Here is an 886,555-nt window from a genome sequence, read left to right as displayed (position 1 = left end):
GAAGGGCGACATCAGGATCGTGCCCGAGACTTGGGCCAAAACCTGGTTCAACTGGCTCGAGAACATCCAGCCGTGGTGCGTCTCGCGCCAACTGTGGTGGGGCCACCGCATTCCGGCGTGGTATGCCGAGGACGGCAAGATCTTCGTCGCTGAGACTGAGGAAGAAGCACGCAAGCAAGCGGGAGACCAACCGCTGCGGCAGGACGAAGACGTTCTCGACACCTGGTTCAGCTCAGCACTCTGGCCGTTTGCGACACTCGGCTGGCCGGAGGAGACCGAGGACCTCCGCCGCCACTACCCCAACGACGTGCTCATCTCCGGCTTCGACATCCTCTTTTTCTGGGACGCGCGCATGGCGATGCAGGGCATCGAGTTCATGGGCGAGGTGCCATGGAAGACGCTCTACCTCCACGGCCTGGTTCGCGACGCGCAGGGCGCGAAGATGTCCAAGTCGAAGGGCAATACGGTCGACCCGCTCGGCCTTATCGACAAATACGGGGCAGACGCGCTGCGCTTCACGCTGGCGGCGATGGAAAGTCAGGGCCGCGACATCAAGCTCGATGAGAAGCGCGTCGAAGGCTATCGCAACTTCGCGACCAAGATCTGGAACGCCGCGCGCTTCCTGCAGATGAACGGCGTCGGCGCTAGCGACAGCATCGCCACACCCGCCGCCGAGCTTCCGGTCAACCGCTGGATCATCGGCGAGGTCGTCGAGACGCTCGGTAAGCTTGATCGCGCCTTCGACGAACTGCGCTACGACGAGATGGCGGATGCCATCTACCACTTCGTCTGGGGCACCTTCTGCGACTGGTATGTCGAGCTGATCAAAGGCAGCTTCGACGAGGAGACCAAGAAGGTCGCCGCCTGGGCGTTCGACCAGATCCTTGTCATGCTCCATCCGCTAATGCCCTTCATCACCGAAGAGCTGTGGAATGCGAACGCACGACCGTACGAACTGATCGTCGCTAAATGGCCCGAGCCGCAGGCTCAGATAGATCTCCGTGCGAAGTCCGAACTCGACTGGATAATCAGGCTCGTCGGCGAAGTTCGGTCCGCTCGTACTGAGCTGAACGTACCTCCATCGGCAAAGCTGCACCTATTCGCTGCGGACGCCTCGGAAGAGACCGCCGCGCGCCTCGACCGCAACTTCGCCATGCTGTCGCGGCTGGCTCGCCTGGAATCGATCCAGTTGTCGACCTTCACGGGCACCGGCGCCGCGCAGGTGGTTGTTGATGAAGCGACATTTGCGCTTCCGCTCGAAGGCGTGATCGACCTCGACGCCGAGCGCGATCGGCTAGCGAAGGGCGCCGCGACTGCCGAAAAGGAACGCGACAGCCTCGCCCAGCGCCTCGCAAACCCGAACTTCACCGAACGCGCCAAGCCCGAAGCCGTCGAAAAGGCGCGAGCCGACCACGACGCCAAGGCGGCGGAGGCCGATCGCCTCCGTGCCGCGTTGGAGCGACTGGGCTAGACGGAGAAACGAGTGGCTGACGCACAAGCGAGACGAGGGCCCCCGCAGCGCGGAAATCTGACCGAAGGCGCGATCGGCCCGACGCTTCTCAAGTTCGCGCTGCCGACGCTCGCGTCCTCGATCCTTCAGTCGCTGAACGGCACCGTCAACGCGATCTGGGTCGGCCGCCTGCTCGGCGAAGGCGCGCTCGCGGCGACGTCCAATGCCAACATGGTCATGTTTCTGCTGACCGCCTTCGTGTTCGGCTTCGGCATGGCGTCGACCATCCTCATCGGCCAGTATTGGGGCCGCAAGGACACCGATGAGGCGCGGCGCATCTTCGGCACCGCGATGGGAGGCTTCGCCGTCGTCACCATCCTGATCGGCATCGCCGGCTATTTCCTGTCCGGCTCGATCCTGCACCTGCTCGGAACACCGGGCGACGCGGCAAAGCTCGCGCTCGATTATCTGCAGGTCATCTTTCTCGCGATGCCGGCGCTGCTGCTTCTGACCTTGATGATGATGGCGCTGCGCGGGGCGGGGGACAGCCTGACGCCGCTCTGGTTCATGATCGTCGCCGTCGTCCTCGACAGCGGCCTCAACCCCTTCTTCATTCGGGGCTTCGGCCCGATCCCGGCGATGGGTATTGCCGGTTCGGCCATGTCGACGCTGATCGGCAATTACGTCAGCCTGATCGGACTCGTCATCTACGTCTATGCGCGGGACCTGCCCCTGCGGTTGCGCGGTGCGGAACTGCGCTACCTGATGCCCAAGCTCACGATCATGAAAACGATCATCGTCAAAGGCTTCCCCATGGGCCTGCAGATGGTCGTCATCTCGATGTCGGCGCTGGCGCTGATCGGCATCGTCAACCGGCAGGGCGTCGACACGACAGCGGCGTTCGGCGTCGCGATGCAGCTTTGGACCTATGTGCAGATGCCGGCGATGGCGATCGGCGCGGCCGTCAGCGCCATGTCGGCACAGAACATCGGCGCCCGGCTATGGGACCGCGTCGGTGCGATCACGCGCAATGGGATCGTCCTGTCGCTGCTGATCACCGGCGCGCTGATCGTGTTGCTGACGCTGGCCGATCGCACGGTGCTCGCGCTGTTCATGGGCTCTGGAAGCCCGGCGCTGCCGATCGCTCGGCACATCCACATGCTCGCGACCTGGAACTTCCTGCTGTTCGGCGTGACCATGGTCCTGTTCGCGACAGTGCGGGCCAATGGCGCCGTCTGGGCGCCGCTCATCATCCTCGCGGTGGGCCTGATCCCGGTCCGTTTCGGCTGGATATTCGCGACTCAGCACTGGCTCGGGCCGGACGCGGTATGGCTCAGCTTCCCGGTCAGCTCCTTCGCCAATATGGCGCTCGCCGTCTTGTACTATTGGAAGGGCGGCTGGCGGAAAGCACAGCTCAGCATCGAGCAAGTCCCGAGCCCTGACGAATGCATCGAAGAGGCGGAGGCAACTCGCGAACCCGGCGGCGCGCTCAACCCGGCGGGCTAGCCTCTAGGCGCCGCGACGGTGATCGCGCCTGGTGCGACGGTTGCCTCGAAAGGCGTTTCCGGCCCGAGTTCGCCATCGATCGACACGCGCATGCGAGGGTGAGTCTCGATCCGAAGCTTCTTGCCGCGAAATTCGGTCAGCGGATCGTGCCGCGATGGATGCTTCAACGCGCTGGTGAGATAGCTCCAGCCGAGCTTCACAACGCTTCGCCCCTCGACTGCTTGAACCACGATCTCGCCGCTATCGACGTTGGCACTTTCGATCAGCTCGATGCCTCCATGGAAGCGCCCGTTGGCAATCCGCGCCTCGGTCGCCCACAGCCGGTGACGCCGCTTGCCGTCGTCCACCGTCAGCCGGAACGCCTTGAAGCTGGCGGCCGACCAGCCGGCCCACAGCAGATAGCCAAGCCGGCCCAGGGTCCGCTTCAAGCCATGCGGCACGGTCTCCGCCACCTTGGGCGCGAGGCCCAGCGCGGCATTGTTGAGGAAATAATCGCCATTGATCGCCGCAAGATCGATCTGCCGCGGCAAGCCATTGGCAATCACGTCGATAGCACCGTCCAGATCGAGCGGGATGCCCAGCGTGCGCGCGAAACTGTTTGCCGTGCCGAGCGGGAGCAGCGCGAACACCGTATCACTCCCCAGAAAATCGTCGACCGTCTCGGACAGCGTCCCGTCGCCACCGCCGACGATGACCATCGGCGCGCGCTTCACCGCCGCCTTTATTTCGTGCGGGAGGGTCTCGGGGTCGTCCACCGACCGCGCATCGATCAGCTCAACCCCTGCACCGGTCAGCTTCTCGCGCGCCTGTTCGAACGCGTCCGCGCCGCTCCGGCTCGCCGTGTTGACGATCAGGATCGCTTTTCGGGGCAGCTTATTGTTGTTTGCCATCCCCACTAAGCGGCGGCGCAAGCATTTGGGTTCCCGTGAGGCGCCGAATGACGCTAGAGGCGCGCCATGTCAGCTTCATTCCCCCACCTCCGGATGCGCCGCGGCCGCTCGAGCGCCTGGATGCGCTCGATGCTCGCCGAGAATCGGCTTCATCCGTCCGACTTCATCTGGCCGCTGTTCGTTTGCGACGGACGCGACTGCGATGAGCCGATCGGCTCCCTTCCCGGCGTCAGCCGCTGGAGCATCGACAAGCTTGGCGCCAAGGCGCGCGAGGCCGCTAACCTCGGAATCCCATGCATCGCGCTGTTCCCGAACACGCCGACCGACCTTCGGACCGACGACGCGCGCGAGGCGCTCAACAGCGGCAACCTGATCTGCCAGGCGATCAAGGCGATCAAGGATGCGGTGCCCGACATCGGCGTGCTGACCGACGTCGCGCTCGATCCCTACACGAGCCACGGCCACGACGGCATCGTCGACATCGCCGGCAACGTCATCAACGATGATACGGTCGAGGTTCTGGTCCGCCAGGCGTTGGTGCAGGCCGAAGCCGGCGCCGATATCGTCGCGCCCTCCGACATGATGGACGGCCGGGTCGCCGCTATTCGCGCTGCGCTCGAGGACGAGGGGCACCAGAATGTCGCGATCATGGCCTACGCCGCGAAGTACGCCTCGGCCTTCTACGGGCCGTTTCGCGAGGCGGTCGGTTCGCTCGGTCGACTGAAGGGCGACAAGCGCGGCTATCAGATGAACCCGGCCAACATCGAAGAAGCGCTGCGGGAGGTCGAGCTCGACTTGGCTGAGGGTGCGGACTTCGTGATGGTGAAGCCGGGGCTGCCCTATCTCGACGTCGTCGCGCGGGTGAAGGATGCTTTCGGCGTCCCGACCTTCGCGTACCAGGTGAGCGGCGAGTATGCGATGATCGAGGCGGTAGCGGCGGCTGGAGCGGGCGACCGCGACGCGCTGATCCTGGAGACCTTGCTCGCCTTCAAACGGGCCGGCGCCACTGGCGTGCTCACTTATCACGCGGTGGATGCCGCGCGCCTGATCTCGTGATCGACCAGCTTCGCGCCGAGATTGCGCGCCTCCGCGAAGCCGCCGCACCGCTGGAACCGGACGCGGCTACACGTCGCGCCATTGGCGGTCAGGCGCTCGACCACGCGCTCGCTTACTGGGATCAGGTCGAAGAAGCGTCGAGCAACCGGCCTTGGTCAGAAGTATTCAGCCAGCGGCTGGACCCGGAGTTCACCGAGCAGGGCAGGGACCCGGCGTCGGTCCTCGACTACGTCGGCACCTGCATCGACAATCCGGGCTTCGCGACCACCAGCCCGCGCTTCATGGCGTACATTCCAGGCGGCGGTGTCCCTTATTCGGCGTTCGGAGATTTGCTGGCCGCGACCTCCAACAAATATTCGGGCTTTGCGTCGGCCAGCCCCGGCGCGGTCCGCATCGAAAATGCCTGCGCCGCCTGGCTGGCGAGCGTCATTGGCTATCCCGCAGATTCTGCCGGCACACTGACATCCGGCGGCAGCATCGCGAACCTGACTGCGGTGGTCGCGGCTCGCGAGGCGCGGGACCCGGATAGTGGGGGCGCGGTCTACGTCACCCGCTTTGCCCATTATTGCGTCGACAAGGCGCTGCATATCGCCGGTCGCGGACGCTCGCCCAAGCGCGTTATCGATACGGATGAAGACTACCGCATGTCAGTCGAGGCGCTTCAAGGAGCATTGGAGGAAGATCGCCGCAGTGGCGTCCGCCCATGGCTGGTGATTGCCTCCGCAGGAACCGTCGATACCGGGGCCATCGACCCACTGCCCGAGATTGCCGACCTCTGCCGCCGCTACGGCGCGTGGCTGCACGTGGACGGCGCCTATGGCGGTCTGTTTGCCCTCTGCGACGAAGGCCGAGAGCGCCTTCGTGGCATTGAGCAGGCGGACAGCGTCGCGCTCGACCCCCATAAGGCGCTGTTCCTGCCATACGGCACCGGCGCCGCGCTCGTCCGCGACGGCAAGCTGCTGCAACAAGCGTTCAGCGCCAGCGCCGATTATATCCGTCCGCTCGGCGAGTCCGAGGTCGGGCCGTCGCCCGCCGACCTCTCGCCCGAGCTAACCCGCCACTTCCGGGCGCTGCGCCTGTGGCTGCCGCTGCAGATCGCCGGCATCGCCGCCTTCCGCGCCGCGCAGTCGGAGAAGCTCGCGCTCGCGCGCTACTTCCACGCACGCCTGTCGGAGATCGACGGCTTCGACCCCGGGCCGGAACCGCAACTTTCCGTCGTCGCCTTCCGTTACCTGCCCAAGAGCGGCGACGCCGACGCCTTCAACGAGCGCCTGATGCAACACATCCAGCAGGAAGGCCGCGTCATGATGAGCGGCACGCGCATCGACGGAACTTACCGCCTGCGCTGCGCCATCCTTTGCTTTCGCACTCACCTCGAGCATGTCGATGACGCGGTCGGCGCAGTGGTTCGCGGCGTCGAGGCGCTCCGTGGCTAAGTTCGTTGCCGAGACCGAGCGGCTGCGCCTCCGCGAATGGGACGTGCCGGACGAGCAGGCCTTCTACGAGATCATGAACAAGCCGGCCGTGATGCGTCATCTGGGCGGCGTGCAATCGCCGGAAGAGTGGCGCGCAGGGTTCGATCGCTTGTGCAGCTACCAGCGCGATTATGGCCATACTTTCTGGGTCGTCGAGGATCGCGCGACGGGCGAAATCCAAGGCTTTTGCGGTCTGAAGCGGGTCAACACGCCGGGCGCCAACAAGCTGGCGGGCGTGCCCGAAATCGGCTGGCGCCTCCGCGAGAGCGCATGGGGGAAGGGCATCGCAAAGGAAGCAGCCATCGCCGCGCTCGACCTCGGCTTCGGGCAATTCGGCTACGACCGGATCATTGCGATGACGATCCCGCCGAACCGGGAGAGCCAGGGTTTGATGAAGCGGCTCGGCATGACCCGGCGTGAAGAACTCGATTTCGTCGACCAGCGCTTCGGGCCGGCGGTCAATCCGCAGATCGTTTATGAGATCGGCGCGGCCGAATGGCCCTCGGCACGCGACGCGGCAGTCCACGACCGCCGTTAACCCAATGCAGCCAATCCACCGCTAGCGTCAGCTACAATGGCGACAACGGCAGGCAACATCGAGGCGCGCAATCCCTGGTCCAGGCAGCGCTTCGTTGCCGCGATCTTCGTCGGCTCGTTCCTGCTCTTCCTCGTTCAGCCGATGGTCGCGCGCATGGCGCTGCCCCGCCTCGGTGGTGCGCCGAGCGTGTGGAACTCGGCGATGCTCGTCTATCAGGCGCTGCTGCTCGGCGGCTATGCCTATGCGCACTGGACGGGCCGGTTCGCGCCGCGCAGGCAGGCTGTGATCCACATCGCCCTGCTACTCGCGGCAGGCCTCATGCTTCCGATCGGCCTGATCGCCGCCGTGCCGCCGCCCAGCGCGAATCCCTTCCTGTGGGTGCCGTGGCTGCTGCTCGTCTCCATCGGCCCATTGTTCTTCGCCGTCTCGGCGCAGGCGCCGCTGCTGCAGCGCTGGTACGGCGAAATCGGCACCGATCCGTACCCTCTTTATGCGGCATCGAACCTCGGCAGCTTCGGCGGCCTCATCGCCTATCCGCTGCTGGTCGAGCCGCTGCTTCCCATCGGCGAGCAGCGCCTGCTGTGGAGCCTTGCCTACGGTCTGATGATCTTGCTCGTCGGCTGGTGCGCCATGGTCCTGCCGCGCAACGCAACGCAGCGGCCGCCGGAAGAGGCGACGCCCAACCCGTCGCGACGCGAGTTCGGATTCTGGATCCTGCTCGCCGCCGTTCCTTCGGGCCTGATCCTCTCGACGACCCTCCACATCACGACCGACCTCGTTGCGATGCCACTGCTATGGGTGCTTCCGCTTGGCGTCTATCTGCTAAGCTTCACCTTTGCCTTCGCCACTAACCGAAAGCCGGCCGAGGCGATCGCGCGCCTCGCGCCGCTGTTCCTTCTGCTTGCCTGCTTTGCGGTGTTCGTGGACCAGAATTGGCTCGCGCTGGTCTTCTGCGTGATCTCGATCGTCAACCTCTTCACGGTCTCGGTGTCGCTGCACAGCCGGTTGTTCGACTCTCGTCCGGACGCCCAGCATCTGACGCTCTTCTATCTCGCCATGTCGATCGGCGGCGTGATCGGCGGCGCCTTTTGCGCGCTGCTCGCGCCGCTCATCTTCGACTGGACCTACGAGCATTTGATCCTGCTTGCGGCAGCGGCGGCGCTGATGATCAACCGCAACCCGTTCGAGCCGCTCGGCAGGCTATGGAACGACAGGCGCCGCGGAAGCACGCTCACCATGGCGGCAATCGTGTTGCTCATCCTGCTCGCCTTTCTGGGCAAGGATGTGCTCGGATTTCAAACGTCGAAGCCGCTCAACCACATGGCGATGGTGTCCATCCTCGTCATTGCCATCGCAGCCATCGGCAACCGGCTGCTTTTCACCGCCGCGGTTTGCTCGCTGCTGATTGCCGCCGGCGGGTGGGAGCGGCTGGAGCTCAGCGCCGTGCCGGGCAAGATGACGCGAAGCTTTTTCGGCATCTACTCGATCCGCCCGGCGCCCAACGACGCTCGCATGCTCGTCCATGGCACCACCCTGCACGGCGTTCAGAACATCGGCTCGTCCCAGCGCGAGCGGATGGAGACCACTTACTATGCTCACGGCTCAGGCGTCGGCCTTGCAATGGACGCCGTGCCCCAGCTGTTTGGCGCCAGCGCGCGCGTCGGCGTTGTCGGCCTCGGGGCCGGTACGCTCGCGTGCTACGCCCAGCCTGGGCAGCGCTGGACTTTCTTCGAGATCGATCCCGTCGTCGCCACCATCGCCCGCGATCCGCAGCGCTTTTCCTTCATTTCGCAGTGCAAGCCAGACGCGCGAATCGAAATTGGCGACGCCCGCCTGCTGATCGAGCGCAAGCCGCCCGCGGTTGTCGACCTCCTCGTGATCGACGCCTTCTCGTCGGACTCAGTGCCAATGCACCTTCTGACCGAGGAAGCGTTCGCCGATTATCGGCGCATGCTGAGCGGCCGCGGCCTGCTGATGGTTCACATTTCAAATCGCTATCTCGACCTCCAGCCGGTTGTCGCGGCAGCGGCGATGCGCGGCGGATGGCATGCCATCCAGCGGCAATATGTGCCTGACTCGACGGGCTCGCTTCAGAATGAGAGCGCATCGAACTGGATCGCGATGTCGCCGTCGGCAGACACGCTAAAGCAATTGATCGCTCGTTCGCCCGGAAAATGGACCATGCTTCAGGGCCGCAAGGGCTTCACGCCCTGGACCGACGACCACGCCAGCGTCATGCCGTTGATCAAGCTTTAGCGCACGCCCAGGCGCAGCTGGATCGCCTTGATGCGCGCCGCCTGACGGGCATCTAGAGCACCCACCTCGGCACCGGCGTCCTTGATCGCTGCGAGATCGCTCGGCGCGAGCCCTCCCTGGCTCTGCAGCTTGGTCGCGCCAAGGCCATCGATATCGCCAAGTGCCAGACGGGTCGGTCCGGTTGCTGCGATCGCCGACGACAAGGCCTCCTGCGCGGCGATCCAGCCCTCGCTTTGCGGACCGCCGGCGTTTGCAGCCAGTCTCTCCGCAGTGTCCGCAGCCGATTGGAAAGCCGCGTCTGCGCCACGCGCTGTCGACACCAGCTCGGCAAGGCGGCTGGCAAGCGCCGGCGTCACTGGACGATCGTTCATCGGGCGCTCGACCGGCACCCGCGGATCGATGTTCTCCGCGGCGCGCGGCTGAAGGGAAGGATATTGTCCGCCAGGCGTCGAACAAGCGCCGAGCGCGACCACGAAGACTGCAAAAGCCGGCCGCCAGATCATCGCTCAAGCCCTAGTCGCGGGCCGCGCCGCCCGCAATCGCCCAAGCATCTGCCAAGACTTGCCATGCGCGGCGGCTCCCCTTATGTCGCCGCTTCCGCGCCGCCGACTATGCGACGCGAACTGCGCGCCCGTAGCTCAGCTGGATAGAGCACCAGACTACGAATCTGGGGGCCGGAGGTTCGAATCCTTCCGGGCGCGCCACTTCCTCGGCGGCAATGCGAAATGAGGTTGGAATCTGCGGGAACGCGGCGTCTCTGCCGCGTTCGCGAATGCCGTTGGCCGTCAGGCGCTGACGGCGGTGACGATGCTCGCGCGTGCGGCGAAATCTTCGGCTAGTTTGGCGTGCCATGTGCGCGCGGCTTCAGTCACCGCCCGTTGTGCTGCCATACGCTCCTCGATCGCGCGCCGGCGATAATAACGCTCGTTGGACTCCACTTTGTCCCCCTCCACTCGGCTCCGCAGAACATCACGCCAAACTACTTAAGAGATAGTGAATATCCACAGGCACCGAGTCGATTCGTTCCCATAACGATTCCTGTCCCGGGACGGAACATCAAGTTGCCCAACGGTGACACAAGAGGATGAAAGGCGGATCATCTTTGAAACCGAATGAATCCACGCACGTTGGATTGGCAATTGGTTTCGAAGGAACACACCATGCTGAGTTCGATTGGAGCTGGCCGCACGACGTTCAATCCGAATGCACGCGGCTATCACGCCGTCTACCACGACGGCGAAGTCAATCACTGCCCCGGCTGCGGCCGGACCCACTGGATCATTGGCCGTTTGTCGGCGGAATGCGCCTTTTGTTCGACCGCGCTTCCGTTGAAGTTCGCGCTTAGCAGCGGGCCTGCTCCATCGGCTGTATTCTGGCGTTCGCGCCCGGATTATGCTGAACTAAACGCTGCTTAACTGCTGATTTTTTCCGTTTAATTTCTCATGCGCCCGGGTGTATGCTCGGGCGCATGAAACATATCGTGCTGCTCACCGCTCTCGCGCTGTCAGCAGCTCCGGCCATTGCCGGAGGCGGCGCGGCGAATTTCACCATCATCAACGGTACGCCGATCGCGCTTGGCGATCTCTCTATCCGGCGCGCCGGCTCAAACGACTGGAAACCGCTCGGCAAGTCGCCCGCCGCGGGAGCCAGCGGACCGGTTCAGTTTAATGATCCGGATTGCGCGTTCGACATCCGCGCTAATGTCGCGGGCGGCCCGGTCACCTGGGCCGGCGTCAATCTTTGTGACGTGAAATCCGTGACGCTTCGAAAGGACGATGCCGCCGGAGCGTGGGTCGATTACGACCAATAGGCGCGCGCCGCCGTTGCGCGGCGGCATAAGGCCCGACGGTCAACGCCGGGTCTGCTGGCCGCACTGAATCGAGCAGTTTCGCGCCGGCGATGAACACCACGCCGGTGCAGGCGAGCGCGAGCATCCACCCCATGCTGCCAGGATAGATATCAAGATAGTGGCGACCCCGTTCGACCGCGCCAAGCGCGATTGCATAGATCACCAGCCACGCCTCCCAACGTGTCTTGATCGTAAACAGCCGACCAATTTTCCGAAGCATGAACCCTCGTCAGAATCGTTAAGTGCGCAACGTCCGGACGCGGGTTTTGAGCCATTAGTTTCCTAAGGAACAGGGTAAATTATAAATTAACCATGTCCCAGACCGAGACCATCTAGCAATGCGCCCCGCGCGGCTTCGACGTCCTGTATCAAAGCAGGATTCTGGAGCTCGGAGTGGTGGATCTGTTCTGGCCAGTAACGACCGATGATTTCGCTGATCCTGTCCAGCGCCGCTTCATCGACCAGGAAGCGCTGATCGACGGTAGCCGGATCGGCCACGACGCGCAGCCGCAGGCAGGCGGGCCCGCCGCCATTGGCCATCGACTGGCGCACATCGACGACTTCGACCCGGCGAATGGGACCATTGCCCGCAACATGCGCTTCGACCCAGCGCCAAACGGACGGCGTTTCTTGCGCTTCGTTCGGGATGATCAGCGTCGGCTGACCGTCGGGCGGAGTCACTAGTTGCGCATTGAACAGATATGACCGCACCGCGTCCGCCAGCGGTACCTCGGCGTCCGGCACCTCGACATATTCAAAACCGCGCACCAGCCGCTCGCACGCATCGAGCAGCGACTGTTTGTCCGCGAAGGCCTTCTCGTGCGCGAAGAGCACTCGCTCGTTGGCGACGGCGACGACGTCGTTATGGAATGCACCGGCGGCAATGGCTTCCTCCGACTGCTCGGCGAAGATGACTCGGTCCGGATCGAGCCCGTGGAGCCGCGCAATCGCGCGCGACGCCTCGATGTGCTGGCGCGCAGGGAAAGCGCCGCCCGAAACGCCGTAGACAAACACCTCAACCCCGGCCTCGCCATGCGACGGAGCCAGCCGCATGTGATTGGCAGCGCCTTCGTCGCCAAAGGCCGGCGGGACCGGCGCGTGAACGGTGAATACGTCCGAGGCGAAAGCCGTCTGTAGCTGGGCCAGCGTCGCCGGCCACTCATGGCTGCGGTGTGGCATGGTGCGCAGGTTCGCCACGGTCAGGTGACATCTGCCGTCGGCCGTGTCGGGGTCAGGGGACACGGTCGCCGCGTTGGCCGCCCACATCGCCGAGGCGGACATGGCATTCGCGGCCAGCGTATCGTCGGCACTCTCAATCGTCGCGCCGAGCTTGGCCAGCCACGCATGGTGCGGCCGCGGATGGGGCAGGAGGATGCCCTGCGTCAGGCCCAGCGCCAGGTTTGAACGCATCTTGTCGAGCCCCTGGAGCGCCGCTGCTCGCGGCTCCGACACCGCGCCTGCATGGCGCATCGACGCGACATTGCCGAAGCTCAGCCCGGCATAATTGTGGCTGGGCCCGACGATCCCGTCGAAGTTGATCTCGAGGAGGCTCATCGCGCGACCAAGGTCACCGTGTCACCCACTCCCACTTCGAGCAGTTCGGCGGCTTCGGCGTCGATCATGACGCCCGTCTTCATTTTCTTGATCGACGCGCAGCAGGCACGGAAGTCTTTCAAGCGCCCGGCAGCGGCGAGCACCTTGTGCGTTCCGCCGTCGCCGATCTCGACGATCGCGTCCTCACGCGCTTCCTTGATGGTGCGGATGTCGTCCGTGCGCGCGGTGACAGTCGGGCCACCGTCGAAAATGTCGATGTAGCGGTCGAACACGAAGCCTTCCTGTTCGAGCATGCGAAGCGCTGCACGCCCGGTCGGATGCGGAAGGCCCATGACCGCTCGCCCGGTTTCTGCGAGCAGCGACACGTAGATCGGCGTCTTGGGCATCAGGTCGGCGATGAAGCGCGTGCCGTGCACCGCGTTGAACTCGTCTGCCTCGGGGAAGCTCATGTCGAAGAATCGCCCCGCAAGCGCATCCCAGAAAGGCGCGTTGCCCGCTTCGTCCATCACGCCGCGCAACTCGGCCAGCGTGCGTTCGCCGAAGCGCTGGCGGTGCAGCTTCATGAACAGATAGCGGCTGCGCGCCAGTAGCGCGCCAAGCCCGCCTGCGCGCGATTCCGGATGCAGGAACAACCCTCCGACCTCGGACGAGCCTTCGAGATCGGTCGTCAGCGTAAGGAGCTGGTTGCGGAAAGTCTTGCCGAGCTCCGGGCTCGACTGCGTCAGGTTGCTGATGTGATAGGAATAGAAGGGCTGGACCACACCGACCTGGCCGAACACCTGGCAGGTGCCACGGATCTTCTTTGCCTTCGGGTCTTCCAACACGAAGACGTAAAGGTCGCCGCCTTGCGTATCTTCCTTGCGCGCGAAGGAGGCGTCCGACCTCGCGAGCTTGCCGACGAGGGTCGCCCGGTCCGCGGGCAAGTTGGTAAATCCGCCACCTGTCAGCTTCGCCATCTGGTAGATGGATTTGAAATCCTCGCCATTGGCGGCGCGTACGCGAAAGCTCATGCGGCCTCCGCTGCCAGGCGCAGGACGGTGAGCGCGCTCAACGCGGCGCGCTCCTTCAAGCTGTCGACGATCAGAAATTCCTCCATGCTGTGGATCTTGCCGCCGCGCACGCCCATCGTATCGACGACTGGCACGCCGCAGGCTGAGATATTGTTTCCGTCGCAAACGCCGCCCGACGGCTGCCAAGCGATGGTCTGGCCAAGGTCGGCACCGGCAGTCTTGACGAGATTGAACAAGGCTCCCGCGTCCGCTGTGAGCGGCTTCGGCGGGCGGCCGAAACCGCCGTGCGCGTAAATGGCGACCTCGCGTGCGCTCGCGACGGCCGCGATTGCCTCGTCGATCTGACGCTTGGCCTCGGTCTCGATTTCCGGCGTTCGGGGACGCAGGTTCACGCGCAGGATCGCGAGGTCGGGGACCACGTTACCGGGCGATCCGCCTTCGATCCGCGAAGGGTTCACGGTTAGCCCGTCGCGCCGCAGCGCATCGAGCCGAAGCGCGAGGTCGGCCGCTGCAAGAATGGCGTTGCGCCCGTCCTCCGGATTCCGCCCGGCGTGCGCCGAACGTCCGCGTATGACGATTGAGAAATTGCCGCTGCCCGGCCGGGCGCCCGCTAGCGTACCATCGGGAAGCGCCGCCGGCTCGTAGGTCAGTGCTGCTCGCTTCCCCGCGGCGGCCCGCGCCAGCAGTGCAGCCGACGCCAGCGACCCGACTTCTTCGTCGCTGTTGATCACGATTTCGTATCCGATGCGGTCGGCGGCCGGGCTTGCCTCCACAGCCTTCATTGCAGCGAGCATCACCGCGATGCCGCCCTTCATGTCCGCGACGCCAGGCCCGTTGAGCACGCCGTCTTCGAGCCAGTGCGTCTCCTGGAATGCATGATCGATCGCGAACACCGTATCCATGTGGCCGGTGAAGAGCAGTTGCACTGGCGCGTTCGCACGCACCGTCAAATGCAGGTGCCGGCCATGTTCCAGCTGCATCGTTCGCCCTGCGGAATCGACAGCCTCCACCGAGGCCGGTTCTTCCAGCCGCAACTCGCCGGGCAATGCCGCAAATGCGTCGGCGAGCAGCGCCGCCATGCGTTCCAGCCCGGCAAGATTGCGCGATCCGCTGTTGACCGCAGACCATTCGAGCACCTGGTCGAGCATCGGCTCCGCGCCGGCTCGCTCGACCGCGTCACGTTCCTGTCCGGAGAGTTCCCCCATGCCCCGGGCCTCTAGCCGGGCAGCCGCCGGAACGCCACACCGCCTAGCCGCTGACGACCGCCGCCCCGCGTCCCATCGACTCCGCCAGCTTGGTCAGACGCCGTTCGACCGCATCGCCGACTAGCGCCTCCTCGCCCCGTCGCACGTGAAGCCGGATCGCCCCGTTCGCCTTGCTGAGACTCGTCCGTTTGAGCACGGCGCCGACGCCGCCTGACAGCCGCTGCCCCAACCGCATCGCGGCGCCCCAACAGTGCGCCCGCCGCAACTGATCGGCGCTGACAAGGTGGCCGAGCCGCTCATCCGGTAGAACCTCTCGCCCGAAGCTCGATGACAGCGCCTGCGCCATGATCACGCGCCCCGGCGCGTCGACCGCCACCCAGTTTCCGTGCAGCGCCATCTCAATGCCGCGGTCGGCGCGGAAATTGGCAGTCGCCTGCCATGCGACGTCCGCTAGCAGGCAGGCTGCATGCCGAAGCCGCGACATCTCGCGCCCATCATCAAATAGAGGAGCGATCCATTGGTCGAGCAGGTCGCCATGTTGGCCGAACCGATGCTCGCCGCCACCCGCGGACCGGGCTTCCTCGAGCAAAGGGTCTTCGTTTCTAATGGCCGGTTTCAGCGCCGAATAGAGCAGCCCTTCGCGAATGCCGTACGCTGACACCACCAGGTCCGAGGGCTCCAGTTCATCGACGATCAGGTCGAGCAGCATTGCCGCGACAGGCGACGTCGCCATTCGCTGGGGTGCCGCGGCAGAGGCCAGCCGCTGGTCCGGCGACTTCAGCATCTTGCGCAGGTCGCGCACGCGTCCCGGCTTCATCCGATATTGGTGCGTGATCGGCAGTGGGAAATCGCATGCGAACATGTCGATCCGCGCTAGCGTGCGCCAAGATCCACCAACCATGTAGAAGCGACGGCCTTTCGCGCGCTCGCCGATATCGGTTTCCTTTAACGCCGCGCGAAGGATCTTCCGCGCCTTGCGCTCGCCGTCGGACGACGCATCGAGTCGAAGCACGCCAAGCGGCATCGAAATGCCGCCATGAGTCTCGCCGTCCCCGATATCGACAAGCTCCAGGCTGCCGCCGCCGAGGTCGCCCACCGTCCCGATTGCGCGCGGCATGCCGGACAGGACGCCCTCACCCGCCAACCGCGCCTCTTCCTCGGCACTCAAAACCTCGCATTCGAGGCCGAGCCGCTTCACGTCGCGGACAAAGTCGGCACCGTTCGCCGCATCACGGATCGCAGCCGTTGCGACCACCCGAACTTGCTTCACGCGCATGTGGTCGATCAGCAGCTTGAAGCGATGGATGGCGGCCAGCGCCCGCGCTCGCGGCCTCTCCGGCAGGTTGCCCGACCGGTCCGCGCTCGACCCGAGGCCCGCAAGCACCTTTTCGTTGAAGATCGGGGAGGGGATTCGCGGCGGACCCGCGTAGACGACCAGCCGCACGGAGTTTGAACCGATGTCGATGATCGCTGCGGGGTCGGCGGTTGCCACTCTCTTCTGAAACGCCCCTGTCTACCGGCCGCGGTGGAAACGCAGCTTTGGAACCTTGCGGCCTTTCTTTAGGGCCTGACCCCGCCCGGACAAGCTCGGGTTGGACATGAAATAATCGTGCAGGTTGAAATCCTGCCCGGGCTTTGGCTGCAGCCGCGCATAGGTGCCGTCGGAATTGAGCCGCCAACTCTGCTCATTGTCGATGAGGTTAGCGACCATGACCTGGTCGATCAGCTGCGCGTGCACGGTCGGGTTTTCGATCGGCAGCATATATTCGATCCGCCGGTCGAAATTGCGGGGCATCCAGTCCGCCGAACTGATGTAGACCTTGGCCGCAGCGTGCGGCAGTTCGTGCCCGTTGGCGAACGCCCACATCCGCGCATGTTCGAGGAAGCGGCCGACGATCGACTTCACGTAGATATTCTCGCTCATCCCCGGCACGCCAGGACGAAGGCAGCAGATGCCCCGCACGACGAGGTCGATCGGCACGCCCGCGGCGCTCGCCTCGTACAGCTTCTCGATAATGATCGGGTCAACGAGCGAATTGAGCTTTGACCAGACGCCCGACGGCTTGCCGGCCTTGGCGGAGGCAATCTCGGCATCGATCAATTTGATCAGCTCGGTGCGGAGCCCGGCGGGTGAGATCACCAGTTGCTTGAGGTTTCGCGGCTCGAGATAGCCGGTGATGTAATTGAGCAGCTTCGCCGCATCGCGGCCGGTGACCGGATTGGCGGTGAAGTAGCTGAGGTCGGTATAGATACGTGCGGTCACCGGATGATAATTGCCCGTCCCGAAGTGGCAGTAGGTGCGGTATCCCTTTTCCTCGCGCCGAACGACCATCGATACCTTGGCGTGGGTCTTCCACTCCATGAAGCCGTAGACGACCTGCACGCCCGCGCGCTCCAGCGCATTGGCCCAGACCAGGTTCTGCTCCTCGTCGAAACGCGCCTTAAGCTCAATCACCGCCGTCACCGATTTGCCGGCCTCCGCGGCGTCGATCAGCGCCTTCATGATCGCCGACTGCTTGCCGGCGCGATACAGCGTCTGCTTGATCGCGATCACGTCGGGATCCGCGGCCGCCTGCTGGATGAAGGCGACCACCACCTCGAAGCTTTCATAAGGGTGGTGGACTAGCAGGTCCTTTTCCCTGATCGCCGCAAAACAGTCGCCCCCATGCTCGCGAATCCGCTCCGGAAAGCGTGGCGTGAACGGCGGGAACTTGAGGTCGGGCCGGTCCTCTTCCACCAATTGGTTGAGGTCGATCATGCCAAGAAATCCGCGCGTCTCGGAGATGATCGATTCGTGCGCGTTAAGCCCTTCCAGGACGACGCCTTCGAGCTCTTCCTCGATGCCGGGCTCCAGCTCCAGCCGCACGACCCGGCCGCGCCGCCGCCTTTTGATCGCCGTCCGGAAGTAGCGAACGAGGTCTTCTGCCTCTTCCTCCACCTCGATATCGCTGTCGCGTATGATACGGAACGCACCGCCGCGCAGCACGTCATATTTGGGAAAGAGGTAGCCGGTCTTGCGCCGGATCAGCGTCTCCAGCGCAATATATCGCCCGGTGGGACCGGGAATGCGAATGAAGCGCGGCAGTGTCGACGGCGCCATGATCAGTTCGCGCACGCTGTTGCGGCCCTTCTTCAACTCGAAGATCAGGCTCAGCCCTCGGTTCGGGATGAACGGGAAGGGGTGCGCCGGGTCGATCGCCTGCGGCGTCAGCACCGGGAAAATCTGCTCGCGAAACTGCTGATCCAGCCACGCCTCAGCCTCTTCGTCCAACGGCTCGTCGCCAACGACGCGCATGCTCGCGGCAGCGAGCAGGACCTGAAGCTCGGCCCAAACGTCGTGCTGGCTGGTGACCAGTTGGTCGGCCACGGCGACGATCGCAGTAAGCTGCTGGGCGACGGTCAGCCCATCCTCCGATAGTTCCTCCACACCCAGCTTCTGGTGCGCCTTCAGGCCGGCGACGCGGACCATGAAGAACTCGTCGAGGTTATTGGCCGAGATCGACAGGAAGCGGACCCGCTCCAGCAGTGGATGTTTCGGATTGGACGCCTCCTCCAGAACCCGCTGGTTGAAGGCGAGCCAGCTCAGCTCGCGATTGAACAGGCGCGGCTCCGCAAGTTGCGGCTCGGGTGCCGCTGCGTGGCTGACATTGTCCATCAGCTTGCCCGGCTTGGAAGGGATTTTGTCGATCTTGCCCACTGCATGTCGCAGAACTGAAACAGCGGTCTGTTACAATGTTGTGACAAACATTGGTATGAGCGGCCGGTTTCGCGAGACTCGGCAAGGGGACAAAGCGTGAGCAAGGACAAAGATAAAAAGAAAAAGAAGGACAAAAAGAAGTCCAAGGCCAGCGAGTCCCCCGGCATCTCCAGGGCGACGAAAAGCCTGAAAGCAATTGCCGACAACCCCTTGGTGACGGAGGTCGTTGCTGCTGCGCTGGTCGGCGCCGCTGCGGCGCTCAAGGATTCGGACAAGGCGAGAAAGCTCGCGGCCAAGGCTGGCGACCATCTTGGCGATATGGCCAAAGGTAGTGCCGATCGCGGCAATGCGATGTGGGCGCTCGCGCTCGATGTTGGCCGCAAGACGCTTGAGGCGCTTGCCGAGGAAGCGGCGACCAACCGTAAGGCGAAGTGAGCCGAAGCTCAGCCGAGTCCCGTTGACTCTCTAAGGGCGGCCCACAACTAATTCGGGCCATAACAGAGGTGAAGGTCATATGACTTCCAGTCGGCCTGCTGCTTTGATCGTCGACGATCAGCCGTTCATCGGGATGGTCGCGTCTGACATCCTGACGGAATCCGGTTTCCAGACCTATCACGCTTATGATGCCAGGGACGCCGCCGCCGTCCTCGACGAGCATCCGGAAATCGAGGTCGTGGTGACGGAGGCGCAGCTTCCGGGCGACGTAAACGGGCTGGAGTTATGCCGCCAGGTTTCGCAGTTGCGTCCTGACGTGCAGCTTGTCCTGACCTCGTCGGACCACGATCTGCAATTCACCGACGTCCCCGAAGGCGCCCGGGTCCTGCACAAGCCTTATGCGAGCGGCGAGTTGAAAGATGTCGTCGGGGCTAGCGACGAGCTCGAACAGGTTTAATCGTCAGCGGACGAGCGGCCGCTGACGGATCCAGCGGCTGGCGTTCCCACTGCCGTCCGCGTTCCGGAACAGCAGGCCGTCTCCAATCCGGCCTTTCTCGGCCAGGCCATCGCGCAGCACTGAACTTAACTCAGAGATGTTGGGCGAATTCGCGCAGCAACTGGCGATACAGGTCGCGCTTAAAGGGCACGATGAGATTCGGCAGCTGTGCCGGCTCAATCCATTTCCATTCCCGGAACTCAGGATGTGCGGTGGCGATGTTGACATCGCTGTCGTCACCCATGAACCGCGCCAGGAACCAGTCCTGGTCCTGCCCGCGCCACTTCCCGCCCCACAGCTTGCCGCGTAGCTCCTCCGGCAAATCATATTTCAGGCGCTCAGACCCGTCCGCAATGCGTTCAACCAAACGCGGCGGGATGCCAGTCTCTTCCTCAAGCTCGCGAAGCGCCGTTACCCACGGCTTCTCTCCCTTGTCCATGCCGCCCTGCGGCATCTGCCAGGCCTCGTCGGTATTATCGATGCGCGCGCCGACGAACACCTTGCCCTCGCGGTTGAGCAGCATGATTCCGACGCCGCGGCGGTACCGGTCACTACTTCCCATTGCGACGGCCTAGCGAAGGCGCGCGAGCCCCGCCAGTTTCGAAAACTTTTGCCGATGCTCCATGCGTCGGCCTCCTGACACAGGCAAATGGGTGGCGAAAGCTGGCGGTCGGGCTTAGAGGAAGCAGCATGGCCACCGCGTCCCACATCGTCACCGAAAAAGAAGCCAAAGCGCATCCGCCGAAGGAAGCCGTCGTCGTCCGTTTTGCCGGGGATTCCGGCGACGGCATGCAGCTGACCGGTGGGCAATTCACTTTGTCGACCGCCCTTGCCGGCAACGACCTTGCGACCTTCCCGGACTTCCCGGCGGAAATTCGTGCGCCACAGGGGACGACATTCGGTGTCTCCGCCTTTCAGATCAACTTCGGCTCGACCGCGATCGAGACCGCAGGGGACCAGCCCGACGTCCTCATCGCGATGAATCCGGCGGCGCTGAAGGTGAATGCCGATGCGCTGCGTGAAGGCGGCCTGATCATCGCCGACGAAGGCGAATTCAGCGCGCGCAACCTCGCCAAGGCCGGCTATGAGCAGTCTCCGCTCGAGGACGGTAGCCTCGCAAAGTGGCAGGTCCTCCACTTCAACATTTCGCAGCTCACGCTCGACGCAGTGAAGCCCTACGGCCTGGGCAACAAGGAAGCGCTTCGCTGCAAGAACATGTGGACGCTGGGGCTCGCGCTCTGGATGTTCGACCGCGACCGTGCCCCGATCGTCGACTGGCTCAAGCAGAAGTTCGCGAAGGCACCCGAGCTTGCCGAAGCGAACATCGCCGCGCTCAATGCCGGTCACGCCTATGGCGAGACGGTCGAGATGGGCGCCCCGTTCAAGCAGCACCACATCGCTGCCGCACCGGCCGAGCCGGGGCTTTATCGCACCGTCACCGGCGCCGAAGCGCTCGCGCTGGGCCTCGTCGCCGGCGCGCAGCTCGCCGGCCTCAAGATGTTTTTCGGCGGCTATCCGATCACGCCGGCATCCGCGCTGCTCCACCATCTGTCGCGCCTGAAGGAATACGGCATCACGACCTTCCAGGCGGAAGATGAGATTGCCGCGATTTGCTCGGCGATCGGCGCGAGCTACGCTGGACAGCTGGGTATCACCTCATCGTCCGGCCCCGGCATTGCCCTGAAGACCGAGGCGCTCGGCCTTGCGATCATGACGGAGCTGCCACTCGTCGTCGTCAACTCGCAGCGCGGCGGCCCGTCGACCGGCCTGCCGACCAAGACCGAGCAGTCCGACCTGTACCAAGCGGTATACGGCCGCAACGCCGATGCGCCCTTGCCGGTGATTGCCGCGCGCTCGCCAGTCGACGCGTTCGAATGCGCGATCGAGGCGTGCCGCATTGCGACCCATTACATGACGCCCGTCATGCTGCTCACCGACGGCTATATCGCCAACGCGGCCGAGCCGTGGCGCGTGCCGGACATGAGCGGTTATCAACCGTTCCCGGTGACTTTCTTCGATACGCCACCCGCCGAAGGGCAAAGCGTGATGCCTTATGCCCGCGGCGACGGCTTAGCCCGTCCGTGGATCAAGCCCGGCACGCCCGGCCTCGAGCACCGCATCGGCGGCATCGAGAAGCAGCCCGGCACCGGCAACATCGACTACTCGCCCGGCGCGCACCAGGAGATGACCGAGACGCGCGCCGCAAAGGTCGCCGGCGTCGCCAACTCCATCCCCGACCAGGAAGTATGCATGGGCCGCGAAGGCGCCGAACTTGCGGTCGTCGGCTGGGGCTCGACCTTCGGTCCGATCCACCAGGCCGTCCGCCGCGCGATCGCCGATGGCAAGGACGTCGCCCACGTCCACGTTCGCCACATCTGGCCGATGCCCAAGAATATGTCTGTCCTACTCAAGGGCTTCAAACATATTCTGGTGCCGGAAATGAACACTGGCCAGTTCAAGACGGTGCTGCGCGACCAGTTTCTCGTCGATGCCAAGTCACTGACCAAGGTCAGCGGCCATCCTTTCCGCATCGCGGAGATCGAAGCCGCGATCGATAACATGCTAACGTCATGACCAAAGCGCCGCTCACCGTGACTTTAGTGACCTTAAGCGGGAAAACGGCATGAAGCCGCTCAACGTCTTCCCGCTGATCATGCTGCTGATTGCAGTCCTGTTCCTCGTTTATTGGCTGAGGCCGCAGTGATGAATGACATGACCCCCGTTACCACCGCCAAGGATTGGGCGAGCGATCAGGAAGTCCGCTGGTGCCCGGGCTGCGGCGATTACGCCGTCCTGAAGGCCGTTCAGCGCACGATGCCCGACCTCGGCGTCGCGCGTGAAAAGACGGTGTTCGTCAGCGGCATCGGCTGTTCCAGCCGCTTTCCTTATTACATGGCGAGCTACGGCTTCCACACGATCCACGGCCGCGCGCCGGCCTTCGCGACGGGCATCAAGCTCGCCAATCCCGAGCTCGACGTGTGGATTATCACCGGCGATGGCGATGCGCTGTCGATCGGCGGCAATCATACGATGCACGTGCTTCGCCGCAATCTCGACTGCCAGATCCTGCTCTTCAACAACGAGATCTACGGCCTGACCAAAGGCCAGTACTCACCGACCAGCCGCGTCGGCACCCGCAGCCCTTCGACGCCGTTCGGCTCGGTCGATCGCCCCGTCACGCCGTGCATGTTCGCACTCGGCTCCGGCGCACGGTTCATTGCCCGCGGCATCGACGTGCACAAAGGCCTGCCGGACGTTCTGAAGGCCGCCCACGCGCACAAGGGCGCGAGCTTCGTCGAGATCTACCAGAATTGCGTTGTTTATAACGAAGACGTCTTCGCCAGCTTCACTGAGCGCAGCGTCGCGCAGGAAAAGCAGCTGTGGTTGAAGCCGGGCGAGAAGATGCTGTTCGCCGGCGGCACCAAAGGCCTCGCGCTCGATATCGAGCGGCTGGCGCTGAAGGTTGTCGAGGGCGACGACCCTGCCGTCATCACGCACGACCCGAAGAACCGCGGCGTCGCGGCGATGCTGATCGAAATGCCGCAAGGCTTCCCGGTGGCGCTCGGCGTTATCTACGAAGATCCCGCGCCGACCTTCGAATCCGCCGTGTTCGAGCAGAACGCGGCCGCCGCCTCCGGCAAGACCGCCGACCTCCAGAAGCTGGTCAGCAAGGGCCAGACATGGCAGGTCGAAAAGGAGCCGCACAAGCTCTGACCCGCGCGGCCTGATTGGACAATATTACCCACACCTTGGCCGGTGCGCTCATCGGCCAGATGGGGCTGAAGCGCCGCTCGCGTTTCGGCATGGCTGCCTGCCTGCTCGGCGCCAACGCGCCCGACATCGACGTCTTCGCACCTTTGTTCATGCGGGTGGACGGCATCCAGTTTCACCGCGGCCCGATCCACGGCATCTTCGCCTGGCCGGTCCTCGCCGCAGGCATCGTCGCGATCCTCTGGATACTCGACCGTTTGCGACCGGGAAGGGAAGGGGCGCAGCCCTTCCGCGCCGGCCCGCTGTTCGTCGTCGCCTTGCTCGCGGTGCTTACCCACCCCTTCCTCGATTGGCTGACGACCTACGCCATCTCGATATTTTCCCCGGCCAACTGGCGGTGGTACTCGGGGAACGCGATCTTCATCATCGACTGGGTCTACTGGCTGCTGATGATCCCGGCGATCATTTGGTCGGGAATCCGGGAGCGGCGCGGCTATGCGCACGCCGACCGTCCCGCGCAAATCGCCGGCCTGATCATGGTCGCCTACATCGCCTTCAACCTCGGCGAGAGCGCGCGGGTCGAGGCCGGCGCCGAGCGGATGCTCCGTGCACGCGGGATCGAGGCGACCTTGGTCGTAGCCAGCCCGCCGCCGTTCGCTTTCTGGGAACGGACGGTCTTGTGGCGGAGCGCCGACCGCTACGGCAGCGGCACCTATGATTTCGTCAAGGGCCTACTCATCGATCCGGCCAGTGAGCCGTTGCGCCTGGACGATCCGGAACTTGTCGCCGCGAAGGAGCAATCGCGACACGTCCGTTCCTTCCTCGTCTGGTCGCGGATGCCGATCGTCGTATCGGTCGACGGGCGCACCTATCTGTCCGATCAGCGCTTCTACGGACCCCTTCGCGCGCGGGGCGTGCCCGAAGGCATACGCGCCTTCTTCCGGCGCCACGCATTCCTCGTGCCGCTCGACAACCGAGGATCGAGTTCATAACTGCGCGGCGATGAGCACGCGCGGCGAACATCTCTTGCGTGCGGACCGGGGTTTCGCGACCGGTGGCGCCCGGCTGGCCCGCATTGCGGCACCGGCATTTTCCAAGGTGCTCGACCAGCTAGACCGGAAGCTGGCGCTCGGCGGGATGGAGACGACTCTGCCCGACGGATCTTGCCGCCGGCTCGGCTTTCACCGTCGCGGGCCGGAAGCGATCGTCCGGCTAAACAGCTGGATGGCACTCCTCCGTTTAGCGACGTCAGGTTCCGTAGGTTGGTACAAGTCTTGGACGCTCGGCGAATGGTCGAGTCCCGACCCGGTCAGGATCTTCGAGCTCTTCTCGGCCAATGCTGTCGCACTTGGAGACGTCGGCCGCGCCAAGGGGCCGTTCCGTCTGGTCAACGCGATTGCTCATCGCCTGCGGGACAATGCGCCGCGGAAGGCCAGAGAGAATATCGCCGCCCACTACGACCTCGGCAACGACTTCTACGCCGCCTGGCTCGACCCAACGATGACCTATTCCAGCGCGCGCTTCGCTTCGGCGGACGACAGCCTGGAAACCGCGCAGCTGCGCAAGATCCATGATCTCCTCGATCGGCTCCACCTCAAGGCCGGTGACCGTTTGCTTGAGATCGGCTGCGGCTGGGGGACGCTCGCGATCGAAGCCGCGAGGCTTGGCGCGCAGGTCGTTGGGCTTACGCTTTCGACCGAGCAGAAAGCGTGGGCGGAAGACAAGATCGCGGCGGCCGGCCTGGCCGACCGGATCGAGATCCGGCTCCAGGACTACCGCGACACCGACGAGCAGTTCGACGCGGTTGCGTCGGTGGAGATGGTAGAGGCGGTCGGTCAGCGCTGGTGGGGCACCTATCTCGGCTGCATCGCGCGCAACCTGAAGCCCCGCGGCCGCGCCGCCCTCCAATATATCTCAATCGAGCATTCGATCTTCGATCGCTATGTGCGGAGCGCCGACTTCATCCAGACTTATGTCTTCCCTGGCGGCTGCCTGATCGACGAGCAGCAATTCAAGGATATCGCCGCGGAGCATCAGCTGATCTGGAGCGGCCGCGCCAGCTTCGGCCGGGATTACGCCGAGACGCTCAAACGCTGGCGACACCGCTATGACGAGGCGGTTGCGCGCGGTGTGCTCAACGGGTTCGGCGAACCGTTCCACCAGCTTTGGCGCTACTACCTCATGTATTGTGAAGGGGGCTTTCGCGGCGGCGCGATTGATGTCGCGCAGGTCACACTGACCCCGGAAAGCTGACAAATCGCACGTCCCTCGGCCGGCCTGTCCGCGACCGCGCACGGCGTGTGGACCACGACGCCGACGGTCAACCAGGACGGCAGCGCGGTTGGGTCCTCAAGCCGACGTCAACGGCGACACCACTCCGGAGGTTGAAATCCAACTTCACACCATGACGGCGCAGTTCTTCAACGACGACATCACGCTCTGACCTGAAAGTCCTGCCGCGCACCTTAATGGGTGCGCGGCGGCTTAGAGCCCGGCCTCGACCGCGATCCGGATCGCCTCGGCGGACGTCGCCACGCCTAGCCGCTCCAGCAGCAGAGCGCGGTGCATCTTCACGGTCTTCTCGCTGATCTTGAGGTCCCAGGCTATCTGCTTGTTCAGAAGACCCTGTGCCATTCCCTCAAGAACCTGGCGTTGGCGGACCGGGAGGACCTGAACCTGCTGCGCCGCTTGGGCCTGGCGCTCTGCAAGCGGGTCAGGTGCATCGTCGCCAAGATCGACCTGGGACCCCAGGAACCAGGCGAGCTCGCCATCGTCATCGAACAAAGGCGTGATCATTACCCCGTTCCGGAACGCTGAGCCGTCGCGGCGGTAGTTGAGGATGTCCGCAATGACCGGGCGACGAGCGCCAATGGCGGTACGGATCATCCGCGTCGCCGCGGTTTCAGTGCAATTGCCGGCGAGGAACCGGCAGTTGCGGTCAATAACGTCGGCCTCGGCATAGCCGGTCAACGCGACGAAAGCCGGATTGACCAGCTCGAGAGGATTATCGGCGCGCCGCGGATTGCTCACGACCATCGCAATGGGACTAAGTCCGATCGCTTCAATCAACGCGCGCTGGGCTAGAGCCATGGGCCGCTTCTACCGCAAACCGCGCTTCGGGACGAGAATTAGATACGGCCATTGTGCGGTATACGGGAGCCACGCGCGCGCCTGCCACGTTCTCTTGGGCAAAACTCAACATGGGAGAAGCCAATGGCCGACCTTCAACTTAGCGACATCAGCGAGAAGATGCGCGACATCGACTTTGCGATCCTCTCCACTCGTACCTCGAACGGTGACATCGCCGCGCGCCCGATGAGCAACAACCGCCAGGTCGAATATGACGGCGATAACTTCTTCTTCACCAATCAGGACACGGGCAGCGTCCGCGACATCACCGGCGACCCGAGTGTCGGCCTGGCCTATCAAGCGAAGTCAGGCGCGCTGCACATGAAGCCCTTCTTCATCACGGTCGAGGGCAAGGCCGAGCTGATCCGCGACAAGGCTCGGTTCGAAAAACATTGGACGAAAGACCTCGACGACTGGTTCAAGGAAGGCTTCGACACGCCGGGCCTCGTCTTGATCAAGGTTCACGCCAGCCGCATTCATTATTGGGATGGCTATCGCGAGGGCGAGATCGACCTCGCCGGTGGCGTGCAAATCGAACGATCTGTCGAAATCGCTTAAGGCGGCTGCACTACCGCTAGCCATGCGCTCGATCTTCAGGGATTGTGGCGTACGGCGTTCGGCAGCCGATCGGCCTTATTGCAGCTCGCTCTGATCCACGGGGTTGATGAAGACGCCACCGGCTTGGTCGCCCAATGCCCAGCGGATCTGCGCCTTCATCTCGCTCGACCGGCCGACACGGAGAGTTACGAATTCCCCGATACGTAACGTTTCCACCGCTTGAATCTTGAAACCGCTACTCGAGAGATCGAGCAGCACGGCCTCGATGACAGCACCGTCACTATTGAGGATCGTTGCCCGCTGACGAAGGTCGACCCTCGGCGGGCGTTTGATGAAGCCGGGCGATCGGGCCATGTCATTGCTCCCTGTTCGGGGCAGCTTAACATGGATTATTCTCAGTCCGCAGCGAAATGCAGCGGAGGCGAAACGAAATCAGGCTTCGACGCGGAGGCGGTCGCTGTCGACAGTTTTGGCCGTCAGGCGTGCGAGGATCGCTTTCGCGACGGTTTCCGGCGGCTTCACGCTCTCGGGTTCCTCACCCGGAAAGGCGAGCGCGCGCATGCGGGTGCGCGTGGCGCCAGGATCGACGATGTGCACGTGGATGCGCTTCGTGAACGCCGTTTCATCGGCATAAGCGCGCACGAGGGTCTCGAGCGCCGCTTTGGATGAACCGTACGCGCCCCAGAAGGCGCGCGGCTCCGCTCCGACCGAGGAAGTGACCGCGACGACATCGGCGCGGTCAGCCTTGCGCAGGAGCGGGTCGAAGGCGGCAATCAGCGCCTGCGGCGCGAGCAGATTTAGACTCAGGAGCCGCGAATATTCCTTTGGGTCGATATCTTGAACCGGCGTCAGCGAACCGAGCATCGCGGCGTTGAGCACAAGCACGTCCAGCTTCTGCCATCGCTCGGCGACCGCGACGGCCAGCTTGCCGATCGACTCCCCTTCCGTGAGATCGAGTGGTGCAATGGTCGCGCTTCCGCCGGCTTCGTGGATGCGCTGCTCGACTTCTTCGAGCGCGCTCGCGGTGCGGGCGACGAGGATGACATGGGCACCGGCGGCCGCGAACGCTTCCGCCGTGGCGGCCCCAATGCCGCGGCTGGCACCAGTGACGAGGGCGAGCTTGCCCGCGAATGATAGCGAATCAGTCATGGAAGCCGCGTTTAGCGGCTGGCGACAAGCGAAAGCGAGGCCGCGCGTTCCTTGTCGGCAACGTCGGTCAGCGTTGTCGGGTAGGCGCCGGTGAAGCAGGCATCGCAACGCTGCGGAAGCGCGTTGTTCCGCTCCTGACCGAGCGCCCGATAAAGGCCTTCGATCGAGATGAAGGCGAGGCTGTCGGCGTTGATGTAGTCACGCATCTGATCGACGTTCATCTGCGCCGCGAGGAGTTTGGCCCGCTCCGGCGTGTCGACACCATAGAAGCAGCTGTGCCTGGTCGGCGGCGAGGCGATGCGCATATGCACCTCGCGCGCGCCGGCATCGCGCATCATCTGCACGATCTTCACGCTGGTCGTGCCGCGGACGATAGAGTCGTCGATAAGGACGATGCTCTTGCCGTCGACCAGCGCGGAATTAGCGTTGTGCTTCAGCTTCACGCCCATGTGGCGAACGTCCTGGCTTGGCTGGATGAACGTGCGGCCGACATAGTGCGAGCGAATGATGCCAAGCTCGAACGGGATGCCGCTCGCCTGACTGAAACCGATCGCCGCCGGTACACCGCTGTCAGGAACCGGCACGACATAATCGGCGTCGATCGGCGATTCGCGCGACAGCTCGGCCCCGATGTTCTTGCGGACCTCGTAGACGGAGATCCCCTCGGCAATCGAGTCTGGGCGCGAGAAATAGACGTGTTCGAAGATGCACGGGCGCGGTTCGACCTGCTGGAAAGGCCGGAAGGAGCGAATGCCGCTGTCGTTGACGAGGATGAGTTCGCCGGGCTCGACGTCGCGAATGAAGTTCGCGCCGATAACGTCGAGCGCTACCGTTTCCGACGCAAAGATCGTCGCTTCGCCGAGCTTGCCCATGACCAGCGGTCGGATCCCGAGCGGATCGCGGCAGGCGACGAGGCCCTCATCGGTGAGGACGACGAGCGAGTAAGCGCCTTCCACCTGTTTCAGCGCGTCGGTCAGGCGATCGAGGGTACCCGAGCGAGCAGACGTGGCGACGAGGTGGATGATGACTTCGGTATCGCTGGTCGACTGAAAGATCGAGCCGCGGCGGTTCAGCGTCCGCCGAACCTTCATCGCGTTGGATAGATTACCGTTATGCGCGACTGCGAAGCCGCCTTCCGCCAGTTCGGCGAACAACGGCTGGACATTGCGAAGGGCGGTTTCGCCCGTCGTCGAATAGCGAACGTGACCGATGCCGGCGCGTCCGGCCAGCTTGCGGATGATGTCGTCGCGGTCGAAGTTGCCGGCGACATGACCCATCGCGCGATGCGAATGGAAATGACGGCCGTCGAAAGTCGTGATGCCGGCCGCTTCCTGACCGCGGTGTTGGAGTGCGTGAAGGCCAAGCGCTACGAAGCTTGCGGCATTGTCGGCGCCCCAGATGCCGAAAACGCCGCACTCTTCGCGCAGCTTGTCATCGTCGAACGGGTTGGTCGTCAGCGTCACGTCGGTACCGAGCCTCCGGCTTTGGGCGAGCGATATAGGGTGAGCGACGCCATTTGTCGCCCCGCCCTGAATAAGACGTGAAATCTTAACGGCTTAGCCGCGCTTACGCCTTGAAAAGATTGGGATAGCGCGCCTTCAGCGACGCGACCTTCGGCCGATCGTTGACCAGGATATAGGGGTGGTTAGGGTGCTTGCGGGCGAAATCCTGATGGTATGCCTCGGCCATGTAGAAGCCGCCGCTTTCGATCTTCGTGACGATCGGTTTCTTGTAGACGTGCGACGCATTCAGGCGCGCGATGAACGTCTTCGCCATTTGCGCTTGCCGCGGTGACTGCGGGAAAATTGCCGATCGATAGCTCGGGCCGACGTCGGGGCCTTGGCGATTCACTTCCGTCGGGTCGTGCGCTACGGCGAAGAAGACCTGCAGAAGCTGCGGATAGCTGACTTGCGACGGGTTGTAGGTGATGCGCACTGCCTCAGCGTGGCCGGTCTGCTCGGAACTGACGCTGTCGTAATTCGCGTCCTTGCCGCTTCCGCCCGCGAAGCCCGACACGACGTCGGTGACGCCCTTCACATGCTCGAACACTGCTTCCATGCCCCAGAAGCAGCCGCCTGCCAGCACGGCAGTCTCTGTGCGGGGCGCGGCAGCCGCCGGAGTAGCTAGAAGTGCGAGCGAGAATACAAAAGCCTTCATGCGGCGAATCTCCTTCGCACCCTTATACGGCAGCGACCGCGCAACGGATGCATCTCGCCCTTCGTCCCGCTGGACGCCACAAAAGTTGCGGAATAGGACGTTGCTGACACGGAGGTAAGTTCGCATGCCCACCTATACCGCGCCGGTGCGTGAGACCCGCTTCATCCTCAACGACGTTCTGGACATCGGCCGCTACTCGAACCTTCCGGGCTTCGCCAACGCGACTCCCGACCTGATTGACGCCATCCTGGACGAGGCCGGCAAGTTTGCCGCGGAGGTGCTGCAGCCGCTGAACCGCGTCGGCGACGAAGTCGGATGCAAGCGCAACGACGACGGGTCGGTTGTAACGCCTCCGGGTTTCAAGGAAGCCTACAAGCAATTCGTCGAAGCCGGCTGGCCGACGCTGACCGGGCCGGAAGAATATGGCGGGCAGGGCCTTCCGCAGGTCGTGGGCACCGCGGTCACAGAATATATCCTGTCGGCCAACCACAGCTTCGAGATGTATCAGGGGCTGACCGCCGGCGCGATCGCGTCGCTGCTGGTGAAGGGTAGTGACAAACTCAAGCAGAAGTTCGTGCCAAACATGATCACCGGCCAGTGGACCGGTACGATGAACTTGACGGAGCCGCATTGCGGTACCGACCTCGGCCTATTGAAAACGCGCGCGGATCCGAACCCGGACGGCAGCTATTCAATCTCAGGCACCAAGATCTTTATCTCGTCGGGCGAGCACGATCTTGCCGAGAACATCATCCATCTCGTCCTCGCGAAGATCGCAGGGGCGCCGGACAATGTGAAGGGCATATCGCTGTTCGTGGTGCCGAAGTTCCTCGTCAACGACGATGGTTCGCTGGGCGAGCGCAACGCGCTGTCGTGCGGCGCGCTCGAAAAGAAGATGGGTATTCACGGCAACGCGACCTGCGTCATGAATTACGATGGCGCGAAGGGTTGGTTAGTCGGAGAAGCGGAAAAGGGTCTCGCTGCCATGTTCATCATGATGAACGCGGCGCGGCTAGGCGTTGGCCTGCAGGGCCTGGCGCAAGGCGAAGTCGCCTATCAGAACGCTGCGAGCTACGCCCGCGAACGGCGCCAGAGCCGGGCGCTCAAGCAGGACGAGCGCGATCCGGATGCCAAGGCCGATCCGATCATCGTCCACCCGGACGTTCGCCGCATGCTGATGGAAGCGAAGGCGTGGAACGAAGCCGGGCGCGCACTTGTGCTGTGGGGCGCGCTTCAGGTCGACCTGATCCGCCGCTCTCCCGACGAAACCGAACGACAGCAGGCGGACGACCTGCTCGGCCTCATCACGCCCGTCATCAAGGGCTACCTGACCGACAAGGGTTTCGAGGCGGCGGTCTACGCGCAGCAGGTGTTGGGCGGCCACGGCTACATTCGCGAGCATGGGATGGAGCAGTTCGTCCGCGATGCGCGCATCTGCCAGATCTATGAAGGTACGAACGGTATCCAGGCGATGGACCTCGTCGGTCGGAAGCTGCCCAAGGATGGCGGGCGTGCCGTTCGCGCCTTCTTCGAGTTGGTCGGGCGGGACATTGCCGAGGCGAAGCAGGCGGGCGATCCGTCCGGCATCGCGGCGGCGCTTGAGCCAGCGCTTGGCGATCTTCAGGCTGCGACAATGTGGCTAGCGCAGAACGGCATGGCAGATCCGGACAACGCGGGGGCAGGGGCCTATGCCTACATGAACCTGATGGGCCTGGTTGCGCTTGGCTGGATGTGGGTAAAGATCGCCGCCGCCTCTCAGCGCGCGCTTGACGAGGGGACGGGCGACGAGCCGTTCCACGATGCGAAGTTGGTGACCGCCCGCTTCTACGCACTGCGTGAGCTGCCGCTGTCGACCGGTTTGCGCAAAAAGATCGAGGCGGGCGCCGAGACATTGATGAGAATCCCGGCGGAGGTTTTTTAGGCCACGAACGGTCGCAAAACGACCAACCGTTGCCGGGTCTAATATAGGTTAGGAGCCTTTTCGAAAACGAAACGATATGCCGCTTCGCGACAAGCCAAATTGCCCTGGCTTGTCCGGCGAAGAAGCGGCTCTAACCGAGTATCGAGTTGCCCCAGGGCCGCTTCTTCGTTTGCCCTCCGGCCGGCATGGTTTGATGCTTTGTCGGGCGCCGTTATCGCCGCGCCGTCAGTATCGCTGGACCGGCCCTTGCGTCATCAAGCTTGACGTCGAAGGCGCCGAGATTGCTGCCATCGAAGGTACGAGCGGGATGGACGCGATCTTCGTCTATGAAGACTGGCCGCGTAGCGGGATGCCGGTAACGGAACATCTGCTGGGGCGCGGCTTTCGCGTGTTCGGATATGACGGCACGGAAATCGCGTCCCACCACGAGGCCTTCGACTTCAACAAGCGCACCAACGAACGTTACGGGCCTTCGAACTTCTACGCGATCGCCAAGTAGAACGTTTATCCCGCGTTCATACTAAAGAGGTGAACAGAGTTCCTGCGGCGACAAGCGCTGAACCGGCAGGCCTGTCAGGCGTTTTATGGCCAAAGGCTCCAATCTAGTGAAAGGAGTTAGAGCCATGACCATTATGAACAAGCTTCTAGCCGGTGCGGCCGGCCTTGCTACCTTTGCAACGTCGGCCCCGGCTGCCGCGCAATACTACAGCAATCCTTACGGATACAACTCGTACGGCTACAATCGCAGCTACGCTTACGGTGCCGTGAATACCAACGTGGCCGCTCAGCAGTGCAGCGCTGCCGTCCAGCAGCGACTGTACAACCGTAGCGGCATTGGCGGCATTCTGGGTGCTGTGCTCGGCGCAAATACGCAGGGCCGTGTCCTGTCGGTTACGCAGGTTGCTCCGCGGTATAACGGCATAATCCGCGTGCGCGGGCTCGCGAGCAGCGGCCGCATGGCCTACAATGGCTACGGCCCGTACGGCGTCGGCGCTTACGGCGCGCTCGGTTACGGCTACGCCAATGCAGCTGACTTGAGATTCCGCTGCGACGTCGACTTCAACGGCTATGTGCGCGATGTCGACATCATGCGCCGCTAAACCCAACAGAAATGACAACGGAGAGCGTCGGGCGACCCCCGGCGCTCTTCGCGCTCGCGGAACTTTCGGGCGGCGACGTCACTTGAGGTTCAGGCGGCGGTGGCGATAGACCGTGGCCTGGGCGACGAAGGGACAATATGAAGAAGTTTTCGCTTGGTCTGGCCGTAGCTGCGGCGGCGATCTGTATGCCTGTTGCCAGCGGCGTTCAGCCCGCGCTTGCGCAGACCGCCGATGGCGGTGACGTTGCGGCTTTTTACAGCGCGCGGGGCGGTTCGCCTTTGTGGTTTGCACCTCGCAGCGGTGCGGCGGCCCAGCAGCTCTTGCAGATACTGAGCACGGCCCAAGCCGACAATCTCAACCCCAAGCACTACAATGTCCGGGCGCTTTCCCGTGCGATCCAGGATGCACAGAGCGGCAATCCGATGGCGGTCCGTCGTGCCGATGCGATGCTGAGCGCTGCCTTCGTCGCTTATGCGCGCGATCAACGCCACGACCCTCACAATGGGGTCATCTACGTCGATCCGGAGCTGAAGCCGACACCGCCATCGGCGACCACGCTGCTGAACCAGGCGGCGCAGGCTCCATCATTGTCCGAATATGTGAGCCAGATGGGATGGATGAACCCGATCTACGCCAATCTTCGGCAGGCGATTGCGGCGCATATTTATCGCAGCGAAGCAGAGCGGCGACTCCTCGCGGCTAATCTCGAACGCGCGCGCGCTCTGCCAGCAGGTACTGGCCGCTACGTAATCGTGAATCCGCCCGCCGCCCGCCTCTATATGTACGAGAACGGCCGCGTAGTTGACTCGATGCGCGTGGTCGCGGGTCGGCCCGACCCGATCGCGCAGACGCCGATGATGAACGCGTTCATCCGCTACGTCGCACTAAACCCCTATTGGAACTCGCCGCCGGACATCACGGCGCGCAGGCTCGCGCCGAAGGTCGTTGCCGGCGGCCGCAAATATCTCAACGAGAAGGGCTATGAGCTCGTCGACCAGTTCGGCGAGAACGCGCATGTGCTTAACCCGATGTCGATCGATTGGCATGCAGTAGTCGCGGGTCGGGTGCAGGCTAATTTGCGGCAGAAGCCGGGACCGGCGAACTCGATGGGGAAGATGAAGTTCATGTTCCCGAACAGCCAGGGTATTTGGCTTCACGACACGCCGGAAAAGGAAAAGATCGAGGACGCCGCTCGGCTGCAGAGCAACGGCTGCGTCAGGCTTGAGGATGCCGCTCGCTTCGCACGCTGGCTGTTCAACGGCCGACCGCCGCGCGCGCAGGGGGCAAGGCCGGAGCAGAAGGTCAACCTTCCGCAGCCGGTGCCGATCTATATCACCTATCTGACGGCAGTTCCGAGCGGAACCTCGATCGTCTATTTCGATGATTTCTACGGGCGAGACCGTGCCGCGTCGCGCAGACTAGCGAGCGTCTTCTAGCCAACCTGCCGCTTCAGCACGTGGCGCGAACTCACCATCTGCGTGGTGATCGGCTTCTCCTTCTTTGGAGCAAGCCGGGCCAGATCGAACTCTTGGCCGAAAAGCACGCCGAACTGGCCTGATTGCGCCCAGCGGACGAGCCCGCGCACCGGTCCGACGCCAACGATGTCAATCGCTAGCTCCGTACCCGGCGCAATTGGAATGTCGCATTCCACGAGCGCGCCCATCGACGAAATATTGCGCAGGCGAACTTCGGTCGTTTCACCACCAATGCAGGTGATCGCGCGGCGCATCAGGCGATGGCGCGGTTCCCGGATGCAGGCGAAGCCTTCCGCGTGCACGGTGGTGCTATTCGCCAGCTCGCGCGCCGTTTCGGCGGGGCTCGGCTTTCCGAAGATGTAACCCTGCACCATGCTGACGCCGAGTTCACGAATGAGCTGAAGATCGTCATGGGTTTCGACGCCCTCGGCGCAGGTGTCCATGCCGAGCGTTTCTGCCAGCGTCACAATGGCGCGGATAATGGCGGCGTTGCGGTTCGTCGCGGACGCCGCGCCTCGGACGAAGCTCTGGTCGATTTTGATCTTGTCGAACGGCGCTTTTTTCAAATAGCCGAGCGATGAATAGCCTGTGCCAAAATCGTCGAGCGCCAGCCGCACGCCAAGCGCCTTCAGCTTGGCGAACGTATCGTCCGTCGTGTCGCCCTCGGCCAGGAACACGCCTTCGGTGATCTCAAGCTCGAGCCTCTCAGCACGGACGCCCGTCTCATTGAGGTGCTTCGACACCATGGCCACGACACTCGGGTCGTTGAACTGCAACGGCGACAGGTTGACCGCGACACGGACGTGATCGGGCCAGTTGGAGGCCTCTTCGAGCGATGTACGAAGCACCCACTCGCCGATCTTTCCGATCAGGCCGGCCTCCTCTGCAAGCGGGATGAACTTCGATGGCGAGATGGGGCCGCGCGTCGGATGCTGCCAACGCACGAGTGACTCGAAGCCCGAAATTTCTTCACCCGCCGCGCGAACGATCGGCTGGAAATGGACGGCGAGTTCACCGCGCTCGATCGCCTGGCGAAGGTCGTTCTCCATGACTTGGCGCTCGGCGGCTTCGCTGTGCATCGAAGGCTCGTAGAGCCGGTGCTTGCCACGCCCGGCAGCTTTGGCGGCGTAGAGCGCAAGGTCGGCGTTGCGGACCATAGCGTCGGCGCTGGCGCGGCCGGGATCGCCGATGACGATGCCGACCGACGCGCCGATCGTCACCTTGTGACCCTCGATCGTGTAGGGGCGCGATACCTGCTCGATAAGCGTCCGGGCTAGCGATTCAAGCAAGCCGACATCGACTGTCCCCGGCATGACCGCCTGGAACTCGTCTCCGCCGAGACGCCCTACCTGACCGTGATTGCCCATCACCGACTTCAGCCGCTCCGCGACTTGGCGAAGCAAGGCATCGCCCACCGGATGGCCGAGCGTATCGTTGACGTTCTTGAAGCGATCGAGATCGATCATGAAGAGCGCGCAGCCCTTCTGACGGTGCGCTGCGTTGCGAAGCGCCTCGTCCAGAGTCTGGCGCATCATCGCGCGGTTCGGCAGGCTCGTCAGGGAATCAAAGCGCGCAAGGCGAGTAATTTCCTGTTCCGAGCGCCGCTGTTCCGTAAGGTCCGTTCCTATGCCGCGGAAGCCGAGGAAGCGGCCGCGGTCGTCGAAGATCGGGTTACCCGAGAGCGACCAGTGCACGTCCTGCTCGCTCGCCGGTCGGACGACCACATCCGAGAAGGGAAAGCGCGCCGACAGATGGAAGCCGAGCGTCTTGCGCTCCTCGACCACGCCCGACGTGTTGTTGTCGACTGAGAGCAGATCCGTAAACTGACGGCCAAGCAGTTCCTCGGGATTGCACTGGAAGTCCTCGGCGAGCTGCAGCGACACATAGGAGAGGGTGCCCAGTGGATCGGTTTCCCAGAACCAGCCTCGTCCGCTATTTTCGAATTCATCGACGAAGTGCTGCGCCTTGCGTGCCTGGGTCTCGAGATGAAGGCGCTTGCGGCCCGTGGCGATGAAGCCTTGCGCAGCGACGACGCTGTGCGTGAACAGCACCAAGCTCAGAATCGCGACGCCGATCGGGAGCAGGGGAGAACCCGCCAGGAATGCGGTGGCGGCGATCGATACGAGCATGTTGACCAGCGCCAGCGGCGGCGAACTGATCGACACGATCGTTCGCATCGCGATGCCGGCCGCCATCGCGATCGGAGCCGCAGCAATTGGTGTCACGAACATGTCGTCCGACACCGCGTAGCCGAACCACGTCCACAGGACGCCAGCAGTGGCCAGATATGCGCAAAGGATGCGGAAGATGGTGTGAGGTGCGAGGCTCAAACGCTTGCGCGTCAACAGCAGCGCTGCAGTGGCCGCGTCGAACAGGATAACAAGCGAAGCGGAAACGAACGGATTATCGGCGAGCGACGAATAAGTATGATGCGCAGACAGCGCGATGCAGGCGACGGCGATCAAAACGTGCGTAACGCCAAGGATGATTGGCGCATGCTGGACGCCGGCCAGGCGCCACTCGCAGAGCGCGTCTTCGTCGGCGGAGTCCGGCGGCGTAACGTCGAACCACAAGGCATCCATGATCGAAGGCCGCTCGGGCGCCTCGGCCGTTTCGATTGCCTTCGCGAACCGAGATCTACGCATCCAATGTGCCCCTAAGCGACTCGCCGGACTCGAAGCCGAGCTGGCGAGCCGACACGGGGACTATTACCCGACGGAGTTAACCGCCGAACAAAGGAATGCGGTTAGCGGCCGCTTAAGCTTCTTCGGGGAGGAAGTCGGCCACCGACAGATAACGCTCACCGGTGTCGTAGTTAAAGCCGAGCACTCGGGCTTTTTCGCCGAGCTCCGGTAGCTTCTGCTTGATTGCGGCAAGCGTCGCGCCCGACGAAATCCCGACCAGCATACCTTCCTCGCGAGCCGCGCGACGCGCCATTTCCTTTGCGTCGGCCGGATCGACCTGGATTACGCCATCGAGAACGCTGGTGTCCATGATCGCGGGGATAAAGCCGGCGCCGATGCCTTGGATCGGGTGCGGGCCGGGCTGGCCTCCGGAAAGAACCGGCGAAAGAGTCGGCTCGACTGCGAAAACCTTCAAATTCGTCCATTCCTTCTTCAGCACCTCCGCAACGGCCGTGATATGGCCGCCGGTGCCGACGCCAGTAATGATGGCGTCGGGCGGATTGTCGCCGAAGTCGCGAAGGATTTCCTGCGCCGTCGTGCGGCGGTGAACCTCTAGATTGGCCGGGTTTTCGAACTGCTGCGGCATCCAGGCGCCGGGGGTCTCCGCGACGATTTCCTCGGCGCGGGCGATGGAACCCTTCATCCCCTTCTCGCGCGGCGTCAGGTCAAACTGAGCACCGTAAGCGAGCATGAGGCGGCGCCGCTCGACGCTCATGCTGTCGGGCATGACGAGGATGATCTTGTAGCCCTTTACGGCCGCAACCATCGCGAGGCCGATTCCGGTGTTGCCGGAAGTTGGCTCGACGATCGTTCCGCCCGGTTTCAGCTTGCCCGAGCGCTCCGCGTCCTCGACCATCGCCAGCGCGATACGATCCTTGATGGAGCCGCCGGGATTGGCGCGCTCCTGCTTGATCCAGACCTCGGCATTGGGACCGAACAAACGATTGATCCGGACGTGGGGGGTATTGCCGATCGTCTCGAGGATATTGGCGGCGTTCATGCCTTGGCTCCTAGCGATGGTGCGGTGGCGCAAATCGGGTGGTTAACGGCCTTTTGCAAGAACCAACTCAAACGCCGCTCGACACGACGTCGGCTTCCTCTGGCGCTGGATCGGGCAGTTCGAACGTCGTTGCGCGGCGAAGCTGGGGGAACAGGCCGGCCCAAAGCAGGGTCACCGCAATGGCCGCAATGCCACCGGCCACAGTAGCTGCGACCGGTCCGAGAAGCGCCGCCGTGAAGCCGCTCCGAGTTTCGCCCAGTTCGTTCGATGCGGAGATGGCGAGGGTCGAGACGGCGGCCACCCGACCGCGCATCTCGTCGGGCGTGTGGAGCTGGATGAGCGACTGCCGGATGTAGACCGAGAACATGTCCGCAGCGCCAAGCACGGCGAGGCATGCCAGCGACAGCGGGAAAGAGTGCGAGAGACCGAACAGAGCGGTCGCAGCGCCAAAGACGACGACGGCCGCCAGCATCTTGACCCCGACGTTCGTCTTCAGGGGTCGGATCGAGAATAGGATGGCGGTCAGCGTCGCGCCCGCTGCCGGCGCAGCCCGAAGTGGGCCGAGACCGTCTGGGCCAACGTGCAGGATATCCCGGGCGTAGACAGGCAGCATCGCGGTCACGCCCCCAAGAAGGACCGCGAAAAGATCGAGCGTGATCGCTCCCAGGACCAGCTTGTTCCGCCTGACGTAGGCAAGACCGTCGGCCATCTGGTCGAACGGGCTTCCGGGGCGCAGCGGCGTGCGCGGGATCGGCGGGATGGTGAACAGGCACAGCACCGACAAAGCGAACAGGGCTGCACTCAGCCCGTACGGAAGGCGAGGCGTCACGTCGTAGAGGATGCCGCCGAGCGCAGGCCCGGCGATCGCGCCGGTCTGCCACGCGGCAGAGCTGAGCGCGATTGCTTGCGGCAGGATCTCGCGCGGCACTAGGTTCGGCGCGAGCGCGCCCAGGGCGGGGCCGGCAAATGCCCTTGCCACACCAAGCAGCGCAGCGACGCCGAACAGGATCGGCAGGCTGATGAACCCGCCATATGTGGCGGCGAACAGGATCGCCGCGCAGAATAGCTCAAGCGACACCACGGCCCGCGCAATGTGTCTTCGGTCGAGCCGATCTGCAGTCCAGCCACTGATCGGGGTCAGCACGAACAAGGGCACGAACTGAACGAGCCCGATTAGGCCGAGGCGGAAGGCCGCCTCGCGGATGCCCATCGTTTCTCGCGCGATGTCGTAGACCTGCCAACCGATGACGATGACCATCGCCATCTGCGCGATCGTCGTCATTAATCGGGCTAGCCAGAAATAGCGGTAACCGGGGATCCGAAGCGGTTCGGGAAGCAAACTCACGTTGCGGCGGTTAGCTGGCGTCCGCCGGGGCGGCAACCGACCGTTCTTGACCGTCGATGAGGCCGAAGCGTCGGATCAGTGCAGGTATGGTGAGGCCCTGCACCAGGATCGAGAAGGCGACGACGACGAAAGCGATGACGATAATCGCGTTGCGTTCGGGAACATTTGCCGGGACCGCAAGCGCGAGCGCCAAGGCCAGCGCACCGCGGAGGCCGCCCCAGAAGAGCGTGTGCTGATACGCCGCCGGCAAACGCCAACGGGAGCGATTGAAGAGAACGGCGAGCGGATAGATAGATACGGCCCGGCCGGCGAGAACACATAGGGTGGCCACGACTGCTGCGACGGAGCCGAGATCGCGAAGCGGCTGGTTGGCGAGGTTCATCCCAATGAGGATGAACACAATGCTGTTGGCCAGGAACGCGAAGAATTCCCAAGCACCTTCCAGCCTCTCTCGACTTTCCTCGGACACGAACCGGTCCCAGCCCACGCTGCCGATGAGGAGACCTGCTGCAAGAGCGCCGATGATGCCCGACGCGTGCAAATATTCCGCGAGCAGAAACGACCCGTAGGCCGCGATTGTGGTCAGCGTGATCTCGACGAGCGGGTCTTTCGTTTGACCAACAATCAGGAGAATCCCGCCGCTGACGAGAAGGCCGATCAGTACCCCGCCGCCAAGGGTCCAGAGGAAGGCAGGAAGTACGCTACCCGCACTGGCCGATGCGCCGGTGGCGATGGCGGACAGGATGGCAAAGCCGACCGCGGCCACGCCGTCGTTGAGCAAGCTTTCGGACTCCACCACCATCGATACGCGGGGTTGGGCACCCAACTCGCGGAAAGAGGCGATGACGGAGACGGGGTCGGTTGCGGCGATCAGGACGCCGAACAATGCGGCGCCGATCCAACTCCATCCGACAATCCAGTGCATTCCGCCGGCGACCACCATGGCGGCAATAGCGACGCCGGCGAATGCCAGCGTGAGGGTCACGGGAAGTTCTGCGCGGAACCGGCGCCAGTCGAGTTGAAGCGCGGCTTCGAAAACCAGGGGCGGCAAGAGGACATTGAAGATCAAGTCGCGCGACAGGGGAAGGTTCGGGACAATCGGAAGCAGCGCGATGAGGAGACCCGCGACGACCAGACCGACGATGTAGGGCAGCCCGAGCCGTCGCGAGAGCATCGCGATCAGGCATGCCACGAGCAGCAGAAATCCTACCGAGCCGAGAGAAATTCCGGTCATGCGCAACCCCTAGCGAAAGACCGGCAAAACGCTAATCACTGAGCCCATGGCGAAGCCCAAATCACGTTATGTCTGCCAGGCCTGCGGTTCGGTATCGAGCCGCTGGCAGGGCCAGTGCGCCGACTGCAGCGAGTGGAACACCCTGGTGCAGGAGGCTGCCGAGGTCTCTAACATCTTTGCGGCCAAGCATAATCTTCAGGGTGGCGGGAGCGTCATTCCGCTCGTCGGGCTGGAAACACCGGCGGCGCTGCCGGACCGCCTGCCAAGCGGCCTTGCCGAGTTCGACCGTGCGATCGGCGGCGGCATCGTAGCCGGATCGGCGATGCTCGTCGGCGGCGACCCGGGCATCGGCAAATCGACGTTGCTGCTGCAGGTTGCTGCGCGGCTTGCCAGCGATGGCAAGCGGGTCATCTACGTTTCCGGAGAAGAATCCGCCGAGCAAGTCCGCCTGCGCGCAGTTCGTCTGGGGCTCGGCCGGGCACCGGTCCAACTCGCCGCCGCCACCTCCGTTCGCGACATTCTCACGACCGTCGGGAACGGCGAGGACACGGCGCTCCTGATCATCGATTCGATCCAGACCATGCATTCGGACTTGATCGAAGGCGCACCGGGCACGGTCAGCCAGGTGCGAGCCTCAGCGCAGGAGCTGGTTCGCTTCGCGAAGGAGCGCGGCACTGCGGTCATCCTCGTCGGTCATGTCACCAAGGACGGTACGATAGCCGGCCCGCGCGTGCTGGAGCATATGGTCGACACGGTGCTCAGCTTCGAAGGCGAACGCAGCCACCAGTACCGCATCCTTCGCGCGATGAAGAACCGCTTCGGCGGCACGGACGAGATCGGCGTGTTTGCCATGGAAGGGCAGGGCCTGACCGAGGTGCCGAACCCTTCCGCCCTGTTCCTCACGAACCGGGGGTCGCCGGTCAGCGGAACGAGCGTTTTTCCCGCGATCGAGGGATCCCGTCCGGTGCTGGTCGAAATTCAGGCGCTTACGGTTCGGCTTGCAACCGGCGCCACGCCGCGACGCGCGGCGGTGGGCTGGGACAATGGCCGGCTCGCCATGATCCTTGCCGTGCTTGAAGCGCGGTGCGGCCTCAGCTTTGCAACGGCGGAAGTCTACCTCAACGTCGCCGGCGGCTATCGTCTCAGCGACCCTGGCGCAGATATCGCGGTCGCGGCTGCGCTCATCTCGGCCATGTCGGAACGGCCGGTGCCGAGCGAATGCGTTGTTCTTGGTGAGGTCGCCCTCTCAGGCGAGATACGCCCGGTTGCGCATGCAGGGCTGCGGCTAAAGGAAGCGGCTAAGCTGGGGTTCGAACGGGCCTGGGTTCCCAAGGGCGTGAAGGGAAGCGAGGGGCTGAAGCTCGCCGAGTTCACGAACCTGCGCGAACTGGTTGACCTCATACTCGGACGTTAGCGCGGGGACTCCCGACTGCGGGCCCACTCACGCCGACGAGCTGCATGAACGCTGCCTGCGCGGGTGGGACGACCTGTTTCAGATATTCGAACTGCGGATCGTCGTCGCGCCATAGCGGGAAGAAGCTCATTGTCGCGTTCGCCTCGAAGAACACGAGTTTGCCGTCCTGCATGATTCCGAAATCCAAGCCGAAGAAGTCGAGCGGCATTCGCCTGCGCACTTCGCTCAGGGTCTGGCGGATTTGCTCGGTGAAGGGCTCGGTTTGCCCGATCAATGCGCGCTCTTCGGCAACTAAGTCCGGGCGCGGGCCCATGAAGCGTGCGCGGTCCTTGCTGTGCACGTTCCAATGGTCGGACACATACATGTGCCGAAGCACGGCGCGGGCGCCGATGAACCACAGCCGATACTTGCGATAGAGCCCGTCGCCGCTCGCGAAATCCACGAACTGAGTCGCGAAATATATCTGGCCGCTCTCCATTGTGGCCACGGCCTCGTCGACGGAGTTCTGCAAAGCGACCGTCTCGCCTGTGTGGGTTCCGGCCTTTCGGAGAATGATCGGAGATCCGATTCCAGCCTTTGCAATCGCTTTCACGGCGGATTCTGCTTCGCTGCCCTGAAGCCGAACGACGGGCGGTACGATAAGGCCTTCGGTTCCGCTTAGGCGCTGCGCGACTTGGTCCCGGGTCGAACTCAGGACGGCGTGAGGCGGATTGACGACGCGGCCGCGGTAACCGCGCAACATCGTCCTGACGTTCGCCAGCACCTTCGCGCTGTGCTCGGCCTCGGTGATCATGTTGACGACGACGGGATAGGGGCTGAGATCGGGCAAGTCCGATGGCTTGAGCGGGCTCGCTGAGACTTGCAGGCGATGAAGCGCTTCGCGGTTCGGGAGCAGCCGGCCGAGGTCCGCGCTACCCGTCACGAAGACGCGATTGCCTTCGTGGCTCATCTGGTCCGCCTGATCGCCGGTGCCGAAGATGAGCAATAAAGGCCGGCCAGACCACATTGCTTGAGAATGGCCGATGCGTTGTTGGCTCGCAATGCGCAAAAGACTTCGCTAGCCGAACCCTGATGACCGCGCTCGACGTCTTCGTCTTCCTCTTGCTGATCGGCGGGGCCGCCGTGGGCTTCGTGCGCGGGTTCGTGCACGAGGTCATTTCGCTGCTGGCTTGGGTGGTGGCGATCCTGATGCTCAAGCTGTTCCACACCCAGCTGTGGATAGGGATACAGAACAGCTTTCACACCAACCCGGCCGCCGGCGCGGTGCTCGCCTTCGCCATCCTGTTCCTGCCGAGCTTCATCATCGTGAAGCTGCTGGCCCGCTCCATCGGCGGGCGGACACGGCGTTCGCCGGTGCTTGGACCGTTCGACCGCGTGCTCGGCGGCGGGTTTGGCGCCATCAAGGGGCTGCTTGGCGTAACTCTGTTCTTTTTGCTCGCGAATCTCGCGACAGACATGGTCTACGGTCCCATGGCCGACCGGCCCGAATGGATGACCAAGTCGCGGACCTATCCGCTGCTCAACGCCAGCGGCCGCGCGATCGTCGACTGGGTCGAGGCGCGGCGCGACCATCCGCGTCCGTCACACGCATGATCCGCCTTCACGACACGTTGTCCCGCGAGAAGCGCGAATTTGCCCCGGCCGACCCGAGCCGGATCACCATGTATGTGTGCGGGCCCACGGTCTACGGACGCGCGCACATCGGAAATGCCCGGCCGGCGGTGGTATTCGATACGCTGGCGCGGCTGATCCGGCACGAGTTCGGGGCTGACAGCCTGGTTTACGCCAGAAACGTCACCGACGTGGACGACAAGATCATTGCGTCGGCGGAGCAGGAAGGCGTCGATCCGTCGGTAATCACCGACCGTTACGAGCGCTTGTATCTCGAGGATATGGGCGCACTCGGCGTCCAACCGCCGACGATTGCCCCGCACGCGACCCAGGAAATCGCGCCGATGGTGGCGATGATTGGGCGCCTCATCAAGCTGGGCCATGCCTATGAGGCGGAAGGCCATGTGCTCTTCAGCGTGCCGTCCGACCCCGATTACGGTGTACTTAGCAGGCGCGATCGCGACGCGATGGTCGCCGGGGCACGCGTGGAGGTCGCGCCCTACAAACGCGACCCTGCAGACTTCGTCCTGTGGAAGCCGAGCGGCGAGGGCGTGATCGGGTGGGACTCGCCCTGGGGCCGCGGGCGTCCGGGCTGGCACATCGAATGCTCGGCAATGATCCGCGCCCACCTTGGTGAAACGATCGACATTCACGGCGGTGGTCTCGACCTCATCTTCCCGCACCACGAGAATGAGATCGCGCAGAGCCGCTGCGCCCACGATGGCGCGCCGCTCGCCCGCTATTGGGTGCACAATGGCTTCGTCGACATGGGCTCCGAGAAGATGTCGAAGAGCCTCGGCAACATCATCACCCCGGCGGAGTTGCTGGCGCAAGGCCATCGTGGGGAGACGCTGCGTCTGGCGCTGTTGAGCGCGCATTACCGGCAGCCGCTGCCGTGGACCCACAGTATCGTCGCGCAGGCCAAAACGAAGCTGGACCGGCTATATCGCTCGGCCCGGGACGATCAGGCCGGGGAAGTCGATGTCGGCGTCCTCGATGCGCTTCGCGATGATCTCAACACGCCGTTGGCGCTTTCGCGGCTCTCGGCCCTGGACGGTGCCTCGCTGAGAGCAAGTGCACAGCTCCTTGGCCTCTTGCAGTCTTCCGCCGACGACTGGTTCCAGGGCGGTGGAAACGCCGATGCTGTCGAAGATCGCATCGCCGCGAGGGCAGACGCCAAGAGGAATCGTGACTTCGCGACTGCCGATCGCATCCGCGACGAGCTCAAGGCCAATGGCATTGTCTTGGAGGATGGGCCGAACGGCACTACGTGGCGACGGGAATGAGCGATCCGCTTTACACCACGCAGATCCTGCGCCTCGCCGCGTCGCTCAGCGATCCGCATCCGCTCGACCGCGAGGACGGGATCGCAGAGGTTCGCTCGCCCACCTGCGGTAGCCGCGTTCGGATCGCCGTCCAGCTGGACGAACACCGGCGCGTGGAGCGCCTGTCCATGGAAGTTCAGGCTTGCGCATTCGGCCAGGCATCGGCGGCGTTGGTCGAGCAGCATTGCCGCGGCCGGACGCACGGACAGGTTGCCGCCGCGATGGTCGATCTCAGCCGGTGGCTTGCGAACGAGCATGATCATCACGGGTCCTGGCCCGGCGTTGCGGTGCTTGCGCCGGCCCGTTCACGGCAGGCTCGGCACGGCGCCATCCTGCTTCCTTTCCGCGCGTTGCTGGCGGCGTTGGACGCGGCCTAGAGGGTGAGCGGCTCTCACTCCATCGCGGATGGAGGGCTGCTTCGCGAAGCAGCGCTGATGCTGGGCGTCGCGCTGGTTTTCGTGACAGCGTTCCGGCGGCTCGGGCTCGGCGCGACCTTGGGTTACATCGTCGCCGGCGTATTGATCGGGCCGTCCGTCCTCGGCCTGTTCCGCGACCCCGAAGCGATCTTGCAGGTCTCGGAGATCGGCATCGCCCTGCTTTTGTTCATTGTTGGACTGGAGCTTCAGCCAAGCAGGCTCTGGCGACTTCGCAACGACATCTTCGGATTGGGCCTGGCACAGGTGCTGGTGTGCGGCTTCGCGCTGGCGGCGCTGCTCTATTTCAGCCTCGATTTTACGATCGAGGCATCGCTGGCGATCGGCCTGCCGCTGGCGTTATCGTCGACGGCGCAGGTCCTGCCGATGCTGCGCTCGGAGAATGAGCTGAACACGCCGCAGGGCGAGCGGGCCTTCTCAATCCTGCTTTTCCAGGATCTCGCGATTGTCCCACTGATCACACTTCTCGCCGCGATGTCGCGCGTGGCGCCGGATCCCAGCGCGCCGACCGGCTGGAAGCTCGCTCTCTACACGGTGCTCGCAGTGATCGGCCTCGTCGCGTTCGGTCGCATCGTCCTCAATCCGCTGTTCCGGCTGATCGGTCGTCTGGGCGAGCGTGAGCTGTTCGTCGTCGCGGGCCTGTTCACGGTGATCGGTGCGGCGGCGCTGATGCGGCAATTCAGCCTGTCGACTGCGCTCGGCGCCTTCGTCGCCGGCGTCGTCCTCGCTGAGTCGCCTTACCGGCACGAGCTGGAAAGCGATGTGGAGCCGTTCCGCTCGATCCTTCTCGGCCTGTTCTTCCTGTCGGTCGGCATGCTGCTTGATCTGCGCCTGATCTCCCAGCGGCCACTGATGGTCATCGGGCTTGCCGCCGCGGTGATCCTGATCAAGACGATATTGCTGACTGGACTCAGCCGCGCCTTTAGATGCAGCTGGACTCGGAGCTTCCGTCTCGGCCTTTTGCTGAGCCAGGCGGGCGAGTTCGGATTCGTCCTGTTCGCGCAGGCGACGTCGGCTCTGCTCATCACGTCGACGGCGGCATCCTTGTTCACCGCCGTCGTGACCATATCGATGGCTGCGACGCCATTCCTGATGCGGATTACCGACTGGCTGGAACGCCGGGAGGTCAGCGCGGAAGGCTTGGACGGGCCCGAGCTGTCGCCGGAGACCAGCGCCATCGTCGTCGGTTACGGTCGCTTCGGCCAGACGGTCGCACAGATGATGATGGCCAAGGGTATCGGTGTCACTTTGATTGATAAGAAGCCGGGGCAGATTGAGCTTGCCGGCGAGTTCGGGACGAAGGTGTACTACGGCGATGGGCTGCGCATCGACCTGCTGCGCACGGCGGGGGCCGAAACCGCCAAGGTTATCGCATTCTGCAACGACAACGAGGGCGGCGAGCTGAACCGCGATGCGGTGAAGGCGGTTCTCAAGACCTTTCCGCAGGCGTCGGTCATGGTTCGCGCATTCGATAGGCGGCACCTGATCGAGCTCGACGGGCTCGACCTTAGCTTTGCCGAGCGCGAACTGTTCGAGAGCGCCGTCGCGATGGGCAGGGCGGCCTTGAAAGCCAGCGGCGTCGACCGCGGCGAGATCGAGCGCGTCGACCGCGAATATCGCATGCGCGACTGCGAGAGGCTGGAGCGTCAGAGCGAATCCGGTGACCTGAAGGCCGGGTGGGAAACGTCGTTTTCGCCGGATCGGCCGCTGCCGGGAGAGGAAGCCCCGGTTGCTTCCTGATCAGCTGCGCTGCGATAGGTGCTTCTCGAGCGCCTCGATGATCGCCTCGACGACTTCCTTGTGGGCGCCTTCGCCGCTTTTCACGTGGATGTGCGCTTTCTCGTAGGAAGGCCGGCGTTCCTTCGAGAGCTTCTCCAGGGTGCACTTGGGGTCCCCGTTACGGAGCTGTGCACGCGTGTCGCGCCGTGAAGTGCGTTCCGCGAGCACGTCCACCGGCGCATCGAGCCACACGGTGATCGCCCGCTCGTTGAGGAGCTGGCGCGTGCTCGGGTCCACGTAAGCGCCGCCACCTGTTGCGATGATGCGGACATCGCCTTCCACCAGACGCGCCACCAACCGCCGTTCGCCGTCGCGGAAGTCTTTCTCGCCGAATCGCTCGAACATCTCCGCAGGCGAGTAACCAGCAGCGTCCTCGATCGCGGAATCGCTGTCGACGAAGGAAAGGCCGAGCCGCTTCGCCAGCCGACGGCCCACCGTCGACTTCCCCACCCCCATGAGCCCTACCAGCACCACGGGTCGATCAAGGCGCTTCCCGAGTTCCATCGCTTGAAAAGGCTATACAGCGGCTTCACGCCTCGGCAAAAGCCGCGTCTATGCCTCGCATCCTACCGATCATCATCGTCGTGATAGCCATCATTGGCGGGCTCATTGTCCTGTCGACCCGGGTCAAGGAACAGCCAACCCACACAATCGAGGTCGCTGTCCCTGCGGGCAATGCGCATTAAGCCTCTACTGATTGCAACGGCGGCTGTGGCCGTCGCACTGCCCGCGATTGCACAGCAGGTTGTGCAGCAGCCCGTTCCGGCGCCCGTCACGGCGCCCACGAACAATGTCGCCAGCTCGCCGGAACCGGGTGCCGCCACTGAAGGTGGGACCAGCGTCGTATCGCCCGGCGATGAAAGCGCGGTCGAGGAAATCTCGAACCTCAACCTGCCGCCACCGCCGCCACCGACCGAATATCCCGGTTGGGCGCGTCGCGATCCGTGGGTCGTCGGTGAACTGAACCCGGCGCAGCGCGGCCTTGGCGATAATCCGTGGGGTACGTCGAGCGGTGCGTTCCTGTCGGTGCTGATGCGCCGCATGGATGTGCCACTGGCCTCGCGCTGGGCGCATATCGCGCTGCGCGATGCCTTGCTGGCCAAGGCGCGTGCACCGGTCGAGGTGAATCCAGTCGACTGGGTCGCAGAACGCTCATGGCTGCTGCTTCGCATGGGCGAAGCGGATGCGGCGAAGATGCTCATCAGCGCTGTCGACACCGACCGCTTTACGCCGAAGATGGTGCAGGTGGCGGTGCAAGGCGCGCTCGCGACCGCGGACCCGCCGGCGCTCTGTCCGCTTCAGGATCCAATCGGAAAATATGACCCGATGATCCGTCCGTTGGTCCAGGCGATGTGCTCCTCGCTTGCCGGGGAGCCGGAGACGGCCAGCGCGCAAATCGACGATGCTCGCCGCCGCGGCCGCGTTGGTGGCATCGACCTGGCTCTGGCGCAAAAGGTCGTCGGCGCGGCCGGTGGCGGACAGGCCGCGACGATCGAATGGGACCCGGTTGATAGCCTCACCTCCTGGCGGTTCGGGCTAGCGACCGCGACGGGCATGGCGCCGCCGGACCGGCTGATGAACGCGGCCTCGCCCCAGTTGCGGGCATTCCAGGCACGGGCACCCTTGCTCACTCCGCAGCAGCGTCTGGATTCGGCGATGGTGGCGACCGGCCTCGGCGTCTTCTCGTCGCAGTCCATCATGGACCTTTATTCCGCGATCTACGACGCGACCGACCCGGGCGATCTTGCCGGCACCGATGCATGGCAACTGCGCCAGGCTTTCGTCGGCAAGGACGCCGACGCGCGCCTGGCGGGCATCCGCAAGATGCTCGATGCCAGCAAGAACCCCCTGAAGAAAGAAGCCCTCCGTGCGGCAGTCGCGCGCGCGGCGACCATGGTTCAGCCCGATGCCAAACTGGCGAAGGACGCGCCGGAGCTTATCTCGGCGATGCTAGCGGGCGGTTACGACCAGGCGGCGGCGCGATGGGCATCGGCAGCAGCGCGGATGGATGATGAAGCATCCGACCGTTGCTGGGCGATGCTGGCGCTCGGGGCGCCGAATGTCACGGATGTGGGCACGAGCCGCCTCAACGCGTTCATCAAGCGGGATAAGAGCAAGGACCGGGTGCGGAGCGCGCTCCTGGTCGCGGGCCTCCTGGGGCTTGGACGCATCACCGACGATACGGCGAACTCGCTGAACCGACGCTACGACCTCGGGCTCACGCATCAGACGAGCTGGACGCGGATGATGGACGGGGCGGCTCAGCGCGGGCAGGCCGGGACGGTCCTCGTCCTGACCGGCACAGGATTCCAGACGCCGAGCTTCATGCAGCTGCCCGGCTCCCACATGTTCCACGCTATCAGCAGCCTGAAACGGACCGGCCAGGATTTCACGGCCCGGATGATCGCCGCCGAGGCGCTGTCCCGGACGTGAGCCCCGAAGACGAGGCGCTCGTCGACCGGTTCCTCGACATGATGGCGGCAGAGGCGGGCGCGTCACGGCACACGCTCGCTGCCTACCGCAACGACCTTGAGCGCGCGGCCGAGGGGGTTCGCACCGCGTTAAACCAAGCCAGCGCCGATGATCTTTCGACGCTTGGCGAACAATGGGCCGAGCTTGCACCTTCTACCGTTGCGCGGCGCGCGGCTGCGCTGAGGCGTTTTTACGGCTTTCTGGTCGATGATGGTTTGCGGAAGGACGATCCGTCGGCCTCGCTTCCGCGGCCGCGGCTGGAGCGGCCGTTGCCGCGCATCCTCGATGAGTCGGAGATCAGCCACATATTCGAGGCGGCCGAGGACCGCTCGGCCAGCGGCGAAGCCACGTCAGTGCGTAACCTCGCCCTGCTCGAATTGCTCTACGGCTCCGGTCTGCGCGCCAGCGAGCTCGTCAGCCTGCCGCGAGGCGCCGTGCGCCCCGGCCAGCCATTTCTCATCCTCCGCGGCAAGGGATCGAAGGAGCGGCTCGTACCGATCTCCTCGCGCGCCGAGAAGGCGGTCCAGGCATGGCTCGAGCACGTTCCTAGCGACGTCCGCTGGCTCTTTCCGAGCGGAAAAGCGCATATCAGCCGTGTCCGGCTATTCCAGATCGTCCGCGCGATGGCTGCCGACGGTGGCATCTCCCCCGACCGTGTCAGCCCGCACGTCCTGCGCCATGCCTTCGCGACGCATCTTCTTTCGGGCGGGGCCGATCTCCGCGTCCTGCAGTCTTTGCTTGGCCATGCCGACATCGCGACGACCCAAATCTACACGCATGTCGACAGCGCCCGGCTGGTCGAGCTGGTGAATAGCCGCCATCCGCTCGCGACCCGCAGTCGTTGACGCTCTGGCCTCCCGCGCTTACCCGCCGCACCCAATGTTGACGTACCTCGATTTTGAAAAGCCCATCGCCGAGCTCGAAACCCGCGTGTCTGAGCTTAGGGAGACCGCAAACAGCGGTTCCATCGACATCGATGCCGAAATCGGCCGCCTCGAAAGCAAGGCGAACAAGCTGCTTCGCGACACTTATGCGAAGCTGACGCCTTGGCAGAAGGTGCAGGTCGCGCGCCATCCCGAGCGTCCGCACTTCAAGGACTTCGTCGCCGGATTGGCCGAGGATTTCGTGCCGCTGGCCGGAGACCGCGCCTTTGGCGACGACCAAGCGATCATCGGCGGCCTGGCGCGCATCGCCGGCCGCCGGGTAATGCTGATGGGGCACGAGAAGGGCGACGATACGGCGTCGCGCCTCAAGCATAATTTTGGCATGGCCAAGCCCGAAGGCTATCGCAAAGCCATCCGCCTGATGCGGCTTGCCGACCAGTTCGGCATTCCAGTCGTGAGCCTCGTCGATAGCGCCGGCGCGTTCCCCGGCGTCGAAGCCGAGGAGCGCGGCCAGGCTGAAGCTATTGCCCGTTCGACCGAGGAATGCCTCGCGCTTGGCGTGCCGATGATCGCGGTGATCGTCGGTGAGGGAGGCTCCGGCGGCGCGATTGCCATTGCGGCGGCCAACCGGGTGCTGATGTACGAGCACGCGTTTTACTCGGTCATCTCGCCTGAAGGTTGCGCGTCGATCCTTTGGCGCACCCGCGACAAGGCCCCGGAAGCGGCCGAGGCGATGAAGCTCACCGCGCAGGACCAGCTCGCGCTCGGCGTCGTCGACCGCATCGTTGATGAGCCGCTTGGCGGGGCGCACCGCGATCCTGACGCGGCGATCGGCGCGCTCAAGGGCGCGATCATCGAAGAACTCGACGGGTGCTCGCAACTGGGCTCCAGCGAGCTTCGCAGCCAGCGCCGCGCCAAGTTCCTCGCCATCGGCTGAGCCTCGCGGTTGCCTGCCGGAACCTGCCTTAGTCATTCCCCGTTCAAATTCGGCGCGCTTGATTAAGGGCGCCAGTCGGAGGGTCATGATGCGTAGAGCGCTTCTGTTACTTGCAACTGCGGCGATCGCCATCGCGCCCGCGGCGGCGCAGCAGCTGCGCTATCTCAATCCGCAAGATGTTGCCGAAGCGCAGCGCGAGCACGCCGCGATCGTTCAGGAACTGGGCGGCGCCGAGACCGGACCGCGAGCGGCTTATGTCGATGGTGTAGGCCGGCGCGTCGGCGCGTTCTCAGGGGTCGCCAACCCGGGACAGGCACTGCATTTCACGACGCTGAATTCGCCGGTCGAGAACGCTTTCTCGGTCCCTGGCGGCTATGTTTACATCACGCGTCAGCTGATGGCGCTGATGGATGATGAGTCCGAGCTTGCTTTCGCAATCGGCCACGAGGTCGGGCACATTGCCGCCAATCATGCCCACGTGCGCGAGCAATATGAACAGCGCAGCTCGGGCGGCATTCTCGGCTCCATCCTTGGCGCGGTCTTCGGCAACACCATCCTTGGTCAGGTCATCCAGCAGCGCGCGAAGCTCGACACGCTGAGTTTCTCTCGCGAGCAGGAATATCAGGCCGACCAACTCGGTACCCGCTATATGATCGCGGCGGGTTACGACCCTGTTGGCGGTCCCGAACTTCTTGCGGCCCTGTCGCGCCAGTCGGCTTTGGAAGCGCGCATGCAGGGTAGGACCAATCGCCAGACGCCCGAATGGGCCAGCACGCACCCGCTGAGCGAAAACCGGATGCAGCGGGCCCTTGTCGACGCGCGCGCCACGGGCAAGCTCGGCACTGGCTTGCGCAATCGCGACACTTTCCTGGCGCAGGTCGAGGGCGTGACGGTCGACGACGATCCGGCGCAGGGCATCATCGACGGGCCGACCTTTACGCATCCGGACCTGCGCATCTTCTTTACCGTGCCAACGGGCTATCTGATGTCGAACGGTACGCGCGCAGTGACCATCTCGGGCTCGGCCGGGAAGGCGCAATTCGGTGGCGGCGGCGGGTTCCGTGGCAGTCTCGACGATTATATCCTGCGCGTATTTCAGGAATTGACGCGGGGTCAGCAGCAGCTCTCCATTCCACCGCCGCAGCACACGTCCATAAACGGCGTAGCAGCGGCTTACACAACGGCGCGCGTGAACACCTCGTCCGGGCTCGTCGACGCCAGTGTCATCGCTTACCAATGGGATCCGCAGCGTATCTATCACTTCGTGATGATTACGCCTGGCGGCTACGGGATCGGCCCGTTCGCGCCGATGGTGAACTCACTGCGCCGCATCACGCCCCAGGAGGCGGCCGCGATCCGGCCTCGGGTGATTCACGTGGTGACGTTGGAACGCGGCGACACGGTACAGTCGCTCGCGAGACAAATGGCCTATCGCGATTTCAAGCTGGAACGCTTCCTAACGCTCAACGGGCTCGACGCGAACAGCGCCCTGGCGCCGGGCCGCAAGGTGAAGCTCGTCGTGTTCGGACAGCGGCGGACCTGAAGCCCGCAGAGCCTTATTTCATCGAAGTTTCGACATTCGACTGGATCTTGCCCCACATGCCGGCGCTACCGCCGCCAAGCGCAGCCAGCCCGGTCATCATCGCGATGATGATAAGCGAGCAAATCAGCCCATATTCAATCGCCGTGGCCCCTCGCGTATCCGCGCCGAGCCTGCGCAACATTCTCCGGATAGCGATCACGCCACCCTCCTCTGGTCCACGTCCACGGTGACTGTTTACCCAAACCAGAGTTAACAACTCTCGCCCGGATATCGTTAACGCCGCTTCATCCTTCTCGAGGGTTGCTCGCGGACGTGGGAGTCCAGGCGGCAAAGTGAAGGATTTCAAAGGTCTCGGCCGTTTTTCCTCCCTCGCCGGCGTCTGAAAAATTCTTGGCCGCCGCCTCGGCAGCGCGGAGCGTAAGTGCGGTTCGCGAGCGGGCCGAGAGCAGGTTTGTGGCGCCCATGCGCCGCAGGTCGGCGACGAGTTTGGTGAATGAGCCGTAGGAGACTTGCACACGGTCGACGTCGACCACCGGGGTCGCGAAGCCAACCTGCTGCAGCAGCGGCGCGAGCGCCGACGCTTCGATCCGGGGATGGACATGGGGTGTTGCGACGCCTGCGATTTCATCGGCTGCGCGCATCGCAGCGCGGAGGCGGGGCAGGGTTTCCCCGCCGGACATGGCGCCGATCAGGAACGCATTCTCGGTCATCGACTGCCTGATCGCAAAGAACATGCGCGGTAAGTCGTTGACGGTATCGAGCGTCCCCAAAGCGACAACGAGGTCGTAAATTCCAGTTTGGGGGAGCCACTCGTCCTCATTCACTACTGTACCGCTAGCCACCTCCGCAAACGTGGGCCCGGGATCGATCACGTCGACCTGCCCCACGCGCTCCCGTAACCGGTCTCGCCAGGCGGGATCCGGGCACCCGATCAGCAAAGCTCGCTCGAAACGTTGCTGCACCAGTGCGATCCGATCCAGACAGTCCGCGAATGCCCGCTCGAGCAAAAACAGCTCCGGCCCGAGCCGGGCGGCACGGTCGCGGCGGCTGGCACGCAGTCCCATTTCGAAAAGGTCTGACACTGGGCGCTTGTGCGATGGCCCGGCTGCCGCGACAACCGGCGAATGATCGCATCCGTGTTGAAAGCGTGCACACGACAGGCTCTCGATTTCGCCCTTCCGCCCCGCTGCGCTGGTTGCGGTACGATCGTCGGAGACACTCACAGCTTCTGCGTCGATTGCTGGAACGGCATCGAATTTCTCGGGGAGGGCGGGTGCGGCACCTGCGGGCTCCCGCTTCAGGCAACGGAAGCAACGACCTGCGGCGTTTGCTTGGCGAATCCGCCGCGGATCGAGCGAACTCGCGCCGCGGTCGCTTACGGGGATCTGAGCCGGAGCCTTGCCATTCGCCTCAAATATGGCCGCAAGGTCGCGATTGCGTGGACCATGGCCCGCTACATGGCGCCGCTGATCGAACCTGCCACGGCGCCGATCCTCGTCCCGGTCCCGCTCCACCGTTCGCGCTTGTGGCAGCGTGGGTTCAATCAGTCCGCGCTAGTTGCGAAGTAGTTGTCGCGGAAGCTCAATTTCATGAGCGAGCGGCTCGTCCTGCGAAGGCTCCGGTGCATGCCGCCGTTGAAAGGAATGAGTGCTCTGAAGCGACGCAAGACGGTCGCCGGCGCTTTCAAGGTCGCTGACAAATCCTTGGTCGAAGGGCGCACGATCATCCTGGTCGACGACGTGCTAACCACCGGCAGCACGGCTGAAGAATGCGCCCGAACGCTAAAACAGGCGGGCGCTGCCCGCGTTGAATTGATCACCTGGGCGCGGGTGGTGCGTCCGTCGCAGTTGATGCGTTGAGCACAACGCATAAATATGGCGGCAAAGGAGCCCACGTGCCTGTTGTCGAGATCTATACGAAGAACTTCTGCCCTTATTGCTGGCGCGCCAAGGCGCTGCTTGAGCAGAAGGGCGTCGAATACAAGGAAATCGCGGTCGATTGGGGCGGCGAGGACAAGCAGGCGATGGTCCAGCGCGCGAACGGCCGCACGACCGTCCCGCAGATTTTCATCGGCGAACGCCATATCGGCGGTTGCGACGACCTCGTCGCGCTCGACCGCGACGGCAAGCTCGATACGTTGTTGGCAGCCTGACCCATGTCCCGGATCGCGCTCTTCCAGTCCACCACAGGCGTCGATCCGGAAGCGAGCGCGCGCGCTCTAACTGACGCCATCGGCAAGGCGGCAGCGGGCGGCGCGGAAATCTTGTTCACGCCGGAAATGTCGGGCCTACTCGACCGCGACAGCGAGCGCGCTGCCAAGAACCTGCGTCCGGAAGATGAGGACCCGGTGCTCGCCGCCGTCCGAGATGCCGCCAGGCAGCATCACATATGGGTCGACCTCGGCTCGCTCGCCGTGCTTGCAGGCGACGACAAGGTCGCGAACCGCGCGTTCGTCATCGACCGCGAGGGACAGGTGCGGGCGCGATACGACAAAATGCACTTGTTCGACGTCGATCTGCCGACCGGCGAGAGCTGGCGCGAGTCCAACACATATTCGCCGGGTCAAGGTGCCGTGCTGGTCAACGGCACACCCGTCGGCAAGCTTGGTCTGACGATCTGCTACGACCTGCGCTTTCCCATGCTCTTTGCTCGGATCGCCGAAGCGGACGCCGACGTCATCTCGGTCCCGGCGGCGTTCACCGTCCCGACCGGCAAGGCGCATTGGCACGTGCTGCTACGGGCCCGGGCGATTGAGGCGGGGCTGTTTGTCGTCGCCGCCGCGCAGGTCGGGCGACACGAAGACGGCCGCCAGACCTTCGGGCACTCACTCGTCGTCGACCCGTGGGGCGAGGTGCTGCTCGACATGGGCGAGGAGCCGGGCGTGGCATTCGCGGACATCGACCTTAAGCGCATCTCCGACGTGCGCTCGCGCATTCCGGCGCTTACGCATCGCCGGCCCATCCCGGAGGCAGTGACGCAATGATCCTGTTCGATCTTCATTGCCTCGACGGAGGCGAAAGGTTCGAAGCCTGGTTCCGTTCGGGCGCTGACTATGACGAGCAAAAGGCCGGCGGCCTGGTCCAATGTCCCTACTGCCAGTCGAGCAATGTCGCGAAGGCCCCGATGGCGCCGCGCGTCCCGCGCAAGGGCTCAAGCGATCATCCGATGATGCGTCTCGCCGCCGCGCAGGCCGAAGCGCTCAAGGGGTCGCGATATGTCGGGGACAAGTTCGTCGAGACTGCCCGCGCCATTCACAGCGGTGAGATCGACAAGGAGCACGTCCACGGCAGCGCAACGCTGGCGCAGGCAAAGACGCTGATCGACGAAGGCGTGCCGGTATCACCGCTTCCGCTCCCTGTAGTGCCGCCAAGCCAGGTCAATTGATTGGGGGCGGCACTGCCCCTATTCCTCCCCGGACGGCCCCGTAGCTCAGCAGGATAGAGCGCCGGATTCCTAATCCGTAGGTCACAGGTTCGAATCCTGTCGGGGTCACCAAACTATTGGGGACTTAAGATGGCCACGGATAATCGCATGGGCGAAAGGCGAAGCGGGGGACCCGGACACCGGCTGTTCGTCGCGCATCCCCGCTCGCTCGGCATGTCGTGGGCGCAACATGGAGCGGGCGCGGTCAAGATCGGCGCGGAACTGATCGGCGCGGGCTGCGCAGCGATGGTCCATGCCGCGGTGCCCGGCCTCTTCACCGACACGGCCGGCAAGACGGTGGCGCGGATCTACGATCATATTCAGTCACGCAAGGCGGGCGCTGCCAACCCGGATAGCTGGCCTGATTATGAAATCTGACCGGCACGTTCCGGTCGCGATCATCGGCGGCGGGTTTTCAGGAACGATCATCGCGGCGCAGCTGGCGCGGCGGGGTGTCGGCTCGGCGCTGATCGACGGCAGCGGCCGCGCGGGGAAGGGTGTCGCTTATTCGACGACCGAGCCGACGCACCTTCTCAACGTTCGCGCCGAAGGCATGAGTGCCTGGGCCGGAGAGCCGGACAATTTCGCGAAGCGATTCGAACAAGAAGGCGGCGAACGCAGCGATTTCGCGCAACGACGGCTGTTCGGCCGCTACCTCGGCGAAATTCTCGACGAGGCGAAGAGTTCGGGTAACGTTCAGCAATTCGATGCGGTGGCCGTCGGCGCCGTTCGCGACGGCGACGGTTGGCGGGTGTCATTCGACACGGGCGATAGCATCGGGGCCGACGGGGTCGTTCTCGCAATTGGCAACCAGGAGCCGGACGCGCTCCGTGCCTTCTCCGGCGTTACCCAAGGCTTCGTCGGCAACCCCTGGGGCGGCGACGCCATTTCCGCCGTCCGCGATCTCGCCGAAACGGGCGGCAACGCACTGATCGTCGGAACGAGTCTGACGATGGTCGACCTGGCGCTGTCACTGGATGCCGCTAGCTTTCGGGGCCGGGTCGTCGCGCTGTCGCGCCGCGGGCTTATCCCCCGCGCCCACGCCGACTTCGACCCCGCGCCCGTCGAGGGCGCTGAGGTGCCGGCGGGGAGTGTGCGGCACCTGTGGAAATGGCTTCGCCGCCGCAGTGCCGAGAATGGCTGGCGTGCCGCTGTCGATAGCCTACGCCCGCACAGCCACGCGCTGTGGCAGAGCTTCAATGAGGATGAGCAACGCCGTTTCCTCCGCCATTCCAGGCCGTGGTGGGATGTCCATCGCCATCGTATCGCGCCGGAGGTGGCCGCCACAGTGGCCCAGATGGTTGCCGACGGCCGCCTCGAGATTGTCGCCGGACGTATCGTCTCGGCGCGTGACAGCGGGGAAGGAATGGAAGTCGAATTTCGTCGTCGGGGCCGCACGAATTCCGAGACCGAGCAGTTCCGCTACGCCCTTAACTGCACCGGCCCCCTCCACTCCATCGAGCACACCAAAGATCCGCTGCTCCGTAGCCTGCTCGACGCCGGCGCCGTGCGCCCTGACCAACTGGGCATCGGGCTCGAGGTCGATGACCAATCGCACGCGCTTGGCGGCGACCGGCTGTGGGCCTTGGGGCCCCTGACCAAAGGACGTTATTGGGAGATCATCGCGGTGCCTGATATTCGCGAGCAGGCGGCGACGGTTGCCGACGATATCGCGCGGAGGTTGAAGACATGAGCAAGCATGGCGATTCGGCCGACGGCGACCTGGTCGAGTCTGCTCCAGCCTGCGAGGTTCCGGCCGACGTCGCCGACGCCGTGCGGACGCTCATTCGCTGGGCAGGAGACGATCCTAACCGCGAAGGTCTGCTAGACACCCCCAAACGCGTGGCACGCGCGTGGAAGGAATATGCGCGCGGTTATCAGGAAGACCCGGCCCTCCACCTCAGCCGCACCTTTGAGGAGGTCGGCGGATACGACGAGATCGTGCTTCTAAAGGACATCCCGTTCCAGTCGCATTGCGAACATCACATGGCGCCGATCATCGGCAAGGCGGCGATCGCATATCTCCCAGGCAACCGCGTCGTCGGTATCAGCAAGCTTGCCCGCGTTCTCCACGGCTTCTCGCGCCGTTTGCAGGTGCAGGAACGGCTGACGGCCCAAGTCGCCGATGCGATTTGGGAGCATCTCCAGCCAAAGGGCGTCGCCGTCGTCATCGAAGCAAGCCACGCCTGCATGACCGCGCGCGGTGTGCAGACCCCGGGCGTCATGATGACTACCAGCCGAATGATGGGCACGTTCCGCGAGGACGAGCGCAGCCGCCGCGAAGTGCTCGCGCTGATGGGCTACTAGGCCGGATAGCAAGCGGGGCAGCTCTGCTGGCCGTGAGAGCTGCCCCGACGCCCCACCCCGTTACCGGGGTGATGCTGTTGTAACGTTTAGGCCTGCGCGCTGGCTTTGAAGCCGTGCTTCAGCTGGCTGATCTGGTCATGGCCGGCCTTGATCGACTGATAGTTGCGCTCGACCAACTCGTGGCTCTCGCCCTTGAGCTCGTCGCTCTGCAGCGCGGCCTGCCATTTTTCCTTGAGATAGTCCTCGCCGCGCTCGACCTCGTTGATGATCGCTTTCTCGTCGCGTCCGGTGACTGCCGCCTTGAGATCCTCGAAGCGCTGATGCGCCTTGCCGAGGAAAGAGCCGCCATCTTCTGGGTCGCCGCCGAGGCGGCGGACTTCGGAGCGGAGGTCTTCGACCACGCGCTGACGCTCGTCGGCGCGGCTGCGGAAGACCTCGCGAAGGCGCTCGTCATGAATGTTCTTCGCTGAATCCTCGTAGCCCGTCACGCTGTCGATCGTGGTGGCGATGAGGGTGTTGAGCGTACTGATCGTTCCCGAATGGTTGTCGTCGGCCAAGGCCTGTACTCCATATGTTTGAGTGACTTCTGCGGGGGTGAACGCATGAGCGGGCGGGGCGATGCGCCTGGTCACTGCATTTTTAATGGCTGTTGACCGGAAATTGCTGTCAACTCGCCGCTCAACAGCGGCCGGGGGGCTGAGTCGCATGGCGCTGACAAGACGTGGCTTGCTCGAACGCATCGGCGCGGTCGGAGGCGTGGGCGCTGCCTACCTCGCGATGGAGGCGATGGGCCTGGCGATTCCGACGCCGGCCGGCGCGGAGAACTTTTCGCTGCCGCCGTCAAGCGGGAATGGCCGATCGGTCGTCATTCTTGGCGCCGGCATCGCGGGGCTTGTCTCCGCCTATGAACTTAGCCGCGCGGGCTATCGCGTCACCGTTCTCGAAGCACGCGACCGCGCGGGCGGGCGGGCGTGGACGGTGCGCAACGGCACGCGCATCGAGCAGATCGGCCGGCCGGATCAGGTCGCCAGCTTTTCGCCTGGCCTCTATTTCAACGCAGGCCCCGCGCGGCTTCCGTCCACGCACCGCGCGATCCTCGGCTACGCGCGAAAGTTTGGCGTCCGGCTCGAGCCCTTCATTAACGTGAACCGCAATGCCGGCTGGGACTTCAACGGGAAGGTCCAGCCCGAGCGGCGCATGGTGAACGACATGCGCGGCCATGTCGGCGAGTTGCTGGCCAAGGCGATCGACCACCACGCGCTCGACCAGGAAATGCCGAAGGGCGAGCTGGAAATGATGCGCCAGTTCCTTGGCGCCTGGGCAGACCTCGATGAAAAGGGAAAATACTCGCCGTCGGGCCCGTCCGGATTTTCGATCATGGGCGGCGGCTACAATCAGGCCCCGGTGCCGCTCCCGCCGCTCGGGTTCAAGGATCTCGCGCCGTCGCGAGCGATCGGACTTCCCTATCTGTTCGAGAATATCTGGGACATGCAGGCGACGATGCTCCAGCCGGTCGGCGGCATGGATCGCATTGCTCACGCTTTCTATGAGCAAGTAAAGCCGCTGGTTCACCTCAATTCGCCGGTCACGGCGATCCGCCGGGTCGGCGATCGCGTCCGGATCGAGCATGGACCAGGCAAACAGATCACCGACGCCGACTTTGCCGTGGTGACACTGGGCTCCAACCTGCTCGAAAAGATCCCGAACGACTTCTCGCCCGCCAAGAAGGCGGCGCTGAAAGGCATTCCCTATCTGCCGAGCGTCAAGGTCGCATTCGAGGCTCCGCGCTTCTGGGAGACGGACGACAACATCTTCGGCGGCCTCGCCTGGACCGACCGCGCCAATGAGAACGTCATCTATCCTTCGCACGAGATTGGCGCGCCGAAGGGCGTGCTTGTCGCCGCCTATGTCGCTGGCTGGACCAACCAGGACAATCCGCAAAAGTTCGCGGGCTACAGCCATCAGCAGCGGTTCCAAATCTGCCGGGACAGCATCGAAGCGCTTCACCCGGGGCATTCGAGGCTGCTGTCGAAGCCTGCGACCGTGGCGTGGGGCCTGACGCCTTACTCTGAAGGCGTTGGCGCTCTCTGGCCCGACGGACCTCGCGCAGGCCCAGGCGGCGGGTCGCGCGGCGCTCAATACGTCGAGCTTCTCAAGCCCGAGGGCCCGATCGTCTTCGCCGGCGAGCATCTGAGCTATCAAGGGCTATGGCAGGAGGGGGCGACGCTCTCCGCGCACGAAGCCTTGAAGTTGGTTGCTGCGATGGCAAAGTCCCGGACTGCCTAAGTCCACTGTTGATCGAAGATCGCGGACTGGCCGACGACAATCGCGTGACGCTGGCGCGTGGCGGTTGCCAGCAATAGAAGGTCACTCACTCATCAGGGGAATGCCCACATGAAGCTCCTCAATTCCGCCGCGCTTGCGCTCGCGCTGGTCGCAGCACCTCTCGTCGCCAAGGCCGCCGCCAAGCCATTGGCCAATGTCGCCGCGTCCGTTGCGGCGCCGGGTCGCTCGGCCGACAACGTCAAGCTCGACGAAAGCCGCAAGCCTGCCGAAGTGCTGCGCTTCCTCGGCCTGCGCCCGGGAATGCATGTGCTCGATCCGTTCGGTCTCAACAAATATTGGGCCGAGATTACCGCCCCGGCGGTCGGCGCGAAGGGGCACGTGACGGTGTGGGAGCCGACGCAGTTCCTGAAGGACGATGGCAAGAAGTCATTCGACGAATTTGCCGCCAAGCAGAAAAATATCAGCCTGATCTCTAGTCCGTTCGAGGCGCCAAACCTGCCGAAGAACAGCTACGACTTCGCGCTCATCAACCTCGATTATCACGACGTCTACTGGACGAGCGAAAAGTACGGCATCCCGCGCATGGACCCGGACGCGTGGCTGAAGACGCTCTATGCCGCGATGAAGTCCGGTGCGACCGTCGGCGTCATCGACCACGTGGCCAATGCCAGCAACGACGTGCGCGCGACCGTCGACAAGTTCCACCGCATTGACCCGGCGATCGTGAAGGCGGATTTCAAGCGCGCCGGCTTCGTCCTCGAAGGATCGAGCGACCTGCTGCGCAACCCGGCTGACGATCACAATCTTTTGGTCTTCGATCCCAAGATCCGCGGTAAGACCGACCGCTTCCTGTTCAAGTTCAAGAAGCCGCGTTGACCGCTTCGGAAGGGGCGCACAAACCGGCGAAGAGCGGCAGCCTGCGCGCCTATTACGCGCTGGCCGCTCTCGTCGCCGGTGTCCTGCTCGGTGCCGGCGCGAACAGCCTGAGCGAGAGCGCTCGGCAGCCGTTGCTCGATACGGCGAGCTTCGTCGGCACCCTGTGGCTCAATGGGCTGAAGATGACGGTCATTCCGCTCGTCGTCGCGCTGCTCGTTGTCGGCATCGCAAAGAGCCGCGAAGCCGCGGCAGGCGGGCGGATTGCCGGTAGGTCGGTATTGTCGATCGTCATCATCTGCACTGCGTCGGCCGTCTTTGGTGCGCTTGCGACCCTCCTGCTCACGAACATGTTCCCGCTTGGACGCGAGACGGCGCAGGCGCTGCAGACCGCGCTCGCGGGCGTCGAGCAGAAAAGCTCGGGACCACTTCCGGGCGTGTTGGACTTCTTCAAGGGAGTCGTGCCCGACAATGTGTTCGCCGCCGCGACAAATGGCGACATCCTCCCGCTGGTGGTTTTCGCCGTGCTGTTTGCGCTGGCGCTCGGGCGGATTTCGGACGAGCGCCGTCGGGCCGTCGTCGGCCTGTTCGAGGCGATTGGCGATGCACTACTCGTTGTCATTGGCTGGGTGCTGTGGATCGCGCCGCTCGGCGTCTTCGCGCTGGCGTTGACGGTGGGCTCGGCCGCGGGGGGAGCGGCATTCACCGGCCTCGGCCACTACGTCGTGTTGATTTCCATGGTCGGCATCCTCGTCACACTGGCCGCTTATCCACTGGCAGCGATCGCCGGCGGGATGGGGATTGGGCGTTTCGCGCGAGGTGCCATCGCGCCGCAAGCGGTGGCGATCTCGACACGGTCGTCGCTCGCTTCACTTCCCGCGATGCTGACGGCGGCGCGCGCACTCGGCATTCGCGAGCAGGTAGCTGATGTCACCTTGCCGATTGCCGTCGCATTGTTCCGGGCAACGGGCCCAGCGATGAATGTCGGCGTTGCCTTCTATGTCGCCCATTGGCTTGGACTCGAGCCCAGCATCACGCAAATGATCGCCGCCACGGCGGTTGGCGCAGTGATGAGCTATGGCGCCGTCAGCCTGCCGGGCGAGATTACCTTCATCAGCTCGATCGCGCCGATTGCCATGGCGCTTGGTGTGCCGGTGGCGCCGCTGGCGTTACTTGTAGCGGTGGAGATGATCCCCGACATTTTCCGCACGGTTGGCAATGTCACCATGGACGTCGCCGTCACCGCCCTCGTTGATCGCTCGACGAAAAGGTCGTCCAAAAGCTGAACGTCAGCTGACCGCCGTTCGTCGATTCAGCGTCTGACGAACGGCTTTTGTCGTCGCGCCGACAATCTCGGCGGGGCTCGTCGAGCAGCGCAGGACTTGGCTGGCGCAATGGCGCATCTCGATCCTGCGACGCGGGGCTTCCCCTCCATGGTTCCCCAGACCCACCCCGCGTCGCAATAAAGGGAGACTCGAGATGTTGAAGACTCTCACCGCCATGGCTGCGCTGGTCGTCGCTTCCGCGCTGGTCCTTCCGACGGTCAGTCAGGCCCAGGACAGCAATTCGATGCGCGTGTCCTATGCCGATTTGAACCTCGGATCGTCGATCGGCCAGCATCGGCTCCAAAGCCGCATTTCCGGCGCCGCCAAGATCGTTTGCGTGATCGAGGATTCGCGCGAGATGGCACTTGCCGCCGCGACGAAGGATTGCCGGAGCGATGCGGTTGCCCGTGCGCAGCCGGCCTATGAAGAGGCGGTCGCATCCGCCAAGCGCGGGTCGGTCACGGTACTCGACGCCGCAGCGCTCGTCATCACAGCGCAGTGAGCGCGCTTATCGACCGCCGCGGTGCTCCATGCGAGGCCCGCGGCGGTTTTGTTTTGCCTACTGCGGGTGGGGCACCTCGACGCGGATTGCCGGCGCGTCAGTGCCGAGAATTTCGATTGTGAAGAGCGTCAGGCCGGTCTCGTCGGAAACCGATAGCCCGATATGTCCAGCCTCCCAGAAGCTCGGGGCCTGATCCGTCAGCAAGCGTGCGACGTAGCGAGCGGCCGTATTCTTGGCGTCCGCGACCGACGCCAGCTCGACGCCTTCGGCAGGCGACTGATCCCCGTGGACGTTGAAGTGGAAGGTCGGCACTTGAGTCGGTTATCCGACACAGCCACTAGCGAGCACAACGACCGCCGCCAACCGAGGCGCGTCAAATTGTAATGCGGATTATCTGCCGGCGATGGCCCTGACACGGTCCGAATAGAGGCGGCCGACCGGCTGCTCGGTGCCATCGGCGAGGCGGGCGATCCAACGTCCGGACTGGTTGCGGCTGAAGCCGGTGATGAAATCTTTGCGAACGATGGCCGAGCGGTGAAGCCGGACGAACAACTCCGGGTTCAGACCCTCTTCGAGTGCCGCCATCGAGTGATGGATGAGCCAGCTCCGGCGGCCGACGTGCAGGCGCATGTAATCGCGCTCGGCCGACACGCGGTCGACGTCGCGCGACGCGATGCGGACCAGGCCGGACAGGTCGGACGCCCAGAACTCCTCAAGCCATTGCGAGGCCTTTCCGGGTGCCGGCTCGGCGCTGCGCTGCTGGAGGTAGGCACGCGCACGATCGAGCGCTCGCTGGAGCCGAAACGGGTCCACGGGCTTCATGAGATAATCGACCGCCTCGACCTCGAAGGCGGCGACGGCGAACTGGTCGAACGCTGTCACGAACACGACCGCGGGGGAGGGCGATTGCATCGCGAGCGCACGCGCGACGCCGATACCGTCGAGCCCGGGCATGGCTATGTCGAGCAGTAACAGATCCGGGTGAAGCGCCTCGGCGAGGTTGATCGCGCTGTCGCCATCGCTTGCCGTGCCGACAAGTTGCGCGCCCTCCGAGCGAGCGAGCAGCAACTGCAGCCGCTCGGCCGCGAGCGGCTCGTCGTCGGCAATGAGGACGCGGAGGTTAGTCTCGGGCATTCATTTCCACCGGCATGGTGAGCGAAACCTTGAACCCGCCGCCGCTCATCGGTCCGAAGCGGCAGCTGGCGTGGCCACCGAACCGCGCTTCTAGGCGCTGGCAGACGTTAGCGAGGCCGACACCGGTGCCTTCGTGCGTGGCGGCAGGAATATCGTCCTTGCCGCCGTTCTTCAGCCGGTTGCTGACCTCGACCACCATGCGGTGATTGTCGAGGTGGCGCGCATCGATGCGGATGAGAACGGCCTTGCGGCTCTTCGATACGCCGTATTTGATCGCATTCTCGACGATCGGCTGAAGCAGCAGAGCAGGCATGCGCGCATGCTGAAGCTCGGGTGGGACGTCGATCTCGACCGTCAGGCGATCTGGAAAACGGGCTTTCTCGATGTCGAGGTAGAGACGCTGGAGGTCGATCTCTTCTGCGAGGCTGACGTCGGCGCTTGGGTCGAGGGAGAGGCTGGTGCGAAAAAAGGTAGAAAGGGCGAGAAGCATGGTTTCCGCCCGGTCCGTTCGCCCGGTCATGACGAGCGACGACAGCGAATTTAGCGTGTTGAACAGGAAGTGCGGGTTCACCTGATATCGGAGCGCGCGCACCTGCGCGGCTTGGGCGGCACTTTCGGCATCTGCCAACCTACGCTGGACGCCCATCGCTTCGGCATGGGCCTGGGTCGCGATGTAAAAGGCGCTCCACGCCATGAACATGAACAACCAGACGATGGCGCTGTCGGCGATCCAGCGGATCCGCTTGCGGAAGCCCATTTCGCTCATGCGCGGCATTGTGAGGACGAGCGGTTCCTGCGCGTTGCGCTCGATCGTGATTTTGTTGTTCTTCTCAATGACCACGAAGCCTTCGCGCGCTTGGTAGCGAAACTCTTCCTTCGACGAGATCTTGCCTTCGAAAAGGCTCAATCCACCTGCCATGGCCATCGCCGCGACCACCGACGCGATGGCGGCGATAACCGTCTTGCGGCGGATGTTCTGCGCCTGACCGATGCCGGCGATCGCGAGGTAGATGAAAAATGTGATGGCGATGCCGAGGCCGATGTTGATCAGCTTGTCCGAAATCGCGTTCAGCGCGTTCGGCGCCAACAATGCGCGAAGTACCACCGTCAGGGCGTAGAAAAGCCAGAATCCGAGGATCGATTTGACGGCGAGGGGCCAGTCGCTGAAGCGCGTCCGCACCGCCGGTGGTGGCATCATGAACATCGTCACGGTCATGCCCTACAAGCTTGCCGCCGCAAACCGCCGCTTGCCCATTGGCAGAAGCGCCGGAGCGGCCCGTCGAAAGCCGACGAGACGCGGAACGCTTTCCTGCGTCCCCTCGTTACATGACCGCAATCTTAGGCGACGGAGAGAGACTTGTGAACGACAGCAAAGAAATCCCGCCGGCGCCGGTGATCTCGGCCCCTCCGGAGCGCGAGCTGGAAAAGAAGCTGAAACGCGACCCCCAGAATCAGGACGCCAAGGCCGACGTGGGCAGCGACGAGTCCATGGATGCATCCGACCCTCCTGCGGCGGCCCAGCCTGGTCAGAACGACGACCCGGTGCCGTCGTCCGGATTTCCCGAGTAAATTTCACTAGCGTCACGAAAACGTCGCGGCGTTGCAATAAATCAACAATCCACAGTTTTGCGGCTCGCGGTCAATTTCTAGCCTAGACGCACTGACTCCCCTCTGATTCAATGTGAATGGGGGGTGGGACTGTGGTTAAGCAATATGTAACTGAAACCGCAGCATGATCCCGCCTGGAACTGAGGAGTCGGGTTCATGATTACGCGGACCAGCCAGCCGGCAAGCGGGGCGATGCTGATCTCCGAGATGAAGGAGTTCGCAAGCTTCCCCAAAGCGACGCAGCGATACGTTCGCCGATCGCTTGATGTGGCTTACGGACGCCGAGACCCGATTGAGTGCTGGGCACGTGACGAAGGCGAAGCCGCCTCGATCCGTGCGCAGGCTCGCCTTTACAAGCAGCTCGATCATCTGCGCCTTCAGGTGCCGGACGACAGCGGCCTCGACATGATCGAGCCGTTCATTGGCATGCTGATCACCGTCGCCGCGTTCGATCTCGGCCAGGACCGCCTGCACAATTTCGCTTCGTATCGCTTCCTGTACGAGCGGCTGATCGGCGCGGCTGCGCGCCCGTGGCTGCCGGCCGCTTTCTGCTCGGCCGCGGCGCTTCCGCACCTCCACCCAGATCGCCGCCGGATTCTGCTGCAGTCGATCAGTGAGAGCGCTGCGACGGCCCCGGGCTGGTCGAGCCGGGAGCCGGTCTTCTGGCCCGAGTGGGTCGAGAAGGTCGACCTCAAGGCCGCCGCTTAAGCGAGGCGCTCAGGCGCCTTCACCGACGGAAATATGTTCGCCAGCTGCCGCAGGCTGTCCTCGGCATTCTGGTGATGCACGAACGTCACGCCGGTCGCTTCATAGGTTGCGCGATGGTTTTCGCGGTCGTCGACCAGCACGTCGCCGGGATGCATGTGCTTATGCTTGTCGCGCGCCATACAAGTGATGATCGGCACGCCTGGAAAGTGCTCGGCCGCCCATTCGATCTTCTGCGGCGCTGCCCATCTGCCGATCGGCAGGCCGGTCAGGATCGTCGGCTTCAGGTGCTTAACACCGTCGAACAGGATCTGCGCGTCGGGCATCTCCCCCAGCGCGCCATAGAAGTTCTTAGCACTCGCCAGCCGTTTCCAGAAGCTGCCCCCGCCATGCTTTGCCTCATAGGCGCGCAGCGACATGCCGAGCAGACGCCTCGCACCCTCGTCGAAGTCGGCGAGGACACCATCCAGGTCCAGGAACAGGCGCGGCTCGGGCATCAGAAACGCGCCGGTTCGAGCTCGACCGGAATGGGGGCCTCGAGAGGCTCCCAACCCTTGTCGCGAAGGACGTCGTTGCTCTCGCGCGCCGTGCAACCGGGGCCGAGCGACCAGGTGATGTGATAAGTCGACCCGCCCGGCCGGTCCGTCGTGCCGTCGAGCTCAACCGCCAAACATTCCAGGCTGTTGCCATCGTCCGCGCGACCGACAATTTGCGCGTTCTGACTGCGGGGCAGCGGCGTATTCGACGTCGCGCCGACCCGCAGCGTGACGTGATCGGCGATGACGTTCTCGTACTTTGACGGGAAGTGCTGAAGCAGCGCCTCTCGCTCATCCGGCAGTAGCTTCCAGCCCGTCACAGTGCAGCGTTTCGACATGCCTGATCGACGCGGCCGCGGGCGATCAGTTCCGCCGCGCGAGGCGCTCGACCAGATCGTTCGCGAAGTCGATCAACGTGTCGTCGCGCGCGCCCATGACCAAGATGCGATCGCTCGTCTTTGCTTCCTCGACGAGCGCGTCGCCGATTCTTGCGCGTTCGGCGATGTGCTTGGCGGCGCGCCCGCGCGACGAGACCTGCTCCACGAGCCAGTCGGAGCCGCGCGCCTTCTCAACGGTGCCGCCTTGGTACACCGGGTCGGGCAGGTAGAGCTGGTCGCCCTCGGCCATCCCTTTCGCGAGGCTGGTCGCCAGTTCTTCGCCCATCTTGGTCAGCGGACCATAGCCGTGCGGCTGAAACATGATCAGCAGCCGCCCGGGCTGCGCGCGGAGCGTGGCGAGCGTTGCGTCGATCTTGTCCGGGTTGTGCGCGAAGTCGTCGATGACGGTTACGCCGCCAGCTTCGCCGACAGTCTCCAGCCGCCGCTTCAAGCCTTCAAAGCGGCCGATGGCGTTCACCGCATCCTCGATCCGCACGCCGAGCGCGCGGCTGGCGGCGATTGCGGCAAGCGCGTTCGACGCGTTGTGGCGGCCGGGGACCGACAGCCGCACGTCAAACTTCTCGCCCTCGGCATGAAGCACGAATGTCAATCCGTTCGGCAGCAGCTGCAGGTCGCGACCGCGGAAGTCGGCGCGCGGCGCATCGAAGCCGTAGCTGACAGTCTTCTCCGGCACCGCTTCCGCAAGCGCGCGTGTTTCCGGGTCGTCGAGGTTGAGCACCGCCTTGCGCGCCGAAAGCAGGAAGCCGGCGAACAGGCGCCGAAGCTCCTCCATCTCCTTGTGGTCGAGGCTGACGTTGGTCAGCACCGCAATCTCCGGCCGGTAGAGCGCTATCGACCCGTCGCTCTCGTCGACCTCGCTGACGAACAGTTCAGGATCGCCAACTAGGGCGCTCGCGAAGGGCGCGTCGGGCGTGACGAAATTCTTCATCACCGCGCCGTTCATCACCGTCGGCTGGCGGTGCCCCGCATGGAGGATCCAGCCGATCATGCCCGTCACCGTCGACTTGCCGCTGGTGCCGCCAACGGCGACGCTGTGGTATGCGTCGTTGAGCAGCTGCGCGAGGAACTCCGGCCGAGTGAGGTGCTCAAGGCCGAGCTCCTTCGCCCGGACGACATCGGGCACCGTCGGCTCGACGGCCGCGGAGGTGACCAGCGTCATGCCTTCCTGAAGTCCCGTTCCGTCCTGAGGAAACAGCTGGATGCCGAGCGAGCGGAGATAGTCGAACTTGTGTGGCGTGCGGCCAGCATCGAGCGAGCGGTCGGACCCGGCAACGCGCGTGCCGCCGGCCCGGACGATGCTGGCGAGCGGAAGCATGCCGCTGCCGCCGATACCGCTGAAAAAGACGGGTGAATCGATCATTCCCGGGCCCTAAATGGCTGGTTCGAACTTGGCCAGCGCGACGCGCAAGCCGCTTAAAGTCATTGAAGTCACGGAGTGACACAGCATTTTGCGCGACTTTAGGGCGTTGAGCGGCTGGAAATCTCGGATTTCAAAACGGGGCGGCGCCATGCGCCCGAGCCAAGCACCCGAATTCCTATTAGGAAAGAGGATGTCCTGGGACACTGCAAACGCGTGGTTTCGACCCGTTGGGGGACATTAGCGACTCATTAGGTCTCACGCGCGAAAATGGGCTCAGATGGCTAGATCCTTGTCGCTAACCAGCTTCGTCATGGAGCATCGCCTGCCCTGGGCCGAGGGGAGCTCGCCGGCGCCCGCGAATGCTGGGCGGTTCGACCAGGCCGCCATAATCGATAGCGGACATCGGAGCGCTTGCAGCAGCATCCTTAGCGTCTCGTCGCTCGGTGCGATCCTGAGCGGTGGGACCGCCTTCCAAAAAGGTGAGCAACTGGCGATCGAGCTTGTAACGGGGCAGCGTCCCGCGGCGACGGTAGACTGGGTTCGCGGCGACGAGGCCGGTGTGCGGTTCAAGCAGCCGATCGACGTGCTCGCGCTCATCAACCGGACGCTCATCAATCAACCAGCCGAACGGCGCACGATGCCGCGAGTCGAGATGCGCTGCGGCGTTCGCCTGAAGTGGGGCCTCACCGTCTGCGACGCGGTTCTGCGCAACATCTCGGCACGTGGAATGCAGCTGGAGGCCGAAGGCTTGCCGGCAAAAGGTACCTACGTATCCATTCAGATCGACGGCCTCATCATACCCGCCGGCGAGGTCATGTGGCGGAAGGACAATCTGGCCGGCATTCAGCTGATGGGCGAGTTGGGTTGGTCATCGCTGATGCCTTGGATTCGGAAGACATGCGGCGGCGGCGGCGGCGACGACGCAGCCTAGTTGAGGGCGTCCGCCCGTTCCTGTCCCTTCCGGCTTAGCATCCGCGTTCGACCCAAAGCTGCCGTTAGCCGGCAAGCTTCGACCCATTGAGGTAATAAGGCCGACTTTAGCCTGACATCTTGTCGGTTTTAGTTGCAGCGGATCGGACTTCGTATCCGCGAGCAGCCGTCCGGCAGAGAGACCAGCGTGCTCTCCCGAGACGCTTCTTCGTCCAACTCCGCCGCAAACCTCAGCAGCAGCTCGCTCCAGGTGGGGTCTTTGCTGTGAGCAGTGACATTACGGCATTCACGGGCACGTCCCTTCTGAAACGTTCAGAATCATCGGACATTCGCTCCCAAACTTTTGGTCCGAGTGCCCGTTTCAATTATTTCGTCACCGTCATGCTCCTTTGCGATGACATCGTGCCAGCGCCCTGGGCGCTCATCGGCCCGGAATCCCCATCGCGGCTCGGCCAGGGGAAGCCAAACCGAGCCGCGGACCGCCACTCTGCATCTCACGAGCCAGAGGACGGGCCTCAATCGGAAGCTTACTTCCTTCGAGGTAATACGCTGCAGCCAAAATTGGCTGGCTAAATTACTAGACTCAGTGAGCGGGGAGAACGAGTTGGTGAGATGAACTGCGCACGGGTCGTAGCTAGCATTGCTAGTAGCCCCCGACGACCGTCAATCCTTCATATGCTGCGCAGGCAATCGTTAAGCTCAACCTGTTCGCCGCATTGCGAGCTGAGCAAAGCTGCCGCATCCATCACCCTTAGTCCCAAAATGGGAGAGTTGTCGCAATACAAAGGCTGGAGGTTGGGTTGTGCGATTTAAGCGTCGCGGTAAACAAATAGGTAATGCCCGAACAACAAGGCGATTACTAATGCGACGGACGATGATTGCCCTCGCGACAGCAGCAGCTGTCGCTCTTTCTCCAACAGCAGCCAATGCGACGAATGTCGTGCTGACTCCGAACACGACTTTCGGGTTTCCTCCTGGCGAGTTCGCCTATTTTTTCACGAGCGGCGGTATTTCGGGGCCGATCGATGCTACATTTGGACATCAGGGCATTCCGGGCGTCTCGAGCGTGGCAGGAACTGCTTTCACCGACATGTTTAACTTCATCATCAACGACAACGGCGTTGGAAGTGGTTCCGTCACGACGTCAGTTTCGTTGCAGGGTAAGAACGGCGCGACCGATACCGATCTTTTGTCGGTATTCATTAACGGCATCCTTGCAACGCATACCGTCGACAACGGCCTGACTGATCAGTGGTCCGTCACCGACGTGCCCATCTATTTTGGTGTCGTGAATAACATCACAATCAACGGAATCTCGCGCGGCCAGGGCCATTATGCGGGAACGGCTGAGTTCACGCCGGTGGCTGCGGTCCCGGAGCCCGCGACCTGGGCAATGATGCTTCTGGGCTTCGGTGTCGTTGGGTTCAGCATGCGTCGCAAGCGCAAGACGGTGCTGATCAGGCAATTCGCGTAAGCTATTCGGCCATTTGGATAAGGGCGGTCCGGCAACGGGCCGCCTTTTTCTGTGGCACTCGGCGGGGAGAATTCGCCGCGTTAAACCGAACTGTTGCCCGTGTCCCAGCTGTAAGTCTGCATGAACTGCCTTCCGGTACACAAGCACGAGAAGGTCACATCTAAAGAGACCGCCTGCTCACTGTGCACTGGCGGGAGTTTGATAAACAACTCAAGTCCACCGCCATTGCAATAGATCATCGCAAGTGGCGGTTTTCAACCCATTCCTGCCATTAGCGGAGTGTCTGCTTTCGACCCAAAGCGGACATGAGCGGCATGATTGTCTATACCTCGATCAGAGAGTGAGGGCATGGGCCAGGAAATCCGAGGTCGCGAGTTTTCCGGACAGGATTTCGCACGGTTTCGAAGTCGGCTGGCGCTAGAGACGCAATCGCTGCGCAATGCCTTCGCCGCCGGGCAATGCTCGGACGCCGGTCCCTTCATCGGCCTCGAGCTCGAACTTTGGTTGATCGACCACAACTTCTTCCCAGCCCCGCACAACCAGTCATTTCTCGAACGCCTTGCTGACCCATGCGTGGTTGCCGAGCTGTCGCAGTTCAATATCGAGATCAATGCACCCGTTGAACGGATCGAAGGCCGTTGCTTCCATCGCATGCATGAGCACCTGTCAGAGACCATGCGGCGCTGCGCTGCCAACGCGCACGACGACGTCGACACCGTCATCGCCATTGGGACTTTGCCGACCCTTCGGCAGCAAGACCTTTCCCTCGAGGCGATGACCCCGTCTCACCGTTACCAAGCGCTCAATCATGAAGCGATGCGGCTTAGAGGAGGCATACCGCTTAACATCGATATCGATTGCGCGCTGCCTGGCGGCCACCCCTTTCTCGCCTGTTTCAAGCATGTGATGCTCGAGGCGGCCGCTACATCCTTCCAGCTGCATCTGCAGGTGCCACCGGACGTTCTATCGCGCACGTACAATGCGTCGCTGGTGTTGACGGCCCCGCTCGTGGCGATCGCGGCGAATTCGCCCTTCCTGTTCGGCCAGCCGCTTTGGAAAGAAACGCGGATTGCGATCTTCGAACAGTCGCTCCAGCAGTCTCATGGCCCGGACCGCGTGACTTTGGGAACCGATTACGCCGGAGAAGATATCACTGAACTGTTTGAGGAGAATCTGAGGGAGTATCCAATCCTGCTGCCGGTCGAGCCGCGCGACCCGGTGCGGTGCTACTCCTGCCTGCGCCTCCAGAACGGCACCATCTGGCGCTGGGTACGACCGATCGTCGGTTTCGATCCAGATGGTAAACCGCACATCAGGATCGAACAGCGTGTTCTGCCTGCCGGGCCGACCGTGCGCGACATGATGGCCAATGCCGCGCTATACTTCGGCGCTGTCCGCATGCTCGCGCGCGATCTCGATAATCCGGAAATGATCCTGCCTTTTGCTCTAGTGCGGGAGAATTTCTACGAGGCGGCTCGCCTCGGTCTTGATGCAGAAATCCATTGGCTGAGCGGACAGCGCAAGCGCGCCATTCGCGATGTCCTGAGCGACCTTGTTTCACTCGCGGCGGAAGGACTTGCAGCGCAGGGAATGGATGACGACCTTATCGATCATTATCTGAGTATCATCTCGCTTCGGCTGGCCGCCGGTCGAAACGGCGCCGAATGGCAGCTTGCGCATTTCAATCGGCATGGCGACCTGCACAAGCTAACGGCCGCCTATCTGGAGAACCAGAGAACGGGCCGACCTGTCCACGAATGGCCACTCTGACGAACGTGCCAACGACGCGTCTTACCATCCGCGATTCGCTACCGGATGGCCTTCTCAGCTGCAGAGCGCGTGATCTTCATCTGATATTGGACGGCCCAACGCTTATCGAGCTGCCGGGGAAGACCGAGCCGCCCCTGTTCGTTTCCACCCTTCTTCATGGCAATGAGGATTCTGGCTTAGGCGGAGTGCAGCGCGTGCTGCGCAGCTATTCGGATGCGCTGTTGCCGCGGTCGTTGATGTTGCTGATCGGCAATGTTCAGGCGGCGCGCCAGGGAATGCGACGTTTGGACGGGCAACCCGACTATAACCGCATCTGGCCCGGTGCACCGAGCGATGGTCAAACTTTCGAGCGGCAGATCATGGCGGAAGTGCATGCGCGGGCAGTGAACCGGCGCGCCTTCGCGGCCATTGACCTGCACAACAATACCGGTCGCAATCCGCATTATGCAGTCGTCTGCGACCTCGATCCACACACTCTCGGACTTGCCGTCTTGTTCGCGCGCCGTGCCGTCCGCTTCCGCGGCATCCCGGGAACCTCCACGGCCTCATTCGCCGGCGTCATTCCCGCCGCCACCGCCGAGTGCGGGCTCCCGCACCAAGAGGCCAACGAAAAAGCTGCAGCGAAATTCCTAGATGCCGTGCTCAATCTTGATGAATTGCCGGAAGGTCCGGGCGACCGCTCGGCGTTCGACCTGTACCACTCACTTGGCGTTGTGCGTTTGAGAAAGGAAGTGAGCTTCCTATTCGGCGCAGACAAAGCCGACATTTGCTTCGATCCCGGGATCGACGCGCATAATTTCGAAGACTTGCTGCCAGGAACCATCTTGGGCGCGACGGTTCATCCCATGCCGCTCAGAATGATCGACGAAGCCGGGCGCGACGTCGCGGAGGAATATTTCGAAGTCAGCGGAGGTAGACTGAGGCTGCGCAAGAAAGTCGTGCCGGCGATGCTCACCACAGACCCGCGCATCGTCAGGCAGGATTGCCTTTGTTACCTGATGGAACGTCTCTGATTTCATCGCGAATGTCGCTGTCCCACCCATTCCTGCCGCTAGGCGCAGATGGCAGCTCTCGACCCAAACCCGACATTAGACCCACTAGGCGGTTACAAGCCTGCCGAACTCCGCTTTCCTCGGAGGTATCGACTTCCTGGTCGCCACTCGGCCGGGCGCCAAACGTTCACTTTGGGTTGGCACATGGGCGAGCTTTAAGATGGTTCGATAGGTGTTTGTTCATTTCGAAGGCAGCGTTGGTCCGAAGCAGGGATGCGGTTGTCTGGGTAGAGCCAGGGTCGATCGCTGCGCCGTTTGGGCTTGGCAATTGCGGATTCGCATCGGTCGGCGGGCATGGCGCTGACGCGGCAACGTCCTGCTTGGCTGCCTGGCCGGCGGGTGCAGTAGCTTCAATAGGCGGTGCCTGCTGCGTAACTACGGCCGTGCTGGTTTGTGCGGAGGGGACAACATGTGTCGTTGCTGTTTTTGCAGTCTGCGCCTGAGCAGTTGATGCCGGCGCTAACAGGGCTCCGATAATAATAATGAGTTTCATAACTTCCGCCTCGCAGTCTGAAGTGAGGTACGGGCCACCGAACGACTCAGATGGGCGACCAGCGCGCTATACGCTTCGCGCTTTACCGCAGTAAGTGCCCGAACCCTGTGGCGAGCGTCAGGGCGAAACACGAGACAGTATGTGCCCGCCTTCCACCCAAACCGGCCGTCCTCGACCCATTGCAGATGTTTGGCGTAAGCGGCGCCTTCAACGCCATAATTTGGAAGGCTGAAGCGAAACATCGCCCGCAATTTGCGGCGGTCACTTGATATATCGCAGATTCACATCACCGCGGGAAGAACTCGCGGCAAAAAGTGGAGATCTGCACATGATGATGTCAACCATTGTGGCGGTTGCCCTTGGAGTTGCTCCAGTGGACGAGAACGGAACAGTGCGTATGATTAGTTCAGACTATTCGCGCGAACTTGGCCGGTACTCGCAATTTGTCGATCGTCGGGGCACCACGTTTGTAAGAGGTCGTGATACCAGTGGCCGTGCCTACGACATCACGATCGACAGGAACGGGTACGTTGAAGCCTCCGTCGGCGAGCTAACAATCACCTTCCGGGCCGAAGAACGAGTTTGAGGCCGCCGCGGGCAACGGAAGCTAAGAGAACTCAACGTGCCAAAATTTGGCACTCATCCGTCGGCTTCGCTTTCAATGACCAAAAGATCGAAGGCCATCTCACCAACTTCGTTGGATCTGTCCCATGCTCGAAGATGTTGCGTTCAGTCTCGTTACAGGCGTTCTCATAGTAATCATCGCCTGGGTTTTCAGCTGGCGCGCGGCCGCCACGAGGACTGCGAGGGCGTGGGTACGCGTCCGCGCGCGGTGAATTGGCCGACGACGGCGCAGCTTTGGCCGTTAACAGATCGTCCGTTTGTGGCAGCTTCCGACCCATTCCTGCCATTAGCCGGTAGGTCCGCTTTCGACCCATTGCTGCCGCTATCCCGGCAAGCTTCCGACCCCTGTAGGTAATTAGGCCGCCTTTAACCTGACATCTTGTCGGTGTTAGTTGCAGCGGATCGGACTTCGTATCCGCGAGCAGCCGTCCGGCGGAGAGACCAGCGTGTTCTCGCTCACCCAAGGGAGCCGTCAAATGGTCCAGGTGCCGGACAAGCCACTCGTGCCCGACAACTCATTGATCACCGCCAGCCCCGAAGACGGACGAGCTTTAGCGATCATGCTTTCCCGACACTCGATCCACGCTATGCAGCGCGAGCTTGAGGTGCTTACCAATGGGCGTGCTCAATATTCTCATGATCCGTACGGACTTATCGCCGCGAGCCACGTCATCGCCGTCGAGTTCGCAACCATAGCCGCCGCGAATAACTATTGGCGGGTTGAGCCAGTCGCCTAACCTCTGCTTCGGCCAAGGCGCAACCGCTCTCCAGCATTGCAGACATTATGTCGGCGTGCTCCGCTGCAGCCGGAGGAACAAATGTGCTGGATTGATAGTGGCGGCTTTCGACCCATTCCAGACATTAGCCTGGTTGTCGCATCGCTTGCATACCTAGCAGGTTCCAACTGCGTTGGAGCGTAGCAGTTCGTCACGCGACGGATAGCATATATTCCCGAGCCGCTTCGATCGCGGATACGCCTACCTCGGTGAGTTTCGCGCCGTCCCGCACGACTCGGTCTCCGAGTTCAAAGTTCCTACGGTGCGTGGCTAAATCGGCTCGCGCGCTAGATGTCTGCTCCTCATCTAGCACCCCAGAACCAAGCAGACGGCTAAGCGTTTGATGCATTCTGGCGACGACGTAGGTCGCGTGAAAAACTCCATCCATAGGTCGGGAATCTGCCCGCAAAGGCGAACTAAAGAGCTCGTCATCGGCATTTTCGACTAGGGGGCCGGAAGCCGAGAAGCCGAATAGCAAATTGTGTCCGCTCTCGTGAGCAAGCGCCTGCGCTGAGTCGAGAACACTCTTCTGCCCGCGTGCGTTCAACAGGATCGCGCCCCACATCATGTAGGAAGAGGCCCCGTCGAACGTGAGTGCCTTTGGATCTTCTGGGCCAGCCGCGACTACAATTTCGCGGAGCAATGCGCGGACTTCTGCAGCCATCTCCGGGAACCCAACTTCGAGCAGGCTCATCGCCTCGCTTAACTGCTCGCGATAGGCTTGCATCAGCTCCGCACCGGGCGCCACGGCATAATCCATGCCGGACATAAGCAGGCGTCGGTATCGATCCTGCTGAAGAGCAGACAATTCATCAATCGAGATAATGGCGACGCTGTCTGCTGGGGCTCGCTGCGACAGCTCTTTGGCAAGAGTGTGCGCTAGTTCAAGGTCATTGCGTTCAAGAGCGAAGACTAGGTCGTAATAGGCGCCAAAAACGTGGGGCGACTGGGGCGTGGACAGAATATGCTCGACCACTGCGCGCGCCGCAGGTGCCGTCATCTTTAAGTCGACGCCCACTTCCTGGAATACGTACTCCAGGGTCTCGCCTAGTCGCTCGCGCATCCCTCGATCAAGGGCGCAGCCGCGCTCCGCAGCCGGTTCGAAGGTCGCAGCTAGGCTGCGGACTTCCGCAGCCACCTGTTGGTTACGCTTTGAGGCCAACCTTGGCGCCAATCTTGGTGCCGATCTTGGTACCAACCTTTGACCCAACCTTCGTGCCGGTCTTCACGCCAACCTTGGGGGCCGCGACCCCGTCGCGCACAGCGTCGCGCGTCTCGGTGATCTGCTCGAAGCCAAGCATCCGATTCCAGTCCAGCTTCCGTGCCACTTCGCTCATCAGGCTACTCCAAAGATAGGTTGGAAGGCGGTTGCTATTATATTAGCGTTTACCGGGCAAGATATCGTTGGGGGCTGTCTTGATCCTGATCATCACAACACCGGAGCATCGTTACACACACCTGAACCTTTACAGGGACACGGCCCTGGACATCGAGGTCGCTAGCTATGACGATGTCCTCAAGCGCAGGACTCCGCGTCGCGCCACGCACGTCTTCACAGACTTAGATCGCCTACCCAGTTGGCGGGTGCACGAAGCCGCCCTGATGTACAGGAAGGTGAGGGACGCAGGGTTTCGAGCACTCAACGATCCCGCCTGCTTCCTCGGCCGTTTTGGGCTGCTTCGGGGCCTTAATCGGGCGGGTATCAACGACTTTGACGCGTACCGCGTTGATGGGATTGAAGCTCCTCGTATATGGCCAGTGTTCCTTCGGTTGGAAGGGGACCATCACGCTCCTGTCTCGGGACTGCTTGAAGACCAAGCTTCGCTGAACCGCGCTTTGCAAAAAGCGATCGAACGTGGCGCTCCCCGATCTGCGTTGCTAATCATTGAGTATGCCGCTGAGCCTGTACGGTCCGGCTTGTACCGTAAACTGTCCGTATTCCGCGTTGGGGACAGGATGCTTGGATACACGTGTGTTCATGACGACAACTGGCTCGTGAAATACGGCACTTCGGGTATTGCGACCGCGGACCTCTACGACGAAGAATACCGCTTAATTGCGGAGAACCCTTTCGGAGCGGCTGCGAAGAAAGCGTTTGATCTGGCCGGGATCGAGTACGGTCGGGTCGACTTCGGTCTGGTTGGGGGCAAGCCACAGTTCTACGAGATCAATAGCAACCCGTACGTTAGTCTCGAACCAAAGGCGCCGAACAATGAACGGCGTAGCGCGAGCCTCAAGCTCTTTCGCACAAACTACATCGAAGCCGTTAAGGGGATCGACTTCGCTCCAAGAGGGAGTTGGCGCGTGAAGTCTTCGGTGGCAGCACGTAGAGCCGAACTGTTCCCCGGACGCGCAAGTCGAGTGCTGACACGAGTATTCCGAGCAAGACCTGGAACCCCGTCAGCGGAACGGGTCACAACTTAGCGCTATTTGGCTAATGTCCGTTTTCCACCCATTTCTGCCATTAACACTATGCCACGCTCCATCCAGGACAGCCCTGACGTCGTTGAGGCTCGGCGGCGGCTGGGTTAGGCTTAGCCATGTCCAACAGCTCCCTCGCGATCCTGCTGTCGTTGGGCCTCGCGCTTTTCCATCTCCAGCAGGTGGACATGCTATCTGGGTCGATCGGAGAATATTGGGACCGACGAGATTCCCGTGCGCGAGCTTCGAAAATCTTGTTTGGCCTGAGCTTGCTCTCATGCGGTCTGATGCTGTTCAGCCCGATTTTCGGAATATGGAGTGCCGTTTCTCTGATGGCGGTATCACTCGGATTCTCGATGAAAGAATGGATTAAGTAGCGTCCACTTTCCACCCAAACCTGCCGCTGCCGAGCAGCTTTCGATTAGAACTTCGACCATTGCGGAGATTGGCGTCGCCAACCTAAGCAGTGCCGATGCGGATTGCTGTTGTTGCCCCGAGTTGCACGCTCAAGCGCGAAGCCGCGGACGCGGTTCAGGCCATGGCGGCGGCGCGCGGGGATTGCGATCTTGCCATTCACCCGCAGTGCTTCCTGTCGGACGGCCATTTCGCCGGGCCGGACGACGCTCGTCTGGCGGCGCTGCGCGAGGTGATGGCGGATCCCGCGCTCGACGCGGTATGGTTCGCGCGGGGCGGTTACGGGTCGAACCGGATCGCCCAAGCCGCAGTTGTTGACCTGCCCGACGCGGCGCGCGGCAAGATGTACATGGGCTATAGCGATGCGGGGTTCCTCCTCGGCGCGTTTCACAAGGCAGGCCTGGACGTCGCGTGGGGGCCGATGCCGCAGGACGTCGTGCGCGACGGCGGCGAAGCTGCGGTGACGCGCGCGCTCGACTGGATGGCGCGGCGCGAGCCGGCTTCGCTCGAGCCGGACCTTCGCCAGCCGGCGATGGCGTTCAACTTGACCGTGCTGTCGAACCTGCTCGGAACACCGCTGGAGCCCGACCTCGCCGGTGTCGACCTGCTTATCGAGGAAGTCAGCGAGCATCTCTATGCAACCGACCGGACGATGTTCCACCTGACCTCGTCCCCGAACGTGCGGAAGGTGGCGCGGCTGCGCCTTGGGCGGGTTGGCGATATCCTTCCCAACGACCCCGATTTCGGACGCGATGAGCTCTCGATCATCGAAGATTGGTGCACCCGATCCGGCATCGCTTACGGCGGCCGCGCGGACATCGGGCACGACGCTCAGAACCGGGTCGTTCCGTTCGGGCGTTAAATTACCGGATTTTCCCTCTGCAACAGCATTGCAAAGCGCCCCGCTTTGCGCTCTATCGACACTAGGAACAACAGGAGGGCCTCGATGGCACAAGGCGCACGTAAAGCAGGGGGCGGCCTCGCTCGCCCAGTAACACCTTCGGCGGACCTCGCCGCGATCACCGGCAGCGATCCGCTCCCGCGCAGCCAGGTCGTTTCGAAGATCTGGGATCACATCCGCAAGAACAACCTGCAAAACCCTCAGAACAAGAGGGAAATCGTTGCGGACGACAAGCTGAAGAAGGTCTTTGGGGGTAAGGACCGTGTCAGCATGTTCGAAATGAACAAGCATCTGTCGAACCACTTGAAGTAGGTTTCAGGAGAGGTCCAGAAGATTGGGGATCCGCTTCGGCGGGTCCCCTTTTTGCATGGAGGAAGTGCGACTCGGTCCGCTTCAGCCGCGCCAGAGGCCGTCGAGACGCTCCTCGGTGACCGGAAAACCGAGGTGAGAGGGGATGGTGATGAATCTTTCGCCACCGCGCTCCTCCACCCAGGGCGAAACCGGTTCGATCGGATAACCGCGCGCATCGGCGTGAATTTCATCGAACGAGCCATGCTGGGCGAGGCGCTCCAGGGTGCGGCGCGTCGGGAAGATCAGGCGCGCTTCGCCGCGGCGATCGCGGTCGAGAACCTCCGTTGCGGTCAGCCATGAAGCGCCGGCGCATTCGCCTTCGATGACCGAAGGCTGCCATTCGCCGTCTGGCGCCCTTGCGACGAAGAAGAGCGTGTCGAACCGCCGGACCGCGTGAAACTTCGGCACCCAACGCGCGAAGGGCGTCAGCGTATCGGCGTCGATCGTCAGCCCATGCTCGACAAGCTGTGCGGCGAGCGGGCGATCGGCGAGCAGGGCGCGCTGCAGTGAGTGGGCCGCATCGACATCCGGCGTCGGCTGCAAGCCTACCGGCACAGCCGTTTCCTCCAGCGTTTCCCGGATCGCGGCGACGGCATGCGGGTCGATCCCGAGCTTTTCCGCCAGCGCGCGGTCGGCAGCGTCGATGCGGCCGCCAGGGAAGACGAGCGCGCCGGCTGCGAACGCCATTCCCTCCGCGCGTTCGACCATCAGCAGTTCAGGCGGACCGGCAGGCCGGTCGCGAACCATGATCAGGGTCGCCGCAGGGATCGCCTCGTCAGCCATGGCCCAGCATCTAGGCCTCGCGCGGGTAAAGAAAAAGCCGCCGAGAGAATGTCCCGGCGGCCTTGTCTTTCGCGCTTAGGGCGCAATTACATCCCGCTGACGTTCTGTTCCTGATCGTCGCTCGGGTTGGAAGTGTTGTCGGCCGCCGGCGCGGTCGCGTTGAGCTCCGCCGCCTGATTGCTCAGGGCTGCCGCTTCGCTGTTCGCAGCGTCATTCGCCGCGTCCGAGGCTGCCTGATTGAGGTCTTCGGCCGCGGGCTGGTTCAGCTCCGCATTATTCACCTGGTCCTGGTTGTTGGAGCTGCAGGCCGACAGGCCGAGCGCGGCGACACCCGCAACCACAAAAGCAAGTTTTTTCATATGTTTGAGTCCCCTGAACGTCTGAATGGCTGGAAATGTCTTATCAGGTCTCCGTACGGATTTTCCAGAGGCAAATGTGGCCACGTTTTCCGGCGGTCCGGAGGGGAATCCTTGAGATTGGGGCGCGGATCGCCTATCTAAGTCGGTGCCGGGCAACCGGCTATGTCGGTAGAATGTTAGGCGGAATAGGCACTTCGGACCCGGGGGGCAGTACCCCGGCGCCTCCACCACCAGCAGCGCTGAGGCGCGGTTGCTGATGGGGGCGAAATAGGATCGACGAGTGTAATAAAGGCCTGATTGCCGATCGGTTTGAGCCACCGCGACGGTTCATTCACACAAGTGCCAACGATAACGAGGCGCTCGCGATTGCTGCGTAACTGACGTTCTAACGAACTGACGTTACTAGGCTTAAGCGCGGTTGGACCCCACCGGGCAACAGAAGGGGATTCCAGCGGTACGGGGAGCACCGGGCAACAGAAGCTCCCCACTTTCCTCAAATTCAACTGCTTGCAGCAGACTGAGCTCGCTCGTCGAAGGAACGGTTGCGAAACGGCCGTTACCGCGCCACGGTCGGCCGCATCATATCGGGGGATCAGCAATGCGCCGTTTCATGCTCGCCGCACTTCTCACTGCCAGCGCGGCAAGCGCGCTCGCCGCCCAGACGCCCAAAGAGAAGCTGATGACGCCACCGGCGAACGCGACGCATTTTGTCGTGATCTCCGAGGCCGGCAAGCACGGTGACGAATGGGCATGGACGATGCCCGACGGCAGCATGGCCTTCCGTGAATCTATCCTCCTGCGCGGCCTCGTGTTCGAGCAGGACGAAGTGGTGAAGGTCGATGCGGCGGGCAGGCCGACGAGCATCACCATCCGCGGCGTCACCCCGAGCGGGGATTCCGGCGAGACCTTCGCCATCGATAAGGCAATCGCGAAGTGGAAGTCGCCGGTCGACGAGGGCGAAGCGCCGGCTGGGAACGCGGTCTACAACACGTTCGGGGGCACGTTCCTGTCGTCGAGCGCGACCGTCGCGCCATTCTACAAGGCAGGCGGCAAGGGCGTCGACCTCCTTCCATCCGGTCACGGTACGCTTGAGCCCTCGAAAACGACATTGTCCGTAACCGGCCCGGCCGGGCCGAAGACGATCCGGCTCTATTTCCTGAAGGGGATCGGCCAGTCGCCGCAGCCGGCCTGGCTCGAGAACAACGGCAAGCTGTTCGGTTTTTGGGGCGGCCTCGGGCTAGTTCCGGCGGGTTACGAAGGCAACCTCAAGGCGATCATCGCGGCACAGGAAGCAGCGATTGCCGATCTCGCGCCCGCAATTGCCAAGCGGCTGCTGACCGCGGAATCGCGCAAGCCGATCCTGTTCCGCAACGTGAAAATCTACGACGCCGACAACCAGAAATTCGTCGAGGGCCAGAACGTCGTCGTGGCCAACAGCAAGATCCAGATGGTTGGGACGATGATGCCCAAGATGACGGGCGACACGCGCGTCATCGACGGCACCGGCAAGACGCTCGTCCCCGGCCTGTGGGACAGCCACATGCACATGTCGGACGATTTCAACGCGCTCAGCGAGGTCGCCATCGGCGTAACATCGATCCGCAACCCGGGCGGTAGCATCGAGCTCGCGCAGTCGCAGGCCAGTCGCCGCATCGCCGGCACGTTGGTCGACCCGGAGGCGTTCACCTCGGTCATTGTCGACCGCAAGGGTCCTCTCGCCGCGCAGGGCAGCATCACCGTCGACAGCCTCGACGAAACGCTCGCCGCGGTGCGTAAGATCAAGGCGGCGGGCATGACCGCCGTGAAGTTCTACACGTCGATGAATCCGGCGTGGATCCCGCCTGCGGCCAAGCTTGCGCACGAGTTGGGCCTCCACGTTCACGGCCACATCCCGGCGGGTATGCGGACGCTCGACGCGGTGAATGCGGGCTATGACGAGATCACACACATCTACTTCGCGACAATGCAGGCGATGCCCGACGATGTCGTCGCCAAGTCGAATACGACGCTGCGGATGACCGGGCCGGGCCGCTACTTCAAGGACGTGAAGTTCGACGCGGAGCCGACGCGGACGGTGATCAAGACGCTGTCGGAAAAGAAGATCGCGGTCGATCCGACTTTGGTCGTCGTTGAAGGCGTGCTGATGGCCAACGCGGGCACCGTTTCGCCGGCCTACACGGCCTATGTCGGAACGCTGCCGCCGGCGACCGAGCGCGGCTTCAAGGCGGGCCCGATACCGTTGCCGGAAGGCACGACCCGCGCCGATACTGCGGCGAGCTTCAAGCACATGACCGAATATGTCGCGGCGATGCGCCATGCGGGCGTTCCCATCGTCGCCGGCACGGACGGTTCAGGGCTGGAGCTGGTGCGCGAGCTCGAGCTTTACGTGCAGGGCGGCATGACGCCGGCCGAAGCGCTGGCAACAGCGACGATCGCTGCGGCACACAACGTCCATGTCGACAACCGCACCGGCTCAATCGTTGCCGGCAAGGAAGCCGACCTTCTCCTAGTCGATGGCGACCCGGAGAAGAACATCGGCGACCTACGCCACGTCGATAAGGTCGTCCTCGACGGCGCATTGCTGGACGGCGACGCGCTTCGCAAGGAAGCGGGGTTCAGCGGCAAGCCGAAGTGAATTGTCGCTAATGTCCGCTTTGGGTGGAAAGCGGACACTCGCCTCGGTACGGAATAAGATTCCGGCTAGCTTGCTAGATCGCATTCTGAAGACGGGCTTCCGCCTTAGCACCGTAGTCAGTATCTTTCTTCCATCGATCTAGAACGAGCGGCGAACTTGCTCGAATAAGAGCGCGGCCGGCCGGGTTGCCTTGCGCAAGCAGGCATGCTCCCCGAGTATTTCCGACCCAAGCCATTCGCCAGGGATCGGTCGGGTATTGCTTTTTCATGAGAGGAGCAGCCTTGGCGAGATCCGACAAAGCTGTCTTGAAATCATGCCGTCGACATCGGAGATCCGCGAGGTCAACCATAATCGGCGCTATCAGGCGATTGTTATGGACCTCTGCAGCGCGAAGAGCTCGCCCGAAGAGGTCTTCAGCTTCTCTCGTCGCGCCAAGACCATCCTTTGCTAGCGCTAAGTTCGAAAAAACGAACGCAAGGTCGTCATGCGTGTCGTTACGCTGACTGAGATACAACTGCTCGCTGCGAGTAAGGAGTGCAGCAGCCTGGGCATACTTGCGTTGCTCGAGCGAAACCCGACCAAGGTTGTTCAACAAGTTCCCAAGGTCCGGATGGTTGGGCCCTAGGATTTGTTCATCGATCGCTAGCGCGGATCGCCAGAAACGCTCAGCCGCAGCAGTATCCCGCTGAAGATAGGCAGCAGTTCCTACGTCATTCAGATCTTGAGAGACAATCGGATGAAGTCGTCCGTTAACCGCCAACCGAATGGCCAGTGCTTTCTCATAGCTTGTGCGGCTCGCCGCCAAATCACGTGCATATTGTGATGTCAGTCCGATCGCCTCGAAGTCGCGGGCGACGTTTTCAGAGTTAAATCCCTCTCGCTCCCCGTCCCACTTGAGCGCGGTCTTGCTGGCCGCCAGTGCCTCATCATATCGGTCGAGCGCTGCCAGCGCCTCCGCCTTACCGATCAGCAGTCGGGAGTAGAGCGACGGGTCCTGTAACTCTGCCGGCTTTTCGATCTTCCTCAGGGCAATGTTAAAGTTGCTGACAGCTGCATCGTAGTTGGCCTGCAAAGCTTGCGAAGCTGCGAACACGCCAATTTGCCTCGCTCGCGTTTCGTCTCTCGTTACGGGGAGCGAGAGCGCAGCTCGGATGAGCGAGTCCGCGCGTCGATAGGAGCCAAGCCCTGTGTAGACCTCGCTCAATGTACTGATGAGCTCGGCTTTGACATCAGGCTCATTAGCGAGCTGACCTTGAATTTCCCGGGCGCCTCGATCCAACACCTCCAGAGCGGTAATCGATCGGCCCTTTGCTTCCGATGGATCGGACACCTGGAACAGACCTTTCACAAAGTCTGTCGTGCGCTGCGCGGCTAACGTCTGTTGCCGGGCGACGTCTCGCTGCCGAACAGCATCAGCGCGCGAAACGAAGGCAAATATTGTGAGGCCCGCCATCACGATGAAGCCAGCGCTTGCTGCCGTGGCAAGCATCAACAATTGCCGCTGTCGCCGCGCATGTTCGCGTTGGCGAAGATCGTCGTAACGAACGTCGATGATTCCAGCCACGAGCTTCAGGAAAGCAGCGCGCTTGCCGTCCCCCGTCTTCCGAGCATCAGCGGCTAAGGGTTCATCGCCCAACTCCAGCAATGCGGGCGGTAGGATGTCGACTTCGGGTGGTGGTTCGCCCCTGGGATCGGCTTCGGGGACGATCAAACACTGGATCCGGTCTCGACGACCTAATGCCGCAAACTGGCGGACCTCTTCATTGACCCACTTGGATTTGGCCCCGTTGCTGGAACAGATGACGATCAGGGTATGTGATTGTCTGAGCGCCTCCTGGACGGAACTTGCAAGATTGGTTGAAGCGGCGAGTTCCTCTCGATCCTGGAACACTGGCGGCAGGCGTCGGTCTAGTACTCCGACGGGGCTAGAGCGGCCAATCAATGCCTTTGGCAGGCGGTACCGCTCCAGCTCTCGATGAATCCACTGTGCCCATCGCCGGTCTTTATGATTGTAACTGATGAAGGTCGAATAGCGCACGGCTTCCGCCTTCGAGTGTTCAGTTTACCAAAAGCCTGCGTCCTCGGCGGAATGCGAACCCTATAAGCCCGAAGCCGAGAAGCATGGACGACCACGTGCTTGGCTCTGGGACAGCGGCTGAGTTCCGAAAAACGAAATCCCAAGTCCCTTGGTGAAAACCAGGCACTTGTTGGCCTAACGAATAGCCAACAAGCTGGGAGGGTGCGTTTGCCGGATTGAATGTGTCGGCGGAGAAGCTGAGCCCGGCGAGATTGAAGCCGATGTTACCGCACAGTGCGCCGCACTCCAGGATCAGTTCGAAGTCACCCGCACTACCTGTCGACGATAGGTCGACAAAATGAAACAGGGACGAATCTGTCATTGGTCCGTAGCAAGCCATGGCAATGCCGCTAGTGTCGCAACCTGGAGCACCAAAAGGCGGCGGTGCCATGCTTGCCGGTGAGACGTTCCCGAATTGAAAATAGGAGGCTTGGCTGACCGGGTGCATTGGCGTTGATGTTTGAGTTTCGTTACTGAGCCTAAGCCCAGGCACATCTTGTCCCAAAGTGCCCCCATTGACCGTCGCGAAGAGGTTATCGGTCGCGCTAAAGTTTAGTCCGACGACGGCAAAGTTCAGTCCGTTAATTTGCGTGCCGAAGCTGGTTGGCAGCTGGACTGTCACGTTTGAACGGGGTCCGCTGCCGTAATTGACTGAAAAGGGGAGCGGAACTGTATCCCCTTGGCCAGCATCCGCCCAGATTTCGCTCGTGAAGTTGTCGATAACGATACCGCGGCCAGCTTCAGCTGGCCCTGCAGCAACTCCGAGCCCAATCAGAATCAAAAGTACGGTACAGAAAAGTTCCGCTCGCGCAGCTAAACGCTGCTGCCAAGAAACTCGGCGCATGTGAGCCCCCCAATAGTGAGGTAGCGTAGCTTTCGTCATGCATGCCCCCTCAACTCGCCCCAGAGTCCAATCGCAACCATCGTGGTTAACGAAAATTAAGCAAGTTAAATCCCGCACATGGTTGTTTTTACGGTCAATGAGGCAGGATGAGACGATGGCCAATGGCGGGAATGGGTCGAAAGCTGCCACTTCGCTAACGCCAAGAACGAGCTGCGACCCGGCGAAGGTGTTACCTATCGCCGGGCTGTAGCCTGCAACGTCCGTTTGGGAGTTCTTAGGCCCTCTGAGTTTTCAGTGCTTTCCGGCGGCGACCAGTGCGTACTGCTACGCCAATCGCGCCGAAGCCAAACAGCATCATGGCCCAGGTACCCGGCTCGGGCACGGCGCCGCCGCCGCCCGTGATGACACAGTCATCGCCTGTACAGACGATCGAGCCGTTTTTGATGAAGACGGACTCGACATTATCGCCGTTCACTTCAGCTACCTGGTAGGCACTAGATAGGCCACCCGTCCCTGGCGTTGGGAAATAATTGTGCGTGGCATCGCCATTCTCGGCGACCAGCCCGGCTGCGAGCCCCGCAGCTGTTTCTACGAAACCGTTAGACGGCGGGTTTCCACCCGCGTTTGCAGCAGCCTCCGGGACGTATGCGTAGCCATTTGGATCGTTCGCCGCCGCGAACCCCAGAATCCCGCCCCCCGCATTGAAGAAGGCGGATATGGCTGAAGTGTGCGTGGCGATATTAGCGACGTCGCTGGCGAAGAGATCGCAGCCGCCGCAATTGACATTTGAAGCCACTGCGAATGCTGAATAGACTGTAGGATCGAAGAGGGAATCCGTGACGTTGCTCGCGATCGTAGGGTCTATCGCCGTGTATGGAATGCCTAGGCTGGTAAGTAAGCCCGCGAGTTCGTTAGTTCCCTTGTCGAACACCAACAGCGGAAGCGATGACCCGTTTCTTACAAAGTTCACGTCCGCCGTCATGGCGGCGACGGCCGATACGGAGCCGAAATACCCATGAAGGTCGGTATCATGGCCGGTGAGGAAAATGTTGCCGCCGGCGCCCGCCGCGGTCGGCACCACAGCCACTGCGAAGGCTGCGGTCGCAAGAAATCTGCTGATTTTGCTCATGTAGATTCTCCCCAGTTACGCTAGAGGTCCACCGTCCTGGCGCATTGGGAATCATACCTTCACGAGCCGCACTGCGACTCGTTAATCCGCTGTTAACTCCATCGTGCGGGGATGTCGAGTCGTGGACGTTTCGCCAGATGGGCTTTCATTCACTAGAGTCGGCTTCGGTTCGGAAACTGCCGCGTCCGGAATGGGTCGAAAGCCGCCGCGGCCGGAATGGGTCGAAAGCAGACATTCGCCGAGTAGCCTAGCGCCGCTTCAGCTCGTCCCTGATTTCGGTCAGCAGCTCGACCTCGGTCGGGCCTGCGGCCGCGTCGGGGGCTTTGCGCATCGCCTTGTTCGCCGCCTTGATCATCAGGAAGATGATGAAGGCGAGGATGACGAAGCTGACGATCTGCGTGACGAACGCACCCCAGCCGAGCACGGGCGCGCCCGCTTTCTTGAGCGCGGCATAGTCGGTCATCGACCCGTGGTAATCGGCCGGGACCGCACCGAGCAGCAGGAAGTAACTGGAGAAATCTAGGCCGCCGAAGATCTTGCCGATGATCGGCATGATGATGTCGTCAGTCAGGCTGGTGACGATCTTGGCGAAAGCCGCGCCGATGATCACGGCGACCGCCAGGTCGAGTACATTCCCCTTGGCGATGAATTCGCGGAATTCCTTGAGCATGGTGAACACTCCTCACTGCGTCGGCCCGCCGACCTTAACGCAGTTAGCAGCCGCAGGAAAAGCAAACAGCCAGCCAATTGTGTGTTGCTGGCTTAAGACAGCATTGAAACCAAACAGCCGCTCATCTACTTAAGCGCACATTGCGACGCACCTAGGGGACCTCACATGAGCTTGCTTCGTCGTTTCGGATTGATTGCGCCGCTTGCCGCGCTGAGCCTTGCCGGCTGCGGCCTTAACAGCGTTCCGACCGCTGAGGAGAACGTCAACGCCAAGTGGGCGAACCTTCAGGCCGACTACCAGCGCCGCGCGGATCTCATTCCGAACCTGGTTAACACAGTGAAGGGCTATGCGAAACAGGAGAGCACTGTGCTCATCGCCGTGACTCAGGCTCGTGCCGATGCCGGACGTATCCAGCTTACCCCTGCTGACCTCGACGACCCCGCCAAGGTGAAGGCGTTCAATGATGCCCAGGGCCGCGTGACGGTTTCGCTGCAGCGCCTTCAGGAGGCCTATCCCGACCTGAAGTCGAATGCGAACTTCCTCGCGCTTCAGGACCAGCTTGAAGGCACGGAAAACCGGATCAACGCCTCGCGCCGCGACTATAATGAGTCGGTGCAGGCCTATAATACCCGCATCCGCACCTTCCCGGACGCGATTGGCGCTAAGATCTTCTACGGCGCCAAGCCGAAGGTGCCGTTCGAAGCCTCCGCTGCCGCGCAGGAAGCGCCCAGCGTGAACTTCAACGCCGGCTAAAGTGAAACAGATCATCGCGGCGCTGCTGCTGGCGTTCTTTGCGCTGGCAGCGCCCGTTGCAGCGCAGACATTCCCGCAGAACAACGGCTCGCCCGTCGTTGATCAAGCGGGAATCCTGCGGCCCGAGCAGGTTCTGGATCTCCAGTCCAAGGCGCAGGCGCTTTACGCGCAGTCGGGGCGAGCTTTCGCCGTCGCGACGGTCAAGAGCCTCGAAGGCCGCGACCCCGACGAATATGCCTATCAGCTCGGCCGGTACTGGAAGCTGGGCAGCGCGAAAGGCGACGACGGTGTCCTGCTTCTGGTAGCTCCTAACGAACGCAAAGTAGCGATCGCGAGCGGCTATGGAGCGGGCGAGTATATGACCGACGCAATGTCCGGCATCATCATCCGCGAAAACATTCTTCCTTACTTCAAGCAGAACCCGCCCGATTATGGCGGTGGAATCGAAGCGGGCGCGGATGCGATCATCAAGCAGATGTCGCTCCCGCCTGACGAAGCGAAGAAAAATGTCACGGTCGCGAAGCAGTCGCAGGAGCAGCGGCGGCAATCGAGCGGCGGGGCCTTGCCGGGCTTCTTTTGGTTCATGATCATCGCCTTCGTGCTCTTGTCGATGATCAGACGGCGCTCGGGCGGTAGAAGCTACCGGCGGCGCGGCGGCGGGGGGATTAACCCTTGGGTCGTGCTGTGGGGCCTCAACGAGCTGAACCGGGGTTCGCGCGGCGGCTGGGGCGGCAGCTCATGGGATGGCGGCGGCTCGTCCTGGGGCGGTGGAGGCGGCGGAGGCGGCGGAGGCGGCTTCGGCGGCTTTGGTGGCGGCTCTTTTGGCGGCGGCGGAGCATCGGGCTCGTGGTGATCAAGCTATCCGAGGCCGACCACGACAAGGTCAGCGCAGCGATCGCCGCGGCGGAATCGAAGTCGAACGGTGAGATCGTGGCCGTCGCGACCCCGATCAGCGACGCCTATCATGACGTTGCGCTCCACTGGGCGCTTATCCCGCTGTTCGCAGTGCTCGCCTGGGCGGCGTGGCGGCCGACGGCGCTTGAATGGTGGTACAATTTCCTGTTCGGCGGATGGCAGCCTGAGCCGACTTTGGGCCAATTGCTGACGCTGCTGATGGTCTTTGCGGCGCTGAAGTTCACGGTCGCGCTGCTGATCCTCAAGTGGATGCCGCTGCGCATCGCGCTGACGCCTGCGCCGACCAAACACCGGCGCGTGCGACGCCGCGCCGTGACCGTTTTCAAAGCCGCCGCGCAGCGCCGCACCGAGGGCCGCACGGGGATCCTCATCTACCTATCGATGGCGGAGCGGCGCGCGGAAATCGTTGCTGACGAAGCGATCCTCAAGGTGACCGACGATCAAACTTGGGGCGAGGCGATGACCGCCCTGATCAGCGAAGTCCGCGAGGGCCGGTCGGGTGACGGCATCGTCGCCGCAATTCAGCGGGTCGGCGAGGTGCTTGCCGAGCATTTCCCGCGGTCGGCGACCGATACCAACGAGATTCCGGACAAGCTCATCGTCTTATGAACTTGAACGACCTGCCGTCGCCCGAGCTGATGTGCGAGGGCAAGTTCGTGCGCCTGCTGAGGCGGGGCAAATGGGAATATGCGAGCCGCACGCGCAACATCAACGCGGTGGTCGTGATCGCCGAATATGAGGGCAAGATCATCCTCGTCGACCAGCCGCGCGTCGGTCCCGACTGCCGCTGCGTCGAGCTGCCTGCCGGTTTGGTCGGGGACGAGGATCCTGATGCGACACCCGAGACGACCGCGATCAAGGAACTAGAAGAGGAAACCGGCTTCACGGCGGAGCGCGTCGAGCTGCTCGGCGACTTCTATGCCTCGCCGGGCATGCTCGCGGAAAGCTTCACGCTCGTTCGCGCTTACGGTGTCCGCAAGATCGGCGAGGGCGGGGGAGACGAGAATGAGGACATCAAGGTCCATCTCGTGGCCCGGCCCGACATCCCCAATTTCCTGAAAGAGAAGCGCGCCGAGGGTTTCGGCGTGGACGTAAAGCTTCTCATCTTCCTGGGTTTCTAGAACACAGCATGACGAATGGCTGAACCCTCGCGGCGGCGGGGCGTTCTTGGTCCATGGCCCGCTTGCTTCACCTGTCCGACCTGCATTTCGGTGCGCACGACCAGCGCCTGGTCGAGGCGGTCGAGCAGAGCGCCGAGACGCTCAAGCCCGACCTGATCGTCGTCAGCGGCGATTTCACGCAGCGCGCGCGCACGGAGCAGTTCAAGGAAGCTTGCGAGTTCCTGGAACGGCTGCGCGACGGCGGGCACGAGGTGCTCGGCGTTCCAGGCAACCATGATGTGCCGCTCTACGACGTGCTTCGCCGCTTCCTGTCGCCGCTGACGCGCTACCGCCGCTTCATCGACGAGACATTATGTCCATTCATCGAGCTCGAGGGCGTGACCGTGCTCGGTATCAACACTGCGCGCTCGCTGACCTTCAAGGACGGCCGCATCAGCCGCGAACAGATCGCGTTCATCCGCGAGACGTTCGCGCGGAGCGACCCCGACACGATGCGCGTGCTCGTCACGCATCATCCATTGTTCGCGCTTCCGGTCGGCGAGGAGATGACGCCGGCGATTGGGCTTCAGGAGCTTGCGCTCGACGCGATCGAGGAAGTCGGCGTCGACATGCTGCTCGCCGGTCATAATCATCATGCGTCGTCGCACGACGCGAGCGACCTGGTGACCCGATCGGGCGGGACGCTGGTCGTCCAGGCCGGTACTGCCACTTCGACCCGGGTTCGCGAGCAAAGCCAGAGCTTCAACGCGATCGAGGTCGTTGCAGGAAATGTGACGGTGACCGTCAATGCCTGGGATGGCGAGCGCTTCACGGCTGCGGATGCGCAGCCGTATCGCTACCAGGAAGGACGCTGGCGTATCACTGACACCGCCCAGGCGGCGCACTGAGCTTGTCGGCGGCACGCGCGCTAGCCTAGACGCGCGTCATGGCGCTTCCCAACAATTTTGACCTCGACCAATTCGTCACGCTTGTGCTCGAGGAGGATCTCGGCACGGGCGGTGATGTCACATCGAACGCCACCATTGACGCGAATGCGCGCTTCACCGCCGACATGAACTGTCGGCAGCCGATCATGGTAGCCGGGCTCGAGATTGCGGTCGCGTTCTTCAAGCGTCTCGATCCGGCGGTGAAGGTCGAGCAACTGCTACACGACGGGGAAACGGCCGGAGTCCGGACGACCCTTCTGCGCCTTGAAGGAAACGCGCGCGCCATGCTGGCGGCGGAGCGCTCGGCACTGAACACGTTCCAGCACCTTTCCGGTATTGCGACGCTGACGCGGCAATATGTTGATGCCATTTCCGGCACGGGCGCGATCCTGCTCGACACGCGCAAGACGATTCCGGGCCTGCGGCCGCTGGAGAAATATGCGGCGCGGATGGGCGGCGCGCAAAACCATCGCATGCGGCTCGATGACGGCGTACTCATTAAGGACAATCACGTCGCAGTCTGCGGAGGTGTGGCCGAGGCCGTGCGCCGGGCGAAGGCCGCGAACACCGGGCTTCAAGTGCAGGTCGAGGTCGACCGCGCCGAGCAGATCGAGCCCGCGCTCGCTGCTGGCGCCGACCGGCTGCTTCTCGACAACATGCCGCTTCACGTCCTGCGGGAAGCGGTGGCCCTTGTCGCCGGGCGAGTGCCGCTCGAGGCTTCCGGCGGCGTGACGCTCGAGACCATCCGCGAAATTGCCGAAACTGGCGTCAATTTCATCTCGGTGGGACGCATCACGCAATCTGCACCGGCTGTCGATATCGGGCTCGATTACCTCACGATTTGAGGAGCTTAGCGGCATTCAGCGAGTTGACAGCACAGATAGAGCAAAAAGCTCGCGAGTCGGCTGTCAGCCCCCTGTGGCCGACGCGTAAAGATCGAGGAGTGTTTCGATGAGAAAATTGATCGGACTTGCGGCCGCAGCGGCTGCGCTGGTCGTGGCGCCGTCGGCTGCGAACGCCCGTGGTTATTACGGCGGCTATTACCCGAGCTACGGCTACAGCTCGTACGGCTACAGCAGCTACCCGAGCTATGGTTACTCGTATCCGTCGTACGGTTATTCCTATCCGTCCTACGGCTATTCGTACCCGTCGTACGGTTACAACGGCTATTACGGCCGCTCGTACGGCTACAATGGCTACGGCTATAACAACAGCGGCATCGGTGCCGCGGTTGTCGGTGGCGTGATCGGCCTTGCGATCGGCAGCGCCCTCGCAAGCAGCAACCATCATCACCACCACCGCTACTATCGCTATCGCTAATCCGAACATTTCGGATGCAACGGCAGGCCGGGAAGCAATTCCCGGCCTGTTTCGTTTCCACATAGCGGCGTCGCTGGGCCGTTCCGGCGCAGCACCAAAATTTGCGAGCATTTGGCGATTTGCGCCTATATAGCGGCCGAAACTGGGAGACAAAGTTTGTTCAAGGGCCTGCAGCCCATCCTCTATGGCGGACGTGAAGTCTGGCCGCTGATCGAAGGCGGAAAAGGCGTCAGCGCGACAAACCACGCAAGCTCCGGCGCGTGGGCGGCCGCGGGCGGCATCGGTACCGTCAGTGCCGTCAACGCCGACAGCTACGACGCCGAAGGCCGCATCGTGCCGCAGGTCTACGAAGCGCTTACGCGCCGCGACCGCCATGAAGAGCTGATCAAATATGCCGTCGATGGTGCCGTCGCGCAGGTTCAGCGTGCTTATGAAATGGCGTCGGGCAAGGGCGCCATCAACATCAACGTCCTCTGGGAGATGGGTGGTGCGCAGCGCGTGCTGCACGGCGTTCTCGAACGGACGAAGGGCCTTGTCACGGGCGTCACCTGTGGCGCCGGCATGCCCTACAAGTTGAGTGAAATCGCGGCGTCTTACGGCGTCAGTTACCTGCCCATCATCAGTTCCGCACGCGCCTTCAGCGCCTTGTGGAAGCGCGCCTATCACAAGGCCGCCGAATGGCTTGCGGCAGTCGTCTATGAAGACCCCTGGCTCGCCGGCGGGCATAACGGCCTGTCGAATGCCGAGGACCCGCGCAAGCCGCAGGATCCATATCCGCGCGTCGCTGCACTTCGCGCGACCATGCGTGAAAGCGGGATCGCCGACAGTGTCCCGATTGTCATGGCCGGCGGCGTTTGGCGCCTCGACGAATGGGAGAATTGGATCGACAATCCCGAGCTCGGGCAGATCGTATTCCAGTTCGGAACGCGGCCGCTACTGACTCAGGAAAGCCCGATCCCGCCCGAGTGGAAAGCGCGTCTGCTGAACCTCGAAGAAGGCGATGTGCTCCTGCACCGCTTCTCGCCGACGGGCTTCTACTCGTCCGCGGTGCGCAATCCGTTCCTGCGCAACCTCGAAGCTCGCAGCGAGCGCCAGATCGCCTACACCAAGGATTCAATCGGCGATCACCATTTCCAGCTCGACGTCGGCATCGGCACGAAGAAGAATTACTGGGTCACCAAGGGCGATCTCCAGCATGCGCGCGAGTGGTACGGGCGCGGCTTCACGAGTGCGATGAAGACGCCCGACGACACGCTCGTCTTCGTCACCCCCGAAGAGGAAAAGCAGATCCGCAAGGATCAGGCGGATTGCATGGGCTGCCTCAGCCAGTGCGCGTTTTCATCCTGGGCTGACAATGAGAAGAACTCGACCGGTCGCCTGGCCGACCCGCGCAGCTTCTGCATCCAGAAGACGCTGCAGGATATCGCGCATGGCGGGCCTGTCGAACAGAACCTCATGTTCGCGGGTCACGCGGCATTCCGCTTCAAGAGCGATCCCTTCTATTCGAACGGCTTCATCCCCACGGTGAAGCAGCTTGTCGATCGCATCCTGACGGGGGCCTGACTTGCTCAAGGGGGTGCTGTTCGCGTTCCTGACCATTGGTTTGGCGACGTCGGCTGCTGCGCAGGACAAGAAGCCGCCTTATTGGGCTTCGATTGCTTCCGGCCAGGCGATGACGCGCACCGGCCCCGGCAAGAATTATCCGGGGGTGTGGCTTTACCAGCGCCGCGACCTTCCGGTCCGCGTGGTCAAGAAATATGAGAATTGGCGGCTGATCCAGGATCCGGACGGCGCACAAGGCTGGATGCTCGTCACGCTTCTCAGCGACCGCCGAAGCGCGATCGTGAAGCCTGGCGAACCCCGCCCGGTACGCGCCGACCCGAACGAAGGCTCAAAGATCCGCTACACGGCGGAGCAGGGGGCGGTCGGCCGCATCAACAAGTGCAGCGGTGGCTGGTGTCACGCCCAGTTCGGCAAGCGCGAGGGATATATCCGAACGTCCGACGTCTGGGGCGTCGGCGAAGGGGAAGTAGTCGACTAACCAACGGGGGAGCAGCAATGAAGGCACTGACCGCAATCGCAACCGGAGTCCTGATGATGACTACCCCTGCCGACGCCGCCCCGGCCCGACCGACTGTCGAGCATTACGGCACCCCGACGCTCAATGGGCAGCGGCTGCCCTTCTCGCGCGCCGTGCGTGTTGGCGACATCGTCTATCTGTCGGGGGCGATCGGACGCGGCGCCGACGGCAAGCCTCCCGAAGGCATCGAAGCGCAGGCAAAAGCGACGATGGACGATATCGGCGAGACACTGAAGCTCGCCGGTCTTGGCTACAAAGACCTGTTCCATTGCACCGTGTTCCTCAGCGACATGAAGAACTGGGCGGACTTCAACAAAGTCTATCTGACCTATTTCCCGGAAGGCCCGCTCCCGGCGCGCAGTGCGGTCGGCGTCAACGGCCTCGCGCTGGGCGCCTTGATGGAGATCGAATGCCAGGCCTACGCCGGGCGGAAATAGGCGAGAACTGTCCGGCGCAATTGCGCCGGTCTGCGCCTACATCGTCAGCGGCGTGTACGCGACGCGCTTGACGGTTAGCTTCTCGCCCTTGTCGCTCGTGGTCTCGCCGGACTCGCCGACCGCGACCTTTGGATCGGTCCAGCAGACTTCGCCCTGCTTATCCATCGCGCTGGTGAAGCAGGCCTTGCCGTCTTTCATGACGGCCGTGCCATGGTCGATATGCTCTTTGCCCGAGACGGCGATGTACGCGCCCTTCGCGTCCACCGATTCCTGAATCGGCTTATGAGTCTTGTTGTCGGTGAATTCCCACGAAGTCTCGTTGATTGACGCGAGGGCGGCAGGAGCGGCCGGCGCTGCGGTGTTCGCGGCCTCGGCTCCATTGTCGACGGAAGGCGGCGCAGTAGCGGTTTTCGAACAAGCGCAAAGTGCAATCGCGGCTGTCAGGCAAATCAAGACGCGCATGGCTTTTCTCCCCGTTGAGAGAGCGCCCCTTACCAGCAGTTCGTTACGATGACGAATCGTTCGCTAAGCGAGCTCGACCGCCACAGCCGTCGCTTCGCCGCCGCCAATGCACAGGCTCGCGACACCGCGCTTGCCGCCTGTCTGCTTCAGGGCATTGATCAGCGTGACCAGGATGCGGGTTCCGCTGGCGCCGATCGGATGACCGAGCGCGGTGGCGCCGCCGTGGACGTTGATCTTGGAATGGTCGATGCCGAGGTCCTTCATCGCGAACATCACGACGCAGGCGAACGCCTCGTTCACTTCCCACAGGTCGACGTCTGCGGCCTTCCAGCCGGCCTTTTCCAGCACCTTGTTGATCGCACCGATGGGGGCGACCGTGAACTGCGCCGGCTCCTGCGCGTGAGCGGCGGTGGCGAGGATGCGCGCCACCGGCTGCAGGCCTTTGTCGCGGGCGTTGGATTCGCTGGTCAGCACTACGGCGGCGGCGCCGTCCGAGATCGACGACGAAGTGGCCGCGGTGATCGTGCCTTCCTTGGCGAAGGCAGGCTTCAACTGCGGGATCTTGTCGGGGCGGCCGCGGCTTGGCGCTTCATCGGTATCGACCTGGATCTCACCGGCGCGGCTCTTGATAGTGACCGGCACGATCTCGTCCTTGAACCCGCCCTTGTCGATGGCTTCCTTGGCGCGACGCAGGCTCTCGATGGCGTAATCGTCCATCTGTTGGCGCGTCAGCTGATATTCGTCGGCAGTGCACTGGGCGAAGCTGCCCATCGCGCGGCCTTCTTCATAGGCATCCTCGAGCCCGTCGAGGAACATATGATCGTAGGCCGTGTCATGGCCGATGCGCGCGCCCGAACGATGCTTCTTGAGCAGGTACGGCGCATTGGTCATCGATTCCATGCCGCCTGCGACGATCACGTCGGCATTGCCGGTGCGGATCGCCTCGTCGCCCATGATCACCGTCTGCATGCCCGAGCCGCAGACCTTGTTGACGGTCGTGGCCTGAACCGACTTCGGAAGGCCGGCCTTGATCGCCGCCTGGCGTGCCGGCGCTTGGCCGAGGCCCGCCGGGAGGACGCAGCCCATGTAGATGCGGTCGATGTCGTCACCGCTGACGCCCGCGCGCTCGACCGCCGCCTTCACCGCCGTCGCGCCGAGATCGGTCGCCGACGCATCGGCAAGCGCGCCCTGCATCGAGCCCATGGGCGTGCGGGCGATTGAAAGGATGACGGTCGGGTCGGACGCGGTCGTGGCCATGTCTATCTGCTCCAGAGTCGGATTGTTGCAGCGCACATAAGGCTCCGCGCGCGGTTGTTCAAACGCGGCTCGCTCTGCTAGCGGCGGCACGAACAGGAGAGAGAGCATGTCCGGAGCCGGACTCGATTTCGACCTCGGCGAAATGGCCGATACCATCCGCGATACGACCAAGCGGTTCGCGGACGATAAGATCGCGCCGATCGCCGCCAAGATCGACGAAACCGATGAATTCCCGCGTCACCTCTGGCCGCAAATGGGTGAGCTCGGCCTCCACGGCATCACCGTCGAGGAAGAAGACGGCGGGCTCGGTCTCGGCTACCTCGAGCATGTCGTCGCGCAGGAAGAGGTTGCTCGCGCGTCGGCGTCCGTGGGTCTCAGCTACGGCGCGCATTCCAACCTGTGCGTCAACCAGATCCGCCGCTGGGCGAATCCGGAGCAGAAGCAGAAGTATTTGCCGAAGCTGATCAGCGGCGAACATGTCGGCGCGCTGGCGATGAGCGAGGCGGGCGCGGGCAGCGACGTCGTCAGCATGAAGCTGAAGGCCGACAAGAGCGGCAACGGCTACCGGCTCAACGGCACCAAGTTCTGGATCACCAACGGCTCGGTGGCCGACACGCTCGTCGTCTACGCGAAAACCGGCGAAGGCAGTCGCGGCATCACCGCCTTCATGATCGAAAAGGACATGGAAGGCTTCTCGATCGGCCAGAAGGTCGACAAGCTCGGCATCCGCGGATCGCCGACGGCGGAGCTGGTGTTCAACGATTGCTTCGTCCCGCCGGAGAATATCCTCGGCGAAGAGAACAAGGGCGTTGAAGTGCTGATGAGCGGCCTCGATTATGAGCGCACCGTGCTCGCGGGCATGCAGATCGGCATCATGCAGGCCTGCCTCGACGTCGTCCTGCCTTACGTTCGCGACCGCACGCAGTTCGGAAAGCCGATCGGCAGCTTTCAGCTGATGCAGGCGAAGATTGCCGACATGTACGTCGCGCTGAACAGCGCCCGCGCCTATGTCTACCAGGTCGCCAAGGCATGCGACGCCGGTCGGACGACGCGCTACGACGCGGCAGGTGCGATCCTCCTCGCAAGCGAGAATGCGGTGAAGGTCGCCAATGAAGCCGTGCAGGCGCTGGGCGGCGCTGGATACACCAAGGACTGGCCGGTCGAGCGTTACTATCGCGACGCAAAGCTGCTCGACATCGGCGCCGGCACCAACGAAATTCGCCGCATGCTGATCGGCCGGGAGCTCATCGGGGTATGAGCGGACCGCGGATCGACACCAAGCTCGACGTCGACAGCGAAGAATTTCGCGCCCGTTCCGCGCACAATTGGGCGCTCGCCAAAAAGCTGCGCGCGGACGTTGCGCAAGCGGCGCTCGGCGGAACCGAGAAGAGCCGCGATCGCCACGTTTCGCGCGGCAAGCTGCTCCCGCGCGACCGCGTCGAGCGCCTGCTCGATCCGGGCTCGCCATTCCTCGAGATCGGCCAACTCGCCGCCTGCGACATGTACGACAGCGAAGTGCCGGGCGCGGGCATTATCGCTGGCGTCGGGCGCGTGTCGGGCCGCCAGGTGATGATTGTCTGCAACGACGCGACGGTCAAAGGCGGCACCTACTACCCGATGACGGTGAAGAAGCACCTCCGTGCGCAGGAGATCGCCGAGCAGAACAATCTGCCGTGCATTTACCTGGTCGACAGCGGCGGCGCGAACCTGCCGCACCAGGCCGAGGTCTTCCCCGACCGCGACCACTTCGGCCGCATCTTCTTCAATCAGGCGCAAATGTCGTCGAAAGGCATTGCGCAGATCGCCTGCGTCATGGGCAGCTGCACTGCGGGCGGCGCCTATGTGCCCGCCATGAGCGACGAGAGCGTCATCGTCCGCAACCAGGGCACGATTTTCCTCGGCGGCCCGCCGCTGGTGAAGGCCGCGACCGGTGAGGAGATTAGCGCCGAGGACCTTGGCGGCGGCGACCTCCACGCGAAGAAGAGCGGCGTCGTCGACCATCTTGCGGAAAATGACGAGCATGCGCTGACGATCGTCCGCGACATCGTCTCGACGCTGCAGCCGAGCGCTGGGGCAGGGCTTGAGCTGCGCGAGCCCCGTCCGCCGTTGTTCGACGCCGAAGAACTGTACGGCGTCATCCCCGACGATGTGCGCGCCCCCTACGACGTGCACGAGATCCTCGCTCGCATCGTCGACGCGTCCGAATTCCACGAGTTCAAGCCGCTCTATGGATCGACCCTGGTCTGCGGCTTTGCGCACATCTGGGGCATGCCGGTCGCGATCCTGGCCAACAACGGCGTCTTGTTCAGCGAGAGCGCGGTCAAAGGCGCACACTTCATCGAGCTTGCCTGCCAGCGCCGCACGCCGCTCCTGTTCCTGCAGAACATCTCGGGCTTCATGGTCGGCGGGAAATATGAGGCGGAGGGCATCGCCAAACATGGCGCGAAGCTGGTCACTGCCGTCGCTACCGCGAGCGTGCCCAAGGTTACCGTGCTGATCGGCGGCAGCTTCGGCGCCGGCAATTACGGCATGTCTGGCCGCGCTTATTCGCCCCGCTTCCTGTTCACCTGGCCCAACAGCCGCATCAGCGTGATGGGCGGCGAGCAGGCCGCGAGCGTTCTTGCCACCGTCCACCGCGACGCCGACAAATGGTCGCCAGAGCAGGCCGAAGCCTTCAAGCAACCGATCCGCGAGGATTACGAGGCACAGGGCAATCCCTGGCACGCTACCGCGCGGCTGTGGGACGACGGTATCATCGACCCCGCCCAGACCCGCGACGTCCTTGGACTCGCTTTCGCAGCAACGCTGAACGCACCGATCCCCGACCGGCCGCGGTTCGGCGTGTTCAGGATGTAACGATTGATGCTTTCCATTTTGCTCGCGGTCGCCGCCCAAACATCATCCGGCAGACTTCCGCCCGCCGTCGCGTTGCCGCCGCCTGTGGGCGAAGAGCAAACGGTCCTTGCGTCCGTCAACGCGGTTTTGTCTTCCTTTAGTGCGGGGGATTCCGCGACAATGCTTCGCTGGGTCTATCCCGACGGTCGAGTCACTGCGACCGGGACCCGAGCCAGCAGCAAGGGCTTGCGACAAGAAAGCTGGGCACAATTCGCGGCCCGGGTGACTCCGGGCGCTGGCTTCGAGGAAACAATCAGTGATCCCGCGATCGAGATCGATGGCGATGCCGCGATGGTGTGGGCCCCGTTTGTCGTTCGCGTCGGTGGTAAGGTCAGCAACTGCGGGGTCGATCATTTCGATCTCGTGCGCGAAAATGGCACTTGGAAGGTGATGAACTTGACCTTCTCCTCGCGCATTGACGGTTGCCCTGCGCAGTGATCGCTTCCCTCCTCATCGCCAATCGCGGGGAGATCGCCTGCCGGGTAATACGCACGGCGCGGCGACTGGGGATCCGCACGATCGCGGTCTATTCCGACGCGGACGCAAAGGCGCTGCACGTCCGAATGGCGGATGAGGCCGTGCACATCGGACCTTCGCCTGCGCGCGATAGCTATCTGGTCGGCGACAAGATCATCGAGGCGGCGAAGTCTACGGCCGCGGAGGCAATCCATCCCGGTTACGGCTTTCTCTCCGAGAATGCGGACTTCGCGCAGGCTGTGATCGATGCCGGTCTGATCTGGGTCGGACCGAAGCCGGACAGCATCCGTGCCATGGGTCTCAAGGATGCGGCCAAGACGCTGATGGCCAATGCGGGCGTTCCGGTCACGCCAGGCTATCACGGTGAAGACCAGTCGCCCGCTGTGCTCAAGATGGAGGCGCAGGCAATCGGCTATCCGGTACTGATCAAGGCGGTCGCGGGAGGCGGCGGCAAGGGAATGCGCCGTGTCGACGAGGCAGGTCAGTTCGACGACGCGCTAGATAGCTGCAAACGCGAGGCGGCGTCGAGCTTCGGCGACGACCGCGTGCTGATCGAGAAATACGTCCTCTCGCCGCGCCACATCGAGGTGCAGGTGTTCGGCGACAGCCACGGCAACGTCGTGCACCTCTTCGAACGTGACTGCTCGCTGCAGCGCCGCCACCAAAAGGTGATCGAGGAAGCGCCCGCGCCCGGCATGGATGCCGAAACGCGCGCCGCGGTGTGCGGCGCAGCGGTGCGCGCCGCGCAAGCGGTGAACTACGAAGGCGCCGGCACGATCGAGTTTATCGCCGACGCTTCTGAGGGCCTTCGCGCCGACCGCATCTGGTTCATGGAAATGAACACGCGCCTGCAGGTCGAGCATCCGGTAACCGAGGAAATTACCGGGCAGGACCTGGTCGAATGGCAGCTGCGCGCTGCGTCAGGCGAGAAGCTACCGAGGACGCAGGACGAATTGTCGATCAACGGTCATGCGATCGAGGCGCGGCTCTATGCTGAGGATCCGGCGAAGGGGTTTTTGCCGAGCGTCGGAAAGCTCGACCATTTCGATCTCGGTACGGAAGGCCGTATCGAGACCGGTGTCGAAGAGGGCGACAGTATCTCGTCCTTCTACGACCCGATGATCGCGAAGCTGATCGGAGACGGTGGCGACCGCGAGGAGGCGATTGGCGAGCTCGCGTCGATCCTCGCGGACGTCGAGGTCTGGCCGGTGCGGACGAATGCCGGGTTCCTGCTCAACTGCCTGCTCGACGACGACTTCGGCGACGCGCGGATCGATACCGGATTTATCGAGCGAAAGCTCGACGACCTGGTACCGCAGAGCGAACCGGATGAAGCGACGTGGCGCGGTGCGGCCGCCGTGGCGCTCGCCGCCGACGAGGATGAAGAACTCTTTTCATCGTTGGCCGGGTTCCGGCTGAATGCCGCGCCGCGCGTCAGCGTTGCTCTTGGCCGCGCCGGTCAGTTCCGCACGGTCTCGACCAATGCCGGTGAGATTGCCGAGGTTTCCGGTTTCCGCGACGACGAGCGCGTCGTCATCTTCGGCGAAGGCAATGCGGACGAATTCGCACTGGCCAGCCGCGGCGCCGGTACAACCCACGGGCTCCACGACGGGGAGATTGAGGCGCCGATGCCGGGGAAGGTGACCGCGGTAGAGGTTTCGCAAGGCGAAATAGTTGCCAAGGGGCAACGCTTGCTCACCCTTGAAGCCATGAAGATGGAGCATGCGCTGACGGCGCCGTTCGACGGTACCGTGGCCGAGCTCCCCGCCACTGTCGGCGCACAGGTGAAGGAAGGCCAGTTGCTCGTCCGCATCGACGACGAGCCGGCGAACGGGTGATGCGCCGCTAGGCGGCCTTAAGCCCTCCTTAGCCGTTCTCATGTATCTCGCCGCCGCTCGGTTGTGCGGGGGTGTCATGCGTAAATTGTTGATCGGGCCGGCGCTGACCGGCGTGGGCTGGCTTGCGGGCAGCCATTACGGCGCCAAGGCCGAGCAAATCGTGCACAAAAGTCCGGATACGACCTATGCGGGGATCGCCCAGGCGTTCGATAACATGTCGCCCAGCGGAACGACGCATTTCGAAGGCGGCACACCAATGCCCTACGAGATCAAGGTCGACCGCACCCCCGGTGAGCGTCTGGTGGTGCGGGTCATGTTCAACGGCCGCGAGGGTGGGGAGACGGACATCGCCTTCACGCCGCAGAACAATGGGCAGGACACGCTGGTGACGGCGAAGGCTCATGGCGATCGTGAGGTCCTCCGGGCGGCGCTTGCGGGTTCTACCAACGCTCGGCTGGCCTACGCGCCGGACTGGATGCTGAACCTGCTCGCGGTGCGTCCGCTGCTTCAGCAGCTGGCGCGCCAGGTCGAGAGCGGTCAGGCGGTGTCGATGCCGGGATACCAGTCGCAGACCGACTGGGAGTCTTCGCTTCCGCCGGACCAGCAGAAGCAGGTGCAGGAGTGGCGCCAGTACGAGGCGTCGCGGCCGATGGTCGATCCGAACGCCGACGCCCAGCGGTACATGAACGGCACGTAGGCCGTGTAACCTGAGTTATAACAACAAGATCGATCGGGGTGTAACGAGATCGCAGCACCGCCAGTGGCATCAGCGCAGCGGTGACTGGAGACGTCAGAGAGCTCCCGCTGTTTGCTAGGGGTCTTTCCTGTGTCGACCATCCTCACAACCTACCGCGTCTACTGCTACGACGGCGTCAACCAAGTCGTTTCGGTGGACTGGCTTGAGGCCGCGAGCGACGAAGCCGCGGTCGAGAAGGCGCGGGCCGCTGGCTTTGGATCAAAATGCGAAGTGTGGGACGGACGGCGGCTCGTCGCCAAGCTCGAGGACGAGCGCCGAACCGCCTGAATTCATACGGTATTTAGTCCTGCACCAAGCCGCGGCGGAACGTTGGCGGGCGAGGGCGGGTTGTGGGGCCATGGCATTCACCCAACTCGATCCCTCAATTCCCCTCTACATCGCCGACCGCGGCCCCGGCTTCGCGATCGCGGTGATCGACTATGGCCAGGAATTCGATTTGCTGTGGGTCGTCGGCATGGACGAAGGCGGCGAGATCTGGTGCGTGCCCAACCCGCAGGTGCGGTTGCAGGCCAATTGGTCGATGGGCCGCCGCAAGAAAGCCGACAACCCCAGCCCCAAGATCGCCGCCGTCGGCAGCTGAGCCCGAAGCTTGGGCGGCGCGACCCTGAGGCCGCGCCGCCCTCACATTCCTAGCGGTTGTAGCCGTAGTTGTTGCCGATACGGACATTGGTGACCTGGCCGCGATAGTCGACGTTGCAACGGAAGCTGACGTCGGCGCGGGCATAGTCGCGGTTCTGGTAGCCGTACTGGCCACCATACTGGCCGTGATGGGCGCCCGAGCTCAACACGCCGGTCACGCGCAGCCCGTTCTGGCGACGCTGGACGTTGGTGATCGAGGAGACGCGCATCGCCGCATAGCGGTTGTTGTAGCCCTGTTGCCCGTACTGCTGGGTGTAGCGGGGATCGACGGCGCCGTACTGGGCCGAGGCCTGGTTCATCGCCGCACTGGCGCAGCGTGACACGGCTTGGCGGTCGGTCACGTTGTAGCGGTTGCCGAGCAGTTGATCGATGATCTGCGTGACCGGGCTCTGGGCATAGCCCTGCTGACCGTAACCTGGCTGGCCATAAGCGTAGCCCTGCTGCTGGCCGTAAGCGTAGCCCTGCTGGGGATAGGCCTGCTGCGGGTAGGTCTGCTGCTGCGGATAGACCTGCGGCTGGTAGCCGTAGGCGCTCTGCGCTGCGAGCGGGGCGGACAATGAGCCGACCGCCGCAGCCGCGGCGAGCAATCTGGTGAAGCTTGTCATGGGAATTCCTTCAATTCTCGCCGGGAAACGCCGGGAGATCTGAAGCAACAACGCGTCTTAGCCGAATAAGACGCATGAACCTAAAACAACAAGGCCCGGGATGGCACGACAAAGCCCGGCCGCAGCGGGGGGTGCTGCGGCCGGGCCCCGTCAAACCGCTGTGAAGCGGGTTACTTGGTCTGCTTCAGCTTCTGACGCTGAACGATATTGGCCAGCGCGTTGTTGGCGGTCTTGGCATCGCAAGCCGCATCGCCGGTCTTGCGCAGCGCGACCAGCGCGTTGACGGTCGTGCCGCAAACGTTGGCGGCGACGCTGATCGGCGCCTGGACCGTGATCGGAACGCCCAGATTGTTGAGCGCCGCGATCTGGCTGTCGTTCAGGAAGTTCTTGAGGATGTCGACGTTCTGGACGTTTACGGCCACGAGGCCGTTGCCGCTGCCGGTATTGACCTGGGCAATGGCGGGGGTCGCGGCGGCCGCAATGGCGGCGGCGGCAAATAGCATCTTACGCATACATCTTCTCCTCATCGGTTCATGAAAATCGGGACGCGCCCCAAAACTGGAGCACGTCCTCCCTTTCCCGCCTCGTCCCGGACGGGTCGGCGCTTCAACCGAGATAAGTCCTTGTTTCTCCACAGCTTGCGGCAGGAGGAGGCGGCGGCGGGGCAGGGCGGGCACCGGCGTCGCGCGTCCTTGAATTTTCCCAAAGTTCACAGTGACGGGCTCAAAACGGGGGTCCTTCCACTTCCTCCACTTTGTGACCTTTGGGACGGCTCACCCTTGGCTTTGCCCGCCTTGAGCACGCGAACGGTGTGCGGTGTGATGAAGCAAGCGCTCATCCGAAAGCATGAAGCACAGCTTCGGCAGAGTAGGAAAGTTTTAGCCGTCTTGCGCTATCGGCGGCGCCATGCCGCCTGAACTTGTTGCTTTGATCGATAAGCCTGAGCCTTTTTCACCCTACTTCGCCGCAACCAACCCCAATTCATCCTCGTCGGCCGCAGCAGCTCGCTTCGCGCGCGCCGGCTTTTTCGGTTTCGTCTCCACCACTACCGGCTTCACCGACGCCTTTTCCAGCAGCGGCTTCAGGTACATGCCGGTGGCCGACAGCGGTTCCTGAACGATGCGTTCGGGCGGGCCTTCGGCGATGATCTTGCCGCCGTTGACACCGCCGCCCGGCCCCAGGTCGATGACCCAGTCGGCGGTCTTGATGACGTCGAGGTTGTGTTCGATCACGACCACCGTGTTGCCTTGGTCGGCGAGCCGGTGGAGGACTTCGAGGAGCTTGCGCACATCCTCGAAGTGGAGGCCGGTGGTGGGCTCGTCGAGGATGTAGAGCGTCTTGCCGGTGGCGCGGCGCGATAGCTCCTTCGACAACTTGACGCGCTGCGCCTCACCGCCGCTGAGCGTCGTCGCCGGCTGCCCGACCTTGACGTAACCGAGGCCGACTTCCTTCAGCATCTCCATCTTGTCGCGGATGCCGGGGACCGCCTTGAAGAAATCGGCCGCGTCCTCGACCGTCATGTCGAGCACGTCGGCAATCGACTTGCCCTTGAACTTCACCTCCAGCGTTTCGCGGTTGTAGCGGGCGCCGTGGCAGACGTCACAGGTGACGTAGACGTCGGGCAGGAAGTGCATTTCGATCTTGATGAGGCCGTCACCCTGGCACGCCTCGCACCGGCCGCCCTTCACATTGAAGGAGAAGCGGCCGGGCTTGTAGCCGCGCGCCTGGCTTTCCGGCAGGCCGGCGAACCAGTCGCGGATCTGGGTGAAGGCGCCGGTGTAGGTTGCGGGATTGGAGCGCGGGGTGCGGCCGATCGGCGACTGGTCGATGTCAATGACCTTGTCGAGCTGTTCCAGCCCCTTGATGCCGGTGCAGGGGCCGCAGGGGATGCGCGCGCCATTCAGGCTGCGCGCGGCGCCGGCATAGAGCGTGTCGATGGTGAGCGAGGACTTGCCACTGCCGCTAACCCCGGTGACGCAGGTGAAAGTGCCGAGCGGGAATTTCACCGTGACATTGTCGAGGTTGTTGGCGGTGGCGCCGGCGACGGTGACGAATTTGCCCGAGCCCTTTCGCCGGGTGGCGAGGAGCGGGATTTCGCGTCGGCCGCTCAGGTAGTCGGCCGTGATGCTGGTGGTGCAGGCGAGCAGCTCTTCGAGCGTGCCCTGGCATACGACCTCGCCGCCGTGGACGCCGGCGCCGGGGCCCATGTCGATGACATGGTCGGCGTGGCGGATCGCGTCCTCGTCATGTTCGACGACGAGCACGGTGTTGCCGAGGGATTTGAGGCGTTTCAGCGTTTCGAGGAGGCGGTCGTTGTCCTTCTGATGAAGGCCGATCGAGGGTTCGTCGAGGACGTAAAGGACGCCGGAGAGGCCGCTGCCGATCTGCGACGCGAGGCGGATGCGCTGGCTCTCGCCGCCGCTTAGCGTGCCGCTGGTGCGGTCGAGGTGGAGATAGTCGAGGCCGACGTTGTGGAGGAAGCCGAGGCGCTCGTTGATTTCCTTGAGAATGGCCTTGGCGATTTCCTGCTGCGTCGGATTGAGCTTCGGCGCGAGGTTGGCGAACCAGTCGTAGGCGTCGGCGACGCTGCGGCGGGTCGAGAGGCTGATGTCCTCGCCGGCGATCTTCACCGCCAGCGCTTCGGGGCGGAGGCGGGCGCCGTGGCAGACTTCGCACGGGCGGCTGCCCTGGTAACGGCTGAGCTCCTCACGCATCCACGCGGACTCGGTGGTCTGCATGCGGCGGTTGAGGTTGCCGATGACGCCTTCGAACGGCTTCTTCACCTCATAGCTGCGCTTGCCGTCGATGAAGCGCAGGGTGACGGGCTTGCCGTTGGTGCCGTGGAGGATGACGCGCTGCGCTTCCTCGGGGAGGTCGGCCCAGGAGGTGTCGAGGTCGAAATCATAGGCGCGAGCGAGGCTGGCTAGCACCTGCATGTAATAAGGGCTGGGCGGGTTGGACTTGGCCCAGGGGACAACGGCGCCCTTCTTGATCGACAGCGCGTGATTGGGAACGACGAGGTCTGCGTCGAACACCAGCTTTTCGCCGAGGCCGTCGCAGGCCGGGCAGGCGCCCTGCGGCGCGTTGAACGAGAACAGGCGCGGCTCAATCTCGGCGATGGTGAAGCCGCTGACGGGGCAGGCGAACTTCTCGGAAAAGATGATGCGGCCTTCGGGCGCGTGGGTGGCGAGGACGTTGCGCTCCGCGGCTTTTTCCAGCGCGGCGGCGACGCCGGTGCGCTTGCTGCCGGGCGGGTCCTGGACCGGGTCGGCGGGGTCGAGGAAGGCGAGGCCCTCGGCGAGCTTGAGCGCGGTTTCGAAGCTGTCGGCGAGGCGCGGCTCGATGCCTTCGCGGATGACAACGCGATCCACCACGACTTCGATGTCGTGCTTGTACTTCTTGTCGAGCGTGGGGGCTTCTTCGATCGCGGAGAAGGCGCCGTCGATGCGGACGCGGGTGAAGCCCGCCTTCTGCCACTCGGCAAGCTCCTTGCGGTACTCGCCCTTGCGGCCGCGAACGACGGGCGCGAGCAGGTAGTGGCGGCTGCCTTCGGGCAGGGTCATGGTGCGGTCGACCATCTGGCTGACGGTCTGCGCGGCAATGGGAAGGCCGGTCGCGGGCGAATAAGGAATGCCGACGCGCGCCCACAGAAGGCGCATGTAGTCGTAGATTTCGGTGACGGTGGCGACCGTCGAGCGCGGGTTGCGCGAGGTCGTCTTCTGCTCGATCGAGATGGCGGGCGACAGACCGTCGATATGCTCGACGTCCGGCTTTTGCATCATCTCGAGAAACTGGCGGGCGTAGGCGCTGAGGCTCTCGACGTAGCGGCGTTGCCCCTCCGCATAGATGGTGTCGAAGGCGAGGCTGGATTTGCCCGAGCCGGACAAACCGGTAATGACTGTCAGGCTCTCGCGCGGGATATCCACGTCGACGGCCTTCAGATTGTGTTCGCGTGCGCCACGGACGCTGATGTGGGTCAGCATACGGTAGACCTAAGCTGACGAATATGAGTCATCATCGGATCGGCTTCGTTCCGTTTATGTTCTGATTAAGGGAGCCACTGCTGAAGGTCAACGCGGCTCTTTGGATATGGGTGCGATGCGGGATAATGCCAGTGTGGCGATGGCGGCAAACGTCAGTTCGGCCAGTAGACATATTCCTGGCCGGGTTTCCACGGCGCGTCGGCGGGAACGTCGATGCGGATCGGCTCTTCGAGGAGGGCGGGCCAGAGGGGCTTGGCCATTTCGCGGTCGTGGCGCGCGATGCTCGCCCGGAGGCGCGCGACGATGGCGGGTTCTCGCGCGGCAAGGTTCACGCGTTCGGTGGGATCGGCGGCGAGGTTGAACAGCCACGTACGCGGCGGATTGCGGGAGACCTGAAGCTTCCAGTCACCGTCGCGGACCGCTTCGTAGCTGCCCGAGCGCCAGAACAAGGTCCTGCCTAGGGGCGGTTGCGCGTGCGTCGTGACGAACGGCAGCAGGTTGATGCCGTCGATCTGCCGTCCCGCGGGGAGAGGCACCATAGCGGCGGCGGCGAGCGTGGGCAGGACGTCGATATGCTCGGTCGGTATCGCCAGGCGCTGGCCGGGCGCGATCCGGCCCGGCCAATCGATGAAGAACGGCACGCGGATTCCCCCTTCGAAGAAGGTGCCCTTCCATCCGCGATACGGCTTGTTGATGCCGGAAAGGCCCGCGTACCAGGCCCCGCCATTGTCGTTGGTGAAAATGACAATCGTGTTGCGGTCGAGGCCCTGCGCCTTCAACGCCGACATGACCTTGCCGACCCCCCGGTCGAGCGCGCGGACCATCGCTCCGTAGACGCGGGAACGGCGATCCTTGATGGACCCGAGCGCTTCATAATCGGCCTTGGTCGCCTGGAACGGCGTGTGGGGCGCGTTGTAGGCGAGATAGATGAAGAAAGGCCGGTTGCGGTTGGCGGCGATCGCCGCGACCGCCTGATCGCTGAGATAGTCGGTCATATATTCGCCGGCGTGGAAGGGCGCGCCGCCGTTGAACTGGACGCCGTCGGACAGCGCCAGCCATAAGAGGCGATCGAGCGGGTCGCCCGGAAGCCGGGCGTCGACCGACGCTTTGTCCGGTGCGTATTTGGACGCTCCGGCCATGAAGCCCAGGCTTTCGTCGAAGCCCTGGTTTTCGGGGCGCATTCCAGGCGCGTCTCCCAGGTGCCATTTGCCGAGGTGGACGGTGTGATAGCCGCGGGCCCTCAGCACCTCGGCGATGGTCACTTCGCTCAAGGGCATGCCCATATTTTCCATCGACGGCGCGCGTGCCTGCAGATCGGCATGGTAGATGGTGGGATATGGCCGGTCTTGCGGTGAGTAGCGCGGGACGTATCTCGCAAGCTGGTCCGGGACGGCGGTGAATTCGAAACCGAACCGCTGCGGATAGCGCCCGGTCAACAGTGCCGCGCGGGAGGGGGAGCAGGTCGCGTTCGCGCAATAAGCGACGGTGAAGTCGGCCCCTGCACGCGCGATGGCGTCGATATTGGGTGTCGGGACCAGCCCACCCGCGACGCCCGTGGCCGGGCCTTCAGCAGTGATGTCGTTGATGCCGAGGTCGTCGGCCAGGATCAGCACGATGTTGGGAGGCCGCTCGCCAGCCGGCGGCCTTTCCGGACCGGCCGCCCAATGCACCTGGCGGCTTGCGGCGACCGGATGCGTGAAGCGGTAGGCCAAAACCATGATGGGAACGGGCCACAGCAGCCACGCGACCCAAGCGGGAAGCAGGATCGCCAGCAGAATTGCGAATAGGATCTTCAGCGGCTTCACCGTCCAGTTCCTGTTTCGGTGAGTCTGGTTGCTAGTTAGAACCGTTGTTCAGCACGGCGCCATCAGTTCAACGCCTGAGAGCACAGACTATGCCAGCTTGGGTCGAAGACTGAGACTGGCCTGCTAGCGGCACGAATGGGTCGAAAGCTGCCACTAGCTCGCAAACGTTCGCAAATGGGTCGGAAGCTGGCTCTGGCGCCGTTCGTGGCGAGTTGCGGCAGTTCCCGCTATATCAGCGGGACACCGCCGGAGGACATCCGATGATCTATCCTGCGTTTGCCTTGGCCGCCGCGTTTGCCATGGATCCCGATGGCCCTCCGGCTTTTCCGCCTGTCAGCGGCGATACGGTGACTCGCGATACGACACTGTCGATCGCGGCGGTGACGCACCATTACGAAGAAAAATCGAAAGCGCTGCAGGCCGAGATGCTCGCCCTGAAGCAATCAGATGGCGGGCAGCTGACTCCGGAACACCAGGCGTATCTACAGCAGAAGCTCATCCGGCTTCTCGATGCGTATCATGGCGCTCTGCAGAAAACCGACCCAATGGCCGTCAACGCGGACGGTACGCTCAGCCGATAGCATCGAAGGCGCGGTTCCTGCTGCCCGAATCGTTTGAGCCGGAGTTCGGGACTGGCTTACGACCCGGTTGCGCGCTTCACAGCGTCGGCCATCTGTGGCCGAGCGCCGCTCCAAGCCTCGTCGCGGCAAGGCTTCTCCATTGTGCCCTTGTAGGAAGGGAGCGGCGTGGGGATGCTGCAAATGCTGTCAACGGCGATGCCGACCCGTTTTTCCATTTCCTTCTGGCCATTCGCCGATTTGAGGTCGAGGTCGCCGATGTAGACGGTGCGGACCATCAGGTCGGGCGATGGTCGCATCTTGTGCGTCACGACGATCGATGGCTCCTGCATCTCGCCGGCGGGAATCTGAGCGGCGACCGTTCCCGCAAACGAAACGAGGATAGCAAGCGTTGCGAACCGAGATTTCGAGATCATCAGACTTCTCCCTACCGAGAAGGCTGAATCAGACCCATAACCGCCGCCAGCAACATCCGTTAATACCCTTATGCGGCAATGGGCTGGCCTGGCGCGGCCAAGGTCAGCTCAACTCGTAGCGGGCGACTTCCTCGTAATGAGCGCCGTGCTTTGACAGCCGGCTTTCGAAGAGGGTGAAGCCGTCGACCTCGAACGGGTCGGAGGCGAGAGCGCGGTTTCGGTCGAGATAGACGGCGACCTCGCGGCTGCAGCGTCCCTTCCAGCGCGCGAGGGTGATGTGCGGATGGAAGGCGCGGCGTTCGGGTTCGAGGCCGATCTGCTGGCAGACGCGCTCGACCTTGGCGGCCAGCGCGGCGAGCGGCTCTTTGGGTTCTACGCCTGCCCATAGGGCGCCGCTGGAGCGTTGCTCGAAACGGCCTACGGCTTTGATGCGGAGCTCAAAGCGATCGGCGTGCACCTGGGTGAGCGCGCCGGCCAGATCATCGGCAACCGGGCGATCGACCTCGCCCACGAAACGCAAGGTGATGTGCAATTGCTCTTCGTCCTGCCAGCGGAAATCGGGGCTATCATCCATCGCGTCGATCAGCAGATCGCGGATCGGTTCGGGCGGTCGGATCGCGACGAACAGCCGGTGCATAGCCAGCCCATAACGCATGCGATATGCAAACGGGGAACGCGTTCTTCGAGGGGCAAAGATGAGCGGGAAGACCAAGCTTGGCGAGAAGGAATATGAAGATCTTCTGAAGCCGATGGCCAAGGAGCTTAGCGCCATGGCGCGCTGGGTGTCCGAGACGGGGCAGCGGATGGTTGTCATTTTCGAAGGGCGCGACACCGCCGGCAAGGGCGGGTCGATCGACATGTTCGCAAGGATCCTCAATCCGCGCCAGTGCCGGATTGCGGCACTTCCGAGCCCGAACGAGCGCGAGCGCACGCAATGGTATTTCCAGCGCTACGTCGAGCATTTCCCGGCCGAAGGCGAGATCGTGCTGTTCGATCGCAGCTGGTACAATCGCGCGGGCGTCGAGCCGGTCATGGGTTTCTGCACGCCCGAGGAGACCGACGCTTTCCTCCGTTCGGTTCCGGAGTTCGAGCGGCAGTTCGTGGACGACGGAATCCTCTTCTTCAAATATTGGCTGACCTGCGACCAGGAGGTGCAGGAAGACCGTTTCCAGAACCGATTGAAGAACCCGACGAAGCGCTGGAAGCTGTCGCCGATCGATATCCAGGCACGCAAGCATTACGACGACTACACCGATGCACGCGAGAAGATGCTGGCGGCGACGCACACGGACTATGCGCCGTGGACTTTGGTGGACTTCAACGACCAGCCAGTCGGGCGACTGACGCTTCTTCGCGACCTTCTCGACCGGGTGCCGGACACCGAGCTACCGCTGGACGACATCGAATGGCCGCCGTTGCCGCATGAGCCTTCGAAGGAGCGTTTCACGGTGCTCGAGCCGATCCCGAACTACCCGATCGAGCAAGACGAAAAGCACCACAAGCATCACGGCGACAAGCACCTTGAGTTCAAGGACGACTGAGCCGGTTTGCAGGCGCGGAAATCATCGCCTAGGCTGACGCTACTGCGCCGGTTCTTAGGGGGGTCTGGAATGCGCGCGACGAAGCTCCTTGCGAAGCTCACCGTCTATTTTGCCGTCATTGGCATCGCCGTGTTCGCGGCGATCAAAATCTGGCCGGCGGTGCTGAACTGGCTGCCGATCGGCGGCGTCGAACAGCTCATATCGAACCCGACCAAGAACCCGCTGCAGGCGAGCGAGGCAGTGCGCGCGGCGCACGTCAACAATTTGGGGCAGAGCCTGTTCTGGCTGGCGGTGGCCTTGGTGTCGTCGCTGCTGCTCTCGCTGCCGGTCAGCTGGGTCTACATGGGGATCCGCAACGACGACGAATATGACCAGTCGCTGATCAACACGATCATCGTGCTGCCGATGGTCGTCACCGGCATCGTTATTATCGTCCAGAACTCGCTGGCCCTGGCGTTTTCGCTGGCCGGCATCGCGGGTGCGGTGCGGTTCAGGAATTCGCTGAAGAGTTCGGGCGACGCGCTGTTCATCCTGCTCGCGGTGGCGATTGGGCTATCGGCGGGCATCGGCGCGGTCGAGCTGGCGGCGCTCGTCACGATCGCCTTCACCTACACCTTCGTCGGGCTGTGGATGACCGAATATGGCGAGCGCGCGGGGATGAAGCGCTTCCTCAGCGACTATAATCCCGACAACCACCCCGAGGCCGTCGCGGTGGCGACCGTGGTCGTCGAGACGGGCGATACCAAGCCCGCTAGCTGACGCACTTCTTGAGCACGCGAGCGGCGGTGCTTTCGTCGTTCGCGATGTCGGCGAAAAAGCCGTTGAGGAACTTCGTCGCCCGCTGCTGCGTGTTCGGTTCTAGGCCCGGTGTCTGGCCAAGCACGCCGAGGATCTGCGGCTGCAGGCTGCGAAATTGCCGGGCAGCGGCGACTGCGTCCGGATTGTGGATGCAATAGCCGCGGTAGAGCCGCTGATGGATGTCGGTGATGTCCAACTCGGGCGGCGGGCCGGCATAGGGCGCGCTGACAAACCCCGAGAAGTCGAAGTCATAGGGGATGGGCACGGTCTGGCCGGGCGCCAGCGGGCCGATCAGGCGCCCATTGTGGCAACATTCTTCGCCCGGCGGACCGGCGCGCATCGACCAGTCGTAGTTGGCGATCATATATTCGAACAGCGCGAAGCGTGCCGCGTCCGGCCCGCTTAGGTCGGCAAGCGGAATGCGTTCGGGGGCGTGGCTCGACTTCGTGCCGTTGCGCTTGGCGACGTCGCTCAGGTCCTCGATGAAGAAGCCGATGCGCGAGGTGAACGGTTTGGCGTCGGCGCCAACATAATCGATGTTGGCGAGGCGGACGCGAAAGCTCTTCGGCGACACCAGGTTGAACATCCGGTAGGCGGAATATTCGAGCAGAACGAGCTGCTGAAACGACGCCGAGCTCTTGCAGTGAGTGACGAGCTTGAGGCGCTTTTGCCCACTAAAGGGCGAGCTTTGCGGCGGCGCCGTCGTGAAGTCGACGCGGAGCGGCGGGAAGTCGCACACTTCGGAAGTGCGGCGGGTGATCCCGCGAAGCTGAAGGCTGACGGGAAGCGCGGCGCCTGTCGGATCGGTCAGCGTGCCGGTGACGGGTGCGTCGCTCGATCGGTTGCGGATCAGCGGCTGGAGCGGCGCCTGGATCTTGAGGTGGATCGGCTCGGACGCTTCGAACAGCGGCTTCTCGGCGGCAGCAGGGGCCGCGATAGCCGTGCAGGCGAGTAAGGTAAGGATGCGATGCTTCATGGCGCCGGCCTCCCAACGGTATGCGGAGTAAGCTGATCGCCGACGATCTCCAGCCAGGTCAGCGGGCCGCCGTAGTAACGGGAGATGCCGGTATCGATGCGAACTAGGCGGCCGCCATTGAGGATGGCGATGCCGGTGAGGATCGGTGTGTGGCCGATGACGATGCGCTTGGCGCCGGTGGCGGCGAGAACGGCCGTCAGTTCCTGATCGATGGTCGGGCGCGGCGTGGCGTTGGTCGCTGGCGGGCGCTCGGCCTCCGCGTCGGGATCACGGCCCGTGAGGCCTCGGTACCAGAGCGGGCCTAGCGGACCGGTGAGAATGGAGGCCGGCGTGTCGTCGGCAGCGGCCATGGCGGCTGCGACGCGACGGTTGATCTCGTCGATTCCCGTGGCGGCATATTCGGCGCTGAGGCCACCGTGGACGAAGACCGTGTCGCTGATCTTCACGACTGCCGGGTTGCGGGCCGCCCATTTGCCGAGCTCGCCCGAAGGCGCCCAGGCAAGCTTGTGCTCTACCCAGCCGAGCGGGGTCTCCGCGAGCCACTGCGCTCGGATGGCCTCGGGCGTGAGCTTGGGGTCCTTGGCGTGCGCCGCAGCTTCGATGGCCGCCTTGTTGAGTTCGTAGACGCGGTCGCGGCGGGCGGCAGACTGGTCGTCGACGAACGCGGCATATTCGCCTGGCGTCGTGTAGCGAAAGTCGCCGAGCAGCTGCATTGCCTCATGGTTGCCGAGGACGACGACGACCTTTCCGCCCTTGCGCGGCGCCTCTTTCTGCAGCTGCTGAAGGTTGCGGATGATCTTGAGCGAGTCCGGCCCGCGGTCCGTGATGTCGCCATCCTGCACAAGAACGGTCGCACCGCCCGCCCAATGACCGTGCCCATCGACCAGCCCGGCGGCGCGGGCAATGGCCGTCCACGCCTGAAAGTCCCCGTGAAGATCGCCGACAGCGACGATGCGCTGCGGGTGCTGGGCGAGGGAGGGAGTGCCGACGATGACGAGCAAGGTGGCAAGCGCCGCTAGTGCGACACGAACAGCCCGCCTCAGACGGACCACGGGAGCCCCCTCCACCATGCGCACACTGTCGCACCCGCGGCGCGGCCGAGCAATGCTGTTAATTTGGCGTCGGAAGGCTAGGCGCCAACATTAACGCAACACTTTCCCCGCCCAATGCGGATTCGCCGCATGAGGGTGAAACGCCCGCTCATCAGGCAGCCACGGTCTTTCGACTCGCTGGCTTTGCTCTTGCTTCTGCCTTCGGCTTCGGCGGCGGTAGGGGTTCGAAGCTGCGGGCGACGGCGCTGCCAAGCTCGCCGGCGAGGCCTATGCCGTAGAAGCCGAGGCTGACGAGCATCGCGGCGGGGCGCTGCCAGACGGGGAGGCCGACTTCGTCGCCGTTGCGCCAGATGCGCCACCAGCTCTTGCCGACCTTTCCGCCGAAGAACTTGAACGCGAAGGCGAAGCGGCCGAGGCGCGACTTGGTCGCGGTCTGGAATGCCTGGTAGTCGCGGTCGAGGCCCATCGTCCACGCGCGCCAGACGAGGAAGCTGTAGCCGGGGTGGGGGGCGTGGACGGTCATGGCGTCGGCGGTGCGGGTATATTGGTAGCCGCGCGCGCTGAGGTCGCGAAGCCAGAAGCCGCACTGCTTCTTGAACGCCGGCAGATCGGGGAATGGGTTCTCGCGGAAGAAATCGGTCCGGACCGCGCAATTGTTGGCGTGAATCTTCTCGCGCTTCACGGTCTTCTCGCGCTCCGAGCGGAGGTCGAAGATCCAGCTCAGGGCGAAGGTCTTGGACAGGAAGTCGTCGGCGCCGAGCACGGTGAAACCACCGACCGCCATCATTTCCGGATCGGAGAAGGGCTTGATGAGATTTTCGAGCCAGCCCGGCTGCGGCGCGGCGTCGCTGTCGAGCATGATCGAAAGCTCGGTCTTGGCGCGTGAGATGCCGAAATTCTTGAGCTTGTAATAGGTCAGCCCGTCGGTCGGCAGGATCTCAAGGTCGGCGAGGTCCTTGAGACGGGGGGCGACTGCCTCAAGCGTGCGCTCGATGATGCCCGGCTCGACGGCGTTCGTGTCATAGAGGTAAGTGATGCGCGGCTTCGCGGCCATCCTGGGCGCAACGGACGCGATTTCACGTTCAAGCGCGGACATCGCGGCGGCGGTCCATTTGTCTTCGACGTCGATGGCATTCTCCCACTCGATCACGATGGTGACGGCGGGGAGCTTCTTGGCGGCGGATCGGGCAGGGGCTTTCGACATGACGCGGCCAATATAAGGCGGCGGGGCGGGCAGGCTAGTACGGGGTTTTGCTGATCGCGCGCGGCGCCGGAAATTCGCACGACAGTCTTCGTGTTCATCCAGCTGGTCATCGCAACGCTGATGGTGCTCGTCACGGTGATCATTCACCTGGTGGGCCTGGCTGTCCTCGTCCGCATATTGCGTTCGCATTCGCGATTGTTCCAAAGCCCGCGCATCCTGCCGATTTCGCTGCTGATCGGGGCGGCGATGGGGATTGTCGCGATCCATACGGTCGAAATCTGGGTCTATGCCCTTCTCTACGACGGCATCGGCGCGTTTCGGACGTTCGAGGAAGCGCTCTATTTCTCGACGGTCACCTATTCGACCATCGGTTACGGCGACGTCGTCATGCGGCGGGAATGGAGGATCCTGGGTTCGATCGAGGGGGCAAACGGGATCCTGATGCTGGGCTGGTCGACAGCCTTTCTGGTATCCTTGCTCAGCCAGCTGCGCCTGCTTGGCCACGACTGGCTAAGCCGCGGTAAGGATTAGGCGAAAAACGGCTTGTCCGGTTTCGCTTGAAGTCGTTCCGGGCATCTACGATATTGCCGTCTTAGCGAACGGGCCCTTTGCCCGCGCAAGAGGAGTGAAAATGGCCATTTGGCAAGACCCGCGCAGCACTACCGGCCAGAATGCCGGTGTGAGCGCCGCAACGGTTGGCGTACCCGCCACCCGGGATGCGGGCCTTCGGTCGTACATGCTTAAAGTTTACAACTACATGGCGTCGGGCGTTCTGCTGACCGGCATCGTCGCCCTGTTGTTCGCCAACAGCAGCCTCATCAACCTGATCGCCGACCCGGCCACCGGCAAGGCGACAGCCCTGTTCTGGGTCGCACTGTTCGCGCCGCTTGGAATCGTGATGTGGCTGAGCTTCGGCATCAACCGGATCTCGGCCGGCACGGCGCAGATGCTGTTCTGGCTTTATGCCGGTTTGGTCGGCGTGCAGTTCTCCAGCCTGTTCCTGGTCTATACCGGTGCATCGATCGCGCAGACCTTCTTCGCGGTCGCGGCGGCGTTCATGGGGCTGAGCCTGTTCGGCTACACCACCAAGCGCGATCTTTCAGGCATGGGCACGTTCCTGATCATGGGCGTGGTCGGCCTGTTCATCGCGCTGCTGATCAACCTGTTCCTCCGCTCACCGGCGATGGACATGGCGATCAGCGCGATCGGCGTGCTGCTGTTCGCGGGCCTCACCGCCTACGACACGCAGAAGATCAAGAGCATCTACTTCCAGGTCGCAGGGCATGGCGAGATGATGGCCAAGAGCGCCGTGATGGGCGCGCTTCAGCTCTATCTCGACTTCATCAACATGTTCCTGTTCCTGCTGCGCTTCATGGGCGACCGCCGCTAAGCGTCAGCAAGACTGGTTACACGAAGGGCCGGAGGAGCAATCCTCCGGCCCTTTTCACATGCGCCGTCAGCTAGGGCGAATTGCGCGGAAGGCCGGCACGGACATAGGCGATTATCGCCCAGATGTCCTTTTTCGACAGCCTGTCCTTGAAAGCAGGCATATCGGATTCGAACTGCCGACCGCCCTCGGCGACGGTCCAATACATATAGGGTTCCGAACGATCCCGCGGCGTTCTCGCAAGCCATTCGAGGTCCGCCGGCGCCGGGACCAGCGCAAACGCTTCCGGTCCCGAGCCCTGACCGGTCCAGCCGTGACAAGCGGTGCAATGCGAGTCGAACAGCATCCGTCCGCGCCGCAGCTTCGCCTGGTTGTCGGGAAGGGTGTCGCGCGCTTGCGCATACTGTGTCGGCACGCCGTGCATGATCACCTGCTGCTTGCGCGCGATGTTCGCGGCCCAGCGGGGCGGCCCCTCGTCGGATTGCGCGGCCGCCGCGGCGAATGACAGACAGGCTGCGATCGGCGCGAGCACCAGGAGCTTTTTCCCGGTCAGCACGGGGGCCGGCTCGCAAGTGGACGTTCGTGGGTCATGCCGCACCTTCACAAGGTGGTCGAACTGATGCGTCGGGCATACCAGAGAGGGCGGCGCATTGACCATAGTCATTGCGCGCGCAGAACGGCCGGTCACGACCCGCGGGGGCTTAATTGCCGTGGCACCTCGGCGGGTGGGCAGGCGGGCGCCAAAGGATGGACTCATTATCGAGTGTCCGGCAACCTCGACCGTCTTTCCCGTCTTCGCAGATGGGTCCACGCGTAACTGGTTGATCGTCACGATCGTGAACGGAATAGCCGGTAAAAACCGGCGCGCAGGCTGTAAATATCGATGCGCTTATTGAGACAGTCAAATAAGTATGTCTCTAATGTCGCAAATAAACATTGGAGCAGCCCATTAATAAAGAAATGACTTCATTCCAAATCGCTTATAGACTTATATTATTCTAGTCATATTTTTTATTTTGCTAAGCCATTGTCAACCAGGCGTTTAGGTCCTATCTGACTTACTGCTACCAGTCGCTATCGACGGTCCTTGGCGCTAAGTCGCTCCTCAGCCCATCTTTCAAGCCTCCTAGCGGCCGCGCCATTCCGGTACGTGCCAACCAAGGAACCCACCATGAAATATTTTGGAACCGTCAAGTCGTTCGACACCGACAAGGGCCATGGCGAAATCAAGCCGGAGACCGGCGGCAACGATATCCGCTTCGAAACCAGCGCGATCCTGTGGGACAAATCGATCGCCCCGACGGTCGGCCAGCGCCTGAGCTACGATGTCGGCCATGCCAGCGACCGTCAGCCTTGCGCAGTGAACCTTCAGACCATCTAAATCGACCGGCGGAAGCCGTGCTTCCACCTGTCCTGTAAAGCGTTGGGGGCTGATCCCGGGCGGTTGAGTGATCTCGAATCCTCGCTGTCCGGGTGAACCCGCATGCAAGCCAGTCGAAGGACGCCGAGCCATGAAAGAAGCCTTTCGAAGCCGGCGCCGCGCGGGAGCGCTTCCGCTCATCCTTGCCGCGGTCGCAATCAGCTCCGCCCTGGCCTTTGCCTTTCGTAATCACGCAGCCTGATGCTCAGTGCTGCCTTGCCTTGACGGCAGCGAGGCGAGCGCGCTCGGCCGCGCGGGCTTCGCGCAGGCGCTTCGCCTCCAAATAGAGCTGATATTCGTCCGGGCCGCCGGTCTTGAACGCCTTCTTCCAGTCTTCGCCCTTGGCGGCCCGGACTGCAGCCGTCCCCAAGACCAGTGCGACGTTGGCCAAATCCAGGTTCTCCAGACCAGTGCCGCAGCCTCTGGGCGAAGAAGCGCAGCTCGCCTGGGCGGCGGGGACTGCAACGGTCGCGGAGCGGCTGTTGTCATGCGCCTGTCTGCCAGCCTGCGACACGTCAGGGTCGGGCCGCAATGCCGGACGCTGCTGGGCGCACACAACAACCTCCCGAGCATCTTCGGACAAGCAATCCTGCAGCCGGACTTTTACTGTTCCCTTTCCCTGTTCCGGGGCTGGCGGGCCATACAAAGTGCGTGTTCCCGCGCCATTCGCCGATCCGTTGGCAGCTTCAGTGGCTCCGCCAGATTGAACACCGGCCGCCGCACCAACAACTAACAGGATCGCAGACCCGATCGTCATTGCCGCAGTATCTCACCCCAACTCGCGCTTGAAAGCGGCCAGCGTGCGCGTCCAGGCCAGGTCGGCTGCTTCCTTGTTATAGCGCTCGGCAGAGGTGTCGTTGTTGAAGGCGTGATTTACGCCATCGTAGAGGAAAAAGCGGACGCGCTTGCCGGCGGCACGCAGGGCGTTGACCCAGGGGAACGACGTCGAGTTGACGCGTTCGTCGAGGCCGGCGTCGTGGATGACCATTGCGGACTGGACCTTTGGCGCTTCCGACGCATCGGGCGCGGGGCCGTAATAAGGGACGGCGACATTGAGTTCGCTGCCCGCCGCGACCGCGAGGCGATTTACGAAGCCGCCGCCCCAGCAGAAGCCGACAGCGCCGATTTTGCCGCCGCGGCTCGACTTCTTGAGCTCGGCGACGATCGCAACGGCGTCGTTGACCGACTTGCCGAGGTCGAGCTTGCCGATGGCGTCGCGGGCGGTCTCCTCGTTCGAGGGCGTGCCGCCGGACAGGGAAAGCATGTCGGGGGCGACGGCGCGGTAGCCGGCCAGCGCGACGCGGCGAGCGACGTCGCGGATGTGGTCGTTGAGGCCGCGGTTTTCGTGGATAACGAGCACGGTCGCCTTCAGCGATCGCGTGTGCGGCTCGGCGACATAGGCTTTGTAGCCGCCGGGCAGGTCCTGCGTGCGCGTGGTCAGGTGCGGGTCATCGGGTGAGGTGATCGCGGCTGCGGCAGGGGAGGCAGCGATGCCGGATATCAGGAGTTCGGCCGCGGCGACGCTGCCAGCGATCTTGACCATCTCGGCCATGAAAGTGCGGCGCTCCATGCCGTCGTGGGTGAAGCAGTCGTAGAGGTTTATGGCCTGCTGGCGGGTCCGATCGTCCACGCGTTTCTCCGTCATGGCGAGCGCGCTGGATTGCCACGCGTCAGCGCCGCTCGCAATGACGGCCGTTGGGCTAGGCTGGCTGGGCTTGCGCGGCTTGCGCTTCGGCGATGAGCTTGCCGTCGATCTCCTTCGCGCGTTTGAATGCGGGACGATCGGTCATACGCTTTGCGTAATCGACGAACGTCGGGCGCTTTTCGAGCAGGTTGAAATTGAGCATGAAATTGACGTTTGCACCGACAAACAAGTCGGCTGCGGTGAAGTGGTCGGCAGCAAGATATTCGCGGCTGCTCAGCGCCCGCTCAAGCGTATTGATGGCAAGGTCGTAATTGCCGTAGCCGAACATCCGCTGCTTATCGGCCGTGGGTTCCCAGCCGGCCGCCTTGTTGCTGAATGCCGCTTCGATCGGGCCCGAGGTGAAGAAAATCCAGCGATAAAAGTCCGCGCGATCCTGGGGCGGCGGTGCGAGGTTTGCTTCCGGGAATGCATCGGCGAGGTAGCAGCAGATGGCGGCGACTTCGGTGACGACCTTGCCCTTGTGCACGATCGCCGGGACCTTCCCCATCGGGTTGATGGAAAGATACGGCTCCTGCTTCATGGTGGTCGCATAATCGAGGATTTCGGTGTCGTAGGGCTGGCCGACCTCCTCCAGGATCCAGCGGACCGTCTGCCCGCGCGACATGGGATTGGTGAAGAAGACAAGATCGGCCATCCAACGACTCCCTTTCTAGAACAAAGAGGGAACTACTCTTTTTCACCTGGTCGAACAACCGCGCCGGCCCGGCCGATTTTGACCGGGCAGGCGCGATGTTCGTTAGCCGCGTTCGCCCTTCTTCGGCGCAGTCGCAGCATTGGCCGGAACGGCGGTCGGCTCAGCGTCCGGCGAGCGATCAGCCGCCGACTTATCGCGGATGGCGCGGAACTCGGCGTCGGGCGCCCAGTTCGGCCACAGGCGCGAATTGGCGAGATCGCGGCCGAGGTTGTGGAGCAGCTGGACGTCCTGGGCCATGCCGGTGAAATCCCAGGCGGGCGACCATTCGTCGCTCGGCTGGTGGTAGTGCTTGGTCACATATTCCTTGCCGAGCGCCTCGCCGCGGGCGGTGCCGCCCTTCACGAGATCGTTGCCGTCGCCGAAGCTGATCGCCGGGACGCCGACCTTGGCGAAGGAGAAGTGGTCGGAGCGGAAGAAGTGGCCGGCTTCCGGGTGCGGATCGGGGCTGTAGTAGCGGTTTTGCTTCTTGCCCTCCGCGATCAGCATGTCGAGCAGGTCGAGCTTGGCGCTGCCCGAGATGGTGAAGTTCTTCGCCGGTCCCCAGATCGAGCCGCCATCCGTGTTGAGGACGCCAACCGTCTTGCTTGCCGGGAAAAGCGGGTTCTGCGCGTAATATTCGGACCCGAGCAGGCCCTTTTCCTCCGCCGTGACGGCGAGGAAAACCACCGAGCGGTCGGTGCGCGGTTCGCGGACGAAAGCGCGCGCCTGCTCGATCAGCTGGGCGATGCCGGTCGCGTTGTCGAGACCGCCATTATAGATGGTGTCGCCGCGCTCGTCGGGCTTGCCGATGCCAAGGTGATCCCAGTGCGCGCTATAGATGACCGTCTCGTCCGGATACTTTTTGCCCGGGAGATAGCCGACGACGTTGTGCGAGTTGATGGTCGAGACATCGGCTTGCGCGTTCGCGGTCAGCGTCGCCTTTAGCGGGATCGGCTGGAACGCTTTGGTCTTCGCCTGCGCCTTGGCCTGATCGAAATTGAGGTCAGAGGCAGCGAAGATCTGTTGCGCGAGCGGGCGCTGAATCCAGCTTTCGAAGGCAGTGTGCGAGGCTGCCGGGTTCTGGCGGACGATGTCGAATTGGGTGTTCGTGTTGGAGTTCTTGACCGTGTTCCAGCCGTAGGAAGCGGGATCGGTTTCGTGGACGATCAACACGCCGGCGGCGCCGAGCTTCGCAGCCTGTTCGTACTTGTACGTCCAGCGACCGTAATAGGTCATCGCCTTGCCGCCGAAGTCGCCTTCACCGCCCTCGAAGTCGGGGTCGTTGATGAGGACGACGAGCAGCTTGCCGCGCACGTCCTGGCCCTTGAAGTCGTTCCAGCCGCGTTCCGGCGCCGAGACGCCGTAGCCGACGAACAGCAAGGGCGTGTTGGCGAGGTTGATCGTCTTCTGGCCGTTAAGCGGCGCCTTCAGCGCAATCTGGTCGCCCTGCGTCAGCTGGATGGACTGGCCGTTGCCGAGGTTCAGCGTGAACTGCGGGTTGCCGGTGATGTCCGACTTCAGCAGCGGGACGACCTGCGTCCACTGGCGCTTGCCGTTGACCGTGTCGCCGGCGGGCTGGAGCCCCGCCTGACGATATTGGTCGACGATGTAGTTGATCGTCTTGGTCTCTGCGCGCGTGGCCGGCCCACGGCCTTCGAATGCGTCGGACGAAATCGTCTTGTCGATTTCCGACAGGCGCTGGGCGCTGACGCCGGCGGGCGCAGCGAAGGATTGAGTGGCCGCAAGCGCAATTGCGCTCGCCGCAAGCAGGCGGAATGTCTTCATGTTCTCTCCCCGAGCTAAGCGCGGCACCCGCGCCAGGACGGCGCGGAGCCGAAAACAATGACTTGCCCGTTAGTTAGTGAGCGCCCGCGGGGGAAGCCCCTTCGTTCGCGGCGACGGGCGGCGCGGCCTTGTTGGTCCGGTATTTGTCGAACCAGGCGATGATCGCCGACGCCTTGGCCGCCGACTGGCTCGGGCGGGCGGCGATGCCGCCGTGGCTGGCGTCGGGTACCTTCACCAGCGCCGTCGGCACCCGCTTGAGCTTCAGCGCGGCGTAGAATTGCTCGGCTTCGCTCACGGGCGTGCGATAATCTTCGCTGCCGACGACGACGAGGGTCGGCGTCTTTACGTTGGCGATCAGGCTGAGTGGGGAGCGGGCCCAGTAGGACTGGTAATTCTCCCACGGCTCACTGCCCATCCAGTAGCGGCCGAAGAAGGGCGTGCCGTCGCTGGTCAGCGCCATGCTGGCCCAGTTGATTACCGGCTTCTGCGCCGCGGCTGCCTTGAAGCGGTCGGTCTTGCCAACGATCCAGGCGGTGAGGATGCCGCCGCCCGATCCGCCAGTGACGAACAGATTGTTCGGGTCGGCGACGCCGCTTGCGACCGCCGCGTCCACCGCGGCCATTAGGTCGGCGAAGTCGCTGTCCGGATAGGTCTTGTCGATGCCGTCGGCGAAGGCTTGCCCGTAACCGGTCGACCCGCGGGGGTTGGTGTAGAGCACCGCGTATCCCGATGCCGCGTAGAGCTGGTAATCGGTTGAGAAGTGCGGGCCATAGGACGCGTAGGGACCGCCGTGGATTTCCAGGATCATCGGCACGCGCTGGCCCGGCTGATAGGTCGGCGGAAGCAGCAGCCAGCTCGGCACATTGCCGCCGTCGGGCGCTTTTACGGATAGCGGCTGCAACGTCGCGAGACGCTTCGCGCCGAGCGTGAGGTCATTGAGGTGCGTGAGCTGACGCGTGCCGCCGCCGCTCGAAATGGCGACGTCGGCCGGGCGATCGACCGGGCTGACGGTGAAGGCAATGGTGCCATTCTTGGCGACGCTGAAGCCGCCGCCGGCGTAGGGCCGGTCATAGGCCGAGGTCGCCGCGTCGTGGGTGATCGGGCGGACGCTGCCGTCCATGCCGATGCGCGAGACGGTGTAGGAGCCATCCTCTTCATAGCCGGCAATCAACCCGCCTCCGCCCGGTGCCCACTCGAGCTGGCCGATGTCGCGGTCGAGGCCGGTGGCGATCTCGCGCGGCGTGCCGCCGCCCACCGGCATCACGTAGATGTGGGTTTGCAGGAAGGCCTTGGGATTGTCGTCAAAGCCTATGAAAGCGATCGAGCGGCCGTCGGGCGAGATTTCCGGCCCCACGTCCGGCCCCTTGCGGTTGGTCAACGTGGTGATGCTGCCCGAGCCGACGTCGAGGCGGTAGATTTCGCTCTCGCGGCCCGCGAGCTGCCAGTCGGGATCGCGAAGCGTGCTGAACAGGATCGCACGACCGTCCGGCGTCCATTCGGGTGCGCCGTCATGATAGGCGCCGAAGGTCAGCTGGCGCGGCGCGCCGCCGTCGGCATCGACCATGAAGATCTTGTCGAAACCGGGCTTGATGTAGCCCTGTCCATCGGCGCGATAGGTGACCTTATCGATCACTTCGAGCGGCTTGGCCCAGTTGGCACCCTCCGGCTTGGGCGGCGCGGAGCCGAGTTTGGTGCCCTCGTCAGGCACGTTCATGACATAAGCGATGCGGCGGTCGTCGGGCGACCAGGCGAGCGCCTGTGGGCTGTCGGGAAGGCCGGTGACGCGGACGGTCTGGCCGCTGTCCATCCAGCGCACGAAGAGCTGCGGCGCGCCGCCCTCCGTGGTCGAGGAGTAAGCGAGGCGGCGACCGTCGTGGGACCAGCGCGGATTGAAGCTATCACCCGTGCCGGCAGCGACCGGGCGCTGCTCGCCGGTCGCCGTGTTGATCAGCCAGATCGACGAGCGCGCCTTGTCGGTCATGATGTCGGCGGTGCGGCGGACGTAAGCCACGAGGCGGCCGTCGGGACTGATCTGCGGATCGGAGGCGGCGGAAAGGTCGAACAGGTCACGGCCGGTGAAGATCGGGTTCGGCGCTTCGGCAGGCGCGGCGAATGCAGGCGATGCGAGGCAGGTAGCGGCGAACAAGGCGCCGAGCGTGCGAATGGCTTTCACGAGAGATGCTCCCCTCCGGGTGGATTCGCGCACGATTCAACGGCTGGGCGCTAAGCGCAAGCGGTTCATCGACAGGCTGGCAGCGGATGTCTGCTTTCTGCCGATCAAATAGAAAGGGCGGAGCCTTTCGACCCCGCCCGTTCTTCCACCCCGCTGGGAGTGTCAGTCTTTAGTGGCCTCGTTCCGGCGCCGGCGGTGGTGGCGGCGGCGGAGGAGGAGGTGCCGGGCACGTATCCGTCGCCAAGATCACCGAGCCATCCGGGCAAGTCTGCGTCGCCGGAGGAGGCGGCGGCGGTGGCGGCGGCGGCGGCGGTGGTGGCGGCGGCGGTGGCGGAGCCCCGAAGGAGTAGCTCAGACCCGCCGAGAAGCCGTTGCCGCTGAGGTTCTTCCGGTACGAACCCTCGTAACCGGCAAAGATTGCCAGGTTCGGGTTCGCCTGGAAGTTCACGCCGACATCGAGATCGACCTGGCTCTTGTTGTCGTTGCCTCCACGAACCTGGAAGGCGGTGTCGGCTTCGCCGTTGAACAGCGCGTTGATGTGACCGTTCTGGTTGTGAACATTGTAGCGGTAAACCAGCCGGCCGTATGGCGAGATCTGAGCGTTCGGATTCGATTTCAGATCCAGGCCAAGCATCAGGTCGGTGCGCTTGGCGTCGATGTCGTCAACCGTCAGATTGAGCGCGCCGGCGCCGGTTTCGGTGAACGAATTCACCTGGCCGTTCACATAGTCCAGACCGATGAAGGGCCGGAGCTTCATGCCCGCGAGATCGAAGTCGTAGCCGCCGGTGGCGACGAACTTCCAACCGTGGGAGCTGGTGTTGCCGTTTGCTTCGCGAGTGATCGATGCGACGTCGATGAAGCGATGCGCGTTGACCTTGCCGTGAAGGTAATCGACCTGGAGGTCGGCGCTCCACGGGCCGCCCTGCCAGCCGCCGTACACGCCGAACTGCCAACCCTTGTTGTCGCCGCTGCTGAACCCGGCATTGTGGTCGACAGTGGACTTGGACCAGCCGCCCGCCGCACCGATGAAGAAGTCGGTCCAGCGATAGGTAACACCCGCGGTCAGGCCCCAGGTGTCGATATCAGATCCTCTTTCGAACCCGTTGTCCTTGCCGTTGCCCCACATCTTGTAGCCACGGCCCCAGATGTCGAAGCCGGGCAGGACGTTCGGCGTTTCATGCATCTGCAGGTGGATCTGCCGCGAGAAAAGCTCGCCCTGATGCAGGAGAGCGAGGGCGTAGCCACCGTAAGGCGCAGGACTCGTTTCGTCGAAGAAGAGGCGCGCCTGGTCGGCGGTCATTGCGTCGACACCCGACACTACCACGGCAGCGTCGCCGGTCGCGCCATTCACCAGGCCCTGGAAGCCGGTGGCGACCGCGATCTGGTTCGGCGTAGCGCCGGGCTGAATGCCCACCGCATAGGCCGTCCGAGCCACGGTCAGCCGGTAGACGTCTTCCGTTCCGGCCAGGCTGACAACGCCGGTCGGCGCGAGCGTGATGAACGGCGAGAGGACGTTGCCGGTCACGCTTGTGAAGTTGCCTGTAATTCCGCCCAGTGCATCAACGACGTCGTAGGTGCTGCCTGCGACATACGGCCCAAGCGGCGAGCTCAAGCCATTGGTCAGCGTGACAACCAGTGCGCCGTCGAGCGCTGCAGTCCCGGGCGTGCCGGTGACCAGCACCTGATCATAACCGGTACCAGGCACGGCTAGCGGGGTGATATCGACCCTCAGCGTTCCGGTGGAAGTCTGGGTGAACGAGCCATCGACATTGAAGATGGCCCTGCTGTTATTCCCAGGGCTGAAGCTGCCGCTGTTCGTTAGCGCTCCGACGACAGTGCCGGCACCCGAAAGTGCGCCTGCGTTGTCTACATTGCCGGTCACCAGGCCATTGATGATCGTCGTCGATCCGGCGTCGCTCGTGACGTCACCGGTGAGCGAACCCGCCGTCAGAACGTTGAGCGTCGCACCGCCCGCAACCGTATTCGTTGGGCTGGTCGTGTCTCCGCCGATCGTCACGGTTCCGGCGTCGACTGCCATCCCCGTCGTGAACACGTTCGTCCCGGTCAGGTTGAAGGTGCCGGTTCCGACCTTGTCGAGCGAATCGATCGTGATGTCGCCCGAGAAGGTTGTCGTCCCATTGTTGCCGCCAGTCGTCAGCATGAAGGCGCCGTTGACCGTGCCGTCGCCGGCCAGGCTACCGATCGTTTCGTCGGCAAGAAGCTGCAGCGAACCCGGTGCGTTGACCGTTACGGCGGAAAGATCGCCAATGCCGGTCGGACCAACAGCGAGGATGCCGTCGAGGATGAACGTCGGACCGGTGTAGGTGTTGAGGCCGGTCAGCGTCGTCGTGCCGATACCCGTCTTCGTCACATCGCCAGTGCCGCTGATGTCGCCGCCGTATGTGCCGCCGATCGAATCGTCGAACACGAGGTGGGCATTGTCGACAATGTCGCTGCCGTTGTTGATGGCCGCATCCTGCAGCACCAGCGTTCCGGCCGAGATTGTCGTCAAGCCGGAGTACGTGTTGGCGCCGCTGAGGATCAGGCTTGCCGTTCCGGTCTTGGTCAGCCCGCCCGCACCGGAAATGATCCCGGTCAGCGTGAGATCGGCGCCGGTATCGAACGTTCCGCCGCCCGCACCAAGCGCAATCAAGTTCGAAAGCGTTGCTGCGCCGGTCGTCTGGAGCGTTCCGGCATCCATCGAGATGCCGCCCGTGAACATGTTGTTCGAGGCGCCGATCGAAACCGTGCCGCCGCCATTGATGTCGAGGACAGTGCCGGCGTTCGAATAGCCGGTGTTGTCGCCGCTCAGGGTAAGCGTGCCGGAACCAGATTTGGTGACCGTGCCCGTGCCGGCAAGGTCGCTGATGGCGTCCGCGCCCGTGCCGAGATCGATGTCGCCAGTGACGACTCCGCCGGCGTTGGCAAGCGTGTCGTTGCCGCTGCCGGTCGTGATGTTGCCGGTAATGTTACCGCTATTGTCGATCGTATTATTGCCGTCGCCGAGTGCGACGTCGCCGGTGATGATGCCGCTATTGTCGACCAGGTCATCGCCGCTTCCGGCGGACAGGTTGCCGGTGAGGATGCCGGAATTGAAAAGCGAATTGTCGCCATCTCCAAGAGCGACGTCGCCGGTGATGATGCCGCTGTTGTCGACCGAGTCATCGCCGCTGCCGGTCGCCAGATTGCCGGTGAGGATGCCCGAGTTGTCGACGGTGTTGGTGCCGTCGCCAAGGGAGACGTCGCCAACGATCGTCCCGCTATTGAGAACGAAATCATTGCCGCTTCCAGCCGTGAAGTTGCCGTTTAGGGCGCCGGAGTTGTCGAGCACATTATCGCCATCGCCGAGATCGATGTCGCCGTTGATCGTGCCGGTGTTGTTCGCGGTATCGTCACCGCCCAAGGCGGTCACATTGCCGTTCAGCGTGCCGTCGTTGTTGAGCGTGTTGTTGCCGTCGCCGAAGTCGACGTTGCCGGTATAGGTTGTTCCCGTTCCGATGGTGAAGGTGTCACCCCCGCCGGCGAAGGAGATCGTTCCGCCGATCGTGCCGCCATTGATGATGGTGATGATGTCGGCGCTGCTTGATCCGAAGATCGAGCCGCCGATCGTGCCGCCGTCGTTAAGAAGGGTGAGTGGTCCGCCCGACGTAATGTCGCCGGTGATCACGGTGCCAGCACCGAGATTGTTCACGACCAAGGCCCCGGTCGAAGTCAAGTCGCCGACGAGCGTCGCCGATCCGCCGAGATTGTTGAATGTGTTGACCTGCGTGCCAGTGGTCGCGCCGAATAGCACGTCGCCGATGATCAGCCCGCTGTTTGCCGCGCTGTTGTTGACGGTGCTTCCGCCGCCGAGCGAAATGGCCACATCGCCGGAGGTGATGATTGCCTCGTTGTTCACGACGCTACCAGTGCCGGCCGAAAGCAGGGGGCTCGGCGTGACCGCGCCCGTCCCGATGACCGTCAACGGCTCAACCTGTATCGTGACGCCGTTCAGGCCCGTCTGATATCCGTCTGCGTCGTTCGTGTTGCAGACGACGGTCGTTCCCGGTGCGTCAGGAAGGCAGTCCGCGTAGGCCGCCGTCGGCATTAGCAGGAACCCGGATCCACCGAGGACCGTGCCGAGCATGAGACATTGCTTAGCGGTGAAGCGCTTCATCATTTGGTATCCCCTGGTTCGAAGGGGACGAGACTAATTCTCACGGTCTGGACGGACATCGGGGTTCACCCTGAGATTTGTGTGTCCCCAGAGCAACAGTCGGCGTTTCCGCACACCCGAGCGGACTAGGTAAAGCAATCGGGAATCATTAACGGCGGTTGTAATTTATGACGATTCGTCACGGAGCCTGGAAAGTCGTCCGGGGGCATTCGTTTCAACCTCGACGCCGTGCCTTCTAAACCGAGCTTTCAGCCTGAACCCTGTGGAAATCGGGAATTAAATTATTCTTCACTGGCAGTCGTTTCGGCTGACGCTACGGTCGAATCATGAAACACGAGACGGCGTTCGAGCCGTGGCTGGCGACCACCGGTCTGATCGAGGAAGAATGGGACAGGCTCCCGTGGCTGATGGACGGGCCGCGGCGGGTTCGGCGGCGGTTTGGCGGTAAGCTCCTTGCGCTCGCGGTTCTGTTGACGGCGACCGATGCGGTGGCGTCATACGCCGCCGGTGCGCGCAGCGTACACGACGGATGGTTCGTCGCGCCTGACTTGCCGACCGACACAACACAGGTGCGCGGTCCCACAGACGCAATGGCGCTCGTGCAAGGGATCTCGCCGCCGCCCGGCATTGGCCGGGTTCGTCGGCGGCCGAACGCGCCTTATTGAGTGCAAAGAAAGGGCCGGAAGTTTCCTCCCGGCCCTTTGCTGCAATTCAGGCGAACTACTCTGCCGCCGGCGCTTCGCCGCTGGCCTTTTTCTTCGCCGCAGGCTTGTCGGCCTTCGGCTTCTTGGCCTTGGTCGGCTTGGGCGCTGCGGGCACGATCTCGAACGATGGGGCATTGTCCTTGATGCGGACCTTGACCTCGCCGCCGTTGACCAGCTTGCCGAACAATAGTTCCTCCGCGAGCGGCTGCTTGATCTTCTCCTGCACGAGGCGGCCCATCGGACGCGCGCCGTAGAGCTTGTCGTAGCCGCGATCGGTGAGCCACTGCCGCGCCTCGTCGTCGAGCTCGATATGCACCGCGCGATCGGCGAGCTGAAGCTCGAGCTGCAGGATGAACTTGTCGACGACCCGTGCGACGACTGCCGGCGGCAGGTAGGCGAACGGCACGATCGCATCGAGGCGATTGCGGAATTCCGGCGTAAACATCCTCTTGACCGCATCCTCCTGCGCATCCTCACGGGTGGCAGCGCCAAAGCCGATGCTTTCACGCGCCATGTCAGACGCGCCGGCATTGGTGGTCATGATCAGGATGGTGTTGCGAAAATCGACCGTCTTGCCGTGGTGATCGGTGAGCTTCCCGTTGTCCATCACCTGCAAAAGGATGTTGAACAGGTCCGGGTGCGCTTTCTCGATCTCGTCGAGCAGGAGCACGCTGTGCGGATGCTGGTCGACCGCGTCGGTCAGCAGGCCGCCCTGGTCGTAGCCGACATAGCCCGGAGGCGCGCCGATCAGCCGGCTGACCGAGTGGCGCTCCATATATTCGGACATGTCGAAGCGCTGCAGCGGGATGCCCATGACCGAGGCGAGCTGGCGCGCTACTTCCGTCTTGCCGACGCCGGTGGGGCCGGAGAAGAGGTAGTTGCCGATTGGCTTGTCGGGATCGCGAAGGCCTGCGCGCGACAACTTGATCGCGGAGGCCAGCTTCTCGATCGCCATGTCCTGGCCGAAAACGACCCGTTTCAGATCGGCTTCGAGGTGCTCGAGCACCTGCTTGTCGTCGGCCGAGACCGACTTGGGCGGGATGCGCGCCATGGTTGCGACCACGGCTTCGATTTCCTTGGGCGTGATGATCTTCTTGCGGCGGCTTGGCGGCACCAGCATCTGCATGGCGCCAACTTCGTCGATCACGTCGATCGCCTTGTCCGGCAACTTGCGATCGTGGATGTACCGCGCCGACAGCTCGACCGCCGACTTGATCGCGTCGGGCGTGTAGCGGACATTGTGGTGGCCTTCGAACGACGAGCGCAGGCCGGCGATGATCTTGATCGTGTCTTCGATCGTCGGCTCATTTACGTCGATCTTCTGGAAACGGCGGAGCAGCGCCCGATCTTTCTCGAAGTGATTGCGGAACTCCTTGTAGGTCGTCGACCCGATGCAACGGATCGCGCCCGAGGAGAGCGCCGGCTTGAGCAGGTTCGACGCGTCCATCGCGCCGCCCGAGGTGGCGCCGGCGCCGATTACCGTGTGGATTTCGTCGATGAAGAGGATCGCATGCGGGAGCTTCTCGAGCTCCGACACGACCGACTTAAGGCGCTCTTCGAAGTCGCCGCGATATCGCGTGCCCGCCAGCAGCGCGCCCATGTCCAGCGAGTAGATGGTCGCGGGCTTCAGGACCTCGGGAACGTCACCCTCGATGATCTTGCGGGCGAGGCCCTCGGCGATGGCGGTTTTGCCGACGCCCGGCTCACCGACATAGAGTGGGTTGTTCTTCGAACGGCGGCAGAGGATCTGCACCGTGCGCTCCACCTCCGGCATGCGGCCAATGAGCGGATCGACCTTGCCGGTCCGCGCCTTCTCGTTGAGGTCGATGGTGAACTGCTTGAGGGCGGACTCCTTCTTGGCGCCCTCCTTCTCGTTCTTTTCCTCGGTGCCTTCGGGCGCGCGGGTTTCCGGCGCACCTTCGCCCTTGCCCACGCCGTGACTGATGTAGGTCACGGCATCGAGGCGGCTCATGTCCTGCTGCTGCAGGAAATAGACGGCATAGCTCTCGCGCTCCGAGAAGAGGGCGACGAGCACATTGGCGCCCGTGACTTCGTCGCGGCCGGACGACTGGACGTGCAGGATCGCCCGCTGGACGACGCGCTGGAAGCCGCTGGTCGGCGTCGGATCGGTGGCGCTGTCGGCGACGAGCGCCTGCAGCTCATTGTCGAGATATTGCTTCACGGATGCGCGCAGCTCGTCCCGGGCGACGCCGCAGGCGGTCATCACTTTGGAAGCATGCTCGTCATCGATGAGCGCAATCAGAAGGTGTTCAAGAGTCGCATACTCGTGACGGCGCTTGCTGGCCTCCCCCAGTGCATTGTGGAGGGTCTGTTCGAGTTCGCGAGCGAAACTAGGCATTTAGCTAATTACTCCGTGCCCACGGAGGGAGCCCGTGGGCTTTCAAATGAATGTCATACGCGAGGACGCGGCAATCAAGTGCCGAGGCCCGTGTTTTCAACAGATTATCGCGCCAGAATATTGTCGGGTCGTGAACGGCCTGGCCGATCACGGCTTTTTAAAGAGCTCTTCGGCCGCGGAGCGGTGAGTCTCCGCCCGGGCCATATGGGCCTCGACACGCGAGATTTCAGCCTTCAGGGCTTCGATACGCGCGAGGAGCTCGTCGACTGACAAGGGGTCGAGGTCCTGCTTGCCAAGCTCGACCAGCGGGTCGCCTGGCTTGCTCGGGAACAGATCCTCAAGGTCCATGACGGAAACGTTGACCCGTGAGGCCCTCAAGTCAATAAGCCCGGCGCGTGTCGAGCATCCCATCATCCATGCTTGCTTTGGTGGCACCCCAGCCTGACGGCGCCGAGGAACTGGCGCTGATCGAGCGGCCGGTTCCGCGTCCGGGGCCGGGCGAGGTCCTGATCAGGGTCGCGGCCGCAGGAGTAAATCGTCCCGACATCCTCCAGCGCCGGGGTCTCTATCCGCCGCCGCCGGGCGCGCCCGACATCCTCGGGCTGGAAGTTTCCGGCGAAGTCATAGAGGTGGGCGAGGGTGCCGAGGCGCTCATGGGGCTGCACGTCTGTGCCCTCGTGGTGGGTGGGGGCTACGCGCAATATTGCGTGGCGCCCGCTGGTACATGCCTGGTCGTGCCCGACGCCATCTCGCTCATAGAGGCGGCAGCGATGCCGGAGACCCTGTTCACCGTCTGGGTGAACCTGTTCGAGCGCGGCTTCGCCGCCGACGGAGACTGGGTGTTGGTCCACGGCGGCACCAGTGGGATCGGGACGATGGCGCTGCTGCTGGGCCAGCTGTTCAACCTCCATGTGATCGTGACTTGCGGGTCCGACGACAAATGCGCGCAGGCAGCGCAGCTCGGGGCGGTCGCGGCCATCAACTATCGCGAGCAGGACTTCGTCGATGAGGTTCTGAAGCTGACCGAAGGGCGCGGCGTGCAGGTCGTGCTCGACATGGTCGGTGGCGACTATGTCCCGCGCAATCTGCGAGCGCTGTCGGTCGACGGCCGCCATGTCTCGATTGCGTTCCAGCGAGGGGCCAGTGCGGAGATCTTGATCTCCGACGTGATGCGGCGGCGCCTGACGCTGACCGGTTCGACGCTTCGGCCGCGCGCGGTCGAGTTCAAGACGATGGTCGCGAGCGAGATCGCGCACACTGTGTGGCCCTACGTTGAGGGCGGCCGGCTGCGGCCCGTTATCGACAGCACCTTTCCGCTTAGCCATGCGGCCGAAGCGCACGCGCGGATGGAAGCGGGTGAGCATTTTGGAAAGATCGTGCTGGAGGTTGCTCCGTGACTGAGCGCCTGGTGCTTCATGAATATGCAGCTTCGGGCAATTGCTACAAAGTACGGCTGACAGCGGCGCTGCTGGGACTGGAGCTCGAGCGGCGCGAATATGACATCATGAAGGGCGAGACGCGCACGCCCGAGTTCCTCGCGAAAGTGAACGCGAACGGACGCATCCCAGTGCTTCAGGTCGGCGACCGCTCGATCCCGGAGAGCAATGCCGCCTGTCATTTTCTAGCGGACGAAAGCGCGCTTATTCCCCAAGACGCCTTCGCCCATGCCGACATGCTGCGCTGGATGTTCTGGGAGCAATACAACCACGAGCCAAACATCGCGACGCTCCGCTTCTGGATGGGCTGGGTCGGGGTCGACAAACTGAGCGAGGCTCAGCGGCTGCAGTTGCCGTTCAAACGTCAGGCAGGCGAGGATGCGCTCAAGCTGATGGACGAACATCTGGCGGAGCGGGACTGGTTCGTCGGCGATGCCGTCAGCCTCGCCGACGTCTGCCTGTTCGCCTACACGCACGTTGCGGGCGACGCCGCGTTCGATCTGCCCACTTATCCTCATCTGAGCGCCTGGCTGGAGCGGCTGCAAGCCTTGCCGCGCTTCATCCCGCTCGGCGCTTAAGCAACAGGTGCAACGCCCTTGCCCCAAGGGCAGTGCCGGTTTACATCGCTCGCCAAGCTGGCCGCTCCGAAAGGGGCGGCCCTATTTGTTTCGTTTTCAGATGTTTTCCGGAGGAACCCGACGTGGTCCAGCCCCTGATGCCTCATGCGACCGCCGCCTGGCTGGTCGACAATAGCTCGCTGACTTTTGAGCAGATCGCCGAATTCTGCGGGCTCCACATCCTCGAGGTGCAGGCGATCGCCGACGACACGGCGGCGACCAAGCTGACGGGCCGCGACCCGATCCGCGCGGGCGAACTGACGCACGACGAGATCGAGCGCGGCCAGGCCGACCCGGATTACAAGCTCAAGATGATCAAGGCGCCGGAAGAAGTCCGCCGCACCAAGGGGCCGCGCTACACGCCGGTGTCAAAGCGCCAGGACAAGCCCGACGGCATCGCCTGGATCATCAAGAATCACCCGGACGTCACCGACGGCCAGATCAGCAAGCTGATCGGCACGACGCGCACGACCATCGCTGCGATCCGCGACCGTAGCCACTGGAACATGGCGAACATCACGCCGAAGGATCCGGTGACGCTGGGCCTGACCACACAGCGCGAGCTGGACGCGGCGGTTGCCAAGGCGGCCAAGGCGGCGGGCGCCCCGGCGCATGTCGACACTCGCTTCGAAGGCGACCGCGACGCGCTGATCGAACAGCTTCGCCGTGAGCGCGAGCAGCATGCCCGCGACGCCGAAGCCGCCCTAGCTGGTGCCGGCGAGGACGCGCTCGGGGACGAAATCTTCCCGGGCATCCGTGACCCGTTCAAGAACACGCCGGTCGCCGAATAAGCCGCTGTTGATTCACGGGCCCGCCAGGGGGACATTGGGTCATGGCCACCACCGCTGAAGACGTCAGCCAGTTGAGCTTCGAAGCCGCGCTTGCCCGGCTGGAAGAGATCGTGCGCACGCTAGAAAAGGGCGAGGCACCGCTCGATAAGTCGATCGAGCTCTATCAGGAAGGCGACCGCCTGAAGCGGCATTGCGAGGCTCGCCTCAAGGACGCGCAGGCGCGCATCGAACAGATCGCCTTCGGCAGCGACGGCAAGCCTGCCGGCCTCAAGCCGTTCGATGCCGGTTGAAACCATCGACTGCGCTGCCGAGGAGCTGAAGGCGGAATCCGCCCAGGTTCGCGTCGACGTCGACAAATTCTTCGCCAATCTGCTCGCACCGACCGGTGACAGCCGTCAGCGGTTGTTCGACGCCATGCGCCATGCCGCGATCGGGGGCGGAAAACGCCTGCGCCCGCTGCTGACGATTGCGGCGTCGCGGCTATTTGCCATCGACCCGGCGCGAGCGCTGCGGGTCGGCTGCGCGATCGAGGCGATCCACGTTTATTCGCTGATCCACGACGACCTTCCCTGCATGGACGATGCGGAGCTGCGGCGCGGCAAGCTGACCGTGCACAAGGCGTTCGGCGAGGCGGAAGCGGTGCTAGCCGGCGACAGCCTGCACGCGCTGGCGTTCGAGATCCTCGCCGACCCCGACACCAGCGACGATCCGTTCGTGCGGTGCGAACTCTTGTTGGAGCTGGCGCGCGCTGCGGGGCCGAGCGGCATGGCCGGCGGGCAGATGATGGACCTGATCGCCGAGGGTCAGACACTGGACCTGCCGGCGATTACTCGGCTGCAGCAGCTAAAGACCGGGGCGCTGATCGAATATTCGGTCGAGGCCGCCTGCATCATGGCCAAGCTACCGGCGGAATCGCGTACGCCCTATCGCGGCTACGCGCGTAACATCGGCCTTGCGTTTCAGATCGCCGACGACCTCATCGACCATAGCGGCGATGAAGCAGCGGCGGGCAAGCCGCTCGGCCGCGATGCCGATGCGGGCAAAGCGACCTTTGTCTCGCTTCTGGGCGAAGACCGCGCCCGCCAGCAGGCGGCTTTGCTCGTCGAGCAAGCGATCGAGCATCTTTCGGGCCACGGCGAGGAAGCCGACTTGCTCCGTTCTATCGCGCGCTTCGCAATTGAAAGGGATCACTGAGGATGAAAATCGCGGTCTATCCCGGAACGTTCGACCCGATCACGCTCGGGCATCTCGACATCATCCGGCGCGGTGCGCACCTGGTCGACAAGCTGGTCATCGGCGTCACCACCAACCCGTCCAAGGAGCCGATGTTCTCGGTCGCGGAGCGGCTGGCGATGGTGAAGCGCGAGGTCACCGGCTTTCCCGGCAACATCGAGGTGGTCGAGTTCGACAATTTGCTGATGAATTTCGCCGAGCAACAGCGCGCGACGGCGATCCTGCGCGGACTGCGCGCTGTCGCCGACTTCGAATATGAATTCCAGATGGCGGGGATGAATCAGCAGCTGAACGACGATATCGAGACCGTCTTCCTGATGGCCGACGTCTCGCTGCAGCCGATCGCGTCCAAGCTGGTCAAGGAGATTGCTCGCTTCGGGGGCGCCATCGACAAGTTCGTTACGCCAGCCGTCGCCGAGGATGTGCGCCGGCTCTTGAGCGGCGGTTCACGGTAAAGTCAGCGAACGGGGCGCATCGGCCCGTCGCACTTGGGGAGGATTATGTTCAAAGCTTTGTTCGCGCTGCCGTTCGCAGCACTCGCGTTGATCGCCGCTGCGCCGAAGCAGGCGCCTGTGGCTCCGCCTGAGCCCAGCCTCGTCGCACCTGCGGACGTTGTCGCGAACCCGGCGAACAAGCTGTCGCTCGAGCTGTCGAACGGCGGCACCGTCGTCATCCAGATGCGGCCCGACCTTGCGCCGAACCATGTGCAGCGGGTGCAGACCCTCGTGCGGCAGGGCTTCTACAACGGCCTTACGTTCCACCGCGTCGTGCCGGGCTTCATGGCGCAGGGCGGCGATCCGAAGGGCACCGGCGAAGGCGGTTCGAGCCTACCTGATTTGAAGGCGGAGTTCACGTCCGTGCCGTTCATGCGCGGCACTGTCGCTGCGGCCCGGACGCAGGAGCCTGACACCGCGAACAGCCAGTTCTTCATCATGTTCGCGCCCAACCCGGGTATCGATGGCCAGTATACGATCTGGGGCCGAGTGATCTCCGGCATGGACGCGGTCGACGCGATCGCGGTTGGCGAGCCGCCAGCGAACCCGACGAAGATCATTCGCGCAACGCTCGGCGATATGGCTGCAGCGCCCGCAAAGTGACGCTAAGGCGCGTGCATGCGCGTCGACCTCTTTGATTTCGAGCTACCCCAAGAACGCATTGCGCTGAGGCCGGCGCGGCCGCGCGATTCGGCGCGTCTTCTGCTGGTGCGCGGCGAGGAGATAGCGGATCGGCAGGTGCTCGACCTGCCGCAGCTGCTCGAACCCGGCGACGTGCTGGTGTTCAACGATACGAAAGTCATCCCCGCGCAGCTCGAGGGAAAGCGCGGCGACGCGAACATCGGCGCGACGCTGCACAAACGCGAAGGACCGCGCGAGTGGCAGGCGTTTCTCCGCAATGCCAAGCGAGCTCGGGAAGGGGACGTCATCGACTTCGGCTCCGACGTGCGTGCGTCGGTGATCGAGAAGGCACTCGACGGATCGGCGTTGCTGCATTTCCATGGCGAGGAATCGGTAGAAATGCTCCTCGAACGTGCAGGTCGCATGCCGCTACCGCCCTACATCGCATCGAAGCGGCCGGCCGACACCGAGGACCAGGCGGATTACCAGACCATGTTTGCCCGGGAGGAGGGCGCGGTGGCTGCGCCGACAGCGGCGCTTCACTTCACGCCGCGCCTGCTCGAAGCGCTGTCGGAGCGCGGCATCGGCATGGAAACGCTGACGCTCCATGTCGGCGCGGGCACGTTCCTGCCGGTGAAGGCCGAGGACACATCGGGCCATCAGATGCACGCCGAATGGGGACGCATCGACAAGGCCACCGCGGCGCGCCTGAACCAGGTCCGCGCTGCCGGCCGCCGGCTAGTAGCAGTCGGCACCACGAGCCTGCGTCTGCTCGAAAGCGCGGCGGACGGCGCGGGCACGATTCACGCTTTCGAAGGCGACACCGCCATCTTCATCACGCCCGGCTATCGCTTCAAGGCGATCGACGGCCTCGTCACCAACTTCCACCTGCCGAAGTCGACCCTGTTCATGCTGGTCAGCGCCCTGATGGGGCTAGAGACGATGAAGGCGGCCTACGGGCACGCGATCGACGAAGGTTACCGCTTCTACAGCTACGGTGACGCGAGCCTGCTGCTACCGCGCTAGTCGCTGTTTCAATGGGAGACGCGTCGAGCGCCGGGGCTGCCGCGTCATTTACACGACGCATGCATGCGCTAAGCTCCTAAGGCTATGTCAGTTTCCGCGCTTAAGGCCGTTGAGCCTGCCGTAACCAACGTCCCCTGCAATTTGTGCGGAGCGGACGATGCCGAAGTCCTGTTCAAGGCTGGCGTCGCGCAGCACAACCAGATCGTCGCCTGCCGCAAATGCGGGCTGATGTACTCCAACCCGCGCATCCGGCCCGCCGACCAGGAATTGGTCAAGGACTACGACCCTTCGGTCACCGGCGATCCCGAGGCCTATGATCCGGGCCGCTTCGACAAGGAGCGGGTGCAGGTTCGCGATTATGCGGACACGCGCGAATATCTGAAGAAGCTCTATCCCCAGCGCGGCAAGCTGATCGAGCTTGGCTGCGGCGTCGGCTTCCTGCTCAAGGCGTTCGCCGAGGATGGCTGGGACGTGACGGGCATCGAGCCCGACCGCGGCTTTTGCGAATATATCGAGAGGAAGCAGGGCCTGAAGGCGCTGCCGACGATCCTTGAGACGTCGGGCATTCCCGACAATTCGGTCGACGTCGTCGTTCTCCTGCACGTCATCGAGCATGTGCCGGATCCGCTTGCGACGCTGGAGACCATCTTCCGAGTCCTGAAGCCGGGCGGGCATTTGGTGCTCGAAACGCCGCGCTACGACAGTTTGATGTTCAAGCTATTGGGCAAGCGCGAGCGGAGCCTCAGCTGCGACGGGCACATTTATTTCTTCACGACGGATTCGCTTCGCAAGCTGACGGAGAAGGCCGGCTTCAAGACAAAGCAGTGGCGCTACGTCGGGCGGTCGCTGAGCCTTGACCGGTTGGCCTGGAACGTCGGCGTGATCAGCAAGAGCAGGGCCGTGCAGAAGCTGCTGAAGGGCGCATCGGACGCGCTCCACTTCAACAAGCTGCACTTCAAGCTGAACATGCGCGACATGCAGCGCATCGTGGTTCAAAAGCCGACCTAGCTTTCTCTCGCGCGCCGCTGCGGCTAGGCCGCGCGCGATGACGCGATTTTTGTTTGAAGTTTCTGCCACGGACGGTCCCGCGCGCACTGGCGCGATCGCCATGCAGCGCGGCGAGATCCGGACGCCGGCGTTCATGCCGGTCGGAACGGCGGCGACGGTGAAGGCGATGCGGCCGGAGGAGGTGCGCGCGAGCGGCGCCGACATCATCCTCGGCAATACCTATCATCTGATGCTGCGGCCGGGCGCGGAGCGGATTGCGAAGCTGGGCGGGCTTCACCGGTTCATGGATTGGGAGCGGCCCATCCTGACCGACAGTGGCGGCTATCAGGTGATGAGCCTGTCCGAGCTGACCAAGGTTACCGAGGAGGGCGTGTCGTTTGCCAGCCACCTCGACGGATCGCGGCACATGCTGTCGCCGGAGCGGTCGATAGAGGTGCAGCGGCTGCTTGGGTCGGACATCGTCATGCAGTTCGACCAATTGGTGCCGACGACCTCGACACGCGAGCAGCAGGACGTGGCGATGGAGCGCTCCATCCGCTGGGCGAAGCGCTCTCGCGAGGAGTTCGACCGCGGTGGCGAACATGCCGAGCGAGCTGCGGTGTTCGGCATCCAGCAGGGCGCGCTCGACGAGAAATTGCGGCGGCGCTCGGCGGAGGCGCTGATCGACATCGGGTTCGACGGCTATGCGGTCGGCGGGCTCGCGGTGGGCGAGGGGCAGGAGGCGATGCTCGGCACGCTCGACTTCGCCGTCGGCATGCTCCCGGTCGGCCAGCCGCGCTACCTGATGGGAGTCGGCAAGCCGGACGACATCGCCGAGGCGGTGCGGCGCGGCGTCGATATGTTCGACTGTGTGCTGCCGACGCGTTCAGGACGCACTGGCCAGGCGTTCACTGCCGACGGGCCGATCAACATGCGCAATGCGCGCTTCGCGGAGGATACGAACCCGATCGAGACGGGCTGCCCGTGCCCGGCCTGTAGCCAGTTCGAGCGCGCCTATGTTCACCATCTCGTAAAGTCGGGCGAAATCCTCGGCGCGATGCTGATGACGCAGCACAATCTGTGGTTCTACCAGCGCCTCATGCAGGGGCTGCGCGACGCAATCGCAGGTGCGCGGCTGGAGGCATTCGCGGGCGAATTCCTCCAGCGCTATCGTGCAAAAGCCTAAATCGCGTCGTCCTTCACGGCTTCGGTCTCGTCGACCGGCAGCAGCTTGTCCTGTGTGCGCAGTTCGAAGTCGCTGGCGTCGTGGCGTTCGTGGAGCTGTTCGTTGAGGTCGCCGCTCAGCTTGTTGACGATGCGGCCGCGCTTCACGGCGGGGCGCGCGTCGATCTGCTTTGCCCAGCGCACCAGATGCTCGTACTCGTGCGTGGCGAGGAATTCGTCGGCGCCCGGGTAGGAGCGGCCAATCGCGATTCCGCCGTACCAGGGCCAGATCGCGATGTCGGCGATCGTGTAATCGGAGCCGGCGACATATTCGCTCTCGGCGAGGCGGCGGTTGAGGACATCAAGCTGGCGCTTGGCCTCCATGGCGTAGCGGTTGATCGCATATTCGATCTTCACCGGCGCGTAGGAGAAGAAGTGGCCGAAGCCGCCGCCGAGGAATGGTGCACTGCCCATCTGCCAGAACAGCCAGGAGAGCGTCTCGGCGCGTTCGGGACCGGCGACGGGCAGGAACTCGCCAAATTTCTCCGCAAAGTAGACGAGGATGGCGCCGGATTCGAAGACGCGAACCGGCTCGCGACCGCCGCGGTCGACGAGGGCCGGGATTTTTGAGTTGGGATTGATGTCGACGAAGCCGCTGCCGAACTGGTCGCCATCGCCGATGCGGATCGGCCACGCGTCATATTCGGCATCCGGATGGCCGCTCTCGAGCAGCTCTTCGAGCATGATCGAGACCTTTTGGCCGTTCGGAGTCGCGAGCGAATAGAGCTGCAGCGGATGCTTCCCGACCGGCAGTTCCTGGTCGTGCGTCGGTCCGGCGACGGGGCGGTTGATGCTGGCGAACTGGCCGCCGCTCGGCTGGTCCCAGGTCCAGACCTTGGGGGGAGAATAGTCGGTGCTGTCAGTCATCGAGGTCCCTTTTCTTGCAGCCCGTCACGCGAGCTAAGAACCTTAGGACGAGCTTTCCAGTGTCAGCGATTATACCGCGCTGACCGACAGGAATGAGGGCAGGGGACCGTTCCAGTCGCCCTCCATATCCTCGACCACCGGTGAGCGCTCCGGCGGAGGCGCCGCTTGCTCGATCGGCTCGACCTTTGGCGCATGCTCGACGGCCTTGGGCTTTTTCGCGCGCGAAGGAGTTTTTGGTTTGGCGTTCGCTTCGGCTTTGGGAGCAGGTGCGGGCTGGGCTTCCGGCTCTTTCGCCGGCGTACCCGCGCGGGGAATCTTGTGGCCGATCAGCTTCTCGATGCGCTGGACTGCTTCGGCGTCCTCGCGCGTCGCCAGCGTGATCGCGATCCCGGTCATTCCGGCGCGACCGGTCCGGCCGATGCGGTGGACATAATCGTCGGGCTGCCACGGAACGTCGAAGTTGACGACATGGCTCACGCCTTTGACGTCGAGGCCGCGCGCGGCGACGTCAGAAGCCACGAGGATGTTGATGTCACCCTCTTTGAAGCGATCGAATTCGGCGATGCGGTCAGACTGATCCATGTCGCCCTGGATCTGGCCGACGGAGAAGCCGGAGCGCTTGAGGCTCGTTGCAAGTTCGCGGACCGTCGTTTTCCGGTTCGAGAAGATGATCGCGTTCCTGAATTCCTCGTGACGGAGGATGTCGCGGAGAGCGTCCTTCTTCTTGTCGCCGCGGACTTCGACCAGGCGCTGCTCGATGTTGACGTTGGCGGTCGCCGGGCGAGCGACCTCGACGCGCTTGGGGTCGTTGAGGAATTTCTGCGCCAGCTTCTGGATCGGAGGCGGCATCGTCGCCGAGAACAGCAGGGTCTGCCGCGACTTCGGCAGCTTAGAGCAGATTTCCTCGATGTCCGGGATGAAGCCCATGTCGAGCATGCGGTCGGCTTCGTCGATGACGAGCAACTCGCAACCGGTGAGCAGGATCTTGCCGCGCTGGAAGAGGTCCATCAGGCGGCCCGGCGTCGCGATGAGCACATCGACGCCCTTTTCGAGCGCCTTCACCTGGTCGCCCATCTGCACGCCGCCGATCAGTAGCGCCATCGAAAGCGGGTGATATTTGCCATACTTGTCGAAATTCTCCGAAACCTGCTGCGCGAGCTCGCGCGTCGGCTCGAGAATCAGCGAGCGGGGCATGCGGGCGCGGCTGCGGCCCTGGTGCAGAATATCTAGCATCGGCAGCACGAAGCTGGCCGTCTTGCCTGTGCCGGTCTGCGCGATCCCGATCAGGTCCTTGCCCATCAGCACCGGCGGAATAGCCGCGCGCTGGATCGGCGTAGGCTCGCCATAGCCGCTGTCGGCTACCGAGCGGAGCAACTCATCTGAAAGGCCGAGATCGGCAAAAGTCATTTAAAATCCGGAAGAAAGGGGTGAGCCAGAGGCTACTCGATAGGCCGCTGCAGCTACAGCGCAGGGCTTTGCGGACACTGCCCGACTTGTCAAGGAAATGGGGTGTCGGCCTGCGAAAACCAAGAGCTAACGAGCGATATGTGGAACCAGCACCTTGAAGCGTTCAATGGTGCAGCTGCCACCGATCCGCGAGTGGATGGCATCTCGGCCTGCACAGACCTTCTCGCCTTTGGGCTGGAGATAGAAGCCGTTGTAGAAGTCGAGTGCCGGGCAATCCTCGTCGAACTGGGCGCGGATGCGGCTGCGGTCGAAAAGCAGGAAGTCGACCTGTTCGGGTCCTGAAAGAAGGGCCCCTCGGATGGCGCCCGCCGGGACGCACTTTGGCCCCTTCTTCTCTTGCCAGCGGATCTGCGGCATCAGCCCGCGGGGCTCGATCGGAATGCGCAGGATCACGCCTTCCTGCACGACCAGGCGCGTCACCGCCTGCACCGCCGCAGGCTGCACCGTAGCGAGCCCGAGCATCAATGGAATCAGGCTGAAGATTGACGCGCCAAACACTTATGAAAATGACCCTCGCGGAGGCGATGGCTTCGCAGGAGGGCGTTGAATGGTCAATGAACTGGCGAGCTACCCTCTCTCGCGCGCGACTTGCCTTCGCTCGCCAAGGCCAATAGAGCGCCACCCAACTGCTGCTGGCGGCTACGCGTGCGTGCCGTCAACGCTGTCCCCAGGAGATGATCAGGATGGCTTCCGCCGCCCCCATTCAGAATTTGCCCCTTTTCTACCAAGGCATCGAGCCGCTGAACGTGACCCAGCATGGCAACATGAAGGTCCGTTCGGTCGTCAGCATGGGCCAAATCGGCAAGACACATGCGATTCCATTGACGGTCGACGAGTTCACGCTGGTGCAGCGCCACTATCCGATCGTCTTTTCGATTGGCGAAAACCCGATCCCGATGGCGCTTATGGGCCTCAACGAGGGCGTCAACGTTTTCCTTACCGACGACGGCCGCGCGATTGACTCGTCGATGTACATTCCGGCCTACATCCGCCGCTATCCGTTCCTGCTGGCGCGGCTGCGTCCAGACAGCGACGAGCTGTCGCTGTGCTTCGACCCGTCGGCAAACGCCGTGGGCGACTTCGAAGGCGAGGCGCTGTTCGACGGCGAGAAGCCGAGCGAAGCGACACTCGCGATCCTGCAGTTCTGCGAGCAGTTCGAGGCGGCCGGCCAGCGCACCTCCGCGTTCATGGAAGACCTGTTGAAGAGCAACCTTTTGATGGACGGCGAAGTCGCCATCCAGCCAGAGGGCTTCGAGCAGCCCTTCGTTTATCGCGGCTTCCGCATGGTCGACGAAGAAAAGCTCCGCGAACTTCGCGGCGACGAGCTGCGCAAGATGAACCAGAACGGCATGCTGCCGCTGGTTTATGCGCATCTTTTCTCGCTGTCGCAGATGCGCGATGTGTTCGCGCGGCAGATGCAGCAGGGCAAGGCGCCCGAGCAGGTGCCGCAGCCGGCACCCGCCACCGTCTGAGCTATTCGGCGGCCGTAGCGAACTGACGGCCGCTGAGCGCTTCACCAAGGCCGATCGCCAGGGCCTCTATTAGCAACGCCGCTTCATCGAATCCCGGGCCCGGCGAGCGCAGCGCGTGATCCAGATAGCAGCGACGGTCGAGCTCGATTTGCAGCGCATGCACGCCGTGCGCTGGCCGCGCATGCCGCTCGATGACGTAGCCTCCCGCAAAAGGATCGTTGAGCCCTGCCGCGAAGCCGCAGCGGTTGGCGATCGCCAGCGCTTCCCGGCTTAGCGAGCCGTCCGCGGTCCGCCCGCGGCAATCACCAAATACGACGGGTGGAATGCCCGACGGCGGCGGCGGCATCGAATGGCAGTCGAGCAGCAGCACGCAGCCGAAGCGATCGAGCAACAGGTTGATCTGCCCGTCAATCGCGTCGTGATAGGGGCGGTGCGCCTGGTCGATGCGGTCGGCGAGATTGCCCTGCGTGATCGCCCGTCGCCAGAGATAACCGTGCTGTTGCGTGCGCGCCGGGACAATTCCGAGACCGCCGCGCGCCCGGGCACTGATGCGCTCGCGCCGGGCTCCATCGACCACTGACGGGTCAACTTCATCTTCCGCACGGTTGCAATCGATCGCTGCGCGCGGCGTTTGCGCGATGACGGCGCCGCAGCCTTGCTGCACGGCCCGCCACACCAGCCGGTCGACCCAGGGATCTTCCAGCGCCACCAGCGAATGCTTCCCGGCAGCCGCCATCGCGACCAGCCAATCGGGATAGTCGCGGCCGGAATGCGGCACCGACAAGAGTACCGGTAATTCGCCGCGTGGCGGGTGCACGATTGGCAGTGAGAGCAGAGTCACGGTTAAGTTTCGTCCCAAGTTAGGACTGTAGTTGGGGCCAAGCAACGCGCGAGATCGTTATTCGCTTCTGGCAAAACACAATTGAACAGAGCATAGAAGCGCCATGGCGAGAATCCTTCTGGCCGAAGACGACACGTCGATGCGCGAGTATCTGCAGCGTGCACTGCAGCGCGTTGGTTACGATGTCCAGTCTGTCGGGTGTGGTACTGAGGCTATGCCTCTGCTGGAAAGCGACAGGTTCGACCTGCTGCTCACCGACATCGTCATGCCGGAAATGGACGGTATCGAGTTGGCGCAGAAGGCGAGCGCGATCGACCCGTCGATCCGCATCATGTTCATCACCGGCTTCGCGGCCGTCGCGCTACAGGGCGGACGCACCGCGCCGGAAGCCAAATTGCTATCCAAGCCGTTCCATCTGAAGGACCTCGTGATGGAGGTCGACCGCATCTTCCAGACCGAGGATCAGCACGGGCGGCTGTAACAGGGCAAACGCCTGTTGCGCCTAACGATTCACATCCCTAAATGCGTGCCTCCGACGGCCTTCGGGTCGGCGTCGGGTGGGCGTGTAGCTCAGTGGTAGAGCACTGTGTTGACATCGCAGGGGTCGCAAGTTCAATCCTTGCCACGCCCACCATTTTTCCCTCGGATGCAGTGATTTAGCGGCTTCGCTTTGCGGCGACAGGCTTCGGCGCGAGTGGTTTCCGTTGTTCGAGGAGCCACATCCACAGGGCCGGATCGTTGTAGGCCGGGACCCATGACCAATGGTCGGTGTTCGGGTAAATGGTGAGCCTCGGATGGGCGCCGCATTTCTTCAAAGCGTCGACCATTTCAAAATCGCCTCGGGTGTCGACGGAATCGTCGCGGTCACCGTGGAAGGCCCAGACGGGAATGTCCTTCGCCTTGCATGCTTTCTTCGGATCGCCGAACGCCGCGACGGGCGCGAGCGCGGCGAAATGCTCGGGATGCTGGGTGCCCCAATCCCAAGTCGCGATGCCGCCGAGGCTGAGGCCGGTCAGGTAGACGCGGGAGGGATCGACGCGCCAGGTCTTCAGCGCGTGATCGAGCAACGCTTCCAGCGGTGGCACTGGCCAGAATTCGTCGTCAGCCGAAGTCTGCTCGGTCAGCTGCGGCGAGATGACGATGAAGGGGAAGCTGGGGTCCTTCTCTACCAGCATCGGGGGGCCGTGCTTCTTTACGAGATTTATGTCCGTGCCGCGCTCGCCCGAACCGTGCAGGAAGATAATGAGCGGCCAGCGTTCGCTTGTACTCTCATTGTAGCCCTTGGGCAGGAACAGCAGGTAGGGCACGCCGCCAGCCGCGACGGGCGACTGCACCGTCTGACCCTCGACCGGTGGCGGCAAAGGCGGCGCCTTTTTCGCGTCGGCAATTGACGACAGGCTTACGGCGGCAACAAAGGCGGCAACCCAGAATCGCATACGGCGGCTCCTCGAGGAACCGCCGCAGCGTTGCACAGCAATAAAAGAAAGACGATGCCTTAGAGGCAGGCCTCAAGGTAAGGCTGGTCGAAGCCGAACTGCTTGGCCTTTTCCAGCGTGTACGGGCGCAGCCCCATCGAGCGATATTCGCCGATGATCTTCCCGTCGGCGGTCTCGTCGAGATATTCGAACTTGAACAGCTCCTGGGTGACGATGACGTCGCCTTCCATGCCGATCACTTCAGTGATGTTGGTGGTGCGGCGCGAACCGTCGCGCAGGCGCTTCACCTGGACAATGAGGTCGACCGAGTCCGCGATCTGGCGCGAGATCGCTTCCTTCGGCACCTTGATGTCCGACATCATCACCATGTTTTCCATACGCGCGAGGCATTCGCGCGGAGAGTTGGAGTGGAGCGTCGCCATCGAGCCGTCGTGACCGGTGTTCATCGCAGCGAGCAAGTCGAAGCACTCCGGTCCGCGAATTTCGCCTAGGATGATGCGGTCAGGACGCATACGCAGGGCGTTGATGACGAGGTCGCGAATGGTGATCGCGCCCTGGCCTTCGAGGTTCGGCGGACGGGTTTCGAGCGGAAGCCAGTGCGGCTGCTGCAGACGAAGCTCGGCCGCGTCTTCGATTGTGATCACGCGTTCGCCCGGGTCGATCATTTTCGAGAGTGCGTTGAGCATCGTCGTCTTACCCGAACCGGTACCGCCGGAGATGACGACGTTCATGCGCGATGCGCCGGCAATCTTGAGGATCGTCGCCATCTTCTCCGACATCGAACCGAAGCCCTTCATCATGTCGAGCGTGATCGGTTTCTCGGAGAACTTACGTATCGAGATGGCGGTGCCGCGCAGCGACAGCGGCGGGATGATGACGTTGACGCGACTGCCGTCCTGGAGACGGGCGTCGCAAAGCGGGCTTGTTTGGTCGATGCGGCGGCCAACCTTGTTCACAATGCGCTGGGCGATCTGGAACAGATGCTCTTCGTCGCGGAACTGGATCGACGCGATCTCGAGCTTACCCTTGCGCTCCACGTAGGTCTGGTCGGGGCCGTTGACCATGATGTCGCTAATCGCCGGATCCGCGAGCAGCTCTTCGAGTGGGCCGAGCCCGAGAAGCTCGTCGACGAGCACCTTTTCCAGCGCGAACTGCTCGCGGCGGTTGAGGTTGATCTTGAGCTCGTTCAGGACTTCGGAAATGATCGGCCGGAATTCCTCGGCAAGCTCGTCCTTGCTGAGCGTCGCCGCGGCTTCGGGATCGACGCGCTCGAGAAGGCGCGGCAGCACCTGCTCCTTGATGCGGTGGACCGAGGCCTCAAAACCTTCCGACTTGCTGCTGGCTGCTTCGCCGCTAGCATTTTGGCGTGCCGTCAGGCGATCCAGCGCGCCCTGCGGCGCGCCGTTCTCGGCCATCGGCGTATCCAGAGTCGGCGTAAGTTCGTCGATCGGCGGGAATTGATCTCCGCCGAGGTCCGGGGCCGAGGCGGCCGAACCGCTTCCCTTCATTGGCTTGGCAACACCGAAGCTCGGTCGAGCTCCACCCATGCCAGCACGTTTACCGAATGCGCTCATTCCACCCCTGCCGTTGCGGTTTCCGCGTGAAGGATGGTTCTGGTGAATAAGAGCGAAACTTTTAGAAAATGCTAACTGCGTTAATCCCAGCGCGGCGGAAAATGGTTAGCGAAAGCTTAAGCCTCCGCGCTCTCCGCAAGGACCGTCAGGCCGCGGTCGCTGACCTCCGCAAAACCGCCCGTAACGGCAATGCGCTCCGGCTGTCCATTCTGGGTGCGGTAGACGGAAACGTCGCCGTTCTTTAGCGTCGTCATGTAGGGTGCGTGCCCGGCCATGATGCCGGACTCGCCCTCGGTTCCCGGCACGACGACCATGTAGACGTCGTCGGACATGACGAGCCGGTCAGGGGTGACGAGCTCGAAATGCAAATCGGCCATTATTTCTTACCTTCGATTTCTCTGTCGAACGCCTGCGTTGCGTCGTCGAACTTGTCCCGGCAGCCGGTGTTGCAGAAACCGACGACCTTGCCCTTGAAGAGCGTCAGACTGTCCTTGCTGACCGGATGGCCAGACCAGGGGCAGTGCGTGTTGACGCAATCTTCGAGGCGGAGCTCGTCGGCCAAGGCTTAGGCTTCCTGAGCCAGCTTCTCGGCTTTGGCGACCGCCTCGTCGATGCCGCCGACCATATAGAAGGCGTTTTCCGGAAGGTGATCGTATTCGCCGTTCACCACCGCCTTGAACGAGCGGACGGTCTCCTCGACCTGGACGAACTTGCCCGGGATGCCGGTGAAGACTTCGGCGACGTGGAACGGCTGCGACAGGAAGCGCTGGATCTTGCGGGCGCGGCTGACGGTGAGCTTATCCTCTTCCGACAACTCGTCCATGCCGAGAATGGCGATGATGTCCTGCAGGCTCTTGTAGCGCTGCAGCGTCTCCTGGACGGCGCGGGCGGTCTCATAATGCTCCTGGCCGACGACGGCCGGGGTGAGCACGCGGCTGACCGAGTCTAGCGGGTCGACGGCGGGGTAGATGCCGAGCTCCGAAATCGCGCGGCTCAGCGTCGTCGTTGCGTCCAAGTGGGCGAACGAGGTTGCCGGGGCCGGGTCGGTCAAGTCGTCGGCCGGCACGTAGATGGCCTGCACCGAGGTGATCGAACCCTTGTTGGTTGAGGTGATGCGCTCCTGCAGCGCACCCATGTCGGTCGACAGGGTCGGCTGGTAGCCCACGGCCGAAGGAATACGGCCGAGCAGCGCCGACACTTCCGAACCCGCCTGCGTGAAGCGGAAGATGTTGTCGACGAAGAAGAGCACGTCCTGGCCCTCTTGGTCGCGAAAATATTCGGCCTGGGTGAGGCCCGACAGGGCGACGCGGGCGCGCGCTCCCGGCGGCTCGTTCATCTGGCCGAACACGAGCGCGACCTTGGAGCCTTCCGGCGTCGGATTGCCGTCGGCGTCCTTGGCAATGACGCCCGCCTCGAGGAACTCGTGATAGAGGTCGTTACCCTCGCGCGTGCGCTCGCCGACGCCGGCGAACACCGACACGCCGCCGTGGCCCTTGGCGATGTTGTTGATCAGCTCCTGGATGAGGACGGTCTTGCCGACGCCCGCGCCGCCGAACAGGCCGATCTTGCCGCCTTTTGCGTAAGGGGCGAGCAGGTCGATGACCTTGATGCCGGTGACCAGGATGGCGGCTTCGGTCGACTGGTCGACGAAGGGCGGTGCCTCGGCGTGGATCGAGGCGGTCATGTCGCTCCCGATCGGGCCGCGCTCGTCGATCGGTTCACCGATGACGTTCATGATGCGGCCTAGCGTCATCGGTCCAACCGGCACGCGGATCTGCGAGCCGGTGGCATTGACGGTCTGGCCGCGGGTGAGGCCGTCGGTCGAGTCCATCGCGATGGTGCGGACGACGTTCTCGCCAAGGTGCTGGGCGACTTCGAGGACGAGGCGGTTGCCGCCGTTGTCGGTCTCCAGCGCGGAAAGGATCGGCGGCAGGTTGCCTTCGAACGCTACGTCGACGACGGCGCCGATGACCTGGCTGACGCGGCCGGTCAGGTTGCTGATTGCAGCAGGCGTCTGCGCGCCGCCGGTGGCGGCAGCGGCCTTGCGGGTGCGGGGCTTGGTCTCGGCGGCGGTGGCCATTTCTGTCTTCCTTGCCTTCAGTTTCGTTAGAGCGCTTCTGCGCCCGAGATAATTTCGATGAGTTCGGTCGTAATCACGGCCTGGCGCTGACGGTTATATTGGATCGACAGGCGGTTGATCATGTCACCGGCGTTGCGGGTCGCATTGTCCATGGCGGTCATCTGCGAGCCGTAGAAACCGGCCTGGTTCTCGAGCAGCGCGCGATAGACCTGCACCGCGATGTTGCGCGGAATGAGGTCGGCGAGGATCTCTTCCTCGTCCGGCTCATACTCGACGGCGGTGGGCGCAGCGGCCTTGGCCGTTGTCGGCTCTTCGCTTGCTGCGCGAGGAACCACGGGGATGATCTGATCGATCGTCGGTTCCTGCACCAGCGTCGAGCGAAAGTTCGCGTAGGCGAGGTGGACGACGTCGATACCGTCGGTCACGTAGCGATCGATGATGTCCTTTGCGACGGCCTGCGCCTCCGCATAGGACGGGTTCTTCATCTCGCTGGTGTCGAACTGCGCGATGATCTGTTTGGGGTACAGGCGCTGCAGCACCGGACGGCCCTTGCGGCCGACGATGTAGAATAGCACCGTCTTGCCCTGAGCGGTGAGGTCATCGGCCTTCCGGCGCACGGCGCGAACGATATTGCTACTGAACGCCCCGGCGAGACCGCGGTCGCTAGTCGCGACGATGATCAGGTGCGTGTCGTCCTTGCCGGTGCCCGACAGCAGCTTGGGGCTTTGCGGCCCTGGCGCGACGCGAGACGCAAGCGAAGCGACCACCTCCGTCATGCGTGACGAATAGGGTCGGGCCGCAGTCGCGTTCTGTTGGGCACGGCGCAGCTTCGACGCCGCGACCATGTTCAGCGCCTTGGTGATCTTCTGCGTCGACTTCACCGAGCCGATGCGAAGCTTGAGAGCCTTGAGGCTAGCCATCTTGCTGTGCCGCTACCCCTTAAGCGAACTGCTTGCCGAACGTGGCGAGCGCGTCCTTGAGGGCGGCCGCCGTATCGTCGTCGAGCGCCTTGGTGTCGCGGATCTTGGCCAGAATCTCCGGCTTGTCTGAGCGCAGGTAGCTCAGCATTGCATTTTCGTAGCGGACGATGTCCTTCACCTCGACGGTGTCGAGGAAACCCTGGGTACCGGCGAAGATCGATGCGACCTGGTCTTCGACCGGCATCGGCGCATACTGCGGCTGCTTCAGCAACTCGGTCAGGCGAGCACCGCGAGCGAGCAGCTTCTGCGTCGACGCGTCGAGGTCGGAACCAAACTGCGCGAAGGCCGCCATTTCGCGGTACTGCGCAAGCTCCAGCTTGATCGAGCCGGCGACCTTCTTCATCGCCTTGGTCTGCGCGGCCGAGCCGACGCGGCTGACCGACAGGCCGACGTTAATCGCCGGGCGGATGCCCTGGTAGAAGAGGTCGGTCTCGAGAAAGATCTGGCCGTCGGTGATCGAGATCACGTTGGTCGGAATGTATGCCGACACGTCGCCTGCCTGCGTCTCGATGACGGGCAGAGCGGTAAGCGAACCACCGCCCAGGCTGTCGTTCATCTTCGCGGCGCGCTCGAGAAGGCGGCTGTGGAGATAGAAGACGTCGCCCGGATAAGCTTCGCGGCCCGGCGGACGGCGGAGCAAAAGCGACATCTGGCGATACGCGACGGCCTGCTTGGAAAGATCGTCATAGACGATGACTGCGTGCATGCCGTTGTCGCGGAAATACTCACCCATCGCGCAGCCAGTGTAGGGAGCGAGGAACTGAAGCGGCGCAGGCTCCGAAGCGGTCGCGGCGATGACGATTGAATATTCCATCGCGCCATTCTCTTCGAGCGCGCGCACGATCTGCGCGACGGTCGAACGCTTCTGACCGACGGCGACGTAAATACAGTAAAGCTTCTGGCTCTCGTCGTTGCCGGCGTTGGCGGCCTTCTGGTTGATGAAGGTGTCGAGCGCGACGGCGGTCTTGCCGGTCTGGCGATCGCCGATGATCAGCTCGCGCTGACCGCGGCCGACTGGGACGAGCGCGTCGAGCGCCTTGAGACCGGTCTGCACCGGCTCGTGAACCGACTTGCGCGGGATGATGCCCGGCGCCTTCACCTCAACGCGGCGGCGCTCGGTGTACTCGATCGGGCCCTTGCCATCGATCGGGTTGCCGAGTGCATCAACGACGCGGCCGAGCAGGCCCTTGCCGATTGGAACGTCGACAATGGTGCCCGTCCGCTTGACGCTCGAACCTTCGGAGATCTCGGAGTCCGAGCCGAAGATGACGACGCCGACGTTATCGGCTTCGAGATTGAGGGCCATGCCCTTGGTGCCATTGTCGAACTCGACCATCTCACCGGCCTGGACGTTGTCGAGGCCGTAGATGCGCGCGATGCCGTCGCCTACCGACAGCACGGTGCCAACTTCCGAGACCTCGGCTTCGGCGTCGAAATTCGCGATCTGGTCGCGGATGACGCGGGAGATTTCAGCAGCGCGGATATCCATGGGTCAGTCTTAGCCTTTCATCGCCTGAGCGAGTCGATTGAGTTTGGTGCGGATCGAAGCGTCGATGCGCTGGCTTTCCAGCTTCACGACAATTCCGCCAAGGATGGTGGGGTCGACCGTTGCATCGACGTTGACGTCGCGCCCGGCGCGGGTGCGGAGCTGCGTCTTGAGCTGCGCCAACTGGTCGTCGTTAAGCGGACGCGCCGTCACTACTTCGGCAATCGTCTCACCGCGGTGTTCCGCAGCGAGCCGGCGGAACGCACGGATCACCGGCTGGAGCTGACTCTTGCGGCCGTTGCGGGCAAGGACGCCGACGAAGTTGCTGGTAATCGGATCGAGGTTGAGCTGCAGCGCAATGGCGCCGAACGCCTTTCCGGCCTCGTCGCGGGAAACGAGTGGGCTTTCGACCAGCTCGGAAAAATCCTTCGAATCGACCAGCGCCTGGTTGAGCGCGTCGAGGCTCTTGCCCACGGATTCAATCTGCTTCTGATCACGGGCAAGGTCGAACAAAGCGGATGCGTAGCGTCCCGCTAAGCTGGCCCGAATGCCGCCGGATGTCTCCACGCGCGAATAGCTCCAGAACTGGAATTGCCCCGACGTTAAAAAACGGGGCGTGGAAACGGGTTACCCCCGCACGCCCCCATCGGTTGCCGGGCCCCTAGCAAGCGCTTCGCGGCGATGCAAGGGACGGCGATCTACTCAGTTTGAAGCTAGTTGGCAGCCTGCTGTGAAAGGCGGCGAATCGTCGCCTTCGAGCGCGCGACGACCATGCCGAACTTGCGAACGGTGAGCATGCTAAGGCCCGATCGTCCGTCGGCGCTCGGCACCAGCCACTGTTCGGCTGACATCCCGCCCTTCAAGCTGAAGCGGAAGCGGTAACGGTCGCCGACCTGATCGATCGTGACGGGCCCCGTGGCTTCCGACATGGACCCGGCGAACTTACCCGGCGCGACTTGATGAATGAGCCAGACGCGTTCGTGAGGCTGTTCGCCCTCGTCACGCACCTGCTGGACCAAACGCAGCGCACCATCAGCGCCGATAGTGCCATGGCCGATGCTGAGGACGCGGCGCGTTCCGTGCATGACGGCCTTGAGCGTACCGGAGAGTTCGGTGCGGCCTTCGAAGAAGCGAAGGGGTTGCTTAAGAGTGGCGGCCGGAGCGCCGCTCGATGCAAGGAAAATACAAGCACATGCGACGGCTAAGGGAGCACGCAACAGGCGGACGGCCAGCGTGTGCCGGCCAGCGCTAATCGAATGACTCATCAGGCCCGTTTCAGTCGTGTCATAGGAAATCCCCTCTTTGATTTCCGATGTTTGAACGCAAGCCAGCGGAAGCCTGTTCCCGAGCGACACCTTACAGTGGTGGCCGAAAGGAGCAACTTCCATGTCTTTTGTCGTCCGTGGCATCGATCCTGCCCCGTACAAAGCAATGTTCGGCTTACCTGAGGAGGCGCTTGCGCAGCGCGGCATCGTACGGATGACCGTCGACAGTCCGACTTTCCCATGCCGGGTTAGCTTGACCGACCGAGCGATTGGCGAGACGGTGCTCTTGCTCAACCATATCAGCCATGACGTCGCGAACCCGTATCGCGCCTCGCACGCCATTTTCGTTGCGGAAGCCAACGAAGAGGCAGCCGAATATGTCGACAGTGTGCCGCCGGTATTCGAGGAGCGCGTGCTGTCGCTTCGCGGCTTCGACAAGGAAGGGATGATGGCCGCGGCGATCCTCACTCAACCGGGGGAAGCTGAGGCGGGCATCCGCCAGCTTTTTGCCGATCCGAACATCGAGACCATCCACGCACATAACGCGACGCGCGGGTGCTTCTCGGCCAAGATCGAAAGGAATTGAGATGGCCACGCTTGCACAGCGTCACGAGGAGCGTAGAGCTGAACCGATGAGCAACGTCGCGCGCCTAGACGCGGACACCGCATGGGCAGCCTTCATGCGCCGCGACCGCAGCTGGGACGGGCGCATTATCGCCGCGGTGAAGACCACCGGCATTTACTGCAAACCGAGTTGCCCGGCGAAGCGCCCTAAGCGCGAAAACGTCGAGTTCTTCGTCACCGCTGAGGAGGCGAGAGCGGCGGGCTACCGATCCTGTATGCGCTGCAAGCCCGACGAGGTCGGTCGAGACCACGAGGCGGTGGCCGAAGCGGTGAAGCTGATCGAGCAGGCGGAAGAGCCACCGCAGCTTGCCGCGCTCGCGGAGGCGGTCGGCTACGCGCCCCACCATTTCCAGCGCATCTTCAAGCGGGACCTTGGCGTGTCGCCGGCCGAATATTCGCGCGGCAGGCGTAACCAGCGCGCCCAGCAAGCGCTGAAGCAGAATGGGCGGGTGACCGATGCGGTCTACGACGCGGGCTATTCAGGGCCGAGCGGCTTTTACAGCGATGCGAAGGAGAGGCTGGGCATGACCCCGTCGGCTTGGCGCAATGGCGGCCGCGGCGAAACGATCCGCTGGACGCATTTCGACAGCCCGCTCGGCCAGATGCTGATCGCCGCGACAAGCAAGGGCATTTGCCGGCTGACGTTCGACGACAGCCCGGACTCGCTTCGCCGGCTCTTCCCGAATGCGGAGATCGTCGAGGATGCGGGCGGGCTTCGCGACCTCGTCGAGGGCGCGCTTGCCGCGATCAAGCAGCCGCTCGCTGCGCGCGAGCTGCCGATCGACGTAGCTGGCACGGCGTTCCAGGAGGCGGTGTGGCGCGAGCTCCGCAAGATCCCAGCGGGCGAAACCCGCAGCTACGCACAGATCGCGGCGGCGATCGGTCAGCCCAAGGCGGTTCGCGCGGTAGGCACTGCCAATGGCGACAACCATGTGGCCGTGCTTATCCCGTGCCATCGCGTGATCCGCAGCGACGGGACGCTTGGCGGCTATGCCGGCGGGCTCGACCGCAAGCGGCAGTTGCTCGGTGCGGAGGGCCATCGCCAGGCGTCGCCGGAGCTACCGTTGCTCGATTAGACCCTTGCCTCCCTCGCCTCGCTCAGCGCAACAGCGATGTGAAGCGGGGGGGGGGGGGCGGACGGCATGTCTTACACGAACCGGGATGGCGGGCGGCGGCGCCTCATAGACCATCCGTTCGTTTCAATGGTTGTCGCGATCCTACTGTTTGCTGCTGCGTCCGCGCTGGCGATCATCGCGGCGAGCAGCCTGCCTCTCCTGCAGGACGGCCTCAAGCAGGCCGTTCAGGTAGTGATTACAGTCGGGTTCGGGCTGGCGGCGTACAAGCTCGGCATCCGGCATTTGGGGGAAGAGCCGCGCGACGACCTTCAGCTGAACAAGGCGCTCTCGCAAGCGGCGATCGGATTGATTGCTGGACTTGCGCTCTTTAGCGCCGTCGTTGGCGTGGCGGCGTTGCTAGGCTCTTACCGTATCGTCTCATGCTGCAGCACGACCAACCTGCTGCCTGAATTGTTCGTCGCCGCGATCATGCCCGGCTTCATGGAAGAGCTTTTCTTCCGTGGAATTCTGTTCCGCTGGCTCGAGGAAATGGGTGGAAGCTGGATCGCGCTGTTTGTCACCTCGGCGCTCTTCGGCCTAGCGCATGCGTGGAACCCTAATTCAAATGTCCTCGCGTCGATCTTCATTGCGGTCGAGGCCGGTGTGCTGCTCGGGGGCGCCTACATGCTTACGCGTAGCTTGTGGATGCCGATCGGGCTCCACGCGGCGTGGAACTTCACGCAGGGGTACCTCTTTGGGGTGCCGGTTTCCGGGGTCGCCGAGAAAGGGCTGGTCGGTGCCAAGCTGTCTGGCCCAGAACTGCTGACGGGCGGGCCCTTCGGGCTCGAAGCCTCAGCCATCGCTTTAGTACTGGCCACCGGTGCTGGCGTCGTGATGGTGATCAAGGCCTTCCGCTGCGGACGAAGCGTGCCGCCCCCTTGGAGAGCGCCCATCACCTGACGACAAGTTTTTGATCGTAAGCGTTTATTGCTTTTTCTTCGAATCGCGCTCCTCGATCAGCTCCAGCGCCTTTGTTGAATCACCTGCATTGATCGCTGCAACCACTTGATCGGCAAGAGTTCGCGTGCGTTCGGAATGCGGTTCGAATGCCATTGGCGCTAGCGCTTGTTTCGCTTCTTTCAGTCGATGGTCCGTTAGCAATTGGCGAACGGCGAGCCATCGCAAGCCACTGTCCTGAGGCGCAAGCACGAGCGCGTATAGCAAACCGTTCACGGCGCTCGGCGTTGGGGTCGCGCGCGACTCCTTGAATGTCCGGTAATAGAGCATCAGCGGCTCGGCATTTTCGGTGTCCAGGCGATTGGCCTTTGCGAACAGCGCCCGCACCTTGGACCAGTCGACCGTTGCCGGCGCGGTCTTGGCACGAGCCATCTCGGCGCGCCCTTTATAGATGAGCGCATGCACGTTGTTGGGGTCGGCTGCGAGCGCTCTGTCTGCTGCATGTTCGGAAGCGTCGAAATAATCGGCATCATATTCCGCTTCCGCCAACACCGATTGCGCGAACGCGTCTGATGGATACGCCGCGGCGAGCTTGCGCGCCCTGCCGGCGACAATGCGCGCAGTTTGTTCCGAAACGCCGTAGTCCGATCTCATCCGTATTGGCATGAGCGCTGCTTCTGCCGGCGCAAGCGACCGCACGCTGATCGTGCCGATCTTCGCAGGATCGGGCCGGATAACGACGCCTTTGATCTCCTTGGCGTCGGCATATTTATCGAGTTCGTTTTCAAGCTTTCGGAGGTCGCCAAACGCGGCCCTGGCTGCGTCCAGCGCATTCTGCCCTTGCTGGATACCGGCAATGTAGCGGTCGAGCTGGCCGCGCCGACTCGGCTCGAAGGTCAGATAATGCGTGAGCAACCAGCCACGTGAGTACATGATCTCCATCTGCCAGGCGGTCAGGCCTTGTGGCGTGCCGCCCAGCATCTCCGAGAAATAGAGGTCGTGCTGATTGGCATGGACGCTGTAAGCGCGATGGTTCAGCGCGGAGCCCAGGATTACGCTGCCGTCATCGTTGATCTTCGCCGTTCCAAAGAATTCGGCGAAGCCTTCGACGAACCAAGTCGGCAGCGCCGCAGCCCAATTCTGCAGCATCAAATGATGCGCATATTCGTGGAAGAAGACGATGTCGGAATTGAAGTCTCGTTCGTCCTTGCCCTTGATCTTCGAGACAAATGCATAGGTGCCGGAAGCGCGTCCGATATACTGGCCCAAGATCCCATATCCACCGGTCAAGTCGACCAGCTGATCAACGTTTTTCAGGAAGTAGATGCGCAGGCGGCCCGAATCGGTAAGCGCTGGGTCGCCCATGCCCCGAGCCATCCGGACCGCCTGGTCGAAGCGTTCCAACTTCTTTGCATATTCGCCAAGTTCTGCAGGGTCGGTGTCGCCGACGATAATGAAATGCTTGGACTTGGCTTCCTGCCACGCCGCGTGCGCAGGCGTGGTACCCGCCAGCAAGCCGGCGGCAAGGCAGAACTCTAGTACGCGACGCATCCGATCCCCTCTTTCGGCGCCCGGACACTAACAGCGGCGCGCGCTGTCGCAAGCCCTTGGTTTGATGCAGCAATCTACAGAAAGATCTACAGAAAGCTGTAGGGATCGACGTCGACGCCGACGCGGACCTTGGCGCTCCATTCGACGCCGGCGAGCCACTCGCGGATGACGTCTTGGACGTCGAGGCTGCGGCGAGCATGGACGAGGATGCGTTGGCGGTGGCGGCCGCGCAGCATGGCGAGGGGGGCGGGCGCGGGGCCGAACACGGCCATTCCTTCGACCTCCGGCGCAGCCATGCCGATGCGGCGGGCGACGGCTTCGGCCTCCGATGAATCCTCGGCGGAGATGACGATAGCGGCGAGGCGGCCGAACGGCGGCATGGCGGCCTCACGGCGGCTCTCGGTCTCAGCCGCGTAAAAGCCGGGGGCGTCGCCGGATACCAGCGCTGCGATGACTGGCGCGTCGGGGTCGTGGGTCTGGACGAGCACACGCCCCGGCTTGTCGCCGCGACCGGCGCGGCCGGCGACTTGCTGAATCTGCTGGAAGCTGCGCTCGGCCGCTCGGAGGTCACCCCCAGCCAGGCCGAGGTCTGCATCGACGACGCCGACGAGCGTTAGGTTGGGGAAGTGATAGCCCTTGGTGACGAGCTGGGTGCCGATGACGACGTCGATTGCGCCCGCCTCCATCGCGCCGACGAATTCGGCGGCACGGAGCGGCGACCAGATCGTGTCAGATGTGACAATGGCGGTGCGCGCGTTGGGGAAAAGCTCGGCGACCTCATCGGCGATGCGCTCGACGCCTGGGCCGCAAGCCACGAGGCTGTCCTCCTCGCCGCATTCCGGGCAGGCCTTCGGAGGCGGCATCACATGTCCGCAGTGGTGGCACGCCAAACGATGCATCAACCGGTGCTCGACCATCCACGCGGTGCAATTAGGGCACTGAAAGCGGTGGCCGCAGTGGCGGCACAAGGTCAGCGGGGCGAAACCACGGCGGTTTAGGAACAGGAGCGACTGTTCCTCGCGTGCAAGGTTTGCCTCAATCTCGTTGACTAGCTCCGGCGCGAGCCAGCGGCCGCGCGGCGGTGGGTCTTGCGTCAGGTCGATCGAGCGGATGGCGGGCATCGACGCGCCGGCGAAGCGCTCGGGCAGGCTGACCTCGCGATAGCGGCCGATCTCGGCCATGTGCCGGCTCTCGATCGCCGGCGTCGCGGACGAGAGGATCACCGGAATGTCCTCGAACTTGGCGCGCATCACCGCCGCGTCGCGGGCGTGGTACTGGACGCCTTCCTCCTGCTTGAAGGAGGGCTCGTGCGCCTCGTCGACGATAATCAGGCCCAGTATCGGATAGGGCAGGAACAGGGCCGAGCGTGCGCCGACCGTCACGGCAGCCTCGCCGCTTGCGATGCCGCGCCAGGCGCGACGCCGCTGCGAGGAGCGGAGGTCGGAATGCCAAGCCACGGGCTGGCAGCCGAAGCGCGCTTCGAACCGCTTCAAGAAAGGCTCAGTGAGCGCGATTTCGGGAAGGAGGACGAGCGCTTGGCGCCCCTGGCGCAGGCACTCGGCGATCGCTTCGAAATAGACTTCGGTCTTTCCCGATCCCGTTACACCGTCGAGAAGCACGGGATCGAAGCCCTTGCCGACGGCAGATGCGAGGCTGGAAGCCGCTTCGCGCTGATCGTCGTTGAGGTCCGGCGGTGCGTGTTCGGGGTCAGGGCAGGCGAGCGGACGGTCGGCATCCACCGCCACAGCTTCAATCGCACCGGCATTGACGAGTCCGCGCATCACGGCGTCGCTGACCTCCGCGTGGTCGGCAAGCTCCCGGACCGTGCCTTGCCGGCCCTCGATTGCCTGAAGCGCCTTTTCGCGCTGAGGCGTCATCCGGTCCGGCGTCATTCCCGTTGGCCGGTACTCGATAAACTGCCTCGGCCCGTCGAGCGCGGCAGAGGAAGGCAACGCCATGCGCAGAACGGAGGCTAGGGGGCTCAGGTAATAATCGGCGGTCCATTCGCAGAGGCGCCTGAGCGGAGCGGCGATAGGACGGACGTCGAGAACGCCGGCGAGCGGCCTTAGCCGGGCCTCCGGCACCTCATTGGTTTGCAGTCGCTCGGCATCCCAAGCGACGCCAAGCAATTGCCGCGGCCCGACCGGGGCGACGACCACCGAGCCGGGGACGACTGTCGTCCCCTCGGGAACCCGATAGTCGAGCGGTCCGAGCGCAGCGTTCAGCGTGACGACGCGCGCGCGTCGAAGCGTCACCGGCCGCGTTTCTTCCTGTGAGTGTCGAAGTCGAGGACCGCGTTTTCCTCATCTGGCTGGAGCAGGCCGAGCCGGCGGGCGACTTCCTGATAGGCCTCCTCAACGCCGCCTAGGTCCTGGCGGAAGCGGTCCTTGTCGAGCTTTTGGTTAGTCTTGATGTCCCACAGGCGGCAGCCGTCGGGGCTGATCTCATCAGCCAGAATGACCCGCGCATAGTCGCCGTCCCAGACCCGGCCGAACTCCAGCTTAAAGTCGATTAGGCGGATACCGATCGCGGCGAACATGCCCGACAGGAAGTCGTTCACCCGGATCGCCATGTCCGCGATGTCGTTCATCTCGTCCTGCGTCGCCCAGCCGAAGCAAGCGATGTGCTCATCGGCGATCATCGGGTCGCCCAGCGCATCGTCCTTGTAATAATATTCGATGATCGTGCGGGGCAGCTGGGTGCCCTCCTCGATGCCGAGGCGCTTGGAAAGCGAACCGGCGGCGACATTGCGGATCACGACCTCGATCGGGATGATCTCGACCTGGCGGATCAACTGCTCGCGCATGTTGAGGCGGCGGATGAAATGCGTCGGAACCCCGATCGCCGAAAGCGACGTGAAGATGTGCTCGGAGATGCGGTTGTTGATGACGCCCTTGCCGCTGATCGTCCCGCGCTTTTGCGCATTGAACGCCGTGGCGTCGTCCTTGAAATATTGAATGAGCGTGCCGGGCTCTGGACCCTCGTAGAGGATCTTGGCCTTGCCCTCATAAATCTGGCGGCGGCGAGCCACGGTTCGCATCACTCCAACGTCAATGGGAAGGAGCGGGGGCTATAAGCGAGGAGCGCGGTGCGTGCTAGCCCGCGCTCCTCATATGGATATTCAATTGCATTTTGCTTTGCGCGTCGGTGCGGTCCACGGGGACTGATATTCAATCTTCACGAGCACTTCGAATGCTTCACGAACCTTCTTGCTCAGATCGGATAGGCCGCTTGAGATCGAAGCGTTTAACTCCTGACGCACCGTTTGGTAGTGCCGGTCGAAAATCTCATCAACCATGGTAATCACTCCTTTCCTCCTATTGCCGCCGGTCAGAGGGCCAGCGGGTAAGCGTCGATGCGGTCATTGGCGGCCTTGAGCGCCGTCTCGATCAGCTCGATCCGGTGAGCCTCGTCGAGAGCGCGCCAGGAGCGGGCGGTCGATCGCATGGTTTCGGCCTGCGCCACCTGCGCCACGGGGCCGTCTTCGATGAACGCACGGGTGCTGAGGCCATAAGTCATGGCAATCGTCCTTCCTTTTTTTGGGTCGCCGGCGTCGGGGGCTGCGAGGGGAGGGGATTTACCAACGCCGGCGACTGGATCGTATGTACGATTCGCCCGGTGGTTTCGCCAATCAAACGGTTGGCGATCGTCATAAGCAGCACTTATTGGCGGTGCTTCAGTGGCGGTGCAGTGCCTGCTCGATATGTCTCAGCGCGACAGCCCACGCTCGGCTTTCGGGTACGATCAGCTCGAAGTGGCCGGAGTCGGGAACCCAGTCGATCGTCACCTTGTCACCAGCGGACTGCATTCGGCGCTGATAGTCCGAGGCGAGCTCGGTCGGGATGATCGGATCCATCAGGCCGTTCACGAGATATTGCCGGACGTGGAGCGGCGCGAGACGCGGCACCGACGTTTCCGCAAAGTGTCCGCCGGAAAGCGTCACGCTCACCGTCTTGCCGCAACCGTTTTCCACCTGCGTTTCGCGTTCAAGGTCGGGGAGGCCGCCGAGACTAACGACAGCAGCGAGCGGTATGGGGTGGTCCCGATAAAGCGGGCTGGAGCGAAGCAGTCGCGGTCGCCCGGCGAGCCAAAGCGCGAGATGTCCGCCGGCCGAATGCCCAACCGCGACGATCCGCCGGGTGTCGAGATGCAGTTCCCGGGCATGAAGGCTGAGCGCGTCCGCGGCCGCGGCGACATCCATGAAAGTGCCGGGATAGCCACCTCCCGCCCGGTCAACCCCGCGATAATCGATGTTCCAGACGGCGATCCGACGGCGGCGCAGGTCATTGGATACCCAGTCCATCAGATGGCGGTCGGCAACGTCGGTCTGCCAGCAACCACCGTGAATCATGAGCACGGTCGGGAACGGTCCACGACCCTTTGGAAGCCATACGTCGACGACCTGTAGGGGGTTATCCCCGTATCGCACCGTGGTGGTTGGCTCTGGGTGGGCGCGTTTCTTCAGCGCCGAGAATTGTATGAGGCTTGCGGGAGGAGCGGCGGCTGCCAGGGAAATTATGACGAAACTCGCGAACACTCGGTACAGACGGTTCATCACAACTCCCGTGGCTGTGCATCGTTAGAAGGTCGGGGCCAAGCTGGGTCAAGCGCCTCTCTCTTTGGTTGCGGTGGCGACGCTCGGGCGATTATTGTTGGGGGATGCGGCGGCTTCCACCACTTGCGGCGATCAGGGCCTTCGAAGCGGCGGCGCGGACGGAGAACTTCACCGCCGCTGCTGCCGAACTCGGCATGACGCAGGCTGCGGTGTCCTACCAGGTCAAGAGCCTTGAGGAGCGCCTTGGCGCACCGCTCTTCATTCGCGAGAAGGGGCGGGCGCGGCTGACGCCGCTGGGCCAGCGCCTGCTGCCTTCCTTGTCGAGCGCGTTCGACACGCTTGAGAGCGCTTTCGCCAGCCACCGCGAGGAAGACGAGTCACTCCTCACGATCACGACTACGCATACCTTCGCCAACACCTGGCTGGCTTGGCGGCTTGGTGCTTTTCAGATGGAGCACACCGATCTCGCTGTCCGCATGACGACGAGCAACGAGCTGTGCGACCTTCGGGCTGGCGATGCAGACGTCGCGATCCGGGCCGGCAATGGCGGCTGGGAGGGTTTCGAGCACCACCGGCTGTTCGAATCATCCTTCACGCCGATGTCGAGCCCGGAGTGCATCGCGGAGACTGAGCGAAAGCTCGGCCGCAGGATCGAGCCGAACGACATGCTCGACGTCAATCGGATCAACCCGAGCGACGAGTGGTGGCAGCAGTGGTTCAGCGACAATGGCGTGCCGGCTGACGATGCGGCACTGAGGCGGCCGGGGATCAGGCTGGAGAACCAGGCGAACGAAGGTCATGCCGCGATGGCAGGGCAGGGGTTCGCGCTGCTGACGCCTTTGCTGTGGAAGGGTGATGTCGCCGCTGGACGTCTTGCCGTGCCATTCCCCGACCGGGTGTCAGCGCGGGCCTGGTCCTACTGGCTCGTCTACCCGACCGAACGGCGGCTGACGCCCAAGATCAAGCGTTTCCGCGAATGGCTGCTGCCGGAGATCGAGCGGTCGGTGGCGGACGCCGCTGGCGGTTGGCCCCAACCCGCTGCCGAGGCTGCGGAATAGGCTTCCAGAAACCGGCAAGCGCTTGCTAGTCAGGTCGAATGCCTGATCCCGATATTTCGTCCGTCATCGAAACCCCGTTCGACGCCGCGCTTAGCGAGCGGTACCTCGTTTATGCCCTTTCCACGATCACCGCGCGATCGCTGCCAGACGTACGCGACGGCCTGAAGCCGGTTCACCGCCGCCTTCTGTGGGCCATGCGGCTGCTGCGGCTCGATCCGGCTGGCGCATACAAGAAGTCGGCGCGTGTCGTCGGCGACGTGATCGGCAAATATCATCCGCATGGCGACCAGTCCGTCTATGACGCAATGGTTCGCCTCGCGCAGGACTTCGCGCTCCGTTACCCGCTCGTCGACGGGCAGGGGAACTTCGGCAATATCGACGGCGATAACGCTGCCGCCTACCGCTATACCGAGGCGCGGCTGACCGCGATCGCGATGCAGCTGATGACGGGGCTCGACGAAGGGACCGTCGATTTCCGGGCGACCTACAACGGCGAAGAAGAAGAACCGGAGGTCTTCCCAGGCCTCTTCCCGAACCTTCTAGCCAACGGCGCCAGCGGCATCGCAGTCGGCATGGCGACCTCGATCCCGCCGCATAACCTCACGGAGTTGATCGAGGCGGCAACCCATCTCATCGACAATCCGAAGGCCGAAGACAGCGCGCTGATGGACTTCGTCTCAGGACCCGACTTTCCGACGGGTGGCGTGCTTGTCGACAGCCGCGAGAGCATCGCCCACGCCTATGCAACCGGTCGGGGCAGTTTCCGTCTTCGCGCCAGGATCGATGTCGAGCGCGAGAAGGGCGGGGGTTGGCACCTGTTGGTCAGCGAGATGCCCTACGGCGTCCAGAAAGCCAAGCTGATCGAACAGATCGCACAGCTGATCGCCGACAAGAAGCTGCCGATCCTCGCTGACGTGAAAGACGAGAGTGACGAGAAGGTTCGTCTGATCCTCGAACCACGCGCAAGGACCGTCGATCCGGACCTGCTGCTCGAGTCTCTCTTCCGCCTGACCGACCTCGAGATTCGCTTTCCTCTCAATCTGAACGTGCTCGACGCGAGCCGCACGCCGGGTGTCATGAGTCTCAAGCAGGCGCTGACCGCCTGGTTGTCCTTCCAGATCGAGGTGATGCTCCGCCGCAGCCAGGTGCGGATCGGCAAGATCGACGACCGTGTCGAGCTGCTCGACGGTTTCCTCATTGCTTATCTGAACCTCGACCGCGTGATCGAGATCATTCGGACCGAGGACGAGCCGAAGCCCATCATGATGGCCGAGTTCTCGCTGACCGATCGGCAGGCCGAAGCGATCCTCAACATGCGGCTGCGCAGCTTGCGGAAGCTGGAGGAGATGGAGATCGGACGCGAGCGCAATGCGCTTGCCAAGGAACGCGAAGAGCTGGTCAAGCTCGTCGAAAGCCCGGCCCGCCAGCGCACCCGCATCAAGCGCGACCTGCAGACATTGAAGGATAAGTTCGGCGACGACCGCCGCACTCGCATCGATGAGGTCGCGCCAGCGCGCGAGATCGACTGGTCGGCGATGATCGAGAAGGAGCCAATCACCGTCATTCTGTCGCAGCGTGGCTGGATACGGGCGATGAAGGGGCATGTTCCGCTCGAGGAAGTGCCGGAGCTCAAGTGGCGCGAGGGAGACGGGCCGTTCATCCATTTCCACGCGCAGACGACCGATCGCATTGCGCTCTTCGCCTCGAACGGTCGGGTCTATACGCTGGGCGGCGACAAGCTGCCCGGTGCGCGCGGTTTCGGTGAGCCGGTGCGGCTGTTCATCGATCTGGATGCCGAGGTTGATATCGTTGAACTGCTCGTCATCCGGCCCGACCTCAAGCTCCTGCTCGCGTCGTCGGATGGCAAGGGTTTCGTGACCAGCGGCGATGCGACGTTGGCCGAAACACGCAAGGGCAAGCAGCTCGTGAACCTGCGTTCTGGTGCCAAGGTTGCGGTCGTGCGGCCGGTCATGGGGGGCGCGGACTCGGTCGCGGTGATCGGCGAAAACCGCAAAATGCTGCTCTTCCCGCTGTCGGAGCTTCCTGAGCTCGTGCGAGGACAGGGCGTCACGCTGCAACGTTACCGCGATGGCGGGCTTGCTGATGCGATCACATTGCGAATGGCTGACGGGTTGAGTTGGACGTTGGGCGGCGAAAGTGGTCGCGTGCGCACCGAAACGGACCTCACGCCATGGCGCGCGGCGCGCGGCGCGGCGGGCCGGATGCCCCCGATCGGCTTTCCTCGCGCCAATAAGTTTGACCTGCGTTAAGAAATCGATGGGATCGCGTTGTTAATCAGCAGTCAGCAAGAGAGAATTAACCCCTCTCGTTCAGAGCCATGCCGATGCAGGCCGCAGCCCACCGCTTGTCCGCTGCCCCGAGGCAACGGCTGACGGACAAGTCGAACACGAACGCGCACCTTGCGCTCGTGGACGGCACTGGCTTGCTCGATGCGCTTCCGATTGCGGCCGCCATCATCGAACGCGTCGACGGCAAGGAATTGCGGGTCGCGGCGCATAATGACCGCTTCGTCGACACCGTCCACCGATCGTCCTGCACGGCGCTCGACTGGAACGACGCCGAGTGCCTGCGTTCTGGCCCCATTGCGGACCTGCTGCAGTCCTTCTTCGACGGCACTGCCGGCGCAGCGGAGCTCGACTTCAAGAACGGCGAGGGAGTTTCGTCGCACTTCTTCCGGGTGAAGCTGGCGCCACTTCCCAAGTCCGAGGATGCTCCGCGTTGCCTGCTGAGCGTCGTTGATCGCACGGTTGAGGTGCAGTCGGAGCGTGCGCTTCGCGCGGAGATGCTGCGTGACAGCCTGACCGGCTTGCCGAACCGGCTCGCGTTCAGCGAGGCGATCGAGAAAGCCGAGGAAGCGCCGTCCCGCGACATTGATCACGCCGTGCTGGTCGTCGACATGCTGCGCTTCTCGCGCATCAATGAGTCGATGGGCGGCCTTGCCGGCGACGAACTGCTTATCACTTTCGCGCGCCGGCTCATCCTTGCGCTCCGGGCGGGCGATGTTCTCGCTCGTACGGGCGGCAACGAGTTCGGCATCCTCGTGTCCCTGCGCCGCGGCGTGGAGGACGCGCTGAAGGCCGCGGACCGAATCCAGAAAGTCATGGCGGCGCCGTTCAAGATCTCGGACCTTGAAATCCGCGTCGAGTGCGCGATCGGCGTCGCGCTGATGCACGGAGGGCAGGACCCGGAAGAGCTGTTCCGCAATGCTCAATTCGCGGTGAAGCAAGCCAAGATGGTCGGCAAGCCGCAGGTCTACGAGCCCAAGCAGGCGACGGAGGCGCGGCGGCGCTTTTCGGTCGAGACCGAGCTTCGCCGGGCGCTCGATCGCGATCAACTACAGCTGTTCTACCAGCCGCTTATCAACCTGAAGACCGGTGAAGTGTCCGGGTTCGAGGCGCTGGCGCGGTGGGATCACGAGGATCGCGGCGAGATCAGCCCGACCGAATTCATTCCAGTCGCCGAGGAGAGCGGCCTGATCCTGCAGCTTGGCCGCTGGGCGATGGACAAAGCCGCGACAACGCTGGCCGGCTGGGACAAGCAGGCCGGCGAGAAGCTTCCGCTCTATGTCGGCGTCAACCTGTCGGCGATTCAGGTCGCGCGCGACAATATCGCCGAGGTCGTCGAAAGCGCACTCAAGTCGAGCGGCCTGAGCGGCAACCGGCTGACGCTGGAATTGACCGAGAGCTCGATCGTCCAGGACCCGGCTCGCGCAACACGCGTCTTCCACGCGCTGAAGGAACTCGAAACGACGGTTGCGATGGACGACTTTGGCACCGGCTATTCCAGCCTTGCCTATCTCCAGCGGCTACCGATTGACGTGCTCAAGATCGACCGCAGCTTCGTCGCCGGGATGATGGTCGATCCGGACAGCGTTGCGATCGTTCGCGCGGTGCTCAGCCTGGCCGAAGCTCTCGGGATGTCGACGACGGCGGAAGGGATCGAAACGGTCGAGCTGGCGACTACGCTGGCAACTCTCGGGTGCGCGTCAGGACAAGGCTTCTACTTTGCCAAGCCGCTCGAGGCGGATGCCGCTATCGACTGTTGGAAGTCTCGCCGCCGCTGAACCTTTGCGGGACGATCGCAAACGCGCCGGAACCCTTGCTCTCGACTCTGGTTTTTAAAGTGCAACAGGGAAAGATGGGCCGTGGGGAACTGGCTCGTCGTGGCGGCCGTCGTCCTGATGGCAGGATCGACCGGCGCGAAGGCGCAGATGAAGTCGCTGTCCGCGATCGACGTCGCAAGCGTTGCGCGCACTCGGACCCTCGACCTTCGACTCGGCCCGCAATTTGGCACCGAAACGCATGTGCCACTCGTCGCAAGCATGTTGCTTCGGCAAGACGTGACGCCGAACGCAGCCTTTGGCGTCGGGCTGGCGAACATTTATTCCAAGCGCCGCCTATCTCAGCGGCCGGACGATCCGCCGGCGAGTTCGCGCAAGCCGGCAGTCACCTTTCTCCTGAAGTTCTGACGGCCTTAGTCCAGCAAGTCGGCGTAGCGGGCAGCGCGGCGGTTTCGCGCTGCGTGATTGAAAGTCGCCTCGATGCTTCGGATGAGAAGCGGGTGACGCACGTCGGGCGGATGGACGCCGACGCGAAGGGTTTGCAGCGGCGCATGTCTGAGCGCTCCCGCCGCTAGCAATGACGAGGCCAAGCGCGCGCGCGTTCGGCTGGCCCAGGTAATAACTGGGCCCGACGCCAGCTTCCGCCGGGTCGCCGGCGACCAGACCCGGAAGTGATCCTCAGCAAGCGCAAACTGCGCCTCCTCGAGCGCCTCGAGCGCGCCTGGCCCGTAAAGCCAGGCGGGTGCGATGAAGCCCGCGACGGCACGCCCTGTGATATCTTCGATAACTTTTCGACCTTCGGCGATGCGAACTGATGCCTCCTCAAGCGAGAGGCCGAGGAATTCTCCTTCGCCCCCGGTCATGAAGCGCGACTTCAGCCTCGCGGACCGGGTTTGGTGGCGCGCCTGGTCGCGATGATAGAAGCCGTGCAGGAATATCTCCGACCCCGCGTCCGCCCAGTCCCGCAGGCGCGACGCGAATGGCGAACCGGCAACGATCGGCGCGTTGCCCCAATGGTTCGGTACGACGAGCATGGCGATACGGTAGCCGACGTGCGGCGATAGAAGATCGCGCAGGCTGTCCACCTCGCTCTCGAAGCGCGGGGAGACGTCGTGGATGGATGCCAGCAGCAAGCGTTCCCATGACCGTACCATGATCGCCATTTGCGACCGCGCCGACTTCTGCGCCAGCGCAATGAGGCTCCATTAACAAAGCTTCACTTGAGCTTCATGGGCGGCGACGCTGTTGTCCGGCGCCATGCGGATCGTCGACGTGTGTGCATTCTATACGCCGGCCGGCGGTGGCGTTCGGACCTATGTCGATGCGAAGCTGAGATCCGCCGCGCGCTTCGGACATGAAATGATCGTCGTTGCGCCTGGCGAGAGTCATCAGATCGTGAGCCGCGGCCCCGGCGCGGTGCTGGTCACCATTCCCTCGCCCAAGCTGCCCGTCGACGGGCGCTATCGCTATTTCAATGACGAAGCCGCGCTTCATCGGGTGCTCGATCAGTGGCAGCCGGATCATGTGGAGGCGTCGTCGCCCTGGTCGAGCGCGACGATGGTCGGGCGCTGGCAGGGTTCGGCAAGCCGTTCGCTCGTCATGCATTCGGACCCCCTTGCGGCCTATGCCTATCGTTGGCTCGGCGGATTTGCGTCGGTCGGAACGATCGACCGCTGCTTCAGCAGGTTCTGGCGGCACTTGCGGGGTCTCGGCCGGATGTTCGACGTGGTCGTTTGCGCCAATGCGCAGCTGTCTTCGCGGCTCCGCTCAGGTGGCGTCGAAAATAGCGAAACGCTGCCGATGGGCGTCGAGGCGGGCATCTTTTCGCCCAAGTTGCGATCCTCCGCGCTGAGAACCCTTGCGCTTCAGTCGCTCAGCCTCGAGGAAGATGCGCTCCTGCTCGTCGGCGTCGGGCGCTTCTCGGCGGAAAAACGCTGGGACATGGTCATGCGCGCGGTCGGCGAATGCGCGTTGCGCCATCAGATCGGCCTGTTGATCATTGGCGATGGTCCGAAGCGGCAGAAGTTGGAACTTTTGGCCGAGCGGCTGCCGGGTGTGGGCGTCGTCCCGCGTCTGTCGGACCGGAGCGAACTCGCTCGCCTGCTCGCCAGCACCGACGCGTTGATCCACGGTTGCGAGGCGGAGACCTTCTGCATGGTCGCGGCCGAAGCGCGGGCAAGCGGCATTCCGCTGATCGTGCCGGATCGCGGCGCCGCCGTGGACCAGCTCGTTCCGGGTGCAGGCGTTTCCTACCAGGCCGCAAGCGAGCGGGCGCTTGAACAGGCGATCGAGCGCTTCCTGGAACGCGGTCCGGAACTGCAACGAGCAGCCGCCGCCCGCGCCAGCACGGTGCGGTCAATGGACATGCATTTCGCGGAACTGTTCGAACGGTATGCACGGATCTCGTCCGCGCCGACCTATCAGCAGGCGCTGGCGGGAACGATAGAGCCGACGATTGCGGAGGTTGCGCTGGCGGCAGGCGGCTGACCTTCGTCGCAGATCATTGGTCGCCTCTGCTTATTGCGCGGCCGCGATAGCGTCGCTCACGATCTCTTGAAATTCGGCGCCGGTGGGGAATCCGGCAGCCAGCCAGCGGTCCTCGATCTGTCTCAATGTCCTGGCGACGATTGGTCCCGCGGGGACACCGCGCTCTATCAGCGCGCCGCCACCAATCGGCAGCCGAGGCACGTGCCAGGAGGAAATCTCCTTGGCCGCGGCTGCCTGGCCGCCAAGCAGCAGCCGGTCTACCGCGCATTCGATCCCGATCCGATATGATAACGCCCGTGGTGTCTGGCTAAGATCGTCGACCGCAGCGCAGGCAAGTCTCTTCCGTGCCTTGTTCGACAGCCTCAGCCGGACGCCGATTGCGTCGGCAATCGCCGGATCGCGGGGCAGCAGCGCGGCCAGCCTTCGCAAGGCATCCGGAGCGATATCTACCGCCTGCTCGGAAGCGATGAGCGCTTGCAGGTCGATTAGGCGAGCAGGCTCTATCTCGGGAAGGACTGGTTTCAGGATCGAGCGGTCGAGCATGACCTTCACGGTAGGGCTCGGGTCCGGAACGCCGAGAAGCTTCACGAGCTCGTCGGCGATACGCTCGCGTGATAGTGCCATCAGGTCATTGGCACGGTCGGTGCAGGCATCGAGCGCCGCCGAATCCATACGCCCGCTTCCGAAACGCGCGTGGAAGCGGAAAAATCGCAGGATGCGCAGATGGTCTTCGGCAATGCGCTGAAGCGGGTCGCCGATGAAGCGAATGTGGCGATGCTGCAGGTCGTCGAGCCCGCCGAAATAATCGAAGACTTCGCCGGTCTGTGGATCGGCGGAGAGAGCGTTGATCGTGAAGTCGCGGCGGGCGGCGTCCTCCTGCCAGTCGTCGGTAAAGGCGACCGTTGCGCGCCTCCCGTCCGTCGAGACGTCGCGCCGAAGCGTCGTGATCTCGACCACGCGGCCGTCGCTGACTGCGGTAATCGTGCCGTGCTCGATCCCGGTCGGCACCGCCTTGATGCGCGCTGCTTCCAGCCTCTTCACGACTTCGTCTGGTTCGATGCGGGTGGCCAGGTCGACGTCGTTGACGGGGAGGCCAAGAAGCTCGTCGCGCACGGCGCCCCCGACATAGCGCGTCAGCCCCTCCTCGGCGCCGAGGGCTTTGAGCAGGCGCCCCATCCCACGCCGCTTGCGCCATTTCGCGACGTCCAGCGTCAGCTCCACTGCAGGCGGCGAGACAGGTTGACGATCATCGCGGCCGTCGCGCCCCAGATCCTGCGTCCTTCCCACATGATTTCGTAATAGTGGCGTTCCTGCCCCTGGAACAATGCGCTGCGGTAAAGCTGGTTGGCCGGGTTGAGCAAGTGAGCGAGCGGCGCTTCGAACCAGTCGGCGACTTCATGCTCGTGCGGGGTGAGCGGCAGATCGGGCGGGACCACGCCGATCACCGGGGTGACGACGTAGCCCGTTACGGTGCGATAAGGCTCGATGGCGCCGGCCAGGTCCACAGCTTGAGGGTCGAGGAGAAGCTCTTCGTGCGCCTCGCGCAAGGCGGCCGACTGTGGATCTTCGCCAGCGTCAATTCGGCCGCCGGGGAAAGCGACCTGGCCGGCGTGGGTCCGCATGTGCTCGCGCCGGACCGTCAGGATGACACCGGGATCGGAACGGTCGGTGATCCCGACGAGAACCGCTGCTGGTACGCTGGCCGTCGCCCTCAATTCGGGAAAATCGCCTTCGAGAGGCTGTTCATTCGTGGGGGAGGCTAGTGCCGCGCGGAGGCGGTCGGCGAGGGTCATTCGCCGGCCTCGAGCGGGAAGAAGGTGCCGTTGCTCCAAACGCCGGGCGGCTGATTGCCTTCCGCTAGGGCGATCTCGGCAAGTTCGTAATAGACCGGCCGTGCGAGTTCCGCTTCCAGGCCATGGCGCACGGCGACCCGTGGCGAGAGGCCGTACTCTTCCTGGAGAATAGCCAGCGGATGATCCTTATCGAGCATTACCAAGTCGCCCGTGTCGAGCAGGAAGGCGATTCGGCGTCCTTCTCTTTCGCCCTCGCTTCGCATTTCGATCGCCCGGAACGCTGTCGAATCGACGTCGATGTCGAGTTTCTCGACCGGCGTGACGAGAACATGGCGGCCATCTTTCTCTCGCCGGAGCACGGTGGCGAAGAGCCGAGCCATCGCCGGCCGGCCAATGGGCGAACCCTCGTGATACCAGGTCCCGTCGCGTGCAATGCGCATGGCGGAATGACCGCACCGCTCCGGAGTCCACTGCTCGACCGGCGGCAACCGGCGCTCGGCGGCCAGCTTTTGGAGATGGGCGAGGCTCAGGCCTCGTAGCTCGATGGGTGGGCGGCTCTCGGGCATTGCGGCGTCCATTGGATTGCTTCGTCCTCTCGCTCAAGGCAGGAGTCGCCGTGATGGCCGCAAATCGAACCGCAATCGTGACAGGTGCCGGCAAGCGCGTCGGTGCCGATATCGCGCGCGCGCTTCTGGACAGCGGCTGGTCGGTCGTCGCGCATGTGCACCACCCGGACGACGACGTGCCGGCAGGCGCGGTCAAGGTTGTGGCCGACCTTCAGTCGCTGGATTGCGCAGAGACGATATTCGAAGCCGCTGCGGGGCTGTCGCAAGTCCGGATGCTGGTAAATAACGCCGCGCGTTTTGCCTGGGATGGGTTCGGTGAGTTCAGCGCGGAGGAGTTCGACGCGCACTCAGCGGTAAACGCTCGCGCACCGGCGCTACTTACAGAGGAGTTCGCGCGACAGCATTCGGCCGGGGACGATGGCCTCGTCGTGAACATGCTCGATTCGAAGCTCGCCGCGCCGAACCCGGATTACCTCAGCTACACTTTGTCCAAGGCCGCGCTCGCGAGCTTCACGGAGCTTGCTGCACGCGCGCTTGCGGTCAGAGGCATCCGAGTCAATGCGATTGCGCCCGGCCTGATGCTTCGGTCGAGCGGTCAGACCGAAGAGAATTTCCGCGCCATGCATTCGAACAACCCCCTGCATCGGGGCGTCGGATCTCGGGACGTGATCGACGCGATCGCATATCTGGCCGAGGCGCGATGTATTACCGGCCAAACTCTGGTGATCGACTCAGGCCAGCGATTCACGGGTCTCGAACGCGACGTGCAATTTCTGGGGGACCGATGAGCGAAATTGGACTTGAAGGACTCGTGCCGCGCCAGCTCGGCGTGCGTTCGGCGCGCATCGTCCTCGATTCGCTCGAAGTGCAGGCGGATATCGGATTTCACGATTTCGAAGTTGGAAGCCCGCAGCGGCTCGTGGTTACCATAGAGATTTGGCTGGAAGACGCCGACTTGCCACATGGGGACGACCCGGCGCGCGCATGGAATTACGACTTCCTTCGTACCGAGGTGCAGGAGATTGCGTCGGCCCGGCGCTACAATCTTCAGGAGACCCTGGCGCACGCAATCTTCGATCGTATCGCCGCCTTCCACGGCGTCGCGGCGCTGCGCCTGAGCATGGCGAAGCCGGACATCTATCCGGAAGCGAAGGGAGTCGGAATCGAAATCGCCTCGTTCGACGGTCTTTGGCCCGACATGGGACATCGTGGTTAATGGCATCAAGGTTTCAGGCCTTGCGGATGTGGAACAAATCCATTGCGCGGCCTTTGAGGCAGATATAAGGAAGCGCCCTTGCGCCGATGATATGTTGATACATCGGTCAAAATTTCGAAGGCAGGGCGCGCGTCCGAACGCTCAGTCTGACAGTGGCAGATGCCACGGCGTGTCGAGGAGAAGTGCGGCTTAATGTCTTACGCCCAACGCAAAGAAATTAGCGGCAATCGGACCATGGCGATCATCTTCGTGGTCCTGATCCAATTCGCTTTGGGTTACGCGATCGTCACCGGTCTCGCCTATAATGTGATCAAGAAGGCCGCTCAGGATCTCAAGACGTTCGACGTCGAAGAGCAGCCGCCGCCGCCCGAGCAGCCCCCGCCACCGCCGAAGGACATGCCAAAGGTCCCGCCGCCGCCGATGACTCCGCCACCGCTGGTGCGGATGAATGCGCCGGAACCACCGATCGCGGTCGTCGAATCGCCGGTGATCCCGCCGGTTGCTCCTCCGGTCATGGCCCCGCCGCGGCCGGCGCCGCCGCCGGCGCCTCGGCAGTCGCAGGCACGAAGCCTGACCGGCAGCCTTCAGGGACTGTTCTCCGGCGACGACTATCCGCCCAGCGCGCTCGACAATAACGAGCAGGGATCGGTGACCGTGTCGCTGACGATTGGCCCGAGTGGGCGTGTCACCGGCTGCACCCCCTCTGGCAGTGCGTCGTCGACGCTGAAGCAGGCTACGTGCCGGATCGTGAGTTCTCGCGCCCGGTTCAGCCCGGCGCAGGACGAAAACGGCAATCCGACGTCGAGCACCTACTCGCAGACGATTCGCTGGCAAATCGCAGAATAAAGAACAGAATTTCAGCTATTTAAGACCGTTTCGAAAAGGAAAGCACAGCAATGCAAGCAGCACCCGCAGCCGCAGCCGCAGGCGAAAACCCCTATGGTCTGGTCCCCGCTCTGCAGCAGGGCGGCATCATCGCCATTTCCGTGTTCGCCATCCTCGTCCTGATGTCGATCTTCTCCTTCTACATCCTCTTCACCAAGCTGATGCAGCAGCAGAAGATCATCAGCCAGGGCCGCAAGGTCCGCTCGAGTTTCTGGAACTCGCCGAACCTCCGCGACGCCGCGACCAAACTCGAGTCGAAGAGCGCCTATCGCGCGATTGTCGACGACGCGCTCCTGGCGCAGGACCAGCACGGAAAGCTGACCGATCCGATCGACCAGCATGACTGGATGGGCAACAGTTTGGCACGCAGCCAGGGCGCCATTAGCGCTCGTCTCGGTGAAGGCCTCGCCTTCCTCGCGACCGTCGGTTCGACGGCGCCGTTCATCGGTCTGTTCGGTACCGTGGTCGGCATCTACCGCGCGCTCATCAAGATCGGTGCGTCGGGCCAGGCATCGATCGACGCCGTCGCCGGCCCGGTCGGTGAAGCTCTCATCATGACCGCGCTCGGCCTTGTCGTCGCGGTTCCGGCCGTGCTTGCGTACAACTGGCTCGTTCGCCGCAACAAGTCGATCATGGAGGACCTCGCGGCCTTCACGAACGACCTTCACGGCTACCTGATGTCGAACGGTGCGGTGAAGCCGCGCCTCGACGGTGGCACGCCAAAGGGCGGAACGCCGACCCGCGCAGCTACCGCTCCGAGCGAGCCAGTGCGCACGCCGACTCCGGCCAAGTAATCGCAGTTCGGGGGTCCGGACCGGCATTGCTGGCCGGACCCAAAATCGAACTGAAGTAGAAGGAAGAGATCGGCCCGATGGCAGGATCAACAATTTCCGAAAGCGAAGACGAAGCCCTGTCGGACATCAACGTCGTTCCGTTGACTGACGTCATGCTGGTGCTTCTGATCGTCTTCCTAATCACCACCCAGGTGATCAAGCAGGCAATCCCGATCAAGTTGCCGAATGTTCGCTACGAACCGACGATGACCAAGCCCGAGAACGTCTCGCTGACTGTTCGCAGCGGCCCTGGGGGTACGTGCGAGGTTTATTGGGGCGTGACGAGGGTCACCCAGAAAGAGCTTCTCGATCGCTCGGTGTCGAAGCTCGAAAATCTCATCAAGGCCGTCGGCGGCGTTCAGAATGTCAACGAAGAGAATATGCCGGAAGCGCATATCCGCGGTGACGTGAACACGCAGTACAAGTGCATCGGCGCTGCGATCATCACCATGCAGCAGGCTGGTTTCCAGCGTGTCGGCTTCATTTCCGAGCCGCCGCCGCTGACCGGCTACCGGTCCGAATAGGAGTTCTTCGCCATGTCAATGCAGACCACCAGCGACAATTCTGATGGCGAGCCTATGCTGGATATGAACGTGACGCCGCTCATCGACGTCATGCTCGTTCTCCTGATCATGTTCATCATTACCATTCCGATCCAGACGCACGCCGTGAAGCTGGACCTGCCGGTCAACCAGCAGAACAATCCGCCGCCGCCGATCGACCCGGTGAAGAACAACGTCACCGTGACGGCGAAGGACCAGGTTCTGTGGAACGGCAATCCCGTCACGATGGATCAACTGCGCCAGTATCTCGACGTCACGCAGCAGATGAACCCGGTCCCCGAGCTTCACCTGCAGCCCGACGCGACGGCTCGCTATGAGATCGTGGACGAGGTGCTTGCCGTCACCAAGCGGGCGCACGTCCAGAAGATGGGCTTCGTCGGCAACGAATATTATATGAACGTCTTCTAAGCTCACGCTTGAAGAATCCCACGAGGGCGGTCCCGATGGGGCCGCCCTTTTCTTTTGGTCTATTGCCGAATGAGGACTCTCCCCAAACTTCGCATTCGAAGTTATGATGTAACATTCAAACGAGGAGGTCAGCCATGATCACGCATGCGGTTCAGCCCGATCAAAGCCCGATGATGGAGATGAACACGACACCTCTCATCGACGTGCTGCTCGTCCTCCTCGTCATGTTGATCATCACCATCCCACTCCAGACGCACTCCATGAAGCTGGACCTTCCCGGTCCCGGACCTGTGCCCAAGGTGCAACCGATTAGAAACTTGCTGGAGATCACATCCGCCGGCGCAATGCTCTGGAACAGCCAGCCGATCACGCGGGATGCCCTTCGCTACGATCTTCGGCAGTCACAGCAGATGAAGGAGATACCCGAACTACACTTCCGGCCAGCCGCCGAAGCGCGCTACGCGGTCGTCGCGGAAGCGCTCGGCATTATCGAGAGCGAGAACGTGCGCAAGGTCGGCTTCGTCGGCAACGAGGCTTACGCCCGCTGGTAGGAGACGCTCGGTACTGGCGCTCCGCCGGGCGTCATGCCATTGCTCCGCGCAATGAACGATCAGCGCCGTTTCGCCGTCATCATCCTTGCGGCCGGTCAGGGCACGCGCATGCGCTCCGACACGCACAAGGTGCTCCATCCGATCGCGAGCCGCCCGCTGCTGCTCCACCTGCTCGACAGCGTCGACGCGCTCGGCGCGGACGAGCGCGTGGTCGTGGTCGGCAAGGGCCGCGAGCAGGTCGAGGCCGCAATCGAGGGCCGCGGCGTGGCGACAGCCATCCAGGCCGAGCAGAAGGGCACAGGCCATGCCGTGCAGCAGGCGCAGACCGCGCTCGCAGGTTACGATGGGCCGGTCGTCATCCTTTACGGTGATACGCCCTTCGTGGAGACCGCGACGCTCCGTCGCATGCTCGACCGTCTCGATGGCGAGGACGGACCGGGCATCGTCGTGCTTGCCTCGTCGCCCGCCGATCCGCTCAACTATGGGCGAGTGATCCTCGGCGAGGGCGACCGCATCGCCAAGATGGTCGAATATAAGGACGCGACCGAAGAGGAGCGCGCCGTTCGTCTGTGCAATTCGGGTATGATGGCGGTTCGGTCAGGCGACTTGTTCCGTTGGCTTAGCCAGGTCAGCAACGACAATGCCGCGGGCGAATATTATCTGCCGGACATCGTCAACATTGCCGCCGCCGAAGGTCGCGAGGCGGTGGTGATCGAGGGCGATCCGTACGAGACCGCCGGCGTAAACAGCCGCGCCGAGCTTGCGCACCTTGAGCTGGAGTGGCAGCGCCGCCGCCGCGAGACGGCGCTTCACGAAGGCGCGACGCTGATCGACCCCGAAAGCGTCTGGTTCGCTTATGACACGAAGCTTGGCCGCGACGTCACGGTCGAACCTCACGTGGTGTTTGGCCCGGGCGTCGAGATCGCCGACGGCGCCGCCATCCATGCCTTCAGCCATATCGAGGGCGCGATCGTCGGCGCAAAGGCAAGCATCGGCCCCTTCGCGCGGATCCGTCCGGGGACACGGCTCGGCGAGCGAACGAAAGTAGGCAACTTTGTCGAGCTCAAGAAGGCCGACGTTGCCGAGGGAGCGAAGGTCAATCACCTCTCCTATGTCGGCGACGCGGACGTGGGCGCGCGCGCCAACATCGGCGCGGGGACGATCACCTGCAATTACGACGGCTATGGCAAGTATCGCACGACGATCGGCGTCGGTACGTTTATCGGTTCCAACACCGCGCTCGTGGCCCCTGTGAAGATCGGCGATGGCGCGATCGTGGGCGCCGGTTCCGTTATCACTCGCGATGTGGAAGCAGACAGCCTCGCCGTCGAGCGCAACGAGCAGAAGGGCATCGCCGGCTGGGCCCGCCGCTTCCGCGAACGCATGACCCGCAAGGCGGCGGAGTAGAAGTCATTTGGGGCCGGGGGGCTTCCCCGCCTTTCAAACGGCAGGCAGTCGCTGTTGCGGAAGAAGGCGCTTTCGGTTGTCTTCTAATCCGTCTAGCCGCTGGTCCTGTTTCAGCCGCTGGGGTCATTGCAGGCAGTCTATGTGTGGAATCGTTGGAATCGTCGGAAAGAGCGACGTCGCTCAGCGGCTGTTCGATGGCCTCAAGCGCCTGGAATATCGCGGTTATGATTCCGCCGGTATCTGCACGATCGACCACGGCGAGCTCGTCCGCCGCCGCGCGGAAGGCAAGCTCGACAATCTCGCAAGGGAGCTGCAGGCCGATCCGCTGCACGGGATCGTCGGTATCGCCCATACGCGCTGGGCGACTCACGGTGCGCCGACGGTCGGCAACGCGCACCCGCACATCGTTGGCAGCGTCGCGCTGGTGCACAATGGCATCATCGAGAACTTTAAGCCGCTTCGCGACGAACTGATCGCGCAGGGGCGCAAGTTCGAGAGCGAAACAGACACGGAAGTCGTCGGCCATCTCGTCGCGCGGGAGGTCGAGGGCGGAGCGTCGCCGCAGGATGCGGTGGCCGCGGTGCTTCCCCGTCTCCAGGGCGCCTTCGCGATCGCCTTCCTGTTCCGAGACGATCCTGACCTGCTGATTGCCGCACGCATGGGTGCGCCGCTGACGGTCGGTTACGGCGACGGGGAAAACTACCTGGGGTCGGACGCGATCGCAGTGGCGCCGTGGACGCAGCGGATTGCTTACCTCGACGAGGGCGATTGGGCAGTGGTCCGTCGCGAGGGCATCGAAATCTACGACCGCAACAACCAGCCGGTCGAACGCGAAATCGTCCAGTCGGGCGCTTCGTCGGCACCGGTCGAGAAAGGCAATTACCGCCACTATATGCAGAAGGAGATCTTCGAGCAGCCGATCGTGGTTGCGCAGACTCTCCAGACCTATGTCCGTCCGTTCGAGGGTGAGGTCGCGCTGCCAGTCGTTGACGCGGACCTGCAGGCCGTGAACCGCCTGACGATCGTCGCCTGCGGCACCAGCTTTTACGCGGGTCTGGTCGCCAAATATTGGGTCGAGCAATTCGCGCGCGTGCCGGTCGATATCGATGTCGCGAGTGAGTTCCGGTATCGCGAGCCGGTGCTCGAGCCGGGCGGATTGGCGCTTTTCATCAGTCAGTCGGGCGAGACCGCGGATACGCTCGCCGCGCTGCGTCACGCGCGGTCGCAGCAGCAGCGGATCGCCGTGGTGGTCAACGTTCCGACCAGCTCGATGGCGCGCGAAGCCGACCTGCTGTTTCCCACGCACGCCGGGCCGGAGATCGGGGTCGCGTCGACCAAGGCTTTCACTTGCCAGTTGGCGGTGTTGGCGGCCCTCGCTGCCAACCTTGCGCGTGCGAAGGGCCGGCTGACGCGTGAAGAGGAGCAGGAAATCGTCGGGCATCTGCAGGAAGCGCCGGCCGCGCTGAACGCGGCGCTCAACCATGATGAGGACATTGCCGCGATGGCGCACCTCATCGCGCCGGCCCGCGATGTGCTCTACCTCGGCCGCGGACCGGACTTCCCGATGGCAATGGAAGGCGCGCTGAAGCTCAAGGAGATCAGCTATATCCACGCCGAGGGCTATGCCGCCGGCGAGATGAAGCATGGGCCGATCGCGCTGATCGACGACAATGTGCCGGTGATCGTAATCGCGCCGTCAGGCCCGCTATTTGAGAAGACTGTCAGCAACATGCAGGAGGTCCGCGCGCGCGGCGGCAAGATCGTCCTCATCAGCGACGCGAAGGGTATCGAGGAGGCGGGCGAGGGCTGCATGGCGACGATCGAAATGCCTGCTGTCCATCCGCTGATCGCGCCGCTTGTCTACGCGGTGCCGGTGCAGCTGCTTGCTTATCACGTGGCGGTGCTGAAGGGCACCGACGTCGACCAACCCCGCAACCTTGCGAAGAGCGTCACGGTCGAGTGAGCTCAGTTCGCGGGCTCGTCATCGTCGGCGGCGGCGCGGCGGGGATTGGCGCTGCGACTGAGGCAAAAACGCGAGGCGTCGATGCGCTGATCGTCGAGTCCAGCAATCGGCTTGGCGGGCGAGCGCATTCGATCGACTGGAACGGTTATCGCCTCGATCTCGGCTGTTCATGGATGCACTCGGCGGAACGCAACAGCCTGCGCGTCGAGGCCGAGCGGTTGGGTTTCGAGATCGACCGCAACCCGACCGGGTGGTTCGGTCAATATCGCGATCTTGGATTTGCGCCCGATGAGCAGAAGGCGGCGGGGGAAGCTTTTGCGGCGCTGGAAGTGAGAATGGCTTCCCATCCGCCAGCGAGCGACCGGGCGTCCGACGCTCTGGAAGCAGGAAATCCGTGGAACGCTTGGCTCGACGTGCTGAGCGGCTACATCAACGGCGCGCCGCTCGATCAGGTGTCGGTCGCGGATTGGCTTGCCTACGACAATGCGTCGACGGACCAGAACTGGCGGCTGCCACAAAGCTATGGTTCGTTGCTGGCAACGCTGGGAGCTCGTTTTGAGCATTGGCTGGCGACCCCGGTAACTGCCGTAAGCAGGCTCCCAGACGCTGTTCGAGTTTCGACGAACGAAGGCGTGATCGAGGCGGAGCGGGTGATCGTCACGGTGCCGACTTCGGTGCTGGATCGCATTCGCTTCGACCCGCTGTTCGAGGGTTTGCTGGAGGCTGCCGCGAACCTGCCGCTTGGTGTGGCGGACAAGCTGCTCCTGTCGCTGGACGATCCGGAGGAGTTTCCGCACGGCGCGCATTTGCTCGGTAATCCGAGAAAGTCGGAGACGGGGAGCTATTTCATTCGGTCGCTGGGCATGCCCATCATTGAAGGCTTTTTCGGTGGCAATGGCGCGCGGGCTATAGAAGACTTGGGCGATGAGGGGGCCGCAGCGTTCGCGGCGGACGAGCTTGCTGCGTTGCTCGGAAACGGCATCCGCAAGCGTCTTAAGTTTATTGCTGTGTCGCGCTGGGCGCATGAGCCCTGGATCGGCGGCAGCTACAGCCACGCGCTACCCGGCCGGACCGCCGCCCGCCAGGTCCTTGCCGAGCCCGCGGACGATCGTCTCGCCTTCGCCGGCGAGGCTGTGAGCAATGAAGATTATTCCACGGCCCACGGTGCGTTCGACAGCGGGCGCGCGGCGGTGCGGCGACTGTTTCTCGCCTAGGCCGCGGCGCGCTTTTCTTCCAGCTGCCGCACCAGCTTGCTCAGGCGGTCGTAGACGAAATCGATGACAGTGCGGACGCGCGGCGTGTGGCGACAGCGTTCGTGGGTGAAGAGCCACAGCATCCGGCCATGTTCGGTGCGCGGCGGCAAGCAGCGGATGAGGTCAGGATCGGAATCGGCGACGATGCAGGGAAGCACTGCGATCCCGAAGCCTGAACGGACGCCCGACAGCAGGCCGCCCGAGGTCGCATGATGCATTGCCACCTGGCTCTCCAGGCCCAGCGTCTTCAGCCATGCCTGATAGTGGATCCACAGGTTCCCGCCGCCACCGCCGATGAACGGATGGTTCTTGAGCTCGGCTCGGTTGCGCGGGACGCCGTGGCGCGCGGCGTAGTCCCGGCTGCAATAGAGCGTCCAATCGTCGATGCAGAGCTGGCGCCCCACGAGGCCCGCGGGCTGGCCGTCGTTCTTCGTGCTCCGCAGCGAAATGTCCGCCTCGCCCGCGCCAAGGTCGCGTACCTGCTGGCTGGTGTCGAGTTCAAGAACGATCTCGGGATGGCGCTCGTGCAGCTCCCGCATAATCGGAGCGAGTAGGGTGATTGCGTAAACCTCTTCGGTAGTCAGCTTCACCGTCCCGCGAAGATCGCGGGATTGCGCCGACGCTGCTTCACCGAAGCCGTTGGCCGACGTTTCGACTCGCTGGGCGTGCCCGAGCAGTTCGTGGCCGGCTGGCGTCAGGCTGTATCCTGCCTGGCGTTTTTCGAAGAGCGGCAGGCCGAGCGCGCTCTCCAGTGCGGCGATGCGGCGGGCGACGGTGGTCTGGCTCGTCCGCAGGCCCCGCGCGGCGGCGAGCGTGCTCCCCTCGCGCGCAACGGCGATGAAGTAGCGAAGGTCGTTCCAGTCGAACATCGGCCTGAAGTTGAGCCCAAAGCTCTCGCGTGAGCGTTCTGCAATTCTGCAGAATGATAGCACGACATTGTTGCTGCCGCGCGAGGAAATTCGGGACTATCTGGTCGGTCGCACTTCAACTGGAGGCGACCGATGAAACAGACTCTCAAGATCATCGCCGTGTCGGCGCTTGCCACGGCAGCACTTCTCAAGGGCCTCCCCGTGCTGGCCGAACCGGCGCAGGGGCAGAACGTCACGATCGTTAGCACCGCCGATCTCGATCTTTCCACGACAGCCGGGCGCGCCGCGCTCGATCACCGCCTGGTCACCGCGGCAAAGGAGGTTTGCGGCTATGCGTCCGACGTTGACCTCGTTGGAAAAAACCAGGTCCGCGCTTGCCGGATCAGGGTGCTCGCGGAAGCACGCGCGAATGGCGAAACGCTCCTCGCGAGTAAGAACAGCAGCAACACGATCCTGATCGCCGCGAGCCGCTAAGCTCTCGCGATAAAAGACCGTCGGGCTCCCCCTGGCGGCCTTCTTCTTGCCCACCGTCCGCGCGCCATCTACGGGCGCGGCATGAAAGTCGCCGGCGGATGTCATTGCGGATCGGTCCGCTTCGAAGCCGAATTGCCCGCGGAGCCCGTTCCGGCGCTCGACTGCAATTGCTCGGTATGTCGGATGACGGGCTTTCTTCATCTGATGGTCCCGCATGACGAGTTCGAGCTGGTGTCGGGTGACGACGATCTCGTCAGCTACCGCTTCGGAAGCGGCACGGCGGAGCATCTGTTCTGCGGCCGCTGCGGCGTGAAAAGCTTCTACCAGCCTAGATCCCATCCTGACGCTTGGAGCGTCAACGCGCATTGCCTCGATCAGGCGGTTGAGCTTGCAATCGAACCGTTCGACGGCGCGAACTGGGAACAAGCGAAGGCTGAACTCGACGGGCGCAAATAGCGCGGTTACGGCGCGACCATGCATCATCCGCTGCGCCTGACCATCGACCGCTCGGCCATCCAGGCGAACTGGCGCTGGCTGCAAGAGCGCGCGGGAGTAGCGGCCGGGGCGGCGGTAAAGGCTGACGGATACGGTCTCGGCGCTGGGGAAGCGACGAAAGCACTGTTTGACGCCGGATGCCGCGATTTCTTCGTCTCGACGTGGGCCGAGGCCGAGCAGCTTGGCGGTCTGCCAAGCGATGCGAGCCTGGTCGTGCTCCACGGCGTTGGGCCGAACGATGCCGATGCGGCGCTTGGGTTGAGAGCACGGCCGTGCCTCAATACGGCTGAGCAGGTCGCTCGTTGGGAACAGATCGCGCCCGGCCGCGCATGCGACGTGATGATCGACACGGGCATGAATCGGCTTGGCCTTCGCCCCAACGAGATCGACCTGCTCGATGGCCTAGCGATCGACACGCTGCACAGCCACCTTGCCTGTGCCGACGAGGATGATCCCTTGAATGAGATGCAGCTGGAGCGCTTCCGCGTGGTGGCATCTGCCGTGCAGGCGAAGCGCTACAGTTTTGCGAACTCGGCCGGTATTTGCCTCGGCCGGGATTACAGCTTTGACCTCGTGAGGCCGGGTATCGCGCTCTGCGGCGGCGTTCCGCGCGAAGAGGCGGCGAACAATATCCGGCAGGTGGTGCGCATCGAGGCGCAGATCGTGCAGCGGCGTACAATTCCGGAGGGCGAAAGCTGCGGCTACGGCGCGACTTTCTTGGCGCAGGAGAACACGGAAGCAGCGATCCTCAACGTCGGCTACGCCGACGGCTACCTTCGCGGCTTTTCATCGCACGGCAGCGCCTTTGCCGGAGAATTCTCGCTGCCTGTCTTGGGTCGAGTGTCGATGGACCTGCTGGCCGTCGGCTGCGACGCAGTGCCGGGCCTCAAGGAAGGCGATTGGGTCGAGATCGACTACGATTTGCCGTCGGCTTCGAAACAGTCCGGGCTTTCGCAATACGAGCTGCTGACTTGCCTTGGCGAGCGGTTCGAGCGGCGCTGGATTTAGCCTTCGCTCGCTCCTCCGGGGCAAGCGTCTTCGGCTTGTAGCGGCAGAGGTCGATCACAGGGCAGCGCCAGCATTCCGGCAGCCGCGCCTTGCAGGTGTAACGGCCGTGTAGAATCAGCCAGTGATGCGCATCGCGCCGGAAAGGCTGCGGAACGATCTTCTCGAGCTTGGTCTCTACCTCATCCGGTGTCTTACCCGGCGCGAGGCCGGTGCGGTTGCAGACGCGGAAGACATGCGTGTCGACGGCGAACGTCTCCTCGCCGAAGGCGGTGTTGAGCACGACGTTCGCGGTCTTACGGCCAACACCGGACAGCGCCTGCAGTTGCTCGCGGGTCCGAGGCACCTCGCCATTGTATTGATCGATCAGCGCCTGGCTGAGTGCGATGACGTTCTTCGCCTTGGTGTTGAACAGGCCGATCGTCTTGATGGCCTCGCGCACGCGATCTTCCCCTAACTCAACCATCTGCCGCGGCGTTTTCGTGTGCGCGAACAGGGGCCGCGTGGCGAGGTTGACGCCGGCGTCCGTCGCCTGCGCCGAAAGCACGACAGCGACGAGTAAAGTATAAGGGTTGCTGTACTCTAGCTCCGTCGTTGGCGCGGGGTTCGCCTCGGCCAGGCGGCGGAAGAATTCGAAGACTTGGTCGCGGTTCATTTGAGGTCGTCCAGCCCGCGCCCGAGGCGGATCAGTGCCTCCGCGAAGATCTCCGCTGGGATGCCGAAGCCGACGCGGAAGTGGTCGGGCATTTCGAACCAGCGGCCGGGGACGACCGCCGCTTCGTAGTGCCGGCGCAGATGATTATCGAGGCGCTGCGTGTCGCCGCCATCCCAACGTGGAAAGGCCGTGATGCAATGTTCGGCCGGTGCGCATTGGAGATCGTCGCGACTGACGAGAAATTCGTTGAATAGTTGCCGGTTGCGATTGAGCAGCGCCGGCGTCTCGCCGATCACCTGGCCGAGATTGTCGAAGGCAATGCAGCCCAGCCGCTCTGCCTGATGCGCCTGATTAACGCCGAACAGGTCGTTGAGGCGCCACATCCGCTCCGCAAGCTCGGGTTCGGCAAGGATCCAGCCGCAGCGAAGGCCACTCAGGCCGTAGACCTTCGTCAGGCTGTTTGTGACGATGAACTCGGGTCCAAGGTGGACCGCACTCTGTGCCGAGGCGGCATCCAGATAGACCTCATCGATCAAGACGCGGGCGCCGAGCTGGCCGATTGCGCGGAGCTCCGGATCGCCCGCCAGCGCGCCGCTCGGGTTATGGAGGTTGGTGAGAACGATAAGGCGGGTGCGCTCCGACATGGCGCCGCGCACAATGCGTGGATCGAGGCGAAATGCGTCCGCGGGCTTGCGCTCGAACCGCTTGATGTCGGCGCCAAGGAAGGAAGCCGCGCCAAGCAGAGGCTCATACGTGGGATGCTCGATCAGCACCTCGTCGCCGGGCGAGATCAGCGTCGCCATGGCGAGGAAGTTTGCCATGGAGGTGCCGTCTGCGGAAACGACTTGCTCGATCGGCACACCGTAGCGCGCCGCAATCCATTCTCGCAGCGGTGCGTAGCGAGGGTGGCTTGCGCCGTCGAGGTCCAGGTCGGCGACCGACCAGTCAAGCGCATCCATGCGGAAGTGCGGCACTTCACTCGAAGTCAGCTGATATCGCACGGGCTGCTTGAACTTGGCCCAGTGCATGTAGTCCGACTGCATGCTCCTCATACGGACGCAACTCGGTTCTTCCGCTGCCAATAGAGGCAGGCGGGGACGCCGGCAGCAAGAATCGCGTAGCCGATCAGGCTGTTAACTGGATTGTTGATAACCGTCGCGACGACCGTGACGATGCAGGCTACAACGAACAGCCCGGTCGAGAGGGGGTGAAGCGGCGCGCTGAAGCTCGATGATCGGCCTGCGTCGCGGCAGCGGAAGATGAAGAGGGCGGCTCCGGTCAGGCCAAAGAAGATGAAGTCGACCGACACGACGTAGCTCAGGATCTGGCCGTAGGTGCCGGACAGCGCGATGGCGATCGCGGCGGCGCCTTGAAGGATAATTGCAACGGCCGGCACGCGTGTGATGTGGTTCACCTTGGCCACCTGACGGAAGAAAAGCCCGTCTTCCGCCATTGCGAAATAGACGCGGGGCGCAGTCAGCATGCCCTGGCTCAGGAAGCCGAGAGTCGAGATTGCGATCCCAAGCGCGATCAGGGTGGCGCCCCGGCTGCCCAGCGCAAGGCGCATGACGTCACTGGCGGGCGTTTTCGATGCGCCGAGACCCTGGGCGCCGAGGGCGTGAACGCAGACGAAGGCAACGAGGCAGTAAAGCAGGATCACACCCATCACGCCGAACAGCAGTCCACGCGCAAGGTCGCGCTGCGGATTGCGCATCTCGCCCGCGCAGAAGCTCGCGGTCTGCCAGCCGCCGTAGGCGAACATCACGGGCGTCAGCGCAGCGCCGATCGCGGTCAGGGATGTGCCGCTGATTGCCGGCCGTTCGGAGGCGCCAATTGCGTGCTCCGGGATAAGCCACCAGCCGACGACCACCAGCATTGCGATGGCCGCTATCTTCAGCACCATCAGCCCGCTTTGGACGTTGCTGCCCGAGCGCACGCCGAAGCAATTGATCAAAGTCAGCAGGGTCAACGCTGATACGCCAATCACGCTATCCGGCAGGCCCGAATGGGCGAGATCGTTGAAGTAGCGGGCGAAGGTGATTGCGACGGCGGCCATACCGCCCGACTGGATCACCAGCAGTAGCGCCCAGCCATAGAGAAAGGCCGGCATTGGCCCGTAGGCATCGCGAAGATAAGCGTACTGGCCGCCGACTTCCGGCCGCCGGGCCGCGAGCTCGGCGTACACGAAGGAAGCTGCCAGCGCGACAATGCCGCCGAGCACCCATACGCCGACGATCCACATGGGATCGTAAACGTGACGAGCGACCTCGGCTGGATTGACGAAGATCCCGGCACCGATGATGCCGCCCATCACCAGCATCGTCGCGTCGAACGGGCCGAGGCGGCGGGCGAGGCCCTGCGAATTCACCTCGCCGTCGCTCACAGGCTGCCGATGACGTCCCGCATCGTGTAGAGGCCGGCCGGCTTGCCGAAGAGGAAGGCTGCGGCGGCAAGGGCACCGCGCGCAAAGATCATCCGGCTGTCGGCGCGATGAGCGAGCTCGATACGTTCACCCTCGGTGGCGAGGATGACGACATGTTCTCCCGCGACGGAGCCGCCGCGTAGGGAAGCGTAACCGATAGTGCCGGGCTCGCGGGCATGAGGATGCTCACTGATGCGATCGAAGCGGCTCAAGTCCTGCAGCGTGGCCCCGCGTCCTTTGGCGGCGGATTGACCGAGCATCAGCGCCGTTCCGGACGGCGCATCGACCTTGTTGCGGTGGTGCATCTCCAGGATCTCGATGTCCCAGTCAGGCCCCAGTCGGGCGGTCGCCTGCTCGACTAGGTCCTTTAGCACGTTAACCCCTAGCGACGTGTTCGGGGCGTAGATGACGGCCACACGCTTGGCCGCGTCTTCGATCATGGCATGATGCTCGGGTTGCAGGCCCGTTGTGCCAACCAGGATTGGAACGCCCGCGGAGATCGCCCGGTCGAGACTGGAACGCAGCGCATCCGGCGCCGAAAAATCGACGAGGATGTCGGCGTGATCCTGGTCGATCGCAAAACGGCCGTCGTCAGCGACCGCGTTCGCAATAGCCTTCCCCATCCGGCCGTTCGGCGCGATGAGACTGATGCGGATCGGCAGGTCGGGGTCGCGCATGCGCTACGGTTAGCGAAGGCGTTCTTGCAGCGCCAGCGCCGCGGCGGGCGCACGAACTTTGGCGCCGTTGATCAGGAACAAATAGGCGTCGCCCTTCGCCTGCCAGGCTCGCGCTCGTTTGGCGATGTCGTCGAGCGCCGCGTCGTCGTAACCGGTGACGATGTGCTCATTCATCCGCTGCAGCCGGGCGTAGGTGAAGTCGGCGGTATCGGCGTCGATCAGCGGATACTTGGCCGAATCTTCGAAAACGACCGCGATGCTGCGCGCCCGGCAAAGGTCGAAGAACTTCTCGTCGCGGAAGCTTTCGTTGCGCGGTTCGATGGCGTGGCGAAGTTCGAGACCGTCGAGCATTTGCGGAAGCAGGTCGATAAAGCCGGCGATGTCGTCACGGTCGAACGTCCGGTGGTCCGCAAATTGCCAGAGGATCGGACCGAGCTTGTTGCCGAGGCAGGCAAAGCCCTGCGCGAAGAAGTTGCCGATCCCCTCGGCCCCTTCGCACAGGTTTCTGCGCGTCACGCAAAAGCGCGACCCCTTGATCGCGAACTGGAAGCCGTCCGGCGCTACTTTCGCCCAGTTTTCCCAGCTCTTCGGCTTTTGCCGGCCGTAGAAGGTCGCGTTGATCTCGATCGCCGACATCGCCTGCGTCGCGTATTCGAGCTCTCTCGATTGGGGCAGTTTGTCGGGGTAGAATACGCCGCGCCATGGCGCATAGGTCCAACCGCCAATACCGATACGGATGCTGCCTTCGCTCATCGCAATTTGCTCACTAGGGTGGGCGGATGGGCATCTGCAACATCGTCATTCTCACCGGGGCCGGCGTTTCTGCTGAAAGCGGGCTCGCGACCTTCCGCGGGCCGGACGGCCTTTGGGAAGGTCATCGGGTCGAGGATGTCTGCACGCCCGAGGCCTATCTGCGCGACCCGGCGCTGGTGCACCAGTTCTACGATGCCCGCCGGAGGAAGCTCGGCACGGTCCAGCCGAATCCGGCGCATGAAGCGCTTGCGAGGCTCGACATCGAATGGCCCGGCGAGCTCTTGCTGGTGACGCAGAATGTCGATGATTTGCATGAGCGCGCGGGCTCGAAGCGTCTGGTCCATATGCATGGTGAGCTAGTTAAGGGCTGGTGCCTTGCTTGTGATGAGCGGTTCGAATGGGCGGGGGTAATGGGGCAAGCGGCTCGCTGCCCAGCGTGCGCGACGGAAGGACAGGTTCGCCCCGACATCGTCTGGTTCGGCGAGATGCCTTACGAGATGGAGCGGATCGAGGAGGCGGTGCGGCAATGTGACCTGTTCGTGTCGATCGGCACTTCCGGCGCGGTCTATCCAGCCGCCGGCTTCGTTCAGACCGCGCGCGATTGTGGCGCGACCACGCTGGAGGTGAACCTGGAGCCGAGCCTCGGCAGCTATCTTTTCGACGAGAGCCGGACTGGTCCGGCGAGCGTGCTCGTTCCCCAATGGGTCGAGGAATTGCTGACCGCTTAGTCGGCCCACTCCAGGCCGATTTCGCGATAGAGGCCGCGGTCCTCGTCCCAGCGCGGATTCACTTTGACGTGCAGGAAAAGGTGCACCGGGCGGCCGAGATGCTTCGCGATCTCTTCGCGCGCACCAGCGCCGATCGCCTTCAGACGCTGTCCGCCTTTGCCGATGACGATCGCCTTCTGACTGTCTCGCGCGACGAGGATTTGCTGGCGGATCGAGGTCGACCCGTCCGGCCGGTCCTCCCACGTCTCCGTCTCGACTGCGGTCGCGTAAGGCAATTCCTGGTGGAGTTGGTTGACGATCTGCTCTCGAGTCAGCTCCGCGGCGATCATGCGATCGGTGGCGTCGGAGACTTCGTCCTCCGGATATAGCCATGGGCCGGCGGGCATGGCGTCCACAAGCGCGCATTTGACGTCAGCGACGCCGTCGCCCTGCGCGGCGCTGATCATAAATACGCTGTCCGGCTTGAGTTTCGCCGTGAGGTCCATCGACAAGGCGAGGAGCGCCGGCTTTTTCACCAAATCGATTTTGTTGAGGACGAGCAGGAGAGGGTGCTGCCGTTCGCCCAGGGACTCGACGATCCGTCTCACCGCGCTGTTCATGCCCGTCGCGGCATCAATCACTAGCAGGATGACATCGGCGTCTTGTGCGCCAGCCCAGGCTGCCGCAACCATGGCGCGGTCGAGCCGCCGGCGAGGCTCGAAAATTCCGGGTGTGTCGACCAGCAGGATCTGTGCATGACCATCGATCGCGATCCCCATCAGCCGAGCGCGCGTGGTCTGCGCCTTCGGGCTGACGATCGCGACCTTCTGACCGACGAGCGCGTTGACGAGCGTCGATTTGCCGGCGTTGGGCGCGCCGATGACGGCGACGAACCCCGCGCGAGTTTCCGGTTCACTCATTTCAACTGAGCCAAAAGGGCTTCCGCGGCCGCTGTTTCCGCTTCCTGCTTGCTCGAACCGTCAGCCGACGCTTCGCCGAGTTTGTTCACTGATACGCGGATGGTGAATTTGGGCGCATGGTGGGCGCCCGTGCGACCAACCAATTCATAAACGGGCGGCTTGCAGCCCTTGGCCGCTGCCAATTCCTGAAGTTCCGACTTGGGATGCTGAGGGGCGCGGCGCTGGCTTGTTAGATCCGGCTCCCAGAGCTTGAGGATAAAACGCTCTGCAGCCTCAATGCCGCCATCGATGAAGAGCGCGCCAATCAGTGCCTCGACCACGTCGCCGACAACGTTCTCGCTCTGGCTCGCGCCATCCTCGCGCGCCTGCTTGCCGAGGCGAATGAGCGCGGGAACACCGATTTCTCGCCCGTTAGACGCACATGTCTCGCGGTCGACAAGACCATTGTAGCGCTTGGACAGACTGCCCTCGGGCTCGTTCGGGTATCGACGATACAGCGCAGTCGCGATCACCATGCCCAGTATTCGGTCGCCGAGAAATTCGAGCCGCTCGTAGCTGTCGCGCCCGACGCTTGAGTGGGTTAAGGCCAGCTCGAAAAGACTCAGGTTCTTGGGCTCGTGCCCAAGCTGGTCGCGGACGAAAGCGGCCACGTCGCCCGTCATTCCGCGTCCCCCGAATAGCCATTGCCGATCCGATCGATCCGCAACGCGCTGAACCAGGTCCATGGCTTCCAGTAGGTGGCGCCTCCGTCAGTCGACCAGAAGGTGACCGTCGCGCGGCCGATAATGTTTTCGACTGGGACCATCCCGACTCCACCGGTGACGGGATCAAAGCGGCTGTCGGCGCTGTCGTCGCGGTTGTCGCCCATCAGGAAGACGTGGCCGGCAGGAACCTTCGTTGCCGGAAATTCGTCGGCTAACCCTTCGGTCTGGTCGAGCGTGGTGTAACTCGGTCCCCCGGGGAGCGTTTCGCGGAACGCCGGATAGATGCAGTACATACGATCGCCGACCCCAGCGGTTAGCGGCGAGGCTGGCGGGACGACCTTGCAGGGCGTGTTGGCGCTCATCGGTAGATTATACGGGCGAAGCGCGACGCGCGGCAGCGGGCGGCCGTTGAGGATCACCTGGCCGCCGCGAAGTTCGATCGTGTCACCGGGCAGCCCGATCACGCGCTTGATGAGGTCGTTACTTTCCACAGGATGGCGGAAGACGACGACGTCGCCGCGCTTCGGTAGGTGCTCGAACAGGCGGCCGTCGAACGAGGGAATTCCCCATGGGAAGCTGTAGCGCGAGTAGCCGTAAGGCCATTTCGCGACCATCAGATAGTCGCCGATGTAAAGCGTCGGCAGCATCGATCCCGATGGAATGCTGAAGGGCGCGACGACGAAGCTTCGGAGCGCCCACGCAAGCAGCGCCAGCGTCAGGATGAAGCGCGCAATGCCGAGCGTGCCATTGTCCGCTCGCTCGCTCGGAGCGGCGTCGGCCTGAATTGGGCCGCGGGGCATGGCAGGCCGGCGCATCGCTGTCGCTTGTGTCCGCCTAGCAGCGTTAAGGTCAAGCCGGGGTGGCATTTGCCGGTGCCGTCATTATGTGCCCGAGCAATGCCCGATCAGCCGCAAACCCCAACTCCGACCCTGTCCCAGCTTTTCGACGCCGAGCCGGACCGGCTGAGCAGGCTAAGTCTCGAAGCGGCCGGGCTCTATTTCGACCTGTCGAAGACGCATCTGGATCACGCGCTGATCCAGGCCGGCATCGAACGCGCCGACCGCATGGGCTTCGACACAGCGCGCGATGCTTTGTTTACGGGTGATGTCGTCAATGCGAGCGAAGGCCGTCCCGCCACGCATGTCGCGGAGCGCGGGAGCGGTGCGCCAGAAGATGTCGACCTTGCGACGGTGCGGCGGCAACGGATGCGAGCACTGGTGGATGCGATCGAGGCGGGGGCGTTCGGCGACATTACCGGCGTGCTTCATATCGGAATTGGCGGGTCGGTGCTCGGCCCGGCCTTGCTTGTCGATGCACTTGGCCGGCGATCCTCGCGGCTGACCGTCCGATTCTTGTCCAACATCGACGGCGCGGCTTTCGATGAAGCGGTCAAGCCGCTCGATCCGGCGACGACACTCGTCGTTGTGGCTTCGAAAACGTTCACGACCCAGGAAACGCTCGCCAATTTCGAAGCCGCTCGCGGCTGGCTTCGGAGCGCGGGCGTTGCCGACCCTGACGGGCAGGTAATCGCCGTGACCGCGAAGCCCGACGCGGCGCTCGAAACCGGAATTGATGAAAGCCGTATCCTGCAGTTCGGCGAGGGCGTCGGGGGCCGCTATTCGCTGTGGAGCTCGGTTGGCGTCACCGCAGCGCTCGCGCTCGGCTGGGACGCTTTTGAGGAGCTCCTCGAAGGCGCCGCCGAAATGGATCGCCACTTCCGCTTTGCCGACGCCGAGGCGAACATGCCGCTGCTCGCGGCCTTCGCGGACCGGCACTATGTCGAGGACCGCGGATGCCAGGGCCGAGGCGTCTTCGCTTATGACGAGCGCCTGCGACTCCTTCCTTCCTACCTGCAGCAGCTGGAAATGGAGTCGAACGGCAAATCGGTGACCAAGGAGGGCAAGCCGATCCACCATCCGACCGCGCCGATCACTTGGGGCGGCACTGGCACCGACGCGCAGCACGCAGTCTTTCAATTGCTTCACCAGGGCACTGTCATCACTCCGGTTGAGTTCATTGCGGTGCGCGATGCGGAAGACGACCAGGATCCGGAGCATCATCGCCTACTACTACTCAACGCGTTCGCGCAGGGTGCCGCGTTGATGCAAGGCAAAGCGAGCGAGGATCCGCAACGTGCCTATTCCGGCAATCGCCCAAGCTCGACGATCCTGCTTGAGAAGCTCGATCCTCGCTCATTGGGTGCGCTGATCGCCTTCTACGAGCATCGTACATTCGCGAATGCGGCGCTGCTCGGGATCAACCCTTTCGACCAGTTCGGAGTAGAACTGGGAAAGCAGATTGCGCGCCAACTCGCGGATGATGCTGACACGGAGAGCCTTGATCCATCCACACGCGCGTTGATCAAGCGGGCCGGCGTCTGATGCGTCTGGCTGCTCTCGGCGCCATGATTCTTGTGGCCGCTCCCGCAGCGGCAGATCCGCTTGTCTTCGACAATGGGCGCTTATTCATTACCGCCCAGGTCAACGGTCTCACGACAGAAGCGCTGCTCGACAGCGCGGCGGAAGCGTCGCTTATCGACCCGGTTTTTGCAGCGAAGGCGAAGCTGGCCGAGGGTGCAGCCCAGACGATTCGCGGTTCCGGCGGCGGGGCGAAGGCCCGAGTTGTCGAAGGTGTGATGGTCGAAGCGCTGGGTCTGACGCTCCATCCCGAAGCCGTGGTTGTGACGGACCTCTCCGAGCTCTCCCGACGGCTGATCAAGCGACCCACGCAAGTCGTGATCGGCCGCGAGTTGTTCGATGCGGCGCGACTGCGGGTGGATATCGGCCGGAGGGAAGCGATCGTCGTCAACTCCGCCGGCGAGCCGAAAGGGCAGCGGCTCTCCCTGACAAAGGTGCATGGCGTTGAAGCGATCGAAGTCGTCGCGAGCGGCGTTACCGGCCAGGCGGAGGTCGACCTCGGCAATGGCAGCGGCCTGCTTATCTCCCGTTCTTTCGCGAACAAGCTGAAGCTGAAGACGATCGGCAGGAAGCCGGGCGGCGGTATCGGCGGCGAAGTGCAGCGCGATCTCGTCCGCCTCGCCAGCCTCGATGTTGCTGGGAAGCGCTATCGCGACCTGGTTGCGGCCGTCGACGACCAGCCGACCGCCAGCGATCTCAATATCGGGACCTCGATCCTCAAGGACTTTGTGCTCACGACCGATTTCAGCCAACGCGCGGTCTGGCTCGATCCTGCTGTACAGGGGCGCTGAATGATTGCCATTGGAGAAAAGAATGGCTGACTTCGACCTGATCGTCATTGGCGCCGGTTCGGGCGGAGTCCGTGCCGCGCGGGTGGCCGCCGCATGCGGTGCTCGAGTCGCGATTGCCGAGGAGCATAAGGTTGGCGGCACGTGCGTCATTCGCGGCTGCGTGCCGAAGAAGCTTCTCGTTTACGGCGCGCATTTTGCCGAAGACCTCGACGATGCGGCGATGTTCGGCTGGGATGTGCCGCAGAAGCGCTTCGACTGGGCGGTACTGCGCGACAACGTGCTGGCAGAGGTCGGGCGGCTCGAAGACGCCTACACTGAGACGCTGACCAACCACAAAGTCACCATCTTTCACGAGCGGGCGACGATAACCGGTCAAACGTCGGTGAAGCTCGCCAGCGGGAAGGAAGTCAGCGCGGGAAAGATCCTGATCGCGACCGGCGCCTGGCCGGTGATGCCGGATATCGAGGGCATCGAGCACGCGATCACGTCCAATGAGGTCTTCCACCTCGACAAGCTGCCCCGGCGAATCGTCATCGCCGGCGGCGGCTACATCGCCAACGAATTCGCCGGCATCTTCCACCAGTTCGGAAGCCAGGTGATGCTGGTGAACCGGACCGACGTCATCTTGCGAGGATACGATCAGCAGATCGTCGATCGGCTGCTTCAGATATCGTTGAGGAAAGGCATCGACTTCCGCTTTAACGCCCTGATTGAGCGGATCGAAAAGAAGGAAGACGGGACACTTCACCTGTCCATGTCCGGCTGCGACGATATCGAGGCCGACCAGATGCTGTTCGCGCTCGGCCGCAAGCCGAACATAAACGGGCTCGGACTCGAAGAGGTTGGGGTCAAGCTCGGCGAGAAGGGCGAGATCAAGGTCGGTGAAGACAACCGGACGTCCGTCGAGAGCATCTTTGCCGTCGGCGACGTGACCGACCGAGTCCAGCTGACGCCCGTCGCGATCCGGGAGGGTCAGGCATTCGCCGACACATTCTTCGGCAACAAGCCGCATCGCGTCGATTACGATTGCATCCCGTCGGCCGTATTCAGCCATCCTCCACTCGCGGGCGTCGGCATGACGGAAGGACAGGCACGCCACCGGCTTGGCAGCGTGAAGACTTTCACCTCGGACTTTCGGCCGATGAAAAACGTCCTTGCGGGCCGCAACGAGCGCTCGCTTTACAAGCTGGTGCTGGACGGCGAGAGCGACGAGATCGTCGGCATCCACATGATCGGGCCGGATACGCCGGAACTGCTTCAAGTCGCCGCGATCGCAGTGAAGGCGAAGCTTAAGAAGGCCGACTTCGATGCTACGGTCGCGCTCCATCCATCGATGGCGGAAGAGCTGGTGCTGATGAAATGAGGTCAGAGGGGGCAATTTGCACGACGCGGTAATCATCGGGGCGGGGCATAACGGCCTGACCTGCGCCTATTATCTGGCGAAGAAGGGCATGAAGATCGCGCTCCTGGAAGCCGCCGAAGTCGTCGGCGGTGCGGCCGTGACTGACGAATTCCTGCCCGGCTTCAAGAATTCGGCAGCGAGCTACACCGTCAGCCTGCTCAATCCCAAGGTCATCCGGGACATGGAGCTTGAGCGGCATGGGCTGAAAGTCGTGCTGCGCAAGACCGACAATTTCCTGCCCGGGGATGGCACCTACCTTCTGGCCGGCCGCAACGGCCTGACGCGCAAGGAGATCGCGCGGCACGTGAAGTCCGATGCAGAAGGCTATGACCGCTACATCGCCGAGCTCGAGACGGTCGTTCATCTGCTGAAGAAATGGCTGTTGCGAGCGCCGCCGAACGTCGGGCGCAAGGTCAGTGCAATCCCGAAGCTGCTGAGCCTCGGCCGCGACATGGCCGGGCTCTCGCTCGCCGAGACGCAAATCGTGCACGACTTCGCGATGCGCAGCGAGAGCGAGATCCTCGAACGCCATTTCGAAGGCGAGCTCACCAAGGCGCTGTTCGGGTTCGACGGCGTGGTCGGCAACTTCGCCTCGCCACAAGCACCTGGCACGGCCTATGTCCTGCTTCACCATCTGTTCGGCGAGGCTGCGGGCGTTCCCGGGGCCTGGGGACATGCGATCGGCGGCATGGGCTCGATCACCCAGGCGATGGCTCGCGCGTGCCGCGAGGCGGGAGTCGACATCGTGCTCAACACGCCGGTCGAAGAGGTCGTCGTCAGCGGCGGCCGCGCGTCTGGCGTCGTAGCCGGAGGCAAGGCGTGGACGGCGCGGAGCGTCGTTGCGGGCGTCAACCCGAAGCTGCTGTTCGACCGTCTCATCCCACAGGGCGCGGTGGACGCCGATGTGTCGAGCCGGATGCACGGATGGAAGTGCGAAAGCGCGACCTTCCGCATGAACGTTGCGCTCTCGGAACTGCCCAAGTTTACCGTTCTGCCAAAGAAGGGCGACCACCTGACGGCGGGCATTATCATAGCGCCCAGCCTCGATTACATGCACAAGGCCTGGCTCGACGCCGCAGTGAACGGCTGGGCCAAGAAGCCAATTATCGAGATGCTCATTCCCTCGACGCTCGATCCCAGCCTTGCGCCCAAGGGCAAGCATGTCGCGTCCCTGTTCTGCCAGCATTTCCGCTACGACCTCGGACCGGGGCGCAGCTGGGACAAGGAGCGCGAAAAGGCCGCGGACGCGATTATCGCAACCGTTGATTCTCACGCGCCCGGTTTCGCCAAATCCGTGCTTGGGCGGCAAATTCACTCGCCGCTCGACCTGGAACGGCGTTTCGGCCTGATCGGCGGCGACATTTTCCACGGCAAAATGGGGCTCGATCAGCTGTTCAGCGCGCGGCCGATGATCGGCGCGGCGGATTATCGCATGCCGCTCAAGGGGTTGTACCTGTGCGGTTCGGGTTCCCATCCGGGCGGCGGGGTCACCGGCGCGCCGGGCCATAATGCGGCGCGCGCGATCTTGCAGGATCGGCGCTTATGGGCGCGGGGCCATTGAGCCCGCTCGAAGGTATCAAGGTCCTCGATCTTAGCCGGGTGCTCGCCGGCCCTTGGTGCACGCAGTTGCTCGCCGACCTCGGCGCTGAAGTCATCAAGGTCGAGCGGCCAGGGAGCGGTGATGATACGCGCCATTGGGGGCCGCCTTGGTACGGTGAGGGCGACGGCCGCGTCGCGGCTTACTTCCTCAGCTGCAATCGCGGGAAGAAGTCGGCCGCTATCGATTTCGGCCAGCCCGACGGTGCCGCGATCATTCGAGGGCTGGCGTCAGAGGCGGACGTGGTCGTCGAGAACTTCAAGGTCGGCGGGCTCAAGAAATTCGGACTCGACGCCGAGACGCTGCGCGCCGCCAATCCACGGCTGATCTACGCCTCGATCACGGGTTTCGGGCAGGACGGTCCTTACGCCGACCGCGCGGGCTACGATTACATCGTCCAGGGCATGGGGGGACTGATGAGCGTCACCGGCTTGCCGGATGGCGTGCCCGGTGGCGGCCCGATGCGCGTCGGCGTGGCGGTGATCGACCTTTTCACCGGCCTTTATACCGCGGTCGCGATCCTCTCTGCGCTCTACCGGCGCGAGAAGAGCGGGGAGGGAGCGCATATCGATGCGGCGCTATTCGACACGCAGCTTGCGATCCTTGCCAACCAGGCATCAAATGCGCTGATCTCGGGCAAGGACCCGCCTCGGCAGGGTAACACGCACCCCAATATCGTGCCCTACCAGCCATTCGACGCGGCCGACCAACCCATCATCATTGCAATCGGCAACGATCGCCAATTCGCAAAGCTTGCCCAGATGTGCGGCCATCCCGAATGGGCGAGGGACCCGCGCTTCGCCACAAACGGCGAGCGTGTCGCCCATCGGGCGGAGATAGTCCGGCTGGTCAGCGAGTGCATTGCGATCAGGTCAGCGCAGGATTGGCTCACTCAGCTGGAAGCGGCCGGCATTCCGGCGGGCCCGATCAACACGATCACGCAGGCACTCTCGGACGTTCAGGCGCAACATCGCGCGATGGTTCGCACGATCGCGGGTATTCCGGTCGTCCGTTCTCCAGTGCGGTTCGACGGTCTGCGCGCGGATTCAGACCTGCCGCCACCGGCGCTCGGCCGGGATACGGATGCGGTGCTTCGTGATGCGGGCCTGCAGCCGCCCGAAATCGAGCGGCTGCGGTCCGAAGGCGTAATCGGCGGCTAGTTTGTCGTCGTCTTGCTCGCGCCTTGTACGAGCAGGTCGAGCTGATGCTGACAGCCGTTCTCGATCAGCACCTGTGCTGCGCCGACCAGATCGCCGGGCGCATTCGGCACCGAGACGAAGCTGACGCTGCTCTTGTCGCCGGTGTCAGGCCATTCGATCTGATATTCCGTGCCCGATGTCACCGGCAACGAGGCCGGCCAAAGTGTGACGGCCTTGCCCGCAGCCCAGTCGATTTCCTGAGTTTTTCCATCGGCAGAGCGGATGTTAACCTTCGCCGCCGCTTCCGCGTCAGGCCGCCAGAGCTGAAGCTTGGCCGTGTTCGCCACGCAGATCTTGCCATTCTGCGTCACGTCGACGTCCCAGATGCTGGGGTTTTGAACAACTTCGGATGCGCGGAGAGCGCCAAAGCGACCTCGCTTGCCCGCGGCGGATGCGAGATTGGTCTGGCCAGCAGCAAAATTGCCAGGACCGCGAAGGGTCTGCGCAGCCGCGGGACCGAGAACGGTAACGACATCGCCGCCCTGAAGGGTGATCTTGGCAGTTTCGGGAAGCGTCTTGCCCGGCGGATAGGCCTTCGACGATGGCCCGAGGGATTTCACCACGACGACGCTCGCAAGCGCCGGCGTCGAACTTAAGGCGACTGCAACTGCTGCGCCCCACAGCGCGTGCATCACTCTCATCTTTCGGCTCCCTATGATTCCTATGCTGCAAAGTGGGCCGTTTGTCTGACAAGCGCGCGGCCGAGTCGAACCTCCGTGTCGATTTAGCGGATCATTAGGGATGGATTCGCATGCGGTCAATTAACCATAAGAAAACACTATAGTTTTCAAGCGCTTCGCGAAGTAGGAACCGCTGCTATCGGACTTCCGCTCAGCTTCGCTTCGAGTTCGTTGAGTCGGCGAGCGTTGGATTCGATCATCGACTCGAGGCGGCGCTCGTACGCGACGCGCTTGACGACGGTGCGGATGGCACGGCCGATCGGCTCCGCGACTTCCTTGAGGGCCTTCTGCTCATCCTTGCTAACGATGGAGCCGTCCGGGCGCGGCCCGACGAGAAGGAAACCCGCGGGCTCTTCCCCTTCGCCCGGAATGAGCGGGATTCGGAGCGGGAAGATCTTGTCTTTCGCCTCGCAAATGTCCTTGAGGTCGGTCTTGTCCCAGCCCGGCGTCGAAGCTTTCCATTCTTCGACCTTCTCCTTCGCGATGCCGCGCGTACGGAAAACGCCTTGGTCGATGGTCGCCGCAACATGGGTCGTGCGAACGCCTTTCATGATCTGGCCAAGCACTGCTTCGATCAGCTCAGCGAGGCTGGACGTCTCGCGAAGGTCGCGGACCGTGTCGGGGAGGTCGTCGCGCAGGATGACGAGCGCCTTTTGGAAACGGTTCTCCGACCACTTCTGGATGCGTTCCTGGATCGGGTTGATGAGGACGGTTGCAAGCGCCGCTGCGAACACCACGGGACCGGTGCCGCTACTGTTTCCGTAATAGTTGAGCACGACCTGCTTCAGGCCGTCGGCCGTCGCGGCGAACACGGCCGCGACGGCGAGCGTGATCAACGCGAAGTTGGCCGAGCGGCTGATGACGACCTCGGCGTCGTAGAGCCGGAAACGCATGAGCGCGATCAGGAGGCCGAGCTGCAGGAAGAGGAAGGCCAGCCCGAAGGTAAGCCCCGCGAAAATCTCGAGCGTCAGCTGCGACCCGAACGAGCCGACCGTGAGCTTCATCATGTCGCAGGTCAGCGCGACGGATAGGAACAGCGAATAGCCCGAGAAGCCGAACAACGCCCATTTGATTTGCTGGCGAGCGGCGCTCGGCGGCGTGCGCCTCAGCCTCACCAGCATCGTCATCACGCCCGCGATCATGAATATGACGAAGCAGGCGCGGTAGAAGTCGCCGTGCAGGAAGAAGAGCATCGGCAGAAGCGCCAGGACGGGCACGACAATGCGCGGCCTCAACTGCCCGAACGGAAACAGCAGAATTCCGGCCAACAGGCAGATGTTGCCTAAATCGTAGATATGCCGGTGCCAGCTTTCCGGGATGTCGGCGACGAAGCTGAGGAACGACGCCGAGGGCTGTTCCGAGCCGATCGTCAGCAAGACGGCCAGGGAGAGAACCGAACTGATCAAGTCCTCACGCTTGCGGCGATGAAGGAGCCAGGCAGCGAAGAGCAGAAACGGGTAGGTCAGGATGTGGAACAGGTCGACGACGCTTAGCATCGCGGGGCTCATCCCGACGGAGCGCGCCGCATGTTCGATATGCTGCTCGCCTGTCCTGACCTGATATTCGCTAACCTCTCCGCTTGGCGACTTCAACGTCAGGCTGAGGTCGATCGGCTGGTTGCCTTCGATGATCGGCGAAAAGAGCGCGTAATCGGTGTCAGTCGCATGACCTTTGCCGACCGCATATTTGGGATCGAGCGGGACCACCTGTGAGATAGGAATGCCTTCGATGGCGACGATCTTGTCGCCTGGCTCGATGCCCGCTTTCTTGGCATCGGCTCCGACCGCGAACCGCACTTTCGTGAGGTCGTCTTGCGACAGCACGAGGCCGGCACGACTGCCGAGCATGAGCGCACTATTCTCGCCCTGCGTCGTAAAGCGGTACCACGTGCCCGCAATTGGCCCGACGATCGCCAGCGCGAGGGCAGCAAACCAGAGTAGTTCAAAGATGTTGGACCACGGGCGCCTTAGATCGGGGATGCGCTCAGGGATCCGTGGCAGAGCCAGGGCAGGCCACTGCAATGTCCCCCAAAATCGCGTTGCCATGCCATCAGGCCCCCGGAAGGTGAGCTACGCGTGCATAGCACGGCCAGCAAAATCAATCAGCTATCGATGATAGCGCCATTTCCACCTTTGTCCGGCACGGGGACTTGCGGCCCAGAATCGCCATAACGCGTGGTGATGAAACGACCCTGGGTCTCCAGCGCGGCGACGTCGGCACGAGCTAGCCGTTCGCTGATGTCAGCGAGTGCGGTGCGCCCGGCAGCGAGTCCTTCGGTTAGCCGCTCGTCGACGGTCTTGTCCTCCCCGTCGCGCTCGTTCCGGAAGCTCGCGGGCACGCGCATATAGCGTTCGATGAGGCCAGGGAGGTGAATCGACATCAGGCGCCGCGCATCCTGCGCGTTCGGGTCTAGCGTCTCCACCCGCTCCAGCACCTGCTTAAGTGAAGGCAAAGCGGCGCTAATCCCATCGAGTTGCGCCTGCGCCGGGGCGGGCAGGGCGCCGCGCGTGCGATAAAGGTAGGAATCGAACCGCTGGACCATTTCCCCATTGGGCAAGTCGGTTGCGGGACCGGCAATGCAGCGCGGCTGCGACGGCGTCAGGCCAAGGACGGCGGCGACTCCGACCGCCAGGCCGACCGCGGCCAGGAACCCGAACATCCCAATCGGGATGACCAGCCCCACGACAATCGTCAGGATGCTGATCAGGAGCACTGCCACGCCGACCCGCTTGAAGCGACGACCGAAATCAGCGTTCAGCCGCTGGCGCTCTCGCCGTGCGGCTTCCTGTGCGGGTCCGCCGCGCTGATCGATCTGCTGTGTAACGCGATCGAAACGCGCGATGGCCCTTTCAACCTTGTCGGTTATTTCAGTCACTTCGCCTCAAGAGGCATGAATGGCGAGGCCGGGCCCTCGAGCTTGCCCTGGTTCACGCCCTCGGCGCGAGCAATGTAACCCTTCGACTTCTCGACTTCCTTGCCGAGTGTCTCGACCGTTTGCTTCATGTTGCCGAGCGCGTGGACCTTGAATTGATCGATCTGGTCCATCGTGTCGTAGATGTTCTGGAAAGCGCGCTGGAGCGTCTCGAGCGGGATGGTCGAGCTTGCCGCCTGCTCGTGGATCGCCGCGGTCTGCGTGCGCAACATCTCGCCGGTGGAATCGATCATGCCGGCAGTCGTCGTGTTGAGCGCGTTCACTTGCTCCAGCACGAGCTTCTGGTTCGTCATCGCCTGCGCGACGGTGACGGCCGTGCGTAGCGCCGCTACGGTCGTGGTCGAAGCACGATCGACGCCCTTCACCAGCTCGACATTGTTCTTCTTGACGAGGTCCAGCGCGAGGTAGCCCTGCACCGTGACCGCCATCTGCGTCAGCAGGTCGGTCGTGCGCTGGCGCGTGTAGAAGAGCGCGGTCTCGCGGATCGCCTTTGCCTTGGCCGGCTCGGTTGCGTCCAACTCGTTGGCCTTGTCCTCCAGGCGTTGGTCGAGGCTCTTGGAGATGTGCACCATCTGCTCGAGCCTGTGCATCGTCTTCCAAAGGTTGGCGCGCTCGGTGTCGATCGCGGCATTGTCCATAAGCAGCTCGTCCTTGCCGTTGGCCAGGCTGCTCAGGATCTTCGAGATATGGGTCTGCGAGCTGCGATATTTGTCGAAGTAACGGTCAACGCGATTGCCGAACGGGATGATGCCAAGCAGCTTCTTCGTCTTCGTTGCTTCCTTGGGGTCCAGCGCCTCGACGGTGCGGCGAAGCTCGGTGAGATCGGCGCCGATGCCGCTGTCCTTGTCGATTGCCTTCACCGGGCGGTCGAGGAAGCGGTTAGATGCGCCTGCGGCCTCGGAAATCTCTTTGCGGCCCATCGCGGTCAGCTGGTCGACCTTCTTGCCGAATTCCGGGCTGTTGGAATCGAGGGTCGACAGCTCATCGACGAACTGGGCGACGCGCTTGTCGAGCTCGGTGGTTTCCTCGGCCTTAAGGGGGACGAGCCCGGACGCTTCCGCCGGCGCGACGGGCTGCAGCACCTCAGGCGGTTCGAGCTTGAGCTTGGTCGCGGTCGTCTCTGCTGCCGGTTCGGTGGCCATCTTTTAATCCTTTCCGTGCCTCTTACGCGGCGTCGGCGCCTGAAGTGGACGGCGATCCGGCGCCATGCAAGGGCGATGGACTGTATTATAAGTGCAATACAGGACCGTGCAAGAGCAGGGCGCGAGGCTCAAGGTTCATCGGCTTTAACCAATTCTTTGAACAGTTCGCTCACCTTGACGCGGGTACAGGCTCTTGAATGCGCATGTCATGTCTGGGGTGTAATCGATGATCGCCTTCTTCGGAAAATTGTGGCGGAACAATCGTGGCAACACGCTCGCCATCGCGGCGGCGGCCATGCCGCTGTTCATCGGCGCGGCCGGCCTGGCCACGGACACGATCCAGTGGACCCTGTGGAAGCGCCAGCTTCAGCGCGCGGCGGACTCGGCAGCGATTGCCGGCGTTTATAACCGCGAGGATGCGAGCGGTGCGACGACCACCACAAAGGCTGCAGTAGATCACGACCTCGGCCTCAACTTGCACAGCTTCTATGCGTTGAAATCGAGCGCGACGGATTATCCGGACTGCAGCAACAAATGTAAGGTCGAATTCCCGACCGACACGACCTATTCCTACAATGCGGTCAAGGTCACGATCGCGATCCAGCAGCCGCTGACCTTCAGCTCCTTCTTCATGAGCACGGCTCCGACGATCACGGCCGTATCCACGGCCGCGGCGATCGCGGCCGGAGGCGATGCGTGCGTTGAGGCGCTTGAGACGAATTCCGGTAAGACCGGGATTACGAACAACGGCAATACTGACATTTACATGCCCGATTGCGTCATGTTCTCGAACTCGCCGTCGGCAAACTCTGCCAGTGCGGGTGGTAGTTCGAAAGTCAATGCGCTCGCGGTGGCAGCGGTCGGCGGCATTGCTCAATCGAAGAATTGGACGGTCGGATCCTATCGGCCCTATTCGCCGAAACTTCCGGATCCGTTCGCTAAGGTGAATCCCGATCCTGCAGACATGAACTGCACGACCGACGCCTTGGACGATGGCATGACCGCGGCGAAGTTTAAGAGCTACGCCGCAGGCACGAATTGCTTTTCGTCGCTCTCGGTCAGGTCGAACAAGTCCCTGAATCTCGATAGCGTCATCGGAGCTGGGACGAAGACGATTTACATCAATGGTGGTGGTGTCGACTTCCAGGGCGATTTCACGTGCACCAGCTGCACGATCGTTATGACCAATAAGGATCCTTCGCAGACCGCAACAATCGGTGGCATGGACGCGAATGCCAAGGCCAACATCAATGTTACGGCCCCTGACAAGAACTGCGGCTGCACCTTCAAGGGCATCGCATTCTATCAGGATCGTCGTGCGACAGATTCCGCGACGAACAAGATCAATGGTGGTTCCGGTTCAGCGATCATCGGCGCCGTGTATTTCCCGAGCCAAGAGCTCTGGTACAATGGCAACGGTACGACTGCGGCGATTTGCACCATGATCGTATCGCGCCGGGTCACGTTCATCGGAAACAGCACCGTCTCGAACAAGTTCAAGAAACTTTCGGACTGCGCTGACGTCGGTCTGCCTTCGAGCAGCACGATCCGCTACGTAAGGCTCGTCGGATGATGACGCGCCCGAGGTATCAGATTGCACGCGACGAACGCGGCGCGGCGGTTATCGAGTTGGCCTTGGTGGCGCCGGTGCTCGCGCTGATGGTCATCGGCATCATCGACATGAGCAACGCGTTCAGCCGTAAGCTCGCGCTCGAACAAGGCGCCCAGCGCGCAATCGAACGCATCATGCAGACTACGGGCAACGACACCGTCGAAAATACGCTGAAGTCCGAAGTTCAGTGCCAGGTCAATGGCACGGTAACCAACTCGACGAGTTGCAAGTCGACTCCGGTCGCGCTGAGCGATGTGACGGTGACGTACAAACTCGAGTGCACGACCGCTGCGGGCGCGATCACCGCTCAATCCAGCACTGACCCCGTTGCATTCGATGCTCTTACGTGCGGGACCGGCGGTCCGTTCACCGAAGCTCGCTACATCGAGGTCATCGTGAACGATAAGTACACGCCGATGTTTCCGGTCCACTTCTCGTTTATTAATGCCGACGGCACCTATCACCTGTCCGCGACGGCAGGCATGAGGACGCAATGAAGTTTCGCCGCTCGATCACTCGCAACGAAGAGGGCGTTGCCGCCATTGAGATGGCGTTCGCGCTGCCGGTCCTGATCGTCATGATCTGGATGTTCGTTCAACTCGCCCAGGTTTATCGAGCGATGGCCGGCATCCAGCAGGCACTTGGCGAAGGAGCGCGCTTCGCAACACTTTGCCAGACGCCGGGTCCGAGTGGCTGCGTGACACCGAGCGCAGCCGACGTGAAGCAGAAAATCCAGGACACGGTCTACGGCATCGGACCCGGGACATTCACGGTTTCGGATCCCACGACCGGGACGGCCGCGGTCGACGGAAGTAATTACTACGATCTGACCGTTCGCTACCAGCAGCCGACCACGCTCTTGCTTTTCCCCGGTCCCAACATCGACGTCAGCCGCTCCAAGCGCGTCTGGATCGCGGGCGCGGCCTCCTAATCGGGCCGCTTGCCGCGGCTTTCGAAGAAGGCAGTGATCGCCTGCTTCGCTTCAGCTGACTCCAGGCGCTCGGCGAATTGCTGACTTTCCAGTTGCATCCGCTCGACGATTTCATCGCGCGTGCGATGGCGCAAAAGCTTCTGCGTTGCCCGAAGGGCTTCCGGCGGCTTTGCCAGCACGCGTTTGACGATATCGGCGAGCGCCGACTCTAGCGCCGCGGGTTCGACCACGTGGCTGGCGACGCCGATCGACAGCGCTTCATCCGCACCAAATGGCTCTCCCAGCAGCAAGTAACGAGCTGCGCCCCGCCGACCGGCGAGCCTGGGCAGGAGCAACGAGCTCGCCGCTTCCGGCACCAGCGCCAGGTCGACGAACGGCATCGAGAAGCGCGCGCTTGTCGCCGCGATCACGAGGTCGCAGTGAAGCAGGAAGGTCGTGCCGATGCCCACGCAATTGCCGTGCACGGCGGCAACCAGCGGCACCTGGTTCTCGGCAAGGACGCGCAACAGCCGCCAAACCGGAATTTCGGTCGTGTCGCGCGGAAGCGCGGTCAGGAAGTCGGCGAGATCGTTGCCGGCAGCAAAGTCTCGCCCTTCGCCCCGAATCGTAATGACTCGAACATCGTCATCGGAGGCTGCGCCCTCGATCGCTTCGGCGAGGGTAGCGTACATGGCGACCGTGATTGCATTGCGACGTTCCGGCCGCGCGAGCGTAATCGCAAGGACGCCATCGTTCTTCTCTACGCGGACGTGCTCGCTCACCGGAGTCTCCTGCCGAATCCCTCGTGCTGGCGTATGGCTACGCCGACAGCTCGAGCCGCGATAGCCCGGTGTTCGCGCCGCTGTTTTGTCGGCGAAAAAACTTGTGCAACGTCAGACGCTTAGAAAAATCGTGCTTAACCTTTGAGCAACCCTCACGTGTAACCTTTTCCTAACAGGTGGACCCATAATGTGTGCCCATCCTGCACGGGTGGACCGCAGGTGGGGGCGCATGCGCTCCAAACGGAACCAAGGAGCTAGACCATGAGCAAGTTTCTCAAGCTGATTAAGAACGAAGAAGGCGCGACCGCCATCGAATACGGTCTGATTGCGGCCCTCATCGCTGTTGCGGCGATCGGCGCGATGACCAGCGTCGGCAACAAGCTGAACACGACGTTCAACAACGTCTCGAACAGCCTCAAGTAATTCGAGCTCTCGTTCGAAAACAAGTGGGCGGCGGTGCCGAAAGGCGCCGCCGCCTTTGCTTTGCAACAAATGTTAAGCGCCCGGAAACCTTGCTCCCAAACACTTTACACAGTTTTGGGCGCTAGTTCTGCAGTCCTGCGGATGAACTGCAGCCGGTGTCTTTAGACCGGGCGTGACAGGGAGTGTGGACCATGATCAAGTTTCTGAAGCTCATTAAGAACGAGAAGGGCGCGACCGCCATCGAGTACGGCCTGATTGCGGCCCTCATCGCCGTTGCGGCGATCGGCGCGATGACCAGCGTCGGCAACAAGCTGAACACGACGTTCAACAACGTCTCGAACAGCCTCAAGTAAGATCCTTCTCGCTTGAGTTCGGAAGCGGCGGTGCCCAAACGGCGCCGCCGCTTTTCGTTTGCGGAAATGAAATGCGCCCGGTCGAGCTTGCCGGAATAGGAAATTAACCGAGCCGCGGTTATCCTTCCCATCAATGGCTACGGTTATTCCCTTCGAAGAGCGGGCGGTCGCCCATCTGCGCGATCGCCTTGGCGCTGTCGAAGAGGCCAACCAGGACCTGCTTGCCTTCGCGCGCGGTCACTCGGGTGCGGTTTCGTCCATTCACACCGCCGTTCTCGCCGCGATTGAGGCGGAGGGCGTCGACGGGTTGCTGCACGTGGTGACGCAGGAATGGCCGCTGATCCTCGGCATCGATGCCGTGGCACTGTCCCTGATCGTCGGTGACCGCGGCTTCCGCGCCGACGGATCCGGCGTCCAGTTCGTCGATCCGCAGATCCTCCGTCGCGCCATAAGCCAAGTCGATGGCGTCGAGATGCGCACGGTCGATCGCGGCCATCCGCTGTTCGGTCCTGCGTGCGACCTCATCCGCGCCGAAGCGCTGGTTCGCATTCAATGTGAGCCGCCGCTGCCGGTTGGATTGCTGGCGCTCGGCCAGCGGCAGGCGCTTAGCCTGGACGCACGCCACGGATCGGAATTGCTCATGTTCCTAGGGCGAAGCCTTGCGGCTATGATCCGCAAGTGGCTGACGAACCCGGAGAGCTGAACCGACATCCGGCAAGTGCGCTTGCGGCGCGCTGGGCCGGCTATCTGCAGCATGACCGCCGCCGATCGGTGCACACAGTCCGCGCCTACGTCGCGACTGCACATCGGCTGATTGAATTCCTTGGCGAGCATCGCGGAGGCGAGATTGGAAGCGCCGAACTGCTCGATCTCGCACCCACCGACTTGCGCGCTTTTCTTGCGCAGCGCCGGGCAGGAGGGCTTAGCGCAGCATCGGCGGCGCGCGAGCTTTCGGGCGTACGCGCTTTCATAAAGTTCGCAGCGGAGCAGGCCGGTAGCCATGCGTTGCCGCCGCGTACGCGAGCGCCCAAGCGTCCGCGAACCTTGCCGCGACCAGCGGCGCCGGACGAAGCGATGGAACTCGCCGAGAATGCGTTGGAAGCGGCCAGCGCCCCGTGGATCGGTGCGCGCGATCTCGCGATTCTGTTGCTGCTTTACGGTGCTGGGCTGCGCGTCGCGGAAGCGCTCTCGCTGACGGCGCGTGTGCTACCGCTCGGTGCGACGCTCCGCGTCACCGGCAAGCGAAACAAGGCGCGCATCGTGCCCGTCGTACCGGCAGTGAAGGAGGCGATCGAGGCCTACGTCGCTCAATGCCCTTATCCGCTGAGCGGCGATGCGCGCTTGTTCGTCGGTGCGCGGGGAGGGCCGCTGAATCCGGACTTGGTGCGCCGTTCCGTTGCGGCTGCGCGCCGGCGCCTGGGTCTGCCCGAAACCCTAACGCCGCACGCCCTGCGCCATAGCTTTGCCACCCATCTGCTTGCGCGTGGCGCTGACTTGCGGGCCATCCAGGAATTGCTTGGCCATGCTAGCCTTTCGTCCACCCAGATTTATACGGCGGTGGACGCGGCGCGCCTGCTTGACGTTTATCGCCACGCCCACCCCCGCGCCTGAGCAGAGGCATCTCGAGGAAATTTTGAAAAGAGGTGGCCGCGGCGTTGCCGATTAGTGGGGCAACCAACTGCGTCGCGGCCCAATCGCGATAGATTTGCGCCAGTAAATCAGAGACTAAAGGTTCATTGCGGAGGATTTGAGATCGCGCATTTGCGCCAAACTTGTGTCCATTGCGGACGCGATCAATCCTCGCTCGCGACCTTATGGGTGAACAGACGCCAGATGTAGACAATGATGATGAGCCCGATGACGACGTTGGAAACGGGCCCGATTATGTCGCCGACCCGATGGAAATTCTCCTGCAGCTTGAAGCCGGCGCCGGTCAGAAGCGCGGTCCACACCGCCGTCCCGATCGTCGAGGCGATGACGAAGTTGCGGAAGCGCATGTCGAGAAGGCCGGCCGGGATCGAGATGATTGAGCGGATAGTCGGCACCAGGCGACCGAGCATGACCAATGCGATGCCATGATCGTCAAAGAAGTGATGGACACGTTCGACGTCCTTCCAGTCCATCGTCAGCCATTTGCCGTGACGACGAATGATCGGCCTCAGCCGGTCGTGCCCGAGCGCGCGGGCGGCGAGGTACCAGACGATGTTCCCGAGCATGGCGCCAGCGGTGCCTGACGCGACGGCAAGCGCGAAGCTCATCTGGCCTTTGGCGGCGGAAACGCCGGCAACCGGCATGATCACTTCCGACGGGATCGGCGGAAAGATCGTTTCCAGAAACATCAGGAAGCCGACACCCAGATAGCCTGATTGCTCGATCAGGCGCACAACCCAGTCACTCATTGATTTTAACCCGCGTTACGCTGCGAAAGGTGGCGCTCGATCGCCTGCCAGATGAGGCCGGCAGTGTCGGAGCCGTTGAACTTGTCGATCGCCACGATGCCGGTCGGCGAGGTGACGTTGATTTCGGTCAGCCATTTGCCGCCGATGACGTCGATGCCGACGAAAAGCAGGCCGCGGCGCTTGAGCTCCGGCCCGAGCGCTTCGCAGATTTCATGCTCCGTTTCGGTTAGCTCGGTCGCTTCGGCGGTTCCGCCGGCGGCGAGGTTCGATCTGATGTCGCCTTTCGCCGGTCGGCGGTTGATTGCGCCTGCGATCTCGCCGTCGACGAGCACGATCCGCTTGTCGCCCTCCGCGACGGCGGGAAGGAATGCCTGAAGCACGTGCGGCTCACGATAAGTAGCGTTGAACAGTTCCATCAACGGCGCGAGGTTCGCTCCGTCGGCCTCGATCTTGAAGACGGCTTTGCCCGCATTGCCATGAAGCGGCTTGATGACGATTTCGCCGTGCTTCGCCAGGAACTTGCGTGCGGCGCCGAGTGAACGGGTCAGCATCGTCGGCGGCATGAAGCGCGCAAAGTCGAGCACCCACACTTTCTCCGGCGCGTTTCGCACCGCGCCCGGATCGTTTACGACCAGGGTCTCATCCCGGATCCGCTCCAGCAAGTGCGTGGCCGTAATGTAGCCAAGGTCGAACGGCGGGTCCTGCCGCATCAACACCACATCGATATCCGACCCGAGATCGAGGATGGTGAATTCACCCAAGCGGAAATGATCGCCTGGCACGGGCTGCACTGTCACTTCGTGCGCTCCGGCGTAGAGCCGGCCGTCCTCGTAGGTCAGGGCATCCGCCAGATAGTGGTAGAGACGGTAGCCGCGCGCCTGCGCACCGAGCATCAGCGCGAATGTGGAATCGCCGGAGATGTTGATCGATTCCAGCGGATCCATCTGCACGGCGACACGGAGCGACATGGCGGTTGCCTAGGGGGTGCTCAGGGCTTTGTCACCCTTGCCAAACGTTGCGCAGTTGCCGCGGCCAGCGGCCTGGCACGACGAACATGGGGTCGACGCGCATGTCGTCGTTTGCACGCATGAACCGGGGCGCAAACCGTTCTGCTGCGACGGCGACTCTGCGCAAGCGGTATTCGTCGAGAGACGTGGCGGCGGCATCGTCGCTGCTACGGGCTTTTACCTCGACGAAGGCAACGGTGCGGCCACGCCGGGCGACGATGTCGACTTCGCCGCCGGGCACGCGAGCGCGGCGCGCGAGGATCCGCCAGCCGCGCAGGCGCAAGTTCCAGCAGGCGAGCGTCTCGGCACGGCAGCCGCGTTCCTCCGCTTGTTGCCGGTTCATCTCGAGCGCTCGAGCGCTCGCGCGTACGCTCGTTTACGGGGAATGTTCAGTTGCTCCGCCACCTGTGCGGCGGCGCGCGATGCAGATAGCGACTGAAGTGCGCGGTCGAGTGCGTCGTCCAGTTGCTCGTCACTGGCTTCTTCCGCCTCGCGCGGCGGTCCCACGACGATGACAATTTCGCCCTTGGGCGGCGCATCGGCATAGCGCCTCGCGAGGTCGTCGAGCGTGCCGGTGATGCATTCCTCGTGGAGCTTGGTGATTTCACGGGCGACTGCGGCGTCGCGCGAACCGAGACCGGCGGCGAGGGCGGCGAGGCAGTCGCCGAGCCGCGGGCCGCTTTCGTAAAGCACGAGTGATGCTCTAACGCTGGACACCTCGGCAATCGCGTCGGCCCGAGCCTTCGCCTTGGAAGGAAGGAAGCCGAGGAACAGGAAGCGATCGGTCGGCAAGCCGGCGAGCGTAAGCGCGGCGATCAGCGCCGAAGGCCCCGGCACGGTGTGTACGGCGTGGCCGGCAGCGCGCGCCGCTTGCACAAGCTTATAGCCCGGATCGGAAATGAGAGGCGTTCCGGCGTCGCTGACCAGCGCGATCGCCTGGTCGGCCAGCATTGAGACGAAATGAGCTCGCTCGGCCTCGCTGCTGTGATCGTCGTAGCGCTGCATCGGCACCTTGACGCCTATGTGGGCGAGCAATTTGCCCGTGACTCGCGTGTCTTCGGCGAGGATTTTTTCGGCGCGTCTCAGCGTGTCAGCGGCACGCGGGGACAGGTCGCCGAGGTTGCCGATCGGCGTCGCCACGATGTGCAGTCCAGGCAACAACTTATCATTCATCAAGCGGTCTCAATAAGTTCTTCCAATTCAACGAAAAGAGAGTCATCCTTCGGACATTCATCGTCTGCCTGGGGAGAGGTTCGATGATTTTCTTGTTGGGTGCATCGGCATTGTTTCTGGCGGCTGGACAGGCCGTGATCAACGGGCCGAGAGATTCGTTTAAAACCTGCCTGAAGGAAGCCAGCAACAAGGCTTCGAGCGAAAAGGTCGGGGCCGACGCCTACGACGCTTACGTCCGGGCCGCGTGTAGCGGCCAACTCAGCTCCTTCAAAGGCGCGGTCGTCAAGTTCGACATGGGCAACAAGATGTCCAAAAAAGCGTCCGACGAGGATGCGGACATGATGATTTCCGACTTCGTCAGCAGCGCGCTGGATAATTACAAATACCGGATGGGTTCGACCGGCGCGGCCAAGGAAGTCGCCGCCGCCCCGGCCCCAGCGCCGTCCGCTGCAGTCACGCCGCCGCCGACTCCAGCCGCCGCGCCGCAACCGCCGAAGTAGAATCTTCGTCGCGCGCGATCGCGCCAAGGATGTGATCGAGCACTAACCGCCCGGCAGCGGTCGGGACGATGCGACTGCCGTTGCGCTCCAGATGCCCGAATGCCACGAGGCGGTCGACCTTCTTCCAATCGACGATCGCTTCACGGCCGAAACGCTCGGCAATGGCAACGGCGTCGATCCCCTCGGTCAGTCGCAGGCCCATGACGAGGGCTTCGTCGGCCCCCTCGAGCGGCGAAAGCGGGGCTTCCTCTACGATGCCGTGACCATTGCGCTTGAGACCACCGAGGAAATTCTCGGGCTTCTTGTGCCGCACGGTGCGCATTCCGAGCCGCCGGCCGTGGGCGCCCGGCCCGACACCGGCATAATCGCCGTAGCGCCAGTAGGTCAGGTTGTGCAGGCTTTCCTGGCCCGGGCGGGCGTGGTTGCTGATCTCGTACGCCGGCAGGCCGGCTTCGAGCGTCATCGCATCGGTAAGTTCGTAGAGCGCAGCGGCCGCATCGGCGTCCAGCGGCTCGAACTCCCGCCGCGCGACCATGCTGGCAAAGCGCGTGCCCGCTTCGATCGTGAGTTGGTAGAGCGAGAGATGCCGCGTGCCGAGCGTGAGCGCCTGCGCCAGGGTTACCGACCAGCTATCCTCGGTATCGCCGGGCAGCCCATAGATCAGATCGAAGCTGACGCGGCCAAAGTGCTTCTGCGCGGTGCTGAGGGCTGCAAATCCCTCGCGCGCGGAATGGGCGCGGCCGAGAAACGCCAGCGATCGATTGTCGAAGCTTTGAAGGCCGAGCGAGACGCGGTTGATCCCGGCCGACGCGAGGTCGGCGAAGCGCTCCGCCTCGACGGAGTTGGGGTTCGCCTCGAGCGTGATCTCGATCTTGTCGGCAATCGACCAATGTTTGCCTGCTGCCTCAATCAGCGCGGCGACGGTCGCAGGATCCATCAGAGAAGGGGTGCCGCCACCGAAGAAGATCGAAGTCAGCTCGCGCCCGGGCAGCAGCTTCGCTTCATGCGCCAGGTCGGCGAGGATCGCGGCGCGCCACGCTTCCTGGTCGATATTCGCGCGAACGTGGCTGTTGAAGTCGCAATACGGGCATTTGCTGACGCAAAACGGCCAGTGGATATAGAGCGCCAGCGGCTCGCTTGCCTCTGCGTTTTTGCCTAAAGTCACTAATGTCACCGACAGCGGCGCCTTTCCTGTGACCTTATGGGTCCTTTGACGCATTTACGACGCAATGCACGGTACCTCGCGGCATGCGCGCAAGGGTCGCAAACAATACCCTATTTTGAAAGCGCCTCGTCGCGCAGCGCCCAGACCAGCCGCCGGAAAGCATCGGCGCGGTGGCTGATGCTGTGCTTCAGCTCTGGATCGAGCTCGCCGAAGGTCTGCTCATGGCCGACGGGGACGAACATCGGGTCGTATCCGAACCCGCGGTCGCCGCGCGGGGGCCAGACGAGCGTCCCGTCGACACGGCCGTCGAACGTCTCGGCCTGCCCGTCGTTCGGCCAGGCGATGGCGAGCGAGCAGATGAAATGGGCGGCCGGAGCGCCGTCGGGCTCGGTCGCCTCGACCTCGTCCCAGACCCTTTTCATGGCGCGCATCCAGTCGCGATTGCCCTCTTCGTCCTCGGCCCATCGGGCAGAAAAGATGCCGGGGCGGCCGTGAAGCGCATCGACGCAGAGGCCGCTGTCATCAGCGAGGGCAGGCAGGCCGGACAGGTCGGCCGCCTCGCGTGCTTTCAAGTCGGCGTTGTCGGCGAAGGTGTTCCCGATCTCTTCGGGCTCCGGCAGTCCAAGCTCTTCGGCGCCGACGCAGCTGATTCCGAGCGGCTCCATCAACGCCGCAATCTCACGCAGCTTGCCCGGATTGTGCGTTGCGATGACGAGCTTGTCACCGATCGGCCTCATCGACCGGTCGCCTTCAGCTGGGCCTGAAAAATCTCCGAGCAACCGATCCGCGCCAGCCGGAGAAGGCGCAGGAGGCCTTCCTCGTCAAAGGTTTCGCCCTCAGCCGTCAGCTGGGCCTCAACGATCGCGCCGTCCGCGGTGAGAACGAAGTTTCCGTCGCTGCCCGCGGTGGAATCCTCGTCATAATCGAGGTCGAGCACCGAATTGCCCTGGTGAATGCCGCAGCTGACGGCCGCGACCTGCGTGCGGATCGGATCGGCCGCCAATGCTTTCGAGGCCAATAGCTTGTCGACGGCGATCCGCAGCGCGACCCAACCGCCCGAGATCGACGCGGTGCGCGTTCCGCCATCAGCCTGGATGACGTCGCAATCGACGATGACTTGGCGTTCACCGAGAGCCTTCAGATCGACCACGGCGCGGAGCGAACGGCCGATCAGCCGCTGGATTTCCTGCGTGCGTCCCGACTGCTTGCCCTTGGCCGCTTCACGGTTGCCGCGCGTGTGCGTGGCGCGGGGGAGCATGCCATATTCGGCTGTTACCCAGCCCTGACCCTTGCCGCGAAGGAAAGGCGGGACCTTCTCCTCGATGCTGGCGGTGCAGAGCACGCGGGTGTCGCCGAAGCTAACGAGGCAGGCGCCTTCGGCATGGCGGGTGAAGCCGGGCTCGAAGCGCAGCTCACGCATTTGATCGGGGGTGCGTCCGGAGGGGCGCATGCAAACTCCTTGACCTGATACTGGTGTGGCCGCGTCCCTAGACCGCAAGGGCCGCCAATCCTAGATGCCAACTTATGACCCAGCCGATTGGCGAACTCACCGACCGCATGCGCGAGATCTTCGGGTTGGTGGTCGATGCTTATCTTGAGCGCGGCCAGCCGGTGGGATCGAAGGCGCTCGCCGGGTCTATAAGCCTTTCGCCGGCGTCCATTCGCGGCGTGATGCAGGAATTGGAGGAGCGGGGGCTGCTGACGCATCCGCACACCTCAGCCGGGCGAATCCCAACCGACAGCGGACTTCGCCTGTTTGTGGACGGGATCATGCAGGCGGCGGCGCCTGACCCGCGTGAGCGGCGTAAGATTGAGCGGCAGATCGCTCGAGACCAGCCGATCGAGGATGCGCTCGCGGCGGCGTCGGCGGCGCTCTCTGGACTGTCGCAAGCGGCGGGCGTGGTGCTTGCGCCGAAGAGCGAATTGCGGCTGCGGCAATTGTCGTTCGTTCCGCTCAGCGAAACGCGTGCGCTCGCCGTGCTCGTCGGTGCGGACGGCAGCGTGGAAAACCGCGTCGTGACATTGGAGGCGGGGACAAGCGCCTCGGCGCTCACCGAGGTCAGCAATTTCGTTAACGCGCGGCTCGCGGGACTGACGCTGGCGGAAGCCGGCGGGCGCCTGCGCGCTGAAATCCGGGAACGGAAGGAGGCGATCGACGCCGCTGCCGCGGAACTGGTCGCGTCAGGCCTCGCGGCATGGAGCCAGGATCATGCGCGTCGCCCAGTGCTCATCGTTCGAGGCCACGCCAACCTGATCGACGCGAATGCGGCGGAGGACCTCGACCGTGTTCGGCGGTTGCTCGATGAGCTTGAGGAGGCGCAGGAAATTTCGCGCCTGCTCGACGGTGCGCGCGATGCGCCCGGCTGCCGCATCTTCATCGGATCCGAGAACAGGATGTTCGCCTTGTCCGGTTCTTCGGTGATCGCGGCGCCCTATCGGGGGAGCCAGGGCGAGGTGGTCGGCGTTGTCGGCGTGATCGGCCCGACGCGGTTGAACTATGCCCGCGTGGTCCCCATGGTTGACTTCACTGCGAAAGCACTCACGAGATTGATGGCATGATTGAGAACGAAAAGCTGCACGACGAAGCGGAGGAAATCCGCCACGAAACCGCCGAGGGCGCGCCCGAGCTAGCCGAGCATGACCGCGTTGCTGAGCTTGAGCAGCAGCTCGAGGACGCGAAGGCGAAGATGCTTTATGCGGCCGCCGAGACGCAGAACGTCCGTCGCCGGCTGGAGCAGGAATTGCAGCAGGCGACGAGCTATGCCGCCGCCGGCTTCGCGCGCGACATGATTGCGATCAAGGATCACCTCGATCGCGCTCTGGCGGCGGTCGGCGAGGAACTTCGCGCGGACAAGCTCGCGAGCCAGTTTCTGGCGGGGATCGAGGCGACGTCGCGCGAGCTGGAGTCCGCGTTCGCGCGTCACGGTGTCAGCCGCATCGGCGCAAAGGGCGAGAAGCTCGACCCGCATCGCCACCAGGCGATGGTGGAGATCCCGCACCCGGAGGCCGAGCCCGGCACGATCATCGAGGAAATGCAGCCCGGCTACATGATGAAGGACCGGCTGCTTCGCCCCGCGCTCGTCGGCGTGGCGAAGAAGCCCGACTGACCCGCCGATCAGTGTGAAAAGACGGCACCGTGCGGTTTGCCGGCGCCAGTCCAGCCGTGCGGCCATTTGCGCCTGGCGAAGCTGAGGCCGGGCACGCCGTCTTCGTCGCGGAAGGCGGTGTCGATTGTGAGTGCGCCGGTCATCTGGTCAAGCTTCAGCAGATAGGTCCGGTCGCCTTCGCGGCCGGAGGTTATGACGATGCGGCCGGTTTTCGGATCGAAGCCCGTCCAGTGCGCCGCGTAATCCGCACTGATCACTAGGCGTGACACCTCGCGGGGATGCTCGCCGTCGCGCATGTCCAGCACGACGAAGCCATGAATGTCGGGAACGCTCTGGACAAGATAGTGTTCGGCGATGGTCGGAACGCCGCACCAACTGCCTGGGAAGGTGTAAACCAGCTTCGCCTTGGGCTCGGGCGTGTCGAGGCCGCTGATTCGCTGGAGCCCGCATGAGAGGGTCTGGATGTAGGCGGCGCCGTCAGGCCCGACCCGCACTTCCTCCGGGCTGATGTGCCCGTAAAGGTCCTCGCCCGGGTCGAGACGGATGGTCTTGAGCAGCTTCAGGTCGGACAGGCGCCAGATCTGCGCGGTGGTCGAGCGCAGCAGGCCGTCGTCGTGCATGGCGGAGTTGCTGGACACGACGCGGTCGATCCCGGGAAGGACGGCAAGGCTGTAGGGTTCGAGCGCGGCCTTGGCGAAGGCGGGGTCCGCGCTGCTGGCCGACCGAACCGCCTTGCCCGTGTCATCGATCTCCACGAGCCCGCCGGTGATTGCGCCGCTGCGGTCGGCGGCGCCCTGCATGACGTCGCCGTGATGGGGCAGGGCGCCGACGCGGTACTGAAAAGTTGCGAGCACGTTGCCGTTCGGCAGGCGCACGAAGCTGTGCGGATACGCATAGCCGGCGAGATCCTGGAACGAGGAGACGACCTTCGGCCGCAGTGGATCGCGAAGGTCGAAGACGAAGGTGCGGTCGGCGTCGAAGTCGCTGCTGAAGAGCAGGCCGCTGGCCGGCATCTGGTATTCGGTATGGTGGGGTCTGACGGTAACCTGGTCGGTTTCCACGGAGGAAACGAGTCGCCCGTAACGCGGCGACGCCGGGTCGGCATCGATGACGGCGAGGAAGTCGTGGCCGACGCTCTTCTGGTCGCCGGTGAACACAAACAGATAATGCCCGCCTGTCGGCTTCGAAGAGGCTGGAGCGGCGACGATCGATGCCGCGCACAGAATGGTTCGAACCAGCGCGCCTATCTTCATCTCCAGCCCCCTTGATCGTTTAGTGCACTTCGCGGTGGTGAACCTCGCTCTTGGTCGCGAGGCTGAACCGCGGCTCCGGCGCGATCGAACCGGTCAGGCGTCCCGCGGCATGGCGGCCAACCTCCGGCCCGTGCTTGAAGCCGTGGCCCGAGCCGCCGCCTACCAGCAGCACGTTTTTCAGCTGCGGGTGGAAGTCGATCAGGAAGTCGCCGTTCGAGCTGTTCTCATACTGGCAGACCTCTGCGCCGATGAGTTGTGCGCCGCGCAAGCATGGAAATCGGCGGTCGCGAAAAGCTACGATCTCGGCAAGCGCTGCCGCGGTGGGACGTCGATCCTGGGTGTCGGGATCGACTTTCACGCCATGCTGGTCGTGGGCGAACTTGACCCCGCGATTTTCGATATCCGGGAAGCCGTAGAAGATGTCGCCGGCGTTGAAGTCGGCCCATCCGGGCATTGAGTTCGGAAGGTAGAGCCGATCGCCTGGCGGCGTCGCGAAATAGAAGACTTCCTGACGCGTCGGGAGGACGCGCTGGCCAATGACGTCGGGGAATAGTTTGGGAAGCCACGGCCCTGCGGCGAAGACGAAACGGTCGGCTTTCAAGCGCTCGCCGTTGCTCAGGACGATTTCGTGCAGGGCGTTGCCCGTGTTGGCGGGCGGCTGCGCAGCGCCTTTCATGAATGTGCCGCCATCGCGGACGAAGCGGCCGACGAGCGTTTGCACACTTCGCCTTGCCAACAGCGCGCCGAACGCCGGCTCGAAGAAGCCGATCGTGACGCCCGAGAAGTCGATCATCGGAAAGCGCTTCTGCAGCTGCGCACCATCGAGCACCTGGAATTCCAAGCCGAGCTGGCGGTGCACGTCGATCGAGCCTTTGAAATAATCGTCCTCGACACCGGAAAAGAAGACGACGCCCGCATTGATGAAGATCGGAAGGCCGGAAATCGCGCTCAGCGCTTTCCATTGCGGGAGCGAATCGGTTGCCATCCGGGTGTAGATTGCGTCGCGGCCGTATCCCGCGCGCGTGAGCCGAGTCTCACCGCCCGACGAAGCTCGGCTGTGCGCCGGGCCCCAGGCATCGACGAGGGTCACCTTGTGGCCCGCCTGCTGCAAATGATGCGCGGTCCAGGCGCCGAACACGCCTGCGCCAATCACTGCGACATGGTCTGCCATGGCTGGCTTGTAGATGCTTGCGGCCGCGGGTGAAACGGCAGCGCCGCCCGCTCCCATGAGGAGCGAGCGGCGCGTGACGTTCAATTCCACTCCGTTCAGCCGCGCTCAGGCGCTGCCGACGGCGGCGGGGGAGGCGGCGGAGGCGGAGGCGCCGGGCACGTCGCATCGACCGCGATCACCGATCCATCCGCGCAGGTTTGCGTGGCCGGAGGCGGCGGAGGCGGCGGTGGCGGAGGCGGCAGCGCCACGGCGGGTGCGCCGCCAAAGCTCTGCCGAACCGTCAGACCGATCGTCCGTGGCTGGGCGATGTTGTAGCCGATGCGCGCCCTCAGCCCGCGCTCGCGGTCGAGCGAAAGCTTCGGGTTTGAGTCGAACAGGTTTTTGACATAGGCGTCGATTTCCAGCCCGCTCGTCCAACGGACGCCGAGCGAGGCATGGACCATGGTATAGGCGGGAAGCTTCAGCGAGCCGAAATCCTGCGTGCTGGTGCCGTACGCCTCGGTGACCGGGTCGAAGTAGATCAGGTTCACGTTGCCCGCGCCGGCTTCCTGGTCTCCCGGTTGCGTGAAGCGGCTGCCGATCGTCTGAACGCTACCGTTGACGAACCAGTGACCCGTCGCGCTGAACGGCTGCTCATAATTTGCCGTCGCAGCGAACTGGTATTTCGGAACGACCGGAAGTCGGTTGCCGTCACGAATGCCGCCGATGACCGCAGGCGGCGTACCACCGATCAGCGTCGAGTCGAACTTCGAGCTCAGCAAACTGCCGGCGAGCGACAGGTCGAGGCCGGGAAGCGGATGGGCCGAGAATTCCGCTTCAAGTCCCTTGCTGTGCGCCTTGGGAACGTTGAACACGATACGCGACGAGCAGCTGCCCGCCGTGACAGTGACCTGCAGGTTCTTGATGTCGGCGTAGAACGCCGCCGCGTTGAACGTGATTCCGTGCTTCGAATATTTGAAGCCGGCTTCATAGTTCCACAGCGTTTCGTCCTTGTAGGTCTGGAACCCGCCGAACGTACTGATATCGCTGCCGGTGCAGAGCGGAACGTTGAGCGGGTCGTTCACGCCGCCGAGACGGAAACCCTTGGCAACCTGAAGGTTCACGCTGAGGCTGCGGTCCGGTTCCCAGCTGACGATACCGCGCGGATTGAAGCCGTTCGACTTGGTCCGGTTGGTCGTGTCGCTTAGATCCGAGAAGATTCCGCCCGAGTGGAAGCGGCGCTCTTCCTTGAAGTCGTACCAGCGGCCGCCAGCCGTCGCCTTGAACTGGCCGAACTTGTAACTTGCCTCGCCGAACAGCGCCTTCTGCGTGTCCTTGTAGGGAAGGTCGGCGTGATAAGGATTGTCGACGAGACCGAACCCGTTGTCCTGCGACGCCGAGACGCCCGGCGCCGTCGCGGCGTCGATGAACGCGTCATAGCCAGGGGTTGGAAGGCGCTGGTGATAGGTGCGGTGAGCGTCGCTGTAGAAGCCGCCGAACACCCACTGGAACGGGCCTGCACCGGTCGACGAGAGCCGAAGTTCCTGCGTGAACTGGTTCAGGTGAGTCGTATCTCGAAGGTTCGAAGTCAGGTTGACGATCGCGGGGTCGAGACCCGGGAAAATTGACAGAAACGGCGAAACGCTCACTGAGCCGGTCAGCGCGGATGCATCGCGGCTGACCAGGATCTTGCGGATCATCTTGCTGCTGACCGACGTCAGTTCAACTGGGCCGAAATCGTAGCTCGCCGTCAGGTCCGTGAGCAGGGTCTTGTCGCTGAAATGCTCCCGGCGCTTCAGATACTGCTTGCGCTCGCCGAGGTCGTCACCGCCCGCGCCCGACGTGAACTCGTTGTCGTACAAGATGTAATGATCTTCGCGGTTGAAACCGCCAGCCGTTACCTTCTGATAGACGACGCGCGGCGTGATCTTGATCTGCGGCGCTGGCTGCCAAAGGATCGATACGCGTGTGCCGTAGCGATTGCCGTCGTTGACGTTCTTCTTGCTGAACGGGCCAACAGAATCGATGAAGCCGCCGAAGTGCGTGTTGTAACCGACGACGCGAAGGGCGGCCGTGTTGGCAAATGGCACATTGAACGCGGCTTTCGCGTCCCAGCCCATGCTGCCGCCCTTGATCGTGTTAACGCCGGCTTCGACGCTGCCTTCGACGACATCGAGCTTCGGCTGGTTAGTGATGTAGCGGATGGTGCCGCCGACAGAGCCCGAACCGAACAAGGTGCCCTGCGGACCGCGAAGCGTCTCGACGCGGTTGAGGTCAACGAGGTCCAGGTCCGGCGTGAACAACGAAAGCGAGATGACGCTCTCGTCGAGGTAGGTGCCCACCTGTTCCTTAACGCCCGGCTGGTCGCGAACGATTTCGCCGGCGGAAACGCCGCGGATCGACACCTGGCTCTGCCCCGGCCCCTGGTTCTGGACCGTTAGGCCGGCGACATTCCGGCTGATGTCCTCAAAGGTCTGAGCGTTGGCCCGCTGGATGTCTTTTTCTGTCTGCGCATTGATCGAGAAGGGCACGTCCTGGACGCGCGATGCGCGCTTCGTGGCCGTCACGATGATGTCATCGCCGGAACCCTGGGCAAGGCCCTGGTTGGCGGTCTGAGCCTGCGCGGCTTGCCCGGTCTGGGCAGCGTAAGCGGGAACGGAGAACGCGATTACAGATGTGCCAATGAGCAAGGCAGCGGTAGTGCGCATGAAAATCCCCCGGTTATTGCGCTTATTTTGCGCTGCAGAGGTTATGCCTCAAACCGCAGTGGCCTTGGAGGGGTGCGGCCCATGCGCCTCACTTTCGCGCCGCGCCTGTGGCAGAATTGTTACAGAGCCGTTCTGGAAAACGGCAGCATCTCGCGGGGTGGGCAGACTTGAAGGCGAGAGCCACGCGAGGCGAGAAACACGTGGGCGACGATTTCCGCCTGCTGTTCCAGGCCGTAGCTTTCGAACGGCTTTCCGGGCGTCAGGCGGTAGCCGTAGCGGCAGAAGGGATGGCGCATCAGCGGCAGGAAGAAGCGCCCGGACTTCTGCGTCTGCCAGACATGGGTCATTTCGTGGATGAAGAACCCCTGCGTGCCGAGCGGCTCTTTCGAGAAGTCGTCGGACCATACATGGCCATCAGGGTGGAAATAGATATTGCCCATCGGCGCCATCGCCGCGTTGCGCGGGTGAAAGGGCCACCACTTGCCCTTGATGAGTTCCACCTTCGAATAGTCTATGGCGCCGCCGAAAACGGACCGGGACAGTTCGATCTCTCCAGCGGTGAGAGGGCGTCTCAGCATGGCAAGCGACTAGCGCTCGATGGCTCCGAGCGCCACTTGCGGCGTTGAAACGCCAACGCTAGGGCAGCGGGCAAAGCTATAAACGGAGGAAGCCCCACATGAGCGAGACAGCCGATCGGGTGAAGAAGATCGTCGTCGAACATCTCGGCGTCGAAGCCGACAAGGTCACCGAGGACGCGAGCTTCATCGACGATCTCGGCGCCGACAGCCTCGACATCGTCGAGCTGGTCATGGCCTTTGAGGAAGAGTTCGGGGTCGAAATCCCGGACGACGCCGCGGAGAAGATCACGACCGTTAGCGACGCGATCACGTATATCGACCAGAACAAGGGCTAAATCGGGTCAGCTGACCTGCCGCCATTCACGCCGATAGGCGGCACGAACGGCTTCCCGAACCGATCGGGAAGCCGTTTGTTTTTGAAGAGGATGACGGAGTGGAGAATATGCGCCGTGTCGTAGTGACAGGCCTCGGACTGGTGACGCCGCTGGGCGGTGACGTCGAGACGAGCTGGAAGAACATCCTGGCGTCCAAGAGCGGCGCCGGTCCAATCACGCATTTCGACGCCAGCGACCAGAAATGCCGCATCGCGTGCGAAGTGAAGCCGGCCGACCATGAATATGGCTTCGACCCCTCGAAGCGCGTCGATCACAAGATCCAGCGCCAGGTCGATCCCTTCATCGTCTACGGTATCGATGCGGCCGGCCAGGCGATCGAGGATGCGGGCCTTACCGATATGGACGAGGCGACGCGGCTGCGCGCTGGCGTTTCAATCGGCTCCGGCATCGGCGGCCTTCCGGGAATCGAAAGCGAAAGCCTGGTGCTTCACGAGAAGGGGCCGGGTCGTGTCAGCCCGCACTTCGTGCACGGGCGCCTGATCAATCTCATCTCCGGCCAGGTTTCGATCAAGTACGGTCTAATGGGACCGAACCACGCCGTGGTGACGGCCTGCTCGACCGGTGCCCACTCCATCGGCGACGCGGCCCGCATGATTGCCATGGACGACGCCGACATCATGCTCGCCGGCGGCGCAGAGGCGACGATCTGCCCGATCGGCATCGCCGGCTTTGCCCAGGCGAGGGCGCTCAGCACGCAGTTTAACGAGCAGCCCGAAAAGGCTAGCCGCCCCTACGACAAGGACCGCGACGGGTTCGTCATGGGCGAGGGATCTGGCGTCGTCGTTCTCGAGGAATACGAACATGCGAAGGCGCGCGGGGCCAAGATTTACGCCGAGGTCGTTGGCTACGGCCTGTCTGGCGACGCTTATCACGTGACGGCGCCTCACCCGGAAGGATCGGGCGGCTTCCGCGCGATGGAGATGGCGCTTCGCAAGTCGGGCCTGCAGCCGTCCGACATCGACTATATCAACGCGCACGGCACCTCGACGCCGCTTGGCGACGAGCTCGAGCTTGGCGCTGTCCGGCGCCTGTTCGGCAATGCCATCGGCAATGTGTCGATGAGCTCGACAAAGTCGGCGATCGGCCACCTGCTGGGCGGCGCGGGCGCCGTCGAGAGCATCTTCTGTATCCTTGCCATGCGCGACCAGATCGTCCCGCCGACGCTTAACCTCGACAATCCGAGCGAGGGGACGGCCGGCGTCGATCTGGTGCCGCACAAGGCGAAGGAGCGTCCGGTGAAGGCGGTGCTGAACAACAGCTTTGGCTTCGGCGGCACCAACGCCTCGCTGATCATGAAGGCCGTGTGAGACGGATTGTCGTCGGCGCGGGCGCGCTCGCCGCTCTCGCGCTGCTGATCGTCTATTTCCTGTGGTGGGCGCCCGGTCCCAAGGCCGGGCCGCAAACGGTGACGATCCAGGAAGGGTCAACATTAGGCACGGTCTCGCGGCAGCTTGCGAAGCAGGGCGCGGTGCCTGGAAGCGCGCGCACCTATTATGTAATGGCGCGGATTTTCGGATCGCATGAGCCGATCCAGGCCGGTGAATTCCGCATCCCAAAGGGCATGGGCGGCGCAGCTGTGCTCGATCTGCTCCAGCATGGAAGGCCTTTGCAGCGGCTGATCACGGTGACCGAAGGGATGCCATCGATCATAGTGCAGGAGAAACTCGCGGCGAATTCTTATCTGACCGGGCCGAACATCGAGATCGCGGAAGGTTCTGTGCTTCCCGACAGTTACGGCTTCGAGCGCGGGCAGTCGCGGGCCGATCTCGTTGTCCGCATGCAGGCCGCGATGAACAAGGCGATCAGCGAGCTCTGGCCAAAGCGTACGACAGATTGTCCCGTGGCAACGCCTCAGCAGGCAGTCATCCTTGCCTCGATCGTCGAGAAGGAAACCGGCAAGGCATCTGAGCGACCGATGGTCGCCGGCGTCTACTGCAACCGGCTGCGCATCGGCATGAAGCTCGATGCCGATCCGACCTTCATTTACCCGATCACCAAGGGGAAGCCGCTTGGCCGCCGCCCGCTCCGGTCCGAAGTGCACGCGAAAAACGATTACAACACCTATGAAATGGCCGGGCTTCCGATCGGGCCGATCACGAACCCTGGCAAGGAAAGCATCGCCGCTGTGCTTCACCCAGCGAAGACCAAGGCGCTTTACTTCGTCGCGGATGGAACCGGCGGGCACGTTTTTGCCGACACGCTGGAGCAGCAAAATGCCAACGTGCAGCGTTGGTATGCCATTCGTCGGAAGAGGGGTGAGATGTGAGGAACAGGGGAATCGGCCGCGCCCGGATGTTCATGGGCGGCATTCTTCTTTTTGCGGCTGCGATCGCCTGGGCGACGGCACTGATGATGAGCCCGCATGGAACAGCGGTCGCCGACGGCACCAACCATGTCCGGACGGTCGTCGCCGTCTATCTGCGCAATAGCGCCATCGCGGTGTTGATGCTCAGCGCACTTGCCGGATGGATGCTTTTCCCGCTCCGTCGGCCACGTGCGCCACGACGCGACTGGGCGGTCGCCGGCGTGCTGGCAATCCTCGTCGCGACGAGCATTTACCAGCTCGTCTGGCTGCAGATGTCGGTGCTGAACTAGGCGAGCGCTTCGGACGCGACGTAGCCGACGCGCCTGTCTTCCCCGGCATAGCCCCAGGCCCAGCCGAGGCTGTCGTCGAGCAAATCGAAAGTTTCGCCTTTCGCCAACTTCCGAATGATTTCGGCATCGTCCGATGCAGCGGCACGAAGCGCCGACGCGTGCTCAACACGGCGCTCAAGCGGTTCGGCGTAGTGCGAAGCGATCACCGTACCGGCGAGCGCGACGTCGGCGAGGTCCTTGCGATAGGCGTTGAAGTCAGGGTCGGGGAACCGGGACGGGCCAGTCAGCGAGAATTCGTCAGCGCTGGTGCGCGTAGGCGGGTGCCTGCCCGATGACTGGCCTGTGTGCCGCGGAGCCGTTGTCGCCCTCGCGGAGGTTGCGCTTGAACCCTTCAAGAAATTCAGCCCCGTTGTTCGTTCGGACGACGAACACGTTGCGCCGGTCGTCCTGGTCTCGTTCGCGCCGCAGATAGCCGAGCGCGCCGAGCGTATTCAAGGCGCGTGTCACGACGGGTTTCGATACGCCGAGGACGCGGGCGAGGCCGCGCACGGTGTGTGGGCCGGGCGTCAGGTAGACGAGCATCAGCAGCGCCATTTGACGATTGGTGAGGTCGGGCTCGCCCGATCGGACATAGGCGATCAAGGCCTTCATCCAGCCGGTAAGCGAAACCTCGCTCATAACAGATTGTCTCCGTGGTGCCGCGTAATGGCCAGTAAACCGGTAAGGGCGCGAAATGTTGCAGCTTACATCTCAGATAATAAAGGTTTCGCGGCGAAAACGAGATTAGGTGCGGGGGTCAGGCGGCCGGATAACGGCGGGAAAGCGCGGCAAATACTGCGCGTAAGCCCAGCGCTTCTCCGCCTTTCGGACGGCCTGCTTTTGCGCTGTCCCGCCAGGCATAAGTGTCGAAATGCGCCCATTTGGTTTCCGCGGGCACGAACTTCTTGAGGAAAAGCGCGGCGGTGATGGAGCCGGCCATCGGCGTGTTCGACGAATTAGCGAAATCCGCGACATCGCTTTTTAGATATTCGTCGTACGGATCCCACAGCGGCATGCGCCAGATCGGGTCCTCGACGCTGCGGCTGGCTTGCTCGATTTCGGCAGCGAGGTCGTCTGCGCTGGCAAAGAAAGCAGGCAGTTCCGGGCCCAGCGCCACGCGCGCAGCACCGGTCAGGGTGGCGAAATCGACGATCAGTTCGGCCTTGTCCTCGACCGCCTTCGTGAGCGCATCGGCGAGGATGAGACGACCTTCCGCATCCGTGTTGTCGATTTCGACGAAGGTCCCTTTGCGCGACTTGATGATGTCGCCGGGACGGAAGGCCGCCCCGGAGACGGCATTCTCGACCGCCGGGATCAGAAGATGCAGGCGAACCGGCAAGCGTTCGGTGATGATCAGCCGCGCGAGAGCGAGCGCGTGCGCCGCGCCGCCCATGTCCTTCTTCATCAGCCGCATGCCGCTCGCGGGCTTGAGGTCGAGGCCGCCGCTATCGAAGCAAACGCCCTTTCCGATGATGGCGACGCGCGGGTCGTCGGGCTTTCCCCATTCCAGCTCGATCAGGCGCGGTGCACGCTCGGGCGTGGCGGCGGCACCAACGGCGGCGATCAGCGGATAGCCTTCGACAAGGTCTTTCCCCGACGTCACGCGGAGTTGCACCGCACTGAGCTTCGCGACTTCACGCGCGGCATCCTCAATCTCCGCCGGTCCCAGATTGCCGGCGGGCGTGTTGACCAGGTCGCGGACCATCGCCGTAGCTTCGGCGAGGCGCACGAACTGATCGATCCTGGCCGGCTCTGAAGTCAGGAGAACGCGCGAACCGGGGGTCCTCTCCTCATCGTTGGAGCGGTAGTCGTCGAAGCGGTGCTGAGCGAGCAGCCAACCTAGCATGGCAACGCCGGGATCACCTTCAACAAGCTTGTAGGTTCCCTCGGGTAGGCTTTCAGCGAGCTTCGCGAGGCACCAGGGGGACAGCGAAGCGGCATCCTTCACAACGCCTAAGACCGCGAAGTCGCCGCCGCGTGGAAGGATCGCAAAGCCGCCGGCCTTCTTGCCGTCGAAGCGATGGGCTTCAAGCAAGGCACGATCCTCGGCCGAGCGCGCCTTTGCCCAGGCATCAAAGCCGCTTTTGTCTACGAGGTGGATCAGCCGGGCTTTCTGCCCGCGGTCGGCCGCAATCAGCGAAGCGAAATCAGTCACCCTGCGGCTCTAGCCAAGCCGCGCCGCAATCGAAAGCCGTCAGGCGGGCACGCCGAACAGGTCATGCTCGTCCGCATCCTCGACCTGCACGCTGACGATGTCGCCGGGCTTTAACTCGCCGGCATCGCGCAGGTGGACTTCGCCGTCGATTTCCGGCGCGTCCGCCTTCGACCTGCCGGTTGCGCCGCCCGTTTCCTCGTCGACGGCGTCGATGAGGACGTCGATCATGCTGCCGACCTTGCGCTGAAGCTTCTCGGCGGAAATGCGCGCCGAGAGGGCCATCACCTTCTCGAAGCGCTCTTGCTTGATGTCCTCAGGCACCTGATCGTCCATCGAAGTCGCGGGCGCACCTTCGACCGGCTCGAACTTGAACGCGCCGACGCGGTCGAGCTGCGCTTCCTCAAGCCAGGCGAGGAGATAGGCGACATCCTCATCCGTCTCGCCGGGGAAGCCGACGACGAAGGACGAGCGGATGGCGAGGTCGGGGACCTGCTCGCGCCAGCTGCGGATGCGCTGCAGCACCTTCGCGTCGTTGGCCGGGCGGCGCATCGCGCGAAGCACGCTGGGGCTCGCATGCTGGAACGGAATGTCGAGGTAGGGGAGGACGAGGCCCTCCGCCATCAGCGGCATGATGTTGTCGACGTGCGGATAAGGGTAAACGTAGTGGAGCCGCACCCAGGCGCCGAGCTTGCCGAGCTCGCGCGACAAGTCGGTCATGTGGGCGCGGACTTCTTCGCCTTTCCACGGCCACGCCTTGTGGCGGATGTCGACGCCGTAAGCCGATGTGTCCTGGCTAATGACGAGCAATTCCCGCGTTCCGGCAGCGATCAGCTTCTCGGCCTCGCGCAGGATCGCGTCGGGACGGCGGCTGACCAGGTCGCCGCGCAGGTGCGGGATGATGCAGAAGGCGCAGCGGTGATTGCAGCCCTCCGAGATCTTCAAATAGCTATAGTGCCTCGGCGTAAGTTTGAGGCCGGCTTCGGGCACCAGGTCGATGAAGGGCGAGGGGATGGGCGGCGCCGCCTCGTGCACGGCCGCGACGACTTCCTCATATTGATGCGCGCCGGTGATCGCGAGCACGTTGGGGAAGCGCTCACGGATGACTTCGGCTTCCTTGCCCATGCAGCCGGTAACGACCACGCGGCCGTTCTCGGCGATGGCTTCACCAATCGCCTCCAGGCTCTCTTCCTTGGCGGAATCGAGGAAGCCGCAGGTGTTGACCAACACCACGTCCGCGCCCGCATAATCGGGGGACATGTCGTAACCTTCGGCGCGAAGTTTGGTCATGATCCGCTCGCTGTCCACGAGGTTCTTGGGACAGCCGAGTGAGACCAGCCCGACGCGCGGGGGCTTGGGGAGAGTTGTGACGTTCATCGGAAGGTGCGCGCCAATATAGGAAGCTTGCGAGAAAATCGACCCCCGGAGATGCTTGTTCATTGTGCGATGCGGCGGCTAAAGGCGCCGCATCCACCAACAGGGGAAGAGTGAATGCGCATCGCGATGATCGGCACTGGCTACGTGGGGCTCGTCTCCGGCGCCTGCTTCGCCGATTTCGGCCACGAAGTTTGCTGCATCGACAAGGATGCGGGTAAGATCGACGGGCTCAACCAAGGCAAGATGCCGATCTGGGAGCCGGGCCTTGAAGCGCTGGTCAAAGCCAATGCCGAGCGTGGCCGCCTGACCTTCACAAAGGATCTGACAGAAGGTGTAAAAGGCGCGGAGGCCGTGTTCATTGCCGTCGGCACGCCGGCTCGGCGCGGTGACGGCCATGCCGACCTGACATTCGTCTTCCAGGCGGTGCGCGAGCTTGCGAAGGTCATCAAGCCGGGGACGGTGGTCGTGACCAAGTCAACGGTGCCTGTCGGCACGGGCGACAAGATTGAAGCGATTTTGCGTGAGGAGGGCGTCACCGACGTCTCCGTCGCGTCTAATCCGGAATTCCTTCGCGAAGGGGCGGCGATCGCCGACTTCAAGCATCCTGATCGCATCGTCGTTGGTGCCGAGGACGATCGGGCACAGGAAGTTCTCAGGGAAATCTACCGGCCGCTGTTCCTCAACCGCGCGCCGATTCTGTTCACCGGCCGCCGCACGGCCGAACTCACCAAATATGCGGCGAACGCCTTCCTGGCGGTCAAGATCAGCTTCATCAACGAGGTCGCAGACTTGTGCGAGGCGGTGGACGCCGACGTCCAGGACGTCGCGCGCGGCATCGGTCTCGACAACCGCATCGGGCCGAAGTTCCTGCATGCCGGCCCTGGCTATGGCGGAAGCTGCTTCCCGAAGGACACGCTCGCGCTGCTCCAGACCGCCGACGAAGCCGGCATCGACCAGCGCATCGTGCGAACCACCGTGCAGGTGAATGACGACCGCAAGGCGGCGATGGTCGAGCGAGTCCAACGCGCCGTTGGCGGAAGCCTCAGCGGCAAGCGCATCGGCGTGCTCGGCCTCGCGTTCAAGCCGAACACCGATGACATGCGCGACGCCCCGTCGATCCCGCTCGTCAACGCGCTTGTCGAGCGTGGGGCGCAGGTGCGAGCCTTCGACCCCGTCGCGCGCGGGCAGGCCGAGAAGATCTTCACGGGTATCGAGTTCACCAAGGACGCATATTCGGCTGCTGAAGGCGCGGATGCCGTAGTCATCGTCACCGAGTGGGACGAGTTCCGTGCGCTCAACCTCGAAAAGCTCGCAGCGCCAATGGCCGGCAAGGTGTTGGTCGACTTGCGCAACGTCTACAGCCGCGACGAAGCAGCCGAAGCGGGCCTGGCCTATCATGGCGTGGGGCGCGGCCGCGCTGAATGAGCGCAGGCCCGTGCATTGTCGTCATCGGCCTGGGCTATGTCGGTCTGCCGCTAGCCATTGGGCTGCCCGCAAATTCCACGTCATCGGGCTGGATATCGACGCGGTCCGCGTCGCAGAGCTTAAGCAAGGCAACGACCTCACGCGCGAGGTTTTCTGGCTCTACCTGCTCTACGTCTATGCCGAGCGGCGCATTCGCCGCCGCTATGCCGTCGTGTCGTTCGGCGATCTGGACCGGCTGTTCGCCATCAAGCAGATCGACTGGCTGCCCCTGTTGCGGGCGCGCCTTCACGATGCGCGAGCATGCACCCCGATTGTCGCCGATTTCTCGGACGACCTTCCCGACGAGTCCTCGTCGATGGGGCGCTGGCCGGCCGCATCGTCTATCACTACCGGCATGTCGTGAAGCCGGGAATCTCGGGCCGGGCGCAGGTCAATCAGGCCACGTCACTGAGGTCGACGACGTCTACGAGAAGCTCCAGTGGGACTTCTACTACATCAAATATTTCTCGTCCTGGCTCGATATCCTGATCGTCTTCCGGACGATCAAGACGATGCTAAACGGCTTCGGCGCGCGTTAGGCGCGGTTTCCCGCATCGCCAAAAAGACTGGCAGCACGCAGACCGCAACCACAGCGATCATCGCGCCAGGTGCCAGGTTCCAGTGGGTCCGTTCGATCAGCAGTTGCGCGACATAGGGCGTCAAACCGCCGAAGATCGCAGTGGCCATCGTCGCGCCTAACGCGAGCCCGGTGACCCGTCCCTCACCGGGGAATTGCTCGGCTGTCGCGACGGCTCCGACCGCGCTGACCGCACCCGCGACGGCCGCAAGAGTACACGCGCCAAGCAGTGCCTGAGCATGCGATCCACTGACCATCAGATGAAAGAGCGTGATCGGCAGGATCGCGCTGCCGGCGCATAGCGCGAGGAGGACAGGGCGGCGCCCGACCCTGTCCGACAAGATCCCGACGAAGGGTGTGACGAGGATGACGACCACGGCCGCGGCGGTCGAAAGCCAAAGCGCCACACCCTCGGTGAGCGCGCCGGCCGACGTCAGGAACGCTGGGACGTAAGTGATCCCCACATAATAAGTGATCGATCCGAGCGCCGAGATCGAGAAGGCGCGCGCGATTCCGCCCCGATGATGGCGCAAGGCGTGCCCCAGCGGTTCATTGGGTACAGTCCCTTCGGACTGCTGCCGCTTGAACTCGGGCGATTCGTGCATCGTCGATCGTGCGATCCATACTGATCCGGCCAATGCTGCGCCGAACAGGAACGGAATGCGCCAGCCCCAACTTGCAAGATCGGGCTCATCCATCAGGCTGACTGTCAGTGCGGAAACGCCGACGGCTAGAAGTCCGCCAACCTCGCTTGCCGCCGAAGCCAGCGAGGCGATCAGGCCGCGACACTCGGGATGTGCGCCCTCCAGCAGGTACGCGACCACGCCGGTATATTCGCCGCCGACCGAAAACCCCATCACGCAGCGGAGAAGAAGAAGCAGCCATCCTGCCGCCGGCCCAATCTGGGCGCGTGTAGGGAGTAGTGCCGTGGCCAGCATCGCCGCCGTCATCAGCGCGACGGAGATGAGCAGCATGTGCCGCCGCCCAAGCCGGTCGCCGATATGCCCGAAGAAGACCGCACCCAACGGCCGCATCAGATAAGCGATGGCAAATCCGCCAAGCGTGATCAGGAGCGATTGTGCGCCGCCGCCGTAGAATACTCTGGAAAGAACCGTCGCGAAGTAGAGGTAGAGCGTAAAATCATACCACTCGACGACCGTCGAAAATGCCGCGACCGCAAGCGAACTTCGCGGGATCGGATGATGGTCCCCCGTCAGTGAGAGCTGCGATTGCATCGCAGTCAATTAGCACGACTTTCCCGTGGTCAAAGGCGTGGCGGTCACCGACAGCAAGCCTAACCGAATTTAAACCACATTCGCTTATCGCGCTTGGTGAGGAGCCTGGCGTGGGTAGCATTGGACGAATCTTGAGGTCGGGGGGCGGTGCCGCCCAGGAAGAGCCTCGTCCGGAATCCGGCCGCGCCGAAGCGCTGATCCAGGAGTTCGAGAGCAGCGAAAAGGGCTGGTTCTGGGAAACGACGCGCGACGGCACCCTTTCTTACATCAGTGATAGCGTCGCTCGGGGACTGGGCCGGGAGACGGCCGACCTCATCGATCGCTCTTTCGCCGATCTCGTTTCCTCCGAGTCGAACGATGGAAGTGCCACGTCGGAGCGGACTCTCGGCTTTTACCTGTCCTCGCACGTTGCTTTTCAGGACCTCATCGTTCGCGCCAAGACCAAGAATGAAATCTGGTGGTCCATCACGGGCCGGCCGGTCCATGACGACTTTGGCCGCTTCTTCGGCTTCCGCGGCTTCGCCTCCGACCTGACCAAGATGCGCCAGTCCGAGGTCGAACTCGACCGGCTGGCACGTCAGGATTCGCTGACAGGCCTTCCCAATCGCGAAGTGCTTCGCCGCGCGCTCGATGATGCTTTGGTCAGCGCGGTTCGGCGCAAGCATCGCTGCTCCGTCTTCCTCCTCGACCTCGACCGGTTCAAGGCTGTCAACGATACGCTCGGCCACCCCGCAGGTGACACCTTGCTGCGCCTAGTCTCGCTACGCCTTCGCGATGAAGTCGGCGACATGGGGCAAGTCGGACGTCTCGGCGGCGACGAGTTCGAAGTGGTCCTTCCCGCGACCTCCTCGAAGCCCGAGCTTTCGAAGCTCGCTCAAGGCATCATCGACAGCCTCACGCGCCCCTACACGATCAACGGCACGGTCGTGTCGATCGGCGCTTCGGTCGGCATCGTTACCTCCGATTACGACGACCGGACGTCCGACGACCTGATGCGCGATGCCGACCTTGCGCTTTACGCGGCAAAGGCCGCCGGCAAGGGCTGCTTCCGTTTCTTCGAGCCCGAGATGCACGAGGCGGCGCGTGAGCGGCAGCGGCTGGAATCCGATCTCCGCGTCGCGCTTGAGAAAGAACAACTGCGTGTCGTCTTCCAGCCGAGCGTGGATGCGTCGAGCGAGGCGGTGACGGGCTTCGAGGCGCTGGTCCGCTGGGACCACCCGGAACACGGCCCCATCAGCCCTGTGCAATTCATTCCGCTCGCCGAGGAAATCGGCCTCATTAACGAGATCGGCGAATGGGTCCTCCGGACAGCCTGTGAGGAAGCGGTGAAATGGCCGTCGTCGGTCAACGTCGCGGTCAACCTATCGCCAGTGCAGTTCAAGGCTCACGCGCTGCCGTCGATCGTCCGCGCCGTCCTGAGCGACACCGGGCTTTCCGCCAAGCGCCTCGAGCTCGAGATCACCGAAGGCGTGTTCCTCAACAACGACGAACATGTTCACGAGATGATCGGAAGCTTGAAGGCGATCGGGCTTAAGCTCGCGCTCGACGACTTCGGCACCGGCTATTCCTCGCTGAGCTATTTGCAGCGCGTCCCGTTCGACAAGATTAAGATCGACCGTAGCTTCGTCCAGGGTGCGTCCGATCCTGAAAGCCGGAATGCCTCGTTGATCCGAGCGATGGTCGGCCTTGCGTCGGACCTCAAGATGCAGACCACCGCCGAAGGCGTTGAGACGCAGGACGAGTTGACGCTGGTCCGCAACCTCGGTTGCTCGCTCGTCCAGGGATACATCTTCGGCAAGCCGATGCCGGCCGAGGACGCATTGGCGCTTGCATCCGAGGGCGCAATCATCCGGCCTGACGCGCACCTCACGCCGCGTGAACCCCGCATGCGCATCATCCGCGCCGCGCTGCTTCATCATGCCGGACAAGTGAAAGGCGCGCGCCTTCGCAACATCTCCAGTGGTGGCGCGCTGGTCGAATGCCGCGAGGAGATGCCCGTTGGCGCCGAAATCAAGCTCGACTTCGCTGCCGGCGGCCTGATTCCCGGCAAAGTCGTATGGGCCAAAGGCACGCAGTTCGGCGTGCAGTTTAGCGAGAAGTTCAATCTCAAGCTGCTTCAGCCGCCGAAGCCTGCCCCCAAATCGCCGGCGACAATGAAGCCAAATTACATGTCAGGGAACGAGGCCTAGTCGAGTCCCGCCTTCGTACAGTCGATTCTGCGCCGTATCCCAACCCGCCGCGGAATGAGACAATCCGGACTGACGCGAAACAGGAGTTTGCCGTCATGTCCTTTGGCAAGAAGACTGCCGACATCTGCCGCCGCTCCGACAACCGCGAGCAAGTTGCCTTGGCTGGCTCCGCCATGGCGCTGACGCGGTCGCGGTCGATCATCATTTCCGACTTGTCGAGCGAAGGTGCCGGTCTCGACGGGCGGGACTTACCGTTGCCAGGCCATGAGGTTCTCGTCGTCATTGGCACCCGCGACGCCTTCGCAAAGGTGGTCTGGCGGCGGGATGACAAGTGCGGCGTCCATTTCGAAGAGTCGCTTGCACCGGAACATATCGAGCAGATGAAGCAGGAAGCCGCGTGGACCAACGTCGCAGGTTGGTGGCGCTAGACCGAACTGAGAACCTTCCGCACTCCAGTGCCTATTCGGTTCCGTCGGCGCCCGTGTTCGTGACGAGCCTCAGCGCCGTCCTTGGTTTTTCCGCCTCCTTAACTTCCGACGGGTGGATCGCGTAACGCTCACCCCGGTACCACATGATCGCTCGCGACACGTGTTCGGTAATGTCGCGGATCGCGCGCAATTCTTCTTCCGTCGGGCTTCGCGGGCTCTGGTGATAGACGGCGAACGTCCCGAGCAGCGTGCCTTGCTCGTTGCGGATGGGTGTCGACCAGCAGGCCCGCAGGCCATGGTCCAGCGCCAAATGCCGATAGTCGGCCCACAGCGGATCGTTGGCGATGTCGGATACATAGACCGGATGGCCGTGGAAGGCGGCCGTTCCGCAGGAGCCGGCGACGGGGCCAATCGACAACCCGTCGATCGCCTCACGATAGGCCTGCGGCAGCTTCGGCCCGGCGCCGTGGTGGAGGATGGTGCCATCGAGCAGCAGGATCGACGTTAGCGTGTCGGATTCCGCGGTGGATTCTACGACGAGGAGATAGCGTTCGAGGACGGATTCGAGCGGCTCGCCCTTGGCGAATTCCGACGGCATCAGCTTCTCGCGGAAGCTGAGCAGCTGTTTCAGTTGCAGTGCAAATGCCATCGACGTCCCGCCTTTCGACTCAGCGGCTATCGCCGGAGACGATAAACCTGCGGGCGCTCGGCAGCAAACGGCCTCGCGCAGGCCCGGGTTCACGTCGAGGCCCGAGCCTTCGAGCGGCTTACGCCCAACGGGAATTCCAGCGTGCATGTGACGCCCGCGCCGCTCAGTTCGCGCTGCAACGTTCCCCTGAGCTGACCTTCGACGAGACGCCTGAGAAGTCGCGATCCGAAGTTCTCGATGGCTGCTGCCCGGACCTGAGGGCCATCGACCTCGCGCCAGGACAGCACGACATGACTTTCCTTCACCGACCATTCGACTTCCAGCCGGCCGTTCGGCTTCGACAGGGCGCCATATTTGAGCGCGTTCGTCGCCAGCTCGTTGATCGCCAGTCCGAGCGCGACCGCTTGCGCGCTTTCGAGCTCGATCGGATCGCCGCTCAGCTTTAGCCGGGCGGATTCGCTCGTCGCATATGGCTCGAGCTCGGCCGACACCAGCTGGCTGATCGTGATGAACTCCTGATGGGCCAATTGCTCGTCGAGAAGCTCGTGCGCTCTCGCCAGCGCGGCAATGCGAGCATTCAGCGCGCGGTGATGTTCGAGGGGTAGCGTCAGGCTCGCGAGCGCCTGCGCGGCGGTATAGGCATTTTTCACGCGGTGCCGAAGCTCGTCGCGCGCCAGCTCGGCGTCAGACAGAGCCTTGGACAAGGCCGCCACCAACCTTACATTTTCCATTGCCGTCGCGGTTGCCCGCGCCAATCGTTCGAGCGTCTCGACCTGCTGTGTGGTCGCCCGGTAAGGATCGCTCCAATAAGCTCCGATGGCGCCGATCGGGTCGTCGGACCGGACCGGGACCATCAGCAGGCCGCGAACGAACGTGTCGCGGTACAGCGCCTGCGGAATGCGGTCATCGGAGCGGATATCTTCGATGATGACGCTTTCGCGGTGGAGCATCGCCCAGCCGCTGATGCAGGACGCCAATGGGAATTTCTGGCCCTTCCACAGCGGGCCCATGCCGTCTTCTTCCACGTACCAGCATTGCTCGTCCTCCCGGAGGATGACGGCAACGCCGTCCGCACCGATCAGGCGCCGGGCCGTCGCCCGAAGTGTGGCAACGATGTCATTGATGACCCCGGCGCCGGCGAGCTTTTCGACGGCCTCGATCAGGATGGCGGAGCGTTCGTCGCGCACTCGATCGGCATGGGTCGGCGACCCGTCTACGGACGAGGATTCGGTGCCTGCTTTAAGTTTGTTTTCGTCAGACATTACGGACGCCCAACGTCACCTACGCCGACAAAGTTTCGTTTGGTTCCAGTCAGATGAAGTCAATTTGTCGCGCAATCGAAACGGGCCGCCGAAGGGTTCCGGCTACAATTTGATCGAGGCAATCTGGCCAAAGAGCCGTACGGGGATTGCGCTTTTAAATGATGGGCACGGAACGACAGTAGGGCGCCGAACATTGGCTCTCAGCAACTCAAGCGGAGGCACGGCCATGGACATCGGATCACTGCTCAACCAGGCGGGTGGCGTCAGCGCTATTGCACAGCAACTTGGCGTCGATGAATCCACGGTCGAGCGCGGCGCCGGCGCGCTTCTTCCGCACGTGGCGGATGGCGTCCAGACTCAGGGCCTTCCGAGCCCGGCCGAGCCGCAGGCGGCTGAAGAAGAGCAGGGCGGCGGGCTTGGGGGAATGCTAGGCGACCTGCTGTCCGGAAGCATCGGTGGCGGCGGTTTGATAGGCGCGGGCGCTGGCACCGGCGGAATCCTCGGCAGCCTGATTGGGGGCGGGGTTGGCAACCAGATCCTCGGCCATATCTTCGGGTCGAAGGACACCAGCCGGGACGTCGCTTCGCAAGCATCGCAGGAAAGCGGCGTCGACCCATCGACGCTCAAGAAGCTGCTACCGATCGTCGCCGGTGCCGTGGCCATGTATTACATAAGCCATCGCAATCAGGCCGGCGGCGCGGCGGCCGGCGGGGATACGACCGGTGCTGGCGGCGATGGGCTAGGCGGAATCCTCGGGTCGCTGTTGCGCACGCAATAGTCCGGCGCTTCGGCGGGGCCGGTTTTGGCTTCGTCCTCCAGTTCGCCGCGCAGGATGGCGAACCATTGCTCTCTGAGCGCCTCGTCTTCCTGGCGCTCGGCGGCGCGGTCGGGACGAAGAGGGTCAGGATGGCGAGCGGTTACGCGTCGATCGCTTCTTCATCGACCGCCGACGCGCTGCGCTGGATGAACTCGAACCGGTGCGCGGGATCTTTGCCCATCAGGCGCTCGACCAAGTCCTTGACCGGCTGGCGGTCTTCGTAGGCGGCCGGGAGGGTGACACGGAGCATGGACCGGGTCTTCGGGTCCATGGTGGTTTCCTTGAGCTGGTTCGGGTTCATCTCGCCGAGGCCCTTGAAGCGGCTTACCTCGACCTTCTTGCCCTTGAACTCGGTCGCTTCGAGCTCAGCGCGGTGGGCGTCGTCGCGGGCGTAGAGGGTCTTGGCGCCGGCAGTCAGGCGATAGAGCGGCGGCTGGGCGAGGAAGAGGTGGCCGCGGCGCACCAGCTCAGGCATTTCCTGGAAGAAGAAGGTCATCAGCAGCGTCGCGATGTGGGCGCCGTCGACGTCGGCGTCGGTCATGATGACTATGCGTTCGTAGCGGAGCGCGTCCTCGTTGAACTTGTCGCGGCTGCCGCAGCCGAGCGCGAGGTTGAGGTCGGCGATCTCGCTGTTGGCGCGGATCTTGTCGGCAGTGGCGCTGGCGACGTTGAGGATCTTGCCGCGGATAGGGAGGATCGCCTGCGTCTTGCGGTCGCGCGCCTGCTTGGCGGAGCCGCCGGCGCTGTCGCCTTCGACGATAAACAGCTCGGTGCCTTCGGGATCGTCGGACGCGCAGTCGGTGAGCTTGCCAGGGAGGCGGAGCTTGCGGGCCGAGGTCGCGGTCTTCCTCTGCACCTCGCGCTCGGCGCGGCGCTTGAGGCGCTCTTCCATGCGCTCGACGATCGAGCCGAGGAGGGCGCGGCCGCGGTCCATGTTGTCGGCGAGGAAATGGTCGAAATGGTCGCGGACGGCGGCCTCGACGAAACGCGCGGCTTCGAGGCTGGTGAGGCGGTCCTTGGTCTGGCTCTGGAAATGCGGGTTGCGGATGAAAACGCTGAGCATCAGCTCGATGCCGTTGAAGACGTCGTCGGCCTGGATGTCCTTGGCGCGCTTGTTGCCGACCAGCTCGCCGAACGCGCGGATGCCCTTGGTGAGCGCGGCACGCAGGCCAGCTTCGTGGGTGCCGCCGTCGGGGGTCGGGATGGTGTTGCAGTAATAGCTTTCGCTGCCGTCCGAATAGAGCGGCCAGGCTACGGCCCATTCGGCGGAACCCTGGGGCGCGCCGCTTGCGTCGAGGGGGAAGTCCTGGCGGCCGGTGAACGGCTGGTTGGTGACGGCGGGACGGTCGCCGAGCTGGTCGGCGAGGTTGTCGGCGAGGCCGCCGGGGAAGTGGAAGGCGGCCTGCTCCGGCACCTTTTCCGACGCGAGGCTGGGGTCGCAGCGCCAGCGGATTTCGACGCCCGCGAACAAATAGGCCTTGGATCGGGCGAGCTTGTAGAGCCGCTCCGGGCTGAAGCTGGCGTCGGCGCCGAATATCTCGGGGTCGGGTGTGAAGATGACGGTCGTGCCGCGGCGGTTCGGGGCAGCGCCAACCGTTTCTAGCGGCGAGGTGGCGAGGCCTTTTGAGAAGGTCTGGCGGTAGAGCGTCTTGTCGCGCGCGACCTCGATAATCGTCTCGGTCGAGAGGGCGTTGACGACGCTGACGCCGACGCCGTGGAGGCCGCCCGACGTGCTGTACGCCTTGCCTTCGAATTTACCGCCCGAGTGGAGCGTGGTCATGATGACCTCGAGCGCGGACTTGCCGGGGTATTTGGGGTGTGGGTCGACGGGGATGCCGCGGCCATTGTCGAAGACGGTAAGGCGGTTGCCCTTGTCGAGCGTGATCTCGATGCGGCTGGCATGGCCGGCGACTGCCTCGTCCATCGAATTGTCGATGACCTCGGCGGCGAGGTGATGGAAGGCGCGGTCGTCGGTCCCGCCGATGTACATGCCGGGACGGCGGCGGACGGGCTCCAAACCCTCAAGGACCTCGATCGCTGATGCGTCGTAATTGTCGGGCGCGGGCGAACCGGATGATGACGAAAAAAGGTCGGACATTCGCCACTGCTATAGGGCCCAGATTCTCGCCATGCCAAGCGGACAGGGCCGGGTAATGCGCTTTGCCCGGGGGTTGTGTTAGGGAAGCGACGCTTCGGGCTTCGCAGGGGAAAGAAGATGCGTGCTGGTTTAGCGTTTCTGGCTAGTGTGCTGACACTCGTCCCTGTCGCGCTGACGGCCCAGACGCCACCCCCAACGACGCCGCAAAATCCTGTCGGTGGCGCCGGGCCGCTGGGCGGCTTTCGAGGCGCATCGAACAATCCGGGCGCCGGATCGGGCGACTTCGGCGGACCCGCGGTCTCCGTTTCCGACAACCGGAACCTCAAGGACATGCCGAAGGGTGAGTATGGCCAGGACTTGGCCCGCCGCCTGACCGACGCCAAGAAGCTGGTCGATGCCGTCGGGCAAGGGCGCGCGCTGACCGATGGCGACGTTCGCCGCATCCGCAACCTGATGCGCGAGGACTTCATCGCCTGGCAAAAGAGATACGACCTGCTGCCGTCGGCCTATCGGGCGGAGCGCGACCGCTGGCTGGTCGACGAGAAGTCCCTGAGCCCCAACGACTGGGCGAAGCAGCGGCTCAACTGGCTGGAGGCGCAGCGCGACTGGATTCTCGCCCGAGGCGGCTGAACTCGGCGCGTTTAGACGCCCTTGAAAGTACGAGCTTCCGTTCCAAATCAGTGCTGCCGGGCGCCTGATGGGTCCGGCGACGGGGCGAGCGATGCTCCATACGCTGCATGTCCGCCCCGCCTGGTCGCTCAAATGGAGGACAAGACTATGCGTAGTGCTTTCGACTTTTCGCCTTATCGGCGTTCCACAGTCGGCTTCGACCGGCTCTTCGACATGCTCGAGAATAATTCGGTCGGGCAGGGTCAGGAGAATTATCCGCCCTTCGACCTGATCAAGAAGGGTGAAAACGATTATTGCATCCAGCTCGCGGTGGCGGGCTTCAAGCCAGACGAGATCGACATCACGGCGCAGCAGAACGTGCTGCTCGTTTCCGGCCGCAAGTCGGATGAGACCGAGGAAAAGGGCACCGAATTCGTCTATCGCGGCATCGCCAACCGTTCGTTCGAGCGGCGCTTCGCGCTGGCGGACCACATTCAGGTTCGCGCCGCGGACCTGAAGGACGGTCTGCTGTCGATCGATCTCGTGCGCGAGATTCCGGAGGCCATGAAGCCGCGGAAGATCAACATCGGTGGAAGCGCCGGCGAGCGCTCGGCCATCGGCGGCGGAGAGCAGCCGGCGTCCAAGCAGACGGTCGAGGCGGAAGCCGAGAACGCCTGAGCTAACTCGCCAACATGAAAGAAAAGGCCCCGGGAGCGCTTGCTTCCGGGGCCTTCCTTTGTCTGGCGAAAGCTTACCAGACGCGGGTTTCAGATACCTCCATCTCGCCGGCGGCCGTGACGATGACGTCGGCGATCTCCTCAGCCGCATGCACGGCGCCAAGTGTCGCGAGATATTGAGGGTCAAGCTGCTCCTTCAGCTTGCCGTCGGGACCTCGCATGAGGATCCAGACGCGGGCTTTGCCGTCGATCTTCTCGTGTTTCATGTCATCCTTCCTTGGTCGCCGCGACCTTGAGAAAGGTCGCCGGAATGTCCGTGTCAGAGCCGCCGTGATTGTGCCGGTTGAAAAGGTCGGCGAGCTCGCGCTCTAGCTGATCGACGCGGCCGGCCCTCGCTGCGGCCTCGAAGGCGTTCATCGTCGGCCCGTAATAGTCGCGGAAGATCGCGAGCAGTCCATTCGGTGGGCCCGGCTGGCGGAAGCGCCACGTGGCGCGCTCGAAGCGGATGTTGCCGGGTGAGACCCCCGCCGCTTCGAAACGCTCGCGCACCTGTGCTTCGTCGCCCCAGGTCATCGGGCTGACAAAGCCCTCGGGCGGCGGAGGGGTATAGGCCGAGCTGACCTTTAGGATCTGCGCAACGAGCGTCGGGTCGCCGGGGATCCAGTTGCCCATGACGATGCCGCCGCCCGGCTTTGCGACGCGGACCATTTCCCTGGCAACGTCGAACGGACGAGGCGCGAACATCGCGCCGAAGATGCTGACCACAAGATCGAAGCTCGCGTCGGCGAGGTTCGAGAGCCGTGAGGCATCACCCTCCTCGAAGCGGATATTGTGCAAGCCGGCAGCTCTGGCGCGCGCGTTACCGGCGGCGACCAGGTTCGAAGCGATGTCGACGCCGAGCACTTCGGCACCGAGTTCGGCCGCCGGCAGTGCTGTCGTGCCGTCACCGCAGCCGAGGTCCAGGATTCTCATCCCGGGCCGGACGCCAAGCTGTTGGACAAGCTCCTTGCCGCTTTCGCGCATCGATTGTGCAATTCGGGTGAAGTCGCCTTTTTCCCAGAGCGCCTTGTTGGGGTTCGCGACGGGCGTGCCGAGATCGGCCATGAGTGTTCTCCTGAAAGAGGTATCCCCGGACGCGCAGGCGGGGGAGGGGTTGAATGGGCGCCCGGGGAAGCTGATCAGCCGACCCGCAGCGATCCGTTCATTCGGATCGGGCGGTTCAGGTTGAAGTAGTTGGGCGAGGTCTTCATCACCGTCTGGTGAATCTCCTCGAACTGCTCGGGAGTGCCATTGCCGGCGATCGTCACCTCGTAATCGACGACCTCATATCCCGCAGGAACGCTGTCATCGAGGCCGAGGAAGCCGCGCAGGTCGAGCGTGCCCTTGGTGCGGATTTCGAGCTTGTCGAGCGTGATGCCCTTGAGAGCGGCGCCGGCGGCATAGCCGACCGACATGCAGGCGTTGACCGCCGCCATCAGAAGCTCCTGCGGATTGGGCGCGCTGTCGGCGCCGAGCAGCTCGCACGGCTCGTCGGCGACGATCTTGTGGCTGCGGGCAACGCGCTCACCGGCGATGGTGAAGCCGTCGACAATCGTTTCGCTGCGGGTCTGGCCCGTCCAGCGCGTGGTGACATCGAAGCTGACCTTGGCCTTGCTGGCGTCCTGCTCGATCGCTTCCACGACTTCGCCGAGCGCGTTGAGATCGAGGCCGTTGACGCGGCTCTTCACGGTATCAAGCATATTCATTCTCCTTGGTTTGAAGTCTCACGCAAAAAGGGGAGCCGCTTCGGCGATGCGCTGCGCAGCGCGCGGCGAGCGGGTTTCGAGCGTCGCTTTGAAGCGCTCGTGGACCATGCCGGAACCGATGTAGGTCCAGCGCCCGGCCTGGTGCTGCTGCGGCAGGATCGCGTGGCGGTCGACGGGCCGGCCGATCGCTTTCTCGAGCGCGTCGAGGTTGAAGGCGGCCTGCGTCGCGAGCCCGTCATCGAGGAAGGCGCCGATCTCGAAGAACTCGTCGATCGCCTTGTCGATCTGAGCTTCGGTCCGCCCTTCCGCCAGCGCGTCCACGATCAGCGTGTCTAGCTTGGCGTGCTGCGCCTCCTCCATCCAGTGGTGGAGCATCAGGTTCTTGAAGAGCGGATCGAGGTCGCCATCGTCCTTGATCGAGCCCAGGTAGTGTTGCTGGGTCATCCACTCGATCATCAGGATCACGAGGCCGACCGCGAGCGGGTCGTGCTTCAATATCTCCTGACCGATCGCTTCGGACGGGCCGATCACTTGGCAATCCACCGGAAAGCCGCGGACGAACGCCCGATGATAGCGCTTGAAGAGATGGATGTGCTTGGCTTCCTCGCTCGCGAAATTGAGGATCGCCCGAACCCGCCAGTCGTCACCAAGGAGGTGCGGGCGCGCGTGGTCGAGCAGGAAAGGGAGGATGAATTCCTCCACGATCCCGAAGATGCTGAGATACTGGTGCCCGCTGATCTGGTTGAGGATCCGCTGCTCGAACGGGCTCAGGCTCTCGATCTCCGCGGTGCGTGCTAGACTCTCGGGCAGGAATTGCCGCGAGAAGTCGAGTTCCTGGTCGGCGCGAAATACGTCATCGAGCTCCCACTGGGCGCGAAGCGATGACGAAAGCGTCGCCTGGTAATTGAAGTCGTGATACATTTCTTTTTCCCTTTTTCGATCAATGCTGGACGAAGAACGGGAGCAGAGCTGCGGCTAGCGCAGCAGAGCTCGACAACATCGTGAAGAAGACGATGGCAGCACTTTCCGTGCGCATCTCTTTCTCTCTCTGTTCCATGGCCATCTTTTTCCTTTTTCGAGGACGAATTCTTCCGCACCCGGAAGCGGTACTTCCAGGCTGCAGCGAAACCGTCGCCAATTGATGGATTGTCAGTTACCCGAGCCGCCGATTTGCCAACATGACTGCTTTGCCGGATAAATTGACCGAAACGCCGCATACGTATGCTGGCGGGGGGTCCGAATGGACGTTCTCGACGACATCCTCGGCTCGTTGCGCCTGTCCGGCGGCGTCGTGATCGACGGTGAATTCACCGGCGAATATTGCGTACGCGCGCAGTTCACGCCCGACCATTGCGCGCCCTTCTTCCCGACGCCCGAGAAGCTGATCAGCTATCATTACATCCGCTCGGGCCGCTGCGTGGTCGAGATCGACGGCATGGCCCCGGTCACGCTGGAGCCAGGAAGCATCGCCATCCTGCCGCGCAATGACGTGCACGTGCTGGCAAGCCGGACGGGTTTGCAGCCGGCGGAAGTGAGCGAGGTGAGCTGGATAACCGCCGATGGCGTGCACCGCGTGTCCAACGGCACCGGCGGCCCGAAGACCCAGGTTTGGTGCGGCTTCCTCGGCACGGCGAAGAGCAGCGCGCATCCATTGCTCGAGGCGCTGCCGCCCCTGCTGACGCTCGATGCATCGGACGGGGAGGCGCAGTGGCTCGACAGCTCGATGCGATTCCTGGCGGAGCAGTCGCCGTCGCCGGAAATCGTCGCCCGGCTGGCCGAGTTGTTCCTGTCTCAGGCGATCCGCGAATATATCGACCAATTGCCGGCGGGATCGAAAGGCTGGCTACGCGGCTTGAGCGATCCTGCGGTATCGAAGGCGCTGTCGATCATCCACACGCGCTATGCCGAGGAACTGGATGTCGAAGGGCTGGCGCGGGAGGCGGGCGTGTCGCGCACGGTGCTTGGCGAACGCTTTGCCGAGCTGATCGGCGAGCCGCCCATGCGATATTGCGCGCAGTGGCGGATGCGGGTGGCGGCGAACATGCTGCGCGACGGCAAGCAGAACACCGCCAACATTTCCTACGCCGTCGGCTTCAATAGCGAGGCGGCGTTCAACCGTGCGTTCAAGCGGGAGTTCGGAGAGCCGCCCGCGACCTGGCGGCGCCGGCTCGAAGCGGAGGAGCAGGCGCGAACGCGGGCGCTCGACAAGCGCGAGTTGCCGCCGCAGCAGGTGCGCTACTGCATGGCGTCGGACGGGACCCGGCTGGCATTCTCGGTCATCGGCGACGGGCCGCCGCTGGTGAAGACCGCGAATTGGCTCAATCACATCGAATATGACTGGGACAGTCCGCTGTGGCGGCACTGGATCCAGGAGTTCACCCAAGGGCGGTCGCTGGTCCGCTATGACGAGCGCGGGAACGGTCTATCCGACTGGGACACGCCCGACCTCAGCTTCGAGGCATTCGTCGACGACCTCGAGTGCGTGGCGGACGGGCTGGAACTGGAGCAATTCGACCTGCTGGCAATCAGCCAGGGCGCCGCGGTCGCGATCACCTACGCCATCCGGCATCCGGAGCGGGTGCGCCATCTCGTCATCCTGAACGGCTATGCGGCGGGCTGGGCGGTGCGCAGTAACCCGGCCGAGGTCGCGCGACGGGAGGCGATGCTGACGCTGACCGAGGTCGGATGGGGCGCGGACAACCCGGCTTACCGGCAGCTGTTCACGAACCATTATGTGCCGGAGGCCACGCCCAAGCAGATGGGCTGGTTCAACGAGATGCAGCGGCGCTCGGCCTCGCCCGAGAATGCCGCCCGGCTGCAGCGGGTGCTGTCGACGATCGATGTTCGCGAGCTCCTGCCGCAACTGCGCACGCCGACTTTGATCTTCCATTGCCACGAGGACCAGGCCGTCCCGTTCGCGCAGGGCGAGGAGCTGGCCGCGGGCATTCCCAACGCCCGCTTCGTGCCGCTGGAAAGCCGCAACCACATCCTAATCGACACCGAGCCAGCCTGGCCGATGTTCGCCGACATCAGTCGCGAATTCCTTGACCTCGACGTCGAGAAGCTGCCCCCGGCGCCGCAGCTGGCAGCGAGGGCGAAGCCGGCCGAGGTCGTTACGGAGACCAAAGGCACCGACGGCGCGCGCATTGCCTATGCAGTAACCGGCGAAGGCTTCCCGCTGGTCAAGGCGCAGAATTGGATGACGCATCTCGACCATGACTGGACGAGCCCGGTTTATGGCCAGTGGCTGCGCGAGTGCGGGCGTGATCACAAATTGGTCCGGTCGGACATGCGTGGGTTCGGCAAGTCGGAATGGGAGCCGTCGAAATTCGATTTCGAGATGATGGTCCGCGATCTCGGGGCCGTCGTCGATGCGGCCGAGGTCGAGCAATGTGACCTCCTAGGCGTGTCGCATGGGGCGGCGATCGCTATTGCTTACGCGGCGCGGCACCCGGAGCGGGTGCGCAAGCTGGTGCTAGTAAACAGTTTTGCGGCCGGCTGGCGGGTGCGGGCGGATCCGGAAGAGCTGGCGTGGCGCGAGTCATTGCTGGAGATGAACCGCCGCCAGCCTAGCTTCCGCCGCAGCCTGCTCGGTGAGATGTTCATCACGCTCTATTTTCCGTCGGCCGACCAGCGGCTAATCGATTGGCACAACGAGCTGTTCCAGACGCTCGGGCCGGTGCCGAACATGCAGCGCATGATCGAGGTCGCCGCCTGGATCGACGTCCGCGACGAGTTGGCACAGGTTAAGGCGCCGACTTTGGTGTTCCACGCCGACAAGGACGGGAATGCGCCGGTGTCAGTCGGCCGTCAGGTTGCCGAGGGCATCGCCGGCGCGCGATTTATCGAGGTCGATAGCGCCAACCATGTGCTGCTGGGCGACGAGCCCGCATGGCAGGTGTTCACACGCGAATTCCGGGCGTTCCTCGGGGCCGAGGAACTGGCCAAAGCTTCCTAACGAACGCGCGGACCGCCAAAGGGCAGCGGCGGCGGGGGCCTGCGGTCGCGGCGCGGTAGCTGAGCCTGGTAGGCGACTCCGCAATGCTCGACGCAATAGGGGAAGCCGGGATTGGCGTTCTGGCCGCAGAAGTGGAAGTCCGGCTCGCCCGGGTGACCGATCGGCCATTTGCAGACGCGGTCGTTGAGGTCGAGCAGGCCGGTCTTGTCGGCGACCTCGGGGCTCGGCTTTGCGGGGACGAGACGGCGCGGGGGCGCGGGCGGGATCGGTGGTTGCTGGTCGCCCGGGCCCTGGCGGATGAAGCCGCCCGGACCGATCGAGCGGAATTGCATCTCCGGCGCCGAGCGCGGCGGATTGGGGCGCGCAGCTCCAGGGATTGGCGCGGGCGCTTCTTCGGCAGCCTTGGGCGCCTCAGGCTTGGGCGCGGGCTTCGGCGCCGCAGCCACGGGCTTCTTCGCCTCCTTTTCCTCGCCGGGCTTCACCGGGGACGGGCGCTGTTCCAGCCCGAGACGGTGCGCTTTGCCGATGACCGCATTGCGGCTCACGCCGCCGAGTTCGTCGGCGATCTGGCTGGCGGTGGCACCTTTGGCCCACATATTCTTCAGGCGCTCGATGCGCTCGTCGGTCCAGGACATTAAACTCAGCTCCGCTCATATTCCGCTGGGTGCCGCCTTGCTCCGCCTCGCGGCAGCCGATAGGCGCATCACCCGTGAACCAGCCCCCCAATACCCAAGCCGCATGGACGCAGCCCACACCGGGCGATCCGGTGCTCAAGGGCGTCAATTGGGGAGGCCTTAAGACCCTCTATATCAAGGAGGTGCGCCGGTTCTTCAAGGTCCAGATGCAGACCGTGTGGGCGCCGGCCATCACGACGCTGCTTTATCTCGCCATCTTTACCGTCGCGCTGGGCCGGGGTGGGCGGACGGTGATGGGCGTTTCCTACGCCGATTTCATCGCACCGGGTCTGATCGTCATGGCCATGATGCAGAACGCCTTTGCCAATTCGAGCTTCTCGCTGCTCGTCGGCAAGATCCAGGGTAACATCGTCGATTATCTGATGCCGCCGCTGTCAACGGGCGAGTTGATTGCCGGGCTGATCGGCGCTGCCGTAACGCGCGCCTTCCTGGTCGGGTTTGCGGTGTGGCTGGTCATGCTTTTGTGGCCGGGCGTGTCAGTGGCGGTGCATCATCCCGAGCGCGTGCTGTGGTTCGGGCTGATGGGCGCGCTGATGCTGTCGTTTCTCGGGCTGCTGACGTCGATTTGGGCAGAGAAGTTCGACCATGCTGCGGCGGTGACGAACTTCGTGGTGACGCCGCTGTCGTTGCTGTCGGGGACATTTTATTCCGTCCACCAGCTGTCACCAACCTTTCAGGCGGTGAGCCACGCCAATCCGTTCTTTTATGTGATCTCAGGGTTCAGGGCGGGATTCCTGGGCCTCAGCGACTCTCCGCTATGGGTTGGCGGGATTGCCTTGCTGGTGCTGAACCTGGCGCTGTGGGCGGTGTGCTACGCGGTCCTGAAGAGCGGCTGGAAGATCAAGAATTGATCTGAGCGCGGGGCCTGTCCCGCGGCCTCGCGGCAACACTTATCAAATTTTCCAATAACATGGATTGCAACCGACGTTCGACGCGGTGGCGAGCGATTTCGTGCTGTGAGCCATTAAGGTTGGTGAACGGCCCATAACGTTCGCGTTCAGGCCTCCATCAACCGGACAAGTCCAAAACCTACGCATTGAAGTGCTCATTGAAGGAGAGCCGTAATGCGTAAATTGATTCTAGGACTTGCCGCCGCTGGTTCGGCTCTCGCCGTCGCGACGCCCGCCGCCGCGCAATACTACCAGCAGCCCTATGGCTATAATGGCTATGGCAACGGTTACGGGTACAACAACGGCTATGGCCAGGCGCGCGGCCTGCAGAGCCGCGTGTTCAACGTGCTTCGGTCGCTGAACGGTGTCCGTCCCGGTGCGCGTGAGCGGATCCGCGATCAGGCGATCAATATCGACCGCCAGCTGCGTTACGCGTCGCGCAACGGCCTGAACCCGTACGAGGCGCGGAACTTCGATTATCGGATCGGCCAGCTGGAACGTCAGCTGCAGCGCGCCGCCTATAACCGCGGCTACGGCTACGGGAATGGCTACAACGGCTACGGCTATGATCGCGACCGCGACGGCCGCGACGACCGCTGGGAAGATGATCGCGGCTACCGCCACGACCGCGACCGCGACGACGACTAAGCTTCACGCATAGGCAAAAGGGAGGCGCCTTCGGCCCGGACCGGGGGCGCCTTTCTCTTGTGCGCGCGGCTTTGAACTTTGTTACGCCGCTGGCTATAGGCGCGGCATCTCGAAACCGCTGCTTCAGGAGCCTTCATTCCATGGCCATCACGCCGCTCATGCCCGTTTATCCGCGCTCGCCGGTGCGCCCGGTCCGCGGCGAGGGGGTCTATCTCTACGGAGAGCAGGGCGAGCGATACCTGGATTTCGCGGCCGGCATTGCGGTGAACCTGCTCGGCCACGGGCACCCGCACCTGACCAAGTCAATCCAGGAACAGGCGGCGACGCTGATGCACGTGTCGAACCTGTACGGTTCCCCGCAGGGCGAGGCCTTCGCGCAGCGGCTTGTCGACACGACCTTCGCCGACACGGTATTCTTCACCAATTCAGGTGCGGAAGCGGTCGAATGCTCGATCAAGACGGCGCGGCGCTACCATTACGCCAAGGGCAATCCGCACAAGCATGACCTGATCACCTTCTCGAACGCCTTCCACGGGCGGACGATGGCGACGATCAGCGCGACAGACCAGGCGAAGCTGCGCGACGGCTTTGCGCCGCTGCTCGAAGGGTTCAAGGTCGTTGAATTCAACGATCTCGACGCGGCGCTTGCGGCGATCGACGAGAATACGGCGGGCTTCCTCGTCGAGCCGATCCAGGGCGAGGGTGGCATCCGCCCGGCCACGCACGAGTTTCTCGCCGGCCTGCGCGCCGCGTGCGAAGAAAACGACCTTATGCTAGTGTTCGACGAAGTGCAGTGCGGCGTCGCGCGGACCGGCACGCTCTATGCCTATGAGCAGTACGGAATCGAGCCGGACATCATGGCTTCCGCCAAGGGAATCGGCGGCGGCTTTCCGATGGGCGCTTGCCTGGCGACGGAGAAAGCGGCTGGCGGCATGGTCGTCGGCACCCACGGATCGACCTATGGCGGCAACCCGCTGGCGATGGCGGCGGGACAGGCGGTGTTCGACGTGATTGCGAACGACGAGTTCCTGAATGGCGTCCGGCAGAAGGGCGAGCGGCTCCGCTCGGCGCTCGAGCAGATGATCCCAAACCACGACCATCTGTTTGAAAGCGTTCGCGGAGTCGGCCTGATGCTTGGCGTCAAGATGAAGACCGACAGTCGCGCCTTTGTGACCTATTTGCGCACGAAGGGCCTGTTGACGGTCGCGGCGGGAGACAATGTGATGCGCGTCCTGCCGCCCCTGACGATCGAGGAAGAACATATCCGCGAATTCGTGGACACGCTGTCGGCGGCGGCCGCGGAATATGAGGTCCCCGCGGCAGCGGCGTAGTCGTTACGCCCGGCAAAGCGGTGTGGAGCTAAGCCCCACGGGGCGGGCCGACATCATCGATCTTGCATCAGGTCCATGAAATTGCGCGCTGCTTCGCGCTCTTGCGGGTCCTTGAAGACGGCATTGAGCTCGGGAGACGCACCCAGGGTGTGGAGCAGCGCCCATAAAGCGAAGCGTTCGCCCCGGTCCTTCGTGAGGCCGAGATCAACGAGCATGCGCTCGATGCCGGAATCGAGCGCCGCGGGCGCAACCGCCCCTAGGTCGCTCGTTCCGAAATAGCGGCGGATCTGGTCGTCGAAGTTCACCGGCTCAAGCCGTCAGGGTGGGCGGGCCGAGGTGCTGGAGGAAGTCGGGCTTGCCCAGCGATACGCCGGCGTTGCGCAGGATCGCGTAGGCGGTCGTTGCGTGGAAGAAAAAATTGGGCAGGGCAAAGCCGGTCAGATAGGCCGCGCCGTTCCACCGATAGCCCTGGCCGTTGGGGAATTTGAGCTCGACGCCGCGTTGCTCGCTGCCCCTAAGCGATGCAGCGTCGAAGCCGTTGAGATAGGCGATCGTCTTGTCGCAACGCTCCCGTAGTTCGGCGAAGCTCTGTTCCGTGTCGGGCATCGAGGGCGCCTCGGTACCGGTCAGCCGGGCCAGCGCGTTCTTTGCCGAGTCCGACGCCATCTGATACTGCGCCGGCAAGGGCCGCATATCGGGCGCGAGGCGTGCTTCAATAAGCGCGACTTCGTTCTTCTCCGCGGCGGCCTTGTCAAGCCACGAACGCATATCGGTCAGCGTGTTCACGAACACCGGAACCGAGGCAGTCCACATATTGAAGTCCATCGCTATCACCCTTGGTTCGCGAATGTCCGGGTTATCCGGCCGTCTAAGCGTCCGGCTGCGCGGCCATCTACGTCCGGGCGGCTAACGTCCGCAATGGGTGAAGGCGGACGCTCGCTCCGTTGTCTACTATCCGCTTCTCATGGCCACCAAAGCGCCATAGGTTTCGGCTTCACCGCTGTGGGGCGCGCCGTGAACGAGCAATGGTCGGCTGTCAGTGAGGAAGATCCGGCTTCTGCCCCGGTATTCATCAGCTATGCCACTGCCGACCGGACCGAGGCGCTCAAGGTCTGCAAGGCCATCGAACGCCGAGGCACGAAGTGCTGGATATCCATGCGGGACGTGCCGCCAGGTGCGAATTATCAGGAAGCGATCGTCCAGGCGCTGCGCACCGCGCGCGCCGTGGTCCTGATCTTCTCGGAAGCAGCCAACGCCAGCGACGAGATCAAGAAGGAACTATCGCTCGCCAGCCGTTACCGCGTGCCGGTTATCGCTCTCCGCCTGAAGGACATCGATCCGAGCGACGCATTCGCTTACGAATTGTCGACGCGGCAGTGGATCGATGCCTTCGATGGGTGGGACAAGTCGATCGATTTGCTGGTCAGTCGCATCGCGCAGACCTCACGAGCAGATAAGGCCACGGCCCGGTTCGCCGGACCTTCTGCGCGCGGCGTCGGCTTCCTCTCACACCGTTCGACGGTTCTTGCCGCCACTATCGTCGTGCTCGCGCTATTGATCGCTGCCGGGGCGTCGTGGTGGCTAAGGCCGTCTCCCGCGGCGGCGCACAGCATGACCATCCGGCTAGCCGGGTTCAAACCCCTGTCCGCTGACTTGCCCGCAACAATTCGCGATTCGGTGGATGCCGAAATTGCAGCGGCCTTCAATGCAGACGGTGTTGTCGGAGTCTCGACTGCATCGGCTCCGACGCCGGGCGCTGGTCCCGCCTACGCGCTGGGCGGAACGATCGAGCGAGACGGCGACACCATCCGCGTCATCACCCGGCTGACGAACGAGCGTTCCGGCGCGAATTTGTGGACCGACAATTTCAATTATGACGGGAAGGAAGCTTCACGCGTTCCGCGCCACATAGCGGTCGATGCTGGAAACGTCGTCCGCTGCGGACTGTTCGGAGCGTCCACCTACGGCAAGACGCTCCCTGACGCGGTGCTCAGGGATTACCTGCAATTTTGCCAGGGACACTGGAATCCCAATCTGAGCGAAGGACGCAAGGCCCTCATTCCTGCGCGGCGCGTCGTCGCTGCGGTCCCCGATTTCTCGTGGGGCTGGGCAGGCGTCGCCGGTGCCTATTGGAAAGTGGCGATGAATGCGGACAATAGCCGGCTCGCCGAGGAAGCACGCGCGAGCGGGCGCCAAGCCGCCGACCGCGCCGTGGCCATCGACAGCAAGAACAGCGAGGCTCTCTATATCAAGTCCATGCTGGTCGATCGGAACGATTGGACCAGCCGGGAAGACCTGTTGAGGCGCGCAGTTGCGGCCAGACGGCTCGATTGCGGGTGTGAGCATCATCAATATGGCTGGATGCTGGCGAACGTCGGTCGGATTACCGAGGCGGTCGATCAACTTCGCCAGGGCGACGATATGCTAGCCCTCTATGTCTACACGCCGCTTACCCTGGCTGACGCACTGGTCGCTGCCGGGAAGACCGAGGAAGCGAAATTGTTTTTCGATGCGGCGATCGACCTTGCCCCGGATTCGGGCTTTGCGCAAAGCTTGGCAGCCTACAAAGCGACCCAGATCGGCGACGTCGATCTCCTGGTCGACCCCAAACTGCCGCTGTCCCCGGAACTGCGCGATGCGCTGGTAAAAGGATATCGGGCCGCGCCAGCGCAAAATGCCGGAGCGAAGGCGCAAGCCGTCCAGACGCTTCTCGCACTTCCGGAAGACCAGCAGAATGATGCCGTCGCGTTGCTGCTCGGGCGTCTCGGAGCGGATCACGAAGCGTTTCGGGTTGCGGCAAGGTTGGCCGCGAAGGAGGAATATCCAGGGCCGTCACTCTTCTGGTATCGAAGCATGCGCGGAACGCTCTCCGATCCGGGGTTCCCCGCGGTTGCCAAGCAATTAGGCCTGATGAGCTATTGGGCCGCCTCTCACACCAAGCCCGACGTTTGCCGCGAAACGCGACCGCCGCCTTTTTGCGGGATGATCTGACGCCGAGTCGGTTAAAGCTGGTATCTGCGGGGTGGCGGAAGCGGACTCTGCAAGTCGTCTGAAGACGGTTCCCAACCAGCCGTACTGCCTCGGTTGTCGCTCAGGCCTGGCGATCCTATCTTTCTTGCATGTCCGAAATCGAACTTACGACCGACGCCGTGCTCGGCGTCGCCATTCCGTCGCGTAACGCGCGGGGGCGGATTGCCCGGCTTGGGCCCGTCATCGACGCGGTGCTGGGTAGTCACAGCTACCCTCCGCTGATCGAGCGCGTGCTGGCCGAGGCGCTGACGCTGACGGCATTGCTCGGCTCGCTGCTCAAGGAGCCGGACGGGCAAATGACGCTGCAGGCACAGACGCAGGGCGGGATCATCGACCTGATGGTCTGCGATTATCTGCGCGGCGAGCTGCGCGGCTATGTCCGCTACGACAAGGAGAAGCTGGCTGACGGGTCCGTGAGCCCGGGCCTCGCCGAGCTGTTCGGCGACGGCTATCTCGCGATCACCTTCGACCAGCCGGTTTCGAAGGAGCGCTATCAGGGCATCGTGCCGCTGGAGGGCAAGACGCTGGCCGACGCGGCGCAAAGCTATTTCGCACAGTCGGAGCAGATTCCGAGTCTCGTCCGGCTCGTGACCCAGAAGCGCGACGGGCGCTGGATCGCGGGCGGCCTGCTGCTCCAGCATTTGCCGGAAGGCGAGGACGGGCGCGAGCGGCTGCACACGCGGCTCGACCATCCCGACTGGCCCCACGTGGCGATCATGGGCGGGTCGGTAAAGAGTGAGGAGCTGACCGATCCCGCGCTTCCGCTGGACCATCTGCTGTGGCGGCTGTTCCACGAGGAGGAGGAAGTGCGCACGCTGGCGGCACTGCCGCTCAGCAAAGGGTGCCGTTGCGACCCGGCCTATGTGCAATCGGTGATCGCGCGCTTCCCGGCCGAAGAGCGCAAGGACATGGTCGGCGACGACGGCTTCATCCGGGTGGACTGCGCTTTTTGCTCGTCGAGCTTCGCGCTTGACCCGAAAGACATCGCCTGATCAATTTTCACTTCATGCGGCTAAATTGTGCATGATAGGAAACGTCCGATGGCGATCGCTAAGCTTCTAGGCGTGGCCGGGGCCGCAATTGCAGGGACGCTGGCGCTGACCGCGGCGCAGCGGCCGTCGGCGTTATTCCAGGCTGCGCCTGGACTTTGGGAAGTCAGCGGGGTCCCCGGAGCCAGGGGGCCGCTGAAACAATGTCTGACCGACATCGCGCCGCTCGCGCGGTTCGAGCACCGCAACCGAAGCTGTTCGGCCAGGGTGATCAGCGACAACGCTTCATCGACGGTCGTCGAATATAGCTGCGGCGCGGCCGGCTTCGGGCGGAGCCGGATCGAGTCGATTACGCCGCGTTCGCTCCGGATCGAGACGCAGGGCATCGCCCAAAGTCTTCCGTTCAACTACGTGATTCAGGCGCGGCGCGTGGGCGATTGTTCCGCGACAGCCTCGCGCCATTAAGGCCTCGTTTAACCACGAGGGGTTATTGAGGACGAGTGCCGGATTGGCACGCTTTCCTCCCAATCGGGCAGCGATGCCCGAAACCTGGGCCGCCACTCGCAAGATGGCGGCCCTTCTTTTGTGCGTTTGCACGGCTTAAGGGCGCGCGCGTGCTGTACTTGATCATCAAAGCCGGGCTGTCCGGAATCATCGTCGCCGCGGTCTCCGAGATCGCGCGGCGCTATCCCGGCTGGGGTGGACTCGTCGCGTCGCTGCCGCTGACGTCGCTGCTGGCAATGCTGTGGCTGTGGCGGGACACGAACGACCCTGAGCGAGTCGCCGAGCTATCGATGGGCGCCTTCTGGTTTGTCCTGCCTTCGCTGCCGCTGTTCCTGGTATTGCCGATGCTGATTCGGTCGGGGGTCGGGTTCTGGGTGAGCCTCGCGATCGTGGTCATGGGCACGCTGGCACTCTACGCCCTGTGGTTCTGGGCGGCGCCACGGCTGGGAATCAAGCTGTGAAGACGGCGGTCGTGCTTCTTTCCGGCGGGCTCGATTCGATGGTCTGCGCGGGGCTTGCGCGCGAGGCGGGCTTTTCGGTTACCGCGCTGACGATCGATTACGGCCAGCGGCATCGTGTTGAGCTGGACGCTGCGCGGACGATCGCGGCACGCCTGGCGGACCGGCACATCGTCCTGCCCATGGACCTCCGGGCATTCGGCGGCTCGGCGCTGACGAGCGATGTCGACGTGCCCAAAGAGGGCGTGGGCGAGGGCATTCCGGTTACCTACGTGCCGGCGCGCAACACGATTTTCCTCAGCCTTGCGCTCGGTCTCGCGGAGGCGAGCGGGGCCCGTGACATCTATATCGGGGTCAATGCGCTAGATTATTCGGGCTATCCCGATTGTCGGCCCGAGTTTGTCGCCGAGTTCGAACGGCTGGCGAATGTCGCGACGAAGGCGGGTGTCGAGGGTGGGCGCTTCACGATCCACTCGCCGCTGCAGGAGATGACCAAGGCGGACATTGCGCGGGAAGCGGAGCGTCTTGGGCTCGACGCGGCGCTTAGCCACAGCTGCTACGATCCGTTGCCGGACGGGCGCGCCTGCGGCCGTTGCGACGCGTGCCGCCTCCGCGCCAAAGGCTTTGCCGACGCGGGGATCAAGGACCCGACGGCTTACGCATGACCTACGCCGTCAAGGAATGCTTCCTGACCCTTCAGGGCGAGGGCGTGCAGTCGGGCAGCCGAGCGGTGTTTCTGCGCTTTGCGGGGTGCAATCTGTGGTCGGGGCGCGAGCAGGACCGGGTCACGGCCGATTGTCGGTTCTGCGACACGGATTTCGTGGGGACGGACGGCGAGGGCGGGGGCAAGTTCGCCAGCGCGGACGACTTGGCCGGGCAGATCGAGCGCCTGTGGGGCGAGGGCGCGGCGGAGCGGCTAGTGGTCATCACCGGCGGCGAGCCGATGCTTCAGCTGGATGGTGCCCTGATCGATGCCTTGCATACGCGCGGCTTTCGGGTGGCGGTCGAGACGAATGGGACCCTTCCGGCGGCGGAAGGAATCGACTGGATTTGCGTAAGTCCGAAGGCGGGGACGAAGGTCGTGCAACGACGCGGCAACGAGCTGAAGCTGGTGTGGCCGCAAGAGGGGATCGATCCGGCCGAGCTCGAGGGCTGGGACTTCGACAATTTCCTGGTCCAGCCGATGGATTGCGCGACGCGCGAGGAGGCCGTCCAGGCGGCGATCAGGCTGGCGATGGAGCGGCCGACGTGGCGATTATCGCTCCAGTCTCACAAGCTGGTCGGGATTCAATAGCCTATTCGGTCGCGTTCGACGCAGCCGCGGTGTTGCCGGCCGGTGCTTCAGTCTTTGTTTTCGACGGCTTCGGACGCGGCTTGCTGACGGCTGAAGGTTTGGTGACGTTGCCCTCCGACAGGTTGTCAGTCTCATTGTCCGCTTCAACAGTGTAATTGACGTCGGCGGCCATGTTCGCGGCATCGCCAGTAACGGCATCGATCGCCGTAATATCGTTGGAAACGATGCTATCGGCCGTCAAATTCTCGTCGACGGTCATGTTGTTGTCGCTTTGAGCATTTTTTTTGCAGGCGCCTAGCGCGAGCGTTGCAACGGCGGCGACGATGATCAAGCGGCGCATGAGAGACTCCGGGACCTTAGCCAAAAAAAAGAGGCTGCCGGCATAACCGGCAGCCTCTTGAAACGCCAACGCCTCCTTGCGGAGGCGTTTCGCGAATTACATCGCGTTGTTGGCAGCAGCGTTAGCCGAAACAGCAGCGCTGTTGGCGGCGTCAGCAGCAGTGTTCGCGGCGTCGGCAGCGTTCATCGCCATGTTCGCGTCGGTCGCGTTCATGTCGGTGGTCGCATTCATGTCCGTCGCGTTCATGTCAGTCGTCGTGAGATTCTCATCGACGTTCATCGTGTTATTGGCGTTGTCCTTGCTGCTGCAAGCCGCAACCGCCAGGGCCGCACCAGCGACCAGGATAAGAGCACGCATTCAAGACTCCCTAATTATTGCGATCTGCATCGGAAGAGCCCGCTTCGCAAATCGCGCGGACAATAGTCTGAAGCGCGCGCCTGCATCAAGAGACTTTACAGGGGTCGTGCAACCCGTTGAGAAATGAAGGGAAACGACGCTTCAGGGCCGCATCAACACCTGACATGCCAATTTGTTTCCCCTGCTCCGCGAGGCTGGTCACGCCGAATTCCGCGATGCCACAAGGAATGATACCGCCAAAATGTGACAGATCCGGATCGACATTGAGCGAGAATCCGTGAAGCGTGACCCAGCGCTTCACCCGCACGCCAAGCGCGCCGATCTTCGCTTCGCTTGGGCCTTCGCCGACCCAGATGCCGATGCGGCCCGGTGCGGGGTGCGCGGAAACGCCGAGCTCGGCGAGGGTATCGATGATCCAGCCTTCGAGGCGGTGAACGAAACGGCGAATGTCCTTGCCGCGCTTTTCGAGGTCGAGAAGGACATAGCCGACGCGCTGACCGGGACCGTGATAGGTGTAGCGGCCGCCTCGGCCGGCTTCGTAGACGGGGAAATCGAGCGGATTGAACAGTTCGGCCGCGTCGGCGCTCGTGCCGGCGGTGAACAGCGGAGGATGCTCCAGCAGCCAGATGCACTCGCTCGCCGTGCCCGCGCGTATCGTCTCGGCGCGGGCATTCATGAAGGCGAGCGCCTCCTCATAGGGGACGGGTTGCTCGCTCACGCGCCACTCGATGTCGTCCGGCGGGTCCATACTAGCAGCAGATGGCTCCGCGCGACTTGCCGGGCAAGGGACGATTGCGCGGCTGCGCGCGGGCCCGCATAACGGCGAGACCTCTAGAAAGGGTGAGAATGACCGCACTGTCGATTTCGAAGGCCTGGGACGACAGCAAGGAGATTCTTGCGCGCGACGGGCGGCTGTTCGTGAGCGTCGCGCTCTGTCTGGTTGCGCTGCCGACCGTGATCACCGGGCTGATCAGCCCACGAGGGATGGCAGACCCTGAAGGGCCAATGTGGGTTTCGGTCGTCGGACTCATTGCCTCGCTCGTCGCGCTCGCGGGCCAATTGGCGCTGATCCGGCTCGCGCTTGCGCCATCGGTCACTGTCGCCGAGGCCATCGGGCATGGCGCGCGGCGCACGCTGATCTATCTGGTCGCGGCAATTTTGGTCGTCATCGCTCTATTCCTCATCGCCATTCCCTTTGTCTTCGTGCTGGCGGCGATCGGTGTCCCAGTGACCAAGACGAGCGCAACCACCATCGAGAGCTCACCGGGGCTTGGCGTGGCGGCGATCCTTTATTTCGCGGTCTTTTGCTACATCGGCGTGAGAATGGTCATGAGTGCCCCGGTTGCGACCGCGGAGCCGGTTGGACCGATTGCGACGCTCAGGCGCAGCTGGGATTTGACCGCGGGCCATTGGTGGAAGCTGTTCGGCTTCCTCGCGCTCTTTTTCATCGGCGCCATGTTTCTGCTTTATGCCGTCGGCCTGGCCATCGGCGCGGTCGTCAGTCTTTCGCTGGGGCCCGTCCAGCCGCTATCGACAAGCGCCCTGGTGATGGCGCTCGTCCATTCCCTGCTCAACGCGGCGCTGACGACAGTTCTCGCCGTGATGCTGGCGCGGATCTACGTTCAGCTTGCCGGGCGCGCGGAAGTCGAAGCGAGCGTCCCCAGCACCGGGATCTGAGGGGCGCAATCCATCGGCAGGAAGCCGAGCAGGCGCGGATCGGGGAATTGCTCGACCGCCCGCTTGAACGGCGTAAAGCCGGCTCGGCGATAGGCGGCGAGGGCGGCCGGGTGATCGAGCGAGCAGGTGTGGACGTGGATGCGCTTCACGCCGTCACGCCAGGCGCGGCTCACGGCCTCGCCAAGCAGCCAACGGCTATGGCCCTTGCCGGATAGCTCGGGAATCAGGCCGATGAAGGCTAGTTCGCACTGGCCGGCCTCGCGGAAGTCGAGTTCAATCATGCCGGCGTCGCGGCGTTCGGAGTCTCTGACGACGTAAAGCTCCACTTGGGGGTGCTGGATGATGGCGGCGAGTTGAGCATCATCCATGATCAGGCGGGAGAACCAGAGCCAAGGCGATCCGACGAGGCGGAAAAGTTCGCGATATCGAGCGGGATCCGGCGCATAGATGCGATCGAGGGACAGGCTGGATGACGGCACCGCTGAATCCGGACGCTCGTACATCTCCAGGAAGGTGACGACTGCCGCCAGCTCTACGTCGGCGACGGGCGAATAGCTCACTTCCACCTCGCGAGCGGGGGCAGACTCATGAGGATGGCGTCGATGTTTCCGCCGGTCTTGAGGCCGAACAGGGTTCCGCGGTCGTAGAGCAGGTTGAACTCGACATAGCGGCCGCGGAACTCGAGCAGGCGTTCCATGTCTGTTTCGGTGAATTCCGTATCCATCCGCTTCCGGACGATCTGCGGGAAGATGTCGAGGAACGCCTCGCCGACGTCCCTAGTGAACGCGAAATGCGCGTCGAAATGGCCTTCCAGATGGTCGTAGAAGATGCCGCCGACGCCGCGCGAGACGTTGCGGTGCGGAATCCAGAAATATTCCTCCGCCCACTTAGACAAGCGCGGATAGAAGGTCGGGTCGTGCGCAGCGCAGGCGGCGCGAAGGCGAGCGTGGAAGGCCTCGGTATCCTCCTCGATCGGGATTGCGGGGTTGAGGTCGGCGCCACCACCGAACCAGCGCTTGGTCGTCGTAAGGAAGCGCGTGTTCATGTGCACCGCGGGCACGTGCGGATTGGCCATGTGCGCGACGAGGCTGATGCCGGTGGCGAAAAAGCTTGGGTCGTCCTCGGCGCCCGGAATGCTCTTGGCGAATTCGGGCGAGAAAGCGCCGCCGACGGTCGAGACGTTGACCCCGACCTTTTCGAATACCTTGCCGGTCATCTGCCCGCGCACACCACCACCCCCGGGGGCGCCACCATGGTCGATTCGCTCCCAGGGCGTGAAAACGAAGGCCGCGTCCGACCCATCCTCACGCTCAATCGCTTCGAACGCGGCGCAGATGCGGTCGCGCAGTGACTCGAACCAGTCGCGGGCGGCTTGCTGTTGGTCGTCGAGGGGCTGCATCAGACCGTCTTTGCCAGCCGCGCGCCCGTGCGCAAGCCGGGATGTGGCAAAGAGTTAATCAGCGCATCACCTTCAGTTCAGGCGATCATCGCCAAGGGGAGCGTGACAGGGACCGACGGCCTGCGCATTTCGGCCGGATCAAAGGACCGACAAACATGAAGAGATTGTTCGCAACCGTTGCGCTCGGTGCCGCGCTATCGACAACGCCCGTTTCGGCCTCGCTCGCGCAGGCCTCGCCATCAGTCAGCCATGCTCTAAAGCCCGACCTTACGCGCCAGCAGGCGCTGCAGCGTGCCGACAGCCTCTTCGATATGTTCGACCTCAATCACGACGGCGTGATGACCATGACGGAAGCGCAGCAGGTCGGGCAGCGGTTGATGCTTCAGAGAGCGTCGACGGGCCGGGACGCCGCGCCGGGGATCGGCGGGCACACGCTCAAATATCTCGAACACGCTTTCGCCGGTATGGAGAAAGTGAGCCGCTCACAGTTCGAACAGGCGTTGCTTAGCCATTTCGATGCGATGGATTTGAATCACGATGGCGTCCTGACGGCGGCGGAGCGCGAGCATCGCAACCAGGGCGAAGCGGTGTCGGCGAAGGGGTCTCAGTAAACGCGCCGCTGCGCGTTCACGAGCATCCTGAGCAACATGGCGACCGGTCGTGGCACGCCCACCTTGCCTTCAAGCCACAGGCTGACGGCCGAGCGTGAGACGCCGATCGCCTGCGCGAGGTCGTTCTGCGTGCGGTAACCGAGCGTCCGCATCGCCGTGCGGAGCTCGTCGGGCGACATGGACGCAAGCATTTCACGGGATTCGCTCATCTAGATCGCGTCGGCTCCGCGGTCGCCGGTGCGGATCCGGATCGCCTGATGCACGTCCAGAACGAAGATCTTGCCGTCGCCAATGCGCCCGGTGCGGGCCGCGTTCTCGATGGCCTCGATCACGTTTTCGACCAGGCCGTCCTCAACCACGACCTCGACCTTCACCTTGGGAAGGAAGTCGATGACATATTCGGCGCCGCGATAAAGCTCGGTATGGCCTTTCTGCCGCCCGAAGCCCTTGACCTCGACCACGGTGAGGCCGGAGACGCCGACCTCGTGCAGCGCGTCCTTGACGTCGTCCAGCTTGAACGGCTTGATGATCGCTTCGATCTTCTTCACGCCTGTGCCCTTTTTGAAACGGCTCACCCGCTAATGCCCAATCGCCGCCGCATTTGAAAGGCAGGGCCGCGCCCGAAATGAAAGCCATCATCCTTTCCGCAGGGCAGGGGTCACGCCTCGGCCACATGGTCGACGACCGGCCCAAGTGCCTGATCGACTTCAACGGGCGCAGCTTGCTCGACCGCCAGCTCGAAACGCTGGAGGCGAATGGAGTCCACGAGGCTGTGGTCGTCACGGGTTTCCATGATGAGCTGGTCAACGAGGCGATCACCCGGCGGAGCGGCGGGCCGGCCGTGCGGACGATCTTCAATCCGTTCTTCAAGGTCGCCGACAATACCGGCTCCCTGTTCATGGCTCGCGAGGAGCTGACGGGCGATTGCCTGGTGTGGAATGGCGACACGCTGGTTTCCCGCGCCTTGATGCGGCGAGTGGTGGAAAACGATCGGGCGGGCATCTGCGTCACGGTCGACCGCAAGCCGTCCTACGACGACGACGACATGAAGGTCATCCGCGACGAAAGCGGCCGCCTGCGGGCCATCGGCAAGCGCATCAGCGATGGCGTCAACGCGGAATCGATCGGTTTGCTCGCCTTTCGCAACGGAGGTGCCGAGTGCTTCCGCGGCGCGATCGAGCGCGCGATGCGGACCAGCGAGGGCACGACCATCTGGTACCTGCGGGTCATCCACCATCTCGCCCAGAACAGCGAGGTGTGGACGCTGGACATCAATGGCGAGGAATGGGGCGAGGTCGACTTCCCGCCCGACGTCGAGGCGGCGCGCGAGCTTACAGCGAAGTGGGATGCGGCGGAGAAAGCCGCCGCTGCTTAGCTAGCGTCCGTTTTGGGGAAAGCTGACACGGCGTGTACCAGTCGAAGAAGATGCCGATACGCCCTTTTCGTTCTTCAGATGCGGACGATCTCGCACGAATATTCTTCGCCGCAATCCATGAGATTGCTAAGCACTACTATTCCGAAGAGCAGGTGAACGCCTGGGCGCCTGTTATGCCGACCGCTGAGCGCTTCGTTCAGCGTGGAGCTGATGGACGGCTGCTACTCGTCGCTGTCAATGATTCAGGCGGGCCGCTTGCTTATGGCGACTTGGAGGCGGACGGCCGCATGGATCACCTGTTTTGTCGGCCCGATGCAGCCGGAACCGGCGTCACATCCGTTCTATACGATCATATCGAAGCGGCGGGTGCCGACCGTGGCCTCACGCGCCTGTTCGTGGAAGCCAGCGAGCCGGCCCGCCGCTTCTTCCTGAAGAAGGGTTTCGAGGTCGTCGAGCGACGCGATTCCGAACTTTCAGGCATTCCGATTCCCAACTTCGCAATGGAGAAGCAAATCGACCGCTGAGGGCAACGACGAACTGTCGGCGCAATGGCAGGAATGGGTCGAAAGCGGACACTAGCGCGAGAAGCCTAAACCTCCGGCGGCAGGAACCTGCTGGTGATTTCGCGCGCGAGCCTCGCGGGGCGCTGGGTGACCGCGTCGAGGCAGCACCAGCAGCTTTTCACTTCGCTGAGCACGTCCTGCCCACGGCGGACGACGGTCGTGAAATAGGCGCGAGCGCCTTCGACCTTATCGGCGATGACCTCGGCGACGACATTGTCCTGGAGGAAGGTCGGGCGCCGGTAGGAAATCTCATGCTTGAGCGCGACCCACAGGTGGCGCGCAACTGCGTCGGGCGGGGCGACGGTGCGCCAATAGTCGATGACCGCCTCCTGCACCCATTTCAGGTACACGCTATTGTTCACATGACCCATGTGGTCGATGTCGGCCGGTTCGATCGCAACTTGATGGCGGAACATCGCCGGTTATCCCCACGGAAAAATTGGCTTGCAGGCTCTCACTTGCTGACAGTCATGTCAATAACGTCCAAGTCCCGATTCGGTTCAGACGCCCGCCGCAAATTTTCAGTAGGGCGGCTTGTCCCGGCCGGCGAGGCTCTTCGTAAAGATCTCGCAGCCGCTGTCGGTGATGCCGATCGAATGTTCGAATTGCGCGGAAAGCGAGCGGTCGCGGGTGACAGCCGTCCAGCCGTCGTCGAGCACCTTCACGTCGGCGCGGCCGATGTTGATCATCGGCTCGACGGTGAAGATCATGCCCGGCTTGAGTTCGGGGCCGGAGCCGGGCCGGCCGGCATGGATGACCTCAGGGCTGTCGTGGAACAGCCGCCCGACGCCGTGCCCGCAGAAGTCGCGGACGACGCTATAGCGCTGGCCTTCGGCATGACGCTGGATCGCGTTGGCGATATCGCCGAGGTGGTTGCCCGGCTTGGCCTGCTCGAGCCCGAGCATCAGGCATTCGTAGGTGATGTCGACCAGCTTGCGCGCCTTGATGCCGACATCGCCGACCAGGAACATGCGGCTGGTGTCGCCATGCCAGCCGTCGACGATCGGCGTGACGTCGATGTTGACGATGTCGCCGTCCTTCAGCGCCTTGTCGCTCGGGATGCCGTGGCAGACGACGTGATTGATCGAGATGCAGCAGCTCTTGGTGTAACCGCGATAGCCGAGGGTCGCCGGGGTCCCGCCGCCGTCCAGCGTCATGCGATGGACGATCTCGTCGATTTCCTGTGTGGACGCGCCGGGGACGACGTGCGGCGCAAGCGCATCGAGGATCTCTGCCGCGAGCCGCCCGGCCTTGCGCATGCCTTCGAACGCGTCGGGCCCGTGAAGTTTGATCACGCCGTTGCGTGACTCGGCGCGGTCTTCCGCAGAGACGGTGATGTACTCGGTCATGGCCCTTAGGTAGTGAAAAGGCGGCGGATTTGCACCCCGTTCAACGCAGGAATTGCATCGCGTCGACGATGCGGACGTCCTGCATCATGTCGAGATAGGCATCGAGATAGCCCTTGTGGGTCGACCCGACGATGACGAGCACGCGGGCTTCGGGCTTGGTGGCGAAGGCGGCGCGGATGTTGGCGGCCATGCGTAGGTTCCGGTTCTCCCACCACGACAGGTACTGCCGTCCGTAGAGCTTGTCAGACGGCCATTTCGCATTGCGGCCCATGTCGGCGGCGATGCTTTCGCGCTGCGTCTTCGGCTCATTGAGGAAGCGGTAGAGATCGAGAAGTGCCGCGGAATCCGGAATATGCGCCTCCCGTCGCTTGTATTCCTGCTGGACGGGCGGAACGGGCTTGGCGCGCCACGCGGCCTGGATCGCCTTGGCGTAGTCGTCGCCGGAGTCGGGTCCGTCGGCGAGATGGTCGTCGGTCTGCCGCACGCGCTCGAGCCCAAGGCGAGCGGCGAGGGTGGCGCCGATCGCGATATTCTCGTTGGGCGGTTTGCCCTTGCGTTCGAGGAGCTCGACCATGGTCTGGGTGAGCCCGTCGCCGGCTTTCCGCTCTGCCTCGGGGAGGCGCAGCCACTGGACTGCGGCGGCGGACCGCTCGTTGGCGGCGATAAAGAGCATGGCGAGGCGCCGGCGTTGCGCGGCGGTTGGCTGCGCCGGCCATGAAGCGAGCGTCTTCTCCACCTCCGTGGTCGCGGCGGGGACGGAAAGGCCGGTCGCCTTTTCGATATCGTCCGTCGGCCAGCAATAATCGTCCCAAGAGGTGCCGTGCTGCGCCTTGAAGCGCTGCATAGTGTCGCATTCCTCGCCCGAAGGCGCCTCGATGGTGATGACGTCGGGCTTGAAGCGCGCGAGGCGGGCAAGCAGCGGCTCGAGCAGCTTTGGGTCGAGTTTTTCCGGCAGCTGGGAGAGGTGGGGCGTGCCGAGCACCAGCACCTGCGCAGGCTTGCCGACAATCTCATTCTTGTGCTGGCGCGGGTCGAAGGCCGGCGGTCCAGCGGCGAAGGTCTGGGCTGCGGCAAGCGCGATCAGTGAAGCGGGCATGATACCTCCGCCGTGGTGTATTACATAGCTAACTCACTTGAGCAAGACGCTGGGCGCGCTAGAGCGTAGGGCATGGCATCGCCACGCACCTGGACCGCCGCGCTGATGGTGATCGGCGACGAGCTTCTCTCCGGCCGGACGCAGGACAAGAATGTCGCGCAGGTCGCGGTCTGGCTGAACGATCAGGGCATCCGGCTCGCCGAGGTGCGGATCGTCCCGGACGACTCAGCGCGCATTGGCGATACCGTGAACGAGCTTCGCGCCGCGCACGACTACGTACTGACTACGGGCGGTATCGGACCCACCCACGATGACATCACGGTGGATGCGATCGCGGCGGCTTTTGGAGTCCCGGTCGTCGTCGATGACCAAGCGAGGGCGATCCTGACGGAATATTATCGCGACCGGCCGGGCGGTTTGACCGAAGCGCGGCTGCGGATGGCCCGCGTGCCGCAGGGCTCGGAGCTGATTCCCAACCCCACGTCGGGCGCACCGGGCGTCAGGATCGAGAATGTCTACATCATGGCCGGGGTGCCACACATTGCGGCAAGCATGCTGCAGGCGCTGACCGGAAAGCTGGAAGGCGGGCGGCCGGTCGTATCCGTAACTGTCGGCGCGAGAGTGCCTGAGAGCGACGTCGCCGATCTGCTCCGCGAGACGGAAGCGGCGCATCCGGGCGTGGCCATCGGCAGCTATCCGTTTTTTAAGGACGGCCTCTATGGCGCCAACTTCGTCATCCGGTCCGAGGATGAGGCGCTAGCGAAGGTGACTAGCGACGATCTGTCGCAGCGGCTTCGTAATGTCGGCTTCGAGCCGGTCGAGGGCGGGATTTAACGCCTCTTCTCTTTAGTGTTCGTCAATGGAGCGGGTAGCGGGAATCGAACCCGCGCGTTCAGCTTGGGAAGCTGACAGGCTACCATTACATCATACCCGCCCAGTGCAGACGCCGAGTTAGGTCGCGCCTGCTGCCCCGTCAACGCGAGATGAAACTTCGGTCGCCGGGAACGAAAACGCACAAAAAAGGTTGCTCAAAATAAGTAGGCTTACTATATTCGTTTCTAATGGAAACCTTTCCCTTCGAAATCGGCGAGACCGCTCACGCGCTCCGCAAGGCATTCGACCGCAAGGCGGTCGGGCTCGGCGTCACGCGCGCCCAGTGGAAAGTGCTGTTTCGCCTTGAGCGGCAACCCGGACTTCGCCAGATCGAGCTTGCCGACCTGCTCGATATCGAGCCGATCACGCTGACGCGCATTCTCGACCGGCTCGAGGAAGCGGGCCTGGTCGAGCGTTCGTCCGATCCCGCTGACCGGCGGGCGTGGCGGCTTCACGTCACCGCGCAGGCGCAGCCACTCATCGAGAAGCTGAAGGCCGTTGGTGCCGACCTCGCCGCCGACGCCTTCTCAGGGATTGACCCCAAGGACATTGAAACTGCTCGGCAAGTGCTCGCGCGAATACGCGAGAATGCCGGCCGTTGCGGAATGATCGACAGGGCATCGAACCAATGAACAAAATGGCTACCGAACCGATGACCGGCACCGAGGCCGCTCAAGCGCCCGAAGTCAAAAAGGCGCCCAAGCGTTCGCTTCGGACGATCCTGATGCTGATCGTGCCGGCAATCCTGATCGTCTTGGGCGGCTATTACTGGCTGACCAGCGGCGACAGCGTGTCGACCGACGATGCGCAGGTGAAGCAGGACATCGTTTCCGTCAGCCCGCAGGTGAACGGCCAGGTCGTCGAAGTCTTCGTTCGCAATGGCGCGAAGGTGAAGCGCGGCCAGCTCCTCTTCCGCATCGACCCGCAGCCCTATCGCGTGGCGCTTGAGCAGGCCGAGGCGACGCTCGCCAGTGCGCGGCTTCAGACGCAGGTGCTCCGCACGACCGCGGCCGGAACCGGTGGTGACATCACGGGTGCGCAGGCCAATCTTGCGATCAAGCGCAATGCCCTGAGCCGCCAGCAGGCGCTGCTGAAGCAGGGCTTCACGACGCGTGCCGATTATGAGGATGCGCTCAACGACGTGCGTTCTGCTGAGACGCAGCTTGCCGACGCCCGCGCCCGTGCCGCCAATGCCAGCGCGGCTGTCGCGCCGGGCGGCGACCAGCCGCAGATCGCGCAGGCGCAGGCCGCCGTCGACAAGGCGAAGCTCGAACTGTCGCGCACGGACGTTCACGCGCCGATGGATGGCATCGTCGAAAATGCCGACAACCTCCAGGTCGGGCAGATGGCCGTGACAGGCGTCGGGATGGTCTCGCTCGTCCGCAGCACGACCGCCTGGGTCGAGGCGAACTTCAAGGAGAAGGACCTCTCCCGCATGGCTCCTGGCCAAAAAGCGACGATCCAGGTCGACGCCTATGGGGGCGAGAAGTTCAAGGCGCACGTCCAGAGCATCGGCGCCGGTACTGGCAGCGAATTCTCGCTACTTCCGGCGCAGAATGCGAATGGCAACTGGGTCAAGGTGACGCAGCGCGTGCCGGTGCGGATTGCCTTCGATGGTACGCCGTCACGGCCGATGATCGCCGGCCTGTCGGTGACCGCGACCGTCCAGCTCGAAGACAAGTCGAAGAAGTAAGCCGCCGATGGCGGACAACACACCGGCCCATATCGCAACGCACCCGCTGCCGACTGGCGAGCGGGTCATCGTCACCATCGGCGTGATGATGGCCGTGCTTCTGCAGGTGCTGGATACGACGATCGCCAACGTCGCGCTACCGCATATGCAGGCGAGCCTCAGTGCGTCGCAGGACACGATCAACTGGGTGCTGACGAGCTATATCGTCGCCTCCGCGATCGCGCTGCCGATCAGCGGCTGGTTGGCGGACAAGGTAGGGCGGAAGCGGCTACTGCTGGTTTCGGTCGTGGGCTTCACGGTGGCGTCAGTTCTGTGCGCGACCGCGACGTCGCTGACCGAGATGGTGGCGTTTCGCGCGCTTCAGGGCATCAGCGGCGCTTTCATTGTCCCGCTCGCGCAGGCGACCCTGTTCGATATCAACCCGCGTGAGAAGCACGGCCAAGCCATGGCCTTGTTCGGCGGCGGCGTCATGATCGGCCCCATTCTTGGGCCGGTGCTCGGCGGGTGGCTGACCGATAATTACAACTGGCGCTGGGTGTTCCTGGTGAACTTGCCCGTCGGCATCATCTGCGCGTTGCTAATGCTGCGCTTCATGCCGAAGACGGAGACTCACCAGCGCAAGTTCGACATGTTCGGCTTCGCGCTTCTGGCGATCGCGCTCGGCGCGCTGCAGCTGTTCCTGGATCGCGGCGAGCAACAGGATTGGCTGTCGAGCTGGGAGATCCGGCTGGAGTTGGGCTTCGCGATTGGTGCCGCCTGGATGTTCGTCGTCCACATGGCGACGGCGGACCAGCCGCTGTTCGAACGCAAGATGTTCGCGGACCGCAATTTCGCGACCGGACTGGTGTTCATGGCGGTGACGGGCGTGCTGCTGCTCGCGGGTCTCGCGCTGCTGCCGCCGCTCTTGCAGAACCTCTACGGCTATTCGGTGCTGCAGTCGGGCTTCCTGACCGCGCCGCGCGGCGTCGGCACGCTGATATCCATGCTCCTTGCCGGGCGATTGACCGGAAAGATCGACTCACGCCTGCTGGTGGGCATCGGCGTCGTCCTGATGGGCGTGTCGCTTTACATGATGACCGGCTTCGCCATCGAACAACCTTCGCGTCCGGTGATCATGAGCGGTGTCGTTCAGGGCCTGGGCCTCGGCCTCATTTTCGTGCCGCTGCAGAGCCTGGCGTTCGAGACCTTGCTGCCTCGCATGCGAACGACGGCTGCCGCCTTGCTGAACCTGTCGCGAAACATCGGGGGCTCGATCGGCATTTCGGTCGTCAGCACGCAGCTGGTTCGCATGACGCAGGTCAGTCACGCGGACCTTGCAGCTAATATCACGCAGCAGACTATACCAACGGCGGACCCGACGATCCTGCAGACGGCGATCCCAGTCGCTGGCCCGGCGGCGCTCGCCTACATCAACATGATGATCAACAAGCAGGCGCTGTTCATCGCCTATCTCGACGACTTCAAGCTGATGATGATCGTGACCCTCTCGGTGCTGCCGCTCCTGCTGTTCATGAAGCGCGGCAATCAGGGCGGCGGCGGAGCGCAGCACGTCGCCATGGATTAAGTTCAACCAAGGAGAAGAAGCATGTTCCAGGTCAGCAAGAGGCGGCTCGGCCGCAATGGTCCCGAAGTTTCGGCGATCGGGCTCGGCTGCATGGGCATGAGCGAATTCTACGTCGGCGGTACGGAGGCGGAGTCGATCGCGACGATCCACCACGCGCTCGATCGCGGCGTGAACTTCCTCGACACCGCCGACATGTACGGCTGGGGCAAGAACGAGGAACTGGTCGGGCGCGCAATCGCCGACCATCGCGACGAGGTCTTTCTCGCCACCAAGTTCGGCAATGTGCGCGGGCCCAATGGCGAGTTCCTCGGGGTGCGCGGCGATCCGGAATATGTCCGCTCGGCCTGCGAAGCGAGCCTCAAGCGGCTGAACGTCGACGTGATCGATCTCTACTACCAGCACCGCGTCGACCCGAACGTGCACATCGAGGACACGGTGGGCGAGATGTCGCGGCTGAAGGAAGAGGGAAAGATCCGCTTCCTTGGTCTGTCCGAGGCATCGCCACGCACGATCCGCGCGGCTTATGCGACATCGCCGATCACGGCTGTGCAGACTGAACTGTCCCTGTGGAGCCGCGATGCCGAGGAGGATGTGCTTCCGACGGTGCGCGACCTTGGCATTGGTTATGTCGCTTATTCGCCGCTCGGGCGCGGTTTCCTGACCGGACAGTTCAAGTCGCCGGACGACTTCCCGGAGGACGATTACCGTCGCAATCACCCGCGTTTCCAGGGCGAGAATTTCGAGAAGAATATTGCGCTGGTCCGTGAGGTCGAAGCGTTGGCGCGAGAGAAAGACTGCACGACTGCGCAGCTCGCGCTCGCATGGGTGCTTGCCAAGGGCGACGATATCGTGCCGATCCCAGGGACCAAGCATCGCAAGTATCTCGACGACAATATCGGCGCGCTTGAGGTGAAGCTGAGCGACGAAGACCTGCGCCGGCTGGACGAAATCCTGCCGCCGGGCGCGGCAGCGGGCGAGCGTTACGCGGCGCAGAGCATGGCGACGATCGACCGCTAGGGGCGGTCGTCGATCAGGCTCATGCAGGTGACGCCGGCTTCAGCCTTCTGAAGCTCGGACACGTCGACCTCGACGGCATTGAAGCCACGGGCGCGCAGGCGCTCGGCGGTGCGCGGGTTGCCCGCGGGCAAGATCAGTCGGTCATTCGCCAATACGCAGTTCGCCGCGGCGGGCTCTGTGTCGTCGGTCGCGAAGGGCTCGACGCCCTCGAACTGGGCGGGGTCGATGGACCTTTCGCTGTAGAGAAGCACCGGCGTGCCGGAGGCGTCGCATCCGGCGAAGGTGGCGCCGGTCTTCAGGTGCAGGCAGTCGCGCAGTCTGGCTTCGACAACCTCATAACCTAGGGGGGCAGCTGTCTCGCGGAGGGCGGTGATTCCTTCTTCATCGGTGCGGGTGGAGAGGCCAACGTAGAGCTTGCGGCCGATGCGCAGCACGTCGCCGCCGTCGACGAAGCCTGACTTGATGCGGTGAACCTGGAAGTGACCGGCGAGGCCCTGAGCAGTGGAGTCCACCTCGTCCGCCCGCGAAGGCGCGCCGGGGCGAGTGATAATGGCGTGCTCGCCGAGAATTAGCGCTGTGTCCTCGACAAAGACGGCGTCCGGGTCGTTCGCCAGCTCCGGCAAGCGAAGGATTTCAAAATTGGCCTCCTTGAGCGCCTGTTCATAAGCGGCGTGCTGTTGCGCGGCCTTCGCGACATCGATCGGCACCCGCTGTTGGTGCGTCAGCTGGCAATCGGCGAGGCGCGGGCTGACGGCGCGAGTGAAGGCGCGGGGCAAATCAGGCTCCGTGCCTGCTGTTGTCCGCCGCCCGCGCCCGGATCAGGCGCATTGGCTGCTGCGCGTCATTGTTCAAACTCATTGTTCCCTAACGATCTTGCCGCCCTTGATGACGAGCCGGATGTTCTTTGCGGCAGAGACGTCCTTCGTTGGATCGCCCTCAACCGCGACGAGGTCTGCCAGCAGGCCCGGCTTTATCTGGCCGCGGTCGCCGAGATGCAGGATCCGTGCGTTGCCTGACGTTGACGCGATCATGACCTGCGCGGCGGGCATGCCGGCGCGTTGCATGGCGATCATTTCAAGCCAGTTCTGGCCGTGGGTGAATACGCCGACGTCGCCGCCCATGCAGATTGGGACGCCCGCCTTGATGGCGAGCTGAAACGCGCGGCGGTTTTCCTGCACGCTCTCGGGCGCAGGCTCCTCGCCGTTCCAGTGCTGGAAGTAGCGGGCGTAGGCCTCCGAAGCGGCGATGGTTGGACAGAGCGCGATGTGCTTCGCGGCCATCGCCTTGAAGACCGCTTCAGTGCCGCCGTAGCCGTGCTCGATCGTGTCGGCACCGGCGCGGACGGCGCGCATCATTCCTTCGGCGGTGGTGGCGTGGACGGCGACAAACCGGCCGGCATCATGTGCAGCGGCGACCCCGGCGTCCAGTTCCGCCTGCGACAGCGTCGGACGGCTCGGTTCGCCTTTGCCCCAATGATAGTCCGCGTAGAATTTCACGATGTCGGCGCCGCCGGCGATCTGGTCGCGGACGGCGCGGATGGTTTCGTCGACCCCGGCGACTTCTTGTGCACCCTGCGGAACAGCGACTCCGGGTTCGAAGCCCTTGGGGCCATAGGCGCCGCGCGCGACGACCGCCTTGCTCGAGACGAGGAGGCGAGGGCCGGGGACGATGCCCTGGTCGATCGCCAGTCTCAGGCCGACATCCGCGAAGCCGGCGCCTTCGGTGCCGAGGTCTCGCTCGGTGGTGAAACCGGCGTCGAGCGTGCGTTCGGCCTGGACGACGGCACGGGCGGTGCGGAGCGCGAGCGGCTCGTGCAGCACTTGATCGTCCCACAGCGTCTCGTTGTAGGGATGGAGGAACAGGTGTGAGTGGCCCTCGATCATGCCGGGCATCAGCGTCGCGCCGGGCAACTCGATGGTCCGCGCGCCGGCGGGAGCGGTTATGTTGGGACCGACCGCCGAGATGCGATCGCCTTCGATCAGCACAGACCAGGCCTCGTGCGGCGCCGCGTTGACGCCGTCGAACACGCGGGCAGGGTGGATCAAAAGCGTGTCGGCGGTTGCGGCCGTCGAGAGAAGAAGCGCGGCGAATCCGGCAGCGATCGCGCGAATGTTCCCAATGTTCACACTGACGCGCCCCATTTCCGCCCCTTCGCCCTGATCAAACGCCGATGCCCGCGAATGCCTGTGGAACACAGGTTCTCCAAGTAGGAAAGGGCGATCAGTTGCGCGCGAGTACCGAATCCGCGCTCTATCCTAAACCGAACGGTTGACTATCAGGCGGCGCGCGGATAATTAAACCATATGGTTGAAGAACGACTCGATATGACGTTCCGGGCGCTGGCGGATCCGACGCGGCGGGGGATGCTGGCTAGCCTGGCGCTTGGCGACAAATCGATCGGGGAGTTGGGCGAGCCCTTCGCGATGAGCTTTGCGGGCGCTTCAAAACATGTGCGCGTGCTGGAGGAGGCGGGGCTGCTGTCACGGCGCAAGGTGGGGCGGACGCACCTCATCAGCCTGAACGCGGAGCCGCTGGCCGAGGCCGAGCGCTGGCTCAAGCAATGGGAGAAATTCTGGACGATTCGGCTCGACCGCCTTCAGGCACTGGTCGAGGGCGAGAAAGGGAAGGGCAAGTGAGCGCGCCCGCCGTCGTCACGGTGACGCGCGAGATTGCGGCGACGCCGGGGCGGGTGTTCGACGCCTGGCTCGATCCTTCGCAGGCGGCCGACTTCCTTTTTGCGACGCCGAACGGCGAGATCGTTCGCTGCGGCATCGATGCGCGGGTTAGCGGGCGTTTCCTGATCGTCGATCGTCGTGCTGACGGCGACGCCGAGCACCATGGCCAGTTCCTCGAAATCGAGCGGGCGAAGCGGCTCGTCTTCCTGTTCCGCGGGCCCGGAACCGAAGAGGGCGAATGGTCTAGGGTGACCGTTGAATTCGCGCCGAGCAATCGCGGCTGCACCGTCACCCTGACGCACGAAATCCCGCCTGAATGGGCAAGCTTCGCCGAGCCTGTGCGGCACGGCTGGACGATGATTCTCGATACACTTTCCCGCACCATGGAGGCGACGAATGACTGAGCAAGTAATGACCAAGCCGGTGGAGCGCATCGCGCCCGACGCCATTCGCCTGCAGCGGGTGCTGGACGCACCGGTGGATACGGTGTGGCGCTACCTGACGGTGGCCGAGCTCCGGCAGCAGTGGTTCATGGGCGGGACCGACGCGCAGGCGGACAGCGAGTTCGAGCTGCTCAACGATCACGACAATTTGTCGGACGACACGGTGCCGTACCCGGAGAGCTATGCGCCCTACAAAGGCAAGACGTGGAACGAGAAGGTCATCCGTTTCGAGCCTCCGCGGCTGCTCGAGACGACTTTCCAAGGCGGCAAGAACGGCACGGTGGTGTTCGAGCTTTTCCCGGAAGGCGATCGCACGCGGATCGTGCTGACGCACAGCGGGATCGAGAGCGGAACGGGCGCGCAGGATTTCGGCAGCGGCTGGAACTCGCACCTCACCGTGCTGCAGGAGCGGCTGGCAGGGCGCGGTGTGCCCAATTTCTGGGAGCTTCATGCACGATCGCGCGACGCCGTTGCGAAGGCGCTGGAGGCCTAAGAAAAAGGGCGGCTGGGAAATCCCCAGCCGCCCTTTCTTTTTGTCGTTCGAAGTCGCTTAGCGCTTCGAGAATTGGAAAGACCTACGCGCCTTGGCGCGGCCGTACTTCTTGCGCTCGACGGCGCGGCTGTCGCGGGTCAGGAAGCCGGCCTGCTTGACGACCGTGCGGAGTGCCGGTTCGTAGCGGGTCAGCGCCTGCGCGATGCCGTGCTTCACCGCACCGGCCTGGCCGGAGAGGCCGCCGCCGACAACGGTCGCGACGACGTCATACTGGTCCTTGCGGTCAGCGACGTCGAACGGCTGGTTGATGACCAAGCGCAGCGTCGGGCGAGCGAAATAGACTTCCTGCTCGCGGCCGTTGACGAGGATCTTGCCCGAGCCCGGCTTCAGCCAGACGCGCGCAATGGCGTCCTTGCGGCGGCCGGTCGCGTAAGCGCGGCCCTGCTTGTCGAGCTGCTGCTCACGAAGCGGCGCGCTTTCGATCGGCGGCTGCGGTGCGGCAGGAGCCTCGGCAGCAGCAGCGGCCGGAGCTTCCGGTGCAGCGGCTTCCGGAGCGGGGGTTACGCCAAGCTGGTCGGCGATCGATTCACGAGTGTCGGACATTAGGCGCCCACCTTGTTCTTACGGTTCATCGACGCGACGTCGAGGACTTGGGGATCCTGGCCGCCGTGCGGATGCTCGGTGCCGTTGTAGAGATGCAGCGCGCGCATCTGGTCGCGGCCGAGCGGGCCGCGCGGGATCATGCGCTCAACCGCCTTTTCAAGCACGCGCTCCGGGAAGCGGCTGTCCAGCACCTTGCCTGCGGTCACTTCCTTGAGGCCGCCCGGGTAGCCGGTGTGCTTGTAGTATATCTTCTGCTCCAGCTTGCGGCCGGTGAAGCGGACCTTGTCGGCGTTGATGACGACGACATGGTCGCCGCAGTCGACGTGCGGCGTGAAGCTCGGCTTGTGCTTGCCGCGCAGGATATTGGCGATGATCGTTGCGACGCGGCCGACAACCAGGCCGTCGGCATCGATCAGGTGCCACTTCTTCTCGACCTCGGCCGGCTTTGCCGACTTGGTCGTCTTCATCAGCGCCTTCATGGCTGACGATCCTTTCAATTGAAATGCGAAAGGCGACGCACGAAGCGCCGCCGTGAGGGCGCTATTTGCGGCAGGGACGCCGAAAGTCAAGCAAATCCGCCACTTTACCGACGGGTAAAATAATACCCCATAGTATTAAGCCGGAGCCGTAACGACTGGAACGCTAGTAGGTATCCTTCCGTTTCAACAACAAACCAAAACAGGAGAATGCCATGTATATCGGTCTTGGCGGACTGCTCGTCCTTATCCTCATTCTGTGGCTGCTCGGCGTAATCTAGCTCAACCTGAGGCGAGGGGGCATGCGCAAGGTGTCGCCCCCTCGGCATCTCACCCGGTATTCCGCGTGGGTCATCCGCGAACCCGCGCCGCTCGTCTCATCGCTTTCATGGCTCCAACCCCCGCTGAACGTGGGGATAAGAGTTCGTTCACGCGTTGCCCGGTATATCGGAGCGTCTTAGTTAAAGCGTGAGTGCTGCTTCGCTCAGCCATTTCTGTACAAAGCCTGGAGTGACTTCGGCCGTGCCGAGACGCGTAAAAGACTTCATCGACATCAGCGAATATACGTCGCTGCCGGATCTCATCCGCTATCTGGAAACGATACGGGACAATCTTCCTCCTGAGCACGAGGCGGAGCTGAAGATCCGCGGCGACGACGTGTTCGGGCGTCGACTGACGATCACCTATTTTCGCGAGCAGACGGCCGAGGAACTGGAGATCGAGTCACGCTACAACGGCGCGACGAAGGCCGGCGATGCTGACATCGAGGAGTTGCGGCACAAGCTGGATGATGTGCCCTTCGAAGCGCGGAAGCGCTCGTCCACGCGCGGTTAATTCAGGTTTCGCTGGGGCTCGTTAGGCCGGAAGATTTTCCGCTCGGATGAACGCGCTCGACGAGCCGGCTTTTATCCCAAAGTTCGAAGCTCGATTGATCGACAAGCGCCATCGCCCGGCGCCGCGCATCGTCGTCGCTTTCCGCCTCGATCCACTCAGCAGTCGAAATCTTGCCGGCCCCATCGAGCCGGTACAACCGGAAGTTCGGCAAACGTGAAATCCCCTCGGTGAGGACGATTTATCACGATCAAGCCTCGATTTGATTCACCTGGGTTATATGTGGGCTCAGCTTTCCTCTTGAATCTACAAGATTTTCCGGATTGATACGCACGTGTAACCCAGGTTAACCGCGATTTGCGGGCAGCGAGGCAAAAAGCGCCAATCCATGATTAGCGTTCATCTGAAAAAGTTGCGTAAGCGAGCCGAGATTGATCCCGAGGAAGAGCGCGCGATCCGCGACGCCGTGGCCGAAACGCGGCGCCTGCCATCCGACACCGTTGCCATCCGCGCCGGCGAAGAACTGCATGTCAGCATGCTGTTGCTCGACGGCTGGATGGCGCGCAGCAAGGACCTGCAGACGGGTGAGAGGCAGATCACGGAACTGCATGTCGCCGGCGATTTCGCCGACCTTCACTCCTTCACCCTGAAGGAACTCGACCACGACGTGATGACGCTGAGCGAATGCACCGTTGCGATCGTTCCGCACGAACGGCTTCGAGTTTTGACCGAGCGTTACCCGAACGTCGCGCGGACCTACTGGTTCTCGACGAACATCGATGCCGCAATTCACCGAGAGATGGCCCTGTCGCTGGGCCAGCGCTCGGCGCTGTCTCGCATGGCGCACCTGTTCTGCGAACTTTACCTGAGGCTCGACGTGGTCGGGCGAGCGAGCAAGGACGGATATGATTTCCCGCTGACGCAGCGTGAGCTTTCGGAGTGCCTCGGCCTGACGGTCGTTCACGCCAACCGGACCCTGCAGGAGTTGCGTCGGCGCAAACTGGTCGAGTTCGAGAAGGGCAGATTGACGATCCTAGACCGCCGCGGACTCGAAGGCGTGGCGGAGTTCGATCCGACCTATCTTTACCTTCGCAAGCGCGCGATCTAGCCGACGCTTTCCTCGACCCAATCGCCATAGGCTGCGAGGATCTTGTCGATCGGCCAAGTTGCGATGCACGGCACGTCGTAGCTGTGAAGGTCGGCGATGCGCGCGATTAGCCGGTCGGTCATCGCATAGGCTGTCTTGAAAATGGCGGCGACTTCGTCAGCGGACTTGGCTGCACCCTGCCAGCGGTAGATCGAGCGAACGGGACCGAGAATGTTGACGCAGGCTGCGAGCCGTTCTTCGACGATGGTCCGGCCGACGCTTTCCGCTTCGTCGGCATTGGCGAAGATCACGTAGACCGAGACAACGCTCAACTCGCGTGCTCGCCAAGCTTGTGGGCGCCCCAGACCGTTGCGGCGACGAGAAGCGCGCCCGTTGCCTGGTGGAGGACGGCGAGCCAGATCGCGATGCCCGACAGCACGGTGAGGATGCCGAGCAGGATCTGCGTGCCGAACGCGGAGTGGATGGCGATCGACGCAGCGCGCGCGCCCTCAACTACTCGGACCTTGCGGGCAAACAGGACGAGAAATGCCACCACAACCCAGGCCCACCAGCGATGCATGAAATGCAACAGGAACGGATCGTGCGTCAGCGCAAAGCCGGCGCCGTGCGACCAGTCGATGCCATCGGGCACGAGGCGGCCGTCCATGGCGGGCCACGTGTTGGATACATAGCCGGCGCGGAAACCCGCGACCCAAGCGCCGAGCATGAGCTGAACGAACAAGGTTACGAGCGCGATCGCTCCCCAGCCTGTCAGGCGCGCCGGCCTTGCGTCGCGATTGGCGGCAAGCTGGCGCAGGTCGAGCGCCGTCCAGATCAGCGCCGCGAACAGGAAGAGCGCAAACAGCAAGTGCGCGGAAAGGCGATAGGGACTGACCTCGGTCCGGCCTTCGAGGCCCGACATCACCATAAACCAGCCGACGGCACCCTGCAGTCCGCCAAGCACGAACAAGGCAAGGAGCCTCCAGCCGAAGCCCTTCGGGATGGCGCGCTTCCAAGCGAACCAGATGACCGGCACGAAGAAAACGACCCCGATGATCCGGCCCAGTAAACGGTGCACCCACTCCCAGAAGAAGATGAACTTGAAGCCGGACAGGGTCATGCCGGCGGGGCCTGCGACCTCCAAATACTGTGGCGTTTGCTTGTAAAGGTCGAACGCGCGCTCCCAGTCCGCTTGAGTCAGAGGTGGAATTGTGCCGCTGATCGGCTTCCATTCCGTGATCGAAAGGCCGCTTTCGGTGAGGCGCGTGATGCCGCCGACGACGACCATCGCGAACACGAGCACGGCGACGAAAAACAGCAGATTGGAGATCGCCAGCGGGCGTTCGGGCGAGGTCGCGGTGATGTCTGGGTCGAGGGTCATGAGGCAGGCGGCTATTCGCCTGCGCCGCGCCGAGGAGCAAGAGGTTCCATGCAGTGATGTTATGTTGTAACTTCCGATCTCACGAATTATATGGATCCGGCAGTGCTGCAGACCACGTTCGCGACTTCCCGGCTTGACCGGATCGCCATGGGCCTTTCGGGCCTGTGCCTGGTGCATTGCGTCGCCACGGCGGTGCTCATTGGCTTCCTTGCGTCTGCCGGGGGGTTCTTCGGACAGCCGATCATCCACGAAGTGGGATTGTCGCTGGCCATGATGATCGGAGCGTTCGCGCTGGGCCGCGGCATCCTCGAGCATGGCTTCGTCATGCCGAGCGCCATCGGTGCTTTGGGCCTCGGCGTCATGGCAGGTGCGCTCAGCCTTCCGCATGACGGGCGTGAGCCGATTTACACGGTCGTCGGCGTGATGATCCTCGCTCTCGGCCACCGCCTCAACGTCCTCGCGTCGGAATAGCCGTGGCGCTTGCCCACTTCCGATGGCGTCACTAGGCTTCGATTGTTCATGCCGCGACACGATCACCAACTCCACGAAGGCGACGCTCTCAAGGAAGCCGCGCGAGTTCGGCTGACCAAGGAAGGCGAGCAGTGGACGGGGATGCGCGAAGCGGTGTTCGAGTCGCTCGCAAGCTTCGAGAAGCCCGCCAGCGCCTATGACATCGCCGAAGCTGTCTCGAAGACCCAGGGGCGGCGCGTTGCCGCCAACAGCGTCTATCGGATCCTCGACCTTTTCGTGAATTCGAACCTCGCCCGGCGGGTCGAGAGCGCCAATGCTTATGTCGCCAACGCCCATCCCGACTGCCTCCACGACTGCATCTTCCTGATCTGCGACGTGTGCGGGCAGACGGTGCATATCGACGACGACAGCCTGTCCGGCGGGGTTCGGCAGGCGGCCGAGAGCGCAGGCTTTTCCGCGCCGCGCCCGGTGATCGAAGTGCGCGGCAAGTGCGGCGACTGCGACGACCGCTAGACTTCTCGCAGACCTCTCCATCGTGAAGACCTGAACCGTACCGATGGGGGGCTTGGAAATCGCAGCTGCGATCCTGGGCGTGATCAACGTCGTCCTGGTCGTGCGCCGGTCGACCTGGAACTATCCCTTCGGCATCGCGATGGTCGCGCTCTACTTATTCGTTTTCTGGAGCGCGAAGCTCTACTCCGACGCATTGCTGCAGCTCTTTTTCTTCGTCATCCAGATCTATGGCTGGTGGGCCTGGTTCCATGCAGCACATCTCGACCACGGCGTTGCGGTTGGCTGGATGGACTGGCGGCAACGGCTGCCGTGGATTGTGGGGACGACGATCGCCATCGTGATTTGGGGCACGGGAATGGCGCGCCTGACGGATGCTGCGGCGCCTTATGTCGATGCGACGACGGCAGGCCTCAGCGTCGCAGCGCAGATTCTCCAGTCGATCAGGCGGGTCGAAAGCTGGGTGCTGTGGATCGCCGTCGACGTGATCGCGATCGGGCTGTTCGCCTGGCGTGGGCTTTTCGTAACCACTGCGCTTTACGGGGTCTTCCTGATTCTGGCCGTCATCGGCTTGTTGGAATGGCGGCGGAAGGCGGCTGAATGAAGCGCGGGTTCATCCTTGGTAAGTTCATGCCGCCGCACGCGGGCCACGTCACGCTGGTGCAGTCGGCGCGCGCGCTGGTCGATGAGCTGACGGTTCTCGTCTGCTCGCTTCCCGACAATCCGATACCGGGAGAATCCAGGCTGGCGTGGATGCGCGAACTGCATCCGGACTGCCGCGTCGTCGCGCATACCGAGCCGGCACCGCAGCAGCCGGAAGACGATCCAGCCTTCTGGGACATCTGGACGCGGATCGTCGCGAAGCAGCATCCCGAGAAGATCGATTATCTGTTCGCCGGCGAAGCTTATGGCGCGGAGCTGGCAACGCATGTCGGCGGCATGTTCGTGCCGTTGGGAGGGCGGATCCTCCGTACCGACCGAAACGGTATCGGCGGTTTGTCAGGCGAGGCCATTCGTGCGGCACCGTGGAGCTATTGGGATTACTTGCCGCACCCAGTGCGCAATCATTATGCGCTGACCGTCTGTCTCCACGGCATCGAGAGCGTCGGCAAATCGACCTTGGCGGAGTTGCTGGCCGACCATTACCGCACGACCTTTGTGCCGGAATATGGCCGCTCGCACTGCGAGACGCACGGCACCGACTGCCGCGAGGAAGATCTGATGCTGATCGGGGAGGCGCAGCAGGCGATGATCACCGCGGCGCGGCCATGGGCCAACCGGTTGCTGATCGCCGATACCGATGCGCTGATGACCGCAGCTTGGTCGCAGATGATGATCGGCTACATGCCGGACCAGCTGATCTGCCATCGGAAGGCTGATCTTTACCTCATGCTCGGCAATGACGCGCCGTTCGTCGACGACGGCACGCGCGTCTACAAGACGCCGGAAAAGCGCGAGAAATTCCAGCGCATCGCCCGCAATGCGCTGGAGCTGTCGCGGACGAATTTCGTGGACGTCTCCGGCAGTTGGGACGAGCGGTTCAAGACGGCTGTGGTAGCCATCGACGTCTTGATCGAACAAAGGGCGCGGGGCCGGGCCGCCTAAAGTCCAGTGCCTTCGCGGTTCACATGGCGTTCGCTTCCGCCTAAGGCAGTCTGATGTCCGATCGGCCGCACACGCCTTTGCTGGATACGGTCCAGTATCCCGCCGACCTTCGAAAGCTGAGCAAAGACCAGCTTCCGCAACTTGCCGACGAGCTTCGGCAGGAGATGATTTCGGCTGTCTCCGTGACGGGCGGGCACCTCGGTGCCGGGCTCGGCGTCGTCGAGCTGACGGTCGCCGCTCATTACGTCTTCGATACGCCCAACGACAAATTGATCTGGGACGTCGGCCACCAGGCCTACCCGCACAAGATCATGACCGGTCGGCGCGACCGCATCCGTACGCTTCGCCAGGGCGGTGGCCTCAGCGGCTTCACCAGGCGGAGCGAGAGTGAGTACGATCCGTTCGGCGCGGCGCACAGCTCGACCTCGATTTCGGCAGCGCTTGGCTTTGCGATCGCGAACAAGCTTGGCGAGACGCCGGGGCGGGCGATCGCGGTGATCGGGGACGGGGCGCTAAGCGCCGGCATGGCCTATGAGGCGATGAACAATGCGGCGGCCGCCGGCAACCGCCTGATCGTCATCCTCAACGACAACGACATGTCGATCGCGCCGCCGGTCGGAAGCCTGCGCAACTCGCTCGCGCGGCTGGTTAGCTCGGGCAAATATCTCGCGCCGCGCAAGCTGGCGCAGAAGCTCGCACGGGCAATGCCTGAACCGCTCCACGTCGCGGCGCGCAAGATGGAAGAATATGCACGCGGCATGTTCACGGGCGGCACGCTCTTCGACGAGCTCGGCTTTTATTACGTCGGGCCGGTCGATGGACATGACGTCCGCGCTCTGGTTGAGGTGCTCGAGAATGTGCGCGACGCGGACATCGGCCCGATGCTCGTCCACGTCGTCACGCAAAAGGGCAAGGGCTATGCGCCGGCCGAGAACAGCGCCGACAAATATCACGGTGTCGTGAAATTCGACGTCGTCTCCGGCAAGCAGGACAAAGGCCCGGGCGGTGGACCACCTGCCTATCAGAACGTTTTCGGCGAGACGCTTGCCAAGCTGGCCGACACCGACCCGAAGATCGTCGCGATCACGGCAGCGATGCCGTCGGGCACCGGCGTCGACAAGTTCGCGGCTAAACATCCCCATCGCGCATTCGACGTCGGGATTGCCGAGCAACATGCCGTGACCTTTGCGGCCGGCCTCGCCGCGCAGGGCATGCGGCCGTTCGTCGCCATCTATTCGACCTTTCTTCAGCGCGCCTACGACCAAGTCGTCCATGACGTAGCCATCCAGAACCTGCCCGTGCGATTTGCAATGGATCGCGCGGGACTGGTCGGCGCGGACGGAGCGACGCACGCGGGCTCGTTCGACCTCGCGTACCTGTGCACGCTGCCAAATTTCGTGGTGATGGCGCCGTCCGACGAGGCCGAGCTGGCGCACATGGTGAAGACCATGGAAGTGCACGACAGCGGGCCGATCGCGGTGCGCTATCCTCGTGGTGAAGGGCGCGGTGTCCCGCTTCCGGATCAGCCCCAGGCGCTGGAGATCGGCAAGGGACGCATCGTCCGCGAGGGCAAGAAGGTCGCGATTCTATCGCTCGGCACGCGCCTCGCCGAAGCGGAGAAGGCCGCCGACCAGCTCGATGCCAAGGGCCTGTCCACGACCGTCGCCGACCTTCGCTTCGCCAAGCCACTGGACCATGAATTGATCCGCAAGCTGATGACCACGCATGAGGTCGTGGTGACAGTTGAGGAGGCCGCGGTCGGCGGCGTGGGTGCGCACGTCCTCACGCTTGCCAGCGACGAAGGGCTGACCGATGCCGGCCTGAAGGTCCGCACCATGCGCTTGCCCGACACATTCCAGGAACACGACAAGCCCGAAAAGCAGTATGACGAGGCACGCATAAACGCGCCGCACATCGTTGAAACGGTGCTCAAGGCCCTGCGCGTGAACAGCGCCGGCGTCGAGGAGGTCCGGGCGTAGCCAAGATCAGGGCAGACCAATTGATGGTTTCCCGCGGCCTCGCGGAGAGCCGCACGCGGGCGCAGGCTCTGATCATGGCAGGCGCCGTCTTCTCGGGCGAGAAGAAGCTCGCGAAGTCCGGGGAGATGCTTGCCGATGACGCGCCGCTGGAGGTGCGTGGCAAGGATTATCCCTGGGTGTCGCGGGGCGGGATCAAGCTCGACCATGGGCTCACGCATTTCGGGTTCGATGTGGCGGGCACGGTGGCGTTGGATATCGGAAGCTCGACGGGAGGGTTCACGGACGTGCTGCTCTCGCGCGGGGCAGCCAAAGTGTTCGCGGTCGACGTCGGGACGAACCAGCTGGCGTGGAAGCTTCGGCAGGACCCGCGTGTCGTGGTTCACGAGCGCACGAACGCCCGATCACTTAACGCCAGTATCATCACGCAGGCGGTTGATATCGTTGTTTGCGACGCGAGCTTTATCTCGCTCTTTAAGGTGCTCCAGGCGCCGCTGAAGCTCGCGAAACCGGGCGCGAAGCTGATCGCTCTGATCAAACCGCAGTTCGAGGCTGGACGCGAGGAAGTCGGAAAAGGCGGGGTCGTTCGCGACCCGGCCGTGCACGAACGCGTTTGCGATGAGGCCAAAGACTGGGTTGAATTGCAGGGCTGGACGGTGCTGGGCATCACGCCAAGCCCGATCACCGGGCCCGAAGGCAATGTCGAGTTCCTGCTGGGAGCCAAGATGAATGACTGACGCAGTTGAAGTGCGCAGCTGGGGCAAGATTGCGCTTGTCACCTGTCCGCTAATCGTCCTCCTCGGGTCGGCGAGCGGATGGCTTTCGAACTCGGGGTTCGGGAATCCGTGGTTCGATGGGCTGCAGAAGCCCTTCTTCATGCCGCCGGGCTGGGCGTTCGGAGTGGTCTGGCCGATCCTGTACGTGCTGATGGGGCTTTCTCTCGCCATGATCCTGGCGTTGCCGCTGTCTCGGGAAAGGCGCTCCGCGCTGTTCCTGTTCTTCGTTCAGCTGGCACTGAATTTCGCCTGGTCGCCGCTGTTTTTCAAGGCGCACGACATCGCGCTGGCCAAGTGGGTCATTTTCATCATGGCGGCGTTGGCGGCACTTACTGCCGGACGGTTCATGCGGCTGCGCAAGCCGGCCGGGCTGTTGCTGATCCCCTATCTCATGTGGCTGGTTTTTGCCGCCACGCTGAATTCCTCGATCGATGTGCTCAACCCTGGGGCGGGAACGTCGCTCTTCGGATAATTGGGGATATCTCAGCGAGTTGGGGATAGGTTTGGGGCGCGGGGTGGCGAAAATCGCTGCAACTCCCTATTTCCGCGACGAAAGGGAGGAGCCCGACGATGCAGTCCGAGAACAAAATGTTCGACGACTTGGTGAAGATGGTGAACGGCTTTGCAGGCACGATGGCCGGCATGGGCCGCGAAGCCGAATCCGGAGCGCGCGAGAAGTTCCGCGAATGGGTCGGTGGCCAGGATTTCGTCGGCCGCGACGAGTTCGAGGCCGTGAAGGCCATGGCCGCTGCCGCCCGCGATGAGAATGAAGCGCTGAAGGCGCGGATCGCAGCGCTCGAAGCCAAGGTCAGTGGCGTTGCGACAGGTGCCACAGGCGCCAAGCGTGGCGGCGTCAAGAAGGCAGCGGCGGGGGCGTGAACCTGAGCGAGGAAGAAATCCAGGACGAGCGCGACGACGGCGCGCCGATCGAGGTTCTCGAGCAATATTTCGAGGCCCGCGGCTGGGCTTGCGAGCGCACCGGCGACGGCGAGATCGTCGCCTCGGCGACGGGTAGCTGGGCGCAATATGAGTTGCGCGGTGTCTGGCGACCCGAGGACCAAGTCCTGCAATTCCTCGCTTTTCCCGACATCAAAGTGTCCGTTGAGAAGCGCGGCGCGATCTATGAGGCGCTGAGCCTGATCAACGAACAGCTTTGGCTCGGCCATTTCGAGATGTGGTCGGGTTCAGGCCTCGTATTGTTCCGCCATTCGACGATCCTGGACACGCGGTCGGACGAAGGGCTGTCGCTGGAGCAGGCAGAAGCTATCGCAGAAGCTGCGGTCGAGGAGTGCGAGCGCTTCTATCCCGTTTTCCAATTCGTGCTGTGGGGCGGCAAATCGCCAGGCGAAGCCATCTCCGCAGCACTCATCGACACGCACGGGGAAGCATGACTGACGCTCCAAGGCTGCCGGTGCCGACTTGGTTTGTCGGTTGCGGGAATATGGGTGGCGCAATCGTCGAGGGCTGGCGAGGCGCCGGCTACGACCTTTCGAACACCGTCGTTATTCGCCCGAGCGGCATGCCTGTCACAGGTGTCCGCACGGTTTCGAGCATCGTCGAGGCCGGAGCGCCGCCACGCCTGGTCGTGCTCGCGTTCAAGCCGCAGAAGCTCGACGAGATCGCGCCGGAACTGCGCAAATATCTGAGCGCAAAGACGACGGTGATCTCCATCCTTGCGGGCGTTGAGGCGTCGAGTCTGCGCGAGCGTTTTCCGGGCGTCGGAGCAATCGTCCGGGCGATGCCGAACTTGCCAGTCGCTATTCGGCGCGGCGTCGTCGCGCTCTACAGCCAGGATGCGGACGAGCCGACGCGGATCGAGATTTCGCAGCTGTTTGCGCCGCTCGGCTACGCGCCGTGGATTCCGGACGAAAGCAAGTTCGCTGCCGTCGGTTCGGTTGCGGGCGCTGGTCCTGCTTATGTTGCGCGCTTCATTGGCGCGCTTGCGAAGGCGGGCGAGACGCGCGGCCTGAGTAGCGAGTTTTCATCGACGATTGCGCTCGAGACGGTCTTAGGCACGGCTTGGCTAGCGGCGGCGAAGACCGAGGGTATGGACTCCATCGCCAAGCGCGTCGCCAGCCCGAACGGCACGACCGAGGCGGGCCTCAAGATCCTTGATCACGACGACGTGCTCAACCAGCTGCTGGTACTGACGATCGACGCTGCTGCGCGCCGTGGAGCAGAGCTGGCCGAAGAGGCAAAATCCCCCTCGCTTGCTGAAACGCCGCGCCTGTCCTAGGCGCGCCGCATGGCTGCTCCAGAGCAAGGTAATTTCGACGACCGCGACGGTCTGATTTGGCTAGATGGGAAAATGGTCGATTGGCGCGACGCCAAGGTCCATGTCCTCACCCACGCCCTCCATTACGCCAGCAGCGTGTTCGAGGGTCAGCGGGCTTACAACAAGCGCATCTTCAAGCTTAACGAGCACAGCGAGCGGCTGCGCAACAGCGCCAGCTTGCTCGGCTTCGAGCTCCCGTGGAGCGTCGAGGAGATCAACGCCGCCTGCATCGAGGTCCTGGAGGCGAGTGGCTTCACCGACGCTTACATGCGCCCGGTTGCCTGGCGCGGATCGGAATCGATGGGCGTCGCGCCGGGAAAGACGCGGCCGCACCTCGCCATCGCGGCGTGGGAGTGGGGCAAATATTACGACCCTCGCCTTTCCGAGAATGGCATCAGGCTTGACATCGCGCCGTGGCGGCGGCCGGCTCCCTATACGGCGCCGACGGCCTCGAAGGCGTCCGGCCTCTACATGATCTGCACGCTGTCGAAACAGCATGCGGAAGCACGCGGTTTCAATGACGCGCTGATGTTCGACTGGCGTGGACGCGTGGCCGAAGCGACCGGCGCCAATGCCTTCTTCGTCCGCGATAATGTCCTTCATACCCCGACGCCCGACTGCTTCCTCGATGGGATTACCCGACGGACGGTCATCGATCTGGCCCAGCGCCGCGGCATCGAGGTCCAGGAACGTCCGATCTGGCCGGAGGAACTAGAGAGTTTCGAGCAGATGTTCCTGACCGGCACCGCAGTGGAGATTACGCCCGTACAGTCGGCGGGTCCGTGGAACTTCGAGGTCGGCGACATCACGCGGCAGTTGTCGAAGGATTACGACGACCTGGTGAACGGGCGCATTCCAAACGATTGACTGTGAGGTCGGGTGCGTAAGGTGAGGGGCTCGCACAGCATGGCGTTCAGTCATCGGAGTGATCCTCGGCATGGTCGTCGGCGGCACCCGCTTCCTGCTTTACGCGATCGTGGCGAGCGCAGACTGGGTATATGCGATCATCTTTTTCAGCGCGCTGGAGGGCCTGGTCTATCCGTCGCTCAATGCCTTGCTTCGCGGATGACGGACGCGCCGAACCAGGGCGCGCTGCAAGGCGGGATGGCATCGGTCGCGAGCGTCGCGGCGATCATCGGGCCGCTGGCGATGACGCAGGTGCTGGCAGTTAGTGCGGAGAACGGAACCACCGGCGCGGCATTTCTGACCGCCGCGTTGCTCGTCGGCCTGGCGCTAGTGGTCCTTTACTTCGGAATCCTGCGGCGTTCGACCGTGTGGACGGCCACTGACGAAGCCTAGTTGAAGATCGAAAGGTCGAGCTTCTCGGTCGGGCCGAACCAGATCACGTGCCGCGTATGGTCGGCGAGATCGTCGCCTGTTTCCGCATGCGCAAAGATTGTCAGGTCGCCACGGTTGAGTGCGAGAAACTGTGCGACGTCGCCGAACAAATCCCGCGGCACGGTCAGCTGAACGCTGCCACGAGGATGCGGCCCGACAGGGCGAAGATGAAAGTGCCCGACGGCGATTGGAAAGCTCGCCTGCGCTGCGGCGGCGAGCTGCTTAGCCACGTCGACCTGATCGGGATCGTAATAGATGTGCGCGTGGAAATCGCGGATCGACGGTTCGCTCATGGGCGCGCCCTTACCAGATTCGGGCGCGCTTTGCTGGCTCGATATAGAGCGCGTCGCCCGGCTCGACGCCAAATGCGTCGTACCAGGCGTCGATGTTAGGCACGACCCCGTTGACCCGATACTTGCGGAAGCTGTGCGGGTCGCTGGTGGTCAGGCGCTTGATCTCCTGCGGTGTCGCTTTCCCAGCCCAGGCCTGCGCCCAGCCGAAGAAGACGCGCTGATCGCCGGTCAGCCCGCCGAGGACGGGCGCCGGCTTGCCCTTGAGCGAAGCGTGATAGGCATCGAGCGCCATCGTCAGGCCGCCAAGGTCGGCGATATTCTCCCCCATCGTCAGGCCGGGGTTGATGTGGACGCCGGGCACGGGTTCGAACTTCGCATATTGGGCGCCAAGGATGGCCGCGCGACGCTTGAACTCGTCCGCGTCCTTCGGCGTCCACCAGTCGCGGAGTGCGCCAGCCGCGTCGATCGACCGGCCTTGGTCGTCGAAGCCGTGCGTCAACTCGTGGCCGATGACGCCGCCGACAGCGCCATAGTTGATGGCCGGATCCGCATTGGGGTCGAACATCGGCGCTTGCAGGATGCCGGCCGGGAAGACGATGTCGCGCAGGCTACCGTTGTAGGCGTCGTTGGTTTGCGGGGTCATCAACCAGTCGGTCTTGTCGACCGGCCCGCCGCTGCGGTTTACGTAGAAAGCCCAATCGGCGGCTGCTGCCCGGCGCACGTTGCCCACGAGGTCGTCGCGGCGGATGACGACGTTCGAATAGTCGCGCCATTTGTCGGGATAGCCGACCTTGATCGTGTAAGTGTCGAGTTTCTGCAGCGCTTCCGTTTTGGTCTCGGGGCTCATCCAGTCCAGTGCCTCGAGGCGATTGCGGAAGGCGGCCTTGAGGTTGGTGACAAGGCCTTCGATCGCGGCCTTGGTCGAGGCGGGGAAATAGCGTTCCGAGTAGAGCTGCCCGGTAGCCCAGTTCAGCGTGCCGAAGCAGCTGGCCGGGTCCGCGCCGCAGTCTCCGCCGGCCACGGCGAGCTTGCCGCGCTTCCGACGCGGCGGCTGCCCGGTCTGGCCCAGGAGCGATTTTTCGCGGAAGTCGGAATGCGCCTGATCGAAAGCGGTGGACAAATAGGGCGCGGCGGCATCCGCAGTGCGGAACGCCATCCAGGCCTTGACGGTGTCCAGCGGCGCGGCGGCGATTGCAGCTGTAATCTTCGGAAACGCCGTATTCGTCGTGGCGATGAAGCGGTCGCTGCCGCCAACCGTCGCGCCATTCAGGAAGTTCGTCCACGGGAATTGCGGCGCCAGCGCCTGAAGCTGCGCCTTGGTCACCGGATTGTACTGAACCGTGATGTCGCGCTGCTGCACCTTGGTCCAGCTCGCGTCCGCGATCGCGGTTTCCAGGGCGACGATATTGCGCGAAGCGACGGCCGGGTCCGGCCATTGGAGCTCGGTCAGTAGCCGCTCGGCATAAGCGCGATAGGCTTCGCGTTGAGCAGCAAAGTCCGGCTTAAGATAGTAATCGCGGTCAGGGAGGCCGAGCCCGCCCTGTCCCAGATAGATGGCGTAAATTTCCGGTTTCTTCAGATCGATGTCGACGCCCATGCCGAAGGGCGACGGGTAGAAGCCGGCAACGCTCTGGCCCATCAAGGTGGCGAGGGCAGGGAGGTCGCGCGCGCCACGGATCGCGTTTAGCTCCGGTGCGATGGCTGTTGCACCGATACGCTCGATCGTCGGCTGGTCCATGAAAGAGGCATAGAAAGGGCCGACCTTGCCGCGCACGTTGGCCGGTTGTTCAGCGACCCCCTTCGAAGCTTCTTCGAGAAGCGTCTTCAACTGCTGGTCGGTGCGGTCCGTCATGTCGAACCGGCGCGAGGCGATCGGGCGATCGGCGGGGATCTGGATCCGGTTGAGGTAGCTGCCATTGGCGAATTGGAAGAAATCATTGCCCGGGCGAGTCGTGCGATCGGGTGCCGTCAGATCGAGTCCGAATGGCGGATAGACCGGCGTCGCGGCCGGCGTTTGCGCGATGGATGCGCTCGCGGTGAGGGCAGTCGTAATGGCAAGCAGCGCGGCAGTCTTCATCGTCCATCCCCCGCCGGCAGTGAAGCGCCGGTCGCGCTGCACGCTAAACGGCGGCGGGCCTGGGACAAATAGCCAATCGACAAGTGGGCGAACGACTTCCCTTGTGGCAATCTGCGGCTATATGCGCGGCTTCCCCGCAATTTGCGGCAAGCCTGCTGGGGCGTCGCCAAGTGGTAAGGCACCGGTTTTTGGTACCGGCATTCGCAGGTTCGAATCCTGCCGCCCCAGCCAGCTACAAGAAAACCTTGTTCGACAAGACTTGGCCTGTTTCACTGATCTTCCGTGGGCTGCTTTGTGGGGCGACTATCGGAGCCTTTCATCGGATCGTTAACGTCCGCATTCCACCCATTGCGCCGTTGTTGGCGCGTCGCGGCTCGCCTTGCGCCTGCTTAAGACGCGAGCTCCAGCAGCTGCTCGCGACTGGGAGCAGGCATGGCGGGCGGAGGATCTTTTGCTAGTTGCGCAACAGCTTCCTGCAGACGGGCTCGCACGCCTGGACGGTTCATGATTTCCTGGGCGGTTGCAAGCGTGGCGAGATATTCTAGGCCCAGGCGAAAGAGATCTCCGCTGGCGAGCATGCCCTTCCGGAGCAAGGCTATGTCACGTGTGAGCGGATCGGACGGGGTAGTCGGCCGATGCCCAGTGCGAGCAGCCTCCATTGCGGCGAACCGTAGACCATCCGACGCAACTTGCGCATCGTACCAAGGGCGAAGGTCCCGTTCCGTGATCTCGTCGAACTCCCTGGCCAAGTTCCAGGGATCGTCCGGAAAGCATCGCAGGACGTCCCGCAAGCGCTGCGCGTGGAGCATCCCGACGGTCATGCCACGGCCCGCCGAAGGATTGGTGCAAGCCCATGCGTCCGCGATCGCAACGAAACCGGTCACGACTGGCCCGTCTTCAGTCGCAAGACGCCGATAACGGTCCACCACGCCACCCATTACCGACACATCCGAGATGGGCTTTCCGTCGACCCAATGGGCAGGCAGCGGATGCGCTCGGACGACCCGCATGTAAGCACTTTCGCGGCGAAGGAGACGTGTAAGGGGTCGTTCGAGGAAACGAATAGCGTGGTGGACCAGGTTTGTCGTTCTCCAGGCAGACATAAGATGCCCAGCGAGCCGAGCTCGGACAAGACAGGAGCACTCCGTTCGGGGTCCGGTCCCTCAAGAAGCGCGTAACGTAGGTGAAGTGGCCAGCAACCGCAGATTCCCGCGGAATGCGGGCACCGATATCCGTTAGCCAGCTTGGTCCGCGACTGCCTCGACCGAAACAGTCGATTACGAGGTCTGCTTCGATCTCATCCCCGTCAGACGTGCGTACTCCATTCACATGGGGAATGCCGACCTGGGCCGAGGTTCCGGTAGTCAGGCCAGTCACACTCACTCCCTGCCTCCAACGGATGCTTGTTTCTTGCAGCACGCATTGCAGGAAGACCCATTCGGCCGTCGGGCGGCGGATCGCATGACTCCACAACTTGTCGTCAATCGACTGGGGCGCAGAATGACGAAGCCAAGTCGGCAGGGGATAAACCATGTCGAAGCGGGCGGCGCCGGCGTCGACCATCGCGTTCTGCACTTCGGGAAGCTCATTCTCGAGCATCAGCCGCATGCCTGGCATGAAGTTGTGCGGCTGTCTGAACTGGGCAACGCCCTTGCGGCTCCATGAGTCCCAGCAATCATCTATCGAGCCAGGAACGAGGTCTTCGTCCTTCTCAACGACTGTTACGTCGTGGCCATCCCGCGCTAAAAGAAGTGCGGCACCAAGCCCGCAGATGCCACCACCAACCATGACGACTTTGCTCACGAACGCACTTTGCTATCCGCCGCGGGATCCGTCCAGATCCACGAAAAACAGCGCAGCTTTCCATGCGAACTTGCGCGGCAGCCTTCGACCCAAGCAGCTCTACAATGGCGTTGGTCTAATCGCGGGCGCGGAAGAACAGAGGCGTCAAGGCAATCGGGGCGATCATCGCGATGACGAGAGGGCTGATGTCGCCCGGACGGAGAAAAAGCCAGGCGCTGCCTAATGCGAAGCCCGCCATGGCAGGGCCGACCGCAAGCACTAGAGCACCGAGCGCTCTACCTGGAGATTTATCCTCAAGTGGCGAGCGAGATGCCATCAAGGCGTCAAAGACGACTTCTCCTGCCGGTCAAATAGGTGTTGTCCGCAGCCTAAGGCGGTGATGAACCCTGACCCACTCCGGCCGCCCAAATTTTGACCCATTGGCGCAGTCAGGCAGCTTGGCCAACGTCGGAAACACTCCAGACGCCCGTGATAGATCGCCTGCTGATGGCCCAGCACGCATAAAGCGGATTGACTCGCGATAAGACATGACTAGTCAGTTACATCGATTTAACACGTTGTAACAAAGACGAGCTTATGCGAGCAGAACCGAACCCCTTGACGGCGACACGGAACCTCGACGTCCTGACCAACGATTTATGTGATGCGCTGCTCACCGCGAAGAGCCGTGACGAGATACGGCGGTTGCTGGTCGACCTGTGCACGCCCGCCGAAATCCGAACCATGGCGGAGCGCTGGCATGTCGCGCGGGTGCTCGATGGGAGCGACCTATCATATCGGGAGATCCACGAGCGCACCGGTGTCAGCACCACCACGATTGTTCGCGTCTCGCGATTCCTGCGTCAGGAGCCTCACCACGGTTACCGCCACGCCATCGATCGCCTTGGAGGCCGCGTTGCTGACTGACCGCACGCGCCTTCACATCGCGCTACAAAAATCGGGCCGGCTGTCTGACGCCAGCCGCGAGTTGCTCCGCGATGCAGGTTTCAGAATCCAGTCCGGCAAGAACAGCCTGACTGCGAGAGTCGAAAACTATCCGGCCGAGCTAATGTTCGTCCGCGACGACGACATACCCACGTTCGTCAGCGACGGGGCGTGCGAATTCGGAATCGTGGGGCAGAATGTGCTCGAGGAATTCGCGCTCGGGCAAGCCGACCTCGGATATGACTTACTCGCCGAGCTCGGGTTCGGCCGCTGCAGCCTGAAGATCGCCGCGCCCGAAGCGACGCCGTATGACGGCCCACAATCGCTTGAGGGTCAGCGGATTGCGACATCCTATCCCCGCATCCTTGCTCGCTTCCTTGAGCGGAACGGTATTGATGCCACCATCGTCACGATGAATGGGGCGGTCGAGCTGGCCCCGCGACTGCAGATCGCAAGCTTCCTCTGCGATCTCGTGTCGACCGGAGCGACGCTGGAGGCGAACGGGCTGCGCGCCTTGGACACGGTCCTTGAAAGCCAGGCCGTTCTGATCCGCACGCGTCGGCCGATGGATGATGTGAGGGCCGATATAGCAGCGGGCCTGATGAGCCGGATCGACGGCGTGCTCGCAACCAAGGAATCGAAGTACATCATGCTCAACGCCTCGAGCGAGTCCTTGAAGCGGATCACCGACCTGCTTCCGGGGGCCGAAGCGCCAACCATCGTTCCGCTGCATGGCCGCCCCGGGCATTTCGCGGTCCATGCTGTATGTCAGGAATCTGTTTTCTGGGAGACGTTGCAGAAGCTTAAGCTCGCCGGCGCCTCGGCGATCCTCGTTGTCCCCATCGAAAAGATGATGCTGTGAAGCAGATCGATTGGAGCCAGCTCGACGAGCGCGGCCGTGAGGCGGCGCTCGCTCGCCCCGAGCAACGCGCCAACATGGAGCTCCAGGATGGCGTCCGCGCAATCGTCGATGCTGTCCGTGACGGCGATTGGCGCGGGCTGTGCGACATCGCGCGCAGGCTCGACGGCGAAGAGCCGAGGATAATTCCCGTGGCGCCAGTTGCTGCGGATGCGCGGAGCGAGCTTCCTCGTGATCAGGTCGAGGCGCTCGAGCTGGCAGCGGACCATATCCGTCGTTTCCACCTGGCCTGCATGCCATCCGAGGTGACCGTCGAGACGGGGCCTGGCGTTACGGTTCGTAAGCTGTGGCGGCCGATCGACCGGGTTGGTCTCTACGTTCCCGGCGGGAGGACGCCGCTGTTCTCGACAATGCTGATGCTGGCGATCCCCGCGAGGGTCGCGGGCGTGCGCGAGATCGTCGCCGTGACCCCGCCCCGGCCGAAAGGCGGTCTCGATCCGCTGATCGCACTGGCAGCCGAACTGTCCGGCGTTGAAGCGGTGTGGACGGTTGGCGGAGCGCAGGCGATTGCGGCGCTGGCTTTCGGCGCTGGGCCAATTGCCAAGGTCGACAAGATCTGCGGCCCCGGGAACGCCTGGGTGGCGGAAGCGAAGCGAATGGTTTCGGGCCTGCCGGCAGGTTCGGCGATCGACATGCAGGCGGGACCGAGTGAGCTAATGGTCATCGCCGATGACACCGCCGACGTGGCGACCGTCGCAGCGGACCTTCTTGGCCAGGCGGAGCATGACGCGGCGGCGCAGGTCATCCTCGTCAGTCCTTCGCGCCGCGTCCTGAAGGCAGTCGAACCGGCGATTGAGAAGCAGCTTGCGGACCTACCGCGGGGTGCAGTGGCACAAGCGTCGCTCGGGTCGGGCCGGTCTATCCTGGTCAGGGATCTCGAGCAGGCCGTCGACATCGCCAATGCCTATGCGCCCGAGCATTTGGCGCTCTCTGTCGCTTCGGCCGAGGCGTTGGTGCCGCTCGTTCGCAATGCCGGAGCCGTGTTTGCCGGACCGCTCGCCGCCGAAACTTTCGGCGACTATCTCGCCGGATCGAGCCACGTTCTGCCTACCGACGGTGCCGCGCGCGCGTGGAGTGGCGTTTCCACTTACACGTTCCTGAAGGCGATGAGCGTCCAGACAGTCACTGTCGAAGCTGCAAGGCGAATTGCGGGCCCAGCCGCGCTACTGGCGCGCATGGAAGGGCTCGAGGCACACGCGCGGGCCGCCGACGCGCGGCTGGAGAAGGTGTCGTGACGTCGCTCGCCGCGCGCCTTGCGCGCCCAGAAATTCTCGATCTGAAGCCGTTCGATATCGCCGCCGAGGCTAATGCCGCGTTCGGCGCCGACGCGATCAAACTCGATGCCAATGAGAATCCTTATCCGCCGCTCTCGAGCGGCCCGCTTGCGGCCGCGATCAACCGTTATCCCGAGCCACAGCCTCACCGGCTGCGAGCGTCGATGGCCGCGCTGTACGGCGTCGAGCCCGATGCGCTGGTAGTTACGCGCGGCGCCGACGACGCCATCGACATGCTGGTGCGAGCCTTCTGCAGGCCAGGCATCGACGCGATTGCAATCACAGCACCGACGTTCACCGCCTACGAGCATTTCGCTCGCCTGCAGGGCGCTCGCGTCATCGAGGTGCCGCTCGCCAAAAACTTCGATTTCAGCGCGGACGGATTCGTTGCCGCACTAACGCACCAAGCGGATGTGAAGCTAGCCTTCATCTGCTCGCCCAACAACCCGACCGGCAACGAGGTCGATCCCGCGCTCGTCCTGCAGGTTGCGGCCGCGTTGCCGCAAACCATTATCGTCCTCGACGAGGCCTATCTCGATTTCTCCGATACGCCGAGCCTCGCCGTCGAGGCGGCAAAGCGAGCTAACCTGGTCGTGCTCAAGACGCTGTCGAAAGCCTTCGGCCTCGCTGGCGCGCGGATCGGATGCGCGATCGCCAATCCCGAACTTGTCGCGATCGCAGCACGCGCGCTTCCGCCCTATCCGTTGCCGAGCCCGTCGGTCGAAGCGGCCATGGCCACCTTGGCCCCCGCGCGCCAAGCCATCCACCAGGACCGGATCGCGAGAATCAAGGCGGAGCGCGACCGGCTTGCAGGCCTCCTCGTCGCGTCGCCGATCGTGAAATCAGTGCGCAATGGAGGCGGCAATTTCCTATTCCTGCAGGTCGAGGATGCGGAAGCGCTCGCGTCGAAGCTGCGCGCGCTCGGCATCCGGGTGCGCTTCCGACCAAATGCCGCGCCCGGCGCGGTGCGCCTGACCATCGGCACCGAAGCCGAGAATGACGTCGCCCTTTCCGCGTTCGGCGTTCGCAACCAGTCCCGACCGGTCCGGCGCGCCGAGCTCGCACGCGACACCAAGGAGACAAAGATCGCTGTCGCGGTGAATCTGGACCGCTCTTTGCCGCGGCGCGTGATGACCGGCATCCCGTTTTACGACCACATGCTGGACCAGGTTGCGGCGCACGGCGATTTCAGTCTGGTGTTGAGCTGTGACGGCGACCTCGAGATCGACGCGCACCACAGTATCGAAGATTGTGCGATCGCGCTGGGCAGCGCGCTGTCCCAGGCGCTCGGCGAGCGACGCGGGATCGGCCGGTTCGGCTTTGCGTTGCCAATGGACGAAGCCGAGGCGCAAGTCCTGATCGACCTCTCGGGACGGCCATTCAGCCGCTTCGACGGCAAGTTCGAGGCGAGCCACATCGGTGCCTATCCGACCGAAATGACCGAGCACGTCTTTCGCTCGTTCTCGGATAGCATGCGCTCGGCGATCCACGTCCGCGTCGAAGGCGGGAACGACCATCACAAGACCGAGGCCTGCTTCAAGGCCTTCGGGCGCGCGTTGCGCCAGGCAATCCGGCCTGAAGCCGACAGCGATATGCTGCCAAGCACCAAGGGCATTCTGTGAAGCTAGCCATCGTCGACCTCGCCTATGGCAATATCGGCTCGATCCAATTCGCTCTGCAGCGGCTCGGCGTGGTCCCGATGGTAACCGCCGAGCCCGACAAGATCGCTTTGGCCGATCGGGTCATCCTGCCTGGCGTCGGTGCGGCGGGCTTCGCGATGGAGCGGGTCGACTGCCTCGGATTGCGCGAAACCCTGACATCGCTTCGACAGCCGGCGCTCGGCATCTGCCTAGGCATGCAGCTTCTGTTCGAACACAGCGAGGAGGATAACACGACCTGTTTTGGGTTGATCCAAGGCAGGGTGCGAGCGCTTGAGGCCGCACCAGACCGACCTGTGCCGCACATGGGGTGGAGCAAGATCGATGTGCGTTCGCCCGAGCTCGGCTTGAGGACTGGCGACTATGTCTATTTCGCGCACAGCTACGCCTGTGACGTTGGCCCGGCGACGTTAGCCAGCATTAGCTATGGCCGCGATATTCCAGCGGTTGTGCGCCAGGCCAACTGGCTCGGCGCCCAGTTCCATCCCGAGCGCTCCGGCGAAGCGGGCAGTCGATTCCTCGAAAGCTTCCTCACATGATCGTGTACCCCGCCATGGATCTGATGGGCGGACACGCCGTGCGTTTGCGTCAGGGGCGGTTCGACGACGTCACCACCTATCCGGCGCAACCGGCCCATGCGCTACGCGGTTTCGCCGACGCGGGCGCAGAGTGGGCGCACATCGTCGACCTTGACGGAGCGCGGGCCGGCAGGCCGGAGCAGCACGAGCTGATCATCTCACTCGCCCGGACCACACGACTTAAACTTCAGGCGGGCGGGGGTTTCCGCACGCGCGAGGACATCGCGCGGATGCTCGACGCGGGGGTCGAGCGGGTCGTGATCGGTAGCCTGGCCGTGAAGGAGCCTGAGATGGTCACCCGTTGGCTGGACGAGTTCGGTCCCGAACGGCTGACTTTGTCGGTCGATGTGAGAATGTCTGCCGGGACGCCGATGGTTGCTGTGTCGGGCTGGGCCGAAGACAGCGGAATGGCGCTTTGGGATGTGATTGCCCTCCACCATAAGGCGAAGCACCTGCTGCTGACCGACATCGGCCGCGATGGGACGCTCAGCGGTCCCAATTTCCAATTGCTTGATGAAGCCGTCGAACTCTTGCCCCGCCTCCGCCTTCAGGCGTCCGGCGGTGTCTCCTCGCTGGCCGACGTCAATCGACTTCGCACCGACGGAGTCATCATCGGTAAGGCGCTGTGGGAAGGCCGCTTTACGCTCGAGGAGGCGTTGTCGCTTGCCAGCGCATAGGATCATCCCCTGCCTGGACGTGAAGGACGGGCGCGTCGTCAAGGGAGTGCAGTTCCGCGACCATCGTGACGCCGGCGACATTGTCGAGCAGGTGATGCGTTATCGTGAGGAGGGCGCCGACGAGCTGGTTTTTTACGACATCGGCGCGAGCGCCGAGGGCCGCACAGTCGACCTGGCTTGGGTGACACGGATTGCGGAGGTCATTGACATACCGTTCTCAGTCGCCGGCGGGCTGCGGACTGGCGTCGAAGCTCGCGCCTGCCTCGATTGCGGCGCGGACAAGGTTTCGATCAACTCACCTGCGCTTGAGCGGCCGGAGCTGATCGCCGAGCTTGCGCGCGGGTTCGGCAGCCAGTGCGTGGTGCTAGGCGTCGACAGCTTCGAACACGATGGCGACTACTTCGTCCATCAATATACCGGCAGCCCGTCGAAGAGCCGCGACACCGGCCTGCGGACGCTCGACTGGGTACGTGAAGCGGCCGATCGGGGCGCAGGGGAAATCGTGCTCAACTGCATGAAGCGCGACGGCGTGCGGACAGGCTACGACATCGCGCATACGCGAGCGGTCGTTGAAGCCGTCAGCGTTCCGGTAATCGCTTCGGGAGGCGCTGGCGCGCGGGAGCATTTTCGCGATGCTTTCATCGAAGCGGGCGTCAGTGGGGCGCTTGCCGCGACGGTTTTCCATGACCGCCTGATCGCCATTCCGGATCTCAAGGAGTATCTCGTCACATGCGGGATCGAAATGCGCCGCTGACCCCTGCCGACATAGCGTCGCTCGATTGGGACAAGATGAACGGCCTGCTTCCGGCCGTCGTGCAGGACCGCGCATCTGGGCGCGTCCTGATGCTGGGCTACATGAATGAAGAAGCGCTCCGCGCCACGCTCGATAGCGGCTTGGTGACCTTCTTCAGCCGGTCGAAGCAGCGCCTTTGGCAAAAAGGCGAAAAGAGCGGCAATCGGCTGCATCTCCACGCCGTCCACGGCGACTGCGACAATGACTCGCTGATTGTTTTTGCCGACCCGGATGGCCCCACCTGCCACACCGGAACGATAAGTTGCTTCGGTGACGTATCGCCTGAAGTCGCGGGCTGGCTCGCGCACCTGTCCGCGATCGTCCGGCAGCGGGCCTCTTCGGATGATCCCGGGAGTTATACGCGTGAACTCCTCGCTCAGGGTTCGGCCCGGATCGCGCAGAAGGTCGGTGAAGAAGGTGTCGAAGTGGCGCTGGCCGCAGTCACGCGGGATGCCGATGGCTGCGCCGAAGAGGTCGCCGACCTGCTCTACCATCTCGCGGTGCTGATGGAGATGAAGGGCTTCGGCTGGCTCGATGTGATCGACCGCCTGAAAGCTCGTCACTCGACGGCGAGCAACTCCACCGCGGCGTCGTAGAGTTCGCGGCTGGCCGCAGCCACGATCGCTCCGCTCGCGAGGTCGGTGCCTCCGGACCAGTTGCCGACCTGGCCGCCTGCCGCGCGCACGAGTGGCCCCAGTGGATTGTAGTCGTGCGGCTTGAGGCCGCTTTCGACGACGAGGTCGATCGTCCCTGCCGCAAGCCGCGCATAGGCATAGGCGTCATGTCCGTACCGTGTGACCCTTGCAGCGCGGCGCAGTCGCTCGAAACCGCATGATTCATGCCCATCATCACCGAACAGAAATGGGTCAGTTGTCGAAAGCCGGGCTTCCGACAGCGCGCAACATTGACTGGTGCGGATCGCGACTTGGCCACCGCTGCGTACCATCCACGCTTCGTTGCCGCTGCCTACATAGATCTCATCCAGGACGGGGGCATCGACCAGGCCCAGGACCGGATCGCCATCCTCGAGAAGTGCGATCAGCGTAGTCCAGTTGGGAAGCCCGCAAATAAAGGAACGTGTTCCATCGATCGGATCCAGGCTCCAAATGTGCCGGGCCGTACCGAGCTTATCGGGATATTCCTCGCCAATTATGCCGTGATCATGAAAGCGCTCGCCGATGAACGCACGCATTGCTTGCTCGGCGGCCCGATCGGCTTCGGTGACCGGATCGAACAAGGCGTGACCCGACTTGTTCTCGACGTCCATGTCTCGGTTGAATCGCGATAGAGTCTCGCGTCTTGCGCATGATGCGATGTCGCGAGCAAATGTCGCAAAATCGACTAGGTCCGTCTTCATGATGATCAGCTAATGCGCCTTCATGAACTCACGCGCATCAAGCATGAGGTTGATATTGTCGAGGACGGGAGTCGCACCGAACGACTTCCGGATGCCCTTCAACTCCAGGCTCGCCACACAACTCTCCCTCGCTAGCCTTCTATCTTAGGATCGGTAAGTCGCAATGGGAGCGGTCAGATAAGCGAATCGTCCCTAACTGCTCCAGCCGCCGCCAAGAGCGCGGAACAGGTCGACCTGCGAACTTGCGATCCGCGCGTCCGCTTCGGCAAGGGAAGCCTGCGATTCGGCGGCAGTACGCTCGGCGTCGAGCAACTCCAGCGAGCTGATGTCGCCTTCGCGTTGGCGGGCGCGAGTGATGCGGGCGGCTGCCTGCGCCTGGTCGCTGGCGGCACGCAGCGCGTCACGGCGATTGAGCGCTTGCTGGTAGGCGGACAGCGCCGCCTCGGTTTCCTCAAGCGCCTCGAGGATCGTGCCATCGAACGTGGCAAGGGCGGCTTGCGTGTCCGCTTGGGCGCCGGCGACCCTGGCGCGGGCAGCGTTGCGGTTCACCGTCCAGTTGATCAGCGGACCGATCAGCCACGTCAGCGGATTGGCGCTGAAGATATTGCCAAGGCCGGCGCCGCTGGATCCCACCGACCCGCCGAGCGTGATCTTTGGATAGAGGTCCGCGGTTGCGACACCAATCCGCGCAGTGGCAGCGGCGAGCCGTTGCTCAGCCGCGCGCACGTCGGGGCGGCGCGCGAGCAGGGTTGCGCCGTCGCCGACCGGGATGACGCGCTCAAGGCGTAGAAAGGTAGTGCGATCTGCTACCTTTTGCGGAAGCTCACGCGGTGCTCGGCCGGTCAAGGTAGCGAGGCGGAAAAGCGCAGCCCGGCGCTGAGACTCCAACAGCGGGATTTCGGCCCGGCGCTGGTCGCGCAGCGCGGCGATCCGCGCGGTATCGAGGCCGTTCGCCATGCCGATCTGATGACGTCGCTCCGTCAGCGTCAGCGACTGGTCTAGCAGCGCGACGATCTTCTCGGCGACGCTGACGCGCTCGGCTGAAGACACGGCGTCTGCATAGGCGCGAACAGTGTCGGCAACGATTGCTACGCGAACGGCATCGGCATCCGCGACGGCTGCGCCGACGTCGCCTCGGGCGGCCTCGATCCGGCGGCTGATGCGTCCGAAGAGATCGACTTCGTAAGCGACATCGAGCCCGACATCGACTTGGAAGTGCGTTCGCTTCTGACCAGCAGTGGGGCCAGGCAGACGGCCGTACTGCGCACCGCCGCTAAGGCCGACTTGTGGCTCGCGCGCACCGCGTTCTTCGCGCAAGAAAGCGCGAGCGCGCTGTAAATGCGCGACGGCGACACGAATGTCGGTGTTCGCGGCCAACGCGTCCTTCACGAGTCCGTCGAGGACGGGATCGTTATAGAGTCGCCACCAATCACCCGCCGGTTGCGCGTCGGAAACGATGGTCGATCCTTGCGCCATGACGAACGGTGCCGCCTCTGCGGCCGAGATCGGTTTGGCCTGGTAGTTCGGTCCAGCGGCGCAGGCGGCGAGGGCTAGCGCTGAGCTGGCGGTTGCGAGCTTTCGAAGCATGACGATCTTCCTCATTCCGCGGGCACGAGCGCCGGCTGATGACCAGCACCGCGGCGGCGGTTAGCGATGCGGTCGCCGATGCCGCGGCAGACGACGTAGAAAGTGGGCGTGAAAATGAGGCCGAAGCCGGTCACCCCGACCATTCCGAAGAACACCGCCGTGCCGAGCGCCTGACGAAGCTCCGCCCCCGCGCCGGTGGCGAGCAACAGCGGCACGCTGCCGAGGATGAAGGCGAAGCTGGTCATTAGGATCGGCCGCAGGCGGTCGTGGGCGGCACGAACCGCGGCAGCGATCGTCGACATGCCGGCCGCCTCGTCCTGACGCGCGAACTCGACGATCAGGATCGCATTCTTCGCAGCCAATGCGATCAGCACGACGAGGCCGATCTGCGTTAAAACATTGTTGTCCATGCCGCGGAAGTGCACGCCTGCCATTGCCGCGAGCAAACACATCGGGACGATCAGGATGATCGACAGCGGCAGGATCAGGCTTTCGAACTGTGCTGCTAGCACGAGGAAGACGAACAGCACGGCCATGCCGAACACCAGGCCCGACGTGCTGCCAGCCGCCTTCTGCTGGTAGGCGATGCCGGTCCACTCGGTGGCGAAGCCGGGCGGCAGCGCTTCCGCGGCGATCTTCTCCATGCTCCTTAGAGACTGGCCCGATGAGTAGCCTGGCGCCGTGTCCCCATCGATCTCAACGGCCGGAAAGCCGTTGTAACGCGACACGCGATACGGCCCGGTGCGGTCCTGGAAGGTCGTCACCGATCCGATCGGCACCATGGCACCGGAGTTCGATCGGGTGCGGAGATTGGCGATGTCCGCCTCGCTCGCGCGGTAGGACGAGTCGGCCTGCGCGGTGACGCGATAGGTGCGTCCGAGCAGGTTGAAGTCGTTGATGAAAGCCGAGCCCAGATAGACTTGGAGCGCCTCGAACACCCGCTCCGGCGGCACACCGAGCATGTCGGCCTTGCGACGGTCGATGTCAGCGAAGACGCGCGGCGTCGAGATGTCGAACAGGGTGTAGACTTGCTTCAGGCCCGGCGTCTGGTTGGCCTTGCCGATCACGCCCCAGGAGAGGCCCGACAGCTCCTGGAAGCTGTGACCGGTGCGGTCCTCGACAATCATGCGATATCCGCCGGCGGAGCCGATCCCCTGGATCAGCGGCGGCGGCACGATGATCAGGCGCGCCTCATTGATGTCGGCGGTGCGCTTCTGCGCCTCGGCCATGATGCTCTGCAGCGTGACGCCAAGCTTCTTGCGCTCTTCGAACGATTGCAGCGGGACATAGGCTGCGGCGGCGTTAGGGGCCTGCGTCTGCGACGCGCCATCGAAACCGGCGAGCATCACCGACCCTTTGACGCCCGGGATCGGCAGGATGCGCGAGGCGACCTTGCGCATCACTGCATCGGTGCGCTCGAGCGAAGAGCCCGGCGGCAGCTGGATGACGGTCAGGAAATAACCCTGGTCCTGCGCCGGAATGAAGCCGGTCGGCGTGATGTAGAACAGGCCAATCGTTGCCGCGATGAGTGCCGCGTAGGCGAGCATCATCCGTTTCGGCATCAGCACCAGCCGATGCGTCAGGCGCGAATAGGCTTGGCTGAAGCGGTCGAAGCCCTGGTTGAAGCGGTCGCCCGCTGCGACGAGGAAGGCCGAAACGCGGTTTCTGGGCTTCGGCTCTTCGTGCGGTTTGAGGAGGATCGCAGCGAGTGCTGGCGACAGCGTCAGCGAGACTAGCAGCGAGATGAGGGTCGCCGCCGAGATCGTGACCGCGAACTGGTGATAGAACGCGCCCGCCAGGCCGTTGAGGAACAACGTCGGCAGGAAGACGGCGCAGAGGACGAGCACGATGGCGACAAGTGCGGCTGCAACCTCGTCCATCGACCTTCGCGCTGCCTCCAGGCCCGACAGACCGCGCGCGAGGTTACGCTCGACATTCTCGACCACGACGATGGCGTCGTCGACGACAATGCCGATCGCAAGCACCAGCCCGAACAGCGACAGGTTGTTCAGCGAGTAGCCGACGCCGAGCAGGATCGCGAAGGTACCAATCAGAGAGACCGGGATGGCGATGACCGGGATGACCGCCGCACGCCAGCGCTGCAGGAATACGATGACGACGAGGACAACGAGCGCGATGGCTTCGAGCAGCGTCTCGCGGACGGCGGAGATCGACTGCGAGATGAACTCGGTCGGATTGTAGATGATCCGATACTCGAGCCCTGGCGGGAAGCTCTTCGACATGGTCGCCATCTCGGCCTTCACCGCAGCGGCAGCTGCGAGCGCGTTCGAACCTGGGCGCTGGAACACGCCGAGGATCACGGTCGGCTCGCCCGACAAGTAGGTGTTGGCGGCATAGTCGGCTGCGCCGAGTTCGACGCGCGCGACATCCGACACGCGCACCTGGCGGCCGTCGGCATCCGTGCGGATGATGACGTTGGCGAATTGTTGGGGATCCGTCAGGCGGCCCTGGGTCTCAACGTTGAGCTGGAAAGCATTGCCGGTCGCGTAAGGCGGCTGGCCGAGCGTGCCGGCAGCGACTTGGACATTCTGGGCGCGCAGAGCATTGACGATCTCCCCGGCGGTGAGGTCGAGCGCTGCGGCCTTGTTGGGGTCGATCCAGATGCGCATCGCATAATCGCGGGCGCCGAACAGCCGCGCGTCACCGACGCCGTCGAGCCGCGCGATGCGGTCGCGAACCTGGGTCAGCGCGTAGTTGGAGATGTACCCACGATCGAGCGAATGATCGGGCGAGATGAGGTTGACGACCATCAGGAAGTCTGGCGACGTCTTGCGCGTTACCACGCCGAGCCGCTGAACCTCTTGGGGAAGCCGCGGCTGGGCAATCGCAACGCGGTTCTGCACCAGCACCTGCGCGGCGTTGAGGTCGGTGCCTTGCTTAAAGGTCACCGTGATCGTCAAGTTGCCATCGCCGGTCGACTGCGACGACATGTAGATCATGTTGTCGACGCCGTTGATTTCCTGCTCCAGCGGCGCGGCGACCGTCGACGCGACTGTCTCCGCGTCAGCGCCAGGATAGGTGGCGTTCACCGTAACCGTGGGCGGCACGATGTCGGGATACTGCGACACTGGCAGTGCGAAATAGGCGATCGCGCCCATCACGGTGATCAGGATCGCAATGACGGCGGCAAAGATCGGCCGAGTGATGAAAAAGCGTGACAACCGCATGTGCAGTCTCCCCTGCCCAATCCGGGCCGGTTCATGAAAGGGGTGCGAGGCTCAGCGGCCGGCGAACGTCGCTTCGCCGCTGAGCGGTACGGGAACAGTGTCGGGGGACGCGGCGGTCGCTTGGGGTACGATCTTGCCAGGTCGCGTCTGAACCTTGACGCCGGGCATCACGAGCTGGGTGCCGCTGATGACCACGCGGTCGCTCGGTGAGAGTCCGGAGCGGACGACGCGGAGGCCGTCGATGAATGGCCCAAGCACGACAGGCCGCGGGGTAACGCTTCCGTCCTTGCCGGCCACGAGCACGATCTTGCGCGCCTGGTCCGTTTGGATCGCGGAGTCGGGCACAAGCAGTGCCGGCACAGCCTGACCGGTCGATAGGCGCATGTTGCCGAACAGGCCGGGCGTCAGGAACCGGCTCGGGTTATCGATGACCGCGCGCAGACGGATGGTGCCGGAGCGCGTGTCGAGCCCGTTGTCGGTGAAATCGAGACGGCCATGCCAGCGATAATCGGTCTCGTCCTGCAGGCGGATTTCGACTCCGGTTGGCTTTGCGCCGGTGTCGCGCGCTCGGCGAGCCTTCAGGAACAAGGCTTCGGAGGCGTCGAAGTTGAAGTAGATCGGATCGTCGGCGTTGATGGTTGTTAGCAACGTGCCTTCAGCACCGCTGCCGCCGCCCTGAACGAGGTTGCCCGCGTCGATGCGTCGATCCGAAACACGGCCGCTGAGTGGCGCACGAACCTGCGTGAAACTCAGATCGAGCGCGCGAGACTGAACGCGGGCATTCGCGGCTGCGAGTGCTGCCTCCGCTGCCTGGACGCGGGCACGGACACGGTCGACATCGCTCTTCGACACCGCATCGACTTCGAGCAGGCGGGTGGCCCGGCCATAGTCGGCCTGCGCGAGTGCGAGGTCGCTGCGCGCGCTGGCAACGGAGGCGCGCGCCTCGTTGAGCGCTGCCACGAACGGCCGCGGATCAATGGAGAATAGTAGCTGGCCCTGCCGAACGAACGCGCCGTCGGCAAAGTGCACGCCGACGATCGCGCCGGAAACGCGCGGTCGGACTTCGACGCTCTTGCTGGCTTCGAATCGCCCAGAATAGTCGTCCCACTCCGCAATTTGTCGCACGAGCGGCACGGCGACCGTCACCGTCGGCGGCGGCGGTGCAGCTGCGACGGGCGCGCTGCGCAGTTCCAGAAGGAGGACGCCTGCAATCAGTGCTACGACCAGCGCGATCAGCGATAGCTTCTGATTACGCGACAGCGCGTTGAACTTGCTGGCCATCGAGCGCCGTCGCTCGACGCTGCCGTCGGATTGAACCTTCGACTCCATGTTCATCGTACGGTCTTCCGACTGCGCGCGGCGCGGGCCTGCCCGACGCTGTTCTGGACCAACTCGTACTGGTCCATGGTGTAGCCGGCGGCGAGGAAGCCGATCAGCTCGGACTTCGCGACGTTCCAGCCATGGTGCCAGGCGAGGATCGCGACGCGGCGCAACGTCTCCAACCTTTCATTGGCGAGGCGGTTGGGACGCTTCAGGCCGAACAGGCTGCCAAGCGCGGAGATGAAGCGGCTCGGCTCGCGAATGCTGGAGATGCCGTCGCGCTCGGCCATGGCGACGACGGACCATTCGAGTGCGGTCAGCCGCGGCGGGGTCGCCTTACCGACGATCGCGGGCGTGTTGTTGTTTGCGGGCTGCCAATCGGTGGCGGGGATGGGGAGGCTGGCCATATTCTTCTCTCCTGTTCGACGAGCGCAGACCAGCGTTCCGCGAAGCAGCGCTTTCGCGGCGGGGAGATGGTCCTGAGCCCGGGGTGCAGCGATCCGCTCGCCGCGGCACAGCTGCCGCGGACGGGTCCGCTAAATTCCGAAGCTGATGTTACTTGGGCTTCGCCTTACGGCGAATGGGGATGCCCGGTTGTGCGATAGTTACGCATCGCGCTTTCCTCGACGGGTTGTTCCGTTCTTCTGTACTGTCTGGTATAGAAAGCCGTCAGGCCCGGGTCAAGAGTTTTCTACCGCCCGGTATGAAAGTTTTTTCGGGGGTTACTTTCCCGGCCACATGAGGAGGCTGGTCTCCACCAAGGCCTCGAGCTGCGCCTTGGTCGCGCCACTGCCGGCCTGGACGGACATGCCCTGCAGGATCGCGCCGAGATAGGCGCATAGCCCCTCAACGTCAGTGCTGGCCGGGAGGTCGCCTTCATCCTTTGCCCGTTGCATACGCTCACACAAAGCGCGCTGCGAGGATTGGCGACGTTCCATCAAGTCGGCGCGGATGGAGTCGGCCTCAGGCCCACAGGCGACGGAGCTGATGACGCGCATGCATCCGCGCGGCTCGCAGTCGCTCGTCTGCATCTGCAGCGCGCCGCGCAAGAGCCTCTCAGCGACTTCGCGCGACGTTGGCGCCTTCAGCGCTTCGCCGACGTAAGCGAGTTTCTCCCGCTCGTATAAGTCGAGTGCCTTGCGGAACAGGGCTTCCTTGTTCCCGAAAGCGGCGTAGAGGGACGGCCGCGTGATCCCCATCGCATCGGTGAGGTCGGTCAGCGATGCGCCATCATAGCCCTTCGTCCAGAACACCCGCAGCGCCGCCGCGAGCGCCTCATCGAGGTCGAACTCTCTCGGGCGACCCTTGCAGGCGCGCTGAACAATACATTCCATAACGATCGGTACATAAGTGCCGTGTGACACTATGTCCAGTCAGGCATCTGAGCGAGCCGCCAATTCAATCGCGCGCGTCGAGGTTCCTGCCGAGGGCGACGAAGGCGTAAACAAGGGGCGGCACGAGGATGGCCGACAGGACGACCTTCGCCAGCATCTGGCCGAGGACAAGCTCCTTGATCGGAAAGACGCCGTAGAAGGCGACGCTGATGAAAATGAGGGTGTCGACGACTTGGCTAAGCACGCTTGAGATACCTGCGCGCAGCCACAGCAGGCTCGATCCCTCGCTGGCCTTGAGGCGGCTGAAGATGGTGACGTTGAGAAGCGTTGAAATGCCGTAGGCGAGGATGCCGCCGAGCCAGATGCGCGGCGTGCCGCCCATGATCGTCTCGAACGCACCGAGACGGGCCGGATCCATGTTGGGCGAAGCTGGCACCGCGAGCACGATGATGCTGAGCAAGAGCGAAACCAAAAGGGGCACGAAGCCGAAGACCACCAGGCGGTTCGCTGTCGCGCGGCCGTAGAGCTCGGCGACCGAGCTCGAGGTGACGACCAGCAGCAGGAAAGCAAAGATGCCGGCTTCGACCGCCAGCGGGCCGAGCGCCACCTGCTTGTTGCCGAGCACGCCGGCGATGCAGACCATGCCGCCATAGAAAACCGAAAGGGCGAGGAGGCCGCGGCTGATGGCGGTACGGGCTGCGCTTGTCATGCGCGAGAGACCTACCGCCTTTCTTTTGACGCGCAACTGGCGTTGACCGTTCGCGCAACCGGCGGCTAGCGGCTGCGCCGTGACTTCTTCCCAAATTGATATCGTGGCGATCGGCGACGCCATAGTCGACGTGATCGCGACCGCCGACGATAGCTTCTTGGAGCAGCATCGACTGCCCAAGGGGTCGATGCGGTTGTTGTCTACTGCAGAGGCAGACGAGCTCTACGGGGCCATGGGTCCGGCGCGGGAGATCAGCGGCGGCTCGGCGGCGAACAGCATGGCTGGCGCGGCGGCGCTTGGGTTGAACGCCGCCTTCGTTGGGCAGGTCGCCGATGACCAGCTCGGCGACATTTTCGCGCATGACATGCGCTCGCTCGGCGTCCGATTTGAGACGCCGCGCCTGGAACAGGGGCCGCCGACCGGACGCTGTCTGATTCTCGTCACGCCGGATGCACAGCGGACGATGAATACCTGTCCGGGCGCTAGTCACGAACTGACGACGCGCGCTCTTGATGCCGATCTCATTCGATCCGCGTCGGTAACCTTCCTCGAAGGCTATTTGTGGGGACCTGAACGGCCTCGAGCCGCCATGCTCGAGGCTGCCCGCATAGCTCACAAGGCGGGCAGGACTGTCGCCTTCACGCTTTCGGAGAGCCTGTGCATCGGCGACCGGCGCGAAGGCGTGGTCGGCATGATCGAAGCGGGTCTGGTCGATGTCCTATTCGGCAATGAGCATGAGGTGGCCCACCTGACCGGTAGCGCGAACCTCGCCGAGTCCATTGATGTGCTTTCTCCGAAAGTCGGCACTCTGGTGGTGACGCGGGGAGCAGAAGGCGCGGTTGGGATTCAAAACGGGACGCACGCCGAGGTGTCGGCGCGGCAGGCCGAACGCGTGATCGACACTACCGGCGCAGGCGATTTGTTCGCTGCGGGCTTCCTGGCCGGGCGCTGCCGTGGGCGGGATCTCGCCGGCGCGCTCGAGACCGGCTCGATCGCCGCGGCGGAGATCATCTCGCATTTCGGCGCACGGCCGGAAGCGGACCTGAAGGAGCTTGCTGGACTATGAAGAATGTGCGGCGGCTCGCAGTCTATTGCGGTTCCGCGCCGGGTTCGCGGCCCGTGTTCGCCGACGCGACGCGTGAAACGGCAAAGGCCATGGTCAGCCGCGGTGTCGACCTCGTTTATGGCGGCGGCCGTCTGGGTCTGATGGGCCTGATCGCAGACAGCGTGCTTGATTGCGGCGGCCAGGTGTTTGGGGTCATCCCGGAAGCGCTCGTCAACCTCGAGGTCGCGCATACCGGCGTCACAGAGCTCCACACCGTGGCCAACATGCATGAGCGCAAGGCGAAAATGACCGACCTCGCCGATGCCTTCCTGGCACTGCCCGGCGGTATCGGCACCCTCGATGAATTGTTCGAGGCGTGGAGCTGGAACGCGCTTGGCTATCACGCCAAGCCCTTCTGCCTCCTCAACGTCGAAGGCTTTTGGGACGGCCTCATCGAGTTCATGGACCATGCGACGGAGAGCGGTTTTCTGTCACAGCGGCGCCGCGCCCAATTGCTCGTTGCATCGACGCCGGGTGAAGCGATTGAATTGCTGGACGAAGCGGCTGCAGCCGCTACGCAGGGCATGGTCTGGTAAAGGCCCGGGGAGGGGCTAAAAGTGAATCAGAAGCTGCTCGGCGTTGCCGGGATTATCGTCATTTTGGGTATCGCCTGGCTGTTGTCGTCCAATCGCAAGGCAATCCGCCTCCGCGTCGTCGGCGCGGCCTTTGCGCTGCAGGCGGCGATTGCCGTCCTGGTGCTGTGGACAAGCTGGGGCCGGGCGGCGATCCAGACGCTGTCGCAGGGCGTCGGCAACTTGCTGGGCTATGCCAATAAGGGGACCGAGTTCCTGTTCGGCCCGAGCGAGGCGAATCCGCTCGCGCACACATTCGCCATCGCTGCGTTGCCCGTCATTATCTTCTTCGCGAGCCTTGTGGCCATTCTTTACTATCTCGGCATCATGCAGCGGATTGTGCGCTGGGTCGGCGGCGCGATTGGCTGGGTCACTGGCATCAGCCGGGTGGAGTCGCTGAGCGCGGCGGCGAACATCTTCGTCGGCCAGTCTGAATCGCCGCTTGTCGTCAGGCCGTATCTGGCAGCGCTTCCGCCATCGCGTCTTTTCACCGTCATGTGCGTCGGCATGGCTGGTGTCGCGGGCACGATCCTTGCCGCTTATGCCAGCTTGCTCGGCCAGCAATATCTACCGTTCCTGCTTGCGGCTGCCTTCATGTCGGCGCCGGGCGGCATCCTGATGGCGAAGATGATCATGCCCGATGATCCGGTCGACACCGACGCGGTCGAGGATTCGAAGGTCGATGTCGCCGAGACGTTCGAAGAAGGCGTGAAGCCGGCCAACATCATCATGGCCGCGGCGCAGGGTGCGCAGACGGGCGTGAAACTGGCGGTCGCGGTCGGCGCGATGGTGCTCGCGTTCGTGGCGCTGGTCGCGCTTGCCAATGGATTGCTCGGCGGGCTGGGCAACATGGTCGGCATCCCGGGCCTCAGTTTCCAGCGCCTAGTCGGATACGTCTTCGCTCCGGTCATGTATCTGATCGGGGTGCCGTGGAATGAGGCCGGGGCCGCGGGCGGACTCTTCGGCACGAAGCTCGTGCTGAACGAATTCGTCGCCTTCATCGACCTAGGCAAAATGGGGGCGACTGTGCTTTCCGACCGCAGTCGGGCGATCATCACTTTCGCCTTGTGCGGCTTCGCCAACTTCAGCTCGATCGCGATTCAGATGGCAGTGACGGGCGGCCTTGCGCCGAACCAGCGACCGGTAATTGCACGCCTCGGTATCCGCGCGCTGCTCGCCGGAAGCCTCGCCAATTTGATGAGCGCCGCGCTGGCAGGACTTCTAATTTAGTCTTAAAGCCCAAGGCCATGGCTACCATTACCGACGACCAAATTGCGTCCGTTTCACTGAAGGACGCGGACCGCAACCCCGACGGCTTTGCCCAGCGGCTGGGCCGAAGCTTCGAGGACTACGGCTTCGCGATCATCGCCGATCACGGCATCCCGGACGAGCTGATCAATCGCGCCGAGGAAAAGGCGAAAGTTTTCTTCGCGCTGCCCGAAGAGGTGAAACGAAAGTACATGATCGAAGGGGGTGGCGGGGCGCGCGGCTACACGCCGTTCGGTATCGAGACCGCCAAGGGAGCGAAGGCGCACGATCTCAAGGAGTTCTGGCACGTCGGCCGCAACCTGCCCGAGGGTCACAAGTTCCGCGCGCACATGCCGGACAACGTCTGGCCCGCCGAGGTAGAGAGCTTCAAGGACACCTTCGCCGAGCTATACGCGACGTTCGACCGAACCGGCTTGAAGGTCCTGCGGGCGATCGCGCGTTACCTGAAGATCGACGAGGATTATTTCGCCGACACCGTTCGGGACGGCAATTCGGTTCTTCGAGCGCTGCATTATCCGCCGCAGCCCGAGCCGACGGGCCAGCACATTCGCGCCGGCGCGCACGAGGACATCAACACGATCACCCTGTTGCTCGGCGCCGAGGAAGCGGGGCTGGAGCTCCTTACGAAGGACGGGCGCTGGATCCCGGTTTCACCTAAGCCTGGCGAGCTGGTGATCAACATCGGTGACATGCTTCAACGGCTGACCAACGGACGCCTCCGCTCAACGTCGCACCGGGTGGTTAACCCCGCGCCGGACCGCGCGAGCCACGCCCGCTATTCGATGCCCTTCTTCCTGCATTTCCGGTCTGACTTCTTGATCGAGGCGTTGCCCGGCACGGTGCCCGCCGGCGAACAGCCGAAATGGCCGCCGATCACGGCGAACGAGTATCTTCAGGAGCGCCTCCGGGAGATCAAGCTGGTCTAGGTTTGTGGCGTGGCGTACTTGGCTCGGCTGAGGAGCAATGCATGGATATCACCCAACTCATTGCCGACGATCATGCTGAGCAACGCCGACTCTTCGCCTTGATCGAAGAACTCCGGCCGACTGAAAGCAGCGCACTACAGGCGACGTGGGTCAGGTTGCGCGTGCTCCTCGACACGCATGCGTTGGCGGAAGAGCGTTTCTTCTATCCGGAGCTGCTCAGGGTCGGCCAAGGGGCCGATTACGAAACGTCGGTCGATGAGACGCGGGATGCAATCAAGGACCATAATGAAATTCGCGACACCGCTGCTGCCGTGGATTTCCAGGCGGTGGGGTCACCCGAATGGTTTGAGGCAGTGGCGGCCTGCAATCGGGCAAACAGCGACCATATGGCCGAGGAAGAAAGGCAGGGTCTCACCGATTTCCGACGGCATGCCGACCGGGAGCTACGCCATCGGACCGGTGTGCAGTTCCTGCAATTCGAATGCGAGCACCTGACCGGCAAGGGCGTCACGCCGATCGATCGTCACGTCGAGAGTTACATTATCGAGAATAGTTAAACGGGCTGTCCCAGGTTCGCCGGTCCGAAGCCGAAGGGGATGAGCTCGCCAATCCTGTGGCGCTCGACCGTTGACCCATCGCCGCTCGAGCAAAGTATCTCAACATCGCGTTCGCTAAGTTGGGCAGCCTCGAGGATCGCCTGACGGCAACCGCCGCATGGCGTGCAGACCATGCTTTCCTTGCCGCCGCTCACGGCGATCCGCGCCACCTTGTCTAGACCGAACTGGTGCTGGGCGGCCGTTAGCGCGCTCTGCTCCGCGCAGATGCCGAGACGGTAGCAGGCGTTCTCCATGTTCGCGCCGGTGACCACCTCGCCGTCGACGGACTCGATCGCGCACCCGACATGGAAGTTCGAATAAGGCGCATAGGCCTTGCGCGCGGCGCCGCGGGCGAGCGCGATCAATTGTTCATCCGTCATGCTCTTGTCCTTAAGCGGCTGCACGGGGCATGCGCTAGTCACCCGAATCTCAAGAGTGTTTGTCCATGAAAGTACGGTTCCTGTTGCTTGCCGCCGGCGCGGCCGCGCTCCTCCCGTCGCCAGCCTTCGCCTGGGGCAAGACCGGGCATCGCGTCGTTGCAGCCATCGCCGATACGCAGCTGAGCGGACTTGCCCGCGCACACATTAAGGAAATCCTCGGCGGGGCGGAAAGCCTCGACGAGGCCGCGAACTGGCCGGACGAGATGCGGTCGGATCCCGCGCCTTTCTGGCAGAAGACGTCGACGCCGTGGCATTATGTGACGCTGAACGGGATCATGTACGACCATGCGCCGCCCGAGGGTGATGCGCTTCAGGCACTGTCCCATTTCCGCGATGTGCTCCGCGATCCGAAGGCCAGCCTGGCCGACAAGCAGCTGGCGCTTCGCTTCATCGTCCATCTCGTAGGCGACCTTCATCAGCCGCTTCACGTCGGCAAATGCTGCGACAAAGGCGGGAACGACGTTATGGTGAAGTGGTTCGGCAAGCCGACCAACCTCCACGCCGTTTGGGATTCGCAACTCGTCGATGACGAGCAACTGTCGTTCACCGAGTTGGCGGCCAAACTGGAGCGGCACACGAGCGATCAGGAGGTGATCGACTGGTGGGATATCGATCCGCGCGACTGGATCAGCGAGAGCGCGGAGATCCGCGATACGCTCTATCCGCCGCCTGCGAAGAAGCCGGCCAAGGGTAAGAGGAGCAAGGGACCGCAGCTTCCGGAGCTGTCCTATTCTTACGTCTATAAATTCTCGTCGGTCATGGAGCGGCGGCTCAAGCAGGCCGGCATTCGCCTCGCGGCCTATCTTAACGACGTTTACGCCGGGCCGCAGCCGACTATCCGCTAGCGCAGCGGCGGCTCGTCGAAGCTTCGGAGCTTGCGGCTGTGGAGGTCTTCACCTTCGCGCTGGAGCAGGTTCAGCGCCTCGATGCCGATGCGGAGGTGCTGGCTGATCGCCTTCTCGTAGAATGCGTTGGCTTGACCTGGGAGTTTGAGCTCACCGTGGAGAGGCTTGTCGGAAACGCATAGCAACGTGCCGTAGGGGACGCGGAAGCGGTAGCCCTGCGCGGCGACGGTCGCCGATTCCATGTCGATAGCGACCGCTCGGCTCTGATTGAATCGTAGGGAAGAGGCAGCGTAGCGCAGCTCCCAATTGCGGTCGTCGGTGGTGACGACGGTGCCGGTGCGAAGGCGTTGCTTAACACTGTCCTCGTCCTCGCCGGTGATCGCGGTGGTCGCTTCGAACAAGGCGCGCTGCACCTCCGCGATGGCCGGAAGCGGCACTTCCGGCGGCAGCACGTCATCGAGGACGTGGTCGTCGCGCAAATAGGCGTGGGCGAGGACATAGTCGCCGATGGTCTGGCTCGGGCGCAGGCCGCCGCAGTGGCCGATCATCAGCCATACGTGTGGACGGAGCACCGCTACATGATCGCAAATGGTCTTCGCGTTTGAGGGGCCCACGCCAATGTTGACGAGGGTGATGCCGGTGCCGCCCTCGGCCATCAGATGGTATGCCGGCATCTGGTGCCGCCGCCACTGGCCTGCCGCGATTTGAGCCTCGGCATCGGCCAGCTCGCCGCGTTCGTAGAGCGCGCCCGGAACCGAGAGAGCAGTAAACCGTGATTCCTTCCGCCGCAGTGCATCGACGGCGACCGCCACGAATTCATCGACATAGCGGACATAGTTGGTGAACAGGACGAAGTGTTGGAAATGCTCGGACGGGGTGCCGGTGTAATGCCGCAGCCGCGCGAGGCTGAAGTCGGTGCGTGGTCCGTCGAACAGCGCAAGCGGACGGGCAGGATGACCGGTCGCGTTCCACACCCCGTCGGCGATCTCGTCGCCGATGTGGACGAGCTCGTTCGAAGGGAAGAAGCGGGACAGCTCGGCCGTCCCGATATTGCCGACCTCGATCCCGCTGTTTTCGATCACATAGGCGTAGGGAATCTCGCTCGCCGAGCGACCGACCGAAATGTCGACGTCATAGTCCCGCGCGAGATGCTCGAGCTGCTCGACGAGATAGTCGCGAAACAGTTCCGGCCGCGCAATACTTGTCGCATAGGTGCCCGGCTGGTTCAGGCGAGCGAAGGCCCGGGCCACGTTCTTGCGGGACAGGCTGCCGACGTGATCCACCCGCAGTTCTGGGTAAGCGAACAGTCCCTCGCGGCGGGCTTGCGACGTAGGCGCGGTGCCGTCGTTCACGTAAGCGGCGAGAGCCTGCCTCAGGTTGCCGACGGACTCGTCGTAGATTGCGGCCAGCTGGTCGACGATTTGCCGCGCGTTGATTCCCCTTGTCATGGCCTCGGGTAGTAGGCCCGTGCCATGCTATGCAAGTGGCGAGCGCCGCTGCTCGTGCCCAAGGAGAGAGCCGATGCATTATCTTGTCGCCGGCATTCTGAAGCCATGCTCGAACGATCAGGTCATCGCGCTTCGCGACGAATGGCAAGAGCATCTAACTCAACCGAACCGGACCATTTCACTGTTCGGGCTTCTCCGCGACAAGGAAGGAAAGCGCCAGGGCTACATCGCTTTCATCGAGGCGAAGAGCTTCGAGGAAGCCGAGGAATTCATGCGGCAAAGTCCGTTTTACGAGAACGATCTCTACGAACGAGTCGAGATCGCGGAATTTCAGTCGCAAGTCGGCGACTTCGCTTAAGGGCGCTCGATATCAATCCGCTTCGGAGCGAAGCTTAAGCCCCGCCACAGCACGCTGCCGGTAACGCGACCGTATGTCGGTACTGGCCCATTCACGGTCCCAAAAGCCGCGTGAGCTCCGCCGTCGGGTGATGCTTCGCGCACGTCTGCGAGCTGGGATCGGCTGGAGCGACGCCTGCATCCTCAACGTCTCCTCGCGCGGGCTGATGATCAATTCGACCACAGCCGCCGGCCAGCAGATGGGTAGCATGATTGAGGTCAGGCACGGCGAGTACGTCATCGTAGCCGAGGTCGTGTGGCGGAGTGGCACACGCGCTGGCCTGAGGAGCGAAGAGCGCGTGCCGGTTGAGGAGATCATGGCGCTCAGTTCCGCGCCATCGCTTCAGCTTAATGCAAGTCAGTGGCCTGCCATCGAGCGCCGCATGGAGCCTCGCTCCTATGAAGACAGCCGCCTTCGTTCCCGAGCTATGGAGTTTGCGGGAATTACGATCGTCGCGATTTCGCTCGCGATGGGGGTTCTTGCGATGGTGGAGCAGGCCTTCGCAGCACCGCTCGCGACGGTTGAGAGGGCCCTTGACGGCTAGGCGTGGTCGGCTTCGGCGCTTTCGAGGTAGCGCGCCAGCTCCTCGCTCCCGCCGATTCGTTCTCCGTTCACGAAGACCTGCGGCGTTGTCTCCACGCCATGCTCGGACTTGAAAAAGTCGACTTGCTCGCGGCTTTCGAGGATCTTGTCCTCGAACGGCAGCCCGGCGTCGTCCAGCATGCGCTTTGCAAGCAGGCCAAACGGGCACGTGTGGGTCGGTAATACCATCCGATAGAGTTCGATCCGCTGATCTTTCGCCATGTGCCTCTCGTAAGTGACTGTTTGAAAGACGGAATGCGGACCCCACGCAAAAGTTGCTTCACTCGGCCCGTCTGAGGGCTATTGCCGTTGAAACGAGAGCGAAGCGACGTGAACCCACTCTACGAACAGATGAAGACCAGCGTGTTCGAGCGCATGTCGCTGTTGGCGGCAAAGCATGGCGCGGTGAACCTGGGGCAGGGGTTTCCGGACTTTGGCTGGCCCGACGAGGTCCTGGAAGCGGCCACTCGGGCGCTAATCGAAGCTTCCAACCAATATCCGCCGTCGCGCGGTCTGCCCGCTCTCCGCGAAGCGATTGCGGGGCATTACGAGCGGCAGCAAGGGCTCGATCTCAAACCAGATCATGTCTGCGTGACCAGCGGCGCAACCGAAGCGCTTGGCGCGGCAATCCTTGCGACGGTCGAGCCGGGCGACGAGGTAGTCATCTTCACGCCAGCATATGACAGCTACGCGCCGATGATCCGCCGGGGCGGCGCCGTCCCGCGTGAAGTCGCGCTGCAGCCGCCCGGCTGGCGCATCGAGCGTGACGCGCTCAAGGCCGCGATTACGCCGCGCACCCGCGCGATCATGGTCAATAATCCGCACAACCCGACGGGGCGGCTGTTCGACCTGCAGGAGTTGCAGACTATCGCCGACGTGGCGCGCGAGCATGACCTGATCGTCATCAGCGACGAGGTATGGGAGCATGTGTTGCTCGGCGGCGCTCAGTTCACGCCGCTTTTCGCGTTTCCGGGCATGGCTGAGCGGACCATCAAGATCGGTTCGGCGGGCAAGATTTTCTCGCTCACGGGTTGGAAAGTCGGCTGGACCATTTCGGCTCCAGCGCTTGCTGGCGTGCTCGCTCGCGCGCACCAGTTCCTAACATTCGCGACTGCCCCGAACCTCCAAACTGCTGTCGCCTTCGGTCTAAGCGAAGGCGACGATTGGCTCTCTCCGATGCGTGATCGTTTCACGCGGGCGCGGAACCGGATGGCGGGAGCGCTGAGTGACGCCGGCTATGTCGTCCTGCCCTCCGCCGCGACCTATTTCCTTTGTGTTGATCTCAAGGCATCCGGGATTGATCTCGACGATGAGGCCTTTGCCACGGCCGCTGTGGAACGGGCGGGCGTGGCAGTCGTGCCGCTATCTGCATTCGCGGAGCAGGAATCTTCGAGGCATCTTGTCCGGCTGTGTTTCGGCAAGCGAGATGAGACGATCGACGCCGGCGTTGCGGCGATGGCCCGGGCGAAGGAGATGCTTGCATGACGCCTGCCGACGAAACGCGGGAAATTCTCGATCTCGCCGGTATCGAGTGCGCCGGAAAGCTGGTGAGCTATTCGCCGATCGACGGCAAGGTGATTGGTCGCGTAACGCGCGGCGACCCTGAGCAGGCCTGCGCGCGTGCCGCTGCCGCCTTTGAAATCTGGCGCAACGTGCCTGCGCCACGCCGCGGCGAGCTCGTGCGCCTGCTCGGCGAGAGGCTGCGCGAGGCAAAACCGGTCCTCGCCAAGCTCATCACGCTCGAATCCGGCAAGATCATCCAAGAGAGCCTCGGCGAGGTTCAGGAGATGATCGACGTCTGCGACTTCGCCGTCGGGCTGTCGCGACAGCTTTACGGACTCACGATCGCCAGCGAGCGGCCCGACCATCGAATGATGGAACAGTGGCATCCGCTCGGGCCCGTCCTCGTCATCAGCGCCTTCAATTTCCCCGTGGCCGTCTGGGCCTGGAACGCGGCAATAGCGCTGGTTTGCGGTAATCCGGTGATCTGGAAGCCGAGCGAGAAGGCGCCGCTATGCGGCGAGGCTGTCATGACAATCGTGCGCCGCGCGATGGACCGGTTCGGCAGTGCGCCAGAGGGGCTTGTGCAGCTCGTTCAGGGTGAACGCGATGTCGGCGAATTGCTTGTCGACGATCCGCGCATTGCGCTGGTCTCGGCCACCGGATCGACTGCCATGGGCCGTGATGTCGGGCCACGCGTTGCCAAACGCTTCGGCCGCGTTCTGCTCGAGCTAGGCGGCAACAATGCAATGATCGTCTGCCCCAGCGCCGACCTCGAACTTGCGGCGCGTGCCATCCTGTTCTCGGCCGCGGGAACGGCGGGGCAGAGGTGCACGACACTTCGCCGCTTGATCGTCCACGAGAGCATCGCGGACCAGCTTGTCGCGCGCCTCCGCCGACTATTCGCGCAGGTGAAGGTCGGCGATCCGCGCAAGTCGGAAACGCTGATCGGTCCGCTCATCGATGAGGCGTCGTTTAAAGCGATGAAAAAGGTCCTCGGCGGCAACATCGAGCAGGTCGAAGCGGTCGAGGGCGGTTTCTACGTTCGGCCCGCGATCGTCGAAGTCGGCGCCCAGGAAGGGACGGTCCTCAAGGAGACCTTCGCTCCGATCCTCTACGTACTCCGCTATCAGGAACTCGACGAGGCGATCGCTCTCAACAACTCGGTGCCACAGGGCCTATCTTCATCGATCTTCACGCTCGACCTCCGCGAAGCCGAGCTGTTCATGTCGGCGCGGGGATCCGACTGCGGCATCGCCAACGTCAATATCGGGCCGTCCGGCGCGGAGATCGGAGGGGCATTTGGCGGCGAGAAAGAAACTGGCGGCGGGCGCGAGAGCGGATCGGACGCGTGGCGCACCTACGTGCGGCGACAGACTAACACGGTGAACTACGGAACCGACTTACCCCTCGCGCAGGGTATCAAGTTCGACCTCGCGCCATAGGGCGAGCTCGTCGTTGCCTACGAGCGAAGGCCAGCGCTTGCGGAAGTCCCGCTTCCACTCGCCAAGCATGTGCGGCGGTAGTGGCGGTGAGATCAGGTAGCCTTGCGCCACGTCGCATCCGAGCTCGTGCACAAGCCGAAGTTGCTCGACCGTTTCGACGCCCTCGGCAGTGGCTGAAAGGCCGAGGCCGTGAGCAAGGTCGACGACCGCCTGGATGATAAGCCGGCAATCGCGCGAGCGCCCGAGATCGGCGACGAACGCTTGGTCGATCTTGAGCTCGGTGAACGGAAGATGCCGGAGCTGAAGAATCGACGAATAACCGGTTCCGAAATCGTCGATGGCAAGTCCGATGCCCTTGATACGAAACCGCGTCAGCGTGTCCATCAGCTTGATCAGCGGCTGGGTCGCCCCCTCGGTCAGTTCGAGCACCAGCCGGTCAGTAGGAACATCGAGCGCGCGGCACATCCGCTCGACGAGGTCAGGGAAATCAAGATGTTGCAGGCTCAGCGCCGAAATGTTGAAGGCGAGGCAGGTATCGATGCCTTCCTCGCGCCAATCGATCCACTGCTTGAGGATCGTGCGCAGGCCCCACTGCGTAAGGTCGTCGATCAGGCCGTGTTGCTCGGCCAGCGGGACGAAGCGCGACGGCTCGACCGGCCCAAACTCCGGATCGTCCCAACGAACTAATGCCTCGACGCGAGTGAGATGTCCGTCCCGCAGGGAAACCTTCGGCTGATAGACCATGTTCAGCCGTTGCCCTTCGAGTGCCTTCTCGAAGCCTGCGAGCAGCTTACCGTCGCCCTTTCGCCTCATGTGACCAGCGTTGTCCGCAATTGATTGAGGACCTTTTCCAAGTTCTCTAGGCGAACGGGCTTCTCGACGGGACCGGCCATCTTGAGTCCGAGCGCTTCGCCGAGCCGGAAGGCAGATTCGAGCACGCGCCGGTCGAACCCGCTCACGATCAACACCGGCGAGTGGTAACCTTCCTCCGCAAGGAAGCGCAGAAGCTCCACGCCGTCCATCCCGGGCATGCCGAGGTCCAGGGCAACCATGTCGGGCTTGGTCGCCCGGAAGGTATCCCGGAATTGGGTGTCGTTGGAGGTAACGACTGGCTCGAAGCCGCATTCGCGAGCGGCGTCGGCGAGGAAGTCGGCTAGCGCCGGCTCATCATCGATCAGCAGCAAGCTTGGCTGCGCCAAATCGATCTCCTCTCTCCCTCTCTAGCGAGGCGTGTAAGCTACAGAACGCGCGGTCAAGCAGAAGAAACGCCTTTTTAACCGTGCTGTCCATAAAGTCCCAATTTGGCGCGAATACGCCCTAGGAGTTTAACCTATGTTCTCTGCGCTGATCCGTCGGAAGCCTGCGTTCGAGCAGGATGGCGGCCGCGAGATCTCTTTCGAGTCGACGACCGTTTCGCTGTCGACTGCGGTTCCACGGCCGGTCGAGCGCCGCCGCGACGAGCGTTTCGCGGCGCAGCTCCGCGTTGCGAAGCTGACGGGCAAGTCGGGCGATCAGCAACTGGTGAAGGTCAAGAATCTGTCGGCGGGCGGCCTCATGGCACTGGTCCCGAACGGCGCGCAGATCGGCGACTATTTCGATGTCGAGCTTTCGTCGGAAAAGATCCCGGCAACGGTGGTCTGGACACGCGACGACCTCATCGGCCTGAAGTTCGAGCAAAGTCTCGATCTTGGCGAACTCCTTGCCGGCCGCAAACCGCGTCACGGCTTCCGTCCCCGACCGCCGCGCCTCGAAATCGCCTGCAAGGCGTCGGTGCGTGTCGGCAAGCTCTATTACAGCGTCGACGTGCATGACATTTCGCTTGAGGGCATGAAGGTCGAACCGATCGAGGAATATTGCGTTGGCAAGAAAGTCATCGTGGTCGTCGAGAGCCTTCGTCCTATCAAGGGTGAGGTGCGTTGGTATTCCGACCGCCGCGCCGGCATCGTGTTCGACGCGCCGTTGGAGTTCCAGGAACTGACCGAGTGGGTCGGCAAGCGCCTAGAGCTCGCAAGCCTGAAAGCCTCTTACAACAAGGGCTGACGCTGCCTATTTCCGCTTCACACCGAAAAGGAGCGGAAACTATGGCCGAACAAGTCGCAATCCTCGCTGGCGGATGCTTCTGGTGCACGGAAGCCGTCTTTCTCGACGTCGTCGGCGTGACCAAGGTCGAAAGCGGCTATACCGGCGGCTCGGTCGCCAACCCGACCTACAAGCAGGTTTGCGGCGGCGACACCGGCCATGCCGAAGCGATTCGCATCACCTTCGATCCGGATCAGCTCAGCTATGACGATCTGCTCGACATCTTCTTTGCCACCCACGACCCGACGCAGCTCAACCGCCAGGGCAATGACGTCGGGACGCAGTACCGGTCGGCCATCTTCCCGCTCGACGGTGATCAGGAGCGGAAGGCGCGCGAGGCGATCGAGCGCGCTAACGCCGAAAATGGCGGTCGTACCGTCACGACGATCGAGCCACTCGGCGAATGGTATCCGGCCGAGGACTATCACCAGGATTATTGGGCCGGCGAAGGCCAGCGCAATCCATATTGCATGGCGGTAATCCCGCCGAAGCTTCAGAAATTGCGCAAGAGCTTCCGGGCTCGGGCGAAGAGCGCGGCCGCGACAGCCTAGGCGGCTGCGCGCCGCAAGCGGTCGTTGATTGCGGCTCCGAGTCCTTCGTCAGGCACTGGGGCAATCGCGATACGGGGCTTAGGCGACGCGTCTCCCTTGTGCAGCAGATCGAACAGGCGCGCCGCGGCCTCGACAAGGTCGGCCGACGCGCTGAGCGTGTCGTCGCCCGCGATATTGCCGAACCCAATCATGAATTCGTCCGGCTCGGCTTGAGCCGCATTCAGACGAAGGGGTTTAGACGGCGCGTAATGGCTCGCCATTTGCCCGGGCGCCTCGATCCGATCTGACGACGCTGGGTCGGCATCAATCTGGACTGGCCCCGGGCGAAGCAATCGAAGTGGCCCACCTGTTGCCGCAATGATGGTGGATTCGATTCCCCGCTGTGTGGCGCCGTCGTTGATGATGAGCGAGATTTTACCGCCCAAGCTCTTGAGGACATGCTCGGCGCGGGTGGGACTGATCCCGCCGCTCGCGTTCGCCGATGGCGCTGCCAGGGGCCGCTCGACCGCTCGGAGGAGGGCCCGCATTGCTGGATGGGCCGGTACGCGAATGCCGATGCTCGGAAGACCCGCGGTGACGATGGACGCAATGCCTGCGCCTTCACGAAGGGGGACAACCAACGTGAGTGGGCCCGGCCAATGTGCCGAGGCGAGGGCGGATGCATCTGCCGAAAACTCGCCGAGCTGCTGAGCGGCTCCGAGATCGGATACATGAACGATCAGCGGGTTGAAGCTTGGCCTTCCCTTGGCCTCGTAGATGCGCGCAACGGCCTCGGCATTAGTCGCATCTGCCGCCAGCCCGTAAACAGTCTCGGTCGGCACAGCGACGGGTTCACCCGCGCGGATCAGTAGGGCCGCTTCGGCTATGTTCTCGTCGTTGAAAGGTAGAACCCGCGTCTGCACGCGCTGCGGGCTAGAGGATTAACGCCCGTGCGGGAAGTTCAGGCGCGTTCGCGCTCGAGCAGCTCCGACGCGTCGATTCCCAGCCGATTCATGCGCGCGCGGATCTCGGGCCATTCTTCCTTGAGGAAGCGACTGCGCTCGGAATCGCGAAGCCGGGCGCGGGCGCCCGCGGCGACGAACATGCCAACACCGCGCTTTACCACGATGAGGCCTTCGTCCTGGAAACCCTGATAGGCCTTGGCGACCGTGAGCGGATTCGCCTGTTCCTCGGCGGCAAGCGCGCGAACCGACGGCAGCGGGTCTCCGTCGCTGAATTTTCCCGCCATGATCGCATCAGCGATCGTCTCGCGGAGGCGGACGTAGACCGGCTTGTCGTGCTGGGTTCTGAGCGTCATGCTGTCATAATACAGCGTGTCGCAGGAAATTCAATCTCTATCTTAGGGTCGAGGCAGTTCCCACGCCCTCGTCACCGCGGAAAGCGAAGGCCGCACGCGCTCTTCGAGCTCGCGGCTCGGGTGGCCGATGAAAATGAAGCCGGCGATCCGCTCGTTCGGCTCGCAAAAAGCCTGCCGTACCCGCTCGGAGTAGGTCCGCCACCCGGTGACCCAGCCCGCGACGTAGCCCAGCGCGTGTGCCGCAAGGAGCATGTTCAATGCCGCCGAGCCGCAAGACAATTCCTGCTCCCAAACCGGAATCTTATGGTTCGGTACCGGAGCTGATACGAGGACGACCAACTGCCCGGCGTAGTGAGCGAATTGGTCCTCCTTTTCGTGGTGAGCGATGGTGGCGCGCGGATCACTCTCGACAAGAGCCTGGCGCAGGAGCGCACCGAACGCATCGCGCTGGTCTTCGCCGACGGTGATGAAGCGCCACGGGGAGAGCATGCCGTGGTCCGGCGTTCGCACCGCAATCGTAAGGATGCGCTCCATCTCGCTGGCGCTGGGACCGGGACCGACAAGCTCACGCGGTTTGGCGGAGCGACGACTTTCGAGCAGCGAAAGAGCGGATGAGGTGTCGTTGAGCATCGAACCGAGCAGATAGGGGCGACGGCACCTCTCAACAATGCGCTTCAGAATCCGCTTCACAGGGCGGATTTGCCCGCTAGGGTCGCCGCTTCGCGCGAGGGCTCGCGCTAGGGGAGATAACCGGATGGTCGATACGCCAGCCGTCGAAGAACCGTTTTCGCCAGCTTCGGGGCGCACAAATCCTGCCGACAAGAACACCTGGTTTGGCCATCCGCGACAATTGTCGCGGTTGTTCACGACCGAGGCCATGGAGCGCTTCGGCTATTACGGCATGAGGGCGCTACTAACGCTCTACCTGACCAAGCACTTCCTGTTCTCGGATACGACGACAACCGGCCTGTACGGCGGGTTCACCGCGCTCGTGTATCTGACACCGTTGATCGGCGGCTTCATCGCCGACCGTTACCTTGGCTCGAAGCGCTCGGTGAAGTTCGGCGCGATCATGATGGCGGTCGGCTACTTCGTCCTTTGTTTCGGCGGAGACACGGCCAAGCCTCACGCGGTCATCGATGGCCAGCGCTACGAAGTTCAGGTCGAGAATTTCATCGACCGGCCAACGTCCACGGGCGAGGAAGTCCGTTACGTCACGACAGGCAGCGAGCGACTGAAGATCAAGGGCAACGATGACGGCAGCGTCGATCTGCTACGGGCCGACAATAGCGTCGCCCGCAATCTTCCGAAGGGCTCGTTCGAGCCCGGAGCGGATCGCAACAGCCTGTTTGTGTTCCTGATGCTGATTGGCCTGTCGCTAGTGACCGTCGGCAACGGTTTCTTCAAGCCGAACATCTCGACCATCGTCGGTTCGCTTTATGCGCAGGGCGACCGCCGTCGCGACGCCGGCTTCACCATCTTTTATATGGGCATCAACCTAGGCTCGTTCTTTTCACAGCTGCTGTGCCCCTTCCTCGCGGACAATGTCGGCTGGTGGGCAGGCTTCGGCCTTGCGGCCGGCGGTATGCTGCTTGCTGCAGCCTTGTTCCAGTTCGATGGCGGGCGGCTAGACGGTTACGGCGAGCGGCCTGAAGGTGCAGATCCGTCGCGTGACTTGCTGATCTACGGTTGCGCAATCCTAGCCGTGCCGGCGGTCTATTTCCTCTTCACCAACCTCATGAACGCGACAGCCGCGGAGCCCGGAAGCGGGATCGTGGGCTACGTCATGAGCCTGCCGCTGATGGGCCAGGTCCTGTTCCTGACCTTCCTCATCTCGATTCCCGGCATTCTTGCATGGTCGTTCTTCAAGGGGAGCCGCCAGGAATTCCAGATGATGCTGGCAGCCATGGTGCTCATCGTCTTCAACGTCGTCTTCTGGACGCTGTTCGAGCAAGCGGGCTCGTCCCTGACGTTGTTTGCCGATCGCAATACGGACCTCCATATCACCAGCAACTGGTCGATCTCGGCGGGTCAGACGCAGTCCTTCAATGCGATCTTCATTGTGCTGCTGGCGCCATTGTTCTCGATCCTTTGGAATGGGCTTGCGCGGCGCGGTCTCGAACCGCCGATCCCCATCAAGTTCGGCCTCGCGCTCGTGGGCGTCGGTCTTGGCTTCCTGTTCCTGGTGTGGGGCTCCCAGTTTGCCGGCAGCGACTTCAAGGTCGGCATCTGGTGGCTGGCTGGACTCTATTTCATCCACTCTGTTGCCGAGCTGATGATCTCGCCGGTGGGTCTCTCGATGATTACTAAGCTGTCGATCGCTCGCGTCGTCGGCTTGATGATGGGGGTCTGGTTCCTGTCTATCTCCGTCGCGCAATATGTTGCCGGCGCCGTGGCGCAGGTCGCTTCGGTCGAGACGGTCGGCGGGCAGGTCACCAACCTGCAGGTCAGCCTTAACACCTATCTCCACGTGTTCACGATCATTGGTGAATGGGCTGTCGGGTTCGGCGTTGTGCTCCTGCTTCTCAGCTGGCCGCTCAAGTACCTCATGCACGGTGTGAAGTGATCCGAGCGCTCGTCGCGGTTGCGACGTGCACGTTCGCGCTGGCAGGGTGTGCAGACTTCGGGGGTAAGCCGAAAGGACCGCCTCCGGTCCGCTTCAATGAGGACCCGTACCCTTCGACCTACGCTCGCTACCCGGGCGTGCCGACGGTCATCCGCCATGCGACCGTGTTCGACGGCGAGGGCAGGCGCATAGACGATGGCACAGTCTTGTTTGCCGACGGGGCGGTCCAGGCCGTCGGCGGACCCGAACTGGCTAGCCCAGTCGGCGCGGTGGAGATCGACGGCACCGGCAAGTGGGTGACGCCGGGTGTCATCGATATTCACAGCCACCTTGGCGACTATCCGTCACCGGGCGTGGAAGCTAATTCCGATGGCAACGAAGCGACCTCGCCAGTGCGGCCCGAAGTGTGGGCCGAACATAGCGTCTGGCCGCAAGATCCCGGTTTCAGCCGTGCGCTGATGAACGGCGGCGTGACGACACTTCAGATCCTTCCGGGCTCGGCGAACCTGTTTGGCGGTCGCTCGGTCGTCGTGAAGAACGTGCCCGCGAGGACTGCTCAGGGCATGAAGTTTCCCGGCGCGCCCTACGGCCTGAAGATGGCCTGCGGCGAGAACCCGAAGCGCGTCTATGGCTCGAAGGGCACCATGCCGCAGACGCGCATGGGCAATATCGCCGTCGCTCGCGAGACCTGGATCAAGGCGCAGGCGTACAAGCAGAAGTGGGACAAATATTACGCTGACGGCGGCGACATGCCGGAACGCGACCTTGCTATGGACACGCTGATGGGCGTGCTCGACGGCAAAATCCTCGTTCAGAACCACTGCTACCGCGCCGACGAAATGGCCAACATGATCGATATGAGCCACGAATTCGGCTACAAGATCAGCGCCTTCCACCACGCCGTCGAAGCCTACAAGATCGCGGACATCCTCGCGCGCGAAGGTATCTGCTCGGCGATGTGGGCGGACTGGTACGGCTTCAAGATGGAAGCCTATGACGCGATCAAGGAGAATATCCCGCTGGTCCACAATGCCGGCGCATGCGCGATCGTACACTCGGACGATCCAAACGGCATCCAGCGCCTGAACCAGGAAGCCGCCAAGGCACTGGCCGACGGGCGCCGCGCCGGCATCAACATCAGCGATGAGGTCGCCTGGGAATGGCTCAGCCGGAATCCCGCAAAGGCGATGGGCATCCTCGACAAGACCGGAACGCTCACCCCGGGCAAGATGGCCGATGTGGTGCTGTGGAACGGCAATCCGTTCAGCGACTACACCCGGCCCGAGCGCGTGTGGATCGATGGCGCACTGATGTACGACGCCAACGATCCAAAGCGGCGGCCGGTCAGCGACTTCGAACTCGGCCAGCCCGGCGAAGGAGACACGAAATGATGCGCCGCATCGCCGTGCTCCTGCTCGCAGCTGCCTCACCATTGAGCGCGCAAAGCTTCGCGATCGTCAACGGTACGGTCGCCAAGGGTGACGGATCGCAGCCCATTCAAGGCGGAACGGTAGTCGTCCGCGATGGTCGCGTCGTCGCGGCGGGCGCGAGCGTGAATGTGCCCGCTGGAGTTCAGGTCATCGATGCCGCGGGAAAGTGGGTTACCCCCGGCATTGTCGGAGGCTTCACGCGGCTTGGGCTGGCGGACGTCGACCTGTCCGCCGACGGGTCGAACGACGCTTCGTCCGATGGGCCGTTCAGCGCCGCGCTCGATGTCGTCCCGGCCATCAATCCGCTGGCGACGCCGGTCGCCGTGAACCGCGCCGATGGCGTCACCCGCGCGCTCGTCGTCCCAAACGTCGGAAAGAACATCTTCGCTGGACAGGGGGCGGTCATCGACACCGGCGCCGACATGGACCCGATCACACGGCCGCGTCTGTTCCAGTTCGTCGAGCTTGGGGAGACCGGCAAGGACAAGGCCGGCGGATCGCGCGCGTCGGCCCATGTGCTGTTCCGCAACGCTCTTCGCGAGGCGGCCGAGCTTCGCCGTTATGCCGCGCCCGCGGTCTCGAGCCGCGCCGGACAGGCCGTCGAACCCGTCGTTCGCAACCCAAACGAGTCACGGGTTTACGGACCTGACGCTCGACGCAGTGAGGACGTTCTGCTCACGCGTTTCGACGCGGCTGCGCTCGTTCCAGTGCTGCAGGGGCGGCAGTATCTGCTCGTCCACGCTGAGCGCGCGAGCGATGTTCTCGGAGTCATCGACCTCAAGCGCGAATTCCCTTCGCTGAAGATCGTTCTCGTCGGCGCAACCGAGGGATGGACGGTGGCCGACCGCATAGCACGATCGGGAATCCCGGTGATCGCTTCGCCAGTGAATGACCTTCCGGCGAGCTTCGAGCAGATTGCGGCGACGCAATCGAACGTCGGGCGCTTGCGGGCCGCGGGCGTCAACGTGTCGATCGGAACGATCGACGACAGCGACACGCGCAACATCTTCTGGGAACGGCAATATGCTGGTAATCTCGTCGCGTTGCAGCGCGTACCTGGCGCGACGGGTGTAAGCTGGGGAGACGCGCTGGCGATGATAACGTCCAAGCCCGCCGAAGCGATCGGGATGGGGGCCGAAATCGGCAGCCTCGCGCCCGGACGCCGCGCGGACGTGGTGATCTGGTCGGGCGATCCGCTCGAAGGGTCGAGCGCTGCCGAAGCCGTCTTCATCGATGGCGTCCGCCAGCCCCTCGACACACACCAGACGCGGCTCATGCAGCGCTACCGATATCTGCCGCGACGCGATCTGCCGGAGGCATATCGGCATTGACGGTACAGATGGGCCTCTTCTTTTCGGCGATTCTGTTTCTGGCGACGCATTTCCTGCTTTCCCACCCACTCCGCGAGCCGCTCGTCCGGCGCGTCGGAGAGAAAGCTTTCCAAGGTTTCTATTCGATCGTCGCGCTGATCACGTTCGGCGGAATGATCTATTTCTACCGCGTGATCGGCCGCGAGCCGCCACTGTGGGATGCCGGTGAGGCGGGCTGGATCGTTGGCGCGATCGCGATGTGGCTCGCCTCGATCCTGTTCGTCGGCTCCTTCATCGGCAATCCCGCTCTGCCCGGTGCGAGAGGACCGCGTGGCGGGCCGAAGGGCGTATTTGCCATCACCCGCCACCCCATGATGTGGGGCTTCGCGATCTGGGCTGCGGTGCATCTGACGGTCATTGCCATGCCGAAAGCGCTATTCTTGGATGGGCCGATCATCCTACTCGCGATCCTCGGGTCCTATGGACAGGACCGGAAGAAGGCGAAGCTGATGGGCGAGGCGTGGCATGAATGGACCGCGCAAACCGCCTTTATCCCGTTCACCCGCGGCGTTGCTTATCCGGGAACCGTGGCGCTGGTCGGCGGGACGTTGCTGTACTTGGTAGCGACATGGCTGCACCCGATCCCGGTCGGCTTCTGGCGCTGGATTGCGTAAACGCGCTAAAGCGCTGCCAATGACACGTAAATTCTTCGGCACCGACGGCATTCGCGGGACAACCAATCGCGACCCGATGACGGCGCAAATGGCGCTTAGCGTCGGTATGGCGGCCGGCGCGCACTTCCTGCGTGGCGACCATCGTCACCGCGTCGTGATCGGCAAGGACACGCGGCTTTCGGGCTACATGATGGAATCGGCGATGGTCGCCGGCTTCACCAGCGTGGGCATGGACGTCGTCCTGCTCGGCCCGATGCCGACCCCCGCGGTGGCCATGCTGACCCGGTCGATGCGCGCGGACCTCGGCGTGATGATCTCCGCCTCGCACAATCCGTTCGCGGATAACGGCATCAAGCTGTTCGGGCCGGATGGCTACAAGCTCAGTGATGCCGACGAGCATGCGATCGAGAAACGGCTGGAAACTGCGCCTAAGCTCGCCAAGCCGGAGCTAATCGGCCGGGCGCGGCGGATCGACGACGCGCGGGGCCGTTACATCCATTTTGCCAAGTCGACTTTCCCCGAGCACCTGCGACTCGACGGGCTGAAGGTCGTCATCGATTGCGCGAACGGGGCTGCCTATCACGTCGCGCCGGACACGCTGTGGGAACTTGGCGCGGAGGTCATACCTCTCGGCGTCACGCCCAACGGCCTCAATATCAACGACGCCTGCGGGTCGACTCATCCCGCGGCGCTGCAGGAAGCCGTTGTCGCCAGCGGCGCCGACGTCGGGCTTGCGCTCGACGGCGATGCCGACCGGCTGATCGTGGTCGATGAGCAGGGCAGGATCGTTGACGGCGACCAGCTGATGGCGCTCATTGTTTTGGAGCTGAAGCGCCGCGACCAGCTCAAGGGCGACGCGCTCGTCGCAACCGTCATGTCCAACCTCGGCCTCGAACGTAAATTGTCCGATGCGGGCGTGAAGCTGCTCAGGACGCAGGTCGGCGACCGGTACGTGCTCGAGCAAATGCGCAAGAGCGGCTGCAATGTTGGCGGCGAGCAGTCGGGACACATTATTTTGGCCGACCACTCGACGACCGGCGATGGCTTGGTCGCCGGACTGCAGGTCCTTGCCGCACTGGTCGAAGCGAAAGCCCCCGCGAGCGAATTGCTGCGGCAGTTCGAGCCGCTTCCGCAGCTGTTGAAGAACGTCCGTTTTAACGGCGGCGCCGAGCCTCTCGAAGCCGACAGCGTCCGGGAGCGGATCGCCGCGGCCGAAGCCGAATTGGAGGGCCGCGGGCGATTGGTCATCCGCAAGTCGGGCACTGAGCCGCTGATCCGAGTGATGGCCGAAGGTGACGATCCGGAACTGGTGGAGCGCTTGGTCGACGATATCTGCGAGGCGGTGCAGTCGGCGGCGTGAACCCTTTGTTCGTATTTGTCCGCCAAACGACTCAATTGTGCACATGGACAACTTCGCCCCCCAGAGCGGGTCGAAGGCGAAGAGGATGACCTCTATCGCCCGCATCCTCATTATCGCCGGCTCGGACTCAGGTGGTGGAGCGGGCATTCAGGCGGACGTGAAGACCGTCACCATGCTCGGCGGTCACGCAATGACCGCGATCACGGCGATTACGGCGCAGAACACGACCGGCGTTATCGCCATACATCCGGTGCCTGCCGAAATGGTTCTTGCGCAGATCGACGCGGTGGTGAGCGATATCGGTGTCGACGCCATAAAGATCGGCATGATCGGTAGCGCCTTTGCCGCGGCGCAGATCGCGGCTCGGCTGGAGGCGATGAAGGCAGACCAGCCGGACCTGCCGATCGTCTTCGATCCGGTGATGGTCGCTACCAGCGGATCTGAGTTGGCTGATGACGCCACGGTCGCGGCGTTCGGTCGCCTGATGGACGTGGCGACAATCACGACGCCCAACCTGCCGGAGTTGAAGCGCCTGACGAGCGAGGACGACCCGGTCGCTGCAGCCCTGCACATCGTCGGCGAACATGGCTGCGCGGTGCTGATCAAGGGCGGGCATGAGGAAGGCGATGCGCTTGCCGACGCCCTCATCGAAGAAGACAATATGACGAGCTGGCAGGGCCAGCGCATCGACACCACCAGCACGCACGGCACCGGCTGCACGCTGGCGAGCGCGATCGCCTTGTTCCTTGCGGAGGGATCGAATTTGCCGACCGCGGTGGCGAGGGCCCGCGAGTTCGTCCGTGTTGCGCTGCACGATGCGCCTGATCTCGGACAGGGCGTTGGACCGATGGGCCATGGACGCGTGCGTCTTGATGTCGGGGCAGGTCCGCGGCTTAACCAGGTAACGATTACCGGCACCCATTACCGGCGCTCGGTCGAATTCTATAAGCTGCTCGGCCTCAAGCAGATCGTCGACAATCCGCCCGAGTATGCGCGGTTCGAGACGGCCGGCGGCGCGACCTTCTCGGTCCAGATCGATCCCGAGGAAAAAATCGTCGCGACCACCGCGATCTATCTTGAATGCGACGACCTCGATGAACGCGTGGAGCAACTGGCGCGCGAGGGCGTGATCTTCGAGCACGGGCCTCGCAATCAGCCGTGGATGTGGCGCGAAGCGCGCCTTCGCGACCCCGACGGGAACATCATCTTTCTCTACAAGGCAGGCGAAGCGCGGCGCTTTCCGCCTTGGCGCATCGAAGAATCCACAGAAAAAGACTGAACGCACTGGCGACTCAGCGCTGCGCTCCATAGGCTTGGGGCGTGTCGCGCCGCTGCTCCTTCAAGCTGGAACTCGAATTCCCTCAACCGCTTGCGGGGGTCGACGAGGCAGGCTGTGCGCCGCTGGCTGGGCCGGTCGTGGCCGGAGCGTGCATCCTCGACCGCGACAAATTCCCGCATGGGATCGACGACAGCAAGAACCTGCCACTCGAAAAGCGCGAAGCCATCTATGCGCGGCTGGTGAAGTGCGCGGCGTGGGGCGTTGGCATCGTGTCGGTCGAAGAGATCGACCAGCTCAACATTTACTGGGCGCGAATGCTGGCGATGACGCGGGCGGTCGAGGCGCTTGGGGTCGAGCCTGCCTGGGTGCTGGTCGATGGCAATGCCTGTCCGAAGTGGCAGCGGCCTTCCAAGGCGATCGTTGACGGCGACGCGAAGTGCAGGTCGATCGGCGCCGCCTCGATCATCGCCAAGGTTACGCGCGACCGCATCATGGCCGACTATGCGCGCGAGTATCCGGGCTACGGCTGGGAGACCAATCGCGGGTACGGAACGCCGCACCATTGGCGCGCCCTGCGCGAGCTTGGGCCGACCCCGCTGCATCGCCGGAGCTTCCCGAAAGTCCGCGCCTTCATCGACGGCGAAAGCCAATCTGAGCTCGTTTTCGAGCGAATTGGGGAAGGCGAGTCTTTCGAGTCACACCCACCAGAGATTGAGTCTGCACCGGTGGGTGTGACTCAACATATTGTGGAAACGCCACGCTCCGTCGCCTGACGGCGTCTGTCCCGAAGCTGCACCGTTAACCCTTGATCGCTTGACCGCGAGTCCGGCCTGACTCACTTTCGCGACGATTGAGGGGGCAGAACGTCAGATGAATCTCATCGCCCGCATTGCGGAGCCGCAAAAAGTCGTGCGCCGGGCGCCTGCGCTGAAGCAGGAGCTGCCGCTCGACGCCATCCTGCAAGGCGACTGCATCACCGAAATGGCGCGACTGCCGGACAAATGCGTCGACATGATCTTCGCCGACCCGCCGTATAATTTGCAGCTCGGCGGTGACCTGTTCCGGCCGGAAGGCGGGCGGGTCGATGCGGTCGACGACGAATGGGACAAGTTCGACAGCCTCGCCGCCTATGACGGGTTCACGCGCGATTGGCTGGAGCAGGCACGGCGCATCCTCAAGGATGACGGCACGATCTGGGTGATCGGCAGTTACCACAACATCTATCGCGTCGGCGCGCTGCTGCAGGATGCCGAGTTCTGGATCCTCAACGATATCGTCTGGCGCAAGTCGAACCCGATGCCGAACTTCCGCGGCACGCGCTTCACCAACGCGCACGAGACTCTGCTGTGGTGCTCGAAGAGCGAGAAGGCACGCTACACCTTCAACTACCGTGCGATGAAGGCGCTGAACGACGACCTCCAGATGCGCTCCGACTGGCTGATGCCGATCTGCAGCGGCGGCGAACGTGTGAAGGGCGACGACGGATCGAAAGCGCATCCGACGCAGAAGCCGGAAGCCTTGCTTTACCGCATCTTGCTGGCGTGCACGAAGCCGGGGAACTTGGTGCTCGACCCGTTCTTCGGGACGGGAACGACGGGCGCCGTGGCCCGGCGGCTTGGCCGCCGCTGGATCGGGATCGAACGCGAAGACGCCTATGTGAAGGTCGCGCGCGACCGCATCGCGTCGACGCTGCCGCTCGATGAGAGCGCAATGAAGACGGTGCCCGACAAGCGCGAACAGCCGCGCGTCGCCTTCGGCACGCTCGTCGAGAGCGGACTCGTTCCGGCCGGCACCAGTCTCACGGACGCAAAGCGGAGGTGGACGGCAACCGTACTCGCCGATGGTTCGCTCACTTCCGACAGCCACGCCGGGTCGATCCACAAGGTCGGTGCGGCCCTGCAGGGCGCACCCTCGTGCAACGGCTGGACGTTCTGGCATGTCGCGGTCGAGGGCGGTCTGAAACCGCTCGATCAGCTCCGGCAGCAGCATTTGGGTGCAAACGGCTGACCGGTGCTTGTCACCGGCCGTACTGCCGTGGTGATGTGCGCACGATGAGGATCTTGCGTCTTCTGCTCTGCCTCGCGCTCCTTCCGGCGTCCGGTTTGGCGCAAATGCCGTTTCAAGGATTGGGGATCTAGTTCTTTAATGCGCAATTTTCTTCGCCCGACGGCATTCGTCGACTCGCCTTTCGGCCATGACGGGAAGGTCGCGCGTCTCGCTGGCGGTCTGAATTGGTTTGCAGCAGTCGAGCTGATCAGCGTCGAAGCGGGCAAGCGGGTTTCGACCGAGCTGCTCCCCGTCGAAGGCATCGAAAATCGCTTCGACGACGACATGGCGGCGCGATGGAAGGCACTCACCGCGGCCAGGCCGCCGCTGCAGTTGGGCGAGCGCACGATCCGTCTTGACCAGCCGCAGGTGATGGGGATCGTCAACGCCACGCCCGACAGTTTCTCCGACGGCGGGCAATTCGCTGACGCGACCGCGGCAGCGGAAGCCGGCGCGAACATGGCGGGGCAGGGTGCGGCAATCATCGATGTCGGCGGGGAGTCGACGCGCCCCGGGGCCAAGGCGGTTTGGGAAGGGGACGAGATCGAACGCATCGCGCCCATCATCCGCCAGCTTTCGCTCGGCGGCGCGGCGGTTTCCGCCGACACGCGCAAGTCCGACGTCATGACGGCAGCGATCGAAGCCGGCGCACGCATGATCAACGACGTGTCGGCGTTGACCTATGACGGCCGTTCCGTCGGGGTGTTGGCAGCGTCGCAAGTGCCGGTCGTCCTCATGCACCACCAGGGCGCGCCGGAGACGATGCAGGATGATCCCCGCTACGCGGACGTGCTCGTCGAAGTCTATTTGTGGCTGGAGGAGCGGATCAATGCGGCGGTTGATGCCGGCATTTCACCTGACCGCATCCTCATCGATCCGGGCTTTGGCTTCGGGAAGAATATCGCTCACAACCTCGAACTGATGAACGGCCTGGCCATGCTTCATTCGCTCGGCGTACCGATCGTCGTCGGCGCCAGCCGTAAGCGCACCATCGGCGCGCTTTCGGGCGAAGCACCGGTCGACAAGCGACTTGGCGGAAGCATCGCGTTCGCGCTCAAGGCGGTGGAGCAGGGCGCGCAGATAATCCGCGTCCACGATGTCTTCGATACGGTGCAGGCGCTGCGGGTGTGGCGCGGCCTTCGCGACCAGGCCCTGACGCCGCGGCTTTAGGCGGCGGTGTCGATCCCGAGATCGCCCAGCTTGCGGTAGAGCGTCGAGCGGCCGATGCCGAGACGGCGCGCGACTTCTGTCATGCTGCCGCGATAGTGACCGATGGCGAGGCGGATGATGTCGGCTTCGATCTCCTCGAGCGGACGCAAGTGACCTTCGCTGGTGTAGAGCGTGACGCCCGGCGACGCGGCGAGGGCCTCCTCGCTGCGCGCTTCGCTCAGTGTCGGGGAGAAGTCGGTGCGGCGTGCCGTGTAGCGCGACTGAATCGCAATGTGCGGGAAATGCTCCGCCGTCAGCGACTGGCCGTCGCACTGCAGCGCAGCTCGGAACAGCACGCCGGCAAGCTGGCGAACGTTGCCTGGCCAGCCGTAGCGCATGAGTACGGCCAGCGCGTCATTGCCGATGGAAAGCGGCCTCAGCCCCGTTTGGTCCGACAAGCGGTTTAGGAAATGGCGTGCAAGAGACGGAATATCGCCGCTGCGGTCGCGAAGTGGCGGCAGCGTCACTGTCGTCGCGCCGATCCGCTCCGCGAGGCCGGCATGGAAATCCTCCGGCAGCGGATTGCTGCTGGTCGCGATGATGCGAACGTCAACCGACTGGCTACCGTTGAGCCCGACCGGGCGGACCTCGCCGGTCGCAAGCATGCGGTCGAGGCGTTCCTGCGTCTCTGGCGGAAGCGCGCCGATTTCGTCGAGGAGAAGCGTGCCGGTATCAGCCTGGACCAGCTTACCGGTCTTTGGCGTGAATGCGCCCGGGAAGGCGCCTTTTTCATGACCGAACAGCTCGCTGTCGATGATGTTCGCAGCGATCGCCTTGCAATCGAGTGTAAGCAGCGGGCCCTTGGCGCGGAGGCTGGCGGCGTGGATCGCACGGGCGATGGTTTCCTTGCCCGTTCCTGGTTCGCCGATAATGAGGATGGGCAGGCGGTTTCGCGCCCCCTTGGCTGCAACCGCGAGGGCGGCGCGAAACTCGGGCGCCGCGCCGACGAGTTGCTCGAGCGCCAGCACGGGCGCGAGCTTTTCCGAAACGGGGGCGAGCTCGCCAACCGCTTTGCGCCGATCGGCATTGGCGGCAAGCGCCTCAATCAGTCGCTCGGGCGCGACCGGTCGCACAAGAAAGTCGGACGCACCGGCGCGCATTGCGTCGACCGCAATCGACACGCTTTCGCCATGCGACAGGACAATAACCGGCAGCTTCTCGCGCTTTGCACGGAGCGCGGAAATCATTTGCGGCCCGCGATCGGTGTCCCAGCTTCCGATCAGCGCTGCACGAACGTCGCGGCCGTGTGGGCCGCCCAGGAGCGCTGCGGCGCTTTCCTCGTCCGGTGCGCCGACCACGCTCCAGCCGGCACGGCTGGCAATCGCCGAAATGAGCCTGCGCTCATCGGCGTCGGTGTCGAACAGCAGCAGAGAACGAATTGGGACTTCGCGCATCACTTACCCTTCACGCGCGCAGCCTAACGGCAGAAGGGTAAAGGCAGCCTTAAGAGCTTGATGTATGAGGTTCAGGGGTTGGGCGGAACGAAAGGCGTTGTTATGGACGCCCCCAACAAGCAACGAAGAAGGGGATAATTATGGCGCATGACGAGGAGCCGCTTCTGGCGAACCCTCCCTCACAGGAAGCCGCGACGCACGTCGCCGACTATGAGCGGTTCACCGCGATGATGAAGTGGGGCGCGATAATTTGCCTGATCCTCGCCTTCATCGCCGTGATCGTAATCAAGTCTTACTGGTAAGCTGTTGAAGATCGCGGTGCTGAAGGAGGCGGCCGGGGAAACCCGCTGCGCCGCCATTCCGGAGACGGTGAAGAAATTCATCGCGCTCGGCGCCGAGGTCGCGATCGAACGCGGGGCCGGCGCCAACGCGTCGGTGACCGACGCCGATTTCGAAGCCGCGGGTGCCAAGCTCGGCACGCGCGACGACGTACTCAAGGATGCCGGGATCATTCTGGCGGTTTCTGGGCCGGACCCACAGTCGCTGAACGGTGCCGCGAAGGGTGCATTGCTCGTCGCCGCGCTGGACCCCACGCGTCGCGGCGATGCCGTTAAGGCCTATGCCGCGGCTGGCCTTGAAGCACTGGCAATGGAGTGGATGCCGCGCATCACGCGTGCGCAATCGATGGACGTGCTGTCGTCGCAATCGAACCTAGCTGGATACAAGGCAGTGATCGACGCTGCCGGCACTTACGGCCGTGCCTTCCCGATGATGATGACGGCCGCGGGCACGATCAGTCCCGCAAAGGTGTTCGTAATGGGCGTCGGCGTCGCGGGCTTGCAGGCGATTGCGACGGCCCGTCGCCTTGGTGCGCAGGTGAGCGCGACCGACGTGCGCTCGGCGACCAAGGAGCAGATCCAGTCGCTCGGCGCCAAGCCGATCTTCGTTGAAAATGTCGCCGGAATCGAAGGTGAGGGCGCCGGTGGCTATGCGACGGAAATGTCGCCCGAATACCAAGAGGCGCAGGCGGAGTTGATTTCCGGCCACATCGCCAAGCAGGACATGGTTATCACGACGGCGCTGATCCCGGGCAAGCCGGCGCCACGCCTGATCAGCGATGCGCAGATCGTGTCGATGCGGCCGGGTAGCGTGATCGTCGATATGGCAGCAGACGCCGGCGGCAATGTCGAAGGCACGATCGCGGGCGAGAAGGTCGTGAAGCACGGGGTGACGATCATTGGTGCGACCAATTTGGCGAAGAGCCTGCCGGCCGATGCTTCGGCGCTGTTCGCGCGCAACCTGTACAATTTCCTCAGCGTCTTCTGGGACAAGGATCAGGGGCGACCGGTGCTTCCAGACGATGATGAGATCGTCAAAGGTATCCGTCTCACGCAAGGCGGCAAGGTCGTGCATGAGCGCCTGACCGCGGCCTGAGCGTGCCGCACACTAGCGACATTATCGTCATTGGTGGTGGCATCGCGGGGCTGTCCGCCGCGGCCGAATTGTCGCGCGACGCCAGTGTAATGGTGCTGGAGGCCGAAGAGCAGATCGGCTTCCACTCGTCGGGCCGAAGCGCGACGATGGTCCATTACGCGCTCGGCGACAGGCTGGTGCGGGCACTGACGTTGGCGAGCCGGGCCTTCTTCGAGAGCCCGCCCGACGGGTTCAGCGAGATCCCCCTTGGGCGGCGGATGCCGGTGCTGGTTCACGCGCGAGAGGACGAGCGGGAGGCGCTCGATGCACTCGAGTGCGACATTATCGCGTTCGCCGACCTTGAGCGTCTGGACGCGCGGGGTGTTCACGAACTTTGCCCATTACTGCGGGATGACGCGGTGCATGGGATTGCAGATCGCGATGGCATTCGGCTGGACCCACACGCACTTCTGCAGGGGTATCTGCGCATGCTGCGGCATGCGGGAGACGAACTCGTAACGGCTGCACGAGTAGCGAGCGTCGAACGCCGGTGTGGCGTCTGGACGGTAACCGTCGAGGGCGGCGCGAGCTACTCTGCGCCGATCCTTGTCAACGCCGCCGGAGCCTGGGCTGATAAAGTCGCCAGCATGGCAGGAGCGGCTCCGATCGGGCTTCAGCCGTTGCGGCGCACGATCATCACCTTCGATGCTCCGCCCGGCACGAACCTCGAAGACCTGCCGTTTGCCAAGACCGTTGGCGACCAGCTCTATTTTGCGTCTGAAAGCGGCCGGCTGTTCGCTTCACCGATGGATGAGGTTCCGACAGAAGCATGCGACGCTCAGGCTGAAGAACTGGAGGTCGCGCTCGCGGCATATCGGGTCGAAGAGCGGACGACGATCAAGGTTGATCGGATCCATAGCCGCTGGGCCGGCCTGCGTACGTTCACGCCCGACCGCAATCCTGCCGTAGGTTTCGCGCCCGACTCCGATGGGTTCTTCTGGCTTGCCGGGCAGGGCGGGTTTGGTTTGCAGACGTCACCGGCGATGGCACGAATCGCTGCTTCGCTAATTCTCCATACCGTCTGGCCGATGAAGGACTTGGTGGCGAGAGACCTGAGTCCCGGCCGTTTCCTCGGGCAGGCGGCATAGATCTACCCAGCGCTCCGCGACGAGCTCGAACAAACGATCGGTAGTGACTTCGACTGAAGTGTTGAGCGAGCCGCCGGCCGGATAGACGGTTTCAAACGCCTGAAGAGACGTATCGAGATAGACCGGCAATGGCGTCTTGAGTCCGAATGGGCAGACACCGCCGACCGGATGACCGGTGAGCTCCAGCGTCTCGTCTGGGCCAAGCATGCGCGGCCGCGCGCCAAGCTCGTCCTTGCATTTGCGGTTGTCGAGACGGGCGTTGCCTCGTGTGACGAGCAGGAACAGCTGCTCGCCGGCGCGCACTGCAAGCGTCTTTGCGATACGGCCCGGTTCAACGCCGAGCGCTTTAGCCGCCGTGTCGACGGTCGCGGTGCTTTCCTCGACTTCTATCAGGCGTAGGTCGGGCGCGTTCGCTGCAAGCCATGCTCGGACGGACTCGAGACTCATTCGCCCACCAGGTGGAGCACGATGTGGCGCTGGGGCGTCGCATCCCGATGCTCGAACAGAAAGATGCCTTGCCAAGTGCCAAGGGCAACGCGGCCGGCTTGGACCGGGATAGACAGATGCGTCTGCGTCAGCGCCGTGCGGATGTGCGCGGGCATGTCGTCGGGGCCTTCATCGTCGTGCTCGTACGCATCGCCTTCCGGCGCCAGCTGGGCGAAATAGCTCTCCAGGTCTCGACGGACCGCTGGCGCGGCGTTTTCCTGAATGACCAGCGACGCGGAAGTGTGGCGGCAGAATAGTGTCAGAAGACCTTCCTCGATTCCGGTTGAGCGAAGCCATTTCTCCACGTCGGGTGTAAATTCGTGAAGACCCGGGCGACTCGCGCGAATCGAAAGATGGTGGCTCGCCTGTCGTAGCATCGGCCGGGGCTTAGCCAGCGACGGCTTCCTTCGCCAGCGGGCGTAGCTTACCTCAAAACGAAAACGCCCGCCGTGATGGCGGGCGTTCGTAATTCATTGTGATCGCGGTTTAAATGCCGCGCGGATCAAGGCTTAGCCGTGCGATCCGCCGCTGCACCAGCCACCACCGAGGAGCCAGTCCCAGATGCCGCGACGCGGGTCGATCTTCTTCATCTCTAAACCCCTTGTTGCCTAACTGCGATTCGGCAGTTGAAGGCACATTAACCTTAATCGTTATGGTTAGCAAACAGTTAACCTTTATTAACTCCAAGATGTCTCAAGAGGAGAGTGACGCTGGAAAAACAAAAGCGCCCGCCGGAAGGGCGAGCGCTTTGCTTTGCTTCACATTGTGAAGTGAGCCATCCGTCAGCCGCTCGAGCCGCCGCTGGCCCAACCACCACCGAGAAGCCAGTCCCAGATGCCGCGGCGCGGATCGATCTTCTTCATTGTGAAACCCCTTTGCTCGAAGTGATTCGACGGGGCCATCATGCTTAAAAAAAATGGTTAGTAAATGGGTAACCATGTTGCGGGCGCGCGAGATCATCACGCAAGCAACACGGTTCGGCGAAGAAAGGGTTTCTAGGCGGCGCCGCGCTTGCGGCCGGACGCCAGTCGTTTGGTGAGACTTTCGAGGCTCATCGGCCGCCCGATGGCAAAGCCCTGGGCGATGTCGCAGTCCATCTCGACGAGGAGATCGAGGATCTCGCGGTGTTCCACGCCTTCGGCAACGACCTTGCGGCCCAGCGAGTGCGCGAGACCGATAGTCGACTGGACCATGAGGCGGTCGCTGCGGTTGTCGACCACGCCTTTGACGAAACTCTGGTCAATCTTGATTTCGTTTGCCGGGATCTTCTTCAGATAGTCGAGGGTCGAGAGTCCGGTGCCATAATCGTCGATGGCAATGTTGATGCCCAGGTCACGCAACCGCATGATCATGTCGAGACCTTCGCCCCCGGTCAGAGCGGCCGTTTCGGTCAGTTCCAGCGTCAACCGCTCGGGCGCAAGCCGATGACGAGCCAGAAGCGCAGAAAGCCTGAGCGTGAAGCCCTTGTCGGTAAGCAACCGTGCGGAAAGATTAACGGCAATCTCAAAATCGATTCCACGCTGGTTGAGTTGCGCAGCCGCCGCCACCGCCTGGTCAAGCACGAAGTCGGTGAGCTTGCCGATTCGATTGTTCTGTTCCGCCGCGCCGACAAACTCGGACGCTGCGATGGGCCCCTTGTCGGGATGCGTCCAGCGGGCGAGTGCCTCGGCGCCGATGATCCGCCGCGTCGAAAGTTCCAGCTTTGGCTGGTAGGCAACCCATACTTCCCCACGGTCAATTGCCTCGTCGAGCTGGCTCAGCATCGACAGCTTCCACGACGCATTCTGAAGTGTTTCGGGATCGTGATACTTCCACTTTAGACCGTCGTGGGCGGCGTCGTCCGCGGCGACGAGGGCGCTGGCGAGACGGTTGGCGACGGAGCGGCCACTGCCGACTTCGACTCCGAACGCAATCGACAGATCGATGGGCATCTCGGCGACGCGCGCTGGGTTGCGGAAGAGGGCGTATAGCGCTTCGAGATGGTTGCCGACCGGCTGGCGCGGCTCCTCAAACCACGCGAAGATGCCCGCGTCGCCCTGATAGAGCGTGCGGTTCGGAGCGCCGACGGTCAGGCGCGATACGATTTGCTCGATGAGGTTAACTTCGCTCTGCGGCGGCAGCGTGGCCACGATTTCCTCGTAATTGAGGATCCGGGCGGCGATCAATGCCTGCTCACGGCCTTCGCGATAGGCGCGCATAGCGTTGAGATTGGGCAGGTTCGAAAGCGGATTGACCAGACCCTGCAAGTGATAGCGGCGCCAGCCGATTACGCCCATGATCGTCAGCATCACGAAGACCGCAGGCGTTACGTCCAGGCTTATAAGATACATTTCCGGTATCGCTGGACCGACGACGAGGGCGCCTGTCGTCAGGGCAAGCACGGCCCCTTGATAGCGGCCGTTCCGCATCGATAGAGCCACGCCGCTGATCGCCAGCGCTGCCAGGAATAGGGGCATCCAGCCGAGATTGACGGGACGACCCTGGCGCAGGGTTTCGGCACCGATGATGTGCACATACACACCGCCAAGGCGGCCCGTGCCAGGAACGAAAAACTGGTCACCCAACTCCTCGGTGGAGGTGCCGATGACGATGTCCTTGCCGGCGATCAGCTTTGGATCGAATTGGTTTTCCAGGATTCGCGCCGACGAAATACTCGGGATCGTTTTGGGATCGAGCGAGTAATCGGGCGCATAGGATGCGTCGACCGGACCGTCGCGGTGAGCGATGAGCGCTGAGAAGCTCGGCAATGTCCGGCCATCCGCCTGAGCCGCATAGGGGATGCTCTTCACCGCCTGGCGGAAGTTGTACATCCAGCTGATCGAAGCCAAACCGTGGGCAGCGTTGCTGAGGATCGGCAGCGGCGTGCCTTGCTGGGCCGTGCCGTCGTTCGGGCCGGATCGCGTGCGTGCAGCCAGGATCACCCGGCCGGACCGCCGCAGCGCGTCGGCGAATGCGCGGTCGTCAGCCTGCGTCGTCGAGCCGAAAAAATTGATGTCGAAAAAGATGCGATTGGCGCCCGCCTTGGTGAGCTGGTCTGTCAGCTGGGCGTGGTAGCGCCGGGGCCAGGGCCACCGGCCAACCTTCCGCAGGGACTCATCGTCGATGCGAACCAGCACCACCTGTCCGCTGGCCTTGTGCCAATGCAAGGTGTTCCGCACGGTGCGGATTGTATCTTCGGCAATATCGCCAAAACCGATCACACCGAAGATGAGGCCGGCAAACGCCGTCCAGAGCAGCAGCTTCCACTGCTTGCTTTCCAGACCCCATTTACCGTTCTTCGTCACGTGACCCGAGCTTCCTTTAAAAGGCCGCCCGTGTGTGCGCGCGAAAAGGTTATAAATTTGATAACTGCGTCATGATTAACGGTCGAGTTGCACTCCGCACTCGACAGCCCTTGGCCGACCCGCCACTAATGCCGCCCTGACTTGCCGGAGGCGTCATGGACTTCATTTCCATCCTGTCGATTTTCGTGCTCGCCTGCTTCGTTGGTTATTATGTCGTGTGGTCCGTCACGCCGGCCCTTCACACGCCATTGATGAGCGTCACGAACGCGATCTCATCCGTCATCGTCGTCGGGGCGCTGATCGCTGCTGCCGCGGCAGGCAGCGCTTCGTCCAAATGGCTGGGCCTGATCGCGGTCGCGCTGGCCAGCGTGAACATCTTCGGCGGGTTCGCCGTCACGCAGCGAATGCTTTCGATGTACAAGAAGCGGGAGCGGAAGGATGGCTGAGGCCACAGTGCACGCACAACCCGCCTGGGTTCTGCTGGCGTACCTGATCGCCGGCATTTGCTTCATTCTGGCGCTTCGCGGACTATCAAGCCCGGATACCAGTCGCCGCGGCAACACGACCGGCATGATCGGCATGGCGATTGCTGTCCTGACCACCATCTATGTCGCGTTCTTCTACGTCGCTCCGATGCCGACGGGATCGCTCTATGGGCAGCCGACAGGGGATGACTTTGGCGTTGGAGCGCGCGCTCTGGTCGAAATCCTCGTCGCGATCGCAATTGGCGGCGGGATCGGCCTGGTTACGGCGCGGAAAATTCAGATGACCGCGATGCCGCAGCTCGTGGCGGCATTCCACAGTCTCGTCGGTATGGCGGCGGTGCTTGTCGGCGCAGCAGCTTATCTGAACCCTGAGGCGTTCGGGATTGCGGTGCGGATCACGCCGATCGCTAGTCCCTCAATCATCAGCATTCTGCCGGTCAGCCGGATCGAGATGGGACTCGGTGTCGCCATCGGCGCGATCACGTTCTCTGGCTCGGTGATCGCGTTCCTGAAGCTCAACGGCAACATGTCGGGCAAGCCGATTCTTCTGCCGGCACGCCACATCATCAATCTCGGCACCTTGCTCGGCATCCTCGGGCTGATCGCTTACTTCGTGCAGGACCAGTCGCCGTGGGTCTTCTTCACGATCATGGGGCTCAGCTTCGCGATCGGCTTCCTGCTGATCATTCCCATCGGCGGCGCGGACATGCCGGTCGTGATCTCGATGCTGAACAGCTACTCGGGCTGGGCCGCGGCAGCGATGGGCTTCACGCTTCACAACAGCGCGATGATCATAACCGGCGCGCTCGTCGGCAGCTCGGGCGCAATCCTCAGCTACATCATGTGCCGCGCGATGAATCGCAGCTTCATTTCGGTGATCGCGGGCGGATTCGGCGCCGTGGCGAGCAGCGGCGACGCTGCCGCAATCGACCGACCTTACAAGCGAGGCTCAGCCGAAGACGCGGCCTTCCTGATGAAGCAGGCAGAGCAGGTCATCATCGTCCCCGGTTACGGCATGGCGGTGGCGCAGGCGCAGCACGCCGTCCGCGAGATGGCTGACCTGCTCAAGAAAGAGGGCGTGAAGGTCAAATATGCGATCCACCCGGTCGCCGGCCGAATGCCGGGCCATATGAACGTGCTGCTCGCGGAGGCGAATGTGCCCTACGACGAGGTCTTCGAGCTCGAGGATATCAACTCGGAGTTCGCGCAGACCGACGTCGCTTACGTCATCGGCGCCAACGACGTGACCAACCCCGCGGCCAAGACCGACAAGAGTTCGCCGATCTACGGCATGCCGGTGCTGGACGTGGAAAAGGCGCGCACCTGCCTGTTCGTGAAGCGGTCGATGGGCGGCGTCGGCTATGCCGGCATCGACAACGAGCTTTTCTATCGCGACAACACGATGATGTTGCTTGGCGACGCCAAGAAAATGACCGAGGAAATCGTCAAAGCGCTTGGCTAATGACGCCAACAACTCATCGCAAAGTCGTTTAATTTCCGCTGACTATAGCGTTAACCGCTTGCCGCACCCGTTACGATAACGGATGAATATGCCTACGGGGACAAGAGCGGGAAGGGCAGGGGAATTGCGCAAGCTTGGCATCATCGGCGGCACCAGCTGGCATTCGACCGCGCTTTACTATGACCATATCAACCGCGGCGTAGCGCAGCGCCTGGGTGGCCTGCACAGTGCGCGCCTGGGCATCGAAAGCCTTGACCTCGCGCCGATCGCGGAGATGGAGCTGTCCGGCAATTGGGACGGTGTCGCCAAAGAGACACTGGACGCGGCGAAGCGGCTCGAGGCCGGCGGCGCCGAGGCGCTGATCATCACCTCCAACACCGGCCACAAGGTTTTCGACGCCGTCGCGGCCAATGTCGACGTGCCGATGCTCCACATCGGTGACGCTGTCGCCGACGTGCTCGTCGCTGACCGGATGACCCGGGTTGCGCTGCTCGGGACGCGCTTCACCATGACCGAGGGTCACGTTCGCGATCGGCTCGAACGGCGCAGTATTCAGCTGGCGCCGATCGGCGACGGCTGGATGAGGGAAGTCGATCGGATCATCTTCGATGAACTCGCCGCCGGCCGCGTGGTCCGTGACAGCCAGCGCAAGCTCAAGACGCTGATGACCGAGCTCGCGAAGCAGAAAGTGCAGGCGGTGATCCTCGGCTGCACCGAACTCGTGCTTGCGGTCGAGGTGCGGGCCAACGTCCTCCCGGTTTACGATTCGACGGTGATCCACGCGCGCGCCGCGCTCGAGTGGATGTTGGCCGAGGAAAAGAAGCAGGCGCAGCGCGCCGCCGCCTGATTTCCAATGCTGGATAGAGGCGTCTTCGCCTCCTAGATACGGGGTATGAACCGAACCCCGGCCGACCGTCCGGATCACCCACACGCAGCCGAGCGCTTCAATGAAGAGCAGGCGACCTATGCCGTGCGCGGATCGGAGCTTCCCGACCTCGACCAGGGGGTCGCGGCGATCCGTGAGGTGGTGAAGACGCTTCCGGTACGGCCGGGCGTCTATCGCATGCAGGATGCGCGCGGCGACGTGCTCTACGTCGGCAAGGCGAGAGCACTGAAGAATCGGGTTACCAATTACACGCAGGTCGGCAAGCTGCCGAAGCGGCTGCAGCGGATGGTGGCGCAGACGCGCTCGATGACGGTGGTGACCACGCAGACGGAGGCGGAGGCGCTGCTCCTCGAAGCCCAGCTCATCAAGCGCTTCCGGCCGCCGTACAATGTGCTCCTCCGCGACGACAAAAGCTTTCCGTTCATCCTGCTGCGCGAGGACCATTCATTTCCACGCGTGCAGAAGCATCGTGGGGCGCGGCGCATTAAAGGTCAGTATTACGGACCCTTCGCGAGTGCCGGTTCGGTCACGCGAACGCTTAACGCGCTGCAGAAGCTGTTCCTGCTACGCAGCTGTTCCGACAGTTTTTTCGAGAACCGGTCGCGGCCGTGCCTGCTTTACCAGATCAAGCGCTGTTCGGCGCCGTGCGTCGGCCGGATCAGCGATGAAGATTATGGCGAGTTGGTCGGCGAGGCGAAGGAGTTCCTTGCCGGTAAATCGACCGGCGTGCAGTCGCGGCTGAGCAAGCAGATGGCGATTGCGGCCGAGAAGCAGGATTACGAGCTCGCCGCCGTCTATCGCGACCGCCTGCGCGCGCTGACCTACATCCAGGGTAGCCAGACGGTGCACGCCGAGGGACTAGGCGATGCGGACGTGTTCGCCTTGGCCTGCAAGGGCGGCACAATTTCGATCCAGGCTTTCTTCATTCGCGGCGGACAGAATTGGGGCCACCGCGCCTTCTTCCCAGCGCATGTGAACGAAGTGCCGGAAGCCGAGGTCATGTCGAGCTTCCTCGTCCAGTTCTACGAAGACATGCCGCCGCCAAGGCGCATCCTCATCGATCGCGATTTGCCTGACCGTGAATTGCTAGAGGAAGCGCTGTCGGCTCGCGCCGAGCGAAAGGTCGTCATCGAACGGCCGCAGCGCGGCGCGCGCCGCAAACTCCTCGAACAGGCGCAACGCAATGCCGAGGAAGCGCTCGACCGGCGCCTTGCCGAGACGACGACCCAGGGCAAGATCCTGCGCGAGCTGGCAGATACGTTCGACCTAGCCGACGTGCCGAAGCGCATCGAGGTCTATGACAACAGCCACATCATGGGCACCAATGCGACGGGCGCGATGATCGTCGCCGGCCCCGAGGGCTTCCGCAAGAACAGCTATCGCAAGTTCAACATCAAGTCGGCGCAGACCAACGATGACTTCGGCATGATGAAGGAGGTGCTGGAGCGACGCTTTGCCCGGCTCGAGAAGGACGATCCAGATCGGCAGACGGGCGAATGGCCCGACCTGATCCTGATCGATGGCGGCAAGGGACAGCTGTCGGCAGTATGCGAAGTCATGGAGAATTCCGGCGTGAACGACGTGCCGGTTGTCGGTGTCGCCAAAGGGCCGCATCACGGCCGCGAGGGACGCGAGGTGTTCCACCTGCCCGGCGGGCGCGAGATTACGCTTCCTACTAACTCTGCCTTGCTTTTCTATCTGCAGCGTCTGCGCGACGAGGCGCACCGCTTTGCCATTGGCACGCACCGCGCCAAGCGGGCGAAGAGCCTGACGACATCGACGCTCGACGAGGTTCCGGGTATCGGACCCAACCGCAAACGAGCGTTGCTCATGCATTTCGGCACTGCGCGCGCCGTGAAGGGAGCCGCTCTCGAGGACCTCGAGAAGGCGCCCGGGATCAGCAAGGCGATGGCGCGCCAGCTCTACGATTATTTCCACCCGCGCGGATGAGGTTCGAGGCCCAGGCAATCGTCTGCGCCCTGAGGAACCATGGCGAGCACGGCGCCATCGTCTGGTTGATAACGGCGGAACATGGTCTGCAGGCGGCTTATGTGCGCGGTGCGCGCGGGCGGCGTATGCGGCCGGTGCTGATCGCCGGCAATTCCGTGCACGCGGGTTTCGCGGCGCGCAACGATACCCAGTTGCCCCAAGCGACCATTGAACTGATCCACAGCCGCGCGCCGTTGCTCTCGGAGCCGCTGCCCGCCGCCGCCATTGAGTGGGCGACGGCGCTGACCGCGACCGCGCTGCCCGAAGGTCAGCCCTATCCGCGGCTGTTCTGGGCATTGGAGGGCTTGCTTGACGCCATCGAAGCGGCGCCCTCGGCAGGCGGGTGGGGCGCCGCGCTCGTCCGCTATGAATTACTGTTGCTGGCCGAACTGGGCTTCGGCCTCGATCTCGATAACTGCGCGGTTACGGGTTCCAATGACGATCTCGTCGCAGTGAGTCCGAAGTCGGGCAGGGCGGTCAGCGCTGCCGAGGCCGAACCCTATGCCTGCAAACTCCTGCCCTTGCCGCGTTTTGTGAGGGAAGGCGGCCCCGCGTCATGGGAAGAAATCGCTCAAGGTCTCGACCTTACTGGCCACTTTCTATTGCGCGACCTGCTCACCGACCGCGCTCAACCGGTCGCAGATGCGCGCGGCCGGCTCGTCGACCGGTTGCGCCGCGCGGGTGGTCTCGCCTAGGCTCGAACCGTGACGACCGACGCCATGGCCATGCTGTTTCCGAATGTCGAAGTGACGCGCGGCATCGCCGTACGCGTTGCCGTCAGCTTCCTTGCCGAGCAGTCCGACCCGAGCGCGAACCGCTGGTTCTGGTCCTACCACGTTCGTATCGAGAACGGCTCGGACAAGGCCGTGCAACTCCTCTCGCGCAGCTGGACAATCGTTGATGGACGCGGGACCGTTCACGAAGTCGTTGGAGAGGGGGTCGTCGGCGAAATGCCTTTGATCGCACCAAATGCCAGCTTCGATTATGTCTCCGGCTGCCCATTGGACACGCCGTCCGGGTCGATGAGCGGAAGCTATCGAATGGTCGATGAGGATGGCTCGGCCTTCGATGTGACCATTCCCCGCTTTCAGCTCTTGAGCGCATGACGGCCGGGCTCGGCAGATGTTTCCTGGAACGGACCCGCCCGGCGCGGCTTTGACTCGCTGAGGTTTCAAAAGTGGGTATTCTCAGTTTCATGCGCGGCGCCGACGCCATCCGTAGCGCTCCACGCGACCATCGCGCTTATGCGATTGGCGACATCCACGGTCGACTCGACCTGCTTGAGCGTTTGTTGCGGGGGGTCGAGCATGATCTGCAGGAGCGTCCAGTTCGCAAGGCGCTCATCGTGTTCCTTGGCGATCTCGTCGATCGCGGTCCGCATTCGGCGCAGGTGATTGAACGATTGCGCAATTATCGGCCGGGGCGCGCGCGGACGGTCTTTCTCCTCGGCAACCACGAGGAAGTGCTGCTGCGCATCCTGGACGGCGATGCTACGCCGGTCCCCAGCTGGCTGCGGTTCGGCGGTGCGCAGTGTCTAGACAGCTATGGCGTCGATCCGCGCTCGTTGGCGGAGGTCCCCGCCGAGCAAGCGGTGCAGATGGTTCAGCGTGCGATCCCGGACAGCCACAAGGAGTTTCTGGCGAGCTTCGTCGATACGTGCCGGTTCGGCGACTATCTGTTCGTCCATGCCGGGATCCGGCCCGGCATTCCAATCGACCAGCAGCAGCAGTCCGACCTGCGTTGGATCCGCGACCCCTTCCTGCTCGACGACACCGACCACGGAATGGTCGTGGTTCACGGGCACACAATTGTCGATGACGTCGAGGAGCGTTCGAACCGCATCGGCATCGACACCGGCGCCTACCGAACCGGCGTGCTCACCGCGCTTGTGCTTGAAGGCCAGGACCGCTGGTATATCGACACTCGGGACGGTGCCGACGCCGCCCGCTGAGGTTTGATTTCGTCCACTATGGGCGATAGTGCTCTGCAATCTGGATCAAATTCGGCTATCGGGGATAGCGCGCAATGTCGGACTCAGCGAGCTGCTGACGACCCAGGACCCCATCCGCGGTCACGTGCTCGAAACCCAGCATCCTAACCTGTCGCTGCTACCGAGCGGGCTGCTGCCGCCCAATCCGGCCGACCTCCTGTCGACTCAGCGCATGCACAAAATCCTCGTGGAAGCGGAGCAGGCGTTACACCTTGTCATCATCGATGGCCCGCCAACCCTCGTCCTCGTCCTCGTCCTCGCCGATTCGCCGTTGCTTGCCGCGCTGTCGGTAACGGCCTTTTCGTTGTCGAGGCCGGTTCGACGCGCGCGCGCAGGCGTAGAAGCGCTCAACCGACTGGAAGCGACGGGGACCATATCCTCGGCGCGGCGCTTACCAAGGCCTCGCGGGAGGCCGGTTATGGCTACAGCCGCTACGGCTACGGCTACGGGCATCCGAAGGTAGACAAGAAGCGGACCGAGATTCTAATGATTCCCCAGGGGACAGAGCACTGACGCCAAGTTCGCTTCTTCAAGCTTGATCATGATTCGCCGCCTGCTGACGCTGGCCGTCGCGCTGATTCTTGCCGTGCTGGTCGTCAGGAACGCTGCCGTGGACGCATTGGCGGATCGCAACCCCGACGCCGCCGCCCGGATCTGGCCGGGTCACCCGACGGCGCAACTTTCGCTCGCATTAACCGAGATCGGCCGCGCTGCGCGCGAACGGAAAGCCGTTCCGCCCGCTGTTTTCGACCTGGTCGACGAGGCTGCAACCAAAGCACCGCTAGCCCCCGAGCCGTTCCTGGTTCGAGGCGTGCAATCGCAGCTCGTCGGCAATGTTCGCCTGGCGATCGCCGATTTCGAGGCTGCGGAGTTCCGCGATCCACGCTCGCTCGCGGCGCGTTACTTCCTCGCTGATGCCTATTTCCGGACCAACGATGCCCGGCACGGCCTGCAAGAGGTCCTCGCCCTCAGCCGTCTTGCACCGCATGGCATCGACACGGTTGCCCCTTATGTTGCGACGTACGCGAAAGATCCGGCGACGTGGCCGCAGCTTCGCGAGATGTTCCGTGCCGACGCGAATATCGAGGATGCGTCGCTGACGAAGCTCGCATCCAACGTCGCCAATGCTGATACAGTGCTCGCGCTCGCCGACTGGGATCATGTTGCGGCCGGCAGCACTTGGGTCCCGATTCTGGTGAATAGCCTGGTGACGGCAGGGCAGTACGATCGTGCCCGTGCGCTCTGGGCACGGCAATGGAAGGTCCCGCTGACGGCCTCCACGACCATATTCGACGCGGATTTCACTGAATCGAAGGCTGCGACGCCGTTCAACTGGGAATTGGTGTCATCGACCGTCGGGCTCGCCGAGCGTCAGCCGGGCGGCAGGATGCATGTCATCTTCTACGGGCAGGAAGACGGCATGCTTGCGCGACAGCTGCTCGTTCTTCGTCCCGGCAATTACCGGTTGACCATTAGAGTTTCGGGCGACCCGGCGCGGACAAAATCGCTGCACTGGTCCGTCCGTTGCGACAAGAAGGACGCGCCGCTTGGCGCGATCGGGCTTGATGCCATTTCCGCCCGCGGCCTGACCTTCACCGTCCCCGCTGACTGCCCCGCCCAATGGGTAGAGCTCGGCGGAACGTCTGGCGACATTTCGCACCAAGTCGATGCGACGATCGAGGGCGTGAAACTGGAAGCGGTCAATGGGTAGCCGCGCTCGCGAGGCGGTCGCGCCGCTGTATCTTCTTGCCTGCCTGATCGCGGGCGGAAGCGCGCAGGGTGCCTGGGCCAACATGGTGCTTCAGCTAGTCGGTATCGCCATACTCGCCTGGGCGGCGGTCGCGCATGTCGACCAGCCGCTGATCCCGGCCGCGCGACAATTGCTGATCCTCACCGCGATCACAGTCGCGGTCATTTTGGTTCAACTCGTTCCGCTACCACCCTCGATCTGGATGAACATGGGTGGACGAGCACCCATCGCGGCCGGCTTTCGCACGCTCGGGCTAGCACCACCCGCCATGCCGGTATCACTGACACCCTATGGATCGGTGAGCTCGCTGCTCGCCTTGATACCGCCTCTGGCGATGTTCGCTGCCATCGTGCGCCTGAAGGCTTATCGGACGCGCTGGCTGACCGCGGCGCTTCTGCTCGGAACGGTCGGCGGAATCTTGCTCGGCGTGCTACAGCTTTCGGCGACAGATGCTGCGGCGTCGCCGTGGTACCTCTATGCCCAGAGCAGCTTCGGCGTCGCGACGGGTTTCTTTGCGAACGGCAATCACATGGCGATCCTGCTCGTCGTCAGCTTGCCCTTTCTGGCAGCGCTGCTCGGATCGGCACGGGGTGGCGACCGCCAGCTCAATTCCGCGCTTGTCACCATCGCGACAGCCCTCGCCATCGTCATCGTCGTTGGGATTGCGATCAATCGTTCGCTTGCCGGCATTGGCCTGGCGTTCCCGGTGCTCGCGGCAAGCGCGCTGCTCGTCCTGCCGAAGCGCAGCTCGATGCGGCGCCTGGCGCTGGTCTTGGCTGGCCTGCTCGTGATCGGCGCCGTCGGTGTTCTTGCGACAAGCTCCACGAACGGTCCCGAGTGGGGTTCCGACGTCAGCGGGTCGGTCCACAGCCGGCGGGAAATGCTCGACACCAGCGTCGAGATGACGCGCGACTTCATGCCGTGGGGATCGGGTCTCGGTTCGTATCGCCAGGTCTATCAGCTTTACGAGCAGCGGACCTACGTCACCGACACTTACGTCATTCATGCCCATGACGACTATCTCGAGATTGCTGTTGAACTCGGTGTTGCTGGGATACTTCTTATGTGTCTGTTCCTCGCTTGGTGGGGGAGGGTGGTGTTTCGTGCCTGGCGCTATAGGGATGCCGGCGCGTACGGACGCGCCGCATCGATCGCATCGGCGGCCATCCTGATTCACTCTTCCGTCGATTTTCCTTTGCGCACCGCGGCCATCGCGGTGACCTTCGCAATGTGTCTTGCGCTGCTCATCGAGCGTCGCGCAAGCAAAGCCGATAACCGCGAGGACTTACGGCCTACGCGCCACGTTATAGTCAAGTAATCTTGCGACCTCATTTGCCCCGCTATTCGCGCTTGGCTCTTGAGCTCGGCAACTAGGTAACAGTCCTCATATTATCCACGACGAGTAATCCATAAATTAACGGCTTCTGATCGGGAGTCGTGTCATGAGATCCCTAGCAATCATCCTGTCCGCACTTTCGCTGATTGGCGCATCAGGCGCTGCCTACGCGCAACACGGCGGCGGCCATGGAGGCGGCGGTTCAGGCGGCCATGGAGGCGGCGGATATCACGGCGGCGGCGGCGGAGGTGGCGGCGGTCATCACGGCGGCGGTGGGGGCGGTCACGGAGGTGGCGGCTATCACGGCGGTTGGGGCCACGGCGGCGGTCATCACGGTGGCGGCCACGGCTATTGGGGCGGTGGCTATTGGGGCGGATACATCGGCTACCCCTATTACGGCGGCAGCTATTATTCTGCTTATGACGGCTATTATGCTCCTTACGGCGGCTACTATCCCTATTACGGGGCCTACCCCTATCCGAGTGTCGGTTATGCTTATGGATATAGTTATCCCGGCTACCCACCGCCGTACGGATATGGCTACGGCTACAACGGCTATTATGGCTATCCCTGCAATACCGCTGCCGGCGTGGTCGGCGGCGGAGCGGCAGGAGCGGCCGTGGGCGCAGCGGTCGGCAGCGCCAGTCACGGCGCGGGCGCAGGCGCCGCGATCGGTGGCGTTATTGGCGCCGTTGTCGGTGGAGTAGCGACAAGCACGAACTGCTGACAGTTGAGCTTCGCCCGGCCTAGATGCTGGGGTGGGTAGTGGTGAGCCCAGCTGGACTACCTGAATTGAGTGTTTTCAGAGGGTTGCATTGTCTAACCCCCTCGATCGAGCCCGAATTCGACCCTTAGAGGCGAAATTGATTGTCTAACCTTTGGCACGTTGCTTGCCCACTTGCAGGTTGATCGCTTCTCACGCTTGGCCTCAATCGCATTCGGGGCCGCGAACCTCTGGATAGCACCACGCCGGGAGAGAGCTAATGGCAGCTTTCGACCCATTGCGGACACTAGCCGTTTCCGGACGCCCGCTGCGATGGGTGGGCATGTCGCCTTAAGCGGCGGTCCTCTTTTTCCGCAGATGATAAGCGAGCAGGTCCGCGAACCGATGATCGCGTAACCCCACACGCATGAACCGTTGCAGGATGTCCAAGTCGGGATTGCCGTTTCCTTCGACGATGATCGGTCCATCGTCCAGGATTGCCACGTCCCAGCCGATCGCGATGCGGTCGTTGAACTCCCGATGGGCCCCTATCGCCAAGGACTTGGCTTCACTCCACAGGGGAACTGCACGGCCCTCGATTGCTGAGCCCGTGTCGGGGTGGGTGGAGAACCAGCCGAGGCGTGCATCTGACCCGATATTGCTCGACCTCGACAGGTGACCCGATTCCAAGTCGACTAGCGCCCCTATTCCGCCGGCGTGAAGATTGTCGACCGTCACGTTATGGCCGAACGAGGTTCGTAACATAGCGGCCATCACCTCGGGCTCATGCTCCGCATTCAGGCAGGTCAGGACGCGAATGGTCGGCAGCGCTCCTGCCGTCAGGCTCAGCAGGTCACGATGAGCGCGCATCCGGAGTTGAACGATCAGCGGCTCTTGCCGAGATCTCGCGATCAGTCGTTCCAGCAGTTGACGACCTGTGAGTTGTTCGCCGCAGGTATTGGCATAAGTCCGAGGCGCGATCCGATCCCATCGCTCGGCTCCGCGGCCGCCGCGGCCCGTGCACGGCTTTACGAAGAGGTCCTTATCGGGAAGCGGCGTGCCGGGGTGCTCACCTTTAAGGTGAATGAGGGTTCGGACGCAGCGGATGCCGTGCTGCGTGCAGTAATCGGCGAAGCGCGCCTTGTCGTTCAAGGGCGAGCCCTTTCGGGGCTTGAGGAGCGGGAAATAGCAGGGCTTGGTCTCGAACCGCTGAATGAAGGTCAATGCGCGCCGGTCGCCGGCGTCGTGCAGCGAGAAGATGTAATACCACGGCGGGAGCACCCCGGCCGAAAAATAGAATCTCAGCTGTTCGAGGAACTGCTTCGTCAACGGCTTGCCGTACCGGCGCCGGACCACCGCTCCGTTCTTCGCCGAAAACCAAAGCGCCGCGAGCAAGACAGCGATGGGCCAGACGAGCATGGCGGTCACGAGTTCGGACCACTCTCCCATTCCACTGGGATGCCAGTAGCGCCAAGCAAAAGCGGCCTGCAGCGGATCACTGCTGTCGTCCCCCGCAGGCCCGAACCATAGGAGTGCGATCGGCAGACCGGCAACCCGATAAACGATTCGTTCCGCGGTGGGGCGCCAAAAAGAGGCCATCGACAAGCGGTGCCGTTCAGCGCCACCGACTCCATTAGGAGCGCGCAAGCTATTCTTTCCGACATTACAATCTGCTCGCCGGCTCATGACAAATGTCTCCCGCTTGGGGAGATGATTGCCATTCAGCGTAAGCGCTCCGACAATGGCACATTCGGCTCGGAGCGGGTGCAGGATGTGCGGGATTTTTGCTGCTCTCGGTCCCAAGCTGGCAGGTTCCAGTCTCGAAAACGTTTTTGCAGTGCTTCACCATCGCGGTCCCGACGGCCGCGGTTCGTTTTCTGAGGAGGCTGCCGGGCTGACGTTTGCCCACACCAGGCTGGCGGTGATCGACCTCGCGACGGGCGAACAGCCCATGCACAGCGAAGACGGCAATCTCGTTCTTATCTGCAATGGCGAGATCTACGACTTCGAGAGGATCAGAAGGTCGCTCGAGGCCAAGGGCCATGCCTTCAGAACCAAGAGCGACTCGGAGGTCATTCTCAATCTATACCGGGAATACGGCCTCGGTTGTTTTGACGAGCTGCGAGGCGAGTTCGCTTTCCTCCTTTACGACAAAGCGAGGCGCCTTCTCATTGCCGCGCGCGACCGATTTGGAATTAAACCTCTCTATTTTTCTCGGCTAACCGGCGGCGGTTTCGTCTTCGCCTCAGAGATGAAGGCCATCTTTGCGAGCGGCCTGGTCGCCCCGAGGCTTAATGTCGCCGCCTTCGATCCACTGGTCGAGCTGGACCCGGTCAATATGCAGTTTCCCTTTGAGGAAATTGAGCATGTGCCCCCCGCATCTTTTCTAACCATCGACGTCGACACACATGATATCGAAATTTCACGGTACTGGTCAGACGAAATTCCTGCGCATTGTGCGGACGCCGTTCCCCAGCCGTTCGGTGACGCTCCGGAAGAATGCGCCCGATTGGTTTTGCACGAATTAGAAGAAGCCGTGCGGCTACGCCTGCGAGCGGATGTGCCGGTGGGCTTGTATCTAAGCGGAGGCGTGGATTCCGCGTTCATTGGAGCGCTAATGCAACGCAATTTGAATTTGCCGCTGCATTCATTTTCCATCTCGTTTGAGGGAAGCGACCGAAACGAGCAGCGCTTCGCGCGTCGAGCGGCGGACGTCATTGGAACGGCTCATCACGAACTCGCCGTCAGCAAGCAAATGCTATGGGATAATGTGGCCAAGTCGCTCTGGTTCTCGGAGCTTCCGTTCGTGTCTCTGGCTCCTGTCGGCAAGTTCCTCTTGTCCGAATTGGCGCGGAAGCATGTCACCGTCGTGATCACCGGCGAAGGAGCGGATGAAATATTCCTCGGTTATCGCACCTATTTCGAGGACGCGATCCGCGAGACGCGCAATGCGCTTCCCCGCGGCCGAAGCGCATCGGCGCAGGCTAGGCGACTGAAACTTGGCGGATTGTCGGGCGCACTCCTGAAAAGGCTGTCGCTGTTCATCTTTCACCGGAGCCAGCGGCACCGGCTTGCTTCTGCTCGAATGAGCACAACGGTCCGTTCCGACCAGGCCAAACCGGTGATTTGCGCAGTGCAGCAGGGCCGCCTTGCGTCGATGCCGTTCGACATCCTCTGTTTCCTCGGAGACCGCGAGGAGATGGCGCATTCTCTCGAAGCGCGGCTGCCCTTTCTCGATCACAAGCTTTACGAAGTGGCGAAAGAGATTCCCGTCGATTTCAAAATGCGCGACGGGCGTGAAAAGGCAGTGCTCCGCGATGCGGCCGACGGCATTTTGCCCGACGATCTCCGTCTGCGCAGGAAAAGTGGGTTCATGCTGACGAGCGATCCGGTCGACCTCTTCGGGGAGGACCAGGAGGCGTCGGCTGATCTAACGAGACATCTCTCGAGAGATGCTTTCGAGGGAGCGCAGATTTTCTCGTACGGTGCCTATCGCTTGGCGAGCCTACTCGCGCGCCTTCCGATGTCCAGGCGGTTCCGTTCGCTCAAGCGGCTGCGGCGCAACTCGAACAAAGTGCTGATGTACATGATGCAAGCGAACATGCTGCATGATCTGTTCGTCTGCCATCCGCCGTGGATAGCGGCGGACAAACAAGAAACGGAAAAATGGCGAATGGTGCAATGCCCGCTTTCCACCCATTCCTGCCACTAGCGGCCAGTGGCAACTTGTTGGTGCGGTAGTTGCTCGTCAGACCTGCGCAGGCTGGTTTCGACGAAGTCGATGACCGAGCTTTATTAGAGCGAACGCCACGACCCCAGTGATGGCCGCTCCCTTGAGGTTACCGCTGACATTGATGCCGTTCATCACGCCCAGCACGCTGAGAACGAAAATGAAGGCGGCGCAGTAGCCGTGGAAAGCCACGAACAGTCCCAGGACGCGCCCGCTGCTTGATGTGCCCCGGTTCCAGCCGCGCTTTCCGGCTTGCGTCATCGCGGAAGAGAGGGTGGTCGGCGGGGGTGGGGAGTTGTCCATGCCGACGTCCTAGATTCGACAGTCAAAGGAAAAGTAAATGGCCCTGGCCAGCAGCTTTCCACCCTTTCGGCCGGTACCGACCCATTGCGGCCGTTGGCGAGCGGGCGCAGGTTAGGAGCATGCCCGCTGCGCTAATCATCGTCGTGGTCCTAGTGGCCGGGCTGGTGCTTTATTCAACGTGGAACGACAGACGGCTCCTTCATCGCTCGGACGAGCGTGCTCGAAAGGACGACCTAAACTCGCCTAACTAAGAGACCGCTTTCGACCCATTCCTGTCGTTGGGAAATGTGGGCTTCCGACCGGGGGGAGACATTCGCGAGGGCAGCGAGGAGCCTGTTAAGCAGGCCGATCTCTGTGCAATAATCGCCAGAAGCCGACTATTAGCAGCGCGCTTACAGCGGCAAGGATCAACCAGACAGCGATACAAAGAACGAATGCACCGTGGCGTTCAATCTGAACTGTACACGCACCGTATTTGCACAATGGAACGAGGATGGCTCGATTACGGAAGCCATCGAAGATTGCGATTGGCGCATAGACCAAGATTAGACCAAAAAGCCCTATGCCGATCCTCAGCCTCCAGGGCGCGAGGGGGTTTCGCGGCGGACTGAAATCGCCCGTCCATCGCCGACTGTCGATCGTTGCAGGTCCATAGCCGAGAGCAGCCGGTGACGGCGGGCTCGTTGCGTTTGATCGGTCTGGCTCCGCACGGAGCCGGTAAACGGTCCGAACCCGCCCCGACCGCAGTAGATAGAGCGTAGCCGCGGCCGCGATTGCCGTGGAACGGACGAGCGCTCCGGGCATGATGACAGGTCCGGACAGCAACCACGTCCCCGTCACCAGCGCAGGGCCGGACACCCACAGAACGAGGATTGTGAACCAGACGGCGGCGGCTGAGCGCCGAACAAGCGCCAGCGCGGCAATGATCCTGCTGGCCTCTCGCGCGGCGACAAACCACCAGAAGTGCCACGTCACGTAATAGCTGCCCGCTTCGGGATACATCGCCGCCCAGCGCACGGCAAAGAAGCCGTTCAACGCGACAGAATAGACGGGCCCGACCAAGCCAAGCCACACGATGAACAGGAGGAGCGAGCCTTTCAGAGCTGGGCTCCCCTCGCTCGCATCTCGCGGCGCTTCAGAAGTTTGCGCGTCGGTCATCGGGCCGCACTAAACGTCGATGACGAAAGACCGGTTAAGCGATTTGGGTGAAAACCATCGCGCTCAACGGCCCGAATTGGCCGTTAGGGGATCGTCCGCTTGTGGCAGCTTTCGACCCAAAGCTGCCACTAGCGTAGCCGCATCGCCAAGCTCTGCTGCACGCCACTTCAGGAGGCGGGTTCCGGCTGCAAGTGATCGCGGGGCGTCGCGGGCCTCCGCCCTGACAGTGAAGCAAACTGCCTGGGCTCTGTTTGGCGGCCCGGCCTCCACGGCAAGGCAAGTTTCGGCATGTGACTTTGGCGGTGTGCTGCGATCGCTTGCAAGCGCAACCGAATCGCATTTTCCTCCGGTGGTGAGAAAAAATGGCTGTACAAGGTTCCGCGCGTCGGACGGTCCGCGCGCGAGCGGTCAGCGACGTGTTCGCGGATGCGATCTACGTTGAGCCACATTAGCTGTGCGGGAGCATTTACACTCTCGTTCAACCTGGCACCGCCAACGGGCGTAAATCCAAGCATCGCTTCGTAAAAGCGCCGGTGCCCCGGATTTACTTCGATAAAGAGGTCCGTGCAGTCGAACCGCGCAGAACCAAATATCAAAACGACATGGAAAAGAGCGGCAAGACGGGGCCGAGCTGAAGTTGACGTATCGAAAGCGAACTTTGTGAGCTCACAAAGCTTAGCGCCAGGTGCTTTGCGGAACGGCTCGAGTGAATCGTGAAAGGTTCGGTCGGCAGCTAATTCACGCTCGGAGTCGACGTTCAGCGTCAACGTTCCGACGAGCGACTTGCCCGCGCAAGCGGTGAACGTCACGGAGCTCGACGGATCGGGCAGCTCGTGATCTCGACCATATCCCCGGCCTTCATACAAACGGTTCAGCAAATTTCTGGCGTGGCGTCGCTCGCGTTCTGATTGGGCGAGTGAGATACGCAGGGCATGCCGCTCCGCGGAGGCAGCGCCTCCAGAGGGAATCGAGTGAAGCTGCAGCTCATTCCGGCGCCTGAGCGCGTTTATATGGCTCTTGAGCAAGCGCTCGAGTGAGCTGCCCCCGTTCAATCTATCTGATCCCCGCTACGCACACAAAATGATCGGCGCAGATTCGCCGCTCCCAAGTCAACCTATCCGAACACACTGATAAACGAACGATGTGGATTCACAATTCCGGTGAGCCGTGCTTAGGCCGGGGCGGCGCGCGCATCTTGATTGGAACTCGCTCGCGACCCCGGGTTCGGACGGCCCCTGACGTCTAGCTGACAGGTCATGCATTCGGCTCAGCAGCAGGCGCCGCGGTCATAAAGGAGCCAACGCTCGACATAGAAAGGGCGGCCCGTTGCCGGACCGCCCCTATGTGAATGGTTTATCAGCTTACGCGAGCTGGCGGATCATAGTGGCCGCGCGCTTACGGCGCATCGTAAACCCGACAGCGCCGAAGCCGAAGAGCATCATTGCCCAGGTCGCCGGCTCTGGGACTGCGGCCACGGGCGTGAACTCGGCAGTTCCCGCATAGTGGCCCTGGCCACGCGAGATGCCATTGATCGTGATGTTGTTCGGTACCCCAAAGTGAATGGGTACATCGGTGACCGACCACTGGTCAGTGAGACCGTCATTGACCGTATGGGTGGCGAGAACGCCATTCACAAAGACCGAGAGGAGGTCGGTGTCTGTGGGGCCGTTTACGCCTTTGAACGAAACCTGCGTCGTGACCGATCCACTGCCAACGCCCGTGTCGTTGATGATAAAGTTGAACATGTCAGTGAACAGCGTTCCTGCTGCGCTCGTCACGCCCGGGATGCCCTGGTGACCGAACGTCGCATCGATCGGACCGGAAATGCCGCCGCTCGTGAAGAAATATGCGAACTCGCCGGGAGGCGAGCCGAAAGTTGTATTGGGCGTAAGCACCACGTTGGTTGCATTTGCAGCCGTTGGGGCGAGTGCGACAGCTGCGGCTGTCGCGAGGGCAGTGATAATCCGTCGCATCGCTTAAATACCTTCTCTGGAATTAGCGCTTTGTTAACCGAGTCGGTCAAATGCGACAACCTGTTGAAAACACCTTATTTCTAACAGCCGTGTTAAAATGGGACGAGTGTCTTCCCGGCCACATGCTCCCGGGTGGCAGCTTTCCACCCAAACCTGCCGCGGCGGCTTTCTACCCATTGCCGACAATCGGTTGCTTTGGCACCATGACTGCGTGAGCGTCAGGGTAGCGTTCTTCTCGATTGCAACGCTGGTGGTGCAGAGGCCGGCTAACGCTGCCGAGTGCCCGGCAAGTCTCGTCCTTCGCACTCACGGTATGACTTCCTTGGAGACGAAGGCCGTTCAGCATTATGCAGACTGCCTGAGTATCCCCTGGCTGCCCACAAGCGAGCAGCTGGCAACGAAAATAGCGAGCTGCAACATTGGCCGAGCCCAACGCTTACGTACCTCATTCAGGCGGTCTGTATCTTGGGTGGATCACGTCGCCTCGCAGTTACCCGGTTGCGAGACGCGGTTGGAGATAAGATCCAAATAGCACCGCGTGTCAGCTTTCCACTCACTCCGGCCGCGGCAGGCTTCGACCCATTGCCGCCACTCGTCTCGCCCCGATGATGCTTTCGATCCTGTTGAGGGCGCCGCTAGCTACCGCCGCTTACGCAATTTACAGGCATCGGCGGCGACGGCATTGAGTGTCTGTTCCAGAAACTGGTTCTCGACACCCGTCCGCAGCTCAGGGCGTGGTGCGCTTGAGCGGCGAAATGATCGTACAGATCAGTCCAAGTCCGTCATAGTTTATGTCAACCGTCCCGCCGAGATCACTGGCAATGGCGCGTTGAATAAGCCGAGTTCCAAAACCGATTCTCGTTGGCTGTACAACCGGTGGACCGGCACGCTCGCGCCAGATGAGCTTAAGCGTATCCGCTTCCGTGCTCCATCCGACGTCGATCGTGCCGTCATTGTTGGACAAGGCGCCGTACTTCGCGGCGTTGGTTGCAAGCTCGTGCAGCGCAAGAGTGAGTGTGATTGTCGCGGCCGGTGTTAGCAGGAGGTCCGGCCCGCCGAGCGAGATCCGCGAATTGGCTGTCTGAAAGGGTCGCAGCGCAGCTTCGACGGCATCGGCCATGGGCGTCGCTTCCCAAGTCTGCTTCATCAACAGATTATGAGCGGCAGCAAGCGCGCCGAGCCGCCCCTCGAAGGAGCGCAAGGTCTCCGGTGGCACGGCACCCGACTTGAATGTCTGGTGAGCTAGCCCCTGGACAACCGTTAGCGTGTTCTTCACGCGATGGTTGAGCTCTTGAAGCAGTAGGCGCTGTTGCTCGCCAGCACGCTTTTCATCCGTGATGTCGCGGACGATCCGGACGCCGTACGAGACCTCCCCATCTTCCGAGCGCACTATCGATGCGGCTAGCTCGACCCAGATGATGGCACCGTCTTTGCGAACGTATCGCTTCTCGACCGTATACGCGTCTCTACCATCCCAGTGCTCCGCAAAAACCTGCTGCTCGCTCGCAAGATCGGCCGGATGAGTGAGGTCAAAAAAGGTCCTCGTGCGGAGCTCCTCAAGAGAATAGCCCGTCATGACTGAGAACTGATCGTTTGCGCGGACAAATCGACCGCTGCGATCAACCTCAGCAATTCCCACCAGAGCATGATTGTATGTCGCGGAAAGGCGAGCTTCGCTTTCTCTAAGCGCATCCTCGGCGGCTTTGCGCTCGGAAATGTCACGAAGGAAGCCAAGAAAGACTTGCTCGCCGGCGTCGGTAGTCGGGGCTATCGACAGCTCTACTGGGAACTCGTCGCCCGAGGCGCGAAGCCCAGTGATTTCCACCCGCCGACCGAGCAGCGGGCCTTTTCCACTTGTCAAATAGGCTGATAACCCGCGGTGATGTGCTTCGCGGTAACGATGTGGGATGATGAGCTCACTCAGTTGCTTCCCGACCGCCTCGGAGGCAGGCCATCCAAATATCTGCTCCGCTACCTCATTCCATCCCCCGATGGTGCCGTCCTCGCGCATGATTACGACAGCATCGAGCGCCGTCTGCAAAACGGGAGTCAGGCTGGTTACGAATGTATCGGCTGGAACCTCCACGCCCAGGGCATAGGAGGCCGCCAAGATGCCGTCCACCACTGCCTCTACAGCCTCGCGAAGCCGCTAATGTCTACTTTGCAACCCGCTGGCGTCAGTGCGTAGTGAACCACCACACCGCCAGACCTGCCAAAACCATTAAGACGATCCATGCCGCGCGGCTCATCGTATGATCTCCTTGGGCAATCAGCCTTTTTAGGCCTGCGCTTAAGCCCGGATGGTGGCGAAGCGCACAGGGCCGGCAGGAACCCTTGTTTTGAGCCGATTAGCGGATGGACTCGCTCTAAGTCTTGTAGCACTTTCAGGGAGTTACGACTCGACCGCGCGAACGCAGGAGCAGCGGCCGGTCGCCAAGGGGTCCGCGCATGCGCGAAGCAGCAGTTGTCATTCCCGCGGCCAAACTGGAGCGCGCGGCGCGCCTGGAAACCGACGAACAGTGCGTTATCACTCGGCAGTGCGGCACTACGGTCACCGGCGTTCTCTTGAATCTTTCAGAGAAAGGGTTCTGTCTGGAGGCTGCAACTGCGCTCGAGAGTGACGAGCGCATCCAAGTGCGAGTGCTCGGGGCAATATTTGAGGGCGCCGTGAAATGGACAAGAGGGCGCCGGGCAGGCGGCATCATGGAGCTAGCGGTTATTTAGCACGTGGCCCGATACTTCTTCAACTTCGTAGATAATAATGGTGCGGCGGCCGACCTGGTCGGGCGAGATCTTCCCGACGATGAGGTAGCGAAATCTGAAGCCAGAAAGCTAGCTGCCGACCTTGGCACGGATCATGCCATTCGCGGGTCCATCCCGGCTGAGGCATGGATCGAGGTTATCGACCAAGCACAACGGCCAGTCGCACGGTTGCCCGTCGCCAGAGCGATCAAGGAGCCGAACCGCATAACTTAACTCGGCGAAGAATTTTTCGAGATATTGAACCTAGATATCCTGACTGGGTCCGCTTCCACTCTTCTTGTCGCCAGGGAGTGGGTGGCAGCGTTCGAACCATTTCAGCCATTGTCCGGAAAGAAGCGAGCCGCTGGGGGGCGAACTATGCCCCCGGCTTCCATCGCCCTTAGACCTCAGCCTTATAAGGCGGCCCCCGAGAGGGCATGAGTCGTACGCGCAACTTTTTTGAAGACGACCGCTCGTTTACGCCCAGGCGCCTTATGCGATCTTCGTATTTTTTGGCCATAAGCAAGTGAGCGTGTCGCGCTCGCGGGTGCTCCGCGCTAAGTGCCGCAGCTCGCTCTTGCGACGCTCGCCGCTGAAAATAGGTGAGATCGCTTGCCACGGACATTCTGCCCAATGTCCAGCCTTTTCGGCTGACAGAGAGCTGTTTCATATCCGCAATAATGCGCATCTCCGACTGAGCCGGTCTTGGAGCGGCATCTCGCAGCCCCAGCACTCAGTCAAACGCCCGTCTTACTGTCGACGTCGCTTCGCGAGCCCGTTGGGCGCCGTTGTGAGCGGCGTCCTTTGCTCGTTGCAACGCGGCAAGGTCGACGATGCCCCGGTCGTCGTCGGCAAAGGCTTCCATTGCATGCCCAATGTTGCCGCCAGCGTTTCGAAGTGACTGACGATTTCGTGCAGTATCTTGTGATGATCTGACGCGGACATAATGATGCTCCTTCATAGCGGGAGCTCTCATTTGTCTTCCGTTCGCGTCGTGCTGATCCTGAGGACGGCGATGGCAACCTTATAGACCGTCAATGCTGACGGCGAAATAAGGGGAAGTGCCCAGGCCGGTTTACTGTCCCCTCAACCTGCCGGACCCAAATCAGACATTGCCGTCGCTTATTTCCTGACTGTAGATCGTCGCGGGGAGGGCGGCGATGATCCGGCGTATTCGCGAGCATGTCGCAGGCCACAACTGGTTCGCTGTAACGATTGATCTCGCGATCGTCGTTGTCGGCGTGTTCCTTGGAACGCAGGTCAATAATTGGAACCAGGCGCGGATCGACCGGGAGCGGGCGGCTTCATATCGCCAGCGTTTGGTGGATGAGCTGACGTTCAATAGCCGCCAGTTCCGCCAACAGATTGCCTATTACGAAACAGCGAAACGACACGGTCTCGCAGCCCTTAGTTCGTTGGAGGCCGTGCATGAGGGGACGGGCGAAGCGTTTGTCATCGACGCGTACCAAGCAACGCAAATCGACCTCAGCCCGCCTAAGCGATTTATCTTCAGCGAAATGGTGTCGGCGGGGCTGGTCGGCCTGCTTGGCCGTGAGTCGCTGCAGGAGATGGCCAGCGACTATTATTTGTCACTTGCAGCAAATGAGCCGCAGATGCTGGAGTCGCCACCCTATCGCGACATTCTACGACGGGTGATGCCATATGCCGTTCAAGCTCGCATTCGCGAGCGCTGCGGAGATCGCATCGTCTACCACGGCAAACAGCCCATCGGCGTCACGCTGCCAGAATACTGCACTCTCGGGTTGGCGGTGGGGCAGATTGGCGAGGCCGTTGATAAGGTGCAGAAGGTGCCCGGGATCGCCGCCGATTTGACGCGCTATCTGTCTGCGCTCGATCAAAAGCTCGCGCTGCTCCGGGGAACTGCGCGACAGACAGACGAGCTAGCGGCGGCGCTACGTAAGCGAGACTGACGGCCAATGCTCAGGCGTCGGTACGCCCAATGAAGGCCGCTTCCGACCCAAACCTGTCGCGGCGGCTCTCGACCCATTGCGGATAGCGCGGCGGTGCTATCCGGCTGCAAGCCAAGCATCTTGCGAGACTGAGATGAAGGCGGCCAAGGCGCCAGAAACCTGAAAGGGCAAGGCCCGCCGGGGGGTGGGGGGGGTAGACGGGCCTTGCTGTAGGCTTGCGCACCCTGAAAGGAGGCGCCGCCGTCCAACGGCCTTACCTGATGTCTGTTCCCTGCCGGGCCGCTGCCTCCAACATGTTGATTTCGAGATCTAAGGCGCGAATTTGGCTGAGCAGCGCTGCAAGTTTCTCCGCCCTCAGAGGATCATCTTCATCTGTTAGGCTGACCCGGATGCGCGCGTCGTGGCGCTCATCGAGTAGCTTCGCGAGGCGCGGGGTCTCTTGTCGGGGATGTCGGTGCACCAACCCAATATGGTTGGCCGGCGCGTGCTCCCGCAATGCTCTATGTTAGCAGGCTTCTGGAAGTCTTCGGGATCCTCGGACGGCCAAGCAGATCTTCGATTGAGCCCGCCACCTGCTTTGAGACGTTTAGCCTGGCGTGACCAAAGCATCCAACGACAACGAGCGGCCGACTCGTATCGAGCTGGAGACGGCCAATCGCAACCTCCGAGCGAGCCTAAAACGATCTGAGGACCTCGTTTCAGACTGCCGCGATAAGCTGGTTGGCGCCTATGGACTAACCTTGCCCGAAGACGCATCGCGTTGAATTGTCTGCTTAGTCCCTAGCGGTAGGAAAGCGGTGACGCTCGGCAAATTGCTTTTGCAAGCACGTCCAGTTTTCACAGGATTCCTATAACAGTACCCCAGCGCCCTTCTTCCTTCAGATGGCGAACACCGAGTTGGGTGAGTGGTTCGTCGAAGGAGATCCCGCAGGTTCCGCCATCGCTCCAGACGACCTTTGCGGAAATCTGAGCAGCTCCGATTTTCACCACCAATGGCTTACCCACTGTTGGCGCTTCTCCGGCCCGAAGCTTCGCTCCGGTGGAGCATACCTCTTCAAGTACAACGGAATACGAAAGCTCGTCTGTTGCTGCCGAGGCAACGAGCACTGCCGGTTGGCGAGGAGTCGTCCGTCGACCACCAGCCAAATCGCGTCTTTTTCCGAAACCAGGCATCAACCAACTCCGACGATGCCCCCCGGCATCCGGTCGGTTTACAGGTGGCGAGTAAAGCTCAGATGGAGAGAAGCGGTTAACTAGCTGCCGGATTTCTAACATAAATCAGTAGGATAGCGGTGACCGGTGCAAGCTTCCTTCAGCCGTGGTTGAAAGCTGCCGCGTCAGATTTGGGTCGAAAACAGGCCCTGCGCGGCTAATCGACGCTTCGCTCATCCATTTGCGCGGCCTCCCAGGCAGCGCTTGTCATTCCCTCGACTGCGAGTCCGAGCAGAACGCCAGCCGCGACGTCTGTTGGATAATGTGCGCATCTCGGGATCTGCATTGCAGCGATAAAGGCCGCACCGCCAATGGCGGCCGCTCCATATTCCGGGAACTCCCGAGAAAACGCCCGAGCTGCTGCCATCGCGCCTGCGCTGTGCCCGGAGGGAAAACTAGTCTTCTCCTTGGCGGTGTGATCGCCCTTCTTAGGCTTTTTGGCGTCCGTGTTCTCCACGCTTCGGGGACGGGTGCGATCAACGTTAGTCTTCACCAAATTCTTGGCTAGGGTCGCAGCCTCGTGAGCGATCAGCATTCGCGCTCCGGCCCGAACAAGGCGGTCATTGCCGGCAAACGTTCCAGCGACCACCAGACCACCTGCAATGAGTCTCAGCTCGGGCTGGTCACCAAGCTTGCTGAGCAGGTCCAGCACCCGCATCGGCGGAGCATCCAAGTGTGGTTCAAAGAGACCTCTGGCGCGGTCATCAAGGCTGATTAGCCGTTCTTCTGCCGTTTGAATCGGTTTGCTCTGCATAAAGGGCTGTAACCCGCAGCGCCAATGTTAGTGCCTGCGCCGTGACGTTCTGGCGCGGAGTGTTGTTCTGCAACGGGTGAAAGCTGCCGCGCGGCGGGTTTGGGTCGGAAGCCGCCATTAGAGATCTCAGCGCTGCTCTTGAAACCTTTGCTGCGCCACTCGTTTGGTCGTTGGCATCACGAAGCACCGGCGCGGATCGACGATATGTGCAACGAGTATCAAAGGTACGTCCCGCTCGGGATCATCTCAGAGCAATTCTCACAGATCAGGATTCCCCTCCGCTTTCCGGAGGGCCTTCCAAACCTTGCACCGACGAGCATACGCATCGGCGAGGTGGGCACGATCGTGCGGCCAAGCAGTAGTGAGCCGGGGGCGGTCGAGCTCGTACAGCGGCCATGGAGCTGGCGTGGCCCCACGGGCAAGCCGGTCTTCAACTTTCGGTCGGAAGGGCGCGAGTTCAAGCGTGGACGCTGCCTGATCGTTGCCGACGGTTTCTTTGAATTCACTGATGATCCAGATGCGCAAGCCAAGCGGGCGAAGAAGAAGAAGTGGTTATTCACGAAGAACGATGAGCCCTGGTTCTGCATCGCCGGCCTTTGGCGGACGGATGACAAATCCGGGGAGGCGTACACCATGCTGACGACCAGCCCGGGCCCTGACGTCGCGCCCTATCACGACCGCCAAGTCGCCGTTCTGCACCGCGAGCAATGGCCGGTTTGGTTGGACGAGGCGAAGAGTGTCAAAGGCCTCATCGGCCCTCTTCCGGCCGGAACGCTAAGCACAGCAGCTGTTTAGGCGTGCGTCGCTAGTTACGGCGAAAGCCTGCCGCTCGGCTACCGGCAGGTTGGCTCGAGAGCTGCGCGGGGCAAGTTTGGTCCAATGCAGACACATGTTTGGCTGAGGAACGCCGAAGTGTTGGCATCGTTAACGAGGACTGTGGGCGGGCTCATCGTTGTGGAGTATCCGATGAATTACCTCCGGCCGCTGATCACCAAATGGAACGATGCACTAAGGGGCAGGAGCTTCCCGAGGCGAGTGACGGCGCCCAACGGAAGCTCACGTTGGCAGGCTGCCAGTGGTCGAAGTTTCGATACTTTCGAAGAGGCCTGCAGCGCCTAATGTTGGTCGGGGAGACCGGTGACCTCCTAAGCCGGTCAAGCGACCGATGTGTTCGATGAAGATCGGGACCGCGGGCTGGACAATCGGCAGTGCCGCCACTGGCGAGTTCCCGACTGAGGGAAGCGGGTTAGAGCGGTACTCGCGAATATTGCCGGTCACCGAGATCAACAGCTCATTCCATCGTCCTCATCGGAAATCGACATGGAATCGCTGGTACGAGAGCGTGCCTACGACGTTCCGCTTCTCCGTGAAGATCCCAAAGGAGATTTCGCATCAACGAAAATTGGTGGATTGCCATGAGCCGCTCGCCGCATTCTTAGACCAGGCGCATTGCCTGAGAGAGAAGCTCGCGATCATCTTGCTGCAGCTTCCTCCCAAGTTTCAGTTCGAAGCAGATCTCGTTGAAAGGTTCTTCAACCAACTGGCAGTCCGAACCTCCGCTGCCGTGGTCTGCGAACCCCGCAACGCCACCTGGTTTACCGAGGAGGCCGACGATCTGCTGAAGCGTATGAAAGTCGTTCGGGTGGCAGCTGACCCGGTCACCGTGCCGGCCGCAGCCACTCCAGGCGGATGGCGAGGGTTTTCCTACTGGCGGTTGCACGGATCACCGGTGATCTATCGTTCGAGCTACGCAGATCGCATTCGTTCCTATGCCGATCGACTTGACCGGGAAATGACACGAGGGCGGGAGTGCTGGTGCATCTTCGATAACACGGCCTCGTCAGCCGCCATCTCCGACGCACTGCTTCTACGAAGAGCTGTCGACGTCGATCAGTCGAGATTGGCGTGACGCGAAGGATGCTCGTGTCGCTGAGCGAACGGGCCATGTCGGCTCCCTGTCGGCCACCGTCGCGATTAGGCCATTTTCGAGAGTGCAAATGCTGCCAAGAAGCCGCTCACTGCAATGATCCCAGCGTAGTCGTGCGTGCCCTCGAACGCTTCAGGCACCATCGTATCAACGACCATGGTTAGAATTGCACCTGCCGCAGTAGCTTGCACTGCAGCGACCAAACCCGGATTAGCGCCATCGAAAGCCACATAACCGAACCATGCGGCAATGCCGGCGATTAGCGCGATGCCTGCCCACAGCATGAACACGAACGGCAGCTTCCGACCTTCTGCCTTCATCCCTGCTGAGCTCGAGAGTCCAATTGTCTTCGGTCCATGCCGCGCCATCAATGGCCGGAATGAGTCGTGAGCGGACACTCGCCGACGGCAGGGTTGGGCGATGAAACGTCATTAAGCTTCGTCCAAAACGGACCATATCAAACCTCAAGTTAAGGCGAGAGAAGTAAGGGTCAGCTAAATCAGCTCAGAGGCCCGACCGCAGTGCCGCTTTCAACGCCATGTCAGACTGCAGATACTCGTGGTGAGCGTCGGTCGAGCATCTATTTGCCTGCCGTTCTGTATTGCGATGGCGATGCGTCGGACGTCAAAATCTGCAACGTCTCATCGGTCGGTGCACTGCTGACCGGCGAGATGCTGCCTCAAGCGGGTTCGCTGGTTCAGCTAATCCGTGGCAGGCTAATTGCGCATGGCCTCCTAGCCTGGAGGGACGCTGGCTGGTGCGGAGTGCAGTTTTCCGGAATGGTCGATGTGGCCCGCTGGCGGGCATCAAATGCCGAGCAGCACCGCGTCGACGAGGTGGTGAGATTGGTGAAAGCGGGCGTAGTCCCGCTACCGACTTCGTCGCGACCGACTGCCAAACGGAACCGTCAGACGCCAAAGCCCGGCCCGCAGTTGGCGGGAGACTTGCGGCGCGTCTCCGAAATCATTGAAAATCTTGGCGGTGAGCTCGCAGGGGATAGCTCCGTAATAGAACGGCATGGAGCGCTTCTTCAGCATATCGATATTGCGGTACAACTGCTTGACGAAATCGGCATGATCGTCGCTGGTCACATGGATCCCGGTGAAGCCGCTGGCAAGCTTGCAGCGTTGCGAAGGAGTGCAGATCAAGCGCTTCAACGGAACGCTTAGCCGTCAAGCGGGCAGCGACCGGCAGCCAAGCGCTGCGGCTGAACGGTGAATCGACCACCTCGCTAATGGCAGGAATGGGTCGAAATCTGCCGCGGCAAGTTTGGGTGGAAAGCACACCTAAGGCGCGGATCGGCGTGGCCGCTGATTGGGAGATATCGACTTAATAATCAGCGGACCCTTGCCCTCCAAAGGAAACGGCTTCGGCGCACTAGCCACCGCAGCGTCAATGAGCGCGCCGACTTCCGCAGTTTGGAGGAGTGAGATGGACTTCAGCTTGATGTGCCGGACCTTCGAACCCGAGCCTTCGAGCAGTCCGTTTGGATCGGTAACGCGTGCACCCCGAAGAAAGAAGAGGGTGACGTATCTTGGGTAAACAGCAATTGACAGGATGGCATCGCTCACCTTGTCACTGGCACCAAAGCCAACAACCAGCGCGTTATAGTTGTCGTAGACGATCCGAGTTGCCGTCGGAAAGCGGTCAGCCAGCGTTTTCAAAGCGTATCGCGCATCAGCGGCGACTGGGGCGTCATACTTGCATAGGAACTGGCCCAGCTTAGCTGCCGCATCATCCATACGGTGCACTTACCACGCAGCAGCCTGCATCGCACGGCTCACAGCGTTCGAGTTAGACCGATGCCCGCAATGGGTCGAAACCTGCCGCGGCAAGTTTGGGTGGAAAGCCGACACTCCCGCTCACACGATGAAGAGGTAAATCCCGGCGGCTAACGCTGCAAGCGCACCTGCACAGCCCCACCAAGGCATACTGGTCGCGAAGCGGTCACCGTAAGGGTCGTTTACCGCAAAGAACTCTTCTTCTTCGACTGCTTCCTGCCAAAGCGCCTCAAAATCTTCGACCCTCATATCTGGCTTGGTTCGAGGCTCGAACGTCGCCAAATCGAGTAGCCCATGAGAGGCGAAACTCTCGCCGCCGGGCCAACGGTGAACAAGCCGTTCAAGGTGGTCATATCCAAGCTCTCGGCTCGCCATCCCCTTTTCGTCGAGTTCAGCGACGAGACGAGATACTCTCCACGTCTTCTGAAGCCCGGTTATGTCCGCTTCCGCCAGTTCGATGATCCGAGTGCCGCCCATCACGAACGTTGCTGCCATCGACCCTGTATGTCCGCAATGGGTCGAGAGCTGCCATTCGGGTGTGCTGCGTTCCCGCAACAATGTCGGTGAAATTCATTACGGGGCGAAAACGGCACTCCTCGTGAGGGCGCTGCTGCACTACCTTTTAAGCATGAGCGTTCGATGCCTCTTTCGCCTCCACCGTCCGATGCTCACGTCGATCGTCCGGCGTGAGAATGGCTTCGCTGCGCTCTGCAATGACTGTGGTCTGCCGATCGAACGACCCGATGGGGGCCGCTGGAGCGCATCCGAGGCGTTGCTATCCCGGCGCGATCAAGCCGCGTAAACGGCCGCTCCTAGCTCAACTGGATAGAGCGTCGGGCTTCGAACCCGAAGGTTGGGGGTTCGAGTCCCTCGGAGCGGGCCAACGACACTTAGCCAATGTCCGTAACCCAATAGGGTTTTGCCACATGCGGACCGTCCGCTTGCGGCCATCTGCAGTCATTCGGAACCGCTGACGGTCGCTGTTACTGCTTCGCCTGCGTAAACTTCTCCGTATCGTGCTTGGCTTTGGCTTGTTGCCATCTCGCGATATCGCCCGGCTCGTTGCAGAATGGCGTGAGCTCGCTTGGTCGGGTCGTCGATCCCGTGGAAATGAGGCTCATTTGGCGGATGTGATATCCGCCAACGCCTGCACGAAGTAGCACGTCGTAAGTGCCCAGCGTAGTGCCGTTGCTTGTGATTGCACGCCACTGCCCGTGAATGTTCTGGGTATCGTTAGACTGGACCAAGTCGACCCGATCGAGCTTCGCTATCCGGGCAGCCCAGGGATCGCGCGCTGTTCGCGTATCAGCCTGCGTTCCATCGATGAACAACACTCGATGGTCACGCGTCCCTGTGAACATCTTGTCGAGGCTGGAGGTCGTTTTGGCCAAGCCGAGATACTTGTCCATCGCCTGGTCGGCGTAAGGGATCTGCCCAGCGAAGTATTTCGCGTTGTGCTTGGCGGTGCCGTCGTAGCACCACTTCCCGACCCCTTGTCCCATGATGTCACCCACGACGCCGCCGATCCAAGCCTCTGCAGTCGCGGGTCCGGCCGCTAGCGCAAACGCGGAACCGACAATCAACAATTTCTTACGCACGATAGGTCCCCCTGGCCGACGGAAGATAGCGCGCGTTCCATCTCAGGCAATTGATGAGTGCTGGAGTCTGCTTTCGACCCATTCCTGCCATTAGGGTTTGTGACACGCGTATGCCTTATCGAGACTGAATGATGAGCTGTCGGTGTCTTAGTTGGAAGGTCTTCAGGCGAGCGGGACCGGTCGTGATTTCCCTTTCGATAGCTGCCCTATCATCCTGCTCGGCAACCAAGCCCGGCGCTGAACAAATAATGATCCACAGGGGTCACAAGCCTGCCTACACCAAGGAGACGAAACCCGTTACGGTAGCCGTGGCCAATTACATCCCGGTCGACCCGAACTCCGATTTCTTCAGGGTCGTCCCTGGAACACGCCTCTCCTTCCGAATTCCCGCACATTTCCTGGTCTCCAAGTGGAACCTCATGGGCGGGGACCAGGAATCGATCGTCATGGAGGCCAATTCAAAGACCCTCCGGCCTTGGCAGGAATGCCTTGCGGGAACACTCGAAAGGCCGGTTCCTCGGTGCCCAGGCGAGCGGCCTCTGCTCATTCGAATTTGGTCGGACATCCGGCCCGCGGTTCCGATGACAATACGGCCAGATCTGAAGGCCTTTCCTGCGGAGGACCGGACGAGCTTCGATGGGCGTCAAGTACGGCCGGTCGGCGAATCGGACGGATATCAGATCGTCGGCTATGACGATGTCTGGACTCGAAGGCCTGAAAGCCGAGTATCTTATTTCGGGAAGACGAACTTATATTCGTCGAGCCTCTTCCTGTACCCGCAGAACTATCAAAAAGAAGAAGTGAAGTTCGTCGACTGCGTAAAGATCGATACCTTTTGCAAGGCGTACCTTCCATTCCGTGGCAAGTGGGTCGAGTTCCAAGTCTACAAAGATCAGATGAGCGAGATCCGCGAGATCGCATCGGGAATCGTTCAAACGTTATCGAAATTGCTCGCCCGCTAGGCTGGATCGCCTAATGGCAGCTTTCCACCCAAACCTGCCGCTGTCCAGAGCTTCCCTTTGGTCATGCCGAAGGGGCTCGCCGGACTAACCGACGAGCCCCAAGTGATCAGCTCGATCTGAAACTGCAGCTCGTCGATTACATTTGATTGGTCGGCGTCGTCCCGCCCATCGTCTGAGGCCCGCCAGTGACCGATCCGCCGGAAGCAATTTGCTGCTGCACTGCCTGAGAGAGCTGCGGCGAAGATGTTGTGGCGGTGCATGATGCATGGCCGTTCGCTGCCGACGCTGCCAGGACGTCGACGGACACCCCGCAAACGCTGGCTGCGACTGCGATCGGCACTTGGGCGGTTACCGGTATATTGTTGCGGTTCACTTGCAGTGAGATGGAGAGATCGTTCAGGACATTCTGAAGATTGACGCTGACAAGCGCGGGAATGCTTGAGCCGCCCGTGCCGGTCGTATTCCCGGTTCCAGGACTCGATGCGGGAGCGGGAGTCCCGGCGCTCACTTCACCTGCGCTGCTCGGCGCCGCGGATTGCGTCGTCTTACATGCCGAAACGGCGAGACCGGCAAGGGCAATGGACGTCCAAACGAGTGAACGTGTCGACATTCGTACCTCCTGAAAACTTAGGACTGAGGAGTGGTGATTTGGGGCTGCGGCTGCGTCGTCGCCGGCTGAGTGCCTGCAGGCTGCGACGTTGTTGGCGTTGGTGCGCCTGTGGTGGTTTGAGCGCCTCCGCCGACCGAACCGTTGGCGGCCAGTTGCTCCTGGATGTACTGCTTGAGCTCAGGCGAGATCGAATTGGCGGTGCAGCCCTTGCTCGAGCCACCGGCTGCGCCGATCGACAGAACATTGATCGACACGCCGCAGACGTTGGCTGCGACGTTGATCGGGATCTGCGCGTTGATCGGGATATTGGCTTTGTCGATCTTAAGGTCGAGCGCTAGGTTGTTCAGCACGTTTGAAAGATTGACGTTCACCAGCGACGGAACACGAGACACACCCGAGGCGACGGCCGAGCCAGCGCTCTTGATGCCATCGGTTGCCGATGAAGCGGTCTTGCACGCTGATAATGGAAGTAGCGCGAGAAGCGCGGCAGACGCAGACAAAATACGCATACATTTTCCCTCTGTTGCACGCGGCCAACGCTGCTGAGGGCTCATGGTTTCCGTGAAAGTCGGCCGCAGACCGACCAGGCCTTGGTGCGAAACATCAGGCGCCGCCGGGCTTGTGATTTGAAGGCTGCGTTGACGCCCAGCCTAACTGAAGTCGTTCTTGTGAATGCGGCTCAGGACTTCGGCGGCGACACGCTCTTTCAGCTCGGCCATCGTACCAATGCGGTGACCACACCGATTGCAATGGATGGTGGCGTGATCCGCCACGCCGTGGTCGAGATTAAAGTTGTTATCGCCGCAACTGGCGCAGTTCAGTTCGATCTTCATGCGCCCGACCCCCATCCAGGTGGGAGTCGCGGAAGTACGCCTTAACCACTTGGATCAGTTTAAAAACTTCGCTTGATGCGGTTAGTTCCGGGAGGCCCAGCTTGAACAGCGGTTGCGGCCTTAGCTCAGTCAACTTTCTCTTAACCCATTGACGGTAAACGATGCCGGATTTGCGCGTACGAGGTGAGTATGAGCCTTCGAGAAGAAATCTTCGGTGGACCGGATGCGCGGAAAGCACGCCTCCTGGCTAAGAAGATCCGGTCCGGCCCTACCGTCCTAGCTCTCACTGACATGGTCATCCCCCGGCAGGAAACCCGTCGTACGGATATGCGCAGCGAGGATCGGCCCTATGCTTCCGGCGCGTTTGCCCGGATGATATTCCGGGAGCGGTCTCATGAAGTTGAGCTGGTCAATCTCTCGCGCGGCGGCGCCATGGTCGCAACCGCAGTGCAGCCTGACATTTTCGAGCATATCGAGCTGCACCTCGGCACCGATCACGCCGTTGAATGCGTAGTGCGTTGGGCCAAAGACGGCCGTTTGGGCCTAGAGTTCGCTCACGAGACTCAACTCCGCTGTTCGGAAGAGAAGAAAGTGGCGGTCCTGCAAGAGGTGCTCAATGAACGCTTCTCGGCAGACGAGCTGAAAATGGCGAAGGTGCAGCCCCTCCCGGCCGAGCATCGCCGGGGAGAAAGGCATCCCCTAATTTGGTCTGGTACACTTCGATACCGGTCGCACGCCTGGGCGGTAAGATTGCGCAACGTTTCCGAGACGGGGGTCATGATCGAATGCGCCGGCGCCGTTCGTAACGGTTCGGACGTGGTCCTAGACCTCGGCGATGCTGGCTGCTTTGACGCGTGTGTCAGCTGGGTACATGGGGACCACGCCGGGCTTCACTTCCGCGATCCTTTTGACCTCAATTGGTTGTCGAAGTCTAAGCCCCGGGTGGCAACACCTGATTGGTTGCGACCGGCGTACCTTGAAGCCGATCATGCTCTTGACCCGGCGTCCGAGGGCGTTTGGAACCCGATGTCCTTGGGTGAACTCCAAACCCAGCTCGAGGGATTTCTCAAGCGCTGACCGCGCCCGTTTCCCACCCAAACCTGCCGCGGCAAGCTGGCTGGGACGGAACGCAGACATTCAATACTGGTCGCTTTGTGTCGAAGCTGCCAGTGGGGCATGTCACGAATTCTCTATACCTATTGAGGCAGGCGTCAGCAGGCATCTACGAGACCGGCGCAACCCGACGCCAACCATACCGAAGCCAACCAGCATCAGCGCCCAGGTCGACGCTTCTGGTACAGCGGCGATTCGAACAACCTGACCTCCGCCAGCCGACGCGCTGAAATTGGTTGCATAGAATGCGCCGTCGGAACCAATCGTCAGGCCCGTAGGGTTGGTGAGATCGGTGAACAGAGTCTCGCTGGAACCATCGCCGTTGATGCGAAGAAGCGCGCCGGGACCGCCCGGCGCGAACAGGCCGTTCGTGTCATACTCGAGGCCATAGAGAGCTCCATCCACTCCAAAAGCTAAATCCGTGAGCATCGTAAAACCGCTAAAAACGTCCGCGATCGAGCCATCAGGCAAGATGTGAAAGATGCGCGCCGTGCCCGGGATGAACGGTGCTCCGGTCAACTCGGAAAGCCAATAGGACCCGTCGGCTGCGACTGCGATCCCGGTCGGAACCCTCTCGGGCGCGCCTGCGGCGGCCGGGGGAAAGGCATCTACTAGGCCGACGGCGGCGTCAGGACTTACGCGGAGCAGGTCATTCCCACCGGCGTCTGTAACCAACATTCCGCTGGCGCTGGAAGCGATATGGAACGGGTTGCTATCGAGCGGCCCACCAGCTGGATTATGGCCGGCCTCATAGGCGGATATATCGGCGACGGACGTGATTCCACCGGGAGTAAAGGTGTAAAGTTGCCCCAGCTGCCAGGCGCCCGTCCCTGCCAGATCACTTGTGCGAACGGTTGGGTTTAAGCCCAGACCGATAACCACGTAGCCGGCGCCATCGGCACTGAAGGCTATGTCGTTGGGCCCACTGACATCCGCGACAGAACCAATGGACGGTAAGCCTGTGAGAATCCGCGTCTGAACGCCGCTACTTAGCTGCGTGATCGAGCCCGTCGTGGAGTAAGAGTACGCAACTCCCCGGCCATTCACGGTAGTAGGTGAGCCGGGCACGTAGTAGCCGGACTCTGCGATGTAGAGGCTACCATCAGGCCCGAAAGCAAGTCCGCGCGGATTGTACAGTCCCGATGCGACGACTTCGCCCACGTAGGTGACAGCAGACGCGGGCGACCCGATGGAGAGCGCAACAGCACCAACCAAGGTTAGGCAGGTCTTCCCTGCGTTCATGAGCCGAATCTCCTTTGCAAATTCAAGTCAGTCGGATGCCACGGCGCGGGCTGCGGTTAGCCGCGAGTTACTTACTGAAGACGGCGGTAATTGCGATCGCGGTGACTAAGCGCTTCCCGAGTGAACGCGCCGCGACGATTGCTTGGATCTCACGATCAGCACGGGCCAACGTATCTCTCTCGCACGCAAAAAGTTCGATCTGAATCGCATCGGGAATCGCTGCCCTGCAAACTCTATCGGCCGCGCTGAGTAGCTTGGCGTGCAGGCGGCGCTGATCATCTGGTTTGCTGAGATCGTAACCTACCAGCTGGACGCGCAAGGCCGGTTGCTCGTCATAAACGATCACCGGCTCGCCGGCGCTGAGACCCAGTGCTACCGAGATTATCGAAAGACCGATCATCGCTACCTCCACTCTTAGAAGCTGTGGGGAGCTTGCCTATTTCGTGAGCCCTCTGGGATGATCGCCACCTGATCATTTGCCGATAATTTGCCGATTTTGGATGCGGCTCGGCGATGATGAATCGGAGCTCTGGCTGCTAACCTTTAGCGACCTGCCTAAATTGTAGGTTCTTGTTCGGGCATTTGAACCGAATCTTGCGCAACGTCCTGCCGTTATGAGATGAATGCGCCACACCCTAAGCCGACGGGTTAGATCCGGGGGGTATGTCCGGCGTTGGATGTGTCACGCAAACAATCGCGCCAAGCGATTTCCATTGCTGATCTGGCGAGCGCGGACGCCTTTCGAATAGGCAATGTTTTTGTCTCGCCGCCGCGGCGGCAGATGACGGGTCCGCTCGGCACGACGGAGGTCCAGCCGCGCGTGATGCAAGTGCTGGTCGCTCTTGCCGACGAGGCGGGACGCGTCGTCACTCGGGAGACTTTGTTCGAGCGCTGTTGGGGCGACGTCTACGTCGGCGACGATAGCTTGAACCGCGTGGTTTTGGCTTTGCGAAAGGTAATTGGCCAACTTGGCGGCGAGGGCTTCGAGATCGAGACGATCCGCAAGGCAGGCTATCGCCTCAGCGGCAGCTTAGCGAAAGTTCCCGACGACATTGGCAAGGCGGCAATCGGCCTCGATCGCCGAAACCTTGCGAAGGCGGCGATTGCCTTCGTTGTCCTGGGAGGGCTGGGAGCGTGGGCGGCTTCCAACTCATCGCGGGACCGCCGGTTCGAGGCGTTGCTGCGTCAGGGGCATGCTGCTCTCGCCGGTGACGACAACCAGTTCAGGCCGGATGTCGCGCTGCGGGCTTTCCAGGAAGCGACAGACATTCATCCCGACAATCCGCGTGCGCTGGGCTGGTTGGCGCTGACGAAGAGCTACTTCGCACAGACTGCACCGGAGGAGCATTCTGCGACGAGCGTCGCAAATGCTGCGCAGATCGCACAGCAGGCGCTCGCGATCGATCCAAAAGAGCCGAACGCGCTGATGGCAATGTTCGAGCTGGAGGGGGCGACGCTCGACTGGTGGGGACGCGATCGCCTTCTCCGCAAAGTGATAACGATTGATTCAAGGAACGAGCTCGCGACTGGCGAGCTCGCCGCCTTGCTTCTTGCCGCTGGCATGACGCGGGAATCATCACTCTGGGGGGAACGAAACATCTCTTTGTTGCCGCTTTCGCAGAACGCATTGGCCGGCCGCGCGACACGGCTCTGGATGTCCGGCTTGGTGGCAGACGCGGACAACGTCATCAATCAGCTGCGCACGTCTTTTCCGACGAGTCGCTGGATCTGGTCGGTTCGGTTCAGACTCTATGCTTTCACGGGCCGCGCCCGAGCGGCGGAAACGATGTTGGGCGCCGATCCTGGAATGCTTCGTAAGGGCCCCGAGACGGACATGTGGCGCACCGGCCTACACGCACTGGAAGACCCATCCGTCACCAACATCGCCCGCGCCCGCGAGGCATGCTTCGCCGCTGCCCAAGTATCGGGCGAGCTCGCGGGCTACGCGATGGTGATACTGAGCGCGCTCCGGGAGGTGGACTCGGCGTTTGAGGTCGCCACCGGCCATTTGCTTTCCCGAAGCGCGATCGTGCAGGCCCGGAAGCCGGCATATGAACGCGAACCGACCGATGCCATGCATCGGATCAACACCTCGTGGCTGTTCGCACCGCCGTGTAAGGAAATGCGGGCGGACCCCAGATTCATCCCGCTTTGCCATGGCATCGGCCTTGTCGAATATTGGCAAAGGCGGGGCGTGAAACCTGATTATGTTCGTATGGATGCAGCCAAGCCACCGCGCTTATAGAAAGAGGTTGGCAACCGCTAATGACGATGGCTCGAGCGGCGCGCTCAGGTTGATAAGAATGTCCGGGGTCCAGTCATTATCGGTGTAGCCGACGAGAGTCATATGGCCGCCATCTTCTAGGACGTAGAGGTTTCCCGCGCCGTGCCATAAATACGCGCAGGGATCGACGTGGCCCTTGTATGTGAAAGCTTGGTGGCGGGGTCCAAGCAGCCGCGCAGATCGAAAAGTCCAGTACCGCGCAATCCGATCCGATCTCGAAGCCAGACGCACTCCGCGCCAATTTATAGCGGCAGGAATGGGTCGAACGCTGCCGCGGCCGGTTCGGGTGGAACGCGGACGCTGCGATTCAATCGAAGTCGAGACTTCTGAGCTTCGCGATAAGGTCACCGTCGAGGTTCAGAATGGCCTCCGCAACATGAGCATGACCTTTGGCCACGGCTAGCGCAGCCAGCGCGGATAAGGCTGTAGCCTCGTCCCAGGGGTCGTCGCGATGAAGTGAGACGCATTCGGTCAGGCCGGAGATGGCGCGTTGATATGGTTCTTCGAGTTCCTCTGGGATCGCCGGGCCTTTCCCATTTAGCCGCGCAACCTCGATGGAGGCCGGCAGCTGGAAGAAGCTAAAGTCAATCACCCCCTCGGTCTTGCAGGCGATCTCAACGATGTGCGGTACTGCGGCGTAGGACGCCGTAAAAACATCCCCCTGGTGGCAAAGGCTGGACCAAAGGCTGAACCACGGTTCGCTCTCATAATCGGTATGAGGAGCCGTTGAACCGGCCAGTTCGGTCAGTAGCCGAGGCGTATCGCTCGCAAGTCCATACGCGTGAGACAGGCGTGACCATTCGGGATCGTGGAGCGAGAGCATACTCAAGCTTAGCCGTTGGCCTAATATCCGCAACGGGTCGAAAGCTGACCCTTTCTGCGTTACCTCCCCAAGAATGAGCGGTCCGTTTTTCGCTGTGGCTTTGTCGACCCTGGCCACTGCAAGCTCCGGCGTGACCGCCGATGGAATGAAATCCATTGCCTACGGCTGTGGCGACGTCGTCGTGGTAGGCGCGGTTCGGAACGTCGAAGGCGTCTGGGAACATGTCGAGATCGAGGGCGACTTTCTGGGTCACGGTTGGGCGACGGCCTACGTGAGGATCAAGCATGTTCTCAGGGGAAACGGGGCTCGTGCATCAGTTTATGCAAGATATTCCGACCACACTTACCGGGCTTTCGCTCGCGGCCAGCAATATCTGCTTGTCCTCCAGCCACGCAACGACCGGACCTACACAATCCGTTCCATCCAACGCTGGAGCAGCGAGACGCGCTCGAAATTGGCGCGCACCTGCACCTGAACGGCCGCTTTGGGTCGAAAGCTGCCACAAGCGGACGATCCGCTACCGGCCAAAGGCGGAAACGGCTTTCGTCGGTAATCGTAACACTCCACGGCAGGACGCCTTGTAGACCTGGACTACGCGGTCGCCTTTTCGGAGCACTGGAGCTGCAGATGGCCTTGGCCGCATGTGGATATCGGGGACAGTCCGAAAGGCCATGTTCCTGAAATGTTCTTACGGGCGTATCTCGCGCCAATGCCGCGCCGATTCACGATCGAAGGACAGCAGCTCGCTATCGTTATTGCAGGCTGGCTGCGTGTACTTCCCAAATGGGCGTGGGGTGAAGAACCGGGCCATGCCAAGCTAAAGAAGGAGGGTCGGCGGCGCTCGGACCTCGATGCGCCAGATCCCAAACGCATGGCAGCAGACCTAATCGCCGAGAAGTTACGCGAGCTGGGCTGGGAAGTGTCCTACGAGGAACGTGACAATTTCTTTTGCGATCGAACCGGGCCTCCGCCGTCTCGGCCCGGTAACAGCGAAGGGTGACCTGTGCAGCTAGCGGCAGGTTTGGTCGAATGCTGCCAGCAATGCCAAGCATTTAGGTGATTGCCCGGTGATTGCTTTTGCCTTCCCGTCCAATTGCAATCTTAAGCTAAGTAGTGGTGAGCCCAGCTGGATTCGAACCAGCGACCTACTGATTAAAAGTCAGTTGCTCTACCGACTGAGCTATGGGCCCCACTGCGGCGGCGGTTACCGCCTAGGCGCGCGGCGGGCAAGGCGCTCTGCGAGATGTCTGGCAGTTAGACTGCCTTTGATCCGCCAGCCGGGCGCGATCGCCGCGAGCGGCTGAAGGACGAAGCTGCGCCTGACGAGTTGCGCATGAGGCACGTTCAGCTGGCGGGAACGAAAGCGGCCGCCACTCCACAGCACGAGATCGAGGTCGAGAACGCGAGGTCCCCACCGCATGCCGCCTCGCCGGCCGAAGTCGCGCTCCATCCCCTTGAGCTTGCGGAGCACGTCCAGCGGGCTGTCATCGCTTTCGACCAGCGCCACCGCATTGGCGAAATCGCGTCCGGCTGGGCCATGCGCGGCGTTGAGGATGATCGGTGAGGCGTCGAACAGGCCGAATTCCTCGTCTAGACGCGCGATCGCGGCTTCGACGACGCCTTGCGGGCGTCCGAACCGGCCGTGGGCGCGGTTCGACCCGATTGCGATCGCATAGAGGTGCGTTGCGCCTGCCACTCCGGCTCGCCTAGGTCAGGACGATGAGGATCGCTACCCCAGCCGAGCTTTCGCCCGTGCCCGAGGCAGAGGCACCGCGGGATTGCCCCTTGTGCCCGCGGCTTGTCGCGTTTCGCGAGGAATGCCGGATCGAGTTTCCGCAATGGTGGAACGCGCCGGTGCCCGCGTTCGGCGACCGCGACGCCTGGCTTGCGATCGTCGGACTGGCGCCCGGCAAGCACGGGGCCAATCGCACGGGTAGACCCTTCACCGGGGATTTCGCCGGCGAGCTGCTTTATGCGACGCTGCTGAAATTCGGGCTCGCTAACGGCACCTACGGCGCCGATCCGGGCGACGGCTTGCAGCTCGACGGGGCGGTCATCCTCAACGCCGTCAAATGCCTGCCGCCCGCGAACAAGCCGGAACCGCGCGAGATCGCGACGTGCCGGAGCTATTTCGAAGTCGCGCTCGGCGCCTTGCCCAGTGTCCGCGTGGTCATCGCGCTGGGCCAGATCGCGCATGTCGCCGCAGCGCGCGCGATGGGCCTGAAGCCGGCCGCCACCAAGTTCGGCCATGGGGCGGAGGCGACTGCGGCGGACGGCCGTATCCTGCTCTCAAGCTATCACTGCTCGCGGTACAATCAGAATACGGGCCGGCTTGATGCGAAGAAGTTCGAGAGCGTATTCGAACGCGCGCTCGCCCTCAGATGTCCTGGGTGAGCCGCCCGTAAAGCTCGGGCCGGCGATCACGGAAAAAGCCGAAGGCGGCGCGGTGCTTCTTGGCCTGCGCAAGGTCTAGTGTCGCCACCAAAACGCCGGTCTCGTTCGCGCCGAACTCCGCCTGGATGTCGCCGCGCTCATCGCAGATGAAGCTGTGGCCGTAGAAACGCTGGCCGTGTTCGATGCCGATACGGTTGGCGGCGACGACGGGGACTACATTTGAGACCGCATGGCCGATCATGGCGCGCCGCCACAAGCGTGACGTGTCGAGGTCGGGATCGTGCGGCTCAGTGCCGATGGCAGTCGGGTAGAAGAGGATGTCCGCCCCCATCAGCATCATCGCCCGCGCGGTTTCCGGATACCATTGGTCCCAGCATACGCCCACGCCGAGCGTCGATCGATGCGGACCATTCCAGACCTTGAAGCCCGTATTGCCGGGGCGAAAGTAGAACTTCTCTTCGTAGCCCGGCCCGTCGGGGATGTGACTCTTGCGATAGACGCCGGCGATCTTCCCATCTGGTCCGATCATCGCGAGGCTGTTGTAATGATGCGGGCCGTCGAGCTCGAAGAAGCTCGTCGGGATCCAGATCTTCAGCTCCTCCGCCAGCTTCTGCATGGCGAGGACGGACGGATGCTCGGAAGTCGGGCGCGCGGTCGCGAACAGGCTCTCGTCCTCGACACGGCAGAAATAGGGGCCATCGAACAGTTCGGGCGGGAGCACGACCTCGGCGCCCTTGCCGGCTGCCTCACGCACGAGCTCGCCCACTGCGCGGATGTTCGCGTCGGTGTCGCCTGAGAAGGCGAGCTGAAGCGCGGCAACGGTGAGCTTGGTCATGCGGGAACCTGTTGGGAGATGCAGTGGAAGCTTCCGCCCCCGGTCAGGATGTGGTCGGCGCGAAGGCCGATTGCAACGCGGCCCGGGAACAGCGCCTGGACGACATCGACGGCGTTGCGGTCGTTCGGCGCGCCATATTGCGGCACGACGACCGCGGCATTGCCGATGTAGAAGTTCATGTAGCTCGCGGGGACGATGTCCCCGTCTTCGCCGAAGACGCCGCCGGGCGAGGGCAGGGTGACGACGTCGAGCTTGGTCGAACGGAGCCGCCGAGCCGCGTCGCGATAGACCGCGTCGTTCGGGTCGTCCTTGGCCGAGGTCGGAATGGCGATGCGCCCGGGCGCCACGAAGCGCGCCAGATTGTCGACATGCCCGTCGGTATGGTCGTTCATCAACCCGTCGCCCAGCCAGATCACGCGCTCGAACCCTAGGTCGCGTAACAGCCGCTCTTCGACCTCCTCACGCGACAGACTGTTCCGGTTCGGGTTGAGGAGACACTGCTCGGTCGTAACGACGGTGCCCGATCCGTCGCCGTCGATGGCGCCGCCTTCGAGAACCCAATCAGCCTTGGCGAACGGCATCGAAGCGCGCCCCGCGAGCCGCTCTCCGACATCGCCGTCACCGTCGAGATCGTATTTGCCGCCCCAGCCGTTGAAGCCGAAGCCTTGTGCGCGGCGCTGCTTGCCGGAACCGACGATTACTGGCCCGGTGTCGCGCAGCCAGATGTCGCCAAACGGTTCAACGATGACTTCGGCGAACGGTGCCAGTCTCGCCGCTGCCTCGGCAGCGCCTTCGTGCGCGGCGACCAGCCGCACCGTCTCGCCCTTGCCGTTGGCGTGAACGGCTTTCGCGAACGCCGCCACTTCGCGTTCAGCTTCCTTCAGGTCGCCGAGCCACAGTTCGGGATCGCTCGGGAAACCGATCCACACCGCTTCGTGCGGCGCCCATTCCGGAAGCGGAAGCAACGTCATGACGCCGCCCGCTAACAGGCGCATCGAAAAGCGCCAAGCCATGGGCTTGCATGGCGCTGTGCAACATGCACTATGTGCTTGCCGGGTAAGGGGGAATTTAAATGAAGATGCGTAATGTGCTGCTCGCTTCGGCGATCGGTTTGTATATGGCTGCTCCGACTTGGGCGACCGATCTTGCAACGGATGCAAAGTCGTTTGGGGCGCGGGATGCAGTCATCGGTCCCGATCTTTCCGCCGATGGATCTCAAGTAATTTACGTCACGCCCGGGCCAGGCCGGAAGTCCATCGCCGTCATCGGGAATCTCGACGCAGGAAAATTCAGCACAATCGCAAGCTCGGACGGAAATCCGGAGCAGCTGCGCTGGTGCAATTTCGTTTCGGCGACTCGCTCGGTCTGCCAGATCGGCGGCGGCGTCAAAAATAACCTCTTTGAGGTCTTGAGCTTCAGCCGGCTCGTGTCGCTGAACAATGACGGAAGTGATCCCAAGCTACTGGGACAGACCGACAGCGTCTATGACGCGTGGCTGCGGCAGGTCGACGCGCAAGTCGTCGACTGGCTGGACGGCACCGACAACAAGGTGCTGGTCGAACGTGAGTACGTCCCTGAGGAAGGCAAGATGGGGACTCACTTCGTACGCACGAAGAAGGGTGTCGGCGTCGACCGGATCGATGTGCGCACGCTCCGAAGCGACGCAGTGGAGTCGCCGCGCGACGGCGTCTCGAATTACATGAGCGACGGCCGCGGGCACGTCCGGCTGATGTCGAGTCCCGACATTTCGAGCGGCGGGATGCTTTCGGGCAAGACCCGTTATTCGTATCGCACAGCGGACTCGCGCGACTGGAAAACGCTCGGGATGTTCGAGGACGATCAGTTCCAGCCGCTGGCCGTCGATACGGATTCAAACCAGCTCTACGTACTCAAGAAGAAGAGCGGCCGGTTCGCGCTTTACGGCATCCGCATGGACGGAAGCATGGTGGAAACTCTAGTCGCCGAGAATCCGCGGGTCGACATCGACGACGTGGTCCGCTTCGGCGATGGCCAACGTGTCATCGGATACACCTACGTCGAGGACAAGCGGACGACTGTCTACTTCGATCCGGAGTTCAAGGCGCTCGCCGACTCGCTATCGCGCGTTCTTCCGCAATTGCCGCTCGTCGGCTTTGTCGATGCCAGTCATGATGGCAGGAAGCTGCTCATTCACGCGGGCAGCGATAGCGACCCCGGCCGCTATTACGTTTTCGATCGCGACAAGAAGACGTTGACGCCCGCCATGGTCGATCGGCCGGAGTTGGAAGGCCGCGCGCTTGCCTCAGTCAAGCCGGTCACCATCACGGCGCCCGACGGAACGCCTATCCCCGCCTATCTGACGCTGCCACCCGGGAAGGCTGCAAAGGGTTTGCCGGCCGTCATTCTCCCGCACGGCGGCCCCAGCTCTCGTGACGAATGGGGTTTCGACTGGCTGTCCCAATTCCTGGCCGCTCGAGGCTACGCGGTGTTGCAGCCCGAATATCGCGGTTCGGCCGGGTTCGGCGACGCGTGGCTAAATGAGAATGGTTTTAGGAATTGGCGCACGTCGATTGGCGACATCACGGCGTCGACGAAGTGGCTCGCAGCGCAAGGGATCGCGGATCCGGATCGCACCGCCATTCTCGGTTGGTCATATGGCGGCTATGCAGCTCTCCAGTCCGCGGCGACGCAACCCGGTCTTTACAAGGCCGTGGTGGCCGTGGCCCCGGTGACTGACCTCGCCATGCTCAAGGACGATTTCCGCGACTTTACGATCAGCCGGATCGTCGACAAGGAAATCGGGACAGGGCCGCACGTCGCTGACGGATCCCCGTTACGACATGCCGCCGAGATCCGAGTGCCGGTTCTTCTCGTTCACGGCGACATGGATACGAACGTCAAGATCACGCATTCGCAAAAGATGGACGCGGCGCTGAAGGCGGCAGGCCATCAGAGCGAATTGGTGACTTTCGCCGGCCTCGATCACCAGCTCAGGGATTCGGATGCCCGGGCTCAGAGCTAACCAAGATCGGCGAACTGCTGGACACTACGATCGGCCACTAAACGAAAAAGGGCGGCCGTAACGGACCGCCCTTCTTTCTTTCGTGCGAGGTTCGCTTAGCGCGAGTAGAACTCGATCACGAGGTTCGGTTCCATGCGGACGGGATAAGGCACCTCGTCGAGCTTGGGCACGCGGGTGAAGCTGACCTTAGTGTTGCCGTCGGGCGCCACGTAGTCGGGCACGTCACGCTCGGCGAGGCCCTGCGCTTCGATGACCAGCGCCATTTCCTGCGCCTTCGGACCGAGCTCGATCACATCGCCGACGTTCACGCGGCGGCTGGCGATGTTGCACTTCACGCCGTTGACGCGGATGTGGCCATGGCTGACGATTTGACGGGCAGCCCAGATGGTCGGGGCGAACTTGGCGCGGAAGACGACCATATCGAGGCGGCGCTCAAGCAGGCCGATCAGGTTCTGCGAAGCGTCGCCCTTCATGCGGGTGGCTTCGACATAGTTCTTCTTGAACTGCTTTTCGGTGATGTCGCCGTAATAGCCCTTTAGCTTCTGCTTGGCGCGCAGCTGGATGCCGTAGTCGCTGATCTTGCTCTTGCGGCGCTGGCCGTGCTGGCCGGGGCCATACTCGCGGCGGTTTACGGGGCTTTTGGGACGTCCGAAGACGTTTTCGCCCATGCGGCGGTCGAGCTTGTATTTGGCGCTGGTGCGCTTCGTCACTGTCGTTCTCCAATTCGCGTGTCTGCAAAGCGCCCGGGACCGCACCGCTGGACCAAAGCATCCAACGCGATCACCGCTTCACCGGGCATGCGGGATCAATTGCGAGCGGCGCACCTAGGGGGATGAGCCCCGAAGGTCAAGTTTCGCAGCCTATTGCGGCGCGCCGCGACCGATCGCGCTGCCTTCGACAACAAGGCTGTTATTGTTCTCGTCGCCATCCGCGGTCTCTTGCCGGGCCTGGCCGCTGCGATCGAGCTGCGCGCTGACCGGTAGCAACTGTGCGCTCGCTGCGATGCTCGTCGCGCTGGCGAGGGCGAAAACCGGGGATGTGTTGGACGCCGTCTTCACCGAGAAGCCGCGCAGGGACACCCAGCGCGTTTTGCCGGGCTGGAGCCGCGCGGTTCGAGCCTGGACCGGTTCGCTGCGCATCCGGCTATCGCTTGCACGCGCGGAGACCAGGACCGAGCCCTGGGACGGCGATTTCCCGATGTTACGAACCTGCACATATAGCGTGTCGCCGTCGATCCGCAGCGCGCCAATCTCGATGTCCGGAAACATGCGATCGTCCGATCCCTTGTGGGGCGGCGCGAGTGCACTGTTTTCGCCGGGCATCGCGCCCTGCGACGGATCAACGGTGGTGACAATCGGACCCTGGTCCTGGACAACGAATGCGGCGGCGAACGCCAGGAAGCTCAACATCGGCTGGACTCCTTCTGGAACGGCGATGATGCTCCGCCAGGCGGTCGAGAGCAATCAGGAACGCTGGCGCGGCGGATTGACCAGGGCACGGATGATCCCGCGCACCGCTTTGACCTCCCGTGACGACCAGCCGGTCTTGGTGAAGATGGTGCGGATCGTGTTGCGCGTCGCCTGCTGGCGAGACGGCGGGTGGAAATAGCCCTTGGCCACCAGCTCTTCGTCCAGTTGCCGGATGAGTCCGTCGACCTCGCCGTGGGGAGCTGTCGTCTCAAGGTCCTTGGCTGGCGGTTGTACCAGTGCGCTGCGCTTCGACCATTCGTAGGCGAGGAGGATGACCGCCTGCGCGAGGTTAAGCGAGCCGAACTCCGGGTTGATCGGCACCGTGACGATCGAATGGGCGAGGGCGACATCTTCCGTCTCGAGACCCGACCGTTCGGGTCCGAACAGGATTGCGGTCTGGCCGGGCGAACCGGAAATCTGGTCGGCCATCTCCTGCGGGCCGATCACCGGCATGATGAGATCGCGGCGGCGGACCGTCGAGGCGAAGACCGTCGAGCAATCGGCGATTGCCGCCTCGACCGTATCGAAGACCTGCGCCTTTTTCAGCACCACGTCAGCGCCGCTTGCGGAAGGACCGGCGTCCGGGTTCGGCCAGCCATCGCGCGGCGCGACGAGCCGCATCTCGGTCAGGCCGAAGTTGAGCATCGCCCGCGCCGCCTTGCCGATATTCTGGCCGAGCTGTGGGCGGACGAGGACGATGACGGGCCTGGCGGGCTCCGTCACAGCAGCTTGTCGTGGTCGGGAGGCGTGGCTTCCTTTTCGACGCGCTCGGCGATTTCCGCAAAGTCGCCGGGATCGCTGAAGTCCTTGTAGATGCTCGCGAAGCGAATGTAGGCAACGTGGTCGAGCGACTTGAGCCCGGCCATCACGGCCTCGCCGATCCGCGACGACTTCACTTCGTCGCCGAGCGTTTCCATTTGGCGCTGGATGCCGCTGACGAGCCGGTCGATCTTGGCCGCGTCGATCTCGCGTTTGCGGCAGGCGTGGCCGATGGCGCGGGCGAGCTTGTCGCGTTCGAACGGCTCGCGCTTGCTGTCCTTCTTGACGACGGTTAGGTCGCGCAGCTGCACACGCTCGAAAGTCGTGAAGCGCGCGCCGCAAGCCTCGCACTGCCGCCGGCGGCGGATGGCGGCGCCATCCTCGCTCGGGCGACTGTCCTTAACCTGGCTGTCTTCGTGAGCGCAGAACGGGCAGCGCATGCGTTAAGCGAACCTCATCCCTGATAGATGGGGAAGCGCGCGCAAAGTTCACGCACCCGCTCATTCACCTGCCGCTCGGTCGAGCCGTTGTTTTCGAGACCATTCTTGCCGAGGCCATCGAGCACGTCGGCAACCATGTCGGCGATGTCGTGGAATTCGCGTTCGCCGAAGCCGCGGGTTGTGCCGGCCGGCGACCCGACGCGGATGCCGCTGGTCTTGACCGGCGGCAGCGGGTCGAATGGCACGCCGTTCTTGTTGCAGGTAATGCCGGCACGCTCGAGGCTTTCGTCGGCGTCCTTGCCGGTCAGGCCGAGCGGGCGAAGGTCGACAAGCGCGAGGTGCGTGTCGGTGCCGCCGGCGACAAGGTCAGCGCCGCGTTCCTTCAGGCGGTTGGCGAGGGTCTGCGCATTGGCGATTACCGCCTTCGCATAGGTCTTGAACTCGGGCTGCAACGCTTCCCCGAACGCGACCGCCTTGGCGGCGATGACATGCATCAGGGGGCCGCCCTGGAGGCCGGGGAAGACCGCTGAATTGATCTTCTTCGCGATCTCCTCATTGTCGGTCAGCACCATGCCGCCGCGCGGACCGCGCAGGGTCTTGTGGGTGGTCGTCGTGACGACATCGGCAAAGCCGAACGGCGTCGGATGCTCGCCCGCCGCGACCAGGCCCGCAAAGTGCGCCATGTCGACGAACAGGAGCGCACCGACCTCGTCGCAAATCTCGCGAAAGCGCTTGAAGTCGAAGTGCCGTGGATAGGCTGACCCGCCCGCGATGATCATCTTCGGGCGATGCTCCTTGGCGAGCCGCTCGACCTCGTCGAAATCGACGAGGTGGTCGTCCTGGCGAACGCCGTACTGAACCGCGTTGAACCATTTGCCCGACTGCGCCGGCGGTGCCCCGTGCGTGAGGTGCCCGCCAGCGGCAAGGCTGAGTCCCATGATCGTATCGCCGGGCTTCAACAGCGCCATCATCACGGCGCCGTTCGCCTGGGCACCCGAGTGCGGCTGAACGTTGGCGAAGCCGCAGTTGAACAATTTCTTCGCCCGCTCGATCGCCAGCGTCTCGACCGTGTCCGACGGCGCGCAACCCTGGTAATAGCGGCGGCCCGGATAGCCTTCCGCATATTTGTTGGTGAGGACGGAGCCCTGCGCTTCGAGCACCGCTTTGCTGACGATATTCTCCGACGCGATCAGCTCGATCTGCGTCTGCTCGCGATGAAGTTCGGCGCGTATTCCGTTCTGGACGGCTGAGTCCTTCTCGCTGAGACCGCTGGTGAAGAAACCTTGCGGCACGCGGTAATTTTCGTCGCGGTCGAGCTCGGGTGCGGTGGCCATCAGTCGCTATCCTGCAAGATTTGAGAGAGTTGATCGATGCGGCGCTGGTGGCGTCCGCCAGCGAAATCGGTGTCGATAAATGCGGCGACGCAGGCCTTGGCCATGTCGCTGCCTATAAGCCGCGCCCCGAGCGCGATGGCATTGGCGTCATTGTGCTCGCGAGCGAGCTGGGCCGACAGCGGGTCGTCTACGCGGGCGCAGCGGCAGCGCGGCTCGCGGTTCACGGCGATGGAAATGCCAATGCCCGAACCACACACGGCAATGCCGCGCTCGGCCTCACCCGAGGCGATCGCGGTCGCGAGCTTGCGCCCATATTCCGGATAATCGACGCTTTCTGGCCCGGTCGTGCCGAGGTCGATCGCATCATGACCCTGTTCGCGCAGCCAGTGCACGAGCTCGTCCTTGAGCTGGTATCCGGCATGGTCGGCGGCGAGGGCGATGCGCATGGGCGATACCTAGCGATGAAGTCGGCGCAGCGCCACCGCGCGGCGACTTAAAGTCACTAAAGCCACGGAGAGCGGCGCTTTGGCAGTGACCTTTGGAGAAGGCATCTCGAACTTGAGCCGAAACTACTTGCCCAAGGGCCTGTAGGACAGACCTGCTCAGGCCGGCTTCGGCGCGCCGCCTTCGAGCTGCGCGAGACGGCTCGCCATTTCCTCGAGCCGCTGCTGCATCATATTCTCACGCGAATAATGGCTGCGGGCGACGCGGAGGGCCTCGGCGAGCGGCGGGATGATTTCCCTTACGGCTTCGAGCTCAAGCTGGTTGTAGCGGTTCCCGTCCGAGCGCCGGCCAAGGAGAAGCGTGCCGACCGAGCTTTCCTCGTCGGCAAGGACCAGCTTTTCGACGAGGCGCGGGTCCTTCTCCGATGAGACCCCGCGCGCTGCGATCAATTCCTGACTCAGCGGCATATCGAGGACGATCGCCGACGCAGCGGGATGGATCGCCTGGTCGATGATAGCGAGAGCGCGGGTCGCGACCTCAGCGGGCGGCTCGGTCATGCCCCAGCTCTTCAGGCGCTGGGCAGACTCATGGATGCGCTCGACCGGGCTGCCCCAGCGACGCTTGGTCCAGCCAAGGACGACGGACTGGGTGGGCGCAAAGACGCCCGCGGCGATGATAGCGCTGAGGGTGGTGGCACCAGCCTGGCTCTCGCGACCGATGATTTGCTCGACGATCAACTTCACGAGGTCGGCGCTCGCCGCCCACACGACGCCGACGATCAACGTCACGACGGCATAGGCTGCGGACCGGCTGATCACCGTATCGGCTTCCCAAAGCCGGAAGCGCGTCAGCGCGACGAGCAGGCCGAGCGGGATGCACGCCATGCCGAGGCTGAACATCAGCACCACGATCATGTTGACGATCATGCTTTGCTCGACCGCGCTTTCCGGCTGGAAAAGGAGGAGCGTGAAAGCGAGGCCGACCAGCACGAGGCCCGATGCAAAGCCGAACCCGGCCCACTTGATCTGCTGGCGCTCGATTCCGGGCTGAAGACGGCGAAAGCGCCGGACCTGCCCGATTAGCATTGCGAGGAGCGCACCGATGCCGAGCAGCGCCTGCGCACTCGCCGGAACAAGCGGATGCTCGACCAGAATGGACAGCAGGACGCCGACCGGAATGATCCAGCGGAAGAGCTTCGGGACGAAGATGCCATCGGGAAAGACGGCGAGCGCAATAAGAAGCAGATAGAACCAGATTGCCGAGATGATGTCGTAGGCAATGGGCCAGCCGAACGCCATCCACAGGGCAAGCGGCGGGTCGATGGTCGAAGCCATTCCCGCGAAGGCGAAGGCGAACAGCATCGCCACCGGATCGTCTGGACGGCGCCGCGCCAGCAGCAGCGAACAAAGCAAAAGCGCTCCGCACGCGAGCAGGCCGGAGGCAAGGCGGGCGGCGGCGCGAAGGTCGCGTGCTCGCCTGGCGTCGGGCGTTGGACCAACTATGTCACGCTTTTGCTGGATGCTGACTAACTTGCCGTCAGGAGCTCTCAGTGTGAGCGCTACGCTATCCCCTTGAGCCGCCTGCAGACGGCGAGCGAGATCGGCGCTGTGAATGCGGGGATCGACAGAGGACCCGTTGATCGCGGCAATCTGGAACCTGGTGCCCGCCGGTATCGATTTCGGCACATTTTTCACCAGCTCGACGGTGAGCCGCCCATCGACCTCGATATCATAATCGAGGCCCAGCGCCTTAAATTGGGGACGCGCTTCGTAGGTGTCGCGGAAGGCCATGACCGTGCCGGCCACCACGATCCCCAGCGATGCCAGGAAAACGATCAACCATAGGGGGCGGAGATAACGGACGAAGAGCGCGGGAATCTGGCGCAACCGCAAGGGCGGACGAAACAGCGTCCTCGCCGAAACTGCCTCCACCCTTAGCGCCCCCGCACCACGAATCGTTACCCCCGCTGTCAAAGTAGCAGCAGCGTCAGGCGATTTCAGCAGTCGGTGAAGAGGAAATTAAGCGGCGAGGCGGATTTCTTCGCGGCTCCAGATCTCGACGAGGGCGGCGGTCAGCTCATCCATCATGTCGGTGCTGTGATGCGGGCCCGGCGTGAAGCGGAGCCGCTCGGTGCCGCGCGGGACCGTCGGGAAATTGATCGGCTGCACGTAGAGCCCGTATTCGGCGAGAAGAATGTCGCTGACGCGCTTGGCCTTCATCGGGCAGCCGACGAGCAGCGGCACGATGTGCGTGACGCTCGGCATCAGCGGCAGGCCGGCAGCGCTGAACTTCGCCTTCAGCGTCGCTGCCGCTTCCTGCTGGTCGCGACGCTCGTCCTGCGAGTGCTTCAGATGGCGGACACTAGCCAGCGCGCCGGCGACCAGCACCGGCGACAGCGACGTGGTGAAGATAAAACCGGGCGCATAGCTGCGGATGCAATCGATGATCGTTCGGTCGGTCGCGATATAGCCGCCCATCACGCCAAACGCCTTACCGAGCGTGCCCTCGATGATGGTCAGACGTCCGGCGACATCGTCGCGTTCCGAGATGCCGCCGCCATGCGCGCCGTACATGCCGACCGCATGCACCTCGTCGAGGTAGGTGAGGGCGTTGTACTTGTCGGCGAGATCGCAAATCGCGGCGATCGGGGCGATGTCGCCGTCCATCGAATAGACGCTTTCGAACGCGATAAGCTTCGGCGTCTCGGAATCCTCGGCAGCCAGCAGTTCCTCGAGATGCTCCAAATCGTTGTGACGGAACACGCGCTTGTCGCAGCCCGAATTCTTGATGCCGGCGATCATCGAGGCGTGGTTGAGTTCGTCCGAGAAGATCACGCAGCCGGGAAGCAGCTTGCCGAGCGTCGACAGCGCCGCCTCGTTCGAGACGTAGCCCGAGGTAAATAGCAACGCGCCATCCTTGCCGTGAAGGCCGGCAAGCTCGGCTTCGAGCTCGGTGTGATAGTGGGTGTTGCCGCTGATGTTGCGAGTGCCACCGGACCCGGCCCCGACCTCGTGAAGCGCGGTCTCCATCGCCTCGACGACGGCCGGATGCTGGCCCATGCAAAGATAGTCGTTGGAGCACCAGACGGTGATCGGCTTGGGGCCGTTGCCGCCGAAGCAATGCGCATTCGGGAACTGGCCTTTGGTGCGCAGTATGTCGATGAAAACGCGATAGCGGCCTTCGTCGTGAAGCCGCTCGATCGCCGACTTGAAGATGCGGTTGTAATCCAAGGCCCGAACTCTCGCTTTGGAGCCCTTTAACCAAGCGACTTTCGCAACGCCATTGCGAACGACTCGCAACTAGAGGGGGTTACAGACTTTTCATCTCCCCGATTCCGTAACGGTTGAGCGCTTTGAGCGAGGGACCACGGGTCGGGCCGGTGAACAGCATGAGGCCGGGAGATGGGGCAATCGGCCAAACCTGGTCGCGGGTGAGATAGGCAATGCGCCGCGCGATGCCCGGCCCGCCATCGACATAGCTGATGTGTGCAAAGGCTTCCCGAAGCTCGTCGGCGAGAAGCGGGAAGTGCGTACAGGCGAGTACGACCGTGTCGAGCCGGTCGCCGTTCGGGGCATCGAACATAGGCTTTGCGGCCGCCTTGACCGCCTCCACGCTGACGTCCTCGCCGGCCAGCTTCGTTTCCGCGAGCTCCACCAGCTCGGGCGAGCCATGACGGATGATGGTGCAGTCGGCTGCGAATTTGGCGGCCAGGTCATCGACATACGGCTGGCGCACCGTGGCTTCGGTGCCGAGCACGCCGATCACGCGGCTCTGCGACATTTCCGCCGCCGGCTTGATCGCGGGCACGGTCCCGACGACGGGCAGGTCGAGCGCTGAGCGCACATGTTCCAGCGCGATGGTCGAGGCCGTGTTGCACGCAATCACGGCAAGGCGCGGGTGGTAGCGCTCCACGAGGCGGCCAAGCAGCGCAGGCACGCGGCTCGCGATCTCCGCCTCGGTGCGCTTCCCGTAAGGGAAACCGGCGCTGTCTGCCGCATAGACGATGGGCGCGTTGGGGAGCAGCTCGAGCGTCGGCCCAAGCACCGACAGCCCGCCGACGCCGGAATCGAAGAAGAGGATGGGCGCGCTCGGATCCACGCCGGCTCTGTGGCGTGGAGAATTGCCGCTAGCAAGTTGCGCCGGCGAACGCGTTTGCTACTCACGCCACCCGATGACTCGTGAGCTTCTCCTCGCCATTGCCCTTGGCTATCTGCTCGGGTCGATCCCATTTGGGTTGGTCCTGACACGCCTCGCCGGCAAGGGCGACGTGCGCGACATCGGTTCGGGGAATATTGGCGCGACCAATGTGCTGAGGACCGGCAGCAAGCCGCTCGCAGCTCTGACGCTGATCCTCGACTGCCTGAAGGCGACCGCGGCGGTGCTGCTCGCCCAGCGGATTTTTGGGGAGGCCTTCGGCGCGACCGCGGGTGCAGGCGCCTTCATCGGCCACCTCTACCCGGTGTGGCTCAAGTTCCGCGGCGGCAAGGGCGTTGCGACCTTGCTTGGCGTGCTCATCCCGCTGCTGCCGATCGCAGCGATTGCCTATGCCCTCGTCTGGATTGTCCTGTTGCTGACGATCCGAATCTCGTCCGTTTCGGGGATGGGGGCAGCGCTCAGCGCGCCGCTCTCCGCCTACCTGCTACACTCGTCGCTCTTCCCAATGCTGCTCGGTTTCGCGGTGCTCATCCTATGGAAGCATCGCGAGAACATCCTTCGATTGAAGGACGGGACCGAGCCCCGCGTTGGGAGAGCTGAGACTTGAATGACGATTTAGTCGATCGCCTCAGGCTGCTCCGTTCGCCCGGGGCATCGGGCCTGTTACTTTTCGCCAGCTTTTTCGCCGGTTCGGCACTGCCGCCGCCGCGCTCGAGGCCGTCCCGGACCTCGCGCGGCGTGGCGGCGGCAAGGCGCCGCGGCTTTGTGAGCTCAGCGAGGTTGAGCGGGAGATCGTCCGGGTCGAAAAGCTCGGTTTGACACTCGGGGAAGGTCTGTATCCGCGCCTGTTGGCAGAGCTGGAGGACGCGCCCCCGCTGCTGGTGGTGAAGGGAGATTTGAACGTTCTGGACCGGATGGGCGTCGCCATCGTTGGCGCACGCAATTACTCGGCAGCCGCCTGCCGTTTTGCGCGCGGCTTGGCGCACGACCTTGGGCAGAACGAGCTAGCGGTCGTCTCGGGACTGGTGCGCGGCGTCGACAGCGCGGAGCATGACGGGTCGCTCGAGAGTGGAACCTCGGCGTCGTCGCGGGCGGCGTGGACGTTTTCTACCCGCCGGAGAACGTAGCGCGGCAGCGGGCGATGTTCGAGCGCGGACTGGTGATCGCGGAAATGCCGCCGGGCACCGATCCTCGCGCGCGGCACTTCCCATACCGGAATCGCATCATCGCAGGCATCAGCGCGGGAACCGTCGTCGTCGAAGCCGCGCCGCGCTCCGGCTCACTGATTACCGCGCGCCTGGCGGCAGAAGCTGGTCGTGAAGTGATGGCCGTCCCCGGGTCGCCGCTCGATCCTCGCGCCCAAGGCTGCAATCAGCTCATCCGCGATGGTGCGACCCTGATCCAGAACGCCCGCGACGTGGTCGAGGAGCTGCGGCCAATGGAGGCCCGCGTCCGTTCCGCAACGTCGCCCTACCGTGCCGAGCCCAAGCATCTCAACGGCGACGACGGCGCGCTCGACGTCATCGAGGATTTGCTCGGTCCATCAACGGTGCCGGTGGATGAAATCATCAGGCTTTCAGGCGCGAGCTCGGGCGCGTTGCAGATGGCGTTGCTCGAGTTGGATTTGGCAGGCCGACTTGGCCGGCATGCCAGCGGCAAGGTCAGCCTCCGCTCAGAAGCCTGATTTCGGCTGTCATGTTGTGCCGCGCCTGTTCACCGAATTCGTGCTGGAAACGCTCGTCCGGAAAGAGCGGATTGGCATCCAGCAAGCGCTCCAGCACCGCCGTCCGGCCAGTCTGCCAGAGCGGCTCGGGCACGTGCGCATATTCCTTACGCACATCCTCCGCATATTCGCGATATCGGCCCGGATCGCTGCCGAGGATCGAAAGGTCGATCGAGATGAGCAGCGCGGCGAGCGGGTCGCCGGGTGGCGCGCGGTGAGTCTCCGTCAGCCGGATCAGTCGCGCAACCTCGGCCGCATCGGCGTAAGCAACACCGCACGCGGCCAGCTCCCGCTGCGCCAGCTCGGCGCTTTGCTCCTCATTGCCGGGAAGGCCGGGATCGTAGATCGCGTCGTGCCAGAGGATTGCCCAGCGCAGCAGCCGGCGCTCGCTTTCTTCAAGGGGATGACTATCTTCCAGCTGGCGAAGGCAATCGTCCAGATGCCGCTCGTCGTGATAGTGCCGACCTGGCTGTGCGTAGGCAGCGCGGGCTCTCAATTCGGCTTCGACAATAGATTCATCGTAACTCGGCTCTGTCATAGGGCCACCATCTCTTGACGCCGCGGAAAGCGGGTCCCCACCATCGCGCGTACGTACGTATAGGAATGAAACACACTTGAAACTGGTCGTCGTAGAATCGCCTGCAAAGGCGAAAACCATCGAGAAATATCTGGGAAGCGGGCATCGGGTGCTGGCTTCGTTCGGCCACGTGCGCGATTTGCCGCCCAAGGATGGGTCGGTCGATCCGGACGAGGGCTTCAGCATGCAATGGCAGGTCTCGCCTGACCGCTCGAAACAGTTGAAGGCCATCGCCGACGAGGCGAAGATGGCGGACACCCTGATCCTCGCCACCGACCCCGATCGTGAGGGCGAGGCGATCAGCTGGCACGTGCAGGAAGTGCTTCGCCAGAAGAAGGCACTGCCGAAGAACGTTCAGCGCGTCACGTTCAACGCGATCACCAACTCGGCCGTCACCGAGGCGATGAAGAAGCCGCGTGAGCTCGATGAGAATCTCATCGACGCCTATCGGGCGCGGCGCGCACTCGACTATCTGGTCGGCTTCACTCTCTCGCCAATCCTGTGGCGCAAACTGCCGGGGGCGAAGTCCGCCGGTCGCGTGCAGTCGGTCGCATTGCGTCTCATCGTGGACCGCGAACGCGAAATCGAGATTTTCAAGCCGCAGGAATATTGGTCGGTCAGCGCGACGTTCGAAAAGGACGGACAGAGCTTCGTCGGCCGGCTTGTCCAGTTCGAAGGCAAGAAGATCGAGCGGCTGACGATCGGCAACAAGGGCGATGCCGATGCGGCCAAGGCCGCGGTCGAAGCGGGCCGCTTCACCGTCGCGTCGGTCGAGACCAAGCCCTTCGCCAAAAATCCGCCGCCGCCGTTCACGACCTCGACGCTGCAGCAGGAGGCGGCGCGCAAGCTCGGCTTCTCGGCCAGCCACACGATGCGCGTGGCGCAGAGCCTCTATGAAGACGGGTTGATCACCTACATGCGGACCGACGGCGTCGACATGGCGCCCGAAGCGGTCAGCGCCGCGCGCCGAGCGATCCAGAACCGCTACGACGCCGGCTACGTCCCAGACAAGCCGCGCCAGTATCAGAGCAAGATCAAGAACGCGCAGGAAGCGCACGAGGCGATCCGGCCGACCAACTTCGACAAGGCGTGCGCCGCTTCGGGCGATCACGCGCGGCTATATGAGCTTGTCTACAACCGTGCGCTGGCTAGCCAGATGGCCTCGGCCCGGCTTGAGCGGACGACGGTCGAACTGACCGACGGAACGGGCAAAGCGGTGCTTCGGGCGACGGGGCAAGTCGTGCTCTTCCCCGGCTATCTCGCGCTCTACGAGGAAGGCCGCGACGAGAAGGCTGATGACGAAGAAGGCGCCCGCATGCCGAACCTGCGCGAGGGCGACGTGCCTGCAAAGACGAGCGTCGATGCGACCCAGTCATTTACTCAGCCGCCGCCCCGCTATTCGGAAGCGAGCCTGGTCAAGCGGCTCGAGGAGCTCGGGATCGGGCGGCCTTCGACCTATGCGGCGACGCTTCAGACGTTGAAGGACCGCGAATATGTCCGCGTCGACAAGAACCGCTTCATCCCCGAGGAGAGCGGCCGGCTGGTGACGGCGTTCCTCGAGCGCTTCTTCGAACGCTACGTCAGCTACGATTACACCGCCGAGCTCGAGGAAGAGCTGGACGATGTGTCCGGCGGGCGGCTCAACTGGCAGAAATTGCTCGATGCGTTCTGGCGCGACTTCAAGCCGAAAGCCGGCGAGGTCATGGACCAGAAGCCAAGCGAGATCACGCAAGCGCTCGACGAGTTCCTTGCGCCGTGGCTATATCCGCCGCGCGAGGACGGGTCGGATCCGCGCGTCTGCCCGCAGTGCGGCAATGGACGGCTGTCGCTTCGCGGCGGCAAGTTCGGCGCGTTCGTCGCCTGCTCCAACTATCCGGAATGCCGCTATACGCAGAAGTTCGGGCAAGGCGGCGCCGAGGGCGCGGCAGGCGATGGGCCGCAGGAGCTCGGCGAAGGTATCTTGCTGAAAACTGGGCGGTTCGGCCCATACGTCGAGCGCGGCGACAAGCGTGCGTCGATCCCGAAGGATATTTCGGCTTCCGATGTCGACCTGGAGGTTGCCGAGCGGTTGCTGTCGCTTCCGCGCGAGATCGGCCCGCACCCTGAAACCGGCAAGCCGATCACGGCATCGATCGGGCGCTATGGCCCTTATCTCGCGCACGACGGGAAGTATGCAAAGCTCGGCTCGACCGCGGAAGTGTTCGAAACCGGCATGAATGCGGCCGTGTCCAAATTGGCCGATGCAGCTTCCGGCGCCGGTCGCGGTCGCGGGGCAGCACGCGAGCCCATTGCGGTTCTCGGCCAGCACCCGAACGGCAAGGACGTCAAGGTGATGGAGGGCCGCTACGGTCCTTATGTCAGTGACGGGACGACCCATGCGACGTTGTCGAAAGGCGCCGACCCGAAAGCAGTGACACTGGACGAAGCCGTCCGCTTGATCAATGAGCGCGCGGCGAAAGGGCCCGCCAAGAAAAAGGGCGGCCGCAAGCCCGCGAGGAAGAAGTCCAAGTGATCGATATCCAACTGCAATGGTTACCGCACGGGAAAGGTTTACCAGCCCCAACCTACGCGACTGAAGGCGCAGCGGGCATGGATGTCGTCGCTGCGGAGGATGTGACGCTGGCGCCGGGCCAGCGGCATGCGGTCGCAACCGGCTTCGCGATCGCCATCCCCGAGGGCTACGAGGTCCAGGTTCGCCCACGGTCCGGGCTTGCGCTCAAACACGGCATCACCTGCCTCAACACGCCCGGCACGATCGACCACGATTATCGCGGCGAGGTGAAGGTAATTCTTGCCAATCTAGGCGCGGAGCCTTTCGAGGTTCGGCGGGGCGAGCGCGTCGCGCAGCTGGTGCCCGCGCCCGTTCAAAAGGCGGCGTTCCGCGAAGTCGCTGAGCTGAGCGAGACGAGCCGCGGGGCAGGGGGCTTCGGCTCCACGGGCCGGTGAGCCTCTCCGACGCGGAGCTCGGCCGTTACGCCCGGCACATCGTCCTGCCGCAGGTCGGCGGCGTGGGACAGCGCAAGTTCTGGCAGTCACGGATCGTCGTGGTTGGGGCCGGCGGGATCGGCAGCGCCGTCATTCCCGCTTTCGCCGGCGCAGGCATTGGGCAGATCACGATCATCGACGATGACGTGGTGGAGCTCGGCAACCTTCATCGGCAGCCGCTCTTTCGCGAGCGCGACGTCGGCTATTCGAAGGCCGACCTCGCGCTGCAATTCGTGCAGCGGCTGAACCATCACGTGAAGGCGACGCCGGTGCTGAAGCGCATCGACGCCGAAAATGCCGCGGAGCTTTTGGCGGATCACGATCTCGTCATCGACGGCAGCGACAATTTCGCCACCCGGTTGGCCGTCAGCGACGCTTGCGTGAAACTTGGAATCAGGTTGATTTCGGCTGCGGCTGTGCAGTTCCAGGGTCAAGTCGGGCTGTTCCGGTCCAAGCCCTGTTATCGTTGCTTTGTCGGCAATGCTTTCGATGCCGAGGATTGCGACAATTGCGCGGAGCTTGGTGTGCTAGGGGCGCTGACCGGCACCGTGGGCAGTTTCGCCGCGCTTCTCGCGCTCAACTCGATTGCGGGCGTTGGCGAGGATCAGGCCGGTCACGTGCACGTCTTCGACGGCGAAAAGCTTAGCTGGCGCCCGATCCGCATTCCGGCGGACCGCAATTGCCGGGCCTGCGGGTCAGCCTAGGACCTGTTCCACGCGCGCGATCAAGTGGCGCGCCACTTCTTCTTTGCTCGTCTCCGGCCAGTCCTCGACACCGTCTGCGGTGACCAGATGAACGCGATTGCGGTGGCCGCCCATCACGTCGCCGGACACGTCGTTGGCGACGATCCAGTCGGCGCGCTTGGAAGTCTGCTTAGCGATGGCATGCTCGACAACCCGTTCAGTCTCTGCCGCGAAGCCGATGAGAAGGCCGGGACGCTGCTCGTTCAAGCCGAGTTCGGCAAGGATGTCGCGGGTCGCGACAAATTTCAGTTTCGGCGGGCCGTCGCCCTTCTTGAGCTTGGTGCCCGAAGGCTCGACGCGCCAATCTGCGACGGCGGCCACGAGGATGGCCACGTCGGCGGGGAGTGACGCCATGACGGCATCGGCCATCTGCTCGGCAGTTTCCACGTGGACCCGGCTCACGCCGGGCGGCGTCTTCAGCGCGACCGGACCGGAAACCAGAGTCACGCGAGCACCGGCTTCGGCGGCCGCGGCGGCGATGGCATAGCCTTGGCGACCCGACGAGCGATTGGCGATGACGCGAACCGGGTCGATCGGCTCGTGCGTCGGGCCGGCCGTGACGAGGATGTGCTTGCCCTGGAGCGTCACTTCAGCAGGTCAGCGAGCTGGTCCACGATGTTCTGCGGCTCCGGCAGGCGCCCCGGTCCATATTCGCCACAGGCCATCTCGCCTTCCGCCGGCTCGATGATGCGCACACCGTCAGCCTTCAGCTGCGCGAGATTCCGCCGCGTCGCCTTGTGCTGCCACATGCGCACGTTCATCGCGGGCGCGGCCACGACCGGCTTGTCGGTCGCCAGCAGGAGCGTTGTCGCGAGATCGTCGGCGATCCCTGCTGCCATCTTTGCAAGCAGATCCGCCGTGGCCGGGCAGACGAGCACGAAATCCGCCGACCGCGAAAGCTGAATGTGGCCGATCTCGACCTCGTCCTTCAGCTCCCACAGCGAGGTATGCACCTGGCTCTCTGCCAACGTGCCAAGGCTCATTGTCGTGACGAAATGCTCGCCGCTTTTGGTCAGGACCGGCGTGACCTGATGGCCTGCCTTCTTGAGCAAGCGAACCAGCTCCAGCGACTTGTAGGCAGCGATCCCGCCGCCGACGATGAGGAGAACCCGCGCCATCGGCCTAGCCTAGCACAAGAAGCAGCCCGGCGCCGACCACCGCGCCAACGACGCCTGCAAGCGCGTAACCCCACCAAGCGCGCCCTTCGATCAAGGAAATGTCCGGAAGCGGCGGCGGTGGCGGTGCGGCACCGCGCGGCGGGTAATATTGGTCGAGCCGGTCGATCAGGTCGGGGATCTTCTTAAAGGCGCGCACCGTCTCGATAATGCGGTCGGCATAATAGGCTTCCGGGCCCAGCTCGCCGCGGATCCAATCCTTGATGAACGGTTCGGCCGTCTCCCACATGTTAAGGTCGGGATCGAGCGCGCTCGCCACGCCCTCGTTCATGACCATGGTCTTCTGGAGCAGCAGCAGATGCGGCTGCGTCGGCATGTCGAAGTCGCGGGTGATCGAGAACAGGCTTTCCAGCATCCGGCCAACCGAGATATCCTTGACCGGAAGCCCACGGATTGGCTCGCCCGCCGCCCGCAGCGCGGTCGTGAATTCCTGCACGCTGTGGTGGGCGGGAACGTATTGAGCCTCGAAGTGGATTTCCGCCACGCGCGCATAATTACCGGTGATGAGGCCATAGAGAATCTCTGCCAGCCAGACCCGGGCGCGGCGATCGATCCGCCCCATGATGCCAAAGTCGATTGCCGCGATCCGCCCGTCGTTCAGCGCGAAGAGATTTCCGTGGTGGAGGTCGGCGTGGAAGAAACCATCGATCACCGCCTGCCGAAGAAATGCCCGGACGAGGATTTGTCCCAGTGCGTGGCAATCCTGACCGGCCGCGATCAACGCGTCGCGGTCGTTGAGCTTGATACCGTCGAGCCATTCCAGCGTGAGGACCCGGCGCGCCGTGCGCCGCCAGTCGATTTCCGGCACGTAATAGCCCGGCTCTGCGACCATGTTCTCGCGAAGCTCCGACGCGGAGGCCGCCTCGCGTTGTAGGTCCAATTCCCGCGCCGTCCACTGGCGGAATTGTGCAACGACGAGGCGGGGGCGCAGGCGCTGGATCTCGCCGCCGTATCGCTCGGCGTGTGCAGCCGCCCATTCATAGGTTTCGATGGCGTCCGCGAGCGCTTCCTCAATCCCCGGGCGAAGCACCTTGACCGCGACTTCGCGGCCCTCGGTCGTCACGGCATGGTGGACCTGTGCGATGGAAGCCGCGCCGACAGGTTTCACATCGAATTGCGAGAACAGGTTTTCGAGCGGCGCGCCGAAGGAGGATTCGATCGTTCGCTTGATGTCCTCGAACGGCGCGGGCGGAACGTCGTCCTGAAGCAGCGAAAGGTTGGCGGCGGCTTTATCGCCGACAAGGTCCGGGCGCGTCGACAGAGCCTGGCCGAGCTTCACGGCCGCAGGACCGATGGCAACCATCGCGGCGGCATAGTCGGGCGAGTCCGGAACACGCGCGCCAAAACGAGCGATCCGGACCAGCCGGCGAACCGGCGGCGGCGTGAGCGGGTCTTCTTCGATACCGCGCAAGGCGCCGTGTCGAGCCAGCGTTCGGCCCCACTTCAGCAAACGCCACAGATGGGTGACGGAAGAGGTCAAATCTTCCAGCCCGAATGGATCGTCACGAGGCCGCCGAGCATCGGCTCCGCGGCGGCGCGAACGAAACCCGCGTCCGCCACCATCTTCCTGAACGCCTCGGGGCGCGGGAAGCGGCGGATGCTTTCGACGAGGTAGCGATAGCTTTCCTCGTCGTCGGCGACGACCTTGCCGATGCGCGGGATCATGTTGGATGCCCAAGCATCGTAAAGGGTCGCGAAGCCCGGCCAATCGCTCGACGAGAATTCCATGCAGTAGAAGCGGCCGCCGCGCTTAAGTACCCGGTGTGCCTCCCGAAGCGCGGCGGGGATGTCGGTTACGTTCCGAATGCCGAATACAATGGTGTAGGCGTCGAAGCGCCCGTCGGCGAAGGTAAGTTTCTCCGCATTCTGTACCTTCCAGGTGAGGCCGGTCAGGCCACGCTGACGCGCACGTTCTTCGCCGACGGCCAGCATGTCCGCATTGATGTCGGACACGGTAATGTTCGCCCCGCGCTTGGCCATTCGGAAGGCAATGTCCCCGGTGCCGCCGGCCATATCTAGGATGTCCTCGCCGGCGAGCGGTTTCACGCGATTGACGAAACGGTCCTTCCACAGCCGGTGCATGCCGCCCGACATCAGGTCATTCATCATGTCGTAGCGGCGGGCGACCGAGCTGAAGACGGCGCCGACGCGCCGCGTCTTCTCCGCGGGGCTGACGAGCTCGTCGCCGAAATTCACCTGATCGGTCATAGGGCTGCGCCTCTAGCGGCCTTGGGCGCCGTCCGCCATATCGCGCCGCAATGCCTGAACTTCCAGAAGTCGAGACCACGGTCCGCGGCCTGACGCGCGTGCTGAAGGGCCATCGCATCCAGAGCGTGGAGGCACGGCGTCCGGATTTGCGCAGAGCATTGCCGGTCGATCTTGGCCAGCGGCTGACGGGCGCACGGGTTGTAGATCTGGGGCGGCGGGCCAAGTACGGCCTGATCGATACCGACCGCGGTGATACGCTCGTGTTTCATCTCGGCATGTCGGGACGGTGGCGCGTCGATCCATCCGAGATCGAGAAACACGATCACTTCATCGTCGAGACCGACGAGGGCAGGCGGCTGGCGCTGAACGACGCCCGGCGGTTCGGCTCGCTCGACTTGTTTCGAACGGACGAGCTTGCGGACTGGCCGCCGTTCAAGGCGCTTGGGCCGGAGCCGTTCGATCTCGATGCGCCGGAGCTGAAGCGCCGTCTCGCGGGCCGCAGCGCGTCGATCAAACTGCTGCTCCTCGATCAAAGCATCGTCGCCGGCCTGGGCAACATCTATGTCTGCGAGGCCCTGTTCCGGGCGGGCATTCATCCCAAACGCGCGGGTGGGTCCGTGACGCTTGAAAGACTGCAGCGGCTGGTGCCGGCGATCCACGACGTTCTCGCCGAGGCGATCGAGGCGGGGGGATCGACCCTTCGCGACTTCGCCAGTCCGGACGGCGAGCTCGGCTATTTTTCCAAGCGCTTCTCGGTTTATGACCGGGAAGGGCAGCCCTGTTCGTGCGGCGGGACGGTGAAGCGAATCGTCCAAGGCGGGCGATCGACCTTTTACTGCCCCAAATGTCAGCACTAAGGTTGACCTTCGGCGCCTCTCTCAGTAGGGGAGCGCTCGTGTCGGCGCAGCCGTTTGGCTTTGCGCCGCTTTTTCATTCTGCCGCAGGGATAACGAGGTAACTTCATGGCGAATACGCCGCAGGCCAAGAAGCGCATCCGCCGCAACGCGAAGCGCACGGTGATCAACCACTCGCGGGTCAGCCGCATCCGTACCTTCATCAAGGCTGTCGAGTCGGCGCTTGCCACCGGCAAGAAGGCGGATGCTGCCGAGGCGTTGAAGAAGGTTCAGCCGGAGCTCGCACGCGGCGTCGCTCGCGGAGTTATCCACAAGAATACGGCCGCTCGCAAAATTTCGCGGCTTTCAAAGAGGGTTGCGTCGCTCGGCTAAAAAATCGCAAGAGTGTGCCTTAATTCGGGCCGTCGGGTGACCGGCGGCCCGTTTCGTTTTGAGACTGTCAAAAAAACGCAGCAATTCCCGCGATTCGCGAGGTAGTTAACGCACTGCTAACCAAGAAAATGGCGGTTTACTGCCAATTATGCCAACTTTCGGCAGCTTTCCGATGTCAAGTCTCATTATTTCAATTCGATGAAAAAACGGCACTTGAAAGCTGCCGCTTACGGTTTCAGAAACGTTCCTCCGGCTGCGAATCCGCGCCGGTGCTTGAGAGAAAAGAAACCTCGGGCGCGCGACTCGGTCGCGGCGTGACAGGGTACTTTTGTCTCCTGTTTGGGGGTCGGGAAGAGGGAGCGAGAGCCAGTGCAAGGGGCTGTGAATTCGGCTGTCGATTCGTCTGGGGGGACGGTTACAGCGCCGCTGGAAGCAGCGTGGGAGTCGATCCGAAGCGGACTTCGCCGCGATCTTGGCGCCCGCACGTTCGACGGCTGGCTGAAGCCTGCCGAGCTCGGCAATTTTGAGCCGGACAGCGGCACGCTCGACATCATCATGCCGAGCCAGTTCATGGCCGACTGGGTCCGCTCGCACTTTGGCGAGCGCCTGACGCTCGCGTGGAAGACGGTCCTTCCAATCGTCCGCAGCGTCCGTATGGTTGCTGCATCCGATGCGCCGCGTCCGGCACCGTTGCTGATCCTCGAGGATGCGCCGGCTCCGTCGGAACGCGATCCGAACGCGCCGAACTTCGACCCGCGCTATCGCTTCGAGACCTTCATTGTCGGCAAGGCAAATGAAGTTGCGGCGACTGCCGCGCGGACGCTCGCAACATCGAAGACGGTCGGCTTCAACCCACTATTCATCCATGGCGGTACGGGACGCGGCAAGACCCACTTGCTTCACGCGACCGGCCACGCTTTCCTCGCGAACAACCGCGGCGCCCGCGTCGTGTCGATGTCGGCCGAGAAGTTTATGGTCGAGTTCATCCGTGCGCTGAAGGAAAACGACACCATCGGTTTCAAGCAGCGGCTGCGCAGCGCCGACCTGCTTCTGATCGACGACGTCCAGTTCATCGCCGGCAAGGATTCGACGCAGGAAGAATTCTTCCACACGATGAACGAGATCATCACGGCCGGTCGCCGCCTGGTGATCACTTCGGACCGTGCACCGCAGGACCTCGACGGAATCGCCCCGCGCATCCTGTCGCGCCTGTCCTGGGGGCTGGTCGCCGACATCAACTCGGCGGATTACGAGCTTCGCTTCAACATCATCGTCGCAAAGCTGGAGGCGCTTCCAGGCGTCGAGATGCAGCGGCCGGTAATCGACTTCCTTGCCCGCCGGGTCACCAGCTCGATCCGTGAGCTCGAAGGCGCGCTTAATCGCATCGGCGCCTATGCGATGATGACGGGGCGGCAGATCGACGTAGCCTTCGTCGAGGAAGTGCTCGCCAACGTTCTTCGCGCCAACCAGCGCCGCATCTCGATTGACGAGATACAGACGCAGGTCGCCGAGCATTACCGCATTCGCAAGGCGGAGATGACCTCGGCGCGCCGTGCTCGTGAAGTGGCTCGCCCGCGCCAGGTGGCCATGTATCTGTCGAAGCAACTGACGCCCAAGTCGTTGCCCGACATCGGCCGCCGGTTCGGTGGGCGCGATCACACCACCGTGATCCATGCCGTGCGGCAGATCGAGAAGCTTCGCGCGAGCGATGCCGAGCTCGACGCCGACATCCGCCTGTTGACGAGACAGCTCGAGGGCTGACAGCGAACGCAGGTAAAAGAAAAAGGCCCGCCGGATCATCTCCGGCGGGCCTTTTCTTTGTCTCTTCCCTTAGCCCCTCGGCTGCCCGTTCGGGCGGGTCGGGATGGTGATCTTCACCGTCTCGCCATTGCGGCCGGGGAAGCCGGTGAACATCGCTTCGACCAAGCTCGGGATAACGGCGTCCAGCTGGTTCGTCGAAGAACGCGCCTGCGCGCGGCCGTCGAATAGCGGCGCGTTCGTGCCGGCCTGTCGGATGTGGACGTCGATCTGGCTGTGATATTCGACGTAGGAGTCGACGCCGCCGCCGTACCAGAACGGGTCGTTCCACCCATAATAGAAGGGCGCGCCCCAGTAGCCGTAGCGCCCACCTCGACCCCAGTACGGACCGAAGCCATAGCTGGGCGGGAATGGGTCGGACACGTACCGGACCTGACCATTGTCGATGATGTAGCCAAGCGACACGATCATATTGGCGTTGGTGTTGCTCGTCGCCGGCACGTAGCCGTGGGCCTGCAGCTGTTGCGCGACGATGCCCGCATAGCGCTGAAACTCTAGGCCGCCATTACGTGCCATTCCTTCGCCGGGAATGATGAGGAATGTCTGGCCCTGCGGAGCGGGCATGGCCTGATAGCGCGTGACGCGCGTATCGAGCGCGGTGGCGCAGGCAGAGAGAGCAAGGGAGGCAACGGCGAGCACGACCGCCGCGGACATCTTGGTAATACGCATCATTACTCCCCCTCAGACGGGAATATGGGAAAACTCAGGATATTCGGCACTATAACACAAACTGCCGTGAACCGGCGATGAAGCGTTGTGTCAGTGGGCCAGGCCGACCGCCCGGTAAGCCTCTGCGAGCGTGGGAGCACCCATGGCGGAAGCACGTGCCGCGCCTTCGGCGAGAAGGCGGTCGAGCTCGGCCGGATCCTTGCGGAATTGCTCAAGTCGCGTGCGGAGGGGAGAAAGCAACGCGATCAGCGCATCGGCAAGCGCGGGCTTGAACGAGCCGAAGCCCTGGCCGGCGAAGCGCTGCAGCACCTGGTCGACGCTCTCGCCCGTTACCGCGGCGTAGATGCCGACAAGGTTCTTCGCTTCGCTGCGGCCTTCGAGCGCAGCCTCGTTGTCGGGCAGCGGTTCTGGGTCGGTTTTTGCCTTGCGGATCTTCTGCGCGATCGTGTCGTCGCTGTCGGTCAGGTTGATCCGGCTCATGTCCGACGGATCCGACTTGGACATTTTTGAGGAGCCGTCCCTAAGGCTCATGACGCGCGCTGCCGTACCGCCGCCGATAAACGGTTCCGGAACCACGAACAGCTCCGTTTCAAAGTCATTGTTGAACTTGAGCGCAATGTCGCGGGTCAGTTCGATATGCTGCTTCTGGTCCTCGCCGACGGGCACATGGGTCGCTTGATAAAGGAGAATATCCGCGGCCTGGAGAACCGGATAGTCGAACAGCGCAACAGACTTGCCTTCGCGATCCTTACCCGCCTTGTCCTTCCACTGAGTCATTCGGCTGAGCCAACCCATCCGGGCGGTGCCGTTGAGAATCCAGCACAGCTCGGCATGCGCCGGGACCGCGCTCTGGGCGAAGAGGATGGACTTGGCAGGGTCGATGCCGCTTGCGATCAGTGCTGCAGCCATCTCACGAACGCTCGAGCGCCGCTCTGCAGGGTCCATATGCTCCGAAAGGGAGTGAAGATCTGCAAGGAAGAACAGGCATTCCGCCTCGTCCTGCATTCGGACCCAGCGCAGAATGGCGCCCAGCAAGTTTCCCAGGTGCAGGCCGCCGGTCGGTTGAATTCCGGAGACGACGCGCATCGCACGATCAGCCGACATCGGTGTATTTCCGGCGCCGCCGAAGGAGTACCTTCAGTTCCTCCCGGTCGGTGCCACCCAGAATCCATACGAGCGGGAAATAGACGGCCATGCCGCCGCCGACGATCGCGAGCACGCCCGCCATCCGGTGGCCGACCGAGCCTTCGAACCAACCGCTGAGCAGCATGCGGATGCCGACAAGTGCAGCAGCCATCGCCGCAGCAGCGATCAACTGACGGGCGATCCGCGAGGCGAGCCAGCCCTGGATGCGGAAATGCCCGCGCCGATGGAGGATGGCGTAAAGGATGATGCAGTTCAGCCACGAGCAGATTGCAATCGCGGACGCGAGGCCGGCGATGCCGAAAGGCGGAATAAGCAGGAAGTTGAGGACGACGGTCGCGACCAGCACGAGGACGGCAACCTTCACCGGCGTCGCTGTGTCCTGTCGCGCGTAGAAGCCCGGGGTGAGCACCTTCACCAGCACGTAGGCGGGAAGCCCGAGCACGATGATCGAAAGCGTCAGCGCTGTCAGCTGCGCGTCCTCAGTATGGAAGCGGCCGCCCTGGAACAAGGCGGAGACAAGCGGGAATGCGCTAACCGCCAGTGCTAGTGCCGCAGGCAGGCAAAGCAACATGGCAAGCTCGGCCGCCTGGCCTTGGACGTGCGCCGCCTTGTCCGGCTCATTGGCGCCAACATGCCGGCTCACCTGCGGAAGGATCGCTGTGCCGAGCGCCGCGCCGATCACGCCGAGCGGCAGCTGGTTCAGTCGGTCGGCGTAGTTGAAGTAGCTCATCGCTCCGGTGCCGATGCGCGTCAGGAAGAACGTGTCGATGAAGGCGCTGATCTGGTAAACGCCAGCGCCGAGCGTGGCGGGCACGACGACGCGCACGAATTGCCGCACGCCGGGCGTCATTTTCGGCTTCCGCCATTTAAGGACAATCCCGGCCCGAGCGCAGGCTGCAAGCAAAAGGCCAAGCTGAAGCACGCCGCCGAGCGAGACGGCGATCGACAAGGCAATCGCCGTAGTCGTGCCGCCGACGGGCACGAAAATCAGCGCCGAGAGCATTGCGAGGTTGAGCAGGGCAGGGGCGAACGCCGCCGCCGTGAACTTCGCCAGAGAATTGAGGATGCCCGAGAACAGCGAGACCAGGCTGATGAGGATCAGGTACGGGAAGGTTAGCCGCGTCAGCAAAGTCGCGAGCGCCAGCTTTTCCTGGTGGTAGCCAGAGATCGCGAAGACGAAGGGGCTCATGATGATCTCGAAGACCAACGTGAACAGCACCAGCGTCGGCGCGAACACGGCCAGCACTTCTTCGGAGAAATGCTTGGCGTCCTCGTTGCCGCCCGGCCCGTGAAGACGCTGCGCATAGAGCGGGACGAAACCCGCCGAGAAGGCGCCCTCGCCGAACAGGCGCCGGAATGTGTTGGGTAGCCGGAAAGCGACGAAGAAGGCGTCGGCCTGCCAGCTCGCGCCCATCACGCGCGACATCAGCATTTCGCGCGCGAAGCCGGCGACGCGGCTGACGAGCGTCAGGCCGCCGATCGTTCCGGTCGACTTGATGAGGTTCATTGAGCCGCCCGGGCGTTAAAGGGTCAGGCTTCGCTCGGCGTTTCGGACGAGGCTGGTTCCCCGCCGCCGTTACCGTTCGCGAAATTCTGGCCCGCGTTGAGCTGCGCCATATAGGCCTGCGTGAAGTCGATCGGATCGAGCATCAGGGGCGGGAAGCCGCTGTTGCTGACCGCTTCGCTGACGATCTGCCGTGCGAACGGGAAGAGCAGGCGCGGAGCTTCGATTAGAAGGAAGGGCTGAAGCGCTTCGTCCGGAATATTCCGGAGGCCGAACAGGCCCGCGTACGTCAGGTCGACGACGAAATGGACGCCGTTGTCCGAACGGGCGGTAACCTCGATCTTCAGGCCGACCTCGTGCACGCTCTCGCCAGCGCCAGCCACGCTGATGTTGAACTGCACGTCGATGCTCGGCTGGACCTGCCACTGGAATACCTGCGGCGCGCTCGGGTTCTCGACCGACAGATCCTTGATGTACTGCGCGAGAATGCCGACCTGAGGCTCGGTGCCGCCTTCAGTCGAGCCATTGCCGCCGTTGGTCGGTTCCTGGTCCGCCATTTTACCTATTTCCTTGCAAGTCGTTGTGATGTGATGAGAGCCGCTTGGGCAGCGGCGCGTTGCGGCTGAGCGCCTAGCAGTCGCACATTTGAGGCGCAATGGCGGGTCGTGCGTTGCATGGTGTTGGAATATTTACGCGTCGCGCACTATGTTGAGTTTTCCGCCGGGTCTCGTCCCGGCAAGAAATAGGACTGCAAGTTGACCGTTATCGTCATTCTCGCCCTTGTTGCCCTGTTTGTCGGCCTACGCCTCTACAGCGTGCTCGGCGAACGTACGGGACATGAGCAGCAGCCGATCTTGAAGCCCGTCGACCGCGAAGCCCAGGTAGAACCGCGCGTCAGCCAGCCTTCGCCGCCTGCCGCGACGCCCGCCGATGCCGGTGATATGGCATTCGTGCCGACGGCGGGACCCGGTGTCCGGGCCATTCTTGCCGCCGATCCAAGCTTCGACGTCGCGCGCTTCCTCGAAGGTGCGAAGGCGGCTTACCGCCTGATCCTCGAATCCTTCTGGAAGGGCGATCTCCAGGCGCTTCGCAGCCATGTCGATGATCACGTTTATGAGACCTTCGCCAGTGCCGTTGAGCAGCGCGACAAGGACGGACTGAAGCTCGACAACCGGCTGGTTGCGATTGATCAGGCTGTCATTTCGGAAGCGCTGGTCGAGAAGAGTGTTGCGATCCTTACGGTTCGCTTTGAGGCCGATATAGCCGCCGTTACGCGGAATTCGGACGGGCAGGTGGTCGCCGGCTCAATGAGCGATGCTGTGCAGACCCGCGACCTTTGGACCTTCCGCCGCGATACGTCGTCGCGCGATCCGAACTGGCTGCTGATCGAGACCGACGAGGAAGAGTGAGTTCTTCGCGCCGGGCGCTAGCCCTCCTGACTTTCGCTCTGCTTTCCGCTTGCGCCTCGAGGCCGCTCCCGCCGCCTGAAGCGCCGACGCCTGTTCCGGCGCCCGTTACCACCCCTGCTCCAGCTCCGACTCCTCCGCCAGCGCCCCCGGTGCCGCCGACGGCGCGGCAGATTGGGATCAAGGCGGAAGCGCCTCGCACGTTGAAGGCGGACGAGGCTGAACGCGCGCTGGCCGCGTTCAAGACGAGTTGCCCCGTGCTCACCCGTCGCCAGGATCAGTCGGGGCTCACGCAGCCCGTCGATTGGTCGGCGCTATGCGCACAGGCGGCGACGCTCAGCGGGGAATATGCGCCGGGCTTCTTCTACTATGGCTTCGATTGGGTGAGGGTCGGCGACGGCAAGGCGTTCGCCACAGGCTACTATGAGCCGGAGATCGAAGGCTCACGCACGCAGCAGCCGGGTTACATCCCGATCTATCGCGTGCCGCCCGATCTAATTCGCTGCACCAAGGCGGATGGCACGACAGGCCGCGGCCGCGTCGACCAAACCGGCACCTGCGTCCTTTATTTCACGCGCGCCGAGATCGAGGACGGGGCTCTCAACGGGAAGGGTCTGGAACTGGTCTGGGCGAAGGATCCGGTCGACCTCTTCTTCCTCGAAATCCAGGGCTCGGGACGCATTCATCTCGACGACGGGACGGTGATGCGCGTCGGCTACGCGGGGCAGAACGGCCGTGATTATGTCGCGATTGGGCGACTGCTTCGCGACCGGGGCCTGCTTCCGCCAGGCGGTGCCAACATGCAGGCAATCAAGGACTGGATCCGCGCCAATCCCGACCAGGGCAGAGCGCTGATGCGGGAGAATTCGTCCTACGTATTCTTCAAGGAGCTGACCGGGCCAGGTCCCCTCGGCGCCTTGAGCGTTCCAGTGACTCCGCACGCGAGCGTCGCGGCCGACCCCAACTATGTCCCGCTCGGCGCGCCCATCTACCTCATGCTCGATCGCAACGAGGCGAATGGCCTATGGGTGGCGCAGGATACCGGTGGCGCGATCAAGGGCCCGAACCGGTTCGACACCTTCTGGGGCGCCGGCGCCGAAGCCGTGGCGATCGCCGGCGGCATGTCGGGCTCCGGAGAATCGCTGATCCTGTTGCCGAAGGGCACGGCTGCCCGTGCGCAAGCTCAGCCCTGAAGAGGCGGAGCTCTGGGCGCGCGTAACCGCGACGATCGCCCCGCTATCGCGAGAGAAGGTTCAGCCGCAACGCGCTGAAAAGGCGCCGCAACCGGCGCCGGCCAATCGTGTCGTCCAGCCCGTTCGTCCCAAGCCTGTCACCCTTACCCCGCCGTCGGTCAGGCCGGGAACCACGCTTGACGGCACGTGGGACAAGAAATTGCGCTCGGGATCGATAGCGCCTGACCACGTGCTCGACCTTCACGGGATGAACCTCGCTCAGGCATGGCAGGCGATCGACAGCGAATTGGAGCGGGCCATTAACCGTGGTGACCGCGTGTTATTGCTGATCACCGGCCACCACCGCCCGGGCGATCCGCCGGTGCAGCGCGGCCGGATTCGCGCCGCGGTTCACGACTGGCTCGCGCACTCCCGTCACGCAGCGAAAATCGCCGCGGTTCGCGGCGCTCATCGGCGGCACGGCGGGGGCGGGAGCCTCTACCTGATTCTCCGCCGCAAATCTGAGCGCTGATGACATTTTCTTAACCCCTATTCTTTAACGCGGGTGCGTCAGGCGGAAATGGCCGCCGTGCAGGGCGCACAGCAAAGATGAAAGCAGGCACGGCCCAGAAGATCAGCAACGCGATCCTGTCGTGTGCCGCTGGCTTCGCCTCCTTCGTCTTCTCGCTGGCCGCGCTCCTCTACATCACGGAGTTCGACCAGAAGATCGTCGCCGCGCTTGCCGCAGGCGTCTTCTGCCTCCTGATCAGCTACGTGGCGTCCGAACGACCGAACAGCGAAAGCGCGCGGGCCCTTGCCGCGTTGAGCGACCGTCTCCTCGCCGTCGAGGATGGCGATCTCGTTTCACCGGCACCAGCGAGCCTCCGCCGCTCGATGCCGAAGCTTGCCGCCGCCGTGGATTCGCTCTTTGCGGAGGTGCGCACGTCGATTGAGAACGCCCATTCGCTCGGCATGTACGATCCGGTCACGTCGCTGCCGAATAGGCTGCATTTCCGGTCCGAAGCAGACAAGATGCTGAGCGGTGCATCCGAGGGCATGAAGTCGGCGATGCTGTTCGTCGACCTCGACCGCTTCAAGATGGTCAATGACAGCCTCGGCCACGCTCGCGGAGATCAGCTACTGATTATGGTGGCGAACCGCCTGCGGGTCGTCGTCAATGCGGAGCATAATGGTGACGCCAAGACGCGTCCCTTGCTTGCGCGTCTGGCGGGCGACGAATTCACGATGTTCTTCTCGGAGATCGGATCGTCCGAAGAGATCGAGCGAATCGCGCGTCGCGTGGTCGTCGCGATCGCCGAGCCGTTCGAACTGTGCGCACACAGTGTCGAGATTGGCGCCTCAATCGGCGTCGCCATTTCGCCTGACCACGGCTCGAGTATCGAAGCGCTGATGCGGGCCGCCGACATTGCGATGTACCACGCAAAGTCGAGGGGTGGGGGACAGCACTTCCTGTTCAACGCCGGCCTCGCCGCCGAGCATCAGGAAAAGGTGGACACCGAAAAGGCGCTGACCGAAGCCGTCCAGCGCGGCGATTTCGTGATGGCGTTCCAGCCGCAAATGAGTCTCGTCACCGGTGAGGTCTGCGGGGCCGAAGCGCTGCTTCGCTGGAACCATCCGCGCGACGGGCTGCGGATGCCCAACAGCTTCATTCCGATTGCGGAGAAGACCGGCATCATTGCCGAGATTGGCGACTGGGTCATCGGGGAGGTCGCGTCGATTCTCGGCAACTGGCACCGCAACGGCTTCCGCGGGCGGCTCGCTTTTAACATCAGCCCGCGCCAGGTGGACCGCGCCGACTTCTTCCTGAAGGTTCGCCAGGCCTTCGCGGATGCCGACGTTCCTCTGTCGCTTATCGAGCTGGAGTTTACCGAGAGCGCAGCCATGGAAGTCAGCGAAGCGGTGCTGGCTGAAATTGCGTCGCTCCGCGACGATGGTGCGAGGATAGCGATCGACGATTTCGGGACCGGCTATTCGAACCTTGCTCGCCTGCGCGCGATGCCGCTCGACCGCGTGAAGCTCGATCCGTCGCTGATTGCCGACATCGAGACTTCGGAGAAGGCGCGCGTTGTCGTTCAGGCCGTGATCCAGCTCATCAAGGGCGTCGATTGCGAGGTCGTCGCCGAGGCCGTCGAAACGGTCGCGCAGGCCGACATTCTGCGCGCCATGGGCTGCGACACGGTGCAGGGCTTCGTCTTCGCCGAACCGATGTTCGAGGAGGAGTTCGTGGCATGGGTCGGCAACGCCGACCGCGGCGCGAGGTCGGTTGCCTAACTCCGCCCCACGAACATAAACATCGCGGCGCCTGCGATGCAAAGGACGGCGCCCAAGTAGCGCCAGCCAATCGGCTCCTTGAGCACCACCGTCGCGAAGATCGCGAACACGATCAGCGTGATCAATTCCTGGATGATCTTGAGCTGCCCGCCGGTGAAGCCTTGCGCATAGCCGATGCGGTTGGCCGGCACGGCGAGGCAATATTCGAATAATGCGATGCCCCAGCCAACGATAATCGCCATCGGGATCGTCCAGTTTGGAAACTTGAGCTGGCCGTACCAAGCCATTGTCATGAAGATGTTCGACAGCGTCAGCAGGATGATCGTGGTCATGCTCGTCCCTTGATTGCCGACTGACGCTCAGCCGACGACCTTGCTTAGGATTCGCTCATAAATCCGCGAGAGGGCCAAAATGTCCTCGACCGCTGCGCACTCGCCAACCTTATGCATGGTCGCGTTGGGCAGGCCGAAATCGACCACCGGGCAAAGCTGGATAAGGAAGCGTCCGTCGGACGTGCCGCCACTGGTCGACAGTTCGGGCTTCGCCCCCGTTTCTTCTTCAATTGCCTCGACGATGACGTCGTAGAGTTGGCCGGGCGGCGTAAGAAATGCTTCGCCAGAGATACGAGCGCGGACCTCGCTTCCCGGCGCCTCGCGCGCCGTAATTTTCTCGACCATCTTCACCAGGTCGGCGCCGCGTTGAAGGTTGTTGAAACGGATGTTGAGCTGGGCGGTCGCGGACCCGGGAATGACATTGCTCGCACTCGTCGGCGTCGAAATGGCGGTGAATTCGAGGTTTGACGGCGGGAATTGCCGAGTGCCGTCGTCGAGATGGACCGCGCTCAGCGCCGCGACGACGCGGGCTAGCTCGGGGATCGGGTTGGTCGCGCGATCGGGGTAGGCCACGTGGCCCTGAACGCCCGGCACCTCGATCCACATGTTGACCGACCCACGTCGCCCGATTTTCACGGTGTCGCCCAGACGATCCACGGAGGTCGGCTCGCCGATCAGGATCATGTCGGGGCGGATCTGCCGCTCGTTCAGCCAGTCGATGATGCGTGGCGTGCCGTAGGTCGCATAGCCTTCCTCGTCGCCGGTGATGAGCAGCGAGACCGTTCCACCGGACTGCTCGACGCGGCTGATCGCGGCGACGAAGGCGGCAATGGCGCTCTTCATATCGTTGGCGCCGCGGCCGACGAGTATCCCGTCCTCGATCCGGCCCTCGAACGCGTCGCCGGTCCAGCCCTCGCCGGCAGGGACAACGTCGAGGTGCCCCGCGAAGCCGAAGTGCGGCGCGCCTGAACCACGCATGGCGACCATGTTCTCGGTCGGACCGTCGGGCGCTTCACCCATTACCCAGCGGTGAACCTCGAAACCCAGCGGCTTCAGCGCTGATTCCAGGGCATCGAACACCTCGCCCCGCGCTGGCGTGATGCTCGGACAGTTGATCAGCTGTTGCGCAAGCGCGATGGGGTCGAGCGACATGATTGCGGCCTAGCAAAGGAAATCGGCGTGCCCAAGGTGGAATTGGAAAGCATCGAGCAGGTGAACCGCACCGGCTACCCATCGCCGTTTAATGAGGATGTTCGGGGGCGATGGTACCGACGCCTTGGCCCAGCAACTGGGCTCACCGATTTCGGCGTCAGTCACGTAGTGCTGAAGCCTGGCGCATGGTCTTCCCAGCGTCATTGGCACGATGGGGAAGATGAGTTCCTCGTCATGCTGTCGGGCGAGGCGATTCTGGTTGAGGATGACGGTCGCATCCTCCTGCGCCCGGGCGATATTGCGGTGTGGCCGAAGGGCAGCACGAACGGCCATCACCTTCGGAATGAGAGCGGCCAAGATTGCAGCTTCGTTGTCGTCGGCGGCGGTACGAACACCGGCGGCGGCTATTCCGACATCGATCTCGCGTTTACTGGAGAGGGTTCGTACGTCCACAAAGATGGAACGCCATACGAAAGCGCTGGCCGCCTGAAGTAGCTAGGCGGCAGCCTCGTACTGCTCGATGACCCAGGGCTCGTCCTGGGCCTTGTCGATCCACTCCGCGACGTGCGGATGCGACAGCACTGCCTTCATGTAGACACCGGCGAAATTCGGCACGGCGACCCCATAAGTGATGAAACGCGTCACGACGGGCGCGTACATCATGTCAGCCGCGCACCATTCGCCGAACAGGAAGTCGCCCGTGCCGCCGAAGCGTGCGCGGGCCTGCGCCCACAATTGCATGATGCGGTCGATCTCGTCGCGCACCTCGTCGGTAAGGTCCTTGGGGGGGAAGCTCTTGCGCACGTTCATCGGCAGTTCGCGGCGCAGGTTCGCGAAGCCGGAGTGCATTTCAGCCGACATCGAGCGCGCAACAGCGCGCGCTGTCACGTCCTCAGGCCAGTAAAGCGCGTGGCCGACGCGGTCAGCCAGGAATTCGATGATCGCCAGGCTGTCCCAGACGACGCAGTCGCCGTCCCACAGGATCGGCACCTTGCCGAGCGACGGCGCGAATTCATCGCCCTGGCGGCGCTTTTCCCAGTCGGCATCGAACATCGGGACAACATATTCCTCGAACTCTTCGCCGGACTGCTTGGCAGCGAGCCAGCCGCGCATCGACCAGCTCGAATAAGCACGGTTGCCGATGATCAGCTTGAACAAGGAAGGCTCCCTAGGATGTCGCGGCTTGGAGGATGGCGGTGCGCAACTCGGCGATCCCGCTACCCGTTTCGCTCGACGTCGTGAAGATGGAGGGGTGGGCAGCAGGGTGCTTTGCCGCCTCGATCGCCGTCGTCTCGTACAACGCGCCGAGCGCCGAAGGTTTCACCTTGTCACCCTTTGTCAGGACGAGGTGATAGCTGACCGCGGCGTTGTCGAGCATCTTCATGACTTCGCGGTCGACTTCCTTCAGGCCGTGCCGGGAATCGACGAGCACGAGTACGCGCTTCAACACCAGACGGCCGCGCAGATAGTCGTTCACCAGGAAGCGCCAACGCCTGACCATGTCCTTTGGCGCTTCGGCGAAGCCATAGCCCGGCATGTCGACCAGCCTGATCTGCGGCGGCTCGCCAACGTTGAACAGGTTCAGCTCCTGCGTGCGGCCCGGCGTGTTCGACGTGCGCGCCAGCTTGTTGCGATTGGTCAGCGCGTTGAGCAGCGAGCTCTTGCCGACGTTGGAGCGACCGGCGAACGCGATCTCTGGAACGTCCGGATCCGGCAGGAACTGAAGCTCGGGCGCGGACTTCAGAAACTGGATCGGGCCCGCGAAGAGCTTTCGCGCCCTTTCGGCCAGAACCTCGTCCGCTTCCTCGCTCATGAATGGACCGGGTGCGTGTCCGCCAAGTGGAGACCGAATTTCCGGTATAGCCACCATTGTTGGAGCAAGGTCAGCACGTTGTTGGTGATCCAGTAGAGCTGCAAGCCTGCCGCAAACGGCGCGAACACGAAGATCAGCACCCACGGCATTATCGCGAACACTTGCGCCTGGGCCGGGTCCATCGGCTGCGGATTCAGCTTCATCGACAACCACTGCGTGAAGCCCACCAGGATCGGCAGGATGCCGATGTGGAGCGCCGTCGGCGGGTTGAAGTTCAGCAGACCGAACAGGTTCAGCGGCGTCAGCGGGTCAGGCGCCGACAAATCCTTGATCCACAGGATGAAGGGCTGATGGCGCATTTCGACGCTGACCAGAAGCACCTTGTAGAGCGCGTAGAAGACCGGGATCTGCAGCACGATCGGAAGGCAGCCCGCGGCTGGATTGATCTTCTCCGCCTGGTAGAGCTTCAGGATCTCCTGCTGCTGACGCGCCTTGTCGTCCTTGAAGCGCGCCTGGATCGCCTTAAGCTTCGGCTGCACCTTGCGCATCGCCGCCATGGAGGCGAACTGTTTTTGCGCGACCGGGAACAGGATCGTGCGGACGATCAGGGTCAGCCCGATGATGGCGAACCCGAAATTGCCGGTCAGGTGGAAAAGGAACAGCAGCAGCTTGAAAATCGGCCGCATGAAGAACTCGAACCAGCCCCAGTCGATCGACTTGGACAGCTTGGAGATGCCCGCATCCTCGTAGCGGTCGAGGTACGCCTTCTCCTTCGCACCGGCGAACAGGCGGGCTTGGGTCGTGACGGTCTGGCCGGGCGCGACGGTCTGCGGTGCGAGCGCGTAATCGCCCTGATATCCGCCGCTCGGCGACCGGCGGAAATCGGCGCTCATTGCCCCGCCGCTCGGCGCTAGGGCAGTCAGCCAATATTTGTCGGTGAAGCCCAGCCAGCCGTTCACATTATTGAACGATCGCTGGTTCTCTTCATCGAGGGTCTTGTAATCGACCTTGTAATTGGCCGCGTCGTTGAAGACGCTGATGGGGCCGACGTGATTGGTCCAGGTTGTCGGGTCCGTCGACTTGGTGGCACGGCTTACCAAGCCCACTGCACGAAGCACGATTGGTTTGCCCGAGGCGTTCAACGCGCTCTGCCGAACGGTGAAAAGATATCCGTCGTCTACCGCAATCTTGAGCTGGTAACGCACGCCGTCCGGCATCTGCGTGCTCAGCGTGACTGGATGGCCGGGAGTCAGGTCGCTCGAATCCGCCGTCCACACGGTGTTGAGATCCGGCGCCGCCGTGCCCTGCGCGGTCCAGCCGAACTCGGCGACGTAGGCCCCCGGCGCGCCGAGCGGCGACATCAGCCGCACCGGCATGGAGGCGCGACCGATCGTCTGCTTCTGGCGAACGAGCAACAAGTCGTCGATTTGCGCGCCCTTGAGGTTGATCGAGCCGATCAACGAGGATGTGCGGATTTGCACGCGAGGGCTCGCGCTCAGGACCTGCGCGCGCGTCTGCAAGGTCTTCGGGGGCTGCGGCACCGGCTGGGGCAGGGCGACCTGCTTGCCATACTCGACCTTGGTGCTCGGCGGGGTCGCCGGCGGGAAATATTTGTTCGACGCCCAGGTCCAGCCGAGCAGCACGAGCGCGCTCAGCACCACCGCTAGGATCATGTTCTTGCTGTCGTTCACTTGGCTTCAGATCCTCACGGTACCGGGTCGAGCCCCTGGCCGCCCCAGGGATGGCAGCGGCCGATGCGTTTCAACGCCATCCAGCCCCCACGCGCGGCCCCATAGCGTTCTATTGCGGTGATCGCATAGGCCGAGCAGCTTGGCTGATAGCGGCAGCTTGGCGGAAGCACCTGCGACGGCCCCTTTTGCCAAGCCTTGGCGATCAGGATCATGAGGCGAGCGATCATTTGCGGACACCCTCGAGCGCCGTCACGAACTCCGAGCGGAGAAGAGAGAAATCACGCTCGATCCCGCGCGCCCGGCCGATCATCACGTGATCTGAACCGGGGATGCCCTTCTGGGGCATGATCTCGCGTGCGAGGGCACGGAAGCGGCGCTTCATACGGTTGCGGACCACGGCGCCGCCGATCTTCTTGGTGACGGTAAAGCCGACACGCATCGACAAGTCCGCGTCCTTGCGGTCGCGAACGAGCAGGATGAAGCCTGGGGTGGTCGTGCGCTTCCCGCCATTTGCGGCGAGGAAGTCAGCCCGTTTCCGTAAGGTAATTAGGCGCTGAGCTTCTTGCGGCCGCGGGCGCGGCGGGCATTCAGGACCTTGCGGCCGCCGACGGTCGCCATGCGAGACCGGAACCCGTGCCGACGCTTGCGGACGAGATTGCTGGGCTGGAAGGTGCGCTTCATCGCTCATGCCTTTAAGTTCGAATACAAAGAAAAAGGGCTGCCCCGAAGGCAGCCGCTGTCGTGGGAGCCGATAGGCGAGGGGCGCCGCAAAGTCAACTTGCGCCGCCCGTTTCCGGAAGCTGCGCCTGGTCCTTCTCCGCCTTGCGGATTTCCTCGCGCCGTTTAGCCGATTTCCGCCTCAGCGCCCAATCCGTCCAGCGGCCCGCCTTGGGCTGCCAGCGCTTGAAGCGGACATAGTGACGTTTTGCCCACATGCTGGTGCGAAGGACGAGCGCAAGGCCGATGCCCGCGACGATGATTCCACCCGGCCCGGGAAGTGCGCCGACGATCGGCGCCAGCGCCAACAGCACCAGGCCAATACCGAACATGCTCCATTCGACGACCGGATGATCGATGAATTTACGCCACTGATCGCGGGTGATCATGCGATGCGATGTGGCCATGCAAGGGCGCCGACGCAACCCGCTTGCGGTCCGGCGCCGTGCCGCGCTAGGTCGATGCCGCCGAGCTAGGGGGAATTCTGCGGCCTCAGGGTGCGGCCCGGCGAAATCAGCCTCGTGCATCTCGGCGCACTGTTTCTTGACGAACTGCCCGAGTTCCAGCGTGCCGTGCTGGATTCCCTGCGGCAGCCGCTCGAAACCGGTAATGTCAGTATCGCGCGGGCGAACACCCATGTCACGTTTCCGGCTCGTGCTCAGCTCGTTGCGGCAATGAACCCATGTCGCTGCGGGCACCTTTCGGACCCGGCGCTCGCTTGCAGTCGCGCGCTGCGCTGCGCAGCCGATTACCAGGCGCGCGTTTCCGGGCCGTTGCTCGATCGCATCGATCTTCATGTCGAAATGCCCGGCGTCTCCGCCGCGGACCTTACCTTGCCGCTACCGACCGAAGGGAGCGCTGAAGTCGCCAGCCGTGTCGCGGGCGCCCGTCAGGTTCAATCGGACCGCTGCAACGGCTCCGGCGCTCGCACGAACGCGGAGGCCGACGGCGAGCTTCTTGGCGGTCCAGTTCCGGCGGCTCCACGACACAGACCGATCGGGCTGGTGGCTCGGTGGATTTTGGCTCGTCTATGTCTTGTATATGGTTGTCCTGATGGCGGCCGCAGGCGCGGGTTCGACATCCGGAATAGCCGGAGCAGGCATCATGCTGGTCCTTGCACTTGCAATGTTCGGCTATTCGATCCTTCTGCTCGTCTTCTTCTGCCTCGCTGGCACCAGGGGTCCGAACCGCTTCGGCGAGGATCCCTATGGGGCCGATATCGAAGAAGTGTTTGCGTAGGAGCGCTACAGTGCGGACAGGTGAGGGATCGCTGGAGGATTTCAGCCCGCTAGACTGGGCGATCCGCCCGCTCAGGAAATATGCGGTGTTTGCAGGCCGAGCGCCGCGCGCCGAATATTGGCGGTTCTATGGAGCCTGGTTTATCGCTAGCGCTCTCCTCGAGTGGGGCGAGAAAGCTGTAGGCGCGGACGATTGGCTATCGAGCATCTTCGGCCTTGCGCTCGCGCTGCCGTACCTCGCCGTAACGGTGAGGCGACTCCACGACATCAATCGGACCGGCTGGTGGCTCGCTATCCTCGTCGCGATTCTCGCCGTTGCAGTTATTGTAACTGCCGTAGTCGGGACTCGAAATGACGGAACAGCAGCAACGGTGACAGTCGGTATGCTGATGATCTTGGCCCTTCTAGGCACTGTAGTGACCCTGTTCGTCTTCGCGATTCTTCCCGGAACCGAGGGGCCGAACAGATATGGCCCCAACCCATATGGACCGTCGGAGCTCGAAGAGGTGTTCGCCTGAGGTTGCCGCTGGCGGCGGTCGCCGCTAGCTAAGCGATGCTGCGGAAGCCCCTGTGGCGGAATGGTAGACGCGCTCGACTCAAAATCGAGTTCCTAACCGGAGTGTCCGTTCGAGTCGGACCAGGGGCACCACTGCAGCTCAATAAGCCGCGGATAGGACATCGACACCGAACGGACTGCTACTGGCGGCCCGGAAAGCTCGGCGGTATTGAGCAGTGATGGACGCGCGCACCCGGAAAAATCAGGCGCAAGACGACGACGCCAGCGACGATGCTCGAGTGATCGCCGAAACGATCACCGTGAAACGTGATCGCCTGCTCGCATCATTGACACTGCTTGCCGGGATCGGCCTCATCATCGCGCTCCCTTTCGCGCTGCGATATGGCGCCGAGTTCTTCATGCCGGTCACGGCCGCGCTGGTCGTCGCCATCGCACTTGTGCCACTTCTGGAATGGTTCGAACGGCGCGGCATCCCGTCCAAGCCTGCCGCCGGACTGTGCGTGATCATCTTCCTTCTGATGGCGGTGTTCGCGATCGGGTCGATCGTCGTCCCGGCGACCGATTGGGTCTCGCAGGTTCCAGGCAAGATCCCGAAGGTGCGATCCGAACTCGAGCCGATCTTCGATCTCTACAAGAACCTCGACAAGTTCATCGACAAGACGGCGGCGCAGATCGCGGTCACGCAGAACCAGACGCGTGCAGTCCGGATCGAGACACCCAATTCGATGTCGAGCTTGCTCATCAGTTCGGCGCCGCACCTACTCATCCAGCTGTTTTTCGCGCTTCTCGTGATCTTCTTCTTCCTCGCTGGTTGGACGAGCATGCGGAAGAAGACGATCGTCAGCCGCGGCAGCTTCGAAGGCGCGCTGACCACGGCGCGCGTGATCCAGCAGGTCGTGGACGCAACCTCGACTTATCTGGGCACGATCACGCTCATCAATATCGGCCTCGGTACGCTGACCGCTGGCGTCCTCTGGATGCTTGGCATGCCATCGCCGGTCATGTGGGGCGGTATCGTCGCAGTGGCCAATTATATCCCGTATCTGGGCCCCATCGTCTGCGCCCTGCTGCTGTTCCTGGGCGGGTTGATGACCTACCCCGACGTCTGGGGGGCGATGCTGCCGCCGGCCGCCTTCATCGGCTTTCATCTTGTAGAAGCGAATTTTTTCACGCCGATGGTGGTCGGGCACCGCCTGACGATCAGCCCGCTTTCGATCCTCGTCTCGCTTTCATTCTGGGCGTGGGTGTGGGGGACGACCGGCGCGCTGCTTGCCGTCCCACTGCTGATCATCATGAAGACGATCTTCTCCGCGGCGGGAACGCCGGACATTGCCGGCTTCCTGTTCGAGCATGGAACGTTGACCCACATCGGCGATCCTGACGAAGAGGAAGTGGAGGAACGTCAGGAAATCGCTCCTGCGATGGTTGACACCTCCAAGCGCCCCACCTAGGTCGCCGCCACGCCAAAAACGCGGGTGTAGCTCAGTTGGTTAGAGCGCCGGCCTGTCACGCCGGAGGTCGCGGGTTCGAGCCCCGTCACTCGCGCCACTATTCACTTATCCGTCGAGTGGATTAGACCGTCAGCCGATGGCTGGCGACACATCTGCTTATTCCGCGCATGGGCTTGAGCCCGGAGCCGACGCCGCGGCGATCGATCGCGCCTACAGGAAGCTCATCAAGCGTCACCATCCCAATCGCGAAGGCGGCGACGCCAAGCGAGCGGCGGAGATCAACCGCGCCTATCGCGAGCTTCGCGGGCGGTTCCTTCCGGAGACCGACACGCTGATCCTCGCCGACGACGACGCGGTCGCCGACGAGCAGAACGGCTGGGTCAGGGCTGCCATGGGTCTGATCATTGCCGTTGCCGCCCTGCTGGCGATCACGGGTCCCGTTGCGGCCTATATCCGGGCGCTTCTGCCTTCGACGACACCTGTGATCGATCGGAACCAATTTACATCCACGGCATCCGCGACCGACGTGATGGATCAGCCCCTCCATGTTGCGGCGATCGTCACGGCCGTACGACAAGCGGTGCGAACCGGGCATAACGACAGCGCAATCCTCAACCAAAGCCGGGAATGCCATCGCCAGCTGCGGCTCGAACCGAGCGTTATCCAGCTCGACCGCTGCGCGGCGTTCGACGATGCCGTGGTCGAACTGCAGAACCGCGATCCGATGTGGGCCCGCGGGCCATTCAGCGAATTGTCGGTGACCAACCGCCAGTGGAGCGCGGCCTCGGCACTGTCGAACGATTATCTGGCGATCGACAGTCGTCTCGACCGGATCCGGGTGCATGTTGAGCTTTCGCTAGCTCCAACAGCGCCAGCGCCCATCGCGCCGGCTACCGCCTTGCCGTCGGTCGCTACCGAACCGGACCACTTAACTGTGAACGAGGTCGAGGCGAACTAGCGCTGGTTCGCTGCGCCGCCCGCCGGCGGGTTCGCGGGAGCAGATTTGCCAAGCGGTGCCTGGTTCTCCGCGACCGTATCGCCTCCCAATGCGAACTTGAGGTTGTCCGAGGCTTCGAACTTCTTCGCATAATCCTCATGCACCGCCTCGTCCGATGCCTTGCGGGCGGTGAGGTTGAAGCGAATGGCGACCCGCTTATCGCCGCGCATCGACGGCTTCAGCGGTTCCGCGCCGGGAATATCCTCGATTGCCTCGGCGACGCTGCCGGGCTGAACCTGGCTCGCAAATGTCGCTTCCGCCGCGAGCGCCGCGCTGCGGAGCGCGCTCGCACTCGCTTCGTGGCCCGAATAGGCTTTCACGAATGCGGTGGGCCTCCCCCAGGCTCCGGCCCAGCGATAAAAGATATGCGCTCCGACGATCGCATTCTTGGCGAGCGTCGAAGCCCAATAAGGTACGACGTAATCGGCGTGATAGTGGGTGGCGTAGCCGACCGGCGAGTAGACCGAGCCCGACAGCGCTGCCTCGGCAATCCCGCGCGCGCGCTTCCAGCCTTCGGCATCCGGCTGTCGAAGAAGAGAGCCGTCGCACGTGAAAGTGAACTGACAGCCCGTCGGCCGCGTCGATCCCTGGTATACGACGCCACAGACACTACCGGGGAAGGCGGGGTGGCGGACTCGGTTGAGGACGACCTGCGCGACAGCGCGTTCGCCGTCATCGTCCTGGCTGCCTGCCTCGTAGTAGACGGCGCTGGTGAGGCAATCGAGCGCCTGTCGCCGCGCCGAGGAGTCGCCTTTGAAGACGAAAGCCGCGGCGGCCGGGTTCGGGCCCTTCACGAGCGGAATTTCGCGATTGACCTCGAGCGCCTGGTCGGGCGCCAGCTGGCGGACGAGCAAGGGCGGTGGCACCGGGGGTGCCGCCGCCGGGGCGGGCTGATTGCCTGAGCCCGATATCGCCGCTCCGCCAATGGCGCCGGCAATTGTCAGGGAAAGCACGCCGGCACCGATCGTCTCACGCGGATAGTCGCGCAGAAGCTGGCGCGCGCGCAGCTTCAGCTGCGCCGCGGTGCGCTTCAACCCGTCTGCCGGGCGAGAAATGGTGACCAGCTGTTGCATGCCCCTCGGTGATATAATGGCGTAATACAGTCAGTTCAATCTTGGCCGGCGGATGCGTCTTTCGAAACCTTCCGGAACGACCCTGTCTGGACCCATCTCACCAATGGTTTCAATGGGATAATCCAGACTATTCCCATAATGAGATAGTAAATGGCCTGAACGGGTATAGACCATTGTCCGACAGTCCGCGCCAGGCTTGCGACGAACGTCGCCCAAACGACGATCAGCAACAGAATCAGGGCGATTCCGGCCAATGGACGTGCAGAAGGGGCAGGGAGCTGCGGCATACGGTGGCGCTGTAGCACCGCTCGGCATCACCCTGCGAGCCGATAACCCACTGCCGGCTCGTTGATGATGATCTTCGGGTTCGTCGGATCCCGTTCCAGCTTTTGACGAAGGGCGCGGACGGCGACGCGGAGATACTCGGTTTGACGCTCCTGCGCCGGGCCCCAAACGGCCTTGAGCAGATGCGCGTGGGGGAGCACGCGCCCGGGATATTTCGCGAGCTCAGCAAGCACGGCATATTCCTTCGGCGTCAGGTGGACGTCCTCGCCATCGCGTGACACGAGACGGTGGAAGAGGTCGATCTTGACGCCCGCGACCTCGACAGGTTCGCTTTCTGCGTCGGAGCCAAGGTCTAGGAGATTGGAGAGATAGCGCTGCAGCTTCGCCGTCTCCGATGCGACTTCAGAAACAAGCGCCTTCTCGCCCGAGCCCGTTCGCCGCAACTCGGCAATGGCTGTTCCGATCGCGGCGATCGGCGGCTTCAAATCCTCGCCGATCGACGACAACAGGCTTGAGCGGACCGCGTCGCGCTCCCGCAGCGTAGCGAATTGACGCGTTTCGCCTTCCAGGCGCGCACGTTCCATCGCCAAGGCGATCTGGTCGAGCAGGCTCTCGAGCAGAGAGAATTGCTCGGGCAGGACAGGAGCGCTGCCATTGTCCCGCGCCAGACCGACTACTGCCGTCACGGCCGACTCTCCACGCACGGCGTGGAGCTGCCACTCCACGGTCGTGACGCGCGTTATTCCTCGGCCCGTCCGCTCACCGGTCGCGAACACCGTGGCTGCGGCAGCGATGTCGCCGGGCGTCAACGTCACGGAATCAGGAGCGGAAGCAATGACCCGTGCTTGGGGGCGTCCGGCTAGGAGTATGGCGTTGCAATAGAAAATTGCGCCCAGTTCACTCACGCTGATCTGCGCGATTTCCTGCAGGCTGGTGCAAGACAGGAGCTTCCGCGCAAGCCCAGCGGTGGTCGCACTGCGCTCCGCATGCGCCTCCGCGAATTGGGCCTGCTGCCGGATCGATGCGGCGAGGTGGCTGGTAACGACGGCCACCAGGAACAAGACGACCACTGTCACGATGTCGCTGCCGCTGTGGATGCGGAAGGTGTGGACCGGTTCGGTGAAGAAGAAATTATATGCGAGGACTGAGCAGACCGCGGCGATTAGCGCCGGGCCGAGGCCGGCCAGGACCGCTGCGCCGAGCACCGCGGGCAGGTAAAGAAGATCGACCGCCGAATTGCCCCAACGAGGGGCCATCAACATGCCCACGGCTGTCGACGCGCCAACCATCAGCAGCGCCGCCGCATAACCGCGGAAGCCTCCCGCACTGGATTGGCTCAGGTCGTTGAACATAGCGCCTAGGTGCGCCTTGGATCGCCGTTCGTCGAGTATTTGACGGCCAATTCGCAGCCATTCCTTTATGGGGCCATCACGAAAACCACATAGAATCTTTATGCCCCCGAAGCCCACATCGGCGCCATGGCTACAGCGACTGCCGACATCGCGCTCTCGGGCGACAACGCGCCTGCGCATCACGGACCCAGGGAAACGCTGCCGAAGCTGATGCTCGGCGCGGTCGGGGTCGTTTACGGTGATATCGGGACGTCGCCGCTTTATACGATGAAGGAAAGCTTCCTCGGTCCGCACCCGCTGGCGGTGGACCCGCTGCACATCTTCGGTGTGCTCAGCCTCATTTTCTGGACGCTGATGATGATCGTCACGTTCAAATATGTCGGCGTTGCAATGCGGGCAGATAACAAGGGCGAGGGTGGGTCGTTCGCCTTGCTTTCGCTGATTGCGCGCAACTTGGCCGGAAAGAGGTGGACAGCGGGCCTCGTCGTCATGGGTGTTCTCGCGACCTGCCTTTTTTACGGCGACGCGATGATCACGCCGGCGATTTCTGTGCTTTCGGCGGTGGAGGGCCTGACGATCGTCCAAGCCGGGCTCCAGCCGCTCGTGCTCCCCATCTCCATCGGGATCCTGGTCGCGCTTTTCCTTGTGCAGGCGAGAGGGACGGCGCGCGTCGGCCTGATTTTCGGGCCCGTGATGCTGCTGTACTTCGCGGTGATCGCCTTTCTCGGCATCGTGAACATCGTGAAGCACCCGGATATCATCGGGATCGTCAATCCGGTGTGGGCGGTAAAGTTCTTCGCCTACAACCCGAAGCTCGCCTTCCTGGCGCTCGGCTCCGTGTTCCTCTGCGTCACCGGCGCTGAGGCGCTCTACGCCGACATGGGCCACTTCGGGCGCAAGGCGATCAACTTCTCCTGGCTGACCCTCGTCTATCCGTGCCTGGTGCTCAACTACATGGGGCAGGGCGCGCTCCTGCTCGGCAACCCGCACGCGGCGATCAACCCTTTCTACCTACTGGCACCGGACTGGGCTCGTCTGCCGCTCGTGATCCTTGCCACCGTCGCGACGATCATCGCTAGTCAGGCCGTGATCTCGGGCGCCTTCTCGGTCACGCACCAGGCGGTTCAGCTCGGCTTCCTGCCGCGGCTTCGCACCGAGCACACGAGCGAGAAGGCCGCCGGGCAAATCTACATCCCCGCGGTCAACTGGGGCCTGCTGGTGATGGTAATCCTGCTGGTCCTAGGCTTCCGCGAATCCTCGAACCTCGCATCGGCATACGGCATCGCGGTCACCGGCACGATGCTGATTACCACCGCCATGCTGGGCGTCATGATGGTGTCGGTGTGGAAGTGGAACCGGCTGGTGGCGTTTGGCCTGACCGGTCTCTTCCTGCTCGTCGACGGCGCTTATTTCGCTTCCAACATCACCAAGATCCCCGACGGCGGCTGGTTCCCGCTGCTCATCGCCGCGATCAGCTTCACCGTGCTGACGACCTGGGCCAAGGGCCGCCAGTTGATGCGCGAGCGGCTTCAGGAAGCGGCGCTTCCGCTCGAGGTGTTCATCAAATCGGTAAGCGCGTCAGTGCACCGGGTGCGAGGAACGTCTGTCTTCCTGTCGACTTCGGCCGAGGTCGTTCCCGCAGCACTGCTGCACAATCTCAAGCACAACCAAGTGCTCCATGAGCGCGTTCTCATCCTCAACGTGAAGGTGGAAGAGGTGCCTCACGTGCCGGTGAAAAAGCGGCTCGAAATTCATGACGCCGGCAGCGGCTTCTATCGCGTCATCCTCCACTACGGCTTCATGGAAGAAGTCGACATTCCGCGCGATCTCGCCCTCATCAAGACGTGCGGCGCGCCATTCGACATGATGAGCACCAGCTTCTTCCTCGGACGCCAGAAGCTGATCGCGTCAAAGAAACATGAAGGGATGGCGCTGTGGCGCGAGCGCCTGTTCGCCTGGATGTTGAAGAGTTCCGAAAGCGCGATGGAATTCTTTAAACTGCCGACCAACCGTGTGATCGAGCTCGGAAGCCAGTTGCAAATCTGACGCTCCTTTCGCATGCCCCGAAGCAAGCAAATGGGGAATGGAAGATGGCTTCGGATTCAGATCTGATCGATGCCAAGATCGCCGAACTTGGCGGCTGGCGCGGCGAGATGCTCGGGCGCCTTCGGCAACTGATCAGGGACGCCGATCCGGAGGTCGTCGAAGAGGTAAAGTGGCGCAAACCGACGAACCCATCCGGCGTGCCGGTCTGGTCGCACCGCGGTATCATCTGCACGGGCGAAACCTATAAGGATAAGGTCAAGATTACATTCGCGAAGGGCGCCTCGGTCGACGATCCGAAGAAGCTCTTCAACTCCAGCCTTGACGGCAACACTCGCCGGGCGATCGATTTTCGAGAAGGCGACAAGATCGACGAGGCAGCCTTCAAGGATCTGGTTCGGGCGGCGCTAGAGGCAAACGTCACGCGTGAGGCTTTTCCTCCACGGCGGACTGAATCGCCCGTTTAGGGTTAAGAAGATCGAAACCATGTTCTGCGACTGATCGCCTGCTTTCAATTTCAGTTTGCAGGGCGTGTGATGAGTAAGCGTTATCTGGTTTCGAGCAGCGTTTTCGGTCTCGCATTTGCGTTGAGCGCATGTGGCGGTGCTGGTGGTGGCGTAAGTTCTACGCCTGCTCCGCCAACGTCGACTCCAACGCCGTCCCCGACACCAACACCGACTCCGACCCCGTCACCGACCCCGACTCCCACTCCGTCGACCTCGTTCGACACGGCGGAATACCGGGCCTCTACCGCAGCCGTCGCGGCAAGCGCGATGTCTGCCTACAACGCCGGTGCGACCGGCAAGGGCGTCAAGATCGGCATTATCGACACGGGCCTGAACGCCTCGCTCAGCGAATTCAGCGGTAAGCTCGATGCGGGGAGCGTCGACATCTCCGGCACCCGCGGCATGGGTGACGACGACGGCCATGGCACCATGGTCAGCGCGATCGCCGCCGCTGCGAAGAATGACGTCGACATGCACGGCGTCGCCTTCGATTCGACGATCGTCGCGGTCCGCGCCGACACGCCGCGTTCCTGCACCACGACCGACGGCTGCTCCTTCGACCAGGCCGCGATTGCGAAGGGTATCGACGCCGCGCGCACTGCAGGCGCCAAGGTCATCAACCTGTCACTGGCAGGCGAAGCGCCGACTACGGACACGCTCGCTGCGGTGCAACGAGCGGTGGACGCCGGGATCGTGATCGTCATGGCCGCCGGCTACGACATCGGAACCAGTCCCGACATTTTCGCCCGCACTGTGGCGCAGAATTTCGCGGGCAAGGTCATCATCGCCGGCTCGGTCGGCGTCGACGATGGCAAGGGCGGGATCAACCTCGACAGCATCTCCGACTTTTCCAACAAGGCGGGTACCAGCGCTTCGTCATTCCTGACGGCGCGCGGTCTTGACGTGCTCGCCCCGGACGCGACGGGCGAGGACTATCTGTGGTTCGGTGCGGATGTCGCCGCGCCATCGATTTCAGGGGCGGTCGCCCTGCTCGCACAGGCGTTTCCGAACCTTACGGGCCAGCAGATCGTCCAGCTCCTGTTTTCCAGCGCGGACGACCTCGGCGTGGCGGGGGTCGATGCAGTATACGGAAACGGACGGCTGAACCTCGCCAAGGCGTTCGCGCCGAAGGGCACGACGATGTTGGCAAAGACAACGATGGTCGTCGACAGCAGCACCATCTCCCAGCTTCCGGCCGCTGCCGGCGACGCGGCATCGACCGGCTCGCTCGGCGCCGTCATCCTCGACGGGTTCTCGCGTGCCTATGTGATGAACCTCGCGGCCACTATGCGTCAGGCCGCGCAGGACTATCCGCTGTCCTGCGCCCTCGACGGCAACCTTCAGAACACGAGCCTCGACGCCGGACCGATCAGTATCGCGATGACGGTCGCGGCACGGCCGGGCGCCGGACTTGGCTTTTCGGTCGATCGGCTCGGCATCGGTCCCGAGGACGCGCGCAAAGCGCGGCTGGTTGCCGGATCGGCTGTAGCCCATCTCAACAGCAAGACCCTTGCCGCGTTCGGCATCAGTGAGAGCGCGACCTCCCTGCGTCAGCGGCTGTCCGGTGCCGAATCTTCCGCATTCCTGATCGCCAAAGACGGGACGTCGACGACTGGCTCCTGGGGCAACACCAAGGGCAGCATGGCGCTTCGGCGTCAGGCCGGGCGCTTTGGCCTGTTCGCCGCGGGCGAAACCGGCGAGGTCCGCAACACCATCAAGGCCAACGCCCTTGGTTCTCCCTATCGTTGGGCCAGCGTCGGCATCGATCGAGACTTCGGCCGCACCTGGCTGTTCGCTGGCCTTAGCCGCCTCCAGGAAACCGATACCGTCCTCGGCGGCCGCATGAACCAGGTGCTTGGCGGCGGTGGCGCTTCCAGCATTTTCCTCGACGTCGATTTCCGCCGTCGGTTCGGCAGCGGGGTTAGCGCCGGCCTGTCCGCCCGTCGTGGCAGCACAAGTTTTGCCGGGGGCAAGTTTCAGACGGCCGCTTACGCCATGGACGTCAGCAAGCTCGGGATCCTGAATGTGAACGACCGCATCGGTCTCCGATTCTCACAGCCGCTACGGGTCGACAGCGGCGGGTTCAACTTACTGCTGCCGATCAGCTTCGATTATGACGCGCTTACCGCGACCGACAGCTGGCAGCATTTCTCGATGCGCCCGAGCGGCCGCGAGGTCGACGGCGAGCTCAGCTATTCGAGCAGCGTCATCGGCGATGCGGGTTGGCTCAGCGCCAACCTTTATGTTCGCAAGGATCCGGGACACGTCGCGAGCGCCCGGCCGGACGTCGGATCGGCGATCCGTTTCTCGCTGAAATTCTAGGCATCACGAAGTATTGCGGAGGCGCACCGGTCGGCTAACGTCGCCGGATGACTCCTCGCCTCCGCCGTGCGCTCGCCGCTGCGTTGATCTCCTCGTCACTGCACGCCGTTGCGACGGCGCAAGGCACGATATCCCCGGTCGCCGGCGGAGCCGAGCTTCGCGACGGCTCGACTCAGATCCGCGTGATCGCAATTACAGACAACATCCTGCGCATACGCGTTGGCCGCGGCGCGCTGCCGGAGGACGCGAGCTGGGCCGTAGCGGAAGCAGAGCGGCGCCGGTCGGTGCCCGTAAGCCCGACGGCGAACGGATTCACAACACGCTCTCTGGCGGTCGCGCTGAACCCGCAAACCATGCAGCTCAGCGTCAGCGACCTGCAGGGCCGGCCGATCATCGCTGACGCCTCCGACGCATTGCGTTTCGACGGCAAAGGCTTTGCGCTGCGCAAGGCGCTCAGCGCTGGCGAGCACATCTTTGCGCTGGGCGACAAGACGGGCAATTTCGACCGCCGTGGGGAGAGCTTCGTCGATTGGACCACCGACGCCTGGGGTTTCCAGCGCGATACCGACCCGGTCTACAAGTCGATACCCTTTTACATCGCGAGCGGCAGGGCAGGAGGCGCCTACGGCCTGTTCCTCGACAACAGCTGGCGTAGCTGGTTCGACTTCGGTCATCGCGACGCGAAGACGATCGAGATCGGATCTGAAGGCGGGCCGATCGATTATTACATCATCGCCGGGCCGGCGGTACGCGATGTGGTGAGGCGATACAGCGACCTCACCGGCAAGGCGCCGCTGCCGCCGCTCTGGTCGCTCGGCTTCCAGCAATCGCGCTACAGCTACATGAGCGCGGACGAGGTCAGGCAGATCGCCACGCGCCTCCGCAGCGATCGCATCCCTGCCGACGTCATTTGGCTCGACATCGACTATCAGGACCGCAACCGGCCGTTCTCGACCAACAGGACGACCTATTCGGACATTAAGGGGCTGGTGCGGGAGGTCGGCGCGCAGGGCATCAAGCTGGTCGCGATCACCGACCTCCATGTCGCCTACGCCCCGGACCAGGGCTATGCACCCTACGACAGCGGGGCGGCGGGCGATCATTTCCTGAAGAAACCGGGCGGCACCACATATGTAGCGCCGGTGTGGCCGGGCCCTTCGGTATTCCCCGACTTCACCCGCACCGCGAGCCGCGCCTGGTGGGGCAGTCTCTACAAGAAGCTGACCGACGACGGCGTCGCCGGCTTCTGGAACGACATGAACGAGCCGGCGATCTTCGAAACCCCGACCAAGACCATGCCGCTCGACACCGTCCATCGCATCGACGGCAACGGCTTCGCGCCACGCACCGCGACCCACGCGGAGGTGCACAATGTCTTTGGCATGGAGAACAGCCGCGCGACCTATGAGGGGCTGCTCAGGTTGCGCCCGAACGTCAGGCCGTTCGTCATGACCCGCGCCACTTTTGCCGGCGGCCAGAAATATGCGGTGACATGGACGGGGGACAACAGCTCGACTTGGGATCATCTCAAGCTGGCGGTGCAGCAGATGCTGACTCTCGGCTTGTCCGGTGTCCCCTGGTCCGGGGCCGACATTCCCGGCTTCATCGGCGGCGCGAGCCCCGAGCTGGCGACCCGCTGGTTCGAGATTGGCGCCTTTACCCCCATCTTCCGCGCTCACGCAGCCAACGATGCGCCGCGCGCCGAACCGTGGGTAGACGGACCCGACCATCTCGCAATCCGCCGCCGCTTCATCGAGGAGCGCTACCGCCTTCTCCCGTATCTCTACGCGGTTGGAGAGCAGAGTGCGCGAACTGGCGACCCGGTCATGCGTCCAACCTTCTACGACTATCCGCAGATGGCGGCCGCACCGTGCAATCAGTCGATGGCGTTCACGGTCGGCCGCGACCTCCTTGTCGCCGCATCGCCGCAACCCGATTCAGCTAGGGCGTACGATATCTGCCTGCCGGCGAACGGGTGGTACGATTATTGGACCGGCGCCCAGCTTACCGCCCAGAAGATCAAAGAGACGCCGACGCTCGATCGACTGCCCGTTTTCGTACGCCCCGGTGCGATCATCGCGAAGCAGCCGCTCATCCAGAGCACCACGGAGACGCCTAAGGGCGCGCTTCAACTCGACATTTATCCGGGCGAAGATTGCAGCGGCGAGCTCTTCTTCGACGACGGGGTGAGCATCTCAGGGCCAAGCCTGCGCCAGGCGATCAGCTGCACGATGACCACCAGGGGGATCGCTTTGCACTTCGCGGCGCGTAGGGGCAGTTTCAGACCCTGGTGGAAGCAGATTGCAGTTACCGTGCACACCCCAACCCCGATCACCCGCACGATCACCGATCAGCCCCGCGCGGCAACGATCACGCTCCAGTGATCGCTCGCCCATCCAAGGCGCGGCTGTTGCTGTTCGCGTTCGGTGATTTCGCGTTCAATCTCTTCTGGCAGAGCATCATGCTCTTCCTGCTATTCTACTATACGGATGCGCTGAATCTCCCGATCGGAGTCGCGGCTACGACCTACATGGTCGCGTCGATCTGGGATGGCGTCGCCAATTTCATCGTCGGCATCCTCGTCGATCGTCGGCGTGTTTCCTTCCCCTACGGACGACTGCTCATCGTGGGCGCTGTGCCGCTTAGCCTGGCCTTCATGCTCACCTATATGCCCCCGCCGGCCAGCGGCACCTGGGCCATCGCCATCGTCTTCGTCGCGCACTTGCTGTTTCGTACCGCCTATGCCGGGGTCAACGTGCCTTACCTGGCAATGACTGCGCGGATCAGTGCCGACAGCGGCGACCGCGCCTTCATCGCCGGCATGCGAATGTTGTTCGGAACTGCCGCGGCCGTGACGGTCGCTCTCTGCACCGTCCCTGTTGGCCATTGGCTGACAGGATCGACAGCAGCCGAGGCCTATTTCGGCGCGGCCATCCTATTTGCCGTAATCGCTGCGGGAATCTTGATCCTCGTAGGCGCGACTTATCGCGAGACCGCGGAGCCGCAGCGACCGCCGCCGGGAACCCTCAAGACGGCGCTGCTAAGCCTTGCCGGCAACCGTGCCTTTGTGGCGCTCAATGCGGCCATGATGGCGATGATCGTCGCCATCACCGTGCTCAACAAGTCGGTGCTCTATTATTTCAAATATCTGTTGGAGAACCCCGATGCCGGCCAGCTCGCGCTGGCGTCGATGGGGCTGGTCAGCGGCACTGCCATCCCGCTGTGGATGTTGCTCGGCCGCTACGTTGGCCTGCGAGCCTTGTGGCTCATCGCTGCGGGCCTGGGGATAGTCGGGCTCATTGTCTTTGCGGCCGTCAGCTTGGATGGAGTCAGATCGATGCAGTTGTTCCTGGTTGGCATGCAGGTGATGATCGTTGGGCTCAATTTCGTGTTCTGGGCGATGCTCCCCAACACGATCGAATATGGCGAGCGGGAAACGGGCGTGCACGTCGAGGGCGCGGTGTTTGGACTGGCCGCGCTGCTTCAGCGCATCGCGATCGGCATTGCGACGGCGATCCTGGGCTGGAGCTTTGCGTCGGCGGGCTACGTCCCCAACGTGCACCAAAGCGCCGACATGCTCAGTCGGATGCGCGAAACGGTCGCGCTCGTCCCGCTGGCGTTCCTTGCCTTGTCCTGCGTCGCGATGGCGCTCAACCCGTTGGGACGGGATCGCCGTCGGCTAGGCCGTGAGTTCGAAAGTCCCGCTGACTCCGTCGCTCTCGGCTGACGGCGCGATCCACGCAACAAAGGTGCCCGGCTCGACCGTCGGCCGGCTGCCTTTGGCGTAGAAAGCTAGGTCGACCGATCGAAGCGTGAAGCGGACCGTCTCGGACTGACCGGGCGCCAGCGCGATCTTGCGGAACGCCTTCAGTTCACGGACCGGGCGAGTAACGCTGCCAGTGCGCTGGTGAACATAGAGCTGGACGACCTCTTCAGCCGCCCGTCGCCCGCGGTTAGTGACCGTCGCGCTGACCTCAATCGACCCGGCCATGGTGAGCGCCGGATTGCTGAGCTTCAGCCCCGAATATTCGATTTTGCCGTAGGTCAGGCCGTGACCGAACGAATATAGCGCGCTGTTCGGGATGCCGCGGAAATGCGCCTTGTAGGCTTCCAGCGGACCCGGCGGGTTGGGCCGGCCGGTCGACTTGTGCGCGTAATAATATGGCTCCTGGCCGGAGCGGCGCGGAAAGCTCGCGGGCAAACGGCCCGACGGGCTGTAAGCGCCGAACAGGACATCGGCGATTGAATTGCCGGTCTCGGTACCGAGGAACCAGGTTGCAAGGATCGCCGGCGCGTTCGCCACAGCTCCCTCGAGCGCCAGTGCGCGCCCATGTTTGAGCACGACGACGACAGGCTTGCCGACCGCCGCGACCGCCTCGGCCAGCGCCTGTTGCGGTGCTGGGACGACGATCTCGGTTCGCGATTGCGCTTCGCCCGACATGCCCTGCGATTCGCCAATGGCGAGCACCACGACGTCAGCAGCCCGCGCGGCGGCGACTGCTTTCTCGATCCCGCCGCCGAGTGGCTCTTCGACACCCGAACCCTGTTCAATAATGAGGCCATTCTTGTCAGCAATTTGCGAACGCACGCCGGTCGCGAGGTCAATCGCCTTCGCGTCGTCGCCATAGACCACCCACGGGCCGACCAGATCGTGCTGTCCGCTGGCGAAGGGACCGATCAGCGCGATCTTCTTTCCCGAACGGGGCAGGGGCAACAGGTCGCTTTCGTTCTTGAGAAGCACGATCGACTTGCGGCCAGACTCGCGAGCAAGGGCGCGCGTCTTGGGCAGCAGCGAGCGCGCAGTTTCGCGCTTCACGTCGATGCGGCGGAACGGATCCTCGAACAGGCCGAGCATGGCCTTGAGCGCGAGAACGCGCCGGACGGACGTGTCGAGCGCCGACTGCGGCACGGCGCCGCTGCGGACGAGGTCGGGCAGATATTTGCGATAGAGCCCGCTCTGCATGCTCATGTCGACGCCGGCGAGGAAGGCGATGCGGGCGGCATCGCGGCCGTCCTTGGCATAGCCGTGCGCGATCATCTCTTCGTCGCCGGTGTAGTCGGACACGACGAAGCCTTCGAAGCCCCATTCGCCGCGTAGCAGTTGCGTCTGAAGCCACTTGCTGCCGGTGGACGGAATGCCGTTGATCTCGTTGAACGAGGCCATGGCGGATAGCGCGCCGGCATCGAAGCCGGCCTTGTACGGCTGCAAATATACCTCGCGCAGGCGCTCTTCCGAGATGTCGACGGTGTTGTAGTCGAGTCCCGATTCTGCCGCGCCGTAGGCAGCGAAATGCTTGATGCAGGCGAGCATGCGCTCGGTCGACTTTAGGTCGCTGCCCTGGAAGCCCTGCACACGCGCAGCTGCGAAGAGCCTGCCGAGGAGGACATCCTCGCCGCCGCCTTCAACCCCGCGGCCCCAGCGCTGGTCGCGGGCGACGTCGACCATCGGCGAGAAGGTCCAGTCGATGCCTGCGCCGGCAGCCTCGAACGCAGCGGCCTCGGCCGTGCGGCGGGCCAAGTCAGGCTCGAAGCTCGCGACTTCGGCGAGGGGAACCGGGAAGATGGTGCGATGGCCGTGGATGACGTCAGCGGCGAAGATCAGCGGAATCTTCATCCGCGAATCCTTGACCGCGGCGGTCTGCAGGATTCGCGCCATGGTCGCGCCGTTGCCGTTGAACACGCCGGTCAATTGACCCTGGCGCGCTTCGTCGACCTGCTGCTGGAAGTTCGGTCCGGCGCTCGCCGGGTTGAGCGAAAGTGCCGCACCACCACCCCAGGCCGAAGCCATGAGGCTGAGCTGGCCAGCCTTCTCCTCCAGGGTCATGCGCGCGATAAGAGCATCGACGAACGTGGGAACGTTCACTTTGCCGACCGCTTGAAGAAGCGCGCGCGCTGGACTGGCCAGCCACGCAGCGACCGCACCAGCACCCATAAGGGCGGCCCGGCGCGAAATACGCGTATCGAACATCAACTCCCCTCCAGTCGCGAACCCGAGCATTTGATTGCATAGCACAAATCTTGGGCTGTGCTTGACCATCTATGTAACCGGTTACATGAACTGCGCAATCGCCTTTTACTTTGGCTAGTCGTGACTTCTGCAGCAGTTCCGGCTGATAAGGATTGGAATGCCCGACGCGACGATCCGAGATGTGGCACGGCTAGCGCAAGTTTCCGTTGCGACGGTGTCGCGGGCGCTAAATGGCCTCGATAATGTAAGCGATCTGACAAGGACGCGTGTCAGCGATGCGGTGCGGGAGCTTGGCTATGTGCCGCATGCGGGCGCACGGAGCCTAAGTCTCTCACGCACCAACGCGATCGGCGTCGTCCTACCCGACCTCCACGGCGAGTTCTTTTCGGAGTTGGTGCGCGGCCTTGATCGTGAGGCGAGCCGCAGCGGCTATTTGCTCCTGCTGTCGAACCTTCATCGCGGTGGCGAGCAGGCGGCGCTGGCGCTTTCCGCCATGCGGGGTAGGGTAGACGGGCTGCTGGTGATGGCGCCTCATCTTCGCGAAGCGGAACTTTCGGCAACCCTGCCGTCGGGGATCCCGGCGGTGTTGATCAACACGCGAGACGAACGTGGCGGGCGGCCTGCGCTCCATCTCGACAATCGCGCCGGCGTCCGAGCCGTTGTAGAGCATTTCGCGGCGGGCGGCCGCAAGCACCTAGTCCATATCGCCGGTCCAAGGGGCAACATAGATGCCGAGGAGCGCGCCGAGGCTTTCGTCGAAGCAGCCAAGGCAAACGGCCTCGACCATGTGATTGCGCAGGGCGACTTCGAGGAGGAGTCAGGCGAGGCGGTCGTCAAGGACTTGCTCGCCAAGGGGCACCGCTTCGACGCTATTTTCGCGGCCAACGACAATATGGCGATCGGAGCGCTGCAGGCGCTGAACGAAGCGCGCGTCGACGTGCCGGGAAAGGTCGCGATCGCAGGCTTTGATGATATTCCGCTCGCCCGGCACCTTGGCCTGACCACAGTCAGCGTTCGCATATCCGAGCTCGGCGAGCGGGCGCTCGCTCGTTTGCTCAACGCTCTTGTCGAGGAAGATGCCGGCGGAGACGAGCTTCACGCGCCGGAACTCGTCATTCGGCGCACCACCGATCCGAAAGTGGCAAAATGATAGAATTCCATCGGCGAGAATTGCTCAGAGGGTCGTCGCTGCTTCTAGCGGGGGCGGCGCTTCCGGGCTGTGCCACGACCGCGCTCCAGCCATCTGCGCGAAGCCTCCCCGCATTTTATGAGGATATCGAAAAGCGCACCTTCTCCTGGTTCTGGGACACAGTGAACCGCAAAAACGGGCTCGTCCCTGATCGTTGGCCCAGTCCGCCCTTCTCGAGCATCGCGTCGGTTGGTTTCGCGCTGACCGCTTACGGGATCGGCGTCGAGCGCGGCTGGTGCACACGAGCGGACGCACGCGACCTGACGCTGACGACTCTGCGCTTCTTCTGGAACGCGCCGCAGGGTCCCGAAGCGACGGGCAGAGCCGGCTACAAGGGCTTCTTCTACCACTTCCTCAACATGGAAACGGGCCTTCGGCACCGCGACGTCGAGCTATCCAGCGTCGACACGACGATCCTGCTCATGGGCATCCTGTTCGCCGGTCAATATTTCGACCGCGACGATCCCGGCGAAAGCGAAATCCGCGAGCTCGCCAACGACATCTATGCGCGCGCCGACTGGAACTTCTTCCGTTCCGACGGCCGCACCGCGATCTCGATGGGCTGGCATCCGGGTCAGCCACTGCTCGAGGCCAATTGGACCGGTTACAACGAGGGGATGTTCGTCAACGTCCTGGCGTTGGGTGCACCGGTGCATTCCGTGCCTGCGGCCGTCTGGGGCGAATGGACGGCTAAATATCCGCCACTTTGGCGAGGCGAGGGGCCAACGCGGCACCTTGGGTTCGGCCCATTGTTCGGTCACCAGTACAGCCACATTTGGATCGACTTCCGCGGCATTTTGGACGTGCCTATGCGCGAGACCGGTTTCGATTATTTCGAGAATAGCCGCCGCGCGACCTACGCCAACCGCGCCTGGTGCAGCGCGAACCCGATGCAGTGGGAGGGTTATTCAGACCGCGTGTGGGGCCTGTCCGCCTGCGACGGCCCCGCCTACAAGTTCCTCACCTACAAAGGGCGAACCCGCGAGTTCTGGGGCTACTCCGCGCGCGGGCCGCTGTCGGAGCCCGAGGGCCGCGACGACGGCACGATCGCGCCGACTGCCGCTTTGGGCTCGCTACCCTTCGCGCCTGAGATCGTGATCCCCTGCGCGGAAGCACTGTTGAAAGACCATGGTAGCCGCATCTTCCAGAAGTACGGCTTTATCGACAGCTTCAACCCAAGCTTTACTTATGGCGATGTTCCCCTCGTCACCGGGTCCGTCGATCCAAAGTTCGGCTGGGTCGCGCGCGATTATCTCGGTATCGACCAGGGCCCGATCCTCCTGCAGGCCGCGAACTATCGGGATGATTTCGTCTGGCGGTACATGTGCCGCGTGCCTGCAATCCGGCTCGGCCTGCAGCGCGCCGGCTTCACCGGCGGCTGGCTCGGCTAGCGGATGGGGAAGACGCGGCTCAGATTCGACACGCCGCTCTCGTTGAAGGCCTCGATCGCCACCCAATAAGGAACGCCGACGTTGAGCGAACGCAGCTCCTTCTGCAGCGTCGCACCGTTGCCAAGCTCGTCTGCCCAAAGCTGGTGCGTTAGCGTCAGCCGGTCGGGACGGACTCCGAAGCGGATATTGTAACCGACCGCGCCCGGCACCTTGGCCCAGCGGATCGTAGCGTCGCGCTTGTCCTGGTGGCGTGACGCCGAGATGCTTCCCGGTGTCAGCGGCGCAGCGCCACCCGCATTGCCGAACACGCGAATGTCGCTGATCGCCAAGTTCGCGGCGCCGACATGACCGTGCACATAGCGGATGAAGCGCGCGTGGGCAGGTTGCGGAAGCTCAAAATAAGCATTGGTCCGATCGCGGCGCAGGGGCTCGGTGCGGGCGAGCGGTTGCCACGTCCGGCCATCCAGCGACTGCTGGAGTTCGAACTCCGTGTAGATATCCGGCGCATCTGCGAACCGACCTGACTTGTAGTCGGTGAAGTTCACCTGCACCGCGCGCACCGTCTTCACCGCGCCAAGGTCCAACGTAAGCGTCACGCCTGGCGAGTTGGACGCCGCAACCCAGAAGGTGCGCGGATCTTCGTCCGTGACCGACGCAGTGCCGAAGCCCGGCCTCGTGGACGAAGCGACGATCGGCTTGCGGTACGACAGCAGCATCCAGCCGGTGAACAGGCTGTCGGGATCGTCGAACTTCGTCGTCGGCACATAATGCGGGAAGTCGCCGAACCGCGTCGACGCGGCGAACTGGCCGTCGGCGTAGAACTTGGCCGGATGCATGACGATCCGGCGCTCCATGCCCCAATTGTATCCAATCCAGCTGGTGCCCGTGTTCCAGTAATTCCCGGCATTGTCGCGGAAGGTGGAACCGTGACCCGCGCCTTCCGCGAACCCGCCCGGCCGATAAGCCACGGGGTTGTAAGGCGCATATTTGAACGGCCCGAGCGGGGAGTCCCCGACGTAAGTGCCGTTGGCGTAGACGTTGAACTCCGTCCCCGGCGCGCCGTACTGCAGATAGTAGCGGCCGCCGTGCTTCGTCATCCACGCGCCCTCCATGTAGGAGGGGCTCGGCTTGCCCGGCTGCCAGCAGGCGCAATGGTCCTGCCCGAAGCGCTCCCAGCCATGCACGTCTGGATGCAGCTTCAGCATCGGCTCGGCGCGCGTCTGATAGGTCATCTTGCCGTCCGCAAAGCCGATCTTCTGGCCGTACATGGGAAAGATGTTCGATGAGCCCCAGTAGAGATACCACTGGCCGTCATCGTCCTTGAACAGGGCCGGGTCCCACGGTCCCGGCGGAAGCTCTCCGGGCTTCATCAGTGACGGGTCCTTGTCGACCTGGCCTTCCATGTTGGGCATCTTGCGAACCCAGAAATCGAGCTTGCCGGTGTCCGGCTCCGTGCTCGAAAGGATTGCGCCCGGCTGCATCATCGACGGCTCGATGACGATCTCCTTCCCGTCGGACCAGACGGCGGGCGCGACGATGCTCTGCATCGGCCAGCGGCTCGGCGTGACGAAGGTCCAGTGGATGAGGTCGGTCGAGCGCCAATAGCCGTCCGCCAGCGTCTGAAAGAGGTAATAGGTGCCCTTGTGATTGACGACCACCGGATCGGCGCCGGTCCGGTACGAAGCACCGTCGTTGATCTGCTCGAAATTGTAGCGGTAATCGACGTCCATCGGATTGGCATAGGTGCGCTGCTGTGCGGCCAGGGGCGTGCTGGCGAAAAGGGCGGCAAGCGCCACTAAGACTCGGCGGTTACGCATGGCAGGTCCTTTCAATGGCCGCGTACGAAGATGTTGCAGGTCAGCCGGCCCTCGCGCGGGTCCGCGCTGAAGGTCATGCCCGGCGGAATGATGCCGGAATGAAGCAGGCTGCCCTGGTAGATGACGAGCCGGTCGGGAACGCCTTCGACCGCGCCGATCTGCTCGAAGAAGGCATTGGAGCCCTGGATATACCCTGAACTCCCCAACATCGCCGCATCGCGCTCGGCGGTCATCACGAACTGGGGCAGGTTACGGTCGGTAACGCGCTCGATGGCGGTTTCGCGCTGCCGGTAAAATGCGGTGCCGGATCCCGCCGGGACACGCAGGTAATGAAGCAGCGCAAAATACTTCTGGTCCGTGGAGTCGAAATGGGGCGCTCGTTGCACCGGGCTCAAACGGTCGGGAGCGGTCGAGACAATTGAGAAGCTTGCGCGCAGTAAATCGAAACCCTCGACATCGAAGGCGCCCGCGATGAATGGGCTCGCGTCGCGGCAGATGGAGCGCACACAAGCGAAAGCCTCCGCTTCTTTCTCCTCGATCATGCGCCGGACACCCGGATAGTAGCTGTCGGTTTCGCTCGGAAAGGGTGCCAGCGCATCGGCCAGCCTTACGATCTCGTCGGCGCGGCCGCTGAAATCGTCGATGATGACGACCGGGCTCTCTTCCTTGCCAAAACGTCGAAGCTCGGGTTTCACCGGGCGTCCCTAACAAAAAGGGAGGGGGACGTTGCCATCCCCCTCCCAGAAATCGATATCGATAAGCTTAGAACTTGTACTTCAAACCGACCTGGAACGAACGCTGGTCGTTGCTGAGCGTGAAGTTGTCAGTGCGCGGCGCCGGGGTTCCGCCACCGGCGTCCCACGAGGTGTAGTTACGGTTCACCCAATTGAACACGTTAAAGGTCTCGAAGTCGACCGTAAGTTCGTGGCCCCACGGGGTCTTGAACGCTTTGGCGACGCGCAGATCGAGCCGCTTGTAACCAATCTTTTGTTTGGGGAAGTAAACACCGCCGAGGTTGCCGTAGCAGCAAGCGCCGTCAGGCGCGGCGGGGCCGCCATTCCAAGGCGCGTTCATGTGGCCGAACGCCGGACCGCGATCAAGCGTGAGCTGCCCGGACAGGATGATGTCGAACGGCGCACGGTAGATCGCTGAAGAGACCCAACGCCACTTCGGAACACCATTCACATAGGTGGTCCCGTATACGCCGAAGCCCGTCCCGTTGTAGAATTCGTCGCTGTTCAGCTCCTGCGCGACGTTGGTGCGTGCGCGCTGATAGGTAAACGCAGTCGTGAAGCCCCAAGTCGCGGTGTCGGTGAACGGCTTTTCAAACTGCACGTAGATAGCGTTGTAATCGGCTTTCCCGTTGTCGGCACCGCGATTCAGCTTACCGTTAAATCCGGGGAGCTGTCCGTTTTGCGCGGCGCAGATGCTGGTCGGTACCGGAGACCCGTCACCGTTGGTCAAGCCGCCGGGGATGCTATCCTGGATCCATGCATCGCCGCCGTTGGTGCAGCCCGTTACGTTGCCTGCCGCATCACGAGTGACAAAACGCGTGTACCAGCCATTCTCAAAGAAGTTCGCGCGCGTGAACATGAACAGGTTGCGCGAACGGATGTGCGAGAAGGTCAGCGTGCCCGTGATGTCGCCGAAACGCTTCCGGACGCCGATGTCAAACTGGTCTGAATATGGCGGCTTTATCTTGTTCGGCAAAACCCAGACATCATTTCCAATGCCTTGCGATGCGGCCAAGCTGCGCAGTAGCTCAGGATTGGTGAAATAAGCGGGATTCCACGCGGCGCAGTTCGCTACCGATGATCCGTTACCCCCTGGAGGAGGCACTGTACCGGGCGCGCAGAAGGTGACCTGTGTGCGATAATTAGCGTTGGTGATCTTCTCGATCGCGCCCTCGATGAACAAGCTGCGATCGTAATAGCGGCCCGCGCCGCCGAAGATCACGAGATCACGGTCGCCATGAACGTCGTAGGACAGACCAAGCCGCGGCTGAAACTCTTTGGAATATACCGGGCGGTTGTGGCCGTTCGAGATATAGTCTTCGGGGTTGATGCCGCGCGCCGCCCATCCCGGGTAGGCGCGTAGGGCCGCCGCAACCGAGGCCGGGGTCACATAATCATTATTGTTGGCGTTCGTCTCATAGTCCCAACGAATACCGGCATTGATCGTCCAGTGCTCGTCAGGTTTCCACTCGTCCTGAACATAAAGGCCCGCCTGAACGTCATGCGCGTCAAGGAATGGGTTGGCGCCGGTCGATATCCGCGCAGCTTCCGGCTGCTGCGTTAGTTGATCGAAATTCCCGGTTGGCCCTGGGTTGAAATAGTAGAAGCTCGGATTCGTGTAATTGAAGATCGTACGATTCAACTGAATGAAGTTCAGTTGACCTCCAAACTTGATGGTGTGCTGACCGCGCCGCCACGTAGCGTCGTCACGGAAGAGGAAGCCCTTCTGGTCATCTCCCTGCTGGAAGAAGTGCGAGCCGAGGTATGCGAACCCGCCGTCGATGCAACCTGCGCAATCAACGGTTCCATTCGTTTGACCGGGAGCGAAATTCCACGCGGCGCAAGTCGGTGCGTCGCTGCACGGAGCGTTTGTGAGGACGAATTGATCGCCGTTAGTCACGGGCGGCGTGGACTGCGTTGCCTTATCGTAGGCGAAATTGAAGAGGTTCAGAAAATCGCCCGAGCTGTGCCGCCATTGTACCTGGAGACGCGTTTGATGTGTCAGGATTGTGCGGCCATGACTCGGCGCGGCTACCGCATCGACGTCGCTGAGATTGTTCTCGCGGCGCACGTAGCCCATCAGGTTGACCGTCTCCGTGTCGCTTGGAGTAAAGGTCAGCTTGCCGAAATAGAGCCCTTGCTTGAAGTCGAAGTTGCGGGGCGTGCCCACGATCTGACTTAGAACGTTCGTTGGGAAGATGGGCGCTCCGCCTGGACCCGTCGCCAACCTGCCGACGCTGCCCGGAAGAGTCTCGATCGTTCCTTCGCCGGCGAGATAGAATGAAACCCTGCCAGGGATGATCGGCCCGCCAAGTTCTCCGCCGAACTGCTTCCGGTCGTAGTCCTGCTTCGCACACTTGGTGAGGGGGTCGAAGGGGCCACCACCCTTAGTGCAATTAGGCTTCGAGATGAACGCCTTAGGCTGCCATTCGATGAAGGCTGAGCCGAAGAATTTATTTCCGCCCGTTTTGGTGATCGCCGTCAGGAGAGCCGACCCAGCCTGCCCGGTCTCGGCGCCGAAATTCTGCGTCTGGACCTGGTACTCTTGGATGGCAATTTGGGGGAATGGATTACCGAGACCGAAATTCTGCCCGAATACGCCACCATGGTTGATCGGGTTCTTGAAGCTCATGCCGTCGAGCAGGACGTTTACATAGTTCGACGCGATAGCGCCGGCCTGGATCTGCGCGGTCCCGCCGGCAGCAACCTGCACACCCGGAGCTAGGTTCGCGAATGACAGGAAGTTGCGCTGGTTCTGAGGAAGGTTCTCGATCTGAGCAGGTGACACGTTCGTCGCCACCGTTTGCGCCTGCACCGGCGCGGCCCGGCGGCGGCCGGTGATGACGATGCTGCCGTTAGGCCCCGTTGGAGCCGCCGCTTCCTTCACGAAATCGACGGTGACCGTCTGACCGACGAGAACCGACGTCGTCTGCGCAGGGCGACCTTCGACCGAGATGGTATACGTCGACGGCCGCACGCCGAGGATGACGTAATTGCCGGAGGCATCAACGCGACCGACCGACCGTTGGCCAGTGTTAGCATCGACTGCGACCACCTGCGTCCCCGCCGGCGCGCCGTCTACGTGGCCCTGGACATTCGAAAGTTCCGACTGAGCAAGCGCGGGCGACGCGATGGTCAGCGACGCCGCGATAGCGATAACGGAAATGCCAGATGCAAGCTGCCGCTTGCGCTCAATGGTGCTCACTTCGCCCCTCTCCCCAGGTGGTGAATATGTAACCGGTTACATCAACAGATGGCCAATTAGCTCTTTGTCGCTTTAAAAACGCTTTCAATCGCGCTTAGTCAATTACACTGGAGGTAACGCCGCAGCGGAATTCGCCACCATTGTGGCTTTCATGTCACGACCGGAAATCCAACCTGCTTCAGCTTGCGTTGGCGCGATCGTAACTGATCTTGAAGCTGACCTGTGGCGACGACGCCACCTCCGTCGGTGGGGTGCTTGAAGGCAACTGCCGCAGCAGTTCGCCATGGTCCGACAAGCCGTCGGCGACTTCCTCGATCGTGTCCGCAAGATCTTGCAGGAATCCCACAAGATCTTCGTCGCCCACGAACTCCGTCACTGGGTCGGCATGCATCTCGAAACCCTGGCCGAGCAACACCTGGACCCAGCTTTCTTCGGCGAACAATTCCGCGGCGCCATGCTTGAAGAAACGGCCCGATGAACGGAACAGGTCGAAGCGCTCGTTGAGGCTGTCCGGGACGTCCATTTCCCGCACATGATCCCAGAAGGGATCGCCCGATCTGCGCGTCACTTTGTAGTGGGCGATGATGAAGTCGCGCACGTCCTCATATTCGTAGCGCGCCTGCCGGTTGTACTCGTCGATATCCGCCCGATTGAAACCGATCGCCGGGAACATGGCGAGCAGCCGGTGAATGCCGGTTTGAATGAGATGGATGCTGGTCGATTCCAGCGGCTCCAGGAAACCCGAAGACAGTCCGATCGCGATGACATTCTTTTCCCACGACTTCAGGCGACGGCCGGGCGCAAAGCGCACCGGGCGCGGGTCGGCCATCGCTTCCCCGTCGAGGTCACGTAGCAGGCTTTCCGCCACCTCTTCGTCGCTGATCAGGTCGGATGAATAGACGTAGCCGTTGCCGATGCGATGCTGCAGCGGAATTCGCCATTGCCAGCCGGCCTTCTTCGCCGTCGATCGGGTGTAGGGCGTGATCGGCGAAACGCTGGCGCACGGCACCGCCTGGGCGCGGTCGCACAACAGCCACTTGTTCCAATTGTCGTAGCCGATCCCGAGCGCATCTCCGATCAGAAGCGCGCGCATGCCGGAGCAGTCGACGAACAAGTCGCCTTCGACTTCACGTCCGTCGGTCAGTCGGACCTTTTCGACAAAGCCGGTTTCCGGGTTTTGGATGACCTCATTGATCCGGCCTTCGACGCGCTTGACCCCGCGAGTCTCGCATTCGCTCCTCAGATACCGGGCGAACAGCGACGCATCGAAATGATAGGCATATTCCATGTCCGCCACGGGCGAATTGCGGTTGCGGGTATCCGGGAAGGCGAACTTGTTCTTGTGACACGCGACGCAGTTGATCGAATAATGGTCGAACGACAGAACCTTTTCCGGAACGCGGGCCTTCGCGGCGAGCCACAATTGGTGCGGATGTAGCCACAACATGTCGCGGCCGATCTTGCCGAAGCCATGGATGTATCGCTCACCGTCGGCGCCCCAGTTCACGAACTCGATCCCGAGCTTGAAGCTGGCCTTGCTCTCGCTGATCATCTTGAGCGCGTCGATGCCCGCGAGCGCGAGAAAATTGCGGATGTGCGGAATGGTCGCTTCGCCGACGCCGATCGTGCCGATCTCGTCCGACTCGACCAGGGTGATCTCGACCTTGCTAAGCCATTGTGAAAGCACCGCGGCGGTCATCCAGCCGGCCGTGCCGCCACCGACGATCGTCACCTTGCGTACGGGTTGGTCCGCAGCCGCCAAACTTTCCTCCCGAGCCTTCGAAACCGCGCCGCTTACACCAGCCTGATCCATTTGCGACAAGGCCGAAGTGTGACGGCGGGCGAAAATGAAGTAGATTGCCCCTATGCGCGCGCTCGTCTCGATCCCCGTTGCGGCCTTCGTCGTCGGATCCTGCGCAATCCAGGCCGGTGACGTTGCAGCGCAGTCTTCGGCCTTGAGCCTGGCGGGTCGAACGGCGGGACCGCCCGAGCGCTGCGTCCTGATCCAGCCCACCGAAGCAATGCGCGTATCGCAGAGCGACCCTCATGCACTTCTCTATGGCAGGGGCCGCACCATTTGGCTCAATCGCCTCGCGGGCCAGTGCAGTCTGAACGCCACCTACACGCTGGTTACCGAATCGATCGGATCATCCTATTGCCGTGGCGACCGCGTGCGCTCCTTCGACAATTTCACACACATTCCGGGAAATAGCTGCATCCTCGGCGACTTCGTCCCGTATCGCCGCGCGAACTAGCGGACGAACAACTCAACGCCCTCCGGCGACGCGAAACCGTCGAGGGGAATGTCCCACTCGTCGGCGGGAATGGTATCGACCAGCCGCTGCAGCGCCCAGCCGACGCCGATCAGGCGCGCGCCACTCTTCCGCAGCCGCACCAAAGCGCGGTCGTAGTGGCCTTTGCCCCGCCCAAGCCTGGTGCCGCAGCCATCGATCGCAACCAGCGGCACAAAGATTAGGTCCGGCTCGACCACTGGCGCTCTCGGCTTTGGCTGCATGATCCCGAACGGCCCGGGAGCCAAAGGATCGCCGGCGCGGAACTTGAACGGCTTTGCGGGATGGTCGAACGCCGGGAACGCGACGATCCGCCCGACGGCACGCGCCTCCTCGATCGCCAGCTGCGGGCTGATCTCGGAGCCGAGCGGCGCATAGCCGCCAACGACCGTGGCACCAGCGCATAAGGATGTCAGATGATGCGCAAGCCGCTCTTCGAGCTGCGTCTTTTGGCCATCGCTAAGTGTCCGGACATAGGCCTTGCGCGCGTCGAGCGCGGTGCGGCGAAGCGCTTCCTTGGAAAGCGGGTCCATCTCAGGTCCGGCGTGCATCGGCGGCGGACCGGGCGGGAAGGGAGGTGACGGGACCACCATGGCCGTTTGCCCTAAAATCCTCTGACGCCAAAACGTCAGGTGGGCACCGAGTGCTCCAAACCAGGGTCTGGAGCAGGGTCAGCTCCCAAGTGGATTTAATCGCCTCAGGGATTTTCCGAAGGCTCGCACCGGGTAGTGCCCGTCATTGTCATATCTAGGGGTTCGGAGCCTCGCGCTCAAGTGCGTCCGCAATCGACTCGAGCCGGTCGGCAAGCGATACGGCGCGATTGACGACCGCCGGATCTGGCCCGGCGGGGAGCGAGGGCGAAACCGATACGGCGGGGTCGTCCGGATCCTTGTCGATCAGCTGGTCCGCTAGCAGCAGCGCAGCGAACAGAAATTGCCGTGTCTCGGACAAGGTGCCGAGCCCGGCCAGCGCTTCACGGCTCTTGCCGTCCACCAGCTTTGCAGCGGCGCGAAGATTTTCCTCTTCGCCCTCGCGGCAGGCGACCTGGTATGACCGCCCGGCGATCGAAACGTCCACCAGCGCGGCCATCAGGCTGCAGCCTCGCGGATCAGCTCGTCGAGCTCCTCTACCACTTCGCGCACCCGGGCCCGTAGCTTGTCGTCCCCTGCCGACACGGGCGCCGCAGGCTGCCGGTTAGCCAACGCGCGCTGGATCCGCTGAAGCGCCTGGTCGGCCCGCTCCAGCGCCGATGTAAGTTCACTGTCATCCATTGGGATTGGGCTTATGCAAGTTGGCAACTGCGGGCAAGCTTCCCCGGCGCGATTTGACGCGGCGGGCAGGGCGGCTAATGGGGCCGCATCGCCGTCCGGACTCCCGGACGGAACCCCGACCGTTGGAGCCTATGCAGCCGACCCACCGCCGCCTCGCAAACGCCATTCGCGCTCTGGCCATGGACGCGGTCGAGGCCGCAAACAGCGGGCATCCGGGCATGCCGATGGGCATGGCCGACGCGGCAACCGCGCTCTTCACACGGCACCTGAAGTTCGACGCGAGCGACCCGCACTGGGCAGACCGCGACCGGTTTATTCTTTCTGCCGGCCACGGCTCGATGCTCATCTACGCCTTGCTCTACCTCACCGGGTACGACCGGCCGACGCTCGAGGACATCAAGCACTTCCGGAAGCTCGGCAGCCCGACGGCGGGCCATCCCGAGAATTTCGAGCTGCCGGGCGTCGAAGTCACCACCGGTCCGCTCGGCCAGGGCGTCGCGATGGCGGTCGGCATGGCGATCGCCGAGCGGCACCTTAACGCTGTCTACGGCGACGATCTCGTCGACCATAAGACCTTTGTGATCGCCGGAGACGGCGACCTCATGGAGGGCGTCAATCACGAAGCGGTGGGTCTAGCCGGCAACCTGAAGCTCGGCCGCCTGATCGTCCTGTGGGACGACAACAGCATCACCATCGACGGCTCGACCGAGCTATCGCGCAACGAAGACGTGGTCGCTCGCCACCAGGCCGCACAATGGCACACTTGCGAATGCGACGGTCTCGACGCCGATGACGTGAGCCGCGCGATTGAGAAAGCGGTGGCCGATCCGCGCCCCAGCCTCATCCGCTGCCGCACCATCATCGGCTTCGGCGCTCCGAACAAGCAGGGCACATCGGCGACCCACGGCGCTGCACTCGGCAAGGACGAGGTCGAAGCGGCGCGGGCCGAGCTCGGCCTGGAGCCGCAGGAATTCACCATCCCCGAAGACGTGCTCACCGCCTGGCGCGCCGCCGGCAAGCGCGGGGCCGTCGAACATGCGCTGTGGAAGGAGCGGCTGGACGCCAGCGGCCGGAAGGAAGATTTCCAGCGCCGCCTCAATGGCAAGGTCCATGACGGCTGGCTTCGGCCCTACATCGACAAGCTGCTGCAGGACCTGAAGCCGGTAGCGACGCGCAAAGCGTCCGAAATGGCACTCGAAGCGATCAACGCCGCGATCCCGGCGACCATCGGCGGCTCGGCAGACCTCACCGGTTCCAACAACACCAAGACCAAGAATATCGAGCCGCTAACGCCGGAAAACTACGGCGGCCGTTACATTTATTACGGCATCCGCGAGTTCGGCATGGCGGCGGCGATGAACGGCATGGCGCTGCATGGCGGCGTCATCCCATACGGCGGCACCTTCCTCGTATTCACCGATTATGCCCGTCCGGCGATCCGGCTCTCGGCGCTGCAGGAAGCGCGCGTCGTCTACGTGATGACCCACGATTCCATCGGACTTGGCGAAGACGGCCCGACGCACCAGCCGATCGAGCATCTCCAAAGCCTCCGCGCCATGCCGCAGCTGGAAGTCTATCGACCGGCAGACGCCGTCGAGACCGCGGAGAGCTGGGCGCTGGCGCTGTCGAGCGACCTGCCAAGCGTACTCGCGCTCACCCGCCAGAACCTTCGCCCCGTGCGCACCGAAATGGCCGGCGAGAACCTGACCGCGCGTGGCGCCTATCGCCTCAAGCCCGCCGAGAACGCCCGCAAGGTCATCATCATGGCGACCGGCTCAGAAGTGGAAATCGCGCTCGACGCCGCCGAACGCCTTGAAGCGCAGGGCATCGGCACCGACGTGGTCTCCATGCCTTGCACCGAGCGCTTCGACGCGCAGCCCTGGGATTATCGCGAGGACATTCTTCCCGACGTCAGCAATCGGGAGATCCTGCGCGTGTCGATCGAGGCCGGCACCACCTTCGGGTGGGAGCGCTACACCGGCCTCCACGGCCTTCGCATCGGCATCGACCGTTTCGGCGTCTCCGCGCCAGCGCCCGACGCCTACGACTATTTCGGCCTGACCCCCGACAAGGTCGCCACTCGCATCACCGACTTCATGAAACAAAGAGGCTTCCAATGACGAAAGTTGCAATCAACGGCTTCGGCCGCATCGGCCGCCTGGTCGCTCGCGCGATCCTCGAGCGTCCCGACTGCGGGCTCGAGCTGGTGTCGGTAAACGACCTTGCGGACGCCAAGGCCAATGCGTGGCTGTTCAAGCACGACAGCGTCCACGGCAAGTTCCCGGGCGACGTAAAGGCCGAAGGCAGCGACATCGTCGTGGACGGCAAGAAGATCCATGTGACGGCCGAAAAGGATCCGGCCAATCTCCCGCACGGGGCCCAGGGCATCGACATCGTTCTCGAATGCACCGGCTTCTTCACCGACCGTGCGAGCGCAGAGAAGCACATCGCCGCTGGTGCCAAGAAGGTCCTGATCTCCGCGCCGGCCAAGGGCGTCGACCTCACCGTCGTCTACGGAGTCAACGACGATAAGCTGACGGCGGCGCACAAGATCGTCTCCAACGCGTCCTGCACCACCAACTGCCTGGCGCCGGTCGCCAAGGTTTTGAACGACGCCCTGGGCATCGAACGCGGCCTGATGACCACGGTCCACGCTTACACCAACGACCAGAAAATCCTCGACCAGATCCACCCCGACCTCCGTCGCGCACGCGCTGCCGCCATGTCGATGATCCCGACCACGACGGGCGCCGCCCGCGCGGTCGGAGAAGTGCTTCCGGAGCTCAAGGGCAAGCTCGACGGCTCCGCGATCCGCGTGCCGGTGCCGGACGTGAGCCTCGTCGATCTGACCTTCACCCCAAAGCGCGACACCACGCATGAGGAAGTGAACCAGATACTCAAGACCGCTTCGGAGACCGATCGCCTGAAGGGCATCCTCGATTACACCGATGAGCCTTTGGTCTCGATCGATCTCATGCACACGCCGGCAAGCTCGACAGTCGACAGCCTCGAAACGGCTGTGCTCGACGGCAAGCTCGTCCGCGTCGTTAGCTGGTACGACAATGAATGGGGCTTCTCGAACCGCATGATCGATACCGCCGCGGCAATGGGGAAGCTCGGCTGACGTCTGTCCTACAGGCGCGTTTTCAGGCAAACGCTCGCGGCGTGTCCGTCGATGGCGCGGACAGCGAGAGCCTGACCGTCGTCGTCACTGCGAACTTTGGGAACATTCGCCTGAAATGAGCCGCTTCAAAACCCTCGACGACCTGCCGGACGATCTGACCGGCAGCAAAGTGCTGGTGCGCGTCGACCTCAACGTGCCCATGGATGGTGCGCGTGTTACCGACGATACGCGGCTCCGGGCGATGCTGCCGACGGTGCTCGAGCTAAGCGACCGCGGCGCCATTGTGCTGCTGCTGTCTCACTCTGGTCGGCCCAAGGGCGAAACGCGACCGGACATGTCCACGGCACAGCTGGTGATGCCGGTCCATCGGCTCGCGGGCCGTTCGGTGCGCTTCATCGAGGATTGCCAGGGGCCGGAGGCGGAGCGGGCCATCACCACGATGCTACCTGGCAATATCGGCATTCTCGAAAACACGCGCTTCCATCTCGGCGAGGAAAAGAACGATCCCGAACTCGCCAAGGGTATGGCAGCGCTGGGGGATTTCTACGTCAACGACGCATTCTCCGTGTCGCACCGCGCCCACGCCTCGACCGAAGGCATCACCCACTATCGCCCGAGCTTCGCCGGCCGCGCGATGGAAGCGGAACTCAAGGCGCTCGAACGCGCGCTCGGCAATCCGGAGCGACCGGTGGCGGCGGTCGTCGGCGGCGCCAAGGTTTCGACTAAGCTCGCCGTCCTCGGCCATCTCGTCACCAAGGTCGATCACCTGATCATCGGTGGCGGCATGGCCAACACGTTCCTCGCGGTCCGCGGGGTCAATGTCGGAAAGTCCCTGTGCGAGCATGAACTCACCGGAGAGGCGGAAAGCATCATCGACCGCGCCGAGGAGGCTGGCTGCACCATCCACCTTCCGTACGACGTCGTTGTGGCAAAGGAATTCGCGCCGAACCCACCGAGCATGCGGACCTGCAATGTGCACGAGGTCCAGCCCGACGAAATGATCCTGGACGTGGGCCCGGCGGCGGTCGAGGCGCAGGCCGATGTGCTGAAGACGTGTTGCACCTTGGTTTGGAACGGCCCGCTCGGTGCCTTCGAGACGCCTCCATTCGACGCCGCCACCGTGGCGCTGGCGAAGACGGCCGCCGCGCTGACGAAGGAAGGATCGCTCGTTTCGGTCGCCGGCGGTGGAGACACCGTTGCGGCACTTAATCACGCCGGCGTCGCCGCTGACTTCACCTTCGTGTCGACCGCTGGCGGCGCATTTCTTGAATGGATGGAAGGCCGCACGCTTCCCGGCGTCGCTGCGCTCGAACGCCAATGATCAACATCGAGTCCGCCGATCACGTCGTGCTCCGAGTGCTTGACGTCGAGAAAGTCGGCGCATTCTACATCGATGTGCTGGGCGGACGGTGGGATCGCCGCCGCGATGACATCGGCCTCCACCACCTGCGTCTTGGGAACATGATGATCGACCTGGTGCCGGTGGACGGACAGCTCGGCCGGACCGGCGGCGCCGCTCCCGGCAGCGAAGGCCGGAACGTGGATCATGTCGCCTATCGCGTGCGGCCCTGGGACGGCGAAGCCATCCTCGCCAAGCTTAAGAGCCACGGCATCGAGGGCCAGATAAAATCTCGTTATGGTGCGGACGGCGACGGACCGTCGATCTTCTTCAAGGATCCGGAAGGCAATGGCGTCGAACTGAAAGGGCCGCCACCCCCCGAAGGATCAGTGCAAACAGCAGGGTGAACGGATGACGATGATCAACGAGCAGATGCGCGCCAAGATTGCCGGCGGCGATGGGTTCATTGCCGCGCTGGACCAGTCAGGCGGTTCAACGCCGAAGGCGCTTCAGGGCTATGGAGTTGAGGAGGACGCGTGGTCGACCGAAGAGGAAATGTACGGCCTCATCCACCAGATGCGGTCCCGTATCATCACCTCTCCGTGCTTCGGCAGCGGCAAGGTCATCGGCGCGATCCTGTTCGAACGGACGATGGACGGGACGGTCGACGGCAAGCCGACGCCGCAAGCGTTGATCGACCAGGGCGTCGTTCCCTTCATCAAGATCGACAAGGGGCTGGAAGCCGAGGAAAATGGCGTCCAGCTGATGAAGCCGATGCCGGAGCTGGACAGGCTTCTCGAGCGCGCCAAGTCCCTTGACGTATTTGGCACCAAGGAACGCTCGGTCATCAACGAAGCGAACATGTCGGGAATCGCCGTTCTCGTCGCGCAGCAGTTCCAGATCGCCAAGCAGGTGATCGCGCATGACCTAATGCCGGTCGTCGAGCCCGAAGTGAACATCAAAAGCGCAGACCGCGCCACGAGCGACGAGCTCCTGCTGACGGCCATCCTCGAAGAACTCGACGCCTTGCCCGATGGGCAGCAGGTCATGCTGAAGCTTTCCATTCCAGCCAAGCCCGGCTTGTTCGAGCCGCTCGTCGATCATCCGAAGGTCCTGCGGGTCGTGGCGTTGTCCGGCGGTTTCTCGCGCGCGGAAGCCTGCCGAGAGTTGGCGAAGAACCGCGGCATGATCGCCAGCTTTAGCCGCGCGCTGTTGTCCGATCTTCGCGCCCAGCAAAGCGATCAGGAGTTCAACGACACGCTCGGTTCGGCGATCGACGAGATTTACCGGGCATCCACGACCAAGGTTGCGGCCTGACCTTGGACGAAGCCGATTATGACCCGATCGACTTTCCGCCGCGCGAGCGGACGGAACCGGCGAAGCTATACCTGATCAGCCCGCAGGACGTCGGCGGCACGTTCCCCGACCGGCTGAAGGCTGCGCTGGAACCGGGCATCGCGGCCGCATTTCAGCTGCGCGTGAAGGACGTCGACGACCATGAGCTCGCACGGCTTGCCGAGCCGTTGCAGCGCATTTGCGCCGATGCTGACGTAGCCTTCATTGTCAACGACAGCATGGCGCTCGCGAAACGCCTTGGCGCCGATGGCGTTCACCTCGGCCAGCACGACGGCGACATTCGCGAAGCCCGTGCGTTGCTTGGCCCTGCCGCGCAAATCGGCAAAACCTGCCACGACAGCCGCCATCTCGCGATGGAAGCGGGGGAAGCGGGCGCCGACTATGTCGCGTTCGGCGCTTTCTATCCGACAACGACCAAGCCCTCCGATTATCGCCCAGACCCTTCGATCCTGACCTGGTGGTCGGCACTGTTCGAAATTCCCTGCGTCGCAATCGGCGGCATCACTGCCGAGAACGCGAAGCCGCTTGTCAATGCGGGTGCTGATTTCCTCGCTGTCTGCCAGGCGATTTGGGGCAAGGACGATGCGGCGGCCGCAGTGCGGGCCTTTGACGACGTCCTCGGAGGTTAGAGGCGCTAGGGATCGGCGGACTTCAGTAGCCGGCGCCGAACCTCGCATTCGTCTGCATGAATTCGCCGTCCGGACGGCGCAGTATCGCTGCCTGTCCGGCGATCGTCGCCAGGATCTTGTCCCAGTGCTGCATCTTGTCGGTTCCGAACTCGAAGCAGAGCAGGACCACGGGCTCGTGGGAACGGCCCGGCTTGGTTGAGTGGTAGAAGTGGTCGCCGAAGACGATCGCTTCACCGACATTGTAATCATATTCGGCAATCTGCCCGTCTGCCCGCCGGTAAAGGAGCCCGAAGCCCTTTGGGACCGGCGACACGGGTGTGAGCAGCGTGAAGGCTTCGTTATTGGTGTTGATCCAGTCGACATGGAAAGTCGGCGCCGAGCATTCGCTGCGGATCACCATAAAGCCCGCGTAGAGGCGCACCTCGCGATGGACGTCGAGGAACCCTCTCACATGCGCGGCAACCCCCATGCGTCCAAAGGCCGATTCGAAGACTCCGTGGGCTTCCGGTTGGGACGGGGCGACCCACTCGATGTTGCTCGGCCAGTCCGGCTTCACGGTCGCCATGCCGCTGATCGCCCGTCGCGCCTCGCCCGAAAATTCCGCTGCGATTGCCGCGTCGACCGGCACCGTCATGACATTTGTCGCGAACAGCTGTTGATTGAAAAAATGCCTCATGCTTCGCCGACCTATCAGCGGTTCATTTGTCGCACCATCGACTTCAACGTCCGCGCGTCGTCCAGCGCATGGCCGTGAATGTCGTTGTTGAAATAGCACCAGACGCTTCGCCCGCGCCGCGCCTGATCCAGGCACCAGTCGGTCCATTGGACGAGCTGCTCGTCGGAATATCGGCCCCAATATTTGCCGCCGGTGCCATGGAAGCGGGCATAGGCCGTGCGGCCGCTCGCCCAGCGTGGCGAGACCAGACCGACGAGATCGTGGGCCACAAAGCCAACGCCATATCGGTCGAGCATCCTGAGGACTTCCTCGTCGTACCAGCTCTTGTGCCGGAACTCGACAACCTGCTCCACGTCGCCAGGAAGCCGCTTCATGAAGGTCTCCAACCTCGGCACGTCTTTGTGAAGGCTTGGCGGTAGCTGGTAGAGGATCGGCCCAAGCGCATCGCCGAGCCGTCGGCAGAGCTCGATAAAGCGGTCGATCTCTTCGTCGCACCCGACCAGCTTTTTTAGATGCGTAATGAAGCGGTTTGCCTTCATCGCGTATCGGAAGCCCGGCGGCGCTTTTTCGTGCCAGCCGTCGAACGTCTTTTCCGGTGGCAGGCGATAGAAGCTCGCGTTGATTTCGACGGTGTCGAACTCCTCGGCGTAGCGGTGGAACCAACGCGTCTGCGGCAGGCCGTCTCGATAGAAGATCCCACGCCAGTGCTTGTACACCCAGCCGGAGCAGCCGACATGGATTTGGGAGCTTGTTGAGGCTTGCATCGTTCCAACGCGCAAAACCCCCTTTTCGTTGGAGAGTTGCGTTGCGCGTCCTTCTTGCTTCTATCGCCCTTGGCACGTTCGCCGTCGCCGCCATTGCCCAACAGCCGCAGACCTCGTTGGCTGCAAAGACCAGCTGGGTCGCGCCCGGCACGAAGGGGTCGCCGATCACCGGCGAGCTGTTCCATGCGCAAGTGCTGCTCGACGCTGCCGGATTCTCGCCGGGCGTCATCGACGGGCGCAAGGGAACCTCGCTAACCCAGGCGATCAAGGGCTTTCAGGAGGCAAAGGGCCTGACCGTGACCGGCAAGCTCGATGGGCCCACGCGGACCGCGCTTCTTGAGCAGAACAAGAACTCGACCGTTTACGTGAAGCTCACCGCGGACGACGTCGGCGGACCGTTCGTCTACCCGTTCCCGAAAAAGCCTGAGGATCAGGCGAAGCTCAAGTTCATGGGCTATCGCAACATGCTGGAGAAAGTCTCCGAACGCTATCACACGACATCGGACACGATCGTTGCGCTCAACGGCCCGGACAAGCTGATCGGACCGGGGCAAACGCTTCGGCTTCCCAATGTCGTTCCGCAGTCGCGCGACTATGGTGGCGCGGACGCCAAGCAGGCACAGCTGCTCAACATGCTCAATGTCGAGGCGACAGAGCCGCAGGGTGATTTCATCGTCGTCGACAAGACCGACGGAACGATGAAGGTCTACAAGTCCGACGGGTCATCCAACGCAGCGCCGAAGGCTGAGGCTTCCAGCAAGCAGAAGGGCGCGTCGCCGGCGGTGCCCAGCGGCACGCTCGTCGCGCAATTCCCGGTGACGACCGGCTCAAGCCACGATCCGCTGCCGCTCGGCGCCTGGAAGGTCGGCACTTATTCCTTCCTGCCGCCGTTCAATTATCAGCCCGACCTGTTCTGGGATGTCGCTGACGACAAGGCCGAGCAGAAGCTACCGCCGGGTCCTAACGGCCCGGTCGGTGTCGCCTGGCTCGACCTCAACAAGGAACATTACGGCATCCATGGCACCAATGAGCCGCAGACGATTGAACATACCGAGAGCCACGGTTGTTTGCGGTTGACGAATTGGGACGTCATGCGACTGTCCCGCATGATGAAGCCCGGCTTCACGGCTTATTTCGTCGCATAGGAGGGTAAAGCTGAGGGTAGCCGCTACAGCCACATTCACCGCGGTCCTGACTACTGTAGTCGTCAGCGCATTCTGGATTTGGTTCTATAGTTCCGTAGCCCCGCAACCCGCATCGGTGGCGCGAAGCGGCAATCTGGTGACGGTCAAGCCTGACAGGGCAGCGCCGGTCGTCGTTGCCGAGCAGGTCGTGGTCGGGCCCGTTGGCCTCGCTCTCCCGGTGGCAGGCATAAAGCCCGATCAGCTCACCGACACCTACGATGCGGCACGTGGCACAGGTCGAAGGCACGACGCGATCGATATCATGGCCGCCGAAGGAACACCGGTTATCGCCACGGCCGACGGCACGATCGAGAAGCTGTTCAACAGCGTCCGCGGCGGCACCACGATCTATGAGCGCTCACCGGACCGGAGGTGGATGTACTATTACGCACACCTTTCGGCTTACGCGCCCGGCTTGCACGAGGGCCAGCAAGTGAAGCGCGGCCAGGTCATCGGACAGGTCGGTCATACTGGCGACGCCAGCCCCGACGGCCCACACCTGCATTTTGCGGTAAACACGATGGGGCAGGGCGAGCGCTGGTGGCAGGGAACGGCAATCAATCCCTATCCGCTGCTTGCCGGGAAATAGGTCAGCGGCTAGAGGCCGCGCCGGCTCTTTCCACTTAGTTCAATCAGGCAGGCGATCCCATGAAGATCAGCGGCGTGGACATCCGTCCCGGCAACATCATCGAATATGAAGGCGGCATTTGGCGCGCCGTAAAGATCCAGCACACCCAGCCCGGCAAGGGCGGCGCCTACATGCAGGTCGAGATGAAGAACCTCATCGACGGCCGCAAGACCAACGTTCGCTTCCGCTCCGCCGAGACGGTCGAGCGCGTCCGCCTGGACACCAAGGACTACCAGTTCCTCTTCCATGACGGCGACATGCTGACCTTCATGGATAAGGAAAATTACGAGCAGATCAGCCTGCCCGCCGACTTGCTCGGCGAAGCCGGCGACTTCCTCCAGGACGGCATGGACGTGGTGATGGAGCTCTACAATGAGCGGCCGATCAGCGTTCAGCTTCCCGACCAGGTCGAAGCGACCATCACCGAAGCCGACGCGGTCGTGAAGGGTCAGACGGCGTCGTCCAGCTACAAGCCCGCGGTGCTCGACAATGGCGTGAAGGTTCTCGTGCCGCCGCACATCACGGCCGGAACCCGCATCGTCGTCGACGTTTACAATCGCGAATACGTTCGCCGCGCCGACTAAGGCAGAACTGACTTGGTATCCCACTCCGGCCTGATCACCGTCATGACGCGCGCTGCCCGCAAGGCGGCGCCGCGGCTTCGGCGCGACTTCGGCGAAGTCGAGCAGTTGCAGGTCAGCCGCAAGGGGCCGGGTGACTTCGTCTCGATGGCTGACAAGCGGGCCGAGCAGACGATTGTCGAGGAACTTCGCACTGCGCGCCCCGACTGGGGCATGCTGCTTGAGGAAGGTGGGGAAATCGAGGGTAATCCCGACAAGCCCCGCTGGGTAGTCGATCCGCTCGATGGAACGACCAACTTCCTGCACGGCATTCCGCACTTCTCGATCTCGATTGCGGTCGAGGAGCGGAAGCCCGGCGGCGGCAGCGAGATCACGCAAGGGCTCGTCTACCAGCCCCTCACCGATGAGGGCTTTTGGGCCGAAAAGGGCAGAGGCGCCTGGCTCCAGGACGCACGACTGCGCGTGTCGGCACGCCGCGACCTTGCCGATTGCGTGATCGGGACGGGAATTCCGTTCATCGGCCGTGGCAGTCCGGAGCAGTGGGCGAAGATCTACGCCAACGTGGCGCCGCAAGTGGCGGGAATTCGGCGTTTCGGCTCCGCGGCGCTGGACCTCGCTTGGGTCGCCGCCGGGCGCATGGACGGGTTCTGGGAGGACGATCTCGACCTGTGGGACACGGCGGCCGGCACCCTGCTGGTTCGCGAAGCCGGCGGTTACGTCACCGACTACCGAGGCTCCGACCAGATGTTCAAGCGAGGCGAATATGTCGCTGCCAACGGCGACATCCATTCGCGCTTGCACAAACTGATCGCCGGAGCGGTGAGATAGTGTTCCAGACGGTTGCGGCCCGCAACTCGCTGGCCTAGAGACCCGCCAAGTTTTTCGACCCCTGGAGTATTCCCCTTGGCAAGCGTCGCCGCAGGCTACCTGCCGATCCTCTTGTTCCTCTTGATCGCCCTGGGTCTGTCCACGGCGTTCGTCGTGCTGCCGATGATCGTTTCGCGGCTCACGGGTTCGCATAAGCCGGACCCTGCGAAGCTCAGCGAATATGAGTGCGGCTTCCCGGCGTTCGAAGACGCGCGGGCCGAGTTCGACGTGCGCTTCTACTTGGTCGCGATCCTGTTCATCGTCTTCGATCTTGAAGCGGCGTTCCTGTTCCCCTGGGCGGTCAGCCTCGACTTCACCAAGTGGACCGGATGGACCGCGATGGTCCTCTTCCTGATCGAGCTTGGCCTTGGCCTTGCTTACGCCTGGAAGAAGGGAGCGCTCGAATGGGAGTAATGCTCCGCCCCAGCGAAGACCCGATGCCGACTGAGGAAGAGCTTGCTCGCCTGGCCGGTCTGGTCCCCGGGGACATCGACAAGAAGCATCTCGAGGAACTTCGCCGGAACCTCGACGAGAAGGGGTTCATGGTCACGACGGCTGAGGACCTGTTCACCTGGGCACGTACCGGCTCGTTGTGGTGGATGACCTTCGGCTTGGCCTGCTGCGCGGTCGAGATGATCCATGTAAACATGCCGCGCTACGACCTTGAACGGTTTGGCGCCGCGCCGCGCGCGAGCCCGCGTCAGTCGGATGTGATGATCGTCGCCGGCACGCTGTGCAACAAGATGGCGCCGGCGCTGCGCCGGGTTTACGACCAAATGTCGGAGCCTCGCTACGTCATCTCGATGGGCAGTTGCGCCAACGGCGGCGGCTACTACCACTACAGCTACAGCGTCGTTCGCGGCTGCGACCGGATCGTGCCGGTCGACATCTATGTGCCGGGCTGCCCGCCGACTGCTGAAGCACTCTTGTACGGAATCCTACAGCTTCAGCGGAAGATTCGCCGGGAAGGGACGATCGAGCGCTAATGGCCGTCCAGCTCGCAACTCACGTGCCGAAGATGGCTTCGGACGCCGGCGTAACCGACGCTGCGCGGAAGGCGCTTGGCGACTCACTTCTCGATGCCGTCGAGCATGTCGGCGAGATCACGCTGACCGTTCAGCGCGATGCGATCGTTGATGTGTGTCGGGCCCTGCGCGACACGCCGGGCCTGGAATATCAGCAGCTGATGGAGATTGCCGGGGTCGATTACCCCGAGCGGCCCGAGCGGTTCGACGTCAATTACTGCCTGCTGTCGCTGACCAGGAACCGGCGCATCAAGGTGAAGGTCACGACCGACGAGGCGACCCCGGTGCCCAGCGTGACGGGCCTTTGGCCGGTCGCGGGCTGGCTAGAGCGCGAGGTGTTCGACATGTACGGCGTGCCGTTCAGCGGCAATCCGGACCTTCGCCGCATCCTCACAGACTATGGTTTCGAGGGGCACCCATTCCGCAAGGATTTCCCGCTGACCGGCCATGTCGAGCTGCGTTATTCGGAAGCCGAGAAGCGCGTAGTTTACGAGCCGGTCTCCCTCCCGCAGGACTTCCGCACGTTCGACTTCCTGATGCCGTGGGAAGGCCCGGAATATCATCTGCCCGGGGATGAGAAGGCGACCGCCGAGGCGGCTGGCGCGCCGTCGCCCGCACCGGCGCCGAACGCTCCTTCTCCCAAGAGCGCGAACCCGAAAGCAGAGGCAAAGACGCCGAAGACGACCGAGACGCCAGCCCAAACCGGCGGCGGCACGCCGGCCGATGCCCAGGCGACCAAGGAAGCGCGCAAGCCGCGCGCGGCTAAGGCGGCAAGCGAAGTCAGCAAGAAGCCGAAAGCCAAGAAGCCGTGACCGATACCCGCACTGATCTTCACCCCAGGAAGCGGCGCGTCGAGGTCGAGGTCGGCGCAGGCGGGCAGGGCGCCGCGCTCGGCCACCCGTGCGATCCCGGCGACGAGGCGATCAGCAATTACACGATCAACTTTGGCCCGCAGCACCCGGCCGCGCACGGCGTGCTTCGCCTGATCATGGAGCTCGACGGCGAGATCGTGGAGCGGGTGGATCCGCACATCGGGCTGCTCCACCGCGGCACCGAGAAGCTGATCGAGTACAAGACCTACGCGCAGGCGCTGCCTTATTTCGATCGCCTCGATTACTGCTCGCCGATGTGCATGGAGCATAGCTTCGTTCTCGCGGTCGAGAAGCTGATGGGCCTCGAGATCCCCATTCGCGCCCAGTACATCCGCACGTTGATGGCGGAGCTAACCCGCATCTCCAACCACATGCTGAACCTTGGCAGCCACATCATGGATGTGGGCGCGATGACGCCAAACTTGTGGATGTTCGAGGTGCGCGAGGACACACTCCAGTTCTACGAGCGCGCGTCCGGGGCGCGCATGCACGCAAACTACTTCCGCGTCGGCGGTGTCCGCTACGACCTGACCGAGAAGATGCTCGTCGACCTCGGCGACTTCCTCGACAACCGGCTGAAGCTGTTCGAAGACGCCGTCAGCCTGGTCGCCGACAACCGCATCTTCAAGCAGCGTAACGTCGACATCGGCACGGTCAGCAAGGAAGACGCTATTCGCTGGGGCTTTTCCGGCCCGATGATCCGCGCGGCCGGCATTCCGTGGGATATCCGCCGCTCGCAGCCGTATGAAGTCTATGATCGCATGGATTTCGAGATTCCGGTCGGCACCAACGGCGACTGCTACGACCGCTTCATGGTCCGCGTGGAGGAAGTGCGGCAGTCGGCGAAGATCATGCGTCAGTGCCTGAAGGAAATGCCGAAGGGGCCGGTCGGCAGCGAGGACCGCAAGGTATTCCCGCCGTCGCGCGCCGAGATGAAGACCTCGATGGAGGCGCTCATTCACCACTTCAAGCTCTACACCGAAGGCTATCACGTGCCGGCCGGAGAAGTGTACGTCGCCACGGAGAGTCCCAAGGGCGAGTTCGGCGTCTATCTCGTCGCCGACGGCACCAACAAGCCGTACCGGTGCAAGATCCGCCCGACCGGCTTCTCGCACCTCCAGGCGATGGACTTCATGATGAAGGGCCACATGCTCGCGGACACGACTGCCGTGCTCTCCGCCATCGACATCGTCTTCGGAGAGGTGGATCGCTAATGGCCGGCCAGGCAGGCATTCTCGACAGCCCAGAGCAGCGCGCCCGGTGGGAAGGTTTCCAGTGGACGGACGCGCATGCGAAGCGCGCCCGGGAGATTATCGCCCAATATCCGGAAGGCCGGCAGGTCTCAGCGGTGATACCGTTGCTTGATCTCGCTCAGCGTCAGGTTGGGGCAGAGACGAACACCCAAGGGTGGTTGCCTATCCCCGTGATGGAGTTCGTCGCGAAGGAGCTCGACACCTCGTACATACGCGTGCTCGAAGTCGCGACCTTCTACACCATGTTCAACCTAGAGCCGGTCGGCCGTTTCCACGTGCAGGTGTGCGGGACGACGCCGTGCATGCTGCGCGGGTCCGACGACGTCTTCACGGCGTGCTCGAAGCGCGGCCTCAAGAAGGGCAAGACTACCGATGACGGCCTGTTCACGCTGACGGAGGTCGAGTGCTTGGGCGCCTGCGCCAACGCGCCGATGGTCCAGATCAACGACGACAATTACGAGGACCTGACCGAGGAGAGCATGGGCAAGATCCTCGACGCGCTCGCCGCCGGCCAGACGCCCAAGCCGGGCCCACGGGTCGATCGCCAGACGAGCTGCCCCGAAGGCGGCCCGACCACGCTGAAGAAGATGGCCGAGCGCAACTACGATTATCGCCCGCAGTGGACCGCCACCGCCGGACTGGTCGGGGAGGGCGCGCAATGATCGGCGTTATCATCGCCATCGTGATCGGCATCCTGCTCCTCGGCATCGTGCTCAAGATCCTGAAAATCGCAATCATTGTCGCGTTGTGCGTCGGCATCTTCATGTTAGCGCAGAACAAGCTTGGCCGGAACAACGACCAAGGGCGGATCAAATGACGATTCTAGCCATCCTCGTCGCCGTTGTGCTTGCCTTCCTGGCGTTCCGGTTCGTCGCCGGCATCACGAAGTTCGCGGTGCTCGCGCTGGTTGTTCTGGTGGCGCTGTTCATCGCGCATCAGTCGGGGGCATTCTGATGGGCTACACCGGGCCGCTGGCGGACAAGGACCGCATCTTCACCAATGTGTACGGCTTCCAGGAGCCGTGGCTGAAGGCCGCGAAGGCGCGCGGGGATTGGGACGATACGAAGGGACTCATGGCCATCGGCCAGGATGCCATCATCGATAAGGTGAAGGCGTCGGGCCTGCGCGGCCGCGGCGGCGCGGGCTTCCCAACCGGCATGAAGTGGGGCTTCATGCCCAAGGAGCCGAAGCCCGGAAAGCCCAACTTCCTCGTCATCAACGCCGACGAGTCAGAGCCCGGTTCGTGCAAGGACCGCGAGATCATCCGTCACGATCCGCACAAGCTGATCGAGGGCGCTCTCATCGCCGGCTTCGCGATGCGGGCACGTGCCGGCTACATCTACATCCGCGGCGAATTCATCCAGGAATCCCGCGTGTTGGAGCGCGCCGTTGCCGAGGCGTATGATGCCGGGTTGCTTGGCAAGAACGCAGCTGGCGCCGGCTACGATTTCGACCTCTTCGTCCACCGCGGCGCCGGCGCCTACATTTGCGGTGAAGAAACGGCGATGCTCGAAAGCCTCGAAGGCAAGCAGGGCAAGCCGCGCCTGAAGCCGCCGTTCCCGGCCGGCGCGGGCCTCTACGGCTGCCCGACGACGGTCAACAACGTCGAGAGCATCGCGGTCGTCCCGACGATCCTCCGTCGCACGCCGGAATGGTTCGCCAGCATCGGCCGCGAGAAGAACGAGGGCACGAAGCTGTTCCAGCTGTCGGGCCACATCAATACGCCGTGCGTCGTCGAGGAATCGATGAGCATCCCGTTTCGCGAGTTGATCGACCGCCACGGCGGCGGCATCCGTGGCGGCTGGGACAATCTGCTTGCGGTGATCCCGGGCGGATCGTCGGTGCCGCTGGTGCCGGCTGCAGAGATTATGGACGCGCCGATGGACTTTGACGGGCTGAAGGCGCTCGGTTCGGGCCTCGGCACCGCTGCGGTCATCGTCATGGACAAGTCGACAGATATCGTCCGCGCGATCAGCCGTATCAGCTATTTCTACAAGCACGAGAGCTGCGGCCAGTGCACGCCGTGCCGCGAAGGCACCGGCTGGATGTGGCGCATGATGGAGCGCCTGGGCGAGGGCGATGCCGAAGTCGCCGACATCGACAAGCTGCTCGACGTCACCAAGCAGGTCGAAGGCCACACCATCTGCGCGCTCGGCGACGCCGCCGCATGGCCGATCCAAGGCCTTGTCCGCCACTTCCGCCCAGAGCTGGAGCGCCGCATCGCCGAGCGCACCGCCCGCGGCATGCTGGAGGCGGCCGAGTAATGCCCAAGGTCATCGTAGACGGCGTCGAGATCGAGGTCCCGCAGGGCGCGACCGTGCTCCAGGCTTGCGAGCTTGCGGGCAAGGAGATTCCGCGCTTCTGCTATCACGAGCGGCTGTCGATCGCCGGCAATTGCCGCATGTGCCTCGTCGAAGTCGCGCCCGGCCCGCCCAAGCCGCAGGCGAGCTGCGCACTTCCGGCTGCCGACGGCCAGACGATCCGCACCGACACGCCGATGGTGAAGAGGGCGCGCGAAGGGGTGATGGAGTTCCTGCTCATCAACCACCCGCTCGACTGCCCGATTTGCGACCAGGGCGGCGAGTGCGACCTGCAGGACCAAGCGATGGCCTACGGCCGCAGTGGCTCGCGCTACGAAGAGAATAAGCGCGCGGTCGACGACAAGTACATGGGCCCGGTCATCAAGACGTCGATGACCCGCTGCATCCAGTGCACGCGCTGCATCCGGTTCTCGGAAGAAGTCGCCGGCGCCGAAGAGATTGGCATGCTCTACCGCGGCGAGGACAGCCAGATCACGACCTACCTTGAGCGCACGATTCACGGCGAACTGGCGGGCAATCTCGCCGACGTCTGCCCGGTCGGTGCGCTGCTGCAGAAGCCGCAGCTATTCGAGCAGCGGCCGTGGGAGCTTCGCCGCGTGGCCGGCATCGACGTGATGGACGCGGTCGGATCGAACATCCGCCTCGACGTCCGCCAGAGGCAGGTGATGCGCATCCTCCCGCGCATCAACGAGGACGTGAACGAGGAGTGGATCAGCGACAAGACGCGCCATCACGTGGACGCGCTGGTACGCAACCGCCTCGACCGCCCGTGGGTGCGCGAAAAGGGCAAGCTGCGCGAGGCGAGCTGGACGGAAGCGCTCGACATCTTCGCCAAGCGACTGATCAAAGCCGGTTCGAAGGTCGCGGCGATTGCCGGCGACCTGCTCGACGCGGAGACGATGTACGCGGCGAAGAAGCTCCTAGAGACGCAGGGTTCGACGCTGCTCGAAGGGCGCCAGACGGGGCTGAACTACGACGTCACCAGCCTCTCCGCTGTCGCGTTCAATTCGACCATCGCGGGCATCGAAAATGCCGACGTAATCCTTTTGGTCGGATCGAACATTCGCTGGGAAGCCCCGCTAATCGCCACCCGTGTCCGCAAGGTCGCGCGCAAGGGCGGCAAGATTTTCGGCATTGGGCCGCAGATCGACCTCGGCATGAAGGTTGAGTGGCTCGGCGACGACCTCAAGCTGCTCGGCAAGCTGCCGAAGCAGGTGAAGGACGCATTCGCCGCGGCCCAGCGGCCAGCGGTCATCGTCGGTGCCGGCGCGCTGGCGGCTGGCGGGCTTGGCGCGGCGCTCGGGTTGGTTCAGCCGATGAACCTCGTTCGCGAGGGCTGGAACGGTTTCAACGTCCTGCATACCTCCGCGTCGCGCATGGCATCGCTGTTGCTCGGCTATGCGCAGGCGGGTGGACTAGCCGATGTCGAAGCGGCTGATCCGCACCTCGTGCTACTGCTCGGCGCGGACGAAGTGGCCGCGGACAAGTTCAAGCGGGCATTCAAGGTCTACATCGGCCATCACGGCGACAATGGCGCGCGGATGGCGGATCTCGTCCTGCCCGGCGCTACATATGCCGAGAAGCATGGCACCTACGTCAACACCGAGGGACGGGTGCAGCGCGGCGAAAAGGCTGCCTTCGTGCCGGGCGAGGCGCGCGAAGATTGGACGATCCTTCGCGCGGTGTCGCAGCTTGCGGGCGCGACGCTGCCGTTCGACAACTTCGACCAGCTTCGCAGCCGGATGATCGCGGAATATCCGCAGCTGGGACGCGATGGCCTCATCGATCTGTCGTGGTCGCCGCCGAAGCTCGCCGCCAAGGCTGAGGGCACGATCCGCTATCCGATCGGCGACTTCTTCCTGACCAACGCGATCACCCGCAACAGCCCGACGATGCGTACCTGCTCCGACGAGTTGATCCATGGCGTCGAAGTCCGGGAGGCCGCGGAGTGACCGAGACCTTCCAGCGCTGGGGCCTGAATTATGATTGGTCGTGGTTCATCGCCACAATAATCGGCATCCTCGTTATCGCGCTTCCGCTGATGCTGGCGGTGGCCATGATCATCTATGCCGAGCGCAAGATTTGGGCGGCCATCGCGCTTCGCCGTGGTCCGAACGTGGTCGGTCCGTGGGGCCTGCTGCAAAGCTTCGCCGACGGCCTGAAGGTCTTCCTGAAAGAGACCATCATCCCAACCAGCGCGAACAAGGGCCTGTTCCTGATCGCGCCGATCGTGACCTTCACAGTCGCGCTGATCGTCTGGGCGGTGGTGCCGTTCGCTCCGGGCGTGGTGCTCGCCGACGTCAATGTGGGGCTGCTCTACATCCTCGCCGCCAGCTCGCTCGGCGTTTATGGCGTGATCGTCGCGGGCTGGGCGTCCAACTCGAAATATCCCTTCTTCTCGGCTCTGCGCGCAGCTGCGCAAATGGTGAGCTATGAAGTCTCGATTGGCTTCGTGCTGATCTGCGTCGTGCTCTACGCGGGCACGTTCAATCTGAGCCAAATCGTCGTCGCGCAGACGGGCCACGGGTTCGGCATCGTCAACGCTTATGCGTTCAACCTGTTGCTTTTCCCGATGTGGGTGGTCTTCTTCATCAGCTCGATGGCCGAGACCTTCCGTACGCCGTTCGACCTGGTCGAGGCGGAGAGCGAACTCGTCGCCGGCCACCAGACCGAATATTCGTCGATGAGCTTCGCGCTTTTCTGGCTCGGCGAATATGCCAACGTCATTCTGATGTGCGCGCTCAACGCCATCCTGTTCTGGGGCGGCTGGCTGCCGCCGGTGAACTGGGCGCCGCTTTACTACGTGCCCGGCATCGTCTGGCTGTTAATCAAGATGTGCCTCTTCTTCTTCATGTTCGGTTGGGTGAAGGCGACGGTGCCGAGGTACCGCTATGACCAGCTGATGCGGCTCGGCTGGAAGATATTCCTGCCCTTGTCGCTTGTCTTCGTTGTCCTCGTTTCCGGGTGGCTGATGCTTACGCGATATGGAGCCGGCGCATGAAGCACTGGCTCAAATCCTTCACGCTCTGGGAGTTCGTTCGCGCGCACGCGCTGACGTTGAAGTATTTCTTCAAGCCCAAAGCGACCATCAACTATCCGTACGAAAAGGTCCCGCAGAGCCCTCGCTTCCGTGGGGAGCATGCGCTGCGCCGATATCCGAACGGCGAAGAGCGCTGCATCGCGTGCAAGCTGTGCGAGGCGATCTGCCCGGCGCTCGCCATCACGATCGAGGCCGAACCGCGCGAGGACGGCAGCCGCCGGACCACGCGCTACGACATCGACATGGTGAAATGCATTTACTGCGGACTGTGCGCCGAAGCCTGCCCGGTGGACGCCATCGTCGAGGGCCCGAATCTCGAATTTGCGACCGAAACCCGTGAGGAATTGCTCTACGACAAGGGCAAGCTTCTCGCGAATGGCGACAAATGGGAGCAGGCGATTGCCGCGAACCTTGCCGCCGATGCCCCCTACCGATAAGCGCGCCGCAACAGGGTCCCCCGCTTGATTGCCACCATCGCCTTTTACCTATTCGCGTTCTTCACCATCGCGCCTGCGGTGGCGGTCATTTTTGCGCGCAATCCGGTTCACAGCGTGCTTTGGCTGATCCTCGCCTTCTTCAACGCGGCGGGGCTGATGCTGTTGCTCGGCGCAGAGTTCATCGCGATGCTCGTGGTGATCGTCTACGTCGGCGCCGTCGCGGTGCTGTTCCTGTTCGTGGTCATGATGCTCGACATCGATTTCTCGCAGTTGAGGTCGGGCTTCACGCGTAACCTCCCGTTCGGGATCATTGTCGCGCTGGTGCTGCTGGCCGAGGTTATCGTCGCGATCAGTGCGTCGCGCGCCGGGCCGGTGATCAGCGGTCAAGTCATCCCGGCCGCTAAGCAGCCGAACATCGTTGCGCTCGGACAGCTGCTGTATAGCCGCTACCTCTATCCGTTCGAAATTGCGGGTCTGATCCTGCTCGTTGCGATGATCGGCGCGATCGTACTGACTCACCGCCAGCGTCGCGACACGCGCCCGCAGAATATCTCGAAGCAGGTCCGTCGCCGGCCGGAGGATGCTACCAAGAACGTCAACCCTGGAGTGGGCGAGGGGATGAAGCTGTGATTTCGCTTGCCCATTATCTGACCGTTGGCGCGATCCTGTTCACGATCGGCGTGCTCGGCATCTTCCTCAACCGCCGCAACGTCATCCTGATGTTGATGGCGATCGAACTCATCCTGCTCGCGGTGAACATCAATCTGGTCGCTTTCTCGGCTTATCTCGGCGACCTCACGGGTCAGGTGCTGGCGATGTTCGTGCTGACGGTCGCTGCTGCCGAGGCAGCGATCGGGCTTGCGATCCTGGTGATCTTCTTCCGCCGCCGCGGCTCAATCGCGGTCGATGACGCGACAAGGATGCACGGCTGATGCATCCGCTTCTTTTCATCGTCTTTCTGCCGCTGCTGGCCGCGATCATCGCCGGGCTGTTCGGCCGTTGGATCGGCAAGACGGCCGCGAAGGTCGTGACGACCGGATCGCTGTTCATCGGCGCATTTCTCAGCTGGCCGATCTTCTTCTCGTACATTACCGGCGGCGCGCAGCCGATCGTCGTCCCTGTCCTGACCTGGATCCAGTCGGGCACGCTCAACGTCGACTGGGCGCTCCGGGTCGACAGCCTTACCGCCGTCATGCTGGTTGTCGTGACCAGCGTGTCGAGCCTCGTGCATCTCTACAGCTGGGGATACATGGAGGAGGATCCGAGCCAGCCTCGCTTCTTCGCCTACCTCTCGCTGTTCAGCTTCGCGATGCTGATGCTGGTGACGGCCGACAGCCTTGTGCAGATGTTCTTCGGCTGGGAAGGCGTCGGCCTCGCATCCTACCTGCTGATCGGATTCTGGTACCATAAGCCCAGCGCCAACGCGGCCGCGCTGAAGGCCTTCGTCGTCAACCGTGTCGGCGACTTCGGCTTCAGCCTTGGCATCTTCGGCACGTTCCTCGTGTTCGGCACTGTGTCGATCCCGGCGATCCTCGCTGCGGCGCCCGGCATGGCCGGCTCGACCATCGGCTTCGCGGGCATTCGCGCCGACACGATGACGGTGCTCTGCCTGCTGCTGTTCGTCGGCGCGATGGGCAAGTCGGCGCAGCTGCCCCTCCACACTTGGCTTCCGGACGCGATGGAGGGTCCGACCCCAGTCAGCGCGCTCATTCACGCGGCGACCATGGTCACCGCCGGCGTCTTCATGGTCTGCCGCCTGTCGCCGATGTTCGAGCAATCGGCGACCGCCTCGCACGTCGTCACCTATGTCGGTGCCGCGACCTGCATCTTCGCCGCGACGGTCGGCTGTGCGCAGAACGACATCAAGCGCGTGATCGCTTATTCGACCTGTTCGCAGCTGGGTTACATGTTCTTCGCGGCGGGCGTCGGGGCTTACGGGGCGGCGATGTTCCACCTGTTCACGCACGCCTTCTTCAAGGCGCTGCTGTTCCTCGGCGCCGGCTCGGTCATTCATGCGATGCACCACGAACAGGACATGCGTTACTATGGCGCACTGCGGAAAGAGATCCCGATCACCTTCTGGGTGATGGTCATCGGCACGCTGGCGATCACCGGGGTCGGCGTTGAAGGCTTCGGTTTTGCCGGCTTCTGGTCGAAGGACGCGATCCTGGAGAACGCCTGGGCGAGCGGCTCAGTGTCGGGCACAATCGCTTTCTGGATCGGCGCGCTCGCAGCGCTTTTAACAAGCTTCTACAGCTGGCGGCTCATTTTCCTAACCTTCTTCGGCAAGCCACGCTGGGCAGCTTCGGAGCATGTCCAGCACGCGCTTCACGGCGATCATGCCGATCATCCCGACGTAGAGCATGGCGACAGTGCGCACGACGCCTATGCCGTGCCGGCGACGGGCACCGGCGGTTACCACCCGCACGAAAGCCCGCTGCCGATTCTCATCCCGATTGGCCTGCTGGCGGTCGGCGCGGCGCTCGCCGGCCAGATGTTCCACGGTGCGTTCGTCGACGCAACGACGGCGCCCGAATATTGGCGCGGCGCTGTGGCATTCAGCGAGCATCTCGCGCACGCCGCGCATGAGTCCTCGGAATGGGTGAAGCTGACGCCGACCATCGTTATGCTGATCGGACTGCTGATTGCCTACAACAATTACATGCGGAACCCGGAAGCGCCGGCGGCCTTCGTCGCGACCTTCCCAAAGGTTTACCAGTTCGTTGCGAACAAATGGTATTTCGACGAGCTGTTCAACTTCCTGTTCGTCCGTCCGTCCATGTGGCTTGGCCGCCTGTTCTGGCACCGCGGTGACGAGAAGACGATTGACCGGTTCGGCCCGCATGGCGCCGCTTATGCGGTCGGGATCGGCAACCGCGTAACCTACCGCGTCCAGAGCGGTTTTCTCTATTCTTATGCGCTCGTGATGCTGCTGGGGCTGATCGGCGCCGCGAGCTGGGCGATCTGGTGGGCCAAGTGATCCAGTCGCACTTGCTGACCATCCTGATTGCGATCCCGCTCCTCGGAGCGGTCGTCGCGCTGTTCCTCAGTGCCAATGGCGCGCGCTGGGCTGCGCTCATCACGACGCTGCTCGATTTCGCGCTGAGCATTTACCTGTGGCAGGCCTACGATCCGAACGGGGCGCAGTGGCAGTTCGTCGAGAATCAGGACTTCGGCGGCGGCATCGTCACTTGGGCGCTGGGTATCGACGGCATCGCGCTGACGCTGATCGCTTTGACCGCCTTCCTCATGCCGATCTGCATTGGCGCCAGCTGGCGCTCGATCGAGAAGCGCGTCCCCGAATACATGGCCTATTTCCTGCTGATGGAGGCGCTCATCATGGGCTCCTTCGCGGCCCAGGACCTGTTCCTGTTCTACATCTTCTTTGAAGGTGGCCTGATCCCGATGTATTTCATCATCGGCATCTGGGGCGGCGCCGAGCGCATCAAGGCCAGCTACAAGTTCTTCCTCTATACGCTGTTCGGATCGGTGCTGATGCTGATCGCCATGCTCTACATGTCGAGCACGGCGCACACGTCGAACATACCGGCGCTGATGGCCTACGACTTCCCTAAGGAAACGCAGACCTTCCTGTTCCTGGCCTTCCTGGCGAGCTTCGCGGTCAAGCTGCCGATGTGGCCGGTTCACACCTGGTTGCCCGACGCGCACGTGCAGGCGCCGACGGCGGGCTCGGTTATCCTCGCTGGCGTGCTGCTGAAGCTCGGTGGCTACGGTTTCATCCGCTTCTCGCTGCCGATGTTCCCCGACGGTTCGGCGCAGTTCATTCCGCTGATGTTCGTGCTCAGCGGTGTCGCCGTCGTCTACACCAGCCTCGTCGCACTCGTGCAGCGCGATATGAAAAAGCTGATCGCTTACTCTTCGGTCGCGCACATGGCCTTCGTCACTTTCGGTCTGTTCGCCATGAACCGGCAGGGAATCGAGGGCGCAATGCTGGTGATGCTCGGCCACGGCCTGGTGTCGGGCGCACTCTTTCTGTGCGTCGGCGTCGTCTACGATCGCCTGCACACACGGGAGATCGAGAAATACGGCGGTTTGGCCAACAACATGCCGGGTTACGCGTTGCTCTTCATGGTGTTCACCATGGCCAGCGTCGGCCTTCCGGCGACAAGCAACTTCGTTGGCGAATTCCTGAGCCTGATCGGCACCTATCGCGCGTCGAGCTGGGCCGCGATCGTCGCCACGACCGGCATTATCCTCGGCGCGGCCTACATGCTCTATCTCTACTGGCGCATCTGCTTCGGCGTCGCGCGCACGCCCGAGGCGGCCGAGATGAAGGATCTCGACGCCCGCGAATGGTGGCTTCTCGCGCCGATCGCCGTCGCGGTCTTCTGGATGGGCATCTATCCGGAGAGTTTTCTCCGTCCCATCCGCGCCGATGTCGGCCGACTCGAGCAGCGACTCGATCGCGTCGCGCCGGCCGGGGACTCGCATTTGACGCTCGGCAAGGGCGCCTCGCATGGCGCTGAGCATATGGACCACGGAGCAACGCACTGATGGGCCGCTTTGCCGCCATCCTTCCCGAGATGATCCTGTCGACGGGTGGCATCATCCTGATGATGGTCGCGGCATTCACCGGCCGTCGCGGCTCGACGCTGGTGAGTTGGCTCGCGGTGGCGCTGTTGATAGGCGCAACGGTCGCCCTCATCGGCGCGCCGTCCCACGCCGGTCCGGTGTTCGACGGCCTCGTCGCAGCGGATCTTTTCGCAAGCTTCGGCAAGGCGATCATGTTCCCGGCAGCGGCGATCGCCATCATCATGGCGCACGGCTGGTTCGAACAAGGAACCGAGCACAGCAGCGAATATGCCGTGCTGATCCTATTCAGCACGGTCGGCATGAGCGTAATGGTCTCGGCCACGAGCTTGATCTCGCTCTACGTCGGCCTCGAGTTGCAGAGCCTCGCCGCCTACGTGCTCGCTTCATACCGACGCACTGACGAGAGATCGGCGGAAGCAGGCTTGAAATATTTCGTCCTCGGCGCACTGGCGAGCGGCATCCTGCTCTACGGCATCTCACTGCTCTACGGCTTCACCGGCACCACGAATTTTAACGGCATCGCCGCGGCGTTCGGGCGCGGCGCTCCGTCGCTCGGCTTGCTGTTTGGTCTCGTGTTCGTTCTCGCCGGCCTCGCGTTCAAGGCGAGCGTCGTGCCGTTCCACATGTGGACGCCGGACGTCTACGAAGGCGCGCCGACGCCCGTCACCGCCTTCTTCGCTTCGGCGCCCAAGGTTGCGGCCGTCCTGCTCGCCACGCGCGTTTGCCTGGAAGCCTTCGCGCCGGCGACAGACGCCTGGCGCCAGATCGTCATCTTCGCCGCGCTGGCTTCCATCTTCCTGGGGGCCGTAGCCGCGTTCGGACAGACCAACATTAAGCGGTTGCTCGCCTACTCGTCGATCAACAATGTTGGCTTCGCGCTGATCGGACTCGCGGCGGCGGGGCCGGCTGGCGCCTCGGCGGTGCTGTTTTACATGGCGGTCTACATCGTCATGACTCTCGGCGCGTTCCTCTGCGTTCTGTGGATGCGCGACGAGCAGGGACGGCCGGTCGAAGCGATCGAAAGCCTGGCCGGACTATCTCAGAGCCGGCCCGCGCTGGCGACGGCCTTCGCGATCTTCATGTTCAGCCTCGCGGGCATTCCGCCGCTGTTCGGCTTCTGGCCAAAGCTGATGGTGTTCCGCGCGGCAGTCGACAGCGGCTATGTTGCACTCGCCGTGGCCGGCATCCTTGGGACCGTCGTCGGCGCTTATTACTATCTGCGCATCATCAAGATCATGTACATGGATGAGCCGAAAGCCGCTTATGCGCGCGTCCGACAGCCTATTCAGGGATTGCTGATCCTGTTGGCCGCGCTCGTCGTTTCGCCGCTTGGCTATCTGTTGATCGGCCCGCTCGGCTCGATCACCCAGCGAGCCGCGGGGGCGCTCTTCTGAGTCGCATCCGGATCGTCGAGCGCACCGGTTCGACCAACGCCGACCTGCTTGCCGACAATAGTGCTGCCGAGGGCGACTGGCTGGTCGCCCTCGAACAGCGGGCGGGGCGCGGGCGCCAGGGACGCGAGTGGGTCTCAGCCAGCGGAAATTTCTACGGCAGCACAATCGTCCAGCTGCGAGAGGCCGATCCACAGCCGACGACGCTGTCCCTGGCAGCGGGCATGGCCCTGATCGAAGCAATTGACGTGGCAATTCCCGACCAGCCGCTCATGCTCAAATGGCCGAACGATCTTCTGCTCTCGGGCAAGAAGGTCTCCGGTATCCTCCTTGAACGCAGCGGGGACCGAGTCGTCGTCGGCTTCGGCGTGAACCTCGCCACGGCCCCGTCGCTTTCCGACCGGCCGAGCGCGGCATTGCCTGGCGAAATTAAGCCCGAGGTTTTCGCGCCGCTCCTCGCGGGCAGCTTTGCCCGGCTTCTACATCTTTGGCGGACCAACGATGGACCGATGCTGATCCGCGCGTGGGAACAGCGCGCGCACCTTCACGGCACCAAGCTGACCGTTCACGTCAGCAAGGACGAAATTGCCAGCGGTCGCTTCGGCGGGCTCGACGCTGAAGGAGCGCTCCGACTGCTGCTCGACGATGGATCGACGGAGGTGATCCGGGCGGCAGACGTATTCCTCGGCTAAGAGTCACGCGCGCATAATTTTACTGCCGCCTGAAACCTGTTACGGGCCCGGCATCGTCGCGACCGAGTCCAACGCGTATCTGGCGAGATGTATTCCGCTAACGGCCGATTCCGACGTCGGCACCGGTCCCGCCGGCCGGATCCTTCACGGGAGGCAGCCCCATGCCATTCATCACCACCGCCGACGGTACCGAGATCTTCTACAAGGATTGGGGTCCCAAGGACGCGCAGCCGATCGTCTTCCATCACGGCTGGCCGCTCAGCGCGGACGACTGGGACAATCAGATGATATTCTTCCTCAACGAGGGGTATCGGGTAATCGCGCACGACCGGCGCGGTCACGGACGCTCGACACAGACCGATACCGGCAATGACATGGATACCTATGCGGCGGACATGATCGAGCTCGCTCGCGCGCTCGACCTTCATCACGCGGTCCATATCGGCCATTCAACGGGCGGTGGCGAAGTCGCGCACTACGTCGCGCGCGCCGAACCAGGCCGGGTCGCCAAGGCCGTGCTCATTGCCGCCGTGCCGCCGATCATGCTGAAGACGGAAGCGAACCCGGGCGGCCTGCCGCTCGAGGTGTTCGATACTTTCCGCCAAGGGACTGCCGCCAATCGTGCGCAATTCTATCTCGATATCGCGTCGGGGCCTTTCTACGGCTTCAACCGCACGGGCGTTCAACCAATTCAGGGCACGATCGATAATTGGTGGCGGCAGGGCATGATGGGCGGCATCAAGGCTCATTACGACTGTGTGAAGGCCTTCTCTGAAACCGACTTCACCGAGGATCTGAAGGCGATCGACGTTCCGGTGCTCGTCATGCACGGCGATGACGACCAGGTCGTGCCGTATGTGGACTCTGCGCCGCTGACTGTTCAATTGCTGAAGGACGGTCGCCTGAAGACCTATCCCGGCTTCCCACACGGCATGGCGACGACCCATGCCGACGTCATCAATCCCGACCTGCTCGCCTTCATCCGTGGCGACGAAGTCGGTTTGAATAACGAGGAAGCGCCAACACTCCTCGCCGAGCCGCTGCCGGCATGAGTGACGCGCGGACAGATATCTACGCCACGCGCGCGGCGCAGATCTTTCCGCGCCTGAGTGATGACGACATTGCGCGGCTCTGCCGGTTTGGCGAGCCGCGCTCCTATCGTGCCGGCGAATATATCGTTCGTACCGGCGAAACCGGGCCGGGCTTGATGCTGATCATGTCCGGCCAGGTCGAAGTAACGCGCAGCGAAGGCGGCGAGCGAAAGCAGATCGTCGTGCACGAACGCGGCAACTTCATGGGTGAGCTCGCGCAGCTTTCGGGCCGTCCTTATCTCGTCGATGAGCAAGCACTGACCGACGTCGAAGCCGTGGCGATCGCGCCCGACCGGTTGCGTGCCTTGCTGATAGCAGAGGCGGATCTCGGCGAACGGATGATGCGCGCGTTGATCCTTCGCCGGGTTGGTTTGATCGAAGCGGGGGCGGGCCCGATCATCGTTGGCGATGAAGCGAATGCCGACGTCCTCCGCCTCGTGAACTTCCTGAGACGGAACGGGCACCCCTATCAGCAGCTCAACCCGGGCGAGGATTCGTGCGCGCAGACATTGGTTGAGCGCTTCAACGTCAGCGAGGATGAGCTGCCGATCGTCCTTTGCCCGTCTGGACAATTGTTGCGTAACCCGACCGAGTCGCAGCTTGGGCGCTGCGTCGGTCTAGTCGGACCAGTGGACGGCAATAAGCTCTACGACGTGGTCGTGATCGGCGCAGGCCCGGCGGGCCTCGCGACTTCAGTTTACGCAGCTTCAGAAGGCCTATCGGTGCTGGCAGTCGATTGCCGGTCGTTCGGCGGGCAGGCTGGAGCCTCCGCTCGGATCGAGAACTATTTGGGATTTCCTACAGGGATCTCCGGCATGGCCCTGATGGGCCGTGCGTTCAGCCAGGCGCAGAAGTTCGGCGTCGAAGTGCTCATCCCCGACGAAGCGGTGAAGCTCGAGTGCGGCAACGATCCATGCCACCTGCAGCTCGCGACGGGCGAGCGCGCGCGGGCTCGGGCGGTCGTCATTGCGACGGGTGCACGCTACCGGCGGCTCGGCGTCGCGGGTCTTGAGGAATTCGAGGGCACGTCGGTACACTATTGGGCGTCACCGCTTGAGGCAGACCTGTGCGCAGACCAAGACGTCGCGCTCGTCGGCGGCGGAAATAGCGCCGGCCAGGCGACGGTTTTCCTGGCAAGCCGCGCTCGGCGTGTGACGCTCATCGCGCGCCGGCCGCTGGAAGAGACCATGTCGCAGTATCTGATCGAGCGAATCTCGGCGCAGCCCAACATCGATGTGGTCATCGGCTGCGAGATCTCCGCTTTGGAAGGCGCGAACGGAGTGCTCGATTCCGTGGCGTGGCGGGACCGCGGCTCGGGGTCGGTCACTGAGCGACCCGTGCGATATCTGTTCTCCTTCATCGGCGCCGAGCCGAACACCGACTGGCTTGAGGCTTCCGGACTGAAGCTCGACGCGCGAAAGTTCGTGCTGACGGGGGAGGATGTGGCCGACAATCGCCTGCCGCTGGAAACGAGTCGCAGCGGCGTATTCGCCGTCGGCGATGTCCGCGCCTGCTCCGTGAAGCGCGTTGCGGCGGCCGTGGGTGACGGCGCGCAGGTTGTCGCATCGATCCACGCCTATCTCGCGAAACAGCGAGAGCAGGAGGCCCAGGAAGCGCCGATCCGGGTGACCGTGCCCGCCTGACGCTTTGCGCGCCGAGCGAATACCCCTAAGGGCGCGCAATGCTGTTAGCGGTGGATGCCGGCAATACGAACCTCGTCTTCGCGCTTGTCGATCGCGGGACCATCAAGGCGCGCTGGCGGATTGCGACCGATCCGCGGCGGACGGCCGATCAATATGCCGTCTGGCTGCACCAGCTGCTGGAGCTCGAAGGTTATTCGAAATCCGACGTCAGTGCGGTGATCATCGGGACGGTGGTGCCGCGCGCGCTTCACAATCTCGAAGTGCTCGCCAGCAAATATTTCCACATCCAGCCACTGATTGCCGGTCACGGCAAGGCGGAGTGGCCGATAGAGCTCGACGTCGACGAGCCGCAAAATGTCGGAGCCGACCGCGCGCTCAACGTCATTGCCGCTCATGCCAAGCACTCTGGCGACCTGCTCGTCATCGACTTTGGCACCGCGACGACGTTCGACGTTGTCGGTCCAAGCGGCGCCTATCGCGGCGGCATCATTGCGCCCGGCATCAACCTGTCGCTCGACGCACTGGTGAGCGCAGCGGCAAAGCTTCCGCGTATCGCTATCGAAGCACCGGCCACGAATCGCGTCATCGGCCGCACGACCGAGAGCCAGATGATCATTGGCATCTACTGGGGCTATGTCGCGATGATCGAAGGGCTGACCGATCGCCTGAAAGCCGAGATCGGTTCGCCTGTTAAGGTGATCGCCACCGGCGGCCTCGCCACCTTGTTCGACAAGCACACCGACGTTTTCGACGCGATTGAGCCCGATCTCACCATCCAGGGGTTGAGTCTGCTGCACGACATGGCCACGCGAAGCTGAAATGATCCCCGGAGAAGAACTGCTTTTTTGCGCGCTCGGCGGCTCGGGCGAGATTGGCATGAACGTCAATCTCTACGGCTGTCGGGGCCAGTGGATGATGGCGGACCTCGGCCTGACCTTCGCAGGCTCGGATTACCCGGGGATCGAGCTCATCCTTCCCGACCTCGAGTTCATCGAGAATCAGCAGGAGCGGCTTGTCGGAATCGTCCTGACCCACGGGCATGAGGATCATATCGGCGCGCTTCCCTACCTCGCCGATGAGCTGAAGGTACCGCTCTACGCCACGCCGTTCACGGCGGGCCTGATCGCGGGCAAGCTTGAAGAAGAAGGGCTGACCGGCCGCGTGAAGCTCAACGTGATCGAGCGCGGCGGAAGCATCGACCTGGGCCCGTTCAAGGTCAGCTTTGTCGCACTTTCGCACTCGATCCCTGAAGGAAATGGGCTGCTCATCGAGACGCCGTTCGGCAACGTGTTCCATACGGGCGACTGGAAGATCGACGAGACCCCGGTAATCGGCGAGGCGCCGAGCACCGAAGTGCTGACCCGCATCGGCGACGAAGGCGTACTTGCGCTCGTTTGCGATTCCACCAACGTCTTCCAGGACCAGCCGTCGGGATCCGAGGAAAGCGTTCACGCGGGACTGCTCGCGCAAGTCGCGAAAGCGAAGGGGCGCGTGCTGGTCACGACGTTCGCGTCGAATGCGGCGCGGCTTCAAACGATTGGACGCGTGGGCATCGAGACAAACCGCCGGGTGTGCATCGCGGGTCGTTCGCTCGATCGCATCCTGCGCGTCGCGCAGACGACCGGCTACCTCCGCGATTTCCCCGCTCCCATCAGCTTCGACGAAGCGATGCGGTTGCCACGTAGGGAAGTGTTGATCATCGCGACGGGAGGGCAGGGGGAGCCTCGGGCCGCGCTCGGCCGGATTGCGGCGGGCACGCACGAGTTAAAGCTTTCCGAAGGCGATACCGTGATCTTCTCGTCACGGATCATCCCGGGCAATGAAGTCGCGATCGGCCGGATCATGAACCAGCTGTCGGAGCTCGGCGTCCAGATCGTCACTGAGCGGCAGGCCCACGTTCACGTCTCCGGCCATCCAGGCAGGCCCGAGCTCATCCAGATGTACAAATGGGTGCGCCCCGAAATCGTCGTGCCTGTTCACGGCGAGCAGCGGCACCTGGCGGAGCACGCCCGCCTTGCGCTGGCCAACGGCGTGCCGAAGACCATCGTGCAAAAGAACGGCGATGTGATCCGCCTCGCTCCCGGTGGTCCCAAAAAGATCGACGAAGTCCGCGTCGGCCAACTTGTGCTCGACGGTGATGTCATCTTGCCGGCCGACGGCTCGACCGTCACCGAGCGGCGTCGCATGGGCTATGGCGGATTGATCACCGTTGCGGTTCCGGTGGGCAGCGACGGCCGGCTAGCGGGCAAGCCGCTCATCCGGCCTTTCGGTGTGCCGGTTGAAGAGGACCGCGAAGATTTCATCTCCGACGCAACCGACGCCGCCACGAAAGCCTTCAGCCCCGATATCACCGAAGATAAACAGCGCGAGAATGTGCGGCTCGCCGTTCGCCGCTGCGCCACATTGTGGACGGGAAAGAAGCCGCTTGTTGAGGTGATGCTGCTCCAAGTTACGAGCTAAGGTCGATGGCGCTTTCCTCGATCATCGCGATTTACTTCCTGTTCTTCGCCGCGAGCGCTTTCTTGCTGCTTCCTTTCGGCGTTCGCACCGACGAAGAATTGGGCAAGGCAAAGATCCCGGGTCAGGCGGACAGTGCGCCGCACGCGTTCAATCTGCGCTGGCACTTGCTCAAGGCCGCGCTGCTCGGCGCAATCCTGTTCGCTATTTATTACGCGAACTGGACCTACGGCTGGGTAACGCCGCAGGATCTCGACCTCTACAATCCGCGCAACGGCGGTTAGCGGCGGCGGTCGATCTGGGCCAGGGCGGCGTAGAGCTTGCCCATATCGGACGACATCAACGTAACGGCGATGATGCCGCCATCACGCTCCGCGACGACGCGGCGTAGCATGGCTTCGAAGTCCGCCATGTAGCGGTTCACCGACTGCTGGAATTCCGGATCCGAATCGTAATGCGCCTTGATCGCGCGCGTTTCGCTTCCACCAATCAGCCGCACTGCGCGACGCGTAAAGACGCCGCGGTTGCCCTTGATGTAACTGTCCCACGCCTTGTCGTCGATTTCGTCGGACAGGATCTTGCCGACATCGATGGCGGCGGAATTCATCGAGTCTATCAGCAGCGAAACGCGGCGGGCGAAGGCTTCGCTGTCCTTTTCGCGCTGCTCACTGCTAGTCGCTTCGATATGATGCTCAAGCGCCGCCGCGGTTTGGCCAAGCGTGACCATCTGCTGCGTCAGGCGATCTGAAGCAGACCTCGCAGTTTCCACAGCGCGCGTGGCGACAGCTTCGACATCGCGCAGCTTGTCCTCGACACTCTCGCGAACGACGCGCTCCAACGCCGCGCGGGTCTCTTCCGATAACTTCCCGGCGCTGGCCGGAATGATGCCTTCGATAGCCTCGCGCGCACGCTCGGCGGCGTGAGCAGCGGCTTCCTTGACCTGAAGGAGCGCGTTCACAAGTTGCGGGCCGGTCTCGGCACTGAGGTTCGCTGCCTCGCGCTCGACCTGGACCATCACGGCCGCAAGCTCACCGAGCTTCGCGCCGGCATTGTCGACGCCGGTGTCGATCGCAGCGAGATATTCGCCCAGGCGATTCTGCTGCTCGACAATCTGTCCTTCGGTGGAGGCGATCCGGTCGCTTGCCTCAACCGTAGCTTCGCGGATCCAGCCGATTTCAGGGCGTATACGCGACGCGCTTTCGACCAGGCGGTCGGTGCCATCCTGTGCCTCGCCGATCGCGGTGCCGACGCCGTCGCGGATCTCGCTGACAAGCCGATCGATACTTTCGCGCAGGCCGTTGGTCCGCTCCGAAAGCGAGTCGATTGCGCCGTCCTGTGTGCCCGCCTGCGCGGCAAGCGTGTCGAGTTCGTTGCGGGCGCGGGTAAGGGACTCGAGGAAGTGATTTGCCCGCTGGTCTCCATTCGCGGCAAGTTCTGCAAACCGCTGATCGATCATTGCCAGGCCGCGGTCGATCTCGGCGATCATGCTTTGCGACGCACGATCCTGCTCGGCGACGCGGTTCGATAGGCCTTCGAGCGACGTCGTTGCTCGTTCAATGTTTGCGGCCAGCGACTCCGATGACTGTGTGCCGGCCTTGCCGATCCCGGCCGACGCCTGCTGCACGAGCGCAGCGACCGCTGCCGCCTGCGTGTCGATCCCGGAGCGGATTGTCTCGAGGGTCTGCGCCGACTGATTCAGAAGCTGGTCGAGAGAGCCGGTGAAGGCAGTTTGAGCTTCCGTTACGCGCGCCGCTGCGCTGGTGCTCGCGCTGTCGATTTCGGCGAGCCTTGCGGCAAGCCGGTCGGCCGCCTGCGCAACCAACTCGTCCGTCGCGCGCGTTTGCTCTGCCAACGCAGCCACCTGTTCGCCGAACGAGGTCGTCTTCGCCGCGGATTCGCTTCCGATCGACCGCAGTTGGTCAGCGACCTTCTGCGCCGTCTGTTCCGCTCGCGGAAGATCGGCGAGCAGCACGGCGACGTCGTTACGCGCCGAGTCCGCCGCCCGGTCTAGCGCCTCACTGTGGACCCGCAACTTCTCGCTGCTGGAGTCGAACTCGCGCGTGATGCCGCCGAGCTTGCCGGTCGCCTCGTCGCCAAGGGTCATCAGATGCTGGGACATCATGGTTAACTCGGAACGGCTGTCGTGAATCCGCTGCGATAGAACCTCGAGCAGCGCATCGAGCGACCGCGCTTCGGTGCGCATGGTGACTACAGATCGGGTGAAGCGCTCCGCTTCCTTTCGGCGCGTGCGCCCGAACATCAGCCAGACCAGGCCCAATAAGGCAAGCGGGCCCGCTGCAACGGCAATCCATTGCGCGAAGGCGGGCGATGAAAGCGATTGCCCGCCCAGCGATCGTCCGGCGCTCCACGCGCTGAACGCCAACCAGGCGGCCGAAAGCAGCAACAGCAACGAGCCAAGGACCCGCCGCCCGCCGGCGCCACGCTCTTCCGCGCGACTCTCCGCCCATTGCTCCTGGTCGAAGCTGGGCTCCGAACTCATCAGGGCAGTCGTAAGATCGAGGGGCTCGCCCTCGTCCTGCACCGGGCTTTCCGGTTCGGCGTGTTTTGCGAATGGGTTCATGGCAATCGGCAGTTTACCATCTTTGACGATAGGCGAAAGCGGTTAGAGAGGGCTCAACGCTGTCGCGGGGGAAGGGAAAGAAGTTTGGCGGTCGGCGCGCTCATCGGGGCTTATCAGGAGGATGACGAAGGAGGGCTCCGAGCGCTCCTTCCGCTCTCGGGACGGACGCTCATCGATTATCAGGTTCGCTGTGCCTCGGCGGCCGGCGCGGGACCGATCGTCGTCGTCGTTGAGCGAGTACCCCAGGCGCTCCAGGACGCCTTCGAGCGACTTCGTCTGGATGGGATCAGCGTCTTCCCGGTCAGCGACGTGCAGGAAGCCGTAAGCCGGTTCGAGGCAGGGGCCTCGATTCTCGTTGTCGGCGATGGAATTGCGCCTTCTGCTGAACTGGTGGCCCAGCTGGTCGATGAACCCGAGCCCGCGGTAGTCACCGTTCCCGATGACGAAGCCCACGCAGCGTTCGAACGTATCGATGCGGAATCGCGCTGGGCCGGCCTCGCGGTAGTGGACGCGCACCTTCTCGGATCGACGGCAGTGATGCTCGGCGATTGGGACCTCCAGTCGACGCTTTTGCGCCGCGCCATCCAGGAAGGCGCCGTTCGGCAGCCCGTGGCGGGTGATGAGGAGCCATTGTTGGTTGAGCGGGAGGCCGACCTAGGCGACTTTCAGCGACGCCTCATTCGCGCCTCGCGAGGTGGTCGAACCGACTGGGTCAGTCGTTTCGTCCTGCCGCCGATCGAAGAGTTTGCGACTGAGCAGCTTATGGAGACCGGCGCCCGGCCGGTTTGGCTCATCTGGGCCGCGCTCGCGTTGATCGTCGGTGCCTCGGCTTGCTTTCTGCGCGGCTGGCTCGGAGCAGGACTGGTGATGCTGCTGCTTTCCCTTCCATTGGATTTGGTAGCAAATCGCCTGGCGATCCTTCGGCTGCGCCCCCTTCCTGCGCATCTGCTCAGCCGCCGTATCTTATGGGCGGTCAGTGGAATTGCCCTGCTTGCACTTGGCTGGTGGGAGATGCGCCATGTCAGCGGCTGGGGGGCACTGCTCAGTGCAATAGGCGGAATCGCATTCGCGGAGGCAGGCCGGATCGAGAAGCACGGTTTTCCGGCGGACGCGGACACGTGGCTCTTCTCCCGACGTGGCGCGATTGTGGCGGCGGTTCCGTTCGCGATCCTTGGCGCCTGGACACCTTATCTTGTGGGTCTGCTGGGCTACGCAGCGCTTTCTTTCTTCATTGTTCAGCATGTGCGACATTCAGCGTCGAGTTGACGGGAAGTTAACGCAAATCCGATAAGCACCGGCAGGATGAAGCCGGAAGAATGGCCGATTGCTGCATCTGCAGCCGACCAGTCGGGTCGCGCACGCCGCGCGGGCCGCGACCGGCTGTCGACTGTCCGGGTCGACTTCTTCCTCGATTCTGCCGAGCGATTGACGGAGCAGGAGCGGGCGCTGATGACCGCCATGCTCCATTGCATGGTGGCTGACATTGCCGACGCTTTGCGCGCGGCACTGCCTAACATGGCCACGCCCGCGAACGACGAGGGCAATCTCGCTATTTTCGACCGACTTTCGGAGGCCGGCCTGCTCGATCGCGCAGGGTTAATGCGGCTGCTCTTGCGCCGTGCCGATGAGGAGCGGATTGCGACCGGTGCGAAATCCCGTGCCGGACGTCGCGAGGCGCGCGTCGTCCAGGGATTGGTCAGCCATCGTGACGGTGCCGTCGCGGCTGCCGCAATGGCCTTGATCATCGCTCGCGGTCGTCGCCGCGACCGCTTTGGCCAATGCCTCCTTCATTTCGACGACTTGCCGCGGGATGAAGCCCGGGCGCTGGTTTGCTCCCTCGCTGCCGCCCTTCGCGCGGACCTTGTCGTCGGCACTGGCGCCGCCGAGGCCGATCGGCAGCTCGCGGCGGCCATGGCCCAAGTCATGGCGAGCCTCGACACCGGAAGCTCCGTCGAAAATCTGACCGCAACCCTAATCCGCCTGCTCGATGAAGAGGACGCCCTCTCCAACGAACTCATTGGCGCCGCCGCAATAGAAGGCGAGATCAACTTCGTCGCACAGGCGCTCGCTCGGCGCTGCGGCCTCAGCGGCGAGGTCGCACTGGAGGAACTGCTGTCGGCCGACCCGCGAAGGATCATGGCCATGTTGCGGATGGGCAATCTGGCGCGCGAAGTCGCGGGTGGCTTGCTCGCCGGCATTGGCGATCTTCTCGGCATCTCCGACCTCGGCCGCGCGATCGCCGAATTCGATCGGCTGAGCGATGCAGATGTCGCAAACGCGCGGAGCTGGGTCGCCGCCGACCCTCTCTATCAATATGCTGTGGACTCGCTTGGAACGGACAATGGCCAGCGCACCGTCTGAGCCCCGTCCGATCCTAGGGCGCCTCGACAAGGACGGCAGGCTGATCGCCGCTGATCCCGAGCTTGAGGCGCTGCAGCGTCAGGCTGGCGCGACACTTGGCCAGAAGCTTGCGCTTCCGCAGGTCGCCGCCGTTGCGCAACTCGCCCGCAAGCTTCGCATTCCAGTGGCGCGTCCGGCGGTTGCCGCCTCACAAGATCATGACATCGAGCTTTGGGTTCGCGCCAATCCAGACGGGGATGAAATTGCGCTGACCCTGGAAGGCTGGAGTGAACGCGTTCCTGCCGCTGCGCGCCTGGCCTCCCTCCTAGGTGGGCCGTCTGAAGCCGACTCGCCAGCTTCGAATACCGAGTGGGTGGCGGATGAGGAGATGCGCATCATTTCCCTGTCTCCCGAGCTAGCCGATTATCTCGGCGTCGAGCTCGCCGAAGCTTCGGGACAACCGATGACCCGTGTCGTGCGTCTGGAGGAGAATGAGGCGGGCGAAATGCCGCTGATCAGCGCGCTCGCCGCGCGACGCGGCTTTGCCGAGCAGCGAGCCCGCAGCCGCAACGACGAGAGCCGGATCATCGTCCTAACAGGCGAGGTTGTCAGCACGACCGACGGAAGCTTCGCCGGCTTCCGCGGCACTGCGCAGCTCGAACAACCCGCCCGGATGCCTGGCGACTTGGGGGGCGGAAACGCTTTCGACCATGCCCTGGACGAAGTCCTGCGCTCGCCGCTTGATCGGATTATCGAGAGCGCCGAACGAATCGTCGAACGCGCCGATGGCCCGCTGCGCAGCGATTACGCCAGCTACGGCAACGACATTGCCGCCGCGGCCCGGCATCTTCTGTCTGTTGTCCGCTCGATGAGCGATGACGTTTCGTCGGGCCAGCATGCTATTGATCTTGGCGCCCTCACTGCCGAGGCAGTCGTGATGGTCGAGCCGCTTGCCGAAGAGCGGAATGTCGCCATCGCTTCGGAAAAACGGGAAGGACTTTCGGCCTCCGGTCAGGACCGCGCGGTTATTCAAATCCTCGTAAACCTGATCGGCAACGCGGTGCGTCACTCGCCGCAGGGTTCGACGGTCCATTTGTCTTTCGCGCAAACGATGGCGACTGCCTCGGTGACTGTTTCCGACGAGGGTCCGGGCATCGAGCCCGTCGACCAGCAGCGCATCTTCGAACGCTTCGAGCGCGTCGAAGCGACGGAAGGCGGCACGGGACTCGGCCTCGCCATCTCGCGGCGGCTGGCCCGGTCGATGGGCGGCGATGTTTCATTGGACAGCGAGCCGGGCGCCGGCGCCCGGTTCACGCTGACGCTGCCGTCCCCCTAACGATCGCCGACGGGAATGTAGTCGCGCTGCGTGGCGCCGACGTAAAGCTGGCGAGGACGGCCGATCTTCTGCTCCGGATCCGCGATCATCTCATTCCACTGGGCAACCCAGCCCACTGTCCGCGCTAGCGCAAACAAAGCCGTGAACATGTCGGTCGGGAAGCCGATCGCGTTCAGGATCACCCCCGAATAGAAATCGACGTTCGGGTAGAGTTTCTTCTCGATGAAATACTCGTCGTTGAGCGCGATGTGCTCCAACTCCTTGGCGACATCGAGCACGGGGTCGGAGATGTTGAGCTCCTTGAGCACCTCGTCGGCAGTAGCCTTCATCACCTTCGCGCGCGGGTCGAAGTTCTTGTAGACGCGGTGGCCGAAGCCCATCAGCCGGAACGGGTCGTTCTTGTCCTTGGCGCGAGCGATGTACTCGGGAATCCGCTTCACGTCGCCGATCTCGCGCAGCATGTTGAGCGCGGCCTCGTTGGCGCCGCCATGCGCCGGACCCCACAGGCAGGCGATGCCCGCCGCGATGCACGCGAAGGGGTTCGCGCCCGACGAGCCGGCGAGGCGAACCGTCGACGTCGAGGCATTCTGCTCATGGTCGGCGTGCAGGATGAAGATCCGCCGCATGGCGTTCTCGATGATCGGATTGACCTCATAGGGCTCCGCAGGAACGCCAAAGGTCATGCGCAGGAAATTGCCCGTGTAGCTGAGGCTATTCTGCGGAAACATGAAGGGCTGGCCGAGGCTGTACTTGAACGCCATCGCCACAAGCGTGGGCATCTTCGCGATCAGCCGGTGCGATGCGATCATCCGCTGCGCCGGGTCGGTGATGTCCGTGCTGTCGTGATAGAAGGATGAAAGCGCGCCGACGACGCCGCATAGGATCGCCATCGGGTGAGCGTCGCGCCGGAAGCCGCGATAGAAAGTCGCCAGCTGCTCGTGGACCATCGTGTGGCGGCTGATCGTGTAGACGAACTCGTCGAGCTCGCTCTTCGTCGGCAACTCACCGTGAAGGAGGAGGTAGGATACCTCCATGAACGTCGATTTCTCGGCGAGCTGCTCGATCGGATAGCCGCGGTGGAGCAGAATGCCTTTTTCGCCGTCGATATAGGTGATCGCGCTTTCGCAGCTCGCGGTCGACGTGAAGCCGGGATCGTAGGTGAACATGCCCGTCTGGCCGTAGAGCTTGCGGATATCGACGACTTCCGGCCCGACCGTGCCGTCCAGCACCGGATAGGTGAAATTGCTTCCGTCGACCCCCAGCGTCGCGGTTTGTTCGGTCATTCAATCGGCTCCATCTGGTCGGCTATGCGGGCGAGGCTTTCGTCTCGTCCCAACAACGCAAGAACGTCAAATATCCCGGGAGATGTCGTGCGCCCTGTGAGGGCGGCGCGAAGCGGCTGGGCAAGCTTGCCGAGCTTCACGCCGAGACCCTCCGCGACCTCGCGGACGGCAGCCTCTAACGACGCAATCTCCCAATCGGCAAGTGCCTGAAGTTTCGCGTGCGCGGCGCGCAGCACTTCTCGGGACTCGGGTGTCAGCAGGGCAGATGCCTGTTCATCCACATCGAGCGGTCGCGTCGAGAACAAAAACGCAGCGCTCTCCGTAAGTTGGCCGATGGTGTTCGCTCGCGATTTGAGCTCGGGCATCGCCCGGCGCAGCTGCTCTTTTTGTGTGCCGCTAATGCCAAGCTTGGCAGCAACGAGGTCGGACAGGCGGCCGTCATCGGCCTCACGGATGTAGTGGCCGTTGAGATTTTCGAGCTTCTTGAAGTCGAAGCGCGACGGGGACTTGCCGACATGATCGAGGTCGAACCATTCGATGGCCTGTTCGCGGCTGATAATCTCATCGTCGCCATGGCCCCAGCCGAGGCGCAGCAGGTAATTGCCGATCGCTTCCGGCAGGAAGCCGAGCTCGTCGCGATAGGAATCGACGCCCAACGCGCCATGCCGCTTCGACAGCTTCGCACCGTCCTGACCATGGATCAGGGGGACGTGGGCATAAACCGGCTCAGGCCAGCCCATGGCATTGATAATCACCAGCTGGCGGAAGGCGTTATTGAGATGGTCGTCGCCGCGGATCACGTGCGTGACGCCCATGTCGTGATCGTCGACCACCACCGCAAGCATGTAGGTCGGCGTTCCGTCCGACCGCAGCAGGACGAAGTCATCGAGCTCGACGTTCTGTACCGTCACGCGGCCCTGAACGCGGTCGTCGATCACTGTTTCCCCTTCGCGGGGCGCCTTCAACCGAATGACGAATGGCTTGTCGCCTTGCTCGGCTGTCACGTCGCGCCAGGGGCTGTTGATGCGGAACGGCCGCCGCTCCCGTTGGGCGGTCTCGCGCTGCTCGGCGAGCTCTACCTGGGTCATGTAGCAGCGATACGCGGCCCCGCGCTCAAGCAAGCGATGGGCGACTTCGGCGTGCCGCGCCCAGAATTGCGACTGGTAATATTCGTGGCCGTCCCAATTGAGGCCAAGCCAATTCATCCCGTCGAGGATGGCGTCGATGGCTTCCTTTGTGGAGCGCGCCTTGTCGGTGTCCTCGATGCGGAGGAGGAACTTGCCGCCGTGATGGCGGGCGAACAGCCAGTTGAACAAGGCCGTCCGCGCCCCGCCGATATGAAGGAAGCCAGTGGGCGAGGGGGCAAAACGGGTAACGATGGGACGGGAATTGCTGCTCAAATCTTTCTCGCTTGCGCTCAGGCGCGCAATCCTCTTCTCTCTATGCTGCAATGCAACGGACGAGCGCCCCTAACATAGCGGGTGCGCCTCTGCCACAGCATGCTCGGAAGCTCTGGAAGCGCGTTTTGCCGAGTGGAACGAGGAGCTGGAAAAGCTGTTCGAAGGAGCGCGCCCAGCTTCCGCCGTGGATCGTTGTCGGGTTCGGGTGCGGGATCGCCGTTTAGTTCGCGTTTGACTCATCGATTGAATGGCACGCCTTCTGCGTTAGCGCCGCCGCGGCACTCGTTGGCTTCACGATTCTGACGGGTCGAGCCGGACGAGCCGCTAGGCCCGTTGACCATCACTCAGGCTGTCGAGCCTCAGGGCCTTGATCGTGTCAGGGAAGGGCTTTCGCTCCAGACAGCCAGCTCGCTCCCCGACGGGTCAATGAAGTGGAAACGACGGCCGCCCGGGAAGCTGAAGATCGGCTTGGCAATCGTCCCGCCCGCTTTCGAAACTGCGTCGAACGCGGCCTCGAGGTTATCGACTTGGATCACCGGTAGGATGGCTGACAGCGCCTCTTCCGGATCGCCCTGCAAACCGACATCGGTCGTGCCGTTGGTCGTTGCTGAGTAGGTCGGGCCATAGTCGGCAAACGTCCACCCGAACGCCTTCGAATAGAATGCCCTCGTCAACTCGTGCGCAGTGGCGCTCGGCAATTCCACGTAATCGATGCGCGCGTCGCCCATGTCAGTAGCGGCGAATCAGGCCTGCGAGACGTCCCTGAATCTGGACCCGGCGCGGATCGTAGCGCTGCGCCTCGTATTGTCGGTTGGCCGGATCGAGGCGAATCATGCTGCCCTCGCGGCGGAACGTCTTCAGCGTTGCTTCCTCATTGTCGATCAGTGCGACGACGATCTCACCGTCTCGCGCCGTGTCGACCTTGCGGATGAGCGCGAAGTCACCGTCGAGGATGCCTTCGTCGACCATCGAATCGCCCGACACTTCAAGCGCATAATGCTCGCCTGGCCCAAGTAACGCCGACGGCACGGAGAAGTTCTCCGTCCCCTGCAGCGCCTCGATCGGCGTGCCGGCAGCGATGCGGCCGTGGAGTGGAATTTCCTGAACGTCGTTGGCGGGTGCGCTGACCACAGGCCGGATCGGGGTTACGGTTGCAGAGGGCCGTGTCTCGGGAAGCTTCATCACCTCGAGCGCTCTGGCCCGATTGGGCAGCCGCCGAATGAACCCGCGCTCCTCCAGCGCCGAAATCAAACGATGCACGCCGGACTTCGACTTCAAGTCTAGCGCCTCGCGCATCTCATCAAAGCTCGGAGAGATCCCGCTCTCCTTCAGACGGCCATCGATGAACAACAGCAATTCATGCTGCTTGGCGGTTAGCATCGGTGGTCACTCCCCCGAATAGAACGAACGGGGAACGTGTAGGCAACAAACGGATGCCGGTCAAGTGCCCCGATCAGTTTCCGCTGGTGAGCAGCCGCGTCTTCATCGTCTGGATCGCACTGTCGTTCTTTTTGGCCTTAAGCTCGGCCTTGATCGCCGCGACGAATTGCCGCGCGTAATCTTCCGAGAGCTCCTCGCGAAGCTCACGCTGCATCTGACTAATCAAGCCGGGCTGCAAAGTCGCGTTGCCGGGTACGATCTTCGTCACCTTCACGATGTAGAAGCCGCGGCCCTGCGGGTCGGGAAGCGCTTTGGCTTTCCCCTGGCCAAAGGTGAACAGCATCTTGAGCGCCGGCGGCACCTGTCCCTGCGCGGTCGCGATCTGGATGCGCCGCGCGGCGACGGGACGAGCGGCGGGAAGGGCCACGCCGGCCTGCTTTATTGCGTCGGCTAGCGAAGCGCCTGACGCCGCCTTGGCCGCAATGCCATCGGCAGCGATCTTGGCGCGCTTGAATGCCTGCTGGTCGAGCCAGTCGGCAGCCACGCGGTCGCGGATGCTGGCTAGCGGGGCGGGGGCCGCTGCGACGACCTGTCCCGGCGAGACGACAGCATAGCCCTTGTCGCCAAGGCTCACGATCTCCGGCGGGTCATTAGGCGCGATCTCGAACCCGGTCTTGACGGCGGGGGCGAGTTCCGGAGCGATTTTGAACCTCGGGTCTGCGAGTGAGCTTCCGTTTGCCACGATGAGCGGAGTCGTGGTCACCGGCGCTTTCGCCTTGCCCGCGGCCTCGACGAAGTTACTGCCATCGTCGATCGCGTTCTGGATCTTGTCGACCATATCCTCGATCGCGGCTTTGCGTTTGTCGGCAACGAGTCTGGCGCCAATTTCGTCATGTGCTGCGGCGAGCGTCTTGCCCGAGGCGCTCTTCACCGATTCGACCTTCACGACGACCCAGCCGAATTCCGACTGGACCGGTCCAACGACCGATCCCGATGCCGCGCCGAATACTGCCGTCGCGGCCTTGTCGCCTGCGACGCTCGCATATGCCTGGCGCGTCTGATCGGCCAACGCCGTCACGGCTGCATTGGAGCCTGCAGGCGCCGCCGCGGCCGCCAGCGTCGCGCCGCCCTTGGCGCGAGTTGCGATGCCGTTCGCCGTTGCCTGGTCCGGCACGACCACCTGACTCAGGTTGCGCGTCTCACGTGATCCGTAGATGGCTTGGTTCTTGTTGTAATAGTCCGTGATTTCCTGGTCCGTTGCGGCGATGCCGGAGACCTGCTCAGGGCCGATGATCGCAAATCGAAGCGCCCGCTGCTCGGGGATCATGTAATGATTGCGGTTTGCAGCATAGAATTGCTGCACGTCGGCGTCCGTCGCTTTCAGTCCTGCCTTGAACGGCTCGATCGGAACCGCCGCGGCTTCGCCCTCGCGCGATTCCAGCATCATCGAGGCATATGGCGTGGCCATCCCGACCGAAAGCCGGGCATTTGATGCCACCGGCGAAAGAATGAGTTGCTGGAAAAGGCCGCTCGCCAGCAACTGTCGCACTTGCGCATCGGTCATTTGTTGGCGTTGAAGAAACGTCTGGTAGGACGCGGCGCTGACCTTGCCGTCCAGGCCCTTCACACCAGGCAATTGAGCGATCTGCCCGTCGAGGAGTTTCTTCGACAGCGGGAAACCGAACTTGTCACCAAACGCGATCAGAGACCGCTGGTCGATCAGCAGGGCGAGGATCTCGTCGAAATCGCGCGCGATGGTCGAATAATCCGCTGCGGGGTTCTGCTCGCGCACGTTTTGCAGACGCTTTTGCATCGCTTCGCTCATCTCGCGCTCGGTGACACGCTGGTCACCGACGCTGGCCAGCGTATCCGCGCCCATCCCAAAGCCGATCTTGCCTGAACCGAAGTTGGAGATGTCGCTGGCGGCAAAGCCTGCGAGGATGGCAATCAGGACGGCCGCCATGATCCAGGTGCCGACCTTGGATTTTGATACGCGGCGAAAAAAGGTGAGCATCAAGTCTTCCGAGAGGTGAAAGCGATAGCGAGCGGCGAGCTTTAGGGGGGAGCCTTGCAGGCATCAAGGCGCGCCCGCTAGTGGACGGCCTATAAGGGGGACTGAATGGCGCTCAGGAAGCTCGTTGCCGGAAATTGGAAGATGCACGGACTCTCTGCGGATCTCGCGGAGGCAAAGGCGATTGCAGAGCAGTCGAAGGATTATCCCGGCGTCGATGTCGCGCTCTGCGTCCCGTCGATCCTGATTGAACGTGCCGCAAGAGCGCTACCCGACTTTACCATCGGCGCGCAGGACGTCCATCACGCGGAGAAGGGTGCCCACACCGGTTGCATCTCGGTGCAGATGCTTCACGACGCCGGCGCCAGCCTGACCATCGTCGGTCATTCCGAGCGCCGCGAAGCGCAGCGTGAGAGCGACGAAGAGGTCAAATCGAAGGCGACTGCGGCGCTTTCGTGCGGTCTCGCAGTGATCCTCTGCGTGGGAGAGAGCTTGGAGGTCCGAGAGCGAGGCGCCGCGGTCGAGACCGTGGTCGGCCAGCTCGACGGCTCATTGCCCCACGTTCTGAGCAGCGAAACGGAGCTGGCGATAGCTTACGAGCCGATTTGGGCGATCGGCACCGGCAAGATCCCGACCGTCGATGAAATTGCGGAAATGCATTCTGCCATCCGCCAGCGGCTGCGCGAGCGGTTCGGTGCGGACGGCGATCAGGTGCGCATCCTCTATGGCGGATCGGTGAAGGCCTCGAACGCGGTTGAAATATTCGCGATCGCAGACGTCGATGGCGCGCTCGTCGGCGGCGCCAGTCTAAAGGCCACCGACTTCATCCCCATCGTTGCCGCTGCGGCCTCGAGCAGCGGCGGTTGAAGGCTTGGGCCCGATCGCCTAAGTCGCCGCGACCAATTCACGAAAGAATCTCATGTTCGCCTTCCTCCTGATCGTTCAATCGCTTGTCGCCCTTTCGCTCATCACGGTGATCCTGATGCAGCGCTCCGAGGGCGGCGGCCTTGGTGTAGGCGGAAGCTCGTCTGGTTTCATGACGGCGCGGGGTGCGGCGGACTTCCTGACTCGCTCGACCTCTGTGCTCGGCGGCACCTTCATCGTCCTGTCGATCGTCATGGCCGCCATCGCCGGCGCGACGCGTGAGCCGGTCAAGATTGACACGTCGCTGGCCGGCAAGACCGGAACGCCGATCGAGCAGTCGCAGCCGGCAACGGCACCGGCGGCGCCAAAGCAGGCGCCCGACCAGAATCAGCAGGCGCCGGTCCCGCTCGCCCAATAGTTTTTGCAGCGGGCGCGAAAATATTTCGCGCCGCCCTTGCGCGAGTTAGCGGCTACCCCCTAAGCCTCGAATCCCATGGCGCGGTTCATTTTTGTCACCGGCGGCGTGGTCTCCTCGCTTGGAAAAGGTCTTCTGTCGGCGTCCCTCGGGGCGCTTCTCCAGGCGCGTGGCTACAAGGTCCGCATTCGTAAGTTCGACCCCTATCTCAATGTAGATCCGGGGACGATGTCCCCGTACCAGCATGGTGAAGTCTTCGTGACCGACGACGGGGCGGAAACCGACCTCGACCTCGGGCATTACGAGCGTTTCACAGGCGTCAGCTCGCGCCAGTCGGACAACATCACGACGGGCCGCATCTACCGCGACATCATCGCGCGCGAACGACGCGGCGATTATCTCGGCGCGACCGTCCAGGTCATTCCGCACGTCACCAACGCCATCAAGGAATTCGCGCTCAGCGACACTGGCGAATGCGATTTTGTCATTTGCGAGATCGGGGGGACCGTCGGGGACATCGAAAGCCTGCCATTCATCGAATCGATCCGGCAGCTTAGGAACGACCTTGGCCGCAGCAATTCCGTCAGCGTCCACACGACACTCGTTCCGTGGATCGCTGCCGCGGGCGAGCTCAAGACCAAGCCGACGCAACAATCGGTGCGCGAGATCGCGAGCCTGGGTGTTCAGCCGGAAGTGCTGCTGTGCCGATGCGACAGGCCTTTGCCGGAAGCGGAGCGCGAAAAGATCGCCTTATTCTGCAACGTCCGAAAGAGCGCGGTCATCCCGGCACTCGATGCGCGCAACATCTATGATGTGCCGCTGCAGTACCACGAAGCAGGACTCGATGATGAAGTCCTCTACGCCTTCGGGATCGAGGACGCGCCTAGGCCGGATTTAACGCGCTGGATCGAGGTGATGGATCGGATCGACCATTACGACAGCGAAGTTACTATCGGCGTAGTCGGAAAGTACGTCGGCCTTCCCGACGCTTATAAGAGCTTGCGGGAAGCGCTTGTGCATGGCGGGATCGCCAACCGTACGAAGGTCAACATCCAGTGGCTCGACGCAGAAATGTTCGAGCATCCCGACGCTAACCTGGCGGCCGAGCTCGAGCCGCTTCACGGCATTCTTGTCCCTGGCGGGTTCGGCGAGCGCGGCAGCGAAGGGAAGATCGCCAGCGTGAAGTTCGCGCGCGAGCGGGAAATCCCCTTCTTCGGCATCTGTCTCGGCATGCAGATGGCGTGCATCGAGGCGGCGCGGAACCAAGCCGGAATCAAGGAAGCTTCCACGACCGAGTTCGGTGAAACGCCGGAACCGGTTGTCGGTCTCATCACCGAATGGATGAGCGAAGAAGGCTTGCAGGAACGCGCGGCAGGCGGCGATCTCGGCGGCACGATGCGCCTAGGCGCCTATCCAGCGACACTGGCCGGCAACAGCCGCGTCGCCTCCGTCTATGGCGCAACGGAGATCAGCGAGCGCCATCGTCATCGTTACGAAGTGAACGTCCACTATCGCGAGGCGCTTGAGAAGGGTGGACTCCTCTTCACGGGCATGAGCCCCGACAATCGCCTGCCGGAGATCGTTGAGCGGCCCGACCACCCGTTCTTCATTGGCGTCCAATTCCATCCGGAATTGAAGAGCCGTCCGTTCGAGCCCCATCCGCTATTCGCGGGTTTTATCGACGCGGCGCTCAATCAGAGCAGGCTTGTCTGACGTCAGCTTTGGGAACGGCTCCCTCGTTCGACCGTTACGGGGGCGAATTCTTGGAAGGAACGTCCCATGCTGCTGACAATCGCGATCATCTTGCTCATCCTGTGGGCGCTCGGATTCCTTGCCTTCCACGTCACCTCGGGCCTGATCCACATCCTCCTCGTCGTCGGCATCATCGTGCTGATCTGGAACTTCGTCGTGGGTCGCAGGGCGGTCTAAACCGCCGTTAACCGGCCTTGCTGGAGGCGTTTGTGCGCCTTAGATGCCGGGCATGACGAACAGCATTTCGACGCGCGTGGCCGTGCTTGGCTCGGGCCCCGCTGGCCTCACCGCAGCCATATACGCGGCGCGCGCCGGCCTCAGCCCGGTAGTGATTCAGGGAATCCAGCCGGGCGGTCAGCTGACGACCACGACGGATGTCGAAAACTATCCCGGTTTCCGAGACGTCATCCAAGGCCCCTGGCTGATGGAAGAGATGCAGGCGCAGGCCGAGCATGTCGGGACCAAGGTTGTTTGGGATCACATTTCATCAGTCGATCTGTCCCGGCGTCCGTTTCGCCTGAACGGCGATGGCGGCACCCAATATTCCGCCGACACGTTAGTGATCGCGACCGGCGCGCAGGCAAGCTGGCTTGGGCTGCCTTCCGAAGAGCATATGAAAGGTAGGGGCGCCTCTGCCTGCGCCACTTGCGACGGCTTCTTCTACCGGGGAAAGCGCGTTGCCGTGATCGGCGGCGGCAATACGGCGGTTGAGGAGGCGCTGTACCTGACCAATCACAGCCATGACGTCACCCTGATCCACCGTCGCGACACGCTGCGGGCCGAGAAGATCCTGCAAGACCGCCTGTTCGCCAACCCGAACATCAAGGTCATTTGGGATTCGGAAGTCGTCGAGTTCGTAGGCGGCGGCGATCCGGAAGCGCTCATCGGCCTCGACATCCGCAATAAGCGCAACGGCGAGGTCACCCGCGTTCCCGTCGAAGGCGCCTTCGTCGCCATCGGCCACAAGCCCGCCACCGAGTTGTTCGCTGGCCAGCTCGATCTCGACGAGGACGGTTACATAAAGGTCGAAGCCGGGACGACGCGCACCAGCGTCGAAGGCGTGTTCGCCTGCGGTGACGTCATGGACAAGATTTACCGTCAGGCCGTGACCGCCGCCGGCACCGGCTGCATGGCTGCTTTGGACGCCGAGAAATATCTCGCGGCGCAGGAATATCAGGCACTAGCAGCCGAGTAATCACTCCGGGTAGCTCGCCCCGGCAAAGTAGAGGCCATCCGGCGGTGCGTTGAACCCGAGTGCCGCTCGGTCGCGCGCCAGAAGTGCTTTTCCGATATCCTGAGGCGCCCACTGGCCGCGCCCGACCATGGCGAGGCATCCGACCATCGAGCGCACCTGATGGTGCAGGAAGCTTCGCGCTTCGGAGCGCAAGTGAATTTCCTCACCGGACCGTTCCACTTCCAGAACATCGAGCGTCTTCACCGGGCTATCCGACTGACACTGGGCCGAACGGAACGTCGTGAAGTCGTGCCGTCCCACCAGCATCGCGGCGCCCTCGCGCATGGCTTTGACGTCGAGGTCTACCGGGATGTGCCATACCCGCCCACGGTCCAGGGCCGCCGGCGCCCGGCGGTTGAGGATTCGATAGAGATAGCGCCGGCCGGTGCAGGAAAATCGCGCGTGCCAATCGTCTGCCACCGGCTCGATCTCGAGGACCGAGATGGGCTGAGGTCGCACAAGTGCATTGAGGCCCTCGCGTAGTCGACGGGGCGTCATTTCCCGGCTCACATCGACGTGCGCCGACATTGCGAGGGCATGCACTCCCGCATCGGTGCGTCCGGCCGCGTGAACGGGCGCCTGCTCGCCCGTCATCTGCTGAAGTGCTTCTTCGAGAGTCTGCTGCACCGACGGGCCATGGTCCTGCCGCTGCCAGCCCATGAACGGCCCACCGTCATATTCGATGATCAGCCGCCAGCGGGTCACGTCAGGATCGTGCCTTGTGGGATCGCAAAACCGCGCAGCAATTCGCCTGGGCTCATCGCCCCTTTGCCTGCACGCTGGACTTTGGAGGGCCGCACCGCACCTGCCGCTGTCGCGATCGTCAAATGATCGTCGATCACTTCGCCCGGCTGACCGGACCCGATGACGGCCTCAGCGGCAAGCAGCTTGATCCGCTCGCCATTCGCTTCGAACCATGCGCCCGGCGCCGGAGAGAAGGCGCGAACCTGCCGTAAGATTTCGTCGGCAGAGCGCGTCCAGTCGATCCGCGCCTCCGCCTTATCGATCTTCGCGGCGTAGGTGATCCCATCCTCAGGTTGGGGCTGCGGTGGAGTCGGATTTGCCAGCCATGCATCGAGCGCCTCTGCTCCGAGTACTGCTATCTCTTCAATAACTTGCCCGGCATTCTTGCCGCGAAGGTCGAGCTCGCGTCTCATCAGCATCGGCCCCGTATCAAGGCCTTCATCCATCTGCATGATCGTCACGCCGCTCGTCTCGTCGCCAGCCAGAATTGCGCGCTGGATCGGCGCCGCGCCGCGCCAGCGGGGCAGGAGCGAAGCGTGCACATTCACACAACCCCGCCCGGGCGCATCCAGGATGGGCTTTGGCAAGATCAAGCCGTAGGCGGCAACGATTGCCAGGTCGGCGCCAAGCGTCCGAAATTTCTCCTGCTCTTCCTCATTGCGAAGAGAGCGCGGCGTTCGCACTTCGATGCCCAACTGCTCCGCCCGCTCATGCACCGGCGTCTTGCGATCTCCCTTGCCACGGCCCGCAGGGCGCGGCGGCTGGGAATACACCGCCACAACCTTGTGACCTGCCTCGACGAGCGCGTTGAGGCTCGGCACGGCGAACTCGGGTGATCCCATGAAGACGATGCGCATGGCGGCCCTATGGCGAAAGCTGCCGAGATTGCCTACCTCGGCTCTCAGCGTGGCAAGTCAGGAAATCGAAGCATTGTCGCAGGCGCTCGCGCGCTTACCGGGGCTGGGGCCGCGGTCGGCCCGGCGCGCCGTACTGTACCTGATGAAGAAGCGCGAAAATGCGCTCCGTCCACTACTGAGCGCGCTTCAGACCGTGGCGGAGAAGCTATCGACCTGTTCAATCTGCGGCAACGTCGACACATCGGATCCTTGCTCGATCTGTACCGATCCTCGCCGCGATGAAAAATCGCTTTGCGTGGTCGAAGAGGTTTCCGATCTCTGGGCGCTTGATCGTTCGCGTCTTTTCCCGGGACGATACCACGTGCTCGGCGGCCGATTGTCCGCTCTCGATGGCGTTCGCCCGGAGGATCTGACCATCGACCAGCTCGTCCGGCGCGTTTCGGCGGGTGGCATCGATGAGGTCGTCCTGGCCATGAATGCCACGCTCGAAGGGCAGACGACCGCCCATTACGTCGCCGAACGGCTCGAAGGATTTCCCATCCGTCTCAGCCAGTTGGCGCACGGACTTCCCGTCGGCGGCGAGCTCGACTATCTGGACGAAGGCACGTTGGCGCAGGCGCTCCGTGCGCGCCGCCCCATTGCTTGAACCTGCTGACCTGAAAGACTAAATTCCGCTCATGGCCATTCGTCCGATCGTCGAAGTCCCCGATCCGCGCCTGCGCGAGATTTCGAAGCCCGTCGACAAAGTCGACGACGGGGTGCGCGCGCTCGTTTCCGATATGTTCGAAACGATGTACGACGCGCCGGGCATCGGCCTGGCCGCCATCCAGGTCGGCGTGCCGCAGCGGATCCTAGTGATCGACCTGCAGGAGCCGGAGGAAGACGGCGGCGAGCCGATCAAGGATCCGCGCGTCTTCATCAACCCTGAAATCCTCGAGCATTCCGAACAGGAGGTTCCCTACACGGAGGGATGCCTGTCGGTGCCGGACCAATATGCGGAGGTCGATCGTCCCGACCGCATTCGCGCGCGCTGGCTCGACCTCGACGGCAAGGTCCGCGAGGAGGAAATCGAAGGACTGCTCGCAACCTGCCTCCAGCACGAGATGGACCATCTGAACGGCGTGCTGTTCATCGACCATTTGTCGCGACTGAAGCGGGACATGATCTTAAGAAAACTTACTAAGCAGCGGAAAGAGCAGCAGAAAAAAGCTGCTTAAGCGCCGATCGACTCCGCTGCCACGCGACAATCGCGGGCGCATTCCCGGCACATCTGCGCACAGAGCTTGCAATGCTCATGGTCGTGCTTTTCGCATTCCGCCGCGCATTCGTCGCAGACGCGGGCGCATAGCTCGAGCGTCTCGCGAAGAACCTGGTCGTTCGAACCGGTGCGGCGCACGGCCAGCTTTCCGGCCGCCTCGCAGATGTCGGAGCAATCGAGGCACATCCGGATGCACTCGCGCATGTCCATCTTCTCGGCCGCGCAGGCGTCGGCGCAGCTCAGGCACATGCGCGCGCAGTACATCAGGTGATGCGCGGCATCGCCGAGCGGCTGGTTCACGTGGCCCTGCGCGTCGGGGTGCAGGGCAATCATCTTGCGAATGGACATGGTTTCTCCCTCGGTCTGTTTCCCTAACGTATCGCTTGAGCGCTAGCTCCAACAGTCCTAGAGTTCGCGTAATGTTCCGGGGGAGTTACGGTCAATGGATGCGACCGTCATTGTGCTTGCAATTGTTGCACTTGCGGTAGGGGCCCTCGTCGGGTGGCTGCTCGGCAGCCGCGATGGCGCGGCCTCCAAGCAAACCGTCGAAAGCCTCCGGTTGCAACTCAATGAGATGGTCAAGGAACGCAACGCGAATCGAAACGCGGCGCATGAGCTTGCGGTACATCAGGCGGCGCAGCAGGAGCGGGAAAAGGCGTTCGCGCAGCAGATTGAGGGCCTGAAGGACGCCAAGGAAAGTCTATCAGCGCAATTCCATGAGATCGCCAGCAAGCTCTTAGGCGATGCCCGGAAGACATTTCTTGAGCAGGCCGGCGAAAAGTTCACGCAGACTGTTACGCCGGTCGAGCTGTTGTTGAAGAGCTATCAGGAAAAGCTGCAGCTCATCGAGAAGGAGCGGGTCGACCATTATGCGGGTCTCCGCGAGGTCGTAGATCTCGTCAGGACGGGGCAAGGCCAGGTCCGCGATGAGACGAGAAACCTCGTCAACGCGCTCCGTTCGGCGCCAAAGACTCGCGGCCGTTGGGGAGAGCAGAGCCTGCGGAACGTTCTTGTCCAGGCTGGGCTGGTGGAGGGTATCGACTTCAACATGGAAGTCTCGGTCGACACTGACGACGGCCGGCTGCGTCCCGACGCAATCGTCAACCTGCCGTCGGACCGAAAGCTGATCATTGACGCCAAATGTTCGCTCAACGCGTTTCTTGAGGCATGCGAAGAAGTTGACGACGACCGGCGCAATGCCTGTTTCAAGGCGCATGTCGCCTCGATCCAGCGCCACGCGCAACAACTCGGATCGAAGGCATACTGGTCACAGTTCGGCGACGCCGCTGACTATGTCATCATGTATATTCCCGGCGAACATTTCCTGACCGCCGCGCTCGAGCAGGACCCGGAGCTTTGGGAAAAAGCCTTTAAAGATCGCGTGCTACTGGCGACGCCCACCAATCTCGTGGCGATTGCCCGGACTGTCGCGAGCGTCTGGAAGCAGGAGAAGCTGGCCGAAGCCGCGAGCGAAATCGCTAGCCTGGGCAAGGAATTGCATTCGCGCCTTGCAACGATGACCGAGCACATGTCACGCGTCGGCAAGAACCTCGCGACCGCCAACGGCGCCTACAATCAGATGGTCGGCAGCTTCGAAAGCCAAGTGCTCACCCAGGCCAAGCGCTTCGAAGCGCTTGGCGCGGGCAGTCCCAAGACCCTCGACACGCCGCCGATGGTGGAAGTCGCGCCTCGGCCGCTCACCAAGCTCGCCGGGAATCCGTCCAATGACGAATCGCGGCAGATCGCGGCGGAGTAACGCCGCTAGAGACCGCCGCAGCCGTTGAACTGGCGGCCGTCGACGGTGACTTGCACCTTATCCGGATAGGTACGGTCGCTCATGCCGTCGCCGCATTGGCCGTGGACGATGTTCACGTTGATGCGGGGCGTTTGGTAGATCTCTCCGGCGAAGCCGTGGATCACCCTTGGGGTCGGCTGGGTGATCGGTTGACCGTCCGGCTGGCGGAACGTCAGATTGTGCTCGTCGATGAGCAGGTCCCAAAACGGCTCCGTCCCGACGGCATGATAGGGCGGCGGGGGAGGCGGCGGGAGTGGCGCACAGCCACCGATCGCGGCAAGCGCGAAGCAAGCGGAAATTCTTTTCATCTCCGCGCCAACCTATCGTCGTTGGCGCGGTTCAGGAAGCTCGGCTGCCTACTTCTTGCATTTGGCGTAGTGGCCCTTGGCGTCGCGGCAGACTTTTGGCTTGGCCGGGCATTTGGTGAACCGGCCCTTGGCGTCCTTGCATTGCGCGGCGAGGGTGGGGGTAGTGCCGGCAAGCAAGCTAAGCGCGGTTGCGGCGAGAACCAACTTTTTCATGCGTTCCTCCCATCGGCTTCGGGGAGCAATCAGACGTAGCTGCTCTCGCCCGAACGGGGAATGTCACGAACATTAAATATCAGAAGTACGATCCGGCGCGACCTGCTGAACCCCAATTTCCGGTCGATTACTGCGTCGCCCTTACAATTTGCGGCAAAAGGGCGCATATGGGGCAGGCTACCAGTCGCAAATTGACGGTCTTCGGACGCTTAGCGGCTCCTTCTTCCTTCTCTTGTTGCTCCTAGCACGAAGCGGCCCGGCACTTCGGGCCCGCACTAGAAGGAAAAATCTACATGACCACCGGAACGGTGAAGTTCTTCAATGAACAAAAAGGCTATGGCTTCATCCAGCCCGAGGACGGCGGAAGCGACGCGTTCGTGCATATCACGGCCGTTGAGCGCGCCGGCATGCGCACCCTGCGCCAGGATCAGCGCGTCAGCTACGATCTGCAGCAGGACAATCGCGGCAAGATGAGCGCAGTCAATCTGCAGCCCGTCGAGGACAATGCAACCGCGCCGCAGGCTTCGGACGAAGGCCAGGCCGGCTAAACGTGGCCGGGGCAGTGATCCGGAACACCAACCTTGAATTCTTCACCGCCCGTGCCGACCAGGCACGGGCGGAAGCGGAAGCGGCAACACTCGACCATGTGCGCGAGCGTTGCCGCCGTTCCGAAGAGGCCTGGAACGCGCTCGCCGCCAAGGCCGCGCGGAGTGAAAAGCTGCGCGCCGAAGAAGCGCTGCGGAAATCGCAACAAGTGACAACATGAAAACGGTCCGACAGGGCCGGAATGAGAATATGAAAAGCATTATGAACGAGCTGGGCCGTCGGCCCCAGCCCTGGCGTGCGCGCCGGGAACAGACTTCCGACAAGCCACAAATGAAATTTTTCGACCCGATCGCCCGCGCCGCGGTGCTCGAGATCTTGGGCTGAGCCCAATTCGCGCGTTCCCTGTGGGGCCGCGACCTGCTAACAGGCCGCATCGCGCTTCTTACTCGAGTAGGCATATGCGCGGCTGAGAGACTGGCTTGTGCTCCCGCTTGCATGAACGGAGCACCGCGTGGCCATCGATCGATCCAACGCCGACCTCGTTCCCGACGCCAGGCCCGGCGACCGGCCGAGCGCCAACGACCTGCGAGAGCAGGCGGCGTCGTGCCGGCGGCTGGCGGCTTGTGCCAGGACGAGCAGCGGCGCGACGTCGCTGACGACCCTGGCCGACCGTTTCGACGAGCAGGCGCTCCAGCTCGACCCGACGAGCCTGCGCCGATGAGCCGAGCCATCTATCTCAGCCTGGACGAAGGCGTTGTGGTTATCCGCTGCCTTTCGGAAGCGGTGTCGATCTCGACCATCGAAAGCCTGCCCGGCGGCGGGGTCCGCGTGGTTTGCGCTAGCAGCGAAGGCGCGGAGCGGATCCGGCGCAAGCTCCACGAATATATCTTGGACGACGACGCCACGCGCCACAGGCACCGGCCGACAACGCCCTTGTGGTAGGAGGCGGGGCCGCACGACGCAGCGCCCGCCACCCATCCATCAGTTCAGTTCAGATTATTGCCCGGCGCTCGCCAGATATTGGGCCGGCGTGGTCGGCCCGACCGCGAACGTGTCGGTGTGCATCGCGATATACTTGCGGAATTCGAGCGAAGCGGCGGGGCCGGTCGGCAGGCCCATCTTCTTCGCTGCGGCATCCGAAGCGGCATCCTGTGCCGGGGTCGTTACCGGATCGATGGCCAGGAAGTCCCAGCTGTCGCCGTCGGTATGGGCGTAGAACTGCCCGGTCGGAACGCCGGCCGCGTGTGCAGCCCGTTCCTGCGCCGCAAAATATTTGAGCAGCGCAACCTGCTGGCCAGGCGCCGCGCGATAGAGCGCGACCCGGACCTTGGGCGGGTCGCCGGCCCCGGCCTGTGCATAAACGATTGTGCCTGACGCCATGGCGCCAAGCGCAGCGGCGGCGGCGAGCTTGATCATCTGTTTCATTCAGTCCCCCCGAATGGTTTTAGCGTTGGACGCTGACCCGGGAACGAAGTGTGGCGCGATCCCCCAGAAGAGGGGCCCCCTCGCGCCGACCGGGGGACTGCGCCTCAACAGCAGTAGAGTCAACGCGAGCCGCCGTGTGCCCCGCGCGGCGGGCGAGGGTCGATGGACGTGCTCAAGCCCAACGAGCCCTCGGCCGGCGCCCGAAGTGGAACGCGCCCCCCTGAATCGGGGGTTCTTCCACTTCCTCCACTTCCTCCACTTCGTGACCTTTGGGACGCGCTGCAGCGGGCGAGGAGGGACGCAGGCGCATCGGCCACTTAGGGCACAGACAAGGCGCTGTAGGAAAGCAAAAGCTGCCGAGCGCAGGCGAGCGATTGCGCTGCAATCGGGAGGCAGCGCGAAGAGACAGCGAATGCCGGCCAGCCTGCCGCTTTAGCGAACAGGACTGACGTCACGGGATTTACTCCCGTAACGCCTCAGGGTCGTCGACGTTCGGCACCCCCCCTGTCATGGCTGTTGCCAAGCCATTGCTGTAAGAACGCAAGCGCTCGGATCGACGGAGGTGCTTATGCAGGACGTCACCAACCAGCTCGCGAATGCGCAGGTCATCGAGATCTGGGTCACGGGGCCGGACGGCGCGAACAGGATGTTCGTGTGTTCGGGCTTCTGGCCCTACGGATGGGGTGGCGGAACCGTACAGACCAAGGAGACATTCACCTTCCACGTCGGCCCGTCCCTCGGTCGCCGGGAGTTCATCCGCGCCTGTTGCGCTGCCGGGCCGACGGGCGTTTTCGGCAACAGCGCTCAAGGCAGTGCTCAGGTGTCGAGCTCCGATGCCGACTGGGACGACGAGGATGGCCGAGTTCAGGTGACCCTCGAGCTGCAGTCCTCAGGGTCGTGGGGCATCTATGGCTTTCATTACAACGTCACGATTCTGGCGGAGAAGGCCCGATTGTAGCGTCGAACAGCCATCGCGCCAGCAATGCCGCGCAACCAGCGCCTAGCAGCTGCGCTATGATGAACATCGGCACGTCGTGCGGCGCTATTCCGGCGAAACTGTTGGTAAGGCTGCGTGCAACGGTGATCGCCGGATTGGCGAAGCTGGTGGACGAGGTGAACCAATAAGCGGCGATGATGTAGAGCGAGACGGTCGCAGGCACCCAGCCCTCGCGGAAGCGGACGGTGCCGAGGATCGTCAGGATAAGGCCTAAGGTGGCGACGAACTCGCCGGTCCACTGGCCGAGCCCGGTGCGGGCTTTCACCGACAGCTGCAGCGCCGGAAGGTCGAACATCAGGTGCGCGGCCCAAGCCCCGAGAATGCCGAAGGCGAACTGGGCGACGATGTAGGCGAGTGCGTCGCCGCGGCCGAGTTCTCCGCGTGACGCCGCGACTAGGCTAACTGCCGGGTTCATGTGTGCGCCAGAGATTGGGCCGAGTATGGTGATCAACACGAACAGCATGCCGCCGGTCGCGAGAGTGTTGCCGAGCAGGGCGATGGCGTCGTTCCCGCCCGCCAAATTCTGCGCCATGATCCCAGAGCCGATCACGCAGGCGAAAAGGAAGAAGGCGCCAAGTCCCTCCGCCGCCACACGGCGGGCGAGGGGTAGCGTTTCAGGCCGCATGCTTGGGCAGGCAACATTTCTGGGCGGGGAGGCTGTCCGAGATCGATCCAACGGCAGGGCTGTCGCCGTAGGTCGTGGCTTCGCCGTTGGTTAAGAAGGCTTCCCACACCACGCCGTCCGGATCGGAAATCCAGCTCTTCTCCGACTTGGCATAGCAACAGGTGGTCTGGCCTTCTTCGAGAACCGGCTGGTCAGCCGCTTTCAGGCGTCCGTAGACCGCGGATAGCTCCTCGGCGTTTTCGACCTGGATGCCGAGGTGCTCGATACCCGTCTTGGCATAATTGCCTTCGGAGATTGCGAAGTTCACTCGCGGATCGTCCAGCATCCACTTGGCGTAGTCTTCCTTCACGACCGTCGGCTCCGCTGCGAATAGGGTCGAATAAAAACGGATCGAACTGGCGAGATCGTCGACCCCGACGTGGACGTGCAGGCGCTTCATGCAAATTTCCTCTGTTGGGTTGGGGCTTCGCACGCTGTTTCGGTCTCGCAGTCGGCGCCGGCGCAGCAATTTTCCATGAGATAGCCGACGAGCGCGTTCATCACCGGATAGTTGGCGCGGTAGATCAGGGAGCGGTGCTGCCGTTCCTGCAGGATCAGGCCGGCATTCTTCAGCTGAGCGAGATGGAAGGAGAGCGAACTGTTCGGGACGCCGAGTTCTTCGGCGATCGCGCCGGCAGCCAAACCTTTGTCACCGGCCTGCACGAGCAGTCGGAACAGGGCGAGGCGATGTTCTTGAGCTAAAGCGCTGAGAGCTTCGACTGCACTGTCGGTCCGCATCCTAGCGGAAGCTCGCCCAATGCATCGCGCCGGCGCAGCACGGCACCGGCGGGCGAGTAGCGAGGAGAGTGCGTAGGAATTTTGACAGCCAAACCATGATTCTTCCTTTCGATCATCGTCGAAATGAGAACATTGGAACGGAAAGTCAACATCGTTTCGATAGAAGTCGAAACGATGTTAGCTGGCAATGCCAAGAGCCGACCCACCTGGGCCCGGCTTAGGTCGCGCGGACTAGGCCGCTTGCAATCGGAAGTAGCCGTCGAAGTCTTGCGATTGTGGCCGCCTCCACCTGCACTCTGCGCGTTGCGCATCCTGGCAGTCCATCGGCCCTCAAAATCATTCTTTCTCGATGCCACACGCTGTCGCCAACTGGCTCCTCTGGGGTGGACGTGTGCAATAGCCCTATTTCTCAGAACGATGAGAATTCGATGATCGGTCAGGTCGGTTCGGGACAGGCGGTTCTCAATGGATATGGAGCCCCGCTCGCCGCCATCTGAGTGTGTCGACGTTGCGCGTGCATATAGAGCGACTGCGTTCACCACCAAGGAGTGCTGAATGCTGTCAAAGCGAGCTGTGTTATCCGCGATTGATCTAGCTCGCCGAGTGCCTCACAACAAGACTGCGCTAGGGACAGGTTGGCGGCGCACGATTGTGCGCGCTGCGCGCCCATAGCACAGCCTTGCAACTCCAAATACCGAGGATGCTCGTGGAACGAATCAATTCAGCTCCAGAGGCCTGTGACCGGAAGCACTTGATCCGTGCTCACTGGTCGAGAAACGACCTCATCTTCCGCGACCTTGACGGATGCTTCAGCTTCCGCAGCGCCTTCGCCTCGATCTGACGAATACGCTCGCGGGTCACGCTGAACTGCTGCCCGACTTCCTCCAGCGTGTGATCGGTGTTCATGCCGATGCCGAAGCGCATGCGGAGCACGCGCTCTTCGCGGGGGGTTAGGCTCGCGAGGACTCGCGTGACGGTTTCCTTTAGGTTCGACTGGATCGCGGCGTCGACCGGGATGACGGCGTTCTTGTCCTCGATGAAGTCGCCGAGGTGGCTGTCTTCCTCGTCGCCGATCGGGGTTTCGAGGCTGATCGGCTCCTTGGCGATCTTGAGGACCTTGCGGACCTTTTCGAGCGGCATGGAGAGGCGCTCGGCAAGCTCCTCCGGCGTCGCCTCGCGGCCGGTTTCGTGCAGGAACTGACGCCCCGTGCGCACCAGCTTGTTGATCGTTTCGATCATGTGCACCGGAATGCGGATGGTGCGCGCCTGGTCGGCGATCGAGCGGGTGATCGCCTGCCGGATCCACCAGGTGGCGTAGGTCGAGAATTTGTAGCCGCGGCGGTATTCGAATTTATCGACCGCCTTCATCAGGCCGATATTGCCTTCCTGGATAAGGTCCAGGAACTGCAGGCCGCGGTTGGTGTATTTCTTGGCGATGGAGATGACGAGGCGGAGGTTCGCTTCGACCATTTCTTTCTTGGCGATGCGGGCTTCGCGTTCCGCCTTCTGCACCATGTTAACTATGCGCCTGAACTCACCGAGCGAAGTGCCGGTCGATTGCGCGATGGTGGCGATGTCGGCGCGGATGCGCTCGACCGTTTCCGCTTCGGCGGCGGCGAAGGCAGCCCACTTCTTGTCCTGCTTGGCGGCGCTGTCGAGCCAGTTCTCGTCCAGCTCATGGCCCATGTAGCTTTCGAGGAAGGCCTTGCGCGGCACGCGGTGACGTTCGGCGAGCCGCAGCATCTGGCCGCCGAGCGCGGTCAGGCGGCGATTGTAGCTGTAGAGCTGCTCGACCAGATATTCGATCTTGCTGCCGTGGAACTGCACGCTTTCGACCTGGGCGGTGAGGTCCTCGCGCAGCTTCTGATACTTCTTCTCTTCGGACGCCGGGAAGTCGTGGCCGGTGGCGAGCGCGTCCATGCGGCTGCTCTGGATCTTCGAAAACTTCTTGTAGATCGCGGTGATCTCCGCGAACTTCTCGAGCGCCTGAGGCTTCAGCGTCTCTTCCATCTGGGCGAGGGAGAGGGTGTTGTCCTCGTCCTCTTCCTCCGCCTGCGGACGGGCGCGGCGGTCGACCATGTCCTCGTCATCTTCGTTGGCGTCGGCCTCGGGCTCGTCCTTGACGTCCTCTTCTTCCTTGATGGAAGGGCCGGCGGTCTTCTCGCTGATCTCGCCCTCGGCGCCTTCGCCGCCTTCCTCGCTCTCGTTGAGCTGCTCGGCGGTCGGGCCCTTGGACAGCATGGCTTCGAGATCGATGATCTCGCGCAGCTGCATGCGGCCTTCGTTGAGGGCGTTCGACCAGCCGATGATGGCGTTGAAGGTGATCGGGCTTTCGCACAGGCCCCAGATCATGGTGTCGCGGCCGGCCTCGATGCGCTTGGCGATGGCGATCTCGCCCTCGCGGCTGAGGAGCTCCACCGCGCCCATTTCGCGCAGGTACATGCGCACGGGGTCGTCGGTGCGGTCGGTCGGTTCTTTCTTGACCGCGGCGGCAGGGCGCGGCCCGCCGTCGTCGAGCGGATCGACCTCGTCCTCGGCAGGCTCGTTGTCTTCCTTGTCCTGCTCCTCGTCGTCGCCGTCCTCGGCGCTTTCGACGACGTTGATGCCCATGTCGTTGAGCGCGGACATGACGTCCTCGATCTGCTCGGACGACATCTGGTCCTGCGGAAGGGCTTCGTTGAGCTCTTCATAGGTGACGACGCCGCGCTTTTTGGCGCGGGCGATCATCTTCTTGATGGATGCGTCGTTGAGGTCGATGAGGGGCGCGTCGCCCGCTTCGGCCGTGTCGACTTCCTGTGCTTCGTTTTTCGCCATGAGTTCCGCCGCTTAATCGGTGCCAGCCAGCTGCGCCAGCCTTTCCCTTAATCCTTGTTGTGCCGCGATCAGGCGGCGTTGTTCTTCGAGCGCTTCGTCGGTCATGTCCCGCTTCAGACGCTCCGTTGCATGCCCCAAGGCCTGCCCAACTTCCTCCGCCGCGGCGATGATCTCGACCGCTGCCGCCAGATCGCTTCGAGCGCGCTCCGGATCGCTGTCGCGACGGGTGAAGGAAAAGCCCATGGTGCGTGGGCCTTTACCGCCCGTTGCTCCATTGCTGCCCAATATGGTGTGAACCGCCTCCTGATCAAGCGCAGCGCCGGAGAAGGTGGCGTTGACCAGCTCGTCGCGCATTCTGGCAGTGCCGCGGTCGGCGATCGGAAGGACGGCGAGCTGCTCGCAATGGACGGGCAGTTCCTCGGGGAAATTGGCGAAGCCGAGCATGAGCGCGCGGGCGGTGGCGCCGTCGATCCCGCTGGAAGCGATGGCGCGCGCCTCGCCGCCGACGGGCGGGGCAGGCGGCGTGAAGCGGCCGTTCTTGACGGTGCCGCGGCGCTGCTGCTGCTGCTGGCCCTGCGGCGCGAAGGGCCGGCCGCCGGTGTCGCTGGGGCGGCGGTGCTCGTAGAAGCGGTTCAGCCAGCTTTCGCGGTACATGCGGCCGAGGTCGGCGTGACCGATGGCGGCGGCATGGACGATTAGGCGTTGCTTGAGGCCGGCCCAGGCTTCGGGCGTGGCAAGCGGCTCCGCCTCCAGCTCGTGGCGCCAGAGGCGGGCGTCGAGGGGTTCGGGGCTGGCGAGGAGGGCCTCGATCACCTCGCGGCCGCCGGACTTCACCACGTCGTCGGGGTCCTGGCCGGCGGGAAGCTCGACGAAGCGCAGGGTGCGCTCGGGCGTGATGTGGGGAAGGGCGCGAAGGGCGGCGCGGATCGCGGCCTTCTTGCCGGCGCTGTCGCCGTCGAAGCACATGATGGGCGACGGATCGAGGCGCCACATGCGCTCGAGCTGCGCTTCGGTGACGGCGGTGCCGTTGGGCGCGACGGCCTCGGCGATCCCGGCGCGGTCGAGGGCGATGACGTCCATATAGCCTTCGACGACGATCAGGCGGCGGGCCGAGCGGCTGGCGGGGCTGGCTCGGTCGATGTTGTAGAGCGTGCGGCCCTTGTCGAAGAGCGGCGTGTCGGGCGAATTGAGATATTTGGGCTCGCCGTCGCCGAGAATGCGGCCGCCGAACGCAATGACCCGGCCACGCGCATCGCGGATCGGGATCATCAGCCGGCCGCGGAAGCGGTCGTAGCTCTCCTTGCCGCTCTCCTCCGGTTTGATGAGCATGCCGGTCTCGATGAGCTTGTCCTCGCCGAGGTGGGTGAGGGCGCGCTTGAGGGCGTTGCGGCTGTCGGGGGCGAGGCCGATGCCAAAGCGGGCGACTGTCGCCTGCTCGATGCCGCGGCGCTTGAGATAGTTGCGGGCGTCGGCGCCGCCGAGACCCTGTAGCTGATCGGCAAACCATTTGGCGACTTCGCCCATGACGTCGGTCAAGGTCGCGGTGCGCTCGCTGCGTTCGCGGGCCTGCGGGTCGGGGGCGGGGACGTCGAGCCCGGCTTTCGACGCCAGCTCCTTCACCGCGTCCATGAAGGGCATGCCGCGATTGTCGGTGAGGAAGCGGATCGCGTCGCCATGCGCGCCGCAACCGAAGCAATGGTAGAAGCCCTTGTCGTCGTTGACGGTGAAACTCGGCGTCTTCTCGTTATGGAAGGGGCAGCAGGCCTTCCACTCACGGCCCGCGCGGGTCAGCTTCACCGACGGCGCAATGACGGCGGATAGCACCGTTCGAGCGCGAAGCTCGTCGAGGAAGGTGGGGCTCAAGGTCATTCTAGGAAACTCAGTGTGTTGCACCGCGACTCACGCGCCCGCAAGCGCGCGAGTCAGACTTATCCACAGCTCGCGAATCGGGTCTGCCTTTTGAGCGGCGCTTTGGCCCGCAATCTCCTTTCGGATATGGAACGATTGGGCTATGGCGTCGCCGCATTGCGCCTGTTTGCGTTCGTCTGAACCTCTCGGGAGCAACACCATGAAATCAGCAGCCCTCACACTCGCAATCGTCCTTCTCGCAACGGCCACGACCGGCTGCGATAAGGCGAAATCGCTCAAGTCCGCAGCCGCGACGCAGCCGGCGCTTAGCGAAGCTGACGCGGCCAAGGTCGCCGACGCGACGGTCGAAGTTTGGAAGTCGATGGACGCTAAGAAGATCAAGGCGCTCTATGCTCCTACCGTGGAAGCCTACGACTTCGCCGCCCCGGGACTCGCCAAGGATCGTGCGGAATTCGACAAGCGCCAGGACGGTTATGCTGCGGCCAAGCTCGACGGTGCGGCGCAAGTCGAGCGCAAAATCCAGGTCCTGTCGCCGGACGTCTTCGTGATGAGCGGGACGTGGGACATGAGCAGCAGCACGCTGCCTGCCAACAATGCCCGCATCCGCTGCACCGATGTCTTTCAGAAGGATGCGGGCGGGAACTGGCCCATCGTCAATGAGCATTGTTCGCCGGTGCCCAAGCCGGCCTGAGGCTGTCGCCGCTAGGCGAGCGCTGACTTGACCAAGGCGCTCGCCCGGGCGGGCTCGATCGACGTCCCCAGGCGCTCCTTTACGAGCGCCATGACGCGGCCCATGTCCTTCATCGACGAGGCACCGGTCTCGGCGATGATCTCACGGATCCGGGCCTCTGCCTCAGCGTCGCTCAGCTGCTGCGGCAGGAAGCGTTCGATGACGGCGATTTCGGCCTCCTCGACGGCGGCGCGGTCTTCGCGGCTGCCCTTGCGGTAGACCTCGGCCGATTCGCGGCGCTGCTTGATCATTTTTTGGAGCACTTCGGTGACCAGCGCGTCGTCGTTCGCTGGCGCGCCGCCGGTGCGGACTTCGATATCACGGTTCTTGATTGCGGCCTGGACCAGGCGGAGCGTCCCGACCTCGTCCTTGTTGCCGCTCTTCATGGCGGCGATGGTGGCGGCCTTGATGTCGTCGCGGATCATCATCTTGTCTCTAATGGGAAACGACCAGCCCTAGCGGCGGATTATCAGCGTGACCAGACGTTGACCCGGACGGTTAATGCGCATAGCGGCAACGCCTTAGCGACATCGCCAAAAACCCCTGACGGAAGGCTCACCCTGCCCATGGCCGACGCACGACCCGCATCCGCGCCCCAACCTGAGGGCGCGACGGGAGTCGTCGTGTTCGCTGATGGACGCACCGTATGGGGGCAGGGCTTCGGCGCCGAAGGCGAAGCGGTTGGGGAGCTTTGCTTTAACACCGCCATGACCGGATATCAGGAAGTGATGACCGATCCTTCCTACGCGAAGCAGGTCATCGCCTTCACCTTCCCGCACATTGGCAATGTCGGCGCCAACGACGAGGACGTCGAGGCCGGCGAGGCGCACGCGCTCGGTTGCCTGGTGCGCGAAGTGGTGACGGAGCCGTCCAACTATCGCGCCAATTACGGCTTCGCCGACTGGATGGCGAAGTGGGGGCGGATCGGAATTGCGGGCGTGGATACGCGCGCCCTGACCAAGCTGGTGCGCGGCGAGGGGCCGCCGAACATCGCCATCGCGCACCGGGCGGATGGCAAGTTCGACCTCGAGGCGCTTCAGAAGATGGCGGCGGATTGGCCCGGGCTCGAAGGCATGGATCTCGCCAAGGAGGTCAGCCGGTTGCAGGTCGAGCGCTGGACCGGCGGCAAATGGGCCTGGGGGAAGGGCTATGAGCTCGGCGGCGAAGACGAGACCCGGCCGCATGTGGTCGCCGTCGATTATGGCAATAAACGCAATATCTTCCGCAACCTTGTTGAGGCCGGCGCGCGGGTGACGGTGGTACCGGCGACGGCGAGTTTCGGCGAGATCATGGCGCATGAGCCGGACGGCTTCTTCCTGTCGAACGGGCCGGGCGATCCGGCGGCGACGGGGGAATATGCGGTGCCGGTGATCCGGCAAATGCTGGAGACGAAGAAGCCGCTGTTCGGCATTTGCCTGGGCCACCAGATGCTCGCGCTCGCGGTGGGCGGGAAGACGAGCAAGATGTTCCAGGGCCACCGCGGCGCCAATCACCCGGTGAAGCGGCTGTCGGACGGCCAGGTCGAAATCACCAGCATGAATCACGGCTTCGCGGTCGAGCGCGAGGGCATGCCGGAAAACGTGCGCGAGACTCATGTGTCTCTGTTCGACGGCAGCAATTGCGGGATTGAACTGACTGACCGTCCCGCGTTCAGCGTTCAGTATCATCCGGAGGCCTCCCCGGGTCCTCAGGACAGTTTCTATCTGTTCGAGAAGTTCGTGAACCAAATGACGAAGGAGACATGACATGCGCCTGCAGCGTCTCGCCCTTCTTTCAGCCATTCTCCTTGCGGCACCACTCAGCGCCCAGCACATCGAGGAGGTCCCTGCTAACAAGGCGCCCACAGTCTATCGTCCGGACGACCTTTTTCAGTTGTCGCCGGGGCAATGGCACTATGCGAAGCATTTGTGGAAAGGGTCCGAGCCCTGCGCCCTCGATCAGTGTGAGGCGGGCTTCACGTCCGGCGACCTGGTGCTGAGCGTCGAGCATAGCAATGGCTGGGTCCGCGTGATGGCGGGTTTCCGCAACTGCGCTCCGGTCGCGTTCAGCGAAGTGCAGACCAGCAAGTCTCCCGATCGCTATCTGCGCAGCCATGTCGAAAGCCAGGTGAAGCGGGTCGTCAAAGGCGCGGCGAAGACCTGCAAGGTCGTCGCGCCGGCCGTGGCAAACCTCAGCGTTTCCTCGATGTTCCCTGGGGCGAAGTGACGAACCGTCGTATCATGGTGAGGCGGCCGTGATTACCCGGCGCGCAGTTTTGTTGGGTCTTGCTGTTGCGCTCAGCGCCTGCGTCACCGCGCAGATGCACACCGAGGCGCAGCTCGACGATATCGCGCGCGGTTGCGGGCTATCCTACGGCGAGGTGGTCCAGGACGCCGAGGAGAAGCGCTTGCTGTTTCTCTATCGCGTCGCGCCGAAGCCTGAGCAGCGGCACTGCGTCTACCAGTGGGCGCGGCGCAATCATCTGACGCTTGTCGTTATCAATGCGGTCAATGACGGGCCGCCTCCTCCAGACCCGGAAGCACCCAAAAGCTAGATGCCAAAGCGCACCGACATCTCTTCCATCCTGATCATCGGCGCTGGCCCGATCGTCATCGGCCAGGCGGCCGAGTTCGACTATTCGGGCAGCCAGGCGGTCAAGGCGCTGAAGGCCGAAGGCTATCGCGTCATCGTCGTGAACTCGAACCCGGCGACGATCATGACCGACCCGGAGACGGCGGACGCGACCTATATCGAGCCGATCACGCCGGAAATCGTTGCTAAGATCCTGGAGAAGGAGCGGCCCGACGCGGTTCTTCCGACCATGGGCGGGCAGACGGCGTTGAACACGGCGCTCGCGCTGTTCAAGGACGGCACGCTCGACCGGCTCGGCATCGAGCTGATCGGTGCCAATGCGCAGGCCATCGAGAAGGCCGAGGACCGGCTGAAATTCCGCGAGGCGATGGACAAGATCGGTCTGGAAAGCCCGCGTTCCGCGATTGCGCATAGTCTCGACGAAGCGCTCGGCGGTCTTGAGCATGTCGGCCTGCCGGCAATCATCCGGCCGAGCTTTACGCTGGGCGGAACGGGCGGCGGCATCGCCTACAACCGCGACGAGTTCGTGAAGATCGTCACAGGCGGGCTGGAAGCGAGCCCGACGACCGAGGTCCTGATCGAGGAATCGGTGCTCGGCTGGAAAGAGTATGAGATGGAAGTCGTCCGCGACCGTGCGGACAATGCGATCATCATCTGCTCGATCGAGAATATCGACCCGATGGGTGTGCACACCGGCGATTCCATCACGGTCGCGCCGGCGCTGACGCTGACCGACAAGGAATATCAGCGCATGCGCTCGGCATCGATTGCCGTTTTACGCGAAATCGGTGTCGAAACAGGTGGTTCAAACGTTCAGTTCGCAGTTGATCCGAAGACCGGACGGATGGTCGTCATCGAAATGAATCCGCGCGTATCGCGGTCGTCGGCACTGGCGTCGAAGGCAACCGGCTTCCCGATCGCCAAAGTCGCGGCTCGGCTGGCGGTTGGCTACACGCTGGACGAAATCGCCAACGACATCACCGGCGGCGCGACGCCGGCGAGCTTCGAGCCGACCATCGATTATGTCGTGACCAAAGTCCCGCGCTTCGCGTTCGAGAAATTCAAGGGCGCGGAACCATTGCTCTCGACCTCGATGAAGTCGGTCGGCGAAGTGATGGCGATCGGCCGCAACTTTGCCGAGAGCCTGCAGAAGGCGCTGCGCGGCCTGGAGACGGGCCTGTGCGGCCTCGACCGCGTGCGCGAACTGGAGAATGCCGAACCGGCTGAGATCGAACGCGCGCTGGCGCGGGCGACGCCGGACCGGTTACTGGTCGCGGGCGAGGCTTTGCGGCAAGGTTTTACGATCGAGCGGATCAACGAGATTGCGCATTTCGACCCGTGGTTTCTCAGGCGCTTGGAAGAGATCGTTCGCGCCGAGGAGGATGTCCGCGCGAATGGGCTACCGAGCGACGCGGCAAGCATGCGGCGGCTGAAGGCGATGGGCTTTTCCGACGCGCGGCTGGCGCAGCTGTCGCTGCGGTCGGCGCATGTTCAGCGCGATATGGGCGAGGCGGTTGCAGCCGGCGGATCGGGCACAGTGCATACCGCGATGAAGGCAATGACCGGCGGGATCACTGAGGACGAGGTGCGGTCACACCGTGAGCGACTGGACGTAAGGCCGGTTTTCAAGCGCATCGACAGCTGCGCCGCCGAGTTCGATGCGACGACCCCCTACCTTTACTCGACCTACGAGGCGCCGTTGTTCGGCGAGCCCGAGGACGAGGCGGACGTTTCCGACCGTCGCAAGGTGATGATCCTTGGCGGTGGGCCGAACCGGATCGGGCAGGGCATCGAGTTCGACTATTGTTGCTGCCATGCGGCCTTCGCGCTCGGGCGGGATCGCGGCACCCAGAAGGGCGCCGGATTCGAGACCATCATGGTCAATTGCAACCCGGAGACTGTGTCGACCGACCCCGACACGTCCGACCGCCTCTATTTCGAGCCGCTGACGGCCGAGGACGTGCTGGAGATCGTCCGGCGCGAGAAGGAGAGGGGCGAGCTGCTGGGCGTCATCGTCCAGCTCGGCGGCCAGACCCCACTGAAGCTTGCCGCGGAGCTGCAGGCGGCGGGCGTGCCGATCCTGGGAACATCCCCGGACAGCATCGATCTCGCCGAGGACCGCGAGCGCTTTGCGGCGCTGGTGCAGAAGCTCGACCTCAAGCAGCCGGCGAACGGCATCGCGCGCAGCCGCGATGAGGCGATCCGGGTGGCGGAACGGATCGGCTATCCCGTTCTCCTGCGCCCGTCATACGTGCTCGGCGGACGCGGTATGGAGATCGTCGACGGGCCGCAGCAGCTCGACCATTATATCGCGACCGCCGTGCAGGTTTCGGGTTCGTCGCCGGTCCTGATCGACCGCTATCTGCGCGATGCGATCGAAGTTGACGTCGATGCGATCTGCGACGGGACGGACGTCGTCGTTTGCGGCGTGCTCCAGCATATCGAGGAAGCGGGCGTCCATTCGGGCGACAGCGCCTGTTCGATCCCGCCCTACAGCCTCAGCAAGGAAATCATCGCCGAGATCGAGCGGCAGGCGCGCGAGCTTGCCCTGGCGCTGAAGGTCAAGGGCCTGATGAACGTCCAGTTCGCGGTCAAGGACGGCACCGTCTATCTGATCGAGGTCAATCCGCGGGCAAGCCGGACGGTGCCGTTCGTCGCCAAGGCGATCGGGACTCCGGTGGCGAAGATGGCGGCGCTGGTGATGGCGGGCGAGCCGCTCAGCTCGCTTGGCGAGATCCGTCGCATTTCCAACTATATCGCGGTCAAGGAGAGCGTCTTTCCCTTCGCGCGCTTCCCAGGGACTGATCCGGTACTTGGACCGGAAATGAAGAGCACCGGCGAAGTCATGGGAATCGATAAGGATTTTGACGTAGCCTTTGCCAAGGCGCTGCTTGGCGCGGGCATGATGCTGCCGCAGGCGGGGACGGCGTTCGTGTCGGTGAAGGATGCCGACAAGGACAATATCGTGCCGGCGGTGCAGAAGATGGTGGAGCTCGGCTTCTCGATCATCGCGACGGGCGGAACGGCGGCGCATCTGGCGGCCAAGGGATTGCCGGTCACCGAGGTGAACAAGGTCGCGCAGGGACGGCCGCACATCGTTGACAAATTGCTCGATGGCGCGGTGGATATCGTCTTCAACACCACTGAGGGTTGGCAGTCGTTGAAGGACAGCCATTCCATCCGGGCGACCGCTCTCAACCGCAAGGTGCCCTATTTCACGACGGCACCGGCCAGCCTTGCCGCGGCACGGGCCATCGAGGCGGTCCGCGGGCACGCGCTTGAAGTCGCGTCGCTCCAGTCCTATTATTCCGCCGCCTAAAGAGCTTCCAACGACAATCTGCACTGGATCCGCGCGTCCATCTCGACGCGCTCCAGCAGGGTTTTGAAAAGGGTTACGACAATGGCGAGTGCCGAAAAGGTGCCGATGCTGGCCGAGGGCCACCGCAAGCTGACCGACGAGCTCCGGCGGCTTAAACTGGAACGCCCGCAGATCGTCGAGGCGATCGAGGAAGCGCGTGCGCACGGCGATCTCAGCGAGAATGCCGAATATCACGCGGCGAAGGAGCGGCAGGGCCAGGTAGAGGCGATGATCGCCGACCTTGAGGACCAGCTCAGCCGCTCGATGGTGATCGATCCGACGACGCTGTCCGGCGACAAGGTCGTGTTCGGCGCCACCGTCACATTGATCGACGAGGACGAGAAGAAGGTTCGCTACCAGCTCGTCGGCCAGGTCGAGGCAGACGCCAAGGACGGCAAGATTAGCTACAATTCGCCGCTCGGCCGGGCGCTGATTGGGCGCCAGAAGGGCGAGGAGGTCGAAGTGACGACCCCCTCCGGCGACCGCTACTACGAGATCGCCAAGGTCGAATTCGTCTGATCCGGCGATGAACCGGATCCCGCGTACCGCGACGGTCTTCATCACGATCGTCACCGCGCTGGCCTGGCTGGCGGCGGAGTTGAGCGGCTATGCGGACCGTGCGGCGATCGTGCTCGGGTTCATCCCGGCGCGGTTCAGCGGGCTGGTCAGCGTCACACCGGCGATTCCGGCCTTCCTGACGCCGTTCAGCGCCACGCTCGCGCACGCCGGGCCTTATCACGTCGCCTTCAACCTGCTGATGTTCGTGTGGTGCGGAGCGCAGGTCGAGCGGGTTCTGGGGAAGACCGGCCTGGTGATCCTCTACGTCGTCGGCGCTTATGCGTCGGCGATGGCGCAATGGGCGGTGAACCCGGCTTCGGTGACTCCTATGATCGGCGCGAGCGGGGCGATCAGCGCAGTGGTGGGCGCGTTCGCCCTCAGCTTCGGCCGCGCCAAAGCTTTCACCAACAATCTGCGCGTCAACCGCTGGATCAACGTCGTGTGGTTGATGGTCGCCTGGATCGTCCTGCAGGTGATGATGGGGTGGCTGGCGGGCGGGCAGGGCTTCCTGCTGGCGACGCCGGCGCACATCGGCGGCTTTGCGGTCGGGCTGCTGCTACAGCGGCCGCTGTTGCTCTGGCACTATCGTAAGGCCTGAGCTGCCGCTCACGGGAGCGGCCTTGCTTTGAGCGATGAAGCGCTGAACCTCGTCCTCCAGGATCGGCAGCGGCACTGAACCGAGCCCAAGCAGCATTGTGTGGAATTTCTTGATGTCGAAGCGGGTACCGAGCTCTTTCTCGGCTCCGGCGCGAAGGCGCAGGATCGTCATCTGGCCGAGCTTGTACGAGAGCGCCTGGCCGGGCCAGCTGATGTAGCGGTCGACCTCCGTCTCCACTTCGTGATGCGACAGCGCAGTGTGGCTGGCGAGATAGTCGATCGCCTTTTGCCGCGACCAACCGTAGCGATGCATGCCGGTGTCGATCACCAGCCGCACGGCGCGCCACATCTCGTAGCTCTGCTGGCCGAACCGTTCGTAGGGCGTACGATAGATGCCCATCTCGATCCCGAGATATTCGCAATAAAGGCCCCAGCCTTCGCCATACCCCGAGAAATAGATGTTCTGCCGAAAGCGCGGCAGCGCTTTGCCTTCCTTGGCGAGCGCAGCCTGGAAGCTGTGGCCGGGCGAGCATTCGTGGAGGGTGAGGACGGGAATGTTGTAGAGCGGCCTGCTCGGTAGGTCGTACGTATTCATCTGGCAGCTTTCGAGCCCGCCGCGGCCTGACGTGTAGAACGGCGCGAGCGCTTCGGGCACCGGAATGATCGTGAAGCGCCGGCGCGGCAGAAGCTCGAAATAGTCCTTTAGCTTCCCGTCGACGCGCTTGGCGGCATAAGCCGACACGCCGAGGAGATCGTCCGGCTTGCGGGCGATGAACTGGGGATCGGTGCGCAGGAACTGCAGGAATTCGGGGAAACTGCCCTTGAAGCCGCTGTCGCGCATCGTCTTCTGCATCTCAGCGTCGATGCGTGCGACTTCCTTGATGCCGATCTCGTGGATCTGCTCGGGGCTGAGCTCCACTGTTGTATATTTGCGAACTTGCGCCCGGTAGTAGGCGCCGCCCTGCGGGAGGTCGCGGGCTGCGGTCGTCTTGCGTGCGCCAGGAACGTAGGTGTTGCGGTAGAACGCGAGCAGGTTGATGTAGGCGGGCACGACCGCCTGGTTGATTGCCGCCACGCCCTCGGCACGAAGCTTTTCCTGATCGGCCGCGCTGATCGTCGACGGCATCTTGCGGAAGGCTTCGTAGAAGGCGTTCTGCTCGGCTGGCTTGATAAACGACGCGATCGAGCCATCGCGGCCGGCGAGCGTCGCCTGCGGGGGCGTGAAACCGCGCTTCAGACCGACGCGCATGTTCGCCATCTGGTCGTTGAAGTAGCGGGGCACGTCCCGCATCCGGGCAATGTAGCGTCGGTAGGCAGCCGCATCGTCGAGCGGGTCATGCTCGTCGAGATAGGTCCAGAAGTTGCTGTCGCTATTCGCCGGCATCTCCCAATCGCGAAACTTTGCGTCGGTGATCGCGGCCCGCAGGATTTCGCGGAGGACGCCGGCGTTGACCCGCTCGTCGGGTGAGAGGGTGTTTGCGGGGATGGCGTTGAGCTGGTCGAGAAGTTGCTGTTGGTAGCGGGCGCCGGCCAGCTGCGAAGCGGGATCGACCTTGGGGAGGTAATCAGCGGCCTGGTTCTCGCCTTTGGCGTCTTGGAAGTAGCCGGAGCGCTTCTGGTCCCAGTCGGCGTAAGCTTCGTAGAGCGCCCTCAGACGAGCGTCGGCTGACTGCGCGGCGGCGGACGCGGTGGCCTGCGGTTGGGCGATGGCGGGTAAGGCGGTGCCGGCAAGTGCGGCGGCGATCAGGGCAGTGCGCATGACCACAGCGTGGCGGCTAACGCACGGCCTTGCAATCCGCGTGCTAGGCCGCGGACCCCCTTGGCCGCTTCAGTCCTTCGGCGTCCGGCTCAAGCAGGCGATGGAGGTGCACGACGACATATTTCATCTCGGCATCGTCAACGGTCCGCTGGGCCGCGCCGCGCCAAGCGTCTTCGGCAGCCGCATAGCTGTCGAAAACGCCGACGAGGTCGATCGTGTTGAGATCGAAATCGAGGCCCTGCGGATCCTTGACCCGCCCGCCGAAGACCAGGTGAAGCTTGCTCATGCGCGTTCCGCTAGCAGGATCGTCCGGAGTCGTCAGCCTTTGTTGCGCGCCGCGTCCAGCGCCGCCTGACCCGAAGCCTTGGCTGCTTCGGTGACGCTCTGAAACAGCGAGCGAATCCTCTCTTCGCCCTTCTCGCGATTGAGGCCAAGCTCGTTGAGACGGTCGGTGCCAGTCGACTTGGCCGCGTCGAGCGCGGCGCGGGCGGTTTCCTTCACCCGGCGGGCGGTCGGGCGCACGGCGCGGGTCTCGGCTTGGGTGCGGGGGAGCAGGGCCGCGATCAGCGCGCCCGCCGCAAGGCCGCCGACAAGCGCGATCAACGGCGCTTCGCCGAGCGTGTCGCTCACGCGCTCACGAGCGCCGAAAGCTTCGATGCGACCGCGGCGCGAACTGCTGTCTTCGCCCTGATACTCGTCTGAACTCGGGCGGGTTTCGTTCTCAATCATTCTGTCTTCTCCGTCTGGGCCTGCTTGGCGGGTGCCTTGCGGGTTTTTCGGGTTTTGGTCTTTTCCTTCGCGCCGCCGACCAGCTTTCCGGCGAGATCCATCAGCGGCTCGCGGGCGAGGAACATGGTGATCGCCGCGACCACGCCACCTGTCGTGAAGGGCCGCGCCTTCACTGCGTCGACGGCATCTTCGGCGAGGTCCGCGCCTTTTTCCTTGGCGCCTTGCCAGGCGTTGCGGGTGAGCGCCTTCGGGCTGAGCCGGTCCTGAAGCTCCTGCGCGGTGGCCATTAGGCGCGCCTTGCGGCGTTCCGCCTCGATGCGCGCAGCGGCGATTTGCGGGCTGTCCTTCACAGGTCGCGCATCAGCCGCTGATAGCCGTACCAGCCGCAGCCGCCGGCCAACGCCGCAAAGATGAGCATGCCGATGAAACCGGCCGCGAGCGGGCCGATGAACTTCGCCAGCCCGATCACGACTCCAACCGCAAGCGCAGTGACGGCCGCGAGTGACAGGATCAGCGCAGTGCCGAACAGCGCCGCGGGCAGGAGGAGCGCCTTGCCCTTGGACGCGGCAATGGTCTTGGCCACGTCGAGCTCGGCCTGCGCATAAGCTTTCCCGCCTTCGATGAGTTCGTGGACGAGCTCACCGATCGGGCGTTCGGGCTGCGGGCCGGGATCGACAGGCTTCAGCATCAGGCGTCGTCGTCGTCTTCGCTGGCCGGGCCGATCCCGCTCTTGATGAGTCGGGCAAAGACGAAACCGACCACGGCCGCACTGGCAAGCGCGATGCCCGGCGAGTTGCGGACGAAGGTGCGGGTGTCCTCGATCAGCTCGTCCGGATCCTTTTCCGCAATCGTGTTCGCGACATTCTCCAGCGCGCCGGCGGCGCGGCGAGCATAGTCGCCATATTCAGGGCCAAGCCGCTCTTCGATGCCAGACGCGGTGTCGCCGACCATTTTCGAGACATTGGCGAGCGCTTCCGAAGTGCGTTCGAGCCCCTGCGTGACGATGCCGCGCGCGCGGTCGCCAGCCTGGCTCGCGAATTGCTCGCGACCGGTGCGGATGCGGTCGGCAATGCCTTGCGCATTGGTGTTGCCGCGGTTCGAAGCGGGGGTGTCGCGTTCGGCGATCAGCGTGTCGCTGGCGCTGTCCGAGGTCTGGGCGGCGCCTTGAATCACGGTGTCGGTTCCGTCGGGCAGATCGGCAGTCCGGTTGTCTTGCATGGCCAGTTCTCCTTTGCCGCCATGAACACGGGCTTGGCGGGCTCTGTTCCGGCGACCGGGCTGAAAGTTGCACGCCCCGACGCCTCGCTTATACGCGCATTCACGCTCCCAATATCATTACGATCGCGCAAGAAAGAAGAGCATGACCCTGATTGTTGACGTTCACGCCCGCCAGATCCTGGACAGCCGGGGCAATCCTACCGTGGAAGTTGACGTCACTTTGGAAGACGGAAGCATGGGCCGGGCGGCGGTGCCGTCGGGTGCTTCGACGGGGGCGCACGAAGCGGTCGAGGTTCGCGACGGCGACAAGAGCCGCTGGGGCGGCAAGGGCGTCGGCAAGGCCGTCGATGCGGTCAACGGCGAGATAGCGGACGAAATCGTCGGGCTCGACGCGGAGGATCAGGCCGAGATCGACGGGGCAATGATCGACCTCGATGGTACGGAGAACAAGGGACGGCTCGGCGCCAACGCGATCCTCGGCGTGTCGCTGGCGACGGCCAAGGCTGCGTCGGACGCGCGCGGGCTCCCGCTTTACCGTTATGTGGGCGGAGTCGATTCCAACCTGCTGCCGGTGCCGATGATGAACATCCTCAACGGCGGCGTGCACGCTGACAATGGTATCGACTTTCAGGAATTCATGGTTCTGCCTGTCGGCGCCGAAAATTTCGCCGAGGCACTTCGCTGCGGTGCGGAGATTTTTCACGCTTTGAAGAGCGCGCTCCATCAGGCGGGCCTTTCGACGAACGTCGGCGACGAGGGTGGTTTTGCGCCCAAGATCGACAGCGCGCGCGAGGCGCTCGACCTCATCGGCAAGGCGGTAGACGCGGCGGGCTGCAAGCTGGGCGACGATGTTCTCCTCGCGCTGGACTGTGCTTCGAGCGAGTTCTTCAAGGACGGGGCTTACCGCATGGCAGGCGAGGGGAAGACGCTCTCCCCGACCGAGATGGCGGATTATCTCACCGACCTCGCTGCGAATTACCCGATCGCCTCGATTGAGGACGGGATGGGCGAGGACGACATGGAAGGCTGGAAGGCCCTGACCGATCGCATCGGCGACCATGTCCAGCTGGTCGGCGACGATCTGTTCGTCACCAACGTCAAGCGGCTGGAGCAGGGCATTGCCGACGGCATCGCCAATTCGATCCTGGTCAAGGTCAACCAGATCGGCACGCTGACCGAGACGATCGACGCCGTGCGCATGGCGCAGACGTCGGGCTACACGGCGGTGATGTCCCACCGTTCGGGCGAAACCGAGGATTCGACGATTGCCGATCTCGCGGTTGCGCTAAGCTGCGGCCAGATCAAGACTGGAAGCCTTGCGCGCGCCGACCGTACGGCCAAGTACAACCAGCTTCTGCGCATCGAGGAAGAGCTTGGCGATTCGGCACGATATCCGGGACGGGCGGCGCTCAAATCCTACCGGCCGCGCTGATCCACAAATTTATCCGCGAGATATCCACCAAATCATTCTTTTCACTTGCGTTCATGACTCACTCGTGATTCTTCTTTGAAGGCGATGGGGGGACCGAACCGCATATTTGGAATGATCCGCCGGGCGGCACTGCCGGCGCTGGCGCTAATCGTCGTCGGCACTTTCGCCGGCCACGCCGTTGCAGGGCCGAACGGTATCCTTGCCTGGGGCGGTTATCATCGCGCGTTGAAAGAGCGGCAGGCCGAGCTCGCGCAGCTTGAACAGCAGCGGGTGCGGCTTCGCCACCATTCAAACTTGCTCGACCCGCGCAAGGCCGATCCCGACATGGCCGACGAGCTGGTCCGCAAGGACCTCGGTCTCGTCCGCCCTGACGAGGTTATCGTCCCCCTCGACTAAGTCCGGTGCCGGTTGCCGCGTGGGCAAGCGCCTCCTATAGACCCGCCCGCTTAGAGGAGAGAGGTTGCGTGGCGCGTTCCGCGAATAAAGCCGCTGTTTCACCCGCATCGCAGGCGCCGGATATCGAGCGCCCGCGCCAGCCAGAACGATACAAGGCGTCTAAGGACGAGCTGCTTCAGCTTTATCGCGAGATGCTGCTTATCCGCCGCTTCGAGGAGCGTGCAGGGCAGCTCTACGGTCTCGGACTGATCGGCGGGTTCTGCCACCTCTACATCGGACAGGAAGCGGTTGCCGTGGGGCTGCAGTCGGCGATGACCGTCGGCAAGGACAGCGTCATTACCGGCTATCGCGACCACGGCCACATGCTCGCCTATGGCATTGATCCCAAGGTGATCATGGCCGAGCTGACGGGCCGTGCTGCGGGCATTTCCAAGGGCAAGGGCGGGTCGATGCACATGTTCAGCGTCGATCACGGCTTCTACGGCGGTCACGGCATCGTCGGCGCGCAGGTGCCGCTCGGCACTGGCCTCGCCTTCAAGCACAAGTATAGCGAAGACGGCGGGGTGTGCCTCGCTTACCTTGGCGACGGCGCGGTGAACCAAGGCCAGGTCTATGAAGCCTTCAACATAGCCAAGCTATGGAATCTGCCGGTCATCTACGCGGTCGAGAACAACAAATATGCGATGGGCACTTCGATCCAGCGCTCGTCGTCGGAGCCGCTGCTTTACCGGCGCGGCGAGAGCTTCCGCATTCCCGGCATCCAGGTCGACGGCATGGATGTGCTGGCGGTGCACGGCGCGGCCCAGGTTGCGCTCGAATGGACGCGCGGCGGCAAGGGGCCGATCATCATTGAATTCATGACCTACCGCTACCGCGGGCACTCGATGTCCGACCCGGCGAAGTACCGGACGCGTGAGGAAGTGCAGGATGTGCGTGAGCATCGCGACCCGATCCTGCATGCCGAACGCGACCTTGCCGAGATCGGAGTCAAGGAAGAAGAGCTCAAGGCAATCGATAAGGAAATCAAGGATGTCGTCGTCGAAGCTGCGAAGTTCGCTGAAGACGCGCCGGAGCCGGCGCCGGCGGAACTCTACACCGACGTCCTGGTGGAGAGCTACTGATGCCGCTGGAACTCAAGATGCCCGCGCTGTCCCCAACGATGGAGGAAGGGACGCTTGCGAAATGGCTGGTCAAGGAAGGGGATGACGTCAAATCCGGAGACATCCTCGCCGAGATCGAGACAGACAAGGCGACGATGGAGTTTGAGGCCGTCGACGAGGGTAAGATTGCGAAGATCCTGGTCCCTGAGGGTACGGACGGCGTGAAGGTGGGACAGCCGATCGCGCTTCTGGCCGGCGATGGCGAGAGCGTGGGCGATGCGGCGGCTCCCGTTGCGACGCAGCCGGCGCCTGAGGCCGCGCCCAAGCAGGGCAGTCAGGAAATTCAGGAGCCCGCTTCGCAGCAGACCGAGGCGACGCCAACGCCGCATGTGTTCGAAACGGCCGCGCGGGATCTCGTCGCGGATGTTGTTGCGACGCGCGACGAGCCGGAAGTGCCAGAGGGCACGCCGGTGGTCTCACTGACACTCCGCGAGGCGCTGCGCGACGCGATGGCCGAGGAAATGCGCCGCGACGAGCGTGTCTTCGTGATGGGCGAGGAGGTCGCCGAATATCAGGGCGCTTACAAGGTTACCCAGAACCTGCTCCAGGAGTTCGGGCCGAGGCGCGTCGTCGACACGCCGATCACCGAATACGGCTTCGCCGGCATCGGGGCTGGCGCCGCGATGGGCGGCCTTCGTCCGATCGTCGAGTTCATGACCTTCAACTTCGCGATGCAGGCGATCGACCACATCATCAATTCGGCGGCGAAGACGAACTATATGTCCGGCGGGCAGATGCGCTGCCCGATCGTGTTCCGCGGGCCGAACGGCGCAGCGGCGCGCGTCGCCGCGCAGCACAGCCAGAACTACGGGCCCTGGTATGCCAGTGTGCCGGGCCTGGTGGTCATCGCGCCGTACAGTGGAGCGGACGCCAAGGGATTGCTGAAGGCGGCGATCCGCAGCGAAGACCCTGTAGTCTTCCTCGAAAACGAGCTTCTCTACGGCCAGCACTTCGACGTGCCACAGATGGACGATTACGTGCTGCCGATCGGCAAGGCACGCATCGTGCGCCCGGGCAAGGACGTGACGATCGTCAGCTATTCGATCGGCGTCGGCGTCGCGCTTGAGGCGGCGCAGGAGCTGATGGGGCAGGGCATCAATGCCGAAGTGATCGATCTTCGTACGCTTCGTCCGCTCGACAAGGCGACAGTGCTGGAGAGCCTCAAGCGCACCAACCGGATGGTCGTCGTCGAAGAAGGCTGGCCGCAATGCTCGATCTCGTCGGAGATCATCGCGATTGCCATGACCGAGGGCTTCGATGATCTCGACGCGCCAGTGCTTCGCGTGACCGACGCCGACGTGCCGCTGCCCTATGCCGCAAACCTCGAGAAGATGGCGCTGATCAAGGCGAGCCAAGTGGTCGAGGCAGTGAAGGCGGTCACCTATCGCTGAGCTGACGGACCGCGACCTGGTCCGTAGCTACTGGCCCGTAGAGCTGAGGCCAGCTTTTGATGCGATGTTCGCCATCGACGATGCGATGGCTGATGTCGTCACGCGCGCGACCCAGCCAGCACTAGCAGCAATCAAGCTGGCTTGGTGGCGTGAGCGTTTGGAAGAATTGGACGCGGGGAAGGTGCCGGCTGAGCCACGGCTTCAGGCAGCTGCACGAGAACTACTACCGCGCGGGGTCAGCGGAACGATGCTCGCAGCCCTCGAAGACGGGTGGGTGGCATTGCTGGAGCCTGTGCCGGACATTCCGCGAGCGAAGGAGCGCGGCGCACGGCTTTTTTCAATTGGCGCGCGACTGCTCGGAGTGGAAACGGCCGCTATTGATAGTGAGGGCAAACTCTTCGCGCAGATGGATCTGAGCCGCCGGCGCATTACCAATATCGACGGTCCGGCAGATGTCTTCGTTGTTGGTCGGGCCCCAAGGCGTGCGAGACCAATGACGGCGTTTGCGGCGCTGGCGGCGCGAGACATGCGAGGAAACCACGAGACCCTCGAAGAAGAGGCCACGCCCGGCAGAGCTTGGACGCTGCTTAAACACCGCATCACCGGGCGTTACTGACCGCAGTTGACAGAATTCATTCCGCATTGAACGGCGCCGAATCTCCTGTTCTATTAGGGGGTGCCTCATGGTGCGTTTCCTCGCTCGGGCAGCGGCTTGCTTTCTGCTCATGACCGGGGCGTTTCTCTTTTGGCAGTCTAGCGCTGCCCAAACTTCTTCCCTTCCGAATGCACCCGCGGCGCGCACGAACGGTGCTTCGCTGTTCAATGCATCCCAGCCCTTGGTCGCGCCCGAAGCGAGCCCGAAAAGCCGCGAGGAAAAATGAGGTTCAGCCGCGCCGACAAGAACAAGGACGGCAAGATCGAGTCCGAGGAAATCTTCGGGGCGCGTCGCAAGGCGTTCGCCAAGCTTGACGCCAACGGCAACGGGTCGCTGAGCTTCGAGGAATGGGCGACGAAGACGATCGGCAAGTTCCATGGCGCAGATGTCGATCACAATGGGTGGCTGACTGCGGCCAAATATGCGACCACCGCGCCTCCGCCGCCGAAGAAAAGTCGTTGCGGCTGTTAAATCTGTCGTAAACCCGACGTTACGGGCTTGTGACGATCCATTTTGGCGATAACCCAGCCGGATGGATTTGACGTCTTTGACCTACACGAGCCTCGCCCGCGCCGGCCTCAAGAGATCAGACATTGAAGCAATTCACCGGTCGGCCCGCGAGCTCAACGCGCTCGACGGGTTGACCGGGCTGCTCATCTTCAACGGGACGCATTTCCTGCAGATCGTCGAAGGGACGCGATCGGCGATCGACGCGCTCATGGTGCGTCTTCGACAAGATCCCCGGCATACCGGTCTCGAAATCCGCGACGAGCGGAGGATCGCCGAGCGCTGCTTTCCCGGCTGGGCGATGGAGCTGGCTCATGTCGAAGGTGGCTTTTTCAAGGCCCGCGAAGCGATTGCCGAACGCTTGCCGGATACGGTGCCCGAAGAAATCCAGCTTCGGCTTTTCCGGATGACCGAGCTGATCTCGACCCTCCAGTTCGACGACTAAGCGAGTTCCTTGGCTGTGGGGTCGGCCAGCCAGTCTGCGAACGCGCTTCTGGCACGGACGGTATAGGCTTTCTTGCGATCGGCCTTTTTCGAGCGGCCTTCGGGTGGCGGCATGAGGCCAAAGTTGACGTTCATGGGCTGGAACGTCTCGGCGTCGGCGCCGCCAGTTATGTGGCCTAGCAGGGCGCCAAGCGCAGTCTCGGGCGGCGGTGCGGCCAGCCTGTCTCCGCGCAGCTCCGCCGCGGCATATCTCGCGGCGATCAGGCCGACGGCGGCGCTTTCGACATAGCCCTCGCAGCCTGTGATCTGGCCGGCGAAGCGAATATTCGGTTTTGATCTTAGGCGCAGTTGGGCGTCGAGCAGGCGCGGCGAGTTGATGAAGCTGTTGCGGTGAATGCCACCAAGCCGCGCGAACTCCGCATTCTCGAGACCGGGGATGGTGCGGAAAATGCGGACCTGCTCGCCGTGCTTCAGCTTGGTCTGGAAGCCGACCATGTTCCAGAGCGTGCCAAGCGCGTTGTCTTGCCGAAGCTGGACGCAGGCGTAGGGCCAGCGGCCTGTCTTTGGATTGTCCAGGCCGACGCCCTTCATCGGGCCGAAGCGCAGGGTCTCGGGGCCGCGCTCGGCCATCACCTCGATCGGCATGCAACCTTCGAAGTAGGGGGTATCCTTTTCCCAATCCTTAAACTCGGTCTTTTCGCCGTCGACCAGCGCCTGGACGAAAGCCTGGTACTGTTCGCGGTCCATCGGGCAATTGACGTAATCCTTGCCTCCCTTGTCCCAGCGCGCGGCCATCCAGGCGATGTCCATGTCGATGCTGTCGCGGTGCACGATGGGCGCGATGGCGTCGAAGAAGGCGAGGGCTCCTTCGCCGGTCTCGGCGGCAATAGCCTCGGCCAGACGCGATCCGGTGAGAGGGCCGGTGGCGATGATGGTCGGATGATCGGGTAGAGCGTCGACCCGTTCGCGAACGATCTCGACCTTTGGATGCTGTTCGACGGCGCTTGTGACTTCGGCGGCGAAGGCATCGCGGTCGACGGCGAGCGCGGATCCAGCCGGCACGCGATGGGCGTCCGCCGAGCGCATGATCAGGGAGCCAAGATCGCGCATTTCCTGATGGAGGAGGCCAACCGCGTTGTGCTCGGCATCGTCGCTTCGGAAGCTGTTCGAGCAGACCATTTCGGCGAGCCGGTCGCTCTCGTGCGCCGGCGTGCTGTCGCCGCCGCCGCGCATTTCGCTGAGGCGAACGCGCAGGCCCGCCTCGGCAAGTTGCCAGGCAGCTTCGGAGCCCGCGAGGCCGCCGCCGATCACGTGAACGTCAAACGTCATGGGGCGTTGTCCCTATATCCCGACGCAAGGAGCGCAAGATGATCGACCATATGGGTATTGCGGTTTCCGACATCGACCGGTCGCGCAAATTCTACGAGGCCGCGCTCCGCCCGCTGGGGATGTCGGTGCAGATGGAAGCGACGCCTGAGCAGACGGAGAATGGAAGCACGGCACTTGGCTTCGGCGTGCCTGGAGAAAAGATCTTCTGGATTGCCGACAAGAGCAAAGTCGGAGACGGACTGCATGTCGCCTTTCGCGCTGACCGTCTTGAGCAGGTCGATCAATTTTACGAACAGGCGATGAAGGCGGGCGGTCGCGACAATGGAAGACCCGACCCTCGGCCGAACTATGGGCCCAACTATTATGCGGCCTTCGTTTACGACCCCGACGGCGCGAACATCGAGGCCGTCTGCTACGCTGAAGCATGAAGATCTTCACCATCGGATACGAAGGGACAACGGTCGAGGAGTTCCTCGCCGCGCTTCAGGATGCTGGGGTGAAAAGGGTGATTGACGTTCGCGCCCTGCCGCTGTCGCGGCGCCCAGGATTTTCGAAGTCGCCGCTGCGCGCCGCGCTGGAAGAGGCGGGGATCGAATATGTCCACCTCAAGGCGCTCGGGACGCCGGCTGAAGGACGAGCGGCAGCCCGCGCCGGGCGCCATGCCGACCTCGAGCGGATTTATGCCGGCCAACTCGAGCTTACCGAGGCGATTGCACAATCCGCACAAATGCTCGCGCTCGCGGCGGAGAAGCCAAGTGCCTTGCTTTGCTTCGAGCGGGAACCGGCGCATTGCCACCGCACTCTATTGCTGAACGCGGTCGCTCACGGCGCGGAGGTCGTGGACCTCTACGCCTGAGCGTCGCGGGCTTCAGGCGATCGGCAGTTCTTCCGGACGGGTGTGGCCGTTGAGCAGCGCTTCGATGTCGGGGATCGTGCGGCCGCTCATTTCCTTGTTCACCGTGCAGACGACCCTTTTTTCCACTTCCTTGTGGAGCTTCTTCTTGAGAACGCCGAGCGCCTTGGGCGGTGCGACGATGGCGAGGGCGTCGAAATCGTTGCGCAGCACGCGCGCTTTCAGCTCGTCAGCCGCATCCTTGATCCAGCGGTCCTCTTCCTGCTGTTTGAAGTCGGGCTCTTCATAGGTCGAACGGCCGTAGCCGAAGCTCTGCTGAGTCGAACCCGGCGCGTCGGTCTTGATTTCGCGGTCCTTCCGATCCTCACGCTGGTCGTGCGCTTCCGTGCGCAGGTCGATCTGGTTTTCGTCACCGTGATTGCGGAGGAACAGAACCTTGGTTCCGTCGGCGACGAGGACCAGCGCGTTGTTGGGAAGGGGCATAGACGATAACTCCTTTGACAATGTCAGGAGAACGCGACCCGGCCCCGCCCGGTTTCAGCTGTTCGTCGCAGCAAGAGGCCGCCGGGGCGTCTTACTCCTGCGCCGGATCGGCGGGCTTCTCAAGCTCGCTTTCACCAACGACCGCATCGTCGACCGGCGAATGCTCCTCGCCGCCTTCGATTTCGATCTCTTCCTCGTCGCTTTCGTCGATCTTCGCGACGCTCACGACATGCTCGTTATTGGCGACCTTGAAGATGGTGACGCCCATCGTGTTGCGCCCCGCGATGCGGATGCTGCCGACGGTCGTACGGATCATCTTGCCCTGGTCGGTGACCAGCATGAGCTGCTCGCCCTGCTGGGCCGGGAAGCTGGCGACGACGCAGCCATTGCGCTCGGACGTGTCGATGTTGGTGATGCCTTGCCCACCGCGGTTGGTGCGGCGGTATTCGTAGGCCGATGAACGCTTGCCGTAGCCATTCTCGGTGATGGTGAGAATGAACTGCTCCTTTTCGGCAAGCTCAGCAATGCGCTCCGGCGAGAGCGTGCATTCGCCCTCTTTCTCACCCTTCCACGGGGCGAAGCGGAGATAGGCCTCGCGCTCTTCCTGGTTGGTTCCGACGCGGTGGAGGATCGACATGGAGATAACCTCGTCGCCCTCAAGCAGGCGAACACCTCGGACACCGGTCGATGTGCGCGACTGGAATTCGCGGACATCGGTGGCCTGGAAGCGGATCGCCTTGCCGTGACGGGTCGCAAGCAGGACGTCGTCTTCCTCGGTGAGGAGCGAAACGCCGATAAGGCGATCGGTCGGATCGGCCTGCTCGTCGCTATCGTCGGTCTCGGCGCCTTCGACCGCACCGGTGCCGAAGCGCATCGCGATCTTGCCGGCGGTCGGGATGTTGGTGAAGGCGGCCATGCTGTTGCGGCGGACGGTTCCGTGCGCCGTGGCGAACATGATGTGCAGACCGCCCCATTCCGTCTCATCCTCCGGCAAGGGCAGGACAGTCGAGATCGTCTCGCCATTGGCCAGCGGCAGGAGATTGACCATTGGCCGACCCTTGGTGTTCGGCCCGCCTTCCGGAAGCCGCCACACCTTCATGCGGTAGACGCGGCCGAGGTTGGAGAAGAACAGCACCGGATTGTGCGTCGAGGTAACGAACAGGTTGGTGACCGCGTCCTCGTCCTTCGTCGCCATGCCGGCGCGGCCCTTGCCGCCACGTTTCTGCTCACGGAACAGGGCCAGCGGCGTGCGCTTGATGTACCCGCCCATGGTGACCGTGATCACCATGTCCTCGCGCTCGATCAGATCTTCGTCCTCGATGCCGTCGGCAGCGGGCGCGAGTTCCGAGACTCGCGGGGTGGCGAATTCGGCTTCCACCTCGTCGAACTCTTCGCGCATCACTTCGTAAAGGCGCACGCGGTTCGCAAGGATTTCAAGCAGTTCGCCGATGTTCTTGGCGAGACCTTCAAGCTCATTTCCGATTTCGTCGCGGCCGAGGGCGGTAAGGCGATGGAGGCGAAGCTCGAGAATGGCGCGGACCTGCGCTTCCGACAGACGGTATTCTTTGTCGGCAGTCAGCGGTTCGACCGCCTCGACGAGCGCAATGTAGGAGCGGATCTCCTCCATCGGCCACGCGCGGTCGAGGAGCTTTTCACGGGCAATCGCGGGCGAGGCAGAGCTGCGGATCAGCTTCACGACCTCGTCGAGGTTGGTGACGGCGACGACTAGGCCGAGCAAGATGTGCGCGCGCTCGCGAGCCTTCAGAAGCTCGAACTTCGCCCGGCGGGTAATCACTTCCTCGCGGAAGCGGATGAAGGCTTCGATGAAGTCGCGAAGCGTCAGCGTTTCCGGCTTGCCGCCACGAATGGCGAGCATGTTCGCGGGGAAACTCGATTGCGCCGGCGTGTGCCGCCACAGCTGGTTGAGAACTACATCGGGCGTGGCATCGCGCTTCAGATCGATGACGATCCGCACGCCTTCGCGATTGGATTCGTCGCGAATGTCGGAGACACCCTCGATGCGCTTGTCCTTGGCAGCTTCGGCGATCTTCTCGACAAGGCCGTTCTTGCCGACCTGGTAAGGAATTTCCGTGAGGACGATGGAGCGACGGTCGCCGCGGCTTTCCTCGACGTGGTGCCGCGAGCGGACCATGATCGACCCGCGGCCCGCGGTGTACGCGCCGCGAATGCCTGCCTGGCCGAGGATCAAGCCACCGGTCGGGAAGTCGGGGCCCTTCACATGTACCATCAGGTCTTCGGACGTGACCGCTGGATCGTCCATGTAGGCGCGGCAAGCAGCAAGCACCTCGCCGAGGTTATGGGGCGGGATGTTGGTGGCCATGCCGACCGCGATGCCGCCGGCACCATTGACAAGCAGGTTCGGGAATCGGGCAGGGAGAACCTGGGGCTCGCGCTCCGACGCGTCATAATTGGGCGTGAAGTCGACCGTGTCGCGGTCGATGTCGCCGAGCAGGAAGTTGGCGACCTTGGCCAGCCGCGCTTCAGTGTAACGCATGGCCGCGGGCGGATCCGGGTCCATCGAGCCGAAATTGCCCTGGCCGTCGATGAGCGGGACCCGCATCGACCAGTCCTGCGTCATGCGCGCAAGGGCGTCGTAGATCGCGCTGTCGCCGTGGGGGTGATACTTACCCATGACGTCACCGACGATGCGGCTTGACTTGCGGTACGGGCGCCCGGCGACGTAGCCGGCTTCCTGGCAGGCGTAGAGGATGCGGCGATGGACCGGCTTCAGGCCGTCGCGCACGTCTGGCAGCGCGCGGCTGACGATCACGCTCATCGCGTAATCGAGGTAGCTGGTCTTCATCTCCTCGACGATGGAGATCGGCGCGATGTCGCGGTCTCCGCCGGAGGGTGGGGTGTTGTCGTCTTTGCGGTCGTCGACCGGCGGCTGAGTGGCCAAGAAAAGGTCCTGTATCTTAAGGGTACACGCGGGGGGTGCACGCTGTTGCCGCCCTCCCGATCCCTACCTAGTCCATCGGTCAGGCGATTGCCACCCCGCGCGCGTACGCGCACGCGTGAGAAGACTATCTCGGAAGGCTATTTCGTGAGCGCGAATTTCCCTTCTGAAACAGCCGGTTCAAAGAGCGTTCAGTCGCTTTGCCACATCTGGCTTGGACTCGATATGAGACGGGTCTAATCGGCCTCGGCGTTATTTAAGCCGGCGACCTCAAGCCGGTATCAGGAGGAACTAAGTCATGAAACTCATTAGTAGCAGCGCGATCGTGCTCGTGGCCGGCCTGGTGGCCGCACCGGCCGCAGCGCAATACAACACGCCGACGTCGGCTCCGCAGCCCACGGGCCCGACCCAACCTTCGGCGGCGCCGAAGTCGGATGCTAAGACTCCGACCCTATCCAACAAGGCAGGCAAGGCGATCATCGAGCTGCAGAAGGCCGTGAAGGCCCACGACACGGCTTCCATTCCGGCCAAGCTTGCTGCCGCAAAAGCCGTCGCACAGACCAAAGACGATCATTTTGCTGTCGGCGCACTCCAGCTCGAGGCCGCGCAGGCGGCGAAGGATCCCGCGGGGATGCTGCAGGGGGCTGACGAGATTGCTGCCTCGGGCTTTGCTCCGGCGTCGACGGTCTCGGGAATCTACACACAGCTCGGCGTCGCGGCTTACAACGACAAGAAGTACGCGGAAGCCGCGAGCCTTTTCCAGAAGGCGACCACGATCGATCCCAGCAATGCGGAAGCGGTGAAGTTCCTTGGTCTCGCGCAGAATGCATCGGGTAATAAGGAAGCCGCTTCAGCGACGCTGCTGAAGGCCATTCAGCAGGGCGCTGCGACTGGTCAGAAAGCGCCGGAAGAGCTTTACAAGCAGGCGGTTGGCGTCGCTTACGGCGCACGCTCGCCTCAGGCACTCGAGCTAAGCCGCCAGTGGGTCGCTGCTTATCCGACGCCGGACAGCTGGCACGACGCGCTGGCGATCTATCGCAACATTGGCAACCCGGACTCCTCGCTTGCGCTGGACATCATGCGGCTTGCCAGCGCGACGGGTTCGATGCGGGGCAGCGGGGACTATAATGTCTACGCGTCCGAGACGATCAATTCGATGAACTATGGCGAAGCCAAGGCCGTTCTCGCCGAGGGCATTTCCTCTGGCCGGATCAAGGCGAGCGATCCGGTTATTCAGGATCTGCAGAATGCCTTGAGGGGCAAGACGGCGCCGACAGCGGCGGAACTTTCTTCTCGCGAAGCCGGCGCAAAGGTCCCGAACGCCTACATGCGCGTTGCCGACGCTTATTACGGCGCAGGCAATTACCAGAAGGCCGCCGAACTTTATGGCAGAGCGGCGGCGGCTGGTGCGGACGCGAATGTCGCGAACCTTCGGCAGGGCGAAGCGCTTGCGCGCGCCGGTGACAAGGCCGGCGCCACCGCGGCCTTCAACAAGGTCGGCGGTACGCAAGCGACGATTGCAAAATATTGGCTACTCTACGCTCAGCGGGGCTAAAACTTTCCCCGGGTAAGTTTCGGGGGCGTCGGGCGCGGGTCCGGCGCCCTTTCTTTTTGCGATTTGGCCTCTTGTGTGAACCGTCCCGTTTCGGGATGGTTTACCAACACCTTGTTAGCGGGAATTGAACGCTCGCGTAGAGCCTAGCAGATAGGCTCGTGAGGATGTTGGATTAGGTGCGTTTCGACGATCGTCTCCTGACCGTATTGAGCCAGCCGGCCGGCGACCGCCACGACGCGGCGGTGCGTTGGCGACAGCTGGTCGATCTCGTCGCCCGCGCGGGGCCGGCGAGTGCGAGCCCCGTGGTCGATCACGCGCTGGAGGTGATCCGCACCGAAGCACCGAATATCGACGAGGAATTGCGGGCCGCGGCCGCCCGTGCAGTCGCTGCACGGCCGCTGCCGGTCGGGCTGCTCGAATATTTCGTCTCGGATGGTCTGACAGTTTCGGCGCCAGTGCTCGCGGCGGCCACGCTGGAACGAGCGCAGTGGCAGGCGGTCCTGAGCCATGCCGACGAGGAAACCAGGCGTTTCGTCGAGGCGCTTCATCCGGAAGTACCGGCGGTTGCGGCGCCCGCTGAGCGTGAACCGGCCCCGGAACCTTTTGTCGAATCTCCTGAGGCTCCGGTTCCTGCCCCGGCCACCACGCCAACCCCGACGCCCACGCCGTCACTGCACGACGTTGTCGCCAGGATCGAACGCCGGCGGCGTGCTCGGTCGGCCTCACGTACCGCTTCTCTCGCGCCATTGCCGGTCGAGGCGCCATCGCTCTTTCGCTGGGAGTGCGGGCCGAGCGGAGACATCGCCTGGGTCGAGGGCGCGCCGCGTGGCGCCCTGATCGGCCGGTCGATCGCCCGCGTGCAGGACGATGACGAGGATCGCATCGATGATGAGGTCACCCGGGCCTTTGCGATGCGCGCGCCCTTTCGCGATGGGGAGATGACGGTGTCCGGCGACGGCCTGGTCGCCGGCGAATGGAAGATCAGCGGGTTGCCGGCCTTCGACCCGACCGATGGCCGCTTCGCCGGGTATCGCGGGATCGCCCTGCGCGAGACGGCGCGACCGGAGCCAAGCGAACCGGCAGTCGAGATCCTCGCCGACCCGGATTCGCTGCGCGAGCTGGTGCATGAAATCAAGACGCCGCTTACGGCTATCATCGGTTTCGCGGAGATCATCGAGGGGCAGTATCTCGGTCCGGCCGACTATCGCTATCGCAAGCGCGCCGGCGATATCGTCAGCGAGGCCCGTCTGCTCCTACGAGCAATCGATGACTTGGATTTTGCCGCGAAAGTTCACTCTGCGGGCGGCGGCGGTGAGCGGCGCGTGGATTTGCTTCGTCTTGCCGAGCGGGTGGGCGAAACGCTCTCCGCCGAGGCAGCGCAGCGCAGCGTCGAGCTGAACCTGACGCCGACCACTTCTGCCGTGATCGCGGCCGTCGAGCCGGAAATCGCCGAGCGGCTGCTGATCCGGCTCGGCAGTGCGGTCATCGAGCGCGCCGACGCCGGCGAACGACTGAAAATTTCGCTCGAGCAGAACAATGAGCAGTGCCGGATTTCAGTCTCACGTCCGCAGGCGCTGCGAAGCATTCCGGACGCGCAATTGTTCGACGCGGCGGCGAGCGAGGGGCCTGAGAAACCAGGGCTTCTTGCTGGATTTTCGCTGCGCCTGGTCCGCGGCCTCGCACGGATTGCGGGCGGCGACCTGGCACCGACACGCGCAGGCCTCACTCTGTCCTTTCCGCGTGCGTGACTTGGCGCTATCGCGCCGCTATCGAATCCGACGCCGGGGAGGGCCTGTAGCTCAACGGTAGAGCCGGCCGCTCATAACGGCTAGGTTGGGGGTTCGAATCCCTCCGGGCCCACCAGGGCTTCGATCCGAGCGGCGCTTGGATCGGGGAGGTTATCGGGGAGTGGCGCAGTCTGGTAGCGCATCTGCTTTGGGAGCAGAGGGTCGCAGGTTCGAATCCTGTCTCCCCGACCACCGCCTTTTGAGAGCGGTGGCCGGATGAAGCGTCGGGTTAATGCTTGTTCTCGACCTTGTTGTCGGTCTTCTCGTCGTGGTTGACGTTCACGCTGATGTCAGTGTTGCCGACTTTGTTTTCGATCTTGTCGCCAGTCTTTTGAACATCGTTGCCAATGTCGGCCGCGATATTCTGCGCCGTGTTGCCGACAGCGGCGGCGGTGTTTTCCGCCGTGTTCTGGTCGTATTGAACGGTTACCGAATTGCCTTCCTTGCTGACGTTGCAGGCGCCCAGAAGAAGAAGCGGGATGGCGAGTGCGATGCGCATGGTTTCCTCCATTGTTTGGAGGCCTCAACGCCGCAACTTGCGTTTCGGCTCCGGTTCGATTCCGCCCGATAGCACGGCGAGCATCGCTGTCCATGCCGCGACATTCTGGCGAAGGTCACCAAGGTCGATCTTGTCCAGCGTGTCGTCCGGTGTGTGGTGAAGGTCGAAGTAGTATGTCCCGTCCTGGCTGAGACCTACGCCGGGCGCGCCCGCCTCGATCATTGGGCCGATGTCGGAGCCATCCGCGTCGTCCATCTTGCCCGGGACGATGCCAAGCGGCGCCAGCGCTGCCTGAAGAAGGCGGGCTTCGGCATCGCGATCCTTGCCGAGCTTCGTGTTGACCTTCCAAATCTTGCCTGCGCCGAAATCGCTTTCGGCCATGGCGTAGTGCGGTTCCGACCCGTGGCGTTTCTGATAGTCGAGGCCGCCGAACAGCCCCATCTCCTCCGATCCGAACCAAACGACGCGGATTGTGCGCAGTGGACGGCCCGCGTCCATGATCCGCTTAGCCGCTGCAGTCGCGATTGCGATGCCTGACGCATCGTCGATAGCGCCGGTGCCGAGGTCCCAGCTGTCGAGGTGACCGCCGACCAGGATCGGCGGAAGCTTGGGGTCGCGGCCCGGGAGTTCTGCGATCACGTTGCCCGATGGCGCTGGACCGCTCTGCGAAACCAAGGTCAGATGCATGGTGACCGGCTTGCGGCGCTTCAGAATGCGCTGAAGCTGCTCTGCGTCCGGCAGGCTGAGCGCGCCGGCAGGGATCGGCTTGACGCCAGTACCGAAGGTCTGAACGCCGGCGTGCGGGTTGCGGTGGTAATCGGTACCGATCGAGCGGATGACGATCGCCAGCGCCCCCTTCTGACTGGCGACGGTAGGGCCCTGACGCCGCGGGCCGCCAAAATAGCCGTAGCCGGAGCCGTCCTGCGTGCGCGGCATGGCATGGCTTACGAAGACGATCTTGCCGCGAACGGCGGAGTCAGGCGCTGCCTGCAGGTCGCCAAGCGTGTCGAAGCCGACGACTTCACCTGTGATGCCCGACGGGCCGGTCGAGGCGCTGTTGCCGAGCGCGGCGACGACGAGCCGCTGCGGGAAGGGAGCGAGGATCTCCGCATCTTCGGCGCCGCGCGTCCAGTTGGTGATGGTGAAATTCTCGACGCGGACATTGGAAAAGCCCAGTGCGCGAAGCTTGGCGACCGCCCATTCGCGCGCCCGGGCTTCGGCGGGCGTGCCATCGAGGCGTGGACCGACTTCCGTCGTGAGTCCTTCCGTGATGTCCCAGGCAAAATTGTCCTGAAGCGCCGCGTCGCGGAGCGCAGCAATCTGGGCGGGGACAACCGGCATCGGCGCAGGCGGCTGTTGGGCGAGAGCTGGGGCGGCGGCCGCAATCAGGAAGGCGGCGATTAGGCGTGATTTCATCATTCGGCGCCTAAGCAAGGACGAATGCGAAGTCACGGCTGCGCATCGATTAAATTCACGCGCTGGTCGATTAAAGTAGTCGCATCTGCGCGCCTTCCGGCGGCTGGAACAGGTCGGTGCGCAGCGGGAACTTGGCGTGCACGAGGCCGAACCGCTTGCAGGCGATGTCGAACCTGGTGCGGATGAGGTCGGCCCACGGTCCCTGGCCCCGCATCCGGCTGAAGAAATCGGGGTCGTTGTCGCGTCCGCCGCGAAGGGAGTGGATCGTTGCCATCACCTTGCCCGCTCGATCGGGGAAATGCTCGTCGAGCCAGGCGCGGAATAGCGGCGCCACCTCGTGTGGCAGTCGAACCGGAAGATAGAACCCGCCCGCCGCGCCGGCTTCGACCGCGGCCTCGACGATATGTTCGAGCTCATGATCGGTGATCTGCGGCACCACCGGCGCGATGGCGACGTAGCAGGGTATGCCGGCCTCATTGAGCTGCTTAATCGCCGCGAGGCGCTTGCGGGGTTGCGGCGCGCGCGGTTCCAGCGTGCGCGCGATTTTCGCGTCGAGTGACGTCACCGACAGCGCCACGGAGGCAAGCCGCAGGTCGGCTGCCTGCTTGAGCAAGTCGATGTCGCGCAGCACACGGTCCGACTTGGTGGTGATTGTGAAGGGATGGCGGGTTTCGACCAGAAGCTCGACCAGCGAACGCGTGATGCGCCAGCGCTCCTCGATTGGCTGATAGGGGTCGGTATTCGTCCCCATCGCGATCGGTTTGCACTCGTAGCCCGGGCGGGACAGTGCAGCGTGGAGCAGCTGCGCGGCATTAGGCTTGGCGAAGAGCCGGGATTCGAAATCCACGCCCGGCGACAGGTCGTGATAGGCGTGGGTCGGCCGCGCGAAACAATAGATGCAGCCATGCTCGCACCCGCGATACGCGTTGACCGAGCGGTCGAAGCCGATGTCCGGCGAATTGTTGCGTGTCAGGATCGAGCGCGGATGCTCGATGGTGACGGTCGTCCTGCGTTTCGGAACGCCGTCCAGTGCCTCGACCTGATCGAGCCATTCGCCCTCGACGCTCCGCTCCTGAAGATTGAAGCGCGTGGGGGTGGGATTACGGGTCGCTCCGCGCCCTTGTCTCGACTCGACCGGCATGAGCGCAGCTTACGCTCACGCCAAGAACATAACAAGAACACTTAGCTAGTGAGCGAGCCTTGTCATGCTGGTCGGGAAGCTCGGCCAACGATGTTCGGCAATGGCCTTCAGCGTCGACGTGTCCTCATTGTTCAGGCCTTGGTAGACCCACATGTTCCGAAGGACGGCGGGGACGTAGTAGCGCGTTTCCCAATAAGGGATGCTTTCGATCCAAAGCAGCGGGTCGCCCTTGTCGTTGATCGATGCCCAGCGGCCTACAGGGAGTGGGCCAGCGTTGTAGGATGCGATGACTCGCGGCAGCTGCCCGGCGGTCGCCGTTGAGCTACGCATCAATTCGATGAAGGTTTGGCCATATTCGAGGTTCGTCGCCGGGTCGGACAGGTTGCCGAGCGCCGTGCCGCGGGCGCGCGCCGTGTCGCCGGCAGTGCCGGGCCGAACCTGCATCAGGCCGACCGCGCCGGCCGGGCTGACAGCCGTGCGGCGGAAGGATGATTCCTGCACGACGTGACCGAACGCCAGCGCTGGGTCCACGCGCCAGCCGTTGGCCGGGCTCCAGCGCGGATTGGGATAGCGGTCTGTCGCGTCGGAGCGAGCGCCCGGCTGGCCGTTGTTCGCCAGCCATAGCTGCGCGGCGGGAAGGTCGAGCTTTTTCGCCAGCTGGATCAGGGCGTGATGTTCGGTCGGAAGGCCGATCTTCGCCTGATGGCGCAAGAGTTCTTCGGCCAGCGACGGTTCGCCGATGCTGACGAGTTCCACCGCCCGTTGTACGTTTGGCAATTGTTCGATCGGGGGGTCGAAACCCAGAAGGGGATCGCTCGGCAGCTTGGTGTCCATGCCCAGAGTTTGGCGGGCAACGAGGCCGTAAAAGCTTTCGGGAGATTGGGCGGCGGCTTTCAACAGTGGTTCAACGCCGCGCGGACGGTTGCAGGCCTGCTCTGCGCGTGCGCCCCAATAGAGCGCGCCGGCACGAAGCTCCCGCTGCTGAGCATAGGCCGCGGTTTGCTGGAAGGCGCGAGAAGCGGATTCGCAATCGCCGAGGCGCCAGGAGGCGAGCCCAGATACCCACGCGGCCTGGGCCGACCACTCGCTGGTCGCGCCCTGCCGCCAGGTGTCAGCGACGCGGCGGGCATCGGCATCGAGGCCGAGGACGTAATAGACGAAGGCGATGCGCTGCCCGGCTTCTGCGCGCGCCTCGACCGAGAGCTGCGAGCCATAAATCAGCATCTGCGCCTCGGCCCCTGCCGCGTCATCGGCCTTGATCAGCGGATCGAGGAGGGCGCGGAGTTGGTCGGCGACAGGCTCGCCTTGCACCGGACGAGTTCTATAGCGAACCGGTGCTGCGCCGAGGTTCATTGTTGCGCGCTCGGGGATGACGAGCAGCGGTGTCGTCGCGCCTCGCTTGTAGGCCATCAGCGCGAGCTGGTCGGCCTGGGGCAGCTCCGGTGCTTCGGCGATAAGCGACACCAGCGAGCCGAGGTCGACAACTGGCGAGCCTTTGGCCGTATAGAGTTCAGCCTTCGCCAGCGGCGTCAGGATACTCCGCGGCAGGGTAGCAATGCCGGCCTGCGCCGCGGACCAATTGCCGCTATCGATGGCGTCGAAGACTCCGCGCCAGTCCTTCGGCGCAGCAACGACGACTGGAACAGGTTGGAGGGGCGGGGCGGCCACCGGGTAACCCGGGTTACTCGCCGGGCCAGTCTGCGGTGACGCCGTGCCGGTCGGCATGGGCGCAAGCGGGTCCTGGGCCTGCGCAAGCACCGGCGCGGCCCACATCAATGCTCCAAACGCGAGCATTCCTGCCTTCAAGACTCGTCCTCCATCAGAAGCAATAAGTCCTTCCATGCCAAAGACTTGTCTAAGGGCCGATTAATGAGATGGCGCGGATGAAAGGTTGCAACCGTGCGAACGCCTTCGACCTTGTGGATGTGGCCGCGCGCTCCGACGAGGCGCTTTCCGAGCAGGGTCGTGCAGGGGCCATCCCCAAACAGAATCAGACGCTGCGGCTGCGCGAGGCGGATGTGGTGCCGCGCGATCTCGGCGCATGCCTCGCGATCGGCGGGACTCATCCGAGCGCCGGGTGAGTGGAAGCAGGAAATCGAGGCGCTGTAGGTGTCGTCGGCCGAAATCCCGATGGCCGCGAGCATCCGTTGGGCGAGCTGCCACGCCTCGCCGCCGATCGGCTGGCCTGCAGCCGCATCCTCAAGCGCCGGAGAATCGCTCAGCAGCATGACTGGCGACCGTTCTGGCCCATGCGGAAGCACACGCTTGGCGCCGGGGCCGGCGAGCGGAAGCTGGACGCTGCTGGCGAGCCAGTCCTGAATCTCGGCGAGCGTTTCCTGGCTCGGCTGGACGATGTTGGGTTGGAGCGCGGGCTCTTTGGCAGAAGGCTTGGCGGGTGGCGGCGCGGGCCTTAGCCAGTCGCGCGGCTCTTCCTGCACGGCGATGTCGACCCCGGCCTCGAGCCACCAGGCCAATGCGCTGCGCGCCTCGGCAAAGCCGATTTCTGATACTTCCCCGCCCACTACATCAATCTTCGCCGCCATTGACGCCATGGTCAATCAGTTGGCAGGGCAGACGAGTCGAATAGTGTTCCCGCCGCGACGAGAGGACCATGAGCCAGCGCGAATCCATGCAGTATGACGTGGTGATCGTCGGCGGAGGCCCAGCGGGGCTGACGGCCGGCATTCGCCTCAAGCAGCTCGCCACCGAGGCAGGGCGCGATCTTTCGGTTTGCGTCCTCGAAAAGGGCAGCGAAGTCGGAGCGCATATCCTGTCGGGCGCAGTCATCGATCCGATCGCCCTGAACGAGCTCATTCCTGACTGGAAGGACAAGGGCTCACCGCTGACCGTGCCGGTAACCGAGAACCACCATTGGGTGTTGTCGAAGAACGGCAAATTCGCCTTCCCGCACTGGTTGATGCCGCCCTTCATGAACAACAAGGGAACCTACACGGCGAGCCTCGGCAATTTCTGCCGCTGGCTGGCGGGGCAAGCGGAGGAAATGGGGGTCGAGATTTTCCCCGGCTTCCCGGCCGCGGAAATTCTGTTCAACGAGGACGGATCGGTGAAGGGCGTCGCGACCGGCGACATGGGGATAGCCCGCGACGGTAGCCATCGCGCCGACTATCAGCCCGGCATGGAACTGCACGCCCGCTACACCCTCTTCGCCGAGGGCGCGCGCGGAAGCCTGACCAAGAGGCTGACGGAGCTGTTCGACCTTCGCAAGGAGAGTGGCCCGCAAGTATTCGGTCTTGGAATCAAGGAATTGTGGGACATTCCTCCCGAGAAACACAAACCCGGGCGAGTGATACACACCCAAGGCTGGCCGCTGTCGGACGCGTGGGGCGGGGGTTTCCTCTACCACCAGGACAACAACCAAGTTGCGCTCGGGTTTGTCGTCGCTCTGGATTATTCGAACCCTTACCTCTCGCCGTTCGAGGAAATGCAGCGCTGGAAAACCCATCCGGCGATCAAGGCGGAGATCGAGGGCGGACGCCGCGTCTCCTACGGTGCCCGGGCCATCAATGAGGGAGGCTATCAGGCAATCCCGAAACTGGTGTTCCCCGGCGGTGCGCTGATCGGCTGCTCAGCCGGCTTCGTGAACGTGCCCCGGATCAAGGGCACGCACACCGCGATGAAATCGGCGATACTTGCAGCGGAAGCAGCCTTTGCGGCGGTAACTTCCGACCGGTCTGGCGACGTGCTCGAGGCCTATCCGGCAGCGCTGCACAAGAGCTGGATCGTCAAGGAACTAAAGACCGTCCGCAACGCGCAGCCTGCGGTCTCGCACTGGGGCGGAGTGATCGGAACGCTCTACGCCGGCCTCGACCTGTGGCTGAACTATTTGAAGATCGGCGTGCCGTGGACGCTCAAGCACAAGGCCGACAACACGACGCTGAAGCAGAAGAGCTACGTCGCGCCCATCGACTATCCGAAGCCGGACGGCGTGCTAACCTTCGATCGCCTCTCTTCGGTGTTCATCTCGAACACCAATCACGAAGAGGACCAGCCGGTTCATCTGACGCTCAAGGACGCGGACATACCGACGGCCATCAACCTGCCCGTATATGCCGGGCCCGAACAGCGTTATTGTCCGGCAGGCGTCTACGAATTCGTGGAGTCAGAGAGCGGTGATCCCCGGCTGCAAATCAACGCGCAGAATTGCGTCCATTGCAAGACTTGCGACATCAAGGACCCGACCCAGAACATCAACTGGGTCACCCCCGAAGGCGGCGGAGGCCCCAATTATCCGAACATGTAAGTGGCTGGGTGCCGTGGCACTCGGCGCCCTCGCTCTGGCGCCCGCACCGGCGAGCGCTATCGTGTCGACCGATCCCGCGCGCCTTTACGTCGAAGCACGCGCGGCGGCGATGAATGGCAATCATGTACGCTCTGCCGAGCTTTTCGCCGCGCTTGCAGATGCGCAGCCGGACTCGGCCGACATTGCCCGCAAGGCGCTCTCGGAGGCGATCGGCGCAGGTCAGATGCAGCTCGCGCTCGGTCTCGCTGCGAAGCTGCCGCCGACGAAGCTGCCAACGGAGGCTCGGCTTCTCCTGGCTTCAGACGAATTGAAGCGGCATCGCCTCGACCGTGCATTGGCTTGGCTAAAGGGCAGCGGCGAGAACGCTGATCTGAGCTTCCTCGCGCCTATGCTGACGGCGTGGGATTATGCCGAGCGTGGCGATGCTGACCGGGCGATCGCCGCGATCGACCAGATTCCCGCCAACACGTTGCTGAGCCCGCTACAGCCTGAGCAGCGCGCGCTCATCCTTCTGAAGTTCAAGCGGGTCGCCGATGCCGAGCCGAGCGCGCGGCGGGCGATCGGGACGGCCGGAGCGCGCGAGATTCGACTGCGGCTGGCCTTTGCCGACGGCTTCCTCGCTGCAGGCGATCGCGCGCGAGCGCTGGCGATGATCGACGGCATGGGCTCGGAGGCCGCTGGGGCTCGGCAGCGTATTGCTGCCGGGAAAACAAGCGGTGCGGGCATCGACAATGCGTCCGAGGCCCTGAGCGAGGTGCTGACGGCATTTGGAGCCGATTTGGCACGGTTGCAGCGGTCGGCGCCGCCAATCGGACTGGTGCAGGTCGCGCGATATGCCGATCCCAGGAACAGCGGTGCGACCACGCTGCTCGCTTTGCTCTTGGAAGGCGATAACCGTACCGCCGAGGCCCTGGCGCTGTTGCGATCGATCCCGCGCGACGATCCCCTGACATCGCAGGTGCAGGATGCACAGGTCAGAGTCTTCAGCGAAAACAAGATGTACAACGACGCCTTTGCGATCGCTTCTGCGGCCGCCAACCGGCCGAACGCGACGTCGGGCGATTACTCCCGCCTTGGCGACGTTTATCAGTCGATGAAGCGCTACAATGAGGCGGCCGACGCATATGCTCGAGCGATCGCGCTAGCGAATGCGCAAGGGCTAAGGCCGCAGACCTGGCCACTGCTGCTGCTTCAGGCGAACAGCTTTGAAGAGGCGGGCCGTTGGCCGGACACCAAGCAGGCGTTGACGCAGGCCCTCGCCCTGGCGCCGGAGCAGCCGCTGCTGCTCAACTTCATGGGTTATTCCAAGCTCGAGCATGGCGAGGACCTCGACGCCGCCGAGGCGATGATCCGCAAGGCGAACGCGCTGGCACCCGATGACGCCTCGATCACGGATTCGCTCGGCTGGGCGCTGTTCAAGCGCGGCAAGATGGAAGATGCGATCGCGACGCTACAAAAAGCGGCCGAGAAGGATCCGGACCAGGCCGCGATTCAGGAACATCTTGGCGACGCTCTCTTTAAGTCGGGCCGGCGATATGAGGCGCGGTTCGCGTGGAATGCGGCACTGATAACCGCCGAGGACGACGTCGCCGGCCGCGTCAAAGCGAAGCTCCTCAACGGCCTGTCCTCATCCAACGCCGCGCCTTGACCCAAGCCGCCCGGGAAATCGCGCCCGCCAAGCTCAACCTTGCACTTCACGTCAGGCACAGGATGCCCGACGGGCGTCATGCGATCGAAACTGTCTTTGCCTTCTGCACGGATGGCGATCGGTTAAACGCGGAGCCTGCACGGGGCCTGACACTGGAAGTGACGGGGCCATTCGCGGCGGATCTCGGAAATGCCGATGACAATCTGGTACTTCGAGCGGCGAGAGCGCTCGCCGAGCGGGCGGGCGTGCGCGGCGGCGCGGCGATCAGGCTGGAAAAACGTCTCCCGGTGGCTTCCGGGATCGGCGGGGGCTCGGCGGATGCGGGGGCGGCGCTCCGGCTGTTGACGTCAGTGTGGGGAATTGACCCGGCGCATGCTCAAGCGGTTGCGCCCGGCCTTGGCGGCGACGTGCCTGCCTGCCTGCTGAGCATGGCAGCGCGTGGCGAGGGTGCCGGCGATCAATTGCAGCTCGTTGATCTAGGCGATGTGTCCGGCTCGCCAGTGCTGCTGGTGAACCCGCGCGTGGCGCTTTCTACAGCCAGCGTGTTCGACGCCTGGGACGGCATCGACCGGGGAGTTCTTCAGGACTGGCGGAGCGGCCGTAACGACCTGCAAGCTCCGGCCATCGCGCAGGTTCCGCAGATCGAGACCTTGCTCGCGTGGCTCGCCGCTCAGCCCGGGTCGTCCTTCGTCCAGATGTCGGGATCGGGCGCGACCTGCTTCGCGCTGTTCGATACGGAGGAGAACCGCGATCAGGCGGGGGACAGGGTCCCGCGTGAATGGTGGCGCCTGGCGACCTTCTTGCGCTAGACGCGCGCCGCAATGAGCCGTGCACGCCCACTCCTCACCGCCGAACGAATGCGCGCGGCTGAACAAGCGGCGATCGACGGCGGCACGAGCGTCGAGCAATTGATGGAGCGGGCGGGAGCAGCGCTCGCGGAGGCTGCTTTTCGCTTTGCAGGGCCGTTGCCGACGCTGATCCTCTGCGGCCCCGGGAATAATGGCGGCGATGGCTATGTCTCCGCGCGACATCTTGCTGCCCGCGGCGTGCAGGTGAGAGTGGCAGCACTCGAGGATTCACAGAGCAATGCCGCGAAATGGGCGCGAAGCGAGTGGGCGGGCGATGTGGAGGCATTGTCGGACGAGACCAAGTCCGCACCTCTACTGATCGTGGCGCTGTTTGGGACTGGGCTGAAGCGTGGGCTCGACACGACGATAAATCAAAGGCTTCTCCGTCTTTTCGATGAAGCAATGATAAGGGTGGCTTGCGACGTCCCGAGTGGCGCTGCGAGCGACAGTGGCGCATGTTTGAGCGACGTCCCGCAGTTCGATTTGACGGTAACGTTCGGCGCCTTGAAGCCAGCGCACCGGCTCTACCCCGCGATGCATCGCTGCGGACGTGTTGTGCTCGCCGACATCGGAATCGACGGGTCGTCGGACTGGCACGAGATAGCTGCTCCCAGGTTTCCGGTGCTCGAGCCCGGCGGTCACAAATATTCGCGCGGGCTCGTGCACGCCCTTGCCGGCAAGATGCCGGGCGCAATCGCGCTTGCCGCAAAGGCGGCTGCGCATAGTGGTGCGGGATACGTCCGGGTAAGCACGTCGCGGCCCATTGACGGTCTGCCGTCTGCGATCGTCCAAATCGACACGGCCGAAGTGAATGACGAGCGTATTGGATGCCTGCTCGTCGGACCTGGTCTCGGCGACATTCCGCAGGTGCTGACGCTGGCGCTAACGTCACATGCGCCGAAGGTGATCGATGCGGACGGCATCACGTATCTCGGCGACCCCGAACGACTAAAGGGACAGGATGCCATCATCACGCCGCATGAGGGCGAGTTCAAACGCCTCTTCGGCGACATTGGAGGCACAAAGCCTGAGCGAGCGCTTAAGGCTGCACACCGCAGCGGCGCGGTCGTCGTCTTTAAAGGTCCTGACACGCTCGTCGCGTCGCCCGACGGCCGCCTCGGCTTCGCTCCACCAGCGCCGGCGTGGCTTGCGACCGCGGGAACTGGCGACGTTCTGTCTGGAATGATTGCTGCGCTAAGGGCTCGCGGCATGCCGGCGTTCGAGGCGGCCAGCGCCGGCGTATGGCTGCATGGCCGGGCTGCGGAGCTGGCTGGGCCGGGAATGATTGCAGACGACCTCGCCGAGGCCATTCCCGCCGCGATCGCCGATTTGTGAACGAGCTGATCGTCCGCATCGCCGCGCGGGGAGACGGCGTTACTGATAGCGGCCGCCACGTCGCCTTTGGCGTGCCTGGAGACGCCCTGCTCGAAGATGGCGCGTTGGCGCCTGGACCGCATCACCAGGAGCCGCCGTGCCGCCATTTCCACGAGTGCGGCGGTTGCCAACTTCAGCACGCGGATGACGAGGCCTATCGCGGATATTTGGTCTCGCGCGTCGAAACTGCGCTTGCGCAGCACGAGCTGGCCGCTGAAATCCGCGAGCCACATCTTTCTCCGCCCAGAAGCCGCCGCCGCGCAACGCTGCGGGCGTTGAAGGAGGGGAAGGGCGCCGTTATCGGCTTTAACGCCGCGAAATCGCACCAGATCGTCGATATGCGCGAATGCCATATCCTCAGGCCCGAGCTGTTCACCCTGATCGCGCCGCTGCGGGCGCTGCTCGCCACCTTGCTTCCGGCGAGGCGCACTGCTGAGGTGCACATGACCTTGGTCGATCAAGGCGCGGACTTGCTGCTCAAGGGCGTGGATCCGGACGGCCTCGACGCCATCGAAGCGTTGAACGAATTCGCGGGTGCGAACGCGATCGCGAGGCTGGCGATCGACAGAGGCCTCGGCCCGGAGACCATGTTCGAACCGGATGCGGCGACTGTCACGCTTTCGGGGACCGCCGTAGCATTCCCATCCGGCGGCTTCCTGCAGGCGACCGAGGACGGTGAGCGAGCACTCGTAGACAGCGTTGCGCAAGTGTGCGCAGGAGCACGCACGGCGGACCTGTTCTCGGGTCTCGGCACGTTCGCGCTGGCGGTAGGGGCCCGATATGCGGCGGAGGCGTCGCGCGACGCTGCGGCCGCGCTCAAGCGGGCCGCGCCGACGATGGCGCTTGAGCATCGCGACCTTTACCGACGGCCCCTCGATACAAAGGAGCTTTCGTCCTTCGACGCTGTGATCCTCGATCCGCCGCGCGCGGGCGCAGAGGAGCAGATTGCCGCGCTTGCCGCTTCGAGAGTCAGCAGGATCGCTTACGTCAGCTGCAATCCCGCGACCTTCTCACGCGACGCGCGCATCTTGGTCGACGGCGGCTACAAGCTCGACTGGGTGAAGCCAGTCGGCCAGTTTCGCTGGTCGACCCATGTCGAACTGGCCGCAGCGTTCAGCCGATAATCCCGCAATCGTGAAGCACGCGGAGGCCGGCGTGTAGGGTCATGCCGAGCAGGCACAGAGTCGCAAGCGCGAAGATCGCGAAGCGGATGGGCACGATGTTGATGGTCGACTGAATGATGCTGTGCACGATCCGAAGGCCGACGTAGCCCCACGCCAGCCACAGGTTGATGCCATAGCCCATTCCCATCAGCGCCAGCGTGATCGCGATGGCGTAGAACAGGGTCGGCTGTTCCATCAGGTGCATGTAATTGTGCGCTGGCCACTGCGTCTCGTCAGGCGCCTTGCCGTCGAGGCTGGCGCCGCGTGCGCCGCGTGGAATGGTGCCCCAGCTGATCCCCATCTGCGCGAACGCACGGCGACGGGCAATCGCCAGCCACAGCAGCATGATCAGCGACCACGCGACCAGCGCCACGACCGGCGCAAGTATCGGGCTGTATTCCATGAAAACCCTCCCCCTGGACATGTCCAAGGGGAGGGTGCTTCAGTTCGTTACGCTTGGCAATCGACCCCCGACCAAAGCTTAGTCGAAAAGCTTGGCGAAACGCCGCTTCTCGCGGTTGCGCCATGCTCCGCGGTGCCAGGCGTCGCTGGCAAGCAGCGGGAGTACCGAAGTCGCCTCGGCGAACACCATCTGCTCCATCGCGGTCGACACCTTGCCCCAACTCGCGGCTTCCTGAAGCGTCGACGAGGAGCAGGCGCCGTCGCGTACGTCGGCGACGGTGATCTGCACGGCATATTTGTGAACCTCGACGTCGTGATGGCCGAGAATTTCAGCGCAGACGACCGTGTCCTGCGTGAAGTTCTTCGGCACGCCGCCGCCGATCATCAACAGGCCCGTGGTGCCGGCCTTGATCTTGATGTCGGTTAGCTCGCGGAAGTCGGCGATCGCGTCGAGCACCATGTAGTGGCCGCCGCGCTTCATCGCATCAACCTGGTGCTTCACGAGGCCGAAGCCTGCCGAGCTGTCGACGAACGCCGGGCAGAAGATCGGCACGTCATGCTCATAGGCGAGCTGGACGAGGCTGCCCTGCTTCTTGGCGTTACCCTCGCTCAGCCACTTGCCCATCTCGCGGATGAAGGCACGGCTGCTGTAGGCCTTGGGCTCTAGGCTGTCGGCGATCTTGCCGATCGTGAAGTCGCAATCCTGCAACTGCTGCTCGTCGATATAGGTGTCGTAGATGCGGTCGATGTAGAGCGAGCGCAGCGTATCATCGTCAGGAATTTCATTGGCTTGGTAGTGCTTGTGGCCAAGCGCTTCGAAGAAATCCATGTCGACGATCGAGGCGCCGGTGGCGACGATCGCGTCGACCATGTTCGACTTCACGAGCTCTGCATACAGGTCCATGCAGCCGCCGGCCGAGGTCGAGCCAGCGATCACCAGGATGATCGAGCAGTCCTTGTCCTCGAGCATCTGGTTGTAGATGCCGGTCGCGCGCGACAGGTCGCGGCTGGTGAAGCTCATCTTGCCCATCGAATCGATGATCGGGCGCGCATCGAACTTGGTGATGTCGATGTGCTCGATCGGGGTGGCGAGAAGCTCGGCCTTGCGCGTGTCGTTGATGCGCTCGGCCTCCTGAACCTTGTTCAGCGTATCCGTTTCCATGTCATGCTCCAGTGGCGCCGCCCAGAGGGCGGCCTAGTGAAACGGCATGTCGTTCACGTGCGGGGGACAGCCTCACCCCAAAAACCGCGTCGCGGTTAGCTCCCCTCCCACCTGAGCGGAAGGGGAGAATTGGATTAGAGCGTCACGACGTTCGACTGCGCCGGTGCGCTGATGCCGTAGAGGCTCGCCATCGGCTCGTCGTCAACGATCGCGGATTCGGTCACGCCGAAGCCGTTGAACTGGGTGCGCATCGCGCAACCGTAAGCGCCGAGCATGCCGATCTCGATATAATCGCCGGCGTTGACGTCAGCGGGCAGCTCGAACGGTCCGGCCATCCGGTCGAGATCGTCACAGGTCGGGCCGTAGAAGCTAAACTTCGCCGGGCGAACGTGCGACTCCGGCTCGCGGAGAAGACGCACCGGATAGCGCCAGCCGATGTGCGCGGCATCGAACAACGCGCCATAGGCGCCGTCGTTGATGTAGAGCTCGTCGCCACGGCGCTTTTCCACGCGCACGAGGACGCTCGCATATTCGGCGCACAGGGCCCGGCCCGGCTCGCACCACAGCTCAGCCGAATAGCTGATCGGAAGGGCTTCGAAAGCCGAGTGGATGACCGAAAAATAGGTCTCGAGCGGCGGTGGCTCCATGCCCGGGTAGGACGACGGGAAGCCACCACCGACGTCGACGATGTCGACGGTGACCGCGGCCTCGATGATCGCCTGGCGGACGCGCTCCATCGCTTCGGCGTAGGCGGCAGGCGTCATCGCCTGGCTGCCGACGTGAAAGCAGATGCCGAGCGCATCGGCGGCCTGGCGTGCGGCCATCAACAGCGTGCTGACGTCGCGCGGATCGGCGCCGAACTTCGATGCGAGGCTGAGCTTCGCATGTTCGGAGCTGACGCGCAGACGCACGAGCAGGTTGAGGTCGGCGGCAGCCACTTCGCCGGAAGCCGTCGCGCGGACGATCTTTTCCAGCTCCTCGATCGTGTCGAGGCTGAACGTCTTCACGCCATGTTCGAAATAAGCCTCGGCAATGGCCTCTTCGGCCTTCACCGGGTGCATGAAGCACAGCATCGCTTCAGGCAGCGTCTCGCGGACGAGGCGGATCTCGGCGATCGATGCCACGTCATAATGCGTTACGCCGCTGTCCCACAGGATCTTGAGCAAATCGGGAGACGGATTCGCCTTGACCGCATAGAGCGACCGGCCAGGAAACCGCTCGACGAAAAAGCTCGCAGCCCGGCGCGCCGCGTGCGGACGCAGCAAGGTAACCGGCTGGACCGGCCGTTGCTTGGCGATATCGGCCCCCGTGCGGGAGCCGATTGGGGCGGACGCTAACCCCAGCGCGCGATGATGCTTGTGCAACTCAAGGGACCTCCAACAGGTACGTTCGACAGTGGGCTGCCTTGCGGTTGGAAGTCCCATGGGGCAGCGGGAGCGCGATATATGTAGGGGTACCCCCCCTGTAAAGATTTTTTGGACCCCGGAAGCAAATTCGGGTCTCTTTTGTCGTCAAACTGCAACGGTTGATCGAAAGGCTAGTAACATCAACGACTTGGCTAAAAGCGTGATCGTCACCAGATACGATGTCCTGGGTGCTGCGAAGCGGATCGACGGGCTGGTCGAGCGGACGCCGTTGATCGAAAGCGAAGTGGCGGGCACGCGGGTCTGGCTGAAATGCGAATGTCTGCAGACGGGCGGCGCCTTCAAATTGAGAGGTGCCACAAACCGACTGCTGCAGCTTTCGGAGGCTGAGAGGGCGCGGGGCGTCGTCGCCTTTTCTTCCGGCAATCATGCGCGCGGCGTGGCGATCGCTGCGCGGCGGCTTGGTATCCGCGCGATTATCGTGATGCCTTCCGATGCGCCCCAGGTGAAGGTCGACGGAACGCGCGACGAGGGCGCTGAGATCGTCTTCTATGACCGGCGAACGGAGAGCCGGGAGGCGATTGCTGGCCGCATCTCCGAGGAGACCGGCGCGACGGTGGTTCCCAGCTTCGACGATCCGGCAATTGTTGCCGGGCAGGGCACCGCAGGGCTTGAAATCGTGGAGCAACTCGGTCGCGAGCCGGCGCGGATCATCGTGCCGTGCGGCGGCGGCGGATTGGCAGCAGGCATCGCGCTTGCCGTCCCGGGTGCGGAAATCGCGATCGTCGAGCCCGCCGGTTGGGATGACATGGAGCGTTCGCTGGCGGCGGGTGAAATCGTGCCCGTCGAACCCGATGCGCCCCCGACCCTGTGCGACGCACTTCAGACGCCACTCGTTTCGCCAATTACGTTCGGCACCCTGCGTGACCGGCAAGCAAAGGCGGTCTCCGTGACTAACGAGGAGGTCGAGGCTGCCATGCGTTTCGCGTTCGAACGTCACGGTCTTGTGGTTGAACCTGGTGGGTCCGCGGCGCTCGCCGCGCTGTTGGCGGACAAATTGCCCCTGCGGGGAGACACCGTCGTGGTGCTGTCGGGCGGCAACGTCGATCCGGCGTTCCACGCGCGGATCGTCGCGGCGGCAGCCTAGGCCACGTTGCGTGCTTTGTACTCGCCTGGCTCGAGGTGCATCGGGCTCGACCGCTCGACGGCCTGCGTGAGCTCCTCAAGCTCGGCAGCAAGCGTCTTCAGCTCGGCGGCGAGGAAGCGACGCTCGTTCTCTGCGACGGATTCCGATGCGTCAATCAACGTTTCCAGCATCATGGCGATACAGGGCAGGATCGTCTCTTCGATCTTGTCGAAGGCTTCTTCGAGGCGCGCCTGCTGGTCGGACGTCGGCATGGACCGGGGTTTGGCCGATCTTGGTTAAGTGTTGATGAAATTCGGGGATGACAATGAATGTTTTTTCATCGGCCGCGATGGCGCTTGCGATGGTCGCGGCCTTCCTGCTCGGGGCCGGCGGGATCAAGCTGATTTTCGCCCATCAGACGAGGGGCCGCGGGATCCTCATGATCGTCGCGGCCGCCGTCATCGCTACGAACGTGATGATCTTGACGGTGTAAGCGGCTTGATGGGGTCGGTTGCCAGCCGCATGTCGAGATAATCGTCGACCGATTTCATCAAGAGGTCGAGTTCGTTCGCGAAGAAGTGGTTCGCGCCGGGGATGAGATCGTGGCTGATGGTGATGTGCCGCTGCGTCCTGAGCTTGTCGACGAGCTTCTGGACCGCGCTTGGAGTCACCACCTCGTCGGCCTCGCCCTGGATGATGATACCCGACGACGGGCAGGGGGCGAGGAAGCTGAAGTCATACATGTTCGCCGGCGGTGCGATCGAAATGAAGCCGCGGATTTCCGGGCGGCGCATCAGCAGCTGCATGCCGATCCAGGCGCCGAAGCTGACGCCCGCAACCCAGGTCGTCTCAGCTTCCGGATGGATGCTCTGCACCCAATCGAGCGCCGAGGCAGCGTCGGAAAGTTCGCCGATGCCGTTGTCGAACAGGCCCTGGCTCTTGCCCACGCCGCGGAAGTTGAAGCGCAAAGTCGCGAAGCCGCGCTTGACGAAGGTTTGGTACAGCAACTGCACGATCTTGTTGTTCATCGTGCCCCCCGCCTGCGGATGCGAATGCAGGATCAGCGCGACTGGCGCGCGGGGGCGGGTGCCCGGATGGAAACGTCCTTCGAGGCGACCCTCGGGACCTGGAAAAATGACTTCGGGCATGGATGCGAGGCTCACGTAAAACATTAAAGCCGCCCGAGCGCGGGTGCGCGGCGGCGTCGCGTCCTATATAGGGGCGGGCGTTCATGTGGCAATTGGCAGGAATCTAGGGCTTTTGAGCGGTTCCGAACGACTTTACCTCGACCATGCGGCAACCACGCCGGTACTTCCCGAAGCCCGCGCGGCGATTGCGCGCGCGCTGGAATCCTGGGCCAACCCAAGCTCGCCCCATGCCGAGGGCAGGGCTGCAAGATTCCTGCTCGAGGAAGCGCGTTCCACGATCGCTCGGATGCTTGAATGGCGGCATGACGTCATCCTCACCAGCGGCGCGAGCGAGTCGGTCGAGATCGCAGCGAAGCGTGCTTTGGTGGAGGGCCGTGTGCATGGCGCGACGGAGCACGCCATTGTGCCGCATGCGATGGGCCCGAACTCAAGGGTCATCGCGGTTACGCCCGACGGACTGATCGACGAGGCGTCGCTCGATGCCGTACTGGCGGAGGGGCCCGCCCTTGTTGCAATCCAGCATGTGAACAATGAGACGGGCGTGATCCAGCCGCTCGACCGGCTTGCCGAGAAAATTCGCTCTGCCGGTTCACTGCTGCTCGCCGACTGCGCGCAAAGTGCGGGGAAGCTGCCGCTGCCGGATGCGGATTTCATTGCCGCCTGCGCACACAAGCTGGGCGGGCCGCCGGGCGTTGGCGTGCTGCTGGTCAGGGATCTCGCGACACTCGAAGCCGTCGGCGGCCAGGAGAAGGGTTATCGGCGCGGGACGCAGGACATGCCCGCGGCGCTTGGCTTCGCCGCTGCGCTGGCAGCCAAGCCATATGACATGGAGCGCCTTTTAGCGCTTCGGTCGCGTCTCGACGCGGCGATTCAGGCCGGTGGGGGCTGCGTGATTGCGAAGGATGCGCCACGCATCCCGACAATTGGCTCGATCGCCATGCCGGGCGGCAAGTCGGAGTCGCTACTTGTTCAACTCGACCTTGCCGGCATCGCCGTTTCGGCTGGAAGCGCCTGCTCGTCGGGCAAGATGCAGTCGAGCAAGGTGCTTGCCGCAATGCACGTGCCTGAAGATATGGCTGCGAGCTTCATCCGTGTCAGCTTCGGCCCGAACACCAGCGAGGCCGACATCGATCGCTTCGTCACCGAGTGGCAGCGAATCGGCAACCGCAGCAAGGCGGAGGCAGCATGACGTACCTCGATTATCAGGCAACCACGCCGATTGCGCCGGAGGTCGAACAGGCGATGGCGCCGTGGATCGCCGACCGGTTCGCCAATCCGCATTCGCCGTCGCGCTGGGGGAATGAAGCGGAAGCGGCGATCGAGGTGGCGCGCAAGCGGATCGAGAAAGCTGTCGACCTTCGCGGCGGCCGAATTGCTTTCACGGGGAGCGCGACCGAAGCGCTGAATTGGGCGCTCAAGGGAACCGTCGAGAATGCCCGCGCAACTCGGCAGGATGGCCGCAACCGCGTCATCACCGTCGCCACCGAACATGCTGCCGTTCTCGACACCTGCGAATGGCTGGCCGAGCAGGGCATCGACCTAACGATCCTGCCGGTAGATCGCGAAGGCAGGCTCGATCTCGACCTTCTTGCGCGCGAACTCGACGATCGCGTGCTGATGGTCGCGGTGATGATGGTGAACAATGAGATCGGGGTGACGCAGGCGATCTCGGCCATTTCGCGAATGGCGCACGGTGTGGGTGCGATCATGGTCTGCGATGCGGTCCAGGCGTTCGGGCGGGTCGAGATCTGCGAAGGGCCCGACCTGGTGGCCTTGTCGGCGCACAAGATACACGGACCCAAGGCGATCGGTGCTCTGTGGATGCGCAAGGGCAAGGAGCCGGCACCTTTAATCCACGGCGGCGGGCAGGAGCTCGGGCTTCGCTCCGGGACGTTGTCGCCGGCGCTGTGCGTGGGCTTCGGCGCGGCAGCCAAGTTGGCGGCCGAGCGCATGACGAAGGATTATGATCTTGTGCAGCGCCTGTCGGCCGCCGCGAAACACGCGCTCGGACCGGACTGGATCATCAATGGTAGCACGGCGCATCGCTACCCGGGCAATCTCAGCATCCGCCGTGACGGCATAGACGCGGCGCGGCTGCTGGCCGATCTTCGCGACATGGCCTTCTCCCTCGGCAGCGCCTGCGCTAGCGGATCGGGACGGCCGAGCCATGTGCTTCGGGCGATAGGGCTCGATTATCGCGAGGCTCGCTCATCGATCCGGCTCGGCTTCGGCCGCTACACGACCCAGCAGGACCTGGTGGCTGCCTGCAAGCAGCTGGCGACCGCGGCGAAGGCGCAGGAGCATCTCGTCGCGTGACACTCGTGCGTTTTTTCAGGGCCGATGGGACCCTGGACAAGGAAGTGGAAGCGGAAACGGGACAGCGACTGCTAGATGTCGCCTGGGCGGCCCGCGAGCCGCTGGAGGGCGCTTGCGAGGGCGTCATGGCCTGTTCGACCTGCCACGTCGTCGTCGCTTCGGAGGACTTCGCGAAATTGCCGGCAGCCACCGAGGAAGAAGAGGATCTTCTGGATCTTGCGGCACATGCCACGCGGACGTCGCGGCTTGCCTGTCAGATCATCCTGACGGACGACTTGGAATCGCTCGACGTGCGAATTCCCGCCGGTTCGACTAACTGGATGGGACGCTAGGCTCAGGCGGGAGTGGGATGCCGACACGGGTATCCGCCTCGTCCTCCTTGCGGCGTTTCTCTTTCTTGCCAGGCTGCGAAAGCACGGGCTTCATCACTTCGAGTTCCTGCAGCGACAGCCGGCCCTGATGCTTGGTGTCGAGGATCTGGAAGCGGGCTACCGCGGCAGCCTTGAACTCGGCGAGCGTGATTGAGCGATTGAAGTCGCTGTCCGCCGCCGCAACCGGCTCCGGCATGTTGAGAAGGGCGTAGCGGCCGGCCCCCTGCGGACCCTGCTCCATCTGGTAGTCGCGCCCGTGCGAACCCCGCCGCTGATCGCGACCGCCTTCGTCCTCGGCTCGCTTGGAGTCCTGTTTCTCGAACGCGGCCTGCTCGGCAGGTGTGCGGGCGCGCCTTAACTTTGCATTGACCTGAATTTCCGGCGCGACCTGCCATTCGTAGCGAACGATCTCGTCCGGATCGATTTCGCCGTCATGGTCGGCGTCGATCTCGGGGAAGAAGCGCTCGGCGTCGGCTTGCATTTCGTCAGGTGTCAGAAAGCCGTCGTGGTTGCGGTCGGCTTGATAGAACCAGCGCGCCAGCGTGTCCTCGCCCACGCTGCGAGCGCGAAACGGCTCGCCCATCGGGCTGATGAAGGGAATGCCGCCTCGGCCTGTCACGACGATCGGGCGTGGCTCGGCCTGGGCGGCTGCGACCAGCATGAGCAAGGCGAGAAGGGGCATTCGGTCGGCCTCCGGGAATAGCAGGCTGGTCGGTCCATGCGCGTGAACCGCCGATGAAGGAAGATGAACTTGCACGAGCGGTCCGCTTCACCCATATGCCCGCGCGGAAGTCGGCGGACGGCATTGTCGCCAACCTGGTCAGGTCCGGAAGGAAGCAGCCACAACGATTTCGTGCCGGGTCGTCGGCTTCCACCGCTCGCAATAGCGATGCTCTCACCCTAAACCATACGTGATGGACGACCTCGAATCGCCGGGCCTTGGGCTCGATCTCTCTGAGCAGCCTCAGCAGCCGGCCAGCGCGTCGCCCTATCGCGTCCTTGCGCGCAAGTATCGCCCGCAGACTTTTGCCGAGCTTATCGGACAGGATGCAATGGTGACGACCCTGGGCAACGCGATCGCGCGTGGCCGAATCGCTCATGCTTTCCTGCTCACCGGCGTCCGCGGGGTCGGCAAGACTTCGACGGCGCGCCTCATTGCCAAGGCGCTCAATTGCATCGGGCCGGACGGGCAGGGCGGGCCGACGATCAGTCCCTGCAATGTTTGCGAGCCCTGCCGCGCCATCGCGGAGGGCCGACACATCGACGTGATCGAGATGGACGCCGCCTCGCACACCGGCATCGACGATATTCGCGAGATCATCGACGCGGTTCGCTACGCTTCGGTCAGCGCGCGTTACAAGATTTACATCATCGACGAAGTCCACATGCTTTCCAAGAGTGCTTTCAATGCGTTGCTAAAGACTCTTGAGGAACCGCCTGAGCATGTGAAGTTTCTGTTCGCTACGACCGAGGTCAACAAGGTACCGGTCACTGTGCTGTCGCGCTGCCAGCGTTTCGACCTCCGCCGCATTCCAGCCGAGAAACTCGCCGCGCATTTCGCCCAGGTTTCCAAAGCTGAAGGCGTTGAGGTCGAATCCGAGGCGCTTGGCATGATCGCCCGCGCGGCTGAAGGCTCGGCGCGCGATGGTCTATCGATCCTTGATCAGGCGATCGCGCATGGGGCGGGCGCAGTGACGACATCGCAGGTTCGCGAAATGTTGGGCCTCGCCGATCGTGGCCGGATCCGCAGGCTCCTGCAGCTCGTGCTCAAGGGAGACGCAGGTGCAGCGTTGGCGGAGCTCGATGAAACCCACGAGCTCGGCATCGACCCGACTCAATTGCTGCGCGGTTTGATGGAAAGCCTTCACGGCGCCACGCGGGCTAAGGCCGGTGCCACCATCCACGCCCTGCAGTCCGCCGAGGAAACTGAGAGCGCGGCGGAGATGGCGCGGCAGCTTTCCTGGGGCACCATTCACAGGCTGTGGCAAATGCTTCTCAAGGGGCTGCAGGACGTGGAGGTGGCGCCCGATCCGCGCGAGGCAGCCGAAATGGCGCTGTTAAGGCTGATCCACGCGGCGGAGATGCCGGACCCGGCAAGCCTTCTTCAGCGATTGAGCGGGGAGGGTGCCGTCGCGAGCCCGGCGGCGGCGCCTCAAGGCAAGGGCAGCACACCGACGGCGCAGCTTCCCTCGGATTTCCCAGCACTTATTGCCAGGCTCGAGCAGAGCGGCCGGCATCAGCTTGCCGTTCAGCTCCATGATCAGGTCGGGCTCGTTCGCTTTGAGCCGCCTGAGCTCGTCGTGAAGCCCCTGCGGCCGCTCGGATCCGACTGGTCGCGCGACCTTGCCGCTGCGCTCAAGGCTGCGACCGGAGCCACTTGGCAGGTCTCGCTATCCGACGATTCCGGTGCCCCATCGCTCCTCGATCAGGAGAAAATGGCCGAGCAACGCGTTCGCGCCGACGTGCTTGCCGATCCCAATGTCCGGGCCGTGATGGACGCGTTCCCGGAATCCGAACTCGAATCCTTTTCCACGAGAGGCTCCTGAGATGCCCGAGATGCCCGACTTCGACGAAATCATGAAAATGGCGCAGAATGCGCAGGCCGAGCTTCAAAAAGCGCAGGATAGCCTGGACAAGGTAGAGGTCGAAGGCGCGTCCGGTGGCGGGCTCGTGAAGATCCGCGCCACCGCAAAGGGCCGAATCCTCGGTGTCGACATCGACGAAAGCCTGCTTGCGCCGTCTGAAAAGTCCATGCTGGAAGACCTCATCGCCGCGGCGCTCAATGACGCCCGGGGCAAGGCGGATGCGGCCGCGGCGACAGAAATGCAGAAGATGCAGGGTTCGCTACCACTCCCGCCGGGATTCAAGCTCCCTTTCTAGCCGCTTGTTCAACGCCGAATTTACGTCATGATGCGCGCTCTGAGGGGAGGCGCTGATGGGCACGCTCGGCGCAATGCAGGATTTTCCGCTCCGCATCTCGCGGATACTCGACCACGCCGAGCGCGAGCACGGCAGCCGCGAAATTGTCGCCGCGCGCACTGACGGAACTACTCATCGGACGAACTGGACTGAAGTCGCGCATGATGCGCGCCGGCTTGCGCAGGCGCTGGAGCGACGCGGCGTGAAGCCGGGCGATCGGGTTGGAACGCTGGCTATGAACCACGACCGCCACCTCGTCGCCTGGTTCGGCGTGGTCGGCATGGGCGGCGTCATCCACACCAACAATCCGCGGCTGTTCGACGACCAGCTAGAATATATCGTCAACCATGCGGAGGACCGCATCCTTCTCCACGATCGGGCTTTCGCGCCGCTGGTCGAGCGGATGAAGCCCAAGTGGAAGACGATCGAACATTACATCTGCTTCGACGACGAATTCGACGACGTGCTGGCGGCTGAGGACGGCAATTATAGCTGGCACGAGGGCGACGAGCGCGACCCCTGCGGGCTTTGCTATACCAGCGGCACGACAGGCCATCCGAAAGGCGTGTTGTACGAGCACCGATCGACGGTGCTTCACACCATGTCGATCATAGCGCCCGACATCTTCGACGTTTCCGCGCGATCGGTGATGCTGCCGGTGGTGCCGATGTTCCACGCCGGCAGCTGGTGCATCCCCTATGCGGCGGCGATGGCTGGTTTCAAGCTGGTCAGCTGCGCAGACAACAACCCAGAGAGGATACGCTCGCTTTTCGAGGCGGAGGGCGTGACGCACTCCGCCGGCGTCCCCACCGTGTGGCTGAGCCTAATCGATCATGTCGAGCGGACCGGCGCATCGCTGGGCAAGCTTCACACGATCATCGTCGGCGGTTCATCAGCGCCGCCCGCGACCATCCGCTGGTTCAGGGACCGCAACATCCGCGTGAATCACCTCTGGGGCATGACTGAGATGTCGCCGGTCGGAACGGTCGGCGCGCCGCCGGCAAACTGGGAGCAGATGAGCGATGAGGAACAGCTCGCCTACATGGCGCGGCCCGGGCGGTCCATGTTCGGCGTCGAGCTTCGAGTCGTCGACGACGAAGGCAGCGTCATGCCGCGCGACGGCGTCAGCTCGGGGAGGCTGCAGGCCCGCGGGCCGGCCGTCGTAAAGCGCTACTTCAAGCACGATCACGACAGCGTGGAGGCGGACAATTGGTTCGACACGGGCGACATCGCCGTAATTCACCCCGACAACAGCCTGCGCCTTACTGACCGCGCGAAGGACGTCATCAAGTCGGGCGGGGAGTGGATAAGCTCGATCGAGATCGAGAATATGGCCGTGGCCTGCCCGGGTGTCGCCGAAGCCGCGGCAATCGGCATTCCGCATCCAAAGTGGGACGAAAGGCCGCTGTTGCTGATCGTTCGCGATCCTGGCAGCGAAATCTGCGAGGCCGAGGTGCGGTCTTTCCTCTCGTCGCAGATGGCGAAATGGTGGCTTCCCGACGCTATCGAGTTTGTCACCGAGCTTCCGCACACGGCGACCGGCAAGCTCAGCAAGAAGGACCTTCGCGACCAATATCGCGATTATCGCTTCGCCAATGCCGAGGCGATGGTCGGACGCGACTAGAAAAAGTTCGCGCGCTCCACTAACTGGCAGGCAATTCCCGTATCTTACCGAAGGATCGAAGCGACCCCATGGCCGCCCAATATGCATTTGTCATGAAGGACATGACCAAGTCCTTCCCCGGCGCCCAGAAGCCGGTGCTGAGCAACATCAACCTGCAGTTCTATCACGGTGCCAAGATCGGCATCGTCGGCCCGAACGGCGCCGGCAAATCCACGCTGATGAAGATCATGGCGGGGATCGACACGGACTACCAGGGCGAGGCTTGGCCAGGCGAGAACGTCACCGTCGGCTATCTGCCGCAGGAACCGCAGCTCGACCCCAACAAGAATGTGCTGGAGAACGTCAAGGACGGCGCACGCGACGTCGCGGACATGGTCGACCGCTTCAATGCCATTTCGGCGGAGATGGGCGACCCGAAGGAAGATACCGATTTCGACACCCTGATGGCGGAGATGGGCGAGCTTCAGGAGAAGATCGACGCGGTCGATGGCTGGACGCTCGACAACCAGCTCGAGGTCGCGATGGAGGCACTGCGTTGCCCGCCGTCCGACTGGTCGGTCGAGAACCTCTCGGGTGGTGAGAAGCGCCGGATCGCGCTGACGCGGCTGCTGATCCAGAAGCCGACGATCCTGCTGCTCGACGAGCCGACCAACCACCTCGACGCGGAGAGCGTCGAATGGCTTGAAAGCCACCTCAAGGAATATCCCGGCGCGGTGTTGATGATCACCCACGACCGCTACTTCCTCGACAATGTCGTTAGCTGGATCCTCGAGCTCGATAGGGGCAAGTACTTCCCCTACGAGGGCAATTACTCGACCTACCTCGAGAAGAAATCCAAGCGGATGGAGCAGGAGGATCGCGAGGAATCCGGACGCCAGAAGGCGATAAAGGACGAGCTCGAATGGATCCGGCAGGGGCCCAAGGGACGTCAGACCAAGTCGAAGGCGCGTATTGCCAAGTTTGACCAGCTCGTCGCCGCGCAGGAAAAACGCGTGCCGGGCAAGGCCGAAATCCTCATCCAGGTGCCCGAGCGCCTCGGTGGCAAGGTCATCGAGGTCAACGATATTTCAAAGGCTTACGGCGACAAGCTGCTATTCGATGGCTTGAGCTTCACGCTTCCGCCCGGCGGCATCGTCGGCGTGATCGGCCCCAACGGCGCCGGTAAGTCGACTTTGTTCAAGATTATCACCGGTCAGGAGAAGCCGGATTCGGGAACGGTCGACATCGGGCCGACGGTCCATCTCGGCTATGTCGACCAGAGCCGCGACCATCTCGATAATTCGAAGAACGTCTGGGAAGAGATCTCCGACGGGCTCGATTACATGAAGGTCAACGGCCACGACCAGTCGACGCGCGCTTATGTCGGTGCCTTCAACTTCAAGGGCCAGGACCAGCAGAAGAACGTCGGCAAGCTGTCCGGCGGTGAGCGCAACCGCGTCAACATCGCCAAGATGCTGAAGCGCGGCGGCAACGTGCTGCTGCTCGACGAGCCGACCAACGACCTCGACGTCGAGACCCTCGGCGCGCTCGAGGAAGCGATCGAGAATTTCGCGGGCTGCGCCGTGGTCATCAGCCACGACCGCTTCTTCCTCGATCGTCTAGCAACGCACATCCTCGCTTTCGAGGGCGACAGCCACGTCGAATGGTTCGAAGGCAACTTCCACGCTTACGAGGAAGACAAGGTCCGCCGTCTTGGCGAGGAAGCCACGCGCCCGCACCGCACGACCTATCGGAAGCTCACTCGGTAGGTTCGCGTGATTACCCTCACCGCGCCACTCGAAGTCTGGACAAACGGTGAGGGGAGCGTCCACTTCATGACCTTGCCACCGGAGGACGCCGGCGAAGCGAAGGCGCATTCGATGTTGGTGCGCCGCGGCTTCGGGTCGGTGCGGGTTGAAGCGACGATTGATGACGTCACTTGGCGGACGTCGATATTCCCGACCAAGAGCGGCGGCTACTTCCTGCCGGTGAAGATTGCCGTGTGCCGGGAAGCCGGCATCGCCGCGGGCGATGACGTCACGGTTGCGCTGGAACTGCTCTAGCGGAGGCGCTTCACAAGGAGCCGGCCGTCGTCGCCGCTCTTTACCTCGAAGTTCGGCACCGCCTTGATGAGGTCCGACAAACGCGTGAAGCCGTAGTTGCGGGCAGCGAAGCTCGAGACCGCCTTGGCGCGCTGGCCCAGCTCCGAAAGCGGCGTGAATCCCTCCTCGTCACGCTTCGACGCCTTGTAGGCTGAGCCGAGAACCTGGAGCAGCTCGGTATCGACGGGCCGCTGTCCCTTCGCGAAAGCGGGCTGCTCCAGCTCTTCATCCTCCAAAGCCAGCGCGCCGACGTCGAAGAATCGCGTGCAGGCCTGCTGGAAGGAGACGGGCGTTTTGGCCGTCCCAAAGCCGTAGACCGGCAGGCCATCCTCGCGGATGCGCTGGGCAAGGGGCAGGAAGTCGCTGTCCGACGACATGATCCCGAAGCCGTCGACGCTGCCGCGATAAAGCAGGTCCATCGCATCGATCGTCATTCGCATATCGGTCGCGCTCTTGCCCTTCACGACATCGAATTGCTGCATCGGGACGATCGAGTGGCTGCCGGTGAGGTTGCCCCAGCCCTTGAGGCTTGCCTTGGCCCAATTGCCATAGGCGCGGCGAATATTGATGGTCCCGAGCTCGCCAAGCACGAGGAGAAGCTCGTCGAGATGGTCAGGTGAGGCATTATCCGCGTCGATCAAAAGGGCGATATTGGCTTCCTGCTCGACCATTGTTCTTTCGCGCATCACGACTCCTCTGCAATCTCTCTAGCGCGGCATCGCGGAATGGCCACAGGTTGGCTCGACAAGTTGTTTCGTTCCTGCACCGTTCATCACCGGTGGCGGAACGAAAGAGCGCCCCGCGCACTAATGCTGCACAGGGGGCGAGTAGATAGAGGGATGAGACGATGAGGAAGATCGGACTTGCGGCAATTGCCGCTGGCAGCCTGGCCGCAGCCGGCTGCACGACTTATCCGAACCAGTATGGCTATGATCCCTATTACGGGAACAACGGCTACTATAATAATGGCTACAACAACGGCTACACCTACGACAGCCAGGGTCGTCGCGTCGCGACGGGCGCTGCGGTCGGCGCGGTTGCCGGTGGCGTGGCTGGTGCGGTTATTCCGGGCGTCAGCACGGTCGGCGGCGCGGTTGCCGGCGCAATTCTCGGCGGCGTTCTCGGCGCCGTGGTGAACGGCCGTCAGTACTACCGTGATACGCGCGGATATTGCTATTACGTCGACCAGTACGGCAACCCGCACTACGATTATAACACTCGCTGCTAGTCGACTGACAAACCAGCGTTTTTGCGTTCAGACGAGGCGGAAGTCACCTTCCGCCTCGTCCAGTATGTAGAGCTGGCCTTCCGCAACCGAAAAGTGGGCTCCGTGTAGCTTCAGATCGCCGGATTGCTCGCGTTCCGCGATCCACGGGAAGGTGCGCAGGTTGGCGAGGCTGACCTTCACCGCCTCCTGCTCCATGTCCGTATAAGCCGCAGTGTCCAGCTTATCGTGCCGATCGCGGACGGTCTTGCTCGCATGGTCGAGCATGTGAACCCAATCGGAAATGAAATGACCTTCGCCGGGCTCGGTATCGTCGAATTTGCCCGTTAGTGCCGCCGCGCAGCCGCCGCATAGGCCATGCCCCATCACCATGATCTCGCCGACCTGCAGCTGGGTGACCGCGAATTCCAGTGCGGCCGAGACGCCGTGGTAACCCCGACTGGTTTCATAGGGCGGTGCCAGGCCGGCGATGTTGCGAACGACGAACATCTCGCCAGGCTTCGCGTCGAAAATTTGGGCCGGATCGACACGGCTGTCGGCGCAGGACAGGATCATCACCCGTGGGCTCTGGCCCTCCGCAAGCTCCGACCAGCGTTCGCGTTCGTGTGCCCAATCCGTTTCGCGGAAGCGTCGATAACCTTCGATCAACTGGGTGAGATATGGCATGGGCTCCGGCTAGCCAGACAAGGCGGGGGTGGCAAGCGGCGAGCACAGTCGCTATCTCGCGCCGAATGAACGCCCCAGCCGCAGTTCCTCCGAAGCAGCGCAAGCCGGACTGGATCCGGGTGAAGGCCCCCGTCAGCGAGGGATATCACGCAACACGCCGCCTGATGCGCGACCTCAATCTCGCGACCGTGTGCGAGGAAGCCGCCTGCCCTAACATCGGCGAGTGCTGGACGAAGAAGCATGCGACGGTGATGATTCTCGGCGACACCTGCACGCGTGCCTGTGCCTTCTGCAACGTGAAGACCGGCATGCCGCGAGCCGTCGATCCGCTGGAGCCGGAGCATGTGGCGACGGCCGCCGCCGAGCTCGGGCTGGAGCATATCGTGGTGACGTCGGTCGATCGTGACGATCTGCCGGACGGCGGCGCATCGCAATTCGTGAAGGTGATCCAGGCACTGCGCCGGAATACGCCATCGACGACAATCGAAATCCTGACGCCCGACTTCCGCAACAAAAGCGAGGCGGCGGTCGAGGCGATCGTCGAGGCTGGCCCTGACGTCTACAATCACAACCTCGAGACCGTCCCGAGGCTCTATCCGACGATCCGCCCGGGCGCGCGTTATTACGCGTCGCTACGGCTGCTTGAGAGCGTGAAGCGCCATGCGCCGCAGATCTTCACCAAGTCCGGTGTCATGGTCGGGCTCGGCGAGCAGCGGCTTGAGGTCCACCAGGTGATGGACGACATGCGCTCCGCCAGCGTCGATTTCCTGACCATGGGCCAGTATCTCCAGCCGACGCCGCGCCATGCGAAGGTTGAGGAGTTCGTCACGCCCCAGGCTTTCGATGCTTATGCAGCTATCGCGCGGGCGAAGGGCTTCCTGCTGGTTGCGGCATCGCCACTTACGCGGTCAAGCTATCACGCGGGCGACGACTTCAAGAAGATGCAGGCCAACCGCGCCGAGCAGCTTAAGAGGGAAGGGGCGAATGCCGCGGCATAGCGAGACGCGGCATCTTCCCTATACGCCGGAGCAGCTGTTCGACCTCGTCGCGGACGTTGAGCGCTACGACGAATTCCTGCCTTGGGTGGTCGCGGTGCGCGTCCGCTCATCTAGTGAGACTGAGACGGTCGCCGACCTTGTCGTCGGCTTCAATGCCTTCAAAGAGCGATTCACCAGCAGGGTGCGCAAGGACAAGCCGTTGCAGATCACCGTCGATTACGTCGAGGGCCCGCTGAAATATCTTCATAACGAGTGGAAGTTCGACCGCGCCGAGGATGGCGGGACCAACGTCAATTTCTCTGTCGATTTCGCCTTCAAGTCGCGGTTGTTCGAGACGCTGGCGGGGGCGATGTTCGACCGCGCTTTGCGACGGATGACGTCAGCCTTCGAGCAGCGCGCCGCGGCGCTTTACGGCAAGAGCAAGTCGAGCGCGCAAAGCGCGGCCTGAAGTCGCACCCCGGCGCGGGTCTTTTCATTGAAGAATTTTTGGTCGGCGACGATCTTTGCCGGGTCGGCGTCGCGCTCGGCGCGAGCGAAGACGACCGTACCGACGGGCTTCTGCGCAGTCCCACCGCCGGGGCCGGCAATGCCAGTGATGGCGACTGCCACATCGGCCTCCGAAGACGCGAGTGCGCCCCGCGCCATGGCCCAGGCGGTCGCGACGCTCACAGCGCCAAAGGTCTCGACAACCTCTTCGCTGACCTTCAGCTGCGAGATCTTGGCAGCGTTTGAATAAGTGACGTAGCCAGCCTCGAAGACCTCGGAGGAGCCAGGGATTTCTGTGAGCGCAGCGCTGACGAGACCGCCTGTACAACTTTCTGCGACCGCGATTCGACGAGCTGCGGCGCGATTGGCTTCGACGACTTCGCGCGCCTTGGCGACCAGCTGTTCGGAAATGAGTTGGTCCGTCATCGACTCAGTCCCATGCGAATGCTCGCGACAGCCTGCGCCGCTATTCCTTCACGCCTGCCGGTGAAACCCAGACGTTCGGTAGTGGTTGCCTTGATGCTCACCTGATCCAGGCCGAGACCCGCAATCTCGGCAACCCTGGCGCGCATGGCGGCGCGGTAGGGCCCGACCTTGGGCTCTTCGGCGATGATCGTGCAGTCGAGGTGGTCGATGACCGCCCCACGATCGCGGAGCAGGTCGATCGCATGGCGGAGGAAACGGTCGGAGCTCGCTCCTTTCCACTGCGGATCGGAGGGCGGGAAATGCTCGCCAATATCCCCCAGCCCGCCGGCGCCGAGCAAGGCATCGGTCAGGGCGTGGAGCACCACGTCCGCGTCACTGTGCCCAGCAAGGCCGCGGTTATGAGGTACGGCAATGCCTCCAAGCATAACAGGACCCTCGCCGGCGAACGCATGCACATCGAAGCCCGTTCCGGTGCGCGGGATCATCCGGGACGCAAGCCATTGCTCGGCGCGCTCGAAGTCCGCTGGCGTTGTGAGCTTTTCTAGGGATAAATCTCCCGCGACGGCGGCAACTTCCATGCCGGCCGCCCTTAGCACGGTTGTCTCGTCGGTCGGCGCAATTGTCTGCCATTGTGCATAGGCGCTGCGAAGCGCTTCGAGGCGGAAGGCTTGCGGGGTCTGCACACGAACAAGATTGCTCCGCTCGACCAGGTCGGCGAGCCGGTCGGAGGCGCGCGCAACGGTATCGCCGATGGGCAGCACTGGCGTTGCGCCCTCGAAGAATTCCAGCGGGGCGAGAAGACGGTCGACGACATCCGCGGGACAGAAGGGTCGGGCAGCGTCATGGATAAGGATCGCATCGCCTTCGACTGCAGCGAGGCCGTTCCGGACAGAGTCCGCGCGCTCTCCTCCGCCTTCGATCAGGTCACCGACGTCTAATCCCTCGATCGCTTGTGATGCTTGCTCCCTTTGGCCCTTGCCGATGACGACACGCGTGGAGCGGATCGCAGGATGATCGATCAGCGCCTCAACCGCCCACCGCAGTACCGGCTTACCGCCGAGCATCCGATATTGCTTGGGCACGCCGCCGCCCAAACGCTCGCCTTTACCGGCAGCGACAATGAGGGCGGTCGTGGTCACGCACTGCGCGTTTAGGGCCGCTTGCCTTGTCCGCCAAGGGCTTCTCCATTATCTGCGCGCCACTCATGAGCGAGCTGAAGCCCATCTCGATCGGTCCGGTGAGGATCGACGCGCCGGTCATCCTGGCGCCGATGACGGCTGTCACCGATTTGCCGTTCCGGCGGATCGTGAAGCGCTACGGCGCTGGCCTGACGGTCAGCGAGATGATCGCGAGCCAGGCGATGGTTCGCGAAACGCGTCAGTCGCTGCAGAAAGCGATGTGGGATCCGGCTGAAGAGCCAGTCTCCGTCCAGCTCGCCGGCTGCGAGCCGCACATCATGGCGGAAGCGGCGAAGCTCAATGAGCAACGCGGCGCGGCGATCATCGACATCAACATGGGCTGTCCCGTGAAGAAGGTCGTCAACGGCGAGGCCGGGTCGGCACTGATGCGCGACTTGCCGCTCGCCGCTCGCCTGATCGAAGCGACGGTCAAGGCGGTGAAGGTGCCGGTCACGCTCAAGACCCGCATGGGCTGGAACCACGAGAACCTCAACGCGCCCGAACTGGCGCGGATCGCCGAGGACCTCGGCGTGAAGATGATCACGATCCACGGCCGCACACGCTGCCAGATGTACAAGGGCGAAGCCGACTGGGCTTTCGTTCACAGCGTAAAGGAAGCTGTGTCGGTGCCAGTGATCGTCAACGGCGACATTTGCTCGATCGACGATGCGCGGACTGCCCTCGACCAATCGGGCGCGGACGGCGTGATGATCGGGCGCGGCGCCTATGGACGGCCGTGGCTGATCGGCCAGGTCATTTCCGAGCTGACTGGCGGCGGGCATCGTCCGGACCCGAGCCTCGACGAGCAGCTCGACGCCATGCTCGAACAATATGAGGACATGCTTTCGCTTTACGGCACGCACACCGGCGTGAACCTCGCGCGCAAGCATATCGGCTGGTACACCAAGGGCCTTCCGGGCTCCGCGGAGCTCCGCAACAAGGCCAACCAGCAGGACGATCCTGCGGTTGTGGTTGCGATGCTGCAGGAATTCTATTCGCCCTGGCTGAGACGGACAGCGGCCTGACGCGATTTTTCGCGTCACAACTGTGTTTTTGATGCAACGGCTGCTTGGAGCGTGCTAGGGCGCGCCCGAATGGATGCGCGTACGGCAGAATCGCGGGTGACCTCGAAAGCGCAGAACTGGCTTCAGGAAAAGCGCCAGAGCCAGCGCTTCTACGACCGGCTGACGCTCGCGATCGGCATCTTCCTGGTTGCGATGATCGCGTTCAGCGTCTGGGCGCTCAACCGCGGGGCCGAGCCCGGGACCCTGCTCTCACCGCCTCTCATCGCCCTACTGATGGTCGCCAACCTCCTGCCGGCGATCGCGCTGATGGTGCTCTATTCCCGCAAGGTTGCCTTGCGCCGGGCGGAGGAGGGGGGGCTTGGCAGTGGACGTCTTCACACCAGGCTGGTCGCGCTATTCTCAGTCATTGCCGCGGTACCGACGGTGCTTGTCGCAATCTTCGCGTCACTGCTGTTCCAGAGCGGGTTGGAATTCTGGTTTTCGGACCGCGCGCGGGGGATGCTGGAGAATACGGTTCAGATCGCGCGCAGCAGTTATGAAGCCGAGGTCGAGCGCGTCGCCAATGAAACGACGACAATGAGCGGCGACCTCGCCGGTTATTTGAAGCTCGTACCGCGCGACGATCCGCGCTTTGTCGAAGGCTTCGGGCGGCAGGTGCTGAACCGCAACCTCTCGGAAGCGATCATTTTCACTTACGGGCCAGACAAGCAGATCCGCACGCTGGCGCTGGTTGATCCGTACGAACGGCCGCTCGACAAGGACATTCCGCCGGAAACGCTCAAAAACCTCGGCCCGCGCGAAGTTGTGTCGGTGAACGCGTCGGACAGGATCGGTGCGCTGACCCGCCTGGATTATGGTCCGGACACCTTCCTTTACGCTGCGCGAGTGTTCGACCCGCGGTTCAAAACGCAGGTTAAGCGTTCTAGCGACGTGCTCAGCGAATACCGGGCGCTGCTCAACAAATCGCGCGCGAACCAGTTGCGCTTCAACGCGGCGCTTCTCCTGGGCGCTCTAATCATTGTCGGGCTTGCGATCTTTACCGCGCTGAAGATCGCCGACCGGCTCGTAAGGCCAGTTGGCGAACTGGTCTGCGCGGCGGGACGCATCGAGGAAGGCGACTTTTCGGCCCGGGTGCACGTCGCGGATACGGGCGACGAAATCGAAACCCTTGCCAGCGCCTTCAACCGGATGGCGGGGCGGCTTGACGAGCAGACCGGTGCGCTCAGGACTGCCAATATCCAGCTCGACACGCGGCGCGCCTTTATTGAGGCGGTGCTGTCGAGCGTGACGGCGGGCGTGATCGCGCTCGATTCAAGCCATCGCATCTTGTTGGTGAACCGCTCTGCGGAAACTCTGCTGCAGAAGGTTCAGGACGAGCTGGAGGGCGGGGCACTCCAATCCGTCTCGCCCGACCTCGAAGAATTCATGCGCGGCGATCAGTCCGAAGCCAACGTCATTGTGGTCATCGATTCCGGACAGCGGACGCTGGCGGTGAAGCGGGCGCGCTACCAAGACGGCTCGGTGATGACCTTCGACGACATCACCGACCAGCTGACCGACCAGCGACGGGCCGCGTGGTCCGACATCGCCCAACGTATCGCGCACGAGATCAAGAATCCGCTGACGCCGATCCAGCTGGCGGCCGAGCGGCTCCAGCGGCGGTTCGGGGAGGAAATCCAGTCCGACAAGGATACATTTGGGCGCTTGACCGGCACCATCGTCCGGCAGGTCGGCGACCTGCGGCGGATGGTCGACGAATTCTCCAACTTCGCGCGCATGCCGAAGCCGATCTTCCGGACCGAAAATGTCCATGAAATTGCGCGCCAGGCACTGTTCCTGCACGAAGTCGCGCACCCGGGCATCACCTTCGTCCTCGCGCCCCCGCAGGGGGAGTTTCCGATGGTGTGCGACCGCCGCCAACTGGGTCAGGCGCTGACAAATGTCGTGAAGAATGGTGTGGAAGCTATTGAAGGAAGGCGTAATCGCGGTGAGCATAGCCTTGCCGGCGACCGCATCGAGCTTCGCCTCCACGTTGAGGACGGCCACCTCATCATCGACGTGATGGATACCGGCATCGGACTGCCGGAAGACCGGGCGCGCCTGACGGAGCCTTATATGACGACGCGTGTCCGCGGCACCGGTCTCGGGCTCGCGATCGTGAAGAAGATTGTCGAGGAACATATGGGCGAGATCGCCTTCCTCGACCGTCCTGGCGGCGGGACTCACGTCCGCATCGCCTTCGATACCGCAAAGCTGGCCGCGCTCGAGGGTGTATCCAGCGAAACATCTGAAAACACAGACGGAAATGGCGAGGGAGCCTGATGGCGCTTGAAGTGCTCGTGGTCGACGATGAGGCCGACATCCGGGAGTTGGTCAGCGGCGTGCTGGAGGATGAGGGCTATTCCGTCCGAACCGCCGCCGACAGCACCCAGACGCTCGAAGCGATCGAAGAGCGGCGGCCATCGATGGTCTTGCTCGACGTGTGGCTTCAGGGATCGAAGCTGGACGGGCTCCAACTTCTGCAGGAGATCAAGCGGCGGGATTCGACGATCCCGGTCCTGATGATTTCGGGTCACGGCAATCTCGACACGGCGGTTGCCGCGGTGAGGGAAGGGGCCGTCGACTTCATCGAGAAGCCCTTCGAGGCCGAGCGCCTGATCTACCTCGTCAATCGCGCGACCGAGACGGACCGGCTTCGGCGAGAGAACGAGACTTTGAAGCTGAAAGTGGGCGAGGAAGACCAGCTTCACGGCAGCTCGGTTTCCATCAACACGGTGCGCGCCACACTGAAGCGCGTGGCGCCGACCGGCAGCCGGGTGCTGATCTCGGGCCCGCCGGGCGTGGGCAAGGAAATCGCCGCCCGCATGATCCACCTGTGGAGTCCGCGCGCGAAGGCGCCCTTCATCGTGCTATCGGCGGCGATGATGAGCCCGGAACGGGTTGAGGAGGAATTATTCGGCAGCGAGGTTGATGGCACGGCTCGCCCAGGTCTTCTGGAGCACGCACATGGCGGCACGCTGTTCCTCGACGAGATTGCCGACATGCCATTGACGACGCAGGCGAAAATCCTGCGCGTCCTGACCGACCAGAGCTATCACCGCGTCGGTGGCCAGCGGCCGGTGAAGGTCGACGTGCGAGTCCTCTCGGCAACCTCTCGGAACCTGCAGGACGAGATTTCTGCCGGTCGCTTTCGCGAGGATTTGTTTTATCGCCTCAACGTCGTTCCGGTGCGGCTGCCGCCACTGCGCGAGCGGCGCGAGGATATCCCCGAGTTAGTCAGCCACTTCCTCGCCCGTCTCGCGGCCGAACGTCGGCTGCCGGCTCTTCGTATTTCCGAGGAGGCGATGGCGGCACTGCAGGCGCATGAATGGCCGGGCAACGTTCGCCAGCTCCGCAATATCATAGAGCGAACGATCATCCTCGCGCCCGGCGATCGCGTGTCATGCATCGACGTCGACCTGTTGCCGCCTGAAATCCTCGACAATCAAAGCGCGATGGGCGGTTCGACCACCGCGATGGCAATTATGGGCAGCCCGCTGCGGGAAGCGCGCGAGTCTTTTGAACGCGAATATTTGAAAATTCAGATTCGGCGCTTCTCGGGCAACATCTCGCGCACAGCCTCGTTCATCGGCATGGAGCGCTCGGCCTTGCATCGGAAGTTGAAGGCGCTGGGAATCGGCGACAAGCGTGAAGGGGACGAGCCGTAAAGCGAGGTAGGCAATGTCAGCACGCGCATTGAGCCTGCAGGATCAGTTCCTGAACAGCGTTCGCCGCGCGAAGGTGCCGGTGACCATCTTTCTCGTCAAAGGCGTCAAGCTGCAGGGCGTAATCACGTGGTTCGACTCATTCTCGCTCCTTCTGCGGAGGGAAGGGACGTCGCAACTCGTCTACAAACATTCGATCTCGACGATCATGCCGACGACGACGCTGACCGAGTTCGTCCCGGCCAAGGTAGCGGAGCAGGGAGCCAAGGCCGCCCTCCAGGACCTCTTTCTCGCCGCCGCGATGCGCGATTCGGGGCGAATGACCTTGTTTCTCGTGAATGGGGTAATGCTCCAAGGGGCCGTGGCAGGCTTCGACCAATTCTCATTGGTGCTTGAGCGGTCGGGGCAGATCCAGCTCGTCTACAAGCACGCAATTTCCACCCTGCAGCCGGCGCACCCGCTCGACCTCGAGGCCGAGCAGAACGGCGAAGCCGAGGAGCCGTCGTGAGCACGACCTTCGACGGGAACGGCGCCATCGAGGTCTCGCGCGGCGAGCGGGCGGTGATTGCCGTGCCGGAGCTTCCGCGCGAGGGCGTGCGACGGTCCGCAGATGCGCGGGTAGAAGAGGCGCAGGGCCTTGCCGAAGCGATCGGGATCAAGGTCGTGGCCGCGAAGTCATTTCGCGTGCGCACTGTCCGGCCCGCAACCCTGCTGGGAAAGGGTCAGGTCGAAGAGATCGCCGAGGCGGCCAAGGAGCACCATGCCGGCCTGCTGATCGTCGATGCCGCGCTGACGCCGATCCAGCAGAAAAATCTGGAAGAAGAGTCCGGCACTAAGGTGATCGACCGGACCGGGCTGATCCTCGAAATTTTCGGCGAGCGCGCGGCGACGGCCGAGGGCCGCCTGCAGGTCGAGCTGGCACATCTGGACTATCAGGCGGGCCGTCTCGTTCGCAGCTGGACCCACCTCGAACGGCAGCGCGGTGGCTTCGGCTTCCTGGGCGGCCCGGGTGAAACGCAGATCGAGGCGGATCGGCGGATGATCCGCGACCGGATGGCCAAGATCCGTCGCGAGCTGGAGCAGGTTAAGAGGACGCGGTCGTTACATCGCGACCGGCGCCAACGTGCGCCCTGGCCGGTCATCGCGCTGGTCGGTTATACCAACGCTGGAAAGTCTACGCTTTTCAATCGCCTGACGGGCGAAGCTGTGTTCGCTGAGAACCTGCTGTTCGCCACGCTCGACCCAACGATGCGCGACATTCGGCTGCCGGGGTTCGACAAGGTCATCGTGTCGGACACGGTCGGCTTCGTTTCGGACCTGCCGACCGAACTCATCGCCGCGTTTCGCGCGACGCTGGAAGAGGTCGCGTCGGCCGACCTGCTGATCCACCTCCGCAACATGGCGCATCCCGACAGCGAGGCGCAGCGTGAGGATGTAGACGACGTTCTCACCTCCCTCGGGCTGGCAGAAGAGGGGGCGCCGCCTCGAATCGAAGCCTGGAACAAGGTTGATTTGCTCAACGGCGAAGAGCGCGATCGCCTCTTCGAGGAAGCCAAGCGCCGTGACGATGTCGTACCGATCTCGGCCGCCACCGGCGAAGGACTCGATGCGTTGCGCGAACTCATGGCCGAGCGCCTTAGAAGTGGGGAACAGGTGCATTTGATCCGCGTGTCGGCGACCGACGGCAGCAAGATCGCCTGGCTGCATTCCCGCGGCGAAGTGCTCGAGCAGACAATGGACGATGAAGAAGTGCAGCTTTCCGTCAGGCTTTCACCCGACAATTGGGCGCGCTTTCAGGCGATGGAATCGGCCTGAACCTTCTTCGCCTCGGCCCACAGAGCTTCTTTTTCGTCGAGTGACATGCCGCCGAACCCGGGCGCTTTCTCAATTGCGCGGAAGCGCTTTTCGAACTTGCGGTTGGCTTCGCGCAACGCCGCTTCGGGCTCGATGTTGAGATGCCGTGCGAGGTTCACAACCGCGAACAAGAGGTCTCCGAGTTCGTCGAGCATACGGTCGTGATCACTTTCGGCGTCCAGTTCGGCAAGCTCTTCGTCGATCTTGGCGCGTGGGCCGGCGGCGTCTGGCCAGTCGAAGCCAACGCGAGCAGCTCGGCGCTGCAGTTTTGCTGCACGTTCCAACGCGGGTAGCGCCAGAGCAACGCCTGCCAAAGCGCTGTCATCCGGCGATTTTTGCCGTTCCGCCGCCTTTATTTCTTCCCACAGGTGATGCCCACCATGCTCAGCGTCGCCGAAAATGTGCGGATGGCGGCGCTCCATCTTGTCACTGATGCGTGTCAGCACATCAGTAAGCGTGAAATGCCCGGCTTCCTCAGCGATGCGCGAATGGAAGACGACCTGTAGCTGCAGATCTCCAAGTTCGTCGGCGAGCGCGTCCATGTCGTTGCGCGCGATCGCGTCCGCGACCTCGTAGGCTTCCTCGATCGTATATGGCGCGATCGTCTCGAACGTCTGGACGGTATCCCATTCGCAACCGCTGGCCGGATCGCGAAGACGGCGCATGATCTCGACAAGCCGTTCAAGCGGCACCGGGGGCCTCCAATCCTCTATATTCCGAAAGTATGATAATATGCATTATGTTAAGTGGTATTTATGTCAGGAGACGAGAACCAGCCATCGTCCCTCCACGCTCCAGCGGCTCAGCGATGACAAAAAATTCATCCCCAGCACGTTGAGATCGTCGTTATCCGCGACTTGAAGTCCGACGTCCCTGCGCTTGATCCCACCCACCTCGATCTCCGAAGCTCGCGCGCTCGCGACGCGAATGATGCCGTTGCCAGTCCGCACGAACTGATCCCGCTGCTCCGGAACGTCGATGCCTGCGGCCTTCGCCGTGTCGCGGTCGATCGTGGTCATGGTCGCGCCGCTATCGACCAGGAACTTCACGTCCTTGTCGTTGAGCTTGGCATCGACCCAGAAATGGCCGTCGATCGCCATCGGGATACGCGTTTCGCGTCCTTCCTGAACCGGCGTGCCGACCGCCTCGGCCTTCAGGCGCTGGGCAACCCAGCCGAAGTTGTCACGGAATGTGAAGAGCACGAAGCCGGCGCCAAAGATCGCCACCCAGGCCAACGCCATCGTAAACATCTTGGCCGCCGGCTCTCGCCGCGACATGAGCGAACCGAGCACGAGCATAGCAGCCATCATCAAGTAAAGTCCGCCGAGCATGACATCGTTGGTCATCACAGCACGATCTCCAGTCCGTCGTGCGCCGGTGCCGCCCAGTCGGGCAGCTCGCTCACCAGCGTCCGATAGTCCAGGCCATTGCCCATGTGCGTTAGATAGACTCGGCCTACCCGCAATTCACGCGCCCACTTGAGAATGCCGTCGAGATGGGCATGGGTCGGGTGCGGCGTTCGGGTCAGGCAGTCGGCGATCCAGACGTCCGCGCCTTCATAGAGTGCCGCCATGTCTTCGGTTAAGTCATTGAAGTCTATTGCGTAGACGGCAGACTTTTGACCCTCATCGAAGCGCAACCCGAGTGTCGTGGGACCGCCATGCGGCTGCTCGACCGTGCGAACGGAAATCTCTCCGAACCTCAGCTCGTCGGCGATCGGAACAGCCGCAGCGATCGGCCGATAGAAACCGGACCGGGAGAATGAATAACCGAAGCGTTGCTTCAGTTCGGCAAGATCGTGCGGCCGCGCATGGATGGGCACCGGCTTTTCCATCACCTGTGCGATCGGCCGCAGCTCATCGAGGCCGTGACAATGGTCGCCATGCGTGTGCGTGACGATCACGGCGTCGAGCCGCCCGACTTCGGCGTTCAAAAGCTGCTGGCGAAGGTCCGGGCCACAGTCGACGAGCACACGCTCGCCGCCACTCTCGACCAGTATCGAAGACCGCAGGCGGGCATTGCGCGACTCGTCCGGATCGCACCTGCCCCAGTCGTTTCCGATCTTCGGAACGCCAGTCGACGTCCCGCAACCCAAAATTCTAAGCTTCACCTGCCGCCTTGTTGAAAAGCCGGAAGAAATTCGCGGTCGTGTTCTCAGCCAGCGCCTCGATTGGCTCGCCTCGCAATTGAGCAACGAAGGCGGCGGTGTCTGCGACGAACGCCGGTTCGCATTTCTGGCCGCGGTGCGGAACGGGCGCAAGGAACGGAGAATCCGTTTCCACGAGTATCTGCTCCGCCGGCAGCCACTTTGCGGTGTCCTGCAATTCGCGCGCATTCTTGAACGTCACGATGCCGGACAGCGAGATGTAGAAGCCCAGGTCCAGACCCTTGCGCGCCAGGTCGGCCGAACCAGTGAAACAATGCAGGACGCCGGTGACCCCCTTCTCCTTCACGGCGCGCGACAGGATCTCGGCTGTATCGTCCTCTGCGTCCCGCGTGTGCACCACTAGCGGCAAGCCGGTCTGGCGCGCGGCATCGATATGCGCTTCGAAGCGCTCGCGTTGTGCGTCGCGGTCCGACTTGTCGTAATAATAATCGAGCCCGCACTCGCCGATCGCGATTACGCGCGCATGGTCGGCGCCCTCCACAAGCGCGGCGGCACCAAGGTCTGGATGCGCGTCCGCTTCGTGCGGGTGGACGCCGACGCTGGCCCAGACATCGGCGTTCCGGTCGGCAACCGAGATAATGTCCGCCCATTCCCGCTGCCGCGTCGAGATGTTGAGGAACCCGGCGATGCCGCGCTCCCGCGCGCTGTCGAGGACCTCGTCCTGGCGCTCGACCAGGCCTTCGTAGTTGAGATGGCAATGGCTATCGATCAGCCTCATGCCGTGGCCTCGTCCTCCGCTTCGAGTTCGAGGCGCGGGAAGAGGGGCGTCGGCTGCGAAATGGGCGCCCCGCCCTTCCCTGCATCGATCAGGTTCACGAGCTTCTCGGCAGAATCCGGGATGATCGGCGCGATGGCCTGCGCGAGCTGGCGTACCGCGGCGACTAGCGTGCCGAGCACCGCTGCCATCCGCGCCGGATCGGTCTTGCGCAGTGCCCAGGGTGCCTGTGCGTCGACGTAGGCGTTGCACGCGAACACGGCCTGCATCCACGCGTCGATGCCGAATGAAAAGCCCAGGCGATTGAAGTGCTCGACCATGTCCACGGTCGTGACACGGTCAACCAGTGCTAGGAGTTCACGATCCTCCGCCGCATCGCCGGCCGACGGAAGAACTCCATCCAAATTCTTGAAGATCATCGACAATGTGCGCTGCGCAAGATTGCCGAAGCTGTTCGACAGCTCCGCGTTGGCGCGGTTGACGATGGCTTCGGCGCTATAGCTTCCGTCCTGGCCAAAGGTGACCTCGCGGAGGAGGAAATAGCGAAGCGCATCGACGCCGAAGCGGTCGGCGAGAACCATCGGATCGACGACGTTGCCGACGCTCTTCGACATCTTCTCACCGCGGCTGAGCAGGAAGCCGTGGCCGTAGACCTGCTTCGGCAGCGGGATGCCGGCAGACATCAGGAACGCGGGCCAGTAGACCGCGTGGAAACGAACCACGTCCTTGCCGATCAGGTGTACGTTCGCCGGCCAGTAGCGCTGCCACAGCTCCGTATCGTCGGGATAGCCGAGACCCGTGATGTAATTGGTGAGGGCGTCGAGCCACACGTACATGACGTGATTGTCGCTGCCCGGCACCGGCACGCCCCAATCGAAGCTGGTACGCGAGATGCTGAGATTCTTGAGCCCGCCTTCGACGAAGCGGACGACCTCATTGCGGCGGCTGTCGGGCTGGATGAAGTCCGGGTTCGTTGCATAAAGGTCGAGCAACGGCTGCTGATATTTCGACAGGCGGAAGAACCAGCTTTCCTCGACCGTCCATTCGACCGGCGTCCCTTGCGGCGAAAGCTTTACGCCGTCTTCGCCCTCGGTGATTTCCTCGGCCTCGTAATAAGCCTCGTCGCGCACCGAGTACCAACCCTCGTAACGGTCGAGGTAAAGGTCTCCCCTCTCCTCCATCGCCTTCCAGATCGCCTGGCTGGCGCGATAATGATCGGGCTGCGACGTACGGATGAAGCGGTCGTACGATACGTTAAGTGTATCACACATGCCTTGGAAAAGACGCGACATTCTGTCCGCCAGAGCGCGCGGCTCAACGTTCTCGGCACGCGCCGCCTGAGCCATCTTCAGCCCATGCTCGTCAGTGCCCGTCTGGAAACGCACATCGCGGCCTTGCGACCGCTGGAAACGCGCAATCGCGTCCGCGGCAATGGCCTCGTACGCATGCCCGATGTGCGGCGGGCCGTTTGGGTACGAAATCGCGGTGGTGATGTAGAAGGGCTCGCCCATGCGCGATGCCCTAGCCGCCGAGTCCTAGCGCTTCAAGGAAGCCTGTTCGGCAACGTCCGCAAGAATTCCGCCGATCTGAAACACGGTCGATGCCGGGTCGAGCGAAAGGCGTGGCGCGATCGCCGCCAGCTCGCGCGCTTTCGCGTAGGCGTGGAGCGCCCGTTCCCGCGGCGCCCCCTGCAGGCGCCGCGCCTCGCGGGCAATCAATGTCGGCGCAAGGTCGAGGAAAGCGGCGTAGCGCTCGGCGGCGCCTTTCTTCCCAAGCTCGAGCGCAAGGTCGGAACGCCGCGCATTGGTAGGATCGCCGCTTCGGAGGATGGTCAGGGCCGAATCCTCCAGCTTCGCAAGATCCAGCTCGGCGAAAGCTAGCGCCCTGCCCGCAGACCCGAACGACATGCAGATGATGCGCTGGCGCTCGGTGTCCTTCAGCTGCGGCGCGTGTTCCCCCAAGATCGACGTCATGGCGTCATCGTCGAGCTTGGCGAAGTCGAGGCGGCGGCAGCGCGACCGGATGGTCGGAAGCAGGCGTCCCGGCGCATGGCTGACGAGGAAGAACAGGCAGTTCGCCGGCGGCTCCTCGAGCATCTTCAGCAGCGCGTTAGCGCCGGACGCTTCTAGCTCGTCGACCGTGTCGAGGACCGCGACGCGCCACGGCGACATCGCCGGACTGAGGTCGAACAAGTCACCAAGCCCGCGGACCTGGTCGACGCTGATGTTGCGGGCGAGGTTGCCGGTCTTCTCGTTCTCTAGCCGCTGCAGCCAACGCATGTCTGGGTGGCTGCCGGCCTCGACCAGCTTGACCATGGGATGATCGTCCGGCGTCTCGACGCCGGGCAATTCGATTGCGGGCCCGGCCGCGTCGGCGAGCACGCGCCGAGCGGCCGCATGGGCGAACGCCGCCTTTCCTACGCCCTTCGGCCCGGCGACAAGCCAGGCGTGGTGCAGCCGGCGCGTGGCCCAGGCGCTTGCGAATTGCTCAATCGCGCGATCCTGCCCCACGATCACGGCAGCAGGTCCCCAAGGGCAGCGACCAGGCGTTGCGTCACTTCGTCAGGCGATCCGGATGCGTCGATCAGGCGAACGCGATTGGGCTCTTCGGCGGCGATCAGCCGAAAGGCGGTTTCGACCTTGTGGTGATACTCGCTCGGTCGTCCTCCGATCCGGTCGGAAGCATCGCGGTCGCGCTCCATGGCCCGGTCGCGGCCTTCGTCGAGCATGAGAATGAGCGTGCGGTCCGGGAAATGCTCGCCGATGGCGAAGGCGTTGATGCTCCGCACGGTCTCAATGCCGAGCCCGCCCGCTCCGCCCTGATAGGCGAGCGAGCTGTCGACGAAGCGGTCGGAAAGCACCCAGCGCCCCTGCTCTAGCGCTGGACGGATGGTCTTCTCGACATGGTCGGCGCGGGCAGCGGCGAACAAAAGCGCTTCGGCCTGCGCGCCCCAGCGCGTCTCTTCACCCTGAAGAAGCAACTCCCGGATTGCCTCGGCTCCTGGGCTTCCGCCGGGCTCTCGCGTGACGAGGCAGGAAATTCCACGCGCCTCCAGCGCTGCGGCGAGCGCCTTGACCTGCGTGGACTTGCCGACCCCCTCCCCGCCTTCAAGGCTGATGAACCGCCCGCGTGAAGTCACGCCATCCCGAACAGCTGCTTGAACCCGAGCCAGATGCGTCCGAAGAAGCCGGCCTTCCCGACATCCTCACCCGCGACCAGCGGCACTACTTGCGGTGGCGTGTCACCCGTCGTGATGACGAGTTGCGCGACCTGCTGCCCCTTAGCGATCGGCGCGACCAGAGGGCCGTCGTAGCGGATCTTCATCGTCGTCTGGCCACCGGTGACCAGTCCTGCCGGGATGGTGACAGCGAGATTACGCGGGGCGACCAGCGAGACCTCGCTCTGGCTGCCAAGCTGCACCTTCGCGCTGCCAACCTTCGCGTCCTTCTGGAACAACGGCTTCGCCTGCCAAGCGCCGAAACCCCATTCCATGAGACGCTTGGATTCGGTGACGCGGCCGTTCCAGCTATCGAGACCGGCGACGACCTCGATCAAGCGGCGCCCATTTTGCTCGGCCGAGCCAGTGAATCCATAACCCGCCTCGTCGGTATGACCGGTCTTGAGACCGTCCGCGCCTGGGACGACCCCGAGGATCGGGTTGCGGTTTGACTGCGTGATGTCGGCGTTCGAGCCGAGCGTCTTGCCCCACGTGAAGTTCGGCAACGAATAGAACTGCTTGTAGAGCTTATAGTGGTTCTCGATCTCGTAGCGGGCGAGCGTCGCGAGATCGCGCGCGGAGACATAGGTGACGCCATTGTCCGGCCAGCCGTTGGCGGTGCCGAAGTGGCTGTTGGTCAGGCCGATCTTCTTCGCGAGCGCATTCATCTGCTCGGTGAAGGCCTGCTCGGTCCCCGAGATACACTCGGCGAGCACAACCGACGCATCGTTGCCCGACAACGTCACGATGCCCTTCAACAAATTCTCGACGCTGACCTGCTCGTTCGCGGACAGGAACATGGTCGAACCGGCCTGCGGACCGTGCCACTTCTGCCAGGTCTCCGGGCGAACGGTGCACATCTTGTTGAGAGGCAGCTTGCCGCTGTCGATCAGCTCGAACGCGACGTCGGTCGTCATCATCTTTGCCATGGACGCCGGCGGCATCCGCATGTCGGCGTTCTTGGCGTAGAGCACCGCCCCGGAGGACAGGTCGATGAGGAACGCGACTTTTGCGGGCGTGTCGAACTGCGGGGCTGCGGCCGGGGCCGACGAGGCTAAGAGGACGGAGGCGGCGGTGGCGGCGAGGATGGTTCTACGCATGAATGGACCGGGGACCTTGGATTTGCTGGCGATGAACCCTGTCTATCGCTGTGCAATCGCGTCCGCCAGAACCCCGACCGAAATCGCGTAGAAATTCGAACAATTATAATCGAGGATCGCCCGGTAGTTGGTGGTCAGCAGGTATGCCGTCGCATCCTGCCCGTCGGGTTCGATCAGGCTCGCCATCTCGTTGTCGGGCAAGCTACGCCCGATCGACACTACCCCAAGCGAGCGCCATTCACGCACCGTCAGCCACCGCGTGTGACGACGATAGACTTGCGGGCAGCGTTGGGCAGTGACGGTCGTCCGTAACGCCGCGCGGTTCAGTCCCGCGGGAGTTCGAACCGGGATGCCCCAATGGACATTGGGTTTCCATCCGGCGTCGCGAAGATAATTCGCGATGGACGCCAGCCCGTCGAGCTCGTCTGACCAGATATTGGCATAGCCGTCGCCATCGCCGTCGGCGCGGAGCCTGAGGGCCACGGAAGGCATGAATTGCGGAAAGCCGGTCGCCCCTGCCCAGCTGCCTTTCAGCCGCCAGCGTGGTACGCCCTGGTCCATTAGCTTGAGCGCCGACACGAACTCGGTTTCGAAGAATTCGCGGCGACGGCCGTAATAGCCGAGGCTAGCGAGCGCCTGGAGCAGATCCGTGCTCCCGGTAACGAGGCCGTAGCTGGTTTCGTGGCCGTATATCGCGAGCAACACCGGCGCCTCGACACCGTAGCGGGCCTCGATCTGCCGCAGCCCCCCGTAAAGGTTGGAGTAGTTCGCGCGACCGCGGTTGATGAGCGTCGGTGTCACGTGCGCCCGAAGATAAGGCGACAACGCGCCGACGACGCCATTGCTCGTCCTCGCGATAGGTTCGGCGCGTTCCAGCTCGATCACCCGATCGTTGACAGACAGACCCGGCACATTTTGCTGGATCGTCGCCTCGCGCACGCCGGCCTGGCGCGCCAATGCCGCCAGCCGCAGCTTGTAGTTTTGCCACGGGCTGCTCGGCGTTACGGCATAGGACGGTTGGCCATAGGTTTGGGCAAATTGCGCCGGCGCTTCGCTCGACGCCGCAAGGCACGAGCCCGCCAACGCCACCACAATCCAACTGCCGCTTGCCCTCAAAACCGCCCTCCTCATTAGTGTCGAGGCTAAAGTGACCAATGCTGGAAAGGCCAGCATGGTTCACCGCGCGCCTTGCACAGCTCAGCCCAGCAAGCGATAGGGCTGCGCCAAATAAGGATGGGTGGCCGAGTGGTTTAAGGCAGCGGTCTTGAAAACCGCCGTGGGTGTAAGCTCACCGTGGGTTCGAATCCCACCCCATCCGCCATTGGTCGAAAGCAACTGTCCGCTTGTGGACACATTCATCTTGCATTCACGCTACAAATGTAGCACTCTACAAATGTAGCGCGACGATTCGGCGTGCTCGAAAGAGGGAATTCGAATGCTGAGCAAGTTGCCGCCGCGTGAACGCCAGATCGTAGACATCCTCTATCAGGGCGGCCCTCTCCTCGTATCCGATATCTGCGAGGCATTGCCTGACCAGCTGAGCGGATCGGCAGTACGCGCGATGCTCAAGCGGCTCGAGGACAAAGGCTATGTAACGCGCGAGGATTCGGAGCGCGGCTTCCTCTACAGCCCCGCGCTTTCCGAAACTGCGGCGAAGAAGTCGGCGCTCAGCGAAATCGTGCGCGTCTTCTTCAACGGTTCGCCGGCAAGCGCCGCGACCGCGCTCCTCGGCATGTCCGACAAGCTGAAGGACGATGAGCTGAGCGAGCTCGAGCAGATGATTGCCAAGGCTCGTGAGGCGAAAGGGGGCAAGTGATGCAGGTGCTCATCGCCATTGCGCTGAAGTCGCTGCTGATCGCGGGGCTGACGCTCGGGCTGCTCTCCCTGCTGAAGCAGCGCTCCGCGGCCGAACGGTCCTGGGTCGCGCATATCGGCCTGCTCGCGCTGGTCATCATGGCCTTCGCGCCGCTGGTCATTCCCACTTGGAGGGTCGAGGCCCCCGCCCTGCTCGGCAGCGCGCCGCCGATCGAAGCGGCCGCACAACCCGCAACACTGACCACTGGCGACGCCACGCTGACCACGGCGCCGAAGGCACTGCCCGAGATCAAGGCCCCATCGCGTGTGTCGATCAGCCTGGCTGCGGCTGCGACCGCTGCTTATGCGATCCCATCAGCCGTCTTACTCTTCGTCACATTCCTGGCGTTGGCGCGTCTCGTCGCGCTCCGCGCCCGCGCCGACGTCCTTGTCGACGGCCATTGGCTGAGCGCTCTCGCTCGTGCCCAGCGCCGCATGGGCTTCAAGCATGGCACTGCCCTGCTCACCAGCAACGAGCTCGCCTCGCCGATCAGCTGGGGCCTGATGCGCCCGGTGATCGTCCTCAACGACCGCGCCGTGGAAGCGGCCAGCGAAGCGGAAGCGATCATCGCGCATGAACTGGCGCACGTAGCTCGCATGGATTGGGTGAAGCTGCTGCTGGCGCGCATTGCGACCGCCCTGTTCTGGTTCAACCCGCTCGTCTGGGTGCTTGCCCGTGAAGCGCACCAGCTGCGCGAGGAAGCGGCCGACGACGCGGTGCTCGCCTCCGACATCGTCGATACCGATTACGCGCAACTGCTGGTCGGCGTCGCCCGCCACGAGTGCCCGGGGCTATTGCTCGGCGCGAATGGTGTTGCTCCTTCCAAGAGCTCGCTCGCCCGCCGCGTCGCACGCGTCCTCGATGGCAAGTCGGTGCGTGGTCCGGCCGCTCGTTCCTTCGCGATGGGGGTGTTCGTCGGTGCCGTGCTGATTGCGGCGCCGCTGGCAGCGCTCACACTGACCCCCGGCGGCACCAAGAAAGCAGCCGAGTCGGGCTCGCCCAAGGCCGCCCTGGCGCAGGTCGACACGAGCAAGCCATATTATTCCCCCAGCGAACCGCCCGCCGACCTGGCGCACATCATCGCCAGTGGCGTTTCGACATCGGTCCAGACCGCCAAGGCTGCCGTTGCCGTCGATTCGGTGGACGATGCCCAGCAAGCGCGCGCGGAAGCCTTTGCCGAAGCGGCCCGCGCCGCTCGTGAAGCCCGCCAGGACGCCGCCGACAACGCGAAGGACGCCATGAAAGAGGCTCGCAATGTCATGCGTGTCACGCTCGCGAGCAACGGACGCATCGACCAGGCTATGAAGATGAGGGCCGCCGGAATTTCATCAGATTACGTCAACGCAATCCTCGCTACTCAACCGCGCCTTCGGAGCACCGAAGCGGCCAACTTCGCCGGCCTGAAAGCGATCGGCGTGTCGCCCGAATATGCTCGCGAACTCGCGGCGGCTGGTTTCCGCAACCTCGACCTCAACGACCTGACGACCGCTCGCGCGATTGGCCTGGAAGGTGCCTACGTAAGCGGGATGGCGTCTGCCGGCGTGCCGCTCCGGCTAAACGATTATGTGAAGCTCCGCACCGTGGGGGTTCCGGTCAGTTATGTGACGAGCATCCGCCGCGCTGGCTATTCCGTCACGGACACCGACAAGATCGTCGAAATGTGGGCCGTCGGCGTCAAGCCCGACGACTTGAGGGTCCGGGTGCAACCGCCAGCTCCGCCAAGGACATCGCGGATGGGACTTCCGGCGGCAGCGCCACCGAATCGGAGATCTCCGCCGGCGCCGCCAGCCCCCCGGCCTGACCCAGACGACGGCTGACCAGCCTCGCTAGCGAACTAACCGACGAACCGAATTTCGAATTTTCGACCGCCCGGCTTGGGCGAACGGGCGAGCTTTGCCCAGATTTCGAGGAGAATGACCATGAACCGCTTTCTCGCTTTCATGCTGGCGCTGCTATTCGCCAGCGTCACCGTTTCGTCGGCCTGCGCGGCTGCTGCCAGCGACGCGATCGACTTCAATCTCCAGCCCTCGCGAGGTGCCGATGGGAAGGTTCACGCCAACTTTCGCCACGGTGAGAACGGCAAGCAAGAGAACAATTGGTCGTCGAGCTTCATGCCCTCCGACCTCGTCGGACTCGATATGGCCGGGTTTCGTGGCGCTGGGTCGCGACCGCTCCATTTTGCCCTAGTCCGCGAGGCTGGCCGCCTCGATTGCACCGGCACCGGCGGCGGCTCCCATGCCTGGGGCAATTGCAACTATAGCGAGAACCCGGCTTTCGTGCAGATGCTGACGAGCCGCGGTATCGGACGTCCGACGCGCGATCAGGGTATGGGCCTGATGGCGCTGAACGTCCGCCGGGATATCGTCGATGCAGTTGCGGCCGCGCACTATCCGACCCCGACCATCGATGATTTGATGGCGCTTACCGCCCTTGGCGTTACCGGCAGCTACATCAACCAGATGGCGCAGGCCGGCTACCGGCCGAAGTCGATCCACGCGCTGATCGAGTTCAAGGCGCTCGGCATCGACGCCGCCTGGATCGGCGGTTTCGTCCGGGCCGGCTATGCCGGGCTGCCGAGCGACCAACTCGTGCAGCTCAAGGCGATGAACATCACGCCCGACTATATCGCCGGCTTCGACCGCGCGGGGTATCGGCACCTTCCGGCGGAAACGCTGGTGCAGCTGAAGGCCCTCGACGTCACGCCGGAGTTCGCCCGCTGGGCGGCCAACGGCCGTTCGACGATGCCGCCGGTCGATGAGCTGGTGCAGGCCAAGATCTTCGGCCGCCGCCGCTAAGGGCAACGTCCACCGCCGTTCGTGCCGCCGGGCACCGCATCGGTCGATCCGTTAGTCGATTGATCGAAGCCCGGTCGCGCGTGCCCGGCCGGCTTCATAGCCGCACATTCGAAAGACAGGGGAGTTGGAAGTGGCAAGTACGCCATGGCTGGCCGGCGTTGCGGCCTTTGCGTTCACGACGGCAGTGCAGGCGCAGACGCCTGCGGCCTCTCCCCCTCCGGCGCAAGCCAGCCGCACGACCGTTTATCAATCGGACTATTTCGCCCAGTTCGCGCCTCGCACGGCGCTCGATATCGCCCAGCACGTCCCCGGCTTTCAGCTCGATCTCGGGAGCACGCAGGGCGCCACGGGAAGCGTAGACGTTCGCGGGTTCGCCGGGACTGCCGGCAACGTCGTGATCAACGGCTCAAGGCCGAGCTCGAAGGCGGAGACGCTCGACTCGACATTGCAGCGCATCCCCGCACAGCAAGTCGTCCGGGTGGAGGTCAGTCCCGGCGACCTGTTCGGCTCCGATTATTCGGGAAGGAGCCAAGTTCTCAACGTCATCCTGTCAAAGGATGCGGGGTTCGACGCGGACGTCACCGCTTCGGCAACGAGGCGCTTCACCGGCTATATCCAGCCGAACCTCTCGGGCTCCGCGATCATTCGGCGCGGACCTTCCACGTTCAACTTTTCGGCAGGCCTCGGCCGCAACAAGCAATATGAAGAGGGCACGGATACGCTGACCGATCCGGCGACGGGCGACCTCCTCGAATTTCGCCGGAAGCACAACGTCTACGAAAACCGCGATCCCTACCTCGCGGCTGCCTACGCGCTCGAGCATGGAGCTAACGATTCCTATCGCGTGAACGTGCGCTGGCAGCCCAGCAGCTTTGACCTCTACCAGCGCAACCTTGTGACTCCGGATGTCGGGCCGCAGCACGACGACAATCTCTACCAGAACTACAAGGATCCCGTGTTTGAGCTCGGTGGCGACGTCACGCGCCCCTTGGCCGGCGGCGCGATAAAGTTCGTCGCCCTCGCCACGCGCCGCAAGCGCGATGACGTCGATCTCTCCCTCGTCAGGAACGGCCTGATCGAGGACGGCGCCACGGTGGTTGGCGGCTTCCACCAGACCATCGAAGCGCAACGCAACGAAACCCTGGGGCGCCTCAGCTGGACGCGATCGACCCTGCTCGGCTTCTCGTTCGAGGCAGGCGCCGAAGCCGCCTACAACACGCTGGACGATCACGTGACCTTGTCCGGCTTCGACGAAAACGGGGACGAGGTTCCGATCGACCTCCCGATCTCGGACGCGACCGTCAAGGAAAAGCGGGCCGAGGTCTATGTGAACGCCGGCAAGAACCTCTCGCCCCATCTCAGAATCGACGGCGGCATCAACTTCGAATTCTCGCACCTGACCGTTTCCGGCGACGCAAGCGAGGACCGCAAGCTCAAGTTCCTGAAGCCAAGCCTCACGCTCGACTGGAAGCCCGGCAAGACCTGGCACGCGCAGCTATCTGTCAAGCGGACCGTGGCGCAGCTCGATTTCTACGACTTCATCAGCAGCGCGGACTTTTCTGCACAGCGCATCAACGGCGGCAACGCGGGCCTGCAACCGCAAAGAGCGTGGGAGTTTAGGGCGACCGTCGATCATCCGATCCTCGGCGATGGCCTCATCAAGCTCGACCTTGGGCACGACCAGGTGAGCCTGCTTCAGGACCGGATCCTGATCTGCGACCCGGATCATCCCCTCGAATGCTTCGATGCTCCGGGAAACATCGGCACGGGCCGGCGCGATTTCGCCGCATTGACCGTGGACGTGCCCTTATCGACTTTGTGGAGCGGGTTGCGCGTCAAGGGTGGCGCGACCCTTCAGCGCACCCGGGTCGACGATCCGATCGACGGCAAGCCGCGCAAGTGGAGCGGCTTCTTCCCGGCTTGGCAATGGAACGTGGACGTTCGCCGCGATTCAGGGAAATGATCGTACGGCTTCTCGCTCAACGACAACCAGCGCTTCACTTTCTACCGCACCGACGAGTTCGATACGAACTTCAACGGCGGCCCCTATGGCACGGCGTTCGTCGAGTTCAGGCCATGGGCCAACACGGCGGTCACCTTCGATGTCGACAATCTGTTCGAGACCAGCGGCAATCGTGATCGTCTTCGCTTCTTCCAAGATCGTGCCCATACCGATTTCATGATCCACGAATTCCGCGAGCGTAATCGCCACCGCAGCTTCGGCATCACCTTCAAACATAGCTTCGGCGGCAGCGGCAGCACGAAGGTCGCCTCGAAACAGTGAAGGCCGTTTTGCAAGATTCGTGAAGCGCGGCTAAGGGCGGCGCACTTCCTTTTCACGGAGATTTGCACGTGGCTGAACCAGCCATCCTGCCGTTCGATTGGCAGGACCCGTTCGACCTCAATCATCAGCTGAGCGACGAGGAGCGGCTCGTCCGCGACACCGCCGAGGGCTTCGCGCAGGAGAAGCTGCTTCCGCGCGTGACGTCGGCCTATCTCGAAGAGCGGTTCGACCGAGAGATCATGAGCGAGTTCGGCGAGCTCGGCCTGCTCGGCGCGACGATCCCGCACGAATATGGCGGCGCCGGCCTCGGCTATGTAAGCTACGGCCTGATCGCGAGAGCGGTCGAGCGCGTCGACAGCGGCTACCGCTCGGCGATGTCGGTGCAGTCCAGCCTCGTGATGTACCCGATCTTTGCGTACGGCACAGAAGAGCACCGCAAGAAGTATTTGCCCAAGCTCGCGACCGGCGAGTGGATCGGCTGCTTCGGCCTGACCGAGCCAGATGCCGGCTCAGATCCCGGCGGCATGCGCACTCGCGCGCAGAAGGTTCAGGGCGGCTACGTCCTCAGCGGCAGCAAGATGTGGATCACCAATTCGCCGATCGCCGACGTCTTCGTCGTCTGGGCGAAGTCGGACGCGCACGACGGCAAGATCCGAGGCTTCGTCCTCGAAAAGGGCATGGCCGGCCTGTCGGCGCCGAAGATCAAGGAGAAGCTGTCGCTTCGCGCCTCGATCACCGGCGAGATCGTCATGGACTGTGTCGAAGTGCCGGAAGATGCGCTCCTGCCGAACGTCGAAGGCCTGAAGGGCCCGTTCGGCTGCCTCAACCGCGCCCGCTACGGCATTAGCTGGGGTTCGATGGGCGCCGCCGAAGCCTGCTACGCCGCGGCCCGGCAATACACGCTCGACCGCAAGCAGTTCGGGCGCCCCCTCGCCTCCAACCAGCTCGTCCAGCTCAAGCTCGCCAACATGGCGACCGAGATCACGCTCGGCCTCCAGGCATCGCTCCGTGTCGGCCGCCGCCTCGAAGCCGGTGAGCTCGTTCCCGAGACCATCAGCCTGGTGAAGCGCAACAATTGCGGCAAGGCGCTCGATATCGCGCGGATCGCCCGCGACATGCACGGCGGCAACGGCATCTCGGCCGAATTCCACGTTATGCGGCACGCGGCGAACCTCGAAACGGTGAACACCTACGAAGGCACGCACGACGTTCACGCTCTCATCATGGGCCGCGCGATCACGGGGTTTTCGGCTTTCTAGTTTCGACCGGACGGCTGTGTGGGACTCAGTCTGCGGCGTCCGCGAGGCATCGATCCGTAAGAGCCCGGAAGCCGCTGCTGCGGCGGCGTAAGGGGCATTGCGTAGCGTTACGTCGCGAGTAGGCTCATAGCATCGCGCAATGGATTCACGGGTATCCGAGAATGTCTCGGCAATAGGGGCGCGTCTGCGCGTCCGACGCCTGCACCTGCATACTCAGCGGGAACCCATCGTCATCATGCGGACAGACTGCCCTGTCTGCAGATCGGAGGGTCTTGCCCCTCGGTCCCAGGTTTTGCTCCGTGCGGACGGCCGCGAGATCATGGCGATCCTGTTCCAGGGTGCGGACAAGGCCCTTGGGAAAGACGAGGTCGGGCTTTCGGAAGCCGCCTGGCAGCTCCTGCACGCTTCGGAAGGCGAATGGGTCACGATCAGTCATCCCCCTGCGGTGACTTCGATGGGTTTCGTTCGAAGCCGCATCTTCGGCACAACGCTAGAGGCGGCCGCGTTCGACAGCATTGTCCAAGACGTGGTCGCGGGCCGTTACAGCGATGTCCAGCTCGCCGCTTTCCTTACTGCTGGATCGGCCCTCCCCCTGACTGATGACGAGACGGTCGCACTTACTAGTGCGATGGCCCGCGCGGGCGAGCAGCTGGGATGGAACCGCGACGTCATCGACAAACACAGTGTGGGCGGACTACCGGGCAACCGCACGACCCCGATCGTCGTCGCTATTGCGGCCGCGGCCGGCCTGACGATTCCCAAGACGTCGTCGCGGGCGATCACGTCGCCGGCAGGAACTGCTGATGCGATGGAAACCGTCACGCGCGTCGATCTCGACATCGATGCGATCCGAAGGGTCGTTGACGCTGAAGGGGGGTGTCTCGCCTGGGGCGGCGCGCTGAACCTAAGCCCCGCTGATGACATCTTCATCGGCGTCGAGCGCCAGTTGGACATTGACCCTGAGGGACAGCTCATCGCCTCGGTCTTGTCGAAGAAGATTGCTGCCGGCATTCAAAAGCTTGTGTTGGACATACCCGTGGGCCCGACCGCAAAGGTCAGAAGTGCCGCGGCCGGCCAAAGGCTCGCCATGCGAATGCGCGACGTGGCGTCGCACTTCGGTCTGGAAACGGTCACTGTCATTTCGGACGGATCCCAGCCGGTCGGAAGGGCGATAGGACCAGCTCTCGAGATGCGCGATGTGCTTGCCGTCCTTCGATGCGACACGAATGCTCCCATCGACCTTCGACTGCGCGCGCTTGCAGTCGCGGCTGCCGTGCTTGAACTCGGTGGAGCAGCAGCTCCCGAACGCGGGACAGCTCGTGCCGAGGAACTACTCATCAGTGGAGCCGCTTACCAGAAGTTCGAGAAAATCTGCCTCGCCCAAGGTGGCTTCCGGGAGCCCATCGTCGCCTCGCTGAAACGGGTCCTGACGTCGGACCGGTCGGGACGAGTGACCGAGATCGACAATCGAAAGATCGCGCGCATCGCGAAATTCGCTGGAGCACCCGGCGATGCTGGTGCAGGTTTGCTGCTTGATGTGCACATCGGCGACGAAGTGAGCGCGGGTCAGCCCATGATGACGCTCTACGCGGATACGCCATCCGAGCTTGCCTATGCCATGAACTACGCGGAGTCTGTCGACCTTGCGATCAGCCTTGCACCCTAACTTGGCTGCCTTCTTCACCATTCCAGGCAACACAGCCGTTGCTGACGCACTTATGCGCGCTTCACCGTCTCCGGCAGCGAGCGCCGCAGTGTGAATCTCGATCCGCGCTTATCTTTCTTCGGCGCCGCGGGCACCGTGACGGGCTCACGCCATCTCATCGACTGGAACGGCCAACGCCTGCTGGTCGACTGCGGCCTCTTTCAGGGACTTCGCGAGCTTCGCGAGCTCAACTGGGCACCCTTCCCGGTTGAGCCGCGATCCATCGATGCAGTCATCCTCACCCACGCCCATCTGGACCACAGCGGTTATTTGCCGCGGCTCGTCAGGGACGGCTTTTCGGGCCCCATTTATGCCACGGCGGCGACCCGGGACGTCGCACGGCTGATCCTGCTCGATAGCGCGCATCTTCAGGAAAAGGACGCGGAGTTTGCCAACCGGCACGGGTTCAGCCGCCACAAGCCTGCGCTGCCACTCTACACGACTGCCGATGCCGAAAGCGCATTGTCGTTGTTCGAAGTGACTGAGTTCGGGACTGAATTACGCATGGGCGATGACGCCTCGCTCCAGTTCCGTCGCGCGGGACATATCCTTGGTGCCGCGACGGCGACACTTCGCCTTGGAGGTAAGACGATTGCTTTCTCGGGCGATCTGGGGCGCTTCGGCGATCCGGTGATGCTCGATCCCGATCCGATTCTCCACGCTGATTACCTAGTCGTGGAGTCGACCTACGGCGACCGCATCCACCCGAAGCTGGATGCCGCCGCGATGCTCAAGGACGTCATCGGCCGGACGGTCCGGCGCGGCGGCACGGTCGTCATTCCCGCCTTTGCGGTCGGTCGCACGCAATCGCTCCTCTATGAACTGTCGCTTTTGAAAATGAAGGGCGAGCTCGAGCTCGTGCCGATCTATGTCGACAGCCCGATGGCCACTAACGCGACCGACCTCATGTCGGCGCACATGGACGATCACCGGCTTCAACCGGTCGTATGCCGCGAAGCATTCGGGATGGCGACTTACGTCCGCGACACCGAAGGGTCGAAGGCACTGACGGCAAGCCGCATGCCGAAGGTCATTGTTTCGGCAAGTGGAATGGCGACTGGCGGCCGGGTTCTCCACCACATCAAGGCGTTCGGGCCGGATCCGCGCAATACAATCCTGTTCGCCGGATTTCAGGCAGCGGGCACACGGGGCCGTGCCATGGTCGACGGTGTTCGCGAGGTGAAGATCCATGGCGAATGGATCGACATCCGCGCCGAGGTCGCGGACCTGACCATGCTTTCAGCGCACGCGGACTCGAATGAACTTGTCCGATGGCTTGAAGGCTTCAAGTCGGCTCCGAAAGAAACCTTCGTCGTGCATGGGGAGCCAAGTGCATCGGCGGCGCTGCACGCTCGAGTGGTCGGTGAGTTCGGGTGGAAGTGCACCATCCCGAAGTACAGGGCGACGTTCACGCTGGGCTCGTGACCGAGCATCCGTAAACACGCGCCGGGTCGAGAGCAGACGTTAGCGCGAAGCTAGAGCCGCTTCGTCCTTGCCGTCCGCCTAGCGCGCAGCCGCAACGGCCCCAAGCGTCTTTAGGAGTGCGACTGTCCCAGGGTCCTTCGGCCGGTATTTGAGTGCGCCCTCGGCTTCGCGCCGGGCGGCCACCAGATCGTTACTTGCCATTAGCGCCGAAGCAAAGTCACGCCGAATTGGATAGTGCCAAGCTGGAGGATCGGAAAACGAACTGAAGTCGTCGCTCTCCTGGAGCTCGGCGGCCTGGGCGAAGGCTATGGCCGCTTCCTTCGGCCGGTGCTCCATCATCGCAGTCCTGCCGATCAGGACGTTTCGGGCGATAAACGTCATGGTCTGCGCTTGTAGGGATCCATCGTCCTTGCTCAGCTCACCGGTGATCCCGTGGATCGCGGCGGCCTCAGAGCGGACTCCTTCGACGTCGTTGCGGCGAGCGAAGGCTTCTCCGCGCGCGTAGTGCCAGGCTGCCTCGAGAAAGGGCAGTTTCGGTTTGGGGAGAGATAAAACCTCAGCCGGATCCGCGAACCGGGCCAGGGCGTAATAGCCGTTTGCGGCGATCAGCTGGCTTGCAGGGGCAGCCTCCTTACGCTCCTGCGATCTCACGACCAGCGGGCGGCCCAGCTTCAGCGCGATGTTGGCATCGCCGGCCTCGAGCGCTCCGCCCAATCCAAAGGTCACGTTGTGCGCGTGGTAGGGCAAACCCCATACGCCATCGGGCGGCGGCAGGCCGAGACGCTTGGCATTGTCGATACCGAGCTCGACTGCGCGCATGTTGGCAGTCGCCGCGTCCTCGTAACGGCCGACCCAGTAATAGGTGTGACTGGGCATGTGCACGAGGTGGCTAGCCTTGGGCGCGAGCCCAGCCAGCCGGTCGGCGTAAGGTTCAGCCTTCTCGGGCGCCCCCGCCGCTTCGGTCGCGTGAATGTAGAAGTGGATCGCGGCGGTATCGTTAGGGTTCCGTTTGAGAGCAGCTTCCAGCAGTGGCATCGCGAGGCCTGCGTTGAGTTTCCACTCCTCTGCATTGTCCGCCGGCGCCATCAGCCAGGCGTCCGCGGAAATCACTGCGATCTCGTTGTCGTTCGGATAGCGGTCGGCAAGCGCCGCCATCGCCCTTGCGAAATTGAGATCGCCCCTCTTGTCCCCGCCGCCTTTTTTGTAGCGCAACTGCATCGCGTGAATCATCGCGCGCTCGCGCTCGGTGCCGTTCTCCTTGGCGAGCTCCGCCGCTTTGTCCGCCATTTCGGCGAGCTTCGCCGTCTCATCCTCGCTCTTCCCAAAGTTGATCGTGGGCCCCGAGGTCCAGGCCTCGCCCCAAAGGCACATCGCGCACTGCGGATCGAGCCGGACGGCTTCGGTCATCGCTTCGATCGCCGCCTTGTGCGCGAAAGCGTGGGCAAGCTGCATGCCGTTATCGAAATAGGCCTGCGCCATTGGGTTCGCGGTCGTGATCTTGAAACCCCCGCTGCCATAGCCTTCGAGCAGCATCGGTGTTTTGGGAGCAGCCATATCCGCGTGCATCGCGTGCTGCGAACTCTGCGCGTAACACGGCGCGGCGACCATTGCCGCGACCGTCAAAAGCCAGGTTCTTCTCATTTCCGCCACCTCTTTGCCGGCGACGCTACCATGCGTCGGATGGCTGGCAAGCATTCACCTGCAACCTTGTCTGCCCGTTAATGTCTGGTTTGGGTTGAACGCTGCCGCGGCAGGTTTGGGTGGAAAGCGGACAATAGGCCAAGCCGTTGCACGCCACTCCTAGGACTTCTTCGGCGGTAGGGTCGAACCGCACTTCAACGACACCGCATCCTCCATCGGAGATTGATGGTAGTTTTCCCTCGTCGCTCACGCACCTTCGATGCCCGGCAGGTAGGTTTAGCGAGGTGTAGCTTGGTTCAAGGAAGGTCGTGTAAACCGCGATAACATGCCCACGCTTATCGAACGCGTAATATCGGGCATATTCTGCGAGCGGGCGGGAGCCAGCTGGCATCCGCACTTTCTTTTCAATCTGGTCCATGAGCCGCGAGTGCTGCCGCTCCTCGGCGGTCGAACAGGCTGACGAGAGCGATGCCGCGATGAATATTATCTGTCCGCGCATCACACCGAAGTCCCACAGACCCCTTACGTCTGCAATGGGTGGAAAGCTGCCGCGGTAAGTTTGGGTGGAAAGCGGACATTACGTGACGCGGTTGACGCCATGGGTCATCGCGACGAGAACTGAAGGCAGAGGCGAGGTTGTTCTGGAGACGGGTTTGCGGGTCCTCGTAGCGTTCTTCCCGGCACTGATCTTCGGATACGAGGGGACGGCATTCGCGCAGGCAACGAACCCGTCAGACATCCGAATAACGCAGAGAAGCTATCCGCTGCGTGTTGGTGAGATACCGCCTCTAACGCCTCCCCCGGCGTGCGGGGTTCTGAACAGGCCTAACATCGCGAGTGCTCCACGCTCAGTCTATTGCGGAGTTGTGTCGTCCGCTTCTAAATTAACGCTCAGCCGAGCCCGAACTCCCACCTATGAACAGCATATGCAGGCGGCAAAAAGAGGCTTTTCGGGACTAGACCTGAACCACGATGGCGTGATTTCACGCAAAGAGTGGTCATTCATGCAAGCGCGGATGGTCGCTCCCGTCCCGCAGAATGGTCGCGTGCAGTTGATGTGCGCGACGGACCAAGAGTTCAAGCTGATGGATAGCAACCACGACGGTAAAATCACTTTTGCTGAGTTCACTGCCGACAACTTCGGAAGAGACCGACAACCGATCCGCGGCTGCTATTAGCGGAGCGTCAGGTCTCCACGTAGCTCCGGACGAGGCGTTGCTCATGGCAGGAATGGGTCGAAAGTTGCCGCGGCAGGCTTGGGTGGAAAAGAACATTCGCCTCGGCCTTCGTGCGGGCTATGCATCATTGATGACCAGGTCTGCTGCCGTTGAACGTGCGTTTACCCTCGCGCGATCGGGACAGTGCCGCAGTGTTGCAGCCATCATCCGGCTCTTGTCAGAGGACGATCGAATGGCTGTCGAGGAACACCTGAGGAAGCCAGCTGAAAGACGCGAACTCATCTTGGTTTGCAGCGATGCTTGGCTTGCAGCCGGATAGCACCGGCGCGCTATCAACAATGTGTCGAAACCTGCCACGCCAAGTTTGGGCGCTTGGCGGACATCCCCCCCCTGCCCTGTGTCCAGCTTTGGCCGCCAGCGGACCGTCCGCTAGCGGCGGCTTTCGACCCAAAGCGGACTCTAGAGAAACCTCAGAATCCGTCCGCTTGCAGAGGTTCTAGGATTCTGGAACCATGGATTTCACCTGGGGCTTTGAGGCAACCTGAAGATGGGTGAAAACATCTCGCCATTCCGAGTGATATCGAACCTCGAAGCGTACTTATGCATCGGCGCTGCAGCGGCCGTGTATTTGTCGCTTAGTTCTTACGGTCATGCAGGTCTCTGCGTTGCATGCGGTGCTGCAGTCGGTGTTCTCATCTCGTGTATGGGAACGTGTTGGCCACTGCGGCACCGACCTTGGTTCTGGGTCGTCGCGGCGGCTGTGGCAGCCCTCCATTTCGTAGTTTCTTTCTCGTATCAACTGGTCCGTCGCAGGCTCGTGGACGGGGCTCACGATAATGCCCGTTATGGCAGTAGACACCTTGGTCACGATGGGCGTCGTGTACGTAACGTTTCGGCTAATACACGGGGCACCCCAGAGACTCTTCGCGCCAGAGCCTCGCGCAGCGCGCGACTATGCCGAAAGGCGAGATCTCTGAGGCCGCTTTCCATCCATTGCGGACATTAGCGCCGGACGTGATAGTTGGCTGGCGAGGACGGTAGACATGACGAGGGCAAAGCCTCGGCGAACTGACATTGGGGTGATTGTCGGTATCGCAGTTGGCGTCCTGATTTGGTGGACGGCTTACGACCCCCGCGCCGGGCTGCTCCAAAACCTTCAGCTAATCATCGTGCCAGCCGCTTTCGGTGTGGTAGTCGTGACATTGCGTAACCGCTGGAAGAAGGTCGGGCCGTACGACCCCGAAACCATTGAGCGGAACAAGAGGGGCGTGGTCTAACGCTAAGGTCAGCTTTTCCACCCAAAACTGACGCTCAACCCAGTCCCCAAAAGTGGCCCGTGTGTGGGTCCATCAGCACCAACGTGAAGAGAGTAGCACAAGCTGCAACTGTGACGATGAGGCCAAGGATCATCTGCTGGCGCATGGCGCGCTGATGAAAGTCAGCAACGCGATAAGTCGCGAGCAAAGTCGTCAGCGTCACCACGGCATCCGGCAGAGCAAATAAGATGAGTTCGCCTCGCGAAGCCGGACGGTCGACGAGCGGCGTGAAGAAGATCGCGATGTTGATGAGCAAAGACAGCCAAAAGCTGATCCGTGGCCACGTCTCCGAAGGGTAATCTGACCCCAACTTGTAGATGAAAAGGAGGCACGCTGCTGCACAGGCTACGCGATAGGTTGTCTTGAATGGTATTCCGAAGGCGCTCCTCAATTCCGCTCCGAGGGCGATGAACACTGCTATCCCAAGGAGCGCTAGACCCAGATGGAAAAGCTTGGATTTGAACCAAGGCTTTCGGTCGCTTGTCTGATAGCCGTCCATCCTATGAAGCTATCTAACGGAATGTCCGCTTTCCACCCATTCCGGCCGGAAGCGACCTATTGCGGGCACTCGTGACGCATGCGAGTTTCGGCGGGTGGGCAGGCTTCCAATCTTTTCGTCGGCTCTGTCACTCGCATTTGTTCCCGTGGGTCTACTGGGAGGAGTGACACCGTTTCTTATACTTGGGGTTGTGAACTTCATCGCGTTTCACGGGATTTGGCTCTTACCGAGGATTCGCGGAGTGGCATTGACGAGGCGATCCCTGGAAAGGGACATGCGTATTCCCCTCATTCTTTTCGCAATTTGTGGGAATGCAACATACGCGATTTTGGTTAGCCAGGGTCGCCCTTCGTAGCGTCCGCTTTCCACCCATTGCAGACACCATAACGTCGCCGTAGCTTTCGAGTCTGGAGGGGGACGATGGAGACCGCAGGTCAAAGGTATTCGCTCATAAGGGGGAGCGACGTTGACCGAGACGGCATGTATCTTGAGTTGAGACGAGACGGCGACCCAGACGAAGTCGCTGAGGTTTTCTACTCCGACGAGACGGGCGAATTTAGCCTCACCACGCTCCACAATGCGGTTCCGTTGGTAGCTATCGAATGGCTGATTGAACGATCGCGCGAGCTGCTACCACCCGTTCGCTAACGTCCGGTTTCCACCCATTGCGCACACTAGCGAGGCGGAGCATTTTTGGCCTTGATGCTGACACCGGCGTTTCGAGGCACGTACGAGCACGGCTGACGTCAGGGTGCCGCACAAGCCGCCCCAACAACTACGCGACATCGAAAAGCGATGCGCTCTTTGGTGCTATGCCGGCGCAAGTGCTGACCTACACTTTAGGAATGCCTTCGCGCCTCAGCGGCACGTCATCCAGCTTGTGCCGCAACTCCTCGATGTCAGCATCGCCGGCCTTCGTCGCGCCGTTGTAGCGTGACTCGATCTCCAGTTCCTCGGCCGTCTGCTCGCGAAAATAGGTGATCGTCAGTCGACGCCCGAACACGTCGTCGCCGCGGATCTTCAGCTCCGCCTCGTGCTCAGGAGGAAGATTGTCCCGGATCGTTTCCAGATAGCGGATGAGATCCGACAGCGACGTATATTCGCTGATGTCGATGAAGTCTTTTACGCGTCTCGGCACGGCCGAAGTCACTCCAGGTTTGTACTGCATCCAGGCTCAATGATTATTATGGGGGGCGGGCTGGGGATACTCGCTAGGACCGGCGATGTAGGGCCAGCCATTGCGCCACTTGATGCGGTCGATCAGCATGATGCGGCGAGTGTTCACCTCGTCGGTGGGCTTCTCGCGTGGATGCTCGACGTCCACGGCGTGGTACGCGATCCAATCCTGCCCGGAAGCGTCGGTGACAACTGAATTATGACCAGGTGCGAACCATTTGGCACTCTTTTGCAGGACGATGCTATGGGGCTGACCGGTTGCCTGCTCGAGCGTTTCGAACGGTCCATAAGGGCTGCGAGAACGCGCAACCATCACCGCGTAGTTCGCTTTCGGGCCGCAGCAATTGTCGCCTGAGTAGAAGATATAGAACCAGCCATCGTGCTGCGTCACCCAAGAACCTTCGATCAGGACGGGAAACGATGCGCGCTGGGGAGCCGGCCAGACGAGCGGCTTTGCGATGCTTCCAGTCGCGAAAGACATACGATCCGGTCCCAGTTCCTGAACCTTCAATGGTTCGAACCCGGAGCCCCAGTAGAGCAAATGCTTTCCGGACGCCGGATCATCCAGCGCCATCGGATCGATGTTAATGAAGCTTTCGCCGCACAACAGGGGATTGCCCATGTCGACGAATGGACCGGCTGGCGATTTGCCGGTCGCGACGGCGAGGCAAATGCCGTGTCGTTCGTCTGAATCGTTTGGCTTGGCGGAATAATACATCAGATAGCGGTTGCCATCGCGCACAACGTCCGGCGCCCAGAAGTCTTGCGTCTTGTCCGCCCAAGCAGGCTTGGCTGGCAGCGCGTCTCCCAGATACTGCCAATGCACCAGGTCGCTCGATCGGGCGACCTGAATGTTCACCCAGCGCCCATCGCGCTCCGTCTGCGTCGCATAAGCGTAGTAGTTTCCGTCGACCGCTTTGATCACTGTCGGGTCCGGAAAATCAGCGTCGATGACGGGATTAGTGTACGTTGCGCTACGTGGTTCTTGTGCGGGCACATTCGCGCAGCCGCTGAGGCCGATGGACGCCACGAAAGCGAAAGCAATGAACAGCCGCACACCGCGACCATAAGTGCACCCCGGCCGTTGCGGAAGCACCAATGATCGCTAAGGCTTGTCATCAACGAGAACGGAGGCGCTTGTGGCGTTACGCGCTATTCTAAAACGGCTCGCGATTGCAGCGAGCCTGTCGTGCGTCACAGCCTCCGCGGGAGCCGACCCGGCGTTCGTGCCGGTTTTCCAGCAGAACTTTCCTGACCCGTTCGTGCTTTTGCATGGCAGCGAATTCGTCGCCTACTCTACCAACGACGGGCCGAACGTCCCGATGGCGACCTCGCCGGATCTTGTGAACTGGCGCTTCGTCACCGATGCATCGGGGCGCAAACGCGACGCGTTGCCTCGGCTTGGCAGTTGGGCAAAGACCGGCTTCACCTGGGCGCCCGAAGTGCTTCAGCTTGGCGGCCGCTACTTGCTTTATTACACGGCGAGCGACGCTAAGCGGAATGCGCAGTGTATCGGGGTCGCGGAAGCCGCCGATCCGTTGGGGCCGTTCGTCGATAGCCGAAACGACCCGATCGTGTGCCAGACACAACTCGGCGGGAGCATCGACGCAGATGCTTTCAAGGATGCTGACGGCAAGCTCTACCTGTACTTCAAGAATGACGGTAACCGCGTCGGCAAGCATTCGTCGATCTGGGCGCAGCAGTTGAGCGCCGACGGTCTGTCCGTTTCTGGTGAAGCGAAAGAGCTAATTCACGACGATCAGGGCTGGGAGCAGAAACTGGTCGAGGCGCCGACGATGGTCCGCTCGCCGATCGGCTACGAGTTGTTCTTTTCCGCTGCATTTTTCGGTTGGAACGACGACCAGGAACGATCGCCGTACGGAATGGGCTACGCTACCTGTTCAGGTCCGCTAGGCCCGTGCAAGAAATCGCCGACCAATCCGATGCTGCACAGCTTCTACGACCGCGAATCGGGCTGCATTAGCGGTCCAGGGCACCAGAGCATCTTCACAGTCGGACAGAGGAGCTTCATGAGCTTCCATGCGTGGGAAGCGACAAGCGGCTGCCGCAAGGCGGCCGACAAGCGCTATCTCTATATCGCCCCAATCTTCTGGAAAGACGGCAAGCCGCAACTCGGACCGAGCCTGCGCTAAAAGGACTAGTGCGTTATACGCGCAAGATAGTCGCCATACTTGGGAAGTTGGGCTGGCATTTGCGCAATATCGCTCGCAAGGCGCTCCATCGCCGTCATAGCCTGGTCAAGAGGTACGGCCCCTGCCCGCGGGTCGAGTTCTCGCGGTCTCACTCCTAGACCGAGCAGAACGGCGGTCCAGCTGTCTCGGCTGACGCTTTCATCTTCGTGAAAAGGCATGCGGCCACGATATTCATATTGATCGAGCGTCCGCCGCAAGCTGTCGGGGGGCTCTCGGTCGGCAACATCCAGCCAAAGTCCACCCGAGCGACCCGACCGAGAATAGTGCAGCGCAAGAAAGTCGCGCACGCGTCGTGTGATCCGTTCATATCTCCGATTATACTCGCCCGTCTCAATGTCCGCGAAGTCGCGGCCCGGTAGCATTTCGAGTGCCAGCAGGATTGAGATCTGTGCGAGCTCCAGATTGAAACCCTGCAGGGGATCTACTGCCGTGGCCGAATCACCCAGTGCCAATACATTGTGAACCCATGGTCGGAGCCGGCGGCCGCGCACCACCGCCACATCCCCTTGTTCACCCATCGATACGCTCAGGGTTCTTCCACGCAAAGAAAGCTCGCTCGTCCAGCCCCAAGGAGCGGCACGCGCGACATCCATAGTGCGCGGAATGAGTTCACTTTCCGATGAAGACAGCGAAAGCCGGCCAAATGGCATCCACCCACTCCAATCTTCGAAGCTGTCATCCAGCTTTCTGATCAGGCGCCCCGCAGGCCCTGCGCAATCGACGAACAAGTCTGCCTCGATGCGCGTCCCTTCCGTGAGGACTAGCGCCGAAGCGCGACCGTCCTCGCCTATCTCCAAGCCGCCGATCTCCCCCCGCTGGAACGTAACCCTACTCCTTTGGGCCTCAGTCCGCAGTCGCTGCTGATAAGCTTCAGGATTCAGACGGAGACCGTAAGTGAAGCGCGATCCGACAAATTCGGGATCGCGCGCTGGATGGACGAACTTGCCTGCTTGCGCCAACGCAGCTGCGATCGAATAGCGATCATAAGGCAAGGCGTGCCCGGCACGCTGTGCCCGCACCCAAACTTGATCGAATGGAATGGCACCCGCGGGTTTCCCATAGCTGCCAAACGCCCAAATCCAAGGCTCGCCATTCGCCGACCAATCCGTGAATGCTGTACCAAGGTGGTGCGTCGCGACGCCGCTACGGACGAGGTCAGTCTCATCGATGCCGATGAACGCGTGAAAGCGGGTCACACCCGGATGCGCGGTCGGCAAGCGGTCTGCAAGTGCTGCCGGATCGGGCGTCGTCTCAACGACCTTCACTGCTGTGCCCGGAAGGACTCGGGCGAACGCAATGGCTGCCGACAGGCCAACGATCCCGCCGCCGGCAACTACGATAGTACGGATAGCCCGATCATGGCTCACGCTGGCATGCCGATGGAAGCATTTCTGGTTCGAATGAAATCAGCGTGATCCGGTGCGGCCTCCACAGTCCGACGGACTCTCTCAATCAGACGGTTCACAGATCTGTCGAGTGCCGACGCGTCCTGAATTTCCGCCCGCTGATCCCAACCATCCGGCATAATGCCCTGGCCAACATAGACGGCAATCCAGCTCGGCTCGAAGAACAGGCCCTGGCTGTATTTGGCCACTCGCGCGCTCCGCCGCCACAAATCCATCTTGCTGTGGAGCGTCTCGGGCACTTCCATGTTGCGGACATGATTCCAGAAGCTGGAATCATCCCGCCTAGTTGCGTGGTAGTGAAGAATGAGAAAGTCGCGGATCCGCTCGTATTCGATATCGACCGCATGGTTGAACTCGTCTCGATCCTCGTCCCTTATGCGACCGATCGGAAACAACTCTATGAGCTGCGCAATGGCTCCTTGAACGAGATAAATGCTCGTCGATTCCAGCGGCTCGAGGAAACCGGAAGCGAGACCAATCGAAACGACATTCCTGGACCAACTCCGTTTTCGTCGCCCTGCACGGAAACGGAGCATACGCGGCTCCGCCAATCGCTCTCCCTCGAGGGCGGAGACCAACGAATCTACCGCATCCTGGTCACTGGTATGCGCGCTCGAATAAACGTAGCCGTTTCCCACCCGGTTCTGCAGTGGAATACGCCAGCGCCAACCAGCGGTCATCGCGTGCGCTCGAGTATAGGGTTCGATCGTTCCTAGTGCCGACGTGCATGGCATCGCCACTGCGCGATCGCACGGCAGCCACTGAGACCAATCTTCCCAGTCCTCTTCCAGCTTCTGCTCGATGAGCAAAGCTCGAAAGCCAGAGCAATCGACGAACAGGTCGCCTTCTACGCGCTCACCGCTTTCCATTTTGAGCGCCACGACGTTGCCGATCGCCCCGTCAAGTTCGACGTCGACAACCTTTCCCTCTGTCCGCACCGCACCTCGTGAAACTGCGTACGAACGCAGATATGGACCGAACAAGGTGGCGTCGAATTGATATGCATAATTGTACAGGGAGCTTCCCGGTTGTGGCGGCGCAAAGCGGTTTCGTACCGCCATGACATTACAGATTGAGCTATCCCAGAGCTCGCCACCGCGCCCCTCGGAGTGGAGCCGCAGCCAATAGTGGTGAAACGGAACATCATGAAGCGGAGCGCCGAAGGTTCCGAAGGGGTGCAGGTAGCGCGTGCCGATGCTTCCAAAATCGTGGAACTCGATTCCAAGCTTGAAGGTCGCGTGCGTTGCCTTCATGAAATCCGCTTCGTCGATTCCAAGGCTTTCGACGAAGTATCGGATGTGCGGCAGCGTCGCCTCGCCAACGCCGACGATCCCGATCTCCTCGGACTCAATGAGGCGGACATCGCAAGCGTGGCTGAGCTCGTTTATGAGCGCGGCTGCCGTCATCCACCCCGCGGTTCCGCCGCCCAGGATGATAACGCGCGTCTTAGGAGGCTGCTCGTTCACGCTTCGGGCTCAAGAAAAACGGCCGGAGGACTTAAGCCCCCCGGCCTGATTTAGTACCTAATGCACGACCGCTCAGCCGCGCTCCGGTGCCGCTGGCGGCGGAGGCGGTGGCGGGGGCGGAGCAGGTTCCGGCGTCACGGGTGCTGGCGGCGGAAGGGCGGCTGGGAGCGGAGGAGGCGATCCCGCACGAGCATCTCCTCCACCGAAACGGAATCGGACACCGAGCGAAACGATCCGCTCCTGGTATCTGGCCCTCCATGCGAATTGGGCAATTTCGCTAGCGCTTGGATCAAATCTTGCGCCAGTCGGATCCATTCGAACGAGGTCGACTTTTTGTGGCTTCGAAAGGATATTTGTCCAATCGCCAAAGATGGTGAAACGGTCGAGGAACGTGTAGCTCGCCGATACGTCAAGACGGCCCGGCTCATGTACCTTTTGCCGTAAGACATACGGCAACCCATTGCTGGAGAAGTCAGTACGTTCTGACCAATCGGCCCAATAAGCGCTGCGCTTGTTATAGGCGAGCCGCATCGACATCGGTCCGCGCTCGAACATCCCGATGATGTTGTACGTCCACTTGGAAACATTGAGCAGCGGCCGGGTGATCGGGTCTGTCGGATCGTTCGTGAGCTGGCCTGGCAGCGGATTGCCCAACGGATCGACCCTCAGAACGGGCCGCGGGTACTTCGCGCCGTGGCTAAGGTAAGTGACATTCGCCTGAACGCCGAACCAACTGAGCCAGTTGGGCCCGCCCATGAAGTCGAAGAATGTGTTCACCTGACCTTCGAACCCGCGGACGTGCCCCTTGCCAGAATTGATCGGCGCATTCACCCGGAGCGGGAAGCCACCGACGTCACCCAAAACGAACGACGACGGAGTCACGAAACCCTTCAACTCGTGATCGAAGGCCGCGAACGCTGCAAAGCCGGTCGGTGAGAAGTAATATTCGAGGCTCGCATCGTAGTTCGTCGACTTGAGGTCGCTCAGGTTAGGATTGCCGCCCGTCGCCACCGTTTCGCAGATCACCACCGTAGGAACGCAGGTGGATGGATCTGGCGGACGTCCGATACTCACAGACGGGTTCAAGTCGAGGAACTGCGGACGTGTCCGAGTCTTGGTTGCTGCGAGACGGAACTGCAGGTCGTGCGTCAGGTGGAACCTGGCATTGATGTTCGGGAGCCAGTACGTTTCCTTGTCGCTCGCATTGACCGGCGTGAACACGAAGCCCGTTGGCGTGTCTTCGCGCTCCGTGCCATGAAGTTTTCTGTCGGCGCTCACACCGCGGACGCCGAGCTGGCCGTCAACTGCTACACCGCCGAGATTGAAAGCCCAGTCCGCCTGAACATAGCCCGCTAAGCTCTTTTCGTTTGCCTTGAAGCTTGCGGTCGGATCGTAAACTGGGGGGGCCGGTGAGCCATACCCGGCAAATTCGCGAAGCAGACCGAGGTTTTCCCGAATGCTTGAATAAGTGGGCGTGAGCCAACTTGTGGGGAACGGGGGATTATCAGCGCCCCGGAAGCCGGGGCGGAACATCTGGTAATCGAGTGGCACGAGTTCGATTGGCGTGCCGCGCCTGCTGTCGTTGTAACGGCTTCCATACTGTCGGCTCGCGTCGCGATCGACGTAGCGAATACCCCACTGGATCTTCGGGATAAACGAAAGACCCGTCTGGTAATCGAAGTCCACGCGGCTTTGCCAATCCTGACCCTTCGCCTTCTGCGCTTCCTCGAACAGCCCGCGATAAGAGAAGTTTGCCGGATTACTCGGGTCAAAGCCTACCAGGTCGAACCTCGGGATAGCGCCGGGGGCGCCGATGACGAAGTCGACGGTTTGACCGCAGTTGAACTGGTCGCGGCAGAGCACGTAATCAACGCTCTCGGTCGATCCGGTAAATGTGCTGTCGGTGCGGCCGATGTCAGCGGTGATTTGGAGCGGTCCCGCGTCGTAGCGACCGCCTGCCGCCACCTGATATGTATTCGTCTTGTTGTAAGTGCCGCCTTGCCACCCCTCGCCCCGGAACGGGTTGTTCACCGTACCGCTCTCGATCAGGTTGGTGCCCTCTTGGAACTGCAAGTTCGTATAAGATGCGCCGCCCCAAAGCGGCTGTTCAAAATGACGATCCTGAATCTCATGACGGAAGCCTTGCCACAGACCCTCGACATAGAACTCGAGGTCCGGGCTCGGCCGCCACTGAATGGCTCCATTCAAAGATGGCCGGTACCGCGTGGCTTCGTCATACTCGATGAACGGCCAGTCCGGGAACCGACCGCCCGACGGGCCTGGCGCCACGAAATAGGCATTAGAGATAATCGAATCCTCGTAGTGCAGGCGCGTATATGAGAAGTTGAGCAATGCGCCCATCTCACCTTGACCAACATTCCACCGATCGGTGATCATGATGTTGCCGTTGGGGTTCCAACCGCCCGCTTGACGTGGGTGAAGCTCCCAAAACGATCCGTTCACCTCAAAGCCCTTGAAGTCGAACGGCCGGCGCGAGCGGACGTTCACCAAGCCCGCGATTCCGGGCTCGATGAGATTGGCAGTTGATGTCTTGAACGCTTCGAGGGCAGCGATTGCACCCGAGGGAAAATCCTGCAGAGCGACCGATCGCGTCTCGGCCGTAAAAATCTCTCTGCCGTTGTACGTGGTCGTATAGTAACTGCGGTCGAGGCCACGGAGAAGCACCCGGTCGGCTTCGCCGCGTTCGCGTGTCACCTGGATTCCGGGGATGCGTGCCGCGGTGTCCGAAACCGCGATGTCCGGCAGCTTGCCGATGTCTGCCGCCACGATGGCGTCGACGATCTGGTCGCTATTACGCTTGACGTTGCGCGCTGACTGCAATGCGCGACGCTGACCAGTGACGACGATCTGGGTATCGGCACTGGCTGCGCTCGCGTTAGTCTGAGGCGCATCCGCGTTCTGCGATGGTTGCGCAGGACTCTGCTGCGCCGTTGCGCCTGGATCCGGGGGCGGCACAGATTGGTCTTGCGCCAACGCTGGCGACGACGCAGCCAATAGCGTCGTCAGAACCGTCGAAGACCACAGGAATGACGATGGATGCCGCATAACTCTCCCCCTTTGCGACTTAAGGCTGTTTTACTGAACCTTAAGCCAAAGTTACCGCGACGCGACCGCAACATTCAAGCGGCAAAGCAGCAACACTGATCAAGATTGCTACTCTGCTTGGCTGAGGAGTTGATTGACGCGACGTTCGGCATCAGCAAGCGCGCGTTGCACCGGCTTCTGGCCAGTGAATGCAGCAGCGGCTTCCTCGCCAACAAGCCCTTCAATCGCATTTTGCCGCAAAACATAGCTTGGCAGAGGGCGGCCTATTGTCGCTAGCGGCGCGATGTCTGCGCGATGTGGCAAGGCAATGAATCGAGGATCCTCGAGAACAGCTTTGAACGCAGGTATGTGGCCGGTGCGCGCCCAGTCGAAATTGTGTGCAGCCATGAACTTGAAAAAGCGTGCGATCGCCTCCCGCTGCTGAGGCGTTCGCCTGCGCGCCGGCACGACCCATGAGTGGCCACTGACGAACTCGACATGCTCGCCCCACAGCCGCGGGTAGGGAAAGACGGCATAGCTCTTGTAGAGCGGCCGTCCGGGCGAGTTCGCTTCTTGCTCGAACGTGCCGATCATCCACGTGCCGGTGGGATAGATTCCGCCCTCACCGCTCATGAACGCAGCGATCGCCGCTGGCGTATCCATGTTCTGCGTGCCCAGCCTTTCGACGTTGATGAGTCGAAGGAAATTGGCGGCGCGCAGACCTTCCGGCGTATTCAGCCGAATGTGCTTGGGATCGGTGAATACGGGCGCGCCCTGAGCCATGATGTAGGTAAACAAGTTGCGGGCCGCAAAAGCAGGGTCGGCGACGTTACTTTGGATAAAATAAGGTTTGCCGGTGCGCGCTTGGAACTGACGCGCTTGCGCGACGAATTCTTCCGCCGAATTCGGCAGCACTGGCTTGCCGCCACGCATCAGCCCAGCCTTCGCAAATAGCGCGGTGTTGATGTGAAAGAGGCCGCCGTGCGTGTCCCACGGAAGCGCATAAATGCGTTTGCCGATGGTGACGCCGCGGCGAGCGGCATCGGTGAAGGCGTCGGGCGCTATGCCAGCGGCCTTCAGGTAAGGCTCGACGGGTTCCAGCAGGTCCTTCGTCGCATAGTCACTGATGACGCCCTCGTGCATCGTGACAAGGTCCGGTGGGTCGCGTGCCGCGACCTGCGCTGTAAGCTGCGGATAACCGGGCCATGCGACGACATTTACATCGACGCGCAGGTCGGGATTCTCGGCGTTGAACTTCGCGACCATCGCCGTGATGATCCCGCACTCGCCTTCAGCTTTCGAGATGTCGGTCGTCTTGCCATATTCGGCGCCGCACTCGCCAAAGAAGCGCTGCAGATAGATATGCGTCATGCCATCGCCGCGTGTGCAACTGCCGAGACTCAGCAGAGCCAATCCCGCTGCAAGGGCGCGCATCATCGAACGGCGGTCCCGGCCATCGCGCGCACGATTTGCTTCTGGAAGATGATGTAGACGATGAAAATCGGGAAGGAGGCAAAGATCGCCTGCGCCATCAGATAGCCAAGCCCGCTCGTCTGCGCGTAATTCATCTGCGCCGCCGCGAGCCCGACCGTCAGCGTATACATATCACTTCGCGTGGCGCTGATTAGCGGCCACCAATAATCATTCCAGCTGCCCAGGAACGTGAACACTGCCAAGGTCGACTGGGCCGGCTTGGTCAGTGGCAAGATAATCTTCCAGAAAATCGTCCAGCGCGACGCGCCGTCGAGCATCGCAGCTTCGTCGAGCTCGCGTGGTATTCCGCGCATGTAGGTAGTCATGAAGAACACGCCGAACGGCGCGATTAGACCCGGCAAGATCAGACCCGGATAGCTGTTGTGCAGGTGCGCCCAGGAAAACAGCTGATGCTGCGGGAGGATCACCGCTTGGCTCGGTATCGCGAGGCCGATCAGCACGAAGACGAACAATATTTTGCGCAACGGGAAGTCCAGGCGCGCGAAGCCGTACCCCGCTAGACTGGCGAGAATCAGTACGCCCGCCGTCGTACCAAGCGCCACAATTGTGCTGTTGAGCAGCCAGCGCAATGTGAGGCTGTTGCCGATGATAGCCGCATAATTCTGCAATGTGTAAGGCGCCCGCAAGGCCGCCTCGCTGTGCCCGATGAGCTCGGCATTGTTCTTGAGAGATAAGAGCAAGGTCCAGACAAGCGGCGCGAGCATGATTGCCGCGCCCGCAAGCAAGCCCGCCCACCCGGCTGGCCCAAGCCCGTTGCGGAGGACCTTAGCGGCCATCCTGCGCCGCCGTTGCCCTGCCCGTTGCCCAATATTGGGTGAGCGTGACCGCGAGGATGATTAGGAATAGGACTTCCGCGGCAGCGCTGGCATATCCGAGCTCCCACCGCCCGAAGGCCGTCTCGAAAAGGAAAAGCACAGCAGTTCGCGATGCTCCGCTGGGACCGCCGGCCGTGAGCAATTGCGATTGTCCGAACAACTGCAATTGCGCGGCAGTCTGCAGCATTACGACGAGCACGACAGTGCGCCGAAGCGACGGCAATGTGATCCGCCAGAGGGTCGTCCAGCGGCCCGCATTGTCCAGCGCCGCAGCCTCGTACATGTCTTCTGGAATCTGCTGCAGTCCGGCAAGGAACAGCAGCATTGGAAATCCCACCGACCACCAGATCGTGGTCACGGCAAGCGCGGGCAATACGAGATGCTCGTCGCTAAGAAACGGCAGCGGCTCAACCCCAAACGCCTTGGCGGCAAAGCCTAGAAATCCCGCGTCCGGTGCCAACATGAACCGCCAGATCAGGGTAACGATCGTTACAGACAGCACTGCCGACGAAAAAAAGATGCCGCGCATCAAGGCGGCACCGCGGCCTCCGCGATTGAGCGCCAGAGCAAGTGCGAGCGCGATCACTGTCAGCGCTGGTACGATCATCAGCGTGACTTCGAACGTCTGGACAAGCGACGCACCAAACACAGGGTCTCGTGCGAGCCGCACGTAATTCCCTGCCCCAACGAAATGGCCGGCACCGAACAGGTCGACCTGATTGAGGCTCAGCCATAATCCGCGCAGCAGCGGGAAGATGAGGATGACCGAATAAAGCAGAAGGAACGGCGCTACGAACAAAAACCCGCGCCAGTCGCGCGCGCTCGTCATGCAGCGCCCCGATGATGGCCGTTGCCGTCACTGTCGAAGACATATGCCAACGCACCGTCTATCTTCAGCGACACCTCGTCGCCGATCCTGGCGCGGCTGTTGCCCTCATCTTCTGCCGTGATCGCCTGACCGTCCGCCATCCGGGCATAAATCAAGGTCCGCTCGCCGAGACGTTCGACGAGTTCAACCTTCGCTTTCGGCTTGCCCTTCCCGCGCCCGCCGATCCGGACGGCCTCGGGGCGAAGACCAAGGCGAAGGTTCGCCCAAGATGGCAGCGACTCCCGCGGCACCTGCGTACCGACGACAGTGCCGTCACCAAGTTTGAGCGTTGTGAGTGTCCCGTCGACCATCTGCGCCGGCAGCAAGGTCATCGCTGGCGATCCGACGAATTGCGCAACGAAGGTGTTCGCCGGTCGTCCGTAAATCTCCATTGGCGGGCCGACCTGCTGAATCTTGCGGTCGTTCATCACGACGATCCGGTCCGCCAGCGTCATCGCTTCCGCCTGGTCGTGCGTGACCATGATCACAGCCGCATCCACCCTCTGTTTGAGCTGCGCCAGCTCGACGCGCGTGCGCAGGCGCAGCGCAGCATCGAGGTTCGACAGTGGCTCATCGAGCAAGAACAGCTTGGGTTCCTTGACCAGCGCACGACCGAGAGCAACGCGTTGCCGCTGCCCGCCCGACATCTCTGCCGGCCTTCGATCTAACAACGGCTCAATCTCCAGTACGCGCGCAGCCTCCGTAATGCGGCGTGCGATCTCCTCCTTAGGCACGCGCGCGTTCTTGAGGCCGAACGCCATATTCTCCCGCACGCTCATGTGCGGGTAGAGTGCGTATTGCTGGAAAACCATGGCGACGCCGCGCTCGCCAGGCGGCAAACCATCGATGCGCCGCCCCTCGAGCCAAACCTCACCGGCGTCCGCGGTCTCCAAGCCGGCGATGATCCGCAACAAGGTCGATTTTCCGGAGCCGGACGGACCCAGGAAGGCGATGAATTCGCGCGCGTCGAGCGTGAGGTCGATATCGTCGAGCACCGACGTCGAACCGAACGACTTTCGGACGCCCTTCAGCTCCAGGCTCGCCACGCAACTCTCCCTTTGCAACGCATCCTTACCGAAGGAAATCGCCGCAGCAATGGGGTGGAGCAAACCCTTTAATCTCGATTGCCGGGATGAGAGCCGCTCCGACGGTGACTAGCCAACTTGGTCGAGCGATTTCGTGGATTTGTTTAAGGGATCTGAGATCAAGCTTTTCAATGGCAAATGACGGGCGGGGTATCTCAAATATGCGTTGAGCCAGCTTCGTGAGTTGTCCAGTTCTTTGCCAGACCCCTTCGAAAGCGTGGCGGTGCCTGCGACGAAGTCGATAGGGAATGGACCGTTGTCGCACGCCATGGCCGGAGTGGCAGCGAAGCATATCCCGACGAACGCAACGACGAACCTGAAGGTCATCCGCGCATTAGGCGAACAGATCGAAAATCTGCAACGAGCGAATTCGACCTAGCTGCTACCGGCAAGTTTGGGTCGAAAGCTGCCATCAGCTGACAGTCCGCTGACCGCCGCGTTCGGTCAGGTCAGCCAATTGAGCATCACCCCGCGCCGATGGCCGTTAGGGGACGTCGTCGGTACAACCGGCGTTCGCTCTTCGCAGCTTCTTGAACTCCTCTAATGCGTGCTCTCCGCACAGGAGTTGCCCGTTGATTATTGCCCCAGCAGCGCGCTTACAGCCCGGTACCGAACACGGCGGAAGATCCGGTCTACTCACCGAGCGGGCCGCTGCTTCGGACATTCTGCAACGAATGCTGGCGAAGCATCACTTGATCGATCTTAAGAGCTGAAGCGCTTGCTCAATCTCGCGTGCGGCTTCCCCAAGATATTCCAGTTTTTGATGACTATTTGTCAGCCGCGCCATGTGCGCACGGCATTCAGCTAATGCGAGGCTCAGTTCGGATATTGCCTTCTCCACGTTCCAGTGCCGCCCTCGCAGATCGGCAGAGCGTGACATTCGTCTGTGATGGACGAACAGTCATCTAGCGCACATTTTGTGCACTTCGACTGAGCTCCGACACCTGGCCGCGACAGCTTCTACGAGCCCTATGGTAAGTGATCCTACTCGGGGCGCATTTCTGATCGCCTCGCGTTACTCCCCTGACGGCACGATTTGCGCCGCTTCGAAATCATCCGTCGGCTTCATGTGTTTCGGTGATTGAGTCCTGCCGGTTAGAACGCCATCCCGCATCAGCGCGTTTACCGTCCGAGCAAACTCCTCGAGTTGAATTTTGCTGAGCCGGTAAGCGTTGGGCTCTTGCATCCTACCCGCTGTGAAATTGATGGAACGATCAGGGGACCGCTCGAGGACGCCGCGTTCGACCAAGCGATTGACGACGCGTCGAGCCGTTTCCCTGTTCAGACCCGTAGCTGCAGCCAGCGAACTGATGTTGCATCGCCCGAGGATCGTTCGTGGAACAGGATGAGCCATGTTCCGCAGCTCAGGGTTCGCATCGATTCGGGTTAGCCGATCTCCCGTGATGGCCACGACAGCCATCACAACCAGCGCTTCCTCATGGCCGCCGGTAACGTCGCGCCAGAGCTCCAGTAAACGCAACTGCATGCTGATCAAGCGATGGGCTGCGAGGCGGCTGTTGGCGCAAGCCTGTTCTTCGTGAATAGCCAGCGGCACTCAGTACTCCTTCAGACCACACGCGATGATACTGGGCTCATCGGGAGCGCGGCTCTCACTGCCAGCAAAATCGTTGATGAAGTCTCACCAGCAATCCGGCCACGCTTTGAAGGCCAGGCGGGACGACACAGACGTCCACCCCGATGGCGGCAATGGGTCGAAATCTGCCGCGATAACTTTGGGTGGGAAGCGGACAGTGGCGACGCGACGCGATGCACGTTAACCGTGCAATGGCGAGGACAAGCGAGAGGAGGTCCCAATGACGAAGACGCTGTTGCTTCTTTCTGCCACAGTGCTTCTTCTGCCCGCGTGCCAGGCAGGTGAGAAGTCCGCAAATAACACCTCCGAAGTGAACACCGTCGCCGCTGCCAACACTGGCGCGGATGAGCAGGCAATCCGCGGGCAGGTCGATCACTGGCTTCAGCTCGTCAAAGCCAAGGATGCGGGAGGCATTGCGGCACTCTACGCCGAGGACGGCGCGGTGATGCCGCCCAACGGCCCGATCGTCAAAGGCCGCGCTGCGATCCAGAAGACGTGGGCTTCCATGATGCAGACGCCCGGATTCGATCTGACCTTCGTTCCGGAGCAGATCATCGTGTCATCGTCAGGTGACATGGCGCTCGATCGTGGGACGTACAGGCTAGCGGTGGCGCCCGACGGCACTGCGCAGACCGACACCGGCAAGTACGTGGTCGTCTGGCGGAAGATCGGAAGCGAGTGGAAAGCCGCCGCAGACATCTTCAACAGTGATTTGCCAGCCCGCGGAAGTTAGGGCGGCCGCAGGCGCCGCGTTCGTCGCCGGAGGCGTGTTCGGCATAAGCCGTGGATCGCCATCTCGGCCCTGATCTAAGCGCGTTGCCGGTGGTCCGCTAGTGGTGAACCGAATGTCTGCTTTGGCTCGAAAGCTGCCATTAGGCTTGCCGACTGACCCCCAGGGTCGTCATGGAGGAAATGGGTTCCGGAGGGAGGTCTATGCCGCGTTGGAAACTATACGTTGCAGGGGCCTATGTTGCTCTAGGGTCCTGCGTTTCCAACAATAGGCCCGGTGTCTATCGCGCTTCTATTTCGGTTGAGGACCTGATCCGGCAACAGGGCAAATACGACGGCAAGCGAGTGGAGGTCACCGGATACCTCGTCAGTGTGGATGGCCACGTCCAAGTCCTCAGCCAAAGCGTGAAGGACTGCTATGCCCCTGAAGGCGAGCGAGCCCACGTAACAACGACGATGGACCGCTCCGCGCTCGGACAGCGAGCTGTCGGCCAGTCCTTTGCTGCTAACGAAGGCCGCCTCGCCACGGTTAGCGGCGTGCTTAACGTTTCGACCGCTCCATGGGGTACTGACATTATAGTCCAGCATCCTCCGTTCCCAGCGGTCGGCCCACTGAAGGAAGCGCGGGTCGTCTCTATCGGCGCAATTAGCTGCACCCTGCGTCCACTCTAAGCTCAGCTCGGGCTGGCAAGCCTATGGCGATGGCAGGAATGGGTCGAATGCTGCCACTAGCTGCCTTCCCGTTGCGAACTATGCATCTTCACTACCGCTTCTCATGATGATGGCTAGGCGACCGTTGTAATCGCACTTATGTTCGCGATCGGGCTTTGGGGGATGAAATCATGATTGGCTGGATTGTCCTGGGCGTCGCTGTCCTGGTCCTTTTGTACCTGGTTGCGACCTACAACCGGCTCGTTCGGCTGCGGGCGCTGGTGAAGGAAGGCTTCAGCGGGATCACCGTCCAGCTGCGCCGCCGCGCCGATCTGATCCCCAACCTTGTCGAGACCGTCCAGGGCTATTCCACGCACGAGCGCGAGGTGTTCGAAGAAGTCTCGCGAGCCCGTGCCGCCACCGTGAACGCCGGCGGCGTCGAGGCGACGGCGCAGGCCGATGCGCAGATGACCGGGTTGCTCGGCCGTTTGTTCGCTGTCGCCGAGGCCTATCCGGAGCTGAAGGCCAACACGAACTTCCTTCAGCTTCAGGACCAGCTCGCGAACATCGAGGGCGAGCTGCAAAGCGCCCGTCGCTATTACAACGCCACGGTTCGCGACCTGAACTCGTCGATCCAGAGCTTCCCGCCGGTGCTGATCGCCCGGCCGATGGGCTTCACCGAAGAGCCCTTCTACCAGGACGACGACCCCGCCATTCAGAGCGCCCCGAAGGTGGCATTCGCCCGTCCGGCTGCCTGAGCGCTCGTTGAGCGTGGCGCGTAAAATCTTCCAAAATAGGAGTTTGGGTGCCAGCCTTGGCGCCATGATCGTCCGTGGCCCGTTCGCCCGCTTCTCGTCGGATGGTCGGTCCAAAAGCCATCGGAAGGGCGCCGCTCTCCGTGACTTTAATGACGATAAGCGTGTTTTCTCTCAGCGCACATGGCTCGGCGGAGCGCTAAAGGCCTGCGCGATTGCGCTTTTTGCGGCGAGTTCGGCGGCAAATGCGGACGAACGCATCCTCCGCTACGTCAGCGACGCCCAAGTTCAGAAGGACAGCTCGCTCGACGTCACCGAGACGATCGACATCCGCGCCGAGCGGGATCGCATCAACCACGGCATCTATCGCGATTTCCCGACCCGCTATCGCGGGCGCCAAGGGAGCATGGTCCACGTCGGCTTCACCTTCGAAGGCGCGACCATGGATGGGATGCCGGTTCCGGCGAGCACCGAATCCATCGGCAACGGCGTCAGGATCAAGGTCGGCGACCCCGAAAAGTTCGTCGACGTCGGTGAGCACAGCTTCGTGCTGCACTATCGGACCACACGCCAGATCGGCCGCTTCAAGGACTATGACGAGCTTTACTGGAACGCGACCGGCAATGGCTGGCTGTTCCCCATCGACGAAGCGGTGGCGCGCATCCGCCTGCCTTCGTCCGTCCAGCTCGGGCAGCACGCTTATTATACCGGACCGCAGGGCTCGACGGCGACCAATGCGGAGGTGATCGAGGAAAAACCCGGCGACATCACCTTCCAGACGACCCAGCCGCTTGAGCCCAACGAGGGCCTGACCGTCGCGATCGCCTTTCCCAAGGGTGTCGTCGCGGACGCGGCCGGTAGCACCCGCGCCGCCTGGTGGCTGTCGGACTACGGGCCGCCGGCGATCGGCGCACTCGGACTGCTCGGCCTCTGCATCTTCTATTTCTTCGCCTGGTCGCGCGCGGGCCGCAATCCGCGCGCGGGAACGGCCGTCCCGATCTTCTCGCCGCCCGACAATCTCTCACCGGCGGGCATGCGCTACGTCACAAAGATGGGCGCCGATAATCGCGCATTCGCGGCGGCCGTCGTCGACATGGGCGTTCGCGGGCACATTCGCCTGGTCGAAGAGGACGGCGGATGGTTCTCGGGCAAGAAGACGCGGCTGGAGCGCCTCAGCGCCGACTCTCCACTTCCCGAAGAGGAGCAAGCCGCCCTCTCCCAACTCGCCACGACCGGCGAGTCGGTTGTGATGGAGCAGAAAAACCACGAACGTTTCTCAAGCGCACAGAGCGACTTGGCTCAGGTATTGAAGATAACTTACGAAGGAAAGCTGTTCAAGCGGAATTACGGCTGGGCCGCTGCAGGCACGTTGCTCTTCGTCGCTGCATTGTGGCTTGCCGCGGCCGCCGTCGTCGTCGCGAGCGATGGGGCTTCGGCTTGGCAGATCGGCGTCGTCTTCGGCTGCCTGGCTGTCTGCGCCCTGTTGTGGATGGTCTTTCACGATTCCTCGACGGGCAAATGCCTGCTCTCGCTCATCAGCGTCGTCGCGCTGTTCGTCCTTTTCGCGTTGGGCATGCCGATCTTGGGCCAGGCGCTGAGCAGCGGCTGGATCCTGCCGCTGGTCCTTCCTCTCCTGGCGATACCCCTGGTGATTTCCGCATTCTGGTGGATCGCCGCGCCGACCAAGGAAGGGCGCGCCGTCCTCGACCATATTGCGGGTTTCAAGCAGTATCTTTCGATCACCGAGCGCGACCGCCTCGACCGGATGACGCCTCCAGCCGACACGCCTGAACTGTTCGAGCGCTACCTGCCCTATGCAATCGCGCTCGGCGTTGAGAATAGCTGGGCGGATCGCTTTCAGGGTGTTCTGGCGGCTGCCGCCGCGCAGGGGCAGCAAGGCTTCGCCTGGTATTCCGGATCGAGCAGCCCGTGGTCGAACCCCGGCGGTTTCGTCGATTCTGTGGGATCATCACTCGCAAGCACGATTAGCTCCGCCTCGACGGCGCCCGGATCGAGCAGCGGCTCGGGCGGGGGCGGGTCGTCGGGTGGCGGCGGTGGTGGCGGCGGCGGAGGCGGTTGGTAGAACCTAGGCCGGACGCATCCACATCGTCTGCGGCTTGTCTCGGTAGACACCGTCGTCGCAACGGACGAAGCCCAGCTTCGTAGCCAGTTTCATCGATGGGTCGTTGCCCGGCGAAATCATCGCGTGAATGTCCCGCCTGCCGAAATTCGCATCAAACCAGTCGAGCGCGGTGCGGCACGCCTCGCTGGCCAGTCCCTTGCCATGCGCTTTGGGCGCCAGAATCCAGCCCATTTCCGGCCGCCCCACAATCGGCGGCTCGCAGTCGCGCATGAAGTCGAAGAAGCCGACATGGCCGATGGTCGCGCCATCATCGCGGCGCTCGACCGCCCACATGCCGACACCGGTCAGCGGCCAGAATGCCGAGCTGGCCAGCATCCGGCGCCACGTATCCTCGCGGCTGCTCGGTCCGCCGACATGCTTGCTGGCTTCGGGGTCGCTGAAGAACTTCAGGAAATAATCGACGTCGCGCAGCTCGAATTCACGCAGCACCAAGCGCTCGGTCTCCAGCCGCGGAGCCGAGCGATTGCGCAGTTCGGGATCGTGGAACGGCTGCATCGAGCGCAGCCGGCCGCTTACTTCTTGCCGAGCGCGAGGCCGCCGAAGCGCTTGTTGAAGCGCGCGACCTGGCCGCCTTCCTGAAGCAGACGCGTGTTGCCGCCGGTCCAGGCCGGATGCACCTTCGGATCGATGTCGAGGTGGAGCGTGTCGCCTTCCTTGCCCCAGGTCGAACGAACCTGGAACGTGGTGCCGTCGGTCATCTCGACGTTGATCATGTGATAATCGGGGTGGATACCGGACTTCATCTTAGATTTCCTTGGGTTAGCTACTGGTTTCCGACCAGCGGCAGCAAGTGTCGCGCGGCCCTAGCGAAAGAGGCCTTCCTTGACAAGGTTTCGCTTCACCACCTAGCCACGCGCCAGGAACAGGGTCCGGCGGTTACGGCCGCCGGTTTATAAGGAAGCCGGTCGAAATCCGGCGCTGTGCCCGCAACTGTAGGACCGGCCGCAAGGCTGATCGAGTCAGACACTTGCCCTGCTCCGTCGTTCGTTTCCCGGCCGGGTTCAGCCACGGATCGGAGGGCGTGCCCTCTTGTGACGACATGTTCGTCAACAGGAGGATCCTTTGCCCGCCACAATTTTCGACACTGACCAGATCGTCATTACCGCATCGCGCGCGCCGGAAAGCGAAGCGCAGGCCCCCGCGAGCGTTACGATCATCGACAGCAAGCGCATCGAGCGCCTAGGCGAGCCGCTCGTCCCTGCCCTGCTCCGCCTGGTGCCAAGCACTTCGGTTTCGACGTCTGGCCCGCTCGGGTCGCTGACCGACGTCCGGATCCGTGGCGCTGAGGCCAATCACACATTGCTCTTCATCGACGGCATCCGCGCCAACGATCCCGCGTCCGGCGATATTCCGCGTTTCGACCTGCTCAATGCCGACATCGCCTCGCGCATCGAGGTCATACGGGGCCCGCAATCGGCCTTGTGGGGATCGGATGCCATCGGGGGCGTCGTGGCTGTCAACGGCGTCGACGATCCGTCGGGTCACACCGGTTCGCTTGAGGCAGGGTCTTTCGGCTTTCAACGGACGTCGGCCGCCGGTGCCACTTCTTCTGACAGAGGAAGCATCGCGGTTGCGACCGGATGGCAAAACGCCACCGGCATCGACAGCTTCAACGGCCACGGCGACAAGGACGGATATCAAAACCTGTCCGGGCGCATTCGAGCGAACTGGAAGGTGGCGCCTAAAGTGGAGATCGGCGCAGCAGCCTTTGCAGTGGCGGCAAAGAGCCAATTCGACGGTTTCAATCCCAATCCGCCATTCGAACATGCCGACACCCTCGACAACAGCCGCAACCGGCTCGCGGCAGCGAGGCTCTGGATACAGCTCGGCGACAACGGTTCGGCATGGAGCGGTTATCTCTCCGGTTCGCTGCTTGGTTCGTCGAACAGGAATTTCCTCGCTTCCGATCAACTGAACGGCACGAGGGGATCTCGTCGAGCCGTCGATGGGCAGGTCGCGAGAACTTTTCAGACGGGCCCAGTGAAGCATCGGCTTATCGTCGCCGCTGAAGCCGAGCGAGAAACGTTCAATGCACACGACACGGTATATGGCGGTTTCACGAACCAGGACCGGTCTCGCGAGCACGATGCGCTGACGGTCGAATGGCGCGGCCAAGCCAAGCGTTTCACGGGCGACGTGGCGGTCAGGCGCGATCTGTTCAACCGGTTCAAGGACGCCACCTCATTGCGAGCGTCATTGCTTGCGGAACTTGGTGGCGGCTTCGCGGTAGCGGGCTCCTATGCCGAAGGCATCGCGCAGCCGACATTCTTCGACCTTTACGGCTTCTTTCCGGGGAGTTTTGTTGGAAACCCTTCGCTTAAGCCAGAAAGCTCTCGGGGGTTCGAGCTATCCATTCGTCATCGCCGGGGCTCGTTCGATGCGTCCTTGACCGGATACAAGCAACGGCTTCGCGACGAGATCGTCGACACGTTCGACAGTGCGACATTCCTTTCGGGCACGTTGAATAGAGACGGCATCAGCCACCGCTCGGGCGTCGAAGCCGGGCTGGGCTGGCAATTAGGGAACAGGCTGAGGCTGTCGGCGAACTATGCCTATCTCCACGCAAGTCAGCCGAGCGACAGTGGCATCGGCCAGGTGACCGAACTCCGGCGCCCGAAGCACAGCGGATCGGTGGCGCTCGACGGGGTTTCGGGCAAACTGACCTACGGCGCGTCGATTGCCTATGTCGGCAATCATCTCGATCGCAGGGACGTGTTCCCGTTCGATGTCGTGAGGCTGGATAGCTATTGGCAGGCGGGCGCTCGCGTAGCCTTTTCGATTACTCCGCAAATCGAGATTTTCGCCCGCGCGGCAAATGCCTTCAACGCACGCTATCAGGACGTGTCAGGCTACCGGACTGAAGGGAGGAGCATCTATGGCGGCATCCGCCTTTCTCCTCGCTAGCGCGGCCGCGGCGAAGTTCGCCTCGCTGAACCTGTGCACGGACGAATATCTGCTGCTTCTGGGTCGTCCTGTGCAGATCGTTAGCGTGAGCTTTCTCTCCCAGGAACCACTCGAGTCGCGGCTGTGGACGTCGGCGCGTCACTTCAAAGGAAATCGGGGCTCAATCGAAGAGGTCCTGACGCTCAAACCGACCGTGATCATGACCATGGGCGGTGGCGGCCGCGCGACCGCGCTGATTGCTGGCAGGCTGCACATACAAGCGCTCGACTTGCCCTATGCGACCGACCTCGCCGGCGTGGCGCGCAATCTTCGGACTGTCGCGACAGCTCTGGGCGATGGTCGCCGCGCGGAACCCTGGGTAGCGCGGTTGAAGCAACTGGAGGCGTCGGCGCCTCGCCGTGCGGTTGACAGTATCTGGATATCGGGCCGGGGAGACAGCCTGACGGCGGGTTCACTCGGTACGCAGTGGCTTCGACTTGCAGGCCTGCAACAGCGATCGCTTCCAGGGGGCAAAGCCACATTGGAAACCTTGCTAACCAAGCCACCCACTCTTCTGATAAAAAGCGATTATCGGTCGGGCCAAATGTCTGGTGGCAATCGATGGCTCGATAATCCTATCGTGCGCCGGTCTGGTTCCAGGCAAGTGTCCACGGACGGGCGGCCCTGGACCTGCCTGGGGCCGCTGATGATCGGCGAGATCGAGCGTCTGCGCCGGCTCGTCCGATGAACCGGGCGATGCTTCTCCTGCTTGGCGCTCTGCTCGTGGCCGCACTTGCGCATTTGCTCTTGCCGCTTGGCCCATTGCTGGAGTTGGAACAGCGTGAGCCAGCGACCGCCTGGCTCCTGCTGACAGAGATCCGACTTCCACGGACTTTGCTGGCTTTGGGCTACGGGGCGGCGCTCGGAATGACCGGTGCAGCGCTCCAAGCCTTGTTCGCCAACCCTCTCGCGTCTCCAGACATCACTGGGAGCAGTAGTGGGGCGGTTCTGGGGGCCGTCTTCGCATCCTACTGGTTGGGCGTAACCAGCCCGCTGGCGCTCGCGGCCGGTGGCGCTGTCGGCGCCTTGCTTGCGTTGGCCGTCGTTATTGGGCTCGCGGGGCGTCGATCCGATCCGACGGTCTTGCTCCTTGCCGGTATCGCTGTCTCGCTTGCGGCCGGGGCCGGCACCAGCCTGTTACTCGCGCTCGCCCCCTCTCCCTTCGCCTTCTACGACAGCTTCGACTGGTTGATGGGCAGCTTCGTCGATCGCAGCCTGCCCCAGGCGGCGGCCGCGCTGGTTCCGTCCTCGTTAGCATGCGTGTTGCTCCTGACCCGATCGCGGGCGCTCGACCTAATGGCTTTGGGGGAAGATGTCGCAGCTTCTCTCGGTCACCAGCCGCGGCGCCTCGGGCTGCAAGTCGTTGCGCTGTCTTCGATCGCGATCGGTGCCTGCGTGTCGGTGTGCGGCGCGATCGGATTCGTGGGCTTGATCGCTCCCTTCGTAGCGAGGCGCATGACTCGTGGTCATCCCGGAAGAGCACTTCTCCCCGCGGCCCTGATCGGAAGCATACTGCTACTGATTGCCGATTTGGCTGTTCGGTACGGCCCAGCGGGGCGCGTGATCCCCGTTGGTGTGTTGACGACCGTCGCGGGCGTGCCGCTGTTCATCTGGATTGTCGTGACCATGCGCCGGCAGGTGACGGCATGACGCCACGCGTGGAAGCCCGCGGCGTCACCATCGATCAGCGGTTGAGGTCAGCGGATCTCGACCTCGGGCCGGGTGAATTGGTCGCTCTGATCGGGCGGAATGGGGGCGGGAAAACCAGTCTCTTGCGCGCGCTAGCAGGCATCGAAGCCGACGGCGGCTCGGTCCGCATCGATGGTGCGTCGTTGGAGAAACAAAGCCCGGCGCGGCGTCCCTATCTTGTCACTTTCGCTCCCGCATCCCGAGATCTTACCTGGCCAATCCGTGTCCGTGACGTGATCGCGCTTGGCCTTCCTCGGCCGGACCGAGACAGGGTGGAAGCGATGATCCGCCTGCTCGAACTCGAGCAACTGGCGGATCGGCCCGCGGATCGGCTTTCTACGGGCGAGCGGGCGCGTGTTTTGACGGCGCGAGCGTTGGCGCCATCGCCCAAGCTTCTACTGCTCGACGAGCCGCTGTCGAACCTCGACCCCTATTGGGTACTGCGGCTGCTGGAAATATTGCGCGATGCGGTGGAAGCGGGAGCAACCGCGCTGGTTGCAGTCCATGACATTGACCGTATCCGTGAGTTCGACCGTGCGATCTTGATCGATGATGGTGCAATTCGCGCCGACCTTCCGCCTTCGCAAATGCTGGAGAGCACGGAGGTCGCGGAAGCATTCCGGATCCAGCGCGACGGCGCTGGCTGGCGCGTCAGACCGACGGCGGGTCCGCGATCATCGCGGTGAAATTGGCTTCGGCCGCGAGCTTGCCGTCAACGCTCGCTCGTCCGGCAAATTTGCACACCGACGCGCGCTTCTGGACGAATTCAACGTCGAGGCGAAGAAGCACGCCGGGTTCAACCGGTTGACGGAACTTCGCCCCGTCGATCGCCATGAAGTAAACCAGCTTGCCCGAGTTCGCGAGGCCGAGCGATTCCACGGCGAGAACGCCGGCGGCCTGCGCAAGTGCCTCGACGATAAGCACCCCGGGCATGATCGGTCGGCCCGGGAAGTGTCCCTGAAAGAATTGCTCGTTGATCGTGACCGCCTTGATGGCGCGGATAGACTGATCGGGAACGATGGATTCGACCCGGTCGACCAGCAGCATTGGATAGCGGTGCGGCAGCGCCGCCATCACCCGTCGAATATCGAGTTGGGTGGCGGCGGCGCTTGCCGACGTATCATTCATTTGCCTTAACGACCCTGCGGCTTCTGCTGTGCCGGAGCTGCCGGTGCCGTCGTCTGGACCGACGGAAGCTGGGCGTTGAGCGCCGTGAGCACGTCATTTGTAACGTCGATCGCCGAGGCGGTCGCGAGCGTCGCCCCCATCTCCACCATTACGTTCGCGCCACGCTTGACCATCACCTGCTGATAGATCGGGCCGAGCTTGGCCTGAATCTGCTGGCCGATGTAGGCCTGGTTGCGACGGATCTGATCCTGCTGGCGCGCCAGTTCCTGAGAACCCTGCTGCTGCTTGGTCTGGAATGCCTTGATGCGGGCCTGAAGCGCGGCATCGGGCTCCTTGCCCTGCGGAAGCGCGTCGATGGCGGTCTGGATCGCCTTTTGTTCGGTCTCAAGCGGCGCCGCGAGCGACTTCTCGCGGTTCTGGAGAGACGTCACCTGGCTACGCAGCGTTGCCGCAGCGCTCTGACAAGCAGTGCACTGGCTCTGGACCTTTTCGAGGTCGACGACCGCGACGACAGCGCCGGGGATCGCCTGCGCGCTGGCCGCGCCGGGCATGACGACTGCTGCGGCAAGGAGTGAAGAAAGAAGAAGCTTGGTCATCAGAATGAAGTTCCTACGTTGAAGCTGAAGAGTTTGGTTTCGTCGCCGTCCTGCTTGAGCAGCGCTTTGGCGAGATCGATACGCAGTGGGCCGAACGGAGACGTCCAATTGACGCCAATACCGATCGACAGACGGGGCTTTGCAGAATCGCCGAGAAAAACTTCCTTGAAGCCGGGTACGCGCGTGTAGCCGTTTGTGCCTGACGTCGCGCCGCAGGTCGTCACCGGACCACCAGGAAGGATCTGGAACGACGAACCGGTGGTGTTCTCGGTAACCGGCACGCAGGTCGCGATAATGTCGGTCAGGATCGGCTTTGTGAGCGAGAAGAGCGAACCGACATCGATGAATGCGGACGGACGGAGACCGACGCTCCGAAGGGCCGAGCTGGTCGGGAACTCGAGTTCAAGGCGGCCCATGTAATAGGCCTTGCCGCCGAGAGCATCGACGACCTGGTTATTACTGTTGTTCGTCGTGATCAGATTGCCGTCGGCATCATACGAGTAGCGCAGGATGCGCGGGCCGATACCGCGAATGTCGAAACCGCGCAGCTGCGGCCCGAAGAAGCGATCGGTCAGGCGAATCGCGTCTTGCCCTGGTCCAGGCGATGACTGCAGCGCCTTGATGTAACCACCTTCTGCGTGCGCCGAGAAAATCCAGCCGCCGCCGAAGCCCTTGTACTTGGTCACATCGGCGCGTCCGCGAACATAACGAATGTCGCCGCCGAGGCCGGCAAAATCGGTCGATAAGGTCGCCCGCTGACCGCGCGTGGGGCGAATGCCGTCAGTGTTGTCGAAGATCGTCGAAAAGCCGATCAGCGAGGTCAGGTGGGTGCCGATTTCGTCGCACAGGTAGCGTCCGGCCTTGAGCGGGTCACATTCAGGCGGCAAAGGACCGGTCCCATCGGGGTCCGTGTAGAAGGTCGTCTTGTCGAGCGAGACCTTGTCCTGCGTCAGCGTGTAGCGGCCGCCGAAGCTCCAATATTCGGACATCGGGAAGCCCGCACGAAGACCGCCGCCGGTGCTGACCTGCTTATATGTCGTGTTACGATCATTGCCGACATAATTGAAACTGCTGTAGTCCTGACGGAACAGCTGCCCGCCCAGCAAAATCGGCTTATCGAGGAAATAGGGGTCGACGAAGCCAATCTGCGCCGACTTCGAATAGGCCGAATAATTTACCGAGGCGTCGAGTTGCTGGCCCTTGCCCATGAAATTGTTCTGGCTGACGCCGAGCTGCACGACGAATTTCTCAAGGCTCGAATAGCCGCCCGAAACCGAGAGCTGGCCGGTGGGCTTCTCTTCCACGTTGACGCCGAGAACGACGCGATCGGGGGCCGAGCCTTCGGTCTGCTTGATCTCCAGCTTTTCCTGGAAGAAGCCGAGGCTCTGGATGCGATCTTGGCTGCGCTTCACCTTGAGCGCGTTGAAGGCGTCACCCTCGTTCAGGCGAAACTCGCGGCGGATGACCTTGTCGCGAGTGGTCGTGTTGCCGGTGATGTCGATGCGCTCGACATAGACACGTGGTGTTTGCCCGACCTTGACGGTCAGGTTCATCAATCGGTGTTCCTGGTCGCGGTCGTACGACGGACTGATGTCCGCGAATGCGTAGCCCAGATTTCCTGCCTGCTCGTTCAGATTGGTGACCGCATCCTCGACGGACTTGGCATTGAACCACTCGCCGGTCTTGATCTTGACGGTCGAAAGCACCGTCGCAACCGGAAGGTCCGGCAGCGCGCTGGTCGCGTTGATCTTGCCGAATTTGTAGCGCGGCCCCTCTTCGACGACGTAGGTGATGACGAAGTCTTTGCGGTCAGGCGTGAGCTCGGCAAGCGCCGAGACAACGCGGAAATCGGCGTAGCCTTGCGTGAGATAGAAGGCGCGAAGCTTTTGCTGGTCGGCGGCCAGACGATCGGGATCGTAAGTATCGTTCGATTTCAGGAAGCCTAGCACACCGCCGGCCTGGCGCGTGTACATCTCCTTGCGCAGGCGCTCGTCGGAGAATTCCTTGTTGCCGATCACATTGATCGCGCGAACCTTGGCGAGGTCGCCTTCGTAAATTTCGAACACGACATCGACGCGATTCTGGTCGAGCTGAACGATCTTCGGCTCGACCCGGGCGGCGAACCGCCCCTGTCGGCGATAAAGCTCCAAGATGCGATCGACGTCGGCTCGGGCCGCGGAACGCGTGAAGATCTGGCGCGGAGCAAGTTTGATCTCCGGCGTGATCTTGTCGTCTTTGAGGCGCTTGTTACCATCGAGGATGATGCGGTTGATGACCGGGTTTTCCTTGACCGCGATCACCAAGTCGCCGGTCTCGGCGCCGGTGATAGTGACGTCAGCAAACAGCTGCGTCGCGTAGAGGTCCTTCAGCGCCTGATCGAGCACCTCGGCCGTGTAGGTCTGGCCGGGCGTCAGGTTTGCATAGGCGCGGATCGTCTCGGGCTCGAGACGCTGGTTGCCGCGTACCGCAATGCTGCGGATAGTGCGCTCGACGGGTGCCTGTACGGACGTCGGGGCAGCCGCATCCGCTCCGGGCTGAGCCGCGGGAGGCGGAGCAGGCTGGGCCTGCGGTGCAGCTTGCGCAAGCAGCGGCGTTGCCGATCCACCGAGCACGGTGCCGACCATGAACAATGCGCTCGTGCGCCGGCTAAAACTCTTCGACCTTGAAATCACGCAGTCCCCGCCTTTTCGTGCATTGGTGCCCGCGGCGCGCTTCGCCGCAAAGCCCCCGTTCCTGCCCTGCCCCAACCCTCCTAACCAATCAAGCGTTGAAGCCTGTCCCAGAGGCCGATCGAACCGAGATCATTGATGGTGGTGAAGACCATCAGCGCCAGAATGAGCGCAAGCCCGCCACGAAAAGCCCAGTCGAGCGCCCGCGCACTGACCGGGCGGCGCCTGACGGCCTCGATCGCGTAGAAAAACAGGTGCCCTCCATCCAGCATCGGAACTGGCAAGAGGTTGATGAATCCGAGATTAATTGAGAACAGCGCCAATAGCTGGACGAAAGCCAATACGCCGAGCGATGCACTTTGTCCGGCGACTTGCGCGATCTTGATCGGACCGCCGAGCTCACTGGCAGAGCGCCGGCCGCTGACGATCTGCCACAAACCTTGCATCATCGAGCCCGTGAGCTTGATCGTGTAAGTGGTCGCTGCTGGGACGAGTTCGAGAGGTGAAAGCTTCACATAGGTTCGGGTGTCGCCGTAGATCCCAAGGCGTCCGACCCGGAATTTCTGGCCAAAGCGATCCTTTTCCTCGGCGGCGCCTATTATCACAGGCAGGTTCACTACCTGCTTGTTGCGCAAGACGCTCAGCGTGACCGGCTCGCCAGGCCGCATCAGGACGATGTTCGAAATATCCTCAAACGTCGGCGTGTCGTCGCCCGAGATTGCGACGATGCGATCCCCTCGCTGGATTCCGATCTTCTGCGCAACGCTGCCCGGCTGGACGTTGACGACGAGGTTCTCGGTCCGCGGCATCCCGACCACGGCGAAGAATGCCGTAAAGATGGCGATCGCAATCAGGAAGTTAGCTGCCGGACCTGCGAGCACGACCAGGAAGCGCTGCCAAACGGGTCGCGTCTGGAATGCCTTCTCGCGAACTTCGGGAGGCAGATCTTGCAGGTCTGAGGGGTTGCTCGCCGGGCTCATGTCGCCGACGAATTTCACGTAGCCGCCCAGCGGCAGCCATGCGACCTTCCAGCGCGTGCCCTGTTTGTCCGTCCAGCCGAAGATCTCTTTGCCGAACCCGATCGAGAACACCTCAGCCGGAATTTTGAAGAGCCGGGCGACGAAATAATGGCCGAGTTCGTGAAAAAAGACGAGCGGGCCGAGCGCGCAGATGAACGCAATGAGGACGAGCCAGATCGGCGGTTGCGGAAGCATCAGTGACAACTCGCTTTCATCGACGCTGCAACGCGCTGGCGCGTGGCACGGTCGATCTCCATGACTTCGTCGATAGAGCGCGGCGCAGAAAAATTCGAGCTTTCAAGCGCTTCCCGGACGATGTCGGCAATTTCGGTAAAGCGAATACGGCCCTCCAGGAAGCTAGCCACCGCGATTTCGTTCGCAGCATTGAGTACGTTCGGGGCTGCGCCACCCTCGATCAGCGCGCCGCGGGCGAGCCGCAGCGCGGGAAAGCGAGTCAAATCCGGCGCCTCGAAGTCGAGACGAGCGATCGCCGCCAGATCGAGCCGCTCCGCGGGGGTCTCGAGCCGTTCCGGCCAAGCCAGCGCATAGGAAATCGGAATGCGCATGTCCGGGCTACCCAGCTGCGCAAGGACCGACCCGTCGACATACTCAACCATCGAGTGGATCACTGATTGCGGGTGGACGAGGATATCGATGCGCTCGGACGGCAGGCCGAACAGATAATGGGCCTCGATGAGCTCCAGCCCCTTGTTCATCATCGTCGCGGAGTCGACCGAGATCTTCGCGCCCATCGACCAGTTCGGGTGGGCCACGGCTTCGGCTGGTGTCGCCGCATTGATCTCGTCGATTGAGGCCGTCCGAAAAGGACCACCGCTCGCAGTCAGAATCAGTTTGGAGACGTCTTCAGCGCGACTGCCTGCAAGACACTGAAAAATGGCATTATGCTCACTGTCGACAGGCAACAGGGTTGCGCCGTGCGCGATTGCCGCGTCCATCATCAGCGCACCGGCTGTCACCAGCGCTTCCTTGTTGGCGAGCGCGACCGTCTTGCCGGTCTCCACGGCGCACATCACCGGCGGCAGGCCTGCGCAGCCGACTATCGCTGCGATGACAAGGTCGGCTTCGCCGCCGGCGGCATCGAGCAGCGCCTCCTTCCCCGCAGCGGCTCTGCATCCGGTGCCGACGAGCAGTTCGGCGAGCTCCTGCGAGCGGCTCTCGTCAGCGATCACCGCCAGTCGCGCGTTTGTGCGCCGCGCAATCTCGGCCAGCGCTTCCACGTTGGTGGCCGCCGTGACAGCGACGACTTCGAATCGCTCGGGCGATCGCTCTACCAGGTCGAGCGTCGACGTCCCGATCGAGCCGGTGGCTCCAAGAATTGCAATCTTCCGCCTCACGTCAGCCCCAATAGCTGGGCAGCGGCGGTGAGCACAGCCACAGGCACCAGTCCGTCGAGCCGGTCGAGAACGCCGCCATGGCCTGGGAGCCAAGACCCGGAGTCTTTCACGCCAGCCCTCCGCTTCATCTTGCTCTCGAACAAATCACCGCCCTGCGCCGCAAGGGCGAAGATGGGAGCAAGGATGAGCAATGGCTTGCCCAAGTTCATGGAGAGAGCCCATGCTCCGCCGATTAGCGTTGCCGCCGCGATCCCGCCGTATAGTCCTTCGACCGTCTTACCGGGGCTGATCGTTGGAGCGAGCTTCCGCTTACCCAACCGCCGGCCGGCGAAATAGGCGCCGATGTCGGTCGACCAGGTGACGAGGAAGGCCCAAAGCAGCAGCTCAAGTCCGTGCGTGTCGCGCTCGCGGATCCACAGCAGGGCAAGCGCGGGCAGAAGTGCATAGAAGAAGCCGGAAATGTACCAGGTGCCGCCCCACCCACGAACCATGCGCGTCCATTCGTAGAACATCGCCGTCGCAATCGCGGCGACCGCTACGGCGAAGACGGTCCCGCCAACCGCCGCTGCGACGAGCGCCGTGGCGATCATCACAACCCCGGTCATGGTACGGACAGCGAGTTCGTTCACCGGCCACCAAAGCGCCGCTGGCGCGCGGCATATCGCTCCAAGGCGCCCTCGAAGGTCTTCTCGTCAAAGTCGGGCCAAAGCACGTCGAGGAACAGCAGTTCCGCATATGCCGCCTGCCACAGCAGGAAATTCGACAGGCGGACCTCTCCCGACGTGCGGATCAGGAGATCGAGCGGAGGAAACTCCTTCGTCTGGAGCTCAGACTCGATAGCTTTCTCGTCGATGTCGCTCGGGAGCATCTCGCCGGCTACGACCTTTTCCGCGAGTCTTCGCGCCGCGCCGGCAATTTCAGCCCGCGATCCGTAATTAAGCGCGATCACGAGCGTCAGGCGTGTGTTGCCCGCCGTACGCTCAACCGCACGCTCCAGGCGCCCCACCAATTCGCCGCCGAAGGCCGAATAGTCACCGATGAGCTTCAGCCGGACGCGCTCCTTCTCAAGCGTCTTGAGCTCACGCTCGAGATAGAAGCGCATCAGCGCCGTCAGGTCGGAGATTTCCTCGTCGCTGCGCCGCCAGTTCTCCGATGAGAATGCATAGATGGTGAGCACCTCGACGCCCGCGTCGGCCGCTGCCTGGAGCGCACGGCGCACCGCCTCCGCGCCAGCCTTGTGACCAGCCGCACGAGGGAGGCCGCGTTGCTCGGCCCAGCGGCCGTTGCCGTCCATGATGATGGCCACGTGGCGCGGGACCGCATTGCCGTCCTTCTTCGCCAAGCTGTCAGCTCCCTCCATCGGAGCAAGCGAGCTCACTTGCCGAGGATTTCCTTTTCCTTGGCCTGCGAAAGCTCGTCGACTTCCCTAATCGTATCGTCTGTGAGCTTCTGCACCTCGGTCTCGAGGCGCTTGCGCTCGTCCTCGCTAATCTCGTGCTTCTTCTCGTCGGCCTTCAGATGGTCCATGCCGTCACGGCGCACATTGCGGACTGCAATTCGCGCCTTCTCGGCATATTGCCCGACGAGCTTCGCGAGCTCCTTGCGGCGCTCTTCGGTCAACTCAGGGATCGGCAGGCGGATGACCTGACCGTCGGTGATGGGATTGAGCCCAAGGCCGGCCGAACGAATTGCTTTCTCGACTGGCTGGACGTTCGAGCGGTCCCATACCTGCACCGACAGCATGCGCGCTTCCGGCGTCGACACGGTCGCGACTTGGTTTAACGGCATGTGGCTGCCGTAGACTTCGACCTGGACCGGATCGAGCAGCGCAGTCGACGCGCGGCCGGTGCGCAGGCCCTGAAGGTCATGGCGAAGCGCCTCGACGGCGCCGTGCATCCGGCGCTTCAGATCGGCGGTGCTCACGGTGGTGGTCATGTCTTACTCCCCATTCTGCACGATCGTCGCCGTCCCACCGCCCGCGATCACCTTCGCGAGGTTGCCGGGCTGGCGGATGTTGAAAACGACGATCGGGATATTGTTGTCACGGCAAAGGGCTACCGCGGCGGCGTCCATCACCTTGAGGTCGTCGCTCAGCACTCTGCTGAACGTCAATTTGTCATAGCGCTCGGCGCTCGCGACCTTCTTCGGGTCGGCGGTGTAGATGCCGTCGACGCTGGTGCCCTTGAACAGTGCATCGCAGCCCATCTCCGCGGCGCGCAGGGCGGCCGCGGTGTCGGTCGTGAAATAGGGATTGCCCGTACCGGCCGCGAAAAGGACGATGCGGCCCTTCTCCAAGTGCCGAAGAGCGCGCCGCCGGATGTACGGCTCGGACACGCTCGACATTGGGATCGCCGACAGGACGCGCGTGTCGATCCCGGCCTTTTCGAGCGCATTCTGGAGTGCCAGCGCGTTCATCACCGTCGCCAACATGCCCATATAGTCGGCCGTCGCGCGGTCGAAGCCCTTGGCCGCCGCAGCCATGCCGCGGAAGATATTGCCGCCGCCAACGACTAGGCACAGCTCGTGGCCTTCACCCTTCGCCTGCGCGATTTCTTCAGCGAGGCTGGCAACCGCGGCGGGATCGATGCCGAACTGGCCCTGTCCCATCAGCGCCTCGCCCGAGACCTTCAGAAGGATGCGGTTGAAGCGCGGGAGGGCCATTTTCGAAGGGTTGTCCTTTGGATATGACAAGGGCGGCCCAGCCTTTATGGCCGAGCCGCCCCGTTGCCAACTGCCAAGCGGCAGTTGTTTTGCTTAGGCGACCGGTTCGGCCTTCGCCGTACCCGCTGCAGCCGCGACTTCCGCCGCAAAGTCTTCCTGCTTCTTCTCGATGCCTTCACCGAGCTGGAAGCGGACGAAGCCCTTGAGATCGATGGCTGCACCCGCGTCCTTCGCGGCGGCCGCAACGACCTCGGCAACCGGGGTCTTGCCGTCCATCACGAACAGCTGGGACGTCAGCGCGTTTTCCTTGCGGAACTTGGCAAGGCCGCCTTCGACCATCTTCTCGACAATGTTCTGCGGCTTGCCGCTTTCCTTTGCCTTTTCCATGGCGATCGAGCGCTCGCGCTCGATGAGCTCCGCGTCGAGGTCGCTGGCATTGAGCGCAAGTGGGTGCGCAGCCGCGACGTGCATCGCGATCTGCTTGCCAAGCGCCGTGAGGACGTCAGCCGACGCGGCGCTCTCCAGAGCGACCAGCACGCCGATCTTGCCGAGACCGGGGACGACCTGGTTGTGGACGTAAGGAACGACTGCACCCTGGTTCACTTCAATAACCGCAGCGCGGCGTAGCGACTGGTTCTCGCCAATCTTGGCGATGTTGTCCGTCAGCTGCTCCTGCACCGTGCCGCCGCCTGGATACTGAACAGTGCTCAGCGCCTCGACGTCGGTGCCGTTCTGCAGTGCGAGCGTCGCAACGTTGCGGACGAAATCCTGGAAGATTTCGTTCTTGGCGACGAAGTCCGTCTCCGAGTTCACCTCGACAACAGCGCCGCGATTGCCCTCGACGACGACTCCAACCAGACCCTCGGAGGCGGTGCGGCCGGCCTTTTTGGCGGCAGCCGACAGGCCCTTGGCGCGCAGCCAGTCGATGGCGGCTTCCATGTCGCCATTGGTCTCGGCGAGGGCTTTCTTGCAGTCCATCATGCCCGCGCTGGTGCGCTCGCGCAGTTCTTTCACAGTCGCGGCCGTGATCTCAGCCATTTTCTCTTCCTTCCTCGTGTCCCCGCGACGGCGGAGACCGGTCAGACTTTGATATAGGTATAGTGCTCCCGCCATTGCAGGAGCACCGATTACGCCTCGAGCGCGGCCTCGACCGGCGGCTCCGCCATCGAGCCGATGTCCTGGCCACGGGCAGCAGCATTTCCGCTACGACCCTCGCCGACAGCTTGCGCGACCGCGTCGGTATAGAGGCGGATGGCGCGGCTGGCGTCATCATTGCCCGGGACCGGGAACGCGATGCCCGTCGGGTCGCTGTTCGAATCGAGGATCGCGACGACTGGAATGCCAAGGACATTGGCTTCCTTGATCGCCAGCTCTTCCTTGTTCGTGTCGACGACGAACATGATGTCGGGAAGGCCGCCCATATCACGGATGCCGCCAAGGCTCTTCTCCAGCTTGTCGCGCTCGCGCGTCAGCTGAAGAACTTCCTTCTTGGTGAGGCCCGCGGTGTCGCCCGAAAGCTGCTCTTCAAGGCTCTTGAGGCGCTTGATCGAGTTGGAGATGGTCTTCCAGTTGGTGAGCATGCCGCCGAGCCAACGGTGATTGACGAAATGCTGGCCCGAAGCCTGCGCGGCCTCGGCAATCGCATCCTGCGCCTGGCGCTTGGTGCCGACGAACAGCACCTTGCCGCCACGGGCAACAGTCTGCTGCACGAAGTCCAGCGCGCGCGCGAACAGCGGCACGGACTGCGACAGGTCGATAATGTGCACCCCATTGCGATCGCCGAAAATGTACGGCTTCATCTTGGGATTCCAGCGGTGGGTCTGGTGGCCGAAGTGGGCTCCGGCTTCTAGCAATTGCTGCATGGTGACGACCGTGGCCGCCATAATCTTTCTCCTTCCGGTTCTGCCTCAGCGGAGCAGTATGACCAACCTTACGGCCGGCACCGGTATGTAAGCTCCGCCTGTGGAATGAGCGGCCCCCTACCCGAACCCGCCTGCGCTTTCAAGGGGTTGGCCGCCCTCTTGACTTAAAAGAACAAAGAGGGAACATTGTGCTTCTCAACCGGGCTGCTCGGTACCAGACTGGAACAAAGCGGGTCCAGTTCGGTTTGGCGCTCCAAAGAAGGATCGATGCGATGATTGCTGCTCTCGGTACCCTCGCCTTTCTCGCGACACTGTGGCTGCTCGTGGTCGTCGGTGCCGCCGTTCTTGAGGAAAGCGGCGGGAGGATCGCCGCTGCCCTCAAGGGCAATGTGCAGCAGGACGTCGCTGTTCCGGTGAGGCTCAGGAGCCGTCCGCGGCTTCAGCAGCCTATGCGTGCGAAGCCGCGCCTGCGCGCCGCCGCTTGACGCGGGCGTAGCTCAACAGACCGAACGGGATCATCGCCAGGTAAAGCACCGCGACGGCAAGCAGGGTTGGCCACGGTGTAAGCACAAGTGCGGCACCCAACAGGCCGACGCCGGCTAGCGCAAACAACCGCCAATTTCGCCGGATTCGGATACTGGACCAGCTGTATGTCGGCAGGCTCGAGATCATCAGCAGGGCAATGAAGACCGTCCAGGCCATGACCAGCTGCCATTGGCGGAACCACTCGTTGCCTGACACCAGCCAGAGATAGATTGGGATGAACGCCAGCCCGGCGCCCGCCGGCGCAGGGACGCCCGTATTGAAGCCGGCCGTCTTATGCGGCTGCTCCGCGGCGTCGAGGCGAGCATTGAACCGTGCTAGCCGGAGCGCGCAGCAGACGGCCAGCGACAATGCGGCAATCCACCCGAACCGGGGCTCATTCTGAAGCGACCACAAGAACAGAATCAGCGCGGGCGCGGTGCCGAAGGCGATATTGTCGCTGAGAGAGTCCAGTTCCGCGCCAAATCTGCTCTGCGCTCTCAGAAGGCGCGCAATACGCCCATCGAGCCCATCGAGGACACCGGCAAGGATGATCGCACCAATCGCGTTCCGCCATTCGCCACGGATGGCCAGGCTCACGCCAGTGAGACCGAAGCACAATGCAGTTGCCGTAATGGCGTTCGGGATCATGGCGCGGAACGGTATGCCGCGCGGCCCCTCCTCTTCGTTCACTGGCTGATGCCGGTCGCAGGAACGTCCAGGCCGATGATGCCAAGGATCGTCTCGCCGGCAATCGAGCGTTGACCGAGGATCACTCGGGGAGCGACGCCCGCGGGCAGGTAAACGTCGACACGGCTGCCAAAACGGATAAGGCCTACGCGCTGCCCCGCTTCGATGGAATCGCCTTCACGGACGAATGCTAAAATGCGCCGCGCGACGAGGCCCGCGATCTGCGTGAAGCCGATTTTCAGTCCGTCATTGCCCTCGACGAGAAAGTGCTGTCGCTCGTTGTCCTCGCTAGCCTTGTCGAGGTCGGCGTTGACGAACTTGCCGGGCACATAAGCAATGCGCTTGATCCGGCCTGCGATCGGCGAGCGATTGATGTGCACATCGAACACACTCATGAAGATCGACACGCGTGTGTAGTCGCCGTCGGCAAGCAGGTCGGGGCCACGTAGCTCGGGTGGCGGCGGCACCTTAGCGATCATTGTGATCAGGCCGTCCGCAGGCGCGATGATGTACTTCTCGCTTCGCGGCGTGGTGCGGATCGGATCGCGGAAGAACGCCGCGACCCAGATCGTCAGTCCGACCAGGATCCAGGCGAGGAAGTTCCAGTGCAGCAAGAAGGCGAACACCGTGATCGCCCCTGCCGCGACGGCGAACTTGCGACCTTCAGGATGAACTGTAGGGAAACGCCACTTAACGGTGGTCGTCGGGAGCGGCGTTTCGTGCTTGTCGATTGCTGGCATGCGCGTGTCCTTAAAGGCGCACCCGCCACGGCACAACGCTGCGGTTGCCTGCCGCGCCCGCGCATCCTAATGCGCGGCCAAATCTCCAAATCGCAGGGAAAAGCATGGCCAAGATCAAGGTGAAGAACCCCGTTGTCGAACTCGACGGCGACGAGATGACCCGCATTATCTGGCAATGGATCCGCGAACGTCTGATCCTTCCCTATCTCGACATCGACCTCCTTTACTACGACCTGTCGGTCGAGAACCGCGACGCGACGGAGGACAAAGTCACCGTCGATGCCGCCAATGCAATCAAGCAGCATGGCGTCGGCGTGAAGTGCGCCACGATCACGCCCGACGAGGCGCGCGTCGAGGAATTCAAGCTCAAGAAAATGTGGAAGTCGCCCAACGGCACGATCCGTAACATCCTTGGCGGTGTCGTCTTCCGCGAGCCGATCGTGATCGCCAATGTTCCTCGCCTGATCCCTGGCTGGACCGACCCGATCGTGGTCGGACGCCATGCCTTCGGCGACCAGTATAAGGCGACGGACTTCCTAGTTCCGGGCCCTGGCAAGCTGACCATCAAATGGGTGGGCCAGAACGGCGAAGAGATCGAGCATGAGGTGTTCGACTTCCCGAGTTCGGGCGTCGCCATGGGCATGTACAACCTCGACGAATCGATCCGCGACTTCGCTCATGCCTGCCTGAACTTCGGCCTCAACCGCGGCTGGCCGGTCTATCTCTCGACGAAGAACACGATCCTCAAGGCCTATGACGGCAGGTTCAAGGACATCTTCCAGGAGATTTATGATAAGGAATACAAAGCGAAGTTCGGGGCTGCTGGCATTGAATATCAGCATCGTCTGATCGACGACATGGTCGCTTCCGCGCTCAAGTGGAGCGGCAAGTTCGTCTGGGCCTGCAAGAACTATGACGGCGATGTTCAGTCGGATCAGGTCGCGCAGGGCTTCGGGTCGCTTGGCCTCATGACCTCAGTGCTGACGACACCCGACGGCAAGACTGTCGAGGCCGAAGCAGCCCACGGCACCGTCACCCGCCACTATCGCATGCACCAGCAGGGAAAGGCGACGTCGACGAACCCGATCGCCTCGATCTTCGCCTGGACCGGCGGCCTAAAATATCGCGGTAAGTTCGACGAGACGCCGGACGTCGTCCGCTTCGCTGAGACGCTCGAGCGCGTGTGCGTCGAGACGGTCGAAGGCGGCCAGATGACCAAGGACCTCGCGATCCTCGTCGGTCCTGAGCAGGCCTGGATGACGACCGAACAGTTCTTCGAGGCCATCGTGACGAATCTCGAAGCGGCTATGACGTCGGAACAACTGGCGAGCGAACCTGCTCGCGCCTGACGCCGAGGCCGATGAATCGGCCTGGGATACGCCGCAGTAGCGGAAAGCGGTCGAACAGGCGCACGATTAGCGGCGCCTGCGTAATCGGCGCGCCGGGCTGGAGCAAGCGACCGATGATGTTGTCCTGGGCGGTCTTCTGGGCGGCCTGGATAACGCGCGTCGGGAACAGCCGCCGTTCCTGTATCTTGTGCAGCAACGGGTCGACGTCCTCGCCCTTTGCCAGCGGACCAGCGAGCGCATTGGCGGCGGCTACTGCGTCCTGAATGGCCAGGTTGATACCGATGCCGCCGATTGGAGACATGGCGTGCGCCGCATCCCCAATCGCGAGCAGTCCTGGCCGATACCAACGGGTCAGGCGGTCAAGCTTCACGGTCAGCAGGTGCAAGTCGGAAATTTCATCGAGCTCAGCGAGATCGAGCTCCGGAGGCGCCGTCGCGGCCACCTCGACTCGGATCGCCTCGATGCCTCGCGACAAGTAGGACGCCGCGGCACCTTTCGGGATCAGGAATGCGCACTGCCAGTAATCGCCGCGGTCGATCATCACGAGCAGCCGCCCGCGCTCGACATTGCCGCGAAGTCCAAACGTGTCAGGATCGGGCTTCGCCACGCGGAACCAGAATACGTCCATCGGCGCACCCAGGTCTTCCAGCGGAAGCAAGGCGCGCGCGATGGACGAGCGGCCGTCCGCCGCAATCGTGAGCCGCGAGCGAAGCTCCTTCCCGCTCTCAAGCTTTACGCCGACGACACTGCCCTGCTCCTCAAGGAAGCTGGCAACCGGCACGCTCATCTCAACGTGAAAGCCGGGGAATGCCTTCGACTCAACGCGAAGGAAGTCGAGGAATTCCCACTGCGGCATCATCGCAATGAACGGCGCTGGCGTGTGAAGGTGGGAAAGGTCACCGATCGTCCACTCCCGACCCGCCATCCGCAGTTGTGCGCCGGCGACTCTGTTGTGCGGGCGCTTCAAAAACCGCTCCAGCATGCCGAGCTGGCTCAGGATCTCCATCGTCGACGGGTGAACTGTATCGCCGCGGAAATCGCGGAAGAAGTCCGCGTGCTTTTCTAGGACGAGTACCTCGCAGCCGGCGCGTGCGAACAACATCCCCGCCATCATCCCGGCGGGTCCACCGCCGACGACAATCAGGTCTAGCTCAGGCGTATCGCCCTTGGACGCCATGCCGCCGTTTCGCAGAGCGGCGAAACAGCCGTCAAGCCTTGGTCAACGCTGCGGCCTTGTGCGCGGCCTGTTTCCCCTCGTCGGTTTCGACGAGATATTCGGGATTGTCCTTCGACGCGGCAACTTTGTGGCCCTTGATAGTCCTGCCCGACGTCAACTTCCTCACGACCTTGCCGTGTGCTTTACCACCGTGCGAGCTCCACGACACGCCATCGCCGGCTTTCAGTGTCTTGGTCATTTCCAAACCTCCGCCAGCACAACGATCCAAGCCGCTGAACGGGTGACACATTTGCCGGCACCTGCTCTAAAGCTGGTATGGCGACAGGAGTACCAACCGGCGGCACGGGCCTTAGCGATGCACTGACGATCCTCGGCGCTGCGGGCATCGTAATTCCCGCCTTCGCGCGCCTGAAAATCACGCCAGTCATTGGCTTCATCGTCGTCGGCATCATCGCTGGCCCGTACATGCTCGGCGCCCTCGCGCCCGCCCATCCATGGCTGCACACCTTCTCGATCAGCGACCCTCATTCGATCGAGCCATTTGCGGAGCTGGGTATTATCCTGCTTCTGTTCTCTGCCGGGCTGCACATCAGCTTCCGCCGTCTTCGATCAATGAAGAAGGCCGTTTTCGGCGTCGGATCGGCAGAGCTGCTGGGCTGTGCGATCCTGATCACTGCCGGACTGCTGCTCACTGGTTCCCCGATCCAGTCAGCGACAGCATTGGGGCTTGCACTGGCACTGTCGTCCACTGCGCTGGTGCTGCCGATCACCGGCGTCGAAACGCCGATCGGCAAGGCCGCGTTCGGCATGTTGCTGTTCGAAGACCTTGCGCTTGTCCCGATGATCTTCCTCATCGAGCTAATTGGCGGGCATGCCGACATGAATGAGCTGCTGCGGACCGCCATCCTCGGCGTGCTGGTGGTCGCGGCGATGCTGGCCATTGGGCGATTCCTGCTCAGCGGACTCTTCGCCCAGGCCGCGCGCACGAAGAACCCGGAGCTGTTCCTCGCCATCAGCCTGCTGACGGTCATCCTTGCCAGCCTCGCGACGGGCGCCGTCGGCCTGTCGCCGATCCTCGGTGCACTCATCGCGGGGATACTGATCGCGGAGACCGAATACAGCGCTGAGGTTGAAGCGATCACCGCGCCGTTGGCGGGTCTCGCGCTCGGCATCTTCCTGATCACCGTCGGCATGCGTATCGACCTGACGGCACTTGCTCGTGATTGGCCGCTGATCCTGGGTGCAGCAATCGCGCTGATGGCGGTGAAGGCATTGGTTACGACGGCACTGGTTCGCGCGTCCGGAGCCCGTGTCGGCGTCGCCCTCGAGGCGGGCATCCTGATGGCGAGCCCGTCCGAGACCAGCCTCATTGTGCTTTCCGCTGCAGGCACGGCGGGGCTGCTAACAGCGACAGAAACCGGTCTCTGGACCACTGTAACGGCCATCGGGCTGACCGTGACCCCGCTTCTTGCGGCGGTCGGGCGCCGTATTGGTCATCGCGCCGAGAGCAGGGCGAGCGAGCCGGAGGAGCCAATTTCGGGCGCCGGACGCACTGTGATCTTCGGTTTCGGACGCGTCGGGCAGATGGTCGCCGACATGCTTCGGGAGCATGATCGCCCGTACCTGGCGGTCGACAGCGATCCAGACTCGGTCCGGCGGGCCGGTGAGAAAGGCTACAACATCCTCTTCGGTGATGTTTCGCGGCCCGAGTTGTCGGATCGCCTTCAATTGGGCCACGCCGCTGCGTTGGTGCTGACAATGGACGACCCCGTCCTTGTCGTTCGCGTCGTCCAGCGCGTCCGCGGCTGGGTTCCGGAACTGCCGATTATCGCCCGTGCGCGCGACACGGCGCACGCCGCGCGTCTCTACAAGGCCGGCGCTACAGACGCCGTGCCAGAGACGCTGGAAGCGTCGCTTCAGCTATCTGAAGCGGTGCTCGTCGATACAGGCCTCGCCATGGGCCCGGTGATCGCGTCGATCCATGAAAAGCGCAGCCAACTTCGCGCCAAGATCATGGAAGAGGCAGAGCTTGACGCCGAGCCCACGCTCGGTCGGCGCCGTCTTCGCGACGCTCAGCCTTCAGCGGGCTCGAAACGGAGGACGCCTGCCACGTAGGTCTTGTGGTCGGCATTGTCCGCCGGATGTCGCTCTCCGTCGAACACAAGCAACTCCTTGAAGTCGAATGGCGACACGCCGTCCAGGCATGCCACGTTCACGCCCAATTGGTTGGGGTTCGAACGGCGCTTGTGGTGGGTGTAGATCCCGCATTTCGAGCAAAAGTGATGCTCGGCCGTGCGGGTGTTGAAACGGTAGGTGGCAAGCTGGTCCGCGCCTTGCTTCAGTGCGAAGTCGGCAGGCGTCGAGGTAACCGCGACTGCGCCGCGCATTCGACACATCGAGCAGGTGCAACGCCGGGCCGAGGCAAAACCCTCGGTGAGTTTCACGCTGAACTGCACGGCGCCGCAGTGGCACGAACCGTTCAGCGTGACCGGCTCGGCTGACTGAGGGTCGATCAAGCCGGCACCCTCTCCAGCGCGTCTTTCACCGCTTCGAGCGCCTCATTGGCCTTGGAGCCGTCGGGTCCGCCCCCCTGCGCCATGTCGGGGCGCCCGCCGCCGCCCTGCCCGCCAAGTGCCGCGACGGCGGCCCTCAACAAATCGACCGCACTGACCTGGCCCGAAAGATCGTCCGTCACGCCAACGGCAACGCTGGCGCGACCCTCGTTTACCGCGATCAAGGCGGCGATGCCGGACCCGACGCGCTGCTTCATCATATCAACGGTTGAGCGCAAGCTCTTGGGATCAAGGCCTTCCACGACCTGGCCGAGGAATTTGTGGCCGTTCACGTCTTCGGGTGCCGACGCATCGGATTTGGTGCCGCCCCCCATAGCGAGTTGCTTCTTCGCCTCCGCTAGCTCACGCTCAAGCTTGCGCCGCTCTTCGACAAGCGCCTTGATGCGCGCGGGCACTTCTTCCGGCGAGCTCTTGAGCGTCGCAGCGACTTCGCGGAGGCGCGCATCGCGCTCCGTCAGCCACTTGCGCGCCGCTTCGCCCGTCAGCGCCTCGATCCGGCGGACACCGGCGGAAACCGCGCTCTCGCTGATGATCTTCAACAGCTGGATGTCGCCGAGCGCGCGGACGTGCGTGCCTCCGCACAGCTCAACGGAGTAATCTGCGTCGGAATGACGGCCCATGGAGAGCACGCGGACCTCATCGCCATATTTCTCTCCAAACAATGCCATCGCACCGGCAGAAATTGCCTCGTCGGGGGTCATGAGCCTGGTCGTGACCTGCTCGTTCGAGCGGATCTGTGCGTTCACTTCCGCCTCGACGTCCTCAATTTCCTCGCGAGTGAGCGCCTGGGGGTGCGAGAAGTCGAAGCGGAAATAGTCAGGGGCGACGAGGCTGCCCTTTTGGGTGACGTGTGTGCCGAGAAGACGGCGCAAGGCCGCGTGCAGCAGGTGCGTTGCGCTGTGGTTCGCCCGGACGCGGTCGCGGCGTTCGCTATCCACCTTCTGGTGAACTGTCTCGCCCAAGTTGAGTTCGCCCGCTGTGACCTTCGCGCGAAGTACATGAAGCTTGCCAAGCGGCTTGCTGGTGTCCTCAACATTGCCAACGAAGCCCTTGAGGGTGCTCAGTTTTCCGGCATCGCCTGTTTGGCCGCCGCTTTCGGCGTAGAAAGGTGTCTGGTTCAACAAGACCTCAACCGTCTGTCCGACGTCAGCCTGCTCGACGCGCGTGCCATCCTTGACGATCGCCAGGACCACGCCCTCGCCCACGTCGCTCGAGTAACCGGTGAATTCGGTCGCACCATGCTCCTCGACTAGGTCGAACCATATATCTTCGGATGCTTTCGACCCCGAGCCTTTCCAGGCCGCGCGCGCCTTGGCCTTCTGCTCGGCCATGGCGGTGTCGAAGCCTTCTCGATCCACCTGAATGCCGCGCGAGCGCAGCGCGTCTTCGGTCAGATCGTACGGGAAACCAAACGTGTCGTAGAGCTTGAACGCCGTCTCGCCCGCTAACGTGCCGCCTTCGGCAAGGTCACCGGTCGCCTCATCGAGCAGCTTGAGCCCGTTGGACAGCGTCTGCCGAAAGCGCGTCTCTTCCTGCTGCAGCGTTGCTTCGATCAGCGGCTGAGCGCGGACCAATTCCGGGTAGGCCGCACCCATTTCAGCGACGAGCGCGGGCACGAGCCGGTACATCAGCGGCTCTTTCGAGCCTAGCAGGTGCGCGTGGCGCATGGCGCGGCGCATAATGCGGCGAAGGACATAACCCCTACCCTCGTTGGCCGGCAGCACGCCGTCGGCGACGAGGAAGCCCGAGGCGCGCAAATGGTCGGCGATGACGCGGTGACTGGCCTTTTGCTCGCCTTCGGCCTTGGTCTGGGTCAGCGCCTCGCTCTCGCGGATCAGTGTGCGGAATGTGTCCGTATCATAATTGTCGTGAACGCCCTGCATGACCGCGGCGATGCGCTCGAGCCCCATGCCAGTGTCGATGCTCTTCTTGGGCAGCTCGGACACGATCTCGCCCGCCGCCTGCTCGTACTGCATGAAGACGAGATTCCAGATTTCGACGAACCGATCGCCATCTTCATCGGGACTGCCCGGAGGCCCGCCGGGGAGATGGTCGCCATGATCGTAGAATATCTCGGAACATGGACCGCAGGGGCCATCGTCCCCCATCGCCCAGAAGTTGTCCTTGGTCGGAATGCGGATGATCCGGCTCTCTGGAAGGCCGGAGATCTTTCGCCAAAGGTCGAACGCTTCGTTGTCCGTGTGATAGACTGTCGCGGTCAGCCGGTCGGGGCTCAGCCCCCAGTCCTTCGTGATCAGCGTCCAGGCATGATGGATCGCCTGGTCCTTGAAATAGTCGCCGAACGAGAAATTCCCGAGCATCTCGAAGAAGGTGTGGTGGCGCGCGGTGTAGCCGACATTGTCGAGGTCATTGTGCTTGCCGCCGGCGCGGACGCATTTCTGCGAACTGGTTGCGGTCGAATAAGGCCGCGTTTCGAGTCCCGTGAATACGTTCTTGAACGGCACCATCCCCGCATTGACGAACATCAAAGTCGGGTCGTTGTGCGGTACCAGCGGCGCCGACTGCACCCGCTCGTGGCCGTTCGTCCCGAAATAATCGAGGAAGCTGCGGCGGATGTCGTTCGTCGAGGTCATGCTGGCGATGTAAATGCTGCGCTGCAGTGCGGCAAGGAAAGCCTGTCGCTCGGGACTTGGCAGCGCGGCCGCCTTGCCGCTAGGCGCTGGGCATGGCGAAACGGCCCAAGACCAGCATTCCAAAGTACAAGCGCAAGCGAAAGGTCGGCTCGCTGATCGGCCGGATACTCGGCTGGATCGTCAGGCTGGTCCTCGCCTTCTTCATCGTCTCTTTCCTGTGGGTGCTCGCCTATCGCTTCGTGAACCCGCCGATCACGGTGACCATGCTCGGCGACATGTTCGCCGGTCGCGGGGCGACGCGCGATTGGATGCCGATCGGGGAAATCGATCGCGACATGGTTCGCGCGTCCATCGCCGCAGAAGACAGTAAGTTCTGTTCGCATAGCGGGTTCGACTTCGAAGCCATTGAAGATGCGATGAAAAGAAACGCATCCGGTGGTCGCATTCGCGGCGGCTCCACTATCAGTCAGCAGACCGCGAAGAACGCCTTCCTGTGGCAAGGCGGCGGCTATGCGCGTAAAGGAGTCGAAGCTTGGTTCACGTTCCTAATCGAACGTCTGTGGGGCAAGCGGCGGATCATGGAGGTCTATTTGAACCTCGCAGAAACCGGCATCGGCACTTATGGCGTAAATGCCGGGTCGCAGCGCTATTTCGGCCATGACGCGAGCGCCATGAGCCCGACCGAGGCGGCACGGATCGCAGCCGTCCTTCCGCTTCCGAAGGAACGTGGAGCGGTCGCGCCGAAAGGCTTCACTCGCCGCTACGGCAATACGATCGCAGCACGTATCCCGACCGTCAGCCGCGATGGTCTCGACGCCTGCGTTTATCAGGGAGCCACCGCGCCGGTGAACAAGGCACCGCCGCCTGTCAGCAAGAAGGCGCGTCCGCTGCCCGGCGAGGAATACGAGAGCCCTAAGGCGCTGCCGCCGCTTGAAAATGCGGTGCAGGAGCTGCCTCCCACGACCACCGAGCCGCTTGAGGCGCCCGACCAGACCCCGGCGCAGAACACGCCTGAGACCGCGCCGCAGCCGGAACAACCGCAGGAACCTGCGAACGGCGTCTAACTCATGCGCCGGAATGTTTGCGGGGCGTGCTTCGCGAACGGAACGGCGCCTCTCCCCTGTCCGTTAAAGCAGCATCATCGACATGGAGGAGTTTATGGCAACGCGTACCGGAAGCCGCACATCCAATCGGACCACTTCAGCTCGTAGCGGCAGCTCGAAAGAGAGCAGCAGCAACGAACGCAATCGAAGCAGCGACAATCGCAGCGCTTTTTCCTTCGGCGACAGCGCCGGGCCACTGCTTGGCGCGGCGCTTGCCGGCGTCGCGATTGGCTTCGCCGCGAATTTCGGCCGCAAGGCGATTATGCAGGGCATGGAGGCCGCAGCGGGTGACTGGGACGAGATCCTGGCGACCGAACACGACGTGGCGCTGGCGATCTTCGACAAGATGCTCACCACCGACGAGACGCAGTCCTTCAAGCGCAAGATGCTGCTGATGAAGCTCACTCACGCGCTGGACAAGCACGCCCATCAGGAAGAGATGGTCGTTTATCCGGCTCTTCGTGAGGCGAATGAGGCCGTCAGCGCCGATCAGCTTGAGGGCGAGCACGGATACATCAAGACCTACATTTATGAGCTCAACGAGATGGGGCCGGAGTCCGGCAAATGGCTCGAGAAGGTTCGCGAGTTCCGCGCGCTCGTCGCCCGTCACGCGCACATGGAGGAAGAGGAAGTGTTCCCGACCTTCAAGAATGCGCTCGACGACGAGCAGAACGCGCGGGTCACGAGCCTGGTGAACCGCGACGGGTTCTGGATGGCTTAAGCCTCAACCGACGAGGGCGAGCCTCGGCGGCTCCTGGACTGTTAGGTCGACGCTCCCCTCGCCGGTAATCCGCTCGATGCGGGCTGCCAGCTCGCCGTCGAGATTGAAGTCGCGGCCGGCGACGACCGCGGCTTCGCCACCTCCATCCAAAGGCACGATAAAGCGCAGCAGCCCGTTGCCGCCACGCGCATCGCTCATTTCGCTCGAGACAGTCGCGATCGCATGCATGTCAGGCGCACGCACCGTCATTTGAAGTCGTGTGCGCTTGGCGAGATCGGTGAGCGGCTGAACCTTCTTCACGGTTACGCGCGGCGTTTCGTCACCCGCGCGACGATCGAGTTCGACGTTGAGCAGCCCACACTGACCGGCCTTGGCCGCGCTTTCGAGAGCCGCGCAGGCATCATCCTCGAAGCAAGTTGCAATGAACTGTCCTGAGCTGTCGCTGAGCGTAGCCATCATATAACGGCGACCCCGCGCCGACGTGCGGAAGCGCGTTTCTTCGATCAAGGCCGCCATGGTCGCGCCGACGCGCTCACCTTCCGCGATCCTGGTGCCAGCAAGTTCGGCGAAGGTGCGGACCTTGTGCGCGGCCAGCAGGTGCCGGGCGGCATCGACGGGGTGCGACGAGAAGTAGAAGCCGAAGGATTCGCGCTCAGCCGCCATCCGCTGAGCCAGCGTCCAGGCTTCGCGCGGAAGGCGGATCGGCGCCGCTTCTGACGAGCTGCCGCCAAACAACCCGGCCTGGCCGCTGGTGCGCTGGTCATGCGCGCTTGCGGCATGGGCGAGGATCGTTTCTGCGCCGGCAAAGACTGCCGCGCGTTCATTATTGATCGCATCGAAGGCGCCAGCGCCCGCCAGGCCTTCCAACTGCCGGCGATTGAGCAAGCGCGGGTCAATACGAGTAGCAAAGTCCTCGAGGCTCGTGAACGGCCCTCCCCGCCCGCGCTCTTCTACCAGCGCTTCCATCGCCTTCTCGCCGACGCCTTTGAGAGCGCCGAGAGCATAGCGAACGGCGCCGCTTTCGACGGTAAAGTGCGCGTGGCTGGCGTTGATGTCGGGTGCTAGGCACGTGACTTCGCCGCGGCGCATGTCCTCGACGAAGATTGACAATTTGTCCGTCAGTGCCATGTCGAAGCTCATCGACGCGGCGTAGAATTCGGCGCGGTGATGTGCCTTCAGCCAAGCCGTGTGATAGGCCACCAGCGCGTAAGCGGCCGCGTGGCTCTTGTTGAAGCCATACCCTGCGAACTTGTCGATCAGGTCGAACAGCTCGTTGGCCTTGGCGGCGGGAATGTTGTTGTGGGTGGCGCAGCCCTCGACGAAGGTCGCGCGCTGCGCATCCATCTCCGACTTGATCTTCTTGCCCATTGCGCGGCGCAGCAAGTCTGCGCTGCCTAGGGAATAGCCGGCGAGGATCTGCGCGGCCTGCATCACCTGTTCCTGGTAGACGAAGATGCCGTAGGTCTCGGCCAGGATGCCTTCGAGCAAGGGATGCGGGTATTCGATCTCGGCCCGCCCGTTCTTGCGGTCGCCGAACATCGGGATGTTGTCCATGGGGCCCGGACGGTAAAGCGCGACCAGCGCGACGATGTCGCCAAAGCCCGTCGGGCGGACCGCGGACAGCGTGCGCCGCATTCCCTCCGATTCCAGCTGGAACACGCCGACCGTGTCGCCCCGCTGGAGGAGCTCGTAAACAGATGCGTCGTCCCACGGCAACGCGCTGAAATCGACTTCGATGCCCTGTTCGGCGAGCAAGCGCTGGCCTTCTTTCAGCACCGATAAGGTCTTCAGGCCCAGGAAGTCGAACTTCACCAACCCGGCTGCCTCGACATATTTCATGTCGAACTGCGTGACCGGCATGTCGGAGCGCGGGTCACGGTAGAGCGGGACCAGCTCGTCGAGCGGGCGGTCACCTATCACCACGCCCGCCGCATGGGTGGATGCGTGGCGCGGCAGGCCCTCCAGCTTCATCGCCAAATCGAACAGACGCTTGACGTCCGGATCTTTATACTCCGCCGCAACCTCGGGAACGCCGTTGAGCGACCGCTCAAGCGTCCACGGATCGGTCGGGTGGTTCGGGATCAGCTTGGCAAGGCGATCGACTTGACCGTAGCCCATCTGGAGCACGCGACCGGTGTCCTTGAGGACGGCGCGAGCCTTCAAGCGACCGAAGGTGATGATCTGTGCGACCTTATCGCGGCCGTACTTCTGCTGGACGTAAGTGATGACCTTGTCGCGATGCGTTTCGCAGAAGTCGATGTCGAAGTCGGGCATCGAAACGCGTTCGGGGTTGAGAAAGCGCTCGAACAGCAGGTTGAGGGCGAGCGGGTCGAGGTCGGTAATGGTCAGCGCCCAAGCGACAACGGAGCCCGCGCCAGACCCGCGGCCGGGACCGACCGGGATATCACTCGCCTTCGCCCATTTGATGAAGTCGGCGACGATCAGAAAGTAACCAGCAAAGCCCATGCCGGTGATGATCTCGAGCTCGTAATCGAGCCGCTTGGCGTACGCCTCGAAATCTTTTGCGCTCCGGCCCTTCAACCGATCGGCAAGCCCGGCATGGGCGTCCCGGTGGAGTTCCTGATCTTCGTCCTCGCCAAGCCTTGGAAGGATCGGCTTGCGCTTCGGGGCAGCCACCGCGCAACGCTGGGCGATGACCATGGTGTTGGCAATGGCTTCGGGCAGGTCGGCGAACAGCTCCGTCATCATCGAGGAGTTCTTGAGCCATGCGTCGGCGGAGGAGACGACGCGGTCGGCACTTTCGACATAGGCGCTGTTAGCGATGCACAGCATGGCATCGTGCGCTGCATGAAAGGTCGGGTCGGCATAAGCTGCCGGATTGGTGGCGACGAGCGGCAGATCTCGGGCGTAAGCGAGGTCAATCAGCGCCTGTTCCGCCGTTTCCTCAACGACGTCATCGCGTCGGCTAATTTCGATATAGAGCCGGTCGGGGAAAAGAGTCTGGAGCCTGTCCAGGTAGGCTTCGGCCTTAAGCTGCTGCCCATCGGCAATAAGCCGCGCCAAAGCCCCTTCAGCGCCCGCCGTCAGCGCGATCAGCCCGTCGCTAAATTCCTGAACCTTCTCGAACTCGACATGCGGATCCTGTTCCAGCGGCCGGTCGAGATGCGCCGAAGACACGAGCTTGCAGAGGTTCGCATAGCCGGTCTCACACTTCGCCAGGAGCGCCAGCCAGTCGATTGCTGCTTCGCCGCCGATATCCGCGGGCCGCGCGACGCCCAGCATTGCGCCGATAATCGGCTGTACGCCCTTCTCCATGCACGCGTCGCTGAAAGGCATCACGCCGTACAGACCGTTGCGATCGACGATGGCGATCGCCGGGAAGCCGAGCTTCGCAGCTTGCGCCGCCAGCGTCTTGGGCTCCATCGCGCCTTCCAGCATTGTGAAGGAAGAGAATACGCGAAGCGGAACGAAAGGTTGGCTCACTCGCCCACTATGGGGATTTCATTTCGCGAGGGAAGCTCGGCGCCGGCTCTTTTCCACAGCTAAAAGGCGGGAAATTCCTGCACGCGCCGATACAAGAAATCGAACGACGTCGACCACTTTTTGCCGCCGTCGGTTGAAGATTCGCCCCGCTGGCGAACTTCGCCGTTCGGCTGGACCTGATAGCTCATGCGGACCAGCGCATCCTTGCCGGGAGCAACGAAGTTCTCCCAATTGCCGGTGATCAACATTACCCCGTTGGCAAAGCCGCCATCGAGATCGACACGAGTGCCGCTCGAATCGACCCAGGTCTGCCGCCACTGCTTGCGACGCATGTCATACAGACTCAGGCTTCCGCCGCCGCCGCTGAGCTCTTTGCCGAGCGGCATCCAGTTCTCGCGCACGGCGCAACCGGCATAACGCTTCTCGATAAGGGAGTGCGCGATGATCTTGTCGCTGCCGCGCGGGTGCACCTCCCATTTGCCGACCCAGAAATCGAATTGATGCGACTCCGGGCTATCGCAACCGGGCGGCGGAGTTCCCTGCGCCCACGAGGAAGTCGACACGAATAGAGCGAGAAGCAGGATCGGACGAACCATGCGCACCTCCATGTGGATGATGGACACCGTTTGCCACGCAGAGGCAAACATCGTTCTACGAAGCTTATCGCGGCGCCTGCCAGCGGCCTTCCATGATGTCCCGAATCTCGCGCATGCGGCCCACGTAAGCGTCGCCGATGCAGCGGTTGTCCGGACAGCGGTCTCGATAGGACAGGAAGCGGTCGCGTGTCCGACGAAGAGTTGCCTGCTGCTCCGGCGAAGCAGCGCTCATCGACCGCACATATTGCGCCGCCATGTTGCGATCGAGCGCCGCCAAGCCCGCATCCGAACAGACGGCCTTTTCACCGCGCGTGCGAGCTGCGCCGCAGTTAAAGCTGGGCCTCGCAACCGCCGGCCGGTCGGGTGCCTGCGGCGTTGCAGGTGCCTGCGGTTCGACGACCGGGTTGGGCTCTACAGGGGCGACCACATTCGCTTCAGGCGCGACAGTCGGCGTTTGCGGTGCCGGTTGAGCTGTGCGGGCGAGAGTCGCGAGCGGAGCTATCACCGCGTCCGCGTTACGCAGTAGCACGACGGTTCCAGTGCCGTCAGCCGCTGGCTGCAAGGTATAGTCAACATCGGACATCAACGTCCGGCGCCCGCCGACCACCGCCACGCCGGGTGGCAGATCAAGGGCAAGCGACCCCGAGCAATTGACTGCGCGAGTGTCGCTATTCTCGCTCTCGAGCACTGGGTTTTCCATGCGCACGACGGCGTAGGCGGACAATTTGTCATAGGCCGCCTGATCACTGCCCCGCATTTGCGCGGCGCGGCGGAACAGTTCGCGCTTGATCAAATCGTATGTGGCCTTGCTCGCACAGCGTTTCTCGGCGCTGGCCGCTTGCGGCCCAGCGACCTGGGACCCCTTCAGCTTGTCCTGATCCGGGTTCCGATTGCTGGCGTAATAAGCGAGGAGCAGCACCAGCCCGGTGACACCGGCGAGAAGCACCAAGAGATGGGGATTGAGGCGTCGCATTGGCGGAGAAACGTCTGGCCGCCGCTGCGGCTCCGTCATTGAAGACGCCCCTCGTTCAGCCTAACGACGCGGTCCATCCGCGCCGCAAGCCGCTCATTGTGCGTAGCGACGAGGGCGGCGCTGCCCTCCTTGCGGACCATGTTCAGAAATTCGGCGAAAACGATGTCGGCCGTTTGCTCGTCGAGGTTGCCGGTCGGCTCGTCGGCGAGGATGAGCGGCGGTTTGTTGGCGAGCGCGCGAGCGACAGCGACGCGCTGCTGTTCACCACCGGAAAGCTTGGCTGGCTTGTGGTCGAGGCGCTGGCCGAGACCGAGGACCGTCAGCAATTGCTCTGCCCGCTCCTGCGCGGCCTTCGGCTCCGTGCCGAACACGAGTTGCGGCAGGATGACGTTTTCGCGCGCGTTGAATTCCGGGAGCAAATGGTGGAACTGGTAGATGAAGCCGAGCAACTCCCGCCGCAGACGCGTGCGGCCTTCGTCGTCGAGGTTTGACGCTTCCTCGCCCTGGAGGCGGATCGAGCCCTCAAAGCCGCCTTCGAGCAGGCCGACTGCCTGGAGCAGAGTCGATTTTCCTGACCCCGAGGGTCCGAGCAAAGCCACGATCTCGCCGGGCGCAATCGACAGGTCGACCCCACGCAGAACGTCGATCGTGACTTCGCCTTGCGTGAAACTGCGGCGCAAGTCCTTCGTGGCGAGGACCGCCTCACTCATAGCGGAGCACCTGCACAGGATCAGTGCTTGCCGCCTTGTAGGCCGGGTAGACGGTCGCGAGGAACGAGAGGATCAGCGCGATCACGATGATCGCGGTAACTTCGAACGGGTCGGGCTTGGCAGGAAGGTCGGTAAGGAACCGGACTGACGGATCCCACAGGTTTTGGCCCGTGAGCTTCTGGATCGCCTCCACCACGCCCTGGCGGAAGTAGAGGAAGATGGCGCCAATAATGATGCCAAGGACGATCCCCAGCGAGCCGATCGTCACACCAACGGTCATGAAAACCTTCATCATCCCGCGCCGGCTGGCGCCCATCGTCCGCAGGATCGCAATGTCGCGGGTCTTCGCGCGAACTAGCATGATCAGCGACGACAGGATGTTGAACACGGCGACGAGCACGATCAGCGAAAGCACCACGAACATCGCAACGCGCTCGACCTCCAGCGCTTCAAACAGGGCCGAGTTCATCTGGCGCCAATCTACGACGTTGGCCCTGCCCTGGACGGCCTTGCGGAGCGGATCGAGGATCTGCTGAACCTTGTCCGGGCTCGTCGTTTGCACCTCGATCATCCCGACCTGGTCGCCCATCAGGAGGAGTTCCTGCGCGTCCTTGATCGGGAGGACTACGAACGCCTTGTCATAATCGTAGACGCCGATCTCGAAGATCGCGCCGACGGTGTAGGTCACTTCGCGCGGAACCGTCCCGACCACGGTCGAGCGCCCGTCCGGGTTCCACAACGTAATCTGGCCGCCCGGGTAGAGCCCGAGCGTTTCGGCAAGGCGTGAACCCACGGCGACGCGATTGCTGCCCGGCGTGACGGTGCGAAGATCACCCGCCACCACGTGCGCGTTCAGCGTATTGTTCGAGCGCAGGTCCTCGGGACGCATGCCGCGAACGATGACACCTTCGAAGCGGCCGTTCGCCGTGCCCATGAGCGGCTGCTCGATCATCGGAATGGCGGAGGTGACGCCCGGCGTTTTTCTCGCTTGGTCGGCGATCTGCTGCCAGTTGGACAGCCGTCCATCATAACCCTGAATCACCGCGTGGCCGTTCAGCCCAACGATCTTGTCGAACAGCTCCGCTCGGAAGCCGTTCATCACGCTCATCACGATGATCAGCGCCGCGACGCCGAGAGCCACAGCGATCAAGCTGATGGTGGCGACCAGGAAGATGAAGCCTTCGCCCTTGTCGGGAAGAAGGTAACGGCGAGCGAGCATCCGCTCGGCGCGATTGAGGATCATGCGCCCACTAACCGCGAAAGCGCGGATTCGATGCTTAGCTCGTGCTTTTCGCCCGTCGAACGCTTCTTGAGCTCGACCGAGCCGGTGGCAATTCCGCGCGGTCCGACGATGAGCTGCCATGGCAAGCCGATGAGATCCATCGACGCCAACTTGGCGCCACCACGCTCGTCGCGGTCGTCGTAGAGAGTCTCGACGCCAGCCCCCAGCAGGTGGCCGTAAAGCATCTCTGCCGCCTCGCGGCTGGGCTGATCGTCAGCGCGCATGGTGACCAAGCCGACGCGCCACGGCGCAACGCCTTCCGGCCAGATGATACCGGCGTCGTCGTGGCTCGCCTCGATGATGGCGCCGACGAGGCGCGAGACGCCGATGCCGTAGCTCCCCATCAGTGGAGTGACTTCGTGCCCGTCGCGCCCCGAGACCTTGAGGTCCATTGCTGCGGAATATTTGTCGCCGAAGTAGAAGATGTGCCCCACTTCGATGCCACGACCGGTTCGCCGGTTCGCTTCCTTGACCTTGCCCCACTGCTTCTCGTCGTGGGTCTCGTCAGTCGCGGCGTAGGTGTCGCTGACCTGCTTGAAGAGCCGCTGCAGGTCGCGCTCGTCGCCATAGTCGATATCCGACTGATGCCAGTCGAAACCTTCGTAGGCGGCATCGTAGAACACCTCGCTCTCGCCGTTCGGCGCGAGGACGATGAATTCGTGACTAAGGTCGCCGCCGATGGGCCCGGACGCGGCCTTCATCGGCACTGCCTGGATGCCGAGCCGCTGGAACGTCCGCAGGTAAGCCAGCATCTGCGTGTAGTAGGACATCCGCGCGCCGGCCTCGTCGATGTCGAAGCTGTAGGCGTCCTTCATCAAGAACTCTCGCCCGCGCATGACACCGAACCGGGGCCGCACCTCGTCACGGAATTTCCACTGGATGTGATAAAGCGTGCGCGGAAGGTCGCGGTAGCTGCGGGTCTCGGCGCGGAAGATCGAGGTAATCATTTCCTCGTTGGTCGGACCGTAGAGCATATCGCGATCATGCCGGTCCCGGATCCGCAGCATCTCAGGCCCGTAAGCGTCGTAACGTCCGCTCTCGCGCCACAGTTCGGCCGACTGAAGCGTCGGCATCAGCATCTCGATCGCGCCCGAACGGTCTTGCTCGTCGCGAACGATTTGCTCGATGTTTCGCAGCACCCGATACCCGAGCGGCAGCCAGGCGTAGATGCCGGCGGCTGTCTGACGAACAAGGCCGGCGCGCAGCATCAGCTTGTGACTGACGATCTGGGCGTCGGCGGGGCTCTCCTTGAGCACGGGAAGAAAGGCACGTGACCAGCGCATGGGCCCGCGCTCTACGGGGAGCGGCTTTAGCTGGCAACTACGGCTGCTGTGGCAGGACCGACACAGGCCTTGCCAAAAAGCAACCTCCGTCAATTTACCGCCGTGACAGCGTCAAGGGGCAGGCCTACCAAACACTTCGACCGAACGAACAGGCCCTTGGGTCGTGGGTTCGGGGTTGCGGTTAGGCGACTGGGGACGCTGGACCGCGACAAACATCCAAGGGGGCTGACGAGCAATCGTCACGCAGGGCGCCCGGATCGCTAGACGATCCGGGCGTTTGCGTTTGATGCTGCCGCACAGTTACACCGCTACAATGTTCTGGGGCTCGGACAGGCGGCAAACCGATCCTCGCTCACCGGTTCAACCTCCCAAGGAAAACGCGGGCCTGTTCCTGCTGGCAGCTGTCGTAGCGATCGCCATTTGGGCATTTCAGCAGGTCAGAGTGCAGGACACTTCGTCTCGGTCCAGCCATTCCGCTGCCGGGCGGTCGTTAGCTCCGTCCGAACCAAATCGGTCGCAGGTCGAACAATCGGCAGCTAACGTAAACTCATCGCCAAATAGACTCACCGGCTTGTTCAGCGGAGACGATTATCCTGCGGACGCCCTAGATGCGAATGCGCAAGGGACGGTACGCGTCCGCCTCGATATCGATCGCCAGGGCCGCGTCAGCCGCTGCTCGGTAGTGGAGAGCAGCGGTCACGCTTCGCTCGACCAAGCCACTTGCAACATAATCCAAACACGGGCGCGCTTCGCACCGGCACTCGACGTGGACGGAAGGCCGAGTGTCAGCACCTATACCCAGTCGGTGAAATGGGCGATCGCCGACTGAGGGTGACGATTGGTTTGCCCAACTTTCTGCAAGCGTCGTTTTGATGTAGGAATGACTTCCTTGGTCATGCCTTTCGGGCGTGAACAAGCGCACTGATCAGCGAAGGAGGAAGCCAATGCGTTGGCGTTTGATACTCGCGCTGTTCCTGATGACCTCGGCCATCGGACCCGTGTCCGCGCAGAACGACCGCGGCGAGTTGCGGACGGAGACGCAACAGCGGATCGCAAGCCGCGAATCTTCAGTGGATTTGCTCTGGAACCTCGTTGGATTGCTCGGGCTCATTGGGCTCATCGGGCTGCTGCCGCAGCATGAGGAAGACAGTTATCACCCGTCATCCTTCGACGAATGATGATCCGATAAAGGAGGAACGCTGATGCGCCTCGTATATTCCCTGCCCTTCGCCGCCGCGCTGCTCGCCGCAACGCCAGCCATGGCCCAAGACAACAACGTCGCGACAAACAATGCTGCGGCAACCCAGGCCGTGGATGCCAATGCGGTGCCGCCGCAAGCGGTGCCGGAACCTACGGCGCAGCCCGCCGATATGGCTGCACCTGAACCGACCAAATCCCGTGGTCTTCCGTGGGGAGCGATTGGCCTCATTGGCCTTGTCGGTCTACTCGGTGCCAGGAAGGCCAAGGGCTGACTCTCGACCTGTCTTCGGGGCGTTCCCGGCTCGGTCGCTAGGAACTTCCGGAGCATGTGATGAGTGACCACGAAAAGCGGCAATCGACGAAGCTTGTCGAAGGGGGCCGCCGCAAGGAATGGCTTGGGCGCCTCGTCAATCCGCCGGTCGAGCGCGCATCCACAATCCTGTTCGATAGCGTCGCTGAGCTGAGCAGCGGGCAACCGGGCCTGGGCGAATATCGCTACGGATTGCAGGGAACGGCAACGCATTGGGCCCTTTCCGAAGCCCTCACCGAACTTGAGCCGGGCGCCGCAGGGACAGCTCTTTTCTCCTCGGGGCTGGCGGCGATTACCGCGTCGCTACAATCGGTGCTTTCCGCGGGTGACGAGCTGCTCGTCACCGACAGCGTTTACGGACCCACCCGCAAGTTTTGCGATGCGATCCTCAAGCGCTTCGGGGTGAATACGCGATATTATGACCCGCTGATTGGCAGCCGCATCGCCGAGCTCATCGGCGCCAAGACCAAAGCCATCCTTCTCGAGAGCCCGGGCTCGCTGACGATGGAAATCCAGGATGTACCGGCGATTTGTTCGGTGGCGCGTGATCGAGGTGTCGTCACCTTGCTCGACAACACCTGGGCGACGCCCCTGTTCTTCCCTGCAATCGCGGCCGGCGTGGACATCACCATCCTCGCCGCCACCAAATATGTCGGCGGACATGCGGACGTGATGATCGGCACGGCTACGGCGACTGAGGAGCATTTCCAGCGCCTGCAGCGAACGAGTTGGGACCTTGGTCATGCGGTGTCACCCGACGATGCATGGCTCGCATCTCGTGGGCTAAGGACGATGGCGATCCGCCTCAAGCAGCACCAAACGTCCGCGCTAAAGATCGCCAGATGGCTTCAACAGCAGCGACAAGTGGGCGCGGTGCTTCACCCCGCCCTTCCCGATTGTCCCGGTCACGAAATTTGGGCACGCGATTTCAAAGGCGCGTCGGGGCTGTTCGCATTCCAGCTCAACGGAGATCCCGCCGCATTCATCGATCGACTGAAGTTGTTCGGCATTGGTTATAGTTGGGGCGGCTATGAGAGTCTTGCGCTGCCAGTGCGCGCAAACCGGACCGCAACTAAAACGCCTGCGGAACGACTGGTTCGGCTCCACATTGGCCTGGAAGATCCGCATGACCTGATTGAGGACCTCGAGCGAAGCCTCGCGAGTGTCGATTAGGCAACAGTAATAAAATCGTAGGGTCCGAGTTGTAGCTGAACCGCCGAAGCGTGTTGTTTTTGCGGACCAAATGATCAGCCGTGAAAATGAGTTGATCGTACGTTGCGTGGCTCAAGGAGTGATTCGAATGTTCAGCGCCAGGAACAAATTCATTGCCGCCGCCGTCGTCGCGGCCCTCGTTTCAAGCTCCGCAGCCACCGCAGCGACGCCCGCTCCGGTCGCCGTGGCTGCGCCAGCTGCGCAATCCTCGTGGATGGCGCTCAGCATGCTCACCCCGTCAGGAGCCATCGGCCTCGGCGGGGCGGCCGCCGCTCAGGCGGCGAGCGACAATCCGCCTCCGCCGCCCCCGCCTGAGGGCTACGCGCGCGGTGGTGGCTTCCCGCCGCTGCCAGTTATTGCGATCCTGCTAGCCGACGTGGCGCTCGCGATCTACATCGCGACCAAGCACCACAGCGGTCACGTCGTCCTTCCGACGACGCCGAACAGCCCAGCTTAATCACACCTTTTTGATTTTGACGTCGGGCGGTCGCGCTTCAGCGCGGCTGCCTTGGCGCATGTCCAAATGAAAAGGCGGGCCCAGCGACGTACGGCTTGGCCGGAGGAAGCTTCACGGTGACGCTCGGTGCCCTCGCCTGATCAGAACCGTCGCAGCCGACAAGCGCCATCAATGATACGCACAAGACTAGCCGGCCCACCGCCAATTCCCCCAGTTCAGCAGCGAAGGGGTACGTGGCGCGCCCTAACGGAGTGTTAGCGTTGCGCCGTGTTGCGGCGCTTTTCCTGCCAACGGCTCTAAGGACATTCCCCTATCGCGCGTGCGACCGCTTTTGAGGCCTAATGCTCGTCTCTGATGTGCGGAAGGATCAGTTGTATGTTTTACAAGATGCTTCGCCCGATGGCGGCCGCCGCGATCGTCCTGTCGGCCATAACGCTCGGCGGCTGCATGACCGCTACGCCTTACCAACCCTACATACCTGAAGGCGGGCCAGGCACGCACGGCGGATATTCAGAACAACAGCTCGCGCCCGATCGGTTCATTGTGCGCTTCCACGGTAACGAAATGGCGTCGCGCGAGCGCGTCGAAGGTTACCTGCTCTATCGCGCGGCTGAGGTGACGTTGCAGCACGGGTACGACTGGTTCGTTCCGGTCACTCGGCACACAGAGCATGACGTACAAACCTATGTGCAGCCTGATCCCTTCTACAGTCCCTGGTACGGTTACCCTTACTGGCGTCCCTATTGGGGTTATTACCGGGGCGGCTATGGCTGGAACTATTGGGACCCGTGGATGGGTGGGCCGTTCTGGTACGGTGGAGCGAATGTGCAGACGGTCGAGGCCTTCGAGGCGACTGCCGAGATTACCACACACAAGGGACCAGTCCCCACCAGCCAGCCGAGTGCGATCGACGCGCGGGCCGTTATGGCCAAGCTTGGCCCGACGATCGAGCTGCCCAAGCCGCGGTAAGTGTGTCAGTCTGCCATGGCAAAGCCTCGCCGAAAACCTACCGCATTCGTCGTGATCGGAATGGCTCTTGGACAGGCCATTCTTGCGCTCGCACTATCGTTCAGTGCGAGCCTCGCCACGGTACGGAGCTGGGAGGATGCTCGATGGCGCATCCAGCTGCCATTATGGTTCGCCATTGTGCCGCTGCTGGCTGGGCTGGGACTGATACTTCACGTGCGGCTATGTCGGCACGTGGACCGGGAGTGCCCTTGGGTCGGACTAGCCTGGATCCTTCTAGGGCTGAATCTCATCGCACTGATTTTCTTCACGTTTTCGGGGACTTGAACGACATTTCGTCGACCTTGCAGCGCCATGGCCGACGAACTCTGATGCGTGACGGTCCCAATCCTTCGCGGTGCAGATTGCGACCGCATTAAATATCCTTCACTTTCCTGGTCTTGAAATCGGCGGTTCAGCTTTCTCAGATAAATTGTGGAAGTCAGATCAAAGAGGAGGACGCCTCATGCGTAGTGCATATGCGATTGTCCTGGCAGGTCTGGGCGCCGCTGCAATTGCCAGCGCCGCCGTCGCCGCGAGCCGGGACACCCACACCATGAACGTGCAGCTTCCCGACGGCTCGACTGCTCGGGTCAAATATGTCGGTGATGTGGCGCCGAAGGTCACGGTAGTGCCGGCCCGCGTGACGCCGTTCGGCCTGTTCGACCGCAGCATGTTCGACATTCAGCGCCAGATCGACGCGATGATGCAAGAGGTCGCTGCCGTGACGCAGATGCCGGCTACTCTCGCCGGAGCGCCGGAGTTGAACGTAGCGGCTTTTGGCAATGCCCCCGAAGGTAGCAGCATCACCGTTGTGTCGGAGAGCAACGGCTCCAAGACCTGCGTGCGCACAACCGAGGTGACTGGCCAGGGCACTGGCAAGCCGCCGAAGGTGGTGACCAAGGTCAGTGGTGACTGCGGTCCCGAGCCCGCCAAGCCGACAGCCTAGCGTATCTTCATTCGAAGCGGCCTCGCAGTAAAAGGTCGCTGTCGTGAGGTGGCGCGGACGGACGGATTGGACACTCGGCGTTGCTAGCGAAAACCTCGTCTTTTGCCATCAGTCAATCAAGCTTCGTCGTGAAGTCAGCGCGATAGTGCATCGAAGACCATCTTCCTCGAACTTCAAACTCGCCCTCATGGCCGCTCGCGCCAAGAGCCTGGACCCAAACCCCTTCGTCAATGGAGCAGTTATCGCCGGTCCATCATGCTCTTCCCACTCAAGCAAAAGCTGTTTGTTGTGTGGCGCCCATTCAATCGAAACCCATCCTTCCGGGGCACTTAGCGCTCCATATTTGACCGCGTTCGTGCAGAGTTCGTGAAGGGCGATGCTCAGCGACACGACCTGTTGATCCGGGAGTGCCAATGGCTCTCCGCTTACTTCAAACCGGCCGGTCTTGTCGTCGAACGGCGCAATGGCTGTCCTGACGACCTCAGCGATAGACGCCGTCGGCTCTTTGACATGTTCATTGAGGAGGTTGTGCGCGTTGGCCAAGGCCGAGAGCCGGCCTTCGAACTTGCCTACTTCGGGGTTTCCATGCGTAAACGTCTGGCTGGCAATCGACTGTACGATTGCCATCGCGTTTTTCAGTCGATGGGACATTTCGCGCGCAAACAACCGCTGGTGATCGGCTTCCTGCAGCGCGAGTTTGAGCGCGACCCGTTGCCGCTTGATTTCGCTTAGCCGATAAAGCTGCGACGTCGCGAGAATGACGGATGCGATCGAGAAGAAACCCAGTAGCGAATAGCCGTCGCGACCGTCGATCTCCCACGAGCCGCCGGGACTCAGGATATAATACCAAGTCAGCATTCCGCCCGCGATCATAGTCACGAGTCCGCTGACAAACCCGGCGGCGACGGTGACCAGGCAAAGCCGATTATCAGCAAAAAGGACGGGAGAACCTCCGACGGCAGGTCGATCGCCATGCGGATCCGCACCGCACTTACCGCTACTATCAAGCCGACGAAGATCTCGAGCAGCGTTCGAACCACACGAGACTTAGCTGAGCGTTTCGGCTCGCTCTTAGAGTGGTCTTCCGTGTCCTCCAACCTCTCGCTCCGCTTCGTATCGGAATGGACACCCGGTAGATGACGCGAGAATGTATCCTCTCGAAGGTTCACGCATCCGGACATGCTGCAGTCGATACGGGGAGGCAATTAGCCTAAATTGCCCACAATGCTGAACGAGATTGCGCCCTACGTAGGATTGGAAACTTGGCCGCTGAAAGGTGCTATCTTTCGAGGCCGAGAACCGCTTCCCCGACATTCAGTTCAGAAAACGGGAAAATTGAGTATTGTGGAATGGTAGCGGAGGAGGGACTTGAACCCCCGACACGCGGATTATGATTCCGCTGCTCTAACCAGCTGAGCTACTCCGCCCCAAAAAGGCAAGGCGCCCGTATCACAGGCGCCAGAGGGGCGCGATATAGGTGCGTGAACTTGGACGGTCAACGCGGAGGAACCGCTTACGGCTGCTCTCGTTAAGCCGCTGTTGGAGAGAGACATAGATGGACCCGCTGACCCCCCTCGAAACGCTGTGCCGGATCATCCTGCGCGCACGTGAATATGAAGCGCAGACCGCTAGCGATTACGATCGCAATGAAGACCCGGACAATGTCGACGACGAGCAGGAAGGCGCCCTCTCCGTCCTCGAAGACGACATCAATTCGAGTGTCGAGGAAGAGCTTCAGGCCGCGTTCGAGGACCTCGGCGAAGACCAGCTCGCGGAGGTGATCGCTTTCGCATGGGTCGGTCAGGGCACCTATGATGCCAGCGATTGGGATGAGGCCATGGAGGAAGCGCAGTCACTGGTTTCCGACGGCACCGCCGGCGCGATCGAAGAATTGATGGAGCAGCCGATGCTCGCTTCGGTTCTTGAATCCGGCCTGGCGGCATTCGACCTCAGCTGCTCGGGGATCGGGGAAATGAGCTGAGTCCCTCAGCGACCCCTGAACTTGTAGATTGCCAGCTTTTCCCATGGGCCGCCGAGATATCGATGCAGGCCCAATCCCGAAATGCGGAGCGCGCGAGAGCGAAAGTCTGCGGCGAGCGTGTCCAACAAATCCCGTGCGACCTTTGGCGTTACTTTGTTCTGGATGGTGACATGCGGTCGCCATCCGCCAGCGTCTTGGGCGCTGAGCAAGCCGTGGAAGGTCTCGGCCAGCTCACGCCGGACAGCGTCCAGCTCTTGTGACGAGATCCGATAAGCGACGCCGCCACCAAGATTCATCAACCCCTCGATGCTTGCTCGCGGCGGTGCGGCACTCGCAAGCTGCGCGAGGCGACTGCGCACTTCCGCTTCCGCTGTGGGCGGCAATGCGTGGAACATGGTGAGGTGTGCAGCGAGATGGTTTCGCTCAGGCGGAAAGTGTGCCTGCCGCAATCGGTCAAGCCAAGCTTGGTCCTCCCCTGCCAGCTCAGCCGTGATGATCAGCGGCCCGGCCATTGGTCCCGCGAAAGCTGCTCAAGCGATTCAAAGTGACGGCTGTCCATTTCGGTCTGCACCCTTTCGCCTGAGACATGGGCATTTTCCCAAGGCAAGCGGCGCAGCGTCTCCCCTACCCCGGCCACACCCCCCTGCGACACCACGATGTAGCTCAGACGCCCACTCCCGCAGCCGGCCATCGCATCGATGCATGTTCCAATCTCGTCGCCACGGCATTCGACGGGCGCACGCGAGAGCAGCGAGACCGGAAAGAGCGCTTCGCCGGGTGTGCCTTCACTCGCCTGCGACGCGGCCTTGGCACCTTCTTCCACGCTCGACTGGCGCCCGAGCCAGCGCCAGATGCCGAAGATGTTGAGAACGGTCAGCACGATGTTCGTCCAGGCAAGCGCCGGCTGCCCTGTGTGCAGCCCGGTCCAGAGCCAGCAAAGCGATCCAAGTAGGAATACCGCAAATCCGTAACCCGTTATGCGCGGCCCAAGGTTCGCTGCCGTCATCGATGCGGCAATGATGGTCGCTATCGTCGCAACCCACGAGATTGTATCTGCCATGGCTGCGCCAATGCGCGGCGCACGACGAAGGTTCAGATTTCGACCTGGCTTCCAAGCTCCACCACCCGATTGGTGGGAAGCTTAAAGAACTCCATCGCGCTTTCCGCATTGCGAAGCATCCAGGCGAACAGCTTCTCTCGCCATACAGCCATGCCTGGTCGTCTCGCCGACGGGATCAATGTCTGCCGTGCGAGGAAAAAGCTGGTGTCCATCATCTTGCACGCTGGGCCGCAACGATCGACGCGGGCCAGTTCGGACGGCACGTTCACCTCTTCCATGAAGCCGTAATGCAGCACGACGCGGTGGAAGCCCGAGCCATAGTCCATGGTCTCCCCGCGCTTCTCTTCAGACACGTAAGGAACGTCCTGGATCTTCACGGTCAGAAGGATGATCCGCTCGTGAAGCACCTTGTTGTGCTTGAGGTTGTGGAGAAGCGCATGGGGCACGCCGCTAGCAGAGCTGGTCATGAACACTGCGGTGCCAGGCACACGCGCGGCGCTCGCGGCAGCGGATTTGATGAACACCTCGATGGGAAGGCTGGCTTCGTCCATGCGGTTGATCATCAGCTGACGGCCCTTCGCCCACGTCGTCAGGAACGTGAAGGCGATGCCGCCGACCAACAGCGGGAACCAGCCGCCCGCCGGGACCTTCAGCAGGTTCGCCGACAGGTAAGAGAAATCGACGACGAAGAAGAGCGTGAGCAGCCCGCCAACGGCGAACCGGTTCCAGTTCCACATCTGGCGGAGCACCACGGCGATCAATATGGTGTCGATCAACATCGCACCTGTCACCGCAATTCCGTAAGCCGCCCCCAGGTTGGACGACGAACGGAACGTCACGACAAGCAGCGTGACCATAATCATCAGCGCCCAATTGATGCTGGGGATGTAGATCTGGCCAGCGGCGCTTTCGCTTGTGTGCGCAATCTTCAGCCGCGGCACGAATCCGAGCTGGATCGCCTGCTGGGTCACCGAATAAGCGCCCGAAATGACGGCCTGGCTGGCGATCACTGCCGCTGCCGTTGCCAATAGGACGAGCGGGAGCCGAAGCGCATCGGGCGCAAGATAGAAGAATGGATCCTTGACCTTGGACAACGCGGTGGCGGGATCAGCCGAGAGGATCATCGCGCCCTGCCCCATGTAATTGAGAAGCAGTGCCGGGAGCACGAAGTAGACCCAGGAGATACGGATCGGCTTACGGCCAAAGTGCCCCATGTCCGCATAGAGCGCTTCCGCGCCGGTCACCGCCAGCACGACCGATCCAAGTGCGACAAATGCGCGCAGGAAATCCGCCGCGAAGAACTCAACAATGTGGATCGGATTGAACATCGCAAGGATGACTGCTGGGTCGTCCATGACGTGCATGGCGCCCAGGACAGCCAGCGTCGCGAAATAGAGCAGCATGACGGGCCCGAAGAGCAGGCCAACCTTCGCCGTCCCCCTCGCCTGAATGGCGAACAGTCCGACGAGGATGACGACGGAGATCGGCACAACATAGGGCGCGAAACCCTGATTGACGGTCTCAAGGCCCTCCACGGCGGACAAGACGGACATCGCCGGCGTGATCATGGAATCGCCGTAGAAGAGCGCCGTTGCGAAGACGCCGAGCATGATGATCCCGCTCGTCCACTTCTTCTTCCCGCCCAACGTGCGGTTGATGAGCGCGAGCAGGGCTAGGCTTCCGCCTTCCCCCTTATTGTCGGCGCGCATGATGATCGTGACATATTTCAGCGTCACGATGATCATCATTGAATAGAAGATCAGGCTCAGCACACCGTAGATGTGCAGCCTATCGGGGATCAGGGTGTGATGGCCCGCAAACGTCTCGCGGAAGGCGTAGATCGGCGACGTGCCGATATCGCCATAGACGATGCCGATGGCGCCGACGACGAGCTTGTACAGTGGGCCCTGGGCATGACCATGGGCACTGTTTTGCGGCGCGTCGGCTACGGCGCCTCCAGTTGCGGTGATGTTCATGGGTGAAAAATCGAACTCGAAAAGACGCGCAATGGCATCCCTGTGGCCCCCGGGTCGCCTTGGCGGCGGTGCGTCGCACTAGCACCGGCCCGGAACTGCCGCAAATCCACTCTTAGGTAGGTGCGCGAAGCGGGGGGACAAGGGCGATTTGCCCGTCTATAGGCGCGCGCAAACAACATCACTGGAGCGAACGATTAAATGCGTATCGGGGTGCCGAAAGAGATCAAGGTCCATGAATATCGCGTTGGACTGACGCCGGCTTCAGTGGCCGAGCTTGTTGCGCATGGCCACGAACTGTTCGTCGAAACGAAGGCCGGAACGGGGATCGACTGCCCGGATTCGGCTTATGAGAAAGCCGGTGCGAAAATCCTTCCGGACGCCAAGTCGGTATTCGACGCCACCGACATGATCGTGAAGGTCAAAGAGCCGCAGCCGCAGGAAATCGCGTTGCTTAGGCCCAACCAGATTCTCTTCACTTATCTCCACCTCGCCGCTGACAAGGAGCAGGCTCTGGGCCTGATGAAGTCGAAAGCGATCTGCATCGCTTATGAAACCGTCACCGCTCGCAACGGCACGCTCCCGCTCCTGAAGCCGATGAGCGAGGTTGCGGGCCGCATGTCGGTTCAGGTTGGCGCGCACTATCTGGAAAAGGAACAGGGAGGCCGCGGCGTCCTGCTGGGCGGCGTTCCTGGCGTTGCGCCCGCCAAGGTTGCTATCCTCGGCGGCGGCGTCTCCGGCGTGAACGCCGCGCAAATGGCGACCGGCATGCGGGCCGATGTGACCATTTACGACATTAACAACGACCGCCTGGCCGAGCTCGACATGTTTTTCTCCAGCCAGATCAAGACGGCCTATGCCTCGCGCGCGGCGATCGCCAACGCGGTCAAGGAAGCCGAGCTTGTGATCGGTGCCGTGCTCGTCCCGGGCGCCGCCGCGCCCAAGCTGGTCACTCGCGAAATGCTGAAGACGATGAAGCGCGGGTCGGTCCTCGTCGACATCGCGATTGACCAGGGCGGCTGCTTCGAAACGTCACATGCAACGACACACGCCGACCCCGTCTACGAAGTCGACGGGATCATCCATTATTGCGTGGCGAACATGCCGGGCGCCGTTGCGCGCACCAGCGCATTCGCATTGAATAACGCAACCCTGCCCTTCGCATTGAAAATCGCCAATCTTGGCGTCGAAAAAGCGCTCGAATCCGACGAGCATTTGCTGAACGGACTCAACGTGTCCGACGGGAAAATTCGCCATCAGGCGGTCGCCGAGGCACTCGACCTCGAATACGAGAGTTACTGAGCAGGGGGCGCGGCGCCGGCAGGCTTGCCGAGCGCCGCCACTCCTTGTTCCACCATCGGGCGCCAACTCGCATTTGCAGGGGCATTGGCGAGGATGCGCTTCCAGATCGCGACGGCAGCCGCGCGGTCGCCCGAGCGGGCCAGCGCGAGGCCGTAGAAGAATGGCGCGGCGGGATGCCCGGGCGAGACTGCGGCGGCTCGCTGATATGCAAGCTCTGCCGGGGGCGTAAGGCCGCGACCGTGATCGACGAGCGCATTCCCAAGGCCGATCCAGAGCTGCGCGTCGCCTGGATAGCGATCCGTGGCGTTCTGCAGGATGCCGACGGCGTCCGCGCCTTGTCCGTGCCGTGCCAATGCTTCCGACATACGGAGCCAACTCTCGGCGGGGGTAAACTGCCCGAAGAAGGCGTGACGCGCATCAGTCAGCGGGAGGACTTCCTGAGCCTCGCTGCCGCTTGATGGCGCGCCGGGGAGAGAGGGACTTCCCTGAAATGTATAACCCGCCGCGCCAAGCAGGAGAGCTGCTGCGGAAGCGGTAAGAAGGCCCGAGCGCGCGCCGAGCAGCCACATCGAAGCAACGCTGGCTGCAATCAGCAGCAGGAGGATAAGCCAGCCCATCAATTGGGCGCCCTTGCCTTGATGCGGCGACGGACGAGGTAAGCGCCTGCACCGATGAGAAACAGCGGCGCGAGCCACAGCGGCCAGGCGGCCGCCTCAGTCGTCGGGCGATAGCTAATCCAGCTCCCGTAGCGTTCGATGAGCCACGACCGGATCTGTTTCGGGCTCTCTCCCGCAGCGATACGTCGGCGGACAAGGTCGCGCATGTCGCCGGCAAGCTCGGCATCGGAATCCGAAATCGATTGCCCCTGGCAGACGAGGCAGCGGAGCTCGTCCATCAGCGCTTGCGCCCTCGCCTCCTGCTTCGCGTCGGGCAGCTGGCGATTGGCCCAATAGGCCGGCGGCATATTGCTGTCGGCAACAGCTGGCTGCGCGGCGAAAAGCGCCATGACGATGAGCAGGCGCCTCACTTCGCTTGCTCCAGCTTCGTCAATATGAGCGCCATATCGGACGTCTTGATCGGTCCGATATGCTGGTAACGAATGATTCCCTTTCCATCGATGACGAAGCTCTCGGGCACGCCGGACGAGCCGAGCGAAATTTGAACGAGGCTCTGCGGGTCACTGCCGATCCGTTCGTACGGGTCGCCATTGCGGGCGAGGAAGTCAGCGACGTCCTGCGATCGGTCGCGGATGGCGATGCCGTCGATGGCGACGCCGTCGGCCCTCAATGCCTGCAGGACTTTCACCTCGCTAACGCAAGGCACGCACCAGCTGGCGAAGATGTTTAGTAGCCGCGGTTTGCCTGTAGCGAGCTCGGCAGACGAGATCGTGGGCTTGGTGGGCAGAGCGGCGGCGAGGTCAAACGCCGGGACAGGCTTGCCCTCGAGCTTCGATGTCACGTTGTTATCGCTCGGCGTAACGAGCCGCCAAATGAGCGCGACGATGACGAGCAAGAGGAGCGCAAGCGGCGCAAAGCGGGTGACCCGGCTCATGCGTAGCGCTCCTTGCGCCAACCACCGGAGGTGCGCCGGCGACTTCTCCAGGCGCGGCCGACCAGCGCAAGCGCGCCACCAAATGCGATGAGCGCGCCACCGGTCCAGATTAGCGTGACGAAGGGTTTCCACCACAGCCGGACCTGCCAGCCACCGGCAGTATCGGCTTTTCCGATGACCGTGTAGAGCTGGCCGTTCCAGAAGGTCTCGATCGCGGCCTCATTTGTTTCGGTCGGCGGGTCGCTGAAGTAGCGAGTCTGAGGGCGAAGCATGGTCAGTCCACTGCCGCGCGTCGCACGAAGCTTGCCTTCTATTGCCGTGTAATTCGGACCAGCAGCCGGTTCGACTGTTTCGAGCTGGACAGTCCATGGGCCCAATGTCAGCGATTCCCCCGGACTAATGACGGCAAGGCGTTCGCTGGTGAATGCCGCGTTCGCTGCCATGCCCGCCAGCGCTACTGCGATGCCGAGATGGGCCACGACCATGCCCCAAGTCGCCAATGGCGCGCGGAGCGGATTGCGCGCGACAAGCGGCAAGGTGCCGGCGACCAGCAGATAGGCCGCGACCATCAGCCCAAGCCGCGGCAGGATATTCATTCCGGGCCAGAGAATGACGGTAATCGCTAGCGCCGTCGCTCCAATCAGCGCGGGGATCGTTAGCGTCTTGAGCCTGGACCGTCTCTCGCGACGCCAACTCAACAACGGCCCGACACCCACCAGCACGGTAAGGATGAGCGCAAGCGGCCCGGCAACCGCATTGAAGTAGGGGGCGCCAACCGAGAGCTTCTCCCCGCTCACCGCTTCCACGAACAGCGGATAAAGTGTCCCCAGGAACACGATGCCGAGAATGACGCTGAGAAGCAGGTTGTTGATGACGAGCCCCGTCTCTCGGCTCACCAGCTCAAACGACGCACCCTCACGAAGTGTGGCTCCTCGCACCGCGAACAAGACAAACGCCGCGCCAACATAGATGCCGAGCAGGGCCAGCAAGAACGTGCCTCGTTCCGGATCAATCGCAAACGCGTGAACGGACGTGAGGACTCCGGAACGTACTAGGAAGGTGCCAACCATGGACATCGAGAAAGCGATGACGGCGAGCATCATCGTCCAGGCTTTCAAGGCACCCCTCGCGGCGAGCACATTGATTGAGTGAAGCAACGCCGTCGCAGCCAGCCATGGCATCAACGACGCGTTTTCGACCGGGTCCCAGAACCAATACCCGCCCCAGCCCAACTCGTAATAAGCCCAATAGCTTCCCGCGGTGATGCCAAGCGTCAGGAGCAGCCAAGCTCCCAGAACCCACGGACGCATCGCTCGCGCAAGCTTGGCATCGACTTCGCCGGTCAGCAGCGCGCCTACTGCGAGGCTGAACGCGACCGATAGCCCCACATAGCCGAGGTACAAAGTGGGCGGGTGAAAGGCGAGGCCGGGATCCTGCAGCAGCGGGTTTAGCCCACGGCCATCAGGTGGCGCCGGGAAGAGCCTCGCAAAAGGGTTCGAGGCGATCAGGAGGAAAGCGTAAAAGCCCAAAGCGAGCGCGGCCTGCGCTCCAAGAGCCGCGATCGCGGTGCGTTCTCCGGCGCGCTTAGAAAGCAGCGCAAAGAAAGCGCCGGCGACCGAAAGCACCGTCACCCACAGAAGCATCGATCCTTCGTGGTTCCCCCACGTGCCGGCGACCTTGTAAATAAAGGGCTTCGCGCTGTGGCTGTTCTCGAACACGAGTGCGACCGACATGTCGCTGCGCGCGAACACGATCAGTAGCATCGCGAACGAAATGAGGGTGAGCGCGCCCTGCACCACCGCAACACCGCGCATTGCCCGGCACACATCGATCGGAGACCGAAGCGCCAAGACCATCAGGACGAATTGCAACGCGGCCAAACCAGCGGCCAGCCACAGAGCTGCGAGACCGGCCTCGGCGATCACTTTTCGAGGGTCTTCCCAGCCTTGTGCTCGGCGGCAAGGTTGCCGAGCTCGGGTGGCATGTAGCGCTCGTCATGTTTGGCGAGGATCGTGTCGGCGACGAAGGTGCGATTCTGAAGGTGTCCTTCGGCGACCGCACCGCTGCCCTCCCGGAAAAGATCGGGCACGATTCCGCGATAGGTGACCGGCGTGCGCGCTTTTCCGTCGGTGATGATGAAGCGGATCGTCACGCCGTCCGGCTCGCGCTTGATCGAGCCGCGTTCGACCATGCCGCCGAGACGCATGGCCTGTCCGTCGGTGGCTTTGCCGGCAGCAATGTCCGCCGGAGTGAAGAAATAGGACGCCCGGTCCTTGAGGCCCCACATGGCCAGAAGCACTGCCGCGAGAAGAGCAAAGGCTGCGGCTGCGACCAGCACCAGCCGCTGATTCTTGGCCTTCATTTCCGCTTCAGCGCGTCAGCGGCGGCCTCCGCCCGGCGCATCGACGCATAGGCCCAAATCAGCAGGGCCGCCGTCAACGCTATGGCAACTACATAAGCCGCCGTTACGAATGGCCACGGGTTCACTCCGCACCCATCCTGCGCATCCGCGCTTCGACCTTGGTCTGCGCCAGTTCCGCGCGGATCCGCATCAGCACCGCTGCGCCAAACAGGCAGGTGAACCCCACCATTGTCAGCGGTAGCGGCCACAGGATCGAACTATCGATCGTCGATCCAGACATGCTGATGCTCTGCCCCTGGTGAAGCGTTCGCCACCATAGGACCGAATAATGGATGATCGGCAGGTTGATAGCGCCGACGAGACCGTAGATGGCGGCAATCCGCCCTTCCCCGCCCCGCTCCCGCTCGGCCGAGCCGAGCGCTATGTAGCCGAGGTACAGGAAGAACAGGACGAGCATCGACGTCAGCCGGCCGTCCCACTCCCACCAAGTGCCCCAAGTCGGGCGGCCCCAGATCGATCCTGTTATTAGGCAGATTGCCGCGAAGGTCGCACCTGCCGGAGCCGTCGCGCGTCCCGCAACGGCGGCAAGTGGGTGCCGCCAAACGAGCTGGCTGACGGACGCCGCCGCGATGCCCGTCCATCCCGCCATGCCGAGCCATGCAGACGGTACGTGTATGTAGAGAATCCGGACAGTTTCGCCCTGCAGATAATCGGGTGGGGTTAGCGTGAGCCCGGAAACGACGCCAATGGCGGCAAGCGCGAAGCCGACCAGAAACAGCCATGCAGTCGCCGGTCGGGCGATGCGCAGGAAGCGTGTCGGATTGGCAAGCGCGTGCATGGCACCCGCCCCTATGCCCTTCCAATAAGCCGCTGCGCCATAGCATCGGCGACGGCGGCAGGATTGCGGCCGCTTTCGGCGCTCTCGGCCCAGATCTGCTCGAGCCGTAGCGGGATGCCCTGGATACGCTCGCGCACCAGGCTAGCATCACCATCGCCAAGATATTCGGTGCACACATTGATGATGCCGCCGGCGTTGATCACGTAATCGGGAGCGTAAAGGATGCCGCGCTGATGCAGCCGCTCGCCGTCCTCGGGAGTCGCAAGCTGATTGTTGGCACCGCCCGCAACGATCGGCGCGCGAAGTGCCGCGATCGAATCTGCCGTTAGAACTGCGCCCAGTGCGTTAGGGCTGACGACGTCCGCTTCGAGAGCAAGGATGTCATCCGTCGACACCACAGTTCCGTTCACTGCGTCGGCGAGCTTCTTTGCCTTCGCTTGGTCGACATCGGCGATCGATAGGCGCGCGCCTTCGGCGCAGGCATGAAGCGCGACACCGGTGGCGACGCTGCCTGCGCCCTGCATCGCGATGTGCAGCCCCTCCAGATTTTCCTTGCCGAGTGCGCGCTTCACTGCCGCCTTGATGCCGAGGAAGACGCCAAGCGACGTGTGGGGCCCCGGATCGCCACCGACATCGCCCGCGGAATTTGGAAGCCCGGCGACAAACTTGGTCGAGCGTGCAACCTCGATCATGTCGGCGACGCTCATACCAACGTCTTCCGCGGTGACGTAGCGACCACAGAGATGCTCGACGGCCTTGCCGAAAGCATGAAGCTGGTCTGGCGTCTTCTTGCGCTCGGAATCGGCGAGAATGACAGCCTTGCCGCCACCCAACGGCAGGCCAGCCATGGCGTTCTTGTAGCTCATCCCGCGCGACAAGCGCAGCGCATCAACCAGCGCGGCCTGATCCTCGGCATAGTGCCAGAAGCGCGCGCCGCCGCCAGCGGGGCCGAGATGCGTCGAGTGGACGGCGATGATCGCCTTCAACCCACAATTCTCATTGTCGATGAAGTGGATTTCTTCGTGCGCGTCGAAATCTGCAAGGCCCCAGGGCGTTGTCATTGGTCTGAACTGTCCGGCTTCTGAAAGAAGAATGGGGCGACCGAGGGGACTTGAACCCCCGACCCCTGGTACCACAAACCAGTGCTCTAACCAGCTGAGCTACGATCGCCACGGGAACGCTTCGAAAACCACTCTCTCGTGCGGTTTCCTTCAGCGCTGGCGCCACTTAGGGTCGGTCGAAGTCGAACGCAAGCGAGGCGCCATGAATCCGACGATCAAGAAATTCGGCTATCCCGCGACCCTCCTGAGAGAACTCGAACATTGGGTTATCCTCCTAAGGCCAGCACAGGTAACTCTCGGTTCCCTGGTGCTTGCCGCGAAAAGCGACGCCATTGCCTACGGCGCGTTGCCGAGCGAGGCATTCGTCGAACAGGCAGAAGCGATCGCGTGGATCGAACGTTCGTTGAAACGCTTCGTCGCTTATGAGCGCGTCAACTATTTGATGTTGATGATGGTGGACCCACAGGTCCATTTTCACGTGATCCCGCGATATTCCAAACTGCGTCAATGGAACGGTCTCGAATTCCGCGATACCGGATGGCCAGGACCGCCGAATCTGGCTTCTTCTGTGTCGCTCAACGAAGAGCAGATTCGGGCGCTTGTGATGGAGTTTGATACTAATCTTGATTAACTTACAGAAGGGTAAGCACTTGCGCATAACGTTTCGGAGGCGCATCGCTTCGACCGGGGAGAAAAGATGATGGCGAGTCGGCGATTGCAGTCGACAGCCCCGGCTGTTTCGCTTCGCGAGACCTTGGTCGACGCCGGCCTGGCGCCCCATTTGGCTGACCTTCTCGCCCGTATGCCCAATCGCACGGTCATAGTTGAGCCGCGCCGCCCGTTCCGGGAGCAGGGCGTCGAACGCAATGAGGTCATGTTCGTGCGATCCGGTATCCTGTCAAAGTTCAAGGCGGACAACGCCGGGCGGCGACAGATCGTCGCTTTGCGGTTCCCCGGGGAAGGCATTCTTCCACGCACGGGGCCGGCAGACTACGGCATTCAGGCAATCGTGCGCAGCGAAGTCCTGGTCGGCAAGGCGGAAGACTTCGATCCTATCGTGGAAGCCCATCCCGAAATGCAGCGCTTCTTCTGGAAGCTCATCCAGCGCAACGAGGCGATTGGTTACGAATGGCTGGTAAATTGCGGACGCCGCGATTCAACGGCTCGCGTGGCGCACCTGCTCTGCGAGACGGCGGAGCGCATGCATGTTCATAACGGACCGATGCTCAACCCGTTTACGCAGCAGCAGATCGCCGAAATCACTGGTCAGACGTCAGTGAACGTGAACCGCGTGCTGGCGGACATGGAACGTCAGGGCTTGATCACGCGCAAGGGTCGCGAAATCCAGTTCATAGACTGGGATGAAATCCGCCGCGTCGCGAGTTTCCAGCCCAACTATCTGCATATTTGAGGTGGTCACGCCCAAGCGGCGTGGTGGGCGCGGTAGGGATTGAACCTACGACCCCACCCGTGTGAAGGGTGGGTTGCCCACGAACGTTGGCGAACGGACAACAACTTTAGTTGACGCTAAGCCACGATAATCCTTTGCTTTTTGTCGTTTCGGAGCGAGAAGGATCGAACGCAGGGGAACGTTGGGGACCGTTGAAGAACTCCCCAAAAGACCCCTGAGAGACCCTTTTCGGAGCTTCTCATGGCAAAGACGCACCTCACCGACGCAGCCGTTGAACGTTATCGTCGTCCTCACGCCGGTCGCACCGAAGTATCAGATAGTGAGCCTGGGCTTTTCCTTTGGATCACTCCGAACGGTGTGAAGTCGTGGGCCATAATCTATCGGCTAGCGGATGCAGGCGGCCTGAGGACGCAGCGGCGCAAATCGGTTGTTGGGCGATTTCCCGCGATGGACGTCACCGCCGCGCGTCAAAAGGCCCGTCATTATATGCGGCTGGCTGCCGATGGCGTGGACCCCGAAATGCGGCTGGCTCAGGAGAAGTTAGAGGCCGAGCGAGCAGCCACGGACCAACAGGCTGGCACCTTCCGCGCGGTGGCCGAAGATTACATCGCAGCGATGAAATCTGGCCAGCTGGTCGGCGGTCGCAAGCGCGCCGTAACTCAGACTACGGCGGTCGCCCGAGAGCGTCTGTTGGAGCAGCGGGTGTTCCCCACCCTCGGCAGCTGCGCTTTGTCCGACATCACGACGCCGATGGTTGCCCGCCTGCTGACGCAACTCGACAAGTCTGGCGGCCCCGTCGACGAGACACTGAAGGTTGTTCGCGGCGTCTTCAAATTCGCGTTGTCGCGCGGCCTGTTCAACGGCGCGCTACCGACGACCGGCATGACCAATCGTCAGCCGCCGAAGAAAATCACGCGGGCGCTCACGGACGACGAGTTGCGGGCAATCTGGCAGGCAGCGAGCGAACAGGGCTGGCCCTTCGGCGCGGTCATTAAGCTCCTGATGCTCACTGGCCAGCGTAAGAATGAGATTGCGGGTCTCATGTGGGAAGAAGTTGACCTTGAGCGCAAGCTGATCGTGCTGCCGAAGGAACGCGTGAAAAACCGGAAGGGCGCGCACGAAGTGGCACTGAGCGTGCCGGCCATACAGCTGCTGGAGGATGCAAGCGCAGTTTATGATGCCCTCCACCGCCCTGCGAACACCGGCAGTGCCCAGCGGCGGAGCGGTCTAGTATTTCCGAGTGACACGGGCGCGACACCGATCAGCGGCTGGAACAAGCTCAAGGCTGCGCTGGACCGTCGCGTGAAAGGCAATCTTGTGGGGCTGAGCGAAGAGGACCATCGAGCAATACGCGCTGGCGGAGCGCTACGAGCGGACACTGTGGCGCGGAAGAAGGCCGCGTTGGCACAGGTGGCGAACGTGGAAATGGTGCCGTGGCGCATCCATGATTTACGGCACACTTTCATTACTCGCTGCCGCGACGGCGACGAGAATGCAGACGGCGAGATCACATGGTCAGCGCCGATAGAAGTGCTGCAAGCGGCGGTGAACCACGAAATCACGGTTGGCGTGACGAAAGCCTACGATCACGGCGATTTGCAGAAGCGCTACCGGTTACGGAAGCGAGAATTGATGGACTGGTGGGCCCTCAAGTTGGTGCGGATCACAGGAGGGATTGAGTGACCAACTTCGCTGTCAGTCTTCGCTCGAAGTGAGGCAATTGGGCGGCCTCGGAAGACCGCCCAAGCCGGCACGAGCTTGCAGTCTTAGGCTGCCAGGTTGCGGTTTCCGATGCTCGTTCGCGCTGCGTCAGCAGCACGCTCGGCATCGGCTAATTTCGAAAACGAACGAGCTGAAATAGCGACGAGGGTGCCATCCGGTTCGGAACAGTACCAACGCCACATGTACCCGTCGTCCATGTGTAGCCAAAAGTTCAGGTAAGCCATAAGGCCTCCTTCTCTTCGAGATTGGGCTCAGCAGCCAGTCAGTGTTCATTTTTCCTGCTCGCCGCGAGAGGAAGCCTAATGCCCGCCGATATTTCGGTTCGGGGGTGAGCTAGGTCTATTTGCGACGGCCCGTTTTCGCACTCAACTGAAAGCGCTTGTATGGGTTCATCCCCTATCACGGCCCCATGAGTGTTCTCCCTTTGTCGTGGCTTCGTTCGTGCCAGGCACGGAAAGTAGAACATCGGACGTGCTGTTACGCAATCTCCATTATGAAGCAGCATCAACAATGTTGTGGATTTGTGCGGAGCCGTCCGTGTCGACAGGGATTTCGGCTAGTGGCAGGTTTGGGTGGAAAGCGGACGTTAGAAGGTCCGACCCAATGACAGAGTGACGCGGTAGCGGTTGTCAGGGTGCGAGGGCCTGATCTGTTGCCAGAATGGAACGGCGATCCCAGCTGACGCGGACCAGCCTGTCGCGGCGTTGAACCGAAGCCCCGGCGCTATCCAGGCCCATTTTCCGCCACTTGCTTGCTCTACCTCGCCGTCGATCTTCTGCCGGCCCTCCCACTCTCCTGCGACTTCGATGAGCGCATCCCAACTGGAGTGCGCATGCTCGTGGTGCTCATCCAGCTCATCGCCGTGATGGTGGTTGCGGCTCTCGGCAGGCTCTTGCTCCGCTCGGCCGAACCGATGAGACAGGGCGACCCCGCCTTGCAGTCGGTTTCCAAGTCGCGTGTTCTCGGCGCCGGTCGTAGCCAGCTGGTACAGCGCGCTGGCCGTCAGTCGCATGATGCCGAGCTTCGCGGATGCCGACGCGCCGAAGATCGGGTCCCAGCTGCCGGTGCCCGGCTGGTGTTCCGTCTCGAGGCGCTCGCCATTCGCAGTCTTGTGCGTGCTGCCGGTCGGCACCTTGATGCCACCGACAAGCGCTAGGCCGAGATCTTGCCCGTCGGTCAGCCGATATTTGGCGAGCAGGTTGAGGTCGCCGATACCCTCAACGGTGCCAAGCTGCTCGACACCGATCTCGTCTCCCTCGCGGAGATGGTCGCGGCGGACATAGGGCAACTCTGCGGACAGCGTCAGGTGATGGTTGAGGCCATAAGCGACGCCCAGTCCTGCGTTGAGGCTGTAATCCGTGTTGTGGGCCGCAATCCCATGTTCGGCCAAGGTTTGCAGCTCTTCATCTGAGCGTTGGTCGGGCCGCGTGTACGTGATGCGGAATGCTGCGCCCCAATGTCTGCCGTCCATCGTTTCTGGGCTGAAGACGCTGATGCCGCCGCCCGCGCCAAACCCGGACGGACCCATGTGATCGGCAAGAACAGGGGAGCCGAGCGCGAGGACTGCGGCGCCGAGAAGCAAGGATGTCCGGTTCACGGTAAACTTCAGTCGTTGGGCTACGATGTTCGCCTAGGCGACGGAGGAATGGCCTGCAACCAGGTCGCGGCTAATGGCGGGAATGGGTCGAAACCTGCCATTAGCTTCAGTGCTCCGATAGCGTCATGAAAAAACGTTGACGCATTCGCCAATAAAACATTTTGCGCCCGTGCGACGCTGGCGCATAAGGCCGGAGCGGTCGGATTTTCCAGCCGCAGCAAATTGAATGCCAATCAGCGCTAACGCGCATGGGCACCGTCCCACCCAAACGGCGGCATCATTCCGAAAATCAGAGGCTACGGCCCGAGAAGGATGATGACGCATGCCTGCACGCAAACACCGAACGGGCGAAGCCCTCGCAGATTGGGAAGCCAAGCGCGACCGCCACGAACAACAGATGGCGATTGCGCGGACAACCGTCCGTAACCTGAGCGGTCACGCGTTGCTGCGCTTCAAGGAAGCAGCTGCGTTCCTCGGGACTACCGAAAAAACGCTCCGCGAGCACGAGCGGGACGATCCCAACTGGCCGCAGCGTGTCCGCCTAAGCGAAAAGATCACTGGCTATCGACTGATGGACCTTGAGGCCTTGGTCGAGGGCGGAATGGCTCGGGCTTTCGTATCAGTCGAGACTGTAGAGTGACGCGCGCCTATTCCCGGGCTGACGTGGCCTCACCGAGATCGCTTGGTGGGTCGTTCTCCTCCGATGATCCTCGGCGCCCCCGTTGGGATGCACAAACCGAGACGGTCGCAGAATACGACTATCGCCTTGCAGATGGCGGTTATGCCTACACAGTCCGGAAGGGTTTCAACGGCGATGGAGAAAAGGTCTTCACCATCGGGCGTCGAAACCTGGTTTCGTTCGGCGATCGGCTCGAACCAGAGGACCATAAGGATTGGCTGAGCGGCAAGGGTGACCACCCTCACCTTCTTTATCGACTGCCCGAGTTGTTGGCCTCACCGCCAAGAGACGTCGTATTCGTGTGCGAAGGGGAGAAAGATGCAGATCGGCTAGCCAGTTTGGGGCTCACCGCAACGACAGGCTCATGCGGCGCTAATAAATGGCAGCCCTCGTTCTCTGACGCCCTCCGCAACCGGGACGTGGTGATCCTGCCTGACAACGACGAAGTTGGCCGAGAGCATGCTGCTCGCGTCTTCCGATCAGTGCATCCGCACGTCAGCAGCGTGAAGATCATCGAGTTGCCTGAGTTGGACCTGAAGGATGACGTCTCAGACTGGCTCGATGCAGGAAACGAGATCGCCGACCTTTTAGAGCTCGTAGCGCAGGCACCAGTACTAACAGACCCGGAAGCTTGGGCGACCGCTCACGGCCAATTCGCCACAGATAAAGACGGCAAGCTTTATCGCTCGCCTGAAAATGCGCGTGTAGCGCTTGGCAAGCTGGGCGTCGGAGTTGGCTACGATACCTTTGCCTGCAGATACGTGGTCAAAGGACTTGAAGGCTTCGGGCCCGCGCTCGACGATACGGCCCTCACTCGCCTGCGCTTGCAGACGGAGGAACGCTGGAACCTCCATTTCGGCAAGGACCGCTGGCACGACATCGTAACCGACCATGCACGCCGCGGCTCGTTTCACCCGGTCGTCCAATACCTCGACGCAAATGTTTGGGATGGAATTGAACGGCTAGATTGCTGGCTCGCCACCTATGGTGAGGCGGAAGACTGCGAATATGTGCAAGCTGTCGCCTCCCTCGCGCTCATCGCAGCCGTGCGGCGTGTTCGCCAGCCGGGCATCAAGTTCGACGAAATGGTGGTTCTTGAGAGCGGACAAGGCACAGGCAAGAGTTCAGCCCTGGCAATTCTCGCGGTGCACGATGAGTGGTTCGCCGACGACCTGCCGCTTGATTCCGACAGCAAGGTCGTAATGGAGCGCACCGCTGGGCGTTGGATCATAGAACTTGCTGAGCTCAAAGGCATGCGCCGCAGCGAGGTCGAGCAGGCCAAAGCGATGATTTCTCGGCAGGTCGACAAGGCCCGCCCCGCCTACGGTCGAATGACCGTCGAGCAGCCGCGACAATGCGTCTTCTTCGGCACCACCAACGACAGCCAATATCTGCGGGACATGACCGGCAACCGCCGCTTCTGGCCTGTCCGGGTGGGCAAATTCGATCTTGATGCGCTTCGCCGCGACCGAGACCAGCTTTGGGCGGAAGCTTCTCATCGTGAGGCGCAGGGTGTCTCGATACGCTTGCCGGAGCGACTGTGGAGCGCGGCGGCCGAGCATCAAGCCAGCCGACTGCTGGAAGATCCATTCTACGAGATATTGGCCGAACGACTGCAGGCCATCGAGGCTGGCAAGCTGGCGATCAGCGACGTCTGGGACGCTTTGGGCCTCGGCGACAAGGCAAGGCGCACTGCCGACATGGGCCAGCGGCTCGCGAACGTAATGCAATCGTTGGGCTGGACCAAATCAAACTCAACTCTTCGAATTGGCGGAACGCCGCGTAGGGCTTGGATCAAGGGCAGTGCAGAGGGCGGTGGAGATGCCGTCCCCGAAGTGCCTCACGCCGTCCTGTTTCCGCAGGAGACGATGTGATGGTAACCGAAACGCCGCGAAACCGCTCCGAAACTCGCGCATGGTTTCGGCAAATTCGCATGATTTTCATGTGCTTGCAGCAGGCGAAACTACCGAAACCTTCCTCCTCTTCTTGGAACTTTAGAACGGACGGAAGGGGGAGCCTGGGCGAGACTACTCTTAAGAAATGTAGTTTCGGGCGTTTCGCTGGTTTCGCCCTCGAATTTCGGACCGAAATCAGGAGCTTCCTGCGAAACCGATATGATTGGCGACCGGCCCCAATCGGTTTCGCGACCCTCTCGCCTCGTCCATTCGCAGGAAACAAACATGAGCGCTGAATATCGCATGGCCCTCTTTGCTCGTCGGCGCGAAGCAAAGGAAATCCTTCGCCGAATGAAGGCGCGACATCCCGCCGCCTTCCCCACCCAACCTCTGCCCCTGAAGGTCGGCATACGCGACGACCTAATCGCCGCTGGCTGGGACGAGCGCGAGGTCGGCGTGGCATTGGACTTTTACACGCTGTCCGATCGTTACCTGCGCAGCACCTATGTGCCTGGCGCTTATCGCATCGACCTCAACGGCTGCCCTGTCGCGCCGGTGCAAGACCATGAAGCCGACTGGGCTCGCGACAAGGAACGGTCGGTGCTGTCCTCGCCGCTGTGGGGGGCACGATGAAAAATCCAAACTGCGCGAACTGAAAACCGCCGCCCAGCATGCAAGCAACGCTAACCGCTAATTCCGCCGAAGGATCGTCCCATGACCCAGCCTAACCGCGGTCGCACTCGCGCGCGCGCGCGAGATGACCATTTGGCGCAGGCGAAAGGCTGCGCGTGAACCGCGCCATCGATCCCACCGAGCGGAAGCGCGAACTCAAGCGCGCGAATAACGAGCGCTATCGGGCGAATGTGCGTGCGCACCGCGCTTGCACCGTCGTGACGCTGACCGAAGAGCATTTGCAGGCGATGGTATCTGCGGGGCTGCTACCCGATGACAAGGCACACCTGCGCGATGCAATTGGACGTGCTGCGCAAATGCAATTCGATCAGTTCGCCTCGGCAACCCCCAGAAGGTTTTCCTAGTTGCGAGCGACCGACACTCCTCAGCGAGTGGACATGGAGCGCGAAACTTTCCTTGATCAACGCGCCGAATTGCGTTAACAAATCATTAACAGCCGTTACCGTCGGCTTACAACGCCTTTTGCTACTTCGTTCGATTTAATCGCTTGATGTCCTCGATGTTTTGGGAGGCAGGCATGGTCGGAATGGGTACGTGGCTTCGGTCTTCTGTTTCACGCTTGGCACTGCCTTTGGCCGCAGTGTTGTACGGCGCATTGGGCAGTCCGGCGGGAGCCGTGCTCACTAGAACCGACTACTCTATCTCGTCCGGTAACCCGAATTACGCTCGATACGTCAACCTGGCCAACCAGCAGCGTTTTTACGCTGTGGGCGAACTCCTCATTAACGTTCCGTTCGAGCACAACACATCGGCCGGTAAGGGTTGCACCGGAAGTATGATCTCCGCGAACCTCGTACTTACCGCCGCGCACTGCATGTTTGCTTACGATGCCGCCAAAGGAACTGTAGTTTCCGTGTTTACGCCGGGGCTCGTTGCGAAGGGCGGCACATTTGATAACGGCGCATCCGTAACTCTCATCGGCGGTCCATCGGAGGATGCTTATCAATACGCCGCCCAAATTGACGCAGTCTCAATTTATCCCGGGTACGATGGCGCGACAGCCGGATCTGGCGATATTGCCCTAGTGAGATTGGGCGGCAAACAAACGGACGGAATGCCTACGTCGCCTGACTTCCTTTCAGTTTTCACGGGGACAAATGAAGCCACTATCGACCCTTCGTTTGCGGTAACGATCGGCTATGGAAACCTCGGCAACGGCACGGCAGGGGAGATCGCGGGCTCCAGCGGCCTTAAGTTGGCCGGCCTGACAGAAGTAGACTATTCTGCGGATGCGAACGTGCTGAAGAGTACGTTTCTGAGCCCAGGTGCAATCTTCTCGCGTGGCTATCCCAGCAATTTCTTGCAGGCAGCCCCCGCGCACGGAGACAGCGGAGGTCCACTTGTAGTCGGTAACACTATCATCGGCGTGGTAAGCGGAGGACCGGGCGAAACGCCTTTACTGTTCGATCCAAGCGGAGGCGGTGATTTATACGGAGAGGTAAATTACTGGACCCGCGTTTCATCATTCGCAAGCTGGATTGCCAGCGAATCAATTGCCTTGGGAGCTGCACCTCCAGCTACCGTAAGTGGCAATTCCACTCTCAATCCACTGGTCGTTGCGGCAACTCTCGTCGCACCTGACACTTATCAAAAGAACTTTTCTTTCCTCGGCACGGGGGGGTTCACTTACCTCGACCCTTCAACAGGCTCGGTTGACGACTTCATCGTATCCAACGGCCCACTTATTGCCGCACTGAGTTTGGACAGCATCATCACTAACTCGGTCGAAATCTGGACCTTCGATGAAATGCTCGGCAACTACGTCAACACTGGCGATACAATCACTGGTGGCGGCATTTACACGTTTGCGAACGCCGTTGACCGGTTCCGGCTAGTGGGACTGGGCGGCCAAACCACCACAGTCGGCCTTTCCTTCGTCCAACCCGGACTAGTCCAGCTAGATTGGATTTCTCATCTGATAAGTGACGACGACGGCGGCGGCGGCGGCGGCGGCGGGGGGAACGGTGGGGCAGTGCCCGAACCGTCCACGTGGGCAATGTTGTTGCTAGGCTTTGGTGCATTGGGCCGAGCGCTCCGCCGTCATCGGAAGGAATTGGGCATGAGACCCTCCCGAATTTAACCGTCTGAATGAATTACGGAGGCGCACCTCCGCCAGTACTCTGAAAACGAGCGAAAGAGAGGCTCCAGCAAGGAGCCTCGCCAATGGCAACATTACCGTTCGAGCCGAATGTCCGAGCTTTCGATCCTCAGCGAGAATGGCGCCGCGCAATTACCATCCGCGCTGTCGCCCACCTCACGCACGAAGAAGCTGACCAGGTCGCTGCGCGCCTCTACGGCAAAGAAGCCGCCGCGATCATCTCCAAGTCCGCTGTTGCCCCTGCTGACACGAGCACATCTGCATGGGCCGGTTCGCTCGCTGCGACCGTCATCGGCCCCTTCCTCAAGTCGCTACGCGGGAAGAGCGGCGCAGCACAGCTGATCGAAGCGGGAACGCAGTTCAGCTTGGCGCGCGGCGCAGTGACCTTGCCGAAGCTAGCGACGGCCTTCCCGCAAGCTGCTTGGGTCGCGGAGGGCGGTCCTGCCCCAGTGTTTCAAGGCAACCTCGCTTCTACGACACTGACGCCGCGCAAACTGGTGGCGCTAAGTGCCCTAACGAACGAGCTTGCCGAGCGCTCGGCGCAAGACGCTGAAACCATCATCAGCGACCTCGTGAACGACAGCGTTGCGCTGGCGCTCGATACCAAGATGTTTTCGGCAGACACTGCCTCTGCCACGGCACCAGCAGGCTTGTTCAACGGCATTTCGGCGACGGCCGGAACGGCGGGCGGCGGACAAGGCGCGATGGCCACCGATCTGAAGGCTCTTACGGCGGCAGTCGCAGCGGCTGGCGGCGGCGGCAAAATCGTGATCGTGGCGGCTCCTGCACAAGCGATGACCCTGCAGCTGCTTGCCGGCTCAGGGTTCAAGACGCCCGTCATTGTGGTGCCGAGCTTGGCCAGCGGTACGGTTGCCGTGCTTGATGCCAACGCCTTCGCCAGCGGCTTTGGTGCTGCGCCCGAAATCACGTTCGCGCCCGATGCGACTGCGCACTTTGAGGATACCAGCCCGCAGCAAATCGGGACTGCAGGCTCACCCAACATCGTTGCTGCGCCGGTGCGCTCCGCATTTCAGGGAGACTTCAAGGTGCTGCGCTGCATTCTGCGGGTGGGATACGCGATGCGCATTCCGGCCCTCGCCTACACGACGACGGCGACTTGGTGATGAACGCACCGACCGAAAGCCAGGTGGAAGTTTGGGTGAAGAGTATCGCGAGGGCCGAGGCTCGGGAGATGGTCTCTCAGGCCAGCCGAGGAATGGCCGCTGCTACCGCAGATGCTGTGAAGCAAAGGCTCAAGGCCCAGGCACAGCGGATCACTGAGTTAGAGCGGCAAGTTGAGGCAATGAAGCAGCGCCAAATTTTGCCGGTGGAGGAATGGCCCTTGCGTGTGGTGAACGGCGGCTAAGATGAAGATCACCGAGGTCACCTATGCGCAGGCATCAAACCGCCTGGCAGCGGAGATCAAGCGGCTCTGGGGCGACGATCCGGGGACCGTCGACGATTTGCAGATGAAGAGCATGACGTGCCCTGTGCAAGGCACAAACCTAGTCGGCACTGGGATTGTTTGTTGGCCTAGAGGCAAAGATGTGCGCGACGGTATGGCCGTGGCTTATTACGGGCCCTTTCCTGCGACGGGCGTTTGATGAGCTAGCGACACCCAACAGGGAGCGCTGAATATAAGGACAGCCGCGTCGGAGCGGCGCTCGCTCCGATTGTTAACCGACCCCAATCCGGGGGACAGTGTTTTTTACACACGCAACTTTTTGAGGCACGCTGTGGATAAGTTCCGCAGGGGGGGCCGAAGTATGCGTAAATCCGAGGCAGAAGCAGTGCGCCTCAATATCTGGTCAGCGATCAACCCGATCCTGTGGGTTCTTGCTGGCGCGTTTGCCGGGCCTATCGTCGCCGCGCTACCGATAATGGCCAGCGTTTGGGGCACTGCCGGCTGCGCGGCCGTTCTCGTGCTTAATTATGGCTGGCACACAGTTCCGGCAAAGGTCAAAATCCCCGCTTGTCTGCTGGTCGGCGCCTTTGTCGCTTTATGTATCTACAAAGGGGTGCGGGAGTACACGGGAGCTAACTACCCGCTTAAATACCGCGTGTGCGGCGCTCCAAGCTATGCGAACGGATACGTCGATGGGATCTTCTTCGGCCTAGAGTGGGTGAACCCGAACAAGGCCAACGTGAATGTTCAGCCGATCAAACGCTCACTCAATGCCGGGGATCGGCATAGTAAGCTTCCTCTCGTCGCAATGACGGTGGCAGTGCATCCATCTGGCAATGCATCAGACGATCCAAAAACTACTGATTACGTCGCGTTTGATCCCCCGCTGACGCCAAAGGGCTCGTTGAGCGGCGACGCTCATTATGAATTTAAAATAGGGCCTGACCCGCAGCACCTGCGTCAAGACTTTGTCGTGGACGGGATGTTTTCCTTAGGGTTCACAGACGATCAGGACGGATACAGGTTTGAGTTCAGTCCGACTGGCAGTAGCAAACTTGCTTACGTTGGAGAGTGCGACATAAGCACCCAGATTGCCGCCCAGCCTCTCGGCTAAAATGAGTTTTCGGCCTAGCGACCTTCTTAGGCCTTCTTCTACTTGTCGGATTGGCTTCGCTTAGGCGGCGGTTCCCCAGTGGCCCACCACGGAGCCTCTATCAGATAAGCATCGTCGATGCTGTGAGCGATTGGTTCTGGTTCTGGTGGTGGGGAGACAAGTTTAAGGTTCTTACGCTTGAATAAACGCACACTCGTTCCATTCGGCTAACCCAGCTGAGGGGCAACAACCGATTTGATAACATTGGAACCTACTAAATATTACCAACCTTCATTAGGTTTCGCGGGTTTCCGCCAGAGGGGCTCTCTTTTTGTGCTTTTGGTTCGGCTCCCTCAGTCGCCAAAAGACCCTTCCAAAGACCCCTTTTGCGCCAACGCATGCTACAGTTATTCATCTTTCAGGCCTAACCCACTGAAAACATGGTGGGCGCGGTAGGGATTGAACCTACGACCCCACCCGTGTGAAGGGTGTGCTCTACCACTGAGCTACGCGCCCGCTGCTGTCGCGAGGAGTGCGCGGATATAATGCCGCAAGCGCGGCTGTCTAGCTTATTGAACGGCGTCTTTCAGCACCTTGCCCGGGCGAAACTTTGGCTGCGAGCTGGCTTTGATGTCCATCGGCTCGCCAGTGCGCGGATTGCGGCCGGTGGACGCCTTGCGCCGGGTTACGGAGAAGTTGCCGAAGCCGACGAGCCTCACCTCATCACCGCGCTTCAGCGTCGATGTGATGACTTCCAGCATGGTTTCGACCGCGCGCATCGCGTCATTGCGGCTAAGGCCGGCCCGATCGGCCACCTGCCCGATCAATTCCTGCTTATTCATGGGCCCGGTTTTCTCCCCTCGGCACCCGCAGACTCACACGCACGGGGCTGTCACCTTTAAGGCAAGAGTCGCCGTGCGTGTAAAGCTTAGTGACGGATTGCCGCCCCGGTCTCCGTCCCGGATGGGGCCACGGGCGGTTCGGCCGCATGCTCGTCGGCCTCAGTCCACTCGATCGCCTGCAATGGCTCGACGAGCGCACGGGCAAGGACTTCGTCGACGTGCGACACAGGCACGATTTCCAAGCCTTCCTTCAGGGTCTTCGGAAGTTCCACGAGATCCTTCTCGTTCTCAGCCGGAATGAGGACAGTCCGAATGCCGCCGCGCAACGCTGCGAGCAGCTTCTCCTTAAGACCGCCGATCGGAAGCACCCGACCGCGCAAAGTGACCTCGCCGGTCATCGCAACATCGCGGCGCACCGCGACGCCGCTCAGCGTCGAGATGATCGCCGTGACCATGCCGACACCTGCTGATGGGCCGTCCTTGGGCACCGCGCCCTCGGGCAAGTGAACGTGAATGTCCTTGCGGGCGAAGATCGACGGCTTCACGCCATAAGCCGGCGCGCGGGCCTTCACGAAGCTCATCGCAGCCTGGATCGACTCCTGCATGACTTCGCCGAGCTTGCCGGTAGTCTTGATTTGCCCCTTGCCGGGAACGGTGACCGCTTCAATCGTCAGCAGTTCGCCGCCCACCTCGGTCCAAGCGAGGCCCGTGACCGCGCCAATCTGATCCTCCTCTTCACCCATCCCGTAGCGATATTTCCGAACGCCAAGGAACTCGCCGAGGTTTTCTGGCGTCAGCTCGATCTTCTCGGCCTTGCCTTCGAGAATCTGGCGCAGCGACTTCCGGGCGACCTTCGCCAGCTCGCGCTCCAGGGTCCGAACTCCCGCCTCTCGGGTGTAGTGGCGGATCATGCCGCGCAGAGCTTCGTCCGAGTAGATAAGCTCTTCCGGTTTGAGACCGTGCGCATCCTTCTGCTTCGGGATCAGGTGGCGCTTGGCAATCTCCACCTTTTCGTCCTCGGTGTAGCCTTCGAGGCGAATGATCTCCATGCGGTCGAGCAAGGGCTGCGGCATATCGAGCGAGTTCGCCGTTGTGACGAACATCACGTCGCTGAGATCGTAGTCGAGCTCCAGATAATGGTCCTGGAACTTGTTGTTCTGCTCAGGATCGAGAACCTCGAGCAGCGCCGAGGACGGATCGCCTCGGAAATCCTGGCCGAGCTTGTCGATCTCATCGAGGAGGAAGAGCGGGTTCGACGTCCCGGCCTTCTTGATGTTCGAAATGATCTTGCCCGGCAGCGACCCGATGTAAGTACGGCGGTGACCGCGGATCTCTGCTTCGTCGCGCACGCCACCCAGAGACTGGCGAACGAACTCGCGACCCGTCGCACGTGCGATCGACCGCCCCAGCGAAGTCTTGCCGACGCCCGGCGGGCCGACGAGACAGAGAATCGGACCTTTGAGCTTGTTGGTGCGCGCCTGGACCGCGAGATATTCGACGATCCGCTCCTTCACCTTTTCAAGGCCATAGTGGTCTTCGTCGAGGACATTCTGCGCCTCGGCTATGTCCTTTTTGAGCTTCGACTTCTTGCCCCAGGGCAGGCCGAGCAGGACATCGAGGTAGTTGCGAGCGACCGTCGCTTCGGCCGACATCGGTGCCATAGCCCGAAGCTTCTTCAACTCGGCGTTGGCGCGGATGCGTGCTTCCTTGCTGAGGCGGGTCTTGCGGATCTTCTCCGCCAGCTCCTGCAGTTCGTCGCCGCCCTCTTCACTTTCGTTTCCGAGCTCGCGCTGGATCGCCTTCAGCTGCTCGTTCAAATAATATTCGCGCTGCGTCTTCTCCATCTGACGCTTCACGCGGCTGCGGATCTTCTTCTCGACCTGCAAAACGCCAAGCTCGCCCTCCATGAAAGCGAACACCATCTCGAGACGGCGCGACGGATTGAGCTCGCCAAGCAGTGCCTGCTTGTCGGCGACCTTGATCGAGAGGTTCGACGCAACCGCATCCGCCAGCGCCGACGGATTCTCGATTTCGCTAAGCTGGATTCCGGTCTCCGCCGGCAGCCGCTTGTTGAGCTTCGCGTAATTGTCGAACTGCTCGACGACCGACCGCATAAGTGCCTGCGCTTCGGGACCGTCAGCGTCCTCCTCATCGACTTCCTCCACCTCGGCGACGGTGTAACCATCGCGGGGTTCGAGGTTGACGAGGCGAGCGCGCTTGGCGCCTTCAACTAGAACGCGAACCGTACCGTCCGGCAGCTTTAAAAGCTGCATAGCCGTGGCTATGACGCCGAGATCGTAAAGCGCGTCGCGATCCGGATCGTCCTCGCCCGGGTCGAGCTGGGCGACCAAAAACAGTTCCTTGTCGGCACCCATGGCCGCTTCCAGCGCCGCAACGGATTTCTCGCGCCCGACGAACAGCGGCACGATGCGATGCGGAAAAACGACGATGTCGCGAAGCGGAAGAATAGGGAGGGAGCGAGTCATAAGGAGTATATGGGCGGCGCCCTCGTTCCGCGCAACAAAGGCAGCGCAACAATAAGGGTGAACTGCTCGCTCTAGAACCTAGGAGGCAGGATCATGGCTGACGACAGAGAAAAGATCAGCACCGGGCCGAACAACCGGCCATTGAACGAAACCATTGCGGGCACCGGTCCCGGTATCCCCGATGAGGCGCTCGCCCCCGGCGAGGAATTGCCCGAGGCGCCGAGCGATGAAGAAGTCGATCGCATCGCTGAAAAGCTCGGCGCATCGAGTGCCGAAAAAGATAGTTTGCCGCTGGAAGGTGAATGAATCGCGACGGACCTTAACGGAAGATTCTGTAACGGTTCAGTTTTCTCCTCTAATTATGGCGCTGTGAAAATGCGCCCATCCCTTCTCGCGCTCAGCGCGCTTGCCGTTCCTGCCGTTGTCATGGCGCAGGCGAACTGGCCCGCCCCCAGGCCAGTGCCCCCGCAGCCGCCAGCAGCAGTCGCCGAGCCCTGGATGGCGCAGCCCGCGCCTGTAAATCAGCAGCAGCCGTGGCAATCGCCAGCAGCTCGCTCCGGGCAATCGGCAGCGCTTGAGCCGATCGACCTGCCTCCCGCCATCGAACAGGGCGTCGACATGATCTATGTCGACCAGGAACTGGTGCCACACGCCGTGCAGGACCAAAGCATGTTCCACGACATTTCGTTCGACGCATGGAGCGGCGCGCCGGTCGACCTCTTCATGGCGGTCAATCCAATTTACACCGACCTTCGCCGCGGTTTGGTTAGGTATCGCCAGACCTGGGGCAATTTGCCGCAGGTGACGATCCCGAACGGTCCGACGCTCAAGCCAGGATCGACCGGTGAGCACGTGGCCATGCTCCGCAATCGCCTCGGCCTTGCTGCAGGCGACAAGTATGACGCTGCGCTGGCCGGGAAAGTGAAGGAATTTCAGGGAGTCCACGCAATCAAGGCGGACGGCATCGCAGGCGCCGGGACGATCGACGCGCTGAATCGCGGCGCTCAATATTATGAGCAGCTGATCATGATCAACATGGAGCGCGCCAAGCGCCTCCCCGCGCCCGGCGAGCAGAGCAAATATGCCGTGGTCGACGCCGGCGGCGCGCGCCTGTCGCTGTGGGAGAACAATCGAAAGGTCGACGAGATGAAGGTTGTCGTCGGCAAGGCCGAGACCGCGACCCCGATGATGGCCGCCTACATCAAATATGCGAGCGTCAATCCATACTGGAACGTCCCGCCGGAGCTCGCGCGCAACCTCATTGGCCCGCGCGTGGTTGCGCAGGGAATCAAATATCTGACCGACCGCGAGTATCAGGTGCTTACGGATTACACGCCGGACGCGAAGATCATCGACCCGGAGACGGTCGACTGGCAGGCGGTGGTGGATGGCCGAGCCGATGTGCGCCTTCGCCGCTTGCCCAGTCCGGCGAACTCGATGGGTATGATGAAGTTCATGCTGCCCAATTACTTCGGCATCTATCTCCATGATTCGCCGGAGAAAGAGCATTTCACGAAGAATGAGCTGTGGATCAGCAACGGCTGCGTCCGCGTCGAAGATTACAAGCGCTTCGCAGCCTGGCTGTTCAACGGCGCCGTGCCAAAAGGCCACAATCCGAAGATCGAGGAAGAGGTCAACCTTCCGAGGCAGGTGCCGGTTTACATGACCTATTTGACCGTGGCCGCAATGGCCGACGGGGTTGTATTCCGAGCCGACCCTTACGGCCGCGACCAGCATCTTATGGAGCGCTACGGGTCACAGCTGACGGCCGCGGTTCGCGGCTTCTAACTGGTGTATTGACACGTTAACACACCGGTAATAAATGCGCGGTCATGAGGCCGCTCGCGATCAGCTTCATCCAGCTGAGCACCTTCTGGTTCATCACCGCTTTGCTGGTGGCGAGCGTCGTTTGGGTGGCGCTGCGCTCGATCGACAAACCGGAGCGCGGCAAGAGGCGCTGGCTCTCAATCGTGGGTATCGCGCTTCAGTCCGCTGGCTGTGTCGCGGCAGGCATTGGTTTTACCAAGCCTTCGCTGCCCTGGTGGGCGCCCTACTCGATCGTTTCGACAATGCTGGTTCTGATGCTGGGCGGCACGGCCATTGCACTATTTCTGTCGGCGGCATCGACCATGGGCAAGAACTGGAGCCTCGTAGCCCGCACGCGTTCCGACCATGAGCTGATGCGAACCGGCGCCTTCGCGATCGTCCGCCACCCGATCTACCTCGCGCTGTTGCTTTACGTGCTGTGCATCGCCGCGGCGCTGGGCCACTGGCAACAGCTCGTGTTCGCAATTCCGCTTTACCTGGCAGGCACCTTCGTCCGCATCCGCGAGGAAGAGAAGCTGCTTCGGGCGCAGTTCGGCGAGGAGCACGCGCAATATGTGCGCGACGTCCCCGCCCTCATTCCACTGATGCTGTAAGCGCGAAGCCTAGGCGGCGTCGCCAGCCTTGTCCTTCGCCGCATAGACCCGGACTGGCTCCTTGCGGCCCTCGACGACATCCTTGTCGATATGAACCTCATCCACGCCGTCCATCGACGGCAGATCGAACATGGTGTCGAGTAGGATGCCCTCGAGGATCGAGCGCAAGCCACGCGCGCCGGTCTTTCGCTCGATCGCCTTCTTGGCGACTGAGTGAAGGGCATCGTCGGTGAACTCGAGCTCCACGCTCTCCATGTCGAAGAGCTTGGCATATTGCTTCACGAGAGCGTTTTTCGGCTCGATCAGGATCTTGACCAGCGCCTCTTCGTCGAGGTCCATCAAGGTCGCGATCACCGGCAGACGGCCGATAAACTCGGGAATCAGGCCGAACTTCAGCAGATCCTCGGGTTCGCAATGCTTAAGCGTCTCACCGGTCTTGCGCTCGTCCGGCGCGGCGACGTGGGCGCCGAAGCCGATCGACTTGCCCTGAAGGCGGTCGGCAATGATCTTCTCAAGGCCCGCGAACGCGCCGCCACAGATGAAGAGGATGTTGGTCGTGTCGACCTGCAGGAATTCCTGCTGCGGATGCTTGCGGCCGCCCTGTGGCGGGACCGAAGCGGTCGTGCCTTCCATAAGCTTCAGCAATGCTTGCTGCACGCCCTCGCCCGACACGTCGCGCGTGATCGATGGATTGTCCGACTTGCGGCTGATCTTGTCAATCTCGTCGATGTACACAATGCCGCGCTGCGCCTTCTCGACATTGTAGTCGGACGCCTGGAGCAGCTTGAGGATGATGTTCTCGACATCTTCGCCAACGTAACCGGCTTCGGTCAGCGTGGTCGCGTCAGCCATCGTAAACGGGACATCGAGAATCCGCGCCAGCGTCTGCGCCAGAAGCGTCTTGCCGCAGCCCGTCGGGCCGATCAGCAGGATGTTCGACTTAGCGAGCTCGACTTCATTCCCCGCCTTCGAGCCGTGAGCTAACCGCTTGTAATGGTTGTGAACCGCGACAGACAACACGCGCTTGGCGCGATCCTGGCCGATCACATAATCGTCAAGGACCTTGCAGATCTCCGCCGGCGTCGGAACGCCGTCGCGGGTCTTGACCAGCGCTGACTTCGACTCCTCGCGGATGATGTCGTTGCAGAGCTCAACGCACTCGTCGCAGATGAAAACGGTCGGTCCCGCAATAAGCTTGCGGACCTCATGCTGCGACTTACCGCAGAACGAGCAGTAGAGAGTGCTCTTGCCGTCGCCGCCGCCTGAAAGCTTGGTCATTCTTGTCCTTGCGTCTCGGCCGCGAACGACCGTCCTATAAGGGGCATGCTACCCCAGTTTGTCGCACAATCAACTCTGCGGGTTCGTTAACGCCTCCCGCTTCGGGATTGCTCCTTTGCTTTCAAATATATGGATTTGGGACGTCAGGGTAGCAAGGGGCGACTTGGAACCGCTCTCTCGGCTTGACGCATTTAGGCCTCAAGCTTGTCGGCCGCGTCATGCATGGCATCCTGAAAATCGGACCGCGCGTAGATGTCATTATGACCGGCGCCGCGGATCGTCCGCTCAAAGACCAGGTTCGGCACATTTTTCGCGAGTGCCGTCGTGCGCTCGCCCGGGACGATCTCGTCGCGCTCGGCTGCGATGATGACGACAGGGACCTTGGTACCCTTAAGAGCTCCCACTGCGTCGATCTCGTGGTCGAAGAAGTGCCCGATGGGAAGCCACGGGTACATCGACTGCGCCACCGCCTTGAGGGAATCGAACGGTGTGACGAGGATCACGCCGGCCATCTTTCGCTTCCCGGCGAGCGTAGCCGCCACGCCGCTGCCGATGCTGAAGCCGACGACGATGACACGCTTCGGCTTCACCCGCTCGACTGCCGCGTCATAGACCAGCGGCGCGTCCTCGATCAGCGCCTCGGCCGAGGGTTGCCCCGTCGACGGCGCGTAGCCGCGATAATGGAAGGCAACGACCGCATCGTCCGGATAAAGCTCGTGAAGATATTCAGCGACGTCTTGGCCGTTCCAGGCATTTCCGCCGAAACCGAGGATCAAAGTCTCGGCCGCAGGAGCGTCGTCAGCCGGAATGTAGACGCCCTTGAGCGACTCATCATTTCCAGCACCAACGGAAAGCAGTTCCGCTCCCTTCGGAAGCGGTCCGGCCTTGGCGACAGCGTGCGCGGGGAAGATGAAATGGGATTGGAGTTCGAACATAGCAAAAAAGGGCTGCGACGACGGCGGCGGCGAGGAATGCGAAAAATTTGAGGCTAAGCCGCGAAGGCTGCCTCGATAGCCGGCGTGACACGATCCACGGTGTAAGGCTTCTCGATCACCGGCGCGTTGTCGAACTCGGGCGGCGGCGGGTCGACATGGCCACCCGTTGCGATAACGAACGGAATATTCTTTTCACGAAGCTTCGTCGCCACCGGCCAGACGTTCTCGCCCTTGAGGTTCACGTCGAGGATCGCGAGATCGAACCCGCCCTTTTCAGTTTCGTCGAGCGCACATTGAACGGTGTCGCAGGTGCCGCTGACCTTGTGGCCCAGCGAATCCAGGAAATCTTCGAGCATCATCGCGATGAGCGGCTCATCCTCGACGATCAAAATGGAGTGCGCGCTCTGCATTGCCTCCTAGCGAATAAGGGTCACCACCGAATCCGCAAGAACCTAATTCACCGCAGTGTCATTTGGCGCCAAGCGTATTGCGTGCCGCTTCAGCGAGATCGGTCACCGAAAAGGGCTTCGGCAGGAAGTTTACATTCTCGATGTCGATCGATTTGCGGAGCTGCTCCTCTGCATAGCCCGACATGAAGAGCACCTTGAGGTTCGGACGGCTCTTGCGCGCCTCGCGGACCATCGCCGGCCCGTCCATGCCGGGCATGACGACGTCGCTGATGAGGAGATCGATCGGCTCACCCTTGTCGAGGATCTCCAGCGCGTCCTCGCCATTGTCGGCGGTGATGACCTGATAACCGTGACGCGTGAGGGCGCGCTCTGCGACGCTGCGGACCATCGGCTCGTCCTCCACCAGCAGCACGGTCCCGCTACCCCACAGCTCGTTCGGCTTCCCCTTCTCGGTTTTGCGAGGCTTGGCGGCGCCGGCCTCTTCGCGATGAACAGGCAAATAGATGACGAAGCGCGTCCCTTCGTCGACACGCGAGTCCGCAAATATGAAGCCGCCCGATTGCTTGACGATGCCGTAAACGGTGGAGAGGCCGAGGCCGGTGCCCTTGCCGATTTCCTTGGTCGTGAAGAAGGGCTCGAAGATCTTGCCGAGCACGTTCGGCGGAATGCCGCATCCAGTGTCGGTGACCGACAGCGCGCTATAATCGGCGACAGGCAAGATGTCCGAGCCCAGCTCTGCGACCTGGTCCGCCTTCACCGAATACGTCTGGATCGTCAGCACGCCGCCGCCCTTAAGCTGCATCGCGTCGCGCGCATTTACGGCGAGGTTGACGATCACCTGTTCCAGCTGACCCGGATCAGCGCGAACAGGGCCGAGTGCGCGGCCGTGCTTGACGACCAGCTCGACGGTCTCCCCAAGCAGGCGTTTCAGCAAATGCGACACCTCCGAGACTACGTCCGGAAGCTGCAGCACCTGCGGGCGAAGGGTTTGCTGGCGCGAGAAAGCGAGGAGCTGGCGCGTCAGGCCCGCTGCGCGGTTTGAGTTCGACTTGATCTGCTGGATGTCGTCGTAATCGCTGTCTCCCGGCGTGTGCCTCATCAGCATCAGGTCGCAATGGCCGATGATCGCCGTCAGGATATTGTTGAAGTCGTGCGCAACGCCGCCGGCGAGCTGACCCACAACCTGCATCTTGGTCGCCTGCGCGACCTGCCGCTTCAGCTTCGCCTCCTCGCTGTTGTCCTTGAGAAGAAGCAGCACCGCCGCGTCGCCAAGGCCGCGGAGCCCCGCGATGGTCAGGGCGACGGGCTCGGCAGTCTGACGCGCCAAGCGTACGGCGAGGTCCCCCGACATTGCCGGTCCGCGCGCATTGCGGCGCACCGCATCGGCGACCGCCGCTTTGTCTTCCTTGACGACGAGATCGCCCGGATAGACCGGTGTCGTCGACGCAGACACGCCGGCGGCGCGCCGAAACGCTTCGTTCATGGTCAGGAAGCGCCCGTCGCGATCGACCAGCGCGAGACCAATGGGCAGGAAGTCGAGCAGCGCCTGAAGGTTCGACCCCTGTGCCGCCGCCGGGGCGTCGGCGGCGTCGAACAGGAGGAAGGTACCTTCCCCGCCGTGGCCGTCGGCGCTGGCAGGCAGATGGACCGCACGAAGGGGCGCCGCACCCTCGCCGTCCGCGACGAGCCGCATCCGCTGGTCTTCACCGATGTCGACCAGTTCGGCGAAGCGAATGTTCGACTCTCCGATTGGTCGGCCGACGGCGCGTTCAAGGAAAAGGCTGTTGGCCGCTAGCAGGCGGCCTTTGGCGTCGACGATTGCCGCCATCACCGCCGCCGAGGCCAGCCGCTCACCGGCGAGACCTTCGATCTGGCGAACTGCGCGTGTCAGCGGGTCAATTGGTGACGGATCAGGGAAACGCCAAAGCAGGAGTTCGCGGTGGCCGCCTACTCGCTCCACCTCCACCGGGCTGACCCCTGCATGCGTGCCGATACCGGCCACGCACCCTGCCCCGTCGCGCCAGGCCATGGATTTGGCGAGTTCCAGCCCTTGCTTCGCCTGCTCGTCGGCACCCAGCTCAAGCGGAGGCTGCGACCCGCCAAACCGGTCGCGATAGGAGGAGTTGACGATCAGGAGCGAACCCTCGCCCGTCGTCAGCGCCGTTGGCTCCCGGCTTAGCCCCAGGGCCGCCCCGACGAGCGAGAAGTCGGGTCCGACCACCAGAGGTTCGCTGAGATTGATGTCCGGGGGCGGCCGTAGATACACGAACCCGCCCGCCGCGAGCCCCCCAAGCACAACGGCTCCGGCGAACAGCGGCTGGCCAACGAACACGAGCAAAGCCGCTGCGGTAAGCGCACCGACGAAGATCGCCGCCGGCACCAGCCAGCGGCTCCAACCGTCCAGCGGCGAGGATTCGATGCGGGGCAGTTCCTGGTACAGCACACCCCGCATCCTATCAGTTGTTCAGCGTCCTACCAGATGCGCACGCGATCGGCTGGTGCGAGGTACAGTTTCTGGCCGGGCTGAACGTTGAATGCCGGATACCAGGGGTCGAGGTTGCGCACCGTCGACACGCGCTGCTCGGAGGGTGAGTGCGCGTCAGTGAGCAGGCGCTGACGGAGGTTCGGCTCGCGATAGTTGCGGCGCCACACCTGCGCCCAACCGAAGTAGAAGCGCTGATCTGCAGTTGTGCCGTCGATCACCGGCGGCTCCTTCCCACCGAGAGACGCGATATATGCGTCGTGCGCAACAGTGAGGCCGGCGAGATCGGCGACATTCTCGCCCATCGTCAGCTTGCCCTGAACGTGGAAGCCGGGGAGCGGCTCATAAGCGTCATATTGCTTGCCGAGCCTGTCGAGGCGCGAGTTGAACGCCGCCACGTCCGCCGGCGTCCACCAGTCGGACAGGCGGCCTTCCTTGTCGTATTTGGCGCCCTGGTCGTCGAAGTGGTGACTAAGCTCGTGGCCAATGACCGCACCGATACCGCCGTAATTCACGGCCGGGTCGGCGTTCGGGTCGAAGAACGGCGGCTGCAGGATCGCGGCCGGGAAGACGATCTCGACCATGCCGAAATTGGCGTAGGCGTTGATCGTCATTGGGGTCATGCCCCATTCCCACTTGTAGATTGGCTTGCCGAGCTTGCCGACATTGTAAGCATAATCGAACTCGTTCGAGCGCATCGCATTGCCGAGCAGGTCGTTGCGATCGATCACCAGGCCCGACATGTCGCGCCACTGGCTCGGATAGCCAATTTTCGGCGTGAAGGCCGCGAGCTTGGCGTGTGCTTTCACCTTGGTTTCCGGGCTCATCCACTCAAGCTTGTCGATACGACGATCCATCGCCTGGATGACGTTATGCACGAGTTGGTCGGCCGCCGCCTTGGTCTCCGGCGGGAAGAAGCGAGCGACATAAAGCTTGCTGACGTCATCTCCGAGCGCGCCGACGGTGAAGTTCACTGCGCGCTTCCACCGCACTTCCTGCTCCGGCGTGCCGGACAGCGTCGTGCCGTAGAAAGCGAAATTCTCCTTGTCGAACGCCGACGGAAGATAAGAAGCGTAGGCGTCGAGAGAGCGGACCAGCAGCTGATCCTTCAGCACTCCCAACGGCGCCTTGTTCACGAGACTGGCAATCTTCGTGAAGGCGCTGGGCTGAGCAACGAGAACCGAGCTCACGCCCTGCGCACCGCTTTCGCGGATAAGGCCGGGGAAGTCGAAGCCCGGCGCCTTGCGGGCCAGCTCGGCGACCGTCAGCTTGTTGTAAGTCTTGGTCGCGTCGCGGCTCTCGATCTTGGTCCAGCTCGCCTGCGCGATTGCCGTTTCGAGGTTCAGGATCGCCTGGGCGCGAGCTTCCGGATTCTGCTCGCCAGCCAGCCGAAGCATGTTGGTGACATGCTGGAGGTACTTGGCCTTCGTCTCGGCAAGCTTTGCGTCCTTCGACAGATAATAGTCGCGGTCGGGCATGCCGAGGCCCGCCTGGAAGAATTGCAGGATGTACTGATCAGGTGCCTTGTCGTCCTGTCCCACGAAGCCACCGAACGGCGTGCCTATGCCCAGCCTAATTGCCTGGGCGTAAAGTGGCGCGAGACCCTTCTTGTTGTTCAGCCCGCGAACCTTGCCAAGCCACGGCTCGAACGGTGTCAGCCCCTTAGCTTCCACGCCGGCTTCGTCCATGAAGCTTGCGTAGGCCGCGCCGATCCGGCTGTTCGGATCCTTCGACTGCTCGTCGATTATCGTGCGGGTACGTTCGCGCGACAGGTCGTCGAGCACGGTGAACATGCCGTAGTTGGACTTGTCGGCGGGAATGGCGGTGTTCCTGGCCCAGGTCCCGTTCGAGAATTGGTAGAAATTGTCGCCCGGAGCCACGCTCCGGTCCATGCCCGTCACATCGAAGCCGTAGGCTCCATATTGCGGTTTGGGGGCTGGCGCCGCTTCAGGTGCAGTTGCTTCGGCCATCGCGGGCGCAGCAACCGCGGCTGGCGGCAGCGCAGACTGGCTTGTGCATCCGGCAAGCGCGCTAGTGGCCAGCAAGACGGCAGTGATCTTATGCATTACAAACCCCTCCAAGAACAAACACATTGGAAATGAATTGATTGGCGGCCTGCGGCTCACCAGAAAGTTTCGACGATCCCCCGGATTGAAGCTGCGAACGTCAAGCCCGCTCTTGCCGGCGGCGCCTGAACTTCGACTTCAGCCATGAAGCCCAAATCACCGACGCACCAAGATACCCGATCAGCGCGGAAGCGACGGCGATGGACAATACGCCAAGCGCAATCGGTCCCGACGCCTCATGGATCCAGAACAGCAGGCGGCTGAGCTCGCTCGAGAAGCGCTCCGCGGCAGCCTGATTCACCAGTGGCGCGTCGTGGTGAAGCTCCCACGACCCGATTCGATAAGCCGAGTAATAGATGAAGGGGATCGTCAGCGGGTTGATGACCAATGTGCAGGCCGCCGCGATGGCGACGTTCGCCCTAAGTGGGATCGCCAAGATTGCCGCAATAAACGTATGCATAAACGGGATGATGACGCCCACGAACAGCCCAAGCGCAACGCCGCGCGGAACGGACCGGCGGGTCAGGCGCCAAAGCGCCGGCTGGCTGAGATGCGGCGCGAACGGGCGCAGCAAGCGATACTCGTGAATCGATTGGCGCGTCGGAATGTGTCGCTTGAGCCAGTTCATCCGTGGCTCCGGAGCCGGTTCAGGCATTGTGCCTTAAGAGGCGCTGCTGGTCCCGCTTCCAATCCCGCTCCTTAATCGATTCACGCTTGTCGTGAACCTTCTTACCCCGAGCGAGGGCCAATTCGACCTTCGCCCGGCCCCTTCCATTGAAATAGATCGACAGTGGAACGAGGGTCAGCCCCTGCCGGGTGATAGCGCCATTGAGCTTTGCAATTTCTCGGTTACGGAGCAACAACTTACGCGGGCGACGCGGTTCGTGGTTCAGGCGGTTTCCGTGACTATATTCGGGAATATGGCTGTTGATGAGCCAGATCTCGTCACCGTCAACCGTCGCATAGCTCTCTGCAATCGAACCTTCGCCGTGACGAAGTGATTTCACTTCGGTCCCGGCAAGCTGGATGCCGGCTTCAAAGCGCTCTTCGACGAAATAGTCGTAGCGCGCGCGTCGGTTCTCGGCGACGACCCTCTGCTTGTCGAACGGTTGCGGGAGCGGCTTGGCCATTGCGGCGAGTTAGTGGCGAAGACCGCAAGTTGCCAGCACCGATGCTCGATGCCGCCGTTGCGATTTCGATTGCCATGCGTGGCGCACGCGGCGCCCGATCAAGCCAGGCCGGCGTGAGCCAGCGCTTCATCCACCGTCCGCTTCGAAGCATCAGAAGCTTCCACCAATGGAAGCCGGATTTCAGTGGAAAAACCTGCGCGCACACGCGATAGCGCATATTTTGTGGGAGCTGGCGATGCGTCGCTGAACAACGCGGCATGCAGGGGATAAAGCTGGTCCTGAAGCTTTAGCGCCTCATCCCACCGTCGCTCTCGCGTTGCCCTTTGAAAGTCGGAACATAGTTTCGGCGCCACGTTCGCGGTGACGGAGATGCAGCCGACGCCACCCATGGCGTTGAAGCCCAACGCCATGTCGTCGTTGCCGCTGAGCTGAACGAAGTCCTTGCCGCAAGCGAGCCGCTGGGCGGTCACGCGAGCGAGATTCCCAGTTGCGTCCTTGATGGCCGTGATCCGTGGATGCTGCGCCACCTTCCTAAGGGTTTCGACCGAGATATCCGCGACCGTTCTTGAGGGTACATTGTAAACAACGATCGGAATCGGTGATGCATCGGCGATGGTGGTAAAATGGGCAGCGAGGCCGGCCTGGCTCGGCTTGTTATAATAAGGAACGACAACGAGCGCGGCATCAGCGCCAACGTCTGCTGCCGCCCGGACCATCTCGATCGCCGCTGCAGTGGAATAGCTACCGCAGCCCGCAATCACCGGCACCCTGCCACGGGCGATCTGCACTGCATGAGCGATGACTTCACGATGTTCGTCACGCGAGAGAGTCGCGCTCTCACCGGTCGTGCCGCACGGCACCAAGGCGTCGCTGCCTTCCGCGATCTGCCATTCGACGAAATCGGCGAATGTGTCCTCCGAGACACGTCCGTTCGAAAAGGGCGTGACGAGCGCCGGGATGGACCCGAAAAACATGAACTTGCCTCCTTCGAAAGGCGTTCTCGGACAAGAGAATGGGCCGTTCACGGCCTGATAAGGAGCGGGGGCTGACAATGTCCAGCATGTGGCGTGTTGCTGTGATCGTGCCGGTGATGCTGGCAACCGTGGCGACGAGCTCGGCGCAATATGCTGCGCCGGTCGCCGCGCCCTACGGCTATGCCGCGGCGAACGTTGGTTCGTCGCTCAACGATTGGCGCCGACTGCGTCAGAGCAGCGGCTACAGTTTTGCCGACTACGCCCGATTCCTGATTCCCAATCGCGATTGGCCCGATGAGGCCAAGATGCGCAGCTGGGCCGAGAAGGCGATGCAGCCGGGTGAGAACCCCAACACGGTGTTGGCATTCTTCACGGGCGACAAGCCGACAACCGGAAATGGGTGGGCGCGGCTGGCGGATTCCCTGGCCGCTTCCGGCCGGAGCGCGGAAGCACTCGTCGCCGCGCGTAATGCCTGGGCCGAAGCCGATCTCAGCGCCACGGACGAACAATCGATCTGGGCGCGTTATGGGACGAGCTTTACCCGCGCCGATCAGGACCTTCGCGCCGACGCCCTACTCTTCGCGAAGAGGCCCAGCGACGCCGCACGTTTCCTGACTGCTACCAGTCCTGCACGCCAAGCCGCATTTGCCGCAAGAATCGCGATGCAGTCTAACGCGGCCGATGCGGACGCGCGCTACGGTGCCGTGGTCGGCTTCGTCACCAGCGACGCCGGACTGATGATGGACCGAGCTCGCTGGCTCAGGGCGAACAATTTCGACGGCGCCGCCCGCGACCTGGTCGCCCGCGCCCACAATTTCACCTATCGGCCCGCAGACCCCGAGCGCTTTCTGGACCTGCAACTGCTACTTGCGAACGATGCGGTGCAGAACCGGCAGTGGCAGACGGCCTACAATATCGCCAGTCAGGTCGACGATGTACTTGCAGCGGGTGTGGGCGTCAGCGACCAGTCCCTCGCCATCCGCGATGATTATACGAGCCTGGTTTGGCTAGCGGGCAGCGTCGCGCTGGATCGGCTGAACCGTCCGGCAAGCGCTTTGCCGATGTTTGACCGATACGCCCGTGCCGGGCGGTCGCTGCAGGTGCAGACCAAAGGCAATTATTGGGCTGGCCGCGCCTCGCTGAGTGCAGGGCGATTCGACACCGCGACCAGCTATTTTCAGCAGGCCGGCGCATATCCAGAGCTGTTCTACGGCCAGCTCGCGCTCGAGCGGCTTGGCCGCAGCGTCCCGGCGCCGCCGCAGGCAATGCCGCAATATGTGACGACGCAGGCGCAGCGAAACGCTTTCAACGCGCGCCCGCTGGTGCAGGCTGTCAGACTGCTCGGCCAGCAGGGCCGGTCAACTGAACAGGCTCTATTCGTCAAGGCGCTGGCCGATTCACTGACGACGGATTCCGAACGCTATCTCGCCCTTGAGCTCGGACAGCAGCTTCAGCGGCCCGACCTTGCCGTTTGGACGGCCCGGATGGCGCGGACAAAGGGCTCAATGTTCTATTTCAGCCAGGCCTACCCGCGGCTATCGGGCTCGGTTTCGCCCAGTCTGTGGTCGCTCGCCCACGGTATCACGCGGCAGGAAAGCTCGTTCGATCCTTATGCCCTCAGCCACGCCGGCGCGCGGGGAATGATGCAGCTTATGACTGGAACGGCACGCGAGCAGGCTGGCAAGATGGGGGTCAGCTATGACAGCTACCGCTTGATCAGCGACCCCAACTACAACGTCATGATCGGCTCGGCCTATTTCCAGCGTATGCTGAATACTTGGAACGGCAGCATTCCTCTCGCCGTAGCGTCCTACAATGCGGGCAGTGGGAACGTGCGCAAGTGGATCGACCGCTACGGCGATCCCCGCGGGCAGGTCGACATGCTCAAATGGATTGAGGCGATCCCCTACACCGAGACCCGCGCCTATGTGCAGCGCGTGATCGAGAACAGCGTCGTCTACGACTCCATGCGAGGCGGCTCGCAACAGCAGCAGGCGATGCATGTTTCGCGCTATCTGGGGAAAGGCCAACCGGGCTGATAATCCCCGCCTATGGCCGACTCACCGCCCCGTTTCATCACGCCGCAGGGTTTCGCGCGCATTCGCGCGGAATATGACGAGCTTTTCGGCGTCGAACGACCGAAGCTGGTCGAAACGATCGCCTGGGCCGCTTCGAATGGAGATCGCTCCGAGAACGGTGATTATATCTACGGCCGGAAGAGGCTGCGAGAAATCGACCGCCGGCTCGGTTACCTTGGCAAGGTCATGAAGACGGCAAAGGTCGTCGATCCCGCCGCCCAAGCGTCTCGCGACCAGGTCCGCTTCGGCGCAACGGTCGAACTGGCGGACGAGGATGATCAACGGCGCGTCGTCACGATCGTCGGTGATGACGAGGGCGACGCAAGCGCAGGGCGTATCGGATGGAGTGCTCCCATCGCCCGCGCTCTCATCGGGGCAAAGGTAGGCGACGAACGGATCGTTCGCCTTCCATCAGGCGAGAAAAGCTACGAAATCGTCGAGATCAGATACGCGGCCTTGAGCTAGGCTGCTCGTTCTGGCGTTCTAACCAGCCGGGGCGGCTCGGCGGGCATCGCCTTCTCCCATGCGTCGGCAATCGCGCTCAGAGCGGCGACAGCCGCCTGGGCCTCGTCATTGCCGTTGATCATCACCCACGGCGACCAGCGCGTGTTCGAATGGGCGCGCAATTCGTCGAGCGCCCGGCGATATGCGGGGTCGGACACGCGGATGGGCTCGTCGCGCTGCGCAACGGATAGCCACGGGTCCGCCGCGCGCTCGTTCAGTCGTTGCTCCTGCACCTCCGGCGAAACGTCGAAATAGAGCTTCACGATCAAGGTACCGTAGTCGCGCTGTTGCGCCTCGAACTCGTTGATCTGGTCGAAGGTGCGCGCAAGCGCCTTTTCGTCGATCCGGCCATGAATGCGATCGTCGAGCACGCGTCGGTACCAGCTGCGATAGAAGATGGCGGTGTCGCCCCCCGCCGGAAGCGCGCGCCAGAATCGCGCCAGCCAATGCCCGTCAGAGGCATGCCGGCGGTCGTAATCCACCGTGTGCACCGCGAAATGACACGGGTCGAAGGATGCCGCGAGCTGGCGGAGCGCCTGCTTTTTGCCTGACCCGTCAGGTCCTTCGAACAGGATCATGGCGCGTCGGCCATGGACGATTTGCGGCAGCTGCAGCTCGCTGAGATGCTCCCGAAGCGCGTCGAGCGCATCGAGCGTCGAATCGGGCGTCAGCCCTTCACCAATGCTTATCCTGCCCGGCACGATCAAAATGGTAATGGGAGGCTCGGTCGCCGACAATCGCGCCGAAACTTATCCCCAGCTTTTTCGTCTCATAACGAGGCAGGGCCTCAGTCGACCGGCACCAGCTTGATGTTCAGCTCCTTGAGCTGCTTGGGCATGACCTCCGACGGCGCATTCATCATCAGGTCTTCCGCCTTCTGGTTCATCGGGAAGAGGATGACTTCACGGATGTTCGGCTCGTCGGCGAGCAACATGACGATGCGGTCGATGCCCGGCGCCGACCCGCCGTGCGGCGGCGCGCCAAACTTGAAGGCATTGATCATGCCGGCGAAGTTCGTGTCGACCTCTTCCTTCGTGTAGCCGGCGATCTCGAACGCCTTGTACATGATGTCCGGGCGGTGGTTCCGGATCGCGCCCGAGCTCAACTCCACGCCGTTGCAAACGATGTCATACTGCCAGGCCAGGATGTCGAGCGGGTCCTTGGTCTCCAGAGCTTCCATGCCGCCCTGCGGCATGGAGAACGGGTTGTGGCTGAAGTCGATCTTTTCCTGGTCCTCGTTGTATTCGAACATCGGGAAATCGACGATCCAGCAGAAGCGGAAAGTACCTTCTTCGATAAGACCAAGCTGCTCGGCCACGCGCGTGCGGGCGAGACCGGCGAGCTTAGCCGACTCGTCTTCCTTTCCCGCGGCGAAGAAGATTCCGTCATCGGGACCAAGGCCCATCGTTTCGGCAAGGCGGTCCATGCCCTCGGAGCCATGATTCTTGGCGATCGGCCCGCCCCATTCGCCGCCCTTTCGGGTTGCGTAACCGAGACCCGCGAAGCCCTCGCCGCGCGCCCACTCGTTCATGTCGTCGAAGAACTTGCGGCTCCTTTCCGCGGTGCCCGGCGCAGGAATGGCGCGCACAACCGCGCCCTTCTCCACGAGGCCCGCGAACAAGCCGAATCCCGACCCCTTGAACTGCTCTCCAACATCGGAGATCAGTAGCGGGTTGCGCAAGTCTGGCTTGTCGCTTCCGTACTTTAGCAGCGCTTCCTTATACGGAATGCGAGGATATTCACCCGCTGGCGTGATCGAGCGGCCATCCGCGAATTCCTCAAAAACGCCGGACAGGACGGGCTCGATGGCGTTGAACACGTCGTCCTGGGTGACAAAGCTCATCTCGAAGTCGAGCTGGTAGAACTCGCCCGGACTACGATCTGCGCGCGCGTCTTCGTCGCGAAAGCAGGGCGCAATCTGGAAATAACGATCGAAGCCGGCAACCATGATCAGCTGCTTGAACATCTGCGGCGCTTGCGGAAGCGCATAGAACTTGCCCGGGTGGACGCGGCTCGGAACCAGATAGTCGCGCGCACCTTCAGGCGAGCTCGCGGTCAAGATCGGCGTCTGGAATTCGGTGAAGCCCTGGTCGATCATGCGGCGGCGGATCGAGGCGATCACGGCCGAACGCAGGATGATATTTGCGTGTACCTGTTCGCGGCGCAGGTCGAGGTAGCGGTACTTGAGGCGAATTTCCTCGGGATATTCCTGTTCGCCAAACACCGGCATCGGCAATTCGGCCGCGGCCGACTGCACAGTGACTTCGGCCGCCTTCACCTCAATCTCGCCGGTAGCGAGATTGGCATTCACCGTCTCTGCCGAACGCGCGACGACCTTGCCCTCGACAGTGACGACAGATTCTACGCGAATGCGGTCAAGTATCTGAAAGGAAGCGGAACTTGTATCGACGACGATCTGCGTGATTCCATAGTGGTCGCGAAGGTCGACGAATAGGAGATGGCCGTGGTCACGCTTGCGGTGAACCCATCCTGAAAGACGTACAGTTTCGCCAACGTCGCCCTGGCGAAGCTGGGCGCAGGTGTGGGTGCGATAGGCGTGCATGATGAAGTCGGCTCGCTAGCTCGAAATTTGTGTGGAAAAGCGCGCGCTGCGCTTCAATGGAGCGAAGCTTTTTGTCAACCCGCGAGGGCGCGTCTAAAGCCCTCCGAGACTCATGCATATACATCCTCTGATTACCAAGACCGACGACCTTAAAGCCCTCGTCGAGCGCCTTTCCAGCCATCCATTCATCGCCGTGGACACGGAGTTCATGCGCGAGAATACCTATTGGCCGGACCTCTGCCTGATCCAGGTGGCAAGCAGCGACGAGGCTGCGGCGATCGACCCGAAGGCAGACGGTCTCGACCTGAAGCCCCTGCTCGACCTGTTCGTGAAGGATCGGGACGTGCTCAAGGTCTTCCACGCCGGTGGGCAGGACCTGGAAATCATCCATAACCTGACGGACAAGGTCCCCTACCCTTTGTTCGATACGCAGATCGCGGCCATGGCGCTCGGGCATGGTGAGCAGATCGGCTATTCCAACCTGATCGAGAGCCTCCTGGGTCACAGTCTCGACAAGGGCGCGCGCTTCACGGACTGGAGCCGACGCCCTCTCGACAAGCGACAGATTGATTATGCCATCGCAGACGTGACGCACCTCGCCACCGTCTTCCCGCGCATGGTCGAGAAACTGAAGAAGACCGGCCGCGGTGCGTGGCTGGATGAGGAAATGGAGCGTCTCGCCGATCCTTCAAGCTTCGCCTTCCCTCCTGAGGACGCATGGAAGCGCCTTAAGCTGCCGAGCCGTAACCCGGCGGTGCTTGGACGCCTCAAGGCGGTGGCCGCTTGGCGCGAGACAGAAGCAAGGTCCAAGAATCTCCCGCGCGGCCGGATCCTGAAGGACGATACGCTCACCGAAATCGTTCTACATCCGCCCAAGACGCAGGACGACCTCGGCCGAATTCGGGGCCTTTCGGCAGGATGGCGCACCAATGACATTGGCGGGCGCCTGATCGCGGCGATCGAAGCATCCAAGCCGCTGGACCAGAGCGAACTTCCTGACCGCGAACCAAAGCGCCCTGGCCTGACCAAGGACGCCGCCCTTGTCAGTGACCTTCTTAAGCTGCTGCTCAAGATCCGCGCGAAGGATAGCGGGGTCGCAGCAAGGCTGATCGCGCGCTCGGACGACCTCGAGGCGCTAGCTGCCGGCGTCCGCAAGAACCTCAACATCCTGAAAGGCTGGCGTTACGACGAGTTCGGCAAGGACGCGCTCGATCTTGTCGAGGGACGCATGGCGTTCGCGATCGAGAACGGTAAGCTCAAGATGAGCCGGGTGCTGCAGGAGGAATCGGTCGATGCGTAATTCGGCATTGCTGTTTGTGCCGCTTCTCGCCTCATGTGCGGCATCACCCGTCGAAACGCCCGTCCACGGCGTGACGCAAGGCCACAAATGCGATGCGACGGGTACCGACCGATTCGTGGGTCAGCAGGGCACGAGCGAGACGGGCGCCGCGATCATGGCCGCAACGCGTTCAGCGGTTCTGCGCTGGGCGCCTCCCGGCTACATGCTGACGATGGATTTTCGAAAGGATCGCGTGACGGTCCGCCTCGGGCCCGATCGTAAAGTGACGGCCATCAACTGCGGCTAGGCCGCTTCACCGATCAGTCGTGCTTCCATTAGCGCTCGGCGGATCGTCGGCAGCGAGAGCCGCGCCCGTTCGGCAATGGCAAAGCGGTCGACTGCTTCGACGGCTCGCTCCACCGTCCAATAGTCGCGGTGGAGCCGGTCGGACATGAAGCGCAGCGCGTCCGCCGGGATATGCAAGCCGCGGTCGGCGAATAGCAGCTGGATCAAGGCGCTAAACAAGGCATCGTCTGGAAGCTGAATGCCAATGACCGGCGTCACTGCGAGACGCGTCTTCAGGTCGGGAAGCTTGGGCGTCCAAGCGGGAGGTGCCTGATCGGCGACCATCACCAAAGGACGGCCGGTTTCCTGAGCCTGGTTCCAGGCGTGGAAGAGTTCTTCTTCGTCGCGATGTTCAGCATCGTCGAACAATCGTCCCCCGACGCGTTCTACGAAGCTGCGCGCAAGCAGTGAGCGGCCCGACCGGCGTGGTCCGGTCAGGATCGTCGCTTTGACTGGCCAGATACTCCACTTTCGAAAGTGGTCGAACGCCTCTCGATTGGCGTCGGAGACAATGAAGCGGGCGTCCCCCTCGGTCTGCGGCCAGTCGAGCGGGAGCGCGATCTGGTCGGGACCCTGCTTCATTCTTGCTTGTCCGGCTTTCCGCTTGCCGTCGGCGTCTTCACCGGCGGTTGCTGTGCTTGGGGCTTCGTCGCCGGCGGAGCGGCCGCCGACGGTTGCGCCGGCGGTGGCGGTGGCAATGCCGGCGGTTTGCTCGATGAGGACTTCATTCGAAGTACCGTGCCGGCAGTTTCCACGACCCAGCCTCGCGCCGACAATGCCGCCGCCAGCTGACTGATGTCACCATGGTAGGAAACGAGAATGTAGCTCGTGCCCGACTGATTGATCTGCTGCGGCGTGGCGGAATCAATCCCGGCAAGCGTGCGCAGATGGGCCATCGCAAAGTTGTAGACGCTGACGTCGCCGCCGGTGACCTGCACCTGGAAGGAATTATTCGTGGTCGCCGGCTTGGCGACTTCCTTCTCCTCCGGCGGCAGTTCGATCACTGGCTGCGGCGGGAGGTTAAGCGAAGGATCGCGCGCTAGGGCGCCTGCGGCAAGCGCTTGCGCAAACAGCTGGTCCATCCGCTGCACGCCCTGCGCCATCATGGCCGGAATCTGATCGCTGTTTTGTGCCGTAAGCGTAAATCCGCCGACGATCTGGTTGTCCGGTCCATGCCTTGCAATGAAGCGCGCCCGCGCCGGACCACCCGGGTAGAGCCTCTGCAGCTGGACTTCAGCGACCAGGATGTCGGCGGCGCCGTAAAGATCAATGACATTGCGCCACCAACCCCGTCCCGGACGCAGCGTCAAAGCCGCGTTAATCAGCATCGGGTCCGTGCTCGTCCCGCTGACACGGACATAGTCGATCGGGCTTTGCGATGTACGGAATTGCGCCCAAGCGCGCTGCCAGCTGTTGCGAAGCTCGACACTCGTCGCCGAGCCGGCTGTGATCGTGATCGGAATCAGCAGCATCGGAACCGACCGCTGCACCTGCCCGCCCTCGACGCCGAGAAACTCAGCCGCCTTCGCGCGATCGAACTGGACGCCCAGGTCCGCGATGTAGCGGTTCGGGCCGATCTGCTCGTTTTCGACATTAATCGAGCTCACGATCTGGTCGAGCGTTCCGTCCGGCATATTTGGCGCTTGCGCGATCGGAAGGTTATGCATTTTCGCCCACAAGGCACGGAAGCCCTGACGCTGGGCCATGCGCCAGCCGGCATAGCGCGCCGATTGCGCGTCGGTGCCGCCGACATCGACATGGATGCCGGTGATCTCGAGCGTCCCAGAGCTGTCGATCGGTGCGATGCCGCGGTCGGCACTCTCCAGCTGCGCATAGACGACCGCAGAAGCGCCGATGACGACGAGCAGGACCAGGATGGGGGCGGCGAGGCGACGGCGAAGCATTCGCGGCGTCTTTTGGCGATAACGGCGTGGAAATCCAAGCGGCTTGTCTCTAGGGCCCATCCACGATGAGCCTGAAGCCGCTGACTTATGCCGATGCCGGGGTCTCGATCGAGACCGGAAACGCCCTTGTGAAAGCGATCGGCCCCCTTGCCCGCTCCACCGCGCGGCCCGGCGCCGATGCGGAGCTTGGCGGTTTCGGCGGCTTTTTCGATCTCAAGGCGGCAGGCTACAGCGATCCCCTGCTTGTAGCGGCCAACGACGGTGTCGGCACCAAGCTCAAGCTGGCGATCGAGACCGGACGGCACGAAGGCGTCGGCATCGACCTTGTGGCGATGTGCGCCAACGATCTCATCGTACAGGGAGCAGAGCCCCTCTTCTTCCTCGACTATTACGCCACCGGAAAACTAGACAACGAAGTCGCGTCGGCAGTTGTCACCTCCATCGCCGAAGGATGCCGCCAAGCCGGCTGCGCGCTCATCGGCGGCGAAACGGCCGAGATGCCGGGCATGTACGCTGCCGGGGACTACGACCTTGCCGGCTTTTGTGTCGGTGCGGTGGAACGCGATCGCGTCCTCACGGGCAAAGACATCGCGCCCGGCGATATCATCCTCGGGCTGGCCAGTTCTGGGGTCCACAGCAACGGGTTCTCTTTGGTGCGGAAGATAATTGAGCACCAACAGTGGGATCTTGAGCAACCTTTCCCAAGTCTGGGCAAATCGCTCGGAGCGGCCTTGCTCGAGCCGACTAAAATCTATGCTCGACAACTGCTGCCATTGATCCAAGCGGGAAAAATCAAGGGTCTTGCTCACATCACCGGCGGCGGACTTCTTGAAAATATTCCAAGGGTTCTGCCTGTAAATTGCCACGCGATCATAGACGTGGATGGATGGGATCTGCCGGCGATTTTCGGTCTGTTGCAGCAAGGTGGGAGCATCGCCCCGGCGGAAATGGCGCGAACTTTTAACTGTGGGATCGGCATGACCGTCATCGTCTCCCGAGGGGCCGTGGATGATGTCGCGAGACAATTGGAAGGGGTCGTAGAGAACGACGTCTTTGAAATTGGTCGTATCGACGAAGGCCAGCGTGGCTGCACCGTCAAAGGCAATGCCGGGATCTGGAGCGCAGCAGAGGACTGGTCCGCAACTCACAATGCGTGATCCAAGGCGCGTCGCGATCCTGATTTCCGGAAGAGGCAGCAACATGCGGGCCTTGCTTGAGCAGGCCAGCGGTTATGAGGTTGTGCTTGTCGCATCGAACAAGCCGGAAGCGGCGGGTCTCGCCTGGGCTGCTCAGCATGACACGCCCACGTGGGCGCGGGATAGCAAGGGTTTCGACAAGGAAGAGTTCGACCGTCTGATGAGCAAGGCGCTCGATGAAGCGAAAGCTGGCACCATCGCACTCGCCGGCTTCATGCGGATCCTCTCGCCGTGGTTCGTCAATGAGTGGGCAGGCCGAATCCTCAACATCCACCCTTCCCTGCTCCCCAAGTATCGTGGTCTCGACACTCACACGCGTGCTCTCGACGCCGGTGATCAAGTCAGCGGGTGCTCGGTTCACGTCGTGACCGAGGAACTCGACGCCGGCGAGGTGCTCGGACAAGCCGAAGTGCCGATCAAGCCCGACGACACGCCGGAGAGCCTCGAGCAGCGGGTTCTCGCCGCGGAGCATCGGCTATATCCAAAGGTTCTCAGCGAATTCGTGAACAGATGACCAGCCCTCTCGACCGCATCCGCGCCACCGCCCTGGAGCTTCCCGAAACGGAAGAGCGCCCGTCGCACGGCCAGCCGACCTTCTTCGTTGCCGGCAAGCAGTTCGCGCAGTTCCGCGACAATCATCACGGTGACGGCAAGACTGTCGTCTGCGTCCGTGTCGGCAGCGTGGACGAGCAGGCGCTCCTGCTGGAGGCCGCGCCCGGAACCTATTCGAAGCCTGCCTATCTGCCGACATGGCTCTCCATAAATGTCGCGGGCGATGCCGCGGACTGGGACATGATAGCCGACCGCATCGCCCAGAGTTGGGAGTTTGCGGCGCCCCGTCGCTTGTTGGAGGCAGGCGGGCGATGAGTGATTCGGAGACGCGCCGCCGCTGGATTTCATTCGGCGAGCTGATCGCGCTAGCTGCGTTGATCGTCTCGGCAGTGGGCGTTTGGCTCAATTGGAAGGGCAATGGCGATCAGCCGACGCGCGTCGTCGAGCAGCGCCAGACGATTCCGCTCACACTGCGCGGCGTTGTCCAGCGCAACGGCCAGGAAATCGTGATTGCGCCCGTCGAGGCCAGCCATGGCCTTCAGTCGCTGACCGTCACCATCAAGGGTTCGCCGCCGATCGAGGTCGGCAGCGACGGCCGCCTGCAGGCGAGCGACGTCCAGTCGGCGCTCAAAAATCGCGAAAAGGAGAGCAAGGACGCGACGCACAGCGTGCCCGTCCGCATCGACGCGCATTACGTCGAAATGGGCAAGGACCGCCGGGGCGGCGGCAATTACACGCTGCGCTACCGCTGGGAAGGCGGCGGCCTGTTCAGCGGCCGCTCGCTCCAGTTGGTCGGGCTAAGTCGTTAGCCGACGATTTCTTCCGGCTCGAAAAAGTAATCGATCTCGATCTTCGCGTTCTCATCGCTGTCCGAGCCGTGGACCGAGTTGGCCTCGATCGATTCCGCATAGGTCTTGCGGATCGTGCCCTCATCGGCCTGCTCCGGGTTTGTCGCGCCCATAACTTCGCGATTGCGAAGGACGGCGTTTTCACCCTCGAGGACCTGAACGACGACCGGACCCGAGGTCATGAATGTGCACAGGTCGTTGAAGAATGGACGCTCCTTGTGGACGGAGTAAAAGCCCTCGGCCTGCTCACGGCTCATTTTGATGCGCTTGGAAGCCACGACGCGAAGGCCGGCGTCCTCCAGCATCTTGGTGACGGCGCCCGTCAGATTACGGCGAGTGGCGTCGGGCTTGATGATCGAAAAAGTGCGCGTCGCGGCCATGACCGGGCGATCTCCTGTAGTTGATTGGATTTGGATTGGTGCGGCGCCTAGCCGCGAGGAGGGCGCGCGGCAACCCTCAAGCCTGCTGACTCCAGCGGCCCTCATTCTGCGCCCAGTAGCGGCGTTCGACCCCTTCCCGGCCAGCGAGGAGCTTCCAGGCTAGACGAGCGCCCTCCAGCGTAGGAGCATCGAAGAGGAAGAAGCTGCGGTCATAGGATAGCGCAGCATCACGCCAGACTCCGTCTGCGATGAGCATGTTGCGGGCCTGGTTCGGCGCATCCTCGCTGGTCGAAAGCAGGATCGGCTGCCTTGCGTCGTCCGTCCCGCCGGCAATGCCATGGGGCAAGAAGCTGGCTGGCCCCTGGTCCCAGAGCATGCGGTCGAGGCGCGAGAGCAGCGCCTCATCTTCGGCGACGACGAGCAGCCTCTGACCCTGCGCGAGCAGCTTACCGGCAAGGCTGGCGATTACCTGCTCCGCCGGCGTTCCTCCAAGCTGATAGAAATCGACCTGCACGGGGCCCCCAGATCAGGCCTCCAGGACGTCTGCGACGAACTCGTCAAGCAATCGCACGCCGTATCCCGTTGCGCCCTTGTCGTAGGTCGCGCTCGGCTTGTCCGACCAAGCCTTGCCCGCCATGTCGATATGCGCCCAGCGGACGCCGTTATCGATGAAGCGCTGGAGAAATTGGGCGGCGGTGATCGAACCACCCTCGCGCGGGCCGACGTTCTTGATGTCGGCGATCGGCGAATCGATCAGCCGATCGAAGCTTTCGCCGAGCGGCATCCGCCATAAGCGATCGCCGCTCTCCTCGCCCGAATGCTGAAGCTGCGCCGCAAGATCGTCGTTGTTGGAAAAGAGCCCGGCATATTCGTGACCGAGGCTAATGAGGATCGCGCCGGTCAGCGTCGCGAGATCGATGATCGTCTCCGGCTTGTAGTTGCGCTGCACGTAGGTCAGCGCGTCAGCGAGTACGAGGCGGCCTTCGGCATCAGTGTTTATGACTTCGACCGTCTGGCCAGACATGGTGGTGACCACGTCGCCTGGACGCTGCGCCGTGCCCGAAGGCATATTCTCGACGAGGCCGCAGATGCCGACGATATTCGCCTTGGCCTTGCGAAGGCCGATCGCCTTCATCGCGCCGACCACCGCACCAGCGCCGCCCATGTCCCACTTCATGGCTTCCATGCCGGCCGCCGGCTTGATCGAGATGCCGCCGGTGTCGAACGTCACGCCCTTGCCGACGAAAGCAGCCGGCTGCCCTTGTCCGCCCCCATTCCAGCGCAGGATCAACATCCGCGCCTCGCGATCCGAACCCTGCGCGACGCCGAGAAGCGCGCCCATGCCGAGCTTTTCCATGGCGGCGCGATCGAGCACTTCGATCTCGACACCGCTCCCATCGAGGGACGCGCGGACGCGCTCGACGAAGGTTTCCGGGTAGATGATGTTCGCGGGCTCCGTGACCAGCTCACGCGTCAGGGACACGCCCTCGTACACGGGCGCCCAGCGCTCTTCGTAGCGTTTTCCGGCATCGGCGTGAGCGCCAACGACGATGACTTCTTCCAGCGTCGGTTTCTGCTTCTCTTTCAGCGTGGTGCGGTAGTTGTCGTAGCGCCAGGCCCGCAGCGCAGCGCCAAGACCGACGCGTGCAGCGGCGTCCGCGTCATAGCCAAGGCCCGTCACATCGATCACCGCGCGCTTCTCACCCGAAGTCAGAAGCCGCGAGACCGCCGTCCCGCCCAGCTTTTCGGCTGCATCACTCGCCGTGGTACCGGCGCCGGTGCCGACCACCACGACGCGGCGGATCGACCCTGCCTCGTCCACGAATTGCTCAACGGCGGCCGCTGCCTCTCCCTCGAACCGCTGACGGTCCAAGGCACCGATCACCACCTGCTGGGCAGCACCGAGCGAGTTCAGGGTCGACCGATCCTTTCCGCCCACCGGAAGGACGAGCGTATATTCTCCCGCGGGACGGCGGTCGGCGAAACCAATCTTCATTCTCGGACAATCCTTGGAAAAAGGCGGAACGTTGTATCTTGCCTTTAAGATGCAAGCTGCGCCTTGGCAAAGCGGCGCGAGAGCGATTGTCGCCGCGCTCTTCCAGTGCGATAGGCGTGACCAGGTTTGGTTTCTTCGAATGGCGGGACGGGCAGCGTTGCGGACTAGATTTGCCTGGTGGTCAGCGCTGCCAATGATCATGACAGCGCCCGCCGCGAACGCCACACAGGTTCTTGTGCCAGCCGCCGCGCCCCCTGCCTCGGTCGCTGTCGCCACAGCGCCCGATGCGCCAGCCGACCAGATCGTCGAGTTCAGCGCCGACGAGGTTACTTACGAAAACAACACCGACACGGTGACCGCCTCGGGCGCGGTCCGGATGGAGCGGGACGGCAATTATCTCGCCGCCGATGAGGTCGTCTGGACACGCAAGGACGGGCAAGTCCGCGCCAAGGGCAATGTCGTCCTCCTTACGCCCCTGGGCGACAAGCTGGTCGGCGACAATGTCCAGCTCACCGACACGCTGCGCGACGGAACGGTCGAAAACCTGCTGGTGGTGCTCGAAAGCGGCGGTCGGATCGCGGCACGGCGCGGCACCCGCAAGGGCGACATCACTACGCTCGAAAACGCGATTTACTCGCCATGCCCCGTCACGACCGATACCGGCTGTCCCAAGCGGCCGAGCTGGTCGATCACGGCGGCGCAGGTCATCAGCGACCCGAAGCATGAGCGTGTGTATTTCCGCGGCGGCCGTTTTCAGCTGTTCGGGATCACCCTTCCGCTATTGCCGATCTTCAACATCTCGACCGGCAACGATGGCGCGACGGGATGGCTGGTCCCGGACATTAGCGTCTCGACCCGCAAGGGGTTCGAAGTCGCGGTTCCTTACCATTGGCAAATCGCGCCCAATCGCGACCTGACGCTAACCCCGCATCTCTACACCGGCGTGCTGCCCGCCATTGAAGCCAAGTACCGAGAACTGAACAGCCTGGGAGCGTTCCAGGTCGGCGGCTTCCTGACCTACGGCAAGATCGACAACATCAACGAGGATTCGACCTCCAACCACCACAGCATTCGCGCCTATTTCGAAGCCAACGGGAAGCTGCAGCTCGATCCGGTTTGGAGCATCACAAGCTCACTCCGCGTCGCGACCGACAAGACCGTCACTCGCCGCTACGACATCAGCAACGACGATCGGCTGCGCAATTTCGTGAACGCGGAACGGATCGACGCCGATTCCTACATTTCGATCGCCGGCTGGGCCTTCGAAGGGCTTCGTCAGGAAGATGTCCAGAAAAGGATACCGATCGCCCTTCCGGCAATCGATGCGCGCTTTCGAATGAGGGACTTCGTCGGCGGAACCCTGCAACTTCAGGCGAACAGCCTGTCGATCCTGCGCATCGAGGGGCAGGACACCCAGCGTGCGTTCGCCAGCGCGGAATGGGACCTTCGTCGGCTGACGCCCTGGGGTCAGCAGCTCACGCTCACCGCTTACGCCCGGGGGGACGTCTATCACACCAACGACTCAGCGGACACGCCAGTCATTATCTATCGCGGCACGGATGGCTGGCATTCGCGGGCGATCGGCGCACTCGCAGCCGACATTCAATGGCCCTTCGTCGGGCCCGCGTTCGGGGGGGTTCAGCGGATTACGCCGCGCGTGCAGCTGGTGGTCACGCCGCCCACCAACAATCTCGACATCCCGAACGAGGATGCACGATCGGTGGATCTAGAAGACAGTAACCTCTTCGCGCTGAACCGCTTTGCCGGCTACGACCGCTGGGAGGACGCGTCGCGCGTCACCTACGGTCTAGACTGGTCGCTCGACCGCCCAAACCTTTCGATCAGCAGCACGATCGGGCAGAGCTATCGCCTCACGGATCGCACCGGCATCTTCCCGGAGGGAACGGGGCTAACCGATCGCCTGTCTGACATCGTCGGGCGGACCCGCGTGCGCTTGGGCCGGCTCATCGACATCACGCACCGCTACCGCGTCGACAAGGACAATTTTGCCGTACGACGGAACGAGGTCGACCTGACGGTGGGAACTTCACAGACCTACGCGCAAGTCGGCTACCTCCGGCTCAATCGCAACATTGACCCCACGATTGAGGATTTGCGCGACACGGAAGAATTGCGGCTCGCCGCGCGCGTGCTGATCAGGCGGTACTGGTCAATCTTCGGCGCTACCGTCATCGACCTAACCGACAAGAGCGAAGACCCTCTCTCGGTGGCCGACGGCTATCAGCCAGTCCGGCAGCGTCTCGGCATTCAGTACGAGGACGATTGCCTGCAGATTGGATTCACATGGCGCCGCGATTATGAGCAAATCGGTGCCTTCCGCAAAGGCAGTACTTTCAGCCTTCACTTGGCTTTGAAGGGACTCAACCGCTAAGGCTGCGTTCAGCGGGCCACGCTCATTGGGCGGGCGTGCTAATGGGCTGGGGAATAAGGAAAACGACGAACGTGGCAGCAGTGTTTCGCTTGAATTCGACGCGCGTGTGGCTGTTGGCCGCGGGGGCTGCAGTCGCGGCGTCGTCCGCGATTGCCCAGCAGACCGACAAGGCAGGCCAACCTACTCGGTCCGACACGACGCAGGCACTTCGCCTGCCGCAAAATCCGCAAGTATTCGGCAATGCGATGCCCTCGGTCGTAAAGGCGACCGCAATCGTCAATGGCGACGTGATCACCCAGACCGACGTCGAGCAGCGCCTCGCGCTTCTCGCGATTGCGAACGGCGGCAAGATTCCGGAGGGCGAGGCAGATGCGCTTCGCCAGCAGGTCCTCCGCAATCTCATCGACGAGACGCTTCAGATCCAGGCCGCCAAGGCCGAGAAGATCGACGTGAAGAGCTCGGACATCGACAACACGGTCAAGCGCGTTGCAGGCAATGTGAAGCAGAGCCCGGAGCAGCTTGAGGCATTCCTGAAATCGAATGGCTCTTCGATCCGATCGCTTCGCCGTCAGATCGAGGGTGAGATCGCGTGGCAGCGCCTCCAGCGGCAAAAGATCGAAAGCGGTGTCAGCGTTGGCGACGACGAAGTGAAGGCCGTCCTCGGGAAGCTGACCGCGTCCAAGGGCGCAGAAGAATATCGCGTCGGCGAGATTTTCTTGTCGGCCACCCCCGATACGCAGGCTCAGACACTGGCAAACGCCAACAAGATCCTTGAGCAGCTTCGCAATGGCGCCTCGTTCGCCGGCTATGCGCGCCAGTATTCGGAAGCCTCGACGGCAGCGGTTGGCGGCGACCTCGGCTGGGTTCGTCCCGAGCAGCTGCCGGCCCCGCTGGCAACTGCGTTACGCTCAATGGGCCCAGGTACGGTCAGCAATCCGATCCCGGTCCAGGGTGGCGTTTCGATCCTTGCGGTGCAGGACACGCGCAAGATCCTGACCCGCGACCCTCGCGATGCGGTGCTTAGCCTGAAGCAGGTATCGATCAACTTCCCCAAAGGCACGTCGCGCCAGGTGGCGGAGCCCATCGTTGCTCGCTTCTCCGAAGCGTCCCGTACCGTTGGCGGCTGCGGTGGTGCGGACAAGCTAGCGACCGAGTTCCATGGTGAAATCGTGCAACAGGACGGCGTGAAAATGCGCGACCTCCCGCCAGCACTTCAGCAAATGATGATGGCGATGCAGGTCGGCCAGGCTACGCAGCCGTTCGGTTCGCTTGAAGAAGGTGTCAGGACACTGGTCATCTGCGGGCGTGACGAGGTCGATCCGACGGCGCCCAGCTATGACGAGATCTACAGTCAGCTCAACGAAGAGCGCATCAACAGCCGTGCACGCCGTTATCTGCGCGATCTTCGCCGCGACGCCGTCATCGAATTCCGATGATCGGATTCTGCCGCTAAGTGCAGCAGGTGCCTAGCACCCTCGACAATCCGATTGCGATCTCGCTTGGCGACCCCGCAGGCATTGGCCCGGAAGTCATCGCCAAGTGCTGGGACCATCGCGCCGACTTCAACCTGCCGCCGTTTGTCGCGATCGGTGACGGGCGAGCGCTCGCCGCCGTTTGGGACGGTCCGATCGAGGTCGTGGACGATCCCAGCGAAGCCGATGCGGCGTTCGACTATGCTCTGCCCCTCCTCCAACTCTCAGCGGCGGAGAGCGACATTCCCGGTCATCCAAGCGTGGCAGGCGCTCACTGTTCGCTTGACAGCCTGGAGCTTGCCGTCGGGCTCGCGCGCTCAGGATCGGCATCTGCGGTGGTCACCGGGCCGGTCGCCAAGGAGCAGCTCTACGCCATCGGTTTCCAGCACCCCGGCCAAACCGAGTTCGTCGCCGAGCGATGCGGCATTTCACCATCAAATGTCGTGATGATGCTTGCGGGCCCGACGCTGCGGACAGTGCCGGTCACAACCCATCTGCCTCTTCGCGATGTGCCGGACGCGTTGAGCGTGCAGCTGATCGAGTCGCGTGGACGCGCGGCCTTGCGCGGACTCCAGCGCAATTTCGGGATCGCCAATCCACGGCTCGCCGTTTCCGGTCTTAACCCCCACGCCGGCGAAGGCGGAAGCTTGGGGCGAGCGGAAATCGAGATCATCGAGCCTGCCATTGCCGCGCTCACTGCCGAAGGTTGGCACGTAACCGGTCCGCATCCCGCAGATACGATGTTTCACGACCGCGCTCGCGCCAAGTATGACGTCGCACTCTGCATGTACCACGATCAAGCCCTGATCCCGATCAAGGCGCTTCATTTCGAAGAAGCGGTGAACGTGACGCTCGGCCTGCCCATCGTTCGCACCGCGCCGGACCACGGGACCGCATTCGATATCGCCGGTCAGGATCGCGCCGACCCGCGGCCGATGGCCGCGGCGATCCGCATGGCTGCCCAATGTGCGATGATCCGAACTGAGGCGCCTTGAACGCGCCGGAACCACTTCGCGAGGTCATTGCCCGCCACGGCCTCGGCGCCAGCAAGGCCCTCGGGCAGAATTTCATCCTCGATCGGCAGCTTCTCGCGCGCATCGCGGCGATCCCCGGCTCGCTGGAAGGCCAGACCGTCTATGAAGTCGGGCCCGGCCCGGGAGGCCTGACCCGCGCGCTCCTCGACGCCGGAGCTTCCGTCACCGCCGTCGAGCGAGATCGTCGCTGCATCCCTGCGCTTGCGGAACTTCAGGCCGAGTTCGGCGACCGCCTTCGCCTAATTGAGGGCGACGCGCTTGAGATCGACGAGCCAGCGGTCGCGGGCGACGGTGCACACGTCGTCGCCAACCTTCCTTACAATGTCGGCACCGCGTTGCTGATGAACTGGCTGAGCGGCGCGTGGCCGCCGTGGTGGCGCTCCCTCACCCTGATGTTCCAGAAGGAAGTTGCCGAACGCCTGGTCGCCCTGCCCGGTAGCAGCGCCTACGGCCGCCTGTCTGTCGCAGCGCAATGGCGCTCGAAGGCGCGCATCGCGATGAACGTGAATCGCTCGGCCTTCGTGCCGCCGCCAAAAGTGACCTCTGCCGTCGTGCACATCGTGCCCGCCAAAGCGCCAGCCGGCGTCGATCCAAGCATCATGGAAAGCCTTACTCAGTCCGCTTTCGGCCAGCGCCGGAAGATGCTGCGGTCAAGCCTGAAATCCATGCCGGGAGCAGCCGAAGCAGCTGAGCAGCTTGGGATCGACCTTCAACGCCGCGCCGAAACGCTTAGCGTTCAGGAGTATATCGAACTCGCGCGAGCGCTCAGTTAGTTCGACTTTGGCGTCGCCGGCGCCTTGGCCGACGCGACGGTCGGGCCGCGCGTGATCGCCGCCGACAACTGCGCCATCTGCGGGCACGGCTTGGCGCCGCAAATCGTCTGCAGCTTCTGCAGGTTGGCCTGAGCGCGAGCAGTGGCGCCCATCTCGACCATCGCTTCGCCCTGGACCGCAATCGCGTCAGGATCGTTCGGCTCGAGCAGCAGCGCCTTGTTCGTCATCCGAATGGCCTTGCCATACAGATGCTGTTTCTCGGCAACGCGCGCGAGATCGACGAATGCGCCCCGATTGCGAGGATCGACGGCGAGCGCGGTTTCGAGCGCGTCCTCGGCCTGCTCCAGCTTGCCGGCAGACATCAGCCCCTTCGCCTGGCGCTGAAGCTCAACCGACTTCGGCTGGATTTGATCGTCTGCGCGCTGGCCCGTCACCGGTGCGGCGGCGAACGCGACGCCTGCAAGACCGGCAAGAACGAGATGTGGCAAAAAGCGCATCAATTCCTCCACTTCGACCCGTCGCCTAGCACGGACGCCCGAGCCGCGCGACGAAAAAGCCGTCGGTGCCGTCATGACCGGGCGTCAATAATGTGCCCGTGCCATCGCGGCGTCCACCAGCAATGGGGACATCCTCACTAATCCACGATGAATGACGCACCAGGAAGCGATCAATCTGTCCTGCCCCTTCACGGGACAGAAGGGAGCAGACGGCATATACGAGCCGTCCGCCGGGCCGTACTAGCTCGGCAGCGATGTCGAGCAGGCCCTCTTGCAGGGCGACGACTCGGTCGAGCCGATCGGGCGTGATCCTCCAGCGCCCTTCGGGATTGCGGCGCGACGTGCCGCTTCCGGAACAAGGCGCATCGACCAGGACGAGGTCGGTCTGATTGCGCCACTCGGCGAGTTCATCGAGCTCCTTCGGGGGGTTGAGCAAACGGGTTTCGATCGTCGCGCCGGCACGCTCGGCCCTTGGAGGCAACTTTGACAGGCGCATTCGATTGCTGTCGGCAGCAAGGATCCGCGCTCCCGGCGCAGCGGCCGCCAGCGCGAGTGATTTGCCGCCTGCCCCAGCGCACAGGTCAAGGATGGTTTCACCGGAGCGCGCGCCGCAAGCCAGCGCGATCAGTTGGCTCCCCTCATCCTGAACCTCGACCAGGCCCCCGGCGAACGCAGGGTGGTCGTCGACCCGGCTGTCAGCCGCCAGCCGAATTCCCCATGGGCTCAGGGGCGTCGCTGTGCCTTCGGGGAAGCCTTCCAAAATAGCGTCTCTCGACGTCCGTGCGACATTGACCCGCAGGTCCAATGGAGCGCGCTCGAGGAGCGCAGGAAATTCTGTCTCCCTAACCAACGGCGATAGCTCCGCGATCACCCAGCTCGGCAGAAGCGATGAGGATGAGGCTGCCTCACCGGGCGTTCTAGGCTCCGGCCCGCGTGGCTCGCCGAACATTGCAGCAAGTGCCTCATCGCCCTCGGCGAGTCCGATAATCGCGGCGCGACCGCTGTCCGGCCGTTCGCCGGTTCTCCGTATGGCCCGAAAGACGAGTTCCCGAACCGCGCGGCGATCCTTCGATCCGGCATAGCGCCGAGTCTTAAAGTAGCGGGTGACGATGGCGTCGGCCGGCGGGCCATCGTCTCGAGCGGAAGCGATAACCGCGTCGAGGATCTCGCTCGCGGCTTGCAGCCGGGCGGCGGGAGTCATGGTCTAGCGCGTCGGATAGTTCGGCGCCTCGCGCGTGATGGTGACGTCGTGCACGTGGCTTTCCGACAGGCCGGCATTGGTGATGCGGACGAAGCGTGCTCGGGTCTGGAGGTCGCGGATTGTCTCCGAGCCCGTGTAACCCATCGCCGCCTTCACGCCCCCAACCAGCTGGTGAATGATTTCGCGCACGGGCCCCTTGTACGGCACTTGCCCCTCGATGCCTTCCGGCACCAGTTTGAGATGGTCGCGGATATCCTGCTGGAAGTAGCGATCCGCCGAACCACGTGCCATCGCACCCACCGAGCCCATGCCGCGGTACGATTTGTACGACCGTCCCTGGTAAAGGAACGTTTCGCCCGGCGCCTCTTCGGTGCCGGCCAAGAGCGAGCCGACCATCACACTCGACGCGCCGGCGGCGAGCGCCTTGGCAATGTCGCCGCTGGTGCGAATGCCGCCGTCGGCGATCACCGGAACGCCGTTCGCCGCCCGCGCTGACTCCATGATGGCAGTCAATTGGGGAACGCCGACGCCGGCCACGATCCGCGTAGTGCAGATCGAGCCCGGGCCAATGCCAACCTTGATTGCATCGGCACCAGCATCAACCAGCGCCTTCGCCGCGTCGTAGGTCGCTACATTGCCAGCGACCACCTGCGCCGAGTTGGAGAGCATCTTCACGCGCTCCACTGCCTTCGCTACCTCAATATTGTGGCCATGCGCGGTGTCGATGACGATGCAATCACAGCCCGCCTCGATCAACGCTTCCGACCTCGCAAAGCCTGCATCACCCACCGTGGTCGCGGCGGCGACACGGAGCCGTCCTTCCACATCCTTGGTCGCGTGCGGCGTCGCGACGGCCTTCTCGATATCCTTGACCGTGATCAGGCCCACCAGATGGTCCTGCTCATCTACCACAAGAAGCTTCTCGATGCGTCGATCATGGAGGATCCGACGGGCAACTTCCTGACTCGTGCCGAGGCCGACAGTCGCGAGATTGTCCTTGGTCATCAATTCGCTGACCGGTTGACGCGGGTTCTCGGCGAAGCGGACGTCGCGGTTGGTGAGAATGCCGCAAAGCTTGCCCTTCTTGTCGACGATGGGCACGCCGCTGATGCGATTAAGCTTCATCAGCTCCAGCGCTTCGGCGAGGGTCTGGTCAGGTGTCATGGTGGTTGGGTTGACGACCATGCCGCTTTCGAAGCGCTTCACTTGGCGGACCGCAGCAGCTTGCTCCTCCGGGGTCATGTTGCGGTGAAGAACGCCGATGCCGCCGAGCTGCGCCATGGCGATCGCCATGTCGGCCTCGGTCACTGTATCCATCGCGGACGAAAGGATCGGGATGTTTAGCGGGATCTCGCGGGATACGCGGGTCTGAGTTTGCGCCTGGCTGGGCAGGACGGAGGATTCGAGCGGTTGCAAGAGGACATCGTCGAACGTCAGTCCGAGCGGGATGTCATTGGCGTCGTTGAGTTGGGCCATATCGGCCCATGGCAGGCCAGACCTGATTCGCCAAGAGGCTAGCCACCCGCGCGCTCCAGCACCCGCTCGGCATCCTGAACATGCATGCGCTCGATCATCTCATTGCCGAAGCGCTCCGCGCCGCCCTTAAACGCGTCGACAAGCGCGCGCGCGCGTTCGATCTCGGCGGCGCTCGGCGCGAAGGCGCGGTGACAAGGCTCGATCTGATTCGGATGGATCAGGCTCTTGCCGTCGAAACCAAGATCGCGCCCTTCCTTGGCCTCCCGCATGAAGCCCTCGGGATCATCGAGGCGGTTGAACACACCGTCGAACGCCGCAATGCCGGCGGCACGGGCTGCCAGGACAATCATCTGCAGAGAAGCTGAGATGGGTGCGCGCGTTGCGTCCAGAGGCAGGCGCAGATCCGAACGAAGGTCGTTGGTCCCGGCGATCAGACCGACGCTAGCGCCGGCAATCTGCGCCGCCGCCAGAACGCCAGCGGCCGTCTCGATCATTGCAAGCGCCGGCTTAGCCACAGCTTCCGCGACGCCGTGCACCAGATGCGCCGAGATCGCTCGCGGGATGACGACCAGATCGCACTTGGCGCGCGCGACCGCATCGAGATCCAATGAGTGCCATTCGGTACCGATAGCGTTTATCCGAATCGCCACAGGCATCCGCCAACCGGACGCTACCGCGGCGACTGCGGCATCGCGCGCATTCCGTTTGTCGGCCGGCTTCACCGCATCTTCGAGGTCGAGCACCACGAGATCCGCGCTGGCGTCACGCGCCTTCGCAATTGCCCGCTCGTTCGACGCCGGCAGGAACAGGATCGACCGCACGGCGAACAGGTCGATGCCCTTGTCGCTTTTCTCTTCCGCTGCCGCCATCACCGTCGCATCATGCCTCGAATAGGGTACACCGGGGAAGAAGAATGCTGACGATTTTCATGACCGCGCTGGCAGTTCTGGCGCTTTTGTTCGTGATGATGGGCGTGAAGATCGTCCGTCAGGGCTATCGCTACACCATCGAGCATTTCGGCCGCTTCGTCCGCGTTGCCGAGCCGGGCTTCAACTACGTGACGCCATTCTTTTATCGCGTCGGCCACCGCATCAACATGATGGAGCAAGTGCTCGACATCCCGGGCCAGGAAATCATCACCAAGGACAATGCGATGGTCGCCGTCGACGGCGTCGTGTTCTTCCAGGTGCTCGACGCCGCCAAGGCTGCCTATGAGGTCAGCGATCTCTACCTCGCGATCATGGCGCTTTCGACCACTAACCTGCGCACCGTGATGGGTTCGATGGACCTCGACGAGACCTTGTCGAAGCGCGACGAGATCAACACTCGCCTCCTCGCCGTCGTCGATAACGCCACAGAGAATTGGGGCGTGAAAATCACCCGGGTCGAGCTTCGCGACATTCGTCCGCCGCAGGACATCGTCAACGCAATGACACGTCAGATGAAGGCGGAGCGCGAGAAGCGCGCCGTCATCCTCGAAGCCGAAGGTTCGCGCCAATCCGCAATCCTTCGGGCCGAGGGCGAGAAGCAGTCGGCGATCCTTTCCGCCGAAGGTTCTCGCGAGGCCGCCTTTCGCGAAGCCGAAGCGCGCGAACGGGCAGCGCAGGCCGAAGCGAGCGCGACCAAGGCGGTCAGCGACGCGATCGAATCCGGCAGTTCGCAGGCAATCAACTATTTCATCGCGCAGAAATATGTCGAAGCCGTCGCCGAGTTCGCCCGCTCGCCGAACGCAAAGACGATCCTGTTCCCAGTCGAAGCAACGCAACTGATCGGGACGCTGGGCGGCATTGGGGAGCTGGCGAAAGTCGCGTTCGGCAATGACTCTGCGCCCAAGCCTTCGTCGAAGAACAAGACCGCCCCGACGGTGCCCAGCAGCAATCCGTGACCGGCATGAATATCGAACCCGGCTGGGCCTGGCTGATCGGCGGCGTAATATTGCTGATCGCCGAGGTTATCGCACCAGGCTTCTTCCTGGTGTTCATCGGTGCCGCGGCGATGGCCGCCGGCCTGTTCACGTTGCTCTTCGGCCTCGGCACGGTTCCACAACTGGCACTTTTCGCGCTGTATGCCTTGCTTGCCGTGCTGATCGGCCGCCGCTTCTACGCGAACCGGCATCATGACAGCGACGATCCGCTCTTGAACGACCGGGCGGGGCGGCTTGTCGGAAAGGTGGTGACCGTCGTCAGCGACGTCGACGACCATGGCGGCCGCGTCCGTGTCGGGGACAGCGAATGGAGCGCTCGTGGCGGCCCTGCCACCGCAGGCGATCGGGTTCGCATCACCGGCGTTGACGGCAATTGCCTCAAGGTGGAAGCCGAACGTCCGCTTCCGCCCGCCTGACCGGAGTTCTCGATTTGCCCACATTTGAGCTTACCCGCCGCGAGACCATTGCTGCGTTTGCCGCCTCCGCTGCTATGCCTCTTATCGCGAAGGCAACGCCGGCATGGGCCGCTCCCGCCACGGACGCACCAGCGAGCGCTCTTCTCGACTCGATCGGCGAGAACTTGCTGCGCCTGAATCCAGAAGGCGCGACATCACTGGGTGTCGACACCGCCAAGCGGGCTTACCTTCGCTCCAAGCTTGGCGACCGCACAGCGGTAGGACAGTATAAGGTGGCGGCAACGCTCAAGGCGGACCTCGCCCGCGCAAAGGCAATCGACACCAGCAAGCTGAGCTTCCCCGTCCGCACGAGCGTCGAGGTTGTCCGCAGCGCCTACACGACTGCGCTCGAGGGTTTCGCCCTTCCGTACGGCGACGTCGCCGTCGGCGGCTGGCGGAACACGCCGTACGTCGTAATCCAGAATGTCGGCGCGTACATCGACACGCCGCAGTTCCTCGATACTGATCATCCGATCGAGAGTCGCTCGGACGCCGAGGCTTACCTTGCGCGCCTCGCCCAATATCCGGGTCAGCTTGACGGCGAGCTCGCACGAATGAGGGCAGCCCGCGGCAAAGGCCTCGTCCCGCCCAACTTCCTCATCGACAAGACGCTCGACCAGCTCGCCATCTCGCTAAAGAGCACCAAGGAAGGCGGGACGCTCGTCGAATCGATCACGCGCCGCACCAAGGAGAAGGGCATCCCCGGCGATTGGGAAGCCCGTGCGCGCAAGATCGCCACGTCGGCCGCAGTGCCCGCGCTCCAGCGCCAGATCGATGAACTCAGGGCCGAGCGCCTGAAGGCCACCGATATCGCCGGAATGTGGTCGCGGCCGCATGGCGACGAATATTATCGTTGGGCGCTCAAGGCCTCGACTACGACCAACATGACGCCTGACGAGGTCCACCAGATGGGCCTCGAGCAGCTCGCCGAGCTGCAGGGCCGGATGGATCCGATCCTCAGGTCGATCGGCTACACTCAAGGCACGGTCGGCGAACGCATGCAGGCGTTGGCCAAGGATCCGCGCTACAAATTCAGCGAAGGCGACAAGGGCCGCGAGGAGATCAAGACTTATATCGCCGAGCGCATCGCGAAGATCCGCGCCGTGCTTCCCCGCGCGTTCAACACGATGGTTCCGGGCCATCTCGAGGTCCGCCGCATGTCGCCGGAACAGGAGCCTGGAGCACCCGGTGCGTACGGCGGCGCCGGCTCGATCGACGGCAAGATCCCCGGGAAATTCTGGATCAACCTTCGCTCAACCGACCTACACAGCAAGTACAGCCTGCCCGACCTCGCGGCGCACGAGGCAATCCCGGGGCACGTCTGGCAGGGCGAATATGCGAACAAGCTGCCACTCATCCGCACTCTCCTCGCCTTCAACGCATATTCCGAAGGCTGGGCGCTCTACGCGGAGCAGCTGGTGGACGAGCTTGGCGTGTACGACGACTTCCCGGTCGGCCGCCTCGGTTACCTTCAGTCGATCGCCTTCCGCTGCTGCCGCCTCGTCGTCGACAGCGGCCTCCACGCCAAGCGCTGGACGCGCCAGCAGGGCGTGGACTTCTTCGTCCAGAAGAATGGCTCGAACCCGATGGAGGTAGCCAGCGAAGTCGACCGCTACTGCAGCTGGCCAGGCCAGGCCTGCGGCTACAAGGTCGGCCAAAGCACGATCGATCGTCTCCGCAACAAGGCGAAGGCCGAGCTGGGCGCAAAGTACGACCTGCGCGCATACGACGATGCGGTGGTTCTGGGCGGCAATGTCCCCATGGACGTGCTCGCGCGCAACATCGACGATTACATCGCGCGGACGAAGGTGGCCTAGCTATTTCGCGGGACGGTAGTCGGCACGGATGAACTGACGGCCGCGTTTCACGGTCATGGCGACGGAGCGAAGTGCGGTGACGTCGTCGATTGGATTGCCTGAGAGCACGACCATGTTGGCCAGCTTCCCGACGTCAATCGAGCCCATGTCCTTGTCCTGACCGGCTGCCGCGGCGCCGTTGATCGTGGCCGCGCGGATCACATCAATCGGCCTCATCTTCGCTTCGCGCGCGAGCAGTTCGAACTCGTCGAACAGGGACGGCAGTGGGTCGCTTAGCGGCGTGTCGCCATCCGTTCCGGTCGAGATGCGAACGCCGAGGCGATAGGCCTGGTTGGTAAGCCTACCCGCCAGCGCCACGGTGCAGAGTGGCGGCTTGCCGGACTTGCGCGCCGCTGCCTCAACCTCTCGATAAACGTGCACCGTCGCATCGAGAATCGTGCCACGATGCTTCATATCGGCGAAGAGCGCCGCCATTGCCGGATTATCGTTAGCAAAAAGCGCGGCATCGACCGGGAAGCGTTTCTGGTAGGCCTCAGGCCGCGTCTCCATTGCCTGATAGGCAAGGTAACAGCTGTGCGAGACCGTATCGACGCCGGCATCGACAACCTCAACGGGTGTTGCAGGGAAAACCATTCCATGCGCCCAAACGCGCATGCCCTGCCGATGAGCTTCGTTTGTGATGCGGCCGACCTGGCCGCCGGGTAGGTTGGCGTAGATCTTGACCGCCGTGGCATAGGTGCCTTTGGCCTGCGCAACGGCGAGCGACAGGTCGGTGCTCGCGTCCACAGACTGCTCCCACGGCACCTTTCCGGCGACAGCTCCCTCAGCGATCGCCTGCGTTCGTGGGTCATCGAAGAAGCTCGGGCCGGCCATCAGCGCGGCGTAATAGATGTCGGGCGAGGCAATCTCGCCGACGCGCGCGGCGCGGGCTATGTCGCCGACGTGGCGGAGGTCGTCGGCCATGTCACGGGTCGCGGTGATGCCGCTGTAGATGTCGCGCTTCAGCCGCGCTTCGGCATCGGTGCGATCCGGCGGAGTCGCGATATGCTGGTGTGTATCTACGTAGCCCGGCAGCAGGTAGCGGCCGGCCAGATCGACCGATTTGGCGCCGGTAAGCTGCGTCGTCGTAAGCGCCGCATCGGGCACCACCGCGACGATTCGCTCGCCGTCGGTAACAACCGCAATGTCGCGCTGGACCTCGGTCGAAACGCCATCGATGAGCGTCGCGTGCCGGTAGACCGTGCGTGAGCCAGAAGCCGGCGGCTCGAATGGATGTGCAGCTACGCTAACAGAGGCGGCGGCGAGAAAAGCAAGCGAACGCATCGGCAATGCATGCCTTGCACTCGAGGCGCTGGAAAGGCCCACTAGTCGAGAAGAGGTGCGCCAGCTTCAGGACGATGGGTGGTCCGCGGGGAACGAAGCCTCATCAAGCTGAGCCCTGCGGCGATCACGGCGGCAACTGCTGAAGCCGCAAGCAACCCAGGACCGACGCGCACGCCGGCCAAGTGGAACGCAGCGCCGACCGCCACTGCGCCCGTCGTCTGGCCGAGCAGGCGTGCCGTGGCAAGCATGCCGCCCGCCGCGCCAGACCTGCTCCTTGGCGCCGCGCTGACGATCGTGCGGTTGTTCGGCGACTGGAACAGCCCGAAGCCGATGCCGCAAATGGCCATGCGCCAGATGATATCAAGCGTGCTCGGCTCCGTGCCGAGACGTGAGAGCATGAACAGGCCAAAGGCGAAGATCGTAAGCCCGATGGCGCCGATCAGCCCTGCCCTCACCTTGTCGGCCAACCGACCAGCGATTGGCGCGACGACGCCCAGGGCGAGCGGCCACGGAGTCATCAGCAGCCCTGTCTCGAAGGCCGTCCGGCCAAGCACAGACTGGAAGAGGAACGGCAGCGTGACGAAGGCCAACATCTGCGCGGCGAAGGACACCGTCGATGTGGCGATCGACATGCTGAATATCCGGATCTTGAGGAGGTCGACAGGGAACAAGGGCGCGGGGTTACCCCATTCGTGGCGGACGAGAAGCGCCCCCGAACCGACGCCGATTGCGACTAGTGCAACGCCAATCCCGAAGCTCTCACGCGTGAACGTCTCCGCGCCGAAGACCGTGCAGCCCATCATCGCTGCGCTCAGCAATGCCGCCAACCAATCGAACGGGTGGCCGTGGCCCTCTACGTGGGGCAGCGACCTCATCCCAACCGCGATAGCCGCAATACCGATCGGCAGGTTGATTAGGAAGAGCCAGGGCCACGACGCAACACTCAGAATGATCGCCGCCAATGTTGGCCCTGCGGCGGCCGACATTGAAAGGACGAGCGCATTATAGCCAATCCCCCGCCCAAGCATCTTTGCGGGATAGGTCGCGCGCACCAGCGCGGCGTTCATGCTCATGATGCAGGCGGCGCCAATCCCCTGAAAGACGCGCGCGAGGATCAAGGTTTCAAGTCCCTGCGCCATGGCGCAGCCGACGGACCCCAATGTGAAAAACGCCAGCCCCGGAATGTAGACTTTGCGATAGCCGATACGGTCGCCGAGCGCCGCCAGTGGAAGCAGCAGGATGGTGATCGTCAGTTGATAGGCGTTGACGATCCACACCGATGTTGCCGCCGATGCACCGATCTCATGCGCAATTGTAGGGAGCGCAACATTGGCGATCGAGCCATCGAGCACCGCCATTGCCAGCGCTAGCCAGATCGCGACCGCCGACCAATAGCGCCGCGGCTTCGGTAATCCGTCTGCACTTTGCGGAAGTGGCGCCTGCACCTGTTGGACGTTCACGCGAGCCTAAATACCGTCGGCTCGCAACGTTCCAACTCCGATTGATCGAGCACCATTATTAAGGAAGAGCCGCGAGGTCGGGCTCGATGAAATGTCGCCTGGCATCGACCGAGAAAAGCCGTTCGCGGGAGTAGAAGCGGAGCGGCCAATCGCGTCGCCCCATCGGCGAGAGCAGAAGGTCATTCACCAGTTCGTGCAGCGGCTCGCGATTGTCGGCTTCGGCGAGAAACAGCCTCACGCCCTTCAGGAAGGCACGCGTTATCGTCTCGTGATAGCCCTCCGTATCGCTGTTCACGCCCCCGACGCTCTCGTTGAAGCGACGGATGAGACCTGGAAGCTCTCGGTCGAGGTCTACGTCGGGTCGTTTCAGCAGCAGGTAGGTCGTGGCAGCTAAGTGCGCCTCATGCGTCCATTCAGCGCGTTCAAGCGTGCGCGCCAGGAGACCTTCGCCGAGATGCTCGATCTCGTCGTCGGAATGGAAAAGCCTCGGGGAATAATCAGTCATTGATCGGGTCCTTGTGGAAGGGCCCGATCAGAGACCGGGCCTAAGCAGCGGTTTGGGTCGGGACTTGCTGCGCTTGTCGTTGCGCGGCCTTTGGCGCGGCTTGTCGCACGCCCTCGTCCACTTGATCCGCGAATTGCGCGAAATTCTCGACGAATAGGTCGACGAGCTTGGCCGCAGTCGCGTCATATTCCGCAGGGTCAGCCCAGGTACCGCGCGGATCGAGAATTGAAGTGTCGACGCCCGGAACCGATACCGGCACTTCGAAGCCGAAGTTCGGGTCCTTGCGGAACTCCGCATTGTTCAAGCTGCCGTCGAGCGCCGCGTTGAGGAGCGCGCGCGTCTCCTTGATCGGCATGCGCTTGCCGACGCCGTACTTTCCGCCCGTCCACCCGGTGTTGACCAGCCAGCATTCCGCGCCGCCTTCGGCAATGCGCTTCTTGAGCAGGTTGCCGTAGACCGACGGCGGGCGCGGCATGAACGCCGCGCCGAAGCAGGTGCTGAACGTCGCCGTCGGTTCGGTCACGCCGATCTCGGTACCGGCAACCTTGGCGGTGTAGCCCGAAAGGAAGTGATACATCGCCTGATCCGGGGTGAGCCGTGCGATAGGCGGCAACACGCCAAACGCGTCCGCGGTCAGGAAAATAATGGTCGACGGCGGCGGGCCGAGGTTCTTTTCGCTCGTGTTCGGGATGAACTCGATGGGATAGGCGCCGCGCGTATTCTCGGTCTTGCTGGCGTCGGTGAAGTCGAGTTCGCGCGTCTCCCCGTCCATCGTCACGTTCTCAAGGATCGTGCCGAACATCTTGGTCGTCGCGTAGATTTCCGGCTCGCCTTCCGCCGAGAGATTGATCATCTTCGCGTAGCAGCCACCTTCGAAGTTGAAGACCGCCGTGTCAGACCAGCCATGTTCGTCGTCACCGATCAGCGTGCGGCTGGCGTCCGCCGAAAGCGTGGTCTTGCCGGTGCCCGACAACCCGAAGAAAATTGCGCTCTTGCCGTCGGCCCCGATGTTGGCCGAACAGTGCATCGGCATCACGCCTTCCGCCGGCAGTAGGAAGTTGAGGAGGCCGAACACCCCCTTCTTCATCTCGCCCGAATATTCGGTGTTGCCGATCAGGATCATCTTTTCGGTCAGGTTAACCGCGATGACAGTGTCGCTGCGGCTGCCGTGCCGCGCCGGATCGGCCTTGAAGCTCGGCAAGTTGATGATGGTGTACTCGGGGATGAACCCGGAAAGCTCGTCAACCTTCGGTCGCACGAGCAGGGTACGAACGAACAGGTTGTGCCATGCCATCTGATTGATGACCCGCACATTCACTCGATATTCCGGCTGGCTACCGCCGAAGAGGTCGGCGACGTAAAGCTCGTCCTGATCCTTCAGTGCTGCAAGGAAATCAGTCTTCAGATTGGCCCAGTGCTCGGGCGACATCGGCTGGTTGATCGCGCCCCAGTTGATCGTGTCCTCGGTCGTGGCGTCGCGAACGACGAACTTGTCCTTGACGCTGCGGCCCGTGAACTTGCCGGTATCGACCAACAGCGCGCCGTCCTTCGTCAGACGCCCCTCGCCGCGCCGAATCGCATGCTCGACCAACGGCGCGGTCGTCAGATTCCAATAGATTTCCGCGCCCGTCGCGATACGCTGCGATTCTAGGCCGCTGAGCGGAACCCGGTCAGTCACACGAAACCCCTTTTCAAATGTTCGAACGGCGGCGACCAAAAGGCAGCCGCCGCATACGTATGCAGGCGCCTATAACCCCGAAAAACTCGCGCGGTCAAAACGGGATGGCGGCTAATCAAAGCCATTGGCGTCAAGATAGCGCTAACAATGTCCCGGCCTTGCACATTGGCGTCGGCACTACGGAAAAATCGGTTCGCCTTGCCTGCGTGGAGGGTGCTGGCTAATCCGCCCTCGTCCACCGGCAAACACAGGCAACAGGCAAATGAGCCAAGTGATCGCGCTGGTCGACGACGACCGGAATATCCTTACATCGGTATCGATCGCCCTCCAGCAGGAAGGTTTCGTGACGCGGGTCTATTCCGATCCGGCGCTCGCCCTGCGCGCTATCTCCGATAGTCCGCCGGACCTTGGCGTATTCGACATCAAGATGCCTGGGATGGATGGGATGGAGTTGCTGCGCCGCGTGCGAGAGTTCAGCACGATCCCTGTCATCTTCCTGACATCGAAAGACGATGAATTGGATGAGGCACTTGGCCTCGCGATGGGCGCAGACGACTATATTTCGAAGCCCTTTTCGCAGCGACTGCTCATTGCGCGCATTCGAGCCCTCCTTCGCCGCCAAGAGCTTGCCCGAGGCGAAGCTGTCGCGACGGACGAGGAAGAAGCACCTCTGCTTGAGCGCGGGCGCCTGACCATGGATCCGGCCCGCCACAAGGTCCGTTGGGACGGCAAGGATGTCAGCCTTACCGTGACTGAATTCCTGATCCTCGAATCGCTCGCGCAAAGGCCCGGTGTCGTAAAGACTCGCAATCAGCTGCTCGATGTCGCCTATAATGACGACGTTTATGTCGACGACCGCACCATCGACAGCCACATCAAGCGCATCCGGCGCAAATTCCGGTCCGCGGCCCCGGAGTTCGATGCAATCGAAACCCTTTATGGCGTCGGATACCGATTCGACGAACAGTGACGAGGCCGATCTGGCATTGAGCTGGTCGCGCCGGTGGACGCTGGGTCACCGTATCCTCGCGCTTAACCTGCTGACGCTGGTGCTCGTTGTCCTCAGCACGCTCTATCTTGACGTCTTCCGCAACCGGCTGACGAAAGAACGCACCCAGCAAACGCGCATTGAGACAGCCACGACAGCTGCTGCTCTCGCTCATGTGCCGCGCGCGGACTGGCCGAACGTTCTCGCATCGGTGTCGCGGACCAACAGTGATCGGCTCCGCCTTTATGGCGGGGACGGGCGACTCGTGATTGACAGTTGGCAGCTGACCGGACCGACCTATGAGTTGCAGGATCCGCACGCGCAGGCCTGGACCAAGGATGCGGCCCGCGCACTCGATCGAGGCTTCAACTTCCTGGTCGGCGCCCCCACGCTTGCCGACTACACGGAGCCCAAAGTCGATCGACTGCAGGCTTGGCCGGAGGCCGTCCGCGCCAAAGAACAGCATCGTTCGACAACCAAGCTGCGCAACGCACCCGACATGACGCCTGTCATCACGGCCGCCGTGCCTTTTGACGGCGGAGTCTTGTTCGCGACGAATAACGACAGGACTTTCACCCACGCCATTCGGCGCCAGCGCGCCGGCATCCTGATCGCCATGGCTGGCGTGATCATCCTTTCCGCTTTGCTCTCGATCTTCCTCGCCCGGACCATTGTACGGCCAATGCGCCGGCTTGCGATTGCAGCGCATCGCGTCCGCCTCGGCCGTTCGCGTGAAGTGCGCGTGCCTCGCCTGCCCTCGCGCAGTGATGAAATCGGTCTCCTGGCCCGGGCCGTCTCGGATATGAGCCAGTCTCTGCGCCAGCGGATCGACAATATGGAAGCGTTTGCGGCTGACGTGACCCACGAGCTCAAGAACCCGCTCGCATCACTCAGATCCGCGGTCGAAGGGCTTGAGCGAGTCGAAGGCGACGATCTACGCGAGCGCCTGATGTTCATCGCGCGCGAGGATGTTCGCCGCCTCGACCGGCTGATCAATGACATTAGCGAAGCCGCCCGCACCGACGCCGAACTTGCTCGCGCGACTTTCGACCGAGTCGATCTTGGGCCCCTGATTGAACAGCTCGTCCACAGCTGGGAAGCCCGGCGGGAGACCGGCGATGCCCGCATCGCCTTCGCACGGCCGCGCAAGGACACCGCTGCGGTCATGGGCAAGCCTGACCGTCTCGCCCGTGCCATCAATAACATCATCGACAATGCAATCAGCTTCTCGCCACCCGGCGGCCTGGTCGAAATCGCCGCTGCGCGCGTCGGAGACGAAGTGCGCATCCGTATTGAGGACGAAGGTCCAGGCGTTCCTCCTGAAGCGCGTGAAGCCATCTTTAACCGCTTCCATTCAGTACGCCCCGAGGGTGAGGCGTTCGGCCGCCATTCTGGGCTGGGCCTTGCGATCGCTCGCGCTATTGTTGAAGGACACGACGGAGAGATTGACGTGCAGGACCGCGACGACGCGCCATCGGGCGCCCGCTTCACCATTCGCTTGCCGGCGGCAGACCGCGAATGATCGGTCAGGCCCCGCCTATTGCAGGACCGCGCCTTTCGGCCGAGACCGTTCATGCGAGTACCGTCGCATTGGATGGACGCGCCGTGGTCATCCTGGGACCTTCAGGTGCTGGAAAGTCCGATCTTGCGCTGCGCCTTCTCGACCGCGGTTTCACATTGGTCAGCGACGACCAGACACTCTTGAAGCGCGAGGGAGAGCGCCTCGTCGCCTCGGCGCCGCCCAACATCGCCGGCAAGCTGGAAATCCGCGGCATTGGCATCGTCGAGATGGAAACGGTCTCGAATGTGCCGGTCGGCCTACTCGTCGATCTCACTAGCGAGATCATGCGGCTGCCCGATGAGAATCGGTCACGTCCGATCCTCGGGGTCTCGATTCCGCTGATCAGCATTGACGCCATGACGGCATCCGCGCCGTCGAAGGTGGCGCTGGCGCTTGATCGCATGGGCGCGAAGCTTTGATTGGCGGGGCGCGGCAATCGCCGCGCCTTCTGCTCGTCACGGGCATGTCCGGTGCGGGCAAGTCCACCGTGCTCGACGCGCTCGAGGACATGGGTTGGGACGTCGTTGACAACCTTCCCACCGACCTGCTCGACGGCTTCGTGCATGGAGCGAGCGAATGCCGCACCGTTCCAGCGGCGGTCGGAATGGATAGTCGCAGCCGCGGCTTCGACCCCGAGACGCTTCCCGGCCTAATTCGCTCCATGAGCGGCGTGTCGCCGGAGCTCCTCTATCTCGATTGCGCAAGCCCCGAGCTCATTCGCCGTTTCGACGCCACGCGCAGATTGCACCCGCTTGCGCCTGACCGGCCGGCCGAAGACGGCATTCAACGTGAGCGGCGCCTGACGTTCCCGCTCAAGGCGGCGGCGGACACCGTGCTAGACACGACCGATCTGAGTCCCGCCAAGCTGCGCGACGAGCTGCGACTTCGTTACGGCGACGACGACGATCAGCCAGTGCTGACACTAACCTCCTTTTCATTCGCGCGAGGGATTTCGCGCACTGCTGACCTGGTCTTCGACCTGCGCTTCGTTCCCAATCCCCATTGGGTGGACGAACTTCGCCCTTTGACCGGCGAGGATGTTCCGGTGCGGGACTATCTCTCTCAGCAACCTGAATGGGCCGACGCGCTCGACCGTATCGAATCCCTTCTCAACGATTGGATTCCTCGCTACTGGACCGCCGGAAAAAGTTACGTGACCGTTGCGTTCGGATGCACTGGAGGACGCCACCGCTCGGTCGCTGCGGCCGTCGAGATGGCGGAACGGTTACGGAGGGCTGGGCTCGCTCCCAACATCCGTCACCGGGACCTGAGCTCGCCGCCCAATGACCTTATCGAGCATAAACTGGGTGAGCGGCCCATGGGACGCACCGCGGAGAGCGAAAGCGAAGTGAATCAATGATTGGATTGGTGCTGGTGACCCACGGCCGGCTTGCGGCCGAGTTCGTCACTGCGATGGAACATGTGGTCGGGCCGCAGGATGCGATCGAGGCGATCTGCATCGGCCCCGACGACAATATGGAAGCGCGGCGCAAGGACATTGCGGAGGCCATCGGGCGTGTCGAACAGGGCCAGGGCGTCATCATCCTCACCGATCTCTTCGGCGGCACGCCGTCGAACCTCGCCATCAGCCTGATGAAAAGTGAGAACATCGAGGTCATCGCGGGCGTGAACCTACCGATGCTGATCCGCCTGGAGGGTGCGCGGAAGGTCATGCCGGTTCATGCCGCGGTCGCCGCCGCCCGCGAAGCCGGACGCAAATATATCTCGGTCGCTTCGGAGATCCTCGGGGAAGCAGCGGCTTGACTGCCGTCAGCCGCGAGGTCGTAATCTCGAACCAGCGCGGGCTTCACGCCCGAGCGAGCGCCAAGTTCGTCAACGTCGCCAGCCAGCTGCCCGCCCAAGTGGAAGTCGAGAAGGATGGCCACCGTGTCTGCGGCACATCGATCATGGGCCTCATGATGTTGGGTGCGGCGCTCGGCGATTCGATCATCATCCACGCCGAGGGCGACAACTCCGAGGAAGCACTCGCGCAGCTCGTGCAGCTCGTCGAGGAGCGGTTTGGGGAAGAATAATGCCCCGCCAGGTCACTGCTTTTTCCAACTCGATCGTCAAGCGGCTGCGCTCCCTTCGCGAGAAGAAGGTGCGGCGCGAAGAAGGCATGTTCCTTGCCGAAGGTCTGCGCATCTTGACGGAGGCGCGCGACAGCGGCCGCCTTCCGGAAATTGTCGCCTTCTCCGCCGAAGGCGCCAAGCATCCGCTTGCCGCCGAAATCATCGCCGCGACCGAAGCCGCCGGCGGCGAAGCGATCGAGACGACGCCCGACATCCTCTCAAAGATGTCAGGCAAGGATAATCCGCAGATGTTGCTGGGCGCCTATCGCCAGCCCGACACGTCGCTGGAGCACATCGATCGTGCCAAGTCCTCCATCTGGATAGTGGCGCAATCACTACGCGATCCCGGCAACATCGGGACGATCCTTCGGACAGGCGATGCGGTGGGCGCCGGCGGTCTTATCCTGGTAGATGAAAGCGCGGACCCCTTCTCGGTCGAAGCCGTCCGAGCATCGATGGGCGCAATCTTCACGCAACAGATCGCGGCAGCTCGCTGGCCGCAGTTCCTTGAATGGCTGCGATCCGGTCCGGGCCAGCTCGTGGGAACGTCTCTTCAAACGGATGTCGACTACCGAAGTCCTCGCTACGAGGACCCGACCTTCATCTTGGTAGGCAACGAGGCGCAGGGTCTGCCGGAAGATTACGAAAAGCAGTGCGACCTGCTGGTGAAGATCCCCATGCTCGGCCGTGCCGACAGCCTCAATGCTGCGGTCGCCACGGGCGTCATGGCCTACGAAGTCCTGCGCCAGCGCCGGCCGGCACCGTAAGGAGCCCTACTTCAGGCCCTTCGCCATATTCAGGTGAGCAGTCACGTTCGGGATCAGTCCGTTGGCGAAATCCTTGAGCTTCGGAGTGTCACCCGCCGACGAATAAGCCTTGAGCGCGGCCAGCGCGTCTTCGTGAGCTTTCACCTGCGCTGCCGCATAGGCAGTGTCGAAAGCAGTCCCGTTCAGGCCCTTCAGATTGTCCAGGTCCTGCTGCTGCGTGGCCGAGAGCGTATCGTCCGGTGTAACCACCGGAGACAGGCCGGCGACCGTTGTTTTCAACTTTGCCGTCGAACCTTCATGCGCGGTGATCATCTTCGTAGCGAAGGCTTTTACCGCCGCCGACTGGCCATTGGTGGCCGCCAGCTTCGAGCTTTCGATCTCAAATTTGTCGCTCGCCGCCGCCGTATTGGCGAAGCCCTGCGCGGAATTGGGCAGCGGAGCGATTGTTTCCGCCGCATTGCCGCCAAGGCTGTTGTCCACCGCCATCGTATTTTCGACGGCACTATTGTCGGTGGCCGTCGTGTCTTTCTTCCCGCATGCCGCAAGCGCCAGAACACTCGCCGACAGCGCAATCGCAAATTTGCTGGTCATGGCGTCTCTCCTCACTGGCGGCACAACGACCCATCGCAACTCTGCGTTCCTGCGACTTTTCGGCGGAGCTTATGGCCAGCGCCTTCGTTCCAATTCCGAGGCCGTGCTAATGGCGCGGCGGGCAAGGAGATGTCGCGATGAGTATTTTTGGCAACATCATGAACAAGATCTTCCATCATGGCTCGCCGGCTTTTGCCGCCCCGGATCAAACTTCCGCACCTGCCACGCCCCCACAGTCCGCTCCCACGCCGGATAGCGCCACGACGACCGCGCCTCTCCCAGCAGCTGCGGCGCAGTCGGTCGATGTCGGCGCGGTGCTCAGCGAGATGGCCTCCATGAAGGGCGGAGGCGGCAACTATCAGTCGTCGATCGTGGACTTGCTGAAGCTCCTCGACCTGGATTCGAGCCTCGCGGCCCGCCAGGAACTCGCCAACGAGCTGAACGTGCACGTCGGTGCCGACGGCAGCGCCGAGGAGAATATCGCGCTCCACAAGGCCGTTATGCAGAAGCTTGCCGAAAACGGCGGCGTCGTGCCGGATAGCCTCAGGAACTAGCGATAATCTGGGTCTGTCGTTTTCAGAAGCGCAGGATGCCGGCCGAGGGCGGTTCCAGCGCTTAATCCAACTTGGTTTCCCGAAATTATAGTCTAAGACCTGACACTCGGGCTCACACAGGTGGGGTTAGTGAAAATGCTACGAAATGTCGGACCTGAAGATCGGGTCGTTCGAATCGTCGTCGGGCTCGCGCTCGCGGTCGTCGTTTACCTTGGATATCTGACCGGCATCGCCGCCATCGTCGTCGGCGTCATCGCCGCCTTGCTCGTCGTGACGGGGCTTCTTGCGCGCTGCCCGCTCTACAAAGTCATCGACGTGGATACGAGCGTCCAGGAACAGCCCTATTCCAGCACGGATGACCGCGCCGGCCTCTAATTGCTGTTGTAGGCGGGCGTCAGCGCGCGCCGAACTCGTTGGGGTTGTCCGACCGTGGAGCGATCCACGTGATGAGGTCCCATTCATTGCGGATCGCTAGAAGCAATAGTGCGGTGACTACGGCAGCAAGCCCGTCGTGCGCCCACGGCCACTCGTCCCAGAAAGCCAGCGCAACTACGCCGAGCGCAAGATAGAGCAGGACTGGAATAACGCCGTAGAACCAGACGTCGGTCCAATGGACGTCGTCCTTAAGCCTGGCGATGCCGACAACCGACATCAGGGCCCGTACCAGGCCCCACAACGCAACGAGGCCTGCGATTGCGGCGAACTCGTCAGGATCGATGCTAGGCGTCAGGGCGGCCGCGCTCAATGCTAGAACGAAGCTGACGCCCAGAACAATGGGCCCCATGTAAAGTCGAGATCCGGCGAGCACGCTTGAGCGAGACCGATCCTGCATGAGGCTAATGACGACGAAGATTAGGCCGATAAGGACCGCCGCGGCGCCGCCGGCCATCAGATAGAACTCGGACCAGCCTTCGAACATTGATCTGCCCCTTCCCTACCGAAACAAACCTTCGACGAGCCCGATGAGCTGCAGCATATTGAGCCCAACGAGGCCCGACCGCTGCACCCATCGACTTGCGAACGGAATCATCGCCAGCGGCAAAATGATGCGAGACACCACCCAGGCGAGCTCGATCGTATCGTAGCGCACCCGGTCGAGCAGGATGTGCGACCCGATCGAAAAGATCATGGGGACCGCAAGCAGGAAAAGGATCAGCTCGCGATGACGAAGATAATGGTCCTCAAGCGACCGTTCCTGATCATCCTCGCGGCCTGGGAAGATGGCTCGGCTGACGAAGACGTAGGGCAGAGAAACCGCTGCGGCCGTTAGCATCTGTAGCCCGTCGACCGAGACGTAGGGACGGGTGTACCACATCTGCAGCCACACGTTCATGCCGCCCAGAAGCACACTGGAAGCAACTAAGGGCGGGCAAGTCCCTACCCTGATCCGCTCGCAGTCGCGCCACATGTCGGCAAACCCGATGGCAACGTTGGCCACCGCAATGCCCAGCAACAGCCCGTAAAAGCTGAATAGATAGTCGAACGGCCCCATGTTTGGCGCCGAGCATAAGACGAAAACGGCTTATGTCGAACTGTCAGCACTGCCGTCTTTGCGAGTCAGTTTTTTCTGCTCGTCCAGGGCGGCCTTGGCATGTTCGCCACAGAGAAGGGCCCCATTAAGGATAACGCCGGCAGCGCAGGTACAGCCCCGCACCGAACAGGGCGGGAGAACAGGTCGAATCATCAGGGGGCGGTAGGCGGCTAGGGTGGCCCGGCTCCACGCTTGATTATCGGACGGCGCGTTTCAATGGCCGCATGTCACCAACGCGACACAACGGGGGTTAAGCTCTTCGACCGGCTCGTCTCAACATGAAGCTTTCGTGCCCATCTCGAAGTTCTGCTTCATACTCATCGGCGAGTTCTTGAAGCGAGCTTCGGACCTCGTGGTCTGTCATCATGCTTGCCAATCTTCGGCAGCGTTCGATCTTTTCTAGTATCTCATCTCGTTCCATGGTCGCGCCTTCAAGCGTCCCCACACTTACGGCCATTAACATCAAGACGTTCTGCGAAGTTCCGAGCGTTGCGGACTCGCATCGATAGGCGTTAACCCTATCCGGTGACCTGTCGCTAACCCACGCGCGGTAAATTTCGACTCAGCAGGGCCGCTTGATCTTTAGCGAGCTCCGGCAGCCCTGCGGACCAGAGTATGAAGCCCTGCCGGCGGCCCGGTTCGCCACTCCCCCGCTCCCGAGGCCGCGCAGGGCTTCCTGTTATTCCTGATCCATCAGCGAGCGCTGCATGTAGACGTTGTCGAGCCAGCGCCCATGCTTGAAGCCCACGGCCCTCAATCTTCCCACTTCTTCGAACCCGCATGATGCGTGCACACCGATTGAGGCCGGTTCCGCGCCGCCGATAACGGCAATCATCGTTCGGAAGCCGCAGGCCGAAGCGCGGGGCAAAAGCGCTTTGAGCAATTGCTTCCCCACCCCGCGGCCGAGCCAGTTCGGATGGACATAAATGCTGTTTTCGCACGTGAAGCGATAACCCTCGCGATCGCGAAACTGCGTGGCGTAACAATAGCCGGCGACGTCGTCTCCACGCGCCGCGACGAGGAAGGGCCAACCCGGAGCCATGATCCTGCGGATCTTTGCGAGCGTGTCTTCGACCGAAGGTGGTTCGTAGTCGTAAGAGGCTGTGCCGTGCAGAACGTGGTGCGCATAGATTTTCTGCACCGCTTCGGCATCGTCTTCCGTCACGTCGCGGATCAATTGGTCGGTTGCGACATCCATCGGCGCGGTTGCTCGCACCGGGTCCTCACCGGGGCAAGGTCAACAACTCACCCTCTATTGCGGCCTTAATTCCACGACATTCTCAGCGCGATGCTGATCGATCATCGCTTCGAGACGGGCGGCAAGTTCGCTCAGACGATAGGGTTTGCGGACGACCGTCTCCTCGCTGAGCAACTCACCAAATGCCTGCAGGTCGGCATAACCACTTGCAAAAAGGACCGGCATGTCCGGCGCAATCTCTCGAGTTCGTCGCGCGAGTTCAACGCCCGACATTGCCGGCATGGCGATATCGGTCAGCATGATACTGAACGTGGCCGAGGATAGATGCCGCAAGGCCTCTTCACCCGATGCCGCCGCGGTGACGATGCAGCCGATGTCTTCGAGCATTGCGGCGCAGACTTCCCGCACACCGTCATCGTCGTCGACGAGCAGCACCTGCAAACGCTCACGCCGAGGTGGCTTGGCGGGGCAGGCGTCGGGTTGAACAATCATCGCGTCAGTCCGCGGCAGGTAGATCGAGACTGTCGTCCCCTGCCCCTCGGCACTCTCGATGCGAGCAGTGCCTCCCGACTGCTTGGCGAAGCCGTAGAGCTGCGACAGGCCGAGGCCGGTACCGCGCCCCTGTTCCTTCGTCGTAAAGAACGGCTCGAACGCTCTCGCCTTCACCTCAGCTGACATGCCGGTTCCGGTGTCCGACACGATGATCGCCACATACTCGCCGGGCGCGAGGTCTGTAGACAGCGCCAGCGGGACGCGATCGACGTTAGCCGTGGCGATTGTCAGCCGTCCGCCAGCCGGCATCGCGTCACGAGCGTTGAGCGCGAGGTTGAGAATAATGACCTCGATTTGTGTCTTGTCGGCCAGCGCATTCCAGAGCTGCGGATCGAGCCGGGTCTCGATGCGAATGTGCGGCCCGATCGTCCGGGCCATGAGATCGCCCATATTGCTGATGACGTCGTTAGGGTTGAGCGGAGTCGGCTGCAGCCGTTGCCGCCTCGAAAAGGCCAGTAGCTGGGAAGTCAGCTGCGCCCCTCTTTCAGCTGCTTGCAGCGCATTGCGGGCCAGCTTCCGCAGCCGCTCATCGTCCGTTCGCCGAAGCAACAGGTCGAGCGAACCGACTACAGCGGTGAGCAAATTGTTGAAGTCATGCGCCAGACCGCCGGTGAGCTGTCCGACAGCCTCCATCTTTTGCGCCTGAACAAGCCGCTCTTCCGCTCGCTCACGCTCGGCAATTTCGGCGGTGAGCCGGTCGTTGGCTTGGGCAAGGTCGCGCGTGCGATCCTTGATTTTCGTGTCCTGCGACGCCGCGAGCTCGCGAAGGTCGCTTGTTAATCGATCCAGCTCCTCCAGCCTGGCGCGGGCGTCATACTGCCTGTGCCGGACGCGCAGTGCGGACTTGCAAAGGCTCACGAGCGTCGTCGGATGGAATGGGCGTTCGAGAAATGTGACGTTGCCCAGTATTTCCAGGAACCGGCCGGCCTCTGGATTTCGCTCCAATCCTCCGCCGCGGCGCGTAAGCAGAACGAAAGGAAAATCTGACCACTCGGGTTGCGTCTCGATCCATGATGCGAGTGCCTTGAGGTCAGAATCGGTGAAGGCCTCTTCAGCGACCACGCCCAAGCCGGCGCCTCGCCCAAGCTCCAGGACCAGGCGCGGGACGCCCTTGACGACCTCCGCAACGAGCCCAGATTCGTTGAGAACCGAACTAGCGATTGCAGCATCACGGCCATGGGGCGCGAGGACCAGCGCCCGATCGGAGAGCGAACGCGTCACGCGTCCGCCGACTTCAGCAATACCTCGCGGTTATCGACGAGTTCAGGCACCCCACGAAGAACGCCTTGGAACCCGATTAGGGGCTCGCCGAGGGTTACCCCGCGACTGTCGATCACATACTCGCGGATTGTATCCTCGTGCGCGCCGGTACGTTTCTTGATGACAGAGATCGCACGGCGAACCCGGCCCACCGCTTCGAAATAGCGGAGCAGGATCACCGTGTCGGCGAGATAGGTGACGTCGACCGGCGACTTCATGTCACCGACCAAACCGTGCTGCGCGACGGTCAGGAAGGTCGAGGCGCCTTGGCGATTCAGATACTGCAGCAACTCATGCATGTGCAGGATGAGCGCCTGTTCGCCGGGCATCGCCGCCTGATACCCGTTGAGGCTGTCGATTACGACCGTCCGGGCATTATGCTCCTCGACGCAAGTTCGGACGCGCTGCGACAATTCGCCAGGCGTTAGCTCCGCCGCATCAATCTGCTCGAGCACCAGCTTCTTAGAATCGACCAGCGCCTGAAGATCGATCCCAAGTCCTTTGGCTCGCTGCTTCAACAGGCCCAATTCCTCGTCGAACACGAACATGGCGGCATTCTCGCCGCGCTTCACGGCTCCAGCGACGAACGTAAGCGCGAGCAAGGATTTGCCGGTGCCGGCCGGGCCGAGGATCAGAACGCTGGAACCACGCTCGATGCCGCTTCCGAGCAAGGCGTTGAGTTCTTGCGATTCCGACTGAAGCACTTCGCGCCGGAAGGGAGATTTATGCTCGGCCGCGACCAGGCGCGGGAACACGCGAACGCCGCCGGTCGCAATCAAGAAGTCATGGTAGCCGCCGCGATAGCGCTGGCCACGATATTTGATCACTCTCAGGCGGCGGCGCTCAGCCCCATACTCCGGAGACAATTCTTCAAGCCGGATGACGCCGTGCGCCACACTGTGCATCGTCCGATCGTTCGCCTCGCTCGAAAGGTCATCGAGCATCAAAACGGTCGCGCCGCTGCGCGCGAAATAATGCTTCAGCGCCAGAATCTGGCGGCGGTACCGTAGAGACGACTGCGCAAGCAGCCTGATCTCGGATAAGCTGTCGAGGACGACGCGCGTCGGCTTCACCTTCTCGAACGCTTCGAATATCCGGCGGGTTGTTTCTCCCAGTTCGAGATCCGAGGAATAAAGCAGGCTCTGCTGCTGTTCCTCGTCCAGCAAGCTTTCCGGCGGAACCAGCTCGAATATATCCACGCCATCCAGCGACCAGCCATGCGAGGCGGCGCCTGCACGCAATTCGTCTTCTGTTTCCGATAGGGTGATGTAGAGCGCCCGCTCGCCGGCGGCGGCGCCTGCCATCAGAAATTGGGTGGCGATCGTGGTTTTGCCGGTACCAGGGCTGCCTTCCAACAGGAACAGACGCCCGCGCGACAATCCGCCGACGGTTATATCGTCGAGGCCATCTACGCCGAGATTTGCTTTCTCTGTCTTATCGGACACTCAAAGCTCCAGTTTCTTGGTCAGAACAACGCGGTCGTAAGCCGTAACGATCCGAAATCGGATGCAGGTTTCCGACCGGCCACGATGCCGCGACCCGAATTCACATTTCAGAACCGAATTAGGCGATTTAAGTTGCGGGCTCGCCCTCGGGAGCGCCGCGCCCCAGCTTGTTCGGCAGAGGCTCGCCAAGTGGCGTGAACGCAAGACTCACGGAATTGATGCAATAGCGCTCACCGGTTGGTGGCGGGCCGTCCGGGAAGACGTGGCCCTGGTGCGATCCGCAGCGGCTGCAGACGATCTCCGTGCGCACCATGCCGTAGCTGTTATCGCGAATATATTTGAGGTGATCGGTGGCATATGGCGTCGTGAAGCTCGGCCAGCCCGTGCCGCTCTCGAACTTGGTCCCGCCGTGGAAGAGCGGGAGGCCGCAAAGGCGGCAAGTGAAGACGCCAGGCCGCTTCTCATTCAGGAAAACACCGCAAAACGGCGCTTCGGTGCCATGCTCCAACAGGACGTGGCGTTCTTCGTCGCTGAGATCGGACACCAGCTCGTGTAGCTGGACATCGGTCGGCGGCGTCAGGTCGAACGTCTCGGTTGTCGTGGCTGGGGCATCCTGCGGCATGGTGGGGCTCCTGTCGTTCGGCGCGCGTTTATCACGCGAATCGCATAGATGGGGACGAATGCGACGAAAATTGCTCTTAGTTCTGTGTGGCATGGCAAGCGCGGCGAGCGCGCAGCCTGTGAAGACGCAAGCAGAAGCGCTGGCAGACGATGCCGTACAATATGCGGCGCACTATCGCGTGCTTGGCGATGAAGCATTGCGCAGGCTGCAGGGCCAGCAGGCCAGCGCGCCCGCGACCGACGCCATTGCGCAGGAATTCGCCTCGCGGCTGGCCGGCATTTCGATCCAGCATTCGCCAGATTACCGGATCGTCGTGCTCCTAACGGGCGATGAGCCCGTTTCCGACCGCGTTGCGGACGGCGTGCCGATTGTTTTCACGACGGGCGCAAAGGCGACTCGGCAACAGGCGATCATGGCGCTGCGCAAGCATCTGATCGACCTTCGTTCCGAGCTGCCCGGCGCGCGCGGTGCCGGTTACGATCAGCGAACCGGTGAAATCGTTCTCCTCGTCACGAGCGCTGACGCGCAGAAGTTCGGCCTCGATTCGATCCGTGCTCGAGCAGAGCAACTCGGCGGGGTGCCGGTTCGCGTCCAGGTGAATGAGCTTATCGAACAAAATATGAGCGTAGACGGTGGCGGTCGCGTCGAGGGGCTCAACGCTGAAACGGGGCGCCGGAACGTCTGCACGGACGCATTCGTGGTCACCGACGGCGTTCGCACGGGAATCGCCACGGCCGCGCATTGTCCCGATGAACTAACCTACGTCGATCCGGAAGGCACGAACTTGCCACTGCCCTTCGTCGAGCAAGACGGCGTTGGATACCGGGATGTGCAGATCAACCTCAGCGATCAGGCGACTGAACCACTATTTCATTCCGATCGGGGCGCCGACTCACTGCGGCGGGTAACCACCTGGCGGAACCGCGACAGCACTAGGGCGGGCGACTTCGTCTGCCACTTCGGTGAAAGCTCCGGCTACAGCTGCGCGGAGGTCGAGCTGACCGATTATGCTCCGCCGGGCGCGCTATGTGGTGGTCCCTGCTCGCCAACCTGGATCACCGTGCGAGGGCCGAACTGCATTCCCGGCGACAGCGGCGGGCCAGTGTTCATTGGCTCCGTCGCGCTCGGTATCGCCAAGGGCGTCAATCGCGCGCCGACGGGCCAGTGCAACTTCTATTATTATATGTCGACGGACTACCTGCCGCTGCCGTGGCGGCTAATGGTCGCGGCGCCTATTAAGCGGCGATAAGGTCGCCGCGCTTCTGGCTGGAGCCGGGCACCGGCTCCGCCGGGTCGCTGCCGAGCTTCACGATACGGTTGCTCTCGTCGACATGCACCACGAGCGGCTCGAGCGCGCGCGCTTCCGCATCGTCTAGCACGGCATAACTCATGATGATCACGAGATCGCCCGGGTGGACAAGGTGCGCCGCCGCGCCGTTGATACCGATAACGCCGCTGCCGCGCTCACCTGGGATCACGTAGGTTTCGATACGAGCGCCGTTGGTAATGTCGACGATCGCCACTTGCTCGCCTTCGAGCAAGTCGGCCGCTTCCATCAGCGCGGCGTCCAGCGTGACCGAACCGACATAGTCGAGATCGGCCTGAGTCACCGTCGCACGGTGGATCTTCGACTTCATCATGATCCGCATCATCGTAACGAATCCCGCTCCTAAAGTGCGCCTAAGCGGCGCGCCCCGTACTAAATTTGCATCCGTTCGTCGAATATCAATGTTGCACTGCAATATCGCGCTTGCAGCACGCGGTGCAAATTCCCAACTTTTTGGCTGCTGACGTGGTGATCCGTCCCAAATGGCCGTCACCACGATCGAGCAACGCCCTGTAATACGGGTCTTTTTGAGATTGGCACGGCTCTTGCTCAGTAGAATGCAGGAATTTTCGCCAAGGAGTTTGAAAATGTCGGTGCAGGAAAATCACGTCGCGCTTCCGCTTCGCTCGCACACCATTTTGGGTGTGTGCGAAGCGATCGGCGAGGACTTCGGCTTCAACCCCGTGCTCCTGCGCGTTCCGTTCGCCGCGAGCGTGCTGTGGAGCCCGATGTGGGCGATCATCGCTTATTTCGCCTTGGGAGCCATCGTGCTTCTGTCACGCGTTGTTTCTCCGAAGAATCGCTCTTCCGAGGCGCCGACGGCGGTTGAGGCCGCTCCAACGCAGACGGTGGACAACCGCGACGAGATGAAACTCGCCGCGTAAAGCTTAGAAGTCGCCGCGGGCCGCTGCGCGGGCGTCGAGAAGATCGAATAGAGCGCGGTGCTGGAGAAGTAGCTGCTCCCCGCCAAAGGCCAGCGCCCGCTCGCTCGCGGCCGTTTCGGATGCCCGATGGATCGCGGTAATGACCGAGCCCTCGTCGGGCAGCGATGGCGCGGGGCATTCTAGACTGACGCGAGCCGCGGCGCGGTCAAGAAGCCGGCGGATTGGCCACCAATCGCAGACGAGCGCGGTCGCCGCGCCCACGGCGCAACCGTTACGCTCTGAGCCGGCAAGCGTCTCGAGTGCATGGCGCGCCATCTGCAGGCTGGATTCGGTTTCTGCCGCACCTGGCGTGCTCGGAAGCGGGCCGACAGCGGAAGTTAGACGGACAAGGTATAGCCGCTCCCGCTCGAAGGACTCGCTCGCGCGGTCGAGCCAGTTGCGAACTTCGCCCTTCGGGCAGCGTTGGAGCGCGATATCTATGAGGCCTGGGTGACGGCCATGAAGGCTGCACAGCAGGTGCACGGCGTCTGCCAAGTCGCGGGCCAGGTGCGGTCCGGAAGCTTCGAGCAGACTATTCAAGTGAGGATGACGTACACACCCCTCACCCGCGACGCGGGCAAGCTGCGCTTCGGCAACGCTAACCGGCTGCTGATTGACCGACCGGCTGACCGCCATTCCTCTCCCCTGCTCGAATAAGGCGAACCCTTACTCGGCACGTCCTAACGCAAGGGCGTAAAGACGAAGTTTATGGCGGCGTAAGCTTTCGCAAACACTCGTCCCGGGGTGGGACGAAAAGCCTCAGTCGTCGCGGTACGCAAGCTCGAAATTGCCCCAGCGGCGGCCCTTGACCCACAGCGGAACATAAATGTTCTTCACCGGGATTTTCTTGTCGCCGAGTTCCATCCGGTAGGTGGCGAGTGTCGCCGGCTGGTCGCTGGCAAGCGCCGTACGGGTCTGGTCGTCGATCATGATCCGACGATTGCGGCAATGCTCGTCGTTCCAGACCGGATCCGGTCCCTGCGGGTGGCTCCGCTCTGACAAATGCGTCGGCAAATAACCGTTCATGTCACCGATCGCGGTGCCGATGATGCGGTTATCGACGCCCTTCGTATGATCGAGGACAGGCCGCACGTAGTGGTCGGCGGCATCATTGAAACGAACTTCATACTGCACTGGATTGGAGCCGGGGATCACCTTGTAGTCGCGGTCGAAAACGTCATCCACCGTGAGCTCGCCCTTGTCGATCGCCGCCTCGATAGCGGCTTGAACCTGCCGGCAGGCTTCCTGAGCCTTCAGGATGAAGGGCGTGTCGTCAATCTCGGCGCCCGAGTTCGCGAGCGTGTCGAGCATGGTGTTCGACAGCATTTCAAGATGGGCCAGCCGCTTCTGCGCGGTGAGCAGCTCGCTGCCGTTGGCGCGGGCATCACCGGCAAAGTCGGTAAGGCCGGCCTTCACGCGGTCCACGCTGGTCTGAATCATGCTGGTCGAGTGGGCGATACCCTCGGTCTGACGGTCGACCATCCCGACGATTTCGCTCACCTCGCGGACAGTGTCGCTGATGGTGCCGAAGCCTGACTGGGCAGCGCGGCTGCGCTCAACGCCCGTCTTGATCTCGGTCGTCACGGCACCCGCCTCACGGGTAAGCTCGCCGATCGTCGAAGCAATCTGGCTCGTCGCCGCACGCGTATCATGCGCGAGCTTCTTCACCTCGGCGGCAACGACCGCGAAGCTGCGGCCGGCATCGCCGGCGCGAGCGGCCTCAATGGTCGCGTTCAACGCCAGCATGTTTGTCTTGCGGGCAATCGTCTCAATAGTCGACGACACCATCTGCACCTGGTTCATCGCCGAGGCGAAGCCGGCCATGCGCTCGCCGAGCTGAACGACAAGTTCGGTAAGCCCCTTGAACCCCTCGATTGTGCCTTCGATTGCCTCACGACCAGCATCGAGCTTCGCCTTGGCCTGCTCAGCGAGGAGCCGGGCCTCGTCGGTTGAATCGGAAACGCGCGCCTGGTCGCCGAGCAGGCGGCTAGTCACTTCCTCGAGCTGGTCGAGCATCTTCATATGTTCGGAGATGCGCTCGCTGACGCCTTTGACGTATCCGGCGACGTCGCTGCACTCCATCGACAAAGAGCCGCAATCCCGGGCCACGGCACGAATTGCGTTTTCAGTGACTTCCTCGATCCCCTGAGTGGCCATCGACCGCCCTGCTCCCGAAACTATTCGGAAGCGGGATACGGAGAAGCTCCTACTTCTTCGTTAACCAAGCGGCTTATGGCGCTAGTAAATCTGATAGGGCTTGCGCTCTTCGACCCAGGCCTGCTCGTCCGGCACCGTGATCGCGTCCAGGTCGCTAGGCGCCGCTTCGGGATCGTCGACCCATTCTCGAAGCAGCGACGAACCGTTGATGACGTCGATCGCGAGCTTGTCGAATTCATATTCGTACGGGAAGTCGCGCCACAGATCGTAAGCCGGATAGAGGTTGCGGATGGCCTTGAAGGCCAATGACTGCAGCCGCCACGGACGAAAGGCATCATAGTCGTAGAACTGGCCTTCGGCGTGAATGAAGACGCCGCGGTTTAGTTCACCAGCATGCTTGTGAAACGTCGGCTGGAATGAGACGTCGCGAAGCTTGCAGCCGCGAAGCCAATCCGGCGCCACGCGCTCCATCTCGGCCATCACCTTGATCGGATCGATGTCCGGGGCACCGAATAACTCCAGCGGGCGGGTCGTGCCCCTGCCCTCGCTGAGGGTCGTCCCTTCCAGCATCACGGTGCCGGCATAAGCACGCGCCATGTTGACGTTGGCAGCATTTGGGCTTGGGTTGATCCATACGCGCTCGGGCGGCCAGCCGAAGCCCGGCGCCTCGTCGGGCTGCCAGCCCTCCATCTCGATGACCCGATAATCGACGTCGAGCATGAAATGATCGATGAACCAGCGCCCAAGTTCTCCCAGCGTGAGGCCGTGACGCATCGGCATGGGCCCCGCGCCGACGAAGCTCTCCCAGCCTTCGCGTAGGATCAGGCCCTCGACCGGTCGGCCGGCAGGGTTCGGGCGATCGAGAACCCAAACGCTTTTGCCGTGCTCTGCGGCGGCTTCCAGCACGTAAAGCAAGGTCGTTACGTAGGTATAGATGCGGCAGCCGAGATCCTGCAGGTCGACGAGGATCGTGTCGAACGTGCCCATCGACTGGCCAGTTGGGCGGCGCACTTCACCATAAAGGCTGAAGACGGGCACGTTGTAGATTGGGTCGGTGAAGTCCGGCGACTCCATCATATTGTCCTGAAGGTCCCCGCGAACACCGTGCTGCGGGCCGAAGACGGCCGACACATTCAGGCCGGCGGCGAATAATGCGTCGAGACTGTGGGTAAGATCGCGGGTGACGGATGCTGGATGCGCCAGAAGCGCAACGCGCTTTCCTTCGAGTGGACGACGAAGCTCCGGCTCGTCGAGGAGCCGGTCGATTCCGAATAAGGTCATGCTCCCGTGATTAGGGAAGGTGCGCGGCGAAGCAAACGGGGTCGTGGAAGTCCGGCTTCTCGCCTTCAGGATGGGCGATCGCCCAATACGATTTGGTGCCGTTCTGCTCCTCGAGAACCGCGGCAAGGCCGAGTAGCCACGTGCGTTCGGCGGGAACAGTGATCGTCGCACCTACCCCCCACCACGTGAGGTTGTCTTCCATTCGGATGTAGGGCGCTGGATCCACCTCGGCATCGGAATGACCCGCCCGGTAGGCTGTCAGGTCGAAGGCCGCCCAATCGCCCGACGGCGCAAAATTCCATTCGCGGTAACTTTCGTCACCGTTGTCCCGAAGGAAGGCCTCGAAGCAGGTCGTTTCCCAAAGGCCCGAGGCTCGTTTCGGCTCCTCCGAGACGGGAATGACGAAGCGGCTGGCCGGCGCGCGAACGCCGAACCAGATGTTCGCCGTTGCCACCGTCCCAAGCGACCCAGCATAGTCGACGCTTGCCCAAATTTCGAAGGGCGGGTTCGCCGGAGGTGTCGTCGGGTGCGGCACCAGGTTGAATTGCATGCCCATGCAGTAGCAGCCTCTCGAGCATCAGGCTAAGCGGCAAATATGAACGAATTCCGCTCTTCTTTGCTTAAGCTCCTCGACGAGCGCGGCTACATCCACCAGTTGACGGACGCGGAAGCGCTCGACGCCCTCGCCGATCGTCAGGTGGTTCCCGGCTACATTGGTTTCGACGCCACGGCCTCCAGCCTCCACGTCGGAAGCCTGTTCCAGATCATGCTCCTGCGCCGGATGCAGCAGGCCGGCCACAAGCCGATCGTGCTCATGGGCGGCGGAACTACCAAGGTCGGCGATCCTTCCGGAAAGGACGAGAGCCGTAAGCTGCTTACAACCGAGGAAATCGACGCCAACATCGCCGGCATCCGCAAGGTCTTCGAGCGTTTCCTGACCTTCGGCGACGGCCCGACCGACGCCATCATGGTCAACAATGCCGACTGGCTCGACGAGCTGTCCTACATCCCATTCCTGCGTGAGGTCGGACGGCACTTTACGATCAATCGGATGCTGACCTTCGACAGCGTGCGCTTGCGGCTCGACCGTGAGCAGCCGCTGACCTTCCTCGAATTCAATTACATGATCCTCCAGGCCTACGACTTCATGGAACTGTCGCGGCGTGTCGGATGCCGTCTGCAACTCGGCGGATCGGATCAATGGGGCAACATCGTCAACGGAATCGAGCTTGCGCGGCGCATCGACGGGACCGAAATCTACGGTGTCACAAGCCCGCTGATCACCACCGCGGATGGCGCCAAGATGGGCAAGACGGCGCAGGGCGCCGTGTGGCTCAATGAGGAGCTTCTGAGCCCCTACGATTACTGGCAGTTCTGGCGGAACACGGCCGATGCCGACGTCGGACGGTTTCTCCGCATCTACACCGACCTGCCGCTGGAGGAGATAGCGCGGCTCGAGAGCCTTCCGGGCGCGGAGATCAACCAGGCGAAGATCGTGCTGGCGACAGAAGCTACGACAATGCTACACGGCAAGCAGGCGGCGGAGGCCGCTGCGGTCACGGCGCGAGAGACCTTCGAAGGTGGCGGCGCGGGCGCCAACCTGCCGACGCTTACAACCGGCGCCAGCGTGTCCGTCCTTGAAGCGCTCACCGGCCTCGGGTTCTGCGCGTCGAACGGTGAAGCCAAGCGCAAGATTGCAGAGGGTGCGGTCAGGATCGACGATCAGGTGATCAGCGACCCGTTCCTTGTCATCCCGGTTCCGCGCAACCCGGTCAAAGTCAGCCTGGGCAAGAAGAAGCACGGCCTGCTCGTCAGCTAGCCGCTCCTGATCAGCCCGACGGCCTGGTCGCGCTCGAAAAGATAAAGGCAGATCCTCGCTGCCTGCCCACGCGGGCCAGCAAGGCCGCCGTCCCGGTCGAGAAGCAACTGCGCGTCGCTCTGGGCGATTGGCGCAAGTGCCTCTACGTCTTCGGGCGTGGCGACACGAAAGGCTTCCTCCCCTGACTGGCGAGTGCCGAGGATTTCGCCGGGGCCGCGCAGGCGCAGGTCCTCCTCGGCGATGCGAAAGCCATCATTGGTTTCCCGCATCAGCGCGAGCCGGGCGCGGCCGACGTCCGTGAGTGTCTGCCCACGGATGAGCAGACAAGTGCTTTTTCCCGTTCCGCGTCCCACCCGACCGCGAAGCTGATGTAGCTGCGCGAGGCCGAAGCGCTCCGCTCCTTCCACCACCATCAAGGTTGAGTTCGGAACGTCGACGCCAACCTCGATAACGGTTGTGGCAACGAGCACCGCCAGTTCTCCCGATGCGAAGCGGCCCATGACCGCGTCCTTGTCCGGCCCCTTCATGCGACCATGGACAAGGCCGATCTTCTCCTCGCCGAACCGCTGGCGAAGCAGACGCGCACGTTCGCCGGCAGCGGCTGCGTCGCTCTTTTCGCTCTCTTCGACAAGCGGGCACACCCAATAGGCTTGGCCTCCGTTCGAGATATGGCGGCCCACGCCATCGATGACCTCCCCGAGCCGCTCCTCGCTGATCACGCGCGTCTCAACCGGCGTCCGGCCAGGCGGCATCTCATCGATCCGGCTTACGTCCATCTCGCCATATTGGGTGAGCGTTAGCGTGCGCGGGATCGGTGTCGCGGTCATGACCAGCAGGTGCGGGGTCCGCTCCGCCTTAGACGCCAGCAACAGCCGCTGCGAGACGCCGAACCGATGCTGTTCGTCGATCACTGCGAGCCCGAGGTTCTTGTAGGCCACCTTCTCCTGAAAGATCGCGTGCGTACCTACCAGGATATCGATCGAGCCGTCGGCCAAACCCATCAACACGCTCTCGCGCGGGCGACCCTTTTCCCGCCCGGTCAGGATCGCGACCCGAACACCGATGCTGTCCAGCTGCTTCTGCAAGGTCGCAAAGTGCTGACGCGCGAGGATTTCTGTCGGTGCTAGCAGCGCAGCCTGGGCGCCGGATTCGATCGCGGCGAGCATCGCCAGGAGCGCGACCAGCGTCTTGCCCGACCCCACATCGCCCTGGAGCAACCGCAGCATCGAAGACGACTGCGCCATGTCGCCATGAATCTCGCCAACCACGCGCCGTTGCGCGCCCGTCAATTGATACGGGAGCCGCAGCTTTGCCGTGAGTTCACCGGTACCGGGAAGGGGCACAGTTCGATGCCGCCGTTGCGATTGGCGCAGCAACAGCAACGCGAGCTGATTGGCGAAGATCTCATCGTAAGCGAGCCGTTTCCGCGCGTCGGCCGATCCGGGCTCGCGGTGAATGAGCGCGAGCGAAGTCCGCCAAGCGCTCCAGCATTCACGCGCGGCAAGGCTCTGCTCAATCCATTCCGGCAGCTCCGGCGCGCGTTCGAGCGCAGCCGCGGCCAGCTCGCCCATCCGCCGGTTCGTTAGCCCTTCGGTTAGCGGATAAACGGGCTCGCGCAGCGCCGGCGCCGGTCCTTTCCCTGGCTCGGCGACTTCAGGGTGAATGATTTGCCACTCGTCACCGTAAGCCTCGAGCTTGCCGGATATGATCCGATTCTCGCCCATCGGCAGGCTCCGCTTCGCCCAGCCCGGATTGTTGAAATAGATGAGGCTGATGGTGTTGCCTTCGGGATCCGACGCGAACACGCGCATCGGCCCCCGGCCCGACCGGCTCTCACGCGTCTGATAGGGCGTAAGCTCGAGGATCACATTGTGCCCCAGCAAGGCAGGGCTAGCGGCCGGCACCTGTATCCGCTCGATCGCACCCGTCGGTAGATGATAGAGCACGTCGATCACGCGCGTCAGGTCGAGCCGCTTCAAAAGCTTGGACACCTGCGGCCCGACGCCCTTCAGAACCTCGACTTCGGCGAAGACCGGGTTGAGAATTTCAGGACGCATGCGCAGTTGTTAACAGCGCAATCGGCGCTCGCAATGGCGCGGTCGACTTACTAAATGGAACCTATGCTCTCCGACCCTGAACTGAAGCGCCTGCATTGGCGCGCGCATCATCGCGGCACGCGTGAAGCCGACATGCTCGTGGGCGGCTATTTCGACGCGAACCACGCATGGTGGAGCGCCGAGCAGCGCGCCCTGTTCTCGGCAATGTTGGAAGAGCAGGACGTCGACATCATGGCCTGGGCACACGGAACCGCCGAGCCGCCGGAGCGCTTCTCTGGTCCGATGATCGATCAGCTCAAGACGCTCGATTACATCCGGATTTCGCGGTGACGGAGCCGCTGCAGCGCGTTCTCCGCGCCGATCAGTCGCTGACGCTTGCTGGCGTGCCAGCGGGCTTTCTCCCGTGGCTGGCGGCCGATCTCGCGCGCGCCGCGCATGGCGGCAGCAAGGGTGGCCGTGCGGTAGTTATCGCCGCTGATGAGGCCGCGATGAGAGCGCTGGCCGAGACGGTGCCGCTGTTCGCTCCGGAAGTTGAGGTCCTGACGCTGCCGGGCTGGGACTGCCTCCCCTACGACCGTGCTTCGCCGGCGTTGCGCGTCATGGCCGAGCGTCTTGCTACGCTGAATGCGCTGCAGGCGAAGCGCGACAAGCCGCAGTTACTCGTCGTCACTGCAAGCGCGGCGACGCAGCGTGTCCTGACACCCTTTCGCGTCCGTCAGCTCACGCGGAAAATCGCCGAGGGCGACCAGATAAAGCGAGAGACGCTCGTCCAGCAGTTGCACGCGCTTGGCTACCAACGCGCGGACACGGTCGCCGAGCATGGGGAATATGCTGTTCGCGGCTCTCTGATCGACGTTTTCCCGGCAGGTGCCGAGCAGGCGTTGCGGCTCGATTTCTTCGGGGACGAGATCGACAGTCTTCGCCGCTTCGATCCGTCCGATCAAAGGTCGACGGACAAGGCGACCTCATTCACCCTAATGCCGGCGTCCGAAGCCCTCCTTGATGAGGAGAGCATCAAGCGCTTCCGCTCACGCTATCGTGAGAAATTCGGCGCGACGTCGACGCAGGACCCGCTCTACCAGGCCCTTTCTGAAAGCCGCAGATTGGCCGGGATGGAGCACTGGCTGCCGCTGCTCGAAGAGAAACTGGCGACCCTGTTCGATCACCTCGGTGAGAATGACATCGTCGTTCGCGACACCGGCGCCGACAAGGCGATCGAAAGCCGTCGGGAGGCGATCGAGGATTATCATGCGAACCGCGTCCGCGCGATGGAGGGGGAGCCGGGCAGCTATCGCCCGCTCGAGCCCGACAGCTTGTATGTTTTGAACGGCGCTTGGGATGCGATCGTGGACGAGCGCGCGATCCATCGCGCCTCGCCATTCCCCGAGCCTGAGTCCAAGAACACCATCTCTTTCGGCGTCGAGCCGGCTCGCGACTTCGCGCCGGAGCGCGCGCAGCAAGCTAACGTCTACGAAGCGGTAACCGCGCATGTCGGAAAGCTGCGCAAGGCCGGGGATAAGGTGATCTTGGCGAGCTACACGCGCGGGGCGCGGGAGCGCCTTGCCGGCCTGCTTGAAGATCATGGCCTGAAATCGCTCAAACTGGTCGATACATGGCAGGAGGCTCTGGGCGCCAAGAGCCAGGCGGCGCTGCTGGTTCTTCCGCTGGAGCATGGCTTTACGACGCCGGACGTCGCGGTGCTGACCGAGCAGGACATGCTTGGCGACCGGCTCGTCCGCCGCCGCAAGCGCCGCAAGGCCGCGGACGCTTTTCTTCAGGAGCTGGCGTCGCTGTCGCCGGGCGACCTCGTCGTCCACCAGGACCACGGCATTGGCCGTTACGAAGGGCTGACGCAGATCCCGGTCAGCAAGGTGCCGCACGACTGCGTGGCGCTCGAATATGCACGTGGCGACAAGCTCTATGTTCCCGTCGAAAACATCGAACTCCTCACGCGCTACGGCAGCGAAAGCGAGGGCGTGAACCTCGACAGCCTCGGCGGCGAAGCATGGCAGCGACGTAAATCTCGGATGAAGGAGCGGATCCGTGAGATCGCGGGCGAGCTGATCAAGACTGCGGCGCTTCGTGCCACGCGCGCCGGCGTCATCGCTGAGCGCGACGCCAGCTACCCGCAATTTGTCGACCGCTTCCCATACGACGAGACGGACGACCAGGAACGCGCGATCGAAGACGTGCTGGGCGACCTCGAAGCGGGCAAGCCGATGGATCGGCTCGTCTGCGGCGACGTGGGGTTCGGTAAGACCGAGGTTGCGCTCCGGGCCGCGTTCGTCATGGCGATGTCGGGCAAGCAGGTCGCGCTGGTCGGCCCGACCACACTCCTGGCACGGCAGCATTATTCGAACTTCGTCGAGCGGCTGCAGGGCTTTCCGATCAATATTGGCCGGCTTTCCCGCCTGGTTCCCGCAGCCGAAGCGAAAAAGACCAGGGAGGGACTTGCCGACGGCTCGATCGATATCGTGATCGGCACGCATGCCATCCTGGCCAAGAGCGTGGAGTTCAAGCGGCTGGGCCTCGTCATCGTCGATGAGGAACAACACTTCGGCGTGGCCCATAAGGAGAGGCTAAAGGCCCTCAAGGCGGACGTGCATGTCCTGACACTGACGGCAACGCCAATTCCCCGCACGTTGCAAATGGCGATGTCGGGCCTGCGCGATCTCAGCGTCATCCAGACCCCGCCGGTCGACCGACTTGCTGTGCGGACGTACGTGACCCCCTTCGATGGCGTCGTGCTGCGCGAAGCCCTGCTTCGAGAACATTATCGCGGCGGGCAGAGCTTCTTCGTTGTTCCGCGCGTCGCCGACCTTCCCGACATGGAGGAGTGGCTTACCGAACAGGTGCCCGAGGTGAAGTTCGTCACCGCACACGGACAGATGAGCCCGACAGAGGTCGAGCAGAAGATGAGCGCATTCTACGACCGCAAGTATGACGTGTTGCTCTCGACGACGATCGTCGAAAGTGGGCTCGACATTCCGAGCGCGAACACGCTGATCGTCTATCGCTCCGACCGCTTCGGTCTGGCGCAGCTGTATCAGCTTCGCGGCCGCGTGGGCCGGTCGAAGACGCGGGCTTATGCCTACCTGACGATGCCGGCGAACCGGTCGATCACCGAAGCGGCACAGAAGCGGCTGCAAGTCTTATCCGAGCTCGACAATCTCGGCGCCGGCTTCCAGCTTGCGAGCCACGACCTCGACATCCGCGGCGCGGGCAATTTGCTCGGCGACGAGCAGTCTGGTCACATCAAGGAAGTCGGATTCGAACTCTACCAGTCCATGCTGGAGGACGCGATCGTCGACCTCAAGGCCGGCGGATCCGCTCGCACCGAGGAATTCACGCCGCAAATCAGCGTCGATGCGCCGATCATGATTCCGGAAGAATATGTCCCCGATCTCGACTTGCGCATGGGCCTGTACCGGCGCCTCGGCGAGCTCGAGGATCGTCCCGCGATCGATGCTTTTGCCGCTGAGCTGATCGACCGTTTCGGGCCGTTGCCGGCCGAAACAGCCAACCTGATGAAGATCGTCGAGGTGAAGCTGAATTGCCGCAAGGCGATGATCGCGAAGCTCGACACCGGGCCGAAGGGCGCCGTCGTGACGTTCGCCGACGGTGGCTACCCCGATCTGAAAGGTCTGTTCGACTACATCGACCGGTTGAAGGGTTCGGCGAAGTTGCGGCCTGACAGCAAGCTGGCGGTCACGCGCGACTGGGCAACTCCGGACGCTCGGCTAACCGGGGCATTGCAGCTGTCACGGGGCCTAGCGCGGACGCTGGCCGCAGGCGAAGCAGCGGCGAAAAAAGAGCTGGAACCGGCTTAGGCGGCAGCTTCGACCTGCACGGCCGCGACAAAGCGCGTCAGTTCCTCGTGCGTCAGTGCTCCGGCGCCGATGAAGCCCTGATAAAGGTCGCAGCCCCATTCGGCGAGAAGGGCCAGCTGGGCCGTGCTTTCCACGCCTTCAACGACGACCTTGAGCCCAAGCTCGCGGGCAAGGCGGATCATAGCCTTCACCACAATGCGGTCGCGCGACCCGCCAACGATGTGCGTAATTAGTCCACGGTCGATCTTCAGCATGTCGAGCGGCAACGTCGTGAGGTAGGCCAGGCTCGCATAGCCGGTGCCGAAATCGTCGATTGCAATGGTGACGCCCATATCCCGCAGCCTCGCCAATCGGTCGGCAACGGCCGATTGGTCGATGAGCAGCGCGCTTTCGGTAATCTCGGCGGTGACGCGCGCCGGATCGATGCCGGCGGTGGAAATCTCATCGAGAAACCATTGTTCGAAATTCTCGCGCGCCAGATCCTGCGGCAAGAGGTTGATTGAGATCTTGAGGTCCTTGAGGGGGCCTTCCCAAGCGGCCGCGCAGCGAAGCGCCTTGCGCTGGACGAGCCGCGACAATCGCTCGTCGAGCCCCGCCGCTGACGCGCGGGCGAAGAGTGCCTCGGCAGACGTGACGACAGGCGAGCGCGCAAGCGCCTCGGCACCGACGATCCGGCCCGTGCTCGGCTCGATCAAAGGCTGAAATAAGACCTCGATCTGCTCGTGCGCAATCGCGCCTTCGAGCATCAGGTCGCGGACCGGGTCAGCGGACGTCGGTGTTGCCCGATCCGACGCCCGCCTACCCCACTCAAACATCGTATCCCACCCATGCATGCAGAGAAGGTCTAACGATCGCCTTGGGGACCCGGAAGCGGCACCTCGTTGCCCGACCCGAAACGGCACAGTGACGAGGTCGTCTTCGCGCCCTATGTTCCGGGTCGGAGAAACGGTTTTGGCGAGGTACTTCGGTTGAACGCGGATGCGCCCAAATCGCGAGGGAATGCGAGGCAGGATTTGCGCAGCCTCGGGATCGGCCTGCTGTCATCGCATACCGAGGCCGCAACGGCCGCTGAAACCCTCCTTCGCGAGCGATATGAGTTCGCCTCGACTGACGACGCGGAAGTGTTGGTCGCGCTGGGCGGTGACGGCTTCATGCTGAGCACGCTGCACGGGATGCTGGAAACCGACGTCCAGAAGCCAGTGTTCGGGATGAACCGGGGCACCGTCGGCTTCCTTATGAACGACTGGCGTATCGACTGCCTGCAGGAGCGGATCGCAGCGGCGAAGGCGATCCGAGTGGCGCCCCTCGAAATGCGCGTCACGACCGTCGCAGGCCACACTTCGGTCCACGCCGCGATCAACGAGGTGTCGCTGCTTCGCGAAACACGACAGACCGCGAAGATCGAGATCAGCGTCAACGGGCGCGTCGCGCTGCCTGAGCTCGCCTGCGACGGCGTACTCGTTGCGACGCCTGCCGGCTCTACGGCCTATAACTTGTCCGCACGCGGTCCCATCCTGCCGCTTCAGGCCAAAATGCTTGCATTGACTCCCATCAGCCCGTTCCGGCCCCGCCGTTGGTCTGGTGCAATCCTGCCCGACGATACGGCCGTATGCTTCCGGATCCTCGAGGCGGCGAACCGTCCGGTGTCCGCAGTGGCTGACCAGATCGAGGTGCGAGAAGTTGCTCGGGTGGAAGTTCGGCTGGACCGCGAACGGTCCCTCACGTTGCTGTTTGACCCAGAGCACGCGCTCGACGAGCGGATCGCGATGGAGCAGTTCGCGACGTGATCATTTCGCCAACACCTGTGTCGCTTGGGCACTTGCCTTTAAGGAAGTGTCCGCTATCTAGCCCGCCTGCCCGCTAGGGATGCTCCCCGATAGCTCAGCGGTAGAGTAGGTGACTGTTAATCACTTGGTCGTTGGTTCGAATCCAACTCGGGGAGCCAATCTTTTCCGGCGAGAATCGCACCGCTCGTGAGCGCTTGCTCAGCTGGTTCGAAAGGTGCCGACATGGACAAGCTAACTGGCGGATGCCTTTGCGGCGACGTCCGCGTCACGGCCTCCGGCCAGCCCTACCGCGTTGGACTCTGCCATTGCCTGGATTGCCGCAAGCACCATGGCGCGCTTTTCCACGCATCCGGCATCTTCCCTGACGAAGCGGTTGAGATCGATGGCGAAACTACCACCTTTGGCACACGTCACTTCTGCCCCCGCTGCGGGTCGTCGGTTTTCTCGCGGAGCGGCGATGAGATCGAGATTAGCATCGGGGCGCTTGATGCACCGGACCGCCTGATGCCGACCTATGAGCTTTGGACGATCCGCCGGGAATCATGGCTGCCGCCCCTCCCTCTCGCCAGGCACCATGAGCGCGACCGCCCTGACGGTAGCCGGTCCGAGGACTGAACCTCTCGTTGACTAATGTGCCGCAGAGGCAGAGTCTCGCATGTCTGGAGTTCGCTTATGACCATCGCTTTGACGATCTTGATTCTGGCCGCGCAGTCGGGCGCGAACGCACCGGCAGTTGGCGAGAAGCCAAAGCTTGTCTGCCGTGAGAGCGAGCAGGACACGGGAACGCACATCCGAGCGGGACGCCGCTGCAAGACGGCCGAGGAATGGGATCGCGACGATATCGAGAAGCGCACGAAAGCGACCACCATGCGTGTCACCACAGGCCAGGGCGACGCCCTGACCAAGCAACCGCCTCAATAGCCGGACTCAGTCCTCGTGCCCTGACCGCCACAGAGCGCCGGTCAGCGGCTCCATGATGTACTGAAGCGCCGTGCGCTTCCGAACCGTCAGCACCGCTTCGACGGGCAGGCCGGGCCTTAGCTCGCCATTGCCGATCGCCTCACGAACGCGCTTCAACTCCGCTTCGGGGACGACAATCTCTGTCCGGAAATAAGACCGGCCGGTCTTCTCATCGGTGAAGCTGTCGGCCGACATCGTGCGGACCACGCCTGTAAACAACGGCAACGAACGGTTGTGGACACTCTGGAAGCGAACCTGAGCATGCTGCCCCGCGAAGACATCGTCCGCGTCGGTCGGCTGCAGCTGCGCCTGAATGACGAGTTCCTTGCCGTCCGGAACGATGTCCATCAACTTCTGGCCTGCGGCGACGACACCACCGACCGTAAAGACCGTGAGGCCGACGACCTGGCCAGTCGCCGGAGAACGCACCTGCGAATGCTCGAGCTGTTCACGAGTGGCAACGAGCTTCGGGAGGGTCTCTGAAAGCTTGCTCTGCGTATCCTTGAGGTCGGTCTCGATCGTCGAAAGACGGTCGCGCGAGACGCTGAGCGACTGCATGCGGGTCTCGCCAATACCTTCGCCGGCGCGGGCGAATTCGGCAGTCATCTGCGCTTCCTGGCCCTTTAGGTCGGCTTGCGCACGCTCAAGGGCGCGGACGCGGTTGATCGAGGCGTAGCCCTTGGCCGCAATGCTCTTCAGACCGTCAAGCTCTTCACCGATCAGCCGTTGCTGCTCGACCAGCGCCTGACGCTGCTTCACATAGCCGCCCTGTTGCTGAACGAGCTGCTGCGCGCGCTGGCCAAGAACCGATTGCTGTGCGGACACCGAGCCGGAACGCGCATGCATTTCCGAACGCTGGAGTTGCATGACCTGCGCCGCAAGTTCGCGGTCGGCAGGAGAGAGCGAGGCGAACTCGGCTGGCGCGGCAAAGTCGCGCTGACCAACCCGCTCCGCGAGCAAGCGCGCGCGCTGCGCAAGAAGCATCAAATAGTCGCTCGTAAGCGCGCGCTCGGCCGCCTTGAGCTCAGGCGCCGACAGCTCGATCAGCACATCACCTGCCTTCACATGCTGGCCTTCGCGAACGTGAATGGCCGTCACGACGCCGCCGTCGCGATGCTGGACCGTCTGCCGGTTCCCGGCGACGGCGATCACACCATGGGCGTTCACGCCTGCATCAAGCGGTACGAAGGCCGCCCAACCCAAGAAGATGACGAAGAACAGCACCGCGACGATCATGCCGAAGCGGATTTCCTGCGAAGGATCGCCAGCCTCGCTGTGCACCGGCGCTGTCAGGACAATCGCGTCGCTCATGCTGCATTCTCCGCACGCTTGGGCCCGGTCAACCTAGCCACCACATCCTTGGCCGGCCCGATCAGCTTGGGCCGTCCTTCCTCCATGACCAGCAGACGGTCGACCGCCGCAAGCACGCCCTGGCGATGCGCGATGACGATCACCGTCGCCTTGCGAGCGCGTGCCTTCGCGATCGCCGCGATCAGCGAGGTTTCGCCGGCCTGGTCCAGGAAGGCGTTGGGCTCATCGAGGACGATCAGCTTCGGATCGCCGTAGAGCGCACGAGCCAAAGCGACGCGCTGCGCCTGGCCGGCAGAAAGACCGGCCCCCATCAGGCCGAGCGGCGTGTCGTAGCCTTGCGGCAATTGGAGGACGAGTTCGTGGACGCCCGCCTCCTTCGCAGCCTTGACCACGGCTTCGTCGATGCGCTTCGCGTCATCGACATTCGAAGGACGCTCAAAACGGGAGATATTCTCCTTCAGCGTGCCGTCGAACAGCGATGGCTCTTGGGGCATGTAACCGATGTGCCGGCCGAGATCGTCCTGGTCCCAATCGGTCAGCCGCGCACCGTCGATGCGGACCGTTCCGATGGTAGGCTGCGCGGCGCCGACGATGATCCTGCCGAGCGTCGTCTTGCCGGAACCGCTCGGGCCGATGATGCCGAGGATACTGCCCGGGTCGGCCCGGAAGGTCAGGCCAACGAGAATAGTGCGACCGTCACGGCCACGCACGCCAACTTCCTCAACCTCGAGCACTCCTTCCGGATCGGGGAGAGCAGTGTAGATGCGTGGCTCTTCCAGCGTTTCGAACGACTTGTTGAGTCGGCGGATGGCCGAGCGCGCTGCTGCGAGCGACGCCCAGGCGCCGATGATGCTCTCAATCGGCTGGAGCGCACGGCTAAGTAGCACCGACGAAGCGATGATCGCACCCGCCGAGATATCGCCTGCAATCGCCAGCAAGGCGCCAAGGCCGAGCGCGGCGGACTGAACGAACATGCGGAGGAATTTGCTGGTCGCGGTCAGCCGGCTGCCGGCGAACTGCGCATGAAGCATATTCGCAAGGCCGATCCGGCGGTGGCCCAGCTGGCGTTCGACCATTGCGCCGGTCATGCCGAGCGCTTTCACGGTCGTGCCATGCGTCGCGGCGGCCTGCTGCGAATTGGCCGCGGACACCATCGCGGTCGTCGCAATCTCCATGCTCTTCTGGGTGGCGCGCTGGTTCGCAAAAGCGACGGACACCAGCAGAATTGCCGAGATGATCGCCATGATGCCGATCCAGAAATGCAGCATGAAGGCGACGAGCAGGAACACCGGCGTCCATGGAAAATCGAAGATCGCCGCGATGGCGGGCGTTGCCATGGCCGTGCGGACGGAATCGAAATCGCGCATGGCCTGGCCAGCCGAAGCGGAATCAGTCGCCATCATCTGACGCAGGATTCGCGGCGCGATCAGGGCGTCCATGCGCTGGCTGGCGCGAACCAGCAGCCGATTTCGCACCATGTCGAGGATCGAAAGCGTCAACAGCGACAGTGCCAACGCCATCGTGATGAACAGTAAGGTGGTCTTGCCCGCGGTCGGAACGACGCGGTCATAAACCTGCAGCATGTAGATCGTCGGCGCGAGGTAGAGGATGTTGATCAGCAGGCTGAAGATCGCCGCAGCCATGAAATGGCGGCGGCAATCGGCGAGCGCGTCGGCGAGGACTTTGGGCACTTCCTGTCCCAGAATCTTCACGCCGGATCCCCTGCAGCACGGCTTGGCCGTGACCGCCTACGATTTGCCAATGACATGAAATCCCCTACCCGAACGACGGCAGCCTGCTCGCCCATCTCGCCCAAGCCCTTATTTTTGCACCAAAATCAATGCAGAGTCGAGACTAGTCCCGGACTGGGACAAAGCGTCATCCTTCGAGCGCGGCCATCAGCGAGGCGTTGCCGCCCGCTGCCGTAGTGTCGATGCAAGTTACTCGCTCCGTTGCGAAGCGCGCCACATAATGCGGGCCGCCGGCTTTCGGGCCGGTGCCGCTCAGGCCTTCGCCACCAAACGGCTGACTTTCCACCACCGCGCCGATCTGGTTGCGGTTGACGTAGAAGTTGCCGACGCGGGCATGCTCCTCGACATAATCACGAACCGTGTCGATGCGGCTCTGCAATCCAAGGGTCAGTCCGTAACCAGTCGTGTTGATCGCCTCGACGACCTTATCGAGCTCGTCGCCGGCGTAACGGATGACGTGAAGAACTGCGCCAAAGTTTTCGCTGTTCAATTCGCTTAGCGACCGAATTTCATAAAATGCAGGAGGAACGAAGTATCCGTTCGCTGCCTCCTTCGGTGGCTCCAGCCGACGGATCTTCTTCGCGTTCTTGTCGAGCCACTCGATGTGCTCATCGAGCACCTTCTTGGCCGGTTCGTCGATAACCGGGCCAACGTCGGTCGCAAGGTCGGACGGATCGCCGACCTTCAATGCATCCATCGCGCCAGCGATCATCTTGATCATGCCGTCGGAAACATCTTCCTGGACAAACAGGACGCGCAAAGCCGAGCAGCGCTGCCCGGCGCTCTGGAATGCCGAGGAGATGACGTCGCGCGTCACTTGCTCGGGCAGCGCAGAGCTATCCACGATCATCGCGTTCTGGCCGCCGGTTTCAGCAACGAACGGAATGATCGGGCCATCACGCTCGGCCAGCGTCCTGTTGATCCTGCGCGCAGTTTCCGTCGAGCCAGTGAATACTACGCCAGCGACCAGCGGATGCGCGGTCAACGTACCACCCACGACGCTGCCGGACCCGGGCGCGAGTTGGACCACATCTTTTGGAATGCCGGCCTGATGCATTAGCTCGATCGCCAGGGCGGCGATCAGCGGGGTCTGCCCGGCGGGCTTGGCGATAACGGCATTGCCCGCAGCCAATGGCGCCGACACGAGGCCGGTGAAGATGGCCAGCGGGAAGTTCCACGGCGAAATGGCAGCGATCACTCCGCGGCCATGTAGTCTCAGCTCGTTCAGCTCTCCGGTCGGACCCGGAAGTGGAAGCGGCTTTGTGAACTGGCGACGCGCTTCCGAGGCGTAGAAGCGCAGGAAATCCACCGCTTCTCGCACTTCGAGCACGCCGTCGATGAGGGTCTTTCCAGCTTCGCGCGTGCAGAGCGAGAAGAACTCTTCCGCATGGGCTTCATAAAGGTCTGCCGCTCGCTCCAGGAGCTGCGCACGCTTCTCTCCACCAAGCGCATCCCATCCTACCTGTGCGGCGTGGGCTACGCGGACCATTCGATCGACCTCATCGACCGTCGCTTCGAACGTGGTCCCGACCGTCACACGTTGATCGTGGGGCGACTTGATTGCCCTGCCCTCGCCCTTTCCAATTCCCGGCTTCGCGACCCAGTTGCGGGATTCGAGCGCTTTCAGACGTTCCAGCAAAGGTTCGCGCACCAAAGGATCGCTAAGGTCGACACCGGCACTGTTGCGGCGTCCGGCGCCGAAGAGGCTCGTGGGCAACACAATCTTCGGATTGCGCTTGGGGTTGAGCGCATCGAGCTCGGCCACCGGATCGCGGACCAGCTCGTCGAGCGAAACCTGTTCGTCGGCGATGCGGTTGACGAAGCTGGAATTCGCGCCGTTCTCGAGCAGGCGGCGAACGAGATAGGCAAGTAGCTCCTTATGGCTGCCAACCGGTGCGTAGATGCGAACCGGAGTACGCTTGTCTCCGATGCCGTCCTCGAGCCGCGCGAGCTCCTCGTAGAGCTCTTCGCCCATGCCGTGGAGGCGCTGGAACTCGAACTCGCGCTTCCCAGCCAGCGCTTTCACCTGGCCGATCGTGTTCGCATTGTGCGTCGCGAAGGCGGGGTAGATCGCGTCATTCGCATCGAGCAGCTTCTTTGCGCAGGCGAGATAGGAGACGTCGGTCGCCACCTTACGCGTGAAGACGGGATAGTCGGTTAGTCCACCGACTTGGGCCGCCTTGATTTCCGTATCCCAGTACGCGCCCTTAACGAGGCGGACCATGAGCTTGCGGCCATGCGCCCGCGCGGCGGCAATGACCCAGTCGCACAGGGGCGCCGCGCGCTTCTGATAGGCCTGGAGCGCAATGCCAAAACCGGCCCATCCGCTGGCGAACAACTCGTCGTCGGCAAGCAAGGCCTCGAACACATCGAGTTGAAGCTCGAGCCGATCCGCTTCCTCCGCGTCGATGGTGAAGTGGACGTCCGCCTTCGACGCCTTGAGTGCCAGCTCGCGGACGACCGGGATCACCGCCGCCAGCGCTTCGTCGCGGTGGGGAAATTCGAACCGCGGATGGAGCGCCGTCAACTTGACGGAAATACCAGGCGAGCGGCGGAAGCCATCCTTCGCCTTCGTCGCGATTGTTTCGAGCGCGCTGCGATAGGAGGCGGCGTAGCGGTCGGCGTCGACGAAGGTCTTCGCCGCCTCGCCAAGCATGTCGAAGCTGTGACTTAGGCCTTGCTTCCGCTCCGGCGCCGCGCGCTTTAGCGCTTCGTCGATATCCCGGCCGAAGACGAAGTTGCGGCCGAGAATCTTCATGGCCTCGCGCACGGCGGTTCGAACCACCGGCTCGCCGAGGCGACCGACGGCGCGGCCGAGCGCTGCCTTCCAATTGTCCGAACGATCCTGGGCGCCTTCAAGCACCCGGCCCGTCAGCAGCAGCGAGAAGGTCGCCGCATTGACGAAGCTCGAATCCGAACGCCCAAGCTTGTCCGACCAGTCGGCGCCCGAAAGCTTGTCGGCAATCAACTCGTCGGCGGTGTGCGCATCGGGAATGCGGAGAAGCGCCTCGGCAAGGCACATCATCGCGATGCCTTCGTCGGAGCCCAGATCGTAAGTCCGAAGGAACGCATCGACGCCAGACGGCTTGTGCGCCCGCACGCCCTTCACGAGCTCGCGGGCGATGGCCGTCGCCTCGCCGAGCGTTTCAGGCGCGAGCTTCGCCTGCTGCAGGCGCTCCTCAACGACCCGCTCTTCGTCAGGCCGATAGGCGCGCCTTAGCGCGGTGCGATCGACTGGCTGGACCACGGGGCCCGCGGCTACGCGAGCTGTCCGTGGCAATGCTTGTACTTCTGGCCTGAGCCGCACGGACAAGGAGCGTTGCGGCTGACGGGAGCTTCAACCAGTTCGCCCGTATCGTCACGCTGAGGCATCGGCGGTTGCGGGATGCTGAGCGGTGGCAGGTTCGACAGGACAGTCCCGGTCGCGGCGTCGATGTCGGCGCTGTCGTCGTCGCCCGAGAACGGATCGAGGTGCTGCGTGATGAAATCCGGAAGCACGGGCTGCGGAGGCTCTTCAAACCGGAACTGGGCCCGCATCAAGGTCCGGGTGACCTCTTCGCGGATCGCAACAAGCAGTCGCTCAAACAGCAGGAAGGCTTCCTGCTTATACTCATCGATCGGCTTCTTCTGCGCGTAGCTGCGAAGGTGGATGACCTGCCGCAACGCATCGAGTGTGGCGAGATGCTCCTTCCAGTGATGGTCGAGCGTTTGGATCAGGATCTGCTTTTCGATCTGCACCCAGTCGACGTCCGCATTCTCCGCGACCTTTGACGCCATGGCGTCATCGGCGAGCTTTTGCAGCCGATCGCTGATCATCTGCGGCTCGACGGCTTCTTCCTCGATCCAGTCGTCGACCGGCGGCTGGAGATTGAAGACATCGTCGATCGCTTCCTTGAGCCCGGCAACGTCCCATTGTTCGGGGTAGGTGCCTTCGGGGCAGCTGACGGCGACGAGGGCCGAAGCAGTCTCGGCGCGCATGTCGTTGATGACATCGCTGACGCTTTCGGCATCCATTATGTCGGCACGCTGCTCGTAGATGACCTTGCGCTGGTCGTTCATCACGTCGTCGAATTCGACGACCTGTTTGCGGATGTCGTAGTTGCGCGCCTCGACCTTCTTCTGCGCGGTCTCGATCGCCTTGGATATCCACGGCGAGACGATTGCTTCGCCGTCCTCCAGGTTCTTGTTCATCAGTCGCGCGAACATGGTCTGCGGCCCGAAGATGCGAAGAAGGTCGTCGTCGAGGCTGAGGTAGAAACGCGACAGGCCCGGGTCGCCCTGGCGGCCTGAGCGACCGCGGAGCTGGTTATCGATGCGCCGGCTTTCGTGGCGCTCGGTGCCGAGCACGAAAAGACCGCCAAGGTCGAGGACATGCTGCTTCTCGGCGACGATCTCAGCGCGGATCTGCTCGGCCTTCGCTTCATACTCCGGCGTGCCCGCTTCGAGCTCGGGGAATTCATCCTGCATCCGGAACTCGAGGTTGCCGCCAAGCTGAATGTCGGTGCCGCGGCCGGCCATGTTTGTGGCGATAGTGATGGCACCGACACGACCCGCCTGCGCCACGATATGCGCTTCGGTTTCGTGGAAACGCGCATTCAGCACCGAATGCTTGACGCCCTCCTTGTCGAAAAACTCGGACAGCATCTCCGACTTTTCGATCGAGACGGTGCCGACCAGGACCGGCTGGCCCTTCGCCTGCTTCTCCTTCACCTCCTTGGTGATGGCGCCGAACTTCTCGATCATCGTCTTGTAGAATTCGTCGTCATTGTCGACGCGCTGCACGGGAACGTTGGTCGGGATCGCAACGACGTTCATCTTGTAGATGTCGAAGAATTCCGGCGCCTCGGTCATCGCCGTGCCGGTCATTCCCGACAGTTTCGGATACATACGGAAATAGTTCTGGAAGGTGATCGAAGCGAGCGTCTGGTTCTCCGGCTCAATGGCCACGCCCTCCTTGGCTTCGACGGCTTGGTGAAGACCGTCGGACCAGCGGCGCCCGTCCATCATGCGACCGGTGAATTCGTCGATGATGACGACCTTCCCGTCCTTCACGATGTAGTCGATGTCCTTCTTGAACATCACATTGGCCTTGAGGGCCTGGTTCAGGTGGTGGACGACCTGCGTGTTGGCGACGTCGTAGAGGTTGCGCCCCTCGATCAGCCCGGCCTCTTCAAGCATGCGCTCGCACTTTTCGGTGCCGTCTTCGGTCAGGACAACGCTCTTCTGCTTCTCGTCCTTTTCATAGTCGGCCGGCACGAGCGTCTTCACGAGCTTGTCGACCGAGATGTACAGATCCGACTTGTCGTCGGTCGGGCCCGAAATGATCAAAGGCGTGCGGGCCTCGTCGATCAGGATCGAGTCCACCTCGTCGACGATCGCGAAATTGAACGGCCGCTGGACCATCTGGTCACGGCTGTATTTCATATTGTCGCGCAAATAGTCGAAGCCGAGTTCGTTATTCGTCGCGTAGGTGATGTCGGCGTTATAGGCCGCGCGGCGCTGCTCATCCGTCAAGTTCGGGACGATGACGCCGACCGTCAGGCCGAGGAAGCGGTAGACCTGTCCCATCCAGCCCGCGTCGCGGGTGGCGAGATAGTCGTTGACCGTGACGACGTGGACGCCCTTCCCTTCGAGCGCATTGAGATAAACCGCGAGCGTCGCGACCAGCGTCTTACCCTCGCCGGTCTTCATTTCGGCGATTTCTCCGCGGTGCAGCGCGATGCCGCCGATTAGCTGGACGTCGTAGTGACGCTGGCCAAGCGTCCGGACCGCCGCCTCTCGCACGGTAGCGAAGGCCTCAGGGATCAAATCGTTGAGCTTTTCGCCGTTCGCGAGGCGCTGGCGAAGAATGACTGTTTGGCCGCGCAGCTCATCGTCGGAAAGTGCGGAAATATTCGACTCAAGCGCGTTTATAGCGTCGACATATTTGCCGAGGCTGCGGACATAGCGATCGTTGGCCGATCCGAAGATGCTCTTTGCCACTGAGGCGAACATGGAAATCCCTTAAAAATCCGAGCGTTCAGGATGGCAAGAAGCCACTCGCCGACGCTATCGGGAAACTGTCGCGGGCGATGTAAGGAGCGCCCTAGCCGTAGTCAATTAAGGGGTAGTGTATGGGACAGACCGGCGGATGCATGTGCGGCGCGGTCCGCTACGAGCTGAAGAGCGAGGCTTTCGACTGTGGCTGGTGCCACTGCCGCACCTGCCAGCTCAATAGCGGAGCTCCGGCGATGGTATTTGCGAGCGTTCCGCAAGGCCATCTCGTGTGGACGTCAGGAGCGGAATTGGTGAAGTCCGTTCCCTCTTCCAATTTTGGCCATCGCGAGTTCTGCGGAAAGTGCGGAACGCCCTTCCTGATGAAGGTCGATCACCAGCCCGAAACGGTGGATTTCAGCGTCATCACCCTTGATGACCCTGAAGCCGTCGAGCCCGGCTATCACATCTTCTGGAGGAGCAAGATCGGCTGGTTCGAACCCAAGGACGACCTGCCGCGGCACGAGAAATTCAGGCCGGACACGCGGGGGCTCGACGGAACCGAACCGCCCGCGTGAAATATTAAATTAGCCGGCGTTCGATTGGCTGGCGGCGTCGAGGTTGCTTTCAAGCCACTGCTGGATCTGGCTGCGCGGCGCGGCGCCAACCTTCTGCGCGACCGGCTGGCCGCCCTTGAAGAGCAGCATCGTTGGGATGCCGCGGACGCCGTAACGGCCCGGCGTATCCGGATTCTCGTCGATGTTGAGCTTCGCGACGGTGACCTTGCCGCCGAGATCATTGGCGATTTCCTCAAGCGCCGGCGCGATCATCCGGCACGGACCGCACCATTCGGCCCAGAAATCGACGAGGACGGGCCCGTCAGACCCCAGAACATCGGTGGCGAAACTTTGATCGGTGACCGTCTTGGTGACCATGACGAACGACTCTCCTGCACGAGTGTATAAGTTAACGGACATATGGGCGGTCGGTCGACCACCCTCAAGACTACAGTTCGAACAGCTGCGGCCCGTTGGTATAGAGAAGCGCCGCACGGATGGTCCTGCCCGGGAATATCACTCGGAGCGCTTCAACATATGCCTGCATCTGGGCGCGGTGCGATGCGGGAATGCGATCGTCCTCGTCAGGCACGCGGCCAGTCTTGAAGTCGAGTACCGAGACTTGCGCCTCTTCGATGAGCAGCCGGTCGGCCGTGCCGGCGATGACGCGCCCGTCGGGCAAGGTCGCCGCCAATGGCGCTTCCCCTAGCGAGTTGGGACCGAACAAATCGGAGAAGCGATCGTCGGAGAGGACGTGGCAGACCTGATCGGCGATCTCAGCCCGCTGCCCGACGTCGGAAAGGCCTGCGGATCTTTCGAGCCAATCGGCGGCGCGCTGGCGGCGATGACCGGGCTCGACGTCCGCGAGCCGCTCGAGCAACTGATGGATCAAGGTCCCGCGGCGCGCAGCCATACGCGACTGTTCAGTCGGTGGCGGAGCGGGCTCGCGGTCCTCGGTCACTTGCGACGGGGCCAGCGGACGGGGCGGACGGGGCTCGATTGGCGCAACCGAGCGCGCCCAACTCGGAACTGGTGGCGGCACGCGCTCGACCCGGGAAGACTTGGCGGGGTGGCGGAGCGTCGCAACCGCACCACGATAACGGGTCACGGCGCTCCAGCGGTCATCGGTTTCAGATACGGCGCCGAGGTTGATAAGCGCCCGCTCGACGCGCTTGTGCCAGCTATTCTCGGCCTCGCCACGGCTCGGCGCGATGCCAGCGACGACGAGCCGCTCGCTGGCCCGCGTCATGGCGACATAGAGCAGCCGCCAATGTTCCTCGAGATCTCGCGCCTGCTCGGTCGCGATGATCGTATCGAATGGCGGCACGAGTTCGGAGCGTCTCGACCGGATCACCGGCACGTTCTTGCCGCCGACCGGCAGGCTGAGCGGCGGATTACGCCTTCCCAGATTAGCGGGGTCGACGGTAGCGTCGGCGAGAATGACATACGGCGCTTCGAGCCCCTTGGCGCCGTGGACAGTCATCACACGCACTACGTTCGCGCGTTCGGAGGGATCGCGCTGGATCTCGACGTCGCCGCGCGCAAACCAGGCGTGGAAACGCTCCAAGGATGGAATGTCGCTCCGCTCGAACATCAACGCGGCTGTCATGAGTTCATCGATTGGGTCGCGCGCGGCAAGCCCGAGCCGACCGTAGAGCCTGCGGCGTCCGCCGAGTGGCCCCGAGAGGATCGTCTCCAAGAATTGCGAGGGCGTGGTATAATCCGCCATCGCCAGAAGGTCGCCGAGCTGTCCGTGGGCTGTCGCAAAATCGTCGCGTTCGCCTACTCGCTCGCGGAGTGCCCGCCACAGAGGCGTCTTCTCACGGCCAAAAGCGAGATCGAAGAGCTGCTGCTGGCCCCAGCCGATCAGCGGGGACACCAGCAGGTTGGCAAGGTTGAGGTCGTCGAGCGGCTGGACGGCGAACGTTACTGCCGCCAGCAAGTCGCGCACGGCGAATGGCTTCGACAGGAACAGCCGGTCGATACCCGCGACGGCCACGCGCCGCTGAAAAAGACGGGCGACGATGAGGGACGCAAGCTCGCTGCGGCTCCGCACGAGGATCAGGATATCGCCGGGTGTCAGCGCCCGCCTCGTCGAATCGAGAACCGGCGCCTGGTCGATCCACTCGTGCACCTGCTCGGCAATGCGGTCGGCATATTGCCTCACGTCCTCGTCGAGCCAGCCTTCCTCCCCTTCATCGCCGTTCTCGCCTTCCAGAGCGAACGGCTTCCACAACTCGACGACGCCGGGCCGCGCGGAATGGTGCGCTTCGTGTGGCGGCGGGACTTCGGGCAGACCCATCTCGCGGAAGCCCACGTCGCCGATGACCGCATCGACGGTGTCCAAGACGGCCTGAGCGGAACGGTAGCTGGCGTTGATCGACAGATCGCGGAATTCGAGGAACGAGTCCTCTTCCGACCGCAACGCTTCTGAGCGTTCCCGCACGTCCGAGCGCATCTTGTCGAATTCGCGCGGGTCCGTTCCCTGAAAGCCGTAGATCGCCTGCTTGAAGTCGCCGACCATGAACAAGGTGCGGGTCCGCCGCTCCGCTTCGGGAGAGCCGCTGAAATATTCCTCGGCGAGCGCGCGGACGATGTCCCACTGCGCAGCATTCGTGTCCTGTGCCTCATCGACGAGGATATGATCGGTGCGCTGGTCGAGCTTGTAACGCACCCATTCACCCATGCCAGGTTGCGCAAGCAAGCGGCGCGTCCATCTGATCAGGTCGTCGAAGTCGGCAACGCCAGCAGCGCGCTTGGCATGAGCATAAGCCTCGGCGAACGCTTGGCCTGCGCGAAGGCCGGCGGCCATGTCGCAGGCGAGACGGGCAGCGCTCTGGATCCGAAGAAGCTCGCCGATCTCCCCGGCGAGCCTCTCCACGTGCTGATCGTAATCAGGATCTGCCTTGCGCTGCCCAGCCGACACCTTGCGAACATCGCCGGATCCTGTGAACGCGATCAACGCAAGTTCCGGCAAAGCAGCCGCGCGCTCCGTGGCCGTCATGCCAAGCCAGCGTTCGACCTGCTCCACGATATTGGCACCGGTCGAGGTCCCCCATCTCCGGTTTGCATTCGAGACCGCGCGCAGCAGGTCGCAGTCGAACCGGTCGTCGGAGCAATGGTGTGCGAGATAATCTTCGACCGCACCCTCGGGCAGATTCATCACGGCGCGGACCTTGTCCTCGATGCCTTCCGCGGGACCGAGCCCGCTGAGCGCTTCCTGCGAACGCGCGCAACGCATCAGATAATCGACTGCAGCCGCCTCGCCGAGACGAAGGCTTAGGCACTGCACGTCGCGCAACAGCTGTTCGTTGCCGCTCGCTTCGGCGTCGGCGAGAAGGTTCGCTAAAGTTGTCCGCCCGAGTTCCTGCTCGGCCCGGCCCTCCAGCGGCTGGAAACCAGGCGCGATTCCCGCCTCCGCCGGGAACGACGCCAACAGCGTCTGCGCGAAGGCGTGGATCGTCTGGATGCGCAGTCCGCCCGGGGCGTCCAGCACCTTGGCGAAGAGGCGGCGCGCACGCTGCACGGTCACAGGATCGTTGCGCTCACCGAGGGCGAACAAATCCTTCTTGAGGTCGGCCTCCTTCATCCGCACCCAGGCCGCAAGGCGCGCGCCGATGCGGTTTGCCATTTCCGCGGCCGCGGCCTTGGTGAACGTAAGGCAGAGGATCGTCTCGGGCGCCGCGCCCGAGAGCAACAGCCGCAGCACCCGGCCCGTCAGGACCTGCGTCTTCCCTGTCCCCGCCGAGGCGGACAAAGCGGCGTGCGCGCGTGGATCGGCGGCACGTGCCTGGTCGCCATGAAGTTGATGAAGCGGCTTGATGCGGTTGGACATCAGCCGATCGCTTTCATAAATGACGCGCCAAGGAGAGCGTGATGGCCGAGACGAACGACGGGGACGATCAGAGGCGCAACAAGCTGGTCAAGGCGGGCGTCGCCGTCGGCATTGGCTCGGCCGCCATCGTCGCCGCGCTGCTCTACGCATCCAAGGTCAAGAAGAAGCCGCGCCGGTAGCGTCATTCGCGGCCGTACCATTCTTCGAGCCGCATCAGTTGGTCATAGTCGCCATAAGGCGCATAGGCCGGGTTTAGCTTGGCCGTGAACGGCTCCTCACCTGTCAGCCATTTTGCTGCCGCCTCGCGGAAATTCGCCTCGGCGTGGGCGAGAAATTCTTTGGCGCCCATTTTCTTGTCGGGGCAAACGCGCTTGCCGAAGCTGTCACGGTCCTTCGTCAGCGACCAATATTCATGACGTTCGGGGTCTCCAGAAAAGCCGGTAAACCCGTCGGCACGAGCGATGAGGCCAAGCAGCCCGAGCTGTATCGCGAACCCTGCATCGACCGCCTTCTGCGCAGGCGCCTTCCCCGTCTTGTAATCGACGATTGCCAGGCCGCCGTCCGCGAGGGCGTCAATGCGATCAGCCTTGCCGTGCACCGCGACGCCGTCGATTGCCGTTTCGCCCGTGACTTCCGCCTTGAGCGGCGAGCGACCGCTGGCGCGATCCTCGCGCTCCTGTTCCTCGATCCATTTGATCGCCTCGAGCAGCCGAGGTGCCCACAAGGCGCGGAGCATCGGGTGGATCGTCTCACCCCGCAGCAACTTCTCCGCCCGAGGCAGGAGCTTCTCGGGCGAGCAATCGTCCTCGTTCAGCCATTCTTCGAGCACTTTGTGAACCGCCGTGCCCTTCCAAGCGGCGCTGTGGTCGGCGTCGATGGGATCGAGTGTGCGAAGCTTCAACATCGCCTGCGCGTAGAAGGCGAACGGATCGGCCTTCAGGCGGTCGACGGAGGTGACCGATATGCGTCGGGGGCGAAGCGCGGCAGCGGGGATCGGACGCGGGCGGGAACTGGGCTTCACATCGCCGGGATCGTCGAGGACCCCAACCAGGCGCTCAAGCATCGTCTCCCGAGTGATGCCACCGGTCATTGCCTGAAGACGAAGCCAGAAACGCGACGCGACCGTCGGAGACCGGTCGTCGCGGCGCGCCCTCGTCACAAGCACTTGCGGCGCTCCCAGGGCGCTCGCGAAGTCGTGCGCCGAGAGTCCGGTTCGAAAATCGAGATTTGGCAGGTTGAGGTTGGCGCGAATCTTCGGAGCCAGCCAAGGGTCGGGACTGGGTGCCGCGGGCCAGGTTCCCTCGTTCAGCCCGCTGAGGACAACCAGATCGGCTTGCTGCAGCCGCGCCTCCAGCAATCCCCAAATGAAGATGCGCGGGTGTCCGCCGTAGGGCGGGCGGACTCGCTGACGGTCCAGCAAGTCGCGCAGTACCGGGACCGCATCCTCGGCCGTGATAGTCGTCGATAGCGCAGCGTGAAAAGACGCGAATTCTGCGAGCAGATCGGCGGCCATTCTGCCATCCGCGCCGCGCCATGGACGGTCGGCAGCGACTGACTGCGCCGCATCGACCAGCTGGCCCGCAAATTCGGCGAGGCTGATCGGTCTGGCGAGAAGGTTCGCAACGGTCTCAGCATATGGTCTGACGGTCTGCCAAGCCGACTTGTCACCGAGATGTGAGTCCAACCCCGCGATTCCGGCGCCCGGTCTTGGCCCCCGAAGCTGCAGGTCCAGCACACGAACGGTGTCCAGCCACCGGACCCGGTCGTCCCCTTCGCCTCCAACCAGCGGGTGCTTGAGCAAGGCCAGCAACGGCGTTGGAGCCAAGTCCTCCGCCGCCGTGGCCGCTATGTTCAGAAGAAGGGTTCCGACCGGCGTCTCGCCGAGCGCTCGACCGGCGCTGTCGTCGGCCTCGATGTCCCATCGCCGCAGAAGCGCAGACACGCGCCTTGCGAGCATTCGGTCGGGGGTTAAGAGGGCCGCCGTGCGACCCGGCGTTTCCAGCGCTTCCCGTAAGGCCAGCGCAATCCCCTGCGCCTCCGCAGCGCCGTCGGCGAACTCGGCTGCTCTAACGCCGGTCAGGCGTCGCTCCGCCGGCTTAAGCGAACTCCATTTGTCGCTGAAGTCGGCGGCGGTCATGGCATTCGCCACCGCCCGCGCACGAACAGCCGGCGAAGCGGCTCGTCCTGCAGAGGGCCAAAGCTGAACCTCCCCGCGCGCGACACCTATGCGGTCGAGAAGCAGCTTCAAATGATATTGCGGATGGGTCTGCTCCGCTCGCCCGCGGTCGTCCGGATCGAGCGCTTCCCATTCCTCGTCCGGCAAGACGTGGGAAAGGTTCAGCGCTGGCAGGACGACGAGCCCGTCCGGCATGCGCGCCACCCGATGCAGCAACGCCGCGACTGCGGGCGCTGCGGTCGTGATGCCGGCCGCGACCGTGAAGCCAACCGGCGGGTTGTCGCGCCATCGACCGGCGAGCCGCGCGAGGAGACGGTTGCGGCGGTCGGCAAGGTCGATCCGGCCCATTTGCGCCAGGCGGCTGGGCCATTCGTCGAGGATGACCTTCAGGCGCTCGAGCGAGACTTGCCAGTGAGCGGCGAGGTCGCCCGCCTCGTCCGCCACGTCCCTGAGCCGCGCCGGATCAACTTGCTCGACCAGCAGACTGTCGAGTGTTCGGCCGAGATCCTGCGCCAGGCGCAAAGCCTCGGTCGCGCTGCCGGCGTCGCGTCGCACGAAGTCCGCGAGCAAGAGCAGCCGCTGCAGCGGCTCGACCGCCGGAGGAATGTCCTCGCTATCGTCGAGCGGCTCGAGCGCGCCGCCGATGCGCTCATCCAGTTCGGGGTCGCCGATCGGGATCAATCGTGGAAGCAGGAGCCCACCTCCACTGGCTCGAACGAACGCTTCCGTCACGGTCCGAACGGCGCGATTGTTGGGCAGCAGAATGCGGCCGCGCGCGAGCGCAAGGCGGTCCTTGCCAAATCGCTGGATCAGCCCAGCGGCGAGTGCATCGGCGAACGACCGGTTGGCCGGTATCGTGAAGACGGCCGGCCGCGCGGCCGCCCGCTCAGGCATTTTCGAGCGCAGTCTCGGTCAACGGAATCGAGCTTGGTGTGCCGACATCGAACCACAGGCCCTGGTGCACAGCGCCGAAGCAGCGCCCTTCCTCAATCGCCCGATCCCAGAGGATGTTGGTAGAGAACGGCCCCTCGGGCGCATCCCGGAGCAACCGCTTCGAGACCATCTGGATGCCGGTGAACACGAACGGTGCCACATGGCTTCGCTCCCGACGCCGAAGCCGCCCTTCGCGATCCATGTGGAAGTCGCCCATTCCTTTATGGCCGAGCGCGCGCGCCTGAGGCACGAGGAGGAGCAGCGCGTCCATCTTCGCATCGTCCCACTGCGACGCGAGAAGCCTGATGGTGTCTGCCGGGCCATCGACCCAGAGGTTGTCGCTGTTGAGCGCCAGGAACGGATCGCTGTCGATCAGGGGAGCCGCCTGGACCAGGCCACCGCCCGTTTCCATGAGCAGCTTGCGCTCGTCCGAAACGGCCACCTCGAAACCGTGCTCGCGGCCCGCGAGGTGGGCTTCGACCAGGTCGGCGAGGTAATGAACGTTGACGACCAGCTTCTTGACGCCCGCCGTTCTAAGCTTGTCGAGCACATGATCGAGCAGCGCCTTGCCGCGTACCTCGATCAAGGGCTTCGGCCTTGTTGCCGTCAGCGGACGCATGCGCTTGCCCAGCCCGGCGGCCATGATCATCGCCGTATGGGGAACCTCGGCAGGCACCTCCGCCCTCAAACGCAATGCCCGCTTCGACTTGTTCACGCCGCCTGCTTCCACGGTTCGCGCCGGTGCTCAAGAGCAATGTTGGCTCTAAACCAGTCGAGCACGGGCCTCAGGTGCGGTTGCTCGAGATCGCGCTCCAGCAATCCCCACATTCGCGGCTGGAATCGCCGGTAGCCGGGCTTGCCATCGCGTTTCCACAGGCGGGTGAAAACGCCGAGTATGCGCGTGTTTCGTTGTGCAGCGAGAGCCCAATAGGCTCGCTCCAGCTTCTCGCCCGATCCGGTCGCTGCAATGTAGCGATCAATCATCTCCCGTTCGACCGCCGGGGAGACATCGCGCCGGGCATCCTCGAGGACGGAAGCGAGATCGTATGCGGGGTGACCGGCCAACGCGTCCTGGAAATCGAGCAATCCAAAATGGCCGACGCCCGAGCGGTCGCTGATCAGCATGATGTTTTCGGCGTGATAGTCACGGAGTACGGTGACGGGTCCAAGGCCGTCTTCGGCGATTGGGCGGAGCACCTCTTCCCAAGCTTTTCGATATCCGGCGAGATCGACATCGGCGCCGACGGCCGGGCAATACCATTCGGTGAACAACTCCAGCTCCGTCAGCCACTGCTCAAGACCGTGCGGCGGTAGGCCTTCCATCGGCGCGTGCGCGTGCAGATGGACAAGGACGTCCGTGGCGAGCGCATAAAGCTCGTGCTCACGCTGCGGATCAGTGTCGAGCGTTTCGCGAAGCCGCTCGCTGCCGAAGTCGCCGAGGAGCAGGAGACCTTTTTCCAGGTCGCGCGAAATGATCTCCGGCGCGCTCAACCCAGTTTCCGCAAGCCACTCCGCCACGGCGATAAAAGGTCGTGGATCCTCGTGCGGCGGGGGCGCGTCCATCAGGACCGCGCTCCGGTCGCCCTCGACGACACGGAAATAACGCCGGAACGACGCGTCTCCGGCCAAAGGCAGAATCTCCGCCCCTGCCCACCCACAAGCGGCAAGGAAGTCAGGCGCATGCGCCGGCGGTTTCATCGTGGAGGCCATCGACCCTCCCATGACGGGGGCACATTCGCTGTCAAGATTCTCGCGCCATCGGGACCCATATCGAGCGACAGGCCGAGCGCCTCGGGCCACGCATGCTCGCCGGCACGTTCCGGCCATTCGACGAGCAGGACAGCGTCACTCGCGGCGTCCAATCCGAGTTCCTCGATCTCGGACGCATGCTCGATCCTATACAAGTCGACGTGCCAGACGGGCGGATCGAGAGCCTCATAGGGCTGAACGATTGCGAAGCTGGGGCTAGGAACTTCGCCTTCGTGTGCGAGACCCGTCAGAAACCCTCGCGCCAGCGTGGTCTTGCCGACCCCGAGTTGCCCCGAAAGTCCAATTACATCGCCCGGTCGCGCGGAACGCGCCAAAGCTGCGCCAAATCTCGCTGTCGCCTCCTCATCGGCCAAGATCATCGCGAACCTCGGGGAATGGTCAGGGTCACCGTGGTGCCCTTGCCCTTTTTCGACTGCAGATCGACGCTGCCGCCGTGCGCCTCGACGAACTGGCGCGTCAGTGGGAGACCGAGGCCAAGCGCGGCCTCACCGCGCACGCCGGCCTCGTCGATCCGGTCGAAGCGGTCGAACACGCGCGGAAGGTCCTCGGTCGCAATGCCTGAGCCGTTGTCGACGATGCGGATGACCGCACTGTCGGAATTGCCATCTGCGCTGAGCGCAATGCGGCCCTTGCGATCGGTGTAGGCAACTGCGTTGTTGAGCACGTGCTCGACGGATTCGCGAAGCCTTCGCGCATCGCCGAAAACATAGCCGACGGTCGGCGAAATCTCGGCCTCCAGCTTCTGCGATTTCTCGGCCGCCCTCCCTTTCGCCGTTTCGATCGCGGCACGGCAAAGGCCTGCGACATCGACACGCTCATGTTCGATCGCAACGCCCCGCGTGTCGCCGGTGGTCAGGTCGAGCACGTCGTTGATCAGCTTCGACAGGCGCTCCACGGACTCAATAATCGCGTCGACATAGTCCTTGCCCTTGGAACTGAGGTTTCCTGCATAGCCGCCCTGCAGAAGCTCAGCGAATCCGCCGATGGACGTCAGCGGCGTCCGCAACTCGTAGCTCATGTTGGCGACGAAATCGGTCTTCACCCTGTCAGCTTCCTCGAGGGCCTTCGCGCGCTCACGAAGCGCCGCCTCGATCCGGGTGGACGCTGTCACGTCGATCATCGTGAAGAGCGCGTTGCCATCGGGCAGCGGCACGGCCGCAAACTGGAAATGCCGCCCGTCCGTCATCGAAATGCGGCCGTTTGCGGACTGCCGCTCGTTGGTCGTCTGACGCACCATCTCCCGAATCTGTGCCGCAGCGGTCGGGTTCACGAGTTTGCGCGCCATGGCCGGAACCAGCTCATCGACGCGGGGGTGCTCAGCAAGCCACTCTTCATCGAGTTCCCAATCTTCGAGGAAGCGGCGGTTCCACAGGTAGAGACGGCCGTCGCTGGCAAAGACGCTGATGGCCTCGAACAGATTATCGAAGGTCGCTGCGCGGACCCGGAGCAACGTGTCGCGTGCCGACGCCAGCCGAAGCTGTTCGGTACGATCTTCCAGGAACAGGCGCAGCCCGCCGTCGGGTAGCGGCTGGGCCACCACGCGAAGGTGGTCGCCGTTCGGCAGCACCCACTCCTCCTCGACCACCTCGTCGGCGCTGGTGAACCACTCGCGGCGCTCGTTGCGCCACTGTGGAAAGTCGCGTGCTTCCGGCAACCGGTGATTGTCGCGCATCCGTTCCAGCACGCGATCGAACTCGGGCTTCTCCGTCAGCCATTCCGGGTCGAGCTGCGCCATCGCCGCGAATGGTCGATTGTAGAAGCTGAGCGTGCGGTCGGCGTCGAACTGAGCCGTGCCGGCCGTCATCCTATCCGCAAGCTCGCGCTGGGATTCGATGTAGCGCGACAGCTCCGTCCGGGCGTCCTCGAGATCCTGCACGTCGACGGCGAAGCCGGCGACCGCCCCCGTCGACATCGGAACGTTGACGATCCGCAGCATCCGCCGCTCGCCGCGGACGATCGCGGGCTGCATGCGAGATACGATGTGCGTTGTTTCTTGCGCCTTCTTGGCGCTGGCGACGGGACTGTCCTCGCCTTCGGCATCCACTAGCTCGAAGCCGCGTTCGATGACTTCGGCGGCGTCCTTGCCCTCCACCGCATGAACGAAGGCGCTGTTGACGAGGCCGAGCTTCAAGTCCGGCCCGCGATACCACATGGGGAATGGAGCCGCCTCGATCAGGTGCGTGAGAGAATTGAGGGCACCCTCGGTTTGACGAAGGCGAAGCGCGATCTTGGATCGCTCTTCCTCGCTGGCGCTGGTGTCGAAGAACCAAAGGAGCAAAGTGCCAGGCGGCGCGGGCGCAGGTGCGGGGCCGCCGCGAACCTCGAAGATCCGGCCAGAGCCCTCAGCGCGGACTTTCCGCGATATCCGTCCCGCGGACATCTGCGCCGCCTCGACATCGGAGGCCAAGGCTTCGAGATCGTCATGCGCAATGCCGCTGTCCTTGCCCGAAAGGTCCGCGATCCGCCGCGGCGCACGATCGAGACCAAGGTCGCGAACAAGCAACTCATCCGCCTCGACCCGCTGATCGGGTCTTACCAACAGTGGGCGTGCCGGCGTCAGTTCCAGCAATGCGGCGTTCGAGCGCGCCGCATCGAGCACCCGCTGGGCAAGCTCCATCCGGCGCGCGGCAAGGACCGAGACCGCGGCCGCGAGAACGAGCCACAGCAGTCCCAGCACGATGATCCAGACAGTCGGTGCGCCGAGAGCGCTCATGAAGACGGTCCGCTACCCCCTTGTGAGAGAACACATAGGGCTAAGAAGCGGGCAAAAGAAAGGGCGAGGAGAATTGCTCCTCGTCCCCCTTAAAATCCTACCGCGGCAAGTATCTTAGTAGCGGTAATGGTCCGGCTTGAAAGGACCTTCAGTCGACACGCCGATATAGCTTGCCTGCTTGTCGCTGAGCGTCGTCAGCTTCACGCCGAGCTTGTCTAGGTGGAGGCGAGCGACCTTCTCATCAAGGTGCTTCGGAAGAACGTACACGTCGTTCTTGTACTTTTCTGCGCCGGTCCAGAGCTCGATCTGCGCCAGCACCTGGTTGGTGAAGCTGGAGCTCATCACGAAGCTCGGGTGACCGGTCGCGTTGCCGAGGTTCACGAGGCGGCCCTTCGACAGGACGATGATCTTCTTGCCGTCCGGGAATTCAACCTCATCGACCTGCGGCTTAATCTCGGTCCATTTCATGTTGGCGAGCGCGCCAATCTGAATCTCGCTGTCGAAATGGCCGATGTTGCACACGATCGCCATGTTCTTCATCGCCCGCATGTGATCGACGGTGATGACGTCCATGTTGCCCGTCGCGGTGACGAAAATATCGGCGCGCTTGGTCGCCTCTTCCATCGTCACGACCTCATAGCCTTCCATCGCGGCCTGGAGCGCGCAGATCGGGTCGATTTCCGTGACCAGAACGCGCGCACCGCCGTTGCGGAGCGAAGCGGCCGAGCCCTTGCCGACGTCGCCGTAGCCGGCAACGCAAGCGACCTTGCCGGCAAGCATCACGTCGGTGCCGCGGCGGATCGCGTCGACCAGGCTCTCCTTGCAGCCATAGAGATTGTCGAACTTCGACTTGGTGACGCTGTCGTTGACGTTGATGGCCGGGAAGGGAAGCTTGCCCTGCTTGGCGAGCTCATAGAGGCGGTGAACGCCCGTGGTGGTCTCTTCTGAAACGCCCTTGATCGCCTCGACCGTCTTGGTGAGGTAGCCCGGACGCTCGGCGAGGAAGCGCTTCAGCGTCGCGACGAAAATTTCCTCTTCCTCGTTCGATGGCGTGAACAGCTCTTCGCCCTTCTCCACGCGATTGCCCCAGAGCGCGAACATCGTCGCGTCGCCACCGTCGTCGAGGATCATGTTGCAGGTTGTGTCGCGACCCCAGTCGAAGATGCGGACGACATAGTCCCAATAATCTTCGAGGGTTTCGCCCTTGATGGCGAAGACCGGAATGCCGCGCGCCGCGATTGCCGCCGCCGCATGGTCCTGCGTCGAAAAGATGTTGCACGACGCCCAGCGCACTTCCGCGCCGAGGTCGATCAGCGTCTCGATTAGGACCGCCGTCTGGATCGTCATGTGGAGCGAGCCGGTGATCCGCGCGCCCTTCAGCGGCTTCGATCCACCGAACTCCTCGCGCAGCGCCATGAGGCCGGGCATCTCGGTCTCGGCAATTTCGATTTCCTTGCGCCCGAAATCGGCGAGGCCGATGTCCTTCACGACATAGTCGTTGAAACGGGTTTCAGCCTGCGTCGCCACGTGAGTTTCTCCAGTTTGCATGATGCGCGCCGATGAGGCGCATTTCGCCGCCGCCCCTACCCGCGAGCGCGTCAAAAGGCAAATATAAAGATATCTTTATATGTTGAAATCTAAGCCGCGCCTGTTTCACTTGCGAGCAGTCGCGGGTCTATCCCCTCAGCCTTGAACGACGCCGCCCACCTCTCGTCCGTTGGCGTGTCGAACAGGATTCGACCCTCTCCGCGGGCCGCGAACCAGCCATGGCGGGTCATTTCCTCGTCCAGCTGGCCTTCGCCCCAACCGGCATAACCCAGCGCCACGATCCATTGCGACGGGCCTTTGCCCTCGGCGATGGCGCGAAGAACGTCGATCGTCCCGGTCATGGCGAAAATCTCGCCATTATCGCCGTTGACGTGGAGCGTGTCCTGGCCGCCCCAATCAGTCGAATGAAGTACGAACCCCCGTCCCGGCTCGACCGGCCCGCCGTGGTGCACCGCGCAGTCGGGCGCCTCCCCCGGATCGATCTCGAGCTGGCGAAGGAGTCCTCGGAAAGTGATACCAGCCCGCTTGTGCCCGACACCGACGCCGATCGCGCCATTCTCGTCATGCACGCACATGGCGATCACGGCGCGCTCGAAGCGTGGGTCGGCCATCCCCGGCATGGCGAGGAGAAGCTTGCCGGACAGGAACCTTGGATCGTCGCTCACGTCTGCGACAATGAGCGCCAAGCGTGCGGCGAGCAAGGCTTGAGGGCACCGGACGGCGAGCCTATCAGCCGTTTTAACGCGACATGAGGAGACGAACATGACGATTGCTATTGGTGAGCGACTTCCGGACGTTCCGCTGGCTATTGCCACTGCCGATGGTCCGCAGCCGACGACCAGCACCGAATATTTCGCCGGCAAGCGCGTCGCCTTGTTCGCTGTTCCAGGCGCCTTCACGCCGACCTGCTCGTCCCGCCACCTTCCATCCTATGTCGAAAAGGCGCAGGAGCTGAAGGGACAGGGGATCGACGAGATCGCCTGCATCTCAGTCAACGACCCGTTCGTAATGGCGGCCTGGAACAAGGCTGATGGGTCGGAAGACATCACCATGCTCGCCGACGGCAACGGCGCCTTCGCCGATGCGACCGGGCTCGACATGGACGGAAGCAAGTTCGGCATGGGCAAGCGCTCACAGCGTTATTCGATGATCGTCGATGACGGTGTGGTCGAGCAACTCAACGTCGAAGCCCCTGGCGAGTACCGGGCGTCGAGCGCCGAATATATGCTGGACCAGCTCGCCACCGCCTGACGGTTCGCCGCTACCCCGCCTCTCCTCACCGCTGTTCGTCTCTGCCGGGGCGAACAGCGAACGCTTTCAATCGTTTAAACGGTTCGAAAGCGAAATCATCCTCAGAGGAGAGTATAGTCATGGCAAGAACCAGCAATCGCGGCGGAAACACAAACCGTAACCGGAACAACAACCCTTCCGGCCGCAATCAGTATTCGTCCGGCGGCGTGTTTGACCTCGCCCGGGATCGCCCGGTCGCGGCGGCCGCGGTAGCTGCGGGTGCAGCGGCGGCTGGTCTATTCCTTTGGACCAAGCGCTCGCAGATCAGCGACCAACTTAGCGGCCTTTCGGATCAGATCGGTGAATGGACTGAGAACATGCGTTTCGGCGAGCAAACCGGCGACGGCGAGGCCTTCATCGCCAGTGGCAAAGGCAACAAGTCACAGTCGGAGATTTCGGAAGAGGCCCTGACGCTCAAGTCGACCGGCAAGAAAGCGAAGCGGCCGACCGACGAGACGGTCGATGCGCAGACCAAGGCAGGCGCGATTGCTTACTAAGCATCCTTGATGCGAATGATTGGGGCGCCCCCTAACCGGGCGCCCTTTTCTTATGCGCTGAGAAATTCGGCGATGGCTTCGCCGAGTTGCGGCTTGGTGACCGAGCTCATGTGCGTTCCCGGCACCTCTCGGAACACGGCGTTAGGCAGCGCCTGCGCAAGCTCTTCGGCCGAGCCATTGTCATCGTCCTCGCTTCCGCAAACAACGAGCGTCGGCATGGTGAAGGCCTGCAGCCAATCCATGAAGGCATCCTCGAAGCTCTCCAGCAGCAAGGCGGAGGCAATGCGGTCGACATGCTGACTTTTCATGAACTGAATTGAAAGCCAGTGCGGATCGCCGCGCTGGACCTGGTCGAACATGCTGATGGCTTCCAGGAAGAAGGTCTTGCGGCGCTTCCAGTTGCGAAGGCCTTCCAGACCGGCGCCGCCGAGAATCGCGCGCCGTGGGCGAAGGCCCTCGCCCACTCCTTCGACCGTCGTCCGCGATCCCAGCGAGAAGCCACCAAGATCGAAATCCTGAAGCTCAAGATGCGCGATGAGCTCACGCAGGTCGCGTGCAAGGATGCCGCGCGGATAATGCTCTTCACCATGCGGCTGGCCGCTTTGCCCGTGGGCGCGGAGGTCGGGCATAATCACCCTGAACCCATCCGCCGCGATGCGCGCCGCGTGCCCGAACTTAATCCAGTTCATGTTGGCGTCGGAGAACAGGCCGTGGAGCAGGATGACCGGCCGCCCCTCACCCAATTCATGATAAGCGAGCTTCACGCCGTCCGACGCGTTCCAGAAACTCACGGCAGCGCTCATCCGGGAAAGCTGCCTGTCGCTTCCACCCACTTGTCGACCAATTTTTGGTAGTCCGCGGTCCGCATTTCCGGCAGTCCCTCGGTGTTGAGCCAGGCGCGGTGCATGCTCTCCGCGCCGAAATGATGCTTGGGCTTGAAGCGCAAGGGATCGTCGAAGCTGGCGACCGTCAGGTCCATGTTCTCGCTACCTTCCTTGAAGCGGAAGCCGAACGATGTCCCGCATTCTCGGCAGTACGAGCGCTCCGCAATCGGCGAGCTGTCGTACCAGTCGGGTTCATGCTCCCAAGCGACGTCCGCCTTCTTCACGTTCTTGAACGCAATCGATAACGATCCGGTCGAGCGCTGGCACATGCGGCAATGGCAGAGATAGGCCTCGTCGTCGTTGACGGTCGCCGTGTAGCGCACCCGCCCGCAAGCACAGCCGCCAGTCATTTGTTCGCCCATGGATCTCCCTCCTTGGTCTGGCGCGCAATGCAGCGCTAAGGGGCGGCATGTCCAGCGCGCCCAGAGCCGAAGAGATCGCACGGGACGCCCGCTGGCTGGCGCAGGCGCTGGATCCATCGTCTGGCATGGTCCGCCTGATCGCGATGGATAGCGAGGCGTATCGCGCGGCGAGTTTCCTCGACGACCGAATTCTTCAGCAGCCGGTCGATGCGCAGGTTCTGCCGTGGCCCGAAGTCGAAGCGGCGGTGGCCGGTGATCTACGTCAGGACGCACGATGGATCTTCCACATCGGCCATGTCGGATCGACGCTCGTCTCGAGGCTGCTGGGTGAGCTGAATGGCGTTCTGGCGGTCCGCGAACCGCGACTGCTCCGCGACCTTGCCCTTAGCCCGGCAGAAGTCCGACGCGCGTACGTCGAAACGGCGCCCAAACTGATGTCGCGCACCTTCTCAAGCGACGACATTGTCTGCGTGAAAGCGACCAGTTTCGTCAGCGAGATCGCGCCCGAGCTGGTTCCGGCCGGAGAGCGCGCGCTGATGATGTACGCAACGCCGCGGAACTACATCGGCAGCATCCTCGCGGGCGAAAACAGCGTTCAAGAGTTGCGCATGCTCGCGCCGTCGCGGGCTGAGCGCTTGAGCCGACGGGTTTCGTCGCTTGGTGCAGCGCACAGCGACGCCGAGCTAGCCGCCATTGCCTGGGCTTGCGAGATGACAGCGCTCGAAGCCGCGGCCGATGCCATGCCTGATCGCCGTGTCGAATGGGCGGATTTCGATCGGATGCTGGACGACATGCCAGCGGCGCTTGCGCGGATTGCCGGATTCTTAGGGGTCGAGGCCGACGAAGCGCAGCTCGACGCGATCGCCACGGGGCCGCTCATGCGCCGCTATTCGAAGGCGATGGAATATGACTACAGCGCCGGTCTTCGCCGCGACCTGATCGACGGAGCGGCGTCTACGCAGCGGCAGTCGATCGACGGAGCGCTTGCCATGCTTCGATCGGCGGCCGAAAAGTCGCCGATATTGGCGCGGGCCCTCTCCCGCGCGGAGGGGTAGATGTATCGGGTTTTGCAAATCCTGACCGACGCGGAAATCGCGGAATGCAAGCGCATCGCCGCGGCGACGCCGTTCATCGACGGGCGCATCACCAATCCACACAACACGGCCAAGCAGAACGAGCAGCTGCACGAGCCCAGCGCCTACAAGCAAAGCTCAGACATCATTCGCGCGGCGATGTTGCGGACGCCGGAGTTTGCAGAGTTCGCGTTCCCGGTTTTTTTGGCGCCGCCGCTCATCACTCGGTACAAGCCTGGCATGAAATACGGGGCGCATGCCGATGCTGCCTTCATCCAGCTTCCAGGCGCGACTATCCGGAGCGACCTCAGCTGCACCATCTTCCTCAACGATCCGAAGGATTATGACGGGGGCGAGCTCCACGTCCGCCTCGGCGATGCACGGCTGACCTTCAAGCTGCAGCCGGGCGAAGCGATCGTCTATCCGTCGGACAGTTTCCACCAGGTCATGCCGGTGACGCGTGGCGAGCGACTGGTCGCGATCACCTTCATCCAAAGCCGGATCCAAGACCCGTTCCGCCGCAACATGCTCTACGAACTGAACGAGGTGGCCGCGTTAGAGGGCCTGAAGATGGATCCCGAAAATTACGGCCGCCTCCAGCTCGTCCAGCAAAACTTGCTTCGGTACTGGAGCGACAGGCCCTAAGGGGTGGCGCCTATTTCTGAGGCGCCGGCGGGAGCGAGACGTGCTCGTGGACGATCTTCCAGCTGCCATCCTTCTGCCGCTGGAAAACGTCGGTGAAACGCGCACTGATCGTCGGCCGTTGCGTCCCTGCTGCGACCGTGAACATCTCTGTTCCCGAACTCACAAATGCGTCCGGCCCGACGATCTGAATCTGCCGATCCGGCACATGGTAGTCGGCAGGCTGCATGCTGACGAAATCCTTGGCCCAGCCCGACTGAACCTTCCGGTCGGTGCTGAGATTGGGGTGTGTGGCGTCGATCATCACCGCTCCGTCCGCATATTGCTGCATTACAGCGTCGACGGTGCCCTTGGTGAAATTGGACTCCGCCTGTTCGGCGATCTTCGTCGCCTCGGCTTGAGTCACAGGGGCATGATCCGACGACACCCGCTGCTTGCAGCCGGCGAGGACCAGCAGGCCCAGTAGAATGATCAACTTGCGCATGGCCAGCCCTCCAGAATTGAAGGTACAAGCTATTTGCTTAGGCGGCCTTCTGCAAATGCTTGCGCCCGAGCAACTCCGCGATCTGCACCGCGTTGAGCGCCGCGCCCTTGCGGAGGTTGTCGCTGACTACCCACAGGCTGAGACCGTTTTCGACGGTCGGATCTTCCCGCACCCGGCTGACGAAGGTCGCATAATCGCCGACCGCTTCGACCGGGGTCACGTAACCGCCTGGCTCCCGCTTATCGATTAGCATGATGCCCGGCGCCTCGCGGAGAATCCTCTGCGCTTCCGCGGCGGAGATTTCGTTCTCAAACTCGATGTTCACCGCTTCGGAGTGGCCGACGAACACCGGCACGCGGACGCAGGTCGCGGTCAGCTTGATGGACGGGTCTAGGATCTTCTTCGTCTCCACGACCATCTTCCATTCTTCCTTGGTCGACCCGTCGTCGAGGAAGACGTCGATCTGCGGAATGACGTTGAATGCAATTTGCTTCTGGAAATGCCGCGGTTCGTTCTGGTCGCCGACGAAAATGTTACGCGACTGCTCGAACAGTTCGTCCATGCCAGCTTTCCCGGCACCCGACACGGATTGATAGGTCGCGACAACCACGCGCTTGATTTTCGCAGCGTCGTGAAGCGGCTTCAGCGCCACGACCAGCTGCGCGGTCGAGCAGTTCGGGTTCGCGATGATGTTCTTCTTGCGATAGCCCGCGATGGCTTCCGAGTTTACCTCCGGCACGATCAGCGGCACGTCCGGGTCCATCCGGTAGAGCGAGCTGTTGTCGATCACCGTGCACCCGGCCTGCGCCGCCTTCGGCACATGGACTTTCGACACCTCGGATCCGGCGGCGAACAGCGCGATATCCCATCCGGCGAAGTCGAAATGCTCCAGGTTCTTGACCTTGAGCTCCTGACCGCTGTCACCGAAGTCGATGACGTCACCGGTCGACCGCGCCGACGCGACCGCAGCAACCTCGTCGAGCGGGAATTGCCGCTCGGCCAGGATATTCAGGATCTCGCGACCGACATTCCCCGTCGCTCCGACGACCGCGACACGGTAGCCCATTCTCATTCTCCAAAAGCTCGCTTGGCCGCGCCTATCGCATGCGGCCCATGAAAGCGATATGGCACTCGCCCTCGCGCCGTCCAAGGGGGGAAGATGCGCCGACCGACGTTGCTGCTCGCTTCGCTGCTGATCGCCATCCTTGGGCTGATGGCGGCGAAGTCCTGGCTGGTGCAGGCACCGCCGCTTCGTGCGACCAATCAGGCCACCGAATTCGACGCGACGCGTGCCAAGGCGCGGCTGGCGGTAATCCTGGGCGACCAACGTGCGCGCCCGGCAGACACAGCGGCGGATGACAAGGTCCGTGGCCACATCGTCGATGCCCTTCGGGAAATGGGGCTAAACCCGATCTTGCGCGATCAATTCGCGTCCAACGAATTGTACAAGCAGCGCGGCGTCTCTTGCGCACGGGTCCGGAACGTCATCGCCACATTAGGGCCGCCAGACGGCAAGGCGGTTCTCCTCAACGCCCACTACGATAGCACGCCCGTCGGTCCGGGCGCGGGTGACGACGGTGTCGGTGTCGCAACCTTGCTGGACATTGCTTCACTTCTGAAGGACCGACCTTTGAAGCGGCCGGTCATCCTGCTCTTCAATGAAGGCGAGGAGCTTGGCCTGGTCGGCGCCGGCGCATTCTTGGCCGACCCTCTCAGCCGGAACGTCGACTCGATCGTCAATCTGGAGGCCCGCGGCGTCAGAGGCCCGGTAAACATGTTCGAGACGAGCCGTCCAAATGCCGCTCCGATCGGCGTCTTCAAGGCGGCGGTGAGAAATCCGGTCGCCAACTCGCTGTCGACCGATGTCTATCGCCTGCTTCCGAACTACACCGACGTGAACAGCTTCGCCGAGCGCAACTGGCTGACGCTGAACCTTGCCCCGATCGGAAACGAGACCCGATATCACAGCGCAGGCGACGACTTGGCCGCGCTCGATCCAGCGACGCTCCAGCATATGGGCGACCAGACATTGGCGCTCGCGCAGTCGCTTGCAAACGGCGCGCCAAAGACCGGTGGCGGCGAGCGCTTTTTTATGGACATCGCCGGGAAGACGCTGGTCGTCCTGCCGCTCGCCTTGGGCGTGGCCCTGCTGGTGATATTGCTTTTGGCCGCAGTCGTGATCGCGCTCCGAAGGGGCCAGCTCGTTCGCGGTGTGGCCATCGCGTTCGGCACCATTTTCGCTTCCGGAATCCTCGCGTGGATCGCGCTGGCGGTCATCGGCGCCTTTCGACACGGGATGTTCTGGCGGGCCGAGCCCGTCTGGACTCACCTCGCCACCTACGCCTGCGTTTTGGTGGCGGCTGTCCTGCTGATCGTCACGATCGGCCGCCAGCTAACGACCTCTCAGCTGCGGGCCAGCTGCTGGCTCGTCTCCTTGTTGTCGGCGCGCTGATCGGACTCATTGCGCCAGGCGGGATCGTGTTCTTCATCTTCCCTCCGCTTCTGGCGCTGGGCGGCATTCTTTTGTCGCGCTGGTGGAAATCCGCGGAGATCGTCGGTGCTCTGCTGGCGATCGCCATTCTCTATCTCACCTGGGGCACGATGCTGGGTCTGCTTGAGGAGTTGCTCAACGGTGGCCCGATGTGGATCTTCGCTCCGCTCGGCGCGCTCCTTATTCTGCCGCTCGTTATCGAGGGGAAGGTGCTCCTCGACGCCGCCGACGCGCGAATCTCCGTGACTGTTGCGGCCGCGCTGGCGGTCGCGGGCGGGGTCGCTGCGGCCGCTTCTCCGGCTTACTCGGCAGACCGGCAGCAGCGAATGGCGGTCCAGTTCGTAACGGATGAGACAAAGAAGCAGGCGTCCTGGTCGATCCTGAACGATGCGGCACTGCTTCCCAAGGCCTTCGACTCCGTCGGGATATGGCGGCGCGGCGCATTGCCCTTCAGCGATCGTCCGCGCTGGATTGCCAAGGCACCGCCGGGCGCCGAACCCGCTCCATCGGCCCAACTTCTCGGCGAAGTGCGGAACGGTTCAAAGCGCACGATCACCATCCGCCTCATTGCCGATGGAAACGAGAGGGTCGGACTGATCGCTCCCGAAGACGCGAAGATAAGCTCTGCCGGCGTTGCGGGTTTCGTGCGCCCCATCGATGAGGGGCGAGGCGGCAAATATTCGTTCGATTGTTTTGGGCGCAGCTGTGACGGCGTGACGCTTCAGCTGACCACGGCCCGTCTCACGCCGATCGAATTTCTCGTGGTCGGCGGGCGGGGTGAACTGCCACCGGCGGCCGCTCCGCTGCTGGCCGCCCGACCGAAATTCGCGCGCCCGCAATATAATCGCGACGAAGCAATCGCCTTTGCGCGCGTGAAGCTCTGACCAACCGAAGTCGTATGTGCTAAGACTCGGTCAGGCGCCCGGCGCCTGTTGCGCCGGACGGCACACTCGAAGGAGGTGTCATGGCGACCAATACGATGCGCGAGACCCAAACGCCCGCGCGAGCACAGCAAATACCGATCCGGACGATCACGAGCGACGACCTGCGCTTCGCATTGAAGCAGGGCCTCGACGACTTCCTGACGATGAGGGGCGACATACTCATCGCGGGGCTGGTCTACACGCTCGTCGGCGTGGCGGCGGTGGTGATGACCACGAACCGCCCGCTCATCCCGTTTCTCTTCCCCGTCGTCGCGGGCGTTGGCCTTCTCGGCCCTGTCGCGGCCGTCGGCTTTTATGAGCTCGCGCGGCGGCGGGAAGATGGACATCGTTCTAACTGGTCGCACTTCTTCGACGTGCTGAAGCGACCGGCGGCCGACGACATGGGCATGGTCGCCGGGCTGCTGATGCTCGTATTCTTCCTGTGGCTGATTGCCGCAGGGGCGCTCTACGCTGTGCTGTTCGGCTGGGCGACACCGACATCGATCGCCGGGTTTTTCGAGTCCGTGCTGACGACGCCCAAGGGATGGGCGCTGATAATCGCTGGCGGACTGGTCGGCGCAGTATTCGGCTGGGTGGTGCTCAGCATGAGCGTGGCCTCCATGCCGATGCTGGTCGATTGCGACGTCAGCGCATCGGAAGCGGTGTCGGCTTCATGGCGCGCGGCGCAGGCCAACAAAGGCCTGATGCTCCGCTGGGGCCTGATCGTCGTCGGCTTGCTGGTGCTGGGCATCGCCCCGCTGTTCGTGGGGCTGGCCTTCGTCTTGCCGTGGCTCGGCTATTCGACCTGGCACCTCTACACGCGCCTCATCGACCGGGAGCATGTCCCCGGTCGACGCTGCGATGCTTGAGGCAGGGCTTTAGGCCTTCGGCGCGGTCTCGGCCGGCGCATCGCGACGGACGTCACGGCGCTCGGCGATGCGAGCCGACTTACCGGTGCGGCCACGCAGGTAGTAGAGCTTGGCGCGACGAACGGCGCCGCGGCGAACGACCTCGATCGCATCGATGATCGGCGAATAAAGCGGGAAGACGCGCTCGACGCCCTCGCCGAAGCTGATCTTGCGGACCGTGAAGCTCGAACCGACGCCCTTGTTGGCGCGGGCGATGCAAACGCCTTCGAAAGCCTGGACGCGGGTGCGGTCGCCTTCGATCACCTTCACGCCGACACGTAGCGTGTCGCCGGGGCGGAATTCGGGAACGGGCTTTTCGGCGGTCAGCGCATCAATGGCTTCGCGCTCGAGGGTCTCGATCAGGTTCATTTGTCTTTTGCCTTCGTATCTCGTCGCCGCGCGCCAGAGGGCGGTGCCTGCGATGCGCCCCCGTGGCGCTCGATCAGGTCCGGCCGCCTTAGCCGTGTATCTTCGACCGCCTTTGCGTGTCGCCACGCGGCAATCTTCGCATGATCCCCCGACCGCAGCACTTCGGGGATCGTGCGCCCTTCCCATTGAACAGGCCGGGTATAGTGCGGATATTCGAGTAGCCCCGCTTCGAAGCTCTCTTCCTCACCGCTGGAGGCCGCGCCCATTACCCCGGGAAGCAGTCTCACGCAAGCGTCGAGGATCACCATCGCCCCAAGCTCGCCGCCGGAAAGCACATAGTCGCCGATCGAGACCGGCTCGAGGCCCCGCGCCTCGAAAATCCGCTCGTCGAATCCCTCGAAGCGCCCGCACAGCAGGATGACGCCCTCGCCCGCCGCGAGTTCTCGCACGCGCTGCTGAGACAGCGGCGCCCCACGCGGCGTCAACGCGAGCATAGGGCGACCATCCGCCACGCTGTCGAGAGCAGCGGCAAGCACGTCGGGCCGAAGCACCATCCCCGCCCCGCCGCCCGCCGGCGTATCGTCGACGCTGCGATGCTTGTCGGTCGCAAAATCGCGAATGTTCTTGGCTTCGAGGCTCCACGTGCCTTGATCAAGCGCTCGGCCGGCCAGGCTGGTGCCGAGCGGCCCCGGAAACATGTCCGGGTAGAGCGTTAGGATAGAGGCACGAAACGCCATGCGCGCGGGCTAGTCGGGAACCGCGGCAGCGGCAATCCATTGGGAACGGATGGATGATCCCGTTCTCGACTGCCTCATTATCGGCGGCGGCCCTGCTGGGCTGACTGCCGCCATCTATCTCGCCCGCTTCCACCTGGACATCCTGGTGGTCGACGGCGGCAAAAGCCGGGCATCGTGGATCCCCTGCACGCGCAACCATGCCGGCTTCCCGGACGGGATCAGCGGCGAGGAACTGCTCGAACGGATGCGGACGCAAGCGCAGAAATATGGCGCCAAGATCGCCACCGAACATGTGACCAAGCTCGAGCGCGACGAGGAAACCGGGCTGTTCACGGTGACCTGGGGCTCTGGTTGCCGGACCGCAAAGAGTGTTCTGCTCGCCACGGGGGTAAGCAATCGGCAGCCCCCGATGGACGAGGAACTCCACGATGATGCGCTCGCCCGTGGACTAATCCGCTACTGCCCCATTTGCGACGGCTATGAGGTGACCGACAAAAAGGTCGGCGTGATCGGCGACGATAGCCATGGCGTCGCGGAAGCGATCTTCATCCGCAGCTACACCGCCGATGTTACGCTGATCGCGCCGGATGCCGCGCTGAACCTCAAGGCCGAGGACCGGGAAAAGCTCGAGCGTGCGGGCATCGATTGCGTCGACGGACCGGCCCATGCGGTCGCGATCGCCGACAATTGCATCGTCGTCGACACTGCCGAAGGGCACCACACTTTCGACAGCGTCTATCCAGCGCTCGGATCAGACACCCACACCCAGCTCGGCGAGATGGTCGGCGCCAAGCTTGCCGACGACGGTTGCTACCTGTGCGACGACCATCAAAGAACGAGCGTCGAAGGGCTCTATGCGGCCGGGGATGTGGTGCACGGCCTCGACCAGATCAGCCACGCCATGGGCGAGGGCGGCGTCGCCGCGACGAGCATCCGCAATGACCTCTGCGCCAAGCAGCCGCTCTGGCGTGAGCCTGCGGAGAAAATGGAGGAGGCCGAAACCGGAAGCTAGGCGAGGAATTCCGGATCGACGACGATCCGATCGCCCTCCAGGTCGGCAATGCCATCACGGAATGGGATGAGCGTCGTCGAGCCATCCCCGCGTTCGATCTCAAGCAGGTCGCCTGCGCCGTAATTTTCGACGGCCTTCACCGTACCTACAGCGACGCCTCCGCGATCGACGGCCGGAAGGCCAATGAGATCCGCGTGATAATATTCGCCCTCCTCGAGCGGCGGGAGCGCCGAGCGATCGATTTCGACGAGGGAACCGCGCAGTGCTTCGACATCGGATCGGTCGGCGATCCCCTCGAAGCGGGCGACAGCGCCTTTTCCGCCATCGCGAACGAAAAGGAGGCGCCTCTCGACGCCTCCCACATAGAGCTTCTTCTGGCGAGACAGGGTGTCGATGCCGTCGCTGAACAGCTTCAGCCGGACTTCGCCCTTCACGCCATGCGCGCCGGCAACCGCAGCGAGAGCGACGCGGCGCTCGCTGCGGTCCTCGGACGTCATTAGGCCTGGGTTTCCTCAGACGCGCCTTCGGCCGGCGCCTCGGCGGATTCACCCTCGCCCTCGGCGACTTCCGCCTGCGGCGATTCCGATGTCGGCGGGCTCACGTCGTCAGCGCCTTCGGCCGGCTCAGCGGTCGACTCACCCTGGTTGTCGGCCTCGGCAGCCGGAGCTTCCTCGGCAACGGCCTCTTCCGCCGGTGCTTCCACCGTATCGGGTTCGGCAGTCTCTTCGGCGGCGGGGGTCTGCTCGGCAATTTCCTCAACGACCTGCTCTGCCTCAGCAGTTGGCTCAGCGGTCGCGGCTTCGACTTCCTCGGCGACGACGGCTTCGGCCTCTTCCTGACGCGAGGCAGCAGCTTCAGCCGCTTCGGCTTCCTTGGCCGCGCGTGCTTCGACGCGCTCGGTAGCCTTCTCGCCCGGCTTCGCTTTGTTTGGGTTGTTGCGGGCGGCGCGCTCACGGATGCCGGCGGCGTCGAGGAAGCGCAGGACGCGGTCCGACGGCTGGGCGCCGACGCCGAGCCAATGATTGATGCGGTCGGCATCGAGCTTCACGCGCTCCGGCGAATCCTTCGCCAGCAGCGGGTTGTAGGTGCCGACCTTCTCGATGAAGCGGCCGTCGCGCGGCGAACGGCTGTCCGTGACGACGATGCGATAATATGGGCGCTTCTTCGCGCCACCGCGCGAGAGACGAATTGCTAGAGCCATTTGTTATTTCCTTTCAGAGTGTTCGCTTACTTCTTTGAAAACTTGTCGAAACCAGGGGGGAGGTTGAATGACGACCCGCCTCCGAGCCCCGGGAGGCCTCCGCCGGCGCCGCCAAGACCGAGCCCGCCGGGCGGCAGTGCACCCGGAGGGGCAACGCCGCCGAGCGCGCCTTCGAGGCCGCCCTTGCTGAACATCGCCGCGAGCTTGCCGAAGCCGCCCATCTTTTTGAGACGCTTCATGGCTGTCGCCATTTCCTGGTGCATCTTCAGGAGCTTGTTGACTTCCTGAACCGTCGTTCCGCTGCCCTTGGCGACGCGGATCTTGCGCTTGGCGTTGATCAGCTCAGGCTTGGCGCGCTCCTTCGCCGTCATCGACGAGAGCATCGCTTCCATGTGGACGAGAGCCTTGTCGTCCTGCGCCTTGTCCATCGCGCCCTTCATGCCCTTGAGGCCCGGCATCATGCCGGCGAGCGCGCCAAGGCCGCCCATCCGCTGCATCTGGCGCAGCTGGGCCCAAAGGTCGTCGAGGTCGAACTTGCCCTTGGCCATCTTGGCCGCAAGCTTCTCGGCTTCCTCAACCTGGATCGTTTCCGCGGCGCGCTCGACGAGGCTGACGACGTCGCCCATCCCGAGGATGCGGCCGGCAACACGTTCCGGGTGGAAAGCTTCCAGCTTGTCGATGCCTTCACCGACGCCGGCGAACTTGATTGGCTTGCCGGTAACTGCCCGCATCGACAGTGCAGCGCCGCCGCGGGCGTCACCGTCCATTCGAGTAAGGATGACGCCGCTCAAGGGCACTTCAGCCGAGAAGCCCTTCGCGACGTTGACCGCGTCCTGGCCGGTCAGCGCGTCGACGACGAGCAGGGTTTCGGCCGGGTTCGAAGCGGCTGCAACCGCCTTCATCTCCGCCATAAGCTGGTCGTCGACGTGGAGGCGGCCCGCGGTATCAAGCAGAACGACATCGTAAGCCTGCAGCTTGGCCGACTGAAGCGCGCGCTTCGCGATATCGACCGGCTGCTGGCCGGCGACGATCGGCAGCGTGTCGACGTTCGCCTGGCGACCGAGAACCGCGAGCTGCTCCTGCGCCGCCGGTCGGGCAACGTCGAGCGAGGCCATCAGGACCCGCTTGCGCTCCTTCTCGGACAGCCGCTTGGCGAGCTTGGCCGTCGTGGTCGTTTTACCAGAGCCTTGAAGACCAACCATCATGATGACCGCGGGCGGCGCAACCGCGAGATCGAGCTCGGCAGTTTCGGAGCCGAGCGTCTCCACGAGTGCGTCGTGGACGAATTTGACGACCATCTGACCCGGCGTGACCGAGCGAAGGACTTCCTGACCGACCGCTTTCTCGGTCACCTGGTCGACGAAGTCGCGGGCAACCGGAAGCGCAACGTCCGCTTCGAGCAGGGCGACACGTACTTCCCGCATGGCGGCGCGCACGTCGGTCTCCGTCAGGGCGCCACGCCCCCGGAGCCGGTCAAAAACGCTGCCGAGCCGATCGCTCAACGTGTCGAACATTCAAGTCTCCTAACGATGCTTCGCGACCCATATGGGTACCGAAACGCAAAATACGCCGGCGGACGAAACCTCGTCGGCCGGCGTGCACCCTCGGGCGCTCCGCATCGATGTATGTCCTAGGACGCCGCGGCGCTTAGCCGCTTACGTGCGGGAGTTCAACCTAGGCGCGGCTTGCCCTTGGGCTTGCGGGGCCGCCCGCCGCCAGGACCACCACCCGGACCGCGAGGCCCACGGTCGCCGCCTTCCCCGCTCGGCGGGCGACGAGGACCGCGCGGCGGGCCGCGACGGTCATTCGAGCCGGGCCGTTGGCGCTCGGGGACTCGGTCCATCGGACGGGTCTGCTGCATCTGCTGACGCGGCCCAACGGCGTAGCCATCCTTCAACAACTGGGTGAATGCCGTGCGCGTGCTCTCGGCGATCTGGTCCTGAAGCTCCTTCGGCAGGTCGGCGAAGGTCACATTCGGGTGGATGGCCTGCACGTCGCGCAGCAAATTATTGGGAAGGCCCTTGGACGCCGTCTTCAGCGCGGCGATGCCGTCGAGGATCGCCGAGAAGATGATCGACTGCATGACCTCATTGGCGCTTCTCGGCATGATCGTTCCTAATATTTGGCTTGGTAGACTTCATTCAGGCCCATCCCTAAGTCCGGCCCAATGCGGCGGCACTTCCACAAGATGCATGGTCTCGGCAATGATTTCGTGATCATCGACGCGCGAAAGGAGCCGTTCGAGGTCACGGCGGCACTCGCTCGTGCGATTGCCGACCGACGCACCGGCATTGGCTGCGACCAGCTGATAGTCCTTCAACCGAGCGAAAGCGCAGACCTTCGTATGCGCATCTGGAACAGCGACGGCGGCGAGGTGCAGAGCTGCGGCAACGCCACGCGCTGCGTGATCCTGCTGACCGGCGTGCAAAGCATCGAAAGCGATGGCGGCATCCTCGAAGGCGAAAACCTCGGCGTCGAGGTCGAGGTCAGCCTCGGCGAGCCGCGTTTCGGCTGGAACGAAGTGCCCCTTGCATACCCGATGGACACCAATGAATTGCCGATGGCGTGGGACGATCTGGAGCATCCCCAGGCCCTGAGCGTCGGCAATCCCCACGTCGTCTTCTTCGTCGACGATCTCGAAGCGGTGCCGATGGAATATGTCGGCCCGGTCATCGAACATGACGCGGCCTTCCCCGAGCGCATCAACGTCAACGTGGCGCAGGTCGAGGACGGCGATGTCCGCCTCAGGACCTGGGAGCGCGGCGCTGGCCTGACGCTGGCTTGCGGCACCGGTGCCTGCGCGACGGCTATCGCGGCGATCAAGACACGGCGCGCTGAATCCCCTGTCCGGGTTACGATGCCTGGCGGGTGCCTCATTGTAGCGTGGGCGCCCGGCGAGCCGGTTCGAATGCGCGGCGGCGCCGTCCACGTGTTCGAAGGTGAATTGGACCTCGAGGCGCTCCAGTGACCGTCGAGGCGATAACGCTCGGATGCCGCCTGAATTTCGCGGAGAGTGAGACGATCGCGCGCCTCGCCCAGGCGGGGGAAGACTGGATCGTGGTCAACAGCTGCGCCGTAACCAACGAGGCCGTGCGGCAGACGCGCCAGGCCATCCGCCGCTCCCACCGCCAACGACCCTCGGCGAAAATCCTCGTGACGGGGTGCGCGGCAGAACTCGATCCCGACAGCTTTGCAACCATGCCGGAAGTATCCCGGGTTGTCGGAAACACGGCCAAGCTCAATGTCTTGAACCCCGCTGGCGATATGACGTCCGTCGCGTCCGGGTTGGTATCGAAAGTGAAGAGCTTCGTCGCGGTGCAGAATGGCTGCGACCACCGCTGCACCTTCTGCTCCATTTGGCAGGCGCGCGGGCCAAGCCGCTCACTCCCCTTCGAAGCCATCCGCGACGCGGTGTCCGCCGAGATCGACCGCGGCGCGCGCGAGATCGTGCTCACCGGTGTCGACATCACCGATTATGAAGGCGGCCTCGGTACACTTTGCCAGAAGCTGCTTGCCGCCGAGCCCCGCCTGACCCGCCTGCGCCTATCCTCGATCGACAGTATCGAGATCGACGAGGCGCTGTTCGAGCTCATTGCGGGCGAATCGCGTTTGATGCCCCATTTTCATCTCTCGCTGCAGGCCGGCGACGACATGATCTTGAAGCGCATGAAGCGCCGGCATAGCCGCGCCGAGGCCGTCCGCGCCGTCGCGCGCATCAAGAACGTGCGGCCCGATGCCAGCATCGGCGCCGACCTGATCGCCGGTTTTCCGACGGAAACTGAAGAAATGGCGCTCAATAGTCTGAAACTGCTGGAGGATTGCGACATTATCGCCGCTCACGTCTTTCCCTTCTCGCCGCGTCCGAACACGCCGGCGGCCCGCATGCCGCAAATATCGACCGAAGTGGCGAAGGCACGCGCGGCCCGGCTGCGCGCCGCGGCTGCCCATCGGCGCGAGCGTTGGCTGACGAGCTTGGTCGGAAAAGTTCATCCGGTGCTCATCGAAGGTCCGGGCAAGGGTCACACGGACAACTTTGCGCCGGCCGCAATCGCCGAAGCTGAGCGCGGCCAGGCCGGAACCGCGATGATCACCGGTACCGACGGCGGCCAACTCACAGCAGAATGGGCATGAGTTGGCTCGACCGCCTGCGTGGCGGCTTCCAGAAAACAGCGGACAAAGTCGCGGACAACCTCACGGGGCTCACCAGCCGCGCGGCGCTCGACACGTCTACGCTCGAGGATATCGAAGAAGCGCTGATCGCGTCCGACCTTGGACCCGAAGCCTCGCACCGCATTCGCGAGGCGATTGCGCGCCAAACGTTCGAGAAACTCGACGAAAGGGGTCTCCGCTCGATCCTCGCCGACGAGATCGAGAAGATCCTCGCTCCGGTCGCCAAGCCACTGCAGATCACCGGCTTCCCGCGGCCCCACGTGATCTTGGTCATCGGGGTCAACGGCTCTGGCAAGACGACGACCATCGGCAAGCTGGCCAAATGGCTGAAGGAAGAAGATTACGGCGTCCTTCTCGCCGCTGGCGATACCTTCCGAGCGGCGGCGCTCGAGCAGCTGAAGATCTGGGGCGACCGCATTGGAGCGCCCGTCATTTCCGGCAAGGAAGGCGGCGACGCTGCGGGCATTGTCTTCGACGGCGTAAAGCAGGCCACCGCGACCGGCGAAGACGTCCTGATCGTCGACACCGCAGGCAGGCTTCAGAACAAGACTCACCTGATGGAGGAGCTGTCGAAGATTCGGCGGGTGCTCGGCCGCCTCAACCCCGAGGCGCCGCACGATGTGCTTCTCGTCCTCGATGCCACGACCGGCCAGAACGCGCTTGCGCAGGTTGAAACCTTCCGCGACAGCGCGGGAGTGACGGGTCTCATCATGACCAAGCTGGACGGCACTGCGCGCGGCGGCATCCTCGTCGCGGCGGCAGAGAAGTTCGGCCTTCCCATCCACGCCATCGGCGTCGGCGAGAAGGCGGACGACTTGCGGCCGTTCGATGCCCGCGCGGTTGCCCGCGCCATTGCCGGACTTCCGCCCGAATGAGCGAGCGCCAAGAGCCGCAAGGCGGCGCCAAGCTTCTGATTGACCTCGGTCCGCTCCTTGTCTTCTTCCTCGTCAACTTCCTGGCGCCGGTTCCATCGGTGATGAAGATCTTCGTCGCCACTGGCGCCTTCATGATCGCCATGGTCGCGGCGATGATCTTCTCGGCCATCCGCTACCGCAGCATCTCACCTTTGCTGTGGTTCTCCGGCGTGATGGTTGTAGTGCTCGGCGGCCTGACGATCTGGCTGCACAACGAAAGCTTCATCAAGATGAAGCCGACGTTCTACTACGTGCTCGTCGCGGGGCTTCTTACCTTCGCTTTGCTGACCGATCGGCCTCTGCTCCAGCGCGTGCTGGGCTCTACCTACCCCGGCTTGGACGAAGAGGGCTGGAAGAAGCTGACGCGAAACTGGGCGATCTTCTTCGCCTTCATGGCGTTCCTGAACGAAGCGGTGTGGCGGAATTCGACGACGCAATTCTGGATCGGCTTCAAGATCTGGGGCGCGCTTCCCCTCACCTTCCTGTTCGCCGCGGCGAATATCCCGATGCTTCTCCGCCACGGCTTGATGAAGGAGGACGCAGTGCCAGCAGAACCCGGACCCGTGGAATGAGCGATCCTGTCCTTTCCATCCGCGCGTTGCGCAAGGAATACGGAACCGGCGTCCAAGCGCTGAAGTCGGTCGATCTCGACATCCAGCGGGGCGAGATATTCGCGCTGCTCGGGCCCAACGGTGCCGGCAAGACCACGCTGATCAACATCGTCTGCGGCATCGTCACGGCTACGAGCGGCGAAGTGCTGATCGACGGCAAGAATTGGCAGACCGACTATCGCTACGCCCGCGAACGCATCGGGCTGGTGCCACAAGAACTGACCACCGAAGCATTCGAACCCGTCCAGCGCACGGTGACCTTTTCACGCGGTCTGTTTGGCAAGCCGCGCGACGATGCCAAGATCGAAGACCTGCTGAAGCGTCTGTCCCTGTGGGACAAGCGCAAGACGATCATGATGCAGCTGTCGGGCGGGATGAAGCGTCGGGTGATGATCGCCAAGGCGCTGAGCCATGAACCGAGCGTTCTCTTCCTCGACGAGCCGACCGCCGGCGTCGACGTCGAGCTCCGCCGCGACATGTGGGACCTCGTCCGCAAGCTCCGCGATGGAGGCACGACCGTGATCCTCACCACCCACTATATCGAAGAGGCGGAAGAAATGGCCGACCGCGTCGGCGTCATCAGCCACGGCGAGCTGATCGCGGTCGACGAGAAGAAGAAGCTGATGGCGCAACTCGGGAAGAAAACGCTCGACATCATGCTCGCCGACCAGCTCGCGGTCATTCCGCCCGAGCTATCCGATCTCAACGTACGGCTCGAAAATGACGGCCACGTCCTCTGCTATGAGTTCGACAGTAATGCCGAGCGGACCGGCATTGCCTCGTTGATGGCGCGGCTCGGTGCGCTCGGGATCCAGTACAAGGATCTGTCCACGCATCAGTCCAGCCTCGAGGATATCTTCGTCGAGCTGGTGCACAGGCCAAGGGCGCAGCCATGAACTGGCACGGCATCGTAGCGATCTACAAATTCGAGATGGCCCGCTGGGGCCGCACCCTGTGGCAGAGCCTGATCACGCCCGTGATCACCACCGCGCTTTACTTCGTCGTGTTCGGCGCGGCGATAGGCGGCCGCATGACCGACATGGAAGGCATCAGCTTCGGCAGCTTCATCGTGCCGGGGCTGACGCTCCTGAGCGTGTTCATGCAATCGATCTTCAATGCCAGTTTCGGCATTTATTTTCCGAAGTTTACAGGCACGATATACGAACTTCTCTCAGCGCCGATCTCCAGTTTGGAAGCCGTTCTCGCCTATGTCGGCGCGGCTGCCACAAAGTCGGTCATCCTGGCGCTTGTCACGATCGCGACCGCCGTCCTGTTCGTACCCTTGCGCGTCGATCATCCGATCGCGATGGTCCTCTTCCTGCTCGGCATTTCTAGCGGTTTTTGCCTGTTCGGCTTCGCGATTGGCGTGTGGGCAAAGAATTTCGAACAGCTGCAGATCATCCCGATGCTGGTGATCACACCCCTCACCTTCCTCGGCGGCGCCTTCTACTCGGTGAAGGTTCTTGCCGAGCCCTGGCGCACCGTCGCGACCTTCAACCCGGTCGTTCACTTGATCAGCGGTTTCCGCTGGAGCTTTTACTCGATCGCCGACGTGCCCGTCTGGTCGAGCGTGCTCGTCATGCTCGGCATCAACGCGCTCTGCATGGCGGTCATCGCCTGGATGTTCCGCACCGGGTATCGACTAAAGCAGTAGCTACAGGCACATTGCATCCGGGGATTGGCTGGGGGGATGCAATGAAGACCGTGAGAGCTTTTGCCTGGGCTTACGCCCTGCTCTTCGTCGGCGTGACCACGCTCGGATACATTCCGGCCTTTCTCGACAGCCAGGGCAATCTATTCGGCCTGTTCAAGCTCCAATGGTGGGATGACGCGCTGCACCTCGGCTCCGGCCTGTGGGCGGCAATCGCTGCCTGGACGTCGTACGGCGCCAGCCGCACCTACTTCCGTATCTTCGGGCCGCTCTATTTCTTCGACGGCGTCCTCGGCCTGCTGACGGGCATGGGCTACCTCGACCTCGGCATCTTCCTTCACGGGCCGATGGCGATGCCGCTCTCGACACGCGTCGCCATGAACGTCCCGCACATCATGATCGGCGGCATCGCGATCCTGGTAGGCTACGCCCTCGCCAGGCGACCCGCGGAAACGCTCGCTACCGCGTGAAGCGCCGCTGGAAGGTCCTGCTCGGCGCGGGCGGCGTTCTGCTCGCGCTGGCGCTCGTGCCGATCGTCACGATCGAGACTAGGTGCCGCGCGCCCATCGAGGGCCTTCAGACGCAAGGCTACAAGCCGCAATCCCAAGACGCCGCCTGGCGCCGCGATGAAGCGCGGACGTGGCTCACCTACCCCGAATGGTACATCGTCTATTCGGCCGAAAGCTTCGGCCAGTTCCTCAAGGCGCGGCCTCCAAGCGGCTATCACTATGCCCGCGACATCCGCGGTTTCTGGTCCAGCTATTGCGCGATGAACCAGGCGGCCGCCGGACGCGCCGGCGCTGACGCGCGGATCATGCTTTACACGATCGGACTGAGCTATTCGGCAGAGCTGTTGGTCAAGGCGGCCTATGAGAACACCATCGGGCGCGTTTCCGAGGCGATAGGCGGCTATAGGAGCGACGACGATGCCTACGCCACGCGCGTACAGCAGCGCTATGCGACCTTCATGCATGAAACGCCGTGGTACGAATTTCCATTCGGCCAGGCTTTTTCGGACCTCTGGGGCACCAGGGAACCCCATGCGACATTCCGGCACTGGGAGCGTCGGCTGGCGCTGAGCGGGGAATATGGCGTCAAGGCCGGCTACGCAAAGGCGATTGGGGCGGCGTCAGGCGCCAGTCTCGGCCGCGACGAACATACGCTGAGGATGATCGTTCGCGGTAATCCTCAGACGGTCGATAGCCGGTTCAAGTTTATCGGGCCGGCCGGGAAAGGCCTGCTGACCGTTGAGGCGCCGCGCTACGCGCAGTTCACGGACCTGCTTACAAAGCTATCGGCGAGCCGCGTGGAGCTCGTGGAGATCAGCGGGAACGACGACATCTTCGTCACGCTCCTGCTGCCGCCCAAAGCGGCCGTGCCCGGACCCGGCACGCACCTCATCACGACGGAGCTAGACGATCCCGCAGGCTGGCGCCGTGTCGGCGTATCGACCAAGGTCGCCGACGTGCTGGACATCATCCGCCGGACGCAGGCCGAAGGCGGCCGTCTCGAGCACGTTTACGATTATTGAGCCCTAGCCAAGTGCCGGGGCGTAGCGCTCGTACCAGGTGTTTCGGAACATGCCGGCCGGGTCCCACTTGCGCTTCTCCGCAAAGAAGCCGCGGATCTGCGGATAGGATGCTTCAAGCTGCTCGGGCGTGTAATGGAGCTGGTAAGGCAGGAAGAACCGCCCGCCCTGCGCCTTCGCCAGGTCAATCAGCGCACTCGTCAGCCGCTGCATCCTAGGATTGCCGTCAGCATCGGTACGTTGGTTGAAATAGAGAACAACCGAGTACGCCGGCTGCGGCGCGTAAGTGAGGAAGTTGTCCTCTTTGCCGACGACGCGCACTGACGCGTTCAACAGGTTTGCATCTTGGCCGCGCACGATCTCACGCAAACCATTCACGAACGGGATCAACCGGTCGCGCGGAATGAAATATTCATGAAGGATATCCGTGTCGTTCTTCAGATGGTTTCTGAGGTACGGCACGCTGTCGTGCATGGGGTCGTTGCGCGATACCAGGCACGCCTCGGCATCGTGCATCGCCTGAGCGCGCGTGACGGTGCAGGTTTCAAACCGATGCTCCAGGTTCTTTTCCGACCACCATTTCAGGCTCTGGAACACCGGGCCCTTCTTGGCGAGGTTCACGGTCAGGCGCCGCATCTTCACCGATCCGACCTCGCCAAGCGGCGCCCGGGTCATGCCCGCTTCGTTCGTATGCCGGTAAGTGTAGATCAGGGCTTCATCCAGCAAAGAGCCGGGTGCCGTGGACAGGTGCGTGTACATTAGGCCGACATTCGGATCGGCGATGATCTTCGCGAGGCGCGCAGGCAGGTCCTTCATGGCCACGAGCTCGCGCCCGGACTCGTAAATGTCGTTGGGCACGACCTGCAACTCCGCCGACAGGATCACACCAAACAGGCCATAGCCGCCGACGATCAGGTGGAAGAGATCGGCATTCTCCTCCGGTGAAACGGTCAGCGCCCGCCCGTCCGCAAGCATCACGCGAAGCGAGCGGATCGAACCCATGAGCGCCCCGGCCTGATGGTCCATCCCGTGAGCATTGACGGAGATCGACCCGCCGACCGTGAAGATGTCGGTCGACTGCATCGCCTTCACCGCGAAACGCGGGTGGATCGCCTTCTGGATGTCGTGCCAAGTGGCGCCGCCGCCGACCGTGACGGTCGAGCTTTCCGGGTTAAGCTCGATCCGGTTCATGTGCCGCATGTCGAGCATAATCCCGCCCCGACGGAAGGCATGCCCGCCCATGCTATGCCGCACGCCAGCCGGTGAGACGGTGAGACCAGCCGCGCGCGCGTACGCCAGAGTGTCAGCGACCTCTTTCTCGCTGTGTGGGCTGACGATCCCGGCGACCGGCGTGCGGCTAAGGCAGCTGGCGTCGTTCACGGAGCCGCCCTTCTGCGCCCACGCAGGCTCCGGCTTAGCGGGTCGGGCAGCTTCGCCAGGCAGCGGCGGAAGGACGTCGCCGCAATCCTTCTCGCGCTCCGGTTCCGCCGCGAGCGGCGCCAAAGCGACGGCAACGCCCGCGGCCGCCAAGGCAATCACCGACGCGCCGATCAGCAACTTCTTCCGCCTCATCGTTCCCCCTTCGTCAGATCGGCGAGCGATTGGTCCAGCGCTACCTCGAAGCGCTGTGGATCTTCTATGTGCGGGATATGGCCCACACTCGGCAGCACGCGCAGCGCACGCGCGTGAGTAAGCGCAGCGATGCGCTGTCCCTGCGGCAGTGGCGTGACGCTGTCCCTAGCGCCCCAGATGAGCGCCACGGGAACCTCGATGGCCGAGAGCTTAGCGCTCTCACGGCTCCACGCACCGTCCTGCTTGGTCAATAGGTTGGGCAGCCATGCGGCATAGGCGGATGTCGTGCCGCTGCGCTGCATTGGCTCGCGCAGCACCGGAATCCTTTTATGCGCCTGATCCTTGCGGTAGATCATCGATCGCAGGAAGGGCTCGACCGCGTTCGGATTGGTGATCGCGGCAGCGGCCGTGACCTGCGCAAGCGGATTGAATTCCAACGCCTTGGCGGTGGTAGTTTCCGACTTCGGATCAAGTTCGCCCAACGCGGCATCGACGAGCACGACGCCTCGGAGCTGCTCGGGATGCCTCAGCGCCAATTCCGTCACCGATCCGGCGCCAAAGCTGTGACCCAAAATGATCGGAGGCTTCCCCAGCGCCGCGGCGACCGCCGACAACCGTTTCGCCTGACTTACACGATCGTAACGACCCGCCGCATCGTGATCGGACCACCCGAAGGGCGGCAAATCGATCGCCACCACCCGCCAGCCACGCTGCGCCAGATGCGTGGCAATCTCGCTCCAGAAACCGCTCCACGCGGCAGTCCCGTGGACCAGGATGATCGGCGGCCCGTTCGCCGGACCGCTGACACGCGCGGCAACACCGCCAAGCGGTGTCTGGAAGCGCATCGTCTCCTTCGGCGGCGCTACGTCTTGCTCGCGCAGCGATGCGGCGGCGCGGAGGATCAGCAGCAGGACGAGGATGAAAAGGAGAAATGCGAGGGCCAAGCGCAGCACTGCCGCGCCGGCTCGAGCGACCCACGGCCGTCTTGCCTCACCCGCCCCCATGCAACAGCTATGGCAGGGCGGGTGAGCTTATTGCAAGGTCAGGTCGTCAGCTCCGGCGACCGGGCTTCGGACCCTTCCTGGTTGGCGCGATCGAAGCCCTTACCGTCGAGGTTTTGGGCAACGAAGTCCCAGTTCACGATGCTCGACAGCACCGTCTGCGCAAAGCGCGGCCGCTCGTTGCGATAGTCGATGTAATAAGCATGCTCCCACACATCGAGCGTGAAGAGCGGCACCATGCCCTCGTGAACGATCGGCGTGTCCGCGTCGTGGAGCGACGTAATCTTCAGGAGATCGCGATCGAGCACGAGCCATGCCCAGCCGTTGGAGAAGTGATTGACCGCTTCTTCCTGTAGCTTCTGGAGCAGCTGCTCCTCGCTGCCGAACGCATCGGAAATCAGCTCGGCAAGCCTGCCACTCGGCTTCTGTCCCTGCGACGGCGCGAGGCATTGCCAGAAGAAGCTGTGGTTCCACAGCTGCGCGCTGTTGTTGAACAGCTTGTTGTTGCCCGCGGACTTAGCGTCGCGGACGACGTCGATCAGCGATGCGCCGCTGAGTTGCTGCTGGTCGGCGATCAGCTCGTTGGTCTTGGTGACGTAAGCGCGGTGATGCTTCCCCCAATGAAATTCGAGGGTTTCGGCCGACATGACCGGCGCAAGGGCATCTTTGGCGAATGGAAGGTCGGGCAGCTGGAAGGGCATTTTCAGGGCAACTCCTTGAACTGTCGGAGAAACGCCGCAGCCGCGACGAAGCTCCACGAAAGGCCCCCGCCCCTTGGACTTGCCACATGCTTGCGCGCGCCGGAATTTCAACCCTAGAAACGACAGCGAAACGATCGTTTGCGACGAGGGGGTGGATATGGGGAAATTTTTCGAAAATCTGGGACTGGTACTGTTCGCCGGGCTTGCGCTGGCGGTGCTGCTCATCGTCTTCCCGGATTCGGGCTATCGCGCGCCTACGGGAGAGCTGCTGAACGGTCTTTTGCAGTGGGGCCACGTCTTCTTCGGCATCACGTGGATTGGCCTGCTCTACTACTTCAACTTCGTGCAAATCCCGACCATGCCCAGCGTTCCCGCGGAGCTGAAGCCGGGCGTGTCGAAGTACATCGCGCCGGCCGCTCTGTTCTATTTCCGCTGGGGCGCCGCGTTCACCGTGCTGACCGGCCTGCTGCTGGCCTGGTCGTACAGCGAGCTGAAGGAAGCGCTGATGCTTCAAGAGCCTGCGCGTTTGATCGGCATCGGCATGTGGCTGGCGCTGATCATGGCCTTCAATGTCTGGGCGATCATCTGGCCGAACCAGAAGAAGGCGCTGGGTATCGTTCCGGCAGAGGACGCCGCCAAGGCGAAGGCAGCGCGGACCGCGATGATTTTCTCGCGGACGAACACCCTGCTGTCGATCCCGATGCTGCTGGCGATGACCAACGCGCACTAAGGCTAGGGGCACACCGCGGCATTAAGACGGTCCAACCGGCTAAGCCGCGGTGTCCTGCAGCTTGTGCCGCTTCAGTGCGTGCCGCAGCTGGTCATAACTGAGGCCTAGTGCCGCCGCCGTCGCCCGCTGATTGAAACGATTGCGGCGTAGCGCGTCCTCGAGAAGCTGGCGCTCGTACGCCGATACGGCGCCGCGGAAGTCATTGGTAGAGATTGCTTCCGGGGCGGCAGAAACAAGGTGAAGCGCCTGCGCTGGCTCTTCGCTTGTGTCGGAATCCTGCGTTACTGACCCCGCCTGGACGGCCGCCGATCCCACCGGACTCCAGGGCGAATAAAATGGGTCAAAGGTAATCTCGTCGATTGGGCGCTCGGGATCCTCGTGGCGATAAACCGCGCGCTCGACCACGTTCCTGAGCTCGCGCACATTTCCGGGCCAAGAATAATTCTCAAGGGCCGCCACGGCGCGCGAGCTGAAGCCTGGCCAGTTGGGCCAGTCCAGCTCCACGGCCATCCGACGCCCGAAATGCTCCGAAAGCACTGGGATGTCGCCCTGGCGCACCCGCAAGGGGGGAAGTGTGATCACCTCAAAGGAAAGCCGGTCGAGAAGGTCGGCGCGGAATTTTCCACGGTCAACCTGCGCGGGAAGATTTTCATTGGTTGCCGCGACGATGCGCACGTCCACGGTAATCGGCTTGGAGGCACCGATCCGCGTGATTTCGCCATATTCGACCGCGCGCAGCAGACGATCCTGCGCAGGCATCGACAAGGTACCGAGCTCATCGAGGAACAGGGTGCCGCCGTCAGCTTCCTCGAAGCGGCCATGGCGTGTCTTCGCCGCGCCGGTAAAGCTCCCCGCCTCGTGCCCGAACAGCTCCGCCTCGATGAGATTCTCGGGAAGCGCCGCGCAATTCATGATGATCAGCGGTCCGGCCCATCGCGGCGACAAGTGATGAAGGCGCTCGGCAATCAGCTCCTTGCCCGTTCCACGCTCGCCGATGACGAGCACCGGGCGGTTGAGCGGCGCGGCACGGCTGGCACGCTCGACCGCGTCGAGAAACGGCAGGCTCTGCCCGATGAATTGATCCGCCCGCTCCATCTGCCCTTCAACCCGAAAACTGCCCGACTGTTGGTGGCAAATCCCACCATTTGGCAAGGATTTTCAGGTGAATTCCCCTCGAAAAATAGCAAAAATATTGAAAATCAGCCGAGTGTGCGATTCTGGCACGACGCCTGCATAGGGAAGAGGCAAGTTTAGGGCCCTAATTCGATTACCGGAGTGACTGAATGAGTATCTTTTCCCGGACTCGGGATATCTTCGCGGCGAACATCACCGAGATGCTCGACCGGTCGGAAGACCCGGCGAAGATGATCCGAATGGTCATCCTCGAAATGGAGGAGACTTTGGTCGAGGTTCGCGCCTCGGCCGCGCGCTGCATCGCTGACGGCAAGGAAATGCGCCGCGCGCTGTCGCGTCTCGAGGAACTGCAGGCAGGCTGGACTGAAAAGGCCGAGCTCGCGCTGTCAAAGGACCGGGAGGACCTCGCCAAGGCTGCGCTGATCGAGCGCCAGAAGGCCGCCGACATGGGCGAAGGCCTCCGCGGCGAGATCAAGACCATCGACGATACGCTCAGAAGCTACGAGGCGGACATCTCCAAGCTGCAGGGCAAGCTTCGCGAAGCCCGTGCGCGCCAGAACGCGATCCAATCGCGGTTCGAAAGCGCCGTTACGCGCGGCAGGGCTCGCGAGCTTTTGAACGGTAGCCGCACCGAGGATGCGTTCTCCAAGTTCGAGATTCTCGAGCGCCGTGCCGACTTTGCCGAAGGCCGCGCCGACGCATTGGGTATGACGGGGCCGAAGAGCCTCGAAGAAGAAATTGCCGAGCTGAGGGCTTCAGAGTCGGTGGATGCCGAGCTTGAAGCCATGAAGGCCGCGCTGAAGGCCAAGGGGAAGTAAGAGAATATGGATCACGACTTGATTCCGATCTTTGCCATTGTGGCACTGTTCATCGGCCTGCCATGGCTGATCTTTCACTACGTCACCAAGTGGAAGACTGCCGCTACGCTGACCTCGGGCGATGAGAAGCTGCTAGACGAGCTTCATGACGCGGCCCGGCGGCTCGACGACCGCCTCTGCACCATCGAGCGCATCATGACGGCGGAGAACCCGAACTGGCGGCAGCAGTGCCTCCCTGGCCGCGACAACCAGCGCCTTCTGGCGGACGGAGAATAAGCGATGGTCGACGACTATCCCCTTCCTGAGCATCGCTACGATCCAGGCCGCGACCGGTACATGACGGAGCAGCCGGCCAGCCGCACGCGCTTCTATCGCGACAAGCAGCACGGCAAGGTGATGGGCGTCTGCGCCGGCATCGCCGATTACACGGGTTTCGACGTCGCGCTCGTCCGGATCTGCTTCCTGGCCGCCGTTTTTATGAGCGGCGGTGGCGTCCTGCCCTTTTACTTCATTGCGGGCTGGGTTGCGCCGACCAAGCCGACAACGCTCGACTACGAAGATCGCGAAGACCGCAAGTTCTGGCAGGGCGTCCGCGCTTCGCCGAAGCGCGCTGCCGGCGACATCAGGTCGCGGTTCAAGGACATCGATCGCCGCCTCGCCGACATCGAAAGCTATGTGACGACCGAAAACCGCTCGCTGGCGCGAGAGATCGAGCAGCTGCGCTAACCGAGCATAAAGGGGGAAGTCATGGATCCGGAAGTCGTCCAGGTATTTAACTTCGTGATGAGGATCCTGCCCCTGGTGGTGATTATCGTCGCTCTCGGCGTTGGCGGTTCGCTTCTGCACACCTGGCTTAGGATCAAGAACGGCTATCCGCTTCAGAACAGCTGGGGCATGCCGATCCACCCTAAGACCGACCAGGAATCGATCGAGCGGATCAAGCTGCTCACGACCGAAAATGCGCAGCTCCGCGCCGAGCTCGGCTCGATCAAGGACCGGCTGCAAAATGTCGAGCGCATCGTTACCGACGAGCCGACCAAGCTCAGCAAGGAAATCGAAGCCCTCGCCCACACCGACACGCGGAGACAATGAATGCACGACCAGTTCGGAATCATCATCCTCGCGCTGATCGTCGTCGGTCTGCCGACCATCCTGCTGATGGTCATTGCCAACCGCTGGTTCAGGTATCGCGAAAAGAGGCTTGAGGTCGAAGCTGGCAATGCCGCCGAGAAGGCCGCCCAATACGCATCACGCTCTTATGAGCTCGAAGACCGGGTGCGCGTACTTGAACAGATCGTCACCGATCGCGGCGCCGATACCGCGGCGCAGATCGAGGCGCTGCGACAGCCGGTGCGCCGGGTCGGCAGCAAGTCCGCGGTATCGCCCGATGCTTGATTTGCGAATCCGCCACCACGACATCACTCGAAGCAGCACGGAGACGGGGCAGAATGGATAATATCGCCAGCTGGATCTGGGTACTGATCCCGCTCGCCGCGATCGGCATTGCGCCGTTCAAGATGTGGCTTCGTCTGAAAGAGAAACAGATGGACTCACAGACCAACCTCGCTGCCGAGAAAAGCGCTCAATATGCGCAGCATATGGAACGGGTAGAGGAGCGTCTTCGCGTTCTTGAGCAGATCGTCACGGATCGCGGCGTTGAGACGGCGGCGCAGATCGAAGCGCTGCGCGATCGCCCCAGAACCCTGACCGACGTCTCCGCCGGCAACAGGTAGAGTTCGCCATGGATCCCTCGCTTCTCATCTTTTTCGTCATCGTGGTGGCGATTCCGGTTCTTGGCGGCGTGGCCCTGAGCGCCTTTCAGCGCTGGCTGCTGCACAAGGAAAAGATGGGAGCGCTGATCGCCCAGCAGACTGCCGAAAAAGCCGCGCAATACGCCTCTCACGTCGAACGCATCGAAGCGCGTTTGCGGGTCCTTGAGCAGATTGCCACGGATGGCGGCGCTCAGACCGCCGCGCAGATCGAAGCGCTTCGCGAACACGCCCGCATTCCGACCGGAGAAAACCCGCAATGAACCCGCCAGAGTTTGTCATCGTCATCATCGCGATGGTGTTCATCTTCAGCATCGTGAAGCACAAAATGGGCATCCCCTCCCGCTCGATGAGGGAGATGCGGGGCGATGCGCCGGTCGATGGTCCGGAGACGCTCCGCCTTCGCGAGGAAGTGCAGGAGCTCAAGGAGCGCATAAAGGTTCTCGAGCGCATCACCGTCGAGAAAGAGAATAGCCTCGCCAAGGAAATCGAGTCGCTCCGCGACCGCTAGGCGTGTAGGTCGCGGCCATGTCTGGCCTCCCTGCCCTCCATGACATCCTCGAGGAATATCAGCTGGTCGAGGCGGAGGACCGCTATCGGCTGCTGATCGATCTCGGGCGTCAGCTCGAGCCAATGCCCGAGCCCCTGAAGACCGACGCCACCAAGGTCCGTGGCTGCTCAGCGTCCGTGTGGGTCTATCCGACGGCGAAGGACGGCCGGCTGCATTTCCTTGCCGATAGCAACGCGGCCATCACCAAGGGCATCGTCGCGCTCGTGCTGAGCTCGGTGCAGGACAAGCCTGCGGTCGAAGTCGCGCAGCTGGACGTCGCTGCAGCGCTAGCGCCCTTCGAGCTTTCGAAGCATCTCAGCGCCAATCGGACGCAGGGCATCCCCAACATGATCGCGCTCGTGAAGAGCACTGCGGAACGATACGCGCAGACCGCCTGACGCATCCGCAAATGGAAGATTAACGACCCTTGTGGCAACATCGTCGAGCCGGAATGGCCCGGCGCCGGGGAGCGAAATGGAAAACGACTCAATCCGATCCAGCGGGGCGGATACATTGGTCGAAATCTGGATCGAAGGTAAGCTTCGCTCCGTGTGCATCTCGCAGCAGGCGATCGGCGCATACGTCGGCTTTGAAAAAGCATCCGGCATGTCCGACCGCGACCGAAGCGAGTTCGTCAGAGCTCATTTGCCGCTGATCGTCTCGGCCGCGAAAGCCAAGCTCCTCGAATCGAACCTGGCCGCGGACAATGTGGTAATCGACGTCGACGATCTGCCGCGCGACGATGGCGCGAAAGGCAACCGGCGCAAGGCGGAACGCCGTAAGACCGATCGCCGCAGGTCCAACCAGCCGAGAGGCGCGCTTCCCGATCGCAGGCGCAGTGACCGGCGGCAGGGCGAGAGGCGCAGCCCGCCCCCCAAACAGGACTAGTTCCTAGGCCTTGGCGTTCTTCCGCTCTTCCGCCTTCTTCAGTACGTCGTAGGCGGCCTGCACCTGCTTGAACCGCTTGGCGGCCTCCTCGTCGCCGCGATTGGCGTCCGGGTGGGTTTCTTTCACCAGCTTGCGATGCGCGGCCTTGATCGCGGTGAAGTCGGCGTCGCTGTCGAGGTCTAGCGCGCTCAAGGCGCGCATCTCGTCGCGGCTGCGGCTGCCGTCGCCCGGCCCACCCCAGCTCCAGTGCGCTGACTTCTTGAATGCCGAGGCATCGCTCTCTTCGTCCGCCGCGCGCTTCGCCGCTTCCTCGGCGGTGAGCCCGGCGAAATAATTCCAATTCCGGTTGTACTCGGCGGCGTGGCTCTCGCAGAAATACCAGCGCTCCGGGCTGTTCGGCGCCTTGGGCGCGGGCCTGTCGCCGACTTCCGTGCAGCCTTCGCGGTCGCACAGCCGGATTCTTGCCGCATGCCGTCCCTTGTCCCCGTAGGACCGCCAGCGGGGGAAGCCCCAATCGTCCGATCTGTTCTGCCGAGCCATGACTTCCTGCGGTGTAGGGTGCCGTCCACCATATGGCGAGCGCGCGAATCGACGAATTTGCCAGAGGGCCTGTAAGCCGGGTTCTGTCCGTCGCGCCGAAGCGTGACTGGGCGACCATTCATCTAGGAGACGGGTTGCCCCGCCCCTCAAGCAACCAACCCGGGCGACGGGCCGGAACCAGGCCCATATGCCGCCCCTATTCGGTCTTGCACCCGGTGGGGTTTACCGTGCCGGCCCTGTTGCCGGGACCGCGGTGCGCTCTTGCCGCACCCTTTCGACCTTACCTGGCCGAAGCCGGGCGGTGTCCTTTCTGTGGCACTATCCCTGATCCGCCTTCGCACGAAGCTATTGGCCAACCGCCGGGCGTTACCCGGCACCGTAGTTCCGTGGAGCCCGGACTTTCCTCGTGGAAGCAAGCTTCCCCGCGGCCGCCCGGCCCTCTGGCAAGCGCGATATAGGGGAAGGATGGGTCCGTTGCCAGTCAACGGCGCAGTGGCAGCTTTGGGTCGAAACCTGCCACGGCAGTTTTGTGTGGAAGGAAGACAATGGCCCGAGGGCAAAAACGGGTCTGAAAGCAGAAATTCGTGGGTGCGCGGAATTGCCCCACTCAAGTCATCGCGACCCGGCGTCAAATCGATTAACTTTGCGTTATCTCGAAAAGAGTGGTTCAACCCAAGAGGGGTGGTCGATCCTGGGCAGCTATGCCCTCATTGCGCGCCGCCCGGGTGCGGGCGATCGTCCCGCAGTTAAGGGGAAAATCTATGTTCAGATCGATGCTGGTCGCGCTTGGCGCGGCCTCGATGGCCTATGCCGTTCCAGCGAGCGCTCAGGAATTCCCGCTGCAGGGTGGCAACTACTGGACCGTCGCGGAAGTTTCGATCGATGACGGTCACGCCGGCGACTATGCCGATCATCTTGCGGGTGCCTATCGCAAGACAGAGGATTTCGCGAAGTCGAAAGGCTGGATCAAAAATTACTACATTCTCTCCAACGTCAATAAGCGCGCCGGAGAGCCGGACCTTTATCTGGTCACGATTTCGGACCACCTGACCAACGTGGCAGAGGACGAGGCTCGGTCCAAAGAGATGAACGCATATCTCGCGACGAGTGCGCGACAGGAAGATGCACAGAGCGGCGCTCGCGCCAAGTTCCGCCACTTGGGCGGCTCGATGCTTCTGCAGGAATTGAATTACAGGAAATGACACTTCGCGGGGGCGCGTCTGCGTCCCCGCATCATGCCTCACTGAGGTGATCGATTGCGCCTCGCCGAGATGCAGTCGCGATCATGCCTTCTCCGGAATGAAGATCGACTCACAGCTGTCCACATCGGCAAGAAATTCCTTACTGATATTGTCCGGCTGGATCGGCTTGATCCCCAGCCCATCGGCAATCTTTTTTGACACGGGCATGTTCGCCGCCCAGACTTGATTGACGCCCAATGCCGTCACCAGATGCCGGTAGATCGTCCGTCGATCATCGATCGATACTGGGCCGTCTAGGTCGTAGCCCTTGATCGCTTGCCACGCCTCCCGTCCGCCGCTTACCTCGACGCAAGGTCAACAAGTGAAGGAAGTGGAAGGACACCCATTTCGACCCCCTGCGCCGTGTGAACTTCGCTTACTTCACCATCTTATTGCGGGCGCGGCAGCAGCAGCGCGAGCAACTTCGCCCGGCACTCGCCGTCGATGACGCCGTCGATCAGGTCCGGGCGGAAGCGGCGCTGGAAGGCGATCACGGCCTTCTTCTCGTCCGTGACGTCGTAGCCGAAGCGCTCGAGTGCGAGGAGGAAGCCGGCGTCGGTCCAATAGGGGTCGATCAGGTCGCGCGTCGGGCTGGGCAGTGCGAGCCGCCGCTTTGCGAGAGCATGCCAGGGAAACAGCTCGCCCGGATCCTCCTTGCGCGCCGGAGCGACGTCGGAATGGCCGACGACGTTGCCGCGCCCGATCCCGTGCCGTTCCTTGATGTCGGCGACGAGCGGGATGAGCGAGGCGATCTGCTCGTCGGGGAATTCACGATAGCCGAACTCGTGGCCGGGATTGACGATCTCAATGCCGACGCTTGCCGAATTGACGTCCGTCATCCCGCGCCAGCGCGACTTGCCGGCGTGCCAGGCGCGCTTGTCCTCGTCGACCAAGCGATAGATCGTCCCGTCTTCGTCGACGAGATAATGACAGGAAACCTTGGCATCCGGCGACCGCAAGCGGTCAAGCGCCCCCTGCCCGTCCGGCATCCCCGTGTAATGAAGCACGATCATCGAGACCGGCAGCAGCCGGTCATCGAAGTTCGGTGATGGAAGGTCGATGCAGTCGAGCACGGCGCAATGGCACACGGCAATGGCTGTTGGGTCAACCCCCGATGGCGCGCCGATCGGTCCCGATGCGTTTTTCGACGCGGCTGCCGTCGCCGGTGAGGCGGTACAGGCCGCGCGCTTCAACGTCGGCGCCGAGCTTGTTCGTCTGTCCGATCACCGTTTCACCGGCGCCGAGCATCAGCCAACCGTCCTCCGCCATGCCGGCGGCGATGCGCTCGAAGGCGAGCGTCTTCTTTTCCGGGTTCAGGTAGAGGAGAACGTTGCGGCAAAGGACGATGTCGAATCCCATCGGGTGTGGCGGCGGTTCGAGCAAATTGTGAACCTGGAAGCGCAGCGGCTTGCGCAGGCTTTCCACGGCCCGCCATCCGTCGCCGGACTCCTCGAACCATTTGATCATCTGGTTGATGCCGAGCCCGCGCTGAACTTCGAACTGGCTGTAAGCGCCAAGGCGCGCCCGCTCCACGCACGACGTCGAGACATCCGTGCCCAGGATATCGATCGTCCAGCCTGCCCACTTCTCCGGCTCTTCGGCGAAGAGCATCGACAGCGAATAGACTTCCTGTCCTGTCGAGCAGCCGGCGGACCAGATGCGGAGGCGCTTCGTCCCGCTGCGGCGCTTGGCGAGTTCCGGCAGCGCATAGCGTTGGAGCAGGTCGAACGGCGCGCGGTCGCGGAAGAAATAGGTTTCGTTGTTGAGCAACGCTTCGACGACCTGCTGCGACAAACTTGGCTCCTTGCCCATGACGAGGATGGTGATGAGTTCGTCGAGCGTCCCGATCCCGCGTTCACGCATGAGCGAGGAGAGGGCCGTCTCAATCCGCCAGCGGCGGCTTAACGTTAGCTGTTGGCCGGTACGCGCCTCGAGCAGGCCGGCCAGGATCCGGCTGGAACTGTCGCTTATTTGCACCCAGGCTGCTCCTCGGTTCGGGAAGCGACACGCCGCGCAATCTTGTCCGGCGGCAAGACAGCGCAGGCGAGACCGGCGTCCAGCACGGCCTTAGGCATGCCCCAGACCGCGCTGCTCGCCTCGTCCTGCGCGATGACGGAACCGCCGCAGGCGACCATCCGTGCAGCGCCTTCAACGCCGTCGCGGCCCATCCCCGTCAGGATGACGCCAACAGCGCCTGAGCCGTAGACGGCGCCGATCGACGCGAACATCGGATCGACGGACGGCATGCACCCGCTCGCCGTGCGTCCGTGAGTGAGGCGAATGACAATGGACTTGCCCGCCGGCTCAAGCGTCAGATGCGCGTCCCCCGGCGCAACGTAGATACGGTCGGCGCGGATCTGCATGCCATCTTGTGCGACAAGGCATTCGCGATGCGCGACGACGCCGAGCTGGCGCGCGAAGACCGGCATGAACGGCCCCGGAAGATGCTGCGTCACCAGGATCGGTACGCCGATCTTCTTGGGCAGCGAATGAAAGAATGCGCCCAGCGAATGAATGCCGCCCGTCGAGGCGCCAATCGCGAGAATATCGATCGGGTCGCTGGGCATCGCTCGAAGCGGCGGCTGCGCGCTCAACGAACGCTGCGGTGCGGGCTCGAGGATCGGCGCTGCCGCGTGCCCCAGAGCCTTGAGCTTGCCGATCAGCACTTCCGAGAAGCGGCCGTAGAAATTGCCCTTGCCGGGCTTGGGCAGCGTGTCCGCCGCACCCTTGGCCAGCGCCGCGACGGTTTGCTCGGCACCTTCCTCGGCCAGCGAGGAGACGATCATGACCTTGGCACCCGCAGCGGCGGCGATAACCTTGGGCAGCGCTTCGAGCCCGCCGGCTCCAGGCATCTCGAGGTCGAGCAGCACTACGTCGACGCGGACCTGGTCCAGCGCCTCGATCGCGTGCTCCGCGGTTCCAGCGACTGCGACGATTTCGAATGCGGGGTCGGCTTCGATCATGCGCGACAAAACCGCGCGCGCTACCGTTGAATCGTCGACGATCATTAGCCTGATCGGCTTGCTGCGCGGTCGCGCTCCTTCGAAGCGGTCCCGCGATCTGGCGAGCGCCCGCTCCACCCCAGGGGCTTACGCTACGCCGACGAGCTGAAGCTTGATGTGAAGCGTCTCACGGTCGAACGGCTTCATCACATATTCGTCGGCGCCCGCTTCGAGCGCCGCGCGGATGTGCGCCATGTCGTTCTCGGTCGTGCAGAACACGACCTTCGGCTGGTCGGAATGACCGCGCTGGCGAAGCATCTTGAGGAATTCCATGCCGCTCATGACGGGCATGTTCCAATCGAGCAGCACGACGTCGGGCATCTTGGCTTCGCAACGCGAAAGGGCTTCCTGTCCGTCCCCCGCTTCCTCCACCTCGAACTCGAGCGTCTCGAGGATATGCCGGGCGACCTTACGGATCACCTTGGAGTCGTCGACAATCAAACAACTTTTCATGCTTGGCATTCCCCGCTTCGATGCCGTCTGATTAAACGCTAAGGGTAACGAAGAGCTTAAGCCGCCGCCTTGGTCTCGGCACCGGCAACGAGAGCCGCAACGTCGACCAGCAACAGCGGCCCGATTTCGGTTTCGACCATGCCTTGCGAGACGCGTTCCCAGCCTGCTTCCATGGCCGCGCGAATCGGTGCCGGATCGGAAGCAGCTTCGACGACGTCTTCGACAAGATCGACGATGAGCGCGTAATGATGGCCGTCGAGCTCGACGACTGCCGCCTCGCGAATGCCATCGGAACAGTCGGTCGCGCCAAGTTCGAGCGATCGCATGCAATCGACGACCGTCAGCACCCGGCTGCGAAGCGCCGAAAGTCCGGCGATGTGTGGCGCGGCGCGCGGTACCGGGATCAGCGCTTCCAGCTCGACCACGGATTCAACGGCGGCGGCCGGCAGCGCAACGCGCTCACCAGCAATCGTCACGACCAAAAGAAGCGTATTCACTTGGCCCTCCCCGCTGCGAACTTGAGCGCCGTCAGCAGCCCGGCACGATCGTAGCGATAGATGCTGTCGTCCTTCTTGTGCGCGGGCTCGGGCTCCGAACGCAGCCAGATGGTTTTTTCGCCGGCGTCTTCCGCCAGCTCTTCACCGAGCGAAGCGATGACCACGTCGGCCTCCTCTTCCTCGGCATCGCTGACGACGCGATAGCCTGCGGCTTCGATCAGCGGACGCAGCATGTTCTGCATCCATGGATCCCAGCAAGGAATGCGGCAGACGAGTTGCTGGCTGGATTGCGCTACTGCGCCGACGTGATTGGAGAACAGCCAGTGGCCGTCCACAAGTTCGGCCGGCTCGCCATTGATGAGTGAGACGCCGCTGACTTCGCCCGGACGATCCGCGTGGATGACTTCGCTCTCGATCGCGGCAAAGTCGAGGACCTCGGTGAACGCGTAGCCGATCTCATGCGCGCCATCGTTCAGCCGAAATATCCGGACCTTTTCCTTGCCGATCTGCTCGGATGTTGCGCCGGCCAGGGGAAGGATCGCTTCTCCGACCTGCACGCGCAATTGGCCCGCGGACTTGCGAATGGCCCTGGCCGGAACTTCTTCGATGCGGTCGACGATGGCGAGACGGAGCGCTCGGCGGCCGCCGTCCAGTCCGCGGAACAGGAGGACCGCGGTCGCCTTCGACGCGGCTTCGGCAGGACCTTCGGCAATGCGCGCGGCGCGTTCCTGCGCTTCCAGCTTGACGCCGCCAACTTCTGCGAGACCTGCGGGATCAAACAGCAGGATCGGACTGCCATCGTCCGCAAGCGTCGTTCCCGCGTAGAGGCCGGTCGCCATGACAGCCGGGGCGGCTGGCTTCACGACAAGTTCTTCATGGTCGTGAATGCGGTCGACCGACAGCGCGTAAACGTCGCCGCCGGCGGGTCGGAGAACGATCAGGCGGCGGTCCTGCTCATCGACCTCGCTGTCGAGCCCAAGGATGGTCGCCAGGCTGACTTCCGGCACACGGCGGCCGCGGATGGTTGCGACTCCGGCGCCGCCGAGATGCTCGAGCGTGACGGACTCGCCGTTGGCGCGGACGATCTCCTCGATCGCCGAGCGCGGAATGGCGAAGCTCTGGTTGCCGACGGAAACGGTGAGCGCGGGAATGATGGTGAGCGTCAGCGGTACGCGGAGCGTCATTCGCGTCCCCTCGCCCGGCCTGCTGTCGACTTCGACGATGCCGCCGATCCGTTCGACGTTGGAGCGAACAACGTCCATGCCGACGCCGCGGCCCGAGATGGAGGTTACTTCCTTCGCAGTCGAAAGGCCCGCTTCGAAGATCAGCGCCAGCCGTTCGCGTTCGTTAAGTTGAGCTGCCCGTTCCTTGTCGATCACCTTGTTGGCGATCGCATTCTCGACCAGCTTCTTGCCGTCGATCCCGCGGCCATCGTCGTGGATGTCAATCAGGATTTGATTGCCCGACTGACGCGCCGACACCGAGAGAAGCCCGATCTCGCGCTTGCCCGCCTTGTGCCGGTCGATCGGTTTTTCGATCCCGTGGTCCACAGCGTTGCGGATGATATGGGTTAACGGATCGCGGATCATCTCGATCATTTCGCGATCGAGTTCGACGTCACCGCCCTCGACATCGACCAACACCTGCTTGCCGAGTTCCGCCGATAGGTCGCGGACCATGCGCGGCAGGCCGACGAACAGGTTTTCGATCCGCTGCATGCGCGTCCGCGTGATGGCGTCGCGCATTTCGGCGATGATCGAAGACAAGCGCTCGAACGCTCCGTCTACCGACACCTCTGCCTGGGATTCGCGAAGCCTGCGGGCAAGTTCGTTGCGGGCGAGCACCATGTCGGAAACGGTACTCATCACACGGTCGAGCAATTCGATGGAAAGGCGGATCGTGCGCGGAGCGGCGGCGGCCTTCCCCTGACCCTCGAGGACAACAGACTGAACGGCCGGTCCTTCCGCACCTGGCGCAAGCGCCGCGATCAGGGCGCTATCGTCGCCAAACGGCATGTCTTCACCGGCGTCGATGGCGGCAACCATCTCTGCAATACGGTCGATGATGCCGAGGACGGCATTCACTAGCGCTGCGTCAGGAACGCGGCGGCCGGCGCGAACGTCGGCGAGCGCGTCTTCGGCAGCGTGGCTCAGCGCCTCAAGGCGCGGAAATTCGAAGAAGCCGCAATTGCCCTTCACCGTATGGACAAAGCGGAAGATGCTATCGAGGCGCGCGCGGTCATCGGGCTGCGCTTCCCAGGCGACGATTTCCCCGCCCAATGCCTCAAGCATTTCGCGGCATTCGGCTACGAAATCGGCAATCAGGTCGTCCATTGAACGTAAAGTCCCCAGCGCTGCAACAAAGGGCTTATTGCCGCGTAGGTGTTAAAGCCCCGTTATCCTTGAGGGCGAGAATCCTTACCGCAGGAGGACCTGCACATCCGGCGGGCGATTATTGCCGGGGAAGCACGGCGCCAATCAGGAGGAACGGGCTCGACACGTCAGACAGCTGGATCGTGCCGCCCGCTTCCGCCGCGAGGCTATGCGCCAGCCAGGCGCCCGCTGCACGCGGCTCCACCGCGCCGCCGCTGCCGCCCGTCGCCAGCGTTTCGCGCAAGACTGGATCGAGGAGGATGCGCGGTCCTTCGGCCCGGATAACCAGTTCGATGTTCCCGTCCTGGCGTTCGGCGCCGACATCCAGCCGACCACCACGGACCAGCGCATCGCCGGCGAGCAGCGCCAGATTGAGGAGGAGCTTTACGGCGCCCTTGGGAAGCTTGCCTTCGTTGACGACCCAGCCAAGCTCGATCCGCCGCTCGGGCCCGAAGACGCCTTCGAGCGCAGCCTGTGCCTCATGCGTGTCGACTTCCTCGCCGAAGCCGCCGGCCGCGCCGAACGCAAGGCGGAAGAATTTCAGCTTGTTCGCCGATGCCCGGGCGCTGTCAGCCAGCAGCTCAAGGCACTTCTCGCGCATGTCGGGATCGGTCTCGTCGGCGAGCAGCTCGATTCCGTTATTAAGCGCCCCGACGGGCGACATCAGGTCGTGGCAAAGCCGCGAGCATAAGAGGCTGGCGAGATCGACGGCGTTCATTTCGCTAAGGTTCATGGGGCAGTCTTGAACACCAGACAAGGTTAAGACCTGTTTACCGACCCGGGGATTGAACTGCCGGCGTACGAACCCATATTCACCTCCGTGGGGGGTAGTCAGACGATCGATATTCGCCTGCAGCCCGTTCACGCGGGCTGGCGCCTCGATCGCGCGCTCGCCGTTGCCGCCCCGGCCCTATCGCGCGAGCGGTTGAAATCATTGATTCGCAGCGGCGCCGTCGAGTGTGAAGGCAAGCCAGTGCGCGACCCTGCGACCAAGGTTCGTGGGGACGAACAATTCATCGTCGCGGTTCCTGAACCGGCGCCTGCTCACAACGTGCCGCAGGACATTCCGCTGAAGATCGTTTTCGAGGACGAATATCTGCTGGTCGTGGACAAGCCTGCCGGACTGGTCGTCCACCCGGCCGCCGGCAATTTCGACGGGACGCTCGTCAACGCACTGCTACACCATTGCGGAGGATCGTTGTCGGGCATCGGCGGCGTTGCTCGGCCCGGCATTGTCCATCGCATCGACAAGGACACGTCAGGGCTGCTGGTCGTCGCCAAGACCGATGTCGCTCACGAAGGTCTCGCGAAGCAATTCGCGGCCCATTCGATCGACCGGCGCTACCTGGCGATTGTTAGCGGTTCTCCGAAGACGAGCGAGGGCACCGTCGATGCGCACCTCGCGCGGTCGACGGCGAACCGGAAGAAAATCGCCATTGTCGAGGAAGGCCGCGGCAAGCGCGCGGTGACCCACTGGAAGCTTCTGAAAGTGCTCCGCGACGCGTCGCTCGTCGAATGTCGGCTGGAGACCGGTCGAACGCATCAGGTTCGCGTCCACATGGCCTCGATCGGGCACCCGCTACTTGGCGATCCCGTCTATGGCCGCTCAAAGACGCATGGCAAACTGTTGAAGGAACTGAAATTTCACCGGCAGGCGCTGCACGCCACCGAGCTTGGATTTACCCATCCGGTGACGAAAAGCAGGTTATCGTTCTCCAGTCCCATGCCGCCTGACATGCAGGAACTGTTCAACGCGCTTGGTGTATAAGGTTTAACTCGCTAGGGCATGTTTCCCGTCTTATCGGGCTGCCCTGCCAAAGGGAGAAGACGAAGAAAGATGGCTACCAATAAAGGGATTGTCTCGCTCCCCGCGTCCGGTGGGGAGGCCGGACTCAACCGCTATCTCGCAGAGATCAAGAAGTTTCCGATCCTCAGCCCCGAGGAAGAATATATGCTCGCCAAGCGCTGGCGCGAGCATGGCGATACCGAGGCTGCGGCGAAGCTCGTCAACTCGCACCTGCGGCTCGTGGCGAAGATCGCCATGGGCTACCGGGGCTATGGCCTGCCGGTCAGTGAGCTGATCAGCGAAGGCAATATCGGCCTGATGCAGGGCGTGAAGAAGTTTGAGCCGGAACGCGGCTTCCGTCTCGCGACCTATGCCATGTGGTGGATCCGCGCCTCTATCCAGGAATTCATCCTGCGCTCGTGGAGCCTCGTGAAGATGGGCACCACCGCGGCGCAGAAGAAACTGTTCTTCAACCTCCGCCGGATGAAGAATCAGATCGACGCGTTCGAAGAAGGCGACCTCAAGCCGGCAGACGTCACCAAGATCGCCACCGACCTCGGGGTCACCGAGGACGAGGTGATCTCGATGAACCGCCGCATGGGCATGGGCGGCGACACCAGCCTCAACGTTTCCCTGAAGGGCGATGAGGGCGGCGAGAGTCAGTGGCAGGACTTCCTGGTCGACAGCGGCCCGCTGCAGGACGAGCTGATCGCCGAGGACGAGGAAAGCCAAGTACGCCATGACCTTTTGGTCAGCGCGCTTGAAAGCCTGAACGATCGCGAGAAGCATATCTTGATGGAACGCCGTCTGGCCGACGAACCGAAGACTCTCGAGGAATTGAGCCAGGTCTATGGCGTCAGCCGAGAGCGCATCCGCCAGATCGAGGTTCGCGCGTTCGAAAAGCTGCAGGCTGCCCTGCTACGGCTTGCGGGCGAGCGCCGGCTGCTTCCCGCGGCCTAATTTTCCTTTTCGGCGATTGTGGGGGACGCCTGCGTAAGACGTTCCCCTTCCCTTACCTCCTCCGGCCGGTCCTGCGCGGTTTCGTCCGTTGCGACATTGTCGGCGGCCCAGGCGCCGCGCTCGCCTAACGGCTTGGGAAGGCCGGTAGTGCTGTCCTTCGCCGTCTGATGCTCGATCTCGCTGTTAAGCTCGGCGCCGAAGACGAAGGCATAAGCGCAGAAATACATCCAGGTCAGCAACGCCACCGCCGCGGCGAGAGACCCGTAGCTCGCGTCATAATCGGTGAAATAGCTGAGGTAGACGCCGAACAGGGCGGTCAGGATGAGCCAAGAAATGGCCGAGAACAATGAGCCCGGCGTAATCCACCGCCATTTCGCATTCTCTCGTGCCGGGCCAAAGCGATAGAGCACCGATGCGATGCCCGCTGCAATGAAGGCGAGCAGCACATAGCCTCCGACTTCGCCGACGGTGATCAGCGCCGGGGACGCCTGGGGCAAAATCTCCTGCAGCAATGCCAAGGCGGCGGTGCCTGCAAGCGCTACCAAAGCGACGACAACGGCAATCACGGTCATCGAAACGGCGAGGACGTAGAACCTCAGCAGGCTCCTAGTGTCCTTTTCCTCATAGGCGATGTTGAGTGCCGTAATCACCGCGGCAGCGCCGTTGGACCCGCCGTAAAGAGCAACGACGATTGCCAGAAGGATGCCGAGGCCTTTAATGCCCTCGGACGACCGAACGGCGGTCATGAGCTGGTCGCCAATCAGCGTCGCGACGTCGTTGGGAAGGATCGCGGTCAGAACCCGCATATGCTCGACCACGTTGCCGCGATCGGCGAAGAAACCGTAGACGAGGACGATTAACCCAAGCAGCGAGAGCAAGGCGAAGAAGCCGTAGAAGGCAACACCAGCGGCAACGAGCCCGACATTGTCGTCCCATGTGCGCTTGTAGGTGCGCGCAAGGATTTGCTTCCACGCCGCCTTCGGCATTTCGGACGGCGCATCCGCGAGGTGGCCGTGGGGATCGATGATTTCCGGCTGGTCGGCCATGATCAGACCATTGTTAGCGAGTGTTTAGCCAGCCCGACAGCCGGGCGGTCGCCTGTCAACTGCGCTGGTTGTTCGACCATCCGCCGCACAACCTCGGTTCGCGCGAAAGCGTTCCGCGACGAACTGCGCCGGGTCCGTAACGACCCCCCTTGCCAACCGCCGAAAACAGGCGGACGGTGGAAGTTTCCAGATAGGCGCCCGAGCGCCTCGGAGAGAGCGACTCGAGCGCCCGTGAACCGGACGAAGGGAGAGTCGCATGGCCGGACAACCATTCAAAGGCACCCGAGTAATCGCGCTGGTAGGACCTGCCGGCGCGGGAAAGACAAGTCTGGCGGAGGCCATGCTGTTCGCAGCCGGCGCCACCGATCGATTAGGATCGACGGCCAACGGCTCCAGCATCGGCGATTCGAGCCCGGAGGCGCGACAGCGCGGCGGCTCGACCGAGCTCAATCTCTACAATTTTGAATATCTCGGCGACCAGTTCGCCATCCTCGATTGCCCAGGCTCGGTCGGCTTCGCCGCCGACGGCGCGCGGGCGCTGGCGATTGCCGATGTCGCGATCGTCGTCGTCGATCCTGACCCGGCTCGAGCACCACTGGCGGCGCCTGCCCTGCGCGCGCTGGATGAACTCGGCATTCCGCATCTCATCTTCGTCAATCGCATCGACCAGGCGCACGGCCGGGTGCGCGACCTGCTTTCAGCGCTCCAGCCGATGAGCGTTTCACCGCTGATCGCCCGGCAGGTACCCATCTGGGACGGCGAGAAAGTCAGCGGCTTCGTCGACCTCGCGCTCGAACGCGCGTTCAAATATCGGGCCGGCCAGGAATCCGAACGGATCGGGATTCCGAGCGAACTGCAAAGCCGCGAGATCGAAGCCCGGACGCACATGCTCGAACAGCTCGCCGACCACGACGACGAGCTTCTTGAGCAATTGCTGATGGACGAAACCCCGGCGCCGCAGAAGGTCTTCCAGGACCTCGCGCGCGAAACGGGCGAAAGCCTGGGAGTGTCGGTCCTCTTCGGCTCGGCCAGCAGTTCTTGGGGCGTGAGACGCCTGCTCAAAGCGCTTCGGCATGAGGCGCCTTCCGCCGAAGCCGCCACGAGCCGGTTGGGCCTTACCGATCCGTCGCTCTACGTTTTCAAGGTGCTGCATGGCTCGATCGGCCGGCTCGCGCTCAGCCGGGCGCTAGGCGGGAATATCCGCGAAGGTTCAGACCTCAAGTCGGAAAGCGGCGAACACGCCCGCGCCGGATCCCTGTTCAAGGTGCAAGGCGAGAAAACGCAAAAAGTCACCGAGGCGCACGACGGCGATGTCGTGGCGGCCGCGAAAATCGACAACGTCAGGGCCGGCGAATGGCTATCCACCGGCAAGTTGCCGCCGCCGGTGGAGATCACTTATCCCGCGCGCAATTGCGCGATGGCGATCGAGCCTGCTGATCGAAAGGACGACGTAAAGCTGTCAGGCGCGCTTCAAAGGCTGCTCGAAGAGGATGGCGGTCTCATCGTCGAGCATGACGAGGCGACGCACGAAATTCGGTTGAGAGGCGTCAACGACGAGCACCTCAATACCGTCATCGGCCGCCTGAAGCGCCGCTACGGCGTCGAGGTGAAAAGCCATCCGCCGAGCGTCGGTTACCGTGAATCCATCCGCAAGCCCGTCACGCAGAAAGGCCGCCACAAGAAGCAGTCGGGCGGCCACGGCCAGTTCGGCGACGTGATCATCGAAGTGAAGCCGCTGCCGCGCGGCTCGGGCTTCCATTTCGAGGAGAAAATCCACGGCGGTTCGGTCCCCAAGCAATGGATCCCCGCGGTCGAGGACGGCGTGCGCGAAGCCATGATCAAGGGCCCGCTGGGCTTCCAGGTCGTCGATTGCGCCGTGTCGCTGATCGACGGCAGCTACCACAGCGTCGACAGCTCGGAGCTGGCCTTCCGGCTTGCGGGAAGGATCGCGATGCAGGAGGCGCTCGCCGCGGCACAGCCGCACCTCCTCGAACCGATGCACAAGCTGACCGTCGTTTGCCCGTCGAGCGCGACCAGCCGCGTTACGTCTGCCGTCGCCGGCCGGCGCGGTCAGATGCTGGGCATGGCGCCGCGAGATGGCTGGACGGGCTGGGATCGTGTCGAGGCGCTCATTCCGGAGGCCGAGTTGTCGGGCCTGGAAGCGGAGCTCAGATCGCAGAGCCAAGGTCTCGCCACCTACGAGGCAGAGTTCGATCATTTGGCCGAACTCAATGGGCCCCTTGCCGATAAGGTAATCCAGCAGAAAGTGCCGGAGCCCGTCTGACGCGGCAAATGGACTGACAGGCGTTGCCGTCTCGTCTAGGCGAGGCGGCAATGAGGCACTGGTTCAAAGACCAGCATTTCCGGTCGCTGCTGAAAAACAGCAGTTATCTCGCGATTTCGCGGGTGGTGGCGGCGATTGCGGGTATCGCGACCCTGTCGCTCGCCGCCCACGCGCTCGGCGTACTCGCCTTCGGCGCACTGATCCTCATCACGAGCTACGCCAAGGCCGTCAGCGGGCTCAGCAAGTTCCAGTCATGGCACCTGATCGTCCGCTACGGCGGTAAGGCGCTCCACGGCGAGGAAGAGGACTTCAAGACGTCGACCGGCTTCGCGTTCGCGCTGGATGCGATCAGCGGCGTCGGCGGCATGCTGGTCGCGGTGGCGATCCTGCCGTTGGTTGCAACGTGGGTCGGCATCCAGTCCGGCAATCTTTGGCTCGCGATGCTCTACTGCACGTTGCTTCCCACCATGGGAGCGGCGACGCCGAGCGGCGTTCTTCGCGCGCTCGACCGCTTCGACCTCATCAGCTGGCAAAGCACGGCGACGCCGATCAGCCGCATCGCGCTTGTGAGCACCGCTTATTTTGCCGGGGCCCCGTTCGGCACGTGGGTCGGCATCTGGTATGTCACTGACCTCGCGGGCGACCTTTATCTGTGGTTCCTCGCCTGGCGTGAGCTGAGGCGGCGCGGGCTCCTCGAAGGTATTCGGCCGACGTTGAAACCCGAGCGGCTGCCCGGTGCTTGGCGCTTCGCCATCCATGTCAACCTGACGGCCAGCGTACAGGCGGCGTGGGGTCCTATCGCGCGCGTCGTGGTCGGCGGTCTTCTCGGTCCAGCCGGCGCTGCCCTGTTCCGTGTGGCTTCGGCCCTATCCGACGCCGCGGCCAAGCCGGCGGAGCTGCTCGCCAAGGCCTTCTATCCTGAGGTTGTTCGGATGGATCTAACCTCGAAGAAGCCATGGAAGCTGATGTTCCGTGTTACCGCGCTCGCGGGCGGCATGGCGCTCATTGCGATCCTCATTCTGCTCGTTGGCGGGAAACCGCTGGTCGGGTTCCTGTTCGGAAAGCAGTTCCTCGGCGCCTATGAGGCGCTCGTCGTCCTCATGCTGGTGCCGTTCCTCGGCGTGCTGAGCTTCCCGCTTCCACCGATGCTTTACACGCTCGACCGGCCGGACGCGCCGCTCACCGCGCGCCTCATCGGTACGGTTAGCTACTTCCTGATCGTCGCACCGCTTTGCTGGCGCTTCGGCCTCATCGGCGCGGCCATCGCGTTCACGCTCGGCAATGTCGCGACGACGTCGGTCATGATCTGGCAACTTCTGCGAGAGCATCGCCGCGTGCGGCCGAGGAAACCGACAACGGCCTAGAGGGACACTTCCTCGAAGCCCCTGCTTTTCACCAGTTTGTCGAGCTCGACGAGCGTAGTCAGCAGGCTTTCCATCCGATCGAGCGGCCAGGCGTTGGGCCCATCGGACATTGCATTGGCCGGGTCGGGGTGCGTTTCCATGAACAGCCCGGACACGCCCGCCGCCACTGCGGCTCGTGCGAGCACCGGAACGAACTCCCGCTGACCGCCGGAGCTGGTCCCCTGCCCACCGGGCAGCTGCACCGAATGGGTCGCGTCGAACACCACCGGACAGTTGGTCTCGCGCATGATCGACAGGCTGCGCATGTCGCTGACGAGATTGTTGTAGCCAAACGACACGCCGCGCTCGCAGACCATGATCGTCTCTCGGTTGACGCCGGCGGCCTGCGCGGCGCTGCGCGCCTTCTCGACGACGTTCTTCATATCGCCCGGCGCCATGAACTGCGCCTTCTTGATGTTCACCGGCTTACCCGATGCCGCGACGGCGTGAATGAAGTCGGTCTGCCGCGCCAGGAACGCGGGGGTCTGGAGCACGTCCACGACGGCCGCGACCGGCTCGACCTGCGGGATGTCGTGCACGTCGGTCAGGATCGGGACGCCGAGTTCGTGGCGCACCTTCGAAAGGATGCGCAGGCCCTCATCCATGCCGGGGCCGCGAAAGCTCTTGTCGGATGAGCGGTTGGCCTTGTCGAAGCTCGACTTGAAAATAAACAGAATGCCGAGCCGGTCGGCGATGCGCTTCAAGGTTTCCGCCGTCCGCAGCTGAAGCTCCTCGCTTTCGACCACACAGGGTCCGGCGATCAGGAACAAGGGCTGGTCGAGCCCGACGTCACGTCCACAGAGTTGCATGGAGTCTATCTAGGCGAGCCCGTCGACAACCGCCACCGGCTCCCAGTCGCCAAGACCGTTCTCCGCTGCAAAATTCTCCGGAAATGGCTCGCCGGCGTGAATTCCGCCGGTCACGAACACCGTATCGAAGCCCATGCGCGCCGCGCCGAGAACGTCGGTCTGAAGCCCGTCACCGACCGCAAGCACTTCATCCTTCGGCGGATTGCCGGCGAGGTGAAGAGCGTGGCGGTAAATCGTGTCGTGCGGCTTGCCGTACCAGGTGACCCGCCCGCCGAGCATGGCATAAAGGTCCGCTATCGCACCGGCGCATGCCTCCGGAACGCCGCCCCGGATAACGAGGCGGTCCGGGTTCAGGCAATGCATGTGCACGTCGCGATCCGCCCATCGTTCGAGATCGGCGCGATAGTCTTCTGCGCGCGGCCGCTGCTCAGTCACGCCGGTGCAGGCAAGATCGGTGAAATCTTCCCCGTCAGCGATGCGAACGCCGCGGCCTTCCAATATCTCGCGATCGCCGGCGGTGCCGATGAAGCCCACGGGCCGGTCGAGCCCGACCAGCGTCTCGATACCCGCCTCTCCGCTCGTGGCGACGAAATCATAAGCGGCGCAGGGCAGCCCGATGCGCACGAGTTGCTGATCCACCGCTTCGGCCGTGCGCGGCGCGTTGGTAAGCAGAATCACGCAGCGACCTTGCTCACGCCACTGCGTCAAGCGTTCGGACGCGCCCGGATAAAGGTTCACGCCATCGTGAACGACGCCCCATACATCGCAGAGGATCAGCCGGTACTTGGGATCTAGCGCATCCCAGAAGCTCATTCGAGCCCGGCCTCCACGAGCGCCTGCTCGATGGGCGCCACGTCCTCTGGATTGTTGAGCTCGCGGAGCGCGAATGGGGGCGTAGCCACGTCGACGACGGCGACGGGTATCCCAGCGACGAGAAAGCGGAGTTGCTCCAGCCCCTCCAATGTTTCCAGCTCGCTGACCGGCGTCGCGACATAGCGGTCGAGCGCCTGCGGCCGATAGGCGTAGACGCCGACGTGGAGGCGAACCGGCGACATCTCTCCCCCGAGCGTTCCGCCGGGCAAATGCGGGATCAGCCGCTTCGAGAAGTAAAGCGCGTGATCTTGATCGTCGATCACGACAGACGTGCCTCCTACGCGCCCGGCTTGTTCTTCCGCCTGCAAAGCGCGGACATCGTTGCTCCTCAGCCGCAACGCTGGTGTCGCCACCATCGCATCGCTGTCATCGCGCATGCGGTCGATCAGCGCCTCGACGAAACCCGGCGGAGTCAGCAGCGCATCACCCTGGAAGTTGATGACGAGATCCGGGTCGTGAAGCGAGGCCAGTGCCTCCGCGCAGCGCTCCGTCCCGTTACGGCATTCGGGGGAAGTCATGATGACGCCGACGCCGAACCCTTTGCACGCGTCGGCGATCCTCTCGTCGTCGGTCACCACGAAGACACCCGACACGCCCTGGACGCGGCGCGCGGCCTCGACGCTACGCTGGATCAGTGGTTTGGGCGCGCCGCCGACTCCCTTGAGATCGACCAGCGGTTTCCCTGGATAGCGCGACGACTGGTAGCGCGCCGGGATCAGAATGACGCTGTTCATCGCGGCGGTGGGCAATCGTGGATGTGCAGCACGCCGACCGGAACCTTACCGCCATCGTCCTCGTCGACGACGAACAGCGCCGTGATGCGGTTTTCCTCAAACAGCGTGAGCGCGTCGTCGATCAGCGCATCCGACGCGATCGTCTTCGGGTCGCGGGTCATGAACTCCGCGGCGGTGTGATCGAGCCCGCGCTCCATGTTCCGGCGGAGATCGCCATCGGTGATGACTCCGACGAGGTGCCCGCTCTCGTCGGTCACCCCGATGACGCCGAGGCGCTTCGCCGACATTTCGACGATTGCATCATGCATCGAACTTCCCGCCGACGTGAGAGGAAGCGCATCGCCGCCATGCATCAACCTGCTCACCGGCTTTAGCCGCGCACCCAGCGAGCCGCCCGGATGAAGGCGCCCGAAGTCTGTCCGCGTGAAGCCCTTCTGACGCATGACCGTCATCGCCAAGGCATCGCCCAGCGCCAGGGTCATGGTCGTCGAGGTCGTGGGCGCAACCGCTTCCGGCCCAACCTCTTGCCAATGCGGCAGGACGAGCGGCGCCGCGGCGGCCTCTGCCAGAATCGAGCCATTGTTGCCCGTGATCGCGATGACCGGAATAGCGACCCGCTTGAAATGATCGATGACCGGCTCCAATTCGGCGGTCTCGCCGCTCTGCGAGATCAGGATCGCGACATCGCCGTTCGCCGCCATGCCGAGATCGCCGTGGATCGCCTCGGCGAGGTGCAGGAAGATCGACGTCGTCCCCGTCGACGCGAACGTCGCGGCGATCTTGCGGCCGACGTGGCCGGATTTGCCAAGGCCGCTGACGATCAGCTTTCCGCGGCAACCAAGGATCAGGTCGACCGCGCGCTCAAACTCGTCGCCCAGGCTGTCCGCAAGCTCGTCGAGCGCCCGCGCCTCGTCGTGCAGGATATCGCGCCCGAATTCGAGCACGCTCCGTTCCTTGTCGTCCTCGGCAGCCATCGACACGCGCCCTAGCCTACCGCAACAGCTGCTGTGAAGCTTGACGGCGCGATGGCCACCGGCTTGGGTTCGCGGCGAAGGGGAACGGAATGGCGAAGAAGCTGACCAGGTTTATCCTGCTTGCGCTGGTGCTGGGTATCATTGCGGGCTGGGCGACCAACGCGGCGATCGACGACGGCACGCCAGCCAGCGCCGAGCGGCTGAGGAGCATCGCCGATTACCTCAGCATCGTCACGGCGCTGTTCCTGCGCCTCATCAAGATGATCATCGCGCCGTTGGTCTTCTCGACCCTGGTGGCGGGCATTGCCCACATGGGCGACGTGGCCGCGCTTGGCCGCGTGGGCATTCGATCCATCGGCTGGTTCATTCTCGCCAGCCTGGTTTCCCTGACTCTGGGTCTAATCCTCGTCACGCTGCTCCACCCGGGTATCGGCCTCAACCTGCCGATCCCGCCGGCCAATACCGCTAGCGGAGTCGAAACCGCCGCGTTCAATCTCAAGGATTTCATCACCCACCTCGTGCCCGCCTCGATCTTCGACGCCATGAGCACGAACGAGATTTTGCCGATCGTCATCTTCTCGATCTTCTTCGGCGTCGCGCTCACCGCCGTCGGCGAAAAGGGCAAGCCAATCGTCCGCGGCGTCGAGGCGCTGGTGAAGGTGATGCTGCAGGTCACTGACTATGTGATGCGGCTCGCGCCCTTCGCGGTCTTCACCGCGGTCGCCAGCGCCCTTGTTGAGCGCGGACCGCAAATCATTGCGACCTTGGGCATGTTCGTCGGCAGCTTCTACCTAGGCCTGGCGATCCTTTGGGCCGTGCTGATCGGCGCAGCGTTCGTGATAGTCGGCGCGCGCACGAGACACCTCGTCCGTTACATCAGAGACCCGGTCGTGCTCGCTTTCTCGACGGCTTCGAGCGAGGCCGCCTACCCACGCACGCTCGAGGCGCTGGACCGTTTCGGCGTCCCGCCGCGCATCGCGAGCTTCGTCCTCCCGCTCGGCTATTCGTTCAACCTCGACGGGTCGATGATGTACATGACCTTCGCGACGATCTTCATCGCGCAGGCCTATGGCATCGACCTCACCATCGGCCAGGAAATCACGATGCTCTTGGTGCTGATGATCACGTCGAAGGGCATGGCCGGCGTCCCGCGCGCAAGCCTAGTCGTGATCGCGGCCACGATGTCGATGTTCCGCATTCCGGAAGCCGGCCTGCTCCTTATCCTCGCAGTCGATCACTTCCTCGATATGGGCCGATCGGCAACCAACGTCGTCGGCAACGCGGTTGCCGCCACCATCGTGGCACGCTGGGAAGGCACACTGGATCCGGAAGAGCCCGCCGACATCGAGCCGCCGCACGCCCCGTCTCACGTGAAGCGCACCGGCCCCGTGGAGGACCATTTCTAGGCGGTCGCCCTCCAGATCCACGCCGCGGAGGGAAACACGACCGCATTGCCGTCAACATGCCGCTCGATGACGTCGCGCATCCGGTCGACGGCGGCATCTCGCTCGCCTTCTGGCAGTGATTCCAGAACACGCGCGGCCGGGCCGATCTCGGTCGTGAAGGAGAGCGCGTCTTCGACCGGACTATCGCCCTCACCCATGGTGTAGCTGAACTGCACCGCGCGACATTCGGCATCGCGCCATTCTGAAGCGCTGAGCAACTGCTCGACGTAAACCGGGTCGGCGAAAGCGAAGCCGCCGGGCTCCCTCCCGGGCTCCGGCAAGGATTTGCCCGCCGCCGCGCGGGCAAGCTCGGACGCCCAGGGATTGAGATCCCAGTGCTGGAAGCAGGAGAAGACCAATGACCCGCTGTCGCTCGCAGCGCCGCGTATGGTGCGAAACGCCTGAACCGCATCGGAGAAGAACATGACGCCGTGACGCGAGAAGAAGACGTCCACGGGAGCTTGCGTTGCCACGACCGCCTCGGCGTCGCCCACGATGACCTGCACGCGCTCAATTTCCGCCGTTCGCTGGCGTGCAACCTTGGCGAGGGCCTCCGAGATGTCGCAGGCGATGATCGCTGCTTCGGGAAATGTCTCGGCCATGGCGATGGTCGTCGAACCCGGGCCGCAGCCGATGTCGAAGGCTTTGAACGAACCGCCACGCGCCCGCTCAGCGACTGCCAACACCAGCGGCGCCTGCAGCGGTTCAAGGCCGCGGTCAGTTTGCTGCCAGCGCCGGGCCCAGACATCCCCGCTGGCTTTCGCCCAATCGGGCGATGCTGGCGTTGGCTCGGCCACCGCTTAGTCGAACGGCCGGTCCATGCTTACCGGCGGCGTTGTGAAGAACTTCGGTCCGCTCGCTGTCATGTGGAAACAGTCCTCGAAGCGGATGCCGAACTTGCCGGGCAGATAGATGCCCGGCTCATTCGAGAAGCACATGCCGGGCGCGAGCGCCGTCATTTCGCCGTGCACCAGGTTAACCGGTTCGTGCCCTTCCATGCCGATCCCATGGCCCGTGCGATGCGGTGTTCCCGGCAGCTTGTAGCCCGGACCATAGCCCCAGCTTTCGTAGGCATGGCGGACGGCGTCATCGACGCTGCCCGCGGGTGCCCCGACCTTCGCTGCGGCCATCGCAATATCCTGTCCCCGCCGCACTTGTGACGCGACCTTACTCTGCTCGGGTGTCGGGTCGGCGCCGAAGATGAAGCTACGTGAGATGTCCGACTGATAGCCGTGGACGGAGCAGCCGACGTCCATCAGGACGACCTCGCCGCGCTTCACCGACTGCGGCTTGTGGCTCCCGTGCGGATAGGCAGAGGCCTCGCCAATCAGGACGAGCCCTCCGTCGTACGCACCGCCGAGCTTTTTGTGCGCCGCGCCGATGAGCGCATCGATATCGGCTGGAGTCATCCCTTCGCGAGTGCGTTGACCGGCATAGCGCAGGGATGCGAGCGTGATGTCCGCCGCGGCCTGCATCAGCGCTAGCTCGGCAGGCGACTTAATCATCCGCTGGGCCCGAATGACTGGGTTCGCGCTGACGATCTGCGTTGCCGGAAGCTGCTTCTGCAGCCTGTCCTCGATGAAAAACCGGCTGGTTTCCTCGAAGCCGATCGGCTGCTTCGCGACGCCGCGCTCGCGCAGGAAATCGGCGACGAGCTTCAGCGGCTCCTCGTCCTCCTGCCAAGTGCGAATTTCGGCCGGGACGTCGAGCATCTCCTTGATGCTCGGCTCCTCGAAGAATGGCGTGACCACAATCGGCTTGCCGACCGCTGGAATGACGACCGCGGTCAACCGCTCGCTGCGCCACCATTGGATGCCGGTCAGGTAGTCGAGGCTCGGCCCAGCCTCGACGATGACCGCGCCCATGCCGGCCTTCTGCATCAGCGTTCGCGCCTTCGCGAGCCGCGCCACGCGCTCCGCGCTCGAAATGGGCGGCGGGATCCGTATCGAAGGTAGCTCGGCGGCCGCCTGTGCCATGACCCGGGTCAGTGGCACCGTCGTTACGGCGGCAACCGCCGCCCCGCCCTGCAGCAATCGACGCCGGTTGATGCGCGCGTGAATCATTCGTGTGCCCTCCTGCCGCGCTACTGTTGCACGGCTCCGCCCAATCGGCCAGCAGGCGCGCTCCCATGTTCGACTCGGCTTTTCAGGACGGCGTGAAGCGCCCCGGCGCGCGCGAGATGACGGTGATGCTCGCCGGTCTAATGGCGCTCAACGCCTTCGCAATCGATGCGATGATCCCGGCGCTTCCCGACATCGGCCGATCGCTCGGCATTGCACGCGAAAACGACCGGCAGCTGATCGTGATCGCCTACTTCCTGGGCTTCGCATCCACGCAGCTCGTATGGGGCCCGATTTCGGACCGTTTCGGACGTAAGCCGACACTCGCCATCGGCGTGGCGCTGTACGGCTTGTTCGCGCTGCTGTGCGGATTCGCCGGGAGTTTCCCGCTGCTGATCGCTGGGCGAGCGGCGATGGGCGCTTCGGCCGCGGTGACCCGCGTGCTCGTCATCGCCATGGTCCGCGACCTGTTCGAAGCGGAAGCAATGGCCCGCGTCATGAGCCTCGTCTTCATGACCTTCATGCTGGTCCCCGTACTGGCGCCCAACATTGGCCAACTGATCCTGCTCGTAGCGTCGTGGCGGGCTATCTTCATCGTTCTCGGCGCTTATGCGCTCATCATGCTCGCCTGGTCCTGGCTGCGCCTGCCCGAGACGCTCCACCCGGAGTTTCGGCGGTCACTGGAATTCCAGTCGATGGGCCGGGCAATGCTGGAGACCCTGCGCGACCGCAAGTCGCTGGGATACACGCTGGCGATGACGGTCAGCTTCTCGGCGCTGATCGCCTACATCTCCTCGATCCAGCAGATCGTCTTCGATGCCTTTCATGAAGGCCGCTTTATCGGCCTCGTCTTTGCCAGCATCGCAGCACCGATGGCGGTAGCGTCCTATCTCAATTCGCGCATCGTGGGCCGGTTCGGGCTCCGCCGCGTGGGTCATACCGCTTCGCTCGCTCTCGCGCTGATCACGGCGGTCCACGCGATGGTCTTGATCACGGGCCAGGAAACGATCTGGACCTTCATTGTGCTGCAGGGGTTAACGATGGGCAGTTTCGCATTCGCCTCGTCGAATCTCGGCACGCTGGCGATGGAAAACATGGCGCCGATCGCCGGCACAGCTTCCTCCGTCCAGGGGGTCGTGAGCACTGTCGGCGCTGCGGCGATCGGGTTCGTCATCGGACAGCAGTTCGATGGGACGCCCGGCCCGTTCGTGATCGGAACGGCACTATGCGCGACGGGTGGCTTCATCCTCATCCTGCTGACGGAACCAAAGCGGCTCTTCGCACGGATCGAGTCCCGCGAAGAGCCGCCCTGCGTGCCCGAGGATTTCGGCTAAAGCTTATTCGGCAGCGTCGCCTTCGTCGCTCGGACCGACCATCAGCGCTTCGCCGACTTCTTCAGTCTTGCCGCGAATGGCATTCTCGATCCGCTGCGCGACGTCGGGATTTTCCTTGAGATAGGTCTTGGCGTTCTCGCGGCCCTGACCAATCCGGATTGAATCATAGCTGAACCAGGCGCCCGACTTCTCGACCAGTCCGGCCTTGACGCCGAGGTCGAGGATTTCGCCGACCTTCGACACGCCCTCGCCGTACATGATATCGAATTCGACCTGCTTGAACGGCGGCGCGACCTTATTCTTCACGACCTTCACGCGCGTCGTGTTGCCGATGATATCGTCGCGGTCCTTGATCTGGCCCGTGCGGCGGATGTCGAGACGGACAGACGCGTAGAATTTGAGCGCGTTACCGCCCGTCGTCGTTTCCGGATTGCCGTACATGACACCGATCTTCATCCGTACCTGATTGATGAAGATAACCATGCATTGCGAACGGCTGATCGAGCCGGTCAGCTTGCGCAGCGCCTGGCTCATCAGGCGTGCCTGAAGGCCGACGTGGCTGTCGCCCATCTCGCCTTCGATCTCGGCACGCGGCACCAGCGCCGCGACCGAGTCCACCACCAGCACGTCGATCGCGTTCGACCGCACGAGCGTGTCGACGATCTCGAGCGCCTGCTCGCCGGTATCCGGCTGCGACACGATCAGCTCGTCGATGTCGACGCCGAGCTTCTTGGCATAGGCCGGGTCGAGCGCATGCTCGGCATCCACGAAGGCCGCCGTTCCGCCGCCGCGCTGCGCTTCGGCAATCGCGTGCAGGGCCAGCGTCGTCTTGCCCGAGCTTTCGGGTCCGTAAATCTCAATGACACGTCCGCGCGGAAGACCGCCGACGCCAAGCGCGATGTCGAGACCGAGACTTCCGGTCGAGATCGTCTCGACCTCCATTTTCTCCCGGCTGCCGAGCTTCATTGCCGAGCCCTTGCCGAACGCGCGATCAATCTGGGCGAGCGCCGCTTCGAGCGCCTTCTGCCGATCCATACTGGGGGATTCCATTGTGTTACCGATGACTTTCAATTGTGCCGCCATGTCCGCTGACTCCCTCATCAATGCAAGCGCTCAAATGAGCATTTCAAGCGGCCGAGCCTCCGCGTCGATGGGTTTGCGTATCGCATTTGTTCCACCAGAACAAGAGAGGAACATGGCTTGCGGTCATTAAGGTCACGGTGAGCGGCACTTTTCCTGTGACTTTAGAGCCGCGGAATGCGCGGCGCGCTCATGGCTTTGGCCTTGTCGAGCATGCGCTGCAGCTCCTCGTCGTAGACGCGCTCCGCTTCTTCTTCGCGCCGCCTTTTCTCCGCTCATTGCTCGTCCGAAGCCTTCAATTCCATCTTGAAGACGTGACGGCGTAGCGCGCCTTGGCGGTACCAGTCGATGTTGCGGTTGCGGTTGCCGAGCAAGGCGATCTCGAGACGGTCGCTGCGGCGATGCTCGACGCGGACCAGCCGTCCCTTGCGTACACCGGGACGAGCGCCCCGTTGAGCGCGCGATCGAGCGAATCTTCGCGCAGCCGCCCTAGATCTTTCTCAAAGGCCTTGTCCCAGGCGAAGCTTTCCGCGCCCTCGACCGTGAGCAGGCGATAGGCCGTGCTGGGGGTCATGCCGACCACGCGCGCCGAGGCAGCAACGGAGCCGGTGCGCTGAAGGCAAGCGATAAAGTCGCGCTGGGTCTGCTCCGACCAGCCGCCGCGACGGTTGCGCCAGCGCGGGACGGGCGCGAAGTCGATCGGCTCCGGCGGGGGTGCTCAGGCACTCCCGCCCTTTTTTTAGGGGCCAGTGAATTGACGGTGCATCCCTTAGCTGTCGCTTGCACGCGCACTGCGGGAGGCCAGCCCCGGTACTAGTGAATCAACTTCCCTGCCTTCACGACGCCGTCGACCTTTTCGAGCAGGCGGATGTCGGTGAGCGGGTCGCCGCGGACAGCAATGAGGTCGCCGTACGCCCCAGGCACAAGCGATCCCAACTGTCCTTCCTTGTCGAGCGCCCGCGCCGCTTCCGTCGTCGCGGCCTGAATGGCCTGCATCGGCGTCATGCCGTAGCGGACCATGTAGGCGAACTGCCGTCCGCCGAGGCCGTAGGGATAGACGGCGGCGTCGGTGCCAAAGGTCAGCTTGGCGCCTGCTTTGACGGCGGCGGCGAAGCCCCGGCGCTGGACGTTGGTGGTCTCGCGATTCTTGCGGAGATATTCGGCGGGCCAGCCTTGCTTGGTGCCGACCTCCTCGATCCAGTCGCCGTTGTAGATGTCCATGTCGAGCCAGACGCCGTACTTCTTGGCGAGCGCAATGCCTTCCGCGTCGAGGTAGCTGGCATGCTCGATGGTGCGCGCGCCGGCGCGGATGGCGGCCTTGATGCCCTCGGCGCCATGGGCGTGGGCGATACAGTAGCTGCCACGCAGCTTCGCCTCGTCGCACGCGGCCTTCATCTCTTCGGGCGAGAGTTCCAGCGCGCCGGGCTCGCTCCCGATCGCGAGCACCGCGCCGGTCGCGATCAGCTTGATAAAGTCGGCGCCGTGATCGAGGAAGTATCGCGCGCGGTCGCGGGCATCGGCCGCATTGTGAACCTCGCCCATGCGGAAGGCTTCGGGAATCGGGATGTCGTGGGCGAGCGCGTCGATCTCCCCGCCTCCCCCCGGCGTCGTGATGTATCCGCCCGCGACGAACATGCGTGGACCCTGGACGTCTCCAGCATTGATCACGTCGCGGAGCGCGACATCCGTGAGCCCCCGATAGACGCCGACGTCACGCACGGTGGTGAAGCCGGCGCGGAGCATCGTCATCGCCGCAGGTACGGCCTTGAGGATAGTCGCGGCTTCCGTTTTCTTCAGGGGATCGGCGGGATCGTTACTCTCGGTGGCGCCGTCGGCAATGTGCGTGTGGAGGTCGATCAGGCCGGGCAACACGGTGTAGCCGGACCAGTCGACGGCGGCTGGCCCATCCGCAGCTTTCCAGGGCGCAACCGAGACGATCCTTCCGTCCATGATGTAGATTCGCTGGTCGGTCAGGACCCGCGCAGCCTGGGGATCAATAAGCCGGCCTGCACGGACATCGAGCGTTTGGGCGGAAGCCAGCGATCCGGACAATAGCGCCGCGGCCGCGGCCAGAGCCAACCGACATATCATCGCAGATCCCCCATCTCACTCGTGAACCAACGTTCACTTACCGGCGTCATCGGGGCGCCGTATAGGTCCAAGGTCGCCAAACCGAGTCGGTCGGCGGCCTGTTTCTCTATTTCGGGGGAAGGCCATGATCAGACATTCGACGCTTTTGCTCACTTTGGCTTCAGGCATGTTTTCCGTGTCGGCCGCAAACGCATCGCCGCCTGACGGCAAGCTTTGGAACGGAACTTGGCACCTTAATGCCAAGGCATCCAAATGGGGCGCTGCGGGCAAGGAAATGAGCGAGACGCGGATCTACGACTTTTCGGGCGGCAAGCTCTCGCTCAAGTCGAGCGGCAAGAACGGGAAAGGCAAGGACATGAGCCTTGCTTACTCGGCGGGCTGCGACGGTAAGACCGTCCCTATGACCGGAAGCCCTAACGCCGACAGCGTCAGCCTGACCTGCGTGAGCGGACGGGAGATCAGGGCGACGTCGAGCTTGAAGGGCAAGACGACCGTCAAGTCGGTCGCGACCATCTCCGCTGACGGCAAGCAACTGACGCTGAAGCGCACATATGTCGGCATGAAGGGCGCGCCCACAGAAGTGCTGGTGTTTACGCGATAATCCGAAGTCCAGCGCCCGGCGGCCAACGCCGGGCGCTCCATTACCGATTGCTTTAGGCCGGGGTGACGTCTCCGGCCCCGGTGCCGGCATCCTCGCCCGCGTCGGGGCGCTTGTCGAAGACTTCGTCGATGAGGCCGAACGCCTTCGCCTCGTCCGCTTCGAGGAACTTGTCGCGGTCCATGGCCTTCTCGATGTCCTCGATCGATTGACCCGTATACTTGGCGTAGAGCTCGTTCAGGCGCTGGCGCATGCGCAGGATCTCGCGCGCCTGGATCTCGATGTCCGAGGCCATGCCCTGGGCGCCGCCCGACGGCTGGTGGACCATGATGCGGCTGTTGGTCAGCGCGACGCGCATGCCCGGCTCACCGGCGGCGAGCAGGAAGCTGCCCATCGACGCGGCCTGGCCGATGCAGACCGTGCTGATCTTCGGCCGGATGTATTGCATCGTGTCGTGGATCGCGAGCCCCGCGGTGACCACGCCGCCCGGGCTGTTGATGTACATGAAGATGTCCTTCTTCGGGTTTTCCGATTCAAGGAACAACAGCTGGGCGGTGACGAGCGAGGCCATGTGGTCCTCGACCGCGCCCGTGATGAAGACGATGCGTTCGCGCAGCAGCCGCGAATAGATGTCGAAGCTGCGCTCGCCCCGGTTGGATTGCTCGATAACGATGGGGACGAGCTGCGAAACGATGTCCTGATGGTCAATCACGGGAAGCGGATCCTTTGTTGCTTGTGGCACCTACATCGGCGCGAAAAGGGAAAGGTTCAAGGCGGCTAGGCTTCTATTGGCCGCCCCATCCGAGCCAACCGCGGGACGGCTAAAAGAGAAGGGCGGCCCGGAATGAACCGGACCGCCCCCTTCCGTGACGAACTGCTTCAGTCTCAGTACTTCACACCGATCCGAGCGTAGAAATAGCGGCCCGGAACATCGTACATCGTCGGATCCATGTTGTTCAGGTCGCAGGTGTTGCAACCCGGCGTCTTGATGTTGAACAGGTTGTTCGCACCGACGGCCGCGCTGATCCGGTCGCCCCAGAAGCGCGGTGACCAGCGGAGCTGAAGATCGGTGTACATACGGTCGCCCATCACGTGCTGGTCAGCTTCGAGAAGGTGCGAGACGTAGCGCCCGGTGACCGTCGCGCCGAACTCGTCGGTGTCCCAATCGAGAGCGACAATCGACTTCCACTTCGGGAAGCCCTGCGACGGACTACCTTGCTCCGTGCCGAGGCGATCGATCAGCTGCGTGCCGCCCTGGATCGGCACGACGACATCAAATTTCTCGAGCCACGTGTTGTTCCAGGTGAAGCCGAAGGTGCCGAAGCGGTTCTTCGGGAAGCGGTAAGCAACGTTGAGGTCGTTACCCTTGGTGCTGATCGACGCGATATTCTGTAACAGGCCAACCACCTGGGTGAGCTGGCCGCTGGGCGAAGCGCGGCTGACCAGAGCGCAAGCAGTCGGGTCGTTCAACACGACGCAATTCGTCAGCGTGACGTTGGCGTCAACCGACTGAATCGCACCGTTTATCTTGATGTTGTAGTGGTTGTACTCGATCGAGAGACCCGGGAACGCGGCCGGGCTCAGCACGCCGCCGAATACCCAGCTCTTCGATGTTTCCGGCTTGAGGTTCTCGTTGCCACCGACTAGCACCGAGATCTGCGGGTTTGCCTGCTGATAGGTGCCGCCGGCCGGAACGCCGGCCGCGATGCAGTTCGCGCGCACGGTCGGGTCGTTGAGGAACGTACGCGGCGCAGTGCTGTCGTTCGAGCAGGGATCACTGATCGCCTGGTCGAAGCGTGACTGGCTTCCGAACAATTCGCCGATCGACGGGGCGCGGAAACCTTCGGCGTACGAGCCGCGCAGGCGGAGCACCTTGACCGGCTTCCAGTTCACCCCCCCCTTGAAGGTCGTGGTCGAACCCGAGGTCGAATAGTCGGAGATGCGCGCTGCCGCGTTAAGCTCGAGGAGCTCGGCTCCCGGCAGGTTGGAGAGCAGCGGCGCATTGATCTCCGCGTAGGCCTCCTTGACGTTGTACTTGCCGCCGGTCGGCTGCGCCGGAATGTCAGAGCTAAAGCCGGCCGCAACGATCGGATCCGGAGTGAAGCTGCCGCTCAGGTCACGATATTCGACGCCGAGCGCGAGACCGAGGGGACCGCCCGGCAACTCGAACAGCTTACCCGACAGGTTGCCCGTGAAGTCCCAGGTCTTCTGCTTGCTCTTGTCGTGCTGAACGAACGTCACATAGTCCATCATCGACTGCGTGATGGACCCAGCGCCGCCGAAGAAGTTGAATGGCACGCAGCCCGCGGTTGCGGCGCACGTGGCTACAGGACCCAAAGCAATCCGCAGATTGTTCGAGTTGATGTTGCCGTACATCGTCTGCTTGGCTTTGTTCTGGCCGTAGATGCCGTTGATGTCCCAGTACCAATCTTGGTTCAGCAGGCTGAACCGGCCATCGAGCGTCGCAACGCCATAGGCAGTGTCGACGGTCTGGTAGAATCGGCGCGGGCCGCCTTCGACGAAGCGACGAAGGATGAAGTCGAAGTTGCTCGAATCGAGCGTCACGCCAAACGGATTGTAGGGGTTGCTGGCGTCGATCGTCGTGTTGTCGAGGACCGGGGTAATGCCGGCGGCGACACCGATGCCGAATGGCAGCGGGGCGGCCTGGTTCGACGACTTGCGCCGGTTCCAGATGCCCTTGGCGGAGAAGTGAATGTCCGCCGACAGGTCATACTTCAGATTGGCAAACACACCGAACCGCTCCAGCGGAATCTGGAGATAGTTGTAGGGCGCGAAGTTGAAGCGATCGGCCGGGCTGTTAAAGTCGCGGAAATTCCCGATCGTCGGAGTGCTGGTCGGTGCGCTGATCAGCGTTTCGTCGTCGCCATTGGGGAAGATCGCACCGGTATAGCGGCCGTTCGGCAGGAAGCTGGAGCAGCCGCCCGCAAAGCAGCTCGTCGCATAGGGCGCGGGGAAAGCGGAGATCGCGCGATCGCCTGCCGAGACGCCCTTCTGCTTCACATAGTTGCCGCCGACGACGACCTGTAGCGGTCCGCTGCTGCCGTTGCCCCAGCTCAGCTGGTAATTCTGGGTGAAGCCGTCGCCTTCCTGCCAGTAGCCGCTCGCCTGGGCGCTTCCGATGAAGCCCTTCTGGCGGTGCTTGGTGATGATGTTGACGACGCCCGCAATGGCGTCGGAGCCGTAAATCGCCGACGCGCCGTCCTGCAGCACTTCGACGCGCTCGATCGCGCTCTCCGGGATGGAGTTGAGATCGGTCGAACCCGGGACGCCGGAGGCCGAAGCGCCGTTCACGTAGCGAAGGCCATCGACCAGCACGAGAACGCGGCGCGAGCCGAGATAGCGGAGGTCGACTTCGGCGGCACCGGCGCCGACGCCGCCGCCGTCAGGCGGATTGCCGAGGTTGCCGGAGTTGTTGAACTTGCTGTTGAGACCGCCGCCGGAGCTCGGCAGGCGCTGAAGGACGTCGTTGACGGAGTTGAGGCCGGTCTTGGCGATATCGGCCTGGTCGATGAAGACGCGCGGAGCGTCGAGATCGAGCGGATTGCGGCGGATGCGCGAACCGGTGATGACGATATCGCCTTCGGAGGGAGCGGCGGCAGCCGGTCCGGCTGGCGACGCCTGTCCGGTTGCAACGTCGGGCGGCGGAAGCGTGCTTTGCGCCTGGGCCTCAGTAGTTGCGGTAGCCAGAGCAGCAAATGCCACGCTGGCGCGAAGGATCGTGGTCCGCTTCATATTTCCCCCGTGTTGCGCCCGGCCCCCTGCCGGGTCTCACATCGAAGGCGCGAAGCTAACTGACCTTACAGGGCGCAGGAAGGCCGGATTGTCACGCAGCCGACACAATTGCGCGGCGGTGATGCAGGAAAGTTACACCCGGTTCGGGGCTGCCAACGACAGGTAAGCGAGCCTCCGCACTTCCCTTCGTCCCCTCGTCACGGTGTCGAGGATGAGCCCGGCGAAGAAACAGAGCACCGCAATCACCGTCATTCCGGTGACCAGGATGGCAGTCGGGAGGCGCGGGACCAGTCCGGTGTGTAAATATGTCACGATCAGCGGGATCGCGAGCATGATGGCCACGGCCAGCAACAAGGCGCCGATCGAGCCGTAGAAAAGCACCGGCCGCTCAACCCGGTAGAGGGTCGAGATCGTGCGCAGGATCCGCCATCCGTCCGAGAAGGTGGACAGCTTCGAGTGCGATCCCTCGAGCCGCGCTCCGTAGTTGGTCTCGATCTCGCCCACCGGCATCCGCAGTTCGAGCGCATGGACGCTCATCTCGGTTTCGATTTCGAAACCCGACGAGAGCACAGGAAAGCTCTTCACGAACCGGCGCGAGAAGACGCGATAACCAGAGAAGATATCGCTGAAGCTGCGGCCGAACAGACCGGCCAGGATGCCGGTGAAGAGCTTGTTTCCAAGCACGTGGCCGCCGCGATAGGCTTCTTTCTCCTCGTGCTTGCGGGTTCCGACGATCATGTCGAGCTGGTCTGCCAGGAGAAGATCGACCATCGCCGGTGCAGCCTTCGGGTCGTAAGTGAGGTCACCGTCGGCCATGACGTAAACGTCGGCGTCGATGTCGGCGAACATGCGACGGACAACATTGCCCTTGCCCTGCTGGCGCTCGGTTCGGACGACCGCGCCGGCTTCCGCCGCGATCTCGCGAGTTCGGTCACGGCTGTTGTTGTCATAGACGTAGACGGTCGCACCGGGCAGTGCTTCGCGGAAGCCGCGGACGGTCTGACCGATCGCCGCTTCCTCATTGTAGCAGGGCAGCAGCACGGCGATGCGCGGTTCGTCCGGACGGTCCAATCAATCCCCCTCAGTCTCGTGTGGCGGCTATAGAGGCGTTTGAACCGTCAAGGGAATATCAGCCGAGGCGGCTTGTCGTTACGCGAAGAAGGCGGAAGTCGCCCGCCATTTCGCGCAGGCTCCAGTTGTCGGTCGGCGGAATGACAAAAGCGTCGGCGGGGCCGATCTGGCGCGACCCGCCATGCGTCAGCTCGGCGGAACCTTCCAGGACGAAGCCGAAAACCAGCTCGCCGTCGTGTGCAGCAAAGTCGATGGTCGATGCATCGCCTGGCCGAATGACGCGTGCGTCGGCGATTCCTCCGGTCGCAAGGGCCAAGCCCGACTCCTTGGCTTCGACGCCGTGGAATGCGGTCCACGGCGTCTCTTTCGCCACGTGGCGGAGAAAGTGCTGACCGGAAAAATCACGCCCGGCGTTCACCGCGCCATTGGGAAGGCTCATCTCGTGGTCGGCGAAGGTCGCGTGCAAAGCCGGTGCCGCGAACTCGATGACTTCCAGGCCGGGCGAGCTCTCGAGCACCTGGTGACGGATGCCTGGCGGCTGCAGAACCAGATCGCCGGCTGAAAGCACGAAGGGCTCCCCCTGGTCTTCATAGACGACGCGAACCCAACCGCTGGCGACGAAGAGCGCCTGTACCGCGATGCGGTGGAAGTGGACCCAGTCGGCGACCGGCCCGCCTTCCCGGATGGAGATGTGAGACGCGATGTAGCGCCCGCCCAAGCGCGACGGGATCAGGTCGCGATAGAGCATCCCGGCGCGTCCGACCCCTGACCCTCCGCCGGCAGGCGTGAAGACGAACGCGGGTTCGAACGGCGGGAGTTCGCTGATCGGCGCTGGCGCCCCGGGCTTGCTGGTCAGCCGAACGCAGGCGCCGTCCTTAGAAAGAACGGCGCCATACGGTTCGTCGGCAGGATAGATGCAGTCGAGCCTCAGTCCCGCGCCGCGCAGCAGATCCAGCGCGGCGTCGAAATCGGAACAGGCGAGCTCGATCTCGCTCAACCCTTCTTGGTGGCCTTCTTCGCCGGCACCTTCTTGGCGGCGGGCTTGGCCTCGGCTTTGGCTTCCGGAGCCTTGCTTCCGGCGCCGTCCTTCACCGGCTTGGCCGGCTTCGGCTTCGCGCCCTTGCTTTCGACCGGGCCCTTGGCTGGCTCTTCGGCAACAGCGGCTCCCCCCTTGGCCTTCTTCGGCGCAGCCTTCTTGGCCTTCGGCTTCTCGTGGCTGTGGTCGTGACCGCAGCCCGGACCGTGGATATGCCCTTCTTCGCTTTCGAGATCGGCTTCGATCTGTTCGCGCGTGGACCTACGGTCCGTCACGTCGGCCTTCGAGAACAGGAAGTCGACGACCTTGTCCTCGTAGAGCGGCGCGCGCAGCTGAGCCGCGAACATCGGTTCCTGCTGAACGAGCTGGAGGAAGCGCTCGCGCTGCTCACCCTGATACTGCTGGGCAGCCTGGACGATGAGGTTGCGCATTTCCTGCTCGCTGACCTCGACGCCGTTGGCGCCGCCGATCTCCGACAGTAGCAGGCCGAGGCGCACGCGGCGCTCGGCGATGCGGCGATACTCGGCCGCATCCTTTTCGATCTCAGCCAGCGCGGCCTTCTCGTCTTCCTCATGGCTCGCCTCGTGGCGAAGCTGGTTGAGGATGTTCTCATGCTCGGCATCGACCATCGACTGCGGCACTTCGAAATCGTGACGCTCGGCAAGCTGGTCGAGGAGCTGGCGCTTCATGTGGGTCCGGGTGAGGCCGTTGAGCTCCTGCTCCTGCTGGCCGCGGATGAGGCCCGTCAGCTGCTCAAGGCTCTGGAGGCCGAGCGCCTTTGCGAAGTCGTCGTCCACCTTGGTTTCGCCGGCCGTCTTCACACCCTTCACCGTGACGGCGAACACCGCCGCCTTTCCGGCCAGGTCAGCGACCGGGTAATCGTCGGGGAAGGTCACCTTGACCTCGCGGGTATCGCCGGCCTTGGCGCCGGTCAGCTGCTCTTCGAAGCCAGGGATCAGCCGGCCCGAGCCGAGCTCGACCGACATGTCCTCGCCCTTGCCGCCCTCGAACGGCTTGCCGTCGACTCCGCCCTCGAAGTCCATGACGACGAGGTCGCCGGTCGCGGCAGCATGCTTCTTCGGGGCGTCTTCCCAGCTCTTGTTCGCGCCGGCGAGCTGCTTGATCTGCTCGTCGACCGCGGAATCGTCAACGTCGACCGTCAGACGCTCGATCTTGAGACCGTCGATTTGCGCAGCGGGCACATCGGGAAGCGCCTCGAGGCTGACGCGAATCTCGGCGTCCTTACCGGGCTCGTAGCCCTCGTCGAGCTCGACCTGCGGCTGAAGCGCCGGGCGAATGTTCTGCTCGGCGAGAAGCTGCTGAACTCCCTCCTGGACCGCACTGTTGAGCGCGTCGCCACGCAGGCTGTCGCCATGCATCTTGCGGATGAGGTTCGGCGGCACCTTGCCGGGACGGAAGCCGGGCATACGCACCTGCGGCGCAATCCGCTTCACTTCCTGATCGACCTTCGCCTCGATGTCCTTGGCGGGGATGGTCAGCATGAAGGCGCGCTTGAGGCCCTCGTTTTCGGTCTCGACGGTCTTGATGGTCACGTTTCTAAAGTCCCGATATGAATTCTGTCGCTGGGGGCTGCCCCTGGGGACTGCCGGTTCCGTGCAAGCCTGTCGCTTTGACAGGCCGTCAGCAGAAATGGTGCGCGCGAAGGGACTCGAACCCCCACATCTTTCGATACTGGAACCTAAATCCAGCGCGTCTACCAATTCCGCCACGCGCGCGGTGTTGCGGTGCCTCCTAAACGGTGGTCACTAACTCGTAAAGGCGCCCTTTACCCCCCCCGGGGGGGACATGGAAACCGTTCAATCACAACAGTTTAGTTCAAGTTGTACCCCCCCGATACGCCAATTCGGTGATCGAAAGTTTTCTGTCTGGGATTTAGTCACTGTCGCGCGGCACGTTGAAACTCCATGACTATCAATGATTTAGCGCCCTCCTGCCCGCCTCAGTGGCTAGGGAGCTTTCGAACGCCAAGAGGCGAGACTATCCGCCACCACTTGATGCCCGAGCTGCGCTGCGGCAATCATTCTGCATGCTGACGACGAGCGAACTGCTGTTCCGACTTCGCGAACGAGGCGTTCGGAACATCGAGATCGCAAGGGCTCTCAACTTAGCGGACAGCCGCGTCGTGGAGCTCTACGCGGGCAAGCGCTCGCTTAAACTCGACGAGGCTGCTTGCTTAGTCGAGACGTTCGGGCTTGAGGACGATCCACCCGCTGCGCGAACTGCCGTTCGCTTGTCTGACCGCGTCGCCGCCAACATCCAGCGGCTGCGGGAGGCGTCGGGTCTATCTCGTCCACAGCTCGCCGAACGATGCCGACCGACGACCTCGCCGCAGCAGATTGAAAGACTAGAAAAGGGTGAGCGTCGCATGTCACTCGACTGGCTTGAGCGCATCGCTCACGCACTGAATGTCGACCCTATGGAGCTGGTCACCGGAACCCCGACCGACTGGAGCGGGCTTAGCCGCGAGGTGGCAACCGAGGTCGCACTGGCTTTGGGCGTTATCGGATCCGGACGGGGTCGACCCGAAGAGGCGACTGTAAATCGGTTCCGATTAGTCTTGAGTGGTTTAGCCGACCTGTTCTCTCGACATCCGGAAGCCTGTCACAACATCGAGGTCGCTCGCCCCGCGATTGACCTACTCACTCGCCAAAACGAGCAAGCAAACGGAGGCAGTTGATGGCAGCTTTCCACCCATTCCTGCCACTAGGCCAACATGGACAAGAGTGCATTCGCTCGCTCTAGGCGCACTGGATTAGATTTCCAGTTCCGCACAGCCCCTATGATTTGATCGGCAAAATCTGGCGAAAATGGGGGATTTTTTGCTACCCCCCCACCGTATCCAGCGCGCCCCCGGAACGTCATTCTCAATTTGTGTGAGAAATGGCGGAAATTCCACGTTTTGAGACACTCCCGATGTGTCAAATGTCCCAGTTCGTACACTTGTACCTAAATCCAGCGCGTCTACCAGTTCCGCCACGCGCGCGGCCCAAGAAGGCGCCGCCTATAGCAAGGATGGCCCGCCGGGCAACCCGCAGCGGCCCGCCGCGTTGCATTCGGTAAGGAGATAACTAATGCAACAGCTTCCGCCGTTTCCCGAAACACCGCCGCAGACGCCCGTCGAGCCAAGTCAGCCAGGCCAACCGACCGAGCCACCGCCCGAAACGCCGCCGCAGGGACCGGACATCGATGTGCCCACGCCTCCGTCGCCAGGCACGACCCCGTCGCCGGGACCGATTTCGCCAGTCGGCTAACCGTTGCGCTGTGCCGAGGCGACAATCGATTCGAAGTCGGGAAGCGTCGCATCGTAATAATGTGAGCGCGCCGCATCCATGAGGATGAGGTAGAGCTTGCCATCGATGACGGCGCCGACCGCCCTCCCCTTGCGCCATAGCTCGTCCGTGTCGAGATGCTCATAATCCCACTGAAAGCCATTGGCGCCTAGGAACAAGCGTGGCTGAAGCGACAGCGTGTTGAGCTGAACCGCGCCGCCCTTCACGCGATATAGGCTTTCGAGCATCGCCGTAATCTCCGGCGGGGTCATGTCGGACCGGAACCGCGGCACCTGCTGGTCGGCGCTGTGCCGCTGACGGACCAGCTCGCGATTGTTCTTCATGCCGCTGACGAAGCTGATCCCGTCCAGGATCGGGCCGTTGAGCGTCCAGTCCTCAACGTCCGAGACATCGGAGAAAAGGATCCGCCGGTGGCGGTTGTAATAGCGCGGTGCGACGACGGTCATCTGCCCATCGCCGACACGGACGCGCTCGACGCGGACAAGGCCATAGGAGCTAAAGCCATATTCGCCGGACCCGAGACTGGAGCAGCCGGACAGGGCAACTGCCGCGGAGAGGACTACCGGAAATCGCATCGACGTCTGTCTCATCCGGCCATCTGCCGAACCCAGGCGGCATCGGGCGCATCGGGCTTCATGGTGAGGTAGCGGGCAAAGGCCGCCTTCGCCTCCGTGGTGCGGCCCTGCTTCATCAGCGAGATGCCATGCCAGCGCCACGCATCGGCGGGAGCGTCGGGATAAACGACGGCCACTGCATAGCTCTGGCTCGCGCGGAGCTGATCGCCCGGCCGATTACGCAGCCGCCACACTTCGCCCTCGTAGAAGCGCAGCAGGCCATTCCATCCATCCTGCGCGAGCGTCTCGATCAAATACTGGCTGCCGCCCGGATCATTGAGCTTGACCTGATCATCGAGGAGCATCGGCCGGATTCCATTGATCATCGACAGATAACGCACCCGCCCGGCGTCATAGGCGTTGCCGGGCACCGTCAGCTCGGCGGCGTCGGCTCGCAGGTCGACTAGGCGTGAGCCCTCCGACGGGTGCGTGTCGAACAGAGAGCCGCGGCGGCGGTTCTTTCCGCGATAACGGGCCGTTGCAGTCTCCTCGCCGATCAACTGCTCCCAGATGCTCGCCATTTCCATCGGCGGGTAGCCCGTCTCGGCGATGAGCTTGGCGCCCATGGCATCGGCTTCGGCCTCCATCGCCCGGCTGTACCGGAACAGCGACAGCAGGGTGCCGAGTTGGGCCAGCTGGACATAGTCGCCAAGATAGACGCCCGCCCCCGCTCCACCGACACCCGCGAGCATCGCGCCAACCGCGAAGATGTCAGTCTTGCGCTTCTGGTCGCGCCAGGAACGGATCATGTGGCGGCGGAGGAAATGGCCGGACTCATGGGCGATGACGCCGGCAAGCTGCGCCTCGTTGCGCATCCTCAGCAACAAGCCAGTGAAGACGACCGCGAAGCCGCTCGGGAACATCATCGCGTTGAAGTCGGGAATGTGCGCCAGATAGATGCGGAAGTCCTGCGCCGCCGGTCCCCCGACCGTTCCGATCAGGTGCTTCAGATATCCGGTTAGCCGGGGATCCTGGATGAGGAGGTTCGACCCCGCGATCTCCTCCTCCGCGCGATCCATCTCCTTCCACAGACCCATTTCGTCGCGCTCGGTCGGCTTGAATCCGGGCCCAACCAATGCGGCCATATCCTGCGGGCGGATGCGCGCACTAGCGACGCCGGCGTGAAGCAATGCGGCGATCGCAGCGCCGCCACCGAGCATCGAGCGCCGCGAGATCATGGCGCAGCACAGGCACATCAGCGTGATTCTTTCGGCGATGAGGGGCGGCGGACTGCGTCGCCGGGCCGCATCCGGCCAAGCAGCCGTTCGACCATCTGCGTCGCTCCCTGCGGCGTGCGAAGGTCGCCGAATTTGATGCCGGGCGCCTGGCTGCTGGCGATGACGACGTTGAACCACACGACCTCGCCGGTCCTGAGATCCACCAACGAGGCGTAGTCGAGCTGCTCTGCGCCCCCCACGTTGGGCGCGCAAAACCCGACGACGCAGCCGGCAAGGCCGATCACGCCAAGCGCAATCCTGCCGCCCGAAGCGACCTGGTCCTCCGCATGCATGAAAAGGGCGTAGTCGTAGCCGGTCTTCTGCCCCAGCCTGACCGCATCCTGCCCGAGCGTCCAGTCGAGTCCCTTGCCCCGCTTGGTCGGGAGGTAGTCGCCCAGATATTTGTGAACGACGATCGATTCCGCGACCGCGCCGTTCAGCCGCTCGACGTCAGCGAGCTCCTGCGGCGTCACGCCCGGTAGTTCGGTGCGGCGCTCGATGATCGTGACCTTGCCGCCGTGGCTGGCCTGCTGCGCCTTCAGCGCATCGACGATGCTGGCGCGGGCCTGGTCGGTCCAGTCGGCCCGCGGCTCGACCATCCCGCCGGTGGTCAGCGAGCCGACGGTAACGTCGGGGCGAAGGACGAGAAGCTTGTAGTCACCCTGCGGAGGCGTGAACTGGAGGTCGGCATATTGCTTGGTCTGCACGCAAGCGCTGGTCGCGAAACTCGCTGCTAGGACGGCTGCGACGGCAGGCTTCCAATCCATCGTTCCCCTCCGAGGGGTGCGCACGCATGCCGCCCCTACGCATACATCGTGCGCTAGCATGCATTAAACACAGCTTAAAGAAAAGCGCTGCGATTTTAGGTGTTTAGCGGGAGCCTCGTTCCGGTCGTGAGGCACTCGCCGCCGGGCAGGACGCAACACTGGCAACGCAAACGCCATCGACCGAGCCAGGCGCGATTGGGACGCCCATCCACGCGGCGAGCGTCGGCATGATGTCGACCGTGTCGACCGGCGCCTCCCCTCCTCCGGTCAATCCCTTGCGCCAGAAGATGACCGGCACCCGGCGGTCATAGTCCCACACACTGCCGTGCGTGGCGACGTATCGGCTGGTGTCCGCAATCGGCGTGATGTCGCGCTTGAGGACGACCAGGAAGTCGCCGGAGCGGCCGGGATAGTAGCTGGCCCGAAGCTTTTGCAGGATCGTCCAGTTCACCGGCGATCCCCTCGGCATGGGCGTCGCGGCGATCTGCTTCGCCGTATAGACCGCCTCGACCTGGGGATGCTTCCGGTATGCGGCGACGGCGGCGCCAAGGAGGCGCGTTTGCTGGCCAAGCGTCAGGCTCTTGTCGACCCAGAAGTCGCCGAACGAACCGGTTCCGAACAGCCCCGGGCCGCTAAGCCCCAGCTGCTTGACCAGCGTCGCGCCCATTGTCGCCGGACTAAGCGCCGGGTCGACTCGGCCGGCGTCCTTTACGCCGACGGTCTGCAGCCGCTCAGGCACGTCGAGCCCGCCATGATCCGCGGTTAGCGCAACGGCATAATCGATCCCGCGGCTTTCAAGCATCGCGAAGAAGTCGCCGAGCTCTCGATCGAGCTCGGTGAGCTGAAGGCACATCTCCTCGCCTTCGGTGCCATAGGTGTGGCCGACATAATCCGTTGCCGACAGGCTAACCGCCAGAATGTCGGGATCGGCGCCACGGCCGAGTTGCATTTCGTCGACCAACCCGGCTGCGAGCGCGAGCGTATCGCCATCCATTTCGGGCGAGGCGCGGAAGGCAGCCTGGTCGCCTGCCTTGCGGGCAAGACGGCCGGCGCCGACGGGCTTGCCGCCGCCCTGAATCGGAAGCTCTCGCGCTTTCGCCTGGCAAAATGATGTCGGCTCCAGCGGCGGACGATCCATAGCGAGACCGGCCGCGGCAAGCGCGTTCACCTTGCCGGCCACGAGCGGAACTGCCGCCGACTTGTTGTCCGTCGCGAACTTCTGGCCGGTCCAGTACCAGCGCTGGTCGACGACATGGCCTGACATCATCACGGCCGCCCGGTCCTTGCCCGACACAGCAACGCTGCGGGTGCCGGGACGCGCCTGCTTCATCAGCTCGCCGAGGGTCGGCACCATCAGGTGAATCGGCGAGACGGTGTAGGAGCTGGAACTGCTCCCCGGAGCCCGCTCGTCCTCCGCGCAATAGACGTCCTTGTCAGACCGCTGCACGGACTGGTCGATCCAGGTGTTGGAGACAATGCCGCTCCGCGCCGGATGAGCGCCGGTCAGGATCGTCGAATGGCCGGGACAGGTCTCGGTCGCCGCATGGCTTTGATAGCCGTTGTGGAACACCGCCCCCTGCGCGAGCTTCGCAAAGCCGCCCGTGAAATTCGTCCGGTATTCGTCCCAGAGGTTCGCGGAAAACTGGTCGACCGAGATGACGACGAGAAGCTTCGGCGGAGCCTGCGGCTGCGCGACAGAAGGAGCTGCAAAGAGCGCCGCAGCGGCGGCCAACAAAGAGATACGCATAGGCTCCGTCGCTTCTCCGCCTAAGCTTGTGGCTAGGAAAGCTTTGCCCGCAGCCGTTCGTTGACGACCTGCGGGTTGGCCTTGCCGGCCATGGCCTTCATCGTCTGGCCGACGAAGAAGCCGAAGAGCGCTTCCTTGCCTGCCTTGTACTGCTCAACCTTGTCAGCATTCGCGGCCAGGATCTTATCGATCTCGGCATCGATCGCTCCGGTGTCGCTGGTCTGCTTCAGGCCACGCTCTTCGACGATCTTCGACGGCGCTTCGCCGGTCTCCAGCATGATCTCGAACACCTGCTTGGCGATCGTTCCGCTGATCGTGCCATCGGCGACTAGTTTCAGGAGTTCGGCGGCTTCCTCAGGGGAGATCGGCGTGTCGACGATGCTTTCGCCACGGCGATTGAGCGCGCCGAACAGCTCGGCGACTACCCAGTTGGCCGCCTGCTTCGGCTCGGCGTCAGCGTCGAGCAGGCTGTCGAACCAGCGCGCCGTTTCAACCTCAGCAGTCAGTACGCTGGCATTGTAGGGCGTCAGGCCCACGCCCTCGTAACGCTTGCGCTTAGCGTCCGGCAGCTCGGGCAGGCTCGAACGGCATTCCTCCAGGAAAGCATCGTCGAGCTCGACCGGCAGCAGGTCGGGGTCCGGAAAATAACGGTAATCGTGGGCGTCTTCCTTGGAGCGCAGCGAGCGGGTTACGCCTTTGTCGGGATCGAACAGGCGGGTTTCCTGCGGCACGGTGCCGCCGCCTTCGATCAGCTTGACCTGGCGCTTCGCTTCGTGCTCGACGACGGCCATGACGAAGCGGACCGAGTTGACGTTCTTCGTCTCCGTGCGCGTGCCAAACTCTTCGCCGGGCTTGCGCACGCTGACGTTCACGTCGGCACGCATGGAGCCTTCTTCCATATTGCCGTCGCACGAGCCGACGTAGCGCAGGATGGCCCGGAGCTTTCGCAGGTAAGCGCCTGCCTCGGCGGGTGAACGCATGTCCGGACGAGAGACAATCTCCATCAACGCGACGCCGCTGCGGTTGAGGTCGACGTAGCTCATGGTCGGATGCTGGTCGTGCATCAGCTTGCCCGCGTCCTGTTCGACGTGGATGCGCTCGATGCCGATACGCTTGCCGCTGCTCTCGTCCTTGTCGTCGAGGAGGATCTCGACCTCGCCCTCGCCGACTATCGGGTGATAGAGTTGAGAGATTTGATAGCCCTGCGGCAGGTCGGCGTAGAAGTAGTTCTTCCTGTCGAAGCGGCTCCAGCGGTTGATCTTGGCGTCGAGCGCCATTCCCGTACGAACCGCCTGACGGAGGCACTCGCGGTTGGGGACGGGAAGCATGCCCGGCATCGCCGCGTCGACGAGGCTCACCTGCGTGTTCGGCTCGGCCCCGAAAGCCGTCGCGGCGCCGGAGAAAAGCTTGGAAGCGGTGGCGGTAATCTGCGCGTGGACTTCGAGGCCGATCACGACCTCCCAGTCGCCGGTTTCGCCCTTGATGCGGAAAGGTGCTGCTGCGTCTGCCATCACTACCACCACTTGTCCGGCTTCGCGGTGAAGCCCGCGCGTTCCTCGACCGCCAGCCCCGCGTTCAGCACCGTCTGCTCGTCCAGCTCGTTGCCAATGAGGTGCAGGCCAAGCGGGAGGCCCTGCCCGTCCAATCCACCGGGAACCGACATTGCCGGCAGTCCGGCGAGGCTCGCAGGCACGGCGAACACATCGTTGAGATACATCGCCAGCGGATCGGTTGTCTCGCCGATCCCGAAAGCGGCGGACGGCGCGGTCGGCGTTAGGATCACGTCGCACTGCTCGAACGCCTTGCGGAAATCCTGCTTGATCAGGGCGCGCACCTTCTGAGCCTTGGTAAAATAGGCGTCGTAGAAGCCGGCAGAGAGTACATACGTGCCGATCATGATGCGCCGCTTCACTTCCGCACCGAAACCCGCTGCGCGGGTCGCGGCGTACATGTCGTCGAGTGACTTCACGCCCTCGACGCGCAGGCCGTAGCGAACGCCGTCATAGCGGGCGAGGTTCGACGACGCCTCTGCCGGCGCAATGATGTAGTAGGTCGGAAGCGCATATTTCGTGTGCGGCAGGCTGATCTCGACCGGCGTCGCGCCGGCGTCCTTCAGCCATTCGATTCCGCGGTCCCAAAGGGCGTTGATCTCCGCCGGGACGCCGTCGATGCGATATTCCTTCGGGATGCCGACCCGCTTGCCGCGAAGATCGCTCGACAGGTTCGCCTCCCACTGCGGCACCTTCAGGTCGAGCGAGGTCGAATCCTTGGGGTCGAAGCCGGCCATCGCCTCGAGCAGGATCGCGCAATCGCGGACGGTCTTGGCCATCGGTCCCGCCTGGTCCAGCGAGCTTGCGAAGGCGACGACGCCCCAGCGCGAACAGCGGCCATAGGTGGGCTTGATGCCGCAAATGCCGACGAAGGCCGCCGGCTGGCGAATGGAGCCGCCGGTGTCGGTGCCGGTCACCCCTGGAGCAATGCCGGCCGCCACCGCAGCCGCCGAGCCACCCGACGAGCCGCCCGGCGTCAGGCCGACATTGCTGTCCTTCCGACGCCACGGGCTGATCACCGGACCATAAGCGCTGGTCTCGTTTGACGAGCCCATCGCGAACTCATCCATGTTGAGCTTGCCCAGCATGCCCGCGCCGGCCTTGCGCAAATTGGCGGTGACGGTGCTTTCGTAAGGCGGCCTGAACCCCTTGAGGATGTTGCTACCAGCCGTGGTGTCGACGCCGCGGGTCGCGAATAAATCCTTGATGCCCAGCGGGATCCCGGCAAGCAGCGGCAAATCGCCTGAACCTTTCGCCTTGTCGGCAGCGTCCGCGGCGGCGAGCGCGTCTTCCGGCGTCACGACCGTGTAGGCATTCAGCGCCTTCGACGCCGCTACGGCCGCGTTGAAGCTCTCGGCGATTTCCCGCGCGGTGAATTCACCGGCACGGAAGCCATCACGAAGCCCGGCGATCGTCCTTGAGGTCAGCTCGCTCACTCGATCACCTTGGGGACTGCAAAAAAGCCGTGCTGCGCCTCGGGCGCATTGGCGAGGACATCGCCACGGATGTTGCCGTCGTTCACGACATCGTCGCGAAGGCGCAGCTTTTGGTCGATCACCGCGGTCAGTGGCTCGACCCCGCCGGTGTCGACCTCGCCGAGCTGTTCGACCCAGCCGAGGATATTGTTGAGCTCCGGCAGCAGGCGCTCCAGCTCATCATCGCTCATCGCGATCCGGGCGAGCCGCGCGATGTGGCGGACCTGTTCATTCGTGACTGACATGGCTTTTCCATTTGGACGCATCGCACAGCGATGCTTGGGCGAGGCGGATAGCGGCGGCGCCCCAGGGCGGCAAGCGACTCAAACGTGGACAGCGAACGAGGGAAACGCGCGGTTAATCGGTCCCGTTTGCCGCAAGGCTCAATCGCGCTTTCAGAAAAGTGTCAAAGGATTGCGGTTACGATGACGGTAACCAACGGGCTTCTCCTCGGGAAAATGACACGCGCGGCGCTCAAAAAGGTTTGCGAAGAGGGTTAATTTGTCGCCAACCCTGTGTCTTCAATCTGTTTTGAAACCCTGATGCCATCTTGCCCTGGTCAATTGCTAAGTGGGGAATCAAGATGCGTTTTCATGTTAATCTGGCGGCTGCGGCTGCAACCCTTGTCGTCGCGACGCCGGCTCTTGCCGGTCCATACACAGTCACCGCCGACGCCAAGGGTACGGTGCTTCAGTCGCTGACGCTTGTGAACAAGGCTGATCTCGACTTCGGTACGGTTGCCCCGGACTTCCTCGTAACCGACACTGTTTCGGTCGATGCGGACAGCGGTGCTCGTACGACCGCCGCTAGCAAGGTGGTACTGCTTCCCGGCACGTTCAGCCGCGGCATCTTCGAGGGCGCCGGCACTCCGGGCAACACCGCGCAGATTTCGCTGTCTCAGCCGGCCGGCGGCGTGATTTCAAACGGCACGCAAACCCTTGCGGCCACCCTGAAGCTGGACGCCGTGTCGGCACAACCGACCGTCACGATTCCGGTCGGCGGCAAGTTCACCGTCTACGTCGGCGGCGACTTCGTCATCGGCGCGAATCAGGCGAGCGGCCTGTATGTCGGCCAGTTCGATGTGACCGCCAATTACCAGTAAGCTCAATTAGACCAGAGAATGAAGGCGGCTACGGAGCGATCCGTGGCCGCCTTCTTCTATTCAGGCTGAGGCGCCGAGCCGCGCTAACAGCAGGTCGAACACGGCCGGATAGATCGGCCGCACGAACTCGACCCCACCGAAGAAGCCGTCGATCCAGCGGACTTCGGCCTCGACAGGATCGAGACCGTCGAAGCCGATCCACAGCATCTCGCCGGCACGCGGGCGCTCGATAAACTCGACCTTGCAGCCCTTGGGCGAGACGTCGAACGTCCGGCCCTGGTATTTCTGCCGGCCCACGCGCCGAAGCTGGACCTCCGCCGCAAGCTCGATACGGTCGTATTTGCGCGGCGCTACTTCCCGCTCGAAGCTGGCGTCTGGGTTGAAGCTGAGCCCTGCCCTCCCGTCAGCGCACCAGCGCACGTAGGCATCGAGCGCTCCGAGCCGAACCACCGACAGCTTAAGCTTCGTGCCCGGCTCCAGGACCTCATCGGTCTTAACCTGGCATCCGTCGTAGGAGAGATCAGTCAGCGCTAACTCGAGCGTCGAGCCGTCCTCGAGCAGCGCGAAGCCAGCAAGATCGACGGCTCGCCGTGGCTCACGACGCGGCTCCGGTTGCGGTGGGGTCGGCACGGAACGCTTGGTCATCGTCCAGTCTTCCAAGGATGGAAGGCCCCCGCATCACGCCGTTTGCCTCTTCACACGATACTGCGATTGGGGAAGGTCTAACATAGGTTGGTGAAGAAACTCCAACCAGTATGACCGCTCACGCCGCGCGGAAACTCAGCGCCAATCCGTTCATGCAATAGCGAAGACCTGTCGGCCTCGGCCCGTCGTTGAACACGTGTCCAAGGTGACCGCCGCACCGCGAACAGAGCGTTTCGGTGCGCTCGAAGACGAGGCTCCGGTCGGCTCTCTCTTGGATGGACCCCGGCAACGCTTTCCAGAAACTCGGCCACCCGGTTCCGCTCTCGAACTTCGTCGCTGAGCTAAACAGCGGCTGGGAACAGCCGGCGCAGACGAACAGTCCCTTGCGATGCTCTTTCAACAGCGGGCTTGTGAAAGGCCGTTCGGTCCCTGCCTGCCGTAGCACGTAATAGCGCTGTGGACCGAGCATCCGCTTCCACTCGGCATCCGAATGCACAACCTTGAAGGTCGCAGCGTCCGATCGGCCGGGCATGCGCAGAAACGTTAGCCCCGCCACCGCCGCGCCCACTGCGCCAATCGCGGTACGGCGGTCGATCCTCTTTTCCATCCTCACAATCCTTTGTGACTTCAGCCGAGATACGCAGCGAAGTTCGGTTCGGATGCACTTAGCTATTCTCAAGCTTGCCCGATGCAACGACCGGCCCGGTAGGATCGCCAGTCGGCGACCCTCCCGGCGGCTCGACGGTGATCGCGATGGTCGCGCCCTCGCGCATCAGCTCGGCAAGGGCGTCGGCGAGTTGCATGTGCATCTGCTTGCCCGGCATGGTCCCGAGCGATCTTGGTTTGCCACCGGAGGGGATGATCCACAGCTCGTGCGAATGCTTCGGGTCGCTGGGCATGTCCCCGGCGGCCGCTAGCACCAGCTGCCGTCCGTTCGGATTCCAGCTCGCCATCACGCGCATCTGCTTTTGCTGATCACCGAGCATGGCCACCATCGGCGGCCCCACGGGCCGTACGACCGCTTCGGGGCGGAACAGCAGGACCAACGCGAGGCCGGCGGCGACTGCCGTCATGGCGGCAGAGACCGACCGCCACAGCGTGACGCGCTGATTGAGCTGGACGACGTTCGTAGAATCCGCGGCGACCGGCAGCGACGCGGCGATCCGTCGCCATAGCTGGTTGGGCGGCTGGGCATCGGCGACCTCGTCAAGCATCGGCGTTAGCCTGCCCGTCCAATAAGCCACTTCCGCCCGGAAGGACTGGTCGCTTTGAAGCAGCGCCCGGGCGCGGCGAAGCTCTTCGCCGGTCAGGACGCCAAGAGCATATTCGCCTGCCAGTTCCCTTTGCTCGTTGCTCATCGCTCGAGGCACCCCCGAAGCCGCTGGAGGCCGCGCCGGATCCAGCTCTTCACCGTCCCCAGCGGGACTGAATCGCGCTCCGCCAGCTCAGGATAGCTGAGACCGTCGAGAAACGCCGACCGGATCGCCGCGCGCGGCTGCTCGTCAAGTTCGTCGAGGCAGTCGGCGAGGCGGCTGGCGTCCTGCCGCGCGGTCACCAGTTCGAAGGCCGACGGTGTGTCGTCTTCGACTTCCGCCGCGTCTTCGATACCGCCCGCAGCGGGCAACTTCTGGCGTAGGCGGTCAATAGCCTTGTTCCGCGCGACGACCGCAAGCCAAGTGATCGGGCTGGCCTTTTCCAGATCGAAGCGGCCGGCGTTGCTCCAGATCTTCACATAGGCTTCCTGAAGCACGTCCTGCGCCTCGGCCTCGCTGCCCATCAGGCGCAGGCAAATCCCGTATAGCTTCGCGGAAGTACGGTCGTACAGCATCGCGAATGCGCGGTGGTCGCCGCCAGAAACGGCGCGCAATAACCCGGCAAGCTCCGAAGAATCGCGGCCGTGCCGCTGGCTCACCGGGCTGTCCATGTTGAGCATCATGCCCGATCCGAAAGACAGCCGAAAGTGAAAGTGGGCGGAAGACGCGCAAGCCGTGAGATCAGTCATTGCACTCCTCCCGCCCTGGCCCGGCGGAGCGCTCGCCAGGCCGAGAAACGTTAGGGCATCAACACTTTGTCGATGACGTGGATCACGCCGTTCGATTGCATGACATTGGCGATGGTGATGCGCGCCTTGTTCCCCTTGGCATCAATGACCGACCAGCCGGCCCCCGACTTGCGAAACATCAGATTTTCGCCCTGAGCCGTCTTTAAGGTCGCGGTGCCGTGATGATGCGCGGCCAGCGCTGCGATCTGACCGGAGGTGTAGCGGCCGGGAACGACGTGGTAGGTCAGCACGCTCGTCAGCTGGCCTTTGTTCTCGGGCTTCAGAAGCGTGTCGACGGTTCCTCGCGGGAGCTTGGCAAAGGCGGCATTCGTCGGCGCGAAGACCGTGAACGGGCCTTTGCTCGCCAGGCTGTCAACCAGACCGGCAGCCTTGACGGCGGCAACGAGCGTCGTGTGATCCTTCGAGTTCACGGCATTTTCGACGATGTTCCTGGTCGGATACATCGCTGCGCCACCGACCATTGGATTCTTCGCCTGGGCAGCCGGGGCGATGGTCAGCGCACTTGCAAGTACGATCAATGGGCTAATCTTCATGATCACTTCCTCCTCCTGCAGATCAGTCTGCGCAGAAGGTACGGAAGGCCGATCGGTGCGGATGCATGCGGCACAAAGGCCATGTCCGCCGAAGGCGACGATTGCGGTCTGCTTGCGGCGGTCAGGCCGGTAACCTAGGCGCCGCGCCATGTGTGCCCGCCGATTCCTGATGGTGATCTTCGTTCTGATCTTGCTCGCGGTGGCTGCGGCCTTTGCGATTTTTCAGTTCGGCGACCGTGTGCTGATCAAGAGCGCGATCCCGCGCGGCCATTTTGAGGCCGCGGCAGCTGGCGGAGGGCCCGACTATGCGAAGGCGGAGAGCTGGATCGCGCGGCCTGGAACGGCCAATGACCCGTCCAGGTGGCTCCCCGACGGCATGGGGCAGGACCGAACGGGCGACGCGGCAATCTTCTATATCCATCCGACGACTTATCTCGACCGCGACCGGTGGAACGCGCCGGTCGACGCCGGCCGGGACACCGGCTTCCGCACGAACCTTTTCGTCCAGAGCCAGGGCAGCGCGTTCAACGCCGCGGGCGAGGTGTGGGCACCGCGTTATCGACAGGCCGCATTTGGCGCATTCCTGCTCGACAGCGCGGACGCGAAGAAGGCACTCGATCTTGCCTATTCGGATGTGTCGGCGGCGTTCGACCAATTCGTCAAAGAGGCCGGCGACCGGCCCATCATCCTCGCCGGGCATAGCCAGGGCGCTCTTCATCTCGAGCGGCTGCTCAAGGACAAAATCGCCGGCAAGCCGATCGCAAGCCGGATCGTCGCAGCCTACGTCATCGGCTGGCCGGTCAGCACAACCGCCGACGCCCCGGCGCTCGGCTTGCCGCCATGCAGGACCGACCTGCAAACAGGCTGCATATTGTCCTGGCTAAGCTTCGCCGACCCGGCAAATCCGGAACTTGTGCTCAACTCTTACGAGAAATCCTCAGGTTTCTCCGGCGCGGAACGGCGGCGCCAGGACCTGCTGTGTGTCAACCCGATCAGCGGATCACGGAACGGCACGGCGACGCCGGACCTGAACCCTGGAACGCTTGTTCCAAGTGGAAACCTGATGTCGGCTAGCCTTTTGCCCGGCGCGGTCGGCGCTCACTGTGACAAAGGGCTGCTGCTTCTGGACGGAAAGATACCGGCGCTTGGCCGCTACGTCCTGCCCGGCAACAATTATCACGTTTACGACTATGCCTTGTTCTGGGGTGCGATCCGGCGCGACGCGGAACGGAGGCTTGCTGTGTGGCATCAGTGATCACCGCCGACGTGAGCGACTTCGCCGCTGCGCTTCCCGATGGCGGCAAGCTCGCCGGACTCGACGTCGGCACCAAGACGATCGGCCTCGCGATTTGCGATGGGGGTTGGCACTTCGCCGGCCCCGCGGAAACGGTCCGGCGAACGAAGTTCACGCAGGACCTCCTGAGCTTGCGGAAATTCATCGATAGTCAGAGCATCGTCGGCTTAGTCATTGGTTTACCGTTGAATATGGACGGTACCGACAGCCCGCGAACGCAATCGGTCCGCGCTTTTGCAAGGAATGCCTCTGCCCTGGATCTGCCGACACTCCTGTGGGACGAGCGCTGGTCGACGCAGGCGGTGGAACGCGCGATGATCGACGCCGACGTCAGCCGGGCGAAGCGTGCGGAGAAAGTGGACGCTCTCGCGGCAGCGCATATCCTCCAGGGCGCGATCGACGCACTGGCCAACCTGCAACGTCCCCAATAAGTCGCGCCCTCGTGGACCTGCTTTCCATCGATTCGCTGACCGACGACCAGATCGCCGGCATTCTTGAGAGCGCGGATCGATTCTTCGGTGCCAATCGCCGCAGCATTTCGAGCGAAGCGCTCAGGGGGCGCATCGTTTTCAACGTCTTCTACGAAAACTCAACGCGGACAGCGATGTCGTTCGCAACGGCAGCACATCGCCTAGGCGCCTCCGCGATTTCGCTCTCGGTCGAACATTCTTCGGTCAAAAAGGGTGAGACGCTGGAGGATACGGCGCAGACGCTCAACGCGATGCGCCCGGACGCACTCGTCATCCGCCATCGCGACAACGGCGCGCCGGGGATCGTCGCCGAGATCATGGAGGCGCCTGTCATCAATGCCGGCGACGGGACGAACGAGCACCCTACCCAAGCACTTCTCGACGCCGCGACGATCAAGCACCGCTTCGGCCGGCTCAAAGGGCTCAAGGTCGCAATCTGCGGCGACATCCGGCACAGCCGCGTTGCTCGTTCCAATGCCAAGCTTCTTCCGCGCCTTGGCGCCGAGGTTCGGCTGGCGGGGCCCCCGAACCTTCTGCCTGACGAAATTCCGCAACGATCTGTTGATGATGCGATTGAGGGTTCAGACGTCGTGATGATGCTTCGGGTGCAGCGCGAACGCCTCGAAGAAGATCTTGGCGACGCCCCGGGCGAGTATCTGCAGCGCTATGGACTCACGGCCGAGCGGCTGACCCGCGCAGCGCCGGGTGCAGTCGTTATGCACCCCGGACCGATGAACCGCGGCGTCGAGATCGACCCGCAGATCGCGGACGATCCTCAACGCTCGCTCATAACCCTTCAGGTTGAAATGGGCGTGGCCGTACGAATGGCTTGCCTGGAAATGCTGGTCGGTCGCCCCGCTTAGCGCGAGGCGATTTCGACCGGCGCATCGCCCGCGACGTAGCGGACGAAGCAGCTTCCGCCCGAACGCCGCAGCGACGAGCAAAGAGCAGCAGCCTCATTGACGCTGCCGAAGCCCTGCACCGACAAGCGGTAGAACGTGCCCCGCTGACTGGAGAAGCGAGCGCTTACCGGCGCATATTCCTGCAGCGAGCGGTAGCGGCGAGCAGCCGCATTCCACGCCGTCAGGACGCTCTTCGAATTGCTGTAGGAGCCGAGCTGGACCACCGCGCGCGAGTTGCCGCGACGAAGCGAAGCTGTCTGCACCTGGCCCGGCTTTTTGGGCAAAGCAGATGCCTGCTTCACCTTCTCCGACTTAAGAGCCGGCGTCTTCTTCGACTTGGGCGAAACATAAGCGAACGGCTCGGCAGCCGGCGGCGGCGCAGCCTGCGCCATTTCAACCGGAGCAACCGCTGCCGGAGCAGCCTCGACCGGCGCGGGCGCCGAAATGGCGGCAGCGAACTGCTCCTGCGGTACTGGAGCCGGCGCGGGGGCCGGAGCAACAGGCACAGCCGAAGCCATGCGCGTGTCGCTATTGGTCTTGTTGAGCGCCAAGCGCGTCGGCTGACCCGGATCGATTGCAGCCGGCGTCACGCCAACCAGCGAAGCGACGGCCGTCGATTCCTTCCCCGGCGTCGCCATCTGCATCCACTGATGGATACGCGTGTCGAGCTGGTCGGCGGGAACGTCCTGCGAGGCGACGGTACGGGCATTCGTCCAATCACCGGCGAACGCGTATGCAAGCGCCAGGTTCTGGCGGACGCGAGCGTCGGCGTCGGACCGGCGAGCGGCTGGCTCCAGGACCTGGATCGCATCGTTCGGACGTCCGGCAAGCGCCACCGCCAGACCGTAATCGGCTGGGTCGAGCACGCCGCGGCCGGCTTCGAGGAAGCCGAGCGCTTCGTTGCTCTTGCCGAGAGCGATCTCGACCAACGCCAGCTTCAGGACGACCTGCGGCTGGTTCGAATAGATGGACAGCGAGTCCTTGTATGCCTGCTCGGCCGACTTGAAGCGGCCGCCGGCAAAATAGGCGCTTCCAAGGAGCGCGCGGAAACCGGCGTCGTCGGGAGTCTTTTGCACCGCGCGCTCGGCGAAATCGATCGCGGCCGGGACATTGTTGGCGCTGAGGGCCGCTAGCGCGCGGACCGCGAGACCGACCTCCCCATTCGTCTTGCCGCCGAAGGAAGCGCTGCTGACATGGCTCGACGGAGCCGCGCAGCCGCTCATGATGGAGGCTAATGCAACCAGCGAAAGCGCTGGGCCGAAGCGAGTGTGCCGGGACATACTGTTACCCCTTAGGTTTGGCCTTGTTGGCCAAGGTATCGAGGTCCGGCATCGCTTCCAGAAACTGGTCGAGCGCAGCGGTGACGATCTGCTGGGCTGAACGCCCATCAACGGCACATGCGAGTCGCAGCTTGAGGTGGCGCTCCGGATCGAGCCGAAGCGTGAAAGCAGCCTTGCCCTTGCTGCCAGGGGCAGCACGAGAGCGAGGTGCACGCTTAGGTGTCGACACAGCAGCGTGAGCAGCGACAGGAACGACGGCCGGAACTGATTCCGGCTGAGCTTCTGATTGTTCATAGAGCTCGGCAGTTTCGTCGATTTCTTCGCCGTCATCAACGTTCAAACGGTCGATAATCTCCGCTTGCTGTGTGTGAACTGGTGAATTGATTGGCGTGAGCCCTGTGGGGTGAATCGCTCGCGGGTGCTCGACGATATCTTCGCCAAAGGCATCGTGTTCTTCATCTCGCGGAGTCGCGGCCGGCTTAGGGGGCTCGAACCCCATGTCGTTCCATCCAAGATCTTCTAGATTGCCGCCGGCGACCTGGCCGCCGAAACCTTGCGGACGCATGGCCGGGCGAGCTGCACCCTTGCGGGCGAGAAGTCCGGAGGAGAGAGAAGCGAAGGGCTTGGGGTCCACTGGGTCGGCTCCTTACTGACCGACGACGCGGCGACCGAAGCCACCGACCGGACGCGGACTGGCCGCGGCGATGCCCGGCGCTGCACCCGGCGCTGCGAACACAGTGCGCCGGAAATTCTTTTCGAGACGATCCGAGATATAATCCCACAGCTCGACGACTTCCTTGGCCGAGCGGCCACCCGGATCGATCTCCATCACGGTGCGGCCGTCGATCATCGAGGCGGCAAAGTCCGTGCGGTGATGAAGGGTGACTGGAGCAACAGTGCCGTGCTGCGAAAGCGCGACGGCGGCTTCATAAGTGATCTTAGCTTTCGGCGTTGCCGCGTTGACAACGAAGATCAACGGCTTGCCGGCCCGATCGCAGAGATCAACCGTCGCACCAACGGCGCGAAGGTCGTGCGGGCTCGGGCGAGTCGGGATGACGATGAGTTCGGCAACAGCGATGACGCTTTGGATCGCCATGGTGATCGCCGGCGGCGTGTCGATGACGGCCAGGCGGAAGCCCTGCTGGCGAAGCACTTCGAGATCGCTCGCAAGGCGGGCGACCGTCGTCTGTGCAAAAGCCGGCATCTCGGCTTCTCGCTCGTTCCACCAGTCGGCAAGGCTGCCTTGCGGATCGATGTCGATGAGGCAAACGGGACCCGCCCCAGACATCTGCGCTTGCACCGCAAGATGGCCGGACAGAGTCGTTTTACCGGACCCGCCCTTCTGCGATGCCATAGCCAGAACGCGCATGCTTATCCCCTCGCCCATTGACGCCTGTTCATCTGGTGAGTGGCACCTTTACCTCTAAAATCTGGTTAACATTGCTACGACTCTATTTGAGGATAAGTCGCTCGCCGCTACAGTCGCGTCGGGTAGGAATAGCGATGATTATGAAACACTTGGTTGCGGTGGCCCTGATCGGCGTGGCCCTAGCGCCACTGTCTGCACAAAGCGTGAAAAGTGGAATCGCGGCTTGGCAGCGTGCCGATTATGCCGGCGCTGTAGCGATTTGGCGTCCGCTCGCTGAACGCGGCGATGTCGATGCCGCCTTCAATCTCGGCCAGGCTTATCGGCTGGGGCGCGGCGTCCCCATCAATCTCGCCGCAGCCAAGAACTGGTTCGAGCGCGCCGCCAAGAAAGGCCATGTCGACGCGCAGACGACGCTCGGCCTGTTGCTGTTCGAGAATGGCGACCGCGAGGCCGGCATCAAGTGGCTGAAGACCGCGTCCGACAAGGGCGATGCCAGAGCCATGCTCGTCTACGGCACGGCGTTGTTCAACGGGGACGCGGTGAAGCGAGACCGCGTGCTAGGATATGCGCTCGTCAGCAGGGCGGCAGCGCAGGGGCTCGCGCCCGCGCAAGAGACCCTGACGCAACTCGACGGGCTAATGCCCCTAGACCAACGCAGGAAGGGCGTCGCACTCGCGATGGCGAAAGCGAAGAGCGCGCCGTCGCCGGGCACGAAGGTGAAGAAACCCACCCCCCCGCAGGTTACTCAGCCCAAGCTGTCGCCCGCAGTGTCACCGCCTGTGGCGAGTGCGGCCGTGACCGGCGGCTGGCGGATTCAGCTCGGCGCCTTTTCGCATCACGCTGGCGCGCAGAGCCTGTTCCAAAAGCTGTCGGGCGGCCTAGCGGGCAAGCAGCCATATTATGTGGTGGCGGGACCCGTTACGCGGTTGCAGGTCGGCCCCTACCCCAGCCGCGCGTCGGCTGCTTCCGCATGCGCATCACTGTCCGCGCGCGGGCAAGCATGCTTCCCGGTGCCGGGAAAGTAGGCTCAGCCTTTATACCAGTCACGGCGCCGAACCCCCTGAACCCAAAGAAGCGCGTCCAGCCCGTGATGGTTGAGCGTCGCGTCGGCCGCTTCGACGAGCACCGGCTTGCCCTTGAAAGCCACGCCTAGTCCCGCTTCCTCAATCATCAGCTTGTCATTCGCGCCGTCGCCCACGGCGAGCACTTCCGATGGTTCTAGCTTGAGTTGCTCGCGTACCTCGATGAGCGAATCGCGCTTGGCCATCGCGTCGACAATCGGGTCTCCGACATCCCCACTGAGCTTGCCGCCTGCGAATACGAGGCGGTTCGCCTTAACGCGATCAAAGCCGACCGCCTTCGCGATCGGCTCGGCGAAAGACAGAAAGCCGCCTGAGACCAGCAGGCAGCTGGCTCCGCCAGCCCGCATCGTTTGGACGAGAGTCTCAGCGCCTTCAGTGACTTCCACCCGTTCCTTAAGGCACAATCCCAGCGCCCCTTGATCGAGACCGGCTAGCAATCGAACGCGTTCCCGGAGCGCGCCGCTGAAGTCTAGCTCGCCGCGCATTGCTCGGTCGGTGATTCCGGCCACCTCGGCCTTCAGTCCCGCATAATCAGCAAGCTCGTCGAGGCATTCCTGCCCAACGATCGTCGAATCCATGTCGGCGACCAGCAGCTTCTTCCAGCGTGGCTCCTCCGGCTGGACGGCGATGTCGACCCGGCCGAGCGGTTCGAGCACCCACCGCGCCGCCTTCGGATCGCCGGCGAAGCGAAGATCGGCCGCATCGCCTTCGTCGATCCAGTGGCTGAAACTGGCTTTGGGGTCGATCTCGCGTAGAAGGCCGAGCGCGCGCTCCACCAATCTGTCATCGAGCCGTCCGGCTGCTATCAACGTCGCAATGGCCATCAGTGTGCACAAACCTCCGCTCGCCTTAATTGCGGGACCGACCGCGAGCGGCAAGTCGGCACTTGCACTGGCTTTCGCCAAGCGGACTCGCGGCGTCATCGTGAACGCCGACAGTGCGCAGGTCTATCGGGACCTGCCGGTGCTGAGCGCAGCACCCACCGCCGAAGAACTCAGCCAGGCCGAACATCGGCTCTATGGCTACCTGGATGGCGCGGAGGCATGCTCCGCTGCCGACTGGGCAGAGCGGACGAAAGTCGAAATCTCGGAAATTCAATCGAGTGGCCGGCTCCCGATCCTGACGGGTGGGAGTGGTCTTTATCTTCGCACTTTGCTCAATGGGATAGCGCCTATTCCTGCCATCTCCACCGAAGTTAGAACGCAGGTTCGGGAAGCGTCAGTTCAGGACAATCGTAGGCGCTTGGGGAAGCTTGATTCGCTTGGGGCCGCTCGCTTGGGTGAAAACGATTCAACCCGCGTCGCCCGAGCACTCGAGGTGGTTCTTTCGACCGGCAAATCCCTAGCCGATTGGCAGCAGCGCCGCGAGGGCGGGATCGCAGATCAGGTTGACCTCAAGGCGCTGATTCTCTTGCCGCCCCGCGATTGGCTGTATGCGCGGTGCAATGCGCGATTTGCAGCGATGATCGAACAAGGCGCTGTTCACGAGGTGCGTTCGCTGCTCGAGAGGGGCCTAAATTCGAGCCAGCCGGTCATGCGCGCAATCGGCGTGCGGGAGATCGCGGCCTATCTTTCGGACGAAACCAGTCTCGACGAGGCCGTTGCCGCCGGCCAGCAAGCGACGCGGCGATATGCCAAACGGCAATATACCTGGTTCGCTCACCAGCCGCCTGCCGACTGGCCGCGGTTTACCGACCCCCTCGAACCATCGGCGTTGCCCCGCGCGCTAGAACTGCTGATTGCAAAGGCCTAGGCGGCGCGAATGGAGATGCTTCGAGACGCCGACATCGACCTCACCCCGCTCGTCGGAAAGCGGGTGGCGATCCTGGGCTACGGCAATCAGGGGCGCGCCCAGGCCTTGAACCTGCACGATAGCGGCATCGACGTCGTCGTCGGCCTTCGTGGCGGTTCAGGTAGCTCGTTCGAGGTGGAAGCTGCCGGCCTCGAAGCAGCTTTGATCGAAGACGCAGTGGCCGATGCGGACGTGGTGATGATCCTCGCGCCCGACGAAATCCATGATTCGCTCTACGCCGAGATCGAACCACGCCTTCGGCACGGTACCGCGGTCGGGTTCAGCCATGGCCTTTCCGTGCGCTTCGGGTTCGTGAGATCACGGCCGGATCTGGATGTATTCCTGATTGCTCCGAAGGGCCCCGGAACGGCACTGCGGTCGCTCTATCAGCAGGGCAAGGGAATGATCGCTCTCTGGGCGGTCGACCAGGACGCCTCCGGTAATGCAGCCGGGATCGCTCTAGCCTACGGTCGCGCCATCGGATGCGGTCGCGCGGGACTCATCCACTCCAGCTTCGCCGAGGAGGCGGAGGCCGACCTGTTCAATGAGCAGGCCGTCGTTTGGGGCGCCGTCCCCGAGATCCTGTCCGCCGGTTTCGAAACACTCGTGGCGGGCGGCATTTCGCCCGAAGTTGCCTATCTGGAGTGCATAGGCGAGCTTAAACTGATCGCGGAGCTGATCGAGGCGCGCGGGATTGCCGGCATGCGCGAGGTCATTTCGAATACTGCGGAGCTTGGCGCCTTCCTTGGCGGCAAACGGATCGTCGACGACGCGATCCGTGCGCGCATGAGCGAGATCCTCGCCGAAGTGCGGGCTGGCCGCTTTGCCGGCGAGCTGAAGGACGAGGAAAAGAGCGGCTATGCGCGGCTGGAAGCAGCACGCTCGAAAGCGCGTTTAACGCAGATCGAAGAGACCTTCAGACGCTTGCAGTCGGTGGCAGATCAGTCGGCAGGCTGAGCCGGCCGGTCGCCGACGCTTGCCTTCTCAAGATAGGCGCGTTGCAATTTCTGATGTGCGTTCGCGACTTGTGGGTTCGAGGCTGACTGGGTGAGCGCCTGCTCCTCCGCAGCGCGCCTGGCGAAATAAATCCGGTCTTGGCTTTCCATGACGCGGCTCCTTGCTGCGACGCCTTTCTATCAGACGACTGAAGAAAAGTCCCGTCAGGCTACTGAAGTCGAAAATTCCTTAGCGCGATCAATGGCTTCCGCGAGGATCCTGTGAGCATCTGAAGCATCGCCCCACTTCCCGACCCGCACCCATTTGTCGGTTTCCAGGTCTTTGTAGTGGGTGAAGAAATGCTCGATCTGCTGGAGGACGATCGACGGCAGATCCTGTCGCTCCCCGACATCCGCATAATATGGGAAGGTCGTGTCGACGGGCACGCAGATCAGCTTCTCGTCCCCGCCATGTTCGTCCTCGAGATTGAGGACGCCGATCGGCCGGGCGCGAACGACGCAGCCGGGTACGAAGGGGGATCGTGCAATCACCATCGCGTCCAGCGGATCGCCGTCGGGCGACAGCGTGTGCGGCACGAAGCCGTAGTTGGCGGGATAACGCATCGGCGTATGCAGGATGCGGTCGACGAAGAGCGCGCCCGACTTCTTGTCGAACTCGTATTTCACCGGCTCGCCCCCGACAGGCACTTCGATGATGACGTTGATGTTGTTGGGCGGATCGTCGCCCACCGGGATGAGATCAATGTTCATGGCAGGCCGCCGCCCCTAAACAGGGAGAGGGCGAAGAACAATGCCGATACGCTCGCCACGACCGATCCGAGCACATATCCCGCCGCAAGGCCGTAAGCATGGCGCTCGATCAGCAGCGCCGTATCCAGCGAAAAGGCTGAGAAGGTCGTGAAGCCGCCGAGAATGCCGGTCGTCAGAAACAAGCGGACGTGCTGGTTGAGCCCGGGCTTGAAGGCGAAATAGCCGGCGCACAGTCCCATCAGGAATGAGCCGGCGACGTTGACGAACAAGGTGCCGAGCGGAAAGCTGAGCGCCAGCAGGCGGGCAGCGGCGACGTTGACGCCGTGCCGCAGTGCTCCGCCGATCCCGGCGCCGATGAAAACGATGAGATAGAGCATTCCCTCGCCTACTTCCGGCCAAACAATTTTTCGATCTCGGAATGGCCGAGCTTCACCCAGGTCGGGCGGCCATGGTTGCACTGACCCGACCGCGGCGTGACCTCCATCTCGCGAAGGAGCGCGTTCATCTCCGCGACGGAGAGGATTCGGCCTGCACGGACGGAGCCATGGCAGGCAATGGTCGCGGCAACATGATCAAGCTTGTCGCGAAGGCTCAATGGACCACCCAGCTCGGCAATTTCTCCCGCAAGATCGGCCAGCAGCGCCGAAACATCGGTTTTACCGAGCGCCGCCGGAACGCTGCGGATGAGCATGGCCGTGGGGCCGAAGCGTTCGACGTCGAGGCCGAGGTCGGCAAGCTCCGCCTGCGCAGCATCGAGGCGGTCGCAATCGGGCTCCTCTAGCTCGACCACTTCCGGGATCAGCAGAACCTGGCGCGGCACGGCGCCGCCGTCGCGAGCAGCGCGCATTCGCTCCAGCACCAGTCGCTCATGCGCGGCGTGCTGGTCGACGATGACGAGCCCGTCTTCAGCCTCAGCAACGATGTAAGTCGCAGCTACCTGGCCGCGAGCGACCCCGAGCGGATAGCTCCCGGCGGGTTCGACGGCCGGCTCAGCACGGGCGGCGGGCGCCTGATCGAAAAGGACCGCTGCCTCCGCGACGATCGAAGCCGCTGCTGGGGGCAGGTCTACAAGGCTCGGCGGCTGGCGATTTAAATCCGAGTCATAGCTTGCGCTGGTCGTCCACATAACGGGCGCCGCCGCCTGCTCACGCGCTGCGCTGCGACCACTTTCTTCGTCGAGCGCTCGCCGAAGTCCTCCAACAATCAAGCCACGCACCGCCTGCGGGTCACGGAAGCGCACCTCCGTCTTGGCTGGGTGAACGTTGACGTCGACCTCTTCGAGCGGAACGTCGAGGAATAGCGCCGCGATGGGATGTCGGTCCCGCGCGATGAGATCGCGATAGGCGGCACGGAGGGCGCCGACGAGCACCCGGTCCTTTACCGGGCGTGAATTCACGAAGAGGAACTGCTGGTCTGCCACGCCTCGATTGAACGTCGGAAGGCTAATCACGCCGGTAAGGCGCAAGCCGTCTCGCATGCAGTCGATGCCGACCCCGTGTCGGCCGAGCTCATGGCTCAGGAGTTCGGCGACCCGGGCGGGCGCCTCGGCCGGCTGCAAGGTGAGGATGCGCCGGCCATCGCTGTCGAGCGTGAACGCGACATCACTGCGGGCCATCGCCAGCCGCTTCACCGAATCGAGGCAGGCCGCATATTCAGAGCGTGGCGAGCGCAGGAATTTCCGGCGCGCGGGGATCTTGTCGAATAGTCCTTCCACGCGAATTCGCGTGCCGGGCGGCAGGGCGGCAGGCCCCTCGCCCACCGGCGCGCCGTGATCGATCTCGATTCGCCATCCGTCGGCGCCTGCGACGCGGCTTTCGAGAATGAATCGCGATACGCTGGCGATCGATGGCAAGGCTTCGCCGCGGAAACCGAAGCTGGTCACGCGGTCTATCGCCTCGTCCGGCAGCTTCGAAGTCGCGTGCCGCTCAAGCGAAAGCCGCATTTCGTCTGGACTCATCCCGCATCCGTCATCAGCGACTTCGATCAGGTCCATGCCCCCCGCGGCAAGGCGAACGGCGATGCGATTCGCGCCTGCGTCGAGACTGTTTTCGATCAATTCCTTGAGCGCGCTTGCAGGCCGCTCGACGACCTCGCCGGCGGCAATGCGATTGATGAGTTCCGGCGGCAGCCTTTTTATTGACATGTTAACCATTCCTAGCCCATCCACGGCTTGCCGGCGAAGCACTGATTTTTCGCGGAAATTCAGGGCGCATTCAATGGAAAGAGTTCAATTGGAAGTTAAGCAGCGGGCGCTTTGTCCGCCGCCTTCCGGGGATTAGGCGAGAGCGGGGATTTTGATGTTCTGGACGCGCTGGTTCAAATGGATGTCGCACGACATGGCGATCGATCTGGGGACCGCCAATACACTTGTTTACGTGCGCGGCCGGGGCATCGTCCTTAACGAGCCTTCCGTCGTCGCGATCGAGACCATCAACGGCGTGAAGAAGGTCAAGGCCGTCGGCGACGACGCCAAGCTCATGATGGGAAAGACGCCCGACCAGATCGAAGCCATCCGCCCGCTCCGCGATGGCGTCATTGCCGACATCGATGTCGCCGAGCAGATGATCAAGCACTTCATTCACAAGGTGCACGGCGGCAAGATGCGCGCCTGGCGCTTCCCTGAGATCGTGATCTGCGTGCCGTCGGGTTCCACCTCGGTTGAGCGCCGCGCGATCCGCGACGCCGCTTCAAACGCCGGTGCGAGCGCCGTCTTCCTCATCGAAGAGCCGATGGCGGCTGCGATCGGCGCCGACATGCCGGTCACCCAGCCTATCGGATCGATGGTCGTCGATATTGGCGGCGGCACCACTGAGGTCGCGGTCCTTTCGCTCCGCGGCCTCGCCTACACCACGTCGGTCCGCGTCGGCGGCGACAAGATGGACGAAGCGATCAGCTCCTACGTCCGCCGCAATCACAACCTCCTGATCGGCGAAGCCACGGCCGAGCGGATCAAGAAGGAAGTCGGCATCGCCAAGCCGCCCGTTGATGGCATCGGCAAGACCGTGCACATCAAGGGCCGCGACCTCGTGAACGGCGTTCCCAAGGAAATCTCGATCAACCAAGGTCAGATTGCCGAAGCGCTTTCGGAGCCGGTCGGCACCATCGTCGAAGGCGTCCGAATCGCGCTCGAGAATACTGCGCCGGAACTGGCAGCGGACATTTGCGACCAGGGCATCGTTCTGACGGGTGGCGGTGCGCTGCTCCAGGGCCTCGACGAAGTGCTTCGCGACGAGACCGGCCTTCCTGTGACTGTCGCCGACGATCCGCTCACCTGCGTCGCGCTCGGCACTGGCCGTGCGCTCGAGGAAGAGCAGTTCCGCGGCGTCCTGCAGACCGCTTAGCGGGGGAAATGACCGGTGGCGACCGCGCGTCCCGGCTGGTCGCGTAGAGCCCAGTACGGGCTCTTCTTCAGCTTCCTTGCGGTCGTTGCGGGGATCGTCGTCGGCTTGATCCTGCTGACGATGTCTCTCGTCGCACCCAAGGCCTTTCAGAACGTTCGCGGCGCCGCACTTGATGTCACTGGCCCCGTCGCCGGTGCGCTTCATGAAGTTACCGCGACCGCCGGAGGCATGTTCTCCGGCGCCGGCGATTATTGGGACGCGGCCAACCAGAACGGGAAGTTGAAGCGCGAGCGCGAAGTTATGCTGCGCCGGATGGTCGAAGCGAAGGCCATCCTCCAGGAAAACCGGCAGCTGAAAGCCACGCTTCAGTTGCGCGAGCGTCAGGAAGACGCGGTCGCTACCGGTCGCATCGTCGGCTCATCATTCAATAGCCCTCGCCGCTTCGCCATCCTCTCGGTCGGTGCAAAGGACGGCGTTCAGGTCGGCATGCCGGTCCGCTCAGCAGACGGACTGGTGGGGCGCATCATTGACGCCGGCGCGCTGGCATCACGCGTCCTGCTCGTATCCGACCGGGCGAATATCGTGCCTGCCCGCCTGCTTCGCGGCGGAATTGCAGTGATTGCCCAAGGCCGGGGTGATGGGACGATCGATGTTCGTCCTCTCGAAGTCGGCCGCAACCCATTTAAGCGCGGCGACATCATCATCACCTCGGGGACCGGCGGGCTCTATCCTCCGCTGGTGCCGATCGCGCGCATCGTGAAGCTGGACGATGACGGCGCAGTCGCCGTGCCTCTCGCCGACCCGTCGAACATCAGCTTCGCCATCGTCGAACCGCCATTCGAGCCAGCGGCCGTCGCTGCGGAGTCCGCTCCTGCGCCGGACGAGGCGCCCTGATGGCGCGCGCCGCACTTACCGGCCGCACCCGGCTGGGTCGCGATCCCGCCCCTTACGCTCCTTTTGTCCCAGCCGCCTCGGTCGTGGCGGCATCGTTCCTTTCCGCGCTTCCCATCATCTCGATGAGCGGCTGGTATCCGGATTTCGGCTACCTGGTGCTGATCAGCTGGCGGTTGCTTCGGGCGGACCCGTTTCCCCCTTGGTGGGCAGCGGCCTTGGGTCTCGTCAACGACCTGTTCACGGGGAATCTGATAGGGTTCTCAGTGACTTTGTGGGCCACGACGATGCTGGTGCTCGATTTGATCGACCGCCGGACGATGTGGCGCGATTACTGGATAGAGTGGGTACTGGCCGCAGTGCTGCTGACGACCGACGAATGGCTACAATGGCGGCTTGCCCGCCTGCTGGGGGCTGACGTGCCGTTTCTGGCGATGGTCCCGGCAATCGTCATTTCGATCTGCGTCTTCCCACTGAGCGCCTGGACTGTTTCCCGCATCGACGCCTGGAGGCTACGGCGGTGAAACACGTGCGATTCACCAACGCTCACCAGTCGATTACCTTCTCTCGCCGGATGATGTTGCTTGGCGGCGCCCAGGCGGGTGTCGGCGCTCTCTTGATCGGCCGGATGGGCTGGCTGTCGATCGCGCAGAACGCAAAGTATCAATTGCTGTCCGAGAGCAACCGCGTGCAGCTCATCCCCGTCCCGCCCCGTCGCGGCTGGATCGTCGACCGCAACAACAAACCGATCGCCATCAACAAGGCCAGCTTCCGCGTCGATATCATTCCCCAGCAGCTCGTCGATGGACCGAAGGTCGTCGCGCAGCTCGCCAAGCTGCTTGAGCTTCCGCCGGACGAGGTTGAGCGCATCAACCGCGAGCTTGCCGTTTCGCGCGGCTTCCAGCCGGTCTCCGTCTCCGACAACATCTCCTACGAAAAATATGCCGCGGTTACCGTCCGCGGACCTGAACTTCCTGGTGTCGCAGCTTCGCGAGGCTTCACCCGCTTCTATCCTGCCGGATCCGCCGTCGGCCAGCTCGTCGGCTATGTCGGCACTGCCTCCGCTGCCGAATATGAGAAGGAACACAAGAACCCCCTCCTGCTGATTCCAGGCGTGAAAATCGGCAAGGAAGGTCTTGAACAAACGCTTGAATCTACCCTTCGCGGTGAGCCTGGCGGCCAGCGTGTCGAGGTCACGGCGCATGGCAAGCTGGTCAAGGAACTGGAAGCGAAGCCCGACCGGAGCGGCGGAACGGTCCAGCTGACCATCGACGCCGACCTTCACGAATATACTGCGCGGCGCATCGGCGAGCAGTCGTGTTCGGTCGTCGTTCTGGACGTGAACGAAGGCGACATCTTGGCGATGCCGTCGATGCCCTCTTTCGACCCCAACAATTTCTCGGATGGCATCAGCAGGAACGAGTGGAAGATGCTGTCGGGAGACGACCATCTACCGTTGGTCGATAAGGCGCTCGAGAGTCTTTACCCGTCAGGCTCGACCATCAAGCCGTCGATGGCGATGGCGCTGCTCAACGCCGGCATCGACCGTAAGCAGCGCGTCAATTGCACTGGCTCCTACCCGCTCGGCAATCACGTCTTCCACTGCGACAAGCGCCACGGGCCGGTCGATATGGACGCGGCGATCGTTCACAGCTGCGATATCTATTTCTACGACATGTGCCGCCGCGTGGGCGCCGAGAAGCTCGCGCCGATGATCCGCTCGATGGGCTTCGGCGAGAAGTTCGACCTGCCCTTCGACAATCAGCGCTATGGTACGGTTCCGGACCCGGAGTGGATGATGCGCAAGTATCATCGCCAGTGGCAAACCTACGACACGATCAACATGTCGATCGGCCAGGGCATGGTGCTCATCAACCCGATGCAGCTCGCCGTCATGGCGGCGCGGCTCGCGACCGGGAAGCGGGTGATCCCGCGCCTGCTCAAGAATAAGCCGGTCGCGCCGCAAGAGCATCTTGAGGTCGACGCCGACCACCTGACCTTCATCCGGCAGGCAATGGCCAATGTCGTCGATCACGGCACGGCCGCCGCGGCCAAGCTCCCGCTCGACGGGATCCAGATGGCGGGCAAGACCGGAACGGCGCAGACCCACCGCCTGAGCGACGCCGAACGCGGAAACTACACGGCCGCGCTCTGGAAGCTGCGGGACCATTCTCTGTTCATGGGCTTCGTGCCTTTCAACAATCCGCGCTACGCAGCCGCGGCCATCGTTGAGCATGGCGGCTTCGGCGCAGCCGTAGCGGCGCCGCTGATCCGCGACACGCTGCTGTTTCTCTACGACAAACAGAAGGCGCTCGCGAACTTGCAGAGCTTTGAGCAAGGCATCGGCGGGACGCTCGAGGAGCGGAACGCGCGCAAGACGGCCAGTTGGCGAAGCGCGAACGGCCTGCCTGCCTTGCCGCCGACCAAGGCATGATCACCTCCGCCATCATTCCGAAGCCGTTGGCGCGGCTGCCCTGGCGGCTAATTTTCCTCGTCGCGGGCATCGCCACCTTCGGCTTGATCGTTCTGTATTCCGCGGCCGGCGGCTCAATCCAGCCATGGGCGATGAAGCAGGCAATTGTCTTCACCGGTTTTCTTGGCATCGCCGTCGGCATGTCATGGATGAAGGAGACCACGATCAAGGCGATCGCCTTTCCGCTCTACGCGGTCACTCTCGTGATGCTGATCGGCGTCGAGGCGCTCGGGTTTGTCAGCAAGGGCGCACAAAGATGGCTCGACCTCGGACCGATCAGGCTCCAGCCGTCGGAATTCATGAAGCCTGCGATCGTGCTCACGCTTGCCCGCTTCTACGAACTCGTTCCCGCTGCCGAGATCCGGAAATGGCGCGCGATCTGGCCGGCGATGCTTCTGCTTGGCGTTCCCGCCTTCCTGATCCTCGTCCAGCCCGATCTTGGTACCTGCATCATGGTGATGCTGTGCGGCGTCACCGTCATGTTCCTTGCCGGTCTGCCCTGGTGGCTGTTCGCCGGGCCAGCAGCCGCGGTCGCGGTGGCTGCACCGATCGTCTACTCGATGATGCACGGCTATCAACGCAAGCGCATCGACGTTTTCCTCGACCCCGAAAGCGATCCACTTGGCGCCGGCTACCACATCGCGCAGTCGAAGATCGCGATCGGATCCGGCGGCATATGGGGCAAAGGCTTCCTTCACGGCAGCCAGAGCCACCTAGATTATCTTCCAGAGGGCCACACCGATTTCGTGTTCGCGACAATGGCGGAAGAATGGGGCCTGGTCGGCGGGATCCTCCTGATCTGCGCGTTTGGCGCCGTGATCCGCTGGGGCATGCGAGTGAGCCAGAATTCGCGAACCCGTTTCGGTCAACTGGCCGCCGCTGGTCTTTCAGCAACGATCTTTTTCTACGTGTCGATCAACCTGATGATGGTGATGGGACTGGCGCCCGTTGTTGGCGTTCCCCTGCCCCTCGTCAGCTTCGGCGGATCGGCCGTGATGACAGTGATGTTGTGCCTCGGCCTGCTCATGGCATTGGAGCGCCAGCAGCGCACCGTATCGCGTCTCGCCTGAAAAGGTTGAAAGACTGCGGTTGCGCCCCAACTAGGCCCATGCTACCGGCGCGCCGCTCCAGAGCGCTTTTGACGCAGGGAGCTTCGCCTCACGGCAGTGGACGCATAGCTCAGTTGGTAGAGCAGCTGACTCTTAATCAGCGGGTCCTAGGTTCGAGCCCTAGTGCGTCCACCACTTCCTTTCCTCAGATCTTCTGGCCGGTCTGTTCCCAGTCCTTGAGGAAGCTCGCGATTCCGTTGTCGGTGAGCGGGTGCTTGAACAACTGGTGGATGATCTTGGGCGGCGCCGTCATGACGTCAGCGCCGATCTTGGCTGCCTCAACGACGTGCATTGGATGGCGGACGCTGGCAACCAGGATCTGCGTCTCGTAATCGTAATTGTCGTAGATTAGCCGGATGTCGGCAATCAGCGCCATTCCATCGAAACCGACATCGTCGTGTCGACCGACGAAGGGCGAGATGAAGGTCGCGCCCGCCTTGGCAGCGAGAAGCGCCTGCGCGGCGGAGAAACAAAGCGTCACATTGACCATCGTGCCCTCGCTCGTGAGCGCTTTGCAGGTCTTGAGCCCATCCGGCGTCAGCGGAACCTTGATCGCGACATTGTCAGCGATCCGGCGCAGCACTTCGGCCTCCCGCATCATGCCTCCATGATCGAGCGCGACGACCTCGGCCGAGACCGGGCCCGCAACGATGCCGGCGATTTCCTTGACGACTTCGAGGAAGTTTCGGCCCGACTTGTGGATCAAGGTTGGGTTAGTCGTCACGCCATCGAGCAATCCGGTTTCGGCAAGCTCGCGAATTTCCGAAATCTCGGCGGTATCGGCGAAGAACTTCATGTCGTGCTGGTCTCCAAAGGCGCGCGGGCCGTTCGGCGCCTTTTCGCGATTGCACCAGGCTTGCGCAACCCGCCGTGGGCGGTGAAGCTGCGGCGGCGAAAACCTCAAATGGGTTGCGCCGCGCAACGACCTTAACTGCCCCTGGAAGCCTTCCGAGCCTTGCTTCGATACTGGCTTGGCGGCGGCCCGCAAGATTCTCGGATGATCAGGGCATGGCTGAGGACGCGTTCCGCTGCTTTGTGCGGTGCGCCCGAGCGGCGCCGGCGTAGATCGGTGATGAGAAGCTCCAGCGCCGCTTCAGCCATCGCCGAGATAGGCTGTCTGACCGTCGTCAGTTCGGGCCAGACGCTCGTCGCCAGCGCCGTGTCATCAAACCCGACAATGCTGATATCCTCCGGAACATCGAGGCCGCGGCGGTGCGCGACGCTGATCGTCGCAGCGGCCATATCATCGTTGCTCGCGAAAACGGCTGTCGGACGTTCGGCGCGGGACAGGATGCGGTCACCTGCAATCAGCCCGGAGCGATAGCTGAAATAACCTTGCTCGACCGCGGCCTTATCGGGATCGACGCCGGCCGCCGACAGCGCATCACAGAAACCTCGGAAACGGTCGT

At 63.1% G+C, this 886,555-nt stretch carries 904 protein-coding genes, 18 tRNA genes, 3 other RNA genes, 8 pseudogenes and 1 riboswitch (2 of these 934 cut by a window edge); of the genes and pseudogenes, 492 read left to right on the top strand and 441 right to left on the bottom strand.

The genetic code is table 11. From position 1 onward, the window contains the following. Together ABD704_RS05160 and ABD704_RS05155 are read left to right on the top strand one after the other, a co-directional pair. On the top strand, positions 1-1,471 hold the 3' portion of the coding sequence (locus tag ABD704_RS05160; RefSeq protein WP_344698610.1) for a valine--tRNA ligase. The gene continues 1,148 nt to the left of window position 1, outside the view; 1,471 of the gene's 2,619 nt are visible here — the last part of the coding sequence; its start codon lies off the left edge, out of view; its stop codon occupies positions 1,469-1,471. Between the two features lie 12 nt (positions 1,472-1,483). Beyond that, positions 1,484-2,956, top strand: a complete 1,473-nt coding sequence (locus ABD704_RS05155) for an MATE family efflux transporter (protein WP_344698609.1) — start codon at positions 1,484-1,486, stop codon at positions 2,954-2,956. Here the strand turns inward: ABD704_RS05155 and ABD704_RS05150 are convergent. Further along, on the bottom strand, positions 2,953-3,846 hold the full coding sequence (locus ABD704_RS05150; protein WP_344698608.1) for a diacylglycerol/lipid kinase family protein: 894 nt from the start codon (positions 3,844-3,846) through the stop codon (positions 2,953-2,955). The genes ABD704_RS05155 and ABD704_RS05150 overlap by 4 nt on opposite strands. Before the next feature lie 66 nt (positions 3,847-3,912). Here ABD704_RS05150 and hemB point away from each other — a divergent pair, with 66 nt between their 5' ends. From hemB to ABD704_RS05130, 4 genes are read left to right on the top strand one after another with little or no spacing between them, the layout of a single operon-like run. Beyond that, positions 3,913-4,902: a porphobilinogen synthase gene (hemB, locus tag ABD704_RS05145; protein WP_344698607.1), complete on the top strand. Its 990-nt coding sequence runs from the start codon at positions 3,913-3,915 to the stop codon at positions 4,900-4,902. Next, the gene (locus ABD704_RS05140; protein WP_344698606.1) at positions 4,899-6,338 is read left to right on the top strand and encodes a pyridoxal phosphate-dependent decarboxylase family protein; all 1,440 of its coding nucleotides are present in this window, start codon (positions 4,899-4,901) and stop codon (positions 6,336-6,338) included. The genes hemB and ABD704_RS05140 overlap by 4 nt, the downstream gene beginning before the upstream one ends. Further along, a complete protein-coding gene (locus ABD704_RS05135; protein WP_344698605.1) occupies positions 6,331-6,915 on the top strand; it encodes a GNAT family N-acetyltransferase in 585 nt (194 codons plus the stop codon). Before ABD704_RS05140 ends, ABD704_RS05135 begins: the two co-directional genes overlap by 8 nt. Before the next feature lie 36 nt (positions 6,916-6,951). After that, positions 6,952-9,171, top strand: a complete 2,220-nt coding sequence (locus ABD704_RS05130; RefSeq protein ID WP_344698604.1) for a spermidine synthase — start codon at positions 6,952-6,954, stop codon at positions 9,169-9,171. On the opposite strand, the gene ABD704_RS05125 is transcribed toward ABD704_RS05130, so the two are convergent. Next, a complete protein-coding gene (locus ABD704_RS05125; RefSeq protein ID WP_344698603.1) occupies positions 9,168-9,674 on the bottom strand; it encodes a hypothetical protein in 507 nt (168 codons plus the stop codon). The two genes, ABD704_RS05130 and ABD704_RS05125, sit on opposite strands and share 4 nt — an antisense overlap. Before the next feature lie 124 nt (positions 9,675-9,798). Between ABD704_RS05125 and ABD704_RS05120 the strand changes: the two genes are divergently transcribed. Further along, positions 9,799-9,875: transfer RNA gene (locus ABD704_RS05120), tRNA-Arg, on the top strand. 81 nt (positions 9,876-9,956) lie between these two features. Here ABD704_RS05120 and ABD704_RS05115 read toward each other — a convergent pair. Beyond that, the gene (locus tag ABD704_RS05115; protein ID WP_344698602.1) at positions 9,957-10,109 is read right to left on the bottom strand and encodes a hypothetical protein; all 153 of its coding nucleotides are present in this window, start codon (positions 10,107-10,109) and stop codon (positions 9,957-9,959) included. 530 nt (positions 10,110-10,639) lie between these two features. On the opposite strand from ABD704_RS05115, the gene ABD704_RS05110 reads away from it, so the two are divergent. Next, positions 10,640-10,981, top strand: a complete 342-nt coding sequence (locus ABD704_RS05110) for a hypothetical protein (protein ID WP_344698601.1) — start codon at positions 10,640-10,642, stop codon at positions 10,979-10,981. Positions 10,982-11,326: 345 nt separating this feature from the next. Here the strand turns inward: ABD704_RS05110 and ABD704_RS05105 are convergent, their stop codons facing one another. Genes ABD704_RS05105 through ABD704_RS05085 form a run of 5 tightly spaced genes read right to left on the bottom strand, consistent with a single transcriptional unit; the run spans position 11,327 to position 18,444 of the window. Beyond that, entirely contained in the window at positions 11,327-12,574 is a 1,248-nt protein-coding gene (locus ABD704_RS05105; protein ID WP_344698600.1) for an N-succinylarginine dihydrolase, read from the bottom strand. Further along, on the bottom strand, positions 12,571-13,584 hold the full coding sequence (locus tag ABD704_RS05100) for an arginine N-succinyltransferase (RefSeq protein ID WP_344698599.1): 1,014 nt from the start codon (positions 13,582-13,584) through the stop codon (positions 12,571-12,573). The genes ABD704_RS05105 and ABD704_RS05100 overlap by 4 nt, the downstream gene beginning before the upstream one ends. Continuing rightward, the gene (locus tag ABD704_RS05095) at positions 13,581-14,789 is read right to left on the bottom strand and encodes a hydrolase (RefSeq protein ID WP_344698598.1); all 1,209 of its coding nucleotides are present in this window, start codon (positions 14,787-14,789) and stop codon (positions 13,581-13,583) included. Before ABD704_RS05095 ends, ABD704_RS05100 begins: the two co-directional genes overlap by 4 nt. A gap of 43 nt (positions 14,790-14,832) precedes the next feature. Further along, on the bottom strand, positions 14,833-16,281 hold the full coding sequence (locus ABD704_RS05090; RefSeq protein WP_344698597.1) for a Ppx/GppA phosphatase family protein: 1,449 nt from the start codon (positions 16,279-16,281) through the stop codon (positions 14,833-14,835). Positions 16,282-16,302: 21 nt separating this feature from the next. Further along, on the bottom strand, positions 16,303-18,444 hold the full coding sequence (locus ABD704_RS05085; protein ID WP_344700492.1) for an RNA degradosome polyphosphate kinase: 2,142 nt from the start codon (positions 18,442-18,444) through the stop codon (positions 16,303-16,305). A 138-nt stretch (positions 18,445-18,582) separates the two neighbouring features. Here ABD704_RS05085 and ABD704_RS05080 point away from each other — a divergent pair, with 138 nt between their 5' ends. Together ABD704_RS05080 and ABD704_RS05075 are read left to right on the top strand one after the other, a co-directional pair. Next, entirely contained in the window at positions 18,583-18,921 is a 339-nt protein-coding gene (locus ABD704_RS05080; protein WP_344698596.1) for a hypothetical protein, read from the top strand. Between the two features lie 79 nt (positions 18,922-19,000). Further along, positions 19,001-19,378 (top strand): response regulator, encoded by a 378-nt coding sequence (locus tag ABD704_RS05075; RefSeq protein ID WP_344698595.1) that lies wholly within the window; start codon positions 19,001-19,003, stop codon positions 19,376-19,378. A 130-nt stretch (positions 19,379-19,508) separates the two neighbouring features. On the opposite strand, the gene ABD704_RS05070 is transcribed toward ABD704_RS05075, so the two are convergent. Then, on the bottom strand, positions 19,509-19,979 hold the full coding sequence (locus ABD704_RS05070) for an RNA pyrophosphohydrolase (RefSeq protein ID WP_344698594.1): 471 nt from the start codon (positions 19,977-19,979) through the stop codon (positions 19,509-19,511). A gap of 128 nt (positions 19,980-20,107) precedes the next feature. Here ABD704_RS05070 and ABD704_RS05065 point away from each other — a divergent pair, with 128 nt between their 5' ends. The 4 genes from ABD704_RS05065 (at position 20,108) to ABD704_RS05050 (ending at position 25,381) form a co-directional block, all read left to right on the top strand. After that, positions 20,108-21,991, top strand: a complete 1,884-nt coding sequence (locus ABD704_RS05065; protein ID WP_344698593.1) for a 2-oxoacid:acceptor oxidoreductase subunit alpha — start codon at positions 20,108-20,110, stop codon at positions 21,989-21,991. 129 nt (positions 21,992-22,120) lie between these two features. Continuing rightward, complete coding sequence (locus ABD704_RS05060; protein ID WP_344698592.1) at positions 22,121-23,131, top strand: 2-oxoacid:ferredoxin oxidoreductase subunit beta; 1,011 nt, start codon at positions 22,121-22,123, stop codon at positions 23,129-23,131. Positions 23,132-23,145: 14 nt separating this feature from the next. Then, the gene (locus ABD704_RS05055; protein WP_344698591.1) at positions 23,146-24,120 is read left to right on the top strand and encodes a metal-dependent hydrolase; all 975 of its coding nucleotides are present in this window, start codon (positions 23,146-23,148) and stop codon (positions 24,118-24,120) included. 10 nt (positions 24,121-24,130) lie between these two features. After that, the gene (locus ABD704_RS05050) at positions 24,131-25,381 is read left to right on the top strand and encodes a class I SAM-dependent methyltransferase (RefSeq protein WP_344698590.1); all 1,251 of its coding nucleotides are present in this window, start codon (positions 24,131-24,133) and stop codon (positions 25,379-25,381) included. 231 nt (positions 25,382-25,612) lie between these two features. On the opposite strand, the gene ABD704_RS05045 is transcribed toward ABD704_RS05050, so the two are convergent. After that, complete coding sequence (locus tag ABD704_RS05045; RefSeq protein ID WP_344698589.1) at positions 25,613-26,218, bottom strand: LuxR C-terminal-related transcriptional regulator; 606 nt, start codon at positions 26,216-26,218, stop codon at positions 25,613-25,615. 123 nt (positions 26,219-26,341) lie between these two features. Here ABD704_RS05045 and ABD704_RS05040 point away from each other — a divergent pair, with 123 nt between their 5' ends. After that, on the top strand, positions 26,342-26,815 hold the full coding sequence (locus ABD704_RS05040) for a pyridoxamine 5'-phosphate oxidase family protein (protein WP_344698588.1): 474 nt from the start codon (positions 26,342-26,344) through the stop codon (positions 26,813-26,815). 75 nt (positions 26,816-26,890) lie between these two features. Here the strand turns inward: ABD704_RS05040 and ABD704_RS05035 are convergent, their stop codons facing one another. The 4 genes from ABD704_RS05035 to msrA (ABD704_RS05020) all read right to left on the bottom strand — a co-directional run bounded on the left by ABD704_RS05035 (position 26,891) and on the right by msrA (ABD704_RS05020) (position 30,121). Then, entirely contained in the window at positions 26,891-27,169 is a 279-nt protein-coding gene (locus tag ABD704_RS05035) for a PilZ domain-containing protein (protein ID WP_344698587.1), read from the bottom strand. Between the two features lie 78 nt (positions 27,170-27,247). Continuing rightward, positions 27,248-27,964: an SDR family NAD(P)-dependent oxidoreductase gene (locus ABD704_RS05030; RefSeq protein ID WP_344698586.1), complete on the bottom strand. Its 717-nt coding sequence runs from the start codon at positions 27,962-27,964 to the stop codon at positions 27,248-27,250. 11 nt (positions 27,965-27,975) lie between these two features. Then, positions 27,976-29,427 carry an amidophosphoribosyltransferase gene (gene purF, locus ABD704_RS05025; RefSeq protein WP_344698585.1) on the bottom strand — a complete coding sequence of 484 codons (1,452 nt, stop codon included), beginning with the start codon at positions 29,425-29,427 and terminating at the stop codon, positions 27,976-27,978. 103 nt (positions 29,428-29,530) lie between these two features. Beyond that, positions 29,531-30,121 (bottom strand): peptide-methionine (S)-S-oxide reductase MsrA, encoded by a 591-nt coding sequence (gene msrA, locus ABD704_RS05020; RefSeq protein WP_344698584.1) that lies wholly within the window; start codon positions 30,119-30,121, stop codon positions 29,531-29,533. Between the two features lie 124 nt (positions 30,122-30,245). Here msrA (ABD704_RS05020) and ABD704_RS05015 point away from each other — a divergent pair, with 124 nt between their 5' ends. The 4 genes from ABD704_RS05015 to ABD704_RS05000 all read left to right on the top strand — a co-directional run bounded on the left by ABD704_RS05015 (position 30,246) and on the right by ABD704_RS05000 (position 34,578). Further along, the gene (locus ABD704_RS05015; RefSeq protein ID WP_344698583.1) at positions 30,246-32,042 is read left to right on the top strand and encodes an acyl-CoA dehydrogenase C-terminal domain-containing protein; all 1,797 of its coding nucleotides are present in this window, start codon (positions 30,246-30,248) and stop codon (positions 32,040-32,042) included. 193 nt (positions 32,043-32,235) lie between these two features. Continuing rightward, the gene (locus tag ABD704_RS05010; protein WP_344698582.1) at positions 32,236-32,541 is read left to right on the top strand and encodes a hypothetical protein; all 306 of its coding nucleotides are present in this window, start codon (positions 32,236-32,238) and stop codon (positions 32,539-32,541) included. Between the two features lie 124 nt (positions 32,542-32,665). Then, on the top strand, positions 32,666-33,142 hold the full coding sequence (locus tag ABD704_RS05005; protein WP_344698581.1) for a hypothetical protein: 477 nt from the start codon (positions 32,666-32,668) through the stop codon (positions 33,140-33,142). A 137-nt stretch (positions 33,143-33,279) separates the two neighbouring features. Continuing rightward, positions 33,280-34,578, top strand: a complete 1,299-nt coding sequence (locus ABD704_RS05000) for a L,D-transpeptidase family protein (protein WP_344698580.1) — start codon at positions 33,280-33,282, stop codon at positions 34,576-34,578. Here ABD704_RS05000 and ABD704_RS04995 read toward each other — a convergent pair. From ABD704_RS04995 to ABD704_RS04980, 4 genes are all read right to left on the bottom strand, one after another. After that, positions 34,575-37,262: an EAL domain-containing protein gene (locus ABD704_RS04995; protein ID WP_344698579.1), complete on the bottom strand. Its 2,688-nt coding sequence runs from the start codon at positions 37,260-37,262 to the stop codon at positions 34,575-34,577. The genes ABD704_RS05000 and ABD704_RS04995 overlap by 4 nt on opposite strands. A 112-nt stretch (positions 37,263-37,374) precedes the next feature. Next, positions 37,375-38,301, bottom strand: a complete 927-nt coding sequence (gene cysK, locus ABD704_RS04990; protein ID WP_344698578.1) for a cysteine synthase A — start codon at positions 38,299-38,301, stop codon at positions 37,375-37,377. Positions 38,302-38,368: 67 nt separating this feature from the next. After that, a complete protein-coding gene (locus ABD704_RS04985) occupies positions 38,369-39,646 on the bottom strand; it encodes an MFS transporter (RefSeq protein ID WP_344698577.1) in 1,278 nt (425 codons plus the stop codon). A 10-nt stretch (positions 39,647-39,656) separates the two neighbouring features. Continuing rightward, on the bottom strand, positions 39,657-40,880 hold the full coding sequence (locus ABD704_RS04980; RefSeq protein ID WP_344698576.1) for a cation:proton antiporter: 1,224 nt from the start codon (positions 40,878-40,880) through the stop codon (positions 39,657-39,659). A gap of 46 nt (positions 40,881-40,926) precedes the next feature. On the opposite strand from ABD704_RS04980, the gene radA reads away from it, so the two are divergent. Then, the gene (radA, locus tag ABD704_RS04975; protein ID WP_344698575.1) at positions 40,927-42,294 is read left to right on the top strand and encodes a DNA repair protein RadA; all 1,368 of its coding nucleotides are present in this window, start codon (positions 40,927-40,929) and stop codon (positions 42,292-42,294) included. Here radA and ABD704_RS04970 read toward each other — a convergent pair. Beyond that, on the bottom strand, positions 42,278-43,300 hold the full coding sequence (locus ABD704_RS04970) for an ATP-grasp domain-containing protein (protein ID WP_344698574.1): 1,023 nt from the start codon (positions 43,298-43,300) through the stop codon (positions 42,278-42,280). The genes radA and ABD704_RS04970 overlap by 17 nt on opposite strands. A gap of 65 nt (positions 43,301-43,365) precedes the next feature. On the opposite strand from ABD704_RS04970, the gene ABD704_RS04965 reads away from it, so the two are divergent. From ABD704_RS04965 to ABD704_RS04950, 4 genes are read left to right on the top strand one after another with little or no spacing between them, the layout of a single operon-like run. Further along, positions 43,366-43,887, top strand: coding sequence for a CvpA family protein (locus ABD704_RS04965; RefSeq protein WP_344698573.1), 522 nt, complete (start codon positions 43,366-43,368; stop codon positions 43,885-43,887). Further along, positions 43,884-45,191: a cysteine--tRNA ligase gene (gene cysS, locus ABD704_RS04960; protein WP_344698572.1), complete on the top strand. Its 1,308-nt coding sequence runs from the start codon at positions 43,884-43,886 to the stop codon at positions 45,189-45,191. Before ABD704_RS04965 ends, cysS begins: the two co-directional genes overlap by 4 nt. Next, a complete protein-coding gene (locus tag ABD704_RS04955) occupies positions 45,188-45,607 on the top strand; it encodes an iron-sulfur cluster assembly scaffold protein (protein ID WP_344698571.1) in 420 nt (139 codons plus the stop codon). The genes cysS and ABD704_RS04955 overlap by 4 nt, the downstream gene beginning before the upstream one ends. 57 nt (positions 45,608-45,664) lie before the next feature. Beyond that, positions 45,665-47,404: a monovalent cation:proton antiporter-2 (CPA2) family protein gene (locus tag ABD704_RS04950; RefSeq protein ID WP_425565452.1), complete on the top strand. Its 1,740-nt coding sequence runs from the start codon at positions 45,665-45,667 to the stop codon at positions 47,402-47,404. Here ABD704_RS04950 and ABD704_RS04945 read toward each other — a convergent pair whose 3' ends face one another. Beyond that, a complete protein-coding gene (locus ABD704_RS04945) occupies positions 47,405-47,947 on the bottom strand; it encodes a shikimate kinase (protein WP_344698569.1) in 543 nt (180 codons plus the stop codon). A gap of 50 nt (positions 47,948-47,997) precedes the next feature. On the opposite strand from ABD704_RS04945, the gene ABD704_RS04940 reads away from it, so the two are divergent. The 5 genes from ABD704_RS04940 to ABD704_RS04920 all read left to right on the top strand — a co-directional run bounded on the left by ABD704_RS04940 (position 47,998) and on the right by ABD704_RS04920 (position 53,279). Continuing rightward, positions 47,998-48,129, top strand: coding sequence for a hypothetical protein (locus ABD704_RS04940; RefSeq protein ID WP_344698568.1), 132 nt, complete (start codon positions 47,998-48,000; stop codon positions 48,127-48,129). Positions 48,130-48,154: 25 nt separating this feature from the next. Beyond that, positions 48,155-49,876, top strand: a complete 1,722-nt coding sequence (locus ABD704_RS04935; protein ID WP_344698567.1) for a hypothetical protein — start codon at positions 48,155-48,157, stop codon at positions 49,874-49,876. A 38-nt stretch (positions 49,877-49,914) separates the two neighbouring features. Then, positions 49,915-50,760, top strand: coding sequence for a tyrosine recombinase (locus tag ABD704_RS04930; RefSeq protein WP_425565451.1), 846 nt, complete (start codon positions 49,915-49,917; stop codon positions 50,758-50,760). Between the two features lie 34 nt (positions 50,761-50,794). Next, positions 50,795-51,736: an acetyl-CoA carboxylase carboxyltransferase subunit alpha gene (locus tag ABD704_RS04925; protein ID WP_344698565.1), complete on the top strand. Its 942-nt coding sequence runs from the start codon at positions 50,795-50,797 to the stop codon at positions 51,734-51,736. An 88-nt stretch (positions 51,737-51,824) separates the two neighbouring features. Then, positions 51,825-53,279, top strand: coding sequence for a M48 family metalloprotease (locus ABD704_RS04920; protein ID WP_344698564.1), 1,455 nt, complete (start codon positions 51,825-51,827; stop codon positions 53,277-53,279). Positions 53,280-53,292: 13 nt separating this feature from the next. Here ABD704_RS04920 and ABD704_RS04915 read toward each other — a convergent pair whose 3' ends face one another. Together ABD704_RS04915 and ABD704_RS04910 are read right to left on the bottom strand one after the other, a co-directional pair. After that, complete coding sequence (locus ABD704_RS04915; RefSeq protein WP_344698563.1) at positions 53,293-53,478, bottom strand: Flp family type IVb pilin; 186 nt, start codon at positions 53,476-53,478, stop codon at positions 53,293-53,295. A gap of 85 nt (positions 53,479-53,563) precedes the next feature. Further along, entirely contained in the window at positions 53,564-54,361 is a 798-nt protein-coding gene (locus ABD704_RS04910) for a methyltransferase domain-containing protein (protein ID WP_344698562.1), read from the bottom strand. Between the two features lie 42 nt (positions 54,362-54,403). On the opposite strand from ABD704_RS04910, the gene ABD704_RS04905 reads away from it, so the two are divergent. The 9 genes from ABD704_RS04905 (at position 54,404) to folE (ending at position 59,009) form a co-directional block, all read left to right on the top strand. Beyond that, positions 54,404-54,847 carry a ComF family protein gene (locus ABD704_RS04905; RefSeq protein WP_344698561.1) on the top strand — a complete coding sequence of 148 codons (444 nt, stop codon included), beginning with the start codon at positions 54,404-54,406 and terminating at the stop codon, positions 54,845-54,847. A 21-nt stretch (positions 54,848-54,868) separates the two neighbouring features. After that, complete coding sequence (locus ABD704_RS04900; protein WP_344698560.1) at positions 54,869-55,138, top strand: ComF family protein; 270 nt, start codon at positions 54,869-54,871, stop codon at positions 55,136-55,138. 35 nt (positions 55,139-55,173) lie between these two features. Beyond that, positions 55,174-55,431, top strand: a complete 258-nt coding sequence (gene grxC / locus ABD704_RS04895) for a glutaredoxin 3 (RefSeq protein ID WP_344698559.1) — start codon at positions 55,174-55,176, stop codon at positions 55,429-55,431. Positions 55,432-55,434: 3 nt separating this feature from the next. Next, on the top strand, positions 55,435-56,262 hold the full coding sequence (locus ABD704_RS04890) for a carbon-nitrogen hydrolase family protein (RefSeq protein WP_344698558.1): 828 nt from the start codon (positions 55,435-55,437) through the stop codon (positions 56,260-56,262). Continuing rightward, positions 56,259-56,663 (top strand): DUF1178 family protein, encoded by a 405-nt coding sequence (locus ABD704_RS04885; RefSeq protein WP_344698557.1) that lies wholly within the window; start codon positions 56,259-56,261, stop codon positions 56,661-56,663. Before ABD704_RS04890 ends, ABD704_RS04885 begins: the two co-directional genes overlap by 4 nt. A gap of 34 nt (positions 56,664-56,697) precedes the next feature. Further along, a tRNA-Arg gene (locus tag ABD704_RS04880) sits at positions 56,698-56,774 on the top strand. 18 nt (positions 56,775-56,792) lie between these two features. Continuing rightward, positions 56,793-57,080 (top strand): DUF6356 family protein, encoded by a 288-nt coding sequence (locus ABD704_RS04875; RefSeq protein WP_344698556.1) that lies wholly within the window; start codon positions 56,793-56,795, stop codon positions 57,078-57,080. Continuing rightward, positions 57,070-58,395, top strand: a complete 1,326-nt coding sequence (locus ABD704_RS04870; protein WP_344698555.1) for an FAD/NAD(P)-binding protein — start codon at positions 57,070-57,072, stop codon at positions 58,393-58,395. Before ABD704_RS04875 ends, ABD704_RS04870 begins: the two co-directional genes overlap by 11 nt. After that, the gene (gene folE / locus ABD704_RS04865; protein ID WP_344698554.1) at positions 58,392-59,009 is read left to right on the top strand and encodes a GTP cyclohydrolase I FolE; all 618 of its coding nucleotides are present in this window, start codon (positions 58,392-58,394) and stop codon (positions 59,007-59,009) included. Before ABD704_RS04870 ends, folE begins: the two co-directional genes overlap by 4 nt. Positions 59,010-59,095: 86 nt before the next feature. Here the strand turns inward: folE and ABD704_RS04860 are convergent, their stop codons facing one another. Further along, positions 59,096-59,566, bottom strand: coding sequence for a ferritin-like domain-containing protein (locus ABD704_RS04860; protein ID WP_344698553.1), 471 nt, complete (start codon positions 59,564-59,566; stop codon positions 59,096-59,098). A 148-nt stretch (positions 59,567-59,714) separates the two neighbouring features. On the opposite strand from ABD704_RS04860, the gene ABD704_RS04855 reads away from it, so the two are divergent. From ABD704_RS04855 to ABD704_RS04840, 4 genes are all read left to right on the top strand, one after another. Continuing rightward, on the top strand, positions 59,715-61,295 hold the full coding sequence (locus ABD704_RS04855; RefSeq protein WP_344698552.1) for an NAD(P)/FAD-dependent oxidoreductase: 1,581 nt from the start codon (positions 59,715-59,717) through the stop codon (positions 61,293-61,295). Positions 61,296-61,403: 108 nt separating this feature from the next. Then, the gene (locus ABD704_RS04850; RefSeq protein ID WP_344698551.1) at positions 61,404-62,171 is read left to right on the top strand and encodes a class I SAM-dependent methyltransferase; all 768 of its coding nucleotides are present in this window, start codon (positions 61,404-61,406) and stop codon (positions 62,169-62,171) included. Next, complete coding sequence (locus ABD704_RS04845; protein WP_344698550.1) at positions 62,168-63,454, top strand: dicarboxylate/amino acid:cation symporter; 1,287 nt, start codon at positions 62,168-62,170, stop codon at positions 63,452-63,454. Before ABD704_RS04850 ends, ABD704_RS04845 begins: the two co-directional genes overlap by 4 nt. Positions 63,455-63,647: 193 nt before the next feature. Beyond that, the gene (locus ABD704_RS04840; RefSeq protein ID WP_344698549.1) at positions 63,648-63,995 is read left to right on the top strand and encodes a UrcA family protein; all 348 of its coding nucleotides are present in this window, start codon (positions 63,648-63,650) and stop codon (positions 63,993-63,995) included. A gap of 57 nt (positions 63,996-64,052) precedes the next feature. Here ABD704_RS04840 and ABD704_RS04835 read toward each other — a convergent pair whose 3' ends face one another. From ABD704_RS04835 to ABD704_RS04825, 3 genes are all read right to left on the bottom strand, one after another. Further along, positions 64,053-64,307 (bottom strand): DUF6894 family protein, encoded by a 255-nt coding sequence (locus tag ABD704_RS04835; protein ID WP_344698548.1) that lies wholly within the window; start codon positions 64,305-64,307, stop codon positions 64,053-64,055. Between the two features lie 78 nt (positions 64,308-64,385). Continuing rightward, a complete protein-coding gene (locus ABD704_RS04830) occupies positions 64,386-65,129 on the bottom strand; it encodes a LytR/AlgR family response regulator transcription factor (protein ID WP_344698547.1) in 744 nt (247 codons plus the stop codon). After that, positions 65,116-66,333: a sensor histidine kinase gene (locus tag ABD704_RS04825; protein ID WP_344698546.1), complete on the bottom strand. Its 1,218-nt coding sequence runs from the start codon at positions 66,331-66,333 to the stop codon at positions 65,116-65,118. The genes ABD704_RS04830 and ABD704_RS04825 overlap by 14 nt, the downstream gene beginning before the upstream one ends. 155 nt (positions 66,334-66,488) lie before the next feature. On the opposite strand from ABD704_RS04825, the gene ABD704_RS04820 reads away from it, so the two are divergent. Then, positions 66,489-66,698 (top strand): hypothetical protein, encoded by a 210-nt coding sequence (locus ABD704_RS04820; protein WP_344698545.1) that lies wholly within the window; start codon positions 66,489-66,491, stop codon positions 66,696-66,698. A gap of 195 nt (positions 66,699-66,893) precedes the next feature. Beyond that, positions 66,894-67,445: a P-loop NTPase family protein gene (locus ABD704_RS04815; RefSeq protein ID WP_425565399.1), complete on the top strand. Its 552-nt coding sequence runs from the start codon at positions 66,894-66,896 to the stop codon at positions 67,443-67,445. Here ABD704_RS04815 and ABD704_RS04810 read toward each other — a convergent pair. The 3 genes from ABD704_RS04810 to ABD704_RS04800 are packed head-to-tail and all read right to left on the bottom strand — an operon-like array spanning position 67,442 to position 69,736. Continuing rightward, positions 67,442-67,939 carry a 5' nucleotidase, NT5C type gene (locus ABD704_RS04810; protein ID WP_344698544.1) on the bottom strand — a complete coding sequence of 166 codons (498 nt, stop codon included), beginning with the start codon at positions 67,937-67,939 and terminating at the stop codon, positions 67,442-67,444. The genes ABD704_RS04815 and ABD704_RS04810 overlap by 4 nt on opposite strands. Further along, positions 67,939-68,316 carry a hypothetical protein gene (locus ABD704_RS04805; protein WP_344698543.1) on the bottom strand — a complete coding sequence of 126 codons (378 nt, stop codon included), beginning with the start codon at positions 68,314-68,316 and terminating at the stop codon, positions 67,939-67,941. Before ABD704_RS04805 ends, ABD704_RS04810 begins: the two co-directional genes overlap by 1 nt. Positions 68,317-68,341: 25 nt before the next feature. Further along, the gene (locus tag ABD704_RS04800) at positions 68,342-69,736 is read right to left on the bottom strand and encodes a UDP-N-acetylmuramate--L-alanine ligase (protein WP_344698542.1); all 1,395 of its coding nucleotides are present in this window, start codon (positions 69,734-69,736) and stop codon (positions 68,342-68,344) included. Positions 69,737-70,013: 277 nt separating this feature from the next. On the opposite strand from ABD704_RS04800, the gene ABD704_RS04795 reads away from it, so the two are divergent. The 6 genes from ABD704_RS04795 (at position 70,014) to ABD704_RS04770 (ending at position 76,816) form a co-directional block, all read left to right on the top strand. Then, the gene (locus ABD704_RS04795) at positions 70,014-70,667 is read left to right on the top strand and encodes a PilZ domain-containing protein (protein WP_344698541.1); all 654 of its coding nucleotides are present in this window, start codon (positions 70,014-70,016) and stop codon (positions 70,665-70,667) included. Positions 70,668-71,540: 873 nt separating this feature from the next. After that, a complete protein-coding gene (locus tag ABD704_RS04790; protein ID WP_344698540.1) occupies positions 71,541-72,140 on the top strand; it encodes an FxDxF family PEP-CTERM protein in 600 nt (199 codons plus the stop codon). Between the two features lie 348 nt (positions 72,141-72,488). Then, entirely contained in the window at positions 72,489-73,910 is a 1,422-nt protein-coding gene (locus tag ABD704_RS04785) for a glutamate-cysteine ligase family protein (RefSeq protein WP_344698539.1), read from the top strand. Further along, positions 73,898-74,923 (top strand): M14 family metallopeptidase, encoded by a 1,026-nt coding sequence (locus ABD704_RS04780; protein ID WP_344698538.1) that lies wholly within the window; start codon positions 73,898-73,900, stop codon positions 74,921-74,923. Before ABD704_RS04785 ends, ABD704_RS04780 begins: the two co-directional genes overlap by 13 nt. A gap of 860 nt (positions 74,924-75,783) precedes the next feature. Next, on the top strand, positions 75,784-76,041 hold the full coding sequence (locus ABD704_RS04775) for a hypothetical protein (protein ID WP_344698537.1): 258 nt from the start codon (positions 75,784-75,786) through the stop codon (positions 76,039-76,041). Positions 76,042-76,525: 484 nt separating this feature from the next. Next, positions 76,526-76,816 (top strand): hexameric tyrosine-coordinated heme protein, encoded by a 291-nt coding sequence (locus ABD704_RS04770; RefSeq protein ID WP_344698536.1) that lies wholly within the window; start codon positions 76,526-76,528, stop codon positions 76,814-76,816. Positions 76,817-77,006: 190 nt separating this feature from the next. Here the strand turns inward: ABD704_RS04770 and ABD704_RS04765 are convergent, their stop codons facing one another. Beyond that, a complete protein-coding gene (locus tag ABD704_RS04765) occupies positions 77,007-77,918 on the bottom strand; it encodes an aKG-HExxH-type peptide beta-hydroxylase (protein WP_344698535.1) in 912 nt (303 codons plus the stop codon). 82 nt (positions 77,919-78,000) lie between these two features. Then, positions 78,001-78,192: a hypothetical protein gene (locus ABD704_RS04760; protein WP_344698534.1), complete on the bottom strand. Its 192-nt coding sequence runs from the start codon at positions 78,190-78,192 to the stop codon at positions 78,001-78,003. Between the two features lie 79 nt (positions 78,193-78,271). Between ABD704_RS04760 and ABD704_RS04755 the strand changes: the two genes are divergently transcribed. From ABD704_RS04755 to ABD704_RS04745, 3 genes are all read left to right on the top strand, one after another. After that, a complete protein-coding gene (locus ABD704_RS04755) occupies positions 78,272-79,279 on the top strand; it encodes a hypothetical protein (RefSeq protein ID WP_344698533.1) in 1,008 nt (335 codons plus the stop codon). A gap of 469 nt (positions 79,280-79,748) precedes the next feature. Next, positions 79,749-80,552, top strand: a complete 804-nt coding sequence (locus tag ABD704_RS04750) for an LD-carboxypeptidase (RefSeq protein ID WP_344698532.1) — start codon at positions 79,749-79,751, stop codon at positions 80,550-80,552. 84 nt (positions 80,553-80,636) lie between these two features. Next, entirely contained in the window at positions 80,637-80,903 is a 267-nt protein-coding gene (locus tag ABD704_RS04745) for an SWIB/MDM2 domain-containing protein (protein WP_344698531.1), read from the top strand. An 81-nt stretch (positions 80,904-80,984) separates the two neighbouring features. Here ABD704_RS04745 and ABD704_RS04740 read toward each other — a convergent pair whose 3' ends face one another. Both ABD704_RS04740 and ABD704_RS04735 read right to left on the bottom strand, forming a co-directional pair. Then, a complete protein-coding gene (locus ABD704_RS04740; protein WP_344698530.1) occupies positions 80,985-81,725 on the bottom strand; it encodes an NUDIX hydrolase in 741 nt (246 codons plus the stop codon). Positions 81,726-81,811: 86 nt separating this feature from the next. Continuing rightward, positions 81,812-82,084: a hypothetical protein gene (locus tag ABD704_RS04735; RefSeq protein WP_344698529.1), complete on the bottom strand. Its 273-nt coding sequence runs from the start codon at positions 82,082-82,084 to the stop codon at positions 81,812-81,814. Between the two features lie 107 nt (positions 82,085-82,191). On the opposite strand from ABD704_RS04735, the gene ssrA reads away from it, so the two are divergent. Both ssrA and ABD704_RS04725 read left to right on the top strand, forming a co-directional pair. Then, positions 82,192-82,534: a transfer-messenger RNA gene (gene ssrA / locus ABD704_RS04730) on the top strand. Positions 82,535-82,682: 148 nt separating this feature from the next. Next, entirely contained in the window at positions 82,683-84,719 is a 2,037-nt protein-coding gene (locus ABD704_RS04725; RefSeq protein WP_344698528.1) for an amidohydrolase family protein, read from the top strand. A gap of 73 nt (positions 84,720-84,792) precedes the next feature. Here the strand turns inward: ABD704_RS04725 and ABD704_RS04720 are convergent, their stop codons facing one another. The 4 genes from ABD704_RS04720 to mscL form a co-directional block, all read right to left on the bottom strand. Next, entirely contained in the window at positions 84,793-86,757 is a 1,965-nt protein-coding gene (locus ABD704_RS04720) for a tetratricopeptide repeat protein (protein WP_344698527.1), read from the bottom strand. 19 nt (positions 86,758-86,776) lie between these two features. Beyond that, positions 86,777-87,679, bottom strand: coding sequence for a PEPxxWA-CTERM sorting domain-containing protein (locus ABD704_RS04715; RefSeq protein ID WP_344698526.1), 903 nt, complete (start codon positions 87,677-87,679; stop codon positions 86,777-86,779). Between the two features lie 235 nt (positions 87,680-87,914). Beyond that, positions 87,915-88,769, bottom strand: coding sequence for a PEPxxWA-CTERM sorting domain-containing protein (locus ABD704_RS04710; protein ID WP_344698525.1), 855 nt, complete (start codon positions 88,767-88,769; stop codon positions 87,915-87,917). 247 nt (positions 88,770-89,016) lie between these two features. After that, complete coding sequence (gene mscL, locus ABD704_RS04705) at positions 89,017-89,439, bottom strand: large conductance mechanosensitive channel protein MscL (protein ID WP_344698524.1); 423 nt, start codon at positions 89,437-89,439, stop codon at positions 89,017-89,019. 165 nt (positions 89,440-89,604) lie between these two features. Between mscL and ABD704_RS04700 the strand changes: the two genes are divergently transcribed. The 10 genes from ABD704_RS04700 (at position 89,605) to ABD704_RS04655 (ending at position 96,991) form a co-directional block, all read left to right on the top strand. Next, positions 89,605-90,192: a LemA family protein gene (locus tag ABD704_RS04700; protein ID WP_344698523.1), complete on the top strand. Its 588-nt coding sequence runs from the start codon at positions 89,605-89,607 to the stop codon at positions 90,190-90,192. Between the two features lies 1 nt (position 90,193). Beyond that, on the top strand, positions 90,194-91,045 hold the full coding sequence (locus ABD704_RS04695) for a TPM domain-containing protein (RefSeq protein ID WP_344698522.1): 852 nt from the start codon (positions 90,194-90,196) through the stop codon (positions 91,043-91,045). Further along, a complete protein-coding gene (locus ABD704_RS04690) occupies positions 91,042-91,716 on the top strand; it encodes a TPM domain-containing protein (protein WP_344698521.1) in 675 nt (224 codons plus the stop codon). The genes ABD704_RS04695 and ABD704_RS04690 overlap by 4 nt, the downstream gene beginning before the upstream one ends. After that, positions 91,713-92,228 (top strand): NUDIX hydrolase, encoded by a 516-nt coding sequence (locus tag ABD704_RS04685; protein WP_344698520.1) that lies wholly within the window; start codon positions 91,713-91,715, stop codon positions 92,226-92,228. The genes ABD704_RS04690 and ABD704_RS04685 overlap by 4 nt, the downstream gene beginning before the upstream one ends. Before the next feature lie 53 nt (positions 92,229-92,281). Continuing rightward, complete coding sequence (locus ABD704_RS04680) at positions 92,282-93,115, top strand: metallophosphoesterase family protein (protein WP_344698519.1); 834 nt, start codon at positions 92,282-92,284, stop codon at positions 93,113-93,115. A gap of 38 nt (positions 93,116-93,153) precedes the next feature. Continuing rightward, positions 93,154-93,999: a carboxylating nicotinate-nucleotide diphosphorylase gene (nadC, locus tag ABD704_RS04675; protein ID WP_344698518.1), complete on the top strand. Its 846-nt coding sequence runs from the start codon at positions 93,154-93,156 to the stop codon at positions 93,997-93,999. Positions 94,000-94,105: 106 nt separating this feature from the next. Then, complete coding sequence (locus ABD704_RS04670) at positions 94,106-94,474, top strand: hypothetical protein (RefSeq protein WP_344698517.1); 369 nt, start codon at positions 94,106-94,108, stop codon at positions 94,472-94,474. Positions 94,475-94,630: 156 nt separating this feature from the next. Beyond that, positions 94,631-96,037, top strand: coding sequence for an NAD(P)H-dependent flavin oxidoreductase (locus ABD704_RS04665; protein ID WP_344698516.1), 1,407 nt, complete (start codon positions 94,631-94,633; stop codon positions 96,035-96,037). A 1-nt stretch (position 96,038) separates the two neighbouring features. Then, positions 96,039-96,515: an SH3 domain-containing protein gene (locus ABD704_RS04660; RefSeq protein ID WP_344698515.1), complete on the top strand. Its 477-nt coding sequence runs from the start codon at positions 96,039-96,041 to the stop codon at positions 96,513-96,515. Positions 96,516-96,532: 17 nt separating this feature from the next. After that, positions 96,533-96,991: a RidA family protein gene (locus ABD704_RS04655; protein WP_344698514.1), complete on the top strand. Its 459-nt coding sequence runs from the start codon at positions 96,533-96,535 to the stop codon at positions 96,989-96,991. A 36-nt stretch (positions 96,992-97,027) separates the two neighbouring features. Here the strand turns inward: ABD704_RS04655 and ABD704_RS04650 are convergent, their stop codons facing one another. Together ABD704_RS04650 and ABD704_RS04645 are read right to left on the bottom strand one after the other, a co-directional pair. Beyond that, positions 97,028-97,453, bottom strand: coding sequence for a hypothetical protein (locus ABD704_RS04650; RefSeq protein WP_344698513.1), 426 nt, complete (start codon positions 97,451-97,453; stop codon positions 97,028-97,030). Positions 97,454-97,516: 63 nt separating this feature from the next. Then, positions 97,517-98,710: a thiolase family protein gene (locus ABD704_RS04645; protein WP_344700490.1), complete on the bottom strand. Its 1,194-nt coding sequence runs from the start codon at positions 98,708-98,710 to the stop codon at positions 97,517-97,519. Between the two features lie 106 nt (positions 98,711-98,816). Here ABD704_RS04645 and ABD704_RS04640 point away from each other — a divergent pair, with 106 nt between their 5' ends. The 7 genes from ABD704_RS04640 to ABD704_RS04610 all read left to right on the top strand — a co-directional run bounded on the left by ABD704_RS04640 (position 98,817) and on the right by ABD704_RS04610 (position 105,257). Continuing rightward, positions 98,817-99,968 (top strand): isovaleryl-CoA dehydrogenase, encoded by a 1,152-nt coding sequence (locus tag ABD704_RS04640; RefSeq protein WP_344698512.1) that lies wholly within the window; start codon positions 98,817-98,819, stop codon positions 99,966-99,968. Then, positions 99,965-101,566, top strand: a complete 1,602-nt coding sequence (locus tag ABD704_RS04635) for a carboxyl transferase domain-containing protein (RefSeq protein ID WP_344698511.1) — start codon at positions 99,965-99,967, stop codon at positions 101,564-101,566. Before ABD704_RS04640 ends, ABD704_RS04635 begins: the two co-directional genes overlap by 4 nt. Positions 101,567-101,572: 6 nt before the next feature. Continuing rightward, a complete protein-coding gene (locus tag ABD704_RS04630) occupies positions 101,573-102,043 on the top strand; it encodes a nuclear transport factor 2 family protein (RefSeq protein WP_344698510.1) in 471 nt (156 codons plus the stop codon). Further along, positions 102,040-103,920 (top strand): acetyl/propionyl/methylcrotonyl-CoA carboxylase subunit alpha, encoded by a 1,881-nt coding sequence (locus ABD704_RS04625; RefSeq protein ID WP_344698509.1) that lies wholly within the window; start codon positions 102,040-102,042, stop codon positions 103,918-103,920. The genes ABD704_RS04630 and ABD704_RS04625 overlap by 4 nt, the downstream gene beginning before the upstream one ends. A gap of 76 nt (positions 103,921-103,996) precedes the next feature. Further along, positions 103,997-104,617: a hypothetical protein gene (locus tag ABD704_RS04620; protein WP_344698508.1), complete on the top strand. Its 621-nt coding sequence runs from the start codon at positions 103,997-103,999 to the stop codon at positions 104,615-104,617. A 129-nt stretch (positions 104,618-104,746) separates the two neighbouring features. Next, positions 104,747-104,944, top strand: coding sequence for a hypothetical protein (locus tag ABD704_RS04615; RefSeq protein WP_344698507.1), 198 nt, complete (start codon positions 104,747-104,749; stop codon positions 104,942-104,944). Positions 104,945-105,014: 70 nt separating this feature from the next. Then, entirely contained in the window at positions 105,015-105,257 is a 243-nt protein-coding gene (locus tag ABD704_RS04610; RefSeq protein ID WP_344698506.1) for a hypothetical protein, read from the top strand. Between the two features lie 49 nt (positions 105,258-105,306). Here ABD704_RS04610 and ABD704_RS04605 read toward each other — a convergent pair whose 3' ends face one another. The 4 genes from ABD704_RS04605 to ABD704_RS04590 form a co-directional block, all read right to left on the bottom strand. Further along, the gene (locus tag ABD704_RS04605) at positions 105,307-105,921 is read right to left on the bottom strand and encodes a hypothetical protein (RefSeq protein WP_344698505.1); all 615 of its coding nucleotides are present in this window, start codon (positions 105,919-105,921) and stop codon (positions 105,307-105,309) included. Between the two features lie 170 nt (positions 105,922-106,091). After that, complete coding sequence (locus ABD704_RS04600) at positions 106,092-106,433, bottom strand: chaplin family protein (RefSeq protein ID WP_344698504.1); 342 nt, start codon at positions 106,431-106,433, stop codon at positions 106,092-106,094. Positions 106,434-106,877: 444 nt separating this feature from the next. Next, positions 106,878-109,904 carry an excinuclease ABC subunit UvrA gene (gene uvrA / locus ABD704_RS04595; protein WP_344698503.1) on the bottom strand — a complete coding sequence of 1,009 codons (3,027 nt, stop codon included), beginning with the start codon at positions 109,902-109,904 and terminating at the stop codon, positions 106,878-106,880. Between the two features lie 152 nt (positions 109,905-110,056). After that, positions 110,057-111,709 (bottom strand): sulfatase-like hydrolase/transferase, encoded by a 1,653-nt coding sequence (locus ABD704_RS04590; RefSeq protein ID WP_344698502.1) that lies wholly within the window; start codon positions 111,707-111,709, stop codon positions 110,057-110,059. Between the two features lie 260 nt (positions 111,710-111,969). Between ABD704_RS04590 and ABD704_RS04585 the strand changes: the two genes are divergently transcribed. Beyond that, complete coding sequence (locus tag ABD704_RS04585; RefSeq protein WP_344698501.1) at positions 111,970-112,290, top strand: hypothetical protein; 321 nt, start codon at positions 111,970-111,972, stop codon at positions 112,288-112,290. Positions 112,291-112,346: 56 nt separating this feature from the next. Here ABD704_RS04585 and ABD704_RS04580 read toward each other — a convergent pair whose 3' ends face one another. After that, positions 112,347-112,703, bottom strand: a complete 357-nt coding sequence (locus ABD704_RS04580) for a UrcA family protein (RefSeq protein ID WP_344698500.1) — start codon at positions 112,701-112,703, stop codon at positions 112,347-112,349. A 103-nt stretch (positions 112,704-112,806) separates the two neighbouring features. Further along, positions 112,807-113,358 (bottom strand): RNA 2',3'-cyclic phosphodiesterase, encoded by a 552-nt coding sequence (thpR, locus tag ABD704_RS04575; protein ID WP_344698499.1) that lies wholly within the window; start codon positions 113,356-113,358, stop codon positions 112,807-112,809. Between the two features lie 40 nt (positions 113,359-113,398). Here thpR and ppk2 point away from each other — a divergent pair, with 40 nt between their 5' ends. Both ppk2 and ABD704_RS04565 read left to right on the top strand, forming a co-directional pair. Then, positions 113,399-114,244, top strand: coding sequence for a polyphosphate kinase 2 (ppk2, locus tag ABD704_RS04570; RefSeq protein ID WP_344698498.1), 846 nt, complete (start codon positions 113,399-113,401; stop codon positions 114,242-114,244). 69 nt (positions 114,245-114,313) lie between these two features. Further along, positions 114,314-115,003, top strand: coding sequence for a DUF4956 domain-containing protein (locus ABD704_RS04565; protein WP_344698497.1), 690 nt, complete (start codon positions 114,314-114,316; stop codon positions 115,001-115,003). Here the strand turns inward: ABD704_RS04565 and ABD704_RS04560 are convergent. From ABD704_RS04560 to ABD704_RS04550, 3 genes are all read right to left on the bottom strand, one after another. Further along, a complete protein-coding gene (locus ABD704_RS04560; protein ID WP_344698496.1) occupies positions 114,996-116,018 on the bottom strand; it encodes a hypothetical protein in 1,023 nt (340 codons plus the stop codon). The genes ABD704_RS04565 and ABD704_RS04560 overlap by 8 nt on opposite strands. Continuing rightward, positions 116,015-117,070 (bottom strand): metallophosphoesterase, encoded by a 1,056-nt coding sequence (locus tag ABD704_RS04555; protein WP_344698495.1) that lies wholly within the window; start codon positions 117,068-117,070, stop codon positions 116,015-116,017. Before ABD704_RS04555 ends, ABD704_RS04560 begins: the two co-directional genes overlap by 4 nt. Before the next feature lie 151 nt (positions 117,071-117,221). After that, entirely contained in the window at positions 117,222-118,274 is a 1,053-nt protein-coding gene (locus ABD704_RS04550; protein WP_344698494.1) for a glycosyltransferase, read from the bottom strand. 90 nt (positions 118,275-118,364) lie between these two features. On the opposite strand from ABD704_RS04550, the gene ABD704_RS04545 reads away from it, so the two are divergent. Further along, entirely contained in the window at positions 118,365-118,805 is a 441-nt protein-coding gene (locus tag ABD704_RS04545; RefSeq protein WP_344698493.1) for a potassium channel family protein, read from the top strand. Positions 118,806-118,905: 100 nt separating this feature from the next. Continuing rightward, positions 118,906-119,664, top strand: coding sequence for a Bax inhibitor-1/YccA family protein (locus ABD704_RS04540; protein ID WP_425565394.1), 759 nt, complete (start codon positions 118,906-118,908; stop codon positions 119,662-119,664). Positions 119,665-119,734: 70 nt separating this feature from the next. Here the strand turns inward: ABD704_RS04540 and ABD704_RS04535 are convergent, their stop codons facing one another. After that, positions 119,735-120,217 carry a c-type cytochrome gene (locus ABD704_RS04535; protein ID WP_344698492.1) on the bottom strand — a complete coding sequence of 161 codons (483 nt, stop codon included), beginning with the start codon at positions 120,215-120,217 and terminating at the stop codon, positions 119,735-119,737. A gap of 615 nt (positions 120,218-120,832) precedes the next feature. Between ABD704_RS04535 and ABD704_RS04530 the strand changes: the two genes are divergently transcribed. Next, the gene (locus ABD704_RS04530) at positions 120,833-121,042 is read left to right on the top strand and encodes a cold-shock protein (RefSeq protein ID WP_344698491.1); all 210 of its coding nucleotides are present in this window, start codon (positions 120,833-120,835) and stop codon (positions 121,040-121,042) included. Between the two features lie 244 nt (positions 121,043-121,286). Here the strand turns inward: ABD704_RS04530 and ABD704_RS04525 are convergent, their stop codons facing one another. The 6 genes from ABD704_RS04525 to ABD704_RS04500 form a co-directional block, all read right to left on the bottom strand. After that, a complete protein-coding gene (locus ABD704_RS04525; protein WP_344698490.1) occupies positions 121,287-121,451 on the bottom strand; it encodes a hypothetical protein in 165 nt (54 codons plus the stop codon). A gap of 399 nt (positions 121,452-121,850) precedes the next feature. Further along, entirely contained in the window at positions 121,851-122,711 is an 861-nt protein-coding gene (locus tag ABD704_RS04520) for a dienelactone hydrolase family protein (RefSeq protein WP_344698489.1), read from the bottom strand. 70 nt (positions 122,712-122,781) lie between these two features. Next, positions 122,782-123,420: a glutathione S-transferase family protein gene (locus ABD704_RS04515; protein WP_344698488.1), complete on the bottom strand. Its 639-nt coding sequence runs from the start codon at positions 123,418-123,420 to the stop codon at positions 122,782-122,784. 102 nt (positions 123,421-123,522) lie between these two features. Next, on the bottom strand, positions 123,523-125,244 hold the full coding sequence (locus ABD704_RS04510) for a M28 family metallopeptidase (protein WP_344698487.1): 1,722 nt from the start codon (positions 125,242-125,244) through the stop codon (positions 123,523-123,525). A 73-nt stretch (positions 125,245-125,317) separates the two neighbouring features. Continuing rightward, complete coding sequence (locus tag ABD704_RS04505) at positions 125,318-127,417, bottom strand: prolyl oligopeptidase family serine peptidase (protein WP_425565393.1); 2,100 nt, start codon at positions 127,415-127,417, stop codon at positions 125,318-125,320. Positions 127,418-127,586: 169 nt separating this feature from the next. After that, positions 127,587-131,576 carry an autotransporter outer membrane beta-barrel domain-containing protein gene (locus ABD704_RS04500; protein ID WP_344698486.1) on the bottom strand — a complete coding sequence of 1,330 codons (3,990 nt, stop codon included), beginning with the start codon at positions 131,574-131,576 and terminating at the stop codon, positions 127,587-127,589. Positions 131,577-131,899: 323 nt separating this feature from the next. On the opposite strand from ABD704_RS04500, the gene ABD704_RS04495 reads away from it, so the two are divergent. After that, positions 131,900-132,238 carry a hypothetical protein gene (locus ABD704_RS04495; RefSeq protein ID WP_344698485.1) on the top strand — a complete coding sequence of 113 codons (339 nt, stop codon included), beginning with the start codon at positions 131,900-131,902 and terminating at the stop codon, positions 132,236-132,238. 55 nt (positions 132,239-132,293) lie between these two features. Here the strand turns inward: ABD704_RS04495 and clpA are convergent, their stop codons facing one another. Next, positions 132,294-134,636 carry an ATP-dependent Clp protease ATP-binding subunit ClpA gene (gene clpA, locus ABD704_RS04490; RefSeq protein WP_344698484.1) on the bottom strand — a complete coding sequence of 781 codons (2,343 nt, stop codon included), beginning with the start codon at positions 134,634-134,636 and terminating at the stop codon, positions 132,294-132,296. A 147-nt stretch (positions 134,637-134,783) separates the two neighbouring features. Then, positions 134,784-134,984 carry a DUF1192 domain-containing protein gene (locus ABD704_RS04485; RefSeq protein WP_344698483.1) on the bottom strand — a complete coding sequence of 67 codons (201 nt, stop codon included), beginning with the start codon at positions 134,982-134,984 and terminating at the stop codon, positions 134,784-134,786. A gap of 68 nt (positions 134,985-135,052) precedes the next feature. Here ABD704_RS04485 and ABD704_RS04480 point away from each other — a divergent pair, with 68 nt between their 5' ends. The 10 genes from ABD704_RS04480 to tgt all read left to right on the top strand — a co-directional run bounded on the left by ABD704_RS04480 (position 135,053) and on the right by tgt (position 143,027). Continuing rightward, positions 135,053-136,033, top strand: a complete 981-nt coding sequence (locus tag ABD704_RS04480; RefSeq protein ID WP_344698482.1) for an NAD(P)H-quinone oxidoreductase — start codon at positions 135,053-135,055, stop codon at positions 136,031-136,033. Then, complete coding sequence (locus tag ABD704_RS04475) at positions 136,030-136,650, top strand: glutathione S-transferase family protein (protein ID WP_344698481.1); 621 nt, start codon at positions 136,030-136,032, stop codon at positions 136,648-136,650. The genes ABD704_RS04480 and ABD704_RS04475 overlap by 4 nt, the downstream gene beginning before the upstream one ends. Before the next feature lie 137 nt (positions 136,651-136,787). After that, a complete protein-coding gene (locus ABD704_RS04470; RefSeq protein WP_344700487.1) occupies positions 136,788-137,480 on the top strand; it encodes a cell cycle transcriptional regulator TrcR in 693 nt (230 codons plus the stop codon). 41 nt (positions 137,481-137,521) lie between these two features. After that, positions 137,522-137,770: an exodeoxyribonuclease VII small subunit gene (locus ABD704_RS04465; RefSeq protein ID WP_344698480.1), complete on the top strand. Its 249-nt coding sequence runs from the start codon at positions 137,522-137,524 to the stop codon at positions 137,768-137,770. Next, the gene (locus ABD704_RS04460; RefSeq protein WP_344698479.1) at positions 137,760-138,674 is read left to right on the top strand and encodes a polyprenyl synthetase family protein; all 915 of its coding nucleotides are present in this window, start codon (positions 137,760-137,762) and stop codon (positions 138,672-138,674) included. Before ABD704_RS04465 ends, ABD704_RS04460 begins: the two co-directional genes overlap by 11 nt. 2 nt (positions 138,675-138,676) lie before the next feature. Then, complete coding sequence (coaD, locus tag ABD704_RS04455; protein ID WP_425565392.1) at positions 138,677-139,168, top strand: pantetheine-phosphate adenylyltransferase; 492 nt, start codon at positions 138,677-138,679, stop codon at positions 139,166-139,168. Positions 139,169-139,213: 45 nt separating this feature from the next. Beyond that, positions 139,214-139,810, top strand: coding sequence for a peptidylprolyl isomerase (locus ABD704_RS04450; protein ID WP_344698478.1), 597 nt, complete (start codon positions 139,214-139,216; stop codon positions 139,808-139,810). Positions 139,811-139,825: 15 nt separating this feature from the next. After that, entirely contained in the window at positions 139,826-140,854 is a 1,029-nt protein-coding gene (gene queA / locus ABD704_RS04445; RefSeq protein WP_344698477.1) for a tRNA preQ1(34) S-adenosylmethionine ribosyltransferase-isomerase QueA, read from the top strand. A gap of 84 nt (positions 140,855-140,938) precedes the next feature. Beyond that, the gene (locus ABD704_RS04440; RefSeq protein WP_344698476.1) at positions 140,939-141,862 is read left to right on the top strand and encodes a methyltransferase domain-containing protein; all 924 of its coding nucleotides are present in this window, start codon (positions 140,939-140,941) and stop codon (positions 141,860-141,862) included. A 37-nt stretch (positions 141,863-141,899) separates the two neighbouring features. After that, a complete protein-coding gene (gene tgt, locus ABD704_RS04435; protein WP_344698475.1) occupies positions 141,900-143,027 on the top strand; it encodes a tRNA guanosine(34) transglycosylase Tgt in 1,128 nt (375 codons plus the stop codon). On the opposite strand, the gene yghU is transcribed toward tgt, so the two are convergent. From yghU to ABD704_RS04420, 3 genes are all read right to left on the bottom strand, one after another. Continuing rightward, positions 143,024-143,932, bottom strand: a complete 909-nt coding sequence (gene yghU, locus ABD704_RS04430) for a glutathione-dependent disulfide-bond oxidoreductase (protein WP_344698474.1) — start codon at positions 143,930-143,932, stop codon at positions 143,024-143,026. The two genes, tgt and yghU, sit on opposite strands and share 4 nt — an antisense overlap. Positions 143,933-144,001: 69 nt before the next feature. Next, a complete protein-coding gene (locus tag ABD704_RS04425; RefSeq protein ID WP_344698473.1) occupies positions 144,002-145,339 on the bottom strand; it encodes a DEAD/DEAH box helicase in 1,338 nt (445 codons plus the stop codon). A gap of 126 nt (positions 145,340-145,465) precedes the next feature. Then, positions 145,466-145,861: a hypothetical protein gene (locus tag ABD704_RS04420; protein ID WP_344698472.1), complete on the bottom strand. Its 396-nt coding sequence runs from the start codon at positions 145,859-145,861 to the stop codon at positions 145,466-145,468. Between the two features lie 221 nt (positions 145,862-146,082). On the opposite strand from ABD704_RS04420, the gene ABD704_RS04415 reads away from it, so the two are divergent. Further along, positions 146,083-146,871 carry a SapC family protein gene (locus ABD704_RS04415; RefSeq protein WP_344698471.1) on the top strand — a complete coding sequence of 263 codons (789 nt, stop codon included), beginning with the start codon at positions 146,083-146,085 and terminating at the stop codon, positions 146,869-146,871. Between the two features lies 1 nt (position 146,872). Here the strand turns inward: ABD704_RS04415 and ABD704_RS04410 are convergent, their stop codons facing one another. Continuing rightward, complete coding sequence (locus ABD704_RS04410; RefSeq protein ID WP_344698470.1) at positions 146,873-147,712, bottom strand: N-formylglutamate amidohydrolase; 840 nt, start codon at positions 147,710-147,712, stop codon at positions 146,873-146,875. Positions 147,713-147,815: 103 nt separating this feature from the next. On the opposite strand from ABD704_RS04410, the gene cpdR reads away from it, so the two are divergent. Both cpdR and ABD704_RS04400 read left to right on the top strand, forming a co-directional pair. Continuing rightward, a complete protein-coding gene (cpdR, locus tag ABD704_RS04405) occupies positions 147,816-148,193 on the top strand; it encodes a cell cycle two-component system response regulator CpdR (RefSeq protein ID WP_344698469.1) in 378 nt (125 codons plus the stop codon). Positions 148,194-148,271: 78 nt separating this feature from the next. After that, positions 148,272-148,346: transfer RNA gene (locus ABD704_RS04400), tRNA-Val, on the top strand. A gap of 22 nt (positions 148,347-148,368) precedes the next feature. Here the strand turns inward: ABD704_RS04400 and ABD704_RS04395 are convergent. The 9 genes from ABD704_RS04395 to ABD704_RS04355 all read right to left on the bottom strand — a co-directional run bounded on the left by ABD704_RS04395 (position 148,369) and on the right by ABD704_RS04355 (position 156,533). Further along, positions 148,369-149,148, bottom strand: a complete 780-nt coding sequence (locus ABD704_RS04395; RefSeq protein WP_344698468.1) for a carboxylesterase family protein — start codon at positions 149,146-149,148, stop codon at positions 148,369-148,371. 59 nt (positions 149,149-149,207) lie between these two features. After that, complete coding sequence (locus tag ABD704_RS04390) at positions 149,208-150,722, bottom strand: TadA family conjugal transfer-associated ATPase (protein ID WP_344698467.1); 1,515 nt, start codon at positions 150,720-150,722, stop codon at positions 149,208-149,210. Between the two features lie 116 nt (positions 150,723-150,838). Continuing rightward, positions 150,839-151,099 (bottom strand): ATP synthase F1 subunit epsilon, encoded by a 261-nt coding sequence (locus tag ABD704_RS04385; protein WP_344698466.1) that lies wholly within the window; start codon positions 151,097-151,099, stop codon positions 150,839-150,841. Beyond that, on the bottom strand, positions 151,099-151,284 hold the full coding sequence (locus ABD704_RS04380; protein WP_344698465.1) for a glutathione S-transferase: 186 nt from the start codon (positions 151,282-151,284) through the stop codon (positions 151,099-151,101). The genes ABD704_RS04385 and ABD704_RS04380 overlap by 1 nt, the downstream gene beginning before the upstream one ends. Before the next feature lie 3 nt (positions 151,285-151,287). Then, positions 151,288-152,802 (bottom strand): F0F1 ATP synthase subunit beta, encoded by a 1,515-nt coding sequence (gene atpD / locus ABD704_RS04375; protein ID WP_344698464.1) that lies wholly within the window; start codon positions 152,800-152,802, stop codon positions 151,288-151,290. Positions 152,803-152,828: 26 nt separating this feature from the next. Beyond that, on the bottom strand, positions 152,829-153,722 hold the full coding sequence (locus ABD704_RS04370) for a F0F1 ATP synthase subunit gamma (protein WP_344698463.1): 894 nt from the start codon (positions 153,720-153,722) through the stop codon (positions 152,829-152,831). A 19-nt stretch (positions 153,723-153,741) separates the two neighbouring features. Next, positions 153,742-155,271 (bottom strand): F0F1 ATP synthase subunit alpha, encoded by a 1,530-nt coding sequence (gene atpA / locus ABD704_RS04365; protein WP_344698462.1) that lies wholly within the window; start codon positions 155,269-155,271, stop codon positions 153,742-153,744. A gap of 9 nt (positions 155,272-155,280) precedes the next feature. Further along, positions 155,281-155,835 carry a F0F1 ATP synthase subunit delta gene (locus ABD704_RS04360; RefSeq protein ID WP_344698461.1) on the bottom strand — a complete coding sequence of 185 codons (555 nt, stop codon included), beginning with the start codon at positions 155,833-155,835 and terminating at the stop codon, positions 155,281-155,283. A 146-nt stretch (positions 155,836-155,981) separates the two neighbouring features. After that, entirely contained in the window at positions 155,982-156,533 is a 552-nt protein-coding gene (locus ABD704_RS04355; RefSeq protein WP_344698460.1) for a hypothetical protein, read from the bottom strand. Between the two features lie 121 nt (positions 156,534-156,654). Between ABD704_RS04355 and ABD704_RS04350 the strand changes: the two genes are divergently transcribed. The 3 genes from ABD704_RS04350 to ABD704_RS04340 all read left to right on the top strand — a co-directional run bounded on the left by ABD704_RS04350 (position 156,655) and on the right by ABD704_RS04340 (position 159,172). Next, entirely contained in the window at positions 156,655-157,119 is a 465-nt protein-coding gene (locus tag ABD704_RS04350) for a DUF1203 domain-containing protein (protein WP_344698459.1), read from the top strand. Positions 157,120-157,165: 46 nt separating this feature from the next. Further along, positions 157,166-158,233: a bifunctional transcriptional activator/DNA repair enzyme AdaA gene (locus ABD704_RS04345; RefSeq protein ID WP_344700485.1), complete on the top strand. Its 1,068-nt coding sequence runs from the start codon at positions 157,166-157,168 to the stop codon at positions 158,231-158,233. Positions 158,234-158,299: 66 nt separating this feature from the next. After that, positions 158,300-159,172, top strand: coding sequence for a CPBP family intramembrane glutamic endopeptidase (locus ABD704_RS04340; RefSeq protein ID WP_344698458.1), 873 nt, complete (start codon positions 158,300-158,302; stop codon positions 159,170-159,172). A 24-nt stretch (positions 159,173-159,196) separates the two neighbouring features. Here the strand turns inward: ABD704_RS04340 and ABD704_RS04335 are convergent, their stop codons facing one another. The 6 genes from ABD704_RS04335 to ABD704_RS04310 all read right to left on the bottom strand — a co-directional run bounded on the left by ABD704_RS04335 (position 159,197) and on the right by ABD704_RS04310 (position 165,275). After that, the gene (locus ABD704_RS04335) at positions 159,197-160,720 is read right to left on the bottom strand and encodes a tetratricopeptide repeat protein (RefSeq protein ID WP_344698457.1); all 1,524 of its coding nucleotides are present in this window, start codon (positions 160,718-160,720) and stop codon (positions 159,197-159,199) included. A gap of 86 nt (positions 160,721-160,806) precedes the next feature. Then, positions 160,807-162,975 carry a primosomal protein N' gene (locus ABD704_RS04330; protein WP_344698456.1) on the bottom strand — a complete coding sequence of 723 codons (2,169 nt, stop codon included), beginning with the start codon at positions 162,973-162,975 and terminating at the stop codon, positions 160,807-160,809. Beyond that, the gene (gene purC, locus ABD704_RS04325; protein WP_344700484.1) at positions 162,972-163,751 is read right to left on the bottom strand and encodes a phosphoribosylaminoimidazolesuccinocarboxamide synthase; all 780 of its coding nucleotides are present in this window, start codon (positions 163,749-163,751) and stop codon (positions 162,972-162,974) included. The genes ABD704_RS04330 and purC overlap by 4 nt, the downstream gene beginning before the upstream one ends. 90 nt (positions 163,752-163,841) lie before the next feature. Continuing rightward, the gene (locus ABD704_RS04320) at positions 163,842-164,018 is read right to left on the bottom strand and encodes a hypothetical protein (protein ID WP_344698455.1); all 177 of its coding nucleotides are present in this window, start codon (positions 164,016-164,018) and stop codon (positions 163,842-163,844) included. Positions 164,019-164,050: 32 nt separating this feature from the next. Continuing rightward, complete coding sequence (locus ABD704_RS04315) at positions 164,051-164,239, bottom strand: hypothetical protein (RefSeq protein ID WP_344698454.1); 189 nt, start codon at positions 164,237-164,239, stop codon at positions 164,051-164,053. Between the two features lie 157 nt (positions 164,240-164,396). Beyond that, positions 164,397-165,275: an alpha/beta hydrolase gene (locus ABD704_RS04310; RefSeq protein WP_425565391.1), complete on the bottom strand. Its 879-nt coding sequence runs from the start codon at positions 165,273-165,275 to the stop codon at positions 164,397-164,399. A 104-nt stretch (positions 165,276-165,379) separates the two neighbouring features. On the opposite strand from ABD704_RS04310, the gene ABD704_RS04305 reads away from it, so the two are divergent. The 4 genes from ABD704_RS04305 to ABD704_RS04290 all read left to right on the top strand — a co-directional run bounded on the left by ABD704_RS04305 (position 165,380) and on the right by ABD704_RS04290 (position 170,822). Continuing rightward, positions 165,380-166,333 (top strand): LysR substrate-binding domain-containing protein, encoded by a 954-nt coding sequence (locus ABD704_RS04305; protein WP_344698453.1) that lies wholly within the window; start codon positions 165,380-165,382, stop codon positions 166,331-166,333. 38 nt (positions 166,334-166,371) lie between these two features. Then, a complete protein-coding gene (gene parC / locus ABD704_RS04300) occupies positions 166,372-168,603 on the top strand; it encodes a DNA topoisomerase IV subunit A (RefSeq protein ID WP_344698452.1) in 2,232 nt (743 codons plus the stop codon). Between the two features lie 74 nt (positions 168,604-168,677). Next, positions 168,678-170,417 (top strand): putative bifunctional diguanylate cyclase/phosphodiesterase, encoded by a 1,740-nt coding sequence (locus ABD704_RS04295; RefSeq protein ID WP_344698451.1) that lies wholly within the window; start codon positions 168,678-168,680, stop codon positions 170,415-170,417. A gap of 81 nt (positions 170,418-170,498) precedes the next feature. Continuing rightward, the gene (locus tag ABD704_RS04290) at positions 170,499-170,822 is read left to right on the top strand and encodes a hypothetical protein (RefSeq protein WP_344698450.1); all 324 of its coding nucleotides are present in this window, start codon (positions 170,499-170,501) and stop codon (positions 170,820-170,822) included. Positions 170,823-170,827: 5 nt separating this feature from the next. Here ABD704_RS04290 and ABD704_RS04285 read toward each other — a convergent pair whose 3' ends face one another. Next, a complete protein-coding gene (locus tag ABD704_RS04285) occupies positions 170,828-171,577 on the bottom strand; it encodes a DUF2334 domain-containing protein (RefSeq protein ID WP_344698449.1) in 750 nt (249 codons plus the stop codon). 94 nt (positions 171,578-171,671) lie between these two features. Here ABD704_RS04285 and ABD704_RS04280 point away from each other — a divergent pair, with 94 nt between their 5' ends. Then, a complete protein-coding gene (locus tag ABD704_RS04280; protein ID WP_344698448.1) occupies positions 171,672-172,901 on the top strand; it encodes a glycosyltransferase in 1,230 nt (409 codons plus the stop codon). 30 nt (positions 172,902-172,931) lie between these two features. On the opposite strand, the gene ABD704_RS04275 is transcribed toward ABD704_RS04280, so the two are convergent. Genes ABD704_RS04275 through ABD704_RS04265 form a run of 3 tightly spaced genes read right to left on the bottom strand, consistent with a single transcriptional unit; the run spans position 172,932 to position 175,260 of the window. Then, complete coding sequence (locus ABD704_RS04275; RefSeq protein WP_425565390.1) at positions 172,932-174,122, bottom strand: CCA tRNA nucleotidyltransferase; 1,191 nt, start codon at positions 174,120-174,122, stop codon at positions 172,932-172,934. After that, positions 174,113-174,694: a CoA pyrophosphatase gene (locus ABD704_RS04270; RefSeq protein WP_344698446.1), complete on the bottom strand. Its 582-nt coding sequence runs from the start codon at positions 174,692-174,694 to the stop codon at positions 174,113-174,115. The genes ABD704_RS04275 and ABD704_RS04270 overlap by 10 nt, the downstream gene beginning before the upstream one ends. Beyond that, a complete protein-coding gene (locus ABD704_RS04265) occupies positions 174,691-175,260 on the bottom strand; it encodes a DUF1285 domain-containing protein (RefSeq protein ID WP_344698445.1) in 570 nt (189 codons plus the stop codon). Before ABD704_RS04265 ends, ABD704_RS04270 begins: the two co-directional genes overlap by 4 nt. 53 nt (positions 175,261-175,313) lie before the next feature. Between ABD704_RS04265 and ABD704_RS04260 the strand changes: the two genes are divergently transcribed. From ABD704_RS04260 to ABD704_RS04215, 10 genes are all read left to right on the top strand, one after another. Further along, positions 175,314-176,048, top strand: a complete 735-nt coding sequence (locus ABD704_RS04260; RefSeq protein WP_344698444.1) for an SDR family oxidoreductase — start codon at positions 175,314-175,316, stop codon at positions 176,046-176,048. Further along, the gene (locus tag ABD704_RS04255; RefSeq protein WP_344698443.1) at positions 176,045-176,476 is read left to right on the top strand and encodes a dihydroneopterin aldolase; all 432 of its coding nucleotides are present in this window, start codon (positions 176,045-176,047) and stop codon (positions 176,474-176,476) included. Before ABD704_RS04260 ends, ABD704_RS04255 begins: the two co-directional genes overlap by 4 nt. 192 nt (positions 176,477-176,668) lie before the next feature. Then, positions 176,669-177,322 carry an energy transducer TonB gene (locus ABD704_RS04250; protein WP_344698442.1) on the top strand — a complete coding sequence of 218 codons (654 nt, stop codon included), beginning with the start codon at positions 176,669-176,671 and terminating at the stop codon, positions 177,320-177,322. A 50-nt stretch (positions 177,323-177,372) separates the two neighbouring features. Continuing rightward, positions 177,373-178,155: a MotA/TolQ/ExbB proton channel family protein gene (locus ABD704_RS04245; RefSeq protein ID WP_344698441.1), complete on the top strand. Its 783-nt coding sequence runs from the start codon at positions 177,373-177,375 to the stop codon at positions 178,153-178,155. Between the two features lie 77 nt (positions 178,156-178,232). After that, on the top strand, positions 178,233-178,718 hold the full coding sequence (locus tag ABD704_RS04240) for an ExbD/TolR family protein (protein WP_344698440.1): 486 nt from the start codon (positions 178,233-178,235) through the stop codon (positions 178,716-178,718). A gap of 18 nt (positions 178,719-178,736) precedes the next feature. After that, entirely contained in the window at positions 178,737-179,165 is a 429-nt protein-coding gene (locus tag ABD704_RS04235) for an ExbD/TolR family protein (RefSeq protein WP_344700482.1), read from the top strand. 134 nt (positions 179,166-179,299) lie between these two features. Beyond that, positions 179,300-179,716, top strand: a complete 417-nt coding sequence (locus tag ABD704_RS04230) for an ExbD/TolR family protein (protein ID WP_344698439.1) — start codon at positions 179,300-179,302, stop codon at positions 179,714-179,716. Between the two features lie 51 nt (positions 179,717-179,767). Next, entirely contained in the window at positions 179,768-181,123 is a 1,356-nt protein-coding gene (glmU, locus tag ABD704_RS04225; protein WP_344698438.1) for a bifunctional UDP-N-acetylglucosamine diphosphorylase/glucosamine-1-phosphate N-acetyltransferase GlmU, read from the top strand. Positions 181,124-181,262: 139 nt separating this feature from the next. Then, positions 181,263-183,086: a glutamine--fructose-6-phosphate transaminase (isomerizing) gene (gene glmS / locus ABD704_RS04220; protein ID WP_344698437.1), complete on the top strand. Its 1,824-nt coding sequence runs from the start codon at positions 181,263-181,265 to the stop codon at positions 183,084-183,086. Beyond that, the gene (locus tag ABD704_RS04215; protein WP_344698436.1) at positions 183,083-184,300 is read left to right on the top strand and encodes a flavin monoamine oxidase family protein; all 1,218 of its coding nucleotides are present in this window, start codon (positions 183,083-183,085) and stop codon (positions 184,298-184,300) included. The genes glmS and ABD704_RS04215 overlap by 4 nt, the downstream gene beginning before the upstream one ends. Here ABD704_RS04215 and ABD704_RS04210 read toward each other — a convergent pair. Further along, positions 184,297-185,208, bottom strand: a complete 912-nt coding sequence (locus ABD704_RS04210) for a LysR family transcriptional regulator (RefSeq protein ID WP_344698435.1) — start codon at positions 185,206-185,208, stop codon at positions 184,297-184,299. The two genes, ABD704_RS04215 and ABD704_RS04210, sit on opposite strands and share 4 nt — an antisense overlap. Positions 185,209-185,340: 132 nt before the next feature. Here ABD704_RS04210 and ABD704_RS04205 point away from each other — a divergent pair, with 132 nt between their 5' ends. The 3 genes and pseudogenes from ABD704_RS04205 to alr form a co-directional block, all read left to right on the top strand. Continuing rightward, a complete protein-coding gene (locus ABD704_RS04205) occupies positions 185,341-185,682 on the top strand; it encodes a UrcA family protein (RefSeq protein WP_344698434.1) in 342 nt (113 codons plus the stop codon). Between the two features lie 81 nt (positions 185,683-185,763). Then, a complete protein-coding gene (locus tag ABD704_RS04200) occupies positions 185,764-186,138 on the top strand; it encodes a GFA family protein (protein WP_344698433.1) in 375 nt (124 codons plus the stop codon). A gap of 18 nt (positions 186,139-186,156) precedes the next feature. Beyond that, positions 186,157-187,179 (top strand): annotated as a pseudogene (gene alr / locus ABD704_RS04195) (alanine racemase); the annotation flags it as partial. Here alr and nth read toward each other — a convergent pair. From nth to ABD704_RS04170, 5 genes are read right to left on the bottom strand one after another with little or no spacing between them, the layout of a single operon-like run. After that, the gene (gene nth, locus ABD704_RS04190) at positions 187,064-187,837 is read right to left on the bottom strand and encodes an endonuclease III (protein ID WP_344698432.1); all 774 of its coding nucleotides are present in this window, start codon (positions 187,835-187,837) and stop codon (positions 187,064-187,066) included. The pseudogene alr and the gene nth sit on opposite strands and share 116 nt — an antisense overlap. Continuing rightward, the gene (locus ABD704_RS04185) at positions 187,834-188,880 is read right to left on the bottom strand and encodes a pyridoxal phosphate-dependent aminotransferase (protein WP_344698431.1); all 1,047 of its coding nucleotides are present in this window, start codon (positions 188,878-188,880) and stop codon (positions 187,834-187,836) included. The genes nth and ABD704_RS04185 overlap by 4 nt, the downstream gene beginning before the upstream one ends. 5 nt (positions 188,881-188,885) lie before the next feature. Beyond that, entirely contained in the window at positions 188,886-190,220 is a 1,335-nt protein-coding gene (locus ABD704_RS04180; RefSeq protein ID WP_344698430.1) for an APC family permease, read from the bottom strand. Continuing rightward, complete coding sequence (gene dapB / locus ABD704_RS04175) at positions 190,217-190,936, bottom strand: 4-hydroxy-tetrahydrodipicolinate reductase (RefSeq protein ID WP_344698429.1); 720 nt, start codon at positions 190,934-190,936, stop codon at positions 190,217-190,219. Before dapB ends, ABD704_RS04180 begins: the two co-directional genes overlap by 4 nt. 9 nt (positions 190,937-190,945) lie before the next feature. Next, the gene (locus tag ABD704_RS04170) at positions 190,946-191,689 is read right to left on the bottom strand and encodes a DUF72 domain-containing protein (RefSeq protein ID WP_344698428.1); all 744 of its coding nucleotides are present in this window, start codon (positions 191,687-191,689) and stop codon (positions 190,946-190,948) included. A 26-nt stretch (positions 191,690-191,715) separates the two neighbouring features. Between ABD704_RS04170 and ABD704_RS04165 the strand changes: the two genes are divergently transcribed. Beyond that, on the top strand, positions 191,716-192,417 hold the full coding sequence (locus ABD704_RS04165; protein WP_344698427.1) for an NAD-dependent deacylase: 702 nt from the start codon (positions 191,716-191,718) through the stop codon (positions 192,415-192,417). On the opposite strand, the gene era is transcribed toward ABD704_RS04165, so the two are convergent. The 3 genes from era to lepB are packed head-to-tail and all read right to left on the bottom strand — an operon-like array spanning position 192,414 to position 194,835. Further along, a complete protein-coding gene (gene era / locus ABD704_RS04160) occupies positions 192,414-193,316 on the bottom strand; it encodes a GTPase Era (protein ID WP_344698426.1) in 903 nt (300 codons plus the stop codon). The genes ABD704_RS04165 and era overlap by 4 nt on opposite strands. Continuing rightward, positions 193,313-193,978 (bottom strand): ribonuclease III, encoded by a 666-nt coding sequence (gene rnc, locus ABD704_RS04155; RefSeq protein WP_344698425.1) that lies wholly within the window; start codon positions 193,976-193,978, stop codon positions 193,313-193,315. Before rnc ends, era begins: the two co-directional genes overlap by 4 nt. Then, positions 193,975-194,835, bottom strand: a complete 861-nt coding sequence (gene lepB, locus ABD704_RS04150) for a signal peptidase I (RefSeq protein ID WP_344698424.1) — start codon at positions 194,833-194,835, stop codon at positions 193,975-193,977. The genes rnc and lepB overlap by 4 nt, the downstream gene beginning before the upstream one ends. A gap of 81 nt (positions 194,836-194,916) precedes the next feature. Here lepB and pgi point away from each other — a divergent pair, with 81 nt between their 5' ends. The 5 genes from pgi to ABD704_RS04125 are packed head-to-tail and all read left to right on the top strand — an operon-like array spanning position 194,917 to position 201,387. Continuing rightward, positions 194,917-196,401, top strand: a complete 1,485-nt coding sequence (gene pgi, locus ABD704_RS04145) for a glucose-6-phosphate isomerase (RefSeq protein WP_344698423.1) — start codon at positions 194,917-194,919, stop codon at positions 196,399-196,401. Positions 196,402-196,424: 23 nt separating this feature from the next. Further along, a complete protein-coding gene (locus ABD704_RS04140; protein WP_344698422.1) occupies positions 196,425-197,228 on the top strand; it encodes a pepsin/retropepsin-like aspartic protease family protein in 804 nt (267 codons plus the stop codon). Positions 197,229-197,250: 22 nt separating this feature from the next. Continuing rightward, positions 197,251-198,591, top strand: coding sequence for a glutathione-disulfide reductase (gene gorA / locus ABD704_RS04135; RefSeq protein WP_344698421.1), 1,341 nt, complete (start codon positions 197,251-197,253; stop codon positions 198,589-198,591). A gap of 16 nt (positions 198,592-198,607) precedes the next feature. Beyond that, on the top strand, positions 198,608-200,191 hold the full coding sequence (locus ABD704_RS04130) for a phytoene desaturase family protein (RefSeq protein ID WP_344698420.1): 1,584 nt from the start codon (positions 198,608-198,610) through the stop codon (positions 200,189-200,191). Continuing rightward, on the top strand, positions 200,173-201,387 hold the full coding sequence (locus tag ABD704_RS04125) for a CaiB/BaiF CoA transferase family protein (RefSeq protein WP_425565389.1): 1,215 nt from the start codon (positions 200,173-200,175) through the stop codon (positions 201,385-201,387). The genes ABD704_RS04130 and ABD704_RS04125 overlap by 19 nt, the downstream gene beginning before the upstream one ends. On the opposite strand, the gene ABD704_RS04120 is transcribed toward ABD704_RS04125, so the two are convergent. The 4 genes from ABD704_RS04120 to ABD704_RS04105 all read right to left on the bottom strand — a co-directional run bounded on the left by ABD704_RS04120 (position 201,384) and on the right by ABD704_RS04105 (position 206,180). After that, positions 201,384-202,067, bottom strand: coding sequence for a hypothetical protein (locus ABD704_RS04120; protein WP_344698418.1), 684 nt, complete (start codon positions 202,065-202,067; stop codon positions 201,384-201,386). The two genes, ABD704_RS04125 and ABD704_RS04120, sit on opposite strands and share 4 nt — an antisense overlap. Before the next feature lie 146 nt (positions 202,068-202,213). Next, positions 202,214-204,151, bottom strand: coding sequence for a hypothetical protein (locus ABD704_RS04115; protein ID WP_344698417.1), 1,938 nt, complete (start codon positions 204,149-204,151; stop codon positions 202,214-202,216). 56 nt (positions 204,152-204,207) lie between these two features. Beyond that, on the bottom strand, positions 204,208-204,981 hold the full coding sequence (locus ABD704_RS04110; RefSeq protein WP_344698416.1) for a hypothetical protein: 774 nt from the start codon (positions 204,979-204,981) through the stop codon (positions 204,208-204,210). Beyond that, positions 204,978-206,180, bottom strand: coding sequence for a toxic anion resistance protein (locus tag ABD704_RS04105; protein WP_344698415.1), 1,203 nt, complete (start codon positions 206,178-206,180; stop codon positions 204,978-204,980). Before ABD704_RS04105 ends, ABD704_RS04110 begins: the two co-directional genes overlap by 4 nt. A 226-nt stretch (positions 206,181-206,406) precedes the next feature. On the opposite strand from ABD704_RS04105, the gene ABD704_RS04100 reads away from it, so the two are divergent. The 3 genes from ABD704_RS04100 to ABD704_RS04090 are packed head-to-tail and all read left to right on the top strand — an operon-like array spanning position 206,407 to position 208,723. Next, complete coding sequence (locus ABD704_RS04100) at positions 206,407-207,753, top strand: pilus assembly protein TadG-related protein (protein WP_344698414.1); 1,347 nt, start codon at positions 206,407-206,409, stop codon at positions 207,751-207,753. Next, entirely contained in the window at positions 207,750-208,289 is a 540-nt protein-coding gene (locus ABD704_RS04095) for a TadE/TadG family type IV pilus assembly protein (protein ID WP_344698413.1), read from the top strand. The genes ABD704_RS04100 and ABD704_RS04095 overlap by 4 nt, the downstream gene beginning before the upstream one ends. After that, positions 208,286-208,723 carry a TadE/TadG family type IV pilus assembly protein gene (locus tag ABD704_RS04090; protein WP_344698412.1) on the top strand — a complete coding sequence of 146 codons (438 nt, stop codon included), beginning with the start codon at positions 208,286-208,288 and terminating at the stop codon, positions 208,721-208,723. The genes ABD704_RS04095 and ABD704_RS04090 overlap by 4 nt, the downstream gene beginning before the upstream one ends. On the opposite strand, the gene ABD704_RS04085 is transcribed toward ABD704_RS04090, so the two are convergent. After that, positions 208,720-209,484, bottom strand: coding sequence for an enoyl-CoA hydratase (locus tag ABD704_RS04085; protein WP_344698411.1), 765 nt, complete (start codon positions 209,482-209,484; stop codon positions 208,720-208,722). The genes ABD704_RS04090 and ABD704_RS04085 overlap by 4 nt on opposite strands. A 261-nt stretch (positions 209,485-209,745) precedes the next feature. On the opposite strand from ABD704_RS04085, the gene ABD704_RS04080 reads away from it, so the two are divergent. The 4 genes from ABD704_RS04080 (at position 209,746) to ABD704_RS04065 (ending at position 211,871) form a co-directional block, all read left to right on the top strand. Further along, positions 209,746-209,907, top strand: coding sequence for a Flp family type IVb pilin (locus ABD704_RS04080; protein ID WP_344698410.1), 162 nt, complete (start codon positions 209,746-209,748; stop codon positions 209,905-209,907). 191 nt (positions 209,908-210,098) lie between these two features. Next, complete coding sequence (locus ABD704_RS04075) at positions 210,099-210,260, top strand: Flp family type IVb pilin (protein ID WP_425565387.1); 162 nt, start codon at positions 210,099-210,101, stop codon at positions 210,258-210,260. Between the two features lie 133 nt (positions 210,261-210,393). Continuing rightward, positions 210,394-210,963 carry a DUF484 family protein gene (locus ABD704_RS04070; protein WP_344698409.1) on the top strand — a complete coding sequence of 190 codons (570 nt, stop codon included), beginning with the start codon at positions 210,394-210,396 and terminating at the stop codon, positions 210,961-210,963. Beyond that, positions 210,939-211,871, top strand: coding sequence for a tyrosine recombinase XerC (locus ABD704_RS04065; RefSeq protein WP_344698408.1), 933 nt, complete (start codon positions 210,939-210,941; stop codon positions 211,869-211,871). The genes ABD704_RS04070 and ABD704_RS04065 overlap by 25 nt, the downstream gene beginning before the upstream one ends. Positions 211,872-212,053: 182 nt before the next feature. On the opposite strand, the gene ABD704_RS04060 is transcribed toward ABD704_RS04065, so the two are convergent. From ABD704_RS04060 to rsmI, 4 genes are read right to left on the bottom strand one after another with little or no spacing between them, the layout of a single operon-like run. Then, positions 212,054-212,659, bottom strand: coding sequence for a DedA family protein (locus tag ABD704_RS04060; protein WP_344698407.1), 606 nt, complete (start codon positions 212,657-212,659; stop codon positions 212,054-212,056). A gap of 5 nt (positions 212,660-212,664) precedes the next feature. Further along, positions 212,665-213,627, bottom strand: a complete 963-nt coding sequence (gene gshB, locus ABD704_RS04055; RefSeq protein WP_344698406.1) for a glutathione synthase — start codon at positions 213,625-213,627, stop codon at positions 212,665-212,667. Positions 213,628-213,658: 31 nt separating this feature from the next. Beyond that, positions 213,659-214,009 (bottom strand): YraN family protein, encoded by a 351-nt coding sequence (locus tag ABD704_RS04050; RefSeq protein WP_344698405.1) that lies wholly within the window; start codon positions 214,007-214,009, stop codon positions 213,659-213,661. After that, on the bottom strand, positions 214,006-214,839 hold the full coding sequence (rsmI, locus tag ABD704_RS04045) for a 16S rRNA (cytidine(1402)-2'-O)-methyltransferase (RefSeq protein ID WP_344698404.1): 834 nt from the start codon (positions 214,837-214,839) through the stop codon (positions 214,006-214,008). Before rsmI ends, ABD704_RS04050 begins: the two co-directional genes overlap by 4 nt. 83 nt (positions 214,840-214,922) lie before the next feature. Here rsmI and ABD704_RS04040 point away from each other — a divergent pair, with 83 nt between their 5' ends. Then, a complete protein-coding gene (locus ABD704_RS04040; protein WP_344698403.1) occupies positions 214,923-215,339 on the top strand; it encodes a hypothetical protein in 417 nt (138 codons plus the stop codon). Here ABD704_RS04040 and hemW read toward each other — a convergent pair. The 3 genes from hemW to rph form a co-directional block, all read right to left on the bottom strand. Further along, complete coding sequence (gene hemW / locus ABD704_RS04035) at positions 215,293-216,504, bottom strand: radical SAM family heme chaperone HemW (RefSeq protein WP_344698402.1); 1,212 nt, start codon at positions 216,502-216,504, stop codon at positions 215,293-215,295. The two genes, ABD704_RS04040 and hemW, sit on opposite strands and share 47 nt — an antisense overlap. A gap of 110 nt (positions 216,505-216,614) precedes the next feature. Next, positions 216,615-217,241, bottom strand: a complete 627-nt coding sequence (rdgB, locus tag ABD704_RS04030) for an RdgB/HAM1 family non-canonical purine NTP pyrophosphatase (protein ID WP_344698401.1) — start codon at positions 217,239-217,241, stop codon at positions 216,615-216,617. After that, on the bottom strand, positions 217,238-217,954 hold the full coding sequence (gene rph / locus ABD704_RS04025) for a ribonuclease PH (protein WP_344698400.1): 717 nt from the start codon (positions 217,952-217,954) through the stop codon (positions 217,238-217,240). The genes rdgB and rph overlap by 4 nt, the downstream gene beginning before the upstream one ends. Before the next feature lie 74 nt (positions 217,955-218,028). Between rph and hrcA the strand changes: the two genes are divergently transcribed. Continuing rightward, entirely contained in the window at positions 218,029-219,063 is a 1,035-nt protein-coding gene (gene hrcA, locus ABD704_RS04020) for a heat-inducible transcriptional repressor HrcA (RefSeq protein ID WP_344698399.1), read from the top strand. Continuing rightward, positions 219,060-219,611, top strand: a complete 552-nt coding sequence (gene grpE, locus ABD704_RS04015; protein ID WP_344698398.1) for a nucleotide exchange factor GrpE — start codon at positions 219,060-219,062, stop codon at positions 219,609-219,611. The genes hrcA and grpE overlap by 4 nt, the downstream gene beginning before the upstream one ends. A gap of 8 nt (positions 219,612-219,619) precedes the next feature. On the opposite strand, the gene ABD704_RS04010 is transcribed toward grpE, so the two are convergent. The 4 genes from ABD704_RS04010 to ABD704_RS03995 form a co-directional block, all read right to left on the bottom strand. After that, complete coding sequence (locus tag ABD704_RS04010) at positions 219,620-220,864, bottom strand: hypothetical protein (RefSeq protein ID WP_344698397.1); 1,245 nt, start codon at positions 220,862-220,864, stop codon at positions 219,620-219,622. Between the two features lie 19 nt (positions 220,865-220,883). Then, positions 220,884-222,119 carry an FAD-dependent oxidoreductase gene (locus ABD704_RS04005; RefSeq protein WP_344698396.1) on the bottom strand — a complete coding sequence of 412 codons (1,236 nt, stop codon included), beginning with the start codon at positions 222,117-222,119 and terminating at the stop codon, positions 220,884-220,886. Between the two features lie 11 nt (positions 222,120-222,130). After that, the gene (locus ABD704_RS04000) at positions 222,131-224,722 is read right to left on the bottom strand and encodes a TonB-dependent receptor (RefSeq protein ID WP_344698395.1); all 2,592 of its coding nucleotides are present in this window, start codon (positions 224,720-224,722) and stop codon (positions 222,131-222,133) included. A gap of 119 nt (positions 224,723-224,841) precedes the next feature. Beyond that, the gene (locus ABD704_RS03995; protein WP_344698394.1) at positions 224,842-225,300 is read right to left on the bottom strand and encodes a vgr related protein; all 459 of its coding nucleotides are present in this window, start codon (positions 225,298-225,300) and stop codon (positions 224,842-224,844) included. A 98-nt stretch (positions 225,301-225,398) separates the two neighbouring features. On the opposite strand from ABD704_RS03995, the gene ABD704_RS03990 reads away from it, so the two are divergent. The 4 genes from ABD704_RS03990 to ABD704_RS03975 all read left to right on the top strand — a co-directional run bounded on the left by ABD704_RS03990 (position 225,399) and on the right by ABD704_RS03975 (position 228,290). Next, positions 225,399-225,635: an acyl carrier protein gene (locus tag ABD704_RS03990; RefSeq protein WP_344698393.1), complete on the top strand. Its 237-nt coding sequence runs from the start codon at positions 225,399-225,401 to the stop codon at positions 225,633-225,635. A 107-nt stretch (positions 225,636-225,742) separates the two neighbouring features. Continuing rightward, positions 225,743-227,002 (top strand): beta-ketoacyl-ACP synthase II, encoded by a 1,260-nt coding sequence (gene fabF / locus ABD704_RS03985; protein WP_344698392.1) that lies wholly within the window; start codon positions 225,743-225,745, stop codon positions 227,000-227,002. Next, positions 226,999-227,961, top strand: a complete 963-nt coding sequence (mltG, locus tag ABD704_RS03980; protein ID WP_344698391.1) for an endolytic transglycosylase MltG — start codon at positions 226,999-227,001, stop codon at positions 227,959-227,961. The genes fabF and mltG overlap by 4 nt, the downstream gene beginning before the upstream one ends. Beyond that, positions 227,958-228,290 carry a hypothetical protein gene (locus ABD704_RS03975; RefSeq protein WP_344698390.1) on the top strand — a complete coding sequence of 111 codons (333 nt, stop codon included), beginning with the start codon at positions 227,958-227,960 and terminating at the stop codon, positions 228,288-228,290. Before mltG ends, ABD704_RS03975 begins: the two co-directional genes overlap by 4 nt. Here ABD704_RS03975 and ABD704_RS03970 read toward each other — a convergent pair. The 4 genes from ABD704_RS03970 to rimO all read right to left on the bottom strand — a co-directional run bounded on the left by ABD704_RS03970 (position 228,287) and on the right by rimO (position 231,858). Then, positions 228,287-228,496, bottom strand: coding sequence for a hypothetical protein (locus ABD704_RS03970; RefSeq protein WP_344698389.1), 210 nt, complete (start codon positions 228,494-228,496; stop codon positions 228,287-228,289). The genes ABD704_RS03975 and ABD704_RS03970 overlap by 4 nt on opposite strands. A 91-nt stretch (positions 228,497-228,587) precedes the next feature. Next, entirely contained in the window at positions 228,588-228,968 is a 381-nt protein-coding gene (locus ABD704_RS03965; RefSeq protein WP_344698388.1) for a MarR family transcriptional regulator, read from the bottom strand. Positions 228,969-229,086: 118 nt separating this feature from the next. Then, positions 229,087-230,484, bottom strand: a complete 1,398-nt coding sequence (locus tag ABD704_RS03960) for a leucyl aminopeptidase family protein (RefSeq protein ID WP_344698387.1) — start codon at positions 230,482-230,484, stop codon at positions 229,087-229,089. A gap of 39 nt (positions 230,485-230,523) precedes the next feature. Further along, positions 230,524-231,858, bottom strand: coding sequence for a 30S ribosomal protein S12 methylthiotransferase RimO (rimO, locus tag ABD704_RS03955; RefSeq protein WP_344700480.1), 1,335 nt, complete (start codon positions 231,856-231,858; stop codon positions 230,524-230,526). A 114-nt stretch (positions 231,859-231,972) separates the two neighbouring features. Here rimO and ABD704_RS03950 point away from each other — a divergent pair, with 114 nt between their 5' ends. Both ABD704_RS03950 and ABD704_RS03945 read left to right on the top strand, forming a co-directional pair. Continuing rightward, the gene (locus ABD704_RS03950) at positions 231,973-233,283 is read left to right on the top strand and encodes a UDP-glucose dehydrogenase family protein (protein WP_344698386.1); all 1,311 of its coding nucleotides are present in this window, start codon (positions 231,973-231,975) and stop codon (positions 233,281-233,283) included. 10 nt (positions 233,284-233,293) lie between these two features. Next, positions 233,294-233,686, top strand: coding sequence for a hypothetical protein (locus ABD704_RS03945; protein ID WP_344698385.1), 393 nt, complete (start codon positions 233,294-233,296; stop codon positions 233,684-233,686). Positions 233,687-233,826: 140 nt separating this feature from the next. Here ABD704_RS03945 and ABD704_RS03940 read toward each other — a convergent pair whose 3' ends face one another. After that, positions 233,827-235,134, bottom strand: coding sequence for an MFS transporter (locus ABD704_RS03940; protein WP_344698384.1), 1,308 nt, complete (start codon positions 235,132-235,134; stop codon positions 233,827-233,829). Positions 235,135-235,244: 110 nt separating this feature from the next. On the opposite strand from ABD704_RS03940, the gene ABD704_RS03935 reads away from it, so the two are divergent. After that, a complete protein-coding gene (locus ABD704_RS03935) occupies positions 235,245-237,323 on the top strand; it encodes an EAL domain-containing protein (RefSeq protein WP_344698383.1) in 2,079 nt (692 codons plus the stop codon). Positions 237,324-237,418: 95 nt separating this feature from the next. Continuing rightward, positions 237,419-237,751, top strand: a complete 333-nt coding sequence (locus tag ABD704_RS03930; RefSeq protein ID WP_344698382.1) for a PilZ domain-containing protein — start codon at positions 237,419-237,421, stop codon at positions 237,749-237,751. Positions 237,752-237,782: 31 nt separating this feature from the next. On the opposite strand, the gene ABD704_RS03925 is transcribed toward ABD704_RS03930, so the two are convergent. Together ABD704_RS03925 and ABD704_RS03920 are read right to left on the bottom strand one after the other, a co-directional pair. Then, complete coding sequence (locus ABD704_RS03925) at positions 237,783-238,400, bottom strand: GAF domain-containing protein (RefSeq protein WP_344698380.1); 618 nt, start codon at positions 238,398-238,400, stop codon at positions 237,783-237,785. A gap of 89 nt (positions 238,401-238,489) precedes the next feature. Next, positions 238,490-239,662 (bottom strand): sensor histidine kinase, encoded by a 1,173-nt coding sequence (locus tag ABD704_RS03920; protein WP_344698379.1) that lies wholly within the window; start codon positions 239,660-239,662, stop codon positions 238,490-238,492. A 226-nt stretch (positions 239,663-239,888) separates the two neighbouring features. Here ABD704_RS03920 and ABD704_RS03915 point away from each other — a divergent pair, with 226 nt between their 5' ends. Beyond that, complete coding sequence (locus ABD704_RS03915) at positions 239,889-240,440, top strand: DUF937 domain-containing protein (RefSeq protein ID WP_344698378.1); 552 nt, start codon at positions 239,889-239,891, stop codon at positions 240,438-240,440. Positions 240,441-240,579: 139 nt separating this feature from the next. Here the strand turns inward: ABD704_RS03915 and parE are convergent, their stop codons facing one another. Beyond that, positions 240,580-242,577, bottom strand: a complete 1,998-nt coding sequence (gene parE / locus ABD704_RS03910) for a DNA topoisomerase IV subunit B (protein ID WP_344698377.1) — start codon at positions 242,575-242,577, stop codon at positions 240,580-240,582. Positions 242,578-242,694: 117 nt separating this feature from the next. Between parE and ABD704_RS03905 the strand changes: the two genes are divergently transcribed. Further along, complete coding sequence (locus tag ABD704_RS03905) at positions 242,695-243,207, top strand: hypothetical protein (protein WP_344698376.1); 513 nt, start codon at positions 242,695-242,697, stop codon at positions 243,205-243,207. A gap of 147 nt (positions 243,208-243,354) precedes the next feature. Next, positions 243,355-243,864 (top strand): Hsp20 family protein, encoded by a 510-nt coding sequence (locus tag ABD704_RS03900; RefSeq protein ID WP_344698375.1) that lies wholly within the window; start codon positions 243,355-243,357, stop codon positions 243,862-243,864. Between the two features lie 73 nt (positions 243,865-243,937). On the opposite strand, the gene ABD704_RS03895 is transcribed toward ABD704_RS03900, so the two are convergent. The 4 genes from ABD704_RS03895 to ABD704_RS03880 all read right to left on the bottom strand — a co-directional run bounded on the left by ABD704_RS03895 (position 243,938) and on the right by ABD704_RS03880 (position 246,529). Continuing rightward, positions 243,938-244,129, bottom strand: a complete 192-nt coding sequence (locus tag ABD704_RS03895; protein WP_344698374.1) for a hypothetical protein — start codon at positions 244,127-244,129, stop codon at positions 243,938-243,940. Between the two features lies 1 nt (position 244,130). Continuing rightward, complete coding sequence (locus ABD704_RS03890) at positions 244,131-244,967, bottom strand: class I SAM-dependent methyltransferase (protein ID WP_344698373.1); 837 nt, start codon at positions 244,965-244,967, stop codon at positions 244,131-244,133. 74 nt (positions 244,968-245,041) lie between these two features. Further along, entirely contained in the window at positions 245,042-245,602 is a 561-nt protein-coding gene (locus ABD704_RS03885; RefSeq protein ID WP_344698372.1) for an OsmC family protein, read from the bottom strand. 24 nt (positions 245,603-245,626) lie between these two features. Next, positions 245,627-246,529 carry a diiron oxygenase gene (locus ABD704_RS03880; RefSeq protein WP_344698371.1) on the bottom strand — a complete coding sequence of 301 codons (903 nt, stop codon included), beginning with the start codon at positions 246,527-246,529 and terminating at the stop codon, positions 245,627-245,629. Positions 246,530-246,848: 319 nt separating this feature from the next. Here ABD704_RS03880 and ABD704_RS03875 point away from each other — a divergent pair, with 319 nt between their 5' ends. After that, on the top strand, positions 246,849-249,566 hold the full coding sequence (locus tag ABD704_RS03875; RefSeq protein WP_344698370.1) for an alpha/beta fold hydrolase: 2,718 nt from the start codon (positions 246,849-246,851) through the stop codon (positions 249,564-249,566). On the opposite strand, the gene ABD704_RS03870 is transcribed toward ABD704_RS03875, so the two are convergent. After that, the gene (locus tag ABD704_RS03870) at positions 249,563-250,201 is read right to left on the bottom strand and encodes a GcrA family cell cycle regulator (RefSeq protein WP_344698369.1); all 639 of its coding nucleotides are present in this window, start codon (positions 250,199-250,201) and stop codon (positions 249,563-249,565) included. The two genes, ABD704_RS03875 and ABD704_RS03870, sit on opposite strands and share 4 nt — an antisense overlap. A gap of 74 nt (positions 250,202-250,275) precedes the next feature. Here ABD704_RS03870 and ABD704_RS03865 point away from each other — a divergent pair, with 74 nt between their 5' ends. From ABD704_RS03865 to ABD704_RS03855, 3 genes are all read left to right on the top strand, one after another. Continuing rightward, positions 250,276-251,112 (top strand): ABC transporter permease, encoded by an 837-nt coding sequence (locus tag ABD704_RS03865; protein WP_344698368.1) that lies wholly within the window; start codon positions 250,276-250,278, stop codon positions 251,110-251,112. 213 nt (positions 251,113-251,325) lie between these two features. Continuing rightward, complete coding sequence (locus tag ABD704_RS03860; protein ID WP_344698367.1) at positions 251,326-251,799, top strand: hypothetical protein; 474 nt, start codon at positions 251,326-251,328, stop codon at positions 251,797-251,799. A gap of 140 nt (positions 251,800-251,939) precedes the next feature. After that, positions 251,940-253,130 (top strand): aspartate aminotransferase family protein, encoded by a 1,191-nt coding sequence (locus ABD704_RS03855; RefSeq protein WP_344698366.1) that lies wholly within the window; start codon positions 251,940-251,942, stop codon positions 253,128-253,130. A gap of 53 nt (positions 253,131-253,183) precedes the next feature. Here the strand turns inward: ABD704_RS03855 and ABD704_RS03850 are convergent, their stop codons facing one another. Both ABD704_RS03850 and ABD704_RS03845 read right to left on the bottom strand, forming a co-directional pair. Beyond that, on the bottom strand, positions 253,184-253,435 hold the full coding sequence (locus tag ABD704_RS03850) for a hypothetical protein (protein WP_344698365.1): 252 nt from the start codon (positions 253,433-253,435) through the stop codon (positions 253,184-253,186). A gap of 4 nt (positions 253,436-253,439) precedes the next feature. Continuing rightward, positions 253,440-253,955: a DUF1993 domain-containing protein gene (locus tag ABD704_RS03845; protein ID WP_344698364.1), complete on the bottom strand. Its 516-nt coding sequence runs from the start codon at positions 253,953-253,955 to the stop codon at positions 253,440-253,442. 177 nt (positions 253,956-254,132) lie between these two features. Here ABD704_RS03845 and ABD704_RS03840 point away from each other — a divergent pair, with 177 nt between their 5' ends. The 6 genes from ABD704_RS03840 (at position 254,133) to queE (ending at position 259,405) form a co-directional block, all read left to right on the top strand. Further along, the gene (locus tag ABD704_RS03840) at positions 254,133-256,121 is read left to right on the top strand and encodes a TIR domain-containing protein (protein WP_344698363.1); all 1,989 of its coding nucleotides are present in this window, start codon (positions 254,133-254,135) and stop codon (positions 256,119-256,121) included. Positions 256,122-256,249: 128 nt separating this feature from the next. Beyond that, a complete protein-coding gene (gene hslO / locus ABD704_RS03835) occupies positions 256,250-257,152 on the top strand; it encodes an Hsp33 family molecular chaperone HslO (RefSeq protein ID WP_344698362.1) in 903 nt (300 codons plus the stop codon). A gap of 48 nt (positions 257,153-257,200) precedes the next feature. Continuing rightward, positions 257,201-257,614 carry a DUF3617 domain-containing protein gene (locus ABD704_RS03830; protein WP_344698361.1) on the top strand — a complete coding sequence of 138 codons (414 nt, stop codon included), beginning with the start codon at positions 257,201-257,203 and terminating at the stop codon, positions 257,612-257,614. A gap of 149 nt (positions 257,615-257,763) precedes the next feature. Next, positions 257,764-258,114 (top strand): DUF3147 family protein, encoded by a 351-nt coding sequence (locus ABD704_RS03825; RefSeq protein WP_344698360.1) that lies wholly within the window; start codon positions 257,764-257,766, stop codon positions 258,112-258,114. Then, the gene (gene queC / locus ABD704_RS03820) at positions 258,111-258,776 is read left to right on the top strand and encodes a 7-cyano-7-deazaguanine synthase QueC (protein ID WP_425565382.1); all 666 of its coding nucleotides are present in this window, start codon (positions 258,111-258,113) and stop codon (positions 258,774-258,776) included. The genes ABD704_RS03825 and queC overlap by 4 nt, the downstream gene beginning before the upstream one ends. Further along, positions 258,773-259,405, top strand: a complete 633-nt coding sequence (gene queE / locus ABD704_RS03815) for a 7-carboxy-7-deazaguanine synthase (protein WP_344698359.1) — start codon at positions 258,773-258,775, stop codon at positions 259,403-259,405. The genes queC and queE overlap by 4 nt, the downstream gene beginning before the upstream one ends. Before the next feature lies 1 nt (position 259,406). Here queE and ABD704_RS03810 read toward each other — a convergent pair whose 3' ends face one another. The 3 genes from ABD704_RS03810 to lipB all read right to left on the bottom strand — a co-directional run bounded on the left by ABD704_RS03810 (position 259,407) and on the right by lipB (position 260,850). Next, positions 259,407-259,745: a hypothetical protein gene (locus tag ABD704_RS03810; RefSeq protein ID WP_344698358.1), complete on the bottom strand. Its 339-nt coding sequence runs from the start codon at positions 259,743-259,745 to the stop codon at positions 259,407-259,409. A gap of 96 nt (positions 259,746-259,841) precedes the next feature. Then, positions 259,842-260,102 carry a hypothetical protein gene (locus ABD704_RS03805; RefSeq protein WP_344698357.1) on the bottom strand — a complete coding sequence of 87 codons (261 nt, stop codon included), beginning with the start codon at positions 260,100-260,102 and terminating at the stop codon, positions 259,842-259,844. Between the two features lie 85 nt (positions 260,103-260,187). Continuing rightward, positions 260,188-260,850, bottom strand: coding sequence for a lipoyl(octanoyl) transferase LipB (gene lipB, locus ABD704_RS03800; protein WP_344698356.1), 663 nt, complete (start codon positions 260,848-260,850; stop codon positions 260,188-260,190). A gap of 98 nt (positions 260,851-260,948) precedes the next feature. Between lipB and ABD704_RS03795 the strand changes: the two genes are divergently transcribed. Continuing rightward, the gene (locus tag ABD704_RS03795; RefSeq protein WP_344698355.1) at positions 260,949-261,779 is read left to right on the top strand and encodes a DUF7847 domain-containing protein; all 831 of its coding nucleotides are present in this window, start codon (positions 260,949-260,951) and stop codon (positions 261,777-261,779) included. On the opposite strand, the gene ABD704_RS03790 is transcribed toward ABD704_RS03795, so the two are convergent. Both ABD704_RS03790 and hemF read right to left on the bottom strand, forming a co-directional pair. Further along, a complete protein-coding gene (locus ABD704_RS03790) occupies positions 261,725-262,339 on the bottom strand; it encodes a GNAT family N-acetyltransferase (RefSeq protein ID WP_344698354.1) in 615 nt (204 codons plus the stop codon). The two genes, ABD704_RS03795 and ABD704_RS03790, sit on opposite strands and share 55 nt — an antisense overlap. After that, the gene (gene hemF, locus ABD704_RS03785; RefSeq protein WP_344698353.1) at positions 262,336-263,178 is read right to left on the bottom strand and encodes an oxygen-dependent coproporphyrinogen oxidase; all 843 of its coding nucleotides are present in this window, start codon (positions 263,176-263,178) and stop codon (positions 262,336-262,338) included. The genes ABD704_RS03790 and hemF overlap by 4 nt, the downstream gene beginning before the upstream one ends. 155 nt (positions 263,179-263,333) lie before the next feature. On the opposite strand from hemF, the gene ABD704_RS03780 reads away from it, so the two are divergent. Next, positions 263,334-263,789, top strand: a complete 456-nt coding sequence (locus tag ABD704_RS03780) for an EF-hand domain-containing protein (protein ID WP_344698352.1) — start codon at positions 263,334-263,336, stop codon at positions 263,787-263,789. Here the strand turns inward: ABD704_RS03780 and ABD704_RS03775 are convergent. Together ABD704_RS03775 and ABD704_RS03770 are read right to left on the bottom strand one after the other, a co-directional pair. Then, a complete protein-coding gene (locus tag ABD704_RS03775; protein WP_344698351.1) occupies positions 263,783-263,998 on the bottom strand; it encodes a helix-turn-helix domain-containing protein in 216 nt (71 codons plus the stop codon). The two genes, ABD704_RS03780 and ABD704_RS03775, sit on opposite strands and share 7 nt — an antisense overlap. Continuing rightward, positions 263,999-264,337 (bottom strand): P-II family nitrogen regulator, encoded by a 339-nt coding sequence (locus ABD704_RS03770; protein ID WP_344700478.1) that lies wholly within the window; start codon positions 264,335-264,337, stop codon positions 263,999-264,001. A 77-nt stretch (positions 264,338-264,414) separates the two neighbouring features. On the opposite strand from ABD704_RS03770, the gene ABD704_RS03765 reads away from it, so the two are divergent. Together ABD704_RS03765 and ABD704_RS03760 are read left to right on the top strand one after the other, a co-directional pair. Next, positions 264,415-265,164, top strand: coding sequence for a phosphocholine cytidylyltransferase family protein (locus tag ABD704_RS03765; protein ID WP_344698350.1), 750 nt, complete (start codon positions 264,415-264,417; stop codon positions 265,162-265,164). 50 nt (positions 265,165-265,214) lie between these two features. Beyond that, on the top strand, positions 265,215-265,688 hold the full coding sequence (locus ABD704_RS03760; protein ID WP_344698349.1) for a GNAT family N-acetyltransferase: 474 nt from the start codon (positions 265,215-265,217) through the stop codon (positions 265,686-265,688). 65 nt (positions 265,689-265,753) lie between these two features. On the opposite strand, the gene ABD704_RS03755 is transcribed toward ABD704_RS03760, so the two are convergent. The 3 genes from ABD704_RS03755 to ABD704_RS03745 all read right to left on the bottom strand — a co-directional run bounded on the left by ABD704_RS03755 (position 265,754) and on the right by ABD704_RS03745 (position 268,172). After that, positions 265,754-266,143, bottom strand: coding sequence for an acyl-CoA thioesterase (locus ABD704_RS03755; protein WP_344698348.1), 390 nt, complete (start codon positions 266,141-266,143; stop codon positions 265,754-265,756). A gap of 105 nt (positions 266,144-266,248) precedes the next feature. Continuing rightward, positions 266,249-267,076, bottom strand: coding sequence for a type I methionyl aminopeptidase (gene map / locus ABD704_RS03750; protein ID WP_344698347.1), 828 nt, complete (start codon positions 267,074-267,076; stop codon positions 266,249-266,251). Between the two features lie 40 nt (positions 267,077-267,116). Further along, a complete protein-coding gene (locus tag ABD704_RS03745; RefSeq protein ID WP_344698346.1) occupies positions 267,117-268,172 on the bottom strand; it encodes a DUF5694 domain-containing protein in 1,056 nt (351 codons plus the stop codon). A 72-nt stretch (positions 268,173-268,244) separates the two neighbouring features. Between ABD704_RS03745 and ABD704_RS03740 the strand changes: the two genes are divergently transcribed. Beyond that, positions 268,245-269,006 (top strand): competence/damage-inducible protein A, encoded by a 762-nt coding sequence (locus tag ABD704_RS03740; RefSeq protein WP_344698345.1) that lies wholly within the window; start codon positions 268,245-268,247, stop codon positions 269,004-269,006. A gap of 26 nt (positions 269,007-269,032) precedes the next feature. Here the strand turns inward: ABD704_RS03740 and ABD704_RS03735 are convergent. Continuing rightward, a tRNA-Gly gene (locus tag ABD704_RS03735) sits at positions 269,033-269,106 on the bottom strand. Positions 269,107-269,233: 127 nt separating this feature from the next. Here ABD704_RS03735 and ABD704_RS03730 point away from each other — a divergent pair. From ABD704_RS03730 to ABD704_RS03715, 4 genes are read left to right on the top strand one after another with little or no spacing between them, the layout of a single operon-like run. Continuing rightward, positions 269,234-269,677: a MarR family winged helix-turn-helix transcriptional regulator gene (locus tag ABD704_RS03730; protein ID WP_344698344.1), complete on the top strand. Its 444-nt coding sequence runs from the start codon at positions 269,234-269,236 to the stop codon at positions 269,675-269,677. A gap of 5 nt (positions 269,678-269,682) precedes the next feature. Beyond that, positions 269,683-270,738 (top strand): HlyD family secretion protein, encoded by a 1,056-nt coding sequence (locus ABD704_RS03725; RefSeq protein ID WP_344698343.1) that lies wholly within the window; start codon positions 269,683-269,685, stop codon positions 270,736-270,738. 7 nt (positions 270,739-270,745) lie between these two features. Next, a complete protein-coding gene (locus ABD704_RS03720; RefSeq protein ID WP_344698342.1) occupies positions 270,746-272,302 on the top strand; it encodes a DHA2 family efflux MFS transporter permease subunit in 1,557 nt (518 codons plus the stop codon). A gap of 21 nt (positions 272,303-272,323) precedes the next feature. Further along, the gene (locus tag ABD704_RS03715; RefSeq protein ID WP_344698341.1) at positions 272,324-273,319 is read left to right on the top strand and encodes an aldo/keto reductase; all 996 of its coding nucleotides are present in this window, start codon (positions 272,324-272,326) and stop codon (positions 273,317-273,319) included. On the opposite strand, the gene ABD704_RS03710 is transcribed toward ABD704_RS03715, so the two are convergent. Together ABD704_RS03710 and ABD704_RS03705 are read right to left on the bottom strand one after the other, a co-directional pair. Next, positions 273,316-274,095: a dimethylarginine dimethylaminohydrolase family protein gene (locus ABD704_RS03710; RefSeq protein WP_344698340.1), complete on the bottom strand. Its 780-nt coding sequence runs from the start codon at positions 274,093-274,095 to the stop codon at positions 273,316-273,318. The genes ABD704_RS03715 and ABD704_RS03710 overlap by 4 nt on opposite strands. 78 nt (positions 274,096-274,173) lie before the next feature. Next, positions 274,174-275,460: a metal-dependent hydrolase family protein gene (locus ABD704_RS03705; RefSeq protein ID WP_344698339.1), complete on the bottom strand. Its 1,287-nt coding sequence runs from the start codon at positions 275,458-275,460 to the stop codon at positions 274,174-274,176. Positions 275,461-275,622: 162 nt separating this feature from the next. Between ABD704_RS03705 and ABD704_RS03700 the strand changes: the two genes are divergently transcribed. From ABD704_RS03700 to ABD704_RS03690, 3 genes are read left to right on the top strand one after another with little or no spacing between them, the layout of a single operon-like run. Next, positions 275,623-275,955: an ArsR/SmtB family transcription factor gene (locus ABD704_RS03700; RefSeq protein WP_344698338.1), complete on the top strand. Its 333-nt coding sequence runs from the start codon at positions 275,623-275,625 to the stop codon at positions 275,953-275,955. Further along, entirely contained in the window at positions 275,952-276,398 is a 447-nt protein-coding gene (locus ABD704_RS03695; protein ID WP_344698337.1) for an SRPBCC family protein, read from the top strand. The genes ABD704_RS03700 and ABD704_RS03695 overlap by 4 nt, the downstream gene beginning before the upstream one ends. Next, positions 276,391-276,930 carry an SRPBCC domain-containing protein gene (locus tag ABD704_RS03690; protein WP_344698336.1) on the top strand — a complete coding sequence of 180 codons (540 nt, stop codon included), beginning with the start codon at positions 276,391-276,393 and terminating at the stop codon, positions 276,928-276,930. The genes ABD704_RS03695 and ABD704_RS03690 overlap by 8 nt, the downstream gene beginning before the upstream one ends. A gap of 57 nt (positions 276,931-276,987) precedes the next feature. Here ABD704_RS03690 and rpsI read toward each other — a convergent pair whose 3' ends face one another. Together rpsI and rplM are read right to left on the bottom strand one after the other, a co-directional pair. Next, positions 276,988-277,533 carry a 30S ribosomal protein S9 gene (gene rpsI, locus ABD704_RS03685; protein WP_344698335.1) on the bottom strand — a complete coding sequence of 182 codons (546 nt, stop codon included), beginning with the start codon at positions 277,531-277,533 and terminating at the stop codon, positions 276,988-276,990. Continuing rightward, positions 277,533-278,012 (bottom strand): 50S ribosomal protein L13, encoded by a 480-nt coding sequence (rplM, locus tag ABD704_RS03680; protein ID WP_344698334.1) that lies wholly within the window; start codon positions 278,010-278,012, stop codon positions 277,533-277,535. Before rplM ends, rpsI begins: the two co-directional genes overlap by 1 nt. A gap of 519 nt (positions 278,013-278,531) precedes the next feature. On the opposite strand from rplM, the gene ABD704_RS03675 reads away from it, so the two are divergent. The 3 genes from ABD704_RS03675 (at position 278,532) to ABD704_RS03665 (ending at position 279,948) form a co-directional block, all read left to right on the top strand. After that, positions 278,532-278,843 (top strand): hypothetical protein, encoded by a 312-nt coding sequence (locus ABD704_RS03675; protein WP_344698333.1) that lies wholly within the window; start codon positions 278,532-278,534, stop codon positions 278,841-278,843. A gap of 46 nt (positions 278,844-278,889) precedes the next feature. Continuing rightward, positions 278,890-279,060 carry a hypothetical protein gene (locus ABD704_RS03670; RefSeq protein ID WP_344698332.1) on the top strand — a complete coding sequence of 57 codons (171 nt, stop codon included), beginning with the start codon at positions 278,890-278,892 and terminating at the stop codon, positions 279,058-279,060. 168 nt (positions 279,061-279,228) lie between these two features. Next, a complete protein-coding gene (locus ABD704_RS03665) occupies positions 279,229-279,948 on the top strand; it encodes a Crp/Fnr family transcriptional regulator (protein WP_344698331.1) in 720 nt (239 codons plus the stop codon). On the opposite strand, the gene cutA is transcribed toward ABD704_RS03665, so the two are convergent. Beyond that, on the bottom strand, positions 279,945-280,259 hold the full coding sequence (gene cutA, locus ABD704_RS03660) for a divalent-cation tolerance protein CutA (RefSeq protein WP_344698330.1): 315 nt from the start codon (positions 280,257-280,259) through the stop codon (positions 279,945-279,947). The genes ABD704_RS03665 and cutA overlap by 4 nt on opposite strands. Then, a complete protein-coding gene (locus tag ABD704_RS03655) occupies positions 280,256-281,308 on the bottom strand; it encodes a COX15/CtaA family protein (RefSeq protein ID WP_344698329.1) in 1,053 nt (350 codons plus the stop codon). Before ABD704_RS03655 ends, cutA begins: the two co-directional genes overlap by 4 nt. Positions 281,309-281,455: 147 nt before the next feature. On the opposite strand from ABD704_RS03655, the gene ABD704_RS03650 reads away from it, so the two are divergent. From ABD704_RS03650 to ABD704_RS03590, 13 genes are all read left to right on the top strand, one after another. After that, positions 281,456-281,779: a MerC domain-containing protein gene (locus tag ABD704_RS03650; protein ID WP_344700477.1), complete on the top strand. Its 324-nt coding sequence runs from the start codon at positions 281,456-281,458 to the stop codon at positions 281,777-281,779. A gap of 48 nt (positions 281,780-281,827) precedes the next feature. Continuing rightward, positions 281,828-282,292 carry a Fur family transcriptional regulator gene (locus ABD704_RS03645; RefSeq protein WP_344698328.1) on the top strand — a complete coding sequence of 155 codons (465 nt, stop codon included), beginning with the start codon at positions 281,828-281,830 and terminating at the stop codon, positions 282,290-282,292. A 43-nt stretch (positions 282,293-282,335) separates the two neighbouring features. Beyond that, entirely contained in the window at positions 282,336-282,893 is a 558-nt protein-coding gene (gene pnuC / locus ABD704_RS03640; RefSeq protein WP_344698327.1) for a nicotinamide riboside transporter PnuC, read from the top strand. After that, complete coding sequence (locus ABD704_RS03635; protein WP_344698326.1) at positions 282,890-283,894, top strand: AAA family ATPase; 1,005 nt, start codon at positions 282,890-282,892, stop codon at positions 283,892-283,894. The genes pnuC and ABD704_RS03635 overlap by 4 nt, the downstream gene beginning before the upstream one ends. Positions 283,895-283,947: 53 nt before the next feature. Then, on the top strand, positions 283,948-285,873 hold the full coding sequence (gene dxs, locus ABD704_RS03630; RefSeq protein ID WP_344698325.1) for a 1-deoxy-D-xylulose-5-phosphate synthase: 1,926 nt from the start codon (positions 283,948-283,950) through the stop codon (positions 285,871-285,873). A gap of 5 nt (positions 285,874-285,878) precedes the next feature. Further along, entirely contained in the window at positions 285,879-286,607 is a 729-nt protein-coding gene (locus tag ABD704_RS03625) for a TlyA family RNA methyltransferase (RefSeq protein ID WP_344700476.1), read from the top strand. Further along, positions 286,600-287,118 carry a TspO/MBR family protein gene (locus ABD704_RS03620; RefSeq protein ID WP_344698324.1) on the top strand — a complete coding sequence of 173 codons (519 nt, stop codon included), beginning with the start codon at positions 286,600-286,602 and terminating at the stop codon, positions 287,116-287,118. The genes ABD704_RS03625 and ABD704_RS03620 overlap by 8 nt, the downstream gene beginning before the upstream one ends. 98 nt (positions 287,119-287,216) lie before the next feature. After that, positions 287,217-287,525 carry an accessory factor UbiK family protein gene (locus ABD704_RS03615; protein ID WP_344698323.1) on the top strand — a complete coding sequence of 103 codons (309 nt, stop codon included), beginning with the start codon at positions 287,217-287,219 and terminating at the stop codon, positions 287,523-287,525. Positions 287,526-287,527: 2 nt separating this feature from the next. Further along, on the top strand, positions 287,528-288,037 hold the full coding sequence (locus ABD704_RS03610; protein ID WP_344700475.1) for a type III secretion system chaperone family protein: 510 nt from the start codon (positions 287,528-287,530) through the stop codon (positions 288,035-288,037). Beyond that, positions 288,034-288,882, top strand: a complete 849-nt coding sequence (locus ABD704_RS03605; RefSeq protein ID WP_344698322.1) for a pyrroline-5-carboxylate reductase family protein — start codon at positions 288,034-288,036, stop codon at positions 288,880-288,882. Before ABD704_RS03610 ends, ABD704_RS03605 begins: the two co-directional genes overlap by 4 nt. Positions 288,883-288,891: 9 nt before the next feature. Further along, complete coding sequence (locus ABD704_RS03600) at positions 288,892-289,788, top strand: branched-chain amino acid aminotransferase (protein WP_344698321.1); 897 nt, start codon at positions 288,892-288,894, stop codon at positions 289,786-289,788. A gap of 58 nt (positions 289,789-289,846) precedes the next feature. Further along, positions 289,847-289,990: a hypothetical protein gene (locus tag ABD704_RS03595; RefSeq protein WP_344698320.1), complete on the top strand. Its 144-nt coding sequence runs from the start codon at positions 289,847-289,849 to the stop codon at positions 289,988-289,990. Then, positions 289,987-290,220 (top strand): hypothetical protein, encoded by a 234-nt coding sequence (locus ABD704_RS03590; RefSeq protein WP_344698319.1) that lies wholly within the window; start codon positions 289,987-289,989, stop codon positions 290,218-290,220. The genes ABD704_RS03595 and ABD704_RS03590 overlap by 4 nt, the downstream gene beginning before the upstream one ends. Here ABD704_RS03590 and ABD704_RS03585 read toward each other — a convergent pair. Further along, complete coding sequence (locus tag ABD704_RS03585; RefSeq protein WP_344698318.1) at positions 290,217-290,552, bottom strand: DOPA 4,5-dioxygenase family protein; 336 nt, start codon at positions 290,550-290,552, stop codon at positions 290,217-290,219. The genes ABD704_RS03590 and ABD704_RS03585 overlap by 4 nt on opposite strands. Before the next feature lie 10 nt (positions 290,553-290,562). After that, positions 290,563-292,629: a M13 family metallopeptidase gene (locus tag ABD704_RS03580; protein ID WP_344698317.1), complete on the bottom strand. Its 2,067-nt coding sequence runs from the start codon at positions 292,627-292,629 to the stop codon at positions 290,563-290,565. 156 nt (positions 292,630-292,785) lie between these two features. On the opposite strand from ABD704_RS03580, the gene ABD704_RS03575 reads away from it, so the two are divergent. Further along, positions 292,786-292,860 (top strand) — tRNA-Gln (locus tag ABD704_RS03575). A 158-nt stretch (positions 292,861-293,018) separates the two neighbouring features. Here the strand turns inward: ABD704_RS03575 and ABD704_RS03570 are convergent. Beyond that, complete coding sequence (locus ABD704_RS03570; protein WP_344698316.1) at positions 293,019-293,639, bottom strand: hypothetical protein; 621 nt, start codon at positions 293,637-293,639, stop codon at positions 293,019-293,021. Positions 293,640-294,129: 490 nt separating this feature from the next. On the opposite strand from ABD704_RS03570, the gene ABD704_RS03565 reads away from it, so the two are divergent. Beyond that, positions 294,130-294,294: a hypothetical protein gene (locus ABD704_RS03565; protein ID WP_344698315.1), complete on the top strand. Its 165-nt coding sequence runs from the start codon at positions 294,130-294,132 to the stop codon at positions 294,292-294,294. A 21-nt stretch (positions 294,295-294,315) separates the two neighbouring features. Here ABD704_RS03565 and ABD704_RS14660 read toward each other — a convergent pair. After that, positions 294,316-294,417: pseudogene (locus tag ABD704_RS14660) on the bottom strand (FAD-dependent oxidoreductase); the annotation flags it as partial. Positions 294,418-294,547: 130 nt separating this feature from the next. Then, the gene (locus tag ABD704_RS03560) at positions 294,548-294,670 is read right to left on the bottom strand and encodes a hypothetical protein (RefSeq protein ID WP_344698314.1); all 123 of its coding nucleotides are present in this window, start codon (positions 294,668-294,670) and stop codon (positions 294,548-294,550) included. Between the two features lie 359 nt (positions 294,671-295,029). Between ABD704_RS03560 and ABD704_RS03555 the strand changes: the two genes are divergently transcribed. Genes ABD704_RS03555 through hisIE form a run of 8 tightly spaced genes read left to right on the top strand, consistent with a single transcriptional unit; the run spans position 295,030 to position 301,851 of the window. Further along, positions 295,030-295,338, top strand: a complete 309-nt coding sequence (locus ABD704_RS03555) for a YerC/YecD family TrpR-related protein (protein ID WP_344698313.1) — start codon at positions 295,030-295,032, stop codon at positions 295,336-295,338. Further along, complete coding sequence (gene hisG / locus ABD704_RS03550; protein WP_344698312.1) at positions 295,328-296,218, top strand: ATP phosphoribosyltransferase; 891 nt, start codon at positions 295,328-295,330, stop codon at positions 296,216-296,218. Before ABD704_RS03555 ends, hisG begins: the two co-directional genes overlap by 11 nt. Further along, positions 296,215-297,510, top strand: a complete 1,296-nt coding sequence (gene hisD / locus ABD704_RS03545) for a histidinol dehydrogenase (RefSeq protein WP_344698310.1) — start codon at positions 296,215-296,217, stop codon at positions 297,508-297,510. The genes hisG and hisD overlap by 4 nt, the downstream gene beginning before the upstream one ends. After that, the gene (gene hisC / locus ABD704_RS03540; RefSeq protein WP_344698309.1) at positions 297,507-299,171 is read left to right on the top strand and encodes a histidinol-phosphate transaminase; all 1,665 of its coding nucleotides are present in this window, start codon (positions 297,507-297,509) and stop codon (positions 299,169-299,171) included. The genes hisD and hisC overlap by 4 nt, the downstream gene beginning before the upstream one ends. Beyond that, positions 299,168-299,746, top strand: a complete 579-nt coding sequence (gene hisH / locus ABD704_RS03535; protein WP_344698308.1) for an imidazole glycerol phosphate synthase subunit HisH — start codon at positions 299,168-299,170, stop codon at positions 299,744-299,746. Before hisC ends, hisH begins: the two co-directional genes overlap by 4 nt. Next, the gene (locus tag ABD704_RS03530) at positions 299,743-300,462 is read left to right on the top strand and encodes a 1-(5-phosphoribosyl)-5-[(5-phosphoribosylamino)methylideneamino]imidazole-4-carboxamide isomerase (RefSeq protein WP_344698307.1); all 720 of its coding nucleotides are present in this window, start codon (positions 299,743-299,745) and stop codon (positions 300,460-300,462) included. The genes hisH and ABD704_RS03530 overlap by 4 nt, the downstream gene beginning before the upstream one ends. Further along, positions 300,449-301,216: an imidazole glycerol phosphate synthase subunit HisF gene (gene hisF / locus ABD704_RS03525; RefSeq protein ID WP_344698306.1), complete on the top strand. Its 768-nt coding sequence runs from the start codon at positions 300,449-300,451 to the stop codon at positions 301,214-301,216. The genes ABD704_RS03530 and hisF overlap by 14 nt, the downstream gene beginning before the upstream one ends. Then, the gene (gene hisIE / locus ABD704_RS03520) at positions 301,192-301,851 is read left to right on the top strand and encodes a bifunctional phosphoribosyl-AMP cyclohydrolase/phosphoribosyl-ATP diphosphatase HisIE (protein ID WP_344698305.1); all 660 of its coding nucleotides are present in this window, start codon (positions 301,192-301,194) and stop codon (positions 301,849-301,851) included. The genes hisF and hisIE overlap by 25 nt, the downstream gene beginning before the upstream one ends. Here the strand turns inward: hisIE and ABD704_RS03515 are convergent. The 7 genes from ABD704_RS03515 to ABD704_RS03485 form a co-directional block, all read right to left on the bottom strand. Next, positions 301,815-302,612 (bottom strand): inositol monophosphatase family protein, encoded by a 798-nt coding sequence (locus ABD704_RS03515; RefSeq protein ID WP_344698304.1) that lies wholly within the window; start codon positions 302,610-302,612, stop codon positions 301,815-301,817. The genes hisIE and ABD704_RS03515 overlap by 37 nt on opposite strands. A gap of 192 nt (positions 302,613-302,804) precedes the next feature. After that, complete coding sequence (locus ABD704_RS03510; protein ID WP_344698303.1) at positions 302,805-304,199, bottom strand: efflux transporter outer membrane subunit; 1,395 nt, start codon at positions 304,197-304,199, stop codon at positions 302,805-302,807. 11 nt (positions 304,200-304,210) lie between these two features. Continuing rightward, positions 304,211-307,387, bottom strand: coding sequence for an efflux RND transporter permease subunit (locus ABD704_RS03505; protein WP_344698302.1), 3,177 nt, complete (start codon positions 307,385-307,387; stop codon positions 304,211-304,213). Positions 307,388-307,438: 51 nt separating this feature from the next. Further along, positions 307,439-308,722: an efflux RND transporter periplasmic adaptor subunit gene (locus ABD704_RS03500; protein ID WP_344698301.1), complete on the bottom strand. Its 1,284-nt coding sequence runs from the start codon at positions 308,720-308,722 to the stop codon at positions 307,439-307,441. After that, positions 308,719-309,114 carry a hypothetical protein gene (locus ABD704_RS03495; protein ID WP_344698300.1) on the bottom strand — a complete coding sequence of 132 codons (396 nt, stop codon included), beginning with the start codon at positions 309,112-309,114 and terminating at the stop codon, positions 308,719-308,721. Before ABD704_RS03495 ends, ABD704_RS03500 begins: the two co-directional genes overlap by 4 nt. A 315-nt stretch (positions 309,115-309,429) precedes the next feature. Beyond that, on the bottom strand, positions 309,430-310,041 hold the full coding sequence (locus tag ABD704_RS03490) for a TetR/AcrR family transcriptional regulator (protein WP_344700474.1): 612 nt from the start codon (positions 310,039-310,041) through the stop codon (positions 309,430-309,432). A 64-nt stretch (positions 310,042-310,105) separates the two neighbouring features. Then, positions 310,106-310,750, bottom strand: coding sequence for a queuosine precursor transporter (locus ABD704_RS03485; protein ID WP_344698299.1), 645 nt, complete (start codon positions 310,748-310,750; stop codon positions 310,106-310,108). Positions 310,751-310,829: 79 nt separating this feature from the next. On the opposite strand from ABD704_RS03485, the gene ABD704_RS03480 reads away from it, so the two are divergent. The 5 genes from ABD704_RS03480 to ABD704_RS03460 are packed head-to-tail and all read left to right on the top strand — an operon-like array spanning position 310,830 to position 315,179. Next, on the top strand, positions 310,830-311,816 hold the full coding sequence (locus ABD704_RS03480) for an adenosine kinase (protein ID WP_344698298.1): 987 nt from the start codon (positions 310,830-310,832) through the stop codon (positions 311,814-311,816). Between the two features lie 5 nt (positions 311,817-311,821). Next, positions 311,822-312,391 carry an LOG family protein gene (locus ABD704_RS03475; RefSeq protein WP_425565450.1) on the top strand — a complete coding sequence of 190 codons (570 nt, stop codon included), beginning with the start codon at positions 311,822-311,824 and terminating at the stop codon, positions 312,389-312,391. Between the two features lie 21 nt (positions 312,392-312,412). Continuing rightward, positions 312,413-313,657: a NupC/NupG family nucleoside CNT transporter gene (locus ABD704_RS03470; RefSeq protein ID WP_344698296.1), complete on the top strand. Its 1,245-nt coding sequence runs from the start codon at positions 312,413-312,415 to the stop codon at positions 313,655-313,657. A 17-nt stretch (positions 313,658-313,674) separates the two neighbouring features. Beyond that, the gene (locus ABD704_RS03465) at positions 313,675-314,622 is read left to right on the top strand and encodes an isopenicillin N synthase family dioxygenase (RefSeq protein WP_344698295.1); all 948 of its coding nucleotides are present in this window, start codon (positions 313,675-313,677) and stop codon (positions 314,620-314,622) included. Positions 314,623-314,663: 41 nt separating this feature from the next. Beyond that, positions 314,664-315,179, top strand: a complete 516-nt coding sequence (locus ABD704_RS03460) for a hemerythrin domain-containing protein (protein WP_344698294.1) — start codon at positions 314,664-314,666, stop codon at positions 315,177-315,179. Here ABD704_RS03460 and cdd read toward each other — a convergent pair. Then, positions 315,176-315,598 carry a cytidine deaminase gene (gene cdd, locus ABD704_RS03455; RefSeq protein WP_344698293.1) on the bottom strand — a complete coding sequence of 141 codons (423 nt, stop codon included), beginning with the start codon at positions 315,596-315,598 and terminating at the stop codon, positions 315,176-315,178. The two genes, ABD704_RS03460 and cdd, sit on opposite strands and share 4 nt — an antisense overlap. Before the next feature lie 65 nt (positions 315,599-315,663). Between cdd and ABD704_RS03450 the strand changes: the two genes are divergently transcribed. Beyond that, positions 315,664-316,503, top strand: coding sequence for a S1/P1 nuclease (locus tag ABD704_RS03450; protein ID WP_344698292.1), 840 nt, complete (start codon positions 315,664-315,666; stop codon positions 316,501-316,503). Here the strand turns inward: ABD704_RS03450 and ABD704_RS03445 are convergent. After that, positions 316,500-317,951 (bottom strand): AMP nucleosidase, encoded by a 1,452-nt coding sequence (locus ABD704_RS03445; protein WP_344698291.1) that lies wholly within the window; start codon positions 317,949-317,951, stop codon positions 316,500-316,502. The genes ABD704_RS03450 and ABD704_RS03445 overlap by 4 nt on opposite strands. A 73-nt stretch (positions 317,952-318,024) precedes the next feature. Here ABD704_RS03445 and ABD704_RS03440 point away from each other — a divergent pair, with 73 nt between their 5' ends. Continuing rightward, positions 318,025-318,309 (top strand): YciI family protein, encoded by a 285-nt coding sequence (locus ABD704_RS03440; protein ID WP_344698290.1) that lies wholly within the window; start codon positions 318,025-318,027, stop codon positions 318,307-318,309. Between the two features lie 130 nt (positions 318,310-318,439). Further along, entirely contained in the window at positions 318,440-318,892 is a 453-nt protein-coding gene (locus tag ABD704_RS03435) for a hypothetical protein (protein WP_344698289.1), read from the top strand. Here ABD704_RS03435 and ABD704_RS03430 read toward each other — a convergent pair. Beyond that, entirely contained in the window at positions 318,889-319,152 is a 264-nt protein-coding gene (locus tag ABD704_RS03430; RefSeq protein ID WP_344698288.1) for a glutaredoxin family protein, read from the bottom strand. The two genes, ABD704_RS03435 and ABD704_RS03430, sit on opposite strands and share 4 nt — an antisense overlap. A gap of 87 nt (positions 319,153-319,239) precedes the next feature. On the opposite strand from ABD704_RS03430, the gene ABD704_RS03425 reads away from it, so the two are divergent. Beyond that, entirely contained in the window at positions 319,240-320,415 is a 1,176-nt protein-coding gene (locus tag ABD704_RS03425) for an aminotransferase (RefSeq protein ID WP_344698287.1), read from the top strand. Beyond that, entirely contained in the window at positions 320,412-321,875 is a 1,464-nt protein-coding gene (gene amaB / locus ABD704_RS03420) for an L-piperidine-6-carboxylate dehydrogenase (protein WP_344698286.1), read from the top strand. Before ABD704_RS03425 ends, amaB begins: the two co-directional genes overlap by 4 nt. Here the strand turns inward: amaB and ABD704_RS03415 are convergent. Together ABD704_RS03415 and ABD704_RS03410 are read right to left on the bottom strand one after the other, a co-directional pair. Further along, a complete protein-coding gene (locus ABD704_RS03415; RefSeq protein ID WP_344698285.1) occupies positions 321,834-322,688 on the bottom strand; it encodes an EAL domain-containing protein in 855 nt (284 codons plus the stop codon). The two genes, amaB and ABD704_RS03415, sit on opposite strands and share 42 nt — an antisense overlap. Next, on the bottom strand, positions 322,685-323,074 hold the full coding sequence (locus ABD704_RS03410; RefSeq protein ID WP_344698284.1) for a response regulator: 390 nt from the start codon (positions 323,072-323,074) through the stop codon (positions 322,685-322,687). The genes ABD704_RS03415 and ABD704_RS03410 overlap by 4 nt, the downstream gene beginning before the upstream one ends. Before the next feature lie 133 nt (positions 323,075-323,207). Between ABD704_RS03410 and ABD704_RS03405 the strand changes: the two genes are divergently transcribed. Both ABD704_RS03405 and msrA (ABD704_RS03400) read left to right on the top strand, forming a co-directional pair. Further along, positions 323,208-323,915, top strand: a complete 708-nt coding sequence (locus tag ABD704_RS03405) for a PilZ domain-containing protein (protein ID WP_344698283.1) — start codon at positions 323,208-323,210, stop codon at positions 323,913-323,915. Positions 323,916-323,956: 41 nt separating this feature from the next. Next, positions 323,957-324,505 (top strand): peptide-methionine (S)-S-oxide reductase MsrA, encoded by a 549-nt coding sequence (gene msrA / locus ABD704_RS03400; protein ID WP_344698282.1) that lies wholly within the window; start codon positions 323,957-323,959, stop codon positions 324,503-324,505. Here the strand turns inward: msrA (ABD704_RS03400) and ABD704_RS03395 are convergent. The 3 genes from ABD704_RS03395 to ABD704_RS03385 are packed head-to-tail and all read right to left on the bottom strand — an operon-like array spanning position 324,502 to position 326,492. Further along, entirely contained in the window at positions 324,502-325,407 is a 906-nt protein-coding gene (locus tag ABD704_RS03395) for an L-threonylcarbamoyladenylate synthase (protein ID WP_344698281.1), read from the bottom strand. The two genes, msrA (ABD704_RS03400) and ABD704_RS03395, sit on opposite strands and share 4 nt — an antisense overlap. 38 nt (positions 325,408-325,445) lie before the next feature. Further along, complete coding sequence (locus ABD704_RS03390) at positions 325,446-325,802, bottom strand: GntR family transcriptional regulator (protein ID WP_344698280.1); 357 nt, start codon at positions 325,800-325,802, stop codon at positions 325,446-325,448. Positions 325,803-325,844: 42 nt separating this feature from the next. After that, positions 325,845-326,492, bottom strand: coding sequence for a nitroreductase family protein (locus ABD704_RS03385; protein WP_425565380.1), 648 nt, complete (start codon positions 326,490-326,492; stop codon positions 325,845-325,847). A 64-nt stretch (positions 326,493-326,556) separates the two neighbouring features. Between ABD704_RS03385 and ABD704_RS03380 the strand changes: the two genes are divergently transcribed. The 9 genes and pseudogenes from ABD704_RS03380 (at position 326,557) to folP (ending at position 337,637) form a co-directional block, all read left to right on the top strand. Then, positions 326,557-328,368: a peptide MFS transporter gene (locus tag ABD704_RS03380; protein WP_344698279.1), complete on the top strand. Its 1,812-nt coding sequence runs from the start codon at positions 326,557-326,559 to the stop codon at positions 328,366-328,368. Beyond that, entirely contained in the window at positions 328,365-329,759 is a 1,395-nt protein-coding gene (locus ABD704_RS03375) for an amidohydrolase (RefSeq protein ID WP_344698278.1), read from the top strand. Before ABD704_RS03380 ends, ABD704_RS03375 begins: the two co-directional genes overlap by 4 nt. Beyond that, positions 329,756-331,129 carry an amidohydrolase family protein gene (locus ABD704_RS03370; protein WP_425565379.1) on the top strand — a complete coding sequence of 458 codons (1,374 nt, stop codon included), beginning with the start codon at positions 329,756-329,758 and terminating at the stop codon, positions 331,127-331,129. The genes ABD704_RS03375 and ABD704_RS03370 overlap by 4 nt, the downstream gene beginning before the upstream one ends. Continuing rightward, positions 331,126-331,782, top strand: a complete 657-nt coding sequence (locus ABD704_RS03365) for an NnrU family protein (RefSeq protein WP_344698277.1) — start codon at positions 331,126-331,128, stop codon at positions 331,780-331,782. The genes ABD704_RS03370 and ABD704_RS03365 overlap by 4 nt, the downstream gene beginning before the upstream one ends. Before the next feature lie 19 nt (positions 331,783-331,801). Continuing rightward, a complete protein-coding gene (gene glmM, locus ABD704_RS03360) occupies positions 331,802-333,142 on the top strand; it encodes a phosphoglucosamine mutase (RefSeq protein ID WP_344698276.1) in 1,341 nt (446 codons plus the stop codon). A gap of 85 nt (positions 333,143-333,227) precedes the next feature. Continuing rightward, positions 333,228-334,421, top strand: a complete 1,194-nt coding sequence (gene thiD, locus ABD704_RS03355; protein WP_344698275.1) for a bifunctional hydroxymethylpyrimidine kinase/phosphomethylpyrimidine kinase — start codon at positions 333,228-333,230, stop codon at positions 334,419-334,421. A gap of 41 nt (positions 334,422-334,462) precedes the next feature. Next, positions 334,463-335,053, top strand: a pseudogene (locus ABD704_RS03350) (ribonuclease HII); the annotation flags it as partial. A gap of 238 nt (positions 335,054-335,291) precedes the next feature. Then, a complete protein-coding gene (locus tag ABD704_RS03345; RefSeq protein WP_344698274.1) occupies positions 335,292-336,428 on the top strand; it encodes a site-specific DNA-methyltransferase in 1,137 nt (378 codons plus the stop codon). Positions 336,429-336,566: 138 nt separating this feature from the next. Further along, on the top strand, positions 336,567-337,637 hold the full coding sequence (folP, locus tag ABD704_RS03340; RefSeq protein ID WP_344698273.1) for a dihydropteroate synthase: 1,071 nt from the start codon (positions 336,567-336,569) through the stop codon (positions 337,635-337,637). Here folP and ABD704_RS03335 read toward each other — a convergent pair. Continuing rightward, the gene (locus ABD704_RS03335) at positions 337,634-339,070 is read right to left on the bottom strand and encodes a sigma-54-dependent transcriptional regulator (protein ID WP_344698272.1); all 1,437 of its coding nucleotides are present in this window, start codon (positions 339,068-339,070) and stop codon (positions 337,634-337,636) included. The two genes, folP and ABD704_RS03335, sit on opposite strands and share 4 nt — an antisense overlap. 140 nt (positions 339,071-339,210) lie before the next feature. Here ABD704_RS03335 and ABD704_RS03330 point away from each other — a divergent pair, with 140 nt between their 5' ends. Genes ABD704_RS03330 through ABD704_RS03320 form a run of 3 tightly spaced genes read left to right on the top strand, consistent with a single transcriptional unit; the run spans position 339,211 to position 341,631 of the window. Continuing rightward, positions 339,211-339,372, top strand: coding sequence for a hypothetical protein (locus ABD704_RS03330; protein ID WP_344698271.1), 162 nt, complete (start codon positions 339,211-339,213; stop codon positions 339,370-339,372). 4 nt (positions 339,373-339,376) lie between these two features. After that, on the top strand, positions 339,377-340,504 hold the full coding sequence (locus tag ABD704_RS03325; protein WP_344698270.1) for a Re/Si-specific NAD(P)(+) transhydrogenase subunit alpha: 1,128 nt from the start codon (positions 339,377-339,379) through the stop codon (positions 340,502-340,504). A gap of 2 nt (positions 340,505-340,506) precedes the next feature. Then, entirely contained in the window at positions 340,507-341,631 is a 1,125-nt protein-coding gene (locus ABD704_RS03320) for an NAD(P)/FAD-dependent oxidoreductase (RefSeq protein WP_344698269.1), read from the top strand. On the opposite strand, the gene ABD704_RS03315 is transcribed toward ABD704_RS03320, so the two are convergent. The 3 genes from ABD704_RS03315 to ABD704_RS03305 all read right to left on the bottom strand — a co-directional run bounded on the left by ABD704_RS03315 (position 341,548) and on the right by ABD704_RS03305 (position 345,401). Further along, a complete protein-coding gene (locus ABD704_RS03315) occupies positions 341,548-342,078 on the bottom strand; it encodes a YbaK/EbsC family protein (RefSeq protein WP_344698268.1) in 531 nt (176 codons plus the stop codon). The genes ABD704_RS03320 and ABD704_RS03315 overlap by 84 nt on opposite strands. Further along, entirely contained in the window at positions 342,075-342,494 is a 420-nt protein-coding gene (locus ABD704_RS03310) for a secondary thiamine-phosphate synthase enzyme YjbQ (RefSeq protein WP_344698267.1), read from the bottom strand. The genes ABD704_RS03315 and ABD704_RS03310 overlap by 4 nt, the downstream gene beginning before the upstream one ends. Before the next feature lie 618 nt (positions 342,495-343,112). Continuing rightward, positions 343,113-345,401, bottom strand: coding sequence for an EAL domain-containing protein (locus ABD704_RS03305; protein ID WP_344698266.1), 2,289 nt, complete (start codon positions 345,399-345,401; stop codon positions 343,113-343,115). Positions 345,402-345,556: 155 nt separating this feature from the next. On the opposite strand from ABD704_RS03305, the gene ABD704_RS03300 reads away from it, so the two are divergent. The 11 genes from ABD704_RS03300 (at position 345,557) to ABD704_RS03250 (ending at position 356,026) form a co-directional block, all read left to right on the top strand. Then, positions 345,557-345,847: an NAD(P) transhydrogenase subunit alpha part 2 gene (locus ABD704_RS03300; protein ID WP_344698265.1), complete on the top strand. Its 291-nt coding sequence runs from the start codon at positions 345,557-345,559 to the stop codon at positions 345,845-345,847. Next, entirely contained in the window at positions 345,840-347,348 is a 1,509-nt protein-coding gene (locus tag ABD704_RS03295; RefSeq protein ID WP_344698264.1) for an NAD(P)(+) transhydrogenase (Re/Si-specific) subunit beta, read from the top strand. Before ABD704_RS03300 ends, ABD704_RS03295 begins: the two co-directional genes overlap by 8 nt. A 124-nt stretch (positions 347,349-347,472) precedes the next feature. Then, the gene (locus ABD704_RS03290) at positions 347,473-348,195 is read left to right on the top strand and encodes an aspartate/glutamate racemase family protein (RefSeq protein WP_344698263.1); all 723 of its coding nucleotides are present in this window, start codon (positions 347,473-347,475) and stop codon (positions 348,193-348,195) included. A gap of 45 nt (positions 348,196-348,240) precedes the next feature. Beyond that, positions 348,241-350,184 (top strand): excinuclease ABC subunit UvrC, encoded by a 1,944-nt coding sequence (uvrC, locus tag ABD704_RS03285; protein ID WP_344698262.1) that lies wholly within the window; start codon positions 348,241-348,243, stop codon positions 350,182-350,184. Further along, complete coding sequence (recO, locus tag ABD704_RS03280; RefSeq protein WP_344698261.1) at positions 350,181-350,918, top strand: DNA repair protein RecO; 738 nt, start codon at positions 350,181-350,183, stop codon at positions 350,916-350,918. Before uvrC ends, recO begins: the two co-directional genes overlap by 4 nt. Positions 350,919-350,942: 24 nt before the next feature. Continuing rightward, on the top strand, positions 350,943-351,329 hold the full coding sequence (apaG, locus tag ABD704_RS03275) for a Co2+/Mg2+ efflux protein ApaG (protein WP_344700471.1): 387 nt from the start codon (positions 350,943-350,945) through the stop codon (positions 351,327-351,329). An 89-nt stretch (positions 351,330-351,418) separates the two neighbouring features. Then, positions 351,419-352,174 (top strand): metallophosphoesterase, encoded by a 756-nt coding sequence (locus tag ABD704_RS03270; protein WP_344698260.1) that lies wholly within the window; start codon positions 351,419-351,421, stop codon positions 352,172-352,174. 28 nt (positions 352,175-352,202) lie between these two features. Next, entirely contained in the window at positions 352,203-352,676 is a 474-nt protein-coding gene (locus ABD704_RS03265) for a P-loop NTPase family protein (protein ID WP_344698259.1), read from the top strand. A 78-nt stretch (positions 352,677-352,754) separates the two neighbouring features. Further along, entirely contained in the window at positions 352,755-353,924 is a 1,170-nt protein-coding gene (locus ABD704_RS03260) for a tetratricopeptide repeat protein (RefSeq protein ID WP_344698258.1), read from the top strand. After that, positions 353,917-355,281 carry an O-antigen ligase family protein gene (locus ABD704_RS03255; RefSeq protein ID WP_344698257.1) on the top strand — a complete coding sequence of 455 codons (1,365 nt, stop codon included), beginning with the start codon at positions 353,917-353,919 and terminating at the stop codon, positions 355,279-355,281. Before ABD704_RS03260 ends, ABD704_RS03255 begins: the two co-directional genes overlap by 8 nt. A gap of 124 nt (positions 355,282-355,405) precedes the next feature. Next, a complete protein-coding gene (locus tag ABD704_RS03250) occupies positions 355,406-356,026 on the top strand; it encodes a hypothetical protein (RefSeq protein WP_344698256.1) in 621 nt (206 codons plus the stop codon). 327 nt (positions 356,027-356,353) lie between these two features. On the opposite strand, the gene ABD704_RS03245 is transcribed toward ABD704_RS03250, so the two are convergent. Further along, entirely contained in the window at positions 356,354-357,601 is a 1,248-nt protein-coding gene (locus tag ABD704_RS03245; protein WP_344698255.1) for a sugar-transfer associated ATP-grasp domain-containing protein, read from the bottom strand. 142 nt (positions 357,602-357,743) lie between these two features. Here ABD704_RS03245 and asnB point away from each other — a divergent pair, with 142 nt between their 5' ends. Continuing rightward, a complete protein-coding gene (gene asnB, locus ABD704_RS03240) occupies positions 357,744-359,714 on the top strand; it encodes an asparagine synthase (glutamine-hydrolyzing) (protein ID WP_344698254.1) in 1,971 nt (656 codons plus the stop codon). A gap of 36 nt (positions 359,715-359,750) precedes the next feature. On the opposite strand, the gene ABD704_RS03235 is transcribed toward asnB, so the two are convergent. Next, the gene (locus ABD704_RS03235; RefSeq protein ID WP_344698253.1) at positions 359,751-360,035 is read right to left on the bottom strand and encodes a hypothetical protein; all 285 of its coding nucleotides are present in this window, start codon (positions 360,033-360,035) and stop codon (positions 359,751-359,753) included. 119 nt (positions 360,036-360,154) lie between these two features. Here ABD704_RS03235 and ABD704_RS03230 point away from each other — a divergent pair, with 119 nt between their 5' ends. After that, on the top strand, positions 360,155-360,286 hold the full coding sequence (locus ABD704_RS03230) for a hypothetical protein (protein WP_344698252.1): 132 nt from the start codon (positions 360,155-360,157) through the stop codon (positions 360,284-360,286). An 85-nt stretch (positions 360,287-360,371) separates the two neighbouring features. On the opposite strand, the gene ABD704_RS03225 is transcribed toward ABD704_RS03230, so the two are convergent. From ABD704_RS03225 to ABD704_RS03215, 4 genes are all read right to left on the bottom strand, one after another. Further along, positions 360,372-361,193, bottom strand: coding sequence for a hypothetical protein (locus ABD704_RS03225; protein ID WP_344698251.1), 822 nt, complete (start codon positions 361,191-361,193; stop codon positions 360,372-360,374). A gap of 167 nt (positions 361,194-361,360) precedes the next feature. After that, positions 361,361-362,071, bottom strand: a complete 711-nt coding sequence (locus ABD704_RS14655) for an N-acyl amino acid synthase FeeM domain-containing protein (protein ID WP_425565449.1) — start codon at positions 362,069-362,071, stop codon at positions 361,361-361,363. A gap of 483 nt (positions 362,072-362,554) precedes the next feature. Further along, positions 362,555-363,166 carry an FxDxF family PEP-CTERM protein gene (locus tag ABD704_RS03220; RefSeq protein WP_344698250.1) on the bottom strand — a complete coding sequence of 204 codons (612 nt, stop codon included), beginning with the start codon at positions 363,164-363,166 and terminating at the stop codon, positions 362,555-362,557. Positions 363,167-363,893: 727 nt separating this feature from the next. Continuing rightward, complete coding sequence (locus tag ABD704_RS03215; protein WP_344698249.1) at positions 363,894-365,288, bottom strand: sensor histidine kinase; 1,395 nt, start codon at positions 365,286-365,288, stop codon at positions 363,894-363,896. Between the two features lie 326 nt (positions 365,289-365,614). Here ABD704_RS03215 and ABD704_RS03210 point away from each other — a divergent pair, with 326 nt between their 5' ends. The 4 genes from ABD704_RS03210 to ABD704_RS03195 all read left to right on the top strand — a co-directional run bounded on the left by ABD704_RS03210 (position 365,615) and on the right by ABD704_RS03195 (position 368,603). Continuing rightward, positions 365,615-365,890, top strand: a complete 276-nt coding sequence (locus ABD704_RS03210; RefSeq protein WP_344698248.1) for a PilZ domain-containing protein — start codon at positions 365,615-365,617, stop codon at positions 365,888-365,890. Between the two features lie 3 nt (positions 365,891-365,893). Beyond that, positions 365,894-366,142 carry a DUF6894 family protein gene (locus tag ABD704_RS03205; RefSeq protein ID WP_344698247.1) on the top strand — a complete coding sequence of 83 codons (249 nt, stop codon included), beginning with the start codon at positions 365,894-365,896 and terminating at the stop codon, positions 366,140-366,142. A gap of 1,007 nt (positions 366,143-367,149) precedes the next feature. Then, positions 367,150-367,839, top strand: coding sequence for a hypothetical protein (locus ABD704_RS03200; protein WP_344698246.1), 690 nt, complete (start codon positions 367,150-367,152; stop codon positions 367,837-367,839). A 596-nt stretch (positions 367,840-368,435) separates the two neighbouring features. Beyond that, on the top strand, positions 368,436-368,603 hold the full coding sequence (locus ABD704_RS03195; RefSeq protein ID WP_344698245.1) for a hypothetical protein: 168 nt from the start codon (positions 368,436-368,438) through the stop codon (positions 368,601-368,603). Between the two features lie 73 nt (positions 368,604-368,676). Here ABD704_RS03195 and ABD704_RS03190 read toward each other — a convergent pair whose 3' ends face one another. Together ABD704_RS03190 and ABD704_RS03185 are read right to left on the bottom strand one after the other, a co-directional pair. Continuing rightward, positions 368,677-369,012 carry a PilZ domain-containing protein gene (locus tag ABD704_RS03190; RefSeq protein WP_344698244.1) on the bottom strand — a complete coding sequence of 112 codons (336 nt, stop codon included), beginning with the start codon at positions 369,010-369,012 and terminating at the stop codon, positions 368,677-368,679. A 196-nt stretch (positions 369,013-369,208) separates the two neighbouring features. Then, positions 369,209-369,724 carry a phosphatase PAP2 family protein gene (locus ABD704_RS03185; RefSeq protein WP_344698243.1) on the bottom strand — a complete coding sequence of 172 codons (516 nt, stop codon included), beginning with the start codon at positions 369,722-369,724 and terminating at the stop codon, positions 369,209-369,211. Between the two features lie 180 nt (positions 369,725-369,904). Here ABD704_RS03185 and ABD704_RS03180 point away from each other — a divergent pair, with 180 nt between their 5' ends. Both ABD704_RS03180 and ABD704_RS03175 read left to right on the top strand, forming a co-directional pair. Then, entirely contained in the window at positions 369,905-370,600 is a 696-nt protein-coding gene (locus tag ABD704_RS03180) for an SOS response-associated peptidase family protein (protein ID WP_344698242.1), read from the top strand. Positions 370,601-370,979: 379 nt separating this feature from the next. Continuing rightward, positions 370,980-371,714, top strand: coding sequence for a DUF72 domain-containing protein (locus tag ABD704_RS03175; RefSeq protein ID WP_344698241.1), 735 nt, complete (start codon positions 370,980-370,982; stop codon positions 371,712-371,714). Between the two features lie 65 nt (positions 371,715-371,779). Here the strand turns inward: ABD704_RS03175 and ABD704_RS03170 are convergent, their stop codons facing one another. The 4 genes from ABD704_RS03170 to ABD704_RS03155 form a co-directional block, all read right to left on the bottom strand. After that, a complete protein-coding gene (locus ABD704_RS03170; RefSeq protein ID WP_344698240.1) occupies positions 371,780-372,052 on the bottom strand; it encodes a ZIP family metal transporter in 273 nt (90 codons plus the stop codon). A gap of 549 nt (positions 372,053-372,601) precedes the next feature. Beyond that, positions 372,602-372,889, bottom strand: a complete 288-nt coding sequence (locus ABD704_RS03165; protein WP_344698239.1) for a hypothetical protein — start codon at positions 372,887-372,889, stop codon at positions 372,602-372,604. 129 nt (positions 372,890-373,018) lie between these two features. Beyond that, positions 373,019-373,474, bottom strand: a complete 456-nt coding sequence (locus tag ABD704_RS03160) for a DUF1801 domain-containing protein (RefSeq protein ID WP_344698238.1) — start codon at positions 373,472-373,474, stop codon at positions 373,019-373,021. 120 nt (positions 373,475-373,594) lie between these two features. After that, positions 373,595-374,008: a hypothetical protein gene (locus ABD704_RS03155; RefSeq protein ID WP_344698237.1), complete on the bottom strand. Its 414-nt coding sequence runs from the start codon at positions 374,006-374,008 to the stop codon at positions 373,595-373,597. A 311-nt stretch (positions 374,009-374,319) separates the two neighbouring features. Here ABD704_RS03155 and ABD704_RS03150 point away from each other — a divergent pair. Next, a tRNA-Arg gene (locus tag ABD704_RS03150) sits at positions 374,320-374,396 on the top strand. A gap of 100 nt (positions 374,397-374,496) precedes the next feature. Here the strand turns inward: ABD704_RS03150 and ABD704_RS03145 are convergent. Further along, the gene (locus tag ABD704_RS03145; RefSeq protein WP_344698236.1) at positions 374,497-375,111 is read right to left on the bottom strand and encodes a hypothetical protein; all 615 of its coding nucleotides are present in this window, start codon (positions 375,109-375,111) and stop codon (positions 374,497-374,499) included. Between the two features lie 248 nt (positions 375,112-375,359). Between ABD704_RS03145 and ABD704_RS03140 the strand changes: the two genes are divergently transcribed. After that, on the top strand, positions 375,360-376,073 hold the full coding sequence (locus ABD704_RS03140; RefSeq protein WP_344698235.1) for a hypothetical protein: 714 nt from the start codon (positions 375,360-375,362) through the stop codon (positions 376,071-376,073). Between the two features lie 136 nt (positions 376,074-376,209). Here the strand turns inward: ABD704_RS03140 and ABD704_RS03135 are convergent, their stop codons facing one another. From ABD704_RS03135 to ABD704_RS03125, 3 genes are all read right to left on the bottom strand, one after another. Continuing rightward, on the bottom strand, positions 376,210-376,683 hold the full coding sequence (locus ABD704_RS03135; protein WP_344698234.1) for a hypothetical protein: 474 nt from the start codon (positions 376,681-376,683) through the stop codon (positions 376,210-376,212). 17 nt (positions 376,684-376,700) lie between these two features. Next, positions 376,701-377,192, bottom strand: coding sequence for a hypothetical protein (locus tag ABD704_RS03130; protein WP_344698232.1), 492 nt, complete (start codon positions 377,190-377,192; stop codon positions 376,701-376,703). A gap of 141 nt (positions 377,193-377,333) precedes the next feature. After that, positions 377,334-377,516, bottom strand: a complete 183-nt coding sequence (locus ABD704_RS03125) for a hypothetical protein (protein ID WP_344698231.1) — start codon at positions 377,514-377,516, stop codon at positions 377,334-377,336. A 189-nt stretch (positions 377,517-377,705) separates the two neighbouring features. On the opposite strand from ABD704_RS03125, the gene ABD704_RS03120 reads away from it, so the two are divergent. Beyond that, entirely contained in the window at positions 377,706-378,593 is an 888-nt protein-coding gene (locus ABD704_RS03120; RefSeq protein ID WP_344700470.1) for a PilZ domain-containing protein, read from the top strand. 102 nt (positions 378,594-378,695) lie between these two features. Here the strand turns inward: ABD704_RS03120 and ABD704_RS03115 are convergent, their stop codons facing one another. Next, complete coding sequence (locus ABD704_RS03115) at positions 378,696-379,871, bottom strand: ScyD/ScyE family protein (protein ID WP_344698230.1); 1,176 nt, start codon at positions 379,869-379,871, stop codon at positions 378,696-378,698. 67 nt (positions 379,872-379,938) lie between these two features. Then, positions 379,939-380,271 (bottom strand): UrcA family protein, encoded by a 333-nt coding sequence (locus tag ABD704_RS03110; RefSeq protein ID WP_344698229.1) that lies wholly within the window; start codon positions 380,269-380,271, stop codon positions 379,939-379,941. A 381-nt stretch (positions 380,272-380,652) separates the two neighbouring features. On the opposite strand from ABD704_RS03110, the gene ABD704_RS03105 reads away from it, so the two are divergent. Then, positions 380,653-382,116, top strand: a complete 1,464-nt coding sequence (locus tag ABD704_RS03105; protein ID WP_344698228.1) for a winged helix-turn-helix domain-containing protein — start codon at positions 380,653-380,655, stop codon at positions 382,114-382,116. 346 nt (positions 382,117-382,462) lie between these two features. On the opposite strand, the gene ABD704_RS03100 is transcribed toward ABD704_RS03105, so the two are convergent. After that, entirely contained in the window at positions 382,463-383,134 is a 672-nt protein-coding gene (locus tag ABD704_RS03100) for a hypothetical protein (protein ID WP_344698227.1), read from the bottom strand. Here ABD704_RS03100 and ABD704_RS03095 point away from each other — a divergent pair. Then, the gene (locus ABD704_RS03095; RefSeq protein ID WP_344698226.1) at positions 383,124-383,453 is read left to right on the top strand and encodes a hypothetical protein; all 330 of its coding nucleotides are present in this window, start codon (positions 383,124-383,126) and stop codon (positions 383,451-383,453) included. The genes ABD704_RS03100 and ABD704_RS03095 overlap by 11 nt on opposite strands. A gap of 207 nt (positions 383,454-383,660) precedes the next feature. After that, positions 383,661-383,978, top strand: coding sequence for a hypothetical protein (locus ABD704_RS03090; RefSeq protein WP_344698225.1), 318 nt, complete (start codon positions 383,661-383,663; stop codon positions 383,976-383,978). Positions 383,979-384,092: 114 nt separating this feature from the next. Here ABD704_RS03090 and ABD704_RS03085 read toward each other — a convergent pair. Continuing rightward, a tRNA-Lys gene (locus tag ABD704_RS03085) sits at positions 384,093-384,168 on the bottom strand. A gap of 14 nt (positions 384,169-384,182) precedes the next feature. Next, the gene (gene folK / locus ABD704_RS03080) at positions 384,183-384,674 is read right to left on the bottom strand and encodes a 2-amino-4-hydroxy-6-hydroxymethyldihydropteridine diphosphokinase (protein WP_344698224.1); all 492 of its coding nucleotides are present in this window, start codon (positions 384,672-384,674) and stop codon (positions 384,183-384,185) included. Between the two features lie 23 nt (positions 384,675-384,697). On the opposite strand from folK, the gene ABD704_RS03075 reads away from it, so the two are divergent. Further along, entirely contained in the window at positions 384,698-385,372 is a 675-nt protein-coding gene (locus tag ABD704_RS03075) for a uracil-DNA glycosylase (RefSeq protein ID WP_344698223.1), read from the top strand. Here ABD704_RS03075 and aguB read toward each other — a convergent pair. Together aguB and ABD704_RS03065 are read right to left on the bottom strand one after the other, a co-directional pair. Continuing rightward, positions 385,356-386,207, bottom strand: coding sequence for an N-carbamoylputrescine amidase (gene aguB / locus ABD704_RS03070; RefSeq protein ID WP_344698222.1), 852 nt, complete (start codon positions 386,205-386,207; stop codon positions 385,356-385,358). The genes ABD704_RS03075 and aguB overlap by 17 nt on opposite strands. Beyond that, positions 386,204-387,178 (bottom strand): agmatine deiminase family protein, encoded by a 975-nt coding sequence (locus tag ABD704_RS03065; protein WP_425565448.1) that lies wholly within the window; start codon positions 387,176-387,178, stop codon positions 386,204-386,206. The genes aguB and ABD704_RS03065 overlap by 4 nt, the downstream gene beginning before the upstream one ends. 101 nt (positions 387,179-387,279) lie before the next feature. On the opposite strand from ABD704_RS03065, the gene ABD704_RS03060 reads away from it, so the two are divergent. Continuing rightward, positions 387,280-389,208, top strand: coding sequence for an alpha/beta hydrolase family protein (locus ABD704_RS03060; protein WP_344698220.1), 1,929 nt, complete (start codon positions 387,280-387,282; stop codon positions 389,206-389,208). Between the two features lie 95 nt (positions 389,209-389,303). Here the strand turns inward: ABD704_RS03060 and rpsD are convergent, their stop codons facing one another. The 9 genes from rpsD to murI form a co-directional block, all read right to left on the bottom strand. Further along, complete coding sequence (gene rpsD / locus ABD704_RS03055; RefSeq protein ID WP_344698219.1) at positions 389,304-389,918, bottom strand: 30S ribosomal protein S4; 615 nt, start codon at positions 389,916-389,918, stop codon at positions 389,304-389,306. A 150-nt stretch (positions 389,919-390,068) separates the two neighbouring features. After that, positions 390,069-390,617: a hypothetical protein gene (locus ABD704_RS03050; RefSeq protein ID WP_344698218.1), complete on the bottom strand. Its 549-nt coding sequence runs from the start codon at positions 390,615-390,617 to the stop codon at positions 390,069-390,071. 54 nt (positions 390,618-390,671) lie between these two features. Continuing rightward, positions 390,672-391,400: an RNA methyltransferase gene (locus ABD704_RS03045; RefSeq protein WP_344698217.1), complete on the bottom strand. Its 729-nt coding sequence runs from the start codon at positions 391,398-391,400 to the stop codon at positions 390,672-390,674. Then, on the bottom strand, positions 391,397-391,876 hold the full coding sequence (nrdR, locus tag ABD704_RS03040; RefSeq protein ID WP_344698216.1) for a transcriptional regulator NrdR: 480 nt from the start codon (positions 391,874-391,876) through the stop codon (positions 391,397-391,399). Before nrdR ends, ABD704_RS03045 begins: the two co-directional genes overlap by 4 nt. Positions 391,877-391,890: 14 nt before the next feature. Next, positions 391,891-393,210 carry a serine hydroxymethyltransferase gene (gene glyA / locus ABD704_RS03035; RefSeq protein ID WP_344698215.1) on the bottom strand — a complete coding sequence of 440 codons (1,320 nt, stop codon included), beginning with the start codon at positions 393,208-393,210 and terminating at the stop codon, positions 391,891-391,893. Further along, entirely contained in the window at positions 393,210-393,656 is a 447-nt protein-coding gene (rpiB, locus tag ABD704_RS03030) for a ribose 5-phosphate isomerase B (RefSeq protein WP_344698214.1), read from the bottom strand. Before rpiB ends, glyA begins: the two co-directional genes overlap by 1 nt. Before the next feature lie 156 nt (positions 393,657-393,812). Further along, positions 393,813-395,540: a hypothetical protein gene (locus tag ABD704_RS03025; protein WP_344698213.1), complete on the bottom strand. Its 1,728-nt coding sequence runs from the start codon at positions 395,538-395,540 to the stop codon at positions 393,813-393,815. 132 nt (positions 395,541-395,672) lie between these two features. After that, on the bottom strand, positions 395,673-396,884 hold the full coding sequence (gene hemA / locus ABD704_RS03020) for a 5-aminolevulinate synthase (protein WP_344698212.1): 1,212 nt from the start codon (positions 396,882-396,884) through the stop codon (positions 395,673-395,675). 79 nt (positions 396,885-396,963) lie between these two features. Further along, positions 396,964-397,752: a glutamate racemase gene (gene murI, locus ABD704_RS03015; protein WP_344698211.1), complete on the bottom strand. Its 789-nt coding sequence runs from the start codon at positions 397,750-397,752 to the stop codon at positions 396,964-396,966. Between the two features lie 73 nt (positions 397,753-397,825). Between murI and plsY the strand changes: the two genes are divergently transcribed. Together plsY and ABD704_RS03005 are read left to right on the top strand one after the other, a co-directional pair. Next, the gene (gene plsY, locus ABD704_RS03010; protein ID WP_344698210.1) at positions 397,826-398,416 is read left to right on the top strand and encodes a glycerol-3-phosphate 1-O-acyltransferase PlsY; all 591 of its coding nucleotides are present in this window, start codon (positions 397,826-397,828) and stop codon (positions 398,414-398,416) included. Then, positions 398,413-399,493, top strand: a pseudogene (locus ABD704_RS03005) (DNA-processing protein DprA). The gene plsY and the pseudogene ABD704_RS03005 overlap by 4 nt, the downstream one beginning before the upstream one ends. Here the strand turns inward: ABD704_RS03005 and ABD704_RS03000 are convergent. Continuing rightward, a complete protein-coding gene (locus ABD704_RS03000; RefSeq protein ID WP_344698209.1) occupies positions 399,471-400,070 on the bottom strand; it encodes an HD domain-containing protein in 600 nt (199 codons plus the stop codon). The pseudogene ABD704_RS03005 and the gene ABD704_RS03000 overlap by 23 nt on opposite strands. A 76-nt stretch (positions 400,071-400,146) precedes the next feature. On the opposite strand from ABD704_RS03000, the gene topA reads away from it, so the two are divergent. The 3 genes from topA to ABD704_RS02985 are packed head-to-tail and all read left to right on the top strand — an operon-like array spanning position 400,147 to position 403,798. Further along, positions 400,147-402,621 carry a type I DNA topoisomerase gene (gene topA, locus ABD704_RS02995; RefSeq protein ID WP_344698208.1) on the top strand — a complete coding sequence of 825 codons (2,475 nt, stop codon included), beginning with the start codon at positions 400,147-400,149 and terminating at the stop codon, positions 402,619-402,621. After that, a complete protein-coding gene (gene dut / locus ABD704_RS02990; RefSeq protein WP_344698207.1) occupies positions 402,618-403,055 on the top strand; it encodes a dUTP diphosphatase in 438 nt (145 codons plus the stop codon). The genes topA and dut overlap by 4 nt, the downstream gene beginning before the upstream one ends. After that, on the top strand, positions 403,052-403,798 hold the full coding sequence (locus tag ABD704_RS02985; protein WP_344698206.1) for a HesA/MoeB/ThiF family protein: 747 nt from the start codon (positions 403,052-403,054) through the stop codon (positions 403,796-403,798). The genes dut and ABD704_RS02985 overlap by 4 nt, the downstream gene beginning before the upstream one ends. Here the strand turns inward: ABD704_RS02985 and coaBC are convergent. The 3 genes and pseudogenes from coaBC to ABD704_RS02970 form a co-directional block, all read right to left on the bottom strand. Next, positions 403,790-404,955 (bottom strand): annotated as a pseudogene (gene coaBC / locus ABD704_RS02980) (bifunctional phosphopantothenoylcysteine decarboxylase/phosphopantothenate--cysteine ligase CoaBC). The gene ABD704_RS02985 and the pseudogene coaBC sit on opposite strands and share 9 nt — an antisense overlap. 4 nt (positions 404,956-404,959) lie before the next feature. Continuing rightward, entirely contained in the window at positions 404,960-406,492 is a 1,533-nt protein-coding gene (ubiB, locus tag ABD704_RS02975) for a 2-polyprenylphenol 6-hydroxylase (protein ID WP_344698205.1), read from the bottom strand. Continuing rightward, positions 406,489-407,220 (bottom strand): class I SAM-dependent methyltransferase, encoded by a 732-nt coding sequence (locus tag ABD704_RS02970; RefSeq protein WP_344698204.1) that lies wholly within the window; start codon positions 407,218-407,220, stop codon positions 406,489-406,491. The genes ubiB and ABD704_RS02970 overlap by 4 nt, the downstream gene beginning before the upstream one ends. Before the next feature lie 50 nt (positions 407,221-407,270). Between ABD704_RS02970 and mutM the strand changes: the two genes are divergently transcribed. From mutM to dnaA, 3 genes are all read left to right on the top strand, one after another. Continuing rightward, on the top strand, positions 407,271-408,077 hold the full coding sequence (gene mutM / locus ABD704_RS02965) for a bifunctional DNA-formamidopyrimidine glycosylase/DNA-(apurinic or apyrimidinic site) lyase (protein WP_344698203.1): 807 nt from the start codon (positions 407,271-407,273) through the stop codon (positions 408,075-408,077). 105 nt (positions 408,078-408,182) lie between these two features. Next, positions 408,183-408,446, top strand: coding sequence for a 30S ribosomal protein S20 (gene rpsT / locus ABD704_RS02960; RefSeq protein WP_344698202.1), 264 nt, complete (start codon positions 408,183-408,185; stop codon positions 408,444-408,446). Between the two features lie 369 nt (positions 408,447-408,815). After that, the gene (dnaA, locus tag ABD704_RS02955; RefSeq protein WP_344698201.1) at positions 408,816-410,207 is read left to right on the top strand and encodes a chromosomal replication initiator protein DnaA; all 1,392 of its coding nucleotides are present in this window, start codon (positions 408,816-408,818) and stop codon (positions 410,205-410,207) included. A 69-nt stretch (positions 410,208-410,276) separates the two neighbouring features. Here dnaA and ABD704_RS02950 read toward each other — a convergent pair whose 3' ends face one another. The 4 genes from ABD704_RS02950 to secB form a co-directional block, all read right to left on the bottom strand. Then, positions 410,277-410,936 (bottom strand): DUF4136 domain-containing protein, encoded by a 660-nt coding sequence (locus tag ABD704_RS02950; protein WP_344698200.1) that lies wholly within the window; start codon positions 410,934-410,936, stop codon positions 410,277-410,279. An 87-nt stretch (positions 410,937-411,023) separates the two neighbouring features. Continuing rightward, entirely contained in the window at positions 411,024-412,019 is a 996-nt protein-coding gene (gene trpS, locus ABD704_RS02945; protein WP_344700469.1) for a tryptophan--tRNA ligase, read from the bottom strand. Positions 412,020-412,026: 7 nt separating this feature from the next. Further along, positions 412,027-413,586, bottom strand: coding sequence for a murein biosynthesis integral membrane protein MurJ (murJ, locus tag ABD704_RS02940; protein WP_344698199.1), 1,560 nt, complete (start codon positions 413,584-413,586; stop codon positions 412,027-412,029). Positions 413,587-413,609: 23 nt separating this feature from the next. After that, positions 413,610-414,140, bottom strand: coding sequence for a protein-export chaperone SecB (gene secB / locus ABD704_RS02935; RefSeq protein WP_344698198.1), 531 nt, complete (start codon positions 414,138-414,140; stop codon positions 413,610-413,612). 198 nt (positions 414,141-414,338) lie between these two features. Here secB and ABD704_RS02930 point away from each other — a divergent pair, with 198 nt between their 5' ends. The 4 genes from ABD704_RS02930 (at position 414,339) to ABD704_RS02915 (ending at position 418,453) form a co-directional block, all read left to right on the top strand. Continuing rightward, the gene (locus tag ABD704_RS02930) at positions 414,339-414,992 is read left to right on the top strand and encodes a Tim44/TimA family putative adaptor protein (protein WP_344698197.1); all 654 of its coding nucleotides are present in this window, start codon (positions 414,339-414,341) and stop codon (positions 414,990-414,992) included. Further along, complete coding sequence (gene mltA / locus ABD704_RS02925; RefSeq protein ID WP_425565377.1) at positions 414,989-416,182, top strand: murein transglycosylase A; 1,194 nt, start codon at positions 414,989-414,991, stop codon at positions 416,180-416,182. The genes ABD704_RS02930 and mltA overlap by 4 nt, the downstream gene beginning before the upstream one ends. Beyond that, positions 416,163-416,693, top strand: a complete 531-nt coding sequence (locus ABD704_RS02920) for a Smr/MutS family protein (RefSeq protein ID WP_344698195.1) — start codon at positions 416,163-416,165, stop codon at positions 416,691-416,693. The genes mltA and ABD704_RS02920 overlap by 20 nt, the downstream gene beginning before the upstream one ends. A 77-nt stretch (positions 416,694-416,770) precedes the next feature. Then, positions 416,771-418,453 (top strand): putative bifunctional diguanylate cyclase/phosphodiesterase, encoded by a 1,683-nt coding sequence (locus tag ABD704_RS02915; protein WP_344698194.1) that lies wholly within the window; start codon positions 416,771-416,773, stop codon positions 418,451-418,453. Here ABD704_RS02915 and ABD704_RS02910 read toward each other — a convergent pair. Further along, positions 418,450-418,785 carry a DMT family protein gene (locus tag ABD704_RS02910; protein ID WP_344698193.1) on the bottom strand — a complete coding sequence of 112 codons (336 nt, stop codon included), beginning with the start codon at positions 418,783-418,785 and terminating at the stop codon, positions 418,450-418,452. The two genes, ABD704_RS02915 and ABD704_RS02910, sit on opposite strands and share 4 nt — an antisense overlap. A gap of 27 nt (positions 418,786-418,812) precedes the next feature. Beyond that, positions 418,813-419,937 (bottom strand): succinyl-diaminopimelate desuccinylase, encoded by a 1,125-nt coding sequence (gene dapE / locus ABD704_RS02905; protein WP_344698192.1) that lies wholly within the window; start codon positions 419,935-419,937, stop codon positions 418,813-418,815. Positions 419,938-419,964: 27 nt separating this feature from the next. Here dapE and ABD704_RS02900 point away from each other — a divergent pair, with 27 nt between their 5' ends. Continuing rightward, entirely contained in the window at positions 419,965-420,432 is a 468-nt protein-coding gene (locus ABD704_RS02900) for a cupin domain-containing protein (protein WP_344698191.1), read from the top strand. Here ABD704_RS02900 and ABD704_RS02895 read toward each other — a convergent pair whose 3' ends face one another. The 6 genes from ABD704_RS02895 to rpmH are packed head-to-tail and all read right to left on the bottom strand — an operon-like array spanning position 420,433 to position 424,122. Further along, positions 420,433-421,095 carry a glutathione S-transferase family protein gene (locus tag ABD704_RS02895; protein ID WP_344698189.1) on the bottom strand — a complete coding sequence of 221 codons (663 nt, stop codon included), beginning with the start codon at positions 421,093-421,095 and terminating at the stop codon, positions 420,433-420,435. Between the two features lie 10 nt (positions 421,096-421,105). Further along, positions 421,106-421,750, bottom strand: coding sequence for a ribosome biogenesis GTP-binding protein YihA/YsxC (yihA, locus tag ABD704_RS02890; RefSeq protein WP_344698188.1), 645 nt, complete (start codon positions 421,748-421,750; stop codon positions 421,106-421,108). Next, complete coding sequence (gene yidC, locus ABD704_RS02885) at positions 421,747-423,441, bottom strand: membrane protein insertase YidC (RefSeq protein ID WP_344698187.1); 1,695 nt, start codon at positions 423,439-423,441, stop codon at positions 421,747-421,749. Before yidC ends, yihA begins: the two co-directional genes overlap by 4 nt. 14 nt (positions 423,442-423,455) lie before the next feature. Continuing rightward, positions 423,456-423,668 carry a membrane protein insertion efficiency factor YidD gene (gene yidD, locus ABD704_RS02880; RefSeq protein ID WP_344698186.1) on the bottom strand — a complete coding sequence of 71 codons (213 nt, stop codon included), beginning with the start codon at positions 423,666-423,668 and terminating at the stop codon, positions 423,456-423,458. Next, positions 423,665-423,988 (bottom strand): ribonuclease P protein component, encoded by a 324-nt coding sequence (gene rnpA, locus ABD704_RS02875; protein ID WP_344700468.1) that lies wholly within the window; start codon positions 423,986-423,988, stop codon positions 423,665-423,667. The genes yidD and rnpA overlap by 4 nt, the downstream gene beginning before the upstream one ends. Then, positions 423,988-424,122, bottom strand: coding sequence for a 50S ribosomal protein L34 (gene rpmH / locus ABD704_RS02870; RefSeq protein WP_037504084.1), 135 nt, complete (start codon positions 424,120-424,122; stop codon positions 423,988-423,990). Before rpmH ends, rnpA begins: the two co-directional genes overlap by 1 nt. A gap of 524 nt (positions 424,123-424,646) precedes the next feature. Between rpmH and ABD704_RS02865 the strand changes: the two are divergent. From ABD704_RS02865 to ABD704_RS02835, 7 genes and pseudogenes are all read left to right on the top strand, one after another. After that, positions 424,647-425,117 (top strand): annotated as a pseudogene (locus ABD704_RS02865) (ATP-binding protein); the annotation flags it as partial. Further along, positions 425,032-425,397 carry a DUF805 domain-containing protein gene (locus ABD704_RS02860; RefSeq protein ID WP_344698185.1) on the top strand — a complete coding sequence of 122 codons (366 nt, stop codon included), beginning with the start codon at positions 425,032-425,034 and terminating at the stop codon, positions 425,395-425,397. The pseudogene ABD704_RS02865 and the gene ABD704_RS02860, both read left to right, overlap by 86 nt. A 10-nt stretch (positions 425,398-425,407) precedes the next feature. Continuing rightward, positions 425,408-425,914, top strand: a complete 507-nt coding sequence (locus ABD704_RS02855) for a DUF805 domain-containing protein (RefSeq protein ID WP_344698184.1) — start codon at positions 425,408-425,410, stop codon at positions 425,912-425,914. Positions 425,915-425,960: 46 nt separating this feature from the next. Further along, positions 425,961-426,045, top strand: a tRNA-Leu gene (locus ABD704_RS02850). 86 nt (positions 426,046-426,131) lie between these two features. Further along, positions 426,132-427,364, top strand: a complete 1,233-nt coding sequence (locus ABD704_RS02845) for an AI-2E family transporter (RefSeq protein ID WP_344698183.1) — start codon at positions 426,132-426,134, stop codon at positions 427,362-427,364. A gap of 20 nt (positions 427,365-427,384) precedes the next feature. Continuing rightward, a tRNA-Asp gene (locus tag ABD704_RS02840) sits at positions 427,385-427,461 on the top strand. A 39-nt stretch (positions 427,462-427,500) separates the two neighbouring features. Beyond that, positions 427,501-428,322, top strand: a complete 822-nt coding sequence (locus tag ABD704_RS02835) for a J domain-containing protein (protein ID WP_344698182.1) — start codon at positions 427,501-427,503, stop codon at positions 428,320-428,322. Here the strand turns inward: ABD704_RS02835 and ABD704_RS02830 are convergent. From ABD704_RS02830 to ABD704_RS02820, 3 genes are read right to left on the bottom strand one after another with little or no spacing between them, the layout of a single operon-like run. Beyond that, positions 428,319-429,434 (bottom strand): cell wall hydrolase, encoded by a 1,116-nt coding sequence (locus tag ABD704_RS02830; protein WP_344698181.1) that lies wholly within the window; start codon positions 429,432-429,434, stop codon positions 428,319-428,321. The two genes, ABD704_RS02835 and ABD704_RS02830, sit on opposite strands and share 4 nt — an antisense overlap. 35 nt (positions 429,435-429,469) lie before the next feature. After that, positions 429,470-429,721: a DUF2842 domain-containing protein gene (locus tag ABD704_RS02825; RefSeq protein WP_344698180.1), complete on the bottom strand. Its 252-nt coding sequence runs from the start codon at positions 429,719-429,721 to the stop codon at positions 429,470-429,472. Positions 429,722-429,748: 27 nt separating this feature from the next. After that, a complete protein-coding gene (locus tag ABD704_RS02820) occupies positions 429,749-431,071 on the bottom strand; it encodes a DUF4118 domain-containing protein (RefSeq protein WP_344698179.1) in 1,323 nt (440 codons plus the stop codon). A gap of 126 nt (positions 431,072-431,197) precedes the next feature. On the opposite strand from ABD704_RS02820, the gene ABD704_RS02815 reads away from it, so the two are divergent. The 5 genes from ABD704_RS02815 (at position 431,198) to ABD704_RS02795 (ending at position 439,669) form a co-directional block, all read left to right on the top strand. Continuing rightward, a complete protein-coding gene (locus tag ABD704_RS02815) occupies positions 431,198-433,117 on the top strand; it encodes a potassium transporter Kup (RefSeq protein ID WP_344698178.1) in 1,920 nt (639 codons plus the stop codon). Between the two features lie 44 nt (positions 433,118-433,161). Beyond that, positions 433,162-433,581 (top strand): DUF1801 domain-containing protein, encoded by a 420-nt coding sequence (locus ABD704_RS02810; protein ID WP_344698177.1) that lies wholly within the window; start codon positions 433,162-433,164, stop codon positions 433,579-433,581. Positions 433,582-433,887: 306 nt separating this feature from the next. Next, entirely contained in the window at positions 433,888-435,942 is a 2,055-nt protein-coding gene (locus ABD704_RS02805) for a S8 family peptidase (RefSeq protein WP_344698176.1), read from the top strand. 47 nt (positions 435,943-435,989) lie between these two features. Then, entirely contained in the window at positions 435,990-438,326 is a 2,337-nt protein-coding gene (locus tag ABD704_RS02800; RefSeq protein ID WP_344698175.1) for a glycoside hydrolase family 31 protein, read from the top strand. Then, on the top strand, positions 438,323-439,669 hold the full coding sequence (locus ABD704_RS02795; RefSeq protein ID WP_344698174.1) for an MFS transporter: 1,347 nt from the start codon (positions 438,323-438,325) through the stop codon (positions 439,667-439,669). The genes ABD704_RS02800 and ABD704_RS02795 overlap by 4 nt, the downstream gene beginning before the upstream one ends. On the opposite strand, the gene ABD704_RS02790 is transcribed toward ABD704_RS02795, so the two are convergent. Further along, a complete protein-coding gene (locus ABD704_RS02790; RefSeq protein ID WP_344698173.1) occupies positions 439,622-441,910 on the bottom strand; it encodes a glycoside hydrolase family 3 N-terminal domain-containing protein in 2,289 nt (762 codons plus the stop codon). The two genes, ABD704_RS02795 and ABD704_RS02790, sit on opposite strands and share 48 nt — an antisense overlap. A gap of 157 nt (positions 441,911-442,067) precedes the next feature. On the opposite strand from ABD704_RS02790, the gene ABD704_RS02785 reads away from it, so the two are divergent. Both ABD704_RS02785 and ABD704_RS02780 read left to right on the top strand, forming a co-directional pair. Further along, a complete protein-coding gene (locus ABD704_RS02785; RefSeq protein WP_344698172.1) occupies positions 442,068-443,060 on the top strand; it encodes a LacI family DNA-binding transcriptional regulator in 993 nt (330 codons plus the stop codon). A 161-nt stretch (positions 443,061-443,221) separates the two neighbouring features. After that, positions 443,222-444,490: a glucoamylase family protein gene (locus tag ABD704_RS02780; RefSeq protein WP_344698171.1), complete on the top strand. Its 1,269-nt coding sequence runs from the start codon at positions 443,222-443,224 to the stop codon at positions 444,488-444,490. On the opposite strand, the gene ABD704_RS02775 is transcribed toward ABD704_RS02780, so the two are convergent. The 4 genes from ABD704_RS02775 to ABD704_RS02760 form a co-directional block, all read right to left on the bottom strand. Continuing rightward, positions 444,487-446,307, bottom strand: a complete 1,821-nt coding sequence (locus ABD704_RS02775) for a family 43 glycosylhydrolase (protein WP_344698170.1) — start codon at positions 446,305-446,307, stop codon at positions 444,487-444,489. The genes ABD704_RS02780 and ABD704_RS02775 overlap by 4 nt on opposite strands. Positions 446,308-446,318: 11 nt before the next feature. Further along, entirely contained in the window at positions 446,319-447,002 is a 684-nt protein-coding gene (locus ABD704_RS02770; RefSeq protein ID WP_344698169.1) for a DUF6445 family protein, read from the bottom strand. A gap of 67 nt (positions 447,003-447,069) precedes the next feature. Beyond that, on the bottom strand, positions 447,070-450,246 hold the full coding sequence (locus tag ABD704_RS02765; protein ID WP_344698168.1) for a TonB-dependent receptor: 3,177 nt from the start codon (positions 450,244-450,246) through the stop codon (positions 447,070-447,072). Between the two features lie 178 nt (positions 450,247-450,424). Beyond that, entirely contained in the window at positions 450,425-452,059 is a 1,635-nt protein-coding gene (locus tag ABD704_RS02760) for a tryptophan halogenase family protein (RefSeq protein WP_344698167.1), read from the bottom strand. Positions 452,060-452,111: 52 nt separating this feature from the next. On the opposite strand from ABD704_RS02760, the gene ABD704_RS02755 reads away from it, so the two are divergent. Then, positions 452,112-452,501, top strand: a complete 390-nt coding sequence (locus ABD704_RS02755; protein ID WP_344698166.1) for a hypothetical protein — start codon at positions 452,112-452,114, stop codon at positions 452,499-452,501. On the opposite strand, the gene ABD704_RS02750 is transcribed toward ABD704_RS02755, so the two are convergent. The 3 genes from ABD704_RS02750 to ABD704_RS02740 all read right to left on the bottom strand — a co-directional run bounded on the left by ABD704_RS02750 (position 452,498) and on the right by ABD704_RS02740 (position 453,808). Continuing rightward, positions 452,498-453,070, bottom strand: a complete 573-nt coding sequence (locus ABD704_RS02750) for a 5-formyltetrahydrofolate cyclo-ligase (protein ID WP_344698165.1) — start codon at positions 453,068-453,070, stop codon at positions 452,498-452,500. The two genes, ABD704_RS02755 and ABD704_RS02750, sit on opposite strands and share 4 nt — an antisense overlap. A 214-nt stretch (positions 453,071-453,284) precedes the next feature. Further along, positions 453,285-453,626, bottom strand: a complete 342-nt coding sequence (locus ABD704_RS02745; protein WP_344698164.1) for a cell division protein ZapA — start codon at positions 453,624-453,626, stop codon at positions 453,285-453,287. Beyond that, on the bottom strand, positions 453,626-453,808 hold the full coding sequence (locus tag ABD704_RS02740) for a hypothetical protein (RefSeq protein WP_344698163.1): 183 nt from the start codon (positions 453,806-453,808) through the stop codon (positions 453,626-453,628). Before ABD704_RS02740 ends, ABD704_RS02745 begins: the two co-directional genes overlap by 1 nt. A 131-nt stretch (positions 453,809-453,939) precedes the next feature. Between ABD704_RS02740 and tkt the strand changes: the two genes are divergently transcribed. The 6 genes from tkt (at position 453,940) to thiE (ending at position 460,256) form a co-directional block, all read left to right on the top strand. Continuing rightward, the gene (tkt, locus tag ABD704_RS02735; protein ID WP_344698162.1) at positions 453,940-455,928 is read left to right on the top strand and encodes a transketolase; all 1,989 of its coding nucleotides are present in this window, start codon (positions 453,940-453,942) and stop codon (positions 455,926-455,928) included. Then, positions 455,925-456,932 (top strand): type I glyceraldehyde-3-phosphate dehydrogenase, encoded by a 1,008-nt coding sequence (gap, locus tag ABD704_RS02730; protein WP_344698161.1) that lies wholly within the window; start codon positions 455,925-455,927, stop codon positions 456,930-456,932. The genes tkt and gap overlap by 4 nt, the downstream gene beginning before the upstream one ends. Before the next feature lie 115 nt (positions 456,933-457,047). Next, positions 457,048-458,253 carry a phosphoglycerate kinase gene (locus tag ABD704_RS02725; RefSeq protein WP_344698160.1) on the top strand — a complete coding sequence of 402 codons (1,206 nt, stop codon included), beginning with the start codon at positions 457,048-457,050 and terminating at the stop codon, positions 458,251-458,253. Then, positions 458,250-458,678, top strand: a complete 429-nt coding sequence (locus ABD704_RS02720) for a VOC family protein (protein WP_344698159.1) — start codon at positions 458,250-458,252, stop codon at positions 458,676-458,678. Before ABD704_RS02725 ends, ABD704_RS02720 begins: the two co-directional genes overlap by 4 nt. Positions 458,679-458,682: 4 nt before the next feature. After that, positions 458,683-459,588 carry a fructose bisphosphate aldolase gene (locus ABD704_RS02715; protein WP_425565376.1) on the top strand — a complete coding sequence of 302 codons (906 nt, stop codon included), beginning with the start codon at positions 458,683-458,685 and terminating at the stop codon, positions 459,586-459,588. 2 nt (positions 459,589-459,590) lie between these two features. Continuing rightward, a complete protein-coding gene (thiE, locus tag ABD704_RS02710; protein ID WP_344698158.1) occupies positions 459,591-460,256 on the top strand; it encodes a thiamine phosphate synthase in 666 nt (221 codons plus the stop codon). A gap of 22 nt (positions 460,257-460,278) precedes the next feature. On the opposite strand, the gene ABD704_RS02705 is transcribed toward thiE, so the two are convergent. Together ABD704_RS02705 and ABD704_RS02700 are read right to left on the bottom strand one after the other, a co-directional pair. Further along, on the bottom strand, positions 460,279-460,932 hold the full coding sequence (locus ABD704_RS02705) for a hypothetical protein (RefSeq protein ID WP_344698157.1): 654 nt from the start codon (positions 460,930-460,932) through the stop codon (positions 460,279-460,281). 14 nt (positions 460,933-460,946) lie between these two features. Next, positions 460,947-461,696 carry a DUF72 domain-containing protein gene (locus ABD704_RS02700; RefSeq protein WP_344698156.1) on the bottom strand — a complete coding sequence of 250 codons (750 nt, stop codon included), beginning with the start codon at positions 461,694-461,696 and terminating at the stop codon, positions 460,947-460,949. 41 nt (positions 461,697-461,737) lie between these two features. Between ABD704_RS02700 and ABD704_RS02695 the strand changes: the two genes are divergently transcribed. The 26 genes from ABD704_RS02695 to ABD704_RS02570 all read left to right on the top strand — a co-directional run bounded on the left by ABD704_RS02695 (position 461,738) and on the right by ABD704_RS02570 (position 486,016). After that, on the top strand, positions 461,738-462,841 hold the full coding sequence (locus ABD704_RS02695) for a L,D-transpeptidase family protein (protein ID WP_344698155.1): 1,104 nt from the start codon (positions 461,738-461,740) through the stop codon (positions 462,839-462,841). A 136-nt stretch (positions 462,842-462,977) separates the two neighbouring features. Then, positions 462,978-463,469, top strand: a complete 492-nt coding sequence (locus tag ABD704_RS02690; protein ID WP_344698154.1) for a M23 family metallopeptidase — start codon at positions 462,978-462,980, stop codon at positions 463,467-463,469. A 59-nt stretch (positions 463,470-463,528) separates the two neighbouring features. After that, positions 463,529-464,092: an elongation factor P gene (efp, locus tag ABD704_RS02685; RefSeq protein ID WP_344698153.1), complete on the top strand. Its 564-nt coding sequence runs from the start codon at positions 463,529-463,531 to the stop codon at positions 464,090-464,092. Between the two features lie 12 nt (positions 464,093-464,104). Then, entirely contained in the window at positions 464,105-464,917 is an 813-nt protein-coding gene (locus ABD704_RS02680; protein WP_344698152.1) for an inositol monophosphatase family protein, read from the top strand. Between the two features lie 75 nt (positions 464,918-464,992). After that, entirely contained in the window at positions 464,993-465,370 is a 378-nt protein-coding gene (locus tag ABD704_RS02675; protein WP_344698151.1) for an NADH-quinone oxidoreductase subunit A, read from the top strand. Next, positions 465,286-465,942 (top strand): NuoB/complex I 20 kDa subunit family protein, encoded by a 657-nt coding sequence (locus ABD704_RS02670; RefSeq protein ID WP_425565375.1) that lies wholly within the window; start codon positions 465,286-465,288, stop codon positions 465,940-465,942. The genes ABD704_RS02675 and ABD704_RS02670 overlap by 85 nt, the downstream gene beginning before the upstream one ends. Continuing rightward, complete coding sequence (locus ABD704_RS02665; protein ID WP_425565374.1) at positions 465,942-466,793, top strand: NADH-quinone oxidoreductase subunit C; 852 nt, start codon at positions 465,942-465,944, stop codon at positions 466,791-466,793. The genes ABD704_RS02670 and ABD704_RS02665 overlap by 1 nt, the downstream gene beginning before the upstream one ends. A 110-nt stretch (positions 466,794-466,903) precedes the next feature. After that, on the top strand, positions 466,904-468,067 hold the full coding sequence (locus ABD704_RS02660; RefSeq protein WP_344700465.1) for an NADH-quinone oxidoreductase subunit D: 1,164 nt from the start codon (positions 466,904-466,906) through the stop codon (positions 468,065-468,067). Further along, positions 468,067-468,768: a complex I 24 kDa subunit family protein gene (locus tag ABD704_RS02655; protein ID WP_344698149.1), complete on the top strand. Its 702-nt coding sequence runs from the start codon at positions 468,067-468,069 to the stop codon at positions 468,766-468,768. The genes ABD704_RS02660 and ABD704_RS02655 overlap by 1 nt, the downstream gene beginning before the upstream one ends. Then, complete coding sequence (locus ABD704_RS02650; RefSeq protein ID WP_344698148.1) at positions 468,765-468,923, top strand: hypothetical protein; 159 nt, start codon at positions 468,765-468,767, stop codon at positions 468,921-468,923. The genes ABD704_RS02655 and ABD704_RS02650 overlap by 4 nt, the downstream gene beginning before the upstream one ends. Next, positions 468,920-469,060: a hypothetical protein gene (locus ABD704_RS02645; RefSeq protein ID WP_344698147.1), complete on the top strand. Its 141-nt coding sequence runs from the start codon at positions 468,920-468,922 to the stop codon at positions 469,058-469,060. The genes ABD704_RS02650 and ABD704_RS02645 overlap by 4 nt, the downstream gene beginning before the upstream one ends. Then, the gene (gene nuoF / locus ABD704_RS02640; protein ID WP_344698146.1) at positions 469,060-470,370 is read left to right on the top strand and encodes an NADH-quinone oxidoreductase subunit NuoF; all 1,311 of its coding nucleotides are present in this window, start codon (positions 469,060-469,062) and stop codon (positions 470,368-470,370) included. The genes ABD704_RS02645 and nuoF overlap by 1 nt, the downstream gene beginning before the upstream one ends. Further along, positions 470,370-472,379: an NADH-quinone oxidoreductase subunit NuoG gene (gene nuoG / locus ABD704_RS02635; protein WP_344698145.1), complete on the top strand. Its 2,010-nt coding sequence runs from the start codon at positions 470,370-470,372 to the stop codon at positions 472,377-472,379. The genes nuoF and nuoG overlap by 1 nt, the downstream gene beginning before the upstream one ends. Then, positions 472,376-473,428, top strand: coding sequence for an NADH-quinone oxidoreductase subunit NuoH (gene nuoH, locus ABD704_RS02630; protein ID WP_344698144.1), 1,053 nt, complete (start codon positions 472,376-472,378; stop codon positions 473,426-473,428). Before nuoG ends, nuoH begins: the two co-directional genes overlap by 4 nt. Then, complete coding sequence (nuoI, locus tag ABD704_RS02625) at positions 473,425-473,904, top strand: NADH-quinone oxidoreductase subunit NuoI (protein WP_344698143.1); 480 nt, start codon at positions 473,425-473,427, stop codon at positions 473,902-473,904. The genes nuoH and nuoI overlap by 4 nt, the downstream gene beginning before the upstream one ends. A 24-nt stretch (positions 473,905-473,928) precedes the next feature. After that, positions 473,929-474,534, top strand: coding sequence for an NADH-quinone oxidoreductase subunit J (locus ABD704_RS02620; RefSeq protein ID WP_344698142.1), 606 nt, complete (start codon positions 473,929-473,931; stop codon positions 474,532-474,534). Continuing rightward, positions 474,531-474,836 carry an NADH-quinone oxidoreductase subunit NuoK gene (gene nuoK / locus ABD704_RS02615; protein ID WP_344698141.1) on the top strand — a complete coding sequence of 102 codons (306 nt, stop codon included), beginning with the start codon at positions 474,531-474,533 and terminating at the stop codon, positions 474,834-474,836. Before ABD704_RS02620 ends, nuoK begins: the two co-directional genes overlap by 4 nt. Beyond that, the gene (gene nuoL / locus ABD704_RS02610; RefSeq protein ID WP_344698140.1) at positions 474,836-476,884 is read left to right on the top strand and encodes an NADH-quinone oxidoreductase subunit L; all 2,049 of its coding nucleotides are present in this window, start codon (positions 474,836-474,838) and stop codon (positions 476,882-476,884) included. Before nuoK ends, nuoL begins: the two co-directional genes overlap by 1 nt. Further along, positions 476,881-478,419: an NADH-quinone oxidoreductase subunit M gene (locus ABD704_RS02605; protein WP_344700464.1), complete on the top strand. Its 1,539-nt coding sequence runs from the start codon at positions 476,881-476,883 to the stop codon at positions 478,417-478,419. Before nuoL ends, ABD704_RS02605 begins: the two co-directional genes overlap by 4 nt. After that, entirely contained in the window at positions 478,419-479,852 is a 1,434-nt protein-coding gene (gene nuoN, locus ABD704_RS02600) for an NADH-quinone oxidoreductase subunit NuoN (RefSeq protein ID WP_344698139.1), read from the top strand. The genes ABD704_RS02605 and nuoN overlap by 1 nt, the downstream gene beginning before the upstream one ends. Beyond that, positions 479,750-480,541, top strand: a complete 792-nt coding sequence (locus tag ABD704_RS02595) for a biotin--[acetyl-CoA-carboxylase] ligase (protein ID WP_344700463.1) — start codon at positions 479,750-479,752, stop codon at positions 480,539-480,541. The genes nuoN and ABD704_RS02595 overlap by 103 nt, the downstream gene beginning before the upstream one ends. Before the next feature lie 161 nt (positions 480,542-480,702). After that, positions 480,703-481,593 carry an alpha/beta fold hydrolase gene (locus ABD704_RS02590; protein WP_344698138.1) on the top strand — a complete coding sequence of 297 codons (891 nt, stop codon included), beginning with the start codon at positions 480,703-480,705 and terminating at the stop codon, positions 481,591-481,593. Beyond that, the gene (locus tag ABD704_RS02585) at positions 481,590-483,275 is read left to right on the top strand and encodes an FAD-dependent oxidoreductase (RefSeq protein WP_344698137.1); all 1,686 of its coding nucleotides are present in this window, start codon (positions 481,590-481,592) and stop codon (positions 483,273-483,275) included. The genes ABD704_RS02590 and ABD704_RS02585 overlap by 4 nt, the downstream gene beginning before the upstream one ends. 38 nt (positions 483,276-483,313) lie before the next feature. Continuing rightward, a complete protein-coding gene (locus ABD704_RS02580; RefSeq protein WP_344698135.1) occupies positions 483,314-484,093 on the top strand; it encodes a type III pantothenate kinase in 780 nt (259 codons plus the stop codon). Position 484,094: 1 nt separating this feature from the next. After that, positions 484,095-485,735, top strand: coding sequence for a ribonuclease J (locus ABD704_RS02575; protein ID WP_344698134.1), 1,641 nt, complete (start codon positions 484,095-484,097; stop codon positions 485,733-485,735). A gap of 5 nt (positions 485,736-485,740) precedes the next feature. Continuing rightward, positions 485,741-486,016 carry a DUF1467 family protein gene (locus ABD704_RS02570; protein WP_344698133.1) on the top strand — a complete coding sequence of 92 codons (276 nt, stop codon included), beginning with the start codon at positions 485,741-485,743 and terminating at the stop codon, positions 486,014-486,016. On the opposite strand, the gene ABD704_RS02565 is transcribed toward ABD704_RS02570, so the two are convergent. Next, a complete protein-coding gene (locus ABD704_RS02565; RefSeq protein WP_344698132.1) occupies positions 486,013-488,313 on the bottom strand; it encodes a coiled-coil domain-containing protein in 2,301 nt (766 codons plus the stop codon). The genes ABD704_RS02570 and ABD704_RS02565 overlap by 4 nt on opposite strands. A gap of 84 nt (positions 488,314-488,397) precedes the next feature. On the opposite strand from ABD704_RS02565, the gene ABD704_RS02560 reads away from it, so the two are divergent. The 3 genes from ABD704_RS02560 to ABD704_RS02550 are packed head-to-tail and all read left to right on the top strand — an operon-like array spanning position 488,398 to position 491,989. Then, entirely contained in the window at positions 488,398-489,579 is a 1,182-nt protein-coding gene (locus tag ABD704_RS02560; protein ID WP_344698131.1) for an NTP transferase domain-containing protein, read from the top strand. Between the two features lie 36 nt (positions 489,580-489,615). Then, entirely contained in the window at positions 489,616-490,674 is a 1,059-nt protein-coding gene (locus ABD704_RS02555; RefSeq protein ID WP_344698130.1) for a DUF2336 domain-containing protein, read from the top strand. Continuing rightward, entirely contained in the window at positions 490,655-491,989 is a 1,335-nt protein-coding gene (locus tag ABD704_RS02550) for a sensor histidine kinase (RefSeq protein ID WP_344698129.1), read from the top strand. The genes ABD704_RS02555 and ABD704_RS02550 overlap by 20 nt, the downstream gene beginning before the upstream one ends. On the opposite strand, the gene ABD704_RS02545 is transcribed toward ABD704_RS02550, so the two are convergent. The 5 genes from ABD704_RS02545 to ABD704_RS02525 all read right to left on the bottom strand — a co-directional run bounded on the left by ABD704_RS02545 (position 491,986) and on the right by ABD704_RS02525 (position 498,066). Then, a complete protein-coding gene (locus ABD704_RS02545; RefSeq protein ID WP_344698128.1) occupies positions 491,986-493,272 on the bottom strand; it encodes a citrate synthase in 1,287 nt (428 codons plus the stop codon). The two genes, ABD704_RS02550 and ABD704_RS02545, sit on opposite strands and share 4 nt — an antisense overlap. Then, positions 493,269-494,672 (bottom strand): glutamate--tRNA ligase, encoded by a 1,404-nt coding sequence (gene gltX / locus ABD704_RS02540; protein WP_344698127.1) that lies wholly within the window; start codon positions 494,670-494,672, stop codon positions 493,269-493,271. The genes ABD704_RS02545 and gltX overlap by 4 nt, the downstream gene beginning before the upstream one ends. A gap of 359 nt (positions 494,673-495,031) precedes the next feature. Beyond that, on the bottom strand, positions 495,032-495,400 hold the full coding sequence (locus tag ABD704_RS02535) for a VOC family protein (RefSeq protein ID WP_344698126.1): 369 nt from the start codon (positions 495,398-495,400) through the stop codon (positions 495,032-495,034). Between the two features lies 1 nt (position 495,401). Then, positions 495,402-496,052, bottom strand: a complete 651-nt coding sequence (gene lexA, locus ABD704_RS02530) for a transcriptional repressor LexA (protein ID WP_344698125.1) — start codon at positions 496,050-496,052, stop codon at positions 495,402-495,404. Positions 496,053-496,125: 73 nt separating this feature from the next. Beyond that, positions 496,126-498,066, bottom strand: a complete 1,941-nt coding sequence (locus ABD704_RS02525; RefSeq protein WP_344698124.1) for a peptidylprolyl isomerase — start codon at positions 498,064-498,066, stop codon at positions 496,126-496,128. Positions 498,067-498,171: 105 nt separating this feature from the next. Between ABD704_RS02525 and tpiA the strand changes: the two genes are divergently transcribed. The 5 genes from tpiA to trxB all read left to right on the top strand — a co-directional run bounded on the left by tpiA (position 498,172) and on the right by trxB (position 502,289). After that, positions 498,172-498,930 (top strand): triose-phosphate isomerase, encoded by a 759-nt coding sequence (tpiA, locus tag ABD704_RS02520; RefSeq protein ID WP_344698123.1) that lies wholly within the window; start codon positions 498,172-498,174, stop codon positions 498,928-498,930. Positions 498,931-498,982: 52 nt separating this feature from the next. Then, a complete protein-coding gene (secG, locus tag ABD704_RS02515) occupies positions 498,983-499,345 on the top strand; it encodes a preprotein translocase subunit SecG (RefSeq protein ID WP_344698122.1) in 363 nt (120 codons plus the stop codon). A 75-nt stretch (positions 499,346-499,420) separates the two neighbouring features. Further along, complete coding sequence (pyrG, locus tag ABD704_RS02510) at positions 499,421-501,055, top strand: CTP synthase (protein ID WP_344698121.1); 1,635 nt, start codon at positions 499,421-499,423, stop codon at positions 501,053-501,055. 66 nt (positions 501,056-501,121) lie between these two features. Then, the gene (locus ABD704_RS02505) at positions 501,122-501,271 is read left to right on the top strand and encodes a lmo0937 family membrane protein (protein WP_344698120.1); all 150 of its coding nucleotides are present in this window, start codon (positions 501,122-501,124) and stop codon (positions 501,269-501,271) included. Between the two features lie 52 nt (positions 501,272-501,323). Further along, positions 501,324-502,289, top strand: coding sequence for a thioredoxin-disulfide reductase (gene trxB, locus ABD704_RS02500; RefSeq protein ID WP_344698119.1), 966 nt, complete (start codon positions 501,324-501,326; stop codon positions 502,287-502,289). On the opposite strand, the gene truA is transcribed toward trxB, so the two are convergent. Together truA and fmt are read right to left on the bottom strand one after the other, a co-directional pair. Beyond that, positions 502,290-503,033 carry a tRNA pseudouridine(38-40) synthase TruA gene (gene truA / locus ABD704_RS02495; RefSeq protein WP_344698118.1) on the bottom strand — a complete coding sequence of 248 codons (744 nt, stop codon included), beginning with the start codon at positions 503,031-503,033 and terminating at the stop codon, positions 502,290-502,292. Beyond that, positions 503,030-503,929 carry a methionyl-tRNA formyltransferase gene (fmt, locus tag ABD704_RS02490; RefSeq protein WP_344698117.1) on the bottom strand — a complete coding sequence of 300 codons (900 nt, stop codon included), beginning with the start codon at positions 503,927-503,929 and terminating at the stop codon, positions 503,030-503,032. The genes truA and fmt overlap by 4 nt, the downstream gene beginning before the upstream one ends. Positions 503,930-503,978: 49 nt before the next feature. Between fmt and recR the strand changes: the two genes are divergently transcribed. Then, complete coding sequence (gene recR / locus ABD704_RS02485; RefSeq protein WP_344698116.1) at positions 503,979-504,575, top strand: recombination mediator RecR; 597 nt, start codon at positions 503,979-503,981, stop codon at positions 504,573-504,575. Between the two features lie 31 nt (positions 504,576-504,606). Further along, positions 504,607-505,146 carry a peptide deformylase gene (gene def / locus ABD704_RS02480; protein WP_344698115.1) on the top strand — a complete coding sequence of 180 codons (540 nt, stop codon included), beginning with the start codon at positions 504,607-504,609 and terminating at the stop codon, positions 505,144-505,146. Here the strand turns inward: def and ABD704_RS02475 are convergent. Beyond that, complete coding sequence (locus ABD704_RS02475) at positions 505,143-505,535, bottom strand: four-helix bundle copper-binding protein (protein WP_344698113.1); 393 nt, start codon at positions 505,533-505,535, stop codon at positions 505,143-505,145. The two genes, def and ABD704_RS02475, sit on opposite strands and share 4 nt — an antisense overlap. 94 nt (positions 505,536-505,629) lie before the next feature. Between ABD704_RS02475 and ABD704_RS02470 the strand changes: the two genes are divergently transcribed. Beyond that, complete coding sequence (locus ABD704_RS02470; RefSeq protein ID WP_344698112.1) at positions 505,630-506,943, top strand: DNA recombination protein RmuC; 1,314 nt, start codon at positions 505,630-505,632, stop codon at positions 506,941-506,943. 5 nt (positions 506,944-506,948) lie between these two features. On the opposite strand, the gene ABD704_RS02465 is transcribed toward ABD704_RS02470, so the two are convergent. After that, a complete protein-coding gene (locus ABD704_RS02465) occupies positions 506,949-507,290 on the bottom strand; it encodes a COG3650 family protein (protein WP_344698111.1) in 342 nt (113 codons plus the stop codon). Positions 507,291-507,338: 48 nt separating this feature from the next. After that, positions 507,339-507,503 (bottom strand): hypothetical protein, encoded by a 165-nt coding sequence (locus ABD704_RS02460; protein WP_344698110.1) that lies wholly within the window; start codon positions 507,501-507,503, stop codon positions 507,339-507,341. A 293-nt stretch (positions 507,504-507,796) separates the two neighbouring features. Here ABD704_RS02460 and ABD704_RS02455 point away from each other — a divergent pair, with 293 nt between their 5' ends. The 4 genes from ABD704_RS02455 (at position 507,797) to ABD704_RS02440 (ending at position 508,991) form a co-directional block, all read left to right on the top strand. Beyond that, the gene (locus tag ABD704_RS02455; RefSeq protein ID WP_344698109.1) at positions 507,797-508,051 is read left to right on the top strand and encodes a cold-shock protein; all 255 of its coding nucleotides are present in this window, start codon (positions 507,797-507,799) and stop codon (positions 508,049-508,051) included. Between the two features lie 2 nt (positions 508,052-508,053). Continuing rightward, positions 508,054-508,269, top strand: a complete 216-nt coding sequence (locus ABD704_RS02450; protein WP_344698108.1) for a hypothetical protein — start codon at positions 508,054-508,056, stop codon at positions 508,267-508,269. Positions 508,270-508,560: 291 nt separating this feature from the next. Beyond that, positions 508,561-508,770 carry a hypothetical protein gene (locus ABD704_RS02445; RefSeq protein WP_344698107.1) on the top strand — a complete coding sequence of 70 codons (210 nt, stop codon included), beginning with the start codon at positions 508,561-508,563 and terminating at the stop codon, positions 508,768-508,770. Beyond that, on the top strand, positions 508,767-508,991 hold the full coding sequence (locus ABD704_RS02440; protein ID WP_344698106.1) for a hypothetical protein: 225 nt from the start codon (positions 508,767-508,769) through the stop codon (positions 508,989-508,991). Before ABD704_RS02445 ends, ABD704_RS02440 begins: the two co-directional genes overlap by 4 nt. Positions 508,992-509,045: 54 nt before the next feature. Here the strand turns inward: ABD704_RS02440 and ABD704_RS02435 are convergent, their stop codons facing one another. Beyond that, positions 509,046-509,474: a hypothetical protein gene (locus ABD704_RS02435; protein ID WP_344698105.1), complete on the bottom strand. Its 429-nt coding sequence runs from the start codon at positions 509,472-509,474 to the stop codon at positions 509,046-509,048. 568 nt (positions 509,475-510,042) lie between these two features. Here ABD704_RS02435 and ABD704_RS02430 point away from each other — a divergent pair. Continuing rightward, positions 510,043-510,432 carry a hypothetical protein gene (locus ABD704_RS02430; protein WP_344698104.1) on the top strand — a complete coding sequence of 130 codons (390 nt, stop codon included), beginning with the start codon at positions 510,043-510,045 and terminating at the stop codon, positions 510,430-510,432. Here ABD704_RS02430 and ABD704_RS02425 read toward each other — a convergent pair. From ABD704_RS02425 to dnaG, 5 genes are all read right to left on the bottom strand, one after another. Continuing rightward, positions 510,401-511,096 (bottom strand): aquaporin, encoded by a 696-nt coding sequence (locus ABD704_RS02425; protein WP_344698103.1) that lies wholly within the window; start codon positions 511,094-511,096, stop codon positions 510,401-510,403. The two genes, ABD704_RS02430 and ABD704_RS02425, sit on opposite strands and share 32 nt — an antisense overlap. Then, positions 511,086-511,535, bottom strand: coding sequence for an ArsI/CadI family heavy metal resistance metalloenzyme (locus ABD704_RS02420; protein ID WP_344698102.1), 450 nt, complete (start codon positions 511,533-511,535; stop codon positions 511,086-511,088). Before ABD704_RS02420 ends, ABD704_RS02425 begins: the two co-directional genes overlap by 11 nt. Next, positions 511,532-511,873 (bottom strand): ArsR/SmtB family transcription factor, encoded by a 342-nt coding sequence (locus tag ABD704_RS02415; RefSeq protein ID WP_344698101.1) that lies wholly within the window; start codon positions 511,871-511,873, stop codon positions 511,532-511,534. The genes ABD704_RS02420 and ABD704_RS02415 overlap by 4 nt, the downstream gene beginning before the upstream one ends. Before the next feature lie 762 nt (positions 511,874-512,635). Further along, on the bottom strand, positions 512,636-514,687 hold the full coding sequence (gene rpoD / locus ABD704_RS02410; RefSeq protein ID WP_344698100.1) for an RNA polymerase sigma factor RpoD: 2,052 nt from the start codon (positions 514,685-514,687) through the stop codon (positions 512,636-512,638). Between the two features lie 12 nt (positions 514,688-514,699). Next, on the bottom strand, positions 514,700-516,556 hold the full coding sequence (dnaG, locus tag ABD704_RS02405; RefSeq protein ID WP_344698099.1) for a DNA primase: 1,857 nt from the start codon (positions 516,554-516,556) through the stop codon (positions 514,700-514,702). Between the two features lie 199 nt (positions 516,557-516,755). Here dnaG and ABD704_RS02400 point away from each other — a divergent pair, with 199 nt between their 5' ends. Next, positions 516,756-517,247 (top strand): YybH family protein, encoded by a 492-nt coding sequence (locus ABD704_RS02400; protein ID WP_344698098.1) that lies wholly within the window; start codon positions 516,756-516,758, stop codon positions 517,245-517,247. Positions 517,248-517,258: 11 nt separating this feature from the next. Here the strand turns inward: ABD704_RS02400 and ABD704_RS02395 are convergent, their stop codons facing one another. Next, entirely contained in the window at positions 517,259-517,711 is a 453-nt protein-coding gene (locus ABD704_RS02395) for a GatB/YqeY domain-containing protein (RefSeq protein WP_344700462.1), read from the bottom strand. Between the two features lie 141 nt (positions 517,712-517,852). Here ABD704_RS02395 and carA point away from each other — a divergent pair, with 141 nt between their 5' ends. The 6 genes from carA to ABD704_RS02365 all read left to right on the top strand — a co-directional run bounded on the left by carA (position 517,853) and on the right by ABD704_RS02365 (position 524,371). Further along, on the top strand, positions 517,853-519,031 hold the full coding sequence (gene carA / locus ABD704_RS02390; RefSeq protein ID WP_344698097.1) for a glutamine-hydrolyzing carbamoyl-phosphate synthase small subunit: 1,179 nt from the start codon (positions 517,853-517,855) through the stop codon (positions 519,029-519,031). 1 nt (position 519,032) lies between these two features. Continuing rightward, entirely contained in the window at positions 519,033-519,491 is a 459-nt protein-coding gene (locus tag ABD704_RS02385; RefSeq protein WP_344698096.1) for a hypothetical protein, read from the top strand. Positions 519,492-519,585: 94 nt separating this feature from the next. Then, positions 519,586-519,819: a hypothetical protein gene (locus tag ABD704_RS02380; RefSeq protein WP_344698095.1), complete on the top strand. Its 234-nt coding sequence runs from the start codon at positions 519,586-519,588 to the stop codon at positions 519,817-519,819. After that, on the top strand, positions 519,820-523,176 hold the full coding sequence (gene carB / locus ABD704_RS02375) for a carbamoyl-phosphate synthase large subunit (protein ID WP_344698094.1): 3,357 nt from the start codon (positions 519,820-519,822) through the stop codon (positions 523,174-523,176). It begins immediately after the preceding gene. Between the two features lie 81 nt (positions 523,177-523,257). Next, positions 523,258-523,734, top strand: coding sequence for a transcription elongation factor GreA (greA, locus tag ABD704_RS02370; RefSeq protein WP_344698093.1), 477 nt, complete (start codon positions 523,258-523,260; stop codon positions 523,732-523,734). A 7-nt stretch (positions 523,735-523,741) separates the two neighbouring features. After that, on the top strand, positions 523,742-524,371 hold the full coding sequence (locus tag ABD704_RS02365; protein WP_344698092.1) for a rhomboid family intramembrane serine protease: 630 nt from the start codon (positions 523,742-523,744) through the stop codon (positions 524,369-524,371). Here ABD704_RS02365 and ABD704_RS02360 read toward each other — a convergent pair. From ABD704_RS02360 to ABD704_RS02335, 6 genes are read right to left on the bottom strand one after another with little or no spacing between them, the layout of a single operon-like run. After that, positions 524,330-526,129: a DUF885 domain-containing protein gene (locus ABD704_RS02360; protein ID WP_344698091.1), complete on the bottom strand. Its 1,800-nt coding sequence runs from the start codon at positions 526,127-526,129 to the stop codon at positions 524,330-524,332. The genes ABD704_RS02365 and ABD704_RS02360 overlap by 42 nt on opposite strands. Before the next feature lie 43 nt (positions 526,130-526,172). Beyond that, the gene (locus tag ABD704_RS02355; RefSeq protein WP_344698090.1) at positions 526,173-526,415 is read right to left on the bottom strand and encodes a DUF4170 domain-containing protein; all 243 of its coding nucleotides are present in this window, start codon (positions 526,413-526,415) and stop codon (positions 526,173-526,175) included. Positions 526,416-526,447: 32 nt separating this feature from the next. Further along, on the bottom strand, positions 526,448-526,858 hold the full coding sequence (locus ABD704_RS02350; RefSeq protein WP_344698089.1) for a hypothetical protein: 411 nt from the start codon (positions 526,856-526,858) through the stop codon (positions 526,448-526,450). Further along, complete coding sequence (locus ABD704_RS02345; protein WP_344698088.1) at positions 526,855-527,208, bottom strand: DUF3618 domain-containing protein; 354 nt, start codon at positions 527,206-527,208, stop codon at positions 526,855-526,857. Before ABD704_RS02345 ends, ABD704_RS02350 begins: the two co-directional genes overlap by 4 nt. Continuing rightward, positions 527,205-527,546 carry a phage holin family protein gene (locus ABD704_RS02340; RefSeq protein WP_344698087.1) on the bottom strand — a complete coding sequence of 114 codons (342 nt, stop codon included), beginning with the start codon at positions 527,544-527,546 and terminating at the stop codon, positions 527,205-527,207. The genes ABD704_RS02345 and ABD704_RS02340 overlap by 4 nt, the downstream gene beginning before the upstream one ends. Continuing rightward, a complete protein-coding gene (locus ABD704_RS02335; protein ID WP_344698086.1) occupies positions 527,546-528,076 on the bottom strand; it encodes a hypothetical protein in 531 nt (176 codons plus the stop codon). Before ABD704_RS02335 ends, ABD704_RS02340 begins: the two co-directional genes overlap by 1 nt. A 142-nt stretch (positions 528,077-528,218) precedes the next feature. Between ABD704_RS02335 and eno the strand changes: the two genes are divergently transcribed. The 7 genes from eno (at position 528,219) to ABD704_RS02300 (ending at position 534,062) form a co-directional block, all read left to right on the top strand. After that, entirely contained in the window at positions 528,219-529,508 is a 1,290-nt protein-coding gene (eno, locus tag ABD704_RS02330; RefSeq protein ID WP_344698084.1) for a phosphopyruvate hydratase, read from the top strand. Between the two features lie 111 nt (positions 529,509-529,619). After that, positions 529,620-529,904 (top strand): FtsB family cell division protein, encoded by a 285-nt coding sequence (locus ABD704_RS02325; protein ID WP_344698083.1) that lies wholly within the window; start codon positions 529,620-529,622, stop codon positions 529,902-529,904. A gap of 68 nt (positions 529,905-529,972) precedes the next feature. Further along, entirely contained in the window at positions 529,973-531,025 is a 1,053-nt protein-coding gene (pdhA, locus tag ABD704_RS02320; protein ID WP_344698082.1) for a pyruvate dehydrogenase (acetyl-transferring) E1 component subunit alpha, read from the top strand. Beyond that, the gene (locus ABD704_RS02315) at positions 531,025-532,455 is read left to right on the top strand and encodes a pyruvate dehydrogenase complex E1 component subunit beta (RefSeq protein ID WP_344698081.1); all 1,431 of its coding nucleotides are present in this window, start codon (positions 531,025-531,027) and stop codon (positions 532,453-532,455) included. Before pdhA ends, ABD704_RS02315 begins: the two co-directional genes overlap by 1 nt. 64 nt (positions 532,456-532,519) lie before the next feature. Beyond that, entirely contained in the window at positions 532,520-533,071 is a 552-nt protein-coding gene (locus ABD704_RS02310) for a hypothetical protein (RefSeq protein ID WP_344698080.1), read from the top strand. 261 nt (positions 533,072-533,332) lie between these two features. Further along, entirely contained in the window at positions 533,333-533,581 is a 249-nt protein-coding gene (locus ABD704_RS02305) for an EF-hand domain-containing protein (protein WP_344698079.1), read from the top strand. A 61-nt stretch (positions 533,582-533,642) separates the two neighbouring features. Further along, positions 533,643-534,062: a BLUF domain-containing protein gene (locus ABD704_RS02300; RefSeq protein WP_344698078.1), complete on the top strand. Its 420-nt coding sequence runs from the start codon at positions 533,643-533,645 to the stop codon at positions 534,060-534,062. Here ABD704_RS02300 and trmFO read toward each other — a convergent pair. Next, positions 534,059-535,390, bottom strand: coding sequence for a methylenetetrahydrofolate--tRNA-(uracil(54)-C(5))-methyltransferase (FADH(2)-oxidizing) TrmFO (trmFO, locus tag ABD704_RS02295; protein ID WP_344698077.1), 1,332 nt, complete (start codon positions 535,388-535,390; stop codon positions 534,059-534,061). The two genes, ABD704_RS02300 and trmFO, sit on opposite strands and share 4 nt — an antisense overlap. Positions 535,391-535,428: 38 nt before the next feature. Between trmFO and ABD704_RS02290 the strand changes: the two genes are divergently transcribed. Together ABD704_RS02290 and ABD704_RS02285 are read left to right on the top strand one after the other, a co-directional pair. Next, the gene (locus ABD704_RS02290) at positions 535,429-535,818 is read left to right on the top strand and encodes a VOC family protein (RefSeq protein ID WP_344698076.1); all 390 of its coding nucleotides are present in this window, start codon (positions 535,429-535,431) and stop codon (positions 535,816-535,818) included. Further along, on the top strand, positions 535,815-536,246 hold the full coding sequence (locus ABD704_RS02285; protein WP_344698075.1) for a DUF488 domain-containing protein: 432 nt from the start codon (positions 535,815-535,817) through the stop codon (positions 536,244-536,246). The genes ABD704_RS02290 and ABD704_RS02285 overlap by 4 nt, the downstream gene beginning before the upstream one ends. 12 nt (positions 536,247-536,258) lie before the next feature. Here ABD704_RS02285 and ABD704_RS02280 read toward each other — a convergent pair whose 3' ends face one another. Next, positions 536,259-536,726 (bottom strand): host attachment family protein, encoded by a 468-nt coding sequence (locus ABD704_RS02280; protein ID WP_344698074.1) that lies wholly within the window; start codon positions 536,724-536,726, stop codon positions 536,259-536,261. A 91-nt stretch (positions 536,727-536,817) separates the two neighbouring features. Continuing rightward, positions 536,818-539,550, bottom strand: coding sequence for a DNA gyrase subunit A (gene gyrA, locus ABD704_RS02275; RefSeq protein ID WP_425565447.1), 2,733 nt, complete (start codon positions 539,548-539,550; stop codon positions 536,818-536,820). Between the two features lie 391 nt (positions 539,551-539,941). Between gyrA and ABD704_RS02270 the strand changes: the two genes are divergently transcribed. The 4 genes from ABD704_RS02270 to ABD704_RS02255 all read left to right on the top strand — a co-directional run bounded on the left by ABD704_RS02270 (position 539,942) and on the right by ABD704_RS02255 (position 543,177). Continuing rightward, the gene (locus tag ABD704_RS02270) at positions 539,942-541,198 is read left to right on the top strand and encodes a tetratricopeptide repeat protein (RefSeq protein ID WP_344698072.1); all 1,257 of its coding nucleotides are present in this window, start codon (positions 539,942-539,944) and stop codon (positions 541,196-541,198) included. A 176-nt stretch (positions 541,199-541,374) separates the two neighbouring features. Next, the gene (locus ABD704_RS02265) at positions 541,375-542,946 is read left to right on the top strand and encodes a sensor histidine kinase (protein ID WP_344698071.1); all 1,572 of its coding nucleotides are present in this window, start codon (positions 541,375-541,377) and stop codon (positions 542,944-542,946) included. A 40-nt stretch (positions 542,947-542,986) separates the two neighbouring features. Further along, a tRNA-Ile gene (locus ABD704_RS02260) sits at positions 542,987-543,061 on the top strand. Positions 543,062-543,100: 39 nt separating this feature from the next. Continuing rightward, positions 543,101-543,177 (top strand) — tRNA-Pro (locus tag ABD704_RS02255). A 37-nt stretch (positions 543,178-543,214) separates the two neighbouring features. Here ABD704_RS02255 and ABD704_RS02250 read toward each other — a convergent pair. The 5 genes from ABD704_RS02250 to ABD704_RS02230 all read right to left on the bottom strand — a co-directional run bounded on the left by ABD704_RS02250 (position 543,215) and on the right by ABD704_RS02230 (position 548,563). Then, positions 543,215-543,484, bottom strand: a complete 270-nt coding sequence (locus ABD704_RS02250; protein ID WP_344698070.1) for a Rossmann-fold NAD(P)-binding domain-containing protein — start codon at positions 543,482-543,484, stop codon at positions 543,215-543,217. Between the two features lie 24 nt (positions 543,485-543,508). Next, positions 543,509-544,900: a M28 family peptidase gene (locus ABD704_RS02245; protein ID WP_344698069.1), complete on the bottom strand. Its 1,392-nt coding sequence runs from the start codon at positions 544,898-544,900 to the stop codon at positions 543,509-543,511. A 70-nt stretch (positions 544,901-544,970) separates the two neighbouring features. Next, positions 544,971-546,041 carry a PA0069 family radical SAM protein gene (locus ABD704_RS02240; RefSeq protein ID WP_344698068.1) on the bottom strand — a complete coding sequence of 357 codons (1,071 nt, stop codon included), beginning with the start codon at positions 546,039-546,041 and terminating at the stop codon, positions 544,971-544,973. A 45-nt stretch (positions 546,042-546,086) separates the two neighbouring features. Beyond that, positions 546,087-547,835 (bottom strand): lytic transglycosylase domain-containing protein, encoded by a 1,749-nt coding sequence (locus tag ABD704_RS02235; RefSeq protein WP_344698067.1) that lies wholly within the window; start codon positions 547,833-547,835, stop codon positions 546,087-546,089. An 8-nt stretch (positions 547,836-547,843) separates the two neighbouring features. Continuing rightward, complete coding sequence (locus tag ABD704_RS02230; protein WP_344698066.1) at positions 547,844-548,563, bottom strand: uracil-DNA glycosylase family protein; 720 nt, start codon at positions 548,561-548,563, stop codon at positions 547,844-547,846. Positions 548,564-548,652: 89 nt separating this feature from the next. Here ABD704_RS02230 and ABD704_RS02225 point away from each other — a divergent pair, with 89 nt between their 5' ends. From ABD704_RS02225 to ABD704_RS02205, 5 genes are read left to right on the top strand one after another with little or no spacing between them, the layout of a single operon-like run. Further along, a complete protein-coding gene (locus ABD704_RS02225) occupies positions 548,653-550,302 on the top strand; it encodes an electron transfer flavoprotein-ubiquinone oxidoreductase (protein ID WP_344698064.1) in 1,650 nt (549 codons plus the stop codon). A gap of 13 nt (positions 550,303-550,315) precedes the next feature. Continuing rightward, complete coding sequence (locus tag ABD704_RS02220) at positions 550,316-551,950, top strand: tetratricopeptide repeat protein (RefSeq protein WP_344698063.1); 1,635 nt, start codon at positions 550,316-550,318, stop codon at positions 551,948-551,950. After that, the gene (locus ABD704_RS02215) at positions 551,947-552,759 is read left to right on the top strand and encodes a 4-(cytidine 5'-diphospho)-2-C-methyl-D-erythritol kinase (RefSeq protein WP_344698061.1); all 813 of its coding nucleotides are present in this window, start codon (positions 551,947-551,949) and stop codon (positions 552,757-552,759) included. Before ABD704_RS02220 ends, ABD704_RS02215 begins: the two co-directional genes overlap by 4 nt. Positions 552,760-552,771: 12 nt before the next feature. After that, positions 552,772-554,133, top strand: a complete 1,362-nt coding sequence (locus ABD704_RS02210; RefSeq protein WP_344698060.1) for an NAD(P)H-hydrate dehydratase — start codon at positions 552,772-552,774, stop codon at positions 554,131-554,133. Beyond that, on the top strand, positions 554,130-555,296 hold the full coding sequence (locus ABD704_RS02205) for a class I SAM-dependent RNA methyltransferase (protein WP_344698059.1): 1,167 nt from the start codon (positions 554,130-554,132) through the stop codon (positions 555,294-555,296). The genes ABD704_RS02210 and ABD704_RS02205 overlap by 4 nt, the downstream gene beginning before the upstream one ends. Here ABD704_RS02205 and ABD704_RS02200 read toward each other — a convergent pair. From ABD704_RS02200 to ABD704_RS02190, 3 genes are all read right to left on the bottom strand, one after another. Continuing rightward, positions 555,286-555,738, bottom strand: coding sequence for an MAPEG family protein (locus ABD704_RS02200; RefSeq protein ID WP_344698058.1), 453 nt, complete (start codon positions 555,736-555,738; stop codon positions 555,286-555,288). The genes ABD704_RS02205 and ABD704_RS02200 overlap by 11 nt on opposite strands. A gap of 78 nt (positions 555,739-555,816) precedes the next feature. After that, positions 555,817-556,899: a 1,9-bis(guanidino)-5-aza-nonane synthase gene (locus ABD704_RS02195; RefSeq protein ID WP_344698057.1), complete on the bottom strand. Its 1,083-nt coding sequence runs from the start codon at positions 556,897-556,899 to the stop codon at positions 555,817-555,819. A 134-nt stretch (positions 556,900-557,033) separates the two neighbouring features. After that, a complete protein-coding gene (locus ABD704_RS02190; RefSeq protein WP_344698056.1) occupies positions 557,034-558,263 on the bottom strand; it encodes a type III PLP-dependent enzyme in 1,230 nt (409 codons plus the stop codon). 202 nt (positions 558,264-558,465) lie between these two features. Between ABD704_RS02190 and ABD704_RS02185 the strand changes: the two genes are divergently transcribed. Beyond that, the gene (locus tag ABD704_RS02185; RefSeq protein ID WP_344698055.1) at positions 558,466-559,410 is read left to right on the top strand and encodes a threonine ammonia-lyase; all 945 of its coding nucleotides are present in this window, start codon (positions 558,466-558,468) and stop codon (positions 559,408-559,410) included. On the opposite strand, the gene ABD704_RS02180 is transcribed toward ABD704_RS02185, so the two are convergent. Then, positions 559,407-559,661, bottom strand: coding sequence for a hypothetical protein (locus ABD704_RS02180; RefSeq protein ID WP_344698054.1), 255 nt, complete (start codon positions 559,659-559,661; stop codon positions 559,407-559,409). The two genes, ABD704_RS02185 and ABD704_RS02180, sit on opposite strands and share 4 nt — an antisense overlap. Positions 559,662-559,708: 47 nt before the next feature. Between ABD704_RS02180 and ABD704_RS02175 the strand changes: the two genes are divergently transcribed. Further along, positions 559,709-559,882, top strand: a complete 174-nt coding sequence (locus tag ABD704_RS02175; protein ID WP_344698053.1) for a hypothetical protein — start codon at positions 559,709-559,711, stop codon at positions 559,880-559,882. Here the strand turns inward: ABD704_RS02175 and ABD704_RS02170 are convergent. Continuing rightward, complete coding sequence (locus ABD704_RS02170; RefSeq protein WP_344698052.1) at positions 559,854-560,537, bottom strand: alpha/beta hydrolase; 684 nt, start codon at positions 560,535-560,537, stop codon at positions 559,854-559,856. The two genes, ABD704_RS02175 and ABD704_RS02170, sit on opposite strands and share 29 nt — an antisense overlap. Before the next feature lie 112 nt (positions 560,538-560,649). Between ABD704_RS02170 and ABD704_RS02165 the strand changes: the two genes are divergently transcribed. From ABD704_RS02165 to ABD704_RS02155, 3 genes are read left to right on the top strand one after another with little or no spacing between them, the layout of a single operon-like run. Further along, entirely contained in the window at positions 560,650-561,726 is a 1,077-nt protein-coding gene (locus ABD704_RS02165) for a cysteine desulfurase family protein (protein ID WP_344698051.1), read from the top strand. Continuing rightward, a complete protein-coding gene (locus tag ABD704_RS02160; RefSeq protein ID WP_344698050.1) occupies positions 561,723-562,853 on the top strand; it encodes a cysteine desulfurase family protein in 1,131 nt (376 codons plus the stop codon). Before ABD704_RS02165 ends, ABD704_RS02160 begins: the two co-directional genes overlap by 4 nt. Further along, positions 562,850-563,185: a 2Fe-2S iron-sulfur cluster-binding protein gene (locus ABD704_RS02155; RefSeq protein WP_344698049.1), complete on the top strand. Its 336-nt coding sequence runs from the start codon at positions 562,850-562,852 to the stop codon at positions 563,183-563,185. Before ABD704_RS02160 ends, ABD704_RS02155 begins: the two co-directional genes overlap by 4 nt. On the opposite strand, the gene ABD704_RS02150 is transcribed toward ABD704_RS02155, so the two are convergent. After that, positions 563,166-563,906, bottom strand: a complete 741-nt coding sequence (locus ABD704_RS02150) for an EF-hand domain-containing protein (RefSeq protein ID WP_344698048.1) — start codon at positions 563,904-563,906, stop codon at positions 563,166-563,168. The genes ABD704_RS02155 and ABD704_RS02150 overlap by 20 nt on opposite strands. Before the next feature lie 102 nt (positions 563,907-564,008). On the opposite strand from ABD704_RS02150, the gene ffs reads away from it, so the two are divergent. The 6 genes from ffs to ABD704_RS02120 all read left to right on the top strand — a co-directional run bounded on the left by ffs (position 564,009) and on the right by ABD704_RS02120 (position 569,809). Then, positions 564,009-564,103: signal recognition particle sRNA small type (gene ffs, locus ABD704_RS02145), an RNA gene on the top strand. Positions 564,104-564,138: 35 nt separating this feature from the next. Next, positions 564,139-565,770, top strand: a complete 1,632-nt coding sequence (locus tag ABD704_RS02140; protein WP_344698047.1) for a DNA polymerase III subunit gamma/tau — start codon at positions 564,139-564,141, stop codon at positions 565,768-565,770. A gap of 10 nt (positions 565,771-565,780) precedes the next feature. After that, entirely contained in the window at positions 565,781-566,104 is a 324-nt protein-coding gene (locus ABD704_RS02135; protein ID WP_344700459.1) for a YbaB/EbfC family nucleoid-associated protein, read from the top strand. Positions 566,105-566,159: 55 nt separating this feature from the next. Beyond that, positions 566,160-567,767 (top strand): long-chain fatty acid--CoA ligase, encoded by a 1,608-nt coding sequence (locus ABD704_RS02130; RefSeq protein ID WP_344698046.1) that lies wholly within the window; start codon positions 566,160-566,162, stop codon positions 567,765-567,767. 68 nt (positions 567,768-567,835) lie between these two features. After that, positions 567,836-569,515, top strand: a complete 1,680-nt coding sequence (gene ettA / locus ABD704_RS02125) for an energy-dependent translational throttle protein EttA (RefSeq protein ID WP_344698045.1) — start codon at positions 567,836-567,838, stop codon at positions 569,513-569,515. 6 nt (positions 569,516-569,521) lie between these two features. Further along, a complete protein-coding gene (locus ABD704_RS02120) occupies positions 569,522-569,809 on the top strand; it encodes a DUF1905 domain-containing protein (protein WP_344698044.1) in 288 nt (95 codons plus the stop codon). On the opposite strand, the gene ABD704_RS02115 is transcribed toward ABD704_RS02120, so the two are convergent. After that, positions 569,806-570,534, bottom strand: a complete 729-nt coding sequence (locus ABD704_RS02115) for an NYN domain-containing protein (protein ID WP_344698043.1) — start codon at positions 570,532-570,534, stop codon at positions 569,806-569,808. The genes ABD704_RS02120 and ABD704_RS02115 overlap by 4 nt on opposite strands. 161 nt (positions 570,535-570,695) lie before the next feature. On the opposite strand from ABD704_RS02115, the gene ABD704_RS02110 reads away from it, so the two are divergent. Then, positions 570,696-571,076 (top strand): hypothetical protein, encoded by a 381-nt coding sequence (locus ABD704_RS02110; protein ID WP_344698042.1) that lies wholly within the window; start codon positions 570,696-570,698, stop codon positions 571,074-571,076. Between the two features lie 27 nt (positions 571,077-571,103). Here the strand turns inward: ABD704_RS02110 and ABD704_RS02105 are convergent, their stop codons facing one another. After that, entirely contained in the window at positions 571,104-571,739 is a 636-nt protein-coding gene (locus tag ABD704_RS02105) for a carbonic anhydrase (protein ID WP_344698040.1), read from the bottom strand. Positions 571,740-571,804: 65 nt separating this feature from the next. On the opposite strand from ABD704_RS02105, the gene lipA reads away from it, so the two are divergent. Beyond that, on the top strand, positions 571,805-572,737 hold the full coding sequence (lipA, locus tag ABD704_RS02100) for a lipoyl synthase (protein ID WP_344698039.1): 933 nt from the start codon (positions 571,805-571,807) through the stop codon (positions 572,735-572,737). Continuing rightward, positions 572,724-573,185: a type II toxin-antitoxin system RatA family toxin gene (locus ABD704_RS02095; protein WP_344698038.1), complete on the top strand. Its 462-nt coding sequence runs from the start codon at positions 572,724-572,726 to the stop codon at positions 573,183-573,185. The genes lipA and ABD704_RS02095 overlap by 14 nt, the downstream gene beginning before the upstream one ends. Here ABD704_RS02095 and ABD704_RS02090 read toward each other — a convergent pair. Together ABD704_RS02090 and ABD704_RS02085 are read right to left on the bottom strand one after the other, a co-directional pair. Next, entirely contained in the window at positions 573,146-573,649 is a 504-nt protein-coding gene (locus ABD704_RS02090) for a CinA family protein (RefSeq protein WP_344698037.1), read from the bottom strand. The genes ABD704_RS02095 and ABD704_RS02090 overlap by 40 nt on opposite strands. Then, on the bottom strand, positions 573,646-574,788 hold the full coding sequence (locus tag ABD704_RS02085) for a bifunctional 2-C-methyl-D-erythritol 4-phosphate cytidylyltransferase/2-C-methyl-D-erythritol 2,4-cyclodiphosphate synthase (RefSeq protein ID WP_344698036.1): 1,143 nt from the start codon (positions 574,786-574,788) through the stop codon (positions 573,646-573,648). Before ABD704_RS02085 ends, ABD704_RS02090 begins: the two co-directional genes overlap by 4 nt. A gap of 65 nt (positions 574,789-574,853) precedes the next feature. Here ABD704_RS02085 and dusB point away from each other — a divergent pair, with 65 nt between their 5' ends. The 5 genes from dusB (at position 574,854) to hflX (ending at position 581,371) form a co-directional block, all read left to right on the top strand. After that, positions 574,854-575,852, top strand: a complete 999-nt coding sequence (gene dusB / locus ABD704_RS02080; protein WP_344698035.1) for a tRNA dihydrouridine synthase DusB — start codon at positions 574,854-574,856, stop codon at positions 575,850-575,852. Between the two features lie 69 nt (positions 575,853-575,921). Beyond that, on the top strand, positions 575,922-578,174 hold the full coding sequence (locus tag ABD704_RS02075) for a sensor histidine kinase (protein WP_344698034.1): 2,253 nt from the start codon (positions 575,922-575,924) through the stop codon (positions 578,172-578,174). Beyond that, a complete protein-coding gene (gene ntrX / locus ABD704_RS02070; protein ID WP_344698033.1) occupies positions 578,174-579,559 on the top strand; it encodes a nitrogen assimilation response regulator NtrX in 1,386 nt (461 codons plus the stop codon). Before ABD704_RS02075 ends, ntrX begins: the two co-directional genes overlap by 1 nt. 13 nt (positions 579,560-579,572) lie before the next feature. Next, positions 579,573-580,064, top strand: coding sequence for an RNA chaperone Hfq (hfq, locus tag ABD704_RS02065; RefSeq protein WP_344698032.1), 492 nt, complete (start codon positions 579,573-579,575; stop codon positions 580,062-580,064). Next, on the top strand, positions 580,061-581,371 hold the full coding sequence (gene hflX / locus ABD704_RS02060) for a GTPase HflX (RefSeq protein WP_344698031.1): 1,311 nt from the start codon (positions 580,061-580,063) through the stop codon (positions 581,369-581,371). Before hfq ends, hflX begins: the two co-directional genes overlap by 4 nt. Here hflX and mazG read toward each other — a convergent pair. The 9 genes from mazG to ABD704_RS02015 all read right to left on the bottom strand — a co-directional run bounded on the left by mazG (position 581,350) and on the right by ABD704_RS02015 (position 589,740). Continuing rightward, on the bottom strand, positions 581,350-582,102 hold the full coding sequence (gene mazG, locus ABD704_RS02055; protein WP_344698030.1) for a nucleoside triphosphate pyrophosphohydrolase: 753 nt from the start codon (positions 582,100-582,102) through the stop codon (positions 581,350-581,352). The two genes, hflX and mazG, sit on opposite strands and share 22 nt — an antisense overlap. 66 nt (positions 582,103-582,168) lie before the next feature. After that, positions 582,169-582,756, bottom strand: a complete 588-nt coding sequence (locus ABD704_RS02050) for a retropepsin-like aspartic protease family protein (protein ID WP_344698029.1) — start codon at positions 582,754-582,756, stop codon at positions 582,169-582,171. Beyond that, positions 582,756-583,520: an MBL fold metallo-hydrolase gene (locus ABD704_RS02045; RefSeq protein ID WP_344698028.1), complete on the bottom strand. Its 765-nt coding sequence runs from the start codon at positions 583,518-583,520 to the stop codon at positions 582,756-582,758. The genes ABD704_RS02050 and ABD704_RS02045 overlap by 1 nt, the downstream gene beginning before the upstream one ends. Then, entirely contained in the window at positions 583,510-584,295 is a 786-nt protein-coding gene (locus ABD704_RS02040; protein ID WP_344698027.1) for a TatD family hydrolase, read from the bottom strand. Before ABD704_RS02040 ends, ABD704_RS02045 begins: the two co-directional genes overlap by 11 nt. Next, a complete protein-coding gene (gene metG, locus ABD704_RS02035; RefSeq protein WP_344698026.1) occupies positions 584,292-585,803 on the bottom strand; it encodes a methionine--tRNA ligase in 1,512 nt (503 codons plus the stop codon). Before metG ends, ABD704_RS02040 begins: the two co-directional genes overlap by 4 nt. Before the next feature lie 24 nt (positions 585,804-585,827). Next, positions 585,828-586,808 carry a DNA polymerase III subunit delta' gene (locus tag ABD704_RS02030; RefSeq protein WP_344698025.1) on the bottom strand — a complete coding sequence of 327 codons (981 nt, stop codon included), beginning with the start codon at positions 586,806-586,808 and terminating at the stop codon, positions 585,828-585,830. Then, positions 586,805-587,431, bottom strand: a complete 627-nt coding sequence (gene tmk, locus ABD704_RS02025) for a dTMP kinase (RefSeq protein ID WP_344698024.1) — start codon at positions 587,429-587,431, stop codon at positions 586,805-586,807. The genes ABD704_RS02030 and tmk overlap by 4 nt, the downstream gene beginning before the upstream one ends. Further along, on the bottom strand, positions 587,428-588,609 hold the full coding sequence (locus ABD704_RS02020; protein ID WP_344698023.1) for a D-alanyl-D-alanine carboxypeptidase family protein: 1,182 nt from the start codon (positions 588,607-588,609) through the stop codon (positions 587,428-587,430). Before ABD704_RS02020 ends, tmk begins: the two co-directional genes overlap by 4 nt. A gap of 42 nt (positions 588,610-588,651) precedes the next feature. Continuing rightward, the gene (locus tag ABD704_RS02015) at positions 588,652-589,740 is read right to left on the bottom strand and encodes a lytic murein transglycosylase (protein ID WP_344698022.1); all 1,089 of its coding nucleotides are present in this window, start codon (positions 589,738-589,740) and stop codon (positions 588,652-588,654) included. Between the two features lie 100 nt (positions 589,741-589,840). Here ABD704_RS02015 and ABD704_RS02010 point away from each other — a divergent pair. From ABD704_RS02010 to ABD704_RS01990, 5 genes are all read left to right on the top strand, one after another. After that, positions 589,841-589,930, top strand: a tRNA-Ser gene (locus ABD704_RS02010). Between the two features lie 114 nt (positions 589,931-590,044). Continuing rightward, complete coding sequence (locus ABD704_RS02005; protein ID WP_344698021.1) at positions 590,045-590,425, top strand: BlaI/MecI/CopY family transcriptional regulator; 381 nt, start codon at positions 590,045-590,047, stop codon at positions 590,423-590,425. Then, positions 590,425-592,281 carry a M56 family metallopeptidase gene (locus ABD704_RS02000; RefSeq protein ID WP_344698020.1) on the top strand — a complete coding sequence of 619 codons (1,857 nt, stop codon included), beginning with the start codon at positions 590,425-590,427 and terminating at the stop codon, positions 592,279-592,281. Before ABD704_RS02005 ends, ABD704_RS02000 begins: the two co-directional genes overlap by 1 nt. A 102-nt stretch (positions 592,282-592,383) precedes the next feature. Beyond that, positions 592,384-593,259: a hypothetical protein gene (locus ABD704_RS01995; RefSeq protein ID WP_344698019.1), complete on the top strand. Its 876-nt coding sequence runs from the start codon at positions 592,384-592,386 to the stop codon at positions 593,257-593,259. A 130-nt stretch (positions 593,260-593,389) separates the two neighbouring features. Continuing rightward, positions 593,390-595,222, top strand: coding sequence for a TonB-dependent receptor plug domain-containing protein (locus ABD704_RS01990; RefSeq protein ID WP_344698018.1), 1,833 nt, complete (start codon positions 593,390-593,392; stop codon positions 595,220-595,222). On the opposite strand, the gene ABD704_RS01985 is transcribed toward ABD704_RS01990, so the two are convergent. Further along, positions 595,211-595,447 carry a hypothetical protein gene (locus ABD704_RS01985; RefSeq protein WP_344698017.1) on the bottom strand — a complete coding sequence of 79 codons (237 nt, stop codon included), beginning with the start codon at positions 595,445-595,447 and terminating at the stop codon, positions 595,211-595,213. The two genes, ABD704_RS01990 and ABD704_RS01985, sit on opposite strands and share 12 nt — an antisense overlap. Positions 595,448-595,611: 164 nt before the next feature. Between ABD704_RS01985 and ABD704_RS01980 the strand changes: the two genes are divergently transcribed. The 3 genes from ABD704_RS01980 to ABD704_RS01970 all read left to right on the top strand — a co-directional run bounded on the left by ABD704_RS01980 (position 595,612) and on the right by ABD704_RS01970 (position 599,932). Beyond that, the gene (locus tag ABD704_RS01980; protein WP_344698016.1) at positions 595,612-596,802 is read left to right on the top strand and encodes an acyl-CoA dehydrogenase; all 1,191 of its coding nucleotides are present in this window, start codon (positions 595,612-595,614) and stop codon (positions 596,800-596,802) included. A 139-nt stretch (positions 596,803-596,941) separates the two neighbouring features. Continuing rightward, complete coding sequence (locus ABD704_RS01975; RefSeq protein ID WP_344698015.1) at positions 596,942-598,468, top strand: thymidine phosphorylase family protein; 1,527 nt, start codon at positions 596,942-596,944, stop codon at positions 598,466-598,468. Positions 598,469-598,558: 90 nt separating this feature from the next. Beyond that, complete coding sequence (locus ABD704_RS01970; protein WP_344698014.1) at positions 598,559-599,932, top strand: MBL fold metallo-hydrolase RNA specificity domain-containing protein; 1,374 nt, start codon at positions 598,559-598,561, stop codon at positions 599,930-599,932. Between the two features lie 78 nt (positions 599,933-600,010). Here the strand turns inward: ABD704_RS01970 and ABD704_RS01965 are convergent, their stop codons facing one another. Next, on the bottom strand, positions 600,011-601,573 hold the full coding sequence (locus ABD704_RS01965) for a hypothetical protein (RefSeq protein WP_344698013.1): 1,563 nt from the start codon (positions 601,571-601,573) through the stop codon (positions 600,011-600,013). Between the two features lie 926 nt (positions 601,574-602,499). Here ABD704_RS01965 and ABD704_RS01960 point away from each other — a divergent pair. Together ABD704_RS01960 and ABD704_RS01955 are read left to right on the top strand one after the other, a co-directional pair. Further along, complete coding sequence (locus tag ABD704_RS01960) at positions 602,500-602,751, top strand: EF-hand domain-containing protein (RefSeq protein WP_344698012.1); 252 nt, start codon at positions 602,500-602,502, stop codon at positions 602,749-602,751. Between the two features lie 1,043 nt (positions 602,752-603,794). Then, positions 603,795-604,028 (top strand): hypothetical protein, encoded by a 234-nt coding sequence (locus ABD704_RS01955; protein WP_344698011.1) that lies wholly within the window; start codon positions 603,795-603,797, stop codon positions 604,026-604,028. 34 nt (positions 604,029-604,062) lie between these two features. Here the strand turns inward: ABD704_RS01955 and ABD704_RS01950 are convergent, their stop codons facing one another. The 3 genes from ABD704_RS01950 to ABD704_RS01940 form a co-directional block, all read right to left on the bottom strand. Further along, on the bottom strand, positions 604,063-604,377 hold the full coding sequence (locus ABD704_RS01950; RefSeq protein ID WP_344698010.1) for a hypothetical protein: 315 nt from the start codon (positions 604,375-604,377) through the stop codon (positions 604,063-604,065). Between the two features lie 1,021 nt (positions 604,378-605,398). After that, positions 605,399-605,704, bottom strand: coding sequence for a hypothetical protein (locus ABD704_RS01945; RefSeq protein WP_344698009.1), 306 nt, complete (start codon positions 605,702-605,704; stop codon positions 605,399-605,401). A gap of 36 nt (positions 605,705-605,740) precedes the next feature. Beyond that, positions 605,741-606,739: a glycoside hydrolase family 43 protein gene (locus tag ABD704_RS01940; protein WP_344700458.1), complete on the bottom strand. Its 999-nt coding sequence runs from the start codon at positions 606,737-606,739 to the stop codon at positions 605,741-605,743. 142 nt (positions 606,740-606,881) lie between these two features. On the opposite strand from ABD704_RS01940, the gene ABD704_RS01935 reads away from it, so the two are divergent. Further along, the gene (locus ABD704_RS01935) at positions 606,882-607,895 is read left to right on the top strand and encodes a glycoside hydrolase family 43 protein (protein WP_344698008.1); all 1,014 of its coding nucleotides are present in this window, start codon (positions 606,882-606,884) and stop codon (positions 607,893-607,895) included. Positions 607,896-607,900: 5 nt separating this feature from the next. Here ABD704_RS01935 and ABD704_RS01930 read toward each other — a convergent pair whose 3' ends face one another. From ABD704_RS01930 to ABD704_RS01900, 7 genes are all read right to left on the bottom strand, one after another. Then, a complete protein-coding gene (locus ABD704_RS01930) occupies positions 607,901-609,322 on the bottom strand; it encodes an FAD-dependent oxidoreductase (protein ID WP_344698007.1) in 1,422 nt (473 codons plus the stop codon). Then, entirely contained in the window at positions 609,319-610,827 is a 1,509-nt protein-coding gene (locus tag ABD704_RS01925) for a tryptophan halogenase family protein (RefSeq protein ID WP_344698006.1), read from the bottom strand. Before ABD704_RS01925 ends, ABD704_RS01930 begins: the two co-directional genes overlap by 4 nt. Positions 610,828-610,899: 72 nt before the next feature. Further along, the gene (locus tag ABD704_RS01920) at positions 610,900-613,893 is read right to left on the bottom strand and encodes a TonB-dependent receptor (RefSeq protein WP_344698005.1); all 2,994 of its coding nucleotides are present in this window, start codon (positions 613,891-613,893) and stop codon (positions 610,900-610,902) included. 108 nt (positions 613,894-614,001) lie between these two features. Beyond that, on the bottom strand, positions 614,002-615,243 hold the full coding sequence (locus ABD704_RS01915; protein WP_344698004.1) for an ABC transporter substrate-binding protein: 1,242 nt from the start codon (positions 615,241-615,243) through the stop codon (positions 614,002-614,004). A gap of 62 nt (positions 615,244-615,305) precedes the next feature. Continuing rightward, positions 615,306-616,142 (bottom strand): carbohydrate ABC transporter permease, encoded by an 837-nt coding sequence (locus tag ABD704_RS01910; protein ID WP_344698003.1) that lies wholly within the window; start codon positions 616,140-616,142, stop codon positions 615,306-615,308. Further along, complete coding sequence (locus tag ABD704_RS01905; protein ID WP_344698002.1) at positions 616,132-617,010, bottom strand: carbohydrate ABC transporter permease; 879 nt, start codon at positions 617,008-617,010, stop codon at positions 616,132-616,134. Before ABD704_RS01905 ends, ABD704_RS01910 begins: the two co-directional genes overlap by 11 nt. Continuing rightward, a complete protein-coding gene (locus ABD704_RS01900) occupies positions 617,007-618,095 on the bottom strand; it encodes an ABC transporter ATP-binding protein (RefSeq protein WP_344698001.1) in 1,089 nt (362 codons plus the stop codon). The genes ABD704_RS01905 and ABD704_RS01900 overlap by 4 nt, the downstream gene beginning before the upstream one ends. A 205-nt stretch (positions 618,096-618,300) precedes the next feature. On the opposite strand from ABD704_RS01900, the gene ABD704_RS01895 reads away from it, so the two are divergent. Next, a complete protein-coding gene (locus ABD704_RS01895) occupies positions 618,301-618,513 on the top strand; it encodes a hypothetical protein (RefSeq protein ID WP_344698000.1) in 213 nt (70 codons plus the stop codon). A 636-nt stretch (positions 618,514-619,149) separates the two neighbouring features. Here ABD704_RS01895 and ABD704_RS01890 read toward each other — a convergent pair. Next, positions 619,150-619,689 (bottom strand): helix-turn-helix domain-containing protein, encoded by a 540-nt coding sequence (locus tag ABD704_RS01890; RefSeq protein WP_344697999.1) that lies wholly within the window; start codon positions 619,687-619,689, stop codon positions 619,150-619,152. Positions 619,690-619,948: 259 nt separating this feature from the next. Between ABD704_RS01890 and ABD704_RS01885 the strand changes: the two genes are divergently transcribed. The 3 genes from ABD704_RS01885 to ABD704_RS01875 all read left to right on the top strand — a co-directional run bounded on the left by ABD704_RS01885 (position 619,949) and on the right by ABD704_RS01875 (position 623,946). Beyond that, positions 619,949-620,461 carry a YybH family protein gene (locus tag ABD704_RS01885; protein WP_344697998.1) on the top strand — a complete coding sequence of 171 codons (513 nt, stop codon included), beginning with the start codon at positions 619,949-619,951 and terminating at the stop codon, positions 620,459-620,461. Between the two features lie 838 nt (positions 620,462-621,299). Further along, positions 621,300-621,866 (top strand): LemA family protein, encoded by a 567-nt coding sequence (locus ABD704_RS01880; RefSeq protein ID WP_344697997.1) that lies wholly within the window; start codon positions 621,300-621,302, stop codon positions 621,864-621,866. Positions 621,867-621,909: 43 nt separating this feature from the next. Continuing rightward, on the top strand, positions 621,910-623,946 hold the full coding sequence (locus tag ABD704_RS01875) for a DUF2207 domain-containing protein (RefSeq protein WP_344697996.1): 2,037 nt from the start codon (positions 621,910-621,912) through the stop codon (positions 623,944-623,946). Positions 623,947-623,949: 3 nt separating this feature from the next. Here ABD704_RS01875 and ABD704_RS01870 read toward each other — a convergent pair whose 3' ends face one another. Together ABD704_RS01870 and rpmE are read right to left on the bottom strand one after the other, a co-directional pair. Further along, positions 623,950-624,501, bottom strand: coding sequence for a GNAT family N-acetyltransferase (locus ABD704_RS01870; RefSeq protein ID WP_344697995.1), 552 nt, complete (start codon positions 624,499-624,501; stop codon positions 623,950-623,952). A 17-nt stretch (positions 624,502-624,518) separates the two neighbouring features. Then, positions 624,519-624,749 (bottom strand): 50S ribosomal protein L31, encoded by a 231-nt coding sequence (rpmE, locus tag ABD704_RS01865; RefSeq protein ID WP_344697994.1) that lies wholly within the window; start codon positions 624,747-624,749, stop codon positions 624,519-624,521. A 105-nt stretch (positions 624,750-624,854) separates the two neighbouring features. Continuing rightward, a riboswitch (cobalamin riboswitch) is annotated at positions 624,855-624,995 on the top strand. 73 nt (positions 624,996-625,068) lie between these two features. Between rpmE and ABD704_RS01860 the strand changes: the two genes are divergently transcribed. From ABD704_RS01860 to ABD704_RS01845, 4 genes are read left to right on the top strand one after another with little or no spacing between them, the layout of a single operon-like run. After that, entirely contained in the window at positions 625,069-626,910 is a 1,842-nt protein-coding gene (locus ABD704_RS01860) for a TonB-dependent receptor plug domain-containing protein (RefSeq protein WP_344697993.1), read from the top strand. Further along, entirely contained in the window at positions 626,882-627,637 is a 756-nt protein-coding gene (locus ABD704_RS01855) for an ABC transporter substrate-binding protein (protein ID WP_344697992.1), read from the top strand. Before ABD704_RS01860 ends, ABD704_RS01855 begins: the two co-directional genes overlap by 29 nt. Next, a complete protein-coding gene (locus ABD704_RS01850; protein ID WP_344697991.1) occupies positions 627,634-628,599 on the top strand; it encodes a FecCD family ABC transporter permease in 966 nt (321 codons plus the stop codon). Before ABD704_RS01855 ends, ABD704_RS01850 begins: the two co-directional genes overlap by 4 nt. After that, the gene (locus ABD704_RS01845; RefSeq protein WP_344697990.1) at positions 628,596-629,324 is read left to right on the top strand and encodes an ABC transporter ATP-binding protein; all 729 of its coding nucleotides are present in this window, start codon (positions 628,596-628,598) and stop codon (positions 629,322-629,324) included. Before ABD704_RS01850 ends, ABD704_RS01845 begins: the two co-directional genes overlap by 4 nt. Here ABD704_RS01845 and fabZ read toward each other — a convergent pair. From fabZ to rpsB, 11 genes are all read right to left on the bottom strand, one after another. Then, complete coding sequence (gene fabZ / locus ABD704_RS01840; protein WP_344697989.1) at positions 629,290-629,766, bottom strand: 3-hydroxyacyl-ACP dehydratase FabZ; 477 nt, start codon at positions 629,764-629,766, stop codon at positions 629,290-629,292. The two genes, ABD704_RS01845 and fabZ, sit on opposite strands and share 35 nt — an antisense overlap. A 5-nt stretch (positions 629,767-629,771) precedes the next feature. Further along, positions 629,772-630,362 carry an OmpH/Skp family outer membrane protein gene (locus tag ABD704_RS01835; RefSeq protein WP_344697988.1) on the bottom strand — a complete coding sequence of 197 codons (591 nt, stop codon included), beginning with the start codon at positions 630,360-630,362 and terminating at the stop codon, positions 629,772-629,774. Beyond that, positions 630,362-632,986 carry an outer membrane protein assembly factor BamA gene (gene bamA, locus ABD704_RS01830; RefSeq protein ID WP_425565446.1) on the bottom strand — a complete coding sequence of 875 codons (2,625 nt, stop codon included), beginning with the start codon at positions 632,984-632,986 and terminating at the stop codon, positions 630,362-630,364. Before bamA ends, ABD704_RS01835 begins: the two co-directional genes overlap by 1 nt. Before the next feature lie 128 nt (positions 632,987-633,114). Beyond that, positions 633,115-634,245 (bottom strand): RIP metalloprotease RseP, encoded by a 1,131-nt coding sequence (gene rseP / locus ABD704_RS01825; protein ID WP_344697986.1) that lies wholly within the window; start codon positions 634,243-634,245, stop codon positions 633,115-633,117. Continuing rightward, positions 634,245-635,405, bottom strand: a complete 1,161-nt coding sequence (locus tag ABD704_RS01820; RefSeq protein ID WP_344697985.1) for a 1-deoxy-D-xylulose-5-phosphate reductoisomerase — start codon at positions 635,403-635,405, stop codon at positions 634,245-634,247. Before ABD704_RS01820 ends, rseP begins: the two co-directional genes overlap by 1 nt. Beyond that, positions 635,402-636,034 (bottom strand): phosphatidate cytidylyltransferase, encoded by a 633-nt coding sequence (locus ABD704_RS01815; protein WP_344697984.1) that lies wholly within the window; start codon positions 636,032-636,034, stop codon positions 635,402-635,404. Before ABD704_RS01815 ends, ABD704_RS01820 begins: the two co-directional genes overlap by 4 nt. Beyond that, positions 636,031-636,765, bottom strand: a complete 735-nt coding sequence (locus tag ABD704_RS01810; protein WP_344700457.1) for an isoprenyl transferase — start codon at positions 636,763-636,765, stop codon at positions 636,031-636,033. The genes ABD704_RS01815 and ABD704_RS01810 overlap by 4 nt, the downstream gene beginning before the upstream one ends. 14 nt (positions 636,766-636,779) lie before the next feature. Next, positions 636,780-637,340: a ribosome recycling factor gene (gene frr / locus ABD704_RS01805; RefSeq protein WP_344697983.1), complete on the bottom strand. Its 561-nt coding sequence runs from the start codon at positions 637,338-637,340 to the stop codon at positions 636,780-636,782. A 3-nt stretch (positions 637,341-637,343) separates the two neighbouring features. Further along, a complete protein-coding gene (gene pyrH / locus ABD704_RS01800; RefSeq protein ID WP_344697982.1) occupies positions 637,344-638,066 on the bottom strand; it encodes a UMP kinase in 723 nt (240 codons plus the stop codon). A gap of 93 nt (positions 638,067-638,159) precedes the next feature. Further along, positions 638,160-639,104, bottom strand: coding sequence for a translation elongation factor Ts (gene tsf, locus ABD704_RS01795; protein WP_344697981.1), 945 nt, complete (start codon positions 639,102-639,104; stop codon positions 638,160-638,162). An 89-nt stretch (positions 639,105-639,193) separates the two neighbouring features. Further along, entirely contained in the window at positions 639,194-639,949 is a 756-nt protein-coding gene (rpsB, locus tag ABD704_RS01790; protein ID WP_344697980.1) for a 30S ribosomal protein S2, read from the bottom strand. A gap of 251 nt (positions 639,950-640,200) precedes the next feature. On the opposite strand from rpsB, the gene ABD704_RS01785 reads away from it, so the two are divergent. Beyond that, the gene (locus tag ABD704_RS01785; protein WP_344697979.1) at positions 640,201-640,413 is read left to right on the top strand and encodes a hypothetical protein; all 213 of its coding nucleotides are present in this window, start codon (positions 640,201-640,203) and stop codon (positions 640,411-640,413) included. Here ABD704_RS01785 and ABD704_RS01780 read toward each other — a convergent pair. Next, positions 640,376-641,101, bottom strand: coding sequence for a CDP-alcohol phosphatidyltransferase family protein (locus tag ABD704_RS01780; protein ID WP_344700456.1), 726 nt, complete (start codon positions 641,099-641,101; stop codon positions 640,376-640,378). The genes ABD704_RS01785 and ABD704_RS01780 overlap by 38 nt on opposite strands. Positions 641,102-641,139: 38 nt before the next feature. Continuing rightward, positions 641,140-641,880 (bottom strand): phosphatidylserine decarboxylase, encoded by a 741-nt coding sequence (locus ABD704_RS01775; RefSeq protein WP_344697978.1) that lies wholly within the window; start codon positions 641,878-641,880, stop codon positions 641,140-641,142. 104 nt (positions 641,881-641,984) lie between these two features. On the opposite strand from ABD704_RS01775, the gene ABD704_RS01770 reads away from it, so the two are divergent. Beyond that, the gene (locus ABD704_RS01770) at positions 641,985-643,229 is read left to right on the top strand and encodes an NADP-dependent isocitrate dehydrogenase (protein ID WP_344697977.1); all 1,245 of its coding nucleotides are present in this window, start codon (positions 641,985-641,987) and stop codon (positions 643,227-643,229) included. On the opposite strand, the gene ABD704_RS01765 is transcribed toward ABD704_RS01770, so the two are convergent. Together ABD704_RS01765 and ABD704_RS01760 are read right to left on the bottom strand one after the other, a co-directional pair. Continuing rightward, positions 643,186-644,406: an FAD-dependent oxidoreductase gene (locus ABD704_RS01765; RefSeq protein ID WP_344697976.1), complete on the bottom strand. Its 1,221-nt coding sequence runs from the start codon at positions 644,404-644,406 to the stop codon at positions 643,186-643,188. The two genes, ABD704_RS01770 and ABD704_RS01765, sit on opposite strands and share 44 nt — an antisense overlap. Positions 644,407-644,437: 31 nt before the next feature. Beyond that, the gene (locus tag ABD704_RS01760; protein ID WP_344697975.1) at positions 644,438-644,644 is read right to left on the bottom strand and encodes a hypervirulence associated TUDOR domain-containing protein; all 207 of its coding nucleotides are present in this window, start codon (positions 644,642-644,644) and stop codon (positions 644,438-644,440) included. Positions 644,645-644,721: 77 nt separating this feature from the next. On the opposite strand from ABD704_RS01760, the gene ABD704_RS01755 reads away from it, so the two are divergent. Next, entirely contained in the window at positions 644,722-646,521 is a 1,800-nt protein-coding gene (locus tag ABD704_RS01755) for a cation:proton antiporter domain-containing protein (protein ID WP_344697973.1), read from the top strand. Here the strand turns inward: ABD704_RS01755 and ABD704_RS01750 are convergent. Further along, entirely contained in the window at positions 646,479-646,922 is a 444-nt protein-coding gene (locus ABD704_RS01750; protein ID WP_486387609.1) for a GFA family protein, read from the bottom strand. The two genes, ABD704_RS01755 and ABD704_RS01750, sit on opposite strands and share 43 nt — an antisense overlap. Continuing rightward, on the bottom strand, positions 646,919-649,573 hold the full coding sequence (gene alaS, locus ABD704_RS01745) for an alanine--tRNA ligase (RefSeq protein WP_344697972.1): 2,655 nt from the start codon (positions 649,571-649,573) through the stop codon (positions 646,919-646,921). Before alaS ends, ABD704_RS01750 begins: the two co-directional genes overlap by 4 nt. Before the next feature lie 92 nt (positions 649,574-649,665). Between alaS and mtgA the strand changes: the two are divergent. Both mtgA and ABD704_RS01735 read left to right on the top strand, forming a co-directional pair. Next, positions 649,666-650,397 (top strand): annotated as a pseudogene (gene mtgA / locus ABD704_RS01740) (monofunctional biosynthetic peptidoglycan transglycosylase); the annotation flags it as partial. 334 nt (positions 650,398-650,731) lie between these two features. Beyond that, positions 650,732-651,397, top strand: a complete 666-nt coding sequence (locus ABD704_RS01735; protein WP_344697971.1) for a hemerythrin domain-containing protein — start codon at positions 650,732-650,734, stop codon at positions 651,395-651,397. 3 nt (positions 651,398-651,400) lie between these two features. Here the strand turns inward: ABD704_RS01735 and dnaE are convergent, their stop codons facing one another. From dnaE to proS, 6 genes are read right to left on the bottom strand one after another with little or no spacing between them, the layout of a single operon-like run. Continuing rightward, positions 651,401-654,841, bottom strand: coding sequence for a DNA polymerase III subunit alpha (dnaE, locus tag ABD704_RS01730; RefSeq protein WP_344697970.1), 3,441 nt, complete (start codon positions 654,839-654,841; stop codon positions 651,401-651,403). A 59-nt stretch (positions 654,842-654,900) separates the two neighbouring features. Continuing rightward, positions 654,901-655,464, bottom strand: coding sequence for a hypothetical protein (locus ABD704_RS01725; protein WP_344697969.1), 564 nt, complete (start codon positions 655,462-655,464; stop codon positions 654,901-654,903). A gap of 37 nt (positions 655,465-655,501) precedes the next feature. Then, complete coding sequence (locus ABD704_RS01720; protein WP_344697968.1) at positions 655,502-656,449, bottom strand: lysozyme inhibitor LprI family protein; 948 nt, start codon at positions 656,447-656,449, stop codon at positions 655,502-655,504. Beyond that, positions 656,446-657,120, bottom strand: coding sequence for an ABC transporter ATP-binding protein (locus ABD704_RS01715; protein WP_344697967.1), 675 nt, complete (start codon positions 657,118-657,120; stop codon positions 656,446-656,448). The genes ABD704_RS01720 and ABD704_RS01715 overlap by 4 nt, the downstream gene beginning before the upstream one ends. Beyond that, complete coding sequence (locus ABD704_RS01710) at positions 657,113-658,363, bottom strand: lipoprotein-releasing ABC transporter permease subunit (RefSeq protein WP_344697966.1); 1,251 nt, start codon at positions 658,361-658,363, stop codon at positions 657,113-657,115. Before ABD704_RS01710 ends, ABD704_RS01715 begins: the two co-directional genes overlap by 8 nt. Continuing rightward, the gene (proS, locus tag ABD704_RS01705) at positions 658,360-659,685 is read right to left on the bottom strand and encodes a proline--tRNA ligase (protein ID WP_344697965.1); all 1,326 of its coding nucleotides are present in this window, start codon (positions 659,683-659,685) and stop codon (positions 658,360-658,362) included. Before proS ends, ABD704_RS01710 begins: the two co-directional genes overlap by 4 nt. Before the next feature lie 571 nt (positions 659,686-660,256). On the opposite strand from proS, the gene ABD704_RS01700 reads away from it, so the two are divergent. From ABD704_RS01700 to ABD704_RS01670, 7 genes are all read left to right on the top strand, one after another. Beyond that, positions 660,257-660,514, top strand: coding sequence for an energy transducer TonB (locus tag ABD704_RS01700; protein ID WP_344697964.1), 258 nt, complete (start codon positions 660,257-660,259; stop codon positions 660,512-660,514). 115 nt (positions 660,515-660,629) lie between these two features. Beyond that, positions 660,630-660,863 (top strand): WGxxGxxG family protein, encoded by a 234-nt coding sequence (locus ABD704_RS01695; protein WP_344697963.1) that lies wholly within the window; start codon positions 660,630-660,632, stop codon positions 660,861-660,863. A gap of 24 nt (positions 660,864-660,887) precedes the next feature. After that, the gene (locus ABD704_RS01690) at positions 660,888-661,157 is read left to right on the top strand and encodes a hypothetical protein (protein ID WP_344697962.1); all 270 of its coding nucleotides are present in this window, start codon (positions 660,888-660,890) and stop codon (positions 661,155-661,157) included. A gap of 59 nt (positions 661,158-661,216) precedes the next feature. Continuing rightward, positions 661,217-662,368, top strand: coding sequence for a cystathionine beta-lyase (metC, locus tag ABD704_RS01685; protein ID WP_344697961.1), 1,152 nt, complete (start codon positions 661,217-661,219; stop codon positions 662,366-662,368). Positions 662,369-662,495: 127 nt separating this feature from the next. After that, complete coding sequence (locus ABD704_RS01680) at positions 662,496-662,864, top strand: hypothetical protein (RefSeq protein WP_344697960.1); 369 nt, start codon at positions 662,496-662,498, stop codon at positions 662,862-662,864. Between the two features lie 375 nt (positions 662,865-663,239). Then, a complete protein-coding gene (locus ABD704_RS01675; RefSeq protein WP_344697959.1) occupies positions 663,240-663,833 on the top strand; it encodes a CC0125/CC1285 family lipoprotein in 594 nt (197 codons plus the stop codon). Positions 663,834-664,335: 502 nt separating this feature from the next. Further along, the gene (locus tag ABD704_RS01670) at positions 664,336-664,818 is read left to right on the top strand and encodes a hypothetical protein (RefSeq protein ID WP_344697958.1); all 483 of its coding nucleotides are present in this window, start codon (positions 664,336-664,338) and stop codon (positions 664,816-664,818) included. 108 nt (positions 664,819-664,926) lie between these two features. Here the strand turns inward: ABD704_RS01670 and ABD704_RS01665 are convergent, their stop codons facing one another. Beyond that, entirely contained in the window at positions 664,927-665,691 is a 765-nt protein-coding gene (locus tag ABD704_RS01665) for a sensor histidine kinase (RefSeq protein ID WP_344700454.1), read from the bottom strand. 477 nt (positions 665,692-666,168) lie between these two features. Next, positions 666,169-666,245: transfer RNA gene (locus ABD704_RS01660), tRNA-Met, on the bottom strand. A gap of 128 nt (positions 666,246-666,373) precedes the next feature. Here ABD704_RS01660 and ABD704_RS01655 point away from each other — a divergent pair. Further along, a complete protein-coding gene (locus ABD704_RS01655; protein ID WP_344697957.1) occupies positions 666,374-666,799 on the top strand; it encodes a DUF3775 domain-containing protein in 426 nt (141 codons plus the stop codon). Between the two features lie 5 nt (positions 666,800-666,804). Here ABD704_RS01655 and ABD704_RS01650 read toward each other — a convergent pair whose 3' ends face one another. The 3 genes from ABD704_RS01650 to ABD704_RS01640 are packed head-to-tail and all read right to left on the bottom strand — an operon-like array spanning position 666,805 to position 669,829. Next, on the bottom strand, positions 666,805-667,311 hold the full coding sequence (locus ABD704_RS01650) for a 2'-5' RNA ligase family protein (protein WP_344697956.1): 507 nt from the start codon (positions 667,309-667,311) through the stop codon (positions 666,805-666,807). Then, positions 667,296-667,859, bottom strand: coding sequence for a PRC-barrel domain containing protein (locus tag ABD704_RS01645; protein WP_344697955.1), 564 nt, complete (start codon positions 667,857-667,859; stop codon positions 667,296-667,298). Before ABD704_RS01645 ends, ABD704_RS01650 begins: the two co-directional genes overlap by 16 nt. 32 nt (positions 667,860-667,891) lie before the next feature. Beyond that, entirely contained in the window at positions 667,892-669,829 is a 1,938-nt protein-coding gene (locus ABD704_RS01640) for a potassium transporter Kup (RefSeq protein WP_344700453.1), read from the bottom strand. A 204-nt stretch (positions 669,830-670,033) separates the two neighbouring features. Between ABD704_RS01640 and ald the strand changes: the two genes are divergently transcribed. Beyond that, on the top strand, positions 670,034-671,134 hold the full coding sequence (gene ald, locus ABD704_RS01635; protein ID WP_344697954.1) for an alanine dehydrogenase: 1,101 nt from the start codon (positions 670,034-670,036) through the stop codon (positions 671,132-671,134). Here ald and ABD704_RS01630 read toward each other — a convergent pair. From ABD704_RS01630 to ABD704_RS01595, 8 genes are all read right to left on the bottom strand, one after another. Then, positions 671,128-671,751, bottom strand: a complete 624-nt coding sequence (locus ABD704_RS01630) for a tetratricopeptide repeat protein (protein WP_344697953.1) — start codon at positions 671,749-671,751, stop codon at positions 671,128-671,130. The two genes, ald and ABD704_RS01630, sit on opposite strands and share 7 nt — an antisense overlap. Further along, complete coding sequence (locus tag ABD704_RS01625) at positions 671,751-672,161, bottom strand: cytochrome c-type biogenesis protein (RefSeq protein WP_344697952.1); 411 nt, start codon at positions 672,159-672,161, stop codon at positions 671,751-671,753. The genes ABD704_RS01630 and ABD704_RS01625 overlap by 1 nt, the downstream gene beginning before the upstream one ends. Then, the gene (locus tag ABD704_RS01620; RefSeq protein WP_344697951.1) at positions 672,158-672,685 is read right to left on the bottom strand and encodes a DsbE family thiol:disulfide interchange protein; all 528 of its coding nucleotides are present in this window, start codon (positions 672,683-672,685) and stop codon (positions 672,158-672,160) included. Before ABD704_RS01620 ends, ABD704_RS01625 begins: the two co-directional genes overlap by 4 nt. Then, positions 672,682-674,610 carry a heme lyase CcmF/NrfE family subunit gene (locus ABD704_RS01615; protein WP_344697950.1) on the bottom strand — a complete coding sequence of 643 codons (1,929 nt, stop codon included), beginning with the start codon at positions 674,608-674,610 and terminating at the stop codon, positions 672,682-672,684. The genes ABD704_RS01620 and ABD704_RS01615 overlap by 4 nt, the downstream gene beginning before the upstream one ends. Next, positions 674,607-675,047, bottom strand: coding sequence for a cytochrome c maturation protein CcmE (gene ccmE, locus ABD704_RS01610; RefSeq protein ID WP_344697949.1), 441 nt, complete (start codon positions 675,045-675,047; stop codon positions 674,607-674,609). The genes ABD704_RS01615 and ccmE overlap by 4 nt, the downstream gene beginning before the upstream one ends. A gap of 121 nt (positions 675,048-675,168) precedes the next feature. Further along, positions 675,169-675,885 (bottom strand): heme ABC transporter permease CcmC, encoded by a 717-nt coding sequence (ccmC, locus tag ABD704_RS01605; protein WP_344697948.1) that lies wholly within the window; start codon positions 675,883-675,885, stop codon positions 675,169-675,171. 11 nt (positions 675,886-675,896) lie between these two features. After that, positions 675,897-676,946, bottom strand: a complete 1,050-nt coding sequence (locus ABD704_RS01600) for a Glu/Leu/Phe/Val family dehydrogenase (RefSeq protein ID WP_344697947.1) — start codon at positions 676,944-676,946, stop codon at positions 675,897-675,899. Between the two features lie 32 nt (positions 676,947-676,978). Next, positions 676,979-677,055: transfer RNA gene (locus ABD704_RS01595), tRNA-His, on the bottom strand. A 93-nt stretch (positions 677,056-677,148) separates the two neighbouring features. Between ABD704_RS01595 and ABD704_RS01590 the strand changes: the two genes are divergently transcribed. The 3 genes from ABD704_RS01590 to ABD704_RS01580 all read left to right on the top strand — a co-directional run bounded on the left by ABD704_RS01590 (position 677,149) and on the right by ABD704_RS01580 (position 680,040). Continuing rightward, positions 677,149-677,577 carry an HIT family protein gene (locus ABD704_RS01590; protein ID WP_344697946.1) on the top strand — a complete coding sequence of 143 codons (429 nt, stop codon included), beginning with the start codon at positions 677,149-677,151 and terminating at the stop codon, positions 677,575-677,577. Between the two features lie 69 nt (positions 677,578-677,646). Further along, positions 677,647-678,357 carry a Crp/Fnr family transcriptional regulator gene (locus ABD704_RS01585; protein WP_344697945.1) on the top strand — a complete coding sequence of 237 codons (711 nt, stop codon included), beginning with the start codon at positions 677,647-677,649 and terminating at the stop codon, positions 678,355-678,357. 240 nt (positions 678,358-678,597) lie between these two features. After that, complete coding sequence (locus ABD704_RS01580; RefSeq protein WP_344697944.1) at positions 678,598-680,040, top strand: tyrosine-type recombinase/integrase; 1,443 nt, start codon at positions 678,598-678,600, stop codon at positions 680,038-680,040. 83 nt (positions 680,041-680,123) lie between these two features. Here the strand turns inward: ABD704_RS01580 and ABD704_RS01575 are convergent, their stop codons facing one another. Further along, positions 680,124-680,303, bottom strand: a complete 180-nt coding sequence (locus ABD704_RS01575; protein WP_344697943.1) for a hypothetical protein — start codon at positions 680,301-680,303, stop codon at positions 680,124-680,126. Between the two features lie 362 nt (positions 680,304-680,665). Continuing rightward, positions 680,666-681,676, bottom strand: coding sequence for a transporter family protein (locus ABD704_RS01570; protein ID WP_344697941.1), 1,011 nt, complete (start codon positions 681,674-681,676; stop codon positions 680,666-680,668). Positions 681,677-681,998: 322 nt separating this feature from the next. Between ABD704_RS01570 and ABD704_RS01565 the strand changes: the two genes are divergently transcribed. The 9 genes from ABD704_RS01565 to ABD704_RS01525 all read left to right on the top strand — a co-directional run bounded on the left by ABD704_RS01565 (position 681,999) and on the right by ABD704_RS01525 (position 689,560). Continuing rightward, entirely contained in the window at positions 681,999-682,316 is a 318-nt protein-coding gene (locus tag ABD704_RS01565) for a helix-turn-helix transcriptional regulator (RefSeq protein WP_344697939.1), read from the top strand. Between the two features lie 863 nt (positions 682,317-683,179). After that, positions 683,180-684,229, top strand: a complete 1,050-nt coding sequence (locus ABD704_RS01560) for a virulence-associated E family protein (RefSeq protein WP_425565367.1) — start codon at positions 683,180-683,182, stop codon at positions 684,227-684,229. Between the two features lie 306 nt (positions 684,230-684,535). After that, entirely contained in the window at positions 684,536-684,883 is a 348-nt protein-coding gene (locus tag ABD704_RS01555; RefSeq protein ID WP_344697936.1) for a ProQ/FINO family protein, read from the top strand. Positions 684,884-685,038: 155 nt separating this feature from the next. Next, positions 685,039-685,287 (top strand): hypothetical protein, encoded by a 249-nt coding sequence (locus tag ABD704_RS01550; protein ID WP_344697935.1) that lies wholly within the window; start codon positions 685,039-685,041, stop codon positions 685,285-685,287. Positions 685,288-685,442: 155 nt separating this feature from the next. Continuing rightward, entirely contained in the window at positions 685,443-687,023 is a 1,581-nt protein-coding gene (locus tag ABD704_RS01545) for a trypsin-like serine protease (protein ID WP_344697934.1), read from the top strand. Between the two features lie 83 nt (positions 687,024-687,106). Beyond that, entirely contained in the window at positions 687,107-688,165 is a 1,059-nt protein-coding gene (locus tag ABD704_RS01540) for a phage major capsid protein (RefSeq protein WP_344697933.1), read from the top strand. Further along, entirely contained in the window at positions 688,165-688,407 is a 243-nt protein-coding gene (locus ABD704_RS01535) for a hypothetical protein (protein ID WP_344697932.1), read from the top strand. Before ABD704_RS01540 ends, ABD704_RS01535 begins: the two co-directional genes overlap by 1 nt. 1 nt (position 688,408) lies before the next feature. Then, positions 688,409-688,645 carry a hypothetical protein gene (locus tag ABD704_RS01530; RefSeq protein ID WP_344697931.1) on the top strand — a complete coding sequence of 79 codons (237 nt, stop codon included), beginning with the start codon at positions 688,409-688,411 and terminating at the stop codon, positions 688,643-688,645. A gap of 162 nt (positions 688,646-688,807) precedes the next feature. Beyond that, positions 688,808-689,560: a hypothetical protein gene (locus ABD704_RS01525; RefSeq protein ID WP_344697930.1), complete on the top strand. Its 753-nt coding sequence runs from the start codon at positions 688,808-688,810 to the stop codon at positions 689,558-689,560. 420 nt (positions 689,561-689,980) lie between these two features. Here the strand turns inward: ABD704_RS01525 and ABD704_RS01520 are convergent. The 3 genes from ABD704_RS01520 to lon all read right to left on the bottom strand — a co-directional run bounded on the left by ABD704_RS01520 (position 689,981) and on the right by lon (position 692,867). Further along, positions 689,981-690,055: transfer RNA gene (locus ABD704_RS01520), tRNA-Val, on the bottom strand. 53 nt (positions 690,056-690,108) lie between these two features. Beyond that, positions 690,109-690,381: an HU family DNA-binding protein gene (locus ABD704_RS01515; protein WP_344697929.1), complete on the bottom strand. Its 273-nt coding sequence runs from the start codon at positions 690,379-690,381 to the stop codon at positions 690,109-690,111. Positions 690,382-690,467: 86 nt separating this feature from the next. Continuing rightward, positions 690,468-692,867 (bottom strand): endopeptidase La, encoded by a 2,400-nt coding sequence (lon, locus tag ABD704_RS01510; RefSeq protein WP_344697928.1) that lies wholly within the window; start codon positions 692,865-692,867, stop codon positions 690,468-690,470. 93 nt (positions 692,868-692,960) lie between these two features. Between lon and ABD704_RS01505 the strand changes: the two genes are divergently transcribed. The 3 genes from ABD704_RS01505 to ABD704_RS01495 all read left to right on the top strand — a co-directional run bounded on the left by ABD704_RS01505 (position 692,961) and on the right by ABD704_RS01495 (position 695,287). After that, positions 692,961-693,173 carry a hypothetical protein gene (locus ABD704_RS01505; RefSeq protein ID WP_344697927.1) on the top strand — a complete coding sequence of 71 codons (213 nt, stop codon included), beginning with the start codon at positions 692,961-692,963 and terminating at the stop codon, positions 693,171-693,173. A 69-nt stretch (positions 693,174-693,242) separates the two neighbouring features. Continuing rightward, on the top strand, positions 693,243-694,655 hold the full coding sequence (locus tag ABD704_RS01500) for a L,D-transpeptidase family protein (protein ID WP_344697926.1): 1,413 nt from the start codon (positions 693,243-693,245) through the stop codon (positions 694,653-694,655). 44 nt (positions 694,656-694,699) lie between these two features. After that, entirely contained in the window at positions 694,700-695,287 is a 588-nt protein-coding gene (locus ABD704_RS01495; protein WP_344697925.1) for a methyltransferase family protein, read from the top strand. 9 nt (positions 695,288-695,296) lie between these two features. Here the strand turns inward: ABD704_RS01495 and clpX are convergent, their stop codons facing one another. The 8 genes from clpX to dapA form a co-directional block, all read right to left on the bottom strand. Further along, a complete protein-coding gene (gene clpX, locus ABD704_RS01490; RefSeq protein WP_344697924.1) occupies positions 695,297-696,565 on the bottom strand; it encodes an ATP-dependent Clp protease ATP-binding subunit ClpX in 1,269 nt (422 codons plus the stop codon). Between the two features lie 191 nt (positions 696,566-696,756). After that, positions 696,757-697,500, bottom strand: a complete 744-nt coding sequence (locus ABD704_RS01485) for an alpha/beta hydrolase (RefSeq protein WP_344697923.1) — start codon at positions 697,498-697,500, stop codon at positions 696,757-696,759. A 53-nt stretch (positions 697,501-697,553) separates the two neighbouring features. Further along, complete coding sequence (locus ABD704_RS01480) at positions 697,554-697,910, bottom strand: response regulator (RefSeq protein WP_344697922.1); 357 nt, start codon at positions 697,908-697,910, stop codon at positions 697,554-697,556. Between the two features lie 58 nt (positions 697,911-697,968). Next, the gene (locus ABD704_RS01475) at positions 697,969-700,353 is read right to left on the bottom strand and encodes a hybrid sensor histidine kinase/response regulator (RefSeq protein WP_344697921.1); all 2,385 of its coding nucleotides are present in this window, start codon (positions 700,351-700,353) and stop codon (positions 697,969-697,971) included. A 29-nt stretch (positions 700,354-700,382) separates the two neighbouring features. Further along, positions 700,383-702,458, bottom strand: coding sequence for a M13 family metallopeptidase (locus tag ABD704_RS01470; protein ID WP_425565366.1), 2,076 nt, complete (start codon positions 702,456-702,458; stop codon positions 700,383-700,385). A 100-nt stretch (positions 702,459-702,558) separates the two neighbouring features. Beyond that, entirely contained in the window at positions 702,559-703,086 is a 528-nt protein-coding gene (locus tag ABD704_RS01465) for a DUF2062 domain-containing protein (protein ID WP_344697920.1), read from the bottom strand. Between the two features lie 19 nt (positions 703,087-703,105). Then, complete coding sequence (smpB, locus tag ABD704_RS01460; RefSeq protein ID WP_344697919.1) at positions 703,106-703,588, bottom strand: SsrA-binding protein SmpB; 483 nt, start codon at positions 703,586-703,588, stop codon at positions 703,106-703,108. A 98-nt stretch (positions 703,589-703,686) separates the two neighbouring features. Continuing rightward, positions 703,687-704,562, bottom strand: coding sequence for a 4-hydroxy-tetrahydrodipicolinate synthase (gene dapA / locus ABD704_RS01455; protein ID WP_344697918.1), 876 nt, complete (start codon positions 704,560-704,562; stop codon positions 703,687-703,689). 77 nt (positions 704,563-704,639) lie between these two features. Between dapA and ABD704_RS01450 the strand changes: the two genes are divergently transcribed. Then, positions 704,640-706,601 carry a lytic transglycosylase domain-containing protein gene (locus ABD704_RS01450; RefSeq protein WP_344697917.1) on the top strand — a complete coding sequence of 654 codons (1,962 nt, stop codon included), beginning with the start codon at positions 704,640-704,642 and terminating at the stop codon, positions 706,599-706,601. A gap of 12 nt (positions 706,602-706,613) precedes the next feature. After that, positions 706,614-707,105 (top strand): transcription elongation factor GreB, encoded by a 492-nt coding sequence (gene greB, locus ABD704_RS01445; protein ID WP_344697916.1) that lies wholly within the window; start codon positions 706,614-706,616, stop codon positions 707,103-707,105. On the opposite strand, the gene ABD704_RS01440 is transcribed toward greB, so the two are convergent. After that, positions 707,102-707,845: a polyphosphate kinase 2 family protein gene (locus ABD704_RS01440; RefSeq protein WP_344697915.1), complete on the bottom strand. Its 744-nt coding sequence runs from the start codon at positions 707,843-707,845 to the stop codon at positions 707,102-707,104. The two genes, greB and ABD704_RS01440, sit on opposite strands and share 4 nt — an antisense overlap. An 86-nt stretch (positions 707,846-707,931) precedes the next feature. Continuing rightward, complete coding sequence (aspS, locus tag ABD704_RS01435) at positions 707,932-709,707, bottom strand: aspartate--tRNA ligase (protein ID WP_344697914.1); 1,776 nt, start codon at positions 709,705-709,707, stop codon at positions 707,932-707,934. Between the two features lie 112 nt (positions 709,708-709,819). On the opposite strand from aspS, the gene rnd reads away from it, so the two are divergent. Both rnd and ABD704_RS01425 read left to right on the top strand, forming a co-directional pair. Next, positions 709,820-711,007, top strand: a complete 1,188-nt coding sequence (rnd, locus tag ABD704_RS01430; RefSeq protein WP_344697913.1) for a ribonuclease D — start codon at positions 709,820-709,822, stop codon at positions 711,005-711,007. Continuing rightward, positions 711,000-711,293: an I78 family peptidase inhibitor gene (locus tag ABD704_RS01425; RefSeq protein ID WP_344697912.1), complete on the top strand. Its 294-nt coding sequence runs from the start codon at positions 711,000-711,002 to the stop codon at positions 711,291-711,293. Before rnd ends, ABD704_RS01425 begins: the two co-directional genes overlap by 8 nt. Here ABD704_RS01425 and ABD704_RS01420 read toward each other — a convergent pair. After that, positions 711,290-711,913 carry an HdaA/DnaA family protein gene (locus ABD704_RS01420; protein WP_344697911.1) on the bottom strand — a complete coding sequence of 208 codons (624 nt, stop codon included), beginning with the start codon at positions 711,911-711,913 and terminating at the stop codon, positions 711,290-711,292. The two genes, ABD704_RS01425 and ABD704_RS01420, sit on opposite strands and share 4 nt — an antisense overlap. Further along, entirely contained in the window at positions 711,910-713,235 is a 1,326-nt protein-coding gene (locus tag ABD704_RS01415) for a heavy-metal-associated domain-containing protein (protein ID WP_344697910.1), read from the bottom strand. Before ABD704_RS01415 ends, ABD704_RS01420 begins: the two co-directional genes overlap by 4 nt. Before the next feature lie 65 nt (positions 713,236-713,300). Here ABD704_RS01415 and purM point away from each other — a divergent pair, with 65 nt between their 5' ends. Genes purM through ABD704_RS01395 form a run of 4 tightly spaced genes read left to right on the top strand, consistent with a single transcriptional unit; the run spans position 713,301 to position 715,792 of the window. Next, entirely contained in the window at positions 713,301-714,392 is a 1,092-nt protein-coding gene (purM, locus tag ABD704_RS01410) for a phosphoribosylformylglycinamidine cyclo-ligase (RefSeq protein WP_344697909.1), read from the top strand. Next, positions 714,385-714,945 carry a phosphoribosylglycinamide formyltransferase gene (gene purN / locus ABD704_RS01405; RefSeq protein WP_344697908.1) on the top strand — a complete coding sequence of 187 codons (561 nt, stop codon included), beginning with the start codon at positions 714,385-714,387 and terminating at the stop codon, positions 714,943-714,945. Before purM ends, purN begins: the two co-directional genes overlap by 8 nt. Continuing rightward, a complete protein-coding gene (locus ABD704_RS01400) occupies positions 714,942-715,298 on the top strand; it encodes an MmcQ/YjbR family DNA-binding protein (RefSeq protein ID WP_344697907.1) in 357 nt (118 codons plus the stop codon). The genes purN and ABD704_RS01400 overlap by 4 nt, the downstream gene beginning before the upstream one ends. After that, complete coding sequence (locus tag ABD704_RS01395; RefSeq protein WP_344697906.1) at positions 715,295-715,792, top strand: hypothetical protein; 498 nt, start codon at positions 715,295-715,297, stop codon at positions 715,790-715,792. The genes ABD704_RS01400 and ABD704_RS01395 overlap by 4 nt, the downstream gene beginning before the upstream one ends. Here ABD704_RS01395 and ndk read toward each other — a convergent pair. The 3 genes from ndk to ABD704_RS01380 form a co-directional block, all read right to left on the bottom strand. After that, a complete protein-coding gene (ndk, locus tag ABD704_RS01390; RefSeq protein ID WP_344697905.1) occupies positions 715,789-716,211 on the bottom strand; it encodes a nucleoside-diphosphate kinase in 423 nt (140 codons plus the stop codon). The genes ABD704_RS01395 and ndk overlap by 4 nt on opposite strands. A 76-nt stretch (positions 716,212-716,287) precedes the next feature. Beyond that, positions 716,288-716,725, bottom strand: coding sequence for a DNA polymerase III subunit chi (locus ABD704_RS01385; RefSeq protein ID WP_344697903.1), 438 nt, complete (start codon positions 716,723-716,725; stop codon positions 716,288-716,290). Positions 716,726-716,737: 12 nt separating this feature from the next. After that, complete coding sequence (locus tag ABD704_RS01380; protein WP_344697902.1) at positions 716,738-718,207, bottom strand: leucyl aminopeptidase; 1,470 nt, start codon at positions 718,205-718,207, stop codon at positions 716,738-716,740. A 193-nt stretch (positions 718,208-718,400) separates the two neighbouring features. Between ABD704_RS01380 and ABD704_RS01375 the strand changes: the two genes are divergently transcribed. Genes ABD704_RS01375 through rsmA form a run of 4 tightly spaced genes read left to right on the top strand, consistent with a single transcriptional unit; the run spans position 718,401 to position 723,878 of the window. Next, on the top strand, positions 718,401-720,599 hold the full coding sequence (locus ABD704_RS01375; RefSeq protein WP_344697901.1) for an LPS-assembly protein LptD: 2,199 nt from the start codon (positions 718,401-718,403) through the stop codon (positions 720,597-720,599). A gap of 41 nt (positions 720,600-720,640) precedes the next feature. After that, positions 720,641-722,035: a peptidylprolyl isomerase gene (locus tag ABD704_RS01370; RefSeq protein WP_425565365.1), complete on the top strand. Its 1,395-nt coding sequence runs from the start codon at positions 720,641-720,643 to the stop codon at positions 722,033-722,035. 26 nt (positions 722,036-722,061) lie between these two features. Next, complete coding sequence (gene pdxA / locus ABD704_RS01365) at positions 722,062-723,066, top strand: 4-hydroxythreonine-4-phosphate dehydrogenase PdxA (RefSeq protein WP_344697899.1); 1,005 nt, start codon at positions 722,062-722,064, stop codon at positions 723,064-723,066. Beyond that, complete coding sequence (gene rsmA, locus ABD704_RS01360; protein ID WP_344697898.1) at positions 723,063-723,878, top strand: 16S rRNA (adenine(1518)-N(6)/adenine(1519)-N(6))-dimethyltransferase RsmA; 816 nt, start codon at positions 723,063-723,065, stop codon at positions 723,876-723,878. The genes pdxA and rsmA overlap by 4 nt, the downstream gene beginning before the upstream one ends. Here rsmA and ABD704_RS01355 read toward each other — a convergent pair. Genes ABD704_RS01355 through ABD704_RS01340 form a run of 4 tightly spaced genes read right to left on the bottom strand, consistent with a single transcriptional unit; the run spans position 723,875 to position 727,921 of the window. After that, entirely contained in the window at positions 723,875-724,375 is a 501-nt protein-coding gene (locus ABD704_RS01355) for a tetratricopeptide repeat protein (RefSeq protein ID WP_344697897.1), read from the bottom strand. The two genes, rsmA and ABD704_RS01355, sit on opposite strands and share 4 nt — an antisense overlap. A 25-nt stretch (positions 724,376-724,400) precedes the next feature. Then, positions 724,401-725,576, bottom strand: a complete 1,176-nt coding sequence (locus ABD704_RS01350; protein WP_344697896.1) for an RsmB/NOP family class I SAM-dependent RNA methyltransferase — start codon at positions 725,574-725,576, stop codon at positions 724,401-724,403. A 3-nt stretch (positions 725,577-725,579) separates the two neighbouring features. Continuing rightward, complete coding sequence (guaB, locus tag ABD704_RS01345; protein ID WP_344697895.1) at positions 725,580-727,052, bottom strand: IMP dehydrogenase; 1,473 nt, start codon at positions 727,050-727,052, stop codon at positions 725,580-725,582. Between the two features lie 38 nt (positions 727,053-727,090). Further along, the gene (locus ABD704_RS01340; protein ID WP_344697894.1) at positions 727,091-727,921 is read right to left on the bottom strand and encodes an HpcH/HpaI aldolase/citrate lyase family protein; all 831 of its coding nucleotides are present in this window, start codon (positions 727,919-727,921) and stop codon (positions 727,091-727,093) included. Positions 727,922-727,965: 44 nt separating this feature from the next. On the opposite strand from ABD704_RS01340, the gene ABD704_RS01335 reads away from it, so the two are divergent. The 3 genes from ABD704_RS01335 (at position 727,966) to ABD704_RS01325 (ending at position 731,248) form a co-directional block, all read left to right on the top strand. Further along, the gene (locus ABD704_RS01335; protein WP_344697893.1) at positions 727,966-728,937 is read left to right on the top strand and encodes an SPFH domain-containing protein; all 972 of its coding nucleotides are present in this window, start codon (positions 727,966-727,968) and stop codon (positions 728,935-728,937) included. A 5-nt stretch (positions 728,938-728,942) separates the two neighbouring features. Next, positions 728,943-729,392 (top strand): NfeD family protein, encoded by a 450-nt coding sequence (locus ABD704_RS01330; protein WP_344700451.1) that lies wholly within the window; start codon positions 728,943-728,945, stop codon positions 729,390-729,392. 74 nt (positions 729,393-729,466) lie between these two features. After that, positions 729,467-731,248 carry a DUF885 domain-containing protein gene (locus ABD704_RS01325; RefSeq protein ID WP_344697892.1) on the top strand — a complete coding sequence of 594 codons (1,782 nt, stop codon included), beginning with the start codon at positions 729,467-729,469 and terminating at the stop codon, positions 731,246-731,248. Here the strand turns inward: ABD704_RS01325 and ABD704_RS01320 are convergent, their stop codons facing one another. From ABD704_RS01320 to ABD704_RS01305, 4 genes are read right to left on the bottom strand one after another with little or no spacing between them, the layout of a single operon-like run. Continuing rightward, positions 731,249-732,571: an amidohydrolase family protein gene (locus ABD704_RS01320; RefSeq protein WP_344697891.1), complete on the bottom strand. Its 1,323-nt coding sequence runs from the start codon at positions 732,569-732,571 to the stop codon at positions 731,249-731,251. A gap of 41 nt (positions 732,572-732,612) precedes the next feature. Next, complete coding sequence (locus ABD704_RS01315) at positions 732,613-734,031, bottom strand: MFS transporter (protein ID WP_344697890.1); 1,419 nt, start codon at positions 734,029-734,031, stop codon at positions 732,613-732,615. A gap of 58 nt (positions 734,032-734,089) precedes the next feature. Beyond that, on the bottom strand, positions 734,090-734,536 hold the full coding sequence (locus tag ABD704_RS01310; RefSeq protein ID WP_344697889.1) for a hypothetical protein: 447 nt from the start codon (positions 734,534-734,536) through the stop codon (positions 734,090-734,092). Between the two features lie 40 nt (positions 734,537-734,576). Next, positions 734,577-736,214: a phosphoenolpyruvate carboxykinase gene (locus tag ABD704_RS01305; protein ID WP_344697888.1), complete on the bottom strand. Its 1,638-nt coding sequence runs from the start codon at positions 736,212-736,214 to the stop codon at positions 734,577-734,579. A 262-nt stretch (positions 736,215-736,476) separates the two neighbouring features. Between ABD704_RS01305 and ABD704_RS01300 the strand changes: the two genes are divergently transcribed. The 7 genes from ABD704_RS01300 to ABD704_RS01270 are packed head-to-tail and all read left to right on the top strand — an operon-like array spanning position 736,477 to position 741,602. Then, the gene (locus ABD704_RS01300) at positions 736,477-737,184 is read left to right on the top strand and encodes a response regulator transcription factor (protein WP_344697887.1); all 708 of its coding nucleotides are present in this window, start codon (positions 736,477-736,479) and stop codon (positions 737,182-737,184) included. Further along, positions 737,153-738,724, top strand: coding sequence for a HAMP domain-containing sensor histidine kinase (locus tag ABD704_RS01295; protein WP_344697886.1), 1,572 nt, complete (start codon positions 737,153-737,155; stop codon positions 738,722-738,724). The genes ABD704_RS01300 and ABD704_RS01295 overlap by 32 nt, the downstream gene beginning before the upstream one ends. Continuing rightward, positions 738,721-739,182 (top strand): HPr kinase/phosphorylase, encoded by a 462-nt coding sequence (locus ABD704_RS01290; RefSeq protein WP_344697885.1) that lies wholly within the window; start codon positions 738,721-738,723, stop codon positions 739,180-739,182. Before ABD704_RS01295 ends, ABD704_RS01290 begins: the two co-directional genes overlap by 4 nt. After that, the gene (rapZ, locus tag ABD704_RS01285; protein ID WP_344697884.1) at positions 739,179-740,123 is read left to right on the top strand and encodes an RNase adapter RapZ; all 945 of its coding nucleotides are present in this window, start codon (positions 739,179-739,181) and stop codon (positions 740,121-740,123) included. Before ABD704_RS01290 ends, rapZ begins: the two co-directional genes overlap by 4 nt. Next, positions 740,120-740,527 (top strand): PTS sugar transporter subunit IIA, encoded by a 408-nt coding sequence (locus ABD704_RS01280; protein WP_344697883.1) that lies wholly within the window; start codon positions 740,120-740,122, stop codon positions 740,525-740,527. The genes rapZ and ABD704_RS01280 overlap by 4 nt, the downstream gene beginning before the upstream one ends. Next, positions 740,524-740,796, top strand: a complete 273-nt coding sequence (locus ABD704_RS01275; RefSeq protein ID WP_344697882.1) for an HPr family phosphocarrier protein — start codon at positions 740,524-740,526, stop codon at positions 740,794-740,796. The genes ABD704_RS01280 and ABD704_RS01275 overlap by 4 nt, the downstream gene beginning before the upstream one ends. Then, complete coding sequence (locus tag ABD704_RS01270) at positions 740,796-741,602, top strand: TrmH family RNA methyltransferase (RefSeq protein WP_344697881.1); 807 nt, start codon at positions 740,796-740,798, stop codon at positions 741,600-741,602. The genes ABD704_RS01275 and ABD704_RS01270 overlap by 1 nt, the downstream gene beginning before the upstream one ends. Positions 741,603-741,608: 6 nt before the next feature. Here ABD704_RS01270 and ABD704_RS01265 read toward each other — a convergent pair whose 3' ends face one another. Next, positions 741,609-742,193, bottom strand: a complete 585-nt coding sequence (locus tag ABD704_RS01265) for a DUF4142 domain-containing protein (RefSeq protein WP_344697880.1) — start codon at positions 742,191-742,193, stop codon at positions 741,609-741,611. Between the two features lie 137 nt (positions 742,194-742,330). Between ABD704_RS01265 and ABD704_RS01260 the strand changes: the two genes are divergently transcribed. Continuing rightward, positions 742,331-742,747: a DUF3597 domain-containing protein gene (locus ABD704_RS01260; RefSeq protein WP_344697879.1), complete on the top strand. Its 417-nt coding sequence runs from the start codon at positions 742,331-742,333 to the stop codon at positions 742,745-742,747. Between the two features lie 135 nt (positions 742,748-742,882). Next, the gene (locus tag ABD704_RS01255; RefSeq protein WP_344700450.1) at positions 742,883-743,122 is read left to right on the top strand and encodes a YgaP family membrane protein; all 240 of its coding nucleotides are present in this window, start codon (positions 742,883-742,885) and stop codon (positions 743,120-743,122) included. Positions 743,123-743,141: 19 nt separating this feature from the next. Here ABD704_RS01255 and ABD704_RS01250 read toward each other — a convergent pair whose 3' ends face one another. From ABD704_RS01250 to msrB (ABD704_RS01225), 6 genes are all read right to left on the bottom strand, one after another. Beyond that, positions 743,142-743,666 carry a hypothetical protein gene (locus ABD704_RS01250; protein WP_344697878.1) on the bottom strand — a complete coding sequence of 175 codons (525 nt, stop codon included), beginning with the start codon at positions 743,664-743,666 and terminating at the stop codon, positions 743,142-743,144. A gap of 15 nt (positions 743,667-743,681) precedes the next feature. Further along, positions 743,682-744,239 carry a hypothetical protein gene (locus ABD704_RS01245; RefSeq protein WP_344697876.1) on the bottom strand — a complete coding sequence of 186 codons (558 nt, stop codon included), beginning with the start codon at positions 744,237-744,239 and terminating at the stop codon, positions 743,682-743,684. Positions 744,240-744,957: 718 nt separating this feature from the next. Beyond that, positions 744,958-745,476 (bottom strand): GNAT family N-acetyltransferase, encoded by a 519-nt coding sequence (locus tag ABD704_RS01240; RefSeq protein WP_344697875.1) that lies wholly within the window; start codon positions 745,474-745,476, stop codon positions 744,958-744,960. A gap of 54 nt (positions 745,477-745,530) precedes the next feature. Continuing rightward, positions 745,531-747,249, bottom strand: a complete 1,719-nt coding sequence (locus tag ABD704_RS01235) for a response regulator (protein WP_344697874.1) — start codon at positions 747,247-747,249, stop codon at positions 745,531-745,533. Beyond that, positions 747,246-748,733, bottom strand: a complete 1,488-nt coding sequence (locus ABD704_RS01230) for an ATPase domain-containing protein (protein WP_344697873.1) — start codon at positions 748,731-748,733, stop codon at positions 747,246-747,248. The genes ABD704_RS01235 and ABD704_RS01230 overlap by 4 nt, the downstream gene beginning before the upstream one ends. Positions 748,734-748,860: 127 nt before the next feature. Continuing rightward, entirely contained in the window at positions 748,861-749,355 is a 495-nt protein-coding gene (gene msrB, locus ABD704_RS01225; protein ID WP_344697872.1) for a peptide-methionine (R)-S-oxide reductase MsrB, read from the bottom strand. Positions 749,356-749,473: 118 nt separating this feature from the next. Between msrB (ABD704_RS01225) and ABD704_RS01220 the strand changes: the two genes are divergently transcribed. After that, a complete protein-coding gene (locus ABD704_RS01220) occupies positions 749,474-750,604 on the top strand; it encodes a chymotrypsin family serine protease (RefSeq protein ID WP_344697871.1) in 1,131 nt (376 codons plus the stop codon). Here ABD704_RS01220 and panD read toward each other — a convergent pair. Further along, positions 750,591-751,007: an aspartate 1-decarboxylase gene (gene panD, locus ABD704_RS01215; protein WP_344697870.1), complete on the bottom strand. Its 417-nt coding sequence runs from the start codon at positions 751,005-751,007 to the stop codon at positions 750,591-750,593. The genes ABD704_RS01220 and panD overlap by 14 nt on opposite strands. 262 nt (positions 751,008-751,269) lie before the next feature. On the opposite strand from panD, the gene ABD704_RS01210 reads away from it, so the two are divergent. Next, a complete protein-coding gene (locus tag ABD704_RS01210; protein WP_344697869.1) occupies positions 751,270-751,566 on the top strand; it encodes a PspC domain-containing protein in 297 nt (98 codons plus the stop codon). A 3-nt stretch (positions 751,567-751,569) separates the two neighbouring features. On the opposite strand, the gene ABD704_RS01205 is transcribed toward ABD704_RS01210, so the two are convergent. The 4 genes from ABD704_RS01205 to ABD704_RS01190 all read right to left on the bottom strand — a co-directional run bounded on the left by ABD704_RS01205 (position 751,570) and on the right by ABD704_RS01190 (position 755,599). Further along, the gene (locus tag ABD704_RS01205; protein WP_344697868.1) at positions 751,570-752,241 is read right to left on the bottom strand and encodes a DUF6975 family protein; all 672 of its coding nucleotides are present in this window, start codon (positions 752,239-752,241) and stop codon (positions 751,570-751,572) included. Positions 752,242-752,364: 123 nt separating this feature from the next. Further along, entirely contained in the window at positions 752,365-753,762 is a 1,398-nt protein-coding gene (locus tag ABD704_RS01200) for a methyl-accepting chemotaxis protein (protein WP_344697867.1), read from the bottom strand. An 81-nt stretch (positions 753,763-753,843) separates the two neighbouring features. Next, on the bottom strand, positions 753,844-755,043 hold the full coding sequence (locus ABD704_RS01195) for an exo-beta-N-acetylmuramidase NamZ family protein (protein ID WP_344697866.1): 1,200 nt from the start codon (positions 755,041-755,043) through the stop codon (positions 753,844-753,846). Positions 755,044-755,053: 10 nt separating this feature from the next. Beyond that, positions 755,054-755,599, bottom strand: coding sequence for a DOMON domain-containing protein (locus tag ABD704_RS01190; protein ID WP_344697865.1), 546 nt, complete (start codon positions 755,597-755,599; stop codon positions 755,054-755,056). A 39-nt stretch (positions 755,600-755,638) separates the two neighbouring features. On the opposite strand from ABD704_RS01190, the gene tyrS reads away from it, so the two are divergent. Further along, a complete protein-coding gene (gene tyrS, locus ABD704_RS01185) occupies positions 755,639-756,862 on the top strand; it encodes a tyrosine--tRNA ligase (protein ID WP_344697864.1) in 1,224 nt (407 codons plus the stop codon). On the opposite strand, the gene recG is transcribed toward tyrS, so the two are convergent. After that, positions 756,859-758,919 carry an ATP-dependent DNA helicase RecG gene (gene recG / locus ABD704_RS01180; RefSeq protein WP_344697863.1) on the bottom strand — a complete coding sequence of 687 codons (2,061 nt, stop codon included), beginning with the start codon at positions 758,917-758,919 and terminating at the stop codon, positions 756,859-756,861. The two genes, tyrS and recG, sit on opposite strands and share 4 nt — an antisense overlap. A 63-nt stretch (positions 758,920-758,982) precedes the next feature. Between recG and ABD704_RS01175 the strand changes: the two genes are divergently transcribed. Further along, positions 758,983-759,249 (top strand): FAD assembly factor SdhE, encoded by a 267-nt coding sequence (locus tag ABD704_RS01175; protein WP_344697862.1) that lies wholly within the window; start codon positions 758,983-758,985, stop codon positions 759,247-759,249. Then, on the top strand, positions 759,246-762,749 hold the full coding sequence (gene mfd / locus ABD704_RS01170; RefSeq protein WP_344697861.1) for a transcription-repair coupling factor: 3,504 nt from the start codon (positions 759,246-759,248) through the stop codon (positions 762,747-762,749). Before ABD704_RS01175 ends, mfd begins: the two co-directional genes overlap by 4 nt. Here mfd and ABD704_RS01165 read toward each other — a convergent pair. Beyond that, complete coding sequence (locus ABD704_RS01165) at positions 762,746-763,564, bottom strand: EAL domain-containing protein (RefSeq protein WP_344697860.1); 819 nt, start codon at positions 763,562-763,564, stop codon at positions 762,746-762,748. The genes mfd and ABD704_RS01165 overlap by 4 nt on opposite strands. Positions 763,565-763,762: 198 nt before the next feature. On the opposite strand from ABD704_RS01165, the gene ABD704_RS01160 reads away from it, so the two are divergent. The 4 genes from ABD704_RS01160 (at position 763,763) to ABD704_RS01145 (ending at position 765,457) form a co-directional block, all read left to right on the top strand. Then, the gene (locus ABD704_RS01160) at positions 763,763-764,536 is read left to right on the top strand and encodes an NAD kinase (protein ID WP_425565445.1); all 774 of its coding nucleotides are present in this window, start codon (positions 763,763-763,765) and stop codon (positions 764,534-764,536) included. Positions 764,537-764,619: 83 nt separating this feature from the next. Then, a tRNA-Asn gene (locus ABD704_RS01155) sits at positions 764,620-764,694 on the top strand. 64 nt (positions 764,695-764,758) lie between these two features. Beyond that, on the top strand, positions 764,759-765,151 hold the full coding sequence (locus tag ABD704_RS01150) for a GFA family protein (protein WP_344697859.1): 393 nt from the start codon (positions 764,759-764,761) through the stop codon (positions 765,149-765,151). A 57-nt stretch (positions 765,152-765,208) separates the two neighbouring features. Then, entirely contained in the window at positions 765,209-765,457 is a 249-nt protein-coding gene (locus ABD704_RS01145; RefSeq protein WP_344697858.1) for a hypothetical protein, read from the top strand. A 6-nt stretch (positions 765,458-765,463) separates the two neighbouring features. Here the strand turns inward: ABD704_RS01145 and ABD704_RS01140 are convergent, their stop codons facing one another. The 4 genes from ABD704_RS01140 to secA all read right to left on the bottom strand — a co-directional run bounded on the left by ABD704_RS01140 (position 765,464) and on the right by secA (position 774,552). Further along, positions 765,464-766,807 carry an HlyD family type I secretion periplasmic adaptor subunit gene (locus ABD704_RS01140; RefSeq protein ID WP_344697857.1) on the bottom strand — a complete coding sequence of 448 codons (1,344 nt, stop codon included), beginning with the start codon at positions 766,805-766,807 and terminating at the stop codon, positions 765,464-765,466. Beyond that, positions 766,804-768,519 carry a type I secretion system permease/ATPase gene (locus ABD704_RS01135; RefSeq protein WP_344697856.1) on the bottom strand — a complete coding sequence of 572 codons (1,716 nt, stop codon included), beginning with the start codon at positions 768,517-768,519 and terminating at the stop codon, positions 766,804-766,806. The genes ABD704_RS01140 and ABD704_RS01135 overlap by 4 nt, the downstream gene beginning before the upstream one ends. 166 nt (positions 768,520-768,685) lie before the next feature. Then, entirely contained in the window at positions 768,686-771,805 is a 3,120-nt protein-coding gene (gene putA / locus ABD704_RS01130) for a bifunctional proline dehydrogenase/L-glutamate gamma-semialdehyde dehydrogenase PutA (RefSeq protein WP_344697855.1), read from the bottom strand. A gap of 11 nt (positions 771,806-771,816) precedes the next feature. After that, positions 771,817-774,552, bottom strand: a complete 2,736-nt coding sequence (gene secA / locus ABD704_RS01125) for a preprotein translocase subunit SecA (RefSeq protein WP_344697854.1) — start codon at positions 774,550-774,552, stop codon at positions 771,817-771,819. A gap of 119 nt (positions 774,553-774,671) precedes the next feature. On the opposite strand from secA, the gene ABD704_RS01120 reads away from it, so the two are divergent. Beyond that, the gene (locus ABD704_RS01120) at positions 774,672-775,109 is read left to right on the top strand and encodes a GFA family protein (RefSeq protein ID WP_344697853.1); all 438 of its coding nucleotides are present in this window, start codon (positions 774,672-774,674) and stop codon (positions 775,107-775,109) included. Positions 775,110-775,118: 9 nt separating this feature from the next. Here ABD704_RS01120 and trxA read toward each other — a convergent pair whose 3' ends face one another. Both trxA and addA read right to left on the bottom strand, forming a co-directional pair. Then, the gene (gene trxA, locus ABD704_RS01115) at positions 775,119-775,466 is read right to left on the bottom strand and encodes a thioredoxin TrxA (RefSeq protein WP_344697852.1); all 348 of its coding nucleotides are present in this window, start codon (positions 775,464-775,466) and stop codon (positions 775,119-775,121) included. A 70-nt stretch (positions 775,467-775,536) separates the two neighbouring features. Then, a complete protein-coding gene (gene addA / locus ABD704_RS01110) occupies positions 775,537-778,923 on the bottom strand; it encodes a double-strand break repair helicase AddA (RefSeq protein WP_344697851.1) in 3,387 nt (1,128 codons plus the stop codon). Positions 778,924-778,964: 41 nt separating this feature from the next. Between addA and ABD704_RS01105 the strand changes: the two genes are divergently transcribed. Beyond that, entirely contained in the window at positions 778,965-779,102 is a 138-nt protein-coding gene (locus ABD704_RS01105; protein ID WP_344697850.1) for a hypothetical protein, read from the top strand. A gap of 2 nt (positions 779,103-779,104) precedes the next feature. Here ABD704_RS01105 and ABD704_RS01100 read toward each other — a convergent pair whose 3' ends face one another. The 7 genes from ABD704_RS01100 to ABD704_RS01070 all read right to left on the bottom strand — a co-directional run bounded on the left by ABD704_RS01100 (position 779,105) and on the right by ABD704_RS01070 (position 788,683). Continuing rightward, complete coding sequence (locus ABD704_RS01100) at positions 779,105-781,993, bottom strand: PD-(D/E)XK nuclease family protein (protein ID WP_344697849.1); 2,889 nt, start codon at positions 781,991-781,993, stop codon at positions 779,105-779,107. Continuing rightward, positions 781,986-782,747 (bottom strand): nucleotidyltransferase family protein, encoded by a 762-nt coding sequence (locus ABD704_RS01095; protein WP_425565364.1) that lies wholly within the window; start codon positions 782,745-782,747, stop codon positions 781,986-781,988. Before ABD704_RS01095 ends, ABD704_RS01100 begins: the two co-directional genes overlap by 8 nt. Then, entirely contained in the window at positions 782,744-783,742 is a 999-nt protein-coding gene (locus ABD704_RS01090; RefSeq protein WP_344697848.1) for an aminoglycoside phosphotransferase family protein, read from the bottom strand. Before ABD704_RS01090 ends, ABD704_RS01095 begins: the two co-directional genes overlap by 4 nt. Then, the gene (gene tsaE, locus ABD704_RS01085; RefSeq protein ID WP_344697847.1) at positions 783,727-784,161 is read right to left on the bottom strand and encodes a tRNA (adenosine(37)-N6)-threonylcarbamoyltransferase complex ATPase subunit type 1 TsaE; all 435 of its coding nucleotides are present in this window, start codon (positions 784,159-784,161) and stop codon (positions 783,727-783,729) included. Before tsaE ends, ABD704_RS01090 begins: the two co-directional genes overlap by 16 nt. Next, positions 784,158-786,515: a sensor histidine kinase gene (locus ABD704_RS01080; protein ID WP_344697846.1), complete on the bottom strand. Its 2,358-nt coding sequence runs from the start codon at positions 786,513-786,515 to the stop codon at positions 784,158-784,160. The genes tsaE and ABD704_RS01080 overlap by 4 nt, the downstream gene beginning before the upstream one ends. A 114-nt stretch (positions 786,516-786,629) precedes the next feature. Further along, a complete protein-coding gene (gene ahcY, locus ABD704_RS01075; protein WP_344697844.1) occupies positions 786,630-788,042 on the bottom strand; it encodes an adenosylhomocysteinase in 1,413 nt (470 codons plus the stop codon). Positions 788,043-788,152: 110 nt separating this feature from the next. After that, entirely contained in the window at positions 788,153-788,683 is a 531-nt protein-coding gene (locus ABD704_RS01070; protein WP_344700447.1) for a YqgE/AlgH family protein, read from the bottom strand. Between the two features lie 142 nt (positions 788,684-788,825). Between ABD704_RS01070 and ABD704_RS01065 the strand changes: the two genes are divergently transcribed. Together ABD704_RS01065 and ABD704_RS01060 are read left to right on the top strand one after the other, a co-directional pair. Beyond that, positions 788,826-789,314, top strand: a complete 489-nt coding sequence (locus tag ABD704_RS01065) for a peroxiredoxin (protein ID WP_344697843.1) — start codon at positions 788,826-788,828, stop codon at positions 789,312-789,314. A 119-nt stretch (positions 789,315-789,433) separates the two neighbouring features. Further along, positions 789,434-789,850 (top strand): hypothetical protein, encoded by a 417-nt coding sequence (locus ABD704_RS01060; protein ID WP_344697842.1) that lies wholly within the window; start codon positions 789,434-789,436, stop codon positions 789,848-789,850. A gap of 50 nt (positions 789,851-789,900) precedes the next feature. Here ABD704_RS01060 and ABD704_RS01055 read toward each other — a convergent pair whose 3' ends face one another. Next, on the bottom strand, positions 789,901-790,653 hold the full coding sequence (locus ABD704_RS01055) for an alpha/beta fold hydrolase (RefSeq protein ID WP_344697841.1): 753 nt from the start codon (positions 790,651-790,653) through the stop codon (positions 789,901-789,903). Next, positions 790,650-791,096: a GFA family protein gene (locus tag ABD704_RS01050; RefSeq protein ID WP_344697840.1), complete on the bottom strand. Its 447-nt coding sequence runs from the start codon at positions 791,094-791,096 to the stop codon at positions 790,650-790,652. Before ABD704_RS01050 ends, ABD704_RS01055 begins: the two co-directional genes overlap by 4 nt. Before the next feature lie 47 nt (positions 791,097-791,143). On the opposite strand from ABD704_RS01050, the gene ABD704_RS01045 reads away from it, so the two are divergent. Continuing rightward, a complete protein-coding gene (locus ABD704_RS01045) occupies positions 791,144-792,151 on the top strand; it encodes a hypothetical protein (protein ID WP_344697839.1) in 1,008 nt (335 codons plus the stop codon). Then, positions 792,152-792,814 carry a Fe2+-dependent dioxygenase gene (locus ABD704_RS01040; protein ID WP_344697838.1) on the top strand — a complete coding sequence of 221 codons (663 nt, stop codon included), beginning with the start codon at positions 792,152-792,154 and terminating at the stop codon, positions 792,812-792,814. It abuts the gene before it with no gap. A 10-nt stretch (positions 792,815-792,824) separates the two neighbouring features. Here the strand turns inward: ABD704_RS01040 and ABD704_RS01035 are convergent, their stop codons facing one another. After that, positions 792,825-793,295 carry a YybH family protein gene (locus ABD704_RS01035; RefSeq protein WP_344697836.1) on the bottom strand — a complete coding sequence of 157 codons (471 nt, stop codon included), beginning with the start codon at positions 793,293-793,295 and terminating at the stop codon, positions 792,825-792,827. 37 nt (positions 793,296-793,332) lie between these two features. Next, the gene (locus ABD704_RS01030) at positions 793,333-794,361 is read right to left on the bottom strand and encodes an aspartate-semialdehyde dehydrogenase (RefSeq protein ID WP_344697835.1); all 1,029 of its coding nucleotides are present in this window, start codon (positions 794,359-794,361) and stop codon (positions 793,333-793,335) included. A gap of 93 nt (positions 794,362-794,454) precedes the next feature. Between ABD704_RS01030 and ABD704_RS01025 the strand changes: the two genes are divergently transcribed. The 3 genes from ABD704_RS01025 to ABD704_RS01015 all read left to right on the top strand — a co-directional run bounded on the left by ABD704_RS01025 (position 794,455) and on the right by ABD704_RS01015 (position 797,578). After that, positions 794,455-795,747, top strand: a complete 1,293-nt coding sequence (locus tag ABD704_RS01025; protein WP_344697834.1) for a M28 family peptidase — start codon at positions 794,455-794,457, stop codon at positions 795,745-795,747. Between the two features lie 26 nt (positions 795,748-795,773). Next, the gene (locus tag ABD704_RS01020; protein ID WP_344697833.1) at positions 795,774-796,670 is read left to right on the top strand and encodes a hypothetical protein; all 897 of its coding nucleotides are present in this window, start codon (positions 795,774-795,776) and stop codon (positions 796,668-796,670) included. Between the two features lie 80 nt (positions 796,671-796,750). Further along, complete coding sequence (locus ABD704_RS01015) at positions 796,751-797,578, top strand: DUF2189 domain-containing protein (RefSeq protein ID WP_344697832.1); 828 nt, start codon at positions 796,751-796,753, stop codon at positions 797,576-797,578. A gap of 9 nt (positions 797,579-797,587) precedes the next feature. Here ABD704_RS01015 and rplS read toward each other — a convergent pair whose 3' ends face one another. Together rplS and trmD are read right to left on the bottom strand one after the other, a co-directional pair. Then, on the bottom strand, positions 797,588-797,986 hold the full coding sequence (rplS, locus tag ABD704_RS01010; protein WP_344697831.1) for a 50S ribosomal protein L19: 399 nt from the start codon (positions 797,984-797,986) through the stop codon (positions 797,588-797,590). Further along, positions 797,983-798,723 carry a tRNA (guanosine(37)-N1)-methyltransferase TrmD gene (trmD, locus tag ABD704_RS01005; protein WP_344697830.1) on the bottom strand — a complete coding sequence of 247 codons (741 nt, stop codon included), beginning with the start codon at positions 798,721-798,723 and terminating at the stop codon, positions 797,983-797,985. Before trmD ends, rplS begins: the two co-directional genes overlap by 4 nt. Before the next feature lie 49 nt (positions 798,724-798,772). Between trmD and ABD704_RS01000 the strand changes: the two genes are divergently transcribed. Next, positions 798,773-799,735 carry an NAD(P)/FAD-dependent oxidoreductase gene (locus tag ABD704_RS01000; RefSeq protein ID WP_344697829.1) on the top strand — a complete coding sequence of 321 codons (963 nt, stop codon included), beginning with the start codon at positions 798,773-798,775 and terminating at the stop codon, positions 799,733-799,735. On the opposite strand, the gene rimM is transcribed toward ABD704_RS01000, so the two are convergent. The 4 genes and pseudogenes from rimM to ABD704_RS00980 form a co-directional block, all read right to left on the bottom strand. Continuing rightward, positions 799,732-800,232 carry a ribosome maturation factor RimM gene (rimM, locus tag ABD704_RS00995; RefSeq protein ID WP_344697828.1) on the bottom strand — a complete coding sequence of 167 codons (501 nt, stop codon included), beginning with the start codon at positions 800,230-800,232 and terminating at the stop codon, positions 799,732-799,734. The genes ABD704_RS01000 and rimM overlap by 4 nt on opposite strands. A gap of 158 nt (positions 800,233-800,390) precedes the next feature. Then, positions 800,391-800,936, bottom strand: a pseudogene (gene rpsP / locus ABD704_RS00990) (30S ribosomal protein S16); the annotation flags it as partial. Between the two features lie 26 nt (positions 800,937-800,962). Further along, on the bottom strand, positions 800,963-802,450 hold the full coding sequence (gene ffh / locus ABD704_RS00985) for a signal recognition particle protein (protein ID WP_344697827.1): 1,488 nt from the start codon (positions 802,448-802,450) through the stop codon (positions 800,963-800,965). Positions 802,451-802,605: 155 nt separating this feature from the next. After that, on the bottom strand, positions 802,606-803,043 hold the full coding sequence (locus ABD704_RS00980; protein WP_344697826.1) for a hypothetical protein: 438 nt from the start codon (positions 803,041-803,043) through the stop codon (positions 802,606-802,608). Between the two features lie 60 nt (positions 803,044-803,103). Between ABD704_RS00980 and dapF the strand changes: the two genes are divergently transcribed. The 8 genes from dapF to ABD704_RS00940 are packed head-to-tail and all read left to right on the top strand — an operon-like array spanning position 803,104 to position 809,813. Next, positions 803,104-803,904, top strand: coding sequence for a diaminopimelate epimerase (gene dapF, locus ABD704_RS00975; RefSeq protein WP_344697825.1), 801 nt, complete (start codon positions 803,104-803,106; stop codon positions 803,902-803,904). Next, positions 803,901-805,067: a MiaB/RimO family radical SAM methylthiotransferase gene (locus tag ABD704_RS00970; protein ID WP_344697824.1), complete on the top strand. Its 1,167-nt coding sequence runs from the start codon at positions 803,901-803,903 to the stop codon at positions 805,065-805,067. Before dapF ends, ABD704_RS00970 begins: the two co-directional genes overlap by 4 nt. Further along, positions 805,058-805,981: a signal recognition particle-docking protein FtsY gene (gene ftsY / locus ABD704_RS00965; protein ID WP_344697823.1), complete on the top strand. Its 924-nt coding sequence runs from the start codon at positions 805,058-805,060 to the stop codon at positions 805,979-805,981. The genes ABD704_RS00970 and ftsY overlap by 10 nt, the downstream gene beginning before the upstream one ends. Further along, entirely contained in the window at positions 805,978-806,592 is a 615-nt protein-coding gene (locus ABD704_RS00960; RefSeq protein ID WP_344697822.1) for a septation protein A, read from the top strand. The genes ftsY and ABD704_RS00960 overlap by 4 nt, the downstream gene beginning before the upstream one ends. Beyond that, the gene (locus ABD704_RS00955) at positions 806,589-807,527 is read left to right on the top strand and encodes an ABC transporter ATP-binding protein (RefSeq protein WP_344697821.1); all 939 of its coding nucleotides are present in this window, start codon (positions 806,589-806,591) and stop codon (positions 807,525-807,527) included. Before ABD704_RS00960 ends, ABD704_RS00955 begins: the two co-directional genes overlap by 4 nt. After that, positions 807,524-808,285, top strand: coding sequence for an ABC transporter permease (locus tag ABD704_RS00950; protein ID WP_344697820.1), 762 nt, complete (start codon positions 807,524-807,526; stop codon positions 808,283-808,285). The genes ABD704_RS00955 and ABD704_RS00950 overlap by 4 nt, the downstream gene beginning before the upstream one ends. 41 nt (positions 808,286-808,326) lie before the next feature. Then, positions 808,327-808,752, top strand: coding sequence for a DUF4383 domain-containing protein (locus tag ABD704_RS00945; protein ID WP_344697819.1), 426 nt, complete (start codon positions 808,327-808,329; stop codon positions 808,750-808,752). Beyond that, entirely contained in the window at positions 808,749-809,813 is a 1,065-nt protein-coding gene (locus ABD704_RS00940) for a hypothetical protein (protein WP_344697818.1), read from the top strand. The genes ABD704_RS00945 and ABD704_RS00940 overlap by 4 nt, the downstream gene beginning before the upstream one ends. A gap of 3 nt (positions 809,814-809,816) precedes the next feature. On the opposite strand, the gene ABD704_RS00935 is transcribed toward ABD704_RS00940, so the two are convergent. The 3 genes from ABD704_RS00935 to ABD704_RS00925 form a co-directional block, all read right to left on the bottom strand. Beyond that, the gene (locus tag ABD704_RS00935) at positions 809,817-811,382 is read right to left on the bottom strand and encodes an FAD-binding oxidoreductase (protein ID WP_344697817.1); all 1,566 of its coding nucleotides are present in this window, start codon (positions 811,380-811,382) and stop codon (positions 809,817-809,819) included. Continuing rightward, positions 811,379-812,335 (bottom strand): alpha/beta fold hydrolase, encoded by a 957-nt coding sequence (locus ABD704_RS00930; protein WP_344697816.1) that lies wholly within the window; start codon positions 812,333-812,335, stop codon positions 811,379-811,381. The genes ABD704_RS00935 and ABD704_RS00930 overlap by 4 nt, the downstream gene beginning before the upstream one ends. An 89-nt stretch (positions 812,336-812,424) precedes the next feature. Beyond that, positions 812,425-813,084 carry a superoxide dismutase gene (locus tag ABD704_RS00925; RefSeq protein ID WP_344697815.1) on the bottom strand — a complete coding sequence of 220 codons (660 nt, stop codon included), beginning with the start codon at positions 813,082-813,084 and terminating at the stop codon, positions 812,425-812,427. Between the two features lie 157 nt (positions 813,085-813,241). On the opposite strand from ABD704_RS00925, the gene ABD704_RS00920 reads away from it, so the two are divergent. Continuing rightward, on the top strand, positions 813,242-813,814 hold the full coding sequence (locus ABD704_RS00920) for a urate hydroxylase PuuD (RefSeq protein ID WP_344697814.1): 573 nt from the start codon (positions 813,242-813,244) through the stop codon (positions 813,812-813,814). A 39-nt stretch (positions 813,815-813,853) separates the two neighbouring features. Here ABD704_RS00920 and pspF read toward each other — a convergent pair whose 3' ends face one another. Further along, the gene (pspF, locus tag ABD704_RS00915) at positions 813,854-814,909 is read right to left on the bottom strand and encodes a phage shock protein operon transcriptional activator (protein WP_344697813.1); all 1,056 of its coding nucleotides are present in this window, start codon (positions 814,907-814,909) and stop codon (positions 813,854-813,856) included. Positions 814,910-815,097: 188 nt separating this feature from the next. On the opposite strand from pspF, the gene pspA reads away from it, so the two are divergent. The 10 genes from pspA (at position 815,098) to ABD704_RS00865 (ending at position 818,973) form a co-directional block, all read left to right on the top strand. Next, positions 815,098-815,766: a phage shock protein PspA gene (pspA, locus tag ABD704_RS00910; RefSeq protein WP_344697812.1), complete on the top strand. Its 669-nt coding sequence runs from the start codon at positions 815,098-815,100 to the stop codon at positions 815,764-815,766. Between the two features lie 6 nt (positions 815,767-815,772). After that, positions 815,773-816,042: an envelope stress response membrane protein PspB gene (pspB, locus tag ABD704_RS00905; RefSeq protein ID WP_344697811.1), complete on the top strand. Its 270-nt coding sequence runs from the start codon at positions 815,773-815,775 to the stop codon at positions 816,040-816,042. A gap of 60 nt (positions 816,043-816,102) precedes the next feature. Then, a complete protein-coding gene (gene pspC / locus ABD704_RS00900) occupies positions 816,103-816,492 on the top strand; it encodes an envelope stress response membrane protein PspC (RefSeq protein ID WP_344700446.1) in 390 nt (129 codons plus the stop codon). Between the two features lie 21 nt (positions 816,493-816,513). Further along, complete coding sequence (locus ABD704_RS00895; protein ID WP_344697810.1) at positions 816,514-816,858, top strand: hypothetical protein; 345 nt, start codon at positions 816,514-816,516, stop codon at positions 816,856-816,858. After that, complete coding sequence (locus ABD704_RS00890) at positions 816,859-817,161, top strand: hypothetical protein (protein WP_344697809.1); 303 nt, start codon at positions 816,859-816,861, stop codon at positions 817,159-817,161. Positions 817,162-817,214: 53 nt separating this feature from the next. Next, positions 817,215-817,499 carry a hypothetical protein gene (locus tag ABD704_RS00885; protein WP_344697808.1) on the top strand — a complete coding sequence of 95 codons (285 nt, stop codon included), beginning with the start codon at positions 817,215-817,217 and terminating at the stop codon, positions 817,497-817,499. Between the two features lie 8 nt (positions 817,500-817,507). Further along, entirely contained in the window at positions 817,508-817,798 is a 291-nt protein-coding gene (locus ABD704_RS00880) for a hypothetical protein (protein ID WP_344697807.1), read from the top strand. Then, a complete protein-coding gene (locus ABD704_RS00875; protein ID WP_344697806.1) occupies positions 817,795-818,046 on the top strand; it encodes a hypothetical protein in 252 nt (83 codons plus the stop codon). Before ABD704_RS00880 ends, ABD704_RS00875 begins: the two co-directional genes overlap by 4 nt. 17 nt (positions 818,047-818,063) lie before the next feature. Beyond that, complete coding sequence (locus ABD704_RS00870) at positions 818,064-818,483, top strand: SufE family protein (RefSeq protein WP_344697805.1); 420 nt, start codon at positions 818,064-818,066, stop codon at positions 818,481-818,483. Positions 818,484-818,559: 76 nt separating this feature from the next. Then, complete coding sequence (locus ABD704_RS00865; RefSeq protein ID WP_344697804.1) at positions 818,560-818,973, top strand: hypothetical protein; 414 nt, start codon at positions 818,560-818,562, stop codon at positions 818,971-818,973. Positions 818,974-818,976: 3 nt separating this feature from the next. Here the strand turns inward: ABD704_RS00865 and ABD704_RS00860 are convergent, their stop codons facing one another. Continuing rightward, entirely contained in the window at positions 818,977-819,513 is a 537-nt protein-coding gene (locus tag ABD704_RS00860; protein WP_344697803.1) for a J domain-containing protein, read from the bottom strand. 56 nt (positions 819,514-819,569) lie between these two features. Further along, an RNA gene (rnpB, locus tag ABD704_RS00855) (RNase P RNA component class A) lies at positions 819,570-819,957 on the bottom strand. Positions 819,958-820,274: 317 nt separating this feature from the next. On the opposite strand from rnpB, the gene ABD704_RS00850 reads away from it, so the two are divergent. Further along, entirely contained in the window at positions 820,275-820,715 is a 441-nt protein-coding gene (locus tag ABD704_RS00850) for a hypothetical protein (RefSeq protein ID WP_344697802.1), read from the top strand. An 81-nt stretch (positions 820,716-820,796) separates the two neighbouring features. Here ABD704_RS00850 and ABD704_RS00845 read toward each other — a convergent pair whose 3' ends face one another. From ABD704_RS00845 to ABD704_RS00810, 8 genes are all read right to left on the bottom strand, one after another. Continuing rightward, positions 820,797-820,961 carry a hypothetical protein gene (locus ABD704_RS00845; RefSeq protein ID WP_344697801.1) on the bottom strand — a complete coding sequence of 55 codons (165 nt, stop codon included), beginning with the start codon at positions 820,959-820,961 and terminating at the stop codon, positions 820,797-820,799. A gap of 182 nt (positions 820,962-821,143) precedes the next feature. Next, positions 821,144-821,767 (bottom strand): N-acetylmuramoyl-L-alanine amidase, encoded by a 624-nt coding sequence (locus tag ABD704_RS00840; RefSeq protein WP_344700445.1) that lies wholly within the window; start codon positions 821,765-821,767, stop codon positions 821,144-821,146. 91 nt (positions 821,768-821,858) lie between these two features. Continuing rightward, positions 821,859-822,731, bottom strand: a complete 873-nt coding sequence (locus ABD704_RS00835; RefSeq protein ID WP_344697800.1) for a CheR family methyltransferase — start codon at positions 822,729-822,731, stop codon at positions 821,859-821,861. Further along, positions 822,722-823,834 (bottom strand): chemotaxis-specific protein-glutamate methyltransferase CheB, encoded by a 1,113-nt coding sequence (gene cheB, locus ABD704_RS00830; RefSeq protein ID WP_344697799.1) that lies wholly within the window; start codon positions 823,832-823,834, stop codon positions 822,722-822,724. The genes ABD704_RS00835 and cheB overlap by 10 nt, the downstream gene beginning before the upstream one ends. 9 nt (positions 823,835-823,843) lie before the next feature. Continuing rightward, the gene (locus ABD704_RS00825; RefSeq protein WP_028970807.1) at positions 823,844-824,209 is read right to left on the bottom strand and encodes a response regulator; all 366 of its coding nucleotides are present in this window, start codon (positions 824,207-824,209) and stop codon (positions 823,844-823,846) included. Between the two features lie 56 nt (positions 824,210-824,265). Then, positions 824,266-824,706, bottom strand: coding sequence for a chemotaxis protein CheW (locus tag ABD704_RS00820; protein WP_344697798.1), 441 nt, complete (start codon positions 824,704-824,706; stop codon positions 824,266-824,268). Further along, positions 824,703-827,039 (bottom strand): chemotaxis protein CheA, encoded by a 2,337-nt coding sequence (locus ABD704_RS00815; protein ID WP_344697797.1) that lies wholly within the window; start codon positions 827,037-827,039, stop codon positions 824,703-824,705. Before ABD704_RS00815 ends, ABD704_RS00820 begins: the two co-directional genes overlap by 4 nt. A 118-nt stretch (positions 827,040-827,157) precedes the next feature. Then, positions 827,158-827,811, bottom strand: coding sequence for a histidine phosphotransferase family protein (locus ABD704_RS00810; RefSeq protein WP_344697796.1), 654 nt, complete (start codon positions 827,809-827,811; stop codon positions 827,158-827,160). An 87-nt stretch (positions 827,812-827,898) separates the two neighbouring features. Here ABD704_RS00810 and ABD704_RS00805 point away from each other — a divergent pair, with 87 nt between their 5' ends. Together ABD704_RS00805 and rpoH are read left to right on the top strand one after the other, a co-directional pair. Further along, positions 827,899-828,846, top strand: coding sequence for an RluA family pseudouridine synthase (locus ABD704_RS00805; protein ID WP_344697795.1), 948 nt, complete (start codon positions 827,899-827,901; stop codon positions 828,844-828,846). A 69-nt stretch (positions 828,847-828,915) separates the two neighbouring features. Then, entirely contained in the window at positions 828,916-829,824 is a 909-nt protein-coding gene (gene rpoH / locus ABD704_RS00800) for an RNA polymerase sigma factor RpoH (RefSeq protein ID WP_344697794.1), read from the top strand. Here the strand turns inward: rpoH and ABD704_RS00795 are convergent. Continuing rightward, positions 829,821-830,870, bottom strand: a complete 1,050-nt coding sequence (locus ABD704_RS00795; RefSeq protein ID WP_344697793.1) for a YihY/virulence factor BrkB family protein — start codon at positions 830,868-830,870, stop codon at positions 829,821-829,823. The two genes, rpoH and ABD704_RS00795, sit on opposite strands and share 4 nt — an antisense overlap. A 256-nt stretch (positions 830,871-831,126) precedes the next feature. Between ABD704_RS00795 and ABD704_RS00790 the strand changes: the two genes are divergently transcribed. Then, positions 831,127-833,154: an elongation factor G gene (locus tag ABD704_RS00790; RefSeq protein WP_344697792.1), complete on the top strand. Its 2,028-nt coding sequence runs from the start codon at positions 831,127-831,129 to the stop codon at positions 833,152-833,154. Positions 833,155-833,204: 50 nt separating this feature from the next. Then, the gene (locus ABD704_RS00785; RefSeq protein WP_344697791.1) at positions 833,205-834,518 is read left to right on the top strand and encodes a lipopolysaccharide biosynthesis protein; all 1,314 of its coding nucleotides are present in this window, start codon (positions 833,205-833,207) and stop codon (positions 834,516-834,518) included. On the opposite strand, the gene kdsA is transcribed toward ABD704_RS00785, so the two are convergent. Genes kdsA through ABD704_RS00765 form a run of 4 tightly spaced genes read right to left on the bottom strand, consistent with a single transcriptional unit; the run spans position 834,515 to position 837,947 of the window. After that, positions 834,515-835,366: a 3-deoxy-8-phosphooctulonate synthase gene (kdsA, locus tag ABD704_RS00780; RefSeq protein WP_344697790.1), complete on the bottom strand. Its 852-nt coding sequence runs from the start codon at positions 835,364-835,366 to the stop codon at positions 834,515-834,517. The genes ABD704_RS00785 and kdsA overlap by 4 nt on opposite strands. A gap of 9 nt (positions 835,367-835,375) precedes the next feature. Beyond that, positions 835,376-836,179, bottom strand: a complete 804-nt coding sequence (locus tag ABD704_RS00775; RefSeq protein ID WP_344697789.1) for a TIGR01459 family HAD-type hydrolase — start codon at positions 836,177-836,179, stop codon at positions 835,376-835,378. Then, positions 836,176-836,973 (bottom strand): 3-deoxy-manno-octulosonate cytidylyltransferase, encoded by a 798-nt coding sequence (locus ABD704_RS00770; protein WP_344697788.1) that lies wholly within the window; start codon positions 836,971-836,973, stop codon positions 836,176-836,178. Before ABD704_RS00770 ends, ABD704_RS00775 begins: the two co-directional genes overlap by 4 nt. Next, positions 836,970-837,947 (bottom strand): KpsF/GutQ family sugar-phosphate isomerase, encoded by a 978-nt coding sequence (locus ABD704_RS00765; protein ID WP_344697787.1) that lies wholly within the window; start codon positions 837,945-837,947, stop codon positions 836,970-836,972. The genes ABD704_RS00770 and ABD704_RS00765 overlap by 4 nt, the downstream gene beginning before the upstream one ends. An 89-nt stretch (positions 837,948-838,036) precedes the next feature. Between ABD704_RS00765 and ABD704_RS00760 the strand changes: the two genes are divergently transcribed. Next, positions 838,037-839,353: a dicarboxylate/amino acid:cation symporter gene (locus tag ABD704_RS00760; protein WP_344697786.1), complete on the top strand. Its 1,317-nt coding sequence runs from the start codon at positions 838,037-838,039 to the stop codon at positions 839,351-839,353. Here the strand turns inward: ABD704_RS00760 and ABD704_RS00755 are convergent. Both ABD704_RS00755 and ABD704_RS00750 read right to left on the bottom strand, forming a co-directional pair. Next, positions 839,350-840,189: a class I SAM-dependent methyltransferase gene (locus tag ABD704_RS00755; protein ID WP_344697785.1), complete on the bottom strand. Its 840-nt coding sequence runs from the start codon at positions 840,187-840,189 to the stop codon at positions 839,350-839,352. The genes ABD704_RS00760 and ABD704_RS00755 overlap by 4 nt on opposite strands. A 3-nt stretch (positions 840,190-840,192) precedes the next feature. Beyond that, on the bottom strand, positions 840,193-841,455 hold the full coding sequence (locus ABD704_RS00750; protein WP_344697784.1) for a M24 family metallopeptidase: 1,263 nt from the start codon (positions 841,453-841,455) through the stop codon (positions 840,193-840,195). Between the two features lie 65 nt (positions 841,456-841,520). On the opposite strand from ABD704_RS00750, the gene ABD704_RS00745 reads away from it, so the two are divergent. Then, positions 841,521-842,786: a multidrug effflux MFS transporter gene (locus tag ABD704_RS00745; RefSeq protein WP_344697783.1), complete on the top strand. Its 1,266-nt coding sequence runs from the start codon at positions 841,521-841,523 to the stop codon at positions 842,784-842,786. 3 nt (positions 842,787-842,789) lie between these two features. On the opposite strand, the gene recA is transcribed toward ABD704_RS00745, so the two are convergent. The 3 genes from recA to ABD704_RS00730 form a co-directional block, all read right to left on the bottom strand. Then, entirely contained in the window at positions 842,790-843,869 is a 1,080-nt protein-coding gene (gene recA / locus ABD704_RS00740) for a recombinase RecA (RefSeq protein WP_344697782.1), read from the bottom strand. A 292-nt stretch (positions 843,870-844,161) separates the two neighbouring features. After that, entirely contained in the window at positions 844,162-844,440 is a 279-nt protein-coding gene (locus ABD704_RS00735) for a hypothetical protein (protein WP_344697781.1), read from the bottom strand. Positions 844,441-844,679: 239 nt separating this feature from the next. Beyond that, entirely contained in the window at positions 844,680-845,957 is a 1,278-nt protein-coding gene (locus ABD704_RS00730) for a metal-dependent hydrolase family protein (protein ID WP_344697780.1), read from the bottom strand. 124 nt (positions 845,958-846,081) lie between these two features. Between ABD704_RS00730 and ABD704_RS00725 the strand changes: the two genes are divergently transcribed. After that, positions 846,082-846,558 (top strand): hypothetical protein, encoded by a 477-nt coding sequence (locus ABD704_RS00725; RefSeq protein ID WP_344697779.1) that lies wholly within the window; start codon positions 846,082-846,084, stop codon positions 846,556-846,558. A gap of 52 nt (positions 846,559-846,610) precedes the next feature. On the opposite strand, the gene clpP is transcribed toward ABD704_RS00725, so the two are convergent. The 6 genes from clpP to ABD704_RS00695 all read right to left on the bottom strand — a co-directional run bounded on the left by clpP (position 846,611) and on the right by ABD704_RS00695 (position 854,151). Next, positions 846,611-847,267, bottom strand: a complete 657-nt coding sequence (gene clpP / locus ABD704_RS00720) for an ATP-dependent Clp endopeptidase proteolytic subunit ClpP (RefSeq protein WP_344697778.1) — start codon at positions 847,265-847,267, stop codon at positions 846,611-846,613. A 173-nt stretch (positions 847,268-847,440) separates the two neighbouring features. Beyond that, positions 847,441-850,308 (bottom strand): TonB-dependent receptor domain-containing protein, encoded by a 2,868-nt coding sequence (locus ABD704_RS00715; protein ID WP_344697777.1) that lies wholly within the window; start codon positions 850,306-850,308, stop codon positions 847,441-847,443. A 132-nt stretch (positions 850,309-850,440) separates the two neighbouring features. Continuing rightward, a complete protein-coding gene (locus ABD704_RS00710; RefSeq protein WP_344697776.1) occupies positions 850,441-851,379 on the bottom strand; it encodes a glycosyltransferase family 2 protein in 939 nt (312 codons plus the stop codon). 58 nt (positions 851,380-851,437) lie between these two features. Next, positions 851,438-852,376, bottom strand: coding sequence for a cupin domain-containing protein (locus ABD704_RS00705; protein ID WP_344697775.1), 939 nt, complete (start codon positions 852,374-852,376; stop codon positions 851,438-851,440). After that, entirely contained in the window at positions 852,373-853,962 is a 1,590-nt protein-coding gene (tig, locus tag ABD704_RS00700; protein WP_344700444.1) for a trigger factor, read from the bottom strand. The genes ABD704_RS00705 and tig overlap by 4 nt, the downstream gene beginning before the upstream one ends. Before the next feature lie 104 nt (positions 853,963-854,066). Then, a tRNA-Leu gene (locus ABD704_RS00695) sits at positions 854,067-854,151 on the bottom strand. Between the two features lie 311 nt (positions 854,152-854,462). On the opposite strand from ABD704_RS00695, the gene ABD704_RS00690 reads away from it, so the two are divergent. Then, positions 854,463-855,113 (top strand): helix-turn-helix domain-containing protein, encoded by a 651-nt coding sequence (locus tag ABD704_RS00690; protein WP_344697774.1) that lies wholly within the window; start codon positions 854,463-854,465, stop codon positions 855,111-855,113. A gap of 394 nt (positions 855,114-855,507) precedes the next feature. After that, positions 855,508-855,687, top strand: coding sequence for a hypothetical protein (locus ABD704_RS00685; RefSeq protein WP_344697773.1), 180 nt, complete (start codon positions 855,508-855,510; stop codon positions 855,685-855,687). Here ABD704_RS00685 and ABD704_RS00680 read toward each other — a convergent pair. The 7 genes from ABD704_RS00680 to gatC form a co-directional block, all read right to left on the bottom strand. Further along, positions 855,684-856,301 (bottom strand): hypothetical protein, encoded by a 618-nt coding sequence (locus tag ABD704_RS00680; protein ID WP_344697772.1) that lies wholly within the window; start codon positions 856,299-856,301, stop codon positions 855,684-855,686. The genes ABD704_RS00685 and ABD704_RS00680 overlap by 4 nt on opposite strands. 11 nt (positions 856,302-856,312) lie before the next feature. Continuing rightward, positions 856,313-857,518 (bottom strand): M48 family metalloprotease, encoded by a 1,206-nt coding sequence (locus ABD704_RS00675; RefSeq protein ID WP_344697771.1) that lies wholly within the window; start codon positions 857,516-857,518, stop codon positions 856,313-856,315. Between the two features lie 17 nt (positions 857,519-857,535). Beyond that, a complete protein-coding gene (locus ABD704_RS00670) occupies positions 857,536-858,324 on the bottom strand; it encodes a hypothetical protein (RefSeq protein ID WP_344697770.1) in 789 nt (262 codons plus the stop codon). 103 nt (positions 858,325-858,427) lie between these two features. Continuing rightward, positions 858,428-860,071 carry an alkaline phosphatase family protein gene (locus ABD704_RS00665; protein WP_344697769.1) on the bottom strand — a complete coding sequence of 548 codons (1,644 nt, stop codon included), beginning with the start codon at positions 860,069-860,071 and terminating at the stop codon, positions 858,428-858,430. 32 nt (positions 860,072-860,103) lie between these two features. Then, on the bottom strand, positions 860,104-861,582 hold the full coding sequence (gene gatB, locus ABD704_RS00660; RefSeq protein ID WP_344697768.1) for an Asp-tRNA(Asn)/Glu-tRNA(Gln) amidotransferase subunit GatB: 1,479 nt from the start codon (positions 861,580-861,582) through the stop codon (positions 860,104-860,106). Positions 861,583-861,584: 2 nt separating this feature from the next. After that, positions 861,585-863,057 carry an Asp-tRNA(Asn)/Glu-tRNA(Gln) amidotransferase subunit GatA gene (gene gatA, locus ABD704_RS00655; RefSeq protein ID WP_344697767.1) on the bottom strand — a complete coding sequence of 491 codons (1,473 nt, stop codon included), beginning with the start codon at positions 863,055-863,057 and terminating at the stop codon, positions 861,585-861,587. Next, a complete protein-coding gene (gatC, locus tag ABD704_RS00650) occupies positions 863,054-863,341 on the bottom strand; it encodes an Asp-tRNA(Asn)/Glu-tRNA(Gln) amidotransferase subunit GatC (RefSeq protein WP_344697766.1) in 288 nt (95 codons plus the stop codon). The genes gatA and gatC overlap by 4 nt, the downstream gene beginning before the upstream one ends. A gap of 338 nt (positions 863,342-863,679) precedes the next feature. On the opposite strand from gatC, the gene ABD704_RS00645 reads away from it, so the two are divergent. Beyond that, positions 863,680-864,198, top strand: a complete 519-nt coding sequence (locus ABD704_RS00645) for a DUF4402 domain-containing protein (RefSeq protein WP_344697765.1) — start codon at positions 863,680-863,682, stop codon at positions 864,196-864,198. 60 nt (positions 864,199-864,258) lie between these two features. On the opposite strand, the gene ABD704_RS00640 is transcribed toward ABD704_RS00645, so the two are convergent. The 5 genes from ABD704_RS00640 to ABD704_RS00620 form a co-directional block, all read right to left on the bottom strand. Continuing rightward, complete coding sequence (locus ABD704_RS00640) at positions 864,259-864,843, bottom strand: PilZ domain-containing protein (protein WP_344697764.1); 585 nt, start codon at positions 864,841-864,843, stop codon at positions 864,259-864,261. A gap of 118 nt (positions 864,844-864,961) precedes the next feature. Further along, on the bottom strand, positions 864,962-865,450 hold the full coding sequence (gene msrB / locus ABD704_RS00635; protein ID WP_344697763.1) for a peptide-methionine (R)-S-oxide reductase MsrB: 489 nt from the start codon (positions 865,448-865,450) through the stop codon (positions 864,962-864,964). Between the two features lie 58 nt (positions 865,451-865,508). After that, complete coding sequence (locus tag ABD704_RS00630) at positions 865,509-866,201, bottom strand: anti-sigma factor (protein WP_344697762.1); 693 nt, start codon at positions 866,199-866,201, stop codon at positions 865,509-865,511. After that, positions 866,198-866,845: a sigma-70 family RNA polymerase sigma factor gene (locus ABD704_RS00625; protein WP_344697761.1), complete on the bottom strand. Its 648-nt coding sequence runs from the start codon at positions 866,843-866,845 to the stop codon at positions 866,198-866,200. Before ABD704_RS00625 ends, ABD704_RS00630 begins: the two co-directional genes overlap by 4 nt. A 50-nt stretch (positions 866,846-866,895) precedes the next feature. Beyond that, a complete protein-coding gene (locus ABD704_RS00620) occupies positions 866,896-867,438 on the bottom strand; it encodes a fasciclin domain-containing protein (RefSeq protein WP_344700443.1) in 543 nt (180 codons plus the stop codon). 148 nt (positions 867,439-867,586) lie between these two features. Between ABD704_RS00620 and ABD704_RS00615 the strand changes: the two genes are divergently transcribed. Genes ABD704_RS00615 through ABD704_RS00605 form a run of 3 tightly spaced genes read left to right on the top strand, consistent with a single transcriptional unit; the run spans position 867,587 to position 870,065 of the window. Beyond that, complete coding sequence (locus ABD704_RS00615; protein ID WP_344697760.1) at positions 867,587-868,693, top strand: DUF3089 domain-containing protein; 1,107 nt, start codon at positions 867,587-867,589, stop codon at positions 868,691-868,693. Further along, a complete protein-coding gene (gene ruvX / locus ABD704_RS00610; protein ID WP_344700442.1) occupies positions 868,690-869,163 on the top strand; it encodes a Holliday junction resolvase RuvX in 474 nt (157 codons plus the stop codon). The genes ABD704_RS00615 and ruvX overlap by 4 nt, the downstream gene beginning before the upstream one ends. An 11-nt stretch (positions 869,164-869,174) precedes the next feature. Further along, positions 869,175-870,065 carry an aspartate carbamoyltransferase catalytic subunit gene (locus ABD704_RS00605; protein WP_344697759.1) on the top strand — a complete coding sequence of 297 codons (891 nt, stop codon included), beginning with the start codon at positions 869,175-869,177 and terminating at the stop codon, positions 870,063-870,065. Here the strand turns inward: ABD704_RS00605 and ABD704_RS00600 are convergent. The 3 genes from ABD704_RS00600 to ABD704_RS00590 form a co-directional block, all read right to left on the bottom strand. Continuing rightward, positions 870,062-871,327: an SPOR domain-containing protein gene (locus tag ABD704_RS00600; RefSeq protein WP_344697758.1), complete on the bottom strand. Its 1,266-nt coding sequence runs from the start codon at positions 871,325-871,327 to the stop codon at positions 870,062-870,064. The two genes, ABD704_RS00605 and ABD704_RS00600, sit on opposite strands and share 4 nt — an antisense overlap. Positions 871,328-871,388: 61 nt before the next feature. Continuing rightward, positions 871,389-871,949, bottom strand: a complete 561-nt coding sequence (locus tag ABD704_RS00595; protein ID WP_344697757.1) for a hypothetical protein — start codon at positions 871,947-871,949, stop codon at positions 871,389-871,391. 81 nt (positions 871,950-872,030) lie between these two features. Next, entirely contained in the window at positions 872,031-872,753 is a 723-nt protein-coding gene (locus ABD704_RS00590; protein WP_344697756.1) for an AAA family ATPase, read from the bottom strand. A 140-nt stretch (positions 872,754-872,893) separates the two neighbouring features. Between ABD704_RS00590 and ABD704_RS00585 the strand changes: the two genes are divergently transcribed. Further along, positions 872,894-873,778: an SPOR domain-containing protein gene (locus tag ABD704_RS00585; protein ID WP_344697755.1), complete on the top strand. Its 885-nt coding sequence runs from the start codon at positions 872,894-872,896 to the stop codon at positions 873,776-873,778. A gap of 2 nt (positions 873,779-873,780) precedes the next feature. Here ABD704_RS00585 and serB read toward each other — a convergent pair whose 3' ends face one another. Then, complete coding sequence (gene serB, locus ABD704_RS00580) at positions 873,781-874,659, bottom strand: phosphoserine phosphatase SerB (protein WP_344697754.1); 879 nt, start codon at positions 874,657-874,659, stop codon at positions 873,781-873,783. Here serB and miaA point away from each other — a divergent pair. Next, complete coding sequence (miaA, locus tag ABD704_RS00575) at positions 874,652-875,587, top strand: tRNA (adenosine(37)-N6)-dimethylallyltransferase MiaA (RefSeq protein WP_344697753.1); 936 nt, start codon at positions 874,652-874,654, stop codon at positions 875,585-875,587. The genes serB and miaA overlap by 8 nt on opposite strands. A 9-nt stretch (positions 875,588-875,596) precedes the next feature. Beyond that, positions 875,597-876,583, top strand: coding sequence for a ketol-acid reductoisomerase (gene ilvC, locus ABD704_RS00570; RefSeq protein ID WP_344697752.1), 987 nt, complete (start codon positions 875,597-875,599; stop codon positions 876,581-876,583). Here the strand turns inward: ilvC and ABD704_RS00565 are convergent. From ABD704_RS00565 to mutL, 4 genes are read right to left on the bottom strand one after another with little or no spacing between them, the layout of a single operon-like run. Continuing rightward, a complete protein-coding gene (locus ABD704_RS00565; RefSeq protein ID WP_344697751.1) occupies positions 876,568-876,732 on the bottom strand; it encodes a hypothetical protein in 165 nt (54 codons plus the stop codon). The genes ilvC and ABD704_RS00565 overlap by 16 nt on opposite strands. Before the next feature lie 54 nt (positions 876,733-876,786). Further along, positions 876,787-877,332: an inorganic diphosphatase gene (gene ppa, locus ABD704_RS00560; protein WP_344697750.1), complete on the bottom strand. Its 546-nt coding sequence runs from the start codon at positions 877,330-877,332 to the stop codon at positions 876,787-876,789. Continuing rightward, positions 877,329-877,709 carry a fluoride efflux transporter CrcB gene (gene crcB / locus ABD704_RS00555; protein ID WP_344697749.1) on the bottom strand — a complete coding sequence of 127 codons (381 nt, stop codon included), beginning with the start codon at positions 877,707-877,709 and terminating at the stop codon, positions 877,329-877,331. Before crcB ends, ppa begins: the two co-directional genes overlap by 4 nt. A gap of 8 nt (positions 877,710-877,717) precedes the next feature. Further along, complete coding sequence (mutL, locus tag ABD704_RS00550) at positions 877,718-879,475, bottom strand: DNA mismatch repair endonuclease MutL (protein WP_344697748.1); 1,758 nt, start codon at positions 879,473-879,475, stop codon at positions 877,718-877,720. A gap of 154 nt (positions 879,476-879,629) precedes the next feature. On the opposite strand from mutL, the gene ABD704_RS00545 reads away from it, so the two are divergent. From ABD704_RS00545 to ABD704_RS00520, 6 genes are all read left to right on the top strand, one after another. Then, positions 879,630-880,673: a rod shape-determining protein gene (locus tag ABD704_RS00545; RefSeq protein WP_344697747.1), complete on the top strand. Its 1,044-nt coding sequence runs from the start codon at positions 879,630-879,632 to the stop codon at positions 880,671-880,673. A gap of 15 nt (positions 880,674-880,688) precedes the next feature. Further along, positions 880,689-881,567 (top strand): rod shape-determining protein MreC, encoded by an 879-nt coding sequence (locus tag ABD704_RS00540; protein ID WP_344697746.1) that lies wholly within the window; start codon positions 880,689-880,691, stop codon positions 881,565-881,567. Further along, on the top strand, positions 881,567-882,088 hold the full coding sequence (mreD, locus tag ABD704_RS00535; RefSeq protein ID WP_344697745.1) for a rod shape-determining protein MreD: 522 nt from the start codon (positions 881,567-881,569) through the stop codon (positions 882,086-882,088). The genes ABD704_RS00540 and mreD overlap by 1 nt, the downstream gene beginning before the upstream one ends. Next, a complete protein-coding gene (gene mrdA / locus ABD704_RS00530) occupies positions 882,085-883,998 on the top strand; it encodes a penicillin-binding protein 2 (protein ID WP_344697744.1) in 1,914 nt (637 codons plus the stop codon). Before mreD ends, mrdA begins: the two co-directional genes overlap by 4 nt. After that, a complete protein-coding gene (gene rodA, locus ABD704_RS00525; RefSeq protein WP_344697743.1) occupies positions 883,995-885,107 on the top strand; it encodes a rod shape-determining protein RodA in 1,113 nt (370 codons plus the stop codon). Before mrdA ends, rodA begins: the two co-directional genes overlap by 4 nt. A 98-nt stretch (positions 885,108-885,205) precedes the next feature. Next, positions 885,206-885,281, top strand: a tRNA-Lys gene (locus ABD704_RS00520). Positions 885,282-885,291: 10 nt separating this feature from the next. Here the strand turns inward: ABD704_RS00520 and fsa are convergent. Together fsa and ABD704_RS00510 are read right to left on the bottom strand one after the other, a co-directional pair. Then, positions 885,292-885,942: a fructose-6-phosphate aldolase gene (fsa, locus tag ABD704_RS00515; protein ID WP_344697742.1), complete on the bottom strand. Its 651-nt coding sequence runs from the start codon at positions 885,940-885,942 to the stop codon at positions 885,292-885,294. 131 nt (positions 885,943-886,073) lie between these two features. After that, positions 886,074-886,555 carry the 3' end of a LacI family DNA-binding transcriptional regulator gene (locus tag ABD704_RS00510; protein WP_344697741.1) on the bottom strand. Its footprint extends 619 nt past the window's final position, so only the last 482 of its 1,101 coding nucleotides appear in the window; the start codon falls outside the window, past its right edge; it ends in the stop codon at positions 886,074-886,076.

Origin of the sequence: Sphingomonas limnosediminicola, from assembly GCF_039537965.1 — a bacterium.
Lineage (GTDB): Bacteria > Pseudomonadota > Alphaproteobacteria > Sphingomonadales > Sphingomonadaceae > Sphingomicrobium > Sphingomicrobium limnosediminicola.
The sequence above is the reverse complement of the archived record's forward strand: the minus strand, read 5'-3'. Positions and strand labels throughout refer to the sequence as shown.

What these genes read in the sequence shown, in the direction of transcription:
- ABD704_RS05150 (WP_344698608.1), bottom strand. Translation starts at nt 3,846, where the DNA reads ATGGCAAACAACAATAAGCTGCCCCGAAAAGCGATCCTGATCGTCAAC.
- hemB (WP_344698607.1), top strand. Translation starts at nt 3,913, where the DNA reads ATGTCAGCTTCATTCCCCCACCTCCGGATGCGCCGCGGCCGCTCGAGC.
- ABD704_RS05130 (WP_344698604.1), top strand. Translation starts at nt 6,952, where the DNA reads ATGGCGACAACGGCAGGCAACATCGAGGCGCGCAATCCCTGGTCCAGG.
- ABD704_RS05125 (WP_344698603.1), bottom strand. Translation starts at nt 9,674, where the DNA reads ATGATCTGGCGGCCGGCTTTTGCAGTCTTCGTGGTCGCGCTCGGCGCT.
- ABD704_RS05110 (WP_344698601.1), top strand. Translation starts at nt 10,640, where the DNA reads ATGAAACATATCGTGCTGCTCACCGCTCTCGCGCTGTCAGCAGCTCCG.
- ABD704_RS05105 (WP_344698600.1), bottom strand. Translation starts at nt 12,574, where the DNA reads ATGAGCCTCCTCGAGATCAACTTCGACGGGATCGTCGGGCCCAGCCAC.
- ABD704_RS05100 (WP_344698599.1), bottom strand. Translation starts at nt 13,584, where the DNA reads ATGAGCTTTCGCGTACGCGCCGCCAATGGCGAGGATTTCAAATCCATC.
- ABD704_RS05095 (WP_344698598.1), bottom strand. Translation starts at nt 14,789, where the DNA reads ATGGGGGAACTCTCCGGACAGGAACGTGACGCGGTCGAGCGAGCCGGC.
- ABD704_RS05085 (WP_344700492.1), bottom strand. Translation starts at nt 18,444, where the DNA reads ATGGACAATGTCAGCCACGCAGCGGCACCCGAGCCGCAACTTGCGGAG.
- ABD704_RS05075 (WP_344698595.1), top strand. Translation starts at nt 19,001, where the DNA reads ATGACTTCCAGTCGGCCTGCTGCTTTGATCGTCGACGATCAGCCGTTC.
- ABD704_RS05070 (WP_344698594.1), bottom strand. Translation starts at nt 19,979, where the DNA reads ATGGGAAGTAGTGACCGGTACCGCCGCGGCGTCGGAATCATGCTGCTC.
- ABD704_RS05065 (WP_344698593.1), top strand. Translation starts at nt 20,108, where the DNA reads ATGGCCACCGCGTCCCACATCGTCACCGAAAAAGAAGCCAAAGCGCAT.
- ABD704_RS05060 (WP_344698592.1), top strand. Translation starts at nt 22,121, where the DNA reads ATGAATGACATGACCCCCGTTACCACCGCCAAGGATTGGGCGAGCGAT.
- ABD704_RS05050 (WP_344698590.1), top strand. Translation starts at nt 24,131, where the DNA reads ATGAGCACGCGCGGCGAACATCTCTTGCGTGCGGACCGGGGTTTCGCG.
- ABD704_RS05045 (WP_344698589.1), bottom strand. Translation starts at nt 26,218, where the DNA reads ATGGCTCTAGCCCAGCGCGCGTTGATTGAAGCGATCGGACTTAGTCCC.
- ABD704_RS05040 (WP_344698588.1), top strand. Translation starts at nt 26,342, where the DNA reads ATGGCCGACCTTCAACTTAGCGACATCAGCGAGAAGATGCGCGACATC.
- ABD704_RS05035 (WP_344698587.1), bottom strand. Translation starts at nt 27,169, where the DNA reads ATGGCCCGATCGCCCGGCTTCATCAAACGCCCGCCGAGGGTCGACCTT.
- ABD704_RS05030 (WP_344698586.1), bottom strand. Translation starts at nt 27,964, where the DNA reads ATGACTGATTCGCTATCATTCGCGGGCAAGCTCGCCCTCGTCACTGGT.
- msrA (WP_344698584.1), bottom strand. Translation starts at nt 30,121, where the DNA reads ATGAAGGCTTTTGTATTCTCGCTCGCACTTCTAGCTACTCCGGCGGCT.
- ABD704_RS05015 (WP_344698583.1), top strand. Translation starts at nt 30,246, where the DNA reads ATGCCCACCTATACCGCGCCGGTGCGTGAGACCCGCTTCATCCTCAAC.
- ABD704_RS05010 (WP_344698582.1), top strand. Translation starts at nt 32,236, where the DNA reads ATGCTTTGTCGGGCGCCGTTATCGCCGCGCCGTCAGTATCGCTGGACC.
- ABD704_RS05005 (WP_344698581.1), top strand. Translation starts at nt 32,666, where the DNA reads ATGACCATTATGAACAAGCTTCTAGCCGGTGCGGCCGGCCTTGCTACC.
- ABD704_RS05000 (WP_344698580.1), top strand. Translation starts at nt 33,280, where the DNA reads ATGAAGAAGTTTTCGCTTGGTCTGGCCGTAGCTGCGGCGGCGATCTGT.
- ABD704_RS04995 (WP_344698579.1), bottom strand. Translation starts at nt 37,262, where the DNA reads ATGCGTAGATCTCGGTTCGCGAAGGCAATCGAAACGGCCGAGGCGCCC.
- cysK (WP_344698578.1), bottom strand. Translation starts at nt 38,301, where the DNA reads ATGAACGCCGCCAATATCCTCGAGACGATCGGCAATACCCCCCACGTC.
- ABD704_RS04980 (WP_344698576.1), bottom strand. Translation starts at nt 40,880, where the DNA reads ATGACCGGAATTTCTCTCGGCTCGGTAGGATTTCTGCTGCTCGTGGCA.
- radA (WP_344698575.1), top strand. Translation starts at nt 40,927, where the DNA reads ATGGCGAAGCCCAAATCACGTTATGTCTGCCAGGCCTGCGGTTCGGTA.
- ABD704_RS04970 (WP_344698574.1), bottom strand. Translation starts at nt 43,300, where the DNA reads ATGTGGTCTGGCCGGCCTTTATTGCTCATCTTCGGCACCGGCGATCAG.
- ABD704_RS04965 (WP_344698573.1), top strand. Translation starts at nt 43,366, where the DNA reads ATGACCGCGCTCGACGTCTTCGTCTTCCTCTTGCTGATCGGCGGGGCC.
- cysS (WP_344698572.1), top strand. Translation starts at nt 43,884, where the DNA reads ATGATCCGCCTTCACGACACGTTGTCCCGCGAGAAGCGCGAATTTGCC.
- ABD704_RS04955 (WP_344698571.1), top strand. Translation starts at nt 45,188, where the DNA reads ATGAGCGATCCGCTTTACACCACGCAGATCCTGCGCCTCGCCGCGTCG.
- ABD704_RS04950 (WP_425565452.1), top strand. Translation starts at nt 45,665, where the DNA reads ATGCTGGGCGTCGCGCTGGTTTTCGTGACAGCGTTCCGGCGGCTCGGG.
- ABD704_RS04945 (WP_344698569.1), bottom strand. Translation starts at nt 47,947, where the DNA reads ATGGAACTCGGGAAGCGCCTTGATCGACCCGTGGTGCTGGTAGGGCTC.
- ABD704_RS04940 (WP_344698568.1), top strand. Translation starts at nt 47,998, where the DNA reads ATGCCTCGCATCCTACCGATCATCATCGTCGTGATAGCCATCATTGGC.
- ABD704_RS04930 (WP_425565451.1), top strand. Translation starts at nt 49,915, where the DNA reads ATGATGGCGGCAGAGGCGGGCGCGTCACGGCACACGCTCGCTGCCTAC.
- ABD704_RS04925 (WP_344698565.1), top strand. Translation starts at nt 50,795, where the DNA reads ATGTTGACGTACCTCGATTTTGAAAAGCCCATCGCCGAGCTCGAAACC.
- ABD704_RS04920 (WP_344698564.1), top strand. Translation starts at nt 51,825, where the DNA reads ATGCGTAGAGCGCTTCTGTTACTTGCAACTGCGGCGATCGCCATCGCG.
- ABD704_RS04905 (WP_344698561.1), top strand. Translation starts at nt 54,404, where the DNA reads ATGATCGCATCCGTGTTGAAAGCGTGCACACGACAGGCTCTCGATTTC.
- ABD704_RS04900 (WP_344698560.1), top strand. Translation starts at nt 54,869, where the DNA reads ATGAGCGAGCGGCTCGTCCTGCGAAGGCTCCGGTGCATGCCGCCGTTG.
- ABD704_RS04890 (WP_344698558.1), top strand. Translation starts at nt 55,435, where the DNA reads ATGTCCCGGATCGCGCTCTTCCAGTCCACCACAGGCGTCGATCCGGAA.
- ABD704_RS04885 (WP_344698557.1), top strand. Translation starts at nt 56,259, where the DNA reads ATGATCCTGTTCGATCTTCATTGCCTCGACGGAGGCGAAAGGTTCGAA.
- ABD704_RS04875 (WP_344698556.1), top strand. Translation starts at nt 56,793, where the DNA reads ATGGCCACGGATAATCGCATGGGCGAAAGGCGAAGCGGGGGACCCGGA.
- ABD704_RS04870 (WP_344698555.1), top strand. Translation starts at nt 57,070, where the DNA reads ATGAAATCTGACCGGCACGTTCCGGTCGCGATCATCGGCGGCGGGTTT.
- folE (WP_344698554.1), top strand. Translation starts at nt 58,392, where the DNA reads ATGAGCAAGCATGGCGATTCGGCCGACGGCGACCTGGTCGAGTCTGCT.
- ABD704_RS04855 (WP_344698552.1), top strand. Translation starts at nt 59,715, where the DNA reads ATGGCGCTGACAAGACGTGGCTTGCTCGAACGCATCGGCGCGGTCGGA.
- ABD704_RS04850 (WP_344698551.1), top strand. Translation starts at nt 61,404, where the DNA reads ATGAAGCTCCTCAATTCCGCCGCGCTTGCGCTCGCGCTGGTCGCAGCA.
- ABD704_RS04840 (WP_344698549.1), top strand. Translation starts at nt 63,648, where the DNA reads ATGTTGAAGACTCTCACCGCCATGGCTGCGCTGGTCGTCGCTTCCGCG.
- ABD704_RS04830 (WP_344698547.1), bottom strand. Translation starts at nt 65,129, where the DNA reads ATGCCCGAGACTAACCTCCGCGTCCTCATTGCCGACGACGAGCCGCTC.
- ABD704_RS04825 (WP_344698546.1), bottom strand. Translation starts at nt 66,333, where the DNA reads ATGTTCATGATGCCACCACCGGCGGTGCGGACGCGCTTCAGCGACTGG.
- ABD704_RS04815 (WP_425565399.1), top strand. Translation starts at nt 66,894, where the DNA reads ATGATTACGCGGACCAGCCAGCCGGCAAGCGGGGCGATGCTGATCTCC.
- ABD704_RS04810 (WP_344698544.1), bottom strand. Translation starts at nt 67,939, where the DNA reads ATGCCCGAGCCGCGCCTGTTCCTGGACCTGGATGGTGTCCTCGCCGAC.
- ABD704_RS04805 (WP_344698543.1), bottom strand. Translation starts at nt 68,316, where the DNA reads ATGTCGAAACGCTGCACTGTGACGGGCTGGAAGCTACTGCCGGATGAG.
- ABD704_RS04800 (WP_344698542.1), bottom strand. Translation starts at nt 69,736, where the DNA reads ATGATCGATTCACCCGTCTTTTTCAGCGGTATCGGCGGCAGCGGCATG.
- ABD704_RS04795 (WP_344698541.1), top strand. Translation starts at nt 70,014, where the DNA reads ATGGCTAGATCCTTGTCGCTAACCAGCTTCGTCATGGAGCATCGCCTG.
- ABD704_RS04790 (WP_344698540.1), top strand. Translation starts at nt 71,541, where the DNA reads ATGATTGCCCTCGCGACAGCAGCAGCTGTCGCTCTTTCTCCAACAGCA.
- ABD704_RS04785 (WP_344698539.1), top strand. Translation starts at nt 72,489, where the DNA reads ATGGGCCAGGAAATCCGAGGTCGCGAGTTTTCCGGACAGGATTTCGCA.
- ABD704_RS04780 (WP_344698538.1), top strand. Translation starts at nt 73,898, where the DNA reads ATGGCCACTCTGACGAACGTGCCAACGACGCGTCTTACCATCCGCGAT.
- ABD704_RS04775 (WP_344698537.1), top strand. Translation starts at nt 75,784, where the DNA reads ATGATGATGTCAACCATTGTGGCGGTTGCCCTTGGAGTTGCTCCAGTG.
- ABD704_RS04765 (WP_344698535.1), bottom strand. Translation starts at nt 77,918, where the DNA reads ATGCGCGAGCGACTAGGCGAGACCCTGGAGTACGTATTCCAGGAAGTG.
- ABD704_RS04760 (WP_344698534.1), bottom strand. Translation starts at nt 78,192, where the DNA reads ATGAGCGAAGTGGCACGGAAGCTGGACTGGAATCGGATGCTTGGCTTC.
- ABD704_RS04750 (WP_344698532.1), top strand. Translation starts at nt 79,749, where the DNA reads ATGCGGATTGCTGTTGTTGCCCCGAGTTGCACGCTCAAGCGCGAAGCC.
- ABD704_RS04745 (WP_344698531.1), top strand. Translation starts at nt 80,637, where the DNA reads ATGGCACAAGGCGCACGTAAAGCAGGGGGCGGCCTCGCTCGCCCAGTA.
- ABD704_RS04740 (WP_344698530.1), bottom strand. Translation starts at nt 81,725, where the DNA reads ATGGCTGACGAGGCGATCCCTGCGGCGACCCTGATCATGGTTCGCGAC.
- ABD704_RS04735 (WP_344698529.1), bottom strand. Translation starts at nt 82,084, where the DNA reads ATGAAAAAACTTGCTTTTGTGGTTGCGGGTGTCGCCGCGCTCGGCCTG.
- ABD704_RS04725 (WP_344698528.1), top strand. Translation starts at nt 82,683, where the DNA reads ATGCGCCGTTTCATGCTCGCCGCACTTCTCACTGCCAGCGCGGCAAGC.
- ABD704_RS04715 (WP_344698526.1), bottom strand. Translation starts at nt 87,679, where the DNA reads ATGACGAAAGCTACGCTACCTCACTATTGGGGGGCTCACATGCGCCGA.
- ABD704_RS04710 (WP_344698525.1), bottom strand. Translation starts at nt 88,769, where the DNA reads ATGAGCAAAATCAGCAGATTTCTTGCGACCGCAGCCTTCGCAGTGGCT.
- mscL (WP_344698524.1), bottom strand. Translation starts at nt 89,439, where the DNA reads ATGCTCAAGGAATTCCGCGAATTCATCGCCAAGGGGAATGTACTCGAC.
- ABD704_RS04700 (WP_344698523.1), top strand. Translation starts at nt 89,605, where the DNA reads ATGAGCTTGCTTCGTCGTTTCGGATTGATTGCGCCGCTTGCCGCGCTG.
- ABD704_RS04685 (WP_344698520.1), top strand. Translation starts at nt 91,713, where the DNA reads ATGAACTTGAACGACCTGCCGTCGCCCGAGCTGATGTGCGAGGGCAAG.
- ABD704_RS04680 (WP_344698519.1), top strand. Translation starts at nt 92,282, where the DNA reads ATGGCCCGCTTGCTTCACCTGTCCGACCTGCATTTCGGTGCGCACGAC.
- nadC (WP_344698518.1), top strand. Translation starts at nt 93,154, where the DNA reads ATGGCGCTTCCCAACAATTTTGACCTCGACCAATTCGTCACGCTTGTG.
- ABD704_RS04670 (WP_344698517.1), top strand. Translation starts at nt 94,106, where the DNA reads ATGAGAAAATTGATCGGACTTGCGGCCGCAGCGGCTGCGCTGGTCGTG.
- ABD704_RS04655 (WP_344698514.1), top strand. Translation starts at nt 96,533, where the DNA reads ATGAAGGCACTGACCGCAATCGCAACCGGAGTCCTGATGATGACTACC.
- ABD704_RS04650 (WP_344698513.1), bottom strand. Translation starts at nt 97,453, where the DNA reads ATGCGCGTCTTGATTTGCCTGACAGCCGCGATTGCACTTTGCGCTTGT.
- ABD704_RS04645 (WP_344700490.1), bottom strand. Translation starts at nt 98,710, where the DNA reads ATGGCCACGACCGCGTCCGACCCGACCGTCATCCTTTCAATCGCCCGC.
- ABD704_RS04640 (WP_344698512.1), top strand. Translation starts at nt 98,817, where the DNA reads ATGTCCGGAGCCGGACTCGATTTCGACCTCGGCGAAATGGCCGATACC.
- ABD704_RS04635 (WP_344698511.1), top strand. Translation starts at nt 99,965, where the DNA reads ATGAGCGGACCGCGGATCGACACCAAGCTCGACGTCGACAGCGAAGAA.
- ABD704_RS04630 (WP_344698510.1), top strand. Translation starts at nt 101,573, where the DNA reads ATGCTTTCCATTTTGCTCGCGGTCGCCGCCCAAACATCATCCGGCAGA.
- ABD704_RS04620 (WP_344698508.1), top strand. Translation starts at nt 103,997, where the DNA reads ATGCGTAAATTGTTGATCGGGCCGGCGCTGACCGGCGTGGGCTGGCTT.
- ABD704_RS04610 (WP_344698506.1), top strand. Translation starts at nt 105,015, where the DNA reads ATGGCATTCACCCAACTCGATCCCTCAATTCCCCTCTACATCGCCGAC.
- ABD704_RS04605 (WP_344698505.1), bottom strand. Translation starts at nt 105,921, where the DNA reads ATGACAAGCTTCACCAGATTGCTCGCCGCGGCTGCGGCGGTCGGCTCA.
- ABD704_RS04600 (WP_344698504.1), bottom strand. Translation starts at nt 106,433, where the DNA reads ATGCGTAAGATGCTATTTGCCGCCGCCGCCATTGCGGCCGCCGCGACC.
- uvrA (WP_344698503.1), bottom strand. Translation starts at nt 109,904, where the DNA reads ATGCTGACCCACATCAGCGTCCGTGGCGCACGCGAACACAATCTGAAG.
- ABD704_RS04585 (WP_344698501.1), top strand. Translation starts at nt 111,970, where the DNA reads ATGATCTATCCTGCGTTTGCCTTGGCCGCCGCGTTTGCCATGGATCCC.
- ABD704_RS04580 (WP_344698500.1), bottom strand. Translation starts at nt 112,703, where the DNA reads ATGATCTCGAAATCTCGGTTCGCAACGCTTGCTATCCTCGTTTCGTTT.
- thpR (WP_344698499.1), bottom strand. Translation starts at nt 113,358, where the DNA reads ATGCGTTATGGGCTGGCTATGCACCGGCTGTTCGTCGCGATCCGACCG.
- ppk2 (WP_344698498.1), top strand. Translation starts at nt 113,399, where the DNA reads ATGAGCGGGAAGACCAAGCTTGGCGAGAAGGAATATGAAGATCTTCTG.
- ABD704_RS04565 (WP_344698497.1), top strand. Translation starts at nt 114,314, where the DNA reads ATGCGCGCGACGAAGCTCCTTGCGAAGCTCACCGTCTATTTTGCCGTC.
- ABD704_RS04560 (WP_344698496.1), bottom strand. Translation starts at nt 116,018, where the DNA reads ATGAAGCATCGCATCCTTACCTTACTCGCCTGCACGGCTATCGCGGCC.
- ABD704_RS04550 (WP_344698494.1), bottom strand. Translation starts at nt 118,274, where the DNA reads ATGTCGAAAGCCCCTGCCCGATCCGCCGCCAAGAAGCTCCCCGCCGTC.
- ABD704_RS04540 (WP_425565394.1), top strand. Translation starts at nt 118,906, where the DNA reads ATGGCCATTTGGCAAGACCCGCGCAGCACTACCGGCCAGAATGCCGGT.
- ABD704_RS04530 (WP_344698491.1), top strand. Translation starts at nt 120,833, where the DNA reads ATGAAATATTTTGGAACCGTCAAGTCGTTCGACACCGACAAGGGCCAT.
- ABD704_RS04515 (WP_344698488.1), bottom strand. Translation starts at nt 123,420, where the DNA reads ATGGCCGATCTTGTCTTCTTCACCAATCCCATGTCGCGCGGGCAGACG.
- ABD704_RS04510 (WP_344698487.1), bottom strand. Translation starts at nt 125,244, where the DNA reads ATGAAGACATTCCGCCTGCTTGCGGCGAGCGCAATTGCGCTTGCGGCC.
- ABD704_RS04500 (WP_344698486.1), bottom strand. Translation starts at nt 131,576, where the DNA reads ATGATGAAGCGCTTCACCGCTAAGCAATGTCTCATGCTCGGCACGGTC.
- ABD704_RS04495 (WP_344698485.1), top strand. Translation starts at nt 131,900, where the DNA reads ATGAAACACGAGACGGCGTTCGAGCCGTGGCTGGCGACCACCGGTCTG.
- clpA (WP_344698484.1), bottom strand. Translation starts at nt 134,636, where the DNA reads ATGCCTAGTTTCGCTCGCGAACTCGAACAGACCCTCCACAATGCACTG.
- ABD704_RS04485 (WP_344698483.1), bottom strand. Translation starts at nt 134,984, where the DNA reads ATGGACCTTGAGGATCTGTTCCCGAGCAAGCCAGGCGACCCGCTGGTC.
- ABD704_RS04480 (WP_344698482.1), top strand. Translation starts at nt 135,053, where the DNA reads ATGCTTGCTTTGGTGGCACCCCAGCCTGACGGCGCCGAGGAACTGGCG.
- ABD704_RS04470 (WP_344700487.1), top strand. Translation starts at nt 136,788, where the DNA reads ATGCCTCATGCGACCGCCGCCTGGCTGGTCGACAATAGCTCGCTGACT.
- ABD704_RS04465 (WP_344698480.1), top strand. Translation starts at nt 137,522, where the DNA reads ATGGCCACCACCGCTGAAGACGTCAGCCAGTTGAGCTTCGAAGCCGCG.
- ABD704_RS04460 (WP_344698479.1), top strand. Translation starts at nt 137,760, where the DNA reads ATGCCGGTTGAAACCATCGACTGCGCTGCCGAGGAGCTGAAGGCGGAA.
- coaD (WP_425565392.1), top strand. Translation starts at nt 138,677, where the DNA reads ATGAAAATCGCGGTCTATCCCGGAACGTTCGACCCGATCACGCTCGGG.
- ABD704_RS04450 (WP_344698478.1), top strand. Translation starts at nt 139,214, where the DNA reads ATGTTCAAAGCTTTGTTCGCGCTGCCGTTCGCAGCACTCGCGTTGATC.
- queA (WP_344698477.1), top strand. Translation starts at nt 139,826, where the DNA reads ATGCGCGTCGACCTCTTTGATTTCGAGCTACCCCAAGAACGCATTGCG.
- ABD704_RS04440 (WP_344698476.1), top strand. Translation starts at nt 140,939, where the DNA reads ATGTCAGTTTCCGCGCTTAAGGCCGTTGAGCCTGCCGTAACCAACGTC.
- tgt (WP_344698475.1), top strand. Translation starts at nt 141,900, where the DNA reads ATGACGCGATTTTTGTTTGAAGTTTCTGCCACGGACGGTCCCGCGCGC.
- yghU (WP_344698474.1), bottom strand. Translation starts at nt 143,932, where the DNA reads ATGACTGACAGCACCGACTATTCTCCCCCCAAGGTCTGGACCTGGGAC.
- ABD704_RS04425 (WP_344698473.1), bottom strand. Translation starts at nt 145,339, where the DNA reads ATGACTTTTGCCGATCTCGGCCTTTCAGATGAGTTGCTCCGCTCGGTA.
- ABD704_RS04420 (WP_344698472.1), bottom strand. Translation starts at nt 145,861, where the DNA reads ATGCTCGGGCTCGCTACGGTGCAGCCTGCGGCGGTGCAGGCGGTGACG.
- ABD704_RS04415 (WP_344698471.1), top strand. Translation starts at nt 146,083, where the DNA reads ATGGCTTCCGCCGCCCCCATTCAGAATTTGCCCCTTTTCTACCAAGGC.
- cpdR (WP_344698469.1), top strand. Translation starts at nt 147,816, where the DNA reads ATGGCGAGAATCCTTCTGGCCGAAGACGACACGTCGATGCGCGAGTAT.
- ABD704_RS04395 (WP_344698468.1), bottom strand. Translation starts at nt 149,148, where the DNA reads ATGCGATTCTGGGTTGCCGCCTTTGTTGCCGCCGTAAGCCTGTCGTCA.
- ABD704_RS04390 (WP_344698467.1), bottom strand. Translation starts at nt 150,722, where the DNA reads ATGAGCGCATTCGGTAAACGTGCTGGCATGGGTGGAGCTCGACCGAGC.
- ABD704_RS04385 (WP_344698466.1), bottom strand. Translation starts at nt 151,099, where the DNA reads ATGGCCGATTTGCATTTCGAGCTCGTCACCCCTGACCGGCTCGTCATG.
- atpD (WP_344698464.1), bottom strand. Translation starts at nt 152,802, where the DNA reads ATGGCCACCGCCGCCGAGACCAAGCCCCGCACCCGCAAGGCCGCTGCC.
- ABD704_RS04370 (WP_344698463.1), bottom strand. Translation starts at nt 153,722, where the DNA reads ATGGCTAGCCTCAAGGCTCTCAAGCTTCGCATCGGCTCGGTGAAGTCG.
- atpA (WP_344698462.1), bottom strand. Translation starts at nt 155,271, where the DNA reads ATGGATATCCGCGCTGCTGAAATCTCCCGCGTCATCCGCGACCAGATC.
- ABD704_RS04355 (WP_344698460.1), bottom strand. Translation starts at nt 156,533, where the DNA reads ATGAGTCATTCGATTAGCGCTGGCCGGCACACGCTGGCCGTCCGCCTG.
- ABD704_RS04350 (WP_344698459.1), top strand. Translation starts at nt 156,655, where the DNA reads ATGTCTTTTGTCGTCCGTGGCATCGATCCTGCCCCGTACAAAGCAATG.
- ABD704_RS04345 (WP_344700485.1), top strand. Translation starts at nt 157,166, where the DNA reads ATGAGCAACGTCGCGCGCCTAGACGCGGACACCGCATGGGCAGCCTTC.
- ABD704_RS04340 (WP_344698458.1), top strand. Translation starts at nt 158,300, where the DNA reads ATGTCTTACACGAACCGGGATGGCGGGCGGCGGCGCCTCATAGACCAT.
- ABD704_RS04335 (WP_344698457.1), bottom strand. Translation starts at nt 160,720, where the DNA reads ATGCGTCGCGTACTAGAGTTCTGCCTTGCCGCCGGCTTGCTGGCGGGT.
- ABD704_RS04320 (WP_344698455.1), bottom strand. Translation starts at nt 164,018, where the DNA reads ATGGTTGATGAGATTTTCGACCGGCACTACCAAACGGTGCGTCAGGAG.
- ABD704_RS04315 (WP_344698454.1), bottom strand. Translation starts at nt 164,239, where the DNA reads ATGACTTATGGCCTCAGCACCCGTGCGTTCATCGAAGACGGCCCCGTG.
- ABD704_RS04310 (WP_425565391.1), bottom strand. Translation starts at nt 165,275, where the DNA reads ATGAACCGTCTGTACCGAGTGTTCGCGAGTTTCGTCATAATTTCCCTG.
- ABD704_RS04305 (WP_344698453.1), top strand. Translation starts at nt 165,380, where the DNA reads ATGCGGCGGCTTCCACCACTTGCGGCGATCAGGGCCTTCGAAGCGGCG.
- parC (WP_344698452.1), top strand. Translation starts at nt 166,372, where the DNA reads ATGCCTGATCCCGATATTTCGTCCGTCATCGAAACCCCGTTCGACGCC.
- ABD704_RS04295 (WP_344698451.1), top strand. Translation starts at nt 168,678, where the DNA reads ATGCAGGCCGCAGCCCACCGCTTGTCCGCTGCCCCGAGGCAACGGCTG.
- ABD704_RS04285 (WP_344698449.1), bottom strand. Translation starts at nt 171,577, where the DNA reads ATGGCGATCATGGTACGGTCATGGGAACGCTTGCTGCTGGCATCCATC.
- ABD704_RS04280 (WP_344698448.1), top strand. Translation starts at nt 171,672, where the DNA reads ATGCGGATCGTCGACGTGTGTGCATTCTATACGCCGGCCGGCGGTGGC.
- ABD704_RS04270 (WP_344698446.1), bottom strand. Translation starts at nt 174,694, where the DNA reads ATGACCCTCGCCGACCGCCTCCGCGCGGCACTAGCCTCCCCCACGAAT.
- ABD704_RS04265 (WP_344698445.1), bottom strand. Translation starts at nt 175,260, where the DNA reads ATGCCCGAGAGCCGCCCACCCATCGAGCTACGAGGCCTGAGCCTCGCC.
- ABD704_RS04260 (WP_344698444.1), top strand. Translation starts at nt 175,314, where the DNA reads ATGGCCGCAAATCGAACCGCAATCGTGACAGGTGCCGGCAAGCGCGTC.
- ABD704_RS04255 (WP_344698443.1), top strand. Translation starts at nt 176,045, where the DNA reads ATGAGCGAAATTGGACTTGAAGGACTCGTGCCGCGCCAGCTCGGCGTG.
- ABD704_RS04250 (WP_344698442.1), top strand. Translation starts at nt 176,669, where the DNA reads ATGTCTTACGCCCAACGCAAAGAAATTAGCGGCAATCGGACCATGGCG.
- ABD704_RS04245 (WP_344698441.1), top strand. Translation starts at nt 177,373, where the DNA reads ATGCAAGCAGCACCCGCAGCCGCAGCCGCAGGCGAAAACCCCTATGGT.
- ABD704_RS04240 (WP_344698440.1), top strand. Translation starts at nt 178,233, where the DNA reads ATGGCAGGATCAACAATTTCCGAAAGCGAAGACGAAGCCCTGTCGGAC.
- ABD704_RS04235 (WP_344700482.1), top strand. Translation starts at nt 178,737, where the DNA reads ATGCAGACCACCAGCGACAATTCTGATGGCGAGCCTATGCTGGATATG.
- ABD704_RS04230 (WP_344698439.1), top strand. Translation starts at nt 179,300, where the DNA reads ATGATCACGCATGCGGTTCAGCCCGATCAAAGCCCGATGATGGAGATG.
- glmU (WP_344698438.1), top strand. Translation starts at nt 179,768, where the DNA reads ATGAACGATCAGCGCCGTTTCGCCGTCATCATCCTTGCGGCCGGTCAG.
- glmS (WP_344698437.1), top strand. Translation starts at nt 181,263, where the DNA reads ATGTGTGGAATCGTTGGAATCGTCGGAAAGAGCGACGTCGCTCAGCGG.
- ABD704_RS04210 (WP_344698435.1), bottom strand. Translation starts at nt 185,208, where the DNA reads ATGTTCGACTGGAACGACCTTCGCTACTTCATCGCCGTTGCGCGCGAG.
- ABD704_RS04205 (WP_344698434.1), top strand. Translation starts at nt 185,341, where the DNA reads ATGAAACAGACTCTCAAGATCATCGCCGTGTCGGCGCTTGCCACGGCA.
- ABD704_RS04200 (WP_344698433.1), top strand. Translation starts at nt 185,764, where the DNA reads ATGAAAGTCGCCGGCGGATGTCATTGCGGATCGGTCCGCTTCGAAGCC.
- nth (WP_344698432.1), bottom strand. Translation starts at nt 187,837, where the DNA reads ATGAACCGCGACCAAGTCTTCGAATTCTTCCGCCGCCTGGCCGAGGCG.
- ABD704_RS04185 (WP_344698431.1), bottom strand. Translation starts at nt 188,880, where the DNA reads ATGCAGTCGGACTACATGCACTGGGCCAAGTTCAAGCAGCCCGTGCGA.
- dapB (WP_344698429.1), bottom strand. Translation starts at nt 190,936, where the DNA reads ATGCGCGACCCCGACCTGCCGATCCGCATCAGTCTCATCGCGCCGAAC.
- ABD704_RS04170 (WP_344698428.1), bottom strand. Translation starts at nt 191,689, where the DNA reads ATGAGCGAAGGCAGCATCCGTATCGGTATTGGCGGTTGGACCTATGCG.
- ABD704_RS04165 (WP_344698427.1), top strand. Translation starts at nt 191,716, where the DNA reads ATGGGCATCTGCAACATCGTCATTCTCACCGGGGCCGGCGTTTCTGCT.
- era (WP_344698426.1), bottom strand. Translation starts at nt 193,316, where the DNA reads ATGAGTGAACCGGAAACTCGCGCGGGGTTCGTCGCCGTCATCGGCGCG.
- rnc (WP_344698425.1), bottom strand. Translation starts at nt 193,978, where the DNA reads ATGACGGGCGACGTGGCCGCTTTCGTCCGCGACCAGCTTGGGCACGAG.
- lepB (WP_344698424.1), bottom strand. Translation starts at nt 194,835, where the DNA reads ATGCGCCGGCCTGCCATGCCCCGCGGCCCAATTCAGGCCGACGCCGCT.
- pgi (WP_344698423.1), top strand. Translation starts at nt 194,917, where the DNA reads ATGCCCGATCAGCCGCAAACCCCAACTCCGACCCTGTCCCAGCTTTTC.
- ABD704_RS04140 (WP_344698422.1), top strand. Translation starts at nt 196,425, where the DNA reads ATGATTCTTGTGGCCGCTCCCGCAGCGGCAGATCCGCTTGTCTTCGAC.
- gorA (WP_344698421.1), top strand. Translation starts at nt 197,251, where the DNA reads ATGGCTGACTTCGACCTGATCGTCATTGGCGCCGGTTCGGGCGGAGTC.
- ABD704_RS04125 (WP_425565389.1), top strand. Translation starts at nt 200,173, where the DNA reads ATGGGCGCGGGGCCATTGAGCCCGCTCGAAGGTATCAAGGTCCTCGAT.
- ABD704_RS04120 (WP_344698418.1), bottom strand. Translation starts at nt 202,067, where the DNA reads ATGAGAGTGATGCACGCGCTGTGGGGCGCAGCAGTTGCAGTCGCCTTA.
- ABD704_RS04115 (WP_344698417.1), bottom strand. Translation starts at nt 204,151, where the DNA reads ATGGCAACGCGATTTTGGGGGACATTGCAGTGGCCTGCCCTGGCTCTG.
- ABD704_RS04105 (WP_344698415.1), bottom strand. Translation starts at nt 206,180, where the DNA reads ATGGCCACCGAACCGGCAGCAGAGACGACCGCGACCAAGCTCAAGCTC.
- ABD704_RS04100 (WP_344698414.1), top strand. Translation starts at nt 206,407, where the DNA reads ATGATCGCCTTCTTCGGAAAATTGTGGCGGAACAATCGTGGCAACACG.
- ABD704_RS04095 (WP_344698413.1), top strand. Translation starts at nt 207,750, where the DNA reads ATGATGACGCGCCCGAGGTATCAGATTGCACGCGACGAACGCGGCGCG.
- ABD704_RS04090 (WP_344698412.1), top strand. Translation starts at nt 208,286, where the DNA reads ATGAAGTTTCGCCGCTCGATCACTCGCAACGAAGAGGGCGTTGCCGCC.
- ABD704_RS04080 (WP_344698410.1), top strand. Translation starts at nt 209,746, where the DNA reads ATGAGCAAGTTTCTCAAGCTGATTAAGAACGAAGAAGGCGCGACCGCC.
- ABD704_RS04075 (WP_425565387.1), top strand. Translation starts at nt 210,099, where the DNA reads ATGATCAAGTTTCTGAAGCTCATTAAGAACGAGAAGGGCGCGACCGCC.
- ABD704_RS04070 (WP_344698409.1), top strand. Translation starts at nt 210,394, where the DNA reads ATGGCTACGGTTATTCCCTTCGAAGAGCGGGCGGTCGCCCATCTGCGC.
- ABD704_RS04060 (WP_344698407.1), bottom strand. Translation starts at nt 212,659, where the DNA reads ATGAGTGACTGGGTTGTGCGCCTGATCGAGCAATCAGGCTATCTGGGT.
- gshB (WP_344698406.1), bottom strand. Translation starts at nt 213,627, where the DNA reads ATGTCGCTCCGTGTCGCCGTGCAGATGGATCCGCTGGAATCGATCAAC.
- ABD704_RS04050 (WP_344698405.1), bottom strand. Translation starts at nt 214,009, where the DNA reads ATGAACCGGCAACAAGCGGAGGAACGCGGCTGCCGTGCCGAGACGCTC.
- rsmI (WP_344698404.1), bottom strand. Translation starts at nt 214,839, where the DNA reads ATGAATGATAAGTTGTTGCCTGGACTGCACATCGTGGCGACGCCGATC.
- ABD704_RS04040 (WP_344698403.1), top strand. Translation starts at nt 214,923, where the DNA reads ATGATTTTCTTGTTGGGTGCATCGGCATTGTTTCTGGCGGCTGGACAG.
- rdgB (WP_344698401.1), bottom strand. Translation starts at nt 217,241, where the DNA reads ATGAGGCCGATCGGTGACAAGCTCGTCATCGCAACGCACAATCCGGGC.
- rph (WP_344698400.1), bottom strand. Translation starts at nt 217,954, where the DNA reads ATGCGCCCCTCCGGACGCACCCCCGATCAAATGCGTGAGCTGCGCTTC.
- hrcA (WP_344698399.1), top strand. Translation starts at nt 218,029, where the DNA reads ATGACCCAGCCGATTGGCGAACTCACCGACCGCATGCGCGAGATCTTC.
- grpE (WP_344698398.1), top strand. Translation starts at nt 219,060, where the DNA reads ATGATTGAGAACGAAAAGCTGCACGACGAAGCGGAGGAAATCCGCCAC.
- ABD704_RS04010 (WP_344698397.1), bottom strand. Translation starts at nt 220,864, where the DNA reads ATGAAGATAGGCGCGCTGGTTCGAACCATTCTGTGCGCGGCATCGATC.
- ABD704_RS04000 (WP_344698395.1), bottom strand. Translation starts at nt 224,722, where the DNA reads ATGCGCACTACCGCTGCCTTGCTCATTGGCACATCTGTAATCGCGTTC.
- ABD704_RS03995 (WP_344698394.1), bottom strand. Translation starts at nt 225,300, where the DNA reads ATGCTGAGACGCCCTCTCACCGCTGGAGAGATCGAACTGTCCCGGTCC.
- ABD704_RS03990 (WP_344698393.1), top strand. Translation starts at nt 225,399, where the DNA reads ATGAGCGAGACAGCCGATCGGGTGAAGAAGATCGTCGTCGAACATCTC.
- fabF (WP_344698392.1), top strand. Translation starts at nt 225,743, where the DNA reads ATGCGCCGTGTCGTAGTGACAGGCCTCGGACTGGTGACGCCGCTGGGC.
- ABD704_RS03965 (WP_344698388.1), bottom strand. Translation starts at nt 228,968, where the DNA reads ATGAGCGAGGTTTCGCTTACCGGCTGGATGAAGGCCTTGATCGCCTAT.
- rimO (WP_344700480.1), bottom strand. Translation starts at nt 231,858, where the DNA reads ATGAACGTCACAACTCTCCCCAAGCCCCCGCGCGTCGGGCTGGTCTCA.
- ABD704_RS03950 (WP_344698386.1), top strand. Translation starts at nt 231,973, where the DNA reads ATGCGCATCGCGATGATCGGCACTGGCTACGTGGGGCTCGTCTCCGGC.
- ABD704_RS03940 (WP_344698384.1), bottom strand. Translation starts at nt 235,134, where the DNA reads ATGCAATCGCAGCTCTCACTGACGGGGGACCATCATCCGATCCCGCGA.
- ABD704_RS03930 (WP_344698382.1), top strand. Translation starts at nt 237,419, where the DNA reads ATGTCCTTTGGCAAGAAGACTGCCGACATCTGCCGCCGCTCCGACAAC.
- ABD704_RS03925 (WP_344698380.1), bottom strand. Translation starts at nt 238,400, where the DNA reads ATGGCATTTGCACTGCAACTGAAACAGCTGCTCAGCTTCCGCGAGAAG.
- ABD704_RS03920 (WP_344698379.1), bottom strand. Translation starts at nt 239,662, where the DNA reads ATGTCTGACGAAAACAAACTTAAAGCAGGCACCGAATCCTCGTCCGTA.
- ABD704_RS03915 (WP_344698378.1), top strand. Translation starts at nt 239,889, where the DNA reads ATGGACATCGGATCACTGCTCAACCAGGCGGGTGGCGTCAGCGCTATT.
- parE (WP_344698377.1), bottom strand. Translation starts at nt 242,577, where the DNA reads ATGTCCGACCTTTTTTCGTCATCATCCGGTTCGCCCGCGCCCGACAAT.
- ABD704_RS03905 (WP_344698376.1), top strand. Translation starts at nt 242,695, where the DNA reads ATGCGTGCTGGTTTAGCGTTTCTGGCTAGTGTGCTGACACTCGTCCCT.
- ABD704_RS03900 (WP_344698375.1), top strand. Translation starts at nt 243,355, where the DNA reads ATGCGTAGTGCTTTCGACTTTTCGCCTTATCGGCGTTCCACAGTCGGC.
- ABD704_RS03895 (WP_344698374.1), bottom strand. Translation starts at nt 244,129, where the DNA reads ATGAAACACGAGAAGATCGACGGCAAAGCCCGCGTCTGGATCCTCATG.
- ABD704_RS03890 (WP_344698373.1), bottom strand. Translation starts at nt 244,967, where the DNA reads ATGGCCGATCTCGGCACGCCCGTCGCGAACCCCAACAAGGCGCTCTGG.
- ABD704_RS03885 (WP_344698372.1), bottom strand. Translation starts at nt 245,602, where the DNA reads ATGCTTGATACCGTGAAGAGCCGCGTCAACGGCCTCGATCTCAACGCG.
- ABD704_RS03880 (WP_344698371.1), bottom strand. Translation starts at nt 246,529, where the DNA reads ATGTATCACGACTTCAATTACCAGGCGACGCTTTCGTCATCGCTTCGC.
- ABD704_RS03875 (WP_344698370.1), top strand. Translation starts at nt 246,849, where the DNA reads ATGGACGTTCTCGACGACATCCTCGGCTCGTTGCGCCTGTCCGGCGGC.
- ABD704_RS03870 (WP_344698369.1), bottom strand. Translation starts at nt 250,201, where the DNA reads ATGTCCTGGACCGACGAGCGCATCGAGCGCCTGAAGAATATGTGGGCC.
- ABD704_RS03860 (WP_344698367.1), top strand. Translation starts at nt 251,326, where the DNA reads ATGCGTAAATTGATTCTAGGACTTGCCGCCGCTGGTTCGGCTCTCGCC.
- ABD704_RS03855 (WP_344698366.1), top strand. Translation starts at nt 251,940, where the DNA reads ATGGCCATCACGCCGCTCATGCCCGTTTATCCGCGCTCGCCGGTGCGC.
- ABD704_RS03845 (WP_344698364.1), bottom strand. Translation starts at nt 253,955, where the DNA reads ATGGACTTCAATATGTGGACTGCCTCGGTTCCGGTGTTCGTGAACACG.
- hslO (WP_344698362.1), top strand. Translation starts at nt 256,250, where the DNA reads ATGTCCGAAATCGAACTTACGACCGACGCCGTGCTCGGCGTCGCCATT.
- ABD704_RS03830 (WP_344698361.1), top strand. Translation starts at nt 257,201, where the DNA reads ATGGCGATCGCTAAGCTTCTAGGCGTGGCCGGGGCCGCAATTGCAGGG.
- queE (WP_344698359.1), top strand. Translation starts at nt 258,773, where the DNA reads ATGACCTACGCCGTCAAGGAATGCTTCCTGACCCTTCAGGGCGAGGGC.
- ABD704_RS03810 (WP_344698358.1), bottom strand. Translation starts at nt 259,745, where the DNA reads ATGCGCCGCTTGATCATCGTCGCCGCCGTTGCAACGCTCGCGCTAGGC.
- ABD704_RS03805 (WP_344698357.1), bottom strand. Translation starts at nt 260,102, where the DNA reads ATGCGTGCTCTTATCCTGGTCGCTGGTGCGGCCCTGGCGGTTGCGGCT.
- lipB (WP_344698356.1), bottom strand. Translation starts at nt 260,850, where the DNA reads ATGGACCCGCCGGACGACATCGAGTGGCGCGTGAGCGAGCAACCCGTC.
- ABD704_RS03795 (WP_344698355.1), top strand. Translation starts at nt 260,949, where the DNA reads ATGACCGCACTGTCGATTTCGAAGGCCTGGGACGACAGCAAGGAGATT.
- hemF (WP_344698353.1), bottom strand. Translation starts at nt 263,178, where the DNA reads ATGCAGCCCCTCGACGACCAACAGCAAGCCGCCCGCGACTGGTTCGAG.
- ABD704_RS03780 (WP_344698352.1), top strand. Translation starts at nt 263,334, where the DNA reads ATGAAGAGATTGTTCGCAACCGTTGCGCTCGGTGCCGCGCTATCGACA.
- ABD704_RS03775 (WP_344698351.1), bottom strand. Translation starts at nt 263,998, where the DNA reads ATGAGCGAATCCCGTGAAATGCTTGCGTCCATGTCGCCCGACGAGCTC.
- ABD704_RS03765 (WP_344698350.1), top strand. Translation starts at nt 264,415, where the DNA reads ATGAAAGCCATCATCCTTTCCGCAGGGCAGGGGTCACGCCTCGGCCAC.
- ABD704_RS03760 (WP_344698349.1), top strand. Translation starts at nt 265,215, where the DNA reads ATGCCGATACGCCCTTTTCGTTCTTCAGATGCGGACGATCTCGCACGA.
- ABD704_RS03755 (WP_344698348.1), bottom strand. Translation starts at nt 266,143, where the DNA reads ATGTTCCGCCATCAAGTTGCGATCGAACCGGCCGACATCGACCACATG.
- map (WP_344698347.1), bottom strand. Translation starts at nt 267,076, where the DNA reads ATGACCGAGTACATCACCGTCTCTGCGGAAGACCGCGCCGAGTCACGC.
- ABD704_RS03745 (WP_344698346.1), bottom strand. Translation starts at nt 268,172, where the DNA reads ATGCCCGCTTCACTGATCGCGCTTGCCGCAGCCCAGACCTTCGCCGCT.
- ABD704_RS03740 (WP_344698345.1), top strand. Translation starts at nt 268,245, where the DNA reads ATGGCATCGCCACGCACCTGGACCGCCGCGCTGATGGTGATCGGCGAC.
- ABD704_RS03730 (WP_344698344.1), top strand. Translation starts at nt 269,234, where the DNA reads ATGGAAACCTTTCCCTTCGAAATCGGCGAGACCGCTCACGCGCTCCGC.
- ABD704_RS03725 (WP_344698343.1), top strand. Translation starts at nt 269,683, where the DNA reads ATGGCTACCGAACCGATGACCGGCACCGAGGCCGCTCAAGCGCCCGAA.
- ABD704_RS03720 (WP_344698342.1), top strand. Translation starts at nt 270,746, where the DNA reads ATGGCGGACAACACACCGGCCCATATCGCAACGCACCCGCTGCCGACT.
- ABD704_RS03715 (WP_344698341.1), top strand. Translation starts at nt 272,324, where the DNA reads ATGTTCCAGGTCAGCAAGAGGCGGCTCGGCCGCAATGGTCCCGAAGTT.
- ABD704_RS03705 (WP_344698339.1), bottom strand. Translation starts at nt 275,460, where the DNA reads ATGGGGCGCGTCAGTGTGAACATTGGGAACATTCGCGCGATCGCTGCC.
- ABD704_RS03700 (WP_344698338.1), top strand. Translation starts at nt 275,623, where the DNA reads ATGGTTGAAGAACGACTCGATATGACGTTCCGGGCGCTGGCGGATCCG.
- ABD704_RS03690 (WP_344698336.1), top strand. Translation starts at nt 276,391, where the DNA reads ATGACTGAGCAAGTAATGACCAAGCCGGTGGAGCGCATCGCGCCCGAC.
- rpsI (WP_344698335.1), bottom strand. Translation starts at nt 277,533, where the DNA reads ATGTCCGACACTCGTGAATCGATCGCCGACCAGCTTGGCGTAACCCCC.
- rplM (WP_344698334.1), bottom strand. Translation starts at nt 278,012, where the DNA reads ATGAAGGCGCTGATGAAGACGACCAAGTCGGCAAAGCCGGCCGAGGTC.
- ABD704_RS03670 (WP_344698332.1), top strand. Translation starts at nt 278,890, where the DNA reads ATGAACGCGCTCGACGAGCCGGCTTTTATCCCAAAGTTCGAAGCTCGA.
- ABD704_RS03665 (WP_344698331.1), top strand. Translation starts at nt 279,229, where the DNA reads ATGATTAGCGTTCATCTGAAAAAGTTGCGTAAGCGAGCCGAGATTGAT.
- ABD704_RS03655 (WP_344698329.1), bottom strand. Translation starts at nt 281,308, where the DNA reads ATGACCCTCGACCCAGACATCACCGCGACCTCGCCCGAACGCCCGCTG.
- ABD704_RS03650 (WP_344700477.1), top strand. Translation starts at nt 281,456, where the DNA reads ATGGGCCTTTCGGGCCTGTGCCTGGTGCATTGCGTCGCCACGGCGGTG.
- ABD704_RS03645 (WP_344698328.1), top strand. Translation starts at nt 281,828, where the DNA reads ATGCCGCGACACGATCACCAACTCCACGAAGGCGACGCTCTCAAGGAA.
- pnuC (WP_344698327.1), top strand. Translation starts at nt 282,336, where the DNA reads ATGGGGGGCTTGGAAATCGCAGCTGCGATCCTGGGCGTGATCAACGTC.
- ABD704_RS03635 (WP_344698326.1), top strand. Translation starts at nt 282,890, where the DNA reads ATGAAGCGCGGGTTCATCCTTGGTAAGTTCATGCCGCCGCACGCGGGC.
- dxs (WP_344698325.1), top strand. Translation starts at nt 283,948, where the DNA reads ATGTCCGATCGGCCGCACACGCCTTTGCTGGATACGGTCCAGTATCCC.
- ABD704_RS03620 (WP_344698324.1), top strand. Translation starts at nt 286,600, where the DNA reads ATGACTGACGCAGTTGAAGTGCGCAGCTGGGGCAAGATTGCGCTTGTC.
- ABD704_RS03615 (WP_344698323.1), top strand. Translation starts at nt 287,217, where the DNA reads ATGCAGTCCGAGAACAAAATGTTCGACGACTTGGTGAAGATGGTGAAC.
- ABD704_RS03605 (WP_344698322.1), top strand. Translation starts at nt 288,034, where the DNA reads ATGACTGACGCTCCAAGGCTGCCGGTGCCGACTTGGTTTGTCGGTTGC.
- ABD704_RS03600 (WP_344698321.1), top strand. Translation starts at nt 288,892, where the DNA reads ATGGCTGCTCCAGAGCAAGGTAATTTCGACGACCGCGACGGTCTGATT.
- ABD704_RS03590 (WP_344698319.1), top strand. Translation starts at nt 289,987, where the DNA reads ATGACGGACGCGCCGAACCAGGGCGCGCTGCAAGGCGGGATGGCATCG.
- ABD704_RS03585 (WP_344698318.1), bottom strand. Translation starts at nt 290,552, where the DNA reads ATGAGCGAACCGTCGATCCGCGATTTCCACGCGCACATCTATTACGAT.
- ABD704_RS03580 (WP_344698317.1), bottom strand. Translation starts at nt 292,629, where the DNA reads ATGAAGACTGCCGCGCTGCTTGCCATTACGACTGCCCTCACCGCGAGC.
- ABD704_RS03570 (WP_344698316.1), bottom strand. Translation starts at nt 293,639, where the DNA reads ATGCGGGTCGTCCGAGCGCATCCGCTGCCTGCCCATTGGGTCGACGGA.
- ABD704_RS03565 (WP_344698315.1), top strand. Translation starts at nt 294,130, where the DNA reads ATGACGAAGCCAAGTCGGCAGGGGATAAACCATGTCGAAGCGGGCGGC.
- ABD704_RS03560 (WP_344698314.1), bottom strand. Translation starts at nt 294,670, where the DNA reads ATGGCGGGCTTCGCATTAGGCAGCGCCTGGCTTTTTCTCCGTCCGGGC.
- ABD704_RS03530 (WP_344698307.1), top strand. Translation starts at nt 299,743, where the DNA reads ATGATCGTGTACCCCGCCATGGATCTGATGGGCGGACACGCCGTGCGT.
- hisIE (WP_344698305.1), top strand. Translation starts at nt 301,192, where the DNA reads ATGCGGGATCGAAATGCGCCGCTGACCCCTGCCGACATAGCGTCGCTC.
- ABD704_RS03515 (WP_344698304.1), bottom strand. Translation starts at nt 302,612, where the DNA reads ATGAAGACGGACCTAGTCGATTTTGCGACATTTGCTCGCGACATCGCA.
- ABD704_RS03510 (WP_344698303.1), bottom strand. Translation starts at nt 304,199, where the DNA reads ATGCTTCGAAAGCTCGCAACCGCCAGCTCAGCGCTAGCCCTCGCCGCC.
- ABD704_RS03505 (WP_344698302.1), bottom strand. Translation starts at nt 307,387, where the DNA reads ATGCGGTTGTCACGCTTTTTCATCACTCGGCCGATCTTTGCCGCCGTC.
- ABD704_RS03500 (WP_344698301.1), bottom strand. Translation starts at nt 308,722, where the DNA reads ATGAACATGGAGTCGAAGGTTCAATCCGACGGCAGCGTCGAGCGACGG.
- ABD704_RS03495 (WP_344698300.1), bottom strand. Translation starts at nt 309,114, where the DNA reads ATGGCCAGCCTCCCCATCCCCGCCACCGATTGGCAGCCCGCAAACAAC.
- ABD704_RS03490 (WP_344700474.1), bottom strand. Translation starts at nt 310,041, where the DNA reads ATGGAATGTATTGTTCAGCGCGCCTGCAAGGGTCGCCCGAGAGAGTTC.
- ABD704_RS03485 (WP_344698299.1), bottom strand. Translation starts at nt 310,750, where the DNA reads ATGACAAGCGCAGCCCGTACCGCCATCAGCCGCGGCCTCCTCGCCCTT.
- ABD704_RS03465 (WP_344698295.1), top strand. Translation starts at nt 313,675, where the DNA reads ATGGCTACCATTACCGACGACCAAATTGCGTCCGTTTCACTGAAGGAC.
- ABD704_RS03460 (WP_344698294.1), top strand. Translation starts at nt 314,664, where the DNA reads ATGGATATCACCCAACTCATTGCCGACGATCATGCTGAGCAACGCCGA.
- cdd (WP_344698293.1), bottom strand. Translation starts at nt 315,598, where the DNA reads ATGACGGATGAACAATTGATCGCGCTCGCCCGCGGCGCCGCGCGCAAG.
- ABD704_RS03450 (WP_344698292.1), top strand. Translation starts at nt 315,664, where the DNA reads ATGAAAGTACGGTTCCTGTTGCTTGCCGCCGGCGCGGCCGCGCTCCTC.
- ABD704_RS03445 (WP_344698291.1), bottom strand. Translation starts at nt 317,951, where the DNA reads ATGACAAGGGGAATCAACGCGCGGCAAATCGTCGACCAGCTGGCCGCA.
- ABD704_RS03440 (WP_344698290.1), top strand. Translation starts at nt 318,025, where the DNA reads ATGCATTATCTTGTCGCCGGCATTCTGAAGCCATGCTCGAACGATCAG.
- ABD704_RS03435 (WP_344698289.1), top strand. Translation starts at nt 318,440, where the DNA reads ATGCTTCGCGCACGTCTGCGAGCTGGGATCGGCTGGAGCGACGCCTGC.
- ABD704_RS03430 (WP_344698288.1), bottom strand. Translation starts at nt 319,152, where the DNA reads ATGGCGAAAGATCAGCGGATCGAACTCTATCGGATGGTATTACCGACC.
- amaB (WP_344698286.1), top strand. Translation starts at nt 320,412, where the DNA reads ATGACGCCTGCCGACGAAACGCGGGAAATTCTCGATCTCGCCGGTATC.
- ABD704_RS03415 (WP_344698285.1), bottom strand. Translation starts at nt 322,688, where the DNA reads ATGAGGCGAAAGGGCGACGGTAAGCTGCTCGCAGGCTTCGAGAAGGCA.
- ABD704_RS03405 (WP_344698283.1), top strand. Translation starts at nt 323,208, where the DNA reads ATGTTCTCTGCGCTGATCCGTCGGAAGCCTGCGTTCGAGCAGGATGGC.
- msrA (WP_344698282.1), top strand. Translation starts at nt 323,957, where the DNA reads ATGGCCGAACAAGTCGCAATCCTCGCTGGCGGATGCTTCTGGTGCACG.
- ABD704_RS03390 (WP_344698280.1), bottom strand. Translation starts at nt 325,802, where the DNA reads ATGACGCTCAGAACCCAGCACGACAAGCCGGTCTACGTCCGCCTCCGC.
- ABD704_RS03380 (WP_344698279.1), top strand. Translation starts at nt 326,557, where the DNA reads ATGGTCGATACGCCAGCCGTCGAAGAACCGTTTTCGCCAGCTTCGGGG.
- ABD704_RS03370 (WP_425565379.1), top strand. Translation starts at nt 329,756, where the DNA reads ATGATGCGCCGCATCGCCGTGCTCCTGCTCGCAGCTGCCTCACCATTG.
- glmM (WP_344698276.1), top strand. Translation starts at nt 331,802, where the DNA reads ATGACACGTAAATTCTTCGGCACCGACGGCATTCGCGGGACAACCAAT.
- thiD (WP_344698275.1), top strand. Translation starts at nt 333,228, where the DNA reads ATGACCTCTATCGCCCGCATCCTCATTATCGCCGGCTCGGACTCAGGT.
- ABD704_RS03345 (WP_344698274.1), top strand. Translation starts at nt 335,292, where the DNA reads ATGAATCTCATCGCCCGCATTGCGGAGCCGCAAAAAGTCGTGCGCCGG.
- folP (WP_344698273.1), top strand. Translation starts at nt 336,567, where the DNA reads ATGCGCAATTTTCTTCGCCCGACGGCATTCGTCGACTCGCCTTTCGGC.
- ABD704_RS03335 (WP_344698272.1), bottom strand. Translation starts at nt 339,070, where the DNA reads ATGCGCGAAGTCCCAATTCGTTCTCTGCTGCTGTTCGACACCGACGCC.
- ABD704_RS03330 (WP_344698271.1), top strand. Translation starts at nt 339,211, where the DNA reads ATGGCGCATGACGAGGAGCCGCTTCTGGCGAACCCTCCCTCACAGGAA.
- ABD704_RS03315 (WP_344698268.1), bottom strand. Translation starts at nt 342,078, where the DNA reads ATGAGTCTCGAGTCCGTCCGAGCATGGCTTGCAGCGAACGCGCCCGAC.
- ABD704_RS03310 (WP_344698267.1), bottom strand. Translation starts at nt 342,494, where the DNA reads ATGCTACGACAGGCGAGCCACCATCTTTCGATTCGCGCGAGTCGCCCG.
- ABD704_RS03300 (WP_344698265.1), top strand. Translation starts at nt 345,557, where the DNA reads ATGGACTTCATTTCCATCCTGTCGATTTTCGTGCTCGCCTGCTTCGTT.
- ABD704_RS03295 (WP_344698264.1), top strand. Translation starts at nt 345,840, where the DNA reads ATGGCTGAGGCCACAGTGCACGCACAACCCGCCTGGGTTCTGCTGGCG.
- uvrC (WP_344698262.1), top strand. Translation starts at nt 348,241, where the DNA reads ATGAACCGAACCCCGGCCGACCGTCCGGATCACCCACACGCAGCCGAG.
- recO (WP_344698261.1), top strand. Translation starts at nt 350,181, where the DNA reads ATGAGGTTCGAGGCCCAGGCAATCGTCTGCGCCCTGAGGAACCATGGC.
- apaG (WP_344700471.1), top strand. Translation starts at nt 350,943, where the DNA reads ATGGCCATGCTGTTTCCGAATGTCGAAGTGACGCGCGGCATCGCCGTA.
- ABD704_RS03270 (WP_344698260.1), top strand. Translation starts at nt 351,419, where the DNA reads ATGCGCGGCGCCGACGCCATCCGTAGCGCTCCACGCGACCATCGCGCT.
- ABD704_RS03260 (WP_344698258.1), top strand. Translation starts at nt 352,755, where the DNA reads ATGATTCGCCGCCTGCTGACGCTGGCCGTCGCGCTGATTCTTGCCGTG.
- ABD704_RS03255 (WP_344698257.1), top strand. Translation starts at nt 353,917, where the DNA reads ATGGGTAGCCGCGCTCGCGAGGCGGTCGCGCCGCTGTATCTTCTTGCC.
- ABD704_RS03250 (WP_344698256.1), top strand. Translation starts at nt 355,406, where the DNA reads ATGAGATCCCTAGCAATCATCCTGTCCGCACTTTCGCTGATTGGCGCA.
- ABD704_RS03245 (WP_344698255.1), bottom strand. Translation starts at nt 357,601, where the DNA reads ATGGCCTCTTTTTGGCGCCCCACCGCGGAACGAATCGTTTATCGGGTT.
- asnB (WP_344698254.1), top strand. Translation starts at nt 357,744, where the DNA reads ATGGCACATTCGGCTCGGAGCGGGTGCAGGATGTGCGGGATTTTTGCT.
- ABD704_RS03235 (WP_344698253.1), bottom strand. Translation starts at nt 360,035, where the DNA reads ATGGACAACTCCCCACCCCCGCCGACCACCCTCTCTTCCGCGATGACG.
- ABD704_RS03230 (WP_344698252.1), top strand. Translation starts at nt 360,155, where the DNA reads ATGCCCGCTGCGCTAATCATCGTCGTGGTCCTAGTGGCCGGGCTGGTG.
- ABD704_RS03225 (WP_344698251.1), bottom strand. Translation starts at nt 361,193, where the DNA reads ATGACCGACGCGCAAACTTCTGAAGCGCCGCGAGATGCGAGCGAGGGG.
- ABD704_RS03220 (WP_344698250.1), bottom strand. Translation starts at nt 363,166, where the DNA reads ATGCGACGGATTATCACTGCCCTCGCGACAGCCGCAGCTGTCGCACTC.
- ABD704_RS03210 (WP_344698248.1), top strand. Translation starts at nt 365,615, where the DNA reads ATGCGCGAAGCAGCAGTTGTCATTCCCGCGGCCAAACTGGAGCGCGCG.
- ABD704_RS03190 (WP_344698244.1), bottom strand. Translation starts at nt 369,012, where the DNA reads ATGCCTGGTTTCGGAAAAAGACGCGATTTGGCTGGTGGTCGACGGACG.
- ABD704_RS03175 (WP_344698241.1), top strand. Translation starts at nt 370,980, where the DNA reads ATGAAGATCGGGACCGCGGGCTGGACAATCGGCAGTGCCGCCACTGGC.
- ABD704_RS03170 (WP_344698240.1), bottom strand. Translation starts at nt 372,052, where the DNA reads ATGAAGGCAGAAGGTCGGAAGCTGCCGTTCGTGTTCATGCTGTGGGCA.
- ABD704_RS03160 (WP_344698238.1), bottom strand. Translation starts at nt 373,474, where the DNA reads ATGGATGATGCGGCAGCTAAGCTGGGCCAGTTCCTATGCAAGTATGAC.
- ABD704_RS03155 (WP_344698237.1), bottom strand. Translation starts at nt 374,008, where the DNA reads ATGGCAGCAACGTTCGTGATGGGCGGCACTCGGATCATCGAACTGGCG.
- ABD704_RS03140 (WP_344698235.1), top strand. Translation starts at nt 375,360, where the DNA reads ATGATCCACAGGGGTCACAAGCCTGCCTACACCAAGGAGACGAAACCC.
- ABD704_RS03135 (WP_344698234.1), bottom strand. Translation starts at nt 376,683, where the DNA reads ATGTCGACACGTTCACTCGTTTGGACGTCCATTGCCCTTGCCGGTCTC.
- ABD704_RS03130 (WP_344698232.1), bottom strand. Translation starts at nt 377,192, where the DNA reads ATGCGTATTTTGTCTGCGTCTGCCGCGCTTCTCGCGCTACTTCCATTA.
- ABD704_RS03125 (WP_344698231.1), bottom strand. Translation starts at nt 377,516, where the DNA reads ATGAAGATCGAACTGAACTGCGCCAGTTGCGGCGATAACAACTTTAAT.
- ABD704_RS03120 (WP_344700470.1), top strand. Translation starts at nt 377,706, where the DNA reads ATGAGCCTTCGAGAAGAAATCTTCGGTGGACCGGATGCGCGGAAAGCA.
- ABD704_RS03115 (WP_344698230.1), bottom strand. Translation starts at nt 379,871, where the DNA reads ATGAACGCAGGGAAGACCTGCCTAACCTTGGTTGGTGCTGTTGCGCTC.
- ABD704_RS03110 (WP_344698229.1), bottom strand. Translation starts at nt 380,271, where the DNA reads ATGATCGGTCTTTCGATAATCTCGGTAGCACTGGGTCTCAGCGCCGGC.
- ABD704_RS03105 (WP_344698228.1), top strand. Translation starts at nt 380,653, where the DNA reads ATGACGGGTCCGCTCGGCACGACGGAGGTCCAGCCGCGCGTGATGCAA.
- ABD704_RS03095 (WP_344698226.1), top strand. Translation starts at nt 383,124, where the DNA reads ATGAAATCCATTGCCTACGGCTGTGGCGACGTCGTCGTGGTAGGCGCG.
- ABD704_RS03100 (WP_344698227.1), bottom strand. Translation starts at nt 383,134, where the DNA reads ATGGATTTCATTCCATCGGCGGTCACGCCGGAGCTTGCAGTGGCCAGG.
- ABD704_RS03090 (WP_344698225.1), top strand. Translation starts at nt 383,661, where the DNA reads ATGTTCTTACGGGCGTATCTCGCGCCAATGCCGCGCCGATTCACGATC.
- ABD704_RS03075 (WP_344698223.1), top strand. Translation starts at nt 384,698, where the DNA reads ATGAGGATCGCTACCCCAGCCGAGCTTTCGCCCGTGCCCGAGGCAGAG.
- aguB (WP_344698222.1), bottom strand. Translation starts at nt 386,207, where the DNA reads ATGACCAAGCTCACCGTTGCCGCGCTTCAGCTCGCCTTCTCAGGCGAC.
- ABD704_RS03065 (WP_425565448.1), bottom strand. Translation starts at nt 387,178, where the DNA reads ATGACGTTGCTTCCGCTTCCGGAATGGGCGCCGCACGAAGCGGTGTGG.
- ABD704_RS03060 (WP_344698220.1), top strand. Translation starts at nt 387,280, where the DNA reads ATGAAGATGCGTAATGTGCTGCTCGCTTCGGCGATCGGTTTGTATATG.
- ABD704_RS03050 (WP_344698218.1), bottom strand. Translation starts at nt 390,617, where the DNA reads ATGTTGAGCTTCCTGGCGTTCGCCGCCGCATTCGTTGTCCAGGACCAG.
- nrdR (WP_344698216.1), bottom strand. Translation starts at nt 391,876, where the DNA reads ATGCGCTGCCCGTTCTGCGCTCACGAAGACAGCCAGGTTAAGGACAGT.
- glyA (WP_344698215.1), bottom strand. Translation starts at nt 393,210, where the DNA reads ATGGCCACCGCACCCGAGCTCGACCGCGACGAAAATTACCGCGTGCCG.
- rpiB (WP_344698214.1), bottom strand. Translation starts at nt 393,656, where the DNA reads ATGCGCATCGCCCTCGCCGCCGACCATGCCGGATACCAGCTCAAGGAC.
- plsY (WP_344698210.1), top strand. Translation starts at nt 397,826, where the DNA reads ATGACTCGTGAGCTTCTCCTCGCCATTGCCCTTGGCTATCTGCTCGGG.
- ABD704_RS03000 (WP_344698209.1), bottom strand. Translation starts at nt 400,070, where the DNA reads ATGACAGAGCCGAGTTACGATGAATCTATTGTCGAAGCCGAATTGAGA.
- ABD704_RS02970 (WP_344698204.1), bottom strand. Translation starts at nt 407,220, where the DNA reads ATGACCGATCAGGTGAATTTCGGCGACGAGCTCGTCAGCCCCGCGGAG.
- mutM (WP_344698203.1), top strand. Translation starts at nt 407,271, where the DNA reads ATGCCTGAACTTCCAGAAGTCGAGACCACGGTCCGCGGCCTGACGCGC.
- rpsT (WP_344698202.1), top strand. Translation starts at nt 408,183, where the DNA reads ATGGCGAATACGCCGCAGGCCAAGAAGCGCATCCGCCGCAACGCGAAG.
- ABD704_RS02950 (WP_344698200.1), bottom strand. Translation starts at nt 410,936, where the DNA reads ATGATGCGTATTACCAAGATGTCCGCGGCGGTCGTGCTCGCCGTTGCC.
- trpS (WP_344700469.1), bottom strand. Translation starts at nt 412,019, where the DNA reads ATGCGCGTCGTCTCCGGAATTCAACCGACCGGCGGCCTGCACCTGGGA.
- murJ (WP_344698199.1), bottom strand. Translation starts at nt 413,586, where the DNA reads ATGAACCTCATCAAGTCGACCGGAACGATCGGCGGCCTGACGCTCGTC.
- secB (WP_344698198.1), bottom strand. Translation starts at nt 414,140, where the DNA reads ATGGCGGACCAGGAACCGACCAACGGCGGCAATGGCTCGACTGAAGGC.
- ABD704_RS02915 (WP_344698194.1), top strand. Translation starts at nt 416,771, where the DNA reads ATGAAAGCAGGCACGGCCCAGAAGATCAGCAACGCGATCCTGTCGTGT.
- ABD704_RS02910 (WP_344698193.1), bottom strand. Translation starts at nt 418,785, where the DNA reads ATGACCACGATCATCCTGCTGACGCTGTCGAACATCTTCATGACAATG.
- dapE (WP_344698192.1), bottom strand. Translation starts at nt 419,937, where the DNA reads ATGTCGCTCGACCCCATCGCGCTTGCGCAACAGCTGATCAACTGTCCG.
- yihA (WP_344698188.1), bottom strand. Translation starts at nt 421,750, where the DNA reads ATGAGCGAGGAAGCGGACGAGGTTCTGGCCGAAAGGGCGCGAAAGCTC.
- yidD (WP_344698186.1), bottom strand. Translation starts at nt 423,668, where the DNA reads ATGATCGCTCGCCTCATGATCCTGATCGCCAAGGCTTGGCAAAAGGGG.
- rpmH (WP_037504084.1), bottom strand. Translation starts at nt 424,122, where the DNA reads ATGAAGCGCACCTTCCAGCCCAGCAATCTCGTCCGCAAGCGTCGGCAC.
- ABD704_RS02845 (WP_344698183.1), top strand. Translation starts at nt 426,132, where the DNA reads ATGGACGCGCGCACCCGGAAAAATCAGGCGCAAGACGACGACGCCAGC.
- ABD704_RS02835 (WP_344698182.1), top strand. Translation starts at nt 427,501, where the DNA reads ATGGCTGGCGACACATCTGCTTATTCCGCGCATGGGCTTGAGCCCGGA.
- ABD704_RS02830 (WP_344698181.1), bottom strand. Translation starts at nt 429,434, where the DNA reads ATGCAACAGCTGGTCACCATTTCTCGCCCGGCAGACGGGTTGAAGCGC.
- ABD704_RS02825 (WP_344698180.1), bottom strand. Translation starts at nt 429,721, where the DNA reads ATGCCGCAGCTCCCTGCCCCTTCTGCACGTCCATTGGCCGGAATCGCC.
- ABD704_RS02820 (WP_344698179.1), bottom strand. Translation starts at nt 431,071, where the DNA reads ATGTTCAACGACCTGAGCCAATCCAGTGCGGGAGGCTTCCGCGGTTAT.
- ABD704_RS02815 (WP_344698178.1), top strand. Translation starts at nt 431,198, where the DNA reads ATGGCTACAGCGACTGCCGACATCGCGCTCTCGGGCGACAACGCGCCT.
- ABD704_RS02810 (WP_344698177.1), top strand. Translation starts at nt 433,162, where the DNA reads ATGGCTTCGGATTCAGATCTGATCGATGCCAAGATCGCCGAACTTGGC.
- ABD704_RS02805 (WP_344698176.1), top strand. Translation starts at nt 433,888, where the DNA reads ATGTCTGCCTACAACGCCGGTGCGACCGGCAAGGGCGTCAAGATCGGC.
- ABD704_RS02800 (WP_344698175.1), top strand. Translation starts at nt 435,990, where the DNA reads ATGACTCCTCGCCTCCGCCGTGCGCTCGCCGCTGCGTTGATCTCCTCG.
- ABD704_RS02790 (WP_344698173.1), bottom strand. Translation starts at nt 441,910, where the DNA reads ATGTTCGATACGCGTATTTCGCGCCGGGCCGCCCTTATGGGTGCTGGT.
- ABD704_RS02785 (WP_344698172.1), top strand. Translation starts at nt 442,068, where the DNA reads ATGCCCGACGCGACGATCCGAGATGTGGCACGGCTAGCGCAAGTTTCC.
- ABD704_RS02775 (WP_344698170.1), bottom strand. Translation starts at nt 446,307, where the DNA reads ATGCGTAACCGCCGAGTCTTAGTGGCGCTTGCCGCCCTTTTCGCCAGC.
- ABD704_RS02760 (WP_344698167.1), bottom strand. Translation starts at nt 452,059, where the DNA reads ATGGATCAGGCTGGTGTAAGCGGCGCGGTTTCGAAGGCTCGGGAGGAA.
- ABD704_RS02755 (WP_344698166.1), top strand. Translation starts at nt 452,112, where the DNA reads ATGCGCGCGCTCGTCTCGATCCCCGTTGCGGCCTTCGTCGTCGGATCC.
- ABD704_RS02750 (WP_344698165.1), bottom strand. Translation starts at nt 453,070, where the DNA reads ATGGACCCGCTTTCCAAGGAAGCGCTTCGCCGCACCGCGCTCGACGCG.
- ABD704_RS02745 (WP_344698164.1), bottom strand. Translation starts at nt 453,626, where the DNA reads ATGGCCGCGCTGGTGGACGTTTCGATCGCCGGGCGGTCATACCAGGTC.
- ABD704_RS02740 (WP_344698163.1), bottom strand. Translation starts at nt 453,808, where the DNA reads ATGGATGACAGTGAACTTACATCGGCGCTGGAGCGGGCCGACCAGGCG.
- tkt (WP_344698162.1), top strand. Translation starts at nt 453,940, where the DNA reads ATGCAGCCGACCCACCGCCGCCTCGCAAACGCCATTCGCGCTCTGGCC.
- gap (WP_344698161.1), top strand. Translation starts at nt 455,925, where the DNA reads ATGACGAAAGTTGCAATCAACGGCTTCGGCCGCATCGGCCGCCTGGTC.
- ABD704_RS02725 (WP_344698160.1), top strand. Translation starts at nt 457,048, where the DNA reads ATGAGCCGCTTCAAAACCCTCGACGACCTGCCGGACGATCTGACCGGC.
- ABD704_RS02720 (WP_344698159.1), top strand. Translation starts at nt 458,250, where the DNA reads ATGATCAACATCGAGTCCGCCGATCACGTCGTGCTCCGAGTGCTTGAC.
- ABD704_RS02715 (WP_425565376.1), top strand. Translation starts at nt 458,683, where the DNA reads ATGACGATGATCAACGAGCAGATGCGCGCCAAGATTGCCGGCGGCGAT.
- ABD704_RS02705 (WP_344698157.1), bottom strand. Translation starts at nt 460,932, where the DNA reads ATGAGGCATTTTTTCAATCAACAGCTGTTCGCGACAAATGTCATGACG.
- ABD704_RS02700 (WP_344698156.1), bottom strand. Translation starts at nt 461,696, where the DNA reads ATGCAAGCCTCAACAAGCTCCCAAATCCATGTCGGCTGCTCCGGCTGG.
- efp (WP_344698153.1), top strand. Translation starts at nt 463,529, where the DNA reads ATGAAGATCAGCGGCGTGGACATCCGTCCCGGCAACATCATCGAATAT.
- ABD704_RS02670 (WP_425565375.1), top strand. Translation starts at nt 465,286, where the DNA reads ATGGACCGCGATGGTCCTCTTCCTGATCGAGCTTGGCCTTGGCCTTGC.
- ABD704_RS02665 (WP_425565374.1), top strand. Translation starts at nt 465,942, where the DNA reads ATGGCCGTCCAGCTCGCAACTCACGTGCCGAAGATGGCTTCGGACGCC.
- ABD704_RS02655 (WP_344698149.1), top strand. Translation starts at nt 468,067, where the DNA reads ATGGCCGGCCAGGCAGGCATTCTCGACAGCCCAGAGCAGCGCGCCCGG.
- ABD704_RS02650 (WP_344698148.1), top strand. Translation starts at nt 468,765, where the DNA reads ATGATCGGCGTTATCATCGCCATCGTGATCGGCATCCTGCTCCTCGGC.
- ABD704_RS02645 (WP_344698147.1), top strand. Translation starts at nt 468,920, where the DNA reads ATGACGATTCTAGCCATCCTCGTCGCCGTTGTGCTTGCCTTCCTGGCG.
- nuoF (WP_344698146.1), top strand. Translation starts at nt 469,060, where the DNA reads ATGGGCTACACCGGGCCGCTGGCGGACAAGGACCGCATCTTCACCAAT.
- nuoG (WP_344698145.1), top strand. Translation starts at nt 470,370, where the DNA reads ATGCCCAAGGTCATCGTAGACGGCGTCGAGATCGAGGTCCCGCAGGGC.
- nuoI (WP_344698143.1), top strand. Translation starts at nt 473,425, where the DNA reads ATGAAGCACTGGCTCAAATCCTTCACGCTCTGGGAGTTCGTTCGCGCG.
- nuoL (WP_344698140.1), top strand. Translation starts at nt 474,836, where the DNA reads ATGCATCCGCTTCTTTTCATCGTCTTTCTGCCGCTGCTGGCCGCGATC.
- nuoN (WP_344698139.1), top strand. Translation starts at nt 478,419, where the DNA reads ATGGGCCGCTTTGCCGCCATCCTTCCCGAGATGATCCTGTCGACGGGT.
- ABD704_RS02590 (WP_344698138.1), top strand. Translation starts at nt 480,703, where the DNA reads ATGCCATTCATCACCACCGCCGACGGTACCGAGATCTTCTACAAGGAT.
- ABD704_RS02585 (WP_344698137.1), top strand. Translation starts at nt 481,590, where the DNA reads ATGAGTGACGCGCGGACAGATATCTACGCCACGCGCGCGGCGCAGATC.
- ABD704_RS02580 (WP_344698135.1), top strand. Translation starts at nt 483,314, where the DNA reads ATGCTGTTAGCGGTGGATGCCGGCAATACGAACCTCGTCTTCGCGCTT.
- ABD704_RS02575 (WP_344698134.1), top strand. Translation starts at nt 484,095, where the DNA reads ATGATCCCCGGAGAAGAACTGCTTTTTTGCGCGCTCGGCGGCTCGGGC.
- ABD704_RS02570 (WP_344698133.1), top strand. Translation starts at nt 485,741, where the DNA reads ATGGCGCTTTCCTCGATCATCGCGATTTACTTCCTGTTCTTCGCCGCG.
- ABD704_RS02565 (WP_344698132.1), bottom strand. Translation starts at nt 488,313, where the DNA reads ATGAACCCATTCGCAAAACACGCCGAACCGGAAAGCCCGGTGCAGGAC.
- ABD704_RS02555 (WP_344698130.1), top strand. Translation starts at nt 489,616, where the DNA reads ATGAAGCCGGAAGAATGGCCGATTGCTGCATCTGCAGCCGACCAGTCG.
- ABD704_RS02550 (WP_344698129.1), top strand. Translation starts at nt 490,655, where the DNA reads ATGGCCAGCGCACCGTCTGAGCCCCGTCCGATCCTAGGGCGCCTCGAC.
- ABD704_RS02545 (WP_344698128.1), bottom strand. Translation starts at nt 493,272, where the DNA reads ATGACCGAACAAACCGCGACGCTGGGGGTCGACGGAAGCAATTTCACC.
- ABD704_RS02535 (WP_344698126.1), bottom strand. Translation starts at nt 495,400, where the DNA reads ATGGGCGACGCGCGCATCGATTACGTGGAATTGCCGAGCGCCACTGCG.
- lexA (WP_344698125.1), bottom strand. Translation starts at nt 496,052, where the DNA reads ATGCTAACCGCCAAGCAGCATGAATTGCTGTTGTTCATCGATGGCCGT.
- ABD704_RS02525 (WP_344698124.1), bottom strand. Translation starts at nt 498,066, where the DNA reads ATGCTCACCTTTTTTCGCCGCGTATCAAAATCCAAGGTCGGCACCTGG.
- tpiA (WP_344698123.1), top strand. Translation starts at nt 498,172, where the DNA reads ATGGCGCTCAGGAAGCTCGTTGCCGGAAATTGGAAGATGCACGGACTC.
- secG (WP_344698122.1), top strand. Translation starts at nt 498,983, where the DNA reads ATGTTCGCCTTCCTCCTGATCGTTCAATCGCTTGTCGCCCTTTCGCTC.
- pyrG (WP_344698121.1), top strand. Translation starts at nt 499,421, where the DNA reads ATGGCGCGGTTCATTTTTGTCACCGGCGGCGTGGTCTCCTCGCTTGGA.
- ABD704_RS02505 (WP_344698120.1), top strand. Translation starts at nt 501,122, where the DNA reads ATGCTGCTGACAATCGCGATCATCTTGCTCATCCTGTGGGCGCTCGGA.
- trxB (WP_344698119.1), top strand. Translation starts at nt 501,324, where the DNA reads ATGACGAACAGCATTTCGACGCGCGTGGCCGTGCTTGGCTCGGGCCCC.
- fmt (WP_344698117.1), bottom strand. Translation starts at nt 503,929, where the DNA reads ATGCGCATCGTCTTCATGGGATCACCCGAGTTCGCCGTGCCGAGCCTC.
- def (WP_344698115.1), top strand. Translation starts at nt 504,607, where the DNA reads ATGGCCATTCGTCCGATCGTCGAAGTCCCCGATCCGCGCCTGCGCGAG.
- ABD704_RS02475 (WP_344698113.1), bottom strand. Translation starts at nt 505,535, where the DNA reads ATGTCCATTCGCAAGATGATTGCCCTGCACCCCGACGCGCAGGGCCAC.
- ABD704_RS02470 (WP_344698112.1), top strand. Translation starts at nt 505,630, where the DNA reads ATGGATGCGACCGTCATTGTGCTTGCAATTGTTGCACTTGCGGTAGGG.
- ABD704_RS02465 (WP_344698111.1), bottom strand. Translation starts at nt 507,290, where the DNA reads ATGAAAAGAATTTCCGCTTGCTTCGCGCTTGCCGCGATCGGTGGCTGT.
- ABD704_RS02460 (WP_344698110.1), bottom strand. Translation starts at nt 507,503, where the DNA reads ATGAAAAAGTTGGTTCTCGCCGCAACCGCGCTTAGCTTGCTTGCCGGC.
- ABD704_RS02455 (WP_344698109.1), top strand. Translation starts at nt 507,797, where the DNA reads ATGACCACCGGAACGGTGAAGTTCTTCAATGAACAAAAAGGCTATGGC.
- ABD704_RS02440 (WP_344698106.1), top strand. Translation starts at nt 508,767, where the DNA reads ATGAGCCGAGCCATCTATCTCAGCCTGGACGAAGGCGTTGTGGTTATC.
- ABD704_RS02435 (WP_344698105.1), bottom strand. Translation starts at nt 509,474, where the DNA reads ATGAAACAGATGATCAAGCTCGCCGCCGCCGCTGCGCTTGGCGCCATG.
- ABD704_RS02430 (WP_344698104.1), top strand. Translation starts at nt 510,043, where the DNA reads ATGCAGGACGTCACCAACCAGCTCGCGAATGCGCAGGTCATCGAGATC.
- ABD704_RS02425 (WP_344698103.1), bottom strand. Translation starts at nt 511,096, where the DNA reads ATGCGGCCTGAAACGCTACCCCTCGCCCGCCGTGTGGCGGCGGAGGGA.
- ABD704_RS02420 (WP_344698102.1), bottom strand. Translation starts at nt 511,535, where the DNA reads ATGAAGCGCCTGCACGTCCACGTCGGGGTCGACGATCTCGCCAGTTCG.
- ABD704_RS02415 (WP_344698101.1), bottom strand. Translation starts at nt 511,873, where the DNA reads ATGCGGACCGACAGTGCAGTCGAAGCTCTCAGCGCTTTAGCTCAAGAA.
- rpoD (WP_344698100.1), bottom strand. Translation starts at nt 514,687, where the DNA reads ATGGCGAAAAACGAAGCACAGGAAGTCGACACGGCCGAAGCGGGCGAC.
- dnaG (WP_344698099.1), bottom strand. Translation starts at nt 516,556, where the DNA reads ATGACCTTGAGCCCCACCTTCCTCGACGAGCTTCGCGCTCGAACGGTG.
- ABD704_RS02400 (WP_344698098.1), top strand. Translation starts at nt 516,756, where the DNA reads ATGAAATCAGCAGCCCTCACACTCGCAATCGTCCTTCTCGCAACGGCC.
- ABD704_RS02395 (WP_344700462.1), bottom strand. Translation starts at nt 517,711, where the DNA reads ATGATCCGCGACGACATCAAGGCCGCCACCATCGCCGCCATGAAGAGC.
- carA (WP_344698097.1), top strand. Translation starts at nt 517,853, where the DNA reads ATGGCCGACGCACGACCCGCATCCGCGCCCCAACCTGAGGGCGCGACG.
- ABD704_RS02385 (WP_344698096.1), top strand. Translation starts at nt 519,033, where the DNA reads ATGCGCCTGCAGCGTCTCGCCCTTCTTTCAGCCATTCTCCTTGCGGCA.
- ABD704_RS02380 (WP_344698095.1), top strand. Translation starts at nt 519,586, where the DNA reads ATGCACACCGAGGCGCAGCTCGACGATATCGCGCGCGGTTGCGGGCTA.
- carB (WP_344698094.1), top strand. Translation starts at nt 519,820, where the DNA reads ATGCCAAAGCGCACCGACATCTCTTCCATCCTGATCATCGGCGCTGGC.
- greA (WP_344698093.1), top strand. Translation starts at nt 523,258, where the DNA reads ATGGCGAGTGCCGAAAAGGTGCCGATGCTGGCCGAGGGCCACCGCAAG.
- ABD704_RS02365 (WP_344698092.1), top strand. Translation starts at nt 523,742, where the DNA reads ATGAACCGGATCCCGCGTACCGCGACGGTCTTCATCACGATCGTCACC.
- ABD704_RS02360 (WP_344698091.1), bottom strand. Translation starts at nt 526,129, where the DNA reads ATGCGCACTGCCCTGATCGCCGCCGCACTTGCCGGCACCGCCTTACCC.
- ABD704_RS02355 (WP_344698090.1), bottom strand. Translation starts at nt 526,415, where the DNA reads ATGAGCAAGCTTCACCTGGTCTTCGGCGGGCGGGTCAAGGATCCGCAG.
- ABD704_RS02350 (WP_344698089.1), bottom strand. Translation starts at nt 526,858, where the DNA reads ATGATTGAGAACGAAACCCGCCCGAGTTCAGACGAGTATCAGGGCGAA.
- ABD704_RS02340 (WP_344698087.1), bottom strand. Translation starts at nt 527,546, where the DNA reads ATGCTGAAGCCTGTCGATCCCGGCCCGCAGCCCGAACGCCCGATCGGT.
- ABD704_RS02335 (WP_344698086.1), bottom strand. Translation starts at nt 528,076, where the DNA reads ATGCAAGACAACCGGACTGCCGATCTGCCCGACGGAACCGACACCGTG.
- eno (WP_344698084.1), top strand. Translation starts at nt 528,219, where the DNA reads ATGACCCTGATTGTTGACGTTCACGCCCGCCAGATCCTGGACAGCCGG.
- ABD704_RS02325 (WP_344698083.1), top strand. Translation starts at nt 529,620, where the DNA reads ATGATCCGCCGGGCGGCACTGCCGGCGCTGGCGCTAATCGTCGTCGGC.
- ABD704_RS02315 (WP_344698081.1), top strand. Translation starts at nt 531,025, where the DNA reads ATGCCGCTGGAACTCAAGATGCCCGCGCTGTCCCCAACGATGGAGGAA.
- ABD704_RS02310 (WP_344698080.1), top strand. Translation starts at nt 532,520, where the DNA reads ATGTTCGCCATCGACGATGCGATGGCTGATGTCGTCACGCGCGCGACC.
- ABD704_RS02305 (WP_344698079.1), top strand. Translation starts at nt 533,333, where the DNA reads ATGAGGTTCAGCCGCGCCGACAAGAACAAGGACGGCAAGATCGAGTCC.
- ABD704_RS02300 (WP_344698078.1), top strand. Translation starts at nt 533,643, where the DNA reads ATGGATTTGACGTCTTTGACCTACACGAGCCTCGCCCGCGCCGGCCTC.
- trmFO (WP_344698077.1), bottom strand. Translation starts at nt 535,390, where the DNA reads ATGACGTTTGACGTTCACGTGATCGGCGGCGGCCTCGCGGGCTCCGAA.
- ABD704_RS02290 (WP_344698076.1), top strand. Translation starts at nt 535,429, where the DNA reads ATGATCGACCATATGGGTATTGCGGTTTCCGACATCGACCGGTCGCGC.
- ABD704_RS02285 (WP_344698075.1), top strand. Translation starts at nt 535,815, where the DNA reads ATGAAGATCTTCACCATCGGATACGAAGGGACAACGGTCGAGGAGTTC.
- ABD704_RS02280 (WP_344698074.1), bottom strand. Translation starts at nt 536,726, where the DNA reads ATGCCCCTTCCCAACAACGCGCTGGTCCTCGTCGCCGACGGAACCAAG.
- gyrA (WP_425565447.1), bottom strand. Translation starts at nt 539,550, where the DNA reads ATGAAGACCAGCTACCTCGATTACGCGATGAGCGTGATCGTCAGCCGC.
- ABD704_RS02270 (WP_344698072.1), top strand. Translation starts at nt 539,942, where the DNA reads ATGAAACTCATTAGTAGCAGCGCGATCGTGCTCGTGGCCGGCCTGGTG.
- ABD704_RS02250 (WP_344698070.1), bottom strand. Translation starts at nt 543,484, where the DNA reads ATGCGCATCGCACTCGCCATCCCGCTTCTTCTTCTGGGCGCCTGCAAC.
- ABD704_RS02245 (WP_344698069.1), bottom strand. Translation starts at nt 544,900, where the DNA reads ATGAAATCACGCCTAATCGCCGCCTTCCTGATTGCGGCCGCCGCCCCA.
- ABD704_RS02240 (WP_344698068.1), bottom strand. Translation starts at nt 546,041, where the DNA reads ATGCCGGTCGAGTCGAGACAAGGGCGCGGAGCGACCCGTAATCCCACC.
- ABD704_RS02235 (WP_344698067.1), bottom strand. Translation starts at nt 547,835, where the DNA reads ATGCTCGCGTTTGGAGCATTGATGTGGGCCGCGCCGGTGCTTGCGCAG.
- ABD704_RS02225 (WP_344698064.1), top strand. Translation starts at nt 548,653, where the DNA reads ATGAGCCAGCGCGAATCCATGCAGTATGACGTGGTGATCGTCGGCGGA.
- ABD704_RS02210 (WP_344698060.1), top strand. Translation starts at nt 552,772, where the DNA reads ATGAGCCGTGCACGCCCACTCCTCACCGCCGAACGAATGCGCGCGGCT.
- ABD704_RS02200 (WP_344698058.1), bottom strand. Translation starts at nt 555,738, where the DNA reads ATGGAATACAGCCCGATACTTGCGCCGGTCGTGGCGCTGGTCGCGTGG.
- ABD704_RS02195 (WP_344698057.1), bottom strand. Translation starts at nt 556,899, where the DNA reads ATGGAAACGGATACGCTGAACAAGGTTCAGGAGGCCGAGCGCATCAAC.
- ABD704_RS02180 (WP_344698054.1), bottom strand. Translation starts at nt 559,661, where the DNA reads ATGCCGACGTCCGACCAGCAGGCGCGCCTCGAAGAAGCCTTCGACAAG.
- ABD704_RS02175 (WP_344698053.1), top strand. Translation starts at nt 559,709, where the DNA reads ATGACAATGAATGTTTTTTCATCGGCCGCGATGGCGCTTGCGATGGTC.
- ABD704_RS02170 (WP_344698052.1), bottom strand. Translation starts at nt 560,537, where the DNA reads ATGCCCGAAGTCATTTTTCCAGGTCCCGAGGGTCGCCTCGAAGGACGT.
- ABD704_RS02160 (WP_344698050.1), top strand. Translation starts at nt 561,723, where the DNA reads ATGACGTACCTCGATTATCAGGCAACCACGCCGATTGCGCCGGAGGTC.
- ABD704_RS02150 (WP_344698048.1), bottom strand. Translation starts at nt 563,906, where the DNA reads ATGCCCCTTCTCGCCTTGCTCATGCTGGTCGCAGCCGCCCAGGCCGAG.
- ABD704_RS02140 (WP_344698047.1), top strand. Translation starts at nt 564,139, where the DNA reads ATGGACGACCTCGAATCGCCGGGCCTTGGGCTCGATCTCTCTGAGCAG.
- ABD704_RS02135 (WP_344700459.1), top strand. Translation starts at nt 565,781, where the DNA reads ATGCCCGACTTCGACGAAATCATGAAAATGGCGCAGAATGCGCAGGCC.
- ABD704_RS02130 (WP_344698046.1), top strand. Translation starts at nt 566,160, where the DNA reads ATGGGCACGCTCGGCGCAATGCAGGATTTTCCGCTCCGCATCTCGCGG.
- ettA (WP_344698045.1), top strand. Translation starts at nt 567,836, where the DNA reads ATGGCCGCCCAATATGCATTTGTCATGAAGGACATGACCAAGTCCTTC.
- ABD704_RS02115 (WP_344698043.1), bottom strand. Translation starts at nt 570,534, where the DNA reads ATGCGCGAAAGAACAATGGTCGAGCAGGAAGCCAATATCGCCCTTTTG.
- ABD704_RS02110 (WP_344698042.1), top strand. Translation starts at nt 570,696, where the DNA reads ATGAGGAAGATCGGACTTGCGGCAATTGCCGCTGGCAGCCTGGCCGCA.
- ABD704_RS02105 (WP_344698040.1), bottom strand. Translation starts at nt 571,739, where the DNA reads ATGCCATATCTCACCCAGTTGATCGAAGGTTATCGACGCTTCCGCGAA.
- lipA (WP_344698039.1), top strand. Translation starts at nt 571,805, where the DNA reads ATGAACGCCCCAGCCGCAGTTCCTCCGAAGCAGCGCAAGCCGGACTGG.
- ABD704_RS02095 (WP_344698038.1), top strand. Translation starts at nt 572,724, where the DNA reads ATGCCGCGGCATAGCGAGACGCGGCATCTTCCCTATACGCCGGAGCAG.
- ABD704_RS02090 (WP_344698037.1), bottom strand. Translation starts at nt 573,649, where the DNA reads ATGACGGACCAACTCATTTCCGAACAGCTGGTCGCCAAGGCGCGCGAA.
- dusB (WP_344698035.1), top strand. Translation starts at nt 574,854, where the DNA reads ATGAGCGAGCTGAAGCCCATCTCGATCGGTCCGGTGAGGATCGACGCG.
- ABD704_RS02075 (WP_344698034.1), top strand. Translation starts at nt 575,922, where the DNA reads ATGGATGCGCGTACGGCAGAATCGCGGGTGACCTCGAAAGCGCAGAAC.
- ntrX (WP_344698033.1), top strand. Translation starts at nt 578,174, where the DNA reads ATGGCGCTTGAAGTGCTCGTGGTCGACGATGAGGCCGACATCCGGGAG.
- hfq (WP_344698032.1), top strand. Translation starts at nt 579,573, where the DNA reads ATGTCAGCACGCGCATTGAGCCTGCAGGATCAGTTCCTGAACAGCGTT.
- ABD704_RS02050 (WP_344698029.1), bottom strand. Translation starts at nt 582,756, where the DNA reads ATGACCAACGATGTCATGCTCGGCGGACTTTACTTGATGATGGCTGCT.
- ABD704_RS02040 (WP_344698027.1), bottom strand. Translation starts at nt 584,295, where the DNA reads ATGAGGCTGATCGATAGCCATTGCCATCTCAACTACGAAGGCCTGGTC.
- metG (WP_344698026.1), bottom strand. Translation starts at nt 585,803, where the DNA reads ATGGGCGAGCCCTTCTACATCACCACCGCGATTTCGTACCCAAACGGC.
- ABD704_RS02020 (WP_344698023.1), bottom strand. Translation starts at nt 588,609, where the DNA reads ATGCGTAGAACCATCCTCGCCGCCACCGCCGCCTCCGTCCTCTTAGCC.
- ABD704_RS02015 (WP_344698022.1), bottom strand. Translation starts at nt 589,740, where the DNA reads ATGAGGAGGGCGGTTTTGAGGGCAAGCGGCAGTTGGATTGTGGTGGCG.
- ABD704_RS02005 (WP_344698021.1), top strand. Translation starts at nt 590,045, where the DNA reads ATGCTGAGCAAGTTGCCGCCGCGTGAACGCCAGATCGTAGACATCCTC.
- ABD704_RS02000 (WP_344698020.1), top strand. Translation starts at nt 590,425, where the DNA reads ATGCAGGTGCTCATCGCCATTGCGCTGAAGTCGCTGCTGATCGCGGGG.
- ABD704_RS01995 (WP_344698019.1), top strand. Translation starts at nt 592,384, where the DNA reads ATGAACCGCTTTCTCGCTTTCATGCTGGCGCTGCTATTCGCCAGCGTC.
- ABD704_RS01975 (WP_344698015.1), top strand. Translation starts at nt 596,942, where the DNA reads ATGGATTCACGGGTATCCGAGAATGTCTCGGCAATAGGGGCGCGTCTG.
- ABD704_RS01965 (WP_344698013.1), bottom strand. Translation starts at nt 601,573, where the DNA reads ATGAGAAGAACCTGGCTTTTGACGGTCGCGGCAATGGTCGCCGCGCCG.
- ABD704_RS01960 (WP_344698012.1), top strand. Translation starts at nt 602,500, where the DNA reads ATGCAGGCGGCAAAAAGAGGCTTTTCGGGACTAGACCTGAACCACGAT.
- ABD704_RS01955 (WP_344698011.1), top strand. Translation starts at nt 603,795, where the DNA reads ATGACGAGGGCAAAGCCTCGGCGAACTGACATTGGGGTGATTGTCGGT.
- ABD704_RS01920 (WP_344698005.1), bottom strand. Translation starts at nt 613,893, where the DNA reads ATGCGGCATCCATCGTCATTCCTGTGGTCTTCGACGGTTCTGACGACG.
- ABD704_RS01915 (WP_344698004.1), bottom strand. Translation starts at nt 615,243, where the DNA reads ATGACGCATATCTATCTGCAGCGCTTCTTTGGCGAGTGCGGCGCCGAA.
- ABD704_RS01910 (WP_344698003.1), bottom strand. Translation starts at nt 616,142, where the DNA reads ATGGCCGCTAAGGTCCTCCGCAACGGGCTTGGGCCAGCCGGGTGGGCG.
- ABD704_RS01905 (WP_344698002.1), bottom strand. Translation starts at nt 617,010, where the DNA reads ATGACGAGCGCGCGCGACTGGCGCGGGTTTTTGTTCGTAGCGCCGTTC.
- ABD704_RS01885 (WP_344697998.1), top strand. Translation starts at nt 619,949, where the DNA reads ATGACGAAGACGCTGTTGCTTCTTTCTGCCACAGTGCTTCTTCTGCCC.
- ABD704_RS01880 (WP_344697997.1), top strand. Translation starts at nt 621,300, where the DNA reads ATGATTGGCTGGATTGTCCTGGGCGTCGCTGTCCTGGTCCTTTTGTAC.
- ABD704_RS01870 (WP_344697995.1), bottom strand. Translation starts at nt 624,501, where the DNA reads ATGCAGCCGTTCCACGATCCCGAACTGCGCAATCGCTCGGCTCCGCGG.
- rpmE (WP_344697994.1), bottom strand. Translation starts at nt 624,749, where the DNA reads ATGAAGTCCGGTATCCACCCCGATTATCACATGATCAACGTCGAGATG.
- ABD704_RS01855 (WP_344697992.1), top strand. Translation starts at nt 626,882, where the DNA reads ATGGCGGCATCCGCCTTTCTCCTCGCTAGCGCGGCCGCGGCGAAGTTC.
- ABD704_RS01850 (WP_344697991.1), top strand. Translation starts at nt 627,634, where the DNA reads ATGAACCGGGCGATGCTTCTCCTGCTTGGCGCTCTGCTCGTGGCCGCA.
- ABD704_RS01845 (WP_344697990.1), top strand. Translation starts at nt 628,596, where the DNA reads ATGACGCCACGCGTGGAAGCCCGCGGCGTCACCATCGATCAGCGGTTG.
- fabZ (WP_344697989.1), bottom strand. Translation starts at nt 629,766, where the DNA reads ATGAATGATACGTCGGCAAGCGCCGCCGCCACCCAACTCGATATTCGA.
- ABD704_RS01835 (WP_344697988.1), bottom strand. Translation starts at nt 630,362, where the DNA reads ATGACCAAGCTTCTTCTTTCTTCACTCCTTGCCGCAGCAGTCGTCATG.
- bamA (WP_425565446.1), bottom strand. Translation starts at nt 632,986, where the DNA reads ATGGTCGGCACCGTGCTCGGTGGATCGGCAACGCCGCTGCTTGCGCAA.
- rseP (WP_344697986.1), bottom strand. Translation starts at nt 634,245, where the DNA reads ATGCTTCCGCAACCGCCGATCTGGCTCGTCCTCATTGCGTTCATCTGC.
- ABD704_RS01810 (WP_344700457.1), bottom strand. Translation starts at nt 636,765, where the DNA reads ATGGAGGGAGCTGACAGCTTGGCGAAGAAGGACGGCAATGCGGTCCCG.
- frr (WP_344697983.1), bottom strand. Translation starts at nt 637,340, where the DNA reads ATGACCACCACCGTGAGCACCGCCGATCTGAAGCGCCGGATGCACGGC.
- pyrH (WP_344697982.1), bottom strand. Translation starts at nt 638,066, where the DNA reads ATGGCCCTCCCGCGCTTCAACCGCATCCTTCTGAAGGTCTCGGGCGAG.
- tsf (WP_344697981.1), bottom strand. Translation starts at nt 639,104, where the DNA reads ATGGCTGAGATCACGGCCGCGACTGTGAAAGAACTGCGCGAGCGCACC.
- rpsB (WP_344697980.1), bottom strand. Translation starts at nt 639,949, where the DNA reads ATGGCGGCCACGGTCGTCACCATGCAGCAATTGCTAGAAGCCGGAGCC.
- ABD704_RS01785 (WP_344697979.1), top strand. Translation starts at nt 640,201, where the DNA reads ATGATTGCTGCTCTCGGTACCCTCGCCTTTCTCGCGACACTGTGGCTG.
- ABD704_RS01780 (WP_344700456.1), bottom strand. Translation starts at nt 641,101, where the DNA reads ATGATCCCGAACGCCATTACGGCAACTGCATTGTGCTTCGGTCTCACT.
- ABD704_RS01775 (WP_344697978.1), bottom strand. Translation starts at nt 641,880, where the DNA reads ATGCCAGCAATCGACAAGCACGAAACGCCGCTCCCGACGACCACCGTT.
- ABD704_RS01770 (WP_344697977.1), top strand. Translation starts at nt 641,985, where the DNA reads ATGGCCAAGATCAAGGTGAAGAACCCCGTTGTCGAACTCGACGGCGAC.
- ABD704_RS01765 (WP_344697976.1), bottom strand. Translation starts at nt 644,406, where the DNA reads ATGGCGTCCAAGGGCGATACGCCTGAGCTAGACCTGATTGTCGTCGGC.
- ABD704_RS01760 (WP_344697975.1), bottom strand. Translation starts at nt 644,644, where the DNA reads ATGACCAAGACACTGAAAGCCGGCGATGGCGTGTCGTGGAGCTCGCAC.
- ABD704_RS01755 (WP_344697973.1), top strand. Translation starts at nt 644,722, where the DNA reads ATGGCGACAGGAGTACCAACCGGCGGCACGGGCCTTAGCGATGCACTG.
- alaS (WP_344697972.1), bottom strand. Translation starts at nt 649,573, where the DNA reads ATGACCTCGACGAACGACATCCGCCGCAGCTTCCTCGATTATTTCGGG.
- ABD704_RS01735 (WP_344697971.1), top strand. Translation starts at nt 650,732, where the DNA reads ATGGCAACGCGTACCGGAAGCCGCACATCCAATCGGACCACTTCAGCT.
- ABD704_RS01720 (WP_344697968.1), bottom strand. Translation starts at nt 656,449, where the DNA reads ATGACGGAGCCGCAGCGGCGGCCAGACGTTTCTCCGCCAATGCGACGC.
- ABD704_RS01715 (WP_344697967.1), bottom strand. Translation starts at nt 657,120, where the DNA reads ATGAGTGAGGCGGTCCTCGCCACGAAGGACTTGCGCCGCAGTTTCACG.
- ABD704_RS01710 (WP_344697966.1), bottom strand. Translation starts at nt 658,363, where the DNA reads ATGATCCTCAATCGCGCCGAGCGGATGCTCGCTCGCCGTTACCTTCTT.
- proS (WP_344697965.1), bottom strand. Translation starts at nt 659,685, where the DNA reads ATGCGCTGGTCACGTGCCTTTCTTCCCGTGCTCAAGGAGAGCCCCGCC.
- ABD704_RS01695 (WP_344697963.1), top strand. Translation starts at nt 660,630, where the DNA reads ATGCGTTGGCGTTTGATACTCGCGCTGTTCCTGATGACCTCGGCCATC.
- ABD704_RS01690 (WP_344697962.1), top strand. Translation starts at nt 660,888, where the DNA reads ATGCGCCTCGTATATTCCCTGCCCTTCGCCGCCGCGCTGCTCGCCGCA.
- metC (WP_344697961.1), top strand. Translation starts at nt 661,217, where the DNA reads ATGAGTGACCACGAAAAGCGGCAATCGACGAAGCTTGTCGAAGGGGGC.
- ABD704_RS01680 (WP_344697960.1), top strand. Translation starts at nt 662,496, where the DNA reads ATGTTCAGCGCCAGGAACAAATTCATTGCCGCCGCCGTCGTCGCGGCC.
- ABD704_RS01675 (WP_344697959.1), top strand. Translation starts at nt 663,240, where the DNA reads ATGTTTTACAAGATGCTTCGCCCGATGGCGGCCGCCGCGATCGTCCTG.
- ABD704_RS01670 (WP_344697958.1), top strand. Translation starts at nt 664,336, where the DNA reads ATGCGTAGTGCATATGCGATTGTCCTGGCAGGTCTGGGCGCCGCTGCA.
- ABD704_RS01665 (WP_344700454.1), bottom strand. Translation starts at nt 665,691, where the DNA reads ATGATCGCGGGCGGAATGCTGACTTGGTATTATATCCTGAGTCCCGGC.
- ABD704_RS01655 (WP_344697957.1), top strand. Translation starts at nt 666,374, where the DNA reads ATGGACCCGCTGACCCCCCTCGAAACGCTGTGCCGGATCATCCTGCGC.
- ABD704_RS01650 (WP_344697956.1), bottom strand. Translation starts at nt 667,311, where the DNA reads ATGGCCGGGCCGCTGATCATCACGGCTGAGCTGGCAGGGGAGGACCAA.
- ABD704_RS01645 (WP_344697955.1), bottom strand. Translation starts at nt 667,859, where the DNA reads ATGGCAGATACAATCTCGTGGGTTGCGACGATAGCGACCATCATTGCC.
- ald (WP_344697954.1), top strand. Translation starts at nt 670,034, where the DNA reads ATGCGTATCGGGGTGCCGAAAGAGATCAAGGTCCATGAATATCGCGTT.
- ABD704_RS01630 (WP_344697953.1), bottom strand. Translation starts at nt 671,751, where the DNA reads ATGGGCTGGCTTATCCTCCTGCTGCTGATTGCAGCCAGCGTTGCTTCG.
- ABD704_RS01620 (WP_344697951.1), bottom strand. Translation starts at nt 672,685, where the DNA reads ATGAGCCGGGTCACCCGCTTTGCGCCGCTTGCGCTCCTCTTGCTCGTC.
- ccmE (WP_344697949.1), bottom strand. Translation starts at nt 675,047, where the DNA reads ATGAAGGCCAAGAATCAGCGGCTGGTGCTGGTCGCAGCCGCAGCCTTT.
- ccmC (WP_344697948.1), bottom strand. Translation starts at nt 675,885, where the DNA reads ATGCACGCGCTTGCCAATCCGACACGCTTCCTGCGCATCGCCCGACCG.
- ABD704_RS01600 (WP_344697947.1), bottom strand. Translation starts at nt 676,946, where the DNA reads ATGACAACGCCCTGGGGCCTTGCAGATTTCGACGCGCACGAAGAAATC.
- ABD704_RS01590 (WP_344697946.1), top strand. Translation starts at nt 677,149, where the DNA reads ATGAATCCGACGATCAAGAAATTCGGCTATCCCGCGACCCTCCTGAGA.
- ABD704_RS01585 (WP_344697945.1), top strand. Translation starts at nt 677,647, where the DNA reads ATGGCGAGTCGGCGATTGCAGTCGACAGCCCCGGCTGTTTCGCTTCGC.
- ABD704_RS01580 (WP_344697944.1), top strand. Translation starts at nt 678,598, where the DNA reads ATGGCAAAGACGCACCTCACCGACGCAGCCGTTGAACGTTATCGTCGT.
- ABD704_RS01575 (WP_344697943.1), bottom strand. Translation starts at nt 680,303, where the DNA reads ATGGCTTACCTGAACTTTTGGCTACACATGGACGACGGGTACATGTGG.
- ABD704_RS01565 (WP_344697939.1), top strand. Translation starts at nt 681,999, where the DNA reads ATGCCTGCACGCAAACACCGAACGGGCGAAGCCCTCGCAGATTGGGAA.
- ABD704_RS01555 (WP_344697936.1), top strand. Translation starts at nt 684,536, where the DNA reads ATGAGCGCTGAATATCGCATGGCCCTCTTTGCTCGTCGGCGCGAAGCA.
- ABD704_RS01545 (WP_344697934.1), top strand. Translation starts at nt 685,443, where the DNA reads ATGTTTTGGGAGGCAGGCATGGTCGGAATGGGTACGTGGCTTCGGTCT.
- ABD704_RS01540 (WP_344697933.1), top strand. Translation starts at nt 687,107, where the DNA reads ATGGCAACATTACCGTTCGAGCCGAATGTCCGAGCTTTCGATCCTCAG.
- ABD704_RS01535 (WP_344697932.1), top strand. Translation starts at nt 688,165, where the DNA reads ATGAACGCACCGACCGAAAGCCAGGTGGAAGTTTGGGTGAAGAGTATC.
- ABD704_RS01530 (WP_344697931.1), top strand. Translation starts at nt 688,409, where the DNA reads ATGAAGATCACCGAGGTCACCTATGCGCAGGCATCAAACCGCCTGGCA.
- ABD704_RS01525 (WP_344697930.1), top strand. Translation starts at nt 688,808, where the DNA reads ATGCGTAAATCCGAGGCAGAAGCAGTGCGCCTCAATATCTGGTCAGCG.
- ABD704_RS01515 (WP_344697929.1), bottom strand. Translation starts at nt 690,381, where the DNA reads ATGAATAAGCAGGAATTGATCGGGCAGGTGGCCGATCGGGCCGGCCTT.
- lon (WP_344697928.1), bottom strand. Translation starts at nt 692,867, where the DNA reads ATGACTCGCTCCCTCCCTATTCTTCCGCTTCGCGACATCGTCGTTTTT.
- ABD704_RS01505 (WP_344697927.1), top strand. Translation starts at nt 692,961, where the DNA reads ATGGCTGACGACAGAGAAAAGATCAGCACCGGGCCGAACAACCGGCCA.
- ABD704_RS01500 (WP_344697926.1), top strand. Translation starts at nt 693,243, where the DNA reads ATGCGCCCATCCCTTCTCGCGCTCAGCGCGCTTGCCGTTCCTGCCGTT.
- ABD704_RS01495 (WP_344697925.1), top strand. Translation starts at nt 694,700, where the DNA reads ATGAGGCCGCTCGCGATCAGCTTCATCCAGCTGAGCACCTTCTGGTTC.
- clpX (WP_344697924.1), bottom strand. Translation starts at nt 696,565, where the DNA reads ATGACCAAGCTTTCAGGCGGCGGCGACGGCAAGAGCACTCTCTACTGC.
- ABD704_RS01485 (WP_344697923.1), bottom strand. Translation starts at nt 697,500, where the DNA reads ATGTTCGAACTCCAATCCCATTTCATCTTCCCCGCGCACGCTGTCGCC.
- ABD704_RS01480 (WP_344697922.1), bottom strand. Translation starts at nt 697,910, where the DNA reads ATGCAGAGCGCGCACTCCATTTTGATCGTCGAGGATGAGCCGCTCATC.
- ABD704_RS01470 (WP_425565366.1), bottom strand. Translation starts at nt 702,458, where the DNA reads ATGCATAAGATCACTGCCGTCTTGCTGGCCACTAGCGCGCTTGCCGGA.
- ABD704_RS01465 (WP_344697920.1), bottom strand. Translation starts at nt 703,086, where the DNA reads ATGAACTGGCTCAAGCGACACATTCCGACGCGCCAATCGATTCACGAG.
- smpB (WP_344697919.1), bottom strand. Translation starts at nt 703,588, where the DNA reads ATGGCCAAGCCGCTCCCGCAACCGTTCGACAAGCAGAGGGTCGTCGCC.
- dapA (WP_344697918.1), bottom strand. Translation starts at nt 704,562, where the DNA reads ATGTTTTTCGGGTCCATCCCGGCGCTCGTCACGCCCTTTTCGAACGGA.
- ABD704_RS01450 (WP_344697917.1), top strand. Translation starts at nt 704,640, where the DNA reads ATGTCCAGCATGTGGCGTGTTGCTGTGATCGTGCCGGTGATGCTGGCA.
- greB (WP_344697916.1), top strand. Translation starts at nt 706,614, where the DNA reads ATGGCCGACTCACCGCCCCGTTTCATCACGCCGCAGGGTTTCGCGCGC.
- aspS (WP_344697914.1), bottom strand. Translation starts at nt 709,707, where the DNA reads ATGCACGCCTATCGCACCCACACCTGCGCCCAGCTTCGCCAGGGCGAC.
- rnd (WP_344697913.1), top strand. Translation starts at nt 709,820, where the DNA reads ATGCATATACATCCTCTGATTACCAAGACCGACGACCTTAAAGCCCTC.
- ABD704_RS01425 (WP_344697912.1), top strand. Translation starts at nt 711,000, where the DNA reads ATGCGTAATTCGGCATTGCTGTTTGTGCCGCTTCTCGCCTCATGTGCG.
- ABD704_RS01420 (WP_344697911.1), bottom strand. Translation starts at nt 711,913, where the DNA reads ATGAAGCAGGGTCCCGACCAGATCGCGCTCCCGCTCGACTGGCCGCAG.
- ABD704_RS01415 (WP_344697910.1), bottom strand. Translation starts at nt 713,235, where the DNA reads ATGCTTCGCCGTCGCCTCGCCGCCCCCATCCTGGTCCTGCTCGTCGTC.
- purM (WP_344697909.1), top strand. Translation starts at nt 713,301, where the DNA reads ATGAGCCTGAAGCCGCTGACTTATGCCGATGCCGGGGTCTCGATCGAG.
- purN (WP_344697908.1), top strand. Translation starts at nt 714,385, where the DNA reads ATGCGTGATCCAAGGCGCGTCGCGATCCTGATTTCCGGAAGAGGCAGC.
- ABD704_RS01400 (WP_344697907.1), top strand. Translation starts at nt 714,942, where the DNA reads ATGACCAGCCCTCTCGACCGCATCCGCGCCACCGCCCTGGAGCTTCCC.
- ABD704_RS01395 (WP_344697906.1), top strand. Translation starts at nt 715,295, where the DNA reads ATGAGTGATTCGGAGACGCGCCGCCGCTGGATTTCATTCGGCGAGCTG.
- ndk (WP_344697905.1), bottom strand. Translation starts at nt 716,211, where the DNA reads ATGGCCGCGACGCGCACTTTTTCGATCATCAAGCCCGACGCCACTCGC.
- ABD704_RS01380 (WP_344697902.1), bottom strand. Translation starts at nt 718,207, where the DNA reads ATGAAGATTGGTTTCGCCGACCGCCGTCCCGCGGGAGAATATACGCTC.
- ABD704_RS01375 (WP_344697901.1), top strand. Translation starts at nt 718,401, where the DNA reads ATGATCATGACAGCGCCCGCCGCGAACGCCACACAGGTTCTTGTGCCA.
- ABD704_RS01370 (WP_425565365.1), top strand. Translation starts at nt 720,641, where the DNA reads ATGGGCTGGGGAATAAGGAAAACGACGAACGTGGCAGCAGTGTTTCGC.
- ABD704_RS01355 (WP_344697897.1), bottom strand. Translation starts at nt 724,375, where the DNA reads ATGCGCTTTTTGCCACATCTCGTTCTTGCCGGTCTTGCAGGCGTCGCG.
- ABD704_RS01350 (WP_344697896.1), bottom strand. Translation starts at nt 725,576, where the DNA reads ATGACTCCCGCCGCCCGGCTGCAAGCCGCGAGCGAGATCCTCGACGCG.
- guaB (WP_344697895.1), bottom strand. Translation starts at nt 727,052, where the DNA reads ATGGCCCAACTCAACGACGCCAATGACATCCCGCTCGGACTGACGTTC.
- ABD704_RS01340 (WP_344697894.1), bottom strand. Translation starts at nt 727,921, where the DNA reads ATGGCGGCAGCGGAAGAGAAAAGCGACAAGGGCATCGACCTGTTCGCC.
- ABD704_RS01335 (WP_344697893.1), top strand. Translation starts at nt 727,966, where the DNA reads ATGCTGACGATTTTCATGACCGCGCTGGCAGTTCTGGCGCTTTTGTTC.
- ABD704_RS01330 (WP_344700451.1), top strand. Translation starts at nt 728,943, where the DNA reads ATGAATATCGAACCCGGCTGGGCCTGGCTGATCGGCGGCGTAATATTG.
- ABD704_RS01325 (WP_344697892.1), top strand. Translation starts at nt 729,467, where the DNA reads ATGCCTCTTATCGCGAAGGCAACGCCGGCATGGGCCGCTCCCGCCACG.
- ABD704_RS01320 (WP_344697891.1), bottom strand. Translation starts at nt 732,571, where the DNA reads ATGCGTTCGCTTGCTTTTCTCGCCGCCGCCTCTGTTAGCGTAGCTGCA.
- ABD704_RS01310 (WP_344697889.1), bottom strand. Translation starts at nt 734,536, where the DNA reads ATGACTGATTATTCCCCGAGGCTTTTCCATTCCGACGACGAGATCGAG.
- ABD704_RS01300 (WP_344697887.1), top strand. Translation starts at nt 736,477, where the DNA reads ATGAGCCAAGTGATCGCGCTGGTCGACGACGACCGGAATATCCTTACA.
- ABD704_RS01295 (WP_344697886.1), top strand. Translation starts at nt 737,153, where the DNA reads ATGGCGTCGGATACCGATTCGACGAACAGTGACGAGGCCGATCTGGCA.
- ABD704_RS01290 (WP_344697885.1), top strand. Translation starts at nt 738,721, where the DNA reads ATGATCGGTCAGGCCCCGCCTATTGCAGGACCGCGCCTTTCGGCCGAG.
- ABD704_RS01280 (WP_344697883.1), top strand. Translation starts at nt 740,120, where the DNA reads ATGATTGGATTGGTGCTGGTGACCCACGGCCGGCTTGCGGCCGAGTTC.
- ABD704_RS01270 (WP_344697881.1), top strand. Translation starts at nt 740,796, where the DNA reads ATGCCCCGCCAGGTCACTGCTTTTTCCAACTCGATCGTCAAGCGGCTG.
- ABD704_RS01265 (WP_344697880.1), bottom strand. Translation starts at nt 742,193, where the DNA reads ATGACCAGCAAATTTGCGATTGCGCTGTCGGCGAGTGTTCTGGCGCTT.
- ABD704_RS01260 (WP_344697879.1), top strand. Translation starts at nt 742,331, where the DNA reads ATGAGTATTTTTGGCAACATCATGAACAAGATCTTCCATCATGGCTCG.
- ABD704_RS01255 (WP_344700450.1), top strand. Translation starts at nt 742,883, where the DNA reads ATGCTACGAAATGTCGGACCTGAAGATCGGGTCGTTCGAATCGTCGTC.
- ABD704_RS01250 (WP_344697878.1), bottom strand. Translation starts at nt 743,666, where the DNA reads ATGTTCGAAGGCTGGTCCGAGTTCTATCTGATGGCCGGCGGCGCCGCG.
- ABD704_RS01245 (WP_344697876.1), bottom strand. Translation starts at nt 744,239, where the DNA reads ATGGGGCCGTTCGACTATCTATTCAGCTTTTACGGGCTGTTGCTGGGC.
- ABD704_RS01240 (WP_344697875.1), bottom strand. Translation starts at nt 745,476, where the DNA reads ATGGATGTCGCAACCGACCAATTGATCCGCGACGTGACGGAAGACGAT.
- msrB (WP_344697872.1), bottom strand. Translation starts at nt 749,355, where the DNA reads ATGCCGCAGGATGCCCCAGCCACGACAACCGAGACGTTCGACCTGACG.
- panD (WP_344697870.1), bottom strand. Translation starts at nt 751,007, where the DNA reads ATGATGCGGATCATGATGAAGTCGAAGATCCACCGTGCGACGGTGACT.
- ABD704_RS01210 (WP_344697869.1), top strand. Translation starts at nt 751,270, where the DNA reads ATGTCGGTGCAGGAAAATCACGTCGCGCTTCCGCTTCGCTCGCACACC.
- ABD704_RS01205 (WP_344697868.1), bottom strand. Translation starts at nt 752,241, where the DNA reads ATGGCGGTCAGCCGGTCGGTCAATCAGCAGCCGGTTAGCGTTGCCGAA.
- ABD704_RS01200 (WP_344697867.1), bottom strand. Translation starts at nt 753,762, where the DNA reads ATGGCCACTCAGGGGATCGAGGAAGTCACTGAAAACGCAATTCGTGCC.
- ABD704_RS01195 (WP_344697866.1), bottom strand. Translation starts at nt 755,043, where the DNA reads ATGACCTTATTCGGAATCGACCGGCTCCTCGACGAGCCGGAGCTTCGT.
- ABD704_RS01190 (WP_344697865.1), bottom strand. Translation starts at nt 755,599, where the DNA reads ATGGGCATGCAATTCAACCTGGTGCCGCACCCGACGACACCTCCGGCG.
- tyrS (WP_344697864.1), top strand. Translation starts at nt 755,639, where the DNA reads ATGAACGAATTCCGCTCTTCTTTGCTTAAGCTCCTCGACGAGCGCGGC.
- recG (WP_344697863.1), bottom strand. Translation starts at nt 758,919, where the DNA reads ATGCGTCCTGAAATTCTCAACCCGGTCTTCGCCGAAGTCGAGGTTCTG.
- ABD704_RS01175 (WP_344697862.1), top strand. Translation starts at nt 758,983, where the DNA reads ATGCTCTCCGACCCTGAACTGAAGCGCCTGCATTGGCGCGCGCATCAT.
- ABD704_RS01165 (WP_344697860.1), bottom strand. Translation starts at nt 763,564, where the DNA reads ATGTTTGAGTGGGGTAGGCGGGCGTCGGATCGGGCAACACCGACGTCC.
- ABD704_RS01150 (WP_344697859.1), top strand. Translation starts at nt 764,759, where the DNA reads ATGGACAAGCTAACTGGCGGATGCCTTTGCGGCGACGTCCGCGTCACG.
- ABD704_RS01145 (WP_344697858.1), top strand. Translation starts at nt 765,209, where the DNA reads ATGACCATCGCTTTGACGATCTTGATTCTGGCCGCGCAGTCGGGCGCG.
- ABD704_RS01140 (WP_344697857.1), bottom strand. Translation starts at nt 766,807, where the DNA reads ATGAGCGACGCGATTGTCCTGACAGCGCCGGTGCACAGCGAGGCTGGC.
- secA (WP_344697854.1), bottom strand. Translation starts at nt 774,552, where the DNA reads ATGTTCGCCTCAGTGGCAAAGAGCATCTTCGGATCGGCCAACGATCGC.
- ABD704_RS01120 (WP_344697853.1), top strand. Translation starts at nt 774,672, where the DNA reads ATGGGACAGACCGGCGGATGCATGTGCGGCGCGGTCCGCTACGAGCTG.
- trxA (WP_344697852.1), bottom strand. Translation starts at nt 775,466, where the DNA reads ATGGTCACCAAGACGGTCACCGATCAAAGTTTCGCCACCGATGTTCTG.
- addA (WP_344697851.1), bottom strand. Translation starts at nt 778,923, where the DNA reads ATGTCCAACCGCATCAAGCCGCTTCATCAACTTCATGGCGACCAGGCA.
- ABD704_RS01105 (WP_344697850.1), top strand. Translation starts at nt 778,965, where the DNA reads ATGGCCGAGACGAACGACGGGGACGATCAGAGGCGCAACAAGCTGGTC.
- ABD704_RS01100 (WP_344697849.1), bottom strand. Translation starts at nt 781,993, where the DNA reads ATGCCTGAGCGGGCGGCCGCGCGGCCGGCCGTCTTCACGATACCGGCC.
- ABD704_RS01090 (WP_344697848.1), bottom strand. Translation starts at nt 783,742, where the DNA reads ATGGCCTCCACGATGAAACCGCCGGCGCATGCGCCTGACTTCCTTGCC.
- tsaE (WP_344697847.1), bottom strand. Translation starts at nt 784,161, where the DNA reads ATGATCTTGGCCGATGAGGAGGCGACAGCGAGATTTGGCGCAGCTTTG.
- ABD704_RS01080 (WP_344697846.1), bottom strand. Translation starts at nt 786,515, where the DNA reads ATGAGCGCTCTCGGCGCACCGACTGTCTGGATCATCGTGCTGGGACTG.
- ABD704_RS01070 (WP_344700447.1), bottom strand. Translation starts at nt 788,683, where the DNA reads ATGCCGGGGATGGCCGACCCACGCTTCGAGCGCGCCGTGATCGCCATG.
- ABD704_RS01065 (WP_344697843.1), top strand. Translation starts at nt 788,826, where the DNA reads ATGACGATTGCTATTGGTGAGCGACTTCCGGACGTTCCGCTGGCTATT.
- ABD704_RS01060 (WP_344697842.1), top strand. Translation starts at nt 789,434, where the DNA reads ATGGCAAGAACCAGCAATCGCGGCGGAAACACAAACCGTAACCGGAAC.
- ABD704_RS01055 (WP_344697841.1), bottom strand. Translation starts at nt 790,653, where the DNA reads ATGAGCGCTGCCGTGAGTTTCTGGAACGCGTCGGACGGCGTGAAGCTC.
- ABD704_RS01050 (WP_344697840.1), bottom strand. Translation starts at nt 791,096, where the DNA reads ATGGGCGAACAAATGACTGGCGGCTGTGCTTGCGGGCGGGTGCGCTAC.
- ABD704_RS01045 (WP_344697839.1), top strand. Translation starts at nt 791,144, where the DNA reads ATGTCCAGCGCGCCCAGAGCCGAAGAGATCGCACGGGACGCCCGCTGG.
- ABD704_RS01040 (WP_344697838.1), top strand. Translation starts at nt 792,152, where the DNA reads ATGTATCGGGTTTTGCAAATCCTGACCGACGCGGAAATCGCGGAATGC.
- ABD704_RS01035 (WP_344697836.1), bottom strand. Translation starts at nt 793,295, where the DNA reads ATGCGCAAGTTGATCATTCTACTGGGCCTGCTGGTCCTCGCCGGCTGC.
- ABD704_RS01030 (WP_344697835.1), bottom strand. Translation starts at nt 794,361, where the DNA reads ATGGGCTACCGTGTCGCGGTCGTCGGAGCGACGGGGAATGTCGGTCGC.
- ABD704_RS01025 (WP_344697834.1), top strand. Translation starts at nt 794,455, where the DNA reads ATGCGCCGACCGACGTTGCTGCTCGCTTCGCTGCTGATCGCCATCCTT.
- ABD704_RS01015 (WP_344697832.1), top strand. Translation starts at nt 796,751, where the DNA reads ATGGCGACCAATACGATGCGCGAGACCCAAACGCCCGCGCGAGCACAG.
- rplS (WP_344697831.1), bottom strand. Translation starts at nt 797,986, where the DNA reads ATGAACCTGATCGAGACCCTCGAGCGCGAAGCCATTGATGCGCTGACC.
- trmD (WP_344697830.1), bottom strand. Translation starts at nt 798,723, where the DNA reads ATGGCGTTTCGTGCCTCTATCCTAACGCTCTACCCGGACATGTTTCCG.
- ABD704_RS01000 (WP_344697829.1), top strand. Translation starts at nt 798,773, where the DNA reads ATGGATGATCCCGTTCTCGACTGCCTCATTATCGGCGGCGGCCCTGCT.
- rimM (WP_344697828.1), bottom strand. Translation starts at nt 800,232, where the DNA reads ATGACGTCCGAGGACCGCAGCGAGCGCCGCGTCGCTCTCGCTGCGGTT.
- ffh (WP_344697827.1), bottom strand. Translation starts at nt 802,450, where the DNA reads ATGTTCGACACGTTGAGCGATCGGCTCGGCAGCGTTTTTGACCGGCTC.
- ABD704_RS00980 (WP_344697826.1), bottom strand. Translation starts at nt 803,043, where the DNA reads ATGCCGAGAAGCGCCAATGAGGTCATGCAGTCGATCATCTTCTCGGCG.
- dapF (WP_344697825.1), top strand. Translation starts at nt 803,104, where the DNA reads ATGCGGCGGCACTTCCACAAGATGCATGGTCTCGGCAATGATTTCGTG.
- ftsY (WP_344697823.1), top strand. Translation starts at nt 805,058, where the DNA reads ATGGGCATGAGTTGGCTCGACCGCCTGCGTGGCGGCTTCCAGAAAACA.
- ABD704_RS00960 (WP_344697822.1), top strand. Translation starts at nt 805,978, where the DNA reads ATGAGCGAGCGCCAAGAGCCGCAAGGCGGCGCCAAGCTTCTGATTGAC.
- ABD704_RS00955 (WP_344697821.1), top strand. Translation starts at nt 806,589, where the DNA reads ATGAGCGATCCTGTCCTTTCCATCCGCGCGTTGCGCAAGGAATACGGA.
- ABD704_RS00950 (WP_344697820.1), top strand. Translation starts at nt 807,524, where the DNA reads ATGAACTGGCACGGCATCGTAGCGATCTACAAATTCGAGATGGCCCGC.
- ABD704_RS00945 (WP_344697819.1), top strand. Translation starts at nt 808,327, where the DNA reads ATGAAGACCGTGAGAGCTTTTGCCTGGGCTTACGCCCTGCTCTTCGTC.
- ABD704_RS00935 (WP_344697817.1), bottom strand. Translation starts at nt 811,382, where the DNA reads ATGAGGCGGAAGAAGTTGCTGATCGGCGCGTCGGTGATTGCCTTGGCG.
- ABD704_RS00925 (WP_344697815.1), bottom strand. Translation starts at nt 813,084, where the DNA reads ATGCCCTTCCAGCTGCCCGACCTTCCATTCGCCAAAGATGCCCTTGCG.
- ABD704_RS00920 (WP_344697814.1), top strand. Translation starts at nt 813,242, where the DNA reads ATGGGGAAATTTTTCGAAAATCTGGGACTGGTACTGTTCGCCGGGCTT.
- pspF (WP_344697813.1), bottom strand. Translation starts at nt 814,909, where the DNA reads ATGGAGCGGGCGGATCAATTCATCGGGCAGAGCCTGCCGTTTCTCGAC.
- pspA (WP_344697812.1), top strand. Translation starts at nt 815,098, where the DNA reads ATGAGTATCTTTTCCCGGACTCGGGATATCTTCGCGGCGAACATCACC.
- pspB (WP_344697811.1), top strand. Translation starts at nt 815,773, where the DNA reads ATGGATCACGACTTGATTCCGATCTTTGCCATTGTGGCACTGTTCATC.
- pspC (WP_344700446.1), top strand. Translation starts at nt 816,103, where the DNA reads ATGACGGAGCAGCCGGCCAGCCGCACGCGCTTCTATCGCGACAAGCAG.
- ABD704_RS00895 (WP_344697810.1), top strand. Translation starts at nt 816,514, where the DNA reads ATGGATCCGGAAGTCGTCCAGGTATTTAACTTCGTGATGAGGATCCTG.
- ABD704_RS00890 (WP_344697809.1), top strand. Translation starts at nt 816,859, where the DNA reads ATGCACGACCAGTTCGGAATCATCATCCTCGCGCTGATCGTCGTCGGT.
- ABD704_RS00885 (WP_344697808.1), top strand. Translation starts at nt 817,215, where the DNA reads ATGGATAATATCGCCAGCTGGATCTGGGTACTGATCCCGCTCGCCGCG.
- ABD704_RS00880 (WP_344697807.1), top strand. Translation starts at nt 817,508, where the DNA reads ATGGATCCCTCGCTTCTCATCTTTTTCGTCATCGTGGTGGCGATTCCG.
- ABD704_RS00875 (WP_344697806.1), top strand. Translation starts at nt 817,795, where the DNA reads ATGAACCCGCCAGAGTTTGTCATCGTCATCATCGCGATGGTGTTCATC.
- ABD704_RS00870 (WP_344697805.1), top strand. Translation starts at nt 818,064, where the DNA reads ATGTCTGGCCTCCCTGCCCTCCATGACATCCTCGAGGAATATCAGCTG.
- ABD704_RS00865 (WP_344697804.1), top strand. Translation starts at nt 818,560, where the DNA reads ATGGAAAACGACTCAATCCGATCCAGCGGGGCGGATACATTGGTCGAA.
- ABD704_RS00860 (WP_344697803.1), bottom strand. Translation starts at nt 819,513, where the DNA reads ATGGCTCGGCAGAACAGATCGGACGATTGGGGCTTCCCCCGCTGGCGG.
- ABD704_RS00850 (WP_344697802.1), top strand. Translation starts at nt 820,275, where the DNA reads ATGTTCAGATCGATGCTGGTCGCGCTTGGCGCGGCCTCGATGGCCTAT.
- ABD704_RS00840 (WP_344700445.1), bottom strand. Translation starts at nt 821,767, where the DNA reads ATGATCGTGCTTCATTACACGGGGATGCCGGACGGGCAGGGGGCGCTT.
- ABD704_RS00825 (WP_028970807.1), bottom strand. Translation starts at nt 824,209, where the DNA reads ATGAAAAGTTGTTTGATTGTCGACGACTCCAAGGTGATCCGTAAGGTC.
- ABD704_RS00815 (WP_344697797.1), bottom strand. Translation starts at nt 827,039, where the DNA reads ATGGACGACCTGATTGCCGATTTCGTAGCCGAATGCCGCGAAATGCTT.
- ABD704_RS00810 (WP_344697796.1), bottom strand. Translation starts at nt 827,811, where the DNA reads ATGAACCTTAGCGAAATGAACGCCGTCGATCTCGCCAGCCTCTTATGC.
- rpoH (WP_344697794.1), top strand. Translation starts at nt 828,916, where the DNA reads ATGGCTACCAATAAAGGGATTGTCTCGCTCCCCGCGTCCGGTGGGGAG.
- ABD704_RS00795 (WP_344697793.1), bottom strand. Translation starts at nt 830,870, where the DNA reads ATGGCCGACCAGCCGGAAATCATCGATCCCCACGGCCACCTCGCGGAT.
- ABD704_RS00790 (WP_344697792.1), top strand. Translation starts at nt 831,127, where the DNA reads ATGGCCGGACAACCATTCAAAGGCACCCGAGTAATCGCGCTGGTAGGA.
- ABD704_RS00785 (WP_344697791.1), top strand. Translation starts at nt 833,205, where the DNA reads ATGAGGCACTGGTTCAAAGACCAGCATTTCCGGTCGCTGCTGAAAAAC.
- kdsA (WP_344697790.1), bottom strand. Translation starts at nt 835,366, where the DNA reads ATGCAACTCTGTGGACGTGACGTCGGGCTCGACCAGCCCTTGTTCCTG.
- ABD704_RS00775 (WP_344697789.1), bottom strand. Translation starts at nt 836,179, where the DNA reads ATGAGCTTCTGGGATGCGCTAGATCCCAAGTACCGGCTGATCCTCTGC.
- ABD704_RS00770 (WP_344697788.1), bottom strand. Translation starts at nt 836,973, where the DNA reads ATGAACAGCGTCATTCTGATCCCGGCGCGCTACCAGTCGTCGCGCTAT.
- ABD704_RS00765 (WP_344697787.1), bottom strand. Translation starts at nt 837,947, where the DNA reads ATGGCTGCCGAGGACGACAAGGAACGGAGCGTGCTCGAATTCGGGCGC.
- ABD704_RS00760 (WP_344697786.1), top strand. Translation starts at nt 838,037, where the DNA reads ATGGCGAAGAAGCTGACCAGGTTTATCCTGCTTGCGCTGGTGCTGGGT.
- ABD704_RS00750 (WP_344697784.1), bottom strand. Translation starts at nt 841,455, where the DNA reads ATGATTCACGCGCGCATCAACCGGCGTCGATTGCTGCAGGGCGGGGCG.
- ABD704_RS00745 (WP_344697783.1), top strand. Translation starts at nt 841,521, where the DNA reads ATGTTCGACTCGGCTTTTCAGGACGGCGTGAAGCGCCCCGGCGCGCGC.
- recA (WP_344697782.1), bottom strand. Translation starts at nt 843,869, where the DNA reads ATGGCGGCACAATTGAAAGTCATCGGTAACACAATGGAATCCCCCAGT.
- ABD704_RS00735 (WP_344697781.1), bottom strand. Translation starts at nt 844,440, where the DNA reads ATGACCCCCAGCACGGCCTATCGCCTGCTCACGGTCGAGGGCGCGGAA.
- ABD704_RS00730 (WP_344697780.1), bottom strand. Translation starts at nt 845,957, where the DNA reads ATGATATGTCGGTTGGCTCTGGCCGCGGCCGCGGCGCTATTGTCCGGA.
- ABD704_RS00725 (WP_344697779.1), top strand. Translation starts at nt 846,082, where the DNA reads ATGATCAGACATTCGACGCTTTTGCTCACTTTGGCTTCAGGCATGTTT.
- ABD704_RS00715 (WP_344697777.1), bottom strand. Translation starts at nt 850,308, where the DNA reads ATGAAGCGGACCACGATCCTTCGCGCCAGCGTGGCATTTGCTGCTCTG.
- ABD704_RS00690 (WP_344697774.1), top strand. Translation starts at nt 854,463, where the DNA reads ATGCTGACGACGAGCGAACTGCTGTTCCGACTTCGCGAACGAGGCGTT.
- ABD704_RS00685 (WP_344697773.1), top strand. Translation starts at nt 855,508, where the DNA reads ATGCAACAGCTTCCGCCGTTTCCCGAAACACCGCCGCAGACGCCCGTC.
- ABD704_RS00680 (WP_344697772.1), bottom strand. Translation starts at nt 856,301, where the DNA reads ATGCGATTTCCGGTAGTCCTCTCCGCGGCAGTTGCCCTGTCCGGCTGC.
- ABD704_RS00675 (WP_344697771.1), bottom strand. Translation starts at nt 857,518, where the DNA reads ATGATCTCGCGGCGCTCGATGCTCGGTGGCGGCGCTGCGATCGCCGCA.
- ABD704_RS00670 (WP_344697770.1), bottom strand. Translation starts at nt 858,324, where the DNA reads ATGGATTGGAAGCCTGCCGTCGCAGCCGTCCTAGCAGCGAGTTTCGCG.
- ABD704_RS00665 (WP_344697769.1), bottom strand. Translation starts at nt 860,071, where the DNA reads ATGCGTATCTCTTTGTTGGCCGCCGCTGCGGCGCTCTTTGCAGCTCCT.
- gatB (WP_344697768.1), bottom strand. Translation starts at nt 861,582, where the DNA reads ATGGCAGACGCAGCAGCACCTTTCCGCATCAAGGGCGAAACCGGCGAC.
- gatC (WP_344697766.1), bottom strand. Translation starts at nt 863,341, where the DNA reads ATGTCAGTCACGAATGAACAGGTCCGCCACATCGCGCGGCTCGCCCGG.
- ABD704_RS00645 (WP_344697765.1), top strand. Translation starts at nt 863,680, where the DNA reads ATGCGTTTTCATGTTAATCTGGCGGCTGCGGCTGCAACCCTTGTCGTC.
- ABD704_RS00640 (WP_344697764.1), bottom strand. Translation starts at nt 864,843, where the DNA reads ATGACCAAGCGTTCCGTGCCGACCCCACCGCAACCGGAGCCGCGTCGT.
- msrB (WP_344697763.1), bottom strand. Translation starts at nt 865,450, where the DNA reads ATGGAAAAGAGGATCGACCGCCGTACCGCGATTGGCGCAGTGGGCGCG.
- ABD704_RS00630 (WP_344697762.1), bottom strand. Translation starts at nt 866,201, where the DNA reads ATGAGCAACGAGCAAAGGGAACTGGCAGGCGAATATGCTCTTGGCGTC.
- ABD704_RS00625 (WP_344697761.1), bottom strand. Translation starts at nt 866,845, where the DNA reads ATGACTGATCTCACGGCTTGCGCGTCTTCCGCCCACTTTCACTTTCGG.
- ABD704_RS00620 (WP_344700443.1), bottom strand. Translation starts at nt 867,438, where the DNA reads ATGAAGATTAGCCCATTGATCGTACTTGCAAGTGCGCTGACCATCGCC.
- ABD704_RS00615 (WP_344697760.1), top strand. Translation starts at nt 867,587, where the DNA reads ATGTGTGCCCGCCGATTCCTGATGGTGATCTTCGTTCTGATCTTGCTC.
- ABD704_RS00600 (WP_344697758.1), bottom strand. Translation starts at nt 871,327, where the DNA reads ATGAGCGGCTGCGCGGCTCCGTCGAGCCATGTCAGCAGCGCTTCCTTC.
- ABD704_RS00595 (WP_344697757.1), bottom strand. Translation starts at nt 871,949, where the DNA reads ATGCGTCCGCAAGGTTTCGGCGGCCAGGTCGCCGGCGGCAATCTAGAA.
- ABD704_RS00590 (WP_344697756.1), bottom strand. Translation starts at nt 872,753, where the DNA reads ATGCGCGTTCTGGCTATGGCATCGCAGAAGGGCGGGTCCGGTAAAACG.
- ABD704_RS00585 (WP_344697755.1), top strand. Translation starts at nt 872,894, where the DNA reads ATGAAACACTTGGTTGCGGTGGCCCTGATCGGCGTGGCCCTAGCGCCA.
- miaA (WP_344697753.1), top strand. Translation starts at nt 874,652, where the DNA reads ATGGCCATCAGTGTGCACAAACCTCCGCTCGCCTTAATTGCGGGACCG.
- serB (WP_344697754.1), bottom strand. Translation starts at nt 874,659, where the DNA reads ATGGCCATTGCGACGTTGATAGCAGCCGGACGGCTCGATGACAGATTG.
- ilvC (WP_344697752.1), top strand. Translation starts at nt 875,597, where the DNA reads ATGGAGATGCTTCGAGACGCCGACATCGACCTCACCCCGCTCGTCGGA.
- ABD704_RS00565 (WP_344697751.1), bottom strand. Translation starts at nt 876,732, where the DNA reads ATGGAAAGCCAAGACCGGATTTATTTCGCCAGGCGCGCTGCGGAGGAG.
- ppa (WP_344697750.1), bottom strand. Translation starts at nt 877,332, where the DNA reads ATGAACATTGATCTCATCCCGGTGGGCGACGATCCGCCCAACAACATC.
- crcB (WP_344697749.1), bottom strand. Translation starts at nt 877,709, where the DNA reads ATGCTCTATCTCATCGTTTTCATCGGCGCCGGGATCGGCGGAGCACTG.
- mutL (WP_344697748.1), bottom strand. Translation starts at nt 879,475, where the DNA reads ATGTCAATAAAAAGGCTGCCGCCGGAACTCATCAATCGCATTGCCGCC.
- ABD704_RS00545 (WP_344697747.1), top strand. Translation starts at nt 879,630, where the DNA reads ATGTTCTGGACGCGCTGGTTCAAATGGATGTCGCACGACATGGCGATC.
- mreD (WP_344697745.1), top strand. Translation starts at nt 881,567, where the DNA reads ATGGCGCGCGCCGCACTTACCGGCCGCACCCGGCTGGGTCGCGATCCC.
- rodA (WP_344697743.1), top strand. Translation starts at nt 883,995, where the DNA reads ATGATCACCTCCGCCATCATTCCGAAGCCGTTGGCGCGGCTGCCCTGG.
- fsa (WP_344697742.1), bottom strand. Translation starts at nt 885,942, where the DNA reads ATGAAGTTCTTCGCCGATACCGCCGAGATTTCGGAAATTCGCGAGCTT.